This window comes from Mucilaginibacter yixingensis, assembly GCF_041080815.1.
In the GTDB taxonomy this organism is placed as follows: domain Bacteria; phylum Bacteroidota; class Bacteroidia; order Sphingobacteriales; family Sphingobacteriaceae; genus Mucilaginibacter; species Mucilaginibacter yixingensis.
On sequence record NZ_CP160205.1, the window covers coordinates 4,325,361 to 5,248,106 of the forward strand.

Here is a 922,746-nt window from a genome sequence, read left to right on the forward strand (position 1 = left end):
ATATTGCTGTCCGGTACCAGGAAAGCATTTATACGATAGTTTTTATCATTAAGAAAATTAGCCGGCAGTATACAGGTAGATTTGTAACGTCCCTTTTTTAATGGCATATCTGAGTATTTATCAAAGTTAGTTGAAGCAGAATTACCATTAAAAGTGGTTAGTATACAAGTTTCTAAAGCATCAAGCAGGTGTATGCTGGGTCGCAGTGTATGTCCATCGTGATAAACATCATACTCAATCTCCACCATAACATCTTCGTTTATGGCAAAATCTGTAGTAATACCCCGTGTTTTGGATCTTAGTTTTAACGAATGAAATCCTGCTGCAGTTGATTCCCTTTTTAGTTCTATAGTATCTGCATAAACTTCTCCATTACTATTACCTGCAGAATGCATGTACCTGTCTATAACCATGCCAGTAGATGACATTACTTGTAATTGTCCCCGTTTTAACAGAATGCTTTTACTGCACAATGCACTCACCGCCGCCATGTTATGACTCACAAATAATACGGTGCGCCCTTCACTGTTGCTCACCTCGCTCATTTTGCCCAGACATTTCTTCTGAAATTCAGCATCTCCAACAGCCAAAACCTCATCAACCACTAATATTTCAGACTCTAAATGCGCAGCTACTGCAAACGCCAAACGTACATACATCCCGGATGAATAACGTTTAACCGGAGTATCCACATAACGTTCAACGCCGGCAAAATCAACTATCGCATCAAAATGTTTTGTGATCTCGGCTTTGCGCATGCCCAGAATGGCACCATTCAGATATATATTCTCTCGACCGGTAAGCTCCGGATGGAAGCCTGTACCAACTTCCAACAAACTGGCAATCCGTCCTTTAACCTTAATATTACCCAATGTGGGTGAGGTAACACGACTTAAAATTTTCAGTAACGTGCTTTTGCCGGCTCCGTTTCTGCCAATAATGCCCACTGCATCGCCTTGCTGAATGTCAAAGTTGATATCTTTCAAGCTCCAAACAATATCAGAGTCGCCTTTTGCCTCCCGGTTATTGGTCTCACCTATCTTAAGAAACGGATCTTCCTTACCCCGCACCAATGACCACCAGCGGTGTATATCTCTGCTCAGGGTACCTGTGCTAAAATCGCCCAGTTGATACGCCTTAGATAAATTTTCTACTCTGATAGCAATGTTTGACATAGCGGGCACTGATTAAACCGTATCAACAAAATTCTTTTCAACCTTATTGAACACCACCAGGCCTAAAACCATCACAACCAGACTTGCGGCTACGCTATAAAAAAAGGCGCCTGAATAAAATTGCCCGGCTCCAATAAAACCGTACCTAAACGTTTCAACCAAACCACACATGGGGTTAAGTGCTATAATCCAACGGTATTTTTGGGGAGCGGCGGCCAACGGATAAATAATGGGGGTGGCATACATTAATAATTGCATACCAAAAGTAACCACAAACGTAAGGTCGCGATACTTTGTAGTCATTGCAGTAACAATTAGCCCAACGCCTAAACCCAGTAATGCCATCAGCAACATGATGATGGGGAACAAACATATATAAGCATTAGGATGCGCCAGGCCCTTAAACATAAAAAACACCAGCAATGCTGTAAATAAAATGAACTGCACGCCAAACTTTACCAGATTTGATACCACAATGCTAAGCGGCATAATAAGCCGCGGAAAGTACACCTTTCCAAAAATGGCAGAGTTATCTCTAAAAACAGTTGAAGTTTTGGTAAGGCAGTCAGAAAAATAATTCCATGATACGGTGCCTGCCATGTAAAACAGCATAGGCGGAGCACTGCCAACTTTAATATTGGCCAACTGATTAAAAATAACGGTAAATACCAGTGTAGTAAAAATGGGCTGAATAAAGAACCATAACGGTCCTAAAATAGTTTGCTTGTAAAACGAAACGAAATCCCTTCTAACTAACAACCAGAGCAAATCGCGGTAATTCCAGACATCTTTTAAATGTAGATTAAAAAGATTGTCATTAGCGCGTATCTCTAAATCCCAATTCTCATTTTCAGAGTTAACTTCCATGCTGCTTCTTTATTGCCAAGATATATCCATAATGCACTTTCACAGCACTACATATCAAGCTAAACAAAGACGGTCATCTCAAGGCTTAAAACAATTGATAAAAAAGCCTGCGTTATGATGAACGCTCTTTTTTATTGAAGATTTTTTTAATGCCTTTTGGCTCTTCATCTTCTTGTGTATAGCCATAGCCGTATCCATAACCGTAACCATATCCGTACCCGTAGCCGTAGCCATAACCATAGCCTCTGCCATAGCCTAACACACCACGCGATCTAAGACCATTAAATACGATATTGATATTATTCAGCTCTTTATTTACATACAAATGCTGTATCATATGTAAATATATTTTAGGGGTATATTTATGTCTGATCATGTACAGCGTTGCGCTGGCATACACGTTAAGTAATTTGGCATCGGTAACCAAACCAATTGGCGGCGAATCGATCAGAATGTAATCATATTTTTTGTTCAGCTCTGCCATCAGCACATCTAACCTACCGTTCAGCATCAACTCCGTTGGATTTGGAGGAATAGCACCGGCTGGCAAAATTGTCAAATTCTGAATATTTTTGGCAGACATATCTACCGAGATCTCCTCAAGCGTTGCCAAGCCCGCCAAATAGTTACTGATGCCGGGCTCGCGAGAAATTTCAAGCATACGGCTCACTTTTGGCTTACGAAGGTCAAACTCTAATAAAGCTACCTTTTTACCAGTAAGTGATAAGCTTACGGCAAGGTTAATGGCAATAAAGCTTTTACCCTCGCCAGATATAGATGAGGTGAGCAGAATAGTTTTATTATCGCCTTGTACTCCTATATAATTTAATGAGGTACGCAGCGTGCGCAGCTGTTCTGCAATAACCGTTCGCTTACCATCTTTAATTACCAGTGTTTCGCCGCTTTCATCAAGTAATATCTCGGCCAGCACCGCAGCGTCAGTACCTCTTTCAATATCTGAGCGGAACAATACCCCCTGGTTAAACTGCTCACGGATCAACACGAAGATGATGCCAGCAACAACACCACATGAAAGTGCTACCAGGTAAATATTAAGCGGAATAGGCTTAACCGGTCCTTTTGCCTCTGCGTAGTTAATAATACGGCTATCTGCCATGGCTGAGGCCTGACCCAGCTGCGTTTCTTCACGCTTTTGCAGCAGGTAAGTATAAATATTGTTCTTAATATCGCGCTGACGGCCAATTTCTAACAATGCACGCTGCTTTTGCGGCACGTCTTTCATCTGCCCCATATTTTTATTGCTTACCTCGCGCAATTTTCGCTGCGTTGCCAATAAACCGGCACGCAGGTTCTTTACGTTTTCCAGCATGCTTGGCTTCAGGCTTTCAATTTCGTCTTTAAGCGCCTTAATGCCTGGCGAATTCTCGCCGCTGGTTTGGCGCAGGCGTACTAATTGAGATTCAGCTTCTGCCAAACGCTGCAGCAAGCCTTTCATAACCTCGTCATTCAGGTTAAGCATGGCCGGCACAGTTCCAGAATCACCGTTCTTACTAAAGATGTAACGCTCTATCTGATCTAAAACCGCTAGCTGTATTTGTATCTCGGCTTCCTGCTTATCAACATCCTGAACGGCCGACATAAAATTATGTCCCTGCTCAGAAAGGTCAATAATACCTTCACGTTTACGCAAATCGGTGTAATCGCCCTCAACGTTAGAAAGTTCGGTGGTAACGATGTTCAACCTGTTCTCAATAAACTTCAGTGTGTTGGCCGATGTACTATTTTTATAGGCAATCCCTTCCAGGTTGTAAACCGCCATCACCATATTCAAAACATCCTCGGCTCTTTGTGGAACCGGGTCTGTTGTTTTAAGGTTAATTATAGCCGATTGCTTGGTTGGCGAACTTACGCCAAGGTGACCTATCAAATCGTAACCAGCGGACTGGATAGATTGTAGTTTCAGATAATACTTTCCTTTAAACCTGCGAAGATCTTCGGGCCTGTCCGCAGCAGCAGGTACAATTTTATATTTACCAAAAGGCAAATCAATTGGCACATTGAGTGGGTAACGTTTACCCGCGTAAACCACACATTGTTCATCAGGCAAAAACTCAAAAAACAGCTGCTTGCCCTGCACTCTATCCAGATCTGATTTGTGTAATGATACAAAGGTTACAGGGCTAGGGTAAATCAACATATCGCGCAAAGCTCCCTTGGCATATACTTGCGAATATAAAGCCATCGTATCAACCACCTTATTAGTGATGGTGCGCGACTTGATAACCAACATTTCATTATCTGTGCTCTTACCAGAGTTTGTAAGACCCAACGCATCCAACACATTGGTATTCTTGTTGCCAGAACTCTCATCATTTAAAATGATAGTAGAGTTGGCCTCGTATATGGGCGTTTGATAATGCAGATAAAAGTAGGCCGACACCAATGATACGATTATGCAAAACGCAAATATGGGCCAAAACGGTAAATAACGATAAGCAAGTACAGTAAAAGCGTTTTTGGTGGCTATTTGCTCAACAGCGCTTGATATATCTTCCCTTTTTTGCAAGTTTTCCATCTGTTATAATGCTGCCGGTTATTTTACCAATTGAATATAAAGCACCAATAATAATGACACTGCACTCATGCCAATAGATGCATACTGTAGTGAGCGGTCTGTAGATTCTGCCCTCAGCTTTGAAGGCTTTACATAAATAATATCCTGATTCTGAAGGTTATAAATATCACTATCAAAAGCCTGATCTTTATTAAGGCTAAATATCTTGACAATACGTTTGCCGTTAGCTTCTCTTATCAACCTAATACTGTCACGACTGGCATAAGGTGTCAGATCACCAGCCTCACCCAATGCCTCAGGCAACGTAATGCGCTCATTCGGTACAGCTACTACACCCGGATGCTGAACCTCGCCCAGTACGGTTATTTTGTAATTCAATATCCTTACGGTAACTATTGGATCTTTAGCCAATTGTTTGCTTAACAACGCATCGGTAATTACCTGGGCCAACTGATTCTTTGTTAGTCCTTCTGCTTTAATAGCACCTAACTGCGGCAACTTAATAACGCCGGTTTCGTCTACCAGGTAACCGTTAATTGCGCCGGCTACGTTTGAGTTTGCAGACGCACCCAAATTCAGATCGCGGTTGGTAGTTTCATCAAGGGTACTGATGTTTACCTGCAGAATATCGTTTTTGGCTATAATGGTCTGAAGAGCGTGGGCTTGCACCAAAATCACACTGTCTTTGCGCAGATTAGTGAAATAAACCAGGTTTTTCTCATTACTACATGAGGAAAAAAGCAAACACAGTACAGCAAAAATGGATAAAATATGGAGTCTGTTGAGGGTTATTTTCATTTTAAAGAAATATGCGACAACCGGTCGGTACTCATTTATTTAATAGGTAGAAACAGATTTAAGGCAAAGTTATCATTTTAAATCTATTATGCAATATTATAATAGTTTACGCTTTTTTTTAAAAAGTCTTAACAAATCAGCCATTAACAATGAAAAAAAAGCAATTTGAACTTGCAATCAAATAAAGCTTTAATATAAGCAATTAACCCCTGCGTGTGTTATTTTTAAATAAGTTAAGCTCTATTTAACAATTGCTTAATGCGCGGTTGAAACCATTTTTCAAGCAACCAGGCAAATCCAGTAGAAATTGACAGTAACAAAATCACTTTTATAACATAATTAGTTACCACCTGATCTGAAAACGTAAAACGCCCGATAACAAACAATATTGGCGCATGTACAATGTATAATGCATAGGAAATACCGCCAATCCAGCTTCCAAATCGTATTACAGGCTTGCTTACCAAGGCCAACCAACCGCCTTCAACAAGCCAGAACAACAGAAACAGCAGGTAATAACCAATGGCTATAAAGTAAGCCCCCATGTTTGCCTTATGTCCATCCAGCATGGCATTAACAGACACGGTTATGGCCGAAGCGATGATAGCATTGATCAGCCCGAAACATTGCCGTTCATATCGCCAGTTTATACCGGCGAATATCATCACCGCAAAAACATAAAATGGTAAAAAGAATAAATCACGGGTAGAACCCAGTAATGGCGATTGCAGGTGATACCAATCAAAAAGATGATTTACAGGCAGCTGATACTGCAGATGTTTCACCAGGTTAGGCATTCCCGCGCGCGACAACACTTGATCAAGGCAAAGCAATAAAAACAACAGCGACAAGAGCTTATTATACGCAACGCCATCGCTCTTATTTTTAAAATACCGGGCTATGCATAAGCCAGAGATCCAGTAACTCAAACCTAAAAAGTAGGCCGAAAAGATACCCGCGCTCCCCAAAGCCAACACCAGTGAAATTCCTAAAATAAGCAGCGGACTAACCCTGAACCGAGATATGGGTATAAAAATGCCATAATAAACCATCTCATAATGCAGTGACCAGGTAGGTCCGTTTTCAAAAATAGGATAAGCCAGCAGCGTCTGTAGCATCAGGAAATTGCAGGCAATATCCCAGCCTGTAAACGAGTAATGGGTAATCAACAAAGCAAACAGAGTTGCGATGATGTAGATGGGATAGATTCTGAGCAAGCGTTTTTTGATGTATGAACCGATGACCGGCCCACGCATAGGCTCCTGGTGACTGATACCGATAACGTAGCCAGACAGCACAAAAAACACCAATACAAACAAATGCCCGTTAGGCGCCAGCACAATAGTAAGCGTTGGCAAAAAATTGGCGTCAAAAGCTTTATGCAGCGCCTCAATGTGATTAAACACTACCACCAGAGCCGCAAAACCGCGCAACGCTTCTAGATTACGGTCTATACCTTTTTTTACAACAGGTGCCTTGGCTATGATCAATGTTAAAAACTAAATATGCGCCCTAAATTAATAAAGCCTGTTTGATTATAATGGAATTAATTTTTAACTGCCAGCATAAAACTTCCTGGCAATCAATCGTTATTTGAACGCTGTGTACTGCTCCATATACTCAATATTGGATGGATCACGAACCATAAAAAGGTCGCTTTGATAGCTTTCCTTACTTTTGGCAAGGTGGTACGTTAGCAATTGTTTGTCTGAGTTAACGGCCACGGTATCGCCGGCCTCAATATCTGCAACGATAGCATAAAGCTCTGCTTCGCCTTTTCTAATTTGATAAGGATACTTCAGTCCCAATGAGGCTTTCTTATTAAAAACACTAACAGAACTGCTTACAACTTTTAGATGAAGTACCCCAAAGGCGTGATTGTTAGATACGTCTGCTTTCAAAACAACTCCTTTAAAGACCACCCCATTCTTTAACAATGGCTCATAGACATCTTCCGGTCCGCTAGTAATCTGCCGTATAAACCAGGTTATACCTAATAAAAAAGCCAGTGCAAAAAATATAAACCTCCAGTATTTCATTGTGGGATACCTCAATTGATATGATATAAAAATACTATTCCAGTACTAATATAATACAAGTACTATAGCAGGAGATAGCAACAAAAAAAGCCTCCCGTTGCCGGGAGGCTTAAATTTAGAATATCACGTATTAATTGTTTGCTTATTAGGCTTCAACCTCTTCGGCTTTAGATGCCATCAGACGATCGAACTCTTCCTGAGAACCTACGCGGATATTGTCGTAAGTACGCATACCGGTACCTGATGGAATCAAGTGACCAACAATTACGTTCTCTTTCAGACCCAGCATGTTATCGCGTTTACCGGCGATAGCAGCCTCGTTCAGTACTTTGGTAGTTTCCTGGAACGATGCGGCAGAGATGAACGATTTGGTACCTAACGATGCTCTGGTAATACCTTGCAGCATTGGGCTTGAAGTTGCCGGGATAGCGTCTCTTACCTCAACCAGTTTCATATCCTTACGTTTCAGTACAGAGTTTTCATCGCGCAGTTTACGCAATGATACAATCTGGCCTGATTTCAGGGTAGTTGAATCGCCTGGATTGGTTACAACTTTTTTGTCGTAGATATCGTCGTTCTCGGTCATGAAATCCCATCCGTCAACAGCTTCGCGCTCTAAGAAGCGGGTATCACCCGGATCCTCGATCGATACTTTCTGCATCATTTGGTGAACGATAACCTCGAAGTGTTTATCGTTGATTTTCACACCTTGTAAACGGTAAACTTCCTGGATACCGTTAACCAGGTATTCCTGTACGGCAGCAGGGCCTTTGATTGCCAGGATGTCTGACGGAGAAATTGAACCGTCTGACAGTGGCATACCAGCCTTGATGAAGTCATTATCCTGTACCAGGATGTGTTTAGACAGTGGTACCAGGTATTTTTTAACCTGACCGTCACGAGACTCGATAGTGATCTCACGGTTACCACGTTTAACACCACCCAGGGTTACCACACCGTCAATCTCGGTTACTACCGCAGGGTTAGATGGGTTACGTGCCTCGAATAACTCGGTTACACGTGGCAAACCACCTGTAATATCTCGGGTTTTACCGGTAGAACGTGGAATCTTGGCAATAACCTGACCGGTTTGGATCTTCTCGCCTTCATCAACTGCGATGTGCGCACCTACCGGAATGTTGTAGCCTTTGATCATGTTGCCACCGCGTTTCTCCCAGATCTGGATAGACGGGTTTTTGGTTTTATCGCGGGTATCGATAATTACTTTCTCACGGTGACCGGTCTGCTCGTCTGATTCTTCGCGGAAGGTGATACCTTCTAATACAGCGTCAAACTGGGCAATACCAGCAAACTCAGAGATAATTACCGCGTTGTACGGATCCCATGAACAGATACGTTCGCCACGGGTGATCTTAGCGCCATCTTTGATGTACAGGTAAGAACCGTATGGAATGTTATTGGTCATGATCACTTTGTTGCTGCCTGGCTCCAGGATGCGGAACTCGCCCGAACGGCCAAGTACTACATCAACAGTGCCGTCTTCAGCAGTTTCAAACTGAACGGTACGTACGTTTTCAAACTCAATGATACCATCATACTTCGCAGAGATCTGAGATTCTGCCGCGATGTTAGATGCGGTACCACCCACGTGGAATGTACGAAGTGTCAGCTGTGTACCCGGCTCACCGATTGACTGTGCAGCAATTACACCCACAGCTTCACCAGCCTGTACGCGTTTACCGCTGGCCAGGTTACGGCCGTAGCAAAGCGCACATACACCACGCTTGCTTTCGCAAGTGAGTACAGAACGGATCTCGATACCTTCCAGCGGAGAGTTCTCGATGTTTTTAGCAATATCTTCGTCAATGTCCTGACCGGCGCTAACCAGCAGTTCATTGGTGATAGGATCATGTACATCATGCAGTGAAGTACGACCCAAAATACGATCGTATAATGGCTCTACAATATCCTCGTTGTCTTTCAGTGCAGTAGTAAAAATACCACGCAGTGTACCACAATCCGGCTCGCCAACAATCATGTCTTGAGCAACGTCATGTAAACGACGGGTCAGGTAACCAGCATCCGCCGTTTTCAACGCCGTATCCGCAAGACCTTTACGGGCACCGTGGGTAGAGATAAAGTACTCGAGTACCGACAAACCTTCTTTAAAGTTAGAAAGGATCGGGTTCTCGATAATCTCACCACCTGAACCTGATTTCTGCGGCTTGGCCATCAGACCACGCATACCGGCCAGCTGACGGATCTGCTCTTTAGAACCACGGGCACCTGAATCAAGCATCATATAAACAGAGTTGAAGCCCTGATTATCGTTGCTTAATATCTCCATTACTTTCGATGTTAAGCGGTTGTTGATACGGGTCCAGATATCGATGATCTGGTTATAACGCTCGTTGTTAGTAATGAAACCCATGTTATAGTTGTTCATTACCTCTTCAACTTCTTTAGAAGCCTGATCAATCAGCGTAATTTTTTCTGCCGGGATGTTAACATCTTTCAGGTTGAAAGACAAACCACCGTTAAATGCCATCTGGAAGCCCAACTCCTTAATATCATCAAGGAATTGTGCCGCACGAGCCATACCGGTGTTTTTCACTACGTCACCAATAATATCACGCAGTGATTTTTTGGTTAGCAGTTCGTTAATATAACCTACCTCTTTAGGTACACGCTGGTTAAACAGTACACGACCTACAGTGGTTTCAATCAGTTTATTTACAATGCTACCGTCTTTCTCTTTCACATCAACCTTAACTTTGATAAAGGCGTGCAGTGCAACCTTTTTCTCGTTCAGCGCGATGATCACCTCTTCAGGTGAGTAGAAAGTTAAGCCCTGGCCTTTTACTACCTCTTTCTCATCGGTCTTACGGCCTTTGGTGATGTAGTACAGACCCAGAACCATGTCTTGAGAAGGTACAGTGATAGGGGTACCGTTTGCAGGGTTCAGGATGTTGTGCGATGCCAGCATCAAGATCTGCGCTTCCAAAATTGCGGCGTTACCAAGTGGCACGTGCACGGCCATCTGGTCACCGTCAAAGTCGGCGTTGAACGCGGTACAGGTTAATGGGTGCAGCTGGATCGCTTTACCTTCAACCAGTTTTGGCTGGAAGGCCTGGATACCCAAACGGTGCAGCGTAGGCGCACGGTTAAGTAACACTGGGTGACCTTTCAGTACGTTCTCCAGAATATCCCAAACCAATGGGTCTTTACGGTCAACAATTTTCTTAGCTGATTTTACTGTTTTAACCACACCACGCTCAATCATTTTGCGGATGATAAATGGTTTGAACAGCTCTGCAGCCATATCTTTTGGTAAACCACACTCGTGCAGTTTCAGGTTAGGGCCAACCACAATTACCGAACGGGCAGAGTAGTCAACACGTTTACCTAACAAGTTCTGACGGAAACGGCCTTGCTTACCTTTCAGGATGTCTGACAGTGATTTCAGCGCACGGTTACCTTCGGTTTTAACCGCGTTAACTTTACGTGAGTTGTCAAACAATGAGTCAACTGCTTCCTGAAGCATACGTTTCTCGTTACGCAAAATCACCTCAGGTGCTTTGATCTCGATCAAACGTTTCAGACGGTTGTTACGGATAATTACACGACGGTAAAGGTCATTCAAATCCGAAGTTGCGAAACGGCCACCTTCCAGTGGAACCAACGGACGCAACTCTGGCGGAATAACCGGAACAATCTTAACGATCATCCACTCAGGGTGGTTTTCGATACGTGTTTTAGAATCACGGAATGCTTCCACAACCTGCAGACGTTTCAAAGCCTCATTTTTACGTTGCTGTGAAGTTTCGTTAGCAGCCTGGTGACGCAGGTCATAAGACAACTGATCCAGGTCTATACGACGCAGTAATTCTTCCAGAGCCTCGGCACCCATTTTGGCAACGAATTTCTGAGGATCTTTATCATCCAGGTACTGGTTTTCTTTTGGTAAAGTATCCAGTACGTCAAGATATTCTTCTTCAGTTAAGAAGTCCATAGCATTGATGCCATCGCCTTCTTTAATACCTGGCTGAATTACTACATAACGCTCGTAGTAAATAATCAGGTCAAGCTTTTTGGTTGGCAAGCCCAGCAGGTAACCAATTTTGTTTGGCAACGAGCGGAAATACCAGATGTGCGCAACAGGCACCACCAGGTTGATGTGGCCCATACGCTCACGACGCACTTTCTTCTCGGTAACTTCTACACCACAACGGTCACACACGATACCTTTGTAACGGATACGTTTGTACTTACCGCAATGACACTCATAGTCTTTTACCGGACCGAAAATACGCTCGCAGAATAAACCATCGCGCTCCGGTTTGTAGGTACGGTAGTTGATGGTTTCGGGTTTCAAAACTTCACCGCTTGAACGCTCCAGAATAGACTCCGGAGAGGCCAGACTGATGGTAATCGTGGTAAAGTTACTTTTGATTTTATTATCCTTTTTGTAAGACATAGCTCTTTTTTGTAGGTTAAAGGTGAAAGGTTAAGGGCAAAAGGTTTTAATTTTCACCGACTCCTTTTCCTGTTATCTAAAATGATTTTCAAAGGGTGAAAGGCAAGGCTTAAACCTTTTACCTCTCACCTTTATCCTTTTACCTTATTCTAAAGTGATATCCAGACCTAAGCCGCGTAACTCATGAACCAATACGTTGAATGATTCTGGTACTGACGGTGTTGGCAGATTCTCGCCTTTAACAATAGCTTCGTATGTTTTGGCACGGCCGATAACATCATCCGACTTAACGGTAAGGATCTCCTGCAGGATGTTGGCTGCACCAAATGCTTCCAGTGCCCAAACCTCCATCTCACCAAAACGCTGACCACCAAACTGTGCTTTACCACCCAGCGGCTGCTGTGTAATAAGCGAGTATGGACCGATAGAACGCGCGTGCATCTTATCGTCAACCATGTGGCCCAGTTTCAGCATGTAGATGATACCTACGGTTGTTGGCTGATCAAAACGCTCGCCGGTCAAACCATTGTACAGATAGGTACGACCTGATTCCGGAACGTTAGCTTTCTTGATCCATCCCTCTACCTCTTCGTGTGTTGCACCGTCAAAGATAGGAGTGGCAAACTTAACGCCCAGCTCTTTACCAGCCCAGCCTAATACTGTTTCGTAGATCTGGCCCAAGTTCATACGAGAAGGTACGCCCAGTGGGTTCAGTACGATATCTACCGGAGTACCGTCTTCAAGGAATGGCATGTCCTCATCGCGAACGATGCGGGCAACGATACCTTTGTTACCGTGACGACCGGCCATTTTATCACCAACTTTCAGCTTACGTTTTTTAGCGATGTAAACTTTAGCCATCTGTACAATGCCTGATGGCAGCTCATCACCTACGCTGATCGCAAATTTATCGCGACGGTAAGCACCCAGTTCTTCGTTCAGCTTAATATTGTAATTATGCAACGTAGCTTTGATCTGGTCGTTCTTATCGTCGTCTGTAGTCCACTTAGTTGGGTTGATGTTCTCATAGTTCATCTCAGCAAGGATCTTCTGAGTGAATTTAACACCTTTAGCAGTCAGCAGCTCTTTGTAAACGTTGTAAACACCTTGAGAGGTTTTACCGTTAACAATTTCGAACAATTTATCAACCAAAGTGGCTTTCAGTTCTTTAACTGCTCTGTCGTGCTTAACATCCAGTTTATCCAGTTGTGCTTTCTCTTCAGCTTTTGAGGTCTTTTTAGCACGGCTAAACAGTTTGGTATCAATTACCACACCGCTAATTGATGGCGGAGTTTTTAACGAAGCATCTTTCACGTCGCCTGCTTTATCACCAAAGATGGCGCGCAACAGTTTTTCTTCCGGTGAAGGATCAGATTCGCCTTTAGGAGTAATTTTACCAATCAGGATATCGCCTTCTTTAACCTCAGCACCAATACGGATGATACCGTCTTCGTCCAGGTCTTTAGTCGCTTCTTCAGAAACGTTAGGGATATCTGGTGTCAGCTCTTCCTCGCCACGTTTAGTATCACGTACCTCCAGCTCAAACTCCTCAATGTGAAGTGAAGTGAAAATGTCCTGAGATACCACACGCTCAGAAATTACAATCGCATCCTCAAAGTTGTAACCCTGCCAAGGCATGAAGGCTACTTTCAGGTTGCGGCCCAAAGCCAGCTCGCCGTCTTGAGTTGCATATCCTTCACAAAGCACCTCTCCGGTTGAAACGCGTTGGCCTTTCTTAACGATTGGCTTCAGGTTCATGGTAGTGCTCTGGTTGGTTTTCTTAAATTTAGTTAAGCGGTAGCTCTTAACGTCCTCGTCAAACGATACCAGGCGATCCATTTCGTTGCGGTCATAACGGATGCGGATTTCGTTCGCATCAACGTATTCTACCACACCGTTGCCTTCGGCATTGATCAGCGTACGAGAGTCTTTCGCTACGCGGCCTTCCAGACCGGTACCTACAATTGGGCTCTCCGGACGCAGCAATGGCACTGCCTGGCGTTGCATGTTCGAACCCATCAGGGCACGGTTAGCATCATCATGCTCTAAGAACGGAATCAATGATGCCGCGATAGAGGTGATCTGGTTTGGCGCGATGTCCATATAATCCAGACGCTCTGGCTCAATAACCGGGAAGTCACCTTCGTAACGTGCTTTTACACGTGGCTCGGCAAATACACCGTTATCGTTATAGTATGCGTTAGCCTGACCGATGGTTTTGCCATCTTCGTCTTCTGCCGACAGGTAAATAACTGGTTCTTCAACCGCTACTTTACCGTTATCTACACGTTTGTATGGAGTTTCGATGAAGCCCAGGTGGTTGATCTTCGCGTGAACACACAGTGAAGAGATCAGACCGATGTTTGGACCCTCTGGAGTTTCGATAGTACACAGACGACCGTAGTGGGTGTAGTGAACGTCACGAACCTCGAAACCTGCACGCTCGCGAGACAGACCACCGGGACCAAGGGCTGACAGACGACGCTTGTGCGTGATCTCTGCCAGTGGGTTGGTTTGGTCCATGAACTGAGACAGCTGGTTGGTACCAAAGAACGAGTTGATAACTGATGACAGGGTACGTGCGTTGATCAGATCGGTTGGTGTGAACACCTCGTTGTCACGGATGTTCATACGCTCACGGATGGTACGGGCCATACGGGCCAGACCAACACCGAACTGTGCATATAACTGCTCACCTACGGTACGTACACGACGGTTTGACAAGTGGTCAATATCATCCACCTCTGCTTTAGAGTTGATGAGTTTGATCAGGTATTTAACAATCGCAATAATATCCTGCTTGGTTAATACCTTGATCTCGCTCGAGGTATCCATCTTCAGTTTGCGGTTGATACGGTAACGGCCTACATCACCCAGGTCATAACGTTTGTCGCTAAAGAACAAACGGTCGATGATACCGCGAGCGGTTTCTTCATCTGGTGGTTCAGCGTTACGCAGCTGACGATAGATATGCTCTACCGCTTCTTTCTCCGAGTTAGACGTATCTTTCTGGAGAGTATTATATATAATGGTATAATCACCGCTGGTGCCTGCGTCTTCCTTGTTCAGGATAACGGTTTTAACACCTGCATCAATGATCATATCGATATGATCGTCTTCAAGTACGGTTTCGCGCTCCAGGATGATCTCATTACGGTCGATAGAAACCACCTCACCGGTGTCCTCGTCCACAAAGTCTTCCACCCATTTTTTAAGCACCCTTGCAGCAAGCTTACGGCCGATATATTTTTTCAGACCAGATTTGCTCACTTTTACCTCGTCGGCCAGTTCAAATAATTCCAGGATGTCTTTATCTGAATCATAACCGATAGCACGCAACAGGGTTGTAACCGGGAATTTTTTCTTACGGTCAATGTAAGCATACATTACGTTGTTAACGTCTGTAGCAAACTCAATCCATGAACCTTTGAAAGGAATTACACGGGCAGAGTACAATTTAGTACCGTTAGTGTGACGGCTCTGACCGAAGAATACGCCTGGTGAACGGTGTAACTGCGATACAATTACACGCTCGGCGCCGTTGATAACGAAAGTGCCTTTCGGGGTCATGTATGGGATGGTACCCAGGTACACGTCCTGCACAATGGTTTCAAAATCTTCGTGCTCCTCGTCGTTACAGCTCAGCTTCAGTTTAGCCTTCAGCGGTACGCTGTAAGTTAAGCCGCGCTCGATACACTCTTGAATATCGTAACGTGGCGGATCAATGAAATAATCAAGAAACTCCAGAACGAAGATGTTTCTTGAATCCGAAATCGGAAAGTTTTCAGCAAACACTTTAAATAACCCTTCCTTGTGACGGTTATCTGAAGTTGTTTCCAGTTGGAAAAATTCCTTAAAAGATTGCAACTGCACATCCAGGAAGTCAGGGTAATCAATTACGTGCCTGCTGGTTGCAAAGTTTACTCTTTGATTATTGTTGTTTGCCAAGGGAATATAATTTTAAGTTCTATTATTTAGTAGATGTGTATTTTGAGCTGTGAGATATGAGATTTGAGACTTGAGAAAAGCTTTAATCAGAACTATTTGATTCTGAAACCCATACCTCAAATCTAATGTCTCAGATCTAAATCACAAATCCAAACTATATAAACGGCAATAGACCCCGACCAATTTCCGGTCGGGGTCTTATGCTCTGTGCGCTATGGATTAAATTACTTAATCTCAACAACAGCACCTGCTTCTTCCAGTTGTTTTTTCAGGCTTTCAGCTTCGTCTTTAGCAACACCGGCTTTCAGCTCTTTAGGAGCGCCGTCTACTAAGTCTTTAGCTTCTTTCAGGCCCAGACCAGTCAGGTCTTTAACCAGTTTAACAACAGCTAATTTCTGACCGCCAGCTTCTTTCAGGATAACGTCAAATGAAGTTTTCTCTTCAACTGCAGCTGGTGCGTCGCCAGCAGGAGCAGCAGCAACAGCTACTGCAGCAGCAGCAGGCTCAATACCGTACTCGTCTTTCAAAATCTGAGCTAACTCGTTAACTTCTTTTACTGTTAAGTTTACTAACTGATCAGCAAACGCTTTTAAATCTGCCATTTTATTAAATTTTTTACTTTAATGCTTTTGTTAATTATTAAGGTGCTTTTTATAGAGGAGACCTTATTCGCCTCTTTCTTGTAATGTTTTAACAATACCTGCAAGTTTGTTACCGCCTGATTGAAGGGCAGAAATAACGTTTTTAGCAGGTGACTGCAGTAATCCGATGATCTCTCCGACAAGCTCTTCTTTAGATTTCAGGTTAACCAGGGTATCCAGCTGATTGTCGCCGATGAATACGGCAGAATCAATGTAAGCTGCTTTTACCAATGGTTTCTCGCTACCAGATTTTCTCAGTTGTTTGATCAGCTTTGCAGGTGCAGTTGCTGATTTTGAGAAAAGGATTGATGATGAACCTTTAAGAGCGCTGTAAATATCGCCATAATCGCCACCAACTGCTTCCATAGCTTTTTTAATCAAGCTGTTTTTAGCTACCTGGATAGTGATATCGCTTTCGAAACATTTACGACGGATGTTGTTGATTTTTGCTACAGTCAGGTTTGAAGTATCGGTGATATAGAAATTACCGTACTCTCTCATCTGCTCGGTAAGAGCCGATACTAGTTCGTTTTTTTCGTCTCTTGTCATGATTAGATTCCTGCTACTGATTTTGTTTCAACTTCGATTCCACGAGACATAGTTGAAGAGATGTGAATGCTCTTGAAATATGTTCCTTTTGCTGCTGATGGTTTCAATTTAGAGATCACCTGAATTACTTCAAGGGCGTTCTCATAAATTTTATCAGCAGGGAAAGATACTTTACCTATAGAGGCATGGATGATACCGGTTTTGTCAACCTTGAAATCGATCTTACCACCTTTTACCTCAGTTACAGCTTTACCAACTTCTGGTGTTACTGTACCTGATTTAGGGTTAGGCATCAGGTTACGCGGACCTAAAATACGGCCCAAACGTCCAACCTTCGCCATAACACTTGGCATAGTGATGATAATATCAACATCAGTCCATCCGCCTTCAATTTTGGCTATATAATCATCCAAACCTACGTAATCTGCACCTGCGTCTTTTGCTTCCTGCTCTTTGTCAGGAGTACAAAGTACCAGTACACGTACAGTTTTACCGGTTCCATGAGGCAAAGTTGCAATACCGCGAACCATTTGGTTTGCTTTACGCGGATCAACACCCAAACGTACATCGATATCTACCGATGCATCGAATTTGGTGGTGGTGATATCTTTTACAAGTGCAGTTGCATCTTGCAAAGTATATGCTTTGTTAGCCTCAATTTTGGAGAGTGTCGCCTTTTGATTTTTTGTTAATCTTGCCACTGTCTTAAACTGATTTGTGTTAGTGAATTAATTCCATGGAGCGTCACCAGATACGGTGATACCCATGCTGCGTGCAGTACCTGCAACCATTTTCATGGCTGATTCTAATGTAAACGCGTTCAAGTCTGGCATTTTATCTTTAGCAATAGCCTCAACCTGATCCCAGGTTACTTTGCCAACTTTTTTACGGTTTGGCTCGGCCGAACCACCTTTTAAACCGGCAGCTTCCATTAACTGGACAGCAGCAGGAGGGGTTTTAATGATAAAATCAAATGACTTGTCTACGTAAACAGTAATCAGTACAGGCAACACTTTACCAGGTTTATCCTGGGTACGTGCATTGAACTGCTTGCAAAACTCCATGATGTTCACCCCTTTGGCACCCAGTGCAGGGCCGATTGGAGGTGATGGATTTGCAGCGCCGCCTTTTACCTGCAGCTTTACCATCGCACCGACTTCTTTTGCCATTTTACTCTACTTTAATTAATTAACTCAATGTTAGTAAGTGGAAGCTATGTAACATTTATCTTTTGTTTAGATTTGGGAGGTGGGATATGAGATGTGGGCTTTGTGAACCCGTACTACTTGTATTATCCTCTCCGACAATCTAACTATGTTTTAGATTTGAGTATTGAGATGCAAGATCTGAGATCTTATCTCTTCAACTCTAATCTTTAAATTCTGTATGCTTTAACGACCAAAACGTTAGATGAGTCTCATATCTCTAATCTAACGTCTCTAATCTTAACTATTCTTTTTCAACCTGCATGTAATTCAATTCAAGCGGCGTACGGCGCCCAAATATCTTTACCATTACTTTCAGTTTCTTCTTTTCTTCGTTCACCTCTTCAATCACACCACTGAAACCGTTGAAAGGACCATCCATTACCTTCACGTTTTCGCCTACATAATAAGGCACGTTCATGGTTTCGCCCTGGCTGCTCATCTCGTCAACCTTACCTAAGATACGGTTCACCTCGCTCTGACGCAGGGGGATAGCATTACCGGCTTTATCGCCCAGAAAACCAATTACGCTATTAATGTTTTTAATAACGTGCTCCAATTCGCCGTCTAACGCAGCCTCCATTAAAACATAACCAGGAAAAAAGTTACGCTCTTTAGCGATCTTTTTTCCATCGCGCATCTGATAATACTTCTCCATCGGGATCAGTACCTGAGGAACCAGGTGTGATATACCTAAGCGGTTTACCTCTGCGTCTATATATTGTTTTACTTTTTTCTCTTTACCGCTAATAGCGCGTACAACGTACCATTTTAATTGATCACTCATCCCTATCAAATATTAACCAAGTGAGTTATAAAAATGCATCAGCAGATAGTTAATCACCCAGTCCATACCAAAAATGATAAGGGCAATAATAATAGCAGCTACCACTACCAGCACACCGCTGCTTTGCAGCTCGCGCCAGGTAGGCCAGGTCACCTTTTCGGTTAACTCGATGTATGATTCTTTAATGTACTCTACTACTGCAGCCATTTATCGCTAATATTAAAAGCACGGGAACAAGGATTCGAACCCTGATCAAAGGTTTTGGAGACCTCTATTCTACCGTTGAACTATTCCCGTGTATGTTATATTAAAAAATCCGTTGCGGACTTTTTTGTAGCTTATAGTAACAAAGTACTCAACCGTTGCCGGCCAAGTACTTTGTTGTATAAATTAACCTAACCTATTGTCTATTTTGCAGACAGAAGGGAGGTATTAGTTTAAGATCTCGGTTACCTGACCAGCACCTACTGTACGGCCACCTTCACGGATAGCGAAACGCAGACCTTTTTCCATTGCGATAGCGTTGATCAGCTTCACAGTGATGGTTACGTTATCACCAGGCATTACCATTTCTACTCCTGGCTCCAGTGAAATCTCACCAGTTACGTCTGTAGTACGGAAGTAGAACTGAGGACGGTATTTGTTGAAGAATGGAGTGTGACGACCACCTTCAGCTTTTGACAGAACGTAAACTTCTGCTTTGAAATCGGTGTGAGGAGTTACTGAGTTTGGTTTACAGATAACCATACCACGACGGATATCAGTTTTCTCAATACCACGCAGCAACAGACCTACGTTATCACCAGCTTCACCACGGTCAAGGATTTTACGGAACATCTCAACACCAGTTACGGTTGATTTCAAGTTCTCAGCACCCATACCCAGGATATCTACCGGATCACCAGAGTTGATTACACCACGCTCGATACGACCGGTTGCTACAGTACCACGACCAGTGATTGAGAATACGTCCTCAACTGGCATCAGGAAAGGAAGGTCAGTCAGACGTGGAGGGATTGGAATGTAGTTATCTACAGCGTCCATCAGCTCCATGATTTTGTCAACCCATTTCGGCTCAGCGTTAAGACCGCCCAGAGCAGAACCTTGGATTACAGGAATATCGTCACCAGGGAATTCGTAGAACGATAACAGTTCACGGATTTCCATTTCAACAAGTTCTAACAGTTCCGGATCATCAACCATGTCAACTTTGTTCATGAAAACTACCAGTGCAGGTACACCTACCTGACGGGCTAACAGGATGTGCTCGCGGGTTTGAGGCATTGGACCATCAGTTGCAGCAACTACGATGATAGCACCATCCATCTGAGCAGCACCAGTAACCATGTTTTTCACATAGTCAGCGTGACCTGGACAGTCAACGTGTGCGTAGTGACGGTTTGCAGTTGAATACTCAACGTGTGCAGTATTGATGGTGATACCACGCTCTTTTTCTTCAGGAGCAGAGTCGATAGAATCGAAAGAACGTGCTTCTGATAAACCTTTATCAGCTAATACTTTAGTGATAGCTGCAGTCAGAGTTGTTTTGCCGTGGTCAACGTGACCGATAGTACCGATGTTTAAGTGCGGCTTACTGCGGTCAAACTTTTCTTTTGCCATGATTTATTTAATATTAGTAGGTTAATTTTACTTTTTAAATAGTGTATAACACCGAGCCAACGATGGGATTTGAACCCATGGCCTCTTCCTTACCAAGGAAGTGCTCTACCCCTGAGCTACGTCGGCTTATTTTTCATTTCGGATTTCGGAAGTTCGATTTCGGATTTTACATTTTCCGGCCCAATCTTCATCCATCCATTTTTTTGCTACCCAAATTGGAAATCGACCATTCGAAATCCGACCTAAGAGTGAGCGGAAGACGAGGTTCGAACTCGCGACCTATAGCTTGGAAGGCTATCGCTCTACCAACTGAGCTACTTCCGCTTTTTGCGCAATTAGCAGTTTCCGGTTTGAGTTTGATTTAAACTACTAACTGGAAACTGCCAACTTTACAAAGTGTGGAGAGGGAAGGATTCGAACCTTCGTAGCCGAAGCAGCGGATTTACAGTCCGCCCCATTTGACCGCTCTGGTACCTCTCCAGGTTCTTATTTGGGATTGCGAATTTGAGGTTTAGGATTTAATAATCCTAAATTTATTTTCACAAATCCGAAATAAAACTGAGCCCCCAATCGGGATCGAACCAATGACCTACTGATTACAAGTCAGTTGCTCTACCAGCTGAGCTATGGAGGCTTTTTTTATTCTTTAAAAGAACCACCTTTTCGTCTGTCGGGCTTTGCTAGCCCCCCTTCCGAAAGGGATTGCAAATCTACAAAAAAATCTACCCCCGCAAAATATTTTTCAAAAAAAATCCGACGAAGCGTTTTTTCGTCGGATTTCTTAGTTCTACGGACGTTGATTTTTCCTAATATTCTTCGTCTGCTTCTGTTAAAATGGCGTTTTTGACATTTTCGGCAGCAGTACTTTTTTTCTGTTTATGTTTATCAATTTGTTTGCGCAAGCTTTCAATGGCCAGGTCTGTGGCTTCTTCAAAAGTCTTGCATTTCTCTTTTGCGAACAATTGGCTGCCTGGCAGCTGTATTTTTATCTCCGTTATCTTATTTGCCTCATCTTCAACATTCTCTAATTTAAGATAAACTTCACCGCTGATGATTTTATCGTAAAACGTATCAAGCTTGTTGGCTTTTTTCTGAATAAAGTCTAATAATTTCTTGTCTGCGTTAAAATGAATTGATTGAACTGTGATTTTCATTTTTCCTCCTTTTTATGCCTTTGGATGGGCTTGTTTATAAATAGATTTTAGTCTCTCCACGGAGTTGTGGGTGTAAATTTGAGTAGCACTTAAATTAGCATGTCCTAAGAGTTCTTTAATGGCGTTTAGGTCTGCCCCCTTGTTTAATAAGCTGGTGGCAAAGGTATGCCTCAGCACGTGAGGGCTCTTTTTTTCCTGGGTCGATATTTCTGAAAGATATCTGCGCACAATCAAATAAATCATTTTCGGGTACGCCTCGGCACCTTTATTTGTAACGATAAGCATTAACGAATTGTTATCAAAATTTTTATTTTTTTTTAACTCGCCATACTCAGCCAGGGCACGCTTTAATTCTTTGTTAATAGGAATAATACGTTCTTTGTTTCGTTTACCCAAAACCTTGATGGTTCCCTCATATAAATCGATGCTATTTTCGGTCAAGCCAATCAATTCAGATAAACGTATACCGGTACCAAACAGCAATTCCATCACCAGCCTGTCGCGCGTACCTTTAAAATCACTGGTAAAAACGGGGCTGTCCAGCAGTTTGCTTAACTTTTCATCTTCAACAATAACCGGCAATTGCTTGGGCACCTTTGGTGTTTGCACTTTGGCAGCAGGGTTACCTTCGGCCAAGCCCTCCTTCATTAAAAATTTGAAGTATTTGCGCAGTACAGAAATTTTGCGGTTGATAGATCGCGCGGCCAGCTTATCATCCATCATGCTCACCACCCAGTTGCGGATGTGATGATGGGTAACGTCTGACGGTTGATTTACAGGATGATCGGGGTGACCTGCATGGGCAAAAAACTGCTCCAGGTCGTTTTGGTAAGCGGCCACGGTATGTTTGGAATACCGTTTTTCATATTGAATATATTGAATGAACCGCTCTAAAAACATAAAAACTATTTATACATCCGTGGATTTGAATGTACAAATAGTTTTATTATATGTTAACAGGAAATCTGTAATTTTTTTACAAACTTACACAGTATCCTGGTTAAGAGTCTGTTTGTAGATAGCATGTTTAACAACGTGCCTGCGGGTAACAGATTTCTTTTCGAAAGCCTGGCGGCTGCGTAGCTCGCGTAAAACACCTGTTTTCTCGAATTTCTTTTTGAAGCGCTTCAAAGCTTTGTCTAATGATTCGCCTTCTTTAACATTGATAATAATCATACCTAATATACCTCCTTTCGTGGGAGGGCAAAGATAAACATTTTGTTTTGATCACCAAATAGTTAATTCACTTTTTGTGCGTCGGTGCCGGTCCCCTATTCCAAAACATTTTATTATTTTCGCCTTCAATACTAAAAGCGTTACTATTGGGCATCATATCATCTCTTAATGCTATTTAATTCTGTAGAGTTTGCTTTCTTCTTCCTCATTGTAACCATTCTTTACTTTTCGTTACCGCATAAATTCCGCTGGTTTTTACTGCTCGCGGCCAGCTGTTATTTTTATATGGCCTTTGTGCCGATATATATCCTGATACTGGGGTCTACTATTATTATAGATTACCTTGCCGGTATTTATATTGAAAAGTCTAAAGGAGCCAAACGGAAACTCCTGCTCATCGTTTCGCTGGCGGCCAACATTGGCATATTGGTGGTGTTTAAGTACTTCAACTTTCTCAACGCCAACATCACGCAGATCTACGCTTATTTTAAGCATCCCAACCCTATCCCCTTTCTGCACATGCTGCTGCCTATCGGGTTGTCGTTCCATACCTTCCAGGCCATGAGCTACACCATTGAGGTATACCGGGGTAACCAGGCGGCCGAAAAGCATTTTGGTATTTACAGCTTATATGTGATGTTTTACCCACAGCTGGTGGCCGGCCCAATTGAGCGCCCGCAGAATATGCTGCACCAGTTTCATGAAAAACATCAGTTTAATTATGATGATATGACCGCCGGGCTGCGACAAATGGCCTGGGGCCTTTTCAAGAAAGCGGTTATTGCCGATAGATTGGGCTCGCTGGTCAACAATGTTTATGCTTCGCCAGAGAGCCATACGGCTATGGCCATTACCACCGCACTGGTATTTTTTGCGTTTCAGATCTATTGCGATTTCTCCGGATACTCGGACATTGCCCTCGGTGCCGCCCGCACTATGGGCTTTAAACTGATGACCAACTTTAACCATCCCTTCATCAGCACCAAGGTAACTGAGTTTTGGCGCAGGTGGCACATCTCGCTATCAACATGGTTAAATGATTACCTGTTTACACCTATCGTTATAGCCCGCCGCGACTGGGGTAAGATTGGCGTGGTGTTCGCCCTATTCTTCACCTTTTTTATCAGCGGCATCTGGCACGGAGCGGGCTGGACGTTTATTATATACGGCATCTTAAACGGCATAGCGGTGATCTATGAGTTTCTGACCAACAAAGCCCGCAAAAAGCTGTCGAAGAAAATACCGGCTGTCATTTACAAGAACATCAGTATCGTGCTCACCTTTATATATATGTGTTTTACGTGGATCTTTTTTCGCTCGCAGCACATCCACACCGCTATTTATATCATAAAGGCGATAAGCTTAGCAACCGTCGATATTTTTAAAGGATCATTTGTGCAATGGAAAATGGGCGCCGTAGGCATGAATGGCTCAAACCTATTGCTTTGTTTTATACTGATAACCGGTTTACTGCTGATTGAAAAAGCTCAGGAGCGTTTTGATATTATGAAGCGATTCTTAGCATCGCCAGCTTATATCCGATGGCCGTTGTACCTGGGGTTTGTATTATTAATTATGGCGTTCGGCGTTTTTGACAAGAGTCAGTTTATCTACTTCCAGTTTTAACCATGAAACGATTCATCATAAAATTTTTCGTTTTGCTGATCTGGGTTGCCGGGATGATTGCGTTGGCTCTGCATACGCCCACTACCACACTGGTTAAAAACAGCCTACTGATGGCGCAGATCCAGAAAGATAGTCTGATGAAAAACACGCCATCGCCCCGGATTATTTTCGTCGGTGGTTCGTCCATCTCTTTCGGCCTGGACAGTAAAATGATTAAAGACTCCTTGCACCTCAACCCGGTAAACACCGGCGTTGAGGCTACCCTGGGATTAAAATATATGCTCAGAAATGCGCTGCGTTATATCAAGCCTGGCGATATAATTGTGGTTTGCGCCGAGTACAACCAGTTTTACAACAAGTTTATGGACGGCCAGTATGAACTGTTGCCTATCATCTTTGAAGTATCGCCCGACACCAAAAACCTGCTCGACGCCAGGCAATATTGCAGTCTGCTTACCTACGCACCATCATATATCGCCTCAAAATTAAACCCGCTCTCTTATTGGGTACGTTTTGATAATAATGCCACCAATGTTTACGGCAATAAAGCTTTTAATGCCTACGGCGATGTTTACCTGCACTGGACACAACCCTCAGAACAGGTATCGCCCTACGGCGCTATTACAGGCAATTTAGATAAAGATACATTTACGGAGCTGCGGCAATTTGAGGCAGAGTTGAAACAAAGAAATGCCCGTTTACTCATCAGCTTCCCACCTTATCAGCAACGGGCCTATGATAACTCCCCGAATCAGATTGCGCTGATCGCTCAAAAATTGAAAGACAATCATTTTGAACTGCTCGGCTCGCCGCAAAGCTATTTATTTCCGGATAGTATGCTGTTTAACACCTCCTACCACCTCAACCGCCAGGGCGTAACCCGGTGGACCAATCAGACTATTAGTAATTTGAAGAAAGCGCTGAGATAATTCTAGAGGTGCGTCAATAATACTTTACCTGCATGTCATGCTGAGTAATAGAATCCCGGCGACGGGACTATGAAGGTGAAATGACAAACGAGAGGGCTGTCAGTCTGAGCTTGTCGAAGACTCGCGCAGAGAGGCCCACCCACCATGCTTCGACGGGGCTCAGCATGACAGCCTTTTTTAACTTGTCATGGGAAGGAACGAAGCATCTCTACGTATAATCTTACTTACTTGTCCTCAGAGATGCTTCGCTATCGCTCAGCATGACAAAATGGTTAAGATTTTTCGCGTCTCGCACAAAGATTATTGTAACCCATTCTCACAAACTTAATCCCCAAAAAAAAGTCATCCGTACCGCAGTAAGGATGACAACCTATGTTTGTTTGAGTGGAGAGTGTACTACAGCTTAACTGTAGCTTTTATTTTAATACCTCGCGGGCAATAACAATTTTCTGGATTTCGCTAGTGCCTTCGCCAATGGTGCATAGCTTGGCATCGCGATAGTATTTTTCTACCGGGAAATCTTTGGTATAACCATAGCCGCCAAAAATCTGCACGGCTTCGGTAGCGCAACGTACCGCCACTTCTGATGCATAATATTTAGCCATGGCAGCCTGCTTGGTCATGTGGACGCCACGGTTCTTCATATCAGCAGCCTGCATAATTAATAGCTCGGCTGCTTCAATTTCGGTAGCCATATCGGCTAGCTTAAAACTGATGCCCTGGAAATTAGAGATGGGCTGCCCAAATTGATGACGCTCTTTTGAATACTTCACCGCGGCGTCAAAAGCCCCCTTGGCAATACCCAGTGAAAGGGCAGCAATAGAAATGCGGCCACCATCCAGCACTTTCATCGCTTGTGTAAAACCCTCGCCCTCTTTGCCCAGCAGGTTTTCTTTTGGTACGCGGCAGTTATCAAAAATCAGCTCGGTTGTTTCAGATGCACGCATACCCAGCTTGTTTTCTTTTTTACCGTGGGTAAAACCTGGTGTACCTTTTTCTATGACCAGCGCCGAGATGCCATGCGCATCACCCTTCTCTCCGGTGCGCACCATTACTACGGCCACATCCCCCGTCTTACCATGAGTAATCCAGTTTTTTGATCCGTTGACGATGTAATGATCGCCATCCAGTACAGCAGTGGTTTGCATGTGCAGGGCATCACTTCCGGTATTGGCCTCGGTTAAACCCCAGGCGCCAATCCATTCAGCAGTAGCCAGCTTGGTGAGCCAGCGTTGTTTTTGTTCTTCGTTACCAAAAGCTAAAATATGCCCGGTACACAACGAGTTATGTGCCGCAACCGACAAACCAATAGCGCCGCAAACCCGGGCCACCTCTTGTATCACAGTTACATATTCTATATAGCCCAGTCCGGCGCCGTTATATTGCTCGGGCACCAGTATCCCCATCAGCCCCAGTTCGCCCAATTTTTTAAAAAGTTCCAGCGGAAACACTTGCGCTTCGTCCCATTCCATTACATGCGGACGGATGTGCCGTTCGGCAAAGTCGCGGGTCATCTGCGCAATCATCTGCTGATTTTCATCTGCCTGGAAGTTGAGGCCTGCCGGGGTATCGGTTATATAGCTACTCATGGTTTGTTATCTGGTAATGCAAGTATAATTAAATTTACTATGCATGCATAATAAATTTAAATAATTTTCAGCCCTTTAAATTACCTGCTCCTCTCCTATGCTGTCATCCCGAACGATAGTGGGGGATCTTTTCGATGCAGTATCCCACAGAATCGCCCTGAAAAGATCCCTCCCGTTGGTCGGGATGACATACATGTATACGCCCTCCAATTATTTTTCTCTTTGGTAAATATCTTTTTTACAGGTATTTTCGGGCCGATTACAATTAAAACCCCTTCCAAATACACCAATGAAAAAAGTAATATTGGTTACCGGCGCATCGTCGGGCCTCGGACAAGCTATGGCTACCGCACTTAAAGCACAGGGCCACACCGTTTACGGCACCAGCCGCAACATCAGCAAAATCACTAACGCTACTTTCACTCCGCTGGAGATGGACGTAACCGACGATGCTTCAGTTAGCGCCGCCGTAAAAAAAGTGACCGACGCCGAAGGCCAGATTGATGTACTGATCAATAATGCAGGTAACGGTATTACCGGTCCGCTGTATGCCATCTCGGTAGAGCTGGCTAAAAAACAGTTTGAAACCAACTTTTTTGGTGTAGTACGTGTATGCAGCGCCGTACTACCGGGTATGATTGAGCGTAAACAAGGCCTGGTAATTAACGTTGGCTCTCTGGCCGGCCTGTTTGGCTTACCTTACCAGGGCTTATACAGTGCCTCTAAATTTGCAGTTGAAGGCTACTCTGAAAGCCTGCGCATGGAGCTGCAAAACACCGGCGTTAAAGTTGCTGTGTTAAACCCAGGTGACTTTAAAACCGATTTTACCGGCAACCGCGAGAAAGCGCCGTTCCCAATCAAGAACGATAAACTGAAAGGCGAATTTGATGCTGCCGTTGCCGCCATGGAGAAAGACGAAAGCATCGGTGCTGATCCGTCTAAACTGGCCGCCAAGGTTTGTCAGATTGTTAACCAATCAAAGCCTAAGCATAACTACCTCATCGGTGCCATCGGCCAAACTATTGTGCCAACCCTGAAAGCTGTTTTACCGCAGGGCCTTTTTGTAAAACTGATGAATGATCATTACGGGATAAAGTAAAACCCCTACCCCTCCTAGCCTCCCCAAAGGGGAGGGACTATGAGCAAGACGGATAATAAAAACATAAAAAGAGAAAGGCTTCAGGAATAACCTGAAGCCTTTCTCTTTTCCAACTCCTCCCCTTCGGGGAGGCGGGGAGGGGTAGTTTATGATGGAAGCCGTTTATCAAACGTTCAACACATGGGCTGATTCCAGTATCTTCACTATAAAGTCGCCTATTAAAAATAAAATCGGGGTGCTTAATAATGCTGTCATGGCTCGTTGTGTTTAATTGTTGAATAATTAGCTGAGTATTTTCTGTTTCGTTGACTCAAAATTGCATCAAATCGGCCCGCGCCGGTAGGCCTTTTAGGTGAACGGCGGGAAAATGTCGGTGAAATGAGGAAAACCAGGATTTAACGAATTCTTCGGATTTACAGGATTCTTTATCGATCGGTGAAATTCACCTTAAGCGGCACGGAGAACATGGTGGTATAGTATATAAAACAAAAAAATCCCGCTGTGCTTACAGCGGGATTATATCTATCAGATCAGAAACTAATCTCTGATCACTGATTAACTGACTATTTCAGCATCGCCACGAAATCATCAAACAGGTAGCGGCTATCATGCGGGCCTGGAGACGACTCTGGGTGATATTGTACAGAGAAAGCATTTTTACCTATCACACGGATACCCTCGATCGATTGGTCGTTTAGGTTAATGTGGGTAATTTCTACTTTATCAGATGCTTTTACCGCCTCTGGCACTACACCAAAACCGTGGTTTTGTGAGGTTACCTCGCAGTGGTTTTTAATTACGTTTTTAACCGGGTGGTTCAAACCGCGGTGACCGTTAAACATTTTACGGGTTGGGATATCGTTAGCCAAAGCCAGCAGCTGGTGACCAAGACAGATACCAAACATTGGTTTGCCTGATTCCAGGATGTCTTTTACAGTCTCCACAGCGTAAGGCATCGCAGCCGGATCGCCGGGACCATTGCTGATGAAGAAACCATTTGGCTGGAAATCTTGCTCCATCTCGGCATAAGTGGTTTTAGCAGGGTATACCTTGGCAAATACACCGCGATCGCTAAAGTTGCGCAGGATGTTCTTTTTAACACCCAAGTCAAGCACAGCTACACGCAGGGCAGCGTTCTCATCACCTACGGTGTAGGTTTCGGTAGTTGATACTTGTGATGATAACTCCAGACCGTCCATGTCAGGCACATCGGCCAGTTTTGAGCGCAGGGTTTCCACGTCAAGAATCTCTGAAGAGATGATAGCGTTCATCGCACCTTTATCGCGGATATGACGCACCAGCTGACGGGTGTCGATATCAGAAATAGCAACAATATTTTGCTCCTGGAAATAATCCTGGATAGAACCATCAGCCTGTTTACGGCTGTAGTTAATGTTATAGTTTTTGCAAACCAGGCCGGCAATCTGGATTTTGTCAGATTCTACCTCTTCTTTGCTTACACCATAATTACCTATGTGCGCGTTGGTAGCAACCATGATCTGCGCGTAGTAAGAAGGGTCTGTAAAAACCTCCTGATAGCCGGTCATGCCGGTATTGAAGCAGATTTCGCCGGTGGTGGTGCCTATCTTGCCGGCAGCTTTACCATGAAAAACTGTTCCATCGGCCAGTAGCAGTACCGCCGGTAACTTGGTGTAATTTGTCATCCGTAAAAAAATTAAAATGGTTATTAGCCCGGTTGGCTTGTTGTGCAGCTCCGTGAAAACAGCGAGTAATGGAGTAAGATGATACTACCTGATTCACGGGCGCAAAGGTAGAGTTTTATTTGGGATTTCGAATGTTCAATTTCGGATTTTTGTAAAGTTAATGTAAGGTTGGTGTAAAGGGGATGCTCAACCATCAATATGATGTCATTTCGATGAGCACGAGGGGTGGAGTGAGCGGAGGAGCGGAAGAGAAGTCTTTTCGGAGCGATCTGTCGGGATACATGATCGAAAAGATTTCTCAGTCGCGCCACGCCCCTATCCCTTCTTCGCTTCTTCGAAATGACATCACGGCTAATTAAACAAATTCAAACTCAGACAATAAGGCTACAACAAATAAATCCGCGATCAGACCTCCGAAATCCGAAATCAACCCTACATTTGCAATTCCTAATACATCAGGCCATGTCTGTAAACAAAGAGATTAAGCGCGTTACTACCAATACGCTGCAGGAAATGAAAAACAAGGGCGAGAAGATAGCCATGCTTACCGCTTATGACTATTCTATGGCTACCATTATTGATGATGCCGGCATCGACGTGCTGCTGGTGGGCGATTCTGCCTCTAATGTAATGGCCGGTCATGAAACCACGCTGCCCATCACGCTCGATCAGATGATCTATCATGCGTCATCGGTTGTACGTGCTGCCAAACGGGCGTTGGTAATTGTAGATCTTCCATTCGGTTCATATCAGGGTAATTCTAAAGAAGCGCTCAACTCATCTATCCGCATCATGAAAGAATCTGGTGCACACGGCATCAAGCTGGAGGGCGGTTTGGAGATTGCCGAATCGGTAAGCCGGATTCTGGCCGCAGGCATCCCGGTGATGGGTCACTTGGGTTTAACACCACAATCTATCTATAAGTTTGGCACTTACTCGGTTCGCGCTAAAGAAGAAGCCGAAGCACAAAAACTGCGTGATGATGCGTTGAAACTGCAAGAACTTGGTTGTTTCGGTGTAGTGCTTGAAAAAATTCCTGCTATGCTGGCCAAAGAGGTAAGCGATAGCCTGTATATCCCAACTATCGGCATTGGTGCCGGTCCGCATTGTGGTGGCCAGGTATTGGTGGTGCATGATATGCTGGGTATCAACAAAGGTTTCACCCCGCGCTTTCTGCGTCAATACGCTAACCTGTATGAGATCATGGGCAACGCTGTAAAAGGCTATGTGAGCGACGTAAAATCGCATGATTTTCCAAATCATAAAGAGCAGTACTAAGCTTAGCTAATGGCAAACAGATCATGGTTCATGGCGAAACCGTTTCCAGGCAAATGTGTTTTATAACCGGGCCTTCATTACTATGATTTATGAACCATCAACCATGAACTACAAATGAATCCTAACGATATCACAGACAACGACGTCCTTTACGAAGACAACCACCTAATTGCCATCAACAAGCGCGCAGGCGACATTGTACAAGTTGATGAAACCGGCGATGAGCCGCTTGACGAGAAGGTAAAAAGATACATTGCCCAAAAATATAACAAACCCAACGGCGCGTTTCTGGGCGTGGTGCATCGTTTGGACCGCCCCGTGAGCGGCGTGATCTTATTTGCCAAAACCAGTAAAGGTTTGGATAGGATGAACAAGCTGTTCAAAAACCGTGAGATCCGTAAAACTTACTATGCAGTGGTGCGCAATCGCCCTAATCCACCTTACGGTAACCTAGTGCACTGGCTGGTAAAAAATCCGCAGAAAAACGTTACCAAACCTTACGACCATGAAGTGCAGGGCAGCCTGCGTTCCGAGCTGCATTACCGTTTGGTTGGAGAGAAAAACGGCTATTTTCTGATCGAGGTAAACCCAATTACCGGCAGGCCGCACCAGATCAGGGTGCAATTATCAACTTTGGGCTGCCCTATTGTGGGCGATAACAAATACGGCTATCCGCGCGGCAGTCTGCGCAAAAGCATTAGCCTGCATGCCCGCCGCCTCCAATTTATTCATCCCATTAAAAATGAACCGGTAGAAATTACCGCCCCCCTGCCTAAAGATGGTTTCTGGGAAAAGTTTGCCGAGCTGATGCCACCGCCAAGCGAGAGTGATATTATAGACCATTGATTTAAGTGCGGCAAATCGCTACTTTAGTGATAACCAAACTTAAAGCCGATGTCACCAGAGTTACTTACTTTTCAAAAATTTAATGACCGCCAATTAGCGCAAGACATGGCCGACGTGTTGGCTGATGGCGGCATTGAATATCTTTTAGAAAAATCTCCTGTTACCTTTGATCCTGCTTTCCGCTCACGCACTGAGGCATCTGATGAGTTTTTACTCAAAATTGCCGGAACCGATTTTGAGAAGGCTACCGGCATTGTTAATGACTATGAAAAACAGTTTGTTAACGACGCCCCTACAGACCATTACCTGTTTAGCTTTACCAATGACGAATTATTGGATCTTGTAGCTAAACGCGACGAATGGAGCTCCTTTGACTATGAACTAGCAAGAAAAATCCTGGCTGACCGGGGCGTTGTCATTACCGAACACCAGGATACCGAGTTTCAGGAAAAACGTATAGAAGAACTGAAACAACATGCAGAAATACCCGGCTGGCATATGGCGGTTGGTTATTTACTTGCTTGCCTGGGTGGCGCATTCGGGCTAATTTTTGGACTTTACATCATATCTTCAAAAACAACGCTCCCTAATGGCGAGGTGTTTTATCAGTACAACGACAAAGACCGTCAACACGGACGCATAATGATAGGCATAGCTATAGTGGTCATCATCATACTCATCACTCAAAAAGCTATTCAACCATATTAAACCTTACATACCATAAACAATTAACAGGTACGGTTTTTATACGTTTGCGCCCATGCAACACGTATTAGATAATCCGGTATGGAACGCCCTGATTTCCGGAGACGCGGCCCTGGGTACCGGCACCAATGAGGCGCGGTTTTACGACCGCCAGGTATCGCCCTTTGCCGGGTTAAACGAGTATACCGATCAAAACTTCGAAGCCCTTTACCGTATCATGCCAGAGGGTGTTGCAGCTTTTATGACGCCAGTGCCCGTTACAATTCCATCATGCTGGGAGCCGGTTATTAGTGTTGCCGGCTATCAATTTGTGTTTGATACCGCTATAAAACCGGCGCCATCAACTATCAACCTTATACCACTGACAGACGAGCATGTACCGCAGATGCTGGAACTGACCCAACTTACCAAACCTGGACCGTTTGATGTGCACACCAACCGCTTTGGCCAATACTATGGCGTTTTTGATGGTGATAAACTGGTAGCCATGACCGGTCAGCGCATGCATGTTTTTAATTACTCAGAGATCAGTGCCGTGTGTACCCATCCGGACTACCTGGGCCGCGGCTATGCGCGTGAATTATTGCTACACCAAATACACCTGATTACAGCAGAGAATAAAGTTCCATTTCTGCATGTAAGGGGCGATAATGAGCGGGCCATTGAAATCTACAAATCATTAGGATTTTCAATCCGCAGCGAGGCTTATTTCACTTTCGTGAAGAAATAATGAACGTATCGACACTGGCACAGACCACTGTAAACCAATTAAATATTTATTTGTTTTTCATTTTTGGTGACCCAAGTGTAGCGAACCCCACGTTTGCTGCGTAAGGGTTAAAAATTCATTTATTCACTGGGATATGAAAAACATAAAGTCTACACAAGGAAAAGCCGGGATAGCCGGGCTTTTATGTTTGCTGGCATTAACCTTTGCCGGCTGCTTAAAACACAATAACGACGATTATTACGCCACACCGCAGCCAGCCGCACTGGTATCTGTACTAAACACAGCGCCATCAACGGGCCCGGTTGATTTTGTAATGGAGCCCAACAGGGTAAATATCAATCCTATTCAGTATGGCGATGGATTGGATTATTTTGCCTGCTATATTGGCAAACGCACATTTGATTTCTACGCGGCAGGTACACAAACCCTGTTAAAGAGCGATACCCTCACCCTGCGCAATCAACATTATTACTCGTTTTACCTGGTGGGCACCACTACCAAAGAGATCTTGAAGCTGGATGATACGGTAAAAAGACCGGCATCGGGCCAGGCAGGCATCAGGCTGGTAAATGTTAGTCCGGACGCTGGCGCTGTTGATCTGGCTATTCAGGGCGGCGCGGTGCTGGCTACCAATAAAGGCTACAAAGGCTCATCTGCATTTGTATCTGTAGCGGGCGATAAAACTTACACCATTGAAATACGTAAAACCGGCACCACAACCGTGCTGGCTACCTTGAGCAGTGCCAACATCCACAGCGATTCTATTTATACTGTTTGGCTGCAAGGCTTATCTGCCTCAACGGACGACAATAAGCTGAAGTGCGGCTTTCAACAGAACGTTTATTGGTATTAACGCACCTAAACCATATTATAAAAAGCCTGCAAATTAGCTTTCTGCAGGCTTTTTTGTTTGTTATACACAAATCTCCAAACCTGGTTACCAAAACATTAAGCTGCTTTTAGGGTTGATTTTCAGAGTGAGGGATGATTAAAGCTGATCATCCCCTACCGGCATTTACCATAAAAAGCATTGTGTTGACTATCTATCCGTATAAAAACATTCGTTCATTAAAAACGCTGTTTACCGTTCTGTTGGGTTGCATTTGTTATTGCAGCTATGCACAGACAGGCGCGCCCACAGACTCACTCAAGGCAGATTCGCTGCGCAAGAAAAATCAATCCGCTAAGCTGCCGACGGAAAACCTAAGCCGGCAATATGATATAGGCAATCTGCTCAGCGACATTTTTCATCCTAACAAAACTGACAGCGTTCACAAATCATCAGGCATCACCGTGGTGCCCAATGTGGCAGCCAATCCAACCATCGGCGCACAAATTGGCATCAAGGCTGTAGCAGGGAAAAAATTAGGGACTGATCCTAATACGCTTATGTCGGTCGCGGCAACCTCGGCATCCATTACTACCAAGGGCATCATCTATTTTTACATCAACCACAACGTTTTCACCCCCGGTAACAAATGGAACTTTCAGGGCAACCTGGTAGCCGCACGCACCGTTACGCCCGATTTTGGCTTTGGCATTGGCGAAGGCAAAGCCACCGGCAACGCGCCCGAAAGTGTACTGGCCAATCCGGCACATAAAGTATACCCCATACACTCGCAGTATTACAACTTCCGCGAGAAGGTTTATAAGGAAGTGGAGAAAAACCTGTTTATCGGCGCAGGCCTCTCGTTTGATATCCGGCGAAATATTCAGAATAAAGACACCGCCAATAATGCCACGCCATCCAGCGTTTATAATAACCGTTTCGGCTTTCCGCAAGATCATTATGCGGCAAACGGTTTCCTGTTTAACGTGCAGTATACCACCCGCGATAATCAGAACCGGGCCTACAAGGGCATATATTTTGACGCGGGCATCCGCGTTAACCAAACGTGGATAGGGAGCACCAAAAACGCCACTCAGCTAACATCAGACTTTAGGAAATACTTTAGCCTGTCGGCAGAAAACCCCGAAACCGTGCTGGCCTTCTGGAATTGGGGATCTTACCTGGTTAATGGTGCAGTGCCGTACCTCGAATTGCCCGGCACCGGCAGAGACGGCGCCTTTAAAAGCGGGCGCGGCTATACCGCTCAATATTTTAAAGGTACACAGTTTAATGATACCGAGCTGGAATTGCGTTTCCCTATCCTTAAAAACAAATTCATCAGCGGAGTGGTGTTTGGCAGCATGCAAACGGCTAATGATTTGCAGGGTGCCAAGTTGTTCCAAACCTTCCAACCCGGTGGTGGTGCAGGCTTGCGTGTATTGTTTAATAAAGCTACGCGCACCAACTTGGCGTTGGATTATGCTTTTGGCAAATTTGGCAACAAAGGCTTCTTTTTTAATTTGAATGAGGCGTTTTAAAGAACGCCACTCCTCTACCACCACGTCATTGCGAGGAGCGAAGCAATCTCTGTACTTGCAAATTAACCATGCATGTCCGATTGTCCTGCGTAGAGATTGCTTCGTTCCTCGCAATGACGTAAGGATAAGTATTTCCGAAACAAAAAATCCCCGGCAACCTTCGTTACCGGGGATCAAATATCATCTCCTCAACCCTTGTTTACTTTTTAAACTCCGGTGTTGGAACGTTTGTGGCTGGCGCCTGCATCGGCTGACCGTTCACCGTTACATTTTCAAATTTCAGGGTTTGAATATTACCTACGCGCATGTCTGTTTTAGCCAGCGTAACATTGCTATCTTTCAGGGTGATATCGCCAAAAGTAGTCAATGAGTGGCCGACGATCATGCCTAATCCGCCACCGCTGCCTTTTACGTTTGATACGGTAACATTGCGAATAACCGACTTTGGCGGCTCTTGTCCTTTCAGGTCAAAGTATTGCAGCCATGGCGATATGTTAAAGATCTGCGCGCCATCTTTCAGCGTAATATCGCTAATGCTGATGTTTTCATACTGTTGAGGGGTATCCGGACGCAGCTTCAAGCGACATACCGTGCGACTGGTTGTGCAGCGTTCAATCTTCACATTGCGCACAATGGTAGCTTCGCTGCCGCAGGTCATTACACCGCCACCGGCTTCAAACACACAATCATGAATGTAAATACGCTCTACCGGTGGGCTATCTTTATCCTGCATTGCCATCGGGCCTTTTGAGCCTTTTAAGGCGATGTCATCATCCCCAACAGAGAAATAACAGTTGCTGATGGTCAGATCCTGCGAGCTGTCCACATCTATACCATCTGAGCTTGGCGCGTGGTTGTCTGGCACCTTGCCATCTGGCGCAACAAAACGGCAGTTATTTACTGTTACATTCTGGCACTTGTAAATGTGCAGGTTCCAGAAACCAGAGTTAGTGTAATCTATACCGTCTATTTTTACGTCTTTGCAGTTTTGCAAAAAAGTTAAACGAGGGCGCTCCACACTCAGGTTAGTAGTTTTTGGATCGGCCTGACGACGGCTGTAGAACAACAGCCAGAACGGCTTACCGCTACCATCCAGCGTACCTTTACCGGTAATGCGTACATGCTGCAAACCGTCGGCATTGATCAGCGCCGAGCGCCATGGCTCAAAGTGCCCTTCAATGCGGGTCATACCTTTTGGATAATCATTAATATCGGGAGAGCCTTTCAGTACAGAGCCTTCCTGGAACTCCAGGTTTACGCCTTGTTTCAGAAAGATAGACCCGGTAACAAACACCCCTTTAGGAATAACAAGGGTAGCGCCGCCTTCTTTGGCGCTCTTATCAATCAGGCGTTGTATGGCTTCGGTGTTCTTGGTAACGCCATCGCCCACAGCACCATGATCGGCAATATTGTAACGTTTCTCGGCCACAGCCGTAGCAGCGGCTTTAGGCTGATGAGGCTTGCTGTTTACACTGGCCATTGCCCCTGTTGCCAGGCATGACGATAGCAGCAGCAACGCAAGCGATAGATTTTTTTTCATGCAAAAAAAGGAATTAACTGGTTTATACTCGCTAACATACAAAACATTTCAAATGCAACTCACCTGTGGTATCCTGTGTGGGTTGCCTTGTTTTGTTAAACTATATACGGGTCGCAGGGTTTAATTTTGAGCTTGTATTGGGGCATCAGCGGGGTTGATCTGGGCGTGCGTTTTCGCCCGATTTATAGCGGAGAATGGTAAAATATAGCGGAAGCTTAAGCTCGAAACCGAACATGGAATCTGTCTCGATAAATTGATCAAAAGCTGTTGAAGTAGTAGAGGTTTGGGGAGTCGCTAGCAACCAACAGTAATAAAATAGTTACTTAGTTTGATTATGGTTTTCCGAATAAAGTATCATTGCCGTTGACTTCAGTCGACGGATTACGGGGCGGACAAAATATGGCTTTAGCCCAATAATTATTTATGCTCAGTTTTGGCTAAAGCCGTCTTGGCATCTTTAACAGCCGTCCCATAAATGAGACGGCAATGAATCATAAGGATTAAACAGCTACACCTTAAGTTAACTTATCCTCTCCGTTGCCACATGGTAACCGGGGTCTTCCATAATATTCACATCAATCACCTCATCGGCATTTTTTAATAGCTGACGGCAGTCTGCACTCAGGTGGCGCAGGTGCAGCTTTTTACCAGCCTTGTGGTAGCGTTCGGTTAGTTTATTCAGGGCTTCAATGGCCGACATATCGGCCACGCGGCTTTCTTTAAAATCGATGATCACTTCTTCAGGATCTCCGTTAACATCAAACTTCTCGTTAAATGCGGTAACAGAACCAAAAAACAGCGGACCGTAAATCTCGTAATGTTTCACCCCGCCATCATCCAGGTATTTACGCGCACGGATGCGTTTGGCACTCTCCCACGCAAATACCAACGCAGAGATAACCACACCAATCAACACCGCCAGTGCCAGGTTATGCAGCCAGATGGTAATCAGCGCAACCAGCATGCCCACAAACACATCCTGCTTTGGCATTTTATTGATAATGCGCAGGCTCACCCACTCAAATGTACCAATGGCCACCATAATCATTACCCCCGTCAGCGCAGCCATAGGCACACGCTCAATAATAGGCGCACCGAACAGGATGATACTCAAAATAGTGAGCGACGCAATGATGCCCGCCAGCCTGGCCCGGGCTCCGGCCGAAAGGTTAACCATGGTTTGCGCAATCATAGGGCAGCCGCCCATACCGAAGAAGAATCCGTTTAAAATATTGGCCGTGCCTTGTGCCACACACTCGCGGTTGCTATTGCCGCGGGTGGCGGTCATCTCGTCAACCAAACTCAGTGTAAGTAGGCCTTCTGTTAGACCCACACCGGCCATAATGAGTGAGTAAGGGAAGACCACCTTTAATGTATCTAACGTAAACGGCACCGAGGGGATATGAAACGGAGGGAACCCACCGCTCACGGCAGCGATATCTTTCACCGTTTTGGCATGGATACCGAAGCACAACACCAGCACAAATACCACAATAATAGCTACCAATGATGGCGGAACAGCCTTGGTAATGCGCGGAAGAATAAGGATAATAGCAATAGTCAGCGCTACCAACCCGCCCATAATATATAGTGGCGTACCACTCAGCCAAACTTCGTGGCCGTTAACTACAGTTTTAAACTGCTGTAGTTGCGCCATAAAGATGATAACAGCCAGGCCGTTCACAAAGCCGTACATTACCGGCTGTGGCACCAGTCTGATGAATTTGCCTAATTTAAACACGCCAATAGCAATCTGCACCACACCGGCCAGTGCCACGGCTGCAAACACGTAATCAAGGCCGTGCGATTTCATGAGGGCAATGAGCACCACTACCGTAGCACCGGCTCCGCCCGAAACCAACCCTGGCCTGCCGCCCAATATAGAAGTAACCAAACCCATAATAAAAGCCGCATACAAACCTACCAGCGGCGGAAAGCCGGCCAGTATGGCAAAAGAAAGCGACTCGGGCATCATGGTCATGGCTACGGTTAAACCGGCCAGCACCTCGTTTTTATAGTTTACCTTTTGAGAAAAATCAAACAGGCGAAGAAAACTCGTCATACTTACAGTTAATAGGTTGCAAAAATAGGAATGCAGGCTTAGAGATGAAGATTAAAAATAAGTATCTTCAAAACCACATTATTAATTAGATGGCCTTCCCTTTCACAGTCAGATATAAAAGAAAGTTGCGTGGTGCTATTACGCCAGACAACCAGACGATGGCTTTACAGTATATTAAAACCCGACTGGTAGAAGACTTGGCCGACAACATCGTTATAGAAGAAGCAGGAGTTAGCTACAAAGGCTCTACTTCCCAGTGGCGGCATGCGCCACTGGCAGGGGTAGACAGTGGCCGATTTAGCTTAGCAGAGATTAATGATCAATGGTACTTGATCTATCAGATCAAAATGCATAGATTTTTTATCATGCTAGGTGCTATGTCTGCAGTTATGAGTATCTCTTCCCAAGAGTGGCGAATGGCTCCTTTAGTGCTTTTGTGTCCAGGCAGCGTTATATGGCTTTTCACAATCATTGGCCATGAAGATGTACCTTCACGAATTGCCATTGGACTAAGCAATCTGTTATTTGGAGAAGAAATAAAAAGTGAGGCTGACAAGGAAAAATTAAAAAGCTGGTTCTAAATCTTATTTCAACTTTTCTTCTCCTTTGTTTTGTTAAGATTCGATTTCCGGATCTGATTCAGGAGGATATCGTTCGTCTTGTTCTCCTTTGCTACTGGATCAGCCTTAATGACCAAGCTAACTATAAATGCAGAAAGAGCCACAAATAAAACCAATGCGGTTTCTGCTGCATGCTTATCATACACAACAGGCACATCCGTAATAAAAGTCATCAGGAACACCAAAAACGAAGCAAGCAAAAACAAGCTCGCCAGCGCACGCAAGCTATAAACCAATACTTTCCGCCAAAACAAGTTACCTGTTTTCATTTGCCAGTTTGGCTATATTTATCGATCAATCCGCATTCTGCGTCATCAGGGTGCGGGCACCGATCAAGGCGATCAATGTCAGCGCTGCCACACCTGTTAAATAATACCCAACATACGCCAGGCCATAATTATGCGCCAGCATAGTAGCCAAATAAGGCGTAAGCGAAGCACCTAAAATACCGGCTATAGTGAAAGCCAGCGAAGCCCCGGTGTATCGTACCGATGCCGGGAAAATACCAGCCAGGGCAGTACCAATCGGGCCATAAGTGAGGCCCATTAAGAACATGCCTAGCGAGAGGAATATAGCTGTAACCGCTAAACTACCGGTGGAGAACAGCGGCGCAAACATCAGCCCGAACACCATAATACCAATGGTAGCCACCACAAGCATTTTGTTACGACCATATTTATCGGCCACTACTGCCGAGAGCGGGATGCCCAGACCGAAAAACAGCATCGAGATCATTTGGATAATCAGGAAACTACTTTTTGTATAATGCAGTGCCGATGTACCCCAGCTGAGTGTAAACACCGTCATCAAATAAAACAGCAGGAAAGTGGTGATGGTAATTACCGTACCCAGCGTAATAGCCATGGTATGCTTTACAAAAACATCGGCAAAGGGCACTGCAGAGCGTTCGTTTTTGTCAATGATCTTCATAAACTCCGGCGTTTCAGTAATCTTCAAACGAATATATAGGCCCAGCCACACCAACAACGCACTGGCAATAAAAGGGATGCGCCAGCCGTAGCCAATAAAGGCACTCTCGCTCATGGTTTTACTGAGGATAAAGAATATACCGCTTGATAGCAGGAACCCGATAGGCGCCCCCAACTGCGGGAACATGCCGTACCAGGCTTTTTTATTTGGAGGCGCATTCTCGGTAGCCAGCAATACGGCACCGCCCCACTCACCGCCCAAACCAAGTCCCTGACCAAAACGGAACAACGCCAACAGTATAGGCGCCCAAATGCCGATGGTGGCATAACCCGGCAACAAACCAATAGCAACGGTTGATGGCCCCATGGTCATCAAAGCGGCAACCAGGGTGGCTTTGCGCCCTTTACGATCGCCAAAGTGACCAAAGATGGCCGCGCCTAACGGTCGGGCGAAGAAGGCCAGGGCAAACGTAGCGAGCGACTCAAGCGTGGCTGAAGTAGGATCGGCAGCGCGGAAAAACAGCTTTGGGAATACCAGCACTGCAGCGGTGGCATAAATATAAAAATCAAAAAACTCAATAGTGGTGCCGATAAGACTGGCGGTAAGAATGCGGCTTACCGAGTTGGCAGGTGCAGGTTGCTGATTCATGGCCCCAAACTTATTAAATTTGAGGGAATGAGGCAATTGCCGCATTAGGCAAACAGAAAAATGGCAAGGAAGGGTTTTATCTATCGGATAAACCCCTCCCTGCCATTGCACTGCCTTACGCACCCCTCCCCAAGGAGGGATTGAGCTACCCCTTTTATTATAACTCTGCTCTTTGAGTTCCGTGCGATTCTCTGCCTTCGTAAAACATCATCTCGCGGACAACCTTACCGTTGGCATCCCATAAAGTTGCCGGGCCGTGAGCGGTTAATCCAACCCATGACGATTCTGATTTCTTTTTGCCGTCGGGCCAGTATTTAGTTAGGATGATGGTGCCGTACGGCGTGTGGTCACGCGTCCAGTTCAGGCTACCGTCGGTATTCCAGTATGATTCCACACCTTCAATATGTCCGTTATTATAATTGGCTTCATATTGTTTCTGCCCATTGGGCCAAAACCAGGCTTGTTTGCCGTGCAGTACAAACCCATCTTTACTGGTCCATCCGCTGTAACTTACCCTAGCTTTACCGTTTTTGTAGGTTTCCTGCTGCTGAATCAGTTTAGCGTTATCAACCTTTCCGGGCAGCTCGTTCACCTCTCCGGTAAAGTCAGATAAGATCCAGGCCTCATTAAACGCAAAGTGCATGGATGGTTTCCCTTTTGATGTCATCAGATTAATCACACCGTTGGGGCTCTGCGTTACGTCGCAATAGCCCAGGGTTCCCCAGGCTTGCTGTGGTTTTTTACCTTTAGCCACGCGACCGGTCCAATCATTATGCTGCGGCGCCATAGCCAGGCGCTTAATCTTCCAGGTTTCGCCTTCGTCGTCAGAAAGAGCAACGTAAGCACCGCGTTCGGTAATATCTTTCGGTGGCGGGATGTCCATCATTTTGATATCCTGAAAATCGCCGGCGAAGAAAAGTTTACCGTCTTTCAAACGCATGATGGTTGGCCGTTGGTTACTGCCCAATGCCGCGAATGGTGTTTTAATTTTATCGGTCCAGGTCTTGCCATTGTCTGATGAATAACTTTTTGGCATATAACCATCCACGTTAGAGTTTTTACCCCCCATGGCCAAAATGCGGTTATCTTTCAGCGGGATGAAAGCAGTATGTCTGCCGTGTGTGCGGCCCCCGGTATCGTACCATGTTTTCCCATTGTCATGGCTGGCCCACAAAAGTGAAGTCGAACCTTCAGCATCACTGCCAAAATAAATGGTGCCATCGCTTCCGCGGAAGGCGCTGGTAATTGGCTGAGGTGCAAACGGACCAACTTCACCTTTAACCAGCGGCGTGGTAAGTGGTGTCCAGGTGGCTCCGTTATCGGTTGATTTGGTAAACACAAAAGGAACGGTACCCAAACCGCGACCACCACCAAAGAACCACAATGTTCCGTTATCGTTCCACAACAAGGCTGATTGATCGTTTACGCTTGACCGATCATAAAAAACTTCCGGCAGTTCCCATTCCTCTGCACCATTTCGCAGGCGGGTAACCACCATAGTAGCATTAGGAGCCGATTCGCTTTTTGTGCGGGATGATGAAAAACCGATCAACAATAAATCGCCATTAGGGCAGCCAACAATCCCGCTGCTATGCACCTTACCCTGATTTGCAGGATCAAGACCTACGGTTTCATTTTCAATCGGCATGGTTAAATCTGGCGGTGATGCCATCACCTGTCTGGCTTTAAAGTATGGCTTTGCAGGATCAGGACCAGCAACAGCAAGCGCTGTGTTTTGAATTACCCCCTGCAACGGAAAGCTATAGGCAAATGCCGTAGCCTCGGTTTTTGGTAATGCCGCCTGCACTACCCTGAAACCGATATAATGTGGGGCAGGCTGGGTTGAACCTGCAGCAGGACAATCTGGCTGTAAGCTGCCCCTGTTGGCTGAACGATAAAAGGCCAGATCTTTAATCGGGCCAAATTGCTTGGTGTGTTCATCCATTTCTGAGGTACTTGCCGGTCCGCCGCGTACCACTTTTGCCCAGCCGCTTTGATAACCCACCGGGTCTGTTTGCCCGCCAGCCGTGTATGGGCCGTACCAATCATAACACCATTCGGCAACGCCCGAGGCCATACCCTTCAATCCCCAGGGATTAACATCAGACGGCGGCGGAGTGGCACCTGACCAAAACATGCTGGTAGCACCTGCGCGGCTGCTATACTCCCACTCTGCCTCGGTTGGCAAACGGTAAGGTTTCCCTTCTTTTTTACTCAGCCATTGGCAAAAAGCCATCGCATCGTTCCAGCTGATGCCAGAAACGTAGGGGCTGAAATCTTTACCAACGTGATATTCTTTATTAAATAAGCGGTATTGCTCCTCGGTAACTTCGGTCTGAGAGATCAGGAACGGGTAAGTGATCGTTACCTTGTGCACCGGCGTTTCATCATAATAAGGTGCGTCTTTAGAAAAATCGTTTTTCTTATCGAGGCTAAAACTGGTTTCTGTTGCACCCATGTTAAAAGATCCCGGCGAAATAGGTACCAGGGCCATCCCTATAGAGTTGGTTATGGCTTTCTTTTTTGCCGGGTGCACGCTTTGCGCATGCGCATTTGTGAGTACCGTGCACAGCAGTAAAGCCTGTATAAGGTACGCGCCTGGGGTTCGGTAAGGATTCATAAAAGAGGTTAGTGGTTTATGCAAAACTATCTTGTTTGAAATGACTCGCAAGTCAAACTTTCAATTGTATCTTACTTTTTACCACAACATTCCCTTTCTCGTCTTGCCAGATACCTGCCTGATCTAAGCTAAGACCAGTTAATCTTATTCTTTATACATTCAAGACCACACGCGATGCAAATTCATTTGCTTAAATGAAAAATTATGATAATATTGTACATAAAAATGATATAAAGAGGAAATATTCAACTCTGATATTATCTGAAATTAGTTCTTGAAACTATTATACTAACCAATTAAGACAGGGCAGTTCCTAACCAAAGCCGTACTGCAGTCTATTTCATTAAACCTGTAACCCCTTACAGCAAGGGGAAAGGGATAAGTATGCTTATTAACCTAAAACAAACTATATGAAAAGACTTTTACAAAACTTCTCTTTTTGTTCTCCTGGTCAAACCAAATGCCAGACACCGGTCCAGCATTTCGGCAGGCAGATCATTGGTACAGATGGTCACCCATCGTTCTCCGTTGATAATGTTTCCACTACAGGGATAAAGCGCATCGTCACGGATATCTAACACCAGTTTTCATTTTACCGATTATTCAATAAAAGTTCCTGTAAGTAAGAACTTTTGAATGCCTTATAAACTGTTATAGCTATTTATAAGCATCCATACCGTTCAAACCTTTACAAGCTCATTTACCGGATAATTGAAATACTCCCAACAGCTGGTAGTTAAGCCAGTGACATTGGGACCGGGTAAAAACTATCCATTTAACTTGTTTTTAAATCTAACCAACTATAGAACACCATTATGAATCCAACTTTAACGCGGGGCCGTACAGCGCGCCTCAAGTACCTAAGGCTGCCAGGCGAACGCAGTCTTCAGAAAATCTTTCTGACCACTACCATGCTGTCCGCCATCTTTATGGCGACGCCCCAGCAATCATCAGCTAAAGCACTCAATATTGAGCAAAACCAGTTGGTTGCCGCCGCTCCAATTAAAGGTACTGTGGTTGACGAGAAGAACGAACCGCTTCCTGGCGCAACGGTAAAAGTAAAAGGCACATCAACCGTTGTTGCTACAGATATAAAAGGCGCATTCTCCATCAACGCATCAAAAGGCGACGTTTTGGTGGTAAGCTTTGTAGGCTACAAAGAAACGGAAGTAAAAGTTGGCGATGCTGGCAGTGTATCGGTAAAACTCCAGCCAATTGATAAGACCCTGGACGAGGTGGTGGTGATGGGCTTTGGCACCATGAAAAAGCGCGATCTGACAGGTGCGGTGTCTGTAGTGAAAGCTGAAGACATTGTGGCCCGACCTGGACCAGACCCTATTGAGTCATTACAAGGTAGGGTTGCCGGTTTGGATATTACCCGCTCATCCGGTCAGGCTGGCTCTGGGATAAACATTCAGCTACGTGGTAACCGTTCATTGGCGGCCAGTAACGGTGCGCCAACGGTCATTATTGATGGTTTGCCGGGCGATTATTCAACCCTGAACGCCAATGATATTGAATCAATTGAAGTATTGAAAGACGCATCTTCAACCGCGGTTTATGGTTCAAATGGCGCCAACGGTGTAATTATTATTACCACCAAAGCAGGCAAAGCAGGCAAAATGAATATCGACTTTAACTCGTATTATGGCTATAACGGTTGGTCTGTTGTACCTAAAATGCTGACCGGCGAGAGTTATTTGCAAGCTAAACGCGATGCATACAGCTACGTTTGGGATGCAACCAACCTAAAATGGACAACAACGGGCGCTATCTGGCAGTCGCCTGCTGATGATCCTACCATTTTTGGTGCACAAAGATGGGCGCTGTATCAGCAAGGTCAGTTTGTTGATTGGCCAAGTGTATTTCTGCGCAAAAACCCGGCTACTCAAAACTACAGCTTAGCGGTTTCCGGCGGTACAGAAAACACCAAAGCGTATGTTTCTTTTAATTATCAGAACGAAAACGGCCAGTACACCGGTGATGATTATAAAAACTATGCTACCAATATCCGTATCGACCATAAGGTTAGAAACTGGGTCTCTATCGGCGCCAATGTTAAAGCATCATACGTAGTTAGAAACAAGGCTACAGACAAGCTGGAAAACGCACTGACAACAGATCCGCTGGTTCAACCTTATAATGCCGACGGAACCTTAAATACGGTATTAGGTAACAACGTGTATAACCTGTTACTTAATTATCAACCCGGCGTTTATGCCAACACGGATAACAACACCAAGGTATTTTTCAATCCTTATGTAGAGATTAGACCAATCAAAGGTTTAAGCATATTATCTCGCGCTGGCTTTGAAATGGATTACAGCAACACCTACCGGTTTGATGGTATTGGTTCTGTTGCTTATGTATACTCTAACGCAAACATTGCTAAAGCAAGCATCACCCAAAATCGTTTTCAAGGCATCCAGTGGGAAAACATCCTGACCTACAATTTTAAAGTCAAACGAGATCACGATTTTACTTTTACCGCAGCCAGCACATATTACGATAACAAAAACACCAACACTCAGCAAAATCAAAGCAATATCACCTCAAATAATTTTGAGTGGTATAAAATGACCGGCGATGTTAACACTACAGCTACGTCAAGCTACACCATGACAAAAAACATGGCTTTGATTGGCCGTTTAAATTACTCTTACCAAGGTAAGTATCTTTTCTCGGCCAGTATTCGTCATGAGGGCGCTTCGCAATTGTATTACACCAACCGTTGGGATAACTTCTTTGGTCTTTCTGCTGGTTGGAGGATCTCTCAGGAAAGTTTTATGGCCGGCACAAAATCATGGCTGGATGACCTGAAATTGCGTGGAAGCTGGGGCACTACCGGCGCATCGGGTATTCCTGCGTATAGCTCTGTTTCTAACGTAGAGTCAGTAAATGCCGCTTTAGGTGGTACAACAGTGCCTATTTTCCGCAATTCCAAATTCCTGACCAATCCTGATTTGAAATGGGAAAGATCTACCACCACCGACATCGGCTTGGATGCATCAGTTCTTAACAGCCGTGTTAATTTATCTTTAGATTATTATAACACCGGCACCCCGAACGTTATTTACCAAGTAGGGCTGCCAAGTATTTATGGCTCTTATACGCCTGGCGTGAGTTATTCAACCAATGTTAACATTGCCAATACCAACAACAAGGGTATAGAGGTAACACTGAGCACACGCAACATTGTTAAAAAAGACTTTGAATGGTCATCAGCTATCTCTTACTCCTACAACAAAGAAAAAGTTCTTAAAATAACCAATGGTACCAACAACGTGGCTAACACCAGGAGCGGTCAGTCTAACGTAAATGATGGCAACTATACGCTGATGCTTGGTCAGCCAGTTAACTCCTTCCGTGATTTTAAACTGGATGGTGTTTGGCAAATTGGCCAGGAACAGGATGCCTTGGCCTTTAACAAACGTCCCGGCGATTTGATGGTTGATGTACCGGGCCTGACACATGTTGGCCCTGGTGTTTATACCAAAACAGCAACAGACGGTACTGTTACCTATTATTACGGCAACCTTGCCTTAGCCCAAAAGTACAACCCGGCTTTGACCGCGGCAACCAACTACTACAACTATGGTTCTGCTGATTATCAACCGGTTGGTCACAACAGCCCCGATTGGTCGCTTGGCTTCCAGAACACATTCAAATACAAAAGCTTTGATCTGGGTATCTATACATACATGCGTTGGGGACAAACCATTAGCTACACCATGATGGGCTGGTACCAGCCAAACGGATTTGCTACCAATGCAAGCCCTTCAAGAACCTTCCCAGCTAACTTCAATTATTGGACACCAAACAATCCGTCAAACGTATTCCCGGTAATGAATTACCAGTCAACCACTTCAAACATGATTGGTTTTTCAGGCTTAAGCTATGTTGACGGTTCATTCTTAAAAATAAAGAACATCACATTGGGTTACACGCTACCTGCAAGCCTTGCCAAAAAAATAGCCTTACAGAAATTGCGCGTATATGCAACGATTACCAACCCACTGATCATTACCAAAAGCCCGCTGCTAAAAGACTACGATCCGGAGATGAATGGCAGCATGGCATATCCATTAACTAAACAATTGGTGTTTGGGCTTAATGTAACATTGTAAACCAATAAGAAAACAAAAAATGAAAAATCAATATATAAAACGAGCTTTAGTTAAAGCAGGCTTATGCTTATCGCTTCTGGCCGTAAGCGCCTCATCCTGTAAGCTGGATGAGTTTAATCCCGCCGCTTTATCAGAACAAAATACCATCAGCAATTTTGCGGGATGGAAAGCATTTCAAACCAATTGTTATACCGGTCTTTGGGGCTCACTTATTGGCTTGCAGTATGGTCTGGTGTCAGAAGTTGGTACAGATTTGTGGACCTTCTCCTACAACAACCACAATCAGTATAAAGACGTTATGGCTTATGAGGGCTTTACCAACACCTCGGGTATTATTAATAACGTGTGGACTTTTGCATGGGGATCAATAGAAGACTGCAACAAAGCCATCCAGCTTGCACCTACCCTATCTGATGCTTCTGCCAATGCCGCCGATATTAAGGTACTGGTAGCCGAAGCAAAAGTATTGAGAGCCTATTATTATACGGTGATTGTTACCCAGTTTGGCAGCGTTCCGCTCATGACAACCGATGATCCGAATAAAACCCTGAGCCCAACACGTACACCTGTCGCTCAAATCTACGCACAGATCATCTCAGATCTTACTACCGCGGCAGCAGATCTTGACACAACTCCTTACCAAAACAACGCCGCCCGTGTAACTAAAAAGGCAGCACTGGGCTTATTGGCCCGCGCATACGCTCAGGGCGCCGGCGAAGGACTGCAGGAAAACGGCAAATCATACTGGCAACGTGCCAAAGAGGTTTGTGATGACCTGATCAACAACAAGGCAGCCTATAATGCAGCTATGTATGATGATTTTGCGCAAGTGTTTGCTTCTGTCAACAACCGCAACAATATCGAATCGTTGTTTACCGCTTACGGTCTTAACCCGTATGATCCATCATACGATGTGTTCACCGGAAATACCAAACCTAACCTTTATTTACATTACTACCCGAAACTGGATGACGCCTTCGGTACCGCTGATGTTTTTAAAAGAAGTGTAAACTCCAATACTTCTAACGGGTATTATGGTCGTTTGAATCAGCAATTTGTGGCGCCTACCAAATACCTGATCAACTGCTTTAACGCCAATTATGATAAGCGTTGGGAAAATACCTTTGTAACTGCTTTTGCCAACTATTCTGGTGTACAAGCTATCAACAGCTTAGGTTCGGGCGCTCCGGCTCCGGCAAACGTAACTTATGCAGCTGCAACGGTTACCCTTACCGCTGCCATGTGTACCAAATATGGCATAGACGCATCGCACGTAGGTCAAAAAATCTATCCTTATGCTGATGTGAACGCAAAAAATGCTTCACAAAACGCTACCTGGCAATACATCCCGATGATCTGGAACAAGGGAGATCATACCGGCAACGCTACTACGGCTTTATCTACAATCCCTAATGCCAACGTAACGCCATATCCGCTGGACCCAACTGATGATCGTTTCTTTGTTTACCTGAGCAAAACCCCGCTTACTGCAGCAGACAAGGCTACCCGCGTATACGCAACGGTAAACATAGATGACATGTTTGATCCGTCTGACCCTACCGGCAGCACCTACAAAGCAGTTGCCGCATCTAACGGGTTGCCAAACGGTGGTGCACTTGCCAACCTTTTCCCGGCGATGATGAAATTTAACCACAACTTTGACGGCGGATGGCTGGGCGGTAACTTCCAGCAAAAACTGGGTAATATTATGGTAATGCGCATGGCCGAAGTTTACCTGATTGCTGCCGAATGCTGTTTCCATGGTGCTGGCAGTGCTACCGATGCAGCCAATTACTTGAACGTTTTGCGTAAACGTGCCTGCAGAAACCCGGCCGACTTTAATACAGCCACAGGCATGCAGTTAACCACTGCTACCCAAAACGATGTTTTTGACGAATACGCCCGCGAACTGTGTGGCGAGTTTAGCCGCTGGGCGCTGCTTAAACGCGAGAAAGCTTTTGAAACCCGCCTGGCCACCTATAACAAAACGGCAGCGGTAAACTTTGTTCCGGCTATACATTATAACCGTCCTATTCCGTTTGCCTTCTTAAACACCATCACTAACGCTGGCGATTTTGGCACAAATGGCTATCAATAGTAACAACGGTTAAAGACCGGCTACTTACAAAAAAGCGCCACCTATCAGCTGATAGGCGGCGCTTTTTTTTGGATGAAGATTGCATTTACTTCATCACCAATGTATCTTAAAATGATTTATAACTTCTCAAAAGACACCTTAGCATTTTTAGGTAAGTTATCTACTCCGGTAAAAAACCAAACGCTCAGAAACGCAGCACTTTCTCCTACCCCTATGTTATGATGCGTAACGCCTGTTGATTGCGCACGCTCTTTACCATTTGCATCCAGGTAATGTACTATCATTTGTAAGCTAATGGGCGCCTTTGTGCGGTTCTTTATGGTTGCTTCAATTTGATAGGTATCGGTAACATCATCATATTGATGGTCTAAACGGGTAACCTCTATACCATGCGTCGGAACACTGACGCTCACCAGCACATGTTTATCTTGCGATGATTGTCCTGCCTGCGTGGTTGGTTGGCAGCCGCAGCATAAAATCATTAGTCCAGTTATTATAAGTCTTTGGATCATTCAGTTTCTTTAGAGACAAGTTTAACGAACTTTCCTAAATTATCACACGGGGGCAGAAAACAAAGAGGGAGCTAAACATTAAGTCAGCTCCCTCTTTTATAGCGTAAGTTTGTTTAGGCTACCATTTAAACGGCATATGCCCTCAATTACAATGCCTTTACAATAGCCAGCGATTTTTCAACGTGCTCAATCGGCGAAATTTTATCATTAGATGATGAAAACACGGCAATAATTTTACCGTCTTTACCGATAACATAAGTAGTGCGTGGAATGAAGCCATGATTAACTTCTACACCACGAATGTCTTTCATACCAAACTTCGGCGGCGACATAACCAGTCCGTAAGATTCGGCAATTTTGCCACCTGCGTCTGACGCAACGGCAAATTTACCTGCACAGTAATTCGGATCGGCAGAGAATGTATTCAGGCGCTGGATATCATCACCAGACACCCCAATAATGGTAGCACCGGCCGCAGTAAATTTTTCTTTTTGCTCGGCAAACTCATGTGCTTCGGCGTCGCAGCCACCGGTATAGGCTGATGGGTAGAAATAAATTACAACAGGGCCTTTAGCAAGCGCTTTTTTTAACGAGAAACTAAACTCTTTGCCAGCCAAACTGGCCTGGGCGTTAAATACAGGCGCTACGTCCCCTTTTCCCAGCGTCTTAGATTGGGCAAAGCCAAATTGGCTGATCAATAGCGAACAGCTGAAAATTAGAAATGACAGGCAATAATACTTTTTCAACATGGCGAGATTATTTTGATTTACTAATCGTGTTACAATCAAAGCTACGATAGAAACAGCGAATAGGTTTATCGGTCATTAAAATTTTACCACGGTTTTTACATTGCTACTACGTAATTATTGCTGCCCCCTTTTTTTATTAAAGCCAGTAACCATTCTTCTATCGTGGCGGCGCCCCCAAGGCCAAACAGGGTCAACCCCTAAGTTTACAGCAGAAATGATTCCCCAAGACTGCGGCTACAAGGATAACTTACGCAAGTAAGACAACCTTTATGACAGATAAGACGTATTTTCAATACATCCAACGCCAGTTATTTTTAAGACCATGACCTTTTTTTCTGACAGGCTTTCTTTCCGATCATATATACCTATCCTGTTTTATTTGCTTATGCTGCTTGGGGTGAGTATAGTATCTTACAAAAAACCGAGTTACAATTGGGATATGCTGGCCTATGCCGCCGTGGTGCTTCAATATAATCATCAGGAAAAAGACGTTCATCAGCAGGTTTACCAATTAGCGGCACAACAGCTACCGGCAAATACTTATAACACACTGGCCGGCGGTTCGAATCTGCTTAGAAAAAGATGGGCCAGTGATGCAGGCGCATTCCGCCAGGTACTGCCTTTTTACGTGGTTAAGCCGCTTTACACAATAATGGTTTATTCCCTCTTTAAGCTAGGGTTCCCTGTCTATAAAGCAACGGTGATACCCTCCATACTTGCATACCTGCTGACGGGTATTCTGTTATTGGTTTGGATGAGCAGACATTTGAAAATAGTGCCCGCAACCCTCATTTGTGCGACAATTATGTTGCTACCGCCAATACTGGAAGCCGCTACACTTTCAACACCGGACTTTTTAGCCGGAATGCTCTTATTCTACGCCATTTATTTTCTAACAGAGGTTGAATCAATAAACGGATTCTTTTTATTAAGCCTCCTGTCGGTTATGAGCAGGATCGATTTCATTTTACCATTAATGGTTTTGCTTATATCTCATACGCTCGTAATCAAATCTCTTTCTATTAGAAAGACGATCTTTTTGATGAGCGTTGCTGTGATCACTTACTTATTGATCTCCTATAATGCGCACAGTTACGGTTGGAATATATTGTACTTTCCATCATTTATAAACACACTCAATCTACATCACAACGTGCAATCGGTTTTTACGATAAAAGATTATTGGGAGATCTTAAAAGCACAGATCATGACCGGGCTTTATCATTCACACTGCGCATGGTTGCTATTGATCAGCATACTTACGTTGCTCCAAAGCAATAAGCTCGAATTGAAAAGCAGCAAACACGTTTTGATCTTAGGCTCTTTATTAGTGGCGCTAGCGGTCAGATTTTTATTGCAGCCGGTAATTGCAGACCGCTTTTACATCGGGTACTACATGGTTTTTCTTTGCCTGTTCATCATTAAGCTTTTTTCGCGTCTTACAGACGAAGCAAGAATGAAAATAGCGACAAAGCAAAATGATTTTGTTAAGTAAAACCGGGGCCGACCAAAAACTACACCTCGTTAATTAACTCAAGTTGCGGGTTAGGTGTATTGTGTGATTTAAAAATCTTGTCATTGCGAGCAGGATTGTGGGAAAGGACAGAGCGCGAAGCAATCTCGTCGCATGCTCAACCATAGGACGAGATTGCTTCGTCACCCTTCTGCAAAATCCCCACCGTTCCTCGCAATGACAAAATCTTATATATATTTTTGATAAACCCGCGACTTGAGTTAATTAATATTTTGAAGACAACTTCAACTATTCCCATCGCCGCACCCCGCGGCCGGATCTTATAAAATTGATACTTTTACTCCATGTCAGAGAGCACAACAGAAATAGAACTATTAAGAACTATTTTAGGATCTGCCGGTATGAAACCGGAAGCGTTTGATCTATCATTACCTTACTGGAAATTAAAACAGTATAAGAAAGGTGAGTTTTATAACGAATATAAAAACGTTTGTAAGCACCTTGGGTTTGTTGTTAGTGGCGTATTCAGAATTTACCGGGCCAATACCGATACCGGTGAAGAAAAGAACATGCTGTTTTTTACTGATCATCAGTTTGTAGCATCTTATAAAAGCTTTCTGGCGCAAACTGCCTGCGATTATTATACCGAAGCAATGGTTGATTCGCTTATACTATATATACACATTGACCACCTCAATGAACTTTACGGGCAATCGCACCAGTGGGAGCGTTTTGGAAGAATTGTAGCCGAAACTGCTTTTCATGAGGTGATGGCTAATACCGAAGGTTTCTTGTTTAAAACACCGGAGGACCGCTACCGGGAAATGATGGAAAAGCATCCGAATATTTTTAATTCGGTACCACTTTATCATATCGCCTCTTATCTGGGCATCCAGGGACCATCGCTCAGCCGGATTCGTAAAAGAATGGTTGGGAAATAACATTCGTTAGCCAGCCGTCAACTTTCTGACTTGCCGAAATCCTTTAAAAACTTTTTTAGCGGATTTTTCGATTTTAACCTGGGTTAAAATTATCCAGCGTATATAGTCGGATGTTTGTGGTGTCCTAAACAATTAGGCATTACAAAACATGAAAACAGCAATAATAATGATGGCAATGAGTGTATTAGGTTTTACTGCTCAAGCCAAAGAAACAACCAGCAAAAACGCTAAAACAATTGTACTTGTACACGGAGCATGGTCTGACGCATCTTCCTGGGATGCGGTAACACCACTGCTAAAAGCCCAGGGCGAAGAGGTGATCAACGTTAATCTTGCAGGCCACGGAAAAGATACCACCTCATTTGCCGGCATCACCTTTCAAACTTATGTTGATCAGGTAAAAGCAGCTATCGGCACCCGCACTAATGTGGTTTTGGTGGGCCATAGTTTTGCCGGACTGGTAATTAGCCAGGTTGCTGAAGAAGAACCCGCACAGGTTAAAGAACTGATCTTCCTGGCAGCAGCTTTGCCGCACAATGGCGACAGCCTTTTGTCGCTAGCCAAAGGCGACCCGGCATCTCATATCGGCAAATCCCTTACTATCGATCAGGAACATGGCGCAGCCATCATCGCAAAAGATGCTGTAGCCGATATCTTCGCCGCCGATGCACCACAGCAAGTTCAGGAATATATTGCCGCTAACCTAAAACCGGAACCGCTGGCACCACTGGCCACACCCGTACGCCTAACTGAGAAAAATTACGGCAGCATCAAAAAAGTTTATATCCATACCGTTAATGACCATGCCATCAGCTACCCGGCACAACAGTACATGGTAAAAAACAGCAAAGTGGCTAAAGTATATACCCTGCAAAGCAGCCATACCCCTTTCATTTCTATGCCAGATAAACTGGCTGCCATATTAATTGCCGAAAGCAAATAACCATTAAACAATTGAACTTAAAATTATTAAGACAAAAAAGACCATGAAACGTATAGCAAAAGCACATTGGAACGGCACCTTACAAGAAGGTAAAGGAGAAATTAGCACACAAAGCACCGTGCTTAATCAAACACAATACTCATTTAAAACCCGCTTTGCTGATGGCATTGGCACTAACCCGGAAGAACTAATTGCGGCCGCACACGCTGGTTGCTTTTCAATGGCCCTTAGCGCAACATTAGCACATCATAACATCACCGCCGGCGATATTTTTACTACAGCAACTGTAGATCTTGATATGCAGGCATTAAGCATAACAGGTATTCACCTGGACTTACAAGCCAGTGTAATTGAAGGTGTAGATGAAGCAATATTTACCGAAATTGCTGAAGGCGCAAAGGCACATTGCATTATCTCAAAAGCATTGAATGTGCCAATTACATTAAGCGTTATTTACGCTTAATATTTATAAAAACGCGGTCTATCACAACAACAAAAAGCCTCTCAGATCATCTCTAAGAGGCTTTTTCTTTCCCGGCGACCCCAATTGGGGCTAAACTTGAATCGCTTAATTCATAATCTGTATAGCTGAGGCAGCATCAATCTTGGTGTTAATGCGCCATTGATCTTTAGTATTTATGGTTAAAAACCGTACATCCCGCCCGAAACGGAAATCTGCTCTCCGGTGATCCAGGCTGCATCATCGGAAGCAAGGAATACAACCGCTTTGGCAATATCAGCCGGCTGCCCCCTGCGTCCCAGCGGCGTATTAGCAATAAACATTTTCTCGTAATCACTGCCTTTGGTCACACCTGCGCTGGTTGCGCCCTCTGTTTCGGTTGCGCCCGGCAAAACCGAATTGATACGAACGTTTTTTGAACCCAATTCTTTCGACAGCGCGATAGTAAAGGCATCCAGAGCTGCCTTCGTTGAAGAGTATAACGAAGCCATCGGCAGCGGATATTTGCTTGCGCCTGAACTGATATTTATAATATTGCCGCCTCTATCACCGAAAAGTTTCAAAGCGGCCTGGATGGTCAGTATTGGCCCTAACACGTTAACATTGAAACTCTGATGAAAGGAATCAACTGAAATTTGCTCAATCGGTGCGTATCCTTGTGCAACCGCGTTGTTGACGAGGATATCCAGCGAGCCAAAAGCTTGCTTGGTTTCTTCGAACAACCTGGCTACATCAGCTTCTTTGGACACATCCGCCTGTACGGCAATGGCCACGCCGCCGTTTTCCGTGATTTCCCTAACTACTTTGTTTGCGCCTTCCTTACTTGAGGCATAATTCACGACAACCTTTGCGCCTTCTGCTGCAAAGTATTTTGCGATAGATGCGCCTATTCCTTTTGAAGCGCCGGTAACTATCGCAACTTTATTTTCTAATTTTTTCACTTTGAAATCTTTATAGTTATTTAGCTAAATAAGTCATACCGCCATCAACCAACAGCTCGGCACCAAGCAGGAATGAAGAATCGTTTGAAGCCAGAAAAACGGCAGTTTTACCGATGTCGGACGGTTGTCCGATCCGGCCTACAGGCATTTGACTGGCAAAATGCTGTTTGACTGCTTCAATTTGTTCTGCAGGAATGAACTTGTCAAATGCCGGGGTATCGGTTGTCCCTGGTGTAATTACATTGGCCCTGATCTTTCTGCCTAAAAGGTCGCTTGAAAATCCTTTTGCAAAATAGATAACAGCTGCTTTGGCAGCGCCATATAGAGTGAATGACGGATAGGCGCGGTGAGCGGCATTTGATCCGATCAAAATAATAGAACCACCATCATTCATGTATGGCAGCGCTTTTTGAACGGTGAAATAAACACTTTTCAGGTTCAGGTCGATGGCCTTATCAAAATCGGCTTCGCCAAATGTTTCTACAGTGCCTACCGCTCCGCCACCTGCATTGGCTACTACCACATCTATTTTGCCAAATTTTTCAGCTGTTGCCGCAAAAACCTTTTCCAAATCGGCCACCTTAGTCACATCGGCATTGATGGCGATAAAACCATCGCCGAGCAGAGCCGCAGCACGGTCCAAAGTTTCCTGGTTTCTGCCGACAATGGCGCCGGAAGCGCCTTCGTTTTTAAATGCTTCAGCAATACCAAAGCCGATGCCGCTATTACCACCGGTAATCACGACAATTTTATTTTTCAATTTTTCCATAACACAAAACTGCCAGGTCTTAATGACCTGCGCATTGATATGTATCAGGAAATATCCTTGATCTAAATCAAGACTTCAAAGTGTTCTTTCTGATCCGACTGAGGGTTTCGGGGGATAAACCAAGATAAGATGCGATCATATTCAGCGGGAACCGCTGCAGAAAATGCGGGTATTTACTAACAAGGTCCGCGTACCGTTCTTCTGCGGTATATCCGAACGCAACCTGTACCCTGTTTTGATTTGCGATAGCATAGTTTTGTTTGATAACCTCCTGCATCGCTGTAAAGGCCGGAATTGAGGTGAAAAACTGTTCAACCTGCGCATTGGTAACTTGCAAAAGTTCAAGATCTTCCAACGCTTCGATATTATACCGGCTTGGTGTTAAATGGTAGTAACTTTCAAAATCGGCCAGCCACCAATTCTCTACGCTTAACTTCAGGATGTGTTCATGCCCCTTTTCGTCTACACTGAACATCCTGGCAGATCCTTTTACAACGAATCCGGTATATTTACATATATCCCCTTCCTGCAAGAAGTATTGGCGCTTACGTAGTTTTTTGGGTTTCATATGAGCCATAAATACCAGCTTTTCATCGTCGGAGAGCGTTATTCCGGATAAATTCTGTACATAATCAAAAAACACGTCGAAAGCGGGCATCTTACCTATAACTAATTAATCACAATTTTAACTAAGCTACCCCATAATTAATAAAAAATGTTAAAGGTTTATTTTAAAGGGTTTTATTATGACAACTTTCAGGATTCTTGAACAATTTGCGCACGATGGTACCTCGTACAAGGATATGAGCCCGTAAACTGCCAGATATAAAATAAAAAAGCCTCAAATCTTTCGACTTGAGGCTTTCTTTTCCGGTAGCGGGAACAGGACTCGAACCTATGATTTTCGGGTTATGAGCCCGACGAGCTACCAACTACTCCAGTATTTAACAACAATCTGTTTGTCAGATGTCTGCTTATGCGATTCAGGATCAAAAATAGTGTATCCTTTTTCCTTAGTATAAAGAATAAGTATCTCGTCATTTATAATACTACTAACAACATTTACAGCATCCACAATATCATCATCTATATAATTATAGTCGTACGTTGTTATATGAGTGTGCCAATCATTTAGATCTTCAAGGCCGGTAAATCCTATTGTAATCTCAACGTCCTGAGTTGTAATCCATAGCTTAAAATTCTTATTTGGACTTTCAATTTCAATATTGATAATATTACCAGGCCTGTTCACTACACAAACTTTAAATTGCGGAAAGTGATTTAACAATCTAGATATTACATAAGCTGTGAATTCTTGCTGGTTCATTATTCTGCAAAATAAAAAAGCCTCTCAGATTATCTCTAAGAGGCTTTTCTTTTCCGGTAGCGGGAACAGGACTCGAACCTATGACCTTCGGGTTATGAGCCCGACGAGCTACCAACTGCTCCATCCCGCACTATTGTTGTTATTCTTTTCGGCCATAAACCGCGAAAAGGCGTTTTGTTTGAATTGTGATCTGCTAACACAATGCTGATAAAGAAAAAGCCTCAAGACTCTCGACTTAAGGCTCTTCTTTTTCTGGGTAGCGGGAGCAGGACTCGAACCTACGACCTTCGGGTTATGAGCCCGACGAGCTACCAACTGCTCCATCCCGCACTATTTTGTGTATTACATAACGGTCATAACCCCCGATATGTTTTTCCAATCATCAAAAAGCAAATCTGCTTCGTTTTAAATTGGAATGCAAAGATATAATTCGTTTCTTTGCATTCCAAAATTTATTTAAAAATAATTTTATGGCTCATAAGGCAGGCTTCGTTAGTATCATCGGCAAACCAAATGCAGGTAAATCTACATTAATGAATGCTCTTGTGGGCGAAAAAATGTCTATCATCACCCCAAAGGCGCAAACCACCCGTCACCGCATTTTGGGCATTGTGAATGATGAGAACTACCAGGTTGTTTTCTCAGACACGCCCGGCATCATCAAACCGCACTATGCGCTGCATGAAAGCATGATGAGCCAGGTACAAGGCTCTATTGTTGATGCAGACCTGATTCTGCTGATGACAGACGTTAACGAGAAACACGACGAGCAAGACGTGGTGAAACGCCTGCAAGGCTCGCAAGCACCGGTGGTAGTGCTGATCAATAAAATAGATCAGAGTGATCCGGAAGCAGTAAAACAAAAAGTAACTTATTGGGAAGAGCTGCTGAAGCCGAAGGCGGTATTTGCTATCTCGGCCCTGAAATTCCCTAACACCTCTCACCTGCTGGAGTACATCGTTGAGCAAATGCCGGAGCATCCGCCTTATTATGAGAAAGATGCACTGACCGACAGGAACGACCGTTTCTTTGCTTCTGAGATGATTCGCGAGCAGGTGTTTAAGCAGTACAAAAAAGAAATCCCTTACAGCACCGAGGTAGTGATCACCGCTTTTAAAGAGGATGAGACCATTTACCGCATCAGTGCCGAAATTATAGTTGAGCGCGAATCGCAGAAAAACATCCTGATTGGCAAGAACGGCGAGATGCTGAAAATAGTAGGCACCTATGCCCGTCGCGAAATGGAGAATTTTTTCCAGAAAAAGATTTTTCTCGAGATGTTTGTTAAAGTAATATCCGACTGGCGCAGCAAGAAAAACTATCTGAAAAAATTCGGGTACGAAGATTAATACCGAGATTTGAGATGTGAGACATGAGATTTGAGACAGCATGCTAAATAAGCTGTTTTTCATCTCACGTCTCATATCTCACGTCTCACATCTAAAATAAAGCATGAGCAATATAGTAGCCATAGTAGGCCGCCCTAACGTGGGCAAATCAACCCTGTACAACCGCCTGACGGAAACCCGAAAGGCCATTGTAGACGACATGAGCGGCGTAACGCGCGACCGCCACTACGGCGTAGCCGAGTGGATTGGCCGTAACTTTACGGTGATTGACACCGGCGGCTATGTGCATGGCTCAGACGATGTTTTTGAGAGCGCCATCCGCGAGCAGGTAATCATTGCCATTGAAGAAGCCACTGCGCTGCTTTTTGTGGTGGATGTAACTACCGGCATTACCGACCTGGATGATGACATTGCCCAAATGCTACGTAGAAGCAAAAAACCGGTGTTTGTGGTGGTAAACAAGGTAGACAACACCTCGCTTAACGCCGATGCCAGCATTTTCTATAGCCTTGGCCTGGGCGAAATCTACAACATCTCATCGATGACCGGCAGCGGCACCGGCGAACTGCTGGACGACGTAGTAAAAACCTTTGACGAGGACGTGGTAGAAGAAAACACGCTACCTAAATACGCCATCGTTGGTCGCCCTAACGTAGGTAAATCATCCATCATCAACGCTTTTATTGGCGAGCAGCGTAACATTGTTACCCCTATTGCCGGCACCACACGCGATTCTATCCACATCCACTATAACCGCTATGGCCATGAGTTTATGCTGGTAGACACCGCCGGTTTGCGCAAAAAAACCAAGGTAAAAGAGAACATTGAGTTTTACTCAGTAATGCGTACCATCAAAGCGTTGGAAGAAGCCGACGTAGTGATTCTGATGATTGATGCCGTTGAAGGTATTGAATCGCAGGATATCAACATCTTCCACCTGGCCGAGAAGAACAAGAAAGGCATTGTGATTGTGGTGAACAAGTGGGATTTGATTGAGAAGAATACCAAAACCGTTAAAGTATTTGAAGAGCAGATCCGCGAAAAGATTGCGCCGTTTACCGATGTGCCTATCATCTTTACCTCGGTAGTAGAGAAACAGCGTATCCTGAAAGTAATTGAAACTGCTGAACAGGTTTATAACAACCGCGCTAAAAAGATCCCGACCTCAAAACTGAACGATGTGCTACTGCCTGTTATAGAGGCTATGCCGCCACCATCAACCAAAGGCAAATACGTAAAAATCAAATACATCACCCAGATTAAAGGTGTGGCACCAATGTTCGCCTTCTTCTGTAACCTGCCGCAGTATATCAAAGAGCCTTACATGCGTTTCTTAGAAAACAAACTGCGTGAGAACTTTGATTTTGAAGGTGTACCAATTCAGTTATTCTTCAGACAGAAGTAATGAACCAGGATTAAACGGATTTTTAGGATTCGTATGATATAAAACAAGAGCGACGCAATATTGCGTCGCTCTTGTTTTATATAAAAATCCTGTAAATCCTAAAAATTCGTTAAATCCTGGTTCTACCATACTTCTTCACCATCCCCTCCACAATCGCCGCCGTCTCATCCGGAAAATCAACTATCACCCGTTCATCGGTGTTGATCCACTGCTCTAATACGGGGTTAAATTCATCATCAATATCATAAACCACCGGCACACCCAGTCTGTTAGCGGCCAAGGCATTACACTGCTGTTCGTACTGCCCTTTCATAGGGATCATCATTACCTTTTTACCCAGGTAAAGCGCTTCGGCCGGACCTTCAAAACCGCCGCCTGTCAGCAACCCGGCGCAATTGGCCAGGCTATCATTGAACCCTTCATTGCTGATGGGATTGACATGCACATTACCTTCCCGATAAGGCGTTTTCTGTCGTTTGGAGAAAACGTGCCATTCTACATCGGTTTTGCCCAAGTGCTCTATCAGCGTTTTATCGTCATATGCGGGCAGGTAAACCGTGTAATGCCCTTTGTTGGCCGTCGCCATCTCGCGGATACCGCTGCGGATGACAGGGGTATGGATAAAATCATCATACCGGTCAAAATGAAAGCCGATGTGATGCGTGGTTGGCGAGTAATATTTAAAGATCAGTTCGGCCCAGTTCCATCGGTCAGGTCGGGGCGTTTTTTTAGACACAAATGAACATTGATGACTCAACGACACCGACGGAATATTTTGCAGCCTGCAAGCCCAGGCACTAACCGGCTCAAAGTCGTTCACAATCAAATCATACTGCTTTAGCGGCAGGCTATGCATGTCCTTCCAAAGCTGGCGCAGGTCCATCAGTTTGTAGGTAGCCCATTTATCAACCCCGCCTTTGGTACCAAACACAAAACTGTAACCATGAAATTGGTACTTGAGTGGCTGCGACAATGAAACCTCTGCCTCGGTACCGCTCACCAGCAAATCAACCTCGCCATAGCGCTGCAGCAGGGGCACCATTTCGCGTGCGCGACTGATATGTCCGTTGCCCGTGCCCTGTATTGCGAATAATATTTTCATTTTGGTATTGGAATGCCATACGGTAGAAATGTTACAGCATCCACACAGGCGGTAAAGTTATCATTTGCGTGCGGGGATAAAAATTTTAAGTGGATTACTTATTGTTAACCTTTCTGTCATTGCGGAGGAACGAAGCAATCTCTGCGAAGGATAGTCGGAGATACATGTACAGAGATTGCTTCGTTCCTCGCAATGACGCGGCGTTATCATCTACCAAACCCATCGTTTTTATCCACATTGAATTTTTGTTTATAAACCCTCGGGCAAAATTCGCACATTTGCAGGCGCATAAATTTCCATCCCCACTCCATGGAGCAATACTTTATTATTGACTTTGACAGTACGTTTACCCAAGTTGAGGCGCTTGACGAGCTGGCACGTATCTCATTAAAAAACCGCCCCGACGCCGAAGACGTTTACCGGCAGATTGAAGAATACACCAACGCCTCAATGGAAGGCCGTCTTTCGTTCTCAGAAAGTTTGGCTGCCCGCGTGCGTTTGCTGGAAGCTGATCGTGATCATCTTAAACAACTGATCAGTCACCTGAAGAAGAAAGTATCTACCTCGTTCTCACGCAACAGCAACTTCTTTAAGACCCATGCTGATAACGTGCTGATCGTTTCGGGTGGTTTTAAAGAGTTTATCACCCCGGTGGTAACCGAGTATCATATCAAAAAAGAAAACATCTACGCCAATACTTTTGAGTTTGATGAAGATGGCAAGATCATTGGATATGACCACGACAACCCCCTTTCGCAAGAAGGCGGCAAGGTAAAACTACTGCGTGAGATGAACCTGCAGGGCGAGATTTTTGGCATTGGCGATGGTTACTCAGATTTTCAACTGAAAGAATCGGGACTGATTAAACGTTTCTTTGCTTTTACGGAGAACATTGCCCGTAAATCTGTCATTGAAAAAGCCGACCACGTTACCCCGAGCTTTGACGAGTTTTTATATATCAACAAGCTGCCACGCGCTATCTCCTATCCTAAAAACCGCATTAAATGCCTGGTTGTTGGCGATATAGGCGAAGAAGCGCTATCGCAGATGCAGAAAGAGGGCTACAACATCCGCCACCGCGAGGAGATTGAAGATAAATACCTGCAAGAAGCCGGCGTGCTTTTCTGCGATGAAGCTCACCAACCTACGCCAGAGCAATTAGCTGCCGCCGGCAGACTGAAAGTGATTGGTTGTTTCGGTCGCGTACAGGGCCGTAAGCTCATGGATGCTGCTTGCGAGAATGGTATCATTATTTTTGATGATCCACGTAACAACCCACGTAACCTTGATTTTATTCCTAAACGTGTAATGGCGTTTATGAACGAGGGCAGAACCCACATGAGCTGCAACTTCCCAGATTTGCAGCCACCACGTGTTAGCAACGCCCACCGTTTGATTCACATTCACAAAAACGTACCGGGCATTCTGGCTAAGATCAACGAGGTATTTGCCCGCCACAACATCAACATTGTGGGCGAGTTCCTGGTAACCAATCCACAGATTGGTTATGTAATTACAGACGTAAATACTGGTTATGACACCCAGGTATTAGACGAACTGAAAGCGATTGAGCATACCATTAAGTTCAGGTTGCTCTACTAAAATTCGGATTTCGGAAGTTCGATTTCGGATTTATATAAATATAAAAAGGAAAAGCGCGATGGCAAACCATCGCGCTTTTCTTTTATTATCCACGTCATGCTGAACTTGTTTCGGCACCCTACACGCAAAGTTAACAAGCATGACTGGCCAGCATGTGGGATCCCGAAACAAGTTCGGGACGACTTAATGGCGTCTTACTTTACATTTTTCAAATACGCCGCCATATCATCTCCCAAACCCACATTCAGTTTATTGAGTTTATTGACGTAGAAAGCGCGTACATCTTTCCAATGATAGTACGTCGATGCGTTTTTCAGTCCGGTAATATGTACTTCCTTTTCGTTTAATAAAAACTTCACTAACAGATCGGTAGTGCCAGCTTTACGATAAAAGATCCACTGGATGTTAGAGCTCAGCGGAATTACGTTTGACGATTTCCAGGCGGCCTCGATGTTTTTCATATCAGCAGCTACCTTGTCCGCGCCGGTCATACCCAACAGGGCGGCAAATGGCGCTATGGTCTCGGCATGGGCCAGGCGCAGTTGGGCATTAGGTTTGCCGGTTTTAATAAATTCATCAGTAGTGTTGATAAAGTTAACCAGCAAAGGCACGGCAATGCGCACCTGAATGCCGTTAGCATCGGTGCCTGGCGCTTTTTTCAGATAGTCATCAGCAACGTCAAGTTTACTTAGAGCAGCTTGCTCGGCGCATGTAAATAATGGCGCAAAATTAACATCAGTCCACTGGTAACCCGCCTTTTTAATTTCAGCCTGCAATGAGTAAACAATGGTGGCAAAGCCAAAAACATCGCCTACTAGCTTATCCTCCTGTGCGGGCTTCAGCGTTTTCAGGAAAGCAGGCTGGAACCATTTAACAGCCAGCGTGTGGTTAACGACATCAATCTTTAATGACTCGCGCAGTGTGTTCATGGGCTTTTCCCAACTGCCACCGTCTTCAAACGCGGTGTAGGTTGGCGACGAGTCATAGAAACGCAGATCGGTATCGTCGTTATATTCTTTCACATCGGCACTGTCTTTAAAACCAGCTTTCAGGCCTTGCAAAAAGGCGTCAGCGCTTTGTTTGGTGCGGATTTCTTTGGTATAACCCACATTCAACTCTACCTTGCCGGTAAACACTGATGGATAGTGCGCGTACATACGTTTGCCAATGCCCCGCAGTTCATCACGGCCTTCGTCTGATATGGATTTTACTTGTCCTTTTTCAACTGCGGTAAGGTTTTGCACCAATTTCCATAAATGCTGCCCCGCAGCGGTGAGGGCTTTGGCACTATCGGCCCGGTGCAGCAATTGCCAGGCAAATGAGGTATTCACCTCTTTGGTTAAATGCCTCGCCCCGTGGCGACCGACATGGTTAATAAATACCGGCTTGTATCCTGCAGGAACTACAGACGGATGATAGGCAGGTGCCTTATACAATGTTTTGGTGCCCAGCCAATCGCTGTTGCAATTTTGGGCGTTTACTGCGGTTGCAGCTAGCAACAACGCTGCAGAAAACAATAGGCTTTTTTTATGTAACATGGCTTGTAATTATACTAAAAAACTCAGGACCCCATGAGGCCCTGAGCAAGTGAGGTTTAGTGATTTTTTCTACTAATGTTGATTACCTGTACCATCAGTTTGATAAGCACCCAGATCTTTACCCGGCAGGGTAATATCGGCGCCATAGGTACCGGTAGCAGTTACCGAATACAGCGGACTAAAGTCTGTACGACCTTTACCAATGAACGGAGAACCAGCCTGCAGTCTGAAGCTGGAGTTACCTACCATTACCGAACCAGGTTGCTGTACAGCGTATGATATTGGCACCAGAGTAGAAACGTAATCATACTGATCTACATTGAAAAGGTAGAACATTGGGTTGTTTGTTTTTGGTGTGGTAGCACGCACATCGGTAGTAGCTTTACCTGTAGCCAGTAACGCAGGTTGACTGTCGGCAGCATAAAACTGATCTACAACAGGCTGGGCTGAACCATAGTAACCGTTGTAGCCGTATTTTACGTTAGCCACATCGGCATCCGCAGTAATGCGCAAACCGAAACGGCAGTTTACAATGAGGTTGTTATAGCAAAGGCCTTTAGCACCTTTTTCAAAGTCGATAGACCCACCACGGCCAGACTTGGTTTGACGATAACCGCCATCAATAATGGTATTGTTATAAACAACTGCATTACACTGAACAGCCGAGCCGCCAGAGTTAGAGATCTTCATGGCGTTGGTTGCAGAACCAATGAAAACGTTGTAACCAATATCGGCCACGCTACCTGTTTTGATGTTGAAGAACTCGCCGCCTACACCGCCGCACAGCTCAAATGTGTTACGCATACAGCTAATGTGGCCGGCGCCTATCTGGATGTTATCATCCTTAGCGCCAAAGAACCACGAGTCTTCAATAATTACGTTTTTATTTACGTTGTTGTAGTAGATATTGAAACGCGGACCAGATGGGTAAATAGCCGGATCATCAGATGAACCTGCCGGTGCACCACCAAACTCTACGTGTGTCCATTTCAAGATCAGGTCGCCGCCTTTGCTGCCCGCCGCTACAGCCGGGGTACAGGTAATACCACCCCACCAGCCAAAAAACGGCTGATCATATTGCTGCTGGTTAGCCTGCGCGTGCAGGTCGGCTGCATTTTTTACGGTGATGTAGTTTGGCGCATCCTTAGTACCCAAGCTAATGAAGGTACCATGGCAAAAGATCTCCGGGCTGCTGTCGGCAGTTTTACCATCGCCTAAAACAATCAGGTGCACGCCACTCTGCATGGCCAACGTATCACCATCGTTAACGGTAACGTTGCTTTTAATATAATAAGTTTTACCGGCCAGCATGGTACCTTTTACTGTACCACTCAGGGTATCTTTTGTAATACCATTGGCTGTGTGCACAACGGCGGTAGAAACGCTTACCAGCTCAGATTTATGGCAGGCGCTGAATGACAGGCCCAGGCCTATCAAAACAATCATTTGGTTAAATATTTTTTTCATCGCTCTGTTTGATTTTAGAATTTGTAATGAACACCTAAAATGTAGTATTGCAGGTAGTTGTCTTTACGCACAAAAGTGTTTTTGCCGGCTTCCTGATACTCAATTACCTGTCCGGTTGCACCGGCGCCTCCGTTAGGACCAGATGGTTGCGGATACGCCTGTTTAATAAACAGCTGGTAAGGGGTATTGAGCAGGTTGGTTGCTTTTGCGTAAACAAACAGGTGCTTGGTAATTTTCTTTTCGGCAGATACGTCTAGCGTTACAAAAGCTTTCTGCCAGATATCGTTATTCAGATAGTTTGATACACTGTTAATGCGCTCGCCTGTATATACGGCCGATACCTGCGCATCCAGGCCTGTTTTTATGTCTTTATATAATAATGACAGGTTACCCAGGTGTTTAGACTGACCCTGTAGCGGACGGGTCTGATCTACCGTACGTTGTTGCGTGTTACCAGCAGCATCGCGATAGCGCTCTTGCTTAGGCGTGGTGATGTCTGACTGGGTGAAAGAGTAGTTAGCTCTGAAACCAAATTTGTTGATGTATTTGGTTGCATCCAGCTCAAAACCGTAGTTACGGGCAGTACCAAAGTTACCGGCTTCCAGTACCAGGTCTTTAGCGCTGCTTGATGGTACCAGGGCATACTCAATCGGGTCTACTATACGTTTGTAGAACACGCCTGCCAGCAACTGGTCAAAACCTTTAGGGAAAAACTCGTAACGCAGGTCATAGTTATCGGCACGAGCCGGTTTTAAGTTAGGGTTACCATACTCCAGGTAATCAGCATCAGGGTCGCCGCTTACGTGTGGCACCAGCTCATAAAAGTTTGGACGGCTGATAGCTGCATAATAAGTAGCATGCAAGCTTTGGTTATCAGTCAGGTTATATTTCAAAATAAAGCTTGGCAGCAGATCGCGGTACTTAATGTCACCGGTTTTACCGTTAAAGGTTTCTGGCAGCGCGTCAACCCAGCTTTGGCTGGTATGCTCATAACGCACACCGCCTGTTGCCTGGATACGGCCCGCAGTAAATTTAAACTGACCATAACCGGCGCCTACTTTTTCGCTGAAAGTATAGTTCAGCGGATCAAATGGTGTGCCCTGGGCGTTAATTACGTTCGGGTCAAAATTCAGGTTATCAACACCGGTGTAGTTCTGTGGTGCGGCCAGGCGCAGGGTATAATCGTCAAAAGTGCTGTTACGACTTTTATCGCGATACATACCACCGGCGCTAAACTCTACTTTGGTGTCAAATATCTTTGGTACATATACAAAGTTCAGGTAACCGCTCTTATCCTCATCGGTATTGTAAGCAAAAGTAGCGTCATAAGCACCAGAGGCGTCAACAGTTAAAGGCTCCTGGGTTACGTTACCGCCAGGTTGCAAGGTACGGCTGGTTACCAGGTTAAGCTGATAGCGATTCTCGTTATCGGTTGCTTTTGAGTAAACGCCGGTCCAGTTAACACTCAGGTTTTCGGCCAGGCGATGATCGCCATGCAGTGAGAAGTTGGCAATCTGCTCCACGCTGCGGATGCTGCGCGGGCTCTCTTTAACACGGCCCTGGCCAATGCCGGTGCGTTGCAGCACCAGGTCGGTATCTGAAGTAAAACGATATTGATTTTGAGCCAGATTGATGTAGGCCGCATCTAACACCAGTTTGTTACGGTCGTTAATACGATAATCAAAGCGACCAACTAAACCGGTACGCTGCTGCTCGGTGCTGTATTGTCTTGCAGAAATGCTGGTTAACTTTGGCTGGTTGGTATATAAGTCAACATCGGTACCAAAAAAAGTGCTTTTGGTGGTTTTATAGTTATCCTGATAGCTTAAAGAAACCAATGCACCCAGCTTTTTGTCGTTGGTACGACCGCCTAAATTCAGGCCGGCAATTAAACCCATTGGCATTTTAGAATTGGTGTAATGCGCGGGGTTTTTAGAAAAATCATTGGTGCTGGCGGTATAGCTTAAACCGTTGTTAACGCGTGGTGAGCGAACGGTTACATCGTTATCGCCAAATTTGGTGTAGCCATTGTTCATTACCGCTTGCGATAAGCCTAAACCCAGGTTAGCGTTTACGGTAAAGTGGTCTGGCGCTTCTTTCAACACCATATTAATACCACCGGCAATGGCATCACCTTCCATAGACGGGGTAAGTGATTTGTAAACCTCCAGGCGGTCAATAATGTCAGCCGGGAAGATATCCAGCGGCACATAACGGGTTTTGTTATCCGGGCTTGGAATTTTATAGCCGTTGATGAGGGTGTAAGTATAGCGTTTCTCCATACCACGGATGATGGCATACTGGCCCTCGCCATTGCTGCTGCGCTCAAGCGCTACGCCAGATACACGCTGGGTAACGTTAGCTACCGTAATATCTGGCGATGCTTCAATGGTTTTTGATGAAACAGCGTTCAACACCTGGTCTGAGCGTTGCTCAACACGGCGCGCTGCTTGTTCAGTATCATTACCCAGACGGGCGGTGATAGCAACCTCGCGCAGTTGGCTGCCAGCATCTTCCAGTTGGAAAGTTACGGCGCTGGTGGTGCCTTCGGCTACCTCGGCATCTTTTTTAGCGTCTTTGTAGGAGATATACTTCACCTGCACCTCATAGCTGCCGGTTGGTACGTTCTTAAACATAAAAGTACCGTCAAGACCGGTACCTGTGGCCAAAATTCGGCCGGTTTTCTTGTTTTGGATACGCACGGTAGCGCCAATCATGGGCTCGTGCGATTTCTTGTCCGTCACAACGCCTCTAAGCGAGCCGCCGGCGTAGGCAAGGCCTGTAATGAGGAGGGAAAGAAAAAGCAGGGGGAAAAATCTTTTCATATACACTGGGGGATTTCAGTGCGCAAAGAAACCCCGGGTGTATAATCTAAAGATCAACACAGCGTTAACGAATTGCAAACGCTGGCAACAACTACGTAAAAGTCAGTTTTTGGTTCCGAGAAAGTAACTTAATTACTCTACGGTGACAGTCAATCCTTCTTGCTGAAGGATCTTACGATACACTTCCATCTCTGTAAATGAACCTTCTAACACCGCACATTTACCTTCGGTATGTACCTTCCAGGCAATCTTCTCGGCTTGAGTTTCATTATAATCCAGATATTTTACCATGCAATGAATCACATGGTCGAACGTGTTGAAATCATCGTTCCACAAAATAAGGCGGTGCATTTCTTTAAGACTCGCCAGCAACTCTTCGAACGTAAACGTCTGTTCCTGTACCTCGGTTGGCATATGGATGCAAAATTAATCAAAGCCTCGCAATATTTATGTTAAATATCTGTTGAATGGGCATCACAGTTAAAAATAATTTCAATACCCCGAATGAAAAGCTCTGTTATTGCCTGCACTATGGGTGCGCTGCTGGCTGGTCACCTGGCTTCAGCACAAACAAAAAACCCGAAAGAGATACTTACCCCGCCGCCTGCCAATGTAAAAATTGATGGCAGCCTTGATGATTGGGCAGATAGCCTGCGTTATTATAACGAAGAGAAAAAGCTAAACTTTACGCTGGCTAACGATAAGGACAACCTTTACATGGCCATCCGCGTGAACGACCGTACCGAACAAATCCGCATTATGCAGGCGGGTATTACTTTTGGCATCAACACCAAGGGCAGCAAAAAAGACATGTACTCGCTCACCTTTCCCGGTGGTGGGCAAAGCGGCGGGCCGGGTGCTTTTTCGGTTCACCATGCAGACGGCCAGCAACCCACACAAGAAGACCGCGATGAAATGCTGCATGCGCGCCTTACCAAACTGCACGATATTAAAGTGACCGGCTTTAAAAGCATTGAGGGCGATATGATTACTACTACCAACACCTACGGCATCAAAGCGGCCATGAATTATGATGCCGATGGCTATCTGGTGTGCGAGATGGAAATACCATTTAAATTATTTGATGAGTTTAACGCCGCTAAGAAAGAGTGGGCTTTTAATTTTAAAATTAATGCGATGACCCGACCTACACCAAACGGCCAGGGTAATGGCGAAGGCATGAGTGGTGGAGGTATGCGCGGCGGAATGGGCGGCGGTGGCGGCATGCATGGCGGCCGCGGTGGTGGTGGTGGTATGGGCGGCGGCATGCGCGGTGGCCGTGGCGGCGGTATGGGCGGCGAACGCCTTGACGGTGCAGGCGGCAGTGCAGATCGCGCGGAACTGTTTAAATCTGTGGATTTCTGGGAGAAATTCTGGCTGGGCGGATTTTAGTCAATCGCTATAAAAAAAGGTGTCATCCCTCTCCTTCGTTCGGGATGACACCTTTATAGATTCAAAACTGCCTTTGATATTTACTGTACCTTATAATGGTAAACCGTGCGGCCAAGGTTGCCGTCGCCGTCAATACCTTCAATTACTACCTTGTAGCTACCTTTGCCATCGGCATTAAAATAATCGATCGTTGCCTTACCTTCTTTGCTGGTAGTGATGTTTGGCTTCCAGTAAATGGTGCTGCGCAGATCGGCCATTTGCTTGTTAACCTTCGGGTCGTCATAACGCGGTGCATAAAACTCGCGGGTACGGTAATACCCCTGCGGCCTGAAGGCCAGAATACCCGGTGCATAAATAATTCTATCGTTCAGCTCGGCACCTTTTTTCAGGTTAATTACCAGCACACCGGCTCCACCGCGCGAGCCATAAATGGCGGTATTGCCTGGCGTACGTAAAACCTCAACGCTGCTTACATCTTGCGGATTGATTTGCCCCAGATAATCCGGATCCATGTATATTCCATCAACAATAATCTGCATAGGCGTACTAGGACTACGGGTAGAATATGCCTGACCATTTATAAAATTAACAAATGGCACCTTGCCCTGTAAACACATATCCAGCGTAGGGCAAGTCGTTAAATCGGTACTTTTAACAACCATATCTGCGTTGCCGGGACCATTCAGGTTTGATGAGTTTTCTAACTTAGGTTTGGGTTTGTCTCTAATCACCACCTCTTTTAACATGGTGTTATGATCGCCTTGTCCATATTTAATTTGCTCGCGATAGAGGTCTTTACTGCTTACCAGGTAATTATTTAAATTCTTATTGATGCTGATCTGTATATCAGGTGCGTTTTTATTAGGAATGGTAACCGGCTTGGTCATACCATCCAGCACAATATCCACATCCTTTTTACCCTTGTCTGTGCGGGCCTGCACGGCAACTTTTAGGCTGTCTGCAAAAATCAGATTGTCAAAAGAGAAATGTCCGTTTGCATCGGCAACTGTATCTACCAGGAGCATAGAACCGCCGGACGATATCATCATCACTTTAGCACCCGGCACCGGTTTGCCGCTCTTTTTAATGGTGCCAGATATGGCCAACGATTTTTCGGGTTTAAATGACAGCGGCTGGAACATATCATTCAGCAGATCTTTCCACACAAAACGGCGGTAGCCCTGGGTCATCATCAGCACGTCCAGATCTATACGGGTTTGTGCACTTGGAGTGGCAAAATAATAGTTTGGCTTTTCTATATACCCTTTCAGATCTGATGTTAACAGGATGGTAGATAGAATGGTTGTCTCGTCATCTTCATCAATCGTCACCTTACTTTCGTCGGTCACCGCGGCAGATAAGGCCGCCATTGCAGGATTACCAGCGTCAGCTGCACCAAGATTCAACGTTACTTTTTCGCGTGATGCGTAGGCTTGCTTGTCTGAGCTTACGTTGATATTGAGCAGGTCGTTATTTTGTATAAATACCAAGCGCTCTGCAACCGGCTGCCCAGCAACATCAAACAAAGTAAACTGTACTATACCTGTATGAAATTTACTTTTTGCCACCCGCGCTGCAAAAGCCTGATTATTAATATTGCTTTTTGCCGCATAACAAACAACTCCGTTTTGCTGGGCTACAACACTTATTGGCTTACCGTTGGCTGCTTGTGCAATATCTTCAGTTGCGGCTACCCTTACCGCAAGTGCATCGCTCTCGTTATTTGTTACCGCAAGTTGATAGCCGCTGGCAGTTGGAGCAGGTAGTGCCACTGTACTTTGCGATCCATCTGCAAAAGTAATATTGGCTTTGTAGGTTTTACCAGCTTCGGGCAGCAGCGTAAAATACCCCATGCCCAAATGTTTGGTTTCAATAGGCGTTACCTCGTTATTTTCATTATCGGTAACGCTGCCTTTAATAACAGCGCCCAGACCATCGGCACCAGTGGCTTTAAATGCAACGCGCGAAGGTAATCCGGCAACCAACGTACCACCCTCGGGGAAAAACTGCACATCAACTTTTGATGATGATGCTTTTACCGGAATATCCTTCTCGGCAGTTTTTTTATCCTCGTAAGCAATGGTAGTATTAATATGGCCAGTTTTAAAAGGATTGGCCGCATTGCTGGTAAAGGTTACATGTATCATCCCCTTCTCGTCGGTGAGACCTTTTCCCCTGGCTGCATCTTTAGTATCCAGCTGAACCACGTAGGTTACATTTTTAGCCACGTATGGGTTGCCTTTCAAATCTTTATAGATAATGTCGGCAGTAATTTGCTGTTTACCATTTACGGTTGCATAATGATAATTGGCATCTGTAAGCACTGTATTATCAATTACATTGCCAATGGTTACTACCTTATCAAAAAAGTAAACCTCGCCGGCATTACGCATATAGTTGGTGTAGGCTCTGATGCGGTAGTTACCTGCCTGCAACGTGTCGTTCAGCGCAAAATCTCCCCAGGTTATGCCAGACTCAATGGGTAACTTAACGCTTTGTTTAACAGAATCACGTTCATCTATCAGCTCTACATTCAGCAGCTTACTTAATGCAGAAAGCTGGTGCTGCGGCCCAACGGTTACATAGGCTTTAAACCAGATGTTCTCGCCACTGGCATAATAGGGCTTATCTAATTGCAGATAAACTTTCTCCTGCGGATTGTTGTCTGCCCATTTATTAAGCTGCGTAATTATTTTAGTAATAGGATCGTCGTCGGCCCTGATAAAGCTTAACGCCAACAGCGCCAGCGGAAGAGCTAGAAATAGGGCCAGATGTTTTTTAGGTTTGGTTAGGTTCATAGCCCGTAAAATTATACAACTAATTCATTTGTAACGAACAACAAGCCCATGACGCTGCGGACTTTAACGTCATTTTCATAGAATCTTCATGAAACCACGATTTAACGGATTTTTAGGATTTACAGGATTTTACTTTAAACGACAAATTGGAGCATAAGCAGCATAATGCTTGTGCTTCTTTAATGATCAGCATCCTGTAAAGCTTAAAAGCCCGTTAAATCCTGGCTCAAAAAGTATTCTTCCACATCATACTTTCTACCGGTTTGGTGGTAGGTTTGTTGTACTTGGCGTTGTCTTTAGAGTTGTACGTGGTTTCAATATCGCCTTCTACCACAAAATAGATCAACTGACCTATAGGCATGCCTGCGTAAATACGTACGGGTTGCGCGCAGCTGATCTCAAGCGTCCAGGTGTTGCAAAAGCCCACATCACCCTTACCGGCAGTGGCGTGGATATCGATGCCCAAACGACCGGTGCTTGATTTACCTTCCAAAAAAGGCACATGGCGATGAGTTTCGGTATACTCCAGGGTTACGCCCAGATAAAGGGTGCCGGGATGCAATACATAACCATCTTTAGGTATCTCGAAATAATCAATCTCGTTATGCAATTTGGCATCCAGTACGCGATTGCGGTAAGTAGCCAGGTATTTGCCCAGGTGTACGTCGTAAGAGTTGGTGCCCAGGCACTCGCTTCGGTAGGGTTCAATGATGATATTTCCCCTATCAATTTCTTCGAGGATGCGCTTATCTGATAAAATCATTTTGGGCTGACGTTGGACGGTCTAAATTATCATTATTTCACCTAATTTTGTCAGGCTTTTTGCAATTTTACTTTTATGGCCATAGCATACAGCAAACAGGTTGACGAGGATACCGAATTTGCCCTCTGGAAAATAGAAGAGGGCGCCGAAGAGTTGTATGCACAGCTGCAGCTTGACGACGAAGAGAAAGCTTTTGTAGAAAAACTACGTAACGGTAAACGCCACCTGCACTGGTTGGGCACCCGTGTGTTGCTGCGTACCATGCTGCACACAGATGAGTTTATTGATTGCAAGGTTGATGCCCACGGCAAACCCTACCTGGTTAATTTGCCCTATCACATCTCGCTTAGTCACTCGTTTGAGTATGCGGCGGTGATGATCAGCAAGAGCCGGCCGGTTGGGATTGATATTGAACAGGTGCGCAAAAAGGTGGAGCTGATAGCCCACAAATTTATGAAGCCCGAAGAGCTGGCCTTTATGGACGAGCAGCAAAAAATCAATCATCTGTATGCCTGCTGGTGCGCTAAAGAGGCAGTTTACAAATGCTATGGACAAAAAGAGATCTCTTTTTCTGACAACATTGATCTAGAGCAATTTCCATACACCCCAGAAGGGAACATACAGGCCACGTTGCGCAATGAGGCTATTAACGCTGCTTTTAACTATCGTGTAGATTATTTCAGGTATGAAGATTACATGGTGGGTTACGTGAAAGGATAAACTATGAAAAACAAACAGGTACAATACCAGGATTGGGGCTTAATTGATTATAAAGAAGCCTGGGACAAACAGGAAGCACTGTTTGCCGACACTGTAAAAATAAAAACCGAGCAGCGTAACCGCCAACTGGCCCTGGCTGATGACGTACCTGTAGAAAATGAACCAACGCCTAACTACCTGGTTTTTTGCGAGCATCCGCACGTATATACGCTTGGTAAAAGCGGCAAGGCCAATAATTTATTGCTGGACGAGCAGGGACTGCAAGAAAAGCACGCTACTTATTATCATATCAATCGCGGTGGCGATATTACCTATCATGGCCCCGGCCAGCTGGTAGGCTATCCAATTTTAGATCTGGACAATTTTTTTACCGACATACACCTGTACCTGCGCACGCTGGAAGAAGCGGTAATTAATACTCTGGCAGATTATGGCCTGAAAGCCGGCAGATACGAAGGCTACACCGGTGTTTGGTTTGATGCCGATAACGACAAGGCCCGCAAAATCTGCGCTATGGGCGTGCGTTGCAGCCGCTGGGTAACCATGCACGGCCTGGCGTTAAATGTAAATGCCGATCTGGACTATTTCAATAACATTGTGCCTTGTGGTATTGATGACAAGGCCGTAACCTCTATACAAGCAGAGCTGGGTCGTCCGGTAGACATGGAAGAAGTAAAACAAATCCTCTCGCATCATATTTCCGTACTTTTTGGTATGAAATTGATTCGATGAAAGCTGCTATAATCATTTTACTTTCCGCCGCGGGCATGCTGGCCTGCGCAAGCAAAAAGACAACAACCCAGCAAGAAACCGGCGTTGCCAGCCAGGCATCGCCAACAACCGATATGCCGGCATCAACCCAAACATGGAACTACCTGGCCCTGGGCGATTCTTACACCATTGGCGAAGCCGTGCCGCAGGAACAGTCGTTCCCCTACCAGCTATGTGCAGCACTTTCAAAAAATGGCCACCCAACAGCAGCGCCCACCATTATAGCCCGCACCGGTTGGACGACAGATGAACTTATAGCCGCCATCAAGCAGCAAAACATTACCCGAAAGTTTGATTTCGTCACCCTGCTTATAGGTGTAAACAATCAATATCGCGGATACGATATCAGCACTTATACCAAAGAGTTTACAGAGCTACTTGGCACCGCCATCAACTATGCAGGCGGCAATGCCAAACACGTCTTTGTTATTTCCATCCCCGACTGGGGTGTTACTCCTTATGCTGATGGCCGTGACCGTGCGACTATTGGTAAAGAGATCGACGCCTACAACACCATCAATCGGCAGGAAAGCCTGAAAGCCGGCGTCAATTATTGCAACATTACGCCTGTCTCGCGGCAGGTTCCCGGCAATCCATCATTAGTGGCTGAAGATGGCTTGCATCCATCGGGAGAAATGTACAGGCTTTGGGTAGAGCCGTTGGAACCAATCGTTCGGTCAGTCGTTGGCCATTAGTCATTTCACTGCGCTGTCATTGGTCAATTTGCATCGGTCACTGCGATAAAATATTAATGACAATTCACTATTGACCAATGACCATCCACTAATCACTATCTTTGCGCCATGCTTACTCTCCGTCAACTTTTTCTGGCCAATAATGCACAAACCACCAATTTCCCGCTGCTACTAGAGTTTGAGCGGGCCGAAGGCGTTTATATGTATGATGCCGAAGGGAAGGCGTTTATCGATCTTATTTCGGGCATCGGCGTAAGCAATACCGGGCACCGGCATCCAAAAGTTATCGGAGCTTTAAAAGACCAACTGGATAAATACCTGCACCTGATGGTGTATGGCGAGTACGTGCAAACTCCACAGGTAAAATTTGCCGAGAAGCTAGTGAGTTTGCTGCCGCAAAACCTGGAATCGGTTTACTTTGTAAGTTCAGGCGCCGAGGCGGTAGAAGGAGCCATTAAACTGGCCAAACGTTATTCCGGCCGGGCTAATGTGCTGGCCTGCAAAAACTCGTATCATGGCAGCACCCAGGGCGCTTTGAGCGTAATGGGCAATGAAGAATACAAGCAGACCTATCGTCCGTTACTACCTGGTGTTGGCTTTATTGAGTTTAACAACATGGCCAATCTGCAATTGATTGGCGACGATACGGCCTGCATCATTGTAGAAACCATTCAGGGCGAGGCCGGTATTCGTGTACCGGACGTAGAGTGGATGCAAGCCCTGCGTGCGCGTTGTAATGAAACGGGCACCCTGCTGATCCTTGACGAAATTCAGGCAGGCATGGGTCGTACAGGTAAACTGTGGGCGTTTGAGCATTTTGGCATCGAGCCGGATATTTTACTATTAGCTAAAGCGTTAGGCGGTGGTATGCCGCTGGGTGCGTTCATCAGCTCAAATGAGATTATGGGTGCACTGAAAGATAACCCGATATTGGGGCACATCACTACTTTCGGTGGTCACCCGGTATGTTGTGCAGGAGGATTGGCCTCGTTAGAGGTTTTGTTGGATGAGCAACTTATTGAAACTGTCCCCCAAAAAGAAGCGCTATTACGCGATTTATTAGTTCACCCCGCCATTAAGCAAGTACGCGGCAAAGGCCTGATGCTGGCTGTAGAACTGGAAAATTTCGATCTGAATAAAAAGATTATTGACCGCTGCATCGCCAACGGCGTGATTACCGATTGGTTTTTGCACTGCAGCAACTCCATGCGTTTAGCCCCACCGCTGATGATTACCGAAGAACAGATCAGGGGAGCATGCGCAGTGATTTTGGAGGCGATTGGGTTTTATACTGATTAACTTAGCGCATTCAACCCCGCTTGTCATTCCGAACGAACTTGCGGAGGCTGTGTATTGGCGTGAGGAGGAATCTTGTACACGCGACATGCCATAATATTGGTTATACTCAATCAATATCGCTCGTACAAGATTTCTCTTGCGCTCCACCGCTCCTTCTTACCCTCGTGCTCATCGAAATGACAAGGGAGATAAAGCCCACAACCCATCCCCCTAAAACTTTTCTTATATGCTTTATGTTGATACTTAGTGTGCCCGAAACGCGCACTTTGTGTTAACTACCTATGAAAATTGCATATATATCAACCTACCCACCGCGCGAGTGCGGTATAGCCACCTTTAACCAGAACTTGTTCCACGCGGTGTGTGCTAACTTCCCGAAGCGGGGAGATGTGCTGCAGAACGGCTTTGTGGTGGCCCTGAATGATAACGAAAAACTGAACGAACACGAGTACCCCCGAGAGGTAAAATTTGTGATCCGGCAGGATCATCAGAAAGATTATATCCGCGCTGCCAACTACATCAACACCAGCGATGCCGATGCAGTGATATTGGAACACGAGTTTGGCATTTATGGTGGCGAGAGCGGCATTTACGTACTGCCGCTACTGAAACGCTTGCATAAGCCGCTAATCTCTATCCTGCACACGGTTTTGAAAGAGCCCAGCTTTGTACAAAAGATCATCATCCGCGAGCTGGCCGAACAATCGTCCAAGATTGTGGTAATGAGTCGCCGGGCCGTAGATTTTCTGACCGAGATCTACGATGTTCCGGTCGAGAAGATCCAAATCATAGAACACGGCGTGCCCGACCTAGAAGCACCGGCCAATAACCCGGTTAAAAATCTGGCAGCATTTAAGAACCACCGGGTGCTGCTTACGTTCGGCTTACTGAGTCGCGGCAAGGGATTGGAAACCGTAATTAAAGCGCTGCCCGAGATTGTACAGCAACACCCCGATGTGATGTATGTGGTGCTGGGCAATACACATCCGGGGGTATTGAAAAGTTCGGGCGAGGAGTATCGTGATTACCTGAAAAGTTTGGCGGCACAGCTGGGTGTAGCCAAGAATTTAACGTTTATCAACAAGTTTGTGACCGATGAGGAGCTGATAGACTACCTTACCGCAGCTGAAATTTATGTAACCCCGTATTTGAACGAGGCGCAAATCACCAGCGGCACGCTGTCTTACGCGGTAGGCTCCGGTTCAGCAGTAGTATCGACCCCCTACTGGCATGCGCAGGAATTGCTGGAAGGTGGCCGTGGACGATTATTCAACTTCCGCGATTCTGATCAATTGAGCAGCATCATTAACGAGTTATTGAGCGACCATGAAAAGCTGACCGAAATGAAGGAGAATTCTTACGAATACGGCCTGCACCTGCGGTGGCCCAAGGTAGGGGCCGAATATATCAAAGTGGCTCAGGAACTGACTGCAAGCTATGATTTTAGCGAGCGCTTGTTGCAAAGCAGCATTGTTGACCCGGAGATACTACCTAAATTTAGCCTGGCCCATGTGAAGCGCTTAACGGATGATACCGGTATTGTGCAGCATGCCAAATACGGCATCCCTAATTTGAAAGAGGGCTATTGTTTGGACGATAATTCCCGCGCCCTCATTATGGCGCTGATGGCCTACCAACGTAACAAAAGCCAGGAAGCGTTCGATCTGCTGCCTATCTACCTCAGTTATATCCATTACATGCAAACGGACGATGGTAATTTCCGCAATTTTCTGAGTTTTAACCGCATGTACCTGGACGAGGTAGGTTCCGAAGATTCCTTCGGTCGCACCATTTGGGCACTGGGTTATTTGATTGATTGTGCAGCCAACAGCTCCTACCAGGAGTTTGCCTTTGAGTTGTTTATTAAATCTATCCCGCATTTTGACTCGTTGAAATACCTGCGCGGAATAGCCAATACCATTATCGGCGTGAGCCTGTTCCTGAAGGCTTATCCTACCGACAAAGGCATGACCGACAAACTGATCCAGATGACTAAACCGCTGGTTGATGCCTACGAGCAAACCCGTGCCGACGATTGGGAATGGTTTGAAAACGAGATGACTTATGATAACGCCATCCTGCCGCTGGCCCTGCTGCACTCGTGCCAGGTTACCGGCGACGAGCGGGTACGCGAGATTGCACTAAAAACCATGAATTTCCTGGATGAGCTTACCTTATCAAAAGGCTATCTAAGTCCGGTAGGCAACGAGGGCTGGTACCACCGTGGCGGCGAGTTCCCGGTTTATGATCAGCAGGCTATTGAAACCATGGCCATGGTGCTCATGTACTTCCAGGCCTACCAAACCCTGCGTGATCCGGAGTATATCGAAAAAATGTTCCTCTGCTACCGCTGGTTCCTTGGCGATAACTCTATGCGGGCACCACTCTATGACCACGAGACCAAAGGCTGTTGCGATGGCCTGCTTCCTACCGGCATTAACCGCAACCAGGGAGCAGAAAGTACACTGGCTTATTTGATATCGCACCTTACTGTGCTGCGCGCCTTTGAACTGGAATACGAGTATAATAAGAATGAGAGAGGGGTGGAAGCGGTTTGAGACACCTCACCCGATATCCCACTTGTCATTGTGAGGAACGCGGAGGGTCAAAGCGTTGGGGGTGACGAAGCAATCTCGTCGCAGGAATAATGCATGCGACGAGATTGCTTCGCGCTCAGCCTCCCCTCTACCCTGCTCGCAATGACAAAACGTTTAATCAACTAACATGAAACTCGCCATACTATCTCCCGTTGCCTGGCGCACACCTCCACGGCATTACGGCCCCTGGGAGCAGATTGCAAGCACCATCGCCGAAGGCATGGTGCAGAAAGGACTGGACATTACCCTTTTTGCCACGGGCGATTCTATCACCGCAGGTAAGCTGCAATCTATCTGCGCAACCGGTTATGAGGAAGACCGCGCACAAGATGCCAAAGTATTGGAGTGTCTGCACATCAGTAACCTCATGGAGCAGGCCGATCAGTTTGACCTGATCCATAACAATTTTGATTTCCTGCCCCTCACCTACTCGCGATTGATCAAAACACCGATAGTCACCACCATCCATGGTTTTTCATCGCCTAAGATCATCCCGGTTTATCAGAAGTACAATGATATTGGCCATTACGTATCTATCAGCAATGCCGACCGGAGCAATCAGCTTACCTATACCGCCACCGTTTATAATGGCATCAACCCCAAAGATTTTGATTTTGTGGAGCAGCCTGATGATTACCTGCTGTACTTCGGCCGCATCCATCATGATAAAGGCTGCGCCGAGGCTATTGCAATTGCCCGCAAAACCAAAAGGCGATTGCTGATTGCCGGGATTATTCAGGATGAAAGTTATTACCGCAGTTGTGTGGAGCCAGAGCTGAATGAGCAGATTGTTTACGTAGGTCATGCCGGGCCCGAGAAACGCAAGGAACTGCTAGGCAAGGCCACCGCCCTGCTGCACCCTATCAATTTTAATGAGCCCTTTGGGATGAGTGTAGCCGAGGCTATGTTATGCGGCACGCCGGTGATTGCCTTTAACCGCGGTTCAATGCCAGAGCTGATCAATCACGAGCAGACTGGCTTTTTGGTAAGCAACGTTGACGAAGCTGTGGCTGCGGTGAATGGGCTACCAAACATCAATCGTGCTAATTGCCGCGATTGGGCAATGAGCAAATTTTCGAGCCAGAAAATGGTGGATGATTATTTTGAGGTGTATCAGCGGGTGCAGGGTTGGTTTTAGCAAGTATGTAGAGCCTTCGCGCGCCCTTCGACAAGCTCAGGATGACACCCGGCACGCATTTTTTAAGATCCAGCGCCCTAATAAACGTGGGGAGGATGTCATGTTGAGCTCTGTCGAAACACGCGCGAAGGCCAAAATTGACGCGCGACCTTATATCCCTAACACCTGTTTCAACTTCACATAGCCCGTTTTGCTAACCGGGATTTTAGCGCCTGATTTTAGAATGGCCAGGTGCGCATCTTTCTCATACGGATCTATACGGGTAATTTCCTGCACGCTGACAATGTAAGAGCGGTGCACGCGAACAAACCTGCCCGGATCAAGCGTTTGTTCAAAGAAACTCATGGTTTTATTCTTGAGGAACGAACCTTCGGCCGTGTGGATGCTTACGTAATCATCATCGGCTTCCAGGTAAGTTACATCGGCAACAGGGATGATCTTTACTTTGGTGCCGGTTTTTACCACGATGCGCTCCTGCTGAGCAGTGTTGGCAGCGGCGGTTTCCAGCAACTGCTCGGTTTGCTTCTGGGCAGCGGGCGCAGCTGCCGGGGTTTGCGACAGGAATTTTTCTACCGCTTTTTGGAAACGATCTTTACTGAAAGGTTTCAGCAGATAATCAACCGCGTGCGCCTCAAAAGCTTTGATAGCATACTCATCAAATGCAGTGGCGAAGATAACGGCCGGCGGGTTTTCTACCAGTTCCAGCATTTCAAAACCGTTTATTTTGGGCATCTGCACGTCCAGAAAAATCAGGTCGGGCTGGTGCTGCATAATGGCTTTGATGCCTTCAAAGCCGTCGCCGCACTCGGCCAATACTTCTACGCCATCAACTTCCTGCAAATACTCGCGCACCACCAGTCGAGCCAATGGTTCATCATCAATAATTAAAACACTTTTCATATTTGCGGAACTTTGATAACGGTTGTAAAGATATTATCATTTGTAAATATTTCAACCAGATCATTACGCCCAAAAAGCAGGTAAAGGCGGCGGCGCACACCGCTCAGGCCAAAACCGGTACCGGTGCGCGGGCGAGCCGTTTGCGGGTCGTAAGGGTTTTGCACCATCAACATCAGGTAGCTGTCTTCCACCTCGCCGCGGATGCTTACTGTAACCGCCTCGGTAGTATCATACAAACCAAACTTAATGGCGTTTTCTACAATGGGCTGCAGCAATAAGGCCGGCAGCATGGCCTCGCCGCAATGCTTATCGCAACTGATTTCGGTTTGCAGGCGATGACCGAAGCGTACTTTTTCAATCTCCAGGTACAGCTGCAGGTGTGCCAGTTCTTCGGTAAGAGTGACCTGCTGTTGGTCGTCTTTCTTCAGAGTTCCGCGCAAAAAGTCAGACAATTGATGAATCATCTGCCGGGCCTGATCTGGCTTAAAGCCAATGAGGGCGTTGATGGAGTTTAAACTATTGAACAAAAAGTGAGGTTGCAATTGCTGACGCAGATTATATAACTCGGCATCACGGGCCAGCTTTTCGGCTTCGGCTTTGCGTTTTTCGTTCTCCTTCTGGTCTTGTTGGGCATACCACACCAGGCTGATCATAGCCATCCACCCGATGGCCAGAAAGTCTGTAAAGAAACGGATGGTGAGGGATTTGGACAAGAATGCGTCGTAAACCTTATCGCTATAAATCAGTGGCAAGATCCACCTGCAGCCGGCCGTGCAAAAAGCCGAGAGCGCCAGGCACCAGAACAGCAGGTTAATGTAGCTGCCTTTACCCGGCGTGTAATAGCGCAGGTTATTGTTAATGAGCCAACATGCAGCCGCCAACAGAATAGCGCTGCCAACACTATCAATCAGTGCTACGTACCACTCAAAAGCAAAACTGTGTATAACATAGGTTTGCAGGGCAGCCCAAGCTACCCCGCCAACCGCAAATGCCCAACGCAATTTTGTTATTGTGAACTGTCCGTTACTCAAGTGTTGTTTGTTTTATAGTATTAATAAACGATGTTATTTCAAACGAGAGTAAGAACTACTCTCTTGATCGAAATGACAAATGGTTTATCCTTAAAAACTCCTGATATCAATACCTGCAAATATGGAGGTACCTTTTATTACTAATATTTTATCTGTGCTTAGCGGAACATTGGTACGGCGCTTATCATCAACGCTGGAAAACACAGCTGCTACATCAGAAACTACCTGCCAGTGCGGCGGGATGATCATTTTAATGCCGCCAAACAGCTGCACTACCTCTATTACCACGGTGCCATTAATATCGGCCATGGTAAAATCAAGCTCGGTGCCGCCAAATATGTTTACGATCTCTCCCCCTTTAAAATCTTTAGAAAGGATGGTTTTCTTGGTACCCCCGAAAACAGATACCGCATCCAGGTAATCATCGCTAGTGCGAAAGTTTCCGGCGCTCCAGGCTTGCCCCGCTTGCTGCTGCTGTTGTTGCGCGCCTTCGGCCGTTGCATTGGGTTCGCCGGTGTTAAATGATCCTTGATACGGGTTGGTAAATTCGTGCTTGGTAAAGCGGTCATGAAAAGGGTTTTCATAATTATTCCAACGGCGCTTGCGGCCAACCAGGATCCATAAACCGATGGCAATAATTATCATCGGGAAGATGGCCCTGTCCAGATGGATGTGCGGCACAATATCATCCAGCACTCCGAAACCGCCGATAATGGTTAAGATAACCCACACCGGACTACGGAAGTTATGCCTAACGCCGAAATACAAACCCAGCACCAGCAAAAACATGTGCCCGCTGATGAGCCAATCGGGAATAAAAAAATCGAGGAGGTTTTTGAGCAGCAACAAGCAGCCCAAAACCAATATGATGAGACCGGCGAACACTTTGCCATTGCGCAGCCGGTTGTTATTATAGTTCTCTTGGATATTCATTTCAGTGTTTACTTAAAAAAATCTGTTTCAAAGCTAATATAATAGTACACTTATGCCAACGGATATATGGCAGGCAAGGGCAACTAATCGGTAAACGGGGATGAATTGTCGGTGAAAATGTCTGAACCAGGATTCTTAGGATTTATGGGATTTACAGGATGATAGTTATAAAGCAAAACTCCCATTACCTTGTAAGATAATGGGAGCAAATATTTTCGTTAAATCTCCTCCCTTTCGGGGAGGCTAGGAGGGGGTTAAACCGTAGGCTCCTGCTGGCTCAGGCAATGGAAGCTGCCCAATCCCCAAATAATGTCGGTTGAATCAATACCCACCACTTTGCGGTCGGGGAAACACTGCTGGATAATATCTAACGCCTTATCGTCTTTATCGCAACGGTAGGTTGGTACTACAACTGCCGCGTTACCGATATAGAAGTTTGCATAAGATGCCGGCAGGCGCTGATCTTCCCAAATTACCGGATCTGGCATTGGCAGCTCAACAATATTCAGTTGCTTGCCGTTCAACAGGCGCATGGTTTTTAAGGTATCCAGGTTTTCCTGCAGAATGTGGTAATTCTCGTCGGCTTTGTTTTCTTCTACCACGGTAACCACGGTGTCTTCGTTTACAAAGCGGGTGATATCGTCAATATGACCGTCGGTATCATCGCCTATAATGCCATCGCCCAACCAAAGCACTTGCTCCACGCCATAATAATTGCGCAGGTATGCTTCGATCTGATCCTGATTTAAATGCGGATTGCGATTCTCATTCAGCAGACAAGCGGTAGTGGTTAGCACTGTACCCTTGCCGTTAAAATCAACCGAGCCTCCTTCCATCACAATACCAGGATGGTATACCGGCAACCCGAATTGCTCTGCAATGCGGGTCGGGATCACATCATCCAGATCAAACGGTGGATATTTGCCGCCCCAGGCATTATAGCCCCAGTCGACAATGATTTTCTTCTTTTCTTCGTAATTCACCAAAAACGCCGGACCATGATCGCGGCACCAGGCATCGTTAGTTGGGAAGTTATAGAACTCCACCTTACTTACATCGGCACCAACTTCCTGCAGATGCTGCAAGGCGAAGGCTTTCATTTGGTCATTAGCAACGTTGATGCACACCAGCTCGCCTTTGGCCAGTTCTTTAATAAACTCGGCATAGCGGTTATAAATCATACCGATTTTGCCCGGCCATGATTCTTCTTTATGTGGCCAGCTTAGCCAGGTAGCGGTATGTGGGGCCCATTCGGCCGGAAAGTGAAATCCTTTCAGGTTATCCATAATTGGTATTTAAGAATAGCGATGGGTTTGAAACCCATCGCTAAAAAATCAGTATGTCATCCCGAACGAAAGTGAGGGATCTTTTCTATTTTGCATCCCGTCATTTCGCTCCGAAAAGATTTCTCCCGTTGGTCGAAATGACACGATAGTTTAGCGATGATTAGTCCTCGTCTATCAGGCGCTTAGTTATCGGCTGATAAGAATCGATCCTTCTGTCTCTCAAAAACGGCCAGTGACTGCGGTAGTAATCAGATTTATCCAGATCAAGTTCTTTCACAATCACTTCTTCCTCCTCAACGGTGGTTTGGTGCAGCAGTTCGCCAAACGGATCTGCAAAGAATGACCCTCCCCAGAATTTAACGCCGGCTTCCTCGCCTACACGGTTCACGCTTACCACGTGCACACCGTTAGCCACCGCGTGCGAGCGCTGGATGGTTTGCCATGCGTTGTATTGTTTTACGTTGGTGGCTTCATCCTGTGTAGTTGCCCAGCCGATTGCGGTTGGGTAGAACAAAATTTCGGCGCCCATCAAAGCGGTGATGCGTGCAGCTTCAGGATACCATTGATCCCAGCAGATGAGCACACCGATAGTGGCAAATTTGGTTTTGAATACTTTATAGCCCAGATCGCCCGGAGTGAAATAGAATTTCTCGTAGAAACCCGGATCATCCGGGATGTGCATTTTGCGGTATTTGCCCAGGTAAGCACCATCAGCATCAAGCACGGCGGTGGTGTTATGATAAACACCCTGCGCACGTTTTTCAAACAACGATGCTATAATTACTACACCCAGCTCGGCAGCAACCTTGCTCAGTACATCTGTTGACGGGCCAGGAATGGCCTCGGCCAGTTTAAAGTTATCGTAATCTTCTACATCACAAAAATACAGCGATGTAAACAGCTCCTGCAGGCAAACTATCTGCGCACCTTTGGCCGCAGCCTCACGCACTTTAACAATAGCTTTTTGCAAATTCTGCTGCTTATCTGCAGTGCAGCTCATCTGTACTATTCCGACATTGACTTTGCTCATAACCGTGTTTTAAAATTTTGCGCAAAATTACTTTTTTTAGTTGACTAGTGATTGGTTGATCAGTGATTAGTTTCTTTGCAGACGTGTACTTAACCAAACATTTACACGTTGTTTACAATTAGTATCATCAGCGGTATTTTAATCCCTAATTAACTAATCACCGATCTCTAATTAACTAAATTAGTAACTTCGCGCCCGATATGGCAACATTAAAACAAGAGGCGCAGGAGCCCAAAACCCCGAAGCAAAAGCTGTGGAACGTTACCCAAACGGTACTCAAGTTTGCTATTACCGGCTCGCTGCTATACTGGGTATTTACCAAAGTGCCCATCAGTCAGGCTAAAGATCGCCTGCTGCACGCCAATTACTGGTGGATGCTGGCAGCGTTGCTATGCTACTTTTGCTCTATCATTGCCTCATCATGGCGCTTGCTGAGCTTCTTTAAGTCGATAGACTTGCGGTTGGCTCCACGTTTTAACTTCCGCCTTTATATGCTGGGCTTATTCTACAACATGCTGCTCCCGGGTGGCATTGGTGGTGATGGTTATAAGATCTGGCTGCTTAATAAAAGCTATGGCCTATCAGGCAAAAAGGTTTTCTGGGCCTTGCTTTTCGATAGATTGAGCGGCTTATGGGCTATTGGCCTCATTATTATTTCACTTAAAATCTTCATCCCTCAAATAGAGATTCATTTTGCTATCCCGTTTGCTGTTTTTGCTTTCGGTACCATGATCTATTACGTAATAGTGAAAAGATTTTTTGCCGATTTTGGCAAGCACTTCTTTAAAGGTCATGCCAAAGCGATATTGGTACAAACCTGCCAGGTAATGGCCATTATTATGGTGCTGATGGGGCAGGGTTTTAACGGCAAATTTGCACCTTACCTGCTCTCGTTCCTGGTTTCGGCCTTTGCATCGGTAGTGCCTACCGTGGGTGGCTTGGGTGCACGCGAGGCTATTTTCCAATGGTGTGCCAATCTGTTTGGCATGAATGTGGGCCTGGCAGTTTTCCTGAGTGTATCTTTTTACCTTATATCGCTAACGGTAGCGCTGTTTGGCGTTTATTACGTACTGCGCCCTAAACGTTTGGAAGATGGCTTGCCGCCGAAAGAAACACCGGCAATTGACGAGCACCCGACGGAGCATTTGTCTTTACCCGAATAAGCACTTACCTTTAGGCTGATATGGATCTGATAGCCGAACGCAAAGCCATTGAAGCCGCACTTGACGCCTACCGCGCCGAGCTGGACCGCCTACCCGACGATCTATTTGACGTTACCCCGCCCAGCGGCGGCTGGTCGTTCGCGGAGGTATACTCGCATATCCTGCAGTCTACATTGGGCGCCAGCATAGCTACAGAGAAATGCGCCAGAGGAACCGCACCTACCACCCGCAAAGGCCTCAACCTGCTGGGCCGGTTTTTGATGCTGACTAACCATTTTCCACCTGCCAAAATAAAGGCTCCTCCGGTTATCCCGGTGCTAAAGATCAGCAAAGAGGAGGCCCGCAATATGATCATCAAATGCCGTAAGCGCATTGAGTCTATCGCCCCGCTCCTGCCCGATGCCGAAGATCACCACCGCATCAGTCACCCGCGACTGGGAATGCTGCACGCCAAACACTGGTTTAAGTTTTTGCGCGTGCATTTGCAGCATCACCTGAAGCAGTTGAAGCGAATTGAGCGGGAAATGGGAACCAGGATTGTCTGAACCAGGATTTTAATAGAATTTCTAGGATTGACAGGATTTGAAAATAAGTGAAGACTTACGAAGTTTTAAAACTTCGTAAGTCAAATATCCCTATATAACATCCTGTCAATCCTAATAATCCATTTAACGGCGAAGCCCTCTTGTGTACCCGTTAAAGCAGATAAGTCACGAAAAACCTTGGTTCAAGTATTTTTTTTCATCACCATGAAACCTTTTATATTTAATAGAGTCTTAACGTTATAATAATTTAATAATCTGATCTTTGTACCCAATAATATCATAATTATGCACTTTGATTATTTGCTTGTTATAGGACTGCTACTGTTTGTATGTGTCTTCTATATCAGTCCTTATGATATGAAAGTAGATGAGGAAGAAGACGACGAATAATTGCGCGGCTACTCCTGCCCTTCCAGATTTTTTAACCCGGCTTAATAGGCCGGACAGGCATATATCCCCCCTTATTTTAAACAATGGCTAAACGTGAGGTAGATATTGTTGTTATTTCTGACGTGCACTTGGGCACCTACGGTTGTCATCCCAAAGAGCTGCTGAAATACCTGAAGAGTATCAAACCCAAAATGCTCATTTTGAACGGCGATATTATTGATATCTGGCAGTTCAGCAAGTCATACTGGCCCGAAACCCATACCAAAATTCTGCGCCGCATCCTGAAGTTTGTAACCGAGGGCATCCCCGTTTACTACCTTACCGGCAACCATGATGAGATGCTGCGCAAGTTTGCCGATTTTAACCTCGGCACCTTCCAGCTCCTCAATAAACTGGTATTGAATGTTGACGGCAAGAAAGCCTGGATCTTCCACGGCGACGTGTTCGACGTGACCATGCAACATTCTAAATGGCTGGCAAAACTGGGGGCCGTCGGCTACGACACCCTGATTTTAATTAACAGCTTTGTTAACTGGTGCCTCACTAAGCTGGGTCGGCCCAAGATGAGCTTCTCGCAAAAAGTGAAAAGCAAGTTTAAAGATGCCGTAAAATTCATCAATCAGTTTGAGCAAACCGCGGCCGACCTGGCGGTAGACAAAGGTTATGACTACGTGATCTGCGGGCACATTCACCATGCAGAGATCCGCACCATTAACTCTACCAAAGGCAATGGCTCGGTACTTTACCTTAACTCAGGCGATTGGGTTGAGAGCCTCACCGCGTTGGAATACAACAATAAAGAATGGCGCATCCACCAGTTTAAGCCTGAAGATCTGGATACAGAGATTGAAGACGACGACAAGACCGATGCAGAAGATCTGGATGCTAAGCTGGATGTAAACCTGCTGCTGGAGCGCTTTAAGCAGGAGAATCATTAATATTCGACATACATTGTAGCAATGTCATGCTGAGCGATAGCGAAGCATCTCTGAGAACAGGACATCTTGCGTATTACATACCCACAGAGATGCTTCGTACCTCAGCATGACATAAAGAAAACCAAACCACCAACAGCTCCCCATCTTTTATTTCCGTTACAATCTAAAACCCTGATCGTTTGTTCGTTATATTTGAGTAAATGCACTGCATTCTCAAATATTGCTGGACGTTTTTGCTTGTGCTCACCGCTATTTGCGGCAGGGCATCGTCTATCTTATTACCGATGGATGAGGTACAGAAAGATCACCTGAAATCATACGGCATCGCCTTCTGGATCTTGAAGAACGGCAGCACGGTAGACTGGCTACTCAACTATCGTGGCGGCAGCTTCCTTACCGCTTACAACTCAAACACCGAGAACGAGTGCAAAATACGCGGCGTAACCTACGAGGTAATTGACGACGGCAAGGTAAGCGAGATCATGACGCAGATTAATGATCCATCCGTTAACATGGATGTGGTGAAATTAGAAAAAGCACCCAGAATTGCCCTGTACTCCCCCAAAAACAAAGGCGGCCTGGAAGACGCTGTAGAACTGGTATTGAAGTATGCTGAGATTCCTTTCGATTATGTTTACGATGAGGAGGTAATGAAAGGCGACCTACAAAAGTACGATTGGCTGCACCTGCATCACGAAGATTTTACCGGCCAGTATAGCAAAATGGGCAATCGTGGCCGGTTTGGAGGATATGGAGGTTTTGGCAACGGATTTCCCGGCGGGATGCAGGGAAGCGGTTTTGGGGGAGAATTCAGACCTGAAGACAATGCAGAAAGCAAAGCAGCACAGGAAGCAAGGGCACAAAAACTGGGCTTTAAAAAAGTATCAAAAATGAAACTGGCCGTGGCCCAGCGCATCCGCGATTTTTGTGCCAATGGTGGCTTTTTGTTTGCCATGTGCTCGGGTGCTGATAGTTTCGACATTGCCCTATCAGCCTATAAAACCGACATTGTAGATACCCAATACGATGGCGACCCTCCCGATCCCAATGCGCAATCAAAGATTGATTATAGCCAAACACTGGCTTTCCAAAACTTTACCGTTTATACCGGAATGCAGCGCGGCTTTAGCGACATCAACAATCAACGGCGCATCCCGCGTGAGGAAGACTTTTTTACGCTTTTTGATTTTTCGGCCAAATGGGATGTGGTGCCCAGCATGCTCACCCAGGATCATGAACGTGTGATAAAAGGCTTTAACGGACTGGCCACAGCCTTTAACAAAGACAAGCTGAAACCCGGCGTAACCGTGATGGGTGAAACAAAAACACTGAATGAAGCCCGCTACATACACGGCGAGTACGGCAAGGGTCAGTGGACTTTCTACGGCGGGCATGACCCGGAAGATTACCAGCACAGTCCCGGCGAACCACCGACTGACCTATCGCTACACCCCAACTCACCCGGCTACAGGTTGATTCTGAATAATATTTTGTTCCCTGCCGCCCGAAAGAAATCGCAGAAAACGTGATTGATGTTTACCAACATGTCATGCTGAGGAACGAAGCATCTATTAAGTACAGACACACAGGACTATCCTCAGAGATACTTCGCTATCGCTCAGTATGACAATCTGCAGAGATTGCTTCGTGTCTCGCAATGACGAGACGGATATCCATATCCTCACAAACAATTTACACTATCTTATAAACCATTAACAGCAAAATGATATATTTGCCGCGTAAAATTTTTGAGAAATGAAGAACATCGGTCTTTTCATCGCATTTGTAGGCATGGCCATTGTAGGCGGTTCATTAGTATTAACCCCTCAGCACGCTTTTAACCCAGTTGATTCTGACGCAGGCTTAGGTGCTGCTGCTGCTTACTTCTTTGGTGGTATCCTGGTATTTGGTGCTGGCGTGGTAATGTATGCCAACTCAGTAATGCCAAAATCTAAGTAATCAATCTGCTTTTAAGAAAACCTGAAGCGTTCTAATGAGCGCTCATAGGTTTATTGATATTTTGAAGCCCGTGCTCTTGCATGGGCTTTTTTTTGGACAATACCTCCCGTTATTCTTCATGATTCTCAACGAGGATCACAGATTAAAGGTTAACGCTAACAGCGAATACGCTACGGTCAGCTCCGTTTTCCTGATGTTAGGAAGCCACGCCTTTACCTGGCAAAACGCCGAAGCCTTTCTCGCCCGCCAGATAAATGACATCCGCCCAACACTAATTTCTTTAGCACCACAAACAACCTCGCTGTTATTTTATTATTTTTGTTTAACTACATGGATTTCAAATTAACATCTGAATATCAGCCCATGGGCGATCAGCCCAATGCCATCCGTCAACTGGTGGAGGGCGTACAGGGCGGCGATACTTACCAAACACTTTTGGGAGTTACCGGCTCGGGTAAAACGTTTACCGTTGCCAACGTCATCCAGCAAACGCAAAGGCCCACGCTCATCCTCAGCCATAACAAAACGCTGGCGGCACAGCTATACGGCGAGTTCAAGCAGTTTTTTCCGGAGAATGCGGTAAACTACTTTGTATCGTACTACGATTATTATCAGCCGGAGGCGTTCATCCCTTCCAGCAATACTTATATAGAGAAAGACCTGCAGATTAACCAGGAGATTGAAAAGCTGCGCCTGCGCACCACCTCGGCCCTGATGTCTGGCCGCAGGGATGTGATTGTGGTATCCTCTATCTCGTGCATCTACGGTATGGGTAACCCCGATGACTTTGCCGCTTCGGTATTCCGTTTTGCGGTGGGCACACGGATCAGCCGCAATGCTTTTTTGCACCGCCTGGTAGAGATTTTATATGCCCGTACCACTGCCGATTTTAAGCGAGGCACCTTCCGTGTGAAAGGTGATAACGTAGAGATCTATCCGGCTTATCTTGACTATGCTTACCGCATCTCCTTCTTTGGCGACGACATTGAAGAACTAAGCTCTTTTGATCCCGCCACAGGGAAAACCATCGAGAAAATGACGCACATGGTGGTGTTTCCCGCCAACCTGTACGTAGCACCGCGCGATAGGTTTACCAAATCTATCTGGGCGATACAGGAAGAGCTGGAAACCCGTAAGAAACAGTTTATTGATGATGGCCGCTTCCTGGAAGCCAAGCGATTGGAAGAACGGGTGAACTACGATCTGGAGATGATTCGCGAGCTGGGCTATTGCTCGGGTATTGAGAACTACTCCCGCTTTTTTGATGGCCGCCAACCGGGAGCAAGGCCCTTCTGCCTGCTGGATTACTTCCCGGATGATTACCTGATGGTAATTGACGAGAGCCACGTAACCGTACCGCAGATCCGCGCCATGTATGGTGGCGACCGCTCGCGTAAGATATCTTTGGTAGACTATGGCTTCCGCTTGCCTGCAGCGTTGGATAACCGCCCTCTTAATTTCCAGGAGTTTGAAGGGCTGGCGCCACAAACCATTTATGTGAGCGCTACGCCGGGTGATTTTGAACTGGAAAAATCTGAAGGTGTAGTGATTGAGCAGGTGATCCGTCCGACAGGTCTACTTGACCCGGTGATTGATGTTCGCCCGGTAATTAACCAGGTCGATGATTTGCTGGAAGAGGTTGACCAAACCGTAAAAGCAGGCGACCGCGTGCTGGTAACCACCCTAACCAAACGCATGGCCGAAGAGCTGGCCAAATACATGGATAAGCTGGGCATCAAATGCCGCTACATCCACTCGGAGGTAAAAACGCTCGAACGTGTAGAAATCCTGCGCGGATTACGCCTGGGTGAGTTTGACGTGCTGATCGGCATCAACCTTTTGCGTGAAGGTTTGGATTTACCCGAAGTATCGTTGGTAGCTATTTTGGATGCTGACAAAGAAGGCTTCCTAAGGTCGGAGCGCTCGCTGATCCAGACCATCGGTCGCGCGGCACGTAATGACCGCGGACGGGTAATTATGTATGCCGACAAAATCACCGACTCCATGCGCATTACCATGGACGAAACCAATCGCCGCCGCGAAAAGCAGATTGCTTACAATACAGAGCGCGGCATCACACCAAGAACGGTAGGTAAATCCAGAGAGGCCATCATTGAGCAAACCTCGGTAGTTGACTTTGTAGGCGGCGTGCAAAAACCATACATAGAATCAGAAACGCTTTCTATTGCAGCGGACCCAATTGTTCAGTACATGGGCAAAAAAGATTTGCAGAAGGCCATAGATAATACCCGCAAAGATATGCTGGCCGCCGCCAAGGATATGGACTTCCTCCAGGCCGCCAAGCTGCGTGATGAGATGTTTGCTTTGGAAAAAATGATGCAGGAGAAGTTTTAGAGAACAAATCCCCCGTGTCATTTCGAGCGAGCGAAGGGTCGGAAAATGAGCGAAGGGGCGACGAGAAATCTTGTATGTGCGACATGCCTACATGAAAAGCATGGGGGCTAAGATTTTTTCACTTCGTTCAAGAGAGTAGTTCTCCCGTTGGTCGAAATGACATAGGGGTAACGCTGATGCAAACAAAATCTCATCCAAATCTCACAATTCGGCCAAAATCTTCTCGCTGATAACCAGATTATCAGAAAAAAACTTTTTATTCGTTAAAGCCTTATATTTGTAGGCTCTAATAAGTTATTGCGTTATGATCAAGTATTTGATTGAAGTTATTTGTGTTTTTTACCTGGTGCGCACCATAGCTCGCTGGTTATTAGGCTCTTTATTTCAAGGAGCAGTTAATAATGCACAGCAGCAACAGTCGTATCGTCAACAACAAACACGTCAGCAACAGTCGCGCCCACGCGAGGGGACCATCAAAATTGAACACATGCCTGCTCAAAAAAAACAGCAGGTGCCAGATTCTGAAGGTGATTTTATTGATTACGAAGAAGTAAAATAAACCAGCCATGCTACCTGAGCTGCCAGAAGAAATTTACAAGCGCCGCCACTATGGCACACCCGAATCAATGTCGCTGATTATTGCCAACTATGTGGTAATGGCCGTGTCTATTGAAATTTGGGCCATGGGCTGCAAAATCAACTGGTTTTTTTGGGTTGCAACGGGTTTGTTAGCGTTGTATAACTATTACATTATCCGCAAAAACCGCGAGGAGTTTGACCGCAAAACCGTCATCGCTTATCTGTGCAGCATTGCCGGTCTGCTGCTCATGTTTTTCCTTTTCAGAATAAAAGCCGAAGCCTGCAAGGTTTAAATTGCTGCCCAAAAAGTAATCATTTCATTTCTCGCTCAAATTTCTATTTTTGGGGGAAATTATATAATTACTTTATCTGTACCAGATGGACAAATGGTTTAAACGTAATGGCCAACACATGGCCATTATAGGCATATTTTTAATAGTATGTTTTTTCTACTTCACACCAGCCTTCAGCGGCAAAACACTCGGCCAGAGTGATGTTGTAGGCGCACAATCCACCCAAAAAGAAATTAACGACTACCGCGAAAAGGGCCAAACCATTTTGTGGACCAACCAGATTTTTGGTGGTATGCCTGCCTACCAAATCTGGGCACCATATCCAAACAACATTACCACCTGGGTAGTAAAAGCCGTTAAAACCGTACTGCCCAACCCGGTAGATACTGTGCTCATCCTCTTATTGGGCACTTACCTGCTGCTCAATGTATTAAAAGTCAAACCATGGTTAGCGGGAGCGGGTGCTATTGCGTTCACGTTCTCGTCATACAATATTATCCTGTTAACAGCCGGGCACTCTAACCAGGCTTTCGCTATCGCGTTTTTTGCGCCAGTTATAGCAGGAATTATCCTGACGTTTAGAGGCAAATATTTAACAGGTGCCGCGCTTACCGCACTGTTCCTGGCTATGGAGATCAGGGCCAACCATATCCAGATGACTTATTATCTGATGCTGGCGCTGCTTATTTTGCTGGGCATTGAGCTTTATCATGCATTTAAAGGCAAAACCATGCCGGCCTTTGTTAAGTCGGTTACTTATTTAGCTGCAGCTTTAGTGCTGGCTGTATTGGTAAACATTTCTATGTTATGGAGCAATGCCGAATACGCTAAAGACAGCTACCGCGGTAAATCAAACCTAACCAAAAACGCTAAAGAACCTAAAAACGGTTTAGATAAAGACTACGCTTACGAGTGGAGCCAGGGCGTGGGCGAGTGTTTCACCTTCCTGATCCCGAACGCTTACGGCGGCGGTAACGGTACTGAAACGCTTGACAAAACATCTGCAACAGCAAAAGTATTTTTGAATAAAAACGTGGCGGAAGAACAGGCTGTAAATTACGCACAACAGTTGTCTAACTTCCCAGGTCTTTCGCTTTACTGGGGTAACAAACCAGGCACCGCCGGTCCGTTTTATTTTGGTGCCGTGATCTGTTTCCTGTTTGTACTGGGCCTGATCATTGTACGTAACCGATTGAAATGGTGGCTACTGGCAACCGTATTGCTAACCATGCTGCTGTCGTTCGGTAAAAACCTGCCGTTCCTGTCAGATCTTTTCTTTAACTACTTCCCGCTTTATAACAAGTTCCGTGCGGTAGAATCTATTCTGGCGGTGGCCAGCTTGTGTTTCCCTATCCTGGCGGTATTGGCTATTCAGGAACTATCAGACAACCCTGACAAAGCGGCTATCTTCAAAAAACTAAAAATTGCTTTCTTCATTGTTGGCGGTATTACCCTGTTGATGATTGCTATTCCGGATGCCTTGCTGAACTTCCGTTCAGACGATCAGGCTGCCGGTGTGAGCAACCTTACCCAGGCTTTACAAGGCGATAGCAATATGGCACAAAGCATTGCCAGCGCACTGCGCGAAGACCGCATCTCGTTAGAACGTACCGATGCCATCCGCACGCTGATTTTTGTAGTTGTGGCTTTTGGTTTACTGTGGGCGTTTGTAAAACAGAAAATCAATTTAACGGTAATGTCTATCGGTCTGTTTGCACTGGTATTAGTGGACATGTGGCAGATTGACAAACGCTACCTGAAGGATGCTAACTTCCAGGATAAAGTTGATGCCGATGCGGCAGTTAAACCGCGCGAGGTAGATAGCTTTATTATGCGCGATAACGACCCTGATTTCCGTGTATTTGACGCTTCGGCCAATATTAAGTTCGATGTATTTAACCCGTTCTTCCATAAATCGGTTAGTGGCTACTCTGCAGCACGTTTAAAACGTTTTGACGAGTTGATTGACAACCAGTTCAGCAAAAGCATTAACCACGATGTACTGGACATGCTGAACACCAAATACATCATTACCACCGATCCGAAAACACAGCAGGCCAGCATGCAGGTAAATCACACTGCCTGCGGTAACGCCTGGTTTGTAAAAAACATCCGTTTTGCCGATAATGCCGATCAGGAAATGCAGGCCATCAGCAGCTTCTCACCAAAAGACGAAGCAATTGTTGACAAGCAATACACCAAGATGATTGATACCAAGCCGACTGCTTTTGATGCGGCTGCTAAGATCACGCTGACCAACTACAATCCAGATCACATGACGTATGAGAGTACTTCGGGCACGCCACAGGTTGCCGTATTCTCTGAGATTTATTACGATAAAGGCTGGACAATGTTAATTGATGGCAAAGAGTCGCCATACTTCCGCAGCGATTATGTACTGCGTGCGGCGTCTATACCGGTGGGTAATCACAAAATTGAGTTTGTGTTTCATCCGGCATCATACTACACCGGCGAGACGATCTCACTTATCGGTTCTATCCTCCTGTTGCTGGCCCTGGGCGGCGCCATCTATATTGGTGTAAAAAAACAACCGGAGTTAGCAGTTAAATAATTAACAACGATATGCGTTAAAAAAGACGGCCCATAAAGCCGTCTTTTTTATTTTAGCAGGAACAAACAATGAGCCAGCCACAGTTCCATAAAACACGCATCGCACCCACGCCCAGCGGCTTTTTACATTTGGGCAACGCGCTGTCGTTTGCGCTCACTGCTGCCATTGCCGAACGATCCGGAGCCAAAATACTACTGCGGATTGATGACCTGGACCGCGAGCGCGTAAACCGTGAATACGTACAGGACATTTTTGACACACTAAATTTCCTGCAAATCCACTGGCACGAAGGCCCACGCAATTACGAAGACTATGAGCGCGATTGGTCGCAAACGCACCGTCTTGATCTTTATAATGAAGCGCTAAAACAACTGCGCGATAAGGGCAAAGTGTTTGCTTGCAGCTGCTCACGGGCAGCCATCAAACGGGCGAGTACGGATGACAGCTATCCCGGCACCTGCCTGCACAAATCCATCGATCTGGATGCGCCGGACAGCAGTTGGCGATTGATTACAGAAGCTGATGCGAAAGTTGATATCCGAACTTACCCGGAAGACATCATCGAAACACGCCTGCCTGCCAATATGCGATACTTTGTAGTGCGCAAAAAAGATGACTACCCGGCTTATCAGTTATCATCTATTATTGACGACCTGCATTTTGGAGTTGATTTGATTGTACGCGGGCAGGATCTATGGGCATCAACCATTGCGCAGGAATACCTGGCACAGCAAATGGGGTTGGATGCTTTCGGGCAGATTACCTTCTATCACCACCCCTTGCTGATGGAAACCGGCGGCTTGAAATTGTCTAAATCGGCAGGCTCTACTTCTATTAAATATTTGCGGGATCATGGGCATAGTGCGATGGATGTGTACGGGATGATTGGGCGCATGGCAGGGATACAGCGAGAGGTGAAGGATTGGCAGGAATTGGGAAAGGCGTTATTGGAATAACCTCACCCAATATGTCATTGCGAGGAACGAAGACAACCGACCAACGGGAGCTCATTAATACCGCCCCCCAAAATCAACAATATTAATAATCTCTTCGGACGCATAGTGGAAATGCATGTTTTGAATATCCTCGGACGAGATTGCTTCGTTCCTCGCAATGACAAAACATACATTAAACCACCCACCCTATCAATCGCTAATCTACGGTCCGACTAATCTCCGATTAACTAATCACCAATCATCAAAAATTAACCAAACTAACTATCTTTGCCAATCATGGAGCAAACCCTGTTAGTAAAAGGTCTACAAATCAACTACAAAGAAACCGGCGAAGGCATGCCCCTGGTTTTGCTGCACGGCTGGGGATCAAATCTGCAGGCGTTCACCCGGGTTCAGCAACAATTTGAAAACAATTTCAGGGTAATTGCCATTGACTTACCAGGCTTTGGCGCGAGCGATGAACCGAAAGAAGTTTGGGGTGTTGAAGGCTATGTGGATTTTCTGGAAGAGTTTTTCAGACTGAAAGGCATTACCAACCCTATACTGGGCGGGCACTCGCACGGCGGCAGGGTATCTATCCTGTTTGCGTCGCGCAACCCGGTACATAAATTATTATTAATAGACGCGGCGGGAATTAAGCCTAAACGCAAACTGAAATACTATTTTAAAGTTTACTCGTTTAAACTGGCAAAGAAAGTGTTGCCATTGTTATTGGGCAAAACCAAAGGCCAGGAAATGATTAACAACTACCGCAAAACGGCTGGGTCTACCGATTACAACGCGGCCTCGGCCATGATGCGGCAGATCATGGTGAAATGTGTTAACGCCGACTTGAAAAGCGTTATGCCGAAAATACAGGCTCCGACGTTATTAATTTGGGGCGAGAACGACACGGCCACCCCGCTGAGCGACGGCCAAACCATGGAGAAACTGATACCTAACGCCGGACTCGTAGTACTGAAAGGTGTAGGACATTTTAGCTTTATAGAGAAACTGGGTGAATTTTTGATTATACTGAACAACTTTTTAACGCCCGACAAGAAGAACAATTAATGGAGCAAGCCCTATTGATACTGGCATTAATTGCCCTGCTGATTTACGCATTTGCCAAACTGCGCTATGAGCTGCACATGATGCAGCTAAACTCCTACCGTAACGAGCGTTATGGCAAATGGCTCAAAAACAACTTAGTAATCGGCCCGCGCATTTGGGAGGTGATTATGCTGGCCATCACCGGCGTGCTGATCTTTTTGGCTAGTCCGCTGGTTACGGCGCTGGCATTTATCAGTTGCTTTGGTCTGCTGGCCTGGATGCTGTTCGCCAAAAAGCAGAAAAAGCCAGTGGTGTTTACCTCGCGCGCTACGCGGTTGTTCGCAACCCTGTTTGCATTAACCGTGATACTGGCTGGTGTGCATGCCATTTTTGCGCACAACGGGGTAATGTCGCTCTGGGGACTGGCATTCCTGACGTTCCTGAGCTTCGTGCTCATCTTTGTGGCTAACATGCTGATGGCTCCTGTAGAGGCCAGCGTAAATCGTTGGTATTACAAAGATGCGCAGCGCATACTTTCAGAGCGCCCAGACCTGATTATCATCGGCATTACCGGCAGCTATGGCAAAACCAGCACCAAGCATTTTTTGCATCGCATGCTGTCTGAAAAATACAACGTGCTGATGACCCCAGGTAGCTTTAACACCACTATGGGCGTGATCCGCACCATTCGCGAGCAATTACAGGCCACCCACCAGGTATTTATTGCCGAGATGGGCGCCAAGCAGTTTCATGATATTAAAGAGATCTGCGATCTGGTGCATCCGCACATCGGTATCCTTACCGCCGTTGGTGAGCAGCATCTGGAAACTTTCAAAACCATCCAGAACGTACAGAAAACCAAGTTCGAGTTGATTGATGCGCTGCCGTCAGGTGCGCTGGCCGTACTGAACCACGACTATGAGTTTGTGGCCAACCGCCCGGTGAGCGACAGGAAAACAGCCTATTACTCTGCGGAAGATCCATCGATAGATTACTATATCGGCAACGTATCTTACTCGGCACGTGGCTCTGAGTTTACGGTATTCCATAAAGGTGAAGCCAAAGGCACTTTCCAAACCCGTTTGGTGGGTAGCTACAATTTATCCAACATTCTGGCCTCATACATTGTGGCTAAAAACCTAGACGTATCAGACACCAGCATTGCTTTTGCAATAAAGAAACTGGAGCCGGTGCAGCATCGCCTGGAGGTAAAAGTACATGGCAATGGCGTTACCGTTATTGATGATGCCTTCAACTCTAACCCAGTTGGCTCTAAAATGGCGCTGGAAGTGTTGAAAGGCATTGAAGGCACCCGCAAGATCATCATCACCCCGGGTATGATTGAACTAGGCGACAAACAGGAGCACTACAACATGCTGCTGGGCGAGCAAATGGCCGATAGTTGCGACTATGTGGTGGTGGTGGCCAAAACCAACTCTGCCGCTATTTTAAAAGGCCTGAAAAACAAAAACTACCCGGACGAGCAGATCTATATGGCGCAGAATTTTAAAGATGCCACCGGTCACCTGGGTACCATGGTAAAGGCTGGCGATGTGTTGCTGTATGAGAATGATTTGCCGGACACCTACGAATCATAAAAAAATCGTAGAGCCACATATTTGTGGCTCTTAATAATAAACCATAGGCAGCCACAATTAGGTGGCTCTACATTTATAAAGAAGAATACCTCGTTATAGAACAATGAAAATACAAGTTGGCGTTATTTTTGGCGGCCGCTCGGTAGAGCACGAAATATCTGTAATATCTGCCCAGCAGGCTATGAGCGCGTTTGATAAAAGTGCGTATGCCATCACCCCCATATACATTACCAAAGCCGGCAAATGGTACACCGGCGATGCCTTGATGAATGTAGACAACTACAAAAACCTGGACCAATTGCTGGCCCAGTGTACAGAGATCTACCTGTCGCCTTCTTTTGGCGATTTTAACCTGTACCCGGTTAAAACAGGTCTGTTCGGCAAGAAAGATCTGGGTAAAATTGATGTGGCTTTCCCCGTAATTCACGGCACCAACGGCGAGGATGGCACCCTGCAAGGTCTGCTGGAGCTGAAAGGCATTCCGTTTGTAGGCTGCAACGTACTCTCGAGCGCGGTAGGTATGGACAAGATCATGATGAAGATGGTGCTGAAAGAAAGCGGCTTGCCTGTGGTAGACTATACCTGGTTTACAGACCGTAGCTGGCATACTAATCAAACAGCAATCATTGCCAAAATAAAAGAGATTGGTTTCCCGGTAATTGTAAAACCATCAAACCTGGGTTCAAGCGTGGGCGTGTCTAAAGCAGCGGACGAGAAGCAATTGTTAGACGCTGTTGAACTGGCGGGCAGTTTTTCATCGCGCATCCTGGTAGAGCGCATGGTACAAAACCTGAAAGAGATTAATTGTTCTGTTTTAGGTGATGCCAACGAGCAGGCAGCCTCTGTTTGCGAGGAGCCACTGGGCGCAGGCGACATCCTGAGCTATAAAGATAAATATGTTAACAATGCCAAAGGCGGTGGTTCTAAAGGCATGACCAGCACCAAGCGCCAGATCCCGGCCAACATTCCGGCAGAGTTATCAACCAAAATCCAAACGCTGGCTAAAGAAACCTTCCGCATACTGGATTGCTCGGGCGTATCGCGTATCGACTTTTTGACTGATACTCAAACCGGCGATGTTTATGTAAACGAGATCAACACCATTCCGGGTTCATTATCGTTTTACCTGTGGGAGGCAACCGATAAGAAATTTGATCGCTTGCTGAAAGATATGGTAGACACCGCCATGAAACGTCAGCGCGAACGCCAGAACCTGGTAATGAGCTACAGCGAAAACATCTTCAGCATGAAGACAACCGGCTTGTCTAAAATGGGGAAAGGGTAATACTAACCCCTCCTAAATCCTCCCCTTTGGCAGGACATTAATAGCGACAAGCAGATCCCTCCTTGGGGAGGGGCGCGATGGGATAGCGCGCGGGCAGGGAGGGGTATAGCCGCTAAGCATAATTGATAAGCGACCGGATTAAACCCCTCCCTGCCACTATACAAACCAAACACACCCCTCCCAAGGGAGGGATTAAAAAAAAGCCCTCTCCCTCGGGGAGGGTTGGGAGGTTGTTATGGAAAACTACATCTACATCAATGATCAATTACTGCCGGCGACAGAAGCTACGCTGAACGTGCGCGATCTGGCCATCCAGCGCGGTTATGGCTTGTTTGATTTTTTCAAGACCATTGGCAATCGTCCTATCTTTCTGGATGATCACCTGGATCGTTTTTACCACTCCGCTGATGAAATGGGGTTGGAAATCGCTTTCACCCTCAATGAGTTGAAAGGGATGATCAGTACACTGATTGCAAAAAACAACATTCCCGACTCTGGCATTAAACTGATCCTCACCGGCGGTTATTCTGATGACGGGTTTACGATAACCGGGCCTGCCAACCTGATTATCCAGCAAACACCACTTGTGATCAAAAATCTTTCTGATAGCGGTATCAAACTGATGAGTTACCACTATCAGCGACAGCTGCCATCAGTCAAAAGCATTGATTATGTACAGGCCATCCGTTTGCAGAAACAAATGCGTGAAAGCGGCGTCGGCGAGATTCTGTATTACTACAACAGCATTGTGGGCGAGAGCCCGCGGTCAAACTTTTTCATCGTTACCAATAACGAGATTTTAACGGCAGAGAACAACATTCTGAAAGGCGTGATCCGCGGAAAAATTATGGGACTTAACATTCCCGGCTATACCGTTGCGGAGCGCGATTTTACCATGGACGATCTTTTTGCTGCTAAAGAAGCATTTTTGAGCAGCACCACCCGCCAGGCACATCCTGTGGTTGCCGTTGATGGCCGCCCTATCGGTGATGGCCAGCCCGGACCGGTTGTGCGAGAGATTAATCGTCAGTTGTTTGGGTTGATGGAGAAGGAATAACCGGACACCTTACAGCCCTCTTCCCTGTTCAGGCAATAATATTGACTGTAATATGATCTCCAAAGACTGTTCGCCCGATAGTTTATTGGTATCAATGACAAGATCTGGCTGAACAGGCTCTTCAAATGGAGCAGAAATACCGGTAAAGTCTTTCACCTCTCCGTTGAGCGCTTTTTTATACAAGCCTTTGGGATCTCTGGTCTGGCATACATTTAACGGACATTTCAAATATATTTCGTAGTAAGCCTCGTCGTCGATAATTTCTCTGGCTAATACCCTTAACTCTTCCAGCGGAAGTATAGACGCAACAATAACAACTAGGCCAGCCTGGCTCATCAATTTCGATAGGTGTGCAATGCGTCTTACATTTTCAGAACGGTCTTTTACCGAAAAGCCCAGATCGGCGCAAATCCCTTTGCGCAAAACATCGCCATCTAAAACAAAGCTTTGAACATCTGCTTTGTCAAACGATTCTTTTAGTGCTGTGGCAAGGGTTGATTTCCCCGAGCCCGGTAAGCCCATCAGCCAAATAATCATGGTTGCTTCTTATTATTTATACCTTTCTTCATTTTTTTTATGCGGTAGCGAAGCGTTTCTCTTCAACCTGCAGGTATAGCTCCATCGCCTTTTCGAGGCAGGCTGGTACATCTCCCGTTATTGATTCAACAAAAACCTCTGTGGGTCTTTTTGAGTGATACTGACTGCGCGCAGTCATGGCTGCCAAATCTGTACTGCTTAACGGGGTGTTGGTAAAAGCCGCTATTTTATTGATCAGCGGCATCGGACCTTCGTTGTAATTGACCATTAAACAATTATCGTCCTGAGCTATAATGTTAAGGTATTGCTGAAAATATTTTGCAAGCACCATCCCAATATAAGTATCCAGATCATACATCTCGTCAGGGTTAAATCCAAATACGGCAGGCTCAATAAGGCCCGGTACAGATTGCAGTCCGGGCACTTTTTTTAATGATCTGAAAATTTCGGCCGGATGCCGGTACATCAGCACGAATGGCACCGTTGGATAAAGCGCCCGTAACTGATCGAAGAATAACATATGCCAGCTATCGGTTTTGATAAACAAGCGCTGTTCTTGCCCCGTTCTTACTTGTCCGTAATAGCTAATGGCAGCCCGAAGCAAGTTCAATATTTCCTCGTTTCCAAAGCTTTGACCACGGTAGGGTAAGCGAAGCAAATCATCAAAGAAAGGCACCTCAGGCAGAACAATATGCTGATTTGCGGTAGCAAGCAATTGCGCAATAAGCGTAGAACCACATCTTGATGTATGAAATATCAACGCACCCGGTGAAATGCCCGTAATATTGCCCGACCAATCTTCCATCATCGACAAACTACTTGAAGACGTGAACGAACCAACCCTGCGCTTACTTTTAATCTGCGAAATTGTTTCATCAAAAAAAGGCTTAACAAAAGGTTCCTGACCGGTATTTAACCAGTTGCAAAGCAGCATTCCGTCTTGGTTTTTAAGCCCATACGGAATCCAGTTTTTAAGCGAAAAGTCTTCCATAAGTTAATTAGAGTTACAGGGGTTAGATTCAGCGGCCAGATTTATAAAACCGGAATAAATTATGGAATTTAAATATCATGACCACTATTAATAAATAGATTTTAGCGATGGAAGTTAAAAAATCAAATTTCAAACCTCAGATCATCCCATAAATCCGCTGACCGTAATTCATACAATTGCAACATTTTGGTTATATCGTTACTCAAATCACAACAGTTAACACTTAAAACACGTTGGATAATTATATTTGGGCACACTCCAACTGTGAAACGGAACACGATTAAAATATTAAGCGCCATGTTTTTGCTATTGTGCTTTGCCATTGGGCAGGCCATTGTAATTACGCACGCGCATAATCGTACCGAACAAAGCAGCAAGCCTTCAAAAAGCGGATCGCAGGAAGATAACTGTAAGATCTGTCAATTGAGCCATGCTTTCACGGCCATTGTTTCGCTGCAACATTTTTCTTTTACCATTCAGAGCAGTCATTACACATATGCGGTAGTTGCCCAGGCACAGTATCACCGCATACTAATGCTCTTCGCGTTTGATCGCGGTCCTCCGGTTGTTTAACTGCACTTTCTCTATTTGCGGCGTTTTACTAAACGTACGCGCATTCAACCTGTCTTATTGTTTTTATATCAGTTAAATACTAGAAAATGAAATTGAAATCTGTATGCAGCTTTCTATTAGCTGTCATCCTCCCTATATTTTTATATGGCCACGCCATGGCCACCGAGCTTAGCGGCAAAGTAACCGACTCACAAAGCAAACAAGGTGTACCCGGAGCAACCGTTACCATTGCCCAATTGCGTTTAACCACCGTGGCAGATGTTAACGGCAATTATACCTTCCGCTCGTTACCATCTAAAGGTCGTTTTTTGGTAGAGGCCCGCTCTGTAGGCTATAAATCTATCATCAAAACGGTTGATGTTTCAACCGGCGGCTCGCTTGATTTTTCGCTATCGCCAAGCATTGTAGAAACCCGCGAAGTGGTCATTACCGGCACACCTATCACCGGTAACAGCAAAAGCAACAGTACTTCGGCAGCCAGTGTGTCTAAAGACCAATTGCTTTCGGCATCCTCAACTAACCTGATCGACGCCTTGTCTAAACAGGTGCCGGGGGTTGGCCAGATTACCACCGGTGGTGCTATTTCTAAGCCGGTTATCCGCGGTTTGAGTTATAACCGCGTGGTTACCCTGTCTGACGGTGTGAAACAAGAAGGCCAGCAATGGGGCGATGAGCACGGGCTGGAGATTGACCAAAATCAAGGCGACCGTGTAGAGGTGCTGCGCGGTGCATCATCGTTACTATATGGATCTGACGCTATTGGCGGTGTGGTAAACATTCTGGAGCCACTAGCGCCTGCGGAAGGCCATATTAAAGGCGAAGTATTATCAAGCTATGCTACCAACAACGGATTGAGCAATAACTCGGTGATGTTAACCGGTAACCAAGGCGGTTTTGTATGGCGCGGCCGTGCATCATACCAAAACGCCTATGATTTTAAAACACCCGATGGCTATTACATCAACAGTGGCTTTAACAATACCAGCTTGAGCGGCATGTTGGGTTTAAATAAATCATGGGGCTACTCGCATTTAAACTTCTCTTACTTTAAGAACAACATCGGTTTCTATGATTCAGATCCGGGCGACCCGCTGTATACTACCGATGGCACCAACCGCACGCTGGATTATCCCCGTCAAGACATCCGCCACTACAAACTGGCCATGAACAATAACTTCCTCATCGGTACCGGCTCTTTAAAGCTCGATCTGGGTTATCAGAAAAACCAGCGTCGTGAGCTAGACAGTCCAACTCCTGCATTATTCTTCGATTTGAATACCTACTCGCTGGATGCTAAATATTACCTGCCCGAGGGCAACGGCTGGCAGCCGATTATTGGTCTGAGCACATCTGACGAGCATAGCCTGAACAAAGGCACCGAGTTTCTGGTACCAGCTTATGATCAGTTTGCTATAGGCGCGTTTGGTTATGCTAAAAAAACATGGAACGAGAATAACACCTTCAACCTTGGTTTACGCTATGATTATATTAACAACAACGGCAAAGCATTCAGCGTCGATGGTGAGCAGAAGTTTACAGGCTTTAAAAACAGCTTCAGTAATTTGAGCGGAGCGCTGGGCTATACCCATGTGTTTAGCGAAGGCTTGAACTTTAAGGCTAACGCCGGATCGGCCTTCCGTGCGCCAAACCCAGCAGAGCTGGGCTCTAACGGTGTACACGAAGGTACCTCACGTTATGAGATAGGAAATCCAAATCTTTCGCCCGAGCGCAGCTACCAGGCTGATGCAACACTGGAGTTTGACGCCGGGATGCTGAACGGCAGCTTTGGTGTGTACGAAAACTATATCCACGATTATATTTATGCATCAGCCCACAAAGGCGACCAGATTACCGTAATCAATGACAGCGGCAACAGCCAAACATTTGATGTTTATCGCTACGGCCAGGTAAATGCCAATCTGTACGGCGTGGAGGGTAGCCTCAACCTGCATCCAACAAAATTCCTGCACCTGGATAACACTTATTCTTATACCCATGCAGAAAACCGCTCGTTCGACCGCCCACTGCCGCTTATTCCGGCGGGTGTGATCCATAACACGTTGCGTTTTGAGCCGAAAATAAAAGCGCTGAAAGATTTCTATGCGTCGGTAGGTCTGGATAATTACTTCAAGCAGTACCGCATTGACGACACGTTTGAAACCCCAACAAATGCTTACACACTGATCAACGCTGGTATTGGCGCTACCTTTAAACTGGGCGCCCAGCCACTCAAAATCTATGTATCGGGTAACAACCTCACCAACAAAGCGTACTACGATGCGTTGAACCGTTTGCGCCCGGGCCGTCTGTCGCAGGAAGATCCTACTTACGGCGTGCTTAACCCAGGCCGTAACATTACCTTCGGCTTCTATCTGCCGTTGAATATTAAGTAAGGCCTTAATAACATACCCACCACCATGTCATGCTGAGGAACGAAGCATCTCTGATGCAAATCTAGATTGATTGTCTGCAAAGATGCTTCGTTCCTCAGCATGACATAGCTTAAAATAACGACCAGGCCCCGCAATTGCGGGGCCTGGTCGTTTATGAGTATTAACAAATTGTTTAGCGCTTTTATTTATTGTTTTTTATAAATAATTTCAGCCAACAATCACCACGCGGTACAACAGCCCCGGTTAAACTGCGCTTAAACCTTCTAACCTCCGATGATCAACAATGTGATCTTAGATGTTGCCATTGGCATCGTTTTCATTTTTTTATTGTACAGTCTGCTCGCTACTTCCATCCAGGAAGCCATTGCTACCATACTGGCCCTGCGTGCCCGTACCCTGAAAGACGGTATTGTAAACGGGATGCTTTGCAACACGCCTGATATTTCTAAATGGCAATCCATCATCAGAGGCATCGGCGGCTTTTTTAAGGAGATCTGGTACCTCATCCCATTTGTTAAACGCCCGGCAGTAGAACAGCCGAAACTTGGCCATTTATTTTACGATCATCCGCTGATTAAAAATTATGGCGCCAACCAGGTTTTCCCAACGCCGTCCTACATCCCCACGCCAAACTTCTCGGCCGTACTGGTTGATATCCTGAAGGACGATTTCAACAACAAGTTAGATGCCATTGCCGCGTATCAGGTAAAAAAGCAGGGCAACAACACAGCCACAGATCAGGTAAAGCAAGCACTGCAAAGCCTCAATGATTTTGACAAGATCAAAACGCTGTTACAATATTATATTGGTGAGTTTGAGCAAATTCCCGTTGTTCACCGCTTTATTGAAACCGATACATTAAAGGTGCTGATGATGCACCTTAACAATAGTAAAAACGACCTTGAGTTGTTTGAACAGAAACTAGAAACCTGGTTTGATGATAGCATGAACCGGGTATCTGGCTGGTACAAACGTCGCACCCAGGTTATTCTTTTTGTTATTGGTATTTTCCTGGCCGTTACCTTTAACGTGGATGTGATTGACATTGCAGGCAAGTTATCTACCGATAAAGACGCGCGCGACCAGTTGGTGCAACTCTCTGTTAAACAGGCTGACGCCTACAAAGACGATCCACGGGTAAAACGTTTAACCGCCGGCACCGACAGTATTGCGAAAGACACAGCCGCCCTGAAGGCAATACAGGCAGGATATCAAAAGCACCTTGATGAAGCCAAACACACCATAGACTCTGGCGTAGTACGTGCCAACCAGATCCTGGCCTTAGGCTGGGGCGATTATGGCATGAAGAAAGACAGCGCTAAAGCGCTCGCCGAGTTTAAGCGCAGCAAAGAAAACCGTAAAGCGGTAGTAAACAACCTGGATACGCTGGTACTGCAACTGAGCCACACCACCAACCCTGCCGAGCAAGCCTGCCTGGCAGATACCATGAAAAAATATGCCGATGCCAACACCGGCTGGCTTACCCGTCGCGTGGTTGACACTTTTTATGTGGTACATGGCAGATACACACAGGCTTTGTTAGCATCCAAAAAAGACTCATCACTAAAAGCTCCGGTTAACCCAACGGCTGCTTTTATCAGCAAATATAACGCCGCAAAAAACCAGGCCATACTACATCACATCTATAACCAGTGGGGAGGCATTCGCAAGCTGAAATACGTTATTGTGCAGTGCTTTGATGCCAAGAAATTCCTTGGTTTCTTGCTAACGGCCTTTGCCGTTTGCCTGGGGGCGCCATTTTGGTTTGATACCCTCAACAAGCTTATCAAACTACGCGCAGCGGGTAAGAAAGAAGATGCATCGGATGATAACAGTAACTCCGACAAATCATCAACAGCTACAACAAAGCCAGTGCAAATTACCGTTGTATCGCATCCGGCAGCAGCGGGGCTGTAAGGGGGTTATAACTAAAACACTTTTGTCATTCCGAACGGAGTGAGGGATCTTTTCGAGCATGCGTCCCATCTGATCGCTCCGAAAAGATCTCTCCCTACGGTCGAGATGACAGACCTATGTGCTGATTACCACTCCAGCCGCATCACATAATCATTCATCCAATACGGACCGATAGGTACATCCTCCTCATAAACTACAGCAAAACCCACTTTCTCGTAAAAGCTGCGGGCTTTATTGTAACGGTTCACGTTTAAGTCGAGCGTATGTTTGCCGGCAGCTTTAGTCTGATCAATCACTGCGTTGATGAGTATTTTGCCGTAGCCTTTGCCCTGCGTTTCGGGTAGGCAGTAGAGTTTGTGCAACTTATAAATGTCGGCATCCTCCTCGCGTGGGGAGTAACCGGCAAAGGCTACGGCCCTACCCTGTTCTTCCAGCAACAAGTAAGTTTGCGTGCCGTTGTCTAACTGGGCCGATATTTTCTCAGACGCATAGATTTCTTTCAGCATAAAACTGATCTGCTCCTCTTCCAGGATGGCTGAATAGGTAGCCCACCAAGTATCATTAGCTATGGTTCTGATGGTTTCGGTATCTGCAACGGTTGCTTTTCTGATGCTGTACATGCCCAAATATAATAGAACCAGAATGCAACGGATTGACAGGATTGACAGGATTTTGTCATTAACCGTAAAACCTTTCGCCTTTATCCTTTCAGCTTTCAGCTCACAAAACTATCTTCGTAAAAGCATGAACCGCAACCTGCAGCAACTTTTTGATATCGCACAAAAACCGGAGCGACTGGCCGTTGGCCTCATGTCGGGCACCTCGCTTGACGGACTCGATATTGCCCTATGCCGTTTCAGCGGGCATGACATGAGCACCCGGTTCGACTTGGTTAATTTTATGACAGTGCCTTATGGCGATGATTATAAAAAAGACATTCAGCAGATCTTTGCTAAAAAACAGGTTGATCTGGAGAAGCTTTGCCTGCTCAATGCTTATACCGGCAGCTTCCATGCGCAGCTGATATTGGATACTTTGCGACAATGGCACATAGAGCGTAAAGAGGTGGATTTTATTGCCAGTCACGGGCAGACCATTTACCATGCACCTAAACGCTTGCATGGTTTACCCAACTATCCGAACGCTACCTTACAGATTGGCGACGCTGATCATATTGCCGTAAAAACGGGCATCATCACCATCAGTGATTTCCGTCAGAAACATATTGCCGCCGGTGGTGAGGGCGCGCCATTAGCCTTATATGGCGACGTAATTTTGGGCAGCAAACAGGGCGAGAACCGCATTTTGCTCAATATTGGTGGTATTGCCAATTTAACATGGTTACCAGGCAACAGTAACGGCGCCGAAGTGGTTTGTACCGATATCGGCCCGGGCAATACTTTGATTGATGCAGCTTGTCGCGAATTTTTTAATAAAGCTTTTGATGAAGATTCGGCTATCGCTTTTTCAGGAAAGGTGAATAACGATCTGTTGCAAGCCTTACTAGTTCATCCTTTCTTTAAAGAAGCTGCGCCCAAAACCACGGGGCCAGAACTTTTTAATCTGGAATATGTAAAACAGGCGCAACAAACATCAAATACAACCCATATTTCTGCAAATGATCTGGTTGCAACATTGAGCGCTTTAACCGCGCAAAGTATCAACACTTTTATCAGCAATAGTTTTATCGATGTTGATCATATTTTGCTGAGCGGCGGTGGCGCACGTAACCCGTTTGTAGTAAATCAGCTGCAGCAAAACTTCCCGGATAAAATTGGCAATACGGCCGATTTGGGTATTGATCCTGATGCTAAAGAAGCTATCTTGTTTGCCTTGCTGGGCAATGAAGCGCTTTGTGGCGAGCCATTGGTTATTGGTAATAATCCCGCGGTGTTGATGGGGAAATTTAGTTTTCCTTTTTAGTCCGAAAGATAAGTTGGACCATACTCCAACCTTTCTAATAACTTTCGGACTTTTCCGACTTCCGGTCTTCCGGACTCCCTACAAAATCTTATACACCTCCATCATACAGCTGGCATCATCCAGCGCCCATTTAAAATCCATCCACTCCTCGCGGGTAAAGGCAAAGCTGATGCTATCCTCCGGACTACGCAGTACCGCGCGATCGGCACCATCGGGGAAGGGTAACGAGCGCTCGTCAAACTCCAGGTCGTACACAAATTTCTTGAACGCATTGAACCGCGACATATTAAACGTAAACAGCAGGTTATTTTGCCATATATATACCACTTTGCACTCGGCGCACTGACTAATCAGCGCGGTACCGTGCGTTGCTAATACTCTTGTTTCGCACATTTGAGTAGATGCTATTTTAAGGTTGAAACTTGAATGTTTAACGGTTCAGGTTGATACACTACGCAGTCGGCGCCAGCTGTTTATGATGCCTGATCCGCGGATCGCGCTTCTTTTTGTTGCGCTTGCCTAACCAAACAACAAAACCGGTAACCGGCAAACTTGCGCAGATCAGGCTGGCAAAAAAGGCAATCACCTTGCCGGGGAAACCCAGTATCTGGCCCACGTGGATATCATAATTGGCGGCGTTCATTTTCTCGCCCGCACTCTTCTTTTGGTGCGGCAAATATTTTAACACCTTACCGGTAAACTGATCAAACTGATAACTATCATACCGGTAAAAATGCATGGAAGAATAATATGCCGTAACGTAGGTAGTAGCAGCTGGCGTTTTACGATCAGCCTCGCTGATGTAGAACATCTCGGCTTGCGGGGTTTGGCGCTGCACTTGTTCAAAAGCTCGATCTGTAATCGAAGCATCATACGGCAGACTCTTTTTTGTTGAATCAGACTTTGGCTGATACTTTTCTACCGCATAACTTTTACCCAGATTGGTGGTTTTATAAACCGCATCGCTCATCCAGTTAAACGCAATACAAAGACCGGTAAGCGCCAATACTAAAGAGATACTAAAAGCATAAAAACCCAGCACATTGTGCAAATCATAATTTACCCTGCGCCAGCGACCGTTCCATTTGATAGTCAGGCTGCGCTTGCGATCTGATTTACGTTTGGGCCACCACAGCACCATGCCGGTTATCAGCAGCACCACAAAAACAATCACCGAAATACCCACCACCAGCTGACCGATCTTGGGCGGAAGCAACAGATACAGGTGGATATATTCAACCACGATAAAGAAATTGCGGGTGATATCTTCATCGTGCAGATACCGCCCGCTGTAGGGGTTTATGTACACATAGCGATTGGTCTTTTGCGCGGTCGTTACCATCACCAAAGCCGGGCGGTCTTTGCCATAATAGGCCATAAACCCGGTAGTTCCTTTCGGGAATTGTTTCAGCGCAGCTTGTTTCAGCTCACTTGGTGCTAAATAAGACTTATGCTCAATCTCAACATGGCGATAACTTTTAAAAGCATCCTGCAACTCATCCTGAAAAACAAACAAACAGCCCGTTATGCTCACAATAAATACCACCAGCCCGGATATAAACCCGAGCCAGCGGTGTAAAAACAATATTGTTTTTTTAAATGGTGTCATTACTAATTAAAAGCGGAAGGCAAAACTGGCAATTATCTGTCTTAACATTTGGGGGTTTACGGTGCCGTAGCCGGTGTACCATTTCTGGTTAGTAAAGTTGTTTACGCTCAAGCCGATGCGATAATCGCCCTTATCATAAAATGCGGTAGAGTTCAACACAGTGTAGCTTGGCAGGGTAAACACATTGGTCTCACCAGTTAATACCGTTTTGCCATTTACAATTGCTGTTACTCTGTTATTTACCACCTTATTGGCATTAGCGTAATTACCGCCCACACCAACACCCAAACCTTTCAATGCCGGGTTCTGGAAACGGTAGCTTACCCACAGGTTAGCTGTGAACGGCGAGCCCGCGGTTATTGGGCGCAAACCTTCTACATCAATAGTAGAGTTTTGCAGCTTAGAATCATTATAGGCCAAACCGGCTACTACGTTAACACCTTGCAGAGGATTAGCAATTACTTCGGCTTCTAAACCGCGGCTCACCTGGGTACCATCTTGTTTGCTAAAGTTGGCATGCTCGGTGTCTGGACGTACAATATCTTTTACCTTAATGTTGTAATAGCTTACGGTACCGCTCAGTAAACCGTCAATTACATCAAACTTCACACCGCCCTCTATTTGGTTGGCTTGCTCTGGCTTGAAAGGTTTAAGGTCATACCCCTGGCCGGTAACATTGGTAAAACCGTTCTGATAATTGGCAAACAATGATACCTTGTCCTTAACCAGTTGGTAAACCAACCCAAATTTTGGCGCGAAAGCCGTTTGCTTATAACCGCCGGAAGTGATACCGGTAGATGCATCTTCCAAACCCTGATAGTCAAAACGATCTATACGGATAGCGGCAGAAGCGATTAACCTGTCGGTGATATTCAGCACATCAGACAAGTAGGCACTGTAGGTGTTTGATTTTGATACTACCGGATAATGGAAAGTGTTTTTGCTGGTATCGTAAACAGCCGTCATGCCCGCGGCATTAAAGCTGCCGTAGTCGTAGGTTGAGCTATTGATGGGTGCAATATCAAATGCATCGCTCAGGAAATGCTGATCTGAGTTGATGCGGGTGAAATCCAGACCCAATACTACGCGGTTACGCAAGCCGGCAATCTTGAAATCGCCATTAAAGTTCTGCTGAACCTCGGTAATAGCCTGTTTACTATTTTGGGTTGATTGATCCTGACGGTAGATCTGGTTACCCGGCAGCAGATAAAAGTACGGACCAAAGCCGTTAGAAAAACTGCGACCGTAAGTATAGTTTGTTTGCGATATAAAGTGATCTGAGATTTTATAAGTCATCTGTCCGAAGTAGTTGGTGCTTACGCTGCGCTGATTCAGGTCTTTGCTGAAGTATGATTTGGTATAATCTATAGGCAACTGATCTGCAGAAGTATAGCCTAACTGCGAAATATTAGTACCATACGGGAAGAAGTAAATAGTGTTCAACGCATTGCGGCTGTAGAACAACTCGGCATCAAACAGGAACGACAAACGATTGCTGGCTTTGATAGATAAGCTTGGCGCAAAAGACCAGCCCTTGTTAAAGCCTGCATCCTGGAAACTACCTTGATTATTGTAAGCAGAGTTAAGGCGGAACAGCACCGTTTTATCTTTAGTAAGCGGCGTGTTTACATCGATGGTTGCACGGTTAAGGCCGTAGCTGCCGCCAAAGTAAGATACCTCGCCGCCAAAGTTTTCGTAAGGTTTTTTGGTGACGCGATTAATCAAACCACCATAAGTTACTTTGGTGCTACCAAACAAGGTGGCAGATGGGCCTTTAATTACCTCAATACGCTCCAGGTTAAAGGCGTCAATAGTATTGGTTACCAGACCAGATACGCCATTACGCAAGGCTGTCTGCGTAGCAAAACCACGCAACACAAAATAACCACCGCCGTCGCCACCGCGACCGGTAGCATCCCACATTTTTTGAATGCCGGGCGCATTTTTCAAAGCATCATCAACGGTAAAAAGGTTTTCCTCTGTCAGCAATTCGCGACTGATGGTAGTATACGATTGCGCGTTCTCCAGGTTGGCCAGCGGCATCTTGGCCACGTTCTCGCTTTGCTTTCTTTTAAAGCGATTCACCTTGGTACCAGATACGTTTACCTCTTGCAAGGAACTATTTTTCAGATTGATGGTAATGGTATTTACATTAGCTGTTCCACCTGCGGCAACTGTAACATTGGTTTCTACAGGCTGGCGACCGATGTGCGATGCAACCAGTGTATAGGTGCCCGCTGGTGCTTTAATGACATAAGTGCCGTCTTCGCCGGTTACCGCACCGTATGGTGTATTTTTTAACCCTACCGATACGTTGTCGGCCGGCTTGCCTTCGGTGGTTATTATTTTACCTTTTAGGGTGCCTTTGCCCGTTTGAGCCTGCACAGCCACAGTGGCCAGCGTAAAAAGCATCAGGAAAATCAGAGAGTAAAGCTTCGATTGATTCATTTATTTTATTTAGACTAATTACAAACAATGGCAAAGGTAAGGACATATCTCACAATCGCAAGCATTATTTATATTTATTCCAAATAAGACTTATAAGGGTGTTATCTAAGCAGTATCAGCACTTCAAAACCATTGGCTCATTTGTTAGTTCCGAGGGTTTGTGCTTCTTAAGATGACCATCGGTATGATGCATCATCATACGCACCTCTTTGAAACGCGAAGTAAACGTCCCCTCCACTGTTGATAACGTAACCAATTGCTGTGCCGGGTCAAAACTGATAGTACGTTTATAGAAGGCGCCCTTTTCATAATCATAGGTAGCGCCGTCATCTTCATAATAAGTAAACTCAGTGGCTTGCGGGCCATCCCAAATGTGTAGTTCCAGCATACCATCGCCGGGCTCGGCAGTGTTCTGAACAACGCTCTGCATCGGGATGATAGCCCCCGCTCTAATAAATACCGGAAGATCGGTAAGCGGAGCGTCGGCCTTTACTACGTCACCGCCCTTTATAGCTTCTCCGCTGCTGAAGCGATACCAATTCCCCGCGGGCAGGTATACTTTAACCTTCTTCGCCACGCTTTCCGCCGGAGCCACCAGCATGTTATCGCCAAACATAAACTGGTTCTGGTAAGCCTCATTATATACGTTAAAATCAAACGGATGTTCAATGGCAAGCGTGCGACAAACCGGTAATCCCGTTTGCGCCGATTGGTAAAACGCCGAGTACAAATAAGGTAGCAAACGATAACGCTGTTCAATATCCTTACGGATGATCGTCTCATTATCCCTGCCCCACTCCCACGGCTCACGACGCACCGTACCAATCATAGCGTGATTGCGGAACATGGGCGTATAAACGCCCAGCGAGTTCCAACGCACCATTAGCTCTGGTGTTGGGTTGCCGCTAAAACCGCCAATATCTACACCAGTGAAAGATACGCCGGTTATACCCAGACTATTTACCAATCGTGCCCCTAATAGCATGTGGGCATCGTTGGCCGTGTTATCACCTGTCCACACGGCAGAGTAACGTTGAATACCTGCGTAAGCCGCCCTTGTAAGTACAAATGGCCGCTTGCCTTTCAACAATTTCCTGGTGCCATCATACGTTCCGCGAGACATTTGGTGACCATATACGTTGCGAACCTCGCTCAGTGGTTTATCACCAAATTTCACAATCGGAGGGATATTTTGGCCCCAGGCCGCGGGCTCGTTCATATCGTTCCAGAAACCTTCTACTCCAGGCTCCGTCAACGCGCTGAATGACTTGCCCCACCACTCGCGCACATCGGCCCGGTAAAAGTCGGGAAAGTGGCAGCGCCCAGGCCATACCTCGCCGGTGTATAGATCACCGTTGACGTATTTAGCGAAATAGTTTTTCTTTATACCATCATCATACTGCTTATAAGTTTTATCTATCTTAATTCCAGGATCAACAATGATCACCAATTTAAAGCCCAACTGCTTCAACTCATCCAGCATCGCCTTAGGGTCTTCAAAGGTTTCCTTATTCCAGGTAAAGATCTTGTACCCATCCATGTAATCAATATCACAATACATCACATCCGCCGGGATCTTCTTTTTACGGAATTTACCGGCCACCTTCAGTACCTCCTTAGCACTCATATAACTCCAGCGACATTGCTGATAGCCCAGGCTCCATAACGGTGGCATCTCCATGCGACCGGTTAGCCAGGTATAATCCTGAATAATCTTCGCCACGCCCTGCGCGCCGAAGAAGTAGTAGTTCAGATCGCCACCATCCGCCGCCATCCAATACATTTTATGATCTGTACTGGCACCAAAATCAAAGTAAGTTCTATGCGTGTTATCCAGAAAAAGGCCGTAAGTCTCCTTACCGTGTAGTCCGATAAAAAAGGGAAAAGTTTTATAAAGCGGGTCGGTCTTCGGGCCGTAATCAACCGCGTCGGTATTCCAATTTACGTAGGCTTGCCCCCGCCTATCCAGCGGACCAGTCTTTTCGCCTAAACCAATAAAACGCGCGTCCGGCTGCATTTTGCGGTAGTTGCTCCATTTAGCATCATCCCATACGGTACCAAAGCGTTCGTAATCACCATCCAGCCAGCAACCATCAGCGGTATAAAAATTAAATTGCAGGCTTTGCGGGTTGATCTTTAACACCAACGCCCCGGTATCCACCACCGTCAAACCATCTTTTTCTTTTACGCTGATGTTGGCCTGAGGTTGTTGGATCACGGCAAACGACTCATCAGCCTCATTGAACTTTTTGCTGATATTGACACGGATAATCGTGGGCGAATAAACCCAAACCCTGGCCTCGGCATGTGCCGATTTTATGATCAAACAGTTATCCTTTGCTTCGTTATTCTTGGTCTTTTTGGTTGCTTTGGCTGGCATCATTTTCACTTTTTATTCAGATGAATAACGATTGGCGTTGGATATCGTTTGGAAAAGCACACAACAAACTGACGGTGGCCAGAGGCCGCGAGATAGCGGTCACTCGGCTGGAGCCGAGCGACTGCAAGAAAATAGAAGCGGGAAGAATGCGGCTTTGCCGTATTCTTCCCGCTTTGAACTATCGCAATCGCTCGCGTCTTCGCGAGTGATGACTATCCTGCGGCCTCTGGCCGCCGTCATCAAGTTAAGCCGCAACTACTCCCTCGGCGCCTCCCCCGTCACCTTTAAAGTCTCGCCCTTATCATCTATATAATAAAAATGCGGCTGAGCCTCGCGGTTATTGGGCGTATGCAGCGCCATCAGCAACTTGCCATCAAAGGAGTGGAAAAGCATACCATGACCGCCGTCTTTATCAAACAACGGCGTATTATCATGATGCCACGGACCGGCCAGTTTGCCAGAGTCTGATATGGCCACGCCAACCGTGTAACCGCTATTGGTAAAGCTAGACCAGATCATCATCAACTTGCCCGATTTACTTTTGTACAGGTATGGCCCGTCTGTCACATAACACCCCTCTGTTGGTGAAGGCCTTGGCCATTTGGCAAAGCTGGCTCTGAACATCAGTTTTGGTTTATCAACAGCTTCAGACAGATCGTCTTTTAGCGGCAGGTATTCGATGGTGCCGTTTGAGATTTGTACCCACTCATGTGCAAAAACCATATAGGGTTTGCCATCTTCTACCCAAAACGTACCGTCTAACGTAATCAAGTCTGGCGATGGTGTGGAATGGTTAAGGAAAGCCTTGAACGGACCAGTCGGCGAGTCGCCCACAAGAATTGTAGAGCCACGCACTACACGCGGGCGCCAGTTATCCCATTGTTCGGGCAGTAGTTTATTGGTGCTAAAAGTGAGGAACAGGTAATATTTACCGTTGTAGGCATGCATCTCTGGCGCCCAAATAGCGTTGATGGGTGCGCCGGGCCAAAGGTCAGGCGGGGTGCGATATACCTCCTTCGGGCCAGTCCAGTTGACCAGGTCTTTACTGATGTACTCTACCACTGTAGCTTGCCTACCGGCACCTATCATGTAGTAAGTGCCGCTGGCTTTATCGGCCAATACGCAAACATCACGCAGGCGTATATCTTTTAGTTTTTGCTCACTCGATTGCAGCGGCGCTTGTTGTGCCGATACATTCAGGACGGTAACAGCCAATAATCCGACCAGGGCGCCGAAGATCAGGTTTTTCATACGTTGGTTTTAATTGGTAAAAGTGGTTGATCTAATGTAAGTCAAAAGTTTGCAACCGCTATCCTGCTCTGTGTTGCCGGCTAATATTGTGTCAGCACATTATACCGGCGTCAAAAAACGACAATTGCTGTAGTGGCGTCGACGAATCATCAATCTATCGCTACCAAACCTGCAAACAGGTGATTTTAACCGCATTAACACCCTCGTCGATAACTTAACGGCTTTCATCTACCTTATTTATAGTATAGTCTACTATCCAAAACCGGCACGAAAATAGTTCGTTGATTTGGGTATTGAAACAATTATCAATGCACCGGTAAGTTTTAAGATTATGAAAAAGTTAGTAAAAACATCAGCCTTATTTATAGTAGCACTTTTAGTAGGCGCAGCTGCTTACGCCAAAAACAATGGCGGCCCTGTTAAAGCCAAAAACATGGTAATATTTACCACATTACCTGATGCGGACGGCGTTCACCTGGCCATTCGCAAAGTTGGCGAGGGCGCATCAGAAGTTACCATTACCAACGCCAGTGGCGATGTGGTGATGAAAGAATCGCTTTCTAAAACCGATCCGGTTATTCGCCAGGATTACAATTTTGACGGGATGGACGATGGCAATTACACCATCGAGGTAAATAATAACGGCCAGATAGCCAAAAAGACTGTACATGTGTACAACGACGAGAACGACCAGAAGGTGTCGCTCCACGCCGAGTAAAGACTGTTTTATCAGGTAAGTTTTAATTGAAAAATCCCGGCTCACGCAAGGTGGCCGGGATTTTTACTTATAGCATTAAGAGGCAATTATGCCCAAAGGTTCTCTGGATAAACGCCGTCTTCAATCAGCTTAGAAATGCTGGCTTGTACAATAGGCTTATCTTCTTTATAAGTTACACCGAACCATTTTTGTGAGGTTGGGATAACTTTGAAAGATGCAGTACCGCTCTTGATCAGCTTATCAGCTACCAGCGGAATAAAGAACTCAGCTTTAGGATTGTTCTCGTTAGCAGCTACAAACTCTCTGAACATCTCTTCGCTCTGACCGAAGATATCAGGAGTAAAGCCCCAGAAGTTCATAGATACACGGGTATCTTCGCTTAACTGATGCTCTTCGCCGTTCTCTTTGTAGTAGATATCGCCGTCGTCTTTAAAGTAAACTTCGGTACGTTCGTTGATCTCTACCATGTTGCCGCCGTCATCAACTTTACAAACACCGCGAGATACTGAACCGTAGTCTGACAGGGTTTTACCAATCTGGTAACCTACCAGCGAGTATTTGTCGCCAGCTGCTTCGTTAGTTAAAAACTGAGCCATGTTAGCAAATGCCTCGTAACCATAAAAGTCATCAGCGTTAATTACGCAGAAGGGCTCTTTTACCTGGTTGCGGGCAGCAAGCACAGCGTGTGCAGTACCCCATGGTTTTGCGCGCTCAATTTCTTTATCAATTCCGAAAGGCTTAAGATCATAGCTTTGGAAAACGTAATCGGTTTCTACACGACCATTCAGTTTCGGTTCGAATTTCTCTTTGAAAGCCTCGGCAAATTCTTCACGGATGATGAAGCTTACTTTACCGAAACCTGCTTTGATAGCGTCATAGATGGAATAGTCGATGATGGTTTCGCCGTTAGGACCAAAACCGTCTACCTGTTTCATGCTTCCGTAGCGGCTGGCCATACCTGCGGCCAATATCAATAACGTTGGTTTCATTTGAGGATGTGTGATTGTTTTATAATTATCTCTATGGTTTTATTTGATGTATCTGAAATCCTGACCGGCTTCAATGCTCAACAGCGCCTGATAGATCATTCTGATCACATTGTCCACATCTTCTTTGTGAATCATCTCTACCGTGGTATGCATATAACGCAACGGCAACGAGATCAGGGCCGATGGCACGCCATCGTTAGAATAGGCAAAAGCATCGGTATCTGTACCCGTAGAGCGCGATGATGCCTGACGCTGGAACGGAATCTCCGCTTTCTGCGCAGCTTCAATCAGTAATTTATTCAGATTATTTTGCACAGCAGGTGCGTATGATACTACCGGACCACGACCGCAAGCCAGATCGCCCTGGGTAATCTTGTTGATCATCGGGGTTTGGGTGTCATGCGTAACGTCGGTTACAATAGCCACGTTCGGTTTAATTTTGTGAGCAATCATCTCTGCGCCACGCAGGCCAATTTCTTCCTGTACGGCGTTAACAATGTACAGACCGAAAGGCAGCTTTACGTTGTTCTCTTTCAGCAAACGGGCAACCTCGGCAATCATAAAACCACCGGCACGGTTATCCAGCGCACGACCGACATAGTAGCGGTCATTTAGCACCATAAACTCGTCCTCGTAAGTAATAACGCAACCTACGTGGATGCCCATTTCCTCAACTTCGGCTTTAGTAGTGCAGCCGCAGTCAAGGAAAATATTTTTAAGTGATGGCGCTTCCTCTTTCTCGCCACCCAGGCGGGTGTGGATAGCAGGCCAGCCGAAAACAGCTTTAACTATGCCTTTATCTGTATGGATGTTTACGCGTTTTGACGGCGCTATCTGATGATCAGAACCACCGTTGCGGATCACGTAGATCAAACCATCGCTGGTAATGTAGTTTACAAACCATGAAATCTCATCAGCATGAGCCTCAATCACTACTTTGTACTCGGCCTCTGGGTTGATAATACCAACTGCCGTACCGTAGTTATCTACGTAATGCGTATCGATATATGGCTTAAGATAATCTAACCAAAGCTCCTGCCCTTTCCACTCGAAACCGGTAGGTGAAGGATTGTTGATGTAGTTTTCAAAGAATTTCAGCGAGGCCTCATTCACAACCGGCACGTGCGGTTTTTTATCTTCTTGTTCTTCAGATTTCTTCTTAGACATAGTGCTTTTTTAGGTATAACACGTTGGCCACAAATATAACAAACCAACGGATAACGTTATGATTTATACGATTTTTATGAATTTAGCAATTGCTTAACATCCAGTTGACAACATGCCCGTTTCTTTGCATAGAGTAATTTCCCTTAATGAGCGTTTAGTTAGTTTGGCAGCCCTCACCAGCCGTTGAGGGCTGTTTTTTTGCCCATTTTTGCTTACGCGATGCAATATTTTACGCCATCTCATCTGCTGTTTTCAGGTATTTTTCCATCACCACATAATCAATTCCATCGCGGGTAAAATGTTTGGCGGTTTCTGCAAATCCGTGGCGGGCATAAAACGCCATGGCATCTACCCGGGCATTGCACCATAATCGGTGCGCACCATTTTCCACAGCATACTGGGTGATATAATTTAAAATAGCGCTGCCGATGCCCTGGCGCTGCAGGGTAGGATCAACCGCCAGTTTGCGAAACTGGAAATCATCGCCCTCATTAAATAGTGACACTACGCCAGCCAGTTTATCAGGCAAAAATGCTCCGAAATGCGTGCCTTCATCATCCTCGGGCATCTGCATTTCCCTCCAATTTTTATCAGGATACATGGCTTTTTGGCGCATTACCCAGGTAACTTCTTGCCTAACCTGCTCTAGGTGGATCTGTTGATTTGCCGTCATAAAAGTGTTAAATGCAAAACCAAGCTACTGCGTGCTGGTTTTAATGTTAAATTTCAACCATGAAAGTAAACCTTTTTATAATTGCGGTGACGATGTTTGCGGTACAAAACTTGCAGGCACAAACCCTAAAAGGCTCAGTTGTTGAAAAAGGCACCAACAGCAAAATGAGCAACGTGTTCATCAGAGACGCCAACTCTAAATATGTAACCCTGACCGATAAGAACGGTAGCTTTGAAGCCAATACCGAAGCCGGGCATACGCTCATTTTTGCTTCGCCGGGCTATATCTCAGATACCCTGTATGTAACCAACCTGCGCAACACCCGCATTGAAATGGTGCCTATGGGTATTGCGCTGCGCCAGGTGACTGTATTATCTACCCGCTCACCAAACTTTAATCCGGAGGTGGAGTATCCCGATGTTTATAGCAAAAGTAAAGTATATGCCCTCTCGCCAACCACCTGGTTCAGTCGCGAAGGTAAAAATGCCCGCCGACTGAAAAAGTTCTTTTCTAACGAGGTAAAAGAGCGTCATGTCGATTCGGTATTTACCCGTGCCTATGTAGGTAGCATTGTGCCACTGAAAGGCCAGGAACTGGAAAACTTCATGACCATGTATCGCCCCAGCTATGACTTTGTGATGAGCAACGAAGGCGGATCGCTGGCAGTATATATTAATGACTCTTATAAAAAGTTCCGGGCATTGCCACCTGAGAAACGAAAGATGCAGTTGTTGACGGCACCGTGATCCCCCCAACGTCATTGCGAGGCACGAAGCAATCTCTGTCCAGGATATTCAGGACACGCTTGGCCAATCTGCATCCGCAGAGATTGCTTCGTGCCTCGCAATGACGTGATGGAGGTATAACAACTTACAAAAAAGGGGATGCTTCCATCGAAGCATCCCCTTTTTTACTAACAATATCTTTAGGCAGCTTACAGCTCCTCGTCGTGCTGACTGGCATCCAGACCCAGCGCCTCTTCTTCTTCAGACACGCGCAGCGGACTAATCAGATCGGTTACTTTAAGCAATATGTAAGAACCAATGAAAGCAAAGGCCGATACCGCAACCAGGGCAATCAGGTGTTTGCCAAACAGCGTAAACTCGCCGTAGAACAAACCGTTAGCACCTGCAGCGTTAACGCTCTTAGAGGCAAAAACGCCGGTTAACAGCATACCCATCATACCGCCCACACCGTGGCAAGGGAATACATCCAGCGTATCATCAATATTGGTTTTTGAACGCCAGATTACCACCAGGTTACTTACTACGGCAGATACTATACCCACAATCAGCGAGCTTGATACGGTGATGAAACCTGCAGCAGGTGTAACCGCAACCAGACCAACAACGGCACCAATACAAGCCCCCATAGCCGATGGCTTTTTACCACGGAGAATATCAAAAAACACCCATGACATTGCCGCAGCAGCCGAAGCTGTAGTTGTGGTAGCCAGGGCTGTAGCAGCCAGCTCGCCCGATGCCAGTGCAGAACCGGCGTTGAAACCAAACCAACCGAACCACAGCAAACCGGTACCCAGAATTACGTAGCTGATACGTGCAGGCGTGTGCGATTCTTCGGTACGCTTTTTCAGATATAAAGCAGAAGCCAACGCAGCCCATCCGGCAGACATGTGTACTACCGTACCTCCCGCAAAATCAAGCACACCTAATTTAAAGAAGAATCCATCAGGGTGCCAGGTTGCGTGTGCAAGAGGTATATAAATGAGCACAATAAACAGAGAAATGAATATCAAATATGAGTTGAAACGGATACGCTCTGCAAACGCACCTGTTATCAACGCAGGAGTAATAACCGCAAATTTAAGCTGAAACATAGCAAAAAGGATAACCGGGATAGTGCCGCCCAACCATGCAACACCTAAAGTGTTTTGCATCATAAAGAAGGTTTTAGGGTTACCCAAAAAGCCGCCGCCAATATCATCACCAAAGGCTAAACTAAAGCCAAATACTACCCAGATGATGGTGATCAGCCCCATACAAACAAAGCTTTGTAGCATGGTAGAGATCACATTTTTTTTACGCACCATGCCGCCGTAGAAAAAGGCGAGGCCGGGGGTCATTAATAATACAAGAGCGGTAGAGATCAGCATCCAGGCTATATCTGCTCCGTTATATGTTGTTGCCGGTTTTGCCGCAGTTGTGTTACCTGGATACACCAGGGCAAGCAACACAACAATGACTAATATGGCAAATGGTATAATTTTTTTCATGTTTTAATTTCTTTTAATAGTGACAAAGCAATAGCGTGCGCGTACAGCTAAAGCAAGCTGCAGCGACACACACCAAAAGGGTTTAAAGCAGTTTTGGGTGAATGCAGGGTTTACTTCAGCAAGTTTTTAATAAGCATAGAGCGGGTTTTGTAAAGAAACGGAACGCCTTTACAACTGGTTTCTGGCCGGTAAAAAGCAAAAACGATGAGAGTAATCTCCCGGTATATCACGCCGGGAGATTAAATCGTTCATAAATATCTTTTTAACAGCGCACGGTATTACCAAAAAACATGAAAAGGGAAAAGGATGAGTTTACTGCTGCGCACATACCCCGCGCCATACAGCAAATAAGCACAATGAATTGATTTAAGGTATGCTTTTCTGTACCTGCCAAGGCAGTCAAATGAAAAGTTGTTGTAATTGGCCGATCGCCGTTGCGGCCCGCGCAGCATTTGCACCGAACCATTGGCACCGAAGTTATAAATATAGGCTGATTTCTCCTCCTCGCTCCGCGCATCGTATGATGACGGGCGCTCAATCCGCTGCTCGTGCTGCGGTTGCGGCGCCGATCTGTGCATAGCATTGGCACTGGCGACAAATGCCACCATAACCAAAAGCACAGATTTAAGCGTTTTTATATTCATTATTTTACTAAAGTAACAGATTAAATCAAAAAATCATAAATTTTATTAAATAAAACTTCAATATTTTGATTTAACACAATAAAAAAGAACGAATTTTTAGATAAAAATCATACAATAATTAAATTACAATGCTAATTATCTGAATAAAACAATAAAACAGAACAACAAAACCACACAAACACCAAAATTTTAATAGACAATAACAATTTTAGAGACAACATCCCAAATTAAACACCAAATCATCACCTAAAATCAAATCCGTATCTTTGCATCATATGGTAAAACATCTGGATATAACCGTAAGAGGCAAGGTACAGGGCGTGTTTTTTCGCGCCAGCACAAAAGCCGTGGCCGATCAATTAGGTGTACGCGGCACCGTGAAGAACAACCCCGACGGCAGCGTAAGCATTGAAGCCGAAGCCGACGAGGCCACTATGGGCATGTTTTTAGATTTTTGCCACGAAGGCCCCGAAAACGCCCAGGTAGAAGAGGTATTAACTACCGAAGGTCCGTTAAAAAACTATCGTAATTTTGAGGTGTTAAAACGTGGATTGTTTTAATAACTTCGTCTGTTAACATAACTCCAAAGTATTGTCTACTGCTAAAAAATTTGCCGGGCAAACCGCTGTGTATGGCTTAAGCACCATTGCCAGTCGGTCGCTCACTTTCATCATGACTTCGGTTTATACCAGGGCCTACGCAACGGCAGCCTACGGTATAATTACTATCATGTATAGTTATGTATCTATGACCAATGCTGTACTGACATTTGGCATGGAAACCACGTTCTTCCGCTACCTGAATAAGCATAGCGATGATAAGCAACGTGTTTACAACAATGCATTTGCGTCGGTACTGGCAGTAACGCTTCTTTTCCTGTTATTTACGCTACCATTTAGCAACTACCTGGCTAGTTTTGTAGATACAAGCAACACCAAACGCATTGCCGAAAAGGGCATTGCCGTACATAGCACCCTGGGCACCACCCATGCAGATTTTCTAAAATACATCTACCTGTTTATGGCAACCGTAGTGGTTGACGCCTGGTGTGCCATCCCTTTTGTAAAACTGCGTGCCGATGGCAAGCCCGGCCGGTACGGAGCCATCAAGCTAACCAGCGTACTGGTTTTTGTGGCACTCAACCTGATGTTTGTTTATGCAGTACCATTCTGGCTTAACCACAATTATATAGGTGCCGGCTGGATTTCGGGCTGGTATACCAAAGGTTGGGTGGGCTATGTTTTTGTATCAGAGCTATCATCCAGCATCATCACCTTATTCTTGCTGCTGCCAGAGTTGTTGAAAATCCGCTTCAACCTCAATCGTGCTATGCTGGTGCACATGTATGGCTATAGCTGGCCTATATTGATTGCCAACCTGTCTTACCTGGTTAATGAAAACATGGATAAGATCTTACTGGGCAAACTGCTCCCGGCCAACAGCTTGCGTGACGTAGGTATTTACGGTGCCTGTTGTAAAATAGCAGTGTTTCTTAGTATTTTCATCAACGCCTTCAGACTTGGGGCCGAGCCGTTTTTCTTTAACCACGCCAAAAACAAAAATGCAGGCCAAACCTATGCCCGCATTATGGACTACCTGATCATAGCCATCACCCTGATATTTGTTGGACTGATAGCCAACATTGAAATACTGAAGTACTTTATTAAAGGCCGTAATGCCACAGAAACCGCGCTTTTCTGGAGCGGACTGCCCGTTGTACCTCCGCTTATTTTAGGCTATGTGTGCCTGGGGGTTTATATGAATCTTTCGGTGTGGTATAAATTATCAGACCAAACCAAATACGGTCTTTATATATCGGGCATCGGTGCCTTGGTAACCATTGTGCTCAACGTAATTTTCATTCCCAAGTACAGCTATATGGCATCGGCCTGGGTATCGCTTACTGCCTACACGGTCATGATGATCCTCTCTTACATCTGGGGGCAAAAAAACTACCCTATTCCGTACAACCTTAAAAAGAATTTAACGTATATCATTATCTCCATTATCCTCGTTTATTTGTCATTCTATGTATTTAAACGTAATATATTTGCAGGCAATACGTTATTGATCCTCTTCGCCGCTTATGCTTTTATAATGGAAGGGAAACAATTAAAAGCTATCTTTAAAAAATGACCGTTCGCGTAATAAACAAATCAAAAAATAACCTGCCCGGTTACGAGACCGTGCATGCCGCAGGCATGGACCTGCGCGCCGATCTGGAAACCAGCATTGTTTTAAAACCTATGCAGCGCAAGCTCATCCCAACCGGCTTGCATATTGAATTGCCAGAGGGCTTTGAAGCGCAGATCCGTCCGCGCAGCGGCCTGGCATTTAAACATGGCATTGGTATTGTAAACTCCCCGGGCACTATTGATGCCGATTACCGCGGTGAGATCAAAGTACTGCTCATTAACCTGGGCGAAGAAGATTTTGAGATAAACACCGGCGACCGTATTGCCCAGATGATTGTGGCCAAATACGAGCGCATTGAGTGGGAACCAGCCGAAGAGCTAAGCGACACCGTACGCGGCCACGGCGGTTACGGACATACCGGCAAAGCATAAATAATGAACCTGAAGCACGCATCGGTTTTAGGGTTGATACTGGCGCCCGTGCTGGCCTTTTCGCAGGCTAAGCAACCGGCGGGCAATACGCCTGCGCCAGCAACTCAGGTAAAAGCCCTGAGCCAAACCGATAGCCTGATGGTTAAACAGTTGTTTTTCTCTGGCCTGCATGAGAAAACGATGGAGAACTTTGACCAGGCTGCCGACTTTTTTAACCGCGTGCTGCAAACCGATGCTAATAACTCGGCCGCCATGTATGAGCTGGCAGGCCTAAAAAAACTACAAAAAAAAGAAGCCGAAGCCCAGCAACTGCTAGAACGAGCGGTGGCCATCAGCCCAAACAACGAGTGGTTTTGGATTGCCCTGGCCGATAGCTACGAGAAGACCAATGATCTGGTTAAACTGGAGCTGGTTTTTGATCAGCTGATCCGCATTGACCCAGACAAGGCCGATTATTATTTTGATAAAGCCAATGCCTACTACCTGCAAAAGCGGTATGAAGATGCACTGGCCGTTTACGCCAAGCTGGAAGCCGTAACCGGCCTGACCGATGATCTGGTGGCCCAGCGCCAAAAGATCTACCTAAAACTCAACAAGGCAGATCAGGCAGCAGCCGAACTGGAAAAATTGATTGCCGGGAATCCGGGACAAATCAAATACTACCTGCTGTTGGCCGAGATCTATAACTCCAACAAACAGCAAGATAAAGCGCTAAAAACCCTTTTGGATGCCGAAAAGCTGGACGCCAACAACGGCACCGTGCACCTGGCCCTGGCCGATATTTATCGCGATAAAAAAGATAATGATGCCTGCTTTAATGAGTTGAAGCTGGCTTTTGCCATCCCCGAACTGGCTGTAGAACAAAAAGTGAGAATCATACTGGGTTATATCCCCAAGTTTCCGGATGCTAATGCCAAAGCCAGCGCATTGGAGCTGAGCCGGATACTGATTACTGCGCACCCACAAAATGCCAAGGCATTTGCCGTTTATGGCGACATGCTGATGCAAAATGGCCAGTATAAAGAGGCCCGCCCCATCTATAAAAAATCCATCGAACTGGATGCCAACATCTACACCGTGCATGAACAGCTGGTGCGTTTGGATCTGGGCGACAACGACGCCAACGCCGCCCTGAAAGACGGCCAGAACGCGTTGAGCCTTTACCCTAACCAGGCCTGGATGAACTACTTAGTGGGCGTAGCCTATCTGCAGCAAAAGAATTTTGCCAAGGCTATCAGCTACATCAAAAATGCAACTTCATTAGAACTTCAGGATAAAGACCTACTTTCGCAAAGCTTTTCAACCCTTGGCGATTGTTATCACGAACTGAAGGACGACGCAAAGTCAGACGATGCTTATGATAAGGCGCTTACGTATAATCCCGAGAACGTTTACACGTTAAACAATTACGCGTATTATCTGTCGGTAAGAGGACAGCAACTGGATAAGGCGGCACAAATGTCAAAACGCTCTAACCAATTGCAACCCAACACCCCGTCATTTGAAGATACTTACGCGTGGATACTTTTTAAACAAAAGAATTATACCGAGGCCCGGGTGTGGATGGAAAAAGCGCTGGCACATGATAAAGAGCACAGCGCAGTGCAGCAGGAACATTACGGCGATATTATGTTTTACTTAGGCGATGTTAACGGCGCCGTGGCCAACTGGAAAAAGGCCAAAGAGTACGGCGGACAATCACCTGTATTAGACAGAAAGATCAATGAAAAGCGATATATTGAATAAACTGGCAATCGGCACAGCCCTAATGGCTTTGACCGCCTGCCACACACATAAACAAGTTGCCGCCACGCCGGGCGAGGGGGCAACCATATCGTCGCCAGAGCGGGCAGCGGCAAAGCCGGCGCGCAATATGGCGAATGAAAAATTGGCCGCCATACGTGCAAAACAGGTTAACTTTACCACGTTTAGCGCCAAGGCCAAAACCCGGTTGAGTATTGATGGCAACGGCAATGATGTAACGTTGAACATCCGCATTCAGCACGATAAAAAGATCTGGGTATCTGTTACCGCACTGCTGGGCATTGAAGTGGCCCGCACGGTAATTACGCCAGATAGTATTTGGGTGTTAAATCGCCTGCAGAGCAATTACATGCGTAAACCTTTCGGCTACATTTACAAGTATGCGCCGCAGCAGGTAAACTATAAAACCATTGAAAGCCTGTTAACCGGCAACGCGGTGCCAGAGCTATTGAAAGATGGCTCAACCGTGGGTAATGATGGCGCCAACACGGTGGTAACCGGCAACCTGGCCGACTTGGTGTATAAACTCATCGTAGGGCCAGATTTTAAGGTGAGCCAAACCAGCTTGACCAACCAGGCGGCACAAACCCTGCAGGTAAGCAACAGCGCGTTTATACAGGCCGAAGGACGGGTAGTGCCATCGCAAATTGATATTGCGTCGGCAGCGGGTACTAAAAAGGCAAATATCAGCCTGCATTATAACAACGCTGATTTTGACCAGGTGCTGGATTTTCCGTTCAGCGTACCAGATCGTTTTCAAATGGTTAACTGAGATTGATTGTAACTGATGAAATTTATAAAGATATTTTTACTGCTTGTTTTAGTGATCTCGGCATTGGGTGCGTCGGCCCAGAGCAGCGATGAATTAAAACGCCGCCGCGAAAAACTAAACCAGGAGCTGGAAGAACTGAACCGCCAGGCCGACCAGATTTCAAAAGATAAACGCACCAACCTTAAACAGCTCAGCATTCTTAAGGCACAAATTAACCTGCGTACAGAAAAAATTGGTGGCATTAACAAAGAGATTGGCTTACTGGACAACCAGATTACGCAAAACCACAACTCGGTTAGCAATTTGCAAAAACAGCTCAACCAGTTAAAAAAAGAATATGCGGCTATGGTATTGTTTGCTTATCATAACAAAAGCCAGTACAACAAAATGATGTTTGTATTTGCCGCCAGTGATTTTAACCAGGCTTACAAACGACTGAAATACTTGCAGCAGTTTGGCACTTATCGCGAGCGCCAGGCCAACGCCATTACTGAAACGCAAAATGATCTGCATGTAAAGATCAATCAGTTGGATCAGTCTAAAAAAGAAAAAAGCAACCTGTTGCAAGATCAGGAGAAAGAAAAAGCCAACCTGGGTAAAGAAAAAAATGACGAGCAGGATGTTATTGCCGGTTTGAGCCGTCAACAAGGGCAGATCAAACAGCAGCAGTTAGAAAAGCAGCGCAATATTATGCGCCTCAACTCGCAGATTACCGCAGCCATCCGTCGTGAGGTAGAAGCTGCACGCCGCCGGGCCGAAGAAGAGGCACGCCGCCGCGAGGCAGCAGAAGCGGCTAAAGCCAAGGCCGAAGGTCGGGCACCGGTAGTGGTGACTAAAAAAATCACCAGTTCATCAACTACTCGCGAGGTTTTGAACGCCACCCCAGAAGCCGCCCGTTTGTCTAACGACTTTCTGGGCAATAAAGGCCGCCTGCCCTGGCCGGTAGCCAACAGCGGTGGTGTAGTGCAAGGCTTCGGTCGTTACAGCACTGGTGGTATTACTAATGACAACAAGGGCATTGATATCCGCACCAGCGAAGGTGCATCTGTACGTGCCGTGTTTGATGGCGAAGTAAACAGCGTAACCAACATTGGCGGCACGTATGTAGTGCTGATCAGGCATGGTGAGTTCTTTACCGTTTACAGTAACCTGCGCTCGGTAAGTGTATCAAAAGGCCAAAAGGTAGAAGCCAAGCAAACGGTGGGATCTGTAGCGCAAGATCCGGCATCGGGCATGCCTGTTGCGCACTTTGAATTATGGCGCGGCAGCGACGCGGTGAACCCGTCTGCATGGCTGGCAAATTAATTTGAGCTTTGTAAATTTTAAATTATCTATATTTGTAACTTTAATTGGATTAAGATGTTAGCATTTCTGAACATCGGCACGCCGGAGTTGATTTTGATATTGTTTGTTGCCCTGATGCTTTTCGGAGGTGAAAAATTACCAGGACTTGCCCGCACACTAGGTAAAGGCATTCGTGATTTTAAAGATGCCTCTGAAGGCGTAAAGCGCGAGATCAATAATCAGATCTATAACTTCGAAGAAAAAACGCCAGAGCCGGCAAAAACTGAAACACCAGCAGAACCGGCAACTCCTCCTGTAGCTGAAACACCGGCAACAGAAACCAAAGAAGAAAAACCGGCTCCAAAGCCAATTGTTGTTGATACCACACCGGTTGAAGGCACAATGCAATATGGTGGTTACAGCCACCCTGCTGCAGAAGAAAAGCCAAGAGAAACCGACATTGACAAACTGGCTAACGAAGCGAATTCAATACACCCGAATAAATAAATTTACATTTTAAACAATAGGAATCATGGGATTAGGCGCACCAGAGATCATTCTGATCATCATCGCAATTTTATTACTGTTTGGCGGTAAAAAAATTCCTGAATTAATGAAAGGCCTAGGTAAAGGCGTTAAAGAATTCAAGGATGCTCAGAACGGCGAGCACTCTTCAACTTCTGACAAGGAGTAATACATGCCCGTACGGGCTGTAACAATCCTTACCTCATTACAGATATTTAAACTTATCTGCTGACAATTTGCTTTGTCAACGGATAAGTTTTTTTATTTTAGCGGCTATGCTGAAAAACTATACTTCTTTGGTAGACATCACTGCTGAACTGCAAAGCGGAAAACGCACTGTGGAAGGCATGGTTAACGCCTTTTTGCAGCGCATTGAGCAATATGCCCATCTTAACGCCTTTAATGAGGTTTTTGCTGATGAAGCCGTTGTACGCGCCAAAGAAGTTGATGCCCGGATTAAAGATGGCACCGCCGGCAAACTGGCCGGTATGGTGATTGCCATTAAAGATAATATTTGCTACAAAGGACACGGTGTTACCGCGTCGTCAAAAATACTGGATGGATTTGTATCCATCTACTCTTCCACCATTGTAGAGCGTTTGCTGGCGCAGGACGCCGTAATTATCGGTCGCTGCAATTGCGATGAGTTTGCCATGGGCGGCTCAAACGAAAACTCCTACTTCGGTCCTGTAAAAAACTTTGCCGATGAAACCCGTGTTGCGGGTGGCTCATCGGGCGGCTCGGCCGTGGCTGTGCAGGCTGGCTTGTGTCATGCCGCTATCGGTACAGATACCGGCGGTTCGGTGCGTCAACCGGCTGCGTTTTGCGGCGCAGTTGGTTTAAAACCAACTTACGGTCGTATTTCCCGCCACGGTATTATTGCATATGGTTCTTCACTGGATCAGGTGGGACCAATCACCCGCTCTGTTAGCGACGCAGCCCTTTTACTAGAAGTAATGGCCGGACCGGATGATTTTGACAGCACCGCGCTGCAACAACCATTAGAACAGCTCAATCTGAAAGCTGATGGCTCGCCAAAACGCATTGCCTATATTAAAGAAGCCTTAGAGAGCGACGGTACCGATGCCGAGGTGAAAGCCATGCTGCGCAACACCATCGAAAAGTTGAACGCCGAGGGCCACACCGTGGAGCCGGTTACTTTTGAATATATTGATTACCTGGTACCTACCTATTATATCCTGGCTACCGCAGAGGCATCAAGCAACCTGGCCCGCTATGATGGCGTGCACTACGGTTACCGCAGCCCGGACGCTACCGACTTGACCAGCACCTACAAGCTTTCACGTTCTGAAGGTTTTGGTAAAGAGGTAAAACGCCGCATTATGCTGGGCACCTTTGTATTAAGCGCCGGCTATTATGATGCTTATTACGCTAAGGCCCAAAAAGTTCGCCGGTTGATTCAGCAGCGTACAGTGGAGATACTGCAGCAGTATGATTTTATTATGTTGCCTACGGCTCCTGAGCCCGCATTTAAACTGGGGATTGAAGAAAAAGATCCTGTGGTAAGCTACCTTCATGATATTTTTACCGTACAGGCATCACTGGCCGGAGTACCTGCAATTTCTTTACCGGCAGGCAATAACACCCAGGGTTTACCGTTAGCTATACAGCTGCTCGCCAATCACTGCGGCGAGGCGCAACTGTTAAATTTCTCCGATTATCTTTTGAATTTAATTTCAAATTAATAATTTAGTGATTTACTTAACGTTATACGCGCTAACTACAACCACTGTTTAAATAATGAAAAGACTATTTACGTTTGTAATTTGCCTTGCATTATCACAACTCACCAAAGCTAACCCGCTAACTCACGGCCTTCCGGCCGACTCAGGCGCTAACGCCGCCGCCAGACGCGACACCTCGCTGGTACCGGTAGTTGAACCTGTTAGGGTTACTTCGTTTAACACCCCACTTTTTCAGCGCAGGCTGGATTCGGTGCAGAAAGAAGTTCCGCTGAACTATAACGAAATTGTACAAAGCTACATTGATATTTATACCTCATCTGGCCGCCGTGGCGAGATAGGCAAGATCATTGGCTTGTCTAAATATTACTTCCCTATTTACGAGAAGGCTTTCCGCGAGGCGGGCATTCCGGAAGAGATCAAATTCCTCTCCATAGTTGAATCGGCCTTGAACCCTAACGCGGTTTCGCGCGTGGGCGCTACTGGCCCGTGGCAGTTTATGGCTGCTACAGGCAAAGTATTCGGTCTAAGTATTGACGATTACGTTGATGACCGCCGCGACCCGATCAAGGCCAGCTACGCAGCGGCAGCTTACCTGAAAGACGCCTATCAAGAGTTTGGCGACTGGCTTTTAGCCATTGCCAGCTACAACTGCGGCAAAAGCAGCGTAGAGCGTGCTATCGATCGCTCTGGTGGTGCAACCGATTTCTGGTCTATCCGCCCTTACCTGCCTACCGAAACCCGTGGTTATGTACCTGCTTACATAGCCATGGCCTACGTAATGAATTATTTTAATCGCCATAACATCGCACCGCAACCATCGGGCATGTGCAACAAGGCAGATACCATTGTGGTTGATCACATGGTGTCACTCAGCAACATTTCACACCTGTTGCAGATTGATGACCGAAGCCTGTTTGTACTCAACCCTTCATACACCCGTGGCATTATTAACGGCACCGCCAGATCGCCACGCCGCATGGTTTTGCCAGAAGTAGCGCCTGATAAATATGCCGCCCTGTATGATGCATTAAATGGCGACCTTGGCAAAGTGCCAACGGTACAGCACATCAGCTATGTTGCACCAGCTAAAGAGAAAGAAGAAAGCACCGAGACACCAACCTTCCACAAAGTGCGCCGCGGTGAAACCCTGGCCCGCATTGCAGACCGTTACGGTATTGAGCTGCAAGACCTCAAAGCCTGGAACCACATCCGCACCCGAACGGTACCTACCGGCACCCGTCTGCGTTTAACCGAACCGGCCGGCAGTCGTGAAGAAGTAGCTTCGGCAAAAATCGCCTCCAAATCGCTTACTTACACTGTACGCCAGGGCGATACTTTATCTGGTGTTGCCGAGAAGTTTGAGGCTAACATTGAGCGTATCAGAGAAGTTAATAATCTCAAGAACGATGAGCTGCAACCAGGCATGACCTTGAAGATTACTAAAAGCTAACGTAAAAGATATTTATATAAAAAAGGCGCTCTGATGGGCGCCTTTTTTGTTTCTGCCGCTGATTGAAGTGATGATGATTTTGATAATTCATGACAGATAAACACGCTACTTTGGTTTAACCATGTCATGCTGAGGAACGAAGCATCTCTGAGGATAGTCCTCTCTGCTCGTCCTCACAGATGCTTCGCTATCGCTCAGCATGACATGACGGTGTTGCTCAATATCCTCGTAAAAAACCTAATGTTCACTGCAGTTAATTCATCAACCTCATCCTCCCCAAAATCAAAACTTCTTACTAAATTTAATCAGCAACATCAACAAAAATGACACCTGCTGAATACATTGCCACCCAACCCGAAGATCGCCAGGAGATCCTTACCGCGCTCCATGAGGTGATTCTAAAACATGACGCTTCCGTTAGCCCCATTGTAGAACCGATGATGGGTGCCGATATGATTATTTACAAAGAGGACGGCAAAGTGATGAAATATGCACTGGCCAGCGGTAAAAAGCATTTATCGTTACACTGCTTGCCTATGTATATGAACGCGCCTGTGCATTCAAAGTATAGCGCATTACTACCCAGGGCCAAATTTCAAAAAGGGTGCATCAATTTTACCAGCGCCGATGAGCTGCAACCAGCTATTGCCGCTCAACTGATTGATGATTGTGCGCAGATTAATATAACAGCCATATTGGAAGCGCGGAAGAAAAAACGATAACCATTACGCCAGATAGTTAAAAACAGTATCTTGCCCAAAACCAAATCAGGCTGCTTTTTATTTCTAAAAAAACGGTCTGCCACACTCAAACAATTGTAAATTACTACAACTCAAACCGGATTATGAACAATACCAATCGTAAACAGGATGCCCTTAACTACCACGCCAAGGGCCGTCCCGGGAAGATACAAGTTGTACCTACCAAACCCACCAACTCACAGCGCGATCTGACCATGGCCTACTCGCCCGGCGTTGCCGAGCCCTGCCGGGCCATCGCCGCCAATGTAGATGACGTTTACAAATACACCGCTAAGGGCAACCTGGTAGCCGTAATCAGCAACGGCACAGCCGTGCTGGGCCTGGGCAATATTGGCCCGGAGGCGGGTAAACCGGTAATGGAGGGCAAGGGTTTGTTGTTCAAGATCTATGCCGATATCGACGTGTTCGACCTGGAACTGGATGCTACCAATGTTGACGATTTTGTGCGGATTGTAAAAGCACTGGAACCCACCTTCGGCGGCATCAACCTGGAAGATATTTCTGCCCCTACCTGCTTTGAAATTGAGCAACGCTTAAAAGCCGAGATGAATATCCCCGTCATGCACGATGACCAGCATGGCACCGCCATCATCTCGGGCGCGGCACTGATGAACGCCTGCGAAATACAGGGCAAAAAACTGAATGAAATAAAAATGGTAGTGAACGGCGCCGGTGCGGCGGCTGTGTCCTGCTCCAAAATATATCTCTCACTGGGTGTCAAGAAAGAGAATCTGGTGATGTTTGATATCAACGGTGTGCTCACGCCAGATCGTACCGATCTGGATGAGATGCGGCTGCAATTTGCCACCCACCGCACGGATGTAAAAAATCTGGCCGATGCCATGAAGGATGCCGATGTGTTTATCGGCCTGTCTGCCGGCAACGTGGTAACACAGGATATGGTAAGAAGCATGGCTCCCAAGCCCATCATCTTTGCCATGGCCAACCCTGAACCCGAGATTGCTTATGACCTGGCCGTTGAGGTGCGCGATGATTTGATTATGGCTACTGGTCGCTCAGATTTCCCTAACCAGGTGAACAACGTGCTGGGTTTCCCCTTTATTTTCCGCGGCGCGTTGGATGTGAGGGCCACTGCCATTAACGAGGAAATGAAACTAGCTGCTACCAAAGCCATTGCAGAGCTGGCCAAAAAACCGGTTCCCGAGGCGGTGAACCTGGCTTATGATCTGCGGAACCTGAAGTTTGGTAAAGATTATATCATCCCCAAACCGATGGACCCGCGCCTCATCATCGAAGTATCGTCGGCTGTAGCACACGCGGCTATCGAATCAGGCGTGGCGCGTACAGTTATTACCGATTGGGAGGCCTATCACGAAGAATTGCGCGGCCGCATTGGTAAAGATGATAAGCTGATGCGCAACCTCTCGCTCAAAGCCAAAGAGAACCCTAAACGTGTGGTATTTGCCGAGGCTGATAACTACAAAATACTGAAAGCCGCCCAGATTGTAAAAGACGAGGGCATTGCAACCCCTATCCTGCTGGGAAATAAAGAAAAGATCCAGCAAATTATGCTCGAAAATCAGCTGGAGCTGGGCGATGTAAAAATTGTCGACATCCGTAGTAGCGGAGAGGTAGAAAATGCCAAACTATATGCTGATAACCTGTTCAGCAAACGTGCGCGCCGCGGTATTACCGAGTATGAGGCCCGCAAGTTTATGCGAGACCGTAACTATTATGGCGCCAGCATGGTACAGTTTGGCCATGCCGATGCATTGATCTCCGGTCTCACCAAAAACTACGTGGGTATAGTTAAACCTGCACTTCAAATCATCGGTACCGAACCCGGCGTGCGCCGTGTAGTAGGTATGTATATGATGCTGACCAAGAAAGGACCGGTATTTTTTGCCGATACCACCATTAACGAAAACCCAAGCGTGCAGGATCTGGTAGATATTACCGTACTGGTAGAGCGTTCGGTAAGGCAGTTTATCAGCAACCCAAGGGTGGCCGTACTCTCCTACTCTAACTTTGGCTCTAACGATGGCGAGATCCCCGAGAAAACCCGCGAGGCGGTGAGGATACTCCATGAGCAATATCCTGATATGGTGGTAGATGGCGAAATGCAAGCTAACTTTGCCATTAATACCGAATTATTAGCAGACAATTATCCTTTCTCTTCTTTAGTTGGCGAGTCGGCAAATACGCTTATTTTCCCTAACTTAGAGTCGGGCAACATTGCTTATAAACTATTGCAGGAGCTGGGTGATGCAGAGGCTGTTGGCCCCATCCTGCTGGGTATGGATAAACCTATACACGTATTACAATTGGGCAGTTCTGTGCGCGAGATTGTTAACATGATTACCATTGCGGTAGTTGACGCTCAGGCGCATGAAGAGAAGCTAAAAGCATAAAGCCGAAAGAAAAGCTGCTATTGCTAGCAACAGCAGCTTTTCAAAATAAAAAATTGCTTCTGAAGAAATTTGAGTAACATTTAAATATTCTAAACCGTATTACAATAACATCAGGCATTGAGCTTTCTGCTTTTTGCTTTGAGCTTTCAGCTTAATAAAAATGTACGCATATATAGACGGCAAACTGGCCTTTAAAAGTCCCGCCTACGTTGTAATAGACGCAGGCGGGGTTGGATATCAAATCAACATTTCATTAAACACTTACTCGCGACTGGGCGATGCAGAACGTTGCAAGCTTTTTACCTGGCTGCACGTAAAAGAAGACGGGCACACGCTTTACGGCTTTTTTGAAGAGGGCGAGCGCCGTTTGTTTTTGCATCTGATCTCGGTATCAGGCATCGGTCCAAATACCGGCCGGATGATCCTGTCGTCCATCACGCCGGAAGAGATCCAGGCTGCCATTGTAAACGGCAATGTATCGGTTATTCAGCGCATCAAAGGCATCGGCCCAAAATCAGCCCAGCGCATGATCCTGGAGCTGCAGGACAAGCTTAAAAAAGAAGGCCCGGATACCCTTACCCAGATGCCTGTGGTTAACTCGGCTAAGGATGAAGCGCTGGCAGCGTTGGTGATGCTGGGCTTTGCACGTAACGCAGCAGAAAAGGTTATTGATCAAGATATTAACAAAAACGGAAATAATTTAACTGTTGAACAACTGATAAAGTCAGCACTTAAAAGCTTATAATTACAGTAGTCATTTTATTATTTATTGATAGCGATTGGCCCGGATTTTTACTGCTAAGATTTGTGTTTGTTTCCTTGTGCTCTTTGCCTTTGGCAGGGTGATGTCTGCGTACGCACAGAACCCGTCGCCCAGAGATACCAGCAATCGCACCAGGACGCCTATCCGCACCTATGACTCGCGTAATAATCAGCTGCGCCGCGGCTATCTCGATCCTGATCCACCAGGACTGGTTCGCTCTATCGAGTATGACCCTACTACCAATCAGTACATCCTCTACCAAAAGCTGGGCAACTTTAACTACCGTCCGCCAATTTATCTTACGGTTGATCAGTACATGAAGCTGATGCAGAGTGTTCGCTCACGCGATTACTATCAGCAATTGGCCAACAACTACGCCTATCAATCGCAGCAACCGGGCTTTATTCCGCAGATCCAGGTTCGCAGTCGCACGTTTGAGCAGATCTTTGGCAGCAATACCATAGATATCCGTCCGCAGGGCTCGGCAGAGATGATCTTTGCGGGGCAGGTAAACAGCAACCAGAACCCGCTCTTCAACACCAATCAGCGCAGCCAGTTTAACTTCAATTTTGATCAGCGCATTCAGATGAATGTGACGGGCAACATTGGCGATAAATTGAAAATTGCCACCAACTACAGTACCGATGCCCAGTTCCAGTTTGAAAATCAGATCAAGCTGGACTATACAGGTCACCCGGACGAGATCATCCAAAAGATTGAAGCCGGTACCGTAAGTATGCCGCTGCCAACCACACTGATTACCGGCACACAGGCGCTCTTCGGCGTAAAAACCAAGCTACAGTTTGGCAAACTGGGTGTAACCAGCATTTTCTCGCAACAACGATCTGAGGCTAAAACCATCACCATTAAAAACGGTGCCCAACAGGGCGATTTCAGGCTAACGCCGGTGGATTACGAGGCCAACAAACACTACTTCCTGGCCCAGTACTTCCGCGACAATTACAACAAGGCGATGGCCAACATCCCTATCATCAGCTCAAACATTACCATTACCAAAATTGAGGTTTGGACCACCAACCGCACCAACAGCACCACAGACTCGCGCGATGTGCTGGCCTTCCTTGATCTGGGTGAGAATAAACCCTATAACACCACGCTGGTGCAAGGTGGTCTATCTGCCTTGCCCGCCGGCTTTAAAGGCCCGGGCTTTACTCAGCGCTCCAACACGCTGTTAGATGTATTGCCGGCCAATACCAAGCTAACTAACTCCAGCACACAAAACGCCACCACCTTTTTTGCCAACACCGGCGGCACCGATAACTATGCCAAGCTAACCTACGCCCGCAAGCTAACGGACAAAGAGTTTACCTTGCACCCGCAGCTGGGTTATATTTCGTTAAACTACCCGTTGAATAATGACGAGGTACTGGCCGTGGCTTATCGCTATACTTATAACGGTGTAGAGTACCAGGTGGGTGAGTTTTCTACCGATGTACCGGTAGACCCAGCCAACCCAAAAATGCTTTACGTAAAGCTGTTGAAGAATGAGACCCTGAAAACCAACCTGCCTACCTGGAAGCTGATGATGAAAAACATCTACTCGCTGGGTGCGTACCAGGTTAGTCCGACGGATTTTAAGTTTTCTATTGCACGGTTGGACGAGAAATCGAACATTGAGAAACCCATTATGGATGAAGGTCAGCTTACCAAAAGCAAGCTCTGGATCCAGCTGATGGGTGTGGATAACCTGAACCAGCAGAACGCCAAGCAGCCCGATGGCTACTTTGACTTTTTAGAGGGAGTGACTATAGACTCGCAGAACGGGCGCATTATGTTCCCTACTATAGAGCCATTCGGTTCTGATCTGGCCAATAAATTTACCGCGACGGAGACAGATTTGAAAAGCCGGTACGTGTACCAGGCCATGTATGACTCGACTAAAACCATCGCCCAGCAATTCTTCCCAAATCTGAACAGGTATGTTATCAAGGGGACGTTCTCGGCGCAGTCGGGCTCTGAGTTTTTTCTGAACGCCACCAATATCCCTGCGGGGTCTGTAGTAGTAAGCGCGGGAAGCAACACCTTACAGGAGGGCGTAGATTACTCAATGGATTACAGCGCGGGCCGATTACAAGTGATCAATCAATCGCTGTTGCAATCTGGCCAGCCTATTACGGTAAAAATTGAGAATAACGAACTGTTTGGCGTACAACAAAAATCGCTGTATGGCTCGCGGTTTGACTATAAGGTGAACAACAAACTGGCCTTTGGCGCCACCATTATGCACCTGACAGAGCAACCCATCACGCAAAAAGAACTGGTGGGTGAGGAATCTATCTCTAACACCATCTGGGGGCTTGATGGTAATTACAGCTCGCAATCGCGCTTCCTGACCCGGCTGGTTGATAAATTGCCATTCATCAGCACCAAAGCGCCATCAAGCATCAGCATAAGCGGTGAGTTTGCCAAGCTCAACCCTGGCACACCAAGCGCCCTTAACTTTGCCGGCTCTACTAAGGGCACATCTTACCTGGACGATTTTGAGAACAGCCGCTCGGTCATTGATATTAAAAGCGCCGTAAACTGGTCTATATCGGGCACGCCGCAAATGTTCAGCGAATCATCGTTAACCGACAACCTGAGTTATGGTTACAACCGCGCGCGACTGTCTTTCTACAACATCGACCCAATATTTTATACACTGGCGGGCTCTAACGTACCACGCTTAAACAACCCCCGGTCTGAGCTTTCCAATCACTACGTGCGGCAGGTATTGGAGCAGGAGGTGTTTCCTTACAAACAATCAGTAACCGGCCAGGCATTGATACTGCCTACGCTTGATTTGGCTTACTACCCAACCATCCGCGGTCCGTATAACTTTGCGCCAACCGGCTTTAATGCCGATGGTACACTGCAAAACCCACGCTCGCGCTGGGGTGGTATCTTCCGCAAGCTGGAGACTAATGATTTTGAATCGCTCAACGTAGAGTTCATTGAGTTCTGGATGCTTGATCCGTTTATCTACAAAACAAGCTCGCAGGGTGGTGATCTGTACTTCAACCTGGGCAGCATCAGCGAGGATATTTTGAAAGACGGCCGCAAGAGTCTGGAGAACGGTCTGCCTGTTGACGGCGACCTGAGCAAGGTTGACGAAACCAACTGGGGCCGCGTACCAAAACTGCAACCGGTAATTAACGCTTTTGACACCAACCCTAACGCCCGTATTTTGCAGGACGTTGGTTTGGACGGCTTGAACGATGCCGACGAGCGTGCCAAATACGCCACAGTGATTGCGCAGATCAAAGCACAGCTTAGTCCGCAGGCTGCAGCTGCATTTGAGGCTGACCCTTCTTCGGATGATTATCAATACTATCAGGGCCCGCTGCTGGATCAGGCCAACGCCGGCATTTTGCAGCGTTACAGTCGCTACAACGGCACTGAGGGCAACTCTAAAACTGCAGAGCAATCTCAGGCTTTATTAGGCCTGTCTACATCGGCCTCTACTTCACTGCCTGACGGTGAGGACATCAACCGCGATAACAACATGAGCCTGGCCGACGAGTACTTTGAATACAAGGTATCAGTACGTCCGCAGGATTTTGTGGTGGGCCAGAATTTTATTACCGATAAGGTAACCGCCCAGGTGAAACTGCAAAACGGCCAAACCTCGTCGGTTAACTGGTACCAGTTCCGCATCCCAATTGCCAACTATCAAAAGAAATACGGCAACATCCAGGATTTTAAATCGATCCGTTTCATCAGGATGTTTACCACCAACTTTGCCGATACCGCTGTAATGCGTTTTGCAACCCTGCAACTGGTACGTGGCGAGTGGCGCAATTACAACGAAGAAAACAGCACTACCAAAGTACTGGCAGATCCATCGCTCACTAACCCACCGCTTGATAACTCAACGCTGGATGTTGGTACCGTAAATATTGAAGAGAACGGCACCCGCACACCAATCCCGTATGTGTTGCCTCCGGGCATTGACCGCCAGCGCGATTACAATAACCTGCGTACGGATACCCGTTTGAATGAGCAATCGTTATCGCTCACCATCAAACGCCTGCGCGATGGCTACTCCCGTGCCGCCTACAAGACTTTCTACAACGATTTGCGCAACTACAAGCACATGCGCATGTTTATCCATGCCGAGGGCGATCAGTTGCATAATAATGATCTGAACGCGTTCATTCGTCTGGGTACAGATTATCAGGACAACTACTATGAGTACGAGATCCCGCTGACGGTTACCAATCCGGGTACCAGCGATCCAAACTCCATCTGGCCCGATGCCAACTCCCTGGATATTGAGATGGACCTGCTTACCCGCGCCAAGCTGGCCCGTAATGTGGCCAGGTATAATGGCGGGGCCTGGCCATTGGATTTGCCGTACACCTTATCAGACGGAAAGAATAAGATCACCATTAAAGGCCAGCCCGATTTGAGCCGCCTGCGTACCATTATGCTGGGCGTGCGTAATCCGCTGAAAACGGCGGCGTCGGTTAATGATGATGGCATGGAAAAATCGGCCATTGTGTGGTTTGACGAATTACGTATGACTGATTTTGACCAGCGTGGCGGCTGGGCAGCAACCGGCCGCATTAATGCCAAGCTGGCCGACTTTGCCGATGTAACCCTATCAGGGGCGAAAAGCACCATCGGTTTCGGCTCGATAGACCAAACCATGGCCGAGCGTCAGCGCAGCGATAACGAGAGCTATGATGTGGCTACCAGCATGGAGTTAGGCAAATTCTTCCCGGATAAAAAGGGTATCCACATACCCATGTATGTCAACGTATCTACCCAAAGCAGCATGCCGCAGTATGACCCGGCCATGCCCGATGTGGAGCTGAAAGAAACCCTGGCCAACGCCCGCAATCAACAGGAGCGCGACTCGATACGTCATGCCGCGCAGGATTATACTATTCGCAAGAGCATCAACTTTACCAACGTACACAAAAACCGTACAGACCCTACCAAGCCGGCGCATGTTTGGGATATTGAAAACTTTAACGCTACCTATGCTTATACCGATTATGAGCACCATGACTTTACGGTAGAGAACGAACTCCAGAAAACCTACAAAGTGGCCGTGGCCTACAACTATACCGGTCAGCCTAAATACTACGCGCCGTTGGAGAAGATCATCAAGAGCAATCTGCTGGCGCTCTTCCGTGATTTTAACTTTAGTTTGAAGCCTACCCGACTGGCCTTCCAGATCAGCTTCGATCGTTTTTACTCAGAAAACACACTGCGTAATAACGACCCGAACAACTATATCCCTATCCCAACTACGTTTAACAAAAGCTTCAACATTACCCGCGTATATGGTATCGGCTGGAATCTGTCGAGATCGCTTTCGCTGGATATTGACGCCACCAACCTGTCTGTGGTAGATGAGCCGGCCGGCCGTATTAATGGTTTAAAACGAGACACCCTATGGGATAACCTGAAAAAACTGGGCCGTACCGTTAACTACACCCACACGCTGAACCTGAACTATACCACCCCGATTAACAAAATACCGGGACTGGATTGGACCAACGCCATTGTGCACTACAGCACCACCTTTAACTGGCAGGCCGCGCCGCTGTTTGCCATTAACTCGCCCACTTATGATGTGGGTAATACCATCCAGAACCAACGTACCATACAGATCCAGCCGACACTGAACTTTGCAGGCTTGTACAACAAATTTGGCTTTATGCGCCGCGCCAACAACAACAACGGGCCTGATGATAAGGGCGGCAGCCTGAATAAAACGCTCATTGGGTTATTAACCAGCTTGAAAACTTTCACCGGTTCATACACCCGTTCTGAAGGCACCTTCCTGCCGGGTTACCTGCCAAACTCTAACCTGGGTGGGCAGGATTTAAACTACAATGCGCCGGGCATTGGCTTCCTGCTGGGTAGCCAGGCCGATATCCGTCCGAGGGCTTTGGCCGGTGGCTGGCTGAGTACAGACTCGCTGCAAAACCAATTGTACAGCCAATCGCTGAATGAGAATCTGAACATGCGCGCCATCCTGGAGCCATTCCGCGATCTGCGGATTGAGCTGATTGCCCTGCGCACGAAAGACCGCACCTTCCAGTCAAACTTTAAATATGTAGCAGCACTGAATGGTTTTCAGGACCTGAGCCCGATTACCTCTGGTGATTACAGCGTATCGTTCTTATCTCTGAAGACCGCATTCTCTAAGGCTTACGGCATTGATAACCAATCCAGCGTTTACCAGAAATTCCTGGATGCGCGGGCGGTGATCTCGCAACGTTTAGGGGCGCAAAACCCTAACTCAGTATCGTCTGCCGGTAGTGGCGGTTATGCCGATGGCTATAGCAGAAACTCGCAGGAGGTATTGGTGCCGGCGTTCCTGGCTGCATATTCGGGTAAGGATCCTAGTAAAGTAAGCCTGGACAATTTCCCAAGCTTCCCGATACCAAACTGGCAGATCAGCTACAGTGGCCTGGGCCGCATCCCGTTGTTTAGCGACCTGTTCGACTCGTTCGATCTGCGCCACGGCTATCGCTCTACCTATAGCGTTAACAGCTACAGCTCGCTGATCCGTTATACCGAAACCAATGGTGGCGCCTCTGCACGCGATATTAATAACGACTTTTTACCGCAATTGCAGTTTACCCAGATTACCCTGTTTGAACAATTTGTACCGCTGATTGGCATGGATATCCGCTTTAAAAACCAGGTGAGTACCAACCTGGAGTACCGCAGTTCGCGCACCTTGAGTTTGAGTTTACTGAATAGTCAGCTGGCACAGCAGAATGAAAATATCCTGGTATTTGGTTTGGGATACCGTACCAACCACTTCCGCTTCCCGTTCGGCTGGTTTAGCGATTTGAAGATGAACAACGATATGAACTTTAAGCTGGATGTATCTGTGCGCGATACCAAGACCCTCATCTACCGCGCAGACGTAGGCTCGGCCGAGATCTCATCGGGTGCCAAAAACATCACCATGCGCCCGTCAATAGACTATGTGTTGAGCCAGCGCTTTAACATGAGTGTGTTCTATGATTCTAACATTACCAAGCCATATACCTCGCAAACATTCAACACCTCGGTAACCAACTTCGGCGTGAATTTGAAGCTGTTGTTGCAGTAGGTTTGTGAGAGGGAAAAACAACTCTGTTGTTGGATTAAAAAACCTTGTCATTGCGAGCAAGGTTGTGGGTTCGGACACCGCGCGAAGCAATCTCGTCGCACGCTTTAGTCCTGCGACGAGATTGCTTCGTCACACCCTATACACCTCCCACCTGTTCCTCGCAATGACAAATATTTATTAGCGCAGAAGTATTATCGGGCGAAAGACGAAGATCCCATTTTGCGCTTTCACAAATCCCCCCGTCATTCACTCATCCCTATCGCTCTTCCATTGCCCTCTCCCGCCGCTTCTCTGCGCGCTTGGCTTTGCGTTGGGCACGTTTAATCTGGCGTTCGGCTTTCTTCACTTTACGGTCAGCCATTTGGGCTTTTACATCGTGCTCCTTTTGTTCACCGTAGCCTACGCATTGGCGGATGCCTTTCAGCAGTGTTTTCCAAACAGTTTTAAAGAAAGCGTTATCGGGCTGCCGCTGTTCGTTTACATAAAACATTCTTGGCGCCAGGCCCACAGTATCCGGGTTGTTATGTTTGATGATCATCGCGTTAGCAAAAAGTGACATCAGCATCATTCTCTTCAGTTTATTCTGCGCAGTATCAGGCTTGAGGACCGTAATCTTCAGATCATTATATAACAGTGACACCTTGCCTTTTGAGTAGAACCGGTTGGCAGCAATATCAAAATCAAAGCTTTTCAACTGACCCTTATTTACTTTCACCATGGCCAGTGGCATGGTGGCAGAATTTACATCCTGCAGATCCATCGGGCCGAGATGGCCCTGGTAGCTGTAGGCCAGTTCGGGGTCGGCCAGGTTAAAATTCAGCCTTGCGGTCAGTTTACCGCGGTTCATAAAATAGCTGGTAAGCGTAATAGGACAATTAGGGTTTTTCTGCAAGGCATCCGGACGGGTGGTAACATTAAGCATGCGCCCTTCTGTACGACTAAATACTGCCGTCCCGGTTTTAAGCGAGCGCTTGTTCCGCTCTGTATAAGCCACATCAATATCTCTGAACAGCACGGTATCAATCTTCAGATCAAGTTTCAACTTATACAAGCCGGCATTAGGGAAAGTGGCAAACTTATCGTTGTTCCGCTGCACTTTATTCGGGTTGTTGAACACGCCCAGGCGGCCTTTGTTCAGCGTCATACTTTTGGCAGTGATGGTGCGGTATTTATGATAGCTCAGAAAATCAAAATCATTTACCTGCAGGCTATCCAGATCCATCATAAATCTATCGCTCTGACTTCTGCTGAAGAACGTATTTACATCAGCCGGGCGTACTTGCAAGCCGCTGATATTAAGCTGCGAAGTACGGGTTGATAAGCGTAAGTTTTTTAACTTATAGGTGTACAGGCCATTAACCGCTTTGCCGCTAAAATCATTCACCTCGGTAACGATGTCTTTGCAGTACAGAAACCGGCTCTTATCGGTCTGCGTGGCCGAGTCAATGAGCAGATCAGTCGCCGTAATATTTAACTCCTTTATACTGGTAGCCGCCAGTTTACCACCAGAATAATCATGATAATTGAACTGCACACCATTAAACTCAATGTGATTGATGTGTACTGATTTAAGCGACTTAGAGATGCGCTGATAGATGGTTTGCAGGTTAACCGCGGTATCCTTCTTATGGTTCAACTCATATTGAGCCTGCACCACCGGCGAAGACATAATTACGGTACCAATATCAAGTACATGCTCAAAATACAACCTAAATGGGTGGATATGCCGCAGCACCAGCTTTTTTACGTGCAGCCGGTAAAGGTTATTAGGTGCAACGCCTAACCGTTTGCGCTGTTGGTACACAGCGGTATCGGGTATAAAATCAATGTTATAAAAGCTCAGTTTCCCCTGAATAATATCCAGATCGGCATCGGTAAAATTGATCTGGTAAAGTCCGTTGGATGATTCGGCGATGGTGCTTTTGAGCTTTTTAGCCAATATGGGCGACCAGTAAACATCAACCACCACGCCTAAAACAGACACCACACCAAGCGCTATCACCAACGTGCGGGCCAGGCGCCGCTGCCAACGTTCTTTTAAAAAGCCTAACTTCATTAATCAGGGTTGTTTCTCTTGTTCTTTTTGCTGCTGGTCTTGCTGCTTTTGTTGTTCTTTCTCCTGCCGTTTCTGCTCGCGCCTGGCTTTGCGCTCCTCGCGATGCTCTTTGCGGTTCTCTTTAAACTGATGAATCTTGTCCATCAGCGTACTCACCTTTTCAATGGCTTTGTTTACCGTACCCTCTGTTTTTCGGTCAAAGCCAACGCTGGGTTTCAAACCATCCAGCAAAGCCTTGTACAGAAAACTGAAGAACGAAGTATAAGGATCGCGCCGCAAACTAACAGGGCCGGGCCTGAAATTACCTTTTTTATCCGGGTTATTATCTTCAATAATTAAAGTATTGGCAATTTTTGAGATAAAGCCCTGCTTCACCAATCCAACGCCCGAGGTGTCTTTCTTCAACAAGTCCACATTCAGGTTGTGGTAGTAAAACTGCACCATGCCTTTGCCCCCGTAATTGCTGGCATCTACATTAAAATCAAGCCGGTCAATATCGGCTGATTTTACATGCACCATGGCTAATGGGCGCACCAACTTATCCAACACCCGGCCATCAAACTTACCCAGATGGCCCGAGTAATTGAACGCCCCATTCTTAGCATTCAGGTTAAACTTAAAGTTGACCCTCAACGGCGCCGCATCCATAAACCAGGTGTTGATATGTGCCAGCATAAAGGGGTTTCTGCGCTTGGCATCATCATCATCAGTTACATTAAAAAACGTACCCGATGTATTACTAAAGTTGATGACACCGGTATAGCCAGATGTGGCATCGGCCTCGGCATATTTGATGGAGGTATTGTGCAGATTGAGGCGGGCCAGGCGCAAATCTAAAGCCAGCTTTTGCAGTTGCTGGTGCGGGTCTTTACCAATCTTGCTCTTTCTTTTGCCCGTTTTGTAGGCATTATTGGTGTATATCTCTACATCGGCATTGTTGATATCCATGAGTCCGGCGTACAGGATCTGATCGCGCAGGAAACGTTGTAAGTTGATGTTGCTGATGGCGATTTTTTTGAAGGACAGGTCAAAACGGTCATCCGTTCGGCCAAGCTTGGCAAAGAAATCATGTTTGCTGTAGCGGGGCTCCAGCCGGGCCTTGTCCAGTATCAGGCAACGTTGCGAGGTAGAGAAAAAGAGCTGCTTTACTTTTACGTAATACAAGCTATCGGCAGTAGCCAGCTGATAATTATGCAGGGTAAAGTTGATGCCCCTGGTATAGTAAAAGCGACTGGTATCTTGTGATGACAAAGAGTCTATCAGGATTTTGGAAATGCTGATATCCAGATGCCGGATGGCCGTTCGCTTAGTAACCGGATTGCTTTTGTTAATATAGTTCAAACTAATATCATTCAAGGCAATGGTATCAATCTTTAACTGCTTAAATACCTTACTGATGATCTGGTAAGGTGTTTTAGGCTTGCCCACCTTTACGGTGTCATTAAAAGGCAAGCGTTTATTGACGATGGTGAGGCTGGGTTTATCAATGGTAATGTTATCGATATTGAGAATTTTCTCCTGGTAGGCCTTCTTGGCGCCCACGTTTTTAATACTCAATTCTTTTACCGAGAGGGTGAACAGGTTATCGGGCGCTTTGTGTTTGGCCAGCAGTTTATTATAAACGGCGGTATCGGGCACCAGCTTAAAATTCTTCAATACAGCATTGCCGGAGGTGATATTCAGATCGAAATCGGTGTATTCAATATGATAAAGGCTATCGGTTGACTTGGCCACCAGCTCCTTCAACTGCGCCTGCAGCAAGGGCTTCCAGCGGTTGCCGGCAATATATTTCTGGTAATAAAACCAGGCTGCACCAACCACACTGCCAATAACCAGCAGAATTATACCGGTTACAATCAGCCACTTGGGGATTCCTTTTACTAGTCCGCGTTCTGGTCTCATCAGCTTTGCTTGGTATTAGATGGTATAACAAGCATTTGCTGATTTTGTTAATTGGCTGACAAATTGTCATTCTATTGATTAAATTTTTGTATTTTTGCACCTCAAAAAGTTTTTTGCTAATGGATCTGATCACACCGGATAAAACACATGACGAGGCAAGGCAGGGTGAAGCTTTAATGCTTGACGCTACGATGGGGAAGAATAATGGCCGCAAGCTTTATATTGAAAGCTACGGCTGCGCCATGAACTTTAGCGACAGCGAGATTGTGGCATCCATACTGCAGGAACAGGGTTTTGAAACCACTAAGGATTATAACAATGCCGATGTGGTTTTCATCAACACCTGCTCTATCCGCGAGAATGCGGAGCAAAGAGTGCGCAACCGCCTCAAAGAATTTACCGTAGCCAAGGTTAAAAACCCGGGCATGGTAGTAGGCGTGCTGGGCTGCATGGCCGAGCGCCTGAAATCAAAGTTTTTAGAAGAAGAAAAACTGGTTGACGTTGTAGTGGGCCCCGATGCCTACCGCGATCTGCCTAACCTGATAGACAAGGTAGACGGCGGCCAGAAAGCCGTAAACGTACTGCTGAGCCGCGAGGAAACTTACGCCGATATTAACCCTGTGCGTTTGAACAGCAATGGCATCAACGCCTTTGTTTCTATTATGCGCGGGTGCGACAACATGTGCTCGTTCTGCGTGGTGCCATTTACCCGCGGCCGCGAGCGTAGCCGCGATCCGCATTCTATTGTTAAAGAATGTACCGATCTGTTCAACGCAGGCTACCGCGAGGTAACCTTATTGGGGCAGAATGTGGACTCATATAAGTGGGCACCCCAAACAACCCTCCCCGAAGGAGAGGGCTCTGAAGAGCAGGCGGACAAGGAAGTACTCCCCCTCGGGGAGGATTTAGGAGGGGTAAACTTTGCCAACCTGCTAGAGATGGTAGCGCTAATTAACCCAGATCTGCGCGTGCGTTTCTCTACTTCGCATCCAAAAGATATTACCGACGAGGTATTGGAAACCATTGCTAAATATGAAAATATTTGCAACTACATCCACTTGCCGGTACAATCAGGCAACAGCCGCGTGCTTGAATTGATGAACCGTACTTATGACCGTGAGTGGTACATGAACCGGGTAGACGCTATCCGTCGCATTATTCCGGGCTGCGCTATTTCTACTGATATTATTACCGGCTTCTGTACAGAGACCGAAGAAGAGCACCAGGACACATTGAGCATGATTGATTATGTGGGTTATGATTATGCCTACATGTTTATGTACTCAGAGCGCCCGGGTACGCTGGCGGCTAAACGTTACGCAGATGATATTCCGGAGCCGGTGAAAAACCGCCGACTGAAAGAAGTAGTAGAGAAGCAAAGACACTATTCGTACGTACGCCTGCAAGAGCAAATTGGCAAGGTGCAACGCGTGCTGATTGAGGGTTTCTCCAAAAAATCAGACCAGGATTACTGCGGCCGTAACGACCAGAATGCTATGGTAGTGTTCCCTGTTGGTGAAAACTACAAACCGGGCCAATATGTAAATGTATTGGTTGATCGTACAACTACGGCCACGTTGTTGGGCTCTGTGGTTGATTAAGTTGAGTAGTTGGATTGAGTTAATTAAGTTAATCATCCATCGCACAAAACCACTCACTAAATCAACCTAATCAACCATTTACCATACCAAATGGAAATACAAGAAATAAAACAACGCTTTGGTATCATCGGCAACTCGCCGTTGTTAAACCGGGCTATTGATATAGCAAACCAGGTATCGCCAACAGATATCTCGGTGCTGATAACCGGCGAGAGCGGCAGCGGTAAGGAGGTGTTTTCGCACATCATCCACCAATTGAGTCCGCGCAAGCACGGGCCGTTTATTGCGGTAAACTGCGGCGCCATACCAGAAGGCACTATCGACTCAGAATTATTCGGTCACGAGAAAGGCGCTTATACCGGCGCAGTGGGCGAGCGTAAAGGCTACTTTGAAACTGTAAACGGCGGCACCATTTTTCTGGATGAGATTGCCGAGATGCCACTGGGCACTCAGGCGCGTTTGCTGCGCGTGCTGGAGTCGGGCCAGTTTATTAAAGTAGGTTCGTCTAAAGTAGAAAAAACCAATGTGCGCGTTATTGCCGCCACCAATGTGGATGTGTATGAAGCCGTTCAGAAAGGCAAGTTCCGTGAGGATCTCTATTACCGCTTAAATACCGTTCCGTTGCGCATCCCGCCGCTGCGCGACAGGAAAGAAGATATTTACCTGCTGTTCCGCAAGTTTACGGCAGATTTTACCGATAAATACCGCACCCCACCCATCCAACTGGATGACGATGCACAGCAAATGCTAACAAACTACAGCTGGCCGGGCAACGTGCGTCAGTTAAAAAACATGGCCGAGCAATTGGCCGTTCTGGAGCGCGATCGTATCATCACCGCACAAACTTTACTGAATTATATTCCTGCCGAGGCCGGTAATCGTAACCTGCCAATGCGCCTGGATAATCAGCCTAAAGAAGATTTTTCAGAACGAGACCTACTCTATAAAGTGCTGTTTGATATGAAGCGCGACATGGTAGAACTGAAAAAACTGGTGGCCGATATTATTGAGCACGGCGGTACGAGCGATAGCTATGCACACACACAGGCTATTAATCATTTATACCAGGATATTGACTTACAGCCACACGCAGCACATATGCCGGCCGAGTCACAATTTACCATTCAACAGCCCGTTAATGTTAATGCAAGTAAAGACCATTACATTACCCAGAACGCCGAAGAGGTAGAAGAATCGCTCTCGTTGGTAGAAAAAGAGTCGGACCTGATACGCAAGGCGCTAAAAAAGCACAAAGGCAAACGCAAGCTGGCAGCCAATGAGCTGGGTATTTCAGAAAGAACTTTATATCGAAAGATAAAAGAACTAAATTTATAACGCGTAGATGAAGAAAAGGCTCATTTTCCTGGCGGCCCTGCTGGTGCTCGTTTGCACCGTGCCCTCATGTTCACTGTCATTATCAGGTGCATCAATCCCACCCGAGATGAAAACGGTGGATGTGGAGTTATTTGAAAACAACGCCCTGCTGGTATACGGCCCGCTGAGTCAGCAGTTTACAGAATCGCTTAAAGACCGGATCCGCTCACAAACCCGTCTGAACATTATTCGTGACCCCGAGGCCGATGCTATGTTTACCGGATCTATCACCACTTATAGCATTGCCCCTGTTTCTGTACAGGCTACCGGCACTAACAACGCGCCGCCTATTGCCAACGCTAGCCGTTTAACCATTACCATAAACGTTAAATACGTTAATAAAAAGGACGCAAAGAATAACTTTGAACAACCATTTACCAGAACTGCCGATTTTACCGGAGATATTTCGGCAAAAGAAGCCAGCCTGGTAAGTGATATAAACAAACAGCTTACAGAAGATATTTTTAACAGGGCGTTTGCCAATTGGAATTAATTTGTAGCTTCAACCACGTGGATACCTACTTGAAAAACAAACAAAAAGAAGTTTTAACACGTTTGCTGGCAAACCCGGCAGACCAGGGCGGCACTTACATTGGCAACCTGCAGGAGCTGGTAAACATGTATCCGCAGTCTGGCCTTTTGCATGCCCTGTTAGGCAGAGCCATGGGCGAGCGTTCACCTTCAAAAGCGGCCGCCTTTTATAATAGTGGTGCGCTTTATAAATTATGCCGTCACCCTGAAGATCTGGGCGCAATTACCCATAATCAGTTAATAGATCAACTGGTGGCAATACCGGCGCCAGTGATCGCCGAGCCTATTTCCGAACCAGAAATTACTACCGAGCCGGAAGCTGTTACAGAACCGGAAATTGTTGCAGAACCGGAGCCTGTGGCAGAGCATGTGTTCCACCAACCACAACCAGAGGTTGAAGCGGTTGCCGAAGAAGCAGACATTCCTTCTATCTTCAATGCCGAGCCGGTAAATACTGCCGCCGAAACCCCAGAGGCACCAATAGATTTCCCAGAGATCTGGAAACCAACCGAAGCCTTCGGCGTTCCTAAATACGATGAGCCTGTTCCATTTATAGCGCCGGCAGATGAAAACGAGCAAGAAGCAGCTAAACACGACGCAGAAGTAAACTCGTTGATTGATCTTCTGGAAACCAGCACGGTTGCTATCCCTCCTGCCACTCCTGTTACCCCGGCGAATGCATCAAACCATATTGATGACGAGGTTTATGAAGAGATTGCGCCGATAGACGACATTGAACTACCCAAGGCAGAGGCTGCACCGGAAATTCACACCGTAATTCCGCATGCAGAAGAGCCAACCTTCGTTCATCCGGAACCAGCTCCAACACCACAAGCCGAGCCGTTTATTCCACGCCCGGTGGATGAAGAGCGCCTGGTAATGGGCAACATTGCCGCTACCGATTACTTTATTTTTGATAAATCTGCCGCAGATACACAGGCACATCAGCAAGCCGCGTTAACTCCGGCCCCGCAAGCTGTCGCCATCATCAGACATGAAAACCCGGTGGTCGAAGAGAAAGCGCACGAAGATCTGTCGAAATATAATGACGACCAGATGCCGTACAGCTTTATGTGGTGGTTGGACAAAACACGCAAAGAGCACAGCAACCTGTATCAGCCTTATATTACTAATCCACAAACCTCAAGTACAGGCGCAGCGGCTAATAGCCCGACCGGATTAGCTACAAAACAGGTGGCTGACGATTTGCAACAGCAATACTACGAGAACATTTTCCATGTCACCAACATAGATGAGTTTGGTAAAGAAACCACACCTCAGCCGCTGGAGTTTGACATGCAAAGCAAAGAAGATCGCATCATTCAACGCTTTATTGCAGAGGACCCACAGATCAGTCCGCCGAGCAGCGAACGGCTGGATACCGAGAACAAAGCCAAAAGAAGCGCAGAGGATGCAGATAGCATGGTAACAGAAACACTGGCCAAAATTTATACAGACCAGATGCTATATCCAAAGGCCATAGCTACTTACAGAAAATTAATGTTGAAATTTCCGGAAAAAAGCAGTTACTTTGCGTCCCGTATTGAAATTTTAGAACGAAAAACTAATTAACATATAATAAATGACAACGTTATTAATCATCATCACCCTTTTGGTTTGCGTGCTGTTGGGCATCATCGTGCTGATTCAGAACCCTAAAGGCGGCGGTTTGACCTCAAATTTCTCATCATCATCACAATTGATGGGCGTACAAAAAACAGGCGACTTTTTAGAAAAAGGCACCTGGGTATTAGCCGTAGCATTGATGGTATTATCATTAGGTATCAACGTAGCTGCAAAAAGCGGCTCTGCAAAAGCTGATGGTGGCACACAAAATGAGATCATCGACAAAGCTTCTAAACCAACTGCTCCGGTATCAGGCGGCATTGCACCATTGTCAACTCCAGCTCAAAAATCTGCTCCCGCAACTGGTGCAGATAGCGCTAAAAACTAATCAGCGTTAAAACGATATTGAAAAGGCTTCAGATGTTTCTGAAGCCTTTTTTGTTAGCTCCGCCTCTCCCCGATATGTCATTTCGATGAGCACGAGCGAGGCCTTAAGCGTCAGCGCGCAAGAGAAATCTTGTACGAGCGATACCCATTGCGGCCAGCTTATCCCACGTCTAAGATCTCTCCCGTTGGCGAGAATGACAACTCTTTACCAGATCATTTCTTATACCTTTTCCTGCCAAGCTGACACCGCCAATGTTAACTCAATTTTAAATTGTCACCCACACTTAACCCGGATATGACAATACAACAGTTACGCTGACAGTTTGAGCCTGTTGGCATAATTGATGTTGGGATAAACGGGTAAAATAAAACCTTAAATAAAATTAAATATTTATAGCACTATGTCATTAAACATCAAACCTATTGCCGGCACTGCTAACAGAGTAGTAGTTGAGGCTGCTCCTGCCGAAGAAAAGACCGCATCAGGTATCTTCATTCCGGATACTGCCAAAGAAAAACCTCAGAAAGGTACTGTGATCTCTGTATCTGAAGAAGATGGCGATGGTAAAAAACCAAGCGTTAAGCCAGGCGACAACATCCTATACGGAAAATATGCCGGTACCGAGTTTAACTACGAAGGCAAAGAATATTTAATTATGCGCGAATCTGACATCTTCGCTGTAGTACTCTAATTAATTCTGAAGGATTGAATGAGTGATTGAGTGAATAAAGCTCAATTCTATAAAAAGATACGCTCATTCAAAACTCACACATTCACTCATTAATAATACAACAAAAAAATAATGGCAAAACAAGTTAAATACAATGTTGAAGCCCGCGACGCTTTAAAGCGCGGTGTTGATACCCTGGCAAACGCGGTTAAAGTGACATTAGGCCCAAAAGGTCGTAATGTAATCATCGATAAAAAATTCGGTTCTCCATCTATCACTAAAGACGGTGTTAGCGTTGCTAAAGAAATCGAACTGAAAGAGCCCCTTGAAAACATGGGCGCTCAGATGGTAAAAGAAGTAGCTTCTAAAACTGCCGATCAGGCTGGTGATGGTACTACTACTGCTACCGTTTTAGCTCAGGCTATTATTGCTGCCGGTGTTAAAAACGTTGCTGCCGGTGCAAACCCAATGGACTTGAAACGTGGTATTGACAAAGCTGTTTTGGCTGTAGTTAAAAACCTGCAAACTCAAAGCCAAACCGTAGGCGAAGACAACAACAAAATTAAACAAGTTGCGTCTATCTCTGCTAATAACGATGAGGTGATTGGTAGCCTGATTGCTGATGCGATGGCTAAAGTTGGTAAAGACGGTGTAATTACCGTTGAAGAAGCAAAAGGTACTGAAACCGAAGTTAAAACTGTAGAAGGTATGCAGTTTGACCGTGGTTACCTGTCTGCTTACTTTGTAACCAACGCCGACAAAATGGAGGCTGAACTGGATAACCCATACGTATTGATCTACGATAAAAAGATCTCTTCAATGAAAGAGTTACTGCCAATCCTGGAGAAACAGGTACAAACCGGCAAACCACTCCTGATTATTGCTGAAGATCTGGACGGCGAAGCACTGTCTACCCTGGTGGTAAACAAACTGCGTGGTTCATTAAAAGTTGCAGCTGTTAAAGCTCCAGGCTTTGGTGATCGTCGTAAAGCTATGCTGGAAGATATCGCTGTGTTAACTGGTGGTACCGTAATTTCTGAAGAACGCGGTTACAAACTGGAAAACGCTGATCTATCTTACCTGGGTACTGCAGAGAAAATCGTGATCGACAAAGATAACACTACTGTTATTAACGGCGCTGGTGATGCTGAAGGCATTAAAGCCCGCGTTAACCAGATCAAAGCTCAGATCGAAACCACTACTTCTGATTACGATCGTGAGAAACTGCAGGAGCGTTTAGCTAAACTTTCAGGCGGTGTTGCCGTTCTGTACGTTGGTGCTGCTACCGAGGTTGAAATGAAAGAGAAAAAAGACCGTGTTGATGATGCATTGCACGCAACCCGCGCTGCTGTTGAAGAAGGCATCGTTGCTGGTGGTGGTGTAGCTTTCATCCGTGCGGTTGAATCATTGAAAGAACTGAAAGGTGATAACGAAGACGAGAACACTGGTATCCAGATCATCCGTCGCGCTATTGAAGAGCCACTGCGTCAAATCTGCGAGAACGCTGGTATCGAAGGTTCTATCGTTGTACAAAAAGTAAAAGAAGGTTCTGCCGATTTTGGTTATAACGCTCGTACCGATAAATACGAAAACCTGATTACTGCAGGTGTTATTGACCCTACTAAAGTATCACGTATTGCTTTAGAGAACGCTGCTTCTATCGCTTCTATGTTGTTAACCACCGAGTGTGTGTTAGCAGACGAACCAGAAGACGAGAAAGCTGGCGGCCACATGCCTCCAATGGGTGGCGGCATGGGCGGCATGATGTAATTAGATATCATACCATCATACATACAGAAAAGCCTGTCTGAAATTTCAGACAGGCTTTTGTTTTTCTATACGCTGGTGTATTGTTAGTGGCTGGTAAACAGAGTGTCATCTATTAATCATTTGATTAACTTTATACAATTTCCGTTACAATTACACATATTTTTGTACTGTCTTTTAAAAACACCAATAAAGGCATACAATTTGAATATGTTTTTACGCTATGAAACGGCTACCAGTAAAAACCCGGCAACTACAAACACGCTTCCTGTCATGGATGATTGTGAATGGCAATGAATTATTTATCGCGCTGATTGGCCGATAATAATTAATTTCGGCATCAGTTATGACGCCACATACCACCAGACTACAACAATTCTACGATAAGGCTTATGATTGGGCCATATCCCACGGCCCCAGCGTCCTCATCGGACTTATCATTCTCATTTTAGGGCTTCGTATTATTAAGATCATCAAGGCACGCCTGCGCGCCCGGATGAGCCGCCAGGAGATCCACTCATCACTTCAGCCATTCATTTTGAGCCTTTGCATTACCGGCATGCACATAATGCTGGTAATAGCTGTAATGGGCATTATGGGCATTGGTGTGTCTTTCTTCAGTACCATTGTAGGTGCACTTACGGTAGCCGCAGGTTTAGCCCTCTCCGGTACATTCCAAAACTTTGCCGGTGGCATATTGATCCTCCTGCTGAAACCTTTTGAGCTGGATGACAATATCCAGGCACAGGGTCAGGAAGGTAAGGTAACCTCTATCCAGATATTTTACACCGTATTACTCACCGCCGATAATAAAACCGTGATCATCCCCAACGGTAAGCTATTTAACGAGGTTATTGTAAACGTTACGCGCGAAGGCAAACGCCGACTGGACTTTGAGATCAAAATAGGCTATGCTGCCGATCCAACTCGCGTAAAGGCTATTATTGAGGCTGCTGTTAAAAACACCAAAACAATTGCAGCCAATACCCCCAGCAACATCGGTATCACTGCCATGGAGGTTGATGGGGTAAAGTACATTGTTAATGTTTGGGTTACTCCCAAAGATTTTCTGAGCACCAAAATATCCCTGCACGAAACTATATTTAAAAACTTGCTTGCCGAAGGTATCAAGCTGCCGGGAATGTAAGCGGGTAAGTAAAAACTTAATCCAATATGTCATGCCTAATAATAGAATCCCGCCGGTGGGACTATGAAAGTGCAATGACGAACGAGAGAGCTGTCAGTCTGAGCTTGTTGAAGACTCGCGCGGAAAGCCCCGCCCACCATGCTTCGACGGGGCTCAGCATGACACTTACTCATTAAATAAAAGAGCCGCCCAGATATGCTGGGCGGCTCTTTTATCTCTAAGGGCATCCCTCCCTCTAAAAATCATGATATAAATTGCGGAACGAGCTGCGCAAACCCAGCGTAATCATTTTGGTTTGATTTACACCTAATTTATTAGACTCGCGACGGTAAAGTCCTCCCAATTCTATCCTCAGGTTATATTTAGGATTAAGCAGATAGGCCACTGTCCCCTCCAGGTAATACAGGTTGGTGGTCAGTCCCTGGCCAATGTAGTTGCCGTTTTCTTTTGCCGGCTTATTGTATAGCTTAAATATGTCTTTGCCGTAGTTAGTGCTGTCTACATCCAACCCGTAACGCCCGTAGTCAAACTGACCTCTGAAATCAAACTTTTTGTAGCTGTAATTTAAGATAGCCAGCGCCTCTTTAAAATTAGCACCCCACGGATGCGCCAGCGGCTCGTTCTGCTCGGCATAGTTAATCAGCTCGTTTGTTTCAGAGTAAGTGTAAGGTCTGGCAACATTATATTCTACCAGGTAGTTCAGGTTACGCACTTTAAATAAATCGGCCCCACGCGCACCTAACTGAAAGGCAAATTTGTTACGGGAACTCCCCGGGTTTGAAAAGAAGCTGTTAGACTGAAACTCATCCAGTGCAAATTGGCCGTAGGCCGTTATACCATCACTTATTTTATACTTAGCATTCAGACCTATCAACGCATTGTCTGGCGAGCCGTTAGATGCCTCTACAGGGCGCAGGAAGATGATTGGGTTGGCATAACTGAAATCAAACCCGCGACTCACACCATTGTCGTCTTTATCGGCCCAGATAACGGCATCAAAAAAACCAATGCTGAACCGATTATTTACGTTCCAGTCGAGGTAATGAAATGCGGCCCATTTTTTCCGGTCGCCATTCAGATAAGAAAACGTGGGCGCCGTTGGGTCAACCATTTCTGCCCACATGGCCATGTAATGCACATTCCCCAGGTTAAGCGTCATTTTAAGGAACGGATATGGCGAGGCATAGTCTGAAAGCAATACCGAGCGATAACCATCGCCTATAAACGTCTTGTCGTTACCCAGGGCAATATTAAGGTACTTAACCGGCGTGTATGATAATAAAGCCGTTGCGTAAGAGTAGTCTTTAGAATTTGTTTTCCCGAAGCCGCGATCATAGGCCTGCCCGGGCACAATACCTGTACGGTTGATATAAGCATCCTCGTAAGACGGGAAAACCGACTGGTTCTCATAGCCGCTGGTATAGAAATAAAACTTAGTGCCGATGGTACCACCCAGCTGATAACCGCGGGTGTTCATGTGCACACTGCGATGATCGGCCAGATCTTTACCCATCACTAAGTCTGGCAGGTAATCGGCAAAAAAGGTATACTCTTTATCCCTTACGTCTATCAGATGCTCATTAAATAATTTACGGTACACCCAGCTATGGTGCTGCGAGGTATCAACCCCAACATTCATCAGCGAGTCATACGGCTTCCTCAGCACAGAATCATCAACCAACGTAGGCTTCAGGGCAGTATGCTCCCTGGTGTGGGTTGAATACAGGGTTCTGTTCAGCTTCTGATAAAAATCATAGCTGTAAGGTTGATAAACAGATTGTGAGCGGGCTGAACAGGCAAAAGCCATCAACCCCGCAAAGGCCAGGTAAAATTTTCTCATAAAGAGAGCTATGTTATTTTGAGAGGATCTACCTATTCAAAATAGTTCAGCGTTTTAAAGCCGCCTTTTTGCAGGTAGTCATCTTTCTTTACCAGGTGCAGATCGGCAGTTACCATGTCTGTAATCAGTGCTTTCAGATCATAACGTGGTTTCCAGCCCATCTGTTCGCGCGCTTTGGTAGCATCACCAATCAACAACTCCACCTCTGTAGGGCGGAAGTATTGCGGATCAATCTTCACTACAGTCTGACCAAACTTCAAGCTGTCAGGATCTAAACCTAAGCTTTGCGCTCTCTCGCGGTCAACGTCTACAATCACACCGCGCTCTTCTTCGTTCTTACCGCTAAACTCAACTTCAATACCCAGTTCGGCAAAGGTAAGACGGATAAATTCACGCACGGTAGTAGTAACGCCGGTAGCAATTACATAATCTTCAGGCTTATCTTGCTGCAGCATCAGCCACATCGCCTCCACATAGTCTTTGGCGTGTCCCCAATCGCGCTGGGCAGACAGGTTACCCATGTACATGCAGTTCTGCAAGCCAAGGGCAATTTTTGCGGCAGCACGGGTAATTTTACGGGTAACAAAAGTTTCCCCGCGGATAGGGCTCTCGTGGTTAAACAAGATACCGTTACAGGTATACATGTTGTAAGCCTCGCGGTAGTTCACCACAATCCAATAGCCGTACAATTTAGCCACAGCATAAGGCGACCGCGGGTAGAAAGGCGTAGTCTCGCTCTGCGGAACCGCCTGCACCAAACCATACAACTCAGAGGTTGATGCCTGGTAGATGCGGGTTTTCTCGGTCAGGCCAAGCAAGCGTACCGCTTCCAGCACACGCAGGGTACCAATACCATCGGCATTGGCAGTATATTCGGGCGTATCAAAGCTCACTTTAACGTGGCTCTGAGCGGCCAGATTGTAAATCTCATCAGGTTGAACTTCCTGGATCAGGCGAATCAGGTTGGTTGAATCTGTCATGTCGCCGAAGTGGAGTTTAAACTTCACATCTTCATCATGCAGATCGTGGTATAAATGGTCAATTCTGTCGGTATTAAATAAAGAAGAACGTCTTTTCAGGCCATGTACTTCGTAACCTTTTTTCAACAGAAATTCAGCGAGATAGGCGCCGTCCTGACCGGTTATACCGGTAATAAGTGCTTTTTTCATGTATTTACGAAACAACTGCAATAATATCCATTTTTAGTGGCAAATATTGCATTTATAATGATATATCATTCACCTGCTTTTCCAGCTCGGCATACCAATCGGCGCCGTATTTGCGAATGAGCGGATCTTTCAAAAACTCGTGCACCTTCACCTTCAGCTTGCTGCCAAAGCTACATGCCGGGCTGCAAATGCTCCAACGGTCATAATGCAACACATCAAACTCCGGATAATTGGTAACACGGATAGGGTACATGTGGCATGATATAGGCTTTTTCCAATCAACCACGCCGTCCTCGTAAGCCTTCTCAATGGCACACTTGGTAATACCGTTTTCCCAGGTTACATAGGCGCATTCTTTGTTACCATCAACACAAGGGGTGGTATAATCGCCTTCAAAATCGGTAACGTGCGTACCCTCCTTTTCAACCGTTTCAATACCCTTTTGGGTCATGTAAGGTTTTACTTTGGGGTAGATAGCCTTCAATATTTCCAGCTCATCATGATTAAGCGGCGCGCCAGAGTCGCCCTCTATACAGCAGGCTCCTTTACAGCGTGTTAAATCGCACACAAAACTCTCTTTCACAACATCTTCATGCACCAGGGTGCTGCCAACTTCAATCATCAGTTATAGGGATATTTTATTTTACCGGATTCAACGCATATTTCAAGCCCTGGGCACTGGCAAGTTCCATTGTTAAACTACCAACAACCACTTCTACGTGGGCTTTTACGGGGATGCGATTCTCGTCATCCGTGATCCAAAGATACAATTTACTATTCTTACGAAAGATACGACCAGGAACAATCGTCGGGTTGAACTTCAGGCAGTTAAAGGTGCCCAGGCTGCATTTAATCTTCTCGCGCCCAACAAAGGTGATCCCCAGCGTTTGTACGCTATCTTCCAAAAAGTATCGCAATTCAAAACGCTCGCCTATACGCATCTTGCTCACATCCAGGCAACGCGCAAAATAATAGGCTGACGGAAAATCAAAAACCTGTCCTCTTAACGGATAGGTACCCGATGTGGCTACAATTCTTTCCTGTTTATGATCAAAAGTTACCTTATCAGCATGATTATAGCTCCCCTCATGTCTATTCTCGGTATAAAAATATGGCAACAGGGTTTGCTTGTCTATATACGTCTCATAACGGTTCCGCACCTTATAAAACACATCAAAAGTACCGGCAGTATTGCCATCTGCAATAATATGAAAGGCCGGATTACCGTTAAATTTATTGATAGATTCTTCTACCTTGATATGAGCTTCGGCTGCGGTAAAAAAACCGTATTTGAGTTTATAATCTAACTGCTCGCCCGCTTTAAAAGCCACATCCTTTGTTTTTGAGGGTTCTTGCGCACCAGCGCCCCCCAACAACAATACAAGCAGCAAAGTAAACTTCAGGCGCATGTTAAAGACAATCAATCTTTCCGTTTATAAATTGGTACGGTAGAGCAAGGCTCGCCAAACATCAGGCTTTTCACAATGGGCGTAAGGCGTTTGGTTAATTCTACATAGGCCGATACCGGCACCTCGGTTTCCCCGCATCCTTTTATAACAACCCTTTGATCCCGATATTGTTCCAGATCGATATTTTTCATTGATTTCTCAAACAGAACCGTCTCCAGCACCACTTCATCGCCAAAAACCACTTCGCGCGCGTAAGGCGCCATACGATTGGCCAGCAACATATAAGCCCAGGCCGGCACTATGGCATCAACAGAGCAGGTAATAGCCACGTTCTTGTCTTGATACTGCGCCCAGTCATGTTCCTTCACAAATTCGCGAAAGTCTTTCTCACGCAGGATGAGGCCCTGGAACAGGTTATCCTTAATATCATAAACCACCCTGTCTCCCGGCGGGTAATATGCTGCAGGATCTAAAGTAACCAGACCGCTCTGTGCTACTTTGTTAATTATATTTTCCTGAATATCCATTTCGAGTTAAAATAAAAAACCGGGATGCTACTAACATCCCGGTTACAAAATTACATTAAAAATAGCTTATAAGAATTTAGCTCTGTTATCTTTTACATTCGCCTTATCTTTCAACGCGTCAAAGATCAGGTTATCAGCACGCTGAACCAGCATCTGCTGTATCTGTTGTTTCTCTCTAACAGCATTGGTAAGCGGAGCCGGGTTAACAAAGTTATCAACCGAGAATACAAACACACCGTGCTCGCCCTGTACCGGTTTAGATACTTTGTGCAGGCCTGAACCAAATACAGAACCAATTACTTTATATTCTGCAGCCAAACCAGGAATAACCGGGTTAGCAAATACAATGTTCTGTACAGGAACCGCCTGGGCACCAACTTTCTGCGCCACCTGATCAACAGATGATGCACCATTTGATGCTAATTCCAATTTAGCAATCAGTTGTTTTGCTTTAACCTCGTTACGTACAGCGGCCTCGATTTGCGGTTTAACCACATCCAGCGGCAGGGTGCCTTCTGGCTTGATCTGAGTTAAGCGGGCAACAACGTATTGGTTCTCCAAATCGAAAACCTGATCGCTAAAGTCACCTTTCTCGGCATCAAATGCCCATTTAACAACTTTACGTGCATTGTCAAGCCCCATAGTGCTTGTTGCCATTGCCGTTACGTCATTAGCAGTTTTAATCTGCAGACCTTGTTTTTTTGCAACCTCGTCAAAGTTGCCACCGTTAAGGTTTGACATAAATGAACGGGCTTTGTTATATGCAGCAGACTGGGTAGCGTTGCTTGCCTGGATTGGCTTATCGACAATAGCTACTTTAACTACTTTAGATGAACCTTTCTGATCATTAATCTGGATCAGGTGTACACCAAACTGTGATGTTACTACAACCAGATCTCCTTTGTGACCGTTAAACGCTGCATCCTCAAAAGCAGGAATCATAGCGCCACGACCGAAAGTACCCAGCTCACCACCTTTTTCGGCAGAGCCTTTATCGGTAGAGAAGGTTTTAGCCAGTTCAGCAAATGATTTGCCGCCTTGTATCAGTTTTTTCAATGAATCTGCTTTAGCAACGGCTTTATCAACACCGCCTTCAGTAGCAGGGTTCAACAAAATGTGGCTGGCTTTTACAGAATCCGGACCAACGCGGGTATCAACCAACTTAGCTATTTCATAGCTACCGTTAGATACAAACGGACCGTAAACTGTACCTACAGCCGAGCTAAACATCACTGTATCCAGTTTTGGCTCTAACTGGCCTTTTCTGGTGTACGTAAGGGGACGCTTAGTTTCTGCATTCATCTGCACAAAAGCAGAATCGTCTTTAGCGGTTTTAAAATCTCCGGCCAGTTTATCCATCTGGGTTTTGATAACAGCAGAGTCTGCAGCAGATGCAGCCGCATTGAAAGCTACATATTCAAAAGTTCTGGTCTCCTGAGCGTTTTTAAACTGAGCTTTGTGCGCGTCATAATATGCACTGTAATCAGCGTCAGTTGGCACGGCTTTGCTATCGGGTATAGAAGCATAGTCAAGCACCGTGTATTTAAAGTTTACCAGCTTGTTGCGGGCCTCGTAATCGTCTTTCGCATCAAGTGAGTTGATGTAAAGACCGTTGCGAACCAATGCAGTGTATTTTTCGGCTTTTTTAGCTTCAATCATCTGCTCAACAAAAGCAGTCCACTGCTCTTTCATCGGGTCGCCAGGCTTTGCGCTGCGCAGGTTGGTCAAAAACATGTTCAGACGGGCACGATCAACCTCTCCGGTTTTGGGATCGCCAAACGCCTGTACAATCTGCGGGTTCAGGTTTTTACCCTGTACCATATCTTTAGTTTCGTCAACACCTACAACAATGCCCAGTTTTTCAATTTCCTTTTGCAGAATGTTTTGGCTAACAAGCTGGTTCCAGGTCATCTCTTGTGCATAGGCAGTCAGTTGCGGAGAAGCCGCCTGGCCTGATTGCTGTTGCATGTTTTTTACGTTCTGATCTAAACGTTTCTGATAATCGTCATTGGATATATCCTGTCCATTCACTTCACCAATAGTATTGGCAGAACCTCTCATGAACTGGCCGCCACTTTTGACAACCTCGCCAACAATGAAAGCGAATAAAGCTAAACCAATAACAAATGCGAGAATTTTACCCATCCGCTCTCGCAAGTAACTCATTATACCCATATGTACTTTATAATAATAACTCTCTTAAAAAGAGGGCGCAAGATACAACTTTTTAGCAAAAGGCAAAATCTAAACGCGCAAAGCTTAGCGCTTTACAACAGAAATTTTTCAAACCTTAAAACACTTGATTTAAACGCCCGCAATTACTGGCCCAGGCTCTTATCCATGTAGATAATCCCCGATTGATTTTTCACCGTAAAAGGGTCAAATTTCTCGTTAGTTTCCATTGAAGTTCCCTTGCCCCTGGTGCCATTGGTGGTAAACATTTCTACGGGTGCGTTAGAATAGATTTTGTGTGTAGCGCCGTCCCAGTTCAGGTCGTCTGATTTGAAAACATCGCCTTTAACATTTTTAACCACTACGTTTTTATGCAATACAAAGCGGTTGCTGGCGCCCTCGGTGTAGTTATAGGCTGTATCGGCGGTAATCGTGCCGCTTTTCTTGGTGCTATCGTTATAAAAGATGATGGTAACGCCCTGAGGCATCTTCATGTAGGGCTTGGTTACTGTTTTGGATACGTTATATTCCAGCAACAGCGGTGCGATAAGACGCACTTTTACCTTTGCCGAGTCGCTATAAATCAAGTCTACCATCTTAGTAGTATCAACTTGATTATTTACCTGCCGCTCAGAGATCTCCTTGATCTTCTTCATATCATTAGACGAACAGGCAGCACACAACATTAAACCGGCTGCTAAGGCCGGCATCCATAATTTATTTAGCCTTAACCCTAAACGCATAGCGATGAGGAAAAATTAATCGTATTTATATTTAATAAACCACTGATCATTCAGCGTAAAGCCGATGTGGATGTTAAAATAGTTTTCGCGTACCAGTGAGTTAGACAACGTACCACGACGGCCGTATTCACCCGAGATGTTTATTTTATAAAAGCTTGATCCGTTACGGGCCAGCGGCAAACCAACACCCGCACTTACACCAAACTGTTTGATAGTCTGATTATTTACCACCAGGTAGGTTTTATCAAAGTGGGCACCGAAACGATAATCAACCACAGCAAGATAACTGTGGATAGCATTTGAGTTAGGGTTAATCTGACCACCAAACGCCAGACTGCTGCTGTTTTGCAAACCTTGATTAACACCGTTAATGCTAAGGTTTGACCACTGCCCCATGGTGTAATCAACACCTACCAGAAACTTACGGTCTTGCTGATAAGAAACACCGAAGTGCTGAATACGGGGCAACACAATTTTAGCCTGCGGATTTTTGGTATTCACTACTGTATCCGAAGCGTTATTCTCGTCATCGGTGCTAAAGTCTTTTGTATATTGGCTTACCACAAAGGTGCTCTGAGAATTTAGTTTAGTACTGGCAGATGCAGAGTAACCGAATGTTAAACGCTTCTCGTCAGAAATATCGACGTTATACAAAGCACCGTAATCGTAGTTAATGCCACCAATAGAACTGCTTTGCTCCTGACGTGAGTTAAACACACCATAAAGCTGAGGGTATTCTGTAGAAGCGGTTTGTTTCAGGTTACCAAAAATGTACGATACGTTAGCACCTAATGAAAGGCCTTTAACCAGTTTGAAGCCGTAACCTAAATAAGCTTTAGACAAACCACCGTCACCGGCATAAATGTTATTTACCAGGTTGGTATCAACGGCAGACGAGGTGCCAAAACCTTTTCTTGATTGGGTATAGTTATAACCTAACTCGCTATATGGCATCAAACCAAAAGACAAAGCCGAATGCTTGCTCACCGGGATACCAAATGCAATGTTACTTAACCTGAAGTTAGAATTCTGCTGATCTGCAGAACCTGTTTTGCTTAAGGTTACCATGTTGGCATAAGCCGCTACATCAATAGTAGTAAGATTGATGTATGAATTGGCCGCCGGGTTAACCACGTTAATATTGTTATAGCCGTTAATTCTGGTGAGCGCGGTTGATATGCCACCCATGGCCACGTTTTGAGGCAATCCTGGCTGCAGGATGTTACCCAAACCATATCTTGAATACGGAGAACTGGTGGTAGCAGTAGACTGCGCCATAGACGCCGTTACAGAAAAGGCCAGTAAAAGAACACTAATTACCCTGAAAAATTTAATCATTATGGTGTTGTAACGCTGCGTTTAATCCTTTAAGAACCAAATAAGGTTCATTTTTTATGTAGGGGGCAAAGATGCTATTTTTCAATAGAGTATCAAAAAAATTGCCGTCGCCGCCACTCAGTACTACGTTGGTATTCGGGTCTTTTTTACGATATACCTCAATAAAGCCTTCCAGCTCATGTTTAATACCGTTTTGTACACCAGAGCGCATGGCACTAACGGTGTCATCGCCTTCCTCGCGGCCCATTTCTTCGGCAGCAATTAATGGCAACGCCGATGTATAATGGTTCAACGCTTTAAAGCGCATGTTTAAACCCGGTGATATGCTGCCGCCGTAGTAATTCCCCTCGGCGTCAACCCAATCATAAGTAATACATGAACCGGCGTTGATTACCAGATTACTGGTGCCCGGATACAGCTGATGTGCACCGGTAACGGAAGCCAATCTGTCCGGACCCAGGGTTTGTGGTGTTTGATAATGGTTTTTGATAGTACCTGCCAGGCTACTGTTGAAGTAGATGAGCGGTAACTCGCTTGCCAATACCAACTCCCACTCGCCTCTACTTTTTTTCACGGTTGAGATCAGCGCGCGATCAATTTTCACGCCGCTAATAAACTCTTTGAGGGCAGGAATGGTAACGCTGGCAAACTTTTCAAATTTGAGAGACTTATCGCCTTCAAACAGGGCAATCTTTGTAAAAGTATTGCCTATATCTATAACCAGATTGGCCATTAGGCGTTAGCTATTGATAGTATCGATTCAAAAATAGCCAGACCATCCTGGTTGGATAGTAAGCTGTCTGCAGCACGCTCTGGGTGTGGCATCATACCAAACACATTACGTTCTTTGCTACATACACCGGCAATGTTCTCTAACGATCCGTTAGGATTTGCATCAGGCGTAATGTTGCCAGATTCATCGCAATAGCGGAACAGTACCTGATCATTATCATTCAGCGCTTTCAGCACGTCGGCATCGGCAAAATAGTTACCCTCGCCATGTGCAATAGGAATTTTAAGCGCAGCCTGCGGATCAATACCTGCAGTAACCAACGAGTTTTGAGTCTGTACCTTAAGGTAGGTATTGCGACAAATAAACTTACGGTTGTTATTGTGCAGTAATGCACCTGGTAACAGGCCAGCTTCTGTCAAGATCTGGAAACCGTTGCAAATACCCATTACTTTACCGCCTTTACCGGCAAACTGGATCACCTCCTGCATAATGGGCGAAAAGCGTGCAATGGCACCTGAGCGCAGGTAATCGCCATAGCTAAAACCGCCTGGCAGCAAAATAAAATCTGCGCCTTGCAGGTTGTGCTCTTTGTGCCACAGGCGTACAACCTGCTGGCCCATAATTTTTTCAAGAACGTGGATGAGGTCCTCGTCGCAATTTGATCCCGGAAATGTAACTACACCAAATTTCATGCTACAAAACTAACATAACGCTTGAAACCTGAACGAATTGAAGCGTTAAAAAGTGTTAAACTGAAAATAAATTATGCCAGCCACCAGCAAAAAGTACAAACTCTCGTAAAACCAGCGGGTGGTGGCGCTAACAAAATAAAATGCAAAAAATATAGCCAGCGGCACTGCGCACAGCAAAAAATGTTCTAAATGGAAGGTTGGCTTTACATAAAACGACAGCCCGCCAATCAGGAAAATAAAAAACAATAACTGAAAAACCTTACGCACCATAATAGAACTGCGGAAGAAGGTTCCCTGCAACTTAAACATCCCCAGTACAATAATCAGCACAACAGGTATCAGCAGCAGGTACTTATAATAATTAAGGGTAATACGCTCCGGCAAGCGTGTGCCCAGCGGATCCCAGATCTTGAAAAAATCATGCAAATGATCATTCAGATAGTAAAACACCGCCAGGAAAAAGAATATGGTAGCGTAACCAAGGATAGATGCGGCCCAATCGCGCCAGTCAAACGGGCGGAAGATGATAAACGCAATCCAGATCGCCAGTACAAAGTAAATGAACGGAAAATAGATCACGCTGCCCAACGCAGCTATCATACCCAGATCATAGGCTTTGGCCTTAATATCGGCACCCTTGTAAAAAGCCAGAATCTTGCTCAACATCCAGATAACCAGAAAATTGCAGATCAATGGCGGGCTCAGCGTCAGGAACGGCGTGTAAAGACTGGCCAGCGTTATATACATCAACGCCGGCAAGAATGTTGGTTTAGACAGCAGGTTATAATGGTTAACCAGGTAATTAATGAGCATGGCTTGCACCAACACCAGCATACCGGCAAGTAACACATTGACACTAAAATTTAATGCATGCTCATAATTTACCGGTACCAGCTTGCGCGCAAACGACTCTATAAAAACAAACTCCACATTGCCCGGGGCCACCAGCATATAAAACACCCGCAACACCACCAGCCAAAGCGCCAGCCAAAGTACATTTACAGGATTATAACTTCTGAATAAACTGATCATGAGGGCAAAACCGCCGCAATATTACGGATTTTTTTTGGCTGGGAAGATGGCAGAAAGCGCAAGGCGATGGTTGAGTAATAAATAAAAATGTCATCCCGACCGCAGGGAGAGATCTTTTCGAAGTTGCCAGGCAGGATGCGCGACCGAAAAGATCCCTCGCTCTCGTTCGGGATGACACCATTGTTTAGTTAAGATACCGCTCTGACAACAGGTCAGAAAGCGCCTTACCCTACAAAAAATCTTCTCTGAAAGGGCTGAATGCATCTACCAGCATGCCGGCTTCTGTACAGGTTACGCCGTGCACCACATGCGGAGGCACATAATAGCCATCGCCTTTGCGGATGGTTTTAGTTTCGTCGCCAATGGTCATTTCAAACACGCCGCTCTCTACATAAGTAACCTGCGAGTGCGGGTGACTATGTAAACTGCCGATGCCGCCTGTTTCAAATTTGGCTTTTACCAGCATCACCTTGTCGTCATAACCAAAAACCTGGCGCTGAACGCCGTTGCCAGCATCTTCCCATTTAATGTTGTCTTCAAACTGATAGTTTTCGCTTTGTGCCATAAACAAAAAAATTTCTGTAAATGTAGGCTTTGTCGGCCGCATCATCTACAGAAATTAATTTTGGTGGTTTAGGTTTTACTAAACGTCACAAGTGGAAATGCCTATCCGCTGCCTGTAGGCCCCATTCTACAGGACAGCAGAAGGCGATCGTTGTGAAAAGGTCTGGGTCGTCTTATATATAACAGACTAATTACACTACAAATTAAAAGCATTTACCCCATCTGTAACACCGTGTTTTCACCCTATTTTCACTACGTGTTTTGACGCTTTACCTACTTTTAAGGCAGGATTAACGCTAGTTAAAACAACCATCTGTTGTTAACAGATATGTTAAGTTAATACTTTTTTTCCAAACAATGGATTTTTTCCAAATAATGGTCAAAATATCTTTTACGACTTGGAGAGATGGAATGAATGAAGTTTTTAAGAATAGAAATTACCTCAACCAAAGCCTTTAACAATCAACTGAAATCAGATCTTTTGTCTTGCCTTTAGTTCCAGGTAACGGTTAATGGTATTTACAGTAAGGTTTTGTGGAGAGGTGAGGATGGATTGAATACCATGGCGAGTCAGTTCTTTTACAATGAGCTTTTTATCGTAAGCAAACTTCTCGGCTATGGTTTTAATATAAATACCTTCTACATCAGTTGCTCGCTGTTCACTCAAGGTGCGCAACTCGGTATTCTCAAAAAACACAACCAGCAGCAAATGATAACGGGCAATTCTGATTAAGAAAGGCAACTGCCGCTCCATAGACGACAGGCTCTCAAAATTAGTAAAGAAAACCACCAGACTGCGTTGCCTCATTACCCTGCGCACAGTGCTGTACAGCAGCTCCATATTAGTTTCCAGATAACGTGTTTTCTCTTTGTAAAGCACCTCCAGAATTTTACCGATCTGCCCGGGCTTCCTGTCGGCAGGCACAATGGCTCCTACCTTTTCGGCCATGGTAATCAGCCCGGCTTTATCTTCTTTAAGCATGGCCACGTTACTGAGCACCAGGCTGGTGTTGATGGCGTAATCCAGCAAACTCAATCCCTCGAATGGCATTTTCATGGCGCGCGATTTATCAATCACGCAATACACATGCTGGGCTTTCTCATCAGTAAACGAGTTAGACATCAATGCACCGTGTCTGGCCGTGGCCTTCCAGTTGATGGTGCGGTAATCATCGCCGGCCACATAGGTCTTAATCTGCTCAAACTCCATACTTTGACCAATCCGCCTAATCTTTTTGATGCCAAATTCGCTCAAACGGTTAGAGATCGCCATCAACTCGTATTTACGCATTTGCAAAAACGAGGGATAAACCGGCAGCACCTGCGCCTGCGGTATGGTGTACCTGCGCGCTACCAGACTCAATGCCGTTTGTACGTAAACCCTGATATCACCAAAATCATACTCACCGCGCTTTACCGGGCGCAGGTTATAATTGATCCATTTTTGCTGACGCGATGCCAGATTGCTTTTAAACCAAACATCGCGCCGCTGAAATTGATGCGGAATCTCATCCAAAATACCCAGATGAATAGCAAACGGATAGCGGTTCTCTACAAACAGCCTGATCTCGTTCTCATCGCTGTTGCTCAATCGCTCAGGCGCATGGCGGCGGGCAAATACACCCGCTTTGGTGCGATAAAGCATTAGTAGATCTACCAGCAACAGTACCACAACCGCACAAAAAAACAACAGTGGCAAAATACCAAGCCAGGGGAAAAAGAAAGCCGCCAGAAACAGAACAACACTCGTTGCCAGCAGCGCAAATAAACGCCGGGCCAGGAAGAGGTCTTTATAAAACAGGCGGAAAAACTTTTTCACTTTCGGTATAGCTTAGCGTGGCACTTCAATTTTGTGGATAATCTGCGCAATTACCTCGTCAGGCGATATGCCTTCCATTTCTTTGTCAGGCGTTAGCACAATACGGTGGCGCAGTACCGGCGCTGCCACTCGGATGATATCCTCGGGCGTTACAAAGTCGCGCCCGTTAATAGCAGCAATAGCTTTGGCGCCACTAATCACCGCCAGCGATGCACGCGGCGAACCACCCAGATACAATGATTTATGATTGCGGGTTTCTACAATAATTTTAGCCACAAACTCCAGCAGTTTGTGCTCCACGTGCAGCTCGCGTACCTGTTTACGCAAGGTCACAATTTCTTCGGCACTTAAAACCGGAGCGATGTGGGTTAATTGTTCAGACGTTTTTTGCTGATGCTGGCGGGTAAGAATATCAATCTCATCCTGCAGCGACGGGTATTGTACTTCTACCTTAAAGATAAAACGATCCAGCTGCGCTTCGGGCAAACGGTAAGTTCCCTCCTGCTCTATCGGGTTTTGGGTAGCCAATACAATAAATGGCTCCTGCATTGGGTAAGTGGTACCGTCAACGGTAATCTGACGCTCCTCCATCACTTCAAACAATGCCGATTGCGTTTTGGCAGGTGCACGATTAATTTCATCCACCAAAATAATATTGCCAAATACCGGCCCCTGCTTAAATTCAAACTCGGTAGTTTTTGGATTGAAAACCGAAGTACCAATCACGTCAGACGGCATCAGATCTGGTGTAAACTGTATGCGCGAAAACTGTGCACTAATGGCTTTGGCAATTAACTTGGCGGTGAGCGTTTTGGCCACGCCCGGTACGCCCTCAATTAACAAGTGGCCATCGGCCAGTACACCGGCAATCAGCAGTTCAATAACTTCGTGCTGGCCAACAACTATACTGCCCAGCGTAGCTTTTATCTGTTCAACCGCAGCGTTGAGTTTGCTGAGGTCGGTCCGTTGTTCAAACAGGGCGTTCTCTTCCATTTCTATTTGGTTTTGGCGTAAAATTTATCAATAAGATTATTTAGTATGATCAGTTCCTGATCGGTAACCGTTTGTTGCTGACCCAGGTAAATGATATGATCCAGCAGATGACGAACCAGCCCGGCATCAACACCTGATTTTTGCACCAGCCGGTCATAAAAATCGGGATCATCAAGATTGGCGTTCAGTTGCAGATTGGCACGTAAAAAATCAGCAAAGTAGTTAATCTTCTTTATGGCAATATCGGCATTATCATGGCGCTCAAAGTACACGTTTCCAACCGTGGTCACAAAGTCGGCCGTTTCATTACGCAGCGGTTCAATAACCGGAATAACGCGCTGCCGGCGCTTGGCTTCATATACAGTAAATATCAGCAAACTGAAAACCGAGAGGTAAAATGCCCACCTAAGGGTAGGGTATCGTAAAAACACGCGCATGGTAGAGTCGTCATCGTCTGGCCCTAACGCAGCAAATTGATCCCAGATCACCATATTGGTTGGCTTTAGGTATGACAAGGCTTTGGCAGCATACGCTTCGCCGTCTTTATTCAGTATCCCATAATTGGTAAAAAATAGCGGATTGGTATTAAAGTAGATATTGCCTTTACCCACCCGATACTTAACAAAATTGGGCCGACGGTTTTTGTTCACCCCCAGCACGGTGGCATGCACCGTATCAATTTGATCATAATAAAGCGCACCGGCGTTATGCCCAAGGTTATAATTGCGCGCACTATCCAGGTATTTATTAATAAGCCGTACAGGAGTATGCTTATCATCCAAAACCATTTGGGTTCTTAACTTAAATTTCTTTTGGAGGGATTCGCCAAGATAAGATGTCGCTATAAAAACATCATTGCCCGCGTTTACAAAATCAGAAAGGGCCTCGGTATCGTATTTTGAAGGATTTACGCCATCGGCAATAATAACATAAGCCCCGTGCAGCGTGCCATAGTTGTGGAGCACATTGTAAAAAGGCTCGCGGTAACTGATTACCCGCGCACCGGGCATGATATCGCCGATACGGTTATACAGCACATAGGTACCGAAAGGAATCTTATCGTCTTTACTGTATGATAACGACCAATCTACAGGTTTAGGCCGGTTATATTGGGCCACCAGGTAAACCACCAACAGTGCCGACAGCACTATAATATAGATGCGCAGGCTCTTCATGGTTTTACAATGAGGTGTTTAAAATCGGTAAACGAGTTATTAATCTGCCCGTAAAGCGGCTCGGCTACCGCGAAATCGCCATACCAAACATATTCAAACTGGCGGGCTACGCTCAGAAAACCGTGTTTGTGTTCCGCGTTCTGTAATTCACGCGCATAATCGCTATTGGTTTTATCGGCCTTCCAGTCAATCAGCCCGGCATCAGCCAGTTGTTTGAGGCTGCGTAAAAATAACAAACGCACCGCCAGCCGGTAATTTTTGGCATCAACAGCATCGGCAATGGCGCCATCAAATTCTATTTCATGGATGTTTTCAATCTCCTCGGTATAAGGCACGCCGCCCACCTGTTTGCTTTTGCGACTAAATAACCGGCGCAGATCTATATCAAATAGCTTGGCAACAATAAAAGCAATAAGCACTGCCAGCACAAAAATAAGCAGGTATCTTAAATAAGATAAGGAATGGACGCCGCCGTGCACTTTACCAAACAGCCTTGCCAGCACATGGCCCACCCAATCCCAAAAACGATTCCACTGAAACCATACCCAGTGCCAGAAACGGTGCCACCAGCTACTACCTCGGCTCTCGGGCTTGTCCTCGTAATTAAAATCGCCGCTGGCTTTGTACTTATTCAACGCAGCCTGGTTAAAGCCCCGAACATTTACTTTACTGCTATCAATAACAATAGAATGCTTAGGCTTAACCTGTTTTACAGGCAAAGGCGCGGCCATGCCGGCAAACACCAGCCCTATTAACAAGAGTATCAGTATAAAGCCTTTTTTCATGGTCAATGAGCTATCAATATTGCTCAGGATGCGGGCCACTTTCACCTTCTGGTTTTTGGCCAAACATTTTAATGCGCTGCGAGAGGCCGCCGGCTTCTACCGTTTCACTCAAAGAGTAATAAATAAGTACAACGCTGATGATGGGCACCATCCATAAAAACTGGCTGATTCCGGTAAGTACAACTTTAGTAATTTCATAAGGGCTACCAACTTTATGGCCAGAAAGCCACGATGTTCCACCCCAGATTATGGCCGCGGGTATTACCAATACAGCAATGGCTGCTATAACAATAAACGCCATCAATAACAGCGTACCAAATATCATCCACCAATTGCCCTTGGCCAGTTTGAAGGCTTTTTTTACCGCATCACCGGGACCAATGTTTTCAATGATCATAATAGGCAATATGAGCGCAACAACAGGGTACAAATAAATACCCGGCACAATACAGCACAGAAAAGCTATGACGATAACGATAGTGGCAATAATATGCGTAGCAAAAACGCGGAAGAAATAGTACCTGAAAAAACCCCAAACCTCTTCTAACGTTGGGATTTGCCGGCCGTTACGATTATAAATATCAAGATAAGCCACCACGGTAATAACAATACCAGTGGCACCGGCCAGCTGAATAACCAGGGCTGCAAAGTAATATCCGTTAAGCTTTGATAAGCCGGTATCCCAAGCGGTGCGCTGCGTGATACCCAAAATACTTACCCCTACACCGGCGGCCACAAACAGCCCACTGATAATAAGACAATATTTAAAAAGATGCTTAAAGTTCTGTTTAAGAATTAAAAAGGTATCGCTAATGATGTCTCCAAATTCACGCTGACGGTTCAGGTCTACTTTCTCTTTCATTTGATGATACAGGTTTCAGTTTTTGTGATAAATATATGGGGTATAAAATAACATACCAGATAATAAATGCAGCCGAGCCGCCCAGAATGCAACAGCTTAACCAAACCGGCATCTCGGTATGGCGGGTTACAAAGCCCTCAAAAAAAGCAGCCGTAACCACAATGGGCGAGATGCCGATGATGACCTTCATGCCGTTAAGCGCCCCCTTTTTAAAGGATACCATACGCGAGTAGGTTTTAGGAAAAACGATACTGTTCCCCATAATCAGTCCCGCGGTGCCGGCTAGTATAATGGTTGATATCTCAAGCGTGCCGTGGATCCAAATCACTAATATTGATTTTACGGCCAACCCCTTAGCTATAAACAGGTATTGGAAACAGCCTACCATCAGTCCGTTTTTAAACAAATGATAAAGCGTACCTACAGACAAAACGATGCCGAACAGATAAGTAATAGCCGTTACCGTAAGGTTATTTTTGGCAATCATCCAAAACATCAGCCACTCGTTTTCGCCTTTGTAAACCCCGAATGGATCGCCTTTGGCAATATTTTCATTAGTCATGTTCACATAGTCGTCGCCTAAAACAAGCCTGATAAAAGAGCCGTCGTACTTAGCTGAAAAAATACCGATCAGGAAGAAGGTTATAAAAAACAGGAACGATACCAAAAGCTCCCGGCGATGCTGGTAAAACAGCCAAGGCAACTCGTGACGCCAAAATGAAAGGAAACGGTTACTTTTCTCTTTCCGGTTTTTATAAATAGACTGATGGAAGCCAGAGGCCAGCCCATTGAGGTAGCCCGTGGTTTTAGATTGTGGATAAAAGGTTTTGGCATACGCCAGATCGTCGGTTATAGATATGAAACGCTCCGCAAGCTCATCAGGGTCGCTGGTTTTCTCGGTTTCATATTTCCGCCATCTGGCTGTATTTTGCTTTACAAACAGTGCTTCACGCATAGAGCCTAACGCAAATATTTTTTGTTAAAATAGCAACAAAATATAATGTCTTCATAAAATAATTGCCCAATTCAATTATTTATATTTGTTATACATGCAAACCGTAAGAATAAGAACCTCACAAAACATTGATATTGATTATGAAGTAGCCGGTCTGGGCGATCGCATACTGGCACACATCATAGACACGGGCGTAATAGCCGCTTTTGGCTATATACTATATTACATCGTTATTTTTACCGTATTGCTGTCGCCAGGCGTACTTAAATCTTCGGGCTCGGGCGTAGCAGGCATCCCCGTATCAATAATTGTCATACTAATCGTCTTTACTACACTGGCAGCATTTTATGATCTTGTTGCCGAGATTTTCTTTAACGGCCAAAGCCTGGGCAAATTTGCCATGAAGATACGTGTGGTAAGCCTTAACGGTGCCCGCCCCGGTACTGGTCAGTTCTTTTTGCGCTGGGTTTTCAGGCTATTGGATCTGGGCATAACAGTTGGCATTGGTGCACTTATAGCAGTAGCCATGTCTGAAAAAAAGCAACGAATTGGCGATATGGTTGCCGGCACCACCCTCATTAAGACACAGCCACGCACACAGCTAGACGAGCTTTATTTTCTAGCCCCTGAAGATGACTACACGCCCATCTTACCCGAAGTGGGCAACCTAACCGATAATGAGATCTCACTGATTCATGAAGTAATTACCACATTTAAAACTACCGGCAACAGCATGGTGGTTTATGATATGGCGATGCAGATTAAAAACCACCTCAACATGGGGATACCTGCAGGAATGAATGAGTATGATTTTCTATTGGCCGTGGTAAAAGACTACAACTACGTTACCTCGCGCACCGAAGTTTAAGCGTATAAATGATATAGCTTGATCACATAACTAATGAGCATGATGTTCCCCGTTATCAAATAAGCTGTCTTTTTTATCAGACCGCTGTTATCAATGCCCCGGTAAGCATCAACAGCAACAAACAAGGCGGTAAGTATAAATGGAATAGCTGCGGGATACAGGTGCAGGCTCTCTTTCAAATTTCCTTTTAAAAGCGCTATTACACTGCGCTGAAAACCACAGCCGGGGCAATCAATACCGGTAAGGTATTTTAGCGGACAAGGCAATAAATGATTTTGCAGCCATTGGACCAATTGCCCAAGGCTGCAAAATATCATATTTAAATACATTAAATTTTATTGAGCGTTGTTATCAAAAGGTCTTTGATAATCTGCTGAGCCGAAACGATTGGCGGCCATTGCTTCTTTTGCAGATGGGCCAAGGTATTGCGCATCACCAAATCCAAGGATTGGCCAGAAGATAAAGGGCAGAAAAAACAACCCAACAGTAAAACCTTCACTTTTTCCAAAGCTTTTACTGATTAGATTAGTATTCCATACAACAAATATTAATGATGTACAAGGAAACAACATCAATATGCACCACCATAATGGCTTTCCTGTTATTTCCAGCATTACAATATAGTTGTAAATAGGAATGATGGCGGCCCAACCTGGCTTACCTGCTTTGGAGAAAGCCTTCCACATTCCTACAATTGGGATTAATACCCATAATAACATGATAACAATAAACATAACAATGGCTCCAGCAGCGACGGCAGTACCGGCAGACGAGTCGTAAGTTTCCATAATTTAAGATTATAATAAGTTTTAAGTATTTGCCCTTAAATTAAATATAATATGATGATTATCAATAGCGGCGCTGTATCTTATTTGCGTTACATTATTTAAATTTGTTATTGATGCAACGCGAACAGATTTCGGTATTTGATATTTTTAAGATTGGCATTGGCCCTTCCAGTTCGCATACGCTGGGTCCATGGCGTGCGGCACAGCAGTTTGTACAATCACTGCAAAACCGTAACGTTCTATCCCTGGTAACGCAGGTAAAAATATTACTGTACGGCTCGTTAGCCAAAACCGGCAAAGGCCACGGAACAGACGTTGCCATACTACTTGGCCTGAGCGGTGATGACCCGGTAACGTTCGACGTTAATAACATCACTTACAAAGTAGATCAGATCAAAACCAGTCATCAATTGGAGCTGGACGGAACACAAACCATTAGCTTTAATTATGAGGATGACTTGTTGTTTCTCTTTGCCGAGAGCTTGCCATTTCACCCTAATGCTGTAACCTTCCAGGCGTTTTTAAATAACGGCAAGGCTGTATCTGAGACCTATTACTCTATTGGAGGCGGCTTTGTAGTACAGGAGGGCACAGAAGGACAAGGCCGCACCGAAGTTGACCTCCCCTTCCCTATAGATACCGCTGGTGATTTGCTGCACTGGTGCATTAAAACCGGACTAAAAATAGCTGAAGTAGTAGCCGAGAACGAAGCCGCCTGGCGCCCCGAGCAAGAGACGCGCGCCGGGGTGCTCAACATTTTCAGGGTGATTAAAGAGTGTATGTACCGCGGCTGCCATACCACCGGGCACCTGCCCGGCGGATTGAACGTTGCACGGCGCGCCGCCAACCTTAACCGCCGCTTAATTGGCGATGCCGTTTATCATAATTATGATGAGTGGGTTGCAGCCATACGCCATACAGGAAATAATTTTAAAAACACACTGGATTGGGTGAGCTGTTTTGCGCTTTCCATTAATGAAGAGAATGCTTCCTTCGGCAGGGTGGTAACTGCCCCAACCAATGGCGCGGCCGGGGTAGTGCCTGCTGTGCTGCAATACCTGATTGTTTTTTGCGACAGTTTTACCGACGATAAGATCATCCAGTTTCTACTCACCGCATCAGAGATTGGCAGCATATTTAAGAAAGGCGCCACGCTATCGGCCGCTATGGGCGGCTGTCAGGCAGAGATTGGTGTATCATCAGCCATGGCTGCTGCCGCCCTTACCGAATGCCTGGGCGGCACCCAGCGACAGGTACTGATGGCAGCCGAAATTGCCATGGAACACCACCTGGGCATGACCTGCGACCCGATTGGCGGCCTGGTACAGGTGCCCTGCATTGAGCGCAACACCATGGGTGCCATTAAAGCCATCACCGCATCGCAACTGGCGCTGCAAAGCAATCCAGATAAGGCCAAAGTGAGCCTGGACGCCGTGGTAAAAACCATGTGGCAAACCGCACAGGACATGAATTTTAAATACAAAGAGACCGCCGACGGCGGCCTGGCCATCAACGTGCCGATAAGTTTGCCTGAGTGTTAAACATCGCTTATCTATCCTCCCTTTAAAAGTAATAGTTCGTTATCTTATTAGAGATGCCTAGCTAACAGACGCGGGTACCGTGCGATTGCCGCCTTTGGGAGGGGTGTAGAGAGGGGTTTGTTAAACAGTAGGCAATCGTGGCCCAACCCCTTTCAAGACGGGCAGGCAGGTTGCCGGCAATGGCTATCTGTCTCATAAATGCGGCACCAATACCTCTTCCGGGAGAAGCCTCAATTTAATATCTTTGGCCAGCTAAACCTTATGAGGATTTGTTTACTATTCATCCTGTCAATTATCTTTCTGATGTGCTGCCCGGTGGCCCGGGCACAAGATCAAACCGTTGTTAACGGCACCAGGGTTGAGAACGTAACGTTCCCGGGCACTCAATGCTCCTACAAATGGACTAACGATAAGCCGGAGATTGGTTTGCCAGCAACAGGAACAGGAAATCTTCCCGCATTTACCGCCACTAACAATACCAACAGCCCCATCGTTGCTACAATTACAGCCACGCCTATGGTTTCAGGCATGGCATACATTACCAATAATTATATAAATACCGTATCTGTTATTGATCTGGCAACAAATCAAATAGTAACAACCTTTGGAGTAGGGAAAGTACCTGTAGGCGCTTATGTAAACCCCAGTAATAATCAAATTTATATAGCTAACTCTTATGGGGGTTCGGTTTCGGTGGTCAATACATTAACTAATACGGTTAAAACAACTATAGCGGTTGGCTCATACCCGTTTAGCGTTTATGTAACCCCCGACGGGAGCCGGGCTTATGTACCTAACTATAATGACGGCAATATTTCGGTAATCAATACATCTACCAATACAGTGGTGGGTAAGTACGCCGCCGGCATTAATCCGCTTTTTGTAACAAGCAGCGCTGATGGAAGCGTTTTGTATGTTATGAATGACGATTATGAGAAAAACGGTCCAGGGTCAATAACCGTTCTTAATGCAAATACCGGAGCCAAAATAACCAATATAACAGTAGATAGGCTGCCATGGTATATTATAACAAGCCCTGACGGTAAACTTGTATATGTTTCTAATACGGGATCGGGTTCTATTTCTGTAATCAGTACAAATAGCAACACAGTTATAGCTACCATACCGGTTGGCTACGGTCCAAGAAATTTAGCCTTGAGCCCTGATGGAGCTTTGTTATATGTAAGATCTGCTACCGTTAACCAGCTGAAGATCATCAATACCATCAGCTATGCTACTGTAGCCACCATTGATTTGACTGGGATCGGCTCTGCCGGTTTAGATGTTAGTCCGGATGGGAAACGTGTTGTTTTAACTAACCCCCTCAGCAATACAGTCACCATAATAGATGCCGAATTAAATAAAATAATTGCTGATGTAAGTGTACCCGGGGATGAACCTTTTGGTGCAGGCAACTTTATCCTCGGTGGCAATAACTGTGCGCCTGCCACATTTAAAATTACGGTTAACCCATCGCCAGGCGTATCTGCCGTAGGTAGCCTTTCTGCGTTGTCAACCATTTACGGTAGTGCGTCTGCAACCACTTCAATTACCGTGTCGGGCACCTGGTTAACGTCCGCATTAACCATAACTGCTCCGGATGGGTTTGAAATAAGCAATGATGGTGTTAACTACAATAAAGTACTGACCATTAATGCAAACGCCGGCACCATTAACTCCACCCCGGTCTATTTAAGATTAACGTCAGCAACACCCGTGGGCAGTTACACAGGCAACCTGATCATGAGCGGAAACAATCTGGCTGATGTTAAAATACCCATACTCGCAAGTGAGGTAAAGCCCGCAACGCTAACCGTACAAGCCGACGATAAGGACAAAATTTATGGCACCGCCAACCCCACGCTAACAGCCACCTATAGGGGCTTTGTTAACAACGAGGGCATAACACAATTAACAACCTTGGCAAATATTACCACCCCTGCCGATATTTCCTCACCGGTTGGCCAGTATCCTATTACTGCAAGCAATGCCAGCGCTGCTAATTATGCTTTTAAATATATTGACGGTACGCTCACTATCGTACCCAATGCCGGTGTGGTTGAAATCCCTAATACTTTTACGCCCAATGGCGACGGCGTAAATGATACCTGGATGATAAAAAACATTAATACTTTTACAACCAGTACCGTATCTGTGTTTAACCGGTATGGTATACAAGTATTTTTTTCCAAAGGATATCCTTCGCCATGGAATGGGCATTATAACAACCAGGAATTACCATCCGGCGTATATTACTACATTATAAAAACCGATCCAAAAGAAAAACCATTTACCGGCCACTTAACCATTATAAGGTAGAGCCAATCTTTAAAAACTTTTTGGGCGATGGATAAATATATGTTATTTATTTTACTGCATAAGTAACAGTGCTTATAAGTGGTATACCATCGGCTCCAATCCCCTGTACTATCACTTTTACATCGCCTGGCTCTGCGTTGAAATAGGAAATCACGGCATTACCCGTGTTATCCGTTTTTACCAAAGGCTCCCAATGGATAGTGGGCCGGTAGGGTAAATTTCGGGCAGCATTTGCCGTAGTAGGCGTATAGAAATCGCGTGCTTCATAATAGCCTTGTACATTTGCAGTCAGGCGGCCGGGATTATCGGTCATGGCGTCTTCATCCATCGTAAGATATAAAAGGTACCGGTCTATCAACATAGCCTCGGCATTGGAAGGCAACGTACGGCCATCCCAACCCAATGTATGCAAACTACCAACCATGCGCTTTAATACTATCTTTTTAAACTTGGTAATAGGCATGTTATAATAGGTTCTGATGTATGTCATAGCCTGTATATCGTTGTCCATGTATAACTCTCTGTCGTTAATAAATATTAGTGGTTTGAGCAAGCGCGTGGTTTGCTTATAACCGGATGTTGCCTGACCTGTAAACGGATTAACTGTCACAGTTACCATCGTATCCACTCCCATAAACTCAACCCCGTCTGCCCCGGGATTAATATCTGTTGGTTTGGCTTGCATAGCCCCCTTTGCATTTTGCAACAGGTACCAGGTAAGTGTTTTAAACTTTTCGTCGGCGGGTGTAATGTTAAATACCTGGTCAGGTCCCCAACTGGTAAATACCTTTCCGCCATTTAGCACCACCGTTTTTGACTTACCCCTTACCTTAACCTCTTTTAAATTGGTGACTTTATCCTTCGACGCCAATGAGGCCATCATTCGTTTTTGACGGACAGCGCTAGTATCAAACTTTAGATCTGCCGCCCCGGCAGGCGGGTAAGCTTTTAACAGCGTAACAGTATCTAAAGAAAAGCTCCCCCCTTGTACACCTTTTTGATCTACTGCGGTAAACCTCACCTGTTGTTTACCATAAGCAACCATGTTATCAAAACTAAATCGTCCCGAAGAATCGCTTATTGCACTAAAGGTTTTAATACCGGTAGCGTTAGGCGCAAATAACGTAAGAAACATTCCGGGCATTGGTTTCTTAGTAGTTTCATCTTTTAACCGCCCCGAAACCACAATCCCGCTCTCCGCCCCATAACTAATATGTATGGCCGTATCCGCCATACGTCGCCACACAAAATCGCGCCAGCCCTGGGTAAGCAGTAGCATGTCCAGTTGCTTGTAGCGATTAATATTGGTGGTATCAAAATAGCGTGCGGCATGGTCTACATGTCCGCGCAGTTCAGAGCCCAGCATCAGGTAGCTTACAATATCATCAGATTGCCCGGCGGATGCCTCACTATCAACCACCGCTACCGAAAGCGCCGACCCTGGCGCACCATGCAAATTAAGCGTGGTTGGCGTGTAGGACTGATAATCTTTTTTATCTGTTTTCAGACTGATAGCTCCTTGCTGTGGATGATGAATGTATACCAGTCGTTCACAATGCGGCTTGCCTTCGGCGTCATAAATCGTTATAGCACAAACGCCCTGGGGCAGACCTGTTGTGGGGATGCGCACGGCCAACTGCTGACCGGTCAGCTGCAAATCATTACTGGCCTGGATAACGCCGCCGTGTCTTACCACCAGCCGGCAATTAAAAGGCAACGCTGCTGTTTTGCCCGAGATAACCGCCAGCAGCAGACTGTCGCTTTGGCGAATGTGTAGCGACAGGCCGTCTTTCAATGCGGCAGGCAAATCGGTCGTAACAGTTTTGCCATTCACCAACGTTACTGCTTTATAATGCTGACCAGCAATTGGCAACAGCGTAAACAAGCCCATGCCCAACGTATCGCAAGTAAAATGCGCCACAGTATCTCCTGCTGATGACAGCACAGCGCCTGTAGCCTTTACACCAGTTCCATTAGCACCTTCTGCCTTAACGGCGATTATACTTCCCACTCCTTCAACCAGCGAGCCTCCTTCGGGAAAAAACCGCACCGATGGAGTTTGAGGGACGCTTACTACGGGAAGTGTATTTTTAATATCGGCTGGCTTAACAGGTGGCCGGGCTATTGTTTTCCCCACTTCCTCCGGTTTGCCCTGTTCGGCAGGCAACAGGGTGATGATTTTCTCAAAGAAGAAATTATCGCCAAAGTTGCGCATCCAGTTGGTGTAGGCCCGCAGTTGATAGGTGCCTGCCGGAATGGTATCATTCAGTTCAAAATCGCCCTTGCCGGTACCCCCATCCAGCCTGATCACCTCGCTGCCGCGGATGTGGGCCTGCGCATCAATCAGCTCTACATGCAAATTGTTGCTGGTGCCAATCAACTTATTATCGGCAGCATTTACAAGGTAGGCTTTAAACCACAGGGTATCGCCCTGGGTGTAAACATCGCGATCTGTATGCAGGTAGGTTTTCTCAAAAAACAGTTTGAAGGTTGATGCCTGTTGGGCTGATACGCTGAAATATAAACTGCATATCAATATCACCGCCAAGGCAGCAGGCAAACGTAGTTTAGGCATAGGTATTATAAAGTGGTTAATTAAAGTTAGCAATAATTATCTGTTGGGCAGCATTATTACATTTACACTTCTATCCAATCCTTACTATCTTCGCTCCCGGTGAAAAACTTGCACAAAACTATTGCATCCTGGTTTGGGATCGGATTTATAAAAGGCGGTGGTACTATTGCGGCCTTGGTTACCTGTCCGCTTATTTATGCCATCTGGCAAAAACCTGCCGGTCAAAATGATTGGGGGTTGTTTTTGTTCACGCTGGCCATCACTTTGGTGGGTATTTTTAGCGGCGATGAAGTGGAGCCCGATTGGGGCAAAGACAGCTCGCGCGTGGTAATTGATGAGGTAGCCGGCATGCTGATAGCCATACTTTTCCTGCCGCATAACATCTATGTGCTTGCGGGAGGATTATTGCTGTTCCGATTTTTTGACATCCTGAAACCCCTGGGCATCCGCAAAATGGAAGCGCTAAAAGGCGGCACCGGCGTAATGGCCGATGACGTGCTGGCGGGTGTTTACAGCAACCTGGTATTGCAGTTAGCCGCCCTGATCTTTCACCTACGTTAAGCTTATTCTTCGCCAGACATCTGCAGATCTTTCGGCGCTAGCTTTTGGTAACCAGCCGGGACTGTAAACACGCCTGCAGGCACATCCTCGTCTGTATTGATCTCTTTTATCTTAACATGGGTAATCATACCGTTTTGGTTGTAGCTAAAAACCAACGGCACACCCAAAACCGGATCGAGCATTTTTGACAAATAACTTTGTGGCGCTTTAATAGCCGTGGTAAACCAGGCTTCCTGGTTCTCGGTGGTCATCTTATCACTCAGCGTATATTGTTGAGCAGCCACGCCGTTCATGGTTTTGGTTTGTGGGCCTTTTACCGCCTCAAAAATTGGCATGTGGCTGCGGTCTTCCTCCTGGTCTTGTTTGGAGTAATTAACCTGATAGCTCTGCTTAGGCGATTTAAACAGCACATCCATAAATTTGGTAGGCTGATGCGTAATCACCGTAGTAGACTCGTCGCCCATTTTCTGGACCACTACGGCAGAATCCCCTTTGAAATAAACCACAGCTTCTTTAGGCAGATGATCTGCAAACTGCCTGATATTATCGGGCAGATCATAACTCAGCGTGTAAACCAGTTTGCCCTGAGGCACTTTTTTACCGCATGATGCCAGCGCCGCGGCGCAGATCATCAACATACCAAAGATGTGTTTTTTCATAGGTGTAGTTTTATTTCACAATCACATTATCAATTAAACGAGTGGCGCCCACTTTGGCCGCTACCAGTGCCACTATGCTTTTGCTTTGAGGGGTAGCAGGCAGCAGGGTTTCGCCATCGGCCAGCTCCAGGTATTCAAAGTCAACGCCGGGAGCATGGCTTATTTGATCAGTCCCCTGCTGTTGCAAATCGGCCATTTCATCTACGCTGAAATGATCGCGCAGCCAGAACAAGGTTTTAGATAGCACCAGCGCCGTTTGATGTTCCTGAGCAGACAGATGCACATTGCGCGAGCTCATGGCCAGCCCGTCAGCCTCGCGTTCAATAGGGCACATCACCAGTTTTACCGGCAGGCTTAACAGCTCAACCATCCGGCTGATCACCATCACCTGCTGATAATCTTTCTGACCAAAGAAAGCCAGATCTGGCTTTACCACATCAAACAGCTTAAATACAATCTGCGTAACCCCCTGATAATGACCCGGACGAAATTTACCCTCCAGCAAATGTTCCAGCGCCCCTATGTCTAAATGCCATTGCTCATTGGCGGCATACATTTCGGTCACCTCCGGGTTGAACAAAACATCACAGCCGGCCTGTTCTAAAAGCCGGATATCGTGCGCTATCGGCCGGGGATATTTCTCCAGGTCTTTAGGGTCGTTAAACTGGGTAGGATTAACAAAAATAGTGGCAACAACCACGTCTGTTTGCTCCTTTGCCCGGGCCACTAATGACAGGTGCCCCTGGTGCAAAGCGCCCATAGTGGCCGTCAGGCCAATGGTTTTACCCTCAGCACGCAGATCATTCAGATACTGCTGCAGGTCGGTTTTCAGCTTAAATACCTTCAAAAGCTTAATGTTTTAAAAAAGGTGGCAAAGTTGAACAATTCGCCAAAAATAACCAAAACTTACTTGCACTTTCCATTGATTATTTTTAGAATAATGATTATATTTGCAGACTCAAATTTTTTGAGGTTCTGTACAATTTAAAAACACTGATAAGAGATGGGTAAATCTAAGCTTCTGTTTATAACTCATGAAATGTCACCTTTCCTCGATCTCACAAAAATTTCTGAAATAACCCGCCAGCTGCCTCAGGCCATGCAGGATAAGGGTTTTGAGATTCGCATCCTGATGCCGCGGTTCGGTAACATTAATGAGCGCCGCAATCGCCTGCACGAGGTGATCCGTCTTTCAGGGATGAACATTATTATTAACGATAACGATAACCCCCTGATCATTAAAGTTGCTTCTATCCCGGCTGCCCGCATGCAGGTTTATTTTCTGGATAATGACGAGTATTTTCAGCGTAAGCACGTGTTTGCCGATAAAGACGGTAAATTTTACGCCGATAATGACGAGCGCATGATCTTCTTCTGCAAAGGCGCTATTGAAACTGTAAAAAAACTGGGCTGGTCGCCAGATATCGTTCACTGCCACGGCTGGATGAGCGCACTGGTGCCGGTATACCTGAAAACCACTTACAAAGACGACCCTACCTTTAAACACTCAAAGGTAATTTACTCTGTGTATGACAAAGAGTTTGAAGGCGCCCTGAACGGCGAATTTGCGCAGAAAGCCATTATGGCCGACATGAACGAAGAGCATACCGAAGTATTTAAACCGGGCACCAACGTAGCACTTGACCTGGGCGCTATTAAATACTCAGACGGTGTAGTTTTCGGTACTGAAAGCATCGATGAGGAAGTGTTAAATAATGTTAAAAACGGCAATAAATCGCTTTTAGAATTTAATGACACCGCTGATTTCGAAAATTATTACAATTTTTACGACGAAATTACCAATGAAGAATTGGTGCATGTAGCATAAGTATTAGACGCCGTATATGAAATTTTTCCGATTAGACTTATTGACCTTGTTAATAAGTCTTTTTATTTTCAGTGGATGTAATAAACAAACCGGTATAGGTCTTGATCCCGACCAGAAGTTAACCGGCTCATTATATGAGTATAATGATATTACTGTAAATACCATGAATGAAGACCCTGTGGTAACCAGCGACACTACTGGTTATACCCGGTCTCCGCTAGCTTATATTAATGACCCGGTGTTAGGTGTTACCCAATCAAGCCTGGCTCTTGGTCTTAACCTGCCTGGCTCAACAGCCTATGTTCTCCCAACCGGCACCATCACCGTAGACTCTGCCGTACTGGTACTGCGTTACGCACAGGGTTTTTATGGTGACTCGCTGGCAACCCGATACAAAGCAGACGTTTATCAGTTGGCCACCAACCCTGATGTTACCAAGAACTACCATGCTACAGACACCTGGTCTACCCTGCCTACATTACTGGGTACAAAAACCTTTAATGCACGCCCTAATACCAGGGTAAGTATTACTGATATTGTAACCGGAGGCAAAGACACAGCTAAACTGGTAGCACCACAAATCAGAATTCCGATTAGCACTGCGTTTATCAACAACAACCTGTTCAGAGCAACATCAACACAGTTAAACTCTGTAACAGAATTTCAGAAAGCTATTAAAGGCTTATATATAAAGTTAGACCCTGCTCAACTGGGCAGCAGCACAGGCGGCGCCATGATGCTGGCACTAACAGACTCCAGCAGCGTTGACGTTTATTACCGTACCAACGACGGCAACGGCACCATTGACACCGCCATTGTACAAATGCCGTTCTCAAAATTTGCTGCCGAGATTAAACGCACGCCATCTGCAGCAGTTACTGCCGCAATAGCCAATCAAGCTACATCAAACAGCACGTTTTATCTACAAGGCATGGGGGGCTTAAAAGCAAAAATCAGCTTTCCTAACCTGAAAAACATTGCTACCCAGGCTGGCGGCAGCATTGTTATTAACCGGGCAGACCTGGTTATTACACCGGCACCTGGCACTACTGTGCCACTGGCACCGCAACCTGCTATTATTATGTACCAGTGGGATATAGCCAAGCAACGTACCTTTCTACAGGACGATAATACTACCGATCCCAGATATTTGGGCAAAGGCGCGTTTGGCGGTTTCTATACCACCGACGGTAGCTATCACTTTATAATTACCGGCTACATACAAGATTTGATGCGAGGCAAAACCGTAGACTACGGCACCTACCTGGGCGTTACCGACGAAACAAACGCATCACAAGACCCTCTTGCAACAGATTATGCACCAACACCGCAAGTGGCTGGCCGCCTGGTAGCTGTGGGTTCGCAAGCATCATCGTCCTCAAACTACCCGTACCGCATTAAACTAAATGTAATTTACACCAAGGTTAATTCTGGTAAATAAAAAACAAAAAATCCCCTTTCGGGGATTTTTTGTTACTGCTATACTTTGACAAAAACATTGACGTTTTTGTGCTAATAAGTATTTACCTTTATCGTTTTAACCCCTTATAGACAATCGCTAACTATTTATGTGTGGAATTGTAGGTTATATAGGCTATCGCGACGCCTATCCAATTGTAATAAAAGGCTTGCACCGACTGGAATATCGTGGTTATGATAGTGCTGGTGTGGCTTTACTTGATAAAGAACTAAAAGTTTATAAAAAAGCTGGCAAGGTAAACGACCTTGAAAACTTTGTTAAAGATATCCCGCTGAAAGGCACTCTGGGTATGGGGCACACGCGTTGGGCCACTCACGGCGCACCTAGTGACCGTAACTCACACCCGCATCCTTCAAATAGTCGTAAGCTTACTATTATCCACAATGGTATTATTGAAAACTATGCTACCATTAAAGAGGCGCTGCTTACCAAAGGGTACAAATTTAAAAGTGATACCGATACCGAGGTATTGATCAACCTGATAGAAGATATTCAGAAAGAAACTGGTCTTGATCTCCAGGAGGCTGCTCGTTTAGCCCTTAACAAGGTAATTGGCGCTTACGCTATTGTTATCATGTGTTCTACAGAGCCAGACCTGATGATTGCGGCCCGCAAAGGCAGCCCAATGGTAATTGGTGTTGGCAAAGGTGAGTACTTTGTAGCATCAGATGCTACCCCGATTGTAGAGTACACCAAAAACGTAATCTACCTGAATGATAACGAGATCGCTTACATCCGTCGTGACGACCTGCTGATTAAGAACATAGACAACACCATCCAGACCCCATACATCCAGGAGCTTGATTTGCAATTGGAAATGCTGGAAAAAGGTGGTTATGATCACTTCATGATGAAGGAGATCTATGAGCAGCCACGTTCTATTCGTGATTGTATGCGCGGCCGTATTTATCCGGAGCGTGGTATTGTACAACTGGGCGGCATCAAAGAATATACCGAGAAACTGAAGAATATTGACCGCATTATTATTGTAGCCTGCGGTACTTCATGGCACGCTGGTTTGGTGGGCGAATACCTGATTGAAGAATATGCACGTGTACCGGTAGAAGTAGAATACGCTTCAGAGTTCCGTTACCGCAATCCTATAATCTCAGAGAAAGACCTGGTAATTGCCATCTCTCAGTCAGGCGAGACTGCCGATACCATGGCCGCTATTGAACTGGCCAAAGAGAAAGGCGCTACTATATTTGGTATCTGCAACGTGGTAGGTGCATCCATTCCGCGCATTACCCATGCAGGTGTATATACTCACGCTGGCCCAGAAATTGGTGTGGCATCAACCAAAGCATTTACTGCACAGGTTACTGCGCTAACGCTTATGGCTTTCTATATAGCCCAGCAGCGTGGCACTATAACTCAGGGCAAACTGATTGAGTATCTGACCGAGCTAAACGAAATTCCGGATCTGATTGAGAAAGCGTTACAAGCAAACGATCAGATCAAAGAGATTGCTGCTACTTATAAAGACTCTAACAACTGCTTGTTCCTGGGTCGTGGCAGTTCATTCCCTGTAGCACTGGAAGGTGCGTTGAAACTAAAAGAGATCTCTTACATCCACGCAGAAGGCTACCCTGCTGCTGAGATGAAACACGGCCCAATTGCACTGATTGATGCTGAAATGCCGGTAGTGTTTATCGCCACCAAAAACTCATCGCATGAGAAAGTGGTAAGTAACATACAGGAGGTAAAAGCCAGAGGTGGTAAAGTAATTGCTATTGTTACCGAGGGCGATACCATAATTAAAGGTATGGCCGAGCACGTTATTGAAATACCACAAACCGGCGAAGCATTCGTGCCATTGCTGGCAACCATACCACTGCAGTTATTATCTTATCACATTGCGGTAATGCGTGGCTGTAACGTTGATCAGCCACGTAACCTGGCTAAATCAGTTACAGTAGAATAAAACGCTACACTTTAGCTACTGACAAAACTGTTGACCAGTGCTTAGTCAGCTGAAAGAATACTTAAAAAGACCTGCAAATGCAGGTCTTTTTTGTTTGGTACTCATCCGCGGCAATTTATTTAACTTTATACCTAATTGCCATGGGGGATAACGACAATCGTATATTTCAAAACCTGCACGATCTTTACAAACACCTGGGCATCCCTACAGCGTTGATTGATCCGGAAACGGATTTTACCATCTTCAACCTTAATGATGCCCTTAAAGATGTGTTACCTTATAAATCGCCATCGTTGCGGGTTAACTACTTTGTGTTCAACTTTGTAAAGAACGGTATCGGCCGCTACGGTGTTGACGAGCAACGTTTTGACCTATCGCCAGGCACGGTTTACTTTACCAATCCCGGCCACTTCAGGGTTTATGAATGGGAAAACACAGACGAAGTTTACTTGATTACGCTAAGTGAAGCATTTTTAAAGGAGAATATCCATGCCAATATTTTTGAGGAATTTCCCTTCCTGTTGGCAGAAACCTTCCCCGGCAGGCGACTAAGCCCAGAGGTATTTGCCGAATTTGAGCGTATCTATCTGCAAATCCACCGCGAATATTTACAACGCTCTCCCTTCCGCAAGCGCATCATCGCTAACCTGTTTGTGGTGCTGCTGCTAAAAATCAAAGAGCACTTTTGGCTGGATTACAACCCCATTTACGAGGGTAACCGCAGCTCGCTGATTGTTAAAAACTTCAAACTACTTTTAGAAAAGCACTATCGCCAACTAGGCGAAGGCAAGGCCACACAACCCTACCGGGTTCAGGATTATGCCGATGCACAAAGCTTGCACCCCAACTACCTGAGCAACGTCATCAAGGCAAAAACCGGCAAATCTATCGGAGTCTGGATAGCAGAGAAAACGGTGGCTGAAGCCAAATCGTTGTTGCGAAATTCTAACATCTCCATCAAAGAGATTGCCTACCGCCTGGGCTTTACAGAGTCGGCACACTTCAGCAATCACTTTAAAAAACACACCAATATTTCGCCTGCGGCCTACAGAAACGAGCACCACACGGTGCAGTCTTAGAATTTTGCATCACCTCCTTTAATCCTCGCAATTCTGCGGGTGGTTTAAACATGACCTTTGTTTTGTCAATCAACGATAACAAAAAACAAAACAGTCATGAAAACATTAAATGAAAAAGTAATTCTGGTAACCGGCGCATCAAGAGGCATCGGTGCCGCAGTAGCTCAGCAACTGGCAGCGGCCGGCGCTAAAGTAATTGTAAACTATGCCGGTGGCAAAGACGCAGCCGACGAAACCGTAAATGCCATTAAAGCCAACGGCGGCGATGCCATTGCCCTGCAGGCCGACGTAAGCAAAGCTGCCGAAGTAACCACCCTGTTTGACGCAGCCATTGCCCATTACGGCAAAATTGATGTACTGGTAAACAACGCCGGCATCATGATCACCAAATTATTGAAAGACACAACCGACGAAGACTTTGACCGTCAGTTCAACGTAAACGTTCGCGGCACTTTCAATACCCTGCGTGAGGCAGCTACCAAACTAGCCGACGGTGGCAGCATTATCAACTTCTCGTCAACTACCACTCGTTTGTTAATGCCTACTTACAGCACTTATGTAGCCACCAAAGGCGCTGTTGAGCAATTAACCCGTGTATTTGCCAAAGAAGTAGGCGCACGCGGCATCAATGTAAACGCCGTATTGCCAGGCCCTACCAATACCGAGTTATTTACCAAAGGCAAACCGCAGGAAGTGATTGACCGCCTGGCCTCACTCAATGCCTTTAACCGCCTGGGCCAGCCTGATGATATTGCCAAAGTAGTAACCTTTCTGGCCAGCGATGATGCCAAATGGATCAGCGGACAAACCATCGGCCTAAACGGCGCAATGGCGTAAGACATCCGAAAGACGGAAAGACTTAACAATCGCTCAAAACAATACAAATACACAGCAACAACTAATTATCCATATTAACTTCCGGACTTCAGGTCTTACCGACTTCCGGACCAAAACTTAATCAATCATGAACTCTTTAAAAAACAAAGTAGCCGTAATAACCGGCTCAGCCAGAGGTTTAGGAAAAGCAATTGCAGAACGTTATGCCGCCCTTGGGGCCGACGTGGTTATCAACTACTCACGCGACAAAGCATCAGCCGACGAGGTAGAGAGCAACATCAAAGCCATGGGCTCACGCGTACTATCTGTACAGGCTGACGTAAGTAAGGTAGCCGAAATTGAACGCTTGTTTGCAGAAGCAAAAGCTACCTTCGGTAAAATAGACATCGTAGTTGCCAACGCCGGCATTGAAATGGTGGAAACCCCGGTTACAGAATTTACCGAAGAGCAGTTTGACAAAGTATTCTCCATCAACGCCAAAGGATCTTACTTTACCATGCAACAGGCAGCTAAAAACGTGGAAGACGGTGGCCGTATTATCTACATCGCCTCATCAACTACCTCGTTCCCTGTACCGGGCATGGCGGTGTATGGCGGCAGCAAAACTACACCACGCTATATGGTGGATGTCTTGTCTAAAGAGATCGGTCACCGTGGGGTAACTGTAAACTCTATCATTCCGTTTGCGGTTGATCACTCAGGCATCTTTGTTGATCCGGATGCTTATCCCCGCCTGCGCAAACAATTGCTGGATAGCTGTCCCATGGGACGTCTGGCCGAGGTAGAAGATGTGGCCAACGCCGCTGAGTTTTTCGCGAGTGGCCTGTCATCCTTTGTAAGCGGTCAGCACCTGTTGGTAAATGGCGGCGCTACAAACTAAGCTGCAACCTGCCGTCTGATAGTTATTCAACCCCTTGAACAACTGAGCTTTGCAAATTTTTATTTGAGAAGCTTTTTCCGTTTAAACATCTCGTTTTTCAAATAGAAAAAATCAATACGGCATTCATATTGAAATAGCAATCATTTATATCTACATTTGATTTCACTACAAAAAGCGACATGACCTTAGTTCAGTTAGAATATGCCGTTGCGGTTGATACCTACCGCAACTTTGTGCTGGCCGCAGAGAAATGCTTTGTAACCCAACCAACCCTGAGCATGCAGTTGCAAAAGCTGGAAGACACGCTGGGCGTAAAGATTTTTGACCGCAGCAAACAACCCGTAGTACCCACGGAGATTGGCGAAGAGATTATAGCCCAGGCCCGTGTACTGCTGGCTGAGAGCCAGAAACTAAAAGAGATTGTAAGCGATCGGCAGAAAGACCTGGCCGGCGAACTGAAAATAGGCATCATCCCTACCATTGCGCCGTATTTGCTGCCGCGCATTATCAACCAATTTATTGAGAAGTATCCACAGGTAAAGCTACTGGTTTGGGAGCTAACCACCGAACAAATTACCCAACAGCTCAAACTTGGATTGATTGATTGCGGTATCCTCTCCACCCCGCTACATGAGGCCAGCCTGACCGAGATTCCGGTGTTTTACGAAAACTTTGTGGCCTACACCTCTAAAACCAGCAAGCTCTTTAAAAAGAAACATATTGAGCCTGATGATATTGACCTGGAAGAGATCTGGATATTGAATGAGGGGCACTGTATGCGCAACCAGGTGCTAAACATGTGCCAACGCCGTAAAAGTACCCAGAGCTTTCAGCATTTTGAATACAACACCGGCAGCGTAGAAACGCTAAAGCGCATGGTAGATCAAAACAATGGCGCCACCATATTGCCGGAACTGGCCCTTTCTGAACTATCTGACAAACAACTAGACAAGGTGCGCTATTTCCGTGCACCAGAACCTGCGCGCGAGGTAAGCATCGTTATTCAGCGCAACTTTTTGAAACGCCGAATGATTGAGGCCCTGAAGAATGAAATACTGGAGTTTGTGCCCAAACGCATGCGCAGCCGGAAGAAGAAGGATGTGATTGATTTGTAGAACCACCTAAAAAGGGGTGTCATGTTGAGCACCGTCGAAACACGCGCGGGGGCCTAGTCATCACTTCTTCTTCGAAATTGGGCCTTCTCGCGCCCTTCGACAAAGCTCAGGATGACACCCTCCCACAAATACTGATTGCTACTTCAACAATTCGCCCATCTTTTCAAAAAGTTCGTCAGGCTTAAACGGTTTGGAGATAAACTCGTTCATGCCGATGGCCAGGCAGCGCTCCCGCTCGCCCTGGATCGTATGGGCCGTAATGGCAATGATAGGCACATTTCTTTTATCATCTGCCAACGCACGAATCTGGCGGGTTGCTTCGTAACCATCCATCTCGGGCATTTGCAAGTCCATCAGTACCATATCAAAATGCGAGCTGTTAAACTTATTGAGAGCTACTTTTCCGTTCTCCGCTTCCTCGGCCTCAAAGCCTTTCTTTTGCAGCATTTTATTAACCATTAAGCGGTTCATCGGGTTATCATCAACTACCAACACACGAACACGTCCATCTTTTGGAGACAGTATTTCCCGCTGAGGCAGATCAATCTCCTCTACCTGTTCCGGCAGCTGACCACCCTTTAGTTTAAGGAACGACAAGCGGAAGTAAAACTCAGATCCCCGGCCCTGCTGGCTGTTTACGTGCACTTTGCCGCCCTGCAATTCTACTAATTGCTTCACAATACTCAACCCCAGCCCTGCGCCGCCAAACCGGCGCTCAGGACCAGACTCTGCCTGTTCAAAGCTTTCAAATATTTTTTCTTTCACATCTTCAGCAACACCTACACCGGTATCGGTAACGCTAAACTCCAGTTCCAGGTGATGCTGCTGATCGTCTACCACCTGAATGGAAATCCCTACTCGCCCCCGGGTTGTAAACTTAAAGGCGTTAGCCAGCAGGTTATAAAGCACCTGCCACAATCGTTTGGCATCGCCCAACAACACTTCGGGGACATTATGATCTACATAAATCTGAAAATGAATGTCTTTCCCAGCGGCCCGCGGCAACATTTCTGCAGACAGCTCATCAATCATCTGGTGCAGGTTAAAAGGCATGGCCTCTAACACCACATTGCCGGATTCGATCTTGGAGAAATCGAGTATATCGTTCAGAATATTCAGCAGTTCTTCTGCAGCCAGGATCTGGAATTTGATATAATCTTTCTGCTCCTTGCTCACCGTGGCATCCTCCAGTAAATGGGCAAAACCCAAAATGGCATTCATCGGCGTGCGTAGCTCGTGGCTCATATTCATCAGGAACAGTCGCTTTACCTTTTCTGATGCCTCGGCACGCTCCTGCTCTTTTTGCAAATGTTGTTCTTTCTCCCGGAGAGCCAGTATGCTTGCCTCCAGCTTATCTGCCATCTGGTTAAAAGCCACGGCCAATGCACCAATTTCATCCTTAGAATACACGCGTGCACGCCTGGTCAGCCGCCCCAGACTAAATTCAAGGGCGGCCTCATTGATGGCCGAAATACCTTCTTCAATCTTATTACTTACCGAGATGGTGATTAAAATACTGGTGGTACCAATGGTAAGCGAAAGCATAAGCAGCACTTTGCGCACCAGGTTTTCCAACCAGCGCGCACCCTCGCCCAACGTTGCTGAAAAACCATCCTCCATAGTAGTTAACCGCTGGTTGATGTAGGTCATCTCGCCCAGCGCCTCCTCCATGTAAGCCTGCCGCGGACCAAAAGTTACAATTTGCGTATGCAGGGTATCGCCTATTCGTTCCAGCCGCTCAATCATAGGATCAGCATCGGCCCAAATTGAAAATGCTTTGTTGAGATAATAAGTTTTTTGGAAACGCTGCAGCAGGTTGATCATCCCGTCCACATCGGCCGGATGATTTTTACCTTGCAAAAAACCGCGACGGGCTTTCTCCAGATCAGGGTGCTTTTTTTGCAGCTCTGCGCGTGTTTGCTTATCCCCTTTAGATACCTCTAAGAACTTTTTAAACGCCTGATAGTCTTTCTCATTATGCGAATAGGCATACATGCGGAGGTAAAGCACTGCATCTTTTTCGGCTTTAGACCACAGGCCCTCGGCGGCAACAAAAGACCGTACCGATGACAGTGTGCTAACCGAAAACCACAGTGTGCATAATTCAACGGTTACCAGCAACGCCATAATCCCCACCGTAAAATACAGTTTACGGGATATGGATATGTCATTCAACCTTTTGCTAAATGAGAACATTTACAAACTAATCAGACAAAAAAATCAGGTTCATTTTAAATAAAGGTGGATCGGAAAATACAAATTTAGGTTTTTAGGATTAACTATTATGCAGACAGGCAATTATAATTGCCTGTCTGCATAATATTCGGGTTTGATGGCCATACCCAGCAGGCATGGTTTATGCTTTTCAAGCACTTTTTTCCACCAGAAACAATATTTACGCGGGTAGGTAACCTGGGCAACGTGATCACGTTTGCTCAGGCCTTCCTGTACCAATAGTTTGTACATTACTTTGCGGGCGTGGTCTGCCACAGAGTGCGAACGCTCTGAGTAACCATAGTGAGCGTTAATGGACTTGTTGGTCTTTCCAGACAGGATGTGCTCAAAAATTTCGATGTGCTGCGTAGAAAACTTTTTTGTACGCAGCAATGGGCGGCAAGAATGAAGATGTTGTTCCATAACTATTCTTCTACTTTTAAAACTGTGAATTCGGTTCTTCGGTTTAATTGGCGCCCTTCGGGATTGTCTTTTCCGTTAGGCAGTGAGTTTGGTGCAATTGGTTTGCTTTTACCATATCCTTTGGCAAATACCCTGGCATTGTCTACATCGCTGGCAATAATGTAATCTACACATGATTGTGCCCGGCGTTGAGACAAGTCTATGTTGTAAGCATCGCTACCAATAGAATCGGTGTGCGAGCTTAGTTCGATCTTAATTTTTGGATTATCCTTCATAATCTTCACCAGATCGTTCAGCACTGTTTTTGACTCAGGGCGTAGAGTGGCCATGTTGAAATCGTACAGAATGTTTTGAATAACGATAGGCTTGTTCACCACAAACGGCTGCAGGCACAAATCTGGATTGAACAGCGTATCGCCTTTCATTTTAGCGCCATGCTGTACAATTGGCAGCACTTTAGTAAAGTATCCGCTTTTCTCAATCACCAAATTATATGGGCGCTGGGTAGCTACGGCAAAGCTATATTTACCATCGGCACCTAAAACCTCTTCTTTAACGGGAGTTTTAGAAATAGAATCAAGGAAGGTAACCTTTGCGCCTGCCAGGGCTTTGTGGGTTTCGCAGTCAACTACCAGGCCCGAGAGAACGTAGCGCTTATCAGTAGCCGTAAACAGATCCAAACAACAATCAGACTCGCGGTCTGAGCTGATATAAAATTTCTTCGGATCAGTTTTATCAGGATAGTAATACAGGTCGTCTTTAGCCGAGTTAACCGGGAAACCCATGTTATGCGCTTTACTCCACTCCACGCCGTTGTAGTTAGCCTCATACAAATCAAAGCCACCCAGGCCGATCATTCCTTTTGAACTGTATACCATGCGTTTGTCGGCATCGCTGTAATAAGGCGCCTGCTCATCGGCACTGGTATTAATATTAGCGCCCAGGTTGGTAGAGTTTACCGGCTGACCATCGGCGCCCAGATCTGCAACCCAGATATCATAGCCCCCCTGTCCGCCAGCTTTGTTTGATACAAACAACAACTTTTTACCGCCAAAGGCTACACATGGCTGTATAGCGCTAAAGCTATCGGCATTTACGTTACCGTTCAGTTTTACTAATGCCCCCCAGCCTTGTGCCTTTTTGTTAGAAAAATAGATACCATGAATAGTTTTGGCACCGTCTTTATACCAACGGGTGATGTACATGCGCGAGCCATCTGGCGTAAAGGCCGGCGTTCCATATTCTACATCCTTTTTGCTTTCGCCCTCAAAATGTACAATCTCAGGCTTGGCAATGCCGCCGGCCGCAAACTCATATACGCGGTTAAGGCGTTTTTTATCATCCTTCAGCATGCGCGATGAGGTGAACCATGAGCGCCCATCTCTGGTCTGCAGCGCATAGTTTGATCCGTCAGAGTTCCAATCGCCTTTCATCTTGGTCAGATCAGCCAGCATGGGGTATTTGTATTGCTCTTTGGCAAAGCGGCAATTTTCCATCTCTTTATTGGCTTGCTCTATGTATTTATTGTCGCCTTTGTAGTTGGCTGTAAACTGGGTAAGCTGTGCAATAGCCTCATCAAAATGCTGGTTAGCACGCAAACACACGCCGTACCAGTAACGGGCCAGCGGATACTTACTCTCATAGTTGGCATTCAGCACGCGGTAGTACCAGCCCTCGGCCTCCAGGTAGTTCTCATATCCGCGATATGATTCTGCCAACTGGAAGGCCACGTAGATCTGCTCAGGCACTTTGTCTGTGCTCTTTTTAACGGCAACCGACTGGAACGGCAGCACCGCAGACGGCGTCATTTGCATGCCATTGGCTGCTTCCTTGTAGTAATAAGCTGCCTCATAATAGTCTTTGTTGTTGAACGATTTGTCGCCCTGTTCTTTATAATCACTTTTATATTGCGCAAACAGCGCAGCCGGTGCGGCCAGCAGAGCGAGCGATAGCAGAATAGTAGATTTCTTGATCATGATACAATTGTGATTTAAAGCCTTGGACAAATAGGTTCAGGTTCTTGTATTCTTTTGCGGAACACGTAGCTAATAGAAAGCTCCAGACCGCCCGCACCGTTTGTTGCTCTACTGAGCGACGTGGTGTTAAAATCATAACTTACCCCAATAATGGTATTGTTTACGTGGTAGCCCACATCGGCAATAGCCGCATCGTGTATGCGATACATGGCACCCATAATCAGGCCGTTATTCTGTTGAAACTTCATCTCCGAGTAGGCGCCCATGGCAAACTCATTGGTTTTTTGCTGCTGGATATATAAAGCATTAGGAGTAATATCAAACAAATCTGACGCCTTGATGCGTAAACCACCATGGAAGGTATAACGCAGCGGCACTTTGCCTTTTCCCGTACCAGAGAACGGATCGTTGGGGCGAGAAAGGTGACCAACACTCACACCTGCAAATGGATTAATCGTACTCAGCGGATCGCCATCGTAATAAAAAATCCCGGCGTTGGCATCAAACACCGTGGTACTGCTGTTTGAGAAGCTTTCAAAACTCGGCATCGACGGGTCAAAACCGCCATTTGGATTGTATTGGCTACCAAACTGCGTTTTGCTCATATCAAAGCTGCGGTTTATAAAACCAGCCTGCACACCAAAGTTGACCTTCTGGTTACCATCGGCAGACACCGTGATATTGTAAGCGAAAGAACCGTAGGCAGTGAGGTAATTGAATCCTGCTGAACCTGCTCTTTGATCAAGCACGTTCAGGCCAACACTTACCCGGTCGCCCGGACGGGCATCAGCAGCAACAGCAACAGTTTGGTAGGCATTGCCCACATTGGCCCATTGGTTTTTGTAGTTACCGGTCACACGAAAATCGCCATTCATAATACCGGTAAGTGCAGGGTTAAGCCACAGTGGATTAGCATAATATTGCGAGAAATGCGGATCGATCTGGGCTTTTACAGAGGTTGCTCCGGCCGCAATCAGCGCCATTAGTAATAGTAGTCTGTTTTTCATGATGTTTATGGTTTTTGGGTTACCATAAAGCAATGCCGGGCCGCCGCAAACAGCGGCCCGCAATGCTTTACCTCAATAGTGTTACTGTGCCTTTTTTGGTTACTTTCTGTGCGTCGTTCATAATGGCTTCTACGTAGTACACGTAAACACCTACCGGCTGTGGTGTGCCTTTATAAGTGCCGTCCCATCCGGTGGCGTTGTTGGTGGTTTGCAGCATCAACGATCCCCACTGGTTATACACCCAGATGGTTACCGATTTAACGTTGGTGCCATACACCTGGAAGATATCGTTCTTACCATCACCGTTCGGACTAAACGCATTCGGGATATACAAACCATCGCCAAACGGATTAAGCGAACGACCGGTCACCGCGTCAGACAATGCACTCATCTGACAGGCCAGGCTACCAAAGGCTTTCACCACAATGGTTACCGCCTGGTTAGGTTGCAGGCCGGTTACGGTATGCGTAGTACCTGCTGCACCAGAGCTTGGTGAACTAAAGGTTGAGCCATTATCCAGACTGATCTGATACGATGCGGCGCCCGGTACAGCCGCCCACTGGAAGGTTACCGAGTTGTTGGTTGCATTGGCAACGCTCACTACCGGCTGGGCCAGTGGTTGTCTTACCTGTACGGTTACCGTTCCACGTGTTGCGCTAACACAACCGCCCGCGTTGCCGGCCTCAACATAGTACGTGGTATTGGCGTTAAGCGCCGGTGTGGTAAAGGTTGCACCGGTTCCGGCAGCTGTGCCACCGTTTGCAGTAGTATACCAGCGGTAAGTAAGTGTTGCATCTGGACTATTTACGGCCAGCGTTGTTGTTGCACCGGCACAAATATCAGTACCTGTAGTGGCCACACCTGGTGTTGGTGGCACTGGCAGCACATTTACGGCCACCGCAGTACGTGTTGCCGACGGACAGCCATTGCTGTTAACAGCTTCTGCGTAGTAAGTTGTATTGGCGGTTAAAGCCGGTGTCATGAAGGTAGTGCCGCTGTTTAGCGCACTGCCGCCTGTTGCTGCTGCATACCAGTTGTAAGTATAACCAGTTTGTGGCGATGCAACACTCAGTGTAGCTTGACTGCCACTACAGTTGTTCACTGCATTGCTGGTCAGCACCGGTGCGCCAGGGATGGCAACCACAGTCACCTGTACACTCGCCAATGACGGACTAGTACATGATCCGCTGGTGGCATCTACATAATAAGTTGCATTGGCGGTAATTGGGCCGGTGGTATAAGTTGGGCCGGTAGCCAATACCGTTGTTTTGCTGGCATCATACCAATGGTAAATCACTCCTCCCACCGGCGATGATACAGCCAGTGTAGCTGTACTGCCATTACAAGTGTTAATGGTAGCTGCAACCGGAGTTGGTGTAGCCGGTGGCGCACTCACATTAATGGTGATGCCGGTACGCGCAGCAGACACACAACCTGTGCCATTGGCAACAGCCTCGGCATAAATGGTGGTAGCTGTAGTAAGCGGACCGGTAGTATAGCTTGCACCAGTGGCTATTGGCGAACCGCCGGTAGCAACATTATACCAGTTAAAGGTAACGTTTGCCGTAGTGCTGGTGGCATTAAGCGTAATTGTACTGTTAGCACAGATGCTTGGGCTGGTTGAGCCGCCTACTGCTGTAACCACTGGGTTTGCAGGCGCAGGGTTAACCGTAACGTTAGCCACAGAGCGCGTGCCTGATATACAACCGGTGCTATTCACTGCCTCGGCATAGAAAGTAGCATTAGCGGTTAACACCGGTGTGGTAAAGCTATTGCCAGAGGCAAGTGCGGTACCACCTGTAGCGGTGTTGTACCAGTTATAAGTGAAACCGGTTTGTGGGTTATTGATGCTCAATACGGCCTGGCTATTGGCACAGGTTGAAACCGCATTATTGGTAAGCACTGGCGCACCCGGAGCCGATTGCACATTTACCTGTGCTGTACCCAAACTATTACTGCGGCAACCATTACCGTTAACTGCAGCAACGTAGAACATGGTACTAGCATTGATTGGGCCAGTTACATAGGTAGTGCCCTCAAACAACTTGGTAGTTTGGGCCGGCGAGTTAAACCATTGGTAAGTAATACCATTCTGCGGATTACTGATCTGCAATGTAGCCGTGCTGCCCTGACAAATTACCAGGCTTGATGATACTAACGCCGGAGAATTAGGCAGCGTAGTAACGGTGATATCAACTTTAGTACGGGTTGACGGATTACAGTTACCTGCGGCGGCGGCTTCTACATAATAAGTAGCGTTGGCAGTTAAAGCCGGGGTGTTAAACTGCGTACCGGTATAAAGTATTGTACCGTTTGTTGCGGCATTATACCAACGGTAAACCAGGCTGGCGTCAGGGTTAAGAATGCTTAAGCTGGCTGATGAACCGGCACATACATTGGTGCCACCGGCGCCTGCCTGAACTTGCGGTGGCGTAGGCGGAGCCTGTACATTAATATCTGTTTCTGTACGTGTGGCGCTTACGCAACCGCTGGCATTGGCAGCCTCTACATAATATTTAGCACTTAGGGTAACATTATTCAGTGTGAAGCTGGTACCGCTAAACGCCAGTGTGGTACCGGTTGGCGTGGTGTACCAGTTATAGGTTAAACCAGCAACCGGGTTAACCACGCTCACGGTAGCGCTACCACCTGCGCAGACCTGGGTAGCAGTTGCACTCAGCGTTGGCGCGGCAATGGTGCCGCCGGTAGTTACGTTAACCACCGTACGACCGCCGGTGTTATCACAACCACCGGTATTGCTGGTGGCACCAACATAGAAGGTAGTATTGGCAGTGATGGCTCCGGTGGTAAAGCTGGTGCCTGAGCCCAGCACAGTAGTACTGGTTGATGTTGCATACCAATTGTAAGTTACGCCGGCTTCAGGAGTTTGTACCTGCAAAGTAGCAGTAGTACCCGCACAAACCTGTACGTTAGCAGACACCACACTTGGGTTAGACGGACGCGGAGTTACCGTTACCGTTGCCTGTGTGCGGGCGCTGCTGGTACAGCTACCGTTGGTAGCCTCGGCAAAGTAGTTGCCATTAGCTACCGGTGTAAAGGCATACACAGCGCCGGTGTGTACCAGGTTACCACCTGTTGCAGCATCGTACCAATTAATGGTAGCGGTACCGGCGTTGGTAACAGAAAGCGTTACCGGGTTACCGGCGCAGACGGTTACCGTGTTGGCAGCTAGTACCGGCACCGGTGGCGTTGGCGTTACATTAACAGTGGCTGGTACCCGGTTGGCGTTAATACAACCGTTTGATGTACGGCGGCTTTGTACATAGAATGTGGTTGATGCCGTTAAACCGGTTGCAGTATAAGAAGATCCGGTGTGTACCAGGTTACCTCCTACTGCAGCATCGTACCAATCGTAAGTTATTACACTATTACGTGCGTTGCTTACGGTAAAGGTTGCGCTGCCGCCGCCACATATATTAGCTGTGTTAGTAGCCAGTACCGGCGCTTCTACCTGTTTAGTAGCATAGTAAACATTGAGATTGGTGAGTGCCGATAACGTTGCGTCGATACTTAGCTGAACAGCATCGTAATTAGCACCGGGCACAAACTTGATAATGGCTGCGGTACCGCCAGAGAGTAATTGAATCTTAATTAAACTGCTGTTGAGGGTGATCTGATCAGCATTACCTGCTGCACCCAGGAATGATTGCACAGTGAGCGAGCTTAACAAACCAGCGCTGATAACGCCTGATGGCAGGGCCACCTTGATACGCACGGTATCGCCGGCGCTACCCTGATCAGCAAAGATCAGTTTCTGTGAGATGCTGCCCAGTGCTACCACAACATTAAATTGGCTGTAAGTAGTGGTATCGGCATCAACGGCATTATTAGGATTGGTTACCGAACAGGCCACACAAGCCACGCCTACCGAGAAGGTTTGCGAAGATGCAAAATCACAACTGGTAGAGAATACAGGGTTAACAGTAATAGTTACCGGCGTGCGAGTTGGACTGATACAGCCTGTTGCCAGTGCGCTTTCTACATAATAAGTAGTAGTTGCGGTAAGGGCCGGGGTTGTGAAAACAGCACCGGTAAAAATTGGCGTGCCGCCTGTAGCGCTGTTGTACCAATTAAAGGTAGCACCCGCAGTGGTTGATGAAGCAGTAAGCGTCGCTGTTTGTCCGGATGTGATCTGCTGACTTGCAGGCACAACAGTTACTGTAGGTGCAACAGGCGTAGGGTTAACCGTTACTGTAGCCGATGCACGGTTAGTGCTGGTACAAGTACCGGTACTTGCTTCAACATAATAGGTTGTATTTGATGTTAGTGTTGGCGTGGTAAACTGCGCACCGGTAAATACCGCAGAACCTCCGGTAGCTTGTGTATACCACTTAAAGGTTACACCTGGCTGCGTAGAGCTGGCGGTAAGTGTGGCTGTTGAACCCGAACAAGTTTGTACAGCATTTTGCACAACGCTTGGATCAGCAACGGCGGTGGTTACATTGGCCGTTACCTGGGTGCGGCTTGCGCTTACGCAAGTACCGTTAGCTGCTTCAACATAGTAAACAGCATTGGCGGTAAGTGCAGCAGTTGTAAAGTTATTACCGGTGTGCACCAGGTTGCCACCGGTAGCAGCATCGTACCAGTTAAAGGTAACACCGCTAACAGGTGTGGCAGCAAAGGTTGCCGTTTGACCCGAACAAATGGTTACGGTTGGCACGCTCACCACCGGGTTAGCCGGAGTTGGATTTACCGTAACGGTTACTTTTGTACGTACAGACTGTGCACAACCATCGGCAGTGCGGCTGGCTTCGGCATAATAAGTATAGGTGCCGGCAGTCAGTGCCGCGGTTGTATAAACTTTTCCTGTAAATAACGGGGTACCGCCAGTGGCGCTGCTGTACCATTTTACGGTTACGTAATCTGGAGCGGTAGCGGTTAGAGTGGCTTGTGTACCCTCGCAAGCGGTAACGCTGGTAGCGGTTACTGTTGGAGCAGCAACCTCCTGGTAAGCATCATAAATATTCAGCGCGTTAAGAGCGCTCAGTACGGAGTTAAGACGAATCTCTACGCGATCAAAATCGGCAGTTGCTTTAAACACCACACGGAAACGGTTAACGCCGCTTAGTAAATTCAGTGTTAATAAGGATGAGTTAACCTGGAAACGGTCATTATTATAAGTAGCGCCGTTATAAGTAGCCAGGCTGATGTTTGACAACAAAGTCAGGTCTAATAAGCTGGCCGGAACACCCAATTCAACCACTACGCTATCACCAGCGCGACCGGTACTTGCAAAACGCAAGGTTTGTTGCTGATACTGTGACAGTCCCAGGCCAACCGGTACACTCAATTGAGAGAAAGTGTTTCTGTCGCCGTCAACAGAGCCCGTTGCATTGTTCACACCACAGGCCACACACAAGATACCGCTATTGGCCGTGGTTTGATCTATCGCCGCGTCACAAGGCACAGGGCTGCTGGCCGAGTTATTCACGTTTACGGTACCCGTTGCCCGGGTAGCAGATTTTGCACCAGTTGCCGGTATGCTGGCTTCGGCATAATAAATAGTGTTGGCAAATTGTGCCGGAGTGGTAAAGTTTGGACCAGTAAATATAGAGCTGCCGCCTGTTGGCGTAGTGAACCAGTTAAATACAGCGCCCGGCGTGGTTGATGATGCGGTGAAGCTGGTAGTCTCGCCGGCATTGATAGTTTGCGTAGGCGGAACAACGGTTACATCCGGAATCACCACAGGCAGCACGGTAACAGTAACCGGGGTACGGTCAACAGAAACGCAATTACCCAATGTCGATTCGGCATAATAAGTAGTGTTAGCATTCAGCACAGGGGTGGTAAATGTGTTACCAGGACCACCAACTTTATTACCATTAGTGGCAGCGTCATACCAATTAACTACCGCGCCGGTTGGCGGCGTAGCAGTTAAAGTGGCAGTTTGACCCGCGTAGATGGTTACGTTGCTCAAACCAGCTGTTGGTTTAACAGGCACATCATCTACCACTACGGTTACCGGGTAACGTACACCGTTGGTACAGCCGTTACGCGTATAAACTATATAATAGGTAGTATTAGCATTTAAGTTTGGAGTGGTATAAGTGGTACCGGTATTAACCAAAGTACCTGAGGTTGGCGCATCATACCATGTTAAAGTACCGTTGGTTGGCGACGTAATATTGATCACAGCCTTGCTTCCTTTACAAACCTCGGGAGCAACCGGGTTAAATATTGGCGTAGGGAATTGCTGCGCAACATAGTAAACATCCAATGAAGTAAGCGCGGTAACGGTAGGATCAAGCCTGATCACCACCCGATCATAATCGGCGGTAGCTTTAACCAGTGCAATAAATTTGTTCCCGCTTAACAGGTTTAATTTGATGAGCGAATTATTAAGCTGGTAGGTTGCGCCCGCAGTTGCCCCATTATAGAAGGTTACGCTTACGCCGCCCAGCACGCTTACATCGGCCAGGCCTACCGGCGAGCCCAGGCTCAGCTTCACAGTATCGCCTGCAAAACCAGCGTTCTGGAATTGTACAGTCTGTTGGGTGTATGCAGCCAGACCAACCGTTACCCGCAAAGTAGACGCAGTGGTAGTGTCGGCATCAACTGCCAACGCAGGGTTATTAACACTACACAACAAACAGGCCACACCACCTACAGCATTGGTCTGCGCGTTGGCAAACGAACATGGTGCGTTAGTATTAATGGTAACATTAATGGTGATTGCCGTGCGATTGACTGAGGTACAGCCAGTACTGTTTACTGCCGATACATAATAAGTAGTAGGCGCATACAGGGCCGGTGTAGTGTAAGTAGTACCGGTAAATATAGGTGTGGCTCCGGTTGATGATGCATACCAGTTATAGGTAACCCCGGTTTGCGCATTGCTTACATTTATAGTAGTAGTTTGGCCGGCACTAATACTGCTGTTATTAGCCAGCAGCGTTGGATCAGCCGGTTTAGGCTGTACAGTTACATTAGCCTGCGTGCGTGCGCTACTGGCACAACCGTTGGCATTTACAGCTTCTACATAATAAATAGCATTGCTATGCAGCGGACTGGTGGTATAGTTAACACCGGTATAAAGCGGCGAACCGCCCGTAGCGGCGCTATACCAATTATAGGTAAGATTAGCATCTGGCGAGCTGATGGCAAACACGGCCACATCGCCATCACAAATAGTAACGTTTGGTGCAGTAAGCGCCGGTGCCGACGGCAACACACTAATGGTTGCGGTTACCTGGGTGCGGCTGGTACTTACGCAGGTACCGCCAGATACCGCCTCGGCATAGTAAGTAGCGTTGGCGGCAAGGGCTGTAGTGGTAAAGGTATTACCAGTACCTACAAGCGTACCACCGGTAGCGGCATTGTACCAGTTAACGGTAACACCCGGAACACTGGTAGCCGTAAAAGTTGCCGTTTGCCCGCTACAAACAGTCACCGCGTTGTTAGCAACAACTGGCGCAGCAGGAATCTGGTTGACATTAATAGTTACCGGAGTGCGGTCTGACGCATCAGTACAACCGTTGCGCACAGCTTCTACATAATAGACAGCGTTGGCATTTAGCGGACCAACGGTGTAACTGGTGCCTGTAAATACTGGCGAACCGCCGGTTGCAGCGGTGTACCAATTGAATGTTGTATTAGGAACATTATCTACCGTAAGTGTTACTGAACTGCCCGCGCAGGTTTGTACTGTTGAGGCGATAACGTTGTTAAAACGCACTACAGGCCGCGGAATAACCCGCTGCGCCTCGTAAAGATTCATGGTAGAAAGCACACCGGCTATACCACCTCCCAAGCGTACCTGAACACGATCAAAAACTGCTGATGGTGCAAAGGTGACCGAGTATTTGCTGCTCGCCGCATCCAGCAAACGCAAGCTGATGAGCGACGAGTTGAATGTTTGCGTATCGTTATTACTGGTATTGCCATTATAGGTAGATACCGATATATTGGCCGTGACACCAAGTGTTATTAATGACGATGGCAGCGAAAAGTAAAGTCTGACAGAATCGCCTACTACCGATTGATTTTGGAAGATAATGGTTTGTTGCGCGTATGCACCCACTGCGGCTATACCGGCATTGAGTGTTGAAGCAGTATTGACGTTACCGTCTATCGCCTGCTGAGGATTAACTACCCCGCCTACTGATGCGCCCAGACTGAGCAGCCCCGACGAAATGCCGTGCAACTCATCAACAGCGGTGTTACAGGCAACATTGCCCGTACCGTTGTAAAAGGCATCATACACGTAGAAACTGCTAAGCGCACCTGCAAGGCCCCCATTCAGCGTTACGCGAACACGATCATACTGAGCCGTGGGCGTGAACGAAACGATAAGCTGATTATTGTTAGCCAGCACCGAAACCAGGTCTGATGCCAAAACGGGCGAGCCAACGGCTGTTGTACCGTTATAGGCTTGCAACGATACGCCACCCAATGCGGTTACCGAAAGCAGGTTGTCGCCCGTACCGAGTTTTACCGACACCTGCGTACCGGAAGCAACTTTTCCAGGAAAAATTACATCCTCGTATGTCGATGCGGCCAATCCGAGCGTTACATTAAGAGTGGCATAAGTTTGCGGGTTACCATCGGCAGCATTGGATGCGTTGCTAACCGTACAACCCAAACACAAAAAGCCGGTTGCTCCGGTATTGGTGCTGGATCCGTAGGTTCTTTGCCCGAAAACAATGCTGGATTGCAGAATAAGGAAGGCGAGAAATAAAAACCTTGAAATAAGGCCAGAGGTAGAAATTTTCATACGCGGTCAGATTTAGTTGACTGTAATTACCCCGAAAATCTCGTTCTGGATTTTAAAAAGCCCGAAGCATATCATTCAGTTGTTCAGCCACTACCCCCTCTATTCATTTCTAAAAATTCTGTTCATTTTATTCATGTGAGATTTTTTAACTACAACCAATGCCATTATGTATATTTTTAGTTAAAAAAATAACACAAACAATCATTTTATTTAGTTAAAAGAATTATAGACAACCTGAAGGTGTGATCCCTATTTTTGGAATCACTTTACAAAGCTCCAATATCTGTTCATTGTGTACTTATAAAACACATCAACATGCTGATTAAAGACGCTTTGCGGGCGGTTTCTTAGAAAGAATTGGATTTGACCTGGATAATATGAACGAGAAGTAACAATGCCACTTTTTTATAAAACTTATTTTAGTAATTTACGTACACCCGCTAAAAGGCCCCAACTTTTGTCGCGAAGTATTTATACGATGCAGAAACTATTAATTTAAACAAACATGATCTCAGACAAAAACCCTAAAAAAAGGCCGCCCTTCCTTTCTCAATGTCAAGCCCCAACTTGCTTTATTGAAAACTGATTATTAAACCAAACCGCTAATTGAACTTTTACTTATGTTAAAATTGGTAAAGGCACCCGCATGTTTAATGCATACTGGTACGAGCCAGATCAGGCCGGAGGAAAAAACAAATTTTTATATGCTGTTAGTGCTAAAAACAGCTATTAACCATGTCCATTTTCTACACTGTTTAGCAATAGGGTATTTACACCCTTAAATATTAACAGTTGCGGGTATAATTTTATACTTGGCCACTATGGAAATTTGTAACGCTTAGCTCTTGTTACGTTACTGCTTTCCATAGCCCCTTTGGCGCGGTATACGCTATATCTGCTGAATATGAACAAGACTATTTTAAGCACACAAATTAAACTGGAAATCTTAACCATTTGTTCAGGCCCTATTTCGCGGCCTGATAATTTAATCAATCAAGTTCAGCTATTTATGCTGGGATATGATGACTTTGAGGATTGGTGCAGGCAACTTGAAAAACGCCTGCAACTTCTGGCAGTAGAGTATCAAACCGGTAAAGAAATAGCTGAAGGCCATATAAACGGCCAAACCACGGTTGATCAATGTATACAGATGGTTGTATAATATGTAAGCATGATTGAATTCATCCCACAACACTTTGAGAGGCTGAAGGGGAAAATATTAGACGCTGCGGGGTTAAGTCAGATCATACCATCTGATTGCAAAAGGTTGTCGGCTGATATTTTCAAGAAAACGCATAAACAACTCAGCGAAACCACATTAAAAAGGGTTTTTGGGTTTGCCTACTCTCAATTCAATCCGTCGGTTTTTACCATTAATACCCTGGCAGAGTATTGCGGCTACACCGGCTGGACAGACTTTGTCACCAAACTGCAAACGGTAGGTGCTCCGGGCGCGCTTAAACAGCACAACAGCAGTTGGCGCGATGTGGCAGAACACGCCCGAAAAATAACACAGTTTACGCTGCAGGCCCTCAAAAACCGCTCGGGGATACCGTTTAAGCAAACCATACCACGCAAATTTGTAGACGAGCACCTGGAAATATTTACTGGTGAACAGCATACTGCCACCATTTTAACCGCCCCCACAGGTTATGGTAAAACTACAGCGCTTTGCCATTGGGTTGATGAACACGTTAATCCCAAAAGCGGCGAGGTATCTGATGACATTATCTTGTTTTTCAGCTTTAACGTGCTGGTTAAAGCTATACAAGGACACAGCCTTAATGATTGGTTACTGGCCCTGTTAGGCATCGGTACAGACGAATGGGCGGTTAACATTGCCTTCTTTGAAAAAGGCCCGCCAAAAGGTAAGTTTTACCTGATACTGGACGGACTGAACGAGGCTGACTTTAAACGCAACGATTTTTATCAATTGCTAGGTCAGATCATTGACATTGTATCCTTATACAACAAAAGCGATTGGTTCAAAGTGATTCTTACCATGCGCTCTTCAACCTGGGTTAATAACAGGCATTTTCTTTCCAATAAATCAGATGAGTGGTTTTTGGGATTTATGACAGACAAGCAGCAGTCTGTAAATGTGCCCATGCTTGACGGACAAGAGATTGCGCAATTGAGCCGGCTCATTAATCCGGCAGAACAGGTTGTTATTAAGGAAATACATCTTAACAATCTGGCCCATCCGCTTTACTTCGAGTATTTTTACCAGGCCAACAGAGATAGTTTTTCACTTAACGACGTTAATCGCGCCAGCATTTACGAGCTGACCAGCGCCTACGTAATGGACAAAGTTTATAAGGGAAAGTACCACGAAGATAAAGTAGTGCTGCTAAATGAACTTGCCAACCAAATCAATATTACCGACGGCCACTATCGCATAGATAAACTTGCCGTGCATGAACTGCTCAAAACCTATCATCATGCTTATCAAGAGCTATTGAGCACCGGCTTTCTGCGCATTAACAGCCATACCAACTCATTAAAGTACCAGATATTTATTGAGTTTAATAACGACAATTTGCTGCAATTTGCCATTGCAAAAAAACTACTGAATGATAATAACGATCGGATTGATCAAAAACTGATCAGTGAGATAAATACCACATTATCTAACAGTCCGCATAAACTGGCAGTATTAAAGTGGTGCATTTATAGCATTGTATCTAACCAGGATGCTATTGACTTCAAGGCACTGGCCAACGCTCAATTAAACATAAACGAGCGTAGCGATCTGATCTTATTTATGGGGCATTTGTTTAAGAAGCAATTGGGAGACATTCAAAAACCCCATTATTTAAACAAACTGTTTAACCAGGAAGGTGAACATAATCTATTCAACTATTTTGTAAGTCTTGAATTCATTCATTACGATTATGAACAGGCGCTGCTAAGCATTCTGGATTTTGAGTTACCAGACCATCGTAGAGTGATGGTAAAAACATGCCTTAGCCTGATAGCCATCTTACAAATGGATGTGGTAAAGCTGGAAAAATATATCAATGAACTGAAAGCCACGCCTCATGATAGCCTGCATTGCATGATTATCAACCCTATTAACTGCCTGGAAAGCATCTACTTCTATCTGCGGTTTGGGATCATCAAAAAAGAAGCGTTTGCTGATATTACTAAGTTTTACTTCAACCCATCATTACCAACCCAATGTGGCGACAATGGTAATCTCAATGAAATTTCATTGATACTGGCACTATACTCATTATTACTATGTCGTAATGTGCCTAAAGTTATCCGGTTTATTAATGCCCTTAAAAAGATCTATCCTAATGGCACCGTGTGCTACACATTTATGATAGAACTGCTAATGGCACACATGTATATGAATAATGGCGATGCCAAAGGACTGGAGATTTATGAGCAACTAAAAAATAGCTTTGATAAAGACACCAACAACTTTACTACCTATATGAAGGTGTCGTTTTACTCGCTCAAAATAAAGGTGCTGTTATTCAAAAAAGAATATGCCACTATGTTTGAAGAGATACATCTGTTTATTAACCTGTGCGATGAGGAGAATTTTAAGCTGATAAAAGTAGCCGCTATAGCTCACCTGTTAGGTAACTATTCTTTAAAGAACGATGACGACAAGTTGTTTAACCAGATCTATTTTGATTTTGTAAAAACTACCCGCTCCAGCGGCTGCCGTACAGAAAGTTTTACCAGCAGTTTAAGCAGTGGGCATTAAATAGAATGATACAAGCATCAATTTATTGAAACACCATAAGCAAACAGGCGCCATGAAAATGGCGCCTGTTTGCTTATTAGCCTACCCTACTGCGATAAAATTCGAGCAGTTGAGTTAGTATGCTATCTATTTTTACTATTGGAATATCCTGTTCAGCATCTATCAGTAATATTTTCATACGGGCACGTTTCTCCTGCAACAATTCTGAATCATTTATTAAGCTGCCTTCAACTATACCCAGATAAGGCTGATGATACTTTTTATGCACCCATAAGTAGCAGAACATCTTACCGCGATAACAGAAAAACGGCATCCCATATTTCCAGGCTTCGGTGATGTGCTCGTCTTGTTTCAGGATATGCTCCCGTAGAAACTGCAGGCAACTATTTACCGTCTCCGCGTGACTTAGGAAATAAGCATCAATCGGTCGCAACATTTCGTTCAATTTCCGCTTGGCTTATGGCAATTTGTTCAACCCTTCAGACCTTACATGCCAGCTGCCATCCTGCGGAAAACCGGGTGCATTCTCTTTCGGGCCGCCATCCCAGCCTGCTACCATTAAACCCGCCGCCGCCATAAACGCACTGTTGGCAGGTAAATAAGCCGGACAGGTTAAGGGTTCTTTAGCCCGCTGCACATGTCCGTTCTTTAAAAAATGCGCGCCAAAGGTATCATTACACAAAATATTCACCGCCTTTTCCTGCTCTCCTAGGCGGGCTGCAGTTAATGCGCCCTTACCCAAACTCCAGCTAATAAAGCTGCGCATACTGCCCCGCTGATAAATATTATCAAACGTATTGGCCATGATTTTTGGATCAATCATTGGCGTTTGCGGCATATAGCCCAGCGCCATAATCATATCAGATCCACCACCTGATGGTTCAGTCTCAATCTCCAAATACTTGCCGTTGCTTACTGTCGGGCGCGATAGTTTCTGCAAGATATCATCCCATTTGGCGTCGCGTGGCAGCCCCATACGCACGCGCCAGTCTTGCGCTACTTTAAGGCCATAATACCACTGCACCAGCTCAAAAGTTGGATTTTGCGTGGCGTTCTCTTCGGTGTGTTCATTTACTGCTTTTATCGGCGGGCCAAGTACGTACCTGTTGGTCTTCGCATCAAAAAAGGCGTAAGAAGCCAAAAACTTAGCCGATTCAAACACCACATCGCTATACTGCTTTAACGTAGCGGTGGTTGGGTTGGCCCGGTAAATCAACTCTGCCAGATAAATAGGGTTAGGTTGATTCCAGATGATGAACGGGTTAATACTCCCCGGGCTGGTACGCCCGTCTATCCCAGCCATTTTGGGCCAGCGGGCGCCGTCAAAACCTTCGCGTTTGGCCTCAGCAATAGCTTTTGGTAAAATCTTTTTATACCAGTTAAAGCTTTTCTCTAACAGATCGGTATGTCCCCACTCATAGAATTGGGCGGTGTGCCACCAGTAAACTTCAGAGTTATGTTTGCCATACCAGCTAATGTGCGTTAACCCGGTCTCCTGAGGCGGGAACGAACCGGCGTAGTTAATCTTTAACAGGTATTGCGAGAGCACAATCCGGCGCTCCAACTCATTGGCCCGCGGGTCTTTGCTGCCAGAAAAATCGGCCACGCCACCTTTCTGCCAGTAATCGGCCCAACCTTTTATATCGGCTGCTTTTACCGTTGCAAATGTTGGTTCGGGCGCTTTGTTTACAGACGGCATAAACTCGCAAACCAGTTGCAGGCTATCGCTGCCGGCCGCGTCAAGATGATAGTAGTGTTTACCATCGTTCACCAGCCTGGCTTTACCTTGCCAGTGGATAGACACGTAATAAACCGTGCCCTCTATACTGCGTTTCAGCAATACGCTATTGGGTGTCTGACTAACAATTGTGGTTTGATGTCTGTCCGGCTTACTCCAATCAAACGGTGGCTTATTTTTTATAGAAAGATCATAAGCATAAGGAAAGCGAAACGCAGGTGTTAATTTGCCTGACTTTAACAAGGCAGATTTAATACTGAAAGCCACCATGCTGCGCTCCGGGTGTGATACGGTTTGTACCGATACCGGCTGCCCGTCCAACTCATATTTACTATTAATGAGGCCGCGCCACAAATCAAGCGTCTGATCAACGTTTTTCACATTTGCCACATCCAGGGCCTTGCCATCTTCCATCAAGCTAATCTGGCCCAGCGGCACCGGGTGCGGGTTTTGGCGATAGTAATCGCCTGCCTCGCTTTTCTCCTGGCTGGCATACATAATTTGCCGGCCATGGAAATCAATCGGCTTCATGGCATCTTCCAGCCTCAGGTTTTTGGTATTTGGGAACGAGTGCCAGGCCCAGGTACACATGGTTTCCAGCGGGATACCGTTTTTGTAGTAATATCCTTCCAGAGATTGCATGCCCGTAACATCAGCCGTATAAGCAAAATCACCATTGCCGACAGATAGCGGGGCCAGCGGATCGGCTTCCTTTAGCGTAACATTGTGGCGACTGACCAATGCATACCGGTCTATACGCTGTGCAAAGGTTAATGAGGTGGTACCAGCCAGCAGTCCAAATGCCGCTAACAGCTTGATTTTATGAGAAAATAACATACGTTAAGTTTATAATGAGGCCGAAGCAAGGCTAAGATAATACATCTGCCCATACCCATTTGTAACAAAAAGGCGAAGCAACCCGGAGGTTGCTTCGCCCATATAACTAACGATATGCTATTGATTAATAGCCCGGGTTTTGATAGGCCTTTTTCTGATCTGATGACATTGGCGTACCATTAATGGTGGTAGCATCAATCTGGATCTGTGGTATTGGTCTTAACTTGTTGTAGTCTTTAATATTAACAGCGTCTTTATTGTAAAGTTTAGTGCGCTCGTAGAAAGTTTCTGTACGTGCCAGATCTTCCCAGCGGTAAAACTCACCGGCCAGCTCGCGGGTACGCTCATTCAGCATAAAGTGAATAAAACGTTGAGCATCTGTAGTAGCACTTGGCGGATACTGTTCGCTTGCCGCATTGGTGGTAAACAATGCCGTTGTTGCCATCAACTGCGGATAGGTATCTGTTACATCGCCAGGTGTACCGCCATCAAACATATATACCTGCGGATTTTTATACTCGCCGGCATGATAGGCAGCGCGCTGACGTATTTTATTAACGTAAGTCAGGGCGGTGGCATAATCGCCTTTGCGGCCGTAGGCTTCGGCTGCAATCAGATAAGTCTCTGCCAAACGGGCCAGGATACCGTTACGTACACCGCGTTCTTCGTTATAGTCGCTGGTTAAACGTACCGGATCGAGCAGTTTGGCCAGGGTTAGGTACTTGTTATTGTTAAAGCCCTGCAATATAGGGCCTCCGGTGGTGGCCTGGTAATAACGGCAATACACCGTGTAACGGTACTTGGCCAGTTGCGCACTGGTTAGCGGGTTGGTTTTGCTGTTGGCAATAAACAATGCAGCAGTATCGCCAATGCCAAACTTTAACTGGCCAACCAGCGATGGATTTGGTGCATCTGATGCACTAAACTTAGGCACGCCGGTGTTGGTATTTGAGTAGAAAACGGTGCGGAAGCTTTTGTAAAAGCGTGAGTCGTTCTTACGATCAAACAGGTCAATAGTATAATCTGACGGACCTAAGCGGCGGTATGGTCTGCCGTTAAAATTATCGGCATTACGAATCAGACCGGGGATACCAACATCATATTGACAGATATAGTATTCGTGCGTACGGTTACCACTGGTACCATCCATGGTCAAGTCTTTAATAAACTGAGCAGCCAGAATAATCTCTTTGCTGGCTTGCGCAGTCTGAAACTTAGCATAATCGCCGCTTGGCGCTGTACCGTTCTTACCAATATCAGGAGTAGAAACTTTAGGATAACCCGCCGGGTATACGCCATACCACAAATTCATGTAATCAGGCTCCAGCGCATAATTACCGCCATTAATTACCTGGTTAGCGTAATAAATCGTGCTATCCATATCAGTCGGCTGCTGGCCGCGGGCCTCTGTTACTGCACTGCCGCGTGTTAAATACACCTTAGCCAGAAAATGCTGGGCACACCCTTTGGTAATACGGCCCGCATCTGAATTAGTTGGCGTCAGATTGGCTTCGGCATAACGCATATCGTTAATAACCTGCTTATAAACATCGGCAACAGATGAGCGTGTAAAATCGGTCTCCTTATTTTTAGCCGAGGTAAGCACCAGCGGTATGCCGCCATATTGCTGCACCATCTGGAAGTAATAGTAACCACGCAAAAAACGTAATTCGGCCAAACGTTGGGTAATCTGTGCCTGGGTACCTAGTGTTTTAGAAGTGGTACTTTTAAAGCTTGGCAGCAGCTCCAAACCCAAATTACAACGGCCTATACCCTGGTAATTGTTAGTCCACAGGTTATTAATCAGGCCTTCGCCCGGGTTTAGGGCCGCGCTGAAGCTGTTGTAAAACTCATAGTTAAATTGGTCGCCCTCTATAAACTCATCCGTACCGAAGTTGAACAAGGCATAAGCCTGCTCGCCCTCAAATTTATAGCGCAGCGGTGTATAGGCAGAGCGCACCAAATCTTCTAAACCCTGATCTGTATTGTAATAGTCTTGCGTAAGCGAGCTTACCAGCTCCTCCTTCAAAAACTTTTTGCATGAGGCTATACTTAAAGCCGTCATAAGCATCATAAAAGGTATGATATATTTTTTCATTTCAATTTTGCTTTAAAATGATTCCTTTATTCTGTTAAAATCCGGCTCTTACACCCAACACTAAACTACGGTAGCTGTAACCCGACGGGCCCGGACTGGTAGTACTGCTTGATGGATATGAACGGGTATACTGCACACTTTCCGGATCATACAGCTTGTATTTGCTGAACAGGAAAGGGTTTACCGCGTTTACAGATACCGACAGCGAGCGCATTTTTATCTTGCTGATCCATTTGGCCGGGATCTGGTAAGACAACAATATGTTTCTTACGCGGGTAAATGAACCATCCTCAAAGCTGTTAGCCTGCCAGTAAAGCGGGATATCGCTGGTTACGTTTGGCTGCGGATAATCATTTGACGGGTTGGTAGGTGTCCAGTAATTAACTTTGAGCGATTGGTAACGGCCAACCAGCGACGGGCGCGGTGTACGCACTAAACCGCCATGGCTCACATACAGGTAAGCTGATAGCTCCAGGCCTTTATAAGAAAAGGCGGTGCGGAAACTACCGGTCCATTTTGGATCTGGCGAACCCAGCACAACTTTATCAGCCTCGGTAATTTGTTTATCGCCATTGGTATCCTGTACCCTTATTCTGCCCGGTTGCAAAGCGCTATTGGTTTTATTAGCCGGGATAGACCAGTAATAATCATATAAAATACCACCCGGCTGCGCATCGCTCAGCTGGAAGATGCCTTGTTTTACATAATCATAATAAACCCTTACCGGACCGCCAATAAACCACTGGCTGGAAATGTTATTGTTACCGGTGCCATCAATCTCAACAATGGCCTCTTTGTTTTTAGAGAAAACAAAATCGGTTGTCCATTTAAAGCCGCCTTTGTCATAGTTTACAGTAGAAAGATCTACCTCAAAACCACGGTTACGTACCTTACCTAAATTAACCAGCAGGGTAGAATAGCCCGAAGCATCAGGCAGTTTTTGCGGCTGAATTTCGTTCGACATCGACTCATAAACATCAATCATACCAGAGATCCGGCCATGCAGAAAGCCAAAGTCAACACCCACGTTTTTGGTGGTGGTTTTCTCCCATGAAAGATCGGGCAATGGTAAGCCAGAAGGATAATAGCCCTGTGCAAAGTTGTTAGCCCAGTTATAATAGCTGATGCTCAGCACGCCAGCAGTAAAATAAGGAGGGATGCTGGCATTACCCACAGAACCAATACCACCGCGAAGCTTTAACTGATCTATCCATGGTTTATCTTTCAGGAAGTTCTCCTGATCCAGGCGCCAGGCCACAGACCCTGATGGGAAGAATTTCCATTTATTATTCTCAGACAGTACAGATGACCCGTCTGAACGTCCGGATACGGTAAGGATATACTTACTGTCATAGCTATAAATAGCCCTGCCCAAAAATGATGCTTGCTGAGATTGAGCAAAGGCGCCTTTATAAACTACCGTACTTGTAGAGTTGTATTGCAATGAATACCATTTCTGGCTCTCATAAGTAAGGCCGGTGGCAGATGCGTTGGTACTGTCTGCACGGTTCTTAATCATCTCCTGCACCGCGGTAAGCGAGATATTATGCTTTTTAGCGATGGTGGTGCTGTATGATAATTGGTTTTGCAATGTCCAGCTCAGGTTATTTACTATAGCCAGCGATGCGTTTGCCGGGTTACCCTGCCTTGATGATGAAATAGCACCTGCAAAGTTACCGGTCTTCCTACCCAGCACGTCGGCACCGAAAGTAGTTTTAAACGATAGTCCCTTTGCTATGTTAACCTGTGCAAAAACATTGGCCAGCAAGTGGTTGGTACGCACCTCTGCAATAATGCTGTTTACGTCATTCAAAGGGTTGATGATGTTACTATCGTTACCTGGATAAATAAGAAAGTTACCGTTGGCATCTGTTGGTGTTGCCAATGGCAGCTGACCGGCCACACCGCCATAAACATCCGATCCCTGGTTTTGTATGTTGCTGCTGAAGTTAATGGTAGAACCCGCAGTTAAAAACTTGGTTGGGCTAAAAGTATTGCTGTTTGAGATGCTGTAGCGGGTGTAATCCTGCCCCGGGATGATACCTTTTTGCTTGTAAAAGCCCATTGACAGGGTGCTGCTAAACTTTTCAGAACCGCCGGTTAACGACAGGTTGTGGTTTTGTGTAACACCGGTTTGCAGGCCGTACTTCATCCAGTCAAAACTGGTAACTTTTGATGGATCATACACAGCTACCTCGTTCAGTACCGGATAACCCAAGCTGGTTAACAATGCTTTTTCCTGAGCGGTAGTAGGACGCTTTAATGCATTGAGCGTTGGGTTTAAAGGGTTACTTACATCATAGCTGGAAAAAGTATAACCAGCCATTACCCGGCTTACCATACCCGGGTCTTGTTTAAATAACTGAAAGTCTGAAAGCGGATCAGGGAAGTATTGCTGTGAACCGCTGGTGCTGCTCAGACCAGAGTTATATGATTTTGCCCCAATGTAGGCATCGCGTTTAAACTGGGCATATTCCGGGCCGTCAAACACATCTAACTTACGCAGAATGTTATCGGCAGATGTGCTTCCGCTGTAATCAACGGTTACTTTACCGGTTTTACCTTTTTTGGTAGTTACCTGTATAACGCCGTTGGCACCGCGCGAACCGTAGATGGCCGTTGCAGCTGCATCCTTCTGCACGTCGATTGACTCGATATCCAGCGGGTTAATGTCATCAATACCATATGATACCGGGATACCATCTACCACAAATAACGGCTCGTTACTTGCGCGCAGTGAGCGGTTACCCCTGATGCGGATACTTGAACCAGAACCCGGTTTGAATGATGATGCCTGCGATACCAGGCCCGGTACCTGTCCCTGCAGGGCGGTACTCAGGTTGGTGGTAGGCGTTTTGTTCATATCGGCCACGTTAACCGATGCAATGGCGCTGGACACGTCGCCCCTGCGCTGGGTACCGTAACCAATAACCACCACCTCGTTCAGTGTTTTAGGCTGTTCTTTCAACTGAATGCTGAACATGGTTTTGTTACCCACTTCAATCTCTTGCGAGGTATAGCCGATGAATGAGATCACCAGCACGGCGTTGGTTTTATCAGACGGGATGGTGAGCGAAAACTTACCGTTAATATCAGTCTGCGTGCCCACAGTTGAGCCTTTTATCAACACCGTTACCCCTGGCAACGGTTGGCCTTTCTCGTCAACCACCTGGCCCTTTATACCCACGGCTTTGGCCATATTGTCTTTTGCTGAGATGATGACCAGGTTATCTGCATTAAGCTGATAAGTGAGGTTGGTGTTTTTCAGCAGATCGTCCAATACATTGTTTATGGTAGCATTGGTACTGGCAATGTTCACCACCTTAGACGCATTGGCAATCAGGTTATCGTTATATAAAAAATGAAAGTCTGACTTTTTCTCAATCTCTTTGAGCGCCTTTTTTATCGTAACGTTCTGAACATTGAGATTGATTTTACTCTGGCCGAATCCCTTCGAGAAAGACTGATAAGAAGAAATGAGGATCAGAATAAGTATAAATTTTGACATGAGCAGAACTTTTAAAAGCTGTTCCGTCCGCACAGAATGTATGCGGCAAACGTATTTTTTCATAATTTAGCATTAAGGTTCTTAACTATTTGGTTTCTTGTGGAATAGTACTATTAGTTAACTATCGGTAATGAGGACGGGGAGTGTTGGCGCACTTCTCGTTCTTTTTTTGAGTGGGATGTAAACTTATTTCACCATAGGCAATCCTTCGTAATTTTACGTTAATAATTGGTTATAATGAGCACGGCCAAGCGACCGGTTGGTTCCTAGTAAATCTCAATCTGATTACCTTCTGTTTTATACCTGAAACCCACGGCCACCTGCAATTCTTTCATGGCTTCTTCAACGGTTTCATTCTTAAACTTTCCGGTAAACTTCAGTTTTTTGATATCATCGTTCCTGAAACTGATGTTAACATGGTATCTATGTTCCATCATTTCGGCTATGTCGCCAAAATCAGTATTGTCAAAATCAATGGCCGATTTCATCCACAGCACTTCGCTGGGTAGTCCATCTACCTCATATTCATGAATCTTTTTCAACTCAACCGAGGCAAAATCCAGATTTGCTGAAGCGGTGTCTTTTGCCGCAACAGGCAAAGCTGACGCATTGTTCATGGTAAATTTTTCTGCCGGGTGCAGAATATATTTCCGATCTGGATTATTCAATAAAGAAAGTTCGATACGACCGCGCACCAGCGTAGCCTCAGAGCGGTTATCTTTCTCATAAGACCGCACGTTAAACGCCGTGCCCAGTACGGTAATTTTAAACTTACCGGTGGTAACCGTGAAAGGATGAGCGGGATCTTTCACCACGTCAAAATATGCCTCGCCAGACAGTTTTACTTCGCGGCAATGGTTATCGGGGTTGTTGGCATAGGTAATCTTACTGCCAGAGTTAAGCCATACGTCGCTGCCATCGGGCAGGGTAATTTTGCTTACACCCGTTTGTGGTGCCACTACAGCGGTTACGCCCTGATTTTGCCGGGCTTCGCGCACCATGTAAACCAGGCCCACCACCAATGCCAGCACTGCGGCGTAAGGTAAAAAGCGCAATAATGATTTGATGCGAGAGTGTTTTAGCACAGCTTCAGGCTGCTCCTCATCTGTTTCATCAGGTTTAATCTCATCGGCCATATCCAGGCGGGTTTCAAAGGCGTCCCACTTGTTTTCCAATTCGGCATCGGTGTCATCTGCCGGAGGCGATGTTTTTTCCCAAAGGTTTTCCAAGGCGTCCATCGGCACGTCTGAACCATAAATGCGCATAAACTGCTCCAGCTCGCGCAGCTCCTCTGCGGTAGCCTCGCCGGACAATTTTTTGGCAATTAATATCCAGATGTGTCTGATCATAGCAATGGTCTCTCTCTATAAAGACGCGGTTTTACAACTTTACCCCAGTATCGTTATTAAAAAAATTTGAACTTTTATTTGCGCAACCAGTTGGTTGCATTATATTTGCAACCATACAGTTGCAAATTAAAAAATGAGAAGAGACGTTTTTCAGGCCATTGCAGATCCTACCCGTCGCGCCATTTTAGCCCTGCTGGCGTTGCAGGCTATGACGCCCAACGCCCTGGCTGCCCATTTTGAGAGCAGCCGACAAGCGGTATCAAAGCATATCAAAGTGTTGACCGAGTGTGAGGTGGTAGTGCAAAAACAATCGGGCCGGGAGATCTATTATCATTTCAACCCTAAGAAGATGAAAGAAATTGACCTGTGGCTGGAGCGTTTCCGCAAATTGTGGGAAGACCGCTTTGACCAGTTAGACGATTTGTTGAAAGACTTATAATCACCATAAAATCATACCAAAAGATAATCACTACCATTATGAACACTGAAATTGTAAAAGACGCTAACAACAAACAGCTGCACGTAACACGCGAGTTTGCAGCGCCAGTAGAAAAAGTATGGAAAGCGTGGACCGAGCCCGAACTGCTGGATAAATGGTGGGCTCCACGCCCTTGGCGCACAGAAACCAAAACGATGGATTTTAGCGAAGGTGGCGCATGGCTATACAGCATGGTTGGCCCCGAAGGCGAGCGCCACTGGTGCCGCGCCGATTACAAAAGCATTACCCCGGGCAGCGAATACAGCGCCGTTGATGCTTTTTGCGACGAGAACGGTACTCCATCGGGCATGGCGCCAAGCATGAGCTGGCACCTGCGCTTTAGCAGCACCGCTACCGGTACCCGCGTTGATATCACCATCACTTTTGAGAAGGAAGAAGATTTGGAAGCTATTGTAAAAATGGGCTTCAAAGAAGGTTTCACCATGGCACATGGCAACCTGGACGAATTGCTGGCTCAATTATAATCCCGCAACCTGCCATAAAAGCAAAAAGGCCGCCTTTATTAAAGAGCGGCCTTTTATGTTTAAATTTTGTCATTGCGAGGAACGGCGCGGGATAAGCGCCAAAGGGTGACGAAGCAATCTCGTCGCATGCTTAGACGTGCGACGAGATTGCTTCGCGCTCAATCCAGTTCTCTGCCCTGCTCGCAATGACACAATGTTTTATTTATCTGACAAGGTGAATCAAATAATATTTTTTGCCGGTTTGGCGGCGTCTGCCAATCGCTCGGCTATCTTTTTGAGAGCGTTGCCCATGTGGTACTCTACCGTTTTTACCGAGATATTGAGCAGCTCTGCCACCTCTTTATATTTAAACCCATCCTCTTTAACCAGTTTAAACACCAATTTACATTGATTAGGCAGCTTATCTACAGAACTACTTAGAATGCGGTTCAGATCTGCGTAGTACAGGTTTTCCTCGCCGTCATACCCGGTATCTTTCAGGTCGATATCAATATCCTCCAGCGAGAGGTGCTCATAAACCTTCATACGAGACATCGCTGTTAATGATTTATTACGCACCGCCGTACAGATGTAAATAGTAAAGTTTCTGATCTGCTGCAAATCAGCCCGCTTTAGCCAGATGCTCAAGAAAGTATCATTAACAATCTCCTCAGCCTCTTCGGTTGATTTGACGAGCGATTTGGCCAGACAGAACAACTTGCGGTAATAAAACAGGTACAACCTTTTAAACGAAGGCCTGTCATTACGCAATGCTACATCAGCAATCAGAGCTTCAATTTCCTGATCAGACATTGAAATAAATTTTTAGGTCAAAAAACCGGTATTCAGGCGAAATGTGGCTTTTTGTGGTTTAAAATTGGTCGTTTATATAGCTTGAATGTAAAAAACACATTACAAAACAACAAGCTTGTTACAAATATTAACTAAAAAACAATGGCTTCCAACCTGCACTATCCTGCAAAAATCAGTTAAAAAACAGCAGTGGCGGCTTGAGGGGCCGCCGCGCTGCATAACCAATTAATGAAGGAAAACCTATGTGTTTTCTATAGATAATAGACACCATTATTGGGCGATACCCCAGTGCCCCGAAAAAATATTTTATCAAATTGTTATCGATTGCCTCTATAGGCCTGCAGGCTTATAAAATAGGGCAACACTATTCAAACCCTAATCACTACATTTGCAGCAGTAGTTCTTTACTTTACTTCATCAACCGGTATAGGTTTTACTTAATTGTAGATTAATAGGGAACTGTGTGCAAATCACAGGCTGTCGCGCAACTGTAAGTAACGTACACGGTTTTTGCCAAACACATGTCCACTGTCTGCCCCTTGAGCAGATGGGAAGGACGGCAAAAATGTTACAAGCCAGGAGACCTGCCATATACTGAATTGACAATGCTTTCGCGGTATGAAGCAATTGGTCAGGTTCAAATTATTTTATTGTCTGGGGGCACGGTGTGCATCTGCGGCAACATTATTCCCTGTCTTTTTATTTCCGTCTGCACATAAAGCATTGCGAAGCTTAGCCAAAGAGCTTTTAACCGATTTATTTATTTAATCTTTTAAAAGAAATGCTAACGCAAAATCTGGGCTACCCGCGTATTGGTAGCCAAAGACAATTAAAAAAAGCCTGCGAACAATACTGGGCAGGCAACATTAGCCTTAAAGAGCTGAATGCAACAGCCCGGAAGATCCGCGAGGAAAACTGGCAGCTACAGGTAGATGCCGGTATGGCACTCATCCCGTGTAATGATTTTAGTTTTTATGACCAGGTGCTGGATATGTCTATGCTGCTGGGAGCCATCCCTTCACGCTATGCGCCTGTGCTATCTCAAAACAAAAACAACCACGAGACCGACCTGTACTTTGCCATGGCCCGCGGCTATCAAAAAGACGGACTGGATATCAAGGCTATGGAGATGACCAAATGGTTTGATACCAACTACCATTACATCGTTCCGGAGTTTACAGCTAAGCAAGAGTTCCGCATTTTTTCAGAGAAGTTGTTTGGCGAGTTTAACGCAGCGCAGCAATTCTGCGGCGATGCGGCTAAACCTGTGCTGATCGGTCCGGCATCATACCTATTGCTGGGTAAAGAGAAAGAAGTCGGTTTTGAACGAATTGACCTGATCAAAAAACTGGTACCGGTTTATGTGGAGATCATTAATCGCCTTAAAACCCTTGGCGCCAAATGGGTGCAGCTAGATGAGCCCTGCCTGGTGCTTGATCTATCGGCTAAAGAAAAAGAAGCGTTGGTTTATACGCATCAGGCCATAGCCAATCGCGTAAGCGGTATCAAAATTTTGGTGGCTACCTATTTTGGTGCCCTGCAGGATAACACGCCATTGGCCGTTAATCTGCCGGTTGCCGCCTTGCACATAGACCTGGTGCGTGCACCAGAGCAGCTGGATGAGATGTTGAAACAATTGCCAGACAGGCTGCAACTATCACTTGGCGTAATTGATGGCCGCAACATCTGGAAAAACGATTATGAAAAATCGCTGGCGCTGATTAATAAAGCGGTTGCGGCAATTGGTGCCGAGCGTGTGCTCATCGCCCCGTCATGTTCGCTATTACACGTGCCGTGCGATCTGGAACTGGAAACCGAACTGGATTATGGCACAAAAAACTGGCTGGCCTTTGCCCGCCAAAAGCTGGGGGAGCTGAAAGATCTGGCAGCTATTTTTGAGGGCGATACCGCGCTGCTGGCTGCCAACAAGCAAAGCATAGAGGCCCGCCGCAACTCTACCCAGATACACAAACCTGCCGTAAAAGAACGCGCCGCCGCGCTGACTGCGCAGGACGCCGAGCGACTGCATACATTTGCCATCCGCCGCGAAGTACAGCGTGAGCGTTTTAATCTGCCACTCTTCCCTACAACTACCATCGGCTCGTTCCCGCAAACAGATGATATCCGCAAGCTTCGTGCAACGTTCAAAAAAGGCGAACTGTCATTAAACGCTTACGAAAAAGCTATTGAAGAAGCTACCATAGCCGCCATCCGCTGGCAGGAAGATGTTGGCCTGGACGTATTGGTGCACGGCGAGTTTGAGCGTAATGACATGGTGGAATACTTTGGCGAACGACTGGACGGCTTTCTGTTCACCAAGAACGGGTGGGTGCAGAGCTATGGTAGCCGCTGCGTAAAGCCACCGGTTATTTATGGCGATGTGAGCCGCCCGCGGGATATGACTGTGCGTTGGACCACCTTTGCCGCAGCCCAAACTGAGCGCCACATGAAAGGCATGTTAACCGGACCGGTAACCATCCTGCAATGGTCGTTCGTGCGTGATGACCAGCCGCGCGAAACCACCACCAATCAGATTGCCCTGGCCATTCGCGATGAGGTGGTGGCGTTAGAACAAGCTGGCATCGGCATTATTCAGATTGATGAACCGGCCATCCGCGAGGGCTTACCATTGCGCAAAGCCGATTGGCCACAATATCTGGACTGGGCGGTGAAGGCCTTCCGCATCTCGGCATCGGGCGTGCAGGATGACACGCAGATCCACACCCACATGTGCTACAGCGAGTTTAACGATATTATAGCCCACATAGCCGCTATGGATGCCGACGTGATCACTATTGAAACATCGCGCTCGCAAATGGACCTACTGGAAGCTTTTGCCGGCTTTAAATACCCGAATGAGATTGGTCCGGGCGTGTATGATATCCACTCACCGCGCATTCCAACAACTCAGGAAATGGTTGACCTATTGCAAAAAGCGGCTCAACTGCTCCCTGCACAAAACCTTTGGGTAAACCCAGATTGCGGCCTGAAAACCCGCAAATGGCCAGAAACCAAAGCGGCACTGGAAAACATGATTGCCGCCGCACAAACTGCACGGCAATTGATTGAAGTTGAGGCGTAATGCAGTTGCAAACTGTGTGAGCAGTTTAGGTACGAGATGCAATCTCGCGCCAGCGATTAACAACGAAGAACGGCGGGCCAAATGGCCCGCCGTTCTTGCTCTTTTCTCTTTGCCCTAATGTCATCCCGACCGCAGGGAGGGATCTTTTCGGGGCGACCTGTTGGGATACCTCATCGAAAAGATTTCTCAGTCGCCCTCACACGCATTTCCAGCGCTGCTTCTTCGAAATGACATGAGAGGGGATTTTTTATCAATCTTTCCAAACCACCACATCTGCCGGTTTTAGCTCGCGGCTGCCTATCAGTATTTTTTTGCCTTCTGGAATCGGCACTTCGTAAGCTTTATCGCCATAGTTAACGCCCACCCAGAAACCATCGCGCCACTGTACAATTACGCCCGGAGGGTAATCGCCGGTGGCAATGCCGGCTTCTTTGTAAACTTTGGCCAGTACTGCTTTTTCCAGCTTGCCGTCAGCATCCGGACCAACATAGGTTACGGTGCCTTTGCCCAGTTTACGCGATATAACGGCCGCTTTACCGGCATAGTATTGATCGGCATAGGTTGCCCAAACCGAAGTACCTGGATCTGCCTCTAACACATCACCCCAGCTGCTCCAATAGGCTTTGTCGTCGCCCATTTGCAGGGTGCCGTAAGAGGTATCAGGCAGTAAGTCATAGAACGAGATCTTACCGCCAATGAGTTTGTAGATCGGTTCGGCCCATTTCATTTCCCACAGTTTGGCATTACGGTTTTTCTGTCCGGTGCGGGTAGTCAACACCAGATGACCGCCGTCTTGCACGTATTTAGTCCAGCGGGCTACCAGGTTGGCATCCAGTAGTTCGTACGATGGTGCTACCATTACCGGGTATTTAGAAAAATCTTTGTCTTCGGTAATCACATCCACCGGTGCACCCAGTTGCTGTAAGGCACCCAGGTAACGGTTCAAGTGAACCATAAAGTTCCACTGGTTGGTTTGCGGCTGGTTATCTTCTTCCCAACGGTTATCGGCATTGTACAAAATCGCGGCCTGACGCGCTGCATAGGCTGCAGGTTTTTTGGCGTTAGGGTCATAATCTTTTTTGATCGACTTTAGTTCGTTGATCACTTTGATATATTCCTCGCCGCTCCTGCTTGGCGTAACACCATCTGTACTAATAATACCATAATGATACTGCTCGCCACCTACCAATGGTTGTTTAAAGCGATAGTTGCACACAAACTTGTTGCCACCGGCAAAGGCATGCCAGATCCACATGCGCACCACGCCCGGCGTTGGTTGCGGGTTAAATTTACCCCAGTTTACCTGTCCCGGCTGTAACTCCATTACCCCGGTAACACCGTTGAATGAGCGGAAGAAATCATTAGCAAAGCCGATACTGGTTGGCGAGCCCATACGGAAACCCTGCGGACCAATACCTTTATCATAACCGGCTACCAGGTACTTTGTGTAGGTTACAAAATCCAGTCCGGTGATGTGCGATGGGTCTACATCCACATGCTCCGGCATCAGGTTGGTGGTGATCCATTGATTTGGATTGATGTATTTACGCAGAATCTTATACTGCATGGTCAGAAAATCATTGCATTCATCGGCACTGAAACGCTTAAAATCCAGCACGGCGTGCGGGCTGGGCTGGGCAATCAGCTCTTTACCATTAGGAATGCGGATCTGATCCCAATCAAAATAGCGGATGCTCCAAAAGGCGGTGCCCCAGGCAGCGTTCAGTGCATCTATGGTTTGATATTTGTTTTTTGCCCATTCCTGGAAACGCTTCTGCGCAGCAGGGCTATAATCATACTGTCCGTAGTGCGATGGCTCATTATCCAGCTGCCAGCCCCAGATATTTTTGTTGTTGGCAAAGTGTTTACCAATAGCCTCCACCATCTTAGCCACATACTCGCGGTAAACCGGGCTGCTCCACGAGCATTGCTGGCGCGAGCCGTGCTGCATGGTGGTACCATCGGCGTTTACCATCAATATTTCGGGGTGTTTCTGCTCCAGCCAAACCGGCGGCGTTGGCGACGAGGTACACATAATTACCTTCACATGGTTTTTGGCAGCCAGTTCAACCGCTTCATCCAGCCATTTAAAATCAAACTTACCTTCTTCGGGCTCAATAAAGGCCCAGGCAAACTCGCCGAAATGGGTAAAATCAAAGCCAACCTCGGCCATTTTTTTGATGTCGCGCTCCCAGTCCTGACGAGGCCATTGCTCCGGATAGTAATAGGAGCCTATGGTCATCAAATCACTCTTAGGGAAAAACTTATCGGCCGACTGGCCCTTCGCAAAGTTGGAGGATAACAGGCATACACCTGCAATTGCCGCACATGTGAGCCGTGCTGCTTTAGTTTTGGTAAACAGGTTCATCTGGTTTTGATGCAATTTGGTTTAACCAAATAAACAAAATATTACCTGTAGTTTATACGGTTAAGGGAGAAATAAAAGCATCTCTAAAGACCAGCCACAAGGAATGTCCGCAGAGATGCTTCGTTCCTCAGCATGACAGAGGGGGGGTATCGTTTTAATTCTTCCCAACAACCTCGCCCGTATTGATCAGCTCTAAAATAGAATCTACATACTCGCGTGTATTGGCCAGACGCGGTACTTTATGCTGACCGCCCAGTTTGCCACGGGCTTTCATCCAACGGATAAAGGTACCATTTGGCAGACAACGCACTTGCGGGCGGTGCAGGGCCATGTCTTTAAACCGCTTGGCATCATAGTCAGAGTTGAGTTTGCGCAGGGTTTCGTCCAGCAGATCGGTAAAACGATCAAACTCGGCGGGTTCTTTTTCAAACTCTATCAGCCATTCGTGGCCGCCGCAGGTGTTGTCGTTCGAGAAATAGACCGGAGCAGCGGTATAATCGCGTATAATGGCGCCGGTGTAATGGCAGGCACGTTCCAGCGCGCGCTCGGCGTTGTCAATAATCAGTTCTTCGCCAAAGGCATTGATAAAATGTTTGGTACGACCGGTAATCTGGATGCGATACGGCGCCAGCGACGTAAACCGGATGGTATCGCCAATCATATATCGCCATAAACCGGCATTGGTGCTGATGATGAGTGCGTAATTTTTGCCAACCTCCACCTCGTCCAGCGTCAGCGTGCGCGGGTTTTCATCTTCCAGATGCTCAAACGGCAAAAATTCGTAGAAGATGCCATAATCCAGCATCAGCAGCATATCGCCCGGCGCTTCCTGATCCTGTATGCCGAAGAAACCTTCCGAAGCGTTGTAGGTATCCAGGTAATACATATCATCGCTCGGGATGAGTGTCTTGAACAGCTCGCGGTATGGCGTAAAGTTAACAGCACCGTGGAAGTAGAGTTCCAGGTTAGGCCACACTTCCAGCAGGTTATTTTTACCGGTAATTTCCAGGATACGTTTAAACAGCAACGCATTCCAGGTAGGCACACCACTAATGCTGGTTACATTAACATCTTTGGTGGCGTGGGCCATCTTTTCAATCTTCTCTTCAAAATTATCCAGCAGGGCAATGTCCAGGTGTGGCGTGCGATAAAACTCGGCCCATAAGGGCAGGTTTTTCATGATCACGGCAGACAAATCGCCAAAGGATGCATCTGCATTCAGCTGCACCACCTGGTGACTGCCGCCCAGGGTTAAACTTTTACCAGTAAATATGCGGGCATTGGGGCGGTTGTTGAAGTAAAGCGTGAGCATATCTTTACCGCCCTTAAAATGGCATTCTTCCAGCGATTCTTCGCTTACTGGGATAAACTTGCTCCTATCGTTTGTGGTGCCCGATGACTTGGCAAACCACCTGATCTCTGACGGCCACAGTACATTTTGCTCGCCTTTGAGCATACGCTCAATGTACGGCTTCAGCGTATCATAAGTTTGGATGGGAACGCGCTGCTTGAACTGATCGATGCTCTCGATACTCTTATAGTGATGCCTGCGCCCCCACTCGGTGTTTTCGGCCCAGCTAATGAGCTGCTCAAACCACTCCTCCTGCACCTCGTTGGGGTACTTCATAAAAAGCTCTATCTGGTGGATACGCTTTTTCATGAACCAGGTAAAAACCGAGTTTAAGATAGTCATAGGTTGGCGCGTTTAGTGTTGATTGGTAACAATAGTACAAATAACAACCAATAATGTTGTCATTACGGGGCGGAACAACGAAGCAATCTCATCGCAGGCATAGCAAAGCGACGTGATTGCTTCGTTACCTCTGCTCAGCTCCCCTGCGTTCCTCGCAATGACAAATATTAATTATTGTTGTTAAAAGCTTTATTTAGGCAAAAAGGTCTTCCTTTTCAGGACGAAATTTGAGCCAAGATAAACTTTTCTCACCATTTCATCTTCAGCAAGATCTTCCGGCTCGCCTGATTTTAAGATTTTGCCCTCAAAAAGCAGGTAGGCACGATCGGTTATAGAGAGGGTTTCCTGTACGTTGTGGTCGGTAATCAGGATACCGATGTTTTTATGTTTCAGACGGGCCACCAGGCTTTGAATTTCTTCTACCGCAATAGGGTCTACACCGGCAAAGGGCTCATCCAGTAAAATAAAGTTAGGCTCGGCAGCCAGTGCACGGGCAATCTCGGTACGGCGGCGCTCGCCACCAGAAAGCAAATCGCCACGGTTTCTGCGCACTTTGTGCAAGCTAAACTCGTCTATCAACTCCTCCAGCTTTTCTTCCTGCCGCTCGCGGCTCAGCGGCCCCATTTCCAGGATGGCCTTGATATTATCTTCTACGGAAAGTTTACGAAAAACCGATGCCTCCTGCGCCAGGTAGCCGATCCCTTTTTGCGCGCGGCGATACATCGCATCGGTGGTGATGTTCTGGTCATCCAGAAAAATCTGGCCTTCGTTTGGCTTGATCAGGCCCACAATCATGTAAAACGATGTGGTTTTGCCTGCACCATTTGGCCCCAGCAAACCCACAATTTCACCTTGCGATACGTTAAACGTTACATCGTTAACAACGGTGCGCTGCTTATATTTTTTTACTAAATGTTCGGCCCTGAGTATCATACCTTTTATAATGAGTGAATAAGTGAGGGAGTGAATGAGTGAATAGTTCGCCTGTTAAGCCGTTAGTCACTTATACTTTCTCACTAATTATATTTTAAAACGAGGAAGATCTATAAATAGTGATTAACGGAGTTTTATTCGCTCATTCACTCATTTCATCCTTCACTCACTAAATCTAATCCCCTTTATATTCAATTGTACGGTGCGTTTATCGCGCCATACGTTTTCTTCTATGTGGTAACAAACGTCAAAAAGCTGCCCGCTGTTTACCTGGTCTAACATTTCGCCCTGACCAAAGGCTATGGCTTCAAAAACCGGCGCATCAGGCTGCTCCAACACCATTTTAAGGTGATGCTGACCTACCAGCGATGCCGCGCCACGTACTTTTACGTTGCGCGTTAGCAACGTAGGCGACATATTCTCTGGCCCGAACGGTGCTAACTGCTGCAATATTCTGAAAAATTTTGCATCTATCTGCTTAAAATCCACCTCGGCATCAATCAATATCTCCGGAATCAGCAATTCGGGTGCAATGGTACTGCTTACTATTTGCTCAAAACGCTCGGTAAAGGCTTCTATATTTTCTGGTTCCAGGGTTAAACCTGCTGCATATTTATGTCCGCCAAACTGAATGAGCAGATCGGCACAACCACACAAGGCCTCATACAAATCATACCCCCGCACCGACCGTGCTGACCCTGCCACATGCCCGTTAGAGCGCGTCAGCACTACCGTTGGCCGGTAGTATTTCTCGGTCAATCGCGATGCCACAATGCCAATTACCCCTTTATGCCAGCCCTCGTTAAATACCACAGTTGATTTTCGGTTGATCAGTATGGCATCGTTATCAATCATACTCAACGCATCGCCGGTAATATTGGTATCGTGCTCTTTACGTTCAAGGTTTTTTAGGTTGATGAGTGTGCCCATGGTTTGCGCATCATCGTCATGACAGGCAATCAGCAGTTCTACGGCATGCTTGGCATCGTCAATCCGCCCGGCAGCATTAATACGCGGGCCCAGTTGAAACACCACATCGGTTATGGTATAAGCACCCGATCTTCCGGCAACGCCCATCAACGCACGCACGCCCACACATGGGTTATTGTTGATTTTCTGCAGACCATAATAGGCCAGCACCCGGTTCTCGCCGTTAATATGCACAATATCGCAAGCCACACTAATGGCCACCAGATCCAAATATTCGGTCACTTCCTCAAACGGGATATCGTGCGCTTGCGCATAAGCCTGAATCAGCTTAAAGCCAATGCCGCAACCCGAAAGTTCTTTGTACGGATACTCGCAACCCGGGCGTTTGGGATCTAACACCGCTGCCGCTGCCGGAATTTCCTCGCCTGCCAGGTGGTGATCGCAAATAATAAAATCTACGCCCAGCGTATTAGCATAGGCAATTTTATCAACCGATTTAATACCGCAATCCAGCGCAATGATGAGCGAGAAACCATTGGCCGCAGCATAATCAATCCCCTTGGTAGAAATACCGTAACCTTCCAGATAACGGTCGGGGATGTAGTATTCCAGATGATTATATCTTTTAGAAAAAAAACTATAAACCAGGGCAACGGCCGTGGTGCCATCCACATCATAATCACCGTAAATCAATATCCTTTCCTGGCGGGCAATGGCCTGGTCTATGCGGGCAATAGCCAGTTCCATGTCCCTCATCAAAAAAGGATCATGCAGATGCTCCAGCACAGGGCGAAAAAAGTAGCGGGCCTCATCAAATGTATTTACGCCGCGCTGCACCAGTATATCGGCCAGCGTAGGTTCAATACTTAATGCGGCAGCCAAATTTGCTACCGTAGCTTTGTCATTTGTTTCTTTTATCGTCCAGCGTTTTTGCATATACCCCTCTAAATCTCCCCGAAGGGGAGACTTCTTTTACTTATATGATTCTCCCCTTTTAATAAAGCCCTCTCTTTTGGAGAGAATTTAGGAGAGGTTTCTCTGTGTAATTTTGTCTAATCTTTAAGCTTTCACACGCCAACCTATAAAAGGATGGCTATCTTTGCCCGAAACGGTAAATATAATTACGGGTTAACAACGCCCAAAGTTACATTTCAATATCTATCTGCAGCACGCTATGGAAATTTTTACACTGGGCGAAGGCTCTTACTCGGTTGACAGCACTAAAAAGTTTATTCCTTTTAATCCGGAGATTGATGATCCAAAATCACGCCCGGGTTCGCTGTTTATCCATGTAAACCCATTTCTGGTGAAGATGAATAACGATCTGATCTTGTTTGATGCCGGTCTGGGTTTTAAAGATACCCGGGATGAGCTGTTCCTGCATCAAAACATCCGCAATGCAGGTTTTGACCCGGATGAGGTAACGCTGGTATTGATGTCTCACCTTCATTATGACCATTCTGGCGGTTTGGTTTATGAAAACCATGGCCGTTTGGAACCATCGTTCCCCAATGCAGCGCACGTGGTGCAAAAAGGCGAATGGGATTTTGCCATTACCGGTAAATCATCCAGCTACCATCAGGATATTTTTGAAGCATTGGAGCGTTCGGCCAATTTTACATTGGTTGAGGGCTCGGGCGAATTGAAGCCGGGGATTAGTTATGAGCTTTCGGGCGGGCATTGTCCGTACCATCACGTTTGGCGTTTGCAGGAAGATGGTCAGAAAGTATTTTTTGGTGGAGATGAGCTACCTGAACCGGAGCAACTGATTCGTAAGTTTATTGCTAAGTACGATTATGATGGCCGCAAAGCCATGCAACTGCGCGAAGAGTATGGCAACATGGCTGCTAATGAGGGCTGGACATGCCTGTTTTACCATGCTAAATCTGTAACCAGGGGAACCGTACGCCATGAAAATGACGGCTTTGTAGTAATGCCGGCTTAATCTCTTTTAACACCGAACACCTCACTGATCTTCTCTACATTAAGGGGTTTGGAGATAAAATCTTTTACCAGTGGATATGATTTTGCTTTGCTGATATCGTTACTGAATACCGATGACGAGATGATAAAAATCTTGCTTTTACCCTGCTGATCTATTTGCAAACGCTCGTACTCGTCCAAAAACTCCCAGCCATTCATTATCGGCATGTTAATATCCAGCAAAATATAATCGGGCAACTTTGAGGGGTCGCGGCGACTAATTTCCAATAACTGATCAATGGCAAACTTACCATTCAGGCAGGCCGTAATCTCGGTATTAAGCAATGCCTTCTTTATCAATTTAATGGAGATGAAGTTATTGATCTCATCATCATCAACTAATAAAATACTTACAGGCCTGTTATTTACATTCATAGGTTCTTATACGTAGAAGCGCAACAACAAGTTATTCCATAAAGTTTTAACACAATAAAACTTTACTGAATACCAAAAAACTTGTTATTCCAATAGTTTTTATACCCTTAATAGTTCAAGCTAAAAGTAAGTATTCGGCAACAAAAACTATCGTTTTTAAACTAATAAATAAATTTCCGAAGCAAATCATAGGCACATGCGCCTATAATTCAATAGCTTAAGTTTTTTGTAAAATTTTAGATAGCGCCCACATTTTACATGCGGCTAACACATTTGCAGTAAAATGCAGTTAAACTTGTATCGCCGAAATCAGCCTGCCATATTACCGGTAGTTATACTGCAGCGGCAACGCAAAACACAAATCTGTCAGCATACACACCATGAAGATTGGAATAGTTTGTTACCCTACTTTTGGCGGAAGCGGCGTGGTAGCCACCGAGTTAGGCAAAGCCCTTGCCGATAACGGCCATAAAGTACATTTCATCACATACAACCAACCGGCCCGTCTGGATTTCTTTTCAGAAAACCTGTTTTACCACGAGGTGGCCGTTAGCAAATATCCACTGTTTGATTATCCGCCCTATGAACTGGCCCTGGCCAGCCGCATGGTAGACGTAGTGCGATTTGAACAATTGGACGTACTGCACGTGCATTACGCTATTCCGCATGCATCGGCAGCATTTATGGCCAAGCAAATTTTGGCTACCTATGGCATACACATCCCTGTAATTACTACCCTGCACGGTACAGATATTACACTGGTAGGTAATGACCGTACTTATAAACCGGTAGTTACTTTCTCTATCAATCAAAGCGATGGCGTAACCGCTGTATCACAGCACCTTAAAGATGACACTTATCGTTTCTTTGAAATTGAGAAAGATATCAGGGTGATCTATAACTTCATCGATCTGAAACGTTTCAGCCTGAAACCACGCGATCACTTCAAAAAAGCCATTGCCCCATCAGGCGAGCGCATTTTGGTACACACCTCCAACTTCCGCAAGGTGAAACGCACGCAGGATGTGGTGCGCATTTTTGCCAAGGTAAACGAGGTGATTCCGTCTAAACTGCTGATGGTGGGCGACGGACAGGAGCGCCCCGAGTGCGAGCAGCTTTGTCGCGATTTGGGCGTAATGGATAATGTACGTTTCCTGGGTAAGCAGGATGCAGTAGAAGAAATCCTATCGGTGTCAGACCTGTTTCTGATGCCATCGCAGTCTGAAAGCTTTGGTCTGGCCGCATTAGAAGCCATGGCCTGTAAAGTACCTGTAGTTAGCTCAAACGCCGGTGGTTTACCTGAACTGAATGTTGACGGCGAAACCGGCTACATCCGGGATATTGGTGATATTGACGGGATGGCCCAGGCGTCTATAGATATTTTACAAGACGATGCGCGCCTCAATCAATTTAAAGAAAACGCCCTGGCGCGCGCCAAAACTTTTGACCTGGCCTTTATCCTCCCGCAATATGAAAGCTATTATCAGCAGATTATTGAGGAGAGTAAAAAGAAATTGGTGGAGAAGGCATAAGGCTTAGTCGCTCAGCACACGTATAAAACGTCTTGTCATTGCGAGCAGGACGGCGTGTAAGGATGAGCGCGAAGCAATCTCACCGCAGGATTATATATGCGACGAGATTGCTTCGTTCCTCGCAATGACAGTAGGCCTAAATAGGTTCTTCAGCCTCAATTAACGAAATTCTTATCCTCACAAGCCCCAACACATTCCCCTCCATTAATATTTGCAGCAAAATTTGCTAAAAACCACTTTTACTGCTCGGCTGTTACTATTTTCACATCGAAATTAAAACTGATATGAAAAAGATACTGCAATTATTAATGCTGATAGCTATTACGGCCACTGTGTTAACAGCCTGTTCTGGGCAAAAAGGCACCGTTGCCAACAGTAACGTATCCCGCGGAAAGTTTACCGGCACGTGGACAGTCACCCGCATTACCTATGAAGGTTTGGTTGAAGGCGCTGTACAAAACGTATTTGACCAAGCCCCGCCTGCTGCTTTTAGAAACAGTACCTGGCAACTCACCAACAGCGGCAATGGCATGTATACACTGACTAACGGTACCTCGCAATCTATTTACTGGGGCATTAACAACACCGACGCGAGCGGACAAATTTTCCAGTTCAAAAAGATCTACCAGGGCGATAAACCCAAAAACGTAACCGAAGGCTACCAGCTTTATGTAGCCGGCAACGATGGCGCCACCATGACGCTAAGAAGCCCGGTAGCCATTGGCAACAGCAATGCTTATATTGTTTATCACTTTGCGAAGGTTAAATAATCCTACTCAACCCCTGTTGTCATTTCGATGAGCACGCGGGTAGAGGTGAGCGAAGGAGCGGAAGAGAAACTGCTCTCTTGAGCGACAGCGAAAAATCTTTTCGAAGACGCATTGCATCGGGATTGTACATCTGGACTATCGCGCCGAGAAGATTTTTCGCTGCCGTTCAAGTGAGCAGTTTCTCCTCACGCCTCCCACAGCCCCACGCGCTGTTCGTCGAAATGACATTTTATATAAAACAAGAAAGGCCGCCCATTGGGCAGCCTTTCTTGTTTTATATCCTAAATCTCCCTCTCCTTCGGAGAGGGCCGGGGAGAGGCATTACTTGATCAAATGCTTTAATTGGATGATCTCATGCTCCTCTAAAAACCTCCAGCGACCGCGTGGCAGATCTTTTTTGGTAAGGTTGGCATAGATAGAACGATCCAGTTTGGTTACTTCATAGCCCAGGTGTTCAAAAATACGGCGAACGATACGGTTTTTGCCGCTGTGAATCTGGATGCCGATTTCTTTCTTGCTGGCACCAGCTACATAAGACACCATATCAGGCTTAATAAAGCCATCTTCCAGTTCCAGACCAAATTGAATTTTGTTCAAGTCGCCCTGAGTCAAATTCTTGTTCAGCTCTGCCTGGTACAGCTTGGTGATGTTGTTGCGTGGGTGCGAAAGTTTATCAGCCAAGTCGCCGTCGTTAGTCATCAACAACAAACCGGTAGTGTTACGATCCAGACGACCAACCGGATAGATGCGCTCGCGGCTGGCTTTTTCTACCAGGTGCATTACGGTGCGGCGCTCTTGCGGGTCATCAGTAGTGGTGATGTAGTCTTTTGGCTTGTTCAGCAGCACGTACACCATTTTCTCGCGTTTCAGGGTCTCGCCGTTGTAGCGTACCACGTCTTTCGCAGGGTCAACCTTAAAGCCCAGTTCAGATACCACCTCACCGTTTACAGATACCACACCAGCGCTAATCAACTCATCAGCCTTACGGCGCGAGCAAATACCTGCGTTAGAGATATAACGGTTTAAACGGATTAATGAATCTTCTTCTTTCTTGCCTCCTTTTTTGCGGCTGCGCATTACGCGCTCCGGAGCAGGTTGTTCGCGGTCGCTATCGTATGATCTGGAGAAATCACGGTTACGCTCACGTCTGTCGGCAAAATCACCGCCTTCGTTGCGTCTATCAAACCCTTCTTTGTTATAAGGACGGTCGCTTCTTTCGTTACGTCTGTCGAAACCACCTTTATTAAACGGACGGTCGCCACCTTCGTTACGTCTGTCGAAACCGCCTTTATTAAATGGACGGTCGCCGCCTTCGCTACGCTTGTTGAAGCCACCTTTATTAAATGGCCGGTCACCACCTTCGCTGCGCTTGTTAAAGCCGCCCTTGCTAAATGGTCTGTCGCCGCCTTCGCTGCGTTTATCAAAACCACCTTTATTAAAGGGTTTGCTGAATTTTCTGTCGGATGGAGCATCACTGCTGAAGTTACGCTTCGGACGATCTCCGAATGAACCTCTGCCTTCGCCTGCCGGTTTATCGCCGCGGCTAAAACCACCCGAAGATGTTTTTGGACGTGATGCGGAGAACGATCTTTTACCTTCAGACTGATCACCTTCCTGGCGTTTGCCAAATGAACGGTTACCCGAAGGTTTACCGGCGCCTCCTCCCGGAGCTGCTGCCGAACGGCCGCGTGCTGGTGATGGAGATGGGCGGCGGGGGCTATCGCCACCCGTGCGCCTTGCGGCTGGTTTTGCGGACTTGTCGTCTCGACTGTTCCCTGGTTTTCTAAATACCATATTTCAATTTTTTGATCGCTTCACAGCGGGGCGCAAATGTACAAATTTTTACCGTTTTTTAAAACTTTTCATCCGGTTCAAATGTTCGTTTTTCGATGCCGTAAAAGCTGTTTTTCAGCACCTTAAAACACAGCTAATACACTAAGGCTTCTACAAATGCTTGATAATCTGATTTATATATCGTATATTTGCAGCGCATCTAGCTTATTGTTCACTTAGAAACAACTTAATGATTAAAAAACACTTAATTACGTGCTCCGTAATTTGGGTGCTGTTCATCATTACAAAACTGTTCATCTACAGTAAAAGTGATAAGAAAGAAACAGTATCTTTGACATCCCTCCGCAATGCTAAAACAACATATAGCGTTGCCACTTTGGTTAGGTACAATAACAGTGCCAACCGGGATCTAAACTTTGCCGACGAAACTTTACCAAAACACAATTTAAAAGTAAAACGCAAGATCAGGCACACACTAAAAGAACATAGCTTTGGCAATGTACAGTCTAACTTACTGCACAGAAAAGCCGAAAAAATGTTCCCGGTTATTGAACCGATCTTGAAGGAATACGGCATTCCTGATGATTTCAAGTACATACCACTGGTAGAGTCGGGCTTTCGCTCGGGTACTTCTATCCGTGGTGCGCGCGGCCCGTGGCAATTTATGCCCCAAACCGCCCGCGATTATCACCTGAGGGTGAACAAACGTGTAGACGAGCGATTGGATTTGCGTAAATCAACCATCGCAGCCTGCAAGTACCTGCGCGGCCTTTATGCCGAGTTTAACAGCTGGACGCTTACTGCGGCCGCTTACAACATCGGCTCTATAAAGCTAAAGAAAGCTATTCGCCGCGATAACTGCTGCAATTATTTTGCCATGCATTTAAACAGCGAAACCGGCAGCTATGTGTACAAACTGGTGGCCATGAAAGAGGTAATTACCAAACCGGCAGTCTACGGCTATAATAATGCCTACGGCGAAATTAAAGCAGCAGACACGCTGCAACCGGCAGACGCCATTGCCACCCTCAACTAAGAACAGACAAGACATTACGGAGCATTTGGAAAGCCCGGCCACTTTTAGAAAGTGCCGGGCTTTATTTTTGTTTGGAACCAGGATTTATGTGATTTATAAACACCTGCAGTCGCTCGCGTCTTCGCGAGTGACGACTATCCCGCGGCCTCTGGCCGCCGTTAAATGCCAAGCTAATATATTGCCTACAATCACCTACCGGGCCCATCGCGCACCCATCGACGGAGCTCTGAACGACAGCCAACGCTATAAATAAACATTCGTCACCATCCTGTAAATCATTCAAATCCGTTAAATTTTAGTTCCTCGTTTTTCCTTATCTTTGCTAAAAAATTGAGCGAAGCGGCGAGTTATTCCATAATTGCTTTTTAAAGCCGGTACCCCAACAATAAACCGGCTGGCGTGGTTATTCTATAATTCACTCATTCACTAACTCCATCATTTAAATGAGTAGTACGAAACATGTTGATCTGGGCGAGCAAAGCGAAGTTGAAGTTTATGGCGCCCGGGTACATAATCTAAAAAATATTGATGTGTCTTTTCCGCGCAATCAGCTGGTGGTAATTACCGGTTTGAGCGGCAGCGGTAAATCATCGCTAGCATTTGATACCATTTATGCCGAGGGCCAGCGCAGGTATATGGAAACATTCTCGGCCTACTCGCGCCAGTTTATGGGTGGCATGGAGCGGCCGGATGTAGACAAGGTGTCGGGCCTAAGCCCGGTGATTGCCATTGAGCAGAAAACCACCAGCAAAAACCCACGATCAACCGTGGGCACCATTACCGAGATCTACGATTTTATGCGCTTACTTTATGCTCGCGCGGGCGAAGCCTACAGCTACGTAACCGGCGAGAAAATGGAGCGCATGAGCGAAGACCAGATTATGCGTGCGCTGCTGGAAAAATTTGACGGCCAACCGGTAAACATCCTGGCGCCAGTGGTTAAAGGTCGTAAAGGGCACTACCGCGAGCTGTTTGAGCAGATCCGCAAGCAAGGCTACCTGAAAGTTTGGCTGGATGGTGCGATTGAAGACATCACCCCAAAAATGCAGGTAGACCGTTACAAGATCCACGACATTGACGTGGTGATTGACCGCCTGGTGGTGAGTAAAGACGATACCAAACGCCTGTACTCATCGGTACAGAACGCGCTCAAGATGGCCAAAGGCATCATCCGTATTGCCGACAAAGACAATAACGTATCTTATTACAGCAAGTACCTGATGGACCCGGTATCGGGCATCTCGTATGACGAGCCTCAGCCTAATACTTTCTCCTTCAACTCACCTTACGGTGCCTGCGAGAAATGCGGCGGACTGGGTTATATCTTTGAGGTTGATGAAGCCTCGGTTATCCCGAATCCCAAGCTAAGCATCGTAAACGGCGGCCTGGCCCCGTTAGGCGAGTATCGCGATACGTGGGTATTCCAGGTATTAAAAGCTCTGGGCAAAAAATATGAGTTCTCACTTTCTACCCCGATAGAAAAGCTGCCCAAAGAGGTGATGGAGATCATCCTCAATGGATCAACCGAGATAATTACCGTGGCGGTGGAGTACAACAAATGGAACGTACAAAACTACCAGATTACGTTTGATGGCATCATCAAAATGCTGGAAGAGCAGCAGGAGCGCCGCGGTGAGGAGGGCATGGACGACATGGAAAACTACCGCGTACTACGTACCTGTCCGACCTGTCATGGTGCCCGCCTGAAAAAAGAATCACTAAACTTTAAGATTGATGGCAAAAACATCTTTGAGCTGGCTTGTATGGATATCAACAAGCTGCACGAGTGGTTTGACGGCATTGAAGACCGTCTGAACGAACGACAGAACGTAATTGCCAAAGAAATACTAAAAGAGATCCGCGCGCGGATCGTGTTCTTATTAGATGTAGGATTGAGTTATTTAACGCTCGATCGTACCGCACGTACACTATCCGGCGGCGAGGCTCAACGTATCCGTCTGGCCACACAAATTGGCTCTCAGCTGATGAATGTAATGTACATTCTGGACGAGCCGAGCATTGGCTTGCACCAGCGCGATAACGATCGCCTGATCAAAGCACTCAAAAATCTACGCGACCTGGGCAATACCGTTTTGGTAGTAGAGCATGATAAGGATATGATCCTCGAGGCCGACCACGTGATTGACATGGGCCCGGCAGCAGGCGTACACGGTGGCACCGTAGTGGCCGAGGGCACGCCTCAGCAACTGATGAGCGCCCACACCCTTACCACCAGCTACCTGAATGGCGAGCGTGAAATTGCGGTGCCTGAAAAACGCCGCGAAGGCAATGGCAAATCGCTACACCTTAAAAATGCAACCGGCCATAACCTGAAAAAGGTAAGCGTTGATTTTCCGCTGGGTAAACTGATTGGCGTTACGGGCGTATCGGGCAGTGGCAAATCCAGCTTGATTACCAATACTTTATATCCTATTCTTAATCATCATTTCTTCCGCGCTAAAAAAACGCCTTTGCCTTACGGCAGCATTGAAGGGCTGGAGCATATAGATAAGGTGATTGAGATTGACCAGACACCTATCGGTCGCACACCGCGATCAAACCCAGCCACTTATACCGGGGTGTTTTCAGATATCCGTAATCTGTTTGTGGCACTGCCTGAGTCTAAGATCCGTGGATACAAGCCCGGGCGCTTTAGTTTTAATGTAAAAGGCGGGCGTTGCGAAACCTGCCAGGGTGCCGGCATGAAAGTGATCGAGATGAACTTTCTGCCCGACGTACAAGTACCCTGCGAAGAATGTGGCGGACGCCGTTATAACCGCGAAACGCTGGAAGTACGTTACCGCGGCAAATCCATTAGCGATGTGCTGGATATGAGTATTGAAGATGCTACACCTTTCTTCGAGCACATTCCACCTATCTACCGTAAGGTAAAAACATTGCTGGATGTGGGTCTGGGTTACATTACGCTCGGCCAGGCATCTACCACCCTATCAGGCGGCGAGGCACAGCGCGTAAAACTGGCTACCGAGCTTTCTAAAAAAGATACCGGCAACACGTTCTACATACTTGATGAGCCGACCACCGGTCTTCATTTTGAGGACATCAACGTACTGCTTGGCGTACTACAGATATTGGTTGATAAAGGCAACACCGTACTGGTGATTGAACACAACCTGGATGTTATTAAAGTAGTAGACCACGTGATAGACCTCGGTCCCGAAGGCGGCAGCGGCGGCGGTAAAATATTATACTCCGGCACACCCGAAGGCTTGTGTAAGGTAAAAGCCAGCTTTACCGGTCAGTTTTTGAAGAAGGAAATGGGGTTGTAACAGATTGACGTCGGCCAGAGGCCGCTGGATAGTAGTCACTCGCGAAGACGTGAGCGGCTGCGATAAATAACTTTAATGAGAGTGAGGCGATCATCTGATCGCCCCATTCTCATTAAACCCTGATGTCATTTCGATAGAGCGAAGGGAAAGACTGAGCGCAGGAGCGAAAGAGAAATCTTAGCCCCCATGCCTTCTACAAGGACTATCGCTCGTACAAGATTTCTCCCGTTGGTCGAAATGACATGGGTAATAACAGGAAAGGGCGATCAATTGATCGCCCTTTCCTATTATATAAAGAATCTAATCTTCTAGAGCTTACGCTTCTACTGCCTGACCAATCAAGTGGTTAGCCACCAGGTATTCGGCAATTTGTACGGCGTTGGTTGCAGCACCTTTACGCAGGTTATCGGCTACGATCCATGCGTTCAGGGTGTTTGGCTGGCTTTCGTCACGACGCAGGCGACCTACAAATACTTCGTCTTTGTCATGCGCTTCCAGCGGCATTGGGTATTTCAGGTTAGCAACGTCGTCAGTCAGGATGATGCCTGGAGCATTAGCCAAAATCTCACGAACCTCTGCCAGATCAAAATCGTTAACAAACTCAATGTTTACCGCCTCAGAGTGGCCGCCCATAACCGGGATACGCACGGTGGTTGCAGTAACTTTGATGCTATCGTCGCCCATAATTTTCTGGGTTTCTTTGATCATCTTCATTTCCTCTTTGGTGTAACCGTTATCGGTGAAAACATCGATGTGCGGCAACACGTTCAGGTCAATCTGATATGGGTAAGCTTTAGGGCCATCAATGCCTTTACGCTCGTTAAACAACTGGTCAACCGCTTTAACACCGGTACCGGTTACAGACTGATAGGTTGATACCACCACACGTTTAATCTGGTAACGATCATGCAGCGGTTTCAAAGCTACCACCATCTGTATGGTAGAACAGTTAGGGTTGGCAATAATTTTATCTTCTACAGTCAGCACGTTGGCGTTAACTTCTGGCACCACCAGTTTTTTGGTAGGGTCCATGCGCCAGGCCGATGAGTTATCTACAACGGTAGTACCTGCTGCTGCAAACTCGGGAGCCAGCTCTAAAGAAGTGGTACCGCCAGCAGAGAAAATGGCCAGGTCAGGCTTCTTGGCAATTGCGTCCTTGGCAGATACGATCTTAAATTGCTTACCCTTAAAAGTAATTTCCTTACCAATACTTTTTTCGGATGCAACGGGGATCAATTCTGTTACGGGGAAGTTGCGTTCTGCTAGAACCTGCAACATTTTAGTGCCCACTAAACCGGTGGCACCTACAACTGCTACTTTCATTTTCTTTTTTAATTATTAAACATATAAAGTTTTGAACCCCAAATATGCAAAAAATTTATGGTTTTCTCTAATTTCTGTTATACCAATATGTCATGCTGAGGAACGAAGCATCTCTACAGACGAGCAATAGTAATAGGGGGGACAGTCCTTAGAGATGCTTCGTTCCTCAGCATGACATGGTACACTTAAACAAAAACCATACTTTTGCCGGCTATGCTGGATATCTTATACCAGGACGATCATCTCGTCGCTATTAACAAACCGCACGGACTGCTGGTGCACCGCTCTCCCATTGCTGCCGATGCCAGCGAGTTTGCCCTGCAACTATTGCGCGATCAGCTGGGGCATTGGGTATCGCCCGTGCACCGACTGGACCGGAAAACTGGCGGCGTGTTGCTTTTTGCCATCAACAAAGAGGCCGAAGTTGCTATGCAAAAGCAGTTTATGAACGGCGAGATAGAAAAACGCTACCTGGCCATTGTACGCGGCCATACCCCTGATGCCGGCGAGATTGACTACCCCCTGCGCCGCGACGACGGCGTGGTGCAAGACGCTTTTACTGCTTACACCACCTTGCGCCGGGCAGAGCTGCCCATACCACTGGGCAAACACGAAACATCCCGATACTCGCTGGTAGAAGCACGGCCAACCACCGGCCGCATGCATCAACTGCGCAAACACTTTGCCCACATCAATCATCCTATAATTGGCGACCGCCCTCATGGCTGCAACAAACAGAACCGCATGTTTAAAGAGCGCTGGCAAATGGATACCATGCTGCTGCACGCTTCCTTCTTGCGGTTTAAACACCCGGTTAGCGGCGAGGACGTTTTAATTGAAGCACCTCTACGCGAGGAGTTTTTGGGCGTGATGAAGCTGATGGGATGGGACTGATAGCTTATGTTGATCTCGAACAGGACGTCAATGTTGAGGCGCGTCTAAACACGCGTGTAAGCCTGATCAACATGCTAACTAACGTGAGTTCGGGATAAGAAAAGAACATATCGCCCCCCTGGGGCTTAAACATTTTTTGCTTATTCTACTACTAACATGTCGTCCTTCCAGGACTTTTTTAAAGCCCCAGAGGGGTGAAATGTCAATAGCAGAATGTAAACATAAACCTAAGAGCCCCATCGGGGCGGCATGTTATTAATAAGTAACCATACCAATGCTTATCCCGAACTCACGTTAACTAAGCTCCATCTGCTTCACATTCCGCAACGCTACCAGCAAGGCAGCCCCCGCAAATACCCCAAAAGAACAATCGACTAAAGTCCAGAATAAAGGGATCTGCCGGATAGGACCTGCCACAAACGCCAGCGCAAAAATGGCGGCGTAGGCAATCAGCCCAAACTGTAGCACCCAAATGTTCTTAACCGGATCTATATACGGACCGATAAACAATATAGCCAGCATCAGGTGCGCAAAGGCCAGCCAGTCGGTACCATAGCTCAGGTAGGGATATTGCTGATTAACTACATGTAACGTATCGTAAACCTTGCTTAACCAGAGTTGCATGGCATTAGGCAATAGTACGTCGTGAGCACTTAGCCAATGTAATTCTGTTTCGAGCGGAAAGGCCGTGATACCACTTAACGCCAGTCCACCAATAACGATGGCGATGCAGATGCGTGCAAGCTTCAAAGATGAACCAGGATTTACCGGATTAATGGATTGACAGGATTCTTTTACTTGACTCATGTTTGTGGATTTAGTGCGTTTAATTTGACCAGTTGCTCGGCAACATTTTTAATCACTTCATTTCGATGCTGTAGCAAGCGGGTTAAATAGCGTTTCAAGATCAACCGGTCGGTTAATCGGCCCAACCATCCGCAGGGAGATTCAAATTGAAACTCATCAATCATGCGGGTACCACCCCCACCCGTTTGCTCAAACCGGTGCACATGATGGAGCCGCTTGAATGGACCGCGCACCTGCTCATCGGTAAACTGATGAGGGTTTTCCATTGCCGTGATTTTGGTGGTTAAGCTCAGCATCAATCCAAAATGCCTGGCGCGCCAGGTTACGGTTTCATTCAGACCGATGAGGCCGGTGGTTGTTCCGGCCACAGCTTGCTCGCCAGTGTGCTGCATGGTGGTGGCGTGTAAATCAATATTACGGGAAAGATCAAACACGGTTTGCACCGGGGCTTTAATAATTGTGATAAGGTTTAGGGTGATCATGGCTGCTCTGAGCGTTGTTTAATTACTTGTAAAATATTGTTTTGAATATCCTTCATTATCAAGCCGGCCCACCATGAGGCATAGAAGTTAAAAGTTGTGGTCAGCTTAAAATGACTGTATAAATGCAGCCGGTAGTTATGATTACCCAGCGGCTGCAGCACATAAGTTCCGTTCAGTACATCAAAATAATTACCGCCAATCACTACATGCTCATCCATAGTGGTTGATGGTATTTCATAAGGATGCGCTTTAATAGAAAAATCCATCCGACGCTCGTCCTCATAATGAAAAACTTGCTCATGAAATACCAGTCCTTTATCAAAAATAGCTTTACGATAGCCGCCAACACCACAGTAATTCAGCTCGGCACGGATGGGCCGCGGAAAACCCAGCGTACGTGTTAGCCAGGCCTTATCCTGCTTTTTATCAATGGCTCGCACGCGGGTAACGTTATTCCAGATGGTTGCTTTATCCGGCGCATGGATATCGATATAAGTATAAGCCTCATAACGGCCCGGAATAGCCCCAATCATATGTTCAACCGGAGCCATCGCTAACGGAAGCAACAATAACACAGATACATAAGTATTTCCATTTTGGTACTTTTTGAGCCTGAAGTGCCGTGCCGTCAAACCACCCAATGATGATAGTAATAAAAAGACAGGCAAAATCATCAGCCAGCAGGCCCAACCCTCTACACTCAGCACAAGGGTTAATGCAAGGAATAGCAATATGGGTACCCACGCAAAAAAGAAACAATAGGTGCGGCTGTGGATCTTGTCAATCGGCACCAGATAAATGGTGATTAAACCGATACCAAATGGCACGCCCAGCAAAAAAGCGACAGACATGATAGCGAACAAACCTGAAAAGCTTTTGAGATCGAATAAAAAGTAAAGAGCAAACGCAAATGCCAGCGCGGCCACAAGAGCAATGATCAATTTTTTCATGATATGATGATGATTTAGATTTTCCCCATACATTGATCCACCGCCTCTTTCAGCTGCGGATATTTGAACCGGTAACCGGTCCCCAGTAATCGCGCCGGCACAACCCATCGGCTTTTCAATACGAGTTCTGTTTCTGTGCCGATAAATACCGCCCCCCAACTCCAGCAGCCACGCCGGACATCGCAAGCCTACTGCCACACCACAAGCTTTGCGGATGGTTTGCATCAGCGTTTTATTATCTACCGGGTTAGGCGCCGTGCAGTTAAGCACGCCATCAATTTCGGCATGATCAGCCACATATTCTACAATCTGCGCGGCATCCTGCTCGTGTATCCATGATACCATCTGCCGGCCGTTGCCCTGATGTCCGCCCAAACCACACTTTACCAGGTTACGCAGGCGAGGGAAGGCACTATCAGTTCTACCAAGTACAATGCCCATGCGCAGGGCGGCTTTGCGTACGCCGTGAATAGGGTGCATAAAAAATGTTTTCTCCCAGGCTTTGCAAACGGCAACAGAAAAGCCATCACCAATCTCGCCGGTTGCTTCATCCTGCGGGCGATCTGCCGCATGGCGGTAGATGGTCGCTGAGGTGATATTGATAAATATCGGCGGCGGGTTTTGCATCCGGCTCAACACCCGGTTCAGCAGGTCTGTTGGTTCCAGGCGTGACGCGAAAATCCCGGCCTTGTTTTTTTCTGTATACCGGCAGTTCACATTTTTACCGCAAAGGTTTACCAGCAAGTCGGCGCCGTGCAGAGCATTGGTCCAATCGCCCTCGGTGCGGGCATCCCAAACCTGGGTCTTGATATTGGCTTGAGCTGCGGCAGGTCGGCGACTCAGGATGATGATCTCCTTAGCCATATCTTTAAAATGTGCAGCAATGGCTTTGCCTAAAAACCCACTGCCCCCAGCCAAAATTATATTATTGTATTTCATTACTTTACAGATAAAGGATTGCGATAAGCAACATAACACGATACAACACCCAGCTTACACTTAACCAACCGCTCAAAGCCAATAGTTTAATACGCCTGATGTGTTCCAGCAGCATCAATCCGGCAATCAGCATAAAATAGATAAAGTAGAACACTACCGGTAAACTGATGAAATGTGCTATCAGCAAAGCAGGCAGCAATGCCAGCGCACCGGCCATAGAAATGGTCATCATGTTGCCCAGGTAATCCCAGCGTTTGTGTTTGGCCAGCAGCAAAACCGCTATGCTTTGAAAAATGATTTGTCCGCCGCAGATCAGGTATTCGCGATAAGCGTTTCCTGTCGGGATGGCGCCGTGGAATAGCGCATTATATCGCGTTAGCAGAAAACCCACGCACAACCAGGTAAACAATAAGTAGGCTATACGATACCCTAATCTAAAATCGGGCTGCATGCTGCCCGGCACAGTTTTTACCGGAATAATTACTTTGCGGTTATAGCTTACAAATGCATATACCTTACTCATTAACCAGGTAAACCAGCCGGCATTGAACAGTGGCTTAAAAACCGGCATGGCATTGCCAATTACTTTAAATAAGCTGCGAATGCCATAGGTAACCTCGCCGGTTTGGCTGTTCACCAGCGCAATTTCATTGATAGCCCGCCGACGATCAACCAGCGGACAAGCCGCCTCTGGCATCTGTTGGTAAGCTGCCCTCCCACCGGCATCCAACATCCCGGTTTTAATAAATGCCTTGGTATAAGTAGCACACAGCGGGCACTCGGCATCATAAAGTAAAGTATAACCTGCAAGCGTTTTCATTTTTTTAGATTATAGTGATTGAATTAAGAGCTCCTTAAGTAGTTAACTCAGGGGCGGTTTCATAAAGCAACTTGTCACTGCGAGGAACGAAGCAATCTCATCGCTTATTTATCTATGTGACGAGATTGCTTCGTCACCCTTCCCTCCTGGCCCCTCCGTTCCTCGCAATGACAAAACTGGCAACAAATCCCAAAGCTTGTCAATATGATATATTTCGAATTTTCAGAAAAAATTGAAATATATATTCAAAAAAATATAGACTATTTAAAAATCTTAAAAATAGAGCCCCAGAACCAGTTTTCTTCGGCTTTTAACATAGTTTCTAAAGTGCGATCTACGTTCTTGGCCAGCTTGTTAATGTCTTTTACCGATGTTTGGAAAGTCTTGTATTCCGGATCTTTCTCATCGCCCTTTACCTCGCCCAACTCTTTCAGTATTTTCAGGATTGGGTCTAACTCGCGTTTCTTGCGTTCTTGCGCCACCTGACGGGCAATGTACCAGGTGTCTTTCTCGGCGTAGAAATACTCCTTACGCTCGCCTGCTTTGTGGCGTTTCTCTACCAACCCCCAACTGATCAGTTCTCGCAGCGTCATGTTGGCGTTACCGCGCGAGATGCTTAGCTGCTCCATAATCTCTTCGGTAGTTTGTGGTTCGGCGCTTACCATTAGCAGTGCATGCACCTGGGCCATAGTGCGGTTTATCCCCCACTCGCTTCCCAGTTTGCCCCAGGCTTCTATAAACCGTTGTTTTGCTTCTGCTAATTCCACGATGCAAATGTAATAAACTATTTGAACTTTCAAAAAATAATGAAAGTTTATTTTTTGAAAGTTCAATCTACCATTTAAGGGTTTCTGCACTATTACTTGAGTTTATATTTTACACGTTCTGTAGCCCGCTCATTGCCGCGGCGGCTAGTTACTTTTTGCTTGATCAAAAAGTAACCCAAAAATCAAGTCAGAACAATCCTTCCGCCCGCCCTGCGATTTTTTATTCTCGCACAGCTCGATAAAAAATTGGCATTCCCGCCAGCGCTGGCCCGGTGTTCTGACAGGCTCATGCTCTTAGTCTATCTTGAACTATGATTCATAAGATTTTTAGGATGCCTGTTAGAACTCATATCCTTAAAATCATTTGAATTCTAAAAATCTTGCTTCAAGATCAACCAATAGTGTGGTGGCCGACAGCGGGTAGCTTCTGGGAGAAATCAGGCAGAACAAGCTGGAGTGTGCGGCTGCAGAGGGCATTCAGATTGGCACAGAAGGGTAAAAGCCCGTGTGTGGTGCAAGCTGGGTGCCAAACTGCGGCCCTGTGGTTCTGGCTGATTTGCAGGGCGAAGGCCTGTGCGGCAAAAGAAGCATTTCCGCTGTCTTGATTTTTTGGTTACTTTTTGATCAAGCAAAAAGTAACGAGCCCTCCCGCGCGATTGAGCGGGACTGAAGAACCAAATTGAACAAACCAATCATAATAGCAACATCAAAACATAAGCTACTGAAACAGATTTGTTGTGAAGCAGCCAATCCACTACCTAAATTATTTTTCAAAATTTCTCTTCTTCGGGTGTAACCTCATCAAAAAACACGTCGTCATAACACCAACAATTGACTAAAATATTAACAGTAAAATATAAAAAAATGGAAACCGAGAACTTAGGAATACTGGCAGGCATACTCATCCCAACCGCATTTTTTGCCATGGTATTTGGCATTGTTTACCTGGGCACACGCCAACGACTGGCGATGATTGAGCGCGGCATGGACCCACGATCGCACAAACCACACCCTGCTCCTTACCGTAATCTAACCTGGGGATTGTTATTGATTGGCGCGGGCCTGGGTATGTTCCTGGCCTATCTGCTTAGCCACACCTCACTGAAAGGCGATGATGACAACGCATTCTTCTTGTACGTAGCGCTGGTGGCCATCTTCGGCGGTTTGGGATTGTTTACCTCCTATCGCATTGAAAAGAAGGAAGTGCTGGACAAGAATCCGCAATACTTTGAACAATAGTATTTAAAGTATGGCACGCATAAGGGTGACGGTGAAAGCCGATCGCTTTTCTGCGTTTCACCACTTTCTAGGCGTATCGCTCTTTTAATATATGTGCGTGGTGTAACTCATGACCAAGCATCATGTAAGCCAGCGCCCTAACCGATACTGGCCTGCCATTGGCTGAACCAATACGATCGGCCTGCTCTGTGGTTAATGAGCGTAGCAACCACACGCTGGCTGCACGCACGGCCTTGTATTCTTCCAACAGATCTGTCATCTCTCTGGCATCTGCATTACCGTTAGCAGTGTAATCGTTTTCGCTAAAACCAGGCAAATTTTGTTGCTCGTCACGGGCAACGCACATCGCACGATAAGCAAACACACGTTCAGTATCGATCATATGCAGTAACACCTCTTTTAGCGTCCACTTATCGTCGGCGTAGCGGTAATTGCCTTTTGCCGCATACAGACCAGTAAACAACTTTACCGTTTCCGGCTGCTGATTGGCCAGGGCGGCCACCACATCATCAAATACAATAGCACGGTTAATGTAGGTTTCGGCAAAAGCCGCGTACTCGTTGGGTTGAGGTTTAGCTATCATCAGTTTAAACTTTTTAATAAAATACGGAATGTGGTGCCTTTACCCAGCTCAGAATCGCGCACAAAGATCTGGCCTTCGTGGTAATTTTCTATAATACGCTTGGTGAGCGAGAGACCCAATCCCCAACCACGTTTACGGGTGGTATATCCAGGCTGAAACACGGTAGCAAACTTAGAACGCGGTATCCCCTTCCCGGTATCGGTTACATCAATAATTACTTGCTTTTTGCCAGGACTAATTTCAACCGTTATAGATCCCGGACCAGTTATCGCGTTCACCGCATTTTTTAACAGGTTTTCAATCACCCAGTCAAACAGCGGAATATTTAACCCGGCCAGTAATTCAGGGTCGCCATGTACCTCAAAGTTGATCTTGTCGCTCACGCGTATCCTGAAGTAATCAACAAACTCCTGCACCGCATTATAAACCGAATGCGGCACCAATTGCGGTTTTGAACCGATTTTGGAGAAACGATCTGCCACTATTTCCAATCGCTGCACATCATTCTCCATCTCCAGTATCAACTGATCTTCCTCCGCATTAAACTTGTCTTTCAACAGCTCAATCCAGGCCATCAGCGATGATATCGGCGTCCCCAACTGGTGGGCAGTCTCTTTAGCCAAACCCACCCAAACCTGATTTTGCTCAGACCGCCGCGACGAACTGAACACCGCGTAAGCCAGCAACAGAAAGATGGCAATAACAGACAGCTGCACATAAGGGAAGTATTTTAACTGCGTTAACAGCGGCGAATCCTGATAATATACCAACCAGTAGCCTTTGCCTCCCATTGGTATCGGCATTTTAATAGGCTCATGCTGGGATTTCATAGTGGCCAGCTCCGCCTCAAAATACCGAGGATCGTACTGCAATTTTTTCTTGCCCGGTTCTACTACCTCACCAATATCCTGAATAAAGGTTTTGGTACTGTCTAAACCCTTGCTGGATATAAATTCGCCCCGCTCATCGGTAATAATGGCCGGCACCTGCGAGCTATCGCGCACGGCGAAAACGTAGTTCAGAAAATCGTTATCGTCCGACGCCAGCACCTGTTTCATACTCATGGCCCAAACCTGCGCACGCGTACGCTCAGACTTGGCTATGTTCTTTGCCAGATAGTTAGTATAAAAAAGCGACCCGCACACAATCACCACCGCAAACGCAAAGAGGAGGTATTTCCAGGTTTTTTTCTGTTGGTAAGGATTAAACAGCATGTATTTTCAAAGATATGTTTTAGTCGGGAAGTCGGAAAGTCTGAAAGTCCGAAAGAAAAAAGGTTCTAAATGGATTCATATTTCCAGTATATCGCAGCGGTTTTATTTAATTTAGCTCTCGGACTTCCGGTTCTCCCAACTTTCAAACTTCCCGACTTTCGGACTTTCCTGACTTCCTGACTAATTCCCTATCTTTGCCCCCATCATGACAGCTACTAAAGTTAGGGTACGTTTTGCACCAAGTCCAACAGGTGGTTTGCACCTGGGTGGTGTGCGTACCGTGCTATTCAATTATCTTTTTGCCCGCAAAAATGGCGGCGATTTTGTTTTACGTATTGAGGATACCGATCAGACCCGCTACGTTGAGGGTGCTGAGCAATATATTATGGACTGCCTGAAATGGTGCGGCCTTAACCCGGACGAGAGTCCGCTGGTGGGTGGCCCGTTTGCGCCATACCGCCAGAGTGAGCGCAAAGCGCTTTACCGCGAGTATGCAGAACGCCTGGTAATGCAGGGCCATGCCTACTATGCTTTTGATACGCCCGAAGAACTGGAACAAAACCGTAAAGAGATTGCCAACTTTCAGTACGGTCAGGCCTATCGTGAAACACTGCGCAACTCATTAACACTTTCAGAGCATGAAGTTGACCAGTTATTGGATGCAGGCACCCCTCATGTCATCCGCATTAAAATGCCAACGGATGAACATGTTGGTTTTGACGATCTGATTCGCGGTCATGTAAGTTTTGACACCAATCTGGTTGATGATAAAGTGTTATTGAAGGCAGATGGTATGCCTACCTATCACCTGGCTGTGGTGGTTGATGATTACCTGATGCAGATTACCCACGCCTTCCGCGGCGACGAATGGCTGCCATCGGCCCCCGTACATCTGCTGTTATGGAAATACCTGGGCTGGTACGAGCACATGCCTAAATGGGCACACTTACCGCTGATCTTGAAACCAGACGGACACGGCAAGCTGAGCAAACGCGACGGTGCACGCCTGGGTTTCCCAGTGTTTGCCATGAACTGGTTTGATGCTAAAAGCGGTGAACTGACACCGGGTTTCCGCGAGCTGGGCTTTTTGCCCGAAGCTTTTGTGAATCTGCTGGCCATGCTGGGCTGGAACGACGGTACCGACCAGGAAATTTTCTCGCTGGATGAACTGATAGAGAAATTCTCATTGGAGCGAGTAAGCAAAGCCGGCGCCAAGTTTGATTTTGAAAAAGCAAAATGGTATAACGCCGAGTGGATCAAGAAACAAGATGCCGGCAAGCTGAAGCCATTGGTTGCTGCAACCCTGACTGAAAAAGGCATCGAAATAACTAACGATGATTATTTGCTGCAGGTAATTAACCTGGTGAAAGACCGCTGCACACTGCTGCCAGACTTCTATCAGCAGAGTGCTTATTTCTTCGCGGCTCCTGCAGAGTATGATCTGAATGCAGTAAAACCAAAATGGACCGATGCAAAGACAGCTTTCTTTAAAGAACTGTCAGACAAAATACAGGCCCTGCCTGTTCTTGAAGCCCATCCGTTTGAGGAGCAATTTAAAGCCTTTACCGAAGAAAAAGGCTTTAAAACCGGCGATGTGATGCTGCCATTCCGCATAATGCTGGTAGGTGGCAAGTTTGGCCCGCATGTTTTTGATATTGCAGCCACACTGGGTAAAGACGAAACGATTAAAAGAATTGCCCTGGCGCTGGAAGCGTTTACGGCGTAACTATTTGTCAAACAATGTCTAAACATTTAGACATTGTTTGATTATATTTGGATTATGGCGGCAGAAATCGAATCATCTGGAAATTTAAATGAGCAGCAGGTTATCATGCTTAGGCTGCTCAAAAATCCTTTACCCGAAGAGGATTTTTTACAGATGCGCAAACTTGCAGTCAAATTGCTGTCAAAGAAACTGGATGAGGTAATCGGCAATTGGGAGGAAAAACAAAATATCACCAGTAAAGATTACAAAAATCTAGGCGAAGGACACTTTCGCTCAAAGTCGTAGCCTACGGCAATGAAGATCGTATTAGATTCTAACATTCTTGTATCTGCCATTGGCAAGCGTAGTCCGTTAAGACCAATCTGGCAGTCTTTTGTTGATGGCAAATATCAACTTATCGTATCAGAACATATTTTAAAGGAATATGAAGAGATACTTGAAATCCATTCGGCACCTGGCGCTGTTCAGATCGTGATGGAGATCTTTATTGAAGCCCCTAATGTTATATCACAAAATATCTACTATAACTGGGATGCTATTATAGCCGATGCTGACGACAATAAGTTTTTTGACGTTGCAATAGCATCAAATGCTGATTTTTTGGTAACCAACGACAGGCATTTTGATGCAGTAAAAAACAACCCGTTTCCAAAGGTCAAAATCATCAATTCAGATGAGTTTTTAACCCTTCTTCGCTGATCCCTGTTTCTTCAAAGCCTTCTGCTTAGCCTGCGATAGTGGCGCGTGCGGGTTATAATCCAGCGCCAGTTTTACCCAGTGCTGCAGGTTCTCGTGGTTATGCATCGAGTCATAGTCTACAAACAGGTAGCTTTTAACAGGCTTACCCTGGTGTACCATCGGCTGGCGACCGTCTTTTCCTATTTCCTGCTCGTACACTTCGGGGTCTATACGTACCAATAAAGTATCTTTCTTTACGCCGATGCAAACCTTGTCGTTCACCATAAAGCAGAGGCCGCCAAACATCACTTTTTCTTCTACGTTGTCGGTGCGGTCGGCAATCATTTCGCGTACCTGGTTGGCTATTTTTTCGTCGAAGGGCATAAAAGTCAGTTTAAGTGATTATTGATTCATGAGCACGCGGCACATTCACTGCAACTCAAATTTAAGCATTCAACATTGAAACCATCGGGCTAAAATTCGTTATGAATATAGGTCATGATGCGCACTACCTCCTCCCGCACTTTTGCGGCCGGCTGCGGGAAATTGTTATTCATAAAACTAAAAGCCAGGTGTTTGCCCTTCCGGGTGATGAGGTAACCGCTCTGATTATAATTATTACTAACCGTGCCCGTTTTGGCCCAAACAAAAGGCTGGCCGTTATCTGTTTGATAAGCTTTTTTGATAGTGCCTACCACACCTCCTATAGGCATCAGGCTGTGCAGTAACTCATCATTGTTTACCTGCTGGCGTATTTTTAACAGCAGCTGCAAAATGCTGCGCGGGGTCATCAGGTTATAGCGTGACAGGCCAGATCCATCTAACCAAATGGGTTTATCGGGCAGATCAGCCAAAAGGTTATTAATAGCGTAGTTAATAACCGAGTCTTTATTCATCACCCCAAACTTTGTGGCCGAACATACCAGCAGCAGTTGCTCGGCAATAAAGTTATCGCTGGGTTGCAGCATGTGGCGGTAAACGGTATCGGCATTAAGATCATAAACTGTTTTGACGTCAGTTGGTACTGGCAGGTGTACCAGGCCAATTGATCGTTTCAGGGTATCCTGCAACAAGATTAAAGTCAAAGCGGTTGATGTCTGCAACGGCACATCTTGCTCATAACCGGCAGGAACTGGTTTAGACGGATAAACAAAAGCGTTACTCAATAAATCGCGTTTAACCCGAAAGCCGACAGACTGGCTTGTACTATCAGTCTTCAATAACGGGTTAAAATAAGCAGGACTGGCAGCCAGCCTTCCGTCATCGTTATAAAGCTTCACCGTGTTACCATAAAGCGGCAACTCATTGATCTCGGTCTGGTAGTAGTCGTTATAATCATCCCAGGCCCAGCCGGCGCCAAGGATATTGTTTTGGTATCGGCCCGATGAAAAATACAAATGCCGTGTAGCGCTTTTCAGCACATCCAGCGCCCTTGTTCCTTTCAATTCCCGGTGCAATGTTCCCGGCGAACCGGTGCCCCAGAAAATCAGCGAATCGCCACGGGTAACGTACTGCAATGCAGGGACGGAATCGCCCAGCATTCGCAGGCAAGTATAAAAGGTAAACAGTTTAGTATTTGATGCCGGCGTAAAGTATTTGTCGGCGTTTTGTTCATAGACCACGCGCTGCTTATCCAGGTCGTAAAGCACAAAGCCGGCAAAGTGTCCATTCATCATTTCTGAGTGCCGGAAGAGCTTTTTCACCCTCCTTTTCCTGATGTGCTGAGCCTTTGCGGGAGCACTGATAATCAGACTGGTTACAAATAAAATTAATAGTGAATTAATCTTCATTTAATGTAAAATTATCATTACATTTAACTCTGCAATAATTTTTAGCGTGCAATATAACTCATTAAACCGGAACATATTTATGGCTTGGGCTATGCTGCTCATGCTGGTGGTTTTACCACGTTTTAGCCACGCCCAGTTTTTTGATATTGATAGCAATCAAAGGCGTGTTAACATCCCATTCCGCATTGTACGCAACATGGTTATTGTGCAGCTCAACATTAACCATAAAGGCCCGTTTAACTTTGTGCTGGATACCGGCGTAGGCGTAATGGTAATTACCGATACTACGCTGATAGACTCTTTGGGCAATATCCCACGCCGCAACATCAAACTTTTTGGCCTGGGCGGCGAAGAATGCGAAGCTTATGTTACGCCCAACCTGCATATTACTATGCCCTATCTTTCCAGCCACAATGTTGCCGCCGCGGTTCTAAAGAAAGACCACTTTGATCTGTCGGGCTATGCGGGGATGCCTATCCACGGCTTGCTGGGGTATGACTTTTTTAACAGCCTGGCTGTTAAGCTGAATTTTACCGATAGCGTAATGACCGTAACACACCCCGAAGATGCAGGTAAATTAATGCGCAACGGCGTTAAAGTACCCATCACCATAGAAAATAAAGAACCTTATGCCGTTACCACCATCAAACTGCCCGATGGCAAACAGATCAGCGCTAAAATGGTGGTGGATATTGGCGCAGGGCACCCCATCTCGCTGGAAAGCATGTTGCAGCAAAATGGCTTACCGCAAAACTTTATTGTAGCTAATCTGGGCGTGGGCCTTACCGGGCCGGTATCGGGTTTTGTGAGCCGGGTGCCGGAGTTTGATATCGGCAACAAAAAACTGAAAGATGTGCTCACCTCCTTCCCTGATATGAATTATCTGCGCAAACAGATGCATATTGTACCGCGCGACGGTAACATTGGCCTGGGCATACTAAAACGCTTTACGGTGGTATTTGATTATACCAACAATGCCATGTACCTCAAGGCAACATCGCGCTTAAAAGATCCCTTTGAGCACGATATGAGCGGTATGGAGTATTATTTTGACGGCGATAATTATGACCGCCTGATTGTAGGGCGCGTAGAACCGGGCTCGGCCTCTGACGAGGTTGGCCTGCAAAAGAACGATGAAATTACCGCCATCAACTTTAAGCCGGTAGACAAAATGAGCATTGAGGACATAGATAACCTGTTCCGCTCTAAAGACGGCCGGAGCCTGCTGCTATACGTAAGCCGCGGCAAAGAGATTTTGCGGATCATTCTTACATTAAAACGCCGCGTTTAGCTATTATTTTAGCTGACTGATGTTTTCAAAAAAAGCGGTCTGCAGATCCAGCAAGGATTTTACCTTTATTTTTTCGCCATAAGTATCAAAGCAGAGAAACTTTGATTTCTCTGGCTCTCCTTTCTTTTCTTTTTCAAAAAAGTTGAAGGTTTCGTAAAAATAATGGTTGGTGGTGATGTTACTTTTACGATCTACAGTAGAAGAATTAAGCCTGAACCCGATCCCATCAATCCATTGATGAACCTTGGAGTATAAAGATGCCCTGATGTTGCTCATAAACTAGATGATTTGTTAACTTTAACGAAACGATTAAAAGGTTTGTTTTCTTATACATTAACAGAGTTATAAACCCATGTTAATAAAACGTGTTAATAACCAACAAGATACATTTGTTACAACATCAAGCAGTACAACATACAACTATAACCTTGGTTTACCTAAAAGCAACCACCTGTGTGCAACGGACATCTAATATAGAGCATTTTGCCGTAGGTTAGGTATACATATTGGTATACATAATTGGCCAATTATTAACTTTTTATCTAACACATGTTAATTATTATTACCTCCTATCAACAAACCCTGCCTCCTGTTTGTAACCGTTTATAAAGTTGTTAATCAATTGTTTTAAATAGATATTTGCATTTATGAGGAAACTATACAGGTACGTTTTACTGATTACCTTGCTTGCTGTTGGCATTTGGGCCGGCTGTAAAAAAGGCGACAAGGGCGATAAAGGCGATACCGGAGCCACAGGTGTAGCAGGATCTACCGGCGCCACCGGGCCAGGCGGACCGCAAGGAGCCAACGGCTCTACCGGGGCAACGGGCAGTACCGGGGCCACCGGCGCTACAGGTGCAACCGGACTAACCGGTGCCACCGGCGTTACTGGCGCAACTGGCCTTACCGGCAGCACCGGAGCAACTGGCTCTACCGGTGCAACAGGCGCTACAGGGCCTGCAGGTGGACCGCAAGGGTCAACCGGAGCCACTGGTGCTACAGGTGCCACGGGCGCAGCAGGATCAGGCGCGAGCAGTTACCTGTTACTCAACCAATCTGTTACCCTTACCGGCGTTACCCGTTTTAATATTGCGGCCATTACCCAGGATATTGTTGATAAAGGCGCCATATTGGTGTACTTTAGAAGCACAGGCACCACCACCTGGTATGCCCTGCCATATACGGAGGACGATCGCAGCCTGCGCCTGTCTGACTATGGCTTGGGATACATTGAGGTAAAAGCCAATTTTAACTCAAACGGACTGGATTTCAGGGTAGTACTCATTTCTGGCAGCTCACTCACCACATTATCGGTTACACATCCCGGTTTAAATCTCAGCGATTATAACCAGGTAAAAAATGCGTTGCAGATTATCCAGTAAACGCTTAATATTTCTATTACAAAGCCGGCTGGTCCGGCTTTTTTTATATCTATGTGTAACAATGCTATGAATATTTAATATTTGCGGCAAAGAAATTGAACTTTTGCAGGCCGAATGGTGTTTTTACAGCTTAAAAATAAGCCGCTTAACACCTATCGGGCTCATATAAACCAAGATGAAACATTTAAACCTATTAGTAATTATCGTATTATTTTTTTGTGGCCTGGCAAGGGCACAAAACGCGCATGACATAACGGGATCGATCATCGATACCACCAAAATGACCGTGCCGGGAGCCAGTGTTAAACTGAAAACAGATCTGGGCGATAGCACCGTACGCGTTACCGGCATTGATGGCAAGTTTACCTTTGCCGGTATAAAAGCCAATAAAATCACCCTCACTATTAGCTCTATCGGCTACCAGGGGGTCATCAAACATTTCACTTTTGCTAATGACGATAAACCGCTTAACATCGGCGCGGTGATATTAAAAACCACCTCAAAAATGCTGAGCGGTGTAACCATTGTGGGCATCAACCCTGTTGTGTTAAAAGAAGACACCACTCAATATAGTGCAGCAGCCTACAAAGTGCGCGATAATGCCCCGGTTGAAGACCTGGTAAAGAAACTACCGGGTGTAGACGTGGACGCCGATGGCAACGTGAGCACCAAGGGTAAACAAATTACCAAGGTGCGCATTAACGGCAAAGACGTTTTTGGCGGCGATTTACAGAGTATTACCAAAAACCTGCCTGCAGATGTGGTAGAAAACATCCAGATGATTGATGATTATGGCGATCAGGCCAACCTTACCGGCATCAAAACCGGCGAGCCCAACCAGATCATGAACATCACCATCCGTAAAGATAAAAACTACGGCTACTCGGCCAACGTAACCGGCGGTGCCGGTAAAGATGCTTTGCCTGCTCCAGAGCCCAATGATACCCGCTACAGCGGCCTGGTGAATGTGTTTAAATTTAAAGGCGATCAGCAGATTTACCTGTTGGGTAACCTGAACAACACTAATGCCCGCACCTTCAACTTTGGTGGCGGCGGCGGTGGAGGTGGTGGCTTCGGCGGCGGCGGTGGCGGCGGTCGTGGTAATGCAGCCCGTGGCGGTGGTGCCGGCAATGCGGGTGTATCTACCCAAAACGGTATTACAGCAATGCATTCTGGTGGCATTAACTACCGCGATCAGTGGGGTAAATGGTCTGTATACGGCAGCTATAGTGTGGCTGATAATACCACCAACACCATCAGCAGCACCAAGCAAGAATCCATCAACGGTACTACCTCTGTTATTAACAACCAGGCCAGTAACGATAAGGAAGAAGATATTAACCACCGATTTACCTGGAACATGGAGTGGAAACCAGATACCATTAACTATCTGAAAATCACGCCAACGTTCTCATACGCCAAAACCATTACCAACTACAGCGATGAGGTAAACAAGATCAACATCACTGACACCAAAACGCAGGCTACCCACTATACATCAACGGCGTTAAACAGCATTTCTACCTCACCAAGCTATGGTGCGGCCATTTTGTATAACCACCGTTTTATGGGCAGCGGCCGTAACTTCAGTGTGTTCATCAACGCCAGCACCAGTCATAGCGATGCCGATCAAAACCCGATCTATACTTACCTTACTGGCCCTCACAGCGTGCCTGCAAACCAGCTTATCAGCAACGGAAGCCTGTCTAACAGCATCAGCAGTCAGTTCTCTTATATCGAGCCATTAAGCAAGCGCTCATTTTTGGAGGCCAACTATACCTACAGCCGTTCTCATACCACCAGTGATAAGGAAACAGACACTCTGACCACAACCAATACTTATACACGCTATAACGCTGCCAGCAATAGCTACGCGTTTGATTTCACTACCAATCGTTTCGGTTTAAACTATCGCTTTATTGAGCAGAAGTACAACTACACATTGGGCATAGCGGTGCAACCTGCCACGTTGCAAGGCTCATCGCTACTGGCAGCTCCTATTACTAAAAACACCTTTAACTGGATACCTACCGCGCGTTTCATTTACAACTTCTCTCGCAGTCAGTCATTCAGTGCTAACTACAACGGCTCCAGCAATCAGCCAACCTTTAGTCAGTTACAGCCGGTGTATGATTATTCAAACGCGTCTTACCCGGTAATTGGTAATGCCAATCTGAGTCCAGAGTTTAATCATAATATCCAGATCAGGTATAATCAATTCAGTTTCCAGACAGGTGATGTGATGTTCTTTAACCTGAACTTTACCAAAACGGATAATAAGATCGTTACCAACTCTATTACCTATCCAACCCATTACAGCCAAAACACAAGGCTGCAAAATACCATCACCTCGGCCTATTTAAATGCCGATGGATATTATACCGGCAACTTCCAGTTCACCTATGCCAAACCATGGCAAGCACGTAAATACACGCTTGCGCTGAACGGCAATATTAACTACACCAATAACATTGGATACCTGACCTCTATAGATTCTATTGCCCCTTTACGCACAGACTCTATCAGTCTGAAAAACATTGCCAGATCATTAACCTTTACGCCAAACATCAGTTTCCGTACAGATATTACCGACGTGATTGACAGCCGTTTGCAGTTGGGATATTCAATTACCAAGGTTGACAATTCGGTTAAGACCGCTTTAACCCAAGCCAGCTCTAACGTACGTGCGTTTACTGTTGGCCTGAACGGTAAAAACTATTTCTGGAAAGACTGGACACTGAGCTATGATTACAGTAAGGTATTCAACTACGGCTATACGCAAAAGGTAACCAACCCTAACCTGCTGGCCGTTTATGTGGAACGCCGTTTCCTGAAAAACAACATGGCTACGCTCCGCGCGGCGGTGAATGATGTATTTAACCAAAATGCCGGCTACTCTTTGGCAGCAGCTAATGGCGGCACTACCGAGACCAGCGTTAACCGACTGGGCCGGTACTTCCTGCTTACCTTAAACATCCGCCTGCAAAAATTTGCGGGTAAAGCGCCAGACAATGGCTTTGGTCCGGGTAATGGCGGTGGCCGTCACAATCGCGAAGGCCGCGGTGGCGGTGGCTTCGGAGGTGGAGGTGGAGGCGGCGGCGGCTTTGGTGGCGCATTCTAAAGAAACAACAGATGAATTGATAAAAGAAGAACCCCGGTCAGATGATGTATCTGCCGGGGTTTCCTTTTTATGTATCATTTGGAGCTGGCTCAGCGAGCCACAAATATGTGGCTCTTCGGATGTTTCAATCGCTCATTGAGTCTTCGAGACACTAAGAAAACCCTTATAATCATCGAAGCCATGCCATGCGAAGCTTATCGAAACATAACGGCCATAGGCCACCACGCGCCCTTCTACAAAGTTCAGGGTGACACCCATTTATTCACTTCAGAACTGTATGCCGCGGATTCCTTGATTAATCGCATTTATTTTCTGGCGCTATCCGCGTTCTTCAAACTACTTACCTTGCGTTCCCCTTTCATCTTAGAGGCGGCTACCAGCGCATCATAAGCGTTAACAATGCCGCCAGTTCTACTTAGGGTAGTAAAATCCACTTTCTTGTCTTTATCGCCCGGCAGGTTAACCATTAGGCCTGTCAAGGGCTTGGCCGATTGCAGGATGGCCGCCTTGATCTGGCGTGCGCTCAGGCTGGGATAGTATTCTAATATCAGCGCCGCAATACCGGCTGTAATAGGCGATGCAAAGCTGGTACCGTCTTCCGTTTCAATGTCTCCATCATTGGTTACCGAGGTCACTTTGGCACCGGGCGCAAAAACATCAACAGTGTTTTTACCGTAGTTACTAAAATCAGCCGCCAGGTTTTCGCCTTTACGTGCGGTTGATGCGCCAACATCAATAAGGCTTATGCCAATGGGCCTGCCGTCATCAGCAGTGGTATTAGGGAAGCTTGGCTCTTTATCCAGATTAGCATTGTCATTACCTGCAGCCTGCACCATCAGCACGTCGTGTTGGGCGGCGTAGCGCATGGCATCATCAACCCACTGTTTGTGCGGCGATATCTTTTTTCCAAAGCTCATGTTTATAATCTGCGCCCCGTTATCTACCGCATAGCGAATGGCGTGAGCAATATCTTTATCATACTCATCACCATTAGGCACGGCTTTAATAGCCATAATACGCACATTATCGGCCACGCCATCAATACCGTAACCATTGTTACGCTTGGCAGCAATAAAACCGGCCACCATTGTGCCGTGCATGGCATCCTGCCATTTTAAAAGATTGTTGCCGTAGCCCGGTTTGTCAGCATAAACATCCGGGTTGTCGCCTACAATATTTTTGCGGGCCTCCAGATCGGGGTTCAGGTCGTTATTCAATTTGGTGAGATACTCGTTCAGATCCTTGATCACCTTGGCGTTATCAGAGTCAGGCCCTTCTTGTGTAAAGAACGATGCCCAGACGTTTTTGCACTCCTTTACGGTATCGTTAGTGGTGGTGATCCTGTCCAGATCTTTCAGTGTAAAAACATCGTTCGGCCCCATGTGCAGTTCGCGTTTAACAAACACACTGGTACCTACTAGTATATTCATTACAGGCGATAACTGATCGTATTCCGTACGCGATTTGAACACGGTCGAGTCATGCACGGCTTGCACGCGCAGCCAATATTTGTAAGCTTTATCATTAGGCGATGATGGTCGTGCCAGCATCCATTTATCTTTCAGGCGGGCATACTCGCGCACCTCTTCTGTAGTCTCGTTAAAATCGCATTTTGCACCGGCACCGCCCAAAAAGTTCCAGCCGTGCACATCATCAATATAACCGTTATGATCATCGTCCTTACCGTTACCTGGAATTTCTTTGGTGTTTGTCCATAGTATGTCTTTAAGATCTTTTTGCAGGGTATCAACGCCGCTATCAATGGTCGCCACCGTTACCTGTTTACTCCTTTTGCCTTTCAAAAAGCCATAGGCTTTACTCAGGCTAATGCCGAAGTAACCGTCGGTAGCCAAATCCAAAGCGTGCCAGTTTTTAGGGGCCGCAGGCTCTGCCTTGGGTATAGGAGGCAGATCTTGCGCCTGCATCTGGAAGCCTGTCAGGAGCGTCGCGCTCGTCAACAAGCCGGTAATCAATTTCTTAATGTTCATTCAATAGGGTTTATGTATATATTTCATTTATGTCAAAAATTGCATAAGCCGCCCAGCTCTCTTCAAAAGAGGGGGAGTTTATATTGATGAGGATAAGGAAAGGCTCTACTTTAGAGAGGATTATTCAGGATAAATGTTTTAAAAGCCTTCATGAAGGCTTCGTTATCTAGCTGAGGTTTAGACCGATGCTCTGCATTACTCACAGATCAAACCTGATGCCTTGCGCCAGCGGCAAACTTGTTGAATAATTAACCGTGTTGGTTTGCCTGCGCATGTAGGCCTTCCAGGCATCAGAACCCGACTCACGGCCACCGCCCGTCTCCTTCTCGCCGCCAAACGCACCGCCAATCTCTGCGCCCGATGTGCCGATATTCACATTGGCTATGCCGCAATCAGAACCGGCGTACGACAGGAATTGCTCCGCCTCACGCAAATTATTGGTCATGATGGCTGACGACAGGCCCTGCGGCACGTCATTTTGCATAGCTATTGCTTCATCCAGTTCTTTATAACGTATTAAATACAAAATTGGTGCAAAGGTTTCATGCTGAACGATGGTCATATTATTACGCACCTCGGCAATCGCCGGTTTTACATAGCAGCCAGATTCATAACCCTTGCCGGTAAGCACACCGCCGGCCACCACAAAATTGCCGCCTTCAGCTTTGCACTTATCGATGGCATCCAGATAGATACGCACCGCGTCCTGATCAATCAACGGCCCCATATGAAACTGCTCATCCAGCGGATTGCCTATTCGCACCTGTCCGTAAGCCTTTACCAAACGGTCTTTAAAATTTTGATAAATACTTTCATGAATAATCAGCCGGCGGGTTGTTGTACAGCGCTGACCGGCCGTACCCACTGCGCCAAACACGGCACCAATCAGTGCCATATCCAAATCGGCATCCGGCGTGATGATGATGGCATTGTTACCACCAAGCTCTAGCAAGCTCCTGCCCAACCTTGCAGCCACAGCAGCGGCAACAGCCTTACCCATCCGGGTTGAACCCGTAGCCGATACCAGCGGAACGCGCGGATCATTCGCCATCAGCTCACCTACCTCGCGGTCGCCTATCACCAGGCATGACACACCGTCGGGCACATTGTTGGCCGCAAAAACCTCGTGCACTATATGCTGGCAGGCAATAGCTGTTAAAGGCGTTTTTTCTGATGGTTTCCACAGGCATACATCACCGCACACCCAGGCCAGCATGGCATTCCAGCTCCACACCGCCACCGGGAAGTTAAAGGCCGATATAATGCCTACCACTCCCAGCGGATGATACTGCTCAAACATACGGTGCTGCGGGCGCTCACTGTGCATGTGCAAGCCGTAAAGCTGACGGCTCTGCCCCAGGGCAAAATCGCAAATGTCAATCATCTCCTGCACCTCGCCGTAACCCTCCTGCAGGCTCTTGCCCATCTCGTAGCTCACCAGCCTGCCCAGGTCATGTTTGTACTTGCGCAGGGCCTCCCCTATCTGCCTCACAATCTCGCCGCGCTTGGGTGCCGGCATAGTTCTCCACACCGGAAAAGCCGCCCTGGCAGCCTCAACTGCCTGCTCGTAATCGGCCACACCGGCCATTCTTACCGAGGCGATCTTTTGCCCGTCAACCGGCGAAATGATGTCTTTCACGCGGGCTCCAGCGGCACTGCCTGAGTGGCCGCCTATACTAAAAGCGTCATTTACAGCGTTAATACGTAAACGACTGATGATTGGTGCGATGTCGAAGCTCATCTTTTGCATTTTCTCAAAGTTATCATCTTGCTTATAAATAAGTGTGCGGCGCGCATTATTTACTTGGTATTTATTATCAATCAGTTATCTGCACATTTGTTTAAAAAGTAACACTTTGTTGAAAACTTAATTTACTTTTTGGCTCTTTTACACTGTAATTTAATCTCCGTAAACGAAGCCTGAACCGATCAAAGACAGTCGTTTTTACTTGAAATAGCGTTGAATGGAAGAAGAATTTGAATTTGACTACAGTGAGGATCCAAAATTCTCTGTCGAACGTTACGAAGAGATGATCCGCAATCATGATCAATATTTCTTTGATGCGCAAGCCTTTGAGAATATCATTGATTATTACATCGAAAAGAACGACCCCGCCAAGGCCCTGCAAGTGGTGGAGTACGCTCGCAGCCAGCACCCCTTTGCTTCTGTTTTCCTGGTAAAACAAGCCCAGCTGCTGGTGGTAACCAACCGTATTGGTGATGCGCTAGCTGCGCTTGACAAAGCCGAACTGCTGGAAGCCGGCGAAGCCGACATCTACATCATCCGTGGTAACTTGTTTGAGAACATGGAGCGTTACAGCGAAGCGCTGGAGAATTACGAGCGCGCGCTTGACCTGGCCGAAGAAACCGACGACATTTTACTGCACATTGCCTACGTTTATCAAAACATGGGCGATTATGATACGGCCATTACTTACCTGAAACTGTGCCTGCAGCAGAACATGGAAAACCAGGATGCGCTTTACGAACTGGCCTTCTGTTACGATGTAATGGACAACCAGGAAGAGAGCGTGCAGTTTTACATGCAATACATCGATAACGAGCCTTACAGCTACGCTGCCTGGTACAACCTGGGCAACGCCTACACCAAGCTGAGCCTGTTTGAGAAAGCGATTGACGCGTATGATTATGCCATCCTGATTAAAGACAGTTTTGCATCGGCCTACTTTAATAAAGGTAACGCCCTGGTAAACCTGGAAAAATATGCCGAAGCTATTGAAGTATACCGCCAAACCTTTGAGTATGAGCAACCTAATGCCGATACTTATTGTGCCATTGGCGAATGCTATGAGAAGCTGGAGCAGATGGATGAGGCGCGCTCATTCTACAAAAAGGCCGTTAAAATGGACCCAAAACTGGGCGATGCCTGGTTTGGCATAGGTGTTACGCTTGATTTTGAAGAGCGTTTCTTTGAGGCCCTGCACTTCTACAAAAAAGCGCTGGACCTGGATATTGCCAATGCCGATTATTGGTTTGCCATTGCCGATGCCGAGTACAAACTGGGCCATATGCCAGAGGCTGAATCAGCGTATGAGAAGGTGGTAGAGCTGAACCCGATTGATGTGGATGCCTGGCTGGATTACTCTTCTATCCTGTACGAGCAAGAGCGCCTGCACGATGCCATTGAGGTAATTGCCGAGGCCATTAAAAACAACCCTGACTCGGCAGAATTATACTACCGCATGGTTGCCTACCTGTTTGCCAAAGGCGAGTATTCAGAAGCGATGAATCACCTGGAAATGGCGCTTGCCGCTGATCCTGATAAACACTACATCCTGTTTGATTACCTGCCGCAGTTGCAGAAAAACAAGGTGATACTGGATATCATTAACCGTTATGCCCGCTAATAACCAATTATAAGTCTCCCATGTGAGAAAAAAGCCCCGCGTTCATGTCCGAACCGGGGCTTTTGTTTTTACCGCTCCTAATCCTCTCCAAAGGGGAATAGCCCATCAAATGGCAGGAATATAATAAATCCCTCCTTGGGGAGGGGCGCGGTGGCTTTGTGAAGTGGCGGGGAGGGGTTTATATCGTATGCAATCGCATAAACCCCTCCCTACACCCTCCCAAGGGAGGGAATCGCACTGGCCTTCGCGTCTTTAGATGCTTACTGCCTCTTTATGGGCTAATCCTCTCTAAAGGAGAGGGGTTGGGGAGAGATCCTATATTACTTTCCACCACGTGTGCCTGCGCCATCATGTGCGGGCACGGCTTCAGGAGTGATGTCATTATCGGCCACTAATAAATCGGCTTCATGCTGCCAGTCGCCCGGGCCGCTAATCAGGTATAGTTTATCGTTATAGAAATAGAGCCATTTATAGGTAAGATTGGTGTTATTTACCCCTGGAGCAAACCCCATAGCGTAGGATACAACTTCAATATTACCATTTGGATACTTGCGGGCGCCAATCACCGCATCCGGTTTCTTGCCCATATTGGCATAAACTGTGGCTTTATCCATACCGATAGATAACTTGGTTAAATCTGGCAGGCGCAAAGCAGCACAAGAAGAGAAAAATAAGGCACAAATAATTACGACGAGAAAAGGCTTAATGGTGGTTTTCATAATTGTGATGTTTGTGTGTTTGTTGATGTTTATTTGACCGCATAGATAGCTAATTGGTTTAATCAGTACGGCTTTTTTTTGCACACTATCAATCAACATGTTACGTCAAAACGCTAGGATTTTTCATTGATTTTACTACCTTTGATACTGGAAAACTTTTAGTTATAGGCTATAAATATGAATTATCACATAACTGATCTACCCGAGCGTTCTGTGAAGCCACGCGAAAAAGGCTTAACCATGATTATGGATAAAGGCCTGAGCCTGCGCGGTGTGGAAGACCTGATTGAAACAGCCGGTCCAAATACCGACATTGTAAAGCTGGGCTGGGCAACATCATATGTTACCCCTAATCTGGACGAGAAACTGAATCTTTACCGCAGTGCCGGTATCCCCGTGTATTTTGGTGGAACACTATTTGAAGCGATGATTGTACGCGGACAGTTTGATGATTACCGTCGCCTGCTCGATAAATACAAACTGGAGCACGCCGAAGTGTCAGACGGGTCGATCACCATTGCACACGATGAAAAATGCGAGTATATCCGCCTGCTGAAAGAGCAGGTGACGGTTATATCTGAAGTTGGATCAAAAGACGTGCAAAAGATTTTTGCCCCCTACCGTTGGATCCAACTGATGAAGGCCGAACTGGAAGCCGGTAGCTGGAAGGTAATTGCCGAGGCCCGCGAGAGCGGCAACGTGGGCATTTACCGTGATTCTGGCGAGGTGCGACAGGGATTGGTTGACGAGATATTAACACAGATCCCCGAAGAAGCCATTATCTGGGAAGCACCGCAGAAAGCGCAGCAGGTATGGTTTATCAAACTACTGGGTGCCAATGTTAACCTGGGCAATATTGCCCCGACAGACATGATTCCGCTGGAAACCATCCGCCTGGGATTACGCAGCGATACTTTTGATCATTTCCTAAACCAGCCCCACTTATTGGGCAAAATTTAACACAATAACAGACAGCCGGTTTATTAAAAAGCCGGCTGTTTCTTTTTCGTGTCCCTTTTTATGCGCAAATTTGTCACCGTTGGCAAAATTGATCAATGACATTCGAAGAGTTTTTTAAAAAGAAAAAGATACACCTTTCTGCCCTGCAGCAAACCGAACCGGCACTCTACACCGAGTTTGAGGTTCACTATGCGCAAATGGGCGAGAAAAGCTTCGATTATACCAAGAAATATTGGTTCAATAAGCTACGCCTGCAATTCCCATTACCTGCTGAGGTAAAAACCGAAAAGGTAATTATAGAAAACAAGCTGGCCGAACAAACCATCACCGAGTCGCTTTCAGAACCAACCAAAGCCAATGTAGGTTTTAAACCACGTTTCAAGGCTGCCCCGGCACAAACAGAAGAACCGGCGGCACCTGTACCGACACAAACCGAAAGCCCGGCAGAGCCAACCAAACCGGCCACAGGTTTCAAGCCAAGATTTAAACCATCTATGGCGCCAAAGCCTGCGGAAGATAAGCCAGCCGAAGCAACTCCAGCCACACCTGAAAATAAAACGGAAGAAACACCAGCCGCAGAACCGGCAGCCAAACCAGTAGGCTTCAAACCGAGATTTAAGGCTGCTGCACCGGCTCAACCGGAAGCTCTGAAAGAAACGACAGAAACGCCATCGGCCCCCGAAGATAAGTCTGAAGAAACACCGGCGGCGGAGCCAGCTGCTAAACCCGTGGGCTTTAAGCCGAGGTTTAAAGCTGCTACACCGCCAAAGCAAGTAGATTCACCAAAAGCTGAATCTACTGCAGAAGAAACGGCATCAGCTACAGAAGCAAAAAACGAAGAAGCCAAACCGACTGAGCCTACAGCTAAACCAATGGGCTTTAAACCGCGTTTCAAAACCGCTACGTCTTCTCCAACTGAAGCACCAAAGATAGAAGTCCCTGCAGAAGCACCGGCTGCTCCTGACGCAAAAGCCGGAGAAGCTATACCTGCAGAAACTAAAGAGGAAGAACCGGCAGCCAAATCACTTGGATTTAAGCCTCGGTTTAAAACAACAGCGACTCAACAACCTGCCGAAGAAACACCAACAGCACCAGCATCTGCATCTGCATCAGAAGAAATATCTGCAACAAAAGAGGAAGAGCCAAAGGCTGATGAACCGGCCAAGCAACTCGGTTTCAAGCCTCGTTTCAACGCTGCACGAATGGCAAAGCCAAAGCCACCGGAAGAGGAATAAGATCTTTATTTTTCGTCATTTCTCCATCACACATGCCCTCGCTTGTTTGTCGAAATAACAACGGGTTTAGTTATATTTGTATATATCACCGTAAAAACCCTTGGGAGAGGGAATAGTGAGCATTGGATAAAGTACAAGTTTTAGCACGATACATGCCCCCTGATGCAGCGCCGCTGATTGGCCGCTGGATTGATCATTTCAAGTGCGAGTTCAAAATATCGCGCAACCGCAACAGCAAGTTTGGCGATTATCGCCCACCTTTTGGCGGCAAAGGCCATCGTATCTCCGTTAATTATGATCTGAATGTATACGCCTTCCTGGTGACTACCGTGCACGAGTTTGCGCACCTGCACACCTGGAACCAGCATCAGCATAAAGTAAAACCGCATGGCACGGAGTGGAAAGAGAACTTTAAAAAGATGATGCAGCCTTTCTTTGAGAAAGATGTTTTCCCGGCGGATGTAAAGCAGGCCATTGTAGCCTACCTCAGCAACCCCGGCGCCTCCAGCTGTACCGATCTGAATCTGTATCGTTCGCTACGCAAATATGACGCGCCCAAGCCAGACGCCGTCACAGTAGAGAAGCTGCCGTTCAAAGCAGTCTTTAAGCTGAAAGACGGCCGCGTGTTTAGGAAAGAAGAACAACTACGCAAGCGTTTTAAATGTATTGAACTGGCCACACGGCGGGTTTATTTATTTAGCCCGGTAGCAGAGGTTGAATTGGTGCGGGAGGCGAGTTAACACATATTAAGCTCCTGTCATTGCGAGGAGGAACGACGAAGCAATCTCGTCGCAGGACAAATTGAACGCGACGAGATTGCTTCGTCACCCGTTGGCGCTTATCCCGCGCTATTCCTCGCAATGACAAATAGCAACTTAAAAAGAAAAGCCACGCTTCCGCGTGGCTTTTCTTTTATATGATCCCTTACAATTATCTTCTGCGGCCAAAGATGCGCAGCAGGTAAATAAACAGGTTCACAAAGTCGAGGTATAACGACAGGGCGCCCATTAGTGCCAGCTTAGGAGCGTTGGCATCGCCATACTCCAAACCTTCGCCAATGCGTTTCAGCTTTTGTACGTCATAAGCGGTTAAACCTACAAAAATGGCTACACCCAGGTAACTGATAATGTAGTCTAAACCTTCGCTACGCAAAAACATATTTACTACGGTAGCCACAATCACACCTATCAGTGCCATAATCAGCAATGAGCCGAATTTGGTCAGATCCTGATGAGTAACATAACCGGCAACCGCCATTACACCAAAAATTACCGATGCAGTAATAAACACGCCCAAAACAGAGCCCGGCGTAAATGCCAGCAACAAACCCGATAAACTGATGCCGGTAACCGCTGCATAAGCAATAAACAACACGGCCAGCACAGGGTAAGAAATACGGTTAAAACCAAAGCTGATCAACAGCACAAACGCCAATGGCGAAAAGGCTGCCAGCAGACCAAGCCCGGTTAATGAATGCGTTTCCTGGTTAACTATATAAGCACGCATATCTACGTTAAAGGCAAACAAAGCCGCCAAACCGGCAGATACGGCCAGCGCACCAAACATCCATAAAAATACGTTTGCCATAAATTTACGGGTGGTAGATGGATTGCTGTCCAGCTGTATTACACTATCATAAGTGTAGTTTCTGTTATTTTCCATTTTTTATGTATGTTCTGTTATTTGAAATATAAAGATACAAAATGTTGATGAAGGTTTAATTAAGCCGGCGCATTAGCTGTTCTTCTACCCGCTTAAATACCTGTATTGGCTTAAGCGTACGCCAGTTCAGTTCATCCAGCTCGCCGCCAAAATTAATATAATAGTCGATATTACTATGTTTAAACTCGTTAATCACGTGCTCTCTGAAGTTGATACCCGCAATCCAGCCATCTTCCAGTTCAGAGAACCATTCTTCGTAATAGCAATCATCCGATGCATGGAAGTTTAAAATATTCTCACCAATCAGGATGAATTTGTCTATCCCCTGGTCTACCATTAAATCTATCAGCTCGCATTTCAGCATCATAATATCATTGTTAATGGCATCGTTCCACTCGCCAATAAACTCAATGATGCTGTAGCCACGTTCATAATCCACAAACAACACTTTAAGATATAAAGTATTGGAGCCAAACGAATCCCATTGCGGGTGGATCAGGTAATTATACACCTGCTTATCAAACTCAAACTCGCTATACTCGGTAGAGTAAAACGGCGATTGTTCGTCTTCAGCCGCAACATAATCATCGCGCCAGCGGTAATATGGTTCTATCTCGTGCATTAAAAAAAATCGTTCCCTTCTCTAATTACCCTCTTTCAGCAGGTATTAAATTATCTGACAGCAAGGTAAGTATCAACCGCCTTACGCACACTGCCATGTTGTTGAAGCAGGATGGCGGCCTTCTCGGCATCAAGCCCGGTAGCGCTCATCACCATGCGGGTACCGCGGTCAACCAGTTTATGGTTGGTCAGCTGCATATCTACCATGCTATTTCCCTTCACACGGCCCAACTGTATCATTACTGATGTACTGAGCATGTTCAGCACCATTTTCTGCGAGCTGCCGGCCTTCATCCTGGTAGAACCCGTTACAAATTCCGGACCTGTTATTACTTCAACCGGATATTCGGCCTCTTTGGCTACTTTACTGCCATTATTACATACAATACAACCGGTAACCAGTCCCGATTCGCGAGCCTGCCGCAAACCACCAATTACATACGGCGTAGAGCCCGATGCCGCTATACCCACCACCACATCTTTCTGATTGATGCCGAAGGCCTCCATATCTTTCCAGGCCTGCTCCATATCATCCTCGGCAAACTCTACCGCTTTGCGTATGGCACTGTCGCCTCCTGCTATCAAACCTATCACCATATCAAAAGGCACGCCATAAGTTGGCGGACACTCAGATGCATCAACAATACCTAAACGGCCACTGGTACCCGCGCCAATATAAAACAGCCTACCTCCTTCTTTCATGCAGGTGGCAACGGCTTTAACCAGCGCCTCAATCTGCGGCAGTGCCTTTTCTACAGCTAAAGCAACAGTTTTATCCTCATCATTAATGTGACGCAACAGCTCGGCAACCGGCATATCTTCCAGGTTGTCGTAGTGTGATTCTTTCTCGGTTGTTAAGATCATAATGGATTGAGAGTTTTTTGTGCCGCGGCGGCGTTTGCGGCAATGCTCCGCCAGAGGTTAATATAAACAAAATTCAACAAAAAATAGTATAATATTGATACCAACGTTATTAAAAAGTTACGGTGTCTTACGCTGCAAATTTTACCTTTGCGCAACGGTATGAAAAAAACTGCGGCCATCATCTTCCGATCATTGATCCTGATACTTTGCGGTATCGCCATAGGCATCATGATCACCGACAGTAATCTGACGGGGCGCAGCTTTGGCTCCATGAATGAAGAGGATAAAGTGAGCCGCATTATGCAGCTCATCCGCGAGAAATATGTGGACACCGTTAACCTTAACCGCATCCAGGGTGAGGCCATTAACAACGTGCTGCAAAATCTTGACCCACACTCGGTTTATTTACCGCCGCAACAGGCCCAAAGCATTAACGAGCGACTGGACGGCGGCTTTGATGGTATTGGTATTGAATATCAGTTGCTGCGCGATACCGTGTTTGTCACCCAGGTTTACCCGGGCGGCCCGGCAGCTAAAGCCGGCATCCTGGCCGGCGACAGGGTATTGACTGTAGAAGGCAAGCCTTTATCGGGCTCAAAACTATCTGCCAACAAAATAGATCGTCTTTTCCGGGGCGAGCGCAATACCACTCTCCATGTGGTTCTGGCGGGCATGCACAACGGCAAAACACGCAATTGCACGCTCACGCGCGACCATGTCGACCTGAGCAGCCTTGATGCAGGCTACATGCTGAGCGATGATATTGGCTACATTAAACTAAGCAAGTTTGCCGCCACTACGGATAACGATTTTCGTACCTCATTGAAAAAACTGCAAACCCATGGCCTGCAAAAGCTCATCCTGGATCTGCGTGGCAACGGCGGCGGATACCTCAACGCGGCCACTGCCATGGCCGGCGAGTTTGTGCCCAAGGGCAAACTGATTGTTTACACCCAGGGCGCACATGAGCCACGTACCGATTACTTTGCTACCGATACCGGCCTGTTCCGTCAAGGCAATCTGGCGGTACTGATTGACGAATACTCGGCCTCTGCCAGCGAGATTTTAGCCGGATGTTTGCAAGATCTGGACCGTGCTACACTGGTGGGCCGTCGTTCTTTTGGTAAGGGCCTGGTACAAGAACAGTTTCCGTTTGATGACGGATCGGCCATTAATCTTACCGTGGCGCGTTACTATACACCATCGGGCCGCTCCATCCAAAAATCATACAAAAAGGGTATCGACAGCTATCATAACGAGATTGCCGATCGCCTCAGAAAAGGCGAACTCTACTCCGCCCAAAGCAGTATGAGTGATAGTGCCTTCCGCACGGCATCGGTTTACCATACCACCAAAGGCAAAAAGGTTTACAGCGGCGGCGGCATTATGCCCGATATTTTTATCCCGGCTGATACTATCGTAAACACCGTACTGGTACAGGAATTAAGCGACCAACAGCTTTTCACAGCCTACGTGATTGATCACCTGTATCCTATCTTTAAGAAATACCCGACCGAGGATGATTTCATCGCCGGCTTCAACATCAGCGACGATCAATTGCATCAGTTTATTCTTTATGCCTCCAACACCATCAAGGAAATGGATTCGCACGAACTGCTGATCTCCAAGCCCAGTATCAAAACCCTGCTAAAAGCTTTTGCAGGCCGTTTCCAATGGGGCGACAATGCCTATTACCGTACCGTAAATGGTGATGATGTTTGCATAAAGAAGGGTATGAATGCGGTGAAGTAAAAAACCAGGATTTTTCGTCAGTTATCTTTTTATTTGCACTCAAGAGAGGCTTCGCCGTTAAACGAATTTTTAAGATTTACAGGATAATCAACGCAGTCACTCGGCTCCTGCCAACAGGTTGTTGTGAAGATAAAAAGAAGCGGTGGAATAGTGCGATTCCCCTCTTGAGAGGGGTGGAGGGGTGTGTCCTTTATACCTGCGAATGACACACCCCTGCAGCCGCACATTCAACGGCCCCCCTCTCAAGAGGGGATTTTAACATCTCCCCAACTCCTGTGGGCTCCAATCGAGTGACCACTATTTTAGCGGCCAGAGGCCGCGGGATAATTGTCACTCGCGAAGACGCGAGCGACTGCGGTGGTGTTTAAGAAAAAATAAGTAAATTCGATTTCATCCAATAACCATCCATGACCGATAAACTCCCCCAAAAACAACGCCTGCTCTCGCTTGATGTGATGCGCGGCGCCACGGTTGCCGCCATGACACTGGTAAACAATCCCGGCGATTGGGATCATACCTACGCCCCGCTGGAGCACTCGGTATGGAACGGTTGCACGCCTACCGATCTGGTGTTCCCTTTCTTTTTGTACATGGTGGGTGTGGCCATTGTTTTTGCCATGGAGACCCGAAAAGAAGATCCGGCGAATCATGGCCACATGATTCTGGTGGCGTTTCGCCGCATGCTCTCGCTATGGGCAATTTCCTGGATTATTCAGTTATTTTTTCATCATGATACGCCGCCAGAGGTTACCGGTTTCTGGTCAAAAGTTGGTTATGTGCTAGGGCATTTACGCCTCCCTGGCGTGTTGTCGCGCATTGGTTTAGTATTCTTTATCTGCACTATCCTTTACCTTAAAACCACGCAGAAAACCCGCGACTGGCTCATGGCCTTTGCGCTGATTGGTTACTATGTGATCATGACTTTCGTTCCTGTACCCGGTATCGGCCCTGCCAACCTGAAACCCGAAACTAATATTGGTGCCTGGCTGGACAGGTTGGTATTTGGCGTTAACCACCTCTGGCGCGAATCGCACACGTGGGATCCTGAAGGCCTGCTGGGAACCATACCCGCCATCGGCACCTGTTTATTTGGCATACGGGTGGGTACCTGGCTAAAACGCACCGATACTGAGCCCGGCACTAAAGTAAGCTGGATGTTTGTGTACGGCGTATTGGCGGTAATACTGGGTTTAATCTGGGACCTGTTCTTCCCTATCAACAAAGCGCTCTGGAGCAGTAGCTTTGTATTATATACAGGCGGGCTGGCCACCATTGCACTGGCGTTAAGTTACTGGATGATAGACGTACAAGGCCGCAAAAAAGGCGTATGGTTTTTTGTTGTTTTTGGGATGAATGCCATTACAGCTTATGTGGTAGGTGATGTAATTGGCTCCGTGTTAGATTTTATTCCGACGGGGCAGGGCGTGCGCTTAATGGGCTGGATCAACCGCGATATTTGCATGAAGCTGTTCTCGCCCTACAATGCGTCGCTCGCACGGGCCATTATTTATGTATTTATATCATGGATACCCATGTACTGGTTGTATAAAAAGAAAATCTTCATTAAAGTTTAAGATTGATGACGGGACTAAGAAGCATCTTATTAATTATATTTTTTTCAATCGCCATTGGAGCATCGGCACAAATAGCTAAGCAGCCCAAAAGTGCAGCGCTTGCCAACCCACCGTCGGCGGCAGCGTTAAAGGCAGCAGAAACCATGCTTTTGGCCAGCGGAGCCGATAAAGATTTCGACCAAAATATGTCGGCCATGATTGATGAGTATGCCGCGCGTGTGCCTGCCGATAAATTGCAGCAGTTCAAAAAAACCATGCGGCTCTTTGTAGATAAATATTGCAGTTGGGCGGTACTGAAAAACGATTTCTGTATGATGTACGCCCGCGAGTTTACCGAAGCCGAGTTACGACAAATGGTTGCGTTCTATACCAGTCCGACGGGGAAAAAGCTATTGGAAAAACGCCCTCTGTTATTTGATACCTCAGCGTTACTGGGGCGCAAAGCATTTAATGAGCATCGTGCTGAAATGGAGCAGATGTTACAGGATGCGTTGAAATAGGCAGAATCAGGATTAAAAGATTTTTAAGATTACCAGGATTGAAGACATTGCGTAGACCCCAAACGGGTGCGTAGCTTTATATGCCACGGTCAAAAATACCCCCCTTGTTGTAACTACCCTGTTAGTTTTGCATCTTAGCCATATAAAATAAGCACGTATGAAACTTCATAACAGAAACGCCGTTGCTGCGTTGGCATTGCTAATGGCTACTAGCGGCGCTTTTGCTCAAGTCAAAAGAAAACCTGTAGTATCACCTGTTGAAAAACCAGCGGCGCTGGCCGCCCAGCTGCGCGGGGATTTACTGCCGGTTGATCCGAATGTAATTATCGGTCACCTGCCAAACGGGTTAACTTACTACATCCGCAAAAATATCGAGCCCAAAAACCGGGCTGAGTTATACCTGGTTAACAAAGCTGGCTCTGTTTTAGAGAACGATGACCAGCGTGGTCTGGCCCACTTTACAGAGCACATGGCCTTCAATGGCACGCGCGATTTCCCGAAGAACGAGCTGGTAAACTACCTGCAAAAATCGGGCGTAAAGTTTGGTGCCGATTTAAATGCTTATACCTCATTTGATGAAACGGTATACCAGCTACCATTACCAACCGATAGCACCGCCATTTTTGAAAAAGGCTTTGACATACTGGCCAATTGGGCAGGCATGTTATCTTTTGACCCAAAAGAAATTGATGCCGAGCGCGGCGTAGTGCTGGAAGAAGAACGCCTGCGCGGCAAAAACGCCAGCGAGCGTATGCAGCAGCAGGTGTTGCCGGTATTACTTAACAACTCGCGCTATGCCGAGCGTTTGCCTATTGGTAAAGAAGATATACTGCGCAATTTTAAACCAGAGACCATTAAGTCTTTCTATAAAGACTGGTATCGCCCGGACCTGCAGGCCGTAATTGCCGTTGGCGATTTCGACCCGAAACGCGTTGAAGCGCTAATTAAAGAAAACTTCTCAGAGCTAAAAAATCCGGCTAAAGAAAAACCGCGCACCAAATACTCGGTACCGGCCACAGCCGGCACCGCGGTTAAAATTGTTACCGATAAAGAGTATCCGTACAACGTGGTACAAATTTATGTAAAGCACCCTGCAACGGTTTCAAAAACTGCTACCCAGTACCTGGAAGATATCCGTGTAGATCTTTTTAACCAGATGATCAACGCGCGTTTGGGCGAACTGCTACAAAAACCAAACCCACCGTTTCTGTTTGCACAGGCTAGTTATGGCGGTTTTCTGGCCAATCAAAATGCGTTTAACACGGCAGCGGTGGCCAAATCTGCCTCAGAGTTAAAAACAGCCGTTACCGCAGTTTTAGATGAGGTGGAACGCGCCCGCAAATTTGGTTTTACCGAAACGGAGCTGGCGCGCGCCAAACAGGCCACCATGACCAGCATGGAGAATGTTTATAAAGAGAAAGACAAAACCCGCTCGGTAAATTTTGTACAGGAGTATCAGCGTAACTTCCTTAAAGGCGAAGCTATTCCGGGGATAGAGTTTGAGTACAACTTTTACAAAGAGAACATTGACGGTATCAAGCTGAGTGATATCAACGCTATGGCCGGCAAATTCATCAGCGATCAAAACCGCGTGGTAATTGTTCAGGCACCAGAGAAAGAGAAAGCCAACCTGCCAACAGAGCAAACGCTGCTGAACTGGATCAAAGAATCTGGACAGGGTGTTACTGCTTATGTAGATAACGTAAGCAAAGACCCGCTGCTGGCTAAAGAGCCAACCGGCAGCAAGATAACAGCTGAAACCAAAGATGCAGCCATTAACACCACCACCCTCACCCTTGGAAATGGCGTTAAAGTGATCTTAAAGCCAACCGACTTTAAGAACGATCAGATCCTGATCAATGGTTATAGCTTCGGTGGTACATCACTGGTCAGCGATGCTGATTATACCTCGGCCAGTCTGGCAGCCAACACTGTGGGAAGCAGCGGTATAGCCAACTTTACTCAAATACAGCTAGACAAAATGCTGGCGGGCAAAAACATCAGCATATCGCCATATATCTCAGAAACTACGCAGGGCGTTCGCGGTTCATCAACCCCAAAAGATTTTGAAACGGCGCTGCAACTGGTTTACCTCTACTTTACCCAGCCGCGTAAGGATGCCGATATCTGGCAATCAAACATGACGCAAACTAAGTCTGTACTGGCTAACCGCAGTCTTGACCCTTCCTCGGTTTATCAGGATACTGTAGTAGCCACACTGGGCAATCACAGCATCCGCCGCATGACCATGACTGCCGAGCGCCTTAACCAAGCCAACCTGGATGTGGCCTACAATTTCTACAAGGCGCGCTTTGCGGATGCATCGGGCTTTACCTTTACCCTGGTGGGCAACTTTGATGTAGAGAAAATTAAACCGCTGCTAGAGAAATATCTGGGCGGCTTGCCGGCAACCAACAGCAAGGAAACTTATAAAAACCTGGGTATTCACGCTCCTGCCGGCAAAATAACCAAAGAGGTTTATAAAGGCATTGGCGATAAGAGCAGCGTACAAATTGTTTTCAGCGGCGATTATGTTTACAACGATGACAACAACCTGCAAATTGATGCGCTGGAAGAAATACTGAACATTAAACTGATTGAACGCCTACGCGAGAAAGAAGGCGGTGTTTATGCACCTGGTGTGCGGGCGGGCTACAGCAAATTGCCAGCCAACCGCTACAGCTTTACCGTTTATTTTACCTGTGCCCCGGCCAATGTAGATAAACTGGTGAACGCCACCATGGAGGAAATTGAAAAGATTAAACAAAACGGTGCCGAGCCTGGCGATATCCAGAAATTTGCCGCGGAAGAGAAACGCTCTACCGAGGTGCAACTGAAAGAAAATACTTTCTGGGCAAGCACACTGGTTAGTTCATCACAAAACCAGGAAAACCCTGCCAGAGTACTCAGCCACATTGCCGACCTGCCAAAAGTGACCGTGCAAACCACTAAAGATGCGGCCAACAAGTACCTGAGCGGCAACAATCTTATTAAGTTGATCCTTTATCCGGAGAAGAAATAAACCTCGGCGTAAGGCTCCAAATGCAATTTCAAGCCCCTCTCCCAAGGAGAGGGGTTGGGGTGGGGGCTAACCGTAATTATCAACCTGAAATATTTCGGGTTACTAAACGTTTTACATACATTGCTTTACTTTAAATCCAAGTACTTATGAACAAGAAACTGGTTACCCCCCTTATCACCTGGTTAATTTTTGCAACGCTTGATATCGCTTTCTTAATAAAAAGCATTGAGCTGAACCAGAGCTGGCGCATGATGGCCGCCGTTGCAGGGCTTCTAATTTCGGCTTTCTTTGTAGTAACTGCTACAATGCAAAACCGCCGGGAGTTGAAACCCGTGCGCGTAAAAAGCAGAAACTAAAACAAAAACACGCATAAAGAGGAGCCTGCCAAAAGCAGGCTTTTTTTATAAAACCAGGATTTACAGGATACTATACCCAATAACCTCTTAAAAGTTTAAATCTTAACCCAAATTCTGTAAATCCTAAAAATTCGTTAAATCCAGGTCCAAAACTGTCGCCTTCCCGTCACGTTTTTTACGGCTTTAACCTTTCTAACTTTTTTACCTATTTTTGCATTGATGATTGATTTACCGGTAATTCCAGCAAACCAGGTTCAACGCAAGCCAGATTGGCTGCGTGTAAAGCTACCCATTGGCAAAGAGTATGCACATGTGCGCGGCCTGGTTGACGAACATAAACTACACACCATTTGCGAGAGCGGCAACTGTCCTAACATGGGCGAGTGCTGGGGCGCAGGCACGGCCACGTTTATGATACTGGGTAACATCTGTACCCGCTCATGCTCTTTCTGTGCGGTAGCAACCGGTCGCCCGTTGGCTGTTGACACCGACGAGCCTAACCGCGTAGCGCAGTCAGTAAAGCTGATGCAGGTAAAACACTGCGTAATCACATCGGTAGACCGTGACGATCTGAAAGACGGCGGCTCCATCATCTGGGCCGAAACCATCAACGCTATCCGTCGCGAAAGCCCGGAAACTACACTGGAAACCCTATTGCCAGATTTCCGCGGCGTTTGGGATAACCTTGACCGTGTTATTGCTGTGCGACCTGAAGTGGTATCGCACAACCTGGAAACCGTGCGCCGCCTTACCCGCGAAGTACGTATTCAGGCTAAATATGACCGCAGTCTGGAGGCTTTGAGCCGTATTTCTGCTGCCGGTTTACGCACTAAATCTGGCATTATGCTGGGCCTGGGCGAAAAAGAAGAAGACGTACTGGAAGCCATGGACGATCTGCTGGCTGCCGGCGTGCACATCCTCACCCTGGGCCAGTACCTGCAACCAACCCGTAACCACCACCCGGTTATTGACTGGATCCACCCTGATCAATTTGCTTATTACAAAGAGGTGGGCATGAGCAAAGGCTTTAAGTATGTGGAAAGCGGCCCGCTGGTACGTTCATCATACCATGCCGAAAAGCATTTGTTTGAAATATAGAATTTCCTTTCTATCTTCATCATAGATTGAGTAAGAAACGCCAAATATCACTCAGCGAAGAGGAATTGGTGCAACTTTTGCGCAGACGCGAAAAGGTTGCCGCCGAAGCGTTGTATGATATGTACTCCGCCTCGTTGTACGGCGTTATTTTACGCATAGTTAATGAAGAGACCCTGGCAGAAGACATTTTGCAGGAAACCTTTGTTAAGATCTGGCAATCTTTCAGCAGCTACAGTGCTGATAAAGGACGCTTATTTACCTGGATGGTAAACATTGCCCGCAATCTCTCTATCGACAAAATACGTTCCAAAGATTTTCGTAACCAGAATAAAAACCAGGATATCGAAAACAACGTAAATCTGATCGACGAGAACAGAAGCGCAGTTTACAAACCCGAACTGCTGGGTATCAAAGAATTGGTCAATACGCTAAGACCCGAGCAAAAATCAATCCTTGAGCTGGTTTATTTTAAAGGTTACACTCACGTGGAGGCAGCTGATGAGCTTGGCATCCCGTTGGGGACCGTTAAAACCCGTTTGCGAATGGCAATACTGGAACTAAGGAAACATTTTAACTAATGGTGGAAGACGTAAAGGCATATATCGAATCGGGCATCCTGGAGCTTTATGTACTGGGCGAAGTTACCGCGCAGGAAAAAGCAGGGGTGGAAGATATGGCTTTGAAACACCCCGCCGTTAAGGCCGAGCTAAATGAAATTGAACGCTCGCTTGAACTCTATGCTGCCGCACAAAGCATAGAACCATCTGAAGCCCTGCGCGACCGTGTGCTGAACAGCCTGCTCACCAACCTGGCTGATGACCATACTTTCCCAAGCAGAAAAGCACCGGAAGAACCGGCTAAAGTGGCACAACTGCCAGCTGCAAAACCCAATAATTTTTACAAATATGCCTTTGCCGCCTGCCTGGCTTTATTGTTGGTAAGCGTGGCTGCATTAATCAATATCTACAGCAAACTACAAGTATCAAATGACAAGTTGCTGGCCATGAGCGCACAGAACCAGCGTTTCAGCAAAACAGTAAGTTACCAGCAAGATCAGCTGGATATGTTTAGAGATACGGCTTACCACATGATCAGGATGAAAGGCCAGGCTAAAAGCCCGGCATCATCAATGATGGTGGCCTGGAATCCCGAAGCAAAAAAAGTAATGATTGATATGGCCAGCGCCAAACTACCAGTTAATGATAGCACCCATCAATACCAGTTGTGGGCCATTGTGGCTGGCAAACCCGTTGATCTGGGCGTATTTGACATGAAGCCCGACAGCGCCGAAGCCATGAAGGTCATGAAATCGGTAGATGCTCCGCAAGCCTTCGCCGTAACGCTTGAACCCCACGGCGGCAGTGTTAATCCCACATTAAGCAACATGATGGTGCTGGGGCAATTTTAACATTTTTTAACACTTTTTTCTGTAATATATCCTGACTTACTGCGTCTTATAAGGCGAAAGAGTATTTTGTTCTTTATAAGATCAGTTAATAGAAAAAAAGGGATGCATAATACCTGCATCCCTTTTTTTATTAGTAAAAAATGCCGGATCTGGATTTCAATAGGAAAGAATAAAAATAAAAGGGGTGTCATGTTGAGCTTCGTCGAAACACGTGCGGGGGCCTGATCATCGTGCTTTGGCTTTGCAATTGGGCCTTCGCGCGCCCTTCGACAAAGCTCAGGATGACACCCTCCCTCAACAGCAGTTCTGTGCTATGCTTCCCTCAGTCTCGCCATCGTAACCGGCAGTTGCGTTATCAACTTACCCGGCAATACCACATGCATCCGGTTGGGTAGCGCCAGCTCATCACCCGCTTTACCATGTACATAAGCGCCGATAATACAGGCCTGTTCTGGCGAGTATTTCTGGGCCATTAGCGCCGTAATCGCCCCTGTCAACACATCTCCCATACCACCGCCGGCCATAGCTGCGTTGCCAGTGGAGTTGAAATAGAGCTTACCATTTGGCGTGGCTACCATAGTATAATCATTTTTAAGCAGGATGACGAGTTGCAGTTCTTGTGCCTTTTGCATGGCCGTTTGCATACGCTGCCACCAGTTTTGATGATCGCCAAACAGACGGTCAAACTCTTTCATGTGCGGCGTAAGCACGCTCCCTTTAGGGATCCGTTTTAGCAGATTTTTATCTTCTGCTAACAGGTTCAGGGCATCGGCGTCAATCACCACCGGCTTATTATAATATTGAAATAAGGCCGATAACAGCGCACGTGCGTCATCATCTTTACCCAAACCCGGACCAATGCCAATCACGCTAAACTTATCCCAACTAATCTCAGGCAAACCACCGCCTTTGCGCACAATGGCCATCACCTCGGGTTGATAGCTGTTCAAGGCCGTCAAGCCGCTCTCGGGCACGCAGGCAGTAGTTAGCCCCGCCCCGGCATGCACGCAGGCCGACGAAGTAAGCAGTGCCGCCCCCATCGTTTCCGGCTGACCGGCAATGAGCAGCGCATGGCCATAAGTACCTTTGTTGCTAAAGCGATGCCGTGGCTTCAACATCGCCCTGATATCTTTTTCCTCCACAAACTGATAGGGCGAGTTGAGCGAATGGATAAAACTTTCATCCAGTCCGATATTTACCACCTCCCAGCAATTGATATACGGGCCCGATTCTGGCAACAGAAAGTTAAGTTTAGGCTGCTGAAAGGTGATCACCAGATTGGCACGTAGCGCTGTTATACCTTTCGGCATCTCGCCATCTGTAAATAAACCCGTAGGTACATCTACGGATACAACCGTGCGCTGCATCCCATTAAGATGTTTAACCAGCCGCTCATAGTCGCCATCCAGCGGCTTGTTGATGCCGCTACCCAGCAGTGCATCAATCATCACCGGATTATGATCCGCAGGTAAATCATCGCCTTTATTAATTTCTTTAAAGCCGATACCGGCCTGCTGCAAATTTTGCAGGTTAGCGTTAAAGTCATCGCTTGCCTTGGCACTAAAACGAGCTACAAATACTTTAACTGCCTTATAACCATGATCTACCAATATGCGGGCAATAGCCAATCCATCGCCACCATTATTGCCAGTGCCGCAATACACGCTAATACCCTGTTTTTTATCAGAAAAACGATTAACAAACCAGCCCACGAAAGCTTTGGAGGCCCGCTCCATCAGATCGATGGACGAGACGGGCTCGTGCGCTATGGTATGCGCATCGGCTTGCTTAATCTGGGTGGCAGTAAGTAATGGGATCATACAGGATAAAGATAGCATATCCTGATTTTGTTTGGGAGACGATAATCTCACACTACCCTCTTTTGCCCGGTCAAGCGTCCACGCTTGACTGAAACAAAAGCCTTCAGCGTCCACGCTGAAGAAAGCAAGCGTGGACGCTTGCAGTTTATATTACGGTCAAGCGCAGACGCTTAACCGGGCGAATAGGGGTGACTCGAAAGAAGCGGAGGATGTCATCCTGAGCTCCGTCGAAGGGCGCGCGAAGGCCCAACTTACCGGCAAGCGCAACATAACCTACACCTTCCTGTAAAGATCATTCAAATTACGACCCTGCTCTTTGTAATCCAATCCATAACCCAGCACAAACTCGTTCTGGATATTGAAACCTACATAGTGCAGTTCTTCTACCGGCACCACAATAGCTTCGGGTTTTAACAATAACGAGCATACGGTGATAGAGGCTGGCTGACGCTGGTATAGCTTTTCTACCAGGTAAGCCAGGGTGTTGCCGGTATCAACAATATCTTCAACTACTATAACATGGCGATCTCTCAGGTCTACGGTGATATCAATATCCTCCCGGATCTTTCCACTGCTGGCAGTACCGCCGTAGTAAGAAGCCAGTTTAGTAAAAGTGATCTCGCAGGGCCAGTCGATGTGTTTGATCAGATCGGCAATAAAGAGGAAGCTGCCGTTCAGGATACCGAGAAAAATCGGGTTGCGATCCTGATAGTCTTCGCTGATGTGCCGCGCCAGATCGGCAATGCGTTGCTGGATGGTCTCGGCAGTAATCAGTTTTTCAAATTCAAGGTCGGCAACTTTAATTTTCATCCTACTAATTTATATATTAATCGTTTAAACCGATAAAATATTATCCTGCAGATAAGCTTATCTTTATACCCTTATATGATCGATCACCAGGTACACACGCTGCCCAACGGCATCAGACTATTGTTTAAGCACACCCCATCGCACATTACCCATTGCTGCTTTATGGTGAATGCCGGCGCACGCGATGAGGCCGAAGGTAAAGACGGACTGGCCCATTTTATAGAACACCTCTTATTTAAAGCTACCAAGCGCCGTAACACAGCCCAGATCCTGAATCACCTGGAACTGGTGGGGGCCGATCTGAATGCCTACACCACCAAAGAATATACCTGCCTGCACGCATCGTTACTAAAGCAACACCTTGAACGCGCACTCGACTTGTTTGAAGACCTGGTGTTTCACTCCACCTTCCCGCAGGAGGAACTGGAGAAAGAGCGCGGCGTGATACTGGATGAAATTGCCTCGTACCTTGACCAGCCCGAAGAAGCCATTATGGATGATTTTGAGGGACTGATTTTTAAAGGCCATACCCTGGGCAACAACATTCTGGGCGCGACAGAGAGCGTAAAGAACCTGAGCAAAACGGATATTGATCACTTTATCCAAAGCAATTACAATACCGCCGAGATGATCTTCGGCGTATCTGGTGATTATGACTTTAAGAAGCTGATCAAACTGTTTGAAAAGTATTTTGCAGCCATCCCGGCGCATCATCCGGTTAAGCATCGCCTAGCGCCTAAAGCAGTTAAAGCTGAAGATATCAGCGTGAGCAAACCCATCACCCAAACACATTGCGTGCTGGGCGGGCAGGCCTATTCATCGGCTCACCCCTATCGTTATGGCCTTTTACTGCTCAATAACTATCTGGGCGGCATGGGCATGAGCAGTAGGCTGAACCTGGAAATTCGAGAAAAACATGGGATTGCCTATACCATCGAGTCAAGCTATACCTCGCTTACCGATACCGGCATTTTCAACATTTACTTTGGTACCGATGAGGAGAAAGCAGCCAAGGCCATGAAACTGGTATACCGCGAGTTGAAGCGTCTGCGCGATAAAAAGCTGGGCACCGTGCAACTGCACCAGGCCAAACAAAAATTCATAGGTCAGATAGCCCTGGCCGAAGAAAACCGGATGAGCCTCATCCTATCCATGACCAAAAGCCTGCTTGATTTTAACCGGATTGATACACTGGAAGAAGTTTTTGAGAAGGTAAACGCCGTAACAGCCGAGGAATTGCTGGAAATTAGCAATGAGATTTTGCAGCCCGAAGCATTATCTGTTTTAACTTTTGAACCGGAATAACCCCTATAAATCTCCCCGAAGGGGAGACTTGCTTCATCTATTTCAAATCTTGGTGTATCAAACGGAACAGTTTTATTTGTGGGTCGATCCAGAAGTATCTTTTCCATAGATAGTGATACTCGCCTTGCTGATCCGCACTAATATTGGCTTCTTGTCTCAACTTTCCCGCCCTGATAGTGGCAGCATATTGAGCAACATCCGTAACTATTGGTGGAAGAAAAAAGTATTTAAGTTTTCGCCTTTTCTTGAACCAGGCATCACGAGCGTTCAATATTTTAATAATGGTCAAAGCATAGGGTATTGACAGACATGCGCCCAATGCCCGCTTAATCATCGGATATTGGCAGTTAAACTCAAGCGAGTAATACCTGCCACGCTGCCGATATAGAAAAATATTAGCTAGTTGCGTGTAACTCTCTTTCACATCGCATCCTACACCGGCCTTTGTTAATGAGTCTTTGGGCAATATTGCAACAGAACATTCGCCGCAAACTTCATTGTAATAAAGCATGGTATCTACACCCGCGTTTCTTAATGAATCAGCAATATGGCTTGACCAGGTTATAATACTGATCTTCTGCGAGTTGGCGACTGAACAGACCGATAAGATAAACAGTATTAGCATTGCTGCTTTTTTCATGATATGGTTCCGGTTAATGATATGACAATACTAATTTAAGATATTACATCAAAAAGCTACGCAAGAAACCCACCCCGGCCACCTTCTCCCTGTTTGTAATCAATCTAAAAAGGCTGTAAATTTGTATTATGAAATTACCGATCATCGCCTATGGCGACCCAGTACTGCGTAAAAAGGCACGCGATATTAGTCCGCAAGAATACCCCAACATTAAACAGTTTGCCGAAGACATGTTTGAAACCATGTATAACGCCCGGGGTGTAGGACTGGCTGCGCCGCAGGTGGGTCACTCTATCCGCATGTTTGTAATTGATGCCTCGCCGTTTGATGATGACGAGCCGGAGCTGAAAGACTTTAAAAAAGTATTCATCAACGCCTGTATTGAAGAAGAAACCGGCGAAGAATGGGCTTTTAACGAAGGCTGCCTGAGCATACCAGACATTCGCGAGGACGTTTACCGCCAGCCGGTAGTGCGCCTGTCATACTATGACGAGGAGTGGAAACACCACGAAGAAACTTTTAAAGGTCTGGCTGCCCGCGTAATTCAGCACGAGTATGACCATATTGAAGGCAAGCTGTTCACCGATAAACTAAACCCACTACGCAAGCGCCTGATTGAAAAGAAACTGGGCGAAATTTCACGCGGGATGGTAAGTGTTGATTATAAAATGAAATTTCCGGCAGTAAAGAAAGGAAGATAATTGAGACGCGAATGACAATCTCGTCATTGCGAGGAACGAAGCAATCTCTGTACTTGCACATCAGATTTGCATGTTCGAATATCCTTTGCAGAGATTGCTTCGTTCCTCGCAATGACGTGTTGGTTACTGCACCTCGCGACAGTTCATAAAAAAAGAGAAGGCCTGCTATATTGATAGCAGGCCTTCTCTTTTTATAAATCATACGATAATTACTTCACACCTATGCAATGGTCAATACCATGCACCACGCCATGCGGGTCTTTAATATCAAATGCCAGAAAGTGGATCTGATTGCCTGCGGCATCGGTAAGCAATATTTTATTGCCAGCTACTTTTTGTATTTTAAGTGTTTGGCCAGAAAGCGTAACCAACGTGGTTCTGCCCTTGCCCGCGGTTAACTTGGCAGCAAGTGCCATCATGGTCAATTTGCCTTTTACAATGTGTCCTTTCAGGAAGTTGGCCATAGCTGCAGGATCTGCACTCAGGCTATCCATTTTGCTGGTGGGCATTTCGCGGAAGGTGGTGTTATCTGGTGCAAATACGGTGTAAGTTACCGCCTTTGCCAAATCTGCACCAATGTTTGATGCGCGCACCAGGCTGGCAAATTTGTAGTACTCAGACTCATCGCTAATGCCACCTAATAAAGAGGCTTGTGCCTTACTTTTCAAACTAAATGCCAGCAGGGCCACTGCGGCAAACAATACCATTCGGAATTTTCTCATAGGAAATATTATATATAATCAGTTGTGTGGTAAATTTAACAAAGGGCAATGTTAAGTGTTCCATTTACACGGTTGAAATATTGAAATCTATTCAAATCGTTACTTAACAACCGCGCCATTCATGCATGGGGTTAACTATATTAGGTGAAACAATTATGAACAGGGCGCCTGCCCACCCCAACTTACCGATATGCATACCAACAGACGTAATTTTTTGGCTACTGCCGCTTTGGGCAGCGTGGCCGCCGCGTTGCCATTAACCTCTTTCGGCAAAACCAATGATGCCACCGAGGCCGAATACGCCCGACTTGACGCAGCCGCAAAACGCCCGGTACTAAAAAAAGAACTTTTTAAAGACCCGGTGATTATTGACAACATTGAATTGCTGCGCTACAAGGATACCTTTTTATGCCGCGTACGCTCAAAAGACGGCGCCGTTGGCATGGCCGTGGGTAACAGCCTGCAAATGCGTTACCTGTACCCCATTTTCGTTAATCGCCTGCAGCCGTTTTTTATTGGTAAAGACGCCCGTAACCTGGAGGCCCTGCTGGAAGAAGTTTATGTGTACGATAGCAATTACAAGCTGCAAAGCGTTGCCTTTTGGGATCCGGTAGCTACCCTGGAGTTTGCCCTGCTGGATATGATGGGCCGCATTGCCAACAAATCCATCGGTCAGCTGATTGGCGATATTCATCACAAAGAAATTCATGTTTACCAAGCCAATAGCGAGCGCGATATTACCGCTGAAGAAACCATCAGGCATCTGCAGGCGCAACTAGCGCAATCGCAAGCCAAAGCCATTAAATTTAAGCTGGGCGGCCGGATGAGCCATGTAGAATATCCGGCTAAGCGCTCAGAACAGTTGATCCCGCTGGTGCGCAAAACCTTTGGCGATGATATGGTGATTTCTGCCGATGCCAATGGTTCTTATGACGTGAAGGAAGCCATTCGCATTGGTAAGATCATGGAAGAGTATAAATACGCCTTCTATGAAGAACCCGTACCGTTTGACTGGTATCAGGAAACCCGTCAAGTGGCCGACGCGCTTAACATCCCAATTGCCGGTGGCGAACAGGAACCAAGCCTGCGTAACTTCCGCTGGTTGCTGGGCACCAAAACGCTCAAAATAGTACAGCAAGACCAGTTTTACTTTGGCGGCATGATTCGCTCTATGCGCGTAGCCCGTATGGCCGAAGTGATGGGCGCTGTATGCACGCCGCACACCACAGGTGATGGCTTTGGCTATGTGTACCTGGCGCACTTTATCTCGGCTATTCCTAACGCCGGCAAATACCACGAGTTTAAAGACCTGAGCAAAAATCTGCCGTTTGAATGTAAAGACTCTTCATTAAAAAGCGAGAACGGTGTGGTTAAAATACCACAAGGTCCAGGCCTGGGTGTAGATATCGACCCGGATTATGTAAAGAAACATACTGTTGTTACAGCATAAAAAAAAGTTTGTCATCACGTTCGCACCTCGCAATGACGTGATAGTGTATGTTTAGCCATCATCTTGAGTTAATTAGCATAAAAGCCCTCATTTCTACAGAAGAAATGAGGGCTTTTCATTCTGCCCGATACTACATATTATAGATCCGGGAACAAAAATTTCTCTAAAAAAATTTGCGCAGTCAAATAACTGCATTATATTGCAGTCACTTAGCTGCATAAATAATGGAGACACGTAGAGATGTATTTCAAGCCATAGCCGATCCTACCCGCCGGGCCATACTGGCGCTGGTTGTTGCCCAAGCCATGACGCCGGGCGCCATAGCCGGAAACTTTAACTCATCCAGACAAACTATCTCCAAGCACATCCAGATTTTAACTGAATGTGAACTGCTGAATCAAACACAAAACGGCCGAGAAATCTTTTATCATTTCAATGCCAATAAATTAAAAGAAGTAGCAGCATGGCTGGAACCCTACCGCAAATTATGGGAAACACGGCTTGATGCGATTGATGACCTGCTGAAAGAAATGCAGGCATCGCCAAAAACCGACAAGTAATTATTAATCACATAAAACAAACAGAGATGAACAACCAAATGTATCCTTGCTTATGGTTTGATGGTCAGGCCAGGGCTGCAGCAGATTTTTACTGCACCATCTTCCCTGACTCAAAAATCATCAATGACTCTGGGATGGTCGTAAACTTTGAACTAAACGGGACCCTCTTTATGGGTCTGAACGGCGGCCCTCATTTTAAATTTAATGAAGCTGTTTCTTTTGTTATCCCCTGCAAAGATCAGCAGGAAATTGATCATTACTGGGATCGGCTGACGTCAGACGGTGGGCAGGAGAGCCAGTGTGGTTGGTGTAAAGACAAATTTGGCCTGTCATGGCAGGTAGTGCCAAGCATATTAGGTGAGCTAATGTCAGACCCTCAAAAAGGACCGCGTGTGGTACAGGCATTTATGCAGATGAAGAAATTTGATATTGAAACCTTGAAAAATGCCTAGGCAATAAAAAGATCAGGAGGTAAAAATTATGGCCAAGCAAGTTCAGGTAACTAAAGTATTTAATGCGCCTGTAGAAATGGTGTGGCGGGTTTGGGTTGAGCCGCAGCTGATTAAACGATGGTGGGGACCCAGGCATTTTATATCGCCAATGGCGCAAATTGACTTCCGGGTGGGTGGCCGATCGCTGGTGAGTATGAAGGCTCCGCAGGAAATGGGCGGCCGCGAATGGTATTCTATTTGGGATTACGTAAAAATCGACCCGCTAAAAACAATTGAGTTTATACAAAGCCTGGCAGATGAGAACGGTCAGAAAACCAACCCTGTCAGCGTAGGCATGCCGGCAGATTTTCCCTCAGAGATCCAAACGATAGTAACCTTCCGCGAGCTTGGGCCAAACCAAACAGAAATGACCGTTACTGAATATGCAGACTTTGGCACCATGAGCAACTTTGCCCAAATTGGTCTTGAACAAAGCCTGGATAAGATGGCAGCGATCTTTAGTTGATCAACTGGCTTATTTTTACGTCCCGTATCTCCTTTAAATACCTATATAAACAGAAAAAGCCCTCATTCCGGCACAAGTGCCGGGATAAGGGCCTGATTGCGGAGTGGACGACACCGGGGCCCACTCCAGCAATAAGCTATGTTACTAGCTTTATTTTTACAAAGCCTGTCAACTATTATGACAGCCACAGACTTTGAAGAAAAAACGAAACTGTTCTTGTCAGACTAACCTTGCCCTGGTTGATACATTCTTTTTTCAACCGGCTGATAATACTCCTGCAGATTTTCAGGAATCCTGGCGTTATAACCTAAAACCTGCCTTAAATGTGGATTTAACTCTTCGCCAAAGGCATAACCAAGCGCTCTTGGGTAATCCAGTTGTGGCTTAAAGAACGGGCGGGTAAAAGCCCCGGTTAGCGCTCTTCTGGGCTGGTCGGTATAGTTCTTACCGGCAGCGTGCCATAAATTGGCATCAAACGCAATCATGCTGCCCTTTTTTGCTACAGCACGATCGGCATTATTGTAAAAATGCTCGTCATCCGGTTTTTCTTCGTTGGTGTGCGAGCCGGATAGAAACCAGGTAGCGCCGTTTTCAAGCGTAAAGTCATCAAGGACAACCATAAACTGAAGCATCAGCTTAAAATCACCCGTAAAACTCCTGATATCGCGATGTACGTTTTGAACATATCTCCCGGCACTTTTGGTATTGATGACGGCCCCTAACGAGTTGATGATATAATTGCCACCCAGAAAATGCCTTATCTGGGCATCGCAATACTTTTGATCGAGGAAATGGAGGGCAAACGTATCCCGCTCTACCAGGTGATGTAGTGTTCCATCCATATTTTCGGCTATCCCGTTCGCTATCTGTATCTCCCGCCTTTTTTGGTATGAACCACTTAGCGAATCAATCATTTCCTGCAAAAGAGCGGGGTTGATTACGTCTTCATAAATAATCCAACCATGCTCTTTAATAACACGGTCAAATGAATCCAAATCGGCGTCTGAATATTTAAACTTGTTTTCCATGTTATTAATTTGCTATTTGAAATATAGGGTCTCGTTTTTCTTTTGGCTGCCTGTAAAGCGGGAAGTAGCCCGATTGCAGATCAATATCGGCGCCTGCCTTGGCAACAATAGCATCATACGCCTCGCGGTCATTAACGTAGCGCCATATATGATCTTTTACCTGCAGGTTTGAGAAACGCTTTTTAAACTCAAAAAGTGAATCTTCTTTACCACCCACACCGCCGCCAAGATGAAAGATCTTTTTGCCAAGCCGCCTTCCCATCACGCTTATTTCGTCTGTTAACAGCTTGCTTGGCGATTCACTCAAATAATCAGGAGATGTGGCAGAAAGATGGTTTCTGATAATAGTATCTGACAGCAATACCAGGGCCCCGCAAGTGAGCACAGTTCCGTCATACACCAGCAGAAGCTTACTGTCAAACCCCTCCAATTCTAATATGGTGGTAAAGTATGCCTCGTCAAAGTAATACATGGGTGCGGCATGTAAGCGATCCATGTTTTTGTGATAAACATCAACAAAAGCCTTAATCTCGTCTGCATTGGTTGCTTCTTTAATCAGATAACCCTTATTGCGCAGTTGCCGTACCTGGCGGGAGAGTCTCTTTTCATAACCGCTCCGTTGATCATCAATGGACGAGGACAGATCCATGTATAAAGTTGACCCATTTTCAACTACGCCGCCTATATTTTCCAGCAAATGGCACTGATCTATAAACGGGTGAAGCCTTGAAAATATACAAATGGCGCGCTGGTCGGTCATAAAACGCTTAAATGCTGCCGTAAAGTCAGCCAAGATTACTTCTGATAGTTCTGTTATATTAACGTTAGAGATTGGGCCGCAATAACCGTATACCGACGTCATATCATAAAAATCAGTACCCTCAACTTTTCTTTTCACAACAGGCAAAGCAATAAACATATCGCCCTCCTCATACACAAATAGCAACGGCTCTCCTTCAGTGTTTAACGACTGATAGGTACAAGAATGAAATACGTCGTGCAGCAGTGATCTATTGACGTAGTCATCCCATTCTTTTCTGTATTGTACAGTAAAACTACGGTATCCCATAAAAATATATGTTTAAATTAGATTAGGTATCTAAGGGTATCAAATGCTTTGCGTATTCTAAATCGTCGCAATTCAAATAAAATGTCTCTCTTTAAATACAGCAATAACAGCTTTCTCTTCTCACGTCCCCGGTAGCTAAAGCGCCTGATGATCTGATTAAAATCGTTGATTACTTTATCTCTCCGGGCATCAGCCTCTATCATGCTCCATATACCGCCAACATGATTGCGGTAGCAACTCATCACCTCGGGCATTACATATATTTTACCTGCTGTTTTATAAGTGGCAAAAATCTTCAGCAGTTTATCAGCTGCGTTGAAATCAAGATACCAGGCTTCGTCAAAAATCTGGCTAATCTCTTGAACATTGCGATATACAACTGTAGCGGTCTTAGTTTCTTCTTGCTTCCCAACCAACAGATCATGATAGGTGTGTACCAATGGTTTCGGGCTCGGATCAACATGCAGGGTGTTATAATTGGTATCTATTACCCGTGTGTAGTGGCAGCACATTACATAATCAGGATGCTGCTCCAGAAAATCCACCTGTTTTTGCAGTTTATTTGGATCTGTCCAATAATCGTCGCCATCGCAAAGCGCTATATATTTCCCGGTGCAAGCTTTAACTACGTTCCGCATGTTCTCATGGGCGCCAATATTTTTACTACTCCGGATCAATTTTATCTTATCGGGATATTGCTCTTGATATGTCGTTATTACATCAGAAGTACCGTCAGTCGAGCAGTCATCTCCGATAACAATATCAAATGAGAAATTGGTTTTTTGCATCAGAAACCCATCAAGTGCTTCACCTATAAACTTTTCATGATTATAAGTGATACAACACACACTCAACATCAAATTATTATCTTTCATGATTTGGATTATTGCGACACAGGATGTAATGCATCTGATAAAATATTGACTGGTTTATAGGTTAAGGCATTGGCTCGGCACAGCTTCGCTACCTCACTTACGGTGTGCCTTGGAACAAAACAGATGACCGGTCATCTTTTGATTGGCTGTCCAAATCAAAAGCAACTGGAATTATCTCATTCCGTACATCAAATTTATTAAATCAGTATGCAGGGTATCAATGGTTTATAGCATGTTGCTCTTAACTTGTAACATAACTATTGGTTTCTTTACAGTTGTATACACAAAATTGCACACCTGTAACAGCTATTTCCAGAATTAGGACGGTTTGTATATAGATTTGGTTGCTTTTAAGGTATATGTTTGAAGGAAAATGCCAGAACACAATACGGAGTTTTGAACATAAAAAAAGCGCTTGGACTATTAATCTAAGCGCTCGGGGCTAAATGTCATAAAAGCAAAAAGCCTTCAGAAAAAATCTGAAGGCTTCTTAGCGGAATGGACGGGACTCGAACCCGCGACCCCATGCGTGACAGGCATGTATTCTAACCAGCTGAACTACCACTCCTCCCGTTTGGGATGGCAAATATAAGAATGATATCTTTTTATCCAATAATTATCTAAACAAAAAGATCATAAAAGCAAAAAGCCTTCAGAAAAAATCTGAAGGCTTTTTTGCGGAATGGACGGGACTCGAACCCGCGACCCCATGCGTGACAGGCATGTATTCTAACCAGCTGAACTACCACTCCTCCCGTTTGGGATTGCAAATATACGAACGATATATTTCTATCCAAATTAAATCTTAAAAAAGTCAACCAATCGAATTTAACGCACTGATTTCCAATTTAAAAAACTTAATATCTCTATTCTCTCCCACTCTAAACGTCCGTCAAATGCGGTTAGGCTATAGTGCCTTCTTTCAGTTTTTCGGCGTTTTCGGCAAATTGCAACTGCTCCATTATCTCCTGCAGGTCGCCGTTCATTACGTTAGGCAGGTTGTAAATGGTCAAACCAATGCGGTGCTCAGTAACCCGGCCTTGCGGATAATTGTAGGTACGCACCTTGGCAGAACGGTCGCCGGTTGATACCATGGTTTTACGTTTCTTGGAAACTTCTTCCATGTGCTTCTGCAATTCCATCTCGTAAACACGAGAACGTAACACCTGCAGCGCCTTATCGTAGTTCTTTAACTGCGATTTTTGATCCTGGCACTGCGCCACAATACCCGTAGGGATGTGGGTTAAACGCACGGCTGAATAAGTGGTATTTACCGACTGTCCGCCTGGTCCCGAAGCACAGAACAGATCTTTACGGATATCACTTACCTGCAAATCAATATCAAACTCATCAACCTCTGGCAACACCACTACCGACGCAGCCGAGGTATGCACCCTGCCTTGCGTCTCGGTATCAGGCACACGCTGTACGCGGTGCACGCCCGATTCATATTTCAGCGTACCATAAGCATCCTCTGCCAGCACGTTAAACACAATCTCTTTATAGCCGCCGCTGGTACCCTCGGTATAATCAACCAGTTCTGTACGCCAGCCGCGTTTCTCGCAATAGCGCATATACATGCGGTAAAGGTCGCCCGCAAACAGGGCCGCCTCATCACCACCAGTACCACCGCGAATCTCCACAATAGCATTTTTGCTATCTTCCGGATCTTTCGGAATCAGCATCACACGAATCTGCTCTTCTTTTTCTTCCTGTTGCGTCAACAGTTCATCCAGCTCCATTTTGGCCATCTCTCTGAACTCCTCGTCCTTCTCGGTTGCCAAAATCGCCTTACTGCTGTCAATATTGCTCATAATATTGCGGTACACCAGGTATTCGTCCACAATCTTACCCAGGTCTTTATACTCACGGTTCAGTTGCGCAAAGCGTTTCATATCGGCCATGGCCTCAGGGCTGCTCAACTCACCTTCTACTGTTTTCCAGCGCTCGTAAATCAGTTCTAATTTATCTAACATCTTATTTTTTCTCCCAGAAAATCAATTGCAGTAGTTCGTCGGTTCCAGCGGTCCCGCTTTCCGTTCATACGCCTGCAGGCCTTAGCCACAAGGCCGGTATCCACTTCAATCGGGTTTATACCGAACAGGTACTGCAAAAAGTATGCAAAGGTAGGCAAAAATCTTGAACCGGGATTTAGTCGATGAGTATGATTTACAGGGTACTGACTATTGACAAGCGTGTCATTCCAAATTTCACTGTCGTAGGATTCTACTAATTTAGGTGGTTCGTTCTATTATTATCGTTGGTCCGCTCATGGCCGCGGGGGCCTAGTCACTTTTTGCTTGATCAAAAAGTAACCAAAAAATCAAGTCAAAACGATTCCTTCTCCGCGCCCTGCGCAAATTTGACGCGCACAGCGCAGTCAAATTTTACGGCATTCCCGCCAACGCCCGGCCCGGCGTTTTGACAGCCCTAAGCTTTTTATTTGGACAGGGAAACTAGGGGCAAATTCTAATGCTAATGTGCGATGTCCGACAGCGGGCAGCTTCTGGCCGAAATCAGACAGAACAAGTTGGACTGTGCGGCAGCAGGGGGCATTCATCTTCGACGCCTGAAGCAGTGGCCAGTGTGTAGCGCAAGCCGAGGCGTTGAAGTGGCGCCCTGTGGTTCTGGCTGATTTGCAGGAAAAGGTCTGTGCGAAAAAAGAAGCATTCCGCTGTCAAAGCGTTTTGGTTACTTTTTCGCCAAAAAGTAACAAGCCTCCGCGGGCAATGAGCGGACTACAGAACAAAATTGCAAGAAACATTCATAGATATAATAAGCCTCAAGTCCAGCGAAGGACGCCCAGACTCTACTCCCTCTCCTTATAATGCAACACCACATCCTCACCATCAAACACCGCATAACTATAATCATACATCAACCACTCACCCAGATTAATGTAGCGGGTTTTATCGTTCAAACGGTAGTCTACCGGTAAATGACTGTGGCCAAAAATCATGTAATCATATTCGCGGTCAAGGTGCTGGCGACAGTATGCTACCAACCATTCAGACTCCGCCGGGCGCGGGTCTTTCTTCTTCATATTGCTTTTGCGGCTATGGCGCGACCAGTAGTTGGCTATCCCCACCCCCAGGTTGGGGTGGATCCGGGCAAAGAGCCATTGACAAAGGTTACTCCTGAAGATTTTCTTAAGTAGCTTATAGGAATGATCGCCCGCAGCCAGTCCGTCACCATGATGGATGAAAAACTTTTTGCCATGACGCTCTATAATCATCTCATTATCGATGATCGTGGCATCCAACTCCTGCTCAAAGTAATCAAACACCCACATATCATGATTGCCTTTGAAGAACCATAACTTAACGCCAGCATCGGCCAGCTCGGCCAGCTTGCCCAGAAAACGGATGTAGCCTTTGGGCACCACAGTGGCATATTCAAACCAAAAGTCAAACACATCGCCTACCAGAAACAGTTCAGCGGCATCAACTTTCACTATATCCAGCCAATTGATCAAGCGTTGTTCACGCTCACGGGTGGCGGTATAGCTAGGTGTGCCTAAATGAAAATCTGATGCGAAGTAAATCTTATTGCGCTCGGGCATGATGATTCAAAAGTACGATAAATCTCTCCAATCCTCCACGTCATTGCGAGGAACGAAGCAATCTCTGCGGAGGATAGTCTGCAATGGATGCTGGCATTGCAAGTACAGAGATTGCTTCGTTCCTCGCAATGACGTGAAAATCAATATTTTCCACCCAATAAATAAAATTCATTTTATCCTTGCACGTTAAAGAAAAAACTACTTAATTTGTCGTCATTAAAAACATGACTAAGAACATCACCATTATTGGCTCAATTATTACCACCGGGTATAATCACGGAGGAAGATAAGCCACATGGTGTAACACAAGATAAAACCAAAAAGCGCCTTCCTCCGGTAAACGGGGAAGGCGCTTTTTGTTTAAATCACGATTAAGCATCTCAATGAAAGTTTTAAAATTTGGCGGCACATCTGTAGGCAGCGTAAAAAGCATCAGTACGGTAATAGACATCCTTAAACAGGAAGATATGAGCCAGGGCGCCCCAGTGGTGGTACTATCGGCCATGAGCGGCGTTACCAACCTGCTGGTACAAATGGCAGAGCAAGCTGCTGCCGGCCGGGAGTTTACCCAACACCTGGCAGAGCTGGAGACCAAACACTACGGTGTTGTTAAAGAACTGCTGGATGTGCAGAACCAAAACCCGGTACTCACCCGCCTTAAAATTTACTTTAACCAACTGGAAGACCTGCTGCAAGGCGTGCTTACCCTGCGCGAGTTAACACCAAAAACCCGCGATCTGATTTTAAGCTATGGCGAGCGTTGCTCATCAATGATGATTAGCCGCATTGCGATGCAGCACTTCCCGGCTTGTTTATTTGTTGATGCTACCGAGGTAGTAAAAACAGATAGCAGCTACGGCCAGGCCAAAGTAAATATGGACCTGACCAGCCTGCTGGTAAACGATTTATACCGCAATAACAGCGATAAAATATTATTTGTAACCGGCTTCATTTCAAGTAACGAGGCTGGTAACATTACCACCCTGGGCCGTGGTGGCAGCGATTATACTGCAGCTATCTTCGGTGCGGTACTGAACGCCTCTGCCATCGAGATCTGGACCGATGTGAACGGTATGATGACTGCCGACCCACGCATGGTGAAAAAAGCATTCTCATTACCGGAGCTGACTTATACCGAAGCCATGGAGCTTTCTTACTTCGGCGCCAAGGTAATCTATCCGCCAACCATGATCCCGGCGTTCCTGAAAAAGATCCCAATTGTTATCAAAAACACTTTTGATACTTCTTTTGAAGGCACCGTGATCCGTCATGACTGTGGTGCATCAAACCTGGCTATCAAAGGCATTTCATCGGTTAACAAAATCAGCATCCTTAACTTACAGGGTAGCGGTATGGTGGGTAAAGCTGGCTTTAGCGGCAGGCTGTTCTCTTTACTGGCCCGCGAGCAGATCAACGTGATCCTGATCACCCAGTCATCATCAGAACACAGCATCACTTTTGCCGTACAACCTGATGACGCTGAGCGCGCCAAACAACTGATGGAGCAAGAGTTTGAGCTGGAACTGCTGGCTAAAAAACTGGAGTACCCGGTAATTGAAGAAGACCTGGCTGTGCTGGCCATTGTGGGCGAGAACATGAAACAAACCCCGGGCATCTCGGGCAAATTGTTCCATGCGCTGGGCCGTAACGGTGTTAACGTACGTGCCATTGCACAAGGTTCATCAGAGTATAATATCTCGGTAATCATCAGCGGTGGCGATCTGGCCAAAGCGCTGAATGCGGTGCACGATTCATTCTTTGCGCAGCTCAACAAAACGTTGCATGCGTTCTGTCTGGGCACTGGCAACATTGGCAAAACCCTGTTCAAACAATTGAATGACCACGTTGAGTTCTTGGAAGCCAACAACGGCATCTCTGTAAAAATTGCAGGTATTGCCAACACCCGTAAAATGGCATTTGATGCCGACGGTTTTGACCTGAACAACTGGGAAGCTAAACTGGAGGCCAGCCACGAGGTGGCAGACCTGGGCGATTTCATCACCAAGATGAAAGCCATGAACCTGCCTAACTGTGTGTTTATTGATAACACGGCCAGCCCTAAACCAATTGAGTTTTACGAGCAGATTTTTAAATCAAACATATCGGTAGTAACCTGTAACAAGATCGGCAACTCCGGTCCGTACAGCCGCTACAAAATGTTCCGCGATACGGCTCGCCGTCACGGGGTCGACTTTTTCTATGAGACGAACGTGGGTGCAGGCCTGCCAATCATCCGCACGCTGAAAGACCTGATGTCAAGCGGCGACCGCCTGCAGAAGATCGAGGCGATACTTTCGGGTACCATCTCTTACATCTTCAACAATTTTAATGGCGATGCTACTTTCCACGATGTGGTACAAACCGCACAAGAGTTGGGCTACACCGAGCCAGATCCACGTGATGACCTGCGCGGCACCGACTTTATGCGCAAGATCCTGATCCTGGCCCGCGATGCCGGTTACCAGATGGAAGCCGAAGACGTGCAGATAGACAGCATCCTGCCAAAAGCATGTCTGGAAGCAGCCACAGTAGCCGATTTCTACGCAGCCTTGAAATCAGAGAACGCTTATTTCGAGGACCTGAAAAACACCGCAGCATCACAAGGTAAGGTGCTGCGCTACATCGGTATGCTTGATAACGGCAAAGCCAGCATCAGCCTGGAAATGGTTGATAAAGAGCATCCGTTCTATACCATGAGCGGCAGCGATAACATCATCGCCTTTACAACAGACCGCTACAAGGTGCGCCCAATGGTGGTAAAAGGCCCTGGCGCAGGTGCAGAAGTAACCGCCGCGGGCGTGTTTGCAGATTTGATTAACGTGGGCGCTAATTAAGAGCCCTCATCCCCCGAAAGGGGAGTGAATAAATAACCCAGGTTGTCATCTTGAACGACAGTGAGAGATCTTTTTGGAGCGACAGGCTCGCCAGGCGTAAAAGCATGATCGAAAAGATTTCTCCCGATGGTCGAAATGATATGTAAGAAGAAGGACAAACCGGGAGAAGGAGAATACAATAAAATGGAAGAATTAATGGTGGCAGAAAAAACACCGACCTTTGAGGTAAAACAAAAAAGCGTTACCGTGTTTGCACCGGCTACGGTGGCTAACGTGGTGTGCGGTTTTGACGTGCTGGGCTTTGCGGTAAACGCACCGGGCGATGAAGTGGTAATGCGTGTAACTGACAAACCGGGTATTACCATTAGCAAAATTACCGGCGATAACGGTCGCCTGCCAATGGATCCGGCTAAGAACACCGTGAGCGTAAGCGTTAAGCATTACCTGGAAAGCATCGGTCGCTCTGATCTGGGTTTGGATATAGAGCTGCATAAAAAAATGCCTATCGGTAGTGGTTTGGGCTCAAGCTCGGCCAGTACAGTGGCTGGTTTGTTTGCCGCCAAAACTATTTTAGGCGATGACCGCGACCCAATTGCGTTGCTACCTTTCGCCATGAAAGGTGAGGAAATGGCATGCGGACAAGGTCATGCTGATAACGTTGCCCCTGCCCTGTTTGGTGGCTTTGTGCTGATCCGCAGCTATGAGCCGCTGGATGTAGTGCGCCTGCCACACCCGAAAGATTTGTGGTGCGCCATTGTATTCCCTGATGTTGATGTACCAACCCGCGAAGCCCGCCAAATTATCCGCAAAAAAGTGGATATGAAAGATGCTGTTACCCAATGGGGCAACGTAGCCGGCCTGGTAAGCGGTTTGTTTATGCAGGATATAGACCTGATTGGCCGCAGCATGAAAGACGTGCTGGTAGAACCGGTACGCTCTATGCTGATCCCTGGTTTTTACCAAATGCGCGAAATGTCTATGGAACTTGGCGCCGTTAGCTTTGGTATTTCAGGCTCTGGTCCATCGGTATTTGCATTTACCAGAGACGAAGCTACCGCACAAAAAATTACCGAGAAGCTGCAAAGCTTTTTAGAAGGCATGAAGATCGATTCTTTCAGCTATGTATCAACTATCAATGATGCAGGGCCAAAGGTGATTGGATAAGCCCCCTAGCCCCCTGAAGGGGGAACTATAACTCCACGTCATTGCGAGGCACGAAGCAATCTCTGCATAGGATAGTCGGACATACAAACCGGCTTTGCAAGTACAGAGATTGCTTCGTTCCTCGCAATGACGAGAAGAATTAAGCATAATCGGTTCACACCGAAATCATAAATAACAAAACAATCCGAAATCAGACATCCGATTTTCGAAATCATTAAAATGAACCTCTACAGTACCAACAACCCCGATCTCCGTGTAGATTTTAAAGAGGCGGTGTTCAACAGCATGCCGCAGGATAAAGGCCTTTATATGCCCGTTAGCATCCCGCGCCTGCCAAAGGAGTTTATTGATAACCTGGGCATCCTGTCGTTACAGGAAATTGCCTATACCGTAGCCCAGCATCTGCTGCAAGGCGCCATCCCGGATGGTGATCTGAAAGCCCTGATTGAAGATGCTATTAACTTTGAGGCACCGGTAGTAGAACTGGAAGATAACGTGCGCGTGCTGGAACTTTTCCACGGCCCCTCTTTGGCGTTTAAAGATTTTGGCGCCAGATTTATGAGCCGTGTAATGGCCTACTTCCTTGAAGCTGGCGAGAAACAGCTGGACGTACTGGTAGCCACTTCTGGCGATACCGGCGGCGCTGTAGCCCTGGGTTTCCTGGGTGTACCAAATACCCGCGTTACCATTCTTTACCCTAAAGGCAAGGTGAGCGGCGTGCAGGAGCAGCAATTAACCACCAACGGCCAGAACATCCGTGCGCTGGAAGTTGACGGTACTTTTGACGATTGCCAGGCACTGGTAAAACAAGCATTTACCGATGCTGATCTGAATGCAGCATTGCGTCTGACTTCGGCCAACTCTATCAATATTGCCCGTTTGATCCCGCAAACTTTCTACTACTTTAATGCCTACGCACAAATGCGGCGCGAGGGTAAAAGCAAAGTAGCTTTTGCAGTGCCAAGCGGCAATTTTGGAAACATTGGCGCCGGCATCCTGGCCTGGAAAATGGGCTTGCCGGTTGAGCAATTCATTGCGGCTACCAACGTAAACGATACTGTTCCGGCTTACCTGACCAGCGGTGTTTACGAGCCGAAACCATCAGTACAAACCCTGTCAAACGCTATGGACGTGGGTAACCCAAGCAACTGGGTACGTATTGCCGATATGTTTAAAAACGACTTGCCAGCGTTGAAAAACATGATTACCGGCTACAGCTTTAATGATGACGATACGCTGAAAGCCATTGAGGCCGTGTATCAAAAATATAACTACGTGGTTTGCCCGCATACGGCCATTGCCTGGCTGGCGGTTACCGATTGGCTGAGCAAACACCCGGGCGATGTTACCGGCGTGTTCCTGTCAACCGCGCACCCGTGCAAATTCCCAGACGTATTTACCGGCGCTATTGCCGATGCGGTACAGATACCTGAACAAGTGAAAGAGTTAGAGCAGCGTGAGAAACAGGCTACCGCCCTGCAACCAAACTTTGCCGATTTTAAAAGCTACTTACTGAACAACTTATAAAAAAAGGAGCCTTTCGGCCACTTGTAAACCGGCCCTGCCCAGCAACGCTGCGCAGGGTTTTTTATTTTACCTTTGCAGAGTGGCAAACTACCTAATTTGTCATTGCGAGGAGTACTATGGGCATGGCGCACCGGGAACGACGAAGCAATCTTGTCGCACGTTTAACATGCGACGAGATTGCTTCGTCACCCCTACCCACCTTCCCTACGTTCCTCGCAATGACAAAATCGAATAGCACTACCGGCAATTACTGTTACTTTTACAGAAAACATACAAATAAATCTGTAACAATAAGTCGGTTAAGGCGTTTCATACTAAAACACAGAAAAAACTATTAATGCATAAAGTTACCCGCTTCTTTTGGTTCTGTTCAGGAGCCCATATAGCTACTTTAAAAAAATACCCTATTGAACACAATAAATATGTGGGCATTGGGGCTACCATTTTCTTTACGGCGCTTTTTGCTGCCCTGTCTGGCGGCTATGCCATGTATTTTGTGTTTGCGGGCAATGCTATGGCGGTCATATTCGCCATTTTGTTTGGCTTACTGTGGGGTACGGCCATCTTTAATATGGACCGATACATCGTATCCAGCATCAACAAAGAGGGTACCACCAATCAGCAGATCATGCAGGCATCGCCACGTATTTTGCTGGCTATTATGATTGGGGTGGTGATTTCGCGTCCACTGGAGTTGAAGATCTTTGATAAAGAGATCCGGCAGAAACTGAAAGTGGCCTATACCAAAGGTCAAAACCGCCGTCTGGACACACTCGAACTGGCTTACAAGCAAAAGTATGCCATGGAGCTGGGCAAAAACAACGATCTGAAGAAAGAGAAAGACTCGTTGGAAAAAGATATCAACCGCTCCCGCTTTCAGCTGAACCAGGAAGTATTTGGCGATAAAACCAACCAAACATCGGGCATTACAGGTTATGGCACCTATGCCAAGCAAAAGCAGGCGGTGCTGGATGAAAAACAGGCCCGCCTCAAAACCGTAACCGATGATTTAGGTCAGATGGACGATTACCTGGCCGCCCGTAAGGACTACGAGGGCCTGACCAACATGCGCCAATACACCAATAAACAGCTGGACAGCCTGGCCAACGTAGCCGGCTTTGCCGACCGCAACTGGGCGCTGGGACAGATCACTTATAATGACAACGGCACGCGCGATCTGGATACCTATCTGGCCGTCTCATTCATTGGTTACCTCTTCATCCTCTTTGAGTGTTTGCCGGTGTTTGTTAAGCTGATGTCGCCTAAAGGCCCGTATGATGTAGCGCTGGCAAAGGTAAGCGAGGCCAATATGCACTTTGCCGAACGTGATAAAGAGCGTGATATGGCCGCAACCGACCAGCTTTTTGATCATAACCTCAGCACCGATGTAGAGCGCAAAAAGAAACTCATCAGCGGGCAGTCTGATTATGATCTGGAGCGGTATAGGTATGATTGAGTTTTACGGAGATTAAAGAATAATATGAGTTAAGCACGAACCATAATGTCATGCTGAGGAACGAAGCATCTCTGACGCAAATCATGTGGACTGTCCGCAGAGATGCTTCGTCCCTCAGCATGACAGGAAGTTTATACCCACAAAAAACGCCCCGCAATTACTTGCGGGGCGTTTTTTGTGGTTGGTGAGTTACTACATCTTGGTTGCTGTAGTATCCTTTTCTGTTTTTTCTTTCTTTTTAACTTTACCGTTTTTCTCTTTCACCTTTTTCTTGGTGGTGTCTTGCTGCGCTGACGTCGTTGAACTTTTAACAGTTGCCGCATATGCACTAGCGCTTCCGGCTAAAATGGCTGCCAGGGCAACCATACCAATCACTTTTTTCATAGATGGTGTATTTGATTATTGAATAAGTGTTACTAATCAATAACGCCACACTTCTTTAAAAAGTTTACCAATAGTTAATTAAATTACAGTTCCATTTGGAATAACGGCACGCTTTTTAACCACCACTATACCATCCTGAACGGTATAACAGCCATAATCGCCATTTTCCAGCGTCTCGCCACAGTTAATAATTACGTCGTTACCAATGTAACAGTTCTTATCAATAATGGCATTTTTAATGTGGCAGCGATCGCCAATACCCATAACCGGGGTATTATTGGCTTTGCACTGCTCTATCTGCTCCAGGGTCTGGTAGTTATCGCTACCCATAATGTAGCAATTCTCAATAACCGTATCAAAGCCAATGCGGGTACGGATACCTACCACCGAGCGGGTGATAGATGATGCATTTACAATACAACCCTCAGAAACGATAGCTTTTTGCAAATGCGTGCCCGATACCTTTGATGGCGGCAGCATGCGCGCGCGGGTATAAATTGGGCGGTTACCAAACAGGTTAAACTCTGGGATATCATCAGTTAGCCCCAGATTGGCATCAAAGAATGATGGGATGGTACCGATATCGGTCCAATAACCTTCGTACTGAAAGCTCACCACTTTATGATCTTTGATAGATTGCGGAATAATCTCCTTACCAAAATCGGTACGGTCATTACCCTGCAGTAAATCATACAGCGTTTTGCGGTTAAAGATGTAGATACCCATGCTGGCCAGGTAAACACGGCCGGCTGCCTGCATCTCATCACTCACTTCAGAAGCCCAGCTTTCAAAATCTTTCTTCGGTTTCTCAACAAACGCGGTGATGTTGTTTTCATCATCTGTTTTCAGGATACCAAAACCAGGGACATCATTGGCATGCACCGGAATACTGGCGATAGAGATCTCGGCATTCTGTGCGATGTGCGCGTTGATCATATCGTCAAAATCCATCTGGTAAAGTTGATCGCCAGAAAGGATCAGCACATACTCAAACTCATGCACAGACAAGTGGTGAAGACTTTGACGCACCGCATCAGCCGTACCCTGAAACCAGGCCACGCTGCTTGGAGTTTGTTCTGCCGCCAGAATGTCAACAAAAGCATCGCTGAAACTGCTGAAGTGGTAAGTATTCTTAATGTGCTTGTTTAACGATGCCGAGTTAAACTGCGTTAACACAAAAATGCGGCTAATGCCCGAGTGCAAACAGTTAGAGATAGGAATATCTACCAGGCGGTATTTACCTGCAATAGGCACGGCAGGCTTAGAGCGTGTTGCGGTAAGCGGGAAAAGCCTTGTTCCCTGGCCGCCGCCAAGCACAATGCTGATTACTTTTGATGTCATATGTTGGTTATTAAGCGTTCATAGAGGTGAATGTACTCGCGGGCCGATCGATCCCACGAAAAGTCGAGCGACATCATGCGATTACGCAACTGCGCCATGTGTGCGGCATCGCGATAAAGCGATATGGCCCTGCCCACAGAATAAACAATATCCCGCACACTGGCCTGATCAAACCTGATACCGTAGCCCCCCTCATCACCATAATCAATTACGGTATCTTTCAAGCCACCGGTGCTGCGCACCATGGGCACTGTGCCGTAGCGCAACGAGTAGAGTTGGTTTAACCCACAAGGCTCCACGCGCGATGGCATCAGCAGAAAGTCAGATCCGGCATAGATCTGGTGCGAAAGTTGTTCATCATAACCAATATATACCCGGTATTGTTGGGTCTGTCGCAATTTTAATACATCCAGCGCCTGCTCCGTGTCAGGATCGCCGGTGCCCAGTACTAAAAAGTTGGCTTCCCATGGGTATTGCTCAATGGCTCGGTCAATGGCCTCGGCCAGTAAATCAGCGCCTTTATCATCAACCAGGCGGCCAATGAAAGAGATCAATGGTTTCTCGGTATCCAGATCAAAGCGTTTGCAAAGTGCTTCTTTATTTTTTTGTTTGCCTTCGGCAATGTTTTTTAAGGAATAGTTAGCCGCAATCATCGGGTCGGTTTCCGGGTTCCATACCTGGGTATCAATGCCGTTAACAATGCCCACACCACGGTGGCGCTCCATCTGGAACAAATGCTCCAATCCGTTAGATTGCCAGGTGAGCTCATCCATATAACTTGGCGAAACGGTGGTATAAGCTGAGCAGCACCGCACCGCAGATGCCAGCGGATTAATGCCGTTGCTCCAATCCAGCAATCCGGTAGAGGTCATGTCCACCTCCGGCAGGTAGGCAAACTTTGACCAGCCGAAAGCACCATGATACTGTCCGTTATGGATGGTAAACACGGTACGCGTATTGGCCAGGCGTTTATACAAGGCAGAGTGCGCCAGCATAAAAGGAATCAGCCCGCTATGGTGGTCATGACAGTGAATGATATCAGGCGCTTGCTGCGACCAGTTGATCCAGTCCAGAAATGCCAGCTGATAGGCGATAAACTGTTCGGTTTCGTCTGGATAACTATAAATATTCTCGCGGTCCAGCAAACCGGGGATGTGGATGAGGTATAATTCAAAACCCAGTGTATCCGCTTTCTCTTTCCAAACCTCAAACTCAGTACGCTTGCCGCCAAACAGGTTGGTGGCCCGAAAAACAACGTCAAACTGATGCTCGCGCACAAACTTTCGGTCATAATGCGGCAACACAACAGCGGCGCTCAGTCCGGCTTTATTCTGATATTTCGGCAGTGCTCCAACAACGTCGCCCAAACCGCCAATCTTGGCAACTGGATAACATTCTGCACTGAGGTGGTAGATTCTCATACTCGGTTTTACAGGGTCAATTTAAACAAAGATCATCAAAACATAAACCTATGAATATTATTATAGTTTTTTAAATATACTGGCCAAAATGCTGAAAATTTAACAGTGGAGGGCGTTTTTGACTTATTATTTTTGCATGAAGACGACCAATTCTATGCAGACTTAGTGTAACGGCTACGTAGAGGGTTACGGATATAGGCGCGGTTATTACCGCGTAAATACCACAAAGGTGTAACCGGCACCAAAACTGCGGTATAATTATACCACGTCATTGCCAGGAACAAAGCCGATATAAAACACAAAAACGCCCTTGCTGCACATCAGCAAGGGCGTTATATAAAATAAAATATCTGCTAAAGATTATCTGTCGCTCGCCATCGGGCTTTTCACATCCACCACCGGTCGCTCAGCCCTGTTGGCCAGATCCCAGCCAATATAAAATACCAGCTGTGCACGTTTGGCCAGCAGCGGGAAGTTGATCTTGCTCACCTCATCGCTTGGCTTGTGGTAATCGGCATGCACGCCGTTAAAAAAGAAAATAATTGGCACACCATGCTTAGCAAAGTTGTAATGATCTGAACGGTAATAAAAACGGTTCGGATCTTTCGGATCATCGTATTTGTAATCCAGTTTCAGATGCGTATACGTGTTATTAGCATTCTCCAATACCTTGCGCAGTGTAGAGCTCAGCATGGCCGAGCCAATTGGATAAACAAAGTTGGCTGAATCCGGACTGTTCAAATACTCCTCACCCACACGACCAATCATATCTATATTCAGATCTGTAATGGTATTAGCCAACGGGAACACCGGATGCTCGGCATAATATTCAGAACCCAGCAGGCCTTTTTCCTCACCCACGTTACCCAGAAACAGGATAGTGCGTTTCGGGCCATGGCCCTCTTTCTTTGCCTGCATAAAGGCGCGTGCAATTTCCAGAATACCTACAGAGCCCGAGCCATCATCATCAGCACCGTTGTTTACCTTGTCCGGTCCATCAGCATTCAGGCCGATGTGATCGTAATGAGCCGAGAACACCAATACTTCATCCTTTAGCTTAGGATCAGACCCGGGGATATATGATACAATATCCTCTGCGTTAATATCTTTATGTATGGTACCAAAATCGGCCACTACCGGCACTTTTACCACCTGGGTTTGCGGCTTGCCTTCCTCAATGGCACTTTTTAATGCTTCATACGTTTTACCGGTATTTTTTAGCAATTGATTGGCTACTGCCGGGGTGATGAAGAAGTTAACCGGTGGTACAGGTACAACTTCCGTATTCTCTTTTTTCAGGCTCATACTAACGCGCGGTGTTGCAAAACGAGCAGCGTTAGCGGCAGTAGCGTTACTTACCTGCAAAATCAAAGCCGGGTTCTTAGCAATCAGGTGTTGCATAATGGCCTGGCGGGCCTCGCTCATGATCACCCCTCGGCGACGGGCGCTGGTGGTTTGCGGGATGACCGTACCAGGGCGCTCCTCACCTATCAGCAGTACAATTTTGCCGGTCACATCGGCAGTCATTTCTGCGGGCGAGCCATAGCCCACAAATACAATACTGCTTTCATTTAATTTCTTTGGATCGGCCCATCCCTGTGCGTAGTAGTCTTTACCGTAAATCAGGCTGGCACCGTTAACCATAAATTTATCGGCCCGCAATGAGGTTTCCTCCAACGCAACATCCAGAAAGTAAGAACCTTTGTTGGCAGGCAGCAGGCCTAAGGCTTTGTACTCGCCAGCCAGATAACGGGCGGCTTTTTCGGCCCCGGGTTTACCTGTTTCTCGGCCTTCCATATCATCGGCGGCTAGTATGGTTAAATGGGCTTTGGCGTTTTGAGGGGTAATGTAACCGGCATATTTTTTAGCCAGTACATCTGGTTGCTGGGCACAGGCAGATGCAGCAACAGCCACCACCACCGTTAGTAGAGCAATTTTCTTCATGATGTTAGTTAATCCGTTACTGCCGGATGGCTCCGGCAGTATATGTTTGTTTGCTTTGTTTGCTTAGCAGGAAATTTTACCTACCCGGGTAGCATGGCGACCGCCCTCAAAATCGGTGCTCAAGAAAACGTTGACAATCTTTTTGGCCAACTCCAGCGAAATGAAACGCGCCGGGATTACCACAATATTGGCATTGTTATGCTGACGCGCCAGCGCTGCCAGTTCTTCGTTCCAGCAAATTGCTGCACGTATGCCCTGGTGTTTATTGGCCGCAATAGCAATGCCGTTGCCGCTGCCGCAAACCAATATACCAAAATCGGCATCGCCGTTCTCAATGGCGTTGGCTACGGGGTGAGCAAAATCAGGATAGTCAACAGAATCTGTAGAATAGGTACCAAAATCACTCACTTCGCTGGCTTGTACGCTGCCTGCCAATGCTTGTTTATACTCAAATCCGGCGTGGTCTGCCCCTATTGCTAACTTAATTCCTGGTTTCATTGAAGGGATGTAAAATTAAGCGGCTAAGGTAAGCATTTTGTTCTGCTTAAAAAACGTATTTTGCCCTGCGCAAGCACCGCAACCACTTATAAACCTGCTATGAACACTCGCTATTGCTTTGCCCTTGATCTGGTGAATGACCCTACTTTAATTGCCGAATACGAGGCCTACCACCGTGCTGTTTGGCCCGAAATATTGAAGAGCATAACCGATGCCGGCATCATCGATATGGAAATCTATCGTTTTGGCAATCGCCTGTTTATGATTATGGATACAGATGAAACTTTCAGCTTTGAACGTAAAGCGGCCATGGATGCCGGGAATACCAGGGTTGATGACTGGGAAGCCCAGATGTGGAAATATCAACAGGCCATCCCCGGCACCAAACCTGGCGAAAAATGGGTATTGATGAACAGAATCTTTAAACTCTGAACAGGTTACTCGCCTGTGATATAATACCAGTTGTTGCCCATGGGTTTTACCAAATTTACTTCGTTATAAAGGCTGTGGGCGCATTCGGTTATATTTTGCCCTCTGGATAGCTTAATAAAACCTTTACTGCGCTCTGCATCTCTAAAGGTATAAAACATCACCGCGCGGACGTCTTTATTTTGTACCACCACAGCGTCTCCGCCACCTACCGATAGCTTACGGTATCTATGCGGCAGGCGATAGTTATACACATTGGTATCACCACGGCTTTGCAGCACCAGGTTGGCCATTTTTTCATATTTGTTATGTAGTACCGCAAACTCGGCGCGGTCACACACCCGGTTGAGCGGAATACAATAGGCTATCAGGCCAGTTATCAGGCTGATACAAAACGGCACGTAGGGGATGCGGTAATGGCGTTTTTCAATCCAGAAAACTACCGTCCACAAAAAGGTTACTGCATAGAATAATCCAACGCATCCTACCAACAAAGCGCATTCAACCCTGGCTTCGCTCCATAAACGTTCAAGAATGAGTAAAGTAATCAGCAACAATCCGCTGCTCAATATGGCAGTTTTAAATATGGGCCGTTTAATAACACTAAGCATAACAATAGCTAAATTAAAATTTCTGAAAATTGATAGATTTAGTTTACACTATCACGTTTATCCCAATTAATCTTGTGCGAGAAATACATCAGCATGGCTACAATAATAAACAGGGCTATGCTACCAACCATCAGGGCATAATCTTCTAACCTGACGATGATGTATATAAAACCATAAATAACAGTCAGAATAAAGGCAAACAGCGTTGCTGCACCTTTGTTTTTAAGTATCGATGCTAAAAAGAATGAAATCAGACCGATGGTTGCTATAGATGCCACCAGGTAAGCCAGGTTATAACCTATTTGCTCTGAAAACGATAGTAACAAGGTGTAATAAACAACCATGGCCGCGCCAATCAACACATAGTTAAACACATGTACCCGCTGCTGCCGTATCAACTCGGTAAGAAATAATGATACAAAGGTGAGGATGATAATCAGCACCCCATACTTGCTGGTACGCATGGTTTGCTGATACTGATCTACCGGTTGCAGCAACTTAACCCCAAACGAAGTTTGCTCGATGGTTTTATCATCATTAATCAGGGTGGCATCTGTAGCCCATTGGCGTGGCAATATCCGGTTAAATGCCATTTTCCAAACAGCCGAGAAACCTTTGGCATCTACCGTCCGCTCATCGGGCAGATAGCGGCCTTCAAAGCTAGGGTGAGGCCAATCGCCGGTAACCTCAACATCTGTATTTTGTGACAGTTGCATAAAACTAAGTTTCTGGCTACCTTTTATATCAAGCACTACAGAGAAGGGTATGTGCCCGCTATTGATAGTTTGTGCTTTTACCGGCACCTGTATGCCGTCGCTTATTCCGGCATCGCTGTCAAAAACAGGCTCGGCGTTTTGCGCGGTGTCTCCAACGGTTATAACCGCGGCATTTTTTAACCCTTTCAGATCGGTCATCCCAAGCACTAAACGGGCCTTATCATACATTACCAGGTTGGGGTCAATATTTAGCTTTCTTAAATCAGGAGGCGAAAAACTGCCTGCGATGTTCAATTTACTATTGTAAACAATTACATTAAAAATGCCCCGGTGCAAAACCGACGATTGGACGTTTGCTTTTATGTGCAACACATCGGGCAGTAAATGAATACTTAATTGTCCGTTTGCTTTTTTGCTGGTGTCTTTCACCTGGCTGTAATATCTGTAGGGAATGAGTAGCGTGGGGCCTTTCACCTGCTGGCTGTCTGACCAACTGGCAGCAACTTCTCTAATCACTTCATTTTGTCTCCCGGCACGTTCTGTAATCAAGTTTTGTATCCATACAGTGGGGATGAGCAGCACCAGTATCAAAATACCGATAAATGCCAGTTTGAGCAGTACCGAATTACGTAACCGGTCGTACAAACTTACTTGTGGTTGATCTTCAAATGATTTCATATTTTAAAAGTACTTTGTATTTCAGAGTATCTATTCAAAAAAAATAGCTAACTGGATTTTTGTTGCGTAATCAACGCTTCCAATGCATCTAAATGTCTCTTAAAAGCTTCTTTGCCCTGTGGGGTAGCAGCATAGTTGGTGTTGGGCTTACGACCCAGAAACACCTTGTTAACCACAATGTACTCCTCCTTTTCCAAAGCTTTGAGATGCGAGGCCAGGTTACCATCGGTTACGCCCAATAGTTCCTTGAGTGAGTTGAAATCATACTTATCGTTTACAACAAGTACGCTCATCACCTGCAACCTTACCCGGTTCTCAAAAGCTTTGTCGAGCTTGTCAAACGGTACGTTCACTTATCGTATTTTAAATACATTACGCTGCCATAAATAATGTGCAGCAAACCAAACCCAATAGACCAAAATATTAACCCGTAGCCAACATAAAGGGCCGCAAGTATCCCCAATATAATTTCCATTATACCCAGGTATTTTACGTCCGTAAATGTGTAATGCGATGCGTTAGCCAGTGCCAGTCCATAAAATATCAGGCATGATGGCACAACAATTCCAATATACCCTCTGCTTATAAATATCAATATCACAGCCCCTCCGGTTAACAGCGGCAACAGCATGTTAAAAATGAGCGCCTTGCTGCTTTTACCCATTATTTTTTGTCCGGCTTTCTTTGCCTTGCGTATAGTTAGCAATACGCCGGTGCCTATAGAAAGTACCAATACAATAATTGCCACCGCAATTAGCTCAGCAACATGCTCTTTAGCACCTGTAGGATCAGCGAGTTTGTATGATAACTCGGCCCGGACGGCGTGCATATTATAGATCTTAAAATACGCAAACGCTGCGCCAGCCAACGCATAAATGCCGGCCATAATGCCAGACAGCCCGCTGAGCGAGATAAACCGCGACGAGCGCTCCATCATATTGCGGATGGAGGCCAGGTCTTCGTGTATACGATCTTTTTCCACGTGAAAGTACTTTGATATTCAAAGTAACGAAAAGGCTATGAATTTTGCAAACTTTTCGACCCTGAGTGATAACTTTAATTTATAACGCGTTGCTGATTTGGCTTACGGCGTATGCCTGCAACAATAAATACAACGCCTGCAACTGCCAGCATACTGAAAATGCGCGGCAGGTAATCGCCATATTTTACGTAGAAGGTAAGGTCTGAATTTAGGTTGATATCTTGCTTCAACGCGGTACGCACCCACCATTTAGAATGTTGCACCACATCGCCGCGCTGATTGATAAAACCCGAAATACCGGTATTGGCCGATCGGCACACCCAACGGCGTGTTTCAATAGCACGTAAACGAGCATAGTCAATATGCTGATCTTTACCCGAGGTATTGCCCCACCAGCCATCATTGGTAACAATGGCAATAAACTGTGCGCCCTTACGCACAGCGCGGGCTACATATTCACCATAAATAGATTCATAACAAATCACAGGGTCAACCCCGATGCCGCTTTGCGAGTAGAACACTTTTACGTCTTTATCGGCGCCATAACTGCCGGCTGCGCCTCCCAGGTGTTCAAAAATAGGTTTCAGAAAAGACAACGTGCTGCCAAAAGGAATAGTTTCAGCACCTGGTACCAGTTTTGATTTATGGTAAAATTGCACCTCTGCGGAGTTTTCTATATTGATGGCCGCGTTAAAGTTGTCATAAAACCCGCCACCACCAGGTAACGGACTAGCCGTTTCTGTAGAACGATCAGGGTAGATCTTATAACTTTCAATGCCCGATAGCACATTTCCGTTTTTATACTTATCCAAAAAGTGCTGCACACGGGTATAGTATGGATTGGTGCGGATGCGGTCTTCATCGGTGCTGGAAGCAATCGCCGTTTCGGGCCAGATGAAATACTCGGTATTGACCTGGGCCAATGAGTCTGACAGATGCGTGAGAATGTCCAGTTGCGCTGCCGCCGGTATCTCATTAAACTTGGCGTACGGATCAATATTGGGCTGCACCACCACCACATTTGATGGGTTGCGCTCTTCCTCGTAAGTGCTGTATCGATTGATAGACCAGCCGATAGGTAAGCCGAGCACAAGCAACACGGCGATAATCAGACGCACACGAACGGCTTTGCCTTGCGGTTCATTCAATCCAATATAAATCAGGAATAACAGGATGTTAACCGCCAGCACCCAAACACTGCCGCCATAGGCGCCGGTAAACTCATACCACTGCACCCAGCCAGGTACCAGGGCAAAACCATTCCCCAGCGTCATCCACGGGAAGTTGAGCGCCCAGTTTTGGTGCAGGTACTCATAGCCCAACCAAAAGCAAACAAAGGCAACTAAACTCAAGCTACGGCCAACCTGCAGTCTGAACCGGTAATATAACCAGCAAGCACCCGACATGAGCAGCGGCCCCAAAGCGTAAGGGATCAGTGTAACAGGGATAGCCGCAACCTCGCCAATATCTTTCAGTGCATTATAAACCCAGTAAATGGAGAGGGTGTTCCAAATGAAGAAACCCAGAAAGGTTGTCCAGAACAGCTTTTTTCCTTTCTTCGGCGTATCCGATCGGATAATGTTTTCCATGACTACCAGCATCGGCACCAGTCCTACAAAAAGCAGGAAAGTGGTGTAGGGTGTGGGTGGCCAGGCTATCCACAACAACAGGCCCGATAAAACGGAAAGCAGCAGGTTCTTTTTCATGAATGTATGGCTACAGTCTTAGTGCTTGTTACCGAAGCCAAAGCTGTGATAATCGTTAGGCATTTCGTTCTGGCTGCTAAACTGAAACACGTATGCCGCCTGCAGCGTCTCAAAGTCAAAATCGGTATTGTTGGTGGCCTCCTCGGTTTTCACCGCACGCAGCATGTACAACCCATCTCGACTAGCGTTGAACGAAATTTGTCCGTTAGCATCGGTAGAGAGTGTCTGCGGATAGATGTTGCCGCTGGTGGTCTTGATGTAAACATCCACTTGGGCAGCCGGCAAAGGTTTGCCTTTCAGATAAAGCACGGCGGTAATGTCATCGCCATAATTCATCTTATAAGGGCTTTGCTTTAGCACAATCTCAAAGTCCTGACCGGTTGGCTTATCAAAATCGCCACCGCTTGGTTTATCAACAGCTACCAGCGCCTTCATACAACGGGTGCTCTTTTCACGAAACTGCGACTGATTACTGTTGTTCACCTGATCCGCCAGTTTTACCAGGCCTTCATCGCTCAGGGTCTTGGCATATACCTCGCGGTCAATAGACGCCGGTGCTGGGCTGCTAATCATCTCTATCATGGCCAGGCCGCTGTTCATCAGCTTATAGGTGATGAGTGGCGCGGCGCTATCTTTAGCCATCGTCATCAGATTGGCTTTTTTGCCGGCCTCGTTAAGCGCAAAACGTTTGGTGGCCGATGAGTTGTATTTCAGCTCATCATCAGCCTTAAAACCACTGCCGGTATATTGGTGCACCTTCAGCGTATCATTTTTGTGGAGATAGAAAACTTCGGGAAGCAGGTAGTTATCCTGCGCACTGGCAGCGGCAGAAAGCATAACCAGTAATGCTATTACAACATGGGTTCTGAACTTCATCTATTAAACGTTCTGGAATTGCTCAAACATACAAAGAATTAAAAAATGATTAGCTTAGGCTATATGATTTTTAACAGAAAAAATCTGGACAATAACGCGTTACTGTCGTTCTACAAAACCCTGCTGTGGCCACGCATGATCGAAGAGAAGATGCTGATCCTGCTGCGGCAGGGGCGTATTGGCAAATGGTTCTCTGGCATTGGGCAAGAAGCCATTGCCGTTGGCGCCACACTGGCCATGCAAAGCGATGAGTATATCTTACCTATGCACCGCAACCTGGGGGTATTTACTACCCGCAACATCCCGCTTTCTAAACTCATGGCCCAGTGGCAAGGCAAAGCCACGGGCTTTACCAAAGGGCGCGACCGTTCGTTTCATTTCGGTTCGCAGCAGCATAAAATTATCGGGATGATCTCACATCTCGGTCCGCAAATGGCGCTGGCCGATGGCATTGCTTTAGCCGATGTATTGAGCAACCGCAAAAAAGCCACCCTGGTGTTTACCGGCGAAGGCGCTACCAGCGAGGGCGATTTTCATGAGGCCATAAACATTGCGGCCGTTTGGAAACTGCCGGTGATATTTCTGATAGAGAATAATGGCTACGCCCTCTCTACCCCTACCGACGAGCAATTTAAATGCAAATCATTAGCCGACAAAGCCACTGGCTACGGCATTGAAGGCTTGACCATAGACGGCAATAACATCCTTGACGTTTTCTACACCGTACGCGAATTGGCTGCCAGCATCCGAGAAAACCCGCGGCCGATACTGCTGGAGTGCAAAACTTTCCGCATGCGCGGCCATGAGGAAGCATCGGGCACCAAATATGTGCCTCAGGAACTGTTTGAAGAATGGGGCGCTAAAGACCCGCTGCTACAGTTTGAGCAATACCTCATCAACGAACAGGTTCTGCAACCTGAGTGGATTGAACTGCTACGCAAAGATTTCTCTAATTTGATTGAAAGGGAAGTTGAAGCGGCTTTTAATGCCGAAGATATTCAGGTCGATACCGATACCGAGTTGGCCGACATGTACGCCCCACACGCTTACCAACCCTCGCCCCTACCAGGTAACTTTAACGAGAAGCGTTTTTTGGATGCCATTAGCGATGCTATGCGGTTAAGCTTGCGCAAGTATCCAAACCTCGTAATAATGGGTCAGGATATTGCCCAATATGGCGGCGCCTTTAAAGCGACAGAAGGCTTTGCCGAAGAATTTGGCACCGGTCGCATCCGCAACACGCCGCTGTGTGAGTCTGGCGTGATCGGAGCTGCTATGGGGCTATCGCTTAATGGCTACAAGGCCATTGTAGAAATGCAGTTTGCCGATTTTGTGAGCGTCGGGTTTAACCAAATCATCAACAACCTGGCTAAAACGCATTACCGCTGGGGACAGAACGTAGATGTGGTGTTGCGCATGCCTACAGGCGCAGGTACCAGTGCGGGACCGTTCCACTCGCAAAGCAACGAGGCCTGGTTTACCAAAACACCGGGATTGAAAGTGGTATACCCAGCCTTCCCCGACGATGCCAAAGGCTTGCTAATGGCCGCCATTAATGACCCTAACCCCGTTATCTACTTCGAGCATAAATATCTTTACCGCAGCAACAGCGGCCTGGTACCAGATGGCGATTATACTGTAGAGATTGGCAAAGCCCGCACCGTGCGCACCGGCACCCGTGCCAGCATAATTACCTACGGATGGGGCGTGCATTGGGCGCTGGAGTACCTGGAACAAAACCCCAATCTTTCCATAGAGATCATCGATCTGCGCAGCCTGCAGCCCTGGGATAAGCAAGCCGTGGAAGCCAGCGTAAAGAAAACCGGACGTGCACTTATTCTGCATGAGGACACCTTAACCAGCGGCTTCGGCGGAGAGATTGCCGCCCACCTGGCCGAGCATTGTTTTCAGTATTTAGATACCCCCGTTATCCGTTGCGCGGGACTGGATACCGCTATACCGATGAATAAACAGTTGGAAGATAATTTTTTGGCAAAGGCGAGATTGAAGGAAAGTGTGGAAAGGTTGTTGGCGTATTGATAGATAGAAAAATGCAGTCGCTCGCGTCTTCGCGAGTGACGACTATCCTGCGGCCTCTGGCCGCCGCCATGCAAAATGTCCTATTACGGCGGCCAGAGGCCGCGAGATAGTGTGTCACTCGGCTGGAGCCGAGCGACGGCGATAAAACTATTCTTTGGGAAGCCGTTATCCCCTTGCCACAATAAACTTCATCAAATCATGGATAGGTTTGCGGATGATTTTGCCCACATGGATGCGGTGCCGTGAACAAAGCGCTTTCAGCTCATCGCTGAAGCAGTAGGCAATGGAGCCTACAAAATGGCATTTGTATTCGTGATACTCCGGGTAGGTTTTGATGTTGCTGTCAATAAAATCATGGAATGATTTGTGGAGTACAGCCTGTCCGTAATCGGTATGTCGCACCTCATTTAAAAACCGGGCGAACGAGGCAAGGTAAGCGTTGGCAGCGGGTTGCTGATAAACGTTCTTAATCACATCGGCCTTATCCAGGTGGTATTGCTTCTTGAATTGAGCATGAATATCTGCAGGCATCTGGCCGTACAGGTAATCAGTAATGAGCATCTTACCCAGCCAGGTACCAGAGCCTTCATCGCCTAATACGTAGCCCAGACCGTGCTTGCCTTCGGCAATATCTTCGCCGTTAAAAAAGGAAATGTTTGAGCCGGTACCTAATACGCAGCACAAGCCTTTCTCCTTACCACAGGTGGCATAGGCCGAGCCCAGCAGATCGCTATCCACACTCACAAACGCTTTGGGGAACACCGCGCTCAGAGCATTAGATACCATCTCATGCCTGTCCGGACTGGAACAGCCGGCACCGAAAAAATAAACCTCGGTAACTTTTTGAGATTGGGCCACCAAGGGGTGCAATTGAGATTTTATCTTTTTCTCAATTTCCTTCTCGGTTAAAAAATAGGGATTAAGGCCATCACTAAAATATTCTACCGGTTCCTGGCCGGGAACATTTAGCAACCAATCTGTTTTTGACGAACCGCTATCAGCAACTAAAATCATGCACAGAGCTCTTCCAATACTTTATGGGTAAGCGGCTTGTGGATGAACTGGGTAATGTATTTGTTTTCTGTAGACCGTTTATAGTCGTTAGGATCGAGCGATGACGAGAGCATGAAGATCTTGGCGCTCTTTACATTATCATCCAGTTTATCATACTCCTGCAAAAACTCAAAGCCGTTCATGTTGGGCATCCTGATGTCTAAAAATATCACATCCGGGCGCACATCACCTTTCCGTAATGACTCGATGGCTTCTGCAGGCGATTGCCGCACAATAATTTCTTCAGCGAAGTGCCCGCTTTCTAATATCCTCCTGGTGACAAAATTATCAATGTAATTGTCATCAATCAGCAAACATATTTTATAGCAGGGCAACATATAGTCTTCAAAAATAGTCTTTTACGGATAAAAACAATTTTTGTTACGCTTTTTATTGAATATTTATGCTGCTGGTAATCTGGCGCAAGGTAATCTCAGCAATTTTAGACTGATACTGAGCGGCAAAAAACTTAGACTGTGCGTCAAGATAATTGCGCTGTGCCTCACGAATTTCCAGCGGCGTAATGTTGCCCAGTTTGTACTTATCCAGCGAAATCTCCAGGTTGCGGTGAGCTATCTCAACGTTGTTCTGGCCCAGCTTCATCAGGTCTAAACCTGACAGGTAAGCCACGTACAGGTTGTTGATCTGCGCCTCCACATTCATCCTGATTTGCTTAGAATCAATGTCTGCGTTGCTGATCTGCAACTTGGCATTACGCTCGCGGCGCCATTGGTTAAAGCCATCAAATATATTGATGGATGCCGTTACGCCATAGCTAACACCGCGGGTATCCTGCGTACGGGTAAAGCCTGCCGGGGTTTTACTGTTAGTCCACGCATAACCACCATTCACCCCCACTACCGGGTAACGGGTTGACTGTACCTGTTTCAGGTTAATTTCGGCCAGACGTTTATTAATATCTGCCGAAAGTATGGCGGGGTTTTGCGTTTGCGCGTTGTTAATAATATCGCCCAGTTTTAATGACTCATCTACCTTAATGGTATCGGCCACGTTAAAATCTGTCTGTAAATCGCGGATCAATAACTGGTTCAGCCTGATCTTTGAGCTTTTGTATTGCTGCACCAATGTCAGCAATGTAGCAGTATCGGTATTCAGGTTCACCTGGGCATTCAGCACATCCAGGCGGGAGGCACGGCCTACACCAAATTTATCATTGGCATAGCGCAACTGCGTACGCGAGATGTCAATAGCACCTTTCTGCGCACGGATCTCCTCGTTCTGATTAATCAGATCATAATAAGTGCTCAGCACAGCGGCCATAGTACTCTGCACGGTATCGCGCAGCTGAATATCGCTCAGCTGGTTCAGTTGTTTCAACTGATCATAATTGGCAAACATGGCAAAGCCGTTAAAGATGGTCCAGTTTAAGGTTGGGCCATAAGTAAGGTTACTGTTTTTAGCGCTGGGGATGGTATTTACCGTACCATCGCTACGCGTTTGCTCAATATGCTGCTGGCTATTACTTTGGCTTATACTACCGGTAAGTACAGGTAACATGCCGGCATTGCCCGGAGTAACGTTGTTTTGGGCAATGCTTTTATTGTTTTGCGACAGCTGAATGTTGTAGTTGTTTTTCAACGCAATCTCTACCGCCTCTTTGAGCGACAGGTAGGGCGCATTTTGAGCCTTAACGCTTAGCGCCGCAGGCATGCACAACATTAACAGGCAAATTATCTTACTAAATTTCATATCAATGTTAGACGTTTTCAATCAGTTTAGGTTCACTATCGTCAGGCTGGTGATGGCCGTGGTGATGAAGATGGCTATCGCCAGATTTTATGTCCTCAGGATTTTCATCCGGGTTATGGCGCTCTTTAGAAGCAATCATCATGTAAATAGTTGGGATGATATACAGCGTCAGGATCAGCGAGAACATCATACCACCAATAATTACAATACCCAGTGATACACGGCTCTTGGCGCCAGAACCCAATGCAAATGCAATAGGCACCGAGCCCAGCACAACCGCCAAACTGGTCATCAAGATTGGGCGCAGACGGGCAGTTGCCGCTTCTACCACCGCCTCGTATTTATCCAGCCCCTGCTCCATACGCTGGTTGGCAAACTCTACAATCAAGATACCATTTTTGGTTACCAGACCTACCAGGGTGATCATGCCAATCTCTGAGAAGATGTTGAGTGTTTGGTTAAACAACCACAATGATATAAATGCACCGGCAATGGCCAGCGGCACCGTCATCATTACTATAAACGGATCTATAAAGCTTTCAAACTGCGCGGCCAGTACCAGGTAAATAAGTAGCAACGCAAAACCAAAGGCAAAGAAGATACCTGATGAACTCTCAGTATAATCTCGCGACGGACCACTCAACGCGGTGCTGAACGTGGCGTCTAGTTTCTCGTTGGCAATACGCTGCATCTCGGCAATACCCTCGCTCATAGAATGGCCTGGCGCCAGACCAGCCTGTATTGTAGCCGATTTAAAGCGGTTAAAGTGATAAATAGCCGGTGGTGTAGCGTCTTCTGCAATTTTCACCACGTTATCCAGCTGAATGAGCTGACCTTTATCATTACGTACGTAGATCGATTTCAGATCCAGCGGCTGATCGCGGTTGGCGCGGTCTACCTGGGCCACTACCTGATACTGCTTACCGTTGATCAGGAAGTAATCCAACCTGCCGGCACTATAGTACAATTGCAGTGTTTGGGCAATATCTGCTACCGATACACCCAGATCGCGGGCCTTGTCGCGGTCTGTAGTTACCGTCAGCTCCGGCTTGGTGAATTTCAGGTTCACATCCGGCGTTTGCAGAATGGAGCTCTTTTGCACCTCGGTCATCAGATCTGGCAGTACCTTACGGATCTTTTCAAAGTCCTGATTCTGGATTACAAATTGGATAGGCAAGGATGTTTTAGCACCCGAGCCACCACCAGATATAGTTTGCTCCTGCACCACGATCACGCGGGCATCAGGGAATTTTTTTAACTTACTGGTAAACCAATCAGCAATCTGCGCCTGGGTGCGATGGCGCTGATCAGGCTCTGTTAAACCGATACGGCCAAAGCCACTGTTAACCGCACCGCTACCACCCTGCCCTGCTGCCGTGATAGCAATACTCACCTTTTTCTCGGGGATTGAATCTTCTATCAGCTGCCCTATCTTATCCATATAACGGCTCATATACTCGTATGATGAACCCTCCGGTGCAGTAACAGTATAACGAACCAAGCTACGGTCATCCAGCGGAGCCAACTCTGACGGTGTAACCTTCATCAACACATAAATGATAATGAACGATGCCACCATAATTGGCCAGGTGAGCCATTTATACTTCATAAACCCTTCCAGCGTTTCTTTGTAGGCATTGGTCATGCGCTCAAAGAAAGGCTCGGTACGTTCATAAAATTTAGAGTGCCCGTGGTTTTTGCGAATCAGTTTTACGTTCAGCATCGGCGTTAACGACAGCGATACGAAAGCCGAAATCAATACCGAACCTGCTACCACCACCGCAAACTCGCGGAATAACCTGCCGGTAAAGCCCTGTAAAAACACAATAGGCAAAAACACCGCCGCCAGCGTTACCGAGGTTGATACTACCGCAAAGAAAATCTCTGCCGAGCCCTCAAACGCCGCCTTACGGATAGGCATCCCCGCTTCCACCTTCTTATAAATATTCTCCGTCACTACGATACCGTCATCCACCACCAGACCGGTGGCCAGCACAATTCCCAGCAGTGAGAGGATATTGATAGAGAACCCGAAGATATACATGATGAAGAACGCACCGATCAACGATACCGGAATATCAATCAACGGACGGAAGGCGATGAGCCAATCGCGGAAGAACAGGTAGATAATTACTACCACCAGCACGAAAGACACCAGCAAGGTTTCCTTCACCTCATCCAAAGATTGAGTGATGAAACGGGTGTTATCCAGCGCCACCTCCAGTTTAATATCAGGCGGCAAATCTTTCTTAATCTGATCTAAGCGCTTATAAAAGTCCTTAGCAATCTGCACGTAGTTAGCACCCGGTTGCGGCACCACAGCCAAACCAATCTCAGGGATACCCGATTCTTTCAGCGAAGTTTCCTCGTTAGCAGACCCCAGGGTGGCATAACCAATATCACTAAAGTGCACAACGCGGTCGCTGTCTGAGCGGATAATCAGATCGTTAAAATCTTTAACGGTATGCAGTTTACCCAGCGCACGTACAGCCAGCTCGGTATTGTTACCTTCAATTTTACCGGCAGGCAGCTCCACGTTCTCTTTTGCCATAGCCGCGCTGATATCGGTTGCGCTTAGTTTGAGGGCGCTCAACTTGTTCGGGTCAATCCATAAACGCATAGCGTATTGGCGCTGGCCCTGTATGTTAATGGCACTTACGCCGGGGATGGTTTGCAAGCCTTCCTGCAACACGTTCTCGGCATAATCATCCACCTGGTTAATGTTGCGGGTGTTACTGCTTACCGTAAGGGTGATGATGTTATCGGCGTTGGCATCGGCCTTGGTTACTACCGGCGGAGCGTCAATATCCTGCGGCAGCTGACGCTGGGCCTGAGATACTTTGTCGCGCACGTCGTTAGCGGCAGTTTCCAGATCGGCATCCAGGTTAAATTCTACCGTAATGTTACTGCTGCCCACACTACTGGTTGACGAAATGTTGCGGATGCCCTGCACACCGTTAATGGCTTTCTCCAACGGTTCGGTAATCTGCGATTCGATAACGTCTGAGTTGGCACCTGCGTAGCTGGTACTTACAGAAATGATGGGCGGATCTACCGACGGAAAATCGCGTACACCCAAAAAGTTGTAGCCCATTACGCCAAACAGCACAATTACAACCGAAAATACGGTTGCCAGTACCGGCCTTTTTATACTGACTGAGGATAAACTCATAGCTGTACTATTTAATTACTTTATTCACTTTCAGATGAATCTTCGGACGCATCTGTATAATAGCCGATACCACCAGGCTATCGCCAGGTTTCAGGCCGCTTACTACCTGCAGCTTGGTATCGGTACGCATATCCGTAGTTACGTATGCCGGAGTGGCTATGCCTTTTTTAAGCAACCAAACTTTGCTGCTTTTTAAATCTGGCGTAACACACTCCGTTGGCACCATAATGGTTTTCGGGATCTGATCCAGCGTCAGGTTGATTTTGGCAAAAGCACCGGCAGTTAACAGATTTTTAGGGTTAGGTGCTTTTGCCCTAACCGTTATGCTGCGCGACGTGACATCAATAGCCGGCTCAAGCGCATAAACAGTAGCCTCAAAATTATCGCGCGAGCTGGCAATGGTAAATTTCACTTTGCTGCCCGGCTTAATTAATGGCAGGTAACGCTCAGGTACAGAGAAAGTCACCTTGGCCGGATCAATATTAACCAGCGTTGCGATAGACGTAGACGGCGACAGGTATCCACCCGGACTTACATTACGTAAACCGATGGTACCCGAGAATGGCGCGCGGATCTCTGTTTTGGCAATCTGTGCTTTGATCAGCTCGGCCTGGGCCTGCAAAGAGTTCAGTGACGTGAGCGAGGTGTCATACTCCTGCTTGCTGATGGCTTCTTTTTCCAGCAGGATACGGTTACGATACTCGTTCTCTTTTGCCAGTGATACCTGGTACTGGGTTTGTTTAAGCGATGCCACCAGGTCAAGATTGTAAACCTTGACCAGCAACTGTCCTTTTTTAACGCTGCTGCCCTCGTTAAAATAAATACCGGTAATGTTACCGGCGGTTTCGCTAATGAGGTTTACGCGCTCGTTGGCATCAATAGAACCGGTGATATCGATGTTATTGTTCACGGCAGTATCTTTCACTACCATGATATTTACCGATACCGGACCTGTTTTTTTGCCGCCTTTACCCTTGCCGCTTTTTGCAGCAATGGCGGCCGACTCTTTGGCCTTGGCGCCCCACAGCTTATTATACAATAAAAAGGCTACTATTAAGCCTATAACAGTAAATGCAATATACCTGGTTTTCATTTTCTCCTGATGGCTACTTGTTGAGGTTTAGCTTTATGTTGAGTTCTTTATTTGCGTATGGTTTCAAATTCTCTTCCATTTTAAACAATACCTTGAAAAAGGTTTCCATTTCTTCGGCGGTCACTTCTTTGGCCACGGTGTTGTTAATGGAATTAAATGCGGCCACAATTTCGGGCACGGCGGCTTCGGCTTTGGCGGTCACTTTTAAAAAGTGTTCGCGCCTGTCGTTCGGGTTTACCTCACGGTATACATAGCCGCGGTCTGTCAAAAAATCAATGATACTTACCATGGCCGATTTATCCTTGCCCAGCTTGTCGCCCAGTGCTTTCTGGGTGAGCTTGCCGTTGTTGGCATGAATAAGCGACAGCACATACCAATAGCGGTTAATACCCAGATGCTCAACCCTTTTTGAGAGCACATTCAAGTACACTTTAGCTACATGTATCAATTTACGCGAAATAGGTTCCGTAACTTCCATTGGTAGTATTGAACCACGAAAATAGATAGTGGTTTATATAAATAGTTGCATGTATCAACCATTTTACGATATTAAGTCAAGATTAACAAAATTGGCTGAACTGAAGGGGTTTCTGTAGCCTATTTGTTATAAAAATGTGGTCGATCACGGCACAAACTGACGAGTTTGTCAGTTTTACCTCTCTTAGAGAAATGCGCCGCTTGTTCGGAATGACAAGCGAGTTAAGTAAATCGGTTAAACCCAATCTGCCACAATCTTTGCCGATAGCAAAGCCAGCGGAATCCCGCCACCCGGATGCACACTGCCCCCGCAGAAATACAGGTTTTTTACTTTTGACTGCCGGTTGGCGTGCCGCAGAAATGCTGCCAGCTGGCTGTTGGAGCTGCTGCCATAAATAGAACCTTTATAGGATGATGTGCGCTGCTCAATATTGCGTGGATCAAGCACGCTCTCGCTGACGATGAGCGGGGCGATGTCCGTGCCCAGCATTGACGAAAGTTTTTTTATCACATTCCTGCGTGATGTGTTAACTAACGCATCCCAATCCTGCCCGTTGTTGGCTGGTACGTTAATCATTACAAACCAATTCTCGCAACCATCGGGGGCATCACCCGGTTGCAGCTTTGAGCTGATGTTGATATAAACCGTTGGGTCATTGCTAATGGTTTGCTCCTTCCAAATGGCGTTGAACTCGGCCTTGTAATCGCCACTGAAAAAGATGTTGTGCAGGTGCAGGTCGTCAAAACGTGATAAAATACCCCAGTAGAAAATCAGCGCCGAACTGCTGCGCTCTTGCCGTAATGTTTTCTGCGGATGCAGATCGGGGCGTTTGCCCAGCAGCTTTTTATAGGTAGGGTAAACATCCATATTAGATACCACTATATTGGCTTCAATAACTTCGCCATTCACCTTTATGCCGGTGGCGCGATTATCGCGCAGCAAAATCTCTTCAACGGGGGCGTTATAATTTATTTTAACACTTAATGACGTGGCCAGCTCCACCAGTTTCTGCGTAATGCTATACATGCCGCCCTCAGGGAAATAAGCGCCCAAATGCTGTTCCAGGTGCGGAATTACGTTGAGCGTAGCCGGGGCTTGATAGGGGTTAGAACCATTGTAAGTGGCATACCGATCAAAATATTGCACCAAACGCTTATCTCTAAAAAAGCTTTGGTTAGCCCGGTGCATGGTGCGCATGGCATCAATCTGAAACAGTTGCAGCACCGATTTTAGTGTTTTAAAACTCAAATAAGTGCGCAACCTGTGCAGCGATTGCTCCAGGAAAACATGATTGGTAATACCGTAAATCCTTTTACTGTTTTGGAGATATTGGCTTACGTGCCCGGCAGGCTCGCCGGTTTGGGTTTGGATTTCGGCCGCCAGCAGATCTGCATCACTTGTTGATTTGATGCGCGTGCCGTCCGGATAAAAATAATGGCAAACGGTGTCAAGCTTTTGGTAGGAGAAATAATCTTGGGGATTTTTTCCGGCCAGCCTGAAGAGTTCATCTACATATTGCGGCATGGTAAATAGGCTGGGGCCGGCATCAAACCTAAAACCGTCTTTGGTAAATTCAGAAAGCTTACCGCCAGGGTAATTGTTGGCCTCAAAAACATGCACCGCATAACCCTTCACCGCCAGCCTGATGGCCACGGCAATACCGGCAACACCGGCGCCAATAACAACTGCACTCTTTTGCGCCAAACTTCAGGAGAATTTAGGTGGCTTTATTTCGGTACTTAGCCAGCTTAATCAAGCTGACCAGCAGCAAGCCAATGGCTGCTCCCTTTATAAGCCCATCGGCACCGTCGGGCTCGGCATGCCAGTAATGTTTAATGAAGAAACTGGCAGGCAATAAAATCAATCCAATAATGGCGGCCAGTTTTACGGGTGCAGAGTTTCTCATACCATTGATTTGCGGTTAGGTAAAGTTAGATAAAAGCAAGGGCATCTCCGCTACAGAAACGCCCCTACATATTTAAACAGCGAGTATTTTATCAGTTTGCTTTCTTATACATTACGCCATGTGCTCTGCAAGATAACTTAAGTTGAGTGATATTCCTATTCGCTTCCTTCACCGCAGCGTTGCATTTATTGCCCCAGGCAATGGCGTTATTAACCTTTAGATAATATAATTACAGATAATTTACCGGGAAGTTTGGTTTTATTTAAAAGAGCTCATCCTTTAGCGATGGATTTGAAACCCATCGCTAAAGAACATACGGCACACAAAGACTTACGAAGTTTTAAAAGTTCGTAAGTCTAAACTCATTAAATTGGTTGTTACACGTAGCTCAGGGCGTAGTTCATAAAATTGCTGGTGAGGCCGAAATCTTCAGTTCCCTTACGACGGATAAAAAAGAAATCGCGGGTAATCTTCAGGCCTTCAATTGGCACTTCTACTAAGTCACCCTCGGCTAGTTGGCGCACAATGGATGGCCGCGGCATAAAGCCCAGACACTTATCAGCCAATAAAAAGTTTTTCAATGCCTCGGTACCACCCAAACGGATTTTCACTGAAAGATCTGACGGTTTAATATGGTGCGCCGATAGCGCCTTTAACAAGGCATTCAGGGTACCAGAGCCTCGCTCGCGCAGGGCCAACGGGGTTTTTAGCAATTGCTTCAGGGTAAGTGATTTGCCGGCCAGCTCGCTCTTAGCCGAGCATACCGGGATCACCTCATCGCTCATAAACGGCCGGTAAGATACGGTGGTGAGTTTATTATCAACCTCTATAATACCTATATCCACCTCGTGGTTGAGCAGGGCGTTCAGGATATATTCTGAGTTACGGTTAACCAGCTGCACATCTACATTGGCATACTCGTTCTGGAAACCTGAAAGTATTGATGGTAAAATATACAATGCAATTGTGGTACTGGCCCCCAAACGCAAATGACCGGCAGCGTTAGACAAGTTGCTGAGTACCGAGAGATCATACTCCACCTTGCGTTCAATCTCTGTGGCCTGCAGCAGGTATTCGTTCAGTTTTTTACCGGCCTCGGTTAACAGAATGGTATTTCCCTTTCGCTCAAAAAAAGCCACCTTGTACTGATCTTCCAGTCCTTTAATATGCTTACTAACGGCTGGCTGCGTAACAAACAACACCTGGGCTGCCTTAGAGAAACTCAAGTTGGCGGCTACCTCCATAAAAACACGATGCGCAAAAGAGATCATAGGTATATCGGTCGAAAAAATGTTCTGGTCGGCTAAAATGTATTAACGTCCCCTTAACACTAATACGTAGGGTTTCCTTTAATAGTTGTGTAGAATGGCTATTTATTAACCAATACGCCATTCAACACGTTCAAAAACGCGTAATCTTAAGCAAACAGGCCTAAGTGCCCCTGAACAGTAACAAAGAGTTTACAGTGCAACCACTGGATGCGGCTGCTTGTTTTAAGAAAATGAAATACTACATGGGCGGGATGCCGTAGTTGCGCAGGTCTTTAGGCTTACTCTTTTTATCTTTTTTAGAGAACAGCCCCATCAGGTTGTGCCAAGCGCTGCTCACCGAAGCCTCGTTAATAAAGTGAGATGCTTTTTGCGAAACCAGGCCAACCAGCGTTTTGGTGAGGAAGTTTGATTTGCGGAAGAGGGTTTTGTTGAGCGCAAACGGCAATGCAATACGCGACAGGAGGCCCACAATATCCTGTCCCAATATTTTGCCCACCTGCATGCCATCGGCAGCCTTAGGGAACAGCGTCATTAACGTAGAGAAGGTATGCCCCGGACTGCTAAAGCGCTTACCCAGCGCCTCGCCTTGTTCTTTCTGCGCAACGGTTAAGCGAGCTATTTCGGCCTGTAGATCCTGTATATTAGTAATGCTTGCCATGTGCAGATAGATTATTTAAAAAGCTTACGGATAAGAAAGTTAACAATAGGTTTCTCTACATTTTTCCTGAAGGCCACAATAATAAAGACAACCACCAGATAAAACAGCGCAACGGTGCCAAACCCCTTCCAGAAGGAGTCAAATACCTCGGCCATAAACAGCGCCAACGCGATGCTTGCAAACAAGAAAACAATGCATACCACCAGCACAATCAGTATATCTGTAACAATGCCGGCCGTAATAGAAGTTCCCTGCTCAATGGCACGAAGCTTGGCCAGCTTAAAGTAAGTTTCCAGATACTCTTTAACCTGATCTAAAATGGGTCTGTGTTGTTGCTGCTCTTCTGTGGTAGTAGATTTTTCTTCCATAAGCGGGCTTTAGATAATGGTTTGCAAAGCCGGGCCTTGCAAACCATCACCGGTATTAAATTCAGGCGTGCTCCAGATCGTCTTGATACTCTTCTTCAGCGCCTCTTACTTTAGTTTTAATGCTGTCAACCACACGTTCTTTCAAACCTACCAGGTTATCAATTTCAGCAGCTGCAGTTTCTTTGATAGAGTCGCCAAGGTTTTTTAATGATTCACTCAGCTTGTCTCTTGTGTCGGTACCTTTGTCTGGTGCAAACAATATGCCCAAGGCAGCGCCTGCTGCCAACCCGGCAAGCATTGCTACAACTACTTTTGTGTTATCATTCATAATAATATAAATTTTAAGTTGATGATTTTGTTTTTTACAAGTGGTGTTTTTTGTTAAAACAAGTAATAACCACCTTTTTAACGTTTGGTCCAATAGCAAAGTATCGGTCCGTGCAATATATTATTAATGCCCATCCTCTGCAAGCAAGATGTTTTTTTTAACTGATTATCATCAAATCGCCTGTCCTGTTACTAATCCTGAATATCCGGACCTGTTTTGATGCGTTCCAATCGTTCTGCGGCCATGCGGTTAGTTTCATAAATTTCTACCAGCAGCAAAAAGTACGATAACAGTACAGGCCCGAATACCAAACCCAATATACCAAATAGCGGAATACCTATAAATACCCCGATAATGGAAATAATGGGATGTGTATTTGCCACCCGCTTATTAATAACCATCCGCAGTACATTATCAACATTGCCAATAAACAGGATGCCATACATCAGCAGCCCTACACCCTTCCAGGTATGATCATTAGCTATCAAAATAATGGCCGCCGGGATACACAGGGTTGGCGCCCCCACTACAGGCAAGAACGAAATAAACGTGCCCACCACGCCCCAAAAAACCGGATCCGGGATGCCAAACAAAAAGAAGCCATTGGCCAGCAACAAGCCCTGAGTAATGGAGATGATGCCCTGCCCCAAAACATTAGAATAGGTAGCATCGCGCAGCGCTTTGGCAAACTTCAGTGCATGTTGCTCCCGAAAGGGCGCATAACGCAACAGGCCCGCCTCAAACTCTCTGAATTGCACAAACATAAAATAGAGCAGAAAGTACATTACCAGCAGGGTAATAAATATGCTAATGGTACTGCTGATAACGGACGGGAACAGATCTGTAGCCAGGTTGCCCAGTTTGAGCATCAGCGTATCGGCAATATGCGCCTGCTTAAACTTAGAACCTGCCAGATGATCCAGCTTGCCCAGCCATTGATCTATCGGGAAGTTATCACGGTTAAGCCCCGAAATCTTGCCAATCATCATGATACACAGCGTGAGAAACGGAATCACCACAATGATGATGGAGGCAATGATCAACAGTATAGCCGTCATCGATTTATTCCAGCCCCTGCCCTCTACCAAACGGATATACAGCGGTCTGAAAATAGTATACAGCACAATAGCGCCCAGTATAGAACTAAACAGATCTGTAAGCGCATAAAACAGCAAACAGCCCAGCAGTACAATGCTGATCAGGGTAATGTTGTTACGCTGTTTATAAGTAAAGATTGACATGAATTGTGACGCTCACGCTGTGCTATAAGAAAAACAAAGTTTAGGGAAAATGTTTGGGGGGATGATTAACATTTGCCCTTTCCCCTCATATCATTTCTTTATCTGGTTACCACACCGTCATTGCGAGGAACGAAGCAATCTCTGTACATGCAAATCGGCCATGCAATACGGACTGGCCTACGCAGAGATTGCTTCGTTCCTCGCAATGACGGTGTGGTGTGCAAATTGCTCCAAAACAAAAAAGCCGCATAAAGCGGCTTTTTATATTATCATCCAGAAAACGCTGGAAATTAATCGCCGTGGTGAACTATTTCTTCTTCTCTGAACAGTTTGGCGCTCAGGAAGTCGTTGTTCATGCGTGAAATATTGGTCAGCGTGATTTCTTTTGGACACTCGGCCTCGCAGGCACCGGTGTTGGTACAGTTACCAAAACCTTCTTCGTCCATCTGGGCAACCATATCCTGTACGCGACGGTAACGCTCTGGCTGGCCTTGCGGCAACAAACCCAACTGAGTTACTTTAGCTGATACAAACAGCATAGCTGATGCATTTTTACAAGCGGCAACGCAGGCACCGCAACCAATACAGGTAGCAGAGTTGAAAGCCTCATCAGCAATTACTTTAGGGATTGGGATAGCGTTGGCATCTGGCACACCACCTGTGTTTACAGAGATGTAACCGCCCGCTTGCTGAATGCGGTCAAAAGCAGAGCGGTCTACCGCTAAGTCTTTCACTACCGGGAAGGCAGCAGCGCGCCATGGTTCAATAGTAATGGTTTCGCCATCTTTAAAGCTGCGCATGTGCAGCTGACAAGTGGTGATAGCTCTTTTTGGACCGTGCGGACGGCCGTTGATGTACAACGAGCACATACCGCAAATACCCTCGCGGCAGTCATGATCAAAGTGGATCGGGTCTTCACCTTTGTGGATGAGGCTTTCGTTTACCACGTCGAGCATTTCCAGGAACGACATATCAGGCGAGATGTTCTCAGCCTTGTAGGTCACCATTTTACCTGATGATTTGGCATCTTTCTGGCGCCATACTTTAAGCGTCAGGTTCATATTTCCGTTACTCATGTTTTTTGAGTTTATTGGGTTGATTAGGTTGATTAAGTGAGTGGTTCACACTCCTCTTAATCAACTACTCATTCTTCTTATTTTATTTTGCTGACCGGTTGATGAAATAAAAACTACTCACTTAATCAACACAATCAACCACTCACTATTTGTAGTTACGCTGAGCCAGGTGCACTGATTCAAATACCAGCGGCTCTTTGTGCAACTCTTCTTCTACGTTTTCGCCTTTAAATTCCCAGGCCGCAGCAAAAGCAAAGTTTTCATCGTCACGCAGTGCCTCACCTTCTGGTGTTTGCGACTCTACGCGGAAGTGACCGCCGCATGATTCTCTGCGCATTAATGCGTCGGTTACCATCAGCTCGCCCAGTTCAATGAAGTCGGCAACGCGACCGGCACGCTCCAACGAAGCATTTACTTCTTCGTTTTCGCCCAGTACGATAGCGTTTTTCCAGAAATCAGCTTTCAGCTCCTGAATCAATTTTTTGGCTTTGGTCAAACCTTCTTCGCTACGTGCCATACCGCAGTATTCCCACATAATGTGGCCCAGCTCACGATGGTATTCAACCACGGTTTTGTTACCGCGTAATGAAATCAGTTTGTTTACATGCGCAACAACCTCAGCTTTGGTTTTCTCAAACGCAGGGTGTTTTGCATCAACAGCTTTTGGACCGATGGTTGCCAGGTAATCGCCCAGGGTGTAAGGGATTACAAAGTAACCGTCTGACAGACCCTGCATCAATGCTGATGCACCCAGGCGGTTAGCGCCGTGATCTGAGAAGTTACACTCGCCCAAAGCATACAGGCCCGGTACGCTGGTCATCAGGTTGTAGTCAACCCAAAGGCCACCCATGGTATAGTGTACCGCAGGGTAAATACGCATTGGCTGTTTGTACGGGTTCTCATCGGTAATCTGGTAATACATGTCGAACAAGTTACCATATTTGGCACGTACCGTGTCTTCGCCTAAACGATTGATCGCGTCGGTAAAGTCAAGGAATACGGCCAGGCCTGATGAACCTACGCCACGGCCTTCGTCTGACATCTCTTTGGCGTTACGTGAAGCAACGTCACGCGGTACCAGGTTACCAAATGCAGGATATTTTCTTTCCAGGAAGTAATCGCGATCGTCTTCTTTTACGTCGGCCGCTTTAATTTGTCCTGTTTGTAATTTCTTAGCAGTCTCTACTGTTTTAGGCGCCCAAACCCTGCCATCGTTACGTAACGACTCAGACATCAGCGTCAACTTAGACTGGTGATCGCCGGTTACCGGGATACAAGTTGGGTGGATCTGGGTGTAGCAAGGGTTACCAAAGAAAGCGCCACGTTTGTGAGCTCTCCACGCTGCGGTTACGTTAGAACCGATAGCATTGGTAGACAGGTAGAACACGTTGCTGTAACCACCGGTACACAGTAATACGGCATGACCGGCATGGGTATCAATCTCGCCGGTGATCAGGTTACGGGTAACAATACCTTTGGCATGACCGTCAACCACAACCACGTCCAGCATTTCATGACGGGTGTACATCTTTACTTTACCGGCATGGATCTGACGGTTCAGGGCAGAGTAAGCACCCAGCAGCAGCTGCTGTCCGGTTTGACCGCGGGCGTAAAACGTACGCGATACCTGGGCACCACCAAATGAGCGGTTATCCAACAGACCGCCGTACTCGCGGGCAAAAGGAACACCCTGTGCCACGCACTGGTCAATAATATTTACCGAAACTTCGGCCAGACGGTGCACGTTGCCTTCGCGGGCGCGGTAGTCACCACCTTTAATGGTATCATAAAATAAGCGGTACACGCTGTCACCATCATTCTGATAGTTTTTTGCGGCGTTAATACCACCCTGTGCAGCAATTGAGTGCGCACGGCGCGGGCTATCCTGAAAACAGAATGCGGTTACATTGTAACCTAACTCGGCCAGCGTAGCCGCGGCAGATGCTCCGGCCAAACCTGTACCTACAACAATAACGTTGTATTTACGCTTGTTGGCAGGGTTAACCAGTTTCAGGTTAAATTTATACTTGCTCCATTTGTCGGCTATCGGGCCCTGGGGCACTTTACCATCTAAGATCATGTCTTTTGTCTTTATAGTGAGTGGTTGATTGGGTTGATTTAGTGAGTGGTTCCAAACCCTCTCAACAATTCAACTTAGTCAACTTAATCTAACTCAATCAACTAATTACCAAACTATTTATTCATTAAAAAATACACTATCGGCATCAGCGCAAATCCCAATGGGATAATTACGGCAAACAGCCAGGTGCCAATAAATTCAACTATCGGCGTGTATTTGCGGTGCACCCAACCCAAACTGCGGAAAGCACTCTGGAAACCGTGCAGTAAGTGAAAAGCCAATGATACCATGGCAATTACATAAACCAGCACCAGAATAGGGTTATGGAAAGTTTCTGCCACTTTAGCACGCAGGTCTTTTACCCGAACAATCTCATAATTGCCCTCGGTAGTTGCAGAGTGCTCAAAAGCAGGATCCTGTGGCTGGAAATCAGTAACGGTACGCTGATTGCTCAGCACATCGGTACGGTATTCTTTATAGCCTACGTTGTGGGTGTACTTGTACTTGTACCAGAAATCGCCCATGTGGACAACAATGAATAACAACAGAATTGAACCCAACAGGCCCATGTTTTGTGAGCTCCATGATGTTGGCGACTTGGTAGTGGCCGCATACTTAACCGGGCGGGCCTTGCGGTTTCTGACAGTCAGAACTAACGCATACAATGCGTGGATTACAATACATGCATATAAAACGTATGCAATTACTTCAATCGGCGGAAAGTGCGTCAGGAAGTTGGCATACACGTTAAACGCATATCCATCGTTGTCTGAAAACAACTGAAGGTTACCTGCTAAGTGTACAATCAGGAAGGTACACAGAAACAAGCCCGTTAATGCCATGATGAGCTTTTTGCCCAGCGATGAGTTAAAGGTTTGTTTAATTTGGCTCATGAATAGTATGATTTATTTCGCGCAAAAATATTTATTATATGATGAATATAGAAACGGTTTATGGTTATTATTGGATTATTAGCTATTTAGAAACATTCTAAAAAGATTACGCGTTTTTGACAATGAAACCAAATCATGAGTTTATGTTTTGCCCGAAAAACAGGGGCTTAGTGTTTCGAGATCGGGGAAAAATGAGGCACAAAAGAAGAAACAACCTTTCTTACAAGGAAAAAATAGGCACAAAAGCCCAATTTATTGATCGCTGTTTTTAACGATTGTGAGGAACTTGAGATGTTTCCCCCGCAAATTAGCAACGCACAAGAGTACAAAAATTTGCAAACTGGCCCGGTTAAGCGCCTTCGCCACCTAATAATAGACAATCAAGCCTGAATACCTACCGGGCGTTGGGCTGGTGATATTGAGGCAAAAACTCATTGATATAAGCTACCAGATCTTTAGCATCTCGCCTCCCGCCCTTAATAACTTTCAAGGACCTGGTAATGTATGCAAAGAAAGATGCCGTCTGCTTATACGTAATATAATGACTTATGCCGTTGATCACAATAGCATAACCGGTCAACTTAGGATCTGGCTTTTTAATAGTATTATAAGGATAACTATCAACCGCCTGCTTCAATTTATTAAAAGCCAGTTGGCTTAGGGTAAACATTGTGTAGAAGTGATATTCAATCAACCATCTATCTTCTTCATTTAAACGCATAGATTTCTGCCCGTTTATTAAAGCAGAATCACCGCTGATATTCAGCCGTAACTTTTTAACGCTGACATATATAATATTTATGGGCTTCTCTTCTACTCCCAGGTGCTTTATCTCTATAAATTCAGGAACATCTTTCACCTTGTTTTGCTGTGCATAACCGCAACAACATCCTGCAACAAGAAGAATAATCACCAAGATAAATCTCATACCACAGAAAAGATTTAAGAACTAAGCCGATTATATAAGCGTTCCGCCAGGCCAATATCAATTATCGTCGTCTGAATCTTTTTTAGCATTTGCTATAGCCAGTTCCGGTTTACCTATTACCTTATAGCTACCCACACCTTTCAGAATGTTATCTACAAGTGCTTTGTCCTGCATGGTCTTTACGGCTTTGGCCAGCTCGTCATCGTGTCTGAAATTGTTTTCGTACCTGCCGCTTTCATAATAATAGCGCGCTACAATCTCGCTTTCCAGCACTTCCTTAATCTCTTCCTTATGCAGTTGTAGGTCATTCTTCTTACTGGCGAGTAATTTATTCTTCAGCGCATCATACTCGGCCTGAATCTGGCTGAGCGATTTATCTTTGTCGGCCTCAGTTTTTAGCGCGGTGAGCACTTTTTCTGTGGTGGTACTATAGGTGTAGTTTTTACCGGCAAGATATTTTACAAAGGCATCGTACTCACCATCGCTTAAAGTAAAAGTTTTTGCTGGCGCGATGGTAGCGTGTGCCGCCTTATATTTATTAGCATAATCAAAAATGAGCAGTTTGCCGATGAGGGTTTGGGTAATCTCTGCAAATTTTTCTTGTTTAACCGGAAGATCAGGGTAAACACCACTACCATCATATACGGAGCGACCATCTTTGGTTTTAAACTCGTGCATCATCGAGTCGGCCACTTTGCTCAGGCTACCGTCTTCTTTGCGGTGCGCGTAATCAATCTCCTGCACGCATCTGCCTGACGGAATAAAGTATTTGGCAATGGTAATTTTCACCAGGCTATTATAAGGCAGATTAAAAGTTTGTTGCACCAAACCTTTACCATAACTGCGCTGACCAATAACCACCGCGCGATCCAGATCTTGCAGTGCACCGGCAGTAATCTCCGACGCGGATGCCGAGCGCCCGTTTACCAACACCACCAGCGGCAGATCAGGCTCCATGGGGGTATTCTCGGTATGATAGGTGTAGTTTTTCTCTTTGATCTTTCCTTTTTGCGATACCACTTCTACCCCTTTTGGCACAAACAGGTTCACAATTTTTACAGCCTCCTGCAAAATTCCGCCGCCGTTTGAACGCAGATCCAGAATGATACCACTAGGGTTTTGCTTTTTCAGTGCAGCCAGGGCGTTGGTCACCTCTTCAGCAGAGTTTTCCAGGAATTTATCTAGCTTGATGTAACCCATGTTACCATCAACCATACCATAGTAACTTACATTAGGCTGTTTGATCTCCTCGCGCAGCAGACTTTTCTCTATCGGCTGCGGCGCACCCTCGCGCTGGATCAACAATTTAATGGAGGCACCTTTTGGACCTTTAAGCAGTTGACTTACCTGATCATTGTCTTTACCGTTCAGGTCAACATCGTTTATTTTCAGCAATTGATCGCCGGCACGTACATCTGCCTTTTGAGCGGGGAAGCCCTTGAATACGTCGGACACGTATACTTTCTTCTCGCGCACAAAAATACCGGCGCCAATACCACCGTATTGTGTGCTTACGTAGTGCAGCTTATAATCTTCAATCTCAGATTCGGGAACAAACTCGGTATAGGGATCAAGGCCGTCCAGCATGGCATCCACACCGTTCTTGATCATTTTGGCCGGGTTGATATCATCAACATAGTTGATGTTCACTTCTTTATATACCGATGTAAACACGTCCAGGTTTTTAGAGATCTGGAACAAATCATCGTCAAAGCTCCACAGGGTTAAGGCCATCGCGGCCACGCCTGCACCTATCAACCCAACACGTAAAAATCTTTTTGGAGTACTCGCTATCCTTTTCATTGTAGAGCGCCTTTATCGCGTAAAGATAAAGATACAAAAAAGCATAACGGTTTTATTAACCAGCAATAAAAGATTACAGGCGGTTGTTGTCGATATTAACCAACGCTTTCTTCAGGGTGAAAACCACGTATTTACGGTCGCGGTTAACCAATGTTTCCAGCTTGCTGATCAGGCCTTCTTCCTGCCCCTCGGTATACTGCAACTGCTCGTCGGTTAAATGGTTGTACTTGCGCTGAAGTTTGATCTTAACGCGCGGCCAGTCTTTATTGCTGATGCTGATCTCTGCCATTGTTTTAAAAAGGATACAATTTGTGTGCAAAAGTATAAAAAATATCAACCCCTCCCAACCTTCCCCGAAAGGGAGGATTTTTAAAAGATTAGCAACTATTAAAGTCAAAGCACCCTTTTCTGGGCAGATTTAGAGAGGGTGGCTTAAAAAACTGGCAAGACCTTTGTAATATCCCCGCTACAATAAATGGTTATAAAACCGAGTTTTATTGCCAAATTAATTTAACAATCTACATTATGAAAAAGATCTTATTAAGTATAGCAATGCTGGTGGCGGTAAGCATCAGCGCTAAAGCTCAGTTTAATTTAGGTATTAAGGGCGGGGTAAACTTCTCTAAAATTAATACCGACAATCTAAAAGAATCAACCACTACCGGTTACCAGGCGGGTTTGTTTGCCCGTTTTGGTGGCGCCGTTTACCTGCAGCCAGAGGTTTATGTAGGCAGTCGCGGCGGTAAGTTTCAAAACGATAACAATACTGTGAGCGGCAAGGTAACCTTTACCACCCTTAACGTGCCTTTATTATTAGGCGGCCGCGTAGTAGGTACCGATAAAGTGAACCTGCGTGTTATGGCTGGCCCGATCTACAGCTATAACATGAGCAAAAACCAAAGTTTCTCTGATAACTTTAACGGCGCCCTTGTTGATTTTGGCAACTACAAAAAAAGCACCCTGGGTTACCAGGCCGGTGCCGGTGTTGATATAGGCGCCATCACCGCCGACTTACGTTATGAAGGGGCATTGACCAAAATTAACGACAGCTACGGTCAGCGACCTAACCTATGGGCACTGAGTGTCGGCTTTAAATTTTTCTAAGAGGCCTCACCCTCCTCTCTTCTCCTAAGTAGTCCTTCGGACAAAGGAACGGGAGTTTAATAGAACAAGGAAGCCTGCTCAATTGAGCAGGCTTTCTTGTTCTATAGAAGATTGTCATTTCGAGCGAGCGAAGGGCAGGAATGTTGTGTTGCGCGACGAGAAATCTTATACGACTGCAAAGTGATTTACATTGCAAGTCGCCATATCGCACGTACAAGATTCCTCCTCACCCCATTACACAATCTCTTCAAGTTCGTTCGGAATGACAAGCTTTATGAAAGATCACACCAACTCATCAAAATACTCTCCCGTAAAATCCGCCGCAAAGTGCAGCACGTTGGGTAGGTATTTAAACTCATGCTCCTCGTGCGTAGTAGTTAAGATCACACACTTCATACCTGCGTTATTGGCTGCTTCGCCGCCTTTAGGCACATCTTCAAATACCAGGCAATCGGCAGGGTTTACCTGCAGCATGGCAGCTACTTTTAAATACGTTTCGGGGTGTGGTTTGCTGAGCAGGACATCATCTGCGCTAACAATGGCTTTGAAATAGTGGCGAATGTTCAGATTATCCAACACAAAATCAATATTAAAAGGAATGGCCGCTGAGCCGATAGCCATAGGGATGCCTGCCTGATGGGCTTTCTCTAAAAACTCCATTAAACCCGGCAATAGCGTCAGTTGCGGCAGGTACTCTTTTTGGTAACGTTTTTCTTTTTCTACCGATAGCGTTTCCATCTCGGCCTGGGTAAACCTGTCCGGACCGAACATGCGCACCAGCAACTCGGGGTTTTTACCGTACATATTTTGCTTCACCTCTTTCCAGGTGAAATTTCCGCCCAGCTCATCATTCAGCAAATGATACCATGCGCGACTGTGGAAATCCATATCGTTAATCATGGTGCCGTTAAGATCAAAAATGAGGGCTTTGGGAGTGGTAGTTGTCATGCTGCAAAAATGCAAAATTCAGGCGGGATGAGGTATCCCAATTACTCCGTTTTGAGTTAAAAACCAGAAATCGTTCAGTCTGGCACAGGGATTGTATTACTAGCGTGTATAATTATTTAACTAAAACACAATCTACCATGAGATCGCTATTGTATATCATCGCCGTTATCCTCATCATCGGATGGGCATTGGGCGTATTCATGTATTCAGCCACTGGACTTATACATGTACTGTTAGTTATTGCCATTATCGCATTCCTGCTGGGCTTGATCAGAAGATCGGCTGTAGTGTAAAAGGGCCTCACCCCTGCCCTCTCCAAAGGAGAGGGGGCTACAACAAACACCCGCTCCAGAGCAGGCGTTTGTTGTTTGCTATTAATACGTCATGCCGAACTTGTTTCGGCACCCCACATGCAAATCAATTTACCAGACTAACCTGGCATGTGGGATCCCGAAACAAGTTCGGGATGACGTTATATCGCCACCACCAACCATCCCGCGCCACCCATATTTTTTAAAATGCTTATCTTTGCCGCCGTTCAAAGTAAAACAGCATGTTAGAAATATTACCAGATGATCTGCAAGCCTACCTCGACACCCATGTGGATGCCGAGCCAGAGGCGCTGCAAAAGATCAACCGGGAAACATATCTGAAAGTGCTGAAACCGCACATGCTCTCGGGCCATTACCAGGGCCGTTTGCTGAGTATGCTGAGCAAAATAATGCAGCCAAAGCTGGCTTTAGAGATTGGCACCTTTACCGGTTATGCCACTATTTGCCTGGCCGAAGGGCTTACCGAAGATGGAATTATCCACACCATTGAGGTAAACCCGGAGATGGAAGAAATGCTGCTGCGCAACTTTCAATCCACAAATGTGGAAAAAAAGATCAGACTGCATATTGGCGCCGCAGAGGCCGTAATAGCCGATTTTGCCACCGAAGTATTTGATCTGGTGTTTATTGATGCCGATAAAAAGAATAATTTACTTTACTTTGAACTCATACTTGAAAAAGTAAGACCGGGAGGTTTAATTATAATTGATAATGTTTTGTGGAAAGGAAAGGTGTATGGCGACGCTAAAGACACCGATACCCAACTGATCCGCAAGCTCAATGAAAAAGTGGCCGCCGATGCCAGGGTAGAAAAATTAATACTGCCCGTGCGCGATGGCATACTGCTCATCAGAAAAAAGTAAATTATGAAGAAAACGTTACTGTTCCTATTCCTGTTAGGTTCAACCTTTGCTGCTTCAGCACAAGAAAAAAACACTTCGCAATCGTACATCGAGCAATTTAAAGAGAACGCCATAGCCCTAATGCACCAAAGCGGCATCCCAGCCAGCATTATTTTGGGTGTAGCCATGCACGAGAGCGGTTGCGGCAACAGCAACATAGCCCGCAAGCTGAACAACCAGTTTGGCATGAAGGGCAACACCACCAACGTTTACTACAAAAACAAAAAGAAGGTACGCACTGAATATAAAAAGTACGACTCGATCATGGAATCGTTCGAAGACTTTGCCCGGGTACTTACCGAGCGCAAAAAATTCAGTCGCCTGAGCGAGCTTGACCCGCTTGATTATACAGCTTGGGTAAAAGGCATCCAGCGCAGTGGCTATGCCGGCAGCCGTAAATGGGGTGCACAGGTTTTGGCTATTATTGAAAAATACAAGCTCAACCTGTTTGACAGCAAAACCGACAGTACAACTACTAAACTGGCGCAAGCTCAATAATAATTCACAAAAAAGCTTATGTTTGGCTCAATGACAGCCAGCAAATCTCAGCCATACTTACCGGGCCGTTGGGCTCTTGCTTTGTTGTTGCTATGGTGCCTGCAAGCTTGTACGCCTCACCGCAACACCATCTCTAATGGCGATGCCCGCCGTAACAACGCGCGCATACAAAAGCAAAACCGCGATGCCATTTCAAGCTATCCTACCTATAGCGTGCAGCAATATATAGATCGCTTTAAGCCTATAGCTGTGCAGGAAATGAACCTGTATGGCATCCCCGCCAGCATTACCCTGGCACAAGGGCTATTTGAAAGTGGCAACGGCAATGGCGAGCTTGCCCGCGTAGCCAACAACCACTTTGGCATTAAATGCACCAGCGACTGGAACGGTAAAAACTATTTTAAGGATGATGATGCGCATAACGAATGTTTCCGCGTGTATGATCATCCTGAGGATTCCTTCCGCGATCATTCTGAGTTTCTGAAACGCAAGCGCTACGCCAAGCTATTTGAACTGGACAAAAACGATTACGTAGGCTGGGCGCACGGGCTGAAAGATGCCGGTTACGCCACCAACCCCAAATATCCGGATCTGCTGATCGGTATCATCCAGCGTTATCATCTTGATCAGTATGATCGATCTGAAAGTGACATCCAAAAAATCAAACGTGAAGACCGTGTACTGGCACAGATAAACCAAAACATTGGTCAGGCAACCAAAGACTCGCTGACGAGATCAACCCCAGGCAACAATCTGTACACCGTTAAAACCGGCGATACGCTATTTAACATCTCTAAACGCTTCGGCTTATCTGTGGATGAGCTGAAAGCACTCAACAACATGGCCGATAACAATATTAAGATTGGTCAGCAATTGGTGGTGGCGAAGTAAGAATGCCGTCAATGCCATTGCAAGGAGCGAAACGATTTATCGAATCCCTTCCAACATGTCATGCTGAGGAACGAAGCATCTCTGAGGACAAGCAAATAGGACCATCCTCACAGATGCTTCGTTCCTCAGCATGACATGACCATCATCCCCCTTCACTCAAACAATTTTCACCTCCTCCATTAATCCAACCGTGTTAATATTTGTTAAATTGTAATAGCAAGCAACAGCTAACGTTTAGCTTTACACCCCGAATGAAGAAGCTCTGGTTATTTATCATAGTATTGATCACCTCCCTCCCCGCACTGGCGCAACAGCGCATGCTGGATGGCGTGGTGTATGATAAAAACACCAACGAGCGCATTGCCAAGGTAAACGTGCAGAACACGCGCACCAAAGAATCGGTTTACAACACGCTGAAAGCCGAGTTTAAGATCAGCGTACAGAATAATGACCAGCTGATTATTACCAAAACCGGCTATTTCCCAGATACGGTGCGTGTGCCCACGGGCAACAGTCTTATTGTTTACCTAAAGCCGACAGCCATTGCGCTTAAACAGGTAACCATTACCGACACGGCACAAACTCCGCAGAAAAGATACCTGGCTGTAAAAAAGGAATACAGCAAGGCTTATGGATCTAATGCTTACAGCGATATACTTACTTCTACTCCTGGCCTGGGCGCAGGTTTGAGTATAGACGCGATATGGAACTCCATTAGTAGAAGCGGCCGGAACGCTGCCCGCTTGCGCGAGGTAATTGAGCGCGATTATCATGAAGATATTATTAACTATCGCTTCAATAAAACTTTTGTGGCCAGCATTACCGGATTGAAAGATCCGCAATTATCAGACTTTATGATTAAGTACCGGCCGGGGTATTACCTGGTCACTACGGCCAATCAGTATGAATTTATTGCCTCCATCCGTACCAATCTGAAGCGATATCTGCGCAATCCGCATGTTTATGGTTTGCCAACTTTAATTACGCCGCAAGGCGGGCCGCCTATACCTTAGCAAACATTTTATCGTTATTGCGATAAGCAGCTGCGTATCAACATATACCTTCGGCTGCAAGCTTTTACTTCCACCTTTATGCTTTTTTGCTTTTCTTTGCCACTATGATACAACAAGCTACGCGCTCATTGCTCATCATCGCGTTTACCTGTCTATGGGCAACCGTTTTTGCCCAAAACGCCGATTCTGTAAGAACAGACAGCATTAAAATTGACACCAACCTGCTTAACCGCTACCGCATTGAACCGCGCCGGAATGCGCTGCCCGTACGTGTTAGGCCCCTGCAAGTACAAGAAGAACAGGTGCCAGTATCAATGTTGGATTATAAGGTTAATTACTGGCGCAAATGGGTGGTGATTGGGTTAAACCTTAATCAATCTGCCTTTAGTAATAACTGGGCCAGTGGTGGCGTAAGCTCGCTGGCTTTGGGTGGTAACTTTGATTACAAGACCGAATACAGCAAAGCCCCGTTTGATTATACCGGCGAATTGCTTGCACAATATGGCATGGTAGCCAACAAAGGTCAGGTTGCCCGGAAAACAAATGACCGCCTGTTTATTGATAACAAGATAGCCTCGCAACTATCTAAAAGCTGGTTTATCTTCGGTTCGGTAACTATTGAAACGCAGTTTGGTAATGGCTATCAATACGTAGATGGAGCCGGCGCTGCGCTGGCTAAACCATTGCTTATCTCTGAGTTTATGGCGCCCGGCTACGTTACCGAGTCATTCGGTATTGAGTATAAGCCAAACACGTCTTTCGATTTACGTATTGGTACCGGTACCGCCCGTCAAACCATTTTGCGTAATGATACCCTATACAAAAACATAGCGGCTAATTACGGCCTGGCCCCGGGCAAAACCTTCAAGAACGAACTGGCCTTTCAGGTGGTAGCCGTGTATGATAAAGACATTATGCCCAACCTGCATTTAAACACGCGTTACCAGGGTTTCATTCCTTACGGTCGTGGTATGATTAATATTGACCACCGTTTGGATGCTACGCTGATTGCCAAAGTAAACAGGCTTATCAATGTAAATGTGACCGGCACGGCATTGTTTGACAATGATCAGTCTAAAAAGATACAGGCTACGGAAGGTTTGGCACTGGGTGTGATTTATAAGTTTCCGTAAGGATGCACCAGGATATCTGAACCAGAATTCATTGAATTTTGGAGATTTACAGGATAGCTTTGTTTATGTCAGGTCATGCCGAACTTGTTTCGGCACCCCAACTGCTTAGCTTATCGTCAGGATTGTCCAGAGAGTTCCCGAAACAAGTTCGGGATGACTTAAAAAAAACAAAAGGCGCCTTACGGCGCCTTTCTTATAAATTCTAATATTTAGTCTCCAATCTTATTATCACCCTTTAAATCCCCAGCCATCTTTCAGGGTCACGGTGCGGTTAAACACCAGTTTGTCTGCGGTTGAGTGTTTATCCAGGGTAAAGTAGCCTTTGCGCATAAACTGGATGGCGGTGCCGGCTTCGGCATTCATCAGGTCGGGCTCAATGTAGGCTGTTTCGATGATCTGCAAGCTGTCTGGGTTCAGGTACTCTTTAAAATCGCCGTCTTCATTACTTGGATCTTCTACTTTGAACAGACGTTCATACTGGCGCACCTCGGCCGTTTTAGCGTGAGGCACACTCACCCAATGGATGGTGCCTTTTACGTTGATGCCGCTGGTGTCATTACCCGATTGCGACTCTGGAATATGCGTACAATGCACCTCGGTTACATTGCCATCGGCATCTTTCACAAAATCATGGCATTTAACAATATAAGCACCTTTTAAACGCACCATCAGACCAACACCCAGTCGGAAGAATTTCTTTGGTGGCACTTCCATAAAATCTTCACGCTCAATCCACACCTCACGGCTAAATGGAATATCGCGCTTACCATCGCCACCTTCGGCCTCCGGATTATTCTCGACGCTGAATATCTCGGTTTTATCTTCCGGATAATCAGTAATCACCAGTTTAATGGGATCGAGTACGGCCATACGGCGCCAGGCGCTTTTGTTCAGTTGCTCGCGCACGCAGAACTCCAGCAGGCTCAGGTCAATCATGTTCTCGCGCTTGGCCACGCCAATACGCTCGCAAAACTCACGAATGGCAGCAGCAGGATAACCACGGCGACGCATACCGCTGATGGTTGGCATGCGCGGATCGTCCCAATCCTCCACATGGCCTTCGTCTACCAGTTGCAGCAGCTTGCGCTTGCTCATTACGGTATAGGTCATGTTTAAACGGGCAAACTCGTACTGGTGCGAGTCAAACAAATCCAGCTTCTCTATAAACCAGTCATATAATGCACGATGCGGAATAAACTCCAGCGTACAAACCGAGTGGGTAATCTCTTCAATGGCATCACTCTGGCCGTGGGCAAAATCATACATCGGGTAAATGCACCATTTATCGCCGGTACGGTGGTGATGCGCGTGCCTGATACGATACATCAGCGGGTCGCGCAGGTGCATATTTGGTGATGCCAGATCAACCTTAGCGCGCAACACTTTCTCGCCATCAGCATATTTGCCGTCTTTCATTTCGGCAAACAGCTGCAGGTTTTCTTCAACACTGCGGTTACGATAGGCGTTGCCAACACCCGGCTCGGTTGGGGTACCTTTCTGCGCAGCAATTTCCTCGGCCGTACTGTCATCAACATAAGCCAGGCCTTTTTTAATCAGCTCAACGGCAAACTCATAAAGTTTATCGAAATAGTCAGACGCGTAAAGCTCCTCGGCCCAGTCAAACCCCAGCCATTTCACATCGGCTTTAATGCTATCTACATATTCTGTATCCTCTTTAACAGGGTTGGTGTCGTCAAAACGCAGGTTGGTTTTTCCACCGTATTTATTGGCCAATCCAAAGTTTAAGCAGATAGACTTGGCATGACCAATATGCAGGTACCCGTTAGGCTCTGGCGGGAAACGCGTTAACACACGGCCGCCATGCTTACCCTCGCGGATATCTTCTTCTACAATTTCTTCTATAAAGTTTAATGATCTTTCCTCGCTCATGAAAATATGTAACAGTGGCAACAAAAATAGGAAAAAAACCTCATCCCCACCCCCTCTCTAAAAGCGGAGGGGCTTTAAAGTTATTATCCAAAAGCTGGGAAAAGCCCTCTCCTTTTCAGAGGATCTAAGCAGGCATTCTTAATGAAGTTTTAATGAAGCCATAACATCGGCAGGGGCATTTCATCTCAATTTCATGATTACCACCTACTTTCGATATTGTTAGCGTATTGTTAACAGTGTTAAGGCAATAGCGGGGTGGTAATATTTACTTAATTATTTTGATATGCAGGCCGTTAAAAATTTAATCAGCAAGGCAGCAGTTCACCGCCACGAGGCGACATTGATGGGTACGCATTTTGAGCTGACGGTTGTGAGCACTGAAGCCGCCTGGGCTATTGAGCGTATTAACAGCGCCCTTGCCGAAATTAAACGGGTTGATAAGTTATTAACCACCCTGAGCGAAGACAGCCAGATTAATCGCATTAACCACAATGCCGGCGTTGCCCCCGTAAAAGTGAGCGGCGAGCTATTTAAACTGATCCAGCGCTCGCTCGAAATTGCCGAGCTTACTCAAGGCGCTTTTGATATTACTTACGGCACTAACTCTGGCTACGCTAATGTGATGCTGAGTGTTACAGAGCATACTGTGTTTCTGAAAAACAAAGGCATGCGCCTGTATTTTGGCGGTGTAGCTACAGGCTATGCGGCAGACCGTGCTAAATATGTAATGCAGATTGAAGGTGTTAGCAACGGTGTGATTAATGCTGGTGGCAGCCTGGTTACCTGGGGCATGCAGCCCGATGGTTCTGATTGGACCATTGCCAGTGCAGATCCTGAACAGTGCGAACAACCTTATGCCGATTACAGCATCAGCAATATGGCGATAGCTACTTCTGTAAACCGCCAGAATGAGCTGGCCGGTGGCGCCAAAAGCGTTTGCGTAATGAGCCCAAGTGCAGAGCTGGCAGGTGCACTTACTAACCCTATTATTATGCTTGGCGTTAGCGTAGGCACAGAACTGGTTAACCGGCTGCAGCAAATTGCCTGTGTATTTGTTGACGAGTATGACCAGGTATTTGCATCGCGCCACATGGTATTAAACGAAATTGTATAATCTGAGGCAGTTTGTACTGCCCTTTAAATATTCCCCTTTGTTATATAAAACAGGCAGCGCATCCGTAAGGTGCGCTGTTTTTACTTGCAAAGGCTTTGTAATAAAATTTTTTAACGTGTATTCATTAAGACGCAGCTACAAATTCTTTTCTTTGAGGAAAGAAATGACAGCGTCTGCTTATTGGCAAAATGGCCCGGTGTTTTAGGTATATAGTTTTGGTATTGGTGTTAACGCCATGCTTGCTGCTGGCCCAGCCCGGCCGTGCGCATGCAACTGGTGTTTTCACAATTCCGCCTGCATTAAATGGCGGCGCGGCTGATCATGCCCTGGTTGCTGATACCATCAAAACGCTTAAAAGCACCGCCAAAACAGACGGCAAGGTGAAAGAGGTGAACAAGGCCAAAAAACAGCCCAAGCCTGAAAAGGTTGACGACAACACCCCACCCAAACCAGATGCCAAGCCAAAACGTGAGCGCAGGCCTGACGGTATGGAAAGACCTCCTGAAATACCAAGAAGAAACGATAATTAATATATTTACAAAGCCGCCGATTAATGAAGTATCTTTCGACACTCTTATTTATCCTAACAGCATTGCACTGCAAAGCCGGCTATAAGCATTTGCTCATAGACGACGGCACAGACCGCACTATGGTGGCCGACACCGATACGCTGGTGCGCAAACAGTCTGTTTCTGTAGGCATTACCTATGGCAGCGATGTGGTTTTCTTTGGCCGTACCAGTACCCAGCGTTATCCTTTTTATACTGCCGATCTGATCTATAACTCTAAATCGGGCTTTTTTGCTTACAGCTCTGTCTGGAAGGTATCAGGCTCATATCCTAAACTGGATGAGGTTGATGTGGGCGGCGGTTACGTATATCATTTAACCAAGCGATCGTCCGGTTCTATCAGTTATACGCGTTTCTTTTTTAATCGCCAGGCACAGGTGATCAAATCGGCAGCCACTAACGATATCGACTTTAAGAATAGTTACGACTGGAAGTTTATCAAAACCAGCATTTCTTTTGATTACCTGTTTGGCAAAACGACAGACATCTTTCTGACGCCCAGCATCTCACGTAACATTGAAACCAGCTTTGGTATTTTTGATAACAAAGATTACCTGACGTTTAACCCGGGCGTGAGCATGATCATCGGTACGCAAAAGTTTGTGGAGAACTACACCAATGCCGATGGTGGATTGATTGGCATGATTGCACCTAATGATCATTACCCTAACCGCGATCTGAATGTGCTTAACTATAGCTTTAAATTACCCATTGCCTACAACAGGCCGCATTATACGTTTGAGGTAAGCCCCAAATACTCTATCCCTGTAAATGTGGATGGTAACATACGCAACCGTAAGGAGTTTTTTCTGAATCTGACTTTTTATTACTTGTTTTATTAAATGAACGTTCTGATTGTTGAAGATGAAAAGGCACTGGCCCGCGAACTGGAAATTTTTCTGAGCGGCAACAATTTCCTGTGCGAAACTTGTTACGATGGGGTATCGGCATCTGAAAAGATTGCCACCAATCAGTATGATTTTATTTTGATTGACCTGGGTTTGCCTGATTATGACGGGCTTGACCTGCTTAAAGAGGCTAAACGCGATAACCCCGAGGCCGCCTGCATCATTCTGACTGCCCGCGCCGAGGTGAACGACCGCATTACCGGCCTGGATATGGGCGCCGATGATTATCTGCCCAAACCCTTCTCATTAATGGAATTGCAAAGCCGCATGCAGGCTATCCTTCGAAGAAAATTCGGGCTGAAACATCACCTGGTACACTTGGGTAACTTTGTGGTAAACCTTACCGACAGGCATATTTCATACAACAATACCATCATCAGCGCGGTAACCAAAAAGGAGTTTGACCTGATTGCTTACATGATACTGCACAAAAACCGTACGTTAACCCGGCCGCAATTGAGCGAACATATTTGGGGCAGCGTGGTTAATGATGATTATGACAGCAATTATATTGATGCGCATATCAAAAACATCCGTAAAAAGCTGAACGTGTATGAATCGCCCGAGTGGTTGGAGACCGTGCGCGGCCTGGGCTACCGGATCAATTTGTAAGTGAGTGAAACTTCAAACCAAACTTACCTTATTTAACGCCGTATCTAAACTGGTGATAGTGCTGCTATTTGTGGCGCTGCTACCTACGCTTATCCAAAATATTAACCGAAATTACACCGATAACCGCCTGCGTAAACAGCAGGACAAGGTGATCCAGACCGTTCGCAAAAACGGCATCAAATACTACATTACTAACGATGAAGGCTACGGCAGCTACACCCTGCTCAAAGAGGAGTATGTGAGCATGGACATTGTGCCCTTTCATGACCGGCTGGACACCATCCGTAACGAACGCCGCATTGTTGAGGGAGATACCATACAGTACCGTATCTTGAGTCATACCTTCGTTATCGGTAAAAAGAACTACCTGCTGGAGATTGGCAAGAGCGTCAGCACCATTGCCGAAACCAGCGGTCCGCTGCAAAGCCTAGCCTTTGAGGTATTGCTGGGTATGATTCTGCTTACCATTCTGGCCGACTTATTCTACTCCAACTATGTACTGCGCCCGCTGGGACAGATCATCAAAACAAAGCTTGTCGGGGCCAAGTTTCCGCACTTTAAGAAGTATGAGAAGGTACAAACCTCCACATCCGACTTTGAGTACCTGGACAGCAGCATTAACCGCATGATGGAAACCATTGAGAGCACGTTCCAGAAAGAGCGTGAGTTCATCTCCAACGCATCGCACGAGTTGATGACGCCGATCTCTATCCTGCAATCAAAGATCGAGAACATGTTTTCGATCGAGGAGGTGAGCGATGAGCAGAAGATCCGCCTGCTGGAAATGCAGCGCATTCTTAACCGCCTTAAAAGTATTACCAAAACGCTACTGCTCATCTCACAGATAGAGAACGAGCAGTTCATCCGTGAGGATACGGTGCTGGTAACCGATCTGCTAAACGAGGTTTATGAAGAGATCTCCATCCGCCTGCAGGAGAAGAATCTCACTTTTGAGATAGATGTACCGTTCCACGTGCACCTGGTAAAAGTGAACAAGTTTTTACTGTTTAACCTGTTCTTTAACCTGGTTAACAATGCCATTAAATACAACGTAGAGAGCGGCTCCATCAAAATAACCGGCAGGCGCGAGAAGAACAACCTGATTATTGCAATAAGCGATACGGGCATTGGCATTAAGCAAGAACAGCTACCACACATCTTCAACCGCTTCAAAAAATTCCGCCAGTCCATGCAACAGGATAGCTTCGGGCTGGGCCTGCCTATTGTAAAGTCCATCACCGAATTTCACCACATCCGGGTAACCGTACTGTCTGAAGAAAAAGTGGGCAGTACGTTTGAGCTAAATTTCCCCGAAGAGATTATTGAGGGCTAGGTAGCGCTTCGCGCAGAGTATTAATGATTAACCTCCCATCATGTCAGGCAATGCGACAGGCTTGTCCTGAGAGTGGCCAAAACAAATTCGGATGACCTGTTATTGTGCCTGGCGGCGGCCAGAGGCCGCAGGATAGTCGTCACTCGCGAAGATGCTGTAAGTGTTGGGAAGATTAAAAGAAGCGGTGGAGTAGTGCGATTCCCCTCTTGAGAGGGGTGGAGGGGCGTGTCCTTTATGCGTGCGAAATGACACACCCCTGCAGCCGCACCGTCAACGCGCCCCCTCTCAAGAGGAGATTCTAACATCTTCCCAACACCTGTGGCGAAGACGCGAGCGACTGCAAAAACAAAAAAGGCGCCTTACGGCGCCTTTCCTATAGTCTAATCTTTAATCTTTATTCCTCTACCACTTCGCTATTCAAATTGGTTTCTACCGCTGGCTCGTGTTTAAAATAGCGTTTCTGATAAATCAGGATGGCTATTACACCTACAGATATTGCAGCGTCGGCAAAGTTGAATATCGGCTCGAAGAACTCGAACGGTTGGCCGCCCCAAAACGGGAACCAGGCCGGATATTGTGTGCGGATGAGCGGGAAGTAAAACATATCTACCACCCTGCCCTGAAAGATAGGCGCATAACCGTAAATGACACCATAAAAGGTTGAATCTACAATGTTACCTACTGCACCGGCGAATATCAGCGCAACGTTCAGTATCAGTCCGCGGTGGTATTTATGATGAATTAAATAGTACAAGCCATAACCAATGGCAGCTACTGCACCAATACGGAAAATGGTGAGCGCCAGTTTACCGCTAACACCGCCCAGCTCCCAGCCAAAGGCCATGCCGTTATTTTCGGTGTAGCGCAGCATGCCTTTATCGCCCAGAAAATGAATTTCCTGACCAATATACATGTGTTGGTGCACCCATATTTTAATGAGCTGATCAACAATAATGATGAGCAGCGCAATGGCGAAGGGCTTTATGTAAGCAATTTTCATCTAGTATTGCTTCAGTTTGGCTTCCATGCTCAGCGTAGTGTGTGGCACGGCACGCAGGCGTTCTTTCTGAATCAGTTTGCCGGTTTCGCGGCAAACGCCATAAGTTTTGTTTTCAATGCGTACCAGGGCAGCATCCAACTGCTCGATGAATTTTTTCTGGCGGGCGGCCATCTGGTTAATGGTTTCTTTTTCTAAAGTAGCAGAACCATCTTCCAGGGTTTTATAAGTACCGGCAGTATCATCCGTACCGTTTGCGTTCGGATTGCTTAGTGATGAGGCCAGAGAGCTTAACTCTTCTTTCGCTATGCGCAGTTTTTCTAAGATGATATCTTTAAACTCCTGTAACTCGGTGTCAGAGTATCTTGTTTTTTCTGATTCGGTTTTCATTTATATCTTATTAATTACAATCACAATTTCGTTTTCGTCAATCTCCGCCTTTTCGCCTTCGGTTAGCTGCGCATCAAATACAATGGTATCAGCCAAAATTTCGGCGCAAATATATGACAAATAGTTATCTACAGCCTCACGCAGAAAATCAGCTTTACCCAGGGTAACGTTGATCTTGTCTGTAACGTTGAGACCGCTTGTCTTACGTAAACCTTGTACATCGCTGATCAGCTCGCGCGCCTGTCCTTCCTGTTTGAGCGGGATGGTTATGTTAACATCTAAAGCCACGGTTAGTTTGCCCAAATTTGCAACCTGCCATCCGGGAACATCCTCGGCTATGATCTCTACGTCGCTGGTGAGTAGTGAGTACGCCTCTGCCGAACCGTCGTATGGCAATGCTAACGAACCGTCGCTTTCCAGTTGTACGATATCTTCCTGTGTAAGGTTTCCTATGGCAGCGGCAACCGCTTTCATATCCTTACCCACCTTCTGACCCAGCACCTTGAAGTTGGGTTTAACCTTCTTCTTAATCACGCCGGCCGTGTCGGTAATATACTCAATATCCTTAATGTTGGTTTCAGAAAGAATTAATTCTTTTACGGCATCAACCTGCTGTTTGAAATGATCATTCAGAATAGGCAACAAGATCTTGCTCAGCGGCTGACGCACGTTGATGCTTACCTTTTTACGCAGCGATAAAGTCAGTGACGAAATATCCTGTGCCAGTTGCATACGCTCTTCCAACTCCTTGTTCACCAGATCTATATGGTAAACCGGAAAATCTGCCAGGTGGACTGATTCATAAGCGTCCTGCCCTGTTACACTGTTCAGATCCTGGTACAAACGCTCGGCAAAGAATGGCGCTATGGGCGACATCAATTTTGCGATAGTAACCAGACAGGTATACAGCGTTTGGTAAGCCGACAGCTTATCATCGCTGTTTTCTGAACGCCAGAAACGGCGACGGCTCAAACGCACGTACCAGTTACTCAGGTGTTCGTCAACAAAATCCTGTATAGCGCGGGCTGCTTTGGTAGGCTCAAAATCGGCGTAGAAACCATCCACATCCTGGCTCAGGGTGTTGAGCAGGGAGATGATCCACTGATCAATCTCCGGACGGTCTTTCAGCGCTACTTCGGCCTCGCTGTAATTAAATTTATCAATGTTGGCATACAGCGCAAAGAACGAGTAAGTGTTGTACAACGTGCCGAAGAATTTACGGCGAACCTCGTCCAGACCTTCCATGTTAAACTTCAGGTTGTCCCATGGCGATGCATTGCTGATCATGTACCAGCGGGTAGCATCGGCACTGTATTTCTCAATGGTATCAAAAGGATCAACCGCGTTGCCCAAACGTTTTGACATTTTGTTGCCGTTTTTATCCAGCACCAAACCGTTTGACACTACGTTTTTAAAGGCGATACCCTTATTGCCTACCTCGGCGTTGATCTGTTTGATCACATCGCTGCTCTCGCTCAGCATCACCGCAATGGCGTGCAGGGTAAAGAACCAGCCACGGGTTTGATCCACACCTTCGGCAATAAAATCTGCCGGGTAGGCGCTCTTAAACTCTTCCTGACCTTCAAACGGGAAGTGCCATTGTGCGTAAGGCATGGCGCCGCTATCAAACCAAACGTCAATCAAATCAGGCTCGCGGAACATTTTTTTGCCAGCAGCCGAGGTAAGTATCACATCGTCTACATAAGGACGATGCATATCGGCCAGCGTAAATCCGGCAGGCATAAATCCGGCTGCTATTGATTTTTCAATCTCTGCATTCAATTCTTTTATAGAACCGATACATTTCTCTTCGGCACCACCCTCCTCGCGCCAGATAGGCAGCGGAGTACCCCAATAGCGCGAGCGCGACAGGTTCCAGTCAACCAGGTTTTCCAGCCAGTTACCAAAGCGGCCAGTACCGGTGCTCTCCGGTTTCCAGTTGATGGTTTTGTTCAGCTCGGCCATCTTTTCTTTCAGCACCGTGGTGCGGATAAACCAGCTATCCAGCGGATAGTACAAAATCGGCTTATCTGTACGCCAGCAATGCGGGTAGCTGTGCTCGTATTTCTGTACGTTGAAGGCTTTGTTATCTTCTTTCAGCTTGATAGAGATCAGCACATCGGTCGGTTTAAAATCCGGCTGTGCGCGCTCTTCATCGCTATAATATTCTTCTTTTACGTAACGACCGGCATAGTCGGTCACCTCGTTAACAAAACGACCCTGACGGTCAACCAGCGGCACTTCTTTGCCGTTTTCGTCGGCAACCAGTAACGAAGGCACCCCATTCAGCTTCGCAACACGAAAGTCATCCGAACCAAAAGTTGGGGCGATGTGCACAATACCGGTACCATCTTCGGTAGAAACAAAGTCGCCGGCAATAACGCGGAAAGCATTTTGCTCCAGATCGGCATTGGTTACATACGGCATTAACTGCTCATAATGTGCACCAACCAGATCAGCACCTTTTGCTTGTTTAACTATTGCCCACGGGATAACTTTATCGCCATCCTTATAATCTTCAAAAGATGCATTTTCAGCCTCGGCCTTGAAATACTTCTTTACCAGATCTCTGGCCAATATTACGGTAACCGGCTTGTGGGTATATGGATTGAATGTTTTTACAAAAACGTATTCAATGTTTTCGCCTACGGCCAGTGCCGTGTTTGAGGGCAGGGTCCATGGCGTGGTCGTCCAGGCTAAAAAGAACAGCTCGGTATCAACACCATCAAACAGCGTGTTATCGCCCTGTTTCACCTTGAATTGTGCAACAATGGTGGTATCCTTTACCATACGGTAGGTACCTGGCTGGTTCAGCTCGTGCGAGCTAAGCCCTGTACCTGCTTTTGGCGAAAACGGCTGAATGGTATAGCCTTTATACAGCAGGTCTTTATTGTAAAGCTCTTTCAGTATCCACCAAAGGCTTTCGATGTATTCGTTTTTGTAGGTGATATACGGATCGCCAAGATCAACCCAGTAACCCATTTTCTCGGTCAGGTCGTTCCAAACGTCGGTATATTTCATTACCTCACGGCGACAGGCGGCGTTGTAATCTTCAATAGATATTTTTTTACCGATATCGTCTTTGGTAATACCCAGCGATTTTTCTACCGCCAGCTCAATTGGCAGGCCGTGGGTGTCCCAGCCGCCTTTACGTTTTACCTGGAAGCCTTTCAGCGTTTTATAACGACAGAAAATATCTTTAATAGCGCGGGCCATTACGTGGTGAATGCCCGGCATGCCGTTTGCAGATGGCGGACCTTCATAAAAAGTATATGGATTGCTGGCCGGCCGGCTGCTGATGCTTTTCTCAAAGATGTTGTTCTGTTGCCAGAACTCCAGTACATCTTTTCCCGTTTGCGAAAGATTTAATTGCTTATATTCCTTGTACATCAGTGTAGTTGCCTTCAAATTTTAGAGCGGCAAAAATACGGATTTTTATCTGAAGAAAGCGCTATTTGTGTGGTATGGAAATGTCAGATTTTTTGAGATGAGGTGAGGGCGTTTGTGTAAAGATGCGCGCTGTATATGCCAGCGTTGTTGCATCAATCCAGGTAAACCTTTAATGGATACTTGCGGTACTTGTAATATTTATGTAGAATAGGGAACAATTTTAGCAACCTATGCCTGATAGATTTTTTACTCAAGATGCTTTTCATAATGGCTTTGGCCGCGAAATGGTTTCAGCCGGCGATGTTTATGATGCCCGCTCAAAAAGTGGCATGCAGGAGTATTCATTAGCTCAATATGACTTTGTTTTTATTGCTGACAAGCAGGATAAACTGGAACGGCTGGGCAAGTTTTTATCTGAGAATTATGGCTACACGATTAAACCAGTAACACAAATTGATGCCCTGTATGAACTAACCGGCGACGCTACCGAGTTCCCTGTTGATGAAAGCAACCTGATGTACTGGGCGCTGGATCTGTATTGCAAAGGTTACGAATTTGATTGCCGTTTAGATGGTTACGGGGCCTCTGGCGATCCCCAAAATCAACGATTTGCTGACCTCGACCCATCACTTTACCAGAAACATTTTGACCTTGCGATGGATGCTTATAACAACCGAAACCTCGGCATGGCAGCAATCCATTTCTCTACAGCCATTAAAATCAATCCAAACGATCCCAACTCCTGGTATTCAAGGGCTATTGTAAAAGATGAACTACATACCTGGAAAGCTGCCCGGCGCGATTATGATAAAGCAATAGAACTTGCCCCTGATTTTACCGATGCCATTCTAAACCGTGCCGCTAATAAAGACGAAGCCGGCGAGTATCAGGCTGCTATTGATGATTACACATTCGTAATAAATCTAGAACCACAAAATGAGATGGCCTATTTTAACAGAGGCAATTCAAAATTAAATCTTAAGGACACCAAAGGAGCTTGCGCCGATTGGCATAAAGCGCACGAATTAGGCGCCGATTATGCAGTTGAACGGATAGAACAGCACTGTAATAATAAAAGCAGCCTAAAGGATAAGTTAACGGGATTGTTCAAGCGCAATTAGAACGCCTCACCTCACTCCCCCGCCAGCACGGCCTGCATCACGTTATTTACAATCCGGCCGCAACGCACCAAGTTAAACTCAAAAATCTCTTGTGGCTGCCAGAGCTGCTGCAACTCGGCGCGCAGCATTTCTTTGGCGCGATTAAGCCGGATTTTCACGTTTGATTCGCCCAGGTTCAGCGCCTCCATGGTTTCATTGGTGCTCATGCCCTGCACTTCGCGCATTACAAAAACCAGGCGGTATTTTTCGGGCAGAGCGGCAACGGCGCGTTCCAATATCAGCTTTAGTTCTTTATTGAGGAGCCCGCTTAGCGGGGTTTCATTATTGGCCTCGGCAAAAGTTGTTTCCATACGCAATTGCTCTGTTCGTTGGTTCCGTTTTTTGTGCAGTAAACTCTCATTAATCAGTATGCGGGTAAGCCAGGTGCCAAAAGCACACTGCTGTCTGAAGTTTTCCAGTTGCCTGAATGCGTTGATATAGGCAATCTGCATCACATCTTCGGCCTCCTGATCGTCTTCCACAATTGACAGGCTGATGCGGTACAGCCGCTCATTATACTTCCGCATCAGGTTTTCAAACAGGTGAGCCTCGCCCTGCAATATCCGGCCTACAATTGCTTCATCGCTTAATTGATCCATTGTATAAACTAGCACTTTGTATGGTAGAGTATCTAAACAACCAAAGGGTTACAAAATAGTTGAAAATAAATATTGTAACCCTTCTTTGCCGGCAATTCTCTAACAGGTAAACAAAAGAAAAAATATTATGGATACGAACATCAGGCAATTGCAAACCTTACTGAAATTCACCTACGGACTGGTACCCGTGGTGGCCGGTGCCGATAAGTTTTTGAACCTTTTAACCGACTGGGAAAAATACCTGGCGCCATGGCTTAAAGCCTTGCTGCCCTTCAACGGTCATGTTTTTATGATGATTGTTGGCGTGATAGAAATTGTGGCAGGCATCATTGTATTGGCCAAACCCCAAATTGGTGCCTGGATTGTAGCCGCATGGCTTACCGTAATCGCCCTCACGCTAATCTCTGGCGGCAACTATTTTGACGTAGCCGTGCGCGATCTGGTGATGGCTATTGGCGCTTATACACTGGCTAAGCTTTCTGTGGCTGTTAGTAAGTCGGTGGCTTAAAATAACTATTTGTCATTGCGAGGAGGCACGACGAAGCAATCCCGTCGCACGTTATGAGTCCTTCGACAAGATCGCTTCGCGCCAAACCGATCGCACAACCCTGCTCGCAATGACAAAACTTTTAAATTGCATCTTCATACTTTAATCATCTTGAATAGTTATGTTTAGGATACAATTTAAACCCTTCCATGTATCCGCTCGACTTTCTCTATTACCATATCACCTACTGGTTTGAGCAACATCCTGAAAAACTAACCTGGAGTACCCCACAACAAAGGGCAGCTTACGCGCTGGGCCTGGTGATACTTTGCTGGGGCTGGGTTTTGGATAGTTATCTGGTCTCAAAGCATGTTCTCGAGGCAAATGTTAGTCGCATTACTTTTCTGGCCGTCGGCCTGGCAATTATGTATCTGTTGCAATACATTTATATTGACAAGGGGCGCTACGCGGCACTCGCATCAGGCGGGGGCTTCAAGATCAGTAAAAATACCGGCGTGGTTGTAACATTTGTGTTTCTGTTCCTATCGTTCCTGCTACCGTTTATTACGTTGCCCTTGTTCTACAAGTTTGGATCGGCCCGTTTACACTGAATAATTTAACATATTTCCCCGCCCGACACCATTACCCACAAAGCCGCTCATCTTGCGTATATGCGGCAATGTTATTACCTTGACGCAACAACCAATTAACCGGCTATTTTATGAAAACTTTGTTTGCCGCTATGGCACTGGCGGGCGTACTGCTCAGCTCTACTGCACCAATGCACGCCCAGCAAAAAGCTCTGTCAACCAAAACACGGGTTATTGCCACGTCGGATGGCGAGATAGACGACCAATGCTCCATCATCCGGTTCTTACTTTACACCAACGAGTGGGATGTAGAGGGCATTGTCACCTCCAGCTCCATGTACCATTGGCATGGGCGCAAATGGCCGGGAGATAATTGGATTGACCCTTATATGGAAGCTTACACCAGGGTATACCCTAACCTGATCAAGCACGATAAACGTTACCCCTCTCCTGCTTATTTGCGCCAGCGCACCTTGCTGGGCAACGTAGAAACTCAAGGCGACATGGCCACTATAAGTCCGGGTGCCGCGCTGATTACCAAGGTTCTGCTGGATGATACCGATAAACGACCTGTTTGGCTGCTGGCCTGGGGCGGCACCAATACTATTGCCCGCGCGCTGAAAACCATTGAGGAAACGCAGCCACAAAAAATGGCAGCTGTAGCCAATAAAATGCGTTTCTATTTTATCTGGGAGCAAGACAGCACCTATCAAACCTACATCAAACCGCATTGGGGCAAGTTTAATATCCCAACCATTATTGCCGATCAGTTTGAGGCCATTGCCTACCGCTGGCCCGAAACCCAGCCAGATAACATGCACGTCTATTTTGAAGGCCCCTGGATGAAGGAGCACATCCTGGAAAACCACGGACCGCTCACTGCCATTTACCAGGCATTAACAAATGGCGATTTTCGCTCAGAAGGAGATTCGCCATCATTTATCCATCTTATTCCTACGGGCTTGCGCAGTTTGGAGTCGCCGTCATACGGTGGCTGGGGCGGGCGCTTTGTTAAGGTGCGCGCCAACACCTGGCTGGATTCGGTACTCATTCCCGGCTACAAATATCCTGAAGGCCGCTGGTTTAGCGGCAGCAGTTGGGGCAGGCAAAGCGTAAAACAAACCCCGCCTGCAACGCATGAGCAGATACTGGATTATTTTAAACAAATGACCCGCTGGAGCGATGCCCTGCAAAATGATTTTGCCGCCCGTGCAGATTGGTGCGTAAAAGCCTACAAAGATGCCAACCACCCACCGGTAGTGGTGCAAGCTAAAGACGTAAACGCCAAACCTGGCACCCGCGTAAAACTTAGCGTTGCCGGATCTACAGATCCTGACGGCAACGCCCTCACCTACCATTGGTATGTATACACAGAGCCCAGCACTTTTATAGCCGATGGCCCGGTAAGCAAAGAAGCTGTACAAGTTAACGATGCCGATAAAGCCATCGCATCTATCATGGTACCAAAAGGAAAAGGCAGCTTACACCTCATTTGCGCCGTTACAGACAATGGCAAACCGGCGTTGACCAGGTATGCCAGGATTATTGTGAATGTGGGCCGGTAACAAACAAATAGCTGCAATAGACTGTTAAGCACTATTATCAATTAACAACAAAACAATGAACAAGATAACATCCATTGCGCTGGCAGTTTTAATGATGGTGATGATTGGTACCGCCAAAGCAACATCATTAGCTGGTGCGAAGGCAACAACGTCAGCATTGCAACTACCGCCACCGCCGCATCATCCGCCACCACCAAAGTTGCACCTTAACGTGCGTTTGCCGCGTCATCCGCGGCCGCAAATACGTCATCCGCGCCGGCCACCAGGGCCGCATCTGCGCATTCATTTGCCACCTGCGCCGCCGCATCCGCCGCGTCCATAAAAAACTAAAGGAGCTTTAACGGGCTCCTTTTTTATTATATTAACTTGGCTAAAAAGTCTGCCGCAAACTGCCCGGCCTCCAGCCAGCGCCTGCGAATGCCCGCCTTACCCGGGTGCAGCGGCAAGGGGTTAAAATGCCGGTATAGCTCGTGCCCGTATCCTTCAAAAACCTTTACATCATCAGGGCGCTTCAGGGCTTTGGCTTTCTCGTATATGGCCTGTCCGCCGTAGGTGCCTTTGTTCACACCCGGATGGACAATTTTGTCTTTTGAACCATATACACTTACCACCGGCGTCGGTTCATTTTTGAGCCAGTTGATGTTATAAATCCCACCCCAAAAGTTCACCACCGCCATTACTTTGGTGGGCCCATCGTTTACAGTGCCAAATCCTGCCGGATTTTTTATGCGGAGCGAATCGGCCAGCTCCCGGTTATTGCTAAAAGCCGCTTGCAACGCCATCATGGCCCCGGCAGAGTTCCCGGCCAGAATAATCCGATTCGGGTCTATACCAAATTTAGCGGCATGCTCTTTAAAGTACCGCACGGCTTGCCGCGCATCCAGCACCGCCGGATAGGCGGCCTGGATCAGTTTACCAAAACTAAAAAGCGTTGATTTTTTACCCATACGATAATCAATCGCAGCACAAACATATCCGCGACGGGCAAAGGTTTCACTCCATAGCCTGATGTTATCGTCCCGTTTCGAGCCGAAAACAAACCCACCACCGTGCATCCAGATAATCAGTGGGCGATTGCGTACTTCATCGTTATGAGGGGTATAAAGGTCAAATAGATTGGCTTTCCGGTTTGCGGCACTCGTGGTATCTGCGGCATAAGGTTGATCGGTCAGCACATCGGCCTTATCAAATAGCAGATCCTTGTATCGCTTGCCCTGAGCCATGGTTACAGTGCCCACCATCATTGCAAAAAATAGAATTATGAATTGTTTTTGCATCATTATTATATCCAGATCACAACATCTGGGTGTTATTATTGTTTAATTACGACATTGGTGCCTCAAGCGGATTTTTATTAGTTTTGAGTTTACCTGAAAAATAAAAATGATATACGGCCTGGGCACAGATCTGGTTGACGTTGAGCGCATAGCAGAAAAGATAAAAAGATCGGAAGGCTTTAAAGAACTCATATTTTCTGCCGCCGAGATTGATTACTGCGAAGCCAAGACGCACCGGTTTGAGCACTACGCCGCACGCTTTGCCGCCAAAGAAGCTTTTTTTAAAGCGCTGGGCACCGGCTGGCTAAGCGGCACGGCTTTTAATCAAATACAAATAACACATAACACCGATGGCAGGCCCGCTTTGGAACTGAGCGCCGAGACTAAAGCAACCATTGCCGCAATTGGTGAATTTAATATACATGTATCGCTATCGCACACCAAAACGGTGGCGACGGCTACTGTAATACTGGAAACAAGATGATCACAACCGGGACCACATCCCTCCTGCCACCCGAAATTGCGGCCGTGCAGGAAAATAGACTAAAAGAGCTGCTGCAATATCTTGCTGCAAACTCGCCCTATTATAAAAGGATCTTTGCTGAACAGGGAGTAGATATCTCCCGCATTCAGCAACTGAGCGATCTGCCATTACTGCCCCTTACTACCAAGGATGATCTGCAGCGCCATAACATGGACTTTTTGTGTGTTGCCCCCGAGCAGGTGATTGAATATAGCACCACCTCGGGCACACTGGGCAGCCCGGTGACCATCGCGCTGACCGAGAACGACTTGCAACGCCTGGCCGACAACGAATACCGCTCATTCCTCCAAACTGAAAGCACCGCCGTCGACACCTGGCAACTGATGCTAACGCTGGACAGGCAGTTTATGGCGGGCATGGCCTACTACGCAGGCTTGCGGCAAATGGGTGCAGGCGTGATCAGGCTGGGACCGGGCGTTCCGTCGTTACAGCTAGAGATGATTAAAAGACTGAAGCCAACGGGTATTGTAGCTGTGCCATCGTTCATCCTCAAGCTGATTAATTATGCGGCGGCCAATAACATCGATATCAACTCAACATCGGTTAAAAAGGCCCTTTGCATTGGCGAGAACATTCGCAATGCCGATTTTTCTTACAACATTCTTGGGCGCAAAATAACCGATGCCTGGAACATTCAACTGTATTCTACTTATGCCTCTACCGAAATGCAGACGGCTTTTACAGAGTGCAGCCACGGCAACGGCGGCCACTTGCAGCCAGACCTGCTGATTATTGAGCTTTTAGACGACAACGATCAGCCTGTCGGTGCCAATACCCCTGGCGAACTGACCATCACTACCCTGGGTGTGGAAGGCATGCCGCTGCTGCGCTATAAAACCGGCGATATCTGCACATATACTGATGAGCCTTGCGCCTGCGGACTAAAATCGCCGCGCTTGTCGCCTATTCTGGGTCGTAAGAAACAGATGATCAAGTTTAAGGGAACTACGCTGTACCCGCCAGCCTTGTTCGATCTGCTGAACGAGCGCGAGGAGATCCTGGATTACGTGGTAGAAGTGTACGCAAACGATGTTGGCCTGGATGAGGTATCGCTCTACATTGTGCCTATTGATGATAGCGAGGAATGCGATCATCGCATTCGCGCTTATTTACAGGCAAGGTTGCGTGTTAGTCCGCATATTAAGTATGTGGCGGCAGACGAGCTACAAAAAATCATGTTTCCTGAAACATCCCGCAAGGCTTTGAAGTTTATAGACCGCAGGTAGTAAATAATGCAGGGAAATCGTTTTTAACTTTTTTGTAATCAAAACAGGTCATCCCGAACTTGTTTCGGGAACCCATCAAGCCTGGCAACCAAGACGGTCTGCTTGCATGTGGGGTGCTGAAACAAGTTCAGCATGACTTTTAGGTTAAAAAGTGATTTCCCTGGTAAATGCCGCACCAAGTGCGGTAAGCTCTGCATATTTTTATACATTTACCCGGATAAAATCAACTTAAAGTATCTATGATCAATATCGGCCGCAGTCCGCTTTCGGTTTCGCAACTCGCCCGTATAGTGTTTGAAAATGAAGAGATCGTCATTGACGAGGATGTGTTAAACGAGGTTGATGTTAATCACCAGTTTCTTCAAAAATTTTCTCAAAATAAGCTTATTTACGGCATCAATACCGGTTTTGGGCCAATGGCACAATACAAGGTAAGTCAGGATAGCCTGATGCAGCTGCAGTATAACCTCATCCGCAGCCACTCATCCGGCAGTGGCAAATTAATAGAGCCCGCGCTTTGCCGCGCTTTAATGGTAGCCCGTTTAGGCAGCCTGATTCAGGCGCGTTCAGGTGTTCATCCTGAGATTATTGAACTGATTGCCCTGCTCATCAACAAAAATATTTTGCCTTGCATTTTTGAACATGGTGGCGTTGGCGCCAGCGGCGACCTGGTGCAGCTGGCTCACCTGGGCTTGATGCTGATAGGCGAAGGCGAAGTGCACTATCAAAACGCTATCCGCCCAGCGGCCGAAGTGTTTGCAGAGAACAACATCAAACCATTGAGCATCCACGTGCGCGAAGGTCTGGCTATCCTGAACGGCACATCGGCCATGACGGGTATTGGCTGTTTGAACATTGCCAAATCTCAGACTCTAATTAGCTGGGGCATCATGCTATCGGCATTGACCAACGAAGTGGTTGAAGCTTATAACGATCATTTCTCTACCGAACTAAACGTGGTGAAACATCACACAGGCCAACTAAAAGTAGCCGCGCTGATGCAACATGCGCTGGAAGGCAGCCAAATGATCCGCGACAGATCTGAGCACTTATATAATCCGGACAATATCGGTCATGATGTGTTTGAAGACAAAGTGCAGGAGTACTACTCGCTGCGCTGCGTAACCCAAATATTGGGCCCTGTTTATGACACCATTGCCCACGCCGAAAAAATACTGACTGAGGAACTGAACTCGGTAAACGACAATCCGGTGGTTGACCACGTGAACCATAACGTGTTCCACGGCGGCAACTTCCACGGCGATTATGTATCGCTGGAGATGGATAAACTTAAAATTGCCATCACCCGCGTATCTATGCTGGCCGAGCGTCAGCTGAACTACCTGCTTAATAACAAGCTGAACCAGAAATTCCCACCGTTCGTTAACATGGGCGTACTGGGCTTAAACTTTGGCATGCAGGGCATCCAGTTTACCGCGGTATCTACCGTGGCCGAGAACCAGACCCTGTCATTCCCGATGTATGTACATAGCATCCCGAACAATAACGACAATCAGGACATTGTGAGCATGGGCACCAACGGCGCGTTGTTAACCAAAAAGGTGATTGACAATAGCTTTGAAGTACTGGCCATTCAACTGATGACCATTGTACAGGCAGTTGATTACCTGGAGTGCCAAACATCGCTTTCGCCGTTATCAGCCAAAGTTTATCATGAAGTTCGCGCTATCTTCCCTGCGTTTAAAGAAGATCAGCCGCGCTACAAAGAGCAACGCCTCGTGCGGGAATACATGGAAGCCCATGCACCTTTAAAAGCATTTGAGGCATGAAGTGTGCACTGGTAACCGGCGGTTCAAGAGGCATAGGCCGAGCCATTTGTTTGGAACTGGCGCGCGAGGGCTATTACGTCCTCATTAACTATAAAAGCAACGCCCAGGCGGCCGAAGAAACGCTTGCACAATTAACCGAAGCAGGTGGCGCAGGTGAGCTGATCCCTTTTGATATTGCCGACGCAGCTCAGGTAAAAACCATATTAGGCGATTGGCTGACCGCCAACGCCGATAAACAAATAGCCATTCTGGTAAACAACGCAGGTATCCGCGAAGACAGTCTGCTGGCTTGGATGGAGGCGGAGCAATGGCACCGGGTGATCAATACCAACCTGGATAGTTTTTTTTATACCACCCAATTGGTGCTGGGCCACATGCTCACCAACCGCTACGGCCGCATTGTCAACGTGGTTTCGTTATCCGGATTAAAGGGACACGCCGGACAGGCCAATTACTCGGCAGCAAAGGCCGGGGTTATTGGGGCAACTAAGTCATTAGCGCAGGAAGTAGGCCGACAAGGCATTACGGTTAACGCCGTTGCGCCGGGCTTTATCAAAACCGATATGACGGCCGACCTGGACGAGAAAGAACTCCAAAAACTGATCCCCATAAAACGTTTCGGCCAGGCCGAAGAAGTGGCACATGCCGTGGCCTTTCTGGCATCGCCGAAGGCCAGCTATATTACAGGGCAGGTGCTGTCTGTAAACGGCGGCTTATATACCTAACAATGATGATGCAGTTACCTGTAACAGATATTGCCCCGTTAATTCCGCAAAAGCAACCTTTTGTGCTCATCAGCGAGTTACTATATGCCGACGAACAGTTAACTCGAACGAGTTTTACCATCCCCAAAGGACATGTAATGGTCACTAACGGCCAACTAACCGAAGGCGGATTACTAGAAAACATTGCACAGACCGCAGCCGCCAGTGCCGGTTTCATCGCTATCAATTCAGGACGAGCTGTGCAGGAAGGCTACATCGCGGCAGCAAAGAATTTTGAAGTTTTTAGCCTGCCCAAAGTTGGCGACACCCTGATAACCGAGGTAACGATGCTGGAAAGCCTGGGCGGGATGAACATCATTTCGGGCAGAGTGACTAAAGGCGAAGAACTACTTGCTCAATGCGAATTACGAATTATGCTGAAAGAGGAGACCGCAGGATGAAAGACGTTTTTGTAATTGGCGACAACCTGCTCACCCCGCTTGGCGCAACAACCGCCGGAAATTTTGAGCAGCTAAAAAATGGCGCAACCGGCGTTAAAGTTTATAACGATGCCGGCATTTCTGCCCAAACATTTGCAGCGTCAATGTTTCCGGCTGATGCTTATGCCGATAATCAACAATACACCAAGTTTGAACAACTGCTTATCGCTTCTATTAGCGATGCGCTGAACCATACCGGTATCGACCCAAAGCGTACCGATACCATACTGATTTTATCCAGTACCAAGGGAAATATCACCCTGTTGCAGGATGGCGACTACAGCCCTGAACGATTGAAACGGGCATCGCTCCATCATTCGGCGGCGTTGATCAAGGCTCATTTTGGCTTTGTGCATCAGCCTATATTTATCTCCAGCGCCTGTATCTCGGGCCTGTCGGCTATCCTGACGGGGGCAAGATTAATCAATGCCGGGCGTTATAAAAATGCAGTAGTTGCCGGGGCCGATGTGGTGTCGCGCTTCGTGGTGACGGGCTTTCAATCGTTCCAGGCGTTAAGCGCTGCACAATGTCGCCCGTTTGATCGTGATCGTACCGGCATTAACCTGGGCGAAGGCGCAGCAACTGTTATCCTTTCGGCAGAAAGTAAATCAACAACTGATATTAAAGTTGCTGGCGGCAGTTTAAGTGACGATGCCAACCACATCTCCGGTCCGTCGCGTACGGGCGAGGAACTGGGTACGGCCATCAAACAAGCGCTGCAAGAAGCTGTTTTACAACCGGGAGATATAGACATGATCTCGGCCCACGGCACGGCCACCGTTTTCAATGATGAAATGGAAGCATCGGCCATTAACTACGCCGGTCTGGCTGATGTGCCGCTGAATAGTTTGAAAGGCTATTATGGCCACACACTCGGCGCTGCCGGATTGGTTGAGGCGGTGATATCGATGCAAAGTATGCAGCAGGGCATTATCATCCCAACACCGGGCTTTAGTAACCTGGGGACAAAGCCGGTTAATGTGGCCAGTCAATTGTTATATCAGCCGGTTAACCGGGTATTAAAAACGGCCTCGGGCTTTGGCGGTTGCAATGCCGCCCTGATTTTTACCAAACAATAATTTGAAAAGCGAATATCAAATATCGGCCAGCTGTATCATCTCCGGCGGTACCATCAGCAAAAATGGCGAAACGTTGTTGAGCAGTACTGAGGGTATCGACGCGTTTTTGACGGCGGCCTATCATCACCTTGAAGGCAATTATCCTAAATTTTATAAGATGGATAATCTGAGCAAACTGGGTTGGTTGGCTGCAGAAGTGTTGTTGAAAGACAGTTTTGACAGCGCCCAATATCAGCCCTTTGAGATTGGTGTGGTTTTGGCCAATGCCAACTCCAGCCTGGATGCGGATATGCGTTATATAGAGAGCATTAAGGAGTTTGCCAGTCCGGCGTTGTTTGTGTACACGCTGCCCAATATTGTGATTGGCGAGATTTGCATCAGGCATAAATTCAAGGGCGAAAATTTATTTTTTATTCAGCCTGAATTTGATGCCGAAGCCATCGCCACACAGGTAGATTACCTGCTACGCGAGCAAAAACTCACAGCCTGCGTTTGCGGTTGGGCTGACGTGCTGGGCGCCCATTATAAAGCTGGTTTGTTCTTGGTTGAACAAAGCAACGGAGGCCAACCCTTCAATGCCGAAAACATGAATCGTTTATTTACTGCTATTTAGAAATGAGCGACAAGATTTACATAGCAGGTTTAGGTGCCATTTGCGCCATTGGCAATACGGCCGATGAATGCCTGACCTCTTTAAAAAAAGGGCAGGATGGCATTGGCGAACCAAGCTATCTGCGCACGGCGCATGCCGGTGAGATCCCGGTAGCCGAGGTAAAATTGAGTAACACCCAACTGGCTGAAATGACCGGGATGCCGACACATACCAGTCGCACAGCATTGTTGAGCATGGTAGCCGCAAAAGCTGCTATAGCGGATGCTGGTTTAGACCTGTCTCCCCTACGCACCGGCTTTATCTCTGCCAACACAGTTGGCGGGATGGATAAAAGCGAAGATTTCTTTGCCGATTTCATGACCGATGAACAAGCAGGCGATCTGGCTATGGTTCGCAACCACGAGTGCGGAAGTGTAACCGAATTAGTGGCCGATCAGTTGGGAATTAAGAACTACGTGACCACCATCAGCACAGCCTGTTCTTCTTCTGCTAACGCGATTGCACATGCAGCTCGACTAATTAAAGCCGGGATACTGGATGTGGCCATTGCAGGTGGCACCGATGCGCTCACTCGTTTTACGCTGAACGGTTTTAATACGCTGATGATACTTGACCGTCAGCATTGCCAGCCTTTTGATGAGAACCGTCGCGGGTTGAATCTGGGCGAAGGTGCGGGTTACGTGCTTTTGGCATCAGAAAAAATAGCCGCTACGCTAAAGAAACAACCATACGCACAACTAAGTGGCTATGCCAACGCTAACGATGCCTATCACCAAACGGCTTCATCGCCGGAGGGTACGGGTTCCTACCTGTCCATGTCAAACGCACTGGATCGGGCAGGTTTGCAGCCAGGCGATGTTAGCTATATTAACCTGCATGGTACGGGTACCAATAATAATGATCAGTCTGAAGCTACAGCAATTCAGCGTCTGTTTCACCCGCATTTCCCGCCGGTAAGTTCTACCAAATCATTTACGGGACATACACTAGGTGCCAGCGGTGGCATAGAGGCCGTGTTTTCAGTTCTGGCTATAGCCAACGGATTGGTATTCCCCAACCTGCGTTTGCAGGACGCTATGCAAGGCTTTGATTTTTCTCCTGAAAGGGGGTTGTTAACCGGCCAGCAATTGAATCACGTATTGTCAAACTCTTTCGGGTTTGGCGGTAATTGTACATCCTTATTGTTTTCAAAAGTATCATGAGGGCATATATCAGATCGGCATCGGCTATAACGGCACAAAATACTTTTGAACAGGAGCAGCTATTGAGCGACGTGATCAATTATGACACAGCGCGATTAAAAGCCGTTGAGCCCGATTATAAGCAATACCTGGATCCAAAGGCCATCCGCCGCATGAGCCGGATTGTAAAGATGGGCTTAACCACAGCTAAAGACGCTCTGCAACAAGCCGCGGTAGACCAACCTGACGCTATTGTAACCGGCACTGCTTATGGTTGCCTGGAAGATACTGGGGTATTTCTGAGAGGGATGATCGGTCAACAGGAACAAGATCTGTCGCCAACGGCATTTATCCAGTCGACACACAATACGGTGGGCGCACAGATTGCGCTCAATCTTAAGAGTCATCGCTATAACAACACTTTTGTACATAAAGGTTTTTCGTTTGAAAACGCGCTGATAGATGCCCTGCTGTTAATGGCTGAAGGCGATGCGCAACAAGTGCTGGCAGGTGCGATAGATGAACTGACCGACGACAGTTTTAATATTCTGAACCGCTTTGATCTCTATAAAAACGGAGACATCAACACAGCAGTTCTCTACGCAAACCCATCTGCCGGGACTATTGCCGGGGAAGGCTCAGCGTTCTTTGTGCTGGGTTCGACACCAAAAGATGGTGATATGTGCGTACTGGACGCGATGGAGATTTTCTATAATCCTGAAAGTGCGGCAGATGTGCAGCAAAAAATAACTGCTTTCCTGGCAGCACAATCTTTAACATCTGCCGATATTAATGTGGTATTAACCGGCAAAAATGGAGATGAGAAAACTGATCAGTTCATCGATCAATATACCAACGGCATTTTTGACGGTTCGCAGCTTTGCGCTTACAAACATTTATTCGGCGAGTACCCAACAGTATCAGGACCGGCGCTTTGGTTGGGCGCGGAGGTGCTGAAGAAACAGGCTGTTCCAGATGCCTTGGCGGCAAGCACAAACGCACCGTTAAACAAACTGCTCCTCATCAATCAATATAAAAACAAGTATTTTTCGCTGATGCTGTTATCGGCCGTTTAACCCATGTCTTCAACCCAGCTTTATACCATAGAAAATCTGCAAGTTGCCGACGGCAGTATTACAGCAACCGTTGTGCTCAACGCTGCGCACCCTATTTTTGAAGGTCATTTCCCGGGCCAGCCGGTATTGCCGGGAGCTTGTATGCTGGATATGGTGAAGGCCATTACCTCGGTGGCTCTTGGACAGCAGCTGAGATTGGTAAAGGCGGATAATCTGAAATTTATTACGCCGGTAGATCCGCTTGTTTCAGGTAAACTACAACTCAACATTACCCATCAGCCCGTAACCAACGGAATAAAAATCAAAGCGACATTAAGCGGCGAAAGCCCTTACATGAAGATGGATGGCGTTTTTGATATTGGGTGATTGAAAGCGGCGTTGTAGTAATTTGCGGCCGGGGTGCCATCCTGAGCATCGTCGAAGGGCGCGCAAAGGCCTGTTTGCTCGGTTAGGCCACCGCGCGTGTTTCGACAAAGCTCAACATGACACCCTTTTTTGGCTAAATCTTTATCAAGCTTTCTCCATCAGCATAAAACTGTGCTGATAGTTCTTATAGCTGTTATAAACTAAAATGCTATCGGGCGCAGCAGAAAGCTCACCCCGTTTCATTAGATGGGCGGGTGCAGTAACCTCACCAGAGGCTAAAGCCACGGCCAGCCACAAAGCGAAAGCCGATGCTGTTGGATATTCTCCGCAGAGATGCTTAAACCGTGCTACAGGCACATTCTCAACTAACACACCCTCACAAGTATTATAGCATTTTAACGACCGGATATCGCCGTTCTCCCCGCTTAACAGTAGTGATGGTTGTTTGCCGGACAAATGCTTTTGTAGAAATGCAGCCAAGCGTTCAGCTACCTTAGTTTCATCTGCCGTATTCAACATTTCTGCTGCCACCAATCTGGCTTTTGCCCCATCGGCTTTTCCGGAAATATTGAAAAGCGCAGCGCCTTCACCGGCTATGGTACCGGGAGTTGGAGCGTAAAAATCGCCTGGGTCAATTTGCTCTGCTTTATACCATCCGGCCAGTTGATCTATGGAATAATTGTAGTTGGTAATTTCGTCGGCTCCGCCTAATAGAAAAGTGCCTTCTGGTTGTTCTGATACCAGCATGGCTGCATCAAGCAGGGCGTTCTCAAATGCCAGTCCGCCGTGCACGTGGGTATTGGCATAGCAATGCAGGCCAAACATCATGCTGATCTGCGCGGCAACGCTGTTTGAAGTACTTTGCACAAAATTTGCCGGGCTTAACGTATCCTCATCATACTCGATGATCTGATCGAGAAACTTGCCACTCTCCTGCATACCCGCATTGGCCGTGCCGATGATGATGCCTTGCGGTGATGACTGTTCTTTAAGTAGCGGCATCCCGGCAATTACGCTCATGCGTACACCCCGGCCCATCCGGCGCAGTACATTTCCCGGCAGGGGTATTACATCAGGCTCTATTACCCGCAGTTGATTGTTTACCGGCGTCAACAAACTCTCCAGGTTTACCGGGGCAAACGTGTGTTGGGGCGATATACAACTGGCTTGATGAATGTAAAACATAAGCTAAGCGCGTGATACGATGACGGATGTACAATTGCCCCCAAAACCAAACGAGTTTGACATGACGTGCTGTAAATCGGTCTGATAATATTCTGTTACCGGTGTTAGTTGGGCAGGCTCGGCAGGGGTACTGAAATTCAGGTTGGCATAAACCTCGCCATGTTGCAGGCTTAGAATACTAAACGCTGTTTCAATAGCGTTTGCCGCCCCCAGGGTATGCCCGGTAAATGTTTTTGTTGACGCAAAGGCTGGTGGCCGACCGAAAAGACGCAGCATGGCCTGACTTTCGGCCTCGTCGTTATTCTCGGTACCGGTGCCGTGGGCGTTGATATAGCCAATATCTTCTGGTTGCAAACCTGCCACATTCAATGCAGTTTGCATCGCCATAAACGGGCCATTGCCTTCAGCTGATAAAGACGACGGATGGAAAGCATCGTTAGCGTTGCCATAACCGCTTACCCATGCCAACACAGGCTTACCAGCCAGATCTTCTTCGCGTTCTAGTATTAAAAATGCAGCCCCTTCTCCCAAGTTCAATCCCTTGCGGTTGGCGTCGAACGACCGACAAGGCTCGTCAGACAAGATGCGCAATGCATTAAACCCGTTGACAGTAAATTTTGACAAGCAGTCTGCCCCGCCAACTATGGCGCGGCGGGCAAAGCCGTTTTTGAGTAACCGGTAGCCATAAATAATGGCGTTGGCCGATGATGAACAGGCTGTGTTAATGGTATCGGTAACGCCCCCGATATTCAGCTTGCGCTGCAAATAATCGGCAACTGATGAATAACCGTAAGCGTTAAGAAAAGTGGCGTCCGCTCCATCGCCGTGACCGTTTTGATAGATCTCGTCGGTTAATGACACCCCACCGATGGTAGAGGCTACGATTAAAGCAGAACCAGGTTCCGCTAAGTCTGTGCTTGTCAAGTCTGCCTGCGCTACCGCCTGATTTAAGGCGTGCAATGCGAGTAAAGTGGTGCGATTAACACTCGCATCGGTAATGCCAAGCTGCTCTTTCAGCTGATTATCCGTCAGCGAAACCCGGCCCGCAGGCAGATGAGTGTAGCGGGATAGTAAACCGTTAGGCTGCACAATACCGGAACGGCCACTTACAAGCGCAGCGCGGCAATCGGCCACAGAAGTGCCGATGGCGCTGATAATGCCCATCCCGGTAACTGCAATACGATTCAAATGATTTTATTTGGCACGGTGCTGCTCCACATAGGCAGCCAGTGCGTTAATATCGGTAAATGCTTTACGCCCGTCTTTCGGGTCGTTTATAGTGATGCCGTACTCGCGTTTCAGCAGTACGATCAGTTCCAGCGAGTCGATAGAATCCAGGCCCAAACCGTCTCCGAAAAATGGCGTATCATCTGCAATGTCGGCAGGTGTCAGGTCGGTCAGGTTCAAAAATTGAATTACCTGGCTTTTCAGTTGCTCTTTTAATTCTTTGTTTTCCATCTAGATCAGGTTTTTTCTTTTCAATCCGGCAAAGGCGGCGGCCTGCATTACCACAATCATTATGAGCAATGGTATGAGGTAATTTACGGCATCCGGCAGTTTGCCATTTTCCAAAAATAAGATATTATATGCTTCAAGGCACCAGTGCAACGGCGATAAATTTAGAGCCACACTGAATGATGACGGCATGGCAAAGCTGGGGACCATCAGGCCGCCAATGGCCGCCAGTATTACAATAGATATCGCGCCGAAGCTATTAGCTTGCTCCTCGGTATTAAAAAACACACCGGCACAAACGGCATAACTTACCGCGGCCCAGCCAATAATTAGTGTAACCACAAAAAAGCCCACCACATCATGCGGCACTTGCAAGCCAGGCAACCCAATTACCGGGAACAACCAAATACCAATAGCAAAAACCACCAGTGCTTGCAAAACAGTAACGGCCAAGTAAGTAAGCTGCCGCGCAAACAGAGCCAGCGCATAACTGGTTGGCAAGGTTTTTAAACGCACAAAGCTGCCGCTCCGCTTCTCGCGGATGATGCTACCCGCCAGCGATATGATGACGAAGAACATAGCGAAGATGGTCCACGCCGGTACGTTGTGCTGGGTGGCATCTGGCGTTTTAACATCCTGCCCCCCTGCTACCGCACGCTCGCGAATCTGCGTTTGATTTTGCAGCAGTTCGTCCTCCATTTTAGCCGGTAGCGGCTTATCGTTAATGGCCAGATAAAGTTGGCGAAGGGTTTCTTTGCTTTCTACAATCTGCACGGCACTACGCACGGCGCCTTGTACCGAGAGGTGGTAGGATTCTGGCAGCGACGGCTGATAGTAGACATCCAGCGGTAAATTGCCGGCAATATGCCTGGCGCTATCCCCCTCAAGGCCAAAGCTTTTCATCGCCTTGCCTGCGGTGCTTTGGGCTTTGTACAGCACATCGCCGGTAAACGATGCAGGGATGGTAATGGCCAGTAATGCATCTTTTTGATGCAGACCTTCACGCAGTTGCCCGTCGGTAGTTTTGCCAGGGAGTTGTTTAATGCGGAACAACCCGGTTTTATCCAGCGTTTGCAAAAACTCCTGGCTTAGCCTGCCGGTATCACGGTTCAGCAACAACACCGTCAGTTTATTTTTATTGAGCAGTTGGAAAGTGCTGCTCTGAATATTAGTAACCACAATAACCAGCACCACCGGCATCAGGAACATAAAGGCCAGACCGATTTTATCGCGTAGCAAAACGCGTAAGTCTTTTATGATAGCGGCCCTTAGTTTATACATGATTTAATCGCGATAATGGTGACCGGTTAAATGCAGGAACAGGTTCTCCAGGTCTGTCTGCTGGTGTTTCGCTAGCAGCTCGTCCATGGTGCCGTTAGCAATGATTGCGCCGCCGTCTATCATGGCCAGGTTGTTGCACAGTTCTTGCGCCTCATTTAATTGGTGCGAAGTGTACACCAGCGTGGTGCCCTGGTTGTTTAGCTGTAGCAAGTATTCAATAATAGCGTTGCGGGTTTGTACATCTACGCCCACCGTCGGTTCGTCCAGGAAAAGAATTTTGGGCTGATGAATGACGCCGATGGCCAGGTTAACCCGCCGTTTCATCCCGCCTGAGAAGAGTTTCACTTGTTTACAACGAACATCGGCAAGACCCAGCACCTCTAACAGCTCTGTGCTTCGGCTACGGATCTCGGCCTTACCTAATCCAGCCCAGGCTCCAAAAAATTCCAGGTTTTCTATGGGGGTAAGCTCGTGATAAAAAGAAAAATCCTGCGGAACGAGGCCGAATAGTTTTTTTATCTCACAACTGTTAACGAGTGGCTGGCCGAAGAGCTCAATCTTGCCCGATTTAGGCTTGAGCAAACCTGTCATCACGCTCATCAATGTGGTTTTGCCGGCGCCGTTTGGACCAAACAGACCAAAGCGATCGCCAGCACCAATAGTAAGCGCAAGGTTATTGAACGTGTAATTATCGTTACCCGGGTACCCAAAACTGAGTTGCGAAATATGTACGGCGGGCGCTTTCAATAATTACCACTTAATATTGTTGAGCGCCTTAAATGCAGCGGTTTCTATCTGTGCAATTTCTACCAGGTAATCGGCCATCTGGTCAAAATCAGCCTGGCTGCCCAGTCTGCCTTTATAGATGCCCGCCGCCTGTACGGCAGATGTGCGCCATAAGTCGCCCGCCTCCGTAAATTTCTCAGATAGTGCCAGCACTTCATCGCGCTTTACGTACTCATGAGCCTGCTGCAAAAAGGCAGCATAAATATAACGAAACCCGCCGCCGCCTGTACCAATTTCCTCCTGCATACGCACCAGTTGAGCCAGGTAAAGACCGGCTTTCTCCTGCCCCAACTTATCGCGCCATTTGCGGATGTGTTTGGCGGTATAGTCAATCCCCTTAGTACCCGCAAACCAACCCGGGATGCGCAGCATCTGATTGACATTCATTTTGATACCGCTGATGATGGCCTTGCGCATGCGCTCATCATCAATACGATGATCGCCATCTGCCGGGAAATAAATTTGTCCCTTTGGCGCCAGTGCCCCTTTTGCAAAGCGTACCCGCTCCAGTTCATAACTAGTGAGTTTGGTGGGATGCTCCATAATGGGGTCGCTAATCAGGTAATCGTCGCCCTCCTTGCCAAAAACAATGAGGTTATGAGCATTGAAGTGAAACCGATACTCGCGCGGGAAGTACGACAGGTAATAAACCCCCACCTGGCAACCTGCGGGTTTGCCTGCGTTGAGTGTCTCCTGTAAAAAAGCCTCAGCCTTTTCTTTCGAGCTGAATTTTTTGCGAACGATGGGAATACCCAGCGCTTTGCAGGTACGCTTAAAGATCAGCCCCGGAAAGGTGCGAAAAGCTATTGCCGGTCCGTTATTGATCTTAATAAACGGGATATAAACATAAAACAGCCCGGCGCCGATGCCGAAAGCCAATGGCTCGGTAATTTGCTCTACGCCACTGTTTTTTAAAAGACTGGTAATTACCCCCGACTCGCAATGTGCGGACTGGCGGTGTTCAAAATCAACTTTCATGCACGGTGAGGCTTTTCAAATCGCTAACGGATACATTAAAAGCACCGGCATATTTGTCTAACTGTTTAGCTGATAATTTATTAAATGATTGTGGGGTCATGTGGCGTTTAATCTGCCATTTCCAATAGCCGGTATAGTCGGCCAGCAGGCTCAGATCCATCAGGCGGTATTCCATAAAAAACAGGATCGGGCTAGCCTCCCCGTTCATCACCTTCTGGCGGGCCGCATCTACACGTTTGTCAATATCGTTCCAGGCCGCATCAAGGGCGCTCTTTTTCACATCCCAGCCGTTGCTCAGCTCGGTAGTGTAATGGCCGTCTTTATCGGTTGCGTAACAAATCTCTTTGGTAACTTTTCCCAATGCGCCGTCATCCTGTGGTACTTCTTCCTTCTTCATGGCTTTGGGTACAAATTTAGCAAACTGTAAGCATAGCGTACATATAAGAGAAACGCGCGCTCTCAGGTACCAGTAACAGTATGCGTTCACCTTTTTTCAGTTTGCCGCTGTTAAACAGTTCGTCAATCATTAGGTAGATGGATGCCGCGCCCACGTTGCCAACGCTGTACAGATTAATAAACCATTTCTCGGCCGGAATGCCGCCGCCGTACTCATCAATCATATCCGCAATCTTGCTGCGGAAAAAGTCGCTGGAAATGTGCGGCAGGAAATGATCGATATCATCAGCCTTAAGGCCTTTACGCTCAAAGATCTCTTTGATTTTGGCGCCACCCAGCGGAACAATGTTATCGCTCAACAAACCAATATCCTGCTTTACGCTGAAGATAGAGTGATTCATGATCTCGTCTGGCGTATAGTCCATGAAACCTTTCAGCGTGCCGTCGGGTTGCTTTTCGCCGCCCATATACATGCAGGTATCCATCTGGTGGGCGTATGATACGCCTTCTATCCAATCAATACGCAGGCTCAAACCATCCGGGTTCGGCTGATCTTCCAGTAAGAAAGCCGCCGCACCGTCAGACAACATCCAACGTAAAAAATCTTTTGAAAAAGCGATGTACGGGTTAGCGTCCATGGCTTTCAGTTGCTCTACCTCCTCCTCAAAAACGTTAGATACCAGCAGGCCCGAAAAACGCTCAGAGCCCGTAGCTACCGCTTTTTCGGCTTCGCCGGATTTTACGGCCATGTAGGCATATTTCAGCGCATGCATCCCCGCACAGCAAACACCCGCAGGTGATACCACTTCAATACCACCGGCCTCGGGCAGCCAGCCGTGCGTCATTACGCCGTGGCTGGGCATCACCTGGTCTGGCGATGAGGTACCGCATGACAGCAGATCAATCTCCTTCAGTTTAGCCTGATCATCATTAAACAGGTTGCGCACTGCAAAAGCCGTCATTTGCGCATTGGTATGGGTAGATTTTCCACCTTTTTCAAGTGCGTAATAACGGGTATGAATACCATTATTGCGCAGCACAATCTTTTTAGATTTAGAAGGCTTATTATTAATATACCCCAGGTACTCCTCCATCTCATCGTTTGAAACAGGGCTGTTGGGAAAGTAATGCGAGGTTTTATTAATATAAACTTGTTTTAAAGACATAAGTATATGTTAAGCTAACAGTTGGTAGTGTTTTGTTTTAGCCTTTATGCGCCTACCCGTAAAGGGGCGCACCAGTATGGCGTCTAAAATAAATAAAAGCGGGACACCAAAAAAAAGCGCCACAAAAAGATAATATTTAAAAACGCTGAGCCAGGCCGTCTTATTACGGCGCCTGGCAATGAACCTGGCCCAAACCCTGAATATGATTCGTGCTTTGCCCTCGGCCAGCATCAGTTTGTATATAATTTTTACGGCGCCGCTGTCAACCAGCGTTTGCTGCATGCCGGTGTAATCATTTTTATCCAGGTGCGCCGCGGCTATCTGGCCAAAATCGGCAGTTTTTAAAATATCCTCCTCTGCAACACCCGGAGGCGGGAAAATGTTTAGATAGCGGTCTTTTTTTCCCGTAAGCATCCAGTAAAAGATGGTAACAAAGCTCACCAGGTTATGATGTTGATCAAACAGCGCCACGTTACCCACGTGGTCTGCACCGGCATCAAGCAGCATTTTTCTAACCCGGTCATACGCGCTTAACCACATGTTACGGGCGGCCGATATGGTGATGACCGGTGTATCTTTCAGCACCGCCAGAAAATCTGGATGATGCAGCAGCGAGTTTGACGGAATGCTTGGCGACAGAAACCAGGGCTGATACCCCAGCACAATCAGATCATATTTTTGATGCGGAATGGTGAAAGGTTTGAGGTCTGTTGGATTACCCAGCACACAATCGGGCATTACACCAAAAAAGCGCTTGCCCGTCCACGGAAAGGTAAACTCTTTAGCCGTTTCAATCCTCACCACATCAACCTCGGCACCGGCGGCCCGTAACGGCGTAATGAACTGATCTATGACCTGTACCATCTGCCCCGACTGGCTATAATAAATTGCTAGAACTTTCTTATTCATCGGGCTTAAAGGTCTGACGGATGCAGAATTTTTGAGGTTTTCACATAGTCGGCCAAGGCCTCTTGTGCGGCAGCCGGCATTTCTTTGTGGTGCTTGATTATGATTGCCGCATCGGCAGCCAGATCGGCTTTGTATTTCACCACTTTCGGAGCGTTCTCTTCAATAATCAGACGCAGAAAATGCAGTTCCGCATCGCCGGCATTATTGGCAATAGCGGTTTCGAGTTTTATACGGCCCTCTTTAAAAGTATTGAGTTTTTCTTTGGCTTTTTTTAACAAGCCGGCTTTCTTCATCAGCAAAGCGCCCTGATAACCTTCTTTTTGCTTCCACTGACTGTCTTTCAACGTGCCCAGTTCTGCAGTAATAGCATCGGCATCGCCGGCTTTCAGCAATTCATAAACTCTGGCACGACTGGCGGCCGGTTGGCTATACGCCACTTGCAGGCTGACAATCAGCAACAAGAACAAGGGGCAAAGTATTAGTTTTCCTATTTTCATGACATTGGGCAGACAATCCAAATATAGAGAAACTTTATCGGCGGCGGCACACCTCTGCGTTTTACCCCTTACCTTTTTTATGCTGCGTGCCATATTATCAAATACTTTTATTTATTTTGATCTCAATTTTTGCATTTACCAAAGCTGTTGTTTAGTTGAAGTGAGGCTTACAAGCCTCACCTAAATGGCGCAGCCTTCATGAGTACATTTAAAGATATTATTTCGAATAATCCTCTCCAAAGGAGAGGACTTTAAGCTCAACTTTTATCAGAACCCTCTCCTTTGGAGAGGGCGGGGTGAGGCTTATAAACAAATACCTGTTGTTTAGGGGTAGACAAGAGATGTTATGAAAAGTTTAATTATTAAAAAGTGACGCATCCAACACAATTTTCAGGGTGCTGGGCGGTTGTTTTAGGTGGATCAAGTGGTTTTGGGTTAGCAACCGTCAAGAAACTATCTCGTCACGGAATGAACGTTGCCGTATTATATCGCGAAACGTCCATCGGTCACAAGGCCGCACTCCATACTTTCAAGGAATTAGAGGCCGAGAACAGCAATGTAATCCGGGCCTACAATCTGAATGCGCTTGATGCGGCAGACCGCGAGCGTTTTATCAATGATTTTAAAGAGCACAATAACGGCGGCAAGGTAAAACTGCTGCTGCACTCCATAGCCCGCGGCAATGTTAAACCGCTGATCTGCGATTCATCAGAGGCAGGCGGCGAGTTGAGTATGGAAGATATCCAGCTCACTACCTACGCCATGTCTAACAGCCTGTTAGATTGGGTACGCTTGCTGCTCAACCACCAACTGTTTGATGCCGATGCCCGCGTAATTGGCCTGACCAGCGAGGGCGCTCATAAATACTGGAACAGCTACGCAGCAGTATCATTGGCTAAATCATCTTTGGAAAGTTTAGCTACCTACTTAGCAGTTGAAACCGCCCGCTTTGGTATTAAAACCAACGTGATCCAGGCCGGCATTACCGCCACGCCATCGTTGCTAAAAATACCCGATAGCGACCAGCTACTCAACCACGCTACCGCACGCAACCCGCTTGGCCGAATGACCACTCCTGAGGATGTGGCCAACGTGATCTACCTGCTTTGTACCCCTGAGGCAGCCTGGATAAACGGCTCCATAATTTATGCCGACGGAGGCGAGCATTGCCGCTAATGAATACGCTGTATCAGCAGGTATTAGACCAGCTGCCTTATAAGTCAAGTTTCAGGTTTGTAGATGAAATTGAGCATCTCGATGAAGAAGGCTGTACCGGCCACTACACCTACAAACACGATTCTTTTTTTTACGAAGATCATTTTCCGGGCAACCCGGTTACCCCCGGCGCCATTGTTACCGAAACCATGGCCCAGATAGGCTTGGTGGTGTTAGGAATATACCTTATATTACCAGAACTGAACACTAACAAAGAAACTGAAAACAACAAGCCCGTTTTTCCGTTGCTTACGTCTGCAGAAGTATCATTTTATAAGATGGTACTGCCTGGCCAGAAAGTAACAGTTATATCAAAACGAGAATATTTTCGTTTTGGTAAACTAAAATGCAAAGTTGAAATGCTGGACGAAAATAAAGAAACAATAGCCATTGGCGTTTTTGCCGGTATTATACAAAATATGAGGGGTGCCAAATAATGAATAAACGTGTTGTTATAACCGGCATGGGAGTTGTATCTCCAAACGGCGTTGGCATTCCGGCATTTTTGGAGGCACTGCAAGCGGGCAAATCCGGAATAGAATTTGTGCCGCTTTATGAGGAGCTAAAGTTTAGCTGTCACGTAGCCGGTCGCCCTGATTTTGTTTGGGAGGAGTTGCAGGGCAATTACATATCAGACGTTACTTTCTACGGCCTAAAAGGCACCAACATTGGCTACGGCATCCGCGCCGCGCTGGATGCCTGGCGAGATGCCGGCCTGAGCACCGATAACGATGAGCCCCTATGGCACGCCGGCCTTGTATTTGGCAACAGCACCGCCGATACCGAAGCCATGCGCAACGTAATTACCCGGGTTGATAACAAGGAAGCCAAAAAACTAGGCTCGCGCGTGGTCGAGCAAACCATGAACAGCGGTGTGAGCGCCTATATTTCGGGCAGGTTAGGGCTGGGCAATCGCATCATCACTAACTCATCTGCCTGTGCAACCGGCTCACAAGCCATTTTAATGGCTTATGAATATATTAAAAACGGCTACGCCACCACCATGCTTACCGGCAGCTGCGAGCATGTAGACACTTACGTTTACGGCGCTTTTGACTCCATGCGGGTATTATCGCGCAAGTTTAATAATGAGCCGGAGCGAGCATCAAGACCCATGAGTTTGACCGCCGGCGGTTTTGTACCTGGCTCTGGCGCTGGTGCCATGGTACTGGAAGAACTGGAAACAGCTCTGGCGCGCGGTGCTACTATTTATGCCGAGGTTTTGGGCGGCGCCACCAATAACGGCGGTCAGCGTCAGGGTGGCACCATGACGGCCGCTAACCCGCAGGGCGTGATCAGGTGTATTAATGATGCCTTAACCTCGTCAAACGTACAGGCTGATCAGGTTGACCTGATCAGCGGGCACCTTACCGCAACTTATGCTGATAAGGCCGAGCTGAATTACTGGGCAACGGCGCTGAACAGACGGGGTGATAATTACCCTTACGTTAACTCGTTAAAATCAATGATCGGGCATTGCCTCAGTGCGGCGGGTTCTATAGAATCGGTAGCGGCGGTGTTGCAGCTAAAAGAGCAGTTTATACACCCCAACATCAACCTGGAAGATATTGACCCGGGCGTTACCGAGATTGCCGGTATTGAAAAAATACCTGTAACAACTTTAAAAAAAGATATTAATATTGTAGCAAAAGCCAATTTTGGTTTTGGCGATGTAAACGCATGTTTACTGTTTTCGAAATATAAATGATAATGACCAGACAAGATATTTTAGACGAGTTAAAGAAGGTGTTGGCCCCTTATACTAATGATAAAACCCTGCTTGAGGGTGTGAATGAGCAAACCGATCTTTTAAAAGATCTGAAAATAAACTCTGCCAACCTGGTTGATATTATTATTGATGCCGAATCTAAATACAACATTGAGATTGATTATGATGCGGCAGAAAAAATGACCACCGTGGCCAATTGTATCGACGTGATACAGGAGAGAATGGCCCAATAATTTAACACATTGCCAAGCATCGGGAATGACATCGTTGATCTGCGTTTAATTGACGCCGACAGAAGTAGACAGGCCCGTTTTTATTCAAAAATACTAGCGCCGGATGAGCTTGATTTATATGAGCCGCTCGGCGCTTTTTTAGCTTTTGAGCATTTTGTATGGCTTTGCTGGACGATAAAGGAAGCCTCCTACAAATACAGTAAGCGACTACATCCGCAGTTGCTGTTCTCTCCTCCCCGCACCGTTATCTTAGACCTATCAGTGTGTCAAAATGCCGATGATGGGAACCACTATGAGGGAACGTGCTCAAACGGGTTTTCTACCGTGTATTTTCAATCATCGCACACGGCAACTTACATCCATACTATTGTCAATGTTGCGACAGACCTTAGCCAAATCATTGCCAAAGCCTTTATTGTAGACCCTACCAAAGCATCAGCACAAACCCACGCGCAATTATTACAGCAAGCCGCGCAACTATACCCAGGCAAAGCAATAAGAATAGAAAAGAATGCCGACAACGTGCCTTCGCTAATGGTTGATGCCCAAACACATCCCATATCCATAGCTCATCATGGGCAATATGGCAGTTTTGCCATCGCAAACAATCGTTGAGTTAAATCCGATTCCAGTTATTTACTAAAGGGCAAAATTATATTCCTTTTAAGAATGCGATTTTTACCATTAATTTATAACTCTCTCACCCTGTAAGGCGTATACATTTGCTGATCCGCCTGGATAAACCTACATCGAAGAACATACTTATTGCTAAACTATGGAGAACGCCTTTTTGCCGGTCTGCTTTTTTTTGACCTTTTTATTGATGCTGATAACGGCACTCATTGTTACCCTTTGTATTGTACGCCGCAACACCCATCGGTATCTAAAGAAATTAAAAGCCGACCGAAAGGCAAATTTTCACAAAAAAGCCGGGCATCCAGATTCAACGCAATCTATTAAAGCGGCTTAATTAAAACACCATTTCAAGCGGTTAACACCTCTGTCTCAATTATCTTACAATGTTGCCAGCAGCTTTTTTGTAGAGATTGATTAATATTGATATTACCAATTAAACCAACCTGGGTAGTATCATGAAGAAAATTTTAACCACTATTACGTTAGCTATGCTGGCCATGTCTGTATTTGCGCAACAGCAACAAAAAATTATTATAAAGCTTTGGCCAAACGGCGCTCCAACCAACAGTGGGCTGACCGGTCCGGAGCAACAACTGGAGAACGGCCGCGTAGGCAACATTACCGACCCGACGTTAACCGTTTATCCGGCAAAAAAAGGCAACGGCATGGCTATTATTACCTGTCCGGGTGGCGCATACATCCGTTTAGCCATGAACCATGAAGGCTATGATATGGCCGACTGGTTCAATGCGCAAGGCATTACCTACGCGGTATTGAAATACCGCATGCCTAACGGGCACCCAGAAGTTCCGCTGGACGACGCGCAGCAAGCCATTAAACTGATGCGCCAACACGCTGCCGAGTGGGGCGTAGACCCGAACAAAGTGGGCATTATGGGTAATTCTGCAGGAGGACATCTGGCATCAAGCGCGGCCACGCATTTTACATCTGATAAAGATCGTCCAAACTTCCAGATCTTATTTTATCCCGTGATTGAGATGAAATCAGGAAGCGGACAGATGTTACTGGGCAAACAACCCTCGGCCGAGCTGATGAAGAAATTTTCTAATGACCAACAAGTAACGGCTCAAACGCCACCAGCTTTCATAGCCTGTTCTGCTGATGACCATAGTGTGCCACCTGTAGATAATGCCATCAAATATTTCAGTGCGCTTACTGCCAACAAGGTACCGGCTGCGCTGCACGTTTACCCTGTAGGCGGCCACGGCTGGGGTTATAATGATAGTTTTATTTATAAACGCGAGTGGACTGAGGAGCTGGAGAAATGGCTAAGAGAGTTATATAAGTAATATCAAGCCCTCTATTAAGACCTACCGATCCATCTATATCAACAGCGTTAAAAACAACTATAATGAGAGCAATTAATCCCTGGATCAATTTCAATGGAAATGCCGAAGAGGCATTCACTTTCTACCAATCAGTTTTTGGCGGCGAGTTCACCAAGGTTATCCGTTTCAAAGACCTATCGAGCGCCGAATTCCCGGTGGCCGATAATGACGCCAACAAGCTCATGTACATAGGCTTACCTATCGGCAATAACAACGTATTAATATCCAATGACGTTCCCGAGTTTATGGGCCGGGTAAACGAAAGCGAAAACAGGTCTAAAATATATGTTGTTACCGAAAGCCGTGAAGAGGCGGACAAAATATTTAACGGCCTATCAACAGGCGGAGATGTTGAAGGCCCCATTGGCGATAGCCCATGGGGCACCTATGCCGGCATGTTTAGAGATAAATATGGCATTGAATGGATTGTGGAATTTGACCCTGGCGTTAACGGATAAACTTTAGAATCCCTTTCAATAAAAAAGCCGGCTAGCTGTGGTTAACCGGCCTTTTTATCGAAGTCTATAGAGAGAACAATCACTCTTCAATCTTTTCCAGGATTACTATTTTATCAGGGTTATTTACATCAATCAAAATATTGAATTTTTCACCCTCCTGTGGCGTAGACCAATATCGATATGCCTGTTCAACATTTACTTCTCTCGTTCCCCCACCCTCATCAATTATTTTTAATAATATATTCAATACGCGCCGTGCATCAAGTCCTGTTCCATACTCCACAAAAGTATTCTCTATACAAATAACCTCTCCAATCGCAGCTATCCCATTTTGAATCTGCGCTTTATCCCTGGGCCTGCTAATTGAAACGCGAGCTATCAAAATAAAACATCCTACAATTATCAAAAACACCAAGAAGATTAATACTAGAGCCATTGGATCATTTATTTTAAATAAAAACTCAATATAAGATAAGGGTAGTTTTTATTCCCGCCAGAGTTTTCAAAAATTAATATTTCTAAAAAAAGCGAAACCCAAAACAATCCTTTTCATCCCTGATTCGAACATATTTGATTGATATTTGCAAATATCAACACCTAAAGATGTACACCGTAGAAACTCAGGTTCGAATTAATTACAAATATCTCTTTTTAACATTAGGCGGCTTATTAGCAATATTAGCTTTCGCATGGTTTGTTCTTACATCAACCGAAAAACACACGTATACATTTATTTCATGCATGGTTGCTATTTTCGGATACATTGGGTGGCAAATTTACTTTACAAGAAAGCGAACGCGAATCGTTTTTAGTTTTGAAGATCTTCTTCTTATCCATATTTATAACTCGCGGAAAAATTCATGGGAAAAAGCTCATGAATTTAATTATGCTGAAATAAAATCGTTTCTATTTGATGTTGCAACTAAAGAGTCATGCAGCATCGGAATCAATCTTATCGATGGGCGCAAATTCAGATGGGTGCTGTGCTCAGAAAAAGAGCTATCCACAGAACTAAAAAAAACCTTGGCATTTGAAATATTTGACCAGTTACGCAAGACTAATCCTAATATTAGCCCAGCTAAACCTTTTTTTGCGACGAAGTGGGGAACCGGACTTGTAATAGTTCTTGTTATATCTGTAGCTATCAATATTATAGCTCATTTGATCTACGGAATGACAACGCAATCCTTAATAAGCTTACCAACTACTTTGGGACTTTCCGTAATAGCATTTGCAGCCAGAAGTCAGCAGTTGTCGATGTATAAAGAAATTAAAGATGCTGTAGGCCAAGATCAAACAAAGTAAGCATTCGATATCTGTTGTTGCATTCGCTCGCGGCATGCCCCCTAAACCCTAAACTAGCGCAAGTATGCAGCCGGGGCAAAACGCGGCGTACTTGTGCTCTATGTTACATGCTTTATGGCGCCACCACAAAACACCGCATAACACAAAAGCCGATCAACTTTCGTTAACCGGCTTTAATTCCGTAGTCCATAGGGGAATCGAACCCCTGTTTCCAGAATGAAAATCTGGCGTCCTAACCCCTAGACGAATAGACCATGATGTCATTTTAGATTCGCTCTCTTCAGAACAAATCTCCCTTTGTTTTGGGACTGCAAAGATAGTCACCAAAAACACTTTTTAAAATTTTTTTTAAAAAAAAGTTACATCTCATTAAAAATCAGGGCAATTAATTATTTACACAAACAAATCGCTGTATTATTTCTTTAAATTCAGTTAACAGATAATCCTTAACTTTACTTCACCCAAAACTACCCCTCAACCTATGAAAGCGGCCTGGAACAATCATTTGATTGCCAAAAGCGATAATATCAGCTACATTAAAACCGCCTTCAATGCGGATTCACGTCACGCTAAATCTGCCGCTCGCCCAATAAAACATCAACCCTTTTTGAAAGGAACACAGGTAATCGCATGAACACACATTACGATTGTATTGTTATTGGTGCCGGACAAGCCGGCACACCACTGGCAAAAAAACTAGCACAGGCCGGCAAAAAAACAGCGCTGATTGAAAAACGTTACATTGGCGGCACCTGCGTTAATGACGGCTGCACGCCAACCAAGGCCATGGTAGCATCGGCCAGGGCGGCGTATCTGGCCGGGCGATGCAATGACCTGGGTGTGCATATTGACGGCTACCGTATTGACATGCCGCGCATCAAGCAACGTAAAGACGAGATTGTGCTTCGCTTTCGCAACGGCAGCCTGGAGGGACTGAAGAAAACCCAAAACCTTGATGTGATTTTTGGCGAGGCTACTTTTACCGGGCCAAAATCTATCAGCATCAACCTGAACGATGGCGGCACGCAGGAATTAACTGCCGATCAGTATTTCCTGAACACCGGCGCCACGCCCATTATTCCAGACGTTGAGGGCATCCTTGATATTGATTATTTGACCAACACTAGTATCCTCGAACTGGACAGCGTTCCATCGCACTTGCTTATCATTGGTGGTAATTACATCGGTCTGGAGTTTGGGCAGATGTTTCGTCGTTTCGGGGCCGAGGTAACCATCATAGAGCGTTCTGAACGGATGATGCCGCGCGAGGATGAAGACGTGGCCGACTGCATTAAAAACATTATTGAAGAAGATGGCGTGAAAGTGCTGATCAACGCTACCGTCCAAAAATTTGTAAAAGATAGTTCAGGACAGATTGCCGCTACGGTATCTGCCGGGGGGATTAGTCAGCAGATCACTTGTTCGCATGTGCTAATTGCTACCGGTCGCAAACCGGTGACTGAAAACCTTGGGTTAGACAAAGCCGGTGTGGAGACTGATGATAAAGGCCATATCAAAACTAACGATCACCTGGAAACTACAGCGCCCGGCATCTATGCTTTGGGCGATGTACGCGGTGGCCCTGCGTTTACCCACATCAGCTATAACGACTATACCATTGTTTACCGCAACCTTTTTGAAGGGACGGATTATGACATTAACGACCGCCCAGTGCCCTATTGCATGTTTACCGACCCGCAACTAGGCCGCATTGGTTTGAGTGAACAGGAAGCCAGAAAACAAGGCATGGACATTAAAATAGCCAAGATACCTATGGCATACGTGGCCCGTGGCATTGAAACCGGCGAAACCCGCGGTCTGATGAAAGCCGTTGTTGACGCCAAAACCAAGCAAATATTGGGTGCAGCCATCATAGGCGAGCAGGGCGGCGAAATTATGACCGTGCTGCAAATGGCCATGATGGGCGGCATAACGTATGATCGCATCCGCTATTGCGTGTTTGCGCACCCGCTATATGCAGAGTCGCTCAATAACTTGTTTATGGCTATTAAGGATTAACCGCACACGATGATTAAAGTTAGCCAGCTGAGCAAACATTTCGGGACGGTTAAGGCGGTGGATGATATTAGTTTTGAGGTTCGCGAAGGCGAAACCCTGGCCCTGCTGGGCACCAGCGGCTGCGGCAAAACCACCACGCTTAAAACGCTGAACCGGCTGATAGAACCATCGGCAGGCACCATTGAAATTGCCGGACAAAATATACTGCAACAACAGCCCGAAACCCTGCGCCGCAGCATGGGCTACGTTTTGCAAAACACCGGGTTATTCCCGCACTATACTATTGCAGAAAACATTGCCGTTGTACCCCAACTGCAGGGCTGGGACAAAACAAAAACCGATGCCCGCGCCCGCGAGCTGATGGAGAAACTACACCTCTCCCCAGATCTGCTTTCGGCCTATCCTCGTCAACTGAGTGGCGGGCAACAACAACGCGTGGGGCTGGCCCGCGCCCTGGCTGCTGATCCACCGATTTTACTGATGGACGAACCTTTCGGCGCGCTGGACAACGTTACGCGCACCAAAATTCAGGCTGAGTTTAAACAGCTGGACGAGCTGACCCGCAAAACCATCATCATGGTAACGCACGATGTGCAGGAGGCTTTTGACCTGGCCGACCGCATTTGCCTGATGGACAAGGGCCGTATTGTACAACTGGGCGCCCCTGCCGATCTGCTTTTTAAACCAGCCAACACGTTTGTAAAAGAGTTTCTGGCCGGCCAGCAAATGCAACTGGAATTAAGGACCACCAACATCAATAACCTATGGGAGCTATTGCCAGATGTACCTGCCCTCTCCGCAGCGTTTATGCCCAAAAGCACTACAGTTTGGGCACTGATGGAGATTCTGAAAAATCAACCGGCTATCAGCTTTCAAAAAAACAAGCAGGTTAAAACCATCAACTTTGAGCAGCTCATGAGCGCGTTCTATCAGTACCGCAAAGGAGGCTATAGCCATGAATGAGCAGCAACAAACCCTGTGGGGCTTTATGAGCGAGCAAAGCGATAAGCTGCTCAGCCAAACGCTGGAACATATCGGCCTCACGTTTATCTCACTCCTCATCGCCGTGCTGATTGGCTTGCCTCTGGGTATTTTAATTGCGCGCAGGCAGCGTCTGTCGGGCCCGGTGCTGGGCGTGGCGGGCATCTTGCAAACCATCCCCAGTATTGCCCTGCTGGGCTTTATGATCCCGGTGCTGGGTATCGGCCCAAAACCTGCCATTGCGGCGTTGTTTATTTATGCGCTGCTACCCATCATCCGCAATACCTATACGGGCATTTTAGGGGTCGATGCAGCTATTGCAGAGGCCGCCACGGCCATGGGCATGAGTAAGCGCCAAAGACTATTAAAAGTAGAGTTACCGCTGGCTATGCCGGTCATATTAGCCGGCATCCGTACCGCCACGGTTATTAACGTGGGCGTTGCTACGCTGGCCTCCTACATTGCCGCCGGTGGTTTAGGCGAGTTTATCTTCGGAGGCATCTCGCTCAACAACACCAATATGATTCTGGCAGGAGCCATTCCGGCCGCGCTACTGGCTATTATTTTTGATTTCCTGCTATCGCGACTGCAAAAGATCAACCTGAAGAAAATTAAAACCGCTACTGCCACCTCCGCCTTGCTACTGCTTTTTGCATCGTTCTACTTCATCCCCTCTGCCTATGGCGGCAAACTTACCGCCGGTTTTACACCGGAGTTTATGGGGCGACAAGACGGCAACTTAGGCCTTCATTCGGTTTATGGACTAAAACTCCACACCATTGTCATCAGCGATGCCGTGATGTACAAAGCGGCCTATCAAAAGGCGCTGGATGTAATTAGCGGGTACTCTACCGACGGTCGCCTGAAGGCTTTTAATCTTATCGTGTTGAAAGATGATAAAAACATTTTTCCACCATACTATGCTGCGCCCATTGTGCGCGATGATGCATTGAAACATTTTCATCAATTAGAAAAAACACTCAATCTACTATCGGGCCACATCAATGATTCGGTAATGACCGAATTAAATTACCGTACCGATTACCTGCACCAAACACCCGAACGTGTGGCTAAAGATTTCCTGGCAGCACAGGGACTTTACAAACCTTCGCGCAACGGACATAGCGGCACGGTACGCATCGGCTCCAAAATTTTTGGCGAGCAATACATCCTGGCCAATATGTACAGCATGCTGATTAAGGGCAATACCGATTATGACGTATCGGTAAAAAGCGGATTGGGCGGCACGCTCATTTGCTTCAATGCCATCAATAACAACCAGATTGATTTTTACCCTGAATATACCGGCACCGGCTTGCTGGCCATTCTGCAGCCGGATGCGAAAACTGTCACTCGGCTGACAACAAATAAAGATTCGACTTATAACTTCGTGAAAACCGAGTTTGAAAAACGCTATCACATCAGTTGGTTAAAACCCATTGGGTTCAATAATTCGTATGCATTAATGATGCGCCAAAAACAGAGCGATGATTTGCGTGTTAAAACAATTACAGAACTAAAGAACTACCTGGATAGGAAATAAATGGACCTGATTGACTGTTACAGGGCGGTGCGCCGTCATACTGAAAGCATTTGCAGTCACCTGCAAACCGAGGACTACGTTGTGCAGCCCGTGGCAGATGTGAGCCCACCTAAATGGCATCTGGGCCATACCACCTGGTTTTTTGAGACCTTTATTTTGAAGCCATACCTGATGGGCTACCAGGAGTATGATGCTGATTATAACTTCGTTTTCAACAGTTATTATGAATCGGTCGGCGCGCGGGTAATCCGCACAGATCGAGGAAATCTGAGCCGACCCTCTGTACAAGACATTTACCGCTATCGCGAGCATGTAGATAAAGCCATGGAAAGCTTCCTTTGCGCAGAGCCATCTGCCGAAGTAAAAGAGCTACTCATCCTTGGCTTTAACCATGAGCAGCAACACCAGGAGTTGTTGTATACCGATATCAAATATATCCTGGGCAACAACCCGCTGTTTCCTGCTTATGATAGACAATATCTATCACCAAAGGCAGATCATATAGACGGTGCGTGGATCAAGACCAACGAAGGCATTTATGAAGTAGGCCATCAGGGCGAAGGCTTTTGTTTTGACAACGAATTGAACCGCCACAAGGTGTATCTGAACGCTTTTGAGATCAGTCCGAACCTGGTTACCAATGCCGAGTATCTGGAGTTTGTCAACGCAGGCGGCTACCAGGATTTCCGTCACTGGCACATGGAAGGCTGGGCCTGGGTAAATGACCAGAAGGTTGAAGCCCCCATGTACTGGTACCAGATTGATGGCGAGTGGCACCACTACACCTATCACGGCCTGGAACCCGTACGCCCGCATGAGCCGGTTTGCCATATCAGCTATTACGAGGCTTACGCCTATGCCCAATGGCGCGGCCTGCGCCTGCCTACCGAGTTTGAGTGGGAAGTGGCAGCAACGCAATTTAAATGGGGCAAGGCCTGGGAGTGGACCGAAAGCGCGTACCTGCCCTACCCCGGTTTTGTAAAAGCGCCCGGCGCCATTGGCGAGTATAACGGCAAATTTATGGTGAACCAAAAAGTGCTGCGCGGCGCATCAGAAGTTACACCGCCGGGACACGAACGCATCACCTACCGCAACTTTTTCCACCCGCATTTGCGATGGCAGTTTACGGGAATCAGACTAGCCAAATAAACACACACCACCATCAAACTTATGGAAGTATTAATGAGAACCCGCAGAGTTGAACATACCGACAGAACGCAGTTTTTTGACGACACCGTCAATGGCTTGCAGTCTGTGCCCAAGCATCTCGACTCTAAATATTTTTATGATGCAGAGGGCGACAAGCTCTTTCAGCAGATTATGGATTGTGACGAGTATTACCTCACCAACTGCGAAATGGAGATCTTTACCCAGCAAACAGAAACGCTGGCCAATGTGGTGATGGATGGCAGCGCGTTCGATCTGATTGAATTGGGCGCCGGCGATGCCACCAAAAGCAGTCACCTGCTGCGTGAGTTACTGCGCCAGCAGGCAGAGTTTACCTACATGCCCATAGATATCTCGAGTCATATCATTTCTCATTTGAACGCCACGCTGCCGCTCTCGTTGCCTGGTCTGAAAATAAAAGGACTGAATGGCGAGTATTTCCACATGCTCAGTAAGGCGGCTAAAATATCAAACCGCCGCAAGGTGGTGCTGTTTATGGGTGCCAACATAGGCAATATGCCTCCCGCAAGTGCGCTGCACTTTTGCCAGGAAATGCGCAAACACCTCTCGCCCGGAGACATGGTGGTGATTGGCTTCGACCTGAAAAAAAATCCGGAAACAGTCTTGGCTGCTTATAATGATAAAAGTGGCATCACCAAACGTTTCAACCTCAACCTGCTTACCCGCATTAACCGCGAACTAGGTGCCGATTTCAATCTGAATTGCTTTAAACACTACGCCACTTACGATCCGGAAAGCGGCGCCTGTAAAAGCTACCTCATCAGCCTGAAAGAACAAACCGTGCGCATTCCCGATGGACCAACCATCAGCTTTGACGAGAACGAGTATATCTCCATGGAAATCTCTCAGAAATACACACTGGCACAAGCGGCAGATTTTGCCACCCAGTCTGGCTTTGAGCCGTTATTGAATTTTACCGATAGCAAAGAGTGGTTTATTGACGCGGTTTGGGTAGCGGAGTGAGTGACAACTGCTGAAGAATTTGAAAAAGGGGTGTCACCCTGAGCCTGTCGAAGGGCGCGTGAAGGCCTGAGCGTAAAACAAGACACGAAGCTGGGCCTGCGCACATGTTTAGACAGGCTCAACATGACACCCGTTTTGTTTGTATACTACACCAAAAAACTCCTGCACTTAGAATACCGGGCTAAACTTTAATTTAAATCGTTTCTAATCGCCCTCTTCCCTTCGCTTATTCAATTTAAACCCTATAGTCAACTGCAATTGATTGCCACCCGATGTATAGCTCCCCAAATCAGAGCTTACTTTCTGTGGCTTCAAAGGATGCAGGTAGGTCGCTTCAAACAAAAAGCGATTATAATGTAGCGCCACCCCGGCCGAGATTCCGAAATTAATTTTAGCCTCATATTTAGTACCTCCCAACGTGTTCATGGTTTTGGCAAAATAGGCGCTGTCTTTACGAATAGTGTCCGGACTAAGCTTGCTGCTACCCCTGGCTTGCCTGATAGGCAAACTGACCACACCCCCGGCCTTGATCCGCAGATTTTCCGTAGCCTTATATTCAAGGTAAACCGGTATCTGGGCACTATATACCGTTCGCGAATCATTAATGGTAAGTATTTTGGGCAAGGTATCTTTCTTACTCTCGTTTTTGTGGGTATAACTACCATTCAATTTCTGCGGATTAAACAAGCGCACCTGCGCGTTGATAGCCCACCTGCTCCGCACATCAAAACTCACAAAAGCGCCTGGTGAAATATCGCCCAGGCCAGATGCTCCCGGTAAGCCTGTGCCAATCAACAGGCCCCAATCAACATTTGTGGGTGTTGATTGTCCCGAGCCTGGGGTTTTAATTGACTTCACTTTGGGCTCTTTTATTTTTGAAACCTTTAGCTTACTTAACCGGCCCAATGGCCTTGTTGTCAAAATTAAGTTAGGCGCGGCACCGGATATCGGTACATCTCTCCAACCCATAAACGACGAACTTACTGTACGCCAATCATCCGGTTGAGCAACCAATGGTTGCCATGCAGCAGACGGATCATTAAGTAAGCCACCTTGTACACCATTACTGTTTGCTGTTGCCCCTCCCGATCCATCGGCTGCTTTGCCTTGCCTATCATTGTCTTTAGTACCGTAAGCTGCAGATTGATAACCGGCTATCTGCCCGCCAGGCTGCATATAGTTTATTCCATTTACCTGACGGTGATGTCCACCCGGCGATGCCTGTATGCCGGCTTGATGTACCGATGATGGGCCCCCAACCAAAACAGATGTTTGCCCCGCGCTTGAAGCATTAGTTTGGCCAACACTATTGGTTACAACAAGACGCTTACCGCCAGCAACCATCACCGCATTAACCTGCCCTGTTGAACCATTCGCCGAAGCGGTATTCACATTGACGTTAGCAGTATCTGTATGCGCTGATACACTATTGTCCGGATTCTGTATCTGGGCTGTTTGTACAGAGTCAAGCTGACGCTGATTGGTCATCGGCTCAATCACTTTAACACTATCGTGCTGTTTCTTATCTTTTAGCTTAGGCGAAGCATGATGCACCGCAACATAAACCAGCGCAGCCACGCCCGGCGTTAGCAAAGCAGCAGTAATAGTTTTAAAGCCTGTTCCTTTTAAAAATTTGAGAGCAGATGACGGCGGATGTGTTACCGGCAGGTGCTGATTCAGCATCTGCTGCATCTGTACCCAGTCGGCCGCAGCGTCGGTGTTTACCGGCAGCTCATCGCGTTTCTTTTGCCAAAGTTTAAGGTATTGCGTTAAGCTTTTCATTTCTCACTCCTTTCTTTTGGCTTACCGGCGTTTTGATCTGCTTTTTGGAGCAGCACCCGTAGTTTACTTTTTGCTTCGGCTAAGTGCCACCTTGATGTTCCTTCGCTAATATTAAGTTGTTCGCTAATCTCTTTATGACTAAACCCGTCAATTACAGATAGGTTAAAAACGGTTTGCGTGGCATAGGGCAGCGTACGGACCTGCGTCAGTATATCTGCAAATTGCAACCGTTCTAATGCTTCAGGAGGGATAAAAAAATCGTCGGTATCCAGCGGCTGGTCGTCTATCCGTTCAAACTTCAGCTCCTGTCTAAACAGGTCTATGGCTGTATAGATCATAATCTTGCGGATCCAGCCGCCCAGTTCACCTTTCCGGATATCAAAGCTGCGGATAGATTGAAACACCTTCAAAAAACCGGCATTGAAGGCCTCACGGGCCAGGCCATCATCGGGCAGGTAGTTCAAACATACGCGCAGCATATCGGCATAGAAGAGTTTGTACAGCTCTTCCTGTGCTTTGCGATCGTTGTCGATACATCCTTTTACCAGCTTCTCGAGGCGCTTTCCGGAAATGTTCATTCGTTAGATAAGGCTCTGTAAAGATACCCTGAAAACCGCACTTCGCAGAAAGCAGAACAAACGTTGGGTAGAAACAAAAAAAAATTAGCCCGCAAAACAATTGCAGATCAAGCAGACAGATCAGGAAAGGAGCCAGGCCGATACTATCTCATTTTCTTAAAACATAATACACACTATGCGGCGCAATGCGCTTTAAGCGGCGGGTGGCATGATACTGTAAATTCCAGGCCGATAGTTTAGACAGCAAACGATCAGCCTGTAAATAAACCTTAAACGTATAAATGGGCAATTTAAATACCCTACCCCAGGCACGTTGCACAAAGGCTGTCATGGTAAAGCACAGGCCTTCGTTGAGCACTTTCAGGTTCAAATCACTAATCATATTACGAAAAAGCGACAAGGGAATACCACGCTCGTTCGGGGTTAGTCCGGCTCGCGGCTGCCGCCAATCGCCCATAGAAACCACCGGCTCGCGCAGCAGTATAAAGCCGCCTGGTTTAGTTACCCTGCAAAGCTCTGCCAATACAAAAGACACATTGGGGATGTGGTGCAGCGTACCAAAGCAGGTAACCAGATCAAAATAACCATCGGGATAATCTATTTTGCCTGAAACAGCCGGGGCACTGTACACCGGCTTTAATGTGCCAATTTGTGCCGACCGCAAATTTCCAGATGGTTCGATGATATACAGGCTATCAATGCGGTCAATAATCGGATGGAACTCGTGCCCCCAGGCTGCGCCCAAACCCAGCACATTTTTAAACCGTTGGCCACCCAGGTACCGATAGCCATACATGCAATTGAGTGCGTGGTAGGTGTAACGGTATGTGGAGGCGTCTTTACTGCCCAGATCAGCATAAGCCTCGCGCTCGGCATCGTACCAATGTTGTATTTGCTGAGGCGTAAAATCGTCGCCATAAATGCAGCTACCGTTTAGGCAGGCTTCTATCAGGGCCTGCATTATTGCTGTCTAAAACTGTTCCCGTAATAATCTGTAGGCAGCACAGTGGCAAACCCGGGCTGATCGGCAATAAAAACATGCTTTGTTTTACCACAACGCCCGCAGGTACAAGTGGTTCTATACTCACCAACGGCAAAGTTTAACTGCGGCCAGCTGTGGCGACAGAATAATTGTTGATAGCGCTTTAAGCGTGGGTTGAGGTTTAAATGCAGTGCGATGTTCATGGTTTAGCAATTGGAATTATACTCCTACTTCTAAAAATGAACGCGAAACGTTGGGTGGGGGGGGGGGGAGAATTTATTTAAAGGTGAGATTTATAATTTCTGTCATTGCGAGGAACAGCGCGGGCTGTGCGTGAGAGTGACGAAGCAATCTCGTCGCTCGCTTAAACTAGCGACGAGATTGCTTCGTCGTGCCCCCTCATTTCCTCGCTACTCCTCGCAATGACAAAGTTTTAATTCAGGCGGGTCTAGTTTACCTTTCCAACTCAATCTGCGCTGCCGGCACAAAATCACCATTTATATCCTGCAAATAGCTCATTGGTTTTTCCGGGTTTTTAATGATCTCCAGCAACAGAAAACCCCAGCGTTTCCAGAAGTTTTCCAGAACCTGACCGTAAATTTTATTCTGCCACTCGTCAAACAGGGGTTTACCGCTGGTACCGCGCAGAGGCATGGCCTCCAGGTACAGGTGATCATTTACCGGCAGCTGGTTATACTCCGGCAGACGGTTAAACAGATAGGCCGAGTAAAAAACACGGGCACAGAACTCTTCAAACTGAATAGGGTGCAGTGTTGAAGCGCCTATGCGCTCTGTGATATTTTGATGATAGCGTGCGTTAGCGCCGTTATCCTGCAGACAGATCATCAGGCCAAAATCGCGCATGCGGATGGAGAACACCAGCGTATTGATCTCATCGCGATACACAAAATCATTCTCTGCATTATTTACCGGAAACAGGAACAAACTGTATGGTTTAAACTCATCAAAACTGATAGGTTGATTGATGCTCTGCAGCATCAAATGCAGCGTACTGAACTTGTGGATGATAGATTGCGACATGCTGAATTGCTCGCCCTGCGCATGTTGCATTTTAATACCGGCCTGCAGTTCGTTAAAGATCAATCCGTACAAGAAGCGTCCGGCCCACTGAAATATTTTCAGCTCGTCCAGTTGCTTAACAGCTTCATAGCCACTTTTAAAAGCCGCAGAAACTTCGGCCTCCAATGGTGCCAGAAACTGATTATTGATGGCCGCCGCACAAGGCAGCTTCAAGTCTTTATAAGTAACAATGCTTTCGTCAAGCAGCTTAAACGGCTTCTCTTCCAGATCAAACTCCGTCATGAACCATTGAGGGAAAACCTGGATGCGCTCTTCGGTCGAGCTGAGTTCCTGCCCTGTTAAAAAACAAAAGCGATTGCTAAAATTAAAAACATTGAACGGATTGTATGTGTTTACCGGCATAGTCGGCAAAGATAAGCATTGATTTTGGCTGAAAATTTTAGCTTTGAATTTTAACATGAAACTGACGTATCGCCCATATCAGCTGGAGTTGAAGCACCGCTTCACCATATCGGGGTTCTCGCGCACCTCTACCCCACTTATGTTTATTGAACTGGAGCATGAAGGGCAGACAGGCTATGGCGAGGCCAGCATGGTGCCCTACATGGGCGAAAGCCACGCCAGCGCCGAAGCATTCCTAAAACAAGTGAATGTTGCTCAACTGGAGTTTCCGTTTGATTATGCGGCTATTACCCAATACCTTGATAACATTGCCCCCGGCAATCCTGCTATTAAGGCGGCTATAGATATTGCCCTGCATGATCTGGATGGCAAGCTGCAAAACAAGCCCTGCTGGCAGTTAATCGGGGCAAACCCATTGCTGATGCCTGTCACCAGTATCACCATTGGCATTGACACGCCAGAAGTACTGCGCCAAAAAGTACAGGAAGCCGATGCCTGCAAAGTGATCAAAGTAAAACTAGGCAGCGCCAACGATCAGGAATTGATCAACACCGTACGCAGCATGACCAACAAACCGCTGTATGCCGATGCTAACCAAGGCTGGACAGACCGGCAACAGGCGCTTGATCTTACCCACTGGCTGCACGGGCAAGGCGTTGAACTGATAGAACAGCCTTTTAAACGTGATGACCGCGACAGTAACGCCTGGCTCTCTGCCCGCAGCCCTATCCCCATTCTGGGTGATGAGGCCGTACAACGCCTGGGCGATGTTGATAAAGCCGCCGGGATCTACAACGGCATTAACGTAAAACTGATGAAATCTGCCGGGATGCACGAGGCCTTGCTGATGATACAAAAAGCCCGCGCCCTGGACATGAAAATACTGATTGGCTGCATGAGCGAAACCAGCTGTGCCACCCTGGCCGCCGCCGCCCTGGCCCCCTTATGTGATTGGGCCGATCTGGACGGACCATTTCTTACTGCCAACAACCCGTTTCAAGACCCGGAATTTAAAGATGGAAAATGGATATTGAGTGATGCTGCCGGGTTGGGCTTAATTACCCGTTAATGCCTACATGCTATTTTCCAACCTGTTAACTAATAAGAAATCAGGCAACTGTATTGCATATGTTACACTAGGCGTATATATTTGTTATACCCTAATAAACTATTGCCCCATGAGTGTTTCAACCACATCTGGTGTTGCGCAGCATAAACAGCATCGCGCATTGCCTACGTGTTCTAAATGCAAAAAAGAGTTTGACAGCCGCATACCCCGCGGTATTGTTGTAAAAATATTGCTTCCCTGGTTGCCGTTAAAGCATTATGTGTGCCTTCGCTGCGACATTACCAAATACAAATTCTGAGACAGATGCTTACCGGCGCATCAGCACAGTAAAATCTTCGTCGGCATAGTCATCTTTTAAAACAACGTTTTTGCTTAACGTGCGGCAAAACCGCGCAATAACAGCTGGGTTATAGGCACGCAAAACGCCCTCGGCCGATACACTGCGCAGCAGGTTAAATGCCAGTCCACGACCGGCCGACTTGTACAGTTTCTCTATCGCCTCAAAAATATAACCGGGATTTCCGCTGCTGTAGTTGAGCGAGCCACATACCAGAATATAATGGGCTTCAGGCAAGGCCCGCGTCATAAAGTTGGCCGAAAAAAAAGTGGTATTGGGCAAATCGCCGTAGCGCTCGGTAGCTTTATCCAGCAACTCGGGCATCATCTCAATACCGTAATAATGCTTCATTTGGGGGTATTTTTCCAGCAGAAACGGCAACAGATCTGCATGGCCGCAACCTGCATCTATCACCGTGCAGCCGTTCAGGTCGGCAATCGCGGCCAGCTCTTTAAAGCGCAGCAATTGATGTTCAGGCTCGCGCCAGCCAAGTGCACCGGTGCCTTTATTGCCGTGTTTTTCAATCATGGCCCGGTGATAAGCAAAAAGGGCACCGCTATCGTTGAGGGAAGTCATAGCGCAAAGATGCGAAATACATTACACCTTCTTGATGTCATCCCGACCATCGGGAGGGATCTTTTCGAAGCGATAAACCTCGATGCGAAATGCCGCATGTCTGGAAAGTTCCCACACTATCATTCGGGATGACATCCGGTTTAAAAAAAAGCAGCGTGGAAATTACCCCATCGCTACCCCGCCTATCAAAAACACCAGGCAGATTACCGAGATAATTAACATCAGTGGCCACACAAAACGCAACCACACCTTTACGTTAACGTTGGCCATTGCCAGACTGGGCAGCATCAGGCCGGTTGGCGTAATAAAACTCATCACCCCCATGCCGTAGAGGTAGGCATTCACAATCTCGCGCGAGGGCACGCCCACAATTACCGCCAGCGAACCAAAGATCGGCATGGTCAAAACCGCCATACCCGATGACGACGGAATGAACAGCGTAAACACGTTGAACATCACAAACATCACCACAATAAACACCACCGGCGACATATGGCCCACCGCTCCGGCGGCGTAGTAAAGTATGGTATCGCTAATCTGTCCATCGTTCAAAACCAATGTGACGGCACGCGCCACACCGATGATAAAGCAAACCGACAGCATCCCCTCAGCACCCTTGATAAATTCTTTTATAAAAACACCTTCTTTAATACGCCAGATGATCGCCACTAAAACGGCCGAGACCATGAACAGGGCCGACATCTCGGCCAGCCACCAACCGGCAAAAATCACCCCGTAGATCATCACGCCGAATGTGAGGGCGAACAAGCCAAGCAACAAGCGTTGCTTAATAGTCAAGCTCCCAGCCTCGTCTACATCAATCATGGGGTATAAAGATTCTACCTTGCCCTGCAACTGGTAAACCAGCGAAGCGGCTGGATCTTTTTTTACTTTCTGTGCGTAGCGAACAATATAGATGATCAATACAGTGGACAGGATAACGAACAATGCAATACGGGCAGTAATACCATCTGTCCAACTGATTCCGGCTGCATTTGATGCGATGATGGTTGCGAACGGATTGGAGAACGACGCGATATTACCGATACTCGTACCGCCATAAATCACCGCCACGGGCACCAGCAGATCATACCCTGCGGCCAGGAACAGCGGCACCAGCACCGGGTAGAACATCACGCCTTCCTCGGCCATGCCATAAGATGCGCCTCCGCAGGAGAATAGAAATCCTAGAATAACCAGCAACCAGGCTTCTCGCCCTTTCATGGTATGCGACAGGCTGCGGATGCCCTGCTCCATTGCCCCCGTGAGCTGAAACACCTGCATAAAGCCACCAATGAACAGCACAAACAGCACAATATCAATGGTATCATAAATGCCCTTCACCGGCGATTGCGCCACACTCACCAGCCCCTGATGATTGGCCGGCAAATGGTGGTAAGTACCAGGCACAGCCACGGGCTTACGGATATCGTTCTTAAACTTTTGCAGCGGGATGCGGATATGCAGGCTATCCAACGTATGCTGAGTAAACGGCAAGATTTTGGCACCCTTTGGGGTGGTCATGCTAAACGCATTATCGGCATAACTGAGTTTATTATACTCGCCTGACGGTAGTACCCAGGTGCAAATGGCCGCCAGGATAATAATGATAACCAGAATAGTGATAGGCGATGGTATTTTGCGTTTAGCCATAAAATGAAGGTAGGGATTTTAGGTGATGGTTCATAGTTGATGGATCACGGCCGATAGTGGACAACAGTGCGTTGGTCATGATTTTGTCTACTTAAAGTCATGTGTGTCAAATTTTTTATATGAACTATGAACCATCAACCATGAACATCCCTACCTTTGCGCAAATTTTTTAGAATGAAAAGAGTTGTTATTACAGGTATGGGCGTGGTTGCGCCAAACGGAAACAATATCATCGACTTCTGGGACAACGTGGTAAACGGTCGCAGTGCAGCGGCGCCTATCGTTCGTTTCAATGCCGAGCATTTTAAAACCCGTTTTGCATCGCAGATCAGCAATTTTGATCCTACCCTGCACCTGGAACGTAATGATATTAAGCGCGGCGACTTGTATACCCAGTATGCGCTGGTAGCCGCCGGCCAGGCCATTGCCGATTCTGGTTTTGACCTGAGCAGCATGTCGCCTTTTGATGTGGGTGTTATCTTCGGCTCGGCACAAGGTGGCATGGAAACCTTTGAGCAGCAACTGCGGGAGTATGATGCTACAGACCATGCGCCGCACTTCAATCCGTTTTTTATCCCCAAAACGCTCATTAACATGGCGTCGGGTCTTATCTCCATAAAATATGGTTTTATGGGCGTTAACTTTACTACGGTTACCGCCTGCGCCAGCTCTAACACAGCTATTATGGAGGCCTTGAACTATATCCGCTTCGGCAAAGCCAAGGTGATTATAACAGGCGGTTCTGATGCACCGGTAACCGAAGCCTCTATTGGTGGCTACAATGCACTGAAAGCTCTTTCTACCCGCAACGATGACCCAACAGCGGCTTCGCGTCCGTTTGATGTAGATCGCGATGGTTTTGTGATGGGCGAAGGTGCCGGTGTTTTGGTGTTAGAAGAGTACGAACACGCCCGTGCACGCGGCGCAAAAATTTATGCCGAGGTAGCTGGCGCCGCCATGACATCTGATGCTTACCACATTACCGCTACACACCCTGAAGGTTTGGGCGCTATCCACGCTATGAAATCAGCCCTGCATGATGCCGGCTTGAATAAAGAAGATATTGGCTTCCTTAATGCGCACGCTACCTCAACCCCTGTGGGCGATTTGAGCGAAGCTAAAGGCATCCACGCAGTATATGGCGATAGCAAGCACTTGTTTGTAAGTGCCAGCAAATCAATTACTGGGCACCTGTTAGGCGCCGCCGGTGCTATTGAAGCCATTATTGCGGTTAAAACCATTACCGATGGCGTGATTCCGCCTACCATCAACACCCATACCATCGACCCGAATATCCCCGCCGGCTTACAAATTGTTACCGGCGATGCACTGGAGCATCCGGTTAATGCAGCCATGAGCAACACGTTTGGCTTTGGCGGACACAATGGAGTTGTGGTACTGAAGAAGATTTAATTTAACTGCGGTAGAGATACAAAAAAAGCGCCGATGCAGCAGCACCGGCGCTTTTTTATTGATGTTACCCCTAATAACATGAGGTATCTTTCCGATCATGCGTCCCGGCATTGCATGGTGGCTTATCGCTTCGAAAAGACCCCTCCCGTTTGCCCAGGGGTGAAAAGGGTAATTTTTATAATTAGAACGGTTGATATAGTGATTCTGGTGTGGCCTGCATCAAATCTTCCAGTCTGCACTCTTCTAACACCTTTCGCTCGGGCAAACGGTGTTTAACATATTTCCACCTGATCAGGCGTATATAACCCGCCTCCAGTTCCATACCGGTAATGTCGCCATCATCAAAACAGCAGCAGCCGGTGTTAAAGTAGCAGGGCTTGTAATCTTTAAAAGCCATTACGCTATCACCGGCAGCGTGGCGTTTGGCTATCAGGCGCTCAATCTCTTCTACGCGTTTGGTATCGTCGGTCATCTTGGCACGGTCCAGCTCGGCATACAACTTTTCAATATGCGTGAGCGATTTAAATACCGGCTGATGCGTGTGCCCGGTAATCAACAACAAATCATTTTGTTTGCGGCTCCACTCATACATCATCTGGTTATGGGCAGTTTTCAACTCAAAGTTATTAGCCGGCGTGTTCGGGTTAATGCGGAGGTAAGCCTGCACCGGCCCCCAGATGTTTGACACGAACCACTTGCTGAACCAGTTGCCATCACTTTGCTGATCGCCCTGGTGGCCGTGCGTCATGTAGATATCCAGCTTTTTTCCGCTAACATTGGCACGCAACAAAACGCCTTCATATATCTTTATCTTCTGCTGGTAGATCTGCTGTAGGTTCATCGTCGCCAGCGGGCTGTTATCCCAATACAGGTCATGGTTGCCAAACACTTTGGTAAAGGCATGTCGGTTTAAAAAAGTGCGCTCTTTATCAAACGTAGCCTTGTTGTGTTTTTGCACTTGCGCCAGGGTGTTTTCCCATAGCTCTTCACTATCGCCCAGGTTAATGTAATGAAACTGATTTTTGTTGTAATAAGTAAGCGCCGCCAGGTAGTTGCTTTCGGCTCCGGCAAAATCATCGGCATCATTGCGGGCCCCTTTATGCTGATCAGACAGGATCACAAATTTTTGTTTAGCCAGATCAATATCCATCACACAGCCACGTTTACCGGGCTCTTCCAATATAGAGTGATATAACGAGGTGAGCGAACTGAAAACCCGGACACGGTCTGGCCTTGCCGAATATTTTTCAGACAACCTTATGATGGTCTTCTTCAATAAGCGTTGCAGCAGTTTGCGCATATTAGTCAAACATTTAAAAGGCAGAAAAGTGTTTATCTGCTAGTTAACCCTATTTAAAGTGCGTGGCAGCTGTATGAGGCTCAGCGCTTCTGCACCTCTACAAAAATCGGCATACAGAAAGTGCTGAAAGGCAGGCTAATCACCATAATATTTACCGTGAAAAAACGGGGTGTTCAATATCAATACAGAATATTATTTTTATTGCAATTATTAACCCTAAAAAAACCTTTTAAAACCCATGTCTCAACCCTCAACTAACGGCCGGACGAACAATCACGTTAAACGCAGCCAGCTGCAAAAACTAGTAGATAACTATTACAAAACCATGAAAAAGGTTGACGTAGACGGCAACGTGCGCGACCTGGACCGCGAGAAAGATGCGCGCGCCATCTGGTTCAAAAAATCTGATATCGACAAACTGTTTGCAGACCATAACTGTACGGCAGAAAACAATGATGAGTTTGGCCTGCGCATATACTTTGGCGTGTATGGCCACGGCATACTGGATGGTGTACCAGACAGGTACCATAACCAGCAAACTGCAGTGCTGGTTGCTACCCGTCAGAACGGCCGCATTATGGATAAGGATATTCTACATAACGACGAGGATGCCCTGGGCGCAGATGGTAAAGGCGATATGGATCCATTGCCGGATGACGGTTCTGGCACCGGCCGCAACCATGGCAAACTTTGCCCGCCAGATACGGATTGTGGCAGCGGCATCAATTAATAAAAATATACCAGCAATGCCTGTTACTCTTTAGTGGGTGGCAGGCATTTACTTATATTTAAGGCAGCATGGGTCTATTATTTACCATTAAATACGCTTATTTCTGGTTTGAAGCTTTAGCACTGATAGCTTGCGCCTTGTGCATACCCAAGTTTAATAGTATGCGTTACCGGGCGTTTTTGCTATACCTTACTATTATCGTTACTTATGAACTGGCCTCCATCTTTAATTGGGGGTTCACTAACGGCAATAATTTATTTGATGTTTGTATCGAGGTTTCGTTCGAGTTTGTCTTTTTTAGCTATTTCATCATATCCGGTAATGCTAATGTACCCCAGCGGCGCTTATTTACACTGATATCTGCAGCCATATTTGTCTTTACCGTTATTGATATTTACTGGATACAAGGCGTTAATAAGCTTTGTACCTATGCCATACTGTTGCAATATCTGTGGCTTATTGTGTTGGTATGCCAATTCTTTTTCCGCAAAATGCAGCAATTTCAATCAGATGTATCGTTGGCACGCCAGCCTGATTTTTGGGCACATACCGGGTTGTTGTTCTACTTTTTATGCCAGTTTTTGTTCTTTGCGGCGTTTACAACCATGGCCTATAAAAAAATACATCATTTCTCGCTCTTATCTAATGTAATTTTAGGCGTTTCTATCGTAATATTGTATTCCTGCTTAGCAGTTTCCTTTTTATGTTTCAGGCGGACGACGAAGTTATTATCATAGTAATTGCCGGCACTATTATGCTGCTGCTGCTGGGTATTTTTATCATCAGCTTTTTGTTTTTTTATCAAAATAAGCATAACCTGCACATTGCCGAACAGGAACAGCTCAGGGCCGCTTACAGTCAGGAAATGCTTACTACCCGCCTGGAGGTGCAGGAGCAAACACTTAACCACATTAGCCAGGAGCTGCATGATAATATTGGCCAGGTACTCTCTTTCATCAAACTAAATCTGGGTACAACCGGTAGTTTGGAAGAAAAAGTTAAACAGAAAAAGATTGACGAAAGCCGCGATCTACTCTCACAGGTAATTGCAGATCTGCGCAGCCTGGCCAAAAGCCTCAGCTTTCAGCAAATTGTGGAGCATGGCCTGCTCAAAGCCATCAATACCGAGGTTGACCGCGTTAATAAAAGCGGCCTGCTCACTATAGACATCCAGGCAAGCGGCGAGCCCTACTCATTAGGCGAACAGCGCGAGCTGGTATTATTCCGCATCTTTCAGGAAGGGTTAAACAATACCTTGAAATATGCACATGCGCGTAAACTCTCAATCAGGCTGATGTACGCGCCCGAACTATTTAATTTAACGATTGCTGACGACGGTGTGGGCTTTTCTACCGATACCACGAAGAACCAGCATGGCTCCGGACTAAAAAATATGGAAAGTCGCGCTGCCTTGATTGGCGCCACCTTTGAACTGAACAGCGTTCCCGGCAACGGTAGTACCATAAGCGTTGAAATAGACCCCAATAAAGAACTGATTGCAAATGGCCAATATTCCCATAGCGCTGGTTGATGACCATCGCCTTTTTCGCAGCGGCATAGCCTCGCTCATTAATGATTTTAACGGTTTTTCCGTGCTGTTTGAGGCCGGCAATGGCGAAGAGCTACAAAACAAGCTCACCCCCAAAGTGCGCCCGCGAATTATTTTGCTTGACATTAACATGCCCGTGATGGACGGTATGGCCACCGCCCGCTGGCTACAGGATAAACATCCGGATATTGCCGTTATCATCCTTTCTATGTTTGGTGATGCCGAGAAGGTTTTAGAGATGGTAAAGATGGGTGTAAAAGGTTATCTGCTGAAAGATGCCGAGCCACACGAGTTTGAGCAGGCACTGCAAAAGGTGTCGCAAGATGAAGTTTACTACCCCGAGTTTGTTACCCGCGCCCTCATTAACAACTATAACCGCGAGCCTGAATTAATCAAGCTAAACGCTCGCGAATTAGAATTTTTAAAACTGGCCGGCACCGAAATGACCTACAAGGAAATTGCCGACGAGATGTGCATCAGCGCCCGTACGGTTGATGGCTACCGCGATCAGCTGTTTGAAAAACTGCAGATCAAAAGCCGCGTAGGGTTGGTTTTGTACGCCATAAAAAATAAGCTGATCAGTTTGTGATTTGCTAAATAATTTAGCAAATTTGTCTTCATGTCGCATGAGGATAATCCTGATTTTTTTAAGGGACGCGGGGCGCAGGTTAATACCCATAACAAGTTTTTACAGCAAAAATATGTGCTTGACCACATAGAGGGTTTAGACGAGCCCATGCTGGAAAATTCGGCTACGCAGCTGTTTGAGGAAACGCCTAAAAAGATTGTAAGCGAAAGCAACAGTCCGGATCTGAGCCACATGTACTCCATTAATCCCTACCAGGGCTGCGAGCATGGCTGTATTTACTGCTATGCCCGCAACAGTCATGAGTATTATGGCTTTAGTGCCGGGCTTGATTTTGAGCGTAAGATCATTGTAAAACGTAACGCGCCCGAGCTGCTGGAACAATATTTTAACAGGAAGAACTATCGACCGGTTACCATCCTCCTTTCTGGCAATACCGATTGTTATCAACCCATTGAGCGCAAACTGCAAATTACCCGCAACCTGCTGCAAGTGTTTTTAAAATACCGCAACCCGGTAAGCATCATCACCAAAAACAACCTCATCCTGCGCGATGTGGACGTTATTGGCGAGCTGGCCCGCCTCAACCTCATCAACGTTAATGTTTCTATTACTTCGCTTAATGAGCAGATACGGCACAAGCTGGAACCCCGTACGGTTACGGCAGGCGGTAGGTTGAGCGTTATCCAAAAGCTATCAGACATTGGCGTACCCGTGCGGGTAATGGCCGCCCCCATCATCCCCGGACTAAACAGCAACGAGGTGCCCGACATTATCAAAGCCGCTGCAGACCGCGGTGCACGCGGCGCTGGCTTTACCATGGTGCGCCTGAACGGCAGTATAGCCGAAATTTTTACCGACTGGGTGCACAAAGCCTTCCCCGATAGAGCCGAGAAAATCCTGAACCAGATCCGGTCTGTGCATGATGGCAACCTGAATGATAGCCAATACGGTCGCCGGATGAGTGGCGAGGGGCAGGTGGCCCAATCCATCCACCAACTGTTCCGCATGGCAGTAACCCGCTTTATGGGCGACCGGGAAATGCCCGACCTGGATCACTCATTATTTATACCGAAGAGCGGGAGGCAGACGAGTTTGTTTTGAGAGGGGGCATGGCGTTTGTTAAATCGTCTCAGCCTGTTTATCTTTAGGTATCTAAACTTTATATCGCTTTTATGTATTGGCTACCCATTATAGCTTTATGGACTTTCCCAATTCTGTCGATCATCGCTATCAGAATCACAGAAAAAGATCGCCAACTAAAGAACAGTATCTTCCGCACCGTTATCGGCCTTGCTTCCGCCATTGCTTTGTTTTGGAGTCTTGGTATTTGCACCAGATGGCAGATCCTAAATTATGCGTTGGCGGCTATTCTATATCTCGGTATATGGTTTGTTTTGTGGATCTGGGTGTTGATCAAGACCCCATGGATAAAAGCATTTGGCATACTGGCAATGATCGTAGCTGTAGCGGCCAGCTATCTGATGGGCCCATTTTGGTTCATTTTTGATGAGTCACCAAAAACCATATTAAAAATTGACAGCCGTTTTATTTATCGCGAGTACCCGATGGGATTTGCAACTACCTCTGGGGGAGTTAGAGTTGAAGTGAGTAAAATACATGCTCTATTTTTCGAGCGGGAAATATTCAGCAAAGAGTATATAGCCCCATCTGCACGTAGTGTACCTGCCCGAACCATCTGCGATCCGCATATCAATCACTCACCTTCTTTTGAAGCGTATTCGTTTAAGCCACATTTTGATCGGCAAAAAAAACAACTGATACTGGTCGAAGAAAGCCTAGAACCTAAGAACGACACACTTTACCTTGATAAAGTATATTAAACACAAAAGCCCGCTCTTGGCAGAGCAGGCATCATCATCATCTATCAACCACCAATATTAAATCTGTGGAATTGCAGGCCAGTCTACCGGTACATCACTCAGGGCATACAGGTAGTTGGTAATCATTTTATCACCAATGGCGTTTACCACATCTACCAGGTTACCTTCGTTATAGCCTGCGGCGTAAAAGTTTTCTAATGTCTGGGCATCAGCATGACCTTTATTTTCGGTAGCGCTTTTTACAAATTTTACCAGCGCATCCAGTTTATCGTCAAAAGAGGCACCGCCTCTGCGTATCTCAATAATCTGCTCATCGGTAAAGCCTTGCAGTTTAGCAATGGCGGTGTGAGCGCTCAAACAGTACAAACATTCGTTCACCTGGCTCACTATCAGGTTTACTGCTTCGCGCTCTTTAGCACGAAGTGATGATTTACCGCTTGAGAAAGTGAGGTAATTAGCTAAACCGGTTTCTGAGTTGGCAAACGCAGCATACAGGTTTGGCACGCGACCGACAGCTTTGGTCAGATTATCGAATATAGCCTGGTTAGCAGGTGAAACTTGTTCTTTGGTAGGGATTGGGAAGGTTTTCATTTTTGTATGTTTTATTTATGTCTGATTGATTTAACGATACAAAGTTGCGCTGAAAACGAACGCCGGAGAATGGCAGGATTTCCCGAAGAAGAGGATGAATTTCCCGATGGTGGGTTATTGATGGTTCTGTGGCATCAAATAACTATAAAAGGCCATGCTGAGTAGTAGAATCCCGGCGGTGGGACTATGAAGGTGAAATAACAAACGAGAGGGCTGTCAGTCTGAGCTTGTCGAAGACTCGCGCGGAGAGGCCCACCCACCATGCTTCGACGGGGCTCAGCATGACATCCTTTTTTAACATGTCATGCCGAGCCCCGTCGAAGCATCTCTGAGGACGGTCCTTTTCGGCTTGGCTTCAGAGATACTTCGCTATCGCTCAGTATGACAGGTGTGTAAAAGATTTTGATTGTATTATCAGGCCGTCTGTTGATACGGCGTCATAGTTGGAAGCAGCTTCTTAAAATCAGATGTGGTATATCCTGCGTGTTTCTTGAAAAACTTGCCGAAATGATTGGCGTCTTCAAAGCCCAGATCGTAAGCTATTTCTTTGGAGGTTTTGTCGGTATAATACATGAGTCGTTTGGCTTCCATCATCACCCGTTCGTGTATTACCAGTTGCGGCGTTTTATGATTGTATAGGGCAAACAAATTAGAGAGCGTTTTGGGCGATTTAAATAGCTTGCCGGCGTAAAACTTTACCTGGTGCTCCGTTTTATAATGGTTTTCTACCAGCAGGTTAAATTTGCGCACAATCTCCAGCTTTTCTCCCGGCAGCTCTTCTTCTGTGACATACTGCTCGCGAGCCAGGCGGGTAGCAATGATGATGAGGCGCTTGAGGATCACCCGCATCATCTCACCCTGCACATGGTCTGCCGTTTGAAACTCGTCTTTAAAAACCTCCAACAGCAATTGAAATTTGTGCAGCAGTGCATCGTTCAGGTTGATAAAGAACCTCTGAGATGTGCCATAAAACAAAAAGCCTACACAGCTCACCTCCTGATCGTGATCTACAATGCAATAAAAATCGCGGTTAAATTGCCAGGCTACAATGGTAGATGGGGTTTCAAAATGAAAGGTCTCATTCACCATCAGGCACAACAAGGCATTGGCCGGAAAAATGTAGGCCACATTATCAATAGTCACGTGCTGGGCCGCTCCACGGTTCCAGGCAATGGTAAGCAGCTTGTCTTTACGGTCTTTGCCATAAAATACGCGATCGAACGTTGGTTCGTCATAAACCAATCGTAGCTGTGCGCCGGTTTGCGGGTCTTGATACTGATGAATCATGTGGCCGGTTAGTTGCTTGCAAAGATAAAAGACGGTTGCATCATTTACAGCCGTCTGTCGGTCTCGGCAATAGAGGCATCGTTAATGCTGGCGTAGCGGCGTTGCATATAACCATCGGCATCAAACTCCCACATCTCGTTGCCATAGCTGCGGTACCATTGGCCGGCGGCATCGTGCCACTCATACTCAAAGCGCACGGCAATACGGTTATCCGTAAAGCTCCAAAGCTCTTTTTTCAGTTTGTAATCCAGCTCTTTTTCCCATTTGTGCTGCAGAAACTGCTGTACTTCCTGGCGACCGTTAACAAATTCTGAGCGGTTGCGCCATTCTGTATCGATGGTGTAGGCCATTGATACTTTTTCTGGGTCGCGGGTGTTCCAGGCATCTTCTGCGGCTTGTACTTTTTGTGCGGCGGTTTGTGCGGTAAACGGCGGCAACGGATAACGTGGTGCTTGTGCTGACATTTTTTTCAAATAATTAAACTACTCCACAAATTTCTGCTTAAACAAGTTCAAACAATGGTATTATTTACGGCTGTTGCGGTAATTTTTAATGAAAAATACCACAACAAAAAAGCCCGCTCTTTGCAAAGCGGGCGCAATTTTTTTAGTTGATGTTTTGTTATAGTTGATTGAGATTAGCTCCAACGATCATCGCGTTTTTGGTAACCGCCACGGTCGCCGCCGCCACCGTAACCGCCGCCGCCACCACGATTGCCACCGCCACCGTAGCCACCACCACGGTTGCCGCCGCCACCGTAACCACCACCGCGGTTACCGCCGCCAAAACCACCACGGCCACCGCCGCCACTTGGTTTTCTTTCTTCGGCCTGGCTAACTGCAATGTTACGACCTGTAATTTCTGTACCGTTCAGTCCATCAATAGCTTTCTGTCCCATCTCATCGTCTGGCATCTCAACAAAACCATAACCTTTGCTTCTTCCGGTCTCGCGGTCCATGATGATCTTCACAGAGCTAACTTCACCGTAAGCTTCAAAAAGTTCTTTTAAATCAGCTTCCTCTACCTTGTAGGGAAGACTTCCAACAAAAATTTTCATTAATTTTTAATTTAATCATTAGCAGCATATTGATGCGTAACGCGCATGTTTTAACACAGATAGATCAATACGGTTTAATTTACTTCAATAATACTTAAATAATATGATGTATTTATCAAGAGGCCGTTTTAGCTTCTTAATTTTAACAGCTCCATTATTTTATACGCACCGCATATTTAATTTGTTTGGCCAAAAAACCAAATAACAGTATAAAAATCAAATAAATACGCACAAAGTCGGAATAATTTACAAATCTTAACTTCTAATTAAAATTAGTTTGACCTGAATGAGTAAACTAAGCCAATGATTAACAAAAAAAGCGGCCTTTGTGGCCGCTTTCAACACAACACCATCTGTCTGAAGCATTAAATATGGATCAGAAAATCTTCTACAGGCTTACGCACTTTAGCAACTTTGCTGTAAACATCGGCATCGGCACGGTAACCAACGGCTGCAATTACACTGGTAGTGAGGCCTTTTTCTTTCAGCCCTAATACCTCGTCAAAGGCGGCCGGACTAAAACCTTCCATCGGACAAGCATCTATCTGCAAATCGGCAGCGGCGGTAAGCAACACGCCCAGGGCAATGTATGCCTGTTTGTGCGCCCAGGTAATATTTTCTTCGGCGGTGCGCGAGTTGATACCGCCGTTAATTACATTTTCGAACCCCTCAAGAGTTGATCGATCAATCTGACGCACACTAGCAATCAGATCTATATATTTCTTCACCAGGTCGGCATCTACCTGTGTTTCGGCAGCAAACACAATTACTGCTGATGCATCTGTAATTTGTGCCTGGTTATAGGCGTGTCCCAGCAATTTAGCGCGGGTTTCGGCATCTTCTACCACCAAAACCCGGTATGGCTGTAAACCTGCAGATGATGGCGACAATTGCACGGCATCCAACAATTCATTTATCTTTTCTGGACTTACTTTTTGGGTATTGTCGAAATTTTTAATGGCTGATCTCCACTGTAGTTTTTCTATAAGTGACATGACTTTGTGATTTTGTTAAAACAAAGTTACATGTTTAAACATTTATTTATCGTCATGTCAAAGTAATTAGATGTTTAAACATTTAATTTATTAAATAACCTCTAAAATAGGTGTCATTGCGAGAAACCAAAGGGGAACGAGTGTTGGAGTGACGAAGCAATCTCGTCGGAAGATTGGCCGCTGAGCATATCGCACAGCAAAGCATGCGACGAGATTGCTTCGTCGTTTCTCCTCGCAATGACAAATAAGAAATATGTTTAGAATTTACGGATTTATCCCCCGCTCTTCCATCTCTTTGCGGCGTTGCTTGTCCAGCCGCTTTTGTTCGCGTTTTTCCTGGCGGATCTGCTTTTTGGTTTTGCCGGCGGTGTCAATCTTAGGCTCGTCTTCTTTACGGGTAGTATCTTTTTTACCGAATAAACGCTGGAAGAAGCCTGGTTTTTTCTCCTCTTGCTGAGGCCCGGCGGTTGGGGGCGCAACCGGGATGTTTTGCACACCGGCATCGTCATCATCAGCCTTCATCAACGAAGCTATATCCGACGAGTCTGACGGATGCAGCTGACGGCGCAGGCTTTCTTTCAACCGCACATTGTAGAAGCCGTAAAAGCTGCTATCACGATGCACGGTGAGGCCGTGGCCCACCATCAGGTTGCCTAATGCGTTGAAGTAGTAAGTTAGGCGCGGATTGAGCGAGCCGTCAGGCATAAAGGCATACAAACCGGCACGCGGGCGCGGTACAATGCTGGCCAGGTAAATGCTCTCGCCCAAATTTAACTGATCGGGCGTTTTGCCGAAGTAATAGCGGGCGGCTTCGCCAATGCCGTAAACGTTGTTGCCCCACTCAATCATGTTAAAATACACTTCCAGCATGCGGTCTTTGGTCATGATGTGGTTGTTTACCAGCACCCACACAATCATCATCTCCTCTATCTTTCTAAAAACCGTCTTTTCCTGCACCAGAAAGGCATTTTTAACCAGCTGCATAGAAATGGTACTTCCGCCGCGAGAGAACTTATGACGGATGTAATCTGTAGCTATAGATTTACGGAAGGCTTCTTCCACAAAACCATTGTTGTTGTAAAAAGTCGGATCTTCTGCGGTCATCACCGCGTTGCGCAACTCGGGAGATATGTCGTGCAGCGGCGTATAATCCGGGTTTTCCGGACCGATAATACGCGGTGGCATGGCTTTATTTTTTACGTATGACACGTGAGTAAACGAGCCGTTGAGCATCCCCAGGTTAGTTTTGCCGTATTGCAGGATCTTGAAATCGTCTTTATCCAGGCGCGAGTCAAACTCTACATCTTTCGGGTTGGAGGTATCCAGCTTAAAGTTGAGTTTGTAATTGAGCTTACCGGCCACTTTAATGCCCTGCAAACTCTCAAATGTGCCTTGCGGGAACGAATCAAAAATATCCTGCGCAGGCAGCCAGCCGGTATTGATCTTCAACTCGTAAATCTTAACCGGTTTTAGCGTGTACTTAATAAACGGATGCGCGGTAAGGCGTTTGAGATGGATGGTAGACGAGCTATCAATCGATACATAATTGGGTCCCACAAAAATATTGGCGTCAATAGAGCCTTGTGGCACCACAATATCATTTGCGGCCAGTGCCGCCTGGTTAATCAACAGGTTGCGTACCGCTAATGTGCTGTAGATCTGCGTTTCGCCATTGCTGCGTTCTACTTTATTTAAGCGGGTGGTCAACGTATCAAAGCTTACAGTAGCGTGGTAGCGGCTCTGTACGTACGGCATGGTAATCTTGCCCTTATCTGCAAACAGGCTGATATCAATATCCCTGTCTGACGGATGCATGCGCCCGGCAAAATGCCACAACGTATCGCTATTGTTTACCTTGATGTTTGATTTCAGCTCACCATCCCTGATCTGCGCCGATGAAAGGATAGTAACATGGTTGCTATCATTAGTGAAACTGATATTAAATCGTTTCATATCCAGGTCATCAGGAATCTTGTACAAGATCTGGTTAACCAGGTTATGAGCCAGGGTGGACAAATCACCTTTTTTATCAGTAGATGTAGAATCTTTCTTTTTATGGAAAAGGAAATCGAAGTTCTTGATGCCTTTAAGATCGGTAAGGGTAAGTTTGGCATCATCTAAATGCACTTCAGACAGCTTTACCTGGCCTATAATTAACGGCATCAGCTTCACCCCCACTTCAAAGTTGCGTATCACCAGCAATGTATCGCGATCATGCGGCACAACGGTAATACCGCTAAAGGCAACGGTAGACAAACCGGTAAAACGGGGGTTCTCTATTTTTACATCTAAATTATATTCGCTCTTGGCTTTAGCTTTAGCTTTGCTGATAACTTCTTGTAGCAGGACCTCGCGCTTTGAATACGCAACAAATCCCCCGATAATAAAGACCATTAACAGGGCAGAAATTATAATAAGGCCTATGCGGATATGTTTAGAACTGAGGCGATGCATTGAAAAATTTTGATCAAAACTAAGCAAATAAGTACCGAATAAAACGGTTCGGCAAGTCAAATATTTCAGATAACAAAAGCTTTGCCGCCCTGTTTTTATAAATTGCAGCGATTTTATTAGCATGACCATTACCAAAGACCAAGTTCTACAAGCCCTGAGCCACGTAGAAGAGCCCGATCTGAAGAAAGATCTGGTAACGCTGAACATGATTCAGGACATAAATATTGATGGCGATAAGCTTTCATTTTCTGTTATTTTAACCACTCCGGCCTGCCCTCTGAAAGGCCTGATTGAGAATGCCTGCCGCAACGCCATTGCGCATTTTATCAGCAAAGAGATACACGTTGATATTAACATGACATCGCGCGTTACCACGCAGAAAAACACCGGTGTACCGGGCGTTAAAAACATTATTGCGGTGGCATCTGGCAAAGGCGGTGTGGGCAAATCTACCGTGGCGGCTAACCTTGCCCTGGCGCTGGCCCAAAGCGGTGCGCAGGTGGGCTTGATTGATGCCGATATCTACGGGCCGTCTGTACCTATTATGTTTGGCCTGGAGGGTGCACGCCCCCTGGCCAGCCAGGTTGACGGCAAAACCCGCATTGAGCCTATTGAGAAATACGGCATCAAACTGCTGTCGATAGGTTTCTTTACAGACCCAAACCAGCCAGTGCCATGGCGCGGGCCAATGGTATCAACCGCCATCAAACAATTATTTAACGATGCCGACTGGGGCGAGCTGGATTACCTGGTGGTAGACCTGCCACCTGGCACCGGCGATATCCATATCACCGTAACCCAAACTTTCCCGGTAACGGGTGCGGTTATTGTGACCACGCCGCAAAACGTGGCCCTGGCCGATGCTAAAAAAGGTATTGGCATGTTTATGATGGAAAGCATCAATGTGCCTATCCTGGGTGTGGTAGAAAACATGGCTTACTTTACCCCTGCCGAACTGCCGGAGAATAAATATTACATTTTTGGCCAGAACGGTGGCAGAAAGCTGGCTGACCTGATATCGGCACCATTTTTGGGCGAAATACCATTGGTAAAAGGCATCAGCGAGTCTGGCGATGCCGGTACGCCCGTGGTGCAGGAAGAGCAGCATGGCCCCGCCGCCACAGAATTTGTACGCATTGCCGAGCGTGTGGCACAACAGGTGGCAATAGTGAATGCCAAAAGAAGCCTCACCTAAATCCACTCCAAAGGAGGCGGGCTTTAATGCTAATGTCACAATGTAATTCAAAGTCCTCTCCTTCGGAGAGGATTTAGGAGAGGTATATATTTTTTAATAACTTTACATCTTAAATAGATTAAAATGAGTTTAATAGAGCAGGTAGAGTCGGCGTTAGACACTATTCGTCCGTATCTGGAAGCCGACGGGGGGAATGTATCGATTGAGGAGATTACACCAGACAACGTGGTGAGGCTGAAACTGCTGGGTTCATGCGGCTCGTGCCCAATGAGCATCATGACACTGAAAGCCGGCATTGAGCAGGCTATTAAAAAAGCTGTGCCCGAAGTAACCGCTGTTGAGGCTATTAACCTGACCGATATTGACGACCCGAACGCGGTACTGCCCGAGAACATGCGTTAATTGTTAATGTTTGTTAAACCGGCGGCGCTGTAAATGCATTAGCATTAATTTTGCGTTGTATTGTTTTTCACGGTTACTCAAGAATGAAGCGTTTATTGGTAGTTATTTGTTTACTGTTCAGTGTATCGGCCTTTGCACAAAAAGCCGACAGGCCACTGGTACAGTTTACCGGCGTTATTTATAATGCCGACTCGACCAAGATTACCGTCCCGTACGTAACCATTACTAATGAATCGTTCGGCAAAACGGCCACGGTGGCCAACTACAAAGGCTATTTTTCTTTTGTGGCGCATGAGCAGGATACCCTGCGTTTTACCAGTGTAGGGTATGATGCCCAAATCATCGTCATCCCAAAAAACGTCAATAAAAACTACTCGGTACAGGTATTTTTGAAGCCTGATATTATCAACCTGCCTACGTTCAAGGTTTTCCCCTGGGCTACGACAGATGAGTTCAGGAAAGATTTCATTTCGATGAAACTAGCGGATGACGACCTGGAAGTTGCCCGCAAAAACCTGAGCAAAGGCTCGCTGGCCGAGATGTCAAAAACGCTGGCCCGCAGTGCTGATGAAATACAATCGGCTACGGCGCAATCTATGCACACCAGCATCCTTAACTCGCACTCGCTAACCCCTAACCCACTGCTCAACCCAGTAGCCTGGGGCACCCTCATTAACCAGATTACAGCTGGTGATAAGAGCCGCCAGAGCGGGAATTGATAGGGCTGGCGCAGTCATTCCCGTTAGTACAAAGCAATGTAAATTCTTTACCGCGATGTCATGCTGAGGAACGAAGCATCTCTAAGGATAGTCCTGTTTGCTTGTCCTCAGAGATTCTTCGCTATCACTCAGAATGACAGAGCAGAAAACTAAAAAATCGCTCTGTTAGCCCCCCCATCAACCTGAATAGTAGTACCACTGATATAAGCCGCCTGCTCTGAAGCCAGGAAGGCAACCAACGCAGCCAGTTCTTCGGGCTGACCGATGCGGCGCAAAGGAATGTTTTTAGTTTTCTCGGCAATGGCCTGCTCCGGATCAACGTTTGCAGGCAGGGTATGCTTGATACGATCGGTCAGGATCAGGCCCGGGGCTACATTGTTTACGGTAATGTTGTAGGGACCCAGTTCATCGGCCATCAATTTAGCCATACCCACCACGCCCATGCGCATACTGGTAGAGAGTATAGAGTTTGCCAGCACCGCCTTTACCGAGCCGCTAATGATGTTAATGATACGACCACTGCCCGTAGGCTTCATAAACGGCAATACCGCTTTACCTGTACGCGCAAAGCTGAGCAGGTTTAGCTCGAAAGCTTTTTGCCATTGCTCGTCGTCAAAGTTCTCGAACTTGTCAAACGGCGGGCCGCCGGCATTATTAAGCAGAATGTCTATCCGGCCATATTTTTCGCCAGCCTCTTGTATAAAGGCGTGCAGTTGTGCGCTGTCTGAAACATCTACCGGGATGGCCGTAACCTCATTACCTGTCTGGGAGCTGATCTCAGCGGCGGCTTTCTCCAGCTCTTCCCTATCGCGCGAGCCAATAATTACCCTTGCGCCTTCGGCCGATAGTGCCAATGCTGATGCCTTGCCCAAACCCTTACTAGCGGCTAATACTACGGCCACCTTGTCTTTCAGTTTCAGATCCATAAAATATTGAGATAGATTTTTGCAGGCAATTTAGGGTAAAACCCATCGACCCCGAAAAAAGAAATTACATGGCTACGTTTTGGCCCATGCGCGGATCTTCAGGTAGTATTTCCATATCTGGAAAATCAATGTACTCGGCATACCATTGTATGGCGTCAATTACATCGAGTGCGTCGTCTGGAGTTACGTTGATGGTTTCAAAAGCGTAGAGCTTGTTGTTGGCATAGGCATACAACTGTATCTCGTTTGGATTGGCGCTGAATTTTTCATCATCCACACAAAACACGTTCACCTTCAAACCGGTATCGCGCGAGTGAATTACGTCACGACAAGGGTTTTTAGGGTCAGTAGCCAGCAGATATACGTTATGCTCCATTTACAAATCTTAACAAAGCATACATACGATAGTTTAAATTATTTACGGTTTAACGATGTGTTAAATACCACGCCCCGACTATTGCCAAATAGTCATTAATTTTCCTAAAAATTAACACCACTTACCCTTTATGGTTAATTAATTCCCCAAATGGGTATTTTTTCCCGCATTAAAAATTAAGGCTTCCACAAGAAACCGCTGTTTTCTGGCAATTGGCACACGTTTCATTAATTGGCACCAATATTGGATTAGATTTAATACCCTTCCAAAAGGGTTGTTTTTCATAGGTAGATGTAGGGCCGGGACGCTGCGAGAGGGTTCCGGTCTCTTTTTTTAATACCTCCCTCATCTATCTGCATCCCGGAAACTTTTATGATTTCAGCACCTGGCGCATATCCGTATGCTCTTTAGGATTGGCATGACCGTTCCCTTTATCGTGATAAATGGTATAATAGATATACTTCCGGTTTTTATCTACCCCTTTAAATACACTGCCTATTACTTTGCCTACTTCCTCGTTCTCTTTGGCCAGCGCCTTGGTATCGTTCAGATCCAGCTTAGTTAGATAGTTGATGTTAGGGAAAGCGCCCTCTGCATTACGCTCCAACAACACACGGATAATTAACGGCCTGGTATTCACCTGCCCCACGGTAACCGGCATGTGCTGGTTCTTTACAAATGTTTTGAATGCCGTTTGATTATAATAGTTGGTAATCTCGTCTTCGCTCAGGTATTTCATTTTGGTGTAGGGGCGCAGGCAATCTTCGGCCATACCGGCGCTGTTCAGCCCTTCCAGCCACTCGCCCTGGTCAAACTGTTTTTTGGCCTGGGCCATCAGTTGGGGGGCGGTCAGACCGTTGTCGGCGCTTAGGTTTAGCTCCAGATCGCACAGTTTCCAGCCATAGCTCAGTTTGCAGAACAACGCGGTGACCTGCCATTTTTGCGGCGTTTTAGGCGTAAAGAATACATAGTACATCTCGGGCGCGGTGCGCTCATAAATCAGGTCGAAATTATTGACGCCCTCGTTACGTTCACGCAGGGTATCCAATCCGCGGGTTTGGTTAACAATGTAATACTCTTTGCTCAGCACATAATCGCCGGTCTGCATGTGGTAGCTGATCTGCTCGGCAGTGCGCATCCGCTCATGACCGGCAGCAATCAACTCGCTAGACATCATGCCTTCCAGTTTATCGTTGTTATTGGCTTTGAGTGCCTCCAGCAGGTCATTATCCAAACCGTGCATCTTGCTTTGCATACCGCCAGGGATCTGCGCGCCTTTATAAATACCAGGCTTACCCGGACCGCATGACTGCAGGGCGACAACAAACAAAGCAACAACAGATAATCTGAGATAATGGAGGGGTATTTTAACAAACATGGCAATAAGGTGTGCGTTGAAAAATGCAGCACGATAATAACACTTTTTACAACACCTAACAAGTGCCGCCACAGGCTATTTACACAAACCAAATTTTACCTATATTTGCCGGACAACCAATAGCCGGCCCTGTAGTTCAACGGATAGAATAGAAGTTTCCTAAACTTTAGATATGGGTTCGATTCCCGTCGGGGCTACTTGATCACCCACCTTGGGAATAAGGTGGGAAAGAATTTCTTAAAAATTATTATGGAAGCCTTTGGATAAATATCCGAAGGCTTTTTATTTTTAAAGTATTTATGAGTTTAGAATACTATATGCCTTTAGGGTTTGGACTAACTTCCAAGGATGTGCGACATTATTATGATCAGTACTCACCTCTTGATAATCATGAATTAGTAATAAGGCCAATATTGTACAACAGCGAAAACGCTTATGTGTACGAATTAAATACAGATTCTGAATTATATCTGAATAATTCTAATATTCTAATCAAAGACAAAGGAAAATTCAAATTTGACACAAGTAAAGAATGTATTAAAGGACATGAATATTTGTGGAACGCACAACGAAGAACAAGAGGTTCCATTGTAATTGTTTGCGATGCTAACAGAATAGATTTGAGATCAATTTTTGCTGGGTGTTTTTGGGTTGGAATTGCAGGAACGCCAAATACTGGTCAAACTTTAACTGCAACAAAACTTTGTAAAAAAGAAGCAAATAATGGCAAATTGGCTTTTTGCTTTTCAGCAACCAACGGACTTGAGACTATGCTGCTTTATGTTGCCGAACCGTTAAGATCGACAATTTTAAAAGATTCGCTAAATCACTTACCCGATTTTATAAATCGTCGTTAAACTTACAGGATAAATCATATGTCGCTGTTCATTTTTGAAATATGTAATAGATCATCTTCAAAAGTGTTCAAGTTAGATAGCTTATCGGCTACAACTTAACAAGACAAAGCGGTGTAAATCAAAAATTTACACCGCTTTTTGTTTTTGGTGCGAACGGTTTATCAAAGTGTTGATCGCTCTTGGCTTACATAAAGTCTCTGTTGTTAAATAAACTTAAATAGTAATTTTTACTCAACCGAGGTAAAGCAAGTTTAAGTAAAAAACACAAGGTTCGAATTCCTCTCTTGGGGATATCCCTAAATACTCCGAAAGAAGCCCCCGTGCTCATGCTCGTGTCCCGCCTCATTTTCCTGGTAACTGGGCTTTTCTTCTTTATCTTTTGCAGTAGAAATATCAACCCTGGGTTGTTCCTTGTATGCCGATTGTTTATGTTGTTTTTTTATGGACATATTTAATCTTCATCGTCGCTGCCCGATTGTTTGGATTCCAGATAGAATGCGCCTTTAGTAACGGCTTTCACACCAGCCGGCAGGTCGGTCATCGGGCTTACTGCGATATAGCCTAACTCGCTGGTGCCGGTCGCCACCTCTATTTTTTTAAATACATAGCGGTCACCGTTCTGCCCTGTTACCACGAAGATGTATTGCTTTCCGGCGGTGCGTATTACCGCTTCGGTAGGCAATGCAGCGGTCATTTTGCTGCCTATGCTGATCAGTGCGGTTACATACATACCGGGAATGAGATTTTGGTGTTCTCGGTTATCGATCTCGGCATGTACAATAACACCTTTGCTTTCATTCTCGAAAGATTTGTTGATACCGTTAATACGGCCTGTGATTACCATATTCTGCTGATTGGTGAGCTGAAAATCCACTTTCTGCCCCATCTTCACCGCCATCAGATCTTTCTCAAACACGATCAGATCACAGTGAATTTTGGAGTTGTCCACCACTTCCATGATAGAGGTACCTGGCTGCACATACGTCCCCGTGTTCGCAGTAATCTTCCCAACGGTGCCACTGATGGGCGATATTACCGGGAAACTGGAAACAATGCTGCCGCTGCTGATCTTTTCGGGTGAGATGCCCAATTGTTTTAACTGGCTTTCGTAAGCTTTCAAACGTGCCTGTTCAGCCTTATAAGTAGCAGCTGCCGACTGATAGGATTTGCCCGTACCCGCACCGGCTGCCTGCAACTGGTTCTGCCGGTCATATTCGGCGGCCACATAAGTAAAATTATTTTTGGCAGCCAGGTAATCCTGCTCGATCTTGATCAGTTCCTGATTATTCACAGTGGCTAATATCTGGCCTTTATGCACCTGCTGGCCTTCAAGCACGCTGATGTGACTAATGAGGCCGCCCGACAGTAAACTCACATCCGCTTTATTTTGCGGCGGAACAGCCAGTTGTCCGCTGGCTTTGATCACTGCATCGAGGTTCTTTTGCGGGATAGCCCCGACCTCGATACCCACATTTTTCATTTGCTGCGCGGTAAGTTCCAATCCGCCCGGTTTAGATGGCTTCGCCTCTTTTGAGGCTTCTTCCTTATTGTTTTTTTCTATGTCGCCAGATGAGCCAGAGCAGCTTGTCAGCATGATCGCGGCGATAACCACCGCTGTATATATTTTGATCTTCATGATTATTGTCCCTGATAAAATTGTAATTGAATAGCCGACTGATCCAGCCTGCCTAAAGTTTCGAGATAGCTCAGGTGGGTTTGTATCGCCGCTGAAATGTTCTGGATATACTCGATATAACCAATCTCACCTAATTTGAAAGACACCTGAGCGATGCGCAATTGCTCGTCCGCCTGTTTCAGCCCGGCAGTCGTATAGTAACCTGCCGCCTGCTGGTATTTGCGGTATTGTTGCAGTTCCTGCTGGTATTGCGTGCTCAACAGCAAGCGGTTCTGTTGCAGGTTCGCTTCCGCGATCTGCGCACCGATCTTCTCCGATTTAATCCGGGAACGGTACGATCCACTGAACACCGGCAAAGCCAAACCCAACTGAAAACCGCCGATTCGGGTGCCGGGTGAATAATTGCGGTCGATATTAGCGGGGTTAAAAGCGCCGATCAACAATTGCTGCGTATAGCCCAATGTAATGTCGGGCATCAGTTTAGCGCGTTCTACTGCAACCTTAGCGTTGGCTACCTCAATCTGCTGTAGGCCCAACAGCGTTTGCGGGTTAGCCGCGGTATTCACCGTATCGGATAAACCAGGCAAAGCTAAAGCCAAATCGCTTTCAGCTATAACCATCGGCTCAGTACTATTGAGTAAACGGCGTAAGGCGAGTTCATTAGTAGCCAAATCTGCTTGCGCGCTGATTTTGAGCGACTGCACTTCCTGGTACTTGTTTTTGGCCGAGATCAGTTCCAAGTTAGATGCCTCGCCGGTTTTTACGCGAACGGTAGCCCGTTGTACGAAACCGTTATAGATGCTGTCCTGAAAATTCAGCACCCGCAAGGTTTCGCGGCTCAGCAGGTAAGCATACCAGGCGTTGCGCACTTGCCGGGTGATCTCGGCTTTAGTTGCCCGCCCGGAATGTTCCGCCAGCTTGATCTGCTGATCGGCCAGTTTGCGTTGATTACTATAAAGTCCAGGCCAGGCAATATTTTGCGACACGCTCAAACCATTATCAATGTTGCCGCCGCTGGTCGGGTCTTGCGTGAGCATCAGTTCGGTTTTCGGCAGATCTGTGGCCGCGCCTTTTAGTGATCTGGATTGCTCCACCAATAAATTAGCCGCACGCACTTCGAGATTGTTTTGCAACGCCCGGCTGATGGCGCTGTCCAGCGTTAAGGCCGGTCTGGTCTGTGCATTTGCACTGCCGGCAAAGAAACTAAACCCGGCAATCAACACCGCTAAGACTTTACTCGCTTTACTTATAGCAACCGTTTTACGGTTGAACAAAAGGTAAAGACAAGGCAGTACAAAAAGCGTGAGGAACGTGGCTGTGATCAAACCGCCAATCACCACAGTAGCCAATGGTTTTTGCACCTCGGCACCTGCACTGGATGATAATGCCATCGGCAGGAAACCTAACGAAGCTACGGCTGCTGTCATCAATACTGGGCGTAACCGGATTTTGGTTCCCTCTAAAACCCGCTGGTAAATATCATTTATGCCCTCATCTTTGAGCTGGTTGAAATAGCCAATGAGCACGATACCATTGAGTACCGCAACTCCGAACAGGGCGATGAAGCCCACGCCAGCAGAAATGCTGAAAGGCATACCCCGAATAAGCAGCGCCGCGATCCCCCCGATAGAAGCCAATGGCACTGCCGTAAAAATGAGCAGGCTTTCTTTAACCGAGCGGAAAGTAACATACAGCAATACCAGGATAAATAGCAATGCTGCGGGTACGGCAATGGATAACCTGGCCCTGGCCGCTTGTAAATTCTGGAACTGCCCGCCATAGGACAAGTAGTAGCCAGATGGCAGCTTCAACGCTTTATCCAGTTTCTGTTGTATTTCGGTCACCGTGGATTGCACGTCGCGGGCGGTCACATTAAAACCGACGTAAATACGGCGCTTGCCGTCCTCGCGGGAGATCTGCGAGGGCGCTTCCTGAAAATCAATATCGGCGACCTGGTTCAGTGGCACTTTATTACCCGAAGGCAGCGGGACGAGCAAGTTTTGCACGCTGCTGATGTTTTCGCGCAAGTCGCGGTTCAGGCGCACTACCATATTAAAACGTTTTTCTCCCTCGAATACCACACCGGCCACACTGCCTGCAAAGGCCGTTTTCAGGATCATATTCACATCGCTGATATTCAGGCCGTACTGCGCCATTTTATCGCGATTATAATTCACTTGTATCTGCGGCAGTCCGCTTACTTTTTCGACGAAAATGTCTGACACGCCATTGATAGGCTTAATGTCCGCAGCGATCTTATTTGCCTGCGATGCCAATTCGTCCAGGTCATCACCGTAAATTTTAATGGCCACATCCTGGCGGATGCCGGTCATCAGTTCATTAAAACGCATTTGCATGGGTTGCGAGATCGAAGCATGAATGCCCGGCAATTCGTTCAGCGTTTCTTCCATCTTCGCCATCATTTCCTCTCGGGTCTTGGCGTTCTTCCATTCCGATTTGGGTTTCATGGCCAGCATCATATCACCGCGCTCCATCGGCATCGGGTCGGTAGGTATCTCGGAACTGCCGATACGGGTAACGGCTTGCTTGATCTCGGGAAATTTATCTTTTAATAGTTTTTCCGCTTTACTAAAAGATTTGACCACTTCGGTAAGTGAAGTGCCCTGCATCATCGATATTTCCACCGTGAGGTCGCCCTCTTCCAATGTAGGGATAAACTCGCCGCCCATCCGACTGAAAGCCCAGATCGCGATACCGAAAATAGCGAATACCAAGGCTATCGTCAGCACTTTGAAACGTAACACGCCGATTAGGGCTTTTTGATAAACACGCTGGCAAAAACCGATGATATGGTCGGAAATATTGGGTTTGTGTTCGGTCTTACGGCTGAGGAACAAAGCGCTGGCCATCGGTACATAAGTCAGGGACAAAATAAACGCACCCAAAATGGCAAAGGCCACCGTTTCTGCCATTGGTCGGAACATCTTACCCTCGATGCCCACCAATGATAGTAAAGGCAGGTAAACGATCAGGATAATGATCTGCCCAAATGCCGCCGACTGCATCAGTTTGCCCGCGCTGCTGTGCACTTCCTCGTTCATCTGATCACGCGAAAGCTCTTTGATGTTTTCTTTGGCATAGCGCCCGGCAGTGATATGATGCACTACGCTTTCAACAATAATTACGGCACCATCTACGATCAAACCAAAATCTATTGCGCCCAGGCTCATCAAATTACCGGATACGCCGAACAGCTTCATCAGCATAAAAGCGAACAGCATGGCCAGTGGGATCACCGATGCCACCACCAAACCGGCGCGCCAGTTGCCCAGCAATAATACGAGCACGAAGATCACAATAAGTGCGCCTTCGAGCAGGTTGCGCTCTACTGTGCCAATGGCCCGACCCACCAGTTCGGTACGGTCGATGAACGGCTCGATCACCACGCCTTCGGGTAACGACTTTTGTATCTGCACCATGCGGGCTTTTACATTTTTGATCACCTGGCTAAAGTTCTCGCCTTTGAGCATTAGCGTTACCCCGGCAACTACTTCGCCCTCGCCGTTGCGGGTCACGGCACCATAGCGGGTGGCCGTGCCTAATTGCACCGCTGCCACATCTCGCACCAAGATCGGCGTACCGCCGCTGTTCTTGATAACGATCTTGCTAATATCATCCAGCGATTTAACCTGGCCCAAGCCACGAATAAAATAGGCGTTGCTTTGCTGCTCGATATAGGAGCCGCCGGTGTTTTCGTTGTTTTTCTGCAAGGCACTATATACTTCAGGTATGGTAACACCAAAAGAATTGAGTTTATCGTTATCGAGTGCGATCTCATATTCCTTTACATAGCCGCCCCAGCCACTCACCTCGGCCACACCAAGCGTTCCGGCCAGTTGGGTGCGCACCAGCCAATCTTGAATGGTACGCAAGTCGGTAGCGGTATACTTGTTTTCGTAACCTTTCTTGGTGTGGATGCTATACTGGTAGATCTCGCCGAGTCCGGTAGTGATCGGGGCCAGAGATGGCTCGCCGACACCCTGCGGGATATTGTCTTCGGCTTCTTTGAGCTGCGCGGCAACCTGTTGTCGCGCCCAGTAAATATCTACATTGTCTTTAAAAACCAATGTAATAACGGAGATGCCGGAACGGGAGATCGACCGTTTTTCAATGATACCGGCGATATTAGCCATCGCCAGTTCTACGGGAGCGGTAATATATTGCTCCACTTCCTGCGCGCCTAATGTAGGCGCCTGTGTAATGATCTGTACCTGATTATTGGTAATGTCGGGCTGCGCATCTAAGGGCAGGTTGGCCGCAGACCAGATGCCTGCGATCACCAGTAAAAGCGTCAGGATGCCGACCGTTACCTTGTTCCGTACAGAGAACGAGATAATTCTGTCAAACATGAATTTGCAATAAAATAATACGACCATACAGGGCATGCGGACGCAAGCCTGTTGAATTCAAAAAGAAAAGTGTATTAGCTTAATTGCGGCGGTTGCCAGATGGGAAGTACTTGATCGCGTAACGGTTCTACGCGCAATTCAGAATAGCCTTGAGCAATTGATTGCTCAAAAACGACTACGGAAGTAAAGGTACGGGGTACACTACGAGTGACGGAACAGCAACTACAGATACAAAATGGAGAACAAGCTTCTCGGCATGAACTTTGGTCGGTTTGCTGACCCTTACTAACCGTAGTGTGATGAATAGTGATTGCAAAATCATCCTTATCCCTGCAAGGTAAGATAGCAAGGATGGTCATATATAAACCAATCAGGATGGTGAACCATTTCATGGATGCAAAACTAAAGCTTATTTGTTGGATTGTCAAAATAGGAGCATCGGACACTTTATGAGCTTCTTTTTTATTTTTAGGATTGACAATAATTTACGTTTAAAACACCAATTCTACTTTTGTATTTAAAAACATTCTTAATTATTGCCAACTTTTGCGGAAAGTTATTCAATCCTACGCTCGTGATCCCCAACACTAAAATTTAAAAGCCTCTAAATAGTATATATTAGGGGCTTTTAAATTTTTGATTGTAAATAGGGTGCAAATTGGGGTACAACTTTACGCATCTTAAATATAAAAAGGGCATTTACCGCATCTCCATTCCAACCATATCGCTGCCATTTTTAAAAACAGATTCGCTGTTCAGCAAATAGGCTCCGCTACTCACAATAACCTCTCCGCTATTCAGCCCTGAAGTTACTTCCGCATAAGTGTGGTTTTGTTTCCCGATTTCTACCATGCGTGGTGAAAAACTGCCATCTGTATTTTTTACCCACACATGGCTGCCTTTACCGTCGGTGAGAACTGCCGTAACCGGTACTGCCAGGTTAATACCCTTACCGCCAAGCGCCACATTAGCCTGCATACCCGGCCTGAGCTCTCCCTTTGGATTAATCACGCTGATCCGTACCAGATCGATCTTCGACCCATCCGACAGCTCGGGATTCATAAAAGTAACTTTACCTTTAACCAACTGTCCACCCAAATCAGGAAATACCACATCAACAACCTGGCCCGGTTGCAAAGTGCCTGCTTCCCCGACGTATAATTGCGCTTCTACCCATAAGCTGCCCAGGCCCTGCGTTTTTAGTATGGTCATACCCTCGCTCACGTAATCACCTTCGTGCACATTTAATTCGCTGACAGTGCCGTTTACCGTGCTGACAATGATAGCTGATGCGCTTACTTTACCAGATCGGGCAAGCGCGGCGATTTGCCCTGCGGTTAACCCCCATAGTTTGAGTTTACTTTCCGCCGCACTGATCAAAGCCGGATAATCTACATCCGGGTTATGCAGTTTTTGCTGTTGCTCTTTAGCGAGCAGGTATTCCTTTTGAGCTTCCTGCAAATCTTCACTGTATAAACTATAAACCGGTTGGCCGATCTTGATTGTTTCGCCAACGGTACGTACATAAAGATGTTGAATGCGGCCTGCAAGTCTTGCGCTTTGCTCACCACTGGCATTTTCATCGGCGGTTACGGTACCTGTGATCAGTTTCTCGTCGCCGGTATTTTGTTCCCTGACGGTATCGGTTTGGATGCCGGCCAGTTGCTGTTGTGCTGCTGTAAGCTTGATGCGGTTATCCTGACTATCGCCGCCCGCTTCGGCTTTGATCAGCTTCATACCGCAGACCGGGCAATTACCAGGATGATCCTCGTGGACCTGCGGATGCATTGAACAGGTATAATAAAACCGGCTTTTCGCAACCGTTTGGGTTGCCGCCTTTTGTTCCCGTTGCTTGCAGGCCGATAGTGCAACGATTACTATTAGTAACAATAAACCGGCTGTTTGATATCTTTTATATTTATTCATGATCTTCGGTTTTAATAAAGCTGTCACTATCTGCTAAATATTGCGCGTTTTGGGCCACGCTATCCTGAGCAGTTAAGCCGCTGAGGACCTGCACCTGTTCCCCGTTCTGTGTACCCGTTTGCACGACGTGTGCGCGATAAATACGCCCGTCTTTCAGCCAGACGATATGGCTTTGCCCCAGGCTGATCACCGCTGTGCGTGGCAACCATAAACCGGCTTTTGATCCGGCAGCAATTTCAGCCCTGACCAAGCTGCCCACTTTCATCTCATGCTGGTGATTGTTCAGGTAAACGCGGATGCTGGTGGAGCGGTCATCGTTCTGCTGCACGGGTTCGATAAAATCTACCTTGCCTTCCATCGTCATTTGCTGATCTGGAATGTTCAGGCTGACGCTTTGAAGGAGCTTTATTTTCTCAGCATCCGTCTGCTTGATCTTCAATTCCGCCCAGAGGCTATGCGGATCGACCACGTTAAACAGTGTTTGCCCTTGCTGAACGAACATGCCCTCTTTAACTGCCAATGGCATATTTTGCGCATAATCGTTTGCCTCGTTTACTGCTGCGCCGGCCATCTGGCTGTGCGCCACATCGTGTACATGCCCCTCGTAAGGACTGTAGACCGGCAGGCTGTAAAAAGCTTTACCGGTTCTGCTCAATTCCCGCAGTTGCGTACCAGTCATTCCTAACAGTGATAGTTTTTGCCTAGCGGCATCGATCAAGGCGGTTTCGCCGGGCGAATTTCTTTGCAGAAACAGCAGGTCTTGTTGCGCCGTCACCATCTCCGGGCTATACACATCCATGATACGCTGCCCTTTATGAATTTCCTGAAAGGCGTATTTGATATACAGTTTTTCGATACGTCCTGAAAAACGCGCGGCGATATTATTATAGGTACGGGTATCAAAAGCCAGGTAACCCGACGCTGACACCGTGTCTATTATCGTTTTTTCTGTAGGCATTACCGCTTGAATATCCGATACCACCGCGCCGTTAACCGGCTGTAAAACGGTTTGCAAGCTTATACCCGCCTGTTCGCTGGGTGAAGCCGTTTTTTTAACGAGGGTCATCCCGCAGATGGGGCAATTGCCCGGATGATCTTCATGTACCTGTGGGTGCATTGGGCAGGTGTAGATAGCCTGCGGCTGCTCTTGTTGAACCGCTGCCTGTTTAGGACGTTCTTTACAGGCAGCCAAAAACAGTGTGATCAATAGCAGACTAATACTTTTCCAGTTCCTTTTCATAAGCTACCTGTAATTTGATGATGTCTTGTTGACGGTCTAAAGCGGCCATGCGTGCAGCTTGCAGATCATTGATACTGTTCAGCACCGATGGCATATCGCCTGTATTCTGGTCATAAGCTAAAAGCGCCGTTTTGTAGCCGTTCTGTAAGGCTGGGATAATGTTCAGTTGGTAATTGGACAGTTGCCTTTGCTGGCTGACCAGTTGTACTTTGAGCGACGCCAGTTGCCCGGCAGCCTGATTGAGCACATCGAGCCGCCTTTGTTGCAATTCTTCGGTTTCCAGGCGGATGCCTTTCAGGTTGGCCTTATATTCTTTGGATGCCCAGGGTACAATGGGTATGGTGATCGAAGCCATGAGGATATACTGGTTGGGATAACCGCCGTAGCTGAGCATGTGTCCGGCCTGTATACCGAAATCTGGTTTGCGTTGGCTGTATGCTACCTGCGCATTGAGCGCGTTCAGTTGAATACTACGATCTATACTGCGGATGTCGCTGCGCGATGTCGCCAAACCTGTAGTGTCTGCGGGTGTAAGTACTGTGTTAATTACCAAATTGGTATCCACGCTAAATAATGCCTGCTTATCCTGGTTCATCAGGGTGTTGAGCATCACATTGCGCTGGCTGATCTCGTTATTCAACTGTTCACCCGTGTTATCCAGCTCATACAATTGCGCTTTGGCTTTGTAAATATTGCTCAGTTTTTCTTTACCATAAGTGAGGCGGATGTTTGCATCTTTCAGCATATAGTCCAGCAGTTGCCTGGTGCTCTGTAATAGCGCGAGTTTTTTTTCCAGCAGCACGCGCTCCAGGTAATACTGCCGAGCTTGTGCAAAGAGCTGATTTTTGAGATAGTTTTTATCTTCAACGGTGACTTTAGACACCCCCTGCTGATAAGCGGCTTTAGCTTTAAGCTTGGCTGGGTTGGTGAACATCTGCTCTGCCTGCACCATAAAAGAACCCATATTGGGGCTAAGTGAATACGGCGTTTGATACTGCCCGGCGCTGATCTTCGGCGCATCAAGGCTGGTTGCCCCGGTAGCATAAGCATCCTGCGCACCTGCTTTGGCATCGTAGGCCAGCAAAGCCGGGTTTCGCCCCACTTTGGCCAATACGCTGTCCAGCGGCAATACCTGTGCATTAACCTTACTACCCAACAGCAGCGAGATAAGCAAAATATATAATGCGGTTACTTTCGTTTTCATTTGTTTATTCCTTTACTTCCAGTATATCCAGTTTACCGTGCTTTCGCAATTCGTATTCTTTCACCATTAAAAAGATGAGTGGCGTTACCAGTAGGATATGTGTAGATGAGGTAAGTACCCCACCGATCATCGGCAGTACAATCGGCCGCATCACATCACTACCCGTGCCCGTTGCCCATAGCACCGGTACTAAACCAAACAGCGCTACGCAAACCGTCATCAGCTTGGGCCGCAGCCGTTTCACTGCTCCGTTCATCACATAATACCGCAGATCTTCTCGGGTGATGGTTTCCCGGCTATTGCCTTTAGCGGCCACCAATTGCTGCATGGCATCGTTTAGATAGATTACCATCACAATGCCCGTTTCTACCGCAATACCGAACAGGGCGATAAAGCCCACTGCTACCGCAACAGAAAGATGTACCCCGAAGGCCCATACCATATAAGCCCCGCCGATGAGCGCAAATGGGATACTGATGAGGCTAAAAAAAGCCTCCCTTGCTGATTTAAAGGCGAAATACAAACAAGCGAAGATGATGACCAGCACAATCGGCAAGATCAGTTTTAGCGTACCTTCTGCGCGGATCAGGTTCTCGTACTGTCCGCTCCATTCGATATAATAGCCTTTGGGCAGGCTTTGCAACATCGTATTCAACTTATCCTGCGCATCTTTCACCGTACTACCCAAGTCGCGGCCGCGCACGTTGAACAAAACAGTCCCCCTGAGCAGGGCATTTTCCGACTGGATCATGGCCGGTCCATCGCTAAAACGGATATCGGCTACTGATGATAAGGGTACTGGGCCGAACCCTGGCGTTTGCACCAGCGTGCGTTTAATATCGTCCAGGTTATCGCGATATTGCTGAGCCAAACGGGCGTTGATGGCAAAACGCTGCCGCCCTTCTACAGTGGTAGTCAGGTTCATGCCGCCGAGTGCGCTTTCCACTACCTCGTTCACATCGTCTACATTTAATCCATAGCGACCGATCGCGGCTTTATCGATGGTAATATCCAGGTATTTACCACCGGCTATCGGGTCTACATATAAATCTTTCACCCCATCAATACCGGCAAGCGCCTGTTTCATACGGTTAGCCAGCACATTGATGGTATCCAGGTTTTGCCCGTACACTTTCAGCCCCACATCGGTACGAATACCGGTAGAAAGCATATTGATTCGGTTAATGATGGGCTGTGTCCAACCGTTCACTACGCCAGGAATTTGCAGTTTATTGTTGAGCTCATTGATGATACCCGCTTTGTCAATCCCCTTACGCCATTGATCACGCGGTTTGAGCAGAATGATCGTTTCGGTCATGCTGATGGGCGAATTATCTGTTGCGGTACTTGCACGACCTGCTTTTCCCAGTACATCGGCTACCTCGGGCACACTTTTGATGATCTTATCCTGCACTTGCAATAGCTGCTTGGCTTGTGCATTGGAAACATCAGGTTGGGTAACCGGCATAAACAGAATGGTACCCTCGTCCAGCGGCGGCATAAACTCGCTACCTAATGAAACTAATAGCGGTATGCTAACGATAAGCGCAATGATATTAATGGCTAATGTAGTTTTACGCCAGCGCATGCACCAATCCAAAATAGGCCGGTAAAGCTTTTCAAGTCCACGATTAAGTGGATTGCGTTCATCGCTTCTCAGCTTTCCTTTCAGAAAAAAGGAGATCAGCACAGGTGTCAGCGTAACGGCGAGAATAGCGTCAATGGCGAGAATGAATGTTTTTGTCCAGGCAAGCGGGCCGAACAGTTTTCCTTCCTGCCCATGTAGCAGAAAAACCGGTAGAAAAGAAGTAACGATGATGAGTGTGGAAAAGAACACACCGCGCCCCACCTGCTTGCAGGAGCGTTCAATAATGCCTATTCTGTCTAATACGTTAGGTTTACCCGCCAGCGAGAGATTACGGTGGGAGTTTTCGACCATCACAATGCCATTGTCCACGATCACCCCGATAGCCAATGCAATACCCGTTAATGACATGATATTGGAACTGATACCGAACGCATTGAGGAGGATAAAACTTACCGCAACAGTGATGGGTATCTGGATAATAATGCTCAGCGCGCTACGCCAGCTGAAAAGAAACAAGATCACGATCAGCGATACGGTGACCATTTCCTCGATCAGTGTATGTTTAACCGAACTGACCGCGTTTTCGATCAATTCGCTACGGTCATAAGCGATGTGAAATTTAACGCCGTCCGGCAAACCTTTTTGCAGGTCAGCCATTTTAGCCTTCACATTATGGATCACCTCATCGGCATTTTCGCCGTAGCGCATCACCACTATACCCCCAACGGCTTCGCCATCGCCATTACGGTCAAAGATACCCAGACGCTCGTCTCCCCCCATCTGCACACTGGCAATATCTTTCAACGTCACCGGAACCGTATTATTAACACCTACCGGAATATTTTCTACATCGGCCAGGGTTTTGATATAACCCAACCCCCGAACGATGTAGCCCGTACCGTTCATTTCGAACTTGCGGCCGCCCACATCGTTATTGTTACTCTTGATGGAACGCAGTACCTGAGACAGCTGTATGCGGTAATAGTTTAGTTTATTGGGATCGATATTGACCTGGTATTGTTTCTCAAAACCACCGAATGAAGCCACTTCGCTCACGCCGGGAACGGTTTGCAAACCGAGTTTAACATACCAATCCTGCAAAGCACGCTGCTCGCCCAGATCCATGCCTTTGGCATCCAGCGTGTACCAGAGAATGTGGCCTACCCCCGTACCATCCGGCCCGAGCGTAGGCGTTACTCCTTGCGGCAATAGCCGCTGCGCATAGTTCAAGCGCTCCAGTACACGGCTGCGCGCCCAGTACACATCGGCTTTATCGTCAAAAACGATATACACAAAGCTCATCCCAAACATGGATGTTGCGCGAATGGCTTTAACCTTGGGGATGCCCTGTAAGTTACTCACCAACGGGTAAGTTACCTGGTCTTCCATCAGCTGTGGGCTGCGCCCCGCCCATTCGGTAAACACGATCACCTGGTTGTCTGACAAGTCTGGAATGGCATCCACCGGGTTTTGGGTGATCGACCAGACGCCCCAGCCAAACAGACCGGCCGCCAGCAGCAGCACAATATACCTGTGTTTTAAAGCCAGGCTTATAAGTTGATTAATCATCGTAATAAAAGAATAAACCGGCAGGCCGAAACCTGCCGGTGCTGTTACTGCTTACATTTTCATTTTTTCAGCCGGTTTCTTTTTGGTGTCGGCTTTTTTCACCAGCGTCATACCACATTTCGGGCATTTGCCGGGTTTGTCTGAGAGCACTTCCGGGTGCATGGTACAGGTGTACTGCACTTTAACCGGCTTTGCTTTTTTGGTCGTATCGACGGCAACTTTACCGGTGGTTGGGTTTGCGGCAAAAACAGTTACAGCAGAAAACAGGATGGCTGCTGCCATAAGCATTACTTTTTTCATGGTTTTAAAGATTATATGTTGGATGATTAATTTGTATCCTGTATGGCCCGGCGGGCTTGCACCAATCCTGCTGAAAAAGCAGGGCAAACCGTATATTGGTAGTTTCCATTTTCGAAACATTTAAGCAGATCAAGGCCTGCTAAAGAGGCAATGAACTGAACAATAAAAAATAAGATAAATAATGGAGTGTCTTTAATGCCGGAGCAGCATTAAAAACCGGAAGGGAAGATTACCGGAAACTATCAGATTCTGAAATTGGCGTAAAGGAGATAAAGCGGGTTTCGATGGACAGGTGGGGCCTGGCTGTCGTAAACGTTCATCACCGGCGATTCGGCCCGTTCAGGAGCAACCGGAACAAAAAATACGGGAGCTATAACAGCAACTGAATTTTTGAAATCCAATACCGTTTTGGCCGAAAAATGATTATCCTTTACTTTAAACGTAGTCTTAACGGTCTTGCAGCAATTATCAGCCTTAGCGGCTTTAACTTCCTTGTTACCGCTATCGCCTATGGCGTAGGTGGTATTAGCCAGTTTACCGCAGCAATAAAAACGCTCTACGCTCATCCCTAAACTGGATAGCGTATAAAGCAGCGTTAAAATGAGTAATGCGGTACGTTTCACGATGTAAAGTTAGTTTTTTGTTTGCTGTTTCAAAAATAGGCGGTGCCGATTAAATTTTTATGTGCAGAATAAAGGTCATGAATCCGTTGCATCTGTGAAATCTTTTACTGAGGCGCGGTGACATAATCGGCATCACTATTGTAACATTTCTTATCAATAAGGTAGTTCATTATTTTACTATCAAATGTTAATGAAGATACTTCCTCCGGGCCTCCTGTCATTAGTTTCTTGTTTAAATCTACCTGTAGAAAATATCCATTACGAGTCGAACCATTGTCATGGTCGATGAAAGAGAATGATAAGTAGACAATCTTGCTTTTTATACTATCAATACCAACTCTATATTTTAACGCTCTTTTATCTATTGAACTCGACTTGATTAATAAAATCATTAAACTATCGCAAGTAAGTTTACCATAATCAAGATTAACCGCATCGCTTTTCTTAACCCTTAGAGCTAAATTTTGATCCGTTTTGAGGGTATCCTTATTATAAATTTTTTTAAATGAATCCTCTTGAAGTGCTGACGTTGTTATATTCTTATTTGAATATCTACACCCCAAACACATTAAAAGTAATATTGCCGTTATTTTATTTTTCATAGTTGATAAAACTATTTACAATTGTTGGTTTATATCCAGCCATGTGCTGATTATAAAGCCGTTGATCACTCCATACCAAGGAGCAGGGTTTCCATTCTGTCATTAGATTTGCTATTTTCGGATTCACGTTAAATCTTTCTCTAAACCCTTTATCATGCCACAAACACCTGCTTTATTTTTCAAACTAACATTCCTGTTGCTTATTACCTCTATAGGTGCCAAGGCCGACTTGCTTGATAGTGTTAAAGAAAAAACAAAACAGCTAAATGACTTAAAAGACGTTTACCGGGCATTTAATATTAAGAATATCATTGCCGACCAGCAAGAATTTATTGAACTCTCTGTGGATGAAGCGAAAGCATACAACTCTAGGTTATTAAGAGATTATATCAAAACTTGCGATAGTTTAAAGCACGTTCATTTTTTTGATAACTCATTGAGTGCTCAAGTCGGCAGCTATTTAGCATCTACCATACAAAATTACAGGGTCGGAATACAATATGGCATCGGTTCTGCTGCATTTAAGAAGGATGCTAAAAGATGCAGCTCTGAATCTAACAAGTACATGTCTTATTTAATAAAATCATATCCAATGAACCATTTTGTTGATTTGACAGAAAAGGAATATTGGGGGACTGTAAATAAAGACAACTACATTAAATCGGCAGAGTATACGTCCTATAAAAGCTTAAAGAAGACCAACGTCAAAGCCGGAATAGCTCTGTTAACGACCATTGCAAACCATACTGCTAATTTCCAGGAGCACTCGATCTATGAAATAGAGATCGCCGATCAATATGTGAAACATTCCGATATATTGGATGACGATGCTCAAAATATTGCGATTAACAAATACAAAGCTATTTTAGACAAGGGCAAATATTCCATCTATCTATTTGAAAGCTGGGTAAAATGGCGATGTGTTTTGCAGCAAACTAACGGCCTGTCAAAATCGTCGGACATTCCAAACGATCTATACAACGAGCTACGGGAAAAAACTGCACTAATTATTCTTAATACCATTGCCGCCGACCCTAAAAACAAGATGGCAATCAATCAGTTTTTAGATATCGCTACCCATGATATTGTAAGACGTTTTGGAGAATATCCCTACGGAAACCAAAACACGGTTGAATATCATGAAATATTCGATGAGAAAAAGTAAGGCTATAGTTTTAATCCCATAACCAAAAAGTTACCATAACCCTATCCCCTATTTCACCAAACACACGCACCTTTGCAGCCATCATAAAAACACTGACTCTGCCAGATGCGTAAGAAATCAATCCTCATAATTATCACCTGTCTTTTCACACTAAAATGCTTCGCACAAAATACTGCTGATACAACAGCTAATGCGCTCTCCTTTCCTAGTACCACAGGGCCACTTACCCCAAACCCTACTCCTTTTAAATTTGACAAGATCTATATCTCGGGCGTGGTGAGCGGATTAGCGCAAGCCCAGAACAATGTAGCCAGAGGCGATAAGGCACTGCAAACAGACATCAGCAACGCCCAAATCTTCATTCAGAAAAACACGGGACTGATTCAGTTTTTTATTGAGGCCGGCGCCTATTCTCAGCCCGATTTGGGGGTTCCTTATTTACGGTCGGGATTGAATGAAGCCGCATTTTATGGCATCATCCCACAGGGGTATCTGGAGATTGCCCCATCGGATAACTTCTCTTTTATGATTGGCAAGCTGGCTGCGTTTATGGGTGCCGAGCCTACGTTTTCGTTCCAGAACATGAATATTCAGCGCGGTTTGTTGTGGGATCAGAGCAACTCAGTTAACCGGGGCATCCAGGTCAATTACTCGGCCGGACCAATCGCCATCGCGCTCTCCTATAATGACGGTTTCTATTCCAACAAATACAACTGGCTCTCGGGCACGCTTACCTATGCGCTTGATAAAGCCAATACCTTTGTGCTGATGGGCGGCGGTAGTTTAAGCCGAACCAATATTTCCACCTCGGCAACGCCGCTGTATCAGAATAACGGGCAGGGCTACAATTTAATTTACACCCATACTGCTGGCTCCTTCACTATTCTGCCATATTTACAATACACAGTGGTGCCCAAGTCGGCTTTGCTCAACACAGCGCAAACTGCTAAAACATATTCTGCTGCCCTATTGGTTAACTATTCGGTACCTCACACTGGGTTTAGTTTGCCGGTCCGGGTAGAGTATGTTAAAACAACAGGAAGCGCAGCGCAGGGAGCACCCAACCTGATGTATGGCGTGGGCAGCAACGCATGGTCTGCCACGGTTACGCCCACCTATCAATACAAACGCGTATTTGTGCGCTCGGAGTTTTCTTACGTGCGGGCCGGAAATATCACCAGCGGAATGGCTTTCGGCCCCGAGGGTAACGACGCCATGCAGAGCAGGGTATTGTTAGAAACCGGATTTATATTCTAATGAATCCGGTTTCTAACCAACAACACCTTAGTAATCAATATCAAATCCCTGCAGCATCAACCGGTTTCCAGGCGACACCGTGCCCGTATGCTGCAAGCCAGCACCACCAAAGGTATTTGGATCAATTGTAGCTGATAGATTTACCTCGTGCACCAAGCCTTCATCTTTTTGAATTTGCTGTTGCGGGGTAGTGCTGGTTACGTTGGCGCTGAGCAAGTTACCTTTAACATTCAGCTTCACAACGCAGCCAGGTACAAATGCAGATGAATAAACCTCTTTACCAATTGGCGTGCTTGCGCCATTCACAAACTTGTAAAGCGTAAACTTAACGCCTTCGCCATAGGCTGGCGTACGTTGAATGCGCAGGCCATAGCCGGTCAGCGTTTTGGCATCAAATTTAATATACACATCGGCATATTGCCCGGTCGCACTGCCAAAGCCTTGCCCTGATACTTTATGCGGACTTAGTTTTACCGTAACCGCCATATCGCCATAAGTACCGTCTTGCGCATACAGCAACCGGGCTCCGCGTGCAACGGTGACCAGGCCTATCCGGTCGGCAGTGCCGTCGTCGCCGGGGCCGTAGGTCCAGGCGCTGCCTGTACCTGGCTGCCATTCAAATTCGGCGCCTATATCTGCAGGGCGGTAGGTATCCAGCGTCCACCATCCATTGCGGACGGCCACGCTTCTTTGCACCGCAATGTTTTGGAAATCGGTATGGATGTTTTTAGTTGATACATCTTTCGCCGTTATCTTCCTGCTGATGGCCATTACACCACTGCCGGCTAAACTTGTTGCATGTTTGGGCTCTATTTTGGCCACCAGGTAATATCCCACATCACCGGTTGTTAACGGATACGTTTTTAACGGTTTATTTAACCGGCTCACCGCTACCGGGATGGTGTCCGTTCCTTGTGCAGATGTAGCGCGGTACCAACTGATGAGCGACACATCGGCCCGTTTGCCTATGTTGCTCAAGGCATAGTCAACGCTGATACTGCCATTTGCAGGTTCGTTAACTTTAAATGCACTGGCAAGTGCCGGGGCCGGCAACGGATTGGCTACAACATCAATATAAGCCACACCAACAATTCCGCCGGCGGTTATACCCTGCACATAGGCCCGTTGCGTTTGCTCGGTAGCGTTGTGCCCTGTTACGGTTACGGCGCCGTCGCCATTGTCAGTAAGCGATAGTATTTTAGCATCACTTACACTCCATTTAACCGGCGTGGTTGTCTTTACCCTTTCCGGGTAGATGATGTATGAAACCGGAGTTGATTCCCCTGCCTTCAATTTTGGCTTAGCCGCGCGCAGGTTCAGGCGAAAGGCAAGATTACCGTAGGCCGCCATTTTTAATTTTTGGCCGGCAGGGTCCCAGTCGTCATTCTCGCGCAACAGGTTGTAAATATTATATTCGGCGCCAACTTTATAAGGCTTAAGTGTTTCAGGTGTTAAGGTTACAGACAGGTCTGGCCGGGCTGCACTAACGGCCACCGGCTTGCCATGCAACGTGTTATGATATACATATTGCCTTACATCGTCGTTTAAAACATTGGTCCACTCTAACCGGCCAATATTACCCTCAAACACACCGTCAATAGTAGGGAAGGCGGCATTTCTTTTGGCATAATACACGGTGGCATTGGCCCCGGCATCGCGCAACATCCCAACAAACCGGCAGCCCAGGTAAGCCTGAATAATGGTAGACCCGCCCGGCGAAGGGTGATTGGCATAATAGTTAAAAGTACAATTGCGATAAACGGTTACATCGCCACTGCCTATAGCATCATCAGTACATTGAAAAAAACACTTGTCAAAAAATTCACGGTGAGCCCGCCCTGCAAGCAGGTTCAGAAAACTCACGAAACGGCAGTTTTCAAACAACCATTTATCAGCCCTTTCGGTACCGGCGTTAGTGATGGTTTGCGCCTGGGTAATGGTGGTTTGTCTTTTCGGATAACTCTTGCTCGGGTCAGGACCATAAACCAGGTCGACATTACAATAATTGCCAAAGGTGATATTATATGCATGGAATGCATTACCCAACCCGATCACGTTCCAGTTGCCCCGAGATCCGGCCATTTGCCCTCTGTTGCCCGCAATAATGGTATGTTCAGGATTGTCTGACAGGCCGATCATCGTGATGTTAGCCTGTGGCAATAACAAACCTATCAGATGGTTTTCGGCGTTGTCGCTTTTAGGATCGTCTGTCCAGTAAACGTCGGGCTCCAGATAAACAACAGTTGGCGTGGCCTCTGTCCCGCTTTTGGCATTGGCCGCCAGCTCCTGCAGGCTACCAAAAGTGTATGGTCCGCGGCTCTCCTTTTTCAGTTTGGCATTTACATACAAGGCATGCTCATTCAGCTGAATGGTTTTACCCTGGTATTTGATGGATGTTGCGGGTGCTGTTGCGCCGGACTTGTTGCCCTGGGCAATCAATGCCGTTGGCATAACAAATAACAACATAAGCATCACATACGGACGCAGGCTTGATAATCTCATGTTAGTGGTATTGGGTTACAATTGGTTATTGCAAATTACAACTAATATGGATTGGTCAAGATGCTGGAGCCCGGTTTAATGGGGGCTGGTGGGTAAAAATTAAGTGACAATGGGAAGTATATTTAATAGCAATCAGGCACTTTAAGTCGACCTCACTTTGTATTTCAAATTTTATATTTGATACATGAAGGACAACAAACCTAAACTAACTCTATTTAAATGGATTTCGTTGATCCTGTTAATTATCGGTCTCCTGTTTATCTATTTTATCCCTCGGGCAATTATGTACCCCGATTACGCAATCATTGAGTGGCTCGTTTTCCTATGCATCTTTTTTATAATCCCAATACTAGCCTTAGCTACTTTATGGGGGTTTACTCATAAAGTAACTAAGGCTAGTATTTGTATAGCGCTAGTATTGCCGATGATAATTGGCCCCACGTTCGAATTGTTTCAGAATCATCGCGCAAGGGTGGAATTAAAGAAATATGGAACCTGGACCAACGCTATTGTTATCAATAGGAAGCAGGTAAGTGAGCATGGAGGAGGGTTCCAGCATTGGGCAATAGCATGCAAGTATGTGGTAAACAATCGTACCTACGAAACAAAATTCCACGATGATGAACTGAACATTCACCCAATTGGCGACACCATCAAAATAATTTACAGCAGTAAGTTTCCTAAAATATATTCGCTGAGTGACGAGTGGAAAAACTAATTTGCCTATTAAGGGCAAAACCGCTTCAATTAGCTTTTTTACCCTTAATAAAGTAACAACCTGCGTTACGCCGCCTTCAGCGCAAAGAAGAATGTAGTTCCCTCACCCAGATCAGATTCTACCCAGATACGGCCCTGGTGACGTTCCAATATTCTTTTTACAATGGTGAGGCCCATACCCACACCCTCGTATTGACCGCTGCTGTTATGCAGGCGACTAAAAATCTCGAAGATCTTTTTATGGTTCTCTTTGGCAATACCGATGCCGTTATCGCTTACGGCAAAAATCTGCTCATTGCCTTGTTCAAAGCTGCGTACGGTTAGTTCGGGCGTTTTGTTGCCGCGGTATTTAATGCCGTTGCCCATCAGGTTCTGGAACAGCTGCACCATTTGCACGTAGTTGGCGTCAATCTCAGGCATGCCTTCAATAGTCACTACGGCGCCGCATTCGTTTACTTTGTTTTGCAGATTTCCCAGCGCCTCTTCGGCTGCCTTTTTCATATCTACCTTCACAAAAGCGTCCGTCTGCGAGTCAGTAACGGTATACTGGTAAATGCCCTCAATGGTGTTGGTCATGTTGTAAGATACCTGAGTCAGCATCTGCATAGTTTCCTGCAAATCTTCCGACAGGTCCTCACCCAGCATTTGCAGCGTATTGATCAATAGCACACAAGAAGCAATGGGCGAGCGTAGGTCATGCGCAATGATGTGGGCAAAACGCTCCAGATCCTGATTTTTTAAACGCAGCATCTCCAAGAGGCCGCTGTTGTAAGCTTCCAGCTTTTTGTAGTTGAGTACAGATTTAACGATACTAGGCAAAATGAGCATGTGCTCACCCATGTTTTTATCCTTGATCAGATAATCAGCGGCGCCGGCTTTCATCAGTTCAACCGCTGTTTTTTCTGAGCCCTGGCCCGTGGCTATTACAATCGGGATATCGGCGGCCTTTGCAATGGCAATCGAGTCAAACGCAGTGCCATCGGGCAGGTTAAAGTCAGAAACAATCAGGTCATATTTTTTCTTACCCACCTGCGCCCTCAGCTCTTCAATACTGGATACCACATCGCATTCATACTGCGGATTGAGTTTGATGAACTTACGTTTGATGAAGGTGATATCGATCTCCTCATCTTCCAGGAACAAGATCTTGTTTTGACCACTTAAGGTTAGCTGCTCATTAATTAGTTGTGAAACATGGATCGGCAGTTGCTTTAGATAGTCACCATCAGGATCTTTAACCAGTTCTCTAACCACATGATTTTTGAACGATTGTGAATCCGCATCCTTCAATATCAGCAGCGGAATTTTGGTCAGCTCCAGAAAAGGCGAAAACTGGGTATAAAAGCCCCGGTTAACCAGCGCATCCTGGGCTATTAAGAAATCATTGTTGTAGAGCTTAACAGATTTTTCAAACTCGTCCTGACTGGCGTAGTAGGTTATTTGTGGCTGTTGAAATGCAGCGTTAAGCTCGTTATTAATTAATATTTGCTCTTGTTGATTGGCAATTACGGTTATTCTCAGATTATTCATCATGAGCTATTGCGGTAAAAAGGTATTCGGTAAATGTTCTTAATCAGGCAAGGTTACTCTTGCGATGGCTTGGGCGGTTGGTTCAGCATTAACCAGTACATGCCCAGTTGCTTTACGGCATCGGCAAAGTTCATGAAGTCAATAGGTTTAACAATGTAGCTGTTAACCCCCAGCTCGTATGCTTTCTTAATATCCACATCTTCTTTTGAAGACGTCATCATAATTACCGGTATTGATCTCAGCACTTCCGACGCCTTGATCTGCTCCAGTACTTCCAGACCGTTAACGCGTGGCAGCTTCAGGTCTAGCAAAATCAGCTTAGGGATGGCCTGCGGAACTTTCTCAGGACCGGTACCAAAAAGGTAATCAAGCGCATACTGGCCGTCTTCCAGCCATTTAATATCATTAATCAGGTTATATTTCTTTAGTGCGCGGATGGTTAGCGTTGCATCTTCTTCACGGTCTTCCACCAGCAGCACTTCAGGATATTCTTTAATGTTCATACAATGAAAAATAGAATTATGATAAAAACTGCCTGCTTATACAATAGGCAGGCTAAAACTAAAAGTGGCCCCCTCGCCCAAGGCACCTTCTGCACTTACTACCCCGCCATGACGGTCAATCACTTTTTTCACAATGCTCGGACCAATACCCGTACCTTCAAAATCTTTATCATTATGCAGGCGCGAAAATATTTTGAACAGCTTGTTTTTATACTTCTCATCAAAACCCGCACCATTGTCTTTCACGGTATAGGTTATGCTGTCTCCCGTGATTTTTGAGTAGACAACAATCCTCGTTTCCGGGGTATTTCGGGAATATTTTAACGCGTTAGAAACAAAGTTAGTTACCACCTGGGTAATCATCGCCTGGTCGCCAACGGCTGGTGCAAGCTCTCCTAACTCAAAAACCACCTTGTGGCCGGCAGGCTCTTGTCGCATTAGCTCCTCAAACACAGCCCTGAAGATGGCCTTCATGTCTAATGATGAGTTGATCTTCTTGGCACGGCTCAATTTGGAGAACGACAGGATATCGTCGATCAGATTACCCATTCGCAGGGCGTTGTTAACAATGGTGTTCAGCGTTTTCTGACCCTCAGCATCCAGCTTATCACCGTAATCTTCCATCATAATATTGCTGAAACCGGCTATGGCACGCAAAGGTGCCCGCAAGTCATGACTTACAGAATAAGAAAATGCCTCCAGCTCTTCGTTGGCATGAACCAGCGCTTCGGTACGCTCGGCCACCAATTTTTCAAGGTGATTTTTATGCTCCAGAATCTCGGCCCTGATGCGTCTGTTTTCAATAGCCAGGTTGGCAAAACGGGCACCGTAAGCTATCCTTTCCAGATCTATCTTTTGAGGGGTTCTGGGTTCGCGATGGTAAATAGCAAACGTACCTACCATTTCATTACTGCTTGACAAGATGGGCTGCGACCAGCACGACTGCACACCCGCCCTGAAAGCCAGCTCTTTAAAGGCCGACCAATATGGGTGGGTGCCAATATTATCAACACAAACCAGTTGTTTGGTAGCTGCCGCGGTGCCACAAGAGCCAATGCCCTCGCCTACCGAAATGCCGTCAATAGCCTCGTTATAAAAATCGGGCATACCCGGACCGGTACCGCAACCCAGTGTATGCGTTTCTTTATCGTACAACAAAATGGTACAGATAGACGTAGCATCTTCTTCTTCAATTGACCGTACGATAGAACGCATAATGGTAAATATATCCATATCACCAGCCAGCTGCTCCAAAATTTTAGCACGATTACGCTCCCTTATGCGCAGCAAATTGCGTTCGGTTACGTCTTTTATGGTACACTCGTAAAAAGATTCTCCGTTTTTATCAAAGCTCCGGTAATGGATCTCTACCGGGAAGGTAGTACCATCTTTCTTCCTGAAATCGCGCTGCAAGATCAGCGAGTTGGCTTTCAGAAAGCTGGCCCAGTCTTTTTGTGTGGCAATTATTTCCAGGCCTACTTCCAGATCGGCAATGTTCATATCCAGCAGTTCTTCTTTGGAATAGCCCAACACCCGGCTGGCTTCGGTATTGGCGTCTGTTATGCTTCCCTGGTCATCATGCACCAGAATGGTGTCAGAACTTCCTTCAAAATAGGCAACATATTGTTCCTGATTCTGCTGCAACAATTCTTCAGCAGAAAGAGCAGATTGACTTTCGCTTGTATTCATACGGTAGCTTTTAGGCACTAAGATACAATACAGCCAAATTTGGGCTAAATTTTAATCACAACTCCCGGTTGTTTTAATCTGCTGACTAGAATCATGGTTATTATGACCCGGACCAGCCGCCAAACTGCCGACATACCAAAAGCTAATTGACTATATTTGATCATCACCCAATTTGAACCGGCATGAAATGGCTGTCCGTTAAAATCTTGTTATTTAGTTGCCTGTGTCAGGCTGCTTTGGCTGCCGATACCGTAAAGGTTAGCAAGCCTGCAACTATGGTACAATTAAACCGATGGCGCGCTGAGGCCCGTAAAGCCTTGTTTATCCCCTCGCCCGCACCTGCCGTGAAGCCACATGTTTTCGGCAACCTTTCGCCAATGCCGGGGATTTTGGTGCAACACGTTACTTATGGCACACAATATGGCATGCGGGTGCCTGCGGTGGTATATGCGCCAACAAAACCCAAAGGAAAGATACCGGCAGTGATCATAGTCGCCGGTCATGGCGGCGATAAAGCCACCTGGTACGAAGTCTATGCTGGTATGCTCTATGCCAAAGCCGGCGCTGTGGTGATTACTTATGACCCGATTGGAGAGAACGAACGCGCCAGCACCCACCAGCACGAAGCACGCGAACATGATATTGCCCTGCCGGGCGCACAATCGCCCGCACGGATGGGCGGCTTGATGATAGGCGATGTGATACAAGCCGTGAGTTATGCCATTAGTCGGCCCGATGTCGACCCCAAACGGATTGCCGTGCTGGGCTACTCTATGGGCAGCTTCCATGCAGCATTGGCCGCCGCGCTTGATCCGCGCATCCGTGCGCTGGTGCTTTCGGGCGGCGGCGATCTGGACGGCAACGGAGGGGCATGGGATTCGAGCACCAAAACCATGTGCCAGGGCGGTCCCTACCAGGCGCTCAGCTTTCTGCCTGATAAAGGCGCCATCCTTTATGCCCTGCATCAGCGCAGCGGCACAACCTTAATTTTAAACGGATTGGAAGACGGCCTGATCACCAAACCCAACCATCTCGATCCATTCTTTAATGATCTGCGCACACGGGCAGCCGCGCTGGCCGGACCAAAAGCGCCCTTAATAGACTACCGCTTTTACCCCGGCGTAGCCCACCGCCCCAGTTGGGTAAATACCGATGCGTTTACCTGGCTGCATGCCCAACTACATTTCCCCAATGGCGATGCCTTGCTGGCGGGCGGCACCACGCACATTGCCGAATGGGCTGCCACTACCGGCGCACACATTAATAAAGGATATGAGGTAGAAGAACGCGAAGGCGGCATCCGGGCTGTAGGAACAGGCTTCCCGGCACTTACGCCAGATCAGCTGCAGGTAGTACCGATGGCCGAGTGGGAAGCCCACCGCGATGACTATACCTGGCCGGCCTGGGCTAAGCAAACTTTGCAGGTGCAGGGGCTGCCGGTGGTGTTGCCGGTGCAGGGAGGAGTTGGGCGTTAGAAATTTTTAGCACCTAAAAACCTAGGTATAGGCCGATGGTTTCAACCACCAGATACTGCTATAAATCGTCAATATAGCATTCAAAAAATGGCCGCTCTCTGAAAATGATAGCATCCTTATAATCTGAAGGCCGCTCAAAAAAAGGTACTTTATGATTCTTTAACTCCCCCGTATTTAACACATAGCTATGGTTAATAATTTCAGCAATATCATCGACCGCATATCCTTCAGGCATTTGAAAGAACTCCCAGTGAAAACTGGTTCCGAAACCGAAATACTTTCCGTCTTTCATTTTGGCAGCAAAGCCAGTCCAACCCATTGTCGTTTCACCACGAATTTGCTGTTGAATATTAAACGGAAACGCATATTTACTTTTTTCAACTCTTTCAATATCGTAATCGTTTATACAATTACCTTTTGTAACGAAAGATTTAACGATATCGGCATAACCTAGTCCTGAAGACCGACTAAATACGTTAACTGATTGTTTCTCTTTAAATCGTCTGATTGCTAAGTTTACAACCTTTTCTGGGTTACGAAAAACTACGCAAGGCAAGAATGTTCCATCTGTTAAATAAACAGCCGCTCTGTACCCTGGCCCGTTAATACTATCGTCTAAAGGCTCGACATTATTTATTAGAAACTTGATTATTTGTTCTGTATGTTGACGAGTCATAAACGTTTAGGTTAAGGCAAAAAGCTCTGGCAATTCAAGTATACAGATTTTCCCCCATTTGTTCTGCACTCATCGAAATCGACTCCATTACAATATTATCCTATCTCGATTTCCATCTGCTGCAACAATCCACCCGCGATGGTATACACATGTAACACCTTCCCGTTAAACACAGCGTTACCTTCCAGATCTTTCACCAGTTGATCAACCTCAACGGCTATTGTCCCGTCTGTTCTTTCGCGGAAATAAACCGGGGTTACTATCGGGTCAATCTCTTGCCATTGCCTTTCCCAGTAGGCTCTCACTTCGGTGTGTCCGTGCGCGTAATCGCCCTCCCAGGCTTTGGGCCATCTAACATCCGGAGACATCACACTAAGTACGGCATCAATATTTCTGGCGTTAAAGGCAGTATAAGCCTGCCTGATTAGCTGTTCTTTATCCATGAATTATAAGGGTGTTTTTGTATTAGTGCTCCTCAGCTAAAAAATATCACCGCGAAAACTGATCAGTCTTAACACCGCATCCTTCAAAATATATTAATCATTAACTTTGCAGCCCACTAAAATTTCAGAAATGTATATATCTACCGATGAAGAAAAAACTGGCATGCAACTGGCCAGTGATGCCGTAGCTATTACCTTAAACAAAATGCGTGCCTATGCCAAAGCGGGCATCTCTACCAAAGAGCTGGACGAGTATGGCGGTCAGTTACTGGCAGAAATGGGTGCGCAATCTGCCCCAAAATTGGCTTACAATTTCCCGGGTTATACCTGCATCTGTGTTAATGAGGAGGTTGCACACGGGGTACCATCGGCAGATAAGATTTTAAAAGAAGGCGATCTGATCAATATCGATGTATCGGCAGAGCTCAATGGTTTTTGGGCCGATAACGGCGGGTCTTTTATTTTAGGTGAAGACATCCACGGTCATGGCAAGCTGGTTGCCGCATCAAAAGAGATTTTGAAAAAGGCCATCAGCAATATTAAGGGCGGCGTCAAAATCTCAGACATTGGCAAACTGATTGAAACGGAAGCAAAAAAAGCCGGCTATACGGTCATCAAAAACCTGACGGGCCATGGGGTTGGTCGCAGCCTGCACGAAGACCCGCACGAAATTGCCAACTATTGCGACCGTGAAAACACTACACGCTTTAAAAAGAACTCGGTAGTAGCTATAGAAACCTTCATATCCACCCGATCCACCATTGCCGAACAACAGGCCGATGGCTGGACGCTTACCGGCAACAAAGGTGGTTTTGTTGCCCAGCACGAGCATACCATTATGGTAACCAGTGCCGAACCGGTGATATTTACTGCACAAAACGGCGTTTGGGATTGATATTATTATATATAGGATCTTGTCATTGCGAGGAATGGCTGAGGCAGTGAGCTGGGATGACGAAGCAATCTCGTCGCATGCTGTCGTTCTGTGACGAGATTGCTTCGCGCACAAACCCGTTCCCTCAGCCCTGCTCGCAATGACAAAGTTTTAAATCTATACTACTCTTATAAAAAAAGCCCATGGACAAACCCCAGAGGCTTTTTTTATAAAAATTTGCGTAGTCAAATAACTACATATATATTTGTAGTCAAATAGCTACATAAATGAATTTACGCAGAGACGTTTTCCAGGCCATTGCAGATCCTACCCGCCGGGCCATACTGGTGCTGGTGGCCACGCAATCAATGACAGCCGGAGCCATTGCCGCCAATTTTGATACCGCCCGCCCTACCGTTTCCAAACATTTACAGATACTGACCGAGTGTGAACTGTTGAAACAGGAACAAACAGGTCGCGAGATATACTATCACTTTAACCCCAATAAAATGAAAGAGGTAGCCGATTTTGTTGAACCCTTCGCTAAAATGTGGGACGATCGCTTTAACAAGCTGGAAAGCCTGATGCAACAGTATAAACCAAAAAAATAATACCGAATCATGGAACTGAAGACAAAAGTAAACGCCAACGACGGCCAGCAGGACCTGGTTATCACCCGCGAATTTGATTTACCGGTAGACTTGCTTTTCAAAGCCTATACCGAACCAGAACTGATTACCCAGTGGATGGGTACCAAAATACTAAAACTGGAGAGCCAGAAACATGGCAGCTACCAGTTTGAGACTTGCGACCCGCAAGGTAACGTGGCCTTCCGCGCCAGTGGCGTGATCCACGAGTTGGTGACCGATCGAAAGATCACCCGCACATTTGAAATGGAGGGCGCCCCCTTCGGCGTGCAACTGGAGATCTACCAATTTGAGGCACTGACTGACGGCACCAGCAAGCTGCACATGCACGTCATTTATGAGTCGGCCGCCAAACGCGATCAGTTGCTGCAGTTGCCGTTTAAGCAAGGACTCAACATGGCGCACAACCGCATTCAGGAAATTTTAGGTCAACAAAAATAACACCGTCATGAGCAAAAGAAATAAGATCATTTACTGGATTGCCACCGCATGGCTATCGCTCGGCATGCTTTCTACTGGCATTGTGCAGCTCATCAGAATGAAGAAAGAAACCGAGCTGATGCATCTGCTGGGCTACCCTGATTACTTCTTAACCATTATTGGTGTATGGAAGATTTTGGGCGTGATTGCAGTACTCATCCCCCGCTTCCCTGTGCTGAAAGAATGGGCTTATGCAGGCTTTTTCTTCACCATGTCTGGTGCTGTTATTTCGCACCTGGCCTGTGGCGATAAAGATCTTTTCGGGCCGATGTTATTAATTGTGTTAACGGCAACTTCGTGGTATTTCCGTCCGGCGGAGAGGAAGCCGGTGGTGGCGAGTATTAATTAAAACTAAACACGGGGCGTATTATTTAAAGTTGTCATTGCGAGCAGGGCGCGGGCGTTGATTGAGCGCGAAGCAATCTCGTCGCACGCCATAGTCCAGCGACGAGATTGCTTCGTCGTCCCTCCTCGCAATGACAAAATTTAGTAAGAACTCTCTAGTCGGGTTCTCCCTACTTCTCCTTCAACAACTCCTCCAAAACCTCCGGATGCATTTTAAAACGCACCATACCAATGGGGTGGAAACGGTTGTTGTTAATGGCTGCATATAGCACTGTATAAACATTGTTGCCTTCCGGGATGAGGCACAATGGCGTGCGCATCAGGTTCCACCATTGCTTTACCTTGTTTTGGATGGGCAGATAACGCGCCTCGTTCCAATGCAGGCCGTCTTTTGATAGCGCATAACCAAACATGTTAACAAAGTGATGCCCGTTATCGTCCGGGCCGCCATCAAATATGGCAATGTAGGCGCCGTTCTTCAGCTGATAGACCAACGGGTTTTCCAGAAACTCGGGATTCATGCTTTTAACAGGGTTGACGGTGGTATCCAGACGTGTCCACGGGCCGTCCATACTTTGCGCTTTAGCCAAGCCGATGTACCAGCCTTTGCCGGAGTTTTTTGGATAATCGGCCCAGGTTTTAAACGGATAGGCGCCTGCATAAAAACCCAGCCAGCCATCTTTCACCGGAAAAGGATAGAACGATGCCACACCCTGACGCCCCTCCCAGGGTTGTGAATCAAGTCCCGGCTCCATAATTAATTGACCATCGTCATACGGACCGCCAATGCCATTCATCCCTTTGGTTTGCGATTTAGTACACCAGATACGCCCGAAGGAATGATTAGGCGCAATATTTTTATCAACCGTATAGGTTAAGTAATAGCCATACCAACGGTCTTCTTTCTGGTTAAACACGGCATTGTATGACCATATAGCCGCACGGCGATCATTCATCGGGTTATCTTCCTCGGCAATGGCATATTTGCCACTGGCCTGGTAAATAGTGCCCACACGTTTCCAGTGGATGGCGTCTTCACTTTCCCAATGACCTATGCGGGTTTTCACACGGTCATAATAAGCTGGCACTCCCATCTCTCCTGCCCGCTCGGTAGGGAACAGGTGATATTTGTTGCCAACCTTTACGCAAGTACCACCTTCAAAACCGCCTTGTATGGTTTCGGTACCGGGCATACCCTGGTTAATTACCGGGTCGGCGGGAGCATCAAGCACTTCAAAAAGCTGTTTACCGTCGGTCAGGCTATCGGTCAGGTAAGCGCGCCACTCGCGGCCGTCAGGTAGCTGGGCATTGAGCTTTGACGCAGCGGCGGTATTTTCAACTACACCTGCAACAAAAGTATCAGGCCCGGTGGCCACTGTGTTCCAGCCTTTATGACAAGGAACACCATAAATATCAACCGGAGCCATTTCTGTAATAGTCAAGCCGTTTTCAATCAACAGCCTGGCGTTTTTATCTTTGGGTTCGGCACCATGAACAACAGCCAGCAATACCGTGCCACTACCATTAGTTTTAAAAGTTACGGATGATGTGCCGCTAGCTGTTTTTATACCAGTAAGCCGGCTGAGTTGCGCAGCAACACGGATGATACCGTTCCTTTTTCCAGAAAACGGGCAATACGGCTTCTTGAGTGGAAAAACCGCGTCAGTCTTTGCTTTCAACTGAATAGCTATAGGTTTCCAGGCCGCTGGCTGATCTTTAGCCTGGGCAGTTGCACCGTTAATAAATGCGATGGGAGATAAAGCTACGGCCAATAAAGCCAGCCTGAAAAAGGTACTGCGCATAGAGTAGTTGTAGTTTGCTGAGTTATGCTGGTGGTTTACGCCGGCAATATAGGCATTGCCAGGTTTTATCACAGCACAAAATCTGCAGTCAACAGCGCAGTCAGGTAACCCGGAGTAACAAAACTCCGGGCAAGATCTTTACAAATGCTATTTGTTAATTACCGTATAAGGCATGGCATTGATGGCGCCACCGGTAACACTGGTATTGGTAATAGAAACAATGTTGCCGTTACCGTCATAATTAGTTTGCAGTGCGTTCATGCTAAAGGTGCCGGTAATGGTTTTGGCAGTGGCATCAACCTTGCTGATGGTAATCGTACCATTACCCTGGGTTGCTGCCACAACAGGCACAAAAGTTACCTTGCCGTTGGCATCGGTTTGGGCGGCACTATAAACCATTGACGGGTTGCCATTGGCGTCAACATTGTAAGTACCAAGAGGAAAATCGCCGGTTGAGGTTGCATTATTTACCGTTATGGCAAAAGTAAGCTGTCTTTTACCGTTGGTGCCGGTTATGTTAAGCACCTTGGTTTTAGTAGCTGCGGTGTAAGTAACATTAGCACTCAGGGTATCAACAGGATCCCAGGCTGTGCTGTTAAAAGTTGCCGAGAGCAGGTATGTTGTAGTTGTGGTGGTGGTAGTGGTGTCATCGCTCTTCTTTTTGCAAGCCTGGGCCACCAAAACAACTGCGCACAATAACAGGACGTGTATCTTTTTCATCATAAGGGTATTCAATTTCACCGAATCAACGCAAACTTATTGTGTTTGGCGCTAATACGCAGCAAATTTCACATTTTTTAACAAATTGGGACTATAGTACGGTTAATATTTAACGGATTATAGTAATATGGCCGGCCGTCTTTTGATTTTCAAACCCCAGATCTATCACGTAATAATAGGTTGACACCGGAATTGGTTGTCCATTAAAGCTACCGTCCCACGGTTGACTATATCCCCTGGATTGATAAACAAGCTTGCCGTACCGATCATAGATATTAACCTGACAATTAGGAAAACTGTTAATACCACCAATCACCCATTTATCATTCACCCCATCTCCATTAGGGGTAAAAGCGTTAGGGACATCCACCCTCGCAACTATAGTTAGCTTAACCGGATTACTGGTGGCCGGTGTGCTACAAGCCGCCAGCGGCGTTACCATACAGGTTACCACATCGTTATTTACAAAACTGCTGCTGGTAAAAGATGGGCTGTTTAGTCCTGCAGGCAAATCGTTTACAAACCATTGATAAGTTAGCTCACCGGCAGGGCCTGTATTATTCGCTGTTGCAGTTAACGTTATTGGCGTACCCTCAAAAGCCCAACTGACCGAGGATGTTATGGCTATTGTTGGATTGATGGCTACATCGCGCGTAACCGTAACGGTGTTAGAGTTGCCCATGTACGTACTGATGCACGCATCATCTGTATTAATGATAGAACAGCTTACCTTATCACCTGTTACCAGTACCGATGACACAAATATCGCCGAGTTATCGCCAGCATTGGCGCCATTGACCTGCCATTGATATTTAGGCGCTGCACCTGCATTTTGCGAAGTGGCCGTAAACGTAACCGGTGTGCCGGGACAGGTATTAACCTGTGTCGTTGCAATTGTCACTGCAGGTATTACTGGTAACGTAACATTAAATGTTTGCGATTGCGGCACCGCATCCAGATAATAAGGTGCCAAGCCCGGCTCTGACAAAGTGATATCCGTAGAACCGACACCCACAATATGTATTTTACCGTTATTGTCAACAGTAGCCACAGCCGGGTTGCTGCTGGTATATTTGGCCGGAAACAAATTATCGGACACCAAACCGCCAACATTAAAATCTGCAGCACAAACCGTTCTTGTATTTATGACTGGCAACAGCACTCTCAGTTGTGCAATAAATATCACTTGCTGTGTTGCAGGCGTTGCTGCACTATAGTGCTCACTGGCAGCCTGATTAGCAGTAAGCGTTATTGTCCCCGGTTTTATTACTTTAATTTGTCCATCAGGTGTAATGTAGGCCACCGTTGGGTCACTGCTGGTAAAGGTTATGGGCGTTTCATTATTGTTACTGGTAGCATGCGGATCGTAAATATTACCTGCTCCTAGAGTACCGCCGGGTGATTGGGCAGGCATAGTGATAACCGACGGAATAAGTGTAGGAACAGCATTAGTAGCCACTGCAATATTAATAATTTTACTATAGCTACCGCCGCTATTATAAGCGGTGATGGTATAATTTTGCGCTGGAGTAATAACTGTAGGCGTACCGCTGATAGTACCGGTCTTGGGATCAAACACCAATCCGGCAGGCAACGGTTTATCGATAGTATAACCTGTTAGGGTAATCCTGACAACCCGGCTTCCGCCCCCTACCAAAAGATTGCCGTCAGGGTCCGTTGCCATGCCTATAAATGAGCCATATGCAAGCGTGCTAATAACACCCGCTGGGGTTATCTTTTTTACGCTGGAAGAGTTTTGATCATTTACATACAAATTACCAGCGGCATCAAACCGGGCTTCACGCGGAAAATTAAACCCGGATGCAAAGGTTGTTACCGTACCATCAACCGCAATTTTTCTGATGACGTTATTGGTTGCGTCTGATACATATAAGTTACCGGCAGGGTCAACTTCAACAGAGGTGGGCGTGTTAAAAGAAGCAGACAGGCGCGGGCCGTTAGTAAATCCAGCAGTGCCATTGCCGGCATAAGTGCTAACCACTCCAGCGGTCGTTATTTTTCTGATCAGGTTATTTGTCTGATCGGCTACAAATATATTTCCGTCTTTGTCTATTGTAAGCCCCCTGGGATTTTCAAAACGTGCTGCAGTCCCGGCCCCGTCAACGTTACCCGATGTCACGCTTCCGGCCAGAGTAGTTACGTTGCCAGACACATCAATCTTTCTGATCTGATTATTGCCGTAATCTGCAACGTAAATATTTCCATCCGTATCTATAGCAAGAGCATCCGGCATGCTAAATAACGCACTGGTACGATAACCGTTTGCAAAACCGCCGGTGTTCTTTCCTGCAAACACACTTACTGCACCCGCTGGAGATATCATATAAATAATGTTAGCATCATAATCAGCCACATAAACATTGCCTGCTTTATCTGCAACCACACCGGTAACCGTAGAGAACGTACCTGACAACGTGTTAACAGAGCCATAAATACCCGGCGGCACAGCCCCTCCGGTATTTAGCGGACTCAGCGGCGCAATAGGCTGATTGATGCCGTATACTAACGGTGTAGGATAAGAAAACTGAGGGGGCGCAACAAGTACGTTGCTAATATTGGCATCAGCGAGATTGCCGTATGTTTTAAGGCGCGACGTTTGAGCTATGGTTTCTGCTCTGGCCATCAGCGTAGCCTGCGGTGTTTGCGCATAACTACTTAAAAAAACACATAAAAGTATGATGGAAAGCCCAGCGACTAAACGAAATTTCATGTTATTGCGATACCTGGTGAAGGTTGATTATTACAGCACTAATATCCGCATATTTTTAGCCAATTTAACAAACGGAGCTTAAAAGACCCACACCGCTGTTTTTCTAGATAAAAAATACGCGCTGATACCGTATTTTTGCGGCTTCATATTTTTTAATACAGTGGGAAAAGACAAGCTGAGATGCTTTGCCGAGGTGTCAACTTTTAGTAACGTGGTGCAAATGGAAGACGGTAAACCTTACCGTGGCAACTGGAGCGCCGATTTTTTTAAAAACAACCAGCCGCTGGTGCTGGAACTGGCCTGTGGCAAAGGCGAATACACCGTTAACCTTGCACGCTTCTTCCCCGAAAGAAACTTTCTGGGTATTGACTATAAAGGCAACCGCATTTGGCGCGGCGCCAAAACAGCACTGGAAGATGGCGTAGCCAACGCCGGTTTTTTGCGCATCCAGATTGAGAACCTGGTTGACTATTTTGCCCCTGGCGAGATTGACGAGATCTGGATCACCTTCCCAGACCCGCAGCCACAGCTGAGCCGCGAGAAGAAACGTCTTACCTCTCCCCGTTTTCTGGAAATGTACAAGCAGTTGTTAAAACCGGGCGGCTTTATGAGCCTAAAGACCGACAACGACGGATTGCATGCTTACACCGCTGAGAAAATTGAGGAGTTGGGTTTAAAACTACACGTTAAAACTGAAGACCTGTATCACTCGCCTTTTGCCGACGAGGTGCTGTCTATCAAAACCTACTACGAGAAAAAATACTTGCAGGATAATAAGAACATTAACTACCTTAAGTTCTCTTTTTAGCGAGACGGTTGGCGCGAGGCGCGAGCATCGGTTAGCCAGAACTGCTGTTAATTGTAAAAGACATGCCCGATAAAGATTTTTACGATCAGGTTTACCAGGTAGTTCGGCTGATACCAGCCGGACGGGTTACCTCGTATGGAGCTATAGCGGCTTATCTGGGTGCTAAAAGCGGCTCGCGTATGGTGGGTTATGCCATGAACAATTGTGCGGGCATAGAGCCACCGGTACCTGCGCACCGGGTGGTTAACCGCAACGGATTACTTACCGGCAAATTTCATTTTCACCCCAACAGCCTCATGGAAGACATGCTGGCCAGCGAAGGTGTAAAAGTAGAAGACGATAAAGTAATTGATTTTAAAAACGTTTACTGGGCCCCGTCCGTCGAGCTGGCTTTGTAATCGCCCCACTCTTTTACATATTGTCCAGTTCCTTGCGTCTTTCAAAGCTATCGCTTATTAAACGATAAATCTCATCAAAACCACATTGTAAAGTATTGGCGTTGATGCATACCGGCGTACCGTAAAGGCGTTGGTTCATCTTCATCAGTTGCCTTTTCATGCCGTTGGACTGGGCGGCAATTATTGCGTCGGCATCCTTCACAAACAACAGAATAAACTGCTGGCTTTTTACCCGGGCCATATCAACACGTTCTATGGTGCTCCAGGGCACCAGGCCGGCCGCCGTGCCGCTGGAATGATCGGTAATACCATCGTCGTTAATAATCAGCCCAGGTTCTGTATCACCAAACTTTCTGAAGATAAACACCATACACACTCCGGCTAAAACAATGACCGCACTCCCTACTAGTATTAACAACGCCCGGGGGCGTGCCGGACTCATCATATGGTCAGACTGGATGATAACCCACACCCCACCAATAGCAAACAAAAACGCAAGAAACATCAACAAACGCAATTTGCCTTTGTCTAACGATATCTTGATCTCATTTTTCAATACCATCATGGTTATATAAACTGCAAGAACTCCATTCTGTTTCCAAACGGATCGATAAACGAGAAGCGTTCCCTACCGGGGATAACGGGCTCCTCCTTCACCTCAACTCCTTTACTTTGCAAATAAGCCTTTGCAGCCAGCACATCCGCTACCTCAAACGCGCTATGCCTGATACTGCGCGGCAACGATGGCTCTACGCCAATATGCAACTCAATACCCGCCACGTTAAACCAGTGACCGGGCGCACCAAAAACATCAGGCCGGTAGGTTTCTGGCAAACCAATTACATCGGCATAAAACTGCCGGGCTTCTTCTAATCGTTCGCGCGGCACGCAAACGTGTATGTGGTCTATCCGTTTAAAAGTTATCATTTAGTGGCGATGAATATTTTACGTCCGTATACTTTACTGCCCAACTTGATGCGCAACACGTAAGTGCCTGTTATTTCGCGGCTCACATCCATTACCGTGCTAAAACCGCCAGCTTTAATTTGCTGCTGTTTGGCGTATACCGTTTGCCCTGCATTGTTTACCAATGACAGCGTAAGCGCGTCATCATTCTTAGCTGTAAATATCACATTCAGTTTGCCATTAGTAGGCACCGGGAACACCGCCAGGCCTATATCTGAATCATCTGGATGCTTGGCCTTCCGCGCATATACAAACGGATCTGAAAACACGGTACAACCACCATTTAAGATTGTAGCCACACGATAGGTACCGCTATGGCTTGGTACAAACGTATTATTAGTGGCACCGGCAATAGCAGTACTATCTTCATACCACTGGTTACTGGCAACCCCGCTTGACGTAAGCAAAGTATCAGCTTGAGTTATGGTAGGCTTAGTTAGCGATACCGGCACACGGGCAGTTGACGCACAGCCCGCGCTTTTTACATGCAGATCATAAAAAAAGTAATAGAACCCTTTGTAGTAAGCCGTATCAGCTGCATTGGTAGTTGACGTTGCATTGTTTGACAAAATACTGAACACACCACCCACACTATAAGGATAACCCGTTACCCCGCTATTGCTGCGGAAAAGCGTTGCCGTATTATCATAAGATGCCGTAATACCGTAAGTACCCGCTGCAGGCAGCAACAGATTAAGTTTATAAACCTGTCCCTGATCTGCCGGGTCATTAGCTTGCGCGCCAGCCGCCGGGGTGGTGCGGGTGGCCACTGCATTGATGGTAGTTGTAGATACAATTTGTCCGCTACCGTTAGTTACATTAAAAGTGACATTGCCCGAGTTGCCCACATACAAACGAGCGCTTTCTAAAATAACCGGCACCTTAGTATTAACCGTTACCGTTGGCGTAAACTGATTGTAACCCCCATCTGTATACTGGCTTTTAGTAGTCGGGCCAATGCTTCCGCTGAAATCATTTACCCCGGCATAGAAAGTGCTGTTTACAGGGGCCTGGGCTGTCAATGCAGGCGTACCGCCGGTAATTGGCAATGCATCATTCTGATTTTTATACCACAGCAAGCCGCCATCTGCCACGCCAGAGAGTTGGTACATGCCAGACTCGGCACACAAAAACGCCTGTAAAGCCGTTGGTGTTGGCGCGGTACCGGTAACAATATTAGCGGTATAGCTATTGTTGCCCGTCACCGGATCATTAGCCAGGTTAGTGGTTGCAGTTACAACATAGGTGCTGCCAGCCACAGCAGTAAAAGTACCCTGCATGTTAAAATCAACCTCTGCCTGTGCGGCTATAACACCAGTGTAGGTCTCGGTAAAGGTAGTTACCGCATTATTGGGCGCAGTAATAGTGACCGTAACCGGAACACTGCTGATAGACGCACTACCATAATTTTTAATGCGCACGGTTAAATTGGTTAAACCGGCGCAGGCCCCTGTAGGGTTACTGGTGGTGATGGCAATTGCGCCAGCATCGGTTGCTGTTTTGGTAAACTGCACACGGTAATCCTGCGTTTCGCCTTTGCCGTAAGTGCCGCAAGGTGTTACGGCAGCAGGGTCTGTAGTTTCTGTAAGCACTACGCGCATCAGGCTGTAGTTGCCCGGAGTAACGTTGCCCGGAACGGTAATATTACCGGTAAATATTCCCGTAGCGCTGATGGTTCCGGTAGTAACGGCCAACTCTGTAGTTGGGTCAAACGTACCATCACTATTGTAATCAATAAAAACCTTGGCAATTTTATTAAAGTTGCCGCCGCAGGTGCCTAATGTAAGTGAGATGGGATAGGTTTTACCCTGCTCCAGCAATACAGTAGTGGCGGTGTAATCAGCATAAGAAGTACAGCCTGCCGCTGGTGTATTGTTTAAGTTTGATAACGTGATGTTATTGATCCTCGAATCGGCATTAGATGCCGGTGCCGACGCGCAATACGCCGCCCCGCCAATGCCAGTAGCAATTAACGAGTATGGCTGCGAGCCGGATTGCAATGTGCCTTTATGCGATACGGTGATGGTATAAGTATGCCCCGGTACTGCGTTTGGCACATACACCTGCTCTACATTGTCGCGGATGTTATCGCCTTTGGTGGCCAGCGCAGCCGGTTGTGTTGGATCAAGCACCCAGGGCAAATAAGTGGTGGTGCCATCGCTGATTCTGATATCCAGGTCATTCACCAGTTTAGGGGTGCGGTCATTCAGTGTGCCATCTGCCGATGGAGTACCTTGCGGATCTGTCCAGCAAATGGTAGCCATCAGCACACCGTTGCCCGATGCTACTACGTTGTAGGTTGATGTTTGTCCCTGGTTTAATTGAGCTTCCTTAATCAGGCTTTTGCCGTTATTATCGGTAATGGCCTGGGCGGCTTTCTTCATATCCAACAAGCCCCAACCGAAGATATAATCGGGGCCGGCATTACCTGCGTCAAAAGCCGTATGACAGGCCAAACCTTTCAGCGTGGCCGATTTCATGAAGTTGCCCGCATTCTTTTGCGAGTAATACTCTTGCAACAAATAAAGCGAGCCGGTTACATTTGGCGCAGCCATTGATGTGCCCGAGAGCGTTACATACGAGGTATTGGTAGCATTATCTGTCGACAGCACGTTAACGCCCATCCCGCTGATATCCGGCTTTACGCGTCCATCATCCGTCGGGCCAAAAGAACTGAAATACCCCACAGATATATCTTGCGAGTTAGCCGGACCAAACGGCAGCGGATTTACCGCCGCTACCGTCAGCACGTTCTTGGCGTTGGCGGTAGTATTTAGCACATCATAACTATCATTACTGCTGATGCCTGCGGGGCGCGGACCTTTGTTCACCAAAGTTTGATCGGTACGGCTACGATAGCCCCAGTAGGTTTGACCTACCGCCGGACCTGTTTCGGCCCTGGCGTTGCCTGCCGCCTCTACAATCAGATAGTATGGGGCATTGTAAGCAATTTTATCCCAAGCCTGGGCGCGGGTATCATAAAAACCAAAGGTGTAATCTTCGGTATCGCCCGGCAGTCCGTACCATTCCCAGCGGTTTTCATCGTCATTAAAATTCCACCCGGAAAGACCGCCGTAAGAGTGATTGGAAAGCAACAGCGAACTTGCGGCCGCCGTCATCTCGGCAACGTCATTATTAAAGTCATATTCACTTAGCGTAGTGGCCCCTGGGGCCATACCTTTAGCCGGTGCATAAACACCTTTAGCCATCAGGGTACCCGCCACGTGTGTGGCATGCTCAATAATGCTGGCGCCAAAATCTTTCGGGGTGATAGTTTTGCCGGCAAACTCCTGATGTGTGGCCAATATCCAACCACCATCCCACAAGGCTAGTTTATTATTCAGCAACGTACTTGATCCGCTCAGGTTCAACCCAAGCGAGCCGCCTGGCTGTACCGCGTTGGTTTGTGTGGTTGCGGCAGATATAACGTTGTTGTAAGTTTTTAGATACTGCGGAAAACCCAGGCTATTTACCCCCTGCAACACAATCAAGCTACCATTGCGCTTTTGCAACCGGGTAAACCAGTTATGCCCCGATGCGCGTTGCATAGCGGCCTGGTGACTAGCATTATAGGTATCATTTAAAACTGCCGATAACTGCTGCAACTCCTGCCGGCGCGCTTCAGATACCAGCTGCTGCTGAGCAAAGGCTGTGGTTGCGCTACAAGTTATTACCAATAAAAACAGGTATAGCCCTAAAGGTTTAATCATATATAACGGGGTACTGTAAATACACAGGTAAATGTAATGCGCAAAGCATTAATATTTTATAATAATATATGTTAAAAGGATAAATATTTTTTTTAGAGCACGGTACAGCAGCGCTCATCTATCAAACCCAATCAGCATGGTGGCAGATACTTAATATTGATTTTTTGCATTAACTTTATACTAACCATGAAGAAACCTATTACCACCTTTTGCCTGGCACTGCTTGGTTTAAGCGGCTTTGCACAGGTAACACGCACTGCGGTAAAAGACACGCTGAATACGCAGGAAAAGTACACCGTGCTGAAAAGCAATCCAAACATCAGACAAGGGAAATATACGCTCTACGATCGCCCGACGGGCAAAATACTCACTACCGGCTTTTATACCGACAATAAAAAAACTGGCACTTGGCGCGATTACAACTACAAAGACCGCGTAATTGCCGAAGGCGAATATAAAGACGACCAAAAAGTTGGCGAATGGAAGTATTATGATGATCTGTGGCGACTGAGCGACATATATGATTTTAACCGTAAAATACTAACCTACCACCGTGCCACCCATGCCGATAGCGTGCGCATTTACCAGGTGCCCAGGGGTAAGGACACACTATCTGTGCGCCTGGACCGCCCGCCTATCTATCTTGGTGGCGATGCCCTGATGTACCGCAACCTGCAATACAACCTGCCCTACCCGTCGGATGCACAGCGCAGAAAGATCAGTGCCAAAGTAGTCATCTCTTTTACGGTGGATGAAAACGGTAATACCCGCGATTACCAGGTTTATCAAAGTGCCCGCAATGATTTAAACCAGGCGGCAATCAAAGCCATTAAGCTGATCCAAAATGCCTGGGTTCCAGGTGTGCTGCATGGCAAAAACGTGCCAGTGGTATTGCATTTGCCGATTGCGTTTAAGGTGGATGATTAATGATAAGGGAATAGGAACCGTATTACTTTCCAGACGTCATTGCGAGGAACGAAGCAATCTCTGCATAGGACTAGTGGACACGCATAACCGATTTGCAAGTACAGAGATTGCTTCGTCCCTCGCAATGACGTGATTTAAAAACCAACATTACCCAACCGATAAATTCGCTATCTTCACGGTTTAAAATCTTATCAGTTTTGTTAGTTAAAACCTTTGGCAGCGCCGTTTATGGCATCGAGGCCATTACTATCACCATAGAAGTTAACATTAGCGGCGGCAACCCGCACTATGCCATTGTGGGCTTGCCCGATAATGCCGTGCGCGAGTCATTGCAACGCATTGAAACGGCACTCAGCACCAATGGGTACCGCATGCCACGCCAGCGCATTATTGTAAATATGGCGCCAGCTGACATCCGCAAGGAAGGTTCTTCTTATGATTTGACCATTGCCTCGGCCGTATTGGCAGCATCCGGACAAATTGAGAACACTGAACTGGGCAAGTATCTCATTATTGGCGAGCTTTCACTGGATGGGGGCCTGCAACCAATCAAAGGTGCCTTGTCTATAGCCATACAGGCTCGCAAAGAAGGTTTTAAGGGATTCATCCTCCCCAAACAAAACGCCCGCGAAGCGGCCATTGTAAACGATCTGGACGTATACGGTGTGGAGAACATTAAACAGGTAGCCGATTTTTTTAACGGCGAAGGCGACCTGAAACCCGAAGTAGTAAATACCCGCGAAGAATTCTTTAACAGCCTGAGCAATTACGACAGCGATTTTAGCGATGTGCGTGGCCAGGAAAACATCAAACGCGCGCTGGAGATTGCAGCAGCAGGCGGCCATAATGTAATACTGATCGGTCCACCGGGAGCGGGTAAGACGATGCTGGCCCGCAGGCTGCCTTCAATATTACCGCCGCTCAGTTTGTACGAATCTTTAGAAACCACCAAGATCCACTCGGTAGCCGGCAAGCTGGCGGCCAGCGATGCGTTGGTGACGGTGAGGCCGTTTCGCAGCCCGCACCATACCATATCAGATGTTGCACTGGTGGGCGGCGGTACCAATCCCCAGCCAGGCGAGATCTCATTATCACACAACGGCGTTTTGTTTCTGGATGAACTGCCTGAGTTTAAACGCACTGCCCTGGAGGTAATGCGACAGCCCCTTGAAGAACGCCGGGTGACCATCTCCCGTGCCAAATTTACGGTTGATTATCCGGCCAGTTTTATGCTGGTGGCTAGTATGAATCCTTGTCCGTGTGGTTACTATAACCACCCCGAGAAAGAGTGCAGCTGTCCGCCCGGACTGGTGCAAAAATACCTGAGCAAGGTATCAGGCCCATTACTTGACCGCATTGATCTACACGTAGAAGTTACCCCTGTAAACTTTAGCGAACTAGCCAGCGACCGCCTGGCGGAGAAAAGCGAAGATATCCGCGAACGTGTGATTCGCGCCCGAGAGATCCAAATCCAACGCTTCGGCGCCAAGCCTGACCTGCACGCCAATGCACAGATGAGTCCGCAGATGGTGCGTGATATTTGTAAAATCAATGCCGCGGGACAAAATCTATTGAAAAAAGCTATGGAGAAATTAGGCCTCAGTGCACGCGCTTATGACCGCATTTTGAAAGTGGCCCGCACCATAGCAGACCTAGCCGGTAGCGAAGAAATTTTACTGGAGCACCTGGCTGAAGCCATCCATTTCAGAAGTTTGGACAGAGAGGGCTGGGCAGGGTAATAGAAAAATGAAGCGAAGGGTGTCATCCTGAGCTTCGTCGAAGGGCGCGCGAAGGCCTGCATTACTTGTTATGCATAACGGTAAGCCCCCGCACGTGTTTCGACGGTGCTCAACATGACACCCTTTTCTGTTATGTTACTAATTCAAACCCGTTCCCGCATAAACTCCTCCACCTCGTCTACAGTACCATTAAAAGCGCCGGCATGCTTGGTCTTTAACCCAGCCATGGCGGCACCGAAGTGGCCAGCCTCCTCAATGGTTCTGCCTTGGGAACGGGCAAACAGGTAACCAGCTATGTAAGTATCGCCGCAACCAGTAGTATCAACTACCACATGGGGCATATAGGCCGGGATGTCTATCCTGTAATCATCAGCATAAATAAAAGAACCTTTGCTGGCGTTGGTCACCACCACTTCTTTTACGCCGAGCGATGCGATATGGCGCACGCCATCCATCAATTCTTTTTGACCGGTTAACGCCAGCACTTCACCAACATCTGCTTTGAGGGTGTGGATGTGCGGCAACGCATCTTCATACGCGGCCCATTCATGCGCATATACCTTTTGGTTCTCAACCCGGCGCAGATAACCCTGCACATCCAAACTCACCTTGCTTTTCCACGAAAGCGTCTTGATCAGGTCTAAAGAAATATCATCGGCCAATAATGGGCCCAGATGGAATATTGCTGCATCAGTCGCCGCTAAGTGATCAGCCTTAAAAGGATCAGCTTTTGCTAAAACATTTTGGGTGCGCTCATCTTTGTTATCGCCATAAATGTTTTCAAAAAACACGGTATGTTCGCTAGGTTGTACCTCTACGGTTACACCAGCCTTGCGCAACTCTTCGGCATAATGCAGCTCGGCCTCACCCAACGCAGTAACCAACAGATACTTCAGCGGCATGCGGCTCAGCGCCTGCGAGAAATACCAGGCGGTACCACCTGGCATGTAAACTACTGATTCTTTGTTAACTACCTTATCATTAGTAATGTGTCCTATGCTGCAAATCTCGTACATCCCGGCAAGATATGGATTTGCCCCGATAACTGCTTTCTCTCTTTAGATGAAATGACAAAACGAGGAGATACAACCTATACTGCCACACTTTCAATCGCCCTACTCAAAGCAGTTTCCTGCAGGCCCGGCATACTCAGGCCTTCGGCGCGGTAGGTGGTTATATCAGTCATCCCCATAAAGCCCAGCACGGCACGCAGGTACTGCTCTGTGAAATCAAAACTTTGCATTGGGCCCTCGGTATAAACACCGCCGGTGGTGATGGCCAGATATACTTTTTTATTCTTCACCAACCCTTCCGGACCATTTGCCGAGTAACCGAATGTTTTGCCGGAGCGGGCAACATGATCGATCCAGGTTTTTAGTGATGAAGGAACGCTAAAGTTGTACATCGGCACGCCAATAACAATAGCGTCGGCGGCCAGCAGTTCGTCTACCGCAGCATCAGAATTTACCACGGCTGCCGCTTGTTCTGGTGTGCGTGCCTCGGCCGGGGTGAAGAACGATTGAAAGTGCACTTCTTCCAGGTGGGGATAAGCCGACTGGGTGAGGTTATGTTCGGTTATGGTGCTGCCGGGGTGGGCCGCATTAAGTTTCTCTACAATGTCTCGGCCCAGTTTAATGCTCGCAGAGGCCTCGCCCCGCGGGCTTGATATCAGGTGTAATATTTTCATACGGTTTGTTTTTTAAACGACACAAACCTAGCGGGTATCGTTCGCAAAACAAGGTCACTATCCAAAAGCATAGCACTATCAATCAGGATAGTAACTAACTTTGAACTTATGTTACCAGAAGAAGAAATACCAAAACACAGTGCCGAGGCCTGCCAGAACAGCATCAGCGCGGTAAAAGACGCGCTGTATGTACTAAACGGTAAATGGAAACTGCCGGTGATAGCCGCACTGATGGATGGAGCCATGCGCTTTAACGAATTGCAGCACGCACTGGAAGGCATCACCCCTAAAGTACTCTCGAAAGAATTACGCGAGCTGGAACTAAACGAACTGGTAACCCGCCAGGTATTTGCCACCGTACCCGTAACGGTAAGCTACGAACTGACAGACTACAGCAAATCATTAAATAGCGTGCTTACCAGCCTGCGTTTATGGGGATATCAGCACAGAGAGCATATTATAGCTTCGCGAAGGATGAAGATTAAGCATGCAGGGTAACGTTGCGTTTTTACCCTTTTCATAACGTTAGTTAACTCAGCTCAATCCATACCGGCGCGTGGTCGCTGGTTTTCTCCCAGCCGCGCACGTGTTTATCTACCCCTGCACCCGTTAAACGCTCAGACAACGCCGGACTCAACAGAAAATGGTCAATACGCAGCCCTGCATCGCGGCCATAAGCATTGCGGAAATAATCCCAGAATGTATAAATGGTCTCAGTTGGATACAGTTTGCGGATAGCGTCGGTCCACCCCAGATCAATCATCTTTTGGAAGGCCGCGCGGGTTTCTGGACGAAAGAGTGCATCATCCACCCAGCGCTCGGGTTTATACACGTCAATCTCTGTTGGCATTACGTTATAGTCGCCGGCCAGCAGCGTGGGTTTACCTTCGGCCAGCAAATCGGCCGCATGTTTGGCCAGGCGCTCAAACCAGGCCAGTTTGTAATCAAATTTGGGCCCGGGCGCCGGGTTACCGTTAGGCAGATACAAACCGCCAACAATAATACCGTTTACCTCGGCCTCAATATAGCGGCTGTGCAAATCTTCCGGATCACCGGGCAGCACACGGCAACGCTCTGTGATCTCCAATCCTTTTGATAATATAGCCACACCGTTCCAGCTTTTTTGTCCGTGCCAAATAGCATTATAACCGGCATCCTTCAGCGCCTGCTCCGGGAAATTTTCCTGAATGGCTTTGAGTTCCTGCAGGCAAACCACATCGGGCTGGGTTTCTTCCAGCCAGCGCAGCAAGATGGGCAAACGGGCATTAACGCTGTTAACGTTGTAGGTGGCTATTCTCATAGATCGGCTTGTTGATGCTGCTAAATTCAGCATTTAATTTTAGAAAAGCGCGAGGTATGTTGTCGAATAACCATTCCCCTCTTGAGAGGGGGCGCGGTAGATGGTGCAGTGGCAGGGGTGTGTCCTTTCGACGAAATGACACACCCCTGCCCCCTCTCAAGAGGGGAATCGCTCAGGCTATCACGCCTTGGCCAATGGCAACGTGAAATAGAACCTACTACCACTTCCCATCTCACTTTCCAAACCTATTTGTCCGCCTTGTGCTAAAATAAACTCCTTAGATATAGCCAATCCTAAACCAGAGCCTGATTTATTTTGCCCGTCTGTTGGTACCTGGAAGTACCTATCGAACAAACGCTCCTGGTATTGGGCTTCTATTCCTTTACCAAAATCCTGCACGGAAAACTCCAAGAACTGCCCCTTCGGCATCACTTTGATCACGATCTTTGATTTGTCTGGACTATAACGCAATGCGTTGGAAAGGAAATTAATCATTACCCAGGCCGTTTTCTCTACATCGGCGTGCACATTGGGCAGGCTGGCGGGCAGCAATTCTTCAATGGTCACCTTCTTTTGCCCGGCCTCAGATTTTACCGCTTTAACTGCATAGTTCAGGATCTGCTCTGGCTTGGCCGGGATGAAATTGAGTTGGATATTGCCCGTTTCTACCTGCGAGAGATCGAGCAGTTCATAGGTAATCTTCAGCAATCGCTCGGCATCATCGCCAATGTGGTTCACCAGTTCTTCCTGCTCTTTATTGAGGCCGCCTACACGCTGATCATGCAGTAGTTTCAAGCTCATTTTAATGGCTGATATCGGGGTTTTCAGCTCGTGCGATATGGTGGCAATGAAGTTAGTCTTGGCCTCATCGCGTTCTTTAAACTCAGTTACGTTGCGCAGAATATACACCCTACCGGCAGACTTTCGGGCAAAGCTGATAGTATCATTCAACCCCGGACTAATATTGGGCACCGTAATTTCGGTAGAATCCAGTTGAAAGAAAGCGTCTTTTCCGTTCACCACCACGCGGAATGGTTTATGAACGCTTTCGCTTTCTATGATAGATTTCAGCAGATCATTATGTCGGGCAATTTGCGTGATATCCTCTCCGTCAAACTTATCATCACTCAGATTGAGCATACGTTTGGCCGAGGTATTGATAAACAGTACTTGCTGCTGCTCGTTCACACCGATGATGGCATCCTGCATCTGTTCAATAATAGTATCGATGCGCTGTTTCTCACTCATTATTTTGGAGAGGTTGCTGTTTTCCCACTCTTTCAAACGCGCCGCCATATCGTTAAAGGCATTGGCCACCTCGGCAAACTCATCGTTCTGTTCAAAGTGGATACGCTCTTGATAATTTTGCTGACTGATCTGCCGGATACCTCTTAACAACGCATTGAGCGGATTAGAAATAGCGCTTGGGAAGTTAACGCTGAAACTAAACAGCACCAAAAAAGTAAAGGTACCGGCCAAACCCAGCAGGATGATCGTTTTATCGACCGATCTATTGGCCTGGTCATTCTTACGTACAATGCCCCGCATGTTTACTTCCTCTACATCCCGCAGGCGTTTGCGAATTTGGCGTTCTATTTCGGTACGCGCCTGCGGCGTGGTAGCCGGGTTGATTAATTGCATAAATCCTGCACGTACGGCGCGGGCCGCTTCGCCCTCACCAGGCTCGGTAATGTTGTGCTCTTCTTTAACCAGTTGCTGCTCAAAGATGGTTTTGGCCTGATTGTTTAGCGGCAATGAATTGTTGTCGAGCACGGTACGCATCTCGCGTGCAAACGTGAGCGACTCGTAATTGTCTTTCAAGATCACCTTGCCGCTGCCGGCAATCTGGTTGACAAAGAAGATGGACAGTGCGCCAAAGAATAATACGATGACGAACAAAAATCCAAATCCGAGGCGGAGTTTATTCTTTACTTTCATGACAGTATAACTAAATCGGTTTCTGTCGCGGCAATCTTGCGTAACAGCTGGTTAAAAATAGCTGTTCTCAATATCACCTGGAACAGGTTTAAATGTGGTTTTCCAATACAAATGGTGGTGACCTCGCGTTCCTCGGCCACCTGCATAATTGTTTGCGCAATGTTTGCGCTTTTTACCTTCAGTACTTCGGCACCCAGCTCTGTCGCCAGCTTAAAATTATTAATGAGGTGACGCTGCTTGTCCAGCTTAATGCGATTACCGCTCTCACTTTCGGTTTGCACATACAGAACAATCCACGGCGAGCGATAGTAGGATGCCAGCCTCGCCGTTTTACGAATCACCACTTTGGAAGTATGGGCGTTGGATGAGATGCAAGCCAGAAATTTCTCAGGCCGAAGCTTAATCTGCTTGGGCACCTCCATATCAATCTTACGCTCCAGGTAATGCGCCACCTCTTTCAGCGCTAGCTCGCGTAACTGCAGTATCTTATCTCCCTGGAAAAAGTTCTGCAGGGCCCGTTCTATCTTGGCCTTATCGTAGATCTTACCCTCACGCAGGCGCTCAATCAGTTCATCAGCAGTTAAATCGATGTTCACAATCTCATCGGCTATCTGCAAAATCTTATCGGGGATACGCTCGGTAATAGTAACACCGGTGATGTTCTCTACATCCTCATTCAAACTCTCCAGGTGTTGAATGTTTACCGCGGTAATGACACTGATACCGGCCTCAAGCAGATCCATCACATCCTGCCAGCGCTTGGCATTTTTGCTGCCTTCAATATTGGTATGCGCCAGTTCATCCACAATCACCACTTCAGGGTGACGGTTCAGAATGGTTTGCAGATCCATCTCTTCCAGCTCCTTACCCTTGTAAAAAACAGTGCGCCGGGGAATAACAGAAAGCCCGTCAAGCAAGGCATGTGTTTCGGCGCGGTTGTGTGTTTCTATGTACCCAACCTGTATGCTGATGCCATTTTTCTGCAGGGCATGCGCCTCCTGTAGCATACGGTAGGTTTTGCCTACACCGGCGCTCATGCCAATATAAACCTTCAGCTTACCCCGGCGAGATTTTTTCACCAGGTCGATGAAGTCTTTTACAGAACCGTTTTTGCTTTCAGTGGTCATGGTTTTACCTCTCCCCAACCCTCTCTAAAGGAGAGGAAGTTCTTTACTTTTAAATTTAAATTCTTTCGCACCCCGCCTACGATAGCGTTGTGAGAAATAAAAAATGGCCAGCCAGCTCGCCCGGCCAGCCGATTGGTTAATCGTTCACATTTCCCAATCCAACTAAAACTAAATTTAGTAGCTCTTTATATATTGTGGCCTCACCTAAATCCTCTCCAAAGGAGAGGACTTAAAAGCCCCCTCTCCTTCGGAGAGGGGTGGGGTGAGGTTAATTAAAACGCATAAACCGCCGCCAGTGCAAATTGCGATGCCGCTTTGGTTGGCGCCAGTTTGTTATCTGTAAACATTTGTTTTGAACCATTATCCAGTCTCACTTCCGGTATAAATGTAAGCGGTCCGCCTTTAATGTTGGCTGTTAAAGTGACTGACGTTACCGACTCACCCTGAACAGGCCCCAGTGTAGTAACCGCACCTGCCTTAGTTTTAAAATATTCGCCGCGTACACCCAGTGTTACAACCGGTGATACTGCCAGTTGGGGGTACAAAGCAGCTCCATAAAAGCCTCCTTTATCGCCAGTGGCTACCTTCGGGCCGGTAAAATCGGCTCCATTCAATCCCAGCTTAAATGCGCTGGTAAGCTGATAAGTGGTGGTCAGATCATACTCGGTACCTGATGCAGGGCCCGACAGCAGATTTAAATAAGCCGTCCAGCCTTTTACCGGAACCACCATTAACTGTGCACCAACGGTGTTGATGCGTCCCAGCGAGGTGTAAGTATTCCAGGCATCGTTAAACAAACCGGCCATCAGGCTCACTTTATCAGAGAAAGCATAGGTCAGTTTCACACCTGCATTCTGGAACGGACCGTTAGTAAACAGGTACGAGGTAGAGTAGTTGAAATTGCCTGCCGGCGATACCACTTCATACCCTACAAAGGTAGCCATGTAACCGGCGGTTACGTTCAGCTTATCGGTCAGATCGTACCCCACATATAAGTTCTGAATATGGAACGATTGTCCGTTTGTGCCCTGGTTCGGGATAGACTGCCCCTCCCCGCGCGGACCAAACGACAGCTCGCCCACAAACGAGGCCTTGCTTACTTTCTTCTTCAGTGCCAGATCTACCATACCGATAGAGAACGAGTTTTGGTCTGATACAAAACTGGTCGGGATGTTGTTATGTCCCGAAAAATCATACTTATAATAAGTATCTACCGAACCCGATATCGCCAGCGGCGGATCAGCAGGTTTGTCCTGCGCGCGGGATGCCAGCGCCAGGGTGGCAAGTGTTATAATAGAGAGTGTCTTTTTCATTGTCTTTGTTTTTGATGATTCTTCATTTTGTCATTGCGAGGAACAAACGGGCATGAGCGTCGGAGTGACGAAGCAATCCCGTCGCCTACTTGTCGCTCATAACTGCCGACGAGATTGCTTCGCGCTCTCGCTTGCTCGCGGCCCTGCTCGCAATGACAAACGGGGCAAAGCTCTGTTATCCATTACGTCATGCTGAACTCGTTTCAGCATCCCACGTGCATCGCCGTTGAGCTTAGCATATGGGTAAGGCCACCGCGCGCCCTTCGACAGGCTCAGGGTGACATTCTTTCTTAAAGCCCCTCTCCTTTGGAGAGGGGTTGGGGAGAGGTCTATTTCAACTCATCCAACGCCACATTCAGTTTCAGCACGTTTACGTGCTCCGGACCGAACATGCCCATCAGCGGTTTTTCAATATGTGCCTCTACCAGGGTGGCTACCTTTTGCTCGTCAAGCTTGCGGTATTGCGCCACACGTTTTACCTGCATGCGGGCAGCAGCCGGCGAGATATCCGGATCCAGACCACTACCACTGGCGGTTATCATATCAGCAGGGATATCGCTGCGTTTCAGATATGGGTGATATTTTAAAAGTGTGTCGATGCGGTTATTCACGTCTTTCAAATAATCTGGGTTACTTGGACCTTTGTTAGAGCCGCCAGAACCGGCCGCATTATAACCCACTGCTGATGGCCTGCCCCAGAAATATTGCGGCTTGGTGAAGCTTTGTCCAATTTTGGCATAGCCTACTACCTTGCCCTTTACACTGATGGTTTCGCCATCACCATGTCCCTTTGAAAGTTTGCCCACAAATGATATGAGCACAGGATAAACAACGCATAACAAAACGGTTAACACCAGGGTTAAGCGAATTGATGGTATTAAGTATTTTTTCATTTTGACCTCCTCTAAATCTCCTCCTTCGGAGGAGATTTTTTATATTATTTAAATTAAAGTCGCTCTGTTCTAAAGCCCTCCCCTTCGGGGAGGGTTGGGTGGGGTATTATATAAACAGTGCCACTACAATATCTATCAGTTTAATGCCTATAAACGGCGCTACAACACCACCCAGCCCATAAATGAGCAGGTTGCGGCGCAGCAGCGCGCTGGCGCCTATCGGCTTGTACTCCACTCCCTTCAGCGCCAATGGAATCAGCATAGGGATGATGATGGCGTTAAAGATCACCGCCGACAGAATAGCACTCTCCGGACTGTGCAAATGCATAATATTAATAGCCTGCAACGCCGGTATAGAGGCAATGAACAGCGCCGGAACGATGGCAAAGTATTTGGCCACATCATTAGCAATAGAGAATGTGGTAAGTGTACCGCGGGTGATGAGCAGTTGCTTGCCAATCTCCACAATCTCAATCAGCTTGGTAGGGTCGTTATCCAAATCCACCATGTTGCCGGCTTCTTTGGCGGCCTGGGTGCCACTGTTCATGGCCACACCTACATCGGCCTGGGCCAGTGCGGGGGCATCGTTAGTACCGTCGCCCATCATGGCTACCAGTTTACCGCCGGTTTGCTCATGTTTAATGTAGTTCATCTTATCCTCTGGCTTGGCCTCGGCAATAAAATCATCTACTCCTGCTTTATTAGCAATAAACTTGGCAGTGAGCGGGTTATCGCCCGTTACCATTACTGTTTTCACGCCCATTTTACGCAAGCGTTCAAAACGTTCGGCAATGCCTGGTTTAATGATATCCTGCAACTCAATCACACCCAAAATCTCATCATTTTTAGACACCACCAGCGGAGTACCACCGTTTGATGCAATGATTCGTACACGTTCTTCTACCTCCATCTGTACTGACTTGCCAGCTTTCAGCGCCATGTTACGGATCGAATCGAAAGCACCTTTGCGGATGCGATCGCCGTTAGCAGTATTGATCCCGCTGGAACGTGTCTCGGCAGTAAATTTGATAAACTGAACCTCACCCTGACCCTCTCCAAAGGAGAAGGAACGATGTTGGTCTATTAATCTTCTGATGCTATTAACAGCCCCCTCTCCGCTGGAGAGGGTTGGGGTGAGGCTTAGTTCAATGATAGACTTACCTTCAGGCGTTTCATCAGCCAGGGATGATAGTACCGAAGCTTTTATCAACTCATCATCATTAACACCTTTGGCCGGCCAGAAATTGGTGGCTTTACGGTTACCAATAGTGATGGTGCCGGTTTTATCCAGCAACAGGGTGTCAATATCGCCGGCCGTTTCTACTGCCTTGCCCGATTTGGTGATCACATTGGCACGCAGCGCCCTGTCCATCCCGGCAATACCAATGGCAGAAAGCAGGCCACCGATAGTGGTAGGAATTAAACAAACAAAAAGAGAGATGAGGGCCGCAATGGTGATGGGTGTTTTAGCATAATCGCCAAAGGGTTTCAGCGTAACGCACACAATAATAAAGATGAGCGTAAAGCTGGCCAGCAAAATGGTGAGGGCTATCTCGTTAGGTGTTTTCTGGCGCGATGCACCCTCTACCAGGGCAATCATCTTATCCAGAAAGCTCTCGCCCGGCTGGGTGGTTACCTCCACCTTAATGCGGTCTGACAGTACTTTGGTACCACCGGTAACCGATGATTTATCGCCACCCGCCTCACGGATCACCGGGGCAGACTCGCCCGTAATGGCCGATTCATCAATAGTAGCCAAACCTTCTATGATCTCGCCATCGGTCGGGATGGTGTCACCGGTTTCGCACACAAACACATCGCCTTTGCGCAATTCGTTTGATGATTTGACGATGATGCTTCCGTCTGTCATCAGCACATTGGCCGGTGTTTCCTCGCGAGTCTTACGCAAACTATCGGCCTGGGCTTTACCGCGGGCTTCGGCAATGGCCTCGGCAAAGTTGGCAAACAACACGGTGAGCAGCAGAATAATGAAGATGGAAAAGTTATAAACAAATGAACCCTGATCATGATGATTCAGGCTGTAAATAGTTACATACAGCATAATGGCAGTGCCCACTTCCACGGTAAACATTACCGGGTTACGCAGCATCACCTTAGGGTTCAGCTTAATGAACGACTCTTTAAGTGCGGTTTGCACCAGCGCCGGTTCAAATAATTTATTAGATTGAGTTTTCATAAACCTCCTCTAAATCTCCTCCAAAGGAGGAGACTTGATTTTTGAGTTGACAATTATTTTGTTATCTGTTTTAGTGCCCTTGCATCGAAAGCCCTCCCCCTCGAGGAGGGTTGGGAGGGGTATTACTTCATTGAAAAATATTCAGCAATAGGTCCCAGTACCAGTGCAGGGAAATATGACAGGGCGTTGAGTACAATGATCACCGCAAAAGTCATTATCCCGAAGGTGAGCGTATCTACCTTCAATGTACCGGCAGACTCTGGCACATATTTCTTCCGGGCCAGCAAACCAGCAATGGCTACCGGACCAATAATTGGTAAGAACCTGCCAAAGAATAATACCACGCCTGTGCTCAGGTTCCACCAGATATTGTTATCGCCCAGTCCCTCAAAACCGGAACCGTTGTTGGCGTTGGATGAGGTGTACTCATACAGCATTTCGGAAAAGCCATGGTAGCTTGGGTTGTTAAGCCAGCCCGAAGGTTTAACCGACCAATTGGCATTTGGATAGTGGTTAAATACGTGTGTGGCCAATGCTGTGCCCGCCATAATCAGGAATGGACTAAGCAGGGTAATCAACGCGGCTATCTTCACCTCGCGGGCCTCAACTTTGTGTCCCAGAAACTCTGGCGTACGGCCAACCATCAGTCCCGATATAAACACAGCGATGATGACATACACAAAATAGTTCAGCACACCTACCCCACAACCACCATAAAATGAGTTGATCATCATAGCCAGCAGTTGCCACAGGCCGGTGAGCGGCATGGTACTGTCATGAAATCCGTTTACAGAACCAGTAGAGATTACCGTGGTGAGCGTACTCCAATAGGCAGTAGCCATTGGGCCAATGCGCACCTCTTTGCCCTCCATAGCACCAGTAGCCTGTGTTACGCCCATTTTGGCAATGGCCGGGTTACCGCCTAACTCACTGCTGATTGTAGGAATCATCAGCATCAGCACGCCCAGCGTCATCACCCCAAAAATGATCCAGCCCAATTTTTTGCGGCGGATGTAAAAGCCCAGCGCCAGTACCATAGCTACGGGGATAATTACCTGCGCAATAATCTCCGTCATGTTGGTGAGATAGTTGGGGTTCTCTAACGGGTGGATAGAGTTGGCGCCAAACCAGCCGCCACCGTTGGTACCCAAATGCTTAATGGCAATAAACTGCGCCGCCGGACCGCGGGATACCTGCACGGTATCGCCCTGTAGCGAGATAAACTTGTCTTTACCGGCATAGCTTGATGGCGTACCGTTAAAGGCCAGTATAATAGCCATTACGATAGACAGTGGCAGCAGCAAACGGGTAATTGATTTTACAAAGAAGTCCCAGAAGTTACCCAGGTTGTTGGTGGTTTTATCGCGGAAGGCCTTGAAAACAGCAACCGCGGCAGCCAAACCTGTAGCCGCGCTTACAAACTGCAGAAACATGAAGATAAAATGCTGCGTAAGATAAGTGGCGCCACTCTCGCCGCTGTAGTGCTGCAGGTTACAGTTCACCACAAAGCTAATGATGGTATTGAAAGCCAGATCGGGTGTTTGCCCCGGGTTGCCATCGGGATTAAGGGGTAACTTATCCTGATACATCAATACAAAAAAACCATACACCAGCCAGAGCAGGTTAATGGTCATCATGGCTTTAAGAAACTGTTTCCAGTCCATCGGCTCATCGGGGTTAATACCCGATAGTTTGTAGATGCCGCGTTCCAGCGGTTTCAGAAAGTCGGTCCACACCCGTTCGCCGGCATACATTTTGGCCAGATATTTCCCTAAAGGGATCGCTATCAGCAGCGTGATGGCGAACGAGGCGATTATTCCGAGTAGTTCAGTGTTCATGGCGTTTGATTAAAATTTTTCGGGTTTAAGCAGCACATATACCATGTATATGAAAGCCGCAAGGGAGATGATAAATAGTGCTAACATAGTTTTAGATTTTTTCGAACCAGTCTATCGATTTAAACATGAGCCAGCAGAAAACCAGCATGGCCAATAAAAGCAGTAGTGTGATCATGGTATTTATTGTTTTGAACAGGAGATGCCAAAAGGAATACCAACGAAGGAGACAATTATCCAATAAACTGATTTTCAGTTTATTGAATAAAATACAGGCGCACCAAAAACAAATAAGCCCTTCCGTTATGGAAGGGTTTATTTGTCAAAAAGGAGTATAAATGTTTAATGATTGGCGACCACGAACGGACGTGGGTTAAAGTAAGCTTCTGTTAAGCCTTGCCTGCCTCTATTTTTTCAATTACGTCTGATAGCTCCTCTGCTCTTACCTCCCAGGTGTTTTGCTGGGCTACTTCCAAACGCATTTGCTTTAACTCCGGTGTATCGTTCTGCAATTCGGTTTGCAGGTTTTTCAGGAAAGTATATTTATCATCGGCAATGCTAATCACGCCTTCAAAATCATCAAGGTAACTAAAGTTGGTACTTACCACAGGCAGGCCTGTTGCCAGGTATTCATTAATCTTCATGGGGTAGATACCTTTAGTAAAATCGCTTTTGGCAAAAGGGATAATACCGGCCGAGAAGGTTTTCAGGTATTCGGGCAGTTCCTCCGGCCGTTTGGCACCGGTAAAGACAGCGTTGGGGAATTTCTTTAATACATCTTCCTCATGAAAATCGGTAGTTACGCGACCAACAAACACAAAATCTACCTCGGGCATTTCTTGCAGCAGATGAGTTAGCAGGTCGTAATCCAGGCGCTCATCTATGGTACCGATATAGCCCACCACCTTTTTAGCGGTAACCTCTGGCTGGAAACCTTTAATAAACAGGTCAAGCTTTACCGCATTCTTTACAATGTAACAGGCTTTGGTAAGTTTCCGTTTGGCCTCATACAGGCCGCGCGAAGTGACTATAACACCATCTGCCATTTTCAAAAACCGGTTCTCTAACGCAACGCCGTGCTTTTGCAGCCATGGGTGCGCACCATTTATCTCATCATAACAGTGATAGATCAATGTCTTCTCACCATATTTACGGCCGGTCATTACTCCCATGCCCTGGTTAAAAGCAACAATATTAATGAGATCCCGCTCCATCCCCAGTTTTTTAAGTGCTCTTTTAGTTACCATTAGCACCTGCCAGCAGTTAAAGCGCAGCATTGCCTGGTACAGAGCTCCCTCGGGTAAAAAGTTAATAGTAAAGGCTGGCGGAGGGGTAAGCAGGTAAACGGTGCCGCCATTCTCTAATTTAAGTACCTCTATGCGGCTTTTAAGGCCAAAAGATCGCCTCAGTTCTGTATCCTTTTTGTTGAGCAGGCCATCGGCAACGTCTTTTATAGTGTATGGACTGTTTATAAACAGCAATTTGTTGTGTACCGCCATTTCTTTCATCAGCTCCACAGTTGCTTTGATGTAATCGCCGCGCCATTCGGTGCTGCTGATGCATATAATATTACGGCCCTTCAACATTGCCTCTAAGATATACACGTTTAACAAAACGTACAGGAATAATTTAGAAATAATTAAACTTAAGCTAGTCCGCTGGTTAATCATAGCGCTAGATCACGCTCTTATCTAAGCATACAGGTTGCCGTTTAGTTAATCAAAACTTCAGACTTCACTTATATCTTGGCATTTCAAAAACTACCCCTATTATTAACATGGACAACCAAAAGCTATACATACACTACGGCTGCGGACAATGTGCCCCCAAAGAGTGGAAAAATTTTGATGTTTCGCCAACCCTACGCATCCAGAAAACCCCTGTGTTGGGTTGGCTGTTAAAAAAAGGCCTGGGCCAGGTGTTTGATAGAAATGTGCAGTATGGCGACGTGACCAAGGGCCTACCCGGCATAAAAGAAAACACTGCCGATGGCGTTTACTGCTCGCACGTACTTGAACACATGTCGCTGGCAGATTTTAGGGTGGCTATTGCCAACAGCTATAAGATGTTGAAACCGGGTGGCCGTTTCCGATTGATTATGCCCGACCTGAAGGTTCTGGTTGACGATTATATTACCGACAAAGAAAAAGGTGACCCTGAGGCATCGGTACGTTTTATTAAACGCACGCTAATGGCAATGGAAGAGCGCCCGAAAGATCTGAAAGCCGTATCAAAACTGGCCTATGGTTATCTGAACCACCTGTGGCTGTGGGATACCGAATCGACCATTAACGAGCTAGAAAAAGTAGGTTTCACCAAAATTCGCAGGGCGGAGTTTAATGACTCTGAAGACGAGATGTTTAAAATGGTTGAAAACCCAAAACGCTTTGAGCTGTGCGTAAAGCTGGAAGCCGTTAAGTAATCGGATCAATCGCCCTTAGCCGGTAAGTAAAAAGGCCTGCAAATTAAATCTGCAGGCCTCCTAATATTATTATCTTACAAAAATCTTATCTGATTACCGAGCCATTGCCTACCTGACCGGCTGGCGATACAAAGTAAAGCTTGCCTTCGGCGTTCTCGGCCATCAGAATCATCCCCTGTGAGGTGATGCCTTTGATATCGCGCGGCTCCAGGTTTACCAGGATGCTCACTTGCTGACCAATGATGTTTTCGGGCTCGAAGTGTTCGGCAATGCCAGATACTACCGTGCGCTGATCAATGCCGGTATCAATAGTCAACTTCAGCAGCTTTTTGGTTTTGGCTACTTTCTCTGCCGCCAGGATGGTACCTACGCGGATATCCATAGTGGCAAAGCTTTCGTAGTTGATGTTTTCTTTAGCTGGTGCAACCTCGGCCTCTTCAACTGCAGCTGCTACCACTGCTTGCTTTTTGGCACTTAGTTTTTCAATCTGCGCATCAATCACAGCATCTTCTACTTTTTCAAACAACAGCGAAGCTGCGCCCAGTTGATGCCCATCGGCAAATACCAGTTCTTCATCAAAGCCAATGGTATCGGTCGGCCAGTTCAACATGCTCAGCGTTTTCTTTACGGTAAACGGCAGGAAAGGCTGAAGGCAGGTTGCAATGTGACCAATAATTACCAAACAGTTATGCAGCGCTTCGCGGGCTTTCTCCGGATCGGTCTTAAATGTCTTCCAAGGCTCCTGCTCGGTCAGGTAACGGTTACCCAGGCGGGCCATATCCATTACGTTCTGCAAAGCCTGACGGAACTTGTAGGCTTCCAGACTGTACTTCATCTCGTCGTAATAACCGCCCAGCTCATCGTTCAAGGCAGCGTCGGTTAGCTTAGCGCCACCAACAACTTTGCCATCAAAAAACTTATGCATCAACACCATCACACGGTTCACAAAGTTGCCTAAAATAGCTACCAGCTCGTTATTTACACGGGCCTGGTAATCTTTCCAGGTAAACTCGCTATCGCTGGTTTCTGGCAATATCGAGGTGAGTACATAACGCAGCTCATCCTGTTTATTTGGAAACTCCTGCAGATACTCATGCAGCCAAACGGCGTGATTGCGTGAAGTAGACAGCTTATCGCCCTCCAAATTCAAAAACTCATTAGCAGGTACGTTTTGCGGCAACACGTACTCGCCATGTGCGTGCAGAATTGACGGGAAGATAATGCAATGGAAAACAATGTTGTCCTTACCAATAAAATGGATCAGGCAGGTATCATCAGCCTCGTTGGCTTGTTTTTTCCAGTATAGTTGCCAGTCTTTCCCGTTATCCTCGGCCCATTGTTTGGTGGCAGAGATGTAACCAATCGGCGCATCCATCCAAACGTACAGCTTTTTGCCTTTGGCTTCTTCCAACGGCACGTCAATGCCCCAATCTAAATCGCGGGTCATAGAGCGTGGTTGCAGGCCAGATTTTAGCCATGAGGTACACTGCCCGTACACGTTCACTTTCCAATCTTCCTTGGTGGCAATCCAGCTCTCCAGCCAGGCCTGGTATTTGTCTAGCGGCAGGTACCAATGTTTGGTTGGTTTTAACACCGGGGTTTTACCACTCAGGGTTGATACCGGGTTGATCAAATCAGTTGGGTTCAACGATGTCCCGCAGCGCTCGCACTGATCGCCATAGGCACTAGGGTTGCTACAGTTAGGGCAGGTACCGGTAATGTAACGGTCGGCCAGAAACTGTTGAAAATCTTCATCAAAATACTGTTCAGAGAATTTCTCTACAAACTCCCCTTTCTCATACAAATTCAGAAAAAACTCCTGCGATAAGTCATGATGAATTGGCGATGACGTACGGTGATAGATATCGAAAGAAATACCAAACTCGGCAAAGCTATCGCGAATCTGAGCGTGGTATTTATCAATAATGGCTTGCGGGGTGGTGCCTTCTTTTTTGGCTTTGATGGTGATGGCTGCTCCGTGCTCGTCAGATCCGCAGATGTAAACTACGTCTTTTTTGAGCAGGCGCAGGTAGCGCACAAAAATATCGGCAGGTATATAGGCGCCGGCCAGGTGACCAATGTGTAACGGTCCGTTGGCATAAGGCAGCGCCGAAGTGATGGTATAACGTTTAAAATTATCGAGTTGCGACATGGGCGCAAAGATAGGGGTTTAGTCGGGAAGTCCGAAAGTCCGGAAAGTCCGAAAGTAAGTTTGCCGCGTGTTACGCTATAATTATCCGCTAAAAACAATTTCGATTTCTAATATTATATTTGAAAATCTCCGACTTCGGACTTACTGACTAAACATGACCAGCATCCCCTTTCTACATACCGGCGATAAAATTGCCATTACCTGCCCAGCCAAAAAACTGCCCAAGCCAATGGATAAGGCGGTAGAAATTTTACAGGAATGGGGCCTGAAGGTGATCATCGGCGAAACTCTTACCGCCTCATACCACCAGTTTGCGGGCGATGACGAATTGCGCGCGCGCGATATGCAGCGTTTTATTGATGATGACAGCGTTAAGGCTATTATTGCTGCCCGTGGCGGTTACGGCACTATCCGCATTATTGATATGATCAACTTTGACCGGTTGAGAACCAACCCCAAATGGATTGTGGGCTTTAGCGATATCACTTTACTCCACACGCATTTACACACCAATCTGGGCATACCCACCATACACGGACAAATGCCGGTGAACATTCCCGACGCCTCGGTCATGTCTATCCAAACCCTCAAGAAAGCGCTGTTTGGCGAAGCGATCACTTACAACTTTACCTCTTTTGGGCGCAACCGGAGCGGGCAGACCAGCGGGCAGGTTATTGGGGGTAATCTTAGTTTGCTTATAGCTGTGTTGGGGTCGGTATCTGATATGGATTATACCGGCAAAATTCTGTTCATAGAAGATATTGGCGAATACTACTACAGTATAGACCGTATGCTGCATACCCTGAAACGTGCAGGCAAACTAAGCCAACTGGCCGGACTGATGGTAGGCGCCTTTACCGAGATGAAGGATAACGATATCCCCTTTGGCTTTACCGTGGCGGAGATGGTAATGGAGTTAGTAAGCGAATATGATTACCCCGTTTGTTTTGATTTCCCCGCCGGCCACGTGGCAGATAATCATGCTTTATTATTTGGCAAAACTCTCCACCTGCATGTAGAGGAACAGCAGGTAAACGCATCATACATTTAAAAACAACACCTATGGCAATGTTAAGCAATTTGGGTAACTACAAAAATTTTGGATTGCTGGTTATCCGCCTCGGTTTAGGGGCAATGTTTATTTATCACGGTTTGCCCAAGTTAGAAGGCGGCCCTGAAATGTGGAAAGGCCTTGGCGGCGCTGCGGCCAATGTAGGCATTACTTTCTGGCCGGTTCTGTGGGGCTTCCTCTCTGCACTGGTTGAGGCAGGCGGCGGCGTGCTGCTTATATTGGGGTTAGGCTTCAGGCCGGTGTGTGTACTACTCCTCATTAACCTTATTGTGGCGGCATCTTTCCTATTCCATAAAGGCGACGGCTGGGCAGGTGCAGCGCACCCTATAGAGGATGCCATTATGTTTGCCGGCTTGCTATTTGTAGGCCCGGGTAAGTATAGTGTGGATAAACGCTGATCATCATTATTTATAAAAGCAAAAGCGGGTTACCTGGAATCAGGTAACCCGCTTTTTGTATATAGTAGGCTTGCTATTATAAGTCAAACCACATTTTATCGCTGTAAGCAGGTACAGGTTTTGGAATGTTAGAATTCGCAGTAGTTTCTGTAACCGGATAAGGGTAACGTCTAAACAGCGGTCCTGGTGTAGCATCTTTAGGCAATGTCAACACCGGAATTTCGCTGCTACCGTCAACGCCAGATCTTCTCCATTGTGTAAATGCATCTAATGACCTGTCCAGTAAGTCCAACCACTGTTGAGTGTGAATCAATGTCAACGCGTTGGTCGGTGTCAATAAAGGAAATCTTACAGGGTCATTTACATAAGTGCTGATGGCAGTTGGATCAGCTTCGTAGAATGTCATTGCATCAGTAACGCCTTTTTTGTACAGTGTTTGTGCTGTAACAAGGTTAGCAGCTACACCCAAACCTCTTGCCCAGGCTTCTGCTTCTAACAATTCTATCTGTGGATAACCAATAATTACCGATGGCGCATTTTTTCTGTAGAGGTACAGGCTCATTAAAGAAGTTGTAGCATCTGCCTCCGCGTTTTCTGCCACGCCCTTATAGGTTGTTTGGCCTGCCGGTAAATCAAAATATTTGGGTAACCTTGGGTCGTTTGATGGCACCATCAGGTCGGTAGCCACTTTACTTGCATAAGTAAAAGGATTTTGACCTAAAAACAACCTGTATTTAGGATTCTCGTTATTAGTTGCACCACTATATTTAACTTGCCAGGTATCCGCTGTCGACGACATCATAGTAGATGGATTACTGATCAAAGTACCAATAGCGGCTGCTTTTGTTGGATCCTTGTCAACCATCGTCATTAAGATTTTAAACTTAATGGTGTTTGCCAGCCTTTTCCAAGCATTCATATCTCCTGAATAGAAAATATCATAATCCGATATTTTCAAAGGGCTATTCACATCAATCTGGGCATTGGCCTCATCCAATAAACTCAAGAGACTTTCAAATACATCTTTTTGGGCATCGTATTTTGGATAAGGAAACTGGTCTGCCTGCGAGGCTTGTGAATACGGAATGTCGCCATACAAAGTTGTAGCCTCATACATCATTTCGGCGTACGTAATCTTACATTGCGCGGCTGCATTATTGTTTTTAGGGATTGATGATTCTGCTATAGCAATAGCCTGCTTAAAGTTATTACCGGCGGTGCTGTAATAAACATTCCAGGTATTGCTCAAAAAATTGGGGCTTAAGACATATATGTTAAATGCGCCCCAGTTATCTGAAAAATTGCCTCCATTTGCTAAGTTTTGTCCAAGAAAACCTAAGGCGATATAATTGTCCCCACTGTTTTTGTTTACGTCCCACGCAGTAACAGCGTAACCAAATAACAATTTGGGGTCAACTTTGGTTGCGGTTAACGGGCTCGTATTTATATCGAGATATTTTTTGCACGATACATCGCCAATCACTAGAAGCGCTAGTAAACAAGCGAAGATTTTATTTTTAAATTTCATAACGTTATTCATTTTTTTTTACAACGTAGCTCTTAAATTAATACCAATCACTCTAGCTGTCGGAATACTATTAAACTCCACTCCTTCGCCAGCACTGCCTGCACCGAAGAAATTAGATTCAGGATCAACATGAGGCACATGGCTCTTGATCAACCATAAATTTGTACCTTCTGCACCGATCTGGAGTTTTTTTATGAAAGATTTACCAAGCACCGATTTAGGGATTGCATATGACAATGATACTTGTCTTAATTTAATAAAGCCCGCATCAAACACGTCTCCTTCAGTATTACTAACGCTAGCCTGATTTACCCAATAAGCTTGCACTGACGATACTTTCGTTGTATTAGGTACATATGCACCATTTACCAGGTTAACACCAGGATCAACAAATGGTGTACGGTCGCCACCTGTTTCTGCAGCCAAGCCGCTACTTCTCAAGTTGGCAACGGTCCCAGAGAAAAATACACCGCCCTTACGAATATCAACCAAAGTAAATAAACTTAGACCTTTATAACTAAAGGTGTTTTTAATACCTCCGGTCCAATCTGCATAAATATTTCCTAGACGCTGGTTGGTCAAAGGCGCTACTTTTAAGCCGCTAGCCGGATCAATGATAAATTGACCATCAGGAGATCTTTTCCAGGCAGATCCATACAGACCAAACCCTTGTCCCGGTTCCGCTTTAATAAACAGACCGCTGTAGCCGGAAGCTATGGTTAGCTGTGTCAGTCCCGGTGCCAGATCTAATACTTTTTGCTTATTCTTATTGAAGTTGAAGCCTAAATCCCATTTAAAACCACCGGCAACAATTGGAGTTGTGTTAACCTCAGCCTCATAGCCTATGTTTTGCACCACCCCGGCATTTACTACCTTAAATGAATAACCTGAAGACGGAGGGGTTGCAATGGACAGTAAATTGTTTCTGGTTTTTCCAGTATAATAGTTAAACACTAAACCTATACGATCATGCAAAAAGCTCAGATCTGTACCAAACTCGTAAGTGTTTACTTTTTGCGGCACCAAATTAGCATTTGGCAAGGTGGTAGGTGCGGTAAATGCTGTGCTTATAGGACCCGCAGGGAATACTGTTGCAGTGGAAGATACATATTGCAAGAACACGGTTGAAGTAGGTGTGTAAGCATAATCTAAAAGATAAGGACCTAAATCACTACCTACTGAAGCCCAGCTTGCCCTTAGTTTACCTGAAGACAACCAGTCAAACGAACTGTTAGACTTTAAGAGTTCAGAAAAATTGAATGACCCGCTAAAAGATGGATAGAAGAATGAACGGCTGTTGATTGGAAGCGTAGAAGTAAAATCATTCCTGCCGGTTATATCCAAATACAAATAATCTTTGTAGTTAATGGTCAAATCGCCATATAATGACTCACTTCTTTGTTTGGAATAAGCCTGTGTTGGGGTTTTACTTGCAGCATTAGAATAAGTGTACAACTGGTCAACTGTTAAACCTACTGCCAAAATATTAGTAGCTTGAGCAAAACGCTGGTTAATGTTACCACCCGCAACCAATTTGAATTTGAAATCCTTAATCAGGATGTTCTGCTCAATCGTTGCAATCAGGTCATCATTAATTTGCTGATTCAACAGATCGTAAGTTGAAAATTGAGACTGATAGCCTACCGTACCATTACGTATGTGCTCGGCTCTCTTTTCAGTATAAACATCAGCACCAAAGTTGTTACTCAGGCTAAACCACTCAATAGGCTTATAGGTTAAGTTATAAGTACCAATAAAGTGATCAACAGTGTTAGAGTTTCTGTTGTAATTCATAATCCAGAATGGATTATTACCATTACGGTTAGGGCTCAGTGTTATCTGGTTCCCGGTAACAGGATCCTGATAGTTATCACCCAGCAAATGAATATCAACCGTTCTTGGCATGCCATAAACCGCATTAACAATTCCGTTGGTATTATTAGATGCCTGTGCCGGGCGGCCATCAGCAGCAATACTGGTGTATGAACCGGTAAAGCGTGATGTTAAGCTTTTGCTAAAGTTTCTGCCCGCATTGATAGACAGCGTATACTTTGCAAGTGTTGATTGCGGAATAAACCCTTTTTCGTTGTCATTAGAGAAGCTAATCCTGTAATCGCCATTTTCATCTGCACCTGAGATAGCAATGTTATCAATGCTTCTCACACCAGTTTGAAAGAAGTCTTTAACGTTGTCAGGATACGCTTGTAAAGCCACGTTTTGGCCTAAAAAGTTGGTAAATTTCAGATTTTGTGCGTTTGAATTAGCTATATTAGGGCCCCAACCGTTAAGAGACGTCAATGCATAGGTACCAAAATTCCCTTGTGCCCATTCATTTTGAAACTTAGGCAGTACCAAAGGATTTGAAAAACCGATACTTGAGTTAATATCAACCGACATTGTACCTTTTTTACCTTTTTTGGTGGTGATGATAACAGCACCGTCTTTTGCACGGTTACCGTACAACGCAGCAGCAGCGGCGCCTTTCAGCACAGTGATAGATTCGATATCATCAGGAGCAAGATCGCCCATACGGTTACCGTAATCAACGTTGCTTACAATTGTACCACCAGCAGAAGTTGACTCATTTACAGGCGAGCCATCAATAACATACAAGGTATTGTTGGCACTCAATGAGTTAACTCCACGGATAACAATTTTTGAAGAACCGCCGATAGTACCTGAAGTATTGTTAACACGTACACCAGCCATTTGACCGGCTAACGCATCTAAAACGTTACCATCGCGTGCTTTGGTAACATCTTCTCCTCTAACGGTACTGGTTGAGTAGCCCAAAGAACGTGCTTCTCTTTTGATACCAAGCGCAGTTACTACAACTTCACCCAGTTGTTTGCTGGCAATTGTCAATGTAGCGTTAACAACGCGACCAGCAATGGGCATAGAAAAATCGCTATAGCCGATAAATGAGAATTCTAAAAAAGTAGCGCTTGCTGGCACGCTTAAAGTATAATGGCCATCTATGCCGGTTTGGGTACCGATGTTGGCTCCGCGAACTTTAACGCTCACCCCGGGTAGTGGTGCACCATCCTCCTTGGCTGTCACTACCCCGCTTACTGTTCGATTTTGTGCATACAACTGCTGAGCGCAGAGCATAAGAAAGCACAAACTTGCTAGTAAAAGTTTTTTCATGTTTGTTAGTTATAAGATCAGTTAATAGTTAATTTATCATAAAAGTAGCGTTAAGAATGGTGAAAGAGAAATTTTTGAGCCTTTAGTTATTCAATAAATCTTGAATAAATTAAAAAACATACGAATACGTATGTAAAATAAATTTATTTTTGGTACTATGTATTGCATAATACATTCTTTTACATATATCTTTGTATTATGATTGTCGAAAACACCCAAACCCAAATGCGGAAAGGCATACTTGAGTATTGCATCCTTTCCATTATAGCAAAGGGCGAAATATATGCTTCAGACATTATTGCCGAACTGAAGAAAGCCCAACTGCTCGTTGTAGAGGGTACCTTATACCCCCTGTTAACCCGTCTAAAGAATAACGGATTGCTCCATTACAGCTGGGTAGAATCTGCATCGGGCCCGCCGCGCAAGTACTATTCCTTGTCTGAAGAGGGCCGGGCGGTGCTCAATCAGCTCGATAACACCTGGAGAGAATTGGCTTTCGCCGTACAAACTTCTATCGAAGGCAGAGACCAAAACCCTAACACCTAACAAAGAGAATCCAATCATCATGAACAAAACAATTATCATCAATATAAACGGTATCGTATTTCACATTGAAGAGGATGCCTACGATGTGCTGAAAAACTACATGACCGACGTAAAACGTCATTTCATGGATTCAGCCGATAGCCTGGAGATCACTACAGACATCGAAAACCGCATTGCCGAAATGTTTACCGAGATACTTGCCCGCGAGAGCAAGCAGGTTATTGTAGATCAGGACGTTCGCGCGGTAATTGCACAAATGGGAACCATAGAAGATTTTGCCTCGGTTGATGAGGATGGTGACCCGATACCAAACACGCAGGCATTTCAGGGCCGGGCTACCGGCCGCCGCCTCTTCCGCGATAGCGAGAAACACTTGCTGGGCGGCGTATGCTCGGGCATTGCCAATTATTTTAACATCAAGGCTGTCTGGGTTCGCCTCCTGTTTGTGCTGATTACCTTCGCTTTCTTTACCGGGGCATTGATTTATCTGATATTGTGGATTGTAGTACCCCGTGCAGTTAGTCGCGCCGATAGAATGGCCATGAAAGGCGAACCACTGGACTTGCAGGGCTTTGCACGCAACTTTGAATATGAATTACGCAGCGTACAAGGCACTGCCGCAGCCCTCAACACCACTGCCCAGCCATTAGCCTACAAAACCCGCGATTTTGTAAGCGATTTTTTTCATCACCTGGCAGCATTTATCAGAACCGCCGGTAAAACCATTATTAAGCTGATTGGCATAGCTATCATGCTAATGAGTATCGGGGTTTTGATTGCGCTTACCATCGCTGTATTTACCTTCTTTGCTTTTGGCAACACCAACATATCGCACGTGTTTCCGTTCAACACCATTAATCATGATTATAACGTGCCGTTTATGATTGGCGGTTACCTGGTGCTGGGCCTGCCACTGCTGGCTATTGCCCTGGGCATGGTGCGACTGGTGTTTAACCGTTATACCATGAGCCGTTCGTCATGGTTAAGCGCCCTCATTATCTGGGTAGCAGCTATCATGATGGTTACTTACTATACCGTTGCCGTTTTTGCCGACATGCGTGCCTCTGCCAAATACAGCCAAACCATTAACATTGCGCCAGATAGTGTTTATCATCTCAAAATAAATGATGTAAAATACCTGAGCCGACTGGATAGCGAGCGTTTGGATCTGAATAAACAATTTGCAGGCAAGATAATTAATGACGAGGGTGACGGCGACATGAATGCCCTTACCAACATTAGCCTGGTTATTGAACGTGCAGATATCAATCAGCCGCAGTTGGTAGAATCATTCAAAGCCCGTGGCAAAAATGAGGACGACGCGTTAAAAAACACTACCAACATCAATTATCATTTTGAACAACAGGGCGCCACACTACTGTTTGACCGCCACATGACACTGACCCAGAATAAATGGCGTGACCCAGAAGTACGCCTGACGTTGAAACTACCGTTAAAAACCAAGGTAATTATAGAGAGCAAAATGAACCGCCTTTTAGACGATGTTGACGTTCATGAATGCAAAGCCGACAACAACAAAAAAGACGCGGAAAGCGCCACCTTTGTAATGACCGACACCGGCCTGCACTGCTGGATAGACTCGCTGGGTGGCGTTGCACCGGCCATAAACCCGGTGTTGAAGCGCGATACGATTAATAACGAGGTTCAACCAGAGGCTCCGGAACATCCGGCAAAGCATCAAAAGCATAAACATCACTAAAAAGATGAAAACCATCATCAAGCATATCAGCCTGCTCCTGTGGAGCGGGCTGATTATTCCTTGTTGTTTTATCTGTTGTTTTAATGGCAAAGCTATAGTGGCAGCAGATGCCCGAACGCCCTGCCATCCGAACGGAAAATCCCCTGTTCCGTGTTTTGATTTGGTGCGTGATGTAGCCGCCAAATTACTCCCCGTTTTAAACTTTTTTTAAAAAAGCTGTAACCTTTGGGGTGTCTGCTGCATCTTATTAGCAAACAAACCAAATACATCTGCTCCCCCGATTATAACCCGGGCGATCAATAAGGTTTCACTTTAATAATTTTTAAAAAGAAGAATACTCTTTAATGGGATAGCTATTGCCCATTTTTTAACGGACCATACAATGAAAACACTTAGACACTACATATACCTGCTGTTAACCGCCCTGCTATTTTGCTCGGCAGCCATGGCCCAAACACCTCCGGTACACGCCCGGCTTCATGGCTCTGTGGTTAACAATCAGCAGCAACCGGTTGAGTTTGCCACTGTAAGTTTGTTGCGCGCCAAAGATTCGTCAGTAGTTAAAGGCGCTCTGGGCGATGTGAACGGCAAATACAACCTGGAACGCGTTATCGCCGGTACCTACATTATCAAAACCACCGCTGTGGGTTTTCAGAAAGGGCTGAGCAAAGCGTTCACTGTTAGCGATAACACACCAATAGTAAACATCCCGGCTATTACCATGCAGGGCGGAAGCAAAACACTGAAAACGGTAGAAGTATCTGCAGCCAAACCACTGCTGGAACGCAAGCTTGACCGCATGGTGATGAACGTAGAAAACAGCGTACTGGCAGCCGGCAACAACGCTATGGAAATTTTGGAACGCGCACCTGGGGTAACCATTGATAAAGACGATAACATTAGCTTGCAAGGCAAACAGGGCGTAACCGTGATGCTTAATGGTAAACTCACCTACTTGTCGTCGGCCCAGCTGGCTACCCTGTTGCGCTCTACCGATGGCAGCAACATTGCTACTATAGAGATCATTACCAATCCATCCGCCAAATATGACGCGGCTGGCAACTCGGGCATCATCAACATTGTGATGAAAAAGAATAAAACCATCGGCACCAGCGGCAGCGTGGTGGCATCAGCCAACTATGGTAAAAACTGGCGCGGCAATGAAAGCTTTACCCTTAACCACAAACAGGGTGCGCTAAACTTATTTGGTAATTTTAGCCATGGCGATGGAAAAAGCGAGCGTGATCTGTACATCCAGCGCCGGGTAGATAGCGCCGATAAATCAACCTACTTTAACCAGTACAACAACATGGGCGAGGTTGATCATAACAACAATTACCGTGTTGGCGCCGACTACGATTTGACCAAAAACCACACCATCGGCTTTGTAGTGAACGGGTATTTTAATAACCAGAATCTGAACACGCCGTCAACCACTTACATTGGCACTACGCCTACCGGTGTTGATTCTTACCTCAAAAGCTCGTCAATGATGGATCAATCGTTCAAAAGCTTTTCTGCTAATCTGAATGATCGTTTAAAGCTGGACACTGCCGGCCAGGAACTGGGCATTGATCTGGATTACTCGCGCTACAACAACAACCAGGTAGGCGATTACACTACCAATACCTATAAACCCAACGGGCAGACATTAATACCTCAAACGGCATTCCGTAACGTTACCCCGTCTGTTATCACTATCAAAGCTGCAAAAGCCGACTATACTTTACCACTTACCAAAGAGTTAAAATTGGAAACCGGCGTAAAATTTAGTGATGTAAAGACCGACAACAACCTGATTGCACAACTGCCTGACGGCAACGGTGGCTTTGTTAACGACAACAGTCCTACCAGCAACTCCAACCACTTTATTTATACCGAAAAGATAAACGCGGGCTATATCAATCTGGGTCAGACCTGGAAAAACACATCGGCACAAGTTGGCCTGCGCGCTGAGCAGACCATCTCTAATGGCGATCTGGTGGGCAAAGATGGCCATGCGGTCGACAGGAATTACGTTAACCTGTTCCCCAGCTTATTCATCAATCAAAAGCTGGACAAAAAGAATCAGATCGGGTTCTCTTATAGCCGCCGCATTGACCGCCCTAACTATGGCAATCTGAACCCGTTTCTGTTCTATCTGGACAGGTATACTTACTCCAAGGGCAACCCGTTCCTTAACCCGCAATATACCGACTCTTACGAGCTGCACTACACCTGGAACAACGCCATTAACGTTAACCTGAATTACAGTCGTACTAAAGATGTAATTACCGAGATCATCCTGACTGATACCGCTACCAAGGCCAGTTACCAGACCAACATGAACCTGCAGGTGCAAAACGCCTACAGCATCAATGTTAGTTCGCCTTTCACCATAGTCAAATGGTGGACCGGCAATATTAATCTTAACACCTTTTACCTGGGCTTTAAATCGGCAGATCTGCTGGGAGCACGTTTGAACAACGGCCGGGTTGTATTCCAGGGCAAGCTAACCCAAACTTTCAGTATCATTAAAGATTGGAAACTGGAGTTGTTCACCAATTACCAATCCCCGCTAACTTATGGCATTTATGATATCCGCCCGAGATATAGTACCGATGCCGGCGTTAGTCGCACATTTGCTAACAAACGCGCCAACATCAAATTCTCGGTGAGTGATATTTTCAATACCCGCACCAACAATATCAACAGCATGTACCAGTCGGTTAACCTGGCCATCAGGCAAAAGGGCGAAACCCGCATATCACGCATCAGTTTCACCTATAATTTTGGCAACACCAAAATCAAAGCCCGCGACCACCAAACTGGTGCCGAGCAGGAGAAAGGCCGTGTGGGCGGCAACTAAAAAAGGATTGATTTTTCTATGAGTCAATAAATTGGGAAACCGGCGGGCAGCGAGTGCCTCGCCGGTTTTTGCTGTTTACCACTCCTTACACAATCCTGTCATTTCGAGCGAGCGAAGGGTGGGAAATGAGTGTGGGGCGACGAGAAATCTTATACGGGTGATAAGCTAAACGTTAAACAAAGCATGGGGGCTAAGATTTCTCTCTTCGCTCCGCTCCGTTCGAAATGACAAGAAGTTTAATAAAGATTTTTAAACGTTCTCTTCCGGATGCTCAATACCCAACTCATCCATCAAACGCTCAACAGACATATTGATGCCGTTGATAGTGTGTTGTGCCTGGGTATAGAAACCTTCGCGCTCGGCGAGTTTTTCTTCAATGAAGGCGATTAATTCATCACCGTGTTTGCCGCGGATGATGGGACGCTCGTCTTTGCCGTTATCCAGTCTGCTGGCCAATACTGCCGGTGGCAAATTCATATAAATGGTTTGTCCGTTGGCATTCATCCATTCCAGGTTATCAAAAAAACAAGGCAAACCGCCACCTGTTGATATCACAGCGCGCTGCGGATAATCGCCTGATTTAAGGATCGCTGATTCCAGATTTCTGAAAGCAGCCTCGCCATGGGTGGTAAAATACTCGGGGATGGTCATGCCCTCTTTTTCTTCCAGGATGGTATCCAGATCTACAAAAGCATAGTTAAGGCGCGCGGCCAGTTTTTTACCCCAGGTAGTTTTGCCGCAACCCATGTAACCAATCAGGAAAATGCGGTGCGCAGATGCGTCAGGTGCGTTAGCGTTAGTCATATTAAAAAAAGGTGGTTACTGCAGTTTTACACGCGGATCAACCCAGCGGTAAACCACATCAACCAAAATACTGATAACTACAAATATAAAAGCAATAAACAGAATAGAGCCCATCACCACCGGGAAATCTGATGAAGCCAAGGCATCAACGGTAGTTTTGCCCAGTCCGTTATAGCCAAAAACGTATTCTACAAAGAAAGATCCCGCCAAGAGCGATGCAAACCAGTTGGCAATAGCGGTGATCACCGGGTTCAGCGCATTGCGCAGGGCGTGTTTATAGATGATAACGTTACGGCCCAAACCCTTGGCACGAGCGGTACGGATATAATCCTGACCCAAAGTTTCCAGCATGGCGCTGCGGGTCAGTTGCACGATGATAGCCAGCGGGCGCAATCCGAGGGTGAGCATGGGCAGCACCAGGTTACGCAGGTTGAGCACCTCGCCCTTAAACGGATCATAACTGTATAAGCTGCCCGACATATCCAGCCCGGTATACCGACTCAGCACAAAGCCGAACAGCCACGCAATAATAATCCCCGCAAAAAAAGAAGGGGCCGAAATACCGATGATGCTAAACCCTACTGACAGTTTATCAATCCAGGTATTTTGATGCACGGCACTCAGCACGCCCAGCAACACGCCTATCACAATGGCAAACAGCATAGCTGTAGTTGCCAGAATGAGCGTATTGGGGATTACCTCCATCAGCAGTGTAGTTACATCCTTATGAGTTTGGTATGACCGGCGCAGATAAGGCCACTTGAGTACCAGCACATGATCTTTATACACCCGGAACAAGCGCACATAACGGTAGCGTTGCTGCTCTTCCTGATTATCGCCATGAATACCTACGGGCGAAAGATCATTCAGATAAAAGGCAAATTGTACCGGCACGGGCCTGTCCAACCCAAACTCATGACGCACGGCTTGCAGCGATTGCACATCGGCACGCTGACCCAGCGTCATGCGGGCAGGATCTGCCGGGAGGATATTAAAAAGAAAAAACACCACTACCACTATGCCCAGCATCACGGCCGCAGCATACCCGATTTTACCGAGCAGGTAGCGTATCATTGGGTTACTTTCTAAAATACTTTTTCACCAGCGCATCATAGCTGGGTACCATGTGGTAGTGCCATTTATCTACTATGGTGCCTTTCTTCATCAGCAGCACGCCGGGATTGGAGCGTACCATGCTTTTCAGCGGCACCTCATCTACATAAAACAGTTCTGTTACCAGGTGGTTGGCTTTGGCAAAAGCCTCGGCATCCTCGGGCGTGGTGGCGGTGAGCAATACCACACGGGTGTTATAATCCTGATGCAAGTTGGCGGCCAGGGCGTTGATCCTGCCAATAGCGTTAACGTTGGTATGCTTCAGATCATACGCTACAATTACCAGGCTATAGAACGGGTTATCCATCAGTTCGTTCAGGTAGTCGTTCTTTTGCGCATCCTGAATTTGCAGGTAAGGGATCTTAGGCGTAAAACCTTTCTTCACCAGGCGGCTCTCCGGGTCGCCTTTTACTTCCCAGTTATTATCTTTCCAAATGCCCGATTTCAGGTAAGCGGTATTGGTCATGGTTTTCTTTTCGTGCGTGGCTTTATTCTCCAGCTTGTAGGTCAGCTCATATTCATCAGGCATGGCACCCGGCGGGATTCTCATCTCGTCAGGGATATTAGCACCAACCTTGTAAGGCAGAAAATCAATCACAGGACCAAAATTATACGTCATAAAACCCACACCGAACGATATGATAACCGCCCCCTGGAACAACCGTGAACCCGTCTTTTTTGCAAACACCGGCTGAATACCTTTGCGGTGAACAAACAGCACCAAAATGAGCAGCAGCAACACCAGGTCTTTACTGAACGACTGCCATGGCGTCAACGGAATAGCATCACCAAAACAGCCACAGGTTTGCACCACTTTAAAATAGGCCGAGTAAAAGGTAAGGAAGGCAAAGAAGATGATGAGCAACAACAAACCCCAGGCCACTCGCACCGAGCTATAGCCAATCAGCCGCGCAAAGCCCAATATCATCTCCAACGCGCAAAGCGTAACCGCAATAAGTACCGAGTAGTTACTGAAGAAGGTGAGATGTAAAACCTCAAAATACTCTTCCAGTTTATACGAGAAGCCCAGCGGATCATTAGCCTTGATCAGTCCGGAGAAGATAAAGAGCAGCCCTACCGCAATACGGCATATCCAAACCAGTGTGGCAGTTGTTTTATTGTTTGTCATAGTTGTGGTAGATGCTATTATGGTACTCATTAAATTCGAAATCGAACATCCGAATTCCGAAATCCGAAATCAGGCCACTCCTAATTTTATCAGTGCAAAAACTGAGTAATTGAGCATATCCTGATAATTGGCCTTCACCCCTTCTGATACCAGGGTTGCGCCCTGATTATCTTCAATCTGTTTTACACGCAGAATTTTCATCAGTATCAGATCGGTTAACGAGCTGATACGCATATCGCGCCATGCCTCGCCATAATCATGATTTTTGGCAAACATCAGTTCTTTGGTCTCGTTCGCTTTGCCGTCAAAATCTTTTTCCACTGCGCCAGGGTCAAGCTCCAGTGGGGTTTCGTCGGTGCTTTCCAGCTGCATCATGGCAATAATGCAGTAGTTAATGATGCCGATGTACTCGCCGGTAATATCATCGCCTACTTTCGATACTTTTTTTTCTTCCAGCGTACGAATACGCTGGGCTTTGATAAAAATCTGATCGGTGATAGATGACGGACGAAGGATGCGCCAGGCAGTGCCATAATCGCGTGTTTTCTTCATGAACAGGCTTTTGCAGTGTGCAATAACTGCATCGTATTCTGACGATGTATTTTTCAATGTGATATATTTTGAAAGACATTGATGAATCGCGCAGCCATTCGGCCCGATGCTTCTCCCAGAACGGAAGTCTCTCATCAATATTGAGTTCTGTTTGCAAATATATAAAGTAACTTTACAACCGCTAACAGATACGGTTCACCTAATGTCATCAGAAATTTTTTTTCAAAAAAAGCTTACCATCAACGTCCGCGGAAGACTGATTGATCTGACCCGCCCCAAAGTGATGGGCATCATCAATCTTACCCCTGATTCATTTTATGCTGGCAGCCGCAAACCGGCTATTGATGACGCCCTGCAGCAAACTGAGAAGATGCTGAACGATGGCGCTACCTTTATTGATCTGGGGGCATATTCCTCTCGTCCGGGAGCGGTGGACATTTCAGCACAGGAAGAAACCGACCGCCTGCTACCTGTTATAGAAGCCATTGTCAAAAACTTTGGCGAAGCAATAATGTCTATAGATACCTTTCGCGCCTCTGTTGCCGAGGCGGCTGTTAACGCGGGGGCACATATCATCAACGATATCTCCGGCGGACAATTAGACGAAGCCATGTTTAGCACCGTAGCCCGCCTAAAAGTGCCATATATACTGATGCACATGAAAGGCACCCCGCAAAACATGGTTCAGCAGGCGCAATACACCGATCTTTTTACCGAAGTACTGGATTACCTCGCCATTAAATATCACGCCCTGAAAGCGCTGGGCATACACGATGTGATTATTGATCCAGGCTTTGGTTTTGCAAAAGAAAGCCACCACAGCTACGAACTGATACGTCGCCTGCGTGAGTTTGATATACTGGAATTACCTATGCTAGTCGGCATTTCCCGCAAGCGGATGATCTACCACACCATTGGTAGCACAGCCGCCGAAGCCTTAAATGGTACTACGGCCCTTAACACCATTGCCTTGATGAACGGCGCTAATATTCTGCGGGTACATGATGTGAAAGAAGCGGTAGAAGCGGTGAAGGTGTTTGAGGCGGTGATGGAGAACCAGGATTAAACGAATTTTTAGGATTTACAGGATATATGTTCTATTTACCAATGTTATGCTGCTATAACATCCTGTAAATCCTAAAAATTCGTTTAATCCTGGTTCAACTCCCCTTTCAATTCCGGATTCTGCGGGGGTAAACGGCGTACTGTTTCCAGCACTTCTTTTTGTTCTACGTGTACGGCGTATTCGGCAGGCTCAATATCGCTACCACGGGCTTCGGCATATACCTGGGTAAACTCTGCACCGATGTAGAGGATGGCAGCTGTGTAATAGATCCACACCAAAATAACGATGATAGAACCAGCTGTACCATAAGCCGAGCCCTGTGCAGTGTATTTGATGTACAAACTAATAAGGTACTGACCGATAACAAACAACACTGCGGTAAAGATGGCGCCCGAGCGTACATCGCGCCATTTGATCTTTACATCGGGCAACACTTTAAAGATGATGGAGAACAGTACCGAAATTACCGCCAGTGTGATGCCAAGGTTAACTATCATCAGGAACGTCTCGCCTATCAGATGTGAAAGGCGAGGGCCCAGCAACCGGGGCAGATATTTATCAATCTGATCGCTCAGGGCACTGATAATGATGTTGACCAGCAGCGAGGCCAGCAGCAAAAAGCCCAAACTAACAATAAGCGAGAACGACAAAAACCTGTTTTTGAGCAGCTTCAACCAGCCCTTCCTGGGTTTGGCCTTTACCCGCCAGATGATGTTGAGCGAGTCTTGCATCTCTATAAAAATACTGCTGGCACCCAACATCAGCGTAACTACGCCAATAATCAAACCCATACCGCTTTTGCCCATAATGTCCTGGGTTTTAATAACGCTCTGGATTTGCAGCGTGGCCTGCCGACCCATATAGTGCTGAATCTGATGATAGAAATCAATACGGGTTTGCGGATCTTTCAGAAAAATACCGATAACCGAGAGCACAAGAATAAGTAGTGGCGCCAGCGAGAAAATGGTATAGTAAGCCAGCGAAGCACTTAGTTTCAAGCCATTGTCGGCAATAAAACCACTAAACGTGGCTCCCAGTATTTTCCACCAATGACGTAGAAAGTCGCGATTAAAAATTTTCATATCCAATAACCAGACAACTGTATTTTATTAATATGTGATTAACTCAAGTGCGGATTAAACAACTTTGTAACACCAAACCGATCTTAAACACACACAGCGTCATTGCGAGGGACGAAGCAATCTCTGCGAAGGATACTCAGATATGCAAATCTACTTTGCAAATGCAGAGATTGCTTCGTCCCTCGCAATGACGTGATGGTATATGTTTAACCTGCAACTTGAGTTAATTAATAACAATTCACATTAAAAAAGTTCGCTAACATTCTTCCATTAACAGCAAACCTATCTACAGGGTGCAGTTTTGCCAATGCCAAGCAACACCATAAAAACACTGGGGATGTGCCGCATGCCCCAAAAGCACACCGCACATCCCCAGCAGCAAATATTAACGGCGCTTTGATTAGCGCATTGCCAGTTCTTTATTATCGGCCTCTACCATCTTTTTAAAGAAGGTATTAAACTCAGCCACCTTTTCTACCGGCACATAATCTTTCTTCAGCTTAAAGGTACGCGTCAGCATTAGCTTATTGCCTACCTGTTTCGGCGTAAGGCTATATTCAATTACATCGTTGCTTAATGCAACCGGGGCAACCGCCTCTACCAGTTTTTTGCCGGCAGGCAGGTTAACCGTAATCACCTCGGTCTCGTTATCAAGGTAAAACATATCATCCAGGTTAATGCCCGACGTGCGCGGCATACTTACCTGCAAATCATTAGCCGAAATTTTACTTGACCACGGCAGGCTGAAGATAGACATACCACCAATGGCCTTGGCTACGTTGTTCAACTGATAATCCAGCGTTACGTACACGGTATCGTTCGGGTTAGTGCGCTCTACGTTGCGGTAGTCCAGCTTGTTCACTTCTACGTCAGGATATGATGAGGCGATGGCTTCTTTTATTTTCTTCATCCGGTCTTTCTGCGATAGTTCGCCATATTTCTCACGCTGATAGGCGGCCATTGCCCCGGTTTGATAAGTACGCTCGTTAATCACCATGTTTTTATCGGCCAGGGTGATGGTGGTACTGCGTTTAATATCGTTACCGTAGCGGGTGGTTGGGTTCAGATACTTGGTAACCGCTGTAGCAGATGGATCAATATCCAAAATGGTAGAATTGATCTGCCCGTTATACATGGTACGGAACGGCAGGTACTGTGAGGTGAGCTCGATGTAATAATCTTTATTATCCATGTTCACCTTGGCCATACAGTGGTTAAAGTTGATGCTTGGCAGCGGCATGCTCAGCATACCATTGTCGCGGGTTTTAACCAGTACCAGGTTAGCTTTTATACCGGCTTCTTTACACATGGCCACAAACAGGGTAGATACGTCCTTACAATCGCCAATGCGGGTATTAAGCACCGTCGACGGGTTTTGCGGGATGATACCACTCTGACGGAACGATACCGAGCTGTAAGAGATATTACCCGTAATATAGTTGTAAATCTGCTCTACCTTTTGCATTGGGGTTAGGTTGGCTTTACCTTTAAACAGATCGGCTACCACCTCTTTTACCTCATAATCAGTACGGGCTTTTGAAGCGCCAATGTCGTTATACCAATCGGCAATAAACTTCCAGTCGGGGATGTTGGTGAGGTATAAAATATTAGCCACATCTTCAATTGTCGGCATCTTATCCTCATACTGCAAGCTTTCCTGCTTGGTATTTTTCCAAACGTACAGATCAAACTCGTCTGCCGATGTTTTTACCGGCTCGATAGGTTTCTGCGAGAACTTGTAGTTAAACTTCTGGTTCTTGGCAATCAGCAGCGAGTATTTGCTGGTTATGTAAGGCCGGCCGTGCGAGAAATAGAAATCATCCCAGAAATAGCCTGAAAGTTTGGCTTTTGAATAGTTATCCAGCTTGTAACGAATGTTAATTACATCGCCGGCTTCCAGGTTGGTAAATACCAGGTTGTTCTCGTTGCGTTCCGCCGGTACTTTGTTGCCATTGGCTTTAATTACTTCGGCAGTTTCAAAGGTCAGGTCCTGCCAGCTATCATAGTCAATGCTGTATTCTTTCCAGCTTTCAATACCTTTTTGGGTCAGTATTTTTACGGTAAGATATTTCCGTTCTTCAGAACCGCCATGCTCATAAACCACTTTCTGCACCTCTTCATTCAAAATCACCGAGTTATCGTCCGGGTAGTCTGAAGCTTTCGGCGCATTGCGGATCAGCGCATCAATATTCGGTTCTTCAAAATAGCTGTAAACGTCTTTTTTGTTCTGCAGCTTGCGTAGCGAGTGGATGCTCTCGTAATCATTCGGATCCAATTCCAGCGCACGCTGATAATGACCAATTGCCTGTTCCTTTTTGTTAGACATCTCATCAATTTTGCCTAATGATGCAGAGTAAGCGCTACGGGTAGGCGCCAGGTCCATACATTTCAGGTAAGCTTCTTCGGCCTTGCCATATTGCTGCTGGTCATAATATTTTTTACCCAAACTGGCAAAAATGCCGGTTGCATAAGGCTCATTGGTAACTTCCTGCACCAGCACTTTATTACCAGAGATGTTATCGCCGTTGGTAAAATAAATATCAGCCAGATCTTTGGCCGACGGATAGTCGTCGTTATTCTCTACATATTTTTTGAGGATGCTGAGGGCCTTAGGCTGATCATTGCGCAGTTGCTTTTGTATAGCATACTCCAGCCCCACAAAGGTTTTGTTATCCGGAAATTTGGGATAAGCCTCTTCTCCCAAACGCACTACCTCTTCCTGATTTTTGTTAGCGCTGGCCAGGTTAATTTTGCAGGAATAAATAAACTCTTGCTGCTCCGGATAGGTTGCTTCTATCTCTTTCACCACTTCTGCAGCTTTGTCATAATTTTTCTGCTCATACAACTCAGCATATTTCAACATGAGCGCCTCGCTGCATTTCGGATCTGTATTTTTGATCGTCTCCTTAATGGTTTCTGCGCCGGTACGGTTGTCTTCGCGGTTAAATACATTGAGGAGCAAAATATTGAGGTAGGTATTGTTAGGATACTTTTTGCGGATACCCTCAATCAGATGACGCGCCTCGAAGGTTTGATCGTTACGCAGATAAGATTGCGCCAGCAGGATCTGCGGCAGCAAGTTATCCGGCGCTTTTTTCATCTCGGCCTTAAAATAGGCGATAGACGGCGTCTCGGTGTTTTTGCTTACATAGTTCACCTCTTTGGTATATGGCTGTGCCTGGGCGGTGCTGGTTAGCGGCAATACATGACCGTTTTGATCTGTCAACCTTACCAAAAAATTCAATGACTCTATATAGCTGGCACCCACCTGCACCAATATGCGGTTATAACCTTTATTGAGCTTGATGCTTTGAATGTAGGTATCCAGATCATTGTTACGTTCTTCTGGTACGGCAAGCAACAGTTCATCATTCACCCAAACTTTTACTGAGCCCGACACGCCGATGCGCAACTGCGCCTCGGTATCATTATCGGCCTTTACAAAGCTTTGGCCAAATACAATAGAGTTGCTGGAGTTGTTGTAATAAGTAAAATCAACCCACTTATCATGACGGATGGGCGGCACATTGCGCCAGCCAATTTTTGCACCGCGCTTGTTTACAAACTCGGCACTCGGCTCCGGGTGGGTTAGCACATTATAGGTACGATCAAAACCACTGGTAGAAATATTATCAAACTCACCGGTGATGGTCCAGTTATCTACCGAGCCTATATTTTTAAAGGCTTCGTCAGCCTTTTCATATTGCTTAATGGCCTGGTAGTGGTTGCCTATCATGGCATTGGCCATGGCATTAATAGTACCATCCAGGTTTTTGTTCTGGGCCACATTTTGCAGAAACGCCAGTTGCGCAGGAGATTTTTTACGAAAATCTGCATTGATAGACGGGGTATCCCAAAAGGCATAGATAAATGGCTGCGGATCCTTGCTCTGCGCGTAAAACTTCTGAAAATAGCTAAATGCTTCGGCCGATGGGCGATCCAGCTGCGCCAGCATACTCAGGCCCAACAGGGCATCGCCTGCGGTGGCAGGTTGGTTTAATTCCTGGGTGAAAAGCGTGCGGGCCTGGTCGCGGTTGTTTTCAAAAAATGCTTGCCAGGCTTTGGGCATGGTTGTTTGTGCAAACAAACTGCCGCATGAAACAGAGAATAACAGCGATAATGCTGCTCTTCTAAACGAAGGGGCTGTCATACCGGTTTAGGTGTAATTATAGTTTAAAAATGAAAGTTTCTTTAAAAGTAAATTAATGGCGCGACACTATCAAGAGGTCCAGATCCTTACATGGCAAATTGAAGCGATCGCCAATATACTTGTTGGTGAGTTGCCCCTGGTAAATGTACACCGCGTTGCGTACACCATGTGTTTGCCAGATTACGTTCTTGATGCCGCCCTGCTCGCCAATATCCAGTAAAATCGGGGTAAAGATGTTGGTTAGCGCGTAAGTAGCTGTACGTGCCACCCGCGAGGCGATATTGGGCACACAGTAATGAATAACATCATACTTACGAAACACCGGTTTGGTGTGGTTGGTTACTTCAGAGGTTTCAAAACAACCGCCCTGGTCAATACTTACGTCAATAATCACCGAATTGGGCTTCATACGGCTCACGGTAGATTCAGACACAATACACGGGCTGCGGCCATCATCTGCCCTCAGGGCGCCAATGGCTACATCGCAAGTGGTAATGGCTTTCTCCAAAACAATGGGCTGAACAACCGAAGTAAATATCCTGGTGCCGATGTTGTTCTGTAAACGGCGGAGTTTGTAAATGGAAGGGTCAAAAACTTTTACCTGCGCACCAAGAGCTATGGCCGTACGGGCTGCATACTCGCCAACGGTACCGGCCCCTAAAATGACCACGTCGGTTGGCGGTACACCGGTAATGCCGCCCAGCATCAGGCCCTTGCCAGAAAAAACATTGCTCAGGTATTCGGCAGCAATTAGAATGGATGTAGCACCCACAATTTCGCTCATGGCCCGAATAACGGTGAGCGATCCGCCTTCATCCTGCAAATGCTCATAGCTTAGCGCAGTGATCTTTTTATTCATCATGGCCTGCAGGCACTCTTTGGTCATGGTAGAGAGCTGCAGCGTAGAGATCAGTATCTGGTTAGGCTTCATCAGCGCAATCTCCTGCAAGGTAGGCGGCGCCACCTTGAGTATCAGATCAGCTTCATAAACCTGTTTGGTATCATAAACAATTTTGGCCCCCTGCTCGCTGTAATCTTTATCATGAAAATTGGCGGCCTTGCCGGCGTTGGTTTCCAGTATTACTTCGTGCCCGTTGTTAATTAACAAGGCTACCGATAGCGGTGTCAACGCTACGCGGTTCTCCTGAAAAGAAGTTTCTTTGGGTATACCGATGTAAAGTTTGTCCTTTTTGGCCTTAACCTCCAGCATTGATTCCTGGGGCTGCATCATTGCCTGCTTGGCAACATCCGAAAATCCACTATAGATCCCTGAGCTCATGAAAGATGTAGTTTCCTGAATTTGAAGTTACACAAATTTTTTGGAATTGTTTAATCAGGCCTGAGTCAGGGTGATTTGCCTTAGTCCGCCAGCCTGCTCAGCAATGCGCACTTCTGTATAATGCTCGGGCAATAGATCAGGGATTTTTTCTGGCCATTCAATAAAGCAGTAACTGCCCGAGTAGAAGTATTCCTCGCAGCCCATATCCAGCGCTTCTTCCTGTTTTTTAAGACGATAAAAATCAAAGTGATAGATTTTTCCGTCCTTGCCCACATACTCATTTACCAATGAAAAAGTTGGGCTTGAGGTTGTACCCTCCACCCCTAAAGCCTTACACAAGGCCTTGATCAGCGTAGTTTTACCTGCGCCCATTTCGCCATAAAACAAAAATATTTTGTGGGGCGATGAAATTTGAAGCAGTTGTCTGGCAACGGCGTCAATATCCGGGAGTTGGTAGGAGATGGCGGTGTGACTCATTTATTTAGTATGGGAGACGCAAAAGTATTGTTTTTCGGATTGTTATCACATGGTGGGGAGACGCAAATATGCGTCTCTACCATAAAAACGTAGAGCCACATATTTGTGGCTCTTTATGGATTTTATACGTTATGTCATTCCAACAGGAGAACTACTCTCTTGGACGAAGTGAAAAAATCCTTTCGGAGCAGCATAACGGGATGCTAGTCCGAAAAGATTCTTCACTTCGTTCAGAATGACAACAGGGTTATAGTGTCAAATTTTATTTAGGCCCATACGTAGCCACCGGTATAATCATTTCCTCCATTGAAATACCGCCGTGCTGGAATGTTTCATTATAGAAATTCACAAACTGGTTGTAGTTGTTGGGATAAACAAAATAATTATCAGTCTTGGCAAACACAAAGCTGCTGCTTACATGTAGTTTGGGCAGCATGGCATCATGCGGATTTTTGATGTGGAACACATCCTTGGCTATAAAATTGAGGTTTTTGCCTTGTTTATAACGCAGGTTGGTGTTGGTGTTACGATCGCCGATGATTTTGCTTGGGTTTTTCACCTTGATGGTACCGTGATCTGTAGTAATCACCACGCGGATTTGTTTCTGGGCTAAAAACTTCAACAGGTCCATCAGCGGCGAGTGCTCAAACCATGAAAGCGTTAGCGAGCGGTATGCCGCGTCATCGCTGGCCAATTCGCGGATCATCTGCATATCGGTACGTGCGTGCGAAAGCATGTCTACAAAGTTGTAAACCACCACGTTCAGCTCATTGCGCATCAGGTTGTTAACCGACTCATTCAGTGCCCGACCCTCATCAATATTCAGGATTTTATGATAAGAGAACTTGCAATCTCTACGCAGGGTACGTTTCAGCTGATCTGCCAGAAACTGCTCTTCGAACAGATTCTTACCGCCTTCATCCTCATCATTCTGCCACATGCCTGGGAAACGTTTTTCCATCTCCAGTGGCATCAATCCGCTAAAAATGGCATTGCGGGCATATTGCGTGGCTGTTGGCAGGATACTGTAATAAGTATCTTCATCCTCCAAACGGAAATATTCTGAGATAATAGAGTTGATGATGCGGAACTGATCATAACGCAGGTTATCAATCAGGATGAAAAACAGCGGACCGCGGTCATCCATTTTAGGAAACACCTTGCGTTTGAACAAATCTGGCGAAAGCGTTGGGCATTTATCATCACGTTTCAGCCAGCTCAGATAGTTTTTCTCTATAAACTTACAAAACTGCGAGTTGGCCTCGGCTTTTTGCAGGGTTAAAATCTCGTGCATCCCGGCATCTTCCAATCCTTCTAACGATAGTTCCCAGTAGATGATCTTTTTGTAAACATCGGCCCACTCCTGAAAACTCAAGTTCTCGTTCAGTGTCATACCCAAGCTACGAAAATCCTGCTGATAGGCCATGGTGGTTTTCTCGCTCACCAGGCGTTTGTTTTCGGTTAGTTTCTTAATGGTGAGCAGCACCTGCTTAGGGTTCACCGGTTTGATGAGATAGTCATCAATCTTAGAGCCAATGGCATCTTCCATCAGGTATTCTTCCTCGCTTTTGGTAATCAAAACCACCGGCACATCGCCGTTAATGTTTTTGATCTGGGCAAGGGTTTCAAGGCCGGTAAGGCCGGGCATATTTTCGTCGAGGAATACCAGGTCATAGTAGCCGTTTTTAAATTCTTCAACAGCGTCATTTCCATTGGTAACGGTTTTTACCTTGTATCCTTTCTCGTTCAGAAACAGTACATGGGGTTTTAACAGGTCGATCTCGTCATCGGCCCAAAGTATAGTGGTATCTTGCATAGTATTCGATGTTACCCTTTTGGTTCAGGTATAAACCGCAAAGGACGGCTTTTGTTATCCTTACCCAAACCAATTAACAAAAATTAACAAAAATCTACTTAGTTGTTTACCATAAATTGACACTTTTGCAATCAATCCAAGCATCTTGAATAAAAAGAAAATCATCAACGACCCGGTTTACGGGTTCATCACCATACCGTCAGATTTGGCGTTCGACCTCATTGAGCATCCCTACTTTCAGCGCCTGCGCTACATTAAACAACTGGGGATGACACACTTGGTATATCCCGGCGCGCTGCACACCCGCTTTCACCATGCCCTGGGCGCCATGCACCTGATGAGCACCGCCATTGAAACCCTCTGCAGCAAAGGCGCCGATATTTCTCCTGCAGAGCAGGAAGCCGTTACAGTTGCCATTTTACTGCATGATATTGGTCATGGCCCCTTCTCGCACGCGCTGGAAGAAAGCATTGTACAGGGCATCTCGCACGAGGATATCTCCACCCGCATGATGCACCGCATCAATACCGAGTTTGGCGGCAGGCTGCAAATGGCTATAGATATTTTCAACGATACTTATCCCAAACGCTTCCTGCATCAGCTGGTATCGAGTCAGTTGGATATGGACCGCATGGATTACCTGAACCGCGATAGCTTCTTTACAGGTGTTGCCGAAGGCGTGATCAGCTCTGAGCGTATGATCAAGATGTTGAGCGTAAAGGATGACCATATTGTGGTGGAAGAGAAAGGCATTTACTCAATAGAGAACTTCCTGATCAGTCGCCGCTTGATGTACTGGCAGGTTTACCTGCACAAAACCGTAATAGCGGGCGAGCAGATGCTGGGCAAAATTTTGAAACGCGCGCGCGAACTATCACTCAGTGGTTTTCCGTTGTTTGCCACGCCATCCATGCAGCATTTTCTGGCCAGCAACATCACCAAGAAAGAGTTTATGGCTGATGATACGCATCTGGAAATATTTGCATGCCTGGATGATGCGGATATCATGTCGGCCATTAAAGGCTGGGCTACCAGTACTGATAAGATCCTGTCTACGCTGTGCAGCAACCTGATCAGTCGCAAGTTATATAAGGTTGATATTGCCGCCAAGCCGGCATCGCACCATCACCTGGAGCAACTGCAAAAAGCGGCCATGAAACAATATGGACTAAGCGAGCATGAAAGCCGTTATTTTGCTTTTCAGGACGAGATACGCAACAACGCCTACCGCGTGGGCGATGGCAGCATCCGTATTTTGATGAAAGATAAAACTGTAAAAGACATTACCGAGGCCAGCGACTATTCAAACCTGAGCACGCTGACGAAGACGGTGAAGAAGCATATTACTTGTTATGTGAAGGGACTGGAAGTAGAATAGAATATCGCACTGATTTATCTATATTGTCATTGCGAGGAACGAAGCAATCTCGTCGCATGCTTGACTGATTTGCAAGTCCGACTGTCCTCCGAGGAGATTGCTTCGTTCCTCGCAATGACAACCTGTTTAATGCACGGCGACAATGCTTTCTACCCTCTTAAACTTTTATTAACATCATAATCAATTAAAAACTAAATTTGCGGGATGCAATTTACTGCACAACAGATCAGCTCCATACTTAACGGAACCGTAGAGGGCGATGCCTCAGCCGCCGTTGAGCGTTTGGCAAAAATAGAGGAAGCCACCGAAGGCTCGCTTAGCTTTTTGGCTAACCCTAAATATGAACCTTATCTGTATACCACAGGCGCCACCATTGTTATTGTAAACAACGACCAGGTACTGAGCGCCCCGGTAGATGCTACCCTCATCCGTGTAGAAAACGCCTACAGCGCCATCACCGTATTGCTCAATATGTACAACACCATTAAGCTTAACAAAAGCGGTGTTGAACAGCCCAGCTTTGTGCACCCTACAGCCACTGTTGGCGAGGATGCTTACATCGGTGCATTTGCCTACATTGGCCCGAACGTAAAAATTGGCAACAACTGCAAAATATATCCGGGCGTTTACATTGCCGATGGCGTTACGCTAGGCAATGATGTAACCCTGTTCTCGGGCGTAAAAGTTTATTTTGACTGCGTGCTGGGCAACCGGGTAATTGTTCACTCGGGCACCATTATTGGCGCTGATGGCTTTGGCTTTGCGCCGCAGGCTGATGGCAGTTACCAAAAAATAAGTCAGATTGGTAACGTAATTATTGAAGATGACGTAGAAGTGGGCTCAAACACTACAATAGACCGTGCTACCATGGGCTCAACCATCATCCGCAAAGGCGTTAAGCTGGATAACCTGATCCAGATTGCTCATAATGTGGAGATTGGTGAGAATACCGTTATTGCCGCGCAAACCGGCGTATCCGGCAGTACCAAAATTGGCGAGAACGTAATATTGGGGGGCCAGGTTGGTGTGGTTGGTCACATCAGCATAGCTAAAGGCACACAGGTGCAGGCGCAATCCGGCATCAGCAAGAATATAAAAGAAGAAAACAGCAAATTGGCTGGTTCGCCGGCTTTTGCATACAGCAGCAATATGCGCTCTAACGTAGCCTATCAACGGTTACCAGAACTGGAGCGTAAAGTGCAGGAGTTGGAAAAACTAATTAAAGAAATTAAAAGCCTCACCTAAATCCTCTCCAAAGGAGGGGGCTTCATAAGCGGGGTGTTAAGAAATTAGCAAGCATACCGTTGGTCTTTCTCTGATTTATAGAACAGATTAACAGGAATAATAAAAATAATAATAACAATATGCATCAAACTCCCTCTCCTTTGGAGAGGGCCGGGGAGAGGTTTATGAGCATGAACGTAAAACAAAGAACTATTAAAAGCCCGGTGTCGGTATCGGGTACTGGTTTGCACACGGGTGCAAGCGCTACGATGACCTTTAACCCGGCGCCAGAGAATCATGGTTATAAGTTTCGCAGGGTAGATGTTGCCGGCTCGCCGGTAATTGATGCAGATTGCGATAACGTTACCGACACATCCCGCGGTACCACCATTACCCAGAACGGCGCCAGCGTAAGCACGGTTGAACATGTTTTGGCTGCACTGGTTGGTTTGGAAATTGATAACGTGCTGATTGATATTGACGGCCCCGAAACGCCAATTATGGATGGCAGCTCTATCTTTTTTGTAGACGCGCTGACCGAAGTTGGCACCGTTGAGCAGGATGCCGACCGCGAGTATTACCACATCCCTTACAACATCCACTACTCTGAGGGCGACCGCAAGGTTGAAATGGTAGCTATGCCGCTGGACGATTATCGTTTTACCTGTATGGTAGACTATAACTCGCCGGTACTGGGTAGCCAGCATGCCAGCATCTCTTCTATCAGCGAGTTTAGAAAAGAAATTGCCTCATGCCGTACCTTCTGTTTCCTCCATGAGCTGGAAATGTTGTTGAAGCACGACCTGATTAAGGGCGGCGATCTGAACAACGCCATTGTGGTAGTTGATAAAGATGTAAACAACGAAGAATTGCAGCACCTGGCCAAACTCTTCAACCGCGAAGAAATTAAAGTTGCGCCACAAGGTATTCTGAATAACATTGAACTGCGCCACCAAAATGAGCCGGCACGCCACAAGCTGCTGGATATGATTGGCGATCTGGCCCTGGTAGGCGTTCCGCTGAAAGGTCATATCATGGCTGCACGCCCCGGTCACGCGGCAAACGTGGCTTTTGCCAAAAAGATCAAAGCTTTGATTAAAAAAGAACGCAGCCGCAAACACGTAAAAGTTTACGACCCCAACATGAAGCCGGTTTATGATACCGTGCAGATTATGAACATACTGCCGCACCGCCCGCCGATGCTGCTGGTTGATAAAATTCTGGAACTGACCAAAACCCACGTAGTAGGTTTAAAATCAGTTACCATGAATGAGCCTTTCTTTGCCGGTCACTTCCCTGGCGCACCGGTTATGCCGGGCGTACTGCAAATTGAGGCCATGGCCCAAACAGGCGGCATCCTGGTACTGAACACCGTACCTGATCCGGAAAACTACCTTACCCTGTTCCTGAAGATTGAGAATGCGCGCTTTAAAGACAAAGTGCTGCCGGGCGATACCCTGATTTTCCGTTGTGATCTGATTGGCCCTATCCGCCGTGGTATTGCCCAAATGAAAGGCATAGGCATGGTTGGCGAACGAGTTGTGGTAGAAGCCGAACTGATGGCCCAGATTGTAAGATATAAATAAGATATTTCCCTGAATAACAGACCGAATAGCATGATTCAGCCGTTAGCATATATACACCCGCAGGCAAAAATTGCCGAAAACGTAGTGATAGACCCTTTTGTAACTATCCATAAAGATGTAGAGATTGGTGAAGGTACCTGGATAGGTTCAAACGTTACCATTATGGACGGTGCCCGTATTGGCAAAAACTGCCGCATCTTCCCAGGGTCAGTTATTTCAGGCATCCCGCAGGATTTGAAATATAAAGGCGAGAATACCTACGTGCACATTGGCGATAACACCACCATCCGTGAGTGTGTAACCATTAACAAGGGGACTGACGATCGTTTTAAGACCGTTATTGGCAAAAACTGCCTGATTATGGCTTATTGCCACGTAGCACATGATTGTATTGTGGGCGATAATTGCATTTTCAGTAACAACACCACACTGGCCGGCCACATTACCGTTGGCGATTTTGTGGTACTGGCAGGCATGGTGGCCATTCACCAGTTTGTAAAAGTTGGCTCGCATGCGTTTGTTACCGGTGGTTCACTGGTGCGTAAAGATGTGCCGCCTTATGTTAAAGCCGCCCGCGAACCACTTTCATACGCCGGTATCAACTCGGTGGGTTTGCGCCGCCGTGGTTTCAGCGAAGAAAAAATTAACGAGATACAGGATATTTACCGTACCCTGTTTATCCGTAACAATAACACCAGCAAGGCGCTCGATATCATCGAAGCCGATTTCCGACCTACCGAAGAGCGCGACGAGATCCTGAACTTTATCCAGGGCTCACAACGCGGTATCATGAAAGGGTTTGGGAATAATTAATTAGTTGATAGTTCATGGATCATAGTTCATAGACGGGAGCATGGCAAAGCCTACTTTGATCTATGAACAATGATCTTCCTTCCTACCATGAACCATGATCTATGAACAATGAACTAAAAATCTCCCTCGATAAAATTGGCCGTCGCTTTAACCGCGAGTGGATCTTCAGGGGGGTGGATTATCATTTTGTTTCTGGCGAAAGTTATGCAGTGCTGGGGCCAAATGGCTCAGGCAAATCTACCCTGCTGCAGGTGGTTAACGGCAGCCTCACTCCCTCCGAAGGTAAAATCGATTTTAGCTTAAACAATCAGCCGCTGGATATTGAACAGGTTTACGGTCAGCTCAGTTTGGCCGCCCCGTATCTGGAGGTGATCGAAGAGTTTACGCTGAGCGAGATGATCGACTTTCATTTCAAATTCAAGCCCTTTCTGCCAGGTTTTGACCGCCAGCTGATCATTGACCTGCTGGCTATGGAAAAATCGCGCAACAAAGCCGTTAAATACTTCTCATCGGGCATGAAACAGCGCCTCAAGCTGGCGCTGGCCTTTTGCTCTGATACGCGCATCCTGATGCTGGATGAACCTACCTCCAATCTGGATAACCAGGGCATCACCTGGTACCTGAGTCTTGTGCAAAAATTTGCCACCAATCGCTTGCTGATCATCTGCTCTAATCAAGAGCACGAGTACAGCTTCTGTAATCATCAGCTGCATATTACGGATTATAAGAAATAGGCCTTTATTTTCTCCCTTCAACATCAACTAAGGCCCAATTGTCATTGTGAGGAACGGTAGTCTCTTGGAGACTGGATCGACGAAACAGTCTTGTCGCCTGACTAATAGCGTGCGACGAGATTGCTTCGCACTCAACCCTTCCACGCCCCTGCTCGCAATGACAAATTCAAAATTTTTCCCGTCCCGAAAACGTTACCATTCATCATAAAAAATCTCGTTTTTTTTCGTTCCAATACATTTTAATCAACAAATCTTATTAATTATCTTGCGGTGTAAAATTTACACTATCTATATCCAAGACAATCGATTGTTTGAGATTAAAACGCATTTTTTTGTAAATGCGCAAAACATAGTTTAGATTTAGGACCGCAAAACTTGCTTAAGCTGAAATAAACCATTATAATTGTCAATAATACACTAATTTAAACCTGAGTTATCAAGAAATGAAAACATTAGCATCCGGAGACTGGTTGGTATTCCTCCTGTATTTTATCATCGTCTCCCTGTATGGTTTTTGGGTATATCGCAGCAAGCGTAATGCCGATGCCACTTCAAAAGATTACTTCCTGGCCGAAGGATCGCTCACCTGGTGGGCAATCGGCGCTTCCCTCATCGCTTCTAACATCTCTGCCGAGCAGATGATCGGTATGAGTGGTTCAGGCTTCAAAATGGGTCTGGCCATTTCTACTTATGAGTGGATGGGCGGCTTTACCCTTATTGTGGTAGCCATCTTCTTTATTCCCGTGTACCTGCGCAACAAGATCTTCACCATGCCGCAGTTTCTGCACGAGCGTTACAACGGCACTGTGGCCATGGTTATGGCTATCTTCTGGCTGGCGCTGTACATTGTAGTTAACCTGATGTCTATCCTTTACCTGGGTGCGTTAGCGCTGCATGGTATCTCTGGTTATGACTTGAACCTGTGTATCGGCTTCCTGGCTGTGTTTGCGGTAATTATTACCCTGGGCGGCATGAAGGTTATTGGTTATACAGACGTTATCCAGGTATTTGTACTTATCCTGGGCGGCCTGGTAGCTACTTACCTTGCACTTACCCTGCTGAGCGAAAAAGAAGGCACACACGGCCTGTTAAACGGCTTTAACATCATGCTGAAAGAGGCTCCAGAGCACTTCCACATGATCTTCCACAAAGACAACGCCAACTACCTTGACCTGCCAGGCCTGTCAGTACTGATTGGCGGTATGTGGATTGTGAACCTGAACTACTGGGGCTGTAACCAATACATCACCCAGCGTGCTTTGGGTGCTAACATGAAAACTGCCCGTGGTGGTCTGTTGTTCGCAGCCTTCCTGAAAATGCTAATGCCGGTTATTGTGGTACTGCCAGGTATTGCTACTTACGTATTGTACCAAAAAGGCATGTTCCACACCGAAATGCTGAGCTCTAAAGGCGTGCAAGACGTAAACAAAGCTTACCCTGCCCTGCTTAACCTGCTGCCAACTTACATGAAAGGTCTGTCATTTGCAGCCTTAACTGCAGCTATCGTAGCATCACTGGCCGGTAAAGCAAACAGTATTGCTACCATCTTTACGCTTGATATTTATAAAAAAGCCATCAACCCAGAGGCTTCAGATAAAAAACTGGTTAACCTGGGTAAAATGACCGTTGTTGTAGCAATGGCACTGGGCGTAATCATGTCACTCATCATTGGCGATGCGCTGATGGGCGAGGGCAAACAAGGCTTCCAATACATTCAGGAGTATACCGGCTTCGTATCTCCGGGCATTTTGGCCATGTTCCTGCTGGGCTTCTTCTGGAAAAAAGCTACATCAAGAGCCGCACTGTTTGCCACCATTGGCGGCTTCGGCTTCTCGGTACTGTTCAAGTTCCTGCCAAACATGATGAACCTGCAGTTCCTGTCGCCATTCGGTTTCTCTAAACTGAACGGCGAAGGCGTTTACGAAATTCCATTCCTTGACCGTATGGGCTTCGTATTCATTCTGTGTGTTGCCGGTATGTGGTTGATCTCAACCCTTGAAGGCGGCAACAAAAATGCTGATGATCCACATGGCCTGGTAGTTGATACCAGCATGTTCAAAACATCACGTGCTTTCACAGCCGGCGCTTTAATTGTTGGCCTGATTCTGGTAGCGCTGTACAGCATCTTCTGGTAAGAAACCAAATTACAAACCAAATAGTGGGCCCCGCTTCATCTCATGAGCGGGGCTTTTTTTGTGTTTGAACCAGAATTTGGAAGATTTTTAGGATTGACAGGATTCTAATTTTAAGTCATCCCGAACTTGTTTCGATGGAGCTACCCATGACAAGTAAAAAAGGATGTCATGCTGAGCCCCGTCGAAGCATGGTGGGCGGGCCTTTCCGCGCGAGTCTTCCCTTCGATAAACTCAGGACAAGCTACAGCTCAGACTGACAGCCCTCTCGTTTATCATTGCACTTTCATAGTCCCGCCACCGGGATTCTATTAATCAACATGACAGCCCCTCGCTATAGGCAAACGCCGCAACGCAAAAAGAGCCACAAACATGTGGCTCTACGGTTAAATGTTTTAACAACCGGTTACTGCTTCAACAACGTTTCGTTAAACAGCGTGTAAATACGCTTATACTCATCCAACCAGCTGCTGGCTTCAACAAATGTGTGATCTTCTACCGGGTATGGGGCCAACTGCCAGTTGTCTTTATGCAGCTCGATGAGCTTTTGGGTGAGGCGAACAATATCCTGAAAATTTACATTCAGATCTACCATGCCGTGGCACATCAACAGGCGGCCTTTTAAACCATCAGCAAAATTAATGGGCGAGCTTTGTTGATAAGCCTTCGGGTCATCATAAGGTTGGTTCAGGATATTGGAGGTATAACCGTGGTTATAATGCGCCCAATCTGTCACCGAGCGTAGGGCGGCACCAGCGGCGAAGGTACCGGGCGAAGTAAACATGGCCATCAGCGTCATAAACCCACCGTATGAGCCGCCGTAGATGCCCACGTTCTTGGGGTTAACTCCGTATTTCTCTGTCAGCAGTTTCACTGCGTCCAGATGATCGGTTAGATCTTTACCGCCCATGTGGCGATAGATGCCCGTGCGAATATCCCGGCCATAACCAGCGCTGCCTGTATAATCAATCTCCAATACCGTGTAGCCCTCATCTGCCAGCAGGTTATTAAATAGATACTCGTGCGTATAAGCGGTGCTCCATTTATACATCACATCCTGCAGGTAACCTGCGCCATGCACAAACACTATGGCAGGGTGCGATGGCGCCGGATTCTTAGGCAGATAAACACGACCGTAAATCTCTGTTCCGTAACGGTTTTTGAAAGTAAAAACTTCTGGTGCGCGCCAATCATGCGATTTAAATTCATCGCTCACCGAGTTGGTTACCTGTACTGCCTTAGCGCCCGGCTTGTTGGGTTGCAGATACAGCTCATAAGGTTTGCTGATATAGGAATAGCGAATGGCCAGCCATTTTTCATCTGGCGACAACGCTATTTCATTGCCACCTTTCATCGACGTTAATTTAACGGGTACGCCACCTGTTACCGGTACCCGGTAAAAATCAGACACTCCCGGATGATCCATATTGGCAGTAAAGTAAAACGTTTGTTTATTTTGAGATAGTTGTAACGTTTGCACTTCCCATTTACCGCTGGTGATTTGCTTTTTCTCGGCAGTATTTACATCCACCACGTAAACGTGCGAGTAACCACTGACCTCACTCTGAAAGTAAAAGTGGCGCCGATCAATCCACCCCACGTTGCCCGCATCACTATCTGAGATACCGGGACCGGCAACCCAGGCATCGTCATGCTGCCGGTCGAGCACGTTCAGCACTCCGGTTGCCGGATTAAGTTTTGCAATCCAGCGATCTTTATTGTCTTGTGCCGAAATAATTACTACGGCCGTTTTGCTGTCATCACTCCACAAAAGAGCGTCTACCGTTACCGCACGGTCTGCATTAAGCGCCTTTAATGCCTGCTGGCGCTCCGGATAGTCTTGCATATAAGCAGGAATATCTTTTATTCCTGGCAAGTTTGCCGTATTGATTTTATAAGCGGTATCACGTTCCGTGTCATATACAAAGGTCATAGACGTAGCCAGCGGAGTGCCTACCTTGGTACGGTTAAGTATATCTTCGGTATATCCAGATGCGGTAACGTAATTAGGCACTACCGCCTTCTTTACATTCTTTGCGGTCAGGGTTATGTTATAGCTTACATAATGGAGGTTAGGGCTAGCCTGAAGATTATTCAGTGTTTTCCCTTGTGCTATGCTAATCTTTTTTCTTGGTTCCGGCGTTATTTCGCTCCGGTCGGCAGCATCTTGTTTCTCGGTTTGCGCCCGCTTTTTTATAACATCAAATAATTCTGTTTGCTCATTACGCAGCCATTGATCTTGGGGCGTTCCGGTTAACGCCCCCCCTTTGTTATCGGGGGTTTCTGCCGCGTGTACAAAGTTTGTAAGCTGCACCGTTATACCTCCGTTAATGCTCATGGCGTAAAGGTTATCGCCTCGCTTAAATATTACCCGGGCACCATCGTCGCTAAAAACCGGATTGTTTTCGGGTTCTGTTGTAGCTGTTAATTGTAATTGCTTGCCGGCTTTACCATCGTACATAAAAATGTCGCCGTTCTTTTCAAAAACTTTTTGGATGTGCTTCATGTCCCAACTGCCTTCACTGGGTATCATGGCCTTTCGTTCGTCTATGCTGGCCTTCTGCGGTTTCAAACTGCCAGGAGTAACGCTATATAATGCCGGGCGACCGGTATTTTCCGGGTCCCAATTAAAGTAGATCTTTCTGCTATCATCGCTCCATTGCACGTTTGCTGGCGAGGTGCCGATCCATTTGGGATCGCGCATAATACCTTCGAGGGTGAGTTTATCCGGCTTTTGGGCAAAGCATTGCATACCCGCAGCCAGCAATAGCAGCGTAAAGAGTTTTTTCATCAGTTAATCCTTTGTTTGAGTAGAAATACCATCTGCAATATAGTATTTTGCAGTATCATCCCGATTTTAATACAACGGATTTATCAACCATCAAGCAAAAAATGATTCTTCAAGGCAATGGCTTTACACTCAGAAACTGGCGTTTAACAGATGCCGGATCTATGCAGCGCAATGCAGATAATCCGATGGTTGCGCGCTATGTGTCAGACCGCTTTCCATCGCCCTACACCATGGCCGATGCGGAAACCTGGGTGCAGCGCTGGCAAGGGCAAGACCCTGTAATCAATTTTGCTATTGCTACGGATGATGAAGTGATTGGTGGTATTGGATTGGAGTTTCGTGCCCATATCTACCGCAAAACTCCGCTATTGGGCTACTGGCTGGCCGAACATTATTGGGGGCGAGGCATAATGCCACAAGCCGTAAAACTGATAGTGAATTACGCATTTAGCCAGCTGGATGTAATTGCTATACAGGCCAACACCTTCGGCGGCAACGTCGCTTCCATGCGGGTGCTGGAAAAAGCCGGCTTTGAGCGGCAGGGGATCATCAAACAATCGGTCATAAAAAATGGCGAAATTATGGATGAACATATTTTCGCCATAACCTCACCCCAACCCCTCTCCAAAGGAGAGGGGCCACAGGGCAAGTTGTTTTATTGCTCATGAATATCAAAGCCCTCTCCTTCGGGGAGGGTTTGGGAGGGGTCTACAGAATAAACCTTGTGCTCAGGAATGAAGACTCTGCTTCGTTCACAATCTCGTTGAGCAGCGCTTTGTTGGTATCGTTCATTTTGGTGGTTACCAAAGAGCGGATAGAGAACGCACGCAGGGCATCGGCTACAGACAGGGTACCTTCGGCGCTGTCTTTACGGCCGGTGAACGGAAACACGTCCGGACCACGCTGACACTGTGCGTTGATGTTAACACGGCTCACCAGGTTTACAAAAGGATCAATCAGCGATGCAATCTCATGCGGATCGTTACTGAAGATACTTACCTGCATACCGTGCGGAGAATCAATCTGGTAAGTAATAGGCTCCTCGATAGACTCAAACGGAATAACCGGGATAACCGGACCAAACTGTTCCTCGCGGTACAGTTTCATCTTCTCGTTAACCGGGTAAACTACCGCAGGGAATACAAACGACTCGGCATTTGCACCGCCGTTCTCGTTAATTACGGTTGCGCCATGAGCTTTAGCATCTTCAATGCACTCGGCCAGGTAAGCTGGTTTGCCAGGTTCGGTAACCGGGGTAAGGTTAACACCTTTGGTCCACGGCAGGCCCGGAGTCATTTTTGCAATAGCTTCGCCTAACAGTTTGTTGAACTCATCAGCCACATCTTTGTGAACAAAAATGATCTTGATGGCGGTACAACGCTGTCCGTTAAATGAAAGCGCACCCAGCATACACTCGCTAACAGCCAACTTCAGGTCGGCGTTTTTGGTGATGATGGCAGCGTTCTTTGCATCTAAGCTTAACACGGCACGCAGGCGGTTAATTTTCGGGTGGCTTTTCTTCAAATCATTAGCAACCTTGCTCGATCCGATAAAGGCCAGCACGTCAATCTTACCGGTTTTCATCAAACCAGGCGTAACGTTTGCACCACGACCGTAAACGGTATTTACCACACCTTTAGGGAATGATTCCTGGAAGGCTTTTAACAGCGGGTAGTGCAATAAAGTACCATGTTTAGGTGGTTTGAAGAGCAGGGTGTTGCCCATCAGGATAGCAGGGATCAGGGTAGTGAAGGTCTCATTCAACGGGTAGTTGAACGGGCCCATACACAACACCACACCCAGCGGCGAGCGGCGGATCTGCGCTACCACACCTTCGGCAATTTCAAAACGAGACGACTGACGGTCGATGTCTTTCAGCGCATCGATAGTAGCGGTGATATATTCTACAGTACGGTCAAACTCCTTGGTAGAGTCTGCCAGCGACTTGCCAATCTCCCACATAATCAGGTTGATCACCAGGTCGCGTTGTTCGCTCATTTTGTAAACAAAGCGCTCCATGCATTTAATACGGTCGGCAATGCTCATGGTTGGCCATTCGCCACGGCCATGGTCATACGCCTGCAAGGCAGCTTCCAGGGCTTCGTTAGCCTCTTGTTCGGTACCGATGGGGTAAGTACCAATCAGCTTGCGCTTTAACCCTTCGGCTGTAGGGATCAGTACCGGCGAGTACACTTCAGTTATCGGGCCGTCCCATTTTTTCATCTCTCCGTTGCATAAATACTCACGCTGATGAAGTTCCTCAATCCGATAAGCTTCGGGTATCTGGCCTTCGTCAACAAACAGAGATCTGAGTTGGTCTTGAAAACTCATAAATTTTGTTGTTTTAATTTGATCTGTGTGTTGCTCTTAGTGTAAAAAGCAAACGACAAAGAACGTAATTTTTGAAACAACAAAAAGTACTTCGATTAACATTTTCAATTATTTAATATGAATTTCATAATGGCCATTTAAACCTTGCTGAAAATATTCAGTCCAAAACACAATTAAAGTGTTAAAAAAAGGTTCTACCCCTAAAAAATCTCCAAGTCATGAAAACTTTGTATAAAAGCATCTCCGGTATGGCGCTTGCCGGACTGCTGCTGCTCTCCTTTTCACAAGCCGACGCACAGCGCGTGCGCGGCGGTTTCAGAGGTGGTGTACGTTTGGGCTTTGGCGGCCCGCGTTTTGGCTTAGGCTTTAGCTACCGCCCCATTTACCCGCGTGTAGGTTTTTATATTAATACCCTGCCGTATGGTTATTATCCGTTTTATTATGGGCCCGATATGTATTATTACTGGGGCGGCACATTCTATCGTCAAACTGATAATGGCTACCAGGTAGCTGCGCCACCAATCGGCGCCATTATACCTAAAATACCATCCAACGCACACCCTATAACTATAGACGGCGTGCAGTATTACGAGCTGAATGGTGTTTATTATAAAGAAACGGTAGATGAGAAAGGCAAAAAGGCCTACATCGTATCGGGCAAAGATGGTGTATTGAACACCGATGGCGCAAACGGCCAGCCGCAGGACGAAATACAAGCCCCACAAGTAGGTGATATTGTTACCGATCTGCCCGACGGCTGCCACAAAGTAACCCTGAACGGCAAAAAGTATTGGGTATCGCCAGACGATATTTATTATGAAGAGTTTACCGATGCCAACAACCAGATCAGCTACCGCATAGCCAGCATTCCAGAGGCCGACGATCAAAATGCTCCGGCACCTGCACCAGCCCCGGCTCCGCCTCAAAAACCAAGCGGCAACAACCCTGGCAAGGCACAGGCCGATCCGGTTTATAATAATATGTAATTACTTAATTTAATCATTTATATAGCAGTGAGGCGTACCAAAAGGTGCGCCTTTTTTGTTGCGCAGAAAAACATGTCAATATTTCATAAGATTTTAACAAAATCTGAGTAAAAATTTCCGGTAATCTTTTGCTTAATTTGACGCTGTTAACCAAAGCCTGCTAAAGGCCTGATTTTAAATACATCTGTCATGTTCAATTTAAGCGGAAAAGTAGCCGTTGTTACAGGCGGCGGCAGCGGCATCGGTCGCGCTACAGCCAAACTGTTTGCCAAACAAGGCGCCAAATGCCACATTTTAGACCTGAGTGCCGAGCAAGGCGCACATGTAGTAGGCGAAATTGCTGCCGAAGGCGGCGTTGCCATCTCACATGCTGTCGACGTAAGCAACCAGGCGGCTATTAATGAAGTAATTGCCAGCATTGGCAAAATCGATATCCTGGTAAACAATGCCGGTGTTGCCCACGTAGGTAAAGCCGATACCACCAGCGAGGAAGATTTTGACCGCGTTTTCCGCATCAACGTTAAAGGTGTTTACAACTGTTTGCATGCCATTATTCCGGTAATGTCGCAAAACGGTGGCGGGGTAATCTTGAACCTGTCATCTATCGGTGCTGTGGTAGGTATTGCAGACCGATTTGCCTATTCTATGAGCAAAGGCGCCGTGCAAGCCATGACCCTTTCTGTAGCCCGAGATTACCTGGCTGAGAACATCCGTTGTAACTGTATTTGTCCGGCGCGTGTGCATACCCCGTTTGTTGATGGCTTCATCGCTAAAAACTATCCGGGCCAGGAGAAAGAGATCTTTGAGAAACTTTCTAAATCGCAACCAATAGGCAGGATGGGTACTGTTGACGAGATAGCCACCCTCATTCTATATTTATGTGCCGATGAGTCGTCATTTATTACCGGATGCGATTACCATATTGACGGCGGATTTATTAAACTTAATAACTAATTTTTTGAGGTGAAAGGATAAAGGTGAAAGCTGAAAGGTAACAACCTGTTGGCTTCACTCATTCACTCCCTCTCTCATTCACTCATTATAAAATATGAAACTGATACGTTACGGCCAGCCAGGCAAAGAAAAAACAGGCGTTATTATTGACGATGTAAAGTATGACACTTCTGCCTTCGGCGAAGATTATAACGAAGCGTTTTTTGAGAACGACGGCCTGGCCCGTTTAGCTGCTTTTGTGGAAAGCAACACAGGCAAACTGGCTAAAGTTAGCGATGACGAGCGTTTGGGCAGTCCTATTGCCCGTCCGTCTAAAATTGTTTGTATTGGTTTGAACTATGCCGATCACGCGAATGAAACCAATGCACCACTGCCATCAGAGCCGGTAATGTTTATGAAGAGTACCACCTCATTGGTTGGCCCTAATGATAACATCATCATCCCAAAAAACTCGGTAAAAACCGATTGGGAAGTAGAATTAGCCTTTGTAATTGGTAAAAAGGCCAGCTATGTTGAAGAGGCTGAAGCTGCCGACTATATCGCCGGTTACGTGCTGCATAATGACGTTTCTGAGCGCGAGTTCCAGCTGGAGCGTAACGGCACCTGGGATAAAGGCAAAGGTTGCGATACCTTTGCGCCAATGGGCCCATTTCTGGCTACTGCCGACGAGATTGCCGATGTTGACAACCTGAAACTGTGGTTAACCGTTAATGGTGAGCCTATGCAGAATGGTACTACTGCCAACTTCATCTTTAAAGTGCCTTACCTGGTATCATACATCAGCCAGTTTATGACCCTGCTGCCGGGTGACGTAGTATCTACCGGTACGCCTGCAGGTGTGGGTCTGGGCTTTAAGCCGCCTGTATACCTTAAAGCGGGTGATGTGGTTGAACTGGGTATTGATGGCCTGGGCACCTCAAAACAAACCGTAAAGGCATATGCAAAAAATTGATGCACATCAGCACTTCTGGGTTTTTGACCCGGTGCGCGATAGCTGGATAACCGACGACATGTCGGCCATCCAAAAAAACTTTTTGCCGCAGGAACTGAAATACGTACTGCATGAGAACGGCATGGACGGCTGCGTAGCCGTTCAGGCCGATCAGTCTGAAGAACAAAACTCTTTCCTGCTCGGCCTAACCGAGGGGAACGATTTTATTAAAGGCATAGTTGGCTGGGTTGATCTGCGTGCAGAAAACATTGAAGACCGGCTGGCATACTACAGTCATACCAAGCTGATGAAAGGCTTTCGCCATGTGTTGCAGGGCGAAGCCAACCGCGCGCTGATGCTGGAGCCTGATTTTATGCGAGGCATCAGTCTGCTCAACAAATACGGCTTTACGTATGACATTCTGATCTTCCCCGATCAGTTGAAATATGCCGAAAAACTGGTACGCCAATTCCCTGATCAGAAATTTGTGCTCGATCATATTGCCAAGCCCTATATTAAGGACGGCAAGATAGATACCTGGGCGGCAGAGATTGATCTGCTGGCCCGCCAGGAAAACGTTTGGTGCAAGGTATCGGGCATGGTAACCGAGGCCGACTGGCACAACTGGACCAACGATACCTTTAAACGCTACCTTGATGTGGTGTTCAATGCATTCGGCCCCAACAAACTGATGTTTGGGTCAGATTGGCCGGTGTGCCTTATAGCAGGCCAATATGCGCAGGTAAAAGGTATTTTAAGCGATTATTGCGCCGCACTTTCGCCGAGCGAGCAAAATGCTATCTTTGGCGGCAACGCAATAACCTTTTATAACCTATAAAAACATTTTCATGGACCTGTTATTAAAAAACAAGGTAATCATCGTTACCGGCGGCGCCAAGGGCATTGGCGAGGGAGTTTGCCGCGTACTGGCAGCCGAAGGTGCTATCCCTGTAGTGGTGGGCCGCAAAGCGGTTGACAATCAACGATTGGTAGATGACATTAAAGCAGCCGGAGGCCAGGCCTTCCAGGTAGAAGCCGAACTTTCAAAGCCCGAAGACTGTAAAAAAGCTGTTGATGCCGTAATGGCCGAGTATGGCCGCATTGAGGGCGTAGTAAACAACGCAGGTTTAAATGACGGTGTAGGCCTTGAAGATGGCGGCTACGAACGTTTTGTACAATCGCTGCATAACAGTTTGATCCATTATTACCTGATTGTTCATCACGCTTTACCAGCGCTGAAAGCATCAAAAGGGTCTATCCTTAATATTACTTCTAAAACAGCCGAGACCGGTCAGGGCCATACCTCGGGCTATGCTGCTGCTAATGGTGGCCGTAACGCCTTAACCCGCGAATGGGCAGTAGAGTTACTAAAATACGGCATCCGTGTAAACGCCATTGTAGTGGCAGAATGCTGGACACCGCAATACTCCAACTGGATCAAAACCCTGAGCAACCCAGACGAGATGCTGAAAGAAATTACAGACCGCATCCCGCTGGAACACCGCATGACCACTTCAGAGGAAATTGCCAACACCACAGCCTTCCTGCTGTCAGAACGCTCAAGCCACACCACCGGGCAGATCATCCACGTTGATGGGGGCTATGTGCATCTGGATAGGGCGCTGGCTAACGCATAAGATATTCATATAGACTTACGAGGTTTTTAAAACTTCGTAAGCCTAATACGCCATTACGTCGTTGCGAGGCACGAAGCAATCTCTGTACATGCATGTCCGCTTAACATGTGGGACTGTCCTTTGCAGAGTTTGCTTCGCGCCTAGCAATGACGTGTTACTTTATCTCCAATCAACGTTTCAAGCTAAAAAATGAACTTTTAGCAACACTGGCTTATCATCAAAAGCATAACTTTGCGCACGATGATCAGAGCTTACCTGCTTACCACCGGCACCGACGGACACTCGCACGTGCAGACCGGGCATGTTGCCGAGGGTGTGCTTACCGATGGCGTTACCATCCGCTTCCAGGAAACCGCACCGCACACCCATTATAACTGGCACACCGCGCCTACTACGCAATATGTGCTCTGCCTTACAGGTACCCTTCATTTCAAAACCTTTACGGGCGAAGAATTTGTGCTGAAACCCGGCGAAGTGCTGATTGCTATGGATACCACCGGCAGCGGCCACACCTGGCAAATGCTGGGCGATGAGCCATGGAAGCGCGCTTACGTACCTTTTGATCCACAGAAAACCATCAATTTTACTCCAGATGAACAATAACACAACGGCCACAGATAATCAAAAATTCCATAAACTACAGGAAATGACCCAGGGCGACTATGAGGCCTTCCTGTATGATTGCGATGGCACCCTGGCCGATAATATGCCAGCCCATACCGAAACCTACGTTCGCGTGGCGGCAGATGGCGGTGTGAACATTGACGGCACCATGATTGACGAGCTGGCCGGATGGCCTATTGTGGAGGTGGTAAAAGAGATCAATCGCCGGTATGATGCCAGCTTTGATCCTGAGGAATTTAATCGCCTGAAATATGAACTGTTCAATGCCGAGTACATCGAAAAAATACAACCCATAGATTACGTGGTAGAGCATCTGATAGCCAACGCCGGTAAAGTGAGGATTGGCGTAGTGTCTGGCGGCAGTCGTGAGGCTATTACCCGTACACTACAAATTATCGGCGTGTCAGATCTGGTAGAAGTAATGGTTTGTGCCGGCGAAACCCCCAATGGCAAACCATTCCCGGATCCATTTTTGGCGGCCGCCGAAAAGCTGGGCGTTGATCCGAAGAAATGCCTTGTTTTTGAGGATGGTAATCCAGGCGTTGCGGCGGCAGAAGCAGCAGGTATGAAATGGATTAGGGTTGATAAAATTTAACTAATATTTAACAACCAGAGCTTTCGCTGCTTGGTATTACAATTTTTACCCCGAGTAGTTATTCATTAATTAAATATTCCTAAAAGGGATATTATATTTGTGCATACACAACCTGCCTGCCTGCAATGATCGTCTTCAACGTTTGCACAAGGCTGCCCAAATGGAAAGCGATCAGGGCTGCTTTTTGCATTTTACTGTTTTTTTTATCTTCCGCCGCGCGGTCTGGAACTCCTGTTTCATCTCCTACACAAGTCTTCTTAGCCTTAAAAAACCTTAAACCCGATGATCGGGCAGCACAAGCCTTTGGGCTTTATAAAAGCAACTACCGCAAAGCCAATGAACAAGCGGCCATGCGTGCGCTGGATACTTTGCGTCAGATGGCAACACAGTGGAATGACCTATCACTACAATGCGCCGTATTGACCTTTCGTGCTGATTATTATTCGGCTACCCGCGGCTTTAATCAACAAAGTATTGACTATTATCAGCAGGCTATTGAGTTTGCCGTTAGCAATGAATTACCCATTGATGAAGCCATCTCCTTGCAAAAAAAAGCATCCTATCTCTTCACCTTCAGTCGCAATACCGATGCTTGCCAATGCTTCTTGCAGGCTTATGAAAAATTTAGACAGATAGGTTTTAAAAACGTCCCCAACTTATCGCAGTACCTGGCAGAACAAGCTAATTTTTACTACAGTCTGAAAGATTATGATAGTGCCGGCACCCTCCTAAAACAAGCGCTGGATTATCCCTTACAATCAGAACGGGCACGCATTAATATCATCAATACGCTCGGGCTCATCTACCGTAATCAGAGCAATTATAAAGATGCGTTAAACTATTTTTCAAGTGCCCGCAACTATGCCGTAGCCTCAAAAGATACAGCCTGGCTGGGCATCATCAATGGCAATATTGGGTCGGTATATTTCAGACAAAACAAATACGCACAGGCAGAGCCCTTGATCAGGAACGATTACGAGACATCTATCCGCTTCAAAGATTCTGTTAATGCCGGCACCGCGCTGTTAAGGCTAAGCCGCATCAACATTGAGCGTAGCAATTTGAAACTTTCCGAGGCTGAACTGGATACTGCAGAAAAACTTACCGTTAATAAAAAGTTCGCCATTAACCTGATATCGCAGGTAGAGTTGAACAGGCAACGGGCAGAAGTATATCAAAAATCTGGCAGGCTTGCCTTTGCGATAAAGTACAGCAAGCAATATGAAATACTAAAAGACAGCCTGAACAAACGCGATAATATTGTTGCCGTTGAAAACGTACGGCTAAAGTGGGTAGCAGAACGCCATCAAGCAGAACTGGAACAACTGCGTAACCGTGGTGAGCTATCAAAATTTAAACGCAATGCAGTTATAGTGATATTGGTGCTAACCATTGCGGTGGTATCATTGTTATTTAATCGCTACCGCTCCAACGCGCGAAAAAACCAACAACTGTTATTGGCCGAGAAACGCCGGGTTGATGAAGAACTGGGAAACGCAGTAACCCTGCTGAAACAGTATACCGAGAACCTGAAACAGAACAATGCCATTATAGAGAAATTTAAAAGTGAGATAGCCAACTTTAAAGCCGATTCTACCGATCGGAAAACTACCGAAAACCTTGAGAAGTTGTTGCAGGCCCGCATCATGACCGATGAAACCTGGGACGAGTTTAAGAAACTGTTCAGTAAGGTGCATGGCGGCTTTTTTACCCGCTTACGCAAAAGCTACCCTAATTTAACAGATACCGATACGCGCCTACTATCATTATTAAAACTGGGGCTGAACAATCGTGAAATGGCAAACATGCTGGGCGTTACTATTGAAGGGGTAAAGAAATCAAAACAACGCATGCGTAAAAAAATGGAATTACCTGCCGAAGCCGAGCTGGAACAAGTGATAGCCAATATCTGAGGCATGTCCACCCCTCTGTCCATCTTATGTTGATTCCTTAGGCATTATCTGCTTAGTTCTCTTTATCTTTTGTAGCTCTCGCTTCAAGCAACTCACTCTGGGCGTTATAATCTTAGATAAACCGTCATTCTGGTTCAAAACAGGAGCAATTCGCTTGCTTTTGAAGAAAAGCCATTAACCACATCCTCTCTTTCGCACTAAAACAAAGCCTGTTACATTGGCAAATAAAATGTTTTGCCAAAACACTCTTGTCCTTGTTTTGTCCACCGTTTGCACATCAATTTCAGCCCCATTATAACGTATTTTTATAACGAATAATTAAGGGCAACTCACTTGTATAACTTTTAAGCAAAACACCATGAACACAATAAAAAACAAGAGGAAATGCCAGAAATGCGCCAATGGCGTTTTAGACACCCGCGCTCCACGCCCGATGTTAATGAAACTGCTATTGTTTTGGCTTCCTTTAAAAAGGTATAAATGCAATTACTGCGGTAAAAAGACTTACGTTTACGGCGACGAAGCATTAGCAACTACAAATTCCTAACCCTAGCGCAAACGCACCAACTTCTCGTCTGTTAAAACGGGTATAGCCGTAGTAATGTCTGTTTGCAAACAGAAAGCAATGTCGGCCTCTATGCCCAGCTTCTTCAAGCGTTCGCTATGCGATGTTTTTTTGAGGTACTGGGCAATATCATTTTTACCCAGCTGAAAAAGATCATTGGCGGCAATGGCCGGATCGTCCATTTTGTAGTCGAAGTCTTTTAATTGTTCGGCAACAGCACCGGCAAACAGCGTATCTTCCAGATTAAAGTTGTTTTTCCAGCCGGCACAAACCAGCAGTATATCTTCGTTCAAACTTTTCAGCCAATTGCAAAGCGGTGTAAGGTTCAGGAAAGAACCTATAGCCACCTTTTTTGCCGCACGCGACAGGTGCAGCGCTTGCGTGCCGTTGGTAGTGGTAAGCACCACCGTTTTGCCCGAAACTTTTTCTGTAGTGTAAGAGAAAGGCGAGTTACCAAAATCAAAGCCTTCAACAACTTCGCCATTGCGCTCGGCTGCTAACAGGTAATCTGGGTTAAATTCTTTGTAGGCCAGGCATTCCTCAACTTCGGCTACGGGGATAATGGCTTCGGCACCATTGTCAATACCATAGCAAATAGATGAGGTGGCTCTGAAGATATCAATAATCACCACTACATAATCTTTTACATCATAAAGGCCCAGTAAAGCGGGGCTCAGGCAAACTTCCAGTTTTTTGGTCACGGCTTAATTTATTTGGCTGCAAAGGTAGCCGATTAGTTAATTAACCCCAATTGCCGCTTAATTAAAATGTGCATTACGGCAGCTGCAATTAACTATCTTTGCTGGCAATGAACCTGCAATCCACGGCTTATTATAAGTGGCTTTACATCTTTATCGCGCTGGCGGTGGCCGTTAACTTTAGCGGACTGTTTATTACCATTATTGGGCCCGATGGCACCTATTATGCCGGCATTGCCAAAACCATGGTTTGGCGGCATGATTTTGTGAACCTTTACGTACAGGGTACAGACTTTCTGGATAAGCCACACTTCCCGTTCTGGATCACGGCACTATCTTACGAGCTATTTGGCATCAAGACCTGGGCTTATAAACTCCCGGGCATTCTATTTATGCTGATGGGCGCCCTATATACCTACCGGTTTGCCATTAAACTCTATCAAAGCAAAGAGGTAGCACTGTGGAGCGTACTGATACTACTTACTGCAGAGCATATCATCATCTCCAGCAATGATGTACGTGCCGAGCCTTACCTTACCGGCCTCATCATTGCTTCTATCTACCATTTTTACCGCACCACAGATAAAACCCGCTTAGGGCATTTACTCCTGGCATCGATGTTTGCCGCTATGGCTATCATGACTAAGGGTATGTTTGCGCTCATCCCCATCGGTGGCGCCATTGGCGGACACCTGCTCATTACCCGCGCCTGGCCTCAGCTGTTCCATTGGCGTTGGCTGCTGGCTATTATTTTGATAAGCGTAATGATATTACCCGAGGTTTACTGCCTCAATGTGCAGTTTGATAGCCATCCGGAGAAGGTTGTATTTGGCCAGCATGCCGTATCAGGCATTAAATGGTTTTTGTGGGATAGTCAGATCGGTCGCTTCTTTAATAATGGCCCCATTAAAGGCAACGGCGATCCTTTCTTTTTTGTGCATACGCTGCTGTGGGCTTTTTTGCCATGGTCGTTGCTGTTGTTTGCCTGCCTGTTCTGGTCAATCAAAGCCAACGTTAAGCAGGCGCAGCGCTATCAATGGCATTGCCTGTGCGGCTCGTTGCTGACGTTTCTGGTCTTCTCGGCCTCTAAATTTCAGCTGCCTTATTATCTTAACATTGTATTCCCGCTGTTTGCTATACAACTTGCTTATTTCCTCAGGAACTTAAAAAAAGAAAAAAGCCTGAAAGCGGTCAACATCACGCAACGGATCGTCATGACCCTGCTATTGGTGGTAATTATGGCACTGCAGTATTTCTTTAAACCGGGACCGTCATCGTGGACCATATTCGCCGTCCTTGCGGTGCTCCTGCTAATAGTGTTTAGAGCCGTGCGCAAAACATCAGCTTACGGATTAACGCGCACTATGCTTCAAACCGTTGCCGTGGCGTTTTTTGTTAACCTGTATTTAAACCTGGTGTTTTATCCGGCATTACTGCATTACCAGTCAGGTAGCGAAGCGGCATTCTACATCAATCAGCATAATACCAACAATCTGCCTGTGGCTCAAACCGGCGATAATTATAACTTCCCCCTGGAGTTTTATCTCAACAAACCGCTCATCACTATAGATCCTAATGGGCATGACACCACAACCGCCAAGCCATTCATTTTATATGGTGATCATCAGGTGATTGAAGGATTGAGGAAACAGGGCTGGAAAATTCGACAACTTAGCACATTTAATCAGTATTGGATCAGCATGCTGAAGCCAAAGTTCTTGAATGCCGCGACGCGAAGCGAGGTTGTAACGCATTCGGATGTGGTGTTAGTAACCCCCTAGCCCCCTAAAGGGGGAACTATTACGATCTGGCCAGGATACTATTTCAATATTTTTATCCTGAAATCTTTGTATTCAACCTTCATGGGCGGGCCTACGTGTACCTGTACGCCAATCATGCCACTCATTTTGCGGTTGGCTTCATCGTTATCAACAACCTCGCTCATCAGTTTACCATTAAGGTAATGTTGTAGTTTATTGCCTTTGGCGATGATGTGCAACTCGTTCCAGCCATCGTAATTAATACTTTTCAATAACTCTTGTTGGGTACCTGTCGAATCAACCACGCGTGGCTTGCCGTTCTCTATTACGGTACGCTGACCGCGCAATGCTAAAAACTGGCGACCGCGTTCTTCATAATTCTGGCCGCTATAGCGGGGATAGCCCAGGTTGTATTTGTCTTTACCGTCAATATCCTGCTGGTAACCTTTCATGGCATAAGGCAGGCTGTCAATTACCTCGCTGCGGTAGTTAACGCCGCTGTTACCTTTTGCCGATATGCGGTACGATACTTTTAGTTCAAAATCGGCCGGTTTGCCACCTTGCCAAATCAGAAAAGTATTACGTTTCAGAATGGTTTCCGGAGTAACCTCACCTATGATCTCGCCGTTCTCTACGCGCCAATATTTGGGATCGCCATCCCAGCCTTTCAGGGTTTTGCCGTCAAACATCGGCTTAAAGCCTTCTTCTTTTTGCTGAACAATTTTGAATGCCGAAATAACGACAGCGAAAAACAGAAACGCAGGGATCAGTTTTAAGATTTTCATGAAATGGGGTACAATTGGTTGATCTAAAGATGCTGATTGTTGCCGATATAACAGTCCTGTACAATGATGGTTGTGCTGGAAACAGTTACTACTTTGCCGGATGCAGCTCTAACAGCACGGGGCAATGGTCTGAATGCCGGGCCTCAGCAAGTATGGCCGACCGCTTGATCCGTTCCCTGAGCGGCTCAGTCGCCATGTTATAATCTATACGCCAGCCCAGGTTCTTAGCGCGCGCATTAGCTCTGAAACTCCACCAGGTATAGTTGTGCGGTTCTGGGTTCACATGACGGAAGGTATCGATAAAACCACTATTGATAAACTGCTCCATCCACTCCCGCTCCTCCGGCAAAAAGCCCGATGAGTTGGCGTTTGATTTAGGGTTATGAATATCTATTGCCCTGTGACAGATATTATAATCGCCAGACACCACCAGGTTGGGGACACTCTCTTTTAGCTGATGCAGGTAATCGCCAAATTCTTCGAGGAAACGAAATTTGAAACCTTGACGCTCGTCGCCACTGGAACCTGACGGAAAATAAACACTCATTACCGACACATCTTCAAAATCAACCCGGATGTTACGGCCCTCACGGTCATAATCGGCAATGCCACAACCGTATTCTACATGTTTGGGAGTATGTTTAGTAAAGATGGCGGTGCCGCTATAACCCTTCTTCTCTGCCGGATACCAATAGTGCTGATAACCCAGTTGTTCTACCAGGAACAGATCGGTCAGCACATCGGGCGTCGCCTTTATTTCTTGTAAACAAACCACATCGGCATCAGTAGCCTGCAGCCAGGCCAACCAGTTTTTACTGATAGCAGAACGGATGCCGTTAACGTTATAGGTAATGATCTTCATTTTCTGATTTTCGAATTTCGGATGTTCAATTTCGGAATTACTTTAACGGCGTCTGATCTTTACAAGAAAAAAATACAAATCCGCAATTGAACATCCGAAATCTGAAATAATTATATCGGCCAAAGCAACTTATCCATCTGCTTACACTCGCGCTTACTAAGCAGCGTTACCTTCATGGGCACATCTTCCAATGGCCGGTTACGGTCGTCTGTTTTAACGGCAGCAATACGGTCTATCATATCAATGCCCATCACCACCTCGCCATAAACAGTATAGTTATGATCTAAGTGTGGCGTGCCGCCAACCGAGCGATACCAGGCGCGCTGCCACTCGGGTATTTTATAACCTTTTAAACGCGTTTGCTCTAACGTGTCCAACAACTTATCGGTAAAACGCTTGCCCTCTACAATGTAGAACTGGCATCCGCTGGATGCTTTGACGGGGTTATCGTCTCTGGCTGCAGCCAGCACACCGCGTTTATGAAACAAGCTATCATTAAATTCAGCAGGGATGGTATAGCCTACATCGCCATTACCTAGCTGTGCTCCCGGTTGTGCGTTCTTTGAATCCGGATCGCCACCCTGGATCATAAAACTCTGGATAACCCGATGAAAGAGCGTGCCGTTGTAAAACCCTTTTTTAGTGAGTTTGATAAAATTATCGCGATGTTTTGGTGTTTGGTTGTACAGCCTGATAATGCACTGCCCATAAGCTGTGCTGATGCGCACGTATTGATTTTTAGGCGAACGAGCCATAGCGCTAAAGGCGCATAGCACGAGTAACAAGATAAGGTTTAGCCGTTTCATCAACGTAATTTACATATTTTCAAAATACTCGATGATGAGCGATTTGAGTACCAGTTCTTGCTCCAGCAGCGTGTAATTAGGGATTTGTTTAACCAGTTTCCAGTGCGGCCAGCCGTCCTGATCCAGACCTTCCAGTTCATAGAAACCCATCAGACTAAACAACCTGCAGGTGGCAATATGCATCAACTCTTCTTTTTGCCTTTTGCCGAATTTGCGCGGCCCCTGCCCCAACTCCTGCACGCCGATAAGGAACAGCATCACCTTAATATCGGGCGTGTCGCTGTCAAAATCTTCGGCAATGCGCGCTTGCAACTCTTTCCATTTAGTATTGATCTCGGCCGGTGTCATAAGGACCAAAGATATACAATTAGTTTGTCTGGATGCGGTGATGTTCGGGGAATCGACCAGGTGTTGTGTCTGCCGATGGTCAAACAATTGGTCCATCGCCTATTGCTTGCCGCAATAGTGCGCTATAAAATCGTCGGCGCGATTGCTGCCAATGTTGCGGATAAAATTCCAGTCTTCGCAGGCGCCGTCGGTATCGCCCTGCTTTTGTTTAGCGTCGGCCTTTTGTAGTAACTCACCTATCAGTTCATCATCAAAACCCAGTTGTTGTTTCAGTGCGATGATCTCCTGCTCTTTAGTGGTATCAGCCTTGCCGGCATATTTATTTTTGTAGTAATTGGTCACCGCATTTTCCAGCTCCTGCCGGTTCTGATAGGCTTGTACAGCTTGCTGCCTGGTAATATTATTGACACTTATACACCGGTTATTATCAGGCGAAAAACGGATGGGCAACACCATTCGGGCCTCTGTTATTCCAGGCGAGCTAATAGACCACATACCACGCGTAAGTTTTACTACGCGCAAGGCTTCATCATCCAAATCAATCCCCATGCCTTTTTGCACGGCAATCTCTTTCAATGAGCCATCTTGTTGAACTTTAAAACTTATGTATATAATCCCGCCAATGCAGTTCCGGCTGGAAAACTCAGGATAAACGATGTGTTTTTGCAGAAACGTGTTCAACGCACCCTCGCCGCCTTTAAATATAGCTTGCCCGCTTGCCATTATAGCAATAACCAGGAACGATATCACGAGGGTGAAGCGGCGCATCTTTGTTTATTAAAGATAACGTAAAGAGTTGGGATATGGTTTCTTCGGGGTGGGGCCGTAGTGCTCATAGCCCAAGCCTCTACTACATGTTCTTCCGTCCCGCTCAATCGCCGCGGGAGGGCTTGTTACTTTTTGGCGAAAAAGTAACCAAAACGCATTGACAACGGAATGCTTCTTTTGCCGCTCAAGCCCCGCCCTGCAAATCACTCAGAACCACAGGGCCGCAGTTTGACACCCCGCTCACGCTACGCACGGGCCTTTACCCTTCTGTGCCAATCTGAATGCCCTCGCCACCGCACAGCCCAACATGTTCTGCCTGACTTCACCCAGAAGCTGACCGCTGTCGGCCACCGCACCCTATTTCAGAATTTTGGAAACCAATATTGTAGAAAGAAAAAAGAGCGTGGGCCAGTCAGAACACCGGGCCGGCGTTGGCGGGAATGCTAATTTTTTATCGAGCTGTGCGAGAATAAAAAATCGCAGGGCGCGCGGAAGGATTGTTCTGACTTGATTTTTTGTTTCTTTTTGATCAAGCAAAAAGAAATAGCCTCCGCGGCAATGAGCGGGCTACAGTACATATTAGCAATGACATGTAAATTCAGCACCATCCTCCTGAGATTTAAAACCCCAATACCAAAGCGGGATCTGGCACATTGGCCCGGTACCGCTCCATTTCAGAATAGCGGCATACACCGGGGTAGTCGCCCCACATGCCTTCCATATCAAACATCAGTTGAAAGTGCAGGTGCGGCGGCCATTGGCCATTTTCGGCCGATGTGCCGAAGCTGGCTATCTGTTGATCCATAGCGATGGACTGCCCAACGGCTAGTCCGTCCAAACTTTGGCGACTTAGATGACCGTAAAGAGAGTAAAGGATCAAACCATCCAGATCGTGTTGCAGGATAATGGTAGGCCCATAATCGCCAAAATGGTCATTGTCATGAAAACTGTGAACAGTGCCTTGCAGCGGCGCGTAAACGGGCGTTCCGGCGGGGCTCCATATGTCCATCCCCAAATGCAGGCGACGGGGTTCTTTACCAGCCCCAAACAAGTTACTGCGACCGTAAATAGTACGATGCTCCAGGTAGCCGCCAATGCCGTAGCGACAGCCGCTCTCGGCCAGCTTGGCTTCAACCCAATTGCTGAACAGCCGGGTATCTACCAGATCCTGCAAGGTGAGTTCCTGGTTTTGATCGGTAAAATCAAGTGGTAAAAAACAATCATGCTGCAGATCAATATCTACCACTTTTCCCTTTTTATGGGGATTGTTTTCCAGATATTGCTGCAGCAGTTGATGCTTGTCCATTAAGCCAGATTACTCTTCGTCTTTCTGACGATCTTCGTGACTGATGCGTTCAAAGATCTTGTCCATACGCTCTACGTACTCGTTGGTATCATCCAAAAAGAACTCCAGCTGCGGGATAACGCGCACCTGGTCTTTAATACGGGCACCCAGTTTATAACGGATCTCTGAACTGTGCGTTTTGATAGTCTGCACAGCCAGCTGCGGGTTTGGGCTATTAAAAAAGCTTAGAAACACGCGGGCCAGGGCCAGATCTGGTGTTACACGTACTTTGGTAATAGTAACCAGCGTATTGGGCAAAAAGCTCATGCCCTCGCGCTGAAATATGGCAGCCAGATCTTCCTGAATAACACCGGCAAATTTTTGTTGTCTTTTAGATTCCATTGTTTTTTAGGTTTAAAGGTGATGAAGCAGAAAGTCTAAGGCACAAGGCTTAAATCTTCCTCTTATTACATTGTGGGTGGTTATCAAGGGGCAATATGCTTAGCGTTTTGTGCTTTCAGCCTTTGCCCTTCCGCTCCACTTGCTGGCAACGCCTGGCGGGATCTCTTTGGTTATTTTAACCAACTTTTTCACTATGATGGTGCTATCAATCCCAGCGTCCTGTGCGTCTTTGCCCGACTTAATTTTGCTGCCTTCTATTTCAACATAAACAGGCGTGTAAGGTTTTTCAAAATTAAGCTGCGAGTAGCTCAGCTCCAGTTTGGCAGAACTATCAATCACCCAATATTCATGTCCACTTATATAGTCTTTAAATGTTTTTGCCTCCGGACCAAAGCTATACAAACCACGATAGATCACCGGTTGCTTTTTTTGCTCCTTCTTCTTGCCCTCCCCACAGCCGGCAATTATTGCCACCGCAGCCAGCAGCAGCAATATTTTGGTTAATGTATTGTTCATGGCTTACAGATCTTGTTTTATCTCGTCAAGGCGTTTCACGCTCAGCCGGGCGCTAATGCCAGATGCTATAACCGCAATAATGGTTACAGTTAAAAGTACAATAATATAGTCAAAAAACTTAATATCTACCGGGTAAGCATCCATCACGGTCATGCTGCTACCCATTTTTACCAGCTTGAAATGCTCCTGTAAAAGACAGAAAATACTACCGGCAATCAATCCGGCCACACAGCCAATCATCGAGATCATCATTCCCTCAAAAAAGAAGATGCCCTGGATCATTCGCTTGCCGGCACCCAGGCCAGTAAGTATAGCAATGTCTTTTTGCTTATCAATTACCAGCATCGTTAATGAACCGATGATATTAAATATAGCGATAACCACCACAAACGTAAGAATCATATAAATAGACCAGCGCTCATAATTCAACGTTTTATAAAGCACCGCATTTTGCATGATGCGGTTTTTTACCTCATATTTCGGCCCGAGTTTATCGCTTACTTCTGCCTCCACGCTTTTGATATCCGTGCCGTTTTTAAAGTTGATATTGATAGACGATACTTCTACCGGCTGCCCCAGCAAATCGCGCATAAAGCTGATGGGGGTAACTATGATATCATCAAAATCTTGCTGCACAGCAAACACACCCGATGGGTAAATGCTGCGCACCACAAACTCATTAAGCGGATTGGAGGACTCAGTAGCCGTTCGCCTTGGCGAATAGATCTGTAATGCCGCCAGCGGATCTTTAATATTGATACCCAGATTGGCCTGCACCGATGCGCCCAGCACCGCAAAATCAGTATTACCGGTGTGCAGCATAAAAGCGCCGTCTTGTATGGTGCTGTCCAGCTGTTTGCTCCGGAGGAATTCATCGCTTACGCCCATCACCGTACCTATCACCTTGCTGTTACCATAACGAATGAGGGCCTTTTCTTGCAGCACCTCGGTGTATGAGAATACCCGCGGGTCTTTATGCAACGCTTTAAAGTAGGCAGTATTGGGGTCGAAGGTTTTTCCTTCTTTAGGCTCGATCTTCAGTTCGGGCGTAAAATTACTGTAGAGCGACAGGATCACTTTCTCAAACCCGTTAAACACCGACAGAATAATAAACAAAGCCGCCGCACCCACAAATACCCCCAGCATAGAAATGCCTGAAATGATATTGATGGCGTGCATCTTTTTGCGCGAAAAAAGATAACGCTTGGCTATGTAGACAGAGGTGTTCACGTGTTTGCAAAGATAGCAAACCCCTCGGCCCCCTAAAGGGGGAGGAAGAATTTCGGAGTTCGAATGTTCAATTTCGAATTTACGCGGCAGTCGCTCGGCTCCAGCCGAGCGACTGCAGGCCTGGTCTAATCAGTTCAAAAACGGGTTCATCCGTTTCTCATACCCAATGGTGGTTTCTGGCCCGTGACCGGGATAGACGGTGCAATCATCCGGTAATGCAAACAACTTTTCGCGGATGTTTTTGATCAGCATTTCATGACTACCTCCCGGGAAATCTGTACGGCCTATACTGCCTCTGAACAGTACATCGCCACCTATCAGGAAATTATCTTTCTGGCAGTAAAAGCAAAGATGTGCAGGCGAATGGCCAGGTGCAAAGATCAGTTCAAATGTGGTCTGTCCAAAGGTAATGGTACCTTCTTCGGGCAAAAATGTATCAGGTAGTGGCGATAGTTCATAATGCAGGCCCATCTGCTGTGTCCATGCAGGGGCTTCCTGCAACAGCTCCAGTTCGCCACGGTGAAACTGGGGTTTCAATCCGTAATTATCAAACACAAATTTATTGCCGAAAACATGGTCATAATGGCAATGAGTATTGAGCAGTAGCGTGGGCTTCAGGTCATTATTGGTGATGAAATGACTCAGCTGGTTTTGATCAAAAGCGGTGTACATGCCCGGATCAATAATAGCACAAGCGCCGCTGTTATCGTAAACAATGTAGGTATTTTCGCCGATGAGGCTGTTGGTTAGTTTTTTTACTCGGGCCATTTCTATGAGTGAATGAGTGAGTTTTAAATGAGTGATTGTGCAAATGTGCAGATGATTTATTGATTGTGTATCTACAATTTGTCATTTCGAAGAAGCAGCTATGGGAATGCGCTTAAGGGCGACTGAGAAATCTTCTCGGAGCTGCATCCCGTCAAGCCGCTCCGAAAAGATTTCTCCCGTTGGTCGAAATGACATGATGGTTTATAGTTTCACCCCGCTACTTCCAGCGGAAGCTTTTAATCATCACATTAACATCCTTCTTAATAAAATCAAGCACGGGTTGGATGGAGTCCAACCGGGGCTCGTTGTTAAAATAGAGCGCCCCGCGCAGGTAATTCCGGGTGCTGTCGGTTAGGTAAAATTGGGCCGATGATGCAGCGTTGCCGGCAATGGTATAATAAATACCATAAATCTTTTTTGCCGGGTTGCTGATAGAGCCCTCGTCAATAGCGCTGGCTTTTACGGTATGTTTGAAGGCCAGCTTGTGCGAGTCTTCTACCAGTTCATCGAACATCTTTTTTGAGGCGATCTGATCATAGCTGATGTGCAGCGTGGCTTTAAACTCGGGGAACTGCATATTGAGCCAGCAGTTGCCAGCACCGGCCTTTCGATCTGGTTCTATTACCGCATACTTGGGATAAGAAAAGACAAACGGACAGCCCTCGCTGTATTCCTGGTACTCTTTCTTAGGAAATTTAATGCGGAAGAAACCATGTGGCTTGGGCGAGTAATCACCACCTCCGCCACAAGCGCTCAGCACCAGGGCCGCTAACAGCATCGCAAATAATCCCCTCAACAACATCTTTATAAATTTACTTTATGCGATTGCCAAATTTGCCATGAACGCTCGGCCTGCAGCACCAGCATTTCAAAACCATTTTTGATGGTAGCGCCTTTTTCTTTTCCCTTTTGCAAAAACAGCGTTTCTTCGGGGTTATAGATCAAATCATATAACAAATGACGATCTGTGATAAATTCATACGGAATGGGCGGGCATTCGTCTACTTTTGGGTAGGTGCCTACCGGCGTGGTGTTGATGACAACCAGGTATTCGTCCATCATTTCTGTAGTAAGATCGCTGAATAAAATATTACCCGGTGCCGGGCGACGGGTTACTACCTGGTATTCTATCTCCAGTTTATCTAAAACATATTTTACCGCACGGGCAGCGCCACCATCGCCAAGCAATAAAGCTTTTTTGTGGTGATGCGTCAGGTGCGGTTTCAGCGAATGCTCAAAGCCATAAACATCGGTATTGAACCCTTCCAGCCTAAAATTATGCCCTTTGATGCCCACCTCGCCAGAGAAAGCGGCCTCTAATGGGCTTTCTGCGGTGATGCGAATGCAGTTTACGGCACCAATAGCTTTTGCCTCCTCGCTTAACCAATCCATATAATGCAACACGCCAATCTTATGTGGCACGGTAACATTCAGTCCGCACAGATCTGCCTGCGCACGCAGCAGGTCTGGAAAATCGCTCAGATTCTGCAACTCAAACAAATCATACTGATGGTCTGTAACACCCTCTTTTTCAAATTTTTCTGTAAAGTATTTTTTTGAAAAAGAATGCGAAAGCGGAAAGCCGATAAGCCCGTAATGTTTCATGCTGTAATATTAGTTACAAAGAAACGGTTTTGAAAGGGAAACCTATAAATCTATATAAGGGAGCAGGCAATAGCTATAACGGCGGCCAGAGGCCGCGGGATAGTCGTCACTCGCGAAGACGCGAGCGACTGCAGAATGGCGATAGCGCTAAACAGGAAATGCGGCATAAGCCGCATTTCCTGTTTAAATATATATCCAAAATTGAACCTCCCAATTCCGAAATCGCTCTCCCTTCGGGGGCTAGGGGGATTAATGTGTTACCGGGTTATCATGCTTTAGCGTGCCGTTAATGTACAGCAGCGGATCAACCTGTTTTGGATCGCCCTGGTATACCCAGATCATGTTACCGATGTATTTGCGAAAGGCATCGCTTACCTGGTTAACGGTTAGCGCCTGCACCTTGCTAACCAGCGTATTAATGCGTTTCCAATCGTTAAACAAAACCTCGTTGCTCACAATGGCTCCGGCCTGGGCTCTGTTGGTTTCATTACGGTAATAAAAACTGGTTAAGTAAGTAGCTTTCATATTTTTCACCTCATCGGCCGTAAAACCCTCGTGTTTGGTGCGATCTACCAGCTTATCAAATACAGCAATGTAATCATTAGGCTTGGTTGTTGACACGGTTATTTTGGCTACCGATGTGGCGCCCACAGAAAAGCGGGCTTGCGGTGCGTATGACAGACCGTTGTTGGTGCGCACATCCAAAAAATGGCGATCATAAAAAATGTTCATGGCTATATTGAACGCATCAAAATCTATAGAACCTGCTTGCGGGCCGCTGGTTATGCCTTCAACGTAATTGGTAGCCAGCTCGCGTGCGTCTGACTTAAACTGATTGCTGTAGGGCCTGAAGAATGATTTTTTCAGGGTAAACGGCGCACCTTGTTTAACACCGGCCAGCATGGCTTTTACTTTCTGCTCAATATCAGCCTTTGGCAAATCGGCCACTACCACAATCAGCATTCTTGAACGGGTAAGGATGGTTGGGTAATATGCCTTTACATCATTTACCGTCAGCGCCGGCACCGTTTCCAGCGAACCTAATGGGTTAACCGCATAATCGCGCCCGACAAATGCCACCTTGTTGGCAAAGTTATCAATGGCAGCATCAGGCTGGCCGTCGGCTGCTTTGAGGGCAGTAATGGCGTTTTCTTTTACAATTTCGAAATCTTTTGCATCAAACTTTGGTTGGGTGATAGCCTCTGTATACAATGGCCACACGGTTTCAAAATCACTCTTGATACAGTTCATCCTCACTACCGAATAATCTTTATTGGCGTAGCCGGACATATCGGCGCTTACTTTATCCAACAGATCTTTAAACGCGTTCTTGTCGTGTTTCAGGGTGCCGCACTCCGTTAATGATGACATGGTCAGCGACTCGATACCCGCCTTGGTAGCCGGGTAGTTTTGCACGCCCCCTTTTATTACGGTTTGTATCTCTACAATATCATTACCGCTGGGCTGCACAATCACTTTAACGCCATCGACAGTGGTTTCATACGGCTCATTTTGTGCGTGGGCCGCGTTTATGCTGAATATTGATGCTGTTACTAACAGCAGAAACATGTTCTTTTTCATGTGTGATAATAGCTTTAAGTTTTACTTGGCCACAAAAAACGATGGTACATTGTACTGTTTGCTCAGCTCGGGCTTAATAATAATGCCCGATGTCATTGGCTTGCCGGTGATGTAAGTATCCAGGTACTTTTTGATATCGGCGCGGGTAACTTTCTGGTAGTTGCTGGTTAGGTCTGTATAATAATTGAGCGATGTGCTGCACCAGTTAAAACTCACCTGGCTTGGCAGCGATGATGGTTTTTCTTTGGCGTGGCTATCATCGCGCAGCAAAATGGCTTTGGCATCTGCCAGTTGCTCATCGGTATAATAGTTTGGGTCATTAAGCATGGCCAGCTGTTTGTTGACCTCGTCATAACACTCTTTTATTTTGTTAGGGTTTGGTACGATGAAGGCATCAATCTCGCCGGTATAACGTGAGGTGCCGTACTGCAGGCTGGCGCTGGCAGCCAAACCACTGTTTACCAATGCCTGGCTAAATTTTGATGAGTTTAAGCTCAAAACAGTCGAGAAAACATCGGCAGCCACGGTAGCCGCAGAGTCAGTCAGGTAAGATGGCCCTTGCCATGAGAACATCATGTATGGCGTTTTGGCGATAGAAGACTCTTTTACAAAGGCCGTGTTTTTTGTCATCGGCGGGAACGGCGGGATAGGATATTTTTGTATCGGGTCAAAACCGCTGCTGGCCCAGTCGCCAAAAATGCTTTCTACTTTGGCAAAGGCGTCTTCGTGTTTAACGGCGCCGCAAACAATCAGCAAGCTGTTGTTAGGGAAGTAGTACTTGTTTTTGATCACCATCATCTTCTCGGGTGTGGCGGTATTGATTACCTCGTGAATACCGATAGACATTTTGCGGGTAATCAGATCGCCCCAAAGGTTTTGGCTGATGCCATAAAATAATTGGAAGGTGGGGCTGCTTTCGGCACGCTGAAACTCGCCGTCAACCACCGGGCGTTCTTTCTGCATATCCTCCACCCTGTAAATCGGGAAACGGATGCACGAGTTCATAAACCGCAGACCGGTACTTAAGCTATCGGCATTGAAAGTAAAGAAATAGTTTACCCGCTCGTTGCCGGTAGTGCCGTTCCAGATGGCGCCCAGCTCCTGGGTTTTCTTCAGCAGTTTCTCTTGCGTCGGGTAATCTTTGTTGGCTTTAAAAAACATGTGCTCAAACAAGTGAGAGAGGCCGCTATACTCCGGTCCTTCGGTATAGGCACCATTTTTTACGGCAATCTCTACCGTGGCCAGTGGCACTTTGTTATTTTCAATAACCAGCACTTCCAGGCCGTTTGGTAATTTTTTCCAGAAATAGCCCTCGGGCAATCTTAACTGGGCCTGGGCAGATACAGCGCACAGCAGCGCAGCGCACAGGGCGAAAAGTTTAGTAAATTTCGGGATCATATATACAATGTTTCGTTAGTTACGCACTAAGATATTGGTTATTTGGCATGGCGGACAATGATTCGGCACAAAAAAGATCATCGCTTTATGGATTGGATGCAGTTTGTGGGGAGATGTTACAAGGATAATTTATAGAAGACAATTACGCAGGCTTATTCTATCCATTTAATTTACTGCGAGTTAACAATTCCCCACCCGGGCAATTATTCCCACATTAATAATTAAAATTCTACACCCCAGATGCCTTTTAAGCAAAAAATAACGCCTTTTTCAAATTGGCATCACTATTGAATTAGATTAAATGCCCTTCCAAATGGGCTTGTTTTTCATAGGTAGATGTAGGGTCGGAACACTGCGAGAGGGTTCCGACCTCTTTTTTTATAACAATCTGGTTTATTTCATAAAACTCCCGCAGCCCCTTAAATTTTGCATTCGGCACCATCTCCAACATCATTCTCAGAGTCAAAACAATTTCCTTTGGGTTAACAATTCCACACATGGGGGCTTTTTTACAACATCGACAGTTAAAACACACGCCCCAAACATGCCTTTTAAGCAAAATTTGCCCAATGTTTCCATCTGGCATCAATATTGAATTAAGTTAAATGCCCTTCCAACAGGGTTTGTTTTTCATAGGTAGATGTAGGGCCGGAACACTGCGAGAGGGTTCCGGCCTCTTTTTTTGCCTGCAACTCATCAGCATAAAAAAAGACCGCCCCATTACTGAAGCGGTCTGTATGTTATCACTCACTTTTTTATTACAGTGAGCCTTTAAATCAATCGGCTCTTGCTTAAACTACTGCTGCGCGGGTCTTGCACGTTGATCATCTTGCTGATCGCGCTGACGCTGTTGTTGTTGCTGCTGCTGTTGGCGTTGTTGCTCCGCTTGTTGCTGGCGCTGTTGTTGCTGTTGCTGCTGCTGTTGGCGCTGTTGCTCGGCTTGCTGCTGGCGCTGCTGTTGTTGCTGCTGACGAGCCTGGTCTGCCTGTTGCTGTTGCTGAGCTCGTTGTTGTTGCATCTGTTGCTGACGAGCCTGATCTGCCTGTTGCTGCTGTTGAGTACGTTGCTGTTGCATCTGTTGCTGACGGGCTTGATCTGCTTGTTGCTGTTGCTGCTGGCGTTGTTGTTGCGTTTGTTGCTGACGGGCCTGATCTGCCTGTTGCTGACGCTGCTGCTGTTGTTGCTGCGTCTGCTGCTGGCGGGCCTGATCGGCCTGCTGGCGTTGCTGATCATTTTGTTGCGGCGTTTGTTGCGAGCGCTGCTGATCCATCTGCTGGCGGCGTTGTTGCCACTGCTGCTGGCGCTGCTGATCATTTTGCGGCTGCGCTTGTTGCTGTTGCGGCTGTTGTTGTGGTTGTGCCTGCTGGCCACCCTGCATACGTTGCTGACGCTGTTGCTCAAATTGCTGACGGCGCTGATCCATTTGCTGGCGGGCATTGTTACGATCGTTTTGGCGTTGCTGATCCTGCTGCTGTTGTTGCTGCATTGGCTGCTGACGCTGCACACGCTGATCCTCATTCACCGGCGGGCGGCCCGGCATGGTTACCGGCGTTGGCTGCCTGTCTGTACGGGGTACATTTGGCCTGTTCTCGCGCACTATGTGGTTATCTGGTGCCGCGGTGCGGGCAAAGTTGGTAAAACGGGTACGGTTATCACCGGCGGTCTGCGCAGTTCTGCCACGGGATACCAGCCCCTGGTTAGGGTTGGCGGTACGGTAAGCACGCGCATCAACCACTCTTTGCGGACGGGCACCGGCATCTTGTCTTACAGCCGGACGATAAAAGTTAATAGCGCGGTCGTTATTAATGCGGGTTGCGCCTGGTCTGCCGGTGTTATTGATGTTGTAAACCACCACGCGGTCACGAGACACACGGCGAACATCAGCCAAACGCGGACCAATTACATAGCGGTGATCATTATAACGATAATCATTACGGATCCACCTGCTGCCGCGGATGATGGTTACCACTCTTGTACGCGGCACATAGTAATTGTAGATATATGGGCTACAGATGTAGGCCTGCGGCGCAAAAGTCCAATAAAAATCGGGCACCGAATAATTGTCACCAAAGGCCATATCAACATCTACACCAGGCCCCATTGGTGCCCAGCCGTAGTAGTCGTTGGTTTCGCGCCAGTCAACCCAGGCAGGTCCCCATTCGTAACCAGGTACCCATTCCCAGCCATAATATTCGTCAAAATACCATCGGCCGTAGTGGAAAGGCGCCCAGCCCCAGTCAAAATCGCTTACCCAGGTATTACCGTAAGCGGTTTCGGCCCAGTGGCCATCGGTAGCGTATGGTCTGAAATCTGCACCGGCATCCGGCACCCATACATCGCCATATTTCGGGTCATTAAGCCAGGTACCGTATGGAGCAAGCTCATCATAAAAGTCCTGGAAAGTAATATCGCCGCCATACTGAGCGAGCGACTTTTGCGGGGCTGCCATGCTAATAGTAAACACCATCAGCACCGTCCCTATTATTCTGCTAAGTTTTTTCATCTCCTATTATTCAATCAGGTTTAGTTGTTTGACTCTAAATATGACAAAATGTTTAATGCATTTGTTTGGATGATGTGCTTGTTACCTAAAAATTAAGTTAACTGCCCATAATTCATACCAATATGTCTGTATACCAACCGGCCGTTAAGGTAAATTTTTTTAAACAACCCGGCCCATTAATTTATTTATTGGATACTTTTACTCTACTAAACAACAAAGTAATATGAGCACAGTACACATTGCCCGCCTTGACCTTAACACCTACGTTAATGGCAGTGCAGAAGAGCGCAAACGCTTTTCTGACGATATTGGCCAAGCATTTAACGAAACCGGGTTTGTTACCATTACCAACCACGGTCTGGACAAGGCGCTGATAGATAACCTATACACCCAGGTTAAAGCCTTATTTGCCCAGCCTGACGCTGTAAAGCAAAAGTATGAAATTCCTGGCCTGGCCGGGCAGCGCGGCTACACCGGTAAAGGCAAAGAAACTGCTAAAGGTTTTAAAACACCCGACCTGAAAGAGTTTTGGCAAATAGGCCAAACCGTTACCGACGGCGACCCGGTAAAAAATGATTACCCGGATAACGTAATGGTTGAGGAACTGCCTGAGTTTAACACCGTAACCCGCGAGGTTTACCAGAAACTGGAAACCGCCGGCAAACACCTGCTACATGCTATTGCCGTTTACCTGGGTTTAGACGAGAATTATTTTGAACCAAAAGTGCACAATGGCAACTCTATCTTGCGCACGCTGCATTACTTTGGCATTGAGGATCCAGACAGCTTACCTGCTGATGCCGTGCGCGCCGGTGCCCATGAAGATATCAACCTGATTACCCTGCTGATTGGCGCCAGCGCCGACGGCCTGGAACTGTTAACCCGCGAGAACGAATGGTTCCCGGTGAAGGCACATGGTGAAGACGTGGTGGTAAACGTTGGCGATATGCTGCAACGCCTCACTAATGGCAAACTAAAATCAACCACGCATCGTGTGGTTAACCCACCACGCGAACAGATGAAAAACTCGCGCTACTCAGTGCCATTCTTCCTGCACCCAAAATCAGACATGGACCTGACCTCGCTGGAGTCATGCATTGATGCCGGGCATCCGAAACAATTTAGCGATATGACCGCCGGTGAATACCTGGATGAGCGTCTGAGAGAGATTGGACTGAAGAAATAAAGCCCCCCGGCCCCCTGAAGGGGGAGTGATTTGGGATTTGAGAATTTCGAATTTTAATGTAAAACACAAAATGCGGCTTCTGGCCGCATTTTGTGTTTTACCATACTTGCAGTCGCTCGCGTCATCGCGAGTGACGACTATCTCGCGGCCTCTGGCCGCCGTAAGACTTTATGTCATCCCGAGCTTGTTGTCGAAACCGGTTTGGTATGACGAGTGAGGGCAATTAACCTACTTTACCATCCTCCCCTTCCATGAATACTTTCTGGTATTACCCATCAGTCCCACGTACACAAAATATAAAATATGGATAGGCGATAGCAGCAACAGCAAAACCACCATCCAGCTGCGCCTAAAGAACGACATGATAGGCAGCAGGAACGCCGACTCGAACAGGATCTTGAACAGCATCTGCCATAAAAACAGCTTAATGAATACCGGGTTGAAGACACCCAACAACACATCCAGCAGCAGGAACAGGTTGAATAGCCAGATCACCACCGCCAGCGCCGTTACCTTGTGATCTTTATACTTGATTGATTTTGATGCCCAGCGGCGGCGTTGCTGCAAAAAGCTTTTCAGCGTGTGCTTGGCATGGGTATAAACTACCGCCTTGCTGCTTTTTAAGAACCCTATGCTGCCGGGGAAACGCTCGGCTACCTTTTGCAGCAATAGTTCGTCGTCGCCAGAGGCTACATCGTCAATGCCCTTAAATCCGCCTACTTCATAAAAAATATCTTTGCGATATGCCAGGTTGGCTCCGTTACAGGTAGAGGCCCTGCCGTTACCAATAAACGATGCGCCGATGCCAATAAGGTAAGAGAACTCCAGCGTTTGCAGTAACTCAAACAGGTTCTTCTCCTGAAAATATGTTACCGGCGATGAGATCATATACCAATCATTGGCCTCGTAATAACCAACGATAGACGATAACCACTCCGGCCCCATCCGGCAATCGGCATCGGTGGCAACCATCAGTTCACCAGAGGATAGTTTGATGGCCTCGGCAATAGCTTTCTTTTTATAAGAGTTAAGCGGTTCGGCTTCGTTCAACTGCAATAACCTTACACCACGGTCTGCATAAGATGAGATGATGGCGGCTGTGGCATCGGTAGAGTGATCGTCTACAATGATGATCTCGGTCAGCTCATGGGGATAATCCTGCGCCAAAAGATCACCGATGGTCTTCTCGATGTTATCTTCTTCATTCCGGGCGGCAATCATCACCGTAACCTTGGTTTTGAAACTACGGGGTACCGGCTTGCCCCGTTTAAGTGATGCCCAACCGGTAATAAGGTAAACTAATATGGCCTGGTAAGAAGCCGTAAAAAGGAGCGATATTATACTATACGTTGTTATCAAAGAAGCGGAGTTTAAGTACAAATACAGAGCCCAGTATAGCGGGCAAAATTAGGTTGATGAACCATACCGCTGTAACAGAAGCGATGATGGCAATTTTTTGATCGGTTACGTAGCCAAACAGCGCGTCGGCAGTGTAGGCACGCACACCAAAGTCAAACAGATCAAGCGATGGCAGGGCTGATTGAATGAAGAACATTACAAAGATGAGCAGCAGTATTTCATACAAAGGCAGCTCTGGAATAAACATGTGGATAAGCAGATAATACTGCGATGAAAACACCGCAAAACGCGCCAGGCAAAACCCCATAACACGCATCAGCTCGGTAAATTTATACCGCCCCATGATATCAAAAAAGCGATGGTATTTGCGCAAGAACCTGATGCTGTTTAAAAACGATACCATCCATTTAATATTAAAAAAGAAGAGTATCATTACAGACATTAACGCCAATGCCAGCACCAAAATACCAGCGTATACCCAGACGCCTACATGCAAATAATTAGCAACAAACCATAAAATGGCTATAGAGCCCAGCACGTTAGTTACTACGTTTTGCCCGAACGAGCCCACTGCCATAGCAAACATACCATGCACGCGCTTGCGCTGTGGTAAAAACATCACCCGGCCGCCATACTCCCCAATACGATTGGGGGTGAAGATGGCCCAGGTCAGTCCGCAAAAGACGGCCTCAATACTGCCCCAAAAAGTGATGTGACTAAGCCGCTGAGCCAGGTAGCGCCACTTAGCGGCCTCCAGCAACCAGTTGGCCAACATTAGCCCCAGCACGGCAGACATCACCAAAACTGCCCGGCCGCGACTAATTTGCGAAACCAGGTGCTGAAAATTATTAAGGTTGGCGTTGTTGTTTAATCTGCGATAAATAAATGTAAAAGCCAGCACAATGATGGCGGCCTTTAGAGTATATGAAACAACGCGTTTAACGGTAGGATTCAACAGCAGATAATTTGTGCAATGTTACGAAAAGTTAATGGTTCATAGTTTATAGATCATAGTTGAGCCTTTTATAAACTAAAAAGCAAACCCGCAACAAGCCGAAGGTGCCATGAACCATCGTCTATGAACCGTGAACTTGAAACTACTTTAACTTACTTTTTAAAAAAGCAATGGTATACCCATAAGCCTCTTTAGTGGCTTTACTATCATAAATAGGGTTGCTGGGGTTGGCAAAACCATGGTCGGCATCAAAGGTGTGGACGGTTAGTTTTTTACCCGCGGCCTGCATATCTGTCTGAAATTTGGCTACCGTTTTAGGGTTAATCCATTGGTCTTTGTTGGCAAAGTTGCCTAATACATCGGCATGGAGCGTTTTCAATTTTTTTACGTCCTGCTCCGGCATGCCATAATACATTACGCAGGCGTCGGCACGGTCGGCCGCAAGCAAGCTGGCTTGCAGGCTCCAACCACCACCAAAGCACCAGCCAATGGTAGCAATGCGGGCCTTAGCCCCGGTATAAGCAATGGCACCGTTAATAATTGCGCGGGCGCGGTCATCTTTTACGGCCTGCATCAGGGCACCGGCTTCCTCGCGGGTGGTGGCTACCTTACCATCATACAAATCCAGATCGAGCACGTTAACGTTGCCCAGATCTGTAAATAGTTTTTCTGACTCTTTCTTCACCCAATCGTTCAGTCCCCACCACTCGTGTATCACCAGCAAATAGTTGGCTTTAGGGTTTGATGACATAAACAGATAGCCGTTAGCCGTTTTACCGTCGGGCGTTTTATAGGTAATAGCCTTACCTAAATGACTTTGAAAATGGTATTTCAGCGGCACCGGGTGCGACAGGACAAATTTTTTATCAGCCGCCAGCATAGCAAACTGCCGGGTGGCCGATGTTTTGGCGCTGGGTTTGGCGCAGCAAGCCATTTTGCTTTGCCCAAACGCCACCGAGGCGAAGGCCAGCAACACGAGGGTAAAAAGTTTTTTCATTTTATGTGTTAGCAGGATGTGTAGGATGATTATACAAGCAAATGATTCTATTGTTTGAAGCGCCCCGGCAATTGAAACAACGATTTATATAACTCTGTAGCGTTCTAAATATTATGCACGTATTATGCATTAAACCGACAATTATGAAAAGCCCAATAGCGTTGTTCGCCACCTGCCTTATGCTGCTGTTTACCCACTGCAATAAAGACGGAACCTCTGGCTCAAAAAGATATACGGGCACCTTTACCTTTGTGGGTTGCACTACTATAGCCATTGATATTGACGGCAAGCCCGGCACCGGCAATGGTGTGCAGTGGACAGACCGGGAGGGCAACAACCATGCTAATGCCGTATCGGTTAAAAACTTCTGTTATATCTCCGGCCTCCATTTACAATCGGGCGATAAGATCAGCTTTACCGAAACTTCTTCAGATGTTACCAATACGCCGTCGTGTGTAACGGTACTGTGTGCCATGCAGGGGCCTAATAGCAACGTTTTTGTAAATGATGTGAAGAAGGAGAATTGATTTGCACTTTAGGGAGACGCAAAGTATTGCTATATTAAAGACCATGCTTAGCAAGTCCTCTCCTTCGGAGAGGATTTAGGAGAGGTTTTACGCCAATATATCCCTGATATCCTCTGCTGTCAGCGTCTTAATAAAGCTTTCTTCGGTGGTGATGAGGGCGCGGGCTACGCTGAGTTTGCGTTGTTGCAGGGCCAGGATCTTTTCTTCTACCGAGTCTTTGGTGATGAACTTGTAGATAAATACGTTTTTAGTTTGACCGATGCGGTGCGTGCGGTCTATGGCCTGTTGCTCTACGGCCGGGTTCCACCATGGATCGAGAATGAAAACATAGTCGGCCTCGGTAAGGTTAAGCCCGACACCACCGGCTTTGATAGAGATGAGGAACACTTTGGTTTTTTCATCCTCCTGGAAACGTTTTACTATCTCCCCCCGGTTTTGGGTAGAGCCGTCCAGGTAAGTATAAGTGATCTTGTTATCCTCAAAATGCTGGCGATAGATTTGCAATTGCTTTACAAACTGCGAGAAGATCAACACTTTGTGCCCGCCATCCAGCACGTTAGTCAGCGTGTGGGTTACGTTCTCAAACTTGCCGCTATCGCCCTCGTAGGCATCGTCAATCATACTCGGGTGATTGGCAATCTGGCGCAGCTTGATCAAACCTTGCAGCACCTGCATTTGGGTTTGAGCAAAGGTGCCATCCTCCAGACTCTTTAACAATTCGTTCCGATATTCAGACTTTACCTGCTCATAAACGCTCGACTGCTCGTCGCTCATCTGGCAGTAGAACAAGTGCTCGGTTTTTGGCGGCAACTCGGTAGCTACCTGCTCTTTGGTGCGGCGCAGCACAAACGGTTTGATGATGGCCTGTAGCTTGCGGGCTTTCTCCTCGTCCTTCTTCTTTTCAATAGGCGTCACAAACTCATTGATAAAGAACTGCTGACTGCCCAGCAAGCCGGGATTGATGAACGACATTTGCGTCCACAAATCGTTCACCGAGTTTTCTACCGGGGTACCGCTCAGTATCAGCTTATGTTTTGATTTGAGTTGCTTTACCGATTGATATGATTTTGACGACGGATTTTTAATATTCTGACTTTCGTCCAGAATCACATAGTCAAAAAAGAATGCTTTGAATAACTCGATATCTATCCTGCTGATGCCATAGGTGGTAATTACCACATCATAATTGGCAAACACCTCCGGATTTTTATAGCGGAAGGCACCGGTGTGCACCATCATCTTAATATCGGGCGTAAACTTTCTGGCCTCGTTTATCCAGTTGTAAATCAACGAGGTAGGCATAATCAAAAGCGATGTGCTTTTGCCGCCCGCGGCCTCGTTATCTTCTTTATTTTTTTGCAGCAGGGCCAGTGTCTGGATGGTTTTACCCAAACCCATATCATCAGCCAGGCAGCCGCCAAAATGGTATTGCTTTAAAAAGTGGAACCAGTTGTAACCGGCCTGCTGGTAATGCCGCAGACTACCCTTAAAGTTAACCGGCATCGGCACATCGGCCATTTCCTCAAACTCCGTGAGCTTTTGCAGCTTGCGGTTCATGGTAATGCTGGCCAGATCGCCTTCGGCCAGGTCTGTAACCAAACCAATGTGGTGCTTCTTCAGCTTCAGTCCCTCGTGGTTTTCAGAGAAGTGCAGCAGGTTGCCATATTGCGAGAACCATTTATCAGGTATCACCGCAATCTCGCCCGATGGTAGCACAAACTCTTTCTTACGGTTAAGAATGTGGTTGCGCAGCTCCAGGAACGGTATTTTGTATGGGCCGAAGTGTACTACGGCATAAATATCAAACCAATCGTTATGCTCGGTTACTTCCAGATCAATCTTGCTGCTGCCGAACAGATATTTTTTTTGTCCGTCGGGCTGATCTATCTCAAAACCGGCAGCAATCAACTCATCATGATGCTGATTGAGCCATTCAAAAACGCTGAACGATTGATCTGCCTCGGCATCACTACCCACCACCTCCAGGTTCTGAAACAACGATGAAGTGATGTGCAACCCCATGCCCTCCAGCATTTGCAGCTTACCTTTTTCCCACGTTACCGAGCGTTTGATGCGATGGAAAACATAATCATCCCCATTTTTATCAATCCGTACCGATACATGCCGGCCATCCCCGTAAGGGAAAGTATAGCCCGCGTATCTGAAACAAAGCTGAATTTGCGAGGTACCGCCCGGTACGTAAATAGGTTTCAATACCGGCGATGCATCATACTTCTCGGTATTGATGGTAAAACCTTCGGCATAAACCGAATGCTTCTCTATCAGCGGGGCCACAAATTTTTCAAAGTACGATTGCTCTGAAGCCCGCGGGATAGCGATGTAACGCTTATTTAAAAAAGGCACCAGCTTTTTGCCTTCAATCTCTTTTTCAAAATAATACAGGGTATCATCCAGCATCATCCAGGCCGGGTGATTACAAATGATCTCGGCATTTTTGAACATGAATTCAATGCGGTGTCCCTGGTATTTGATGGTTGGGAAGTAACGGATCTCCTCCTCGTCCCTGCGGAAGTGGAATAGCACCGTGGCTACCTCTGTTGCCAAAAACAGTTGCTTACCAGCCGGATAGCCCTCTTTACTCATCTGGTAAATTTGCTTACCGGGCAGCAGGGCCAGCGCTTCGGCCATCTTTTTCTCCATTTTGGGGCGAATGGCATCGAACAGTTGCTCGTTAAAGATCTTGCTAAAAAACTCGAACGGACGAACGGGCTTTTTGTAGTATTTTTTGATGATGTTACCCTGCTCCAGGTCTTCCAGAATTTTGATCAGCTTTAAATCAACCTCGTCCAAACAGCTGGAAAACTCTTTGGCCGTGTTGCTGAATAAACGCTGATGGGTAAGGGAAAACTCGCCGTTGGGATTGAGCTGAACGATGTGTGGCTCGATGACGTACGACAGGTATTCATGCCTGGCAACGGCATAAATAATTTGGCATGGCTTGCTGCTGTCGACGCGTAACATTTGCTTCTGGTAAAAAATTAAGAGAAGCTACATCAACAAAAAATTCAAACGTAAACAGAATTTTTATTAATCAAAAGCTTTTTGGGTTAAAAAATTGTTAACAAGCGCTTTGTAAACTTCAAAAACAAAGAAAAACGCAATATTAGTTATACCTTTGTAAGCCCAAAATGGCTGAGTATGAGCAGAAGATTAACGCGCAATCCTTTCCTGATTTTTTCGCCGTTTCTGTTTATTTACAGTTGGTTTATCATAGCCCATAAATGGCCAAAGCTTTATGGCGATGAGATCCGTTACGTAGATTTTGCACATAACCTCATTCACGGGTTCTACTCTCCCGCCGCCCCACACATTAACTTGTGGAACGGCCCGGGTTTTCCGCTGGTTATCTGGCCTTTCATCGCATTGCACGTACCAGTGCTGTACATTACGCTGCTCAATGCCCTCTACCAATATTTTGCCGTAGTGATGCTATACAAATCGGTAAGGCTGGTGGCTAGCCATACCATTGCGTTGGTGGCCGCCTTGTTGCTAGCTATTTATCCCAATGCATTTTCGGTACTGCCCATTTTGTATACTGAGGCGCTCACTGTTTTCCTGATATCGGCTTTTGTGTATAGCATCACGCTGTTTTATGCTAAGCGTAAAAACAAACACCTCATTATAGCCGGTTTGCTACTTGGCTTTTTAACGCTGGTAAAAATCATCTTTGGTTATGTGCTGATTTTGGGCTTAGTAATTTCGGCAGTCACTGCATTATTCAAGCGCAACAAAACCAACGCGCTAAAATCAAGCTACATCTTTCTGCTGGCGTTGGGCGTTACCCTGCCCTACCTGGCCTATACTTACCGCCTCACCGGCAAGCCATTTTACTGGGGCAACTCTGGCGGCATGAGCCTTTACTGGATGAGCACCCCTTACGAGCATGAATACGGCGACTGGAAAGTACCGCAACTGAACAATCATCAATACCCCATCCTGTTCAAGTCGGCAGAAACGGTGGCGATACTGAAGAAAAACCATGCTAAAGAAATTCAGTTTATCCTGAAGCATAACGAGCTGGAGCAGGATGCCCTCTTTAAACAATATGCTATCAGGAATATTCGCCAGCATCCGTTTAAGTTTATTAAAAACTACTATTACAACGCTTCGCGGATGCTGTTTAATTTCCCTTACAGCTATTCGTACCAGGATGGGGCTATTGTTACCAACATTATCAGCGGCTCGTTAATCCTGTTTTCGGCTATACTGGGGTTGATTGCTACCTGGGTCAATCGTCGCAGCCTCATTTTCCCGGTTAAATTACTGCTGCTTATCAGTGGTGTTTACTTAGGACTGAGTGGTGCACTGAGCGCCTACCCGCGTCAATTTGATGTGATGATGCCGGTGCTGCTGTTCTGGCTGGGTTTCCTGGCAGCACGCATACCAACGCCAACGTTCAGGTTTGTAGATGAGAATGCTAATATTGATGATATCAGTCTGCAGGATCTCAGTGGGACTGGGATTGATATTGAGAAGACGGTGAAGGACTGAAAAATATAAGGGTGTCATGTTGAGCCTGTCGAAACACGTGCGCTGGGCATGACGGCGACTGGCCTTCACGCGCCCTTCGACAGCGCTCAGGATGACACCCGGCGCTCATTTTATAGTTCATCTACTCCCCCAACAAATCAGGTCTGCGCTCGCGGGTACGTTCCAGTGCCTGATCAAAACGCCATTTCTCTATCTCACGTGTATTACCGCTTAAAAGAATATCGGGTACTTTATGGCCGCGCCACTCTGCCGGACGGGTATATACCGGCGCATCCAGCATATCATCTTGGAAAGAATCAGACAAAGCCGAAGTTTCATCAGACAATACACCGGGAATCAACCGCACCACTGCATCTACTAAAATGGCCGCAGGCAGTTCGCCGCCAGAGAGAACATAATCGCCAATAGAGATCTCACGGGTAACATACAGATCGCGCACGCGCTGATCAATGCCTTTATAATGCCCGCATATCAGGATGAAGTTTTGCTTGATAGATAGCTGGTTGGCGATACCCTGATTAAGCGTCTCGCCATCTGGCGTGAGAAAAATGACGTCGTCATACTCGCGCTCGCTTTTCAGTTTTTCTATGCACAAGGCGAAAGGCTCAACGCTCATTACCATACCGCTGCCGCCGCCGTAGGGGTAATCGTCTACACTTTTATGTTTATTGTTGGCATAATCGCGCAGGTTGTGCACCACAATTTCGGCCAGACCTTTTTTCTGCGCACGCTGCAAAATAGAATGAGCAAACGGACTTTCCAGCAAACCCGGTAGCACAGTAATGATATCAAAACGCATGGGGCAAAGATAGGAGAAAGCTGAAAGCTGAAAGGTAAAAGGTTAAAGCTTTTTGCCTTCGGCTTTCAGCTTTGCGCTTAATCGCCCTCCTCCAACTCAAATATCGCTTCCACCGGCTTGCCAAAAACGCGGGCCATCTTGAGCATCGGAAACATCTTTGGAGATCTGTTCAGAAGAAATTTACTTGTTCAACATAACACTATTTTTTATTTTTAAGTTCTTTTATTACCTAATGAAATTTGTACTATTTATAGACGAAAGCGGCCATTTTGACTTAAATGTAAATAGTCACAATGATAACTTTCTAGCGATCTGTGGAGTCCTGACATCTGTAACAGCCTACAGAAAAATAGACAATGACCTTAAAGATCTCAAAAGAGAATTTTGTGATACAACCGATATCGTTCTACATTCACGAGATATCCGAAATCAAACCAAAGACTTTATTTTTCTAAAAGACAGCTTCATAAACAAGAAGTTCCTAACCGCCTTAAGCAACATAATTGAAAATGGTCAATATCGAATAATTTGCCCGGTAATTGACAAGGGAGAAGTTATTAATAGACCGCAAGAGGAATGGGGTAATATTTACCACTTAGCAGTTACATTTCTCTTAGAAAGAGTGCTTTATATTTTACAGCAATTTGGCAAGATTGATAAGCAACTAACAATCGTTATAGAAAGTAGAAATCCAAAAGAAGATAAAAAACTACGAAAACACATTGAGGGCACTATCAACTATGGAACCACATATATAAAATCAAAAGACTTTCTAGCTCTTAATATTAAAGTGTTTTTTAATAAAAAGAAAGACAACATTAATGGACTTCAATTGGCTGACTTATTTGCCTATCCAATATTGCGGCATGTAATTTATCCCAATCAGAAAAACTTCGCCTATGATTTAATTCTCGAAAAAATCCATAAAAGACATGGTATTGTTGAGGGTGCTGGAGTTAAGGTATTCCCTAGAAAATAAAGGGGCTTAAAGCCCCAGTCGGATGCAAATAATGCCCTCCAATAATAAGTTTATCTTTCAAAACCCATGTAAATATACATAGATTAAAGACAAAATGTTTGCGTTTTTGCAAACATTTTAATACTTATGAACATTATTCCAGGTACAGATCAATCAATCCATCTGGCAAATCAACATAAATCTCGCCGCCTTCTACATCAATACCTTTAATAAATTGTGGATTGAGCGGGAACAGCACTTCGCGGTTTTGATAGTGCAGGCTGGCAATGGTTTGCTGCGGATATTCAATTACATCGCTAATTTCGCCTAGTTCGCCGTGCCGCTCATCAATGGCAATGAAACCTTTCAGATCTTTTAGCGTAAACTCTTCTTTCTTCTTTTTAGGCTTTAGCTTCTCGGGCAGGTAAATATCTTTTTTTAACAGAGCCGATGCTTTCTCAACCGTATCCACATCCTCCAGCACCAGGTAGGCGGTGTTTTTGGGCGCAGGTTTAAAGGTACTCACAAAGTAAGGCACCAGCTTGCCGGCAATGTCAATAAATACGGCGTTAAACTTTATGTCTTCCAGTCCGTCAATGGCCACATACAAAACCATTTCGCCTTTAAGACCTTTGGTTTTGCCTACGCTGGCTATTTTAAAATGTTTGTCGAAACTCATGTTACCCCTCCCTGCCTCCCCAAAGGGGAGGAGATCTTGATGATTGTTATTTGAAACCCCTTTCCCCCGGAGAGGGGTTTGGGATTATAGGTGTTAAACAAAAATAGCGAAGCTTGCGGCCTCGCTATTTTTAATGCTTTGTAAAGCGTGCCGATTACTCAGCGCTTTCTGCTGGTGCTTCGGTTTCAGCTGATGCTTCAGTATTTTCTTCAGCAACAACTTCTTCTTCAGCTGGCGGAGGAGTGTTTTTAGCAGCAATAGCAGCAGCTTTGTCCTCTTTCTTTTTAGCTTCAGCAGCCAGGGCAGCTTTCTTAGCGTCAGCTTTAGTAGCTGCTAAGTTGTCTTTTTTACCGCTGATTTGGCCATCTTTTTGCTCAACCCAGGCAGCAAATTTTGCTTCAGCCTGTTCTTCGGTCAGGGCGCCTTTTTTAACGCCGCCTTGAAGGTGTTTTTTGTACAGAACGCCTTTGTAGCTCAGAATAGCACGGCAGGTATCGGTTGGTTGCGCACCACTGTTAACCCAGTTTAAAGCCTGGTCAAAGTTGATGTCGATAGTTGCCGGGTTAGTGTTTGGGTTGTAAGAACCTAAACGGGTGATGAAGCGGCCATCGCGCGGAGCACGAGAGTCGGCCACTACGATGTAGTAAAAAGGTTTGCCCTTTTTACCATGTCTTTGCAGTCTGATTTTAGTTGCCATTAATCTTTTGTTATGTATTCAACATTTTCCCCGGAGTATGCTGCGGGGCTGCAAAGGTAAGAAAGTTTTTTAATCTGTGCCACCATTTTTAGGATTTTTTTGATCCACAGCGTTTTAAGTGGCAATCCGTGTCTTTTAAATCTAATTTTCTTTCTTCCTCTTAAACTCTGGATCATACAAAAAATATCTTTGCCGGCAGAAAACCATAAAATTAACCTATGAAACAACGCATTGCCATTGATATGGACGAGGTGATTGCCGATACACTCGCCAAATTTGTACACTTATACCAGAAAGACCACGGACTTACCCTCACGCCAGAACTGTTGCACGGCAAAGAACTGCGCGATGCCCTGCCGCCTGAACTGATTGACTCTGTGCGCAAATACATTAATCAAAAAGGATTCTTCAGAGATCTGGAAGTGATGCCGGGCAGCCAGCAGGTAGTAGAACAACTGGCGCAGAAGTATGATGTATTTGTGGTATCGGCCGCCATGGAGTTTCCCAACTCGCTGGAAGATAAGCTGCACTGGCTGGGAGAACACTTCCCGTTCATCCCGTGGACCAATATCATCTTTTGCGGATACAAAATCATCAATACCGATATTATTATAGACGACCGCACCAAGAATTTCAAAGGCTTTGCCGGCAGAACATTGCTTTATTCATCACCACACAACCTGCTACTCACCGAGTTTGAGCGAGTAAATACCTGGGATGAGGTAGCAAGCCTGCTGTTATAACCCATTAAAAGTAAAAGGCTCCGGTTGCAACCGGAGCCTTTTCTTTTATACTAACGGCGTCTTAATAAACCACAGTTATTTTTCTGATCTTACTATTCCCATTATCGGCTACATAAACATTGCCAGCAGCATCAACAGCAACACCATTTGGTGATTTAAACTCAGCAGAGTCCGAGTCGCCGTCTACTGCACCGGAAATACCGATACCCGCGAGGGTGGTAGTTACACCGCCTGTTGTAATGCGTCTGATGCTGTTATTGCCAGCATCGGCCACATACAGCGTACCATCGCCATCAATAGCCAGTCCTTTAGGGAAATTTAAACGCGCGGCCGTGCCTGTGCCGTTTACCAGCCCTGTCTGGCCGTTGCCTACATAGGTACTCACGGTACCATCAGCAGTAATCTTACGGATATCGTGGTTGTTAACCTCAGAAACATACAAGTTTCCAGACTTATCTATCACAATACCATAAGGCTGGTTAAATGTTGCTGCCGTACCCTTATCATTAGTACTGCCGGCTGTGCCGCTTCCGGCAAAGGTGCTTACAACACCAGCCGCAGTTATCTTACGGATACGGTTATTATTGGTATCGGCAATATAAATATTGCCTGCAGCATCTACACACATGCCCCCCACGTGGTTAAACTGCGCATCGGCAGCGTTACCATCTTTAAATCCGGCAATACCTGTGCCCGCAAAAGTGCTAACGTTACCACCGCTTACTTTGCGAATGTTGACATATCCATTCTCAGACACGTAGATACTGCCATCGGTAGCTACGGCAAGCGTTTGCGGCGAACTTAACGTAGCAGCGGTGAGTGCGTCGCCATCGGCTCCGCCAAGCGCACCTGTACCGGCCAGCGTTGTAACACTACCGGCATCGGCCTGGGCCACTATTTTACGCACCCTATTATTATTATAATCGGCCACATATAATGCACCAGCGCCATCTATCACAATACCTTCAATATCATTGAACTGAGCGGCCAGCCCTACGTTGTCGGCAAACCCAACAGTGCCACCTGCGTAGGTAGATACGGTTGCGCTTTTAGGCGTTTTTACTGTAGTGGTGTTTCCGCCGTTATTGTTGTTCCCGGTATCAGGAGCAACATCATCTTTTTTTCCAGAGCAAGCAGCGACAAGGCAGGCCACTGTTAACAGGGCCAATAGGTTGTTTTTCATTATTTAAATTGTAGATGTTATCTTATTGGCTACAAAGATAATATTTCTACAATTTTCAGAAAGTTGGGGTTAATTTCCTGGTGATGTTTAATGGCGTGGTCAAACTGCGTGTAAGCAATTTCGTTATGAATGATGCCGATCATCTCGTCACGGTGATTATTTAACAACGCTTCTACCGCAGCCACGCCCATCCGGCTGGCCAGCACACGGTCCATACAACTTGGCCTGCCACCACGTTGAATGTGTCCCAATATAGAGATACGGGTATCATAATGCGGGAAACGCTCTTTGATCTGCCTGCCAACCTCAAAGGCTGATCCGGCTTCGCCGCTCTCGGCCACCATTACAATTTTTGATGATTTATCTCTCCGGCTGTGCTCTAAACGGGCGCACAGGGCTTCTATATCTGTTTTGGTTTCGGGGATGATAATAGCTTCGGCCCCGGCAGCAATACCGGTACGCAGTGCAATAAGGCCAGAGTCTCGGCCCATTACCTCTACAATAAACAAACGATCGTGCGATTCTGCCGTATCTCTAATTTTATCCACCGCATCAATTACGGTGTTAATAGCGGTATCGTAACCGATGGTAAAATCAGTACCCTGCAAATCATTATCAATAGTGCCGGGCATACCCACAATTGGCATATCATATTCGGCGCCAAATACACGGGCACCGGTAAAAGTACCATCGCCGCCAATGGCTACAAGGGCATCAATGCCCTCGGCTTTCAGTTTGTCATAGGCTACTTTACGGCCCTCTGGCGTGCGAAACTGATCGCTACGGGCGGTTTTGAGCATAGTGCCGCCACGCTGAATGATGTTGGCTACAGACTTACGATCCATCTCCATAAAATCGCCCGCAATCATTCCCTCATAGCCACGGCGAATGCCGGCTACCTCCAGGTTGTGGTAAAGCGCTGTACGTACCACGGCACGAATGGCCGCATTCATTCCCGGCGCATCACCGCCCGATGTAAAAACTCCTATTTTCTTTATCTCAGCCATCTTTGTATCAAAATAAACGGATTTACCGCTGCAAAAATTGTTTTGAGTGTCAGGTTTATTAATTTGGTTTTAAGGCAGATACGCAATTTTTTTACTTAGTGTACTATTTACGCATTGCCGCCGCTAAAATACATTTATTTTTCATTTGACAACCATATATAAAAATAATGTCCGGAAGCGATTGTTTTCACTTCCGGACATTAAATGTTTTGGACTACAGGATTAATTTTTGCGTTAATGTGCAGCCTTATAAGCAGCAATACCACTATCCAAATATTTTACAAAACCGTCAATATCATGAGTGGCTCCCTGAGGAGACACCAACGGTTTGCCACTGCCATCAATTATTACATACCAAGGTTGCGCATTTGAATTGTATTGCGATATCTCTTTATCAAACCACTTACCGCCCAGCGTTGTGATTTTTTCGCCGGTTAGTTTTGATACCGTTTGTTCTGATGAAGGCAAAGGCGTTTTATCGTCTATAACCAATTGCACTACTACAAAATCGTTTTGCAAACGTTTTAATACGCGCGGGTCTGGCAATACATTGTTTTCCATCTGCCGGCAATTCACACAGTTCCATCCTGTAAAATCTATTAGCACCGGGCGGTTTAGTTCTTTTGCAACCTGGATGGCCTGATCATAGTCATACCAGTCATCAACACCGCGCACTTTTGGCATGCGTTTAAATATTTCCTCGTATTTTTTGGTTTTAATACTGGTTTGAGCTATCGGCGTTGCAGATCCGCCACCCACACCGGCAGAAAGATCAAAATCCTGCGTGCTAAGCGGCGGCAAAAATGCACTGATAGATTTAAGCGGCGCCCCCCACAAACCCGGCACCATATAAACTGTAAATGCAAATACCACTATTGCAAAAAAGGTGCGAGGCACAGACAGATACGGCAGATCACTATCGTGCGAGAACTTGATTTTACCAATAAGATACAGACTCATTAATATACCCAACGCTATCCAAAGGGATAGGAATATTTCGCGATCAAACCAGTTCCAATGATAAGCTAAATCAACGTTGGAAAGAAATTTGAGCGAGAAAGCCAGCTCGATAAAACCCAAAATTACTTTTACACTGTTTAGCCATCCGCCAGAGCTTGGTAAGCTCTTCAATGCCGATGGGAACATTGCAAAAATTGTAAATGGCAGTGCTAATGCACTTGAAAAACCCAGCATGCTGATGATCGGACCAATCCGTTCGCCTTTTAAAGCGGCATCTAATAACACCGAACTAACAATAGGGCCGGTACATGAAAATGATACCACCGCCAACGTTGCCGCCATAAAAAAGATACCGGTTAAGCCCCCTTTATCTGAGTTTTGGTCAAGCTTGTTAGCCAAAGAGCTGGGTAACGTGATCTCAAATGCACCGAGAAACGACACACCGAATACCACCAGCAACAAAAAGAACAAAAAGTTAAATACGCCATTTGTAGCCAATGAGTTTAATGCCGTCGGCCCAAAAATGAGCGTTATAACAAGCCCCAGGCAAACGTAAATAAAGATGATACTTAAACCGTAAAGCAATGATTGTAGTATACCTTTAGTACGGCTTCCACCCCGTTTGGTAAAAAAGCTAACCGTTAACGGCAGCATAGGATAAATACATGGCATTAAAAATGCGGCAAATCCCCCCAAAAAACCGGTAATAAAAATGGCCCAAAGCGTTTTGGGCTTTCCCTGATTATCACTGTTTCCCTTAGCTATGCCTCCTCCGCTTTTAGCCAAACTATCGCTTTGCACTTTGGCCAGGCTATCTTGCTTTTTCTTAGCCGCTGCAATTTTTTGAGCGGGGGTTTGTATTTCGGTAAACTGCACATCACCTGTAGATACCGTATCTTTACTTTGCGCAAACACATGCTCACCCAGGGTAAACGCAAGTAGCGCTACTATTAACAATGCCGGCTTCAGTGCCTTTTTGATCAGAAATTTCATCTCTTAATTTCTGGGGTTACAGGGCTACAGCCACGGCAAAGTCAACATCATCGGGTGGCAAACATTTCTGGTCGTTACAGGTCATAAACTCCAGTTTGCCTTTTATGGTTGTTTTTTTAGCGTTCAGCTTTACTTTTTGCTGAAACGTTACAGTGTTTTCAAAGTAGGTTACATTCATACCGAAGCTCTTTTCAAACTTGGTAACAGGTTTGGGTTCTGCCACCTTGCCATTCAGTATATAATCTGGCGATTTGGCAAAAGTGAACGAGGTTTTAATAGGACCGCCGGCTTTCAACGTGGTTGAATAGATATGCCAGCCTTCATCTATTGTTGCGCGCAGCAGCACCACGCCTTCTTTATCATTAATTTTTTTAAAGGCATAAGCCCATTTAACATGGCTCTCAATTTGTGCAAAGGCACTGCTGCATAAAACCATGGCAGCAAAAACTAACAGTAACTTTTTCATTTATTTAAGGGGTTGCAAAAACTGTATCTCTTTAAAATTAAAAGTGCGCTCGCCGTTGGCGGTGGCTACTTTCAACAATCCTTCTTCGGTAACGCCTGTAACTGATCCTTCAAAAACTTCGTCGCCTGCGGCAAATGTATGTTGCTCGTTTAAACGATACAGGCGGGCCAGATAACGATCATTCAGCTCGGTTTCATTTCCGGCTTTCAGGCGCAGGTATCCGGCCTCTATGTTGCTGCAAATGTCTGATAATAATGTATTCAAATCATAATCTGCATGTAATATCTGTTTGACAGAAGCCGGGTTTGGCGCATCGGGCGGAAAAACATCCTGATTTACATTGAGACCAATGCCAATTACCGAGTTTTTGATGACGCCACCCTGAAGTGCGTTTTCAATCAATATCCCCCCTAACTTTTTATCGCCCCAATAAATATCATTGGGCCATTTAATGTTAATTGCCCGCCCGCAGGCCTTCTGCGCGGCATCGGCCACGGCCAGGCTCACCAGCTTATTTAACTGAAACTGACGCGTAGGGCTTAAAAAAGTTGGCTTTAAAAGTAAGCTAAAGGTCAAATTTTTACCCGGCTGGGCATGCCACCGGTTCTGTTGCTGACCGCGCCCGGCATACTGATCTTCTGCCATAATGACGGTTCCCTCTGCAATTGGCTCAGAATTTGACAAAAGATTCTTTAGATACGTGTTGGTAGAATCTACTTGTTTCAGTACAACTAAATTTTGTCCAACAAATAATCCTGAAAATATGTTATTTTGCAAAGTATAATAGATGTTATATCAGTTCGTTTCAAAAATAATCCTTTTTAATGGTAAAAAGTAAAGGTTCAAAAGAGTCGGCATATTTGTCTGAGCTGGCCATACATGGCATGCAGGAAAAGAAGGGCAACGAAATAGTGCGGTTAGATATGCGCAATATATTCAGTTCTGTTGCCGATTACTTTGTGATTTGCCATGCCGAATCAGGCACGCAGGTAAGAGCCCTTGCCGACAGTGTAGAGGATGAAATTTACAAGGCCACCGGTCAAGAACCGTGGAGAAAAGAAGGCCTTGAGTTTGGAGAATGGATACTACTGGATTATGTAGATGTAGTGGTTCATGTTTTCCGTACAGACAAACGGCAATACTACGGAATAGAAGATTTGTGGGGGGATGCCGAGATAAAAAACTATAAAAGCGCTTAAACAACGTGGTATCTCCCGTTAAAAAACACATGTAAGTTTGCGCACCAACAGGAAATGAAAGAAGACAAAGTGGAAAAAACTCCCAAGCCAATTCGCAAAATCCCTAATAAAAAATTACCGCCCAAACCACCTAAGTTTAACATTATGTGGCTTTATGCCGTGGTGATCTTGTCACTGCTGGTAGTGCCGTATATCTTAAACGGAACTACTGGTTCAGAGATCAGCTACCAGAAATTTGAGTCGACCATGCTGAAACCGCATGATGTTGACCACTTGCTGGCTTACAAAAGCGGCGACCTGGTAGAGGTAGAAGTTTATATTAAGGCCGATAGCTTGAACAAAAAAGAGCAGTACAAAGCCGTTCGCGATCAGCATACTTACGGATTCAGCACACCGAGCCCGCAATATACTTTCAAGGCTGCCTCTTATGAGAGCCTGCAAAAATCAATTGCCGATGCAGAAAAAGATGTGCCTGAAAACCAAAAAACCCAACTCAAATTTGATCAGCGCGATAGCCTGTGGGGTAACTGGTTCTTCCAGGGCATTATCATGGTGCTGTTATTTGCAGGTGTTTGGCTGTTCATTATGCGCCGCATGAGCGGTGGCACAGGCGGCGGCCCGGGCGGTCAGATCTTCAACATCGGCAAGTCTAAGGCTACGCTGTTTGATAAAGAATCGCACGTTAACGTTACCTTCAATGATGTTGCCGGTCTGGAAGAGGCCAAACAGGAGGTAATGGAGATTGTAGACTTCCTTAAAAACCCAAAGAAATACACCAATCTGGGTGGTAAAATACCAAAAGGCGCGCTGCTGGTTGGCTCGCCGGGTACCGGTAAAACCCTCTTGGCTAAAGCTGTTGCCGGCGAGGCACAGGTACCGTTCTTCTCGCTTTCAGGCTCAGACTTTGTGGAGATGTTTGTGGGTGTAGGTGCTTCGCGTGTGCGTGATTTGTTCCGCCAGGCTAAAGACAAAGCGCCATGTATTATCTTTATTGATGAGATTGATGCTATCGGTCGTGCCCGTGGTAAAAACAATATTGTAGGTGGTAACGATGAACGCGAGAACACGCTGAACCAGTTACTGGTAGAGATGGATGGCTTCGGTACAGATTCTGGTATCATCATTCTGGCTGCCACCAACCGTCCTGACGTGCTGGACTCTGCGCTGATGCGTCCCGGTCGTTTTGACAGACAAGTTTCTATCGATAAACCCGATCTGATTGGTCGTGAGCAGATCTTCAGGGTGCACCTGAAACCTATTAAACTGGCCGACGGTGTTGATGCCAAAAAACTTTCTGCACAAACCCCTGGCTTTGCCGGTGCCGAGATTGCCAACGTTTGTAACGAAGCGGCCCTGATTGCTGCCCGTAAAAACAAAGAGGCTGTTGATATGCAGGATTTCCAGGATGCCATTGACCGTGTGATTGGTGGTCTGGAAAAGAAAAACAAAATCATATCGCCAGAAGAGAAACGCATTGTGGCTTACCACGAGGCCGGTCACGCCATTGCGGGCTGGTTCCTGGAACATGCAGATCCGCTGGTAAAAGTATCTATCGTTCCGCGTGGTGTGGCTGCGCTGGGTTACGCACAGTACCTGCCTAAAGAGCAGTTCTTATACACCACCGAGCAGTTGCTGGATGAAATGAGTGTATCAATGGGTGGCCGCGTGGCTGAGGATATCGTTTTCGGCAAAATCTCAACCGGTGCACTGAGCGATTTAGAGCGCATCACCAAGCTGGCTTATGCCATGACCAAGATTTATGGCATGAATGGCAGCGTGGGTAATGTATCGTTTTATGATCCGCAAGGCGAGTACCAGTTTAACAAGCCTTACTCTGATACCACTGCCGAGATGATTGACAACGAGGTGCGCAAGCTGGTTGACCAGGTTTACCAAAGCACCAAAGACCTGCTGAACGCTAAACGCGAGGGTCTGGAGAAAATCGCTCAGAAACTATTGGAGAAAGAAGTACTGTTCCAAAGCGATCTGGAAGAGATTCTGGGTAAACGTCCGTTTGACGAGCGTACCACTTATGATAAGTTTGTAAACGGCGAAGCGGCGCTGAACCCCGATAAAGACAACAATGCCATCCCGGACAGCGTAACCAATCCAGAAGTATCAAGGATTGACGGACAAACCGGCGACGCACAATAAAATTTCCTGATATTTAAATGAAAAGCCGTTATGTTTGTACATGGCGGCTTTTTTTATTTAAGTAGAGTTAAATAAAGCCACAACGTCATTGCGAGGAACGAAGCGATCTCTGTACATGTAAGACAGATTTGCACATCCGAATATCCTATGCAGAGATTGCTTCGTTCCTCGCAATGACGTGACGGAAAACGTCGTTTAACGTTTGACTATCTTTAATTATTTGATGAAGGACAATACCACCGCAAAAGAGAAACTGCTGAAAAAAGTGCGCAAGGCACTGCTGGAAAAGCGCGACAATCCCTATCCCAACCTGGAAGACCTGCCGCTTTATGCCCCAACCGATGAAATGCTGGAGATTGTATTTGCCGAAGCATTCACCGCCGTATCAGGCCAGTTTGTGTTTTGCGAAGACGAGGTAGACCTGATAGAAAACCTGCTCACCCTGGCCGAAGAGCGCAAGTGGAACAAGATCTATGTTTGGGAACCAGAACTGCAAACCCTCCTAAACACTTACGAATTCCCTTTTTACGAGACCGATAAAGATTTTGAACAAGCCCAGGCTGGCATCACCTTATGCGAGTCGTTGATAGCCCGCAATGGCAGCATTATGGTTAGCAATGCCGGTGCGGCCGGTCGCCGGTTAAGCATTTACCCGCCAGTACATATTGTTATTGCCTATACCTCGCAACTGGTAATGGATCTGAAAGACGCCTTTAAACGTCTGAAAGAAAAGTATGGCACTGAACTGCCGACGATGATCAGCAACATAACCGGCCCAAGCCGTACAGCAGATATTGAGAAAACCCTGGTTTTAGGTGCTCATGGGCCTAAAGAGATTTTTGTGTTTCTGCTGGATGGGTAGGTGAAACCAAGTGCAAGGAGAAGCAACTCACTAATAATCAATAAACCACTGGTAGCCGTTTATTTTTTTATACTCAGAAGGAATTTTTGTGAGCACTTGTCTTTTATGCGGATCGATTTCATCTCCATAATGATGAACGCGATAAAAGCGTTTCTTTAAAGTATCAGCAGGATAAATTAATTCAATGGTATCTATCTTATTACCATGCCACCTAAATTTATATAATGGAACTTCGCCGGAGTGACCATATTCAACACCTCGTATCAATTTCTCTTTAGGTGAAAAGGCAGGATTTACAAACTCTACTGGATCAGAAAACCCTCCTGAAGAATGATATAAGTAAACAACATTAACATCCCTGGCACAACATCCGGATGAAGGGTAATAGTTGTATACAAAATCGAGAAGTCCATCTCCATTTATATCTTTAACATGATAATCAGTAAACCCTAGTTTCTCTGTTTCCGCAGAGATTAACTGGTTAAAATGACTATCGACTTGCTCAAAAACATGAAGACATACGGTGTAGTGGTTAGGCTCATTATAAACCAAAAGATGATTCTTTACACCGTCAAATAAGTGGCCGTAACTTAAAATAATGGTACTATCAACAGCATCTAAGCCGCGTCCTTTAAACGGAGTGCCAATATGTTTAGTTCCATACGCCAATATCTTCCGGATAATTGCAAGCTCCCGCAAACTGTCAGACATTTCTTCATTTTCTCCCTTCCGATGAAGGGAACCAACCGCTGCCTTATTTGCAATAGGCTCGGCACCTGCCTGTGTTTTTGTTACAGCTTGGTGTCTTGACTGTTGGCATGCAGCAGCCATAAAGAGCAAGATAAGGAATAGGCATTTCATCTGACAGCCAGCAAATTGATTAATTCTTGAAAAGCACGACCATTCATCAATCACTTGATCCCCAAACAAGGTCCGCGTTAATGCGCTTCCAGCCAATTCACACCTGTTCCCATCTCTACCATAATTGGCACGGTGGTTTTAATGGCGTTCTTCATGTGATGCTCAATAATCGGCTTTAGTTTATCTACCTCATGGTGCGGCACATCAAACACCAACTCATCATGTACCTGCATGGTCATGCGGGTATCCATTTTCTGGGCTTTTAGTTCGCGGTGGATGTTGATCATGGCTATTTTGATCATATCGGCTGCAGAACCCTGTATAGGTGCATTGATGGCATTTCGCTCGGCAAAGCCGCGTACGGTAGCATTGGCCGAGTTGATATCACGCAGATAACGGCGACGGCCCATTAGTGTGGTTACGTAGCCATTCTCGCGCGCAAAATTCATGGTATCGCTCATGTATTGCTTAATACCCGGGTACTGCGCAAAATATTGATCAATAATGTCGGCTGCTTCTTTACGCGGGATACCCAGGTTTTGCGATAGCCCGAAAGCCGATTGCCCGTAAATAATCCCGAAATTAACGGCTTTGGCATTGCGGCGCTGGGTACCGTCTACCTGATCGAGCGCTACGCCATACACGTTGGCTGCCGTGGCGGTGTGGATATCAAGGTTATTAGTAAACGCATCGCACATGTTCGGGTCTTTACTAATCTCGGCTATAATGCGCAGCTCAATCTGCGAGTAATCTGCCGACAGAATGATATGATTTTCATCACGCGGGATAAATGCCTTCCTTACCTCGCGCCCGCGCTCTGTCCGGATCGGGATATTTTGCAAGTTTGGATTCACCGAACTCAACCGACCAGTAGCCGCCACCGCCTGGTTGTAGGATGTATGCACACGACCGGTTTTGCTGTTAATCATCGTCGGCAAGGCATCTACATAGGTCGATTTCAGCTTCTGTAGCTGACGGAAATCCAGGATATCACGAACAATATCGCTCTTGTTGGCCAGGGCCAGCAACACGTCTTCGCCCGTCTGATATTGGCCGGTTTTTGTCTTTTTAGCTTTAGGATCAAGCAGTAGTTTTTCAAACAATACTTCCCCCAATTGTTTTGGCGAGGCAATATTGAACCGCACACCCGCTTTCTCATATACGGTTTTCTCCAGGCGAATGATATCCGACTCCAGTTCGCGACTGTAGTCCTTCAATGCCTGCTCATCTATGCGTACCCCTTCAAATTCCATATCGGCCAGCACATAAACCAGCGGGTGTTCAATCTCATGAATCAGTTTTTCGGCCTCGGCTTCTTTTAGTTTGGGCTCAAATACCTGTTGTAGTTGCAGGGTAACGTCAGCATCCTCGGCGGCATAGTCTTTTACCTTTTCTACCGGCACATCGCGCATGTTCAACTGATTCTTACCCTTCGGACCAATCAGCTCGGTAATACTCACCGGCTTGTAGCCCAGGTAGTTCTCGCTCAGGATATCCATATTATGGCGGGTATCCGGATCGATGATATAGTGGGCCAGCATGGTGTCAAACAGCGCGCCCTGCACCTGCACGTTATACCATTTCAGTATCAGGATATCATATTTAATATTCTGGCCTGTCTTGGCAATAGCCGGGTTTTCCAACAATGGTTTAAACTCATCCACAATAGCTTGCGCCTCCGTTTGATTTGCCGGGATAGGCACATACCAGCCCTCGCCTGCCTTGATGGAAAACGACATACCTACCAATTCGCAATCATTGGCATCGGTACCGGTGGTTTCTGTATCAAAACAGATGGAGGTTTGTCTTTGCAGCAAGGCTATCAGTTCGGCACGTTTCTCAGGCGTTTCAAACAGGTGGTAGGTATGTTCGGTATTATTGATGTTCTTGCCTGCTTCAATTGGCGACTCAACAATATCCTTAATATCTACCGTCATGGTGGTGCGGCCCTCGGCAACAGGGTTGCCAAACAAATCAGTCTGAATACCTACAGATTTAATCTCGGTTACGCTGAAATCATCACCAAACACACGGCGTCCCAGCGTACGGAACTCCAGCTCGGCAAACAACGGCTCCAGCAGGTCTTTACTAGGCGCACAGATCTCCAATCCCTCCTCATCCAGTTCAACCGGGGCATTGAGGTTGATGGTTGCCAGCCTTTTTGACAGCAGGCCCTGCTCGGCATACGTTTCCACGTTCTCGCGCTGCTTTCCTTTTAGCTCATGGCTATTGGCAATGATATTTTCTACCGAGCCATATTGTTTAATGAGGGACTTGGCAGTTTTCTCGCCAATACCGGGGATGCCCGGAATATTATCAACCGCATCGCCCCAAAGACCCAGAATATCTATTACTTGTTCTACGCGTTCTACCTCCCATTTGGCCAGCACTTCTTTCACACCCAAAATCTCCATATCGTTACCCATGCGGGCCGGCTTATAGATAAAGATATTGTCTGAAACCAGCTGGGCAAAATCCTTATCAGGCGTCATACAATAAACCTGGTAACCTTGTTGCTCTGCCTTTTTGGCTAGGGTGCCAATAATGTCATCGGCCTCATAACCATCACTGGTAATGAGCGGAATATTAAAACCGAGGATCAGTTTAAATACATAAGGGATGGCTTTAGACAAATCTTCAGGCATGGCCTCGCGGTGGGCTTTGTAGGCCTCAAACTCGGTATGGCGCTCAGTAGGTGCTTCGGTATCAAAAACTACCGCCATGTGGGTGGGTTTCTCTTTCTTCAACACATCCAGCAGGGTGTTGGTAAAACCCATCACGGCCGAGGTATTTAACCCGCCCGACGTAAAGCGCGGGGTTTTACTTAATGCAAAGTGTGCCCTGTAAATAAGAGCCATGCCATCCAGCAGGAATAGTTTTTTAGCAGACATAATTTTTCTTTTTATTAACCCCGGCTTAGCCAGGATAATAACATGTTTAATTAGCAGGCCGCCCTACGCAGCTCTGTATAATCTAATTCTTTATTCTACAAACATGTCATCCCTACGGGATTTTGGATTTTGAGCCCCAGGGGAGCGACCTGTTTGTAACAATCAGCCTATATAATAAATCAGCCCCATAGGGGGCGGTGTTATATGATTAGCTAATTGCTTAAGCTTATGAAAATCAAATACCCACTGAAATTCAGCACGTACTCACAATAGTTTCATCTTTACCGCGTTTCTTTGCGGCGTATGCAATTTAGAGGATAAAGATCATCTAAAAAAATAAGATTACCGGCGTGCCCGTTTGGCCAGTTAAAAAAATTTGATATAATTTGTAGTTTATTGATTATGAAGACCCTGAAGTTACTCATCCCTTTTGTACTGTTTGCCGTTGCCGCCAAAGCGCAGCTGCCTGGCAATGACTTTTATGAACGTTACGTATTGCCGGTAAGCAGTCAGCAAGCACCTGCCGGTTACGGCCTCAGTGCAGCCAGCCCTATCACGGTAGGCGCCTACGCCGATCTGACCGATCAGGCCAAAGTAAACAGCCTGCTTAACCGCTTTTTTAATACCTTTTGGTGGAATGATAATGCCAAGGTTGAATACATTGATCATACCACCAAAATGATCAACAGTGTTAACTACGAGATTTTCCGCGCCGTAAAACCGGGCACAAAAGATACTGTCAGCATTTATACTGATTTGTACAAAACCGGTCCGATTTATGTACCGGAGGGCATGGTTGCTTATTCTAAAGAACGTTTGGCCGCACAGTTTGCGCCAGCCCTTCAACAGCTTAAAAGTTATGAGGCTGCTACCGATAAGTATGCCGATACTGCTGCCAAAAACACCTCATTCAGACTGATCTCCTTTTTGCAAAGCAATGTGGGCCTGGATTACCTGATGGACCAGGATCTAATTGACCCCATTATGAGCAATTATGGCCTGGACATGGATTTTAAAGCCTGCCTGGTACGCTCTTACATTTTCCACAAGTTTGAGTATATCATGACCGGGCAAGACAACGCCAAGGTAAAAGCCTTCAATGCCATGGTTGACGATTACATGGACATCACCAAAAAGCACGCAGAGCTGGCAACTAAAGATGTTACTGCGTTGATGGTGAAGAAGTCGTAATATACCCCCATGTCATTTCGACCGCAGGGAGAAATCTTTTCGAAGACGCATTGCATCAGAACTATCGCATCGAAAAGATTTCTCAGTCGCGCCACGCGCATTCTTCCCTCCGCTTCTTCGAAATGACATGGGGTGTTAGATACTACTTAAAATCGCACCCATCAACATGATCGTTCACCATGCCGGTAGCCTGCATGTGGGCGTAGCAAATAGTGGTGCCGAAAAACTTGAATCCGCGTTTTTTCATGTCTTTGCTAATGGCGTCTGATATGGCCGTGCTGGCCACCAGCCCGCCTGCCTGGGGATGATTAACGATTGGCTTACCATCGGGCATAAAACCATACAGGTAGGCATCAAACGAGTCGAAATCTTTTTGAATTTGCAGGAACAATTTAGCATTGGTAATCGCCGCCTGGATCTTCGCCCGGTTGCGGATAATGCCTGCATCATTCATTAATCGCTCCACATCGGTTTCATCAAACGCAGCAATCTTCTCCGCATCAAAATTGGCAAAAGCCTTACGATAATTTTCCCGACGGCGCAGGATGGTGATCCAGCTCAGACCGGCTTGTGCACCTTCTAATATCAGGAACTCAAAGAGCACCTTATCATCATGCACTTCTTTGCCCCATTCCTCATCATGATATTTCATATACAGCGGGTCGGAGCCGCACCAACTGCAGCGTTTTTTGTTATCGGTAGGTTGATCTGGCATGGGTAAATAATTTACACAATGCTAATAATTTTAGGATTAAATTACAACCAGGATTTAACGAATTTACAGGATCAATGAGATTGCTGACCTCAGTCCGATTCAGACGGACCTAAGAAAATCCTGTTCATCCTATAAATTCGTTAAATCCTGGTTCAAAAAAACGCCCCCGATCAATTCAAGGGCGTTCTTGGAAAAATATCACAGGGCAGCGATAACGTCTGACCCATATCTTTTATACAATTTTATATCTCGATAGTTTGACCAACTTCTGGCAATTTGAGGTTGATACCAGCACTTTGGAATTTCTGCGCGGCCTCTTCTTTATCAATTTTAATTACCGGGAAGCTGTCATAATGCACACCTACCACGTTTTTGCAGTTAAAGAAACCGGTTGATTTGATGGCATCATCCACACCCATGGTATAATTATCGCCGATAGGCAAAATGGCCCAGTCCAGATTTTCATCGGCCAGGAGTTTCATGTCGTAAGTCAGCGCGGTATCACCGGCAAAGTATACGTTCTGGCTGCCGGTGTAGACTACAAAACCAGCGGGGTTGCCGCCGTTAGAACCGTCAGGCAGTGTTGCAGAGTGAACGGCGTTTACCATTTTCACTTTGCCAAAATCAAATTTAAAGCTGCCGCCAATATTCATGCCGTGCACGTTATCTACCCCTTGTTTGCCCAGCCAGCCGGCAATCTCGGCAATGCAGATCACTTTAGCGCCGCTGTTTTTAGCAACGGTTACCAGGTCGGCCACGTGGTCGCCATGACCGTGTGATACCAGGATGTAGTCTGGCTTCAGGCTATTTACATCCACGTCTTTAGCCAGCGGGTTGCCGGTAATAAATGGATCAAACAACAATTTCTTTCCGTCAAACTCCAGTTCAACGCATGATTGTCCGTAATAGGTAAGTTTCATGGTAGATTTTTTATGTGTGTTAAGCTATCTGTAAGCTTCACAAAGGTGCAAAGCATCTTTATCAGTTACAACGCCTATTTACCAAAAAGGTTGCCCAAACCACCCATTCCGCCAAACATATCGCGAGTCATGGCAGCAGCTTCAGCCTGGCTTACATTTTCTGCCTGCTCCATGGCCTTGTTTACAGCCACGGCTAGCAATTCTTCCAGCTCTTCTTTATCGGCTTCTTTATAAAAATCTTCGTTGATGGTGATAGATTGTACCACCTTGTTGGCATTTGCGATAACGGTGATCAGGCCGCCTTCAGCCGAGCCGGACACGGTAATGTTATCCAGTCTTTTTTTCATCTCGCCAGCTTTCTGCTGGGCTTCCATTAATTTATCAAACATATCAGCTCCTTTCTCCCGTTGGGGATTTTTAATGTTTTTTATGCGTCTTTTTCTTTTCGGCTACCTTATGATGAGCTGACTTGCTGGCTTTCTTAGCCACGTGCTTCTTTTCAGCCACCTTTTTCTTTACTACGGTTGGCTTCTTTTCAACCACCTGGCGCCCTTGCGGCTGATCCTCCTCCTCTTCGCCTCCGCGACCGTAAGCACCCGCACGAACCACCGGCATACCGGTCATTTTAAATAAATCGTCCAGGTGCAGCAGGCTGCCGTTGGTCATATTGTCAAGCAATATAATTACCACATCGCGATGCATATCGCGCAAAAAGTTGTGGCGAAAACCATGCCACCAGCCTGTGTGGTAAACCACTTTCTGGTTAGGCGCTTCAAACAAATGCCAGCCATAACCATAGCCAAAGTGTCCGTTCTTAAGCGGCACCCGGTTGGTATAGGCAGAATCCTGGGTGGCGGCTTTAATCAGGCGACCGGCGCGCAGGGCACGGTCATATAAGAACAAGTCGCCTACGGTGCTGTAGATACCTTTATCGCCTACCGGGCCATCAAGATAATTTTGCGCTACCGAGTATTTCCAACTGTTACGATCGTGGCCCAATACGTTGGTCGGGATCTTATCATAAACCGCTTTTGAGTACACCGCAGTGTGGCTCATGCCAGCCGGCTTAAATATATTTTGCTGCATGTATTGGGCATAAGGCATTTTGGCTGCCTTTTCAATAATAGAGCCCAGCACCATAAAGTTTGAGTTGTTATAATGATAACCTTTATCGGGCGCATTATAACGAGCCGGTTTGTATTGGGCCAGCAGATCCATCATTTGTTGATTGGTTACACCCTTCTTTTGATCGCGGTGTTCCTTCCGGAAAACATCATCAATAGCGTATACATAATTAGGCAGTCCTGACCGGTGCGTGAGCAGCATACGGATGGTAACACCATGATACGGGAAGTTTGGATAATATTGCTGCACCGAATCATCCAAACGGAGTTTGCCGCGCTCCATCAACTGCAAAATGGCGGTAGACGTCATGGTTTTACTGATAGATGCCAGCTCAAACTGAGAGTTGATATTGAGACTGTCCTGACGCGGGTAATTGGCCCAGCCGAAAGCGTTTTCGTAAACAATCTTTCCGTTTTTTGCTACCAGCACATTGCCGTTAAAACCAGCTGCAGTGTGCAGATGCTGCATAAAAGCATCAATCTGTTTATCAGCATGTTTGGGGTCATACTTCATAAACTCGGTAGTATTAAATGGCTTTGAAGTATCAACAGGGTATTGGGCGTCGGTAGTTTTGGGTTTTTGAGCGCACGAGGCCAAAACTAGTAAGGCAGAAACAGCAGTAAGAACGTTCTTATTCATCAATATCATAAGCTATAAGGGTAGCAACAAATGGCAAAAATCAACAATTAAGCGAATGAACCACAGAAAAGTTTTAAACAAATTTTTCTTTTAGTTAACGCTCATAGGGTATATTTAGGTATGAAAAACCTAAACCTTAAAACAACTTTATTGGTGGCTTTTATCTGCATTTGCATGGCCGCCCCAACGCTGGCTCAATCTACAGACGCTAAAGCTTTAGTAAAACAAGGCACCGAACTGCATGACCAGGGTAAGTATAACGAGGCATTGGCCAAGTATACCGAGGCCATGAAGGCCGACCCCAATTATCCTACCGCTTATTATGAATATGCCTATACACTGTTTACCACAGGCAAGGGCAAAGATGCCATTACTTACCTGGAGAAGCTGCTCAAGCTTGATCCAAAATCTGCCAACGCGTATGACATGCTGGGGAGTATTTATGATGATATGGGGCAGCAGGATCAGGCCATTGAATATTACAAGAAAGGCGTTGCCGCCAATCCCGATTACCAGCGCCTGCATTTTAATCTATCAATCACCTACTATCGCAAACAACTTTACTCGCAATCGGCACAAGAAGCCTTGGCCGCTATAAAATTAGACCCGAAACATGCCAGCAGTCACAGAATATATGGCATGGCCGCTTATGCATTGAATCAACGCGGAGCGGCATTACTGGCCTTTTGCAACTTTCTGCTACTGGAACCACAATCCAAGCGCTCGTTGGAGATTGTTAATAATGTTAAAAAGATTATTAACTACGGCATCAAACGCAAAGATGCTAAAAACGTTACCCTGAGCGTATCGCCCGATGATATGGGCAATTTGATGATGTCGATGAGTGTTCTGGCTGCCACCGATAAAAAGGGCGAGCTTTCTGCCGTTGATTCATTGCAATATCAGCTTACCTCTTTATTTAACGTTGCCAACACCATTGCCGGCGGAGACAAGGCCGACCCTTTTGTGGTTAAATACTATGGCGATTACTTTAAAGCCCTGGCAGAAACTGATAACATGCCGGCGTTTACCCGCTTTATTAGTGTGAGCCTTTACCCTACAGAAAACATGCAATGGCTTAAAGACCATGATAAAGAATTGACTGCCTTTGATATCTGGACCCGCAGCACACTGCATAAGTTTTAGCTTTAGACCGATAATGGCTACCTTTCGCCCACACCAATCTATTGAGAGGATATGAAACGTTTCAGCTTGATTTTGCTACTGGTTATTGCCTGCGCAATCACCTATGCACAGGATGCCCGCTCGCTGATAAAAGAGGGCGCCGATCTAAGCAGCGCTAAACAATATACCGCCGCTATTGAAAAATATAAAGCAGCATTAGTTATAGAACCTAATAACCCCCAGGCCAACTATCAGTTGGCTTTTGCGCTCAACCAAACTGGCAAGAGCACAGATGCTATACCCTACCTTCAAAAAGCTACCACCGGCGATGCATCAGCCAATATGAAAAGCGGCGCTTATGCCTTACTGGGCAGCATTTATGACCAGGCCAAACAGCCTGCTAAAGCCATTGAAAACTACAAACAGGCGTTGACCTTAACACCAGACGACCAACAATTGCAATACAACCTGGGCCTGGCCTTTTTTCGCAATCACCAGTATGTCGAGGCCGAGCAATGTGCCATCAATTCGCTTAAACTGGCGCCTCAACACTCAGCCAGTATGCGGTTGTATGCGCTGGTGGCCTTTCATCAAAATAAACGCGCACCAGCACTGCTGGGCTTGTGCAGCTTTTTGCTAATGGAACCGAATACACCGCGAAGTTCCGAGTCATACAGTAATATCCAACACATTATTCAGGGTGGCGATCTAAAGCCTGAGCCCGGCGAAGTTGCGCCACATCATATTGATGCCGAAACCAACGCCCTCAACCAGGCCATCAGCAGCGCGGTAGCGACCGAAGCCAAACGTCGTTATTTTGTAGCGGCAGATAAATTTACGCAGCAGTTGCAGGCCATATTTGCGGCTATCGGTCCGCTGGCAGAAAAGCAGCAGCATGGCAGTGAGTTGTTCAAAGCGCCGGCGGCGCGGTTTTATAAACTATCGCAATCGGGCAATATGCCGGCGTTTGCACGTTTGATTAGTCAGAGTAGCGACAAAGCTTCGGTGGCGTGGATTGCGGCGCATAGCGATGAGATGGGGAAGTTGGATGAGTGGTTGAAGGGGAATTGATAGTTTTCGATCTATGAAAGATTATGTCCCCCAAAATAAATTTGACGAAAAGGCTATAGCGTGTCTTCAATCTCTCCCCTTTGAAGCGGTTAGAAATGATGTTTGGGAGCTATTAGAATGGCTGCAAGATATGAACTGGCCTGTTGCCTATGATGTGGCCGTGTATCTTGCTCCTCATGTCAATGAAATAAAAGATGACCTGATTAAGATCTTCAATACAGATGATACGCTTTGGCAAATGTGGATCATCTGCGGTTTAATAGGCCGGTCTCCTATAAAACCAGATGCAGAACTTTTAACTATTATCAGAAGGATAGCAGAACATCCAACCAAAATCGAAATTGAAGAAGAAGTTGATCTTGTTGCAAAAGATGTTCTTGAACAATTTGGCGGAGGCGCTTAATATAGATGATTGAAAAGATTTCTCCCTTTGATCGAAATAACATGCTCTTTAACTATATCGATGGGTTTGAAACCCGTTGATATAATTATTACTGTCATTTTTGTAACAACATCCTATAAATCTTAAAAATTCGCAAAATCCTGGTTCAGTTTATTCTCAAAAACCTAACTTAGCCGCAAATTTCAAAACACCATGAGTTTCAGAATAGAACACGATACCATGGGCGAGGTAAAAGTACCTGCCGATAAATACTGGGGCGCACAAACTGAGCGCTCACGCAATAACTTTAAAATTGGCCCGGAGGCTTCTATGCCTAAGGAAATTATCGAGGCTTTTGCCTACCTGAAAAAGGCTGCCGCTTATACCAATACTGATCTGGGCGTACTGGCTGCAGAAAAACGCGACCTGATTGCACAGGTATGTGACGAAATTCTGGCCGGCGAACTGGCCAGCGAGTTCCCGCTGGTAATCTGGCAAACCGGTTCTGGTACCCAGAGCAACATGAACGTTAACGAGGTAGTTGCCAACCGCGCACACGTGCTGCAAGGCAACAAACTGGGCGAAGGCAAAACCTTTGTTCACCCGAACGATGACGTGAACAAATCTCAATCATCAAACGATACTTACCCAACTGCAATGCACATTGCAGCTTATAAAATACTGATTGACTGCACCATCCCTGGTGTAGAAAAACTGCGCGACACTCTGAAAGCAAAATCAGAAGCATTCAAAAGCGTTGTTAAAATTGGTCGTACGCACCTGATGGATGCTACGCCGCTTACTTTAGGTCAGGAGTTCTCAGGCTACGTTTCTCAGTTGGATCACGGTCTGAAAGCTCTGCGCAACACATTCGATCACCTGAGCGAGTTAGCACTGGGTGGTACTGCTGTTGGTACCGGCATCAATACTCCTAAAGGTTATGATGTAAAAGTGGCCGAGTACATTGCTCAGTTCACCGGCCTGCCATTCATCACTGCCGAGAACAAATTTGAGGCCCTGGCCGCTCACGATGCCATTGTAGAAAGCCACGGCGCGCTGAAACAGATTGCCGTTTCATTAATGAAGATTGCTAACGATACCCGTATGCTGGCTTCTGGTCCGCGTTCAGGTATCGGCGAGATCCATATTCCGGATAACGAGCCAGGCTCATCTATCATGCCGGGTAAAGTTAACCCAACCCAAAACGAGGCTGTAACTATGGTTGCTGCACAGGTAATGGGTAATGATGTGGCTATCAGCATCGGCGGTTCAAACGGCCATTACGAGCTGAATGTGTTTAAACCGGTTATGGCTGCTAACTTCCTGCAATCAGCCCGTTTGATTGGTGATGCTTGTGTATCATTTAATGATCATTGTGCAAAAGGTATCGAGCCAAACTATGATGGCATCAAAAAACACCTGGAAAACTCGCTGATGCTGGTTACTGCACTGAACCCGCACATTGGTTATGAGAACGCCGCCAAGATTGCAAAAAAAGCGCTGAAAGAAAACAAATCGCTGCGCGAGGCTGCCGTAGAACTGGAGCTGCTCTCCTCAGAGCAATTTGACCAGTGGGTACGCCCCGAAGACATGATCGGCAGCATGAAATAAAACACCCCTCCCAACCCTCCCCTAAGGGGAGGGCTTTAAATAGATAGTTTGAAAAAAGCTGCTAACAAAAAAAACGCTTCCCTTAAGTCCCTCTCCTTTGGAGAGGGGTTTGGGGTGAGGTTTTACCTTCTACTTTTTACTCTTTCATTAGCCTCCTGCTCTTTCAATCCACGCCTGCAGGGCAAAGGCGAAACCTATTTGCAGGGCGAGTGGCAGCAGGATAGCAGCGCCGTTCAGCACAAGCTGGTTACTTACACTTCTAATCATTTCCGTTTTACCTGCGATTCTTTTTACCTGAAAATCAATACCTTCAGCAAAGTGAATTACGGGGCCGATACCTGCATGAACAAAGGCCGGTGGACCGAATACGTACGCGGCACCTACGCCCAGCGCAATGACACCCTGTTTCTGCGCGGTCAGTTTTGCGATGATCATTACCGTATTAAAGAAACGCAGGATTGCCTGCGCGCCGGTAACTATGATGAGCTTTTTAGCGTAAGCAACAAAAGTGATTCGCTGCTGCAATTGTCTGGTACATCAAGCGTTATACCCATCGGGTTGCGCCTGCAAAAGCGTACCGGCTGCACACCCAAAGCACTATAAACAAACAACATAAATGAAAGTATTGAGTAAATTGATCTGTGCGGCAGCCCTGTTCTGTGCTCCGTTCAGTGCTATGGCCTGGGGTACCAACGGCCATCGCATCAGTGGCGAAATTGCGTCGCATTACCTCACGCCCAAAGCCAAAGCAGCGGTAAAAGCCATTCTGGGCGATGAATCTATTGCCATGGCCAGCAACTGGGCCGATTTTATTAAATCTGACGATAACTACCGCTACCTGTATAACTGGCATTTTATTGATTTCGATAAATCATACACCCTGCCGGAGATGAAGGCCTTCCTGGAGAAAGATACCGATGTGGATGCCTACACCAAGCTCAACTTTATGATTGCCGAGCTAAAAAAGAAAACCACTACTAAAGAAAACAAATTGCTGTACCTGCGCATGATCATCCACGTGGTAGAAGATATGCATCAACCAATGCACACTGGCCATAAAGACGATAAAGGCGGCAACGATGTAAAATTAAGCTGGTTTGGCAAACCGACCAACCTGCACAGCCTGTGGGACAGCGAGCTGATCGACTTTCAGCAATTAAGCTATACCGAATATGCGGCGGCTGTAAATCATACTACACCAGCCCAGGTTGCCGAGTGGCAAAAAGCGCCTATCAGTCAGTGGTTATACGAATCAAACCAACTGGCCGAAAAAATTTATGCCGAGGCCAAGCCAGACTCAAACCTGAGCTACAAATACAATTTTAACAACATTGCAACCCTGAACGAGCAACTGCTTAAAGGCGGCGTGAGACTGGCAGGAGTGCTGAATGCTATTTTTGGTTCTTAGTTGGATTGGGTTGATTAAGAGAGTGGTTTTATCTTATAGTGGTATTCAACCACTCTCTTAATCAACTATTCAACCACTCACAATACACAATCTACTTAAAAAATGAACATCCTCATGGTATGCCTGGGCAATATCTGCCGTTCGCCATTGGCGGAGGGGGTTATGCAACACCTGGTTCAACAAGAAGGGCTTGACTGGACAGTAGACTCTGCCGGCACCGGCGGCTGGCACGTTGGCGAAAATCCAGACCATCGCTCAGTGCGCGTGGCACATAGTCATGGCATAGATATCAGCACGCAAACCTGCCGCAAATTTCGCGTAGAAGATTTTGATGATTTTGACCTGATACTGGTGATGGACCGATACAACTACAGTGATGTGCAAATGCTGGCTCGCACCGAGGCCGAGACAGCCAAAATACACCTGCTTCTAGGCGAAAAAGAAGTGCCCGATCCATATTACGACAACAATATGTTCGAGCCAGTATTTAAGCTGATTGAGGGCGGCTGTAAGGGTGTGATTAAGAAGTACAGATAGTTCCAAGTATTTGTATTTGGACACAGCACAAAGGAGTGTCATGTTGAGCTTGTCGAAACACGAGCGTGGGCCTTCCCGCGCCCTTCGACAAGCTCAGGATGACACCCTCCTTTTAATAAATCCAGCCTTTATCCCCGTCCCATCAACTCGTCAACCTTGTTACGTTCGGTTTGTAGTTCGCGGGCCAGTTTCTTTTCTTTCTCGTTAGCTTTTACTTTGTAAGTCTGAAACTCTTCGCTCAGCTCTTCGTACAACTTGGTGCGGTATTTGGCTTCGCGACCAGCGCCTGAGGTACGCAGAATCACTACCAATAACGCAACAGCCAGCGCGCCCACCGCACCCCACATTACACTGTTATAAGTGCCTTTAGACAGATATATGCCCAAAAAGCTAATACTATTCTGGCGCTCATTAGCCTGGTTAAGGTTCTGTGTGCTGGTATTCAGTTGACTTTTAACGCTATCAACCGCCTTACCCTGCTCAGCCAGCTGTGCAGTGGCCGCTTTTAGTTTGTTGCGTTCTGCTTTCAAACTGTCGGTCACATTCTTCCACAGGGCGGCAATGATGGGCTGCTGATAATGATAAAATTTAGTGATCACATATTGATACTGCTGGCTAAGCCCGGTCATTTTCCGCATCGAATCAACATTTGGCGCTGCAGGCGGCTTTGCATAGCTTGATGGCTGTGCCTGGCCCACAGCAACCTGTTTGGCGGGTTTAGTATTGGCGCTGTCTTGCGCGTAGCTAAAATTAAATGTTGCGGCAAGTAATAAAACGCCGAGCGTTTTAACCAGTATCTGCTTCTTCATAACAGTTCAGTATCTATGGTTTTCAACAAACAACCGTTTATACGGTTTTGATCAGGTATTTAATAGCGAATATAGGGTTTACTGTGGATTTTTAGCAGGATAGTTATATTCGCAATATGAAAATCGGATTTATCGGTCTGGGTGATATGGGCCGCCTTTACGCAAAAGCCTTTGCCAAAGCTGGTTACAGCGTATGCGGTTGCGACCTGCCCGAAAACCGTCAGAAACTGGAAGCAGACCTGGCCCACACAGGCATTGAAATTAAAGACAATGGCCGCGAAATTTCGCGCGTCTGTGATTTGATTATCTACTCGGTAGAGGCCGAAAGCCTGGAGAAGGTAGTGGCCGAATGTGCGGCATCAACCCGTCCGGGCGCCATTGTTGCCGGGCAAACCTCTGTTAAACATCCGGAGATCACCATTTTTGAAAAATACCTGCCCGAGGATGTGCAGATCATCACCTTCCATGCCATGCACGGGCCAGCGTTTGAGCCACCGGGCCAGAAACTGATCCTGATTCCCTACCGTGCCGACGAAGACGCCCACGAGCGTATGTATGACATTTTCGATGCCGTTGGTTGTGATATTGTAGAGATTGACGACTACCACGAGCACGATAAAATTGTTGCCGATACCCAGGCCGTAACCCACGTAGGTTTTGAAAGCATGGGCACCGCATGGAAATCTGCCGGCTTTTTCCCCTGGGAAAATGCGTCATATTTAGGCGGTATCGATAATGTAAAGATTTTGACCACCCTGCGTATCTTCAGCTATAAAGCACACGTTTATGCTGGCTTGGCTATCCTAAATCCGTATGCGCGCCAACAGGTTAAGCGCTACTCTATATCAGAATCAGAATTGTTTAAGCTGATGATCAAGGAGGAGGAAGCCGAGTTTCGTGAACGATTATACCGTGCCCGCGACTTTGTTTTTCATGAAAGCCGCAAGCCTATCATGTTTAATGAGCAGGTGATGCGTGAGTTTTCGCTCTCTGAGCATGCGCATCAGGGTAAACCCAACTCGCACCTCAGCATTTTAAGTATGGTTGATGCCTGGTACCATCTGGGTGTAAACCCTTATGATAACCTGATTTGCCAGACCCCGCCGTTCCGCCTCCGTCTCGGCATTGCCGAATACCTGTTCAAAAACGACGAGCTGCTGGAAGAATCAATAGAAACCGCCCTGTACGACAAAACCATCCGCGGCGACGATCTGGAATTTCACTCGGCTGTGCGCGAGTGGTCGGCCATTATTGGTTATGGCGATATGGAAGGCTATAAAAAGCATTTTAACGAAGTACAACAGTTTTTTGCCGGCCGATTAGAGGAAGGGAAAACGCAGAGTACGGAGTTGATACGACGGTTGATGGAGTAAGGAAGCAGGATTTTTCGTGAGTTATCTGCTTTAACGGGTACCCCCCCGAAAAATCCCGGTTCGCTGTAACAAACCACCATCCTCACTATCTAACCGTCATAATCACTAACTTTATAGCATGCCGGTAAACACTACCCTGCGCGAGAATATTGCTATTGCCCTGCAGTCTATCAGTGGGAACAGGTTGCGCACATCGTTAACGGCGCTGATTATTGCTATTGGCATTACCGCACTGGTGGGCATGCGTACGGCTATTGATGGCATGGAGCGGCGCACTAATGAGACGTTCTCCAGCATGGGGGCCAACTCTTTTACCTTGCGTAATCGCGGTACAGGCATTCAGTTTGGTGGCGGGGGGCGTGCCAAAAACTATCCGGCCATCAGGTATGACCAGGCGCAGCGCTTTAAGACCAGGTTTACCTTTCCGGCTACAGTTTCGGTTAATACTTATGCCTCATCGCAGGCTACGGTTAAAAACGGAGAGCTGAAAACCAATCCAAATATTGCCATCCTCGGGGCCGACGAAAGCTACTTGCAAACCGGAGGTTTCAAACTGGCATCGGGCCGAAACTTTTCGCCGTCTGAACTGGAACATGGTGATAACGTGGTACTGATTGGCGACGAAATTAAACTCAAGCTCTTTAAAACCGGCGATCCGATCAATAAAACCATCCTCATCGGTTCAAATAAATTCAGGGTGATTGGTTTGTTTGAACCCAAGGGTTCAAGTTCTGGCTTTGGGGGCGATAAACTTTGTGTTATCCCACTGTTCAAGGCCAAGCAAATCAGCACCAGTTCCAGCCCTACTTACACCATAACCGTAATGACCGGCACTTCAACCGAAGAAGAAGCAGCTATAGGCGAGGCAACTTCGCTGTTCCGTAACATCCGTGGTGTGCATATTGGTCAGGAAAATAATTTTGAGATCTCCCGTAGCGACAGCATCCAGCAGGAATTAAAAAAAGTGATGGACAGTTTCAGGGTTGGCGGTGTAGCCATTGGCCTGATTACGCTTATTGGCGCTGCCATTGGCTTGATGAACATTATGCTGGTATCGGTAACCGAGCGCACCCGTGAGATTGGTGTGCGCAAGGCCATTGGCGCTACTCCGTCAGTTATCCGCAGGCAATTTTTGATCGAGGCCATTGTCATCTGCATGATGGGCGGTGCCGGTGGTATCGTGCTGGGCATTGCGGTCGGCAACCTTATTGTTATGGGTATTGGGGGCTCTTTTATAGTGCCCTGGGGCTGGCTGCTGATAGCGCTGTTAATTTGCACCATCATTGGTTTGCTATCGGGCTTCTACCCTGCCAAAAAGGCGTCAAAGCTTGATCCGGTAGAGGCTTTGCGCTACGAGTAGCCTACCTGGCATCAAGCAACAAATACGTTTTTACTATCTTGCGGGCAAAATAGCTCTTATGCGCGCAATTCTTCAACGAGTATCATCAGCATCTTGCACAGTGGACGGTGAAATTACCGGGCAAATTGGCACCGGCTTTCTGGTGCTGCTGGGTATTGAAGATGCCGATACCACCGAAGACCTGCAGTGGCTGGCACAAAAAATAACCGGCATGCGCGTTTTTAGCGACGAGGCCGGCCTGATGAACAAAAGCCTGGCCGACGTTGATGGCGACATCCTGCTTATCTCTCAGTTCACCCTGTTTGCCCAAACCAAAAAAGGCAACCGTCCCTCCTTTATCCGTGCCGCCAGGCCAGATAAGGCCATCCCGCTTTATGAGCAAATGAAAGATGCCCTGCACCTGCTTACCGGCAAAAAAATAGCCACGGGTATTTTTGGCGCTGATATGAAAATTGCTTTGGTAAACGATGGCCCCGTAACCATCAGCATCGATACCAAAAATAAAGAGTAACACCCCCATAATTTTTATATAACTAAATCGTTAGTTAATTAATTGACCAGCGATGTTGACGCTATTTATTCGTGTCATTCGCAAAAATTTAGTGTAATTCGTGTCAAAACTTTTAGTTATGACTATCGAAGAAGCACAAAAGCTGGTTGACAACTGGATCAATACTACCGGTATCCGCTATTTTAACGAACTGACCAACACGGCCATCCTGATGGAAGAAGTTGGCGAAGTGGCCCGCATTATGGCGCGGCAATATGGCGAGCAGTCGTTCAAAAAATCAGATACCGAGGTTAACCTGGCTGATGAGATGGCCGATGTGCTGTTTGTGCTTATTTGCCTGGCCAACCAAACGGGTATAGATCTGACGGATGCGCTGGAGAAAAATCTGCAGAAGAAAAGCATCCGCGATGCAGACCGGCATCGGAACAACGAGAAATTAAAACCTTAGCATATGAAAACCCGCCTGATTGTTCCTTTTGTGCTGCTTGCATTAGCAGCCTGCAAACCCACACCAGATCAAACCGAAGCCATTGAGCTAGCTCACGTTAATTCCGCACCACCGGCAGCCGAAAAAGAGGTAGTCAGGCTGGATGAACCGGTAGGCAACGCAGATGTAAAAGAGGCAACAGACGACAATCAAACGACAGTCCAGGACACGGCCAAAAAAAAAATTCATGAGGGGGATATTACTTTCAGAACAAAAAACATAACCCAAACCCGTTCGGCCATTTTGGCTTCACTCAAAGCTGTGGGTGGCTACCTGGCCAGCGAGAAAGAGTCTACCAACGAAAGTGACAGCACCAGGAACTACACACTGGAGGCCCGAATCCCCGCCAAAAACTTTGATCGATTTTTGAACAAGGTTACCCAAACCGCCGTACTGATTGACAGCAAGAACATTACCACTACCGATGTAACTACCCGCTACATAGATATGACCACCCGCCTGCGCAACAAAAAAGCGCTGGAAGCCCGCTACCTGGAACTGTTACATCAGTCTACCCGGATGACCGATATTTTACAGGTAGAAAATAAACTGAACGAGATCCGAACCGAGATAGAGACCACCCAGGGACAGCTCAATTACCTAAACAAGCAAATTGCTTATAGCTCATTGCAAATAACGTTCTATACCAAACGGACGGACTTACCTGTTATTGACCAAACCGGTAACCGCTTACTGAATAGTCTGAAAGACGGCTGGTCTTTGCTTCAGCATTTATTCTTCGGTTTGATAGCCGTATGGCCGCTACTGTTGATTGGCGTAGTGTTGGTGGCGCTATTCAGAAGATGGAGGAAAAGAAGAAGAGCTCAACGTTTAAACAATCCGCAGCATTAACAAAGAAGCCGGAGGCATCACCTCCGGCTTCTTTGTTATTATTTCCTTAAAACTGGTATCGTACAAAAGCTTCCATCGCTTCATACTCGGCCATGCCCAACTGGTCATAACGCTGAGCCGTCTCGCGGTTACGGTCTTCGGCACGCTTCCAGAACTCCCGGGCATCATCACCAGGAAACACCGGCCGGTCCTTTTGCGATTGGTGCTTGAAAATAGCGTTGCGCTTGCGCACCACCTCCTGCGGCGATAGCGGCACAGCCATTTCAATCTCATAAGTATCAAACTCTTGCCATGCGCCGCGGTATAACCACAGCCAGCAATCCTCCACCCAGGCTTCGGTTTTCTTTAACTCGCGCAGTGCGGCCAGTATAATATTGAAACATACAATGTGCGTTCCATGCGGATCGGCAAAATCGCCGGCAGCAAATATCTGGTGGGGTTTTACTTGTTGCAGCAGCTCTATGGTAAGGCGCACATCTTCGGCAGTAACCGGGTTTTTCTGCGTTTTACCGGTTTCATAGAAAGGCAAGGCCATAAAATGTATATGGCTATCTGGCAAACCGGCATAGCGGGCGCCGCTAATGGCTTCAGTTTTACGAATGAAGCCTTTTACGGTCAATATTTCTTTCGTATCCAGCTCATTAGGGTGTTTCTTTTCCAGAAAATCGCGCATGTTGCCATACAGCTTCTTCAGCTGGGTAGTGTCTTCGCCAATGCTTTGGTTAAAATCAATGGCAAACTCTACGTAACGCAACACATCATCATCCCAAACGGCAGTATTGCCAGATGTTTGATAGGCAACATGCACCTCATGCCCTTGATCAACGAGGCGGATGAATGTGCCGCCCATCGAGATCACATCATCATCAGGGTGCGGCGAAAAAATGACAGACCGCTTGCGGGCGGGCTCCCGGCGTTCCGGGCGCTGGCTATCGTCAGCATTGGGTTTGCCGCCTGGCCAACCGGTAATGGTATGCTGTATCCGGTTAAAAATATCAATGTTGATGTTGTATACCGGCCCCTGCTCTACCGCCAGTTGGGCCATGCCGTTGTTATTATAATCGTCTTCGGTCAGCTTCAAAATTGGTTTACCCACCTCTAATGCCAGCCAGATTACCGCCTTCTTTTTCAGCTGATTGGTCCACACGCAGTCTTTTACCAGCCATGGCGTATCAAAGCGGGTTAAGAGCGATGCGGCATCCTCATCCAGCACAAACTCTACATGATCGCTCAGTTGCAGGTAAGTGGCCGGTACTTCGCCGGATATTTCGCCTTCAACAGCTTTCTTAATAATCGGCGCCTTCTTTTTACTCCAGGCCATCAGGATAATCTCACGCGCCTTGAAGATGGTGCCGATACCCATAGTGATGGCTTTGGTAGGCACGTTCTCTTTACCACCAAAATCTCGCGCGGCGTCGCTGCGGGTCAGGTCGTCTAAGGTAACTAAACGGGTACCACTGTTGGGGGCCGATCCCGGCTCGTTAAAACCGATGTGACCGGTACGACCGATACCCAGAATTTGCAGATCCAGTCCGCCGGCTGCGGTTATCTTCTTTTCGTAATCCAGGCAAAAAGCCGGGATAGCGTCCAACGAGAGCGTACCATCGGGGATGTGGATATTGTTGCGATTAATATCAATATGATCAAACAATTGTTCGTTCATAAAACGCACATAGCTTTGTGCGGCACCGGGCTGCATGGGATAATACTCGTCGAGGTTAAAGGTGATGACGTTTTGAAACGATAACCCCTCCTCTTTGTGCAGACGGATCAGCTCATTGTAAACGCCGATGGGAGTAACGCCGGTAGCGAGACCTAATACTGCATTCTGATTGTTTTGCTGTTTGTTGCGAATAACGCCAGCAATGCGTTGGGCAACTTTAGCAACTGCTTCCTTTTGATTGGGGTAAACGGTAACGGCCAGTTTTTCGTAGCGGGTTTCCTCCAATAAGTTTAATCTTGCCATACGTAATTTGGTTTATTGGGAGCAGCAAATATAGGGTTTTGTAACATACACGATACACTTGCAAGATTGGCTACAACTCCACTATCCCCCTAAATGCGTCGTTTTTCAACCATTGATGTTTAAACAGGCATATTAATGTGAATAAGATGGATAAATGAATGAAGAAATCGCACTCGTTTGTGGATCTGTACTGATTCATAACAATGAAACCCATTATTGGTTTCTCCGCTGGAAGTAAATCCTCCTCGTGCGAAAGACTCCTTGGGAGACATGGGGTAGGTTAGCTTATAAAGTGGCGAGGAGGCGCTTGCGCTTGTTTGAGAACCAAAAGGTTCTGCTAATAGTTATATCGCTCTCCCCACAATTTGCGCAGTTTTTCGCGGGTTTTCTGTTCGGCATCGTTAGTGCCGGGGTCATAGATCTGGGCTCCTTTCAGTGCATCTGGCAGAAAATCCTGATCGGCAAAGTTGCCTTCATAGCTGTGGGCGTACTTGTAGTCTTTGCCGTAGCCAATGTTCTTCATGAGCTTGGTGGGCGCGTTGCGCAGGTGCAGCGGTACGGGTAAATCGCCATATTGTTTCACCAGTGCAATAGCCTGACCAATAGCTGTTGTAGCCGAATTACTCTTGGCCGAGTTAGCCAGGTAAATAGCCGTTTGCGACAGGATCAGCTGCGACTCGGGCATACCAATCACCTGTACTGCTTCAAAGCAGCTTTGTGCCAGCAGCAGGGCATTGGGGTTAGCATTGCCAATATCTTCTGACGCCAGGATGAGCATGCGGCGGGCAATAAACAGCGGGTCTTCTCCCCCAACAATCATTCGCGCCAGCCAGTAAACGGCCCCGTTAGGGTCGCTGCCGCGCATGGATTTGATAAAGGCCGAAATGATATCATAATGCTGCTCACCCGTTTTGTCATACAGCGCCATGTTTTGCTGCACGTGCTCCAGCACCACCTCGTTGGTTAATACAATAGGATCTGTACTGAAAGCGTTGATCAACAGTTCAAAAATATTGAGCAGCTTGCGGGCATCACCGCCAGAGAGGCGCAGCAGTGCTTCATGCTCTCTGATCTCAATCTTTTTGGTCTTCAGCACCTCGTCTTCGCGCATGGCTTTGTCAAGCAGGTGCAGCAAATCGCTTTCTTCCAGCGATTGAAGGATATAAACCTGGCATCGCGATAGCAAAGCCGAGATGACCTCAAACGATGGGTTCTCTGTTGTGGCACCAATCAGCGTAACAATACCGCGCTCTACGGCGCCCAGCAATGAGTCTTGTTGAGATTTGGAGAACCGATGAATCTCGTCAATAAAAAGAATAGGTAACGAACCTCCCTGTTGTTTCAGCAGCGATGCTTTTTCAATTACCTCGCGCACATCCTTCACGCCCGAGTTAATGGCGCTCAACGCAAAAAACGGTCTGAACAAACTTTGCGAAATAATATACGCCAACGTGGTTTTACCCACCCCCGGCGGCCCCCAGAAAATCATAGAGGGCAACGACCCGCTTTCTATAGCCTTGCGCAATACCGCGCCTGGACCAACAAGATGCTGCTGGCCAGCATAATCGCCCAGTGACCGGGGGCGCATGCGCTCTGCTAATGGCGGAAGGTTATTCATTTTTTATGAGCAGTCTAAAATCCCAAATTTTTTAGTAAAACCAAACAAAATATTTAATCTTTGTGATAACGGGTAAAGGAGGAATAGGTTTAACCGATAATACAGTGGTCTAAACCTCTCCCAGCAACCGCACATTACCTACACACCCCTCCCAGGGGAGGGATAGCAGCTTCAGATGATCTACAAGTTTACTACTGAGACTTTCTCGTCCATTTGCGATGAACTGGCTACGCGCGATGCAGATCTGGCAGCCATCATCCAGGCACACGGTTATCCGCCCATGTGGCGCAGGCCTAATACTTTTGAAACGCTGGTGCACATTATTCTGGAACAGCAGGTGTCGCTGGCCTCGGCATTATCAGCTTTGAATAAACTGCGCGAGCGGATACAGGAAATTACGCCTGCACGGGTGCTGTTATTAACCGACGAGGAAATGAAAGCCTGCTATTTCAGCAGGCAAAAAATGGCATACACTAAATACCTGGCAGAAGCGCTGCTGGGCGGCCATTTAAGACTTGATGAACTGGAACATTTGCCCGACGACGAGATCCGCCAAAAGCTGACTGCCCTTAAAGGCATTGGCAACTGGACGGTAGATGTTTACCTGATGTTTGTACTGCAACGGGCCGACGTTTTCCCCATTGGCGATTTGGCCGCTGTTAACGCATTTAAAAGAGTGAAAGGCTTGCCTAAAGATACCCCGCGTGAAGTATTTTTAACCATGTCGCAACATTGGCAACCTTACCGCACGGTAGCTACCATGTTGCTGTGGCATTATTATTTGTCTACGCCGCGCGGGAAGTAATCGTTCTATTCAATATCTTCAAAAGGAAGGCTGGCAATTTGCTCCAGACTAACAGTTGGCTTATGGTAAGGCTGCTCTGGAAAATCAGGCAATTGCTTGGCTTTACTTTTAGAAAACCCGAGCTTATACAATACGTTTTGTGAGGATGTCATCAACACCATATCATATTCGGTATCATTTTCTGGCAGATAAAACATGGCCTTCTCTCCAGCAATTTCGGGCGTTATCCAGCTATCGCCAATACGGGTGGTGCCCCAGGCGGTTATTTGTGCTGCCCATAGAATATCTGTAGGATATTTTAAAAAGTTTATCGCAAAGCAAAATGCGTCAAAAGAGATATCAAACGGAAAAGTAACAACCTGCTTTTTATCACCAAGATCTGTTAAACGCAGTTTTATGCCGTCATCTTTCAGCTTATATGCTTCAGAAAACTTTTTAGCTGCCAATCGGGCTTTAGCAATATTCTCGCCTTGGATAATAATCAGTTTATCGTTTACAACAGGACCAGACGGCTTTACCGGCGGCGTAATTAAAGACGTGGAATTTTTGGACCCTTTACTAAACCTGATCATATAAATAATGAAAGAGGTGGCCAGTATTAGTATGAGCGGGATAAAGCTGTTGTTCATGTTATTTTTGATAAGGATGCGCTAAACTAACAAATTTTAAAATCAGCCCCGCTGCCGCATCATTTTTTGTATAATAAATTTTTTACCTTAAATTTAAATTCAACACCATCTAAACTATTGATATTTAGCTATATCTTTGCAATCTGATTAATTTAATTAAACTCAGGAGAAAAATTGTATAAGCGATTGTTTTTGTGCCTCATAGTGGCATGCCTTCACCTTACCGCATCGGCTCAGTTTTTCCGTTTCAAAAAACGGCCGGTTTTGCCGCAATTACCCTCGGCTGTGGAGGCGCGTCCGCAACAATTTTTTGTATTTAAACTGCCGCAGGGCAAACTCATGCGCTACCAGGTGCCACGCAGCGATTTTGACCTGGAGGCCAACCAATATGCCGTTATGAAACTGGCACAGCACAATATGCGTTTCCATGTTTATGCCGAGGCCAGTTACAATTTTAATGAACTGGCCAGGCTGTTTGTATTACAGAATCGCCTGTCTGAAGCCAAATGGTACTTTCTACAAAGCAGCCTCATATCGCGACAGCAAAATAATTATCGCCTCACGTTTTCAAACCTCTGTCAGTTAGGCATCCTCAAATCAGAGATTGGCGATTTTGTACTCGGCCAGCAAGACCTGCTTGAAGCTCGTGATATGGCCGCCGCTAAAGGCTGGCTCATCGGTGTTATTGAGGCCGAGCAAAAGCTATCACAAATACGCCAGAAACGCATGGCCTCGCTGCGTTCTGATCTACGTTATGCGGAAACGGCTTCGATTGATTAATATTCATCATTTAACCTATTGTCATTGCGAGGGGGAACGACGAAGCAATCTCGTCGGAGGATAGTCCGGACAAGCAAAGTCGCTATGAATGCGACGAGATTGCTTCGTCACCCTCTGCTTTACCCCTGCCGTTCCTCGCAATGACAAGCTAAATAACTTCTTATCTAATCCCCCTGTAACCACTTTGTAATTTACTTGCTGCCTTGCTTTTAAATAAAAACATATTTTGTATAATTGTTATTCTATGCAGAGACGGCCGTAAAATGCTGTCTCTTTTTATTTACATTGGCAAAACGGAAAAGCAAATAATAAAGGCGCAAGTTTGATGTTAGATATTAACCCCGATTTAAAGACAACCAAGGATATGTTTAAGAAACTGTATGTGATACTGATACTCGGCTCTGCGCTGGCATGCAAAGCCGCTCCGGCTAAGATGATAAGTGTGCCCGGCTCTAACGATGTTCAGCCTGATGAGCAGCAGTCTGTAGTGTGCCGTACCATTACCTCGTTTATTTCCAGCTATAACTATAAAAAGGTAGAACTGAACGACTCGATATCATCCCTGATATTTGACCGCTACCTGAAAGCGCTTGACGAGAACCACAATTACCTGCTGGCATCAGACGTAAAGGATTTTGAAAAATACCGCACCGTGCTGGATGACGATCTGAAAAGCGGCAACCTGAACGATGCTTTTTACATTTTTAACGTTTACCAGAAACGCTATAACGAGCATGTAAAATACTCGCTGGCGCAGATTGACAAACCGTTTGACTACAACCAGAACGAAACTTTTACCTACGACCGTGATAACCTGCCATGGATAGCCAGCCAGGCTGATATGGACAAGTTGTGGACGCAGCGTGTAAAATACGATCTGCTGAACCTGAAGATGGCTAGTGCAGATATGGCCAAGAACAAAGAAACCCTGCGCAAACGTTATGAGAACCTGCTATCGCAGTCAAACAAACTGTCAAACCAGGATGTGTTCCAGCTGTTCATGGATGCGTTTACCAATAGCATAGATCCGCACACCAATTACTTTAACCCGTCAAACGCGGCCAACTTTAACATTGATATGTCGCGCTCGCTGGAGGGTATTGGTGCAAGTCTGAATACAGAGAACGAGTACGTTACCATTAAAAGCGTAGTACCGGGCGGCCCTGCCGATAAGAGCAAACAGATTAGCATTGATGACCGCATTATTGGTGTTGCCCAGGGTGCAGACGGCGAGTTTACCGAGGTAATTGGCTGGCGCATTGATAATGCTATTGCCCTGATTCGCGGTAAAAAAGGCACCATTGTACGTTTGAAAATTCTGCCAAAAGGTAAATCGGCATCAGACAAACCTAAGATTGTAGAGATGGTGCGCGAAAAAATCATCCTGCAAGATCAGTCGGCCAAGAAAGAGATTCGCACTTATAACAACAATGGCAAACAGGTGAAAATTGGTATCATTTCTATCCCTGCTTTCTATGTTGATTTTAACGCCTACAAAGCCGGCGATGCCAACTACAAAAGCACCACCCGCGATGTACGCCTGATTCTGGACACCCTGAAAAAGAACAACGTTGACGGCGTGGTGATCGATCTGCGCGAAAACGGCGGTGGCTCGCTGATGGAAGCTATTGAGCTGGCTGGCCTGTTTATTAAAGAAGGCCCCGTAGTACAGGTGCGCGATACCCAGAATAAAATTGAAGTTGACCAGGATGAAGATCCATCTATCTCCTGGACCGGCCCAATGGCCGTGCTGGTAGATCGTTTCAGCGCTTCGGCATCAGAAATTTTCTCAGGCGCTATCCAGGATTACGGTCGCGGTTTGATCATCGGTACCCAAACTTATGGTAAAGGCACCGTGCAAAGCCCAATCGATCTGGATAAGGTAATCAGCCCGTCGGTTAAAAATCTGCTGGCTAGTTTGGCCGGTAAAAACACCAAATCAGCCGCGGTGGGTAATGGCAGCCAGAGCCAGTTCGGCCAGCTGAACCTGACTATCGCCAAGTTCTATCGCATCAGCGGTAACGCTACGCAGCATAAAGGCGTAACGCCTGATATCAAATTCCCGTCTGTGATACCGATGGATAAATATGGCGAGGATACCGAATCATCTGCACTGCCTTTTGATATGATTAACAAAAGCGATTACAGCACCGTAGGCAGCTTTAGCAATGTGTTGCCGCAGCTAAACAAACTGCATGACCAGCGCATGGCTACCAACCCTAACTACAAATATCTGCTGGATGATATTGCCGACTTTAAGAAACGTGACGCCGAGAAGAGTGTTACGTTGAACGAGCAATCGCTGAAACAACAACGCGATGCCGATGAGGCCCGCACTTTTGACCGGAACAACAAACGTCGTGTAGCGATGGGCCTTCAACCACTCAAAAAAGGCGAGACTGCTAAACCAGCTGCCGTTGCCAAGAAAGAAGCTGACGACCTGGACTTCCTGAAAATTGAGGCCGGTCAGATTCTGACAGACTATATTGGCATGGACAACAAGGTAACCAACGTTCCGGCACCAAAACAATAAAAAAGAAGCTTTATATTAAAGCCCCTGCGGATTACCGCAGGGGCTTTTTTGTTGCTCTGGCCGGCAGAAAACACTGCTAAAAAATCCTCAGCGTAAGCAGGGTAATATCGTCAATAGGCTTGCCCCTGATCACCAGGTTCATATGATCCATCAGGAGCTGGTTAAAACGGTCTGGCTGCTGCTCGCCATTGTTGATTGTAAACTCTATCAACTTGTCTTCGTTCCACTGTTTGGTTTGATCTACCTCGTAATCCATCAATCCGTCGGTGTAATTGATAATGAGCGATCCTGGCTCTACATCAATCTCGCCCTGGTTAAGAAACGGCAGATTTTCAAACGCACCAATCATCGTAGTTCCCAATTTTAATGGCACCGCTTCGCCATTGGCATAAAGGATAGATGGGTTGTGTCCGCAATTAATATAGTTGAGCTTGCGTGTATGCTGATTGTATTTGGCCAGAAAAAGGGTGATAAATTTCTCGCCGCGTGTGTTGCTTACCACAATATGATTAAGCCGGTCTACAATGCTGGTCAAATCATCTTCTACCGTGGCCCAGGCGCGCAGGCTGGCCTGAAAGTTGGCCATCAGCAGCGCAGCCGAAATGCCTTTGCCAGACACATCGGCAATGCACCAAAGCAGCTCCTGGTCGTTCAGGCGGATGAAATCAAAATAATCGCCGCCGATGTCTTGATGGGGCAGGTATTTGGCGCCAATTTCTACCGCGGCATCTTTATGCAGCTTGCCGGGGATCAGCATGTTTTGCACCTCTACTGCCAGCTCCATTTCGCGCTGCATACGCTCGGTTTCTAAACGCTGGCGAAATAGTTTTTTGTTTTGCAGCGCCACCACAATGGTATTGACCAACGTTTGTACAAACTGCAGGTCGTTATCTACCATTTCATCGTCAGACTCAAAATCACCAATCAGGATGTAGGCCAGCGGCTTATTTTTAGTATAGATGGGGATAAAGAAATCGTAGCTGCTTAATAAGAAATTCCGGCTGTGGATTAGTGCGAACGGCTCCCTTATTTTCTTTAATGTATTACAGGCTCTAAGCAGTACCGGCAGCGTTTCAAACTGTCCGCCGTATTTAGACAGGCAGATAAAGCTATCATCTTTCTCTACCAGCAGCCGCATACGGCCAATGCGCAGCAGGTTTTTAAAAATAGCCTCCAGCATCTGGATGATAACAGGCGTGGCCGAGTTACGGTTAATAGCACGCGTAATCTCCAACAATGAGTTCAACTCAGACTGCCTCTTGAGCAGTAATCGTATTAATTCGTCTTCTCCCTGGTTATTTGTTTGCTGCATGTAGCGTAGAGGGCTTCACTAAATTATAAAATTAAATTAACAATAAAACCCCGGAAACATTATCTGCACAATGTTTAGCGTTAATTTAATGCGCTTTATTAATAAAGCAAAGACCTGTTGTCATGGAGTGGCAGATACCCATACTTCGCCGTCCTCAAAAACCTCTTTCTTCCAGATAGGAACGGTTTGTTTCAGCGTATCAATCAAAAAACGGCAAGCCTCAAAAGCAGCATCGCGATGGGCTGCCGCTACGGCAATAATCACCGGCACTTCGCCTACCTCTAGCGTGCCCACCCGGTGGTGGATAGCAATACGTTGCACCGGCCATTGCTGCAGAGCGCGGTCGGCCAGTCTTTTCATCTCGCTCAGGGCCATGGGCTCGTAGGCTTCAAACTCCAGACGTAGCACAGGGCGGCCCTTGGTAGCATTGCGTACGGTGCCAATAAAAACATCAATCCCACCACAATCTGGCGCCATTACATGCGCAATGCAGGCGTTGATATCTAAAGGCTGGTGGGTTAAAATAATGCTGGTTTCCATATCAGATCAACCTCCGCTTACTGGTGGAATAATGGCTATCTCATCAGTAGCGCTCAACAGCAGTTCATCATCGGCATACTCATTGTTTACCGCTAACAGGTAGGAGGCGAGTTGTTTCAATCGCGGATACTTTTGTTCCAACGCTGTTTTCAGGCTGGTGGCCGTTGCTCCTTCGGGTAATTCCAGTTTAATGGAGCTACCGCCAAAAATATCTTTGGCAATGCCGAACGCTAAGATGTTTACTAACATAACTATGCAAATATACCAAGTCTGGGGCAAGTTGAACAACACGCAGCCAAACGGCAAGCATTGGGAAGGGTTGCACCGTAAAATCTTAGTTGCATTTAACAGACTATAATACATCATTTTAACAAGCCCTTGCAAAATTGTACCTTGTTGGTTCATGAAGAAACTACTAACCAACCTTACCTTCCAGGTGCTTGTGGCTATTGCGCTGGGCATTATTGTGGGCTATTACTTTAAAAGCTTCGGCCCAACCGCCGACTTGATCAGCAAGAAGTTTATAGACCTGATTACCATGCTCATCGCTCCCATCATCTTCCTTACCATTGTGCTGGGCATTGCAGGCATGAGCGATATGAAAAAGGTGGGCCGCGTTGGCGGCAAGGCGCTGTTATATTTTGAGGTGGTCACTTCTTTTGCGCTGATAATAGGCATTGTGGTAGCCAACATACTCCGCCCCGGCGATGGCGTTAGTGCACACGGGCACGTTGATGAAGCCAAGCTGGCCACCTACCAGAAAGCCGCCGGCGAGATGAAGTGGGGCGAGTTTTTTGCGCACATCATCCCCAATAACGTTTTTGATGCTTTTACCCGCGGCGATATTTTGCAGGTATTATTTTTTGCTATCCTCTTCGGCTTTGGGCTGAGCAAGATGGGAAGCGTAGGCCAATCACTCATTGGCACATTTGATAAATTATTAAAGGTCTTCTTTAATATTATGAAGGTGGTGATGCGTCTGGCCCCTATTGGGGCTTTTGCGGGGATGGCTTTTACCATCAGCAAATATGGCGTGCAGACGTTGAAACCAATGGCCAAAATGATGGGCTCGGTTTATCTGACCATGTTCTTGTTTGTTTTTGTGGTGCTCAACATCATCTGCATGATCTGGAAGTTTAGCCTGTGGAAATACCTCAAACATATTAAAGAAGAGATCTTGATTGTACTGGGTACCTCATCTTCAGAATCGGCACTGCCGGCCATGATGGAGAAGATGGAAAAGTTTGGTTGCTCCAAATCGGTTGTCGGGTTGGTGATCCCTACGGGTTATTCTTTTAACCTGGATGGTACCACCATTTATCTGTCTATGGCGGTTATCTTTCTTTCGCAGGTGTTTCATGTGCCGCTTTCGCTGGGTCAGCAGCTGACTATTATTGGCATTATGATGTTGACCTCCAAAGGCGCCGCTGCGGTGACCGGCGGTGGGTTCATTGTGCTTACATCAACCTTAACGGCCATGAAGATCATCCCCATAGAGGGCGTGGCGATACTATTCGGTATAGACCGTTTTATGTCTGAGGCACGGGCCATCACCAATGTGATAGGGAATGGTATTGCTACCATTGTGATTGCTAAGAGTGAGGGTGAGTTTGTGGAGCCGGGTTAGAAAGGTTATATTGTAAAAAACAAGCATCATGAAAAAAATCTTTATCTTATCATGTGCGCTTTTATTGTTGGGCGTTTCGTCTTGTAAAAAGAACGATAAAACAACAACTACTACAAACATCGCCGTAACGGTAAAATCCGGGGTTACCCAAACTGCTTCCAGCGGGGCTACTGTTAATTTATATGTTAGTGCAACGGCGGCCACCGCGGGCAGTGCACCAGATTACAACGCCACAGCAGACCAAACGGGCAAAGCTACTTTTAGTAATGTAAATGCGGGGACTTATTATGTGGTTGCTGTTAATGGTGCCGCCAAAAATTATTACAGTGGCCTTATCCCTATTGGTTATACAAATGGTGCCGTTGTTTATCAAGACACTAACGGAGACGGGAAAATTGATGCAAACGACAAGGTAACTGCGCCTTCTGTAACTGTTGCCAGTGGTGCAACAAGCGCTTTTACTGCCGTTATTTACTAAAAAGAGGCGTGCCCTATGATTAAACGCTTTCGATTATTATAAAAAAGGCCGATGTTCATCACACCGGCCTTTTGAATTTCTATTTTTGACTTTTTAATTAGTAACGGTAGTACTCCGGTTTAAACGGACCTTCTACTGGTACACCAATGTAATCAGCCTGATCCTGATCAAGCACTTCCAGTTCTACACCAATTTTGGCCAGGTGCAGACGGGCAACTTTCTCATCCAGGTGTTTTGGCAGAGTGTAAACTTTGTTCTCGTACGCGCCGCCGTTGGTCCACAGTTCCAGCTGAGCCAGGGTTTGGTTGGTGAACGAGTTTGACATTACAAAGCTTGGGTGACCGGTAGCACAGCCCAGATTTACCAGGCGGCCTTCTGCCAATACGATTACGTCTTTACCGTCAACGTTATATTTATCAACCTGTGGTTTAATCTCAATTTTGGTGTTGCCATAAGCGCCGTTTAACCAAGCCATGTCAATCTCGTTATCAAAGTGACCGATGTTACAAACAATGGCTTTATCTTTCAACGCACGGAAATGCGCTTCGCGAACGATGTTTTTGTTACCGGTAGCAGTTACTACAATATCAGCCTCGGCAATAGCGGTAGAAAGTTTTTTCACTTCATAACCTTCCATAGCAGCCTGCAGGGCACAGATCGGGTCAATCTCGGTAACGATAACGCGTACACCGGCATTGCGCAGTGAATCTGCAGAGCCTTTGCCCACATCGCCATAACCGCAAACAACACCAACTTTACCAGCCATCATCACGTCGGTAGCGCGACGGATCGCGTCAACCAATGATTCGCGGCAACCGTATTTGTTATCAAATTTAGATTTGGTAACCGAATCGTTAATGTTAATAGCAGGGATAGGCAGCGTACCGTTTTTAACACGCTCATACAGTCGGTGTACACCGGTAGTGGTTTCTTCAGAAAGACCTTTAATGCCGGCAACCAGCTCAGGGTATTTGTCTAATACCATGTTGGTTAAATCGCCGCCATCGTCAAGAATCATGTTTAATGGCTGGCGATCTTCGCCAAAGAACAGGGTTTGCTCAATGCACCAGTCAAACTCTTCGGCGTTCATACCTTTCCAGGCGTAAACAGAAATACCAGCAGCGGCAATAGCAGCAGCAGCATGATCTTGAGTAGAGAAGATGTTACAAGAAGACCAGGTAACTTCAGCACCCAGCGCAATCAGGGTTTCAATTAACACGGCGGTTTGGATGGTCATGTGCAGACAGCCTGCAATGCGTGCACCAGCCAATGGTTTTGACGGACCGTATTCGGCGCGCAGCGACATCAGGCCCGGCATTTCGGCTTCGGCCAGTTCAATCTCTTTGCGGCCCCAATCAGCCAGCGAAAAATCTTTTACCTTGTATTTGGTGTAAGTGGTTTCTACTGAAGACATAATTTCTTGATTTTGACGCAAAATTACGCAATAGGTTTATGAAAATGAAATTGTGCCCATTGGCAGTGATTGGCGATTAGCCGATTAAGGATTGGGGTTTTGAAGTGAGGCTCTGGAATAAAAAATAAATGGCGGCAACTTAGCATGTGGGGTGCCGAAACAAGTTCGGCATGACGTGAAAGACATAGAAATCTTGTTAATCCTTAAAATCTAATAAATCCCGGTTCAGACAATTTCCTTACTTTTACCCACTTATGCAAGGACTCGTAACCAAATCAACCGGAAGCTGGTATCAGGTGCAAACGCCTGATGGCAAACGCTATGAGGCACGCATTAAAGGTAAGTTTCGCATTAAGGGCATGGTAACCACCAACCCTATTGCCGTGGGCGACCAGGTTGATTTTGAGTTTGAACCTGGTAGTGATAACGCGGTGATTACCCACCTGCACCCACGCAGAAACTACATTATCCGCAAATCTATCAACCTGTCTAAACAGGCGCAGATCATTGCGGCCAACCTGGATCAGGCCATACTGGTGGTTACGCTGGCATCGCCCCGTACTTCATTAGGCTTTATTGATCGCTTCCTGGTAACGGCCGAGGCCTATGACATACCTGCCGCATTGGTTTTTAACAAGCTGGATCTGTTTAGCGAAGAGGGGTTGGAGATATTGGCCGAGTACGAATCGATCTATGAAGATCTTGGTTATCCTTGTTTTGAAGTATCAGCCCTGAAAGGCACCAATATTGACCAGGTAGAGGCACTGATAAAAGATAAAACCACGCTGATTACCGGTCACTCGGGGGTAGGTAAATCAAGTTTGATCAACGCCCTGCTGCCCGATCTGGCCTTGCGCACCGGAGAGGTAAGCGGATGGAGCGATAAAGGTATGCATACCACCACCTTTGCCGAAATGCACGATCTGCCGCATGGTGGCTCCATTATAGATACCCCGGGTATCCGTGAGTTAGGCATTATTGACATTGAACCACAGGAGCTGGGGCACTTCTTTCCAGAGATTCGCGAGCGGATGAATGGGTGCCGGTTTAATAATTGCCGCCATATTAACGAGCCCGGCTGCGCTGTTTTAGATGCAGTTGAAGAAGGAGAGATAGCACCAACCCGTTATGAGAGTTACCTCAGCATCTATCATGGTAATGATACCCGCGCGTAGATGTTGTTGCTTTCACAATAAAAACAAACTGATATAGTTCTTCCTAATACATCAACCTTATTATGAAAAGAAAACTACCACAGCTATTTGTACTTGCAGGTTTATCGTTGATTTTGGGCGCGTGCTCAAAAGTTTATTCGCCTGCGCTGTATCACCAGGATATTGCCTACATGCCCAAGCCCACATCGTGGGACGAAAAAAAATCGGCCACCTATATTTCCGGCGGCGGCAACTTTTATACCAACCCTAATTTTAATGACGGCCTGGTGAGCGGACAGGTTAACCTGAGCGAAGGCCATGTGTTTAACGGCGCCAATGTGGCTTACGGGGCGTTTGGTGTGTTTGGCGATTACAGCAGCAATAACAATAATTCATCGAATAACAACAGCAGTACCAGTACCGATCGTTTTTTCGGTGCGGTTGGTGGCCGGTTTTCGGCAAACGCGTTTGTTCATAACGACAGGGTTGATTTTCGTTTTATTGGCGTAGAAGCTGTTTACAGTCATGAGTTTGGCAGCTATGCAGATTTCCGGAAGTCGTACGCCATGCTTTCGCCAGATAATTATGTAGATACGCGTACCGATCTGTTCAGCGCCGGGTTGACTACCGAAGTCATCTTCCATAACCAAAACAACAAACACTTCCAACACGGCATACGTGGCTACCTGGGCTTTACTGCCGGGCACAACCCGCTTAATGACACTTACTACAGAAACGACAATGAGTTTGCCGCAAAGGCGTTTAGAACCATCTACCCCAAGGCAAGCTACTACATGAAGATCAATGATTTTTTTGGCACGATAGAGGTAGGCAGTGCATTTATGTTCAGGTTTGGTTATAGCTTTTAGGTAGTCGCGCGCCTGCTCAAACCGCATCATCGGCGCTACCGGGTTCTTCTTCCTCATTGCCATACAGGGTATGCACCTCGTGCGCGTCAAACCCAATCTCGTTTAAATAGCGGGCAAAGGTGGCGGTGTAGCCATGGGTAAGGTATACCCTTTCGCAGCCGGTGGCATCAATGGCACTGATCAGGCCGTCCCAGTCGGCATGATCAGACAGCACAAAACCACGGTCTGCCGCGCGCCGACGCTTAGCCCCGCGAATGGCCATCCAGCCGGAGCAATAGCCAAAACTATAAGGCCCGAATTTGCGCATCCATGGCGTGCCTACGGCAGATGGCGGGGCGATGATGATACCTTTTCGCACCAGCTCTTTTGAAATCTCCGGAGTAATGCGTTCTGTCGGATGCAAACTGACGCCATTTTTGCGTAGCGCCTGATTAGTGTTCTCAATAACACCATGAGTATAAACCGTACCGTTAAACAGGTCAAGGTTCTGCAAAATACGTTGCGCCTTGCCCAGCGAGTAACCCACAATAACCGTTGCCAGGTCATTATCCAGGTTATGGCGCCACCAGTTGTTCATCTCTTCAAACACCTGTAGTTGCGGTTTCCATTTGTAAACGGGCATCCCGAAGGTACACTCAGAAATAAAGTGATGGCAGCGTACAGGCTCGAACGGTGTGCAAACGCCATCATCCTCCACCTTATAATCGCCGGATACCACCCAGATCTCCCCCTCGCACTCCAGGCGTACCTGCGCCGAACCGATAACATGCCCTGCCGGAAACAGGGTGATGGCGATGCCGTTGCGATTCAATGTTTCGCCGTATTCCACCGTTTGCAGGTTAATTTCACCCAGCCGATAATATAACACCTCGCGGGAGAGATGATGTGCCAGGTAATGCTTGTGCCCCCAATAAGCGTGGTCTGCATGAGCATGGGTAATCACAGCATAGTCTACCGGTTTCCATGGATCGATGTAAAAATCGCCTTTGGGGCAGTAAATGCCGCGGTCTGTAAACTCAAGCAACGGTTTGCGGGGCATAGAATGTCTTTTGTTAATAGACAACGGCAATAGCGGCAATTGGTTTTGATGGGATACTTCCCGCGCCTATCTCAATCATTTTTAATAACTTGCCTGTAACAACCCCTGATTATAACCCTCTAAAAGACTATGATCAAGCTGGTAAAGAACAATTTCGAACTGATATTTTGGGTAGCGGCCCTCACCTCGCTGGCTTTTACCAACCCGACACAAACGCACTTTGTGCTGTGTCCGCTACGCTTAATGGGCTTTACCTGGTGTCCGGGTTGCGGTCTGGGGCATTCTATTGCCTTTTTGCTTCATGGAGACGTAAAGGCATTGCTGCATGCACATTGGATAGGCATACCGGCTTTGTTGATATTGATGCACCGTATTGTTGTGTTATTTAGGCGTGCAATAAAAGCCCAACAACCGGTAGATGAAAACGCGGCATTTTCACCGACAGCAAACCGCCGTTTACCGATTTAATGCTTTGCCCCGCCTAATTACCATAGGGCAAAAGCCAATGCCAGCGTAATTTTATCTCAGTTTTTAAACAATCACTCATTAAATCAATACCAAATAAAATGGACTTTTATCAAAATGCATACATGAATCTGCCAGGCGTATCTGCCGAAGAATTAGGTTTCTTAAAACAAGCCACCAACGGGCTGGATGAAAATCAGCTAAAAAGCTTCTTTGTGGTATATTCTACCAAAAGAAAAAACCCTAATGACATCCTGTTATTGGCCGTTATTGGGTTCTTTGGATTTGCCGGTATTCACCGCTTTGTAATGGGTCAGGTAGGCATGGGCATCCTATTCTTCTTCACCGGCGGTTTGTGTTGTATTGGTACCATAGTAGATGTCATCAACTATAAAACACTCACATTTGAGTATAATCAAAAAATGGCTTACGAGGCATTTAACATCGTTAAAATTGGCGGTCAGTTTTATTAATCAACGTCAACTCCATCATATATCATAAGAACGGCGGACTATGCAGTCCGCCGTTTTTGGTTTTCAACGACATCATCCTTAACCCAACCTTGTCATTTCGATGAGCACGAGCAAGGGTTAAGTGTGAGCGCGCAAGAGAAATCTTGTAAGAGCGACACAGTGATTGACAAGCAAAGCCACTATGCAATCGTATAAGATTTCTCGTCGCCCTTTGCTCATTCCCCCGCTTCGCTCGCTCGAAATGACATTAGAGTCAATAAAGGCCAAGGCGATCTGATCAGATCGCCTTGGCCTTTATTGATTTTTGGAGAAAAACCGTTTAGACTCCCAGCTTAGCCAGCACATCCGCAGTAACGCCAACCTCACCCATCCGCGGGAAGATGATTTTGGTGCTATGCTCATGAGCCGACGGTACCATGTCGGTCATTACGTCCGTAACAAAGGTGAGGTTATAACCCAGTTCATAAGCCTGGCGGGCAGTGCCCTCAACGCCTATACTGGTAGCAATGCCGCCCAACACAATACCGGTAACGCCCAGTTGTTGCAGATGGCTATGCAGTTCTGTTTGCCAGAACGCGCCCCATGAGTGTTTGGTAATCACCGTATCGCCGGCTTGTATGCCTGCCTCTTCGGTAATTTGCAGCATTTCTGCGGGGATGGGTCCAGGGTTATTGGGGCCCGAGTCTTTACGTGTTTTTGGCCAGCGCGCATCGCCAGGGTCAACATTAATAAATACAATTGGCTGGCCTGCCGCGCGAAACGCAGCTACCAGTTGGTTAGCATTGCCAAGCACGCCGCCAATAGCCGCTGCCAGCGCCGGGTAGCCAACAATGCCTTTCTGCAGGTCTACTAAAACCAATGCAGTTTTTGGATCAAGTGATGTTATCATAGGGTTTTACCTCTCCTAAATCCTCTCCAAGGAGAGGACTTTTATGTATGTGATGTATAAATGTTCTGCTTTGTCCCCCCTTCAGGGGGTTAGAGGGCTTAAGGCGCCACCGCTTGTGCCGGCGCTTGTTCCAGTATTTTTTGCTGTTTCTTTTTCAGGTTGCTCTTTCTCAAAAACCTGAAGTGCAGGAGGCCGGTAAGCAAGGCCACGCAGCCCTCGGCCAGCACTGTGTTTTGTACACCTATCCGTTGAGACACGGCACCGATAATCAAGCCGCCCAGTGGTTGCATTCCAAAGAAGGCCATGGCATAAAAGCTGATCACCCGTCCGCGCATTTCTTGCGATACCGTAGTTTGGATCAGCGTATTACTGATCGTGATCTGCGACATCATACCGAAACCAGCCATTACCGAGAAGAATAGCGCCAATGGGTAACTATGCTCATGAGAGAATAGCGCCAACCCAGCACCAAATACGAGTGTATTGATGGCCAATATCTTCTTTAAATTACGTCCCGGCTTGAGGGATGCCAAGAAAATAGCCCCAGAAAATGCCCCCAGGCCAATCACGCTATCAATCACCCCAAAGGTGGATGCCGTACCGTGAAAAATATCTTTGGCATAAACTGGGATCAGCGTACTGTAGGGCAACACCAGCAAACTCATCACGCCCAGCATCACTATAATAAAATTGATAGACGGCGTATTTTTCAGGTAGTGGAATCCTTCTTTAAGATCGGTAAATGCATTTTTATTGTGTGGCTTGGCCTCATATTTAGGCAGGCGCATCAGCAACAAAGAACCTATAACTGCAATAAAGCTTACCGCGTTCAGTCCGAAACAAAAAACATCGCCAAATTTTTCTATGATCAACCCGGCAATGCCTGGGCCAATTAATCGCGATAAATTCACCATTGATGAGTTAAGAGCCAGTGCGTTGGGCAGATCAGACTTATCATGAATCATCTCATAAACCAATGATTGGCGCGCGGGCACATCAAACGCATTAATCAAACCCAGCAGCACGCTCAGCGCCTGTATTTCCCAAATGTTATAATGCCTGAAAAAGATGAGCAGCGTTAACAACACCGCCTGCACCAGCGATGCAATTTGCGTAGCCAGCAGCAACCGGAAACGGTTATACCGGTCTGCCGCCACACCACCAATAAAAGAGAACAGAAACGACGGGAACATACTGGCAAACAGCGTTAAACCCAGCATAAATTTAGAGTGCGTCAATTCGTACACCACCCAACTCACCGCTGTTTTTTGCATCCACGTACCAATAAGCGATACGGACTGCCCGAAGAAATATAAACGGTAATTGCGGCTTCTAAAGGCCCTGAATGTTGTGATCATCACCCCTCCTAACCTCCCCAAAGGGGAGGAATTCTTAATATTTTTATATTCCAAACTTTCTCTAACTGGCCCTTCTTCCTAATATTCCTCCCCTTTGGGGAGGTTAGGAGGGGTCAAAATCAACCAACCGGCTTAGCGGACCAATAGCTTTCCTCAACACTTCCTGCTCATCGGGTGTGCATACCTGCTCCATGGCTTTCAGTAACCATTCTTCGCGCTCATGACGCACCTGGTTAATCAGTTCGGTGCCGTAATCGGTAAGCGAGATCAGCACCTTACGCTTATCTTGCGTTGACAGCGTGCGGTTAATAACCCCCATCTCCAAGAGTTGCCCCAACAGTTGCGACATAGATTGCGTGGTGATCTTCTCGGCCGCTGCCAGCTCTGTAGGCAGCATCGTACCATGCTGATCCAACTGCGCAATAACCGAGCGTGCGGTGAGCGACAGCTTCGCCCCCGTTGCCGATTTTTTGCGGAGTTTCTTGGTCAGCCGTGTTACTACGGTGCGCAAATCAGTGGCCAGATGCCGGGTTTCTTGTTGATTCATTATTAATCAGCTAAACTTGTAAGTTTACCTTACAAATATCGTGCTTCTTTTGTTAACCGAAAGTAATTTTGAAATGAAGATTTAACTTAACTTGAAGCGCCGGAAAGAAAACTAGTCCAGAATGATCATCGACATTAAAGAAACCAAAGACGTTAAGCAGGAAGATATCATTGCTATCTACAGGGCCAACCATTGGTCGTCTGCAGAGAAGCCCGAATTGTTATACCAAGCGCTGCTTAACTCCCACTCTTTCATCACCGCTTGGGATAGCGGTCGTTTGATTGGCTTGGGTAATGCGCTTTCAGACGGATACCTGGTGGTTTATTATCCGCACCTTATTGTTCATCCAGACTACCAGGGCCGGGGCGTAGGCAAAATGATCTTGGCGAAGTTTCAGGAGAAATACAATAGCTTTCATCAGCAGATATTGGTTGCCGATGGCAAGGCCATAGATTTTTATAGCAAATGCGGCTTTGAACCGGCCGGGCAAACCCAGTCCATGTGGATTTATAAAGGCAACGATCACTAAGACGCCAAACTCAGGCCACCCACTGCGTGTGCTTTTGCTGTCTGCCTTGTTTAGGCATAGCTATGGCAAACTTAAAGCGATAATTATAACCGGGCACGGGCAGCTCAAAAACTTCTTTATCAAACAGGTTGCCCAATGCGTCTACATACACTGGATTGTTGTATATAATGAGCGGACGGCCGGGCATGCTTAATATCCGTTTACCAAACTCCTCCATCATGGCCTCTTTAAACGGATGATAAAGGTAAAAGATGGTAGCATCAGTAGGGAAATCATCAAAGATATTGCCGCAGCGGATATCGACATTCTGATGGCGACTCAGCCGTTCGCGTGTTTTCAGGCCTACTTTTACATTTATTTCATAACCTATCATGCGGTTGGTATAGCCATGATATAACAGATAATTAAACACCCTGCCTTTGCCGCAGCCAACATCAACTATCACGTCATCCGAAGCGAGGGTGATCCTTTTAGAAAAAATCTGATCCAATTCCTCGTAATTGGTGCTTACGGTTTTGAGTATGTTATGGCTATCAATGCTGGGGATTTGTCCGGCCAGGAAGGTGCCCTGGGTTGCCAGATCTATTTTCAGCCTGTTTAATTGTCTTTTCAGGTAGTTAAAAGTATTCATAAGTAACGCCTGCTTTCAGTTGAAACCTAATAGAATAGCAGGCGTTACTCGTTTTTGTTTTAACTTTTGGTAAACAATTTTAGAACAATTTAAGTTTGTCGACTTTCATTTTCAGAAAAAAGAGGCTGGTTTATTACGATAACACATATCCCCCGTTCAAGCGCTGACACATGAACGGATATAAGGAAGAAAATCCAATATGTCATACTGAGGGACGAAGCATCTCGAAGAACTATCCCGGCAGCTTGCCCCCAGAGATACTTCGCTGTCGCTCGGTATGACATAAATGCAGAGATTGGCTTTCTACAACTAATCACTAAATTTATCAGCATGAAACTCTATGAATTGACCAACTACCTGGAAAGCCTGGCCCCGCTGGCCTACCAGGAAGATTATGATAATGCCGGATTGATCGTCGGTCGGCCTGACGCAGAAATTCAGCAGGCGCTTATCTCGCTGGATTGTACCGAAGCCGTTGTAGACGAGGCCATTGCCAAGCATTGTCAGGTCATCATCTCGCACCACCCTATTGTTTTTAAAGGGCTGAAAAAGTTTAACGGCAAAACCTATGTAGAGCGCGTGGTAGAAAAAGCCATCCGCCATAATATTGCCATTTATGCCATCCACACCAATCTTGACCATATAAAAGAAGGTGTAAACAAACGCATTTGCGACGCACTGGGACTAAAAAACTGCAATATTCTTGCGCCCAAGGGCGGTTTGCTTAAAAAGCTGGTTACCTATGTTCCGGCAAACCAAGCCGGTCAGGTACGCGATGCTTTGTTTAAAGCCGGCGCCGGCCACATTGGTAATTACAGCGAGTGCAGTTTTAACACCAACGGCGAAGGCACCTTTAATGGCGATGCGGGGACCAACCCTTACGCAGGCACACCAGGCGCTCGCCACACCGAAGCCGAAACACGGATAGAAACCGTTTATCCGGCCAATTTGGAGAGTAAAATACTGATGGCCTTGTTCTTGGCGCATCCTTATGAGGAGGTGGCGTATGACTTATACCCCATCACCAACCAGCACCAGCAAGTGGGCGCCGGCATGATAGCAGAGCTAGACTTCCCGATAGATGAGCGCTCATTTTTACAGCACATCAAACAGCAACTGAATGCCAGCGTAATCCGACACACAGCATTAACCGGCAAAATGGTAAAGAAGGTGGCCGTATGTGGCGGCTCAGGAGGTTTTTTACTAAAGCAGGCCATAGCGGCCGGGGCTGATGTGTTTATAACGGCCGACTACAAATACCATGAGTTTTTTGATGCCGAAGGAAAGATAGTAATAGCAGATGTGGGACACTTTGAAAGTGAACAATTTACGCAGCATTTATTGTGTGAAATAATTCAAAAAAAATTCATTAGCTTTGCGGTCCGTTTAACTGAAGTAAATACGAACCCCGTAAAATATTATATTTAATGGAACAAACCGTAGAACAAAAGCTTAAAGCTTTATACGAACTACAAACCATCCACTCAAAAATTGACAAGATCCGCCAGGTAAGAGGTGAGCTGCCAATGGAGGTTGCCGATCTGGAAGATGATGTGGCCGGTCTGGAAACACGTATCCAGAAAATCAAATATGAACTGGACGATCTGGAAGATGAAATTGTTACCCGCAAAAACGTTATCCGCGATGCCCAGGCCAATATCAAAAAATACGAAACTCAGCTGAACGAGGTTAAAAACAATCGTGAATACGACGCTATAACCAAAGAAGTTGAAATCCAAGGACTTGACATCCAGGTGAGCGAGAAAAAAATCCGCGAGTTTGGCTTCGAGATCACCAGCAAAAACCAGGTTTATGAAAAAGCCCTGGCAGATCTGGAAGAGCGTCGTAAAGATCTTGATGTTAAGAAAGAAGAGCTAGGCACCATTACTGCCGAAACGCAGAAAGAAGAAGAAGATCTGCTGAACGAGGCAGAAAAAGCACAGGCAAATATTGAAGACCGCCTGCTGTTTGCTTACACTCGTTTACGCAACAACGCCAAAAACGGCCTGGCTGTAGTAACCATCCGTCGTGATTCTTGTTCTGGTTGTTTCAACCAGATCCCGCCTCAACGTCAGTCTGATATCCGTCAGCGCAAAAAGATCATCGTTTGCGAGCACTGTGGCCGTATCCTGGTTGATGAGCAAATGGCAATGGAAGTTGAAGAAGCATAAGCTTCTGACAATCAAATAATTACATTTACAAAAAAAGCCCTTCGGTATACCGAAGGGCTTTTTTTGTTCCACGGGGAACATTTTTTTACTATCGCGATAGATAATCTCGCAACCAATATAATGACCTCTGACTAACTACCATACCAACAAAAAGAGCCACAATTATGTGGCTCTACAATATTTCTTCTTAACTTATTTTTAAGAATTTCTTAACGATTTTTTAGCATCTCACGAACCTCTTTACGCAAGCGAGTCTTTAATATAACAAACATTATTCCTACAACCGCAGCACCAGCCAAGTATAGGTATTGATGATTTTTATAAGCCCAACAGCCTATAATAACGGCCAGGAAAAAACCGATAGTATAAGCAATATTAAGTGCAAACTTCTTCCACATGGCTTAGTATACTTGAATATCCGGGTCAATCTCTTGCGCCCAGGCCAAAATGCCACCTTGCAGGTTTGCCAGGTTAGTGTAACCCAATTGCTCCAGCTGACCAATAGCTACCGCGCTACGCTTGCCGCTACGGCACATTACCACCACCGGCTTATCTCTTGAAATTTTTTCGCTTTCTATCAATACGCCCGCCAGCGGTATCAGGGTGCCGCCCAGGTTAGACATTTCATATTCAAAATCTTCACGCACGTCAATCAGCTGGAAATCCTCGCCGCTGTCTAACTTGTCTTTCAGTTCCTGTACGGTTATTTCTTTCATCGTATCTGTGTTATTAATTCATCAAAGTTATTGTTTTGCACCATACCTTGTGCATGCTGAGTGTTGAATTTGTGTAAGTTATCGCTATAAATTGGCTTAATGTGTTTGAAAAAGACACATTAAGATAACAGATCGCCCCGACGGGGCTTGAAAAAAGACAGGTTAATGAGCTACAGACAGACCGCTCCTCTGGAGCTAAAATCACGTTTTAAAGAATCCCGTAGGGATGACCTGTTTGTAGAATAAACAACACAAGAAACAAGCCCCATCGGGGCGGCCTGTCCATATCTGAAATTATTTGCTTTCTACGCTCCTCCCGCTGGTCGCCACCTGTTACGCATCTGTATCTCCCCTCTGCTATTTATTAGTAACTTTGATCATAAAACAAAAACCAATATGCCAACCATAAAAACAACTTACCAGGGCGAGCTGCGTACCGAGGCCGTCCACGTGCAATCAGACACACATATTATTACAGATGCCCCTGTTGATAACCAGGGTAAAGGCGAAGCATTTTCGCCAACAGATCTACTGTCGGCATCACTGGCCAGCTGCATGATGACCATTATGGGCATTGCCGGGCGCACCCACAACATTGCGCTTGAAGGCACAACCTGCGATATCACCAAGATTATGAGCGCTAGTCCGCGTAAGGTGGCCGAAATCCAGATCAGCTTCCAGTTTCCGCATACGTATGATGATAAGCAGAAAGCCATCATTGAAAATGCAGCCCTTACCTGTCCGGTAATGTTGAGCTTGCATCCAGACATGAAAAAGACAGTGGATTTTGGGTGGTAATACCCCTCCTAGCCTCCCCGAAGGGGAGGAATTACTAGCATCATTAATTATTTAGATATTCAAAGCCCTCCCCTTCGGGGAGGGTTGGGTTGGGTATTACATTTTCCTAAAATCATACGGCGTCATCTCTATAAAATCCGACACCTTGACGCGCACGCCGGTTACCCTACCATTGATAACGGCAAACGGAAACACCGCTTTACCGTATTCAGGGTCTGAGAATGACACGTAGAAACGATTTCCTCCCAAGGGCTGCGCCAGGGCAAACATTTTAGGGTGATGCTCAAAGCGCAACTGTAACTGATCGTTCAGCTCGCCGCCTATGGTAATGGTCATGCTTCCGTACAGATCGTTCATGTATTTACCGGTATAGGCATTAAGCGGCAGCGCCGGCTTTGGCTTTAAAATGGTGGTATCACGCAGCTTTTTATCGGCCAGTTGCTCGTTCTTTTGCTCTGTTTTATAAAAGTTAAGATACGCCTCGCTGTAGTTGCGATAAGGCAACTTAAAGTAAGCATCCATTATCTCCCAACGCAACGCTTCGTAAAGCGAGTTCTGATCTGTATTGGTAAGGATGATAATGCCCAAATGATCCTGCGGTACCAGCGTTACCGATGATACATAGCCGCTCACCCCACCGTCATGCATCACCACGCGATGACCGGCATAGTCTTGCAGATACCAGCCTAGTCCGTAAAGTTCAAAGTTATTTTCTCCACTCAGGTGATGAACACTCTTAACAATATCCTGCGGTTGGCGTGTAGCGCTGATGGCTGCTGCAGGGATGATCTGCCGCGGACCAACCTTACCATCATTCAACAAAGCCATTACCCATTTACTCATATCGCTGATAGACGAACAGATAGACATAGCAGGCGCCAGGTTATCCAGTTGGGCGTATGGAATAGCCACCAACCGGCCGTCAACCAGCGTGTGCGGTGCGGTGCGGTTTAATGCCTGAGGCATATCGCGGGTTAAGGCTAGGGTATTGGTCATGCCCAGTGGGGCGAAGATATTGTCTTTTATAAAAGCTTCCCACGAGCGGCCCTGCGCTGTTCTGGGCATTAGCTCACCTGCCGTCAAAAATGCGGAGTTGGTATATCCCCATTCCGTACGGAAAGGGTGGGCGGCCTTAATGCGGGCCATGCGTTCTACCACATCGTGCCGGGTAAGATCTGTATTATAAAAAGTAAAGTCGCCCTGATACGTGCCAAACCCAATGCGGTGACTAAGCAGATCGCGGATGGTGGCCATCTCGCCGGCAGGCTTGTTATCGAGCTTAAAGTCTGGGATGTATTTAGTCACCTTATCGTCCAGCGATAGCTGTTTGCGCTCTTGCAGCATGGCTATGGCGGTGGCGGTAAAAGTTTTGGTGTTGCCACCAATCATAAACAGCGTATTCTCGTCAACCTTGTTGGGCAAGCTCAGCTCTTTTACGCCATAGGCGCGCATGGTTACTATTTTACCATCTTTAATTACACAAACCGCAGCACCGGGAATGCGCCAGTTGGTCATGGCGCGATTCATGTAAACATCAAGGCTGTCTCTTATAAAATTTGTTCTGTCTGCCGCGGGCTGCGCCAGCGCGCAGGTTGCAGACAACATTAAACCGGTGAAAATCAACCTTAATTTTTTCATAACACACCAATGTATTTAACGAGCATAAAGTATTAATTTACTCCCCATTTTACTAACACTTTGTACGGTAAAATATCACTTAGGATTTAACTAAATAAACATTGATGCAAACAAACAGATTTTACAAAGTTTGTATTTGTATTGCCGTGGTCTCACTCAGCCTTGGCGTGCAAGCACAACCCAGCCATTCGCCGCAATGGGAGAAAGACGGCTACCATTACTACCAATCGCAAGGCGGCCAGATAGCGGAGTTGGATATCCGCAATCCGCAGCAATCAAAAATCATCGTATCAAAAGCCATGCTTACCCCTGCGGGTAAAGATGCCATTAAACCTCGCCGCTTCAGTTTTTCTGCGGATGGTAAAGAGGTATTGATTAATGCTAATACCCGCCGTGTTTGGCGTTATGACACCCGGGGCGATTATTGGGTATATAACCTCGCTACCAAAACATTGAAACAATTGGGCGCAGGCAAGCCCGAGTCATCGCTCATGTTTGCCAAGTTCTCGCCCGATGGCAGCAAGGTTGCCTATGTGAGCGAGCACAATCTTTATGTTGAAGATCTGACCACCGGCAGCATTAAACCGTTAACCACTGATGGAACCAAGCGACTGATCAATGGCACGTTCGACTGGGCCTATGAGGAGGAGTTTGACTGCCGCGACGGTTTCCGCTGGTCGCCAGACGGGCGGCATATTGCCTATTGGCAAATTGATGCCAGTAAGATCAAGAATTACCTGATGCTGAATACTACCGACTCGACCTACTCATTCACCGTGCCGGTAGAATATCCTGTAGCTGGTGAAGACCCGAGCTCATGCAAAGTAGGTGTGGTTGATGTGAGTACCGCGCAAACCCGCTGGATGCAAGTGCCGGGCGATGCCGTGCAGCATTATATCCCCCGAATGCAGTGGGCTGAAAATAATAACGAGTTGATTTTACAACAGCTTAACCGCGCCCAGAATGAGAGTAAATTATTTATCTGCAACACGTCTAATGGCACCGCACACGCTATTTATACCGAGCAGGATAAAGCCTGGGTTGATGCCATGGATAATGAGTACTGGCAATGGCTGGCCGGCGGTAAAAAGTTTATCTGGCTGAGCGACAAGGATGGGTGGAAACATATTTACACCGTTGACCGCGATGGTAATGAGCAACTGATTACCAAAGGCAATTACGATGTAGTTAGCGTAGAACTGGTTGACGAAGCTGGCGGCCAGATTTATTTCATTGCATCGCCGGATAACGCTACCCAGCGTTACCTGTATAGTATTAAACTAAATGGCGGCACGGCCAAACGCATTAGTCCGGCAAGTGAGCCAGGCACGCATGAGTACGCCATCTCTCCTACCGGCAAATACGCCCGCCATAGTTTCTCTAACGCTTATACACCCGATATAGATGAAGTTATAAGTCTGCCCGATCATAAGCATCTGAGCGGCGACGAGATTACGGTAGACATCAACAACACCGAAAAAAAGAATCGCCCTGAATTTTTCAAGGTAAAAACCATTGATGGCGTTGAGATGGACGGATGGATGATGAAGCCCGACAACTTTGATCCGCATAAGAAATACCCTGTTGTATTTTATGTTTACGGCGAACCTGCCGTTACCACTGCCGACGACGAATATGGCGCCGGCCAGAACAGGCTTTACAACGGCGATATGGCTGCCGATGGTTATGTATACATCTCTATGGATAACCGCGGCTCGCCTGCTCCTAAGGGCCGTGAGTGGCGCAAAGCTATCTCCAAAAACATTGGCATACTCAACATCCGCGATCAGGCAATGGCAGCCCGGGAAGTGCTGAAATGGCCGTTTATTGACTCTACCCGCACGGCGGTATGGGGCTGGAGCGGCGGCGGTTCATCAACACTGAATTTGCTGTTTCAATACCCTGATATTTATAAAACAGGAATTGCCGTTGCTGCCGTGGGCTGGCAATTATCATACGATAACATTTACCAGGAACGCTACATGGGCGTACCTACAGACGATGCTGGCCGTGCGCCGTTCATCAAAGGCTCGCCAGTCACTTATGCCAAAAATCTGCGCGGCAATCTGCTTTATATTCATGGCACGGGCGATGACAATGTACATTACAAAAATGCCGAAATGCTGATCAATGAACTGGTTAAATACAACCGCCAGTTTCAGCTGATGTCATACCCAAACCGCACCCACGGCATATCTGAGGGACAAGGCACCACGCAACATTTGCGCACGCTGTTTACACAGTATTTGAAAGAACATTGCCCACCGGGAGGCAGGTAAAAGGTTGATATCATTCACATAAAAAAAGCCCGCCGAAAGATGGCGGGCTTTTGCTTTTTGGTTAGTAAAGGCGTAATTATATTTTTTAAAAGGGTAGATCGTCATCTGCCAAAGGACCAAAATCCTGGGCCACATTATCTGTTTTAGATGGTGTACGTTGCTGATTATCACCATCAAAATCGCTTTTACGCCCCAGCATGGTGAAATTTTCAGCCACTATTTCTGTGGTGTACTTCTTTGTTCCTTCTTTATCTTCAAAAGAGCGGGTACGTATTTTTCCTTCAATGTATACCAGTTTGCCTTTTTGCAAGTACTTCGCTGCCACATCTGCCAATCCTCTCCACATCACGATGTTATGCCATTCGGTTTGCTCTACCTTGCGTCCGTCTTTATTGAAGGTTTCAGACGTTGCAAGCGGAAAAGTAGCCACGGCAACCCCTCCCTCCAGGTGACGAATTTCGGGATCTTTACCCAGATGCCCTACCAGGATCACTTTATTGATACCAGACATAGTTTAAAACAGGGAATTAGTTTTTAATTTAAAAAATTAGTTAAAAATATAAAAATGATTTGAGGCAATGCTAATTTTTTTAAATTTTTTCTTTCTGTGAAAAAATAATCCGACAGTAAATCAACGCTTTCAGCTTCAATTTCAATAAACTGAACCCATAAACGCTGATGGGTCAATACATGTTTTTTAACAGGATGAATTTTCTTAATAGTAGAATCCCCATTTACCAGCCCGCCATTTTTTGCCGCAATAAGTATTTCTTCTGGAGCCGCCTGCTCTGGAGTCTCTACCAGGGGCAGCTCATAAAGGTTGGCCCAAATATCGTTAGCGCCCCGCTTTTGCATCAGTATACGGTCTTCCCCGTCAGTTATCAGCAGGTAATTAAAATGGCGTTCGCGGATCTTTAATTTATTCAGTTTTACGGGCAGCGCATTGATGGCATTGTGCTTAAAGGCATGACACCCCAATCGCACCGGACAAATACCACATGCCGGATTTTTGGGCTTACACAGCGTGGCCCCAAACTCCATCATCGCCTGGTTGTGCAAGCCGGGATGCTCTCGGTTCAGCAGCTCATCCGCCATTTGCTGAAAGATCTTTTTGCCCTGCGTACTATTAATCGGTTCGCTGATGCCAAAGTAACGGGCAAGTACCCGGTATACATTACCGTCAACCACCGCGCGGGGTTCATCAGCAGAAAAAGAGGCAATAGCGGCGGCTGTATACTCACCTATTCCTTTCAGCTTAATCAGTTGCTCATAACCCGTGGGGAACTTTCCGCCAAAATGTTGTTGAACCAACTTGGCCGTTACCAGCATGTTGCGCCCACGCGAGTAATAGCCCAAGCCCTGCCACAGGCGCAGGATATCGTCTTCCGGCGCGGCGGCAAAATCGGTCACCGTCGGATAAGCCTCCAGGAACCGGTTAAAGTATGGCAGGCCCTGCTCCACACGGGTTTGCTGCAGTATAATTTCAGAAAGCCAGATGACGTAAGGGTCGTTGGTGTTGCGCCATGGCAGGTCGCGTTTGTTTTGCCGGTACCAGGCAATCAGCTCGTCAGAAAACAACATCATTCGTCAAAAATACGCATTAAAATGAGGGGCGGTTTTTGTCCATTTTAATGCCCGTGTCAAAAAAAATTTCTTTTATTTCAATATTCGCGAATAAAGCGATACTTTTGCAACCCCAAAACAGTTAAGTATTTACATAATAAATAAAAGGAAAACAGATATGACTAAGGCAGAAATAATAGCTGAAATCTCATCTAAAACAGGCATTGAGAAGGTAGACGTTCAGGAGACTGTTGAGGCGTTTTTCAAAGTTGTGAAAACTTCAATGCAAAGCGGTGAAAACGTTTATGTGAGAGGTTTCGGTAGCTTTGTTGTTAAAAAAAGAGCTAAAAAAACTGCTCGCAATATCTCTAAAAATACTGCCATCATTATCCCAGAGCACTTTGTGCCAAGCTTTAAACCAGCCAAAACTTTTGTTGAAAAAGTAAAAAGCGGTAACAAAAAATAATTAACCCCTTAAAAGGATGAAAAAACAAACCATACAGATAGTTGTAATTGCTTCAGCTGTTGCCGTTACAGGCTATCTGTATAGTTTAAAACCAGTTAGGTTACAATCCGAAGAGAAATCGGGCCATAACAACGGCATGGTAGCAGGCTCAAAACCGGCACCAGCTGCTACAGCGGTAAACGTGGAGGCTTTATCGGCCACCGCAAAAACAGCTATCGGTCCAAACTTATCGGTACACATTAACGAACTGGAAGGCCAGCTAAAAGCGGCCCAGGGCACCGAGAAAACCAGCCTGCAATTGCAGTTGGCTAAAGCCTGGGATAACGTAAGCCAGCCTGCACCGGCAGCCTTCTATTACCAGGCAGCTGCCAAAAGCGAAAACAAGTTTGACGACTGGCTGCAAGCCGGTAACCGTTTTAACTCTGCCTTTCGCGTTACGCAAGACAGTACCCTGCAAGCCACCATGCTTGCCGGCTCTGTTGAAGCATTTACCAAAGCCACCGCCATGCAGCCCAACAACCTGGAAGCAAAAACAGGCCTGGGCGTAGCTTATGTTAACGGTGGTGCACCATCGCCAATGCAGGGCATCAGCCTGTTGCTGGAAGTGGTTGGTAAAGAGCCGAACAACTGGAACGCCAACTTTAACCTTGGCTTATTCTCCATGAAATCGGGCCAGTTTGATAAAGCGGTTATCCGTTTCACCAAGCTGATTGAAATGAAAAGCGGCGACAAGCGCAGTATTGAGCCTTACTTTTACCTGGCCGAAAGCTATAAACAGCTGGGCGAGAAAGAGAAAGCCATTGCAGCTTACACCGCTTGTAAAGAAATGATGTCGGACGATCCGGAATTTACAAAACAGATCGACAGATATATAAGCGAATTAAAACATTAATTAACCCTTAAAAAATTAAAATTATGCCAAGCGGTAAAAAACGTAAAAGACATAAAATGGCCACCCACAAACGCAAAAAACGTTTAAGAAAAAACAGGCACAAAAAGAAATAAGCTATCCCCATAGCTTATTTTCCTGTTTTAACGGGTTATATTTTATTGTTTACCTCACAACGAAAGCCGGCTTATTATCCCGCCGGCTTTTAGAAAACGGAATAGCAGTTGATAAAAGAATTAATTATCGATTCGACCCCTAATGGGTCGACTATTGCCTTATTACAGGATAAACAGCTTGTAGAACTCCACAAAGAGCACATCAACAACAATTACACCGTTGGTGATATTTATCTCGGCAGGATCAAAAAGATCATGCCCGGGTTAAATGCCGCGTTTGTGGACGTAGGTTACGAGAAGGATGCTTTTTTGCATTATTTAGATCTCGGTCCGCAGGTGCAAAGCCTGCTTAAACTCACTAAGCAAGTTAAAAGCGGCGGCTATACAGCCAAACTGCTGGATAACTTTAAGCTGGAGGCCGACATCAACAAAGCGGGGAAAATTTCTGAGGTATTAACCAAAGGCCAGCTCATACCGGTACAGATTGCCAAAGAGCCTATCTCTACCAAAGGGCCACGCCTTAGTTCAGACTTGTCTATTGCCGGCCGGTATGTGGTGCTGGTGCCTTTTTCTGAAACGATATCCATATCGAAAAAGATTAAGAGCAACACCGAGCGTACCCGTTTACGCAAGATCATTGAGAGCATTAAACCTAAAAATTTCGGCGTAATCATCCGCACCGTGTCTGAGAACAAGGGCGTAGCCGAGATGCAAAAGGACTTGCTTGATCTGGTCTCTAAATGGGAAAGCTTTATTACCCGCCTGCCTGGTACAGAACCTTCAAAAAAGGTTTTGGGCGAGATAGACCGTACCTCAACTATCCTGCGCGATATTCTAAATCCGGATTTTCAGCACATCTATGTAAACGAGACCTCGATTTACGAGGAGATCAAATCATACGTGCACGAAATATCGCCGGAGATGGAGAATATCGTGAGGCTGCATAAGCACAAAGATCCAATCTTCGAGCACTACGGTATCGAAAAGCAAATCAAGGGCGCGTTTGGCAAAACAGTAAACCTAGCCGGCGGCGCTTATCTTGTAATAGAGCATACAGAAGCCCTGCACGTCATAGACGTGAACAGCGGCAACAGAACAGCCAATAAAGAAAACCAGGAAGAAAATGCCTTCCAGGTGAACAAAGAGGCTGCTAAAGAAATTGCGCGACAGCTGCGGCTGCGCGATATGGGCGGTATTGTGGTGATTGATTTCATTGACATGCACAAGCCAACCAACAGAAAGGAATTGTTTGATTTTCTTCGTCAGGAGATGTCGCACGACAGGGCTAAGCATACCATTTTGCCGCCCAGCAAGTTTGGACTGGTACAAATTACCCGCCAGCGCGTGCGTCCTGAAATGAATATTGTTACCAGCGAGGTGTGCCCAACCTGCCACGGCACCGGCACCGTACGCCCAACAATATTATTGCTAGACGATATTGAAAACAATTTCAATTACATACTGGTAGAACAGAACGAGAAACACATTACACTGTGTGTTCACCCTTACATTGAGGCCTACATTAAAAAAGGCATCATGAGCCGTCAAAGGAAATGGTATTTCAAATACGGCCAATGGATAAAGGTGAAAAGCAATTCAAGCTACCAGATTACCGAGTTCCATTTTTTCTCGAACAAAGACGAAGAGATCAAACTATAAAGCGGATTTGTCCGAAAAGAGATAATGAAAAGCGCCCTGCATTGCGGGGCGCTTTTTTGTTTAAATTAGCGCTGCTTTATCACAATTTATATGCGCTTTTGTAAGACCATTTTCACGGCACTAATGCTTGCTTCAAGTGTAGCCACCGCACTAGCACAAAACACCTCCATCAACACAAGTAAATTACTTCCTGGGCAAAATGCCTATTACCTGGATAAAGATGGCGAAAGGGTAGATTCTAAAGATAGCGCCCAAATAGTACGGGTATTTAACGGTTACGATTCTGTAGCTCACCTTTATGACTTATCCGAGTATGATATAAAAAGCGGGCAGCGTATCATGATTGGACGGTCATCCAGTGGTTATCCGTTATCGCTTGAGGGCTCCTGCGTATCCTTCTATGTTAATGGAAAACGTAAAAGCGTCATCAGCTATAAAAAGGGCTATCCAACCGGAAATGGTTCTTTTTATTATCCCAATGGTAAGCCTTATCAAATTTTGCTATATAACGATATTAAGACGTTGGGCAAATTGTACAAAAGCATGGATTACATTCCTGAAAGCGAAAGGCAGAATATTATAGCCAGTTATGACACTACCGGGAAACAAATGGTGATAGACGGCAAAGGCCATTTTGTTGGATATAGCGATGATTTTAAACTAATTGAACAGGAAGGAGACGTTGAGAATGGCAAAAGAGTTGGTAAATGGCAGGGCCAACTATCTAACTATACTTATACCGAACAATATAACAATGGCAAATTAATAAGCGGTGTTTCAACTGATGCCGAAGGCTTACAACATCCTTATGATAAATTCAGGACTAACGCAGACTATCCAACCGGGCTGACCGATCTTTATGCATTTATCGGCCAAACCGTACGATACCCGATAGCCGACCGTAAAAACAATGTACAGGGAAAGGTATTTATCACATTTATTATCAGCGAAGACGGCACGCTCCACAATCTGATATGTCTGCGGGCGCCATCATACGATATGGCCGACGAAACCATCCGGGTACTCAAACTATCCCCAAAGTGGAAACCATCATTAGTAAGAGGCATACCAGCCAAACAAGTATTTACGCTGCCCGTTTCTTTTACTTTAAGCAGATAGATCTACCCGGCCGCCATTTACCCAAAAAGATAATGAAAAGCGCCCTGCACTGCGGGCCGCTTTTTTTAAATTAGCACGGCTTTATCGCAATTTATATGAAACACTTCTTTACTTGCTTCTTCCTTTTAACCGCCGCCTGTTTTGCAAAAGCGCAGGGGCAATCAACCGTTTACTATCTGAATAAAAAAGGGCAGATCACCACCAGTAAAGATAGCGCCCTGATTGTCCGTACAGTTACCTCCCAAGACGCAGCGACAGGCCTATATGCTTTCAATGATGCTACAACATCTGGAAAGCAGATTTGCAGCGGACAGACTACAAAGATCAACCAACTCTATCTACAGGGTCACTTTACGGCTTATTATCCATCGGGCAGCAAACTGGCCGATGCGGTTTTCAATAATGATCAGCGCCAGGTCATTACCATTTACTATCCAAACGGGCAACAATACCTAACAGAAAAAACAACTTATGAGTCTCCCTCTTCCGGCAAATATGGCAGAATTACCGACGTTCAAATATTAACCTGTGCAGACTCTACCGGGAAGATGCTAACAGCAAACGGCAATGGTAGCTTTATTGACTATCAGCCTCAAATAGCGGCCCCAGAATGGTCTTCTGCCGCGTTTCGTTACGGCGCATTCCACGAAGGTTACGCTTCCGGAGAGCTAAAAAATGGAGAAAAAGACGGCAAATGGGAAGGCGGGAACCGGTTGTTTGCCTACGAGGATCTATACCAGGGCGGAAAATTTGTAAAAGGCAAATCGTTCAATAATGGAAAGACTTACGAGTACACTGAGCTTGAAAAATCTGCTGAGTTTAATGGCGGGATAACCGCTTTTTACCAATGTCTGAGCCAGAATGTGGTCTACCCCCAAAGCGCACGTCGAAGCAAAATATCGGGCGAAGTATTTGTAACGTTTGTTATAAATTTTGATGGGCACCTAACCGAAGCCAAAGTATTACGCTCCCCACATCCAGACTTGAGTGCCGCCGCATTGCAGGCACTTGCTCAATGCCCAGCCTGGACCCCGGGTACGCAAAGAGGCAGACCGGTTCGTCAACAATTTACTGTCCCATTAACTTTTACGCTGCCGGGTAATTAATCTGCTAAACACCCCGACGCCTTAACTAGCCTAGCACTACTCGGCCGCCTTCGCGCTCATATTCAACGCCAGGTGTAGTGTGGCATCCATATCGAGTTTATGGCGTACGGTGTATTGCATGCGCACTTTCAGGCGGGGCAAGCGCACCAGTTTGTCAAGCCTGGCAGATTGATCTGCATCCAGCACCAGGCTTTTACCAACGTTGGGGCCAATGTCTGTACGCTGCGCAACCAGCACTTCGCTGCTGCCATCTTCCTTAGAAAGATAGATTTTGATAGAAGCAATGTTACCAATGTTAAAGTCAGACGGATTATCAGCTTCAATTTTTGCTGACGATACGTGTACCTGCTCAATTTTATAGGCATTATTACCATCCTTGCTAAACTTCTGGTCGAAACTTTGCGACATGGCGGTTACCTCGCCCGGTTTGCCCGGCTCGGCACTGATGGGCACCACCAGGTTAGCAGTATATGGAAAAGCAGATTTTACAACAGATTGAAAAGTTCCGCAAGCCGTTAACAAAGCAGCAGCAAACAACAAAGGCAGTTTTTTGAACATGGAGGTAGCGTTAAAATATAGTGCGCAAATTAATCACTTTTTGAATAAGCGTACAAAACCATATTTTAGTATGACCATTCCATGTCTAAACCTATGCGCATTTTCATTTTTTTTGCCTGCGTCATCGTACCTTTTGTGGCATCGGCACAACGGCCAACAGATACCGTTTACTTTAATGCCAATGAAGACGTTATCAGTAACAAAGAGGCGGCAGCCTATTACCGGGTAATTACCAAACGGGCGGCCGACGGCAGTTTTGATTTTACACAATACCAGAAAGACGGCACCTGGCTAACGTCTCACGCTTCAAACACTATTAACCAACCCATATACGATGGCTTGCAAACCTGGTACTACACCACGGGCAAACCACACGAAGAACGGACGTTTGTACACGGCTTACGCAAACAAATTCTGGTCTATTATCCTAACGGAAATTTATCACTCAAGCTAACATACAAAGGCAACTTTAGCCCTCCGCTGGTGATGTATCAAGCCCTGCCAGATGGTAAAGCACTGGTAGAAAACGGACAAGGTACCGGCCTCCTGTTTTCCATTGTAAATACTCAAAATGCCTTAGTTGACAGCGCTGCCCAAAGTTATACCCTTACCGGGAAATATATTGATGGCGTAAAAGAAGGTACATGGACAGGAAAAGACACCCGTGGTTATACCGTAGAAGAACAGTATGAACACGATAAATTTAAAAATGGCACCACCATCACGCCCAGCGGCAAAAAACACAACTACACCAATGTGCTTGTCATTCCCGATTTTAAAAGCAAGCGTGGCAAAATAGATACTTTCATAATCGCCCATTTGCAAAACCCGGCTGATACCCTGAACCTTTGGCACCGCTATGATACCGACAAGCACATTTCTATTGCCTACAAAATTGCTGCCAATGGAGACATCACCGGCGCGTATGGCTATCTGAGCAATGGATCAACTGTCGAACTTAAACTTACCCGGAAACTTCCCCGTATAGAGCCCGGCACTGTTCGTGGTATAAAAACAGCTTTCTTTATGCCTGCGAGTAACTGGCTGGGGTATCCGCAGCCCCGGCGTAATTATCCTCCATTTCAGGTAGACCCTGACCTAAGCGGCCATTACAAAGGACATCAATAAGATTTGTATAAACATGATGAACAAATTGAAAAGAAACAGATCAAGAATGCTGGCTGCATGTCACTTTATAACTGCTATGTTCAGCATACTTTCCCTCACAGCTTCGGCACAAAAAAAAGACACCGCCTATTTTAACGATGAGGGTTTTCTCACTAGAGACAAAGCTTCCGCTATATTTTACCGGGTATATACAGAAAAGGATTCTGTGGCCATCTTCAATTTTACAGAATACCATAATGATGGTAGCTATGTACTGGCACGGGCCAAAGACAACATTGAGCATCCCCGCTATGTGGGACTGGTTAAACTATTTGATAAACAAGCCCATCTTATTGAGCAGCACGAATACGATTTTTATGGTTTGATATTAAAAACCTGGCGCTATCACGCTAATGGTACACTGTTACAAGCCCTCGTTTATAATCATACCGGCAAATTGCCATATATAGGTATTATGCATGAGGCAGATTCAACCGGAACAGCAAACATTGTTAACGGTAACGGCCAGCGTCATGAAGCCGGCTTATATAGGCTTTATGGTGACTCCGTTTTAGACAGTTACGAGATGTCGGGCCCGTACCGAGACGGCTTTAAAAACGGTGAATGGATTGGAAGCACCACCAATGATCTGCTCTTTAAAGAACATTACAAAAACGGCAAACTAACCGACGGAAGCAGTATCGATAAGCAAGGGAAAGTCTACAAATATTCTAAAATTGTCACCATGCCAGACGTTGGCAATAAACGTCAAAAGGTAGAAACCGCCATAAAAGAGTATCTTGTCACCCCAACCGATACCATTAGCCTTAAACGCTTTGGCAACCAGGGAATAGAGATTGATTACACAATAGATTCACTTGGAAAAACCAGCCAGCTAACCGGATTTAAATCAGGCGGTATTCCAATAATATTGCCACTTAAAAAACCGTATAGAGGGCTTACGGTATTGCTTGTACGAGGCCGGCCGGTAAATTACAGGGTTAAGCATGGTTTTAAATATGGCTACTACAGGTATGTTTTAGATGGCAAACCGATTTTCTTTAGTCCGGTGGGTTTTAGACCTCAAAATTAGCCTTTTGTTATATTTGAAAATAAACCTAAAACCATAGCATAAAAAGCCTATCTTTGCACCCCGACGCTGGGGTCGGGTTTTCGCCTTTCAGCGCATAGAATTTAGTTCACAAATAATAGCTCATAGAGCATGGAAAAAAAAGCACCATGAGCCATGAGCTAGCAACTAAAAAACTCACGTATCTATGCCAAAAAATAATTCCATCAAATCCGTACTGATCCTTGGCTCTGGCCCTATTATTATCGGGCAAGCCTGCGAGTTTGATTACTCGGGTTCACAAGCTGCTCTTTCGCTCAAAGAAGAGGGTATCGAAGTATCCATCATCAACAGCAATCCGGCCACCATCATGACCGACAAAGTGATTGCCGATCATGTGTACCTGCTGCCGCTTGAGCCAGAAAGCATCGAGAAAATTCTGCAAGAGCAAAAAATTGACGCTGTACTGCCTACCATGGGTGGCCAAACAGCGCTAAATCTTTGTATCGCCGTAGCAGAACGCGGAATCTGGGAAAAATACGGTGTTAAAATTATTGGTGTTGACTTAGATGCCATTGAAAAAACCGAAAATCGCGAGGCCTTCCGCCAACTGATGGTTGACATTGGCGTAGGCGTTGCCAAATCAAAAATTGCCAACTCGTTCCTTGAAGGTAAAGAGGCTGCGCAAGAGATTGGCTTCCCGCTGGTTATCCGTCCAAGCTATACGCTGGGTGGTAAAGGCGCAGGTTTCGTACACAAGAAAGATGAATTTGATCAGGCCCTGAGTCGCGGTTTGCAGGCATCGCCAACCCATGAGGTTTTGGTGGAGCAAGCCGTACTGGGCTGGAAAGAATACGAGTTGGAGTTGCTGCGTGATGGTAACGACAACGTGATCATCATCTGTTCTATCGAGAACTTTGACCCAATGGGTATCCACACCGGCGACTCGATCACCGTGGCACCAGCCATGACTCTGAGCGACCGTTGCTACCAGGAGATGCGTAACCAGGCCATCAAAATGATGCGCGCCATCGGTAACTTTGCCGGCGGTTGTAACGTACAGTTCTCGGTTAACCCTGCAGATGAAAGCATCATCGCTATCGAGATCAACCCACGTGTATCACGTTCATCAGCACTGGCATCAAAAGCAACCGGTTACCCAATTGCTAAAATTGCTGCCAAACTGGCTATCGGTTACAACCTGGACGAGATTGAGAACCAGATCACCAAAACTACTTCTGCCTACTTTGAGCCAACGCTGGATTACGTCATCGTAAAAATCCCGCGCTGGAACTTTGATAAATTTAAAGGCGCTAACCGCGAGCTGGGCTTACAGATGAAATCTGTAGGTGAGGTAATGGGCATTGGCCGCAGCTTTATAGAGGCGCTGCAAAAAGCCTGTCAATCACTGGAGATCGGCCGCGCCGGCTTAGGTGCCGACGGTCGCCAGAGCCGCGATGTAGAAGAGATTATGCGCAGCCTGGAAAAACCAAGCTGGGATCGTCTGTTTCACATCTATGATGCCATGAGCCTGGGTGTGCCAATCGAGTCCATCCGTAAAGCTACCAAGATTGATCGTTGGTTCCTGAACCAGATCCAGGAACTGGTAACGCTGGAAACCGAGCTACGTCGCTACTCACTGAATAACATTCCGGAAGATTTCTTCTATACCCTGAAACAAAAAGGCTTCTCTGATGCACAGATCTCATGGATACTGGGCAACACTACCGAGGAGCAGGTATACCAGCGCCGCAAAGAGCTGGGCATTCGCAGAGTTTACAAAATGGTAGATACCTGCGCGGCCGAGTTCCCTGCTAAAACGCCATACTACTATTCAACTTACGAAGGTGAGAACGAATCTGTAGCGTCAAACCGCAAAAAGATCATCGTACTAGGCTCTGGCCCTAACCGTATCGGTCAGGGTATTGAGTTTGACTATAGCTGTGTGCACGGCTTGCTGGCCGCTAAAGAATCAGGTTACGAAGCCATCATGGTAAACTGTAACCCTGAGACAGTATCGACCGACTTTAACATGGCCGATAAACTGTACTTTGAGCCGGTATTCTGGGAGCATGTACGCGAGATCATCGAACTGGAAAAACCAGAAGGTGTGATTGTACAGCTGGGTGGTCAAACTGCCTTGAAAATGGCAGAAAAACTGCATGAGCACGGCATCAAAATCATCGGTACATCGTTCAACAACATGGACATTGCCGAAGACCGCGGCCGTTTCTCTGACCTGCTGAAGGATCTGGACATTCCGTATCCAAAATATGGTGTAGCTGAAAGCGCTGAAGAGGCGATTGAAGTAGCACACGAAGTGGGTTATCCGGTACTGGTACGTCCAAGCTACGTACTGGGTGGTCAGGGCATGAGCATTGTGATTAACGATGAGGACCTGGAGAAAGCAGTAGTTAACCTGCTGAAAAACCTGCCGGGCAACCGCGTACTGATTGACCACTTCCTTGATCGCGCCGAAGAGGCAGAGTCTGACTCGATCCACGATGGCGAGGATGTACACATTATTGGTTTGATGGAACACATTGAGCCTGCCGGTATCCACTCTGGCGACTCGAGCGCTGTACTGCCTCCGTTTAACCTGAGCGACAACGTGATCAAACAGATGGAAGCCCATACAGAAAAGATTGCCCGTGCGCTGAACGTCCGCGGTTTGCTGAACATCCAGTTTGCCATCAAAGACGAGAAAGTTTATGTGATTGAGGCCAACCCGCGTGCATCACGTACGGTGCCTTTCATTGCCAAAGCATACGATGTGCCTTACATTAACATTGCTGCCAAAGTAATGCTGGGTGTAAACAAACTGAAAGATTTCACCATAGAGCGCAAACTGAAAGGTTACGCCATCAAAGAACCGGTGTTCAGTTTCGATAAATTCCCTGAGGTGAACAAAGAGCTGGGCCCTGAGATGAAATCAACCGGCGAGGCCATCCGTTTCATCCCTAACCTGGAAGATCCATACTTCAGACACTTGTACAAAGAGAAATCAATGTATTTGTCTAAATAAGGCGAAAGCTGAAAGCACAAAGGCGAAAGGTTATTAATCTTTCGCCTTTTTTATTTTCCTACTAATTGCAGCGTCTGTTTATCCGGCTCGCCGTCAAAATATTTATCCAGCACCTGTCTAAATACCTGCGGTGCACCATCCAGCTGAGCAAACAGCGTCATACTTGATTGCAGCTTCATATCATCGGGAGAACCGAAAACCTGATGAGCATCGTTACCCGGTAACAGCAACAGGGCATTTGAAATTTCCACCAGTCGCGCGCCAAGCTCTGGATGTGCCAGATAGGCCACAGCTTCGTCCATATCCTTAATAGCATAATATTTTGACGTACTACTTAGTCCCAAACCGGCAATCTGCGGAAAGATGAACCACATCCAGTGTGTCATCCTGAGCATCGTCGAAGGGCGCGTAAAGGCCCATGCCAATAGCCTAAGCATATGAGAGGCTCCCGCACGTGTTTCGACTGGGCTCAACATGACATCCCTTTTTTTAATCGTTCAAATCAATAAACTTCTAACCCCTTCGCCTCAAATGTTATATGTTTTCTGGGATCAGTATTCACCTCCGGTTGATGCCCGTTGGCCCGGTCGCCGGCAAAATGCTGTTTATCAGCCGCTACCATTTGTCGTTGCGCAATTCCCTCAACCACAGCTGTTTTACCAGCCAGGTTTTTAGGCAAATTTACGCCGGAGCGATTAAAATGCGCTGCAATTACGCGCCCCCTGCCTCCATCCATCTCAAACCAGCCTCCCCTAACATCGGTCACTTTTAGTACCCGCCCTTTTATAGTAGTGCTTACGCGCGGGCGTCGGGCCATCCAGTCTTCCAGTTTGTTGGCTGCTATTATCTGGGTAGTGTTTGGCTTGGCTCCATATACCATGCCATGGGGCAATTTGTGCTGTGCCTGCGCTAGTGTGGCGGCGGCCAGACAGATCATAATACCTAACGTTTTCATATTGGCAGATGCTTTTAAAAGCAACATCGGGCAAAACAATTGGTTTTATGAACTTTACAGAGGCACGCTGCTTGTTAAAATGTGTTAAAAAAGCAGCATCACCATATAATATAAACTGTAGTACAATGTTTTTTTATAGTTTTGCTTTGATAACGTGTATATGAGAAAACGCTTACCCTTACTGCTTTTACTAGCAGCGGCGCTTGTGCCGGTAATGTTATTGGTTCAGGGCTGTAATAAAAACAACGATTCAACCCCGTTGACCCCCTATGTAACCGTCAACCCCATCGTATCAAATTTAAAAGATACCACCTTGCGTGTTGATTACCAGATTCAGAATTTTGTGATAGGAACAGTAACCAGCTACGGTGTATGCTGGAGCTCTTCTAAAAACAACCCCACCACAGCCGATTCTAAAAACAATGTAGCTACATCGCCAAGTGCTGTAAACTACACAGCTACTATTAACGGCTTAACCCCTAACACGCTATATTACGTACGTGCTTACGCGGTGATGAATAGCACCACTTATTATAGCCCGGCTGTACAAGTAACTACGCTTAAAACCGGTGGTGGCAATAACATGTATGGCACCGTTAGCACTTTTGCCGGTCAAACAACGGCTGGTTATAGCAATGGCACCGGTACTGCCGCTACATTGAGCAATCCGCAAGGCATAGCTGTAGACAATGCCGGCAACCTTTACGTAGCCGACACCTATAACAACAGTATCCGTAAAATTACACCGGCAGGTGTGGTAACTTACCTGGCGGGTACCGGCGCTGCCGGTTATGCTGATGGCAATGCCGCCAGTGCGCAATTTTATGCACCTATTGGCATAGCTGTTGATGCCAGCGGTAACGTTTATGTAGCCGATGCCGGCAATAACGCCATTCGTAAAATAACCACAGCCGGTGTGGTAAGCACATTGGCAGGCGGCAAATTTAGCGGCTATGTTGATAGCACCGGTACCAATGCCCGCTTTAACGCACCCACAGGGGTGGCTGTTGATGCCAGCGGCAACTTATATGTAACAGACCGTATTAATTCTGCCATACGTAAAGTAACACCAGCCGGCAAGGTAACCACTTTTGCAGGCACCAACACAGTTGGCTATGTAGACTCTACGGGTACCAGCGCCCTCTTTAGATCGCCTACAGGCATCGTAATTGACGGAGCTAATCTTTATGTAACAGATCTGGGCAATTACGCTATCCGTAAAATTGTTATCAGCAGCGCTAAGGTGTCTACCTTACTGGGTAACCCAACACCTTCTGCAGATGTATTAAACTCACCGGTGGCTATAGCCAGCGACCAAAAAGGCAAACTTTTCATCACCGATCAAACCGGTCGTATCCTGATGATAGGTACCAACAACGTATTGTATAACCTGGGCGGAAATGCAGCTACCTATGGCTTTGCTGATGGCGATGGTACCGCAGCCAAATTTGACTCGCCGCAGGGGCTTGCAGTTGACGCAAGCGGCAATGTTTATGTAGCCGATAACAACAATAACCGCATCCGGAAGATTGTAGTAAAAACCGCTCCGTGAGGTAAATGATATTTTATGAGAAAGGCTCCCAATGGGAGCCTTTCTTGTTTATGCCTCAATAATGATGTCATGCCGAGGGACGAAGCATCTCCGATGCAAATCAACTTTGAGTAGGAGCCTGTCCGCAGAGATCCTTTGCTATCGCTCAGGATGACAATCAGATTATCCCCCTACCCAAACAGCAACGAAAATACCTCCTCTATATTCGCTACCGTTTTTACGCTGATATCATAACGGGAGAGATCAATACGCTTTTTATCCTGACCGCCCTGCGGTAAATTATACTTGGAGATAAAAATCTGCTCAAAGCCCAGTTTCTGCGCCTCGGCTATACGCTGTTCTATGCGATTTACAGCCCTGATCTCGCCCGAGAGGCCCAACTCACCGGCAAAGCAGGTTTTGAATGGTATAGGCATATCCTCGTGCGAGGAAATAATGGCAGCGGCCAGTCCCAGGTCAATAGCAGGGTCTTCTACTCTGATGCCGCCAGTAATGTTCAGAAACACGTCTTTGGCCCCTAAACGGAAGCCACAGCGCTTTTCAAGCACCGCCAGCAGCATATTCATGCGGCGCGTATCAAAGCCCGTAGCCGAGCGCTGAGGCGTGCCGTAAGGCGAGTCACTCACCAGTGCCTGGGTTTCGATCATCATAGGGCGCATGCCTTCCAGCGTGGCCGATATAGTGATGCCGCTTAAAGGCTCATCGCGTTGTGATAATAAGATCTCAGACGGGTTGGATACTTCGCGCAAGCCTGCACCCAGCATCTCATAAATCCCCAACTCTGATGCCGCTCCAAACCTGTTTTTCACCGCACGTAAAATGCGGTAAACATGGTGCCTGTCGCCCTCAAACTGCAGTACGGTATCTACCATGTGCTCCAATATCTTCGGGCCGGCAATCATGCCGTCTTTAGTAATATGGCCAATCAAAAATACAGGCGTACCGCTCTCCTTTGCAAAACGCAGTAATTCTGCCGTACACTCCCGCACCTGCGATACACTGCCCGGCGTGGACTCAATATGGGCCGAATGCAGGGTTTGGATCGAATCAATCACCACCAAATCCGGCTGCAACTGCTCTATCTGTTTAAATATGTTTTGGGTTGATGTTTCGCACAAAATAAAGGCCTCGGCCACCCGGCCCTCTAAAGGCAGGGAGATGTCGGATGTCGAATGTTCAATTTCGGATTTATTGCCTATTGGGGACTGCCTGTTGCGAACGGCTCCCCCTTCAGGGGGCTGGGGGGCTGGGGCTATACGCTCCGCCCGCATTTTGATCTGTCGCTCGCTTTCCTCGCCAGATACATAAAGCACTTTCAGATGGGGCATATTGAGCGCGATCTGCAGCATCAGGGTTGATTTACCGATGCCCGGCTCTCCGCCTATCAGTACCAATGAACCGGGGACGATACCGCCGCCCAGCACACGGTTTAATTCTTTATCCTGAGTGGGAATGCGCGGCTCTTCATCATAAGCAATGGCGCTTACAGGGATGGCCTTGTTGGCGCGTTGCATAGAGGTTGAGCCATTGGTGGGCTGCCGCCAGTCTGGAACGGACGGATTTGCCTTTTCAATAATTTCTTCTACAAAAGTATTCCACTGGCTGCATGACGGGCATTTGCCCAGCCATTTTGGAGATTCATAGCCGCAGCTTTGACAGAAATAGGTGGTTTTGGTTTTAGCCATTTGTATTTGCCGTTAAGCAAAAGTGCGCAAATGTTTTGGGAATTGCTAAAATTTTTGGCTTTTTTGAATTCTAAAGATTAAAAATGGGGAGATTGAAGATTAGTAGTTATTTTGCAGACCAAGGTTTTGACTACCCTTCTTAAGGATAAATTTAATCATGTCATGCTGAGCAAGAGCGAAGCATCTCTGATGCAAAACCGTGCGGACTGTCCTTAGAGATGCTTCGTTCCTCAGCATGACACCTTTCTTGGTTGCTATCATTGCGCAAATAAGCCACAAATATGTGGCTCTACAAAAAATCCTGAAAATCTACAAAATCCGTTAAATCCTAGTTTAGATCAGCTTATTATCGTTATCCGGGAAGATGAGGATGGGCTCGTATTTCCTGGCTTCTTCCATTTCCATTTGGGCGTATGACATGATGATCACCACATCGCCTACCTGGGCCAGCCTGGCGGTGGCGCCGTTGAGGCAAACCGTTCCGCTTCCGCGCTCGCCTTTAATTACATAAGTCTCAAAACGGGCGCCGTTGTTGTTGTTAACAATCTGCACCTTTTCGTTTGGTATAATGTTGGCGGCTTCTATCAATGCTTCGTCAATAGTAATGCTGCCTACGTAGTTCAGCTCTGCCTGTGTTACCCTTGCCCTGTGGATCTTGGATTTTAACACCTCTATTATCATGGCGCAAAGTTAGTATATAATTAACATATGCAAATACAAAGCCAATATTATGACGCAACAATGTAACACCCACGCTACCTGTTATTTACACCAATATAGCCCATCAGTATAAAAACATTTAGGATGATGTTGCGAGCGCGATAGTCGCTTTTGCTATGCTAATCTGCCTCAATTGTTAAAACAACCCCGCAATAGCGCGCGTTGTTTAAATAAAACATCACTATGAATACGACCAGCGAAACACTGCCAAAAGGCAGCGATGGTAACTATGAGTTCACCATCAATTACTCGGAGCGGGAGTTGGCGTGCCGGGTAGAGAAAAAAGACGATATTTTACAGGTACATATTGATAATAACATTGATGCCACCCTGCAAATTGAGCCTGACGGCACCCTGCATCAAACCGCAGGCAACACCCTGCCCGGTTCAAACATCGAGTTTATTAAAAAACATGTATTGGGGCACCACGTTTAAAAACGGACCCTTGTTGATAAGAAAAGGCCGTGCAGGTACTCCCCTCGCACGGCCTTTTATATTTTATAGCGCTTTGTATTTTATACGCCGCTGAAAACGGAGAAACCGCCATCAACATTAATAACCGTACCGGTTACAAATTTAGAGGCATCGCTTAGCAACCACACCAGGGCGCCAATCAGCTCGTCTGGCTCGCCGAAACGTTTGTATGGGGTGTTCTGCAACACCAGGTTACCACGCTCGGTATAACCGCCATCTGGCTGGGTAAGCAGCGTACGGTTTTGTTCGGTTAGGAAGAAACCTGGGGCAATTGCGTTCATACGCAATTTATCGCCATGGCGGTTAGCCATTTCTACTGCAAACCACCTGGTATAGGCATCAACAGCAGTTTTAGCCAGCGTATAACCCAACACCTTGGTAATTGCGCGTTGCGAAGCCATAGATGAGATATTTACGATACTACCGCTACCAGCTTGTGCCATCACCTCGCCAAAAACCTGGGTAGGGATCAGCGTGCCGTACAGATTCAGGTCCATTACCTGGCGCAGACCGTCCATATTTAGTTTAAACACATCATCGCCGGGTTGTACAATACCGCCTGGCATGTTGCCGCCAGCACCGTTTACCAGGCCATCAATACGGCCATAAGCATCCATGATCTGGTTTTTAGCAGCAATCAGTTGATCTTCCTGCATTACGTCTGCAATCAGTGCCATGGCTTTACCACCTGCGGCTACCACTGCATCGGCGCGCTCCTGGGCTACAGCCTGGTTACGGCCCAAAATGCCTACGGTACCACCTGCTTTGGCAATGCCTTTTATAAATGCATCACCCAAAATACCGGTACCGCCGGTTACGATGATCACTTTATCTTTTAATGAGAATTCTTCCATATCGGGAGTATTTGTTTTTCGGGTTCAAAACAAGCAAAAAAATAACAGAATAGATTAAGTGTGATGTGGTTTTTATTCTGTTTGATTAACCTGATTATGAATTGGCTGCTCATACTCCGCTGTGTCATTTATAAGCAGCGAAGCGTAGAGAGAAATTTTGGGCGATGCCTGAGCCACCTGATTGGCGTGGGGGCTAAGATTTCTCCCGTTGGTCGAAATGACATGGGGGTAAAACAAAGCAACCGGCCTGTGTCCAGGCCGGTTGCTTTATAATATTAGGCTAATTACTTCTTAATCACTTCGCTGATTGGCACGCCAATACAACCGCTTGGGGCCTGGATGTGCAGCAGGGCTGCCAGCGTGGCCGAGATATCGGTCATGTGGGTTGGTCTGACCAGACTGCCATGCTGGATACCCCAACCGAAGAATACCAGCGGGATGTGCGTATCATAAGGATTCCAGGTACCGTGGGTGGTACCTGTTAAGCCCGAACCCGCAAACCATCCCGGTTTCAGGATGATCTGGATCACACCACTGTGCTCAATGCTGTAACCATTGATAATGCGATAACGCAGCTCTTCAGGGATATTGGCTATTTGCGCGGCTTTCATGTCAACAGCAAAGGCTACTGCCGGCTGTTTGCCCAGCCAGTCGATAATGTCGTTTTTAACGGCCTGCTCGCTGATGTTTTGTTTTTTGATGGCGATGTTATTAAGGTTAACCTGATAGTTGTCCAGGCTGATCACCAGATTATTTACCTTGTATTTCTCGTTCAGCATGGCGTTCATGCCGCGCATGGCTTCGCCAGCTTTCCAGGTGCCTGCCGGGATGTTATGGTCGGTCAGGAATTTAGGGTTGTGTGCAGCGCCGTGGTCGGCAGTCAGGAATACGGTATAATTACCTTTACCTACTTTGGCATCCAGGTAGCTGAAGAACGCGGCCAGATCTTTATCCAAACGCAGGTAAGTATCTTCTGTCTCCACCGCATTAACACCTACCAGGTGACCAACATAGTCGGTTGAGGAAAGACTCACAGCCAAAAAGTCGGTTACGGTGTTGTTGCCCAAGTGCTCGGCATCAATGGCTGCTTTGGCCAGATCCAGCGTCAGCGTGTTACCGTAAGGCGTAGTGCGGATCATGCCCAGGTTACCATTGTACAGTTCTGACGTTTTGAACGGGAAAGTTGGGCTAGCAGCGCCACCAACGCGGCCTTCGTATGGCGTATTGTCGGCAGTGCTCTGTAAATAAGTATTGATTGGATACAGGGTGTTCCAATCTTGTTTCAAATATTTCTCAGGTAGTTTCTGGTCATTAAATTGTTTTACCCATGCAGGCAAATCGTTCATGTAAAAGGTGCTGGTAATCCAATTGCCTGATGCATCGTCAAACCAGTATGCGGCATTTGCAGCGTGACCGGCAGGCAGAATACCGCCACGATCTTTCAGTGCGATGCCAATAACTTTTGAGCGGAAGTTGGTAGCCAGCTTCAGCTCGTCGGTAATGGTGCTGGCCTCCAGGTTACGTGGCGACATTTCGCCGGCGTGCGACGTGCTACCAACTGTTTTTACCGTGGTATCTTCGGTACAATACATAGCCCTGCCCGTGGCCTGATCAATAAAATCATTACCGGCAATGCCGTGAATGGCCGGTACAGAACCGGTGTACACACAGCTGTGACCAGCCGCGGTTACGGTTGGAATATAATCTACGCTGGTATTCTCGCAGGTAAAACCTTCGCCCAGCATGCGTTTAAAACCGCCAGCCTGGTAACGATCGTAATAGCGGTACAGGTAGTCCCAGCGCATCTGGTCTACTACCAGGCCCACCACCAGTTTAGGGCGGGGTAAAGCGTTTGTTGCGGTTTCTGTTTTCTTTTTTACCTGGGCGGTTGCAGTAGCAGCAATCCCGAAGGTTAAAAGAAGGATGGATTTAAGCCTCATGATCTTCAAATGGTGTTTGTAAATTCGGCCAAATATCCACAAATAAAGGGAGCGTGTGTGTGATGTTATTGTTAACGGTAATTTAACGAAAGGTTATTGAGGGCAGAGCGCGGCCAGAGGCCGCAGGATAATCGTCTCTCGCGAAGACGCGAGCGACTGCGACGATGAGATCTATCGCTCAAACGTAAAAATAGCGTGCTGGCCGGCGGTATGCATATCGCGCCAAACGCGATTGATCTCGCTATCGGCAGCGGCTGCGCGCAGGCCGCAGTAAGGATAAAGAGTATCTACTACCTCGCGGGATATTTTGGCCAGCGTACGGCTGGATTTACTTACGTTCTTCAATTCGCACTGGCGATTGTCAACCGGCTTTTCCCAGGAGATGTCTACCGATTTATAAAAGAGCTCGCGTGTGGCATTAATGAGGGCGGTGGTATCGTCAATCAGATCGTCCAGCAGCAGCATGTTCTCCACCAGCAGTCGCGGATTCCTCTTTTTATCCTCAAAGAGTTCTTTACACAGATCTATAAAATGGATAGCCATACCCGACATGTTGACGGCCAGCGTAGCTTCTGCCAATTGCAGGAATGGGTATTGATAAAGATCTTCGTTCACTTCGGCATAATCTGGGTCGATATGAAAACAGCGATCTTCGGATACAACTAAATCCTCAATAATAAACGAATGACTGCCCGTGGCTACCATGCCCATGGTTTTCCAGGTGGGCTTTAGTGTTACGTCTTTTTTATCTACCACAAAAGGCAACACCCAAGGCTCGCCCTTTTCGTCCAATACCGCCTCGCCGTTACGTTTAATCAAACAATTTACCGTAAAATGCGTGGCATGATGCGCACCGCTGGCATAGTTCCAAATGCCATTGATGCGGTAACCATCGGCCGTAATTTCGGCCTGGCCCGTAGTGGCACCACTGCCCGCCAGGCAAACTTGTGGGGTGTTAAATATTTGATGTGCGGTATGGGCCGTCATAAATCCACCAAACCAGCCTGCACCGGCGCACAATGTTACCACCCATCCGGCGCTGCCATCGGCCCAGCTGATGCCTTCCTGCAGGCGCACTAACTGGGGGATGCCGCGCTCCAGTCCGCCATAAGTCCATGGCACCAGCAGCTTGAACCACCCCAACCGTTGGATGATCTTCATTTGCTCCGGGTGCAACTGCCCATCCAGCTCTGCCTGGCCGGAATACCGGCGTATGACGTCGGCATGTTCCTGATCAATATAATCTGATGGATGCGGCGGCGGTTTTCTCATGATGCGGTAGATATGCTTACAGTTTCGGCTCGTTCTTTCTTTAAAATGCGCAGCCAATCCAGATATCCAAAAATGGCCACTATAAATAAAAATAGGGTGAGCAGCGCCATCAACGGCAACTGCTTGTAGAATAACAGCGGGATTGCAAACAGATTAGATATGTTTAGCAATATCCAGTTTTCTGTTTTACGGCGCGCCAGCAACCACATACCGGCCCAGGCGCTCGATGAAACAAATGAATCCCAAACCGGAACGTTAGAATTGGTAAAATGTTTTAACAGCACATACAACACCGCCCAACCCACAAAGGTGATGGCCAGCGTAATGCCCCACTCCTGCCGGCTGCTGTTACTAATTTTTACCGGTGGCTCATTCCGTCGTTTAATCCAGTGCACCCAGCCATAAATGCTCATCACCAGGTAATAACCGTTCAGCGCGGTTTCGGCATAAAGGCTACTTTCCAGTAACAGAATACTTCCTGCTAATATGCCTAATATCCCGGTTGGATACAACCAGATGTTGTTCTTTTTTGCCAGCAAAACTTCGGCTACACTGGCCATAACGGCCAGCCACTCCAGCCAGGTGGTTTCTTTTATCTGCTCCCAGAATAAATGAATTAAGTGTTGCATGGTATCTCCTCCCCGGCCCTCTCCAAAGGAGAGGGAGATTTTATTCTGTTATTGAATCATTTGCAGTCGCTCGCGTCTTCGGCTGGAGCCGAGCGACTGCGTGATTGTTTGCCCGACTCCGGTTATCACCAGAGCCTGGATATATGATAAGGTTTAGGTAGTATTGCTTGTAAGCCTCATCCCAACCCTCTCCATTGATGGAGAGAGTTTAGGCTCGGCTGTTAAAACCTCAAACTCAGTGATGCCAGGAAATTCCTTGGCGCCTGTGTAAAGAAGTAGTTATAGTTATTTAACTGTCCGCTGTAAATACCAGGGTAAGTTGCTCCGTCTGACGAATAAGCTTTGCTGAACACGTTATTTACCAGCAAGCCAACGCCAATATTTTTGATGCCTTTAATTTTGAAGTTATAGTTTAAGCGCACATCGCTCACAAAATACTCCGGCAGCGAACGGCTCACCGTGCTGGTGTTATCCAGGTACTGGCGGGTGATATACCTGCTGATGAACGAGAACTCCGCACCTTTAAACGGTAGGAAATTCAATGAACTGCTGCCTATAAAACCAGGCGAGTAAGCCAGGTTAGTGGTGTTATAAGCCGTTTCATCCATATTACCAGTAGCATCGTTATATAAAAACTGGTGGAAATTTTTCACCCTGTTACGGCTAACTGATGCAGTTAGCGCCCAGTTAAATCCATCACAGAATTTAATGCGCGCATCGGCTTCCAGGCCTGCGCGGTAGCTATCATCCACATTGGTACGGATAGCCTCGCCTACATCATCCAGCGAGCCGGTTAAGATTAGCTGGTTTTTATATTTCATGTAGAAAGCGTTGATGCCGGCCGTAATCCAGGTTTGCTTGGTGCGATAACCCAGCTCCCAATCCAGCAAGGTCTCTGGTTTTGGGCGACTGGCTGGCGACGAATTGGTATAATCGCTGCGGTTAGGCTCGTGGTGACCAACTGCAAACGATGCGTAGATGTTGTTTTGATCGTTCAGTTGGTAAGTGATACCCGCTTTAGGGTTAAAAAAGTTGAGCTGAACATCCTGCTGCACGTTTCTCAAGTCACGGTCAAAACCCAGGAACGAGTAGTTGATATGACGGTATTGCATATCGCCGTAGAACAAAAAGTTACCTGCATGGAAATCGGCACGGGCAAAAACGTTAAAGTCTTTCTTTACACCGCGGTCGCGCGAGTATTCATAATCTGGCGGGATGTTGGTGGTTTGTTGTGTCCACTCTATGTTGTTGTAATGGTCGCCTCTGTACTCATTATAAGCACCACCCAGTGTTGCATCAATCTTGTTTGATGGATGATAGTTCAGGTTATATGTTGCGCCATAAAAGTAATTGCTTAACCACAGTCTGCGCACCAGGTCTGAGTTGGTGATGGTAGTACCGCCAACGGTTTGAGGAGTAATACCGTAGTCGGCCAGAGTCTGGTCGTTCTGGTACTCCTCGTAATACCCATAGCCACGGGTATAGTGTAACGCGCCACTGAACGACAGATCACTTGTGATCTTTTGATTTAGCAATAGCTGGGCAAAGTTTTGCCAGTAGTTATCTGTCTGGTTGTTGTAATAAGTACCCCTAGCATCGATATAACCCAACTCATTGTAACGGCGGTTGCCGGCATTGATCATATCTTCCGACACGCCGTCCCAGGCCTGGCCGGTTTTTTCATAGCCGCTAAAAACGTTCAGGCGCAGTACCGTACCTTGGTTATAATAAGCACCGCTCAGGAAATATGATTTTAACTGCGATGCAGAGCGCTCAATGTAACCATCAGAGTTAATGCGCGACAGGCGGCCATCAAACGTAAAATGATCACCCAGCAAGCCGGTACCCACACTCACCGAGTTTTTAATAGTACCGTATGAGCCGGCTGAGTTATCTAACTGCGCATAAGCCGTATCATGACGGGTGGTGGTCTGGATGTTGATGCTGGCACCAAAAGCACCTGCACCGTTGGTTGAAGTGCCCACGCCACGTTGCACCTGGATGTTATCTACTGATGAAGCCAGATCCGGAATATCTACAAAGTAAACACCCTGATCTTCTGCATCATTCATTGGCACACCGTTAACCGTTACGTTGGTACGGGTAGCGTCACTACCACGGATACGGATACTGGTATAGCCCACACCTGCCCCGGCATTTGAGCTTACCACAGCCGATGGTGTTTGCTCCAACAAATACTCAAAGCCCCGGCCGGTATTGTTTTTCTGAATATCGCCCTTATTGATATTGGTATAAGTGGTTGGTGAGTTAGCGCCGGCACGCGTGCCGTGTACGGTTACTTCCTCGGTCACAGTGGTATTTGAAGAAATACTGAAGCTTAACCTGATGCTTCCAGCAACCTGTTGATTAATTTCGCCAGTGTTATAGCCAATGTAAGTTATAACAAAAGTGTATTTGCCAGCCTCAGGCAAATTAAGACGATAATTGCCCTTCTGGTCTGTTTGTGTTTGAATGCTTTTACCCTTGATGCTGACGGTAGCGCCGGGCAATGCATAATGCGTAACGTTGTCTGTTACCTTCCCCGATACGGAAAGTTGGGCCGATGCCGCGTACGGCAACAGCAGGGCTAAAATGCCCGCAAAAAAGTTCTTCAATGTGCTTTGTATAAAAAACCTGTTAAACTTGCTGCTCGATAGGGTAAATCGCTCAGAATACTTAACTGTGTTACCTGTTCCCTACGCCGGCATTACCCGGATCAGGTGTTACCCCCCAGCCCCCTGAAGGGGGAGCACATCGTCCTGAAGAGTATCTTGAGGATAAAATGCTCCCCCTTCAGGGGGGGTGGGGGGTATGGGTATGATCTCAGCCTGTCTTTCAGTTTGATTGCTCAAAGCAAGGCACCCCTTGAGAAAAATATGGCGCAAAGTTAGGCTTTGTGTGTTAACAATGCAAACGGGCTTAACCTAAACCTAACCTGAGCTACGTGTTGCACTTGTTTACATTGGTTTTAAGATCAATTATTTACCTTTGCCGCAAATTCTAGTTCCCCCCTTATGCAGGCTAAACCCTCCTTCAAGTATTTTATCATTGTTTTTAGTTTAATAGTAGGCGTTTGGAGTGTTTACAATGACCTGATCTGGACAACACACGACTTTAAAATCGGCGATCTGAAACAGCTATTTAGTCCGTTAAACCTGCAATTATCATTTGGATCCAAGGCCGTTGGTCGCGTTAACGGACTAAATCAGGTTAACGGTATTTTTGATTTCCTGCTGATATTAGGTGCCATCGGCTTCGCTATTAACGGCGAGCGGCAGATCAGGCTACTTCGGTTTGTTTACTCCCTAATTTTTGGGTGCAATGTGGTATCTATACTGCGCCTGGTGTTGTTTTTTGTATTGTTCAGACCGATGATGGGCAACAAAGCACCGGTAATAACCACCGACCGTATGATTGGCGACGCAGAGTTTCTGGCGATGGAATGTGCATGGCTGGTAGTATCGTTCCTCATACTCAGATATTTTAACCGCACACGTGATGTGGCCGTAGAATTGCATGAGCAAGAGGACGGTGAACAGGTAGGCATTTATATAGAAGCATCCAAAGGCACGCGCTTTATGCATAACCTGATAGATAACCTTACCATCATCTTAATTTTTTCAGACCTGCAAAAGACTTTTGAGGGCCTGGTATCTCACGGCGCAAGCGCAGCCAATTCAAATGAGGACGTAGGCACCGTATTGCTCACGCAAGTTTTCTTTTTGGTTTGCGCCTGGATCTACTTTGCAATATACGAGGCTATTTTTGGCATCACCCCTGCTAAAACCCTTACCGGCACACGTGTAGTTGATGATGAAAGCCGCACTCCCCAATTTAAAACCATTGCCATAAGAAGTTTAAGCAGGCTGGTTCCGTTTGATAGTATCTCGTTTTTTATGGATCGTGGCTGGCACGATAAGTGGTCTGATACCTACGTGGTAATGGAAGAAATAGTGGAGACCGACGAGCAGATTTCCACACCGCAAGCTTAGTGTTGAAAAAATTATTCAATCTGTTGCGATACAGCAATTAATCTCCTACTTTTGCCACATCATTACTGTAAACAGCATCATGAAAAATCATAAAAAAGAAGAAGAAAACTACGATTCTCTATTCTACATCATCGGCCTGCTGGCTGGTATGTTTACCGGAGCCGTAATTGAAAAAGGTTTCACCTGGGTAGTAGTGGGTGGTGTTATGGGTTTATTAACCGCAGCTTTCTTCCTGAATGTTCTGGTTAAAGGCAGTGAAAAAGCCTGATCCGGAGCTACCGACATTTATACGTAACTGGAACCAGTTTTACATCATTGTGGGTGTATGGCTGGTTCTTTTAGTTTTTATCTTCTGGCTCATCACCCTGTACTTCCGTTAAATGAGCATTGCCGACTGGATAGTTTTAACCGTTACCCTGCTGGGGATTGTACTATACGGCGTCTGGAAGAGTGGCAGTAATAAAAATATAGATCAGTTTCTGGTAGGCGGGCGCTCGTTGCCCTGGTATCATATCGGCCTATCGGTAATGGCTACGCAAGCCAGCGCTATTACGTTCCTCTCGGCCCCCGGCCAGGCTTACAGCGATGGAATGCGCTTTGTGCAGTTCTATTTCGGCCTGCCATTGGCCATGATTGTGCTGTGCATCACCTTCGTCCCCATCTTCCACCGGCTCAAAGTTTACACCGCTTACGAGTATCTGGAACAACGCTTCGATCTGAAAACAAGAACGTTAACGTCACTCCTGTTTTTGATTCAGCGCGGATTATCTACGGGGATCACCATTTATGCGCCGTCCATCATCCTGGCTACCATCCTCAACATCAACGTTACCTATACCACTATTTTCATTGGTCTGCTGGTGATATTTTACACCGTTTACGGCGGCACTAAAGCCGTGAGCTATACCCAGCTGCTGCAAATGAGTATTATATTTTGCGGTATGTTTCTGGCCGGTATAGTGGTGGTAAAAATACTGCCCGAGCGTGTAGGCTTTGTACAAGCGCTCAAAGTAGCCGGCAAAGCGGGCCGCATGAACGTGATTGACTGGCATTTTGACTGGAACAACCGTTACACGGTGTGGAGCGGCCTTATTGGTGGGTTCTTTCTGCAACTCTCCTACTTTGGTACAGACCAAAGCCAGGTGGGCCGTTACCTGGCCGGTGCCTCGGTAGCGCAGAGCCGTTTAGGGCTGATTATGAATGGCCTGATCAAGATCCCCATGCAGTTCCTCATCCTGCTCATCGGCATATTGGTGTTCGCTTTTTACCAGTTTAACAAGCCGCCTATGTTTTTTAATCGCTACGAGGCCGAGCAGATCAAAAAGAGCACCTATGCACCAGCTTATAATCATCTGGAAAAGCAGTATGATAGTTTGTTTGTACTCAAACAGCAGCAGACGGGTAAACTTATTGACTCAAAAGATCAAACCCAAACCGACGCAGTTACCCAAAACCTGCATCAATTAACTTCTAAGAGCGACAGCATCCGCAGCGCGGGTTTAAAGCTGATGACGCTGAATAACCCCAACGCCAATACAGACGATACCAATTACATCTTCCTTAGCTTTGTAAAACGCTATCTGCCAACCGGTTTAGTGGGTTTGCTCATTGCCATAGTGTTTTTGGCGTCAATGGGCTCTACTGCCAGTGCGCTCAACTCGCTGGCATCTACCACGGTAGTTGATATTTATAAAAGGATGATTAACACCCAGGGCAGTGATGAAAGTTATGTTACTGCCTCGCGCCTTTCCACCGTTTTCTGGGGACTGGTTTGCATAGGCATGGCCCTGTTTGCCGGGAAAATGGGCAACCTGCTGGAAGCGGTAAACTTGTTAGGCTCTTACATCTACGGCACCATCCTTGGCGTGTTCCTGGTGGCATTTTATTTTAAACGCATCAGCGGTACACCGGTGTTTATTGCAGCGCTGATTACCGAGGCCGTGGTTTGTGCCTTAGGATTTACCAAAACAGTGGCTTATTTGTGGTTAAATCCTATCGGGTGCTTTTTGGTAATTGGGATTGCGTGGGTGATTAATTTGGCGATTCGTAAGAAGGCTATTTCGGCTTAATTTTTTCCATAACGTTTTCTTCTCTCTATCAACCTTCATGTCATTTCGATGAGCACGGGCAGGGGCAATGGAGCGCAAGAGAAATCTTGTACTTGCGATACGCCAATATGCCATTCAATCAGGCTTTGCTATCGTATAAGATTTCTCGTCGCCCTAACGCTCATTTCCCACCCTTCGCTCGCTCGCGATGACATGATGTATAAATAGAAAATGCGGCCCAAAGCCGCATTTTCTATTTATTTCTATATATCCGAAATCAAAAACTGCGAAGCATTCAACGAAGTTAATTTTAATTCCGAAGGCCATTCCCCCTTCAGGGGGTTAGGGGGGCTTTATACTAATTTAGCTAGTTTAGCCAGTTCCTCAGCCATAGCAGCGCCAATTTCAGCTGGCGACTCTACTACGCGGATACCGCACTCAGCCATAATTTTCATTTTGGCAGCAGCAGTATCGTCAGCACCACCTACGATGGCACCGGCGTGGCCCATACGGCGACCTGCAGGAGCAGTTTGACCGGCGATGAAACCTACAACTGGTTTAGTACCGTTTTCTTTGATCCAACGAGCAGCTTCGGCTTCCATGCCACCACCAATCTCACCGATCATGATGATACCGTGAGTTTCAGGGTCGTTCATTAACAACTCAACAGCTTCTTTGGTTGGAGTACCAATGATTGGGTCGCCACCAATGCCGATAGCAGTAGTGATACCCAAACCAGCTTTAACAACCTGATCAACAGCTTCATAAGTTAAAGTACCAGATTTTGATACTACACCTACGTTACCTTTTTTGAAGATGAAGCCTGGCATAATACCAATTTTAGCCTCATCAGCAGTGATTACACCCGGGCAGTTAGGGCCGATCAAACGGCTGTCACGACCTTTCAGGTATTCTTTTACCTGGATCATATCTTTGGTTGGGATACCTTCGGTGATACAGATAATCACTTTGATACCAGCCTCAGCAGCTTCCATAATAGCGTCGGCAGCAAAAGCAGGAGGAACAAAAATGATAGATACATTGGCGCCAGTTTCTGCAACCGCGTCGGCTACCGTATTAAAAACAGGTTTGTCCAGATGCTTTTGGCCACCTTTACCTGGGGTTACACCACCTACAACCTGGGTTCCGTACTCGATCATCTGCGAAGCATGGAAAGTACCTTCGGTGCCGGTGAAACCCTGCACAATAACTTTTGAATCTTTGTTTACAAGGACGCTCATCTATTTTTCATTTTGATTGTCGCAAAGCTAAAAATTTTTTAACCGCCTCAGTCACAGATTGCATTTTTTTTTAAGAAGAAGCGAATTTTTTACAATTTCTTAAAATTGAAAGGCTTATAAATGGCATAATCGAACATAATTTAAAGAATTACGTGCCTAGACTATGTAAAATGTCATACTTTATTGAGGATTACTGCCAAAACAGGCACTTGCAATTGCCTCTTTAGTGGTTAAATCTACAGATTCTTAAAAATTTCTTTGCTGTCGCGAGTTTAGCAGAGCATTCATCAATGCTTCCACTCCTTGATATCTACACCAGTAACTATCGAGTCTTTATTTATCATCAGCCGTAACGACTTAACATAAACCGGGTCAATATCCCAACCGTAATCTATTTTAACATCATAATATATAATACCAGAGGTATCATCAACCGAATTATTTGGGTTTCCTAATGAATCTACGAGTTGCCGGTATGTCAGCCCTCGCAGTTTATGATGCTTTACCAAGTCATCCACCATATCATTGCGGTAAGGGTAACCATCAACATCTCCCTGTACCACCCAAAGCTTTTTATCAAACTTTGATTTGCATCCGCATAAAATCAGCAGCATCAATATCAATATAACCGGTTTAAGCATAGCTAAACTTACAAACTTTGTTACAAAGCTGACAACAAAACATTTAACAGTTATTCTCCGTCAGCACCGTATAATTATTACAGCGCAATTTCCGTTTAATGAGGTATATCTGCTAATTTAGTATTCAGGTATGGACGCTAACAATAACTATGAATTGCTTATTGAAAAGATCAACCTGTTCATCCGCAAGTATTACTTTAATAACCTGCTGCGTGGACTGATCTTTCTGGGCGCTGGGCTGTTTTCGGCCTACGTGGTTATTACTTTGAGCGAGTATTTCGGTAACTTCAGCAGTACCCTGCGCACATTGTTGTTCTATGCGTTTATCCTCATCAACCTTACCTTGCTTATTTGGCTGGTAGTTCCCTCATTGCTGGCCTGGCTCAGGTTGGGTAAAACCATCTCGCATGATGAAGCCGCACAGATCATCGGCAAACATTTTAGTGATGTAAGCGATAAACTGCTCAACACCCTTCAACTCAAAAAACTGGCCGGCGAGGATGAGCGACACCGACTACTCATAGAAGCCAGCATCAATCAAAAGATAGAGGTTTTGAAACCCGTGAGTTTCCCTTCGGCTATCAATCTGAAAGAGAATAACAAATACCTCAAATGGGTCATCTTCCCGGCCGCAGTTATCTGTGTAATTGCATTGGCAGCGCCATCAGTACTGACAGAGAGCACCAAACGGCTTATCCGTCATAACGAGTACTTTGCACCTCTGGCCCCTTTTCAGTTTGTGGTGCTAAACAAAAGTCTCTCGGCCGTGCAGGGTGAAGATGTAAAACTGGACCTCAAACTAACCGGCAACAACCTGCCTGCCGATGTTTATATAGAAACAGCCAATAATACTTTTAAGCTTGATAAAGAGAACCTCTCTCGCTTTCATTATATCTTTAATAATGTGCAGCAAAGTACCTCATTCAGGCTCTCGGCCAACGGGTTTTACTCGCAGCCGTATCAAATTAAAGTAAACCTGAAGCCATCGCTGCTGCATTTTGATGTGCAGCTAAGTTATCCGGCCTATCTGCATAAAAAGAATGAAACCGTTTTAAATGCCGGCGATCTGAATATCCCTGCCGGTACCACCGTTAAGTGGCAGCTGCACACGCAAAATGCCAACCGGGTGATTTTTAAGCTGAATGATGCCACTACCCCTATCGAAAATGGCAAAGACGGCTTATTTGAACATACCGAGCGCATCAGTGCCAATGCTGTTTACTCTTTAAAACCCGAAAACGGCAACATTACCCGCGGCGACTCTGCTGGATACCGCATCAATGTAATTACCGACGAAGCGCCAAGTATTACAGCCGATGAACGTGCCGATTCGGTAAGTACCAAGGCCATCTATTTTAATGGACGTGCACAGGATGATCATGGTTTTTCATCGCTTACTTTCCACTATACAGTTAATGCAGCTGGCGTAACAGGCGAAAAGAATTACAGCAAGCCTGTAAAAGCCGATCTGAGTCAAACCCAGGCAGATTTCTTCTATTTCTGGGATTTAAAAGACCTGCAGGTAAAACCCGGCGACCAGGTGCATTATTACTTTGAGGTTGCCGATAACGATGCCGTTAACGGCCCGAAAAAAGCGCGTACTGCAGAACATAGTCTCATTGTCCCTACGCAAAAAGAGCTGAATGAGCAGCTGAACGCCGGCAGCAAAGGCGTAATGGATAAAATGGCATCGGCCATTAAAATGGCTACGCAATTGGAGCGTGAGACGCAAAAACTGAATCAACTGCTGCTAAATAAAAATAACCTGTCTTTCGACGAGAAGAAACAGATCCAGGACTTGCTGCAGAAAAAGAAAGATCTGAATGACCTGGTAAAGCAAATTCAGGACGAGAACCGCAAAAACAACTATAACAGGCAGGAGAACCAGCAACAGGATCAGTCGCTTACCGATAAGCAGAAACAGATGGAGCAACTGCTCAACAATGTGCTCGATCCGCAAACGCAACAATTACTGGAGCAGCTGCAAAAACTACTGGAAGCCGAGCGCAAAGACTCCACCCGTGATGCCCTGAACCAGATGCAGAGCGATAATAAGAATCTGCGCAAAGAGCTCGACCGCATGCAGGCCCTCTATAAACGCCTGCAATTTGAACAGCAATTAAACCAAACCGCCAATCAACTGGAAAAACTGGCTAATGATCAGAATAAACTGGCCGATAAAACACAGCAGCCAAAAGATCAAAAAAATCAGAACCAACAGCAGCAAGCGGGCGATAAGAATCAACAGCAGCAAAACGGTCAGCAGCAGAACGGTGATAAAGACCAACAACCATCCAATCAACAGCAGCCTAATCAGCAGCAATTACAGCAGGAACAACAAAAGCTGAGCGAAGATTTTAAGCAGGTAGAGCAACAAATGGACGATCTGAAAAAGCAGAACGATCAACTGGAGCAAAAACAGGATATGCCCAATAACGAGCGGGATAAGCAGGAAGTGGAGCAGAATATGGAGAACAGCAAGCAAAACCTGCAAAAGAATGACCGGCAGAATGCATCAAAATCTCAGCGACAGGCCGCACAGCGCATGCAAAAAATGGCCCAGCAAATGCGCCAAAGCAGCGAGGATAGCGAGAGTGAGCAGAACTCTGTTGATGCCCAGCAATTACGCGAGTTATTAAAGAGCCTGGTTAACAGTTCATTTGAGCAGGAAAAGTTGATGCAAACCCTGAAGGGCACTAACATTAACGACCCTAACTATGTAACGCTGGCCCAGAAACAAAAAGATATCAAAGACAATCTTAAAACGGCAGAAGATACGTTATATTCATTAAGCAGGCGCATTCAGCAGATACAATCCACCGTAAATACCGAAATTAGCAGCATCAATGATCATATTGATAAAGCGTTGGAAAACCTGGGCGACCGCCGCACCGCCGAGGCTAACCGCAACCAGCAGTTCAGCATGACGTCTATGAACAACTTGGCTTTGATGCTGGCCGAAGCGCTGGATCATCTGCAAGATCAGATGAGCAAATCAAAAAGCGGCAAGGGCAAAAGTAAGCCCAACATGCAGCAGCTAAGCCGCATGCAGCAGCAGCTGAATAATAATATGCAGCGCATGCGGCAGCAAATGCAGCAACAAGGCAACAACATGAGCCGCAGCGAGCACCAGAGCCAAAGTGAACAACTGGCACGCATGGCAAGGGCCCAGCAACAGATCCGTCAGGAACTGGAGCGGATTAACCAGGAAGAAAATAAAGACGGTCGCAGCGGCATGGGCGATCTGCAAAAAATTGCCAAGCAAATGGAACAAACTGAGAACGATCTCGTAAACAGGAAAATAACTGAGGAATCTATAAAACGGCAACAGCAAATACAATCGCGTTTGCTGGAAGCCGAAAAAGCCGAGCAGGAACGCGAACAAGACCAAAAACGCCAGAGCAACGCCGGCAAAGATATGCCTCCGGGATACATCAAAGCCTTGCAGAACTATCAACAAACCCGGTCAAAACAAACCGAACAAATAAAAACTGTACCTGCGGCATTGAATTTGTATTATAAGCAAAAAATTAAATCGTACTTTGATCAACTTAATGCTAAATAGTATGCAAACTGCTAAAGTGCCAACTACTGAGCTTTATACCCTGCAACTGCCGTCAAGGCCTGCAAGCATTATACAGCTTGAGAGTTTGATAGAAAATATAGCCGATAAACACCAGGTGGCTGATGACACCTTTGCCAATATGATGACTTGTTTGAGTGAAGCAGTTATCAATGCTATGGTACATGGCAACCAACTTGATGCCGATAAATTGGTAATTGTGAATGCCGAGGTAGACCAACGCCGCATTGTGTGGACAGTTACAGACGAGGGTGAAGGCTTCAACCCCAACCAGCTGCCTGACCCTACCGCTCCTGAAAACCTGGAGGCCCTAACCGGTCGCGGCGTATTTATTATGAAACAACTGGCAGACCAATGTATTTTTAACGATCGCGGAAACGAGATCGAGCTTCATTTTAAGATTTAATGCCGTCAATCAATTTTTTTGAGGAAGATATTGTCTTTAAACCCAAACAAAAAGCCGCCCTGCGGCAGTGGATTAAAGACACCTGTGTTGCCGAAGGTTTCAGGCTGAAAGAACTAAACTACATTTTCTGTTCTGACGCCTATTTGCTGCAAATCAATCAGCAATACCTAGATCACGATACTTATACCGATATCATCACCTTTGATAATTCTGAGCAGGAAAAGGTAATTGTAGGCGATATTTTTATTTCGGCAGAGCGCATTCGTGAGAACGCTGAAAAGTTCAAGGTTACAGAAGCTACCGAGCTGCACCGCGTAATGATCCACGGTGCTTTACACCTGCTTGGCTATCCGGATAAGACCCCCGAAAGTAAAAAGTTGATGACACAGAAGGAAGATGAGTATCTGGCGGCCAGAACTTTTTAAAGCCGCAGCAATTTTGTCTAACTTCACTGCGTATTAATTTAAATACCTGGTATAGTTATGAAAATCCTCTCCATTATGGTTGCGTTGCTGTTTGTTGCAGCACCTAGCTCAGTTTATCAATTTAAACTAAAAAACATAGACGGTAAAGCCTTCAAACTGTCTGACTACAAAGGCAAAAAGATCCTTATTGTTAATACAGCTTCTAAATGCGGTTACACTCCGCAATACAAAGAGCTGGAGCAATTATCTGAAACCTACAAAGACAAATTAGTGGTGGTTGGTTTCCCGGCCAATAACTTTGGCGGACAGGAACCTGGCAGCGCATCAGAAATTAAAACCTTCTGTACCGGCACTTACAATGTAACCTTCCCAATGGCAGAGAAAGTTAGTGTTAAGGGTGATGACATTGCCCCGTTGTTTAAATTCCTGACAGAAGCACCAAACCCAGATTTTACCGGCGAAATTAAATGGAACTTTGAGAAATTCCTGATTGACGAAAACGGTAAACTCATCCACCGCTTCCGTTCAAAAACTACCCCTATGTCTGCAGAATTAACCAAATATCTCAACTAAAAAGAGATTTTTGTCCAAATAAAAAAAGAGTTGTTTCACGTGAAACAGCTCTTTTTTTATTTGGCAGGTTTCATAAGCACATGCCTTAAATATTTGTTATATTTAACTAACTCATTATCAAACCGAAACTACGCCATGAAACCACATGTATTATTGCTTTCGGCCGCGTTATGTTTTGCCGCTTGCAAACAAAATCCATCAACAAATACCCCTTCAACAGCCGACACTTCATCTCATGAAGTAAAAACGGGTGGCAGCAAACTCATCAAGGTAGATGGTAAGTACAACATCTACACAAAAAAGGTAGGTGACGGAAAAATTAAGGTATTGCTACTTAACGGTGGCCCTGGCCTGCCGCATGATTATATGGAGTGCTTTGAAGATTTTTTACCAAAGGCCGGAATCGAGTTCTATTACTATGACCAGCTAGGCTGCGGTAACTCTGATACACCTAAAGATACCACACTTTGGATTGTACCGCGTTATGTAGAAGAAGTAGAGCAGGTACGTAAAGGTTTAGGGCTGGATAGTTTTTACATCGTCGGCCACTCCTGGGGCAGCATGCTGGCTATGGAGTATTTGCACAAGTATCAGTCGCACGTTAAGGGAGCCGTATTGTCTGATATGACGGCCGGCGTAAAAGAATATGTAGCCTATGCCGAGCAGTTAAAGAAAAAGTATTTCACCCCCCGTGATATTGTTGTCTTTGATTCGCTTTCGCGATTAAAAAAATATGATTCCGAACAATATAATACGCTCTTAATGACCAAATTGTATGCCAACGTACTTTGCCGTATACCCCTGGAAAAATGGCCGGAGCCATTACTACGCACCTTTAAAAAAATGAACCAACCCATTTACATGCAAATGCAGGGGCCAGATGAGTTTCAGATTACCGGAAACTTCAAAAACTGGGAATTTTGGAGCAGACTACCAGATATTAAAACCCCTATTCTGGTTTTGGGTGCTAAGTATGACGAAATGAATCCCGAAGATTTAAAGCGCGAGGGTAAATTACTGCCTAATAGTCGCACCTACATTTGCCCTAACGGCAGCCATATGGCTATGTATGATGATCAGCAGCATTATTTTGGCAATCTGATAGCTTTTTTGAAGGATGTAGATGCCGGAAGCTTTAAACCTGATGCGAAATAGCGTTTTTATTTCCCGTAGAGCCACATATTTGTGGCTCCCGTTAGCAAAGTGAGCCACAAATATGTGGCTCTACTATAAATTCGCTCACCCATTATACTTCAACATCTCCCACATCAGCTCATAAACGCTGTGAATCAAGCGGCGTTGCTCGTCTTCTTCCAGCTCAAAAGAGGTAAGATATTGATAAACAGCCATTACCTGACCATTATATAAATTGAGCACCAACTCTGGCGGTTGTTGAATAAGCAACCGCTTATGGATGGCGTCGGTAATCAGCTGGCTTTGGATGCTGATTTGCTCTTTCAGCTTTTCGGGCGGTATTTGGTGCACATGGGGCGATAATTGGAATTGCTGCAGGTAAAAGTATTTATCACGATTGTCCAACGCCCAGTGCACCGAGGTAACAAACATCTTTTTGAAACGTACAGCCATAAAATCATCAGCATGAATGGTTTTGGCTATAGCGGCAGAAAACTCATCCCTGATGCTGTTATAAAGCCCTACAACCAGCTCATCTTTGGTTTTATAATAATGGAAGAGCGTGCCGTTGGCCACGCCGGCTTCTTCTGCAATCCTGGCTGTCGGCGTTCCATGAAAGCCGAACCTAACAAACAGCTTGAGTGCTGTCGCTAATATTTGTGTCTGCTTGTCCAATAGCTTAGAGTGATTAATCGGTCTATGAATTTAATCATTATTAAGCGGTAAAAAGCAAAAATTTGGCGGTTTTTTTGAGGATAATAAATGAATACCATTTGTCATTTCGAACGAACACCGCGCGGGCCTATGTGGCGCGTGAGGAGAAATCTTAGACGTATGGCATGTTTGGACTTGCAATCGTCTAAGATTTCTCCCGTTGGAAATGACAAATGGTATTGCTCAAATTGTTGATATAGGGCTTATTCCTTATTGCTCTCCTGCTGTTTCTTCTTTGCCTCCTGGATCTTCTTCAATGAATCTTGTTTGGCTTTCTGTTTCTTTTTAAAGAAGCCTTTCAGCAGGAAATTATGTTGGGCGGCGGTTAAGTCCTCATTAAGCGTTTTGCTGGTGGTGTGTACGCTGGCAATGGTAGTTTTGGCTTGTCTAACTGTACCTTCCAGGTCTTTGGCCATTTTATCGTTATTCAATAGCCGCCCCAGACTACCTTTGCCTTTATTTATCTTCTCTACTATGCCACCCAGGTTTTCGGTAAGGACGGCGCCATTGTCGGCAATCCTGGTAAACTTGTTGATCAGCTTGTCTACATCCAGTGGATTAACGGTAGCCAGTTTATCGCCATCATTTACTACCTCATGGCTTTTTATACCGCCCGGATTAATTACTACCAGCTTATCGCCCATTAAACCGTCGCTGCCAATGGCCATTTTGGCATCCTTCTTTACAAACTGTTTAACCGAGTTATTAAGCGTTAGCGTCACTTTTACCGAACTATCTGTCACAATAGTAATATCATCTACCACACCTACGTTAATGCCCGCAAAACGCACATTATTGCCCACCTGCAGGCCGCTAACGTTCTTAAATATGCCGTAAACGTTAAACGTTGCGTTAAACATGCTCTTTTGGTTACCTATCAGGAAGATGCCGAGAAACAGCACTACCAGACCAACAACTACAAAGAGTCCTATTTTTATTTTTTGTCCCGATGTTGCTTTCATAATCAGATAAAATAAGATTTCACCAATTCGTCTTTTGATTTCGAGAGCTCATCAAATGATCCCTCGGCTTTATATTCTCCATCATCCATAATCAGTACCCGGTCTGATACCACACGGGCACAGTCCATATCGTGCGTAATAATGATAGAGGTTGTTTTATACTTACGCTGCATCTCCAGGATCAGCTGACTAATCTCACGCGACGTAATGGGGTCTAAACCTGTAGTCGGTTCATCATACAGCATAATCTCGGGGTGAACAATCAGCGTCCGCGCCAGGCCAATCCGCTTACGCATCCCTCCCGATAAATCCGATGGCATCTTTTCAGCCGCATCAGGCAAGCCGACGTTCTCCAACATCTCTTTTACGCGCTTATTAAGTTCAGACTGATTAGTCACTCGCATTACGCGCTTTAGCGCAAACTCCAGGTTTTCGCGTACGGTCATAGAGTCATACAACGCAGCGCTTTGAAACAGGAAACCTATTTTGGTACGCAGTTCCTTTAGTTCCCTATCATTCAGTTGCTCTACTTCCTGACCTAATACCTTTACGGTGCCCTTATCAGGCGTTAACATCCCAACCACACATTGTATGGTGACTGATTTACCGGTACCTGATCGACCCAAAATCACCACATTCTCTCCCCGTTTTACACTAAGGTTGATGTTTTTAAGCACCTGCTTTTTACCAAAGGACTTTTTTAATCCCTTGATCTCGATTACCGCCTCCTTTTGGTCAGAAGCAGTATGCTTTGCTTTTTCTGCTACTTCTTCCATTATTTATAAAATAAAAGGGTGCTTATCTGTACCACCAGCATGTCTATAAAAAAGATCCACAAAGACGATGTTACTACCGCCGAGTTAGCGGCAACACCCACGCTTTCGGTACCATGATCTGAGTGATAACCTTTATAACAGCCCACAAAACCAATAGCGAAGCCAAAAAAGAAGGTTTTGATGAGGGCGGGCATATAATCAGTATAATCCAGCGCTGCTATGCATTTATGCAGATAAAGGGTAAGGCTGATATTATCGGTTAAATTAAGGGCTATAAACCCGCCTACAAGGCTAATCAGATCGCCGATCATGGCCAATAGTGGAATCATCAGGCTGGTGGCCAATATGCGCGTTACAACCAGGTATTGTACCGAATTAGCGCCAGATACCTCCATAGCGTCAATCTGCTCGGTTACCTTCATGCTGCCTAATTCGGCACCTATACTCGATGCTATTTTACCTGCACAGATAATTCCTGTAATTACCGGGCCTATTTCTCTGATTACTGATACGGCAAGTGTGTGCGGCAGCATACTTTCCGCACCAAAACCAACCAATGTTGGTCGCAGTTGCAGAATAAGCACTAAGCCCATAATAAAAGAGGTAATACCCACCAATGTTAAAGACCGATAGCCAATTTCATAACACTGGCGCACAAACTCGTTCCATTCAAAACCACCGGAAAAAAGATTACGCACAAAGCGCATAAAGAACACACCCTGCTCGCCAACGCTCTCCAGCCATTTGCGCCAACCCGTTGTTACTGTTGCCTCTGCTGCCATAATGCTAATTTTTATACCTAATTGTTCAGTTTTATAAGTGGCTCTCAATCAGCATGACAATTCGGGGTTTATTTTGTTTCGTTTTACAATTGCTGGTGTTAAGTATATATTAATTTTTAAACCAGAATTTAAAGGATTAATGGGATCTACAGGACGCAAATCATTCCTTTGATCTACCTATTTTTAAAGCATTTACTGTTGGCTTTATCAAAATCCTGTCAATCCTATCAATCCGTTTCATACTGGTTCTCAATCTGGTTCAGAAATCCGTACTTTTGCACCAATTATTAAACTGGCTAAAGTGTACCCATGTAGTAGGCTAAAAGCATTGTTTTTTATTTTAATCAATTGATTATCAAACTAATAAACTAATAAACATCGCGTGAGTACGTTAATATCGGCCGAGCAATTAGGGCATTCATTTCAAGACCACTGGCTATTCAGAAACATGACGCTGGGTATAAACCGCGGGCGCCGGGTGGCATTGGTGGGTGTTAATGGCGCCGGCAAGTCTACCTTATTAAAGCTTTTATCGGGCCGCTTGATGCCCGTTGAAGGTAAAGTTGTGCATGCACGCGATCTATCGCTGGGTTACCTGGAGCAGGATCCTTCTTTTGGCAGTGCTGTTACTATCAGCGATTATATTTTCCATTCAGACAATCGTCAGCAACAACTCATCCGCGAGTATGAGGAGCTTCTGGAGAATGATCCGGAAAATATAAAAGAAATAGAGCGCCTCACCATTGAGTTGAGCAATCTGGACGCCTGGGAATATGAATATCAAATCAAAACCATTCTGGGCAGATTAGATATTCATCATCTTAATCAGCCTATTACTACCTTATCAGGTGGTCAGCGTAAACGTTTATCGTTAGCGCGTTTGTTAATTGAGAACCCAGAGGTTTATGTATTGGACGAGCCTACCAACCACCTGGATATTGATACCATTGAGTGGCTGGAAAAGCTGCTGACCGAGGGCAACAAAACCATCATCATGGTAACGCACGACCGTTATTTTCTGGATAACGTTTGTAACGAGATCATGGAGATTGATAACGGCAAGATGTTTACCTACCAGGGCAACTACGCCTATTTCTTAGAAAAGAAAGCCGAGCGCGAAAGTGCCGATGCTGCTGCCTTTGCCAAGAACAGTAACTTGCTAAAGAAAGAGCTGGAATGGATGCGCAGACAGCCACAGGCACGTGGTACCAAATCAAAAGCGCGCATTGACGCCTTTTATGATCTGGAAGAAAAAACCAAAAACGCCGGACCTAAAGCCAAGGTAGAGCTAAGCGTTAAGGCGGCCCGCCAGGGTAATAAGATTATGGAGCTGCATCACCTGAATAAACACTTCGGAGATCGCGAGATTATCACAAACTTCTCTTATGTATTTAAGAAGGGCGACCGTATTGGTTTGGCAGGTAAGAACGGCAGCGGTAAATCTACCCTGCTCAATATTATTACCGGCAGTTTAAATCCTGACGGCGGCGAGGCTATTAAAGGCGAAACAACGGTATTGGGTTACTTCCATCAATCGGGCATTGTTTTTAAAGAAGACGAGCGCGTAATCGATGTGGTAAAGAACGTGGCAGAGTTTATCACCATGGCCGATGGTAAAACCATCTCGGCCTCTGCCCTGCTCACATTGTTTTTATTCCCACCTAAAAAGCAACACGGTTTTATATCAAACCTGAGCGGTGGCGAAAAGAAACGTTTGCAGTTGATGAGCTTGTTGATGAAGAATCCAAACTTCCTCATCCTCGATGAGCCTACTAACGATTTGGATATTGACACACTAAATGTGTTAGAAGAGTTTTTAACCGACTATCCAGGCGTTTTAATGCTGGTATCGCACGATCGTTATTTGCTGGACAAACTAACCGATCAGCTCTTTATTATGGAAGGCAATGGCGATGTACGCATCTTTAATGGCAACTATTCATCATACCGCGAAGAAATTGAAGAGCAAAAACAATTAGCCAAGAAACAAAGCGTTAATGATAAGCCTGCACCAGTGGTAGCCATTCCTACCCCTGCTCCTAAAAAGAATAAGCTAAGCTTTAAAGAGCAAAAGGAATATGAAACTTTAGAGAGCGAGATAGCTAAACTGGAAACAGTAATAAAAGAGTTAACCCTAAAGATGAATTCTGGCAGTGTTACAGAACATCAGGAGTTAATGGACCTGGCTAAACAGATAGAAGATAAATCTAACGAAATAGACGAAAAAAGTATGCGTTGGATGGAACTGGAAGAATTAAAAGAAGCATGAAACTATCAGATATTATAGCATCAGTTGGAGTAGTTATCTTATTAATAGCTTTTGTATTAAATGTACAGAAGAAATTATCAGCTAACAGCCGCCCCTATACCGCCATGAACTTTATTGGCGCCGGCTTATGCTGTTTATCTTCATACATGATCAGCTTCTACCCTTTTGTGGTGTTAGAAAGCGTTTGGGCAACGTTTGCCCTGGTTTCTTTCTTTAGAGTTCCACGTGGAACATCGGTAAAGGAACGATAATCGCCATAAGTTTACGTTCCTGTGGAACGTAATAATAGTTAGATTAAAATAGACGTTCCACGTGGAACGTAAGTAAATAAAAGAGATGTTTAAGCAATATGATGTAATTGTAGTGGGTGCCGGGCACGCGGGCTGTGAAGCTGCCGCTGCTGCTGCAAACATGGGATCGTCAGTTTTACTGATTACTATGAACATGGGCACCATTGCACAAATGAGCTGCAACCCCGCAATGGGTGGTGTGGCCAAAGGGCAAATTGTGCGTGAGATTGATGCACTTGGTGGCTATTCAGGTATTATAACAGATAAATCTACCATCCAATTCAGGATGCTCAATTTATCTAAAGGCCCTGCCATGTGGAGCCCAAGGGCACAAACAGACCGCATGCGCTTCGCCGAAGAATGGCGTCTAGCACTGGAACAAACCCCTAATGTTGACTTTTGGCAGGATATGGTATCGGGCCTATTAGTTAAAAACAATACGGTAGTAGGCGTACGTACCTCTATAGGTGTAGAGATTGAAGCCAAAGCGGTAGTATTAACCAATGGTACCTTCTTAAACGGCCTCATCCATATTGGCGAGAAACGCTTTGGTGGTGGCCGTACAGGCGAGAAAGCGGCTACTGGTTTAACCGAGCAATTGGTTGAATTAGGCTTTGAAGCAGGCCGCATGAAGACCGGTACCCCACCCCGTGTAGACGGACGCAGCCTTAATTATTCGGTGATGGAAGAGCAATGGGGCGATGAAAACAGAGGCAAATTTAGCTACACTGATACCCCTGTAACGCAAGATCAACGTTGCTGCTGGATTACCTATACCAATACTGCAGTGCATGAAACCCTGAAAGAAGGCTTTGAAAAATCGCCTATGTTTACGGGCAGGATTAAAGGTTTAGGCCCTCGTTACTGCCCGTCTATTGAGGATAAGATTAACCGTTTTGCAGAGCGAGACCGTCACCAGATATTTGTAGAACCAGAGGGATGGAACACAGTTGAGATCTATGTAAATGGCTTCTCTACCTCATTACCCGAGGATGTACAGTACCGTGCATTGACCCAAATACCGGGCTTTGAGAACGCCAAAATGTTCCGACCAGGTTATGCAATAGAGTATGATTACTTCCCTCCTATGCAATTAAATCTGACGCTGGAGACTAAACTCATCAGCAATTTATTCTTCGCAGGTCAGATTAATGGTACCACCGGTTATGAAGAAGCAGGCTCGCAAGGACTCATTGCCGGCATCAACGCACACAATAAAGTACATGACAAACATGAGCTGATACTGAAAAGATCAGAGTCATACATTGGTGTTTTGATAGACGATTTGGTAACCAAAGGTACCGAAGAACCATACCGTATGTTTACCTCAAGGGCAGAACACCGTTTACTTTTAAGACAGGATAATGCCGATATCAGGCTGAGTCCGATAGGTCATGAGTTGGGTTTGATCAGCGATGAGCGGCTGGAGAAGGTAAACAAAAAGATAAAAGACTCTGATGACATTGTGGCCTTCACCCGCCAAAAATCGATTAGTCAGTCGGAAGTAAATGGCTTACTGGAAGAGTTAGGTACCAGCCCCCTCGCCCAGGGTGTAAAGTTACACGCGTTGGTTAGTCGCCCGCAGGTGACTATTAATGACCTGCGCAAGGCAGACACTCAACTGGATGAACTGTTATCAAACTATGACACCGAGACTATTGAGCAGGCCGAGATCAAGATTAAATATGAGAGCTACTTTGAGAAAGAGATGGACATTGTAGAACGCATGAAGAAAATGGAAGACCGAAACATCGACCCTGACTTTAATTATCAGACCCTGGTATCGCTCTCTAAAGAAGCTCGCGAAAAATTGATCAGAATAAAACCGAAGACTTTGGGCCAGGCATCACGCATTTCAGGCGTGTCGCCGTCTGATATTTCGGTTTTGATGGTGCACATGAGTAGATAATACATAAATAACTGATAATCAATTAATTATAAATATTCATTATAAGCCACTTTTAGAAAGTTTTAATATCAATATTCCAAAAACATCAAAAGTGGCTTATATCGCATAAAAATGGGCTCAAATAAAAAATCACTTTTTTTAGCCAAAATTTTAGGGCTTTTGTTGGTCATCATTAACATTATTGGCTGTGCCAACATCCAAAGACCACTGGGCGGACCTCGTGACCGTACCCCACCTAAACTTTTGCTGGCTACCCCCGTCAACGAGACGCGCAATTTTAATGCGAAACAAATCCGCATGGATTTTGATGAATATTTTAAACTGGTCAATCAGTTTCAGGAAATCACGGTGAGCCCGGCTATGGAAAAAACGCCGGAGTTTAAAGTGCGCCAAAAAAGTTTGTACATCAACTTTAAGGATACGCTACAAAAGAACACTACCTACGTGATCAACTTCGGCAAAGCTGTTGCCGATGTTAATGAAGGCAACGTGATCAAAAACTTCGTCTACGTTTTTTCTACCGGCCCTCACATTGACTCGCTCACTCTGTCTGGAACCGTGGTTAACTCCCTCACCCAGGAGAAAGAGAAGGATGTAACGGTAATGCTGGTGCCCATAAAACAGGATACCATCTGGGGTAAACATAAACCGAGCATATTTACCTCTACAGATTCATCAGGCAATTTCAGCATGTCTTACCTGCATGATGGTCGTTATCGCATTTATGCGCTGAAAGAACAAAGCGCCAATCGAATTTATGATAATGAGAGTGAACAGGTAGGATTTCTTAAAAACGACATTGTATTGGATAAAGACACCTCGGGTGTACAGTTGAGCTTGTTTCAGCAGGATCCTGACCGTTTCAGAATACTAGCCAAACGTTTTGACGCAGACGGTAAGATACTTTTGGCATTTAATAAGAAACTAGCTGAGCCCGGCATTACTATTAATTACCCGAAAGGCTCTAACGACCAGAAATATGTAGACTTCAGCAAAACACGTGATACAGCCTTGATTTATCTGCGTAACATGGACTTTGACTCGGTGTCTGTCGCCATAACAGATCATGGCAAACCTATTGATACAACATACCTCAGAAAAGGCCGTAAAGAAGCCTTTAAAAGAGATATCTCTATCGGTGCCAATATCAGCAACATGGGCAGATTAAAGCCAAATACAGACCTTCAATTAACGTTAAACAGCCCGATTGAAAGCTTTGACCGATCGCGCGTGCTCTTATTGGAAGATTCTGTTGACGTAAGCAATTTCACCCTTCAAAAAGACTCGTTGAAGCAAACTAAGTTCATATTAAAATACCGATGGAAGCAGGATAAGCGGTACGAGCTCTCTTTTAACGAAGGCACTTTTGTAAACATCTACGGCGACCATAACAAGCGGATTGTCAAGAAATTTACGGTTGATAAAATAGAGAATTACGGAACGCTAACTTTAAAAATGACCGTACCCGATACCAGCAAAAATTACGTGGTAGAACTTTTAAACGATAAAAAAGAAGTACTGCGCAGCGACGCCATCAAGAAAAACACCTCACTGGTATACAAAGACTACCCTACCGGCAGATTGTTTGTCAGGGTAACTTATGATACCAATGGCAACGGTAAATGGGATACAGGCAATATCAAAGCCAAGCGATACCCCGAAAATATATGGGTATCCCCTACCGTAATAACGCTAAGACCTAACTGGGAAATGGATCAGGATGTGGCCATACCACCTGAAGTATTTATCCCTTAAACCAGCTGGAGTACAGTAAATAGTTTTGTGGTAAACGATCTAATAAAGCCTTTTGATCATTGGTCAGAGGCTTTATTTTTTTGGCAGGATTGCCTGCGTACAAGTAACCAGACTCACAAATGGTATTTTCCAGTACGATAGAACCTGCCCCAATAATCACATATTCTTCTACCACGGCGTTATCCATTACAATGGATCCCATACCTATCAGCGTATGATCGTGTACGGTACAGCCGTGCACAATAGCATTATGACCAATGGTTACATGGTTACCAATGGTAGTTGCGGCACGCATATAGGTAGCGTGAATAACAGCACCATCCTGAATATTAGTGTTATCGCCAATGTGGATATAATTAACATCACCGCGGATAACGGCGTTGAACCATACAGAACAATTATCGCCCATAATAACATCGCCAACAATGGTAGCGTTTTCGGCAATAAAGCAGTCGTCGCCCCAATCAGGCTTTTTATTTTTAACGGGAAGTATCAGCGGCATAATCTTGGGTTAAAAGGTAAATGATAAAGCTACAGGCAAGTTGCACACTTTATATTTATTTTCCTACTTTAGCTTACAACAAAAGCGAAAATAGCTCAGCTGGTAGAGCATCAGTTTCCCAAACTGAAGGTCGCGGGTTCGAACCCCGTTTTTCGCTCAGAACCTAAGCATGGAAAAAATCTTACCCGTTTTTCTCCCGTTATTAATCTTGCCCATTTTTAGCATAGGTCAGCAAAAACCTATAAAATATGATCCTTTCAAAAAGTATAAAGTCGAAAATTTTATCAATGTAGACGCCATTGACAGCATTGAAGTATATAATACCTGGACAAATAAAAAATGGATGGTAAAAAATAAGAACTTAGACTATCTGAAATACATTATAAAAAAGTCTACCGGCATCGCTAGCGTTATAGTTAAACCCGGTCACCTATATCTCCGGTTTTTCAGTAAACAAAAGCTAGATCATTACGATACCTATGCCTATACTGACTGTATAGTATTTGATTGCTTATACGACAAAAAAACTCTTGAGCCTTATAAAGATACTCCCCTCTTTACAATAAGCTTTTCTAATAAAATAGACTGGGATAAATTGAAATAATTAAATATAGCTTCTATATTTCTCTACTGTAACCTTTCCAACTTCCACATCCCGAAAGGATTTTCAAAAAGTTCAATGCCTTTATTAGGCTGATCTGTTTCTTCTGTTATAAGATAATAAGCTGATTCTAAACCGGTTCTAAACGTCTGTTTATTTTTTATGACAGGCTTGTCGATCAATTGATAAAATGAAAAGATCTTTATCAAATCCACAGCCTCCTGAAATTCAAGACCAGATACTATCGTATCTTTCAAACCAAGATTATGCATTCCACACGAGTAAACATCACCGTTTGGCTTAACTAATGAATCTACTACGAAACCATTAAAAGCTGCGTCTTCAAAATCAAAGTCGAGATTTTTACTCCACTGATATGGTTCAAATGCTTTACCAGCTGTTTCAATCTTTATCCCAATTCCACCAACTTTGAGCAACTTAGCAGCTATCTCAGCCATTTGAAAAGCCTTAACCGGATCACCTGTTTCGCCAATAAGATACAAAACAGATTGATGATCAGCTATTTTTGACAAAAATTCAGAAGACAAACTGCAAGCGTACCCAGCAGCAGTAAAAGCTAAAGCTATACGATCATCAGCAACGCAAAGTTCTATCTCGTAATTCCGCCCCGTTATATTATCTGCCAGAAACTTGCCAGCGATCATCAGTTCTCCGTTGGATCTACTAAATATTTCTATCCTGTCTTTCCAATCACCCGGAATACATATTATAGTTTTCACAACCGCTTCCGCTACCTTCTGTAGCTCCGCATTCTTCTTTTTGAATGGCCACATAACCTAAAATACCGTATCCTGCAAAACCGGCGAATGCTCCGGATAATCTGTAGTATAATGTAGTCCTCTACTCTCTTTACGCATCATGGCCGATTTGATGACGATGTATGAAACCTGGATCAGGTTACGTAACTCACAAAGCTTTACTGAGAGCTTGGTTTGTTTATAGAATGATTCTGTTTCTTCATGCAGCAGGCCCAGTCGGCGCATAGCTCTTTCTAAACGAAAATCTGAACGGACAATGCCTACATAATCATTCATCACCTTTTGCATTTCGCGCAAGTTGTGGGTAACCAGGATGTCTTCATTAGATAATGTTGCACCTTTCTCATCCCAATCCGGGATGTTATCCGGGATCACATTAGTTTCAAACTGGCTCATGGCATCTTTATAAATGCGATGCGCAAAAACCAATGCCTCTAATAAAGAATTGGAAGCCAACCGATTAGCACCATGTAAGCCAGTAGAAGAACATTCCCCACAGGCATACAATCTTAATATAGATGAACGACCGCTATGATCTACCATGATACCACCACACATATAATGACAGGCCGGCGATACGGGGATCATATCTCTGGTCATATCAATACCGATATCTAAACACTTGGCATAAATATTAGGGAAATGAGCCAGGATATCTTTTTTACTGCGATGACGCACATCTAGGTAAACGTAATCCTCACCTGATTTTTTGATCTCAGCATCTATGGCACGAGCCACCACATCACGCGGCGCTAATGAACCGCGTTCATCATACTCGTGCATAAATTCCTCACCATTTATTCGTTTCAACACACCGCCGAAACCACGCACAGCCTCAGAAATTAAAAATGAAGGATACTCCCCCGGGTTATATAAGGCTGTGGGATGGAACTGCATAAACTCCATGTTACGCACTTTTCCTTTAGCACGATACACCATGGCTACACCATCACCGGTTGCAATAGTTGGGTTGGTAGTAATGGCATAAATATGGCCGGCGCCACCTGCAGCCATCACTGTTACTTTAGAAAGGATCTTTTCCACCACATTGGTATGGGTGTTAAAAGCATAGATACCATAGCAAGTGATATCATCACTCTGCTTATCAACAAATTTACCCAGATGATGCTGAGTGATCAGATCAACGGCAAAATAATGCGTAAGTATCTCAATATTAGGGTTTTGATGAATTTGTTCTAACAGCGCCCTTTCTATCTCAAAACCGGTAATATCCTTATAATGTAGTACACGATACTCGCTATGACCACCCTCTTTGGCCAGGTCATAAATACCATCGTTAGTTTTATCAAAATTGGTTCCGTAGTCAATAATTTCGTTAATCCGGGCCGGACCCTCTTTCACCACAATTTCCACAACTGCTTCGTCACATAGTCCGTCACCGGCAATTAAGGTGTCATTTATGTGCTTTTCAAACGAATCTTCCTTTTTATCCACAACCACAGCAACGCCTCCCTGGGCATATTTTGTGTTGCTCTCATCTTCATTTGCCTTTGTAACTATCAGTACCTTACCATGTTTGGCAGCTTTGAGTGCAAAACTCAATCCGGCGATACCCGAACCGACTACCAGGAAATCCACATTTTTGGTCATATCAAAATCATAGGATGTTTAAAAATTGAGTTGTATGTTAATAAGCTTCCTAAAACGTGTTAATTTTGTGTAAGCAAATATTTAAAAAATGTTGAACATGTGGATAAGTGCTGATTTTACCGTTAGAAGGGATTACTTTTGAGGAATTTCCTGGCAGATGTAGTGCGTTAATTAACATTTTTAAACATACTAAAATCTCCACATAAATCTTTTGAAGAAAAAACTTGGTTCTCACATCAATCTAAAAATCAAATTAATAGAAAATAAAAACCGTGTTAAAAATGTGGATAACCTGCGGATAAGTAGCTTTCACAAATATTTTTAACCTTGGTTTTACACAAAACTAACACACCAATAAACAATAGTTTTATTTATTTAAAATATTAGTTGTTATTATTTGAATTGTTGAAATGGATACTTTTGAAGAAATAAACATGAAAGGTTTCGTCGACGAGTACATTGATCCGTCGCTGGATCTTTATGCGGAAATCGAAAAACTTAAAAAAGAAAAAAATGCGGTTATACTGGCCCATTATTACCAGGACGGAGAAATACAGGATATTGCCGATTATATTGGCGATAGTCTCGGCTTGTCGCAAGAGGCTGCTAAAACCGACGCCGATATTATTGTATTTGCCGGTGTACACTTCATGGCCGAAACAGCCAAGATCCTCTCACCTGGAAAGAAAGTTTTACTGCCCGACGTAAAAGCCGGTTGCTCTTTGGCCGACAGCTGCCCGCCGCACTTGTTCAAAAAGTTTAAAGAAAATTACCCGGATCACCTGGTGATTACTTATGTGAACTGTACGGCCGAGTTGAAAGCAATGACCGACATTGTTTGCACATCAAGCAACGCCGTGCAGATTGTAGAGAGCTTGCCGAAAGATCAAAAAATCATCTTCGGCCCTGACAAAAACCTGGGTGCTTACGTGGCTAAAAAAACCGGTCGCGATTTGGTGTTGTGGAATGGTGCCTGTATGGTTCATGAGATTTTTTCGAGAGAAAAGATTACCAAGCTGAAAGAGCGTCATCCTGGTGCCAAACTGCTGGCCCACCCTGAGTGCGAAGAAGTAATACTGGAAATGGCCGACTATATTGGCTCTACCACAGGCATTTTAAAATATGCAGGCTCGCGCCCGGAAAAGGAATTTATTGTAGCAACCGAATCTGGTATACTGCACCAAATGCAAAAAGCCAATCCGGATAAAACGTTTATCCCGGCGCCACCAAACAACCAATGTGCTTGTAACGATTGCCCGCACATGAAACGTAACACGCTGGAAAAGTTATACTTGTGTTTGAAAAATGAACAACCGGAGGTAGCTGTACCGGCAGATATTATTGAAAGAGCAGTAAAGCCAATTGAGCGCATGCTGGACATTTCAGCTAAACTGGGTTTATAGTTTTTACAACTTTAATAAAAACGTATAATTTAAAGAGCCACAATATATTGTGGCTCTTTTTTGTTGACTGATCTACTACTTCAATAGCGAAGAATGGGGCAGCGACGCGACGGATATTTAGTCTTGCAGGCTTAAATTATTCCTTGCTTCCCGAAGCAAAAGGCCCTAACTTTATACTAAGCAAACCTATACATCATGAAAACGAATTTAATGCGTTGCTTAATAGCAGCCTTATCATTTACCGCGTTTCAATCGCAAGCGCAAATCACACCACAACCCAGTTCATCACAAACCATTGTTCAGGGGTTTGGATTAGGACAGGTCACCCTCACGTATTCTCGCCCCAATGTTAAAGGCCGTAAGATTTTTGGCGGAATGGAACCTTATGGCACCGTTTGGCGCACGGGTGCTAACTCGGCCACGCTTTTAAAATTTAGCGACGATGTAATTATTGATGGTAAAAAAGTACCCGCCGGCGATTATGGTTTATTCAGTATCCCCGGTATGGATGAGTGGACTATTATTATCAGTAAGAACCCTAAACAGTGGGGTGCCTATACTTACAAAGAAAGTGATGACTTGATGCGTTTTAAAGTTAAGACCGACAAACTAAAAGATCTGACCGAAACCATGACGCTTGACTTTATTAATGTAAGCCCTACTACCTGCGATTTGCAAATGAAGTGGGAACACTCAGGTTTTGCCTTCCATATTGTGACTGATATTGATACCAAAGTAATGGCTAAAATAGACTCGGCTATGAAGACCGACAATAAGCCATATTTTGAATCGGTAATCTATTATTACAACAATAATAAAGATATGGATAAGGCGCTGGCCTGGGCCAAAGAGATTGAGAAGGATAAAAGGTTCCCTCCTTTTTTGCCTAAACTATGGGAAGCACGTATTTTGTTAAAAAAGGGTGATAAGGCCGGAGCCATAGCTGCCGCTACAGAAGGCGTAAAGCTTGCCCAAGCCAGTAAAACCGATGAATATGTGCGTTTAAATAACGAAGTGCTGGCACAGGCCAAAAAATAAAAAAAATTTTTCGCCTTCGGCGATTAGCTGCTTTTTTAAAAAAATTTTGGGGCGCTTTGCGCCCCTTTTTAATGGGTGGATGTTCCGCGCCGATTTTAAAAAAATTTTCGGCGCTTCGCGCCATATATTGGAGGTGGTTCCGCCCGGAAATTATAGATAAATTAAGCCCCGGTCTTGTAATTTTTGCAGATAAGTTAATAGCTGCAAATCGCCCAAACCATAAATAGGTTCTGTGCGCCAAAATTCGCGGTAAATGGCGGGAAAAGATGTTGCGCCGGATTGATGGATATCCAGTAGCTTTTGTTCTATGTAGGTTAATCCGGCGGCATTGGTGCGTAGATTTTTTAAATGGGCCTGCAGCGCCGGGAGAAGCGCTGAGAAAGGGCTAGATGGGGTGGTTCTGGCCAGCCAGGTTTCCAATACATCGGCGTTTTGTGCTGCAAATGCTTGCCAGGCCTGATGAGCTGTTTCCAGGCCATCTGCAGTTAGTGTTTTCCTGCCGGGGTACAAGGATGCCAATTGTGATGCATTAAGCTCTCCAAGGCCTCTAAAATCGGCCATGCCGGGAAAGCTGTCAGGACAGATTAATGAGATTTGCGTGTTTTGCAGATGCGGCTGGCACCGAATGTAAGCCAGCGCCCCCAGCAAATTAGCCTGGCAAAACAGATCGAACTCAAACCAAAGGATGATTTCGGTATAGCTATGATCGAGTTTGGCCAGTTCATCCAGCATTTTGTGGTTATAACCAGCCTTGGTTTCGCCATAAGTCTTCCCGATCCACTCGCTGCGATCGTCCCAAAATTCAAGGCTGCTGATATCGGCTATGAGTGACCCTTCACACAAAGCTTCGCGCCAAACCAATATATCGCCTTCAATGCCGGCTTCCTGGAAGTCGGGCAACATGGCATCACCATTAAGGATGTGTAGAATCATGAAATAAATTATAAGGGGCTAAGTTGTGGATCAATCGGGCATCCAATAATCAACTCTTTCCAAATGTCCGGTTTGGGCATTAAAAAGCAAAACCCACAGGTCATCAGATTTGGGGACACTTAATGAAATGGTCACAAACTTTTGAGTACCATGGTCGTCGTTAGTGACTGTCAATTTCTTTTTTATGGATTTAGGAAAGTAATTTTTGAGAGAACTGATGGTAGTTTGATAATTCAATATCAACTTGCCGGATTGCAGCCAAACTTTGTTTTTTTGACTAAAGTTAATCTGACTGATAACCATTTTATCTCCATATTTTTCAAACTCAATTCCCTTGAAATAGGCCAGTTTACAAGGCTGATCATAAAAAGATACAGAGCGGTCTACCGGTGTTGTTATGCTATCTGGTTTCCCCAACACGCTTTTTACGTGTCTGTAGTGATCTATAAGCGAAATGGAATTATTCAGTTTCAGATTGCTTATATGATCAAATTCAGGTCGGTCGGCAATAACATGAATATGAGATGTGTTAAACCCAGATGATTTTAAACGGTTTGCGGTTATGTAATTAGTAGCCGTCAAGCAGATAATTGCGGGGAGGCTAAAGTTTAGCAAAACACTTTTGGTGATCATGGCAGTCGGTTTTGCTTTCGAATTTAAATGATATACCATTAAACAACAATACCTGCCACCTGCTAAAAAGAAAAGGGAATAGTTTATGGCTATCCCCTTTTCTTTTTATTGCAAAGCAAGTAGTTACTTATCTACGCTCTTCAAAGTAATGGTGAAGGTAAGCACAGAGTTTGCAGGTATTGCCCCGTTATCTACGTTGGCATAGCCCATGGCCGATGGAATGATGAGGAAAATGGTACCGCCCTCGTTAATGTGCTGCAAACCTAGTGTCCATCCGCGCACTACTGCCGTAAGTGCGGTTGAAAAATTGTCGTTAGCATCAAATTGGGTGCCGTTAAGTAGCTTACCTACATAAGATACCGTTACAGTTGATGCCGCGGTTGGATATTTACCGGTACCCGGCGTAACTATCTTATAATAAAAGCCAGACACATCTTTGGTCATAGAAAGATGGTTGTTTGCGATGTAGGCCTGTATTGTCGCATCGTCTGTTGCTGCCTGTGCTTCCGCGTCAAAAGTATCGGTACTATCTTTTTTGCATCCGCTAAATCCGGCCGCAACTACCAGCAATATCAGTATAAATTTTTTCATCGCTTATTCTAACTCAAAATGGGGTAAAAAATTATATCGTCGTTTTTATTTTCAGTTCGTCCATCTGCGCCTGTGCAATGGTAGACGGTGAGTCGATCATTACATCGCGACCCGAGTTGTTTTTCGGGAAGGCAATTACATCGCGGATCGAGTCCAGACCGGCAAAAATAGAGCACAGCCTGTCAAAGCCCAGCGCCAAACCACCATGCGGAGGTGCACCATACTCAAACGCATCCATCAGGAAGCCAAATTGTTTCTGCGCTTCTTCCGGACTAAAGCCCAGGTGTTTGAACATGAGCGATTGGGTTTCACGATCATGGATACGGATAGAACCGCCGCCAATTTCAGAACCGTTGATCACCAGGTCATACGCATTGGCGCGTACATCACCGGGAGCGGTATCCAGCATCGGGATATCCTCTGGTTTTGGCGAGGTGAACGGGTGGTGCATAGCATGGTAGCGCTCGGTTTCTTCGTCCCACTCCAACAGCGGGAAGTCAAGTACCCACATTGGCGCAAACTCATCTTTATTGCGTAAACCTAAACGGCTGCCCATTTCTAAACGGAGCTCATTCATTTGTTTACGCACTTTATTGGTGTTGCCGGCCAGGATCAGTATTAAGTCGCCTTTCTCTGCACCAAAGGCTGCAGCCCAGTTGGTCAGGTCATCTTCACTGTAGAATTTATCTACCGATGATTTCAGCGTACCATCTTCGTTGTAACGACAGTAGATCAAACCCGTAGCGCCAATTTGCGGGCGTTTCAGCCATTCGGTCAACTCGTCAATTTGTTTACGGGTGTAGCTGGCGCAACCTTTAGCGTTGATGCCCACTACCAGTTCTGCACTATCAAAAATGCCGAAGTTTTTGCCTTTCACTATGTCATTCAGTTCAACGAATTCCATGCCGAAACGACGGTCTGGCTTGTCTGAACCGTACAGACGCATGGCATCAGCATATTGCATGCGTGGGAAATCGCCCAGATCAATACCTTTAGTGGTTTTGAACAGGTGACGGATCAGTCCCTCAAAAATATTCAGGATATCCTCCTGTGTAACGAATGACAGCTCGCAGTCTACCTGGGTAAACTCAGGCTGACGATCGGCACGTAAATCCTCATCACGGAAACATTTAACAATTTGGAAATAACGGTCAAAACCGCTCACCATCAGCAATTGCTTAAATGTTTGTGGCGATTGCGGCAGGGCATAAAACTCGCCCTGGTTCATGCGGCTTGGCACCACAAAATCACGTGCACCTTCCGGGGTCGATTTGATCAGTACCGGGGTTTCTACCTCCATAAAGTCCAGATCACTCAGGTAACGGCGCACCTCTTGTGCCAGTTTATGGCGCAAAACAAGGTTATTGCGGATGGGGTTACGGCGCAAATCCAGGTAACGGTATTTGGCACGCAGCTCTTCGCCGCCGTCGGTATCGTCTTCTATCAGGAATGGTGGAATTTTTGATTCATTCAGAATTTCCAGTTCCTCAACAGCAACTTCAATTTCACCGGTTGGAATTTTCAGGTTTTTGCTGGTACGCTCCAGCACTTTACCGGTAACGCGAATTACAAACTCGCGGCCCATGCCACGTGCTTTATCGCGCACGGCGGCATCGGTATCGGTATTTAACAATATCTGGGTTAAACCATAACGGTCGCGCACGTCAATAAAAGTAGTGCCGCCCAGGTCGCGCGATTTTTGCACCCAGCCGCATAAAGTAACCGTTTGGTCTAAATGGCTGATATTTAATTCGCCGCAAGTATGTGTACGTAGCATAGTCCTCTCGTAATAAAGTGAGCAAAAGTAGTATTTTGAGCCGAAAGCCGAAAGGCAAAAGGCGGGCAGGGATGTTAAAAGATGTTAAGGGATACATAAACATGCTGTCATTTCGACCAACGGGAGAACTATTCTCTTGAACGAAGTGAAAAAATCTTAGCCCCCATGCTTGTAGGCAATAGCCAAGCAGATGTCTAAGATTTCTCCTCACACTAACGCTCACACCCTCTTCTGTTCGTTCGAAATAGCATAAGATGAGAATGCATAGCAGCCTGAGCCAACCAACAAACCAACAATGAGCCGTACAACAAAACGCCCGCACGCTATCCTCCCGATCTTTGAATAAAAAAACGATTTATGAAAAAGACATGGTTTATAACAGGTAGCTCACGCGGATTAGGCCGCAGCTTAACACAGGCCGTATTGGCCGCAGGCGATAACGTTGCTGCCACTGCACGCAACCCTGAACAATTAGATGATTTGAAAGTGCTGTACCCCGATCAGCTTTTAGCTATAAAACTGGATGTGACCGATTACCCTCAGGTACACCAGGCGGTGGCCGACACTGTTAAGCACTTTGGTTCGATAGATGTATTGGTGAATAACGCCGGTTTCGGCATCACCGGTGCTGCCGAGGCGTTCACCGATGAGCAGGTGCGCAGCCAACTGGAAACTAACTTATATGCCCCTATAGAAATTACCCGCGCTGTATTGCCTTATATGCGCAAACAGCGTTCGGGTAGAATTTTGCAGATCAGCTCTATTGGTGGTCGTGTAGGTAATCCGGGCGTGAGTATTTACCAGGCGGCTAAATTTGGTCTGAGTGGTTTCAGCGAGGCGCTGGCTAAAGAGGTGCGCGATCTGGGGATATTGGTAACCAGTGTTGAACCGGGAGGTTTCCGTACCGACTGGGCAGGCGACTCGATGAGTTATGCCGAGGATATTGAAGGCTATGAAAAATCTGTCGGCTGGCGTAAAGACATGTTCCAAAGCGGCAAGTTTGTGCCGGTGGGCGATCCGGATAAAGCCGCCAAAGTAATGGTTGATTTGGCCGTAAACCCCGAGCCGCCGGTGCACCTGGTGCTGGGCAGCGAAGCGATCGGTTTCCTGAAAAATGCCGATGAAGCCCGCTGCGAGGAAATGGAAAAATGGCTGCCGGTAAGTATTTCTACAGATCATACCGAATCTGATAATTTCCTGGAAACTGATTTAGGGAAATCTTATTTGGTCAGGAAGTAAGTCATTTCTTTAACCGTTTTGTCATTGCGAGGAACGAAGCAATCTCGTCGAAGGACGATCCAATTTGTATGCCAACTATATGCGACGAGATTGCTTCGTCGTTCCTCCTCGCAATGACAAAACGTTATTGCAGGGCATCTATTCCCACCATTTCTTCTGCATATTTGTTCATCAAATATGTCCGATACCGCCATTACCGTAGTCAGAAAGATCATCCATATAGATATGGATGCTTTTTACGCGTCGGTAGAGCAGCGGGATAACCCGGATTACCGGGGCAAACCCATTGTAGTAGGTGGCCTGCCCGAAGGCCGGGGCGGCGTAGTGGCTACTGCCAGTTATGAAGCGCGCAAGTTTGGTGTGCGCTCGGCCATGCCGTCTAAGAAGGCTAAACAACTTTGTCCGCAGGCTATTTTTGTGCGGCCACGGTTTGACGCTTACAAAGATGCCTCCCGGCAGATCCGTGAGATCTTTAGCCGGTATACCGATCTGATTGAACCCCTCTCGCTGGATGAGGCCTACCTGGATGTTACCGAAGATAAACTGGGCATCGGCTCGGCAATTGAGGTGGCTACTCAAATTAAACAAGCCATTAAAGATGAACTGAACTTGACGGCATCTGCTGGTGTATCTATCAATAAGTTCGTCGCCAAAATTGCGTCAGATATCAATAAGCCTGATGGATTAAAATTTATCGGTCCTTCCTCTATCGAGGCCTTTATGGAGCAACTACCGGTAGATAAATTCTACGGAGTAGGCCGGGTAACGGCCGACAAAATGAAACGCATGGGCCTGCATACCGGCGCCGATCTGAAGCGGCTGACCGAAGACGAAATGCAGCAACACTTCGGCAAGGTTGGTCGTTTTTACTATCGCATTGTGCGCGGCATTGACGATCGCCCGGTAAACCCACACCGTGAAACCAAATCGCTCGGTGCCGAAGATACTTTTCCGTATGATCTCACCACTGCGGAGGAAATGTTCCCCGAGTTAGAAAAAATTACCAAAACCGTCTGCGATCGCCTGGAGCGTTACGGACTGAAAGGCCGTACCATCACCCTCAAAATAAAATACAGCGATTTCCGTCAGATCACCCGTAACCAATCTTTTCCTCATCCGGTCGGTGATGCTGAGACTATTATTTCTACCGCAAAAAGCCTGCTGCTGGCCACCGGGATTGACGATGTGCGCATCCGTCTGCTGGGTATATCCTTATCAAACTTCGGCGAGGTAGAGCGCCCGTCATTGATTAAGGGGGATAGTAATCAGTTGCGGCTGTTTTGATGGCGTAGTGTTCCTCTCCCCAATATGTCATTGCGAGGAACGGCAAGGGAAGTGGGGTGGGGTGACGAAGCAATCTCGTCGGAGGGTAGTCAGACATGCAAATTCGTCTAGCATGCGACGAGATTGCTTCGTTCCTCGCAATGACAAAGTTTTGTTAGTTTTAATTGAGAATGATAACAAACATCCATCAATATAACGTCTACATAGTTACCAATAAGGCACACACCGTTTTTTATGTTGGCGTCACTAGCGACTTATTCACCCGAATACTACAACATAAAAACAAAGCCTATCCAGGATTCACCGCTAAATATGAATGCCACAAGCTTGTTTACTTTGAGGATTTTCAATGGATAGATCAAGCTATCGCCCGTGAGAAGCAGCTAAAAGGAGGCTCGCGTCAGAACAAGATAGATCTAATTGTTAATTCCAATCCAGATTGGAAGGATTTAAGCAAAGACTGGTTCGATTGATTAGCTTAAATCAAGAACTATATTTCTACTATTATTAAAACCTTGTCATTGCGAGGAACGAAGCAATCTCGTCGCAAGCCAAGTGGATATGTACCCGATGATCTTCGACGAGATTGCTTCGTCACCCACCCCACCACCCCTTGCTGTTCCTCGCATTGATAAAGTTTCGTTGATTTTAATTCGCTCATAATCAATCCCAATGCATTAATAATAAAATTTTTCTGCCCTCCGCGTAGGGGGTACACACCAACTCGCACGTCATACCTTTTTGTAAACCGAATTATATTCCTCCTTTATGAAAAATCCGATATCCATTGAACTGCTGGAGAAGTATGTTAATGGGCAGTGTTCTGAAGAAGAAATGGCCATTGTTAAAGCATGGTATTTCTCGTTCGATAAAGAGCAAGACCCCATCCCATCGCTCAGCGTGCCAGAAGAACAGCAACTGGAGGAAGCGATTTACAATCGGATTCTACACAACATCGGCATGTCTGAAGAGCCGGCAGAACCAGATCAGCCCGAAACTGCAGATGATCGTGTTTACGAATTACCTGCCCGCCGCCGCTTTAAAGCCTGGTATGCGGTGGCCGGTATTGCCGCTACGTTATTGGTTGTTTTTAGCGTGTGGCTGGTAAACTTCAAAAACGGCGGTGTTTTGATGGCCGACCGTAGCCAATCGTCAGATTTAGTGGTGATTAATAATGACGGCAAGCAACTTTATAAGGCTACCCTGCCAGATAATAGCGTGGTATGGCTCAGCCCGGGTGCGCAGTTGCGTTATCCAAAAACTTTCGCTGCCAAATATCGTGCAGTGCGTATGAACGGCGAGTGCTTTTTCGAAGTGACCAAAAATCCAGGCAGACCGTTTATTATCAGCAGCCATTCTATCATTACCAAAGTTTGGGGTACCAGTTTCCGCGTGCGCGATGATGCCGCCAGGCATTGCTGTGCCGATGTATCGGTAGTGACAGGCAAAGTATCGGTAAGCATTAAAAATGCCGATAGTGCTGATGTTAACCACCTGGTATTGAAAAAGGGCGACGTAATGCTTTATCCTCACCAGCGCGTGGTTTACCTGGCCGATAAAAATCAGCTTCGTCCGGAATTGAGTAGCAACGAGCCTGCGCTGCAGATCTGGAATCGCGTAAACCTGAATTTTGAAAATAAACCGTTGAGCGAGATTGTACCGGTGTTGAACGCGCAGTTCCACGTAAATATTAAAATGCGCAGCGAAAAGCTGAACCATTACATCCTGAATGCCGATATGGAGGGCTTTAACCTGCCGGATATACTGGAAGCCTTCAAAAAATCACTGAATGTTGATTACCAGATGAAGGATAACAACATTGAACTTGAATAACCCAATTTATTAACCATACAAAAACCAATGTGCATGAAGATAAACAAGCTACAGACCTGAAAAATAGCCTCAGATAAATCTCTTTGAGGTAAACACCCAATAGCTATAAACAAAAAAACTTAGAAGTGTTGCGACCACTCCTAAGTTTTAGCTCAAGCCCGATTGGAACGCCATCATAAAATGGTGAAGGGGGCCCTTATTGTCTCATTTTTAAACAGAAACAAGATCAAATATATGAAATTTCATTTACGAAAACCTATACCCTGGGTTCAAATCATGAAGATTACATTTAGCCAAATCCTGATAGCAATGATCGTAACCAGCATGACTTATGCCAGTTCATTGCGTGCGCAGGATATACTTAATAAAAAGGTGACGCTGTCGGTACAAAATACCAGTTTGGCAGAGGCACTGTCTGCACTACAGAAAAACAATAACGTAAAATTTATTTATAGCAAAAATGCCATCAATGTACTCAAAAAGGTAACCGTAAATGCGGCCGATGCATCGCTTAAAGCGGTGCTTGAACAGCTGCTTACCCCAAACGGCATTGATTATGAAGTGCTGAAAAACCGCATTGTATTAGGAAAAGCACCGCACCCGGCGGAAGAAAACGGGAGCAATGAAATAAACACCGCAGGCGATGCCGTTAATGCAGATGCGCAGGCAGTAGCCGGCACACCGGTTACCGGCCGGGTGGTGGACGATAAAGGCATGCCCATTGCCGGCGCTACGGTAGTTGAAAAAGGCACTACCACTGGCGTAACCACCGGTCCTGACGGGCATTTTAAGTTGAATGTAAGCGGCCCCAACGCGGTGCTGGTGTTCAACTTTATCGGTTACAAAAAACAGGAGATGGCTGTAGGCAGCCAGATCGTTTTTAACGTTACGCTGGCAGAAGAGCTGACCGGTCTGAACGAAGTAGTGGTAGTAGGTTATGGTACCCAAAAGAAAAGCGTAACCACAGGTTCTATCTCAGGTGTTACCGCACGCGATTTTCAGGATCAGCCGGTAACGCGTTTGGAGCAGGTGCTGCAGGGTCGTACATCAGGCGTTACCATTACCACCAATGATGGTCAGCCGGGCGATGGCGCTTCGGTACGCGTAAGGGGTATTACCACTTTTAACAATAATGATCCGCTTTATGTGGTGGATGGTGTGGTGGTTGATAATGGCGGTATCAGCTACCTGAATCAACAGGATATTGAATCGGTTGAAGTATTAAAAGATGCGGCGTCACAAGCTATTTATGGTACACGTGCTGCCGCTGGTGTTATCCTGGTAACCACCAAAAAAGGGAAAGCAGGTCATTTACAGATTAACTACAACGGTTACTTTGGTGTAGAGGGCCCTGCCCGCAGGCTCCAGTTGCTGGATGCTACCCAATACGCCACCCTGCGTAACGAGGCTAAAGTAAATGCCGGTTTAGCCGCCCCTTATGCCAACCCTGCTGCGTTTGGCAAAGGCACAGATTGGCAATCGGTAATTTTTAACAACAGCGCCAAACAGCAGGATCATGAACTGGCGTTTAGCGGTGGTAATGATAAAAATACTTATTACACCTCTTTCGGTTATCTGGATCAGCAAGGTATCGTAACTACCGATATTTCTAAATACAAACGCATCACTTTCCGTATCAACGAAACCTTTAAACCCGCCAAATGGGTAACTTTTGGCGAGAACCTGGGTTATGCCTACAACAAATCCATCGGTCTGGGCAATACCAACAGCGAGTTTGGCGGTCCGCTTAGCTCTGCTATCAACCTTGATCCGTTGACTCCGGTAATCGCCACCGATCCGGCAATGATTGCTAAAGATCCTTACACCCAGTCGGCAAATATTGTGCGAAACTCCAAAGGGTATCCTTATGGTATCTCGCCTATTGTTCAACAGGAGATTACCAACCCACTGGCCTATACCCAAACTCATTTGGGCAATTATGGCTGGGGCCATAACATTGTTGGCAATGCTTTCTTAGAGTTGGAGCCGATCAGCGGACTGAAACTGCGCTCTACCCTGGGTTCAAAACTAGCGTTCTTCGGCTCAGAGTCGTTCACGCCGGTGGCTTACCTCAATGCCAATAACAACACCACGCAAAACAGCTTTAACCGCCAGATAACACGCGGGTTTAACTGGAACGTGGAGAACACCGCATCGTACACCCGCTCTATCGGCAAGCACAACATTAATGTACTGATTGGTCAGGGCGCGTACTCAGACGGCCAGAATTACGGCACCAACATCACCTACTTTAACCTGCCGGTAAATACTTTTGCAGATGCATCTATGAACTATAGTTTGCCGAAAGACCAGCGCGATGGCTCAGGCAGCGAACAGCAGGTGCACCACGTCAGCTCTTTATTTGCCAGGTTGAACTATGATTTTGACGAGCGCTACATCGTCCAGGGCGTTATCCGCCGCGATGGTTCTTCTCGCTTTGGTGCAAACTACAAATTCGGCACCTTCCCGTCGGTGTCATTAGGCTGGGTGCCAACCAAAGAAAGTTTCTGGCCTGAAAACAAAGTGATCAACTTTGCTAAACTGCGTGGCGGTTATGGCGTGGTTGGTAATGATAATATTGGCGATAATGCGTTTTTGCCAACCATAGGCGGCGGCCGTAACTACAGCTTTGGTACGGGCGATACCTACGTGAGCGGTTATAGTCCTAACGCGCCGGCTAACCCTAACCTGCATTGGGAAGAAACATCGCAAACCAACATCGGGCTTGACCTGGTGGTGCTGAATGATTTTAACGTTACGCTGGAATGGTATAAAAAGAAAACCACCGGTATTTTGCAAAATCCGCCTATTCCAAATTATGTGGGCGCTATTTCTAACCCCGCCGCTAACGTGGGCGATATGGAGAACACCGGTCAGGAGTTGTCTATCGGCTATCACCATAACTTTAATGGCGTAAAACTGGGGCTTGATGGTAACTTGTCTCATCTGCACAACGAGGTAACTTACCTGGGCAATGCGCAGCAGTTTTTACCGGGTGCAAAATTCCAGAACGTACAGGATGTAATTACCCGCACCGAGGTTGGCCAGGCTTATGCTTCTTTCTACGGTTACGATAACCTGGGCTTGTTTCAAACTCAGGCAGATATCAACAACTATCGCCACAACGGTCAGCTGATTCAGCCCAATGCCCGCCCCGGCGATGTGAAATGGGCCGATCTGAACAACGACGGCCAGATTACCGATGCCGACCGCAAATTCATCGGCAACCCTACCCCTTCCTGGCAGTATGGCTTCACCGCTACTGCGGCTTACAAAAACTTTGATGTGCTGGTGTTTGCGCAAGGCCAGGCCGGCAACATGATTTTCCAGGGTTTACATCGCCTGGATATTGATAACTCCAACTATACTACCGCCGCCTTGAACCGTTGGACAGGCCCGGGTACCAGCAATGATTTCCCACGCCTGGTAGCGTCAGACGCACCTGATCTTAATCACAATTTTACTTATAACTCTAAATTTTATCTGGAAAGCGGCACCTACCTGCGCTTAAAAAACATCCAGCTGGGCTACACCTTCAACCAGAAATGGATGAAGAAAGCAGCTCTGCAGCATGCCCGCTTGTATGTATCGGCCCAAAACCTGGTCACCTTTACCCGCTACACTGGGTATGACCCAGACATCAGCGGCAGTATTGACCGCGGTTTCTATCCGCAGGCCCGCATGTTTATGGTTGGTTTAAGTTTAGGACTATAATTAATAGCTGATTATATGAAAAAGATATTCAAATATTTATCATTTGGCGCTGTTGCAGCAATGGCTTTTGCCGGCTGCAAAAACAGCTTTGTAGATGTGACGCCCGTAGGCACCGCCTTAGAAGGCAACTATTATAAAGACCAAACCGAAGCATTTAACGGCCTGGTTGCCGTGTATGATGTGGTGGGCTGGCAGGGTGGTGGCTTTGTAACCAAAGAGAATGCCATGGACGCTGGCTCAGACGATCAGTTGGCCGGCGGCGGCAGCGCGACAGATATTAGCGATTTGCAGCTGTTCTCTAACTATACCCTTACCCCGGCGGCCGGTCCGCAGGGTGAGTTGTGGAAAGCCGGTTTCTCAGGCGTGTTCCGTGCCAATATCCTGCTGTCAAAATTGCCGGGTGTGCCGATGGATGCCGCTTTGAAAAGCCGCTATGCCTCAGAAGCTAAAGCACTGCGTGCTTACTTTTATTTTGACCTGGTGCGTCTGTTTAAAAATGTGCCGCTGATTCTCTCTCCTATTCCTGCAGATCAGGTTTACAACGTTGAACAAGCCGCTCCAACGGCTGTTTACCAACAGATTGAGAAAGATTTAACCGATGCAGCAGCCGATAGTAACCTGCCAAACATTATTGCCAATGTTAGTACCGATGGCGGCCGCTTAACCAAAGGTGCCGTGCATGCCTTGCTGGGCAAAGTGTATTTGCAGGAGCAGAAATTTGCACAGGCAGCTACAGAACTGGCACAGGTTAACGGTACCCCGGGCCAGCAAAATGCTACCTATGGTTATAAGCTGCTGCCCAATTTTGCCGACTTGTGGAAGGTGAGCAACAAGTTTAACAGCGAGTCTATCCTGGAGGTGACGCACTCATCAACCAGTGCCGGTGGCTGGAGCTGTATTGCCTGTACCGAGGGCAACGTGCTTAACATCCTGACCGCGCCACGTGGCTACGCCGCAATTAAACCAGACGCGCCAGATTACATTGCCGGTTATGGATTCTGTATCGTAACGCCCGATCTGTACAACACCATGCACTTTGATCCACGCTTTAAATCAACCATTGCCGACCTGGATAGTATGAAGAAAGCCGGTGCAGCTAATTATTCAGAATCTTACATGAATACCGGCTATTTCCTGGCCAAGTTTGCCGGTCATCAGGCTGATAAAACCAAAGGCGCCGGTGCGCCGGAGCTAAATTATCCGCAGGATATCTATGAGATCCGCCTGGCCGATACTTACCTGATGGAGGCCGAAGCGCTGATAAGAGGTAATGGCGATTTAACCCGTGCTGCGGCTTTGATGACTGCTGTCCACAGTCGTGCTTATAACGATGGTACATCGCACCCCATCGCAGCCACTTTTGATAACCTGAAGCGCGAACGCCGTGTAGAGCTGGCAGGCGAAGGCCATCGTTGGTTTGACCTGGTGCGCTGGGGCGATGCTCCAAACGCCTTGAAGTCGCGCGGCTTTGCGGCTGGTAAGAACGAGATTCTGCCTATTCCGCTTTCCGAGCTGAGCAACACCAAAATCAAACAGAGCAAAGAGTGGGGCGGATCGCTTTAAACCAATTATCATCAATTCATTAAGAGTAAAACAATGAAAACAAAAATATTGGCCATTGGCGCCCTGTTGGCCGGGGTTGTGGCTATGAGCATATACAGCGGCTGTAAGCCCGAAAAAGTTTCTACCGGTAACGGCTTGACTACCGATAACCTGGCTGCCAATTTTACGGTAACACCAATACCCAACAAGCCTAACTATTACGCTTTAAAAGCGGCAGAGGTACCAGGTGTGCTGGGCTACAAATGGAATTTAGGCGATGGCGGCGGCTCGGCGGCGGGCAAGGCTATTGATACCGTTTTTTATCCGGATGCGGGCGCCTATACCATCACCCTAACCACTATTGGTAAGGGCGGTGGCTCGGCATCGTCAACCCAAAACATCAGCGTGGCCACGTCTGACCCGAATGCCGGTAACCTGGTACAAGGCGGCAAAATGCAGGCCGGCGATGATGCCAAATGGACGCACCTGCAAATATCGCCGGGCGTAACCATGGCCATCAACAATGGCTATATGTGGGCTTCGGGCGGTAATGGCGGGCACGCGGCCATCTACCAGGCCATTAACGTGGTAGCCGGTAAAAAATATAAAGTAGACATGCTGGTACAAGGCAGCGGCGCTACAGATACCTGGTTTGAAGTGTATGCCGATTTTGCCGTGCCGGTACAAGGGCAGGATTACCCATCATCAAACAAACTGATCTCTTTAAACACCTGGGCCGGCTGTGGCAAGGGGCAGTTTAGCGGCAAGCTATCGGCCATATCATGTTCTGGTAGCGGCAATACCTTCACGTTTACCAAAAGCGGTACCGTTTACCTGCTCATTAAGAGCGGTGGCAGCAACCTGGGCACCACAGGCATTGGCTTTACCAACGTAGAATTTAGAGGAGTTAACTAAACATGCAAAGCAGACCGGAGGTGCAGCGCGATATCGCTGCACCCAACCCCGGTTTAAAAATGATTGATGTTATGAAGAAGTTTACCTGGGCTATTGGCCCTGCTATGCTGCTTTTGCTGGCCTGCTCTAAAAAGGCAGATGTGGGTGATGACTTGCCCCCCTACCAGCCGCCGGTACAGCAGGTAAAAACCTACTCGTTTGATGCTGCCCCTGCCTGGAGCGATGAGTTTAACACCGATGGCGCACCCGATGCCAACAAGTGGACCTATGATGTTGGCGGTACCGGCTGGGGTAACCACGAGTTGGAGTATTATACCAATACCACCAATAACGCCAATATCAGCGGCGGCATACTCACTATTACAGCACGTAAGGAAAGTATGGGCGGGATGAACTACACCTCATCGCGCCTGGTATCAAAAACACCTGCCGATTTGCTGTATGGAAGGATTGAGATCCGCGCTAAGCTACCCGCTGGCCGCGGTACCTGGCCAGCCATCTGGATGTTGCCTAATGATTATGCTTATGGCAACTGGCCAAACTCTGGCGAGATTGATATTATGGAGCACGTGGGCTTTGACCCGGCCAATGTGCATTTCAGTATCCATGACCAGGTGAATTTTGCCGGTAACTCTAAAACCAGTACGTTGAAAATACCCACTTATCAAACCGATTTCCACACCTATCGCGCAGATTGGACGCCCGACAGCATTAAGGGTTATTACGATGACCAACTGGTGTTTACCTATAACAATCCCAACACTGGTTGGCAAATGTGGCCTTTTGACAAGAGTTTCCACATCCTGCTCAACCTGGCCATCGGCGGTGACTGGGGCGGCTCGCAAGGGGTAGACGACACAATTTTTCCATGTGCCATGCAGGTAGATTATGTGCGCTATTATAAAATGGTTACAACGGTGAAGTAAATAGAAAAATATTTCAGAGCCAATACATCCCCTCTTGAGAGGGGGCGCGAAGGGCATAGCATTGGCAGGGGTGTGTTATTACACACGCAGAAATGACACACCCCTGCACCCCTCTCTAGAGGGGAATCGCACAATCCACTCCATCGCAAGGCATTAATTAGGGGCAATTGTTTTCCTTCGGGGATGGATGGAGATGGGGGTAAGCGGCTACCTGCCATCCTCCCTGGGGAAGACGTTGTATGCCATTTTTAATCAATACCCATAAAAATTAAACTGATGAAAAGCATAAAAATATATGGCCTGGCAGTAGCAGTGTTGACGATGCTGCTCTGGGCCTGCAGCAAAAAAAGCGTAGATGATGGTCCGGATAGTCCGGTTACTACGCAACCGACCAATCCAACTAATCCAACCAATCCGTTAAAAAGCGATGTGGCGTTGTGGCTCACTACGGCCGATAAATCGCAGCTGTTTGCCAAGCAGAGCACAGTTCTCAATTTTGCGGCGACAGGCACCGGCACACAAACTATCAATGTTGATAGTACGGTTACTTACCAAACCATAGACGGCTTTGGTTTTGCGCTTACCGGCGGCAGTGCCACGTTACTCAACTCGCTGGCCGAACCTCAAAAGACCGATCTGCTGCAAGAACTTTTCGGCACGGCAGATAACGCGATAGGCATCAGTTACATCAGAATCACTATCGGTGCATCTGATATGAGCGCCGCGGCGTTTAGCTATGATGATGTGCCGGGTGATGTATCATTAACCAATTTCAGCCTGGACAAAGAAAAGGCGGATCTGATCCCTATCCTGCAGAAGATCATCGCTATCAATCCTAACATCAAAATACTGGCCTGTCCGTGGAGTGCACCTGCCTGGATGAAAACCAGCAATAGCTTTACCGGCGGCAGCTTGAAGCCGGAGAACTACGGCCCATACGCCAACTATTTTGTAAAATACATTCAGGGGATGAAAGCGGCGGGTATTACCATTGATGCAATTACCCCGCAAAATGAACCATTGAACGAGTACAACACCCCGGCCATGTTGTTCCAATCGGCAGATGAGGGGGCATTTATTAAAAACAACCTCGGTCCGGCGTTTCAAGCGGCTGGCATCAGCACCAAGATTATTATCTATGATCATAATGCAGATCATCCCGAGTATGCCACCAATATGCTGGCAGATGCAGCAACGGCAAATTTTGTAGATGGCTCAGCCTTTCACCTGTACGGTGGAAATGTAAACGCTATTGGTCCGGTGCACACCGCCTACCCTGCCAAAAACCTGTACTTTACCGAGCAGGCCACTTTTGCAGGAGGCAGCTTCAGCGGCGATTTAAACTGGCACGTGGGCAACCTGGTAGTGGGCGCTACCCGTAACTGGTGCCGCAACGTAATTGAATGGAACCTGGCGTCTGACCCTAACTATGGCCCGCATACCACAGGCGGTTGCTCTACTTGCCTAGGCGCAGTGACCATTGGCAGCAGCGTGGCGCGCAATGTATCGTACTACATTATTGCCCATGCCTCTAAATTTGTGCGCCCCGGTGCTGTGCGGATCAACTCAGATCAATCGGCAACATTGCTGAACGTGGCCTTCAAAAATGCATCAGGCTCAAAAGTGCTTATTGTGCTCAATAACACCAGTAATGCGCAAACTTTCAACATAAAATACGGGGCTAAAATAGTGACCAGTACGCTAACCGGTGGCGCGGTAGGTACCTACGTGTGGAACTAAGGCGATGTGAGCCATGAAGCAGAAAAAGCTGTTGATTCCCTTGCTGGCGGCGCTATTACCCGCCATGGTGATGCTGAACAACTGTCGCCGGAAAAGCCCTTCGGCAGATCCGCGTGGACCGGCTTATGCCGGGGCGCAAAGTTGTGAGAGTTGCCACAAAGAGGTATATAACTCTTACATCCATACGGCGCATTACTTTACCAGTCATACGGTAAGTAGGTCATCCATGCATGGTAATTTCAGCCCGGGGTTTAACAGCTTAGTACTTGCCGGCGGGCGGCAGATTGCCGCCCAGCGAATCCATAACGATTTTTACCAGGTGGGTTATGAGGATGGCCGCCAAACAGAGGCGCACCAGATGGATCTGGCCATTGGCGGGGTAAAGGCCGAAACCTATTTGTATTGGAAGAATAACCAGCTGTTTGAACTGCCGCTAACCTGGTTTAACGGGCTGCACAGCTGGGTAAACAGCCCCGGTTATGCGCCGGATCAAATTAATTTTGACAGACCAGTTGCCATGCGTTGCCTGGAGTGCCACGGCAGTTACATTAAACAGGCCGAGCAGTTAACCCTGCGCGGCTCACTCAATAGTTACGACCGGAAAAGCCTGATTGCCGGTATTGATTGCGAGCGCTGCCACGGCCCGGCAGCACAGCATGTGGTTTATCATGAGGATCATCCGGAGGAGAAACAAGCACATTTTATTGGGGTGTTCAGTAAAATGAGTCGCGCCCGAAAGCTGGATGCCTGTGCAGTTTGCCATGGGGGGAATAACGAACGCTTCATTACATCGGCCTTTAATTTTAAAACGGGCGATACGCTGGCCAACTTCAAAGAGCCCGGTTTTGATAACACGCCCGCCAACGCAGCAACGCTGGATGTACATGGAAACCAAAACGGACTGCTGGCCGGCAGCAAATGCTTTTTAATGAGTAATATGGATTGCACCACCTGTCATGATACGCATGTTAGTCAGCGCAACCAGGTGGTGCTTTTTGCTGATAAGTGTATGCAGTGCCATAACACTGCCAATCATAATAACTGCAAAATGGCCGGAGGAATGGACGCCGGTGTGATGAAAAGCAAATGTATAGATTGTCACATGCCAGCCATGCCGTCGGATCAGATAGGCGTGCAAACAGCTACGCAGAAAAAGGCGCTGCCGTACCTGGTGCGCACGCATCGCATTGCAGTGTATGCCGATGAAGCGAAGAAGATTTTGGCGTTTGTGAGACAGGGGCGACATTAGCGATTACTCGTCGCGGCGGCCAGAGGCCGCCACAGGTGTTGGGAAGATAGAAAGAAGCGTTGGGATTGCGCGATTCCCCTCTTGAGAGGGGCGGAGGGGTGTGTCATTTATGCGTGCGAATGACACACCCCTGCAGCCGCACATTCAACGCGCCCCCTCTCAAGAGGGGATTTGAGCTCTTCCCAACACCTGTGGCCAGGACGCAAGCGACTGCAAAGCACAGCGGGCTTTTTGGGCCACCGCGCGCCCTTCGACAGGCTCAGGATGATATCCTCTCCTTTTTATTGAAGTTGACTAATTTTTAATCTCTAACATCTAATCTCTCCGCCCCTATTTTTCAAACACCACCGCATCCGGCTGTGCACCAAGGTCTGTGAGCAAATCGCTGATATCCTTCACCATTTCATCGGGCCCGCACACATAGAAATGCTGGGAAAAATCTTTGATATGAGTTTTCAGATAATCAGCATCAATGCGTCCGACAGGGTATTTACCAGATCCTTGCGCGCGGCTCAGCAGATACTGCACGTTGTTGCCCAGCATCTGGTCCAGCTCATCTTTGTAGATAATATCGTCTTCAGTTTGATTAGCGAAGAACAGTTGATTGCCTTGCAAACGCCCATCTTTATGCAACTGCCGCAGTATCGAAATAAATGGCGTAATGCCCGCTCCGCCGGCAATAAATGTGCCCTCGCCTTTGTAGGCAATGGCGCCCCATATATCGCGCACAATCAGCTCGTCGCCAGTTACCAGGCTGTGCAGTTTGTTGGTTACGCCATCGTGGTCAAAATATCCTTTGATGGTAAACTCCAGGTAATGTTGATCGTTCAGGCTGGTAAAGGTAAACGGGCGTTTCTCGTCCTCCCACCCCTGCTGATTGATGGATACCTCGGTAGCCTGTCCGGGTTCAAAAACGTAATCATCGGGCTTTTCTACCCTGAAGGCTTTTACATTGTGGGTAACCTGCGCAATGTCCAGAATTCTAACAATGTGTTCCATGGTGCTTATGGTTTAATTACCTGGTTAAGCCTCACCTAATCCTCTCTAAGGGAAAGGTCTTTTCCATGCTTCTACGCGCTAATAGCTCCCTCTCCTCTGGAGAAGGCTGGGGTGAGGTCATAATGTTAAAACATCTACCACTATTTTTGTTTTCAGTTTACAGATTAAAATACCTGTAGCTGTTTTAACTACGAGATTAAGCCGCGCTATTTTGTTATAATTGTTTATGGATATAAAAGTTATTGCTTTTGATGCCGATGACACCCTTTGGGTGAATGAGCCCTATTTCAGGAAAACCGAAGAGGCCTTTTTTGAGCTGATGAGCGATTATTTGCAACAGCGGTCTTTAGAGCGTGAATTGATGAAGATTGAAATTGGCAACCTGCCACTGTATGGATACGGGGTAAAAGGTTTTATCCTCTCTATGATCGAGGCCGCCCTCAAGGTGTCAGACAAAACCATCAGCATTGAGGTGGTAGACCGCATCATTCAGCTGGGTAAAAATATGCTGGATGAACCGATTGAGCTGCTGGATGGCGTAGAAGAAGTATTGAAAACACTGAAAGGCCAATACCGGCTGGTAGTTGCTACCAAAGGCGATCTGCTCGATCAGGAGCGCAAGCTGCGCAAATCTAACCTGGGGCATTATTTCCATCATATTGAAATTATGTCTGAGAAAGATGAAGCCAACTATCAGAAACTGCTGCGCCATCTGGATATCCACCCGCATGAGCTGCTGATGGTGGGTAATTCCTTAAAATCAGACGTGTTGCCGGTGCTGAATATCGGCGGGCACGCCATCCATGTGCCCTACCACATTACGTGGGAACACGAAATGATTGAAAACAATATTGAACACGAGAACTTTAAAATGGTAAACACCATCAGCGAAATTTTGCCGCTGTTGTAGTAACCTGTTGAAAAACCCATCGCGATGAAGAGATTTTTTACCTTAGCTTTTTCCGGTTTGATCAGCCTGACTGCTGTTGCACAGCCTAAGCCGGCTATTATTCCCAAGCCTGTAAAAATGGTGACTAAACCGGGGAGTTTTACGCTGCCCAAAACGTTCACCATCTGCGCACCGGCCAAGGCGGCAGATGCATCTGCCTATTTGTTTAAACGGCTGATGGCGGCGGGTTTCAAGGTAAGCGTAAAGCCCGGCGCCACGGGCCCGGTAAAAATGATGTTGCTGACCAAGAGCGATCCGGTTATCGGCACCGAAGGGTATTATCTGACCAGTACAGCTCAAGGCGTGGTTATTAAAGCTAATGAGTCTGCCGGTTTGTTTTATGGCGCCCAAACGCTGATGCAACTGCTGCCAGCCGCGGTGCAAGGCACAGAAAGCGCATCTGACGTAAAATGGACTATCCCTCACGTACAGATCACCGATTACCCGCGCTTTGCCTGGCGGGGACTGATGTTTGACGTGGTGCGCCATTATTTTACCAAAGCCGAGATTAAGCGTTTTATTGATGAGATGGTGCAATACAAATTTAACGTGCTGCACCTGCACCTGGCTGATGATGAGGGCTGGCGCATTGAGATCAAAAGTTTACCAAAACTTACGCAAATTGGTGCCTGGCGGGTAAACAAGGTAGGTGATTTTGGCACCTTCACTCCACCTAAACCAGATGAGCCACGCAATTATGGCGGTTTTTATACACAGGATGATATTCGTGAAATTGTGGCCTATGCCAAGGCAAATTTTGTAAATGTAATGCCGGAGATTGACGTCCCCGGCCATAGTCTGGCGGCCATTGCCTCCTACCCCGAGCTATCTTGTACCCCTGGTGCCGACCAATACCATGTGCGCTCTGGTGAGCGGATCATGAACTTTAGCGGCGGATTAACCGCATTGGTAGATAATACCCTTTGCCCGGCTAATGAGCGTGTCTATACTTTCCTGGATAAAGTGGTGGGCGAAATGGCGCCGTTGTTCCCCTTCCCTTACATGCACATGGGGGGCGATGAGTGCGCCAAAAACTTCTGGGAACAAAGCGACTCGGTAAAAGCCCTGATGCAGCGCGAAGGCCTTAAAGATATGGAGCAGGTGCAGAGCTATTTTGAAAAAAGGCTGGAAAAGATAGTAGAATCAAAAGGCAAGAAATTTATGGGCTGGGACGAGATTATTGAAGGTGGCCTTGGCCCTAACGCCGCGGTAATGAGCTGGCGTAATCAGAAAGCCGGTATGGACGCCGCCAAAATGGGGCACGAGGTGGTGATGACCCCTACGGCCTTTACTTACCTGGATTACATGCAATCAGACCGGGTAACTGAGCCGCATGTGTACGCATCGCTCCGCCTTAATAAAACGTATGAGTTTGACCCTGTGCCGGCTGATACGGTGGATTCAAAATTAATTATGGGCGGCCAGGCCAATTTGTGGACCGAACAGATCTACAACTTCCGTCAGGTAGAATACATGCTTTGGCCAAGGGCCATGGCGGTGTCAGAGTCTGTATGGTCTGCCAAAGGGAGTAAGAACTGGACTGATTTTTTTGGACGTGTAGAAAAACATTTTACCCGTTTGGATGATGCCGAAATTAAATACTCACCGGCGGTTTATGACCCGGCATTTAGTCCGTCTATTGCCCCTGGTAACCAGTTGCGTGTAGAGTTGAGCACCGAGATACCGGGACTGGATATTTATTACAGCTTTGACAACTCTTACCCTGATAAATTTTACCCGAGATATACGATGCCCCTCATCGTGCCCAAAGATGCTGGCCTGATGCGGGTGATTACCTATCGCGGCGGCAAACCTATTGGCAGGATGATTTCCATGCCGATTAGCGAGTTGAATACAAGGGCGAAAAGAGTGCCGACACCGTAAGCATGGGCCGAATGTCATGCTGAGCGATAGCGAAGCATCTCTGATGATCGGCCGTGTTTATTTGCGTCAAAGATGCTTCGTTCCTCAACATGACAGGGCCATAAGCCCGGTCATCCCGAACTTGTTTCGGGACCTCATATGCAAGGTTACGTGCGGACGGTCCTGTGGGGTGCTGAAACAAGTTCAGCATGACGAGGGGGGAGATTTTAGGCCGTTGCGCCCTTCAATTTATTTGCAGTCGCTCGCGTCCTCGCGAGTGACGACTATCCAGCGGTCTCTGGCCGCCGTCAAGCAAGACGTTACTCATACCGTATCACCACATCATCATCCAGCGCATAGCCGGTGCAGGTAAGCACCCAGCCCTTGGCTTCATCTGCCGGGGTGATGACTTCGTTTGCCGTCATCTGCACTTTGCCGCTGCTGCAAATGGCTGAGCAGGCCGAGCAAATGCCTACCCGACAACTGTAAGGGATGTTGATCTTATTCTGCAAAGCAGCCTGTAAGATGGATTGATTCTCGCCCGCTGTAATGTTATAAGTCTCGCCTTTGTAAATGATTTGCACCTTATGTGGCGCAAAAGCCGGAAGAAAGCTGCTTACCGCCACGGTATCTACCACAAAATTCTCTTTACGGATCTGTTCCGCCGCTACGCCCATGTAAGTGAGCGATAACCGTACCATGCGCATATAATCAAACGGACCGCAGAGATAAAAGGCCATACGGTCCAGCTTGTCAGCAGAGGGGCGAAGCAATTGCTCTATGACGTAATTATTCAGGCGTCGCGCTTCATCGCTTAAAAAATGAATTACTTTAAGCCGATCTGGATGTTGTTCCTCCATCGCCTGCAATTCATCTTTAAATAGAATGCCGTTAGCATTGCGATTACTGTAGATGAGCGTAAGTTTGCTTTGTCCCGGCCTGTTGAGCAGGTATTTCAGCTGGGCAAATACGGGTGTAATGCCACTGCCTGCCGCGAAGAAGAAAAGGTTTTTATCCTCGTTACCATCCAGTACAAACTTGCCGGTTGGTTCGGCCACGTTCCAGCGGTCGCCGGGTTTGGTATGGCTGAGCAGAAAACGCGAAAGCTCGCCGTTGGGTACCCGTTTTACGGTGATGCTGAGCAAGGGTTCATCAGGTGATGAGCTGATGGAATATGACCGGCGCAACTCCTCATTATGATGACCAAATATCAGCGTAATAAACTGCCCCGATTTATAATGCAGCGGCTGCCCATCCGCAGGGCGCAGCTGAAAAGTGGCCGTATCTACCGCAAGGCGAATGATGTTTTCTACAATCAGTTCAGGCATTTAAACACTCAGTACCAGTTTGCCAAATTGTGAAGAATACTCCATGCGTTTAAAAGCCTCTTTGGCATTAGCCAGGGTGAAAACTTCGTCAACAATCGGTTTAATTTCATGCTCGGTAATCAGTTTCAACAAACCCTTAAAATCATCCTGATTACCCATGGTAGTACCGAGTATCTGTAACTGTTTCCAGAAAATCTTGCGGCCGTTAATAGCCGGGATATCACCCGCTGTACCGCCGAAGAATACAATACGCGCACCGGGATTACACAGATCTGGTAGTTTAGCAAAGCCTTCGCCCAGGGCGCTGTCTATAATCACGTCAAAGCCGCCTGCCAGTTCGTGCAGTTGCTGGGCCCAGTCTTGCGCTTTATAGTTCACGCCTGCGGCTGCGCCTAATTTTTTGGCTTGCTGTAGTTTATCGCCGCTGCCGGAGGTAACGAATACCTGACACCCTGCCGCCACGGCCATTTGTAAGGCAATGGAGCCCGTACCTGCGCCTACGCCTACAATCAACACTTTGTCGCCTTTCTTAGCACGACCCTTCGTAAACAACGCACGATAGGCCGTTAAACCGGCTAAAGGCAATGCTGCCGCATGCTCCCAGTTGAGGTGAGCTGGTTTGGCATAAATGTATTCGGCGCGGGTTTTTACGTATTCGGCAAAGGTGCCATCGTCTGGTAGACCTAAAATTTTAAAATGTTTGCCTTGAAAGTCGGGTGAGTCGCCCCAATTGTTCCCTGGGTTAATTACCACTTCTTTGCCCAACCATTCTTTACCTTCATCGCCACCAGTTTCTACCACTATGCCGGCGCCATCGGCACCTAAGATGGTGGGATATTTTAGTCCGGCGTATTTGCCAACGGTAATCCAATAATCACGGCGGTTAAGGGCCGCAGCTTTTATTTGCACCAGCACCTCGCCAGGGGCAAGCGTTGGCTTTTCAACATCTTTATAAACGATGGGGTTTTCTGCAGATTCAAGGACGATGGCTTTCATTTTTATTAATCAGTGATTAGTTGATTGGTTATGGAACGCAGGTCATCCCGAACTTGTTTCGAGATCTCACAGGACGGTCCATTTAGTTAGCATGTGGGGTGCCGAAACAAGTTCGGCATGACGTGGGAGCTAATTTATCCTGTAAATCTCTAAAATCCAATAAATCCCAGTTCAAGACAAAAAAAACGCCCCGGAATATTATTCCGGGGCGTCCTCTATTTTTAATAGCTCAGCTTATTTTGCTTTTGCGTACAGCTCTGCTACGTGGTTCCAGTTGATTACGTTCCAGATAGCACCTAAGTAATCTGGACGACGGTTCTGGTATTTCAGGTAGTAAGCGTGCTCCCAAACGTCAATACCCAGGATAGGGGTACCTTTAACTTCGGCAATGTCCATCAGTGGGTTGTCTTGGTTTGGAGTTGAAGTTACAGCCAGTTTGTGGTCTGCAGTAACAATTAACCAAGCCCAGCCAGAACCGAAACGGGTTGCACCAGCTTCGTTCATTTTGGTTTTCAGCTCAGCAACAGAACCGAAAGTGCTGTTAATTGCTGCCAGCAGGTCGCCAGCAGGCTCGCCACCACCGTTTGGTGATAACAAGGTCCAGAACAGGCTGTGGTTATAATGACCGCCACCATTGTTGCGTACTGCAGCTGGGTATTTAGAGATATTTTTGATGATATCTTCCAGGTTGCCGTTCGCTTCTGGTTTACCTTCCAAAGCTTTGTTCAGGTTGGTAACATAAGCCTGGTGGTGTTTGCCATGGTGAATTTCCATGGTCAGTTTATCAATGTGTGGTTCAAGAGCGTCAGTTGCGTACGGTAACGCTGGTAATTCAAATGCCATAGTATTGTTTTTATGAGGTTAACAGATCGTATCGTCGCAAATATAAGAGACGAGTATTGTATTTGTTCTAATTTATTGTCAACTTTTTGGAGGGAAGCTTCACCTGCGTCATTGCGAGGAACGAAGCAATCTCTGTACATGCAAATCCGCCAGGCATATTCGCTCGTCCTTTGCAGAGATTATTAATTTTTTGATTGTTCTCTTAGGCATTAATGAGCTCCCTTCGGTCGGTTGGCTTCGTTCCTCGCAATGACGCTGTGGTTAGATAAAACCACTATCCCCCTATCCTTCGGCTCACCACCAGCAAGCCTTTATAGGTCGATGCATAAATACTTCCGTTGCCATCTTGCGATAGTTGGTAGATGTCGTAATCGGGCACGTTTGAGTTCTCGTTATGATACAGCTCCCAGGTGTAGTTGTGTGGGTTGTAGCGCGCCAGGCCAGAGCGGTGGGTACCTACCCACAATACTTTTTCAAAGCGGTCATACAGCAGGCTGTTAATCTGGTTGCTGGGCAGGCCTGAGTTCTTGTCGTTATAATGCAGCCATTTGCCGTTGGCGGTGTACACAGCAATACCTTCGGCATCGCTTTCAGAGAGTGTGTTACCATCAGCATCTTTGCTGTACGGGCGGATGGATCTGAGCGCGAAATAAAGATTACCAGCCGGATCCTCGGTTGCGGCGGTGATACAAGTGCCGTTCAGCGGACTAGCCATGCCGTTAAATACAGTTACTTTTCTGGATTTATCAATCAATACAGACCCCAGGTTGGTGCCCACCCAAAGGCGGCCACGTTTATCATAGTATGCATACTCAATCTGGTTGGTTGGCAGCTTGCCGAAGCGCTGTTTGTTCACCAGCGTAAACTGTCCGTTTTTAATGATCAGCAGGCCTTTTTCTGTAGAAAAGATCACCTCGCCTGTTTTAGTGGCGGTAATATTGTTTACGGATGTAAAGCCCATTTTAGGCAAATCATACTTTTGCCAGGTGCTGCCCGCATTGCGGTAAACCGCGTTGCCCGAGTACATCCATTTTACATCGGTGTTATCAATAGCCAGGCTGGTGATGCCGGGCGTGCCCACTTGAGGCACATTTCTGAACGTACCGCCCGCGAAAGTAATGATGCCGTGACCGGTGGCATACCAAAGCACACCGGTGCGGTCTACCGCGTTACACTGGCTCACATTGTCGGGCAGTAACGAGTTGTTTTTATTCCAAACGGTGAGCTGGTAACGCCCTAGCGACTGGTTTTGATAAAAATATCTTTTGTTGATGATGAGCGGATGGTTGGCAATAACGTTATCGGCAAAATCGTCCAGCGAGGCATCGCTCACTTTGCCGGTAATCATGCCGCTGCCTATGGTGAAGGTAACATCTACTGACGAAAAAACAGACTTGTCGTTCACCTTTGCCGGTTTCCAGCGGAACACGTTGAGATAGCCAATAATATCACGAGAGAGCTGGCTGTGCGAGGCATCGTTATAACTCAATACCTGGCCGTTGCCCGCAGTATCTACCAATATCTGGTAAGAAATAGAGCCCCATGATGCAGCCAGATTGTACCGGCGCTCGACAGCGTGGGCAATGCGCTCAAACATTTCAGGATCATATTGTGCTTTGGGCGTACCGCAGTTGTAGCAGAAACTGGTTACCCGGGTATCGGCAACTTTTTCTTTATACATGTATTGCGCCGACGAACACAGCGGGAAAAGCAAACAGAGTGAACCAAAAAACCAGGACTTTAGCGACCGCATTTATTAACTATGACAGATAGGGGTTGAATATACCGCCAGAACCTCAATTTAACAATTATATTGTGCTCACCTGTAAAAATCCTCATCCTTTCTTCATGCGCTTGCTCTTAAAAAAGTCGCGCACCAGCTCGGCGCACTCGTTCTCTTTGATGCCGCCAGTGATGAGGGTTTTAGGGTGAGTGATCTTTTGATTGATGCGACCGAAGCCCATGCGGGTATCATACGCGCCAAAAACAATGCGCCCTATCTGGAACCAGTAAGAAGCGCCGGCGCACATTACACAGGGTTCCATGGTAACGTACAGCGTGCAGTCTTTCAGGTATTTGCCGCCAATATAATTTGCCGCAGCAGTAAGCGCCTGCATTTCGGCGTGGGCCGATACATCGGTAAGGCGCTCGGTCAAATTATGCCCCCTGCCAATGATCTTGCCTTTGGCTACAACGACGGCACCGATAGGGATCTCATCTTCGGCCAAAGCCTGTCGGGCCTCGCGTAGGGCTTCTTCCATAAAAAATTCATCGGGCGAGATGCTCGGTTCATCGCCGAAGGTGTAATATCTCATTCTTCGTCTTCCTCAAATTTTGCTAAATGGCGCTCGGTTTTAACAATCATAATGATCATGCCGGTCATGGTGCCGCCGGTCATCAGCAAAAAGGTTAAACCCTCTTTTAGCGCGCGGTTATGTACAAAATGCAGGGCTACAGTACCTATTAATCCGCCAATCAGCAAGATCCAGGCAATACGCACCATTAATATGGCCGAATAACGATTTCCCTCATCCCAATTGCGCTGACTGCTTTTTGACCGGTAGGTGCGGTAGCCGTACAAGCCATTGATTTTTTTGGGGGGATATTTTTTCAAGATCAACCCTGCGATGATCAGGATTACCCCAACCAACTGCGGGCCATATATAAACTCTTTCAGATGCATAAATCTCAGATTAGTTTACTGCCATTGGGCACCAGTTTTTCTACTGCAGCTAATACAATATCGCCATTTTCATCGGCAAAGCCGGTTACCAGAAACTCCGACATAAAATTAGCAATCTGTTTCTTCGGAAAGTTAACCACCCCTAAAATCTGTCGCCCTACTAGCTCTTCCCTGGTATAATGTTTAGTGATCTGCGCGCTCGACCAGCGGATGCCAAACGCTCCAAAATCAACCTGGAGTTTATAGGCCGGCTTGCGTGCCTCGGGAAAATCAAGTACCTGCAAAATGGTACCGGTGCGCAGTTCTACTTTTTCAAAATCGTGCCAGGAGATGGTTTCCATGAGGGCAAAGGTAATTACCTCTCCTAAATCCTCTCCAAAGGAGAGGACTTTTATTTTTTGTGCATAGGCTCAACAAAAAAGCGGCCCTAAAGCCGCTTTCTCAATATTATAAATCCGAAATCGAAATTCCGGAATGCAAAATGCTACAGCATCCCACCGTCAACCGCAATTACCTGACCGGTAATGTAAGCGGCCATGTCTGACGCTAAGAAAACGCAGGCGTTGGCAATATCCTGAGTTTCGCCGGCGCGTTTCAGCGGAATGTTAGCTTCCCAGCCTTCAACCACTTTAGGGTCCAGCACTTCGGTCATTTCGGTTTTGATGAAGCCCGGCGCTACCACATTGGTGCGGATGTTACGGCTGCCCAGCTCTTTAGCAATTGATTTTGAGAAACCGATGATGCCCGCTTTAGAAGCCGCATAGTTAGCCTGACCGGCGTTGCCTTGTACACCAACCACAGAGCTCATGTTAATAAACACACCCTGACGGTTTTTCATCATAATTTTAGAAGCCGCCTTGGTAACGTTGAAGATTGATTTCAGGTTAACGTCCAGTACTTCGTCCCATTGTTCTTCGGTCATACGCATCAACAGGCCGTCTTTGGTAATGCCGGCGTTGTTAACAACGATGTGGAGTGAGCCAAAATCGGCAACAATATCGTTCACCAGTTTTTCGGCCTCATCAAACTTAGAGGCGTCAGAACGGTAGCCTTTTACCTGGGTGCCAAAGCTTTGCAGTTCCTGCTCCAGTTCCTGGCCTTTTTCTACTGATGACAGGTAGGTAAACGCTACTTTGGCGCCGTGCTCGGCAAATTTTTCGGCAATCTTACGGCCTATTCCTTTAGATGCGCCGGTAATAAGCGCTACTTTTCCTTCTAATAATTTCATTGTCAATGGTAATTCAGTCGGCGAAGTTATGTTTTTTGCGCGAAAGTCGGAACAGGTATGTAATGGCTATACATAACTGAGCCACCAATCGCGCCGACGCTGTTTAACCTTCATAAACCAATAGCAAGGAAAATAAAGCAGGATGACAACCGAGAGCCAGATGAGGTAAATCACCGGCAAACTAAAGCCATGTTGTGGCCCCAACCCCACTGCTGTGAGGCTGTTTAGCGAAGTGTGCTTGCCCATGGCCGTAAACAGGGCTGCCAGATGCAGTAAATAAATATGCAGCACGTAATAAAACATGGGTACCCGCCCATAGGTAGTAAATGTTTTAGTGATGCCGTTGTTGGTAAACTCCAACAACCCCAGCGCGGCGATAGATATGCCCAGCGTAATGAGTAGGTAGGCCAGTGATGGCGGATATTTCTGCACGTTCATCATATCAAACGCATCTTTTTCCAGGTTATGCTGGTGTGCCCACGGACGCGGATCGCCGTAGATGTTAAACAGGCGCAGCAGCAGGAAAAGCAAAATGCAACACAAGCCAATTTGTATAAACAAACGCTGGCGGCCGGCTGGGTCAAACTGAAACAATGTGCCGAAGGCATAGCCTGCAGCCATTACCCCGCACCAGGGCACCACCGGGTATAGTAGCATAATGGCATGGGTTTTACTAATAACATACAGGTTTTGCTCATGCAAAAACATCCAGAAAAATTTGTATTGCCCCCAAGAGGCCGATTTGATGCCGTCAAAAAGGTTATGCCCGAAAATAAGCGCCAGGCCGATGATGCCGATATGCAGGGGCTTTAGGTAAACCAGCGCCGCCAGGAAGATCATACTGAACCCGATAGCCCAGATAACCTGTGCAAATACGAGGTGGAAACCGGGATCAAACATCCATCCAAAATTAACTACCGTTAGTTCAAGGAAAATTAGCCATAAGCCGCGGCTCAGCAAAAAACTGGAGGTTTGCCGACTGGTTTTTCTTTGAGACGACAGATAAGCACTGGCGCCCGACAAAAAAATGAACGTTGGCGCACAAAGATGGGTAACCCAGCGGGTGAGGTAATAGGCAGCCGTAGTTTTATCAAGATCAAGCGGATCAAAAGCAGCGTTAGAGAAAAAATCGCGGGTGTGATCAAGCGCCATCAGCACCATAATGATACCCCGCAGGATATCTATGGAATGTATGCGCGGTTTTGGGAGTGGCAAAACAGGTTCCATATAAAAGGTTGAATGAGTGTTACTAATATGGCGATAATTATTTTAAGATGAGTGTATAACTGGATGTAAGGGAAGAATAAACCCCATGTCATTTCGACCGAGCTTGCAGAGGGGCGTGTGTTAGCGTGAGGAGAAATCTTAGACGATTACTATGCTAACGTGCTGGTTTGTCGTTCGTCTAAGATTTCTCGTCGCCCCTAAAGTTCATTCCCTCCCTTCGCTCGCTCGAAATGACAAGCGGGTTGTTTGGCCGCCCGCTCCCCTTCTTTTGCACTACCATACTAATTTCTATCTTGCAAGCATGAAAAATCGCTGGTTAATAGCGGCTATTTTGTTTTTTACTATGCTTACTACAACAACGCAGGCAGCAGACAGGCTGCAAATACATTATACGCTCAGTTTCCCTGAGGCGCAGGCGCATTATACCGATGTAGAAATGGATATTGCGGGCATTACCGGCCCTGCTATCGACCTGAAAATGGCCGTTTGGACGCCGGGCTCCTACCTGGTGCGCGAGTTTGCCCGCAACATTGAATCGGTTAGTGCCGAAGTGAACGGCCAGCCGTTGCGCATTGCCAAGATCAATAAAAACACCTGGCATGTAGAGCTGAACGGCGCTACTACGGTGAAAGTGCGGTACCGTATCTACTGTTTTGAGATCTCGGTACGTACGCCGTTTGTAGATACCCGCCACGGGTTCATCTCATCGGCCGCTGTTTTTATATATCCGGCCGGAGGATTGGATCAGCCTGCAACCATCAGCATAAAACCGTATGCGGGGTGGACAACGGTTTCTACCAGTTTAGATATGGTGGGCGATGATCAGTTTACACTCGCCTCGCCAAATTACGATATCCTGTTTGACTCGCCCATTGAAGTGGGGACGCAGGATGTTACGCATTTTAACGTAGATGGTGTAAAATATGAACTGGCCATGTGTCTGGGCGGTAATTATGATAAACCGCGACTGGTAAAGGACCTGACCAAAATGGTGCAGGAAGAAACAGCCATTTTTGGCGAAAACCCTAACCACCGCTATGTGTTCATCGTTCATAACTATAATAAAAGCGGCGGCGGTCTGGAGCATTTGAGCAGTACCGTTTTAGGTGCAACGCGTAATGGTTATACCGATGAAGCCACTTATGAGCGTTTCCTGAGCCTATGCGCACACGAGCACTTTCACTTGTGGAACGTGAAACGACTGCGCCCCTTTGTGCTGGGCCCGTTTAATTACGAGCAGGAAAACTATACTACCGATTTGTGGATTGCCGAGGGTTTTACCAATTACTACGATAACCTGGTAGTGCACCGTATGGCGCTTTATACGCAGCAGAATTACCTGGGACAGATTGGCGGCGATATCAACAATATAGAAAACGCGCCCGGTAACCTGGTACAGCCAGTTGCTGATGCCAGCTTTGATGCCTGGATAAAATACTATCGCCCGAATGAGAACTCGCCTAATGCAACGGTGTCCTACTACGCCAAAGGGTCTGTAGCTGCTATGATGCTGGATCTTGAAATTATTCACGATAGCCAGGGCCAGTACTCGCTGGATGATGTGATGAGCTATACCTACAATGAGTTTTACAAAAAGCAGCAACGCGGTTATACCGATGCGGAGTTTAAACAGGCGCTGGAAAAATTTGCGGGCAAAAACCTGGATGAGTTTTACAGCAGATACATTTATGGCACAGCTGCCATAGATTATGACCGATACCTGGGCTACGCCGGCTTTAAGCTGGTTGATGAACTGGCCGAAAGTAATACCCCTGCGCTGGGCATCAGCATCACAGCGGTGAATGCCCGTCCGGTAATTTCATCTGTGCAACGTGGCAGTGCCGCATGGGTTGACGGTTTGAATGTGAATGATGAAATAGTGGCCATAGATGGCGAAACATTTACAGAACTGAGCGCTATGCTGGCTTACAAAACGGTGGGGCAGCAGGTGAAAGTAACCGTTATTCGAGACGGGCAGCACATTGTATTGCCGGTAACATTAAAACGCAATGCCACCAGGCGTTACCGTATTTTGAGTATAGAAACCCCTACCGCGCAGCAGATGGCCGTGCGTAATGTTTGGCTAAAACAAAGCAATTAAGCCCCCATGTCGTTCCAGTTGATATTAGATAACGTTAGCAAGCACATTCAGTTGACGGATGAGGAAAAGGAGCACTTTACTTCATTGCTAAAACCGTTTAAGCTGAAGCGTAAACAGTTTTTAATGCATGATGGCGATGTGTGCAAGCAATCGGCCTTTGTAACTTCGGGCTGTTTGCGCAGCTATAATGTGGACAAGAACGGCCTGGAGCATGTCATCGCCTTCGCCCCGGCTGATTGGTGGATGGCTGATATGTACAGCCTCATTAGCGGCAGGCCGGGTACGCTTAATATTGAGGCCATGGAAGAAACCGAAATGCTGATGCTGAGCAAGGCAGATCAATTACAACTTTACCAGGATCTGCCCAAGTTTGAGCGCTTCTTCCGCATTCTGGCCGAGAACTCGTTGGTGGCCCATCAACAACGTCTGATAGACCGTTTGAGCCTGACGGGACAGGAGCGTTACGATAAATTTTGCCAGCGCTACCCAACGTTGATCCACCACATCCCGCAAAAGCAGGTGGCGGCTTATATAGGCGTTAGTCCCGAGTTTTTGAGCAGGATGAGGGCGAAGCGGTAGTTGTTCGGTCCATAGAGCATAGTAATTAGTTAGCAAGCAAAGAGCGAGGGCTGTCATCCTGAGCCTGTCGAAGGGCGTGTGGTGGGTAATCGCACGATAAAAGGCCACCGCGCGTGTTTCGACAAGCTCAACATGACACCCTTTTCCTGAATTCCCAACACCAGTGGCGTCTTCGCGAGTGACGACTATCTGGCGGCCTCTGGCCGCTGTCAGAGGCCCTTTTTCCGCGACGTCCTTGCCGAAAATTTTTTCTTTTCACCTTCAGGACGCTCTTTGGTTTTTACCCCTTCGGCACCATATTGGCGGGCCATTTTTGCTACGCGCTCCTCCATTGTTTCGGTGGTCAGCTTTTCGCGACCGAGGCTATCGACCATAATGGGGAACGCAAATGGCGTTGGGCGTTCAATTTCTTTTAGGATGATGCTTTGCTGGCTGATGCGTTGTAGGGCCGCCCGCAGACGAAATTCTTCTAGTTGAAAAGCCAGGGCCTCGTTATAGGCCTGGCGTACCAGCAGATTATCGGGCTCATATTCGCTAAAGACCTCGAAGAGCAAGGAGGTTGATGCCTGCAGGTGCTTGTTGCGAATGGTTTGACCGGGATAACCGGTAAATACCAGTCCGCCGATGTGGGCGATGTCTCTGAATTTGCGACGCGCCATCTCGTTAGCGTTGAGGCTGTGCTGAATATCATCTATCAAGTTATGGATACTAAACAGGTCGTCTGTTTCTAACGCTTCGCGGATAGGGATTTCTTCGTCGGTCAGCAATTCAAAACCATAATCATTCATGGCGATGGAGTAGCTGGCGCTTTTGAGTTTAGAGATACGATAGGCCAGCAGCGATGCCATCCCCTCGTGCACCAACCGGCCCTCAAAAGGATAGAATAGCAGGTGATGCCCATCCTCAGAATGAAAAGACTCGATCAAAAACTCGTTGCTTTGTGGTAGGTGCGATAACTGCTCCTGCAACTTAAACAGCGGACGTAGCGCTATTACTTCCTCATCCTCCTCTACCCCGTGCGATACCTCATCCAACTTATCTCTAAATACTGCCGAGAGTTGCGACGATAACGGCATCCTGCCCCCTGCCCAGCTGGGAATGATGCCCTTAGTTTTGTTGGATTTGCGCACATAGGCCGTCATTTCCTTCACTTTTACAAACTCCAGGCTGCGGCCGGCAAACCAAAACACATTACCGGGTTTCAGTTTGGAGATAAAGCTTTCCTCTATAGTTCCCAACCCGCCGCCGCTCAGCCAGGCCACGCGCAAGCTCAGCTCGCTGGTAATGGTGCCGATGCTCAACCGATGCCGCATAGCCACCCGGCGGCTGTTTACTTTGTACAGCCCGTTCTCCACCTCAACTTTTAAAAACTCGTCATACTGAGCCAGCGTTTTGCCGCCATTGGTAATAAAATCCAGCAGCTGGTTAAATTCATCACGCCGCAAATCGGCAAAGGCAAAAGTGCTTTTTACCTCGTTATATAATTCATCGGCCCGAAATCCGTCTGATACGGCCAGTGTTACCATATACTGGATCAGCACATCCATGGCGAGCAGAATTGGGTCTCGGCTTTCAAAAATGCCTTGCCTGATGGCCTGTTTCAACGCGGCACCCTCCAGTAGTTCCAGCGAGTGGGTGGGCACATAATAGGCCAATGATGTTGCCCCGGGGTGGTGACCGCTTCGCCCGGCGCGCTGCATAAAACGGGCCACCCCTTTGGGGCTGCCCACTTGCACAATGGTATCCACCGGTCGAAAATCCACCCCAAGGTCAAGGCTCGATGTGCATACCACCACTTTCAACGCCTCGGCATGGAGGGCTTGTTCTACCCAATTGCGCAGCTCATTATCCAACGAGCCATGATGCATGGCCATCACGCCCGCATACTCAGGGTAATTATCCAGAATAGCATGATACCAGATCTCCGATTGCGAGCGGGTATTGCAAAAGATCAGCGTGGTTTTGCTTTTGGCCACAATCTCCATCACCCGGGGCAGCAGCTTGATGCCAATATGTCCTGACCATGAGTAGCTTTCCACATCATCCGGTATCACCGATTTGATGACCAGCTTTTTATCAATATGCGCACGGATAAGTTTGATGCGTTGCGCCGGGAAGTTGTTGCCCAGCAGTACTTCTGCCGCTTGCTCCAGGTTGCCGATGGTTGCGCTGATGCCCCAGATGCTTACCCCGCCGTTAACCCCGTTCGTTCCCTCTCCTTCGGAGAGGGCTAGGGAGAGGTGTCTCAGCCTCGATAACCCTAACTCAACCTGCACACCACGCTTAGTGCCCAGCAGCTCGTGCCATTCATCTATCACCACCACCTCCAGGTTTTGAAACAATTTGGGATATTCTTTCTGAGCCAGCATCAGGTGCAGACTTTCTGGGGTGGTGAGCAGCACTTCAGGCAGCTTTTTTTTGATGGATGCTTTTTCGGCAGCAGAGGTATCGCCGGTTCGGGTGGCTACCGTCCACGGCAGGCCCAGTTCGGCGCAGGCTTCCTGCATGGCTTTGCGGATATCGTTGGTCAACGCCCGCAGCGGGGTGATCCACAGCATGAGCAGTCCGTTGTTGCTGCGCGTCAGGTAATCATTGGGGTGGCGGTTAATGTAGCCAGCCAAAAAAGGCATAAATAGCGCAAATGTTTTGCCGCTGCCCGTAGGTGCATTAAGCAAACCGGAGTTACCGCCCAAATAGGCTTCCTCCATTTCTTGCTGAAACGGAAACTGGTGCCAGCCCCTGCGCTGATACCATTCTTGTATTACCTGTTGTCCGGGAGTCATTATCATCCAAACTAACAAAATAAGCTGGTTTTGGTTATATACCAATCAAACCCGAAAATTATGATCAAGAATACATTAATTCTAATGCTGATCGGGCTATCAGCATTTGGACAAACGCCTAAAAAACGGCAGGGCGTTATATCAGACACAACTACTTACATCATCAGTAAAGAAACTAACTCCTACAAACATATAGAGCCGGGTAAGGCCATTGGCCATATTGTTTTGTTTAGCGATGCCGGCAAATCAACCGCTGAATGGGGCGAACCTGACCGTAAGATAACAAGCGGCGATATATCGGTATCAACCTGGTATGATGAGCACGATAGTACCGGGCACTCGTTGACTATCTACGCCGGTCAGTTAACTTCAAAGCGGCATACGGTGGATAATGTGGTGAAGCAAATTCGCATCACCTCACCCAAATATAAAACCATTAATGATGTGCGCACGGGTATGACTTTGGCTGAAATAAAAACCATCTATAAACTTGTGCCGCACCAATGGGCTGGGAGAAAAGTATATGATGATGTACGTGCCGGTATTGCTTTTGAATTTGACGGGCAGAACAAATGCACAGCTATCATAGTGCACGCGCCGAATGCGTTGTTTTAGGGCACCTTTGTTAACGTTTGGTTATAATTTGAATCAATTGTAACCAAGACGATACAAAACAATATTAAACTTTTGCTGTCTATTTGCTGTCCTAATACCAAACAATAAAAAAACGTACAACTATGAAAAAGATCATCTTTGGAGTTGCTTTAGTATTAAGCACCTTCACGTTCAAATTAGCCGATGCCCAGTTAAAGATCAATCTTAACTTAAACATAGGCAGCCAGCCAGAATGGGGCCCAACCGGCTATGATCATGCCGAGTATTACTATTTCCCTGATATTGATGCTTATTATTATGTGCCATCTCATCAGTATGTTTACTTTCAAAACAATGCCTGGGTGCGCACCACTGCACTGCCTGCCCGTTACGGCAACTTTGATGTGTACAACAGCTACAAAGTAGTGCTTAACCAGCCAGAGCCATGGAGAAACGCTGCCGCTAACCGCGCTAAATACGCCAGCTTTAAAGGTCGCCGTGGCCAGGCGGTAATTCGCGATAGCCGCGACAAGAAATACACCAACCACTGGCATGATAATGGCAACCATAACGGTTGGAACAAACAAGGTCGTGACGATCACGGTCGCCCGAACGGTCATGGTGACCATGACGATCATGATAATGGCCGCGGTCATCACTAAGAAACACAGATTTTTAGGTCGAAATATAGAAGCCCCGCCCATCCCGGCGGGGTTTTTTGTTAAAAAAATTTAAACCTTCGTGCCTAAAAATTGTCTTACTTCCACAATACCTATTTAACAAGACTATGAAAAGGTTATTCTTATTTTCTGCATTGCTTGGCGGCCTGATGTTTGCCAAGCCCGCTGCTGCCCAGGTACACATTGGTGTACACCTGAACATTGGCAGCCAACCCGAATGGGGCCCCGTTGGTTATGATTATGTAAACTATTATTATCTGCCAGACGTAGACGCCTATTATGATGTGCCTGCACATTGCTACGTATATGATGAAGGCGGTGTATGGGTGCATCGCGCCTATTTGCCTGGCCGTTACCGTAATTATGATGTTTATCGTGGTTACAAAGTGGTGGTAAACCGCCCTAACCCATGGTTAAGGAATGCTTATTACCGCAACGCTTATGGCGGTTACAGAGGCAGAGGCGGCCAGGTGATTATTCGCGATAGCCGCGACGATCGCTACCGCGAGCACTGGCACGGCGATAACGGCCGTCATAACGGCTGGGGTCATGGTGACGGTAATGATCAGGGACGCGGCCATGGAAATGGCCGGGGCCACGGTGAAGACCATGGTGGTGGAGAACACGGCCATGGTGAAGGTCATGGCAATGGCCACGGTGGTGGTCACGGGCATCATGACTAAATTGGTAGTCGTGACAGCTAAAGCAAAAAGAGCCGGGAGATATCTTCCGGCTCTTTTTGCTTTAGTCAAATACGTTATTGCGAGGAATGACGTTGTGGTTTATTACTGTAGTTTCTTATAAATCGCCTTTGCCCAGAAATCGCCTAAAATAACTGCGCCCTCCTTATTGGGGTGTAGAAAGAAAATGCCTTCGGCGCCGTTCTCATGCTGAAAGTTGGCTTCGGCATGTTTCCTGAAAAATCCATAAGCACGGGTATCACCCATAAATACACGACCGGGGATAGAGTCGCGGTAACTGCGCACCACCCGTTTAATGGCCGGGAAATAGGTTTGCAGGCGTTCCAGGCCTTCGGCATCATAGGTAGAGCGGTTGTGGGTGTTTTTACTATACCATATAGGCTGCTGAAAAATGATCTTACAACCCGGGAATTCTTCTAAAAGCTTATCGGCTATTTTGCGCAGGTTGGCACTGTAATCAACCACGGCTACCGGTGCGCCATTGGGCCCTTTCACGGCGCTGTCATTAGTGCCTAAAATAATAGAGAAAACAAGTTGAGCCTGTTTGTCGGCAAAGCTATTGGTGGCTTCTTCTACCTGTTGAAAACATTTTGGTCCGCCGGGTAAAAAATCAACCGTTGTGCGGCCGCTGACGCCCATGTTTCTAAAATCAATCTTGCCCATGCCCTTTTGTTTTTTCAGCCAGGCAACGGTCTCTACGGGCGGTGCTTCGGTGGCCGGGTCTTTCAACCCTGCACCATGGGTAATGCTGTTACCAATAAAAACGATGTTAAAGTTTTTAGGCACGTCTGTTCTTTTTTGCGCCTGCGCAGTACCCGTACCCAGGGCAAATGCTAGTGCCAGCCCGAGCGTGGCAGATAATTTTAAGTTCATAATGTTTGATGATTCGGTTAGATGACGTTTATAATTTGGTAGTGTTTGCCGTTCATATCAAAGCTGTCGCCTTTTTGCTTGCCCATTAGTTTTGTGCCGATGGGCGATGCCGGCGATACCGCAAAATAATCTTTCCCCTCAAACTTAATCACCCCTGCGCTGATAGACAAATAGAAGTTGCCCTTATCTGTACTGATTACGCTTCCGGCTTGAACCTTTTCGGCCTCGCCATTGGTGCTGATGCCTTGCAGCGCAACCAGCAATTTATTGGCCTCGTTCAGTTGGGCCATCGCTCGGTTTTTTTCCTGCTGCATCATCTCGCGGGCGGTCTCATACTTGTCTCCCGCACTGCTCTTGGTTTCCTGCTCGGCACCATCCTCTGCTGATTTGAGCGCTTGCCGCCCTGTTTCCATGCGCTGCTCCACAATGTCAAGACAAAGCCGGTGAAGGTTGGTTTTTAAATTAGACATGGGGGTGAAGATAGTAATTAGGTTTTGAAGTGAATCATGACGGAGTAATCAGGAGGCAGAAAGGATATACCTGTAGAGCCACATATTTGTGGCTCCTGGTGACAAGATTTTGCATGTTGGAGCCACAAATATGTGGCTCTGCGAACAGCCGTTCTAAAAATTTCGGTTCAAAATCCTACCTTGAGCCCTGCTAAACACCAGGTATGAAGAAATTGCTTTTAACCGCTGCTGCCATGCTCAGCGCGGCTACGCTTTTTGCGCAAAATGATATTTATTATTCTTTCTCTTTTCCGCATCCTGAGCATCATGAGGCAGAGGTTGGTTTGCGGATAGGTGGTCTTGAAAGTGGCCCTTTGCGCGTGCGTATGAGTAGATCTAGCGCGGGCCGTTATGCTACGCATGAGTTTGGTAAAAACATTTATAATGTAAAAGCTTTTAGCGAAGCGGGTACTCCTATCACTGTTAAGCAGATAGAAGGCGATGTGTATGAGATTGCCAATCATGGCGCCAGTGTGAAAATAACGTATACCCTGTTTGCCAACTGGACCGATGGCACCTATGCCAGCATAGATGCCAGCCACGCACACCTGAATATGCCTGCAGCTGTTTTATGGGCAGAGGGGATGGACGAGCGCCCCGTCCACTTTCTGTTTAAAGACCTGGATAAAAACGGATGGCATGTATCAACCCAGTTAAAAGCTGAGGGTAACGACGCTTTCTATGCCCCCAACTTTCAGTATATGATGGACAGCCCGGCCGAGCTTTCTGCCTCGAAAGAAAGTAGCTGGGAGGTAAGCAATCCCGATGGTAAGAAGCAAGGCATCCACCTGAGCATCCACTCCGACGACGGGCAGCCTGTGATTGATAATTTTGCCAAAATGGTGCAGAAAATGGTGCTGGAAGAACAAGCCGTTTTTGGCGAATTGCCAGCCTATGATTTTGGCAACTATACCTTCCTTGATGATGTGTATCCCGCTAACGATGGCGACGGCATGGAGCACAGAAACTCTACCTGCATTGTACACATGCTTGATAAGGTAGAAGGCAACGAGCTGAAAATGATGAGCACTTTCTCGCACGAGTATTTCCACAGTTGGAATGTGAAACGTATCAGGCCAAAATCATTAGAACCATTCAACTTTGAGCATGCCAATATGAGCAATGAGCTTTGGTTTGCCGAAGGTTTTACCCAATATTACGGCGGGCTGGTACTGGTACGCGCCGGTTTTCACACCTCGGAGGAGTACGGCCAAACATTGGCAGGCTTGCTCAATGCGGTGCTAAATCAGCCGGGGGCAGCCAAATACCCGGCAGTGCAGATGAGTCGTTATTCGGTTTTTGCTGATGCAGGTGTATCCATCGATCCCAACAACAATAATAATATCTTTACCAGCTATTATTACTACGGCGGCGCCATTGCCCTGGCGCTTGATCTGCGCCTGCGTGCCGATTATCATTTAACGCTGGATGATTATATGCGTAATGTATGGCTCACTATGGGCAAGGTAATGAAACCATATACCATCCCCGACTTGCAAAAAGTGCTGGCAACCACTACTAAAGACCCCAAGTTTGCGGCTGACTTTTTTAACAAATACGTTTACGGGATAGAAAAAAATGATTACACCGCTCTGTTGGCTAAAGCCGGCATGGTGGTGCGCAAAGCCAAACCAGGCAAGGGTTGGATTGGTAACATCGGCTCGGCAGTCAGTCGTAGCCGTTCGGGTCAGGTGTACACAGTGGAAACAGACGGCGTGACTATCCTCAATAGTACGGCTTTAAACTCGCCGCTGTATAAGGCTGGAATTGATGCCGGCGATTTGATTACCAGTGTCGATGGCTCATCAATTACCAGCTTTGTTAAGTTGGCCTTCTTGGCGGGAGCAAAAAAACCGGGTGATAAAATTTCAGTAACATTTAAAAATCGTACCGGCACGCATAATACCACTATTGAAGTGGTAGAGAACCCCGAGTTAGAAGTGGTGCCAATTGAAACCATCGGACAACAATTAACCGCAGAGCAGGCCGATTTTAGAAAAGCTTGGTTAACCAGCAAAGTGAAATAACATGAAAAAGGGATTGATGATAGCTAACGCACTGCTGGCTCTTAGCATATCGGCGCAGGCTCAAAATGTAAACAAACTAATCAAGGTTAAAGAGGTGCGTCAAACTATAGCTACCCTATCTGCGGATGACATGGAGGGCCGCGCGACCTTTAGCCGGGGGATTGATAAAGCAGCCACTTATATAGAAAACCGGTTTAAGGCCGCTGGTTTGCAACCCATGGCAGGGAATAGTTCTTTCAGGCAAAATATCCCTTCGATGATTAAAGTTACGCCGCGACAAATGCAGGTGAGTATAAACGGAGCTGTAGTACCTGCAGAGAATATCATTACGGCGAGCATCGGTTCGTTTGACTGGAATAGCCTCGATGGCATCCAGGTCATTAGAGAAACTGCAGGTAAGGATTTGCGGAAAGATTATCGTGGTTTAGTGAAAAACGGCAGGAAAACCTTGGTGCTAGTCGATCCCGCTTTTGCGGATGTGTTCAAGACCTATCGCGCCCAGGTAATGGGTGGTGCGGCTATCGATAAAAATCATGCACCACAACAGGTTGTTTTTGTATTAGGCAAGATTGATGAGTTGAAAAGCCTGACGGTGCATTACGAAGCAGATAACAAAGAAGTGCCGCTGTTTAACGTAGCGGGCATGATTCCGGGTAAAAGCAAGCCGGATGAGTATGTGGTTTTCTCTGGCCACTATGACCACCTGGGCATAGGCAAGGGCATGACACCAGATAGTATTTACAATGGCGCAGATGATGATGCCTCGGGCACTACTGCAGTGATTGAACTGGCTAAGTATTTTAAAAAGCAAAACAACAACGAGCGGACACTCATCTTTGTGGCTTTTACAGCCGAGGAGATTGGCGGCTTTGGTGCGCGCTATTTTACCAGCACCGTTAATCCGGATAAAGTAGTGGCTATGTTTAACATCGAGATGATTGGCAAGCCCTCAAAATTTGGCCGTAACTCGGCCTTTATTACCGGCTTTGAGCGATCTGATTTTGGCAGGATATTGCAGCGTAATCTGCAGGGAACGCAATTTAAATTCTATCCAGACCCATACCCCGAGCAAAATCTGTTTTACCGCAGCGATAACGCCACGCTGGCCATGCAGGGCGTACCAGCCCACACTATCAGCACGGATCAGATTGATGTAGACCATGACTATCACCAGGTAACAGATGAATTGAAAACCCTGGATGTGAAAAACATTACGCTGGCCATCCGTGCTATTGCGCTCAGCGCGCGTACAATTGTGTCGGGTAAAGATGCGCCTACCAGGGTAGCTAAGTTTGAGCGCTGATTAACGGCAGTTCATTCGTAGAGCCACATATTTGTGGCTCTTTTGGGTATGTGCTTTTGCATATCGATTTGCATAGGGGAGTCACAAATATGTGGCTCTACAAAAAGCGTGTGGGGTGTCATCCTGAGCGTCGTCGAAGGGTGGGCGAAGGCAAAGGGAGTTATTTTATTACAATAACTTTTCCTGTTTCTTTTTTAATGATTTTGAAGGTCATTTGTCCCTTGATTTTTATTAGCGAATCGCCTTGCTGTATCTGATGGTTTATAAGCCAATCATTATCACCCAAACAATACTCCCGGCCCCGTATTTTAACAGTAGGGGTTCCTTTAACATCATATTCTACCGTATCTACATTCCCGTTAAAGCCGTAGTTCTTAACAATAATGGTGCCCCTAATGTAAAGTATGCCCATTAACACGAGAAATGCCGGGAATGTTATTGCCATAAATCTGAAGGTTTGTTTTTCGTTCATTATTATAGAGATGCCGATCTGATTAAGTGTAGCTATTTTAAATGTTTCCTCACGCCCGTAAATGCGGCTTCCGCCATAGCACAATGCGCCAAACTACCTCGGCGCTCAGCAGGCAGCCAATGGCAAATAATGCCGGTTTAAGTGCATTGCCCTGTGCTATCATCACGCCGGAAAGCGCAATGCTGTAAACGCCCACCGGCAAGATAAGTAACGCGCACAGCCACGTTGTGGACAACGGAACGCGGAACGGCCGTGGACGACTTGGTTCCCGGATGCGCATTTTTATCAAGGTGATATATTCCAGGAACAGACCGGCGCCGTAGATGGTTACATCGATGATCACCAGATCGCCAAAATCCCAGAAAGTCATTAGGCTGATAACAACGGAGCAAACGATGATTGATACATACGGGGTGCCGAAACGCGGGTGCAGGGCATGTAATCTTGCTGGCATCAGCTCATCATCGGCCATAACTTTTGGCAGGCGCGATACGGCCAGTAAATTGGCCGCATACAACCCAATGGCACTGGCCATGCCGCCAATAGAAAGCACAATGCCCAACCACCGGCCAGCCACCAGTTCGCCCAGTGCAGGCATACCCTTTTCTGCAAACTCTTTATACCCGATATGCGATAGCTGAGCCGTAATAATCACACCGACGTATACCACCATCATCAGCAAAAATGCCATAAAAACCGAGCGCAGGTAAGCTCGCTCAGGGCGTTCCACCTCATCAGCATAAGTGGTTACATTGTCCCACCCGAAGCAATTCCACATCACAATATAAATAGCCGAGCCCAGCGAAGGATACGGTAGGCCTTTTAATGACGGCGCAGGTAGCGCAAAACTACCCGTATGTCGCTGCGCAAAAATGACGAATAGCAGGATGAACGGAGCTATCACAATAATGCTCAGCAACTGCGCCACTTTACCTACAGGCACAATGCCCAAAATATTAATCCCGGCCGATCCCCAGATGATGAGCAGGCACATCGCCACCTTCCATACGCCTTCAATGGGTACAAAATAGCTGGCGTACATTACAAACAGCACGGGATAAATGGCCAGGTCGGCAAAGGTATAGAGCCAGGTCCACCAGCCCTCAAATAATCCCCACCTCATGCCTAGGGCATGCTTCACCCATTGATAATAGCCGCCGGTAACGGGCATCATGCTGTTTAGTTCCAGCACCATAAACATGGCGGGGATATCCCATAGCAGGGGCGTAACCAATAGTAACAACAGTGCCGCGTGCTCATGCGCATAGCCTAGCAATGCTTCCAACCCAAACGGCCCGCCAGATACGGTGAAAAAGATAACGGTAACTAATTGTAACGTGCGCAGCTTGCGCGGCTTGGGTTGAGCAGGCATGGGGCTAAGTTAGTGATTAGAGATTAGTTATCGGAGGAGAGGGCGGGATGCTTTAAAATATCGGCGTTGTTAAAATGAATGTGGGCGGGATGTCATCCTGAGCTTTGTCGAAGGGTGCGCGATGGCCTATTAGATAGGTTGTGTTATGCTGAGCCCGTCGAAACATGGCGGGTGGGCCTCTCCGCGCGAGTCTTCGACAGGCTCAGACTGACAGCCCTCTCGTTTGTCATTGCACTTTAATAGTCCTGCCGCCGGGATTCTATTACTCAGCAATGGCATGGTCAACAACAAGGCATGGCCGCTTCAAAAGATAATCGCTACATTTAGCCATCTATGCAAAACTCCGATATCTCTGCCTCCGCACAAAAAGCCCGTTACGGCGTAGATGCGCCGGGCGTAATCCGCAATCTGTTCTTATCGGGAGTAGGGTTATTTCTCATTATTATTTTTTTTCCGGTTATCCGTATTGGCAATGTACAGATCCTTACCCCCGGACTGGTATGGATGGCCTCGTTTCTGGTAATTGGCGGTTTGCTGATGCTGTTTTACTCGCTTAAAGGAAAATTTATCCATCGCGACCGTATGCTCGGTCTGCACCAATGGCAAGGCGATGAGCAGGTGCTGGATGTAGGCACAGGCAAAGGTTTATTAATGATTGGCGCCGCTAAACATTTAACCACGGGTAAGTCTATCGGTATTGATATCTGGAACACGGAAGACCTGAGCGGCAACAACTATGAAAATGCCAATAACAATGCCGCTGTAGAAGGCGTGGCCGATCGTGTGCAGATTCTCAACGAAAATGCCATGGAGATGAGCTTTGACGATAACAATTTTGATGTGATTGTTACCAACCAGGTTATCCACAACATTTACAATAAGGCCGGCAGGCAACGGGCTTGTGAAGAAATTGCGCGGGTATTGAAGCCAGGCGGCAAAGCCATTATATCAGACTGGAAACATATGAACGAGTATCTAGAACATTTTAACGGTCTGGGACTAAGAACAAAAATGCTGACTGCTAATTATTTGACCACCTACCCTCCGTTGAAAATTTTGGTGGTGAAGAAGTGAGTTTGGTTTTTTCGCCTTCTCCGCAGTCGCCCGGCTCCAGCCGAGTGACGACTATCTCGCGGCCTCTGGCCGTAATAATCATTTAAACAAAAAGCGCAACCTGGCATTTGGAAGCAGGTTGCGCTTTTAGTGCGAGTCGAATCCCGGATGTTAAACTTTTAATGAATTATGACTGCTACGGCGGCCAGAGGCCGCGAGATAGTCGTCACTCGCGAAGACGCGAGCGACTGCTCAGTCCCTGATAAATTTCAGCACTCAGCAACCCGCTGCCGCCCCCATAATGTTTCACTATCGGTATTCCCTTGCGGATGTGCTGCAGGGCAAGTATCAGCTCCTTCTCTTCCGTCTCATCAAATCCACTGCCCAGCAGCACCAGTCCGTAGGGTTTGTTTTTCAGATCTTCCAGCGCATCAGCAGGCTCGGCAAAACCGGTGGCTGTCCACTCAGGATTATTGTTAATAAGCCTGATGATGGTGGCCCGGATCTCCGGGTGCCGGCAAAAAACCAGTATTGCTGTTTGCGCCATGGCCTTAGTATTTAAATTCCATTGGTACTTCCATCAGCAGAAACTCTGCGTCACTTTCGGCAGTGATGGTAAACTCGCCGGTGTTCCAGATGCCGAAGCCGTCGCGGGTGTTCACCACCTGGTCGTTCACTTTTACATCGCCTTTCAGTACGAAAACGTAAACGCCATCGCCTTCAGCTTTCATCTGGTAAGTGGTGCTTACGCCTTTATCAAACTCGCCCAGGTGAAACCAGGCTTGCTGGTAAACCCACACACCGGCATCATCGGGGTTGGGCGACAATACCTGTTGCAGTTTGTTATGACGATCGGCCGGATCCAATGTTACCTGGTCATACCTTGGTTCCACATTGCGCTGATTAGGGAATACCCAGATCTGCAGAAATTTTACCGCTTCGTTAGCATCTTTATTATACTCGCTGTGGTAAATGCCGGTGCCGGCGCTCATCACCTGTATATCGCCATTGCGGATAACGGCGGTATTGCCCATGCTGTCTTTGTGCTCTAAATCGCCGCTGAGCGGGATAGAGATAATCTCCATGTTATCATGCGGGTGTTTACCAAAGCCGCCGCCACCCAATACGGTATCGTCATTCAGAACGCGCAGTGCGCCAAAGTGAATCCTTTCAGGATTGTAATAGTTTGCGAAGCTGAATGATTGGTGACTTTGCAGCCAGCCATGGTTTGCAAAACCACGAGTGTCGGCTTTATGTAATACGGTGTTTGCCATGATTGATTGTTTTACTCCTTATTGTTTTTGTTGATACAAATTTACCGCAAGGCGGAAGGGTAAAACGATGATGTAGGTCAAGAATTTTGGGAGCAAAGAATAGAGATTGGTTAATTAGAGATTAGTAAGAGGTTGGAGAGGATGAGCCTTGGCCGGGCGGGGAGAGGTCGGATAGTCGTCACTCGCGTAGACGCCATATGTGTTGGGAACAGCTAAAATCCCCTCTTGAGAGGGGGCGCGTTGACTGTGCGGTTGCAGGGGTGTGTCATTTGCACATATAAAGGACACACCCCTCCACCCCTCTCAAGAGGGGAATCGCACAATCCGAACACATGTGGCGTCTACGCAAGCGACCACGAATGGAATAAACCGAACAAGTATCCTAAAAATCCTACGAATCCTGGTTCATCTCCCGCTTCATCCAGCTAATTACCGCCCTAATCTCCAGATAACTGTAATCATCACCCAAAACTTCCTTTAATGGTGATAGGTATTCACTGCCATAACTCTCCACCGCATCGGCAATAACCGGGAGTTTTTGGGCCGATACAAAGGTGCTGATATCCAGTTCGCCGGTGGTAATAAAGGCACAAAGGTGGTTTTGAACAGTTTGGGGCGATAGATCGCGCTGTTTGGCTATCTCCTCAAAGCTTTTGCCCGATTTGTAGAGGTTGAAACTTTCCTGTTGCGTGTTGCTGGCGCCGGTTGTTTTTGGTTTAGGCTTACGTTCGCGCGCTCGTTTCGTAGTGCGCTCGGCAATTTTTGATGTCAATCCGTTTGCCTGGCAATATGGGATAATGATGTTGAGAAATGCCTCGCCATAACGTTGCAATTTCAGTTCGCCAAAGCCTGATATCTGGCGTAATTCTGGTAAAGACTGCGGCAGGTACGTGGCCAGCTCCATCAGCGTGGCGTCTGAAAGCACGATGTAGGCCGGTACGTTTTCCCGCTCGGCCAGGTCGCGGCGCTGGTTTTTGAGCTGATTGAATAACGGGGCCTCGTGCGGTGGAGTTTCGGGTTGATGCGTTTCTTCGGTGCTTTGTGACAGGGTGAGTTCGATTTTTTCCAACCCTTTCAGCACCGCATCGCTACGCTCAGTCAATTGCAGTACCGGGTAGGCATCCTGACTGGTTTGCAGGTAGCCCAGTTGGATCAGTTCGCGCAGGTGACGTTGCCAGTCGGCTTTGCTGATATCGGCCCCTGCTCCATATGTTTTTAACTGTTTATGTTCTTCCCGAAGTTTGGCGCTGTTTGAGCCACGCAGCAGATCGATTACATAACCCATGCCGAAACGCTCTTTCAGGCGGGCCACAGCCGAGAGGGCTTTCTGGGCAATCACCGTGCCGTCAAACTTTTCAAACTCGCTCAGGCAAACATCACATGAGCCGCAATGACCGGGGAAATCTTCATTAAAATATTTAAGCAGATACTGTCGGCGGCAACTTTGTAACTGGCAATACTGCACCATGTCGTCCAGCTTGCGCAACATAATACGGGTTTGCTCGGGGTTATCTTCCACCTGTGCAAAGCGCTGCAGCTTAAATGCATCACCCGCCGAGAAAAACAGCAGGGCCTCAGACGGCAGTCCATCGCGCCCGGCACGACCGGTTTCCTGGTAATAACCCTCAATATTCCTAGGCAGATCCATGTGCACCACATAGCGCACGTTTGATTTATTGATGCCCATGCCAAAGGCAATGGTCGCTACCATAATGCGCACCTCATCGCGCAGGAAAGCTTCCTGGTTGCGGGCTTTTACATCATTACTGAGTCCGGCATGATAAGCCTCGGCAGAAAAACCTTCTCGTTGTAGTTGTGCGGCCAGGTCTTCGGTAGACTGGCGAGACAAGCAATATATAATGCCCGAATCTTCTTTGTGCTTATCCAGAAAATCCAGCAATTGGCCGGTACTGTTCTTTTTGGGTGCGACAGTGTAATTGATATTAGCGCGGTTGAACGACGATACAAACTGAGCCGGGTTATGCAGGTTCAGTTTCTCCAAAATGTCTTTTCGGGTCAGCTGATCTGCTGTTGCCGTTAATGCGATGACCGGGATATTCGGAAACTCTGTTTTCAGTCCGGCCAGCATCAAATATTCCGGACGAAAATCATGCCCCCAGTGCGAGATACAGTGCGCCTCGTCAATAGCAATGAGCGATACGCTGAGCGATTTCAAAAAATCCGTTAACCGGCTTTCAGATTTAAACAGTCGTTCCGGAGCCAGGTAAAGTAGTTTGATTTCGCCGCTGCGCAGTCGCTGGATAATATCGCTTTGCTCTGCACTGCTCTGAGTGGAGTTGAGGTAAGCAGCCGGGATGCCGGTAACATTCAGTGCATCTACCTGGTCCTTCATCAGCGCGATGAGTGGGGAAATAACAATGGTCAATCCGCCCAGCAGAACAGCAGGTAACTGGTAACAAATAGATTTGCCCCCACCGGTTGGCATCAACACCATGGCATCACCTTTATTGAGCAATTGCTGTACAATAGCCTCCTGCTGATGGCGGAAACTGCTGTAACCAAAGTATTTCTGTAAGGCCTGGGCCGGGGTGGTCATGTGGGTAAATATACTAATATTTTTGGCAAATGCGGGCGGCTCGATTCAGAATTAATTTAATGCGGGGGCGGACTGATTTTGAGCGAAAGAGGATAAAATTTAGTAAATTTGATACTATGAGTATTGCCGAAATTAAACAAAAGCTGCATGAGTATATAGATACCGCTGAAGATGAGCAGTTGCTTGAGGCGGTTTATGATCTACTTGAAAATGGCGGGTCCCCGGAGCGAAATAGTTTGACTGCCGAGCAATGGGAAGAGCTTGATCGCCGTATGGAAGAGTATCAGAATGGCTCGGCTAAAATTTATGATTGGGAAGATGCTGCCAAAAAGATAGAGAGCTCGTTAAAGAAAAAATGAGTTCAATATTTAGTGTCAAAATAAACGAAAAGGCGCTTCACGAACTTGAGGCATCTGTTAAGTGGTATGAAGAAGAACTTCCCGGTTTGGGTGAGCGTTTTTTTGTCGCGGTACGCGAAAAAATCAGGCTGATTGTAAAAGGCCCGTATTTGTATAAATCTTTAAATGAAAAATATCGTCAGGCCGTCTTGGCGGATTTCCCTTTCGTAATTGTTTATTGGATAAATGAACAACAGCAGATCATTATTATTTCGGCTATCTTCCATACTAGCCGCCGTCCCAATAAGAGGATTAGAAAATAACCCAATCTTGATCTTGATGAAACTTCAATAGATTAGCAATTAGTATTGCCAACTGGTCAATCTGCCGTTCTCAAAATAATAATATTCAGTTTTACCACTGGGGCGATTATTGTAAACCCATTGTTCATGAGTGCCCCAGGCGCCCTCGGTCGTGTTTATTTCGTCAGGCTTTTCCATAAACACAAGAAACATTTTTTTTGTCATTCCAACGCTTGGGGTCGCATTATAGATGTCAACACCATAGCTGGGACCATATTTCTTTTTTAGTTCTACCAAATATTGCTTTGCTATAAAATCATTCTTAAAAAAGATTACAGCATCAGTGTGATTTAAGGCTGTATCTTTTATAATGCCAATCTTTGCTTTAAACTTGGCCCGCCAAAGATTTGTATTCATATTGTAATACATCAGTCTAACAGTATCTCCTTCTTTGAGCTCGATTGGCGTTTGCGGTGCTGGCTTTTCAGGTGTCATTGTTGCGCTGCTGATAAGGGTTGCCAATACCGTTTTAGATGGTGCAGACTTAGTTCTTTTTTGAGCGAAAGCAGAAACGATTGCTAACGAAAGTAGAATTGATAATAAGGTTCTCATGCGGTAAAAATAGAAATTTGCGGGCATATTGCGAGGAAGCATTGGCTACTTCCTTTCTCACAAAATAACAAAACCCTGATCTTCGTCATTTTTTAGGCGATGTAATTATGCTTACTTTTGCTGCCTGTTGAAAAATGGCTAAAAAAGGAGTATTACTGGTTAATTTAGGTACGCCCGACAGCGCGGCTACGCCCGATGTGCGTAAATACCTGAACGAGTTTTTGATGGATGGGCGTGTGATCGATATCAACCCGGTATCGCGCGCATTGCTGGTACGCGGGGTGATTACGCCATTCCGCGCGCCGAAATCGGCAAAGTTGTATAAAGAAATCTGGTCGGCCGAGACAGGTTCTCCCCTGCTTTACTATAGCGTCCGCCAGCAGGAATTGCTGCAAAAGCGCCTTGGAGATGAGTATATGGTAGAGCTGGCTATGCGCTACCAAACCCCATCTATTGAGGCGGCTTTAGATCGATTGAAGGCTGCGCTGGTAGAAGATATCCGTGTAATTGCCCTGTTCCCGCAGTATGCATCGGCCAGTACCGGCTCGGTGTATGAGAAGGTGATGCGTTTGGTGGGTCAGTGGCCTACTATTCCTAATATCTCGTTTATCAACTCTTTCCATGATAACCCGTTGATGATTGAGGCTTTTGCCCAAAACGCCCAGAAACATCAGCCTGAGCAATTTGACCATGTCCTGTTCAGCTTCCACGGCTTGCCGCAACGCCAGCTGGTGAAGTGTGACCATACCCACAATCACTGCCTGAAATCGGCCGATTGCTGCCAGACGTTGACTGATGTGAATAAGTTCTGTTATTCAGCGCAATCATATGACACCGCACGGTTGATTGCCCAAAAAATGGGATTGAAGAAAGAGCAGTACACGGTATGCTTTCAATCTCGCCTGGGTAGCGATCCATGGGTGCAGCCATACACCAGCGTGGTGATTGAAGACCTGGCCAAACAAGGTAAAAAGAAACTGCTGGTATTTTGTCCCGCCTTTGTGGCCGATTGCCTGGAAACCGTATATGAGGTTTCTGTGGAGTACGATGGCGAGTTTAAACAGCACGGCGGTGAGCACGTGCAGCTGGTAGAAAGCCTGAACGATAACCCCCTATTTATTGATGCCCTGGAGGGGATGGTGAAGAACAGGTAATTCACTGACTTCAATCATGGTAGTTATAGTAGTTTTCTTTTCAATTATAATTATCCTCTGGCTAGTCAATCTGTACCGTTGGTCTACCGTCAAATATCTAAATATTGAAGCCGGTGTTCTTTACGTAACCTACAGCAGATTACTGCGCAGGCGATTAAAAAAGAGTTATCCGCTGTCAGAAATCGATTTTATTTATCGCGATCGGCCTATTGCCGACAGATGGTTTGACGTTGGATTAAACTCGCGAATGGCCAGAAGAGGAAATGTGTTAACCGTTTTTTGGAAACAAACCGCTCTTTTTGATCTTGAACCCGGGAACTACGGCTGGAAAGACTATGGCATCAGGCAGGTAGCACTTGATTTGAAGCACTCTGGCGTGAAACAGGTTGTTGATAAGTATGGAGATAAAGACGTGGTGCTTGAATAAAACTAGTCTTCTCGGATAATATACCCCACAATCGCCTCGGTTGCCCCAATCTTATTTGCCACATAATTGCGGGCTTTATCTCCTGCAGCATTTCTAAAACCGGCATCGCCTAAAACCTTGGCGGCAATACTATTTAGCTCTTCCTGATTATTGATACTAAAGCCAGCCTGTAAGGCAATCAGCTCGCGTGCTTCGCGAAACTTTTGATATTTGGGTCCGAAGATAACCGGTAGGCCAAAAGCTGCGCCTTCCAGTGTATTGTGGATGCCCGCGCCAAAGCCTCCGCCAATGTAAGCGGCATCGCCATATTGGTAGAGTGATGACAGCATGCCAATGTTATCAATTACCAGCACGCGGTAATTAGAAAGCGCTTTCGATGCATTTGCGATCTGCGAGAAGCGAACGGTTGCATCAGCAGGAAGTACATTCATTAATCGGCTCACTTTGTCGTCCCCAATCTCGTGCGGTGCGAAGATGAATTTCCAATCGGGATAAGCAGTAATCAGTTGTGCCAGCAGATCTTCATCCGGCGGCCACGAGCTACCGGCTACCAGCAACTTTTGGTTGTTTTTAAACTCGGCTATCAGTGGCAGGTCTTTGGGCTGCTGGGCGTTGGCCCAAACGCGGTCAAACCGGGTATCGCCACTAACGGTTACATTGTCAATGCCAAGATTTTGCAGTAATTGCCGGCTATCATCATCCTGAACAAAGAAATGATTGACCATGCCCAACATTTTGCGGTGCAGGCCGCCATACCATTTAAAAAACACCTGGTTGGGGCGAAAGATGCTGGAGATGATATATAGGGGCACCTGCTGTTTTTGCAGCTCGTTAAAATAATAGTACCAATACTCGTATTTGGTAAAAATAGCCATGCTTGGGTTAATGGCGGCTATAAACCGGCGGGCGTTGGCACGGGTATCCAGCGGTAAATAATATACAGCATCGGCCAGCGGGGTGTTCTTTCTGATCTCATAACCAGAGGGTGAAAAGAACGAGATTACTATAGGACGGTCAGGATAAACAATTTTTAAACGTTCCAGCACGGGACGCCCCTGCTCAAACTCGCCCAATGATGCAAAATGGAACCAGATGCTGTTTTGATGGGTGTTAACAGCTTGATTTTTACGCCCATCAATCCATTGTGCGGCTTTTTTGTTAAAAAAAGATACCAGCTTGATGAGTAGATAATAAATATAGTTTGCTATGTTGTAGATCAATAACATTAAGGGCGAAATTACTATCTTCGCCGTAAAAACCTGCATAAATGGAATCTCGTAAACGGATTTTAATTACCGGTGCCGCCGGTTTCCTGGGTTCGCACCTCTGCGACAGATTTATTAAAGAAGATTATCATGTTATTGGCATGGATAACCTTATCACTGGCGATCTTCGCAATATTGAACATTTGTTTAGCTTGGAAAACTTTGAGTTTTACCATCACGATGTTTCCAATTTTGTGCATGTACCAGGCAAGCTCGATTATATCCTGCACTTTGCCTCGCCCGCCAGCCCGATTGATTACCTGAAAATTCCTATCCAAACCTTAAAGGTAGGCTCATTGGGTACACACAATCTGTTGGGTTTAGCATTGGCTAAAGGTGCCCGCATGCTCATCGCCTCAACATCTGAAGTGTATGGCGACCCGAATATCAACCCGCAGCCAGAAGAATACTGGGGTAACGTAAACCCGGTTGGCCCGCGTGGTGTTTATGATGAAGCCAAACGTTTCCAGGAAGCCATGACCATGGCCTACCATACCTATCACGGTGTTGAAACCCGCATTGTACGTATTTTCAATACTTACGGTCCGCGTATGCGACTGAATGACGGTCGCGTTTTACCAGCATTCATTGGTCAGGCGCTGCGTGGCGAGCCATTAACCATGTTTGGCGATGGTTCTCAAACCCGCTCTTTCTGTTATGTGGACGATTTGATTGAAGGTATTTACCGCCTGCTGTTCAGCGATTATCCAAGCCCGGTTAACATTGGCAACCCTGATGAAATTACCATTCGCGAGTTTGGTGAAGAAATTATTAAACTGACCGGTACCGATCAGAAATTGATTAGCCTGCCGTTACCTACTGACGACCCTAAGCAGCGTCGCCCGGATATTACCAAAGCCAAAAGCATTTTGGGCTGGGAGCCGAAAGTATCGCGCAGCGAAGGTTTGAAGATCACGTATGAATACTTTAAATCATTACCACAGGAGTTGATCGAGAAGGTGGAGCATAAAGACTTTAAACAATACACCAAATAAAACCTATGAGCAAAATTCTGGTAACCGGCGGTTTGGGCTTTATCGGCTCGCATGCCGTTGTTGAACTGGTAAATGCCGGCTATGAACCGGTAATTGTAGATGATCTTTCAAACTCGCAGCTGGCTATTTTAGACCAAATCACAAAGATTATTGGCTATAAACCGGCCTTTCATCAGCTGGATCTGAGCGTTGAAGCCGATGTAAACAGCCTGGCACTGGCCGAACCGGATATTACCGGTGTTATCCATTTCGCCGCATTTAAAGCTGTAGGCGAATCTGTTGGGCATCCGCTAAAATACTATCGAAATAACTTCTACTCGTTAATTAACCTGTTGAATGCTTATTACGCTAAACCGGTAAACCTGGTGTTCTCTTCAAGCTGTACCGTTTATGGGCAGCCAGATGTGTTGCCGGTTACTGAAGATGCGCCGGTTAAGCCAGCGCAATCGCCTTATGGTAACACCAAACAGGTGGCCGAAGAAATTTTGAAAGATATGATCTTCTCTGGCGGCAGCAGATATAAAGTAGTTTCATTACGCTATTTTAACCCGGTTGGTGCCCACCACAGTGCGCTGATTGGCGAGTTACCTATTGGTGTGCCGCAAAACCTGGTGCCGTTTATCACCCAGTCTGCCATTGGCAAACGCGGTAACATTACCGTGCACGGTGATGACTACAACACGCCAGACGGTAGCTGCATCCGCGATTATATCCATGTGGTTGACTTGGCGAAGGCTCACGTAGCTGCATTGCGTTTAATGGAGAAAGAAAGCTTTACCGGCTATGATATGTTTAATTTGGGCACCGGTACCGGCTCATCTGTGTTGGAGGTGATCCACGCTTTTGAGCGTTCTACAGGTGTTAAGCTGAACTACCAGATTGGTCCGCGCCGCCCGGGCGATGTGGAGCAGGTTTGGGGCGATGTTACCAAATCAACTCAAAAACTGGGCTGGAAAGCAGAGTTGGGCATTGACGAAATGATGTCATCAGCCTGGGAGTGGGAGAAATATATCGAAACCAATCCGTTTTAAATAGACAATACGCAGGGAGATAACAATGTTCGGGCTTTTTAAACGTAAAGAAAAGGTAAGAGAGATTAATTACAACTACAGCAAACAGGCGGTGGATATGCACTCGCATGTTTTGCCGGGGATTGATGATGGTGCGCAAACGCCCGAGGATTCTATTTTTCTGATCAAAAAGATGATGGATCTGGGCATTCAAAAAATCATCGCCACGCCCCATGTAATGGTTGATTATTACCGCAATACGCCCGAATCTATCAACAATGCGCTGGCCATATTGAAAGCAGAATTGGCCAACCAACAGATGGATATTGAAGTTGAGGCCGCCGCCGAACATTATTTTGATGAAACATTCCCAAAGCGCATAGAGACTGGCGATTTGATGTTGATGAAAGACAACTATGTGTTGTTCGAACTATCATTCATCACGCCGCCGCCTAACCTGATTGGCACTGTACAACGGATGCGCGAGAAAGGGTATAAACCCATCCTTGCCCACCCGGAGCGTTATAATTACATGTCGTTAGATGAGATTAACCAGCTATATGGCTGGGGCTGTGCCATGCAGATCAACACCATTTCATTAACCGGTTATTATGGCTCTGAAAGCAAAAAAATGGCCGAAGCAATGGTTGATCACGCGCTGGTAGATTTTATCTCCAGTGATATGCACCATCCACGCCATGCAGCTGCACTGGAGAAAGCATTACAAACTACATACGTAGAGAAACTGCTGCATGATTATCCGTTGAAGAATAAGTTGTTGTTGTAGGGTTTGTTTAGGTTGCGGCTTACGGCTCTGCTACCAACACTTACAAAACGCAGAAAGGGGCGCCATTTGGTGCCCCTTTCTGCGTTTATGAAATCTGTTAATTAATTATAAACCGGTTGCGGCTTTTACCTCAATCGCATCCTGCACGTTTTGTGGCAGGGCCGAGAGCAAGTTAAGGCCGGTTGCGGTTTCAATAGAGCGCACGGTGGTAACATATTGTTTCCAGTCAGAACCTACGGTATTGATGTTTGGCATGTCTACAGCAATAACTTTGGTGCTGGCGTCAACACGGGCCAAATCGCCGTTGCCGGTTGGAATAACCACCGCAATTTTCCAAACGTGTGCTGGTACGGTAATGGTTACGCCGTTGGTAGCGATTGAGTTGCTGACAGAACCAGTGGAGCCAGTGCCACCGGTACCATAGTTGCCCATAATAATGTAAAGCTCATTGCCATTGGCAGCAAGGTTGCGCAGGTAACCTTCCATATCTGCCCATGGGTGTTGGTTGAAGTATGGGGCCTGAGGGATCATGTTGATCATCAGGAAGGTAGCAGAGTTAGCGTTTGCCGAGCTGGTACGATCTGCAGATGGGCAGTTGTGGCCACGGTCAAAACCGGTTACAGAACCATTGTAGCTGTTGCTTTGCACTACGGTATAGCCGGTTGGCAGTTGAGAAAATGCCGCAAAGTTGTTCAAACGGTCGGTTACACCGGTGGTGTTAGTGGCGTCTAAATGCCAGCTTACCCAGTTAGGGATACCTTTGGTGCTGTTGTACGACTCGGTGTAGTAATGTGCGTCAATCAGGTAGTTGGTCGTGTTGGCTGATACTGCTACCGCGTTTGACGGGTTACCCATCAGCAAGTCGCTATTATCGCCGGTGGTTGGTGGGGCATCTGCGCCAAAAACAGCATCACGTGCGCCGGCAGGTGTTGAGGTGCTGCCACCATCGTTACCATCGTCATCGGTAACGGTTACGCCAGAGTCGCCCGTTCCTTTAAAGGTAATGTCGTCAAGGTTGATGCGTGTGGTACCTGTTTTCTGGATCTTAAACCTTACCTTTTTAGTAGTTGTGACTTTAAATGAGTCGGTTACAAAGGTTGTTGAGGTTTCAGAGATGTCGGTGCCTACCTGTTTGTAGGTGGTGCCGCCGTCATCAGACATCATTAGTTGCCAGGTAGAGGCAGCATCGGCACCATACTTGGCGTGTTTGATGCTGATCTGGGTTAAGCCATTGATGTCAAACATCATGGAAATGCTGCCGGTCCTCAAGCGGACAGCCCATGCGCCGTTTTTTACATCAGTTGCCAAATTGCCAATCACCGCATCGTTAAGATCCCATGAACCTGTTGAAAGCGTTACGGTAGCATCGGCATAGGCCGTTTTGCTGCCACTTTCAAAACCTTCGGTAATTACGTAGGCTTTTGCAGGCGGGGTGGTTTTGGTAGTGTCTACCGGATCGATGCCTTTGCTGTCTTTTTTACAGCCGGTTGCAGCCAATGCCGCAACAAAAAATGTTAAGATAACTAGTTTGTTTGTTTTCATACTTAGTGAGAGTTTGAAGGGACACAAATGTCATTAAGTTTTGTTAACTTAATGTTAAATATCTTAAAGGTAAATAAAATGATACGGCGCCCAAATAAAAAAACCGGAACAGGCGTCCGGTTTTTTTATTTATAAGTTGAGTATGAGGGTTTAAATACCGCCGTCTGCACGTGCTTCAATTACCGATTGGACGGAGGTTGACACAGCCGATAGCAGGTCATAACCGGTAGCCGACTCAATGGCATCAACGGTAGTGATGTAGTTGGTCCAGTCGCTGTTGATGGTGTTATTGTTCGGCATATTTACGGCAATAACGCGGGTGGTGGTGCTAACGCGACTCAGATCGCTGTTGCCGTTTGGTAATACCACAATTACTTTCCATGTGTTTGATGGAACGGTTACATGGCCGCCATCAACAGACGTGGCAAAGCCGTTTGAGCCGGTACCGCCAACGCCGTATGATCCGCAGATGACGTAAAGCTCGTTACCGGCATTAACCAGCGTGCGTTCGTAATTTTCAAGGTTACCCCAGGTTTGCTCATTATTGTTTGGTGCCTGTGGCATCATGTTGGTCATCAGGAAGGTAGCCTGATTGGCCGCAACGGTAGATGTACGATCTGCCGATGGGCAGTTATGTCCGCGGTCAAAGCCTGAGCCGGAGTAGCCGCTTGCTGCAACTGAAAACCAGCCTGAAGGCAGGGTTGGATCCGGACGGAAATCATCCTGACGGGCAGTGCTGCCCAATGAGGTGTTGCCCAGATACCAGCTCACCCAGTTGGGTTTACCCTGATCGCGGTTGTATGATTCAACGTAGTAAGTTTGGTCCATCAGGTAATTATCAGGCGAGGTTACGGCGCTGGTAGTGGCGCCGCTTGGGTTGCCCATCAGCAGGTTGCTGTTATCGCCGGTGCTGCCGCCGGTACCGCCACCGCCTCCGGTGCCACTGTCGGCGCTGTTAATTACAAAGTCGTCAATGTTAATGCGGTTGGCGCCGCCGGTAATTTTGCGCAACTGGAAGCGTAGCGTGCCGGTCAGGTTTACGGTAAAACTAGCTGTAGCCAATGTGGTGCTGCTGCTGGTGATGGTTGAACCGGTCTGTGTGTAAGAACCGCCGTTGCTTGATGCCCACAACTGCCAGGTGGAGCTGCCGTCTGTACCGTAGACCGCGTGTTTAATGGTAACGGTAGAAGCGCCGCTGGTTACATCAAAGCCCATGGTAAGGGTGCCGGTGTTGCGGATGCGCACGGATTGACTGCCGTCCTTTCGGTCGGACGTACTGTTGCCAATCAGAGCATCGTCCATGTTCCAGGTACCGGTTGCCAGGGTAACGTTGGCCGCAGCATAAGCGCCTTTGGTGCCGGTTTCAAATGTTTCGTTTACCGTTTGAGTAATGGTTGCCGTTTGCAATTTGGCAGCAACAGGAGCTACAGCGGCCAGCGGCTCCTGTGTGGGTAGCGATTGTTTAGTACACGATGCCAGAACGGCTGGTACCACTACAAGGGCAAAGAGTTGTTTTAATTTCATAGGTGATTTTTTTAATTAGCAAATTGATAATAATGCTGTTAAGTTAATATCGATCCACTATTACGAAATTGAGATGTGGAAAGATACGCTGTTTAAGGCCTAGTTACTCACGGATGTGGAGAAGTTTGGGAGTCTGGAAAAGGGGAGAAAAAACTTGCGATGTTTTTAAAACTTTGTAAGTCTTTAACCTGCGCCTCGCAGTCGCTCGGGTCTTCGCCAGTGGACGACTATCTCGCGGCCTCTGGCCGCCGTCAGGAAATAAAGAGATAAAGTAAAAGCGCTCCTGTTTCCAGCATCTCCCCTCTTGTTTCTCTTCTCATCCAACTAATCACTACCTTTGCGCCAATGGACATGTTTGATAATAAAGAAACTACCGGCCTTGAAAACCTGGGCGAGTTTGGTTTGATAGGGCATCTTACTAAAAATATAAAGCTGAAACACCCCGGCTCATTAAAAGGTGTGGGCGATGATGCTGCCGTGCTTGATTTTGCCGGCAAAAAAGTGCTGCTCTCTACAGATATGCTGCTGGAAGGCATTCATTTTGACTTGTCATACACCCCGCTCAAACATCTGGGTTACAAAGCTATCCAGGTAAACCTGAGCGATATTTGCGCCATGAACGGCACGCCTACACAGGTAACCGTGTCTATCGGCGTATCCAGCAAGTTTCCGTTGGAAGCTATTGAAGAACTTTACGACGGCATTTACATTGCCTGCGAAAAATATAATGTAGACCTGGTTGGCGGCGACACCACCTCATCGCGCCAGGGACTGGTGATCAGCGTGAGCGTTTTGGGTTATGCCGATGAACAGGATATTGCCTACCGCAACACCGCCCAGGAGGGTGATCTGCTTTGCGTATCGGGCGATTTAGGCGGCGCTTACGTTGGCCTGCAATTGCTGGAGCGCGAGAAAATGATCTACCTGGAAAATCCAAAGATTCAGCCGGACCTGGAGGGTAAAGATTACATCATCGAGCGTCAGCTGAAACCAGAATCACGTAAGGATATTGTAGAACTGCTGCGTGCCATCGGCGTAAAACCAACGTCAATGATTGATGTGAGCGATGGCCTTGCCTCGGAAATACTGCACATTTGCAACCAAAGCAACAAAGGTTGTAACCTGTACGAAGAGAAAATTCCGATTGACCCGATGACCTACGACACGGCCCGTGAGTTTAACCTCGACCCAACCATCTGCGCCCTGAGCGGTGGTGAGGATTACGAGCTGCTGTTCACCGTCAAACAATCAGATTACGATAAGCTGAAAAATCAACCCGATATCAGCATCATTGGTCATATCACCGAGGCGTCTGCCGGGCGCAACCTGGTGAGTCGTACGGGTAACGTACACGAGCTGAAAGCCCAGGGGTGGAACGCGTTTAAGGGGGAATAAGCTTTCAGTTTCCCGTTTGAGCCACCGCGTCATTGCGAGGAACGAAGCAATCTCTGCATAGGATTGTCCGGCAAGTATGCTGAACGTGCAAGTACAGAGATTGCTTCGTTCCTCGCAATGACGTGATTAGGCAGGCCTTCTTTACACTGCGCTCACACTTTCCATTTGCAATTTACGCCCCTATTGTGCAACTTTGCACCGCTTATAGAGAAAGACGGAGGGATTAGACCCTGCGAAGTCTTAGCAACCTGTACTTACAAGGTGCTACATTCTACTTGAACCCCTTAAGGTTCTGGAAAGATAAGCGAAAGTCAAAATACTACCCGACTTTTCGATATAAGCTGCTTTTTTATAGATATGAGATGTGAGATTTGAGACTACTCCGTTGTCTTGGGTTTTAATTGATCAATCTATATCGAATACGTGATGAGTGAGGAAGATAAAGACGCACGGTCTTACATCTCAAATCTCATATCTCACATCTAAGAGAATGGATATCAGACAAGAACTAAAGAAACGCATCCTGATCATTGACGGGGCCATGGGCACCATGATACAGCGCTATGACCTAACGGAAGAAGACTTTCGTGGCGAACGCTTTCGTGAGCACACCAGTGATTTGAAAGGTAATAATGACCTGCTCAACCTCACGCGCCCGGATGTGATTAAAGCTATACATAAAGAATACCTGGACGCCGGTGCCGATATCATCGAAACCAACACATTCAGTACCCAGCGCATTAGCCTGGCCGATTATCACATGGAAGAGCTCTCCTATGAGATGAGCTACGAAGGTGCACGCCTGGCCCGCGAGGTGGTGGATGAGTACAATAAACTCACACCAGAAAAACCACGCTTTGTGGCCGGTGCCGTTGGGCCGACTAACCGTACGGCTTCGCTATCGCCAGATGTGAATGATCCGGGCTACCGTGCCGTAACCTTTGATGATCTGGCCGAGGCTTACTACGAGCAGATCCGCGGATTGGTAGATGGCGGTTCTGACCTGTTGTTGATTGAAACTATTTTTGATACGCTGAACGCAAAAGCGGCCTTATATGCTGCCCAGCGTTATGAGCATGAGCTGAAAGAGAAAAACCCGGGCCATCATGGTTTGCCGCTGATGATCTCTGGTACCATTACCGATGCATCGGGCCGTACCCTTTCGGGCCAAACGGTAGAGGCATTCTGGAACTCGGTGCGCCATGCCAACCTGCTATCGGTAGGTTTGAACTGTGCGCTGGGTGCTAAAGAGATGCGCCCGCACCTGGAAGAACTTTCTAATAAAGCCGATGTGTTCATCTCGGCCTACCCTAACGCTGGCCTGCCAAATGAGTTTGGTGCGTATGACGAGCAACCACACGAAACCGCGCACCAGGTGGATGATTTTATGGAGCACGGCATGGTAAACATTGTTGGGGGTTGCTGTGGTACCACGCCAGACCACATCCGTTGCATTGCCGACAGAGCCGCACAACATCAGCCCCGCAAATTAGCCGAGGTTGATCCGTTTATGCGTTTGAGTGGTCTGGAATCAGTAACTCTTACTCCAGAGACCAACTTTGTAAACGTGGGTGAGCGTACCAATATCACCGGTTCGCCAAAATTCTCTAAGCTGATTTTGGCAGAAGACTTTGAAGGCGCCCTGGTGGTTGCCCGTCAGCAGGTAGAAGGCGGTGCCCAGGTAATTGACGTAAATATGGACGAGGGCATGATCGACTCGGAAGCGAGCATGGTCAAGTTCCTGAACCTGATTGCTTCTGAACCTGATATTGCCAAATTGCCTATCATGGTCGACTCTTCAAAGTGGTCGGTTATTGAGGCCGGTTTGAAATGTTTACAAGGCAAAGGCATTGTGAACTCCATATCGCTGAAAGAAGGTGAAGAGAAATTTAAAGAATATGCCCGTAAGATTTTAAGCTATGGTGCTGCCACGGTAGTAATGGCGTTTGACGAAAATGGCCAGGCCGATAATTACCAGCGCCGTATAGAGATCTGTAAACGCAGCTATGATATATTGGTAGACGAAGTGGGTTTCCCTCCGCAGGATATCATCTTCGATCCAAACATTCTGACCGTAGCTACCGGTCTGGAAGAACACAATAACTACGCGGTTGATTTTATTGAAGCCACCCGCTGGATTAAGCAAAACCTGCCGCACGCCAAAGTGAGCGGTGGTGTGAGTAACATTTCGTTTTCGTTCCGCGGTAATAACGTGGTGCGCGAGGCCATGCACTCGGCTTTCTTGTATCACGCCATTCGTGCCGGTATGGATATGGGTATTGTTAACGCCGGTATGCTGGAAGTTTACGAAGAGATACCGAAAGAGCTGCTGGTGATGGTAGAAGACGTGTTGCTGAATCGCCGCCCTGATGCTACCGAGCGTTTGGTAGAATTTGCCGAGACCGTAAAAAGTAAAGGCAAAGAGGTAGTGAAAGACGAAGAGTGGCGCAAAGGCCCTGTTCAGGCACGCTTGTCGCATGCGCTGGTAAAAGGCATTATTGAGTACCTGGATGCCGACGTGGAAGAAGCTCGTCAGCAATATGCCCGTCCGCTGGAAGTAATTGAAGGTCCGTTAATGGATGGTATGAACATCGTGGGCGACCTGTTTGGCGCCGGTAAGATGTTTTTGCCGCAGGTAGTAAAATCTGCCCGTGTAATGAAAAAGGCCGTGGCCTACCTGCTGCCATTTATTGAGGCCGAGAAAGCACTGGGCGGTGGCGGACAAAGTTCATCAGCCGGCAAAATTCTGTTGGCTACCGTTAAGGGCGATGTGCACGATATTGGTAAAAATATTGTAGGCGTGGTACTGGCCTGCAACAACTTTGAAGTGATTGACCTGGGCGTAATGGTGCCCGCACAAAGAATATTGGATGAGGCCCGCAAGCAGAATGTAGACATTATTGGCTTGAGCGGTCTGATTACCCCATCGTTGGATGAAATGGTGCACTTTGCCAAAGAGATGGAGCGCGAAGGTTTTACCATGCCGCTGATTGTAGGCGGTGCGACAACCTCACGTATCCATGCCGCGGTAAAAATTGCCCCGAATTACTCGGGCGCAGCTATCCACGTGCTGGATGCATCGCGTAGCGTGACCGTGTGCAGCAGTTTGATGAACAAAGATGGCAAGGCTGATTACATAGCCGGTATAAAAGCCGAATACGAGAAAGCCCGCGAAGCGCACCTGAACAAACGGTCAGACAAACGCTTTGTACCGATTGAGGAAGCCCGCGAAAAGAAATTTGTGATCAGTCTGGATGGTGATGTTGCGCCAAAGCCTGCCGTGAGCGGTGTTAAAGTGATTGAAAGCTATCCGCTGGAAGAGCTGGTGCCGTACATCGACTGGACGCCTTTCTTCCATACCTGGGAGTTGCGCGGCAGTTATCCAAAGATTTTTGACGATAAATACGTAGGTACCGAAGCCAAAAAATTGTATGACGATGCACAGGTATTGTTGCAACGCATCATTGACGATAAATTGCTGAAAGCCAACGGCGTCATCGGTTTCTGGCCGGCTAATAGCGTAGGCGATGACATAGAGCTTTATACAGACGAAACGCGCACGAAGGTGCTCACCAAAATTCACACGCTGCGCCAACAGGCAGAGAAAGTGAAAGACGAGCCTTATTATGCGTTGTCAGATTTCATCGCGCCAAAAGAAAGCGGCGTGCCTGATTACTGGGGCGGCTTTGCCGTAACCGCAGGTTTGGGTTGTGATGAGCTGGTAGCCGAGTTTGAAAAAGACCACGACGATTACAACAGCATTATGGCCAAAGCCATGGCCGATCGCCTGGCCGAAGCTTTCGCAGAGAAAATGCATGAACTGGTACGTAAAGAATACTGGGGTTATGCCAGCGATGAGCACCTGAGCAATAACGAACTGATCAAGGAGCAATATCAAGGTATTCGTCCGGCGCCGGGTTATCCTGCCTGTCCGGATCATACCGAGAAAACCACGCTATTCGAACTACTGCAAGCGGAGCAAAACGCCGGTATGCAACTGACCGAAAGCCTGGCTATGTTACCGGCTGCATCGGTAAGTGGCTTCTATTTCTCGCACCCCCAATCAAGATATTTCGGGTTAGGGAAAATCAGCAAAGATCAAGTAGAGGATTACGCTATCCGTAAAGATATGCCGCTGGAAGAAGCTGAAAGATGGCTGGGGCCGAATATTAATTATTAGTCTGAACCAGGATTTAACGGATTAGTGGGATTGACAGGATTTTGATCCACTGGTCATCCCGGACTTGTTTCGGGAACCCACATACAAAGTGGGTAGAGGCAAGTCAGTTAAATAGTTCTGTAGGGTGCCGAAACAAGTTCGGCATGACTTGAGATATAACATTTAAATAAACTTCCCCTTTAGGGGGCCAGGGGGTATGAAGATAACCGAACACATAGCAAACGCCAACGGCAAAACCTTATTCTCTTTTGAGCTGATCCCGCCGTTGAAGGGGCACAGCATACAGGGTATTTATAACGCCATCGATCCCTTGATGGAGTTTAATCCGCCCTTTATTGATGTTACCTCGCTGCGGGAGGATTATATCTATAAACAGCACAATAATGGTTTGCTGGAAAAACTCACCTACCGCAAACGCCCGGGTACTATTGCTATTTGTGCCGCTATTATGAACAAGTACAAGGTAGATACCGTGCCCCACATGCTGTGCGGTGGTTTTACCAAAGATGAAACCGAGAATGCGCTGATTGATCTGCAATTCCTCGGCATTGAAAACGTGCTGGTGCTGCGTGGCGATGCTCGTCGCGGAGACGCTACCTTTGTGCCCAACAATAACGGACACTGCTTCGCTACAGATCTGCTGCAACAGGTGGTGGACATGAACAATGGCGTTTACCTGCATGAAGATTCTGACAGCCATATTATGCACACCGATTTCTGCATTGGTGTGGCCGGTTATCCAGAAAAGCATTTCGAAGCACCAAACCTCAAAACCGATTTTAAATACCTGAAGCAAAAGGTGGAGATGGGCGCCAACTTCATCGTAACGCAAATGTTCTTCGATAATCAGGCTTATTTTGATTTTGTGAAGAAATGTCGCGAGAACGATATTAACGTGTCGATTATCCCGGGACTAAAGCCCATCACCAACAGCAAACAACTGGTGTCGCTCTCTAAAACGTTCCATATTGATATCCCCGAAGAACTGAGTGACGCGATCCACGGGTGCAAGTCAGAAAAAGACGTAAAAGAGATAGGTATTGAGTGGATGATTAATCAGTGTAAAGAGCTGGTGAAATTTGGTGCACCGGTACTGCATTTTTACACTATGGGTAACCCTGAGCCAACTAAGCGCATTGCTTCGGCGGTGTTTTAGGAGATATATGCTCCTCTCCCCGATGTCATTTCGAGACTTAAATCAAAAAAATCTTGCCTCGCAAACACACTTGGGCTTAGGTGCATAAATTCTGCAATCCTCTTTTTAAAGCAAATTCAATTTTCCTTTAGGCAATCAATTGTAAAACTAAATTTTACACTAACAAGTCTTTGCTTGTAGCCTTAAATACAGTGTAATGTGCAGGTTTTTGTAAAATATTTATCAGTATGCTATATACACTTTGCGGCAATTGTTTTTAATGGGTTAATCCTTATATTTGCCGCTGCAAAAACAGTTCATTTAATATAGATAATGAGAGAAATTCAGTTCAGGGAAGCGCTTCGTGAAGCGATGACCGAAGAAATGCGCAAGGACGAAAATATTTACCTGATGGGCGAAGAGGTTGCCGAGTATAATGGTGCCTATAAAGTTAGCCAGGGTATGCTTGATGAGTTTGGCGCTAAGCGCGTTATCGACACTCCTATCTCTGAGTTAGGTTTTGCCGGTATCGGTATTGGTTCGGCCATGAATGGTCTGAAACCGATCATCGAGTTCATGACCTTCAACTTCTCGTTGGTTGCTATTGACCAGATCATTAACGGTGCCGCTAAAATGATGAGCATGAGCGGTGGCCAGTTCTCTGTGCCAATCGTTTTTCGTGGTCCAACCGGTAACGCAGGTATGCTGAGCTCTCAGCACAGCCAGTGTTTTGAAAACTGGTTTGCAAACTGTCCAGGTTTGAAAGTGGTTGTTCCATCAAACCCGTATGAGGCAAAAGGTCTGTTGAAATCATCTATCATCGATCCGGATCCGGTAATTTTCATGGAGTCTGAGCTGATGTACGGCGATAAAGGCCTGGTGCCAGAAGAAACTTATTACCTTGAACTGGGCAAAGCTCACATCGTAAAAGAAGGTACTGATGTTACGCTGGTAGGTTTTGGTAAAATTATGAAAGTGGTTTATGCTGCTGCCGAAGAACTGGCTAAAGAAGGCATTAGCGCTGAAGTAATTGACCTGCGTACTGTACGTCCTATTGACTATGATACCGTAATTGCATCAGTTAAGAAAACTAACCGTCTGGTATTAGTTGAAGAAAGCTGGCCGCTGGGTTCAATCGCTACTGAGATTGCCTTTAAAGTACAAAAAGACGCATTTGACTACCTTGACGCTCCGGTACTGCGTATTATGGGTGGCGACGTGCCACTGCCATACGCTCCTACCCTGATCCAGGAGTACCTGCCAAACCCAGAGCGCGTTATTAAAGCAGTAAAAGAAGTGTTGTACGTTACCAAGTAATTGGTCGTTACAGATTAGATATAAAGCCCGGTTGCATTGCAGCCGGGCTTTTTTTTGTCTGTGTCGCGCCAATAAAATTTAGATAAACCCATCATCATCGCACTACACCCTTTTTAATTTTCAATTTAAACTTTTTACTTCTACTCCAACTTGCGCCAATAACGCAACCAAACCGCAAAAAACACCGTATTAAAGAAAACAAAGCGCACCAATTAATACTTTATGTTATACAATCAGCATTGATTGTAAGCATAGTTCAAACCAAAACATTATAACAAGATGAAAAATGCATTAATTACCGGTATCGCCATTGGCATACTGAGCGGCTTGTGGCTGTTCGCTATGCATTGGTTGGGCTACAGTACCACAAACCCGCACGAGATAGCCCCTTATGAGTATTATTCTGTATTAATTCCTATTGTATGTCTGTTCATTGGTGTGCGCAGCTATCGTGAAAAAGAAATGGATGGCACCATCAACTTTCTGGAAGCATTAGTACAGTGTTTTAAATCGTTGCTGCTGGGCGGTGTGATAGCCGTTTTTGCCAGCATCATTTATATTAATTGGATTTACCAGGGCACAAATCTGGCCGATTTTTCTGGCCGCTTGTTTGGCGCCATGCTGGTAGGTGTGATAGAGGCACTGGCCGTAGCTTTAATGTTGATGAATAAATCAAAAGCTATATAGTCTGTTGGTCAGTTGTCATTGGTCAATTGTTATTGGTAATTTAATTAAACCAATGGCTAATGACCAATGACAGCAAGGTGAAATGACCGAGCCCCTATTGACTAATCGTTAATTATTCTTCACATTTGCTGATATCGCATCGGCATGCCAGATAAACCATTTAACAGACCCATAAGAGTTTTAGTTGCCAAAGTTGGGCTGGATGGGCACGACCGGGGAGCGCGTATTATTGCCACCACGCTGCGCGATGCAGGTATGGAGGTAATCTATACCGGCCTGCGCCAAACGCCCGAGATGGTGGTAAATACGGCCTTACAAGAGGATGTAGACGCTATTGGTATCTCTATCCTGTCTGGCGCCCATATGACGGTATTCCCCCGCATTTTAGCGCTGATCAAAGAAAAAGGGATGGATGATGTGCTGATAACGGGCGGCGGTATTATTCCCCCGGCAGACATGGCCCAACTACAGCAAATGGGCGTAGGCCAGTTGTTCCCTCCCGGTACCCACACCGCCGATATTGTAAAATACATTACCGATTGGGTGCATCAGAACCGCAACTTTTAATCTTCCCAACATTATGAGCTTCCAGAACCTGTTGATTGAAAACAAAGGGCGCATCCGGTACATCATCATCAATCGCGAGAGCAAACTAAATGCACTGAATGGCGGTACCCTGGCCGAGTTGCATTTAGCCTTAACGGCAGCTTTTGCCGATGCCGGCGTTGGTGGAGTGGTCATCACAGGAGCGGGTAAGAAGGCATTTGTTGCAGGTGCCGATATCTCCGGTTTCACGGCCTTGGATGTACAGGGCGGCACCGAGCTGTCCCGCCAGGGGCACACCTCTGTTTTTGATCTGATTGCCCACGCCTCCAAGCCTGTTATTGCAGCAGTAAACGGTTTTGCCCTGGGCGGCGGACTGGAGCTGGCGATGGCCTGCCATATCCGCATTGCGTCTGAAAATGCTAAAATGGGCCTGCCTGAAGTAACGCTGGGACTGATTCCCGGTTATGGTGGTACGCAACGCCTGCCCCAGCTGGTGGGCCGAGGGAAGGCCCTGGAAATGATTATGACTGCCGATATGCTTACCGCCGCCGAAGCCCTGCAATGCGGCCTGGTAACGCACGTAACCGATATTGACAGCTTGCTTCCAAATGCAGAAGAACTGATGGAAAAAATCCTGAGCCGATCGCCAAAAGCTATTGCGGCCGCTATTGAAGCCGTTAATGCTGCGGGAACTGCAGGCGGTTATGAAAAAGAAATTGAGCTGTTTGGCCAGTGCTTCGGCACCGGTGATATGAAAGAAGGCGTGGCCGCTTTTCTGGAAAAACGTAATGCTGAGTTTAAGGGCGAGTAAAATTATTTAAATAGATCATGTCATCCCGAACGATAGTGAGGGATCTTTTCGATTTTGCATCCAGTTATGCTAATTCGAAAAGATTTCTCCCGTTGGTCGAGATGACATTTTGTTTTATAGATTTTCCTCGCTTCCCAAAATCAAAAAAGTCGCGAATGTCGGTTCTTCCGATGAAAAGTTTGTGAAAAAAGCCTCAAATTTTGCTTCCTGACACTGTTTTGACCAATTATCCAAATCGGTCAAAAATTATTTATCTGTTAATCAATTGATTAAATATTCGTGACTTTGGGATGAAAAATCATATTTACTTTATGTATTTACTTTGCCCTGTCTTAAAGAAAAAGACACGTTAATTTAATATTTACATCACAATGAAAACTTTAAAAATTTCAGCCTTAGTACTGGCACTGGCCGGTTTAACCTTTGGCGCAAAAGCACAAACTAAATCAGAAGATCCTGCTGCAGCAACCCGTTTAAGCATCGGCGTAGAGGGTGCCCTGCCAACCGGCAACCTGAGCAACGCTTACAACTGGAGCCTGGGCGGTTCTGCACAAGTAGAATTCCCGTTAGCAAGCAAATTGGCTTTAACCGTTAACGCTGGTTATAACAACATCTTTGGCAAAACCGTTACCGTAGGCAATGTTTCTGCCGATATTCAGGACATTCACCTGCTGCCGGTAAAAGCTGGTTTAAAATACTACCCTGTAGGCAACCTGTATGTACAGGCCGAAGGTGGTGCTTCTTTCCTGCTGAATAAAGACAAAACTGCTTATAACAAATCAGCTGCCTTTGTTTACGCTCCGCAGGTAGGCTACCTGTTCCCGGTAAGCGCTAAAAGCTACATCGATGCTGGCGTACGTTATGAAGGTTCAACCAAATTTGCAAATGCTGATGGCTCTACCATCCAATTTGTAGGTTTGCGTGTTGCTTATGCCTTCAATCTGTAATAAATGAATTGATTTCTACCTGCCGAAAATCAACAATGAGAAAAAGGATGCCTATGACAGGCATCCTTTTTTGGTTGGAAGGATTTGTCCATTGTGTCATTGCGAGGAACAGCAAAGGAAGGTGGGTGGGGTGACGAAGCAATCTCGTCGCACGCTTAGACGTGCGACGAGATTGCTTCGTCGTTCCTCCTCGCAATGACAAAATGCTTTATTGGTTTATAGTATTCATCAATCCAAAGCCAAAAATATTATAGAAAACTCCTATACGGCATCAACTATATTGATTAGCAGCCCTGCGCAAAAAAGGGTACCTTTGTATCAATAAATAATAACATTACATCTAATAAAATATCATTATGTTAACTGTAGGACAGAAATTTCCATCATTTTCTAAAACAGCTGTTGTTAGCCTTGAAAAAGGTAAAGAGTTTGAAACTATCACCTCTGATTTCCTGGTGAATGAAGATAACGTTTGGACTGTAATGTTCTGGTGGCCAAAAGATTTCACTTTTGTGTGCCCAACTGAAATTGCTGAGTTCAACAAAAACTTTGGTGAGTTCCGTGACCGTGAAACCCGCCTGATTGGTGCTTCTACCGATTCTGAGTTTGTACACGCTGCATGGAGAAAAGATCATGACGATCTGCGCGATCTGAAATTCCCGATGCTGGCTGATACTTCAAAATCACTGGCTGAAGAGCTGGGTATCCTGGAGCCAAACGAGAAAGTGGCTTACCGTGCAACCTTCATCATCGACCCACAAGGTATCATCCGTTGGGTTAGCGTTAACGACCTGAGCGTAGGCCGTAACGTAAAAGAAGTACTGCGTACCCTGGACGGTCTGCAAACTGACGAGCTTTGCCCTTGCAACTGGGAAAAAGGTCAGGAAACTTTAACCGTGTAATTTAAAACACCACATAAGGCCCGGCTAAATAAATGGCCGGGCTTTTTTTTACCCCACCCAACCCTCCCCGAAGGGGAGGGCTTCTATCAGAAGTCAATCAAATTAAATAGGATAGTCCTCTCCAAAGGAGATGATTATTCGACATAATAATTAATTAAGCGGCCCTCATGAAGGCTGCGCTATTTAGGAGAGGTCATGAACGAAACTACCGAAATCATTAACGAAATACTGCAGTTGGTTGGTTTAGACGCCACCTATCGCACTGAAAGCCTTACTCTGCTGGAAAAAGGCGAATCGCGCTACGTACGCGACTTTAAGCTGAACTTTACCAGTGTACTGACATCAGAACATCTGAGCGCAAAAGAATGCGGCCTGACGGCTCTTAGCGTGGCTGTGAACAACAATAACCTGCCGCTCACTCAATATTTTACCCGCTACGCCGAAGAACAAGGTGCTACAGCCGCAGAAGTAGCTGAGTCTGTAGGCTGTGCCTCATTGCTGGCAGCTAACAACGTGTTCTACCGTTTCCGTCATTTTACGCAGAAAGAGAAATACGGCCAGATCCCGGCCCGTATCCGCATGCAACTGATGATGAAGCCTGTAACCGGCAAAGAGTTTTTTGAATTGCTGAGCCTCGCTATCTCAGCAGTAAACGGTTGTGAGATGTGTGTAAATGCTCATGAAGACTCACTGATCAAATTAGGCACAACAGAAGAGCGTATTTTTGACGCCGTACGCATTGCCTCGCTGGTAACAGCAGCCGGTAAGGTGATTTACTAAGTGGCAAGGTGGCAAGCGTTGAAACTGCTAACAAAGCCACTATGTCATTTCGACCAACGGGAGAAATCTTAGACGATTGCCATGTCTATTTGCAAGGCATGGGGGCTAAGATTTTTTCACTTCGTTCAAGAGAGAAGTTCTCCCGTTGGTCGAAATGACAAATAATAAAAGATACGCCGCCCCGCGCCAACCGCTCCTTGTTCCCTCATACAAAAAATCACCCCAATAATTTTTAGATATTAATTAAATTTTTTTATTTTAGTGGTATGATTAAATACACTTCCCGGATATACGCTTTTATCCGATAGTGTTAAGAATATATATACCGGGGGGGGAAAGATTTAATTGTTGATTTTTGGGAAAGAGCCGTTTCGCTTCCGCGGAACGGCTTTTTTTGTGGAAGCCTCTCGTCTTGAACCAGGATTTCTTGGATTAATAGGATTTTCAGGATTCAGATCATTCTATTGCAGTCGCTCGCGTCTTCGCGAGTGACGACTATCTCGCGGCCTCTGGCCGCCGTCACTCTTATTCGGTCATATAGCCAGCCTTACGAAGTTTTTAAAACTTCGTAAGGCTTCGCACTAAATCGAATGCGTATAGGTCATCCTGGACTTGTTTCGGGATCCTACCAGCCAGGTATCGCCCGGTTAATTTTGCAAATGGGGTGCCGAAACAAGTTCGGCATGACCAGAAGATAAAAAATAGAATAAACAAAAAGCCGATCCTGTTCAAGGATCGGCTTTTCTTTTCTATATCCCTCCCCTTTGGGGAGGTTAGGAGGGGTAAATTAGTGCGCGTCGGCCACTGCCTTCAGCTTTTTAAACGGCTGGAGGTATAACAGTGGGATTGAACACAGCATCACCATGCCCGATAGCCAGTAAGCGTCATCATAGGTAAGTAGCAGGGTCTGGCGTGTAATTACACCTTCTATAGCGCGGTAGGCCATAGCGGTGGCATCTGTCAACGATTTGCCTTTGGCCAGAAACGCATGGGTGTAAGCGTTCAGGCGGTCGACAAACGGCGTGTTATACGGGTTAATGTTGCTCAGCAGGTTACTGCGGTGAAAGCCCTGACGGTTATGGATCACTGTTGTTAAAATAGCGATACCGAATGAACCGCCCAACTGACGCATCATGTTGTTCAGACCAGAACCCTGACCCAGTTCGGGGCCTTTCAGATCGGCCATGGCCAATGTGGTTAACGGAACGAACAATAGTGCCATCCCCACGCCACGTACCAGCAATGGTACCAGCACGTCTTTCTCGCCGGTAGCCAGGGTAGAGTGACTCAGCATATTGGTAAACACAAAGAACAGGAACATACCGCCGGTAGCCATAAACTGCGCCGGGATGCCTTTGTTGAGCATTTTACCAATAAATGGCATCATTACAATGGTACACAAACCACCGGGAAATAGCAGTTCGCCCGTTTGCTGTGCGTTAAAGCCCAGCAGGTTCTGACAGAAGATAGGGAACACAAACACCGATCCGTATAAACCAAAGCCCAGTACAAACGAGGTGAACATTCCCACGGCAAAACTTCGGTGCCGCATAATGCTGAAGTTTACCACCGGGTGACTGGTGCTTAGCTCTCTCCAAATGAATAGGATGAAGCCCAGCACCGCGGTAATGGTTAACACCAGGATGTAGGTTTTTGCAAACCAATCTTCACTTTCGCCTTTTTCTAATACGGTTTGCAAACTGCCTACCGCAACAGCCAGCAGGATGATACCCCACCAGTCAACCGGTTTCTTGGTGTCCTTGGGCGTCTCCCGCACATAGGTTATGGTAAAAAATGCAGCCAGCGCCCCTACGGGGATGTTTACATAAAATATCCACGGCCATGAGAAGTTCTCTACAATCCAGCCGCCAATGGTTGGGCCCACGGTTGGTCCAACTACCGCACCCAGACCGAATAAGGCTGTAGCCGTACCGATCTGTTCACGAGGCCAGGTTTCCAGCAGGATGGCCTGCGCGGTAGAGATTAAGCCACCGCCTGCAAAGCCCTGCAGTACGCGGAACAGTACTAACTCGCCCATGGTATGTGCGTTACCACACAAAAAGGATACGATGGTGAAAACTACAATAGATGCGAGGAAATAATTTTTTCGCCCGAAGCGGCCCCCCAGCCAGCCCGACATGGGCAGTATGATTACGTTGGCCACTGCATAACCGGTTACAACCCAGGCCACATCCTCAAGCGTGGCGCCCAGATTGCCCTGTATATGGGGCAACGCTACGTTTACAATGGTGGTATCAATCAGCTCCAGCAGTGATGCGGTGATTACTGTGATGGTGATGATCCACTTTTTAAAGCCGGTTTCAGCCATGATTTTTAGTCTTTAGTGATAACAGAAACGTTAACGCTCATACCCGGACGCAGTTTAGCCAGGGTTTCTTTATCGGCGTTAATCTTAATTTTTACTGGTACACGTTGTACTACCTTCACAAAGTTACCAGTAGCATTGTCTGGTGGCAGTAAAGAGAATTTAGCACCTGTAGCAGGCGAGAAATTGTAAACTGTTCCCTCAACCTTCAGGTCTGGGTAAGCATCAACCTCAATATTAACTTTCTGGCCGTTGCGCAGTTTATCCAGCTGGGTTTCTTTAAAGTTGGCGGTAACGTAAATGCTGTTATCGTTAACAATAGAGAACAGGGTTTGGCCCGCCTGTACCAGCTGGCCCAGTTGTACGTTCTTTTTAGAAGTGATACCGCTTGATGGCGCTTTAACATCGGTATAGCTCAGTTGCAGTTTGGCGTAGTCTACATCAACCTGACGTTGCGTAACGCCAGAGTTGGTTACGGTTAACTGGTTGCGGGTAGTGCCAATTTGTTGTTGAGCAGCTTTGTACTGATCTAAAGATGCGTTGTAAGTAGCCTGTGCCACATCACGATCGGCTTTAGCCTGATCAAACTGTTGCTGGGTTACAGAGCCGTCTTTTACCAGGTTCGCGTAACGTGCAAAGTCTTTCTGTGCTTTTTCCAAACGTGCTTTGGCTGATTCTGCCTGTGAACGCGCGCTGGCAGAGTTAGCAGCGGTAGCAAAAATTTGCGATTCATTAACACCAATGCCTGCGCTGGCGCCTTTCTGTGCAGCTTGTGCCTGCTCCAGTTTTACTTTGTAATCGCGGTCGTCAATTTTAACCAGCAGCTGGCCTGCGCTTACATGTTGGTTTTCTTCAAAGTTGATGCTATCAACATAACCGCCTACACGGGCTACAACCGGGCTGATATCGCCATCAATCTGTGCGTCATCAGTATCCTCGTGTTTGCCGTAATAGATATATTCTTTTATCCCGAATATGATACCTCCAAGCAGTACAATGCCTAATATGATCGGGATCACCTTGTTGGGCTTTTTAGGTGCGTCCTGCGGAGTAGTTTGTTCTGTTGCCATGTTTGTAAGTGTTATTATTTAGTAAGTTTTCCGGTTGATTTTAATAAATTATAGTAAGCTAAACCTGCATCGGCTTTGGCCAGTTCCAGGTTTATTTGTGCCTGGTAAAGCAGGGTTTCTGCATCGGCACGATCAGTAGCGCTGGCTACGTTGCTTTGGTATTTAGATTGCAGGATCTTGTTGTTTTCGCCCGCTTGTGCGATAGATGTCTGCAGTAATTTTATTTTGTCGATAGCGGTGGTGTAAGACAGATAATCGCGATTCACCTCGTTCTTGATGTTATCGGTAATGATGCCTTTGCTGATCACCGACTGATCGCGCTGTACCTTAGCTTCGGCCACTTTGTTTTTGTTTAACCACAGGCCATCAAATTTCCAGGCGAAGGTTAAGCCAGCTGTAAGCGGGGTAATAAATTTGCCGCTCTGCGGGATTGGGTTAGCCGATACATCTACATAGTAACCACCAACGCTGGCAGCCAAAGTAGGCGACAGATTAGCCTGTACCGATTTAATGTTCACCTCGGCAGCCTGGGTACGCAGATCGCTTTGTTTAACCTCCTGGCGGTTAGCCATAGCGGTATCAATATAGCTGGCCAGCGGACCAAGTGTCTGATCATTAGGGCTCAGCTGATCGATATTCAGACGGACGCCTTCAGGCAAACCCAGCAGAATATTGAGGTTAAAGTTGATTACCTTACGGTTGCTTTCCAGGTCGATGCCATTCAGCTCAATGTTGGCGCGTTGCAATTGGAAACGCAACACATCGTTCTTAGTAACCAGGCCCTGGTCAAAGAAACGTTGCGATTGTTTGATCTGTGCGTCTACCGTTTTTAGGTTTTCGTCAATTACCTTCTGGCTTTGCAGTACTTTGTAAAGGCCATAGTAAGCGTTCACAATATCATAAGTGATCTGCTCTTTGTCTTTATCTGCATCCAGTTTGGCAACCTGTACCAGCAGGTCTGTGCTTTGACGGGCATACTTAAGGCGGTTGCCGGCAAATATGGTTTCGCTTAATGAAGCAATACCCAGGTAAGCATCAGCATGAGTTGGCAGGTGGATCGGATCGCCGGCGCCCAGCTCAAGCGTATTGGCTGGTATCTGTGCGCGATTGTAGGCAAAACTGGCGCTGCCGGTGGGCAGGGCTTTATCTTTGGCCTGGTTAAACTCAGACACGGCCTGATCAATTTTAGCCTGTGACAGTTTTAAGGTTTTGCTGTTCTCTTGTCCCAGCTTAATGGCCTCATCCAGGGAGAGGGTGCGGTCTTGAGCGGCAGCGGTGTTTAACAAACCACCTGTTAGCAACACTGCGGCCAGGCCGGGCAGCAGCGCTTTAAACAAGCGGCGTTTTTGCAGGTTATTAGTTGTTGTATCCATTTTCATTCAATAAGTAGCATTTTAAAAGATTTTTCATATAGGCGCTTACCCGGGGTTTGAACTTCTCGTCAAGTACATCATCATTAGTAAGATCATAGCCCATTACGCTTGAAGACAGTAGCGGCGTGTTGATGATGAAGTTTTTGGTGCCGTACAGTGTGGCAATTACCATCTGCACATCCACATCTTTTTTAAACTCGCCTTTGTTGATGCCCTCTTGTATAATTCGGATCAGCTCGGTAATGTTTTTCATCAGGATGTCGCGCAAATTGTCAGACAGATCGCTGCGTCGGTTCATGCCCAGCTCCTGGTACAGTAGCTTTTGGAAACAGTTGTTTACAAATATCTTTCCGGCATAAATGTCAATGTACTGTTCCATCTTGGTCCACTGCGAGGTGTTCTCGTCATTGCTGATGTTGGCCAGCATATCCCGAAAACTGCTGATCTTGCGGTCAAACACCGCCAGAAACAAGCCCTCTTTAGAGCCGAAATAGTAATTGAGCATAGCCATGTTCACACCGGCCTCGCCAGATATGAGGCGCGTAGAGGCGCCATCGTAACCCAAATCTGAAAAGATGCGCTCGGCAACATCCAGAATGTGTTCTTTTTTATCAATCTTATCCTTCTCCATAATATTAACGACACAAAATTAATCAAACGATTGATTGAGTGTATCATCTGTTTGTCACGTTAAGTTAATGGCCTGATTTTCAATGTATATTTTTTAATCAATCGATTAATTATCTATATAATTGCTGACGATTATATTTGTTTTTAATTTTAAATTTTTCTGATTTTTGTTCATTATCATTGCCAACATACGTCTGTTCCTGATGAAAATGAGATTCTTAACCTTTGCCGGGCTGCTGTTTTCTGCCGCCACATTTGCGCAAACAGCGCCCAAGGCAGATATTGGTACCATCCGCCAATCACTTAACAAACTGCAGGTTTTGGGCAGTGTGCTTTATGTAGCCGCCCACCCTGACGATGAGAACACCCGCTTGCTGGCCTACCTGGCCAACGAGAAACATTACCGTACCGGCTACCTGGCCCTTACCCGCGGTGATGGCGGCCAGAACCTGATAGGCAACGAACAGGGCGAGCTGCTGGGCCTTATTCGTACACAAGAATTATTAGCTGCCCGCCGCGTTGACGGTGCCGAGCAGTTCTTTACCCGCGCTAACGACTTTGGTTTCTCTAAAGGACCGGATGAAACGCTAAAAATCTGGGACCGTAACCGGATCCTGAGCGATGTAGTTTGGACCATCCGCCGTTTTAAACCCGATGTTATCATCTGTCGTTTCCCAACTACGGGCGAGGGCGGTCACGGGCATCACACGGCCTCGGCTATCCTGGCGCAGGAAGCCTTTACCGCGGCGGCCGATCCGAAGAAATTTCCTGAGCAATTAAAATATGTGCAGGTATGGCAAGCCAAACGTCTGTTGTGGAACACGTTTAGCTTTGGCGGCGTAAATACCACATCAGAGAGCCAGTTTAAAATTGATGAAGGTGCCTATAACCCTCTATTGGGCAAAGGTTACGGCGAAATGGCGGCCGAAAGCCGCTCTAACCACAAAACACAGGGCTTTGGCACCGCGGCACAACGCGGTCAGTTCTTTGATTATTTCAAGACCATTCTTGGCGAGGCACCTAAAAGCAGCCTGATGGATGGCGTGAACACCACCTGGGCCCGTGTACCGGGTAGCGACGGCATATCTGCTGATATTGATGCTATTAAAAAAGGCTTTGACGATGAACATCCGGATAAATCTGTACCGGCATTAATAGAGGTATTAAAAAAAGTAGAGCGGCAACGCGATTTTTACTGGCGCAACCAAAAGGTGCGTGAACTGAAAGACCTGATTGCCGCCTGTGCCGGCATCTGGATGGAAAGCTATGCCGCCGACCCGAGCTACGCCCAAAACGAAAGAATGGATGTGCGCACCCAGATCATTAGTCGCCAGGGTGTGGATGCCTGTTTGTCTGAGATTGTGTACTACAATCCAACCATGTTTCCAACCAATAAGCTGTTTAATGATGTGGCGTTAAAGCCAAACATACTCACCTCTTTTGATGGCGATTTGAAGGCGACCGAAATTACCCAGCCTTACTGGCTGCGTCATCCGCACAATCCAGGCCAGTATACGATAGACCCGGTTGACGAGAACGGCCAGCGCACGTTGCCGGAAACTACGCCTTATATGACCATTATTACGCTGAGAATTCTGGATAAGGAGATGACGTTCATCCGCCCGATTCAGTATAAATATACAGACCCAGCCAAGGGCGAAATTTACCAGCCGGTAGATGTTACCCCTGCTATTACGGCTAATATTGCCGCCCAGAACTATATTTTCAGGACAGACAGCAGTCAGCCGCAAACAGTGCAGATCAATCTGAAAACCTTCGTTAACGGCAACGGCAGCGTTAGCCTGCAACCTGTGGAAGGCTGGAAGATCAGTCCGGATAAGATCGATTTCAGCGACAAAAAGAAAGGCGATGAGTGGACTGCCGAGTTTGCGGTAACGCCCGCTAATGATAAAGCAAAAACCAGCCTCCTCACGGCTGTGGCGCAGATTAATGGCCAACAATCAAGCATGGGGATCCAGCGCATCGCCTATGATCATATCCCGCACATTACCTTATTACCGCCCGCGCAAACCAAACTGGTTGATATCAACCTGAAAACCCCCGGCAACAAAAAGATTGGCTACATAGCCGGCGCCGGCGACTTAGTGAGCGATGCGCTGAAACAGGTGGGCTATGATGTGTACCAACTGACCGAGGCTGAAGTGATGACCACAGACCTATCGCAATACCAGGCCATTATTACCGGGGTGCGCGCCTACAATGTAAACAAGCGTTTGCCGGTAATGCAGCCCAAATTGCTGGAGTATGTAAACAACGGCGGCACACTGCTGGTGCAGTACAATAATAATAACGGGGTGCTCGTTAATCCTATCGGTCCGTATCCGTTCCGCCCTGTAAATGAGCGGGTGACAGACGAAGCGGCCAAGGTAACCTTTGCCCAGCCAGACAGCGAGGTGTTAACCTCCCCTAATAAAATAGGACAAAACGACTTTGACGCCTGGATCCAAGAACGCGGCCTGTACTTTGTAGGCGATATTGACCCGCAATACCAAACTCCGCTGGAAATGAATGACCAGGGCGAAGCTCCTAAAAAAGGATCATTGATTGTAGCCAACTATGGTAAAGGCAGATTTGTGTATACGTCGCTGGCTTTCTTCAGGGAACTGCCTGCAGGTGTGCCGGGAGCGTACAGGTTGTTTGTGAACTTGATAAGCAAATAGCGTTTTAACAGAGTTTATAGAATACTGGAATTATTCCCCCTCATGTCATTTCGATGAGCACGAGGGCAGGTGTAGCGCGTAGGAGCGGAAGAGAAATCTTAGCCCCCACGCCGGGCAGGTGGCTTGCAGATTGTCTAAGATTTCTCCTCACGCCATTACGCTGCCTCCGCTTGTTCGTTCGAAATGACATAATTGTTGATACTTTAACAGGGCTTTGCAAAAATTTCCACAAATTCAGGCTCAGACAAGGCGGACAAGCGAAATAGACATGAATAAACCATTTATAAAACTCTTACTGGCGATCTGGCTGTGCCTGCCGCTTTCTCTTTCTGCACAACGTCTTAAAAAAATAGACTATCCCCTGCCCAACTGGCAAAACCTTGATTTGCAGGCCGACGGTAATTTTGGTATGAGCACCGAGAAGGCATATAAGGAATTGCTGCAAGGGAAGCCGCACGTGCCGGTAGTGGTAGCAGTGATTGATGGTGGTATAGATATTAATCACGAAGATCTGAAAAACGAGATCTGGACCAACCCCAAAGAAATACCCGGCAATAAGCTGGACGATGATCAGAACGGATACCCTGATGATGTGAACGGCTGGAACTTTATCGGCTCAGACAAAGGCAGTCTGCAGTATGATAACCTGGAGCTAACCCGCATTTTGCGCCGCGATATGGTGGAGTATAAGTATGCCGATACCCGCTATTTTACGCCAGAGCAGATGGCTAAATACAAAAAGTACCAGCAGTTGGATGATGTGCTGAACGATAAGATCAAGAAAGCGCAAAAAACATCTGAGGATCTGGGCAAGTTTCTGCCGTATATGCAAAGCCTGCTACGGTCTGTAGGTAAACAAGATCCTACTTATGTGGACATGCTGCGTTATTATCCCGAAAATGAGGTGCAGGCCGCGTTGAAAAAAATTGTACTGCTCAACTGGCGGTCGGGCACATTTGACGAGTTTAGACGGGATGAGATTGACGAGCCTTACCAGTTTGCGCAGGATGAACTGAAATATCACTTGAATATTGACTTTGATCCGCGTGATTCTATTGGCGACAACTATACTGATGACACCCAGCGCTTTTACGGCAACAACAATGTAGGCGGCCCCGGCGATGAGCATGGCACGCACGTGGCCGGTATCATTGGCGCGCAGCGCGATAACAACCTGGGCGTAAAAGGCGTGGCCGATGATGTGCGGATCATGTCGGTACGCACGGTACCAAATGGAGATGAGCGCGATAAAGATGTAGCCAACGCCATCCGTTACGCAGCAGAGAACGGCGCTAAAGTGATTAACATGAGCTTTGGTAAAGATTACTCGTGGGACAAAAAAACGGTAGATGCCGCCGTGAAATTTGCCATGAGTAAAGACGTATTACTGGTGCATGCCGCAGGTAACGACCATAAGAATACCGACGAGACTACCTTCTACCCTAACCCCCGTTACGAAGACGGCAGTGGCAAAGCCGATGCCTGGATTGAGGTAGGCGCTTCGTCTTTCAGAGATAACAACGAGTTGGCCGCCGATTTTTCTAACTACGGTAAAACCACGGTGGATGTGTTTGCGCCCGGCGTAAAAATCTACTCTACCTCACCCGATTCTAAATACCGCGTACACGATGGTACCAGCATGGCTGCACCATCTGTGGCTGGGGTAGCTGCTTTGATCCGTTCTTACTATCCTAAACTAACTGCCGTGCAGGTCAAAGAGATCATCATGAAATCGGTAACCAAGGTAAACCACGATGTAAAAGTAAAGGTAGGCGAGAAAAGCACCAGAAGTATCCCCTTTGCCGATACCTGCGTTAGCGGTGGAATTGTGAATGCCTATGAGGCCTTGAAACTGGCCGCGACGTATTAAGTAGTGGTGCACTTTATCCACATTGTCATTGCGAGGAACGAAGCAATCTCCTCGAAGGATAGTCTAGTTTGCTATCTTATAATGTGACGAGCTTATTAATTCTATTAATTGTTTTTTAATGGAATTAATGAGCCCCTCCGGTCGGCTGTCTCCGTTCCCCGCAATTGACAAATCTGTAAATCAATTGCCTATTTGCCCGGCAAAAGCAACGCCCATCATTCTATACCTGTTCAGCCATTCTACCAGTAATAAATTGGGCACCCAGCTTGCAAAAGCAATAATGAGGTAATTATTATCAAAAGCAACGCCTACGCCCATTTGATGCAGCATCCAGATGTAAAACCGCAGGGTTACTGCGGCAAAGGCCAGGGCATAGCTGCGGTTCATCATTTTTATGTGTCCCTGTATATCGCCGCGTAATACCAGTACCCAGGCCGCGGAGGTAAAAAACACCCAAAGCATATTTTGCAGCAGGAATGATAGAAACACGCCCGGGCCGCGGTGGATAAACCAGGTCATCACAAAACCGCCGGGTGAGGCAAAAAACAGCACGCCAAAAACGTAGATCTTTCCCAACAGGCGGTGTAGCTTTTTATGCTGATAAACCCATCTGGAGAATTGGAAAAACCCGGCCAGCAAAATCAGGCTGCTGCCCCAAATGTGTGCATAAAATGCAGGGAGGTACCAGCCCGTTTTTACGGCCATTTGCTTTAGCTGCAGAAAACCCTCGTCGTTCTTAAAATTAAGGTATTGGTAGGTGCTGATGCTCAAGGGCAAAATCCACACAAAGGCCAGCGCACGCAGTAGAATACCGGTAATCCTCATTTGGCAGCTAACGCTTTTTTGCTGGCTTGCTGGGCATTCAGCTTTTTATTAATAAAGGCAAGGTTATATTTATCTATAGCCGTTAATGAGTCATCAACATTGTCGTTGTACTTATCTTTTTCAGCGTAATTATAAAACAGGCTCTCCTGAAATACGTTGTTCCAGGTTGTATCCTTAAAGTGATACTTGTAATCGGCATAGATTTCGTTTTTCATATAACGCAGCATCTCGGTGTTTACCTTGTTAATGCTAGTCTTATCATCTAACGTATAGCAGGCGTTTAAGTAGCTGTCGTCCATTTGCACATACTTGGTAAAGCCAAATTTGCGGTGATTGGGCAGTTCTACCAGTTTGTTGTTCTTTATAACCAGGTAATGATAGCCGGGGCCGCCGCATACATAATAATCGCGGGTGTAGAGCGTAATTTGCAAATTGCCGGCGGTGCGCGCTTCAAAGAGCGTGTCATTTAGCTGCCTGATGCTGTTAACATTGCATTTTCCTTCAAAATTAATACCATCCTCATCTTCGCTAAAATCGGTGGATACATCGGCACCGTAAATTCTGTTATTCTTTTTATTGGCTAGGATGATCTTCTTGCGATCATAAAATTCGCCGCGACCGCCCACAAAATAATCGCGGATGGAATAGAAGATCGAAGTAAACCAATTGTCGCTGGTATTTTTCTCCTCGGTTTTTACGCTGTATTGAGTGGCGCCTTCTCCAAACACATTCCGGCGTAACGGATTTATATATGATTCCACAGTTGGCATCAGACCCAGGTCTACCAGGTAAGATGGCGGAAGGTAGACGCTGTTATGTTCCTCGCGCGAGTTGTGTTCTGTTATGCTCTCAAAGCTGGTGTTTTTCAGTGTGAAACTCTGGCCTATGTTTTTGATGCGTGGCAACAGGTTGGCTATTTGGATACCAGGGTCTTTGTCGGTTACGGTGTAGTCGTTCTTCCACCAGTAATAATCATCGCCTTTGCGTAATACGGCCAGGTTGGCGGCGTCATTCAATGGGAAGATCTGATCATATACTACCGGCAAAACCAGCTTGCCATCAAGGCTGTAAAAACCACGTTTGTGGCTTTTCTCCACCTCTATCAGCGTTGGGTAGGTTGCGCCAATGTTGTGCACCAGGTCAAAGGCTGCCGGTACTATTTCTTTTCTGCCGGGGCCTACCAGGCCCATTTGATAGTTGAGTACCGTGTCTTTATAAAAGGAAACATCAAAGTTTTTATCTCCCTTAACAACAAAGAAATAGGTTTTACCATTGAGGTGCTGAAACCAGGGAATGGTATCATACTGGGCTTTTAATGAATCGGCCGCAGCAAAGGCCGCCAGTGTTTGCGGACTGTAAATGTCTTTGTCGGTCAGCGTTTTTTCATGCACCAGGTTCTCATAATCAATATAATCACCCAGAAACTTTTTGGTGTCTACATCAACAATCTTGTAATTGTCTTTCCCCGTTTTTTTTATGCGGAAGGTGAGCATAGTTGAACGAGTCTCAATACTATCACGATGCAGATTCACTGAAAAAGTAGCCGTAGAGACCTCAGGAGTAACGGTTGTAATGGTGCAATCGGCAATATCCAGATCAAGTTTAAAAATAGGCTTGCTGTCTTTAACAGATCCGCTTTTGCCGCATATCAGGTTAACAAAGCGAGCTACCTCTCCCCGGCGGGTGGGCATATTAAAGGCCTGTACTAATGAGTCGGTTTGCGCACTTTTTACCTGCAGGCTAAAAAGGGTTAAAAACTGGGTAATGCCATTGGTATTATCAGTTTTGCTTTTGCAATGGGTAAAAAGGGTGATGCCGGCCAGCAACAATGCTGCGGCAATGAGGGTGGGATATGGTTTGGTTTTCATACAATATTGGCCGGGCAGTATTAGTGTAGCCCTTTAAATTGTTAATGAAAGATAGGCATTATTTGTATCCCTCCAAATAAAATGGCACGCTTACACTCGCGACGGCGCTACCCCATACATCTTTTTAAAGGCAAAAGAGAAATGCGACAGATCTTCAAAACCCAGATCCATATAAATAGTTGAGGGGGCGGCACCTTTCTCTTTGATAAGATAATGCGCCTCGCGCAGGCGGCGTTGTTGCAGCCATTTGCTGGGCGATGTGTGGAATGCTTTCTCAAAGTCGCGCTTAAAGGTGGCCAGGCTGCGGCCGGTGAGGTAAGCAAAACGATTTAGCCCTACGTTGAAATGGAAATTGCGGTTCATAAAAGCTTCCAGATCTATCTTGCCCGGCTCGCTAAAATCAAACAGCGTGTTCTTCAGCTCCGGATTGGTTTTGAGCAACAGCATCAGCGCTTCGGTTACCTTGTGTTCCATCAACTCCGGATCGGGAGCCTCGGTTTCCAGATAAGGTAATAACGAGTTGATAAAGGCTTTAAAGTGCGGATTGGATTCCAGTTTCAGGATGGTGCCATCAAAAGCCGGGCCGTCTACCTTATAGGCGTGCGTGAGGCTGAAATTGCGCAGCATATCCTGACTGAAGCGGATAGAGATCGATTTAAAGTCTCCGCCGTTTTCTGGCGGCACTTTAGAAAATTTTAACAACCGGTTGCGGCGCATAAAACGGAAATCACCGGGCTGATTCGCAAACTCCTGCTCGCCATCGTTCACCATCATAGTGCCTGCCACCTGGTAGCTGAAAATGTGCTCGGGTACAAACTGCTCCCCTTCACGGCTGCGGCTATGGTAGCACGAGTAAAGGATACGCGGTCGGTCGTTTGGTGCGTCGGTTGTCATTATCCAAATTTAATGGGTATAGTTTTGCTTTGTGCAGCGGGTTTGTCGATAAATTATCATATTCGCCCATAAGAACCGATGAAATACTTTTTAAGGCGTTTAAAAACGTCACCCACTCTTTTCCTGATTGCCGGGCCGCTGCTCATTTTGTTCTTTTGCTATAAAGGTTATTTTCTCATCCACCTGGTGTTTAAGCATAATATCTGGGGGTTGATGTACCCGGCTTATATTGCCATAGTGCTGCTGGCCATGCTGCTGGATGGTTTCCTGGTTAAGCGCATGCACTACAATTGGGTAACGCTGATAGAAATTGGGTTGATCGTCCTCTTCCGGATTGCCAACCGTTATGAAGAACGCGGCCTTACCCTCAATCTTTATCAAATGAGCGGTAAAGTGTTGGTAATTATTGATGACCCTAAAGGTCTTACGCCTAAAGATTTCAAACAAACCGGCATTTTTAATAAGGAATATGCTATACCGGCCGATGGGGTGCTGCGCATCAACCGCCGGGCCTTTCCTCCGGATGAGTTTAATTTTAAGACACCATCCGATTGGCAAGGCTGCACCGAGATTTTTTATTCCAAACCTGATTATCCTTTTAATTGGGAAATGGTGACCCCTGCATTTAGCAATGTAAACTATAACCGGCACGCGGCGGACAGCGTGCTGCAAAGTAAAGGATTGTTGAAGTAATTGGCATAGTTGGCGGCCTACATTTTTGTGGTTTACTAAGGCTGATTATATTTATGTCGCCAATCGTCTTACCCTCAGAAAACAACTGTATATGAGTTTTAAAGTGATATTGTTGATCTCAGTTTGTTTGTTTTTGTCATCTTCGCTTAGAAGTGAAGATACATTACGGAGTAAAAATAGAAGTGGAGTTTACACTTCTAACTTTGGTAAGGTTACTATTGCGATAACAGGTGCCTCAATAACAGGCGCATATGAATATTACGATAAATGGGATGAAAAAAACCATTCGTTTACCGATATAAACTGCTTCTACATTCATGGCAAGATATCTAAGAAGGGAGTCTGGCAAATTGTAGCATGCTACCCTGGTTACGACCTGAAAATACCTGGTAAACTGATAATATCTGACGATGACAGATCTTTGAGAATGGTTCTGACCAGATCGCCAGATGGAGGTTATTTAGCAACTGATTTTACTGATGAGAAAAATAATCAGAATACGTTCTTATTGAGAGAGAGATTAAATATCTCAGAACTGAAAGTTGTTGTTTCAAAAAAGGCCAACTTGTTTGATTATAACGGTATAACCTTTGCGCAGCGAAAGGGGTATCTTATAAGGCAAGATTTCGTAGGGGTAATTGCGACTCGCGGTAGTTATACTAAAATATCGTATAGCTCTCCAGGAACGGAAAAAAGAAGCGAGTATTGGGTTGAGGGTCGTGATTTGAACTGATTGAGCAATCAGTAGCTACCCTCTAGCCACATGCTGCCGCCTTGTGATGGTGGATGTTTTGTTAATGTATATTTCTATATTTAACCCGATGGATTCACCTGCTACCTTACCCGTACTGAGCGCCGAAGAGTTGCGCGTACTGGGTGCGCTGATGGAAAAAGCGCGTACCACGCCCGAGTATTACCCCATGTCGTTAAACAGCTTAACGGCAGCCTGCAACCAGAAAACATCGCGCAAGCCGGTGGTTAATTATGATGAGAATACGGTGGCCCACGCGCTGGATTCGCTCAAGAAACGCGGATTGATCTCAACGGCAACCGGAGGTGGCAGCCGTACCATAAAGTTTAAGCACAACTTTGCCATTGTTTACCCCATTGTACCGGCAGAGGTAGCTATTATCTGTCTGCTGATGCTACGCGGTCCGCAAACACCTGGCGAACTGAATACCAACTCGGGCCGTTTATGGGAGTTTGAGTCGATAGACGAGGTACAACAAACTTTAGAAAAATTGGCCGCCGATGAGCCTGCTTATGTAGTTCAGCTCCCCCGCCGCGCCGGACAAAAAGAAGCCCGCTACGCCCACCTGCTGGCTGGTGAACCTGAAATAACCGAAGATGACGATGATGCCGAGCTAACTGTTCGTGCCAGCAACGCCGTAGAGCCGCGTGTGGTTTCGCTAGAACAGCGCGTAGCCGAATTGGAAGCTACGGTTGCCAGGTTGATGAAAGAGTTGGGGGTAGAGTAAGCCCTTCTTTAATAACCTCATGTCATGCTGAGCTTGTCGAAGCATTGCGGGCTGACTGGCCTTCGCGCGCCCTTCGACAGGCTCAGGCTGACATACCCATCCCTCTTTTTATAGATTTTCGATGCTGTTACTGCCTGCCTGTCACATTCAAAATAATAATACTGCTGTGCGGGATGCCCAGCGTACTGCCCGGTGTAACCTTCAGATAAGCTTTTAAGTAGCCATCCACAATGCCCTTCATGGCTTTTAGATAAGATGCCTGAAACTCAGGCTCAATGCTATCCACTGATTTGCGGAAGATGATATTGCCCTTTGCATCCACCCAGGCACTAAAAGCGTAATGAAAATCTTCATAAGCCTTGTTGATGGTGATGTTAAACTCGGGTAGCATATAATCAATAGGCGGCATATCGGGCTGCAACTCGGTAGTGTCGGCCGGGACACGCTGCACGCTGATGAGGTTGCTCGCAGGAGTTAATTGTACCGACTGACGGGCAGAGAATGCTTTGTTCAGATCGGCATTGGCAGCGGCGCTTTTCTTCTGGATAAAAGCGGTATCGGCATGGGTAAACTGCTGCATGCTGGCCGGATCTCGATGCAGCACGTTGCGGATATAGTCATCAGCATAAAGCGTCATAAACACTACCGATTTATCATTCTCAATCACCTTGTTGCGCACCTGCAGCACCTGGAATCGAATGCTGTCTTTAGTCAGCTTTTTCAGTCGCAGCCATGCCCAGGCCACGTTAAAAACCGAGTCATGATCAAACGTTACCGGATCGTCTACAAATACCTTGCGTTTGGGGTTCCAGATGTTTACGGTAGTATCGCTGGTAAAGGCCAGCTTCCAGTTGGGTTCAATCTGGTAACCATTATCGGCAAAAGAATAGCCAGAGCTAAAGGCCCGGCGCACCTCGGTAAAACGTTTGTTAAAAACCGATTTAAAAGTAGGTTGCGGCGGCGCTTGTTGAGCTGTATGTTTTACGCTGGTGCCTTTATCGGTCCCGCAAGCCACAACCATGGCCGCCAGGGTTATCAGTAAGATGCAGGTAGATAACCTGTTTGAAATGCGTGTCATCACTGACGGCTAAGATAAGGGAAAATGTGGGTAGTAGTGGTTGGAGATTAGTTAATCAGTGATCGGGATAAATAGGGCGACTAAATAAAGAAGCGGTGGAATAGTGCGATTCCCCTCTTGAGAGGGGCGGAAGGGGGGGGCTTTATACGTGCGAATAACACACCCCTGCAGTCACACCATCAACGCGCAACCTTTCAAGAGAGTAATAGCCCATAAAGAGGCAGCGAGCATCTAAAGACGCGAAGGCCAGTGCGATTCCCTCCCTTGGGAGGGTGTAGGGAGGGGTTTGTGCGATTGCATGCGGTATAAACCCCTCCCCGCCACTTCACAATGCCACCACGCCCCTCCCCAAGGAGGGATTTATTATACTCCTGCCAATTGATGGACTATTCCCCTCTCAAGAAGAGGATTTAGCATCTTTCCATCACCTATGGCGTCTTTGCGAGCGACTGCGAAAGAATTATTTTATCAACAGAAACACCAGGAAGCCCAGATAGTGACTCAGCCCCAGTTGCAAACGCTTAAGTGCTTTAGTTAAATGGTTTTCAACCGTTTTTTCTGAGATGCCCAGATACAACGCAATCTCCTTGTTGGTTTTGTGCTGTTTGCGACTTAGCTCGTAAACCGAGCGGCATTTATCAGGCAGCTGACTGATCTCCTGTTCAATGGTGTCAGTCAGGTCTTTCAGCAGGATGGTTTCTTCGGTAGAGTTATCGGTTTCGTGACCATGTACAGCGATAAAAGCTTCGCGATACTTCTCGCGCACCAGCTCTTTGCGATAATGATCAATCACCAGATGGATAACAGACGAGTAAAGGTATGACGATACCCCGTTAATGAGCGGTAATGAATGGCGCTTAACCCACAGGTTGGTAAATAACTCCTGCACAATCTCTTCACACAGCTCTTTATTGCGCAGGCGTTTCCAGGCCGCGTTATAAAGCTTTTTCCAGTGCCTTTTATAGAGTTCTTTAAAGGCGCCAAGCTTGTCATCGCGCAGCAAGTCAACAAGAATATTTTCAGACAATGTGGTATAATCCGTCATGCCAGAAATAACAGTAAAATTAGATGTTTAATTGGTTTGCTTAATAAACAGTAATATTCATTAAAATAATGCTAACCCGCAATACGCATTATCATTATTACAAGCAATAGTTGTTTAAACTCGTTTTGTTGCAATTTTTAGGCTGGTAAGCTTTTGTAAATTTCCATTATTTCATCCGAATTGATGTTTTATAATAGAATTTGAAATGGCCTTAGTGTAGAAAATACGCTATTGAATCCATTAATATGCATGCATAGTAATAAAGAAGGCGCCCATAGTAGCGCCTTCTTTGAAAAATGTTGTTCTAATTTAGTTTTTCTGCAATACAGAAAATATGTTGCCAGATGGGTCTTTAAACCAGGCAATCAACGGCCCGCCTGCGCGGAAGATGCCTCTCTCATCAGTGCTGGCGCTGCCCAGATCATAGTGCTCAAATTTTACACCTTTGGCGGTTAGTTCATCAACCGCGGTATCAATATTGTCAACCGGTAGATTAAGCACCGTGAAAACCGCGGGTACGTGGTCTGGCTTGGGGTAAACCAATACCGTGTTGTTGCCAAATTTAAGCGATAGCGTACCCTCGGGGCCGCTATCTATGCTGATGCCCAGTTTATCGGTGTAGAACTGTTTGGCTGCCTCAATGTCTTTAACGGCAAATCCGGCAAATGCCTGCTCATAAAGTATCATAAGCTTTCGTTTTAAAGTTGTTATAGAATTAAGACTCGGTTGAAGGGTTTTGTTTGCGCATACTCCATTTGTCATTCCAAACGAACAAGTGGTTGGTTGTGCGGTAGCGTGAGGAGGAATCTTATATAAGCGATAAGCCAAAGAGGTTTCTTTGCACTCGTATAAGATTTCTCCTTCGTCGAAATGACATCATGGTAAAGAGTTGCTATGTGAGCCTACCTCACCACCTCATAAAACAACCCTACCACGCCCGATTTTTCAAACGCTTTAGATTTGATCAGTTTCAGCTGCACGCGGTCGGTCACTTCTTTAAATAGTGGTTTGCCGTTGCCTAATATTACCGGCTCCAGTTTAATATGATACTCGTCTACCAAACCACGTTTGGTTAGTTCCTGCACCATCTCGGCCCCGCCGAAGATCACCATATCTTTACCCGGTTGTGCTTTCAATTTGGTAATCTCGTCGGCAACATCGCCGGAGGCAATTACAGAGTTGGTCCACTCTGCCTTATCCAGCGTTTTGCTGAACACCACTTTGCGGGTATCGTTCATCCAATGTGCAAAGGCTACCAGTTCTGGCGGAATGTTAGGCATAGCAGGCACGCCCGGCCAAAACTGAGCAAAGCCTTCATATAGCTTGCGGCCGGTTAAAATGGTATCTACATTTTCTACCATACCATCCGCCATAAAGGCGCCCATCTCATCGTCGGTACGGGTCATCCAGTCTTGCTCATTTTCCGCGCCGGCTACGCAGCCGTCAAAAGACAGGTGTATAAATAAAATTACTTTTCTCATAGCAGTTGTTTATTATGTTATAGCGAGGAGCACCCTGGGATCAAACGTTGGGGTGACGAAGCAATCTCGTCGCAAGAATAGTGCACGCGAGGAATCCCCACACAGCCTTGCTCACAATGACAATGTTCTATTTTTCTAATACACGTTTCAGGTTGTTCAAACTCTCGGCCATATCGGCTCCCAATTTTTTCGGCAGGCTCATCATAATGTGGAACATACGCATCATCAAGTTGCGTTTTCCCTGTATGGTCCAGTTGATATTGGTTTGGCCCTGACCAGCATCCCTGGTGGTAAAAGTGGCTTCAAGTCCGCCTTCGAAGGGTTTAATAAAACGCACATTGGTAATCATCTGTTGGCCTTCTTTTATGCTTTTTATTTCTTGTTCGCCCTGTCCTACTTGTTTGTTATCGCTATCCCAGGTGTACAAAAAGCCCGGCTGACCGTCAGTGCCGGTAAATGTGCGTTGCGCGTTCAGATCGGTCATTACCCATTTGCTGTAATAGTCCTGGTTTTTGAGGATGCGCACGTAGTCAAAAACTTCCTGTCGCGGGCGGTTGATTACTACCTCCCTGCTGATGGTATAATCTTCGCTGCTGGCAGCTGCGGCAATAAGGAGAATAATTATTATGGTGCCAATAAGGCCCAGAATGAAGTAAACAATGATAAGTACTAGTTCCATGATGATGATTGTTTGGAGTGATATAGTGATTATGGTTTGATGTTAAATTATAGATTATTTTTTGTTTCTGGTGATTGAACAATATAAAAGTACCCTGAAAGTCAGGCTGCCGTGAGGGGCCATTGCGCAAACATGGCGGGTTGTTTGCGACAGATTTTCTTTTTAGTTTTACTTTTACCATGAAACATGTTTCAATACTGATACCCGTGGGCCATACCAGCCTGAGTAACATTGATGGCAGCCATCATATTCTTACAGAGGTTAATAACTTTATGCAGATGATGGGCCAGCAGCCACTGTTTAACGTGCAGATGGTGGGCCTGGAGGCGCCTACCCCACAGCGTAACGGCCTGTTTACCATTAAACCCGATGTGCTGTATAAAGACATTGAGAAAACCGATATGGTGATCATTCCCGCTGTGCACGGCGATATTGAGCAGACGTTAAAGGCCAATGCCGCATTACTACCCTGGATAGTGGATCAATATAACAAAGGTGCCGAATTGGTGAGTTTTTGCATCGGTGCATTTGTGCTGGCAGCCACCGGTTTGTTAAAAGGAAAGCAGTGTGCCACGCACTGGGTGGCAGCAAATGATTTCAGGAGGATGTACCCGGATGTAAACCTGGTTGACTATAAAATTATGACCGAGGAAGATGGCATTTACACCAGCGGGGGTGCTTACTCTTACCTTAACCTGATGGTTTACCTGGTGGAAAAACATGCGGGTAGAGAAATGGCCATCATGATCTCAAAAGCGTTTATGATTGATATCGATCGCGATAGCCAGTCGCCATTCATCATCTTCCAGGGGCAAAAAGCTCACGAGGATGCCCCTGTTAAAAAAGCGCAGGAATACATTGAACAGAATTTTCAGGACCGCATTACAGTAGATCAGCTGGCAGATATGCTGGCCCTCGGTCGTCGCAGTTTGGAGCGTCGTTTTAAACAGGCCACCAGCAACACCGTAACCGAATACATACAACGCGTAAAAATGGAAGCCGCCAAGAAAAGCCTGGAGGTGAGCCGCAAAAACATTAACGAGGTGATGTATGATGTGGGTTATACCGATGTGAAAACCTTCCGCACGGTGTTTAAAAAGGTAACGGGCCTGTCGCCGGTGGAGTATAAGCATAAGTATAATAAGGCGGCGTAAGGGAACCAGGATTTAACGAATTTTTAGGATTTACAGGATAAAGCCAATACGTCTTTGCGAGGCACGAAGCAATCTCTGCAAATGCTATGTGGGTTTGCATATTCGACTATCCTGTACAGAGGTTGCTTCGTGCCTCGCAAAGACGTGTTAGATAAATAGAACAGGCATCCTGTAAATCCTAAAAATTCGTTAAATCCAGGTTCAATTTAACACCTCGCATTCAAACCCCTCATTCTGCAAAGTCGCTGCAATCTGTTCCGAAGATAACAGCCGTCCCTCTACCCTTAACACCCTGTCGCAATCTTCCAGATCGAAGTTGATGCGCGCTTCAGGGTAATGGCGCAGCAGTTTTTTGATGAGCCGCTGGCCGGTCCGTGGTTCGCATACGTTGGTTTTAAATATTTCGACCGTGGTCATCGGGCTTAAGCAAAATGTGTGGCGATGTTTTGGAGCTGGTGGGTATGGCGGCGGGTGTGCACGTCTGCAAACGTCAGTAGTTCGAAGCGCGAGAGATGCCCCATGGTAGGAAACTCGCCTGCGGTGCAGATTTCGGTCAGGTCCTCGTTTGCAGCTACTGTTACCAATTTATCAAACCCCGCACGCAACTGCGTAATGATTTCCTGCTGATCTTTGGGCTGGTCATCTGGCTGCACAAAATCGGGCCCCTGCATTTTTATCTCAAAGTTGAGGAAGATAGAGGCCAGCTGGGCGGCGTTTTGCTGCCAGTCGCGATCCGCTGCTTGTGTTGGGCCGGTAACCAGCTGTCCTGTGCCGGTAACGGATAACAAAATGTGTTGTGCTACCTGCGCCGGTGTCCAGCTGCCCTCAAATGGAACAGTATTAAATTCCTCCGGACTGAAAATGTCTAAAGCCGCCAAAAAACCATCCCTGGTTTGTTTAAGCTGTTCTGCTAATTGCTTCTCCATAAAACAAAGTTAGGCAGCACAAGCACGATGAGTGATAGCCTCCTGTGTCAAACACGGGGGGCGATTGCGACAAATGCCGCTTAATACAAATACCCAGAAGACGGCTTAGAAAGTTTACTATTGACGCGTATAGGTATAAATACTAACGTATTTATAAGTATTAGAAGTATTCAAGCCCCAGCCAGAATCAGGAGGGCGGTTCGAGGTAACTGTATATTCCAACTGCTTGTCGTCCAAACGAGATACCTGGCATGTGGTTGGGTTTGTGCCATCTGTATTAGACTGCATGAGCACGTTATTATTAAAGGTATACTTAAGGTAAGCACTTGTATCAACAACGGTTTTGCCACTTTTTGTATAAGGGTGTCCTGTTACATAAGCCCTGCCATCAGCTTTGTAGATTTCAGACCAGGCTATTAATGCATTATAAGATATTGTATAGTCTCGTATAGAGTCCTTGAGGAGGTCATTGTTAGCTAGTGAATATACTTTGATGTTCTCTTTAACCACAAGCCATTTGCCTACAAGCGAGGTGTTTGTGTTGTTTGTTTGATCTGATGGGTCGTTTTTCTTGTTACAGGCAAACATCAATGCAATTGCTGCAACGGCCAGGGTAGCTTTGATAAGGTTTTTCATGGCACAAATATAAGCTCAGTTGCGCGGTTTAGAAGTGTGTTTATAAAATCAAAATTCCTTCCATGAAAAGAGAAGGTAACTCAGTCCCCCACACCGGCCACTTCTTCCAGTACGGCGACGGCCTGGTTAATATCCTCTACATGCTCAACGCTCAGGCGCAGGCTGTTCTTGATCTCTTTCAGATTAGCGCGACGGTGGTTGAACTGCAGAAAATCAAGCACGTTTTTAAACGCCTGACTTTCAAAGTAAGGCGACTTAGGGTTGGCGATGAAGTAGCCGCGCAGTACGTTTTTCTTGAGCGATATTTTTTCAAAGCCGATGGTTTTGCCCAGCCATTGCAGGCGCATGGTACTCAGCATATCTCTTACCGGGGCAGGTACGGGGCCAAAGCGGTCATGCAGCTGTTGCTGGAAAGCTTTCAGCTCTGCCTCGTTCTCCAGTTTAGAGAGCTCGGTGTAGAGGTTGTAACGCTCGGCTATACTGGTTACATATTCATCGGGGATGAGGATCTCCTGGTCGGTATCAATCTGGGTAAAGCTGACGAACGGGCGGGGTTTCTCGTCGGTAAACAAACCTTTAAACTCATCGTCTTTTAGTTCCTGAATGGCTTCGTCGAGGATCTTGTGATACATTTCAAAGCCAATCTCGGCAATAAAACCACTTTGTTCGGCGCCCAGCAGGTTACCGCTGCCGCGGATGTCCAGATCGCGCATGGCTACATTAAAACCGCTGCCCAGATCGCTAAACTCTTCAATGGCGCTCAGTCGCTTACGGGCCTCGGGAGTTAAAGTACTCATCGGCGGGCTCAGCAAGTAACAGAATGCCTTTTTATTGCTTCGGCCCACCCGGCCACGCATCTGGTGCAAATCGCTCAGGCCAAACATGTGCGCGTAGTTGATGATGATGGTATTGGCGTTCGGGATATCCAGTCCTGCCTCAATAATGGTAGTGGCCACCAGTACATCATAATCGGCGCTCACAAATTTTAGCATCACGTCTTCCAGGTCATCGCCCTCCAACTGCCCGTGAGCTATGCCTATTCGGGCCTTCGGGACCAGCTTTTTGATCAAGCCACCCAGTTGCGGTAAGTCGGCTACGCGGTTGTGGATGAAGAATAATTGTCCGTTACGACCCAGTTCAAACTCTACGGCTTCTTTAATCAGCTTCTCGTTAAAAACGTGCAGCTCGGTTACTACCGGCTGACGGTTTGGCGGAGGGGTAGAGATGATGGAAAGATCGCGCGCTCCCATCAGCGAGAAGTGCAGCGTACGCGGGATAGGCGTTGCCGTCAGCGTCAGCGTATCTACATTGGCGCGCATCTGTTTCAGTTTTTCCTTTACGGTTACGCCAAATTTTTGCTCTTCGTCAATAATCATCAGGCCAAGGTCTTTAAACTTCACATCCTTGCTCACCAAACGGTGGGTACCAATAATGATATCAACCTTACCCTGCTGCAATTTTTCCAGCGATTCTTTGATCTGCTTGGTCGATTTGAAACGGTTGATGTAATCAATATTAACCGGGAAGCCCTTCAGTCGGTCTGAAAATGTTTTGTAGTGCTGTGCCGCCAAAATGGTGGTTGGTACCAATACAGCCACCTGCTTGCTATCGGCCACGGCCTTAAACGCTGCGCGGATGGCTACTTCGGTTTTGCCGAAACCCACGTCGCCACAGATGAGGCGGTCCATCGGGTGCGGCGATTCCATATCGCGTTTAAAATCATTGGTGGCCTTTTCCTGGTCGGGCGTGTCCTCGTAAATAAAAGAGGCTTCCAGCTCATTTTGCAGGTAGCTATCGGGCGAGAAGGCATTGCCGCTTTGAGATTTGCGTACCGCATAAAGCTTAATCAGATCTCGGGCAATGTCTTTAACTTTTTTTTTTGTGGTTTTTTTGAGTCGCTCCCAGGTATCGGTACCCAGCTTGTTCATTTTGGGCACGGTACCCTCTTTACCGCTGTATTTAGAAATACGGTTAAGCGAGTTGATGTTGACGTACAGCAGGTCGTTATCGGCATAAATGAGCCTGATCATTTCCTGCATTTTGCCGTTGGTCTCCACCTTTTCCAGTCCGGCGTATTTGCCAATACCGTGGTCAATGTGGGTTACGTAGTCGCCCGGTTTTAGTTCACGCAGCTCTTTGAGGGTGATGGCCTGGCTGCGCTGATAACCTTTCTTGGGCTTGTATTTATAGTAACGGTCAAAAATCTGGTGATCGGTATAACAGGCAATCTTCTGCTCCTGATCTACAAAACCCTCGCGGATGGACAGGTTAAGCGGAATGAACTTTACCGTTTTATCCAGGTCATCCAAAATGGCATACAAACGCTCTACCTGTTTAGGCGAGTCGGTTAGTATGTAATTGGTGATGCCTTCGGCCGTGTTGTTTTTAAAATTGTGGATGAGCAGCTGGAAGTCTTTGTTGAACGATGGCTGCGGACGTATGTCAAACCTGATCTCGTTACGGCCATTGTAAAAGAACTGCTTGCCAAATTCTATCACCGGGTAGTCGGCCAGTTGGTCGGCTATCAGTTTCTCGTCGGTAAAGTTAAATTTCGGATCGATCCATTCCGGGTTATGTTGCTTTTCATCAGCGCTGAGCGCTTTCCATAACTGGTTGGCTTTTTTGTAGCCCTCTTGGATGATGTCGAAGGTAAACTGCACATCCTTAATCCACAATTGGGTACTTGGATCGATGAATTCCAGCAGAGAAATATTGTTGGTGGTGAGGAACTTTGATTGTACGTTGGGCACAATGGTAATGCTCTTCATCTGTTCAACAGAAAGCTGGCTCTCTATTTCAAACGTGCGGATAGACTCAATCACATCGCCAAAAAACTCAATGCGGTAAGGCAGGTCATGCGAGAACGAGAAGATATCCACAATGCCGCCACGTACCGAAAACTGCCCTGGCTCGTACACAAAGTCAACCCGGTCAAAATCATACTCTACCAGAAACTCGGTAATGAAATCAATACTGAGTTTGGTGTTAACGGCAATTTCGAGCGTGTTTTTCTCCAGTGCTACGCGATCAATCACTTTCTCGGCCAGCGCTTCGGGATAGGTAACGATGAGTTTGCCGTATTCAGACGAGTGGTTCAACTCGTTCAGCACCTCGGCCCGGGCCAGCACATTGCTGCTATCGGCCTGGGTAAACTCAAATGGTTTGCGGTATGATGATGGGAAAAGGCAAACTTCTTTGCCGGTCAGGTTTTCCAGATCGGCCTGGAAATAGCCGGCCTCATCGCGGTCTGGCAGTACAAAAACCATGGGCTTGTGCTGCAAAAAATACAAAGCTACCGCCACGGTCGCATCGGCAGATACAACCAAACCACGCAGCTGCACGCGGGCATTTTTTGAAGCATTGAGGGCTGTTGCCAGCTGCTTCACCCGTTCGTCTGCCTTATATTCGTCTAAAACTTCGCGGATATTCAAAGCGCTGCAAATATAGTTTTTGTTGGTTAATTAGACATAAATGTAGAGCCACATATTTGTGGCTTACCGGCGATAGACATACGGGAGCCACAATTATGTGGCTCTACGGGGGAACAAAAACGGCGACTCTAGTAAGATCAATACGCTTGTACTTTCCAATGCCTATATTTACATTTAAATACTTCGCCCCCGTATTAGACCTGTCATCAAAGCAGCATGAAAACGGCTAAGACATATGTTTTTAAACCACGTCGATGGGGTTTTGAACTCATCTTTTTTTTGGTGTTTCTGACACCACCGGTTGCCTTAATTATTAGCGCATGGCGGTATCCGTTGGTTGTTTTACTGGGTTGTTCGGCCCCCGCTTACCTGCTATATCTCCAGCAATATGTTATTCGAGTAATTTGTCAATACAACAGAGCCGATAGTAACAAAACGATTATTATCAACGAAGATAGAAATGAAATGACTTTCCTTCAGAACGACGAAAGTTTTGTTATTCATCGCGATGACGTAGAAAAGGTGCTGCTATTCGATCAGTCTAATTTGGGAAAGTTCGGAACTTATAGATATATGGTCATATGCACGTTCGACAAGCAATTGCTCATAACTAATTTTACTGTTCCGCGACAAGGGTTCGATAATATTTTGTCAAGATTTCTGAGCAATAAGCCGCGTCAGACTTTTATAAAGAGATTTAACTTTATTAGCCCCGAATACCTGAGCATTTACAAACAAAAACGGCGGCCAGAGGCCGCCGGATAATCGTCACTCGCGTTATCGATGCAGGTATTGGGAAGATAAAAAGAAGCGGTGGAATAGTGCGATTCCCCTCTTGAGAGGGGTGGAGGGGTGTGTCCTTATATACGTGCGAATGACACACCCCTGCAGCCGCACCGTCAACACGCCCCCTCTCAAGAGGGGATTTTTAACATTTTCCCAACACCTGTGGTGTCATCGCGAGCGACTGCAATGTTTGTTTTAGTTAGCAGAGAACACGAATCTCTGATTAACTGATCTTTAATTTCTGTCAAAGACGATTAAAAAGTGTACTTTACACCCAGTCCTGGCGAAATATCAAAATACGGACCATGTGCGAGTTCTAAACGCGGCATCAGGTCAAGGTTAATGGCAATAGGCGCCGTTGGAATTTTGTATTCCATGCCGATGATACCGTCTGCGCCCAGCAAGATGGTGTTGTTTTGATAGTTGATATCGTCGGTACCAAAACGACGGTAGGTGCCAGCACCCACGCCGCCAATGTGCGCGCCAAAGCCGTAAAAGAATTTCAACTTGTCTACATCAAAAACAGGTACATGCTTTTCCCACAGGCCGCTAAATACCACGCCGTGCGAGCGGAAGCCAACGATGCCTTCCAGTGCGGTATCATCCTCATAAAAATATTTGATGGATGGGCCAACCTCATAGCTGAAATGCAGGCCAACGGCCGTTTTATAATCTTGGGCTGATGCGTGCTTTACGCAGAAAAGTAATGTCAGGGCAAAAATGATTAGGGAAGTTTTTTTCATAGTGGTAGTATTTGCAATAAAACGCCTCTATTGACAATTTATTGACCATATAGTTTAAAAAAATGAAAAATAGTAAATCAAATAGCGGCGTTATCAGTTGATAACCATGTTGTAAAAGCAAGCCAAACCGATAGATATATCGCTTTTTACCGCATATTTCGGCCCGCTCAAAACGGGGCAAAATTTTTAACTTTGCACTTTAGTTCTACATTTGTGATAACATGCGCAACCAAATAAAGCACCAGGAAACAATTGACTACTTTTTAAAGGTGGTTTGGCAAACTGTGGCTAATCGCTACAATCAGATGGTGGCCGAGTTTGGTATTACACAGTCTATCGGGTATCTGCTTATTAACATCAATGAGCAGGAAGGCACCACGGTTTCTGAAGTAGCTGCTTTGCTGGGGCTGAAATCAACCAGCTTGTCGCGCATGCTGAGTCAACTGGAAAAGATGGACCTGATTTACCGTCAAAGCAATGAGGGCGACAAACGCTCGGTAAAGATCTTCCTGACCGAACTGGGTAAAGAAAAACGCCACCTGGCCCGCGGCTTGGTAAAACAGTTTAACAACTACCTTAATGCCCATATTTCAGAGAAAGAGAAAGACCAGTTGATCAACACGCTGAAAAAGATCAATCAACTCACATTAAACTACAAGCCCGAATAATACCCCGGGCCTTCCCGCCGTTGTAGTAGTCTAAAAGTTTAATTTGTTAAAAAGTGTTAAGCTGCTGTAATTGCCGTTTAAAACAATAAATTTGCCGATTGAAAAGTAAATGAGCCGGTTACTGATTATTTGTTGTTTGAGCCTGTTTGCGCTGTCGGCCTGTAAAAAGGCTAATGGGGATATTGCGCAGATCAAAGAGCAGGCCGCAAAAGACGACCAGTTGCTGCGTGATTATATAGCCCAGAATGGACTAACTGGTCAGGCCAAACAGGTAAAGCCGCTGGGTAGCAATGTAGATACCATAGGTGTTTGGTACATAGTAAGCGATCCGGGAACGGGGAGTAACGTTATTGCCAACTCATCGCTAATTACGGTGGGCTATACCGGAAAAATATTAACTACCGGAAAGGTGTTTGCCTCAACCGATACTTTTCACCCGGCTTATACCCTGGGTAACCTGATTAAGGGCTGGCAATTGGGCCTCACCTACTCAGGCGTAAAAAAAGGCGGTAAGGTAAGGTTGCTAATGGCATCGCGCTATGGCTATGGGCCCTATGATCAGCCTAATCTGAACCTGCCGGCAAACAGTGTGCTTGATTTTGATATTGACATTTTTGATATAACGAACTGATAACTTTTAAATGAAACCAATAACTTTTACGCTGATCCTGATTTGTGCAGTTGCCATGGTGTCGTGCCGTAAGGACAGGAATAATGTCGATATTAAAACATACGACCAGCAGCAGATGGTGCAGTACATGAGCGAAAACGGTTTAACCAGCAGCATGCAGCGCGACCTGACCAGCGGAGATACTACCGGTATGTACTACCAGATACTTACACCGGGCAACACCGCAAAGCCTATTGATTATTCAACTCAAGTATCGGTGGTTTACACACTCAAAAGTTTTGACGGCAAATTTGCCTCAACCGATACCACTTATAATCACTACTATAATTTTGTTGGTCATATTCAAAACAACCAATATATGGCCAAAGGTGTGATGCTTGCTTTGATCAATAACCTGAAATATGTAGGTGGCCGTATGCGTTTATTGGTGCCGTCTCACCTGGCTTTTGGCACAGCTGGTCGTGGTACGGGTAGTAGCGATGCTAATAACCGTGTAGCGGGTAATCAGGGTCTTGATTATTATATCAACATTGTTGATAATCAGGCTGCGTATGATGATGTGGCTATAAAAAACTATATACTAGCTAATAACTGGAAAGAATCTGACTTTACTAAGTTGCCAAGCGGTGTGCGCTACAGAATTACACGCGCAGGCGTTGCCAGCAATACAGTTACGGCAACATCTGTACTGGAGGTTCAATACTCTGGTTTCTTGTTTGATGGCATTTTAACCGCCGACTCTTACAATACAAGCACAGGCACGGGCGTTTCCATGGATCTGTCTACAGACACGCATACTGGTTTGAGACAAGCATTGCTGTATGGAACGCCTGGCGCACAAATGACGGTTTTGGTGCCTTCTACGCTGGCTTACGGCACAGATACCAATGGCGGCACTATTCCGGTTAACAGCTGTTACCGTTATGATGTAAATATTCTATCGGTTCAACAATAAAAGGGAAAAATAACGAGAACGCTTTAGCGTTCGATAATAAAAAAGGCGATATCGTTTAAGATGTCGCTTTTTTTATTGCGATAACTGTCGCGCTTATTTATTCAGTGCTGTCTTAAATGCTTTTAAACAACGATCCCGCGCCATGCCGTGGTCAACAATAGGTTGGGGATATTGGCTAAAATCGGCATACTCTGGCACCCATTTTTTGATGTATTCCATCTTGGGATCAAAACGTTTGGTTTGTGATTCGGGGTTGAAAATGCGGAAGTATGGTGCTGCATCCGTGCCCGAGCCCGCTGCCCATTGCCAGTTGCCCACGTTGCTGGCCATTTCATAATCCAGCAGTTGCCGGGCAAAATAGCGCTCGCCCCAGCGCCAGTCTATCAGCAAATCCTTGCTTAAAAAACTGGCTACTACCATGCGTACACGGTTGTGCATAAAACCGGTGGCATTCAGCTCGCGCATGCCGGCATCAACCAGCGGGTAGCCGGTTTGGCCCTGGCACCAGGCCTCAAACTGCTGTTCATTATTAAGCCAGTGGATGCGATCATACTCAGGACGAAAGGCATGATCCATAGTGTGTGGGAAATGATCCAGCACCATCATGAAAAACTCGCGCCAAACCAGCTCGTTTAGCCATGTTTTATCATGATGCCGGTTAGCGGTGGCCGCCAACTCGCGGATGCTTACCGTGCCGAAACGCAGGTGCATGCCGATGTGCGATGTGCCTTCGATGGCCGGGAAATCGCGCTTATCGGCATAATCGGCCAGTACATGCTCGTAATTGGTTCCAGGCAATTCGAGGGTGCTTTTTTCAAAGCCGATGTCTTTGAGCGATGGCCAATGCAGGTGCCCGGTTTGAAAAAGGTTTTTCAGGTATTTTTTTACCGGGTATGCTTTCAAATAAAACGGCTTCAGTTGCTTATGCCATTTACGCATGTAAGGCGTGTAAACGGTATAAGGCTTGCCATCGTCTTTGGTGATCTCATTGCGGTCAAAAATTACCTGGTCCTTATAGGTATGGAAGCGGATATCATGCTGTTCTAGCAATGAGGCTATGGCTTCATCGCGCTTTTTGGCAGGAGGTTCATAGTCGTGGTTGGTATACACATCGGTAACCTGGTAATCCTGCAATACTTTCTTCCAGGCTTTCTCCGGCGTTTCGTGCATTGTGAGCAGGCTGCTGCCATGCTGGTGCAAGGCAGCGCGCAGAGCTTCCAGTGTTTGGTAGATAAACGTTACGCGGGCATCGTCCTTATCTTCCAGTTGATCTAAGATCTCCTTGTCAAAAATAAAAAGGCACAACACAGGGTTCGGTCCTTTCAGAGCGCGGTAAAGCCCGGCGTTGTCATCCAGTCGCAAATCGCGGCGATACCAGAAGATGGAGATGGGGTGTTGCATGGTGGTTAGTTGTATTAGTCTATTGTCCGTTATGTCATGCTGAGGAACGAAGCATCTCTGTAGGTATGCTCACCAAGTGCATTATCGTTAACTTGTCCTTAGAGATTCTTCGCTACCGCTCAGAATGACATGTTGGCTATTTTGATGGTGGCCATTCCACTATATCTTCATTTAAAAATCTCCAATCAGGATTTGTTTCGCCAATTAAACCAACCTTCTTTTTCCTTAACCATCCTTTAATTTCTTTTTCACGATCAATGGCTTGTTGCACATGTTGGTATCTTTCAAACCAAATAAGATAATAACATTGATATTTATGTGTGAAACTATTTGGTTGGTCTGCCCCGGTATAATGTTCGTATAAACGGCGTTCCAGGTTGTTTGTAATGCCGGTATAAAGAACTCTTTTAGATTTATTGGTGAGGATATAAGTATAGAAATTGTAACTGGACATTCTTAAAAATAATCAAATGTTTCAATTGGAAGATGGTTATATCGAACCTAAGGAAATGTCCTCAGAGATGCTTCGTTCCTCAGCATGACAAAATGGATTATATCCTGGTTCAATAGATCTCCATCAACGCCCCTTCTACTGTTGGGAACATAAACACAAATCCCGTTTGCTCAATTTTTAATGGCGATGCGCGGATGCTATCTAATACCACCATGGCCATTTCGCCAAATAGCAGCCTGATCAAGAACTCCGGAACCTTTGGCGCCCAAAGCGGACGTTTCAGCTGTTTTGCTACTGCTTTGGTAAGCTGCGCATTGGTGACCGGGTTGGGTGCCACCATGTTATAAACACCCGATAGGTTTTCATGTTCAACGGCGTGCAGGTACATATCAGTTACATCCTGCTGATGGATCCACGGGATGTACTGTAGCCCGCTACCCAGTGGCGAGCCAAAGCCGAATTTGATGGGCATGGCCAGTTGAGGCAGTGCGCCACCCTGTTTGGTAAGCACCACACCTGTGCGGAATTTTACGGTGGTTAAGCCCTGTTGTAAGCCTTCGTCTACCGCTTGCTCCCACTGCACACAGCAATCACCTAAAAAGTTGTTGGCGGCGGGGTGATTCTCCTTTAGCAGCGTATCGCCGTTATTACCATAATAGCTGATACCCGACGCAGAGATGACCCGCTTTACCCGGTGTGGTTTACGTTTCATGAGGTTATAGATCAGTCGGATGGATTCCGTGCGGCTCTTAATAATCTCCTGCTTGCGTTGATCGGTCCAGCGTTTCTCTGCAATAGGCGCCCCGGCCAGGTGAATAATCAGGTCAACCCCATCAATACACTGCTCGTCTATCTGTCCCTTCTCCACATCCCATAGAAACGTTTTTACGCCAGGCTCCTGCTTTGCCGTGCGGCTTAATAGTGCTACGGTGTGGCCTTTAGCCAGTAACGCCTGGGTGAGCTGCTTGCCCAGCAGCCCGGTGCCGCCTGTTAGGAGTATATGTTTGGTTGCCATTGTTTCAATTGCTTGTTAACGGTGGTGTTAAAAATAAAGAAACCTTTGATTTGCCGCTACGTGGTTTGTGCTGTGTTTTCAAATAGTTGTATCAATGCCTCCTCATAACCGAGGCACTCGTGAGGTACAATCTTGCTGATGCTGTTGTCTGTACAAACCCTGTTATTCTTCAGGCTTTCCACAAAGCTTTCGGCCTGTGCATAGCGTGTGCCGGTAAACAAATGTAACCAGTATGACGATAGCCGGGGGAAGCGAAAAGGCAACGTAACAATGTCCCGTTTAAGATGATGAACGCAGGCATAGCCTTGCATCAATTGTTTAAATGTGAGCGTGTCTGGTCCGCAAATATCAAAGGTTTGGTTATAAGCCGTTTCTTTTAATGCAACGCCTTCCAGGTAGGTCAAAACGTCGTTAAGGGCAATTGGCTGGCATGGGGTGTTTACCCATTGTGGCGCAATCATAAAGCGAAGTTTTTCGGTCAGCTTATGGATCATCTCAAACGAGGGGCTCCCCCGGCCAATAATTATCGAGGCCCGCAGCGCGGTTACAGGCAGCGGTCCTTTTTTTAAGGTGTCTTCTATGTGCTGGCGCGATGCGGTAAGCGGCGAAGGGGGTTGGGCGAGGCCTCGCACGTAAATAACCTGCCTGCAAGAAGTGCGGCTCAATGCCTCCACAAAGTTATGTGCCGAGTAGGCTTCCAGTTGACTAAGATCTTTATCCTGCGACATGGATGGCACCAGGTAATAAGCAAGGTCAACATCTGGCGGGATGGATGCGATGCTTTCGGGCCGCAGCAGGCTACCGGTAACCACGGTAACTTTGCCCTCAAGGCCGCTTTGCTGGTAGAAACGCTTTCTGTCGCTCACCAGGCATACCACCTCATGCCCTTGCCGCAGCAGGAAAGGAATAAGCTGCGTGCCAATATAACCGTTGGCCCCGGTGAGCAAAGCTTTCATATATGCCTATTGCAACAACAAAAGGCACTCACCGGTTTTAGTACAAGATATTCTTAAATGGTTTAACGCAGGCGATCTGCTGAGCGTACCAGGGCTTCGTCTTTGCGGATGTTGCGGATAGCGATCAGCATCAGTACCAAACTAATGGTAGATAGCAGTATGCCGATACCATAATTATCAGTACGTACCGTTACGCCAGCCAGTGTGGTATTTACCGTTTGCGCCTCCCAGAAGCTAAAAACGATGATGAGCAGCATAGCCATGTAGCTCATTACAATCTGCTTTTTGCGGTCTTTATACATAAAGATAACGCCCAGCGGTATCAGCGCGGCAGCTACTGCGCCAATGCTCAATGCGGTAAAGGGCTTAATGAGCGTCAGCTGACCTTTAACATCCTGGTAAATACCGGTAACTTTTATAGTAACTGGTGTGCCGCCAATGTACACATTGTGCACCAGCGGAAACAGAAATATAGCGAACAATACAATTGAAGCGAACAGCAGGAAGATGCTTTGTACTCGTTGTAACATTTTTTTACGTTTTGTATTGCGAAGATAGGGGAAAGTCGGGAAGTCGGGAGGAGAAAAGTTAACACGATATTTAGTGGGATGAGAATTAATAATTGTGGTTTCGCGCAGAGGTGTTTGTTATTTTAGGACATTTGCTGCGCGATGAATATAGATCTGAGAATTAATCAGGATGGTAACAAGTACTATAATAAATGGGTCAAAGACACAAAAGTTGGGTTATTTATTATTGCTCCCGCATTATTGATCTTTTACATTGGGGCAGGTATTGTGATTTACGGGTTAACTTTAAAATATATCCTAATATCTATTTACCCGGTGTGTCTAATATTATTAGCTTTTGTCCGGCCATATTTTTCCAGAAAAGATCTCAATAAGATGGTGAGGGAATTGCGCTTAATAGATAAAGATATTTCAATAGAAACTTACAAGTGGTTTTCATTGGCACCTATAATAGAAACTTTTCCGATTGACTCTATAACGGTCAATGAAGCGCATAATATTTCTTTTTTAAAGGTCAGAAGGTGCACAAGATTAGCAGCACCATAGTTCAAGACGCTTCATTTTTTATTGTTGATGCATATTTTGATAATTTAACAGATCTGCTATTGCTTTTAGAGAAAAGTGTGACAGAACCAAGACCTTAGTCATCATCATTCAATCGCCCCGACTTCCGGACTTTTCCTACCTTTGCCCCGTGGCTGTACATCGCTTTTTTATTGAACTGGCTTACAAGGGCACCAACTATCACGGCTGGCAAATACAGCCTAACGCCGTGAGCGTACAGGAACTGTTGAATAAAGCGCTGAGCACCATTTTGCGTGCGCCGATTGACGTCACCGGTTGCGGTCGTACTGATACCGGTGTGCATGCCACCGAGTTTTTTGCTCATTTTGATACCCCCCAGCCCCCTGAAGGGGGAGTTAATAGAGCACTGGAAAAGTTGCTCGGGGCAAATGGATGCGATGGACTGGTGAGAAGTCTTAACGGCCTTTTACCCTATGATATCGGCATTAAAAACGTTATCCCTGTACACGCTGATGCTCATACCCGTTTTGACGCTACGCTGAGATCATATCAGTATCATATCCATTTTTGGAAAGATCCTTTTAAGGAAGATCGCTCCTGGCTGCTGCGCGACCGGCCGGATGTGGCTCTAATGAACGAGGCGGCGAAGATTATCACGGAGTATATTGATTTCAGTTGTTTCAGTAAATCAAACACGCAGGTGTTTACCAATAACTGTAAGATCAGTCGTGCGGAGTGGGAACAGACTGCGGATGGATTGATCTTTCATATTTCTGCGGATCGGTTTTTGCGCAATATGGTACGCGCCATTGTAGGTACGCTGATTATGGTGGGGCGAAAGGAAATAACACCCGAAGGTGTTCGGGCTATTATAGAAAGCAAAAACCGCAGTAACGCCGGTGAGTCTGTACCGGCTTGCGGGTTGTATTTAACGGAAGTGAAGTATCCTTACCCCCTGGGTTGATTTCGGATTTCGAATGTTCGATTTCGGAATTAATAATAGGGTAGTGTGTAGGTCCGAAATGAATATAAGAAATTGAAATTAACAAATAGGAAAATCAGGAATAGTAAATTGTACAAATCCGAAATCGAATATTCGAATTCCGAAATAAACAAATGGCTGAAGTAACAGGAAAAGCAATAGACTGGCGACTGCTGGGCAGGGTGATGCATTATGTAAAGCCCTATAAAAGCATTTTTGCGATTGGCGCGTTCCTCACCGTTTTTTTGGCGGTGGTGGCGCTGGCGCAGCCTATACTGATGCAAAAATCGGTAGATGATTATATTGTGGTGGGCAACTACAACGGCCTGGTAATGATTGCCTGCCTGATGATTGGCCTGCTGATTGTACAAACCGTAGCCCAGTACTGGCAAACTTTTTTAACCAATGCCCTTGGCGAATCGGTGATTCGCGACTTGCGGATTGACGTGTTTAATCACGTTACCGCCATGCGTCTGCGTTATTTTGACCGCACGCCTATCGGAGTACTCATCACCCGCACCGTGTCTGATTTGGAAACCATTGCCGATATTTTCTCGGAAGGACTGATCTCTATTATTGGCGATATGCTGCTGGTAATTGCCATTATTGTTTGCATGCTGGTAAAGGATTGGAAACTGGGATTGATCACGTTGATCCCCATGCCTTTGCTGTTCCTGTCGACTTATATCTTTAAAGAGGCCATCAAGTCGTCTTTTCAGGAAGTACGTACACAGGTGGCGCAGTTAAACACTTTCCTGGCCGAGCATATCTCAGGCATGAGCATCATCCAATACTTTGCCCGGGAAGAGCAGGAGATGGGCAAGTTTATGAACGTAAACCGCAAGTACCGCGATGCCAACATTCGTTCTAACTGGTATTACTCTATCTTTTTCCCGGTGGTGGAGATCTTGTTCTCTATCAGCATTGGTCTGTTGGTATGGTACGGTTGTAAGCGCATCCTGTCAGATCAGCAAATGAACAGTCTGTCGGCAACCGGTAAGGGTATTACACCGGGTACGGTGCTGGCGTTTATTAGCTTGCTCAACTTGCTGTTCCGCCCTATCCGTCAGCTGGCCGATAAGTTTAATACCCTGCAAATGGGCATGGTAGGCGCCGACAGGATTTTTAAGGTGTTGGATACTAACGATACCGCCCCAAATCAGGGTAAACAAACAATACCCATTACCGGCGATATCCGTTTTAAAGATGTGTGGTTTGCTTATGTTGATGATAACTGGGTGCTGAAGAATATCAATTTCCACATCCGCCCCGGCGAAACACTGGCATTGGTGGGCGCTACGGGTGCCGGTAAATCATCCACTATCAATATCCTCAATCGTTTTTATGAGATTGGTAAAGGCGAGATTACCGTAGACGGTGTTAATATTGATGACTACGAAGTTGGCTATCTGCGCTCGCGCATCGGTACGGTCATTCAGGATGTTTTTTTGTTTTCTGATACCATTGCCAACAACATCAGCTTGAATAACCCTGCCATTACCCGTGAGCAGATCATCGCGGCAGCAAAAGATGTGGGCGCACATGATTTTATTATGCGCCTGCCTGGTGGTTATGATTACAACGTGATGGAGCGCGGCGCCACCCTATCTGCCGGTCAGGCACAGCTGATCTCGTTCATCCGTGCCCTGGTGTATAATCCGGCTATTCTGGTGCTGGACGAGGCCACTTCATCTGTAGATACCGAAACCGAACACCTCATTCAAGTAGCGATTGAAAAACTAATGCAGGATCGTACGGCCATTGTTATTGCCCACCGCCTGTCTACCATTCAAAGTGCCGATAGGATCATCGTGCTGGATCATGGCGAGATTAAAGAAACAGGTACACACCAGGAATTGCTGCGCATTGAGGATGGGTATTACCGCAAGCTGTATGATTTGCAGTTTAATTCGGCGGGGATAGTTTTGAACCAGGATTTGAAGGATGGTAAGGATTTGTAGGATTTCAGAGTTGGTACATATGTCATCCCGACGAAGGAGGGACCTTTTCGGAGCGACATATCGGGATGCATAATCGAAAAGATCTCTCCTTCGTCGAGATGACAATTGGGATAAAACGAGAGAAGCGGCCATCAGCCGCTTCTCTCGTTTTATCTTAAAAAATCCGAAATTGAAATTCCCAATTCCGAAATCAGCTTTACATTTTCGGCATTCTGCGCATCATGTTGGCCATGGCGGCAGGGTTGCTCATTTGTTTCATCACCTTGCGCATGTCTTCAAACTGTTTGATCAGACGGTTTACCTCGGTAATGTTGGTGCCAGAGCCTTTGGCAATACGGGTGCGGCGGCTTTGGTTAATGGCATCGGGGTTCTCTTTCTCGTATGGCGTCATCGAGTTAATAATGGCCTCGATTGATTTGAAGGCATCATCATTCACCTCCACGTCTTTCATCATTTTGCCTACGCCCGGTATCATGCCCATCAGATCTTTCATGTTACCCATTTTTTTGATCTGCTGTATCTGGCTGTAGAAGTCGTTAAAATCAAACTTGTTCTTGCGGATCTTCTTTTGCAGTTCGGCAGCCTGTTTCTCGTCAAACTGCTGCTGAGCGCGTTCTACCAGGGATACCACGTCGCCCATGCCCAGGATACGCGATGCCATACGATCAGGGTGGAAAACATCCAGCGCTTCCATTTTCTCGCCGGTACCGATGAACTTGATCGGCTTGTTCACTACCGATTTGATTGATAGTGCCGCACCACCGCGGGTGTCACCATCAAGTTTGGTTAAAACCGCGCCGGTAAAGTCAAGGCGATCGTTGAACACCTTGGCGGTATTCACCGCATCCTGACCGGTCATGGCGTCAACCACAAACAAGATCTCGTGTGGGTTAACGGCAGCTTTTACCTGCTCAATCTCCTGCATCATGGCTTCATCAATAGCCAGTCGACCGGCGGTATCAATTATGACCACGTTATTATTATTCTGTTTGGCCAGAGCCACACCTTCGCGGGCAATGGCAATCGGGTCGGTAGTTTCGCGGTTGGCATAAACCGGAATACCTATCTGTTGACCCAATACTTCCAGCTGATCTATCGCCGCAGGGCGGTAAACGTCGCCGGCTACCAGTAAAGGTTTTTTATTTTTTTGAGTTTTTAAGAAGTTAGCCAGCTTACCGCTAAAAGTGGTTTTACCCGCACCGTTCAAACCTGCAATCAGGATGATGGTTGGCGTAGCCGGAAAATTTACTTCTGAAGTGCTGCCGCCCATTAAGGCAGTCAGCTCGTCATTCATGATCTTGGTGAGTAATTGACCAGGCGAAATAGAGGTCAACACGTTCTCGCCCAATGCTTTCTGACGAACTTCGTCGGTAAATGTTTTGGCCGTTTTATAGTTAACGTCGGCATCAAGCAGCGCCTTGCGGATCTCTTTCATGGTCTCTGCCACGTTGATCTCGGTGATGGTGCCCTGCCCTTTCAGGACTTTAAACGCCCTGTCTAACTTATCTGAAAGATTTTCAAACATCTTGTACTATGCTATTTATCTCAAATTTTGAGGAGACAAAGGTAAGATTTTTATCCTTTAATTTCACCTCTCCCCGGCCCTCTCCAAAGGAGAGGGAGATTTAAAGCGTATTAATACTTCCTGTGCTATTTTGCTCTCTCCCTTGGAGAGGGCCGGGGTGAGGTTCACACCCAGTTCAGCGCCAGAAAGAAGATAAACTGCATTGCCAGCAATACCGGAGCCGCATAATTCAACCGCTTAAAGCGGAAAGATTCATATAGCGAGAGCATGATCAGGCTCAGCAAAAACCAGCAGACGTAGTTTTTGAAAGGGATAACATCATTGGCCCAGTCCCAATAATTAAAGTGCATGGCTACGGGCTCAATACAAATATCCAGCAGCACCAGCAACAGAGCGCCGCAAACAATACGTAAGAGTTTGTTGCGCATACCTGTTTTTTGCATCAGCGTACCTGCACTAAAGATCAGCAGAAACCAGTTGACGCCAATGAGCAGCGGAATGCCCGACACTTGCAGACCCAGCGTGCGGCCATAGGTATAATTGCCAAAAAGCCAGCCTTTGTGTACCCCGATCCACTCTGAGGCGTAACCCAGTACATAAATGAGCAAAAAGAAAATACTTAACCTTACGCTGGTACGTCCATAGCTAAAAAAGATGGTCATCAGCATCAGCAGTAAATGATAGGGCACCATGTAGATAAACAGATCGCGCCACATGGGTATGCTAAAACCGATGACGCCGACCACGTGAAACAGAACAATAACAGTAATGGGCAGTATGTTTGTTAAACTTTTCGGCCTTTCCATACGGTGGTTTTGGTGAGATATTGCTGAACGGAAAGGAAGCCGATAGCGGTTAAACTAAGCATTTGTAAGGGGTGCAGGATGATGTTGCGCAGCACGTTTTGACCCGATAAAAGCGAGATCATGATGCGGGTAAGCAAAATCAAGCCGCACATAAAAACAATCAGGTTACTGTTAAGGGTCATGATCACAATTAGCGGCCCGCCGGTTAACAGCAGCAGATAGATGATGAAGGCAAAAACGTTGTAGTTAAATGCCGCCAAAAAATTTTTACTGAAGCCCTGCACTGCCTCACCATAATTCTCATACATGCGGCAGCTAATCATGTTGTTAGCCAGCAGTGCTTCTCCGTTGTGGCCGCTTGCTTTTACAGCACGCATAATTTCTACATCCTCCACCACTTTTCCTCTCACTTGCGCATGCCATTGATTGGTGCGATAGATGTCGGCATTAAACAACATAAACTGACCGCTGGCAGCGGCCACCGCCTGATTTTTTACCAGGTAAACCAATTGCAAGGGCAACAGGTTGAGCAAAATATAGTGCATTAGCGGCACCACCAGTTGCTCGCCTGTAGTGCGCATCTCCTGATTAGTAAACAGGCTGAGCAGCGCCAAATTACGCAATTGCATACGGTGCAGGGCGCTGTTGATCAGGCCAGGCTCCACCTTTTCATCAGCATCCAGAAATAACAAATACTCGCCCCGTGCTTGTTGGGCCAGTTGGTAACAAGCGTAGTTTTTGCCGAGCCAATCTGCCGGTAAGGGCTGACCTTTAATGACGCGGAAGTTATCGTGCTTGGCCGCAAAGTTGACGCAGCGCTGGTAGGTATGGTCGGATGAGCCATCGTCCAGTATAATTACTTCGTAATCGCGGTAATCTTGATCAACGATAGATTGTAGCAGGGGTATGATGTTGTCTTCCTCATCGCGGGCAGGGATAAGGATGGATACCAGGTGTTGGTGATGTATGGCCGTGCGACGCAGTTTGGGGTCTGACAGGAAATTGAACAGACTTACCACAAAACGCAGTATCAGGAAGAAGAAAATGGCCGATAGTACAATAAACACCTTATAAAACTATTTTGGTTTGTTGTGCGCGTGCACGGTCATAATGTTGCTGATAGCGCCTCTGCACAGCGGTTGCATCTGTGCTGTTGGGTTGCTCATCATTATTGATGTAAACGTTGACAACCGGCTTTTTATGCTCAAAGTTCTCAGCAAAAATTGCCGCCAGCATCAACTGAAACTTCCCATCGGCTTGCTGCATAATCTTGCTGATGCCCGGCTCAAACGTTACCTCGCCTATAAAATTAGAATATAATTTGCCTTGCGGAAAGATGAGCACCACATTTTGCGGATCATTTAGCAACTCGGCCGCAAAACGTAACGATTCTACCATATCACGCGAGTTTTTCTTTACCGAAAAACCGCCCGCATATTTCAGCATCGGCTCTTTAATTGCAGTCTCTTCCAGTATCATGGCATGGAATTTTTTACCGGTGATCTGTTGATTGAGATAGTAAAGAATCATCCCGTCCCAGTAGCTGAAATGGTTGGCAATTAGCAAGACAGATTTGTTAGGAACTATCTCCACCGTATCCACATTGAGTTGATGAAAATTCCGTTTTATGGCCCAACGCACATAGGTATCAAGCACCCAATGTTTCAGTCGGTTTTGTTGCGGATAGATCATCAGCGCTGGGGGGTTAATGGGCTACGTTGATCTGGTTTTGCAGCACCGTGCGGTGATGCGTATTGATCTGCTCTTTCATCCGCTCAAAATTAAAATCGTGGTTGGTGCCACAATCCAGCAGGTGGAAATAGAGCGATGGTTTCAGGCTCTCAAAATATTCTACCAACACGGTGTAATACACAATCTGGCAATCGCCTTTGATTTTTTTGATAACGTGGCCGATGCCTGGCTGAACGGTAATCTGCTCGGCATGGTTAGAGATCAGTGCGCCCTGCGGAAAGATGGTCACCAGGTTGGTTGGATCACTCAGCAAGTTAGACGCGTAGTTAAGCGACGTAATCATCTCCTTTGATTGAGGATTGATAGAAAATCCGCCCGTCAGGTTAAAAAACATGCGCTTTTGCAGGTGGTCTTCCTGCATCATGATATAGAAATTACGATCGAAGAATTTGCCTTCCAGCCAGAAGGCCAGGAAGCCGTCCCACCAGCTAAAATGGTTGGGCAGCAGCAGGATGGAGTGGTTGGGCTTAATATCGATTTTATTAAACTCCATTACGTTGAATGTACGGCGTAAACGATAGGTGACATATCGTTGAAACATATCCTGAATAAAGGGTACTCGTCGCTGCGGAATCATCGGTTGTAATTTAGCAAATATTCGTCTAAAGCTTTAGTCACCAGCCAGTGGCCCTGTTCTACCTCGTGCACCTCGGCCTTGTCCAGCATCCCGATAAACGGCATAGCGGCCGATTTGGGGAACAGCTTATCGTGCTTACCGAAGATCAGCATACAATTAAGATGATACTGATTAATCAGCGCGGCAATACGAGCGGTATCTGGTTTCAACAGACGGATCAGGTTCAGGGTATAATAAGTATCCAGTCGCTTCTTTTCGGTATCAATCTCATTATAAGCAATGGTATACAGGCTTTGATCTATCATGCCCAGGCGTTTCACGGCTTTGAGCATGGTGGGCGCCAGCCATTTGCTTTTGGTGGCCCAGCGGAAAAAGAACCGGCCGATGTGGTTATGCATCAAAAAATGAAAGCCTTTGTAGACTGACAGGCCGTCAGGCGCCATCAGTATTACATCATCAATCAGGTGGGCATATTCTTCAACAATAATTAAAGCCAGGTTAGCGCCAATAGAGTAGCCCATTACAGAGAAACGCTGCTCGCCATATTGGGCAAACCAGGCCTCCATATAGCGGCGCACCATGTCTTTACTCATGCCGGCCAGGATCTGCTTTTCGCTCCACCCATTCAACTGGCTCTGACCATGAAAAAAATGATCAAAGCCGTGAACGTAATAATCTTTCAGAATGGTTTGCTCCAACACATGGAATTGCTTACCGGTCATGCCGTATCCATGAAAAGCCAGCAGGGGCCTATTGCCCGAGCCATACTCATGAAAATGAACGGTACCGATATCCGCAAGCTGCAAAAAACCCATAGCGGGCAATGATAAGGATTATTTGGGAGATAACCTCTCCCCGGCCCTCTCCGAAGGAGAGGGAGTTTTAGACTGTGTTTTCAGGTCATGCAAATAAAAGTCCTCTCCTTAGGAGAGGATTTAGGAGAGGTTAATTACTTTTAAACATATGAAAAAGCCGCTACTCATCACCACCGCAATATGCCTCTTAACCACCCTGAGCTACAGCCAGGCTCGCCTGGTTGAAAAGGTGACCCAGAAAGGCGATGAACTGGTGATTCCCTATGAGAAATATGTGCTGCCAAATGGTTTGACGGTGATATTGCACGAAGATCATTCAGACCCGGTAGTGCATGTGGATGTTACCTACCATGTGGGTTCTGCGCGCGAGGAAATTGGCAAATCGGGCTTTGCCCACTTTTTTGAGCACATGATGTTTGAGGGATCTGACGATGCGCCCAAAGGTATGCTGGATAAGATTGTGATTGGTAATGGCGGCACCAACAATGGCTCTACTACACGGGACAGGACTAATTATTATGAGACCGACCCCAAAAATGTGCTGGAACAATGCCTCTGGCTGGAGGCTGACCGCATGGGTTTTTTGTTGGGCCAGGTAACGCAAGACCGTTTTGAGGTGCAGCGCGCCACCGTAAAAAACGAACGCGGGCAAAATTACGATAACCGGGCATACGGACTGGCATCAGAATATACAGCTAAAAACTTGTATCCTTACGGTCACCCCTACTCGTGGCTCACCATTGGTTATATTGAAGACCTGAACCGCAGTAATGTTAACGATCTGAAAAACTTTTTTATGCGTTGGTATAGCCCCAACAATGCTACGTTGACCATCGGTGGTGATCTTAATCCGGCGGCTACTATGAAAATGGTAGAAAGGTATTTTGGCGGCATACCGCGCGGACCGGAAGTAAGGCCGGTTACGGTACCGGCCGTTAAGCTGACGACTAACCGTTACGTGTCTTATGTTGATAATTACGCGCGCTTGCCGCAGTTAGCTATCACCTACCCAACCGTGCCCGATTATAGTAAAGATATGGTAGCGCTGGAGTGCCTGGCGGAGATACTGGGACAAGGCAAAAACTCGGTGCTGTATCAAACCATGGTTAAAAAGGAGCAGGCGCTGCAGGCCACTGCCTTTAGCAATTTGTTGGAGCTGGCTGGCGAGTTTAGCATCCGCATAGTGCCCTTGCCGGGTAAATCGCTCGCAGATATGGAACGGCTTTATAATGCCGCGTTGGATACCCTGGAAAAACGCGGGGTGACAAATGACGATATTGAAAAATACAAAGGCCAGTCAATTGCCGATGTAGTTAGCGGATTGCAAAGCGTAGCGGGTAAAGTATCGCGCCTGGCCGAGTTTCAAACGTTTACCGGTAACCCCAACAAAACGGCCGATCTGTTGAAACAATACCAATCGCTCACCCCGGCGGATGTGATGCGCGTATTCAATACTTACATTAGAGGTAAAAATGCCGTGGTGCTCAGCATCCTGACCAAAAAAGAAACTACTCCGGCTCAGCCAGATAACTATACCATTGATAAGAGCAATTATGTGGCGCCTAATTATGGATATGACAAGCTGACGTATGTAAAAGCGAAAGATAATTTCGACCGCAAAGTTACGCCGCCGCTTGGTCTGGCGCCAGCCATAAAAACACCGCCTTTCTGGCGTAAAGACCTATCGTCGGGCGCTAAAGTGATTGGTGTAACCAACACCGAAATTCCGTTGGTTGCTATGACGCTCACTATCCCCGGCGGGCATTTGGCCGATGCACAGGATCTGTCTAAAGCGGGCCTCTCATCACTGTTTGCAACCATGATGAACGAGGATACCAAAACGCACACCGCCGAGCAATTTGCTATGGAATTGCAGAAACTGGGTAGCATTATCCGTATCAGCAATAGCGTTGATGGTTTGGTGTTCCAGGTACAATCGCTTAAAAGCAATTTTGCCAAAACCATTACCCTGCTGCAGGAACGCCTGACGGAACCGAAGTTTACCCAGCAGGCTTTTGATCTGGATAAAAAGCAGCGATTGGAATCGATCAAAGTACTGAAGGCAAGCCCGGCAACCATTGCCGCTCCGGTGTTTGCGCGCCTCGTTTATGGTGCTGATAATGTTTTGGGTGTGCCTGAAAACGGTACGGAAAAAACTGTGGAGAACATCCAATTGCAGGATATTGAGAACTATTATAAAAACTACATCACCGCAAATGATGCCGAGGCGGTTATAGTCGGCGATATCTCAGAAGCCGATGCGCTTGCCCAACTGGCTTCTTTAAACAAGCTGCCAAAAACAAAGGTGATCTTGCCAAGCCCTGCACCGGCCATCCCTGTAGCCAAAACCAAAATTTACCTGGTTGATGTACCGAAAGCAGCCCAAACGCAGTTTGCGGTGGGTTATGGTACCAACCTCACGTACTCTCCTGCCGGCGAGTATTACAAAGCCTTTATGGCTAACTACCCATTAGGTACTGATTTTACCAGCAGGTTGAACATGTATCTGCGCGAAACCAAAGGGTGGACGTATGGTGCCAGCAGTCGTTTTAATAGCGATAAATATTCTGGGACCTTCAGTTTTGGCTCCAGCATCCGGGTGGCATCAACCGATAGTGCATTCGTGGCGCTGATGGATCAGATCAACAGCTACAATAAAACAGGCCCGACGGCAGATGAGGTAACTTTCTTAAAGAAAGCCGCCGGTCAGGGCAATGCGCTGCGTTATGAAACGCTTTTGCAAAAAGCCAGCTTTGTATCGCGTATACTGGATTATAATCTGCCGGCCAATTACCTCGATCAGCAAATGACTTTGTTGAACAGCGCTACGCCTGCTATGCTTAAAACTATCGCAAACAAATACATCCCGACGGATAAACTAAACATTCTGCTGGTAGGCGATAAAGACCGAATCTTACCCGACCTGAAAAAACATGATTACCAGATTGTGGAACTGGATGCGGATGGGAATGTGATTGGGGAGTTGAAGTAGACCCCTCCCAAACCCTCCCCAAAGGAGAGGGCCTCATGAAGTCTCCTCCTTCGGGGGAGATTTAGAGGGGGTAACTTGAAGGTCGTTAACTTGCACTTTTGCAGATAAGTAACTAAGTTTGCGCCTCAAATAAAATTATGGCTAAGGCATCAGATATCAAAAACGGAAATATACTGCGCTTTAACGGCGAGTTAGTTCAGGTAGAGGAGTTTATTCACCGTACCCCGGGCAACCTGCGCGCTTTTTACCAGGCTCGCATGCGTAACGTTAAAAGCGGTAAGCTGGTTGAATATCGCTTCCGTACAGACGAGGAGGTGGATATTGCCCGCGTAGAAACCAACGATTACCAATACCTGTATGAAGATGGTAATGACCTGGTAATTATGGACAACACTTCTTACGAGCAGTTTAACGTACCAAAATTCCTGTTTGGTAACGCAGTGAAGTTTTTGAAAGAAGGCGTAAACGTTATTGTTGCTTTTGAAAGCGACGAGCCGATCATGGCCAAAGCACCAGCATCTGTAGATTTGGAAATTACTTATACCGAGCCAGCTGTAAAAGGCGACACCTCAACCAACGCCCTAAAATTGGCAACTGTTGAAACCGGTGCCGAAATTCGTGTGCCGTTGTTCATCAACATTGGCGATAAAGTTAAGGTTGATACCGCTACCGGCGCTTACTCAGAGCGTGTTAAAAGTTAATTAAACTTAAAAGTATATTACAAAGCCCCGCCAACAAAGCGGGGCTTTGTTGTTAAATAGAATTGTATATTTGAGTTATGCAGTCAATAGCGAAATATCAACAACTAATGCTGCCTGTGTTGAAGAAATATCAGATCAGGAGGGCATCTATATTTGGCTCTGTAGCCAAAGGATATGATACCGCTGAAAGTGATGTGGATCTGCTGATCGAAACTGAACCTGGTTTCACACTTTTTAACTTGCTTCAATTAGAGGAAGAGATGGCCACTCTTTTGCATAAAAGAGTAGACCTGGTAGAGTTTGACGCCATAAAGCAGTCTATCAAAGAAGAAGTATTGCAATCGGCTGTGGTTATTTTATGATTCGAACTGATAAAGTCTATATAGAAGATATTATTGAGTCTATTAATCTGATAGAGAAATATACCCAGGGAATTACCGAATATCAATTTTCTAACGATATACAATTGCAGGATGCTGTGACCAGGCGTTTTGAGATTATTGGCGAAGCATCTTCCAAGATATCCGAAGCAATAAAAGCCAAATACCCGGCAACACAGTGGAAGTTGATGAAATTGATGCGTAACAAATTGATACATGAGTATTTTGGTGTGTCTGCCCAAACAATTTTTGCAACCGTGATGGCAGATTTGCCTGTTCTTAAGGCGCAACTGGTTCATTTAAAGCAGACTGAGTTTTGACCAAATCTCAACTTCGAAAAATATATAAGGAAAAGAGGGAGCAGCTTTCTGAAGACGAGTATGCGTCTATCAACCAATTGATCTTGCTTCAATTCCAGCAACTCAAACTGGCGGGCATCCGCTGCATTCACTTGTTTTTGCCAATGCGTGAGCGGAAGGAACCGGATACCTGGTTAATCCGCGATTGGCTGAAAGCAAATCATCCCGAGATAAAAATCGTTTTTCCTCAAACTGATTTCAAAACGCTTACCATGCGCAGTTTTGCGGATGATGATCAGTTAGTATTATCAACAAATAATTATGGAATATCAGAACCTGTTAGTGGCAATGAGGTTGATGTAAAAGAAATTGACCTGGTATTATTGCCTTTACTGGTTTTTGATAAATGGGGTTACAGGGTTGGCTATGGCAAAGGCTTTTACGATAGGTTTTGTGCGGAGTGTCGGGAGGATACCATATTTGTAGGTGTTTCTATGTTTGAACCGGTTAATAAAATTGATGATGTGAACGAGTATGACGTGCAAATGGATGCCTGTATTATGCCCAGCCACTATGGGCACTGGTTGTAAGTTCTAGTCTTCTTAAGCCAACTAAGATTTACCAGCCCGGGGTGCCGGATTATCTACTATTGTAATGATATTCTGAGGATGCTGTTCATCAACAATAAATGTTGGATGACCATTGTAATTAGTCAGCACCCCTTTGGTAAGGATTGACGAACCGGGTAAATTTACCAATCGGGGGTCAGCTAGAATCCTTTTGTCTCGTATTAAAACAAATAACGATTGTTTGGTTTTCTTATACTCCCCGCAGGTTAGCACCGCAGCGGTATCGCCTAAAAAGCTCACCTCATAAATACGGCCCTGAAATTTCTGGTCCTCGCCTACATGTTTGAAAAGCGAGTCTAGCTTGGTAGTGACGTTGTGGATCGGATCAACCGGGACAAGTTTTTGCCCCCAACTCTGTAACGCAATAAAGGATAACAATAAGGCTATCAGGTGCTTCATGTAATAAAGATAAAACCTTTTAAACTAAAAAGAGAACGCCGAAGCTATACTTAAACTTCGGCGTTATCTTTTTGTGCTCATTTATAACAAGCGCTTAACATGTCAGGCCGATGAAATCGCCATGACAAATCCTATTTATAAAACGGCGGCTTCACCACCTTGGCTTTCACCTTATTATCGCGAATGCTGATATAGATCTCCGAGCCCTCTTTGGCAAAAGCATTAGCCACATAGCCTAAACCAACGGCTTTCTGTAGCGATGGTGATTGCGTACCAGAGGTTACCCGACCGATGTTGTTGCCATCTGCATCAACAATAGCATAATCATGACGAGGGATACCACGATCAATCATCTCAAAACCTACCAGTTTTTGCTGAATGCCGTCTTGCTTTTGTTGCTGCAGGGCTGCGCTATTAGTAAACTCTTTGCTGAATTTGGTTACCCAGCCTAAGCCAGCTTCCAGCGGAGAGGTAGTATCGTCAATATCATTGCCGTAAAGGCAGAAACCCATTTCCAGACGCAGGGTATCACGCGCACCCAGGCCTATAGGCTTAATGCCGAATGCTTCGCCTGCGGCAAAAACAGCGTCCCAGAGTTGCTGGGCATGTTCATTATCAACGTAAAGCTCAAACCCGCCAGCGCCGGTATAGCCGGTGGCCGATACCAGCACATTATCCAGTCCGGCAAATTGGCCTTTTTTGAAGGTATAATAGTCCATGCTGGCCAGGTCAATGTCAGTCAGACTTTGCAGCGCTTCGGCAGCTTTGGGACCTTGAACGGCCAACAGTGCGGTGCGGTCAGAAATATCTTTCATATCCACCCCTTCGGTATTAAAACGGCTGATCCAGTTCCAGTCTTTCTCAATGTTAGAGGCGTTTACAACCAGCATGTAGGTTTTGTCGTCAATGCGGTAAACCAGCAAGTCGTCTACAATGCCGCCGTTTTCGTTTGGCAGGCAGCTGTATTGCACTTTGCCGTCATATAGTTTTGAGGCATCGTTACTGGTAACACGCTGAATCAGATCGAGTGCTTTGTCGCCTTTTAGAATAAACTCGCCCATGTGGCTCACGTCAAAAACACCTACGCTTTTGCGCACGGTTTCGTGTTCAACATTAATGCCTGCATACTGTACGGGCATGTTGTAGCCGGCAAACGGCACCATTTTGGCGCCCAGGCTTTGGTGGGTGGCAGTTAAGGCGGTGTTCTTCATTTGTTGTGTTAATCCTTTGTTGGAGTGTGCGCAAAAATAATAAATAACCTACGATCTGTTGATCCGTCGGTATATTTAATACCCTCGCAAAGCTAAATGCAACGGTGTTTGTGCCTAAAACAGTGCCCGGCTGTTAAAAAACTTTAGTAGCTTTGCCCAAAATCTAAATTTTTATGAAGTTTCATAAAGAAGGCTATACCTCAATGGCCCTTTGCATACTGGTAATTGCCGTGCTAAATGCCCTGGTGCAGTTTTACTTCCCCGAAGCGGTTGCTTTGCGTTGGTTTATCTACATCCTGTCGTTCCTGCTGTTTGTAATTATCCTGCAGTTTTTCCGCAGCCCGAACATCAAGCTCAATAAAGATGAGAAGATGGTGCTTTGTCCTGCTGATGGCAAAGTGGTAGTAATTGAGGAAGCGCAGGAGGATGAGTATTTTAAAGATCGCCGCATCCAGTTATCGGTATTTATGTCGCCTATTAACGTGCACGTAAACCGCAACCCAATTGCCGGCGTGGTTAAATATTTTAAATATCACCCGGGTAAATACCTGGTAGCCTGGCACCCAAAATCATCAACCGAAAACGAGCGTACTACCGTAGTGACCGAAAATAAAGCTGGTGTACCGGTATTGTTCCGCCAGATTGCCGGTGCTTTGGCCCGCCGTATAGTATGGTATGTAAAAGAAGGTGATGTGGTAGAACAAGGCGATCAGTTTGGTTTCATCAAATTTGGCTCGCGCGTGGATTTGTTCCTGCCGTTGGGCTCAAAAATCAACGTGCAGATTGGTGATGTGGTAAAAGGTGGCCGTACTATACTGGCCGAGTTGCCATCGCCAAGTGTATCGCCCTTGCAAAAAGCAGCAGCCGAGCTAACTGAAGAGATCCCGGCGCCAACCACCCCGGCAAAATCAGAAAAAGAAGCCACGCTGATAATTGAACACCCGGCACCAAAGGCTACAGATAGCGAAGAAAAGCCGGCGCCAAAACCACGTGCACCACGTAAACCAAAAGCAGAATGAGAAAGCTAGCATTAATCTTCGCCCTTGGCCTGGCCGTTACCGCCACCTGCTTTGCAGACGGCACCAAACCCAAAACCGCCAAGCCTGCCGCCAAATGTACCGACAAAAGTTGCTGCAAAAAGCCAGGCACGGCCGCTTTGATGAAGGCGAAGAAGAAGGTGTAAGTGCAGATTGCAAATGATATTTAATCCCCGTTGTGATGAGCAACGGGGATTTTTTGTTGGGTGAAGGATTGTATATTAGATTTATGAAAGAAGGTCAAATGCTTTGGACGAAAGAGGAACTAATACTTGCAATAAATCTTTATTGTAAAATCCCTTTTGGGCAGATGCATAATAGAAATAAAGAGGTAGTTGAACTGGCTGCTATAATCAACCGCACGCCGAGTGCTGTGGCCAGAAAGCTAGGGAACTTTGCCAGCTTTGATCCAAAATTGCAAGCACGAGGTGTTAAAGGTCTTGGAAACGCAAGTAAGTTAGATAAGCAGGTTTGGCAAGAATATATGCATAACTGGGACGAACTTTTTATTGAGGGGGAGAACTTGTTGGCAAGCATAAAGAAGACAACTGTAGCCGAGTTGAATGGAATTGATTTGGATAATCTGAAGGATGTTCAAGGGGAAGAGAAAGAAAGAATGGTGAAAGTCCGAGTTAATCAATCGTTATTCAGAAAAATCGTGCTCTCAAACTTTAATAATAAATGCTGTATCACGGATTTGATGCTTACTGAACTATTGGTGGCAAGTCATATAATTCCTTGGAGTCAAGACCATCATAATCGGTTAAACCCCAAAAACGGATTAGCCCTAAACGCTTTGCATGATAAGGCTTTTGATTGTGGATTAATTACAATAACAGAAGGTTTTACGATTAAAGTATCGAGTTGCTTTTTGAAAGAAAATCATATTGATAGCATTCGCGATAACTTCATAAAATATAATGGTAGGCCCATTGCCGAACCACAGAAGTTTTTGCCTGATATAGAGTTTCTAAAGCATCACAACGGACGATTCAAGTGTTAGTTCACTCATAGCCGATTGACATAGGATTGGTGTTGAACTATCTTTGCCAATGCCTAACATCAAGTTATCTTATTTTTACAGGGATTCTGCGAACTATAAAGTTTTTAATAACGTCATATTCTTCAATGATCAAGGTTTAGATCTTGTTTCCGTTGAGGATATAATAAAGTCTAAACTGATAGATCAAACATGGTTCTATCCCGGGGAGTGGCATCTACCTGATTTATTCTCAGGTTATTTTGATCCAAATATTGATCCTGCCTGGCACGAGTTTGAAAGCCTGGATTATTCAGATGAAGACCTTTTATGTGATATTAGATTGTCCGTTTTCTTAAATAACATTTAGCTGGATTGATTGTCTATCACTTGTAAACCCATTCTCAAAACCGTATCATTGTTATTGATGGAAAGTAAACTACGTTATTGTTTTCCGTTGCTGGCGCTGTTAGGGCTGGCGGCTTGTTCGCACAAAGGGCCTTTGGCTGCTGCTACCCCTGCCGTTGTAAGTCCGTATGCGGTAACCAATAAAGTGTATCAAAATCAGGCGGATAGTTTTGCGCATGTTTTAACGCTGCAGCAACCGGCTTTGCTTACTGATAGTGCAGGTGCGCAGGTGCCTTCGCAATGGGTGGGGACGGTTAACTTTGGCATGCGCAAGCCAAACTACGTCATCATTCATTTTACGGCACAGGATAGCGTTCAACAAACGCTGCATACCTTCACTATTACCAGCACCCAGGTAAGCGCTCATTATGTAATAGCTAAAGACGGCACCGTTTTTCACATGGTGAATGACTATCTGCGCGCTAATCAGGCCGGACTAGGCAAATGGAGCAGTGTGAGTGATATGAATAGTTGCTCTATCGGCATTGAGATAGATAATAACGGTAACGAGCCTTATACTGACGGACAGATTAAAAGCCTGTTAATCCTGCTGGATAAACTGAAAAGATCTTACAACATTCCAACGGCCAATTTTATTGGTCACCAGGATTGGGCGCCCAAACGTAAGCCAGATCCCGGTCCGCTGTTTCCGTGGCAAAAGCTGGCCGAAAAAGGATTTGGCTATTGGAGCGATGAGGTGCTGGAACTACCGCCCGATAATTTTGACTACATAACAGCCCTACGCCTGATCGGTTACGACGTAAGCGATGTAAATGCCGCTATAGTAGCCTTTAAGCGCCACTTTGTGCAAACGGATAACTCGCCGCAGATGACGCAACTGGATTTGAATGTGCTGTATAATGTGAGTAAGAAGTATTAGACCTCTCCTAAATCCTCTCCGAAGGAGAGGACTTTCATTGCATGAAGAAATCTGATTTGTCATGCTGAGCGATAGCGAAGCATCTCTTTGGGTATGCCTCCTTGCATAATGGTCTTGCCCTGGCGCGCCCTTCGACATGCTCAGGGTGACACCCTTATTCTTTTAACGTTATACCATCCTGCTCCCTCTCCTCCGGAGAGGGCTGGGGAGAGGTGCCTACCTCAAATAAGCCACATCTTCGCCACCGTCTTCGCTCAACACCACTTCAATATGTTCTTTCAGGATGGTAGAAAGGGCAATGCCTGAGTAATCTGTAGCGATTGGGAAGTTTTTATGATTACGGTCTACCAGTACTACCGTGCGCAGTTTCTTTAGTGGAATATCGCGGAAAACGCCGAAGCCGTAGGCCAGGGTTTTGCCGCTGTTCAGTACGTCATCAACCAGAATTACTACCTTGTTGCTGCATGCTACAATCTCTACATCGGCCTGGGCGTGCAGGCTGGTGCTGAATTTGTCCAACTCAATGTTGATGAGGTGGTTTTTGAAAGGCGCAATCTTATCCAGAATCTTCTTCAATCGCGCAGCCAGAAAGTTGCCCCGTGGCATAATTCCGGCAATAACAATCTCGGGTTCGTCAAAGTTATCTTCCAGTATCTGGTAGGCAATCCTGTCCAGCTTTTGCTGTATTTGCTGATGATTAAGTATAACGATGCGCTTGTCTGACATGGGATGTATTGTTGTAGTGTGGTAAAGTTACAAAGATGAGTGTTATCTAAGTGTTTTCTCCGTGTTGGTGTTGTAATGTTTTTTTGTTCTTTTTTTTAAGGCAATAGAAATAATTATGAGTGCAGCAACATAACAGAGTATCATGTCGAGCAAGAGTAGTAAAGAGCCATGTCCGAAGTCGATATAAAACTTATGATCGCGAAGATATTGATGCGCTTTATTGATGCCGTTGAAATAGCACCAGTCAAGTACTAAATAAGCGGATATCCAAAGCAAAGATATTTCAATTGACCTAGAATGAATGATAACACGAGCCACCAGTAAAGACCAGGCAATGAAGATGGTATCAATGATTGCTAATGCCAAATACTCGTTCATGAGCTTACTCTTTCACATACGGAAAATAAACAAAGTTTGCCCCTTCCGGCACAATTACAAACACGCACATGTATTTATGCGGGTCTTTGTAACTGTCTACAAACCGTTGCTTGAGCATTTTATTGATAATGCCGCGTTCTTCAAATTCCTCAAGGGTTGAGGCGTGGATGGTCCAATCGGTATTAAGCTCTTCTTTATCCAGGATCATCTCGCCTAGCTTAACGTCATGCTGATGCGCCACGAAAATAGGATAGCGGGACAGGCCCTCCACAATAATCTCAATAGCCACCTCTTTGAGCGATTCGCTGTACAAACGCAAATCAACCTCCAGGCTTGCAAGCGGGCTATCGCCTTTTTTATTCTCGCCGTTATTTAGTAATTCTTCTGGTTCCATTTTTAATATTACCGTCATGCCGAACTTGTTTCGGCATCCCACATGCTAAGTAGCCTGCGAGTTCATTCACCTATTTGATGGGGTCCCGAAACAAGTTCGGGATGACCTTTTTAGCTTTTCAATACCAGCAATGCCACATTCTCCACATGCTGTGTATGAGGGAACATGTCTACCGGCATTATTTTTTCAACGTCGTATTTTTCTTTCAGCACCAGCAGGTCGCGGGCCTGGGTGGCTGGGTTACAGCTTACGTAAACAATTTTTGGCGCCTCAATTTCCATCAGGCGGGCAACCACGTCAGGATGCATACCTGCACGCGGCGGATCGGTAATAATCACGTCAGGCTTGCCATGCTCGGCCACAAAGTCGGCGTTCAGCACATCTTTCATGTCACCGGCGTAAAATTTGGTGTTGCCGATGTTGTTGATGCCCGAATTTACCTTAGCATCCTCAATGGCCGACGGTACGTACTCCACGCCCACCACCTCGCGCACGCCGCGGGCGATGAAGTTGGCAATGGTACCGGCGCCGGTGTAAAGGTCATACACCAGTTCGTCGCCTTTAAAGCCGGCAAAATCACGAGTTACCTCATACAGGTGCAGCGCCTGCACCGAATTGGTTTGATAGAATGATTTTGGCCCGATACGGAAACGGATGCCCTCCATCTCCTCGTGGATATATTCAGGACCGTTCCATACCAGCACGTCCTGATCAAAAATAGTATCGTTCTTTTTCTGGTTGATGATGTACAGCAACGAGGTAATCTCCGGAAACTCTTTCGCCACGAAAGACATCAGTCCGCTAATTTCCTCTTCAGTTGTATAAGCAAATACCACTATCACCATCAGCTCGCCAGTGGTTGACGTGCGGATGATGAGGTTGCGCAGTGCGCCCTCATGATGTTTCAGATTATAGAAACTCAAGCCATTAGCCTTGGCATAGGTGCGGATGGCGTTGCGCAGTTTGTTAGATGGATCGGCCTGCAGGTAACAATGATCAATATCCAGGATCTTATCAAAACGACCGGGAATGTGGAAACCCAGGGCGTTCATATCCGCAGGCTCGTCGCTGCGGTTCTCGCCGTCGGTTAGCCAGCGCTTGTCGCTAAAAGTAAACTCCAGTTTGTTGCGGTAGTAGCGGTCTTCCGGTGACGGCAGGATCGGCAACATCTTGTCCTCTATCTCCAACTTAGCTAATCGACTCAGCGCATCGGTTACCGATTTTTGCTTAAACTGCAACTGCGCTTCATACGTCATGTGCTGCCATTTGCAGCCGCCGCAAGTGCCAAAGTGCTCGCAAAAAGCAGTGGTGCGATAGGGCGATGGCGTTTTTAACTTGGCAATTTTGCCTTCGCCAAAATTCTTTTTCTTTTTATAAACCTCAATGTCGGCTATATCGCCGGGTATGGCTTTCTCTACAAAGAGCACAAAATCGTCTGTCTTGCCCACGCCTTTGCCTTCTTCGGCAATGTCTATAATGGCAACGTCCTCAAAAAACCTGTTACTGGCTGTTTTATTCATTTCGGTGCAAAGTTAAGGTTTTTTGGGTGATGTGAGAGAACCACCGGGGATGCTGGGTTCTGATATGCGACCGAAAGGACACACCCCTGATGTATGCATCTGCTAAAGCAATGTCCTGCAATTCCCCTCTCGAGAGGGGAAACTACTGTCGGTGCAAATTGCAAAAACGTTAACAGGGGTGTGTCCCTCTAATCAGTCTGCAATAATCTACCTTCCAAAAATCCGCTCATTTTGTACCTTTGCGCGCTATGGCATCCATCAAACCATCTGTACCCAAAGGCACGCGCGATTTCTCGCCCGTAGAAATGTCGCGACGCAATTTTATTTTTGATACCATTAAGGCGGTTTTTCGCAAATATGGCTATCAGCAGATAGAAACCCCGTCGATGGAAAACCTGTCGACCCTTATGGGTAAATATGGCGAAGAAGGCGATAAGCTGATTTTTAAGATATTAAACAGTGGTGATTTTTGGGCCGATGCCGAAACTAAAAAGCAAAAGAACGAAGGCTTTGAGTTTAATTCAAAAAGCCTGACCAGCATCATCTCAGAAAAAGCCCTCCGTTACGACCTCACCGTGCCCTTTGCCCGTTACGTGGTGATGCACCAGAACGAGATTACTTTCCCGTTCAAGCGTTTCCAGGTGCAGCCGGTTTGGCGTGCAGATCGTCCGCAACGTGGCCGCTATCGTGAGTTTTTTCAGTGTGATGCCGATGTGGTAGGTTCGCCATCGTTATTGAACGAGGCCGAGTTTGTGCTGATCTATGACGAGGCCCTGAGTAATTTAGGTCTAAAAGATTTTACTATTAAGATTAACAATAGAAAAATCCTCTCGGGTATTGCCGAGCTGATTGACAAAGCCGACCAGATTGTAGACATGACCGTGGCCATTGACAAGCTGGACAAAATTGGCCTTGACGGCGTAACCAAGGAATTGCTGGAACGCGATTTCACGCCAGAAAATATTGAACAGGTCAAACCGATCATCCTACTGGAAGGTACTAACGAAGAAAAGCTGGCCAGTCTGCGCAGTGTGTTGGCATCATCGGCCACCGGTATGAAAGGCTGCGAGGAGATTGAAAAAGTATTTACCTATCTAAAAAGCTTCACCCTGCAACGTGCCAAGGTGGAGCTGGATATTACCCTGGCCCGAGGATTGAACTATTACACCGGCGCCATTTACGAGGTAAAAACCAACGAAGTGCAAATGGGCAGTATTGGCGGCGGCGGTCGTTATGACGACCTGACCGGCATGTTCGGCCTGAAAGATCTGACCGGTGTAGGCATCTCCTTCGGGGCTGATCGTATCTACGATGTATTGCAGGAACTAAACCTGTTCCCTGCTACTACAGGCCAGTCAACCCGCGTACTGATTTGTCCGTTTGATGTCGAGGGTGAGACTTATGCTCTGCCCCTGCTGCAAAAGCTGCGCAATGCCGATGTAAATACAGAGCTGTACCCGGCAGGCGCCAAAATCAAAAAGCAATTAGACTACGCCAATGGCAAGCTGATCCCTTACGTAGTAATGATTGGCAGCGACGAAATGCAAAGCGGACAACTGGCACTGAAAGACATGCAAAGCGGCACCCAGGAAAAACTAACGGCAGAGCAGATCATTGCCAAGTTGACCGCATAACCTATTTGGCCATTACCGCATTTTATTATATTTGTGATCCGGCGTTTGTGCGCGCTAGCAGTACAAACAACCATCTCGGGATGTAGCGTAGCCCGGTATCGCGCCAGCATGGGGTGCTGGAGGTCGTGGGTTCGAATCCCGCCATCCCGACTTGAAAATCAAGGACTTATGATTAAAAAATCTAAGTCCTTTTTTATTGGGTCTAACATAGGTCTAACAGTTTGCGTGTGTTTTAGTACGTTTTTTTATTGCTAAAGAAAATCACATTAAGTTATTTTGTGCTATTGAAGATAGTGGCAGGAACAAATTCTCGCTATAATTCGATAAACTTAGCATTACTATAGTTTAGATTTTCATTGTGTTGAACGTAGCCAAGTTGATTTGTCAGCATTTTGGTATGGCCTATTTTAAATTCTGAAATATTCCGGTGATGATGGTAATACTCATACTGAAAAGCATACTGCCGGAAAAAACGCCCGATGCAGCGCAACTCTTCCCGGTAATACTCCTGCAACTCCAAAATAGAAGTCGCCTTCTTAACGTTTTCCAGGTGATACAACTCCGTCTCCAAGACCTGCAAGCTAAAAAAGCGCGGCTTCACCACTTTAAAAAATTGTACCTCAGCCGCCTGGTCTATAAAACCCGTCGCTAAAGCCTTTTCCCGCACCTCTACTAAAACCTTTCTGATCACACTCAAACAAGCCGTCATCTTTTGTAAAGGCCGGGCCTCTTCCAAAGCGATCAAACTCAATTTGTTTTCCAGCTCCACATACATTTCCTCAAAGTCCAATACATTTACCATCGATAAAAAAATTAAAGTCCACAAAACCCGCGCCGCCCAAGCCTTTTCACAACTATTTAAACTCACAAGCAATTTATTGAACCCAAAGTTGGTCCGATCGGGGAACCGGGACGTTGATAATCATCAATATTATCAACGAACGAAAAACCTATGGACGCAACACTCTTACTGCAAACCCTGAACCCCATCCGGCCAGTCTCAGGGTAGCTTCAGCAGCGCTTCGCGGAAAATCTCGAAGAAGAACACTATCCCAAAAAGCAGGTACTCCTCCGGCCCGGCCAAACCTGCCGGAAAATCTATTTCTTGACCCGTGGCCTCGCTGGAGCCTATTACCACACCGACAAACAAAAAGAATGTACCACGCGCGAAGGGGACCTGATGATCTCCGTCTACAGCTTTTATACTCAGCAACCCGCCACGGAAACCATCGAACTGCTCGAAGACAGTACCCTCCTCTTACTCAGCTGGGCGCAGATGCAGGCCATCTACGCCGACTTTCCCGAGTTTAATTTCATCGGGCGCATGCTCACCGAAAAATACTATATGGCCTCCGAACAGCGCACTAACCTGCTGCAGAACGGAACTGCCATCGAGCGGTACAACCTTTTGCTGAAAACCCACCCCGATATCATCCAGCGCGTGCCCCTCTGGATGGTCGCCTCGCACCTCAACGTCAGCCACGAGGCACTTTGCCGCATCCGCGGCCAACAACTCCAAACCACTTAAAAGGCGATAAACATCAATATTTTAAAATAGGTCAAATCCAATAAAGCACCCAGCCATGAAAAAATATCCCATCATCATCCTGCTGATCATCGGCCTGGCAGCAGCCTGTCGTAAAGCACAAACACCGTCCTTTACCCCGCAAACCACCGATACCATGCACCAAACCCTCAGCCTGAAAGCCGTCACGGACTGGTACAGCCAACAACCAGACTCCAATACCGTTCAAACCAATGCCCTCGGTCAAAAAACCTTCAATCTTAAAAGGCTGAACCCCAACCTGGATAACTTAACATCCATCCCAACCAAAAAAGGCAACTACTGGCTCGTCAGACTCCAGGGCCAGCCGACCTATAACGGCATCAAACTCGGCTACCGCAAACTCGCTTTTCTCAAAGACAGCACCGGGCATATCCAGGCCCGTATCCTGGAGATCGGGCCTCAGTAAATTGCATGCCCCCGGCAAACTCGCCGACAACTCCCAACTGGACTATAACGTCAGTATCACCTACAACGTCAATTCCGTCCAGTTCGCTAACCTCATCAATTACCTCAACGAACCCCTGCTCACATACGACCTGATCGACATGAACTGCACGGGCTATGCCGAAGCCGCCTGCCACTATGCCGGCATCCCCTTACCCGACGGTTCGGCCACCGTCGGCTTGGCCGGCCCCGGCGGTGCTACTGTAGCACAAACACCCGCAGGCCTGGGCAGCAGCCTGGACAACATGAAAGGCCAATCCGGTGTGAATACCAACGGCGGCACCATACCCACCACTCACGGCCCCTGTAACCAAAAAGCTTAAATCACAACAACGATGAAAAAACCACTGAAATACAGTATCTGGGCATTGCTCATCATCTATCTGCTCACTAATTATACCCCCATCAGCTACCTGCTGAAGGAAGACTATACCTACAGCAATGTCGACGGCAGCTATACCGATAGCGAAGAAGGAGGGAAGGGCAATACCTACGAAACCGTCATCCGCCGCTACGCCACCTTTTTATGCCGGCACCCGGATAAGGATACTGGTGACAACCACCTGTACCGCACCTTCACCATCAAACCCTGGTGCATCTGGGAATGGCATGACATGATCTTTCACAGCGAAAGATTTTGGCTGCCTTATAAAAGGCCTTAAGATGCGGTGCTACCGCAAGGCCACCGATGCCTGATACCCTGATCCCGCAGAAATGTTTCAATCAGGGTATTTTTTTGCGAATTATAATTACCTTTGATTTATGCCCCTCGCCCCTCAGGATAAACTATTGTCCCAAATTCTACCGCACTGTGAGCCACATCGCAGAATGAAGGATCGTGTGCTGGGCAAACTTGGTTTTGAAGGCCAGCAGCTATATCTGGATAATTTACCCGCCACGGACAGATACGCCAATCACCTGAGCTGGCTCAGGGTATTAGCGCCTTTATTACCGCATACGATCGAAACAATCTTTATGCAGGAGATCAGGCGGGATGAAAACCTTTCGCAGTTGCTCGTGGTCTCCCGTATCGATGTGCCGGAAGAAACCCATGACCAGGAAGCTGAAAGTTTTTTTATTCTGGAAGGTAAATGCGCCTGTACTGTCGGCAAAAAAATATTTTATTTGAGTGCAGGTGATTACCTTGATATTCCGCTGCATATACCCCATGACGTCAAATTACTAAGCCATCAGGTGACCGCCATCGTGCAGCGCCGGTTTCAGATTTGATACGGGCTTTTATGGGGCGCCAAAGTTTAATTCCGGATGATGGCAACCATGATCAACCCGGCTTTCCTAACTTTAGTATCGCTCAGGACCATTCAGACTGAAATGGCGGAGCGTTGATACTAGCAGGCAATACACGCTTTTGGCGCCCGCGCTACCGACCACCCGGTCGGCCAGCCGTTACCCGGAAGTGGAAACTTTTTTATACGTATCGTGCCAGGTCTTTATTTCGTGGATTTCGTTCTTAGGTCAACGGATATTTAATTTTCTTTGATCAAAGCGGCTTTCTTCCGCTGTTTATTCACACTGTGCGGCCGCAGAAAGTTATAGGTAAAGGCAAAACCCATGTATTGCGTGCTTCGGCTGTTGTTCGTCCCGTCAAAAAAATAATAACCTTGCGTAACCGCCACCGCGACATTGGCCGATATATTGAAATTGATGCTGTTGCAGATCTCGGTCATTAATGCCTGCTGTGCACCAAACAGGTAGCCGCCGCCAAGGCAAAGCCCCTCGGCGAAACGCCCGGCAGAAAAAATATTGATCGTGGGCCGGAATTCAATGTACCGCGTCGTATCTCTGCCCGAGCTGATGGAATTGGTCCTTCCGGTGGCCAGGCCCAGATCAAAGATGCCGTAAGTGCGGCCCAGTTCAACCGCAGGTGAAAACCGTTTGAAAAAACCACCTTTCGTATTGACGAAAACATTGGCATTGACCGACAGGTAATAGTAACGGGGTTCTTTGGTTTCCTTCGACGTATCCGACTCTATGGTCGTATCCTTGCCGGCGATCGTCTTGCGCTCGGCATGCGGAATTAAGATCTTAGGCAGGCTTTGTCCCGCCTAGTTCTGAGCTTTTAGCCCGCAAGGCAGAGCAGATAACGCTAACAAGAAGGACGAAATAGAAGATACCGGTTCCGCATAAATGGGATATTAAGAAAACGTTCTTCTCCAACAGCGTTCCGGCTATTTTGTTTAGCGAAGCGTGGACAGTCAAGCCTCAGTTTTCCCCGATTTTGCTTCCCGGTATTCGATCAGGCCATTGACCAGTTTCTGCCATTGGCCACCGGATAAACCTGCCCGCGCCATCAGCCCGATGGCGGTATTGCGGATCTGGTCATGCAGATCGACCCCTTCGTTATTGGGCGTTTCGTTCCGTCCATGCGCGCCCGCGCTGACCACCATCCCGTCGCGTCTGACGATAAACGTACTGGTTGATTCGTCCGTATAAAAATGCGCGATCTCCCCGCCCGTTTTTCGCGGATCGGCGCAAGGCCGCACCGTCATCAGCACATATGCTTCCGCCGTATGCGCGCCGCCTTCAGACGCCAGGTTTTCGATGAACACCCATTCCAGCCCTTCGCCCGCATCCGGCCCGGGGCCCGGCAGATTGATACTGATAAAAAAGCCCTCCTCCGCCATCAGCGCCAGCTCTTTTCCCTGATTATTGCACAAGGTAAACTTCGCCGAACCCGCCCCGGCATAATTAGGCCAGTTGTTGACTGAAAGCATCCGTCCGGCCGCCGCCTGGAAGGCACGGTGCGCCGCTTCCAGCGTATCATAACGCTGTTCATGCGTAAAATCGGTCTGCCGCCCCCTGCGTTGTTCCGGCAATAATTCGTTCGCTGTTTTCATACCCAACTAACAGCACAATACCTTCGCTTGTTTGCCGGGAGAACAAAGCGGCCGCCCGTTCGTTGAAAGGATAAAGGCCCGTCATGACACAAACCCATCTATTAGCCGGCCTGCTGCCCAACAGCGGCCTGCCGGAAGAACAGGTTGATTACCGGCCCGGCGTATTCTCTGCAGAAGAAAGCAGGCAGTTCATGGCGCACCTCATCCATCGCGTACCCTGGCAGCAAAAGTCGCAGCTGCTTTACGGTAAAGAGGTGATCACCCCAAGGCTGACTGCCTGTTACGGCAACCCGGACGTCGATTATTCCTTAACCGGTAAAGGTCTGCGCCCCTTAGCCTGGACACCGGAACTGCTACAGATCAAAGACCGGATCGAACCGTTTTCCGGAGCGAAATTCGACAGCGTGCTGCTCAACTATTACCGGGACGGGAACGACTCGGTGAGCTGGCATACAGATAACGACGGCGTCCCGGGCAAGAACTGGATCGTCGCCTCGGTAAGTTTTGGACAAGCCCGCCGCTTTGAGTTCCGCCTGCGCGAAGATCACCGCGTCAAATATACAGTCGAGCTGGAAAACGGCTCCTACCTGCTGATGAAAGGCGGCTTCCAGGAATACTGGCAGCACCGCGTGCCCAAATCCAAACAGCCGATGCAGGCCCGCATTAATTTAACTTTCCGGGTATTACACCGGAATTAATGCGGTCAACCGCCAAGGTCGAACCGTATCATTTGCATTAAAAATGAGCGTCGGCTGCCGAAACAATCCGCTCCATTGATTTGTACTATCTAAGCGTGTTTGATCGCCGCAGTAAACCTTTAAATCCATTAACGATGAAGAAAATAATCTACATCGCCCTGATCGCCGGTATGGCCGGAGGGATGCAGGCCTGTTCCGGCAACAAGGACAGCAAACAAAGCGCCGACAGCGCCAACACCGCCAAAGCGGACACCGCCAAAAAAGACTCGTCGATGAGCGCCGTCGATAAAGATGACGCCAAATTCGCGGTCGCCGCCGCGAACGGCGGTATGGCTGAAGTGGAGCTCGGCAAACTGGCCCAGGAAAAAGCCGCCAACGCCCAGGTCAAAGACTTCGGCACCATGATGGTGAGCGACCACAGCAAAGCCAATGACGAAATGAAGGCCCTGGCCAAATCCAAAGGCATCACTTTACCGGCCGCGATCGACACCAAGGAGCAAAAGGTGAAAGACGACCTGTCGGCCAAATCCGGGGCCGACTTTGATAAAGCCTACGTCAGCAATATGATCGATGACCATAAAGAGGACATCAAGGAATTCGAGGATGCTACCAAAAACCTGAAAGATCCCGATCTGAAGGCCTTTGCCCTCAAAACCTTACCGACCTTAAAAATGCACCTGGAGCATATCCAAAAGATCCACGATAGCATGAAATAAGCCAAGGGCGGGCAGTTAGGCCCGCCTTTTTTATTGTTCTTATCAAAAATAGGGTCTGTCGGTCCCTTTTCCTATTTTCCCCTTTAAATTATGAACGCATGAACCCACCCAAACTGGCGGGCATCGCCCCGCAGATCGTTGTTTCCGACGCGGTCAGAACGGCCAGGTATTACCAGGAAGTGCTGGGATTTAAGCTGATCGGTTTTTTCCCGGACGAAAGCGAATGCGCCTATGTGATGCTGGAGCGCGACGGGTACCAGCTCCATTTTGGCGGCGCAAATGGCGACCTGCATCATAACGACCAGTTACGCAAAGGCATGCCCGATTTTATCATCTGGGTGCCCGAGATCGATGCGTTTTACCAGGAGGTCAGCGCCAAAGGCGCGAAGATCCGCCAGGAAATCATCCGGCGCCCTTACGGCCGGGAATTCATCATCGAAGACTGTGACGGGCACTGGCTGCAGGTTTGCGATTAAGCGGTCTATCGCCACCAAGCTGAAACCATAAAAAAAGGGATACCTTCCGGCATCCCCTCGTTAAGCTCAATTTGGCTGATGATTATTCTACTTCTGCGGCAGCGGCTTCGTTCACGTAATTCTCGGCTACTTGGGTCAACAGGGAATCGGCATTTTTTTCTTCGGCTAAGGTTTCATCCAGCAGGCTTTGCGCTTCGCTGAAACCTAAAGTTCCCGCCAGCGTGCGCAGCGTACCATACGAAGCCATTTCGTAATGTTCCACTTTCTGCGCGGCAGAAATAATGGCCACATCCCGTACCTCGGTACCTTTATCGGTGTCGGATAACAGCTCGGTCGCTTCTTTCAGCAATCCTTCCATCGCCAGGCATTTTTTCGCAGCAGCTTTTTCACCGATCGATTCGAATACACTTTCCAGACGGGTGATCTGTCCTTTGGTTTCCTCCAAATGTGTGCTGATCGTGTTTTTCAGCTCTTCCGAAGTGGCACCCTTGATTATCTTAGGCAAGGCGGTCGCCAAATGTTTCTCCGCCCAATAGATGTCCTTTAATTCGTCAACGAATAATTCTTTCAACGCACTCTCTGCTTCAGGGGTACGGTTCACGTTTTTGCTTGCTTTCGTTTTCATGGCATATAGATTTTTATAATGTAATCAACCTATGCAAACCCTATTCCAAAAGGTGGTTATTTCCGGATCGCGCTGATCTCTCCGTTGCGTTCCATGTAAACTTTTTTGATTTGGCTCATATCTTCGGTCAAAGCCGATTTCCGCACGCCCTGCATCAGGTCCTCTTCGCAGACCAGGGCCCGTTTCATGTGTTCTTTTAAGAACACACCGTCCTCAAACAGCAGGATCTTTTCGCCTTCCACCACACGGCTGAATTTTTTGCCGGCCGCGATCAGCCGGCCTACTGCGCGGTGCAGCAGCACGATCACCAGGCAACACACCACCACCGAACGAAAAGGCGAAGCGCCCACCACCGCCCGGCTCATAATAGCGCCCAGCGAAACGGCGATAATATTATCCAGCGCCGTCCGCATGCCGAATGACCGGCGGCCCGAAATGCGGATCAGCACCAGCATGATCAGAAACATCACCACCCCGCGGCAACTCATCTGCACGGCGTCCAGGTGCTCCCCTTCACCAAAGATTTTAAGTAAGCTTTCCATCGTCGATTAATTGATTGGCCTGCGTCGCATTCAGTCGCTTAATGACCTTAAATTGCTTGCCGGCCTGTTCATTATAATTTTTAAAGAAATGTTCCAGTTGGTTCAAAATGGCCCCCGGCACTTCTTCCAGCTCTTTGATCTCCGAAAACAATTGTGATACTTCGGGAACGCCAAAAAAACGGTCATTGCGCATCGTCCTGCCGTCCCGCTCGGTCTGCTCGCACTGAAAAGCGCCGATGATCCGGCAATCCACCAGGCAGCCCGGGAACGTTCCGTGCTCATCCAGCACGATAATATCCAGAGGGTCACCGTCCTCGCCCCTGGTATGCGGGATCATGCCAAAATCAAAGGGAAAGACCAAACCCGCCGGCAAGATCTTATTCAGCCGGAACCGGTTCTCTTTTTCATCATAGTCAAATTTCTGACCGAAACCCTTCGGGCTCTCGATCATCGCAGTCGTCGTTTTAGTCTCCATATTTCCCGGCTTTCAAGTCTTTCACAAACGCCCGATAATAGGCTTTGGTCTTCTCCGCGTACCGCTGCGCATAAGCGATCACCGCCTCCTGCCAGCCCTGGTCCAGCCCGAAGGCCATCAACTCATCGATCGTGCCCGAACCCTGCCGGCCCCCGCTGCGCAGCTGCGCCGAAGCGGTCAGTGCGGCCATATCGTCGATCACCTGGTACATATCGCGGTAATCCTTTAATTGTTTGAATTTGATGCTGTCCTTGACCGGCTGCAGTTCCTGGATCATAAAAGAATCGCCCTGAAACACCGTTGTGCTGAGCAAAGCCGCAGGAACATTTTGCATGCGCTGCTGCGCGCCGATCACCCGGGCAGCCTCGCTATCCCAGCCCAGCTGCTGTACCGGCACATAAGGCGCCACAGATGATGACCGCGCCTGTTTCATATCCAGCAGTAAATAATGGTTTTTGGTGTTCGTGCTTTTCAGCAAAAACAAATAGCGCTTAACGCCGATACTACCCGTACCCGCCAGGCGAAAAACGACGCTTTGTACTTCGTAATTATAAGGCCCGTCGCTGCTGGTTTTGATCCATTCCCCGATGTGTGCCTTCAATGCTTTTCGTAAGGGTTTATCCAATTTGAAATGCCGCTCGTCCGCCAGCGAGAGCATGATGCTTTTCTTTTTACTGACCGTCCGCTTTTTGAGCAGGTCCTTGTAAGTGCTTTTGGTGGCCGCGGTCAGAAAATCACAAACGATCCCCTTGGCCGTCCGCGGTTCGATACTGATCGCCTTGCCTTTGGCCAGGGTGGCCGAATAGGTCTTTAAGAACAATTGCGCCATCTTCAGCGCCTTTTCCTCCTCAAAGTCCAGGTTATCAAAGGCGATAAAGATACTGGTGACCATCCGCACGGTCTCGTAACTGGCCGGTGCCAGCAGCGCCTCGTCAAAATCATTCAGGTCAAAATAGACCAGCTTATTATCGCCCTTATAGCTCCCGAAATTCTCGATATGCTGGTCGCCGCAGATCCAGGCCAGCGGCGATAGGGGTAAGGGTTCGGCCGCGGCCAGATCCTCGTAAAACAAATGACAGGTGCCCCGGAAAAAGCGAAAAGCGTTCTCCGCCATCGCCTCGTACTTCAACTGTACTTTGTTGGGCAACAAGCCCTGGTTAAAAATCTTCAGACGTTCTTCAAGCTTCATTTGGTTTTAGGTTTGCGGATACTGGATTTATGTTTCTGGTTTTCCTCGGCGGCATCGATGGAATGCGTCGTGGTCAGGTCATGCTCTTGTTGAGCCAGTTTGGATAACTGGATATAGAATTTATATAAATGATCCAGTTCCTCCTCCGTGAGGTCCTCAATATTGACCATGCGGTTACTGGTTCCCTCATGCGAGGCCAGCAGTTCATTCAGTTTGAGGTGGATCGCTTTGGAATCCTTATTCTGCGATTTCTGGATCAGAAAGACCATCAAAAAGGTCACAATCGTCGTTCCGGTGTTGATGATCAGCTGCCAGGTTTCCGCACCGGCCCGGTCACCGCCCAGATCAGGATCGTGGCTGATGCGATGATGAATGCCGCCGAACTCCCGGTCGCCGCGGTCGCCCAATTCGAAAACCGTTCAAAAAAATGCTTTTTCTTTTTCATGACCAATAGATTTGAATTTCGCTGCCAGCCGGAACGGTGAATTCCTGATGACCGCCTTTGACCTTCTTTCCTTTAAGTGCTGCTCCTGCCGTTTGGAGTTTGATCGCCGGCAACGTTTTTCTTCCCATTTTTAAGATCAACAGGCGGCAACTTAACCGGTTATCACCTTTGAGCCGGAAACTCAGGCTGCCCTTGGACTGGCGGTAATGCGCCGAAGGATAATCGCAGAATATCCAGAAATCCTGGCCGTCCACGCGGTAATAGTGCCGCGGAATGATCCCGAAGGCCACACCGGCCCCGTAAACTTCCTGACCGACGGTGCCGGACTGCTTCCAGCCGTCCTGTATGTCCTCTATCGCGATCCACAATTCAGGGTCGACCTGCCCGGTCTTCACCTTTTCTGACAACATCTCCCGCGGCAGGTTGGGCGGATAGTAATACGGCGCACGGTTAACGATATACCTCAAAAATTCGGGTACCAGGATGTTTACCGCCGGCAGGATATGTTCATCTTCGGCATAACGCAACAGGTTATGCATCGCCGCGAAAACCTCCTGCTCTTCATAAGCCGCCGTATACGGCGCGTCGCTGAGCGGAAACAGGGCAAAAAACGTGGGATAGCTTTTCGCGTAGCCGTAATCACATTCCCAAAGCTGCATGTTTTTAAACAGGTTGGCCAGGCAGAGGTAAGCCAGATCAAGGTATTGCCGCTCCCTGGTCTCTTTATACAACCACAGCATCGCGTTGGACCCGAAAGCGGTATTGTTAGCCTGGTAGAACAGGTCAAAGCCCTTGCCCCGCAGCGTTTTGGCCGCCCTTTTCGCCTCCAGTAAATACCTGTTTTCCCGGGTCAGTTCCCAGGCATGCAGCATCACCAATGCGTAAAGGCCGGCCACATCTTTTTCACCACCTTTGCCCGGCTGCGTTTCCGCTTTGACCGCTTCCAGTGTTTCCATATGATACAATACGGGCCACTCATAATTAAAGTGCCGGGCCACTTTGATCGTAAAATCCAAAGAATCCAGAAACAGGCGCTTACCCTGCAGGTCCCCCCGCAGCGCCATTCGTCCGAGGTTGAGCAGCGGGTGGTGCAGGTACCACGAGTCCATCACATTGGGCTGCAGTTGTTCTTCTTCACCATCCAGGTCGCCTGCCAGCGCCGGCAGGAAACGGACGACCGTTTTTAGTTTTTTATGGTAAAAAGCATCCAGACCATGCTGTATCTTCCGAATGGCAGGGAGGTCGGCCTGGTTCCAGTCGTAGTAATCCACCAGCGGTAACAGCACGGCCATTTGCACCATCAGTTCAGGCGGCGTCTGGTAGTCGGCCACATAAGCATTCAGGTAATCCTGTCCGGCACCATGAGACCAGCAGCCGTGACTGAACTCCAGGTCATGCAAACCTTTGTCCACCATCTCCGGCCAGCTGTAATAAGCGGTTTCCGGTTTGGGCAATACCAGGTACAATTCCGCTAACAAGCCCAGAAATTGTTTGGCCATTGCCGCCTCGCCCTTTGGATAAACAGGATCCAATACCAGAAAGGCATCAGAAAGGACCATCTCCTGGTGAGGGGGCAAGGGTTTGTTTTTTATGGTCGGCGGTAGGGCAAAACCCAGTTCCGGCCAGGTGCCGCCCACGGTGTCGCCTAAAGAACATGCCGTGGCCCGGGCGTAATCATTCAAAGCGGTCAGGTTTTGAAAATAGAGCAGCGCCCCGCTTTCCGGTTGGTCCAGTGTGAGGTATTGCATCCCTGACCGGGTACCGGCCTGGCTGACCTGCACGGTTCCTTTCGCACGCCCGGGACTGCCGTCAGGGGCCGTAATGACCATATCCCGCGGCCAGAAGGGGATCAGCAGCGGCCTTTTCGCTTTCAGCAGGGTTTGATAGCGAAACAGGGGAACATTTCCCGCCGGAAATTCAAGAATGACCCGGTACTCGCCCATCGAACCCTGGAGATGGAGCGTCAGCCCGGATCCGTCTTTATCCATCCGGCAGAGCTCCAGGTGATCGTTGGGCAAATACGCCGGCCGCAGGACGATCTGTAAACCCGTCGGACAGGTGATGCCGATCCATAAAGAATTGCTGAGGTGATGAAGCCGGACCACATAACCTGCCAGATCCCGCCTGAACAGGGCCGGCAGGTCCTGACCGTGAAATAAAGTCTCTACGGCGAGCGCCCAGGGTGAAATTCCTTCCATAGGTGTCAAAAGGTTGTAGCGTGATAGATAACTTCCGGCTTAAAATTTTGTTTTTAATTTTCCTGTTAATTAAATAGTTTAATTTAAAACATAGTTTACTCCGATGGGTTGTATCCTTAAGATCCCTCCTGACCCAGCCGCTGCCTTTTATTCACCACTAAAAATGAGTTACCTATGTTTCACCACGTTAAAGATTTACAATTCAACGCCAGGGTTTCGCGCCCTGACCCACGCTTTGCTAACCTGTTACTGGAGCAATTCGGCGGCGAAAACGGCGAACTGGCAGCGGCCATGCAATACTTTACCCAGGCCTTCGGCGCTAAAGTCTCGCACCCCGACAAGTATGATATGCTGATGGATATTGCTATCGAAGAATTCTCCCACCTGGAGATCGTCGGCGCGACCATCCAGATGCTGTTAAAAGGCGTTAACGGCGAGCTAAAAGACGCCGCCGAACAAAGCGAGATCATGGTGGCCATGAACGGCAAAGCGGAAAAAGAAAGCGTGATCCATGCGGCCTTATCCGCTAATCCCCAGTTTCTGATCATTACCGGTGGCGGGCCGACCCCGCGTAACAGCCAAGGGGTGCCCTGGTGCGCGTCGTATATCAATTCCAATGGCGACCTGACCGTCGATCTGCGCAGCAATCTGGCTTCCGAATCCCGCGCGAAACTGGTTTACGAGCACCTGATGAAATTTACCGATGACCCCTATATTCATGAAACGCTTTCCTTCCTGATGACCCGGGAGGTGACCCATTACAAACTGTTTGAAGCCGCGCTAAACAGCATTCAGCCCAACTTCCCTCCGGGTGTACTGGCAGCCGATCCGCGCTTTTTACAAAATACCTATAACTTATCCGGGGGCACCGTAAGAGGGCCATGGAACCAGGGAGAAATTCCAGGCATGGGCAAGGATTTTGTGTATGTGGAGAACCCGGTTCATCAGGCACGGGAAACCGAGGGCCAAACCAAACTACCCGAAGATTTCAAGAGCGAACTGAAGGATAAAGAGAAGCTCGACCAGCAGATGAGCAAAGCCAAAAGCGCGGAAGTGACCAACGCCGAGCCTAAAGGCGTAGCGCAATGGAGTACCTATAAGGACAATGAAAAATAATGGATGAACATCTTTTTTTAAAAGGTCAGCGTATCACCTCGCCCGACGGACCGGGCGAGGTGATCGAGACCATCGGGAATAAGGTCGTGGTCAAACTGGATAACGGCAAAACCGAAACCTTTTCAGATGAGGTGGTCACTGATGACAGCAATGCCGGTTAATTTAACGAACACCGAAAAGAAATGATCCATTACCATTTGCAACGTTTTACAGAAGCCCAGGACAACGATTATGAAACCGCTTTGGCGGAAATCAAAAACGGGCAGAAACGCAGTCACTGGATGTGGTATATCTTTCCTCAGATTGCGGGCCTAGGGACCACCGCGACCTCCAAATTCTACGCGATCAAAGATATCGGTGAAGCCACTGCCTATCTGATGGATGAGCAGTTAAGTTTACGGCTGGTCACCATCTGTAAAGCATTGATAAAGCTCAAAACCAGGGATGCGCTGGCCGTATTCGGCGCTCCCGACCATTTGAAATTGCGTTCATCCATGACCCTGTTCGATGCGGTACCGGCTACCTTCCCGGTCTTTGGCCAGGTGCTGGAAAAGTTTTTCAACGGCGAAAGAGATCTCCGGACACTGGATTTACTCCAGGCAAGCCGCAGTTAAGACAGCCGGCTCAGAATTTCGTTAATGGAAAAATGTGCGCCGCAAACGCATTCATCCGCTGCACCATAATAGATCGTGAGCCGGTCGCCATCGACAATATGCCCGTTGGTGAACACGACGTAACCAAAGAAACCACTGAGCGCATAGGCTGCTGTCGGCACCATGATGGGGTTTTTAGTGCGGCCGATGACCTTTGACGGATCGTCCGGGTCCAGCAGCAAAGCCCCCAGGCCATACCGGTGTTCGGCATTGGCTCTGGGATAAATCTCCAGCCAGCCGCGCGCGGTGCGAATAGGTACTGCGTCAGCACCGACCCTTGCGCTGTCCCACATATCGCCGCCGGGTCTTATCAGGGATCGGTGATTACGTCGGCAAACTATCTCACCTATTCCCAAACAAAAAAAATAACTTCAGGTTAAATATTTATGGCAAAAACACCAGCAAAACAAAACCGGCAGCCGGGGATCGAGGCGAAAATGGCCCCGGCCCCGGAATATATTAAAATCAGCTATGCCGGCTCGGGTAAACTGCGGGATAAAGTAGCACTGATCACCGGTGGTGATTCCGGTATCGGCCGGGCGGTCAGTATCCATTTTGCGCGTGAAGGCGCCGATGTGGCGATCGTCTATCTGAACGAAGACGTGGACGCAAAGTTAACCAAAACACTGGTCGAGGCCGAAGGCCGGAAATGCCTGCTCCTTAAGGGCGATGTTAAAAAAGCGGCATTCTGCAAAAAAGCAGTGGCTACTACCGTTAGTAAACTGAAAAAACTCAATATTCTTGTCAATAATGCGGGTATACAGATTCCTCAAAAAGACCCGAAACAAATCGACGAAAAGCAACTGGAGGATACGTTCCGCACCAATATCTTCGCCTATTTTCATTTTGCCAATGAAGCGCTGGAGCACTTGGGTGAAGGCGACTGTATCATTAATACCACCTCGGTGACCGCCTACCGTTCTTCACCCAACCTGATCGACTATTCTTCAACCAAAGGCGCCATCACCAGTTTTACCCGGTCACTGGCGACCAACCTGACGGACAAAAAGATCCGGGTCAATGCCGTCGCGCCGGGCCCTGTCTGGACACCGCTCATCGTCGCCACTTTTGACGAAGAAAAGATCAAATCCTTCGGCAGCGAAACAGCGATGAAACGAGCCGGCCAACCTTCAGAACTGGCTCCTGCCTATGTTTTCCTGGCTTCGGATGATGCTTCGTTCATTACAGGCCAGGTCATTCACGTTAATGGCGGCGAAGTCGTCAATGGTTAAAAAACTTGAACCGAATGAAAGCAGCCGTCATAAATAGTTTAACTACAATCTGCAAAACATGAGCACCACCAAGTGGTCAGGAGAAGTGACCGTACACAGCAATGCCCTGGACCTGGAAAAGGATATTTTCAAGTCAGGCGACCCGGATAAAATTGCGGCTTCGCTAAAACACTCGGCCGAAACCAGTCAGCGCCGCAAGTCTTCGCCTTATCGCAGCGCTATGTCGATGCTCACCTTCTATGAGAACCGCGCCGGAAAAAACCTGGGCGCGGAAGAAAAGAACGTATTGGAAAAAGCCAAGGACAAATTAAGAGCACTGTTTGGAAAATAACTATTATTCAGGGACCAGCAATTTAGTACTGCCTGTCAAAAACAAATCTTTCTTTCCTGAAGCGTTTCAGACAGGAACGCGTTTGACTTATTATGCCTCCTTGTTTAATTCGATAGAAATCAATGCCAGCTTTTACAGGATGCCACTGGCGCGGACGGTAAGAAAATGGTCGGCTGAAGTGCCGGATAATTTTCAATTCACTTTTAAATTACACCAATCCATCACCCACAGTTTACCCGGGCAATTCAACCTGCAAGCCATACCAGCATTTATGGAAGCCATCAACTCCACCGAAAAACGCGGCTGCCTGCTGGTACAGCTCCCGCCTAAATTCGGGCCTGATATTTTTCAATTGAACAATTTAATCAACGCCTTGCAGCCGTATAATTGGCGGATTGCCATCGAATTTCGACAGCCGGGCTGGTATACCGAAGAGGTATATACACTCCTCCGCCAATTCGAGGTGGCCATGGTCATCCACGATCTGCACAAATCCGCTTCACCGCAGCATTTGACCGCAGCTCACACATTTCTTCGCTTCCATGGCCCCGAACCTAATTATCGCGGCAGTTACGATGATGCTTATCTGGCTGAATACGCTCACTATATCAACGATTGGCTCGCAGCGGGCCAATCAGTCTACGCTTATTTTAATAATACATTGGAGGCGGCAGTTCAAAACCTGCAAACACTCAATCGCCTGCTGCAACTCAATCAACGATCAGGTCAGCCGCAGGACGGGTCAGCTCGGTTGACAGCCCCGACTTGCGGCTCATCAGGTCGGCACCCCAATCCTTGACATGATCTTTTAGCAACGTTCTCAATTTTTTACCAAACAAAAGATAGCCTACCAAACCGCGGTAGCGGTGATGAGGAAATTTTTTTTATTCATATTAAGCGATCAGGCCGGACGGCGGATTAAATAAATTGGGGTTGTTTTTAAGGAACTGCAGCGGGGTGTTTTTAAAAATGTCCGCGTCCCTGTACAAAAAAGCAGCTACGACCGCCTTTCTGACGGCCTTTCCGGCGCTGGGTGTAGGTTTGATGATCTTCATAACCTAAGAGGGGCGATTATCGTACCAAAACCATTTCGTTCTAATTAATTTTTTTAAAAACTTAGTTCATCCGCAGGCGTTGTTAAAAGACATTAAAAACTACTTTATGGAAACCAAAACAACTTCAGTTCTGAACGAACTGATCGAGATCAACAATGACCGCGTCGCCGGTTTTGAAAAAGCGATGGCTGACATCAAAGACGAAAATGTCGACCTCAAACAACTGTTCCAGCGCTTTGCAGCGCAGAGCCGCGAAAACAGTCAGGAACTGGCTGCCCTGGTGGGCAGCGAAGGTGACGAAGTGGAAACCGGCACCAGCGTATCGGGCAGCCTGCACCGCGCCTGGATCGATGTGAAAGCGCTGTTTGGGGGCAGTACCCGCGAGAGTATTTTATCCGAAGCCGAACGCGGCGAGGATGCGATCAAAAAAGCTTATCGTGATGCGCTGGAAGACGAAGAACTGAGCGCCGGTGCCCGTGAAGTGGTGAACCGCCAGCAAAGCGGGATCAACGCCGCGCACGATGAAGTGAAAGCGCTTCGTGACGCTGCGAAATAACCAACTGATCTTTTCAACGGGCGCTGCAAACGCAGCGCCCCATTTTTTTTACCTATGAATAGTATCGACCAACAACAACCGGAAGTGAACCGCGAAAATCTGAGCGGCGCTGAAGCCGTGGAAAAGATCAAAGAGCTGGCCGGCAAAACGCAGACCTGCTTTTTCAATACCGATCTGAGATCCGGCCGTGCCGCCGCAACGCGGCCCATGTCCGTGCAGCAGATCGACGACGAAGGCAACCTCTGGTTCCTGAGCGCAGTGGACAGCCATAAAAACGCGGAAATTCAACAGTATAACCGCGTACAGCTTTTATTTATGGGTTCGGCACATTCCGATTTTCTAACCCTTGGCGGCAGGGCCAGTATCAGCACCGATAAAGTCAAGATCAAAGAATTATGGGAACCCATCGTCAAAACCTGGTTCACCGAAGGCGTAGATGACCCGCGCATCACCGTGATCAAGGTTACCCCGGATGAAGGCTACTACTGGGATACCAAACACGGCAAAATGGTGGCCTTTTTGAAAATGATCGCTGGCAGCATTATCGGTAAAACATTGGATGACAGCGTCCAGGGAGAAGTGAAACCATGAAGGCTTTATTGATCAATTGCACGCTCAAACGAGCGCCGAAATTTTCCAATACCGAAGCGCTGGCGAAAAAAGCCGCCGAACAGTTTCAGGAAAAAGGCATTGAAACTGAGATGATCCGGCTGAATGCTTATAACGTGCTGCCAGGTAACAGCTCCGATGAAGGTGAAGGCGACGAATGGCCGCAAATTTTAGAGAAAATCAAAGCCTGCCATATCTTTATCATCGCCACGCCCATCTGGATGGGGCATTTGGCTTCCACTGCGCAAAAAGTCATTGAACGGCTGGATGCGATATTCCGCGATGAAGAACTGATGGATGAAAAAACAGGTCAGTTTATGCCCTATAACAAAGTGGCCGGTTGCCTGGTGACCGGTAACGAAGATGGCGCCCACAGTTGTGCCGCGCAAGTCCTCTGGTCCTTGCAAGAAGTGGGTTTCACCATCCCTCCGAATGTTAACGCTTATTGGGTCGGCATGGCCGGGGGCGAAAAAGATTATGTAGAAGCCGGTGGCGAGCGCTATTTATACACCAATAAAAGCTTGCGTTATATGACTGAAAACCTGGCCTGGTTCGCTCAGCTTTTACAGAACCACCCCATCGGCACCAATTTGCTGGAGGCCGAAGCAAAAGCCAAAGCGGAAAGCGATGAGGAATAAAAGAGATGTTCGCCGCATCGCCATTTTAGGCGGCGGCCCTTCCGCCTTGTTTATTTTCAAACGCCTCGTGGAAAGCGGCCACCAGGATTTCAGCGTGGACATTTATGAAAAAAGTGCTGAGTTAGGCTGCGGGATGCCTTATGGACACGACGGCGCTGCCGATGAACACGTTACCAACGTTTCGGGCAACGAAATCCCTGAACTGCCCAACGACATGGCCGACTGGGTGAAAAAAGTACCGAAAGACACCCTCGATAAATACCACCTCGATGCTGGAAAATTCAACGATTATAAAGTATTGCCCCGCCTGCTTTTTGGCCAGTATCTCTGTGATCAATTCAAAAACCTGCTGCACCAAGCCAAAGAAAATGGATTAAACACACAGGTTTATTACAACACCAGCGTTTTAGACATCATTGATCTGCCCGACGAGCAGCAAGTTGAAGTGCGTACCCATAAAGGCGCTGAAACGTATGACCACGTGATCGTATGTACCGGCCACCTCTGGCCTAAAAAACACGAAGGTCAAGTAACAGGTTGGTTCGATTCACCTTACCCTCCGGAAAAGATCGCGCTGAAGGCCGATTACCCTGTGGCAGTAAGAGGCGCTTCACTGACTGCCATAGACGCTATACGCACTTTGGGCAGGCACAACGGACATTTTGAAAAAGACGAAAATGGCCGATTACATTTTTATCCCGAAAGCCCCGGTTTTAAAATCGTGATGCACTCGCGCAATGGGCTCTTGCCGGCCGTGCGTTTCCACCTGGAAGACTCCCATTTAGGTAAAGACACCGTGCTGTCACCGGAAAGAATCGCTGCTAACCGTGAAGCTAACGAAGGCTTTCTTTCGCTCGATTATGTTTTTGAGGAAAACTTTAAAAAAGGTATCCGCGAACACGATCCCGCCTGTTACGACGAGATCAAAGACATGAACATGGAAGCTTTTGTTGATCATATGATGACCAAACGCGAAGCCCGTGACCCTTTCGAATTGTTGAAAGATGAATATGCCGAAGCGGAACGCTCTATCAAAACGCATCAATCGGTCTACTGGAAAGAAATGCTGGCCATCCTCAGCTTTGCCATGAATTACCCCGCCAAGTATTTCTCCGCCGAAGATTATCAACGCATATACAAAACACTAATGCCGCTGATCTCCGTAGTGATCGCCTTCGTACCGCAAAGCTCGGCGGAAACCCTCATGGCGATGCACGAAGCTGGTTGCCTGGAAATGAAAGTGGTGGATCAGGACGAAGAACCCGAACCCGGTGAACAAGGCGGCGCGGATTATGCGGGCGTACATTATCAACTATTTGTTGACTGCATCGGCCAGCCGCATATCTCGTTTGAAGATATCCCCTTTGAAGGATTAAAGGCTGTCGGCACACCTGCCCGTCTTGGCTTCCGTAACAAACCAGACGAATACCTGACCGTGCCCGGCCTGGCGATCAACGACCGTTTTCAGTTACTGGACGCCTACGGTGCCCTGAATGAACGCATCTATATCATGGCCGTCCCTTTTATCGGTGGTTATAACCCCGATTATTCAGGACTGGATTTCAGCGAAGCAGCTTCCAAACTGGTGCTGGATGGTTTATTGAACAAAGCAATGAGCGCATGAACCTTAAACTATATATGGTGTTATTGGGTTCCAAAGCGCCGGGCCGCAGCGTCGAACAGCACGATTTCTTCTTCGGTATTGGCGCTACACTCGCGGAATTGGTTCCCGCCATGCGCGAATTCTGGTCCGAAGCCGGTAACAGCCTGCACATCGACGGCTGGCGGGAAGTGACCCATGTGGAGGGGCACCAGGTAAACATCATCCCCAAAGCACAAGCCGACCCGGGTAACACAAAACGTTTATTCTTTATCAACCTCGGCGGTTACCAGACCGGTAAACTGGAAGAACAGCATTACACCCTGCTCACCGTTCAGGAAGACCGCAAACAAGCGATCAAAGCCTCCACCGGAACGGATTTTTTCAAAACTGCATCGATTGAAAAAGTTAAAGCTGCTGCTGCACACATTGATGAAAAATATGGCATCGATGTAGATGATATCTACCGTATTGACGACCTGCTATCACCTGCATTCAAAGCCCTATACCATATCGAGCTGTTACCGGATCCAAACTCTGTTCCCGATGAAATTCATTTAGGTTATCTCAAACTCAACCAATGGAACAGCGGACTGAAGCACTGACCGTCTGGGTTGCCGAAAAATATGCAGGACATCTCATCCCGCTCAGCGGCGAACCCTATTTCAGCCATTGCCTGGCCGTAGCCCAAACCGTTGCCCCTTACATCATTCTCGGCTGTGAAGCCGGGTTATGCCATGATCTATTAGAAGACCATATCACCACAGCGGAGGCCTTGCGAACCGCCTTGTTGGCATTTGCCTATACAGTTCCCGAAACCGAACAAATAGTCGCCATGGTCAACGAGCTAAGCGATGTCTTTCACCCTGATAACTATTCAGACACAGGCAAGAAAAAACTTCGCTGGCTCGAAACCCAACGCCTGGCAACCATCAGTTCCGCTGCCCAGACCATCAAATATGCCGACCTGATTGATAATGCCATATGGGTGCGGCAACACGAGCCGCACAAATGGCAGCGATACGCAAACCGCAAACGTAAACTCCTGCACCTGCTCGACAAAGGCGATCCGATACTCCGTCAGCAAGCACTGGGAATTTTTTTTAACTAAAACTATAATTCTACAGGTCTGTTTTTTTGTAAAAAAGACAGCATCATGGCCAAATATTCAGAAAAAGCGCAGGACAAGGTTCACCAGGCTTTACACGAAGAAAAAGAAGGTACGCTGAAAAGCGGCCGCAGCGGAAAAAAAGTAACCAGCCGTAAACAGGCGATCGCCATCGGGCTTTCCGAAGCCCGCGCGGCAGGCGCCAAAGTACCCAAAAAGAAAGACTGAAATGCAAAACGAATCTAAAATGAACCGGCGGCAGGCCGTCGCCGGCATCGGTACGGCACTGGCCGCTGTCGCGGTTACCCCCGTACTGGGAGGAACACCTATGGAAAACAAACCCTATGACGGGCCCGCCAGGATCAGCGACCCGACCAAACTGCACCCCAAACCGCCTTTTAAAAGCCAGCCGCAGCCCTGGCCGGGTTTGCAGAGCAAAATGGATCCGGTGCCGGATTGCGGCGAAAGAAGCTATAAAGGCTCCGGCCGTTTAACGGGCCGCAAAGCCCTGATCACCGGCGGCGATTCGGGTATGGGACGTGCAGCGGCGATCGCCTATGCCCGGGAGGGCGCCGATGTCGCTATTAATTATTACCCGACCGAGGAGCCCGATGCCCAGGAAGTGATCGCGCTGATCAAAAAGGAAGGCCGCAAAGCCATTGCCATTCCCGGCGACCTGCGGCAGGAAGCTTTCTGCAAGGAACTGGTGCATAAAGCCATTGCAGGTCTGGGCGGACTGGATATCATCGTGAATAATGCCGGCCGGCAGCAATCACAGAATTCCATCCTGGATATTACCAGCGAGGCATTTGATGCGACCATGAAGACCAATATCTACGCGCCGTTCTGGATCATCCGCGAAGCACTGCCGCATCTGCCGCCGGGATCGGCCATCATCGGCACGACCTCCGAACAAGCATATGATCCGAGCCCAGACCTGTATGACTATGCGCAAACCAAGGCCGCGACGATGAATTACGTCAAGTCACTGGCCAAACAATTAGGGCCAAAAGGCATCCGCGTGAATGGTGTCGCACCGGGCCCGATCTGGACAGCTTTGCAGATCAGCGGCGGCGCCCAGCCGGAAAAACAACAGATGTTTGGTAGCTGGACGATGCTGGGCAGGCCGGGGCAGCCCGCGGAACTGGCTTCGATCTACGTACAATTGGCTGCTGCCGATGCCAGTTTCGCCAGCGGCCAGGTCTATGGTTCGTCAGGAGGCGTTGGGCAGCCATGAGCAAGCTATTATTCGTTATATTCCTGGGTTTTTGCGTAGCCGCCAAAGCCCAGATCCCGCAGCCGGATCCTGACACCACGGCCCGGCATTTCCTGATCGTGGCCAGTATCAAGAGCCTTCAGGAGGTGAGCGCCGGCAACCTTGCCGCGCAGAAAGCCATGCGACCGGATGTCAAAGCCTTTGGGCAGATGATGGTCAAGGATCATGGCGATACGGAGCAAAAACTCCTGGCCTTGGCGAAGAGCCGGCATATCATCTTGCCATCCGCGGCGACCGGCGCTATCCGGCCTGACCTGAACCTGGAAAAAGCGAGCACCAGATTTGATCAGCTGTACGTCCACGCCATGGTTGCCGGGCATGGCAATACGGTCCAGGTTTTTGAAAATTATGCGACCGCCGGGAAGGACCCGGAAGTCAAAGCATTCGCACAACAAATGTTGCCTACGCTAAGGCACCACCTGATGGAGATCAAAGCGATCGAAGAAAAATGAAATAAGCGCAAGGCGGGTGTATGCCGCCCTGCGCTTTAGCATTGACCGGCCCAGTCATCATCCCGGTCCCGGCGGGTCAGGATCCCGGCGAACCATAGCAGGAACATGATGCTGAACAGGTTCCGTATCTCCGCCGGCAGCGTATGCCGCGCCAAATAGTTCAGCCCGGCCCATGCTGCAAGGAGGAGCGCCAGCGATGCCAGCAGGAGCGAAATGACTTTCTCTTTCATGGCATTTCCTCCAGGTTCTTTAAACGGAAGATCTCCCGCGCGATCAGCTTGCAGTTATCGCCCAGTTCTTCCAGCGTACAGCAGATCGTTCTGATCTTCACCGGCAACTCATTCACCGTTTCCATTAAATCAATATGCAGCAGGCAGGACGCCAGGAGGTCGGCGCTGCCTTTCAATTGTTCGAAGAGGCCGTAAGCGGCTTCGCGGTCATTGCCCAAGAAATACTGGCCGTAATCCACAAAACCTTTCGGGGTCTTCAGGCTCAGTAAGATATAAAATTGCGTTTCCATAGCCGTTAAATTCAAAGAGCCCCTGCAAGCAGGAGCCCTTTGGGTTAAAAACTATTCATACACTTATTTGATCTCGATCTGGCGGCGTACCGCTTTGGCTTCTTCGCGCTTGGCGATATCGATGCGCAGTACCCCGTCGGTGTAGCTGGCGTCGATGCGGCTGTCATCTGCACTTTCCGGTAAAGTGAACGAACGCACGAAGGAACTGTAGCTGTACTCACGCTTGCTGTAATTTTTTTGGTTGTCTTCGTGGTCAGCACTTTGTTCCACCGAAATGCTCAGCTGGTTACGTTCCAGGTTGAGTTTGAAGTCCTCTTTTTTAAGACCAGGTGCGGCAAGTTCTACATGATAGTTGTTCTCGCTCTCGCTGATGTTCACCGCAGGTACACGGGTCACCAGCCGGTCACTAAAAAAGGTGTCATTAAAAATAGATTCGAATACGTCGTTAAAGCCTGGCAATAACGCGTTGCCGGTTGGTTTTGCGGAATTGAATTTAACCAATGTCATAGGTCTTTCCTCCTTAATAAATTAATGATTGAAACTTATTTGTTAATTAAACTACCAGCTGGTATTCAAGTCCCGTGCCAGGGTGCCATCCGGCCTGACTTGCTGAAAAAATTGCAGTTTCTGTGAAAATTTTTCAGTTTCCCCGTGTCAAAATTTCAACCCGCAGGCCTTTAGTCCTGCCTTTCATACGTCCGCCATGTATTTATTTAAGGGCGGCTGCGTACCTAAAGTCTTAACGACCGGTGAGAGATCAGGCGTTAGCAAATGCCGGGTGTGGCAGACATCCGGCCGGTAGGGTGTCATTTTAATAAACGATGCGCGGTAGCTGGTGGCGCCTGCCCGGATCAATCCTGCGGGAGTACCGTCCTTACTTTCTCCACCAACTGGTCCAGGTCAAACGGCTTAGCGATAAAGTCCGTTGCGCCCGCATTCATGGCAATGGTTTTGCCGTCCCGGCTGGCTGAGATCACAATGACCGGAAGCCCCCGGGTCGCGGGGTTTTCCCGTAGCGAACGCAGGACCTGGTCGCCCGAAAGTACCGGCATCCACAGGTCGAGCAACAGGAGATCAGGATGTTCGCGGTTGACAATGTTGGCGATATTCAGGGAATTAATTTCCGGTATCGTCTCGAAACCTTCCTCCTTCAGGATCAATTCCACCAGGTCCAGGATGCCCTCATCATCATCGCAGATCAGAATTTTAGCGGCCATCGGCGACTCCTTCCGTTTGATCCAGTGGCAGGGTAAAGCTGAAGGTAGACCCTTTATTCAGTTCGCTGTCCACCCATAAAGTGCCGTTATGGTTACGGATGATCTCTGCGCAAATATAGAGCCCGATACCCATGCCCGGAAAATGCTGCTGTATCTCGCCGACCCGGTAGAACCGGTCGAAAATACGCTCCTGCTCATCCCTGGCGATACCCAAACCAAAATCCTTCACGGAGAATTTCAGGTAATCGCTGACCACGGATAAATGCACCTCGACCCGGTCATGATCCGGCGAGTACTTGATGGCATTGCTGAGTAGGTTGGTGACCACTTGGGCAATATGCGATTCATCGCCATTCACCCGGCACCCGGTCCCGCCGCTAACCACGATCTCATGGGATTTGGTCGCTTGGCGGATGCTGTCCACTGCTTCGGCTGCCATTTCGTCAAAATCGAAAGGGTCCTTATGCAGTTCGATTTTGCCTGACTGAATGCGCGACACATCCAGCAATTCCCCGATGAGGTTGTTCAGCCGCTCCACGTACAAAGCGGTCTTACCCACTGCACTCAACAGTTTTTCGTCTGCCGTATTGGGCATCAGGCGATTGATGATCTGGATATACCCTTTGATGGTGGTTAAGGGCGTTTTCAGCTCATGGCTGGCAATGGACAGGAAGTCGTCCTTGCGCTGCTCGATCGCGCGTCTTTCGGTGATATCCTCGATCGCGATCAGGATACGGTCCTTATACTGGCCCTCCAGTTCGATGCGGTGGGCATTGAGCAGCATCAGTTTTTTACCGATATGCGGAAAATCGTGGCTCACCTCGAAATCGATCACCGGGTTATTGGTCGGGAGGATCTGCTCGAGCAGGTTTTTAAGTTCCCGGATGTCCCATTGGCCGTTGCCGAGTTCATAAAGCGTTTTGCCTTCCGTTTCTTCCCTGGACACCTTAAAGGTGCGGATAAAATGATCGTTCACGGAAAGCACCTTCAGGTCCGGTGACAGCACCAGCAAACTTTCCCGCACGGTCTGGACGATACTGGCCAGATATTCTTCGCTTTGTCTGAGGCTTTGCGTGCGCTCCTCGATGCGCTGCTCGAGCCTGGACTGGTTGGTACGCAGATCTTCCTCGGCCTGTTTGCGGCGGGTGATATCGTTCTGTACGCCGATAAAATAATCGACCTTCCCCTCGTTGTTCTTAATAGGCGATACGTACAGCTCGTTCCAGAACAGGGTACCGTTCTTCTTGTAATTGCGGATCTCCACCACGCAGGTCTCGCCCTGGTCGATCGCCTCGCGCAACTGTTGCCGCGGCTGCTGGTTACGGTCATCCTTTTGCAGGAAGCGGCAATTATGCCCGATGATCTCCGGCCTTTGGTAGCCGGTGATACGCTCAAAGGCCTGGTTGCAGTAAATGATCGGGTTGTCCGGCTGACGGTTATCCGTGATAATGATACCCGAGACCGACGCGTCGAGTGCTTTTTTCAGCAGCCCGATGTCCTCGTTCAGGATATGTTCATAGTTAATTAAATGCTTCTCCGACATAAAACAGAATCAATAGTTGTTTAAACGGCTAATCGTCATGCGTAATAAAACCATATGGAACTGATAATGTTTGAGCGGCGATCGCCTTGAATCCATAATCCGTCCGGCGACGTAACTTTTAATCCAGTGCTGGTACGAATATACCGCTGGCACCCGGTGCGGCTGTGCCCGATGCGGTCCCTGCCGGGCAAGATCGTCATGAGGGGAGAGATTAAAAAGTGTGTCTGCAAGAGGCCATAAACATACATCGCGCCAAATGCTGCGGTCCAGAAAAACAGAACAAGAGTATTCATAGCAGATGCAGGCCATGTATTTACCTGCCGCAACATAAATTTAACATTCGAATCTACCATAAGTTTGTAGGCCGAATTGCTGATCTTCAAATCGTGGCAGCAGGAGTGGGCTGCTGAAGCGTCAGCCACAGGTTAAAATTAAACCAGGTGCCCTTGCCGACCTCGCTTTGGATCCGGAAGGAGCCTTCCATGAGCCCGATCAGTTTTTTGACGATCGACAGCCCGAGGCCGGATCCGCCCGATTTGCGCCATTGCGGATCGTCCACCTGCTCAAACCGTTTAAAGATCCTTTTGATAGCGGCTGCCGGAATGCCGATACCCGTGTCCGCAACGGTAAAAGCCAGCTGCACCCGGTTGTTCTGCTCCTCTAATTTACTGACCCGCAGCACCACCGACCCGGCTTCCGTAAATTTGATGGCGTTATTGATCAGGTTGATCAGGATCTGGCTCAGCCGCAGCGCATCTGCCAGCACCTGTGCCGGTAAGTCGTCCGCCAGCTCGCAGCTCAGGGCGAGCCCCTTCTCCCTGGCCAGGGGGCTGAGCATTTCACATACGTTTTTGAGTAATTGCCGCAGATCGGTTTCTGCAAGCGCTAACTTTACTTTCCCTGCGTCGATTTTCGCACTTTCCAGCACATCGTTGACAATGCCGAGTAAAGTCCTGGACGTATAGTCCATCAGGCCCAGCAGCTCCGATTGCTCCTCATCCAGCTTCGTGGCTTGCAGCAGGTAGACCAGCGAGATCAGCGAATTCACCGGCGTCCGGAGCTCATGGCTCATATTAGCCAGGAAGATCTCTTTCTCGGCCCGGTTAGCTTCGATCTCCAGCTGGTAACGGATCAGCGCCACCAGGGATTTAACCTTCGCATTCAGGATATACAGATCCAGCGGCTTGAATAAATAATCCACCGCACCGAGGTTCAGCCCGTGTACGATCTCTTCCGAAGTCATCGACCTGCCGGTGAGCAGTACGACCAGGATCTGGCTCGTCAGCGGATTATTCTTGATCGACGCCAAAACTTCATAGCCATTCATGCCCGGCATGTGAACATCGACCAGCGCAATGCTGATCTTTTCATCGATGCACCGCTGACATGCCTGGCCGGGAGCACTGCAGGTCAGCACGTTGATGCCCTGACCGTCCAATGCGCCGGCAATCATTTCCAGGTTGGCTGCGTCGTCATCAACCAGCAGCAGGTTTACCGGATAGTTTGTTTCTTCCATACTATTTTTTAGGCATAGCGATCAATAAGCTTACACATAACAGGAATAATCGGTATTTGTTGACATCGCCCCTGCATACGCTCACATCTCAGCCTGAATTGTTAAAAAATGTTAAAGCACTTGCGGCTTTTTTACCGCCTTTTTTAATTTGGACCATCAATTTTAAATACATTAAACCCAATTTATCAACAGCATTTTTTGAAAGCTATCATTTAACCGTTTTAGTTCTTAGATCATGTTAAGCAACATCCCTACCACCAACGCAGGCTTATTACGCCGGTTAAGCTCAATCATTCTTATTTTATTTATTTCCGGTTTCCTGGCCCGCGCACAGCAGCCGCCTTCGGGCGCTAAGTCCGCCTTCACGGCCAAGCTGATGAACATCGAAGCGGCATCCAACGAGATCTTCCGTTATACGACCACGCTCCATAACGGGTCGGCAAGTGCAAAGGTTTACGAGCTAAAACCCGACCTGCCGGCGGGCTGGATGATCGCCTTCAAAGTAGATGGCACCCAGGTGACCTCCATCAATATGGACGCAGGCAAATCGCAGGACATCAGCGTGGAGATCAATGCCGCACCGAATGCGCCGGCTAAGAAATATGTCATTCCCATCCGCGCCGTTGCCAAGCCGGATTCCCTTTCGCTCAACCTGGAGGCCGTGGTCAAAGGCACTTACGGTATCTTCCTGAGCACACCTACCGGCAGACTGAGCGACGAGGTGACCTCGGGCAGCCAGAAACAATTGCCCTTAGTGGTAAAGAATACCGGCACCTTAACACTCAACAACGCACAAATTACTGCCCAGTTGCCCGCCGGGTGGGAAGCGACCTACGAGCCCTCCGCGATCAAGCAACTGGGCCCCGGCCAGACCGCCGATATCACCGCGACCTTAAAAGTGCCTGACAAAACACTGGCCGGGGACTATTCCGGGACCTTTACGGCGACCTCCGGCAGCACCAACACCCAGATCGCTTACCGGCTTACCGTCAAAACGTCCCTGCTTTCCGGATGGATCGGGATCCTCCTTATTTTCCTGGCCATCGGCATCGTGTATTACCTGATTCGTAAATACGGGAGGAGATAAGCCGCCCATTACCGTTTTTACCAATGAAAGATCCTATTATACAGCTGAAAGGCCTGACCAAGCTTTATGGCGCGCAGAAAGCCGTCGATCACCTGGACCTGGACATTTACAAAGGGGAGATCTTCGGTCTGCTGGGCCCGAACGGAGCGGGCAAAACCACGACCATCCTGATGATGCTGGGATTAACCGAACCCGCCGGGGGAAGTGCTCTGGTTTGCGGGTACAACGCCACGCGCAACCCTTTGGAGGTCAAGCGAAAAGTTGGCTATATGCCGGACAGCGTTGGCTTTTACGACCATATGAGCGCTGCGGAGAATTTGCAGTACATCGGCCGGCTGAACGGCATACCCGAAGCGCAGTTGAAAGGACGCGTGGCGGAAACGTTAGAAATTGTGGGGCTGACCTCGGACAGCCACAAACCCACCGCAGCCTTTTCCCGAGGCATGAAGCAGCGCCTCGGCCTGGCAGACGTGCTCCTGAAGCAGCCGGAAGTGATCATCCTGGACGAACCCACCTTAGGGATCGATCCTGCCGGGGTTAAGGAGTTCCTGACCCTCATCAAACAACTCAGCCGGCAACAGGGACTGACTGTGCTGTTGTCTTCTCATCATTTGCATCATGTGCAACAGGTTTGCGACCGGGTCGGCATCTTCGTCGAGGGGAAACTACTGGCAGCAGGGAACCTGGAAAAATTAGCCGCTCAACTGTTTGGCAAAGCGGGCTACATTACGGCCGTTACGCTCGAGGAACCGGTCGCAAAGCCCGAACCCTTGACGGACATCGTGAAAAATCTGGATGGCGTCGAGCAGATCGACGTCCATGAACATGAAATCGACATTACCTGCAGCCGGGATATGACCCCGGACCTGGTCCGCTATCTGGTCAAAGAAGGCTGCAATATTACCCGTGTTAATCAAAAAAACTATGGACTTGAAGATATCTATCAAAAATATTTTGAATCCGCCAATTAATAGCGGAGAATCAGGCCCGCTAAGGGTCATGATCCATAAAGAGATTGGCGATCATATCCGCAGCTGGCGCTTTGCGATCCTCATCGGACTGATCGTCCTGACCTTCGTCGCCTCCCTGTATGTGTCTTTGACGAACGTGAAACGCTCCTTCGGCGACCTGAACGATCCGGATCATGCCTTTTTATACCTTAAACTGCTGACAGCGACCGATAACTCCGTTCCGCCGTTTCATATCTTTTTAAGTTTTCTCGCTCCGCTGTTAGGTATCAGTCTGGGTTTCGATGCCATCAACTCGGAGCAGAATGGCGGCACCCTGATCCGGCTGCTGGCGCAGCCGGTCTACCGGGACAATCTATTGCTGGCCAAGTTTTTAAGCGCCTTGGTGGTGGTCAGCAGCCTGTTTGCCGCCCTTACCCTGCTGATGATCGGCGGCGGGCTTTTATTAACGGGAGTACGCATGGAACCGCAGGAGTTGCTGAGGATCATCGGCTTCCTGGTCATCACCATCGTTTATGTCGCTTTCTGGCTAAGCCTGTCCATCGTCCTGTCGATCGTTTTCCGTCAGGCAGCCACTTCCGCGCTCACCGCCATCGGTATCTGGCTGTTCTTTACCGTCTTTTACCAACTGGTCGTCAATCTGGCGATCCGGTCCTTACTCCCGGACCCGGCTCTGCTTACGCAGGAACAGGTGATCCGGTACAACGAGATCATTCTGAACCTCCTTCGCATTGCGCCCAATCACCTTTACACGGATGCCGTTACCACCCTATTGATGCCCTCGGTCCGCAGTCTGGGGCCGCTGACGATGGAGCAGATGGCCGGGGCAATTCCGTCCTCACTGCCGTTTAAAGAAAGCCTGATGCTGGCCTGGCCGCAGGTGAGCGGCTTAGTGGCCTCCATGACCGGATGTTTTGCCTGGGCCTATTACCTGCTTATGCGAAGGGAGATCCGCAGCTAGCGAACCGAACGCGGATAAAGTTTCGGGTTGTACAGTGCTTTCATCGCCAACCATCCGCCGGACTTTACCCTCGCTATCCAGCCATGGAAAGGTTTGTGATCAGTCCCGGAATGACTGGCGCACGCCGCTTACCGTGATCAAAACCACCCTTCAGCTCTTGCAGCAGCGCGGCATGGCGGTTGACCCGGAATTTCTGAACCGGAGTACCCATGCCGCCGTGAAAGCGATCGGAAGATTGGAAACTTTGGGTAGCCGGAAAAGTTAACGGAAAAGGCCAGCCACCAGGGAAAGCAGCTGGTCAATATCAAAGGGTTTGGTCAGGAATTCATCCGCACCGGCCGCGCGCGCTGTCTCTTCCAGGTGCATGGTAGCCGACATCAGTATCACCGGTATATGGCTTGTAAGCGGAGCGGCCTTCAGCTGCCGGCAAATATCCGCCCCCCAACTATCCTCCAGCCGGTGATCGAGGATCAAAAGGTCCGGCAAAGCTGCGAAGGCCAAATGCAAAGCATCGGCGCCGAGCGATTTTAAAACCCGGTAGCCGGCGTCTGATAAGATATATCCCATAATATCCAGGATATCTGCATCATTTTCGGCGATTAAGATCGTTTTGGGCATGTTCTTCAAAAGCGCCGCAAAGATATAATTTATTTTTGGTTAAAAATATAAATTATAAGTAAAAATCAAATACTCCTGAAGGTGATTTTGCCGACCTGACGCAAGAAAACCAAATCCTGCTATCTTTGTTTACCCATGGCGGTCAACTACGCCTTTCCTATGTTAAACCACCAAAATTTCCGCCAAGTTTACGACCAGAGTGCAGGCAGTGTGATCGCACTCGACGGGCAAGGGGTTATCGTGTACGCGAATCCCGCAGCAGTGCGCGACCTGTTCATGGACCTGGATTATGCCGGCCGGCCTGCACGCGATTTCTTCAGCGGCCCGGATAAAGAAGTGCTCCAAGAGGAGGAGTTTACGCTGGAAAAAGAAGGAGAACCGGTGTTCGTCCTGGTGAGTTCGGCAAACTTTACCGATACCAACGGGCTGACCCTGACTTACTGGATGATCCGCGACATTAGCGCGCTGAAGAAAAAAGAATACCTGCTGGCCTACCTCAACACCGCCACGGAAGAACTTTCACGGGCCCGGGATACCAAAGGAGCACTGGCTAAGATCTCCCAGCTGATCGTTCCGAAGTTCGCCACCTGGTTCAGTATCGACCTGATCCACGACGGCCGGTTGGAGGAACTGGTGCTTGCCCATGAAGACCCGGGCATGATCCGCTGGGCGCGTACCTACCGGGAAGCCTATCCGACCGATCTGAAAAGTGATTCCGGCGCGGCCAGGGTCGTTAAGACCGGTGAGCCCAGTTTTGTCCCGCAGGTCACCGAGGCCATGGTCCGGGGTTCCATTAAAGACCCCGATCAGCTGGAAGCGATCCTAAGGCTCAACCTGCAGTCGGTGATCACGGTAGCGATCTACCATAAGGAAACGATCACCGGCCTGATCAGCTTTGTGTCTTCGGTTACGGGCCAGTATTACGATGAAGCTGACCTCCGGTTCGCGCAGAACCTGGCCAACCATATCGGGCTGGCGCTGGAAAATGCCCGGCTGAACGAACAGTTGGAACACACCCGCGTGCAACTGGAGTCTGCGCTCTCCTCCGGGCTGGTGGGTACCTGGACCTACGATATGGAAAACGACCGGTTTTACCCCGATCAGAACCTCGCCCGCATGTTTGGCATGCCCTATGAGCCGGGAGGCTGCAGCCGCGCCGCCTATATGGACCTATTGCATCCGGACGATGCACCGTTGATCAATGCGCAACGGCAGCACCCCGTTGTGCAGGGAGGGCAATACGAGACCGAATACCGCGTGATCGTTAATGGTGCCGTCCGCTGGTTCTTCGCGCGGGGGCAGACCCGTCCGGGTGCGGATGGTCACCTTCCGGTATTCACCGGCGTGATCGTCGATGTGACCGAACGGAAAGCAGCCGAACTGGCCCTGAAAGAAAGCGGCGAACTGTTCCGCTTCCTGGCCGACGCCATACCACATAAGATCTGGACCGCCAACCCGCAGGGACAGGCGACCTATTATAACCAGGGCTGGTATGAATATACCGGTATCCGGGATTTTGAAGAACTGCGGGAAAAGGTATGGGACATTCTGCATCCTGACGACCGGCCGGTCGCAGAAGCGGAATGGCCAAAGGCCATGGCCAGCGGTCAGGGCATGCAGATGGAGAGCCGTTTTCGCAGACATGACGGTACCTACCGCTGGCATTTGTCGCGGTTCTCCGCGCACCGGGATGCCGAGGGCCATATCCAGCTTTGGGTAGGCACCAGCACCGACATCCACGAGCAGAAGGAGAACGAGCAGCGTAAAGATGAATTTCTATCCATCGCCAGTCATGAACTCAAAACCCCGCTGACCAGTATCAAAGCCTTTAACCAGCTGATGAAGCGGACCAGGGATGAAGCGCGCCTTGCCGGATTTATCGATAAGTCGGCCGATCATATTTACCGCCTGGAGCGGCTGATCAATGACCTGCTGGATGTGACCAAGATCAACGCGGGCAAAGTGGTCTACACGGCGGAAACTTTTGTTTTCAGTGCGCTCCTTCGGGAAAGCATAGACAATATGCAGTACAATGCCAGCCATGAGATCATCCTGGAAAGCGCAGCAGATGTCCCTTTCACCGGCGACCGGCTCCGCCTGGAACGGGTCATCAATAATTTCCTGACCAATGCCGCGAAATATTCGCCGGATGGGAGCCGGATACTGGTCAATAATTTCGTGGAAGGCGACAGCCTGGTCGTGTCGGTACAAGATTTCGGCATCGGGATCGCCCCCGAGAATCTCGACAAGCTCTTTGACCGTTATTACCGCGTAGACAATACGGCGATGCGTTTCGACGGCCTGGGCCTCGGGCTCTTCATTTCCGCCGAGATCCTCCGCCGCCACCAGGGCAGTTTCTGGATCGAAAGTGAACCGGGCAAAGGCTCGACCTTTTATTTCCGGTTGCCCCTGCCGGCCGATAATACCCCTGTGATCCAAAAGTCTACCGCTTACCTCGACAGCAAGATCACCATCAACTGCCTACCTGCTGAACATACCCTGGAAGTGGATTGGAGCGGCTTTCAGGACCTGGCCTCGGTACAGCGCGGCTGCCTGCTGATGCTGGATTACCTCTCGCGCAACCATTGCGACCGGGTGGTCAACGACAATACCCATGTCCAGGGCAACTGGTCGGAAGCCGTCGAATGGGTTGGAAACGAATGGTTCCCGATGATGGAAAAGGCAGGGCTGAAATATTTCGCGCATGTCTTCTCACCCAGCACCTTTAGTCAGCTGGCGGCCAAAAAGAGCATCGATATCATGGCCGGCATTGTAACCACCCAATATTTTACCGACCTGGAGCTCGCACGGGGCTGGATCGCCCGTCAGCCCCGCGATCCGGCCTGATTCAACTGCTGCTGTTCATCGTTAATTTTTATTCTCGAATGCATGCCGGATGTCGCTTCTGCTGCCAGCCTGCGTCGTCTTTCGTCATAATAGTATATTTTTGTACTAAAATCATTTTATAGTATATAATTGAATTATAATTGCCTAACCAAGCTTATGATGCAGACACCTGAAGTTGCAGTTATCGGTTCCGGTTTTTCCGGTATAAGCGCCGCGGCGTACCTGGCCAAGGCCGGTTGCCGGGTGGATGTTTACGAAAAGAACGCGGAGACCGGCGGCCGTGCCCGCCGGCTGGTCACCCATGGCTACACCTTTGATATGGGTGCGAGCTGGTACTGAATGCCCGAAGTATTTGAGCAATTCTTCCAGGATTTCGGGCACCGGGCCGCTGACTTTTATAAACTTCAGCAACTCGACCCGGGTTTTACCGTCGTTTTCGGGGAGCAGGATGTTTTAACAGTTCCAAAGGTAGCAAATCACAGATGCGTAAACTTACAGGCAAAGAAGACGATATTAAATCATTGGTGAATAAAAAAATATCTTATAGTGCTATAGGTAGAATTCTTGGCGTTCACCGCTTAACCGTCTCTTCATTTGTACGTGAAAAAATATAAAACCTGTTTAAATTAAAGCGACAAGTCTGCGACCCGCTGAACCCACCATCCCTTATTCAACTGTTAAGCAACAAACAGCGCGAGCCGGGTAAAAAGTCAAGGCCGGGCGGGGCCGCTGAAAGCGAACAACTCCCGCCCGCTTGTATAGCCTTTACTTTTTATCCCGGCGGTGGGCTATCTTTGCGGCACAGGTGAATAAGGAATGGTATCTGATGGAATATAAGCGATGAGGATAATGCCAGGCTGTTAAATTTATATACTTACTACGTTATAAGATATTATAACAGGAAGACCTATTATGCTATTAACGAGGATGTTTTTACAAAAATTTCGGAAGAGTTTATGGACCTGTTTGATTTCTTCAAGACATCCTGGGCAAGAGCTGTATAATACGGAGAAGTTGACCAGGTGATTCCGTGGCAAATTGACCACCCAAAGTGCTGGCGAACGAGCGCAGCGAACGCTGTAGAAGCGTTGTCAAAAGTAGTTATTTAAAGTGTGTTTTGCAGATAGCTTTTTTCGGGCTCTGCGGGCCTTCTTTTTCTCATCGACTCTCCCTTTAGTTCCATCCGGTGCGCATCATGCACGATGCGGTCGAGGATAGCATCAGCGATCGTCTTTTCACCAATGACCTCATACCATTTACTGACCGGCAGCTGAGAGGTGATGATCAGGGATGTCTTACCGTGCCTGTCCTCAATGATCTCCATCAGTGCGGCCCTGCTCTGCGCATCAAAAGGTTGTATACCGAAGTCATCCAGGATCAGTAGTTGCTGGCGTTCCAGTTTGGCTACATCCTTCATGTAGGAACCATCTGCCTTGGCCATCTTCAGCTTAGCAAAGAGTTTGGGTGTGCTGGCATAGAACACGCGGTAACCCAGTATGCAGGCTTGGTGTCCGATAGCAGAAGCGATATAGCTTTTGCCGATACCGGTGCTGCCTGTGATCAACAGGTTCTCATTCCGGTCAATAAAGTGGCAGTCTGCCAGGCGCATTACCTGATTGCGGTCGATACTACGGTCGGCATGGTAGTGGATGTTCTCTACCGAGGCCTTATAGCGGAACTTAGCATACATGATCGTACGCTCTATGCGCCTGTTCTGCCGGTCGTCCCATTCGGCCTCTACCAGGTGGGCCAGCAGTTCATCAGTGGTGTATTCTGCGGTCTGTCCCGTTTCCAGGCAGCTTTTAAAGGCATGGTACATGCCATAGAACTTCAGTTTGCGAAGTTTGTCTAAGGTGTTCGTGTTCATATCGATCTGTTCATTAATGGTTATTTATAGTAGTTCTCTCCCCGGATATTGTCATGGCTGGGCATAGGCAGCTCGTCAGCAAATAAGCTTTCCTCGTAGCTGTCCATCTTGTTCTCCAGTATCTGCTGTATGGTCTTGTAGTTGTACACGCCATAGCCGAGCGCACGCCTGCAAGCGCTGGCCAGCCTTTCGTTACCTGCCTTGCGCGCCAGGCTGAGGATACCGATACAGGAGCGGTAAGCTTGTTCCGGATGTTGCTTTCGGTCCAGTATCTTCAGGATGTAAAGCCTCACATCCTCGTGAATGGATGCTGCCCATTCCAGGAACTTATCGGGTGTCCATTCGGTCATAAAGCGGTGTGTCGAAGCCAGGTGATCTTTATCCGTTGTGTAGCTGTAAGGGCTTTTGATGCGCCTGTGCATGGCGATGCGTTCATAGTGGTAGTAGACTTCTACGTTGGTGCGGGAATACAGCAGTTTGACCTTCCTGCCGATAAAGCGGTACGGTACGCTGTAGTAGTGTTTGTCGATACCCAGACAAACATGTCCGTTCTTCATTACAGTGGCCTGGTGCTGCCGTTTGAACTCATAACGTAATGCCGGTAATGGCGAGAGTGCCTGGCGTTCTATCTCCTCGAACTGGAGCTTTCTGCTGTAATTGCGGCCTTTCAGCGGCTGGCTGTTATGTGCTTCTAAAGCGACCTTGATCGCGATATTCAGTTCTGCAAGGGTATGATAGGCCTCTTTGCGAACAGGTGCGTAGATACGGCTGTAAACGATCTTAACGGCTCCTTCTACCAGTGCTTTGTCACGAGGGCGGTACGCCCTCGCTGGTAAGATGGTCGTTCCGTAATGGTCGGCAAAGTCAGCAAAGGTCTCGTTCAGCGTTGGCTCATAGCGGTTACTCTTGGTAACGGCAGCCTTCAGGTTGTCGGGAACGATGGCGGCAGGTACGCCGCCATAAAAGTGCAGGGCATTCTCACAGGCTGCTATAAAGTCTTCTTTCTGCTGGCTCAGCACAGCTTCTACGTAAGTTAGTTGGCTGGCGCCAAGGATAGCAACGAACACCTCGGCCTCGATGACCTCACCGGTATCCTTGTCCGCTATGCTTAGCTTTTCACCGGCAAAGTCCACATACAGCTTATCACCGGCTTTATGATCCAGGTGCATCGTGGGGTTCACGCGGGCTTTCCACTGGTTGTAATAAAAGCAGAATTGGGTGTACTTGAACCCGTCAGGGAACTCTTTGATATAAGCTTCCCACAGGATGCGGCGGTTCATACCGACACGCTTTAACTCTTTATCTATCTGCGGGAAACAGCGTTGCAGGGCCACCATTCGCTTGTCCGGGGGACGTTCACTGCTTTTGCCAAAGAAGTCCTCCAGCTCCTTATCATTAAGGGTATTGATTTCCTCGAACGTAAAGCCGCTGGCATCGAACGCAATAAGGTACTTCTTTGCGGTATTGCGTGACACGCCGGTCTGGGCCGCTATCGATAGCTTGCTGCGGCCCTGGCTGTACATCCTGAGGATCTGTCTTATCTTACTCATGCTTATCGTAGTGTTGGCCATTAGTGAAGTTGTTAAACCTCAAAAATAGGCCTGCTTCTACAGCATATGTGGCTCGTTCGGGGTGGTCAGTTTCCTCCGAAATCAGGTGGTCACTTTCCCGCGGAATCGGTGGTCAGTTTGCGCCGAAATCAGGTGGTCAATATCAGCGAATTCTCCATTTAGGCACTCCCACAGCTTACTACCAATCTGATATGCATTGTTTTGATTTTTGCAGTCTCGTAAACTGTTGAATATTTCGTTGGATCAAATACATGTAATATATTTAGATATTTTAAAGTAAGATATTGTCAATGCAATAACGATGGAAAGAATTGATATTTTAAAGCAGCTTAGCTTTGGAGAAAGAATAGCCGAAGAAGAAAGAGATCAGTTAAGAAAATATTTCATGTCAACGGACCCTTACTATAGGGTTTTGAACGGTGAAGTTGATGTTATATACGGTCCTAAAGGGTCAGGCAAAAGCGCAATATATTCCATTATTGAAAGCGAATCAGAAGACCTTGCTAAGCGCAATATAAAAATCTTGTCAGCAGAGAACCCCAGAGGAAGTACGGCGTTTTCTGGGTTATCCACCGACCCTCCTACGTCAGAGATAGACTTTGTAAATCTTTGGAAGTTGTATTTCATTTTACTACTCAATAAAACGATTCAAGAGTTAAAAATTAAAACGAAAGATAGCGATGAAATTAATGAAACTCTTCAAAAATCTAATTTAATTCCTGCTTCGACTGGGCTAAAAAGCATTTTATCAGCTGCATATAATTATATTAAGCAATTAAGTAAAATTGAATCTATACAGCCCGGTGTCGATCTAAATGAATTGTCTGGGGTCCCCAATGGTATCAGTTTTAAGATTTCGTTTCGAGAGCCCAATCTAAATGAAGTTAACGGTGGTATAATTTCAATAGAAAAGCTGTTTGAGTTAGCGGATTCTGCTCTGAAAGAATCGTCGATATCTCTTTGGATTTTAATTGATAGGCTGGATGTTGCATTTTCTGACAATTTGGATCTCGAGACAAATGCATTGAGAGCCTTATTCAAAGTGTATAATGACCTCAAACCTTTTTCACGTATTATTTTAAAGGTTTTTCTTCGGAATGATATTTGGAAACGAATAACTAAATCGGGGTTCAGAGAAGCGAGTCACGTGACTAAAACAATAACCATTGACTGGAGCAAAGAATCTATTTTAAACCTCATTATCTTACGGATTTTAAATAACGAAGCCGTTATAAAAGCGTTGAAAATAGATAGGAATTTTGTCGTAAAAGATATTGGTGAACAAGAAAAGTTATTTTACAGGTTATTTCCTGATCAGGTAGATCAAGGAGCTAAAAAGCCAAAGACTTTAGATTGGATAATTACCCGGGTTAAGGACGGACAAGGCGTTTCTGCTCCACGTGAAGTGATACACCTGCTAAACGAGGCCAAAACAGAACAAATTAGAAAAATTGAATTAGGAGAGAATGAAGCCGCCGGTGATGCATTGATTGGCCGAGCCGCAATGAAAGCAGCATTAGATAAGGTATCTAAAGTGCGTTTAGAGCAAACAATTTATGCTGAATTCCCGTCCTTAATTCAGTTCATTGAGGAGCTCAAAACTGAGAAAGCAGAGCAAACCACATCAACATTGGCCAGAATTTGGGGCAAAGACATCAACGAAGCTAGAGAAATTGCGCGCGAACTACATTCAATTGGACTATTTGAAGAGCGAGGCACTAAACAGGAACCAAGATACTGGACCCTTTTATGTACAGAAATGAGCTTAACATAACCCAAGGTGCCGCAGATGGTCAAACAGAAGCCAATGATGAAGATGATTCACAGATAAGTCTATTTTGATATATCTTAAAATAACGGAATAGTTGAGCGAAGCGGCCTATTAACTCAAGATTTTTACTACCTGTATAAATCTAAAATATCCTCATTTTTTGAGTTGCAATGCAAATGCTCAGCTGGTTCAGAGCTTGCCTAACCACTTCCAATAATTTCTCAATTCTTGTATATCTCTTATAAGAACAGGTTTCGTAATTTTTCTGGAAAATAGGAATGGAGTGCGAATGATGAATTATTCAGCAAAGTTACGTTTATAGCTGCTGTAGCGTGCAAGAGCTTCCCGCATAAACACAAGCAACGCAGGACCTCTCATTTATTCGTTTGCCTTCTTGCACTTGATTGCTATAAACGTGTAGTGGCTCCATAATTCATTTATTCACTTTAAATCAAAATACGCATGATAACAACAGATTACTAGCAGATCACTTATCTTTATAAGGTCAAAAATCTTGGTATACTGTAAGGAATACGGTAGCTAGGCAGTAATATTATTAAAAAGAGTTTATTATCACATTATCAGTCACTTAAGACGATATACGGCATTCATGGGGTGCTGGAGGTCGTGGGTTCGAATCCCGCCATCCCGACTTGAGAAGATAAGAAGTCTTTAGATGAGCGTCTAAAGGCTTTTTTTATGTAATCGCGTTTCAATAGGGCGAGATATTCTTGCAATAGTCCCTCATCATAAAACACAAAGGCCACTATATTATATAATGGTCTTTGTGTTTTAATTGCAGCTGTCTATACAGCGTAGTTTTATTGTGTTTTTTGAACCGTGGTTGTGGTAACGGTTTTGGTGGTTGGTGCGCCTACTGCTGTTTTACTATAAGTTTTGTGGTAGGTGTGTACCGGTTTGTGGTAGGTTTTTTTAGTTGCCACCACATGGTGCGTTGTAGTTGTTTTGGTAACAACCGGCCTGGTTTCGGTAGTGGTGGTTACTCGTGTGGTTGTTGTTTTTGGTGCTGGGGCCGGCGCTGTTTGGTGTACGGTATCATGTACCACAACTACTGCAGGGGTTGCTGGCGGCGGTGTTACTACTACCGGTTCAACAGCAGGCTTCGGTGGCGCTAAATGACCGGTTGCAGTTCCGTTGGCGGATTCCTTGAGAGCTTCTGGTGTACCTTTTCCGGTCATTTTAACTTTAGTTACGGTACGTCCATGTACCCCTTGCTTAACCTTCTTTTTAACTTCGATGTTATTTTTTGTAGTATCCGGGGTTTGTGCCTTTACGGTTTGGACTGTCCAAATCAAACAGGCTGTTAATAAAACTAGGGTTACTTTTTTCATAGCTTTTGTTATTAGTTATGTAGATGTTAATATGTAACAAAAAAGTTGCCAAACTATTCATTTATTTGCTTTTAGGGAAAATGTATTGTGCAGAGTGTCTGTTTTGCAGACATCTGGAAGTATTTCTAGTATCCTTCCGGGGCAACTAATCAGATTGGTAAGAATTAGGCAGCTAGTCCGGTTCCCAAATCGAAGCGATCAGCATTTGCCGGAGATTAGGCAGAGGTTGGTGCAAAGCTAGCAGAAAGCAAAAAAACGGCGGTCAAAGGAATGACCGCCGTCGACATTGATATATATAATAGATTGAGGGGTTACTGGGTGATCGTCACGGTACCCATATCGGTCACCGCGCCGTTGACAACTGCCACATTGGTAACAGTTTTAACAGCATACGGACTAACGGGCACAAATTTTACCTGATAGCTGCCGGCAGCCAGACCAGGGAAATAATATTTGCCGTTGGCATCGGCAACGGTACCAACGGTATCGGTACCAGCAATAGCATAAACTTTAGGGGAAGAGGAAGCAGGGGTAACCATGCCGGTTAACGCGCCAGAAGCTGCGGTAGCGATGGCTCGGATTACCGGTTTTAGGATATACTTGCCGTTGCCGGTAAGTACAATAGATTGAGCGGCATCAAAGTCTAAACGCATGGTGTAGGCAATACCGGCAGTCAAATCTTCATGTACGTTGAGTTTTACACCAGAGGTTTGTCCGCTCGGCGTAGTCAGGTCGTATGAAACGCCGCCAACAATTACGCGATTGCCAGTGTCATTCAATACCAAACGCACTTGCTGGATAGAGCCTGCCGGAATATCGGCATCGGCCAAAACAGTATCCCGACCGGAGCGGAAACGCAGAATGTCTACGGGGCCGCCGTTCACATTCAGCGTTTGTTCGCCCTTGTCGGTCACAATCACCACGCTTTTAACATTCAGAATTACCGAGTTGAACGCCCCAGGGGCATCGGTCATTTTTACGGTAACATGTGTAGTTGAGCCTCCTGAATTGCTGTTCTGCTTGGTACATGCAAAAAAGCAAAGGCTGAGGAGCCCCGCAAATAAAAATAGCTTTTTCATAGTTAGATGTAGTTGTTTTCAAAAGGAACAAGATTTTAGGCCTTTGGTGCTAAAGTGTCGATGAAGAGGTGGAATGTATCGATGAATAGGCTAATCTGGCTATTTTCATCATGTTATTGTGACATTGACGCTACTGATTATTTAATAGATTAGCGCTAACCTATAGACTGTTTGAAGAACCCTAATAATCCATAACACACATGAATTTAACCGCCTGTTTCAACTCCAAAAAATGTGGGTTGTTAACTGTTGCCGGCTTGATGCTGGCGTCGGTAATAACCAATGCTCAGGATATCCCGCCGCTGACAAAAACCAAGATGCCGGCCACCATCTACGGCTTTACGCAGCCAGCCCCGCTTGATTTTAATGATCACGAAGGATACGTTTCCCTCTTTAACGGAAAAGATCTGACAGATTGGGACGGTAACCCCAAGTTTTGGCGGGTAGAAGATGGCGCCATTGTAGGCGAATCGACGCCCGAGAATCCCAGTGGCAACAGCTACATCGCCTACAGGGCCATGAAGGCCAAAGACTTTACGCTAAAATTTGAGATTAAGATTGAAGGTAAAGGCGGCAGCGGTATTCAGTACCGAAGCAAAACAGGCGTGCCGTGGTTGTCCAAAATCCCGGAAAAACTGCAGCCGGTTAACCTGAACTGGATGATGACCGGTCCGCAGGCTGATTTTTGGCCCGCTACGCCGTATTGGACGGGGCAGTTTTATTCTGAAAACACGCCCATGCGTATCCTGGCCTGGCGCGGACAAGTGGTTGAGGGTTATGGAAACAAGAGCAAGCGCCTGATGGGTTACATTGGCGATATTATGGATCTGGCCAATTACGTAAAAAAAGACGACTGGAACCAATACACCGTAATAGCTCGCGGCGGCGTGCTGATTCACATCTTGAACGGTCAGCTCATGGCGGTAATGATTGACGACGACCCGAAATCATCAAATAATGCAAAAGGGCAGATCGGTATCGAAATAGAATCGATCACCAAAGTTTTGGTGAGAAATATCTGGATAAAGAAGCTGGATTAAGACTGTCAAGAAAACGTCCCTTCTTTTTAGATACCGCTGTACTTAAAAAGAAGGGACACGATTTCATGACATGCTCGCATTGCTTTTGAAAAACAACTGTTATGCGTTGGGGCGCTCCATCAGCTTTCTTGTAAAGCTGCCAATAGTAAGGCCTTGTACCAGGATAGAAAATACTACAATAATATAAGTGATTTGCACAAATGTATCTCTAAACATGGTGCCAGGTAAAGATAGCGCAAGGGCAATTGAAAGTCCTCCCTTTAAACCGCCCCAGGTAAGTATAGCTGTAGCGTGACGCTCAAATTCTATCGTCTTCTTAAGTAACCAAACCGGCAAGGCAACAGATATCCAGCGCGAGAGTAACATTACTATAATGGCGGCGAGGCCAATAATTAAGACTACCGGATTAATCTTAACAACAAGCATTTCAAGCCCAACCAGCATAAATAATATCGCATTCATTATTTCATCAACCAATTCCCAAAATTTGCCAAGATAATCCCAGCTGGTGGCTGATAAAACTTGTCTTCTTGATTTGTTGCCGGTTATTAATCCGGCGACAACCATGGCTAATGGACCAGATACATGCAGTTGGTCTGCTAACCAGTAACCGCCGGTAACCAAAGCAAGGGTTATTAAAACTTCTACTTTGTAGTCATCTACAGAGCGCAATGCAATAAAGCCGGCATAGCCTAACAATGCACCAAAGGCCAATCCTCCGCCTGCTTCCTGTAAAAACAGTTTTCCAAATGCCATTGCAGAAAAATTGCCTGAGTGGGCAACTTCTATCATGGTAACAAACAGCACTACACCTACTCCATCGTTAAAAAGCGATTCGCCGGCAATTTTAAGTTCAAGCGATTCAGGGATGCGGGCCTCCCGCAAAATGCTAAGTACCGCTACGGGGTCTGTTGGAGAAATAATGGTTCCAAAAATGAGGCAATAAATCAAAGGAATAGGGTAACTGAACCAGCCAAATAATAACCATGTTAAATAACCAACAAGTGCGGCCGAGATGATAGTGCCAAATAAAGCAAGTACAGTTACGGGTAGGCGCTCCAGGTGTAGTTTTTTTGCATCTAAATGTATAGCTCCGGCAAAAAGAAGAAAACTCAGCATAAAGTTGAGCAGAACTTCTTTAAAATCGATGGTATTAACTGCCTGTGCCAACTGGTTAAGCCAGGCTATATTGAAACCACGCAGTAACACAAGTACTACAGAAGAAGCAAGTGCCAGCACCATTATACCTATTGCCGGCGGCCAACGGATAACCTTGTAATTTACGTAGGCAAAAATTGCCGCCAATACTATACAAAGTGGTAAGATGTTGGTTAAGTGCATAAAACAAAGATATGGCTTACCTGGCTATGCAGCTTAATACATGCTACGGGGTGCTAACTTTTATTTGCACCTTTAAAATGCATGTATCTCGCCGTCAATGTTAAATTAATATTAAAACAAGCAATATTGGAGGGCTAATATGACATTTATTACAACAATTAGGGCTGATAGTTGTAATTTTACCCGTACAATCTCTCATCCAGTAACAATGTCATTAGACCCATCTATTCAAGAAAAAGTAAACGCATGGCTTCAGGGAAGTTACGATGCGGACGTAAAACAGCAAATTCAGCAACTGCTTGACGATAACGCTTATACCGAGTTAACCGACTCCTTCTATCGCGATTTGGAGTTTGGTACCGGCGGCTTGCGCGGTACAATGGGTCCGGGTTCAAACCGTATCAATAAATATACTATCGGCTCTGCCACTCAAGGCCTGGCCAATTACCTGAAAAAGAAATATCCGGGCGAGAAAGTAAGTGTAGCTATTGCACATGATAGCCGCAACAACTCAGACTTGTTTGCCCGCATCACTGCCGAGGTGTTTTCTGCCAACGGCATCCACGTTTATTTTTTTAAAGAACTGCGCCCAACTCCAGAACTGTCTTTCGCTATCCGTCAACTGGGGTGCAAAAGCGGTGTAATGGTTACTGCATCACACAATCCTAAAGAATACAACGGCTACAAAGCCTATGGCGCCGATGGCGGTCAGTTTGTATTTCCGGAAGATAAAGCGGTAATGGCCGAAGTTGCTGCCATCAAAAGCATCGACGAAGTTAAGTTTGACCGTGTTGAAGAGAACATCGAACTGATTCTTGAAGATATTGATAACTCATACTTGGAGAAAATCACCGAGCTTTCAGTTTCTAAAGAGGCCATCAAACGTCAGAAAGATCTGAAGATCGTTTACTCGCCTATCCACGGTACAGGTATTACCCTGGTACCAAAAGCGCTGGAAAACTTCGGTTTTGAAAACGTGATTTTGGTTGATGAGCAAACCACGCCTGACGGTAACTTCCCAACGGTGGTTTATCCTAACCCTGAAGAAAAAGAGGCTTTAACCCTGGCGCTGAAAAAAGCACAGGATGTTGATGCCGACCTGGTACTGGCAACAGACCCTGACGCCGACCGCGTAGGTATTGCCGTTAAAAATACCGATAACGAGTTTATCCTGCTCAACGGTAACCAAACCGGCAGCATGCTGATCAACTACCTGCTGAGCGCGTGGGAAGAGGCTGGCAAACTAACCGGCAAAGAGTACATTGTTAAAACCATTGTAACCTCAAACCTGATTGATACCATCGCGGCAGCAAAAAAAGTAAAATGCTTTAACACGCTGACCGGCTTTAAATATATTGGTGAGCTGATGACCCAACTGGAAGGTAAAGAAACCTTTATCGGCGGTGGCGAAGAAAGCTACGGCTACCTGATTGGCGAGCTGGTGCGCGATAAAGATGCCGTTATTTCGGCCGCGTTTATTGCCGAAATGACCGCTTACTACAAAGATAAAGGCAGCAGCTTGTTCGAAGCCCTGCTGGAAACTTATGTGCAATACGGTTTCTTCAAAGAAAAGCTGATCTCGATCACCAAAAAAGGTAAAACCGGTGCAGAAGATATCAAAGCCATGATGGAGAAATTCCGCACCAACCCTCCTGCAACCTTAGGTGGTTCAAAAGTAGTAACGCTGAAAGATTATGAGTTACGTGTAGAAACCGATCTGACCAGCAACACTACTAAACCAATCGAGCTGCCAAAATCAGACGTATTGCAGTTTATTACCGAGGATGGCAGCATCATTTCTGCCCGCCCGTCTGGTACCGAGCCTAAAATTAAATTCTATTGCAGCGTAAACGGTAAACTAAGCAGCAAAGATGCTTACAAAGAAACCGACCAGCAGTTAGAAGAGAAGATTGACACCATTATCAAAGATTTGGGCGTTTAATTTATTCTCAGCATAAAGCAAAGGCTGCCTTAAAATGGCAGCCTTTGTTGTTTAATACGGATTCTATTTGTCTTCTTCTCAGACTTTAAAGTGCGTTGGGTGTCATCCTGAGCATCGTCGAGGGGCGCGCAAAGGTCCATTGCATGTAACAATACTATTTCATACTGCTCCCCTGCTCTGTTTTTAAACCATTTTGGTCGATTTTCAGACACGCTTTACCATCAACTTTAATAAGTTTGCAACAACAATTAATAAACAAGTTATTCCTTTTTCTAGACTCAATACCTGCAGACTCAGCCGTGTCCAAAGGTGAAATATTGCAGAGTGGCTGCGCCAATGCCGGTCTGCGTCAAATTAATGTAGCATATAATATATTATGAAACCCGCCAAAAAACCATTACTCAAAAACCTCTCAGCGCTTGTGTTGCTGAGTTGTGCCGGGCTGGCTTTTATTCCGCCCAAAAAACACATCACCATTTATTTAGCCGGCGATAGCACCATGGCCGACAAACGTGTAAGCGCCTACCCCGAAACCGGTTGGGGCACGCGTTTTAATAACTTTTTTGATAGCACGGTAACCATTGTTAACCGCGCACAGAACGGCCGCAGCACCCGCACCTTTGTTACCGATGGCTTCTGGAAACAGATTGCCGATAAAATGCAGGCTGACGATTACGTGCTCATCCAGTTTGGCCATAACGATGAAGTGCCTACCAAGGCCGCTGCCACTACCGAGACCGAGTTTAAAAAAAACCTGGAAACTTATGTAGATGAGGTGCGCCAAAAGAACGCCATCCCTGTGCTGCTTACCCCGGTAGCCCGCCGCAGCTTTGATGCCAACGGCGTTGAACAGGATACACACAAGCGCTACGCCGAGCTGGTGCGCGAAGCTGCTGCCGAGAAGAAAGTAATGCTGGTAGATATGGATAAGGAGAGCATGGAACTGCTGCAGAAATTTGGTCCGGAGCGATCTAAATATCTGTATAATCAGTTGAAGCCAGGTGAGAACCCTAATTACCCCAATGGCAAGACGGATAATACCCACTTTAGCGAGCTGGGTGCCCGTAAAATGGCCGAAATTGTACTGGCCGATCTGCGCAAACTCTCGCCAGAACTGAACAGCCGTGTAGTAACTTCAAACTGGGGTGTAAAATAACAGCATCATGAAAAACAGAACATCACTCAAAATAATTATCCCGGCGGCGCTTTGCCTGCTGGCTTTTACGCTTAAGCAGCCGCTAAAAAACAAGGTCTACCTGATTGGCGATTCAACCGTATGCGATCAGCCGATTGACCGGTACCCGGTGACCGGTTGGGGCACACCGTTTGCCAATTACTTCGATAAGACCATCTCTGTAGATAACCGCGCCAAAGGTGGTCGCAGCTCGCGCACTTTTATAGAAGAAAACCGCTGGCAACCCATTGTAGATAGCCTGAAACCCGGCGACTTTGTGCTGATGCAGTTTGGCCACAACGATGAGGCTAAGGAGCCAGAATATGCTGCCCGTTATACTTCGGTGCCAGATTATAAAAAGAACCTCACCAAGTTTATTAACGAGACCCGCGGCAAACAGGCTTTCCCGATACTGGTAACGCCGGTGAGCAGGCGTGTTTTTAAAGGTGGCCAGGCGCAGGAAACACATACCGAATATACTGCCGCTGTATTTGAAGTGGGCAAGCAGCTAAACGTGCCGGTTATTGATCTCGACAAAAAAAGCCGCGAGCTATACCAGCAAATGGGAGAGGAAGATTCAAAACTCCTCTTTATGGAGCTGGACTCTGCAGAGCACCCGATCTATCCCAAAGGCCGTCATGACAATACCCACTTTACCGACTATGGCGCCCGCATTATGGCCCAGTTTGTACTGAACGATATCAAGGCCCAGCATCTGCCGCTGGCAGAGCGTATTGTGAATGGAAGCAACGCCAGCACGGTATCGCCGCAGGCAAAATAATTTAGCCACCAACAAATTTCATTATAATCATTAGCGGAGAGCGGTCTGATAGACCGCTCTCTTTTTTGTATGGATGTTTTGAAGCCCCAATCAGTTCCTCGCAATAGCAAAGGGATATTTTGTTTGAAGCTTTTAACCTGTAACTTAGAAACTAATTATATCACCCCTATAAAATCTATCTGTATATGAAATCGCTACTTACCTTTTGCTGTCTGCTATTGGCCGGCTTGTCATTGTCGGCTCAAACTAAACCCATTACCGCTGCTGACCTGGATTACCGGAAAGATGGTAATGGCTACCTGCTGGTGCTCAAGGCCGGTCAGCCCGTAGTGGCCAGTCTTAATGCGTTTATGGAGAAGGAGAAGCTGCCCGGCGCTTATTTCACCGGCATAGGTGCGGTTAAAAATGCCGAGGTGGCCTATTACAATATCGACCAGAAAAAGTACATCTATAAAAAATTCCTGTCATCAATGGAAGTGTTATCGCTAAACGGCAACCTGGGCTATTTTGAGGGTAAGCCTATTGTGCACCCGCATATCGCTATGGCCGAGTCGGATTATTCAGTACACGGCGGGCACCTGAAAGAAGCCGAGGTATCGCTCATCCTGGAGATTTTCATTACCCCGGTAAGCAAACCCATTACCCGCGAGTGGAACAAGGATTTTCCTGAATTACGTACCATGAAGCCGGTTAGGGACAATTAGCGCCTGTGCAAACTGTTTTTACTTTATGAGCCTTTCTGTAATTTATCTATAGCCTTAGTTAAACGGCGTTCAAGGCCGTCATCGTAGCCATCAAATATTTTGGCTATGTTTCCTTGCGCGTCAATAACAAAAAAGTAGGGAGTGCCTGTTATTTTAAATGCCTTGCTCACTTTGGCGCCGTCAAGCAGTACCGGATAGCTAATGTGGTTTTTTGTAATAAAAGCTTTTACTGCCGTTTTGCTATCGGAGGTGTTAATGCTGTAGATTTTTACGCCAGATTGTCCATACTTTTCGAGCAGGTTTTTCATGGCCGGCAGCGCCATGATGCATGGTCCGCAGGTGTTTGAAGAAAAATCGAGCAAAACGATAGAGCCCAGTAATTGCTTGTTTGATACCGTCTTGCCATGTGTATCGGCCAACTGCCAGTCTGGTGCTTTATCGTTTACGGCAAGGGGTACTATTTTCTGTTCTGGCGAGAAACCGGCGGGAATGGTAAACTTTGCCAGGTCCTCAAAATTTTTATCGTTTACGCGATAATCGCTGTAAGTAAACTCGTTTATCATTACTGATGAGAAACTGGCTTTTGACCCGCTTATGCTAAAATTTCCCTCCATAAATTGTCTAATAAATACCGGAAGGCTGGTCTGTTTATTCAGATAGAAATCTTCGATGAAGCGAGCGCCGATGGTGTCTGATTTAATGATCTCTACATGTGCGCAGGCTGCCTGATTAATTACCGTATCCGGCATGTTCCTGATCTTTTCCGGCATCTTGCTCAGCTTTTCCTGAAATTGTTTCGCCCAGTAATATGGAGTTTCTTCGTACAGATCGTGATTGCGTTTAATGGAATAGGTTTTTTGACTGGGATCGAGCGATATCTTGGTGGTTCCCTGAAATACCGTAGTGCCGTATTTGCCTGTAGATTTGTTGTATTCCGTTCCGTCGGCGTTGCGGCTAGCCCAAAAGTTATAATATGAGGTAGTCCACGAACCATCGCCAGGGTTTTTCTGCTTCACGCTTTGTTTAAAGCTCACGTTTTGATAGTGGTTGATTTGTTCGATAGCCCGTGCTAAAACGTTAGTTTGAGCCGATGCAAGGTTACAGATAAGCATCAATGCGCCTAATGCAGATACGTGATATTTGGTCATGGTTTTAGTTGGTAGTATGCAAGATAGCAAAAACGACTGAGCTGTATTACTTACCTGTTTTAAGAAAATTCCACATTGAGTATAAAATAGCGGGCAGGTTGATGCAGCCCGGTTTCAGTAAAAAGATTAGATATTTTAGTGCGATTATCTTAATGCCCATGTACCGTAAATGTCTTTTATTGCTTTGTTGCTTGCTGATGGTTCGCCTGGTCAGCGCCCAATTACCCGCTCCCGATGGCTATCATTTAATGGCCGATCAGGTTTATACCACTGCCGGGCAATGGCAGGGTAAAATGGATCTCTACCTGACTCAAAAGGCCGAAAAGCCAACACCGTTGGTAATATTTATCCATGGCGGCGGCTGGGTGCATGGCCGTAAAGAAGATGAAAAAGATTTCAGCGTATTCTTCGGCCTGCAATATGCTGTGGCCAATGTAGAATATCGCCTGGCCGATGTGGCGCCTGCTCCCGCAGCTATACAAGATTGCCGTTGTGCGCTTTTCTACCTCATCGGCAACGCCAAAAAGTTAAACCTGGATGTGCAGCATGTGGTGGTGATGGGCGGCTCGGCTGGCGGGCATCTGGCGTTGATGACTGCACTGTTGGGTAATGATCATCGTTTCGATCAGAATTGTGCCTATACCGACAAATTCCATATCTCGGCTATTGTTGATAAATATGGCCCGACGGATTTAAACAGGTGGGAAGCCATCCGCAAAGCCAGTAAAGCATCCTCTGCGTGGATGGGTGGTAGGGCTGATGATACGGTGTGGGTTAATACGCTGTCGCCTATATCATACATTACTAAAAATGCGCCTCCAACGCTCATTATTCACGGTGATAAAGATCATACCGTACCTCCGCAGCAATCGTAAACACTGTATGATAAAATGAAAGCTGCCGGCGCTACTGCTGAATTGCACATGGTGCCCGGCGAGCAGCACGGTATTGCCAATCCGGAAGACCGGGCGCAGGTTGATAGCTGGATACTGAATTTTATTAAGATGTATGTGAAATAGACCGCGTGCAACCTGATTAAATTTCCCGCAGATATCTGCATCTTTGTGCTGATAACCTCATGAAAAAGGCATTAGTATTTATCACCCCTGTATTTGTTGCCCTGCTGTGTATCTCATGGGGGCCAACCGGTCACCGTACGGTGGCGGCTATTGCAGAAAAACATTTAACGCCCAATGCGCGGCAACATATTCAGGAATTGATTGGCGAAAATTCGCTGGCAGATATCAGTAATTATGCTGACGAGGTGCGCGATACGCTGCATTTTAAGCATACCGCAAAATGGCATTATCTTGATTTGCAAGGAGGGCTAACTTTTGAACAGTTTGCAGCGGCAGTAAAGGCCGATCGCCAGCCTAATGTTTATGGCGCGGTGCTTAAATGCTGTAATGATTTAAAAAGCGATACCGCCAGCAAGCTTACTCGCATACTGGCACTCAAGTTTTTGGTGCACCTGGTTGGCGATATGCACCAGCCCATGCACGTTAGCCATGCTGAAGATCATGGCGGTAACCTCATCAAAGTGGTATATAATGACCCACGCAAACCCACCAATCTGCATGCGGTATGGGACAGCAAGCTGATTGATCAGCAACCCCTGACGCTGGATATGCGTGTGGCCGATTATGACAATGCCTCGCCCGAACAAATAGCCCGCTGGCAAAGCGATGATATATTAATGTGGGCGTATGAAAGCTACGCCATCAGCGAGCAAATCTACGCCGATCTGGCCAAACGTCATGGCCTGAATTCAATGTACTACAGTACGGCAATACCTATTGTACGCAAACGCATCTTACAAGGAGGCATCAGGCTGGCCGGATTGTTAAACGATATTTATAAATAGAACCTACCCATGAAACTGTTAAAATATAGCTGGCTGTTGTTGCTTACCGGTGCTTTGGCGTGTAAGCAGAAAAATAGTACGACAACGGTTGTTAAAACCAATTACATAGAGTTTATCCATACAGGCACGGAAGGCAAACCGATACTTCCGCTAATTATCAGCACTCAAAAGGTAAAAGCACCGTTTAGCCGTACGGATAGCGAAGCTATCCGTACCATCATCAAGATGAAAGATGTAGACGATGCTACTCGGGCCCAATTTCAGCGTCAGGTAGTAACCGATGCCAAAACCTACAGTACCGTAATAGATTTTTTAAAGAAAGCCGATAGCTACTACACCGGCAGCGGTAAAGTAAATCGCGGCGATGCACGCGATTTTAGCGTAAATATGGAAGGCGATACCAAAGAGATCTATTACCGTACCTCCAAACAGTTTTTTGAAGCGCTGTTGAAACAATTGCAAGCCGCTGGTGCAGATCAAAAAGTAATTAATCAGGTTGATTCTGTGAGTGTGAAGATTGCTCAGTGAGATAAGCACTTGTCATTGTTGAGGAACGCGGGAGAAATGTGATAAAGGGTGACGAAGCAATCTCGTCTCATGCAAAGCGGGTTTGCGTGTCCGACCATCCCCTCCGACGAGATTGCTTCGCGTCCGGTTTCACCCACAGCCCTGCTCGCAATTGACAAGGCTCTTTAAATTTGTTGTGTATCGTTTAAGATGCTTCAGGCGGGATGACAATTGGGGGCGTGTTATTCCCCCAACAGCGCCTTCAGGGTTTCCAACGTGTCGGCTTCCTCCTTCGGCTTATCCTGTCGCCAGCGCAAGATGCGCGGAAAACGTAGCGCCACCCCCGATTTATGGCGATTGGATTTATTAATACCCTCAAAACCAATCTCAAAAACCAGTTCGGGTTTTACGGTGCGTACCGGTCCGAACTTTTCGAGCGTATTGCGTTTGATAAAATAATCAACCTTGTTAATTTCCTGGTCTGTTAGGCCCGAGTAAGCTTTGGCAAAGGGCACCAGCTTATCGCCATCCCAAACGGCAAAAGTATAGTCTGTATATAAGTCGGCACGACGCCCGTGGCCTTTCTGGGCGTACACCATCACGGCATCAACAGACAGCGGGTCAATCTTCCATTTCCACCAGTCGCCCCGGCGGCGGCCCACCTGGTAATGGGCGCTTTTGCGTTTCAGCATGATGCCTTCGGCCACCATAGCGCGAGATTGCGTGCGGATTTGCTCCAGATCCTCCCACCCCTTGAAATTAATTAACGGCGATATGCGGAAGATTTCTGGATGCGATGTTGCGCCCTGTAATTGTTCCAGCAAAACACGCCGTTCTGATTGAGGCTTATTACGAACGTCCTCGCCGTTAAACTCCAGGCAATCATAGGCTATCAGTGCTACCGGACTTTCTTCCAGGATCTTTTTACTCAGATTTTTCCGGCCGATGCGGGTTTGAAGTATATTAAAGGGTAAAGGCTGCCCTTCGCGGAAGCTAAGAATTTCGCCATCCATTACCGTGCCGTCGGGCAATTCATTTAGAAATGGATGCAGTTCAGGGAACTTGTCGGTAGCCAGATCTTCGCCGCGGCTCCAGATAAATATTTTGCCGTTGCGTTTAATCAGTTGCGCGCGTATGCCGTCCCACTTCCACTCAGCTTGCCAATCCGTGGCATCGCCCAACGCATTTTGCAGCTCTGCGGTCGACTTTTGTTTTTCTGAGGTCTCTTGTACCGGATAGGCCAGAAAGAAGGGATACGGACGTGAGATATCATCTGCCGAAGCGTTGGGTTGGGTGAGTTGTTCAAACGTGTAATTGTCAGGCATCCAGTTGCCCATTAGCCGGTGGGTAAGCGTGGGCGTATCCAGGTTAGTTACGTCGGCCAGTGCCTTGATGACCAGGTTGGCCGATACCCCTATGCGGAAGCTACCGCCAATCAATTTATTGAAAACAAAGCGCTCCTGTGTATCTAACGACGCCCAGGCTTGAAGCAGCCAGGCCTTGCGTTCCTCTTCAGTCTTATTGCTCAGCTCATTGATCTGCTCCATCCATTCTGTAAGCGTCAGGTTGCTGGTGCTGGTAGCGGCAGGCATCAGCAGGGCCATGGTTTCGCCCAGATCGCCAACTACATGGTAGCTTTCTTCAAACAGCCAGGTGGGTAGGTGCGCGGCCTCAATGGCCCAGAGCCTGATGTGTGTAGAGTTGATCTGCCGTTTTTGCCGCCTGCCGGTAAACAGGGCCAGCATGTGCATTTTGTCGGTATCGGGTGCTTTGTTGAAATAATCGCGCAGAATGGCCACCTTCTCATTGGTCTTGTTGGTTTCATCAAGCAATTGGAACAGTTGAGCGAAGGCTTTCATCAGGATCTTGGAGAGTTGTTGTGCTTAAAGACTTGCTAACCCTCACGCTCGCGAATTGCACACCCGCGAGCGCATTGGTTAGACACACAAACACAACTTAATAGCTTAACTATTGAACTTGAAATAAGTTTTAATAATGAGCGATTGAAAGAAGTTCGATACACAATGATGTATTTTTACTTTTAGATTTCAACTTTTTACTTTCCTCAAATTATCTTTAGCCAATTGCCCACAAGCTTTGACTGATCAAACACCCACACAGCGCGCGCTGCGCACGTTTTTGCGTAATCCGCTGGCTGTTGCGGCGGCGGTGTTTATTGTTTTGTCTGTAATGGTGTCATTGCTGGGCTACCTGGTGATGCCCGATAGTACCCCGCAGGCTAATGATATGAACATTCAGCTAAGCCTGAAAAAGCCGGGCACTTCCTTTACTTTTTTGCGCGTTCACAAACGTAACAAGGTAGAAAAGGTCAATGTATTCCATAAAATCTGGTCAGGCGCGCCCGAAGCCTATAACGATGTGCCGATTGTAAAATGGCGCTTTGCGGCTGATTCTATTCTTGTGGACGAATACATCGGTACCGAAGACAGACCTGAACGACACGCGTTCAATATCTTTGAAGTGGTGAGCGGCCATAGTGCATTAGGTGCCAGTCCGCATCAAACCTATCAGCGCTTTTATACGCAGATTGAGCAAGAGAATATCGTCAAAAAAACTTTTTGGCTGGGTACCGATATTTATGGCCGCGATCTGTTGAGCCGTTTGATCCTGGGTTCCAGGGTTTCTTTATCCGTTGGCTTGATGGCGGTACTCATCAGTTTAACCATTGGCGTGAGTCTTGGAGCACTGGCAGGCTACTATGGCGGCAAAACCGACGCCGCGTTGAGCTGGGTAATGAATATTTTGTGGGCATTGCCTGCACTGCTGCTGGTTATCGCGTTGTCATTTGCGTTGGGCAAAGGCTTATGGCAAATTTATGTAGCCGTTGGCCTTTCCATGTGGGTTGAGGTGGCACGATTGGTGCGCGGGCAAGTCATCGCCATTAAACAAACCGAATATATTGAAGCGGCAAGGGCGTTGGGTTATAACAGCCGCCGCATTATTACCAAACACATTTTGCCCAACATAGCCGGACCAATTATGGTGCTGGCCTCATCTAACTTTGCCTCGGCCATTTTGTTAGAAGCCGGACTGAGTTTCCTCGGTTTCGGGGCACAACCGCCTATGCCTACCTGGGGCAGCATGATTCGCGAGCATTATGGGTATATTATTATGGGCCTGGCCTATTTGGCTGTGGCGCCCGGCATGGCTATTATGCTAATGGTTTATGCTTTTAATCTGGTGACGGTTGGCTTACGCGATGCGTTTGATGTAAAATCGCAAACGTCGAGGCTGTGATGTTTTATTGATTGTTTATTAAACATGCCGCTCCTACAGAGCTCTGATAAGAAAAAATATACGAGGTCTATTAACATAACGCCCCTCCGGAGCTGGGAGCAATCAGTCAAGTCCCGGAGGGACGGTATGTTAATAGAAAAAACGTTAAGCTGATAGAGAGCTCCATAGGAGTGGCATGTTGGCTATATAAATGTCAACAAAAGGAGTGTCAACCTGTCAATCCTCCCAATGATTAATCCCACCCTCCAAAGAGTAGATTTTTAATCCCGGATAAACCTCCCGCATTTTTTGTACCACGGCCGCACTGCGCTTACCAATGATACAGTAGAGTACCACCGGTTTACTGCCATCTAAGGTTTTTAGATGGCGTTCTATTAAATAGGGTTCTACATTTGCTCCGCCGATGTTAAATTCTTCGTGTTCTTCTTCCGTACGGATATCGATCAACTCAACAGCGTTAGCAGCCATAGCGGCTTTCAGGTCATCAGCAGAGATGGTTTCCATGAGTTTAGGTTGGGGGAGTGATTGGATATTGGTTTTAGTTGTTTTGCCGATGCCCACCACGCGGCTTTGCATGGTTTGTGCATCAAAGATGAGGATCTTGCCGGCCAATAGATCGCCGGTGCCTGTCAGGTATTTCAATACCTCATTAGCTTGCATACAACCAATGACGCCTGCTAGTGTGGGGATTACTCCGCCTACAGCACAATCTGGCACTTGACTAGCATCTACCTGCGGATACAGATCGCGGTAATTGGGTGTGCGCCGGCCATCGGCATTAGCTACGTTCCACACGGCAACCTGGCCTTCAAATTGGTAAATGGCACCGTAAACAAGCGGCTTGCCTTGCAGTACGGCGGCATCATTCAGCAGGTAACGGGTTTCAAAATTATCGGTAGCGTCTACAATGATGTCGTAAGATTGAAATAGCTCCATGACGTTTACGGCATCCACCCGCAACATGTGCGGAGTAACATTAATCTGAGGGTTCTGCTGTTGCAGGCGCTCTGTAACTACTTCTGCTTTCTTCCGCCCTTCATCCGCCGGATTAAATAAGATCTGCCGGTGCAGGTTGCTTATATTCACCACGTCATCATCTGCAATGCCCAGTGCGCCTATGCCAGATGCCGCCAGGTATTGTGCGGCCGGGCAACCCAGTCCGCCAGCACCCACAATCAACACTTTGGCCCGCTGCAGCTTTTGCTGCGCAGCCGTGCCGAAGCCGGGCAAAGCCATCTGGCAACTGTATCTGAGCAGGTTGGCATCCATCAGGCGGTGATGTTTTTTTGTTGAAGGATGGTTTTTACTTTTTCCAGTTCCTCGGGTGTATTCACATTGGTAAGTGATTCCGGGAACGATGGGTTAATTACATGCGTATGGGTATTGATTAACACTTTACGCGGGCAACTATAGCCCTGCCCCAAAAACGACAATAATTCTGCATAGCTTTTCGGCTCCCAAATGGTAATCAATGGTTCAGGGAAACCATCATGCGGACTCACAAATGTGGTGGCCACATGTTTGGTGCTTCGCGACGCGATCAATTCATCTAACGTTGGCCGATCCAGTAGCGGCAGATCACAAGCTACCACCAGCCATGCACTATCTGGTTGTTGACGGAAAGCGGAAAGAATGGCGCCGTAAGGCCCCAATCCTGTAAAAGTATCGGTAAGGGTTTGATAGTTGGGGTCGATGCCCGCTTTCTGCTCATCTCGGCAGGAAATAAAAACGTCCTGGCAATAAGGCTTCAGCAGATCGGCCATGTAATATTGTTGTTCGCGACCATGCCAGTTAATGGCAGATTTATCGGCGCCCATTCGTTCGCTTTTACCACCGGCCAGCACCAGTCCGTTCAATACAGGTGCTTTTGTCTGCAAACTATTGTTGATGAGGTTGACAATCTGCTCCGTCTCGCTCAGCTTGAAAACAGGGATCTGTTGCCAATCTGCAATGGCTTCTTTAATAAAATCAAACGGTTCTGTTTCGCCGTCAGCTAGTAGAAAAAGTTTTACTGCTGTAAGCTGATCTAATCGTTTGCGCAATGATTCTTTCTTGCGGCTATCAATTACCACTATCTGCTGTTGCCCTTGGTGGTGGTTGCCATTAAGCAGTACCACATCGCAATCGCCAAGTAATTTACGCTTAGCAAAGGGGTTAACTTCGCTATTCAAACTAATATTTTGCGCTTCGTCGGCATCGATATATTCTAACACCGCACCATTGTTCAAGCGGGGAGATACGGCGGTTTGCTCGTCGTTATGCTCGGCATCTACATAAGCCATAGCATATTTGCCAGATAGTGCTGCGATGATCTTTTCGGCCAGCGTTTTAATATCGCCACAGGGCGCACCTACTATAGCCCATTCGTTACGGCCCCAGTTACCCATGGCCGGGCGCACCAGCGCGGTGTGTTTTTTATGCCCTTTTGAAGTCACGTTTACCTCCTGTTTTGGCCATCAGCTTGGTTTCTTTAATCACAATATCATGGCTCAGTGCCTTGCACATATCATAAACTGTGAGGGCAGCCATGCTGGCACCCACCAATGCCTCCATCTCTACGCCCGTTTTGGCGGTGATGCTGGCGGTGCAATCAATCACCACATCGTTATCCTCATTCAGACTGATATCTACCCGGCAGTTATCCAGCCCCAGGGGGTGACAAAGCGGTATCAGTTCGCCGGTTTTCTTAGCGGCCATAATCCCGGCAATCATCGCCACCTGGAACACCGAGCCCTTGGCCGTTTGCATATCGCTGGCGGTCAATTGTTCTAACACCACCGGCGGCAGGCTCACAATGCTGCGGGCCGTGGCCGTGCGTTGAGAAACGGACTTTGCAGCCACATCAACCATGGCGGGGTTGTGGTCGGTATCTATATGGGTGAGTTTATTCATTTTTGGTTATTGCACTGATTTTTAATTCTGGTTTCGGTTATAAACCGAAACCATGGAAGGATCTTAATCCCATATGTCATGCTGAGGAACGAAGCATCTCTGAGGACGACCCTTTGAGATTTGCATCAGAGATGCTTCGCTATCGCTCAGCATGACATACCCTTTATTTTTAAGGCATTGTGAGAGGCGGCACCTTATTTGGTATTGCCTTTCTACTTAAACAACCAGACCCTGTAAACCTCGCCGGCTTTGAACGTTGTTTTCTCTAGCGGGAGTTCCATAAAGGCGTCTGTATCGGCTAAGTTAGCAAAATCTCCGGAGCCGTTGCCGGCTATAGGCTTGGCCGTCAGTTTACCTTCTGTTGTATAGCCCAGCTGCACTTGTAAAAAATATTGCAGTTCGGGTTTGAAGGTAAAATCCTCACTCAGCACCGCATAAACAGGCTGTTTTGTCTGCATGCCTACCGAGGCTTGCAACCATGGAATAAAATACCGGTAAGCCCCCATAAACGTAGCCACCGGATTGCCCGGAAATGCAAAGACCAATACACCGTCTGCGCTTGCGCCAAACCAGAATGGCTTGCCCGGGCGCTGCTGTACCTTGTGGATAATCTTGGCTACCGATAATTCTTCCAGCGCACGCGGGATATAATCAAACTTGCCCATAGACACCCCGCCCGAGAGGAGGATGACATCATAGTTTTCTAAACAATGCCCAATAGACTCGCGGGTTTGTTGCGGCTCATCGGGGATGTGGCGCATGTCGGCAGTCAATCCATACTGTTGCAAAACGGCTTTCAGCGTGTAACTGTTAGAGCGCCTGATTTGCCAGGGTGATGGCGTTTCATTAACCTCCACCAATTCATCTCCCGAAGAAATGATGACTACCCGCGGTTGCTTGTTTACCAATACCTCTGTTTTGCCAACAGAAGCAATGGTGTTGATTAATGCTGGTGTAATGAGCGTGCCTTTGGTGGCCACCACATCGCCTTGTTTCCTGTCGCGGCCGCGCAGGTGCAGGTTTTGGCCTTGTTCAATTTGGTCAACAAGAATCAGCGCGGTGCTGCCGTTCATCTCCACATCTTCATAACGGATTACCGTATCTACCGATTGGGGCATAACCGCGCCCGTCATAATCTCAACGCACTGACCATTGGCATCAATATCTATCGGCGGCTCACCGGCAGCCTGGGTGCCGGCTATGTGAAACTCGCGCGCGCCATTCTTAAAATCGTTATAGCTGATGGCAATGCCATCCATAGTTACCCGGTTAAAGGCGGGCATATCGCGGTCGGCAGTTAGGTCTTCGGCCAGTACCCGGCCTACAGCTAACTCAAAAGGCACCCGTTCGGTGCCATAGTTGCGCACCTGGGCCTGTATCAGTTCATCGGCTTGTTGTACGGTTGTCATAGGCCTCACCCCGGCCCGCTCCAAAAGAGAGGGCGTTTTAAATTTTATTTAATTATTAAATCCGAAATCGAAACTTTCAAATCCGAAATCTGATGTCATCCTCCAATCGTTGCCATAGACTCATGAACAGTATGGCTGTTGCCTTGCTGCTCGGCCTCGTGGCCGTCCAGCGCTCTGTGGTTCATGTTGGTTATTATGGCTTGTTTCAGTTCGTCATCGCTGGCGCCATTGCGTAAAAGCTGGCGCAGATCTAATCCTCCTGATTGATACAGGCAGGTTTTTAGCTCGCCTTGTGGTGTGAGCCTGATGCGGTTACAACTGCCGCAAAATGTACGCGAGTAGGCGGCAATCAGGCCAATATCTCCCCGGTGACCGGGGATCTGGTAATTGTAAGAGGTAGAGCCTGCTGCGTCTTTTAATTTCTCCAAATTGGGATGAGCGCCTTTGATGTGCTCCAAAATGCGCACGTAATCCCAGGCCAGGCCGTTGTACTCATGGCTGTCGCCGTTAAAAGGCATCTCTTCAATAAATCGTACCGAGACGGGCAGCTCTTTGGTCAGCGCCACCAGCGGCAGAATATCTTGTGTGTTGCGGCCATCCATCACCACGGCATTTATTTTTACGTCGATGTCATGCTTCAGCAATTTATCCAAGGTATGCATCACTGCCGCAAATTCATCGCGACGGGTAATGCTGAAAAACCGGGCGGCATCCAGCGTATCCAAACTCAGGTTAACGGCTTTGATGCCCAGTTCTTTTAACTCAGGAACGTGCGATGCGGTAAGTACGCCGTTGGTAGTGAGGCTGATGTCTTTCAGGCCGTTAATTCCGCGCAGTTGCCGTAGAAAGCCCATCATCTCTTTACGTACAAAAGGCTCACCGCCGGTAATGCGGATCTTTTGGATGCCCATGCCCACCAGCAGGGTGCAAAGGCGCAGCATCTCCTCATAACTCAACAAGGCTTCGCGGCTCAGCCAATCAATGCCTTCTTCGGGCATGCAATAGAAACAACGCAGGTTACACCTGTCGGTTACCGCCAGGCGTAAGTAAGTTATTTCTCTGCCGTGATTGTCGATGAGCATAGTACCCCTCCCAACCCTCCCCAAAGGGGAGGACTTTCTGCTTCTTTTTTTAGATAAGTTATAAAGATAAAGCACCACAGAAGGTTTTACAACTAAAGAGGCGCCAATGAGCGGTAAATTACGTTAATATGATGCCGAGGGACATGTTACGGCGGCCAGAGGCCGCGAGGGGGCGTCACTAGCGTGGACTCCACAGGTGTTGGGAAGATGTTGAAATCCCCTCTTGAGAGGGCGCGCGTCGACGGCGCGGCTGCAGGGGTGTGTCATTCGCACGTATAAAGGACACACCCCTCCACCCCTCTCAAGAGGGGAATCGCGCAACCCCAGCGCTTTTTTTATCTCAACACCTGTGGCGTGGACGCGAGCGACTGCAATGGCACTTTAATAATGCAAATAGCGATGGGTTTTAAGCCCATCGCTATCTATAAGTTCGCCATAGCGAACATCTTTCTTATACTTTAATACGATATCGTCAACTCGCCGCGCAGATCCGTTTCCAGCCATTCTTTTACTTGCAATGGGTCGCTGCTTTGGCTCAACAGGAACATCATTTTGGTAACGGCGGCTTCAAAGGTCATATCATATCCGTTGGCTACGCCTACGTCTTTGAGTTGTTTGCTGGTTTCGTAACGGCCTAATTCTACAGTGCCGACTTTACATTGAGAGATGTCTACGATCACCTTGCCTTTGTCTATCGCACTTTTCAGCAGATCGATAAACCATTGGTCGGTGGTGGTATTACCAGCGCCGAATGTTTCCATAATGATGCCGCGCACATCGGAGTTTAAAATGGTTTCTACCACTTTCGGACTAATACCCGGGTACAGTTTCAATACCGCTACCTCGTTCAGCAATTCTTTGTGCACTACCAGTGGCTTATCTACCGGCGGCTGGCGGATATCATTGATGCTGAACAACAGGTGCACGCCAGACTCTGCCAGGATAGGATAATTTGGCGAGCGGAAAGCCTCAAATTTTACCGAATTATATTTAAACGAGCGGTTACCGCGAAACAGTTTATAGTCAAAATAGATACAAACCTCTGGTACGCGCGAGCGATCGTGTTTCTTAGACTTGGCTATTTCGATGGCCGTCATCAGGTTCTCTTTTGCATCAGTACGGATGGCGCTGATAGGCAGCTGAGACCCCGTGAAGATTACCGGCTTGGCCAGGTTCTCCAGCATAAAGCTCAGGGCCGATGCCGTGTAAGCCATGGTATCAGACCCGTGGAGAATCACAAAACCATCCACCTTTGCATAGTTTTTCTCAATCAGTTCGGCCAGTTCGCACCAGATCTTCGGGTTCATGTTGGATGAATCAATGATCTCGGCAAAAGAGTGTACGCGGATACGGCAGTTCAGTCGCTCCAACTCAGGTACGTTTTCCATGATCTGCTCAAAGTTGATAGGTTTGAGCGCACCGGTGCGTGGGTCGGTCATCATGCCTATGGTGCCACCGGTGTAAATGATCAGTATCTGGTTCATGGAAATTTGAGGTTAAGATTTAAATATAACAAATTGTTTTGCAATCGCTTAAACGCCGAAAATTTTTACGGAGTTAGCGGTTGTTGCTTCGGCAATGGCCTTAATACTGGTGTTATGCAGTTCGGCCACCTTATCGGCCACGTAAGTAATATACGCGCTCTGGTTACGCTGCTTGCCGCGGAAAGGAACGGGGGTAAGATACGGTGAATCAGTTTCCAATACGATGTGCTTAATATCAATTTGTTCTACCACTTTATCTAAACCCGAGTTTTTGTAGGTAACTACCCCACCAATACCCAGGTAAAAATTTAATCCTATTACTTTCTGTGCCTGCTCCAGCGTACCGGTAAAGCAGTGAAATATGCCGCGCAGTTTTTCGTCCTGCGCTTCTTCCAGCACCTGGAACACCTCATCAAAGGCCTCCCGGCAATGTATAACGATGGGAAGGCCGTTTTCTTTTGCCCAGCCTATCTGAATTTTAAAAGCCTCTATCTGGTTGGCCAGCGTGGTTTTGTCCCAATGCAGGTCAATACCAATCTCGCCGATGGCATAAATTTTACGCTGAGGGATGGCTGCGCCGATGGTTTCCAGTTGCTGGCGCCAATCGTCTTTCACATCGCAGGGATGCAACCCCAGCATAGCAAAGCAATTGTGCGGGTAAGCATCTGCCAGGTTAAACACCATGGGCATAGATGCCACATCAACATTTGGCAGAAAAAGACGATCTACTTTGTTCTCAAAGCAGGCGTTCATCAACGCTGCGCGTTTTACGGGGTCAGTTTCGTAATAGAGGTGGGTATGTGTATCGGTTAATACCATTTTGCAAAAGTAAAAAGCCCGCTGTTGTTAGCAGCAGGCTTTTTGTCAATTTTTCTTTTTAACCGGGGCGGCAGCTTTTTTAGCCGGCGCTTTGGTGGCTGTTTTTGCTCCTGTTTTCTTAACCGGCGTTTTTGGATGGGCCGGTGTTTTTGGTTTTGGCGGGATGGCTTTTACCACCTCCACATCAAATACCAGGGTGCTGAATGGTGCAATGTCGTCACCTGCGCCTTGTTCGCCATAGGCTAAGTCAGACGGGATAACGAAGGTGGCTTTAGAGCCTTCGTTCAGCAGCAACAAACCTTCATCCCAACCGCGAATTACCGAACCCTGGCCAACTACTACCTTAATAGGCTCATAGGTGCGGCCTGGCTGTACCAATCCGGCAGCTTTGGCAATTGGCTCTAAGCTGGTATCAAAAACTTTATCGGCAGTGGTGCGGCCTGCATAATTTACCAGCACGGTATCGCCAGCTTGTACTTTACGTTTAACCGATGCGCGGGTGACCACATATTTCAGGCCAGATGGCGTGCTTTTCAATGTAAGCTTGTGGGCTGCAACGTATTTATCGGCAGCAGTGGTTTCGGCGTTTTTCATTTTAGCCATGGCAGCGTTACGCTCGGCAATGGCATCGTTAAGCGATTGTACTTTTACAATCTTCAACACGAAGATCATATTGCTGCCTTTTGGCAAAAACGGCGGGCGCGCCTCATCATGACCGGCAAAAACCGAGTCAGTTGGTACGCGCACCAGGGCGCTATCAGCTTCGGCCAGCATCGGGAACACCTGCATTAAATCGCCAACGTTTTGGCTGGGTTGTACCTGTAGCTTAATTGGGTGACCTACGGTGAACGAGTTGAACAACACTGAGTCTTTCTCAGTTTTCTGGATCACGTTGAAGGTAATTACGTCCTCAACCTTAATTTTTGGCGCTGCACTGTGCGTGTAGATCTGGTATTGCGCACCCTGCGGCGTTTTTTGCCAGGTTGTGTGCGTTTGTGCTTTACAAAATGCCGGCAGCGCCAACAGCGCTAAAAGGGCTATCTTTTTCATAAGTATGCTTATTACAACAAAACGCCCCCCGGAAACATTCCGGGAGGCGTTTGCAAATATCTAAAAATTATTTTTGAACCGGTGGAGCGGCTTGCAATTGTGCTGCTGCAGGCGGCGCTGGTGGCGTAGCCGGTTTTGCGTTTGGATCTGGTTTGATGATGTTTACCAGTTCAACTTCAAATACCAGCGGAGTGAATGGGCCGATTGGGCCGTTACCTTGCTCGCCATAACCCAGTGATGAAGGGAAGATCAGGGTAGCTTTAGCGCCTTTGTTCATCAGCGATAAACCTTCGTCCCAACCTGGTACTACCTGGTGCTGACCGATAGCAAACTTGAACGGTTTGTAAGGGTTCATTGGGTTAAACAGGCTCTTATCTTTTTCGGCTTCGGCTTTGATGTTGGTTTCAAAAGCTTTGCCTGAAGTTAATTTACCTACATAGCTCACTTCTACAGTATCGCCCGCTACCGGGGTTGGACCGCTACCTGGTTTGGTGATTACGTAGTTCAAACCTGATGCGGTTTTCTTAACGTCCAGTTTGTTATCAGCAACGTATTTGGCAATTTTACCTGGTTCTTCTTTTTTAGCCTGATCTGCCAGACCTTTAAAGAACTCATTGATACGGTTGCGGAACATTACGTCGTCCAGTTTGCCTTTGGCAATTACTTTTTCAACTTTGATCTGGTAAACCAGGAATTTGCCTTTGAAGCCCGGTGGCTTTGGCTGTCCTGCTTTGAAAATAGAATCAGCGTTAATTTTAACAGTTGCGCTGTCGCCCTCGCTCAGTAATGCTAAACCAGCGTAAATATCGCCAGGGTTTTGTGGTTTTGGCAGGATGGTTGGAATTGCGCGACCGGTGTTATAAGTACTCATCATCACAGAATCGGCATCGTTCTTAATGATCATGTTGAGATATATAAAATCGCCCTCTTTCATGTTCTGGCCAGACTTGTCCTCGTGAATGTTGTAGAGCAGACCACCCGGGCCTTTTTTGAAACCACTGTTACATGCAGCCAGCGCTACAGCCACGGTAAAAAGAAACATTAAGTTTTTTTTCATTGCTTGTTATTGAATTAATAGTGTTTTGTACTCAGGTAATATAGATTTAAATTGATCAGTTACTTGTTGCAGATTTAACTCTGAGTGGCCGCCTGCTGCATTGCGATGGCCGCCTCCGTTAAAGTATTTTTTGCAGATCTCGTTTGCCGGGAACTCCCCTTTTGAACGTAACGACAGCTTCACCCTGTCTGGCCGTTCTACTATAAACGCAGCCAAGCGTACACCTGTTATAGACAGGGCATAATTTACCACGCCTTCGGTATCGCCGGTTTTTACGTGGTAGCGGCCCAGCTCTTCGCTGGTTACGGTAATAACTGCGGTGTTAAACTCATGCAGTACTTCCAGTTTTTCGCTCAGGCAATGCCCTAAAAAGCGCAGACGTTCTTCGGATGAGTTGCTGTAAACCAATTCATGAATGCGCCAGTTTACCGCGCCGGCATCCATCAGGTTAGCCACAATGCGGTGTACGGCAGAAGTAGTGCCGGGGAAACGGAACGAGCCCGAATCTGTCATGATGCCGGTATAAAGACACTCGGCTACATCTTTGTTGATGTATTTCTCGCCGTGCAGTTCTTCGGTAATAAAAGTGTAGATCAGCTGTGCAGTAGCGCAGGCGTTGATGTCCCAGTAGCGGTAATCGTCAAAATCTTCGGGCTCCAGGTGGTGGTCAATCATCACCTTGTGTGCCTTGGCCGCGCGAATCACCTCGCCCAGTTCATTGATGCGGCTCAGGGTGTTAAAATCGAGACAGAAAACCAGGCTGGCTTCATCTACATATTTAGCTGCCAGGGCCGTATCGGTGGTATAGATCAATACATCGCCATTGCCGGGCATCCAGGCCAGAAAGTCGGGATAGTCTGTTGGCGTGATCACTTTTACGTGATGGCCCTGCTGTATTAAATAGTTGTACAAGCCCAAAGACGACCCCATAGCATCACCATCTGGTTTGTGGTGTGTGGTAATAACTATCTTTTGCGGTTGCGTTAATAATTGTTTAAGCGAGGCTATCTCTAACATGCTGTCCTTTAAAAAAGAGTTGCAAACATAAATAAATTAATTAAATACGGATATGCAATTTAAAGTGATTGCAAACAGCTTGTTTTAACTTAACATAATGATAATGTGGTGGGTGTTTTTGGAGGTGAATGATGCTGGGCTTGTGCTAAAACCGGGGTTCCGTGCTTCTTGTTCTTCCGTCCCCCTCAATCGCCGCGGGAGGGCTCGTTACTTTGTCTTGATACAAAGTAACCAAAAATCAAGACAGCGGAAATGCTTCTTTTGCCGCACGGGGCTTGCCCTGCAAATCAGGCAGAACCACAGGGCGCCACTTCAACGCCCCCGCTTGCGCTGCGCACCTGGCCATCGCTTCAGGCGTCGAAGATGAATGCCCTTTACAGCCGTACACCCCAGCTTGTTCTGCCTGATTTCGCCCAGAAGCTGCCCGCTGTCGGCCACCGCGCCATAGTCTGTCTTGAATCAGGATTTTTAAGATTAAATTAATTTTCAGCACAGTACAGTTTTGACCAGAATCCTATTAAATGATAAAAAACTCATAAATTCCAGTTCAGACAAAAAGCGCCGGGCTGTCAAAACGCCGGGCCGGGCGTTGGCGGGAATGCCACGAAATTTGACTGCGCTGTGCGCGTCAAATTTGTGCAGGGCGCGGAGAAGGAATCGTTTTGACTTGATTTTTTGGTTACTTTTTGATCAAGCAAAAAGTGACTAGGCCTCCGCGGCCATGAGCGGGCTACAGAACCAAATTGTACTGCACTTAATGTCAGCACGAACAGTCATTGTAGCATTGTCATAACGTGCAAGGCGCCGATCCTTCATCCGATGGTCGGCATACCTCATGTATCCCCAATTTTAACTTTTGAATTTACTCTCCCCGCTTTTAATTAATAACCTTACCTTTGCGCAAAAATTTAGAAAGCTCAGTAACACGATGAAAACCAACAGAACTTTTACAATGATTAAACCCGATGCCGTTGCTAACGGACACATGGGCGCTATCCTTGATCAGATCATTAAAAACGGCTTTACCCCCGTTGCTTTAAAATATACTTACCTGACTCCGGAACTGGCCGGCAAATTTTACGAAGTACACAAAGAGCGTCCGTTCTATGCTGACCTGGTAAAATTCATGTCATCAGGCCCTATTGTTGCCGCTATTTTGGAGAAAGAAAATGCAGTAGCCGAGTTCCGTACCCTGATTGGTGCTACCGATCCGTCTAAAGCTGAAGCCGGTACCATCCGCCAGCTGTTTGCAAAATCTATCGAAGCTAACGCAGTTCACGGTTCAGATTCTGACGAGAATGCCGAGATTGAAGGTAACTTCTTCTTCTCTGCTTTCGAGCGTTTCTAAGCCCGGAGCTTAATTGATATAAAAAAGGCTGTTCGCCCGGGTTGTAAGATTTTATAACCCAGGCAGACAGCTTTTTTTGTTTCTTACGCTTGTGCGTTGTATCTTTACGTTAGTTTAAAGGCAATTAGATAGTCCGATGGCACAGGCTTTGTAGCCATTGAGGTAGAAAGGAGACCAAAAGATGTTTGTAGTATTTAAATACCTGTTGTATTCTGTAGCTATTGTGGGCTTGGTTTCTGGCTGTCTTTTTATCTTCAAAAATCACCCGGAGGTACAATTTGCCTTCTTAATGCCGGGCCTTTTCATCCTGACGTATTCTGTAATACGTGACGATATTTACAAAAGGAACAACATTACCTTTATCCGCGCCGGTTTTAGAGGAAGATAATCTCTACTATCAGTTCGCTCTGCGCTTCGCTGTTAATTTTCTGGATGATCTGGTTTCGCATCAGCATTAGTTCGTTTTTAATAACGGATGATTCTATGCGCAAAAACAGTTTTCGCTCGCGGATGAAAATCTCTTTGGTGCGGTTAGCCACAGCTTTGCCTACCAGATCTGGCCAGCCGGCAATTACATTTGTTTCATCAAACCGGCGTTTGATTTTGTAGACCTGAAACATTTGCTCTATCGCTTCTTTCAGCGTTTTATCGTTTGGCTTACGCATTTACTAGTCCTCCTTCTACTTCAAATAATTTAACATCCACGTTAATTTTTTCAAACACCTGGCACACGCGGGCGGTGCTGGTATCGGTGATGAACACCTGTCCAAAATCATGGTTGGATACCATCTGCATCAGCTTGGTAATGCGGTGTTCATCCAGCTTGTCAAAAATATCATCCAGCAGTAGCAAGGGTTTAAAGCCCGTATGCCTGTGCAGAAAGGTATACTGCGCCAGTTTCAGTGCAATCAAAAATGATTTCTGCTGACCTTGCGACCCAAACTTTTTCATCGGCATACCATGAACCATAAACGCCAGATCATCGCGGTGGATGCCCGCCGTAGTGCGTTCAAGCACGCGGTCCTTCTCGGTTGTTTTTATCAATAGTTCGGCAAAGCTGGTTTGCAGCAGTTGCGATTCATATACCAGGTCAACCTGCTCGGCCTCATCGGTCAGGTATTTATAAAGCTCGGCAAATATGGCGGTAAACTCATCCATAAAAGCGCGGCGCTTTTCAAATATGCGGTTGCCTGATGCTACCAGTTGTTCGTCTAAAACTTCGAGCAGGCCGGCATCATATCTGCCCGTCTCCGCAATCTTTTTAAGCAGTGCGTTGCGGTTAGCAAGGATCTTATTGTAGATGATCAGCTCGTCCAGATAACGGTTATCAGTCTGCGAGATCACGTTGTCAATAAACTTGCGCCGCTCCTCGCTGCCTTCTATAATAATGCTGATATCGTATGGCGAGATCATGACCAGCGGGTACAAGCCAATATGATCAGCCAGGCGCTGGTAATCTTTCTTATTGCGTTTAAATTGCTTTTTCTGGTTGCGTTTAACGCCGCAAGCCACGGTATCGTGCTGTTCACCCTTATCAAAAACGCCGCTGATCATGAAGAAATCACAGCCTTGTTTAATCTGCTGGCTATCTATCGGGTTAAAATAACTTTTGCAGAGCGACAGGTAATGTATGGCATCCAGCAGGTTAGTTTTACCGGCGCCGTTGTTGCCCGTAAGTGCATTAACACCCTGGCTGAAGCTCAATCCGGCTTCGGCGTAGTTCTTAAAGTTAATGACGGATATTTGCTGCAAATACATAGCGGGCCACAAAGGTAAGGCTTTGCCCGCGGTTTTGCCTTTGCAGGGCAATCAAAAATTAACTGTAACAATTTAAGTTAAAAGGTATTGCTAAAGATTTTGAAAACCGTATTTTTGCAAACTTAATTTTAGAACGAATGTCAAAAACCGAAGCGAAGGCTGCGACCCCGACACAGGAAAAAGAGATTGCGAAGACAGGTAATTTTGTGCGCGAGAATCAGAAAAGCTTGTTATTTATTGCAATAGCCATTGTTGCTATTGTGGCCATTTACTTCATCTATCAGAAGATGTATTTAGGCCCCCGCGAAATTGAAGCGGCAGATCAGATGCACGTTGCGCAAGACAACTGGGAGAAAAAAGACTGGGATAAAGCCATTAAAGGCGATGCCGGTTTCCCTGGCTTTGAAAAAATTGTTGCCGATTACGGTAACACCAAAGCTGCTAACCTGGCTTACTTCTACCTGGGTACTGCTTACCTTAACAAAGGTGAGTTCCAGAAAGCAGTTGATGCTTTTACCAACTATCACGGTGAAGACAGCATGGTGGCTGCAGAAGCACTGGGCGGTACAGGCGATGCTTACGTAGAACTGAAAGACTATGATAAAGCTGCCAGCTACTTCCAGAAAGCTGCTGATAAAGGCGCTAATAAATTCCTGACCCCGTTCTATCTGAAAAAACTGGGTTTGGTTTACGAAGCTAAAAACGATTACAAAACTGCTGCTGATACTTACAAGCAGATCAAATCTGACTATCCAGAAAGCGTAGAAGCACAGTCAATTGACGAGTATATTGCCCGCGCTGAAGCGAAACAGAACTAGTCCGGAAGTCGGGGAGACCGAAAGTCCGAAAGAAATAAAAAAGGGATGCGATATTGTCGTATCCCTTTTTTGTTTTATAGCTTAATTAAATCTCGATATCTTTAGGCGCAAAAGAACAACAATAAAATCTTTCGGACTTTCGGTCTTCCCGACTTCCGGACTACAGAAATTACACATGGCTACACATTTAAAAAACCTTTCAGACTTCTCTAACACTACCGTACCATCCGCAGCAGGTTTCCGTTTTGGCATTGTGGTAGCGGAGTGGAACGCCGAAATTACCAATGCTTTATACCTGGGTGCTTACCAGAGCCTGCTTAAATATGGGGCGGCAGAAGGGGATATTTTTACTCACCCGGTACCGGGCAGCTTTGAGCTAACATCGGGCGCAGACCTGTTATTGAAACATAAAGAACTGGATGCCGTAATTTGCCTGGGTTGTGTAATACAGGGCGAAACCCGCCATTTTGATTTTATTTGCGATGCCGTGGCCCACGGTGTGAGCAACGTAGCTATAAAATACGCCAAACCTGTTATATTTGGTGTGTTGACCACCGATAACCAGCAGCAGGCTATTGATCGCGCTGGTGGCAAACATGGTAACAAAGGCGACGAAGCTGCCATAACCGCCATTAAAATGGCCGATCTGGCACGCCAGTTGCAAGATTAATTGAAATTAAACGTTACAGACAAATGAAAAAAACGCTATACATAGCCCTGGCTTTGCTTACCCTGGGTACTGCTGTATTATCATCTTGCTCAAACAAATTGTGCCCGGCATACGGTAATAGTCGCCGCCGCTAATCATTGTGATAGTCAAGGCTTTTTTACCTTTCGGTGAAATTAATGTGGTCTGATGGCTGTATTTTTGCAACCGATAAATTTATGAACTGGACCCAACTTGACAACACCGTGCAGCTGCAAGATATTAAGGCACATAACGGTTACAGCATTATTTTTAAGCACAGCACGCGTTGCTCTATCAGTATGATGGCCAAACGCAGATTTGAGATGGATGGCGAGACATTGCCTAAAGAAATCCCGCTGTATTTTCTGGACCTGATTAAGTTCCGCGAGATCTCCAATCAAATCGCCTCAGACTTTGCCGTGCACCACGAGTCGCCGCAGCTGTTGCTGATTAAAGACGGTGAGTGTATCCTGGATCAGTCGCACGGCGGTATTTCTGTCGATGAGGCGTTAACCATGATTGAATAATTTTTTAAACGATATAAAAAGCGAAGGGCTGCTCATTTGAGCAGCCCTTCGCTTTTTATATTCTTTTTCTTACCCCACCATGTCATTTCGAACGAACTCGGGGAGGCCCGTGTGAAGGCGTGAGGAGAAATCTTGTACGTGCGATATCCCACTATGTCCGCTTTGCATTTCGTATAAGATTTCTCCCGTTGGTCGAAATGACATAGGGATGGTGCTCCCTCTCCTTTGGAGAGGGCCGGGGAGAGGTATTACAATTCCACTTCCCCACCAAACACCTGCACAGCCGGGCCATCCAGATAAATGTTGCGGAACACCTTGCCATCATAATCAAAGTGGATAGACAAATCGCCACCCAAAACTTTGATAGGCGTGGTGATATGTCCTTTTTGCTGCTGGTGTTTAGCCATAGCCAATGCAACGGCGGTAACACCGGTACCGCAGGCATAGGTTTCATCTTCAACACCGCGCTCGTAGGTGCGCACAAAGAAGCCTTCAACCATTGGCTCTACAAAGTTTACGTTGATACCTTTCTCTTTAAATGAGTGGCTATTACGAATGGCAGAACCATCGTGATAAACATCTTTACCGGCCAGGCCATTCACCATTTTTACATAATGTGGCGAACCGGTATCCAGCACGTATGCATCGCCATCGGTTTCAATGTGGTCCACGTCTATCATGTGCAGGCTCACCCAATCACCGGTGTCAGAAACTTTGGCTGTGTGCGGGCCATCAACCGCCAGAAATTCAGTCTTGGTATCAATTACACCAATAAATTTGGCAAAGGCCACAATACACCGGCCACCGTTGCCGCACATGCTGCTAGGCTGGCCATCGGCGTTATAATACACCATCTCAAAATCATAATCGGGATGGTTTTGCAGAAACATCATGCCATCGCCGCCAATACCAAAACGGCGGTCGCACAGGCGCTCAATCAGTTCAGGCTGATGGTGATCTATACCTAATTCACGATTGTCAATCAGTATAAAATCGTTACCGGCACCCTGGTATTTATAAAAAGGAATTTTCACAGTTCAAGTATAAGAATTAAATTGCTATCACGCTCAATTTTGGCCTCGGCAAAGCGTAATGTTGACGTGGGCTTGATATTTTAAAGGATTGGCAAACTGAAACGTGGTGTATTGCGTTTCTACATTAAGTGTTTTTTTGATCGGGAGGTGGCACTTGCGTCTCCCAATATGTGTTTCTGCTCCGCCCCTCATCATTTTAACATTATTTAACAAAAACAGGGTTAACTAACTGTTGATTAGATAGTCTAATTGGTATTAAATTTGAATTCCGGAAATCAACGTTCGTTGTTTTAACTAAAAGAAAATCGAAAAGTGAATATGAAAAGATTTGGTTTAACACTCCTTACTGCCTTTGTTGGCGGTACCCTGGCCATTGGCGCCTACAAGGTGATGGAGAACAGGTATGACGATAACCTGAGCTTTGAAGACAAGCAAAAAGTATATTTTACTAACAACCCCTTAAACAATAATATTACCTCATCTGCCGGCGAGGTTGACTTTACCCAGGCGGCGGCGGCGGTTACCCCGGCGGTGGTTTACATCCGCACTACGTATGCCGCGTCCAGTCAGGATAATGATATGAGTGATATGTTTGGCCAGCTGTTCGGCCAGCGTATGCCGCGCCAGCAGCAACGTGCGCCGCAGGCTTCGGGTTCAGGTGTAATTATCTCGCCTGACGGTTATATTGTAACCAACAACCATGTGGTTGATAAGGCCGAGAAAATATCGGTAACTACCAATGATCACCGCATTTTGCAAGCTAAAGTTATCGGTAAAGATCCGAATACCGATCTGGCACTGATTAAAGTAGAAGCCACTAATCTGCCCATCGTAAAGCTGGGTAACTCAGACGATGTGCGCGTTGGCGAATGGGTGCTGGCCGTAGGTAACCCGTTTAATCTAACTTCAACCGTTACTGCGGGTATTGTGAGTGCTAAAGGTCGTGGTATTGGCATCATTGGTTCTAATAATGATGACGATGATAATCCGTTCACCCCGAGTCGCAACGCACCTCAGCCAAAAGTTAGACAGGGCATCGAGTCATTTATTCAGACCGATGCGGCAATTAACCCAGGCAACAGCGGCGGGGCACTGGTAAACACCCGCGGCGAGCTGATTGGCATTAACTCTGCCATTGCATCACACACCGGTTCATACGAGGGTTATGGTTTTGCCATCCCGGTAAACCTGGCTAAAAAGGTGTTGAATGATATTAAACGCTTCGGTTCGGTTAAACGTGGCTATGTGGGTATTAACTATGTAGACCTGAGCGATCCGGATCAGGCAGCGGCAGTAAAATCAGATAAAAGCGTTGGTTTATATATTGACGGTGTAACCACCGGTGGCGGCGCTGCTGCCGCGGGCCTGCAACACGGCGATATTATTACCAAAGTTGATGGCTCGATGATTACCGAATCATCAGACCTGACCGAACACGTTGGCCGTATGCAGCCAGGCGATAAGGTAAAACTGACCGTAGACCGCGATGGCAAAGAGCGCAGCTTTGATGTAACGCTGAAGGCCACCGCAGGCGAAGTTGCTTCATTAGCAGGCAATTCTGCAACCGATAAGGCATTGTTTGATAAAGTAGGCGCTACCTTCCGTCCGCTCAATGAGTCGCAAAAATCTAAATACCATGTATCATCTGGCGTGGTAGTAAACAGTGTAAGCGAAGGCGGCATGATTGATGAGCTGGGCTTAACCTCTGGCTCGGTAATCACCAGCGTAAACAGAACGCCAATAAACAGTGTACAAGACCTGTCATCAGCTATTGATGCCAGCAACCGTCGCGGCACGCTGATCCTTTCAGGTAAAAACCCTGATGGCAGCAGCTTCAACAACGTGTACACCCTGCGCTAAGAATTTTTTTAATTTGTGATTGAATAAAAGCGGAATACCCGGTCCTGGAAAGGATCGGGTATTTTTTTTGTCTGAACCAGGATTTATAAGATTGAAGAATTAATCGAATTTCTTTGACTTGCGCAATCAATATCCAGGAGTTCTTTAATTCGACTAATTCTGGTTTAATACGGAGCGGTGGCCGACAGCGGGGAGCTTCTGGCCGAAATTAGGCAGAACAAGTGGGGTTGTGTGGTGGCAGAGGGCATTCATCCTCTGCGCCTGAAGCGTGGGGTTGTGTGTAGCGCAAGCGGCGGCGTTGAGGTGGCGCCCTGTGGTTCTGACTGATTTGCAGGGCAAAGGCCTGTGCGATAAAAGAAGCATTTCCGCTGTCTTGATTTTTTGGTTACTTTTTTATCAAGAAAAAAGGAACAAGCCCTCCCGTGGCGATTGAGCGGGACTAAAGATCATAAAGCACAACTTTTTCAAACGAAGATCTGAATGTTAGCCCAGTAAGTGGGTGCCAAAACAAGTTCGGTATAACGAAAAGGAGGCTTACTTCCTCCCCATCTCATCCTTAATTGCTCTCAAAAACTCGTTAGCGTGTTGAGAGCCGATGATGTAGAGTAGTCCGTCACGATCAACCAGGTGGATGGCTTCGCTGCCGGCGGTATAGAAGCGGATGGTGCCGCTTTTGTGCAGGTTATAAACAGGATTGTTAAACAAGTAGCGGCTGTAAGGGCCTTTCTCGGCAGAAACAATACTGTTCAAGTCTATTTTTACCAGTCGTGTGGTCCACAAGCCGTCAACCAAAATGCTTTTGTTTTGTACCCTGGTGCGGAAATGCAGCAGGAAACCCATGATGATAGAGATAATGATAATAGCGAAACCGACCACCAGCAGCAAGTCGCCGTTGCGCTCGCGCTCGTCGGTAAAAAAGTAAGCGGCAAAGCAAAACATGGCCAGCACGAGGCGAATAGTGATAGGAATCCACTCGCGCCCCAGGTATTGCTTTTCTACAAAAACAGATTTATCACTCATGTTTGCTTATACAGTTCGAAGATAATAACTTTTTCGGTCTTTGGGCTCACCTTATAACGGTCGTTTAAACGGTAGCCACCAATCCAAATTACATCGCCGTTGCCATTAATAATTAACGGAATATCCTGCTTTTTATGTACAGGCACTTTCTGTTGAATAAAAAAATCGCTCAATTTTTGCTTGCCCTTCATCCCCAGCGGGTAAAAGGTATCACCTTGTTGCCAGGCGCGGATGGTGAGCGGATAGACGATCAAAGCGGCATCAACCGACGCGGCCGAGGGGTTATCTTTAATAATAAGCGGCGTGTCATCACGTAAAATACTTAGCCGATAATCGCCATAAATCACCTGGTTTTGATTTGGGCCGATGCTGACTGGGGTTAGAACGCCGGTTTTAAGTGACGATATGATTACCTGCTCCCGGTCCAATACCATTTGATGGGTTGACGAGATGAATTGCCTGCCGGGATGCTTGTCTATAGCACTGAGCAGGTCGTCGGTCTCCGAATCATTGAAGCCGAATGGTTTGAGCAGTTGGCCAAGCAAAAGGCGGGCGGGCTGCATCTGCCGAAGGGCATGCAGCGGGATGTAGATGTCATCACCCTCATAAATAAAGTGCGCGCGCTGTCGGTCCAACTCCAGTTCCAGCAATTGTTCCAGTTCTTTAAAGTGCTGGAGGTTGCGGTCAAAAGTTTGTTCGAGCGAGGGATTTAGCTCCTTCAATTTTGGGATCACCTCGTGCCTGATCTTGTTGCGGGCGTATTTGGTAGACGCGTTAGAGCTGTCTTCGCGGTAGCAGATGTTCTCCTGGCGGATGATCTGCTCAATTTCCTCGCGCTGCAGAAACAAAAGCGGCCGTACCAGATGGCCGTTCTTTGGCAAAATGCCATGCAAACCGGCAATGCCAGTGCCACGGGTAAGGTTCAGCAATATTGTTTCAATCGTATCGTTTTGATGGTGGGCCAGCGCAATGGCGGCATAATGGTGTTGGCTACGTAGCGTTTCAAACCATTCGTAGCGTAATTGGCGGGCAGCCATCTGGATAGAGATCTTGTTGGTTGCGGCGTAAACGGCCGTATCAAAACGGATGTTGTGGAACGAAGCATCCAGGTCATTGGCCAGTTGGCGGCAAAATTGCTCGTCGGCATCGGCTTCTGCGCCGCGTAGCCCGAAGTTACAATGCGCCATGGCAAAACGGTAGCCTGCAGCCGCTAACATGCGGACCATCAGCACGGAATCCATGCCGCCGCTTACTGTTGCCAATACCACATCCTGCTTGGTAAAAAGCTGATGTTGGTTAATAAAACTGTTGAAGCGCTGCACAGGAAGCATAATCAAAATTATTAATTTAATAAGCGCTGCCAAAAAACTAATTTTGTCTCGTGCGTAAATATCTGTTAACGTGTTTAATATTGGTGCTTGGGGCAGCCGCAATAGCTCAGCAAAGAAGTACCATTAACTTATTAAAAAGTGACCATACTACCCGTATGCTCATTAATGGGGTTGATGTGTACAAGGTGTACCAGGGTACTTTTCAGCAAAAATATTCTGTGCTGACGTCAGACAGTGCTTATGTGTATCTGAAAGAAAATCGTTTTGATGCCTTCGGTCACGTAAGTATTACCCAGGGCGATACACTGCATATTTATGCAGATACCCTTAATTATGATGATAATACCAAAATTGCCATCCTGACCAGAAATGTGCGCATGGTTGATAAAGACGCCACGCTCACCACCAACAACTTTACCTATAACACCGCCACCCGCATAGGTACTTATGTTAACGGCGGTAAGCTGGTAAATAAAGGTAACACGCTCACCAGTATGAATGGCTATTACTACGCCATCCCGCGCGATTCTTATTTCCGTTACAACGTAAAACTGGTTAGCGCCGATGCCAATATTGTGGCAGATACGCTGCGGTATAATACCGGCAGTCGCATTGCGTACTTTTTAGGCCCAACCAATATTCTGGGCAAAAAAGATAAGGATACCCTTTATACCGAAAACGGTAACTATAATACCCAAACTGAACAAGCTGCCTTTGGGCAGAACAACCTGTATAAGCAAGGCTCAAAGACGCTGCAGGGCGATAGCCTTTTTTATGACCGCCTGAAAGGTTACGGCCGCGCAGTAAAACACGTAACTTTTGACGACCAGGAACAGAAGATGACCATTAAAGGTCAGATTGGTGAATATTACAAAAGCGATGACCGGGCCGTGGTAACTATTGATCCCTACGTGATTTTTGTAACTGAGGAAAAGGACACCACCAAAAACAAGGTAGACACAGTGCTGAAAAAACTGCCGGTAACCGATAGCCTGAAAAACGTGAAGCCCGACAGTTTGTCTAAAAAGAATGTAGCGCCGGCTGTAGCCTCAAAAACGGCAAAGCCAACAAGCCCGGCTACACCTGTACCTGCCAGACCAATACCACCAAAAGTTACGGCCAAGCCAACCACCGTGCCGCCGCCGGCACCGGTACAGTTACCGCCAAATGCAACGGCGGCACAGCGCCAGGCATATATGGCAGCCAATGCTGCACGGAACGCGCAAATGGCCAAAACGCAGCAACAGGCCGTTGGCCTAGCTGTGCAGGCGGTTAAACCGGCCTTGCCCCCGCCACCCCACCCTCTTACTACAACAACGGTAAGCTTTACGCCTCTGGTTATTAAACGCCCGACAGTGGGCGGTCGCATAGTTAAAGACAGCGTGCCGATGAAACGCGACACCATGTACATTGGTGCCGATACACTGGAAACGCAGATCATGACCTTCAAAAAACTGAAGGAGGTACAAGAAAAGCGCCGCATTGCAGGTATTGTAGATACCACCCGTAAACTGCGTCGGCCGTTTGTGCCGGATAAGGTGCAGCCCAAACAGCTATTGCCAATGAAGCCTGCCCTGGAGCCACAGCCTGCTTATTACTTGCATAAACCGTTGAATGCGGTAAAGCCGGCTATCGACACCGTTGCCCTGGCAAAAAAAATAGCGGCAGCAGCCAAAAGGAAAGCTGCAGCCGATAGTATCCTGACTAGGAGAAGAGCCGACTCGTTGGCCAAAGGTCTGATCAGGCCGCCGCTGCCGGATACGGCCCGCATCCGTACACTGAGCGCGCACCATAACGTAAAAATATTTAAGTCTGATTTGCAGGCCAAGTCAGACTCGTTGTTCTACAGCTCGAGCGACTCGGTGATCCGGTGTTATGTTAAACCGATGTTCTGGACAACGGGCACGCAGATGTCTGGCGATACCATCAATCTGCAGATGAAGAACAAAAAGATGGATAATATGGACATCTACCCTAATGCCTTTGCCGTTAACGTAGAAGAGAAAGACTCTACCTACTTTAACCAGATGGGCGGGCGGCGGATGCATGCCTTCTTTAAAGACAACAAGATGGACCGGCTGAATGTGGACGGTAATGCAGAGACCATCTATTTTAATCGTGATAAAAATAAAGGCAACAAGGTAACCAGCATGCAGCGCTCATTGAGTAGCGGCATCAGGGTATTGTTTAAGGCCAACGAGGTGCTGCGTCTCTCATTCACCACCAAGCCCGAGAACAAGGATTACCCGATGAATAAGCTGAAGGAGGAAGATAAGATCCTGAAAAACTTCATCTGGAAACCCAAAGACCGGCCGGCATCAAAAGAAGATGTCATTCATCCGAAGAAGACACCGCCAGTGAAAGCAGAAAGCAAAAAGCCGAAAGCCGAAAGCAAGTCGGGCGCAAAAGATGCTGCTAAAAAGCCGGCGGTAACGGGTAAGCCCGCTGTTAAGGGAGATGACGGGAAGACGAAAGCAGACGCTAAATCTACAGATAACAAGCCAGCGGCTAAAGATAGTTTGGCTACAAAGTCGCCTGCTGTTAAAGATACCATCAAAACACAAACCAAGCCTGCGCAACTTAAACGGGATACTGTAAAAGCAGACACTGTAAAGAAACAGCAGCAGATAATTAAAAAATCATAAACAGTTTGTCATTGCGAGGAACGGCTGGGGCTGTGTTTAGGGGTGACGAAGCAATCTCGTTGCATGCATAACGACTTTGCCTATCCAGACTATCCTTCGACGAGATTGCTTCGTTCCTCGCAATGACAAACGGGGAAGAGCAGACGAGAAGGGTTCATTAAACTGTGTAAAGCTTTACGCTTTATGCTTTCGGCTTTTCGCTTAAAATCCCCAACTTCGCAGCTCTTGTAAACGAAAATATGTTAGCACATCATCATAAAATTGCTACCGAGCTTGCGGTGACAGGCAAGCAGGTTAGCGCTACTATTCAGCTTTTAGACGAGGGGGCAACTGTACCCTTTATTTCACGTTACCGTAAAGAACTGACCGGTAGCTTAGACGAGGTACAGGTGGCCGCCATCCGCGATCGCGTGCAGCAGCTGCGCGATCTGGATAAGCGCAGGGAAGCCATTCTGAAATCGCTTAACGATATGGGTAAACTGACGCCCGAACTGGAGAAAGCCGTTAATGAGGCCGAAACCATGGTGGCGCTGGAAGACGTGTACCTGCCCTATCGCCCTAAACGCAAAACCCGCGCAACTACCGCGCGCGAGAAAGGCCTGCAGCCGTTGGCTGATCTCATCCTGGAGCAAAATAAAATTGATCTGGATGCCGAGGCTGATAAATATATAGATGCCGAAAAAGGCGTGAACTCGCCAGAGGAAGCCTTGGCTGGCGCCCGCGATATTATTGCCGAGCACATTGCCGAGCATGCCGAAACGCGCGCCAAGATGCGCGAGTTGTTCATCAACCAGGGAACTTTTCAAAGTAAAGTGGTTGATGGCAAAGAAGAATCCGGTATTAAATACAAAGACTATTTTGAGTGGAGCGAGCCGGTAAAAACAGCGCCATCACACCGCGTGCTGGCCATGCGCCGTGGCGAGAAAGAAGAAATTTTGTGGCTGGATATCCAACCGCCGGAAGACGAAGCTATTGCCCTGTTGGATAATGCCTTTGTAAAAGGCATGAACAAAAGCAGCGATCAGGTGCGTCTGGCCATTATGGATGGCTACAAACGGCTGCTCAAACCATCAATGGAAACAGAGGTGCGCTTGTTCACTAAAAAAGCGGCTGATGAGGAAGCGATCAAGGTGTTTGCCGAGAACGCCCGTCAGCTGTTACTGGCTGCGCCGATGGGACAAAAACGTACCATGGCGATAGATCCTGGTTTCCGTACCGGCTGTAAACTGGTTTGCCTGGATGAGCAGGGCAAGTTGCTGGAGTATACGGCCATTTTCCCGCACACGGGGGCAGGTCAGGCCAAGGAAGCCGAGAAAACCGTAGAGTTTTTGTATAAGAAGCATAACATCGAAGCCATTGCCATTGGCAACGGTACCGCTGGCAGAGAAACAGAAGTGTTTGTGCGCAAGCTTGATTTGCCGGGTGCCATGATTGTAATGGTGAATGAGAGCGGGGCCTCTATCTACTCAGCGTCAGAAGTGGCGCGTGAGGAGTTTCCGGAGCATGATGTAACCGTTAGAGGTGCCGTATCTATCGGTCGCCGTTTGATGGATCCGTTGGCTGAGTTGGTAAAAATCGATCCGAAATCTATCGGTGTGGGTCAGTATCAGCACGATGTGGATCAGACTAAATTGCAAGCTTCGCTGGATGATACGGTGATTAGTGCTGTGAATGCTGTGGGTGTAGAACTGAACACCGCATCGAAAGAAATTCTGGCTTATGTATCAGGCCTTGGTCCGCAGCTGGCGCAAAATATTGTGAACTACCGTAACGAGAACGGCGCGTTTAAACATCGCAATCAGCTGAAAAAAGTGCCTCGCCTGGGCGATAAGGCATTTGAGCAGGCGGCAGGTTTCTTACGTATCCGCGGGGCAGAAAACCCGCTGGATGCCAGCGCCGTGCATCCGGAGCGTTACACGCTGGTAGAGCAAATAGCTAAAGACAGCCAAAGCACTGTTGCCAAACTAATGACCGACGATAAGCTGCGCAAAAGCATCCCGCTACAAAAATATGTGACCGACGGTGTAGGCCTGCCTACCCTCAATGATATTATGGCCGAGCTGGCCAAACCAGGCCGCGACCCGCGCGAGCAGTTTGAGGCCTTCAGCTTTACCGATGGTGTAAACGCCATAGGCGATTTGAAAGTGGGCATGAAACTGCCGGGCATTGTTACCAACATCACCAACTTCGGCGCGTTTGTAGACATCGGCGTTCACCAGGACGGCCTGGTGCACCTGAGCCAGATTACCAACCGCTTTATTAAAGACCCGAACGAGGTACTGAAAGTGCACCAGAAAGTAGAGGTAACGGTAACCGAGGTGGATGTGAACCGCAAACGGATCTCGCTTTCTATGAAAGAGAACGAGCCAAAACCAGCAGCCCGCAAACCAGAGCAGCGCGATCAGCGTCAGCAACAGCAAGGCGGCGGGAACCGTTATAATAATAACAACAACCGCAACGATAAACGCCAGCAAGAGCCGGAAACGGATATGGCGTTGAAGCTGGCAGCGTTGAAGAATAAGTTTAAGTAAGAGTCCTCTCATGTCATTGCGAACGAAGCGCAGCGCAGGGAGAAATCTTAGCCCCCAGGGCATGAACGCGTGCTTGGCTAACGTCTAAGATTTTTTCGCTTCGCTCAAGAGAATAGTTCTCCCGTTGGTCGAAATGACAAGCGGGTGAAATAAAAAGGGTCTGAAACATCAGTTTCAGGCCTTTTCTATTATAGCTGTGGCTCAGCAAAGCGCATAGCACTCCCTGGGCATGCTTTGATGCCGAAAAAAATAATAAAATCGAAAAAACTAAGGAATACGGGATGCTTTGCACTGGGGTTTAGGCGATGCATGTCATCCCGTTTTAGTGGGGTTTAATCTTTTAGTTTTCCGTTCTGATCAGGGGGAATCAGTGCACGAACTTAGTCGAGGCTGATCTGTCTTCTAATGCTTTCTTCAAGCGAGATAAAAGTTTCGGTACGCTGAATGCCTTTTACGCTCTGGATGCTTTCATTTAAAACTTCGCGCAGGTGCGAGGTGTCATGACAAACAATTTTGGCAAAAATGCTATAGCTACCGGTGGTGTAATGCAGTTCTACAATCTCTTTTACGGTTTGTAGCTGCTTAACAGCCTCGTTATATTGCGAACCTTTCTCCAGGAAGATGCCCAGAAACGCGGTAATATCGTAACCCAGCTTCTGCGGATTCACTTCCAGACTGGCTCCTTTGATCACACCCATCTCTTCGAGTTTCTTCATACGCACATGGATGGTACCGCCTGAAACTATCAGTTCTTTAGCGATTTCCGTGTACGGCGTCGTCGCATTTTTCATCAAAATTGATAAAATCTGTATATCAAGATTATCAATTTCTAAATTTTGAGGTTTTCTGTGCGCCATAAATTTTGATATCGTTAGTTAAATACAAGTTTAATTAAAATTCGAATAAAAATAAAATTATTTTGTTGAAATATTTGCAAGAAATGTGAAAGCGATTTAACTTTGTATCAAGCAAACGTTAAAACAACGTCTCGTTCTTAAAAGAAATAACAATGTTGGGTGGTGAAATTTTTGGCAGACACACCTCCTTGTCCCGGTGGCGGAGATCATGGGAAACCCTTCGGGGCTAACCACTCTGTGAAGGTTCGAACCCTTCCCCAACAGCTCTTCTCATAATTTAGGTTTATAATTGGTTAGTAAAGGCCCCTGCCCATCAGGGGCTTTGCTGTTTTTATACAATTCGTAATTATTGAACCAGGGTTTCCTGAATATAAGAAATTAAAACGCGTTATAGCGAGTAATATAGAAGCACAAAAAAGGCCACTCTGTTGAGCGGCCTTTCATATTTTTAAAAACTGTTACTTACGAGGCTTTTGCCAGTACATTATTAATAACACCTTCCAACTCGTCAAGGTCAAAAGGTTTGGCCAGATAGCTTTGGGCACCGGCATGATCTGCCAGAAGCTGGATATCGCTGTTGGCCGAGAAATAGATCACCGGGATATCTTTCAGTTCATCCGTGCTTTTGAGTGTCTGGGTGGCAATAATGCCGCCGGCATCGGGGATCCAGTTGTCCATCAGTATGACCGATGGTTGGATAGATGAAACCCGTTCTGTAATGGCATTACAATCGGTATAGGTAAAAACCTCCCATCCTCGTTCTGCAAGAATGTATGTGCAAATAGACAATATGTCTTCATCATCATCAAAAATGATGATCTTTTTAGATTCCTGAGCGTCCATTATAGTAGGTAGTGTTAGTCAAATTTATATATTATAACACAAATTTGACTAACAAAAGTTGGGCCGTTTTATCTTTTTCTGAAATTTTTTAAACGGTTGGGGTCATAATGCAGCCCAGGGGTTAACCAATAGAGCAAAATTACCCTTGAATAACGAAAGTTTAAGGGTGATAAAATTACCGCAGTGCTCAGTATTACAGTAATATACACCCATGGGTTCCAGGTGCCGGTTAGTACATAGGTGGCTATTGCTAAGGTCACCATTTGTGCTACATTGAAGGCATAGCTTACAAACATGGCCACGTAAAAATAGCCGGGCTCAATCTCAAAAGTGTAATCGCAGGCGGGGCAGGTTTTATTCATTTTTTGCCCGCTCAGGCTGTACATTTTGTTGGCAAACATATTGCCCTCACGGCATTTTGGGCAGCGGGCGTGCAGGGCCGCATTGAATACATTGGGTGTATGGGTATGCATGGTATCTAGTATGATTGAATCTTTCATAACGTATGCTGACTTAAAATTTTGTTTCTGAATTCTTCGGGTGTTATCCCTTCGTACTTTTTAAAGAACTTGCTGAAATAAGAGTTGTCGGTAAAATTAAGCTGGTACGCAATGGCCGAGATACTCAAATTCAGGTTCACCAACAGCCGTTTGGCCTCCAGCAGCACCCTGCCGCGAATCACTTCCCCAGCCGATTGCCCCAACACATCCTTGCAAAGCGCATTTAAATGATTAGGCGTGATGTAGAGCATGGCTGCATAATCTTTTGGCAAACGCAGTTTAATATAATGCTGCTCTACCAGCTTCTGGAAACTACCCAGCAGCGTTTGGTTATAGCTGCCGGCAACAACCGGCTGATCGCCTTGCTGTAACCGGCCAATGCTGATGAACAATTGAAGTAGCAGTGCGCGCACCATATCGCCACCCATGGGGCGGTGGTTTTGCCCTTCAAAAAGTATTTGCTCAATGATGCTGATAATCACCGCTTGTTCATCGGCGGGTATATCTACCACATCATTGAGCGCATTACCGTCAAAAAAGCGAAACTGATCCAGGTAATCCGGTTTGAGTAGAAGGGTATTTAGAAACTCGGGCGAAAAGTTGATGACGTAACCATCCACATGTCCCTCAAAAGCCCAGCTGTGAACCTGGCCGGGAACCATAAAGTAGATCTGGCCCGGGTGCACAGGGAAGCTTTCAAAATCTATGGTGTGATGCCCGCCGCCATCTGTAAATAATACCAGGTGATAAAAATTGTGCTTATGCGCCAGGTGCAGGTTGGGGTGTACCTTTAAATACGGCGCAAAACGACTGATCTGAAAGTCATCCTTCTGGAAGCCCGAGAGCGTGTAAATATCATATACCGGGAAGCCGCTTTTCATACCTCAAAGGTACGTAAAAGCCACATCTGGCAATGGTGCTGGATGTGGCTTTTATGGTATTATTTACTGATTTATGTAAATTGTTCTATTGCGTCAAGTTCAGATCAATGTAGCTTATAGGCTTTTTCAACGGTTATGGCAGGTCTGGCTTTTGGCTCAGACATGGCAGCGGCAGCTTGTAAGCCCATGCCGTGTACGTTATATACACTCATTAAGGGGCCCTCAAAACCGGATACGTTGATCTTGCCAATTTTGGCGTTGCGGGCATTGGCTAATGAAATTCCTTTTTTGCAGGTGCCGGTAATGTTGTCAATCACCAATCCATCTAATGGTTTATCTGGATGAACGCCTACCCCGTCAATCAATACCGGAGCATCTTTTACCCTGATATTGGTAAAGCTGAAATTCTTTACTGTAGGGATGCCTTCTTTACCCGGCACCGGATCCTGATCCTGCAAGCCACTGCCCATTAGGTTAAAGCGTAAAAAGCCGCCTTCCATGCCCTCGGCGTCTACGTTATCTACTGCAATGTTTTCTATAAATGCACCGCGCCCTACCTGGCTCTTCATGTAAACGGCAAAAGTTTTGGCGCCTTTAAAATGGCATTTTTCTATACGCACGTTGCGGATACCGCCCGATGTTTCGCTGCCTATGCCAATGCAGGCAAAAATAGAATCGGCAAAAGTACAGTTACTGATGTGCACATCCTCGGTGGTGCGCAGCAGTGTATAACCCTCCATGCCCCGGCCTGATTTAAGCGAGATACAATCATCGCCCGTGGCTATATCGCAGCCCTCGATGCGCACCTGTTTGCATGAATCTACGTCAATGCCATCGCCGTTACCGCCTACGCTGCGGATGGTGAGATTTTTGATGTGAATATTATCGCAAAACGTAGGATGTACAGACCACATGTTTTTATAATCGGTACTAAAATTCTCCAGCAAAATGCCGCTGCAGCCAATTAGCTCAATTAGTGCCGGGTGGCGTAACGGTTTCTCTGCCGATGGCCTGCCGCCCAGGGCATAGTTGCCCGCAATTTTGCCGGGGCCGCTGATGCCTATGTTTTTGGCATCTACCGCATAGATCAATCCGGCATGGCCGGGTATCCATTTGCCTTCCCAACGTACCTGCATGGTCGGGTAATCATCAAAGTCTGCCGAGCCGCTAATGATGGCGCCTTCTTCCAGTGTTATTGTCGTGTTACTGCGGATTTGTATCGCGCCGGTTAAATAATTTCCGGCAGGGAAAGTAACATTTCCGCCGCCTAATACGTAACAACGATCAAGAGCCTGTTGTAATGCTATGGTATCCTTGGTGTTACCATCGCCTTTGGCGCCATAGTCGCGCACATTGAGGTCAACTTTGCCTGTTACAGGAGGCGCTTGATGAGCAGTTTCGGTCTGGGCTGGTGCGGCCAGTGCAGAACCGGTTAATGAAGCTGCAACAGGGGCCAATAATAGTCCGCGACCAATGGTTTGCGCAAATTTGCGGCGAGAGTACGATGATGATGCCATTTTAATTGGGTTAGATTGGTTTATTCAAGGATCGCTTAAAAGTAATTAACTTTTATATTGGGTAGGTTCTTTTTGTATATTACATCAAAAATTTTATAAATCTTATTCTCTAAATGTTTCTTTCCAAAGGCATGGCTAAAAGCAAATTAAAAATTTGTTTATCGCTTTTTGCGGTTTTAATAGCCGGCAAAGTGCAGGCCGAAGGAAGTAAAGAAATAAGCTCCAATGGGGGTAATCGTGCATTTCTGGTATCGGCTACAACAGTAACGGCCTCATTCTTGTTCCCTACGTTGGGTACCATGAAGGTTTATGCCAAAGCTGGCGAAACTATCAACGTTGGGTCAAGCGTACAGGGTAATGGGTTGGGCACCATAAACATGCGTGCGCCTAATGGCAATACTTACACCAGTGGCAGTTCTACAACTATTGGCCTGATTGCCAATCGCGCGCAAGAATTGGCCGGTCCGCTGCCCAATGCAGGTGGCTATACTCCTTACACCCGTACCGTGCAGGCCGGCGAAGACGGTGTTTGGGAGGTTGATTTTGTTGCTCAAAATGGCGGTCTGCCCAGCGAAAACCCTGTACCTATTGCTGCTAATGCCAGTTGGACACAATACTCCGGCCAGTACATTGCCGCTTTTGATATTACGGTGCGCTCCGCAGCTAACGCACCTATAACCGGCCGGGTTTATACCAATATCTTCTCGGGGATACTGGGTAGTTTTGATACCGGCTTCAACGGCATTTTTAAAATATTGACCAAAGATGGCTACGCTTATACGCTTGATAATAACGGCCAGGCCGGTAATGGTTTCTCCTTCTTTGTAAATAACAAAGGTTTTAGAAATGCCGGTGGCGATGCCTCTTACCAAAGTATAAATAACCTGGATAAACCCAATATTCAGGATCCGCGGGCTGCCGATACCCAGTCTGACGTTACCTATAAAATATTTTTTAATGACCCGGCTGCAGATCTGCCGGCAACTGCGCCGGTGCCGGGTGGTGGTACTACCTGGTTGCACAATGCTATTGCACAGCCTGCAATTACACAGTCTGGTTTTCAGGGTATTGAAGGAACCTTAAACCGGGCCGGTACATCGCCATTGCAAAGCGTGTTCACCTTTACTGTAAATAAAAACGGGGGGTATACTATACTGATTGATGTAGATCAGAATGGCAGTTTTGCTGACCCGAAAGATCGCAAACTTACCGGCACCGTAAGCGAAGGACCAAACCAGGTAATCTGGGACGGGTTAGACGGACAGGGCGCTAAAGTGCCTGCCGGCAATTACAATGCTACCATTAACGTAGTGCTGTTTGGCGGCGAAGTACATTTTCCCTTCTTTGACGTTGAGCGCAACGTAAATGGCATCAAGCTTACCAGAACCAACGGTAACCTGGCGCCAGATTTTACGGTGTATTGGGATGACAGCAGTATATCTACCGTTGGCACGCCATCTAGTCCTGTTAAAAATATTACCGGTTTAAATAGCCAGATTAATGGCCATAAGTGGGGTTCGCCCGGTGCCTTGCCGTCAGATTTTGGCGACGAAAGAGGTTTGGACACCTGGGCTTATATAGCATCTACTAATCTCTCTGCAGCGGTGCCTATACAGCTACAGGAGGCCGATTTGCAGTTGAGCGATATCAACGCCAACTCAGGCGGCGGATGCGTGGGCCAGTTGGTTAATTATGTGTTTACTGCTCGCAACAATGGCCCTAATGCGGTTAGCGGCAGTAAGCTCAGTTTTGCCTTCCCTGCTGATTTGACTAACGTGCAGGTAACCCACACGCCTACCGGAGGTACGGTTGCTTTTTCTGCCGAGACCACTAATAATGGGGTATATTCTGTATCGCTCGATCTTACATCGGGTGCGGCAGCACAGTTTGTGGTTACGGGCAGAGTGCCAAAAATGCCAGCCTCTGGCAGTGTTACGGTAACCGCAGGTATTATGCGCCCGGCGGATGTGACCGACCCTGATGCCACCAACCCCGATGCCGCTGCACCGAATGATGCACAGGTAGAGTGCGACTCGGCACCATCAGGTACTGGCTGTAATAATGTTAAAACCAATGTGCTGGCCTTTATCATGCCGCCCGATGCCGGTAATGATCAAACTGTTTTTATAAATGAAACGGCCACGCTAACTGCTGTTGGAGCGGGCACATGGGCGCAGTTGGGTAATGCGCCTGCTGTTGCGGCAATAACTACCCCTACAGCTCTTAAAACCGAAGTGACGGGTTTGAGCGTGGTGGGCAAATATGCCTTTTTGCGTACAAATACCGCCGGTTGTACAGATACGGCTTTTGTAACCGTGCTACCTAAAAAAATAGATATCCCTACGGTGATTACACCTAACGGCGATGGTAAGAATGATACTTTTACCATTCCTAATATTGAGTTATTTCCCGGTAGCCAACTCATTATCGTAAACCGCTGGGGTAACGAGGTGTATCGGTCAGATAGTTATCAAAATACCTGGACCGGTGAAGGCCTGAGCGAAGGAACTTATTACTATGTACTGAACCGTAAAGAACCGAACGGCGGACATACCACATTTAAAGGCTGGCTGTTTTTAAAACGATGAAGGCATGAGGAGAACGATACGCAACATTATTTCTGGATTATTGCCTTTATTACTAGCCGGTGCTGCGCATGCGCAGCAAGGCATACAGTTTACACAATATGCTTTTAGCGGCCTTTCGGTAAATCCGGCTTATGCGGGTTATAAAGAGAATTGGACGATGAACCTCATTAGCCGCATCCAATGGACGGGGATTGACGGCGCGCCAAGAACCGGAGCCGTTTCTATTGATGGGGTGGCCGATCCGGATCGTAAAAATATGGGCCTGGGTTTTGTGGTAACCGGCGATATGCTGGGGCCGCAAACCACATCAAGTGCCTATGTAAATTATGCCTATCGGCTGCGGTTAAATGATGACGATACCAAGCGGATCTGCTTTGGCCTGGGTGCGGGTGCAAATGCTTACGTAGTAGATTATGGAAAGCTGAGTAGCACAGATCCGAGCGACCCGGGACTGGCCGCCGGCAGCGTCAGCAAGTTTACGCCAGATTTCAGGTTGGGTATTTATTACTATTCGCCATCATTTTACCTGGGGCTTTCGGCCCTGAACTTATTGGCCGATGCCGGTTTCTCTGATAATGCCGCCGTGGTACGCGAGGCGCGTTGTTATTACCTCACCGTTGGTTATATGACGCCCATTAGTGACGCCATTGACTGGAAACCATCGCTCCTGATAAAAGAAGATATGCGTGGCCCAACCAATATAGACCTGAGCACCAACTTTTTGATCAATAAGATGTTTTGGATAGGTGGCACTTATCGTACAGGGGTACCGGAGTGGAGTAAATCTGCCCTGCAAAATAACCTGAATCATATTGATGCCGGTGCCGCTATAGTGGAGTATTATGTAAGCCCAAACCTGCGCCTGGGCTACTCTTTTGATTTTAATATCAACAAGCTGGCCGGCTATTCAAATGGTACACATGAGTTTTCGTTAGGCATGTCATTCGGGCGCAGAAAAGAACGAGTAATTAACCCCCGTTATTTTTAAAGAGGGATATGAAGAAATATATACTTGCGGCATCTTTACTTATTGGCTTAACGGGCGGTGTTTGCGCCCAGGAGCAATTTGCCGGTAAGGGACAGGCTGACAAGCTTTTTGAACGCTATCAATATTACGAGAGCCTGCAGATTTACCTTGACGCTTATAACAAGCACCCCAATGACATCAAGGTAGCAGAACGCATAGCCGATTGCTATCGTTTAACCAATAAATATGATGAAGCCGAACGTTGGTACGGTAAGGTAGCAGGCAAACCAGGAACCCGCCCGGCAGATAATTATTACTATGCTGAAGCCCTGCTGCGCAACCAGAAGTTTGTCGAAGCCAAAGCTGCCTACGGTAAATACTACAACAGCACCCAGAAAGAACAGCTTGATTTTAAACTGGCTGTTTGTGATTCTGCCGCTGCCTGGATGAAGCGTCCATCAAACTACAAATTACTGCCGGAAGACAAGATCAATACCAGCTATTCTGACTGGGGCGTAACCTACACCGGTAAAACCGATCTGCTTTTTGCCTCAAACAGAGTTACCAGCAGTCAGGAAGATGATATTGATAAACGCACGGGCAATGGCTGGCTCAAGCTGTTTGATTATAACAAAGAGAAAAAGCAGATCAGCGAGTTGATTTTTGAAAAGACGGGTAAGATCGATCTGAACAAAGACTATCACACTGGTCCCATCGCTTTCACTCCCGGCGGAGATACGGCCTACGCAACCGTAACCACCCGTGTGGCCGGTGCCCGTATAAAAACCGAGAAAAGCGAAATGGGCGGGCGTGTATATACCCGTCGGCTCCAACTGATGATTGCCACTAAGGTAAACGGCCATTGGGGTAACCTGAAGCAGTTTCAGTATGATAACGTGAATATGTTTTCAGATGGGTATGCGGCGTTATCTAAAGACGGCAAAACGCTATACTTTGTGTCAGACAGGCCGGGTGGTATCGGTAAAACCGATATCTGGTACTGTAATAAATCTGGCAGCGATTGGGGGATTCCATACAACTGTGGTAGCACGGTGAACACGGCTCAGGAAGAAAGTTTCCCGTTTATCGGGCCGGATAGCAAGCTATATTACTCGTCAAAAGGGCTGCCTGGTATGGGCGGTTATGATATTTTTTCTACCGGCGGGGAGAAAGCCCAATGGGCCAAGCCGGTTAACCTGAAATATCCTATTAACTCAACCAGCGATGATTTTTCTTACACCACAACAGACGGTTTAACAGGCTACATTTCTTCAAACCGCCAGGGCGGTAAAGGGGACGATGATGTTTACGCCTTTACGCTCAACATCCCAACAGATAATTCGGGCCCGATGTTAACCACTTTTAAAAATCCGGGAAGTATGCGCCCTGATGTTGCACCTGTTGAGAAACCTATGCCGATTAAAAACACTCTGGTGCCCGATGCTGTACCTGAGGTTGTCAATACGCCAGCCGTTGGCTTGCTCAAGCTGACTGGTACCGTGGTAGATGATCATACTGATCAGCTGCTTGATTCGGTAAATGTCAGTTTTAAACAAAAAGCGGGCAGTAATATTCAGAACAGGCTATCTATTGATGGCAGTTTTGCTTTTGATGCCAGCAGGGTACAGAGCTATCTGCTGGAGGTAAAAAAGAAAGGCTATTATCCGGTAACGCTGGATATCCCGGCATCGTCTGTCATAACGATGGTGCAGAACCCCGTACGCATGAGGATGCGCCCGCTGGAGGTTGGCGCCACTTTCATCATCCGTAATATTTATTATGACCTGAACCTGGCCCGCATCCGCCGCGATGCCATGGTGGAGCTGGATAAGCTGGTTGACCTGATGCGCGAAAACCCAACGCTGAAGATAGAGTTATCCTCACACACCGACTCGCGCGGATCTGATTATTATAACATGCTGCTTTCGCAGGCACGTGCCGTATCGGCCACCAACTATATTACCCGTAGAGGCATTGCACCCGGTCGCATTGTTGCCAAAGGCTATGGCGAAACCCGCCTGCTTAACAAATGCGGCAACGGCGTGCCTTGTAGTGAAGAAGATCATCAGCTAAACCGCAGAACAGAAATAAAGGTGCTGGGCGTGGTGAATGCGAAGATTAAGAATTGAGATATTTAACATTTTGTCATTGCGAGGAGGAACGACGAAGCAATCTCCTCGAAGGATAGTCGGTGACATCATTCCGTTTGTAATGTGACGAGATTGCTTCGTTCCTCGCAATGACAAATGGTATTGCAGGAAGACGGGGTTATCCACTTAAACATACCAAATGAACACATCACCTATAAAAATAATAGTAACCGGAGCCACCGGTATGGTAGGCGAAGGCGTATTGATGGAATGCCTGAATGACAATCGCGTAACCGAGGTGCTGATTGTAAACCGTAAGCCATCGGGTTTCAATCATTCCAAACTCAAAGAGGTTATTCATGCTGATTTTTTTGATCTCTCGCCAATCGAGGCGCAGTTAAGTGGGTATGATGCCTGCTATTTCTGCCTCGGCGTATCGTCTGTCGGGATGGATGCCGATACCTATTATAAACTTACCTATACCCTAACGCTCAATTTTGCGCAAACGCTAAGCAGGTTAAATCCCAATATGATATTCACTTATGTATCCGGCAGCGGTACTGATCGCACAGAGCAAGGCAAGCTGCGCTGGGCCCGGGTGAAAGGCAAAACCGAGAATGACCTGGACAAACTACCCTTCAAGGCCGAATATAATTTTCGTCCCGGTGGATTGATTGCGGCAAAAGGTGCTAAAAATATCCCTGGCTGGTATAACTGGCTGGCCTGGCTGGTTAAGTTGGTAGGGGTGTTTATGCCTAACGGCGTTTCTACCCTGAAACAACTGGGCCGGGCCATGCTGCAGGTAACGTTTGCAGGGTTTGATAAGCAGGATGTGGAGGCGAAAGACATTAAACAGCTCGCGGCACAATATCCATCGTCACAACATTAATTAATCAGCCAGTGGGCTTTACAAAAAGTTAATTTTAAGTGCGGCATTTCTAAACAGCATGTGGATAATTTTGGAGCCGTTGCATACACCTTATTGGGCTGTGCATGGTACGAAACAAAGCGATGAACCCTAAACATCTTAAATACTATATGTGTATATGCCTTGCGGCCATATATCTGGTATTTTCGAGCGTTTGTGTGGCTTTTTGTAAGACAAATGAAGGCCGGAATAACCATCGTCAGCCAAGTCTGCAGGTGAGTAATAAACATTCGGCTTTCTCCTCTCCCGTTAAAAAGGCAAGCTGTCTCAAATTTCTGCGCCGTCAGCGTATTATTTTCTATAAGCGACCGGCCTTGAAGATTAACATAATGTTGCTGGCGTGTCTGGCGCTGTTTGGCATCTTTGGCCGGTTTGCTCAACCGGTGGCGTCGTCGTTACCTTATTTGCAACCGTTGTTGCAGCGTAACCGGTTGGCTACGCTCTGCATCAGACAAGTCTGATTGGGGGGCTTCATCCTAAAAAAGGCGTACTGATTGCCCGAGTGGCAGACCCGGAACGCTGCAAAATTCACACACAAACCTGTATTGAAAATTTAGTAAACACTGCATCTGTTTGGATGTAGTTAAAGATAAATGTGGCCTGTTATCGCCACAATCAACCTGTTGTTAGTGCAGTAGGTGATTTAAGATTAATACCCGCGAGGGGTGTTTCATGTTTAACTTTTTTTTAACCGGTATCTCTGCAAAGAGATAGCCGGTTTTTTATTTTCAGGCATGCTCTATTATGCCGCTGAGCAGGGTTTTGAGCAGGTGCCGGCCGGCTTCTTCCAACGTGAGGTTGTTCTCAATCACAATAACGCCATCGCGGTCAAATATAAGTGTGCTGTTGCGGCTGATGCGTTCTTTTAGTTCGCTACCAGTTTCACGGCCTCTATTTTGCAAACGGTGGGCAATTACCTCTGGATCGGCCTCGATAGAAATGGCTTGCAGGTGGTCTGGAAATAAGGAGCGGGCAACATCCAGGTACTCGCGCGAGCCATTCACCACCACGTTAAACCCTCTTTGCAACCAGGCATTAATTTCTATACCAATGCCGTAGTGCAGGTTGTGGCTGTGCCAGTACATGGCAAACAGGCCGTTCTGCTGGCGTAGTTTAAATTCCTCATGGCTCAAACAGATATGATTTTCGTGTCCCGCACCAACAGGGCGGGTGATATACCGGTGTGCAAAAACCACCGGTGCCGTGTTGCCATCAAGTGCCTTGCGGCAATAGTTCATCAATGAATCTTTACCGGCACCAGATGCACCGACGATGTAGAATAGTTTAGCCATTTTAAAATAGTTCGATATCAAATGCCCATGTCGCACCTAACCCTCTCCTGAGGAGAGAACTGAAAGACATCTTTTCTAAAGCCCCTCTCCTTTGGAGAGGGGTTGGGGTGAGGTTTTATATCGTAATCAAAGTTGTTCCCACCCCGAAATGATCGCTTGGATACAATCCGCTGCCTTCATCAGGCTCATTCAGCACAATGGCCGATTTTATAAATGTAGGCACGGTATTACAAGGGCCCGATGGTACGGAAAAAATATGATCCACATCTTTTACAGTCAGGCTGCCATAACCTTTACGGGGCTCATTACCGCCGCCCGCTTCATAACAGTCAACAGCGCCGGTAAGCTGGTGGAACAACGTTATCTCGTCTGACTGTTGTGTCGCATTAAAATCACCACATACCACATTGTAGGCCTCGGTGCGGCTAATCAGATTTTCAGCCAGCATTACTACCTGTTCTTTGCGCAGGTCCTCGCCATTGTGCAGGTGAGTAAGGTGCACATTGGTGAGTAATAACTGTTTCTCCTCGTTGATCTCCAGGTGCGCCTGTTGCACACGGCGCTGGCCATCGGCAGTACTCATGGGCAGGTCAAACTCCTGTACATCTCTGATGGGGAAGGCCGAGAGCAAGCCGAGGCCCGAGTAGCTGTTAATAGTTTTATTGCCAACCTGTCGCTGTTTAAACCGCGCAAAGGTAAAATGATAATACATATCCAGCTCCTCGGCCAGGTAGCGCAAGGTGTCTATCGACTCATCTTCAGAGAGAAAACATTCCTGGCAGGCCACCACGTGCGGCGTAAGCATTTTAAGTTGCGCCGCCAGCAGCTTAATGCGATTGTAATAATCGCCATCGCATTTCCAGGTATTTATGGTAACAATTCTTATCTGCATGTTAAAAGCCAAATATGCGTTTTGAGCGTTCGCTGTTAATTAGCTTATGGTTAATTGTTTGTTAGCACCACCTCTCCCTAACCCTCTCCAAAGGAGAGGGAACGAAGGGGATAGTTTAGTTGATGTAATAATGACCAAGCTCTGTAAAGCCCCTCTCCTTTGGAGAGGGGTTGGGGTGAGGTTTTCGGAGAGGGTTAGGGAGAGGTTTATTAGCCAACAATTAGCCAACTATTCATAAACCATTGCCAAAGCCAATTTTTTAACACCAAACCCGGCAAAATGGTTAGTTATTTAATATTTGGCTAAAGATTACTTCAATCCGGTGTGCTAATATTATGCTGAGGAACTTCGGCTATGTATTGGCTGCATCTTCCCCGAAAAAAAGTTAGACATGAGGAAAAACAGGCTGGTTATTATTGATGATCAATATGACGTGCTTGAACTGCTGAAATACAACTTCACCCGAGAGGGTTATGAGGTTAAATATTTTTTTACAGCGGTTGATGCGCTCAAGTATATTACCAACGACAATACCGACCTGGTGTTGACCGATTGGGTACTGCCTGAAATGGACGGTCTGGAACTGTGCAAAAACCTGAAAATGAGTATGGCCACGCAGGATATCCCCCTGGTAATGCTCACCGGTAAAAATGACGAGATTGACGCCGTAACCGCCTTGGAAGTTGGTGCCGATGATTACCTGGTAAAGCCCCTCCGTATTAAAGAAATGATGACGCGGGTAAAGAAGATCCTGCGCCGCAAGCTAGCCGACGATACAATAAAAACCACCACCGTAGTACAAGATAAGCTTGATTTTGGCGCTCTGCGTCTGGATGTCATCGCCTATAAAGTGTATCTGAATAATTGCGAGTTGGACCTCACCATCGGCGAATTTAAACTGTTGGAATTACTGGCCAAATATCCCGGCAAAGTTTTCTCCCGTAACCAGATCATCGAAAAAATTAACGGTCCGCAGTATTTTGCCACAGAGCGGTCTATTGATGTGCAGATAGTAGGCTTGCGCAAAAAGTTAGGCATTTATAAGGAAGCGGTAGAAACGGTGCGCTCTGTGGGGTATCGTTTTAATGTGGCGCCGTTTAAAGTGGAGTGACGTAAAGTGGGTCTTTCCTGATAACTCATTAGCGGGGAGGTGTCATCCTGAGCATGTCGAAGGGCGCGCGAAGGCCCGGCCGCTGTACAAAACTATGTGTAAATGCCCCCGCACGTGTTTCGACAAGCTCAACATGACACCCTTTTTATGCTTCGCTAATATTGGAATTATACGATCCTTATATGCCTCCCTAACCATCCCCTAACAAACCACCCTAACCAAGCGCTAACAAAACAATATCCCTGCACTAATTATCTGCAAATAATTGGCCGGTACTTTTGACAAAAAAGTTAAACATGCCGGAACAAGATTATATACTGTGCGAGTGCGCTTTAGCGCCGCTTGAGCAGCTGGTAACAGCGCTGGAAGGCAGCGTGGAAATAGCCATGCTCAAGGAGCCCGCCATTTGCATGGTAATGATTAAGGCTGAAGACTCGGTAGAGTTTCAGCCTTTTTATTTGGGCGAAGCCCTGGCCACCGAGTGCGAAATGTTAGTGAACGGTATGCGTGGCATTGGTGTTTGCCTGGGCGATGAGCCTGTGCGCAGTTACTGCATTGCCTTTATGGATGCCTATACCCAGATGCCCGGTGCTGATATGCCAAGGGTAAACCAATTTTTAACCGAACAAGCCGATGCCATTGAACGTGCCGTGAAGCTGGAGAACGAGCTGATTATGCGCACCAAGGTCGACTTTAAACTAATGGAGCAAGACTAATATGCAAACCGCCATATACGACCAGATTTTTGATGCCCAGCAGCACTATCGGCTGATATTGGACAGCATGGCCCGCCCGGGCAAGATCAGCGTTTTTCCTGAACTGGAGCTGGATTATCCCGCAGGCATCAATCGCGCCAGCATATTAATTGCCATGGCTTTGTTAAATACCGATGTAAGCTTTACCGCTTTAGCCGAGTTTGAAGGTGCCATTGCCGATTACATTGCCCTGCATACATCAGCAGTGAAAGCGGAGCTAACAGAGACCGACTTTGTTTTCGTCCCCCAAAACTTCAATGCTGAATTTATTTATAGCCTGAAAGTTGGCAATCTGCCCTATCCCGAAGAAAGCGCCACCATTATAGCCGATGCTAATGCCATCAGCACAGCGCCATTTCCCGGCGCAATGGAATTGACGCTGAAAGGTCCGGGTATTAATGGTACAACCGTCATCTACATTGCCGGCCTTAACCCCGAAATACTGGACGAGCTGAAAATACAAAACGCTGAGTTTCCGCTGGGGATTGACCTGATGGTAACCGATGCCGATGCCAACCTGATCTGCATACCGCGGAGCACTTCAGTGGTTATTAGTCATTAGACACTAGTTATTCGAGTAAGATTCACTCATTCAAAATTCACTCAATCACTCATTAAATAAAAATATGGGATACGTTGCAGTAAAAGGCGGTACTGATGCCATCCACAACTCGCAGTTGCTGCTGGAGTTTTACAGGCTGAAGGACGCTACAACGCCGCTGGATATTCAGCAGATCAAAGCGCAACTGCGCATGGCGATAGATAAGGTAATGGGCGAGGGCGGTTTGTATACGCCAGAGTATGCGGCCATTGCCATTAAACAAGCCGAAGGAGAGGTGTTTGAAGCCGCATTTATCCTGCGCGCCTTCCGTGCCACCTTACAGCGCAAATATTATTCTGAAGCCATTAATACCCGCGAGATGTTTGTAAAACGCAAAATCTCGGCTTCGTTCCGCGAAATACCGGGCGGACAGGTTTTGGGCCCCACCCGCGATTATACCCAGCGCATGCTGGATACCACCAAAGCTACCGAGACCGAAGAGCAGATGCAGGAGTTTCTGACCGAGTTTCTATCGGGCATTGATCAGGATAAGCTGAAAAGTATCGGTCGCTACGCCAAGGTAATCGACCTGCTGAAGAACGAAGGCCTGTTGCAACCGGCAGACCCGAACGAAGACCGTATCCTGAAAGACGTTACCCGCGAGGCTATCCGCTTCCCGGCCCCGCGCTCGGCCAGGTTACAGATGCTTTGCCGTGCAGAGACCGGCGGACTGATGTCGCTGGGTTATGCCAGTATGCGCGGTTTCGGCAGTGTGCACCCTACCGTGGGCGAGCTGCGTTATGGATCGGTTCCGGTACGGGTAAAAGATGCCACCGGCAGAGAACGTTACATTGGCAAAATTGAGGTAACTGAGGCCGAGACCATCTCATCAGCCAAAACCAAAAAGAAAAACGCGCCGCCGTTTTATACCATTGGTTACGGCTTGTGCTTTGGCCAGAATGATACCAAAGCCATCTGTATGGGTATACTGGATACAGCCATGCGCAGCCCCGATACCAGCTCGCCGGCTAATGATCAGGAGTTTATTCTGTATCACACTGAGGGTATTGAGGCCATGGGTTTTGTAAATCACCTAAAACTGCCGCATTACGTAACCTTCCAGGCCGGACTGAGCAATACCCGTGCGGCTATTGACCGCAGCACCGCCACCGCACCCAAAGAAGCCAAACAAACCGAACAATTACAATCTGTATAAAACATGATTGAGAATAAGAAATACGCCCAGAAGCACAACTTTGCTTTTATTGACGAGGCAACCAAAAAAGAGATCCGCCGCAAGTTGCTGAAGGCAGTGGCCATTCCCGGCTACCAGGTGCCTTACTCATCGCCAGAAATGCCTATTGCCCGCGGCTGGGGTACAGGCGGCCTGCACGTAACACTGGCTGTTATTGGTAAGGATGATATCTTCAAGATCATAGATCAGGGCAGCGATGCCAGCGTAAATGCCTGCAACCTGCGCGAGTTTGTGCACCAGATGACCGGCTGCCAAACCACGTATGATACCGCCGAAGCCACGCTGATCCAAACCCGCCACCGCATTACCGAGGAGGAGCTGACCGAGGACCAGATTTTTATTTACCAGGTACCACAACCCGAGCCACTGCGTAGCGTGGAGCGTTATGAATATAAAACCCGCCAGATGCACGGCGAGGCTGATTACGCCAAAATGTGGGTATCGCTGTATGAGCAAATTGTGCGCCATGGCGATATTATGCTGGGCGCCGGTTACCCGGTTAAGGTGAACCATCGTTATGTGATGGCGCCGTCGCCTATCCCTCGTTGGGATGTGCCTAACCTGAACAACTCTAAGGCACTGCACTTGTTTGGTGCCGGTAGAGAGAAACGCCTGTATGCTGTGCCACCTTATACCGTAGTGGAGCCATTGGAGTTTGATGATATCAAGTTTCACACTGAAAGTTTTGCCGGTACCGAGTGCTACCGAACTAACTACAAAAAAGCCTTTTTAGACGAACTGTATTTTGATGATGGCTCTAAGCACTACATCATTAACGACAGTAACTTTTTAGACAAGCTGGATGCCGGCCAGGAGCCCAAACAGCATGAAAATATCTACATCAATCAAATTGAAGCATGAGCCGTACACCCGATAATTGGTTGCTGAAGGTAACCGGGCTGACCAAAATTTATGGCGAGCCTAACGAAAATACGCTGGCGCTGACCGGCCCTCAATTTGGCTCAAACATCTGCCCCGAAACAGAGAGTATTGTAGCTTGCGCCGATATCAACTTTGAGCTTTATCCCGGTGAGGTGCTGGGCATTGTGGGCGAGAGTGGCTCGGGCAAAAGCACGGTGGTAAAGATGCTGTACTTCGATATAGAGAAAACCTACGGCGAGGCATTGTTAAAACCTTATGCCAATGCCGGGGTGAACACCCTGGATGAATCGAACCAAAAGAAACGTTACATACGTAACCACCTGATGGGCATGGTTTACCAGAACCCGCGCGATGGGCTGAACTTCAACTTTACATCGGGCGGTAACATTGCCGAAAAGCTGATTATGGCGGGCAACTACCATGTTGGCGGCATCCGCGAGCGTGCATCAGAACTGCTGGTAAAAACCGAGGTGCCGGTGCTGCGGATGGACGATCGTCCTTCAAACTTTAGTGGTGGTATGCAGCAGCGTGTACAAATCTCCAAAGCTATAGCCAACAACCCTCCGTTGTTGTTTTTGGATGAGGTGACTACAGGTTTGGACGTATCGGTACAAGCCAAAGTGCTGGATCTGATCCGCGAGTTGCAGCATGAACTGGGTATCGCCATGATTGTGGTATCGCATGACCTCTCGGTGATCCGCATGCTGACCGACCGCACCATGGTGATGAAGAACGGTCGCATTGTAGAAAGCGGCCTGACCGATCAGATTCTGCAAGATCCGCAGCATGCTTATTCACAATTATTGGTTAGCTCATTGCTTTAAAAAATTATCAGGAACCATGAATATTCTGGAAGTAAATAACCTGAGTAAATCGTTCGAGTTACACATCTTGAACGGCAAGAAAATAGAGGCACTCAAAAACATCAACTTTAACCTGAAAGAGGGCGAGATTATCGGCCTCACCGGTAAATCTGGTTCTGGTAAATCAAGTTTGATGAAGTGCATTTACCGCACCTATCTGTCATCGAGCGGGCAGATCATCTATCAGTCGGCCGATGGTCCGGTTGATCTGGCTGCTGCCGATGATCACCGGGTGATCAGTCTGCGCAAAACCGAGATAACCTACTGTTCGCAGTTCCTGAGCGTTATCCCACGCGTAACAGCGGTTGATGTGGTTTGCGAAAACCTGTTCCGCATAGAAAAAGATAAAGATGCCGCCCGCGAAAAAGCACGCCAAATGCTGGAGCAACTGGGCCTCCCTGCCGAGTTGTGGGATGCTTTCCCGGTAACCTTTAGCGGCGGCGAGCAGCAACGCATCAACATTGCCCGCGCCATCATTGCCCCGCCAAGATTTCTGCTGATTGACGAGCCGACAGCCTCGTTGGATCAGCGTACCAAAGATGTGGTGATTGATATGATCCTGGAGCTGAAAAACAACGGGACATCGGTACTCTGCATCTCGCATGACGAGTACACACTGCAACGCCTGTGCGATCGTCGGATTGATCTGAAATTCGGTGAGATTGTGGAGGAAGAGTTGGCGGTGGAGTAGTAGATAACTGAATAAAACATCATGTCATGCTGAGGAACGAAGCATCTCTGAGGATCGTCCTGATCGCTCGTCCGCAGAGATGCTTCGCTCTCGCTCAGCATGACATACAAGTAAACAAACACAAACAATGACCTCATTCCTAATAACCAACGCCCGCGTAGTAACCCCAACCGAAGTGCTGGAAAATGCATCGGTACAGGTAGAGCAAGGCGTCATTATAAAAATTGATAAAGACAACAGCGCCGAAGCTGCCGGTTTACCGGTAATTGATGCGCAAGGCAACATAGTGATGCCCGGCATCATTGATATCCATACCGACGCATTAGATGCTGAGGTAATTCCACGGCCAGGTGCTGATATCCCGGTTGCCGTGGCTTTTCGCGAGCTGGAGCGTAAAATGAGCGGTTGTGGTTTTACTACCGTTTACCACTCGCTGCATCTGGGGTATGAGGTGGCCGAAACCTACTCGCGCAGCAAATACACCCGTGCTGAAATTTTTGACGGCGTTTATAACTCGTCTCTCGGGCAGACCTTGCTGGACAACAAAATCCACCTGCGCTTTGAACTGTCGGGCGTCAATTCCTACGATGAATGTTTTAGCCTGATTGATCGTGGCTATGTGCAATTGCTTTCGGTAATGGATCATACGCCGGGGCAGGGCCAGTTTAGTCGCGAGAATTTTATGAAGATGATGATCAAATCGGGCAAAACAGAAGAACAGGCTACCGCCGAGTTTGAAGAATTGGCTGCCCGTCCGCGCATTGAAGGCGAGAAACTACAGCGTTTGCTGGATCACGCCCGCAGGCATGGCATCCCGGTTGCATCACACGATGATGACAGTCCGGAGAAAGTTGATCTGATGCGTAACCTGGGCGTGGCTATCTGCGAGTTTCCGATCACCATGGACACGGCATCCCACGCAGCCGAACTGGGCATGCACGTGGTTGGCGGTGCCTCAAATATTTTGCGTGGTGGCTCACTGTCTGGCAATGTGAGCATGACCGAGGCGGTGCTGAAAGGTTATGTGGATACGCTGTGTTCAGATTATTATCCGCCGGCTATCATCCACTCGGTGTTTAAGCTGCACCGCGAGCATGGCTTGCCGCTGCCGCAAGCTATTAACCTGGCTACACTTAACCCGGCTAAAGCTGTGGGTATTGATGCGTACACCGGTAGCCTGGAAGAAGGTAAAGATGCTGATCTGCTCATCGTTCGTTTGATTGATGAGATCCCGATGGTAACGCATACAGTGGTGAAGGGCAATGTGGTATCGCAGGCTGCAACCAAAATTCATAAACAAAATCTGGAAACCGCTTTTTAATATGTACACGCAGGAAATTAGAAAAATGGTTAACGAAACGCCCATCCGCGATCTGAATTACCGCAACTACCAGCAACGCCAGTTGCACGAGGTGGAGCCGGAACAGATCATTACGGCAGCGGGCAAGGTAATGCCGGCCGATAAGTTTGACTATAACGGTCAAACCTGGGAGCCAAATGAGTATAAAGGTTACGCAGTGGTATCTATGCTCAACGCCAATCCGGGTAATGAGGAGCTGACCGTGTTTTTAACCTCCCTGCAGCAGGAAATGAAGTATAACCTGCAACCCCTTAACGGCTTTTATATGCTGCCGCCAGAGAGTTTCCACCAAACGGTGGCTAACACGCTTTCGGCAGATCGTTATAAGAACAATATCCTCCATGCCGGCCTGGATGGTGCCTATCCCGGCATGGTTAAAAATGCTTTCAGCCTGCTGCCTAAACCGCAGCGACACGCCCCCATACGCATGCGCTTAGTGGGGCTTTCTGTTTTTGGTACCGCCATTGGTATGTTGGGCACGTTTGATTATGAGACCGACTATAACCGCATCACCAACTTCCGTGATGGTTTTTATGACGATGTGCAACTGGAGAACCTGGGCATCCGCATGACACGCCCTTTCATCGGTCACATTACGCTGGCTTATATAGAGCAAAAGCTCAATAAGAACCAGAAAGAACACCTGGCCACCACCATAAACGAGCTGAACGAAACCATCCGCCAAAACAAACACTATTTCCTGATCTCAAACACCGGCCTGTGTAAGTACGATCACCTGGCCGAGTTTCAGCATCAGGATAATTACCCGGTTTATCACTTCATCCATTAAGTAAAATCCATTATGCTTTATTTCGATCAATACCCGTCGGCAGCAGAAAAAAAATCAGCACACACGCTCGGCGAGGAGCCCTATATCCATCCTTCTTGTAGAATTAAAGACAGCTCGGTCGGCGGCTGGACGGCCTTGGGCGAGCATACCTGGCTGGTAGAATCAACCTTTGGCGATTACAGCTACACGGCCGGTAACGTACAGATCATCTATGCCGAAGTTGGTAAATACTGTTCTATTGCCAACAGCGTGCGCATCAATCCGGGCAATCACCCGCAATGGCGTGTTACCCAGCACCACATGACTTATCGCCGTGCAAACTACTTGTTGGGCGAAGACGATGCCGAGTTTTTCCAATGGCGACGCGATCATAAATGTGTGATCGGGCATGATGTGTGGATTGGCCATGGCGCGGTAATTATGCCAGGTGTTGCTATTGGCACCGGTGCCATTATTGGATCGGGAGCGGTGGTAACCAAAGATGTCGGTCCGTATGAGATTGCCGTAGGCGTAGCAGCCAAAGTGATTAAAAAACGTTTTGACGACGAGACCATTGCCCGCCTGCTGGACAGCGAGTGGTGGAACTGGGACCGCGAAACGCTGGAACAAAACTTTGCCGATTTGCTTGACCTGGACACGTTTCTGCATAAGCACACAAAACAAGCTATAGTATGAAAAACTTTTTGATGATGGTGTTGGGCATGGCCATGCTATGGCTCAGCAGCTGTAAAGACAAAACCGCGCTCAATAAAAATAATGAGCCCACAACTCTCGTCATTGCCTATGCCGGTGGCGGTTTGCAGGGCCTCACCAAAACCCGCCTGGAACCCACTCGCAAATACCTGGAGCGGGAGCTGGGCATACCGGTAGAGTTTGTTTTTACGCACGATTATACGGCGGTGATTGAAGCCATTCACGCTAAAAAAGTGCACATGGCGCAGTTGAGTCCTTTCTCTTACATCCTTGCTTCTCAAAATAAAGACATTACCCCAATGGTGGCCATTGGCCAGGATGGGAAGCCGAGCATGTATCACAGCATCATCATCACCAATGCAAAATCGGGCATTAACAGTATGGACGATGTGAAGCGCCGGGCCAAAAACCTCACTATCGGTTTTGCAGATCCGGCTTCAACTTCGGGCCATTTAATTCCAACGGCTTATCTAAATACCATCGGCCTTGATCCGGAAAAAGGCGCTTTTAAGCAAACCATGTTTGCAGGCAGTCACCCGGCGGTGGTGATGTCGGTAAAAGCGGGCAAGCTTGATCTGGGCTGTACTGCTGCCGAATATAGCATCCACGTACTGGAACGGATGAAGATGATCAACCCGGGAGATATCAAGATACTCTGGCAATCTGAGCCGATCGTGGCGTCGCCGATAGTGATTCGGAGTGATATCAACCCAGCTTTCGCTGCCAAAGTGCAGCGCCTGTACATTGAACAATACAAGCGCGACCCTGAATCGCTGGAAACTTATCTCAAAGCATACATCAAAGATCCGGGTAAACGTGCTTACATGCCCATCCAGGATTCGATGTATAACGGCTTGCGCAAGGTGGCAGCCGGTATTAAAGATCTGTCATTGGTAAAAGAATAAACCCTTACAGCCATGATAGAAGTAAAAAACCTGGTAAAGGTACTGCCAAACGGACGCAGGGTGCTGGATGGCGTTAGTTTTAAAGTTGATAAAGGCGAGTTTGTGGGCATTTTGGGTCCCAGCGGTGCCGGTAAATCGCTCACCCTGCGTTGTCTGAACGGGTTGCTGAAACCCGACGAAGGCTCAGTAACGCTGACCGACGCCAGCGGCCGCCAATATGATATTACCAAGGCCAACAAAAAAGAGCTGCGCACGGCCCGGCAAAAGATAGGCGTCATTTTTCAAGGCTATCATCTGGTGAAGCGTCTGCCGGCTATTGATAACGTGATGATCGGTCGGCTGGGGCAGATCAGCACGCTGCGCAGCCTGCTTTACGGCTTTACCGACCGCGAAGCCGAAGAAGCCAAAAAAGCTTTAGAACAAGTAAAAATGGAAGCATTGGCCGGAGCTATAACTTCAGGCCTAAGCGGCGGCGAGATGCAACGCGTGGCTATTGCCCGCGCCATCTATCAGCAACCATCGTTACTGCTGGCAGATGAGCCGATATCTAACCTCGACCCGAGCAATGCCAAAATGATTATGAAACTGATCAGGCCGCTTTCGGCAGATATCCCGGTGATCGGCGTGTTCCATCAGCCGGAGATGACGGCCAAATACTGCACCCGCGTTATCGCCATCAAAGATGGCAAGGTGTTGTATGACGGTGACCCGAAACTGACTAATGATCAGCTGGTGGAGATTTACGGCGAGGAGCTGCAACAGATGGAACATTACGAGCAACCGGTACCGGTTATCGCCTAAATAACATCAGATTATGGCAACAACATTAGCTGATTTTAGTCCCAAACGGTATGGCAAGCTGGTGCTACCCGCATTGGTATTGTTTGGGTTGATAGAGCTGAGCGCCTGGGTTTGCGGCGCCAGTTTTGGTAAACTAATCAAAGGTTTTTTTGACGGCATTGATTTTATGAGTCACATGTTTCCGCCTGATTGGAGCGCGTTCCCGGACATGCTTGAACCGGCGCTGCAATCCATCGTTACGGCTTTTCTGGGTACGCTGTTTGGCGTGGTGTTCTCGGTAGTGTTTGCCCTGCTGGCAGCGGCCAACATTACCCACCCGGTGGTACGCAATATCTCCAGGTTTATCATCGGTTTGGAACGATCGATCCCTGAGATCGTCATCCTGCTTACGCTGATTGCTGCGTATGGACTAGGCATCATGTCGGGCATTGTGGCGTTGACGCTCAGTTGTATCGGCATGATGGGCAAACTGCTGGGCGATGCCATTGAGGAGATAGATCACGTAATGATCGAGTCCATCCAATCAGTAGGTGCGCGTAAGCTGCAGGTTATCTGGTTTGGGGTGATCCCGCAGATTGTTCCGGCTATTATCTCTTATACCCTGTTTCGGTTTGAGCTAAACATTCGCCTGTCGGTTATTCTGGGTGCAGTCGGTGCTGGGGGTATTGGATACGAGCTGGATTACGCTTTCGGTCTGTTAGAATACCACCGTGCGCTCAGCGCCGTGCTGGTGATATTGGTTATGGTGATGGGCACGGGGATGCTATCAACGTTTGTTCGCAAGAAAATAAAACTGAAAGGAGCACTGGTATGAGCGAGCTGATGATGCCGTCGGTAAAGTACAGGCAAAAGACCATCTACGTTGCCATTGTGCTGGTGATTGCCATTGCCGGCAGTGTGTTTGTCAAATTTAATCCCTTTGAACTTTTTGCAGATTTTAGCCAGGTGCAGCGCCTGCTGGGCGAGATGATGCCGCCCAATTTTGAACTGCTTTGGCACAACAAAGGCATTGCGGCAGCTTTGGGGCAAACGCTGGCTATGGCTTTCCTGTCGTGCTTTTATGGTACGCTGCTGGCCTTTGTGTTTGCCTTGCTGGCGGCCAACAATACCATGCCCAATAAAACTATACGCCTGCTGGCGGGTGGTGTGTTGGATTTGTTGCGCATCATCCCCAGTCTGGTGTTTATCATCATGTTCATTATTGTGGTAGGCCTGGGCGCTTTTAGCGGTATGCTGGCGCTGGTGGTAATTACCATGAGCAACTTTGGCAAACTGTTTACAGACATTATTGAAAACACCGAGCACGCGCCGGACGAGGCTATCTTTTCGGTAGGGGCGTCGCGCCTGCAGGTGATCAGGTATTCGCTGTTCCCGCAAATTTTGCCAGCCATTATTGCCAATTGTTTTTATGCTTTTGATGTAAGCATCAGGGCGGCTATTGGTCTGGGCATTTTTGGTGGCGGCGGCATCGGCTATGAGTTGTTTAAGGCCATGCAAGTAATGCATTATAAAGATGCTTTTGCCATCATCTTCATCATCGGCGTGCTGGTGATCCTGATCGAGAAATTGTCTGACTATTTGAGGGGGATGGTGCTGGGGAAGAAGATATAGAATTTCGGATTTGGGATGTTCGATTTCAGATTTATGAGTTGCGAATTATAAATCGAAGAATCTTCAATAAAACAAATCCGAAATCGAAAATTCGAAGTCCCAAATCCAGCAACTTCTCACCCGCCGCTAATAAGGCGCTAATAATTCAAATCTACTTTTATTGCTTTAATCAACATCTGTTTACAAATGGGGGCACAGTTATTTACCAACGCACGTATTGTTACTCCGGCTGAGGATTTCATGGGTTCTGTTGAAGTGGAGAATGGCATCATCACAGCTGTAGAGAAAGATAAAATCTATCAATCAGGCATCGATCTGAAAGGCCAGTGGCTCATCCCCGGCTGTATTGATATCCATACCGACTATCTGGAGAAAGAGTTATATCCGCGTCCAAGCGCGGCGTTTCCGCTGCCGTTTGCTTTGCATTTTTCTGATGCCCGTGCGGCGGCTTGCGGTATTACCACGGTATTTAGCGCGGTAAGCTTTTCTGATAATGAGGGTAAGAACCGCAGTTTTGCCGATGCCATTGCGTTGTGCCAGCAAATTGACGCCGTGCGCAGCCAGATGCTGGTGCGCCATTACCTGCATGCCCGCATCGACCCAAACAGCGATACTATTTTGAACTACCTGGATGATATGGCCAAACTGGAAAGCCTGTACCTGGTGGTTTATAATGATCATATCCCCGGTACGCGCCAGTATACCATTGAGCAGCAAGTGGAGATGCGCATGAAATCAATGAACCTGACCGAGGCTGAAGCCCGTCGTTTGTTGCTGGATAAGGTGGAGGCGCTGAGCCATATCAACCATCGCGCAGCCATACAAAAAGCATTTGAACATCGCTGCATTTTGGGCAGCCATGATGATACTACGGTAGATCACGTAATTGAAGGCAAGGCCTACGGTGCTACGCTTTCTGAAATGCCTACCACGCTACAGGCCGCGCGCAAAGCCAAAGCCGAGGATATGTGGGTTTGTTTGGGGGCGCCTAATTATTATCGTGGTGGTTCGCACTGTGGTAACCTGTCAAGTCTGGACGCCATTGATGAAGACCTGGTCGATATTTTTTGCAGCGATTACCATTTTCCAACCATGTTGGGCGCGGTGGTAAAAATGATGGAAAACGGCATATTGCCAAGCAAGGCCATTAATATGGTAAGCCTTAATCCGGCCCGTTTGTTAAAATTTGATAAAGAACTGGGCAGTATTGAGGTGGGGAAAAAAGCAGATATAGTGACATTTAGCAGCAAGCAGCAAGTTGCCGTAGTTTCTATGGCGATGGTGGGCGGCGTAGTAAAATACAGCGCCGATTACAATCACCAGGTTAGCGCCCTCGCTGCGGAGAGCAACCCGCAACCTTTTGCGGCGGAATTGATTTGATAACATGAAGATTGGGATACTTGGCGATATCCACGAGGATGTCGTTGCACTAAAAAACGCATTTACTATACTGGAACAAGCAGGCTGCGACGAGGTGGTTTGTCTGGGCGATATCACCGGATACAAGGTGACGACCTATAACTACCTGGATACCCGCAGCGCCCATGAGTGCATTGCCATGATACGCGCAAACTGCAATACGGTGGTGATTGGTAACAACGATCTGTTTCAGATCCGCAAAAATCCGGATTATTATATGGGCGGCTTTGAGTTTCCGCAGGATTGGTATGCGCTTGATTTTTTCGAGCGTAAGCACCTGGGCGGCAACAAAGTTTTTCTATACGAAGATGTACTGTTACCTGCTTTGCTTACCCGCGAAGACCGCGCCTGGCTGGATAGCCTGCCAGAGTACACCACCCGCACGTTTGATGGCCTGAACCTCTTCTTCTCGCACTTTGCTTATCCGGATTTTACCGGTATGAAAACCTGTTTCCCCCAGATGGCCGAAGATTATCATGAGCACCTTGATTTTATTGCCGGGCAGAACTGCAACTATGGGTTTTCGGGCCATATGCACTTTGAAGGTGTAAGCTTTTGTACTAAAGAAGAGATCAGTCGCCACAGTTTTGGTACCTATAAAGTGGGGCGGCAGTTACAGGGGTTATATGGGCCCTGCGTGGCACGCTGCCAGTTTAACAATGGTGTACTTATTTTAGACACAGCTTTGATGGAGGTAACATCCGCCCGGTTGGGTTAAAAAGCTTTGCTTAATGTATTTGCAGATGGCGAATTTTATCAACCATCGCTTAAAGGTTTTGTGGCCAAATATTGCACAGCCGGGATCGGTTTCAACGCAAGCTGATAAGTTTTGTTTTGGGCATATATGCAGTTGGTTTTGCTAGATGGCTCAATGTTGCCAAAATTTATCTATCATTAACAGTTCTTTAATAGTGTGTGGTGTTTATTGAAATAACGTAAAGTATTGTTGTTGTTTGTTGATGGATTTCTTAACGGTGCCTCTCTAATTTCGGCAAAAAAAGTTATTCATGAAACAAATTTTACCGAAGCTACAATGGCTGTTGGTCGCCCTACTTGTGACCGGACTTGGCCTGAGCAAAGTATCTGCTCAAAACGTCATCAGAGGTATCATCACTGATGAGAACAATCAGCCGCTTCCCGGCGTAAGCGTAATGATAGCTGGCAGCCGTCAGGGCACCAGCACTAACATTAACGGCCGCTTCACTATCTCGGCTACACAAGGCCAAACATTAACAGTTTCTTTTATTGGCTACAAAACACAAGAGCTTACTATTGGCGCTGATGCCAATCTTGCCGTACAGATGAAAGCTGAAGGCAAAGAGCTGAGCGAAATTGTGGTAACCGCCCTCGGTGTTAAAAAAGAGGTGCAGAAACTGGGTTACTCTCAATCACAAATTAAAGGTGAAGAGTTAACCACCGCGCGTGATGCTAACCCATTAAACTCTATGGCCGGTAAAGTTGCAGGTTTGCAAATTGGTGCCAGCTCTGAGTTTTTTGGTGCGCCAACTGTAGTATTGCGTGGTAGTAAAGACGTATTGTACGTAGTTGACGGCGAGCCTGTGAACTCTGATACGTTTGACTTTAACGCTGATGATATTGAAAGCTACACCATCCTGAAAGGCCCTAACGCTGCGGCCCTTTATGGTTTCCGTGGTATTAACGGTGCCATCATCATCACCACTAAAAAAGGTTCAAAAGATAAAAAAGGCTGGCAGGTTGATTACAACTCGGTAAACGAGATGGAAAAAGGCTTCATTGTATTGCCGCAAAGCCAGGTAGAATACGGTCGTGGTACCAACTACCAGTATACTTATGGTAACGTGTTGTATGATAACAACCAGCGTTTACCAGAGTGGGGTCCTCGTTTTGACGGTGTTTTCCAAACCCAGCAATATGATAGCCCTTATGATCCAACAACCGGCATCCGTCAAAAAACTCCTTGGGTAGCCCGTGGCGCCAACAACTTTGAGAATTTTGTTCAAACCGGTCTGATTACTACTAACACGCTGTCTGCAGCTGCCAGTGGTTCAAACTATGATATTCACGTATCATACGGTCACACTTATCAAAAAGGTGACTTCCCTAATACTAAACTGAACATTGATAACTTCAAACTTTCTGCAGGTTATGATATTAACTCTAAACTGCGTTTTGAAGGTGATGTTAACGTGAGTGAGCAATACTCGCCAAACGTACCAGACGTTGTATACAGCCCTAACAGCTACGTGTACATGTTTAAAGTGTACGGTTCTGCCGATTATGATATCAGAGATATTAAAAACTACTACCAAGGCCCGCAAGGCGTACCTGGTTTAACGCAATATGCACCAGAGTACGGTCGTGAAAACAACGCCTGGTTTATTGCTAACGAGTGGTTAAAAGGCAGACAAAAAGATGGATTGTATGGTAGCTTAAGATTACAATACAAATTCAACAAAGATCTGAACCTGTCCCTGCGTACCGCGCTGAACACCTACAACCAATTGAGCACTGAGGATGTACCAGCATCAACCAACCTTAACCAGTACCTGTCTTGGTACACTTTCGGCTGGTTTGGTGACTATCGCGAAGATCAGCGCCGTTTGTTAGAGAACAACACCGACCTGATCCTGAACTACAATCATAAATTTACTGATTGGAACATCTCTGGCATTGCCGGTGCAAGCGAGCGTTCATTTACTTATGACTCTCATTGGGCTACTACCCAGCAGCTGGCTATCCCGGGTGTATATGACCTGAATAACTCTGTGGGTAAACCATACGTTTATACCTTCGGTTCAAAAATGCAGGTGTATAGCGGTTTCTACTCTGTTGATATCGGTTACAAAAACTACTTCAACTTAAACACTACTAACCGTGTCGATCACCTGTCTACCCTGCCATCAAGCAACAGTACTTATCTGTATCCATCAGTAGCTTTAAGCAGCGTGGTTAGCGATTGGGTAAAACTGCCTGAGTTTATCTCTTTCTTAAAACTGCGTGCTTCATTTGCCGACGTAAAAGGAGGCTTAACTGCGCCAACCATCGGTACTTCATACAATGCGCTTAACTCAACCGCTGCCGGTACTGGCTGGAACAGCAAACCGGTTATTGGTTTGTTAGGTTACGGTTCTGAGATCTATACCCCATACAACGGTCCGGTTTATGTAAACGAGTCGCCGGTATCAACTACCAGTATTTATAACAATACCCCAAGTGCTAACATCTCTAACACCATCTCTAACCCGAACATCAAACCGTTCGACGTAAAATCATACGAGTATGGTATGGATGTTAAATTCCTGGGCAACCGCTTAGGCTTAAACGCTACTTACTTTACTACTACTAACGGCCCTAACATCTTCCAGTTGCCGGTATCAACTGCAACTACTTATACCAACCGTTTAATTAACGGTGTAACTACCCAGAAAGATGGTTTTGAGATTGAGCTGATGGGTTCTGTATTGAAAAACCCACGTGGCCTAAACTGGGATATCAATGCTAACTGGTCTACCTACAAAGAAACCCTGAAAGCGATTTATGGTGATTTGCCATACCTGGAGCAAAACGGTCATGACTACAAAGTTGGCGAGCGTTTGGATGCTATCTACGGTACCAAATTTGTAAGAGACCCTAACGGTAACATTGTAAACAGCACCGGTGGTTTACCATTAAGCTCTGGCGGTGGTATTGCACAAAACGGTTTGCTGGGTTACGCTAACCCTGACTTCTCTTTCGGTATCACCAACACCTTCCGTTACAAAAACTGGTCATTGAGCTTCCAGTTTGACGGCCGCGTAGGTGGTAAAATCTACGACTTTGTTTACTACCACGCTATGAACGGTGGTACAGACCTGGAAAGCGCCAGCGGTGCTTTTGGTGCTGCACGTTTAGCAGAGTGGAACAGTACCGCAGAAGGTACCAAAGCTGCTACGCCTAAATATGTTGGTCCGGGTGTAATTATTACCAGCGGTACCCCACACTTTACCAATGGCCAGATTGATAACATGAAAGATCTGACTTTTGCTCCAAACAACGTTCCGGTACTGGTACAGAGCTACATCTCAAGCGGTATTGGTGCTAACGCTGATGAGTATTACATGATTAGCCGTACTTACGCTAAACTACGCGAGGCCAGCATTGGCTACAGCCTGCCGGCAAAAATGCTGCAACGCGCTTTCATCAAAAAAGTAAGCTTCTCTATTGTAGGCCGTAACCTGCTGTACTTCGCTCAGCGTAAAGATATCGACCTTGACCAGTTTGCTTCAGGCTACAACGCTTCAGACCGTACCATCGTAGGTACCAACTCTGGTTCAGACCTGTCAAGCCCAACTGTACGTCGTTTTGGTTTCAACGTTAACTTATCATTCTAATTGATAAAACAGATAAAAAGATTATCATGAAAAGATCATTGATTGCAATTGCCTTATTGATTACAATAGGGTCATCATTCACCAGCTGCCAGAAGGGGAATCTGATAGATAACCCTAACGTAGGCGGTGCTAATACGCTGGTGCCTTTGCCTTTGCTGTTAAACCACTTAACCGCAACCCTTATCCGTTCTGACGAGCAGCCTTTCGCGGTATCAAGCGTGGGTTCTCAATATATTATTGCTAACTACCAGTACTATCGTGGTAACAACAACTACAACTACGGTAACACTTCAGATAGCTATGATATTTTAAAGTATGCACTTAAGCTGGAGCAGCAATCAAGCCTGGCTAATAAAACCAACGTTTACTATGGTTTAAGCCAGTTCTTTAAAGCTTACTCAGGTGTTTGGTTAACGCAGCGCGTGGGCGATATTCCTTTCTCTGCTGCTGGTGATGTTAATAACCTGACGCCAAAATATGACACACAGCACGATGTTTACAAAAGTGCGCTGACTATGCTGGATAATGCCAATACCGTTATTGGTAACCTGGTGAAACTGACTCCAACACTGGCTAATACCAAGGTTGATGCTTCTGGCGATATTTTTGGCCTTACCTATGTACAATGGCAAAAACTGATCAACGCGTACCGTCTGCGTGTACTGATCAGCCTGAGCAAACGTGCTACTGATAATGCCGATCTGCAGATTCCACAGCAGTTTGCTACCATCATCAACAACCCAACCCAGTACCCTATCATGACCTCGAATGCAGATAACATGGTGTATGCATTTAACACCATCAACCGTTATCCTACATTCTCACTGGGCTTTAACCCTTACAACAACTTTGCTAACCCGGGCGCTACTTATGTAAGCATTGCCGTGGCTACTAAAGACCCTCGTTTATTTGTAAACTCTACGCCTGCACCAGCCCTGGTAACAGGTGGTAAAGCGGTTAATGATTTTACTGCTTACGTAGGTTCAGATATCAACCTGGCTCAATCAGCCCTGTTAGATAACTCTAACAAAGGCCAGTACTCTTTCTCTAACTTTAACCGCTACTACGTATCAAGCAGCGGCGCAAGTGCAGAGCCATTCATCTTTATTGGTTACCCGGAGATGTGCTTTAACATTGCCGAGGCTATTAACAGAGGTTGGGTTACCGGTACTGCCAGCACCTGGTACCTGGCCGGTATCAATGCATCATTGGCTAACTTTGGTTTAACTCAGGGTCAGTCGCTGAACATCACCTTCCCTATTTCTTCTACAGACGCCGCTATCAACCCACGTGGTTTGAAACAGGGCGATGTGTGGGGTACTGCTACCGCAGATATTGCTACTTTCTTAGCTAACGTAGCTTATGCCGGTAACAACACCACTGGTTTAAACCAGATTCTTACCCAGAAATATATGGCCATGGTTATCAACTCTGGCTGGGAACCGTTCTTTAACTTCCGCCGTACCGGTGTGCCTGCGTTTGCACAGGGTGGTGCCGGTATTGGTACGCCAAACCTGCAGATCCCTCGTCGTTGGTTATATCCATCAACCGAGGCTTCTTACAATACCGATAACTATAAAGCAGCCCTTAGTTCACAATATGGCGGCACAGATGATCCTACAAAGGATAGCTGGCTGACCAAGTAATAACCGTTTCTCTAAATCTTTACAGGGATTTCCGCAAGGCAATCCCTGTATTTTATTTTAATACAACTATGAAAAAACTATTCATCTTTTTGGGGCTAAGCATTGCCGCAACTTTTAGCGCAAGCGCACAAATTGCCGACAGCGTACAGCGTCATGTAGTGCTGCAGGGTGCCGCCAACTTTCGCGATCTGGGTGGTTACAAAACTGCCGATGGTCGCCAGGTAAAATGGGGTAAAGTTTACCGCAGTGCCGATATCAGCAAGCTAACTGAAACCGACCTTGCCGAACTGGAAAAACGCCACGTAAAATATGATGTGGATCTGCGCGGTCACCAGGAATCGGCCCAGGCACCTGATAAACTGAACCCGGGGACTGATTACATTTTATGCCCCGCCGGCAGCGACAGCCTGAGCACCATGACCCGCGATTTTGCTGCCCACAAACCAGCTGATTCTATTATGTTGGCCTTTTATAACAATACCCGTTATTTAACAGACCGTTACAAGCCATTCTTCCGGAAACTGATGGCCGTACCTGCTGGTGATGCACTGGTTTTCCATTGCACTGCTGGTAAAGACCGTACAGGTATTGCCGCCGCATTGTTTCTGTATAGCCTGGGTGTGCCATACAACACCATTGTTGACGATTACACCGCCACTAACTACTACCGCCAGAACGAGAATGCCAAATCTATAGCTGCTATTGCTGTTATGATGAACATTGATAAAGAGTCGGCTAAAAAGATGATGGGCGCTAAGCAAGAATACATTGGCGCTACTTTCAACGCCATCAAAAAGCAATACGGTTCTGTAGATAATTTCCTGAAGAACCAGATAGGTCTGAGCAACAAAGACCTGAAACAATTGCGCGATAAGTATTTGCAATAATTTTCTGCCTCACCCCAACCCCTCTCCAAAGGAGAGGAACTCACAAATGCATTTTACCAATATACGGGTAAAGCCCCTCTCCTTTGGAGAGGGGTTGGGGTGAGGTTTTTAACCACTATGATCACCCAATTCACCATAAGAGATGCCCGCGAGGCAGACATTCCCGAACTGAGCCTACTGCTCACCCAGCTAGGCTATCCCTGCACGCCCGAAGAGGTAAAAGTGCGTTTTGACGCATGGGCCAATCACCCTGATCACCGTACGCTGGTGATCTGTGATGGCGACCGCCTGGCCGGCATGACCGGTTTAATGAAAAGCCTTTGGGTGGAGAAAAACGGCACCTATGTGCGCATCCTGGCCTTTGTGATCCATGAAGATTATCGTGGCCAAAAGATAGGTAAACAACTGCTACAGGCGGTGGATACCTGGGCGCACGAGATTGGCGCCAATACCATTGTAGTAAATAGTGGCAACCGCGAGGAACGCATCCCAGCGCACCACTTTTACCAGAATAATGGTTACAAAAGCTATGCGCTGGGTTTTGTAAAATCGCTTTAAACGGTGCGGCCCATCAATGGGTCGCTTTGGCTGTGTTTGCCGGTTTCTACGCGGCCGGCGTAGCGTTGTTCAAATAGTTCGGCACCGTTCACTTTCAGGCTTACATCATACCAGCCGAAACTTTTTTCTAGCGGTAATGCAATGTTTGCCGATGCACCTGCAGCCAGCGTTTGCTGTTTGCTGCCGGTTTTGTAAGCATTGTCTGTCAGCGTTACCGTGTGCGGCCTGCTATCATTATTTTTTATGCTGATGACAAGGTTGCCCGTTAGTTGATTTTTGCTGATGCGATTGCGCTCGTAAGCTACCGTCGCTTCAACTTGCGGATTGCTGGCGTCACCTTTAAACTCGCGGTAAAAGCCGTTGGGGCCGTAAGCGCGCAGGTGATATTGTTTAGTCTCGAATGCATCCAGCGGCCATTGATCGTTCAGCGTATCGCCTGGTTTAACAGCGTAGGCCCAGGTGCGCAACGGATCTGATTTTGCGGCATCGGCCTGGCTCTGGTAATTGCCCATAGCGTAAATATTGAACGGCACGCCGGCTGTTTTCGATCCAAAAATGTCTTTCCCGTTTTTAAAGCTGATGTTAAAGGCTTTTTTATCTGCCGAGAGGTTGCCATCAACATACAACTCATAGGGTAACGCGCATGATGGGCGGACGCCTTGCTCTTGTTGCGGCAAATAGTTTACATCTTGCACCTGGCGGATCTGTTGCTGCTCCTCGGCCGTAAAGTTTTTATAGGCCGATGGTAGTTCTTTAAACTTGGCTTTGTGAATGCCGGGTATAAAAATGTCTTTGTTTAAGAATTCGGGATTGGCCGCCTTTTGCTGATCCTGATTTCTAAAAGCAGATGACAGGTCGCCGCAAATGGTGCGGCGCCAATCAGATATGTTGGGTTCGGCAACGGTTTTGCCGGTTTTGTGCGACAGGAATTTCTCCAGGAATTGTAGCGTAGAGGTATGATCAAACACCTCTGAGTTTACCCAGCCGCCTTTTGACCATGGCGAGGCAATCACCATCGGCACACGGAAACCCAGTCCGATAGAACTCTCGCGACTGTATTTCTCCGGGAAATCATGACGCTCGTTCTCCTGCTCCCAGGTCACAAAATCTGGACGGGTATCAATGCCCTCGGAGGCTTTGCCTGTACCGGTTTTATGCGGATGTGGCGCAGTAAACGGAGGCACATGGTCAAAATAGCCATCGTTCTCATCATAGGTAAGGATGAAAATGGTTTTCTTCCAAACGTCGGGGTTTTGCGTTAAAATGTCCAATACCTCAGACACGTACCAGGCACCGTACCAAGGAGCAGACGGGTGGTCTGAAAAGTTTTCGGGCGATGACAACCATGATACGGTTGGCAACTGCCCGTTCTTTACATCCTGGCGAAACTGGTGGAGTACGTCGCCCTTCGGCACCTGCATTTTGCGGGTCTGCCCGGCATCGTCATAGCTCAATTCGGTCAGCTGATGATAGTCTGGATCATTCAGGTTGGTATCAAAAGCTTTTTTATGCAGATTTTGTTCGTGCGCACTCAGTGAACTGAATGGGCGCTTGGCGGCATCTGCCAGTTTCTGGTTAACGTCGGTCAGTTGTTTTTCTTTGTCCTGCAGTTGCTTTTGTAGCACGGTGGCCTCATCGCCGGCAGGCTGGGCGGCCAGTTTTTGTTTTAGGGTGGCAATTTGGGCTGGTAGTTCGGCCTGCTGTTTCCTTAACTGCGCCTGGTGTTTAGGGTGCAGATGGATGTTATACTGACCGAAAAACTCCAGCGGGTTATCCTGAAAATTAGATAGCCATGGGTCTTCTTCGCCCTCAAAACCTACATCGATGCTCATTTCGTTCTGGTAACATTTCCAGGAGATGCCGGCAGCTTCCAGGCGCTCGGGGAAAGTCGGCCAGTTGAGCGTGCCATAATCCATATCCTCGTTCCAAACATGGGCGCGCGCGTTTTCATCCAGCTGATTGCGTACGGAACCCGTCCAAAAGTATAAACGGTTGGGGTTGGTGCCAGTTAACGAAGAGCAGAAATGCTGATCGCACACGGTAAAGGCATCAGCAAAAGCGTAGTAGAATGGAATATCCTCGCGATTATGGTAACCCATGGTGAGGGGCATGTGGCTGTATTCGGGTGTGCTGGAGTGCTTTTCGTCCAGCCATTTATCGTGTTTGCCGTCATTATGGGCATTTACCTGGTTGGCCCACGAGTGCGGCAGCGAGTGCATCCAGGTGGCTTTGGTGTTTTTGATATCCAGGCGGAAGGGTGCATAAGTTTGCCCCTCTTTATTGCTTTGCAGCCAAACCGGATTCTGATTAGCCAAACGAATTGCCCGAGGGTCATTATACCCGCGTACACCACGCAGGGTACCAAAACAATGATCGAACGAGCGGTTTTCCTGCATCAGCAGTACTACGTGCTCGGCATCAAGGTAAGTGCTGCCCTCGGCAGCGTTAATGGCCAGGGCTTTGGCAATGGCGGCGGGCATTACGCCGGCCAAACCGGCAGCTCCTGTTAACAGG

General features: G+C 46.8%; 816 protein-coding genes, 13 tRNA genes, 5 pseudogenes and 2 riboswitches (2 of these 836 running past the window's edge). Of the genes and pseudogenes, 406 read left to right on the forward strand and 428 right to left on the reverse strand.

Annotated elements, in window-relative coordinates:
* From ABZR88_RS17695 to rpsU, 23 genes are all read right to left on the reverse strand, one after another.
* Positions 1-1,175 carry the 5' portion of a polysaccharide ABC transporter ATP-binding protein gene (locus tag ABZR88_RS17695; RefSeq protein WP_107827296.1) on the reverse strand. Its footprint begins 148 nt before the window's first position, so only the first 1,175 of its 1,323 coding nucleotides appear in the window; the start codon lies at positions 1,173-1,175; its stop codon lies off the left edge, out of view.
* 12 nt (positions 1,176-1,187) lie between these two features.
* Positions 1,188-2,042 (reverse strand): ABC transporter permease, encoded by an 855-nt coding sequence (locus ABZR88_RS17700; protein WP_107827297.1) that lies wholly within the window; start codon positions 2,040-2,042, stop codon positions 1,188-1,190.
* Positions 2,043-2,154: 112 nt separating this feature from the next.
* Positions 2,155-4,578 carry a tyrosine-protein kinase gene (locus tag ABZR88_RS17705; RefSeq protein WP_107827298.1) on the reverse strand — a complete coding sequence of 808 codons (2,424 nt, stop codon included), beginning with the start codon at positions 4,576-4,578 and terminating at the stop codon, positions 2,155-2,157.
* An 18-nt stretch (positions 4,579-4,596) separates the two neighbouring features.
* The gene (locus tag ABZR88_RS17710) at positions 4,597-5,376 is read right to left on the reverse strand and encodes a polysaccharide biosynthesis/export family protein (RefSeq protein WP_107827299.1); all 780 of its coding nucleotides are present in this window, start codon (positions 5,374-5,376) and stop codon (positions 4,597-4,599) included.
* Positions 5,377-5,609: 233 nt separating this feature from the next.
* Positions 5,610-6,866: an acyltransferase gene (locus tag ABZR88_RS17715; protein WP_107827300.1), complete on the reverse strand. Its 1,257-nt coding sequence runs from the start codon at positions 6,864-6,866 to the stop codon at positions 5,610-5,612.
* 99 nt (positions 6,867-6,965) lie between these two features.
* Positions 6,966-7,415 (reverse strand): hypothetical protein, encoded by a 450-nt coding sequence (locus ABZR88_RS17720; RefSeq protein ID WP_107827301.1) that lies wholly within the window; start codon positions 7,413-7,415, stop codon positions 6,966-6,968.
* Between the two features lie 145 nt (positions 7,416-7,560).
* On the reverse strand, positions 7,561-11,853 hold the full coding sequence (gene rpoC, locus ABZR88_RS17725; protein ID WP_107827302.1) for a DNA-directed RNA polymerase subunit beta': 4,293 nt from the start codon (positions 11,851-11,853) through the stop codon (positions 7,561-7,563).
* A gap of 144 nt (positions 11,854-11,997) precedes the next feature.
* The gene (gene rpoB, locus ABZR88_RS17730; RefSeq protein ID WP_107827303.1) at positions 11,998-15,801 is read right to left on the reverse strand and encodes a DNA-directed RNA polymerase subunit beta; all 3,804 of its coding nucleotides are present in this window, start codon (positions 15,799-15,801) and stop codon (positions 11,998-12,000) included.
* 224 nt (positions 15,802-16,025) lie between these two features.
* Positions 16,026-16,403, reverse strand: a complete 378-nt coding sequence (rplL, locus tag ABZR88_RS17735; protein ID WP_107827304.1) for a 50S ribosomal protein L7/L12 — start codon at positions 16,401-16,403, stop codon at positions 16,026-16,028.
* A gap of 63 nt (positions 16,404-16,466) precedes the next feature.
* Entirely contained in the window at positions 16,467-16,991 is a 525-nt protein-coding gene (gene rplJ / locus ABZR88_RS17740; RefSeq protein WP_107827305.1) for a 50S ribosomal protein L10, read from the reverse strand.
* Between the two features lie 2 nt (positions 16,992-16,993).
* Positions 16,994-17,692, reverse strand: a complete 699-nt coding sequence (gene rplA / locus ABZR88_RS17745; RefSeq protein ID WP_107827306.1) for a 50S ribosomal protein L1 — start codon at positions 17,690-17,692, stop codon at positions 16,994-16,996.
* Between the two features lie 27 nt (positions 17,693-17,719).
* Positions 17,720-18,160 carry a 50S ribosomal protein L11 gene (gene rplK, locus ABZR88_RS17750; protein WP_107827307.1) on the reverse strand — a complete coding sequence of 147 codons (441 nt, stop codon included), beginning with the start codon at positions 18,158-18,160 and terminating at the stop codon, positions 17,720-17,722.
* 280 nt (positions 18,161-18,440) lie between these two features.
* Complete coding sequence (nusG, locus tag ABZR88_RS17755; protein WP_107827308.1) at positions 18,441-18,983, reverse strand: transcription termination/antitermination protein NusG; 543 nt, start codon at positions 18,981-18,983, stop codon at positions 18,441-18,443.
* 12 nt (positions 18,984-18,995) lie between these two features.
* Complete coding sequence (gene secE, locus ABZR88_RS17760) at positions 18,996-19,190, reverse strand: preprotein translocase subunit SecE (RefSeq protein ID WP_107827309.1); 195 nt, start codon at positions 19,188-19,190, stop codon at positions 18,996-18,998.
* A 19-nt stretch (positions 19,191-19,209) separates the two neighbouring features.
* A tRNA-Trp gene (locus tag ABZR88_RS17765) sits at positions 19,210-19,280 on the reverse strand.
* A gap of 135 nt (positions 19,281-19,415) precedes the next feature.
* Complete coding sequence (gene tuf / locus ABZR88_RS17770) at positions 19,416-20,603, reverse strand: elongation factor Tu (RefSeq protein WP_107827310.1); 1,188 nt, start codon at positions 20,601-20,603, stop codon at positions 19,416-19,418.
* A gap of 54 nt (positions 20,604-20,657) precedes the next feature.
* A tRNA-Thr gene (locus ABZR88_RS17775) sits at positions 20,658-20,729 on the reverse strand.
* A gap of 125 nt (positions 20,730-20,854) precedes the next feature.
* Positions 20,855-20,927 (reverse strand) — tRNA-Gly (locus ABZR88_RS17780).
* A 75-nt stretch (positions 20,928-21,002) separates the two neighbouring features.
* Positions 21,003-21,083: transfer RNA gene (locus tag ABZR88_RS17785), tRNA-Tyr, on the reverse strand.
* An 81-nt stretch (positions 21,084-21,164) separates the two neighbouring features.
* Positions 21,165-21,237, reverse strand: a tRNA-Thr gene (locus ABZR88_RS17790).
* Positions 21,238-21,409: 172 nt separating this feature from the next.
* A complete protein-coding gene (raiA, locus tag ABZR88_RS17795; RefSeq protein WP_107827311.1) occupies positions 21,410-21,757 on the reverse strand; it encodes a ribosome-associated translation inhibitor RaiA in 348 nt (115 codons plus the stop codon).
* A gap of 12 nt (positions 21,758-21,769) precedes the next feature.
* Positions 21,770-22,657: a tyrosine-type recombinase/integrase gene (locus ABZR88_RS17800; RefSeq protein ID WP_107827312.1), complete on the reverse strand. Its 888-nt coding sequence runs from the start codon at positions 22,655-22,657 to the stop codon at positions 21,770-21,772.
* 84 nt (positions 22,658-22,741) lie between these two features.
* Positions 22,742-22,933 (reverse strand): 30S ribosomal protein S21, encoded by a 192-nt coding sequence (gene rpsU, locus ABZR88_RS17805; protein WP_107827313.1) that lies wholly within the window; start codon positions 22,931-22,933, stop codon positions 22,742-22,744.
* A 168-nt stretch (positions 22,934-23,101) separates the two neighbouring features.
* Here rpsU and ABZR88_RS17810 point away from each other — a divergent pair, with 168 nt between their 5' ends.
* Both ABZR88_RS17810 and ABZR88_RS17815 read left to right on the forward strand, forming a co-directional pair.
* The gene (locus tag ABZR88_RS17810; protein WP_107827314.1) at positions 23,102-24,559 is read left to right on the forward strand and encodes an MBOAT family protein; all 1,458 of its coding nucleotides are present in this window, start codon (positions 23,102-23,104) and stop codon (positions 24,557-24,559) included.
* 2 nt (positions 24,560-24,561) lie between these two features.
* Positions 24,562-25,488 (forward strand): hypothetical protein, encoded by a 927-nt coding sequence (locus ABZR88_RS17815; protein ID WP_107827315.1) that lies wholly within the window; start codon positions 24,562-24,564, stop codon positions 25,486-25,488.
* Between the two features lie 416 nt (positions 25,489-25,904).
* Here the strand turns inward: ABZR88_RS17815 and ABZR88_RS17820 are convergent, their stop codons facing one another.
* Positions 25,905-27,077, reverse strand: a complete 1,173-nt coding sequence (locus ABZR88_RS17820) for an acyl-CoA dehydrogenase (RefSeq protein ID WP_107827316.1) — start codon at positions 27,075-27,077, stop codon at positions 25,905-25,907.
* 289 nt (positions 27,078-27,366) lie between these two features.
* On the opposite strand from ABZR88_RS17820, the gene ABZR88_RS17825 reads away from it, so the two are divergent.
* Positions 27,367-28,176 carry an SDR family oxidoreductase gene (locus ABZR88_RS17825; RefSeq protein ID WP_107827317.1) on the forward strand — a complete coding sequence of 270 codons (810 nt, stop codon included), beginning with the start codon at positions 27,367-27,369 and terminating at the stop codon, positions 28,174-28,176.
* Positions 28,177-28,739: 563 nt separating this feature from the next.
* On the opposite strand, the gene carA is transcribed toward ABZR88_RS17825, so the two are convergent.
* Positions 28,740-29,840 carry a glutamine-hydrolyzing carbamoyl-phosphate synthase small subunit gene (gene carA, locus ABZR88_RS17830; protein WP_107827318.1) on the reverse strand — a complete coding sequence of 367 codons (1,101 nt, stop codon included), beginning with the start codon at positions 29,838-29,840 and terminating at the stop codon, positions 28,740-28,742.
* Positions 29,841-30,302: 462 nt separating this feature from the next.
* Here carA and panB point away from each other — a divergent pair, with 462 nt between their 5' ends.
* The 6 genes from panB to ABZR88_RS17860 all read left to right on the forward strand — a co-directional run bounded on the left by panB (position 30,303) and on the right by ABZR88_RS17860 (position 35,766).
* Positions 30,303-31,118 carry a 3-methyl-2-oxobutanoate hydroxymethyltransferase gene (gene panB / locus ABZR88_RS17835; RefSeq protein ID WP_107827319.1) on the forward strand — a complete coding sequence of 272 codons (816 nt, stop codon included), beginning with the start codon at positions 30,303-30,305 and terminating at the stop codon, positions 31,116-31,118.
* A 114-nt stretch (positions 31,119-31,232) separates the two neighbouring features.
* The gene (locus ABZR88_RS17840; RefSeq protein WP_107827320.1) at positions 31,233-31,964 is read left to right on the forward strand and encodes an RluA family pseudouridine synthase; all 732 of its coding nucleotides are present in this window, start codon (positions 31,233-31,235) and stop codon (positions 31,962-31,964) included.
* A 48-nt stretch (positions 31,965-32,012) separates the two neighbouring features.
* Positions 32,013-32,672: a hypothetical protein gene (locus ABZR88_RS17845; protein ID WP_107827321.1), complete on the forward strand. Its 660-nt coding sequence runs from the start codon at positions 32,013-32,015 to the stop codon at positions 32,670-32,672.
* 52 nt (positions 32,673-32,724) lie between these two features.
* Positions 32,725-33,399: a GNAT family N-acetyltransferase gene (locus ABZR88_RS17850; RefSeq protein ID WP_107827322.1), complete on the forward strand. Its 675-nt coding sequence runs from the start codon at positions 32,725-32,727 to the stop codon at positions 33,397-33,399.
* 133 nt (positions 33,400-33,532) lie between these two features.
* The gene (locus ABZR88_RS17855) at positions 33,533-34,252 is read left to right on the forward strand and encodes a DUF4397 domain-containing protein (protein WP_107827323.1); all 720 of its coding nucleotides are present in this window, start codon (positions 33,533-33,535) and stop codon (positions 34,250-34,252) included.
* Between the two features lie 131 nt (positions 34,253-34,383).
* A complete protein-coding gene (locus ABZR88_RS17860; RefSeq protein ID WP_211309752.1) occupies positions 34,384-35,766 on the forward strand; it encodes a hypothetical protein in 1,383 nt (460 codons plus the stop codon).
* Positions 35,767-35,965: 199 nt separating this feature from the next.
* Here the strand turns inward: ABZR88_RS17860 and ABZR88_RS17865 are convergent, their stop codons facing one another.
* Positions 35,966-37,306 carry a glycoside hydrolase family 28 protein gene (locus tag ABZR88_RS17865; protein WP_107827324.1) on the reverse strand — a complete coding sequence of 447 codons (1,341 nt, stop codon included), beginning with the start codon at positions 37,304-37,306 and terminating at the stop codon, positions 35,966-35,968.
* Positions 37,307-37,826: 520 nt separating this feature from the next.
* A complete protein-coding gene (locus ABZR88_RS17870) occupies positions 37,827-39,368 on the reverse strand; it encodes a SulP family inorganic anion transporter (protein ID WP_107827325.1) in 1,542 nt (513 codons plus the stop codon).
* Between the two features lie 89 nt (positions 39,369-39,457).
* Here ABZR88_RS17870 and ABZR88_RS17875 point away from each other — a divergent pair, with 89 nt between their 5' ends.
* Positions 39,458-39,949 (forward strand): hypothetical protein, encoded by a 492-nt coding sequence (locus ABZR88_RS17875; protein ID WP_107827326.1) that lies wholly within the window; start codon positions 39,458-39,460, stop codon positions 39,947-39,949.
* An 8-nt stretch (positions 39,950-39,957) separates the two neighbouring features.
* Here the strand turns inward: ABZR88_RS17875 and ABZR88_RS17880 are convergent, their stop codons facing one another.
* The 3 genes from ABZR88_RS17880 to ABZR88_RS17890 form a co-directional block, all read right to left on the reverse strand.
* Entirely contained in the window at positions 39,958-40,257 is a 300-nt protein-coding gene (locus ABZR88_RS17880) for a hypothetical protein (protein ID WP_146166480.1), read from the reverse strand.
* Positions 40,258-40,282: 25 nt separating this feature from the next.
* On the reverse strand, positions 40,283-41,566 hold the full coding sequence (locus ABZR88_RS17885) for an MFS transporter (RefSeq protein WP_107827328.1): 1,284 nt from the start codon (positions 41,564-41,566) through the stop codon (positions 40,283-40,285).
* A 157-nt stretch (positions 41,567-41,723) separates the two neighbouring features.
* A complete protein-coding gene (locus ABZR88_RS17890) occupies positions 41,724-44,186 on the reverse strand; it encodes an SUMF1/EgtB/PvdO family nonheme iron enzyme (RefSeq protein WP_107827329.1) in 2,463 nt (820 codons plus the stop codon).
* A 410-nt stretch (positions 44,187-44,596) separates the two neighbouring features.
* On the opposite strand from ABZR88_RS17890, the gene ABZR88_RS17895 reads away from it, so the two are divergent.
* The 3 genes from ABZR88_RS17895 to ABZR88_RS17905 all read left to right on the forward strand — a co-directional run bounded on the left by ABZR88_RS17895 (position 44,597) and on the right by ABZR88_RS17905 (position 50,411).
* Positions 44,597-44,764, forward strand: a complete 168-nt coding sequence (locus ABZR88_RS17895) for a hypothetical protein (RefSeq protein WP_170113547.1) — start codon at positions 44,597-44,599, stop codon at positions 44,762-44,764.
* A 237-nt stretch (positions 44,765-45,001) separates the two neighbouring features.
* Positions 45,002-48,313: a TonB-dependent receptor gene (locus ABZR88_RS17900; protein ID WP_245916997.1), complete on the forward strand. Its 3,312-nt coding sequence runs from the start codon at positions 45,002-45,004 to the stop codon at positions 48,311-48,313.
* Positions 48,314-48,332: 19 nt separating this feature from the next.
* A complete protein-coding gene (locus ABZR88_RS17905) occupies positions 48,333-50,411 on the forward strand; it encodes a RagB/SusD family nutrient uptake outer membrane protein (protein ID WP_107827330.1) in 2,079 nt (692 codons plus the stop codon).
* 116 nt (positions 50,412-50,527) lie between these two features.
* Here ABZR88_RS17905 and ABZR88_RS17910 read toward each other — a convergent pair whose 3' ends face one another.
* Together ABZR88_RS17910 and ABZR88_RS17915 are read right to left on the reverse strand one after the other, a co-directional pair.
* Positions 50,528-50,893 carry a hypothetical protein gene (locus ABZR88_RS17910; protein WP_107827331.1) on the reverse strand — a complete coding sequence of 122 codons (366 nt, stop codon included), beginning with the start codon at positions 50,891-50,893 and terminating at the stop codon, positions 50,528-50,530.
* 176 nt (positions 50,894-51,069) lie between these two features.
* Positions 51,070-51,672 carry a peroxiredoxin gene (locus tag ABZR88_RS17915; protein ID WP_107827332.1) on the reverse strand — a complete coding sequence of 201 codons (603 nt, stop codon included), beginning with the start codon at positions 51,670-51,672 and terminating at the stop codon, positions 51,070-51,072.
* Positions 51,673-51,994: 322 nt separating this feature from the next.
* Between ABZR88_RS17915 and ABZR88_RS17920 the strand changes: the two genes are divergently transcribed.
* From ABZR88_RS17920 to ABZR88_RS17935, 4 genes are all read left to right on the forward strand, one after another.
* Positions 51,995-53,167 (forward strand): hypothetical protein, encoded by a 1,173-nt coding sequence (locus ABZR88_RS17920; RefSeq protein ID WP_146166481.1) that lies wholly within the window; start codon positions 51,995-51,997, stop codon positions 53,165-53,167.
* A gap of 323 nt (positions 53,168-53,490) precedes the next feature.
* Positions 53,491-54,087, forward strand: a complete 597-nt coding sequence (locus ABZR88_RS17925) for a Crp/Fnr family transcriptional regulator (RefSeq protein WP_107827334.1) — start codon at positions 53,491-53,493, stop codon at positions 54,085-54,087.
* A gap of 148 nt (positions 54,088-54,235) precedes the next feature.
* On the forward strand, positions 54,236-55,030 hold the full coding sequence (locus ABZR88_RS17930) for an alpha/beta fold hydrolase (RefSeq protein WP_107827335.1): 795 nt from the start codon (positions 54,236-54,238) through the stop codon (positions 55,028-55,030).
* 43 nt (positions 55,031-55,073) lie between these two features.
* Entirely contained in the window at positions 55,074-55,493 is a 420-nt protein-coding gene (locus ABZR88_RS17935; protein ID WP_107827336.1) for an OsmC family protein, read from the forward strand.
* 179 nt (positions 55,494-55,672) lie between these two features.
* On the opposite strand, the gene ABZR88_RS17940 is transcribed toward ABZR88_RS17935, so the two are convergent.
* From ABZR88_RS17940 to ABZR88_RS17965, 6 genes are all read right to left on the reverse strand, one after another.
* Positions 55,673-56,431, reverse strand: a complete 759-nt coding sequence (locus ABZR88_RS17940; RefSeq protein WP_107827337.1) for an SDR family NAD(P)-dependent oxidoreductase — start codon at positions 56,429-56,431, stop codon at positions 55,673-55,675.
* A gap of 16 nt (positions 56,432-56,447) precedes the next feature.
* Positions 56,448-57,200 (reverse strand): SDR family NAD(P)-dependent oxidoreductase, encoded by a 753-nt coding sequence (locus ABZR88_RS17945; protein WP_107827338.1) that lies wholly within the window; start codon positions 57,198-57,200, stop codon positions 56,448-56,450.
* 67 nt (positions 57,201-57,267) lie between these two features.
* Complete coding sequence (locus tag ABZR88_RS17950) at positions 57,268-57,858, reverse strand: Crp/Fnr family transcriptional regulator (RefSeq protein ID WP_107827339.1); 591 nt, start codon at positions 57,856-57,858, stop codon at positions 57,268-57,270.
* A 267-nt stretch (positions 57,859-58,125) separates the two neighbouring features.
* Positions 58,126-58,527: a hypothetical protein gene (locus ABZR88_RS17955; RefSeq protein ID WP_107827340.1), complete on the reverse strand. Its 402-nt coding sequence runs from the start codon at positions 58,525-58,527 to the stop codon at positions 58,126-58,128.
* 57 nt (positions 58,528-58,584) lie between these two features.
* Positions 58,585-58,657 (reverse strand) — tRNA-Met (locus ABZR88_RS17960).
* A gap of 123 nt (positions 58,658-58,780) precedes the next feature.
* Positions 58,781-58,857, reverse strand: a tRNA-Met gene (locus ABZR88_RS17965).
* 140 nt (positions 58,858-58,997) lie between these two features.
* Here ABZR88_RS17965 and era point away from each other — a divergent pair.
* Both era and der read left to right on the forward strand, forming a co-directional pair.
* Positions 58,998-59,876, forward strand: a complete 879-nt coding sequence (gene era / locus ABZR88_RS17970; protein WP_107827341.1) for a GTPase Era — start codon at positions 58,998-59,000, stop codon at positions 59,874-59,876.
* Between the two features lie 103 nt (positions 59,877-59,979).
* Positions 59,980-61,281 (forward strand): ribosome biogenesis GTPase Der, encoded by a 1,302-nt coding sequence (gene der / locus ABZR88_RS17975; protein WP_107827342.1) that lies wholly within the window; start codon positions 59,980-59,982, stop codon positions 61,279-61,281.
* A 109-nt stretch (positions 61,282-61,390) separates the two neighbouring features.
* Here the strand turns inward: der and ABZR88_RS17980 are convergent, their stop codons facing one another.
* Positions 61,391-62,383: a glycosyltransferase family protein gene (locus ABZR88_RS17980; protein ID WP_107827343.1), complete on the reverse strand. Its 993-nt coding sequence runs from the start codon at positions 62,381-62,383 to the stop codon at positions 61,391-61,393.
* Positions 62,384-62,692: 309 nt separating this feature from the next.
* Between ABZR88_RS17980 and ABZR88_RS17985 the strand changes: the two genes are divergently transcribed.
* Positions 62,693-63,985 carry an HAD-IB family phosphatase gene (locus tag ABZR88_RS17985; RefSeq protein WP_107827344.1) on the forward strand — a complete coding sequence of 431 codons (1,293 nt, stop codon included), beginning with the start codon at positions 62,693-62,695 and terminating at the stop codon, positions 63,983-63,985.
* A gap of 194 nt (positions 63,986-64,179) precedes the next feature.
* Here the strand turns inward: ABZR88_RS17985 and ABZR88_RS17990 are convergent, their stop codons facing one another.
* From ABZR88_RS17990 to ABZR88_RS18005, 4 genes are all read right to left on the reverse strand, one after another.
* Entirely contained in the window at positions 64,180-65,523 is a 1,344-nt protein-coding gene (locus ABZR88_RS17990; protein WP_107827345.1) for a histidine-type phosphatase, read from the reverse strand.
* Positions 65,524-65,595: 72 nt separating this feature from the next.
* Entirely contained in the window at positions 65,596-66,990 is a 1,395-nt protein-coding gene (locus ABZR88_RS17995) for a hypothetical protein (RefSeq protein WP_107827346.1), read from the reverse strand.
* A 14-nt stretch (positions 66,991-67,004) separates the two neighbouring features.
* Positions 67,005-69,815 (reverse strand): TonB-dependent receptor, encoded by a 2,811-nt coding sequence (locus tag ABZR88_RS18000; protein ID WP_107827347.1) that lies wholly within the window; start codon positions 69,813-69,815, stop codon positions 67,005-67,007.
* 132 nt (positions 69,816-69,947) lie between these two features.
* Complete coding sequence (locus ABZR88_RS18005; protein WP_107827348.1) at positions 69,948-70,229, reverse strand: ATP-dependent Clp protease adaptor ClpS; 282 nt, start codon at positions 70,227-70,229, stop codon at positions 69,948-69,950.
* A 90-nt stretch (positions 70,230-70,319) separates the two neighbouring features.
* Between ABZR88_RS18005 and ABZR88_RS18010 the strand changes: the two genes are divergently transcribed.
* Positions 70,320-71,207, forward strand: a complete 888-nt coding sequence (locus tag ABZR88_RS18010; protein WP_211309753.1) for a hypothetical protein — start codon at positions 70,320-70,322, stop codon at positions 71,205-71,207.
* An 80-nt stretch (positions 71,208-71,287) separates the two neighbouring features.
* Here ABZR88_RS18010 and ABZR88_RS18015 read toward each other — a convergent pair whose 3' ends face one another.
* Entirely contained in the window at positions 71,288-74,005 is a 2,718-nt protein-coding gene (locus ABZR88_RS18015) for a TonB-dependent receptor plug domain-containing protein (protein WP_107827350.1), read from the reverse strand.
* A gap of 226 nt (positions 74,006-74,231) precedes the next feature.
* On the reverse strand, positions 74,232-74,768 hold the full coding sequence (gene dcd / locus ABZR88_RS18020) for a dCTP deaminase (RefSeq protein WP_107827351.1): 537 nt from the start codon (positions 74,766-74,768) through the stop codon (positions 74,232-74,234).
* A 75-nt stretch (positions 74,769-74,843) separates the two neighbouring features.
* On the opposite strand from dcd, the gene ABZR88_RS18025 reads away from it, so the two are divergent.
* The 6 genes from ABZR88_RS18025 to ABZR88_RS18050 all read left to right on the forward strand — a co-directional run bounded on the left by ABZR88_RS18025 (position 74,844) and on the right by ABZR88_RS18050 (position 81,988).
* Complete coding sequence (locus ABZR88_RS18025) at positions 74,844-75,488, forward strand: 4'-phosphopantetheinyl transferase superfamily protein (RefSeq protein WP_107827352.1); 645 nt, start codon at positions 74,844-74,846, stop codon at positions 75,486-75,488.
* 3 nt (positions 75,489-75,491) lie between these two features.
* Complete coding sequence (lipB, locus tag ABZR88_RS18030; RefSeq protein WP_107827353.1) at positions 75,492-76,220, forward strand: lipoyl(octanoyl) transferase LipB; 729 nt, start codon at positions 75,492-75,494, stop codon at positions 76,218-76,220.
* Entirely contained in the window at positions 76,217-76,954 is a 738-nt protein-coding gene (locus ABZR88_RS18035) for an SGNH/GDSL hydrolase family protein (RefSeq protein ID WP_107827354.1), read from the forward strand. The genes lipB and ABZR88_RS18035 overlap by 4 nt, the downstream gene beginning before the upstream one ends.
* Positions 76,955-77,062: 108 nt before the next feature.
* Positions 77,063-78,253, forward strand: a complete 1,191-nt coding sequence (locus tag ABZR88_RS18040) for an aspartate aminotransferase family protein (protein WP_107827355.1) — start codon at positions 77,063-77,065, stop codon at positions 78,251-78,253.
* 281 nt (positions 78,254-78,534) lie between these two features.
* A complete protein-coding gene (locus tag ABZR88_RS18045; protein WP_107827356.1) occupies positions 78,535-80,811 on the forward strand; it encodes a glycosyltransferase family 4 protein in 2,277 nt (758 codons plus the stop codon).
* Positions 80,812-80,977: 166 nt separating this feature from the next.
* Entirely contained in the window at positions 80,978-81,988 is a 1,011-nt protein-coding gene (locus ABZR88_RS18050; protein ID WP_107827357.1) for a glycosyltransferase family 4 protein, read from the forward strand.
* Positions 81,989-82,138: 150 nt separating this feature from the next.
* Here the strand turns inward: ABZR88_RS18050 and ABZR88_RS18055 are convergent, their stop codons facing one another.
* The 5 genes from ABZR88_RS18055 to ABZR88_RS18075 form a co-directional block, all read right to left on the reverse strand.
* On the reverse strand, positions 82,139-82,888 hold the full coding sequence (locus ABZR88_RS18055; RefSeq protein WP_107827358.1) for a LytTR family DNA-binding domain-containing protein: 750 nt from the start codon (positions 82,886-82,888) through the stop codon (positions 82,139-82,141).
* A complete protein-coding gene (locus ABZR88_RS18060; RefSeq protein ID WP_369434698.1) occupies positions 82,885-83,919 on the reverse strand; it encodes a sensor histidine kinase in 1,035 nt (344 codons plus the stop codon). Before ABZR88_RS18060 ends, ABZR88_RS18055 begins: the two co-directional genes overlap by 4 nt.
* Before the next feature lie 90 nt (positions 83,920-84,009).
* Entirely contained in the window at positions 84,010-84,852 is an 843-nt protein-coding gene (locus ABZR88_RS18065) for a LiaF domain-containing protein (RefSeq protein ID WP_107827359.1), read from the reverse strand.
* Between the two features lie 254 nt (positions 84,853-85,106).
* A complete protein-coding gene (locus ABZR88_RS18070) occupies positions 85,107-86,138 on the reverse strand; it encodes an agmatine/peptidylarginine deiminase (protein WP_107827360.1) in 1,032 nt (343 codons plus the stop codon).
* 160 nt (positions 86,139-86,298) lie between these two features.
* Complete coding sequence (locus ABZR88_RS18075; protein ID WP_107827361.1) at positions 86,299-87,168, reverse strand: carbon-nitrogen hydrolase; 870 nt, start codon at positions 87,166-87,168, stop codon at positions 86,299-86,301.
* Positions 87,169-87,368: 200 nt separating this feature from the next.
* Between ABZR88_RS18075 and ABZR88_RS18080 the strand changes: the two genes are divergently transcribed.
* The 15 genes from ABZR88_RS18080 to ABZR88_RS18150 all read left to right on the forward strand — a co-directional run bounded on the left by ABZR88_RS18080 (position 87,369) and on the right by ABZR88_RS18150 (position 103,890).
* Complete coding sequence (locus ABZR88_RS18080; RefSeq protein WP_107827362.1) at positions 87,369-88,331, forward strand: lysylphosphatidylglycerol synthase transmembrane domain-containing protein; 963 nt, start codon at positions 87,369-87,371, stop codon at positions 88,329-88,331.
* Positions 88,332-88,351: 20 nt separating this feature from the next.
* Positions 88,352-88,876: a DinB family protein gene (locus ABZR88_RS18085; RefSeq protein ID WP_107827363.1), complete on the forward strand. Its 525-nt coding sequence runs from the start codon at positions 88,352-88,354 to the stop codon at positions 88,874-88,876.
* A gap of 473 nt (positions 88,877-89,349) precedes the next feature.
* Positions 89,350-90,204 carry a UDP-2,3-diacylglucosamine diphosphatase gene (locus tag ABZR88_RS18090; protein ID WP_107827364.1) on the forward strand — a complete coding sequence of 285 codons (855 nt, stop codon included), beginning with the start codon at positions 89,350-89,352 and terminating at the stop codon, positions 90,202-90,204.
* Between the two features lie 200 nt (positions 90,205-90,404).
* Positions 90,405-91,733, forward strand: a complete 1,329-nt coding sequence (locus ABZR88_RS18095; protein WP_107827365.1) for an asparagine synthetase B — start codon at positions 90,405-90,407, stop codon at positions 91,731-91,733.
* Positions 91,734-91,959: 226 nt separating this feature from the next.
* Positions 91,960-92,163, forward strand: a complete 204-nt coding sequence (locus ABZR88_RS18100) for a hypothetical protein (RefSeq protein ID WP_107827366.1) — start codon at positions 91,960-91,962, stop codon at positions 92,161-92,163.
* 34 nt (positions 92,164-92,197) lie between these two features.
* Positions 92,198-92,509 (forward strand): hypothetical protein, encoded by a 312-nt coding sequence (locus ABZR88_RS18105; RefSeq protein ID WP_107827367.1) that lies wholly within the window; start codon positions 92,198-92,200, stop codon positions 92,507-92,509.
* Positions 92,494-94,518: an excinuclease ABC subunit UvrB gene (gene uvrB / locus ABZR88_RS18110; protein ID WP_107827368.1), complete on the forward strand. Its 2,025-nt coding sequence runs from the start codon at positions 92,494-92,496 to the stop codon at positions 94,516-94,518. The genes ABZR88_RS18105 and uvrB overlap by 16 nt, the downstream gene beginning before the upstream one ends.
* 304 nt (positions 94,519-94,822) lie before the next feature.
* Entirely contained in the window at positions 94,823-95,077 is a 255-nt protein-coding gene (locus ABZR88_RS18115; RefSeq protein ID WP_107827369.1) for a DUF4834 family protein, read from the forward strand.
* Positions 95,078-95,084: 7 nt separating this feature from the next.
* Complete coding sequence (locus tag ABZR88_RS18120; RefSeq protein ID WP_107827370.1) at positions 95,085-95,390, forward strand: hypothetical protein; 306 nt, start codon at positions 95,085-95,087, stop codon at positions 95,388-95,390.
* 85 nt (positions 95,391-95,475) lie between these two features.
* The gene (locus ABZR88_RS18125) at positions 95,476-97,962 is read left to right on the forward strand and encodes a YfhO family protein (RefSeq protein ID WP_107827371.1); all 2,487 of its coding nucleotides are present in this window, start codon (positions 95,476-95,478) and stop codon (positions 97,960-97,962) included.
* A gap of 68 nt (positions 97,963-98,030) precedes the next feature.
* Positions 98,031-98,918, forward strand: a complete 888-nt coding sequence (locus tag ABZR88_RS18130; RefSeq protein ID WP_107827372.1) for a glutamate--tRNA ligase family protein — start codon at positions 98,031-98,033, stop codon at positions 98,916-98,918.
* Positions 98,919-99,194: 276 nt separating this feature from the next.
* Positions 99,195-99,971 carry an alpha/beta fold hydrolase gene (locus tag ABZR88_RS18135; protein ID WP_107827373.1) on the forward strand — a complete coding sequence of 259 codons (777 nt, stop codon included), beginning with the start codon at positions 99,195-99,197 and terminating at the stop codon, positions 99,969-99,971.
* The gene (locus tag ABZR88_RS18140) at positions 99,971-101,548 is read left to right on the forward strand and encodes a UDP-N-acetylmuramoyl-tripeptide--D-alanyl-D-alanine ligase (protein WP_107827374.1); all 1,578 of its coding nucleotides are present in this window, start codon (positions 99,971-99,973) and stop codon (positions 101,546-101,548) included. Before ABZR88_RS18135 ends, ABZR88_RS18140 begins: the two co-directional genes overlap by 1 nt.
* 103 nt (positions 101,549-101,651) lie before the next feature.
* On the forward strand, positions 101,652-102,833 hold the full coding sequence (locus ABZR88_RS18145) for a D-alanine--D-alanine ligase family protein (RefSeq protein ID WP_107827375.1): 1,182 nt from the start codon (positions 101,652-101,654) through the stop codon (positions 102,831-102,833).
* 235 nt (positions 102,834-103,068) lie between these two features.
* Positions 103,069-103,890, forward strand: coding sequence for an aminotransferase class IV (locus ABZR88_RS18150; protein ID WP_107827376.1), 822 nt, complete (start codon positions 103,069-103,071; stop codon positions 103,888-103,890).
* Positions 103,891-103,899: 9 nt separating this feature from the next.
* Here the strand turns inward: ABZR88_RS18150 and cysC are convergent, their stop codons facing one another.
* Positions 103,900-104,427, reverse strand: coding sequence for an adenylyl-sulfate kinase (gene cysC, locus ABZR88_RS18155; RefSeq protein ID WP_107827377.1), 528 nt, complete (start codon positions 104,425-104,427; stop codon positions 103,900-103,902).
* 37 nt (positions 104,428-104,464) lie between these two features.
* A complete protein-coding gene (locus ABZR88_RS18160) occupies positions 104,465-105,418 on the reverse strand; it encodes a sulfotransferase (RefSeq protein WP_107827378.1) in 954 nt (317 codons plus the stop codon).
* Positions 105,419-105,715: 297 nt separating this feature from the next.
* Between ABZR88_RS18160 and ABZR88_RS18165 the strand changes: the two genes are divergently transcribed.
* The 3 genes from ABZR88_RS18165 to ABZR88_RS18175 all read left to right on the forward strand — a co-directional run bounded on the left by ABZR88_RS18165 (position 105,716) and on the right by ABZR88_RS18175 (position 110,301).
* On the forward strand, positions 105,716-105,991 hold the full coding sequence (locus tag ABZR88_RS18165) for a DUF2946 family protein (protein WP_107827379.1): 276 nt from the start codon (positions 105,716-105,718) through the stop codon (positions 105,989-105,991).
* Positions 105,992-106,077: 86 nt separating this feature from the next.
* Positions 106,078-108,384 (forward strand): TonB-dependent receptor, encoded by a 2,307-nt coding sequence (locus ABZR88_RS18170; RefSeq protein WP_107827380.1) that lies wholly within the window; start codon positions 106,078-106,080, stop codon positions 108,382-108,384.
* Between the two features lie 273 nt (positions 108,385-108,657).
* Positions 108,658-110,301 (forward strand): hypothetical protein, encoded by a 1,644-nt coding sequence (locus ABZR88_RS18175; protein WP_107827381.1) that lies wholly within the window; start codon positions 108,658-108,660, stop codon positions 110,299-110,301.
* A gap of 125 nt (positions 110,302-110,426) precedes the next feature.
* Here ABZR88_RS18175 and ABZR88_RS18180 read toward each other — a convergent pair whose 3' ends face one another.
* Positions 110,427-110,921 carry a GNAT family N-acetyltransferase gene (locus tag ABZR88_RS18180; protein WP_107827382.1) on the reverse strand — a complete coding sequence of 165 codons (495 nt, stop codon included), beginning with the start codon at positions 110,919-110,921 and terminating at the stop codon, positions 110,427-110,429.
* Between the two features lie 124 nt (positions 110,922-111,045).
* On the opposite strand from ABZR88_RS18180, the gene ABZR88_RS18185 reads away from it, so the two are divergent.
* Positions 111,046-112,224, forward strand: a complete 1,179-nt coding sequence (locus tag ABZR88_RS18185) for an anhydro-N-acetylmuramic acid kinase (protein ID WP_107828019.1) — start codon at positions 111,046-111,048, stop codon at positions 112,222-112,224.
* Between the two features lie 78 nt (positions 112,225-112,302).
* Here ABZR88_RS18185 and ABZR88_RS18190 read toward each other — a convergent pair whose 3' ends face one another.
* The 5 genes from ABZR88_RS18190 to ABZR88_RS18210 form a co-directional block, all read right to left on the reverse strand.
* Positions 112,303-112,617, reverse strand: coding sequence for a DUF6686 family protein (locus ABZR88_RS18190; RefSeq protein ID WP_107827383.1), 315 nt, complete (start codon positions 112,615-112,617; stop codon positions 112,303-112,305).
* Positions 112,618-112,675: 58 nt separating this feature from the next.
* Positions 112,676-113,833, reverse strand: coding sequence for a PepSY domain-containing protein (locus ABZR88_RS18195; protein ID WP_107827384.1), 1,158 nt, complete (start codon positions 113,831-113,833; stop codon positions 112,676-112,678).
* Positions 113,834-113,839: 6 nt separating this feature from the next.
* Positions 113,840-116,281: a TonB-dependent receptor gene (locus tag ABZR88_RS18200; RefSeq protein ID WP_107827385.1), complete on the reverse strand. Its 2,442-nt coding sequence runs from the start codon at positions 116,279-116,281 to the stop codon at positions 113,840-113,842.
* A 115-nt stretch (positions 116,282-116,396) separates the two neighbouring features.
* Positions 116,397-118,664 carry a glycoside hydrolase family 31 protein gene (locus tag ABZR88_RS18205; RefSeq protein WP_107827386.1) on the reverse strand — a complete coding sequence of 756 codons (2,268 nt, stop codon included), beginning with the start codon at positions 118,662-118,664 and terminating at the stop codon, positions 116,397-116,399.
* Positions 118,665-118,916: 252 nt separating this feature from the next.
* Positions 118,917-119,912, reverse strand: coding sequence for a glycoside hydrolase family 43 protein (locus ABZR88_RS18210; protein WP_107827387.1), 996 nt, complete (start codon positions 119,910-119,912; stop codon positions 118,917-118,919).
* Positions 119,913-120,243: 331 nt separating this feature from the next.
* On the opposite strand from ABZR88_RS18210, the gene ABZR88_RS18215 reads away from it, so the two are divergent.
* Positions 120,244-120,630 carry a T9SS type A sorting domain-containing protein gene (locus tag ABZR88_RS18215; RefSeq protein ID WP_107827388.1) on the forward strand — a complete coding sequence of 129 codons (387 nt, stop codon included), beginning with the start codon at positions 120,244-120,246 and terminating at the stop codon, positions 120,628-120,630.
* An 86-nt stretch (positions 120,631-120,716) separates the two neighbouring features.
* On the opposite strand, the gene ABZR88_RS18220 is transcribed toward ABZR88_RS18215, so the two are convergent.
* The 3 genes from ABZR88_RS18220 to ABZR88_RS18230 form a co-directional block, all read right to left on the reverse strand.
* Complete coding sequence (locus ABZR88_RS18220) at positions 120,717-121,619, reverse strand: sugar phosphate nucleotidyltransferase (protein WP_107827389.1); 903 nt, start codon at positions 121,617-121,619, stop codon at positions 120,717-120,719.
* Positions 121,620-121,658: 39 nt separating this feature from the next.
* Positions 121,659-122,786, reverse strand: coding sequence for a M42 family metallopeptidase (locus tag ABZR88_RS18225; protein WP_107827390.1), 1,128 nt, complete (start codon positions 122,784-122,786; stop codon positions 121,659-121,661).
* A 229-nt stretch (positions 122,787-123,015) separates the two neighbouring features.
* On the reverse strand, positions 123,016-123,459 hold the full coding sequence (locus ABZR88_RS18230; protein ID WP_107827391.1) for a GNAT family N-acetyltransferase: 444 nt from the start codon (positions 123,457-123,459) through the stop codon (positions 123,016-123,018).
* 59 nt (positions 123,460-123,518) lie between these two features.
* Between ABZR88_RS18230 and ABZR88_RS18235 the strand changes: the two genes are divergently transcribed.
* Positions 123,519-124,205 carry a hypothetical protein gene (locus tag ABZR88_RS18235; RefSeq protein ID WP_107827392.1) on the forward strand — a complete coding sequence of 229 codons (687 nt, stop codon included), beginning with the start codon at positions 123,519-123,521 and terminating at the stop codon, positions 124,203-124,205.
* Between the two features lie 188 nt (positions 124,206-124,393).
* Here the strand turns inward: ABZR88_RS18235 and ABZR88_RS18240 are convergent, their stop codons facing one another.
* Both ABZR88_RS18240 and ABZR88_RS18245 read right to left on the reverse strand, forming a co-directional pair.
* Positions 124,394-125,692 (reverse strand): ammonium transporter, encoded by a 1,299-nt coding sequence (locus ABZR88_RS18240; protein WP_107827393.1) that lies wholly within the window; start codon positions 125,690-125,692, stop codon positions 124,394-124,396.
* Between the two features lie 278 nt (positions 125,693-125,970).
* The gene (locus ABZR88_RS18245) at positions 125,971-126,300 is read right to left on the reverse strand and encodes a hypothetical protein (RefSeq protein WP_146166482.1); all 330 of its coding nucleotides are present in this window, start codon (positions 126,298-126,300) and stop codon (positions 125,971-125,973) included.
* Between the two features lie 311 nt (positions 126,301-126,611).
* Between ABZR88_RS18245 and ABZR88_RS18250 the strand changes: the two genes are divergently transcribed.
* From ABZR88_RS18250 to sprA, 14 genes are all read left to right on the forward strand, one after another.
* Positions 126,612-126,896, forward strand: coding sequence for an acylphosphatase (locus tag ABZR88_RS18250; protein ID WP_107827395.1), 285 nt, complete (start codon positions 126,612-126,614; stop codon positions 126,894-126,896).
* 31 nt (positions 126,897-126,927) lie between these two features.
* The gene (locus ABZR88_RS18255) at positions 126,928-128,472 is read left to right on the forward strand and encodes a lipopolysaccharide biosynthesis protein (protein WP_107827396.1); all 1,545 of its coding nucleotides are present in this window, start codon (positions 126,928-126,930) and stop codon (positions 128,470-128,472) included.
* Entirely contained in the window at positions 128,469-128,903 is a 435-nt protein-coding gene (dut, locus tag ABZR88_RS18260) for a dUTP diphosphatase (RefSeq protein ID WP_107827397.1), read from the forward strand. The genes ABZR88_RS18255 and dut overlap by 4 nt, the downstream gene beginning before the upstream one ends.
* Before the next feature lie 3 nt (positions 128,904-128,906).
* Positions 128,907-130,649, forward strand: a complete 1,743-nt coding sequence (locus ABZR88_RS18265) for a tetratricopeptide repeat protein (protein WP_107827398.1) — start codon at positions 128,907-128,909, stop codon at positions 130,647-130,649.
* Positions 130,627-131,439, forward strand: coding sequence for a DUF4292 domain-containing protein (locus tag ABZR88_RS18270; RefSeq protein WP_107827399.1), 813 nt, complete (start codon positions 130,627-130,629; stop codon positions 131,437-131,439). Before ABZR88_RS18265 ends, ABZR88_RS18270 begins: the two co-directional genes overlap by 23 nt.
* 15 nt (positions 131,440-131,454) lie before the next feature.
* On the forward strand, positions 131,455-132,744 hold the full coding sequence (locus ABZR88_RS18275; protein ID WP_107827400.1) for a murein hydrolase activator EnvC: 1,290 nt from the start codon (positions 131,455-131,457) through the stop codon (positions 132,742-132,744).
* A gap of 54 nt (positions 132,745-132,798) precedes the next feature.
* Positions 132,799-133,230, forward strand: coding sequence for a twin-arginine translocase TatA/TatE family subunit (locus tag ABZR88_RS18280; protein ID WP_107827401.1), 432 nt, complete (start codon positions 132,799-132,801; stop codon positions 133,228-133,230).
* A gap of 25 nt (positions 133,231-133,255) precedes the next feature.
* Entirely contained in the window at positions 133,256-133,417 is a 162-nt protein-coding gene (gene tatA, locus ABZR88_RS18285; protein ID WP_107827402.1) for a twin-arginine translocase TatA/TatE family subunit, read from the forward strand.
* A gap of 106 nt (positions 133,418-133,523) precedes the next feature.
* Complete coding sequence (gene gatA, locus ABZR88_RS18290) at positions 133,524-134,954, forward strand: Asp-tRNA(Asn)/Glu-tRNA(Gln) amidotransferase subunit GatA (protein ID WP_211309754.1); 1,431 nt, start codon at positions 133,524-133,526, stop codon at positions 134,952-134,954.
* A 55-nt stretch (positions 134,955-135,009) separates the two neighbouring features.
* Positions 135,010-136,404, forward strand: a complete 1,395-nt coding sequence (locus ABZR88_RS18295) for a lytic transglycosylase domain-containing protein (RefSeq protein WP_107827403.1) — start codon at positions 135,010-135,012, stop codon at positions 136,402-136,404.
* Positions 136,405-136,727: 323 nt separating this feature from the next.
* A complete protein-coding gene (locus ABZR88_RS18300; protein ID WP_107827404.1) occupies positions 136,728-137,126 on the forward strand; it encodes a DUF1801 domain-containing protein in 399 nt (132 codons plus the stop codon).
* A 122-nt stretch (positions 137,127-137,248) separates the two neighbouring features.
* Complete coding sequence (locus ABZR88_RS18305; protein WP_107827405.1) at positions 137,249-139,537, forward strand: NADP-dependent malic enzyme; 2,289 nt, start codon at positions 137,249-137,251, stop codon at positions 139,535-139,537.
* Between the two features lie 160 nt (positions 139,538-139,697).
* A complete protein-coding gene (gene ruvA, locus ABZR88_RS18310) occupies positions 139,698-140,282 on the forward strand; it encodes a Holliday junction branch migration protein RuvA (protein ID WP_107827406.1) in 585 nt (194 codons plus the stop codon).
* A 100-nt stretch (positions 140,283-140,382) separates the two neighbouring features.
* Positions 140,383-147,384: a cell surface protein SprA gene (sprA, locus tag ABZR88_RS18315; protein WP_107827407.1), complete on the forward strand. Its 7,002-nt coding sequence runs from the start codon at positions 140,383-140,385 to the stop codon at positions 147,382-147,384.
* A gap of 256 nt (positions 147,385-147,640) precedes the next feature.
* On the opposite strand, the gene ABZR88_RS18320 is transcribed toward sprA, so the two are convergent.
* Together ABZR88_RS18320 and ABZR88_RS18325 are read right to left on the reverse strand one after the other, a co-directional pair.
* Positions 147,641-149,440: a hypothetical protein gene (locus tag ABZR88_RS18320; protein WP_107827408.1), complete on the reverse strand. Its 1,800-nt coding sequence runs from the start codon at positions 149,438-149,440 to the stop codon at positions 147,641-147,643.
* Positions 149,441-149,443: 3 nt separating this feature from the next.
* Positions 149,444-151,342, reverse strand: a complete 1,899-nt coding sequence (locus ABZR88_RS18325; protein ID WP_107827409.1) for a hypothetical protein — start codon at positions 151,340-151,342, stop codon at positions 149,444-149,446.
* Between the two features lie 119 nt (positions 151,343-151,461).
* Here ABZR88_RS18325 and ABZR88_RS18330 point away from each other — a divergent pair, with 119 nt between their 5' ends.
* The 8 genes from ABZR88_RS18330 to ABZR88_RS18365 all read left to right on the forward strand — a co-directional run bounded on the left by ABZR88_RS18330 (position 151,462) and on the right by ABZR88_RS18365 (position 160,386).
* Complete coding sequence (locus ABZR88_RS18330) at positions 151,462-152,943, forward strand: MiaB/RimO family radical SAM methylthiotransferase (RefSeq protein ID WP_107827410.1); 1,482 nt, start codon at positions 151,462-151,464, stop codon at positions 152,941-152,943.
* 90 nt (positions 152,944-153,033) lie between these two features.
* Complete coding sequence (locus ABZR88_RS18335) at positions 153,034-154,278, forward strand: sigma-54-dependent Fis family transcriptional regulator (RefSeq protein WP_107827411.1); 1,245 nt, start codon at positions 153,034-153,036, stop codon at positions 154,276-154,278.
* 7 nt (positions 154,279-154,285) lie between these two features.
* Entirely contained in the window at positions 154,286-154,810 is a 525-nt protein-coding gene (locus ABZR88_RS18340) for an LptE family protein (protein ID WP_107827412.1), read from the forward strand.
* Between the two features lie 29 nt (positions 154,811-154,839).
* Entirely contained in the window at positions 154,840-156,420 is a 1,581-nt protein-coding gene (locus ABZR88_RS18345; RefSeq protein ID WP_146166483.1) for a hypothetical protein, read from the forward strand.
* A 10-nt stretch (positions 156,421-156,430) separates the two neighbouring features.
* Positions 156,431-156,802 (forward strand): preprotein translocase subunit SecG, encoded by a 372-nt coding sequence (gene secG / locus ABZR88_RS18350; RefSeq protein ID WP_107827414.1) that lies wholly within the window; start codon positions 156,431-156,433, stop codon positions 156,800-156,802.
* Positions 156,803-157,202: 400 nt separating this feature from the next.
* Entirely contained in the window at positions 157,203-157,493 is a 291-nt protein-coding gene (groES, locus tag ABZR88_RS18355; RefSeq protein WP_107827415.1) for a co-chaperone GroES, read from the forward strand.
* Positions 157,494-157,604: 111 nt separating this feature from the next.
* Positions 157,605-159,242 (forward strand): chaperonin GroEL, encoded by a 1,638-nt coding sequence (gene groL / locus ABZR88_RS18360; protein ID WP_107827416.1) that lies wholly within the window; start codon positions 157,605-157,607, stop codon positions 159,240-159,242.
* Positions 159,243-159,585: 343 nt separating this feature from the next.
* Positions 159,586-160,386, forward strand: a complete 801-nt coding sequence (locus tag ABZR88_RS18365) for a mechanosensitive ion channel family protein (protein ID WP_107827417.1) — start codon at positions 159,586-159,588, stop codon at positions 160,384-160,386.
* A 235-nt stretch (positions 160,387-160,621) separates the two neighbouring features.
* On the opposite strand, the gene ABZR88_RS18370 is transcribed toward ABZR88_RS18365, so the two are convergent.
* From ABZR88_RS18370 to ABZR88_RS18455, 18 genes are all read right to left on the reverse strand, one after another.
* Positions 160,622-162,226, reverse strand: coding sequence for a gliding motility protein RemB (locus ABZR88_RS18370; protein WP_107827418.1), 1,605 nt, complete (start codon positions 162,224-162,226; stop codon positions 160,622-160,624).
* Between the two features lie 32 nt (positions 162,227-162,258).
* Positions 162,259-163,395 (reverse strand): GDP-mannose 4,6-dehydratase, encoded by a 1,137-nt coding sequence (gene gmd, locus ABZR88_RS18375; protein ID WP_107827419.1) that lies wholly within the window; start codon positions 163,393-163,395, stop codon positions 162,259-162,261.
* 52 nt (positions 163,396-163,447) lie between these two features.
* Positions 163,448-164,017: a DUF3109 family protein gene (locus ABZR88_RS18380; protein ID WP_107827420.1), complete on the reverse strand. Its 570-nt coding sequence runs from the start codon at positions 164,015-164,017 to the stop codon at positions 163,448-163,450.
* Positions 164,018-164,033: 16 nt separating this feature from the next.
* A complete protein-coding gene (locus tag ABZR88_RS18385) occupies positions 164,034-164,804 on the reverse strand; it encodes a DUF3108 domain-containing protein (RefSeq protein ID WP_107827421.1) in 771 nt (256 codons plus the stop codon).
* 11 nt (positions 164,805-164,815) lie between these two features.
* Positions 164,816-165,331: a DUF2480 family protein gene (locus ABZR88_RS18390; RefSeq protein WP_107827422.1), complete on the reverse strand. Its 516-nt coding sequence runs from the start codon at positions 165,329-165,331 to the stop codon at positions 164,816-164,818.
* Between the two features lie 66 nt (positions 165,332-165,397).
* Positions 165,398-167,497, reverse strand: a complete 2,100-nt coding sequence (locus ABZR88_RS18395) for a peptidylprolyl isomerase (RefSeq protein WP_245916998.1) — start codon at positions 167,495-167,497, stop codon at positions 165,398-165,400.
* Positions 167,498-167,649: 152 nt separating this feature from the next.
* Positions 167,650-168,246: an LPS export ABC transporter periplasmic protein LptC gene (lptC, locus tag ABZR88_RS18400; RefSeq protein ID WP_107827424.1), complete on the reverse strand. Its 597-nt coding sequence runs from the start codon at positions 168,244-168,246 to the stop codon at positions 167,650-167,652.
* A gap of 15 nt (positions 168,247-168,261) precedes the next feature.
* Positions 168,262-169,584, reverse strand: coding sequence for a hypothetical protein (locus ABZR88_RS18405; RefSeq protein WP_146166484.1), 1,323 nt, complete (start codon positions 169,582-169,584; stop codon positions 168,262-168,264).
* The gene (locus ABZR88_RS18410; protein ID WP_107827426.1) at positions 169,577-170,317 is read right to left on the reverse strand and encodes a type III pantothenate kinase; all 741 of its coding nucleotides are present in this window, start codon (positions 170,315-170,317) and stop codon (positions 169,577-169,579) included. The genes ABZR88_RS18405 and ABZR88_RS18410 overlap by 8 nt, the downstream gene beginning before the upstream one ends.
* The gene (purQ, locus tag ABZR88_RS18415) at positions 170,317-171,009 is read right to left on the reverse strand and encodes a phosphoribosylformylglycinamidine synthase subunit PurQ (protein ID WP_107827427.1); all 693 of its coding nucleotides are present in this window, start codon (positions 171,007-171,009) and stop codon (positions 170,317-170,319) included. Before purQ ends, ABZR88_RS18410 begins: the two co-directional genes overlap by 1 nt.
* A gap of 45 nt (positions 171,010-171,054) precedes the next feature.
* Positions 171,055-172,041: a DUF6427 family protein gene (locus ABZR88_RS18420; RefSeq protein WP_107827428.1), complete on the reverse strand. Its 987-nt coding sequence runs from the start codon at positions 172,039-172,041 to the stop codon at positions 171,055-171,057.
* Between the two features lie 229 nt (positions 172,042-172,270).
* The gene (locus ABZR88_RS18425) at positions 172,271-172,606 is read right to left on the reverse strand and encodes a cupin domain-containing protein (RefSeq protein WP_107827429.1); all 336 of its coding nucleotides are present in this window, start codon (positions 172,604-172,606) and stop codon (positions 172,271-172,273) included.
* A gap of 471 nt (positions 172,607-173,077) precedes the next feature.
* Positions 173,078-174,424, reverse strand: coding sequence for a DUF58 domain-containing protein (locus ABZR88_RS18430; RefSeq protein WP_107827430.1), 1,347 nt, complete (start codon positions 174,422-174,424; stop codon positions 173,078-173,080).
* A gap of 12 nt (positions 174,425-174,436) precedes the next feature.
* Positions 174,437-175,417, reverse strand: coding sequence for a MoxR family ATPase (locus ABZR88_RS18435; RefSeq protein ID WP_107827431.1), 981 nt, complete (start codon positions 175,415-175,417; stop codon positions 174,437-174,439).
* 2 nt (positions 175,418-175,419) lie between these two features.
* Entirely contained in the window at positions 175,420-176,592 is a 1,173-nt protein-coding gene (locus ABZR88_RS18440; RefSeq protein ID WP_107827432.1) for a DUF4350 domain-containing protein, read from the reverse strand.
* Positions 176,589-177,440 (reverse strand): DUF4129 domain-containing protein, encoded by an 852-nt coding sequence (locus ABZR88_RS18445; protein ID WP_107827433.1) that lies wholly within the window; start codon positions 177,438-177,440, stop codon positions 176,589-176,591. The genes ABZR88_RS18440 and ABZR88_RS18445 overlap by 4 nt, the downstream gene beginning before the upstream one ends.
* The gene (locus ABZR88_RS18450) at positions 177,391-178,239 is read right to left on the reverse strand and encodes a hypothetical protein (RefSeq protein ID WP_107827434.1); all 849 of its coding nucleotides are present in this window, start codon (positions 178,237-178,239) and stop codon (positions 177,391-177,393) included. Before ABZR88_RS18450 ends, ABZR88_RS18445 begins: the two co-directional genes overlap by 50 nt.
* Positions 178,205-179,194 carry a stage II sporulation protein M gene (locus ABZR88_RS18455; protein WP_107827435.1) on the reverse strand — a complete coding sequence of 330 codons (990 nt, stop codon included), beginning with the start codon at positions 179,192-179,194 and terminating at the stop codon, positions 178,205-178,207. Before ABZR88_RS18455 ends, ABZR88_RS18450 begins: the two co-directional genes overlap by 35 nt.
* Before the next feature lie 94 nt (positions 179,195-179,288).
* On the opposite strand from ABZR88_RS18455, the gene ABZR88_RS18460 reads away from it, so the two are divergent.
* Positions 179,289-180,062, forward strand: a complete 774-nt coding sequence (locus tag ABZR88_RS18460; RefSeq protein WP_107827436.1) for an RDD family protein — start codon at positions 179,289-179,291, stop codon at positions 180,060-180,062.
* Here ABZR88_RS18460 and ABZR88_RS18465 read toward each other — a convergent pair.
* Both ABZR88_RS18465 and ABZR88_RS18470 read right to left on the reverse strand, forming a co-directional pair.
* A complete protein-coding gene (locus ABZR88_RS18465) occupies positions 180,059-180,379 on the reverse strand; it encodes a DUF2752 domain-containing protein (RefSeq protein WP_170113549.1) in 321 nt (106 codons plus the stop codon). The two genes, ABZR88_RS18460 and ABZR88_RS18465, sit on opposite strands and share 4 nt — an antisense overlap.
* An 18-nt stretch (positions 180,380-180,397) precedes the next feature.
* The gene (locus tag ABZR88_RS18470; RefSeq protein WP_211309755.1) at positions 180,398-180,850 is read right to left on the reverse strand and encodes a DUF5684 domain-containing protein; all 453 of its coding nucleotides are present in this window, start codon (positions 180,848-180,850) and stop codon (positions 180,398-180,400) included.
* A 113-nt stretch (positions 180,851-180,963) separates the two neighbouring features.
* On the opposite strand from ABZR88_RS18470, the gene ABZR88_RS18475 reads away from it, so the two are divergent.
* Together ABZR88_RS18475 and ABZR88_RS18480 are read left to right on the forward strand one after the other, a co-directional pair.
* On the forward strand, positions 180,964-182,391 hold the full coding sequence (locus ABZR88_RS18475; RefSeq protein WP_107827438.1) for an L-serine ammonia-lyase: 1,428 nt from the start codon (positions 180,964-180,966) through the stop codon (positions 182,389-182,391).
* Positions 182,392-182,652: 261 nt separating this feature from the next.
* Positions 182,653-184,710: a gliding motility-associated C-terminal domain-containing protein gene (locus ABZR88_RS18480; RefSeq protein ID WP_170113550.1), complete on the forward strand. Its 2,058-nt coding sequence runs from the start codon at positions 182,653-182,655 to the stop codon at positions 184,708-184,710.
* Positions 184,711-184,756: 46 nt separating this feature from the next.
* Here ABZR88_RS18480 and ABZR88_RS18485 read toward each other — a convergent pair whose 3' ends face one another.
* Positions 184,757-187,285 (reverse strand): hypothetical protein, encoded by a 2,529-nt coding sequence (locus tag ABZR88_RS18485; protein WP_107827440.1) that lies wholly within the window; start codon positions 187,283-187,285, stop codon positions 184,757-184,759.
* Between the two features lie 99 nt (positions 187,286-187,384).
* On the opposite strand from ABZR88_RS18485, the gene ABZR88_RS18490 reads away from it, so the two are divergent.
* A complete protein-coding gene (locus tag ABZR88_RS18490; protein WP_107827441.1) occupies positions 187,385-187,846 on the forward strand; it encodes a phosphatidylglycerophosphatase A in 462 nt (153 codons plus the stop codon).
* A 2-nt stretch (positions 187,847-187,848) separates the two neighbouring features.
* Here the strand turns inward: ABZR88_RS18490 and ABZR88_RS18495 are convergent, their stop codons facing one another.
* Both ABZR88_RS18495 and panC read right to left on the reverse strand, forming a co-directional pair.
* Complete coding sequence (locus tag ABZR88_RS18495) at positions 187,849-188,505, reverse strand: hypothetical protein (protein WP_107827442.1); 657 nt, start codon at positions 188,503-188,505, stop codon at positions 187,849-187,851.
* Between the two features lie 10 nt (positions 188,506-188,515).
* On the reverse strand, positions 188,516-189,352 hold the full coding sequence (panC, locus tag ABZR88_RS18500; RefSeq protein ID WP_107827443.1) for a pantoate--beta-alanine ligase: 837 nt from the start codon (positions 189,350-189,352) through the stop codon (positions 188,516-188,518).
* 156 nt (positions 189,353-189,508) lie between these two features.
* On the opposite strand from panC, the gene ABZR88_RS18505 reads away from it, so the two are divergent.
* The 7 genes from ABZR88_RS18505 to ABZR88_RS18535 all read left to right on the forward strand — a co-directional run bounded on the left by ABZR88_RS18505 (position 189,509) and on the right by ABZR88_RS18535 (position 197,648).
* Entirely contained in the window at positions 189,509-190,333 is an 825-nt protein-coding gene (locus ABZR88_RS18505; protein ID WP_107827444.1) for a glycogen/starch synthase, read from the forward strand.
* A gap of 16 nt (positions 190,334-190,349) precedes the next feature.
* Positions 190,350-191,774, forward strand: coding sequence for a DUF4270 family protein (locus ABZR88_RS18510; protein WP_107827445.1), 1,425 nt, complete (start codon positions 190,350-190,352; stop codon positions 191,772-191,774).
* A gap of 127 nt (positions 191,775-191,901) precedes the next feature.
* Entirely contained in the window at positions 191,902-193,737 is a 1,836-nt protein-coding gene (gene glmS, locus ABZR88_RS18515; protein WP_107827446.1) for a glutamine--fructose-6-phosphate transaminase (isomerizing), read from the forward strand.
* A 140-nt stretch (positions 193,738-193,877) separates the two neighbouring features.
* On the forward strand, positions 193,878-194,816 hold the full coding sequence (locus ABZR88_RS18520) for an AraC family transcriptional regulator (protein WP_107827447.1): 939 nt from the start codon (positions 193,878-193,880) through the stop codon (positions 194,814-194,816).
* A 96-nt stretch (positions 194,817-194,912) separates the two neighbouring features.
* Complete coding sequence (locus ABZR88_RS18525; protein ID WP_107827448.1) at positions 194,913-195,653, forward strand: SDR family oxidoreductase; 741 nt, start codon at positions 194,913-194,915, stop codon at positions 195,651-195,653.
* 127 nt (positions 195,654-195,780) lie between these two features.
* Complete coding sequence (locus ABZR88_RS18530) at positions 195,781-196,533, forward strand: SDR family oxidoreductase (RefSeq protein ID WP_107827449.1); 753 nt, start codon at positions 195,781-195,783, stop codon at positions 196,531-196,533.
* 179 nt (positions 196,534-196,712) lie between these two features.
* Entirely contained in the window at positions 196,713-197,648 is a 936-nt protein-coding gene (locus ABZR88_RS18535) for a hydrogen peroxide-inducible genes activator (RefSeq protein WP_107827450.1), read from the forward strand.
* A gap of 138 nt (positions 197,649-197,786) precedes the next feature.
* Here ABZR88_RS18535 and ABZR88_RS18540 read toward each other — a convergent pair whose 3' ends face one another.
* From ABZR88_RS18540 to ABZR88_RS18560, 5 genes are all read right to left on the reverse strand, one after another.
* Entirely contained in the window at positions 197,787-199,823 is a 2,037-nt protein-coding gene (locus ABZR88_RS18540) for a response regulator (RefSeq protein ID WP_170113551.1), read from the reverse strand.
* A 123-nt stretch (positions 199,824-199,946) separates the two neighbouring features.
* The gene (locus ABZR88_RS18545; RefSeq protein WP_107827452.1) at positions 199,947-200,285 is read right to left on the reverse strand and encodes a hypothetical protein; all 339 of its coding nucleotides are present in this window, start codon (positions 200,283-200,285) and stop codon (positions 199,947-199,949) included.
* Between the two features lie 2 nt (positions 200,286-200,287).
* Positions 200,288-202,261, reverse strand: a complete 1,974-nt coding sequence (locus tag ABZR88_RS18550; RefSeq protein WP_107827453.1) for an OmpA family protein — start codon at positions 202,259-202,261, stop codon at positions 200,288-200,290.
* A gap of 14 nt (positions 202,262-202,275) precedes the next feature.
* On the reverse strand, positions 202,276-203,268 hold the full coding sequence (locus ABZR88_RS18555) for a PorP/SprF family type IX secretion system membrane protein (RefSeq protein ID WP_146166485.1): 993 nt from the start codon (positions 203,266-203,268) through the stop codon (positions 202,276-202,278).
* A 67-nt stretch (positions 203,269-203,335) separates the two neighbouring features.
* Positions 203,336-212,002 (reverse strand): gliding motility-associated C-terminal domain-containing protein, encoded by an 8,667-nt coding sequence (locus ABZR88_RS18560; protein WP_107827455.1) that lies wholly within the window; start codon positions 212,000-212,002, stop codon positions 203,336-203,338.
* 904 nt (positions 212,003-212,906) lie between these two features.
* On the opposite strand from ABZR88_RS18560, the gene ABZR88_RS18565 reads away from it, so the two are divergent.
* Together ABZR88_RS18565 and ABZR88_RS18570 are read left to right on the forward strand one after the other, a co-directional pair.
* Positions 212,907-213,164, forward strand: a complete 258-nt coding sequence (locus ABZR88_RS18565; protein ID WP_107827456.1) for a hypothetical protein — start codon at positions 212,907-212,909, stop codon at positions 213,162-213,164.
* A gap of 105 nt (positions 213,165-213,269) precedes the next feature.
* Positions 213,270-215,723 (forward strand): hypothetical protein, encoded by a 2,454-nt coding sequence (locus ABZR88_RS18570; RefSeq protein ID WP_107827457.1) that lies wholly within the window; start codon positions 213,270-213,272, stop codon positions 215,721-215,723.
* A 76-nt stretch (positions 215,724-215,799) separates the two neighbouring features.
* Here the strand turns inward: ABZR88_RS18570 and ABZR88_RS18575 are convergent, their stop codons facing one another.
* The 5 genes from ABZR88_RS18575 to ABZR88_RS18595 all read right to left on the reverse strand — a co-directional run bounded on the left by ABZR88_RS18575 (position 215,800) and on the right by ABZR88_RS18595 (position 225,253).
* A complete protein-coding gene (locus ABZR88_RS18575) occupies positions 215,800-216,159 on the reverse strand; it encodes a DUF1801 domain-containing protein (protein WP_211309756.1) in 360 nt (119 codons plus the stop codon).
* Positions 216,160-216,180: 21 nt separating this feature from the next.
* Complete coding sequence (locus ABZR88_RS18580) at positions 216,181-218,298, reverse strand: hypothetical protein (protein ID WP_107827458.1); 2,118 nt, start codon at positions 218,296-218,298, stop codon at positions 216,181-216,183.
* A 124-nt stretch (positions 218,299-218,422) separates the two neighbouring features.
* Positions 218,423-220,396: a RagB/SusD family nutrient uptake outer membrane protein gene (locus ABZR88_RS18585; RefSeq protein ID WP_107827459.1), complete on the reverse strand. Its 1,974-nt coding sequence runs from the start codon at positions 220,394-220,396 to the stop codon at positions 218,423-218,425.
* Positions 220,397-220,430: 34 nt separating this feature from the next.
* Complete coding sequence (locus tag ABZR88_RS18590; RefSeq protein WP_170113552.1) at positions 220,431-223,904, reverse strand: TonB-dependent receptor; 3,474 nt, start codon at positions 223,902-223,904, stop codon at positions 220,431-220,433.
* Between the two features lie 266 nt (positions 223,905-224,170).
* A complete protein-coding gene (locus ABZR88_RS18595; protein WP_107827461.1) occupies positions 224,171-225,253 on the reverse strand; it encodes a FecR family protein in 1,083 nt (360 codons plus the stop codon).
* 133 nt (positions 225,254-225,386) lie between these two features.
* On the opposite strand from ABZR88_RS18595, the gene ABZR88_RS18600 reads away from it, so the two are divergent.
* Both ABZR88_RS18600 and ABZR88_RS18605 read left to right on the forward strand, forming a co-directional pair.
* Complete coding sequence (locus ABZR88_RS18600; protein ID WP_107827462.1) at positions 225,387-225,692, forward strand: helix-turn-helix transcriptional regulator; 306 nt, start codon at positions 225,387-225,389, stop codon at positions 225,690-225,692.
* 38 nt (positions 225,693-225,730) lie between these two features.
* Positions 225,731-226,216, forward strand: coding sequence for an SRPBCC domain-containing protein (locus ABZR88_RS18605; protein ID WP_107827463.1), 486 nt, complete (start codon positions 225,731-225,733; stop codon positions 226,214-226,216).
* Positions 226,217-226,435: 219 nt separating this feature from the next.
* Here ABZR88_RS18605 and ABZR88_RS18610 read toward each other — a convergent pair whose 3' ends face one another.
* Entirely contained in the window at positions 226,436-227,008 is a 573-nt protein-coding gene (locus ABZR88_RS18610) for an RNA polymerase sigma-70 factor (RefSeq protein ID WP_107827464.1), read from the reverse strand.
* A gap of 411 nt (positions 227,009-227,419) precedes the next feature.
* Positions 227,420-227,615: riboswitch (cobalamin riboswitch) on the forward strand.
* 174 nt (positions 227,616-227,789) lie between these two features.
* Here ABZR88_RS18610 and metE point away from each other — a divergent pair.
* Positions 227,790-230,090: a 5-methyltetrahydropteroyltriglutamate--homocysteine S-methyltransferase gene (gene metE, locus ABZR88_RS18615; protein WP_107827465.1), complete on the forward strand. Its 2,301-nt coding sequence runs from the start codon at positions 227,790-227,792 to the stop codon at positions 230,088-230,090.
* A gap of 250 nt (positions 230,091-230,340) precedes the next feature.
* On the opposite strand, the gene ABZR88_RS18620 is transcribed toward metE, so the two are convergent.
* The 4 genes from ABZR88_RS18620 to recJ form a co-directional block, all read right to left on the reverse strand.
* The gene (locus ABZR88_RS18620) at positions 230,341-232,458 is read right to left on the reverse strand and encodes a beta-galactosidase (protein WP_107827466.1); all 2,118 of its coding nucleotides are present in this window, start codon (positions 232,456-232,458) and stop codon (positions 230,341-230,343) included.
* 154 nt (positions 232,459-232,612) lie between these two features.
* Positions 232,613-234,151, reverse strand: coding sequence for a GH3 auxin-responsive promoter family protein (locus tag ABZR88_RS18625; protein WP_107827467.1), 1,539 nt, complete (start codon positions 234,149-234,151; stop codon positions 232,613-232,615).
* A 189-nt stretch (positions 234,152-234,340) separates the two neighbouring features.
* Positions 234,341-235,084, reverse strand: coding sequence for an LPS export ABC transporter ATP-binding protein (lptB, locus tag ABZR88_RS18630; RefSeq protein ID WP_107827468.1), 744 nt, complete (start codon positions 235,082-235,084; stop codon positions 234,341-234,343).
* A gap of 162 nt (positions 235,085-235,246) precedes the next feature.
* Positions 235,247-236,950 carry a single-stranded-DNA-specific exonuclease RecJ gene (recJ, locus tag ABZR88_RS18635; protein WP_107827469.1) on the reverse strand — a complete coding sequence of 568 codons (1,704 nt, stop codon included), beginning with the start codon at positions 236,948-236,950 and terminating at the stop codon, positions 235,247-235,249.
* Positions 236,951-237,188: 238 nt separating this feature from the next.
* Here recJ and ABZR88_RS18640 point away from each other — a divergent pair, with 238 nt between their 5' ends.
* The gene (locus ABZR88_RS18640) at positions 237,189-237,959 is read left to right on the forward strand and encodes an MBL fold metallo-hydrolase (protein ID WP_107827470.1); all 771 of its coding nucleotides are present in this window, start codon (positions 237,189-237,191) and stop codon (positions 237,957-237,959) included.
* Here the strand turns inward: ABZR88_RS18640 and ABZR88_RS18645 are convergent.
* The gene (locus ABZR88_RS18645; protein ID WP_107827471.1) at positions 237,956-238,372 is read right to left on the reverse strand and encodes a response regulator; all 417 of its coding nucleotides are present in this window, start codon (positions 238,370-238,372) and stop codon (positions 237,956-237,958) included. The genes ABZR88_RS18640 and ABZR88_RS18645 overlap by 4 nt on opposite strands.
* A gap of 380 nt (positions 238,373-238,752) precedes the next feature.
* On the opposite strand from ABZR88_RS18645, the gene bshA reads away from it, so the two are divergent.
* Positions 238,753-239,904 carry an N-acetyl-alpha-D-glucosaminyl L-malate synthase BshA gene (bshA, locus tag ABZR88_RS18650; RefSeq protein WP_107827472.1) on the forward strand — a complete coding sequence of 384 codons (1,152 nt, stop codon included), beginning with the start codon at positions 238,753-238,755 and terminating at the stop codon, positions 239,902-239,904.
* Between the two features lie 284 nt (positions 239,905-240,188).
* Positions 240,189-240,674: a hypothetical protein gene (locus tag ABZR88_RS18655; RefSeq protein WP_107827473.1), complete on the forward strand. Its 486-nt coding sequence runs from the start codon at positions 240,189-240,191 to the stop codon at positions 240,672-240,674.
* Positions 240,675-240,995: 321 nt separating this feature from the next.
* On the opposite strand, the gene ABZR88_RS18660 is transcribed toward ABZR88_RS18655, so the two are convergent.
* A complete protein-coding gene (locus tag ABZR88_RS18660) occupies positions 240,996-242,468 on the reverse strand; it encodes a pseudouridine synthase (RefSeq protein ID WP_107827474.1) in 1,473 nt (490 codons plus the stop codon).
* A 229-nt stretch (positions 242,469-242,697) separates the two neighbouring features.
* Here ABZR88_RS18660 and ABZR88_RS18665 point away from each other — a divergent pair, with 229 nt between their 5' ends.
* Together ABZR88_RS18665 and uvrA are read left to right on the forward strand one after the other, a co-directional pair.
* Positions 242,698-243,504 carry a lytic transglycosylase domain-containing protein gene (locus ABZR88_RS18665; protein WP_107827475.1) on the forward strand — a complete coding sequence of 269 codons (807 nt, stop codon included), beginning with the start codon at positions 242,698-242,700 and terminating at the stop codon, positions 243,502-243,504.
* Positions 243,505-243,947: 443 nt separating this feature from the next.
* Positions 243,948-246,794, forward strand: coding sequence for an excinuclease ABC subunit UvrA (gene uvrA, locus ABZR88_RS18670; RefSeq protein ID WP_107827476.1), 2,847 nt, complete (start codon positions 243,948-243,950; stop codon positions 246,792-246,794).
* A gap of 315 nt (positions 246,795-247,109) precedes the next feature.
* On the opposite strand, the gene ABZR88_RS18675 is transcribed toward uvrA, so the two are convergent.
* Positions 247,110-248,117 carry an aspartate-semialdehyde dehydrogenase gene (locus ABZR88_RS18675; RefSeq protein ID WP_107827477.1) on the reverse strand — a complete coding sequence of 336 codons (1,008 nt, stop codon included), beginning with the start codon at positions 248,115-248,117 and terminating at the stop codon, positions 247,110-247,112.
* 213 nt (positions 248,118-248,330) lie between these two features.
* On the opposite strand from ABZR88_RS18675, the gene ABZR88_RS18680 reads away from it, so the two are divergent.
* Positions 248,331-249,011: a pseudouridine synthase gene (locus ABZR88_RS18680; RefSeq protein WP_107827478.1), complete on the forward strand. Its 681-nt coding sequence runs from the start codon at positions 248,331-248,333 to the stop codon at positions 249,009-249,011.
* Between the two features lie 294 nt (positions 249,012-249,305).
* Here ABZR88_RS18680 and ABZR88_RS18685 read toward each other — a convergent pair whose 3' ends face one another.
* The 6 genes and pseudogenes from ABZR88_RS18685 to ABZR88_RS18710 form a co-directional block, all read right to left on the reverse strand.
* On the reverse strand, positions 249,306-249,818 hold the full coding sequence (locus ABZR88_RS18685; protein ID WP_107827479.1) for a hypothetical protein: 513 nt from the start codon (positions 249,816-249,818) through the stop codon (positions 249,306-249,308).
* Positions 249,815-250,300 carry an SRPBCC family protein gene (locus ABZR88_RS18690; RefSeq protein ID WP_107827480.1) on the reverse strand — a complete coding sequence of 162 codons (486 nt, stop codon included), beginning with the start codon at positions 250,298-250,300 and terminating at the stop codon, positions 249,815-249,817. The genes ABZR88_RS18685 and ABZR88_RS18690 overlap by 4 nt, the downstream gene beginning before the upstream one ends.
* Positions 250,301-251,264: 964 nt before the next feature.
* Entirely contained in the window at positions 251,265-251,351 is an 87-nt protein-coding gene (locus ABZR88_RS18695; RefSeq protein ID WP_245917015.1) for a DUF1731 domain-containing protein, read from the reverse strand.
* Between the two features lie 115 nt (positions 251,352-251,466).
* Positions 251,467-252,189: pseudogene (locus ABZR88_RS18700) on the reverse strand (TIGR01777 family oxidoreductase); the annotation flags it as partial.
* 4 nt (positions 252,190-252,193) lie between these two features.
* Positions 252,194-253,009 carry a DUF393 domain-containing protein gene (locus ABZR88_RS18705; protein ID WP_107827482.1) on the reverse strand — a complete coding sequence of 272 codons (816 nt, stop codon included), beginning with the start codon at positions 253,007-253,009 and terminating at the stop codon, positions 252,194-252,196.
* A gap of 260 nt (positions 253,010-253,269) precedes the next feature.
* Positions 253,270-253,776: a GbsR/MarR family transcriptional regulator gene (locus tag ABZR88_RS18710; RefSeq protein ID WP_107827483.1), complete on the reverse strand. Its 507-nt coding sequence runs from the start codon at positions 253,774-253,776 to the stop codon at positions 253,270-253,272.
* An 864-nt stretch (positions 253,777-254,640) separates the two neighbouring features.
* Between ABZR88_RS18710 and ABZR88_RS18715 the strand changes: the two genes are divergently transcribed.
* A complete protein-coding gene (locus ABZR88_RS18715; protein WP_107827484.1) occupies positions 254,641-255,015 on the forward strand; it encodes a DUF6249 domain-containing protein in 375 nt (124 codons plus the stop codon).
* 67 nt (positions 255,016-255,082) lie between these two features.
* Here the strand turns inward: ABZR88_RS18715 and ABZR88_RS18720 are convergent, their stop codons facing one another.
* Both ABZR88_RS18720 and ABZR88_RS18725 read right to left on the reverse strand, forming a co-directional pair.
* Positions 255,083-255,598: a DinB family protein gene (locus ABZR88_RS18720; RefSeq protein ID WP_107827485.1), complete on the reverse strand. Its 516-nt coding sequence runs from the start codon at positions 255,596-255,598 to the stop codon at positions 255,083-255,085.
* Positions 255,598-256,812, reverse strand: coding sequence for a HAMP domain-containing sensor histidine kinase (locus ABZR88_RS18725; protein ID WP_107827486.1), 1,215 nt, complete (start codon positions 256,810-256,812; stop codon positions 255,598-255,600). Before ABZR88_RS18725 ends, ABZR88_RS18720 begins: the two co-directional genes overlap by 1 nt.
* Before the next feature lie 205 nt (positions 256,813-257,017).
* On the opposite strand from ABZR88_RS18725, the gene gltX reads away from it, so the two are divergent.
* From gltX to ABZR88_RS18740, 3 genes are read left to right on the forward strand one after another with little or no spacing between them, the layout of a single operon-like run.
* Positions 257,018-258,538, forward strand: a complete 1,521-nt coding sequence (gltX, locus tag ABZR88_RS18730) for a glutamate--tRNA ligase (RefSeq protein ID WP_107827487.1) — start codon at positions 257,018-257,020, stop codon at positions 258,536-258,538.
* A 54-nt stretch (positions 258,539-258,592) separates the two neighbouring features.
* Positions 258,593-258,823 (forward strand): hypothetical protein, encoded by a 231-nt coding sequence (locus ABZR88_RS18735; protein WP_146166486.1) that lies wholly within the window; start codon positions 258,593-258,595, stop codon positions 258,821-258,823.
* 9 nt (positions 258,824-258,832) lie between these two features.
* Complete coding sequence (locus ABZR88_RS18740) at positions 258,833-259,237, forward strand: putative toxin-antitoxin system toxin component, PIN family (RefSeq protein WP_107827489.1); 405 nt, start codon at positions 258,833-258,835, stop codon at positions 259,235-259,237.
* On the opposite strand, the gene ABZR88_RS18745 is transcribed toward ABZR88_RS18740, so the two are convergent.
* Positions 259,220-259,600: a TfoX/Sxy family protein gene (locus tag ABZR88_RS18745; protein WP_107827490.1), complete on the reverse strand. Its 381-nt coding sequence runs from the start codon at positions 259,598-259,600 to the stop codon at positions 259,220-259,222. The two genes, ABZR88_RS18740 and ABZR88_RS18745, sit on opposite strands and share 18 nt — an antisense overlap.
* An 89-nt stretch (positions 259,601-259,689) precedes the next feature.
* Positions 259,690-261,006 carry a D-alanyl-D-alanine carboxypeptidase/D-alanyl-D-alanine-endopeptidase gene (locus ABZR88_RS18750; RefSeq protein ID WP_107827491.1) on the reverse strand — a complete coding sequence of 439 codons (1,317 nt, stop codon included), beginning with the start codon at positions 261,004-261,006 and terminating at the stop codon, positions 259,690-259,692.
* A 79-nt stretch (positions 261,007-261,085) separates the two neighbouring features.
* Between ABZR88_RS18750 and ABZR88_RS18755 the strand changes: the two genes are divergently transcribed.
* Positions 261,086-262,297, forward strand: coding sequence for an aspartyl protease family protein (locus tag ABZR88_RS18755; RefSeq protein ID WP_107827492.1), 1,212 nt, complete (start codon positions 261,086-261,088; stop codon positions 262,295-262,297).
* 3 nt (positions 262,298-262,300) lie between these two features.
* Here the strand turns inward: ABZR88_RS18755 and ABZR88_RS18760 are convergent, their stop codons facing one another.
* Positions 262,301-262,573: a hypothetical protein gene (locus ABZR88_RS18760; RefSeq protein ID WP_107827493.1), complete on the reverse strand. Its 273-nt coding sequence runs from the start codon at positions 262,571-262,573 to the stop codon at positions 262,301-262,303.
* A gap of 371 nt (positions 262,574-262,944) precedes the next feature.
* Between ABZR88_RS18760 and ABZR88_RS18765 the strand changes: the two genes are divergently transcribed.
* Both ABZR88_RS18765 and ABZR88_RS18770 read left to right on the forward strand, forming a co-directional pair.
* Positions 262,945-263,679 carry a collagen-like protein gene (locus tag ABZR88_RS18765; RefSeq protein WP_107827494.1) on the forward strand — a complete coding sequence of 245 codons (735 nt, stop codon included), beginning with the start codon at positions 262,945-262,947 and terminating at the stop codon, positions 263,677-263,679.
* Positions 263,680-263,854: 175 nt separating this feature from the next.
* Positions 263,855-266,800 (forward strand): outer membrane beta-barrel protein, encoded by a 2,946-nt coding sequence (locus ABZR88_RS18770; RefSeq protein ID WP_107827495.1) that lies wholly within the window; start codon positions 263,855-263,857, stop codon positions 266,798-266,800.
* A 305-nt stretch (positions 266,801-267,105) separates the two neighbouring features.
* Here the strand turns inward: ABZR88_RS18770 and ABZR88_RS18775 are convergent, their stop codons facing one another.
* Both ABZR88_RS18775 and ABZR88_RS18780 read right to left on the reverse strand, forming a co-directional pair.
* Positions 267,106-268,788, reverse strand: a complete 1,683-nt coding sequence (locus ABZR88_RS18775; RefSeq protein ID WP_107827496.1) for a S8 family serine peptidase — start codon at positions 268,786-268,788, stop codon at positions 267,106-267,108.
* Positions 268,789-268,987: 199 nt separating this feature from the next.
* Positions 268,988-270,529 carry an aldehyde dehydrogenase family protein gene (locus tag ABZR88_RS18780; RefSeq protein ID WP_107828022.1) on the reverse strand — a complete coding sequence of 514 codons (1,542 nt, stop codon included), beginning with the start codon at positions 270,527-270,529 and terminating at the stop codon, positions 268,988-268,990.
* A 223-nt stretch (positions 270,530-270,752) separates the two neighbouring features.
* On the opposite strand from ABZR88_RS18780, the gene ABZR88_RS18785 reads away from it, so the two are divergent.
* The gene (locus ABZR88_RS18785) at positions 270,753-272,156 is read left to right on the forward strand and encodes a lipopolysaccharide assembly protein LapB (RefSeq protein ID WP_107827497.1); all 1,404 of its coding nucleotides are present in this window, start codon (positions 270,753-270,755) and stop codon (positions 272,154-272,156) included.
* Positions 272,157-272,476: 320 nt separating this feature from the next.
* Here ABZR88_RS18785 and ABZR88_RS18790 read toward each other — a convergent pair whose 3' ends face one another.
* Positions 272,477-272,875, reverse strand: a complete 399-nt coding sequence (locus ABZR88_RS18790; RefSeq protein ID WP_146166487.1) for a hypothetical protein — start codon at positions 272,873-272,875, stop codon at positions 272,477-272,479.
* A gap of 177 nt (positions 272,876-273,052) precedes the next feature.
* Between ABZR88_RS18790 and ABZR88_RS18795 the strand changes: the two genes are divergently transcribed.
* The 3 genes from ABZR88_RS18795 to ABZR88_RS18805 all read left to right on the forward strand — a co-directional run bounded on the left by ABZR88_RS18795 (position 273,053) and on the right by ABZR88_RS18805 (position 275,810).
* Positions 273,053-273,835, forward strand: a complete 783-nt coding sequence (locus tag ABZR88_RS18795; protein WP_107827499.1) for a phosphosulfolactate synthase — start codon at positions 273,053-273,055, stop codon at positions 273,833-273,835.
* A gap of 95 nt (positions 273,836-273,930) precedes the next feature.
* Complete coding sequence (locus ABZR88_RS18800) at positions 273,931-275,070, forward strand: hypothetical protein (RefSeq protein ID WP_107827500.1); 1,140 nt, start codon at positions 273,931-273,933, stop codon at positions 275,068-275,070.
* A gap of 152 nt (positions 275,071-275,222) precedes the next feature.
* Entirely contained in the window at positions 275,223-275,810 is a 588-nt protein-coding gene (locus ABZR88_RS18805) for a SprT-like domain-containing protein (protein WP_107827501.1), read from the forward strand.
* A 190-nt stretch (positions 275,811-276,000) separates the two neighbouring features.
* Here ABZR88_RS18805 and ABZR88_RS18810 read toward each other — a convergent pair whose 3' ends face one another.
* The 3 genes from ABZR88_RS18810 to murQ are packed head-to-tail and all read right to left on the reverse strand — an operon-like array spanning position 276,001 to position 278,217.
* Positions 276,001-276,732, reverse strand: a complete 732-nt coding sequence (locus ABZR88_RS18810) for a Bax inhibitor-1/YccA family protein (protein ID WP_107827502.1) — start codon at positions 276,730-276,732, stop codon at positions 276,001-276,003.
* A gap of 55 nt (positions 276,733-276,787) precedes the next feature.
* Positions 276,788-277,354, reverse strand: coding sequence for a hypothetical protein (locus tag ABZR88_RS18815; RefSeq protein ID WP_107827503.1), 567 nt, complete (start codon positions 277,352-277,354; stop codon positions 276,788-276,790).
* A 50-nt stretch (positions 277,355-277,404) separates the two neighbouring features.
* A complete protein-coding gene (gene murQ, locus ABZR88_RS18820; RefSeq protein WP_107827504.1) occupies positions 277,405-278,217 on the reverse strand; it encodes an N-acetylmuramic acid 6-phosphate etherase in 813 nt (270 codons plus the stop codon).
* 159 nt (positions 278,218-278,376) lie between these two features.
* Here murQ and ABZR88_RS18825 point away from each other — a divergent pair, with 159 nt between their 5' ends.
* The 8 genes from ABZR88_RS18825 (at position 278,377) to ABZR88_RS18860 (ending at position 287,927) form a co-directional block, all read left to right on the forward strand.
* Positions 278,377-279,969, forward strand: coding sequence for a S41 family peptidase (locus ABZR88_RS18825; RefSeq protein ID WP_107827505.1), 1,593 nt, complete (start codon positions 278,377-278,379; stop codon positions 279,967-279,969).
* 407 nt (positions 279,970-280,376) lie between these two features.
* A complete protein-coding gene (locus tag ABZR88_RS18830; protein WP_107827506.1) occupies positions 280,377-281,543 on the forward strand; it encodes an acyltransferase family protein in 1,167 nt (388 codons plus the stop codon).
* A gap of 5 nt (positions 281,544-281,548) precedes the next feature.
* Positions 281,549-282,043: a DUF2059 domain-containing protein gene (locus tag ABZR88_RS18835; RefSeq protein WP_107827507.1), complete on the forward strand. Its 495-nt coding sequence runs from the start codon at positions 281,549-281,551 to the stop codon at positions 282,041-282,043.
* A 157-nt stretch (positions 282,044-282,200) separates the two neighbouring features.
* Entirely contained in the window at positions 282,201-285,065 is a 2,865-nt protein-coding gene (locus tag ABZR88_RS18840; RefSeq protein WP_107827508.1) for a pitrilysin family protein, read from the forward strand.
* A 146-nt stretch (positions 285,066-285,211) separates the two neighbouring features.
* Complete coding sequence (locus ABZR88_RS18845; RefSeq protein WP_107827509.1) at positions 285,212-285,421, forward strand: hypothetical protein; 210 nt, start codon at positions 285,212-285,214, stop codon at positions 285,419-285,421.
* A 219-nt stretch (positions 285,422-285,640) separates the two neighbouring features.
* On the forward strand, positions 285,641-286,519 hold the full coding sequence (gene lipA / locus ABZR88_RS18850) for a lipoyl synthase (RefSeq protein ID WP_107827510.1): 879 nt from the start codon (positions 285,641-285,643) through the stop codon (positions 286,517-286,519).
* Between the two features lie 26 nt (positions 286,520-286,545).
* Positions 286,546-287,097 carry an RNA polymerase sigma factor gene (locus tag ABZR88_RS18855; protein WP_107827511.1) on the forward strand — a complete coding sequence of 184 codons (552 nt, stop codon included), beginning with the start codon at positions 286,546-286,548 and terminating at the stop codon, positions 287,095-287,097.
* Complete coding sequence (locus ABZR88_RS18860) at positions 287,097-287,927, forward strand: anti-sigma factor (protein ID WP_107827512.1); 831 nt, start codon at positions 287,097-287,099, stop codon at positions 287,925-287,927. Before ABZR88_RS18855 ends, ABZR88_RS18860 begins: the two co-directional genes overlap by 1 nt.
* 311 nt (positions 287,928-288,238) lie before the next feature.
* Here ABZR88_RS18860 and ABZR88_RS18865 read toward each other — a convergent pair whose 3' ends face one another.
* Positions 288,239-289,747: an NAD(P)H-hydrate dehydratase gene (locus ABZR88_RS18865; protein ID WP_107827513.1), complete on the reverse strand. Its 1,509-nt coding sequence runs from the start codon at positions 289,745-289,747 to the stop codon at positions 288,239-288,241.
* A 273-nt stretch (positions 289,748-290,020) separates the two neighbouring features.
* Positions 290,021-290,557 carry a hypoxanthine phosphoribosyltransferase gene (gene hpt / locus ABZR88_RS18870; RefSeq protein ID WP_107827514.1) on the reverse strand — a complete coding sequence of 179 codons (537 nt, stop codon included), beginning with the start codon at positions 290,555-290,557 and terminating at the stop codon, positions 290,021-290,023.
* Positions 290,558-290,635: 78 nt separating this feature from the next.
* On the opposite strand from hpt, the gene ABZR88_RS18875 reads away from it, so the two are divergent.
* Positions 290,636-291,862, forward strand: coding sequence for a pitrilysin family protein (locus ABZR88_RS18875; protein ID WP_211309777.1), 1,227 nt, complete (start codon positions 290,636-290,638; stop codon positions 291,860-291,862).
* Between the two features lie 37 nt (positions 291,863-291,899).
* Here the strand turns inward: ABZR88_RS18875 and ABZR88_RS18880 are convergent, their stop codons facing one another.
* Entirely contained in the window at positions 291,900-292,502 is a 603-nt protein-coding gene (locus tag ABZR88_RS18880; protein WP_146166488.1) for a hypothetical protein, read from the reverse strand.
* A gap of 128 nt (positions 292,503-292,630) precedes the next feature.
* On the opposite strand from ABZR88_RS18880, the gene def reads away from it, so the two are divergent.
* Positions 292,631-293,203 carry a peptide deformylase gene (def, locus tag ABZR88_RS18885; RefSeq protein WP_107827517.1) on the forward strand — a complete coding sequence of 191 codons (573 nt, stop codon included), beginning with the start codon at positions 292,631-292,633 and terminating at the stop codon, positions 293,201-293,203.
* Positions 293,204-293,412: 209 nt separating this feature from the next.
* Here the strand turns inward: def and ABZR88_RS18890 are convergent, their stop codons facing one another.
* The gene (locus ABZR88_RS18890) at positions 293,413-293,925 is read right to left on the reverse strand and encodes a fasciclin domain-containing protein (RefSeq protein ID WP_107827518.1); all 513 of its coding nucleotides are present in this window, start codon (positions 293,923-293,925) and stop codon (positions 293,413-293,415) included.
* Positions 293,926-294,115: 190 nt separating this feature from the next.
* Here ABZR88_RS18890 and ABZR88_RS18895 point away from each other — a divergent pair, with 190 nt between their 5' ends.
* The 4 genes from ABZR88_RS18895 to ABZR88_RS18910 all read left to right on the forward strand — a co-directional run bounded on the left by ABZR88_RS18895 (position 294,116) and on the right by ABZR88_RS18910 (position 296,892).
* Positions 294,116-295,375: a mandelate racemase/muconate lactonizing enzyme family protein gene (locus ABZR88_RS18895; protein ID WP_107827519.1), complete on the forward strand. Its 1,260-nt coding sequence runs from the start codon at positions 294,116-294,118 to the stop codon at positions 295,373-295,375.
* A gap of 224 nt (positions 295,376-295,599) precedes the next feature.
* On the forward strand, positions 295,600-295,935 hold the full coding sequence (locus ABZR88_RS18900) for a helix-turn-helix transcriptional regulator (protein ID WP_107827520.1): 336 nt from the start codon (positions 295,600-295,602) through the stop codon (positions 295,933-295,935).
* 26 nt (positions 295,936-295,961) lie between these two features.
* Entirely contained in the window at positions 295,962-296,387 is a 426-nt protein-coding gene (locus tag ABZR88_RS18905; protein ID WP_107827521.1) for a VOC family protein, read from the forward strand.
* Between the two features lie 28 nt (positions 296,388-296,415).
* Positions 296,416-296,892 carry an SRPBCC domain-containing protein gene (locus tag ABZR88_RS18910; protein WP_107827522.1) on the forward strand — a complete coding sequence of 159 codons (477 nt, stop codon included), beginning with the start codon at positions 296,416-296,418 and terminating at the stop codon, positions 296,890-296,892.
* A gap of 224 nt (positions 296,893-297,116) precedes the next feature.
* Here ABZR88_RS18910 and ABZR88_RS18915 read toward each other — a convergent pair whose 3' ends face one another.
* From ABZR88_RS18915 to ABZR88_RS18945, 7 genes are all read right to left on the reverse strand, one after another.
* On the reverse strand, positions 297,117-297,920 hold the full coding sequence (locus tag ABZR88_RS18915; protein ID WP_107827523.1) for a phytanoyl-CoA dioxygenase family protein: 804 nt from the start codon (positions 297,918-297,920) through the stop codon (positions 297,117-297,119).
* Positions 297,921-297,924: 4 nt separating this feature from the next.
* Positions 297,925-298,989, reverse strand: a complete 1,065-nt coding sequence (locus ABZR88_RS18920; protein ID WP_107827524.1) for a GNAT family N-acetyltransferase — start codon at positions 298,987-298,989, stop codon at positions 297,925-297,927.
* 17 nt (positions 298,990-299,006) lie between these two features.
* Positions 299,007-299,864 carry a glycosyltransferase gene (locus ABZR88_RS18925; RefSeq protein WP_107827525.1) on the reverse strand — a complete coding sequence of 286 codons (858 nt, stop codon included), beginning with the start codon at positions 299,862-299,864 and terminating at the stop codon, positions 299,007-299,009.
* A gap of 494 nt (positions 299,865-300,358) precedes the next feature.
* Positions 300,359-300,432, reverse strand: a tRNA-Asp gene (locus ABZR88_RS18930).
* 110 nt (positions 300,433-300,542) lie between these two features.
* Positions 300,543-300,616, reverse strand: a tRNA-Asp gene (locus tag ABZR88_RS18935).
* A gap of 150 nt (positions 300,617-300,766) precedes the next feature.
* A complete protein-coding gene (prfA, locus tag ABZR88_RS18940) occupies positions 300,767-301,840 on the reverse strand; it encodes a peptide chain release factor 1 (protein ID WP_107827526.1) in 1,074 nt (357 codons plus the stop codon).
* Between the two features lie 833 nt (positions 301,841-302,673).
* Positions 302,674-303,426 carry a UDP-2,3-diacylglucosamine diphosphatase gene (locus ABZR88_RS18945; RefSeq protein WP_107827527.1) on the reverse strand — a complete coding sequence of 251 codons (753 nt, stop codon included), beginning with the start codon at positions 303,424-303,426 and terminating at the stop codon, positions 302,674-302,676.
* A 383-nt stretch (positions 303,427-303,809) separates the two neighbouring features.
* On the opposite strand from ABZR88_RS18945, the gene thrA reads away from it, so the two are divergent.
* The 4 genes from thrA to ABZR88_RS18965 all read left to right on the forward strand — a co-directional run bounded on the left by thrA (position 303,810) and on the right by ABZR88_RS18965 (position 310,407).
* Positions 303,810-306,260, forward strand: coding sequence for a bifunctional aspartate kinase/homoserine dehydrogenase I (thrA, locus tag ABZR88_RS18950; RefSeq protein WP_107827528.1), 2,451 nt, complete (start codon positions 303,810-303,812; stop codon positions 306,258-306,260).
* 183 nt (positions 306,261-306,443) lie between these two features.
* Positions 306,444-307,424 (forward strand): homoserine kinase, encoded by a 981-nt coding sequence (locus ABZR88_RS18955; protein ID WP_107827529.1) that lies wholly within the window; start codon positions 306,444-306,446, stop codon positions 307,422-307,424.
* A 219-nt stretch (positions 307,425-307,643) separates the two neighbouring features.
* A complete protein-coding gene (gene thrC, locus ABZR88_RS18960) occupies positions 307,644-308,951 on the forward strand; it encodes a threonine synthase (RefSeq protein WP_107827530.1) in 1,308 nt (435 codons plus the stop codon).
* Positions 308,952-309,288: 337 nt separating this feature from the next.
* The gene (locus tag ABZR88_RS18965) at positions 309,289-310,407 is read left to right on the forward strand and encodes a DUF4407 domain-containing protein (RefSeq protein WP_107827531.1); all 1,119 of its coding nucleotides are present in this window, start codon (positions 309,289-309,291) and stop codon (positions 310,405-310,407) included.
* Between the two features lie 192 nt (positions 310,408-310,599).
* Here the strand turns inward: ABZR88_RS18965 and ABZR88_RS18970 are convergent, their stop codons facing one another.
* From ABZR88_RS18970 to rpiB, 5 genes are all read right to left on the reverse strand, one after another.
* On the reverse strand, positions 310,600-310,791 hold the full coding sequence (locus ABZR88_RS18970; protein WP_107827532.1) for a hypothetical protein: 192 nt from the start codon (positions 310,789-310,791) through the stop codon (positions 310,600-310,602).
* Between the two features lie 78 nt (positions 310,792-310,869).
* On the reverse strand, positions 310,870-312,132 hold the full coding sequence (locus ABZR88_RS18975) for a glucose-1-phosphate adenylyltransferase (RefSeq protein WP_107827533.1): 1,263 nt from the start codon (positions 312,130-312,132) through the stop codon (positions 310,870-310,872).
* Positions 312,129-313,553, reverse strand: a complete 1,425-nt coding sequence (locus ABZR88_RS18980; RefSeq protein WP_107827534.1) for a glycogen synthase — start codon at positions 313,551-313,553, stop codon at positions 312,129-312,131. The genes ABZR88_RS18975 and ABZR88_RS18980 overlap by 4 nt, the downstream gene beginning before the upstream one ends.
* Positions 313,554-313,913: 360 nt before the next feature.
* Positions 313,914-315,497: a M28 family peptidase gene (locus tag ABZR88_RS18985; RefSeq protein WP_107827535.1), complete on the reverse strand. Its 1,584-nt coding sequence runs from the start codon at positions 315,495-315,497 to the stop codon at positions 313,914-313,916.
* Between the two features lie 63 nt (positions 315,498-315,560).
* Complete coding sequence (gene rpiB, locus ABZR88_RS18990) at positions 315,561-315,995, reverse strand: ribose 5-phosphate isomerase B (protein ID WP_107827536.1); 435 nt, start codon at positions 315,993-315,995, stop codon at positions 315,561-315,563.
* 99 nt (positions 315,996-316,094) lie between these two features.
* Between rpiB and ABZR88_RS18995 the strand changes: the two genes are divergently transcribed.
* Positions 316,095-316,427, forward strand: a complete 333-nt coding sequence (locus ABZR88_RS18995; protein ID WP_107828023.1) for an L-rhamnose mutarotase — start codon at positions 316,095-316,097, stop codon at positions 316,425-316,427.
* A gap of 5 nt (positions 316,428-316,432) precedes the next feature.
* On the opposite strand, the gene ABZR88_RS19000 is transcribed toward ABZR88_RS18995, so the two are convergent.
* The 6 genes from ABZR88_RS19000 to ABZR88_RS19025 form a co-directional block, all read right to left on the reverse strand.
* Positions 316,433-317,035 carry a hypothetical protein gene (locus ABZR88_RS19000; protein ID WP_107827537.1) on the reverse strand — a complete coding sequence of 201 codons (603 nt, stop codon included), beginning with the start codon at positions 317,033-317,035 and terminating at the stop codon, positions 316,433-316,435.
* A 38-nt stretch (positions 317,036-317,073) separates the two neighbouring features.
* Complete coding sequence (creD, locus tag ABZR88_RS19005; RefSeq protein WP_107827538.1) at positions 317,074-318,429, reverse strand: cell envelope integrity protein CreD; 1,356 nt, start codon at positions 318,427-318,429, stop codon at positions 317,074-317,076.
* A 47-nt stretch (positions 318,430-318,476) separates the two neighbouring features.
* Positions 318,477-318,782: a transcriptional regulator gene (locus ABZR88_RS19010; protein WP_211309757.1), complete on the reverse strand. Its 306-nt coding sequence runs from the start codon at positions 318,780-318,782 to the stop codon at positions 318,477-318,479.
* Entirely contained in the window at positions 318,779-319,411 is a 633-nt protein-coding gene (locus ABZR88_RS19015) for a hypothetical protein (protein ID WP_107827539.1), read from the reverse strand. The genes ABZR88_RS19010 and ABZR88_RS19015 overlap by 4 nt, the downstream gene beginning before the upstream one ends.
* A 74-nt stretch (positions 319,412-319,485) precedes the next feature.
* A complete protein-coding gene (gene lnt / locus ABZR88_RS19020) occupies positions 319,486-321,117 on the reverse strand; it encodes an apolipoprotein N-acyltransferase (protein ID WP_107827540.1) in 1,632 nt (543 codons plus the stop codon).
* Between the two features lie 18 nt (positions 321,118-321,135).
* Positions 321,136-321,993 carry a DUF4198 domain-containing protein gene (locus tag ABZR88_RS19025; protein ID WP_107827541.1) on the reverse strand — a complete coding sequence of 286 codons (858 nt, stop codon included), beginning with the start codon at positions 321,991-321,993 and terminating at the stop codon, positions 321,136-321,138.
* Positions 321,994-322,056: 63 nt separating this feature from the next.
* Here ABZR88_RS19025 and ABZR88_RS19030 point away from each other — a divergent pair, with 63 nt between their 5' ends.
* The gene (locus tag ABZR88_RS19030; protein WP_211309758.1) at positions 322,057-324,033 is read left to right on the forward strand and encodes a thiamine pyrophosphate-dependent enzyme; all 1,977 of its coding nucleotides are present in this window, start codon (positions 322,057-322,059) and stop codon (positions 324,031-324,033) included.
* Positions 324,034-324,198: 165 nt separating this feature from the next.
* Here ABZR88_RS19030 and ABZR88_RS19035 read toward each other — a convergent pair whose 3' ends face one another.
* The 19 genes from ABZR88_RS19035 to ABZR88_RS19125 form a co-directional block, all read right to left on the reverse strand.
* Entirely contained in the window at positions 324,199-325,047 is an 849-nt protein-coding gene (locus tag ABZR88_RS19035; RefSeq protein WP_107827543.1) for an N-acetylglucosamine kinase, read from the reverse strand.
* A complete protein-coding gene (locus tag ABZR88_RS19040; RefSeq protein WP_107827544.1) occupies positions 325,044-325,424 on the reverse strand; it encodes a response regulator in 381 nt (126 codons plus the stop codon). Before ABZR88_RS19040 ends, ABZR88_RS19035 begins: the two co-directional genes overlap by 4 nt.
* Before the next feature lie 52 nt (positions 325,425-325,476).
* A complete protein-coding gene (locus tag ABZR88_RS19045) occupies positions 325,477-326,796 on the reverse strand; it encodes a TolC family protein (protein WP_107827545.1) in 1,320 nt (439 codons plus the stop codon).
* 7 nt (positions 326,797-326,803) lie between these two features.
* Positions 326,804-329,968, reverse strand: coding sequence for an efflux RND transporter permease subunit (locus tag ABZR88_RS19050; RefSeq protein ID WP_107827546.1), 3,165 nt, complete (start codon positions 329,966-329,968; stop codon positions 326,804-326,806).
* A 7-nt stretch (positions 329,969-329,975) separates the two neighbouring features.
* Positions 329,976-331,061, reverse strand: a complete 1,086-nt coding sequence (locus tag ABZR88_RS19055; RefSeq protein WP_107827547.1) for an efflux RND transporter periplasmic adaptor subunit — start codon at positions 331,059-331,061, stop codon at positions 329,976-329,978.
* Between the two features lie 13 nt (positions 331,062-331,074).
* Entirely contained in the window at positions 331,075-331,539 is a 465-nt protein-coding gene (locus ABZR88_RS19060; RefSeq protein WP_107827548.1) for a MarR family winged helix-turn-helix transcriptional regulator, read from the reverse strand.
* A 234-nt stretch (positions 331,540-331,773) separates the two neighbouring features.
* The gene (gene crtD, locus ABZR88_RS19065; protein ID WP_107827549.1) at positions 331,774-333,243 is read right to left on the reverse strand and encodes a 1-hydroxycarotenoid 3,4-desaturase CrtD; all 1,470 of its coding nucleotides are present in this window, start codon (positions 333,241-333,243) and stop codon (positions 331,774-331,776) included.
* Between the two features lie 13 nt (positions 333,244-333,256).
* On the reverse strand, positions 333,257-333,445 hold the full coding sequence (locus ABZR88_RS19070) for a hypothetical protein (protein WP_107827550.1): 189 nt from the start codon (positions 333,443-333,445) through the stop codon (positions 333,257-333,259).
* Positions 333,446-333,822: 377 nt separating this feature from the next.
* The gene (locus ABZR88_RS19075; protein WP_107827551.1) at positions 333,823-334,716 is read right to left on the reverse strand and encodes a LysR substrate-binding domain-containing protein; all 894 of its coding nucleotides are present in this window, start codon (positions 334,714-334,716) and stop codon (positions 333,823-333,825) included.
* Between the two features lie 238 nt (positions 334,717-334,954).
* Positions 334,955-335,374, reverse strand: a complete 420-nt coding sequence (locus ABZR88_RS19080) for a hypothetical protein (protein ID WP_107827552.1) — start codon at positions 335,372-335,374, stop codon at positions 334,955-334,957.
* Positions 335,375-335,385: 11 nt separating this feature from the next.
* A complete protein-coding gene (locus ABZR88_RS19085) occupies positions 335,386-335,742 on the reverse strand; it encodes a phage holin family protein (RefSeq protein ID WP_107827553.1) in 357 nt (118 codons plus the stop codon).
* 61 nt (positions 335,743-335,803) lie between these two features.
* On the reverse strand, positions 335,804-336,070 hold the full coding sequence (locus ABZR88_RS19090) for a YtxH domain-containing protein (protein ID WP_107828025.1): 267 nt from the start codon (positions 336,068-336,070) through the stop codon (positions 335,804-335,806).
* A 191-nt stretch (positions 336,071-336,261) separates the two neighbouring features.
* Entirely contained in the window at positions 336,262-337,311 is a 1,050-nt protein-coding gene (locus ABZR88_RS19095) for an AI-2E family transporter (RefSeq protein ID WP_107827554.1), read from the reverse strand.
* 290 nt (positions 337,312-337,601) lie between these two features.
* A complete protein-coding gene (locus ABZR88_RS19100; protein ID WP_107827555.1) occupies positions 337,602-338,387 on the reverse strand; it encodes a succinate dehydrogenase/fumarate reductase iron-sulfur subunit in 786 nt (261 codons plus the stop codon).
* 145 nt (positions 338,388-338,532) lie between these two features.
* Positions 338,533-340,467 carry a fumarate reductase/succinate dehydrogenase flavoprotein subunit gene (locus tag ABZR88_RS19105; protein ID WP_107827556.1) on the reverse strand — a complete coding sequence of 645 codons (1,935 nt, stop codon included), beginning with the start codon at positions 340,465-340,467 and terminating at the stop codon, positions 338,533-338,535.
* A gap of 113 nt (positions 340,468-340,580) precedes the next feature.
* Positions 340,581-341,360: a succinate dehydrogenase cytochrome b subunit gene (locus ABZR88_RS19110; RefSeq protein WP_107827557.1), complete on the reverse strand. Its 780-nt coding sequence runs from the start codon at positions 341,358-341,360 to the stop codon at positions 340,581-340,583.
* 394 nt (positions 341,361-341,754) lie between these two features.
* A complete protein-coding gene (locus ABZR88_RS19115; protein WP_107827558.1) occupies positions 341,755-342,288 on the reverse strand; it encodes a hypothetical protein in 534 nt (177 codons plus the stop codon).
* 57 nt (positions 342,289-342,345) lie between these two features.
* Entirely contained in the window at positions 342,346-344,091 is a 1,746-nt protein-coding gene (locus ABZR88_RS19120; RefSeq protein ID WP_107827559.1) for a S41 family peptidase, read from the reverse strand.
* 73 nt (positions 344,092-344,164) lie between these two features.
* Positions 344,165-344,380 carry a hypothetical protein gene (locus ABZR88_RS19125; RefSeq protein WP_107827560.1) on the reverse strand — a complete coding sequence of 72 codons (216 nt, stop codon included), beginning with the start codon at positions 344,378-344,380 and terminating at the stop codon, positions 344,165-344,167.
* Between the two features lie 236 nt (positions 344,381-344,616).
* Here ABZR88_RS19125 and ABZR88_RS19130 point away from each other — a divergent pair, with 236 nt between their 5' ends.
* Positions 344,617-345,195, forward strand: a complete 579-nt coding sequence (locus tag ABZR88_RS19130; protein WP_107827561.1) for a porin family protein — start codon at positions 344,617-344,619, stop codon at positions 345,193-345,195.
* 282 nt (positions 345,196-345,477) lie between these two features.
* On the opposite strand, the gene ABZR88_RS19135 is transcribed toward ABZR88_RS19130, so the two are convergent.
* Positions 345,478-346,143, reverse strand: a complete 666-nt coding sequence (locus ABZR88_RS19135) for an HAD family phosphatase (protein ID WP_107827562.1) — start codon at positions 346,141-346,143, stop codon at positions 345,478-345,480.
* A 137-nt stretch (positions 346,144-346,280) separates the two neighbouring features.
* On the opposite strand from ABZR88_RS19135, the gene ABZR88_RS19140 reads away from it, so the two are divergent.
* The 6 genes from ABZR88_RS19140 to ABZR88_RS19165 all read left to right on the forward strand — a co-directional run bounded on the left by ABZR88_RS19140 (position 346,281) and on the right by ABZR88_RS19165 (position 350,912).
* Positions 346,281-346,436: a lmo0937 family membrane protein gene (locus ABZR88_RS19140; RefSeq protein WP_107827563.1), complete on the forward strand. Its 156-nt coding sequence runs from the start codon at positions 346,281-346,283 to the stop codon at positions 346,434-346,436.
* Between the two features lie 260 nt (positions 346,437-346,696).
* A complete protein-coding gene (locus tag ABZR88_RS19145; protein ID WP_107827564.1) occupies positions 346,697-347,338 on the forward strand; it encodes an O-methyltransferase in 642 nt (213 codons plus the stop codon).
* A 3-nt stretch (positions 347,339-347,341) separates the two neighbouring features.
* Positions 347,342-347,875: a glucosaminidase domain-containing protein gene (locus ABZR88_RS19150; RefSeq protein ID WP_107827565.1), complete on the forward strand. Its 534-nt coding sequence runs from the start codon at positions 347,342-347,344 to the stop codon at positions 347,873-347,875.
* Positions 347,876-347,905: 30 nt separating this feature from the next.
* Positions 347,906-348,766, forward strand: a complete 861-nt coding sequence (locus tag ABZR88_RS19155; protein WP_107827566.1) for a glucosaminidase domain-containing protein — start codon at positions 347,906-347,908, stop codon at positions 348,764-348,766.
* 251 nt (positions 348,767-349,017) lie between these two features.
* Entirely contained in the window at positions 349,018-349,779 is a 762-nt protein-coding gene (locus tag ABZR88_RS19160) for a hypothetical protein (RefSeq protein WP_107827567.1), read from the forward strand.
* Between the two features lie 104 nt (positions 349,780-349,883).
* On the forward strand, positions 349,884-350,912 hold the full coding sequence (locus ABZR88_RS19165; RefSeq protein WP_245917001.1) for a DUF3078 domain-containing protein: 1,029 nt from the start codon (positions 349,884-349,886) through the stop codon (positions 350,910-350,912).
* Positions 350,913-351,140: 228 nt separating this feature from the next.
* On the opposite strand, the gene ABZR88_RS19170 is transcribed toward ABZR88_RS19165, so the two are convergent.
* Positions 351,141-352,802 (reverse strand): glutamine--tRNA ligase/YqeY domain fusion protein, encoded by a 1,662-nt coding sequence (locus tag ABZR88_RS19170; RefSeq protein ID WP_107827568.1) that lies wholly within the window; start codon positions 352,800-352,802, stop codon positions 351,141-351,143.
* Between the two features lie 283 nt (positions 352,803-353,085).
* On the opposite strand from ABZR88_RS19170, the gene ABZR88_RS19175 reads away from it, so the two are divergent.
* From ABZR88_RS19175 to ABZR88_RS19195, 5 genes are all read left to right on the forward strand, one after another.
* The gene (locus tag ABZR88_RS19175; RefSeq protein ID WP_107827569.1) at positions 353,086-353,916 is read left to right on the forward strand and encodes an FAD:protein FMN transferase; all 831 of its coding nucleotides are present in this window, start codon (positions 353,086-353,088) and stop codon (positions 353,914-353,916) included.
* A gap of 224 nt (positions 353,917-354,140) precedes the next feature.
* Positions 354,141-354,446: a hypothetical protein gene (locus ABZR88_RS19180; protein ID WP_369434699.1), complete on the forward strand. Its 306-nt coding sequence runs from the start codon at positions 354,141-354,143 to the stop codon at positions 354,444-354,446.
* A 23-nt stretch (positions 354,447-354,469) separates the two neighbouring features.
* Positions 354,470-355,327: a hypothetical protein gene (locus ABZR88_RS19185; protein WP_146166490.1), complete on the forward strand. Its 858-nt coding sequence runs from the start codon at positions 354,470-354,472 to the stop codon at positions 355,325-355,327.
* Entirely contained in the window at positions 355,328-356,005 is a 678-nt protein-coding gene (locus ABZR88_RS19190; protein ID WP_107827573.1) for a response regulator transcription factor, read from the forward strand.
* A 4-nt stretch (positions 356,006-356,009) separates the two neighbouring features.
* Positions 356,010-357,338 carry a HAMP domain-containing sensor histidine kinase gene (locus ABZR88_RS19195; protein ID WP_107827574.1) on the forward strand — a complete coding sequence of 443 codons (1,329 nt, stop codon included), beginning with the start codon at positions 356,010-356,012 and terminating at the stop codon, positions 357,336-357,338.
* Positions 357,339-357,732: 394 nt separating this feature from the next.
* Here ABZR88_RS19195 and ABZR88_RS19200 read toward each other — a convergent pair whose 3' ends face one another.
* From ABZR88_RS19200 to ileS, 3 genes are read right to left on the reverse strand one after another with little or no spacing between them, the layout of a single operon-like run.
* Positions 357,733-358,338 carry a lipoprotein signal peptidase gene (locus tag ABZR88_RS19200; RefSeq protein WP_107827575.1) on the reverse strand — a complete coding sequence of 202 codons (606 nt, stop codon included), beginning with the start codon at positions 358,336-358,338 and terminating at the stop codon, positions 357,733-357,735.
* Positions 358,339-358,725 carry a TraR/DksA C4-type zinc finger protein gene (locus ABZR88_RS19205; protein ID WP_107827576.1) on the reverse strand — a complete coding sequence of 129 codons (387 nt, stop codon included), beginning with the start codon at positions 358,723-358,725 and terminating at the stop codon, positions 358,339-358,341.
* Entirely contained in the window at positions 358,726-362,115 is a 3,390-nt protein-coding gene (gene ileS / locus ABZR88_RS19210) for an isoleucine--tRNA ligase (protein WP_107827577.1), read from the reverse strand.
* A 230-nt stretch (positions 362,116-362,345) separates the two neighbouring features.
* Here ileS and ABZR88_RS19215 point away from each other — a divergent pair, with 230 nt between their 5' ends.
* Positions 362,346-363,236: a tetratricopeptide repeat protein gene (locus ABZR88_RS19215; RefSeq protein WP_107827578.1), complete on the forward strand. Its 891-nt coding sequence runs from the start codon at positions 362,346-362,348 to the stop codon at positions 363,234-363,236.
* Between the two features lie 11 nt (positions 363,237-363,247).
* Here the strand turns inward: ABZR88_RS19215 and ABZR88_RS19220 are convergent, their stop codons facing one another.
* The gene (locus ABZR88_RS19220) at positions 363,248-363,874 is read right to left on the reverse strand and encodes a sigma-70 family RNA polymerase sigma factor (RefSeq protein ID WP_107827579.1); all 627 of its coding nucleotides are present in this window, start codon (positions 363,872-363,874) and stop codon (positions 363,248-363,250) included.
* A 127-nt stretch (positions 363,875-364,001) separates the two neighbouring features.
* Here ABZR88_RS19220 and ABZR88_RS19225 point away from each other — a divergent pair, with 127 nt between their 5' ends.
* The 4 genes from ABZR88_RS19225 (at position 364,002) to ABZR88_RS19240 (ending at position 366,838) form a co-directional block, all read left to right on the forward strand.
* Positions 364,002-364,382: a hypothetical protein gene (locus ABZR88_RS19225; protein ID WP_107827580.1), complete on the forward strand. Its 381-nt coding sequence runs from the start codon at positions 364,002-364,004 to the stop codon at positions 364,380-364,382.
* Between the two features lie 188 nt (positions 364,383-364,570).
* Positions 364,571-364,972, forward strand: a complete 402-nt coding sequence (locus tag ABZR88_RS19230) for a hypothetical protein (protein ID WP_107827581.1) — start codon at positions 364,571-364,573, stop codon at positions 364,970-364,972.
* Between the two features lie 110 nt (positions 364,973-365,082).
* On the forward strand, positions 365,083-366,516 hold the full coding sequence (locus ABZR88_RS19235) for a DUF1593 domain-containing protein (RefSeq protein ID WP_107827582.1): 1,434 nt from the start codon (positions 365,083-365,085) through the stop codon (positions 366,514-366,516).
* 55 nt (positions 366,517-366,571) lie between these two features.
* Positions 366,572-366,838, forward strand: a complete 267-nt coding sequence (locus ABZR88_RS19240; RefSeq protein ID WP_146166491.1) for a hypothetical protein — start codon at positions 366,572-366,574, stop codon at positions 366,836-366,838.
* 34 nt (positions 366,839-366,872) lie between these two features.
* Here ABZR88_RS19240 and ABZR88_RS19245 read toward each other — a convergent pair whose 3' ends face one another.
* The gene (locus ABZR88_RS19245; RefSeq protein ID WP_170113553.1) at positions 366,873-367,760 is read right to left on the reverse strand and encodes an alpha/beta hydrolase; all 888 of its coding nucleotides are present in this window, start codon (positions 367,758-367,760) and stop codon (positions 366,873-366,875) included.
* A 139-nt stretch (positions 367,761-367,899) separates the two neighbouring features.
* Here ABZR88_RS19245 and acpS point away from each other — a divergent pair, with 139 nt between their 5' ends.
* The 10 genes from acpS to ABZR88_RS19295 all read left to right on the forward strand — a co-directional run bounded on the left by acpS (position 367,900) and on the right by ABZR88_RS19295 (position 376,872).
* A complete protein-coding gene (gene acpS, locus ABZR88_RS19250; protein WP_107827584.1) occupies positions 367,900-368,277 on the forward strand; it encodes a holo-ACP synthase in 378 nt (125 codons plus the stop codon).
* Positions 368,274-369,563, forward strand: a complete 1,290-nt coding sequence (locus ABZR88_RS19255; protein WP_107827585.1) for a phenylacetate--CoA ligase family protein — start codon at positions 368,274-368,276, stop codon at positions 369,561-369,563. The genes acpS and ABZR88_RS19255 overlap by 4 nt, the downstream gene beginning before the upstream one ends.
* Positions 369,564-369,802: 239 nt before the next feature.
* Entirely contained in the window at positions 369,803-371,353 is a 1,551-nt protein-coding gene (hutH, locus tag ABZR88_RS19260) for a histidine ammonia-lyase (RefSeq protein WP_107827586.1), read from the forward strand.
* Positions 371,350-372,078 carry a 3-oxoacyl-ACP reductase FabG gene (gene fabG / locus ABZR88_RS19265; protein WP_107827587.1) on the forward strand — a complete coding sequence of 243 codons (729 nt, stop codon included), beginning with the start codon at positions 371,350-371,352 and terminating at the stop codon, positions 372,076-372,078. The genes hutH and fabG (ABZR88_RS19265) overlap by 4 nt, the downstream gene beginning before the upstream one ends.
* A 2-nt stretch (positions 372,079-372,080) precedes the next feature.
* The gene (locus tag ABZR88_RS19270) at positions 372,081-372,518 is read left to right on the forward strand and encodes a 3-hydroxyacyl-ACP dehydratase (protein WP_107827588.1); all 438 of its coding nucleotides are present in this window, start codon (positions 372,081-372,083) and stop codon (positions 372,516-372,518) included.
* Positions 372,515-373,636, forward strand: coding sequence for a beta-ketoacyl synthase (locus ABZR88_RS19275; protein ID WP_107827589.1), 1,122 nt, complete (start codon positions 372,515-372,517; stop codon positions 373,634-373,636). Before ABZR88_RS19270 ends, ABZR88_RS19275 begins: the two co-directional genes overlap by 4 nt.
* A gap of 1 nt (position 373,637) precedes the next feature.
* Positions 373,638-374,249, forward strand: a complete 612-nt coding sequence (locus ABZR88_RS19280) for a hypothetical protein (protein ID WP_107827590.1) — start codon at positions 373,638-373,640, stop codon at positions 374,247-374,249.
* Positions 374,250-374,251: 2 nt separating this feature from the next.
* A complete protein-coding gene (locus tag ABZR88_RS19285) occupies positions 374,252-375,451 on the forward strand; it encodes a beta-ketoacyl synthase (RefSeq protein WP_107827591.1) in 1,200 nt (399 codons plus the stop codon).
* Complete coding sequence (locus ABZR88_RS19290; RefSeq protein ID WP_107827592.1) at positions 375,448-376,506, forward strand: beta-ketoacyl synthase chain length factor; 1,059 nt, start codon at positions 375,448-375,450, stop codon at positions 376,504-376,506. The genes ABZR88_RS19285 and ABZR88_RS19290 overlap by 4 nt, the downstream gene beginning before the upstream one ends.
* 3 nt (positions 376,507-376,509) lie before the next feature.
* A complete protein-coding gene (locus ABZR88_RS19295; protein WP_107827593.1) occupies positions 376,510-376,872 on the forward strand; it encodes a 3-hydroxyacyl-ACP dehydratase in 363 nt (120 codons plus the stop codon).
* A 144-nt stretch (positions 376,873-377,016) separates the two neighbouring features.
* Here ABZR88_RS19295 and ABZR88_RS19300 read toward each other — a convergent pair whose 3' ends face one another.
* The 10 genes from ABZR88_RS19300 to ABZR88_RS19345 are packed head-to-tail and all read right to left on the reverse strand — an operon-like array spanning position 377,017 to position 385,525.
* Positions 377,017-378,057, reverse strand: coding sequence for a beta-ketoacyl synthase chain length factor (locus ABZR88_RS19300; protein WP_107827594.1), 1,041 nt, complete (start codon positions 378,055-378,057; stop codon positions 377,017-377,019).
* 3 nt (positions 378,058-378,060) lie between these two features.
* A complete protein-coding gene (locus ABZR88_RS19305) occupies positions 378,061-379,245 on the reverse strand; it encodes a beta-ketoacyl-[acyl-carrier-protein] synthase family protein (protein ID WP_107827595.1) in 1,185 nt (394 codons plus the stop codon).
* A gap of 6 nt (positions 379,246-379,251) precedes the next feature.
* A complete protein-coding gene (locus ABZR88_RS19310) occupies positions 379,252-379,515 on the reverse strand; it encodes a phosphopantetheine-binding protein (protein WP_107827596.1) in 264 nt (87 codons plus the stop codon).
* Positions 379,516-380,793, reverse strand: a complete 1,278-nt coding sequence (locus ABZR88_RS19315) for an ABC transporter permease (protein WP_107827597.1) — start codon at positions 380,791-380,793, stop codon at positions 379,516-379,518.
* A 3-nt stretch (positions 380,794-380,796) separates the two neighbouring features.
* Positions 380,797-381,540, reverse strand: a complete 744-nt coding sequence (locus ABZR88_RS19320) for an ABC transporter ATP-binding protein (protein WP_107827598.1) — start codon at positions 381,538-381,540, stop codon at positions 380,797-380,799.
* 3 nt (positions 381,541-381,543) lie between these two features.
* Positions 381,544-382,557 (reverse strand): BtrH N-terminal domain-containing protein, encoded by a 1,014-nt coding sequence (locus ABZR88_RS19325; RefSeq protein ID WP_107827599.1) that lies wholly within the window; start codon positions 382,555-382,557, stop codon positions 381,544-381,546.
* On the reverse strand, positions 382,547-382,954 hold the full coding sequence (locus tag ABZR88_RS19330) for a hypothetical protein (RefSeq protein WP_107827600.1): 408 nt from the start codon (positions 382,952-382,954) through the stop codon (positions 382,547-382,549). Before ABZR88_RS19330 ends, ABZR88_RS19325 begins: the two co-directional genes overlap by 11 nt.
* A gap of 16 nt (positions 382,955-382,970) precedes the next feature.
* Positions 382,971-384,119: a beta-ketoacyl-ACP synthase III gene (locus ABZR88_RS19335; RefSeq protein ID WP_107827601.1), complete on the reverse strand. Its 1,149-nt coding sequence runs from the start codon at positions 384,117-384,119 to the stop codon at positions 382,971-382,973.
* Positions 384,120-384,128: 9 nt separating this feature from the next.
* Positions 384,129-385,028 (reverse strand): hypothetical protein, encoded by a 900-nt coding sequence (locus ABZR88_RS19340; protein WP_107827602.1) that lies wholly within the window; start codon positions 385,026-385,028, stop codon positions 384,129-384,131.
* 5 nt (positions 385,029-385,033) lie between these two features.
* Entirely contained in the window at positions 385,034-385,525 is a 492-nt protein-coding gene (locus ABZR88_RS19345) for a hypothetical protein (RefSeq protein WP_146166492.1), read from the reverse strand.
* 369 nt (positions 385,526-385,894) lie between these two features.
* Between ABZR88_RS19345 and ABZR88_RS19350 the strand changes: the two genes are divergently transcribed.
* From ABZR88_RS19350 to ABZR88_RS19380, 7 genes are all read left to right on the forward strand, one after another.
* On the forward strand, positions 385,895-386,701 hold the full coding sequence (locus tag ABZR88_RS19350) for an SDR family oxidoreductase (RefSeq protein ID WP_107827604.1): 807 nt from the start codon (positions 385,895-385,897) through the stop codon (positions 386,699-386,701).
* Complete coding sequence (locus ABZR88_RS19355; protein ID WP_107827605.1) at positions 386,701-387,177, forward strand: 3-hydroxyacyl-ACP dehydratase FabZ family protein; 477 nt, start codon at positions 386,701-386,703, stop codon at positions 387,175-387,177. The genes ABZR88_RS19350 and ABZR88_RS19355 overlap by 1 nt, the downstream gene beginning before the upstream one ends.
* Positions 387,177-388,448, forward strand: a complete 1,272-nt coding sequence (locus tag ABZR88_RS19360; RefSeq protein ID WP_107827606.1) for a beta-ketoacyl synthase — start codon at positions 387,177-387,179, stop codon at positions 388,446-388,448. Before ABZR88_RS19355 ends, ABZR88_RS19360 begins: the two co-directional genes overlap by 1 nt.
* Positions 388,449-388,450: 2 nt before the next feature.
* Positions 388,451-388,702 carry an acyl carrier protein gene (locus ABZR88_RS19365; protein WP_211309759.1) on the forward strand — a complete coding sequence of 84 codons (252 nt, stop codon included), beginning with the start codon at positions 388,451-388,453 and terminating at the stop codon, positions 388,700-388,702.
* A 9-nt stretch (positions 388,703-388,711) separates the two neighbouring features.
* Positions 388,712-389,317: a 4'-phosphopantetheinyl transferase superfamily protein gene (locus ABZR88_RS19370; RefSeq protein WP_107827607.1), complete on the forward strand. Its 606-nt coding sequence runs from the start codon at positions 388,712-388,714 to the stop codon at positions 389,315-389,317.
* Positions 389,318-389,793: 476 nt separating this feature from the next.
* On the forward strand, positions 389,794-390,648 hold the full coding sequence (locus tag ABZR88_RS19375) for an alpha/beta hydrolase (RefSeq protein WP_107827609.1): 855 nt from the start codon (positions 389,794-389,796) through the stop codon (positions 390,646-390,648).
* 62 nt (positions 390,649-390,710) lie between these two features.
* Positions 390,711-391,145 carry a VOC family protein gene (locus tag ABZR88_RS19380; protein WP_107827610.1) on the forward strand — a complete coding sequence of 145 codons (435 nt, stop codon included), beginning with the start codon at positions 390,711-390,713 and terminating at the stop codon, positions 391,143-391,145.
* A gap of 79 nt (positions 391,146-391,224) precedes the next feature.
* On the opposite strand, the gene ABZR88_RS19385 is transcribed toward ABZR88_RS19380, so the two are convergent.
* On the reverse strand, positions 391,225-391,581 hold the full coding sequence (locus ABZR88_RS19385; RefSeq protein ID WP_107827611.1) for a hypothetical protein: 357 nt from the start codon (positions 391,579-391,581) through the stop codon (positions 391,225-391,227).
* 167 nt (positions 391,582-391,748) lie between these two features.
* On the opposite strand from ABZR88_RS19385, the gene ABZR88_RS19390 reads away from it, so the two are divergent.
* A complete protein-coding gene (locus ABZR88_RS19390) occupies positions 391,749-392,450 on the forward strand; it encodes a hypothetical protein (RefSeq protein WP_107827612.1) in 702 nt (233 codons plus the stop codon).
* 182 nt (positions 392,451-392,632) lie between these two features.
* On the opposite strand, the gene ABZR88_RS19395 is transcribed toward ABZR88_RS19390, so the two are convergent.
* Positions 392,633-392,704 (reverse strand) — tRNA-Glu (locus ABZR88_RS19395).
* Positions 392,705-393,080: 376 nt separating this feature from the next.
* Between ABZR88_RS19395 and ABZR88_RS19400 the strand changes: the two genes are divergently transcribed.
* The 5 genes from ABZR88_RS19400 to ABZR88_RS19420 are packed head-to-tail and all read left to right on the forward strand — an operon-like array spanning position 393,081 to position 399,144.
* Positions 393,081-394,469, forward strand: coding sequence for a mercuric reductase (locus ABZR88_RS19400; RefSeq protein ID WP_107827613.1), 1,389 nt, complete (start codon positions 393,081-393,083; stop codon positions 394,467-394,469).
* Between the two features lie 9 nt (positions 394,470-394,478).
* Positions 394,479-395,432, forward strand: a complete 954-nt coding sequence (locus ABZR88_RS19405; RefSeq protein ID WP_107827614.1) for an ABC transporter ATP-binding protein — start codon at positions 394,479-394,481, stop codon at positions 395,430-395,432.
* Entirely contained in the window at positions 395,425-396,993 is a 1,569-nt protein-coding gene (locus ABZR88_RS19410; RefSeq protein WP_107827615.1) for an ABC transporter permease/substrate-binding protein, read from the forward strand. Before ABZR88_RS19405 ends, ABZR88_RS19410 begins: the two co-directional genes overlap by 8 nt.
* Positions 396,994-398,142: an ergothioneine biosynthesis protein EgtB gene (gene egtB / locus ABZR88_RS19415; protein WP_107827616.1), complete on the forward strand. Its 1,149-nt coding sequence runs from the start codon at positions 396,994-396,996 to the stop codon at positions 398,140-398,142. It begins immediately after the preceding gene.
* Between the two features lie 33 nt (positions 398,143-398,175).
* On the forward strand, positions 398,176-399,144 hold the full coding sequence (locus ABZR88_RS19420) for an L-histidine N(alpha)-methyltransferase (RefSeq protein WP_245917002.1): 969 nt from the start codon (positions 398,176-398,178) through the stop codon (positions 399,142-399,144).
* Positions 399,145-399,348: 204 nt separating this feature from the next.
* Here the strand turns inward: ABZR88_RS19420 and ABZR88_RS19425 are convergent, their stop codons facing one another.
* The 5 genes from ABZR88_RS19425 to ABZR88_RS19445 all read right to left on the reverse strand — a co-directional run bounded on the left by ABZR88_RS19425 (position 399,349) and on the right by ABZR88_RS19445 (position 403,929).
* Complete coding sequence (locus ABZR88_RS19425; protein ID WP_107827618.1) at positions 399,349-400,926, reverse strand: hypothetical protein; 1,578 nt, start codon at positions 400,924-400,926, stop codon at positions 399,349-399,351.
* Positions 400,923-401,504: an RNA polymerase sigma factor gene (locus ABZR88_RS19430; protein WP_107827619.1), complete on the reverse strand. Its 582-nt coding sequence runs from the start codon at positions 401,502-401,504 to the stop codon at positions 400,923-400,925. The genes ABZR88_RS19425 and ABZR88_RS19430 overlap by 4 nt, the downstream gene beginning before the upstream one ends.
* A gap of 148 nt (positions 401,505-401,652) precedes the next feature.
* On the reverse strand, positions 401,653-402,465 hold the full coding sequence (locus tag ABZR88_RS19435; protein WP_107827620.1) for a class I SAM-dependent methyltransferase: 813 nt from the start codon (positions 402,463-402,465) through the stop codon (positions 401,653-401,655).
* Positions 402,465-402,689, reverse strand: coding sequence for a hypothetical protein (locus ABZR88_RS19440; RefSeq protein WP_107827621.1), 225 nt, complete (start codon positions 402,687-402,689; stop codon positions 402,465-402,467). Before ABZR88_RS19440 ends, ABZR88_RS19435 begins: the two co-directional genes overlap by 1 nt.
* A 250-nt stretch (positions 402,690-402,939) precedes the next feature.
* Positions 402,940-403,929 (reverse strand): hypothetical protein, encoded by a 990-nt coding sequence (locus ABZR88_RS19445; protein ID WP_107827622.1) that lies wholly within the window; start codon positions 403,927-403,929, stop codon positions 402,940-402,942.
* Positions 403,930-403,984: 55 nt separating this feature from the next.
* Here ABZR88_RS19445 and ABZR88_RS19450 point away from each other — a divergent pair, with 55 nt between their 5' ends.
* Entirely contained in the window at positions 403,985-404,998 is a 1,014-nt protein-coding gene (locus ABZR88_RS19450; protein WP_107827623.1) for a dipeptide epimerase, read from the forward strand.
* A 307-nt stretch (positions 404,999-405,305) separates the two neighbouring features.
* On the opposite strand, the gene ABZR88_RS19455 is transcribed toward ABZR88_RS19450, so the two are convergent.
* Positions 405,306-405,911 carry a methyltransferase domain-containing protein gene (locus tag ABZR88_RS19455; RefSeq protein WP_107827625.1) on the reverse strand — a complete coding sequence of 202 codons (606 nt, stop codon included), beginning with the start codon at positions 405,909-405,911 and terminating at the stop codon, positions 405,306-405,308.
* Between the two features lie 162 nt (positions 405,912-406,073).
* Positions 406,074-407,564 (reverse strand): YfcC family protein, encoded by a 1,491-nt coding sequence (locus ABZR88_RS19460; RefSeq protein WP_107827626.1) that lies wholly within the window; start codon positions 407,562-407,564, stop codon positions 406,074-406,076.
* Between the two features lie 174 nt (positions 407,565-407,738).
* Between ABZR88_RS19460 and fabF the strand changes: the two genes are divergently transcribed.
* Positions 407,739-408,977, forward strand: coding sequence for a beta-ketoacyl-ACP synthase II (gene fabF, locus ABZR88_RS19465; protein ID WP_107827627.1), 1,239 nt, complete (start codon positions 407,739-407,741; stop codon positions 408,975-408,977).
* A 181-nt stretch (positions 408,978-409,158) separates the two neighbouring features.
* On the opposite strand, the gene ABZR88_RS19470 is transcribed toward fabF, so the two are convergent.
* Positions 409,159-410,277 carry a metallophosphoesterase gene (locus ABZR88_RS19470; RefSeq protein WP_107827628.1) on the reverse strand — a complete coding sequence of 373 codons (1,119 nt, stop codon included), beginning with the start codon at positions 410,275-410,277 and terminating at the stop codon, positions 409,159-409,161.
* A 238-nt stretch (positions 410,278-410,515) separates the two neighbouring features.
* Between ABZR88_RS19470 and ABZR88_RS19475 the strand changes: the two genes are divergently transcribed.
* The 6 genes from ABZR88_RS19475 (at position 410,516) to ABZR88_RS19500 (ending at position 414,986) form a co-directional block, all read left to right on the forward strand.
* On the forward strand, positions 410,516-411,007 hold the full coding sequence (locus tag ABZR88_RS19475; protein ID WP_107827629.1) for a hypothetical protein: 492 nt from the start codon (positions 410,516-410,518) through the stop codon (positions 411,005-411,007).
* A 68-nt stretch (positions 411,008-411,075) separates the two neighbouring features.
* Complete coding sequence (locus ABZR88_RS19480; protein WP_107827630.1) at positions 411,076-411,744, forward strand: hypothetical protein; 669 nt, start codon at positions 411,076-411,078, stop codon at positions 411,742-411,744.
* The gene (locus ABZR88_RS19485) at positions 411,711-412,538 is read left to right on the forward strand and encodes a sensor histidine kinase (protein WP_107827631.1); all 828 of its coding nucleotides are present in this window, start codon (positions 411,711-411,713) and stop codon (positions 412,536-412,538) included. The genes ABZR88_RS19480 and ABZR88_RS19485 overlap by 34 nt, the downstream gene beginning before the upstream one ends.
* Positions 412,510-413,145, forward strand: a complete 636-nt coding sequence (locus ABZR88_RS19490) for a response regulator transcription factor (RefSeq protein WP_107827632.1) — start codon at positions 412,510-412,512, stop codon at positions 413,143-413,145. Before ABZR88_RS19485 ends, ABZR88_RS19490 begins: the two co-directional genes overlap by 29 nt.
* Positions 413,146-413,175: 30 nt before the next feature.
* Entirely contained in the window at positions 413,176-414,246 is a 1,071-nt protein-coding gene (locus ABZR88_RS19495; protein ID WP_107827633.1) for a PA0069 family radical SAM protein, read from the forward strand.
* Between the two features lie 71 nt (positions 414,247-414,317).
* Positions 414,318-414,986 carry a hypothetical protein gene (locus ABZR88_RS19500; RefSeq protein ID WP_107827634.1) on the forward strand — a complete coding sequence of 223 codons (669 nt, stop codon included), beginning with the start codon at positions 414,318-414,320 and terminating at the stop codon, positions 414,984-414,986.
* A 57-nt stretch (positions 414,987-415,043) separates the two neighbouring features.
* On the opposite strand, the gene ABZR88_RS19505 is transcribed toward ABZR88_RS19500, so the two are convergent.
* The 6 genes from ABZR88_RS19505 to ABZR88_RS19530 form a co-directional block, all read right to left on the reverse strand.
* Complete coding sequence (locus ABZR88_RS19505; protein ID WP_107827635.1) at positions 415,044-415,577, reverse strand: carboxymuconolactone decarboxylase family protein; 534 nt, start codon at positions 415,575-415,577, stop codon at positions 415,044-415,046.
* A 414-nt stretch (positions 415,578-415,991) separates the two neighbouring features.
* Entirely contained in the window at positions 415,992-416,864 is an 873-nt protein-coding gene (locus tag ABZR88_RS19510) for a helix-turn-helix domain-containing protein (protein ID WP_107827636.1), read from the reverse strand.
* Positions 416,865-416,908: 44 nt separating this feature from the next.
* Positions 416,909-417,328 carry a nuclear transport factor 2 family protein gene (locus tag ABZR88_RS19515; protein WP_107827637.1) on the reverse strand — a complete coding sequence of 140 codons (420 nt, stop codon included), beginning with the start codon at positions 417,326-417,328 and terminating at the stop codon, positions 416,909-416,911.
* A gap of 173 nt (positions 417,329-417,501) precedes the next feature.
* Positions 417,502-417,921 (reverse strand): RNA-binding protein, encoded by a 420-nt coding sequence (locus ABZR88_RS19520; RefSeq protein WP_107827638.1) that lies wholly within the window; start codon positions 417,919-417,921, stop codon positions 417,502-417,504.
* 365 nt (positions 417,922-418,286) lie between these two features.
* Positions 418,287-418,916, reverse strand: coding sequence for an NAD(P)H-dependent oxidoreductase (locus tag ABZR88_RS19525; RefSeq protein ID WP_107827639.1), 630 nt, complete (start codon positions 418,914-418,916; stop codon positions 418,287-418,289).
* Positions 418,917-419,180: 264 nt separating this feature from the next.
* Entirely contained in the window at positions 419,181-421,370 is a 2,190-nt protein-coding gene (locus ABZR88_RS19530) for a biosynthetic peptidoglycan transglycosylase (protein ID WP_107828028.1), read from the reverse strand.
* 121 nt (positions 421,371-421,491) lie between these two features.
* Here ABZR88_RS19530 and ABZR88_RS19535 point away from each other — a divergent pair, with 121 nt between their 5' ends.
* The 3 genes from ABZR88_RS19535 (at position 421,492) to ABZR88_RS19545 (ending at position 423,686) form a co-directional block, all read left to right on the forward strand.
* Complete coding sequence (locus ABZR88_RS19535; RefSeq protein WP_107827640.1) at positions 421,492-422,565, forward strand: Mrp/NBP35 family ATP-binding protein; 1,074 nt, start codon at positions 421,492-421,494, stop codon at positions 422,563-422,565.
* 123 nt (positions 422,566-422,688) lie between these two features.
* Positions 422,689-422,967: a NifU family protein gene (locus ABZR88_RS19540; RefSeq protein ID WP_107827641.1), complete on the forward strand. Its 279-nt coding sequence runs from the start codon at positions 422,689-422,691 to the stop codon at positions 422,965-422,967.
* Between the two features lie 83 nt (positions 422,968-423,050).
* The gene (locus ABZR88_RS19545; RefSeq protein WP_107827642.1) at positions 423,051-423,686 is read left to right on the forward strand and encodes a hypothetical protein; all 636 of its coding nucleotides are present in this window, start codon (positions 423,051-423,053) and stop codon (positions 423,684-423,686) included.
* A gap of 149 nt (positions 423,687-423,835) precedes the next feature.
* On the opposite strand, the gene ABZR88_RS19550 is transcribed toward ABZR88_RS19545, so the two are convergent.
* From ABZR88_RS19550 to ABZR88_RS19560, 3 genes are all read right to left on the reverse strand, one after another.
* Entirely contained in the window at positions 423,836-424,612 is a 777-nt protein-coding gene (locus ABZR88_RS19550; protein WP_107827643.1) for an SDR family oxidoreductase, read from the reverse strand.
* 64 nt (positions 424,613-424,676) lie between these two features.
* Positions 424,677-424,988 (reverse strand): hypothetical protein, encoded by a 312-nt coding sequence (locus ABZR88_RS19555; protein WP_107827644.1) that lies wholly within the window; start codon positions 424,986-424,988, stop codon positions 424,677-424,679.
* Between the two features lie 370 nt (positions 424,989-425,358).
* A complete protein-coding gene (locus tag ABZR88_RS19560) occupies positions 425,359-426,366 on the reverse strand; it encodes a hypothetical protein (protein ID WP_107827645.1) in 1,008 nt (335 codons plus the stop codon).
* Positions 426,367-426,491: 125 nt separating this feature from the next.
* Here ABZR88_RS19560 and ABZR88_RS19565 point away from each other — a divergent pair.
* Positions 426,492-426,563 (forward strand) — tRNA-Arg (locus ABZR88_RS19565).
* 102 nt (positions 426,564-426,665) lie between these two features.
* Positions 426,666-427,223: a hypothetical protein gene (locus ABZR88_RS19570; protein ID WP_146166493.1), complete on the forward strand. Its 558-nt coding sequence runs from the start codon at positions 426,666-426,668 to the stop codon at positions 427,221-427,223.
* Between the two features lie 451 nt (positions 427,224-427,674).
* Here the strand turns inward: ABZR88_RS19570 and ABZR88_RS19575 are convergent, their stop codons facing one another.
* From ABZR88_RS19575 to ABZR88_RS19620, 10 genes are all read right to left on the reverse strand, one after another.
* Positions 427,675-428,859 (reverse strand): efflux RND transporter periplasmic adaptor subunit, encoded by a 1,185-nt coding sequence (locus tag ABZR88_RS19575; protein ID WP_107827647.1) that lies wholly within the window; start codon positions 428,857-428,859, stop codon positions 427,675-427,677.
* A 2-nt stretch (positions 428,860-428,861) separates the two neighbouring features.
* A complete protein-coding gene (locus ABZR88_RS19580; RefSeq protein ID WP_107827648.1) occupies positions 428,862-433,229 on the reverse strand; it encodes a CusA/CzcA family heavy metal efflux RND transporter in 4,368 nt (1,455 codons plus the stop codon).
* A 74-nt stretch (positions 433,230-433,303) separates the two neighbouring features.
* Positions 433,304-433,621 carry a DUF6660 family protein gene (locus ABZR88_RS19585; RefSeq protein WP_369434700.1) on the reverse strand — a complete coding sequence of 106 codons (318 nt, stop codon included), beginning with the start codon at positions 433,619-433,621 and terminating at the stop codon, positions 433,304-433,306.
* 307 nt (positions 433,622-433,928) lie between these two features.
* The gene (locus ABZR88_RS19590; RefSeq protein ID WP_107827649.1) at positions 433,929-435,155 is read right to left on the reverse strand and encodes an efflux RND transporter periplasmic adaptor subunit; all 1,227 of its coding nucleotides are present in this window, start codon (positions 435,153-435,155) and stop codon (positions 433,929-433,931) included.
* Positions 435,148-436,395, reverse strand: coding sequence for an efflux RND transporter periplasmic adaptor subunit (locus ABZR88_RS19595; RefSeq protein ID WP_107827650.1), 1,248 nt, complete (start codon positions 436,393-436,395; stop codon positions 435,148-435,150). The genes ABZR88_RS19590 and ABZR88_RS19595 overlap by 8 nt, the downstream gene beginning before the upstream one ends.
* Entirely contained in the window at positions 436,370-437,599 is a 1,230-nt protein-coding gene (locus tag ABZR88_RS19600) for a TolC family protein (protein WP_107827651.1), read from the reverse strand. Before ABZR88_RS19600 ends, ABZR88_RS19595 begins: the two co-directional genes overlap by 26 nt.
* 4 nt (positions 437,600-437,603) lie before the next feature.
* Positions 437,604-440,756, reverse strand: coding sequence for an efflux RND transporter permease subunit (locus ABZR88_RS19605; RefSeq protein WP_107827652.1), 3,153 nt, complete (start codon positions 440,754-440,756; stop codon positions 437,604-437,606).
* A 51-nt stretch (positions 440,757-440,807) separates the two neighbouring features.
* Entirely contained in the window at positions 440,808-441,056 is a 249-nt protein-coding gene (locus ABZR88_RS19610; protein ID WP_146166494.1) for a heavy metal-binding domain-containing protein, read from the reverse strand.
* Between the two features lie 242 nt (positions 441,057-441,298).
* Positions 441,299-441,679 carry a hypothetical protein gene (locus ABZR88_RS19615; RefSeq protein ID WP_146166495.1) on the reverse strand — a complete coding sequence of 127 codons (381 nt, stop codon included), beginning with the start codon at positions 441,677-441,679 and terminating at the stop codon, positions 441,299-441,301.
* 104 nt (positions 441,680-441,783) lie between these two features.
* The gene (locus ABZR88_RS19620; RefSeq protein ID WP_107827655.1) at positions 441,784-442,281 is read right to left on the reverse strand and encodes a hypothetical protein; all 498 of its coding nucleotides are present in this window, start codon (positions 442,279-442,281) and stop codon (positions 441,784-441,786) included.
* Between the two features lie 154 nt (positions 442,282-442,435).
* Between ABZR88_RS19620 and ABZR88_RS19625 the strand changes: the two genes are divergently transcribed.
* Together ABZR88_RS19625 and ABZR88_RS19630 are read left to right on the forward strand one after the other, a co-directional pair.
* On the forward strand, positions 442,436-443,446 hold the full coding sequence (locus ABZR88_RS19625; RefSeq protein ID WP_107827656.1) for a hypothetical protein: 1,011 nt from the start codon (positions 442,436-442,438) through the stop codon (positions 443,444-443,446).
* A 105-nt stretch (positions 443,447-443,551) separates the two neighbouring features.
* A complete protein-coding gene (locus ABZR88_RS19630) occupies positions 443,552-444,703 on the forward strand; it encodes an outer membrane beta-barrel protein (protein WP_107827657.1) in 1,152 nt (383 codons plus the stop codon).
* Between the two features lie 27 nt (positions 444,704-444,730).
* Here ABZR88_RS19630 and ABZR88_RS19635 read toward each other — a convergent pair whose 3' ends face one another.
* Positions 444,731-447,205, reverse strand: a complete 2,475-nt coding sequence (locus tag ABZR88_RS19635) for a hypothetical protein (RefSeq protein ID WP_107827658.1) — start codon at positions 447,203-447,205, stop codon at positions 444,731-444,733.
* 472 nt (positions 447,206-447,677) lie between these two features.
* On the opposite strand from ABZR88_RS19635, the gene ABZR88_RS19640 reads away from it, so the two are divergent.
* A complete protein-coding gene (locus ABZR88_RS19640) occupies positions 447,678-447,923 on the forward strand; it encodes a hypothetical protein (RefSeq protein ID WP_146166496.1) in 246 nt (81 codons plus the stop codon).
* Between the two features lie 65 nt (positions 447,924-447,988).
* On the opposite strand, the gene ABZR88_RS19645 is transcribed toward ABZR88_RS19640, so the two are convergent.
* The 3 genes from ABZR88_RS19645 to ABZR88_RS19655 are packed head-to-tail and all read right to left on the reverse strand — an operon-like array spanning position 447,989 to position 451,644.
* Positions 447,989-449,455 (reverse strand): hybrid sensor histidine kinase/response regulator, encoded by a 1,467-nt coding sequence (locus ABZR88_RS19645; protein WP_107827660.1) that lies wholly within the window; start codon positions 449,453-449,455, stop codon positions 447,989-447,991.
* Between the two features lie 50 nt (positions 449,456-449,505).
* Positions 449,506-449,955 (reverse strand): response regulator, encoded by a 450-nt coding sequence (locus ABZR88_RS19650; RefSeq protein ID WP_107827661.1) that lies wholly within the window; start codon positions 449,953-449,955, stop codon positions 449,506-449,508.
* Positions 449,956-449,991: 36 nt separating this feature from the next.
* A complete protein-coding gene (locus tag ABZR88_RS19655) occupies positions 449,992-451,644 on the reverse strand; it encodes an ATP-binding protein (protein ID WP_107827662.1) in 1,653 nt (550 codons plus the stop codon).
* Between the two features lie 182 nt (positions 451,645-451,826).
* Here ABZR88_RS19655 and ABZR88_RS19660 point away from each other — a divergent pair, with 182 nt between their 5' ends.
* On the forward strand, positions 451,827-453,119 hold the full coding sequence (locus tag ABZR88_RS19660) for an alpha/beta fold hydrolase (protein ID WP_211309760.1): 1,293 nt from the start codon (positions 451,827-451,829) through the stop codon (positions 453,117-453,119).
* Positions 453,120-453,177: 58 nt separating this feature from the next.
* Here ABZR88_RS19660 and ABZR88_RS19665 read toward each other — a convergent pair whose 3' ends face one another.
* On the reverse strand, positions 453,178-453,795 hold the full coding sequence (locus ABZR88_RS19665) for a hypothetical protein (RefSeq protein WP_107827663.1): 618 nt from the start codon (positions 453,793-453,795) through the stop codon (positions 453,178-453,180).
* Between the two features lie 95 nt (positions 453,796-453,890).
* The gene (locus ABZR88_RS19670; RefSeq protein WP_107827664.1) at positions 453,891-454,238 is read right to left on the reverse strand and encodes a nuclear transport factor 2 family protein; all 348 of its coding nucleotides are present in this window, start codon (positions 454,236-454,238) and stop codon (positions 453,891-453,893) included.
* Positions 454,239-454,368: 130 nt separating this feature from the next.
* Between ABZR88_RS19670 and map the strand changes: the two genes are divergently transcribed.
* From map to ABZR88_RS19690, 4 genes are all read left to right on the forward strand, one after another.
* Complete coding sequence (gene map / locus ABZR88_RS19675; RefSeq protein WP_107827665.1) at positions 454,369-455,133, forward strand: type I methionyl aminopeptidase; 765 nt, start codon at positions 454,369-454,371, stop codon at positions 455,131-455,133.
* 266 nt (positions 455,134-455,399) lie between these two features.
* Positions 455,400-455,723 (forward strand): helix-turn-helix transcriptional regulator, encoded by a 324-nt coding sequence (locus ABZR88_RS19680; protein ID WP_107827666.1) that lies wholly within the window; start codon positions 455,400-455,402, stop codon positions 455,721-455,723.
* A 9-nt stretch (positions 455,724-455,732) separates the two neighbouring features.
* Positions 455,733-456,200, forward strand: a complete 468-nt coding sequence (locus tag ABZR88_RS19685) for an SRPBCC domain-containing protein (protein WP_107827667.1) — start codon at positions 455,733-455,735, stop codon at positions 456,198-456,200.
* A gap of 7 nt (positions 456,201-456,207) precedes the next feature.
* Entirely contained in the window at positions 456,208-456,588 is a 381-nt protein-coding gene (locus ABZR88_RS19690) for a DoxX family protein (protein WP_107827668.1), read from the forward strand.
* Between the two features lie 166 nt (positions 456,589-456,754).
* Here ABZR88_RS19690 and ABZR88_RS19695 read toward each other — a convergent pair whose 3' ends face one another.
* From ABZR88_RS19695 to ABZR88_RS19705, 3 genes are all read right to left on the reverse strand, one after another.
* A complete protein-coding gene (locus ABZR88_RS19695) occupies positions 456,755-458,458 on the reverse strand; it encodes a hypothetical protein (protein WP_211309761.1) in 1,704 nt (567 codons plus the stop codon).
* Positions 458,459-458,533: 75 nt separating this feature from the next.
* A complete protein-coding gene (locus ABZR88_RS19700; RefSeq protein ID WP_146166497.1) occupies positions 458,534-459,109 on the reverse strand; it encodes a hypothetical protein in 576 nt (191 codons plus the stop codon).
* 106 nt (positions 459,110-459,215) lie between these two features.
* The gene (locus tag ABZR88_RS19705) at positions 459,216-461,837 is read right to left on the reverse strand and encodes a gliding motility-associated C-terminal domain-containing protein (RefSeq protein WP_107827670.1); all 2,622 of its coding nucleotides are present in this window, start codon (positions 461,835-461,837) and stop codon (positions 459,216-459,218) included.
* Positions 461,838-461,997: 160 nt separating this feature from the next.
* Between ABZR88_RS19705 and trmB the strand changes: the two genes are divergently transcribed.
* Positions 461,998-462,645 carry a tRNA (guanosine(46)-N7)-methyltransferase TrmB gene (gene trmB / locus ABZR88_RS19710; RefSeq protein ID WP_107827671.1) on the forward strand — a complete coding sequence of 216 codons (648 nt, stop codon included), beginning with the start codon at positions 461,998-462,000 and terminating at the stop codon, positions 462,643-462,645.
* A gap of 62 nt (positions 462,646-462,707) precedes the next feature.
* Positions 462,708-463,043, forward strand: a complete 336-nt coding sequence (locus ABZR88_RS19715; protein ID WP_107827672.1) for an MGMT family protein — start codon at positions 462,708-462,710, stop codon at positions 463,041-463,043.
* Positions 463,044-463,056: 13 nt separating this feature from the next.
* On the opposite strand, the gene ABZR88_RS19720 is transcribed toward ABZR88_RS19715, so the two are convergent.
* Genes ABZR88_RS19720 through ABZR88_RS19730 form a run of 3 tightly spaced genes read right to left on the reverse strand, consistent with a single transcriptional unit; the run spans position 463,057 to position 467,719 of the window.
* Positions 463,057-463,608 carry an STM3941 family protein gene (locus ABZR88_RS19720; protein WP_107827673.1) on the reverse strand — a complete coding sequence of 184 codons (552 nt, stop codon included), beginning with the start codon at positions 463,606-463,608 and terminating at the stop codon, positions 463,057-463,059.
* A gap of 2 nt (positions 463,609-463,610) precedes the next feature.
* Positions 463,611-463,970, reverse strand: a complete 360-nt coding sequence (locus tag ABZR88_RS19725) for a VOC family protein (RefSeq protein ID WP_107827674.1) — start codon at positions 463,968-463,970, stop codon at positions 463,611-463,613.
* On the reverse strand, positions 463,967-467,719 hold the full coding sequence (locus tag ABZR88_RS19730; RefSeq protein WP_107827675.1) for a S8 family serine peptidase: 3,753 nt from the start codon (positions 467,717-467,719) through the stop codon (positions 463,967-463,969). Before ABZR88_RS19730 ends, ABZR88_RS19725 begins: the two co-directional genes overlap by 4 nt.
* 186 nt (positions 467,720-467,905) lie before the next feature.
* Here ABZR88_RS19730 and ABZR88_RS19735 point away from each other — a divergent pair, with 186 nt between their 5' ends.
* Entirely contained in the window at positions 467,906-468,646 is a 741-nt protein-coding gene (locus ABZR88_RS19735; protein ID WP_107827676.1) for an energy transducer TonB, read from the forward strand.
* A 197-nt stretch (positions 468,647-468,843) separates the two neighbouring features.
* Positions 468,844-470,385: a YifB family Mg chelatase-like AAA ATPase gene (locus ABZR88_RS19740; RefSeq protein WP_107827677.1), complete on the forward strand. Its 1,542-nt coding sequence runs from the start codon at positions 468,844-468,846 to the stop codon at positions 470,383-470,385.
* 143 nt (positions 470,386-470,528) lie between these two features.
* Here the strand turns inward: ABZR88_RS19740 and ABZR88_RS19745 are convergent, their stop codons facing one another.
* Together ABZR88_RS19745 and ABZR88_RS19750 are read right to left on the reverse strand one after the other, a co-directional pair.
* Positions 470,529-471,401: a PfkB family carbohydrate kinase gene (locus ABZR88_RS19745; protein WP_107827678.1), complete on the reverse strand. Its 873-nt coding sequence runs from the start codon at positions 471,399-471,401 to the stop codon at positions 470,529-470,531.
* A gap of 74 nt (positions 471,402-471,475) precedes the next feature.
* The gene (locus ABZR88_RS19750; protein WP_107827679.1) at positions 471,476-472,072 is read right to left on the reverse strand and encodes an FMN-dependent NADH-azoreductase; all 597 of its coding nucleotides are present in this window, start codon (positions 472,070-472,072) and stop codon (positions 471,476-471,478) included.
* Between the two features lie 108 nt (positions 472,073-472,180).
* On the opposite strand from ABZR88_RS19750, the gene ABZR88_RS19755 reads away from it, so the two are divergent.
* The gene (locus tag ABZR88_RS19755) at positions 472,181-472,570 is read left to right on the forward strand and encodes a helix-turn-helix domain-containing protein (protein ID WP_107827680.1); all 390 of its coding nucleotides are present in this window, start codon (positions 472,181-472,183) and stop codon (positions 472,568-472,570) included.
* 31 nt (positions 472,571-472,601) lie between these two features.
* Here the strand turns inward: ABZR88_RS19755 and xth are convergent, their stop codons facing one another.
* The 9 genes from xth to ABZR88_RS19800 form a co-directional block, all read right to left on the reverse strand.
* A complete protein-coding gene (xth, locus tag ABZR88_RS19760; protein ID WP_107827681.1) occupies positions 472,602-473,372 on the reverse strand; it encodes an exodeoxyribonuclease III in 771 nt (256 codons plus the stop codon).
* A 180-nt stretch (positions 473,373-473,552) separates the two neighbouring features.
* Positions 473,553-475,310: an ATP-binding protein gene (locus ABZR88_RS19765; protein ID WP_107827682.1), complete on the reverse strand. Its 1,758-nt coding sequence runs from the start codon at positions 475,308-475,310 to the stop codon at positions 473,553-473,555.
* The gene (locus ABZR88_RS19770) at positions 475,307-476,437 is read right to left on the reverse strand and encodes a universal stress protein (RefSeq protein ID WP_107827683.1); all 1,131 of its coding nucleotides are present in this window, start codon (positions 476,435-476,437) and stop codon (positions 475,307-475,309) included. Before ABZR88_RS19770 ends, ABZR88_RS19765 begins: the two co-directional genes overlap by 4 nt.
* Before the next feature lie 272 nt (positions 476,438-476,709).
* Positions 476,710-477,750 (reverse strand): porin, encoded by a 1,041-nt coding sequence (locus ABZR88_RS19775; RefSeq protein WP_107827684.1) that lies wholly within the window; start codon positions 477,748-477,750, stop codon positions 476,710-476,712.
* 329 nt (positions 477,751-478,079) lie between these two features.
* A complete protein-coding gene (locus tag ABZR88_RS19780) occupies positions 478,080-478,643 on the reverse strand; it encodes a K(+)-transporting ATPase subunit C (RefSeq protein ID WP_107827685.1) in 564 nt (187 codons plus the stop codon).
* A gap of 106 nt (positions 478,644-478,749) precedes the next feature.
* Positions 478,750-480,840 carry a potassium-transporting ATPase subunit KdpB gene (gene kdpB, locus ABZR88_RS19785; RefSeq protein ID WP_107827686.1) on the reverse strand — a complete coding sequence of 697 codons (2,091 nt, stop codon included), beginning with the start codon at positions 480,838-480,840 and terminating at the stop codon, positions 478,750-478,752.
* Positions 480,841-480,962: 122 nt separating this feature from the next.
* Positions 480,963-482,678 (reverse strand): potassium-transporting ATPase subunit KdpA, encoded by a 1,716-nt coding sequence (kdpA, locus tag ABZR88_RS19790; RefSeq protein ID WP_107827687.1) that lies wholly within the window; start codon positions 482,676-482,678, stop codon positions 480,963-480,965.
* A 9-nt stretch (positions 482,679-482,687) separates the two neighbouring features.
* Positions 482,688-482,765, reverse strand: coding sequence for a potassium-transporting ATPase subunit F (locus ABZR88_RS19795; protein WP_107828031.1), 78 nt, complete (start codon positions 482,763-482,765; stop codon positions 482,688-482,690).
* A gap of 299 nt (positions 482,766-483,064) precedes the next feature.
* Complete coding sequence (locus ABZR88_RS19800; RefSeq protein WP_170113554.1) at positions 483,065-484,279, reverse strand: glycosyltransferase; 1,215 nt, start codon at positions 484,277-484,279, stop codon at positions 483,065-483,067.
* Positions 484,280-484,452: 173 nt separating this feature from the next.
* On the opposite strand from ABZR88_RS19800, the gene ABZR88_RS19805 reads away from it, so the two are divergent.
* Entirely contained in the window at positions 484,453-485,097 is a 645-nt protein-coding gene (locus ABZR88_RS19805; RefSeq protein ID WP_107827690.1) for a methyltransferase domain-containing protein, read from the forward strand.
* An 85-nt stretch (positions 485,098-485,182) separates the two neighbouring features.
* Here ABZR88_RS19805 and metG read toward each other — a convergent pair whose 3' ends face one another.
* Positions 485,183-487,249: a methionine--tRNA ligase gene (gene metG / locus ABZR88_RS19810; RefSeq protein ID WP_107827691.1), complete on the reverse strand. Its 2,067-nt coding sequence runs from the start codon at positions 487,247-487,249 to the stop codon at positions 485,183-485,185.
* 154 nt (positions 487,250-487,403) lie between these two features.
* Here metG and ABZR88_RS19815 point away from each other — a divergent pair, with 154 nt between their 5' ends.
* Positions 487,404-488,300: an LD-carboxypeptidase gene (locus ABZR88_RS19815; RefSeq protein ID WP_107827692.1), complete on the forward strand. Its 897-nt coding sequence runs from the start codon at positions 487,404-487,406 to the stop codon at positions 488,298-488,300.
* An 11-nt stretch (positions 488,301-488,311) separates the two neighbouring features.
* The gene (locus ABZR88_RS19820) at positions 488,312-488,719 is read left to right on the forward strand and encodes a DoxX family protein (protein WP_107827693.1); all 408 of its coding nucleotides are present in this window, start codon (positions 488,312-488,314) and stop codon (positions 488,717-488,719) included.
* 76 nt (positions 488,720-488,795) lie between these two features.
* On the opposite strand, the gene ABZR88_RS19825 is transcribed toward ABZR88_RS19820, so the two are convergent.
* Positions 488,796-490,247, reverse strand: coding sequence for a SusD/RagB family nutrient-binding outer membrane lipoprotein (locus ABZR88_RS19825; protein ID WP_107828032.1), 1,452 nt, complete (start codon positions 490,245-490,247; stop codon positions 488,796-488,798).
* 18 nt (positions 490,248-490,265) lie between these two features.
* Positions 490,266-493,394: a SusC/RagA family TonB-linked outer membrane protein gene (locus ABZR88_RS19830; protein WP_107827694.1), complete on the reverse strand. Its 3,129-nt coding sequence runs from the start codon at positions 493,392-493,394 to the stop codon at positions 490,266-490,268.
* A 198-nt stretch (positions 493,395-493,592) separates the two neighbouring features.
* Here ABZR88_RS19830 and ABZR88_RS19835 point away from each other — a divergent pair, with 198 nt between their 5' ends.
* The 4 genes from ABZR88_RS19835 (at position 493,593) to ABZR88_RS19850 (ending at position 498,508) form a co-directional block, all read left to right on the forward strand.
* Entirely contained in the window at positions 493,593-493,940 is a 348-nt protein-coding gene (locus ABZR88_RS19835; RefSeq protein WP_107827695.1) for a PadR family transcriptional regulator, read from the forward strand.
* 19 nt (positions 493,941-493,959) lie between these two features.
* Positions 493,960-495,660 (forward strand): PspC domain-containing protein, encoded by a 1,701-nt coding sequence (locus ABZR88_RS19840; RefSeq protein WP_107827696.1) that lies wholly within the window; start codon positions 493,960-493,962, stop codon positions 495,658-495,660.
* Between the two features lie 4 nt (positions 495,661-495,664).
* Entirely contained in the window at positions 495,665-495,871 is a 207-nt protein-coding gene (locus ABZR88_RS19845) for a hypothetical protein (RefSeq protein ID WP_146166498.1), read from the forward strand.
* 171 nt (positions 495,872-496,042) lie between these two features.
* Positions 496,043-498,508 (forward strand): outer membrane beta-barrel family protein, encoded by a 2,466-nt coding sequence (locus ABZR88_RS19850; protein ID WP_107827697.1) that lies wholly within the window; start codon positions 496,043-496,045, stop codon positions 498,506-498,508.
* A gap of 249 nt (positions 498,509-498,757) precedes the next feature.
* Here the strand turns inward: ABZR88_RS19850 and ABZR88_RS19855 are convergent, their stop codons facing one another.
* The 4 genes from ABZR88_RS19855 to ABZR88_RS19870 all read right to left on the reverse strand — a co-directional run bounded on the left by ABZR88_RS19855 (position 498,758) and on the right by ABZR88_RS19870 (position 502,106).
* Positions 498,758-499,312: a shikimate kinase gene (locus tag ABZR88_RS19855; RefSeq protein WP_107827698.1), complete on the reverse strand. Its 555-nt coding sequence runs from the start codon at positions 499,310-499,312 to the stop codon at positions 498,758-498,760.
* A 15-nt stretch (positions 499,313-499,327) separates the two neighbouring features.
* Complete coding sequence (locus ABZR88_RS19860) at positions 499,328-500,386, reverse strand: ABC transporter permease (protein ID WP_107827699.1); 1,059 nt, start codon at positions 500,384-500,386, stop codon at positions 499,328-499,330.
* Positions 500,387-500,390: 4 nt separating this feature from the next.
* Complete coding sequence (locus ABZR88_RS19865; RefSeq protein WP_107827700.1) at positions 500,391-501,554, reverse strand: BT_3928 family protein; 1,164 nt, start codon at positions 501,552-501,554, stop codon at positions 500,391-500,393.
* 69 nt (positions 501,555-501,623) lie between these two features.
* Positions 501,624-502,106 carry a DUF1599 domain-containing protein gene (locus ABZR88_RS19870; protein WP_245917004.1) on the reverse strand — a complete coding sequence of 161 codons (483 nt, stop codon included), beginning with the start codon at positions 502,104-502,106 and terminating at the stop codon, positions 501,624-501,626.
* Positions 502,107-502,308: 202 nt separating this feature from the next.
* Between ABZR88_RS19870 and folP the strand changes: the two genes are divergently transcribed.
* Positions 502,309-503,172: a dihydropteroate synthase gene (gene folP / locus ABZR88_RS19875; protein ID WP_107827702.1), complete on the forward strand. Its 864-nt coding sequence runs from the start codon at positions 502,309-502,311 to the stop codon at positions 503,170-503,172.
* A gap of 83 nt (positions 503,173-503,255) precedes the next feature.
* On the opposite strand, the gene ABZR88_RS19880 is transcribed toward folP, so the two are convergent.
* The 5 genes from ABZR88_RS19880 to ABZR88_RS19900 all read right to left on the reverse strand — a co-directional run bounded on the left by ABZR88_RS19880 (position 503,256) and on the right by ABZR88_RS19900 (position 511,976).
* Positions 503,256-504,254: a YihY/virulence factor BrkB family protein gene (locus tag ABZR88_RS19880; RefSeq protein WP_107827703.1), complete on the reverse strand. Its 999-nt coding sequence runs from the start codon at positions 504,252-504,254 to the stop codon at positions 503,256-503,258.
* 400 nt (positions 504,255-504,654) lie between these two features.
* Complete coding sequence (locus tag ABZR88_RS19885; RefSeq protein ID WP_107827704.1) at positions 504,655-508,404, reverse strand: DUF3857 domain-containing protein; 3,750 nt, start codon at positions 508,402-508,404, stop codon at positions 504,655-504,657.
* 52 nt (positions 508,405-508,456) lie between these two features.
* Positions 508,457-509,683, reverse strand: coding sequence for an alanine dehydrogenase (locus ABZR88_RS19890; protein WP_107827705.1), 1,227 nt, complete (start codon positions 509,681-509,683; stop codon positions 508,457-508,459).
* Between the two features lie 54 nt (positions 509,684-509,737).
* Entirely contained in the window at positions 509,738-510,160 is a 423-nt protein-coding gene (tsaE, locus tag ABZR88_RS19895) for a tRNA (adenosine(37)-N6)-threonylcarbamoyltransferase complex ATPase subunit type 1 TsaE (protein WP_107827706.1), read from the reverse strand.
* Between the two features lie 262 nt (positions 510,161-510,422).
* A complete protein-coding gene (locus tag ABZR88_RS19900; protein WP_107827707.1) occupies positions 510,423-511,976 on the reverse strand; it encodes a bifunctional response regulator/alkaline phosphatase family protein in 1,554 nt (517 codons plus the stop codon).
* 145 nt (positions 511,977-512,121) lie between these two features.
* Between ABZR88_RS19900 and ABZR88_RS19905 the strand changes: the two genes are divergently transcribed.
* The 6 genes from ABZR88_RS19905 (at position 512,122) to ABZR88_RS19930 (ending at position 519,846) form a co-directional block, all read left to right on the forward strand.
* Positions 512,122-513,354 carry an HD domain-containing protein gene (locus ABZR88_RS19905; protein ID WP_107827708.1) on the forward strand — a complete coding sequence of 411 codons (1,233 nt, stop codon included), beginning with the start codon at positions 512,122-512,124 and terminating at the stop codon, positions 513,352-513,354.
* Between the two features lie 204 nt (positions 513,355-513,558).
* Complete coding sequence (lpxD, locus tag ABZR88_RS19910; RefSeq protein WP_107827709.1) at positions 513,559-514,599, forward strand: UDP-3-O-(3-hydroxymyristoyl)glucosamine N-acyltransferase; 1,041 nt, start codon at positions 513,559-513,561, stop codon at positions 514,597-514,599.
* Positions 514,600-514,769: 170 nt separating this feature from the next.
* Positions 514,770-516,164: a bifunctional UDP-3-O-[3-hydroxymyristoyl] N-acetylglucosamine deacetylase/3-hydroxyacyl-ACP dehydratase gene (locus ABZR88_RS19915; protein ID WP_211309763.1), complete on the forward strand. Its 1,395-nt coding sequence runs from the start codon at positions 514,770-514,772 to the stop codon at positions 516,162-516,164.
* 30 nt (positions 516,165-516,194) lie between these two features.
* On the forward strand, positions 516,195-516,977 hold the full coding sequence (gene lpxA, locus ABZR88_RS19920) for an acyl-ACP--UDP-N-acetylglucosamine O-acyltransferase (RefSeq protein WP_107827711.1): 783 nt from the start codon (positions 516,195-516,197) through the stop codon (positions 516,975-516,977).
* 101 nt (positions 516,978-517,078) lie between these two features.
* Positions 517,079-517,711, forward strand: coding sequence for an ATP-binding cassette domain-containing protein (locus ABZR88_RS19925; RefSeq protein ID WP_107827712.1), 633 nt, complete (start codon positions 517,079-517,081; stop codon positions 517,709-517,711).
* Positions 517,712-518,154: 443 nt separating this feature from the next.
* Positions 518,155-519,846, forward strand: a complete 1,692-nt coding sequence (locus ABZR88_RS19930) for a sodium/sugar symporter (protein ID WP_107827713.1) — start codon at positions 518,155-518,157, stop codon at positions 519,844-519,846.
* 403 nt (positions 519,847-520,249) lie between these two features.
* Here ABZR88_RS19930 and ABZR88_RS19935 read toward each other — a convergent pair whose 3' ends face one another.
* A complete protein-coding gene (locus tag ABZR88_RS19935; RefSeq protein WP_107827714.1) occupies positions 520,250-522,634 on the reverse strand; it encodes a prolyl oligopeptidase family serine peptidase in 2,385 nt (794 codons plus the stop codon).
* Between the two features lie 101 nt (positions 522,635-522,735).
* Here ABZR88_RS19935 and ABZR88_RS19940 point away from each other — a divergent pair, with 101 nt between their 5' ends.
* Positions 522,736-523,302 carry a GNAT family N-acetyltransferase gene (locus ABZR88_RS19940; RefSeq protein ID WP_146166499.1) on the forward strand — a complete coding sequence of 189 codons (567 nt, stop codon included), beginning with the start codon at positions 522,736-522,738 and terminating at the stop codon, positions 523,300-523,302.
* A 40-nt stretch (positions 523,303-523,342) separates the two neighbouring features.
* Here the strand turns inward: ABZR88_RS19940 and ABZR88_RS19945 are convergent, their stop codons facing one another.
* Positions 523,343-524,965 carry an NADP-dependent glyceraldehyde-3-phosphate dehydrogenase gene (locus ABZR88_RS19945; RefSeq protein ID WP_107827716.1) on the reverse strand — a complete coding sequence of 541 codons (1,623 nt, stop codon included), beginning with the start codon at positions 524,963-524,965 and terminating at the stop codon, positions 523,343-523,345.
* A gap of 218 nt (positions 524,966-525,183) precedes the next feature.
* Between ABZR88_RS19945 and ABZR88_RS19950 the strand changes: the two genes are divergently transcribed.
* The 8 genes from ABZR88_RS19950 (at position 525,184) to ABZR88_RS19985 (ending at position 532,605) form a co-directional block, all read left to right on the forward strand.
* Positions 525,184-525,951, forward strand: a complete 768-nt coding sequence (locus tag ABZR88_RS19950; protein WP_211309764.1) for a DUF6515 family protein — start codon at positions 525,184-525,186, stop codon at positions 525,949-525,951.
* 189 nt (positions 525,952-526,140) lie between these two features.
* Positions 526,141-526,905 (forward strand): SDR family NAD(P)-dependent oxidoreductase, encoded by a 765-nt coding sequence (locus tag ABZR88_RS19955; RefSeq protein WP_107827717.1) that lies wholly within the window; start codon positions 526,141-526,143, stop codon positions 526,903-526,905.
* Between the two features lie 94 nt (positions 526,906-526,999).
* A complete protein-coding gene (locus ABZR88_RS19960; protein ID WP_107827718.1) occupies positions 527,000-527,857 on the forward strand; it encodes a fumarylacetoacetate hydrolase family protein in 858 nt (285 codons plus the stop codon).
* Positions 527,844-528,674, forward strand: coding sequence for an amidohydrolase (locus tag ABZR88_RS19965; protein WP_107827719.1), 831 nt, complete (start codon positions 527,844-527,846; stop codon positions 528,672-528,674). Before ABZR88_RS19960 ends, ABZR88_RS19965 begins: the two co-directional genes overlap by 14 nt.
* A gap of 10 nt (positions 528,675-528,684) precedes the next feature.
* Positions 528,685-529,473: an SDR family oxidoreductase gene (locus ABZR88_RS19970; RefSeq protein ID WP_107827720.1), complete on the forward strand. Its 789-nt coding sequence runs from the start codon at positions 528,685-528,687 to the stop codon at positions 529,471-529,473.
* 240 nt (positions 529,474-529,713) lie between these two features.
* Positions 529,714-530,076, forward strand: coding sequence for a hypothetical protein (locus tag ABZR88_RS19975; protein WP_107827721.1), 363 nt, complete (start codon positions 529,714-529,716; stop codon positions 530,074-530,076).
* Positions 530,066-530,692, forward strand: coding sequence for an HAD family phosphatase (locus ABZR88_RS19980; RefSeq protein ID WP_107827722.1), 627 nt, complete (start codon positions 530,066-530,068; stop codon positions 530,690-530,692). The genes ABZR88_RS19975 and ABZR88_RS19980 overlap by 11 nt, the downstream gene beginning before the upstream one ends.
* Positions 530,693-531,042: 350 nt before the next feature.
* Complete coding sequence (locus tag ABZR88_RS19985) at positions 531,043-532,605, forward strand: tetratricopeptide repeat protein (protein WP_170113555.1); 1,563 nt, start codon at positions 531,043-531,045, stop codon at positions 532,603-532,605.
* 549 nt (positions 532,606-533,154) lie between these two features.
* Here the strand turns inward: ABZR88_RS19985 and ABZR88_RS19990 are convergent.
* Complete coding sequence (locus ABZR88_RS19990) at positions 533,155-533,871, reverse strand: 2-phosphosulfolactate phosphatase (protein ID WP_107827724.1); 717 nt, start codon at positions 533,869-533,871, stop codon at positions 533,155-533,157.
* Positions 533,872-533,978: 107 nt separating this feature from the next.
* On the opposite strand from ABZR88_RS19990, the gene ABZR88_RS19995 reads away from it, so the two are divergent.
* Positions 533,979-535,649, forward strand: a complete 1,671-nt coding sequence (locus ABZR88_RS19995) for a glycosyltransferase family 39 protein (protein WP_107827725.1) — start codon at positions 533,979-533,981, stop codon at positions 535,647-535,649.
* Between the two features lie 38 nt (positions 535,650-535,687).
* On the opposite strand, the gene ABZR88_RS20000 is transcribed toward ABZR88_RS19995, so the two are convergent.
* From ABZR88_RS20000 to ABZR88_RS20075, 16 genes are all read right to left on the reverse strand, one after another.
* Positions 535,688-536,413: a DUF1080 domain-containing protein gene (locus ABZR88_RS20000; protein ID WP_107827726.1), complete on the reverse strand. Its 726-nt coding sequence runs from the start codon at positions 536,411-536,413 to the stop codon at positions 535,688-535,690.
* Between the two features lie 88 nt (positions 536,414-536,501).
* Entirely contained in the window at positions 536,502-537,275 is a 774-nt protein-coding gene (locus tag ABZR88_RS20005) for an exodeoxyribonuclease III (protein ID WP_107827727.1), read from the reverse strand.
* 110 nt (positions 537,276-537,385) lie between these two features.
* A complete protein-coding gene (locus tag ABZR88_RS20010) occupies positions 537,386-538,081 on the reverse strand; it encodes a peptidylprolyl isomerase (protein ID WP_107827728.1) in 696 nt (231 codons plus the stop codon).
* Positions 538,082-538,090: 9 nt separating this feature from the next.
* Positions 538,091-538,429, reverse strand: a complete 339-nt coding sequence (locus ABZR88_RS20015) for a hypothetical protein (RefSeq protein WP_107827729.1) — start codon at positions 538,427-538,429, stop codon at positions 538,091-538,093.
* 99 nt (positions 538,430-538,528) lie between these two features.
* Positions 538,529-539,197: an energy transducer TonB gene (locus tag ABZR88_RS20020; RefSeq protein ID WP_107827730.1), complete on the reverse strand. Its 669-nt coding sequence runs from the start codon at positions 539,195-539,197 to the stop codon at positions 538,529-538,531.
* 619 nt (positions 539,198-539,816) lie between these two features.
* A complete protein-coding gene (locus ABZR88_RS20025; RefSeq protein WP_107827731.1) occupies positions 539,817-540,503 on the reverse strand; it encodes a peptidoglycan DD-metalloendopeptidase family protein in 687 nt (228 codons plus the stop codon).
* A 9-nt stretch (positions 540,504-540,512) separates the two neighbouring features.
* Positions 540,513-540,884, reverse strand: coding sequence for a ribosome-binding factor A (locus ABZR88_RS20030; protein WP_107827732.1), 372 nt, complete (start codon positions 540,882-540,884; stop codon positions 540,513-540,515).
* 99 nt (positions 540,885-540,983) lie between these two features.
* Entirely contained in the window at positions 540,984-541,400 is a 417-nt protein-coding gene (locus ABZR88_RS20035; protein ID WP_107827733.1) for a hypothetical protein, read from the reverse strand.
* 3 nt (positions 541,401-541,403) lie between these two features.
* Positions 541,404-542,630 (reverse strand): ABC transporter permease, encoded by a 1,227-nt coding sequence (locus ABZR88_RS20040; protein WP_107827734.1) that lies wholly within the window; start codon positions 542,628-542,630, stop codon positions 541,404-541,406.
* A gap of 129 nt (positions 542,631-542,759) precedes the next feature.
* A complete protein-coding gene (locus tag ABZR88_RS20045; protein ID WP_107827735.1) occupies positions 542,760-543,398 on the reverse strand; it encodes an MBL fold metallo-hydrolase in 639 nt (212 codons plus the stop codon).
* Positions 543,399-543,615: 217 nt separating this feature from the next.
* Complete coding sequence (gene gldD / locus ABZR88_RS20050; protein WP_245917005.1) at positions 543,616-544,176, reverse strand: gliding motility lipoprotein GldD; 561 nt, start codon at positions 544,174-544,176, stop codon at positions 543,616-543,618.
* 26 nt (positions 544,177-544,202) lie between these two features.
* On the reverse strand, positions 544,203-545,003 hold the full coding sequence (locus ABZR88_RS20055) for a shikimate dehydrogenase (protein ID WP_107827737.1): 801 nt from the start codon (positions 545,001-545,003) through the stop codon (positions 544,203-544,205).
* A 249-nt stretch (positions 545,004-545,252) separates the two neighbouring features.
* The gene (locus ABZR88_RS20060; RefSeq protein WP_107827738.1) at positions 545,253-546,584 is read right to left on the reverse strand and encodes a pitrilysin family protein; all 1,332 of its coding nucleotides are present in this window, start codon (positions 546,582-546,584) and stop codon (positions 545,253-545,255) included.
* A gap of 21 nt (positions 546,585-546,605) precedes the next feature.
* Positions 546,606-547,982: a pitrilysin family protein gene (locus ABZR88_RS20065; RefSeq protein WP_107827739.1), complete on the reverse strand. Its 1,377-nt coding sequence runs from the start codon at positions 547,980-547,982 to the stop codon at positions 546,606-546,608.
* Positions 547,983-548,274: 292 nt separating this feature from the next.
* A complete protein-coding gene (locus ABZR88_RS20070; RefSeq protein WP_146166500.1) occupies positions 548,275-548,568 on the reverse strand; it encodes a hypothetical protein in 294 nt (97 codons plus the stop codon).
* Positions 548,569-548,778: 210 nt separating this feature from the next.
* On the reverse strand, positions 548,779-550,485 hold the full coding sequence (locus ABZR88_RS20075) for a DUF6600 domain-containing protein (RefSeq protein ID WP_170113556.1): 1,707 nt from the start codon (positions 550,483-550,485) through the stop codon (positions 548,779-548,781).
* A 223-nt stretch (positions 550,486-550,708) separates the two neighbouring features.
* On the opposite strand from ABZR88_RS20075, the gene ABZR88_RS20080 reads away from it, so the two are divergent.
* A complete protein-coding gene (locus ABZR88_RS20080; protein ID WP_107827741.1) occupies positions 550,709-551,671 on the forward strand; it encodes an isopenicillin N synthase family oxygenase in 963 nt (320 codons plus the stop codon).
* Between the two features lie 228 nt (positions 551,672-551,899).
* Here ABZR88_RS20080 and ABZR88_RS20085 read toward each other — a convergent pair whose 3' ends face one another.
* The 3 genes from ABZR88_RS20085 to ABZR88_RS20095 all read right to left on the reverse strand — a co-directional run bounded on the left by ABZR88_RS20085 (position 551,900) and on the right by ABZR88_RS20095 (position 554,982).
* Positions 551,900-553,030: a glycosyltransferase gene (locus tag ABZR88_RS20085; protein ID WP_245917006.1), complete on the reverse strand. Its 1,131-nt coding sequence runs from the start codon at positions 553,028-553,030 to the stop codon at positions 551,900-551,902.
* On the reverse strand, positions 553,014-553,985 hold the full coding sequence (locus ABZR88_RS20090) for a lysylphosphatidylglycerol synthase domain-containing protein (RefSeq protein WP_107827742.1): 972 nt from the start codon (positions 553,983-553,985) through the stop codon (positions 553,014-553,016). Before ABZR88_RS20090 ends, ABZR88_RS20085 begins: the two co-directional genes overlap by 17 nt.
* Before the next feature lie 142 nt (positions 553,986-554,127).
* Positions 554,128-554,982: a dienelactone hydrolase family protein gene (locus ABZR88_RS20095; protein ID WP_107827743.1), complete on the reverse strand. Its 855-nt coding sequence runs from the start codon at positions 554,980-554,982 to the stop codon at positions 554,128-554,130.
* A 143-nt stretch (positions 554,983-555,125) separates the two neighbouring features.
* On the opposite strand from ABZR88_RS20095, the gene ABZR88_RS20100 reads away from it, so the two are divergent.
* Positions 555,126-555,509, forward strand: a complete 384-nt coding sequence (locus tag ABZR88_RS20100; RefSeq protein ID WP_146166501.1) for a hypothetical protein — start codon at positions 555,126-555,128, stop codon at positions 555,507-555,509.
* 87 nt (positions 555,510-555,596) lie between these two features.
* Here the strand turns inward: ABZR88_RS20100 and ABZR88_RS20105 are convergent, their stop codons facing one another.
* Positions 555,597-558,491 (reverse strand): DEAD/DEAH box helicase, encoded by a 2,895-nt coding sequence (locus tag ABZR88_RS20105; RefSeq protein ID WP_107827745.1) that lies wholly within the window; start codon positions 558,489-558,491, stop codon positions 555,597-555,599.
* A gap of 177 nt (positions 558,492-558,668) precedes the next feature.
* On the opposite strand from ABZR88_RS20105, the gene ABZR88_RS20110 reads away from it, so the two are divergent.
* Entirely contained in the window at positions 558,669-560,021 is a 1,353-nt protein-coding gene (locus ABZR88_RS20110) for a glycosyltransferase family 39 protein (RefSeq protein WP_107827746.1), read from the forward strand.
* A gap of 121 nt (positions 560,022-560,142) precedes the next feature.
* Here ABZR88_RS20110 and trmD read toward each other — a convergent pair whose 3' ends face one another.
* Positions 560,143-560,820 (reverse strand): tRNA (guanosine(37)-N1)-methyltransferase TrmD, encoded by a 678-nt coding sequence (gene trmD, locus ABZR88_RS20115; protein WP_107827747.1) that lies wholly within the window; start codon positions 560,818-560,820, stop codon positions 560,143-560,145.
* 232 nt (positions 560,821-561,052) lie between these two features.
* Between trmD and ABZR88_RS20120 the strand changes: the two genes are divergently transcribed.
* Positions 561,053-561,799, forward strand: a complete 747-nt coding sequence (locus tag ABZR88_RS20120) for a DUF3800 domain-containing protein (protein ID WP_107827748.1) — start codon at positions 561,053-561,055, stop codon at positions 561,797-561,799.
* 133 nt (positions 561,800-561,932) lie between these two features.
* Here the strand turns inward: ABZR88_RS20120 and rimM are convergent, their stop codons facing one another.
* Both rimM and ABZR88_RS20130 read right to left on the reverse strand, forming a co-directional pair.
* Positions 561,933-562,457, reverse strand: a complete 525-nt coding sequence (gene rimM / locus ABZR88_RS20125; protein ID WP_107827749.1) for a ribosome maturation factor RimM — start codon at positions 562,455-562,457, stop codon at positions 561,933-561,935.
* 154 nt (positions 562,458-562,611) lie between these two features.
* Entirely contained in the window at positions 562,612-563,154 is a 543-nt protein-coding gene (locus ABZR88_RS20130) for a 30S ribosomal protein S16 (protein ID WP_107827750.1), read from the reverse strand.
* 218 nt (positions 563,155-563,372) lie between these two features.
* On the opposite strand from ABZR88_RS20130, the gene ABZR88_RS20135 reads away from it, so the two are divergent.
* A complete protein-coding gene (locus tag ABZR88_RS20135; RefSeq protein WP_245917007.1) occupies positions 563,373-563,897 on the forward strand; it encodes a 5'(3')-deoxyribonucleotidase in 525 nt (174 codons plus the stop codon).
* Positions 563,898-563,958: 61 nt separating this feature from the next.
* On the opposite strand, the gene ABZR88_RS20140 is transcribed toward ABZR88_RS20135, so the two are convergent.
* The 5 genes from ABZR88_RS20140 to ABZR88_RS20160 all read right to left on the reverse strand — a co-directional run bounded on the left by ABZR88_RS20140 (position 563,959) and on the right by ABZR88_RS20160 (position 569,283).
* A complete protein-coding gene (locus ABZR88_RS20140; protein WP_107827751.1) occupies positions 563,959-565,080 on the reverse strand; it encodes an NHL repeat-containing protein in 1,122 nt (373 codons plus the stop codon).
* Between the two features lie 29 nt (positions 565,081-565,109).
* Positions 565,110-566,087 (reverse strand): 6-phosphofructokinase, encoded by a 978-nt coding sequence (gene pfkA / locus ABZR88_RS20145; RefSeq protein WP_107827752.1) that lies wholly within the window; start codon positions 566,085-566,087, stop codon positions 565,110-565,112.
* A gap of 234 nt (positions 566,088-566,321) precedes the next feature.
* Positions 566,322-568,040 carry a protein-disulfide reductase DsbD gene (locus tag ABZR88_RS20150; RefSeq protein WP_107827753.1) on the reverse strand — a complete coding sequence of 573 codons (1,719 nt, stop codon included), beginning with the start codon at positions 568,038-568,040 and terminating at the stop codon, positions 566,322-566,324.
* 16 nt (positions 568,041-568,056) lie between these two features.
* Positions 568,057-568,506 (reverse strand): protein-disulfide reductase DsbD N-terminal domain-containing protein, encoded by a 450-nt coding sequence (locus ABZR88_RS20155; protein WP_107827754.1) that lies wholly within the window; start codon positions 568,504-568,506, stop codon positions 568,057-568,059.
* The gene (locus ABZR88_RS20160) at positions 568,507-569,283 is read right to left on the reverse strand and encodes a biotin--[acetyl-CoA-carboxylase] ligase (RefSeq protein ID WP_107827755.1); all 777 of its coding nucleotides are present in this window, start codon (positions 569,281-569,283) and stop codon (positions 568,507-568,509) included.
* Between the two features lie 47 nt (positions 569,284-569,330).
* On the opposite strand from ABZR88_RS20160, the gene rsfS reads away from it, so the two are divergent.
* From rsfS to ABZR88_RS20175, 3 genes are all read left to right on the forward strand, one after another.
* Complete coding sequence (gene rsfS, locus ABZR88_RS20165; RefSeq protein WP_107827756.1) at positions 569,331-569,705, forward strand: ribosome silencing factor; 375 nt, start codon at positions 569,331-569,333, stop codon at positions 569,703-569,705.
* 54 nt (positions 569,706-569,759) lie between these two features.
* Entirely contained in the window at positions 569,760-571,859 is a 2,100-nt protein-coding gene (ftsH, locus tag ABZR88_RS20170; protein WP_107827757.1) for an ATP-dependent zinc metalloprotease FtsH, read from the forward strand.
* 223 nt (positions 571,860-572,082) lie between these two features.
* Positions 572,083-572,721: a lactate utilization protein gene (locus ABZR88_RS20175; RefSeq protein WP_107827758.1), complete on the forward strand. Its 639-nt coding sequence runs from the start codon at positions 572,083-572,085 to the stop codon at positions 572,719-572,721.
* A 30-nt stretch (positions 572,722-572,751) separates the two neighbouring features.
* On the opposite strand, the gene ABZR88_RS20180 is transcribed toward ABZR88_RS20175, so the two are convergent.
* On the reverse strand, positions 572,752-573,552 hold the full coding sequence (locus tag ABZR88_RS20180; protein ID WP_146166502.1) for a hypothetical protein: 801 nt from the start codon (positions 573,550-573,552) through the stop codon (positions 572,752-572,754).
* A 107-nt stretch (positions 573,553-573,659) separates the two neighbouring features.
* Complete coding sequence (gene polA, locus ABZR88_RS20185) at positions 573,660-576,473, reverse strand: DNA polymerase I (RefSeq protein ID WP_107827760.1); 2,814 nt, start codon at positions 576,471-576,473, stop codon at positions 573,660-573,662.
* A gap of 402 nt (positions 576,474-576,875) precedes the next feature.
* Here polA and ABZR88_RS20190 point away from each other — a divergent pair, with 402 nt between their 5' ends.
* Positions 576,876-577,664 (forward strand): hypothetical protein, encoded by a 789-nt coding sequence (locus tag ABZR88_RS20190; RefSeq protein ID WP_107827761.1) that lies wholly within the window; start codon positions 576,876-576,878, stop codon positions 577,662-577,664.
* Positions 577,665-577,806: 142 nt separating this feature from the next.
* Here ABZR88_RS20190 and ABZR88_RS20195 read toward each other — a convergent pair whose 3' ends face one another.
* From ABZR88_RS20195 to ABZR88_RS20210, 4 genes are all read right to left on the reverse strand, one after another.
* Positions 577,807-578,379, reverse strand: a complete 573-nt coding sequence (locus ABZR88_RS20195; protein WP_107827762.1) for a DNA-3-methyladenine glycosylase I — start codon at positions 578,377-578,379, stop codon at positions 577,807-577,809.
* A 242-nt stretch (positions 578,380-578,621) separates the two neighbouring features.
* A complete protein-coding gene (locus ABZR88_RS20200; protein WP_107827763.1) occupies positions 578,622-579,299 on the reverse strand; it encodes a metal-dependent hydrolase in 678 nt (225 codons plus the stop codon).
* Between the two features lie 74 nt (positions 579,300-579,373).
* Complete coding sequence (locus ABZR88_RS20205; protein ID WP_107827764.1) at positions 579,374-579,688, reverse strand: YbaB/EbfC family nucleoid-associated protein; 315 nt, start codon at positions 579,686-579,688, stop codon at positions 579,374-579,376.
* 28 nt (positions 579,689-579,716) lie between these two features.
* Positions 579,717-581,063 carry a serine hydrolase gene (locus ABZR88_RS20210; RefSeq protein WP_107827765.1) on the reverse strand — a complete coding sequence of 449 codons (1,347 nt, stop codon included), beginning with the start codon at positions 581,061-581,063 and terminating at the stop codon, positions 579,717-579,719.
* 120 nt (positions 581,064-581,183) lie between these two features.
* Between ABZR88_RS20210 and ABZR88_RS20215 the strand changes: the two genes are divergently transcribed.
* From ABZR88_RS20215 to ABZR88_RS20245, 7 genes are all read left to right on the forward strand, one after another.
* The gene (locus ABZR88_RS20215) at positions 581,184-582,209 is read left to right on the forward strand and encodes a tetratricopeptide repeat protein (protein ID WP_107827766.1); all 1,026 of its coding nucleotides are present in this window, start codon (positions 581,184-581,186) and stop codon (positions 582,207-582,209) included.
* Between the two features lie 51 nt (positions 582,210-582,260).
* Positions 582,261-583,259: a tetratricopeptide repeat protein gene (locus ABZR88_RS20220; RefSeq protein ID WP_107827767.1), complete on the forward strand. Its 999-nt coding sequence runs from the start codon at positions 582,261-582,263 to the stop codon at positions 583,257-583,259.
* Positions 583,260-583,272: 13 nt separating this feature from the next.
* Positions 583,273-583,662, forward strand: a complete 390-nt coding sequence (locus tag ABZR88_RS20225) for a DUF5071 domain-containing protein (RefSeq protein WP_107827768.1) — start codon at positions 583,273-583,275, stop codon at positions 583,660-583,662.
* A gap of 192 nt (positions 583,663-583,854) precedes the next feature.
* The gene (fumC, locus tag ABZR88_RS20230) at positions 583,855-585,252 is read left to right on the forward strand and encodes a class II fumarate hydratase (RefSeq protein ID WP_107827769.1); all 1,398 of its coding nucleotides are present in this window, start codon (positions 583,855-583,857) and stop codon (positions 585,250-585,252) included.
* Positions 585,253-585,366: 114 nt separating this feature from the next.
* A complete protein-coding gene (locus tag ABZR88_RS20235; protein WP_107827770.1) occupies positions 585,367-585,855 on the forward strand; it encodes a fumarate hydratase in 489 nt (162 codons plus the stop codon).
* Between the two features lie 13 nt (positions 585,856-585,868).
* A complete protein-coding gene (locus tag ABZR88_RS20240) occupies positions 585,869-586,660 on the forward strand; it encodes a S1/P1 nuclease (protein WP_107827771.1) in 792 nt (263 codons plus the stop codon).
* A 102-nt stretch (positions 586,661-586,762) separates the two neighbouring features.
* The gene (locus ABZR88_RS20245; RefSeq protein ID WP_107827772.1) at positions 586,763-587,197 is read left to right on the forward strand and encodes a low molecular weight protein-tyrosine-phosphatase; all 435 of its coding nucleotides are present in this window, start codon (positions 586,763-586,765) and stop codon (positions 587,195-587,197) included.
* A gap of 128 nt (positions 587,198-587,325) precedes the next feature.
* Here the strand turns inward: ABZR88_RS20245 and ABZR88_RS20250 are convergent, their stop codons facing one another.
* A complete protein-coding gene (locus tag ABZR88_RS20250; protein ID WP_107827773.1) occupies positions 587,326-588,006 on the reverse strand; it encodes a hypothetical protein in 681 nt (226 codons plus the stop codon).
* A 116-nt stretch (positions 588,007-588,122) separates the two neighbouring features.
* Here ABZR88_RS20250 and ABZR88_RS20255 point away from each other — a divergent pair, with 116 nt between their 5' ends.
* The 5 genes from ABZR88_RS20255 (at position 588,123) to ABZR88_RS20275 (ending at position 592,589) form a co-directional block, all read left to right on the forward strand.
* Entirely contained in the window at positions 588,123-589,379 is a 1,257-nt protein-coding gene (locus tag ABZR88_RS20255; protein ID WP_107827774.1) for a prephenate dehydrogenase, read from the forward strand.
* A 118-nt stretch (positions 589,380-589,497) separates the two neighbouring features.
* Positions 589,498-590,739 (forward strand): ABC transporter permease, encoded by a 1,242-nt coding sequence (locus ABZR88_RS20260; protein WP_107827775.1) that lies wholly within the window; start codon positions 589,498-589,500, stop codon positions 590,737-590,739.
* A 58-nt stretch (positions 590,740-590,797) separates the two neighbouring features.
* A complete protein-coding gene (dtd, locus tag ABZR88_RS20265; protein WP_107827776.1) occupies positions 590,798-591,250 on the forward strand; it encodes a D-aminoacyl-tRNA deacylase in 453 nt (150 codons plus the stop codon).
* Between the two features lie 118 nt (positions 591,251-591,368).
* A complete protein-coding gene (locus ABZR88_RS20270) occupies positions 591,369-591,698 on the forward strand; it encodes a nucleotide pyrophosphohydrolase (protein ID WP_107827777.1) in 330 nt (109 codons plus the stop codon).
* A 3-nt stretch (positions 591,699-591,701) separates the two neighbouring features.
* Positions 591,702-592,589, forward strand: coding sequence for a DUF4349 domain-containing protein (locus ABZR88_RS20275; RefSeq protein WP_107827778.1), 888 nt, complete (start codon positions 591,702-591,704; stop codon positions 592,587-592,589).
* 46 nt (positions 592,590-592,635) lie between these two features.
* Here the strand turns inward: ABZR88_RS20275 and nagB are convergent, their stop codons facing one another.
* Together nagB and ABZR88_RS20285 are read right to left on the reverse strand one after the other, a co-directional pair.
* Positions 592,636-594,555, reverse strand: a complete 1,920-nt coding sequence (gene nagB, locus ABZR88_RS20280) for a glucosamine-6-phosphate deaminase (RefSeq protein WP_107827779.1) — start codon at positions 594,553-594,555, stop codon at positions 592,636-592,638.
* Between the two features lie 337 nt (positions 594,556-594,892).
* On the reverse strand, positions 594,893-596,173 hold the full coding sequence (locus ABZR88_RS20285) for a replication-associated recombination protein A (protein ID WP_107827780.1): 1,281 nt from the start codon (positions 596,171-596,173) through the stop codon (positions 594,893-594,895).
* Positions 596,174-596,348: 175 nt separating this feature from the next.
* Here ABZR88_RS20285 and ABZR88_RS20290 point away from each other — a divergent pair, with 175 nt between their 5' ends.
* Positions 596,349-596,978 carry a DNA-3-methyladenine glycosylase gene (locus ABZR88_RS20290; RefSeq protein ID WP_107827781.1) on the forward strand — a complete coding sequence of 210 codons (630 nt, stop codon included), beginning with the start codon at positions 596,349-596,351 and terminating at the stop codon, positions 596,976-596,978.
* Positions 596,979-596,983: 5 nt separating this feature from the next.
* Here the strand turns inward: ABZR88_RS20290 and ABZR88_RS20295 are convergent, their stop codons facing one another.
* Complete coding sequence (locus ABZR88_RS20295) at positions 596,984-597,607, reverse strand: hypothetical protein (protein ID WP_107827782.1); 624 nt, start codon at positions 597,605-597,607, stop codon at positions 596,984-596,986.
* 264 nt (positions 597,608-597,871) lie between these two features.
* On the opposite strand from ABZR88_RS20295, the gene ABZR88_RS20300 reads away from it, so the two are divergent.
* Both ABZR88_RS20300 and ABZR88_RS20305 read left to right on the forward strand, forming a co-directional pair.
* The gene (locus ABZR88_RS20300; RefSeq protein ID WP_146166503.1) at positions 597,872-598,387 is read left to right on the forward strand and encodes a hypothetical protein; all 516 of its coding nucleotides are present in this window, start codon (positions 597,872-597,874) and stop codon (positions 598,385-598,387) included.
* A gap of 364 nt (positions 598,388-598,751) precedes the next feature.
* Positions 598,752-600,920 carry a carboxy terminal-processing peptidase gene (locus ABZR88_RS20305; protein WP_107827784.1) on the forward strand — a complete coding sequence of 723 codons (2,169 nt, stop codon included), beginning with the start codon at positions 598,752-598,754 and terminating at the stop codon, positions 600,918-600,920.
* Between the two features lie 76 nt (positions 600,921-600,996).
* On the opposite strand, the gene ABZR88_RS20310 is transcribed toward ABZR88_RS20305, so the two are convergent.
* The 3 genes from ABZR88_RS20310 to ABZR88_RS20320 form a co-directional block, all read right to left on the reverse strand.
* Positions 600,997-602,232 (reverse strand): PP2C family protein-serine/threonine phosphatase, encoded by a 1,236-nt coding sequence (locus tag ABZR88_RS20310; protein ID WP_107827785.1) that lies wholly within the window; start codon positions 602,230-602,232, stop codon positions 600,997-600,999.
* A 120-nt stretch (positions 602,233-602,352) separates the two neighbouring features.
* Positions 602,353-602,772 (reverse strand): molybdenum cofactor biosynthesis protein MoaE, encoded by a 420-nt coding sequence (locus ABZR88_RS20315; protein ID WP_107827786.1) that lies wholly within the window; start codon positions 602,770-602,772, stop codon positions 602,353-602,355.
* 6 nt (positions 602,773-602,778) lie between these two features.
* Entirely contained in the window at positions 602,779-603,021 is a 243-nt protein-coding gene (locus ABZR88_RS20320) for a MoaD/ThiS family protein (protein ID WP_107827787.1), read from the reverse strand.
* Between the two features lie 154 nt (positions 603,022-603,175).
* On the opposite strand from ABZR88_RS20320, the gene dctA reads away from it, so the two are divergent.
* Together dctA and ABZR88_RS20330 are read left to right on the forward strand one after the other, a co-directional pair.
* Positions 603,176-604,399, forward strand: a complete 1,224-nt coding sequence (gene dctA / locus ABZR88_RS20325; protein ID WP_107827788.1) for a C4-dicarboxylate transporter DctA — start codon at positions 603,176-603,178, stop codon at positions 604,397-604,399.
* A gap of 28 nt (positions 604,400-604,427) precedes the next feature.
* Positions 604,428-604,877, forward strand: coding sequence for a hypothetical protein (locus ABZR88_RS20330; RefSeq protein WP_107827789.1), 450 nt, complete (start codon positions 604,428-604,430; stop codon positions 604,875-604,877).
* 97 nt (positions 604,878-604,974) lie between these two features.
* Here ABZR88_RS20330 and ahcY read toward each other — a convergent pair whose 3' ends face one another.
* The gene (gene ahcY / locus ABZR88_RS20335) at positions 604,975-606,291 is read right to left on the reverse strand and encodes an adenosylhomocysteinase (RefSeq protein WP_107827790.1); all 1,317 of its coding nucleotides are present in this window, start codon (positions 606,289-606,291) and stop codon (positions 604,975-604,977) included.
* A gap of 254 nt (positions 606,292-606,545) precedes the next feature.
* On the opposite strand from ahcY, the gene rsgA reads away from it, so the two are divergent.
* Together rsgA and ABZR88_RS20345 are read left to right on the forward strand one after the other, a co-directional pair.
* Positions 606,546-607,466, forward strand: a complete 921-nt coding sequence (gene rsgA, locus ABZR88_RS20340) for a ribosome small subunit-dependent GTPase A (RefSeq protein WP_107827791.1) — start codon at positions 606,546-606,548, stop codon at positions 607,464-607,466.
* A 62-nt stretch (positions 607,467-607,528) separates the two neighbouring features.
* The gene (locus tag ABZR88_RS20345; RefSeq protein ID WP_146166504.1) at positions 607,529-608,314 is read left to right on the forward strand and encodes a hypothetical protein; all 786 of its coding nucleotides are present in this window, start codon (positions 607,529-607,531) and stop codon (positions 608,312-608,314) included.
* 16 nt (positions 608,315-608,330) lie between these two features.
* Here the strand turns inward: ABZR88_RS20345 and ABZR88_RS20350 are convergent, their stop codons facing one another.
* Complete coding sequence (locus tag ABZR88_RS20350) at positions 608,331-609,353, reverse strand: ligase-associated DNA damage response exonuclease (RefSeq protein WP_107827793.1); 1,023 nt, start codon at positions 609,351-609,353, stop codon at positions 608,331-608,333.
* Between the two features lie 129 nt (positions 609,354-609,482).
* On the opposite strand from ABZR88_RS20350, the gene ABZR88_RS20355 reads away from it, so the two are divergent.
* Together ABZR88_RS20355 and ABZR88_RS20360 are read left to right on the forward strand one after the other, a co-directional pair.
* Positions 609,483-609,821: a DUF2752 domain-containing protein gene (locus ABZR88_RS20355; protein ID WP_107827794.1), complete on the forward strand. Its 339-nt coding sequence runs from the start codon at positions 609,483-609,485 to the stop codon at positions 609,819-609,821.
* Positions 609,822-609,919: 98 nt separating this feature from the next.
* Complete coding sequence (locus ABZR88_RS20360; RefSeq protein ID WP_107827795.1) at positions 609,920-610,291, forward strand: TM2 domain-containing protein; 372 nt, start codon at positions 609,920-609,922, stop codon at positions 610,289-610,291.
* A 319-nt stretch (positions 610,292-610,610) separates the two neighbouring features.
* Here ABZR88_RS20360 and ABZR88_RS20365 read toward each other — a convergent pair whose 3' ends face one another.
* The 3 genes from ABZR88_RS20365 to ABZR88_RS20375 form a co-directional block, all read right to left on the reverse strand.
* Positions 610,611-611,180: an isochorismatase family protein gene (locus ABZR88_RS20365; RefSeq protein ID WP_107827796.1), complete on the reverse strand. Its 570-nt coding sequence runs from the start codon at positions 611,178-611,180 to the stop codon at positions 610,611-610,613.
* Between the two features lie 98 nt (positions 611,181-611,278).
* The gene (locus ABZR88_RS20370) at positions 611,279-612,538 is read right to left on the reverse strand and encodes an MFS transporter (RefSeq protein ID WP_170113557.1); all 1,260 of its coding nucleotides are present in this window, start codon (positions 612,536-612,538) and stop codon (positions 611,279-611,281) included.
* A 103-nt stretch (positions 612,539-612,641) separates the two neighbouring features.
* Positions 612,642-613,085 (reverse strand): MarR family winged helix-turn-helix transcriptional regulator, encoded by a 444-nt coding sequence (locus tag ABZR88_RS20375; protein ID WP_107827798.1) that lies wholly within the window; start codon positions 613,083-613,085, stop codon positions 612,642-612,644.
* Positions 613,086-613,206: 121 nt separating this feature from the next.
* Here ABZR88_RS20375 and ABZR88_RS20380 point away from each other — a divergent pair, with 121 nt between their 5' ends.
* A complete protein-coding gene (locus ABZR88_RS20380) occupies positions 613,207-613,614 on the forward strand; it encodes a GNAT family N-acetyltransferase (protein ID WP_107827799.1) in 408 nt (135 codons plus the stop codon).
* Between the two features lie 10 nt (positions 613,615-613,624).
* Here the strand turns inward: ABZR88_RS20380 and ABZR88_RS20385 are convergent, their stop codons facing one another.
* Positions 613,625-614,245 (reverse strand): class I SAM-dependent methyltransferase, encoded by a 621-nt coding sequence (locus ABZR88_RS20385; protein ID WP_107827800.1) that lies wholly within the window; start codon positions 614,243-614,245, stop codon positions 613,625-613,627.
* Between the two features lie 330 nt (positions 614,246-614,575).
* Here ABZR88_RS20385 and ABZR88_RS20390 point away from each other — a divergent pair, with 330 nt between their 5' ends.
* The gene (locus tag ABZR88_RS20390; protein ID WP_107827801.1) at positions 614,576-615,673 is read left to right on the forward strand and encodes a Nif3-like dinuclear metal center hexameric protein; all 1,098 of its coding nucleotides are present in this window, start codon (positions 614,576-614,578) and stop codon (positions 615,671-615,673) included.
* Entirely contained in the window at positions 615,673-616,416 is a 744-nt protein-coding gene (locus ABZR88_RS20395; protein WP_107827802.1) for a zinc ribbon domain-containing protein, read from the forward strand. The genes ABZR88_RS20390 and ABZR88_RS20395 overlap by 1 nt, the downstream gene beginning before the upstream one ends.
* A 209-nt stretch (positions 616,417-616,625) precedes the next feature.
* Here the strand turns inward: ABZR88_RS20395 and ABZR88_RS20400 are convergent, their stop codons facing one another.
* Together ABZR88_RS20400 and ABZR88_RS20405 are read right to left on the reverse strand one after the other, a co-directional pair.
* Positions 616,626-616,814 (reverse strand): DUF6358 family protein, encoded by a 189-nt coding sequence (locus ABZR88_RS20400; RefSeq protein WP_107827803.1) that lies wholly within the window; start codon positions 616,812-616,814, stop codon positions 616,626-616,628.
* Positions 616,815-616,817: 3 nt separating this feature from the next.
* Entirely contained in the window at positions 616,818-617,132 is a 315-nt protein-coding gene (locus tag ABZR88_RS20405) for a rhodanese-like domain-containing protein (RefSeq protein WP_107827804.1), read from the reverse strand.
* 396 nt (positions 617,133-617,528) lie between these two features.
* Between ABZR88_RS20405 and ABZR88_RS20410 the strand changes: the two genes are divergently transcribed.
* A complete protein-coding gene (locus ABZR88_RS20410; protein ID WP_107827805.1) occupies positions 617,529-617,930 on the forward strand; it encodes an OsmC family protein in 402 nt (133 codons plus the stop codon).
* Positions 617,931-618,026: 96 nt separating this feature from the next.
* On the opposite strand, the gene ABZR88_RS20415 is transcribed toward ABZR88_RS20410, so the two are convergent.
* Entirely contained in the window at positions 618,027-619,568 is a 1,542-nt protein-coding gene (locus tag ABZR88_RS20415) for a serine hydrolase (protein ID WP_107827806.1), read from the reverse strand.
* Between the two features lie 104 nt (positions 619,569-619,672).
* Between ABZR88_RS20415 and ABZR88_RS20420 the strand changes: the two genes are divergently transcribed.
* Positions 619,673-621,847, forward strand: a complete 2,175-nt coding sequence (locus ABZR88_RS20420) for a S9 family peptidase (protein ID WP_107827807.1) — start codon at positions 619,673-619,675, stop codon at positions 621,845-621,847.
* 85 nt (positions 621,848-621,932) lie between these two features.
* On the opposite strand, the gene ABZR88_RS20425 is transcribed toward ABZR88_RS20420, so the two are convergent.
* Positions 621,933-622,358: a single-stranded DNA-binding protein gene (locus ABZR88_RS20425; RefSeq protein WP_107827808.1), complete on the reverse strand. Its 426-nt coding sequence runs from the start codon at positions 622,356-622,358 to the stop codon at positions 621,933-621,935.
* A gap of 23 nt (positions 622,359-622,381) precedes the next feature.
* Positions 622,382-623,431: an A/G-specific adenine glycosylase gene (gene mutY / locus ABZR88_RS20430; RefSeq protein ID WP_342748739.1), complete on the reverse strand. Its 1,050-nt coding sequence runs from the start codon at positions 623,429-623,431 to the stop codon at positions 622,382-622,384.
* 157 nt (positions 623,432-623,588) lie between these two features.
* On the opposite strand from mutY, the gene ABZR88_RS20435 reads away from it, so the two are divergent.
* The 5 genes from ABZR88_RS20435 to ABZR88_RS20455 all read left to right on the forward strand — a co-directional run bounded on the left by ABZR88_RS20435 (position 623,589) and on the right by ABZR88_RS20455 (position 628,765).
* On the forward strand, positions 623,589-623,876 hold the full coding sequence (locus ABZR88_RS20435; RefSeq protein ID WP_107827809.1) for an HU family DNA-binding protein: 288 nt from the start codon (positions 623,589-623,591) through the stop codon (positions 623,874-623,876).
* A gap of 16 nt (positions 623,877-623,892) precedes the next feature.
* Entirely contained in the window at positions 623,893-624,768 is an 876-nt protein-coding gene (locus tag ABZR88_RS20440) for a M48 family metallopeptidase (protein WP_107827810.1), read from the forward strand.
* A gap of 221 nt (positions 624,769-624,989) precedes the next feature.
* A complete protein-coding gene (locus ABZR88_RS20445) occupies positions 624,990-626,540 on the forward strand; it encodes an Rne/Rng family ribonuclease (RefSeq protein ID WP_107827811.1) in 1,551 nt (516 codons plus the stop codon).
* A gap of 123 nt (positions 626,541-626,663) precedes the next feature.
* Positions 626,664-627,659 (forward strand): energy transducer TonB, encoded by a 996-nt coding sequence (locus ABZR88_RS20450; RefSeq protein WP_170113558.1) that lies wholly within the window; start codon positions 626,664-626,666, stop codon positions 627,657-627,659.
* A 95-nt stretch (positions 627,660-627,754) separates the two neighbouring features.
* On the forward strand, positions 627,755-628,765 hold the full coding sequence (locus ABZR88_RS20455) for an energy transducer TonB (RefSeq protein WP_107827813.1): 1,011 nt from the start codon (positions 627,755-627,757) through the stop codon (positions 628,763-628,765).
* A 36-nt stretch (positions 628,766-628,801) separates the two neighbouring features.
* On the opposite strand, the gene ABZR88_RS20460 is transcribed toward ABZR88_RS20455, so the two are convergent.
* Positions 628,802-629,323 (reverse strand): hypothetical protein, encoded by a 522-nt coding sequence (locus ABZR88_RS20460; RefSeq protein WP_107827814.1) that lies wholly within the window; start codon positions 629,321-629,323, stop codon positions 628,802-628,804.
* 93 nt (positions 629,324-629,416) lie between these two features.
* On the opposite strand from ABZR88_RS20460, the gene ABZR88_RS20465 reads away from it, so the two are divergent.
* The 3 genes from ABZR88_RS20465 to carB all read left to right on the forward strand — a co-directional run bounded on the left by ABZR88_RS20465 (position 629,417) and on the right by carB (position 634,524).
* Positions 629,417-630,451 (forward strand): hypothetical protein, encoded by a 1,035-nt coding sequence (locus ABZR88_RS20465; RefSeq protein ID WP_170113559.1) that lies wholly within the window; start codon positions 629,417-629,419, stop codon positions 630,449-630,451.
* 13 nt (positions 630,452-630,464) lie between these two features.
* A complete protein-coding gene (locus ABZR88_RS20470) occupies positions 630,465-631,523 on the forward strand; it encodes a hypothetical protein (RefSeq protein ID WP_146166505.1) in 1,059 nt (352 codons plus the stop codon).
* 184 nt (positions 631,524-631,707) lie between these two features.
* On the forward strand, positions 631,708-634,524 hold the full coding sequence (carB, locus tag ABZR88_RS20475; protein ID WP_107827817.1) for a carbamoyl-phosphate synthase large subunit: 2,817 nt from the start codon (positions 631,708-631,710) through the stop codon (positions 634,522-634,524).
* 50 nt (positions 634,525-634,574) lie between these two features.
* Here the strand turns inward: carB and ABZR88_RS20480 are convergent, their stop codons facing one another.
* Positions 634,575-634,910, reverse strand: coding sequence for a DUF1810 domain-containing protein (locus tag ABZR88_RS20480; protein WP_369434701.1), 336 nt, complete (start codon positions 634,908-634,910; stop codon positions 634,575-634,577).
* A gap of 116 nt (positions 634,911-635,026) precedes the next feature.
* Complete coding sequence (locus tag ABZR88_RS20485) at positions 635,027-635,506, reverse strand: DUF4920 domain-containing protein (RefSeq protein WP_107827819.1); 480 nt, start codon at positions 635,504-635,506, stop codon at positions 635,027-635,029.
* Positions 635,507-635,639: 133 nt separating this feature from the next.
* Between ABZR88_RS20485 and ABZR88_RS20490 the strand changes: the two genes are divergently transcribed.
* Positions 635,640-637,031: a fibronectin type III domain-containing protein gene (locus tag ABZR88_RS20490; RefSeq protein WP_107827820.1), complete on the forward strand. Its 1,392-nt coding sequence runs from the start codon at positions 635,640-635,642 to the stop codon at positions 637,029-637,031.
* A 170-nt stretch (positions 637,032-637,201) separates the two neighbouring features.
* Here ABZR88_RS20490 and radA read toward each other — a convergent pair whose 3' ends face one another.
* Both radA and panD read right to left on the reverse strand, forming a co-directional pair.
* A complete protein-coding gene (gene radA, locus ABZR88_RS20495; protein WP_107827821.1) occupies positions 637,202-638,716 on the reverse strand; it encodes a DNA repair protein RadA in 1,515 nt (504 codons plus the stop codon).
* A 333-nt stretch (positions 638,717-639,049) separates the two neighbouring features.
* Positions 639,050-639,397 carry an aspartate 1-decarboxylase gene (panD, locus tag ABZR88_RS20500; RefSeq protein ID WP_107827822.1) on the reverse strand — a complete coding sequence of 116 codons (348 nt, stop codon included), beginning with the start codon at positions 639,395-639,397 and terminating at the stop codon, positions 639,050-639,052.
* A 222-nt stretch (positions 639,398-639,619) separates the two neighbouring features.
* On the opposite strand from panD, the gene ABZR88_RS20505 reads away from it, so the two are divergent.
* On the forward strand, positions 639,620-639,871 hold the full coding sequence (locus tag ABZR88_RS20505) for a hypothetical protein (protein ID WP_107827823.1): 252 nt from the start codon (positions 639,620-639,622) through the stop codon (positions 639,869-639,871).
* Between the two features lie 80 nt (positions 639,872-639,951).
* On the opposite strand, the gene ABZR88_RS20510 is transcribed toward ABZR88_RS20505, so the two are convergent.
* From ABZR88_RS20510 to ABZR88_RS20530, 5 genes are all read right to left on the reverse strand, one after another.
* The gene (locus tag ABZR88_RS20510; RefSeq protein WP_107827824.1) at positions 639,952-640,764 is read right to left on the reverse strand and encodes an SDR family oxidoreductase; all 813 of its coding nucleotides are present in this window, start codon (positions 640,762-640,764) and stop codon (positions 639,952-639,954) included.
* A gap of 284 nt (positions 640,765-641,048) precedes the next feature.
* Complete coding sequence (pafA, locus tag ABZR88_RS20515; RefSeq protein WP_107827825.1) at positions 641,049-642,704, reverse strand: alkaline phosphatase PafA; 1,656 nt, start codon at positions 642,702-642,704, stop codon at positions 641,049-641,051.
* Between the two features lie 171 nt (positions 642,705-642,875).
* A complete protein-coding gene (locus tag ABZR88_RS20520; protein WP_107827826.1) occupies positions 642,876-643,976 on the reverse strand; it encodes an acyl-CoA dehydrogenase in 1,101 nt (366 codons plus the stop codon).
* Positions 643,973-644,605 carry a nicotinamide riboside transporter PnuC gene (gene pnuC / locus ABZR88_RS20525; protein ID WP_107827827.1) on the reverse strand — a complete coding sequence of 211 codons (633 nt, stop codon included), beginning with the start codon at positions 644,603-644,605 and terminating at the stop codon, positions 643,973-643,975. Before pnuC ends, ABZR88_RS20520 begins: the two co-directional genes overlap by 4 nt.
* A 221-nt stretch (positions 644,606-644,826) precedes the next feature.
* Complete coding sequence (locus ABZR88_RS20530; RefSeq protein WP_245917008.1) at positions 644,827-647,220, reverse strand: TonB-dependent receptor; 2,394 nt, start codon at positions 647,218-647,220, stop codon at positions 644,827-644,829.
* Between the two features lie 399 nt (positions 647,221-647,619).
* On the opposite strand from ABZR88_RS20530, the gene ABZR88_RS20535 reads away from it, so the two are divergent.
* The 3 genes from ABZR88_RS20535 (at position 647,620) to ABZR88_RS20545 (ending at position 650,666) form a co-directional block, all read left to right on the forward strand.
* Positions 647,620-648,597 carry an RDD family protein gene (locus ABZR88_RS20535; protein WP_107827828.1) on the forward strand — a complete coding sequence of 326 codons (978 nt, stop codon included), beginning with the start codon at positions 647,620-647,622 and terminating at the stop codon, positions 648,595-648,597.
* A 79-nt stretch (positions 648,598-648,676) separates the two neighbouring features.
* Complete coding sequence (locus tag ABZR88_RS20540; RefSeq protein WP_107827829.1) at positions 648,677-648,865, forward strand: hypothetical protein; 189 nt, start codon at positions 648,677-648,679, stop codon at positions 648,863-648,865.
* A gap of 112 nt (positions 648,866-648,977) precedes the next feature.
* Positions 648,978-650,666, forward strand: coding sequence for a sodium:solute symporter (locus ABZR88_RS20545; RefSeq protein ID WP_107827830.1), 1,689 nt, complete (start codon positions 648,978-648,980; stop codon positions 650,664-650,666).
* A gap of 332 nt (positions 650,667-650,998) precedes the next feature.
* Here the strand turns inward: ABZR88_RS20545 and sucD are convergent, their stop codons facing one another.
* Complete coding sequence (sucD, locus tag ABZR88_RS20550; RefSeq protein WP_107827831.1) at positions 650,999-651,886, reverse strand: succinate--CoA ligase subunit alpha; 888 nt, start codon at positions 651,884-651,886, stop codon at positions 650,999-651,001.
* Positions 651,887-652,173: 287 nt separating this feature from the next.
* The gene (locus ABZR88_RS20555; RefSeq protein ID WP_107827832.1) at positions 652,174-652,527 is read right to left on the reverse strand and encodes a hypothetical protein; all 354 of its coding nucleotides are present in this window, start codon (positions 652,525-652,527) and stop codon (positions 652,174-652,176) included.
* Between the two features lie 130 nt (positions 652,528-652,657).
* Between ABZR88_RS20555 and ABZR88_RS20560 the strand changes: the two genes are divergently transcribed.
* From ABZR88_RS20560 to ABZR88_RS20580, 5 genes are all read left to right on the forward strand, one after another.
* A complete protein-coding gene (locus ABZR88_RS20560; RefSeq protein ID WP_107827833.1) occupies positions 652,658-656,092 on the forward strand; it encodes a DUF4175 family protein in 3,435 nt (1,144 codons plus the stop codon).
* Position 656,093: 1 nt separating this feature from the next.
* Positions 656,094-656,516: an ATP-binding protein gene (locus tag ABZR88_RS20565; protein ID WP_107827834.1), complete on the forward strand. Its 423-nt coding sequence runs from the start codon at positions 656,094-656,096 to the stop codon at positions 656,514-656,516.
* Complete coding sequence (gene ybeY / locus ABZR88_RS20570; RefSeq protein ID WP_107827835.1) at positions 656,516-656,941, forward strand: rRNA maturation RNase YbeY; 426 nt, start codon at positions 656,516-656,518, stop codon at positions 656,939-656,941. The genes ABZR88_RS20565 and ybeY overlap by 1 nt, the downstream gene beginning before the upstream one ends.
* A 57-nt stretch (positions 656,942-656,998) precedes the next feature.
* Entirely contained in the window at positions 656,999-657,514 is a 516-nt protein-coding gene (locus ABZR88_RS20575) for a glutathione peroxidase (protein WP_107827836.1), read from the forward strand.
* 135 nt (positions 657,515-657,649) lie between these two features.
* Positions 657,650-658,669, forward strand: coding sequence for a proline iminopeptidase-family hydrolase (locus ABZR88_RS20580; protein WP_107828037.1), 1,020 nt, complete (start codon positions 657,650-657,652; stop codon positions 658,667-658,669).
* 84 nt (positions 658,670-658,753) lie between these two features.
* Here ABZR88_RS20580 and ABZR88_RS20585 read toward each other — a convergent pair whose 3' ends face one another.
* From ABZR88_RS20585 to ABZR88_RS20600, 4 genes are all read right to left on the reverse strand, one after another.
* On the reverse strand, positions 658,754-659,323 hold the full coding sequence (locus tag ABZR88_RS20585) for a TetR/AcrR family transcriptional regulator (RefSeq protein ID WP_170113561.1): 570 nt from the start codon (positions 659,321-659,323) through the stop codon (positions 658,754-658,756).
* Positions 659,324-659,565: 242 nt separating this feature from the next.
* Positions 659,566-660,324 carry an MlaD family protein gene (locus tag ABZR88_RS20590; RefSeq protein WP_107827838.1) on the reverse strand — a complete coding sequence of 253 codons (759 nt, stop codon included), beginning with the start codon at positions 660,322-660,324 and terminating at the stop codon, positions 659,566-659,568.
* A 2-nt stretch (positions 660,325-660,326) separates the two neighbouring features.
* Positions 660,327-661,100 carry an ABC transporter ATP-binding protein gene (locus ABZR88_RS20595; protein WP_107827839.1) on the reverse strand — a complete coding sequence of 258 codons (774 nt, stop codon included), beginning with the start codon at positions 661,098-661,100 and terminating at the stop codon, positions 660,327-660,329.
* Positions 661,100-661,882: an ABC transporter permease gene (locus ABZR88_RS20600; protein WP_107827840.1), complete on the reverse strand. Its 783-nt coding sequence runs from the start codon at positions 661,880-661,882 to the stop codon at positions 661,100-661,102. The genes ABZR88_RS20595 and ABZR88_RS20600 overlap by 1 nt, the downstream gene beginning before the upstream one ends.
* Positions 661,883-662,264: 382 nt before the next feature.
* Here ABZR88_RS20600 and ABZR88_RS20605 point away from each other — a divergent pair, with 382 nt between their 5' ends.
* From ABZR88_RS20605 to ABZR88_RS20620, 4 genes are all read left to right on the forward strand, one after another.
* The gene (locus ABZR88_RS20605) at positions 662,265-664,151 is read left to right on the forward strand and encodes an ABC-F family ATP-binding cassette domain-containing protein (protein WP_245917009.1); all 1,887 of its coding nucleotides are present in this window, start codon (positions 662,265-662,267) and stop codon (positions 664,149-664,151) included.
* Entirely contained in the window at positions 664,148-664,402 is a 255-nt protein-coding gene (locus tag ABZR88_RS20610; protein WP_107827842.1) for a hypothetical protein, read from the forward strand. Before ABZR88_RS20605 ends, ABZR88_RS20610 begins: the two co-directional genes overlap by 4 nt.
* Before the next feature lie 85 nt (positions 664,403-664,487).
* Entirely contained in the window at positions 664,488-666,350 is a 1,863-nt protein-coding gene (mnmG, locus tag ABZR88_RS20615) for a tRNA uridine-5-carboxymethylaminomethyl(34) synthesis enzyme MnmG (RefSeq protein ID WP_107827843.1), read from the forward strand.
* A 159-nt stretch (positions 666,351-666,509) separates the two neighbouring features.
* Positions 666,510-668,105, forward strand: coding sequence for an Ig-like domain-containing protein (locus tag ABZR88_RS20620; protein ID WP_170113562.1), 1,596 nt, complete (start codon positions 666,510-666,512; stop codon positions 668,103-668,105).
* On the opposite strand, the gene ABZR88_RS20625 is transcribed toward ABZR88_RS20620, so the two are convergent.
* Positions 668,095-668,607, reverse strand: coding sequence for a gamma carbonic anhydrase family protein (locus tag ABZR88_RS20625; RefSeq protein ID WP_107827845.1), 513 nt, complete (start codon positions 668,605-668,607; stop codon positions 668,095-668,097). The genes ABZR88_RS20620 and ABZR88_RS20625 overlap by 11 nt on opposite strands.
* Positions 668,608-668,691: 84 nt before the next feature.
* On the opposite strand from ABZR88_RS20625, the gene ABZR88_RS20630 reads away from it, so the two are divergent.
* Positions 668,692-668,764, forward strand: a tRNA-Gly gene (locus ABZR88_RS20630).
* A gap of 12 nt (positions 668,765-668,776) precedes the next feature.
* Positions 668,777-669,211, forward strand: coding sequence for a hypothetical protein (locus tag ABZR88_RS20635; protein WP_107827846.1), 435 nt, complete (start codon positions 668,777-668,779; stop codon positions 669,209-669,211).
* Positions 669,212-669,234: 23 nt separating this feature from the next.
* Here ABZR88_RS20635 and ABZR88_RS20640 read toward each other — a convergent pair whose 3' ends face one another.
* Complete coding sequence (locus tag ABZR88_RS20640; RefSeq protein WP_107827847.1) at positions 669,235-670,002, reverse strand: hypothetical protein; 768 nt, start codon at positions 670,000-670,002, stop codon at positions 669,235-669,237.
* Between the two features lie 3 nt (positions 670,003-670,005).
* Positions 670,006-671,598: an L-aspartate oxidase gene (gene nadB, locus ABZR88_RS20645; protein WP_107827848.1), complete on the reverse strand. Its 1,593-nt coding sequence runs from the start codon at positions 671,596-671,598 to the stop codon at positions 670,006-670,008.
* Positions 671,599-672,008: 410 nt separating this feature from the next.
* Between nadB and nadA the strand changes: the two genes are divergently transcribed.
* Both nadA and ABZR88_RS20655 read left to right on the forward strand, forming a co-directional pair.
* Complete coding sequence (nadA, locus tag ABZR88_RS20650; RefSeq protein ID WP_107827849.1) at positions 672,009-673,001, forward strand: quinolinate synthase NadA; 993 nt, start codon at positions 672,009-672,011, stop codon at positions 672,999-673,001.
* Between the two features lie 195 nt (positions 673,002-673,196).
* Positions 673,197-674,039, forward strand: a complete 843-nt coding sequence (locus ABZR88_RS20655) for a DUF2911 domain-containing protein (RefSeq protein WP_107827850.1) — start codon at positions 673,197-673,199, stop codon at positions 674,037-674,039.
* A 150-nt stretch (positions 674,040-674,189) separates the two neighbouring features.
* Here ABZR88_RS20655 and ABZR88_RS20660 read toward each other — a convergent pair whose 3' ends face one another.
* The 4 genes from ABZR88_RS20660 to aspS all read right to left on the reverse strand — a co-directional run bounded on the left by ABZR88_RS20660 (position 674,190) and on the right by aspS (position 677,973).
* Entirely contained in the window at positions 674,190-674,972 is a 783-nt protein-coding gene (locus tag ABZR88_RS20660; protein WP_107827851.1) for a hypothetical protein, read from the reverse strand.
* A 30-nt stretch (positions 674,973-675,002) separates the two neighbouring features.
* Entirely contained in the window at positions 675,003-675,605 is a 603-nt protein-coding gene (locus ABZR88_RS20665; protein WP_107827852.1) for a hypothetical protein, read from the reverse strand.
* Between the two features lie 123 nt (positions 675,606-675,728).
* Positions 675,729-676,196, reverse strand: coding sequence for an FKBP-type peptidyl-prolyl cis-trans isomerase (locus tag ABZR88_RS20670; protein ID WP_107827853.1), 468 nt, complete (start codon positions 676,194-676,196; stop codon positions 675,729-675,731).
* 31 nt (positions 676,197-676,227) lie between these two features.
* The gene (gene aspS, locus ABZR88_RS20675) at positions 676,228-677,973 is read right to left on the reverse strand and encodes an aspartate--tRNA ligase (RefSeq protein WP_107827854.1); all 1,746 of its coding nucleotides are present in this window, start codon (positions 677,971-677,973) and stop codon (positions 676,228-676,230) included.
* A 357-nt stretch (positions 677,974-678,330) separates the two neighbouring features.
* Between aspS and ABZR88_RS20680 the strand changes: the two genes are divergently transcribed.
* From ABZR88_RS20680 to ABZR88_RS20725, 10 genes are all read left to right on the forward strand, one after another.
* Positions 678,331-679,212 (forward strand): oxidoreductase, encoded by an 882-nt coding sequence (locus tag ABZR88_RS20680; RefSeq protein WP_107827855.1) that lies wholly within the window; start codon positions 678,331-678,333, stop codon positions 679,210-679,212.
* Positions 679,213-679,389: 177 nt separating this feature from the next.
* Entirely contained in the window at positions 679,390-680,496 is a 1,107-nt protein-coding gene (gene dinB, locus ABZR88_RS20685) for a DNA polymerase IV (protein WP_107827856.1), read from the forward strand.
* Positions 680,497-680,666: 170 nt separating this feature from the next.
* Positions 680,667-680,969, forward strand: a complete 303-nt coding sequence (locus ABZR88_RS20690) for a GIY-YIG nuclease family protein (RefSeq protein ID WP_107827857.1) — start codon at positions 680,667-680,669, stop codon at positions 680,967-680,969.
* 295 nt (positions 680,970-681,264) lie between these two features.
* Complete coding sequence (locus ABZR88_RS20695) at positions 681,265-682,329, forward strand: FecR family protein (RefSeq protein WP_107827858.1); 1,065 nt, start codon at positions 681,265-681,267, stop codon at positions 682,327-682,329.
* A 276-nt stretch (positions 682,330-682,605) separates the two neighbouring features.
* Positions 682,606-686,043, forward strand: coding sequence for a TonB-dependent receptor (locus ABZR88_RS20700; RefSeq protein ID WP_107827859.1), 3,438 nt, complete (start codon positions 682,606-682,608; stop codon positions 686,041-686,043).
* Between the two features lie 15 nt (positions 686,044-686,058).
* Positions 686,059-687,606: a RagB/SusD family nutrient uptake outer membrane protein gene (locus ABZR88_RS20705; protein ID WP_107827860.1), complete on the forward strand. Its 1,548-nt coding sequence runs from the start codon at positions 686,059-686,061 to the stop codon at positions 687,604-687,606.
* A gap of 33 nt (positions 687,607-687,639) precedes the next feature.
* A complete protein-coding gene (locus tag ABZR88_RS20710; protein WP_107827861.1) occupies positions 687,640-688,500 on the forward strand; it encodes a PKD domain-containing protein in 861 nt (286 codons plus the stop codon).
* A gap of 2 nt (positions 688,501-688,502) precedes the next feature.
* Positions 688,503-689,426 (forward strand): family 16 glycosylhydrolase, encoded by a 924-nt coding sequence (locus tag ABZR88_RS20715; protein WP_245917010.1) that lies wholly within the window; start codon positions 688,503-688,505, stop codon positions 689,424-689,426.
* Between the two features lie 276 nt (positions 689,427-689,702).
* Positions 689,703-691,166, forward strand: coding sequence for a glycoside hydrolase family 30 beta sandwich domain-containing protein (locus ABZR88_RS20720; RefSeq protein WP_107827862.1), 1,464 nt, complete (start codon positions 689,703-689,705; stop codon positions 691,164-691,166).
* 13 nt (positions 691,167-691,179) lie between these two features.
* Positions 691,180-692,415, forward strand: coding sequence for a multiheme c-type cytochrome (locus ABZR88_RS20725; RefSeq protein WP_107827863.1), 1,236 nt, complete (start codon positions 691,180-691,182; stop codon positions 692,413-692,415).
* Between the two features lie 330 nt (positions 692,416-692,745).
* Here the strand turns inward: ABZR88_RS20725 and ABZR88_RS20730 are convergent, their stop codons facing one another.
* Positions 692,746-693,414: a flavodoxin reductase gene (locus ABZR88_RS20730; RefSeq protein WP_107827864.1), complete on the reverse strand. Its 669-nt coding sequence runs from the start codon at positions 693,412-693,414 to the stop codon at positions 692,746-692,748.
* Between the two features lie 226 nt (positions 693,415-693,640).
* Between ABZR88_RS20730 and ABZR88_RS20735 the strand changes: the two genes are divergently transcribed.
* Positions 693,641-694,324, forward strand: coding sequence for an HAD family hydrolase (locus tag ABZR88_RS20735; RefSeq protein WP_107827865.1), 684 nt, complete (start codon positions 693,641-693,643; stop codon positions 694,322-694,324).
* 24 nt (positions 694,325-694,348) lie between these two features.
* Positions 694,349-696,247: a beta-N-acetylhexosaminidase gene (locus ABZR88_RS20740; protein WP_107827866.1), complete on the forward strand. Its 1,899-nt coding sequence runs from the start codon at positions 694,349-694,351 to the stop codon at positions 696,245-696,247.
* A 299-nt stretch (positions 696,248-696,546) separates the two neighbouring features.
* Here the strand turns inward: ABZR88_RS20740 and ABZR88_RS20745 are convergent, their stop codons facing one another.
* From ABZR88_RS20745 to ABZR88_RS20785, 9 genes are all read right to left on the reverse strand, one after another.
* Complete coding sequence (locus ABZR88_RS20745; protein ID WP_107827867.1) at positions 696,547-697,554, reverse strand: ferredoxin--NADP reductase; 1,008 nt, start codon at positions 697,552-697,554, stop codon at positions 696,547-696,549.
* On the reverse strand, positions 697,555-698,550 hold the full coding sequence (locus ABZR88_RS20750; RefSeq protein ID WP_107827868.1) for a zinc-binding dehydrogenase: 996 nt from the start codon (positions 698,548-698,550) through the stop codon (positions 697,555-697,557).
* A gap of 234 nt (positions 698,551-698,784) precedes the next feature.
* Entirely contained in the window at positions 698,785-699,393 is a 609-nt protein-coding gene (locus ABZR88_RS20755; RefSeq protein ID WP_107827869.1) for a superoxide dismutase, read from the reverse strand.
* A 274-nt stretch (positions 699,394-699,667) separates the two neighbouring features.
* Positions 699,668-701,074 carry a two-component regulator propeller domain-containing protein gene (locus ABZR88_RS20760; protein WP_170113563.1) on the reverse strand — a complete coding sequence of 469 codons (1,407 nt, stop codon included), beginning with the start codon at positions 701,072-701,074 and terminating at the stop codon, positions 699,668-699,670.
* Positions 701,075-701,228: 154 nt separating this feature from the next.
* Entirely contained in the window at positions 701,229-701,708 is a 480-nt protein-coding gene (locus ABZR88_RS20765; RefSeq protein WP_107827871.1) for a nucleoside deaminase, read from the reverse strand.
* Positions 701,705-702,076 carry an SdpI family protein gene (locus ABZR88_RS20770; protein ID WP_107827872.1) on the reverse strand — a complete coding sequence of 124 codons (372 nt, stop codon included), beginning with the start codon at positions 702,074-702,076 and terminating at the stop codon, positions 701,705-701,707. Before ABZR88_RS20770 ends, ABZR88_RS20765 begins: the two co-directional genes overlap by 4 nt.
* Before the next feature lie 5 nt (positions 702,077-702,081).
* Positions 702,082-702,417 carry a tRNA-binding protein gene (locus ABZR88_RS20775; protein WP_107827873.1) on the reverse strand — a complete coding sequence of 112 codons (336 nt, stop codon included), beginning with the start codon at positions 702,415-702,417 and terminating at the stop codon, positions 702,082-702,084.
* Between the two features lie 143 nt (positions 702,418-702,560).
* Positions 702,561-703,304: a 3-oxoacyl-[acyl-carrier-protein] reductase gene (fabG, locus tag ABZR88_RS20780; RefSeq protein ID WP_107827874.1), complete on the reverse strand. Its 744-nt coding sequence runs from the start codon at positions 703,302-703,304 to the stop codon at positions 702,561-702,563.
* A 66-nt stretch (positions 703,305-703,370) separates the two neighbouring features.
* Positions 703,371-704,531 carry a DUF1624 domain-containing protein gene (locus tag ABZR88_RS20785; RefSeq protein WP_107827875.1) on the reverse strand — a complete coding sequence of 387 codons (1,161 nt, stop codon included), beginning with the start codon at positions 704,529-704,531 and terminating at the stop codon, positions 703,371-703,373.
* Between the two features lie 301 nt (positions 704,532-704,832).
* Here ABZR88_RS20785 and ABZR88_RS20790 point away from each other — a divergent pair, with 301 nt between their 5' ends.
* Together ABZR88_RS20790 and ABZR88_RS20795 are read left to right on the forward strand one after the other, a co-directional pair.
* A complete protein-coding gene (locus ABZR88_RS20790) occupies positions 704,833-706,632 on the forward strand; it encodes a M61 family metallopeptidase (protein WP_245917011.1) in 1,800 nt (599 codons plus the stop codon).
* A gap of 6 nt (positions 706,633-706,638) precedes the next feature.
* The gene (locus ABZR88_RS20795) at positions 706,639-707,211 is read left to right on the forward strand and encodes a Crp/Fnr family transcriptional regulator (RefSeq protein ID WP_107827876.1); all 573 of its coding nucleotides are present in this window, start codon (positions 706,639-706,641) and stop codon (positions 707,209-707,211) included.
* A gap of 209 nt (positions 707,212-707,420) precedes the next feature.
* On the opposite strand, the gene ABZR88_RS20800 is transcribed toward ABZR88_RS20795, so the two are convergent.
* Positions 707,421-709,994: a ligase-associated DNA damage response DEXH box helicase gene (locus ABZR88_RS20800; protein ID WP_170113564.1), complete on the reverse strand. Its 2,574-nt coding sequence runs from the start codon at positions 709,992-709,994 to the stop codon at positions 707,421-707,423.
* A gap of 60 nt (positions 709,995-710,054) precedes the next feature.
* Between ABZR88_RS20800 and ABZR88_RS20805 the strand changes: the two genes are divergently transcribed.
* The 3 genes from ABZR88_RS20805 to ABZR88_RS20815 all read left to right on the forward strand — a co-directional run bounded on the left by ABZR88_RS20805 (position 710,055) and on the right by ABZR88_RS20815 (position 711,951).
* Positions 710,055-710,609, forward strand: a complete 555-nt coding sequence (locus tag ABZR88_RS20805) for a hypothetical protein (RefSeq protein ID WP_107827878.1) — start codon at positions 710,055-710,057, stop codon at positions 710,607-710,609.
* A 122-nt stretch (positions 710,610-710,731) separates the two neighbouring features.
* Positions 710,732-711,250 (forward strand): hypothetical protein, encoded by a 519-nt coding sequence (locus ABZR88_RS20810; RefSeq protein ID WP_107827879.1) that lies wholly within the window; start codon positions 710,732-710,734, stop codon positions 711,248-711,250.
* A gap of 125 nt (positions 711,251-711,375) precedes the next feature.
* Entirely contained in the window at positions 711,376-711,951 is a 576-nt protein-coding gene (locus tag ABZR88_RS20815) for a hypothetical protein (RefSeq protein ID WP_211309766.1), read from the forward strand.
* A gap of 102 nt (positions 711,952-712,053) precedes the next feature.
* Here ABZR88_RS20815 and ABZR88_RS20820 read toward each other — a convergent pair whose 3' ends face one another.
* Positions 712,054-712,842 carry a GDSL-type esterase/lipase family protein gene (locus tag ABZR88_RS20820; RefSeq protein ID WP_107827880.1) on the reverse strand — a complete coding sequence of 263 codons (789 nt, stop codon included), beginning with the start codon at positions 712,840-712,842 and terminating at the stop codon, positions 712,054-712,056.
* Between the two features lie 17 nt (positions 712,843-712,859).
* A complete protein-coding gene (locus ABZR88_RS20825; RefSeq protein ID WP_107827881.1) occupies positions 712,860-713,312 on the reverse strand; it encodes a 3-oxoacyl-ACP synthase in 453 nt (150 codons plus the stop codon).
* Between the two features lie 203 nt (positions 713,313-713,515).
* Here ABZR88_RS20825 and ABZR88_RS20830 point away from each other — a divergent pair, with 203 nt between their 5' ends.
* Together ABZR88_RS20830 and ABZR88_RS20835 are read left to right on the forward strand one after the other, a co-directional pair.
* A complete protein-coding gene (locus ABZR88_RS20830; protein WP_107827882.1) occupies positions 713,516-715,378 on the forward strand; it encodes a M61 family metallopeptidase in 1,863 nt (620 codons plus the stop codon).
* Between the two features lies 1 nt (position 715,379).
* Entirely contained in the window at positions 715,380-716,681 is a 1,302-nt protein-coding gene (locus ABZR88_RS20835) for a M20/M25/M40 family metallo-hydrolase (protein WP_107827883.1), read from the forward strand.
* A gap of 160 nt (positions 716,682-716,841) precedes the next feature.
* Here ABZR88_RS20835 and ABZR88_RS20840 read toward each other — a convergent pair whose 3' ends face one another.
* Together ABZR88_RS20840 and ABZR88_RS20845 are read right to left on the reverse strand one after the other, a co-directional pair.
* Positions 716,842-717,153, reverse strand: a complete 312-nt coding sequence (locus tag ABZR88_RS20840; RefSeq protein WP_107827884.1) for a hypothetical protein — start codon at positions 717,151-717,153, stop codon at positions 716,842-716,844.
* Positions 717,154-717,202: 49 nt separating this feature from the next.
* Positions 717,203-718,525, reverse strand: coding sequence for an APC family permease (locus ABZR88_RS20845; RefSeq protein WP_107827885.1), 1,323 nt, complete (start codon positions 718,523-718,525; stop codon positions 717,203-717,205).
* A 333-nt stretch (positions 718,526-718,858) separates the two neighbouring features.
* Here ABZR88_RS20845 and ABZR88_RS20850 point away from each other — a divergent pair, with 333 nt between their 5' ends.
* A complete protein-coding gene (locus ABZR88_RS20850; RefSeq protein ID WP_107827886.1) occupies positions 718,859-719,599 on the forward strand; it encodes a class I SAM-dependent methyltransferase in 741 nt (246 codons plus the stop codon).
* Positions 719,600-719,804: 205 nt separating this feature from the next.
* Here ABZR88_RS20850 and ABZR88_RS20855 read toward each other — a convergent pair whose 3' ends face one another.
* The 3 genes from ABZR88_RS20855 to recQ all read right to left on the reverse strand — a co-directional run bounded on the left by ABZR88_RS20855 (position 719,805) and on the right by recQ (position 723,409).
* A complete protein-coding gene (locus ABZR88_RS20855; protein WP_107827887.1) occupies positions 719,805-720,125 on the reverse strand; it encodes a hypothetical protein in 321 nt (106 codons plus the stop codon).
* 4 nt (positions 720,126-720,129) lie between these two features.
* On the reverse strand, positions 720,130-720,852 hold the full coding sequence (locus ABZR88_RS20860; RefSeq protein ID WP_107827888.1) for a pirin family protein: 723 nt from the start codon (positions 720,850-720,852) through the stop codon (positions 720,130-720,132).
* 391 nt (positions 720,853-721,243) lie between these two features.
* A complete protein-coding gene (gene recQ / locus ABZR88_RS20865) occupies positions 721,244-723,409 on the reverse strand; it encodes a DNA helicase RecQ (RefSeq protein WP_107827889.1) in 2,166 nt (721 codons plus the stop codon).
* 116 nt (positions 723,410-723,525) lie between these two features.
* Here recQ and ABZR88_RS20870 point away from each other — a divergent pair, with 116 nt between their 5' ends.
* A complete protein-coding gene (locus ABZR88_RS20870) occupies positions 723,526-723,768 on the forward strand; it encodes an addiction module protein (protein ID WP_170113565.1) in 243 nt (80 codons plus the stop codon).
* Entirely contained in the window at positions 723,765-724,070 is a 306-nt protein-coding gene (locus ABZR88_RS20875) for a type II toxin-antitoxin system RelE/ParE family toxin (protein ID WP_107827891.1), read from the forward strand. Before ABZR88_RS20870 ends, ABZR88_RS20875 begins: the two co-directional genes overlap by 4 nt.
* A 39-nt stretch (positions 724,071-724,109) precedes the next feature.
* On the opposite strand, the gene ABZR88_RS20880 is transcribed toward ABZR88_RS20875, so the two are convergent.
* Positions 724,110-724,661 (reverse strand): hypothetical protein, encoded by a 552-nt coding sequence (locus tag ABZR88_RS20880; protein WP_146166507.1) that lies wholly within the window; start codon positions 724,659-724,661, stop codon positions 724,110-724,112.
* A gap of 134 nt (positions 724,662-724,795) precedes the next feature.
* Here ABZR88_RS20880 and hemH point away from each other — a divergent pair, with 134 nt between their 5' ends.
* Both hemH and ABZR88_RS20890 read left to right on the forward strand, forming a co-directional pair.
* Positions 724,796-725,815 carry a ferrochelatase gene (gene hemH, locus ABZR88_RS20885; RefSeq protein ID WP_107827893.1) on the forward strand — a complete coding sequence of 340 codons (1,020 nt, stop codon included), beginning with the start codon at positions 724,796-724,798 and terminating at the stop codon, positions 725,813-725,815.
* Between the two features lie 16 nt (positions 725,816-725,831).
* Positions 725,832-726,242 (forward strand): hypothetical protein, encoded by a 411-nt coding sequence (locus ABZR88_RS20890; RefSeq protein ID WP_107827894.1) that lies wholly within the window; start codon positions 725,832-725,834, stop codon positions 726,240-726,242.
* A gap of 2 nt (positions 726,243-726,244) precedes the next feature.
* Here the strand turns inward: ABZR88_RS20890 and ABZR88_RS20895 are convergent, their stop codons facing one another.
* On the reverse strand, positions 726,245-727,468 hold the full coding sequence (locus tag ABZR88_RS20895; RefSeq protein ID WP_107827895.1) for a 3-deoxy-D-manno-octulosonic acid transferase: 1,224 nt from the start codon (positions 727,466-727,468) through the stop codon (positions 726,245-726,247).
* Between the two features lie 41 nt (positions 727,469-727,509).
* On the opposite strand from ABZR88_RS20895, the gene ABZR88_RS20900 reads away from it, so the two are divergent.
* From ABZR88_RS20900 to ABZR88_RS20910, 3 genes are read left to right on the forward strand one after another with little or no spacing between them, the layout of a single operon-like run.
* The gene (locus ABZR88_RS20900; protein ID WP_107827896.1) at positions 727,510-728,502 is read left to right on the forward strand and encodes a UDP-glucuronic acid decarboxylase family protein; all 993 of its coding nucleotides are present in this window, start codon (positions 727,510-727,512) and stop codon (positions 728,500-728,502) included.
* 5 nt (positions 728,503-728,507) lie between these two features.
* A complete protein-coding gene (gene galE / locus ABZR88_RS20905) occupies positions 728,508-729,533 on the forward strand; it encodes a UDP-glucose 4-epimerase GalE (protein WP_107827897.1) in 1,026 nt (341 codons plus the stop codon).
* 25 nt (positions 729,534-729,558) lie between these two features.
* On the forward strand, positions 729,559-730,299 hold the full coding sequence (locus ABZR88_RS20910; RefSeq protein WP_107827898.1) for a tyrosine-protein phosphatase: 741 nt from the start codon (positions 729,559-729,561) through the stop codon (positions 730,297-730,299).
* Positions 730,300-730,404: 105 nt separating this feature from the next.
* On the opposite strand, the gene ABZR88_RS20915 is transcribed toward ABZR88_RS20910, so the two are convergent.
* Positions 730,405-731,841: a DNA/RNA non-specific endonuclease gene (locus tag ABZR88_RS20915; protein WP_107827899.1), complete on the reverse strand. Its 1,437-nt coding sequence runs from the start codon at positions 731,839-731,841 to the stop codon at positions 730,405-730,407.
* Positions 731,842-731,991: 150 nt separating this feature from the next.
* On the reverse strand, positions 731,992-733,365 hold the full coding sequence (locus tag ABZR88_RS20920; protein WP_107827900.1) for a DNA/RNA non-specific endonuclease: 1,374 nt from the start codon (positions 733,363-733,365) through the stop codon (positions 731,992-731,994).
* Positions 733,366-733,716: 351 nt separating this feature from the next.
* Here ABZR88_RS20920 and thiL point away from each other — a divergent pair, with 351 nt between their 5' ends.
* From thiL to ABZR88_RS20970, 10 genes are all read left to right on the forward strand, one after another.
* A complete protein-coding gene (gene thiL, locus ABZR88_RS20925; RefSeq protein ID WP_107828040.1) occupies positions 733,717-734,760 on the forward strand; it encodes a thiamine-phosphate kinase in 1,044 nt (347 codons plus the stop codon).
* Between the two features lie 199 nt (positions 734,761-734,959).
* A riboswitch (SAM riboswitch) is annotated at positions 734,960-735,067 on the forward strand.
* Positions 735,068-735,250: 183 nt separating this feature from the next.
* Positions 735,251-738,940, forward strand: a complete 3,690-nt coding sequence (gene metH, locus ABZR88_RS20930; protein ID WP_107827901.1) for a methionine synthase — start codon at positions 735,251-735,253, stop codon at positions 738,938-738,940.
* Between the two features lie 196 nt (positions 738,941-739,136).
* A complete protein-coding gene (gene metF, locus ABZR88_RS20935; protein WP_107827902.1) occupies positions 739,137-740,096 on the forward strand; it encodes a methylenetetrahydrofolate reductase [NAD(P)H] in 960 nt (319 codons plus the stop codon).
* Positions 740,097-740,408: 312 nt separating this feature from the next.
* Positions 740,409-741,392, forward strand: a complete 984-nt coding sequence (locus tag ABZR88_RS20940; protein WP_107827903.1) for a pyruvate dehydrogenase complex E1 component subunit beta — start codon at positions 740,409-740,411, stop codon at positions 741,390-741,392.
* Positions 741,393-741,671: 279 nt separating this feature from the next.
* Entirely contained in the window at positions 741,672-742,079 is a 408-nt protein-coding gene (locus ABZR88_RS20945) for a DUF4199 domain-containing protein (RefSeq protein ID WP_107827904.1), read from the forward strand.
* Between the two features lie 144 nt (positions 742,080-742,223).
* Positions 742,224-742,646, forward strand: a complete 423-nt coding sequence (locus tag ABZR88_RS20950; protein WP_107827905.1) for a cobalamin B12-binding domain-containing protein — start codon at positions 742,224-742,226, stop codon at positions 742,644-742,646.
* Between the two features lie 13 nt (positions 742,647-742,659).
* A complete protein-coding gene (locus ABZR88_RS20955; protein WP_107827906.1) occupies positions 742,660-743,436 on the forward strand; it encodes an enoyl-CoA hydratase/isomerase family protein in 777 nt (258 codons plus the stop codon).
* A 371-nt stretch (positions 743,437-743,807) separates the two neighbouring features.
* Positions 743,808-744,383: a transporter gene (locus tag ABZR88_RS20960; protein WP_107827907.1), complete on the forward strand. Its 576-nt coding sequence runs from the start codon at positions 743,808-743,810 to the stop codon at positions 744,381-744,383.
* Between the two features lie 356 nt (positions 744,384-744,739).
* On the forward strand, positions 744,740-745,285 hold the full coding sequence (locus tag ABZR88_RS20965) for a peroxiredoxin (protein WP_107827908.1): 546 nt from the start codon (positions 744,740-744,742) through the stop codon (positions 745,283-745,285).
* A gap of 195 nt (positions 745,286-745,480) precedes the next feature.
* Complete coding sequence (locus tag ABZR88_RS20970) at positions 745,481-746,065, forward strand: carboxymuconolactone decarboxylase family protein (RefSeq protein ID WP_107827909.1); 585 nt, start codon at positions 745,481-745,483, stop codon at positions 746,063-746,065.
* A 787-nt stretch (positions 746,066-746,852) separates the two neighbouring features.
* On the opposite strand, the gene ABZR88_RS20975 is transcribed toward ABZR88_RS20970, so the two are convergent.
* From ABZR88_RS20975 to ABZR88_RS20990, 4 genes are read right to left on the reverse strand one after another with little or no spacing between them, the layout of a single operon-like run.
* Positions 746,853-748,394 (reverse strand): DHA2 family efflux MFS transporter permease subunit, encoded by a 1,542-nt coding sequence (locus ABZR88_RS20975; RefSeq protein ID WP_107827910.1) that lies wholly within the window; start codon positions 748,392-748,394, stop codon positions 746,853-746,855.
* Positions 748,395-748,399: 5 nt separating this feature from the next.
* Positions 748,400-749,461: an HlyD family secretion protein gene (locus tag ABZR88_RS20980; protein ID WP_107827911.1), complete on the reverse strand. Its 1,062-nt coding sequence runs from the start codon at positions 749,459-749,461 to the stop codon at positions 748,400-748,402.
* Positions 749,462-749,475: 14 nt separating this feature from the next.
* The gene (locus ABZR88_RS20985; RefSeq protein WP_245917012.1) at positions 749,476-750,834 is read right to left on the reverse strand and encodes a TolC family protein; all 1,359 of its coding nucleotides are present in this window, start codon (positions 750,832-750,834) and stop codon (positions 749,476-749,478) included.
* Positions 750,818-751,465 (reverse strand): TetR/AcrR family transcriptional regulator, encoded by a 648-nt coding sequence (locus ABZR88_RS20990; RefSeq protein ID WP_107827913.1) that lies wholly within the window; start codon positions 751,463-751,465, stop codon positions 750,818-750,820. The genes ABZR88_RS20985 and ABZR88_RS20990 overlap by 17 nt, the downstream gene beginning before the upstream one ends.
* A 202-nt stretch (positions 751,466-751,667) precedes the next feature.
* Here ABZR88_RS20990 and ABZR88_RS20995 point away from each other — a divergent pair, with 202 nt between their 5' ends.
* Together ABZR88_RS20995 and ABZR88_RS21000 are read left to right on the forward strand one after the other, a co-directional pair.
* The gene (locus ABZR88_RS20995) at positions 751,668-754,145 is read left to right on the forward strand and encodes a PIG-L family deacetylase (RefSeq protein ID WP_107828041.1); all 2,478 of its coding nucleotides are present in this window, start codon (positions 751,668-751,670) and stop codon (positions 754,143-754,145) included.
* A 268-nt stretch (positions 754,146-754,413) separates the two neighbouring features.
* On the forward strand, positions 754,414-756,015 hold the full coding sequence (locus tag ABZR88_RS21000) for a S8 family peptidase (protein ID WP_107827914.1): 1,602 nt from the start codon (positions 754,414-754,416) through the stop codon (positions 756,013-756,015).
* A 180-nt stretch (positions 756,016-756,195) separates the two neighbouring features.
* Here ABZR88_RS21000 and ABZR88_RS21005 read toward each other — a convergent pair whose 3' ends face one another.
* From ABZR88_RS21005 to ABZR88_RS21015, 3 genes are all read right to left on the reverse strand, one after another.
* On the reverse strand, positions 756,196-756,840 hold the full coding sequence (locus ABZR88_RS21005; RefSeq protein ID WP_107827915.1) for a DUF2306 domain-containing protein: 645 nt from the start codon (positions 756,838-756,840) through the stop codon (positions 756,196-756,198).
* Positions 756,837-758,708, reverse strand: coding sequence for a YARHG domain-containing protein (locus tag ABZR88_RS21010; protein ID WP_107827916.1), 1,872 nt, complete (start codon positions 758,706-758,708; stop codon positions 756,837-756,839). The genes ABZR88_RS21005 and ABZR88_RS21010 overlap by 4 nt, the downstream gene beginning before the upstream one ends.
* A gap of 90 nt (positions 758,709-758,798) precedes the next feature.
* On the reverse strand, positions 758,799-759,602 hold the full coding sequence (locus ABZR88_RS21015) for an AraC family transcriptional regulator (protein WP_107827917.1): 804 nt from the start codon (positions 759,600-759,602) through the stop codon (positions 758,799-758,801).
* Between the two features lie 78 nt (positions 759,603-759,680).
* Between ABZR88_RS21015 and ABZR88_RS21020 the strand changes: the two genes are divergently transcribed.
* The 3 genes from ABZR88_RS21020 (at position 759,681) to ABZR88_RS21030 (ending at position 761,773) form a co-directional block, all read left to right on the forward strand.
* Complete coding sequence (locus ABZR88_RS21020) at positions 759,681-760,295, forward strand: hypothetical protein (RefSeq protein WP_107827918.1); 615 nt, start codon at positions 759,681-759,683, stop codon at positions 760,293-760,295.
* Positions 760,296-760,386: 91 nt separating this feature from the next.
* Entirely contained in the window at positions 760,387-761,028 is a 642-nt protein-coding gene (locus ABZR88_RS21025; protein ID WP_146166508.1) for a hypothetical protein, read from the forward strand.
* Between the two features lie 88 nt (positions 761,029-761,116).
* Positions 761,117-761,773 carry a YceH family protein gene (locus ABZR88_RS21030; protein ID WP_107828042.1) on the forward strand — a complete coding sequence of 219 codons (657 nt, stop codon included), beginning with the start codon at positions 761,117-761,119 and terminating at the stop codon, positions 761,771-761,773.
* 127 nt (positions 761,774-761,900) lie between these two features.
* Here ABZR88_RS21030 and ABZR88_RS21035 read toward each other — a convergent pair whose 3' ends face one another.
* The 5 genes from ABZR88_RS21035 to ABZR88_RS21055 form a co-directional block, all read right to left on the reverse strand.
* Entirely contained in the window at positions 761,901-762,851 is a 951-nt protein-coding gene (locus ABZR88_RS21035) for a hypothetical protein (protein WP_107827920.1), read from the reverse strand.
* 460 nt (positions 762,852-763,311) lie between these two features.
* Positions 763,312-763,896: an RNA polymerase sigma-70 factor gene (locus ABZR88_RS21040; RefSeq protein WP_107827921.1), complete on the reverse strand. Its 585-nt coding sequence runs from the start codon at positions 763,894-763,896 to the stop codon at positions 763,312-763,314.
* A gap of 309 nt (positions 763,897-764,205) precedes the next feature.
* The gene (locus ABZR88_RS21045; RefSeq protein ID WP_107827922.1) at positions 764,206-764,583 is read right to left on the reverse strand and encodes a VOC family protein; all 378 of its coding nucleotides are present in this window, start codon (positions 764,581-764,583) and stop codon (positions 764,206-764,208) included.
* A gap of 215 nt (positions 764,584-764,798) precedes the next feature.
* Positions 764,799-765,377, reverse strand: coding sequence for a dihydrofolate reductase family protein (locus tag ABZR88_RS21050; protein WP_107827923.1), 579 nt, complete (start codon positions 765,375-765,377; stop codon positions 764,799-764,801).
* 127 nt (positions 765,378-765,504) lie between these two features.
* The gene (locus tag ABZR88_RS21055; RefSeq protein ID WP_107827924.1) at positions 765,505-766,056 is read right to left on the reverse strand and encodes an SRPBCC family protein; all 552 of its coding nucleotides are present in this window, start codon (positions 766,054-766,056) and stop codon (positions 765,505-765,507) included.
* Positions 766,057-766,235: 179 nt separating this feature from the next.
* Here ABZR88_RS21055 and ABZR88_RS21060 point away from each other — a divergent pair, with 179 nt between their 5' ends.
* The gene (locus tag ABZR88_RS21060; protein ID WP_107827925.1) at positions 766,236-767,210 is read left to right on the forward strand and encodes a GlxA family transcriptional regulator; all 975 of its coding nucleotides are present in this window, start codon (positions 766,236-766,238) and stop codon (positions 767,208-767,210) included.
* A gap of 201 nt (positions 767,211-767,411) precedes the next feature.
* Here ABZR88_RS21060 and ABZR88_RS21065 read toward each other — a convergent pair whose 3' ends face one another.
* From ABZR88_RS21065 to mfd, 4 genes are all read right to left on the reverse strand, one after another.
* Positions 767,412-767,627 (reverse strand): hypothetical protein, encoded by a 216-nt coding sequence (locus ABZR88_RS21065; protein WP_107827926.1) that lies wholly within the window; start codon positions 767,625-767,627, stop codon positions 767,412-767,414.
* 5 nt (positions 767,628-767,632) lie between these two features.
* Complete coding sequence (locus ABZR88_RS21070) at positions 767,633-768,136, reverse strand: DinB family protein (protein WP_107827927.1); 504 nt, start codon at positions 768,134-768,136, stop codon at positions 767,633-767,635.
* A gap of 117 nt (positions 768,137-768,253) precedes the next feature.
* Entirely contained in the window at positions 768,254-768,772 is a 519-nt protein-coding gene (locus ABZR88_RS21075; protein ID WP_107827928.1) for a hypothetical protein, read from the reverse strand.
* 80 nt (positions 768,773-768,852) lie between these two features.
* On the reverse strand, positions 768,853-772,203 hold the full coding sequence (gene mfd / locus ABZR88_RS21080) for a transcription-repair coupling factor (RefSeq protein ID WP_107827929.1): 3,351 nt from the start codon (positions 772,201-772,203) through the stop codon (positions 768,853-768,855).
* A gap of 216 nt (positions 772,204-772,419) precedes the next feature.
* On the opposite strand from mfd, the gene ABZR88_RS21085 reads away from it, so the two are divergent.
* On the forward strand, positions 772,420-772,968 hold the full coding sequence (locus tag ABZR88_RS21085) for a hypothetical protein (RefSeq protein ID WP_107827930.1): 549 nt from the start codon (positions 772,420-772,422) through the stop codon (positions 772,966-772,968).
* A gap of 275 nt (positions 772,969-773,243) precedes the next feature.
* Here ABZR88_RS21085 and ABZR88_RS21090 read toward each other — a convergent pair whose 3' ends face one another.
* The gene (locus ABZR88_RS21090; RefSeq protein WP_107827931.1) at positions 773,244-773,732 is read right to left on the reverse strand and encodes a hypothetical protein; all 489 of its coding nucleotides are present in this window, start codon (positions 773,730-773,732) and stop codon (positions 773,244-773,246) included.
* Between the two features lie 233 nt (positions 773,733-773,965).
* Here ABZR88_RS21090 and ABZR88_RS21095 point away from each other — a divergent pair, with 233 nt between their 5' ends.
* The 3 genes from ABZR88_RS21095 (at position 773,966) to ABZR88_RS21105 (ending at position 775,986) form a co-directional block, all read left to right on the forward strand.
* Positions 773,966-774,400, forward strand: a complete 435-nt coding sequence (locus ABZR88_RS21095) for a MarR family winged helix-turn-helix transcriptional regulator (RefSeq protein ID WP_211309780.1) — start codon at positions 773,966-773,968, stop codon at positions 774,398-774,400.
* A gap of 109 nt (positions 774,401-774,509) precedes the next feature.
* Positions 774,510-775,031, forward strand: coding sequence for an FKBP-type peptidyl-prolyl cis-trans isomerase (locus tag ABZR88_RS21100; RefSeq protein WP_107827933.1), 522 nt, complete (start codon positions 774,510-774,512; stop codon positions 775,029-775,031).
* Between the two features lie 10 nt (positions 775,032-775,041).
* A complete protein-coding gene (locus tag ABZR88_RS21105) occupies positions 775,042-775,986 on the forward strand; it encodes an FKBP-type peptidyl-prolyl cis-trans isomerase (protein WP_107827934.1) in 945 nt (314 codons plus the stop codon).
* 93 nt (positions 775,987-776,079) lie between these two features.
* Here the strand turns inward: ABZR88_RS21105 and ABZR88_RS21110 are convergent, their stop codons facing one another.
* The 5 genes from ABZR88_RS21110 to ABZR88_RS21130 form a co-directional block, all read right to left on the reverse strand.
* Positions 776,080-777,387 (reverse strand): deoxyribodipyrimidine photo-lyase, encoded by a 1,308-nt coding sequence (locus ABZR88_RS21110; protein WP_107827935.1) that lies wholly within the window; start codon positions 777,385-777,387, stop codon positions 776,080-776,082.
* Positions 777,388-777,523: 136 nt separating this feature from the next.
* Entirely contained in the window at positions 777,524-777,841 is a 318-nt protein-coding gene (locus tag ABZR88_RS21115) for a GIY-YIG nuclease family protein (protein WP_107827936.1), read from the reverse strand.
* A 109-nt stretch (positions 777,842-777,950) separates the two neighbouring features.
* Positions 777,951-778,856 carry a TIGR01777 family oxidoreductase gene (locus ABZR88_RS21120; protein ID WP_107827937.1) on the reverse strand — a complete coding sequence of 302 codons (906 nt, stop codon included), beginning with the start codon at positions 778,854-778,856 and terminating at the stop codon, positions 777,951-777,953.
* 56 nt (positions 778,857-778,912) lie between these two features.
* Entirely contained in the window at positions 778,913-779,812 is a 900-nt protein-coding gene (locus ABZR88_RS21125; RefSeq protein ID WP_107827938.1) for an NAD(P)H-binding protein, read from the reverse strand.
* A 62-nt stretch (positions 779,813-779,874) separates the two neighbouring features.
* Entirely contained in the window at positions 779,875-780,342 is a 468-nt protein-coding gene (locus ABZR88_RS21130) for a DUF4293 domain-containing protein (RefSeq protein ID WP_107827939.1), read from the reverse strand.
* A gap of 141 nt (positions 780,343-780,483) precedes the next feature.
* On the opposite strand from ABZR88_RS21130, the gene ABZR88_RS21135 reads away from it, so the two are divergent.
* From ABZR88_RS21135 to ABZR88_RS21145, 3 genes are all read left to right on the forward strand, one after another.
* Positions 780,484-780,888, forward strand: a complete 405-nt coding sequence (locus ABZR88_RS21135) for a hypothetical protein (protein WP_107827940.1) — start codon at positions 780,484-780,486, stop codon at positions 780,886-780,888.
* A 148-nt stretch (positions 780,889-781,036) separates the two neighbouring features.
* Entirely contained in the window at positions 781,037-781,831 is a 795-nt protein-coding gene (gene truA, locus ABZR88_RS21140) for a tRNA pseudouridine(38-40) synthase TruA (RefSeq protein ID WP_107827941.1), read from the forward strand.
* Positions 781,832-781,983: 152 nt separating this feature from the next.
* A complete protein-coding gene (locus tag ABZR88_RS21145; RefSeq protein WP_107827942.1) occupies positions 781,984-783,810 on the forward strand; it encodes an ABC transporter ATP-binding protein in 1,827 nt (608 codons plus the stop codon).
* 196 nt (positions 783,811-784,006) lie between these two features.
* Here ABZR88_RS21145 and ffh read toward each other — a convergent pair whose 3' ends face one another.
* The 6 genes from ffh to ABZR88_RS21175 all read right to left on the reverse strand — a co-directional run bounded on the left by ffh (position 784,007) and on the right by ABZR88_RS21175 (position 789,285).
* Positions 784,007-785,335, reverse strand: a complete 1,329-nt coding sequence (gene ffh, locus ABZR88_RS21150) for a signal recognition particle protein (RefSeq protein WP_107827943.1) — start codon at positions 785,333-785,335, stop codon at positions 784,007-784,009.
* Between the two features lie 164 nt (positions 785,336-785,499).
* Positions 785,500-786,141, reverse strand: a complete 642-nt coding sequence (locus tag ABZR88_RS21155) for a carotenoid biosynthesis protein (RefSeq protein ID WP_107827944.1) — start codon at positions 786,139-786,141, stop codon at positions 785,500-785,502.
* Positions 786,120-787,208 carry a glycosyltransferase family 2 protein gene (locus ABZR88_RS21160; RefSeq protein ID WP_107827945.1) on the reverse strand — a complete coding sequence of 363 codons (1,089 nt, stop codon included), beginning with the start codon at positions 787,206-787,208 and terminating at the stop codon, positions 786,120-786,122. Before ABZR88_RS21160 ends, ABZR88_RS21155 begins: the two co-directional genes overlap by 22 nt.
* 1 nt (position 787,209) lies before the next feature.
* The gene (locus ABZR88_RS21165; RefSeq protein WP_107827946.1) at positions 787,210-787,833 is read right to left on the reverse strand and encodes a lysophospholipid acyltransferase family protein; all 624 of its coding nucleotides are present in this window, start codon (positions 787,831-787,833) and stop codon (positions 787,210-787,212) included.
* Positions 787,834-787,846: 13 nt separating this feature from the next.
* Complete coding sequence (locus ABZR88_RS21170; protein WP_170113566.1) at positions 787,847-788,434, reverse strand: 1-acyl-sn-glycerol-3-phosphate acyltransferase; 588 nt, start codon at positions 788,432-788,434, stop codon at positions 787,847-787,849.
* Between the two features lie 32 nt (positions 788,435-788,466).
* On the reverse strand, positions 788,467-789,285 hold the full coding sequence (locus ABZR88_RS21175; RefSeq protein ID WP_107827948.1) for an alpha/beta fold hydrolase: 819 nt from the start codon (positions 789,283-789,285) through the stop codon (positions 788,467-788,469).
* A 148-nt stretch (positions 789,286-789,433) separates the two neighbouring features.
* Between ABZR88_RS21175 and ABZR88_RS21180 the strand changes: the two genes are divergently transcribed.
* From ABZR88_RS21180 to ABZR88_RS21200, 5 genes are all read left to right on the forward strand, one after another.
* Entirely contained in the window at positions 789,434-792,277 is a 2,844-nt protein-coding gene (locus ABZR88_RS21180) for a pitrilysin family protein (protein ID WP_107827949.1), read from the forward strand.
* A 137-nt stretch (positions 792,278-792,414) separates the two neighbouring features.
* The gene (gene efp, locus ABZR88_RS21185) at positions 792,415-792,978 is read left to right on the forward strand and encodes an elongation factor P (protein WP_107827950.1); all 564 of its coding nucleotides are present in this window, start codon (positions 792,415-792,417) and stop codon (positions 792,976-792,978) included.
* Positions 792,979-793,055: 77 nt separating this feature from the next.
* Positions 793,056-793,340, forward strand: coding sequence for a nucleotidyltransferase family protein (locus ABZR88_RS21190; protein ID WP_107827951.1), 285 nt, complete (start codon positions 793,056-793,058; stop codon positions 793,338-793,340).
* Positions 793,337-793,678 carry a DUF86 domain-containing protein gene (locus ABZR88_RS21195; RefSeq protein WP_107827952.1) on the forward strand — a complete coding sequence of 114 codons (342 nt, stop codon included), beginning with the start codon at positions 793,337-793,339 and terminating at the stop codon, positions 793,676-793,678. The genes ABZR88_RS21190 and ABZR88_RS21195 overlap by 4 nt, the downstream gene beginning before the upstream one ends.
* Positions 793,675-794,247, forward strand: a complete 573-nt coding sequence (locus ABZR88_RS21200; protein ID WP_107827953.1) for a 5-formyltetrahydrofolate cyclo-ligase — start codon at positions 793,675-793,677, stop codon at positions 794,245-794,247. The genes ABZR88_RS21195 and ABZR88_RS21200 overlap by 4 nt, the downstream gene beginning before the upstream one ends.
* Before the next feature lie 21 nt (positions 794,248-794,268).
* Here ABZR88_RS21200 and ABZR88_RS21205 read toward each other — a convergent pair whose 3' ends face one another.
* Together ABZR88_RS21205 and gcvT are read right to left on the reverse strand one after the other, a co-directional pair.
* Positions 794,269-794,685 (reverse strand): hypothetical protein, encoded by a 417-nt coding sequence (locus tag ABZR88_RS21205; protein ID WP_107827954.1) that lies wholly within the window; start codon positions 794,683-794,685, stop codon positions 794,269-794,271.
* A 131-nt stretch (positions 794,686-794,816) separates the two neighbouring features.
* On the reverse strand, positions 794,817-795,896 hold the full coding sequence (gene gcvT / locus ABZR88_RS21210) for a glycine cleavage system aminomethyltransferase GcvT (protein ID WP_107827955.1): 1,080 nt from the start codon (positions 795,894-795,896) through the stop codon (positions 794,817-794,819).
* A 173-nt stretch (positions 795,897-796,069) separates the two neighbouring features.
* On the opposite strand from gcvT, the pseudogene ABZR88_RS21215 reads away from it, so the two are divergent.
* The 4 genes and pseudogenes from ABZR88_RS21215 to ABZR88_RS21230 form a co-directional block, all read left to right on the forward strand.
* Positions 796,070-796,723 (forward strand): annotated as a pseudogene (locus tag ABZR88_RS21215) (phosphatidylserine decarboxylase family protein); the annotation flags it as partial.
* Positions 796,724-796,911: 188 nt separating this feature from the next.
* Positions 796,912-797,079 carry a hypothetical protein gene (locus ABZR88_RS21220; RefSeq protein ID WP_170113567.1) on the forward strand — a complete coding sequence of 56 codons (168 nt, stop codon included), beginning with the start codon at positions 796,912-796,914 and terminating at the stop codon, positions 797,077-797,079.
* 83 nt (positions 797,080-797,162) lie between these two features.
* Positions 797,163-797,936, forward strand: coding sequence for an HNH endonuclease (locus ABZR88_RS21225; RefSeq protein WP_107828043.1), 774 nt, complete (start codon positions 797,163-797,165; stop codon positions 797,934-797,936).
* Positions 797,937-798,339: 403 nt separating this feature from the next.
* Positions 798,340-799,200, forward strand: coding sequence for an N-acetylmuramoyl-L-alanine amidase (locus ABZR88_RS21230; protein ID WP_107827958.1), 861 nt, complete (start codon positions 798,340-798,342; stop codon positions 799,198-799,200).
* A gap of 216 nt (positions 799,201-799,416) precedes the next feature.
* Here ABZR88_RS21230 and ABZR88_RS21235 read toward each other — a convergent pair whose 3' ends face one another.
* From ABZR88_RS21235 to rlmD, 4 genes are all read right to left on the reverse strand, one after another.
* Positions 799,417-799,926 (reverse strand): phosphoribosyltransferase family protein, encoded by a 510-nt coding sequence (locus ABZR88_RS21235; RefSeq protein WP_107827959.1) that lies wholly within the window; start codon positions 799,924-799,926, stop codon positions 799,417-799,419.
* Positions 799,927-799,968: 42 nt separating this feature from the next.
* Positions 799,969-800,304: a hypothetical protein gene (locus tag ABZR88_RS21240; protein WP_107827960.1), complete on the reverse strand. Its 336-nt coding sequence runs from the start codon at positions 800,302-800,304 to the stop codon at positions 799,969-799,971.
* Between the two features lie 4 nt (positions 800,305-800,308).
* On the reverse strand, positions 800,309-800,698 hold the full coding sequence (locus ABZR88_RS21245; protein WP_107828044.1) for a hypothetical protein: 390 nt from the start codon (positions 800,696-800,698) through the stop codon (positions 800,309-800,311).
* 110 nt (positions 800,699-800,808) lie between these two features.
* Positions 800,809-802,218 (reverse strand): 23S rRNA (uracil(1939)-C(5))-methyltransferase RlmD, encoded by a 1,410-nt coding sequence (rlmD, locus tag ABZR88_RS21250; RefSeq protein ID WP_107827961.1) that lies wholly within the window; start codon positions 802,216-802,218, stop codon positions 800,809-800,811.
* A 248-nt stretch (positions 802,219-802,466) separates the two neighbouring features.
* On the opposite strand from rlmD, the gene hisS reads away from it, so the two are divergent.
* Together hisS and ABZR88_RS21260 are read left to right on the forward strand one after the other, a co-directional pair.
* Complete coding sequence (gene hisS / locus ABZR88_RS21255) at positions 802,467-803,852, forward strand: histidine--tRNA ligase (RefSeq protein ID WP_107827962.1); 1,386 nt, start codon at positions 802,467-802,469, stop codon at positions 803,850-803,852.
* 76 nt (positions 803,853-803,928) lie between these two features.
* A tRNA-Pro gene (locus ABZR88_RS21260) sits at positions 803,929-804,002 on the forward strand.
* A gap of 163 nt (positions 804,003-804,165) precedes the next feature.
* Here the strand turns inward: ABZR88_RS21260 and ABZR88_RS21265 are convergent.
* Entirely contained in the window at positions 804,166-804,654 is a 489-nt protein-coding gene (locus tag ABZR88_RS21265; protein WP_211309768.1) for an RteC domain-containing protein, read from the reverse strand.
* A gap of 252 nt (positions 804,655-804,906) precedes the next feature.
* Between ABZR88_RS21265 and ABZR88_RS21270 the strand changes: the two are divergent.
* The 5 genes and pseudogenes from ABZR88_RS21270 to ABZR88_RS21290 form a co-directional block, all read left to right on the forward strand.
* Positions 804,907-805,380, forward strand: a pseudogene (locus ABZR88_RS21270) (Crp/Fnr family transcriptional regulator); the annotation flags it as partial.
* A gap of 55 nt (positions 805,381-805,435) precedes the next feature.
* A complete protein-coding gene (locus ABZR88_RS21275; protein ID WP_107827963.1) occupies positions 805,436-805,825 on the forward strand; it encodes a hypothetical protein in 390 nt (129 codons plus the stop codon).
* Positions 805,826-805,964: 139 nt separating this feature from the next.
* Positions 805,965-806,186: a hypothetical protein gene (locus ABZR88_RS21280; protein WP_146166509.1), complete on the forward strand. Its 222-nt coding sequence runs from the start codon at positions 805,965-805,967 to the stop codon at positions 806,184-806,186.
* 12 nt (positions 806,187-806,198) lie between these two features.
* Positions 806,199-806,525 (forward strand): hypothetical protein, encoded by a 327-nt coding sequence (locus ABZR88_RS21285; RefSeq protein WP_107827965.1) that lies wholly within the window; start codon positions 806,199-806,201, stop codon positions 806,523-806,525.
* A 166-nt stretch (positions 806,526-806,691) separates the two neighbouring features.
* Positions 806,692-807,093: a cupin domain-containing protein gene (locus ABZR88_RS21290; RefSeq protein WP_170113568.1), complete on the forward strand. Its 402-nt coding sequence runs from the start codon at positions 806,692-806,694 to the stop codon at positions 807,091-807,093.
* Between the two features lie 257 nt (positions 807,094-807,350).
* On the opposite strand, the gene ABZR88_RS21295 is transcribed toward ABZR88_RS21290, so the two are convergent.
* Positions 807,351-807,551 (reverse strand): hypothetical protein, encoded by a 201-nt coding sequence (locus ABZR88_RS21295; protein WP_107827967.1) that lies wholly within the window; start codon positions 807,549-807,551, stop codon positions 807,351-807,353.
* A 528-nt stretch (positions 807,552-808,079) separates the two neighbouring features.
* Complete coding sequence (locus tag ABZR88_RS21300; protein ID WP_107827968.1) at positions 808,080-808,721, reverse strand: hypothetical protein; 642 nt, start codon at positions 808,719-808,721, stop codon at positions 808,080-808,082.
* A gap of 83 nt (positions 808,722-808,804) precedes the next feature.
* Between ABZR88_RS21300 and ABZR88_RS21305 the strand changes: the two genes are divergently transcribed.
* From ABZR88_RS21305 to ABZR88_RS21315, 3 genes are all read left to right on the forward strand, one after another.
* Complete coding sequence (locus tag ABZR88_RS21305) at positions 808,805-809,419, forward strand: alpha-ketoglutarate-dependent dioxygenase AlkB (RefSeq protein WP_107827969.1); 615 nt, start codon at positions 808,805-808,807, stop codon at positions 809,417-809,419.
* A 134-nt stretch (positions 809,420-809,553) separates the two neighbouring features.
* Positions 809,554-810,135 (forward strand): DUF4142 domain-containing protein, encoded by a 582-nt coding sequence (locus ABZR88_RS21310; protein ID WP_107827970.1) that lies wholly within the window; start codon positions 809,554-809,556, stop codon positions 810,133-810,135.
* 98 nt (positions 810,136-810,233) lie between these two features.
* Positions 810,234-810,611, forward strand: a complete 378-nt coding sequence (locus ABZR88_RS21315; RefSeq protein ID WP_107827971.1) for a glyoxalase/bleomycin resistance/extradiol dioxygenase family protein — start codon at positions 810,234-810,236, stop codon at positions 810,609-810,611.
* 82 nt (positions 810,612-810,693) lie between these two features.
* On the opposite strand, the gene ABZR88_RS21320 is transcribed toward ABZR88_RS21315, so the two are convergent.
* The 7 genes from ABZR88_RS21320 to ABZR88_RS21350 are packed head-to-tail and all read right to left on the reverse strand — an operon-like array spanning position 810,694 to position 816,085.
* Positions 810,694-811,236: a ferritin-like domain-containing protein gene (locus ABZR88_RS21320; RefSeq protein WP_107827972.1), complete on the reverse strand. Its 543-nt coding sequence runs from the start codon at positions 811,234-811,236 to the stop codon at positions 810,694-810,696.
* A gap of 56 nt (positions 811,237-811,292) precedes the next feature.
* Positions 811,293-811,778: a DUF421 domain-containing protein gene (locus ABZR88_RS21325; protein WP_107827973.1), complete on the reverse strand. Its 486-nt coding sequence runs from the start codon at positions 811,776-811,778 to the stop codon at positions 811,293-811,295.
* Positions 811,762-812,253: an inorganic diphosphatase gene (locus ABZR88_RS21330; protein WP_107827974.1), complete on the reverse strand. Its 492-nt coding sequence runs from the start codon at positions 812,251-812,253 to the stop codon at positions 811,762-811,764. The genes ABZR88_RS21325 and ABZR88_RS21330 overlap by 17 nt, the downstream gene beginning before the upstream one ends.
* A complete protein-coding gene (locus ABZR88_RS21335; protein ID WP_107827975.1) occupies positions 812,243-813,442 on the reverse strand; it encodes a DUF2252 domain-containing protein in 1,200 nt (399 codons plus the stop codon). Before ABZR88_RS21335 ends, ABZR88_RS21330 begins: the two co-directional genes overlap by 11 nt.
* Entirely contained in the window at positions 813,439-813,711 is a 273-nt protein-coding gene (locus tag ABZR88_RS21340; protein ID WP_342748741.1) for a low affinity iron permease family protein, read from the reverse strand. Before ABZR88_RS21340 ends, ABZR88_RS21335 begins: the two co-directional genes overlap by 4 nt.
* 35 nt (positions 813,712-813,746) lie before the next feature.
* Positions 813,747-813,887, reverse strand: coding sequence for a low affinity iron permease family protein (locus ABZR88_RS21345; RefSeq protein ID WP_342748742.1), 141 nt, complete (start codon positions 813,885-813,887; stop codon positions 813,747-813,749).
* Positions 813,884-816,085: a hypothetical protein gene (locus tag ABZR88_RS21350; protein ID WP_146166510.1), complete on the reverse strand. Its 2,202-nt coding sequence runs from the start codon at positions 816,083-816,085 to the stop codon at positions 813,884-813,886. The genes ABZR88_RS21345 and ABZR88_RS21350 overlap by 4 nt, the downstream gene beginning before the upstream one ends.
* Before the next feature lie 174 nt (positions 816,086-816,259).
* Between ABZR88_RS21350 and ABZR88_RS21355 the strand changes: the two genes are divergently transcribed.
* From ABZR88_RS21355 to ABZR88_RS21365, 3 genes are read left to right on the forward strand one after another with little or no spacing between them, the layout of a single operon-like run.
* Entirely contained in the window at positions 816,260-817,201 is a 942-nt protein-coding gene (locus tag ABZR88_RS21355) for a manganese catalase family protein (RefSeq protein WP_107827977.1), read from the forward strand.
* Entirely contained in the window at positions 817,201-817,362 is a 162-nt protein-coding gene (locus tag ABZR88_RS21360) for a hypothetical protein (protein WP_170113569.1), read from the forward strand. Before ABZR88_RS21355 ends, ABZR88_RS21360 begins: the two co-directional genes overlap by 1 nt.
* 21 nt (positions 817,363-817,383) lie before the next feature.
* A complete protein-coding gene (locus tag ABZR88_RS21365; RefSeq protein WP_107827978.1) occupies positions 817,384-817,815 on the forward strand; it encodes a DUF1810 domain-containing protein in 432 nt (143 codons plus the stop codon).
* Here ABZR88_RS21365 and ABZR88_RS21370 read toward each other — a convergent pair.
* A complete protein-coding gene (locus ABZR88_RS21370) occupies positions 817,812-818,147 on the reverse strand; it encodes a hypothetical protein (protein ID WP_245917013.1) in 336 nt (111 codons plus the stop codon). The two genes, ABZR88_RS21365 and ABZR88_RS21370, sit on opposite strands and share 4 nt — an antisense overlap.
* Positions 818,148-818,240: 93 nt before the next feature.
* On the opposite strand from ABZR88_RS21370, the gene ABZR88_RS21375 reads away from it, so the two are divergent.
* Genes ABZR88_RS21375 through ABZR88_RS21385 form a run of 3 tightly spaced genes read left to right on the forward strand, consistent with a single transcriptional unit; the run spans position 818,241 to position 820,216 of the window.
* Entirely contained in the window at positions 818,241-819,086 is an 846-nt protein-coding gene (locus ABZR88_RS21375) for an SDR family oxidoreductase (protein WP_107827980.1), read from the forward strand.
* 58 nt (positions 819,087-819,144) lie between these two features.
* Positions 819,145-819,417: a DUF3175 domain-containing protein gene (locus tag ABZR88_RS21380; RefSeq protein ID WP_107827981.1), complete on the forward strand. Its 273-nt coding sequence runs from the start codon at positions 819,145-819,147 to the stop codon at positions 819,415-819,417.
* Positions 819,407-820,216: a DUF72 domain-containing protein gene (locus ABZR88_RS21385; RefSeq protein WP_107827982.1), complete on the forward strand. Its 810-nt coding sequence runs from the start codon at positions 819,407-819,409 to the stop codon at positions 820,214-820,216. The genes ABZR88_RS21380 and ABZR88_RS21385 overlap by 11 nt, the downstream gene beginning before the upstream one ends.
* Before the next feature lie 94 nt (positions 820,217-820,310).
* Here ABZR88_RS21385 and ABZR88_RS21390 read toward each other — a convergent pair whose 3' ends face one another.
* Positions 820,311-820,472: a hypothetical protein gene (locus tag ABZR88_RS21390; RefSeq protein WP_170113570.1), complete on the reverse strand. Its 162-nt coding sequence runs from the start codon at positions 820,470-820,472 to the stop codon at positions 820,311-820,313.
* Positions 820,473-820,578: 106 nt separating this feature from the next.
* On the opposite strand from ABZR88_RS21390, the gene ABZR88_RS21395 reads away from it, so the two are divergent.
* The 9 genes from ABZR88_RS21395 to ABZR88_RS21435 are packed head-to-tail and all read left to right on the forward strand — an operon-like array spanning position 820,579 to position 826,711.
* Entirely contained in the window at positions 820,579-821,028 is a 450-nt protein-coding gene (locus ABZR88_RS21395) for a PA2169 family four-helix-bundle protein (RefSeq protein ID WP_107828046.1), read from the forward strand.
* A gap of 54 nt (positions 821,029-821,082) precedes the next feature.
* A complete protein-coding gene (locus ABZR88_RS21400; RefSeq protein WP_107827983.1) occupies positions 821,083-821,619 on the forward strand; it encodes a pyridoxamine 5'-phosphate oxidase family protein in 537 nt (178 codons plus the stop codon).
* Positions 821,616-822,275, forward strand: a complete 660-nt coding sequence (locus ABZR88_RS21405; protein WP_107827984.1) for a flavodoxin family protein — start codon at positions 821,616-821,618, stop codon at positions 822,273-822,275. The genes ABZR88_RS21400 and ABZR88_RS21405 overlap by 4 nt, the downstream gene beginning before the upstream one ends.
* Positions 822,265-823,899, forward strand: coding sequence for an FAD/NAD(P)-binding protein (locus ABZR88_RS21410; RefSeq protein ID WP_107827985.1), 1,635 nt, complete (start codon positions 822,265-822,267; stop codon positions 823,897-823,899). Before ABZR88_RS21405 ends, ABZR88_RS21410 begins: the two co-directional genes overlap by 11 nt.
* A complete protein-coding gene (locus tag ABZR88_RS21415) occupies positions 823,896-824,480 on the forward strand; it encodes a DUF1543 domain-containing protein (RefSeq protein ID WP_107827986.1) in 585 nt (194 codons plus the stop codon). The genes ABZR88_RS21410 and ABZR88_RS21415 overlap by 4 nt, the downstream gene beginning before the upstream one ends.
* A complete protein-coding gene (locus ABZR88_RS21420; protein WP_107827987.1) occupies positions 824,456-824,986 on the forward strand; it encodes an HD domain-containing protein in 531 nt (176 codons plus the stop codon). Before ABZR88_RS21415 ends, ABZR88_RS21420 begins: the two co-directional genes overlap by 25 nt.
* Before the next feature lie 45 nt (positions 824,987-825,031).
* Complete coding sequence (locus ABZR88_RS21425) at positions 825,032-825,211, forward strand: DUF6496 domain-containing protein (RefSeq protein WP_107827988.1); 180 nt, start codon at positions 825,032-825,034, stop codon at positions 825,209-825,211.
* A gap of 1 nt (position 825,212) precedes the next feature.
* Positions 825,213-826,220, forward strand: coding sequence for an SDR family oxidoreductase (locus tag ABZR88_RS21430; protein WP_107827989.1), 1,008 nt, complete (start codon positions 825,213-825,215; stop codon positions 826,218-826,220).
* The gene (locus tag ABZR88_RS21435; protein WP_107827990.1) at positions 826,217-826,711 is read left to right on the forward strand and encodes a DUF4142 domain-containing protein; all 495 of its coding nucleotides are present in this window, start codon (positions 826,217-826,219) and stop codon (positions 826,709-826,711) included. The genes ABZR88_RS21430 and ABZR88_RS21435 overlap by 4 nt, the downstream gene beginning before the upstream one ends.
* Positions 826,712-826,746: 35 nt before the next feature.
* Here ABZR88_RS21435 and ABZR88_RS21440 read toward each other — a convergent pair whose 3' ends face one another.
* The 6 genes from ABZR88_RS21440 to ABZR88_RS21465 form a co-directional block, all read right to left on the reverse strand.
* Positions 826,747-826,941 (reverse strand): hypothetical protein, encoded by a 195-nt coding sequence (locus tag ABZR88_RS21440; protein WP_107827991.1) that lies wholly within the window; start codon positions 826,939-826,941, stop codon positions 826,747-826,749.
* Complete coding sequence (locus tag ABZR88_RS21445) at positions 826,938-827,231, reverse strand: hypothetical protein (protein ID WP_107827992.1); 294 nt, start codon at positions 827,229-827,231, stop codon at positions 826,938-826,940. Before ABZR88_RS21445 ends, ABZR88_RS21440 begins: the two co-directional genes overlap by 4 nt.
* A gap of 63 nt (positions 827,232-827,294) precedes the next feature.
* Positions 827,295-827,738, reverse strand: coding sequence for an Hsp20/alpha crystallin family protein (locus tag ABZR88_RS21450; RefSeq protein ID WP_107827993.1), 444 nt, complete (start codon positions 827,736-827,738; stop codon positions 827,295-827,297).
* 344 nt (positions 827,739-828,082) lie between these two features.
* Entirely contained in the window at positions 828,083-828,448 is a 366-nt protein-coding gene (locus ABZR88_RS21455; protein WP_107827994.1) for a PleD family two-component system response regulator, read from the reverse strand.
* A complete protein-coding gene (locus tag ABZR88_RS21460) occupies positions 828,438-829,991 on the reverse strand; it encodes a PAS domain-containing protein (protein WP_107827995.1) in 1,554 nt (517 codons plus the stop codon). The genes ABZR88_RS21455 and ABZR88_RS21460 overlap by 11 nt, the downstream gene beginning before the upstream one ends.
* 379 nt (positions 829,992-830,370) lie before the next feature.
* Positions 830,371-831,507, reverse strand: a complete 1,137-nt coding sequence (locus ABZR88_RS21465) for an ATP-binding protein (RefSeq protein ID WP_107827997.1) — start codon at positions 831,505-831,507, stop codon at positions 830,371-830,373.
* Between the two features lie 235 nt (positions 831,508-831,742).
* Between ABZR88_RS21465 and ABZR88_RS21470 the strand changes: the two genes are divergently transcribed.
* The 3 genes from ABZR88_RS21470 to ABZR88_RS21480 are packed head-to-tail and all read left to right on the forward strand — an operon-like array spanning position 831,743 to position 834,523.
* Positions 831,743-832,594, forward strand: a complete 852-nt coding sequence (locus ABZR88_RS21470; protein ID WP_107827998.1) for an NEW3 domain-containing protein — start codon at positions 831,743-831,745, stop codon at positions 832,592-832,594.
* Between the two features lie 23 nt (positions 832,595-832,617).
* A complete protein-coding gene (locus tag ABZR88_RS21475; RefSeq protein ID WP_107827999.1) occupies positions 832,618-833,565 on the forward strand; it encodes an ABC transporter ATP-binding protein in 948 nt (315 codons plus the stop codon).
* A complete protein-coding gene (locus ABZR88_RS21480; RefSeq protein ID WP_107828000.1) occupies positions 833,519-834,523 on the forward strand; it encodes an ABC transporter permease in 1,005 nt (334 codons plus the stop codon). The genes ABZR88_RS21475 and ABZR88_RS21480 overlap by 47 nt, the downstream gene beginning before the upstream one ends.
* 261 nt (positions 834,524-834,784) lie before the next feature.
* Here the strand turns inward: ABZR88_RS21480 and ABZR88_RS21485 are convergent, their stop codons facing one another.
* Positions 834,785-835,141, reverse strand: a complete 357-nt coding sequence (locus tag ABZR88_RS21485) for a response regulator transcription factor (protein ID WP_107828001.1) — start codon at positions 835,139-835,141, stop codon at positions 834,785-834,787.
* A 135-nt stretch (positions 835,142-835,276) separates the two neighbouring features.
* Here ABZR88_RS21485 and ABZR88_RS21490 point away from each other — a divergent pair, with 135 nt between their 5' ends.
* On the forward strand, positions 835,277-837,988 hold the full coding sequence (locus tag ABZR88_RS21490; RefSeq protein ID WP_107828002.1) for an ATP-binding protein: 2,712 nt from the start codon (positions 835,277-835,279) through the stop codon (positions 837,986-837,988).
* 159 nt (positions 837,989-838,147) lie between these two features.
* Entirely contained in the window at positions 838,148-838,327 is a 180-nt protein-coding gene (locus ABZR88_RS21495; protein ID WP_245917018.1) for an FAD-dependent oxidoreductase, read from the forward strand.
* A 766-nt stretch (positions 838,328-839,093) separates the two neighbouring features.
* Here the strand turns inward: ABZR88_RS21495 and istB are convergent.
* Positions 839,094-839,855 (reverse strand): IS21-like element helper ATPase IstB, encoded by a 762-nt coding sequence (gene istB, locus ABZR88_RS21500; protein WP_107831783.1) that lies wholly within the window; start codon positions 839,853-839,855, stop codon positions 839,094-839,096.
* 20 nt (positions 839,856-839,875) lie between these two features.
* A complete protein-coding gene (gene istA / locus ABZR88_RS21505; RefSeq protein ID WP_369434689.1) occupies positions 839,876-841,405 on the reverse strand; it encodes an IS21 family transposase in 1,530 nt (509 codons plus the stop codon).
* A 322-nt stretch (positions 841,406-841,727) separates the two neighbouring features.
* Here istA and ABZR88_RS21510 point away from each other — a divergent pair, with 322 nt between their 5' ends.
* Positions 841,728-843,200, forward strand: coding sequence for a P-loop ATPase, Sll1717 family (locus ABZR88_RS21510; RefSeq protein ID WP_107831517.1), 1,473 nt, complete (start codon positions 841,728-841,730; stop codon positions 843,198-843,200).
* Between the two features lie 818 nt (positions 843,201-844,018).
* Here ABZR88_RS21510 and ABZR88_RS21515 read toward each other — a convergent pair.
* The gene (locus tag ABZR88_RS21515; protein ID WP_107831515.1) at positions 844,019-844,549 is read right to left on the reverse strand and encodes a hypothetical protein; all 531 of its coding nucleotides are present in this window, start codon (positions 844,547-844,549) and stop codon (positions 844,019-844,021) included.
* A 311-nt stretch (positions 844,550-844,860) separates the two neighbouring features.
* A complete protein-coding gene (locus ABZR88_RS21520) occupies positions 844,861-845,628 on the reverse strand; it encodes a DUF4382 domain-containing protein (RefSeq protein ID WP_107831513.1) in 768 nt (255 codons plus the stop codon).
* Positions 845,629-845,828: 200 nt separating this feature from the next.
* Between ABZR88_RS21520 and ABZR88_RS21525 the strand changes: the two genes are divergently transcribed.
* The gene (locus ABZR88_RS21525; protein ID WP_211309878.1) at positions 845,829-846,668 is read left to right on the forward strand and encodes a DUF1080 domain-containing protein; all 840 of its coding nucleotides are present in this window, start codon (positions 845,829-845,831) and stop codon (positions 846,666-846,668) included.
* Positions 846,669-846,767: 99 nt separating this feature from the next.
* Here the strand turns inward: ABZR88_RS21525 and ABZR88_RS21530 are convergent, their stop codons facing one another.
* Positions 846,768-848,009 carry a sodium:proton antiporter gene (locus ABZR88_RS21530; RefSeq protein WP_107831511.1) on the reverse strand — a complete coding sequence of 414 codons (1,242 nt, stop codon included), beginning with the start codon at positions 848,007-848,009 and terminating at the stop codon, positions 846,768-846,770.
* A 208-nt stretch (positions 848,010-848,217) separates the two neighbouring features.
* Between ABZR88_RS21530 and ABZR88_RS21535 the strand changes: the two genes are divergently transcribed.
* From ABZR88_RS21535 to ABZR88_RS21550, 4 genes are all read left to right on the forward strand, one after another.
* Positions 848,218-849,951, forward strand: a complete 1,734-nt coding sequence (locus ABZR88_RS21535) for a phospho-sugar mutase (RefSeq protein WP_107831509.1) — start codon at positions 848,218-848,220, stop codon at positions 849,949-849,951.
* Positions 849,952-850,327: 376 nt separating this feature from the next.
* Positions 850,328-851,107, forward strand: coding sequence for a rhamnogalacturonan acetylesterase (locus tag ABZR88_RS21540; protein ID WP_107831507.1), 780 nt, complete (start codon positions 850,328-850,330; stop codon positions 851,105-851,107).
* Positions 851,108-851,114: 7 nt separating this feature from the next.
* Positions 851,115-851,906, forward strand: a complete 792-nt coding sequence (locus tag ABZR88_RS21545) for a rhamnogalacturonan acetylesterase (RefSeq protein ID WP_107831505.1) — start codon at positions 851,115-851,117, stop codon at positions 851,904-851,906.
* Positions 851,907-852,091: 185 nt separating this feature from the next.
* On the forward strand, positions 852,092-852,610 hold the full coding sequence (locus ABZR88_RS21550; protein ID WP_107831503.1) for a PPC domain-containing DNA-binding protein: 519 nt from the start codon (positions 852,092-852,094) through the stop codon (positions 852,608-852,610).
* Between the two features lie 23 nt (positions 852,611-852,633).
* Here the strand turns inward: ABZR88_RS21550 and ABZR88_RS21555 are convergent, their stop codons facing one another.
* Positions 852,634-853,758: a TlpA disulfide reductase family protein gene (locus ABZR88_RS21555; protein ID WP_107831501.1), complete on the reverse strand. Its 1,125-nt coding sequence runs from the start codon at positions 853,756-853,758 to the stop codon at positions 852,634-852,636.
* A gap of 293 nt (positions 853,759-854,051) precedes the next feature.
* On the opposite strand from ABZR88_RS21555, the pseudogene ABZR88_RS21560 reads away from it, so the two are divergent.
* The 3 genes and pseudogenes from ABZR88_RS21560 (at position 854,052) to ABZR88_RS21570 (ending at position 856,150) form a co-directional block, all read left to right on the forward strand.
* Positions 854,052-854,777 (forward strand): annotated as a pseudogene (locus tag ABZR88_RS21560) (alpha/beta hydrolase fold domain-containing protein).
* A gap of 59 nt (positions 854,778-854,836) precedes the next feature.
* Positions 854,837-855,622: a S1/P1 nuclease gene (locus ABZR88_RS21565; RefSeq protein WP_107831497.1), complete on the forward strand. Its 786-nt coding sequence runs from the start codon at positions 854,837-854,839 to the stop codon at positions 855,620-855,622.
* 9 nt (positions 855,623-855,631) lie between these two features.
* Positions 855,632-856,150 (forward strand): hypothetical protein, encoded by a 519-nt coding sequence (locus tag ABZR88_RS21570; RefSeq protein ID WP_107831495.1) that lies wholly within the window; start codon positions 855,632-855,634, stop codon positions 856,148-856,150.
* Between the two features lie 221 nt (positions 856,151-856,371).
* Here ABZR88_RS21570 and ABZR88_RS21575 read toward each other — a convergent pair whose 3' ends face one another.
* Positions 856,372-857,988: an ATP-dependent DNA ligase gene (locus tag ABZR88_RS21575; RefSeq protein ID WP_107831493.1), complete on the reverse strand. Its 1,617-nt coding sequence runs from the start codon at positions 857,986-857,988 to the stop codon at positions 856,372-856,374.
* A 238-nt stretch (positions 857,989-858,226) separates the two neighbouring features.
* Here ABZR88_RS21575 and ABZR88_RS21580 point away from each other — a divergent pair, with 238 nt between their 5' ends.
* Positions 858,227-859,387, forward strand: a complete 1,161-nt coding sequence (locus tag ABZR88_RS21580) for an ABC transporter permease (protein WP_107831491.1) — start codon at positions 858,227-858,229, stop codon at positions 859,385-859,387.
* A 216-nt stretch (positions 859,388-859,603) separates the two neighbouring features.
* Here ABZR88_RS21580 and ABZR88_RS21585 read toward each other — a convergent pair whose 3' ends face one another.
* The 10 genes from ABZR88_RS21585 to ABZR88_RS21630 all read right to left on the reverse strand — a co-directional run bounded on the left by ABZR88_RS21585 (position 859,604) and on the right by ABZR88_RS21630 (position 870,197).
* Positions 859,604-860,656 (reverse strand): HesA/MoeB/ThiF family protein, encoded by a 1,053-nt coding sequence (locus ABZR88_RS21585; RefSeq protein ID WP_107831489.1) that lies wholly within the window; start codon positions 860,654-860,656, stop codon positions 859,604-859,606.
* Positions 860,656-861,822 carry an NTP transferase domain-containing protein gene (locus ABZR88_RS21590; RefSeq protein ID WP_211309877.1) on the reverse strand — a complete coding sequence of 389 codons (1,167 nt, stop codon included), beginning with the start codon at positions 861,820-861,822 and terminating at the stop codon, positions 860,656-860,658. Before ABZR88_RS21590 ends, ABZR88_RS21585 begins: the two co-directional genes overlap by 1 nt.
* Positions 861,803-862,279 (reverse strand): cyclic pyranopterin monophosphate synthase MoaC, encoded by a 477-nt coding sequence (moaC, locus tag ABZR88_RS21595; RefSeq protein ID WP_107831487.1) that lies wholly within the window; start codon positions 862,277-862,279, stop codon positions 861,803-861,805. Before moaC ends, ABZR88_RS21590 begins: the two co-directional genes overlap by 20 nt.
* A gap of 212 nt (positions 862,280-862,491) precedes the next feature.
* A complete protein-coding gene (locus ABZR88_RS21600; RefSeq protein WP_107831485.1) occupies positions 862,492-863,688 on the reverse strand; it encodes a molybdopterin molybdotransferase MoeA in 1,197 nt (398 codons plus the stop codon).
* 95 nt (positions 863,689-863,783) lie between these two features.
* Positions 863,784-864,770 (reverse strand): GTP 3',8-cyclase MoaA, encoded by a 987-nt coding sequence (moaA, locus tag ABZR88_RS21605; protein ID WP_107831483.1) that lies wholly within the window; start codon positions 864,768-864,770, stop codon positions 863,784-863,786.
* A gap of 458 nt (positions 864,771-865,228) precedes the next feature.
* Complete coding sequence (locus ABZR88_RS21610) at positions 865,229-866,254, reverse strand: asparaginase (protein ID WP_107831481.1); 1,026 nt, start codon at positions 866,252-866,254, stop codon at positions 865,229-865,231.
* Positions 866,255-866,302: 48 nt separating this feature from the next.
* Complete coding sequence (locus ABZR88_RS21615; protein WP_107831479.1) at positions 866,303-867,073, reverse strand: TatD family hydrolase; 771 nt, start codon at positions 867,071-867,073, stop codon at positions 866,303-866,305.
* 45 nt (positions 867,074-867,118) lie between these two features.
* Entirely contained in the window at positions 867,119-868,123 is a 1,005-nt protein-coding gene (locus ABZR88_RS21620; RefSeq protein WP_107831477.1) for an FKBP-type peptidyl-prolyl cis-trans isomerase, read from the reverse strand.
* Positions 868,124-868,190: 67 nt separating this feature from the next.
* Positions 868,191-869,180, reverse strand: a complete 990-nt coding sequence (locus ABZR88_RS21625) for an FKBP-type peptidyl-prolyl cis-trans isomerase (RefSeq protein WP_107831475.1) — start codon at positions 869,178-869,180, stop codon at positions 868,191-868,193.
* A 6-nt stretch (positions 869,181-869,186) separates the two neighbouring features.
* Complete coding sequence (locus tag ABZR88_RS21630) at positions 869,187-870,197, reverse strand: bifunctional oligoribonuclease/PAP phosphatase NrnA (protein WP_107831473.1); 1,011 nt, start codon at positions 870,195-870,197, stop codon at positions 869,187-869,189.
* Between the two features lie 928 nt (positions 870,198-871,125).
* On the opposite strand from ABZR88_RS21630, the gene ABZR88_RS21635 reads away from it, so the two are divergent.
* Together ABZR88_RS21635 and ABZR88_RS21640 are read left to right on the forward strand one after the other, a co-directional pair.
* Positions 871,126-871,545, forward strand: coding sequence for a nucleoside-diphosphate kinase (locus tag ABZR88_RS21635; RefSeq protein ID WP_107831469.1), 420 nt, complete (start codon positions 871,126-871,128; stop codon positions 871,543-871,545).
* Between the two features lie 181 nt (positions 871,546-871,726).
* Positions 871,727-871,933, forward strand: a complete 207-nt coding sequence (locus ABZR88_RS21640) for a hypothetical protein (RefSeq protein ID WP_107831467.1) — start codon at positions 871,727-871,729, stop codon at positions 871,931-871,933.
* Here ABZR88_RS21640 and ABZR88_RS21645 read toward each other — a convergent pair.
* Both ABZR88_RS21645 and ABZR88_RS21650 read right to left on the reverse strand, forming a co-directional pair.
* Positions 871,920-872,210, reverse strand: coding sequence for a DUF721 domain-containing protein (locus ABZR88_RS21645; RefSeq protein WP_107831465.1), 291 nt, complete (start codon positions 872,208-872,210; stop codon positions 871,920-871,922). The two genes, ABZR88_RS21640 and ABZR88_RS21645, sit on opposite strands and share 14 nt — an antisense overlap.
* Positions 872,203-873,303, reverse strand: coding sequence for a DNA replication/repair protein RecF (locus ABZR88_RS21650; RefSeq protein ID WP_107831528.1), 1,101 nt, complete (start codon positions 873,301-873,303; stop codon positions 872,203-872,205). The genes ABZR88_RS21645 and ABZR88_RS21650 overlap by 8 nt, the downstream gene beginning before the upstream one ends.
* Before the next feature lie 137 nt (positions 873,304-873,440).
* On the opposite strand from ABZR88_RS21650, the gene ABZR88_RS21655 reads away from it, so the two are divergent.
* From ABZR88_RS21655 to ytxJ, 3 genes are all read left to right on the forward strand, one after another.
* Positions 873,441-874,121, forward strand: coding sequence for a tol-pal system YbgF family protein (locus tag ABZR88_RS21655; RefSeq protein ID WP_107831463.1), 681 nt, complete (start codon positions 873,441-873,443; stop codon positions 874,119-874,121).
* Positions 874,122-874,296: 175 nt separating this feature from the next.
* Entirely contained in the window at positions 874,297-874,791 is a 495-nt protein-coding gene (ribH, locus tag ABZR88_RS21660; RefSeq protein WP_107831461.1) for a 6,7-dimethyl-8-ribityllumazine synthase, read from the forward strand.
* Between the two features lie 215 nt (positions 874,792-875,006).
* Positions 875,007-875,336 (forward strand): bacillithiol system redox-active protein YtxJ, encoded by a 330-nt coding sequence (gene ytxJ / locus ABZR88_RS21665; RefSeq protein ID WP_107831526.1) that lies wholly within the window; start codon positions 875,007-875,009, stop codon positions 875,334-875,336.
* Between the two features lie 248 nt (positions 875,337-875,584).
* Here ytxJ and dapF read toward each other — a convergent pair whose 3' ends face one another.
* Positions 875,585-876,370, reverse strand: coding sequence for a diaminopimelate epimerase (dapF, locus tag ABZR88_RS21670; RefSeq protein WP_107831459.1), 786 nt, complete (start codon positions 876,368-876,370; stop codon positions 875,585-875,587).
* A gap of 318 nt (positions 876,371-876,688) precedes the next feature.
* Between dapF and ABZR88_RS21675 the strand changes: the two genes are divergently transcribed.
* Positions 876,689-878,230 (forward strand): Do family serine endopeptidase, encoded by a 1,542-nt coding sequence (locus tag ABZR88_RS21675; RefSeq protein ID WP_107831457.1) that lies wholly within the window; start codon positions 876,689-876,691, stop codon positions 878,228-878,230.
* A 534-nt stretch (positions 878,231-878,764) separates the two neighbouring features.
* On the opposite strand, the gene ABZR88_RS21680 is transcribed toward ABZR88_RS21675, so the two are convergent.
* Positions 878,765-879,250, reverse strand: a complete 486-nt coding sequence (locus ABZR88_RS21680) for a hypothetical protein (RefSeq protein ID WP_107831455.1) — start codon at positions 879,248-879,250, stop codon at positions 878,765-878,767.
* The gene (tilS, locus tag ABZR88_RS21685; RefSeq protein ID WP_107831523.1) at positions 879,247-880,581 is read right to left on the reverse strand and encodes a tRNA lysidine(34) synthetase TilS; all 1,335 of its coding nucleotides are present in this window, start codon (positions 880,579-880,581) and stop codon (positions 879,247-879,249) included. The genes ABZR88_RS21680 and tilS overlap by 4 nt, the downstream gene beginning before the upstream one ends.
* Positions 880,582-880,664: 83 nt before the next feature.
* On the opposite strand from tilS, the gene ABZR88_RS21690 reads away from it, so the two are divergent.
* Complete coding sequence (locus ABZR88_RS21690) at positions 880,665-883,226, forward strand: OstA-like protein (RefSeq protein ID WP_281260221.1); 2,562 nt, start codon at positions 880,665-880,667, stop codon at positions 883,224-883,226.
* Between the two features lie 239 nt (positions 883,227-883,465).
* Positions 883,466-885,757 (forward strand): Tex family protein, encoded by a 2,292-nt coding sequence (locus tag ABZR88_RS21695; RefSeq protein ID WP_107831451.1) that lies wholly within the window; start codon positions 883,466-883,468, stop codon positions 885,755-885,757.
* Positions 885,758-886,137: 380 nt separating this feature from the next.
* Here ABZR88_RS21695 and ABZR88_RS21700 read toward each other — a convergent pair whose 3' ends face one another.
* The 5 genes from ABZR88_RS21700 to ABZR88_RS21720 all read right to left on the reverse strand — a co-directional run bounded on the left by ABZR88_RS21700 (position 886,138) and on the right by ABZR88_RS21720 (position 890,355).
* Positions 886,138-886,614: an Lrp/AsnC ligand binding domain-containing protein gene (locus tag ABZR88_RS21700; RefSeq protein ID WP_107831449.1), complete on the reverse strand. Its 477-nt coding sequence runs from the start codon at positions 886,612-886,614 to the stop codon at positions 886,138-886,140.
* Positions 886,615-887,076: 462 nt separating this feature from the next.
* Positions 887,077-887,457 carry a response regulator gene (locus tag ABZR88_RS21705; RefSeq protein ID WP_107831447.1) on the reverse strand — a complete coding sequence of 127 codons (381 nt, stop codon included), beginning with the start codon at positions 887,455-887,457 and terminating at the stop codon, positions 887,077-887,079.
* Positions 887,458-887,525: 68 nt separating this feature from the next.
* Positions 887,526-887,957 carry a DUF983 domain-containing protein gene (locus ABZR88_RS21710; protein WP_245917121.1) on the reverse strand — a complete coding sequence of 144 codons (432 nt, stop codon included), beginning with the start codon at positions 887,955-887,957 and terminating at the stop codon, positions 887,526-887,528.
* Complete coding sequence (locus ABZR88_RS21715; RefSeq protein WP_107831445.1) at positions 887,954-888,838, reverse strand: AraC family transcriptional regulator; 885 nt, start codon at positions 888,836-888,838, stop codon at positions 887,954-887,956. Before ABZR88_RS21715 ends, ABZR88_RS21710 begins: the two co-directional genes overlap by 4 nt.
* 104 nt (positions 888,839-888,942) lie before the next feature.
* The gene (locus ABZR88_RS21720; RefSeq protein ID WP_107831443.1) at positions 888,943-890,355 is read right to left on the reverse strand and encodes a glycoside hydrolase family 28 protein; all 1,413 of its coding nucleotides are present in this window, start codon (positions 890,353-890,355) and stop codon (positions 888,943-888,945) included.
* A gap of 113 nt (positions 890,356-890,468) precedes the next feature.
* Between ABZR88_RS21720 and ABZR88_RS21725 the strand changes: the two genes are divergently transcribed.
* From ABZR88_RS21725 to ABZR88_RS21745, 5 genes are all read left to right on the forward strand, one after another.
* Positions 890,469-892,943 carry a gliding motility-associated C-terminal domain-containing protein gene (locus ABZR88_RS21725; RefSeq protein WP_107831441.1) on the forward strand — a complete coding sequence of 825 codons (2,475 nt, stop codon included), beginning with the start codon at positions 890,469-890,471 and terminating at the stop codon, positions 892,941-892,943.
* Between the two features lie 4 nt (positions 892,944-892,947).
* Positions 892,948-893,931: a type IX secretion system membrane protein PorP/SprF gene (locus ABZR88_RS21730; protein ID WP_107831439.1), complete on the forward strand. Its 984-nt coding sequence runs from the start codon at positions 892,948-892,950 to the stop codon at positions 893,929-893,931.
* Positions 893,932-893,939: 8 nt separating this feature from the next.
* On the forward strand, positions 893,940-896,039 hold the full coding sequence (locus tag ABZR88_RS21735) for an OmpA family protein (protein WP_107831437.1): 2,100 nt from the start codon (positions 893,940-893,942) through the stop codon (positions 896,037-896,039).
* Positions 896,040-896,199: 160 nt separating this feature from the next.
* The gene (locus ABZR88_RS21740; RefSeq protein ID WP_107831435.1) at positions 896,200-896,889 is read left to right on the forward strand and encodes an NAD-dependent epimerase/dehydratase family protein; all 690 of its coding nucleotides are present in this window, start codon (positions 896,200-896,202) and stop codon (positions 896,887-896,889) included.
* Between the two features lie 353 nt (positions 896,890-897,242).
* Positions 897,243-897,389: a hypothetical protein gene (locus ABZR88_RS21745; RefSeq protein WP_170113690.1), complete on the forward strand. Its 147-nt coding sequence runs from the start codon at positions 897,243-897,245 to the stop codon at positions 897,387-897,389.
* A gap of 267 nt (positions 897,390-897,656) precedes the next feature.
* On the opposite strand, the gene phnN is transcribed toward ABZR88_RS21745, so the two are convergent.
* Positions 897,657-898,220, reverse strand: coding sequence for a phosphonate metabolism protein/1,5-bisphosphokinase (PRPP-forming) PhnN (gene phnN, locus ABZR88_RS21750; RefSeq protein ID WP_107831431.1), 564 nt, complete (start codon positions 898,218-898,220; stop codon positions 897,657-897,659).
* Positions 898,221-898,335: 115 nt separating this feature from the next.
* Positions 898,336-899,112, reverse strand: coding sequence for an endonuclease/exonuclease/phosphatase family protein (locus ABZR88_RS21755; RefSeq protein ID WP_107831429.1), 777 nt, complete (start codon positions 899,110-899,112; stop codon positions 898,336-898,338).
* Positions 899,113-899,503: 391 nt separating this feature from the next.
* Here ABZR88_RS21755 and ABZR88_RS21760 point away from each other — a divergent pair, with 391 nt between their 5' ends.
* The 20 genes and pseudogenes from ABZR88_RS21760 (at position 899,504) to ABZR88_RS21855 (ending at position 920,232) form a co-directional block, all read left to right on the forward strand.
* Positions 899,504-900,223, forward strand: a complete 720-nt coding sequence (locus tag ABZR88_RS21760) for a response regulator transcription factor (RefSeq protein ID WP_107831427.1) — start codon at positions 899,504-899,506, stop codon at positions 900,221-900,223.
* A 296-nt stretch (positions 900,224-900,519) separates the two neighbouring features.
* Positions 900,520-900,939 carry a phosphonate C-P lyase system protein PhnG gene (locus tag ABZR88_RS21765; RefSeq protein WP_107831424.1) on the forward strand — a complete coding sequence of 140 codons (420 nt, stop codon included), beginning with the start codon at positions 900,520-900,522 and terminating at the stop codon, positions 900,937-900,939.
* A gap of 1 nt (position 900,940) precedes the next feature.
* On the forward strand, positions 900,941-901,540 hold the full coding sequence (gene phnH / locus ABZR88_RS21770; protein WP_107831422.1) for a phosphonate C-P lyase system protein PhnH: 600 nt from the start codon (positions 900,941-900,943) through the stop codon (positions 901,538-901,540).
* Between the two features lie 64 nt (positions 901,541-901,604).
* A complete protein-coding gene (locus ABZR88_RS21775; protein ID WP_107831420.1) occupies positions 901,605-902,735 on the forward strand; it encodes a carbon-phosphorus lyase complex subunit PhnI in 1,131 nt (376 codons plus the stop codon).
* A 3-nt stretch (positions 902,736-902,738) separates the two neighbouring features.
* Positions 902,739-903,635, forward strand: coding sequence for an alpha-D-ribose 1-methylphosphonate 5-phosphate C-P-lyase PhnJ (locus ABZR88_RS21780; RefSeq protein ID WP_107831418.1), 897 nt, complete (start codon positions 902,739-902,741; stop codon positions 903,633-903,635).
* Positions 903,632-904,480, forward strand: coding sequence for an ATP-binding cassette domain-containing protein (locus ABZR88_RS21785; protein WP_107831416.1), 849 nt, complete (start codon positions 903,632-903,634; stop codon positions 904,478-904,480). The genes ABZR88_RS21780 and ABZR88_RS21785 overlap by 4 nt, the downstream gene beginning before the upstream one ends.
* Before the next feature lie 16 nt (positions 904,481-904,496).
* Positions 904,497-905,210: a phosphonate C-P lyase system protein PhnL gene (gene phnL, locus ABZR88_RS21790; protein WP_107831414.1), complete on the forward strand. Its 714-nt coding sequence runs from the start codon at positions 904,497-904,499 to the stop codon at positions 905,208-905,210.
* A gap of 118 nt (positions 905,211-905,328) precedes the next feature.
* Positions 905,329-906,531, forward strand: a pseudogene (locus ABZR88_RS21795) (alpha-D-ribose 1-methylphosphonate 5-triphosphate diphosphatase); the annotation flags it as partial.
* Position 906,532: 1 nt separating this feature from the next.
* Positions 906,533-907,360 (forward strand): hypothetical protein, encoded by an 828-nt coding sequence (locus ABZR88_RS21800; protein WP_107831410.1) that lies wholly within the window; start codon positions 906,533-906,535, stop codon positions 907,358-907,360.
* Between the two features lie 12 nt (positions 907,361-907,372).
* Complete coding sequence (locus ABZR88_RS21805) at positions 907,373-908,035, forward strand: acetyltransferase (protein WP_107831408.1); 663 nt, start codon at positions 907,373-907,375, stop codon at positions 908,033-908,035.
* Complete coding sequence (locus ABZR88_RS21810) at positions 908,032-908,958, forward strand: phosphate/phosphite/phosphonate ABC transporter substrate-binding protein (protein WP_107831406.1); 927 nt, start codon at positions 908,032-908,034, stop codon at positions 908,956-908,958. Before ABZR88_RS21805 ends, ABZR88_RS21810 begins: the two co-directional genes overlap by 4 nt.
* 12 nt (positions 908,959-908,970) lie before the next feature.
* Positions 908,971-909,759 (forward strand): phosphonate ABC transporter ATP-binding protein, encoded by a 789-nt coding sequence (locus ABZR88_RS21815; protein WP_107831404.1) that lies wholly within the window; start codon positions 908,971-908,973, stop codon positions 909,757-909,759.
* A 13-nt stretch (positions 909,760-909,772) separates the two neighbouring features.
* A complete protein-coding gene (gene phnE, locus ABZR88_RS21820) occupies positions 909,773-910,573 on the forward strand; it encodes a phosphonate ABC transporter, permease protein PhnE (RefSeq protein ID WP_107831402.1) in 801 nt (266 codons plus the stop codon).
* Positions 910,570-911,370: a phosphonate ABC transporter, permease protein PhnE gene (phnE, locus tag ABZR88_RS21825; protein ID WP_107831400.1), complete on the forward strand. Its 801-nt coding sequence runs from the start codon at positions 910,570-910,572 to the stop codon at positions 911,368-911,370. Before phnE (ABZR88_RS21820) ends, phnE (ABZR88_RS21825) begins: the two co-directional genes overlap by 4 nt.
* A gap of 186 nt (positions 911,371-911,556) precedes the next feature.
* Positions 911,557-912,750: an alpha-D-ribose 1-methylphosphonate 5-triphosphate diphosphatase gene (locus ABZR88_RS21830; protein ID WP_107831398.1), complete on the forward strand. Its 1,194-nt coding sequence runs from the start codon at positions 911,557-911,559 to the stop codon at positions 912,748-912,750.
* A gap of 4 nt (positions 912,751-912,754) precedes the next feature.
* Complete coding sequence (locus ABZR88_RS21835; protein ID WP_107831396.1) at positions 912,755-913,507, forward strand: metallophosphoesterase; 753 nt, start codon at positions 912,755-912,757, stop codon at positions 913,505-913,507.
* Between the two features lie 289 nt (positions 913,508-913,796).
* Positions 913,797-917,141, forward strand: coding sequence for a SusC/RagA family TonB-linked outer membrane protein (locus tag ABZR88_RS21840; protein ID WP_107831394.1), 3,345 nt, complete (start codon positions 913,797-913,799; stop codon positions 917,139-917,141).
* 26 nt (positions 917,142-917,167) lie between these two features.
* The gene (locus ABZR88_RS21845) at positions 917,168-918,787 is read left to right on the forward strand and encodes a SusD/RagB family nutrient-binding outer membrane lipoprotein (RefSeq protein ID WP_107831392.1); all 1,620 of its coding nucleotides are present in this window, start codon (positions 917,168-917,170) and stop codon (positions 918,785-918,787) included.
* Between the two features lie 68 nt (positions 918,788-918,855).
* Positions 918,856-919,674: a tyrosine-protein phosphatase gene (locus ABZR88_RS21850; protein WP_107831390.1), complete on the forward strand. Its 819-nt coding sequence runs from the start codon at positions 918,856-918,858 to the stop codon at positions 919,672-919,674.
* Positions 919,675-919,791: 117 nt separating this feature from the next.
* Positions 919,792-920,232: a GNAT family N-acetyltransferase gene (locus tag ABZR88_RS21855; RefSeq protein ID WP_107831387.1), complete on the forward strand. Its 441-nt coding sequence runs from the start codon at positions 919,792-919,794 to the stop codon at positions 920,230-920,232.
* On the opposite strand, the gene ABZR88_RS21860 is transcribed toward ABZR88_RS21855, so the two are convergent.
* On the reverse strand, positions 920,229-922,746 hold the 3' portion of the coding sequence (locus ABZR88_RS21860; protein WP_107831385.1) for a phosphocholine-specific phospholipase C. The gene runs 35 nt beyond the window's last position; 2,518 of the gene's 2,553 nt are visible here — the last part of the coding sequence; its start codon lies beyond the right edge, outside the window — the gene reads right to left on this strand; its stop codon occupies positions 920,229-920,231. The two genes, ABZR88_RS21855 and ABZR88_RS21860, sit on opposite strands and share 4 nt — an antisense overlap.

What these genes read in the sequence shown, in the direction of transcription:
- ABZR88_RS17700 (WP_107827297.1), bottom strand. Translation starts at nt 2,042, where the DNA reads ATGGAAGTTAACTCTGAAAATGAGAATTGGGATTTAGAGATACGCGCT.
- ABZR88_RS17705 (WP_107827298.1), bottom strand. Translation starts at nt 4,578, where the DNA reads ATGGAAAACTTGCAAAAAAGGGAAGATATATCAAGCGCTGTTGAGCAA.
- ABZR88_RS17710 (WP_107827299.1), bottom strand. Translation starts at nt 5,376, where the DNA reads ATGAAAATAACCCTCAACAGACTCCATATTTTATCCATTTTTGCTGTA.
- ABZR88_RS17720 (WP_107827301.1), bottom strand. Translation starts at nt 7,415, where the DNA reads ATGAAATACTGGAGGTTTATATTTTTTGCACTGGCTTTTTTATTAGGT.
- rpoC (WP_107827302.1), bottom strand. Translation starts at nt 11,853, where the DNA reads ATGTCTTACAAAAAGGATAATAAAATCAAAAGTAACTTTACCACGATT.
- rplL (WP_107827304.1), bottom strand. Translation starts at nt 16,403, where the DNA reads ATGGCAGATTTAAAAGCGTTTGCTGATCAGTTAGTAAACTTAACAGTA.
- rplJ (WP_107827305.1), bottom strand. Translation starts at nt 16,991, where the DNA reads ATGACAAGAGACGAAAAAAACGAACTAGTATCGGCTCTTACCGAGCAG.
- rplK (WP_107827307.1), bottom strand. Translation starts at nt 18,160, where the DNA reads ATGGCAAAAGAAGTCGGTGCGATGGTAAAGCTGCAGGTAAAAGGCGGC.
- nusG (WP_107827308.1), bottom strand. Translation starts at nt 18,983, where the DNA reads ATGAGTGATCAATTAAAATGGTACGTTGTACGCGCTATTAGCGGTAAA.
- secE (WP_107827309.1), bottom strand. Translation starts at nt 19,190, where the DNA reads ATGGCTGCAGTAGTAGAGTACATTAAAGAATCATACATCGAGTTAACC.
- tuf (WP_107827310.1), bottom strand. Translation starts at nt 20,603, where the DNA reads ATGGCAAAAGAAAAGTTTGACCGCAGTAAGCCGCACTTAAACATCGGT.
- raiA (WP_107827311.1), bottom strand. Translation starts at nt 21,757, where the DNA reads ATGAAAATCACAGTTCAATCAATTCATTTTAACGCAGACAAGAAATTA.
- ABZR88_RS17800 (WP_107827312.1), bottom strand. Translation starts at nt 22,657, where the DNA reads ATGTTTTTAGAGCGGTTCATTCAATATATTCAATATGAAAAACGGTAT.
- rpsU (WP_107827313.1), bottom strand. Translation starts at nt 22,933, where the DNA reads ATGATTATTATCAATGTTAAAGAAGGCGAATCATTAGACAAAGCTTTG.
- ABZR88_RS17810 (WP_107827314.1), top strand. Translation starts at nt 23,102, where the DNA reads ATGCTATTTAATTCTGTAGAGTTTGCTTTCTTCTTCCTCATTGTAACC.
- ABZR88_RS17815 (WP_107827315.1), top strand. Translation starts at nt 24,562, where the DNA reads ATGAAACGATTCATCATAAAATTTTTCGTTTTGCTGATCTGGGTTGCC.
- ABZR88_RS17820 (WP_107827316.1), bottom strand. Translation starts at nt 27,077, where the DNA reads ATGAGTAGCTATATAACCGATACCCCGGCAGGCCTCAACTTCCAGGCA.
- ABZR88_RS17825 (WP_107827317.1), top strand. Translation starts at nt 27,367, where the DNA reads ATGAAAAAAGTAATATTGGTTACCGGCGCATCGTCGGGCCTCGGACAA.
- carA (WP_107827318.1), bottom strand. Translation starts at nt 29,840, where the DNA reads ATGACAAATTACACCAAGTTACCGGCGGTACTGCTACTGGCCGATGGA.
- panB (WP_107827319.1), top strand. Translation starts at nt 30,303, where the DNA reads ATGTCTGTAAACAAAGAGATTAAGCGCGTTACTACCAATACGCTGCAG.
- ABZR88_RS17840 (WP_107827320.1), top strand. Translation starts at nt 31,233, where the DNA reads ATGAATCCTAACGATATCACAGACAACGACGTCCTTTACGAAGACAAC.
- ABZR88_RS17845 (WP_107827321.1), top strand. Translation starts at nt 32,013, where the DNA reads ATGTCACCAGAGTTACTTACTTTTCAAAAATTTAATGACCGCCAATTA.
- ABZR88_RS17850 (WP_107827322.1), top strand. Translation starts at nt 32,725, where the DNA reads ATGCAACACGTATTAGATAATCCGGTATGGAACGCCCTGATTTCCGGA.
- ABZR88_RS17855 (WP_107827323.1), top strand. Translation starts at nt 33,533, where the DNA reads ATGAAAAACATAAAGTCTACACAAGGAAAAGCCGGGATAGCCGGGCTT.
- ABZR88_RS17860 (WP_211309752.1), top strand. Translation starts at nt 34,384, where the DNA reads ATGATTAAAGCTGATCATCCCCTACCGGCATTTACCATAAAAAGCATT.
- ABZR88_RS17865 (WP_107827324.1), bottom strand. Translation starts at nt 37,306, where the DNA reads ATGAAAAAAAATCTATCGCTTGCGTTGCTGCTGCTATCGTCATGCCTG.
- ABZR88_RS17870 (WP_107827325.1), bottom strand. Translation starts at nt 39,368, where the DNA reads ATGACGAGTTTTCTTCGCCTGTTTGATTTTTCTCAAAAGGTAAACTAT.
- ABZR88_RS17875 (WP_107827326.1), top strand. Translation starts at nt 39,458, where the DNA reads ATGGCCTTCCCTTTCACAGTCAGATATAAAAGAAAGTTGCGTGGTGCT.
- ABZR88_RS17880 (WP_146166480.1), bottom strand. Translation starts at nt 40,257, where the DNA reads ATGAAAACAGGTAACTTGTTTTGGCGGAAAGTATTGGTTTATAGCTTG.
- ABZR88_RS17885 (WP_107827328.1), bottom strand. Translation starts at nt 41,566, where the DNA reads ATGAATCAGCAACCTGCACCTGCCAACTCGGTAAGCCGCATTCTTACC.
- ABZR88_RS17890 (WP_107827329.1), bottom strand. Translation starts at nt 44,186, where the DNA reads ATGAATCCTTACCGAACCCCAGGCGCGTACCTTATACAGGCTTTACTG.
- ABZR88_RS17895 (WP_170113547.1), top strand. Translation starts at nt 44,597, where the DNA reads ATGAAAAGACTTTTACAAAACTTCTCTTTTTGTTCTCCTGGTCAAACC.
- ABZR88_RS17900 (WP_245916997.1), top strand. Translation starts at nt 45,002, where the DNA reads ATGAATCCAACTTTAACGCGGGGCCGTACAGCGCGCCTCAAGTACCTA.
- ABZR88_RS17905 (WP_107827330.1), top strand. Translation starts at nt 48,333, where the DNA reads ATGAAAAATCAATATATAAAACGAGCTTTAGTTAAAGCAGGCTTATGC.
- ABZR88_RS17910 (WP_107827331.1), bottom strand. Translation starts at nt 50,893, where the DNA reads ATGATTTTATGCTGCGGCTGCCAACCAACCACGCAGGCAGGACAATCA.
- ABZR88_RS17915 (WP_107827332.1), bottom strand. Translation starts at nt 51,672, where the DNA reads ATGTTGAAAAAGTATTATTGCCTGTCATTTCTAATTTTCAGCTGTTCG.
- ABZR88_RS17920 (WP_146166481.1), top strand. Translation starts at nt 51,995, where the DNA reads ATGACCTTTTTTTCTGACAGGCTTTCTTTCCGATCATATATACCTATC.
- ABZR88_RS17925 (WP_107827334.1), top strand. Translation starts at nt 53,491, where the DNA reads ATGTCAGAGAGCACAACAGAAATAGAACTATTAAGAACTATTTTAGGA.
- ABZR88_RS17930 (WP_107827335.1), top strand. Translation starts at nt 54,236, where the DNA reads ATGAAAACAGCAATAATAATGATGGCAATGAGTGTATTAGGTTTTACT.
- ABZR88_RS17935 (WP_107827336.1), top strand. Translation starts at nt 55,074, where the DNA reads ATGAAACGTATAGCAAAAGCACATTGGAACGGCACCTTACAAGAAGGT.
- ABZR88_RS17945 (WP_107827338.1), bottom strand. Translation starts at nt 57,200, where the DNA reads ATGGAAAAATTGAAAAATAAAATTGTCGTGATTACCGGTGGTAATAGC.
- ABZR88_RS17950 (WP_107827339.1), bottom strand. Translation starts at nt 57,858, where the DNA reads ATGCCCGCTTTCGACGTGTTTTTTGATTATGTACAGAATTTATCCGGA.
- ABZR88_RS17955 (WP_107827340.1), bottom strand. Translation starts at nt 58,527, where the DNA reads ATGAACCAGCAAGAATTCACAGCTTATGTAATATCTAGATTGTTAAAT.
- era (WP_107827341.1), top strand. Translation starts at nt 58,998, where the DNA reads ATGGCTCATAAGGCAGGCTTCGTTAGTATCATCGGCAAACCAAATGCA.
- der (WP_107827342.1), top strand. Translation starts at nt 59,980, where the DNA reads ATGAGCAATATAGTAGCCATAGTAGGCCGCCCTAACGTGGGCAAATCA.
- ABZR88_RS17980 (WP_107827343.1), bottom strand. Translation starts at nt 62,383, where the DNA reads ATGAAAATATTATTCGCAATACAGGGCACGGGCAACGGACATATCAGT.
- ABZR88_RS17985 (WP_107827344.1), top strand. Translation starts at nt 62,693, where the DNA reads ATGGAGCAATACTTTATTATTGACTTTGACAGTACGTTTACCCAAGTT.
- ABZR88_RS17990 (WP_107827345.1), bottom strand. Translation starts at nt 65,523, where the DNA reads ATGTTACATAAAAAAAGCCTATTGTTTTCTGCAGCGTTGTTGCTAGCT.
- ABZR88_RS17995 (WP_107827346.1), bottom strand. Translation starts at nt 66,990, where the DNA reads ATGAAAAAAATATTTAACCAAATGATTGTTTTGATAGGCCTGGGCCTG.
- ABZR88_RS18000 (WP_107827347.1), bottom strand. Translation starts at nt 69,815, where the DNA reads ATGAAAAGATTTTTCCCCCTGCTTTTTCTTTCCCTCCTCATTACAGGC.
- ABZR88_RS18005 (WP_107827348.1), bottom strand. Translation starts at nt 70,229, where the DNA reads ATGCCAACCGAGGTACAGGAACAGACGTTTACGTTCGAAGAGTTGCTG.
- ABZR88_RS18010 (WP_211309753.1), top strand. Translation starts at nt 70,320, where the DNA reads ATGAAAAGCTCTGTTATTGCCTGCACTATGGGTGCGCTGCTGGCTGGT.
- ABZR88_RS18015 (WP_107827350.1), bottom strand. Translation starts at nt 74,005, where the DNA reads ATGAACCTAACCAAACCTAAAAAACATCTGGCCCTATTTCTAGCTCTT.
- dcd (WP_107827351.1), bottom strand. Translation starts at nt 74,768, where the DNA reads ATGATTTTATCAGATAAGCGCATCCTCGAAGAAATTGATAGGGGAAAT.
- ABZR88_RS18025 (WP_107827352.1), top strand. Translation starts at nt 74,844, where the DNA reads ATGGCCATAGCATACAGCAAACAGGTTGACGAGGATACCGAATTTGCC.
- lipB (WP_107827353.1), top strand. Translation starts at nt 75,492, where the DNA reads ATGAAAAACAAACAGGTACAATACCAGGATTGGGGCTTAATTGATTAT.
- ABZR88_RS18035 (WP_107827354.1), top strand. Translation starts at nt 76,217, where the DNA reads ATGAAAGCTGCTATAATCATTTTACTTTCCGCCGCGGGCATGCTGGCC.
- ABZR88_RS18040 (WP_107827355.1), top strand. Translation starts at nt 77,063, where the DNA reads ATGCTTACTCTCCGTCAACTTTTTCTGGCCAATAATGCACAAACCACC.
- ABZR88_RS18045 (WP_107827356.1), top strand. Translation starts at nt 78,535, where the DNA reads ATGAAAATTGCATATATATCAACCTACCCACCGCGCGAGTGCGGTATA.
- ABZR88_RS18050 (WP_107827357.1), top strand. Translation starts at nt 80,978, where the DNA reads ATGAAACTCGCCATACTATCTCCCGTTGCCTGGCGCACACCTCCACGG.
- ABZR88_RS18055 (WP_107827358.1), bottom strand. Translation starts at nt 82,888, where the DNA reads ATGAAAAGTGTTTTAATTATTGATGATGAACCATTGGCTCGACTGGTG.
- ABZR88_RS18065 (WP_107827359.1), bottom strand. Translation starts at nt 84,852, where the DNA reads ATGAATATCCAAGAGAACTATAATAACAACCGGCTGCGCAATGGCAAA.
- ABZR88_RS18070 (WP_107827360.1), bottom strand. Translation starts at nt 86,138, where the DNA reads ATGGATAACCTGAAAGGATTTCACTTTCCGGCCGAATGGGCCCCACAT.
- ABZR88_RS18075 (WP_107827361.1), bottom strand. Translation starts at nt 87,168, where the DNA reads ATGAGCAAAGTCAATGTCGGAATAGTACAGATGAGCTGCACTGCAGAT.
- ABZR88_RS18080 (WP_107827362.1), top strand. Translation starts at nt 87,369, where the DNA reads ATGGCAACATTAAAACAAGAGGCGCAGGAGCCCAAAACCCCGAAGCAA.
- ABZR88_RS18085 (WP_107827363.1), top strand. Translation starts at nt 88,352, where the DNA reads ATGGATCTGATAGCCGAACGCAAAGCCATTGAAGCCGCACTTGACGCC.
- ABZR88_RS18090 (WP_107827364.1), top strand. Translation starts at nt 89,350, where the DNA reads ATGGCTAAACGTGAGGTAGATATTGTTGTTATTTCTGACGTGCACTTG.
- ABZR88_RS18095 (WP_107827365.1), top strand. Translation starts at nt 90,405, where the DNA reads ATGCACTGCATTCTCAAATATTGCTGGACGTTTTTGCTTGTGCTCACC.
- ABZR88_RS18100 (WP_107827366.1), top strand. Translation starts at nt 91,960, where the DNA reads ATGAAGAACATCGGTCTTTTCATCGCATTTGTAGGCATGGCCATTGTA.
- ABZR88_RS18105 (WP_107827367.1), top strand. Translation starts at nt 92,198, where the DNA reads ATGAGCGCTCATAGGTTTATTGATATTTTGAAGCCCGTGCTCTTGCAT.
- uvrB (WP_107827368.1), top strand. Translation starts at nt 92,494, where the DNA reads ATGGATTTCAAATTAACATCTGAATATCAGCCCATGGGCGATCAGCCC.
- ABZR88_RS18115 (WP_107827369.1), top strand. Translation starts at nt 94,823, where the DNA reads ATGATCAAGTATTTGATTGAAGTTATTTGTGTTTTTTACCTGGTGCGC.
- ABZR88_RS18120 (WP_107827370.1), top strand. Translation starts at nt 95,085, where the DNA reads ATGCTACCTGAGCTGCCAGAAGAAATTTACAAGCGCCGCCACTATGGC.
- ABZR88_RS18125 (WP_107827371.1), top strand. Translation starts at nt 95,476, where the DNA reads ATGGACAAATGGTTTAAACGTAATGGCCAACACATGGCCATTATAGGC.
- ABZR88_RS18130 (WP_107827372.1), top strand. Translation starts at nt 98,031, where the DNA reads ATGAGCCAGCCACAGTTCCATAAAACACGCATCGCACCCACGCCCAGC.
- ABZR88_RS18135 (WP_107827373.1), top strand. Translation starts at nt 99,195, where the DNA reads ATGGAGCAAACCCTGTTAGTAAAAGGTCTACAAATCAACTACAAAGAA.
- ABZR88_RS18140 (WP_107827374.1), top strand. Translation starts at nt 99,971, where the DNA reads ATGGAGCAAGCCCTATTGATACTGGCATTAATTGCCCTGCTGATTTAC.
- ABZR88_RS18145 (WP_107827375.1), top strand. Translation starts at nt 101,652, where the DNA reads ATGAAAATACAAGTTGGCGTTATTTTTGGCGGCCGCTCGGTAGAGCAC.
- ABZR88_RS18150 (WP_107827376.1), top strand. Translation starts at nt 103,069, where the DNA reads ATGGAAAACTACATCTACATCAATGATCAATTACTGCCGGCGACAGAA.
- cysC (WP_107827377.1), bottom strand. Translation starts at nt 104,427, where the DNA reads ATGATTATTTGGCTGATGGGCTTACCGGGCTCGGGGAAATCAACCCTT.
- ABZR88_RS18160 (WP_107827378.1), bottom strand. Translation starts at nt 105,418, where the DNA reads ATGGAAGACTTTTCGCTTAAAAACTGGATTCCGTATGGGCTTAAAAAC.
- ABZR88_RS18165 (WP_107827379.1), top strand. Translation starts at nt 105,716, where the DNA reads ATGTTTTTGCTATTGTGCTTTGCCATTGGGCAGGCCATTGTAATTACG.
- ABZR88_RS18170 (WP_107827380.1), top strand. Translation starts at nt 106,078, where the DNA reads ATGAAATTGAAATCTGTATGCAGCTTTCTATTAGCTGTCATCCTCCCT.
- ABZR88_RS18175 (WP_107827381.1), top strand. Translation starts at nt 108,658, where the DNA reads ATGATCAACAATGTGATCTTAGATGTTGCCATTGGCATCGTTTTCATT.
- ABZR88_RS18180 (WP_107827382.1), bottom strand. Translation starts at nt 110,921, where the DNA reads ATGTACAGCATCAGAAAAGCAACCGTTGCAGATACCGAAACCATCAGA.
- ABZR88_RS18185 (WP_107828019.1), top strand. Translation starts at nt 111,046, where the DNA reads ATGAACCGCAACCTGCAGCAACTTTTTGATATCGCACAAAAACCGGAG.
- ABZR88_RS18190 (WP_107827383.1), bottom strand. Translation starts at nt 112,617, where the DNA reads ATGTGCGAAACAAGAGTATTAGCAACGCACGGTACCGCGCTGATTAGT.
- ABZR88_RS18195 (WP_107827384.1), bottom strand. Translation starts at nt 113,833, where the DNA reads ATGACACCATTTAAAAAAACAATATTGTTTTTACACCGCTGGCTCGGG.
- ABZR88_RS18200 (WP_107827385.1), bottom strand. Translation starts at nt 116,281, where the DNA reads ATGAATCAATCGAAGCTTTACTCTCTGATTTTCCTGATGCTTTTTACG.
- ABZR88_RS18205 (WP_107827386.1), bottom strand. Translation starts at nt 118,664, where the DNA reads ATGATGCCAGCCAAAGCAACCAAAAAGACCAAGAATAACGAAGCAAAG.
- ABZR88_RS18210 (WP_107827387.1), bottom strand. Translation starts at nt 119,912, where the DNA reads ATGAAAAACCTGATCTTCGGCGCCCTGGTCGGATTATTGGCTGTTACC.
- ABZR88_RS18215 (WP_107827388.1), top strand. Translation starts at nt 120,244, where the DNA reads ATGAAAAAGTTAGTAAAAACATCAGCCTTATTTATAGTAGCACTTTTA.
- ABZR88_RS18220 (WP_107827389.1), bottom strand. Translation starts at nt 121,619, where the DNA reads ATGAAACCAACGTTATTGATATTGGCCGCAGGTATGGCCAGCCGCTAC.
- ABZR88_RS18225 (WP_107827390.1), bottom strand. Translation starts at nt 122,786, where the DNA reads ATGTCTAAGAAGAAATCTGAAGAACAAGAAGATAAAAAACCGCACGTG.
- ABZR88_RS18230 (WP_107827391.1), bottom strand. Translation starts at nt 123,459, where the DNA reads ATGACGGCAAATCAACAGATCCACCTAGAGCAGGTTAGGCAAGAAGTT.
- ABZR88_RS18235 (WP_107827392.1), top strand. Translation starts at nt 123,519, where the DNA reads ATGAAAGTAAACCTTTTTATAATTGCGGTGACGATGTTTGCGGTACAA.
- ABZR88_RS18240 (WP_107827393.1), bottom strand. Translation starts at nt 125,692, where the DNA reads ATGAAAAAAATTATACCATTTGCCATATTAGTCATTGTTGTGTTGCTT.
- ABZR88_RS18245 (WP_146166482.1), bottom strand. Translation starts at nt 126,300, where the DNA reads ATGGTGGCATTTGTCGCCAGTGCCAATGCTATGCACAGATCGGCGCCG.
- ABZR88_RS18250 (WP_107827395.1), top strand. Translation starts at nt 126,612, where the DNA reads ATGGTAAAACATCTGGATATAACCGTAAGAGGCAAGGTACAGGGCGTG.
- dut (WP_107827397.1), top strand. Translation starts at nt 128,469, where the DNA reads ATGACCGTTCGCGTAATAAACAAATCAAAAAATAACCTGCCCGGTTAC.
- ABZR88_RS18265 (WP_107827398.1), top strand. Translation starts at nt 128,907, where the DNA reads ATGAACCTGAAGCACGCATCGGTTTTAGGGTTGATACTGGCGCCCGTG.
- ABZR88_RS18270 (WP_107827399.1), top strand. Translation starts at nt 130,627, where the DNA reads ATGAAAAGCGATATATTGAATAAACTGGCAATCGGCACAGCCCTAATG.
- ABZR88_RS18275 (WP_107827400.1), top strand. Translation starts at nt 131,455, where the DNA reads ATGAAATTTATAAAGATATTTTTACTGCTTGTTTTAGTGATCTCGGCA.
- ABZR88_RS18280 (WP_107827401.1), top strand. Translation starts at nt 132,799, where the DNA reads ATGTTAGCATTTCTGAACATCGGCACGCCGGAGTTGATTTTGATATTG.
- tatA (WP_107827402.1), top strand. Translation starts at nt 133,256, where the DNA reads ATGGGATTAGGCGCACCAGAGATCATTCTGATCATCATCGCAATTTTA.
- gatA (WP_211309754.1), top strand. Translation starts at nt 133,524, where the DNA reads ATGCTGAAAAACTATACTTCTTTGGTAGACATCACTGCTGAACTGCAA.
- ABZR88_RS18295 (WP_107827403.1), top strand. Translation starts at nt 135,010, where the DNA reads ATGAAAAGACTATTTACGTTTGTAATTTGCCTTGCATTATCACAACTC.
- ABZR88_RS18300 (WP_107827404.1), top strand. Translation starts at nt 136,728, where the DNA reads ATGACACCTGCTGAATACATTGCCACCCAACCCGAAGATCGCCAGGAG.
- ABZR88_RS18305 (WP_107827405.1), top strand. Translation starts at nt 137,249, where the DNA reads ATGAACAATACCAATCGTAAACAGGATGCCCTTAACTACCACGCCAAG.
- ruvA (WP_107827406.1), top strand. Translation starts at nt 139,698, where the DNA reads ATGTACGCATATATAGACGGCAAACTGGCCTTTAAAAGTCCCGCCTAC.
- sprA (WP_107827407.1), top strand. Translation starts at nt 140,383, where the DNA reads ATGTCTGCGTACGCACAGAACCCGTCGCCCAGAGATACCAGCAATCGC.
- ABZR88_RS18320 (WP_107827408.1), bottom strand. Translation starts at nt 149,440, where the DNA reads ATGAAGTTAGGCTTTTTAAAAGAACGTTGGCAGCGGCGCCTGGCCCGC.
- ABZR88_RS18325 (WP_107827409.1), bottom strand. Translation starts at nt 151,342, where the DNA reads ATGAGACCAGAACGCGGACTAGTAAAAGGAATCCCCAAGTGGCTGATT.
- ABZR88_RS18330 (WP_107827410.1), top strand. Translation starts at nt 151,462, where the DNA reads ATGGATCTGATCACACCGGATAAAACACATGACGAGGCAAGGCAGGGT.
- ABZR88_RS18335 (WP_107827411.1), top strand. Translation starts at nt 153,034, where the DNA reads ATGGAAATACAAGAAATAAAACAACGCTTTGGTATCATCGGCAACTCG.
- ABZR88_RS18340 (WP_107827412.1), top strand. Translation starts at nt 154,286, where the DNA reads ATGAAGAAAAGGCTCATTTTCCTGGCGGCCCTGCTGGTGCTCGTTTGC.
- secG (WP_107827414.1), top strand. Translation starts at nt 156,431, where the DNA reads ATGACAACGTTATTAATCATCATCACCCTTTTGGTTTGCGTGCTGTTG.
- groES (WP_107827415.1), top strand. Translation starts at nt 157,203, where the DNA reads ATGTCATTAAACATCAAACCTATTGCCGGCACTGCTAACAGAGTAGTA.
- groL (WP_107827416.1), top strand. Translation starts at nt 157,605, where the DNA reads ATGGCAAAACAAGTTAAATACAATGTTGAAGCCCGCGACGCTTTAAAG.
- ABZR88_RS18365 (WP_107827417.1), top strand. Translation starts at nt 159,586, where the DNA reads ATGACGCCACATACCACCAGACTACAACAATTCTACGATAAGGCTTAT.
- ABZR88_RS18370 (WP_107827418.1), bottom strand. Translation starts at nt 162,226, where the DNA reads ATGAGAAAATTTTACCTGGCCTTTGCGGGGTTGATGGCTTTTGCCTGT.
- gmd (WP_107827419.1), bottom strand. Translation starts at nt 163,395, where the DNA reads ATGAAAAAAGCACTTATTACCGGTATAACCGGTCAGGACGGCGCCTAT.
- ABZR88_RS18380 (WP_107827420.1), bottom strand. Translation starts at nt 164,017, where the DNA reads ATGATTGAAGTTGGCAGCACCCTGGTGCATGAAGATGTTGTGAAAGAG.
- ABZR88_RS18385 (WP_107827421.1), bottom strand. Translation starts at nt 164,804, where the DNA reads ATGCGCCTGAAGTTTACTTTGCTGCTTGTATTGTTGTTGGGGGGCGCT.
- ABZR88_RS18390 (WP_107827422.1), bottom strand. Translation starts at nt 165,331, where the DNA reads ATGGATATTCAGGAAAATATAATTAACAAAGTAGCACAGAGCGGTCTG.
- ABZR88_RS18395 (WP_245916998.1), bottom strand. Translation starts at nt 167,497, where the DNA reads ATGAGTTACTTGCGAGAGCGGATGGGTAAAATTCTCGCATTTGTTATT.
- lptC (WP_107827424.1), bottom strand. Translation starts at nt 168,246, where the DNA reads ATGCGTTTAGGGTTAAGGCTAAATAAATTATGGATGCCGGCCTTAGCA.
- ABZR88_RS18405 (WP_146166484.1), bottom strand. Translation starts at nt 169,584, where the DNA reads ATGATTAAATTTTTCAGGGTAATTAGTGTTCTTTTACTGGCCTTTTCT.
- ABZR88_RS18410 (WP_107827426.1), bottom strand. Translation starts at nt 170,317, where the DNA reads ATGGCCAATCTGGTTATAGATATAGGCAATACTTTTACAAAGATTGCC.
- purQ (WP_107827427.1), bottom strand. Translation starts at nt 171,009, where the DNA reads ATGAAATTTGGTGTAGTTACATTTCCGGGATCAAATTGCGACGAGGAC.
- ABZR88_RS18420 (WP_107827428.1), bottom strand. Translation starts at nt 172,041, where the DNA reads ATGATCAGTTTATTCAGAAGTTATAATCCTGTAAATGTACTTTGGCTG.
- ABZR88_RS18425 (WP_107827429.1), bottom strand. Translation starts at nt 172,606, where the DNA reads ATGGCACAAAGCGAAAACTATCAGTTTGAAGACAACATTAAATGGGAA.
- ABZR88_RS18435 (WP_107827431.1), bottom strand. Translation starts at nt 175,417, where the DNA reads ATGGAAGAGAACGCCCTGTTTGAACAACGGACCGACCTCAGCAAACTC.
- ABZR88_RS18440 (WP_107827432.1), bottom strand. Translation starts at nt 176,592, where the DNA reads ATGAAGAGCCTGCGCATCTATATTATAGTGCTGTCGGCACTGTTGGTG.
- ABZR88_RS18450 (WP_107827434.1), bottom strand. Translation starts at nt 178,239, where the DNA reads ATGAAAGAGAAAGTAGACCTGAACCGTCAGCGTGAATTTGGAGACATC.
- ABZR88_RS18455 (WP_107827435.1), bottom strand. Translation starts at nt 179,194, where the DNA reads ATGCGTGAAGCACTGTTTGTAAAGCAAAATACAGCCAGATGGCGGAAA.
- ABZR88_RS18460 (WP_107827436.1), top strand. Translation starts at nt 179,289, where the DNA reads ATGCAAACCGTAAGAATAAGAACCTCACAAAACATTGATATTGATTAT.
- ABZR88_RS18465 (WP_170113549.1), bottom strand. Translation starts at nt 180,379, where the DNA reads ATGATATTTTGCAGCCTTGGGCAATTGGTCCAATGGCTGCAAAATCAT.
- ABZR88_RS18470 (WP_211309755.1), bottom strand. Translation starts at nt 180,850, where the DNA reads ATGGAAACTTACGACTCGTCTGCCGGTACTGCCGTCGCTGCTGGAGCC.
- ABZR88_RS18475 (WP_107827438.1), top strand. Translation starts at nt 180,964, where the DNA reads ATGCAACGCGAACAGATTTCGGTATTTGATATTTTTAAGATTGGCATT.
- ABZR88_RS18480 (WP_170113550.1), top strand. Translation starts at nt 182,653, where the DNA reads ATGAGGATTTGTTTACTATTCATCCTGTCAATTATCTTTCTGATGTGC.
- ABZR88_RS18485 (WP_107827440.1), bottom strand. Translation starts at nt 187,285, where the DNA reads ATGCCTAAACTACGTTTGCCTGCTGCCTTGGCGGTGATATTGATATGC.
- ABZR88_RS18495 (WP_107827442.1), bottom strand. Translation starts at nt 188,505, where the DNA reads ATGAAAAAACACATCTTTGGTATGTTGATGATCTGCGCCGCGGCGCTG.
- ABZR88_RS18505 (WP_107827444.1), top strand. Translation starts at nt 189,509, where the DNA reads ATGGGTAAATCTAAGCTTCTGTTTATAACTCATGAAATGTCACCTTTC.
- ABZR88_RS18510 (WP_107827445.1), top strand. Translation starts at nt 190,350, where the DNA reads ATGAAATTTTTCCGATTAGACTTATTGACCTTGTTAATAAGTCTTTTT.
- glmS (WP_107827446.1), top strand. Translation starts at nt 191,902, where the DNA reads ATGTGTGGAATTGTAGGTTATATAGGCTATCGCGACGCCTATCCAATT.
- ABZR88_RS18520 (WP_107827447.1), top strand. Translation starts at nt 193,878, where the DNA reads ATGGGGGATAACGACAATCGTATATTTCAAAACCTGCACGATCTTTAC.
- ABZR88_RS18525 (WP_107827448.1), top strand. Translation starts at nt 194,913, where the DNA reads ATGAAAACATTAAATGAAAAAGTAATTCTGGTAACCGGCGCATCAAGA.
- ABZR88_RS18530 (WP_107827449.1), top strand. Translation starts at nt 195,781, where the DNA reads ATGAACTCTTTAAAAAACAAAGTAGCCGTAATAACCGGCTCAGCCAGA.
- ABZR88_RS18535 (WP_107827450.1), top strand. Translation starts at nt 196,713, where the DNA reads ATGACCTTAGTTCAGTTAGAATATGCCGTTGCGGTTGATACCTACCGC.
- ABZR88_RS18545 (WP_107827452.1), bottom strand. Translation starts at nt 200,285, where the DNA reads ATGGAACAACATCTTCATTCTTGCCGCCCATTGCTGCGTACAAAAAAG.
- ABZR88_RS18550 (WP_107827453.1), bottom strand. Translation starts at nt 202,261, where the DNA reads ATGATCAAGAAATCTACTATTCTGCTATCGCTCGCTCTGCTGGCCGCA.
- ABZR88_RS18555 (WP_146166485.1), bottom strand. Translation starts at nt 203,268, where the DNA reads ATGAAAAACAGACTACTATTACTAATGGCGCTGATTGCGGCCGGAGCA.
- ABZR88_RS18560 (WP_107827455.1), bottom strand. Translation starts at nt 212,002, where the DNA reads ATGAAAATTTCTACCTCTGGCCTTATTTCAAGGTTTTTATTTCTCGCC.
- ABZR88_RS18565 (WP_107827456.1), top strand. Translation starts at nt 212,907, where the DNA reads ATGAACAAGACTATTTTAAGCACACAAATTAAACTGGAAATCTTAACC.
- ABZR88_RS18575 (WP_211309756.1), bottom strand. Translation starts at nt 216,159, where the DNA reads ATGTTGCGACCGATTGATGCTTATTTCCTAAGTCACGCGGAGACGGTA.
- ABZR88_RS18580 (WP_107827458.1), bottom strand. Translation starts at nt 218,298, where the DNA reads ATGTTATTTTCTCATAAAATCAAGCTGTTAGCGGCATTTGGACTGCTG.
- ABZR88_RS18585 (WP_107827459.1), bottom strand. Translation starts at nt 220,396, where the DNA reads ATGAAAAAATATATCATACCTTTTATGATGCTTATGACGGCTTTAAGT.
- ABZR88_RS18590 (WP_170113552.1), bottom strand. Translation starts at nt 223,904, where the DNA reads ATGTCAAAATTTATACTTATTCTGATCCTCATTTCTTCTTATCAGTCT.
- ABZR88_RS18595 (WP_107827461.1), bottom strand. Translation starts at nt 225,253, where the DNA reads ATGATCAGACACATCTGGATATTAATTGCCAAAAAATTGTCCGGCGAG.
- ABZR88_RS18600 (WP_107827462.1), top strand. Translation starts at nt 225,387, where the DNA reads ATGAGAAGAGACGTTTTTCAGGCCATTGCAGATCCTACCCGTCGCGCC.
- ABZR88_RS18605 (WP_107827463.1), top strand. Translation starts at nt 225,731, where the DNA reads ATGAACACTGAAATTGTAAAAGACGCTAACAACAAACAGCTGCACGTA.
- ABZR88_RS18610 (WP_107827464.1), bottom strand. Translation starts at nt 227,008, where the DNA reads ATGTCTGATCAGGAAATTGAAGCTCTGATTGCTGATGTAGCATTGCGT.
- metE (WP_107827465.1), top strand. Translation starts at nt 227,790, where the DNA reads ATGCTAACGCAAAATCTGGGCTACCCGCGTATTGGTAGCCAAAGACAA.
- ABZR88_RS18620 (WP_107827466.1), bottom strand. Translation starts at nt 232,458, where the DNA reads ATGAACCTGTTTACCAAAACTAAAGCAGCACGGCTCACATGTGCGGCA.
- ABZR88_RS18625 (WP_107827467.1), bottom strand. Translation starts at nt 234,151, where the DNA reads ATGACTATCTTAAACTCGGTTTTTACCTGGTTCATGAAAAAGCGTATC.
- lptB (WP_107827468.1), bottom strand. Translation starts at nt 235,084, where the DNA reads ATGATACTCAGGGCCGAACATTTAGTAAAAAAATATAAGCAGCGCACC.
- recJ (WP_107827469.1), bottom strand. Translation starts at nt 236,950, where the DNA reads ATGCAAAAACGCTGGACGATAAAAGAAACAAATGACAAAGCTACGGTA.
- ABZR88_RS18640 (WP_107827470.1), top strand. Translation starts at nt 237,189, where the DNA reads ATGGAAATTTTTACACTGGGCGAAGGCTCTTACTCGGTTGACAGCACT.
- ABZR88_RS18645 (WP_107827471.1), bottom strand. Translation starts at nt 238,372, where the DNA reads ATGAATGTAAATAACAGGCCTGTAAGTATTTTATTAGTTGATGATGAT.
- bshA (WP_107827472.1), top strand. Translation starts at nt 238,753, where the DNA reads ATGAAGATTGGAATAGTTTGTTACCCTACTTTTGGCGGAAGCGGCGTG.
- ABZR88_RS18655 (WP_107827473.1), top strand. Translation starts at nt 240,189, where the DNA reads ATGAAAAAGATACTGCAATTATTAATGCTGATAGCTATTACGGCCACT.
- ABZR88_RS18660 (WP_107827474.1), bottom strand. Translation starts at nt 242,468, where the DNA reads ATGGTATTTAGAAAACCAGGGAACAGTCGAGACGACAAGTCCGCAAAA.
- ABZR88_RS18665 (WP_107827475.1), top strand. Translation starts at nt 242,698, where the DNA reads ATGATTAAAAAACACTTAATTACGTGCTCCGTAATTTGGGTGCTGTTC.
- uvrA (WP_107827476.1), top strand. Translation starts at nt 243,948, where the DNA reads ATGAGTAGTACGAAACATGTTGATCTGGGCGAGCAAAGCGAAGTTGAA.
- ABZR88_RS18675 (WP_107827477.1), bottom strand. Translation starts at nt 248,117, where the DNA reads ATGAAAGTAGCAGTTGTAGGTGCCACCGGTTTAGTGGGCACTAAAATG.
- ABZR88_RS18680 (WP_107827478.1), top strand. Translation starts at nt 248,331, where the DNA reads ATGCTGGATATCTTATACCAGGACGATCATCTCGTCGCTATTAACAAA.
- ABZR88_RS18685 (WP_107827479.1), bottom strand. Translation starts at nt 249,818, where the DNA reads ATGAGTCAAGTAAAAGAATCCTGTCAATCCATTAATCCGGTAAATCCT.
- ABZR88_RS18690 (WP_107827480.1), bottom strand. Translation starts at nt 250,300, where the DNA reads ATGATCACCCTAAACCTTATCACAATTATTAAAGCCCCGGTGCAAACC.
- ABZR88_RS18705 (WP_107827482.1), bottom strand. Translation starts at nt 253,009, where the DNA reads ATGAAAACGCTTGCAGGTTATACTTTACTTTATGATGCCGAGTGCCCG.
- ABZR88_RS18715 (WP_107827484.1), top strand. Translation starts at nt 254,641, where the DNA reads ATGGAAACCGAGAACTTAGGAATACTGGCAGGCATACTCATCCCAACC.
- ABZR88_RS18720 (WP_107827485.1), bottom strand. Translation starts at nt 255,598, where the DNA reads ATGATAGCTAAACCTCAACCCAACGAGTACGCGGCTTTTGCCGAAACC.
- ABZR88_RS18725 (WP_107827486.1), bottom strand. Translation starts at nt 256,812, where the DNA reads ATGCTGTTTAATCCTTACCAACAGAAAAAAACCTGGAAATACCTCCTC.
- gltX (WP_107827487.1), top strand. Translation starts at nt 257,018, where the DNA reads ATGACAGCTACTAAAGTTAGGGTACGTTTTGCACCAAGTCCAACAGGT.
- ABZR88_RS18735 (WP_146166486.1), top strand. Translation starts at nt 258,593, where the DNA reads ATGGCGGCAGAAATCGAATCATCTGGAAATTTAAATGAGCAGCAGGTT.
- ABZR88_RS18740 (WP_107827489.1), top strand. Translation starts at nt 258,833, where the DNA reads ATGAAGATCGTATTAGATTCTAACATTCTTGTATCTGCCATTGGCAAG.
- ABZR88_RS18745 (WP_107827490.1), bottom strand. Translation starts at nt 259,600, where the DNA reads ATGCCCTTCGACGAAAAAATAGCCAACCAGGTACGCGAAATGATTGCC.
- ABZR88_RS18750 (WP_107827491.1), bottom strand. Translation starts at nt 261,006, where the DNA reads ATGAAGATTAATTCACTATTAATTTTATTTGTAACCAGTCTGATTATC.
- ABZR88_RS18755 (WP_107827492.1), top strand. Translation starts at nt 261,086, where the DNA reads ATGGCTTGGGCTATGCTGCTCATGCTGGTGGTTTTACCACGTTTTAGC.
- ABZR88_RS18760 (WP_107827493.1), bottom strand. Translation starts at nt 262,573, where the DNA reads ATGAGCAACATCAGGGCATCTTTATACTCCAAGGTTCATCAATGGATT.
- ABZR88_RS18765 (WP_107827494.1), top strand. Translation starts at nt 262,945, where the DNA reads ATGAGGAAACTATACAGGTACGTTTTACTGATTACCTTGCTTGCTGTT.
- ABZR88_RS18770 (WP_107827495.1), top strand. Translation starts at nt 263,855, where the DNA reads ATGAAACATTTAAACCTATTAGTAATTATCGTATTATTTTTTTGTGGC.
- ABZR88_RS18775 (WP_107827496.1), bottom strand. Translation starts at nt 268,788, where the DNA reads ATGAACATTAAGAAATTGATTACCGGCTTGTTGACGAGCGCGACGCTC.
- ABZR88_RS18780 (WP_107828022.1), bottom strand. Translation starts at nt 270,529, where the DNA reads ATGAGCTTCGACATCGCACCAATCATCAGTCGTTTACGTATTAACGCT.
- ABZR88_RS18785 (WP_107827497.1), top strand. Translation starts at nt 270,753, where the DNA reads ATGGAAGAAGAATTTGAATTTGACTACAGTGAGGATCCAAAATTCTCT.
- ABZR88_RS18790 (WP_146166487.1), bottom strand. Translation starts at nt 272,875, where the DNA reads ATGAAAACCACCATTAAGCCTTTTCTCGTCGTAATTATTTGTGCCTTA.
- ABZR88_RS18795 (WP_107827499.1), top strand. Translation starts at nt 273,053, where the DNA reads ATGAATTATCACATAACTGATCTACCCGAGCGTTCTGTGAAGCCACGC.
- ABZR88_RS18800 (WP_107827500.1), top strand. Translation starts at nt 273,931, where the DNA reads ATGACATTCGAAGAGTTTTTTAAAAAGAAAAAGATACACCTTTCTGCC.
- ABZR88_RS18805 (WP_107827501.1), top strand. Translation starts at nt 275,223, where the DNA reads ATGCCCCCTGATGCAGCGCCGCTGATTGGCCGCTGGATTGATCATTTC.
- ABZR88_RS18810 (WP_107827502.1), bottom strand. Translation starts at nt 276,732, where the DNA reads ATGGAAAATAACAGAAACTACACTTATGATAGTGTAATACAGCTGGAC.
- ABZR88_RS18815 (WP_107827503.1), bottom strand. Translation starts at nt 277,354, where the DNA reads ATGCACGAGATAGAACCATATTACCGCTGGCGCGATGATTATGTTGCG.
- murQ (WP_107827504.1), bottom strand. Translation starts at nt 278,217, where the DNA reads ATGATCTTAACAACCGAGAAAGAATCACACTACGACAACCTGGAAGAT.
- ABZR88_RS18825 (WP_107827505.1), top strand. Translation starts at nt 278,377, where the DNA reads ATGAAAAAAACTGCGGCCATCATCTTCCGATCATTGATCCTGATACTT.
- ABZR88_RS18830 (WP_107827506.1), top strand. Translation starts at nt 280,377, where the DNA reads ATGACCGATAAACTCCCCCAAAAACAACGCCTGCTCTCGCTTGATGTG.
- ABZR88_RS18835 (WP_107827507.1), top strand. Translation starts at nt 281,549, where the DNA reads ATGACGGGACTAAGAAGCATCTTATTAATTATATTTTTTTCAATCGCC.
- ABZR88_RS18840 (WP_107827508.1), top strand. Translation starts at nt 282,201, where the DNA reads ATGAAACTTCATAACAGAAACGCCGTTGCTGCGTTGGCATTGCTAATG.
- ABZR88_RS18845 (WP_107827509.1), top strand. Translation starts at nt 285,212, where the DNA reads ATGAACAAGAAACTGGTTACCCCCCTTATCACCTGGTTAATTTTTGCA.
- lipA (WP_107827510.1), top strand. Translation starts at nt 285,641, where the DNA reads ATGATTGATTTACCGGTAATTCCAGCAAACCAGGTTCAACGCAAGCCA.
- ABZR88_RS18860 (WP_107827512.1), top strand. Translation starts at nt 287,097, where the DNA reads ATGGTGGAAGACGTAAAGGCATATATCGAATCGGGCATCCTGGAGCTT.
- ABZR88_RS18865 (WP_107827513.1), bottom strand. Translation starts at nt 289,747, where the DNA reads ATGATCCCATTACTTACTGCCACCCAGATTAAGCAAGCCGATGCGCAT.
- hpt (WP_107827514.1), bottom strand. Translation starts at nt 290,557, where the DNA reads ATGAAAATTAAAGTTGCCGACCTTGAATTTGAAAAACTGATTACTGCC.
- ABZR88_RS18880 (WP_146166488.1), bottom strand. Translation starts at nt 292,502, where the DNA reads ATGAAAAAAGCAGCAATGCTAATACTGTTTATCTTATCGGTCTGTTCA.
- def (WP_107827517.1), top strand. Translation starts at nt 292,631, where the DNA reads ATGAAATTACCGATCATCGCCTATGGCGACCCAGTACTGCGTAAAAAG.
- ABZR88_RS18890 (WP_107827518.1), bottom strand. Translation starts at nt 293,925, where the DNA reads ATGAGAAAATTCCGAATGGTATTGTTTGCCGCAGTGGCCCTGCTGGCA.
- ABZR88_RS18895 (WP_107827519.1), top strand. Translation starts at nt 294,116, where the DNA reads ATGCATACCAACAGACGTAATTTTTTGGCTACTGCCGCTTTGGGCAGC.
- ABZR88_RS18900 (WP_107827520.1), top strand. Translation starts at nt 295,600, where the DNA reads ATGGAGACACGTAGAGATGTATTTCAAGCCATAGCCGATCCTACCCGC.
- ABZR88_RS18905 (WP_107827521.1), top strand. Translation starts at nt 295,962, where the DNA reads ATGAACAACCAAATGTATCCTTGCTTATGGTTTGATGGTCAGGCCAGG.
- ABZR88_RS18910 (WP_107827522.1), top strand. Translation starts at nt 296,416, where the DNA reads ATGGCCAAGCAAGTTCAGGTAACTAAAGTATTTAATGCGCCTGTAGAA.
- ABZR88_RS18915 (WP_107827523.1), bottom strand. Translation starts at nt 297,920, where the DNA reads ATGGAAAACAAGTTTAAATATTCAGACGCCGATTTGGATTCATTTGAC.
- ABZR88_RS18920 (WP_107827524.1), bottom strand. Translation starts at nt 298,989, where the DNA reads ATGGGATACCGTAGTTTTACTGTACAATACAGAAAAGAATGGGATGAC.
- ABZR88_RS18925 (WP_107827525.1), bottom strand. Translation starts at nt 299,864, where the DNA reads ATGAAAGATAATAATTTGATGTTGAGTGTGTGTTGTATCACTTATAAT.
- prfA (WP_107827526.1), bottom strand. Translation starts at nt 301,840, where the DNA reads ATGTTAGATAAATTAGAACTGATTTACGAGCGCTGGAAAACAGTAGAA.
- ABZR88_RS18945 (WP_107827527.1), bottom strand. Translation starts at nt 303,426, where the DNA reads ATGCCCGAGCGCAATAAGATTTACTTCGCATCAGATTTTCATTTAGGC.
- thrA (WP_107827528.1), top strand. Translation starts at nt 303,810, where the DNA reads ATGAAAGTTTTAAAATTTGGCGGCACATCTGTAGGCAGCGTAAAAAGC.
- ABZR88_RS18955 (WP_107827529.1), top strand. Translation starts at nt 306,444, where the DNA reads ATGGAAGAATTAATGGTGGCAGAAAAAACACCGACCTTTGAGGTAAAA.
- thrC (WP_107827530.1), top strand. Translation starts at nt 307,644, where the DNA reads ATGAACCTCTACAGTACCAACAACCCCGATCTCCGTGTAGATTTTAAA.
- ABZR88_RS18965 (WP_107827531.1), top strand. Translation starts at nt 309,289, where the DNA reads ATGCATAAAGTTACCCGCTTCTTTTGGTTCTGTTCAGGAGCCCATATA.
- ABZR88_RS18970 (WP_107827532.1), bottom strand. Translation starts at nt 310,791, where the DNA reads ATGAAAAAAGTGATTGGTATGGTTGCCCTGGCAGCCATTTTAGCCGGA.
- ABZR88_RS18975 (WP_107827533.1), bottom strand. Translation starts at nt 312,132, where the DNA reads ATGACATCAAAAGTAATCAGCATTGTGCTTGGCGGCGGCCAGGGAACA.
- ABZR88_RS18980 (WP_107827534.1), bottom strand. Translation starts at nt 313,553, where the DNA reads ATGAGAATCTACCACCTCAGTGCAGAATGTTATCCAGTTGCCAAGATT.
- ABZR88_RS18985 (WP_107827535.1), bottom strand. Translation starts at nt 315,497, where the DNA reads ATGAAGAAAATTGCTCTACTAACGGTGGTGGTGGCTGTTGCTGCATCT.
- rpiB (WP_107827536.1), bottom strand. Translation starts at nt 315,995, where the DNA reads ATGAAACCAGGAATTAAGTTAGCAATAGGGGCAGACCACGCCGGATTT.
- ABZR88_RS18995 (WP_107828023.1), top strand. Translation starts at nt 316,095, where the DNA reads ATGAACACTCGCTATTGCTTTGCCCTTGATCTGGTGAATGACCCTACT.
- ABZR88_RS19000 (WP_107827537.1), bottom strand. Translation starts at nt 317,035, where the DNA reads ATGCTTAGTGTTATTAAACGGCCCATATTTAAAACTGCCATATTGAGC.
- creD (WP_107827538.1), bottom strand. Translation starts at nt 318,429, where the DNA reads ATGAAATCATTTGAAGATCAACCACAAGTAAGTTTGTACGACCGGTTA.
- lnt (WP_107827540.1), bottom strand. Translation starts at nt 321,117, where the DNA reads ATGAAAAAGAACCTGCTGCTTTCCGTTTTATCGGGCCTGTTGTTGTGG.
- ABZR88_RS19025 (WP_107827541.1), bottom strand. Translation starts at nt 321,993, where the DNA reads ATGAAGTTCAGAACCCATGTTGTAATAGCATTACTGGTTATGCTTTCT.
- ABZR88_RS19030 (WP_211309758.1), top strand. Translation starts at nt 322,057, where the DNA reads ATGATTTTTAACAGAAAAAATCTGGACAATAACGCGTTACTGTCGTTC.
- ABZR88_RS19035 (WP_107827543.1), bottom strand. Translation starts at nt 325,047, where the DNA reads ATGATTTTAGTTGCTGATAGCGGTTCGTCAAAAACAGATTGGTTGCTA.
- ABZR88_RS19040 (WP_107827544.1), bottom strand. Translation starts at nt 325,424, where the DNA reads ATGTTGCCCTGCTATAAAATATGTTTGCTGATTGATGACAATTACATT.
- ABZR88_RS19045 (WP_107827545.1), bottom strand. Translation starts at nt 326,796, where the DNA reads ATGAAATTTAGTAAGATAATTTGCCTGTTAATGTTGTGCATGCCTGCG.
- ABZR88_RS19050 (WP_107827546.1), bottom strand. Translation starts at nt 329,968, where the DNA reads ATGAGTTTATCCTCAGTCAGTATAAAAAGGCCGGTACTGGCAACCGTA.
- ABZR88_RS19055 (WP_107827547.1), bottom strand. Translation starts at nt 331,061, where the DNA reads ATGAAAACCAGGTATATTGCATTTACTGTTATAGGCTTAATAGTAGCC.
- ABZR88_RS19060 (WP_107827548.1), bottom strand. Translation starts at nt 331,539, where the DNA reads ATGGAAGTTACGGAACCTATTTCGCGTAAATTGATACATGTAGCTAAA.
- ABZR88_RS19070 (WP_107827550.1), bottom strand. Translation starts at nt 333,445, where the DNA reads ATGAGAAACTCTGCACCCGTAAAACTGGCCGCCATTATTGGATTGATT.
- ABZR88_RS19075 (WP_107827551.1), bottom strand. Translation starts at nt 334,716, where the DNA reads ATGATCTCTTTTGCGCATCGTGTTTTTATGGAGGTAGCCGCCAACTTG.
- ABZR88_RS19080 (WP_107827552.1), bottom strand. Translation starts at nt 335,374, where the DNA reads ATGGCAAGCATTACTAATATACAGGATCTACAGGCCGAAATAGCTCGC.
- ABZR88_RS19085 (WP_107827553.1), bottom strand. Translation starts at nt 335,742, where the DNA reads ATGGAAGAAAAATCTACTACCACAGAAGAGCAGCAACAACACAGACCC.
- ABZR88_RS19090 (WP_107828025.1), bottom strand. Translation starts at nt 336,070, where the DNA reads ATGAATGATAACACAAAAGTAGTTGTAGCAATGCTTGCCGGGTTGGCA.
- ABZR88_RS19095 (WP_107827554.1), bottom strand. Translation starts at nt 337,311, where the DNA reads ATGTCAATCTTTACTTATAAACAGCGTAACAACATTACCCTGATCAGC.
- ABZR88_RS19100 (WP_107827555.1), bottom strand. Translation starts at nt 338,387, where the DNA reads ATGAGTAACGGAAATATGAACCTGACGCTTAAAGTATGGCGCCAGAAA.
- ABZR88_RS19105 (WP_107827556.1), bottom strand. Translation starts at nt 340,467, where the DNA reads ATGATCTTAGATGGTAAAGTGCCCCAGGGCCCGATAGCCGACAAATGG.
- ABZR88_RS19110 (WP_107827557.1), bottom strand. Translation starts at nt 341,360, where the DNA reads ATGAGCCAAATTAAACAAACCTTTAACTCATCGCTGGGCAAAAAGCTC.
- ABZR88_RS19115 (WP_107827558.1), bottom strand. Translation starts at nt 342,288, where the DNA reads ATGAGATTTATCTTGGTGATTATTCTTCTTGTTGCAGGATGTTGTTGC.
- ABZR88_RS19120 (WP_107827559.1), bottom strand. Translation starts at nt 344,091, where the DNA reads ATGAAAAGGATAGCGAGTACTCCAAAAAGATTTTTACGTGTTGGGTTG.
- ABZR88_RS19125 (WP_107827560.1), bottom strand. Translation starts at nt 344,380, where the DNA reads ATGGCAGAGATCAGCATCAGCAATAAAGACTGGCCGCGCGTTAAGATC.
- ABZR88_RS19130 (WP_107827561.1), top strand. Translation starts at nt 344,617, where the DNA reads ATGAAAAAGATCTTATTAAGTATAGCAATGCTGGTGGCGGTAAGCATC.
- ABZR88_RS19135 (WP_107827562.1), bottom strand. Translation starts at nt 346,143, where the DNA reads ATGACAACTACCACTCCCAAAGCCCTCATTTTTGATCTTAACGGCACC.
- ABZR88_RS19140 (WP_107827563.1), top strand. Translation starts at nt 346,281, where the DNA reads ATGAGATCGCTATTGTATATCATCGCCGTTATCCTCATCATCGGATGG.
- ABZR88_RS19145 (WP_107827564.1), top strand. Translation starts at nt 346,697, where the DNA reads ATGTTAGAAATATTACCAGATGATCTGCAAGCCTACCTCGACACCCAT.
- ABZR88_RS19150 (WP_107827565.1), top strand. Translation starts at nt 347,342, where the DNA reads ATGAAGAAAACGTTACTGTTCCTATTCCTGTTAGGTTCAACCTTTGCT.
- ABZR88_RS19155 (WP_107827566.1), top strand. Translation starts at nt 347,906, where the DNA reads ATGACAGCCAGCAAATCTCAGCCATACTTACCGGGCCGTTGGGCTCTT.
- ABZR88_RS19160 (WP_107827567.1), top strand. Translation starts at nt 349,018, where the DNA reads ATGAAGAAGCTCTGGTTATTTATCATAGTATTGATCACCTCCCTCCCC.
- ABZR88_RS19165 (WP_245917001.1), top strand. Translation starts at nt 349,884, where the DNA reads ATGATACAACAAGCTACGCGCTCATTGCTCATCATCGCGTTTACCTGT.
- ABZR88_RS19170 (WP_107827568.1), bottom strand. Translation starts at nt 352,802, where the DNA reads ATGAGCGAGGAAAGATCATTAAACTTTATAGAAGAAATTGTAGAAGAA.
- ABZR88_RS19175 (WP_107827569.1), top strand. Translation starts at nt 353,086, where the DNA reads ATGCAGGCCGTTAAAAATTTAATCAGCAAGGCAGCAGTTCACCGCCAC.
- ABZR88_RS19185 (WP_146166490.1), top strand. Translation starts at nt 354,470, where the DNA reads ATGAAGTATCTTTCGACACTCTTATTTATCCTAACAGCATTGCACTGC.
- ABZR88_RS19190 (WP_107827573.1), top strand. Translation starts at nt 355,328, where the DNA reads ATGAACGTTCTGATTGTTGAAGATGAAAAGGCACTGGCCCGCGAACTG.
- ABZR88_RS19200 (WP_107827575.1), bottom strand. Translation starts at nt 358,338, where the DNA reads ATGAAAATTGCTTACATAAAGCCCTTCGCCATTGCGCTGCTCATCATT.
- ABZR88_RS19205 (WP_107827576.1), bottom strand. Translation starts at nt 358,725, where the DNA reads ATGAAAACCGAATCAGAAAAAACAAGATACTCTGACACCGAGTTACAG.
- ileS (WP_107827577.1), bottom strand. Translation starts at nt 362,115, where the DNA reads ATGTACAAGGAATATAAGCAATTAAATCTTTCGCAAACGGGAAAAGAT.
- ABZR88_RS19215 (WP_107827578.1), top strand. Translation starts at nt 362,346, where the DNA reads ATGCCTGATAGATTTTTTACTCAAGATGCTTTTCATAATGGCTTTGGC.
- ABZR88_RS19220 (WP_107827579.1), bottom strand. Translation starts at nt 363,874, where the DNA reads ATGGATCAATTAAGCGATGAAGCAATTGTAGGCCGGATATTGCAGGGC.
- ABZR88_RS19225 (WP_107827580.1), top strand. Translation starts at nt 364,002, where the DNA reads ATGGATACGAACATCAGGCAATTGCAAACCTTACTGAAATTCACCTAC.
- ABZR88_RS19230 (WP_107827581.1), top strand. Translation starts at nt 364,571, where the DNA reads ATGTATCCGCTCGACTTTCTCTATTACCATATCACCTACTGGTTTGAG.
- ABZR88_RS19235 (WP_107827582.1), top strand. Translation starts at nt 365,083, where the DNA reads ATGAAAACTTTGTTTGCCGCTATGGCACTGGCGGGCGTACTGCTCAGC.
- ABZR88_RS19240 (WP_146166491.1), top strand. Translation starts at nt 366,572, where the DNA reads ATGAACAAGATAACATCCATTGCGCTGGCAGTTTTAATGATGGTGATG.
- ABZR88_RS19245 (WP_170113553.1), bottom strand. Translation starts at nt 367,760, where the DNA reads ATGATGGTGGGCACTGTAACCATGGCTCAGGGCAAGCGATACAAGGAT.
- acpS (WP_107827584.1), top strand. Translation starts at nt 367,900, where the DNA reads ATGATATACGGCCTGGGCACAGATCTGGTTGACGTTGAGCGCATAGCA.
- ABZR88_RS19255 (WP_107827585.1), top strand. Translation starts at nt 368,274, where the DNA reads ATGATCACAACCGGGACCACATCCCTCCTGCCACCCGAAATTGCGGCC.
- hutH (WP_107827586.1), top strand. Translation starts at nt 369,803, where the DNA reads ATGATCAATATCGGCCGCAGTCCGCTTTCGGTTTCGCAACTCGCCCGT.
- fabG (WP_107827587.1), top strand. Translation starts at nt 371,350, where the DNA reads ATGAAGTGTGCACTGGTAACCGGCGGTTCAAGAGGCATAGGCCGAGCC.
- ABZR88_RS19270 (WP_107827588.1), top strand. Translation starts at nt 372,081, where the DNA reads ATGATGATGCAGTTACCTGTAACAGATATTGCCCCGTTAATTCCGCAA.
- ABZR88_RS19275 (WP_107827589.1), top strand. Translation starts at nt 372,515, where the DNA reads ATGAAAGACGTTTTTGTAATTGGCGACAACCTGCTCACCCCGCTTGGC.
- ABZR88_RS19285 (WP_107827591.1), top strand. Translation starts at nt 374,252, where the DNA reads ATGAGCGACAAGATTTACATAGCAGGTTTAGGTGCCATTTGCGCCATT.
- ABZR88_RS19290 (WP_107827592.1), top strand. Translation starts at nt 375,448, where the DNA reads ATGAGGGCATATATCAGATCGGCATCGGCTATAACGGCACAAAATACT.
- ABZR88_RS19295 (WP_107827593.1), top strand. Translation starts at nt 376,510, where the DNA reads ATGTCTTCAACCCAGCTTTATACCATAGAAAATCTGCAAGTTGCCGAC.
- ABZR88_RS19300 (WP_107827594.1), bottom strand. Translation starts at nt 378,057, where the DNA reads ATGTTTTACATTCATCAAGCCAGTTGTATATCGCCCCAACACACGTTT.
- ABZR88_RS19310 (WP_107827596.1), bottom strand. Translation starts at nt 379,515, where the DNA reads ATGGAAAACAAAGAATTAAAAGAGCAACTGAAAAGCCAGGTAATTCAA.
- ABZR88_RS19315 (WP_107827597.1), bottom strand. Translation starts at nt 380,793, where the DNA reads ATGTATAAACTAAGGGCCGCTATCATAAAAGACTTACGCGTTTTGCTA.
- ABZR88_RS19325 (WP_107827599.1), bottom strand. Translation starts at nt 382,557, where the DNA reads ATGAAAGTTGATTTTGAACACCGCCAGTCCGCACATTGCGAGTCGGGG.
- ABZR88_RS19330 (WP_107827600.1), bottom strand. Translation starts at nt 382,954, where the DNA reads ATGAAGAAGGAAGAAGTACCACAGGATGACGGCGCATTGGGAAAAGTT.
- ABZR88_RS19335 (WP_107827601.1), bottom strand. Translation starts at nt 384,119, where the DNA reads ATGTCTTTAAAACAAGTTTATATTAATAAAACCTCGCATTACTTTCCC.
- ABZR88_RS19340 (WP_107827602.1), bottom strand. Translation starts at nt 385,028, where the DNA reads ATGAATAAGAAAGTTCTAGCAATTTATTATAGCCAGTCGGGGCAGATG.
- ABZR88_RS19345 (WP_146166492.1), bottom strand. Translation starts at nt 385,525, where the DNA reads ATGAAAATAGGAAAACTAATACTTTGCCCCTTGTTCTTGTTGCTGATT.
- ABZR88_RS19355 (WP_107827605.1), top strand. Translation starts at nt 386,701, where the DNA reads ATGAATACGCTGTATCAGCAGGTATTAGACCAGCTGCCTTATAAGTCA.
- ABZR88_RS19360 (WP_107827606.1), top strand. Translation starts at nt 387,177, where the DNA reads ATGAATAAACGTGTTGTTATAACCGGCATGGGAGTTGTATCTCCAAAC.
- ABZR88_RS19365 (WP_211309759.1), top strand. Translation starts at nt 388,451, where the DNA reads ATGACCAGACAAGATATTTTAGACGAGTTAAAGAAGGTGTTGGCCCCT.
- ABZR88_RS19375 (WP_107827609.1), top strand. Translation starts at nt 389,794, where the DNA reads ATGAAGAAAATTTTAACCACTATTACGTTAGCTATGCTGGCCATGTCT.
- ABZR88_RS19380 (WP_107827610.1), top strand. Translation starts at nt 390,711, where the DNA reads ATGAGAGCAATTAATCCCTGGATCAATTTCAATGGAAATGCCGAAGAG.
- ABZR88_RS19385 (WP_107827611.1), bottom strand. Translation starts at nt 391,581, where the DNA reads ATGGCTCTAGTATTAATCTTCTTGGTGTTTTTGATAATTGTAGGATGT.
- ABZR88_RS19390 (WP_107827612.1), top strand. Translation starts at nt 391,749, where the DNA reads ATGTACACCGTAGAAACTCAGGTTCGAATTAATTACAAATATCTCTTT.
- ABZR88_RS19400 (WP_107827613.1), top strand. Translation starts at nt 393,081, where the DNA reads ATGAACACACATTACGATTGTATTGTTATTGGTGCCGGACAAGCCGGC.
- ABZR88_RS19405 (WP_107827614.1), top strand. Translation starts at nt 394,479, where the DNA reads ATGATTAAAGTTAGCCAGCTGAGCAAACATTTCGGGACGGTTAAGGCG.
- ABZR88_RS19410 (WP_107827615.1), top strand. Translation starts at nt 395,425, where the DNA reads ATGAATGAGCAGCAACAAACCCTGTGGGGCTTTATGAGCGAGCAAAGC.
- egtB (WP_107827616.1), top strand. Translation starts at nt 396,994, where the DNA reads ATGGACCTGATTGACTGTTACAGGGCGGTGCGCCGTCATACTGAAAGC.
- ABZR88_RS19420 (WP_245917002.1), top strand. Translation starts at nt 398,176, where the DNA reads ATGAGAACCCGCAGAGTTGAACATACCGACAGAACGCAGTTTTTTGAC.
- ABZR88_RS19425 (WP_107827618.1), bottom strand. Translation starts at nt 400,926, where the DNA reads ATGAAAAGCTTAACGCAATACCTTAAACTTTGGCAAAAGAAACGCGAT.
- ABZR88_RS19430 (WP_107827619.1), bottom strand. Translation starts at nt 401,504, where the DNA reads ATGAACATTTCCGGAAAGCGCCTCGAGAAGCTGGTAAAAGGATGTATC.
- ABZR88_RS19435 (WP_107827620.1), bottom strand. Translation starts at nt 402,465, where the DNA reads ATGCAGGCCCTGATAGAAGCCTGCCTAAACGGTAGCTGCATTTATGGC.
- ABZR88_RS19440 (WP_107827621.1), bottom strand. Translation starts at nt 402,689, where the DNA reads ATGAACATCGCACTGCATTTAAACCTCAACCCACGCTTAAAGCGCTAT.
- ABZR88_RS19445 (WP_107827622.1), bottom strand. Translation starts at nt 403,929, where the DNA reads ATGCCGGTAAACACATACAATCCGTTCAATGTTTTTAATTTTAGCAAT.
- ABZR88_RS19450 (WP_107827623.1), top strand. Translation starts at nt 403,985, where the DNA reads ATGAAACTGACGTATCGCCCATATCAGCTGGAGTTGAAGCACCGCTTC.
- ABZR88_RS19455 (WP_107827625.1), bottom strand. Translation starts at nt 405,911, where the DNA reads ATGACTTCCCTCAACGATAGCGGTGCCCTTTTTGCTTATCACCGGGCC.
- ABZR88_RS19460 (WP_107827626.1), bottom strand. Translation starts at nt 407,564, where the DNA reads ATGGCTAAACGCAAAATACCATCGCCTATCACTATTCTGGTTATCATT.
- fabF (WP_107827627.1), top strand. Translation starts at nt 407,739, where the DNA reads ATGAAAAGAGTTGTTATTACAGGTATGGGCGTGGTTGCGCCAAACGGA.
- ABZR88_RS19470 (WP_107827628.1), bottom strand. Translation starts at nt 410,277, where the DNA reads ATGCGCAAACTGCTGCAACGCTTATTGAAGAAGACCATCATAAGGTTG.
- ABZR88_RS19475 (WP_107827629.1), top strand. Translation starts at nt 410,516, where the DNA reads ATGTCTCAACCCTCAACTAACGGCCGGACGAACAATCACGTTAAACGC.
- ABZR88_RS19480 (WP_107827630.1), top strand. Translation starts at nt 411,076, where the DNA reads ATGGGTCTATTATTTACCATTAAATACGCTTATTTCTGGTTTGAAGCT.
- ABZR88_RS19485 (WP_107827631.1), top strand. Translation starts at nt 411,711, where the DNA reads ATGTTTCAGGCGGACGACGAAGTTATTATCATAGTAATTGCCGGCACT.
- ABZR88_RS19490 (WP_107827632.1), top strand. Translation starts at nt 412,510, where the DNA reads ATGGCCAATATTCCCATAGCGCTGGTTGATGACCATCGCCTTTTTCGC.
- ABZR88_RS19495 (WP_107827633.1), top strand. Translation starts at nt 413,176, where the DNA reads ATGTCGCATGAGGATAATCCTGATTTTTTTAAGGGACGCGGGGCGCAG.
- ABZR88_RS19500 (WP_107827634.1), top strand. Translation starts at nt 414,318, where the DNA reads ATGTATTGGCTACCCATTATAGCTTTATGGACTTTCCCAATTCTGTCG.
- ABZR88_RS19505 (WP_107827635.1), bottom strand. Translation starts at nt 415,577, where the DNA reads ATGAAAACCTTCCCAATCCCTACCAAAGAACAAGTTTCACCTGCTAAC.
- ABZR88_RS19510 (WP_107827636.1), bottom strand. Translation starts at nt 416,864, where the DNA reads ATGATTCATCAGTATCAAGACCCGCAAACCGGCGCACAGCTACGATTG.
- ABZR88_RS19515 (WP_107827637.1), bottom strand. Translation starts at nt 417,328, where the DNA reads ATGTCAGCACAAGCACCACGTTATCCGTTGCCGCCGTTTACCGCACAA.
- ABZR88_RS19520 (WP_107827638.1), bottom strand. Translation starts at nt 417,921, where the DNA reads ATGAAAATTTTTGTTGGAAGTCTTCCCTACAAGGTAGAGGAAGCTGAT.
- ABZR88_RS19525 (WP_107827639.1), bottom strand. Translation starts at nt 418,916, where the DNA reads ATGTCACTTATAGAAAAACTACAGTGGAGATCAGCCATTAAAAATTTC.
- ABZR88_RS19530 (WP_107828028.1), bottom strand. Translation starts at nt 421,370, where the DNA reads ATGCATCGCCTCAGTTCTAAACATATCCGCATAGGCCTTATTATAATT.
- ABZR88_RS19535 (WP_107827640.1), top strand. Translation starts at nt 421,492, where the DNA reads ATGACCATTACCAAAGACCAAGTTCTACAAGCCCTGAGCCACGTAGAA.
- ABZR88_RS19540 (WP_107827641.1), top strand. Translation starts at nt 422,689, where the DNA reads ATGAGTTTAATAGAGCAGGTAGAGTCGGCGTTAGACACTATTCGTCCG.
- ABZR88_RS19545 (WP_107827642.1), top strand. Translation starts at nt 423,051, where the DNA reads ATGAAGCGTTTATTGGTAGTTATTTGTTTACTGTTCAGTGTATCGGCC.
- ABZR88_RS19550 (WP_107827643.1), bottom strand. Translation starts at nt 424,612, where the DNA reads ATGGATCTGAAACTGAAAGACAAGGTGGCCGTAGTATTAGCCGCTAGT.
- ABZR88_RS19555 (WP_107827644.1), bottom strand. Translation starts at nt 424,988, where the DNA reads ATGGAGCATAACGTATATCTGCTGGCTACTGACCCTAAAAACCCTTGT.
- ABZR88_RS19560 (WP_107827645.1), bottom strand. Translation starts at nt 426,366, where the DNA reads ATGTTTGTTAAAATACCCCTCCATTATCTCAGATTATCTGTTGTTGCT.
- ABZR88_RS19570 (WP_146166493.1), top strand. Translation starts at nt 426,666, where the DNA reads ATGAGTTTAGAATACTATATGCCTTTAGGGTTTGGACTAACTTCCAAG.
- ABZR88_RS19575 (WP_107827647.1), bottom strand. Translation starts at nt 428,859, where the DNA reads ATGAAGATCAAAATATATACAGCGGTGGTTATCGCCGCGATCATGCTG.
- ABZR88_RS19580 (WP_107827648.1), bottom strand. Translation starts at nt 433,229, where the DNA reads ATGTTTGACAGAATTATCTCGTTCTCTGTACGGAACAAGGTAACGGTC.
- ABZR88_RS19585 (WP_369434700.1), bottom strand. Translation starts at nt 433,621, where the DNA reads ATGAAATGGTTCACCATCCTGATTGGTTTATATATGACCATCCTTGCT.
- ABZR88_RS19590 (WP_107827649.1), bottom strand. Translation starts at nt 435,155, where the DNA reads ATGAATAAATATAAAAGATATCAAACAGCCGGTTTATTGTTACTAATA.
- ABZR88_RS19595 (WP_107827650.1), bottom strand. Translation starts at nt 436,395, where the DNA reads ATGAAAAGGAACTGGAAAAGTATTAGTCTGCTATTGATCACACTGTTT.
- ABZR88_RS19600 (WP_107827651.1), bottom strand. Translation starts at nt 437,599, where the DNA reads ATGAAAACGAAAGTAACCGCATTATATATTTTGCTTATCTCGCTGCTG.
- ABZR88_RS19605 (WP_107827652.1), bottom strand. Translation starts at nt 440,756, where the DNA reads ATGATTAATCAACTTATAAGCCTGGCTTTAAAACACAGGTATATTGTG.
- ABZR88_RS19610 (WP_146166494.1), bottom strand. Translation starts at nt 441,056, where the DNA reads ATGAAAAAAGTAATGCTTATGGCAGCAGCCATCCTGTTTTCTGCTGTA.
- ABZR88_RS19620 (WP_107827655.1), bottom strand. Translation starts at nt 442,281, where the DNA reads ATGAAAAATAAAATAACGGCAATATTACTTTTAATGTGTTTGGGGTGT.
- ABZR88_RS19625 (WP_107827656.1), top strand. Translation starts at nt 442,436, where the DNA reads ATGCCACAAACACCTGCTTTATTTTTCAAACTAACATTCCTGTTGCTT.
- ABZR88_RS19630 (WP_107827657.1), top strand. Translation starts at nt 443,552, where the DNA reads ATGCGTAAGAAATCAATCCTCATAATTATCACCTGTCTTTTCACACTA.
- ABZR88_RS19635 (WP_107827658.1), bottom strand. Translation starts at nt 447,205, where the DNA reads ATGAGATTATCAAGCCTGCGTCCGTATGTGATGCTTATGTTGTTATTT.
- ABZR88_RS19645 (WP_107827660.1), bottom strand. Translation starts at nt 449,455, where the DNA reads ATGATGAATAATCTGAGAATAACCGTAATTGCCAATCAACAAGAGCAA.
- ABZR88_RS19650 (WP_107827661.1), bottom strand. Translation starts at nt 449,955, where the DNA reads ATGAACATTAAAGAATATCCTGAAGTGCTGCTGGTGGAAGACCGTGAA.
- ABZR88_RS19655 (WP_107827662.1), bottom strand. Translation starts at nt 451,644, where the DNA reads ATGAATACAAGCGAAAGTCAATCTGCTCTTTCTGCTGAAGAATTGTTG.
- ABZR88_RS19660 (WP_211309760.1), top strand. Translation starts at nt 451,827, where the DNA reads ATGAAATGGCTGTCCGTTAAAATCTTGTTATTTAGTTGCCTGTGTCAG.
- ABZR88_RS19665 (WP_107827663.1), bottom strand. Translation starts at nt 453,795, where the DNA reads ATGACTCGTCAACATACAGAACAAATAATCAAGTTTCTAATAAATAAT.
- ABZR88_RS19670 (WP_107827664.1), bottom strand. Translation starts at nt 454,238, where the DNA reads ATGGATAAAGAACAGCTAATCAGGCAGGCTTATACTGCCTTTAACGCC.
- map (WP_107827665.1), top strand. Translation starts at nt 454,369, where the DNA reads ATGTATATATCTACCGATGAAGAAAAAACTGGCATGCAACTGGCCAGT.
- ABZR88_RS19680 (WP_107827666.1), top strand. Translation starts at nt 455,400, where the DNA reads ATGAATTTACGCAGAGACGTTTTCCAGGCCATTGCAGATCCTACCCGC.
- ABZR88_RS19685 (WP_107827667.1), top strand. Translation starts at nt 455,733, where the DNA reads ATGGAACTGAAGACAAAAGTAAACGCCAACGACGGCCAGCAGGACCTG.
- ABZR88_RS19690 (WP_107827668.1), top strand. Translation starts at nt 456,208, where the DNA reads ATGAGCAAAAGAAATAAGATCATTTACTGGATTGCCACCGCATGGCTA.
- ABZR88_RS19700 (WP_146166497.1), bottom strand. Translation starts at nt 459,109, where the DNA reads ATGATGAAAAAGATACACGTCCTGTTATTGTGCGCAGTTGTTTTGGTG.
- ABZR88_RS19705 (WP_107827670.1), bottom strand. Translation starts at nt 461,837, where the DNA reads ATGAAATTTCGTTTAGTCGCTGGGCTTTCCATCATACTTTTATGTGTT.
- ABZR88_RS19715 (WP_107827672.1), top strand. Translation starts at nt 462,708, where the DNA reads ATGCCCGATAAAGATTTTTACGATCAGGTTTACCAGGTAGTTCGGCTG.
- ABZR88_RS19720 (WP_107827673.1), bottom strand. Translation starts at nt 463,608, where the DNA reads ATGATGGTATTGAAAAATGAGATCAAGATATCGTTAGACAAAGGCAAA.
- ABZR88_RS19725 (WP_107827674.1), bottom strand. Translation starts at nt 463,970, where the DNA reads ATGATAACTTTTAAACGGATAGACCACATACACGTTTGCGTGCCGCGC.
- ABZR88_RS19730 (WP_107827675.1), bottom strand. Translation starts at nt 467,719, where the DNA reads ATGATTAAACCTTTAGGGCTATACCTGTTTTTATTGGTAATAACTTGT.
- ABZR88_RS19735 (WP_107827676.1), top strand. Translation starts at nt 467,906, where the DNA reads ATGAAGAAACCTATTACCACCTTTTGCCTGGCACTGCTTGGTTTAAGC.
- ABZR88_RS19745 (WP_107827678.1), bottom strand. Translation starts at nt 471,401, where the DNA reads ATGTACGAGATTTGCAGCATAGGACACATTACTAATGATAAGGTAGTT.
- ABZR88_RS19750 (WP_107827679.1), bottom strand. Translation starts at nt 472,072, where the DNA reads ATGAAAATATTACACCTGATATCAAGCCCGCGGGGCGAGGCCTCTGCG.
- ABZR88_RS19755 (WP_107827680.1), top strand. Translation starts at nt 472,181, where the DNA reads ATGTTACCAGAAGAAGAAATACCAAAACACAGTGCCGAGGCCTGCCAG.
- xth (WP_107827681.1), bottom strand. Translation starts at nt 473,372, where the DNA reads ATGAGAATAGCCACCTACAACGTTAACAGCGTTAATGCCCGTTTGCCC.
- ABZR88_RS19765 (WP_107827682.1), bottom strand. Translation starts at nt 475,310, where the DNA reads ATGAAAGTAAAGAATAAACTCCGCCTCGGATTTGGATTTTTGTTCGTC.
- ABZR88_RS19770 (WP_107827683.1), bottom strand. Translation starts at nt 476,437, where the DNA reads ATGACCACTGAAAGCAAAAACGGTTCTGTAAAAGACTTCATCGACCTG.
- ABZR88_RS19775 (WP_107827684.1), bottom strand. Translation starts at nt 477,750, where the DNA reads ATGAAAAAGACACTCTCTATTATAACACTTGCCACCCTGGCGCTGGCA.
- ABZR88_RS19780 (WP_107827685.1), bottom strand. Translation starts at nt 478,643, where the DNA reads ATGAAAAAATACTTAATACCATCAATTCGCTTAACCCTGGTGTTAACC.
- kdpB (WP_107827686.1), bottom strand. Translation starts at nt 480,840, where the DNA reads ATGAAAACTCAATCTAATAAATTATTTGAACCGGCGCTGGTGCAAACC.
- kdpA (WP_107827687.1), bottom strand. Translation starts at nt 482,678, where the DNA reads ATGAACACTGAACTACTCGGAATAATCGCCTCGTTCGCCATCACGCTG.
- ABZR88_RS19795 (WP_107828031.1), bottom strand. Translation starts at nt 482,765, where the DNA reads ATGTTAGCACTATTTATCATCTCCCTTGCGGCTTTCATATACATGGTA.
- ABZR88_RS19805 (WP_107827690.1), top strand. Translation starts at nt 484,453, where the DNA reads ATGGACAACCAAAAGCTATACATACACTACGGCTGCGGACAATGTGCC.
- metG (WP_107827691.1), bottom strand. Translation starts at nt 487,249, where the DNA reads ATGTCGCAACTCGATAATTTTAAACGTTATACCATCACTTCGGCGCTG.
- ABZR88_RS19815 (WP_107827692.1), top strand. Translation starts at nt 487,404, where the DNA reads ATGACCAGCATCCCCTTTCTACATACCGGCGATAAAATTGCCATTACC.
- ABZR88_RS19820 (WP_107827693.1), top strand. Translation starts at nt 488,312, where the DNA reads ATGGCAATGTTAAGCAATTTGGGTAACTACAAAAATTTTGGATTGCTG.
- ABZR88_RS19825 (WP_107828032.1), bottom strand. Translation starts at nt 490,247, where the DNA reads ATGAAATTTAAAAATAAAATCTTCGCTTGTTTACTAGCGCTTCTAGTG.
- ABZR88_RS19830 (WP_107827694.1), bottom strand. Translation starts at nt 493,394, where the DNA reads ATGAAAAAACTTTTACTAGCAAGTTTGTGCTTTCTTATGCTCTGCGCT.
- ABZR88_RS19835 (WP_107827695.1), top strand. Translation starts at nt 493,593, where the DNA reads ATGATTGTCGAAAACACCCAAACCCAAATGCGGAAAGGCATACTTGAG.
- ABZR88_RS19840 (WP_107827696.1), top strand. Translation starts at nt 493,960, where the DNA reads ATGAACAAAACAATTATCATCAATATAAACGGTATCGTATTTCACATT.
- ABZR88_RS19845 (WP_146166498.1), top strand. Translation starts at nt 495,665, where the DNA reads ATGAAAACCATCATCAAGCATATCAGCCTGCTCCTGTGGAGCGGGCTG.
- ABZR88_RS19850 (WP_107827697.1), top strand. Translation starts at nt 496,043, where the DNA reads ATGAAAACACTTAGACACTACATATACCTGCTGTTAACCGCCCTGCTA.
- ABZR88_RS19855 (WP_107827698.1), bottom strand. Translation starts at nt 499,312, where the DNA reads ATGACTAACGCTAACGCACCTGACGCATCTGCGCACCGCATTTTCCTG.
- ABZR88_RS19860 (WP_107827699.1), bottom strand. Translation starts at nt 500,386, where the DNA reads ATGATACGCTACCTGCTCGGTAAAATCGGGTATGCTGCGGCCGTGATG.
- ABZR88_RS19865 (WP_107827700.1), bottom strand. Translation starts at nt 501,554, where the DNA reads ATGACAAACAATAAAACAACTGCCACACTGGTTTGGATATGCCGTATT.
- ABZR88_RS19870 (WP_245917004.1), bottom strand. Translation starts at nt 502,106, where the DNA reads ATGAAGAAAACACGCGATTATGGCACTGCCTGGCGCATCCTTCGTCCG.
- folP (WP_107827702.1), top strand. Translation starts at nt 502,309, where the DNA reads ATGTCATCAGAAATTTTTTTTCAAAAAAAGCTTACCATCAACGTCCGC.
- ABZR88_RS19880 (WP_107827703.1), bottom strand. Translation starts at nt 504,254, where the DNA reads ATGAAAATTTTTAATCGCGACTTTCTACGTCATTGGTGGAAAATACTG.
- ABZR88_RS19885 (WP_107827704.1), bottom strand. Translation starts at nt 508,404, where the DNA reads ATGACAGCCCCTTCGTTTAGAAGAGCAGCATTATCGCTGTTATTCTCT.
- ABZR88_RS19890 (WP_107827705.1), bottom strand. Translation starts at nt 509,683, where the DNA reads ATGAGCTCAGGGATCTATAGTGGATTTTCGGATGTTGCCAAGCAGGCA.
- tsaE (WP_107827706.1), bottom strand. Translation starts at nt 510,160, where the DNA reads ATGAGTCACACCGCCATCTCCTACCAACTCCCGGATATTGACGCCGTT.
- ABZR88_RS19900 (WP_107827707.1), bottom strand. Translation starts at nt 511,976, where the DNA reads ATGCAAGATACCACTATACTTTGGGCCGATGACGAGATCGACCTGTTA.
- lpxD (WP_107827709.1), top strand. Translation starts at nt 513,559, where the DNA reads ATGCAATTTACTGCACAACAGATCAGCTCCATACTTAACGGAACCGTA.
- ABZR88_RS19915 (WP_211309763.1), top strand. Translation starts at nt 514,770, where the DNA reads ATGAACGTAAAACAAAGAACTATTAAAAGCCCGGTGTCGGTATCGGGT.
- lpxA (WP_107827711.1), top strand. Translation starts at nt 516,195, where the DNA reads ATGATTCAGCCGTTAGCATATATACACCCGCAGGCAAAAATTGCCGAA.
- ABZR88_RS19925 (WP_107827712.1), top strand. Translation starts at nt 517,079, where the DNA reads ATGAACAATGAACTAAAAATCTCCCTCGATAAAATTGGCCGTCGCTTT.
- ABZR88_RS19930 (WP_107827713.1), top strand. Translation starts at nt 518,155, where the DNA reads ATGAAAACATTAGCATCCGGAGACTGGTTGGTATTCCTCCTGTATTTT.
- ABZR88_RS19935 (WP_107827714.1), bottom strand. Translation starts at nt 522,634, where the DNA reads ATGAAAAAACTCTTTACGCTGCTATTGCTGGCTGCGGGTATGCAATGC.
- ABZR88_RS19940 (WP_146166499.1), top strand. Translation starts at nt 522,736, where the DNA reads ATGATTCTTCAAGGCAATGGCTTTACACTCAGAAACTGGCGTTTAACA.
- ABZR88_RS19945 (WP_107827716.1), bottom strand. Translation starts at nt 524,965, where the DNA reads ATGAGTTTTCAAGACCAACTCAGATCTCTGTTTGTTGACGAAGGCCAG.
- ABZR88_RS19950 (WP_211309764.1), top strand. Translation starts at nt 525,184, where the DNA reads ATGAAAACTTTGTATAAAAGCATCTCCGGTATGGCGCTTGCCGGACTG.
- ABZR88_RS19955 (WP_107827717.1), top strand. Translation starts at nt 526,141, where the DNA reads ATGTTCAATTTAAGCGGAAAAGTAGCCGTTGTTACAGGCGGCGGCAGC.
- ABZR88_RS19960 (WP_107827718.1), top strand. Translation starts at nt 527,000, where the DNA reads ATGAAACTGATACGTTACGGCCAGCCAGGCAAAGAAAAAACAGGCGTT.
- ABZR88_RS19965 (WP_107827719.1), top strand. Translation starts at nt 527,844, where the DNA reads ATGCAAAAAATTGATGCACATCAGCACTTCTGGGTTTTTGACCCGGTG.
- ABZR88_RS19970 (WP_107827720.1), top strand. Translation starts at nt 528,685, where the DNA reads ATGGACCTGTTATTAAAAAACAAGGTAATCATCGTTACCGGCGGCGCC.
- ABZR88_RS19975 (WP_107827721.1), top strand. Translation starts at nt 529,714, where the DNA reads ATGATCAGAGCTTACCTGCTTACCACCGGCACCGACGGACACTCGCAC.
- ABZR88_RS19980 (WP_107827722.1), top strand. Translation starts at nt 530,066, where the DNA reads ATGAACAATAACACAACGGCCACAGATAATCAAAAATTCCATAAACTA.
- ABZR88_RS19985 (WP_170113555.1), top strand. Translation starts at nt 531,043, where the DNA reads ATGCGTGCGCTGGATACTTTGCGTCAGATGGCAACACAGTGGAATGAC.
- ABZR88_RS19995 (WP_107827725.1), top strand. Translation starts at nt 533,979, where the DNA reads ATGAACCTGCAATCCACGGCTTATTATAAGTGGCTTTACATCTTTATC.
- ABZR88_RS20000 (WP_107827726.1), bottom strand. Translation starts at nt 536,413, where the DNA reads ATGAAAATCTTAAAACTGATCCCTGCGTTTCTGTTTTTCGCTGTCGTT.
- ABZR88_RS20005 (WP_107827727.1), bottom strand. Translation starts at nt 537,275, where the DNA reads ATGAAGATCATTACCTATAACGTTAACGGCATCCGTTCTGCTATCAGT.
- ABZR88_RS20010 (WP_107827728.1), bottom strand. Translation starts at nt 538,081, where the DNA reads ATGAAACGGCTAAACCTTATCTTGTTACTCGTGCTATGCGCCTTTAGC.
- ABZR88_RS20015 (WP_107827729.1), bottom strand. Translation starts at nt 538,429, where the DNA reads ATGACACCGGCCGAGATCAATACTAAATGGAAAGAGTTGCAAGCGCGC.
- ABZR88_RS20020 (WP_107827730.1), bottom strand. Translation starts at nt 539,197, where the DNA reads ATGCGCCGCTTCACCCTCGTGATATCGTTCCTGGTTATTGCTATAATG.
- ABZR88_RS20025 (WP_107827731.1), bottom strand. Translation starts at nt 540,503, where the DNA reads ATGGACAAGCATCAACTGCTGCAGCAATATCTGGAAAACAATCCCCAT.
- ABZR88_RS20030 (WP_107827732.1), bottom strand. Translation starts at nt 540,884, where the DNA reads ATGGAATCTAAAAGACAACAAAAATTTGCCGGTGTTATTCAGGAAGAT.
- ABZR88_RS20035 (WP_107827733.1), bottom strand. Translation starts at nt 541,400, where the DNA reads ATGAACAATACATTAACCAAAATATTGCTGCTGCTGGCTGCGGTGGCA.
- ABZR88_RS20045 (WP_107827735.1), bottom strand. Translation starts at nt 543,398, where the DNA reads ATGGCCCGAGTAAAAAAACTAACCAACAGCCTCATCGGCGAAAATACC.
- gldD (WP_245917005.1), bottom strand. Translation starts at nt 544,176, where the DNA reads ATGCTGTTAGCGGCCCTGGTGCTGAGCGCTTGTGGCGGAGGTGGTGAT.
- ABZR88_RS20055 (WP_107827737.1), bottom strand. Translation starts at nt 545,003, where the DNA reads ATGAAACATTACGGGCTTATCGGCTTTCCGCTTTCGCATTCTTTTTCA.
- ABZR88_RS20060 (WP_107827738.1), bottom strand. Translation starts at nt 546,584, where the DNA reads ATGAAAAAGAACATGTTTCTGCTGTTAGTAACAGCATCAATATTCAGC.
- ABZR88_RS20065 (WP_107827739.1), bottom strand. Translation starts at nt 547,982, where the DNA reads ATGATCCCGAAATTTACTAAACTTTTCGCCCTGTGCGCTGCGCTGCTG.
- ABZR88_RS20070 (WP_146166500.1), bottom strand. Translation starts at nt 548,568, where the DNA reads ATGCCAGATGGAAACATTGGGCAAATTTTGCTTAAAAGGCATGTTTGG.
- ABZR88_RS20075 (WP_170113556.1), bottom strand. Translation starts at nt 550,485, where the DNA reads ATGAAAAAACTTAGCAGAATAATAGGGACGGTGCTGATGGTGTTTACT.
- ABZR88_RS20080 (WP_107827741.1), top strand. Translation starts at nt 550,709, where the DNA reads ATGAGCACAGTACACATTGCCCGCCTTGACCTTAACACCTACGTTAAT.
- ABZR88_RS20095 (WP_107827743.1), bottom strand. Translation starts at nt 554,982, where the DNA reads ATGAAAAAACTTTTTACCCTCGTGTTGCTGGCCTTCGCCTCGGTGGCG.
- ABZR88_RS20100 (WP_146166501.1), top strand. Translation starts at nt 555,126, where the DNA reads ATGAAAAGCCCAATAGCGTTGTTCGCCACCTGCCTTATGCTGCTGTTT.
- ABZR88_RS20105 (WP_107827745.1), bottom strand. Translation starts at nt 558,491, where the DNA reads ATGTTACGCGTCGACAGCAGCAAGCCATGCCAAATTATTTATGCCGTT.
- ABZR88_RS20110 (WP_107827746.1), top strand. Translation starts at nt 558,669, where the DNA reads ATGAGCAGAAGATTAACGCGCAATCCTTTCCTGATTTTTTCGCCGTTT.
- trmD (WP_107827747.1), bottom strand. Translation starts at nt 560,820, where the DNA reads ATGCGTTTTGATATCATTACTGTGCTACCGGGTTTGCTGGAAAGTCCG.
- ABZR88_RS20120 (WP_107827748.1), top strand. Translation starts at nt 561,053, where the DNA reads ATGAAATTTGTACTATTTATAGACGAAAGCGGCCATTTTGACTTAAAT.
- rimM (WP_107827749.1), bottom strand. Translation starts at nt 562,457, where the DNA reads ATGAGTTTCGACAAACATTTTAAAATAGCCAGCGTAGGCAAAACCAAA.
- ABZR88_RS20130 (WP_107827750.1), bottom strand. Translation starts at nt 563,154, where the DNA reads ATGGCAACTAAAATCAGACTGCAAAGACATGGTAAAAAGGGCAAACCT.
- ABZR88_RS20135 (WP_245917007.1), top strand. Translation starts at nt 563,373, where the DNA reads ATGAAACAACGCATTGCCATTGATATGGACGAGGTGATTGCCGATACA.
- ABZR88_RS20140 (WP_107827751.1), bottom strand. Translation starts at nt 565,080, where the DNA reads ATGAAAAACAACCTATTGGCCCTGTTAACAGTGGCCTGCCTTGTCGCT.
- pfkA (WP_107827752.1), bottom strand. Translation starts at nt 566,087, where the DNA reads ATGGCTGAGATAAAGAAAATAGGAGTTTTTACATCGGGCGGTGATGCG.
- ABZR88_RS20150 (WP_107827753.1), bottom strand. Translation starts at nt 568,040, where the DNA reads ATGAAATTTCTGATCAAAAAGGCACTGAAGCCGGCATTGTTAATAGTA.
- ABZR88_RS20155 (WP_107827754.1), bottom strand. Translation starts at nt 568,506, where the DNA reads ATGAAAAAGTTACTGTTAGTTTTTGCTGCCATGGTTTTATGCAGCAGT.
- rsfS (WP_107827756.1), top strand. Translation starts at nt 569,331, where the DNA reads ATGGTAAAAAGTAAAGGTTCAAAAGAGTCGGCATATTTGTCTGAGCTG.
- ftsH (WP_107827757.1), top strand. Translation starts at nt 569,760, where the DNA reads ATGAAAGAAGACAAAGTGGAAAAAACTCCCAAGCCAATTCGCAAAATC.
- ABZR88_RS20175 (WP_107827758.1), top strand. Translation starts at nt 572,083, where the DNA reads ATGAAGGACAATACCACCGCAAAAGAGAAACTGCTGAAAAAAGTGCGC.
- ABZR88_RS20180 (WP_146166502.1), bottom strand. Translation starts at nt 573,552, where the DNA reads ATGGCTGCTGCATGCCAACAGTCAAGACACCAAGCTGTAACAAAAACA.
- polA (WP_107827760.1), bottom strand. Translation starts at nt 576,473, where the DNA reads ATGTCTGCTAAAAAACTATTCCTGCTGGATGGCATGGCTCTTATTTAC.
- ABZR88_RS20190 (WP_107827761.1), top strand. Translation starts at nt 576,876, where the DNA reads ATGAAGACCCTGAAGTTACTCATCCCTTTTGTACTGTTTGCCGTTGCC.
- ABZR88_RS20195 (WP_107827762.1), bottom strand. Translation starts at nt 578,379, where the DNA reads ATGCCAGATCAACCTACCGATAACAAAAAACGCTGCAGTTGGTGCGGC.
- ABZR88_RS20200 (WP_107827763.1), bottom strand. Translation starts at nt 579,299, where the DNA reads ATGAAACTTACCTATTACGGACAATCATGCGTTGAACTGGAGTTTGAC.
- ABZR88_RS20205 (WP_107827764.1), bottom strand. Translation starts at nt 579,688, where the DNA reads ATGTTTGATAAATTAATGGAAGCCCAGCAGAAAGCTGGCGAGATGAAA.
- ABZR88_RS20210 (WP_107827765.1), bottom strand. Translation starts at nt 581,063, where the DNA reads ATGAATAAGAACGTTCTTACTGCTGTTTCTGCCTTACTAGTTTTGGCC.
- ABZR88_RS20215 (WP_107827766.1), top strand. Translation starts at nt 581,184, where the DNA reads ATGAAAAACCTAAACCTTAAAACAACTTTATTGGTGGCTTTTATCTGC.
- ABZR88_RS20220 (WP_107827767.1), top strand. Translation starts at nt 582,261, where the DNA reads ATGAAACGTTTCAGCTTGATTTTGCTACTGGTTATTGCCTGCGCAATC.
- ABZR88_RS20225 (WP_107827768.1), top strand. Translation starts at nt 583,273, where the DNA reads ATGAAAGATTATGTCCCCCAAAATAAATTTGACGAAAAGGCTATAGCG.
- fumC (WP_107827769.1), top strand. Translation starts at nt 583,855, where the DNA reads ATGAGTTTCAGAATAGAACACGATACCATGGGCGAGGTAAAAGTACCT.
- ABZR88_RS20240 (WP_107827771.1), top strand. Translation starts at nt 585,869, where the DNA reads ATGAAAGTATTGAGTAAATTGATCTGTGCGGCAGCCCTGTTCTGTGCT.
- ABZR88_RS20245 (WP_107827772.1), top strand. Translation starts at nt 586,763, where the DNA reads ATGAACATCCTCATGGTATGCCTGGGCAATATCTGCCGTTCGCCATTG.
- ABZR88_RS20250 (WP_107827773.1), bottom strand. Translation starts at nt 588,006, where the DNA reads ATGAAGAAGCAGATACTGGTTAAAACGCTCGGCGTTTTATTACTTGCC.
- ABZR88_RS20255 (WP_107827774.1), top strand. Translation starts at nt 588,123, where the DNA reads ATGAAAATCGGATTTATCGGTCTGGGTGATATGGGCCGCCTTTACGCA.
- ABZR88_RS20260 (WP_107827775.1), top strand. Translation starts at nt 589,498, where the DNA reads ATGCCGGTAAACACTACCCTGCGCGAGAATATTGCTATTGCCCTGCAG.
- dtd (WP_107827776.1), top strand. Translation starts at nt 590,798, where the DNA reads ATGCGCGCAATTCTTCAACGAGTATCATCAGCATCTTGCACAGTGGAC.
- ABZR88_RS20270 (WP_107827777.1), top strand. Translation starts at nt 591,369, where the DNA reads ATGACTATCGAAGAAGCACAAAAGCTGGTTGACAACTGGATCAATACT.
- ABZR88_RS20275 (WP_107827778.1), top strand. Translation starts at nt 591,702, where the DNA reads ATGAAAACCCGCCTGATTGTTCCTTTTGTGCTGCTTGCATTAGCAGCC.
- nagB (WP_107827779.1), bottom strand. Translation starts at nt 594,555, where the DNA reads ATGGCAAGATTAAACTTATTGGAGGAAACCCGCTACGAAAAACTGGCC.
- ABZR88_RS20285 (WP_107827780.1), bottom strand. Translation starts at nt 596,173, where the DNA reads ATGAATAACCTTCCGCCATTAGCAGAGCGCATGCGCCCCCGGTCACTG.
- ABZR88_RS20290 (WP_107827781.1), top strand. Translation starts at nt 596,349, where the DNA reads ATGATCTACAAGTTTACTACTGAGACTTTCTCGTCCATTTGCGATGAA.
- ABZR88_RS20295 (WP_107827782.1), bottom strand. Translation starts at nt 597,607, where the DNA reads ATGAACAACAGCTTTATCCCGCTCATACTAATACTGGCCACCTCTTTC.
- ABZR88_RS20305 (WP_107827784.1), top strand. Translation starts at nt 598,752, where the DNA reads ATGTTTAAGAAACTGTATGTGATACTGATACTCGGCTCTGCGCTGGCA.
- ABZR88_RS20310 (WP_107827785.1), bottom strand. Translation starts at nt 602,232, where the DNA reads ATGCAGCAAACAAATAACCAGGGAGAAGACGAATTAATACGATTACTG.
- ABZR88_RS20315 (WP_107827786.1), bottom strand. Translation starts at nt 602,772, where the DNA reads ATGGAAACCAGCATTATTTTAACCCACCAGCCTTTAGATATCAACGCC.
- ABZR88_RS20320 (WP_107827787.1), bottom strand. Translation starts at nt 603,021, where the DNA reads ATGTTAGTAAACATCTTAGCGTTCGGCATTGCCAAAGATATTTTTGGC.
- dctA (WP_107827788.1), top strand. Translation starts at nt 603,176, where the DNA reads ATGAAGAAACTACTAACCAACCTTACCTTCCAGGTGCTTGTGGCTATT.
- ABZR88_RS20330 (WP_107827789.1), top strand. Translation starts at nt 604,428, where the DNA reads ATGAAAAAAATCTTTATCTTATCATGTGCGCTTTTATTGTTGGGCGTT.
- ahcY (WP_107827790.1), bottom strand. Translation starts at nt 606,291, where the DNA reads ATGTCTTCAGTAGAAACCACTTACACCAAATACAAGGTAAAAGATTTT.
- rsgA (WP_107827791.1), top strand. Translation starts at nt 606,546, where the DNA reads ATGCAAGGACTCGTAACCAAATCAACCGGAAGCTGGTATCAGGTGCAA.
- ABZR88_RS20345 (WP_146166504.1), top strand. Translation starts at nt 607,529, where the DNA reads ATGAAAAGAAAACTACCACAGCTATTTGTACTTGCAGGTTTATCGTTG.
- ABZR88_RS20350 (WP_107827793.1), bottom strand. Translation starts at nt 609,353, where the DNA reads ATGCCCCGCAAACCGTTGCTTGAGTTTACAGACCGCGGCATTTACTGC.
- ABZR88_RS20355 (WP_107827794.1), top strand. Translation starts at nt 609,483, where the DNA reads ATGATCAAGCTGGTAAAGAACAATTTCGAACTGATATTTTGGGTAGCG.
- ABZR88_RS20360 (WP_107827795.1), top strand. Translation starts at nt 609,920, where the DNA reads ATGGACTTTTATCAAAATGCATACATGAATCTGCCAGGCGTATCTGCC.
- ABZR88_RS20365 (WP_107827796.1), bottom strand. Translation starts at nt 611,180, where the DNA reads ATGATAACATCACTTGATCCAAAAACTGCATTGGTTTTAGTAGACCTG.
- ABZR88_RS20370 (WP_170113557.1), bottom strand. Translation starts at nt 612,538, where the DNA reads ATGATCACAACATTCAGGGCCTTTAGAAGCCGCAATTACCGTTTATAT.
- ABZR88_RS20375 (WP_107827798.1), bottom strand. Translation starts at nt 613,085, where the DNA reads ATGAATCAACAAGAAACCCGGCATCTGGCCACTGATTTGCGCACCGTA.
- ABZR88_RS20380 (WP_107827799.1), top strand. Translation starts at nt 613,207, where the DNA reads ATGATCATCGACATTAAAGAAACCAAAGACGTTAAGCAGGAAGATATC.
- ABZR88_RS20385 (WP_107827800.1), bottom strand. Translation starts at nt 614,245, where the DNA reads ATGAATACTTTTAACTACCTGAAAAGACAATTAAACAGGCTGAAAATA.
- ABZR88_RS20390 (WP_107827801.1), top strand. Translation starts at nt 614,576, where the DNA reads ATGAAACTCTATGAATTGACCAACTACCTGGAAAGCCTGGCCCCGCTG.
- ABZR88_RS20395 (WP_107827802.1), top strand. Translation starts at nt 615,673, where the DNA reads ATGGAACAAACCGTAGAACAAAAGCTTAAAGCTTTATACGAACTACAA.
- ABZR88_RS20400 (WP_107827803.1), bottom strand. Translation starts at nt 616,814, where the DNA reads ATGTGGAAGAAGTTTGCACTTAATATTGCTTATACTATCGGTTTTTTC.
- ABZR88_RS20405 (WP_107827804.1), bottom strand. Translation starts at nt 617,132, where the DNA reads ATGAAAGAAATAACCGTACAGGAACTGAAAGACAAGTTAGACAGCGGC.
- ABZR88_RS20410 (WP_107827805.1), top strand. Translation starts at nt 617,529, where the DNA reads ATGCCAACCATAAAAACAACTTACCAGGGCGAGCTGCGTACCGAGGCC.
- ABZR88_RS20415 (WP_107827806.1), bottom strand. Translation starts at nt 619,568, where the DNA reads ATGAAAAAATTAAGGTTGATTTTCACCGGTTTAATGTTGTCTGCAACC.
- ABZR88_RS20420 (WP_107827807.1), top strand. Translation starts at nt 619,673, where the DNA reads ATGCAAACAAACAGATTTTACAAAGTTTGTATTTGTATTGCCGTGGTC.
- ABZR88_RS20425 (WP_107827808.1), bottom strand. Translation starts at nt 622,358, where the DNA reads ATGTCTGGTATCAATAAAGTGATCCTGGTAGGGCATCTGGGTAAAGAT.
- mutY (WP_342748739.1), bottom strand. Translation starts at nt 623,431, where the DNA reads ATGATGTTGTTTTCTGACGAGCTGATTGCCTGGTACCGGCAAAACAAA.
- ABZR88_RS20435 (WP_107827809.1), top strand. Translation starts at nt 623,589, where the DNA reads ATGACTAAGGCAGAAATAATAGCTGAAATCTCATCTAAAACAGGCATT.
- ABZR88_RS20440 (WP_107827810.1), top strand. Translation starts at nt 623,893, where the DNA reads ATGAAAAAACAAACCATACAGATAGTTGTAATTGCTTCAGCTGTTGCC.
- ABZR88_RS20450 (WP_170113558.1), top strand. Translation starts at nt 626,664, where the DNA reads ATGCTTGCTTCAAGTGTAGCCACCGCACTAGCACAAAACACCTCCATC.
- ABZR88_RS20455 (WP_107827813.1), top strand. Translation starts at nt 627,755, where the DNA reads ATGAAACACTTCTTTACTTGCTTCTTCCTTTTAACCGCCGCCTGTTTT.
- ABZR88_RS20460 (WP_107827814.1), bottom strand. Translation starts at nt 629,323, where the DNA reads ATGTTCAAAAAACTGCCTTTGTTGTTTGCTGCTGCTTTGTTAACGGCT.
- ABZR88_RS20465 (WP_170113559.1), top strand. Translation starts at nt 629,417, where the DNA reads ATGCGCATTTTCATTTTTTTTGCCTGCGTCATCGTACCTTTTGTGGCA.
- ABZR88_RS20470 (WP_146166505.1), top strand. Translation starts at nt 630,465, where the DNA reads ATGATGAACAAATTGAAAAGAAACAGATCAAGAATGCTGGCTGCATGT.
- carB (WP_107827817.1), top strand. Translation starts at nt 631,708, where the DNA reads ATGCCAAAAAATAATTCCATCAAATCCGTACTGATCCTTGGCTCTGGC.
- ABZR88_RS20480 (WP_369434701.1), bottom strand. Translation starts at nt 634,910, where the DNA reads ATGACACACTGGATGTGGTTCATCTTTCCGCAGATTGCCGGTTTGGGA.
- ABZR88_RS20485 (WP_107827819.1), bottom strand. Translation starts at nt 635,506, where the DNA reads ATGTTGCTTTTAAAAGCATCTGCCAATATGAAAACGTTAGGTATTATG.
- ABZR88_RS20490 (WP_107827820.1), top strand. Translation starts at nt 635,640, where the DNA reads ATGAGAAAACGCTTACCCTTACTGCTTTTACTAGCAGCGGCGCTTGTG.
- radA (WP_107827821.1), bottom strand. Translation starts at nt 638,716, where the DNA reads ATGGCTAAAACCAAAACCACCTATTTCTGTCAAAGCTGCGGCTATGAA.
- panD (WP_107827822.1), bottom strand. Translation starts at nt 639,397, where the DNA reads ATGATAATAGAGGTGTTAAAATCCAAGATCCACAGGGCAAGGGTAACA.
- ABZR88_RS20505 (WP_107827823.1), top strand. Translation starts at nt 639,620, where the DNA reads ATGAATACGACCAGCGAAACACTGCCAAAAGGCAGCGATGGTAACTAT.
- ABZR88_RS20510 (WP_107827824.1), bottom strand. Translation starts at nt 640,764, where the DNA reads ATGGAAGAATTCTCATTAAAAGATAAAGTGATCATCGTAACCGGCGGT.
- pafA (WP_107827825.1), bottom strand. Translation starts at nt 642,704, where the DNA reads ATGAGGCTTAAATCCATCCTTCTTTTAACCTTCGGGATTGCTGCTACT.
- ABZR88_RS20520 (WP_107827826.1), bottom strand. Translation starts at nt 643,976, where the DNA reads ATGAGAAAACCGCCGCCGCATCCATCAGATTATATTGATCAGGAACAT.
- pnuC (WP_107827827.1), bottom strand. Translation starts at nt 644,605, where the DNA reads ATGCAACACTTAATTCATTTATTCTGGGAGCAGATAAAAGAAACCACC.
- ABZR88_RS20535 (WP_107827828.1), top strand. Translation starts at nt 647,620, where the DNA reads ATGCAGGCTAAACCCTCCTTCAAGTATTTTATCATTGTTTTTAGTTTA.
- ABZR88_RS20540 (WP_107827829.1), top strand. Translation starts at nt 648,677, where the DNA reads ATGAAAAATCATAAAAAAGAAGAAGAAAACTACGATTCTCTATTCTAC.
- ABZR88_RS20545 (WP_107827830.1), top strand. Translation starts at nt 648,978, where the DNA reads ATGAGCATTGCCGACTGGATAGTTTTAACCGTTACCCTGCTGGGGATT.
- sucD (WP_107827831.1), bottom strand. Translation starts at nt 651,886, where the DNA reads ATGAGCGTCCTTGTAAACAAAGATTCAAAAGTTATTGTGCAGGGTTTC.
- ABZR88_RS20555 (WP_107827832.1), bottom strand. Translation starts at nt 652,527, where the DNA reads ATGCTTAAACCGGTTATATTGATATTGATGCTGCTGATTTTATGCGGA.
- ABZR88_RS20560 (WP_107827833.1), top strand. Translation starts at nt 652,658, where the DNA reads ATGGACGCTAACAATAACTATGAATTGCTTATTGAAAAGATCAACCTG.
- ABZR88_RS20565 (WP_107827834.1), top strand. Translation starts at nt 656,094, where the DNA reads ATGCAAACTGCTAAAGTGCCAACTACTGAGCTTTATACCCTGCAACTG.
- ybeY (WP_107827835.1), top strand. Translation starts at nt 656,516, where the DNA reads ATGCCGTCAATCAATTTTTTTGAGGAAGATATTGTCTTTAAACCCAAA.
- ABZR88_RS20575 (WP_107827836.1), top strand. Translation starts at nt 656,999, where the DNA reads ATGAAAATCCTCTCCATTATGGTTGCGTTGCTGTTTGTTGCAGCACCT.
- ABZR88_RS20580 (WP_107828037.1), top strand. Translation starts at nt 657,650, where the DNA reads ATGAAACCACATGTATTATTGCTTTCGGCCGCGTTATGTTTTGCCGCT.
- ABZR88_RS20590 (WP_107827838.1), bottom strand. Translation starts at nt 660,324, where the DNA reads ATGAAAGCAACATCGGGACAAAAAATAAAAATAGGACTCTTTGTAGTT.
- ABZR88_RS20595 (WP_107827839.1), bottom strand. Translation starts at nt 661,100, where the DNA reads ATGGAAGAAGTAGCAGAAAAAGCAAAGCATACTGCTTCTGACCAAAAG.
- ABZR88_RS20600 (WP_107827840.1), bottom strand. Translation starts at nt 661,882, where the DNA reads ATGGCAGCAGAGGCAACAGTAACAACGGGTTGGCGCAAATGGCTGGAG.
- ABZR88_RS20610 (WP_107827842.1), top strand. Translation starts at nt 664,148, where the DNA reads ATGAAACTATCAGATATTATAGCATCAGTTGGAGTAGTTATCTTATTA.
- mnmG (WP_107827843.1), top strand. Translation starts at nt 664,488, where the DNA reads ATGTTTAAGCAATATGATGTAATTGTAGTGGGTGCCGGGCACGCGGGC.
- ABZR88_RS20625 (WP_107827845.1), bottom strand. Translation starts at nt 668,607, where the DNA reads ATGCCGCTGATACTTCCCGTTAAAAATAAAAAGCCTGATTGGGGCGAC.
- ABZR88_RS20635 (WP_107827846.1), top strand. Translation starts at nt 668,777, where the DNA reads ATGGAAAAAATCTTACCCGTTTTTCTCCCGTTATTAATCTTGCCCATT.
- ABZR88_RS20640 (WP_107827847.1), bottom strand. Translation starts at nt 670,002, where the DNA reads ATGTGGCCATTCAAAAAGAAGAATGCGGAGCTACAGAAGGTAGCGGAA.
- nadB (WP_107827848.1), bottom strand. Translation starts at nt 671,598, where the DNA reads ATGACCAAAAATGTGGATTTCCTGGTAGTCGGTTCGGGTATCGCCGGA.
- nadA (WP_107827849.1), top strand. Translation starts at nt 672,009, where the DNA reads ATGGATACTTTTGAAGAAATAAACATGAAAGGTTTCGTCGACGAGTAC.
- ABZR88_RS20655 (WP_107827850.1), top strand. Translation starts at nt 673,197, where the DNA reads ATGAAAACGAATTTAATGCGTTGCTTAATAGCAGCCTTATCATTTACC.
- ABZR88_RS20660 (WP_107827851.1), bottom strand. Translation starts at nt 674,972, where the DNA reads ATGATTCTACACATCCTTAATGGTGATGCCATGTTGCCCGACTTCCAG.
- ABZR88_RS20665 (WP_107827852.1), bottom strand. Translation starts at nt 675,605, where the DNA reads ATGATCACCAAAAGTGTTTTGCTAAACTTTAGCCTCCCCGCAATTATC.
- ABZR88_RS20670 (WP_107827853.1), bottom strand. Translation starts at nt 676,196, where the DNA reads ATGAAAAAATTTATACTGATATTGCTGGTAGTTGCGGCCGGATTTAGC.
- aspS (WP_107827854.1), bottom strand. Translation starts at nt 677,973, where the DNA reads ATGCTACGTACACATACTTGCGGCGAATTAAATATCAGCCATTTAGAC.
- ABZR88_RS20680 (WP_107827855.1), top strand. Translation starts at nt 678,331, where the DNA reads ATGAAAAAGACATGGTTTATAACAGGTAGCTCACGCGGATTAGGCCGC.
- dinB (WP_107827856.1), top strand. Translation starts at nt 679,390, where the DNA reads ATGTCCGATACCGCCATTACCGTAGTCAGAAAGATCATCCATATAGAT.
- ABZR88_RS20690 (WP_107827857.1), top strand. Translation starts at nt 680,667, where the DNA reads ATGATAACAAACATCCATCAATATAACGTCTACATAGTTACCAATAAG.
- ABZR88_RS20695 (WP_107827858.1), top strand. Translation starts at nt 681,265, where the DNA reads ATGAAAAATCCGATATCCATTGAACTGCTGGAGAAGTATGTTAATGGG.
- ABZR88_RS20700 (WP_107827859.1), top strand. Translation starts at nt 682,606, where the DNA reads ATGAAGATTACATTTAGCCAAATCCTGATAGCAATGATCGTAACCAGC.
- ABZR88_RS20705 (WP_107827860.1), top strand. Translation starts at nt 686,059, where the DNA reads ATGAAAAAGATATTCAAATATTTATCATTTGGCGCTGTTGCAGCAATG.
- ABZR88_RS20710 (WP_107827861.1), top strand. Translation starts at nt 687,640, where the DNA reads ATGAAAACAAAAATATTGGCCATTGGCGCCCTGTTGGCCGGGGTTGTG.
- ABZR88_RS20715 (WP_245917010.1), top strand. Translation starts at nt 688,503, where the DNA reads ATGCAAAGCAGACCGGAGGTGCAGCGCGATATCGCTGCACCCAACCCC.
- ABZR88_RS20720 (WP_107827862.1), top strand. Translation starts at nt 689,703, where the DNA reads ATGAAAAGCATAAAAATATATGGCCTGGCAGTAGCAGTGTTGACGATG.
- ABZR88_RS20725 (WP_107827863.1), top strand. Translation starts at nt 691,180, where the DNA reads ATGAAGCAGAAAAAGCTGTTGATTCCCTTGCTGGCGGCGCTATTACCC.
- ABZR88_RS20730 (WP_107827864.1), bottom strand. Translation starts at nt 693,414, where the DNA reads ATGGAACACATTGTTAGAATTCTGGACATTGCGCAGGTTACCCACAAT.
- ABZR88_RS20735 (WP_107827865.1), top strand. Translation starts at nt 693,641, where the DNA reads ATGGATATAAAAGTTATTGCTTTTGATGCCGATGACACCCTTTGGGTG.
- ABZR88_RS20740 (WP_107827866.1), top strand. Translation starts at nt 694,349, where the DNA reads ATGAAGAGATTTTTTACCTTAGCTTTTTCCGGTTTGATCAGCCTGACT.
- ABZR88_RS20745 (WP_107827867.1), bottom strand. Translation starts at nt 697,554, where the DNA reads ATGCCTGAACTGATTGTAGAAAACATCATTCGCCTTGCGGTAGATACG.
- ABZR88_RS20750 (WP_107827868.1), bottom strand. Translation starts at nt 698,550, where the DNA reads ATGAAAGCCATCGTCCTTGAATCTGCAGAAAACCCCATCGTTTATAAA.
- ABZR88_RS20755 (WP_107827869.1), bottom strand. Translation starts at nt 699,393, where the DNA reads ATGGCATTTGAATTACCAGCGTTACCGTACGCAACTGACGCTCTTGAA.
- ABZR88_RS20760 (WP_170113563.1), bottom strand. Translation starts at nt 701,074, where the DNA reads ATGTATAAAGAAAAAGTTGCCGATACCCGGGTAACCAGTTTCTGCTAC.
- ABZR88_RS20765 (WP_107827871.1), bottom strand. Translation starts at nt 701,708, where the DNA reads ATGAGATATTACACCTTCGGCGATGAACCGAGCATCTCGCCCGATGAA.
- ABZR88_RS20770 (WP_107827872.1), bottom strand. Translation starts at nt 702,076, where the DNA reads ATGCATCTGAAAGAGTTTATATATGGCCCGCAGTTGGTTGGGGTAATC.
- ABZR88_RS20775 (WP_107827873.1), bottom strand. Translation starts at nt 702,417, where the DNA reads ATGGAAACCATCTCCTGGCACGATTTTGAAAAAGTAGAACTGCGCACC.
- fabG (WP_107827874.1), bottom strand. Translation starts at nt 703,304, where the DNA reads ATGAAATTATTAGAAGGAAAAGTAGCGCTTATTACCGGCGCATCTAAA.
- ABZR88_RS20785 (WP_107827875.1), bottom strand. Translation starts at nt 704,531, where the DNA reads ATGGAACCTGTTTTGCCACTCCCAAAACCGCGCATACATTCCATAGAT.
- ABZR88_RS20790 (WP_245917011.1), top strand. Translation starts at nt 704,833, where the DNA reads ATGAAAAATCGCTGGTTAATAGCGGCTATTTTGTTTTTTACTATGCTT.
- ABZR88_RS20795 (WP_107827876.1), top strand. Translation starts at nt 706,639, where the DNA reads ATGTCGTTCCAGTTGATATTAGATAACGTTAGCAAGCACATTCAGTTG.
- ABZR88_RS20800 (WP_170113564.1), bottom strand. Translation starts at nt 709,994, where the DNA reads ATGACTCCCGGACAACAGGTAATACAAGAATGGTATCAGCGCAGGGGC.
- ABZR88_RS20805 (WP_107827878.1), top strand. Translation starts at nt 710,055, where the DNA reads ATGATCAAGAATACATTAATTCTAATGCTGATCGGGCTATCAGCATTT.
- ABZR88_RS20810 (WP_107827879.1), top strand. Translation starts at nt 710,732, where the DNA reads ATGAAAAAGATCATCTTTGGAGTTGCTTTAGTATTAAGCACCTTCACG.
- ABZR88_RS20815 (WP_211309766.1), top strand. Translation starts at nt 711,376, where the DNA reads ATGAAAAGGTTATTCTTATTTTCTGCATTGCTTGGCGGCCTGATGTTT.
- ABZR88_RS20820 (WP_107827880.1), bottom strand. Translation starts at nt 712,842, where the DNA reads ATGAACTTAAAATTATCTGCCACGCTCGGGCTGGCACTAGCATTTGCC.
- ABZR88_RS20825 (WP_107827881.1), bottom strand. Translation starts at nt 713,312, where the DNA reads ATGTCTAATTTAAAAACCAACCTTCACCGGCTTTGTCTTGACATTGTG.
- ABZR88_RS20830 (WP_107827882.1), top strand. Translation starts at nt 713,516, where the DNA reads ATGAAGAAATTGCTTTTAACCGCTGCTGCCATGCTCAGCGCGGCTACG.
- ABZR88_RS20835 (WP_107827883.1), top strand. Translation starts at nt 715,380, where the DNA reads ATGAAAAAGGGATTGATGATAGCTAACGCACTGCTGGCTCTTAGCATA.
- ABZR88_RS20840 (WP_107827884.1), bottom strand. Translation starts at nt 717,153, where the DNA reads ATGAACGAAAAACAAACCTTCAGATTTATGGCAATAACATTCCCGGCA.
- ABZR88_RS20845 (WP_107827885.1), bottom strand. Translation starts at nt 718,525, where the DNA reads ATGCCTGCTCAACCCAAGCCGCGCAAGCTGCGCACGTTACAATTAGTT.
- ABZR88_RS20850 (WP_107827886.1), top strand. Translation starts at nt 718,859, where the DNA reads ATGCAAAACTCCGATATCTCTGCCTCCGCACAAAAAGCCCGTTACGGC.
- ABZR88_RS20855 (WP_107827887.1), bottom strand. Translation starts at nt 720,125, where the DNA reads ATGGCGCAAACAGCAATACTGGTTTTTTGCCGGCACCCGGAGATCCGG.
- ABZR88_RS20860 (WP_107827888.1), bottom strand. Translation starts at nt 720,852, where the DNA reads ATGGCAAACACCGTATTACATAAAGCCGACACTCGTGGTTTTGCAAAC.
- recQ (WP_107827889.1), bottom strand. Translation starts at nt 723,409, where the DNA reads ATGACCACCCCGGCCCAGGCCTTACAGAAATACTTTGGTTACAGCAGT.
- ABZR88_RS20870 (WP_170113565.1), top strand. Translation starts at nt 723,526, where the DNA reads ATGAGTATTGCCGAAATTAAACAAAAGCTGCATGAGTATATAGATACC.
- ABZR88_RS20875 (WP_107827891.1), top strand. Translation starts at nt 723,765, where the DNA reads ATGAGTTCAATATTTAGTGTCAAAATAAACGAAAAGGCGCTTCACGAA.
- ABZR88_RS20880 (WP_146166507.1), bottom strand. Translation starts at nt 724,661, where the DNA reads ATGAGAACCTTATTATCAATTCTACTTTCGTTAGCAATCGTTTCTGCT.
- hemH (WP_107827893.1), top strand. Translation starts at nt 724,796, where the DNA reads ATGGCTAAAAAAGGAGTATTACTGGTTAATTTAGGTACGCCCGACAGC.
- ABZR88_RS20890 (WP_107827894.1), top strand. Translation starts at nt 725,832, where the DNA reads ATGGTAGTTATAGTAGTTTTCTTTTCAATTATAATTATCCTCTGGCTA.
- ABZR88_RS20895 (WP_107827895.1), bottom strand. Translation starts at nt 727,468, where the DNA reads ATGTTATTGATCTACAACATAGCAAACTATATTTATTATCTACTCATC.
- ABZR88_RS20900 (WP_107827896.1), top strand. Translation starts at nt 727,510, where the DNA reads ATGGAATCTCGTAAACGGATTTTAATTACCGGTGCCGCCGGTTTCCTG.
- galE (WP_107827897.1), top strand. Translation starts at nt 728,508, where the DNA reads ATGAGCAAAATTCTGGTAACCGGCGGTTTGGGCTTTATCGGCTCGCAT.
- ABZR88_RS20910 (WP_107827898.1), top strand. Translation starts at nt 729,559, where the DNA reads ATGTTCGGGCTTTTTAAACGTAAAGAAAAGGTAAGAGAGATTAATTAC.
- ABZR88_RS20915 (WP_107827899.1), bottom strand. Translation starts at nt 731,841, where the DNA reads ATGAAAACAAACAAACTAGTTATCTTAACATTTTTTGTTGCGGCATTG.
- ABZR88_RS20920 (WP_107827900.1), bottom strand. Translation starts at nt 733,365, where the DNA reads ATGAAATTAAAACAACTCTTTGCCCTTGTAGTGGTACCAGCCGTTCTG.
- thiL (WP_107828040.1), top strand. Translation starts at nt 733,717, where the DNA reads ATGTTTGATAATAAAGAAACTACCGGCCTTGAAAACCTGGGCGAGTTT.
- metH (WP_107827901.1), top strand. Translation starts at nt 735,251, where the DNA reads ATGGATATCAGACAAGAACTAAAGAAACGCATCCTGATCATTGACGGG.
- metF (WP_107827902.1), top strand. Translation starts at nt 739,137, where the DNA reads ATGAAGATAACCGAACACATAGCAAACGCCAACGGCAAAACCTTATTC.
- ABZR88_RS20940 (WP_107827903.1), top strand. Translation starts at nt 740,409, where the DNA reads ATGAGAGAAATTCAGTTCAGGGAAGCGCTTCGTGAAGCGATGACCGAA.
- ABZR88_RS20945 (WP_107827904.1), top strand. Translation starts at nt 741,672, where the DNA reads ATGAAAAATGCATTAATTACCGGTATCGCCATTGGCATACTGAGCGGC.
- ABZR88_RS20950 (WP_107827905.1), top strand. Translation starts at nt 742,224, where the DNA reads ATGCCAGATAAACCATTTAACAGACCCATAAGAGTTTTAGTTGCCAAA.
- ABZR88_RS20955 (WP_107827906.1), top strand. Translation starts at nt 742,660, where the DNA reads ATGAGCTTCCAGAACCTGTTGATTGAAAACAAAGGGCGCATCCGGTAC.
- ABZR88_RS20960 (WP_107827907.1), top strand. Translation starts at nt 743,808, where the DNA reads ATGAAAACTTTAAAAATTTCAGCCTTAGTACTGGCACTGGCCGGTTTA.
- ABZR88_RS20965 (WP_107827908.1), top strand. Translation starts at nt 744,740, where the DNA reads ATGTTAACTGTAGGACAGAAATTTCCATCATTTTCTAAAACAGCTGTT.
- ABZR88_RS20970 (WP_107827909.1), top strand. Translation starts at nt 745,481, where the DNA reads ATGAACGAAACTACCGAAATCATTAACGAAATACTGCAGTTGGTTGGT.
- ABZR88_RS20975 (WP_107827910.1), bottom strand. Translation starts at nt 748,394, where the DNA reads ATGGCTGAAACCGGCTTTAAAAAGTGGATCATCACCATCACAGTAATC.
- ABZR88_RS20980 (WP_107827911.1), bottom strand. Translation starts at nt 749,461, where the DNA reads ATGGCAACAGAACAAACTACTCCGCAGGACGCACCTAAAAAGCCCAAC.
- ABZR88_RS20985 (WP_245917012.1), bottom strand. Translation starts at nt 750,834, where the DNA reads ATGGATACAACAACTAATAACCTGCAAAAACGCCGCTTGTTTAAAGCG.
- ABZR88_RS20990 (WP_107827913.1), bottom strand. Translation starts at nt 751,465, where the DNA reads ATGGAGAAGGATAAGATTGATAAAAAAGAACACATTCTGGATGTTGCC.
- ABZR88_RS20995 (WP_107828041.1), top strand. Translation starts at nt 751,668, where the DNA reads ATGAAAATGAGATTCTTAACCTTTGCCGGGCTGCTGTTTTCTGCCGCC.
- ABZR88_RS21000 (WP_107827914.1), top strand. Translation starts at nt 754,414, where the DNA reads ATGAATAAACCATTTATAAAACTCTTACTGGCGATCTGGCTGTGCCTG.
- ABZR88_RS21005 (WP_107827915.1), bottom strand. Translation starts at nt 756,840, where the DNA reads ATGAGGATTACCGGTATTCTACTGCGTGCGCTGGCCTTTGTGTGGATT.
- ABZR88_RS21010 (WP_107827916.1), bottom strand. Translation starts at nt 758,708, where the DNA reads ATGAAAACCAAACCATATCCCACCCTCATTGCCGCAGCATTGTTGCTG.
- ABZR88_RS21015 (WP_107827917.1), bottom strand. Translation starts at nt 759,602, where the DNA reads ATGACAACCGACGCACCAAACGACCGACCGCGTATCCTTTACTCGTGC.
- ABZR88_RS21020 (WP_107827918.1), top strand. Translation starts at nt 759,681, where the DNA reads ATGAAATACTTTTTAAGGCGTTTAAAAACGTCACCCACTCTTTTCCTG.
- ABZR88_RS21025 (WP_146166508.1), top strand. Translation starts at nt 760,387, where the DNA reads ATGAGTTTTAAAGTGATATTGTTGATCTCAGTTTGTTTGTTTTTGTCA.
- ABZR88_RS21030 (WP_107828042.1), top strand. Translation starts at nt 761,117, where the DNA reads ATGGATTCACCTGCTACCTTACCCGTACTGAGCGCCGAAGAGTTGCGC.
- ABZR88_RS21035 (WP_107827920.1), bottom strand. Translation starts at nt 762,851, where the DNA reads ATGACACGCATTTCAAACAGGTTATCTACCTGCATCTTACTGATAACC.
- ABZR88_RS21040 (WP_107827921.1), bottom strand. Translation starts at nt 763,896, where the DNA reads ATGACGGATTATACCACATTGTCTGAAAATATTCTTGTTGACTTGCTG.
- ABZR88_RS21045 (WP_107827922.1), bottom strand. Translation starts at nt 764,583, where the DNA reads ATGATACTTTATGAGCAGGCATTTGCCGGATTTGCCGTTAAAGACATT.
- ABZR88_RS21050 (WP_107827923.1), bottom strand. Translation starts at nt 765,377, where the DNA reads ATGAGAAAAGTAATTTTATTTATACACCTGTCTTTTGACGGCTGCGTA.
- ABZR88_RS21055 (WP_107827924.1), bottom strand. Translation starts at nt 766,056, where the DNA reads ATGGAACTAGTACTTATCATTGTTTACTTCATTCTGGGCCTTATTGGC.
- ABZR88_RS21060 (WP_107827925.1), top strand. Translation starts at nt 766,236, where the DNA reads ATGAAACATGTTTCAATACTGATACCCGTGGGCCATACCAGCCTGAGT.
- ABZR88_RS21065 (WP_107827926.1), bottom strand. Translation starts at nt 767,627, where the DNA reads ATGACCACGGTCGAAATATTTAAAACCAACGTATGCGAACCACGGACC.
- ABZR88_RS21070 (WP_107827927.1), bottom strand. Translation starts at nt 768,136, where the DNA reads ATGGAGAAGCAATTAGCAGAACAGCTTAAACAAACCAGGGATGGTTTT.
- ABZR88_RS21075 (WP_107827928.1), bottom strand. Translation starts at nt 768,772, where the DNA reads ATGAAAAACCTTATCAAAGCTACCCTGGCCGTTGCAGCAATTGCATTG.
- ABZR88_RS21085 (WP_107827930.1), top strand. Translation starts at nt 772,420, where the DNA reads ATGAAAACGGCTAAGACATATGTTTTTAAACCACGTCGATGGGGTTTT.
- ABZR88_RS21090 (WP_107827931.1), bottom strand. Translation starts at nt 773,732, where the DNA reads ATGAAAAAAACTTCCCTAATCATTTTTGCCCTGACATTACTTTTCTGC.
- ABZR88_RS21100 (WP_107827933.1), top strand. Translation starts at nt 774,510, where the DNA reads ATGAGCCGGTTACTGATTATTTGTTGTTTGAGCCTGTTTGCGCTGTCG.
- ABZR88_RS21105 (WP_107827934.1), top strand. Translation starts at nt 775,042, where the DNA reads ATGAAACCAATAACTTTTACGCTGATCCTGATTTGTGCAGTTGCCATG.
- ABZR88_RS21110 (WP_107827935.1), bottom strand. Translation starts at nt 777,387, where the DNA reads ATGCAACACCCCATCTCCATCTTCTGGTATCGCCGCGATTTGCGACTG.
- ABZR88_RS21115 (WP_107827936.1), bottom strand. Translation starts at nt 777,841, where the DNA reads ATGTCCAGTTACAATTTCTATACTTATATCCTCACCAATAAATCTAAA.
- ABZR88_RS21120 (WP_107827937.1), bottom strand. Translation starts at nt 778,856, where the DNA reads ATGGCAACCAAACATATACTCCTAACAGGCGGCACCGGGCTGCTGGGC.
- ABZR88_RS21125 (WP_107827938.1), bottom strand. Translation starts at nt 779,812, where the DNA reads ATGAAAGCTTTGCTCACCGGGGCCAACGGTTATATTGGCACGCAGCTT.
- ABZR88_RS21130 (WP_107827939.1), bottom strand. Translation starts at nt 780,342, where the DNA reads ATGTTACAACGAGTACAAAGCATCTTCCTGCTGTTCGCTTCAATTGTA.
- ABZR88_RS21135 (WP_107827940.1), top strand. Translation starts at nt 780,484, where the DNA reads ATGAATATAGATCTGAGAATTAATCAGGATGGTAACAAGTACTATAAT.
- ABZR88_RS21145 (WP_107827942.1), top strand. Translation starts at nt 781,984, where the DNA reads ATGGCTGAAGTAACAGGAAAAGCAATAGACTGGCGACTGCTGGGCAGG.
- ffh (WP_107827943.1), bottom strand. Translation starts at nt 785,335, where the DNA reads ATGTTTGAAAATCTTTCAGATAAGTTAGACAGGGCGTTTAAAGTCCTG.
- ABZR88_RS21155 (WP_107827944.1), bottom strand. Translation starts at nt 786,141, where the DNA reads ATGGAAAGGCCGAAAAGTTTAACAAACATACTGCCCATTACTGTTATT.
- ABZR88_RS21165 (WP_107827946.1), bottom strand. Translation starts at nt 787,833, where the DNA reads ATGATCTATCCGCAACAAAACCGACTGAAACATTGGGTGCTTGATACC.
- ABZR88_RS21170 (WP_170113566.1), bottom strand. Translation starts at nt 788,434, where the DNA reads ATGTTTCAACGATATGTCACCTATCGTTTACGCCGTACATTCAACGTA.
- ABZR88_RS21175 (WP_107827948.1), bottom strand. Translation starts at nt 789,285, where the DNA reads ATGGGTTTTTTGCAGCTTGCGGATATCGGTACCGTTCATTTTCATGAG.
- ABZR88_RS21180 (WP_107827949.1), top strand. Translation starts at nt 789,434, where the DNA reads ATGAAAAAGCCGCTACTCATCACCACCGCAATATGCCTCTTAACCACC.
- efp (WP_107827950.1), top strand. Translation starts at nt 792,415, where the DNA reads ATGGCTAAGGCATCAGATATCAAAAACGGAAATATACTGCGCTTTAAC.
- ABZR88_RS21190 (WP_107827951.1), top strand. Translation starts at nt 793,056, where the DNA reads ATGCAGTCAATAGCGAAATATCAACAACTAATGCTGCCTGTGTTGAAG.
- ABZR88_RS21195 (WP_107827952.1), top strand. Translation starts at nt 793,337, where the DNA reads ATGATTCGAACTGATAAAGTCTATATAGAAGATATTATTGAGTCTATT.
- ABZR88_RS21205 (WP_107827954.1), bottom strand. Translation starts at nt 794,685, where the DNA reads ATGAAGCACCTGATAGCCTTATTGTTATCCTTTATTGCGTTACAGAGT.
- gcvT (WP_107827955.1), bottom strand. Translation starts at nt 795,896, where the DNA reads ATGAAGAACACCGCCTTAACTGCCACCCACCAAAGCCTGGGCGCCAAA.
- ABZR88_RS21220 (WP_170113567.1), top strand. Translation starts at nt 796,912, where the DNA reads ATGAGAAAGCTAGCATTAATCTTCGCCCTTGGCCTGGCCGTTACCGCC.
- ABZR88_RS21225 (WP_107828043.1), top strand. Translation starts at nt 797,163, where the DNA reads ATGAAAGAAGGTCAAATGCTTTGGACGAAAGAGGAACTAATACTTGCA.
- ABZR88_RS21230 (WP_107827958.1), top strand. Translation starts at nt 798,340, where the DNA reads ATGGAAAGTAAACTACGTTATTGTTTTCCGTTGCTGGCGCTGTTAGGG.
- ABZR88_RS21235 (WP_107827959.1), bottom strand. Translation starts at nt 799,926, where the DNA reads ATGTCAGACAAGCGCATCGTTATACTTAATCATCAGCAAATACAGCAA.
- ABZR88_RS21240 (WP_107827960.1), bottom strand. Translation starts at nt 800,304, where the DNA reads ATGAACGAGTATTTGGCATTAGCAATCATTGATACCATCTTCATTGCC.
- ABZR88_RS21245 (WP_107828044.1), bottom strand. Translation starts at nt 800,698, where the DNA reads ATGGAACCAGAAGAATTACTAAATAACGGCGAGAATAAAAAAGGCGAT.
- rlmD (WP_107827961.1), bottom strand. Translation starts at nt 802,218, where the DNA reads ATGAATAAAACAGCCAGTAACAGGTTTTTTGAGGACGTTGCCATTATA.
- hisS (WP_107827962.1), top strand. Translation starts at nt 802,467, where the DNA reads ATGGCATCCATCAAACCATCTGTACCCAAAGGCACGCGCGATTTCTCG.
- ABZR88_RS21265 (WP_211309768.1), bottom strand. Translation starts at nt 804,654, where the DNA reads ATGGTAAATGTATTGGACTTTGAGGAAATGTATGTGGAGCTGGAAAAC.
- ABZR88_RS21275 (WP_107827963.1), top strand. Translation starts at nt 805,436, where the DNA reads ATGAAAAAATATCCCATCATCATCCTGCTGATCATCGGCCTGGCAGCA.
- ABZR88_RS21280 (WP_146166509.1), top strand. Translation starts at nt 805,965, where the DNA reads ATGAACTGCACGGGCTATGCCGAAGCCGCCTGCCACTATGCCGGCATC.
- ABZR88_RS21285 (WP_107827965.1), top strand. Translation starts at nt 806,199, where the DNA reads ATGAAAAAACCACTGAAATACAGTATCTGGGCATTGCTCATCATCTAT.
- ABZR88_RS21290 (WP_170113568.1), top strand. Translation starts at nt 806,692, where the DNA reads ATGAAGGATCGTGTGCTGGGCAAACTTGGTTTTGAAGGCCAGCAGCTA.
- ABZR88_RS21295 (WP_107827967.1), bottom strand. Translation starts at nt 807,551, where the DNA reads ATGACCGAGATCTGCAACAGCATCAATTTCAATATATCGGCCAATGTC.
- ABZR88_RS21300 (WP_107827968.1), bottom strand. Translation starts at nt 808,721, where the DNA reads ATGAAAACAGCGAACGAATTATTGCCGGAACAACGCAGGGGGCGGCAG.
- ABZR88_RS21305 (WP_107827969.1), top strand. Translation starts at nt 808,805, where the DNA reads ATGACACAAACCCATCTATTAGCCGGCCTGCTGCCCAACAGCGGCCTG.
- ABZR88_RS21310 (WP_107827970.1), top strand. Translation starts at nt 809,554, where the DNA reads ATGAAGAAAATAATCTACATCGCCCTGATCGCCGGTATGGCCGGAGGG.
- ABZR88_RS21315 (WP_107827971.1), top strand. Translation starts at nt 810,234, where the DNA reads ATGAACCCACCCAAACTGGCGGGCATCGCCCCGCAGATCGTTGTTTCC.
- ABZR88_RS21320 (WP_107827972.1), bottom strand. Translation starts at nt 811,236, where the DNA reads ATGAAAACGAAAGCAAGCAAAAACGTGAACCGTACCCCTGAAGCAGAG.
- ABZR88_RS21325 (WP_107827973.1), bottom strand. Translation starts at nt 811,778, where the DNA reads ATGGAAAGCTTACTTAAAATCTTTGGTGAAGGGGAGCACCTGGACGCC.
- ABZR88_RS21330 (WP_107827974.1), bottom strand. Translation starts at nt 812,253, where the DNA reads ATGGAGACTAAAACGACGACTGCGATGATCGAGAGCCCGAAGGGTTTC.
- ABZR88_RS21335 (WP_107827975.1), bottom strand. Translation starts at nt 813,442, where the DNA reads ATGAAGCTTGAAGAACGTCTGAAGATTTTTAACCAGGGCTTGTTGCCC.
- ABZR88_RS21340 (WP_342748741.1), bottom strand. Translation starts at nt 813,711, where the DNA reads ATGGTCTTTCTGATCCAGAAATCGCAGAATAAGGATTCCAAAGCGATC.
- ABZR88_RS21345 (WP_342748742.1), bottom strand. Translation starts at nt 813,887, where the DNA reads ATGAAAAAGAAAAAGCATTTTTTTGAACGGTTTTCGAATTGGGCGACC.
- ABZR88_RS21350 (WP_146166510.1), bottom strand. Translation starts at nt 816,085, where the DNA reads ATGGAAGGAATTTCACCCTGGGCGCTCGCCGTAGAGACTTTATTTCAC.
- ABZR88_RS21355 (WP_107827977.1), top strand. Translation starts at nt 816,260, where the DNA reads ATGTTTCACCACGTTAAAGATTTACAATTCAACGCCAGGGTTTCGCGC.
- ABZR88_RS21360 (WP_170113569.1), top strand. Translation starts at nt 817,201, where the DNA reads ATGGATGAACATCTTTTTTTAAAAGGTCAGCGTATCACCTCGCCCGAC.
- ABZR88_RS21365 (WP_107827978.1), top strand. Translation starts at nt 817,384, where the DNA reads ATGATCCATTACCATTTGCAACGTTTTACAGAAGCCCAGGACAACGAT.
- ABZR88_RS21370 (WP_245917013.1), bottom strand. Translation starts at nt 818,147, where the DNA reads ATGTGGGACAGCGCAAGGGTCGGTGCTGACGCAGTACCTATTCGCACC.
- ABZR88_RS21375 (WP_107827980.1), top strand. Translation starts at nt 818,241, where the DNA reads ATGGCAAAAACACCAGCAAAACAAAACCGGCAGCCGGGGATCGAGGCG.
- ABZR88_RS21380 (WP_107827981.1), top strand. Translation starts at nt 819,145, where the DNA reads ATGAGCACCACCAAGTGGTCAGGAGAAGTGACCGTACACAGCAATGCC.
- ABZR88_RS21390 (WP_170113570.1), bottom strand. Translation starts at nt 820,472, where the DNA reads ATGAAGATCATCAAACCTACACCCAGCGCCGGAAAGGCCGTCAGAAAG.
- ABZR88_RS21395 (WP_107828046.1), top strand. Translation starts at nt 820,579, where the DNA reads ATGGAAACCAAAACAACTTCAGTTCTGAACGAACTGATCGAGATCAAC.
- ABZR88_RS21400 (WP_107827983.1), top strand. Translation starts at nt 821,083, where the DNA reads ATGAATAGTATCGACCAACAACAACCGGAAGTGAACCGCGAAAATCTG.
- ABZR88_RS21405 (WP_107827984.1), top strand. Translation starts at nt 821,616, where the DNA reads ATGAAGGCTTTATTGATCAATTGCACGCTCAAACGAGCGCCGAAATTT.
- ABZR88_RS21410 (WP_107827985.1), top strand. Translation starts at nt 822,265, where the DNA reads ATGAGGAATAAAAGAGATGTTCGCCGCATCGCCATTTTAGGCGGCGGC.
- ABZR88_RS21415 (WP_107827986.1), top strand. Translation starts at nt 823,896, where the DNA reads ATGAACCTTAAACTATATATGGTGTTATTGGGTTCCAAAGCGCCGGGC.
- ABZR88_RS21420 (WP_107827987.1), top strand. Translation starts at nt 824,456, where the DNA reads ATGGAACAGCGGACTGAAGCACTGACCGTCTGGGTTGCCGAAAAATAT.
- ABZR88_RS21425 (WP_107827988.1), top strand. Translation starts at nt 825,032, where the DNA reads ATGGCCAAATATTCAGAAAAAGCGCAGGACAAGGTTCACCAGGCTTTA.
- ABZR88_RS21430 (WP_107827989.1), top strand. Translation starts at nt 825,213, where the DNA reads ATGCAAAACGAATCTAAAATGAACCGGCGGCAGGCCGTCGCCGGCATC.
- ABZR88_RS21435 (WP_107827990.1), top strand. Translation starts at nt 826,217, where the DNA reads ATGAGCAAGCTATTATTCGTTATATTCCTGGGTTTTTGCGTAGCCGCC.
- ABZR88_RS21440 (WP_107827991.1), bottom strand. Translation starts at nt 826,941, where the DNA reads ATGAAAGAGAAAGTCATTTCGCTCCTGCTGGCATCGCTGGCGCTCCTC.
- ABZR88_RS21445 (WP_107827992.1), bottom strand. Translation starts at nt 827,231, where the DNA reads ATGGAAACGCAATTTTATATCTTACTGAGCCTGAAGACCCCGAAAGGT.
- ABZR88_RS21450 (WP_107827993.1), bottom strand. Translation starts at nt 827,738, where the DNA reads ATGACATTGGTTAAATTCAATTCCGCAAAACCAACCGGCAACGCGTTA.
- ABZR88_RS21455 (WP_107827994.1), bottom strand. Translation starts at nt 828,448, where the DNA reads ATGGCCGCTAAAATTCTGATCTGCGATGATGATGAGGGCATCCTGGAC.
- ABZR88_RS21460 (WP_107827995.1), bottom strand. Translation starts at nt 829,991, where the DNA reads ATGTCGGAGAAGCATTTAATTAACTATGAACATATCCTGAACGAGGAC.
- ABZR88_RS21465 (WP_107827997.1), bottom strand. Translation starts at nt 831,507, where the DNA reads ATGGAAGAAACAAACTATCCGGTAAACCTGCTGCTGGTTGATGACGAC.
- ABZR88_RS21470 (WP_107827998.1), top strand. Translation starts at nt 831,743, where the DNA reads ATGTTAAGCAACATCCCTACCACCAACGCAGGCTTATTACGCCGGTTA.
- ABZR88_RS21475 (WP_107827999.1), top strand. Translation starts at nt 832,618, where the DNA reads ATGAAAGATCCTATTATACAGCTGAAAGGCCTGACCAAGCTTTATGGC.
- ABZR88_RS21480 (WP_107828000.1), top strand. Translation starts at nt 833,519, where the DNA reads ATGGACTTGAAGATATCTATCAAAAATATTTTGAATCCGCCAATTAAT.
- ABZR88_RS21485 (WP_107828001.1), bottom strand. Translation starts at nt 835,141, where the DNA reads ATGCCCAAAACGATCTTAATCGCCGAAAATGATGCAGATATCCTGGAT.
- ABZR88_RS21490 (WP_107828002.1), top strand. Translation starts at nt 835,277, where the DNA reads ATGGCGGTCAACTACGCCTTTCCTATGTTAAACCACCAAAATTTCCGC.
- ABZR88_RS21495 (WP_245917018.1), top strand. Translation starts at nt 838,148, where the DNA reads ATGCAGACACCTGAAGTTGCAGTTATCGGTTCCGGTTTTTCCGGTATA.
- istB (WP_107831783.1), bottom strand. Translation starts at nt 839,855, where the DNA reads ATGAACACGAACACCTTAGACAAACTTCGCAAACTGAAGTTCTATGGC.
- istA (WP_369434689.1), bottom strand. Translation starts at nt 841,405, where the DNA reads ATGAGTAAGATAAGACAGATCCTCAGGATGTACAGCCAGGGCCGCAGC.
- ABZR88_RS21510 (WP_107831517.1), top strand. Translation starts at nt 841,728, where the DNA reads ATGGAAAGAATTGATATTTTAAAGCAGCTTAGCTTTGGAGAAAGAATA.
- ABZR88_RS21515 (WP_107831515.1), bottom strand. Translation starts at nt 844,549, where the DNA reads ATGAAAAAAGTAACCCTAGTTTTATTAACAGCCTGTTTGATTTGGACA.
- ABZR88_RS21520 (WP_107831513.1), bottom strand. Translation starts at nt 845,628, where the DNA reads ATGAAAAAGCTATTTTTATTTGCGGGGCTCCTCAGCCTTTGCTTTTTT.
- ABZR88_RS21525 (WP_211309878.1), top strand. Translation starts at nt 845,829, where the DNA reads ATGAATTTAACCGCCTGTTTCAACTCCAAAAAATGTGGGTTGTTAACT.
- ABZR88_RS21530 (WP_107831511.1), bottom strand. Translation starts at nt 848,009, where the DNA reads ATGCACTTAACCAACATCTTACCACTTTGTATAGTATTGGCGGCAATT.
- ABZR88_RS21535 (WP_107831509.1), top strand. Translation starts at nt 848,218, where the DNA reads ATGTCATTAGACCCATCTATTCAAGAAAAAGTAAACGCATGGCTTCAG.
- ABZR88_RS21540 (WP_107831507.1), top strand. Translation starts at nt 850,328, where the DNA reads ATGAAACCCGCCAAAAAACCATTACTCAAAAACCTCTCAGCGCTTGTG.
- ABZR88_RS21545 (WP_107831505.1), top strand. Translation starts at nt 851,115, where the DNA reads ATGAAAAACAGAACATCACTCAAAATAATTATCCCGGCGGCGCTTTGC.
- ABZR88_RS21550 (WP_107831503.1), top strand. Translation starts at nt 852,092, where the DNA reads ATGAAATCGCTACTTACCTTTTGCTGTCTGCTATTGGCCGGCTTGTCA.
- ABZR88_RS21555 (WP_107831501.1), bottom strand. Translation starts at nt 853,758, where the DNA reads ATGACCAAATATCACGTATCTGCATTAGGCGCATTGATGCTTATCTGT.
- ABZR88_RS21565 (WP_107831497.1), top strand. Translation starts at nt 854,837, where the DNA reads ATGAAAAAGGCATTAGTATTTATCACCCCTGTATTTGTTGCCCTGCTG.
- ABZR88_RS21570 (WP_107831495.1), top strand. Translation starts at nt 855,632, where the DNA reads ATGAAACTGTTAAAATATAGCTGGCTGTTGTTGCTTACCGGTGCTTTG.
- ABZR88_RS21575 (WP_107831493.1), bottom strand. Translation starts at nt 857,988, where the DNA reads ATGAAAGCCTTCGCTCAACTGTTCCAATTGCTTGATGAAACCAACAAG.
- ABZR88_RS21585 (WP_107831489.1), bottom strand. Translation starts at nt 860,656, where the DNA reads ATGGATGCCAACCTGCTCAGATACAGTTGCCAGATGGCTTTGCCCGGC.
- moaC (WP_107831487.1), bottom strand. Translation starts at nt 862,279, where the DNA reads ATGAATAAACTCACCCATATAGATACCGACCACAACCCCGCCATGGTT.
- ABZR88_RS21600 (WP_107831485.1), bottom strand. Translation starts at nt 863,688, where the DNA reads ATGACAACCGTACAACAAGCCGATGAACTGATACAGGCCCAGGTGCGC.
- moaA (WP_107831483.1), bottom strand. Translation starts at nt 864,770, where the DNA reads ATGCTCATCGACAATCACGGCAGAGAAATAACTTACTTACGCCTGGCG.
- ABZR88_RS21610 (WP_107831481.1), bottom strand. Translation starts at nt 866,254, where the DNA reads ATGAACCAGATACTGATCATTTACACCGGTGGCACCATAGGCATGATG.
- ABZR88_RS21615 (WP_107831479.1), bottom strand. Translation starts at nt 867,073, where the DNA reads ATGGTATTAACCGATACACATACCCACCTCTATTACGAAACTGACCCC.
- ABZR88_RS21620 (WP_107831477.1), bottom strand. Translation starts at nt 868,123, where the DNA reads ATGAAAAAGATAGCCCTTTTAGCGCTGTTGGCGCTGCCGGCATTTTGT.
- ABZR88_RS21625 (WP_107831475.1), bottom strand. Translation starts at nt 869,180, where the DNA reads ATGAAAAAAAACTTAATGTTTCTTTTTACCGTGGCTGTAGCGCTGGCT.
- ABZR88_RS21630 (WP_107831473.1), bottom strand. Translation starts at nt 870,197, where the DNA reads ATGTTAGAGATAGCCTCGCTTAAACAATTATTAACGCAACCGCAAAAG.
- ABZR88_RS21635 (WP_107831469.1), top strand. Translation starts at nt 871,126, where the DNA reads ATGAAAACCAACAGAACTTTTACAATGATTAAACCCGATGCCGTTGCT.
- ABZR88_RS21640 (WP_107831467.1), top strand. Translation starts at nt 871,727, where the DNA reads ATGTTTGTAGTATTTAAATACCTGTTGTATTCTGTAGCTATTGTGGGC.
- ABZR88_RS21645 (WP_107831465.1), bottom strand. Translation starts at nt 872,210, where the DNA reads ATGCGTAAGCCAAACGATAAAACGCTGAAAGAAGCGATAGAGCAAATG.
- ABZR88_RS21650 (WP_107831528.1), bottom strand. Translation starts at nt 873,303, where the DNA reads ATGTATTTGCAGCAAATATCCGTCATTAACTTTAAGAACTACGCCGAA.
- ABZR88_RS21655 (WP_107831463.1), top strand. Translation starts at nt 873,441, where the DNA reads ATGTCAAAAACCGAAGCGAAGGCTGCGACCCCGACACAGGAAAAAGAG.
- ribH (WP_107831461.1), top strand. Translation starts at nt 874,297, where the DNA reads ATGGCTACACATTTAAAAAACCTTTCAGACTTCTCTAACACTACCGTA.
- ytxJ (WP_107831526.1), top strand. Translation starts at nt 875,007, where the DNA reads ATGAACTGGACCCAACTTGACAACACCGTGCAGCTGCAAGATATTAAG.
- ABZR88_RS21675 (WP_107831457.1), top strand. Translation starts at nt 876,689, where the DNA reads ATGAAAAGATTTGGTTTAACACTCCTTACTGCCTTTGTTGGCGGTACC.
- ABZR88_RS21680 (WP_107831455.1), bottom strand. Translation starts at nt 879,250, where the DNA reads ATGAGTGATAAATCTGTTTTTGTAGAAAAGCAATACCTGGGGCGCGAG.
- tilS (WP_107831523.1), bottom strand. Translation starts at nt 880,581, where the DNA reads ATGCTTCCTGTGCAGCGCTTCAACAGTTTTATTAACCAACATCAGCTT.
- ABZR88_RS21695 (WP_107831451.1), top strand. Translation starts at nt 883,466, where the DNA reads ATGTTAGCACATCATCATAAAATTGCTACCGAGCTTGCGGTGACAGGC.
- ABZR88_RS21700 (WP_107831449.1), bottom strand. Translation starts at nt 886,614, where the DNA reads ATGGCGCACAGAAAACCTCAAAATTTAGAAATTGATAATCTTGATATA.
- ABZR88_RS21705 (WP_107831447.1), bottom strand. Translation starts at nt 887,457, where the DNA reads ATGGACGCTCAGGAATCTAAAAAGATCATCATTTTTGATGATGATGAA.
- ABZR88_RS21710 (WP_245917121.1), bottom strand. Translation starts at nt 887,957, where the DNA reads ATGAAAGATTCAATCATACTAGATACCATGCATACCCATACACCCAAT.
- ABZR88_RS21715 (WP_107831445.1), bottom strand. Translation starts at nt 888,838, where the DNA reads ATGAAAAGCGGCTTCCCGGTATATGATATTTACACGCTCTCGGGCTTC.
- ABZR88_RS21720 (WP_107831443.1), bottom strand. Translation starts at nt 890,355, where the DNA reads ATGGCATCATCATCGTACTCTCGCCGCAAATTTGCGCAAACCATTGGT.
- ABZR88_RS21725 (WP_107831441.1), top strand. Translation starts at nt 890,469, where the DNA reads ATGTTTCTTTCCAAAGGCATGGCTAAAAGCAAATTAAAAATTTGTTTA.
- ABZR88_RS21730 (WP_107831439.1), top strand. Translation starts at nt 892,948, where the DNA reads ATGAGGAGAACGATACGCAACATTATTTCTGGATTATTGCCTTTATTA.
- ABZR88_RS21735 (WP_107831437.1), top strand. Translation starts at nt 893,940, where the DNA reads ATGAAGAAATATATACTTGCGGCATCTTTACTTATTGGCTTAACGGGC.
- ABZR88_RS21740 (WP_107831435.1), top strand. Translation starts at nt 896,200, where the DNA reads ATGAACACATCACCTATAAAAATAATAGTAACCGGAGCCACCGGTATG.
- phnN (WP_107831431.1), bottom strand. Translation starts at nt 898,220, where the DNA reads ATGGCTAAACTATTCTACATCGTCGGTGCATCTGGTGCCGGTAAAGAT.
- ABZR88_RS21755 (WP_107831429.1), bottom strand. Translation starts at nt 899,112, where the DNA reads ATGCAGATAAGAATTGTTACCATAAATACCTGGAAATGCGATGGCGAT.
- ABZR88_RS21760 (WP_107831427.1), top strand. Translation starts at nt 899,504, where the DNA reads ATGAGGAAAAACAGGCTGGTTATTATTGATGATCAATATGACGTGCTT.
- ABZR88_RS21765 (WP_107831424.1), top strand. Translation starts at nt 900,520, where the DNA reads ATGCCGGAACAAGATTATATACTGTGCGAGTGCGCTTTAGCGCCGCTT.
- phnH (WP_107831422.1), top strand. Translation starts at nt 900,941, where the DNA reads ATGCAAACCGCCATATACGACCAGATTTTTGATGCCCAGCAGCACTAT.
- ABZR88_RS21775 (WP_107831420.1), top strand. Translation starts at nt 901,605, where the DNA reads ATGGGATACGTTGCAGTAAAAGGCGGTACTGATGCCATCCACAACTCG.
- ABZR88_RS21780 (WP_107831418.1), top strand. Translation starts at nt 902,739, where the DNA reads ATGATTGAGAATAAGAAATACGCCCAGAAGCACAACTTTGCTTTTATT.
- ABZR88_RS21785 (WP_107831416.1), top strand. Translation starts at nt 903,632, where the DNA reads ATGAGCCGTACACCCGATAATTGGTTGCTGAAGGTAACCGGGCTGACC.
- phnL (WP_107831414.1), top strand. Translation starts at nt 904,497, where the DNA reads ATGAATATTCTGGAAGTAAATAACCTGAGTAAATCGTTCGAGTTACAC.
- ABZR88_RS21800 (WP_107831410.1), top strand. Translation starts at nt 906,533, where the DNA reads ATGTACACGCAGGAAATTAGAAAAATGGTTAACGAAACGCCCATCCGC.
- ABZR88_RS21805 (WP_107831408.1), top strand. Translation starts at nt 907,373, where the DNA reads ATGCTTTATTTCGATCAATACCCGTCGGCAGCAGAAAAAAAATCAGCA.
- ABZR88_RS21810 (WP_107831406.1), top strand. Translation starts at nt 908,032, where the DNA reads ATGAAAAACTTTTTGATGATGGTGTTGGGCATGGCCATGCTATGGCTC.
- ABZR88_RS21815 (WP_107831404.1), top strand. Translation starts at nt 908,971, where the DNA reads ATGATAGAAGTAAAAAACCTGGTAAAGGTACTGCCAAACGGACGCAGG.
- phnE (WP_107831402.1), top strand. Translation starts at nt 909,773, where the DNA reads ATGGCAACAACATTAGCTGATTTTAGTCCCAAACGGTATGGCAAGCTG.
- phnE (WP_107831400.1), top strand. Translation starts at nt 910,570, where the DNA reads ATGAGCGAGCTGATGATGCCGTCGGTAAAGTACAGGCAAAAGACCATC.
- ABZR88_RS21830 (WP_107831398.1), top strand. Translation starts at nt 911,557, where the DNA reads ATGGGGGCACAGTTATTTACCAACGCACGTATTGTTACTCCGGCTGAG.
- ABZR88_RS21835 (WP_107831396.1), top strand. Translation starts at nt 912,755, where the DNA reads ATGAAGATTGGGATACTTGGCGATATCCACGAGGATGTCGTTGCACTA.
- ABZR88_RS21840 (WP_107831394.1), top strand. Translation starts at nt 913,797, where the DNA reads ATGAAACAAATTTTACCGAAGCTACAATGGCTGTTGGTCGCCCTACTT.
- ABZR88_RS21845 (WP_107831392.1), top strand. Translation starts at nt 917,168, where the DNA reads ATGAAAAGATCATTGATTGCAATTGCCTTATTGATTACAATAGGGTCA.
- ABZR88_RS21850 (WP_107831390.1), top strand. Translation starts at nt 918,856, where the DNA reads ATGAAAAAACTATTCATCTTTTTGGGGCTAAGCATTGCCGCAACTTTT.
- ABZR88_RS21855 (WP_107831387.1), top strand. Translation starts at nt 919,792, where the DNA reads ATGATCACCCAATTCACCATAAGAGATGCCCGCGAGGCAGACATTCCC.